The organism is Larkinella soli (genome assembly GCF_003703975.1).
Classification (GTDB): domain Bacteria; phylum Bacteroidota; class Bacteroidia; order Cytophagales; family Spirosomataceae; genus Larkinella; species Larkinella soli.
On sequence record NZ_QTJY01000002.1, the window covers coordinates 1 to 819,585 of the forward strand.

General features: G+C 58.0%; 660 protein-coding genes, 3 tRNA genes, 1 other RNA gene and 3 pseudogenes. 293 read left to right on the forward strand and 374 right to left on the reverse strand.

Going from position 1 to position 819,585, the window contains the following annotated elements:
- The 7 genes from DX909_RS29765 to DX909_RS06310 all read right to left on the reverse strand — a co-directional run.
- Nucleotides 1–216 (reverse strand): hypothetical protein (locus tag DX909_RS29765; protein WP_206512967.1); only part of this gene is annotated, 216 nt, incomplete at its 3' end.
- 173 nt (nt 217–389) lie between these two features.
- Nucleotides 390–1,217 (reverse strand): alpha/beta fold hydrolase, encoded by an 828-nt coding sequence (locus tag DX909_RS06285; RefSeq protein ID WP_128544302.1) that lies wholly within the window; start codon nt 1,215–1,217, stop codon nt 390–392.
- Between the two features lie 42 nt (nt 1,218–1,259).
- Nucleotides 1,260–2,594: a glycosyltransferase gene (locus DX909_RS06290; protein ID WP_128544303.1), complete on the reverse strand. Its 1,335-nt coding sequence runs from the start codon at nt 2,592–2,594 to the stop codon at nt 1,260–1,262.
- Nucleotides 2,595–2,645: 51 nt separating this feature from the next.
- Nucleotides 2,646–3,179: a hypothetical protein gene (locus DX909_RS06295; protein ID WP_128544304.1), complete on the reverse strand. Its 534-nt coding sequence runs from the start codon at nt 3,177–3,179 to the stop codon at nt 2,646–2,648.
- A gap of 301 nt (nt 3,180–3,480) precedes the next feature.
- The gene (locus tag DX909_RS06300; protein ID WP_128544305.1) at nt 3,481–4,245 is read right to left on the reverse strand and encodes an alpha/beta fold hydrolase; all 765 of its coding nucleotides are present in this window, start codon (nt 4,243–4,245) and stop codon (nt 3,481–3,483) included.
- A 107-nt stretch (nt 4,246–4,352) separates the two neighbouring features.
- A complete protein-coding gene (locus DX909_RS06305; RefSeq protein WP_128544306.1) occupies nt 4,353–5,225 on the reverse strand; it encodes a helix-turn-helix domain-containing protein in 873 nt (290 codons plus the stop codon).
- A 739-nt stretch (nt 5,226–5,964) separates the two neighbouring features.
- Nucleotides 5,965–9,399, reverse strand: coding sequence for a T9SS type A sorting domain-containing protein (locus DX909_RS06310; protein ID WP_128544307.1), 3,435 nt, complete (start codon nt 9,397–9,399; stop codon nt 5,965–5,967).
- Between the two features lie 300 nt (nt 9,400–9,699).
- Between DX909_RS06310 and DX909_RS06315 the strand changes: the two genes are divergently transcribed.
- Nucleotides 9,700–10,335: a peroxiredoxin gene (locus DX909_RS06315; RefSeq protein ID WP_128544308.1), complete on the forward strand. Its 636-nt coding sequence runs from the start codon at nt 9,700–9,702 to the stop codon at nt 10,333–10,335.
- Here the strand turns inward: DX909_RS06315 and DX909_RS06320 are convergent.
- Nucleotides 10,313–13,984 carry a hybrid sensor histidine kinase/response regulator transcription factor gene (locus DX909_RS06320; protein ID WP_164851207.1) on the reverse strand — a complete coding sequence of 1,224 codons (3,672 nt, stop codon included), beginning with the start codon at nt 13,982–13,984 and terminating at the stop codon, nt 10,313–10,315. The genes DX909_RS06315 and DX909_RS06320 overlap by 23 nt on opposite strands.
- Before the next feature lie 90 nt (nt 13,985–14,074).
- A pseudogene (locus DX909_RS30075) lies at nt 14,075–14,269 on the reverse strand (hypothetical protein); the annotation flags it as partial.
- Between the two features lie 1,249 nt (nt 14,270–15,518).
- On the opposite strand from DX909_RS30075, the gene DX909_RS06325 reads away from it, so the two are divergent.
- A complete protein-coding gene (locus DX909_RS06325) occupies nt 15,519–16,853 on the forward strand; it encodes a vanadium-dependent haloperoxidase (protein WP_128544310.1) in 1,335 nt (444 codons plus the stop codon).
- Between the two features lie 392 nt (nt 16,854–17,245).
- Here DX909_RS06325 and DX909_RS06330 read toward each other — a convergent pair whose 3' ends face one another.
- The 4 genes from DX909_RS06330 to DX909_RS06345 all read right to left on the reverse strand — a co-directional run bounded on the left by DX909_RS06330 (nt 17,246) and on the right by DX909_RS06345 (nt 20,750).
- Nucleotides 17,246–17,557, reverse strand: coding sequence for an AtuA-related protein (locus DX909_RS06330; RefSeq protein WP_128544311.1), 312 nt, complete (start codon nt 17,555–17,557; stop codon nt 17,246–17,248).
- Nucleotides 17,554–18,876, reverse strand: coding sequence for an acyclic terpene utilization AtuA family protein (locus DX909_RS06335; protein ID WP_128544312.1), 1,323 nt, complete (start codon nt 18,874–18,876; stop codon nt 17,554–17,556). Before DX909_RS06335 ends, DX909_RS06330 begins: the two co-directional genes overlap by 4 nt.
- Nucleotides 18,873–20,168, reverse strand: coding sequence for a CitMHS family transporter (locus DX909_RS06340; protein WP_128544313.1), 1,296 nt, complete (start codon nt 20,166–20,168; stop codon nt 18,873–18,875). The genes DX909_RS06335 and DX909_RS06340 overlap by 4 nt, the downstream gene beginning before the upstream one ends.
- A 508-nt stretch (nt 20,169–20,676) precedes the next feature.
- Nucleotides 20,677–20,750, reverse strand: a tRNA-Ile gene (locus DX909_RS06345).
- Nucleotides 20,751–20,922: 172 nt separating this feature from the next.
- Between DX909_RS06345 and DX909_RS06350 the strand changes: the two genes are divergently transcribed.
- The 8 genes from DX909_RS06350 (at nt 20,923) to DX909_RS06385 (ending at nt 31,432) form a co-directional block, all read left to right on the forward strand.
- A complete protein-coding gene (locus DX909_RS06350; RefSeq protein ID WP_128544908.1) occupies nt 20,923–22,176 on the forward strand; it encodes an HD domain-containing protein in 1,254 nt (417 codons plus the stop codon).
- A gap of 74 nt (nt 22,177–22,250) precedes the next feature.
- Nucleotides 22,251–23,321: a UDP-3-O-(3-hydroxymyristoyl)glucosamine N-acyltransferase gene (gene lpxD / locus DX909_RS06355; RefSeq protein WP_128544314.1), complete on the forward strand. Its 1,071-nt coding sequence runs from the start codon at nt 22,251–22,253 to the stop codon at nt 23,319–23,321.
- Between the two features lie 27 nt (nt 23,322–23,348).
- The gene (locus DX909_RS06360; RefSeq protein WP_128544315.1) at nt 23,349–24,743 is read left to right on the forward strand and encodes a bifunctional UDP-3-O-[3-hydroxymyristoyl] N-acetylglucosamine deacetylase/3-hydroxyacyl-ACP dehydratase; all 1,395 of its coding nucleotides are present in this window, start codon (nt 23,349–23,351) and stop codon (nt 24,741–24,743) included.
- A 16-nt stretch (nt 24,744–24,759) separates the two neighbouring features.
- Complete coding sequence (gene lpxA / locus DX909_RS06365; RefSeq protein ID WP_128544316.1) at nt 24,760–25,554, forward strand: acyl-ACP--UDP-N-acetylglucosamine O-acyltransferase; 795 nt, start codon at nt 24,760–24,762, stop codon at nt 25,552–25,554.
- A gap of 64 nt (nt 25,555–25,618) precedes the next feature.
- Nucleotides 25,619–26,233: an ABC transporter ATP-binding protein gene (locus tag DX909_RS06370; protein WP_128544317.1), complete on the forward strand. Its 615-nt coding sequence runs from the start codon at nt 25,619–25,621 to the stop codon at nt 26,231–26,233.
- A gap of 128 nt (nt 26,234–26,361) precedes the next feature.
- The gene (locus DX909_RS06375; RefSeq protein WP_128544318.1) at nt 26,362–29,643 is read left to right on the forward strand and encodes a DUF7948 domain-containing protein; all 3,282 of its coding nucleotides are present in this window, start codon (nt 26,362–26,364) and stop codon (nt 29,641–29,643) included.
- A 51-nt stretch (nt 29,644–29,694) separates the two neighbouring features.
- Nucleotides 29,695–30,147 carry a DUF4920 domain-containing protein gene (locus DX909_RS06380; protein ID WP_128544319.1) on the forward strand — a complete coding sequence of 151 codons (453 nt, stop codon included), beginning with the start codon at nt 29,695–29,697 and terminating at the stop codon, nt 30,145–30,147.
- A 1-nt stretch (nt 30,148) separates the two neighbouring features.
- A complete protein-coding gene (locus DX909_RS06385) occupies nt 30,149–31,432 on the forward strand; it encodes a metal-dependent hydrolase family protein (protein WP_128544320.1) in 1,284 nt (427 codons plus the stop codon).
- Between the two features lie 36 nt (nt 31,433–31,468).
- Here DX909_RS06385 and uxaC read toward each other — a convergent pair whose 3' ends face one another.
- Together uxaC and uxuA are read right to left on the reverse strand one after the other, a co-directional pair.
- Nucleotides 31,469–32,881: a glucuronate isomerase gene (gene uxaC, locus DX909_RS06390; RefSeq protein WP_128544321.1), complete on the reverse strand. Its 1,413-nt coding sequence runs from the start codon at nt 32,879–32,881 to the stop codon at nt 31,469–31,471.
- A gap of 72 nt (nt 32,882–32,953) precedes the next feature.
- Nucleotides 32,954–34,144, reverse strand: coding sequence for a mannonate dehydratase (gene uxuA / locus DX909_RS06395; RefSeq protein WP_128544322.1), 1,191 nt, complete (start codon nt 34,142–34,144; stop codon nt 32,954–32,956).
- Between the two features lie 116 nt (nt 34,145–34,260).
- Here uxuA and DX909_RS06400 point away from each other — a divergent pair, with 116 nt between their 5' ends.
- The 4 genes from DX909_RS06400 (at nt 34,261) to DX909_RS06415 (ending at nt 39,041) form a co-directional block, all read left to right on the forward strand.
- Entirely contained in the window at nt 34,261–35,601 is a 1,341-nt protein-coding gene (locus DX909_RS06400; RefSeq protein WP_128544323.1) for an MFS transporter, read from the forward strand.
- 142 nt (nt 35,602–35,743) lie between these two features.
- Nucleotides 35,744–36,739, forward strand: a complete 996-nt coding sequence (locus tag DX909_RS06405; RefSeq protein ID WP_128544324.1) for a sugar kinase — start codon at nt 35,744–35,746, stop codon at nt 36,737–36,739.
- Nucleotides 36,740–36,836: 97 nt separating this feature from the next.
- Complete coding sequence (locus DX909_RS06410) at nt 36,837–37,505, forward strand: bifunctional 4-hydroxy-2-oxoglutarate aldolase/2-dehydro-3-deoxy-phosphogluconate aldolase (protein WP_128544325.1); 669 nt, start codon at nt 36,837–36,839, stop codon at nt 37,503–37,505.
- A 24-nt stretch (nt 37,506–37,529) separates the two neighbouring features.
- The gene (locus DX909_RS06415) at nt 37,530–39,041 is read left to right on the forward strand and encodes a tagaturonate reductase (protein WP_128544326.1); all 1,512 of its coding nucleotides are present in this window, start codon (nt 37,530–37,532) and stop codon (nt 39,039–39,041) included.
- A 2-nt stretch (nt 39,042–39,043) separates the two neighbouring features.
- Here DX909_RS06415 and DX909_RS06420 read toward each other — a convergent pair whose 3' ends face one another.
- Both DX909_RS06420 and DX909_RS06425 read right to left on the reverse strand, forming a co-directional pair.
- The gene (locus DX909_RS06420) at nt 39,044–39,808 is read right to left on the reverse strand and encodes a LytR/AlgR family response regulator transcription factor (RefSeq protein WP_128544327.1); all 765 of its coding nucleotides are present in this window, start codon (nt 39,806–39,808) and stop codon (nt 39,044–39,046) included.
- Nucleotides 39,805–40,869 (reverse strand): sensor histidine kinase, encoded by a 1,065-nt coding sequence (locus DX909_RS06425; protein ID WP_128544328.1) that lies wholly within the window; start codon nt 40,867–40,869, stop codon nt 39,805–39,807. The genes DX909_RS06420 and DX909_RS06425 overlap by 4 nt, the downstream gene beginning before the upstream one ends.
- Nucleotides 40,870–41,325: 456 nt before the next feature.
- Here DX909_RS06425 and DX909_RS06430 point away from each other — a divergent pair, with 456 nt between their 5' ends.
- The 4 genes from DX909_RS06430 (at nt 41,326) to DX909_RS06445 (ending at nt 46,618) form a co-directional block, all read left to right on the forward strand.
- Nucleotides 41,326–44,025 carry a TonB-dependent receptor gene (locus DX909_RS06430; protein WP_128544329.1) on the forward strand — a complete coding sequence of 900 codons (2,700 nt, stop codon included), beginning with the start codon at nt 41,326–41,328 and terminating at the stop codon, nt 44,023–44,025.
- A gap of 66 nt (nt 44,026–44,091) precedes the next feature.
- Complete coding sequence (locus DX909_RS06435) at nt 44,092–44,745, forward strand: YceI family protein (RefSeq protein ID WP_128544330.1); 654 nt, start codon at nt 44,092–44,094, stop codon at nt 44,743–44,745.
- 62 nt (nt 44,746–44,807) lie between these two features.
- Complete coding sequence (locus tag DX909_RS06440) at nt 44,808–45,395, forward strand: dioxygenase family protein (RefSeq protein ID WP_128544331.1); 588 nt, start codon at nt 44,808–44,810, stop codon at nt 45,393–45,395.
- A gap of 26 nt (nt 45,396–45,421) precedes the next feature.
- Complete coding sequence (locus DX909_RS06445; RefSeq protein ID WP_229310969.1) at nt 45,422–46,618, forward strand: esterase; 1,197 nt, start codon at nt 45,422–45,424, stop codon at nt 46,616–46,618.
- Nucleotides 46,619–46,661: 43 nt separating this feature from the next.
- Here DX909_RS06445 and DX909_RS06450 read toward each other — a convergent pair whose 3' ends face one another.
- Nucleotides 46,662–47,087 (reverse strand): DoxX family protein, encoded by a 426-nt coding sequence (locus DX909_RS06450; RefSeq protein ID WP_128544332.1) that lies wholly within the window; start codon nt 47,085–47,087, stop codon nt 46,662–46,664.
- Nucleotides 47,088–47,504: 417 nt separating this feature from the next.
- Between DX909_RS06450 and DX909_RS06455 the strand changes: the two genes are divergently transcribed.
- The 3 genes from DX909_RS06455 (at nt 47,505) to DX909_RS06465 (ending at nt 54,263) form a co-directional block, all read left to right on the forward strand.
- On the forward strand, nt 47,505–48,053 hold the full coding sequence (locus DX909_RS06455) for a helix-turn-helix transcriptional regulator (protein ID WP_164851208.1): 549 nt from the start codon (nt 47,505–47,507) through the stop codon (nt 48,051–48,053).
- Between the two features lie 117 nt (nt 48,054–48,170).
- A complete protein-coding gene (locus DX909_RS06460) occupies nt 48,171–52,985 on the forward strand; it encodes a hypothetical protein (protein WP_128544334.1) in 4,815 nt (1,604 codons plus the stop codon).
- 78 nt (nt 52,986–53,063) lie between these two features.
- Nucleotides 53,064–54,263: a hypothetical protein gene (locus DX909_RS06465; RefSeq protein WP_128544335.1), complete on the forward strand. Its 1,200-nt coding sequence runs from the start codon at nt 53,064–53,066 to the stop codon at nt 54,261–54,263.
- 45 nt (nt 54,264–54,308) lie between these two features.
- Here the strand turns inward: DX909_RS06465 and DX909_RS06470 are convergent, their stop codons facing one another.
- Together DX909_RS06470 and DX909_RS06475 are read right to left on the reverse strand one after the other, a co-directional pair.
- Nucleotides 54,309–55,853 carry a putative outer membrane beta-barrel protein gene (locus tag DX909_RS06470; RefSeq protein WP_128544336.1) on the reverse strand — a complete coding sequence of 515 codons (1,545 nt, stop codon included), beginning with the start codon at nt 55,851–55,853 and terminating at the stop codon, nt 54,309–54,311.
- A complete protein-coding gene (locus DX909_RS06475; protein ID WP_128544337.1) occupies nt 55,840–56,451 on the reverse strand; it encodes an RNA polymerase sigma factor in 612 nt (203 codons plus the stop codon). The genes DX909_RS06470 and DX909_RS06475 overlap by 14 nt, the downstream gene beginning before the upstream one ends.
- 190 nt (nt 56,452–56,641) lie before the next feature.
- On the opposite strand from DX909_RS06475, the gene DX909_RS06480 reads away from it, so the two are divergent.
- The 8 genes from DX909_RS06480 to DX909_RS06515 all read left to right on the forward strand — a co-directional run bounded on the left by DX909_RS06480 (nt 56,642) and on the right by DX909_RS06515 (nt 64,000).
- Nucleotides 56,642–57,307 (forward strand): SGNH/GDSL hydrolase family protein, encoded by a 666-nt coding sequence (locus DX909_RS06480; RefSeq protein ID WP_128544338.1) that lies wholly within the window; start codon nt 56,642–56,644, stop codon nt 57,305–57,307.
- Between the two features lie 57 nt (nt 57,308–57,364).
- Nucleotides 57,365–58,177 carry a PepSY-like domain-containing protein gene (locus DX909_RS06485; protein ID WP_128544339.1) on the forward strand — a complete coding sequence of 271 codons (813 nt, stop codon included), beginning with the start codon at nt 57,365–57,367 and terminating at the stop codon, nt 58,175–58,177.
- Between the two features lie 49 nt (nt 58,178–58,226).
- On the forward strand, nt 58,227–59,672 hold the full coding sequence (locus DX909_RS06490) for a S41 family peptidase (RefSeq protein WP_128544340.1): 1,446 nt from the start codon (nt 58,227–58,229) through the stop codon (nt 59,670–59,672).
- Nucleotides 59,673–59,705: 33 nt separating this feature from the next.
- A complete protein-coding gene (locus DX909_RS06495) occupies nt 59,706–60,692 on the forward strand; it encodes a hypothetical protein (protein ID WP_128544341.1) in 987 nt (328 codons plus the stop codon).
- Nucleotides 60,693–60,708: 16 nt separating this feature from the next.
- Nucleotides 60,709–61,176 (forward strand): hypothetical protein, encoded by a 468-nt coding sequence (locus DX909_RS06500; RefSeq protein ID WP_128544342.1) that lies wholly within the window; start codon nt 60,709–60,711, stop codon nt 61,174–61,176.
- Between the two features lie 91 nt (nt 61,177–61,267).
- A complete protein-coding gene (locus DX909_RS06505; RefSeq protein ID WP_229310970.1) occupies nt 61,268–62,323 on the forward strand; it encodes a Kelch repeat-containing protein in 1,056 nt (351 codons plus the stop codon).
- A complete protein-coding gene (locus tag DX909_RS06510) occupies nt 62,313–62,660 on the forward strand; it encodes a DUF4907 domain-containing protein (protein ID WP_128544344.1) in 348 nt (115 codons plus the stop codon). The genes DX909_RS06505 and DX909_RS06510 overlap by 11 nt, the downstream gene beginning before the upstream one ends.
- 23 nt (nt 62,661–62,683) lie before the next feature.
- Nucleotides 62,684–64,000: a DUF4270 family protein gene (locus tag DX909_RS06515; RefSeq protein WP_128544345.1), complete on the forward strand. Its 1,317-nt coding sequence runs from the start codon at nt 62,684–62,686 to the stop codon at nt 63,998–64,000.
- A 43-nt stretch (nt 64,001–64,043) separates the two neighbouring features.
- Here the strand turns inward: DX909_RS06515 and DX909_RS06520 are convergent, their stop codons facing one another.
- From DX909_RS06520 to DX909_RS06555, 8 genes are all read right to left on the reverse strand, one after another.
- Nucleotides 64,044–65,324, reverse strand: coding sequence for a Gfo/Idh/MocA family protein (locus tag DX909_RS06520; protein ID WP_128544346.1), 1,281 nt, complete (start codon nt 65,322–65,324; stop codon nt 64,044–64,046).
- Between the two features lie 64 nt (nt 65,325–65,388).
- Nucleotides 65,389–65,739: a VanZ family protein gene (locus DX909_RS06525; protein WP_128544347.1), complete on the reverse strand. Its 351-nt coding sequence runs from the start codon at nt 65,737–65,739 to the stop codon at nt 65,389–65,391.
- Nucleotide 65,740: 1 nt separating this feature from the next.
- Nucleotides 65,741–66,469 carry a gliding motility-associated ABC transporter permease subunit GldF gene (gene gldF, locus DX909_RS06530; RefSeq protein WP_128544348.1) on the reverse strand — a complete coding sequence of 243 codons (729 nt, stop codon included), beginning with the start codon at nt 66,467–66,469 and terminating at the stop codon, nt 65,741–65,743.
- 26 nt (nt 66,470–66,495) lie between these two features.
- Nucleotides 66,496–67,017, reverse strand: a complete 522-nt coding sequence (locus tag DX909_RS06535) for a DUF4199 domain-containing protein (protein WP_128544349.1) — start codon at nt 67,015–67,017, stop codon at nt 66,496–66,498.
- Nucleotides 67,018–67,022: 5 nt separating this feature from the next.
- Nucleotides 67,023–67,601, reverse strand: coding sequence for a DUF4199 domain-containing protein (locus DX909_RS06540; RefSeq protein WP_128544350.1), 579 nt, complete (start codon nt 67,599–67,601; stop codon nt 67,023–67,025).
- Entirely contained in the window at nt 67,598–68,905 is a 1,308-nt protein-coding gene (locus tag DX909_RS06545; protein ID WP_128544351.1) for a dihydroorotase, read from the reverse strand. The genes DX909_RS06540 and DX909_RS06545 overlap by 4 nt, the downstream gene beginning before the upstream one ends.
- A gap of 82 nt (nt 68,906–68,987) precedes the next feature.
- Complete coding sequence (gene gcvH / locus DX909_RS06550) at nt 68,988–69,368, reverse strand: glycine cleavage system protein GcvH (protein WP_128544352.1); 381 nt, start codon at nt 69,366–69,368, stop codon at nt 68,988–68,990.
- 79 nt (nt 69,369–69,447) lie between these two features.
- Nucleotides 69,448–71,562, reverse strand: a complete 2,115-nt coding sequence (locus tag DX909_RS06555; protein WP_128544353.1) for an outer membrane protein assembly factor BamB family protein — start codon at nt 71,560–71,562, stop codon at nt 69,448–69,450.
- A gap of 233 nt (nt 71,563–71,795) precedes the next feature.
- Here DX909_RS06555 and DX909_RS06560 point away from each other — a divergent pair, with 233 nt between their 5' ends.
- On the forward strand, nt 71,796–72,128 hold the full coding sequence (locus tag DX909_RS06560; protein WP_128544354.1) for a PadR family transcriptional regulator: 333 nt from the start codon (nt 71,796–71,798) through the stop codon (nt 72,126–72,128).
- Nucleotides 72,125–74,770: an ABC transporter permease gene (locus tag DX909_RS06565; RefSeq protein ID WP_128544355.1), complete on the forward strand. Its 2,646-nt coding sequence runs from the start codon at nt 72,125–72,127 to the stop codon at nt 74,768–74,770. The genes DX909_RS06560 and DX909_RS06565 overlap by 4 nt, the downstream gene beginning before the upstream one ends.
- A 22-nt stretch (nt 74,771–74,792) precedes the next feature.
- On the opposite strand, the gene DX909_RS06570 is transcribed toward DX909_RS06565, so the two are convergent.
- From DX909_RS06570 to DX909_RS06600, 7 genes are all read right to left on the reverse strand, one after another.
- Nucleotides 74,793–75,923 carry a BamA/TamA family outer membrane protein gene (locus DX909_RS06570; protein WP_128544356.1) on the reverse strand — a complete coding sequence of 377 codons (1,131 nt, stop codon included), beginning with the start codon at nt 75,921–75,923 and terminating at the stop codon, nt 74,793–74,795.
- Nucleotides 75,924–75,988: 65 nt separating this feature from the next.
- The gene (gene sov / locus DX909_RS06575; protein WP_229310971.1) at nt 75,989–83,389 is read right to left on the reverse strand and encodes a T9SS outer membrane translocon Sov/SprA; all 7,401 of its coding nucleotides are present in this window, start codon (nt 83,387–83,389) and stop codon (nt 75,989–75,991) included.
- Between the two features lie 237 nt (nt 83,390–83,626).
- Nucleotides 83,627–84,220 (reverse strand): Holliday junction branch migration protein RuvA, encoded by a 594-nt coding sequence (gene ruvA / locus DX909_RS06580; protein ID WP_128544358.1) that lies wholly within the window; start codon nt 84,218–84,220, stop codon nt 83,627–83,629.
- Between the two features lie 109 nt (nt 84,221–84,329).
- Nucleotides 84,330–85,898 carry a lytic transglycosylase domain-containing protein gene (locus DX909_RS06585; RefSeq protein ID WP_128544359.1) on the reverse strand — a complete coding sequence of 523 codons (1,569 nt, stop codon included), beginning with the start codon at nt 85,896–85,898 and terminating at the stop codon, nt 84,330–84,332.
- A 258-nt stretch (nt 85,899–86,156) separates the two neighbouring features.
- Nucleotides 86,157–87,599, reverse strand: coding sequence for an Asp-tRNA(Asn)/Glu-tRNA(Gln) amidotransferase subunit GatA (gatA, locus tag DX909_RS06590; protein ID WP_128544360.1), 1,443 nt, complete (start codon nt 87,597–87,599; stop codon nt 86,157–86,159).
- A gap of 156 nt (nt 87,600–87,755) precedes the next feature.
- Nucleotides 87,756–87,959: a Sec-independent protein translocase subunit TatA/TatB gene (locus tag DX909_RS06595; protein ID WP_128544361.1), complete on the reverse strand. Its 204-nt coding sequence runs from the start codon at nt 87,957–87,959 to the stop codon at nt 87,756–87,758.
- Between the two features lie 86 nt (nt 87,960–88,045).
- Nucleotides 88,046–88,477, reverse strand: a complete 432-nt coding sequence (locus DX909_RS06600) for a YkvA family protein (protein ID WP_206512968.1) — start codon at nt 88,475–88,477, stop codon at nt 88,046–88,048.
- 190 nt (nt 88,478–88,667) lie between these two features.
- On the opposite strand from DX909_RS06600, the gene mdh reads away from it, so the two are divergent.
- Nucleotides 88,668–89,603, forward strand: coding sequence for a malate dehydrogenase (gene mdh / locus DX909_RS06605; protein WP_128544362.1), 936 nt, complete (start codon nt 88,668–88,670; stop codon nt 89,601–89,603).
- Nucleotides 89,604–89,667: 64 nt separating this feature from the next.
- Here the strand turns inward: mdh and DX909_RS06610 are convergent, their stop codons facing one another.
- A complete protein-coding gene (locus tag DX909_RS06610) occupies nt 89,668–91,071 on the reverse strand; it encodes a hypothetical protein (RefSeq protein ID WP_128544363.1) in 1,404 nt (467 codons plus the stop codon).
- Between the two features lie 98 nt (nt 91,072–91,169).
- A complete protein-coding gene (locus DX909_RS06615) occupies nt 91,170–93,632 on the reverse strand; it encodes a zinc-dependent metalloprotease (protein WP_128544364.1) in 2,463 nt (820 codons plus the stop codon).
- 42 nt (nt 93,633–93,674) lie between these two features.
- Between DX909_RS06615 and DX909_RS06620 the strand changes: the two genes are divergently transcribed.
- Entirely contained in the window at nt 93,675–94,232 is a 558-nt protein-coding gene (locus tag DX909_RS06620) for an AAA family ATPase (RefSeq protein WP_164851209.1), read from the forward strand.
- On the opposite strand, the gene DX909_RS06625 is transcribed toward DX909_RS06620, so the two are convergent.
- Nucleotides 94,189–94,926 (reverse strand): SIMPL domain-containing protein, encoded by a 738-nt coding sequence (locus tag DX909_RS06625; protein ID WP_128544366.1) that lies wholly within the window; start codon nt 94,924–94,926, stop codon nt 94,189–94,191. The genes DX909_RS06620 and DX909_RS06625 overlap by 44 nt on opposite strands.
- 117 nt (nt 94,927–95,043) lie before the next feature.
- Here DX909_RS06625 and DX909_RS06630 point away from each other — a divergent pair, with 117 nt between their 5' ends.
- Entirely contained in the window at nt 95,044–95,649 is a 606-nt protein-coding gene (locus DX909_RS06630) for a hypothetical protein (RefSeq protein ID WP_128544367.1), read from the forward strand.
- On the opposite strand, the gene DX909_RS06635 is transcribed toward DX909_RS06630, so the two are convergent.
- Nucleotides 95,650–96,303: a peptidoglycan DD-metalloendopeptidase family protein gene (locus DX909_RS06635; protein ID WP_128544368.1), complete on the reverse strand. Its 654-nt coding sequence runs from the start codon at nt 96,301–96,303 to the stop codon at nt 95,650–95,652. It lies immediately after the preceding gene.
- A gap of 192 nt (nt 96,304–96,495) precedes the next feature.
- Between DX909_RS06635 and DX909_RS06640 the strand changes: the two genes are divergently transcribed.
- Nucleotides 96,496–98,010 (forward strand): peptide MFS transporter, encoded by a 1,515-nt coding sequence (locus DX909_RS06640; protein WP_128544369.1) that lies wholly within the window; start codon nt 96,496–96,498, stop codon nt 98,008–98,010.
- Between the two features lie 2 nt (nt 98,011–98,012).
- On the opposite strand, the gene DX909_RS06645 is transcribed toward DX909_RS06640, so the two are convergent.
- Both DX909_RS06645 and DX909_RS06650 read right to left on the reverse strand, forming a co-directional pair.
- Nucleotides 98,013–98,363, reverse strand: a complete 351-nt coding sequence (locus DX909_RS06645; protein WP_128544370.1) for a translation initiation factor — start codon at nt 98,361–98,363, stop codon at nt 98,013–98,015.
- A 51-nt stretch (nt 98,364–98,414) separates the two neighbouring features.
- Complete coding sequence (locus DX909_RS06650) at nt 98,415–99,290, reverse strand: diacylglycerol/lipid kinase family protein (RefSeq protein ID WP_128544371.1); 876 nt, start codon at nt 99,288–99,290, stop codon at nt 98,415–98,417.
- A gap of 231 nt (nt 99,291–99,521) precedes the next feature.
- Between DX909_RS06650 and DX909_RS06655 the strand changes: the two genes are divergently transcribed.
- Together DX909_RS06655 and DX909_RS06660 are read left to right on the forward strand one after the other, a co-directional pair.
- The gene (locus tag DX909_RS06655) at nt 99,522–99,953 is read left to right on the forward strand and encodes a YybH family protein (protein WP_128544372.1); all 432 of its coding nucleotides are present in this window, start codon (nt 99,522–99,524) and stop codon (nt 99,951–99,953) included.
- 5 nt (nt 99,954–99,958) lie between these two features.
- Nucleotides 99,959–100,372, forward strand: a complete 414-nt coding sequence (locus DX909_RS06660; protein WP_128544373.1) for a MaoC family dehydratase — start codon at nt 99,959–99,961, stop codon at nt 100,370–100,372.
- Nucleotides 100,373–100,520: 148 nt separating this feature from the next.
- Here the strand turns inward: DX909_RS06660 and DX909_RS06665 are convergent, their stop codons facing one another.
- Together DX909_RS06665 and DX909_RS06670 are read right to left on the reverse strand one after the other, a co-directional pair.
- Nucleotides 100,521–100,712, reverse strand: coding sequence for a BF3379 family histone-like protein (locus DX909_RS06665; protein ID WP_128544374.1), 192 nt, complete (start codon nt 100,710–100,712; stop codon nt 100,521–100,523).
- A 157-nt stretch (nt 100,713–100,869) separates the two neighbouring features.
- Complete coding sequence (locus DX909_RS06670; protein WP_128544375.1) at nt 100,870–102,168, reverse strand: aminotransferase class I/II-fold pyridoxal phosphate-dependent enzyme; 1,299 nt, start codon at nt 102,166–102,168, stop codon at nt 100,870–100,872.
- 148 nt (nt 102,169–102,316) lie between these two features.
- On the opposite strand from DX909_RS06670, the gene DX909_RS06675 reads away from it, so the two are divergent.
- The 6 genes from DX909_RS06675 (at nt 102,317) to meaB (ending at nt 107,855) form a co-directional block, all read left to right on the forward strand.
- Nucleotides 102,317–103,810, forward strand: a complete 1,494-nt coding sequence (locus DX909_RS06675; RefSeq protein WP_374755860.1) for an acetyl-CoA carboxylase biotin carboxylase subunit — start codon at nt 102,317–102,319, stop codon at nt 103,808–103,810.
- Between the two features lie 5 nt (nt 103,811–103,815).
- Complete coding sequence (locus tag DX909_RS06680; protein ID WP_128544377.1) at nt 103,816–104,448, forward strand: DUF3267 domain-containing protein; 633 nt, start codon at nt 103,816–103,818, stop codon at nt 104,446–104,448.
- 103 nt (nt 104,449–104,551) lie between these two features.
- On the forward strand, nt 104,552–104,923 hold the full coding sequence (locus DX909_RS06685; protein ID WP_128544378.1) for a hypothetical protein: 372 nt from the start codon (nt 104,552–104,554) through the stop codon (nt 104,921–104,923).
- Nucleotides 104,924–105,092: 169 nt separating this feature from the next.
- Entirely contained in the window at nt 105,093–106,136 is a 1,044-nt protein-coding gene (queA, locus tag DX909_RS06690) for a tRNA preQ1(34) S-adenosylmethionine ribosyltransferase-isomerase QueA (protein WP_128544379.1), read from the forward strand.
- A gap of 62 nt (nt 106,137–106,198) precedes the next feature.
- Complete coding sequence (locus tag DX909_RS06695; protein WP_262707504.1) at nt 106,199–106,897, forward strand: 2-C-methyl-D-erythritol 4-phosphate cytidylyltransferase; 699 nt, start codon at nt 106,199–106,201, stop codon at nt 106,895–106,897.
- Nucleotides 106,878–107,855: a methylmalonyl Co-A mutase-associated GTPase MeaB gene (gene meaB, locus DX909_RS06700; protein WP_128544380.1), complete on the forward strand. Its 978-nt coding sequence runs from the start codon at nt 106,878–106,880 to the stop codon at nt 107,853–107,855. Before DX909_RS06695 ends, meaB begins: the two co-directional genes overlap by 20 nt.
- 258 nt (nt 107,856–108,113) lie before the next feature.
- Here the strand turns inward: meaB and DX909_RS06705 are convergent, their stop codons facing one another.
- From DX909_RS06705 to DX909_RS06745, 9 genes are all read right to left on the reverse strand, one after another.
- A complete protein-coding gene (locus DX909_RS06705; RefSeq protein WP_128544381.1) occupies nt 108,114–109,079 on the reverse strand; it encodes an NAD-dependent epimerase/dehydratase family protein in 966 nt (321 codons plus the stop codon).
- Nucleotides 109,076–109,996 (reverse strand): lysylphosphatidylglycerol synthase transmembrane domain-containing protein, encoded by a 921-nt coding sequence (locus DX909_RS06710; protein ID WP_128544382.1) that lies wholly within the window; start codon nt 109,994–109,996, stop codon nt 109,076–109,078. Before DX909_RS06710 ends, DX909_RS06705 begins: the two co-directional genes overlap by 4 nt.
- 27 nt (nt 109,997–110,023) lie before the next feature.
- The gene (locus DX909_RS06715) at nt 110,024–110,983 is read right to left on the reverse strand and encodes a glycosyltransferase family 2 protein (protein WP_128544383.1); all 960 of its coding nucleotides are present in this window, start codon (nt 110,981–110,983) and stop codon (nt 110,024–110,026) included.
- 9 nt (nt 110,984–110,992) lie between these two features.
- Nucleotides 110,993–112,660 (reverse strand): ArnT family glycosyltransferase, encoded by a 1,668-nt coding sequence (locus tag DX909_RS06720; protein WP_128544384.1) that lies wholly within the window; start codon nt 112,658–112,660, stop codon nt 110,993–110,995.
- 133 nt (nt 112,661–112,793) lie between these two features.
- Entirely contained in the window at nt 112,794–113,204 is a 411-nt protein-coding gene (locus DX909_RS06725; protein WP_128544385.1) for a hypothetical protein, read from the reverse strand.
- Nucleotides 113,205–113,234: 30 nt separating this feature from the next.
- Nucleotides 113,235–113,804 (reverse strand): hypothetical protein, encoded by a 570-nt coding sequence (locus DX909_RS06730; RefSeq protein WP_128544386.1) that lies wholly within the window; start codon nt 113,802–113,804, stop codon nt 113,235–113,237.
- A 180-nt stretch (nt 113,805–113,984) separates the two neighbouring features.
- Complete coding sequence (locus tag DX909_RS06735) at nt 113,985–115,475, reverse strand: glycoside hydrolase family 130 protein (RefSeq protein ID WP_206512969.1); 1,491 nt, start codon at nt 115,473–115,475, stop codon at nt 113,985–113,987.
- A 62-nt stretch (nt 115,476–115,537) separates the two neighbouring features.
- On the reverse strand, nt 115,538–117,724 hold the full coding sequence (locus tag DX909_RS06740; protein WP_310589836.1) for a glycosyltransferase family 4 protein: 2,187 nt from the start codon (nt 117,722–117,724) through the stop codon (nt 115,538–115,540).
- Nucleotides 117,725–118,051: 327 nt separating this feature from the next.
- Complete coding sequence (locus DX909_RS06745; protein ID WP_128544388.1) at nt 118,052–118,714, reverse strand: endonuclease III domain-containing protein; 663 nt, start codon at nt 118,712–118,714, stop codon at nt 118,052–118,054.
- Nucleotides 118,715–118,770: 56 nt separating this feature from the next.
- On the opposite strand from DX909_RS06745, the gene DX909_RS06750 reads away from it, so the two are divergent.
- From DX909_RS06750 to DX909_RS06760, 3 genes are all read left to right on the forward strand, one after another.
- Nucleotides 118,771–119,100: a DMT family protein gene (locus DX909_RS06750; RefSeq protein ID WP_128544389.1), complete on the forward strand. Its 330-nt coding sequence runs from the start codon at nt 118,771–118,773 to the stop codon at nt 119,098–119,100.
- Between the two features lie 182 nt (nt 119,101–119,282).
- Nucleotides 119,283–122,114, forward strand: a complete 2,832-nt coding sequence (locus DX909_RS06755) for a hypothetical protein (RefSeq protein WP_128544390.1) — start codon at nt 119,283–119,285, stop codon at nt 122,112–122,114.
- Between the two features lie 403 nt (nt 122,115–122,517).
- On the forward strand, nt 122,518–123,132 hold the full coding sequence (locus DX909_RS06760; protein WP_128544391.1) for a hypothetical protein: 615 nt from the start codon (nt 122,518–122,520) through the stop codon (nt 123,130–123,132).
- Nucleotides 123,133–123,201: 69 nt separating this feature from the next.
- Here DX909_RS06760 and DX909_RS06765 read toward each other — a convergent pair whose 3' ends face one another.
- The 12 genes and pseudogenes from DX909_RS06765 to modA all read right to left on the reverse strand — a co-directional run bounded on the left by DX909_RS06765 (nt 123,202) and on the right by modA (nt 141,075).
- Nucleotides 123,202–125,613: a M43 family zinc metalloprotease gene (locus DX909_RS06765; RefSeq protein WP_128544392.1), complete on the reverse strand. Its 2,412-nt coding sequence runs from the start codon at nt 125,611–125,613 to the stop codon at nt 123,202–123,204.
- Between the two features lie 65 nt (nt 125,614–125,678).
- The gene (locus tag DX909_RS06770) at nt 125,679–126,167 is read right to left on the reverse strand and encodes a hypothetical protein (protein WP_128544393.1); all 489 of its coding nucleotides are present in this window, start codon (nt 126,165–126,167) and stop codon (nt 125,679–125,681) included.
- Nucleotides 126,168–126,198: 31 nt separating this feature from the next.
- Nucleotides 126,199–127,026 (reverse strand): Calx-beta domain-containing protein, encoded by an 828-nt coding sequence (locus tag DX909_RS06775; protein WP_128544394.1) that lies wholly within the window; start codon nt 127,024–127,026, stop codon nt 126,199–126,201.
- A 46-nt stretch (nt 127,027–127,072) separates the two neighbouring features.
- Entirely contained in the window at nt 127,073–128,452 is a 1,380-nt protein-coding gene (locus DX909_RS06780; RefSeq protein WP_128544395.1) for a RagB/SusD family nutrient uptake outer membrane protein, read from the reverse strand.
- Between the two features lie 32 nt (nt 128,453–128,484).
- The gene (locus DX909_RS06785; RefSeq protein ID WP_128544396.1) at nt 128,485–131,526 is read right to left on the reverse strand and encodes a SusC/RagA family TonB-linked outer membrane protein; all 3,042 of its coding nucleotides are present in this window, start codon (nt 131,524–131,526) and stop codon (nt 128,485–128,487) included.
- Between the two features lie 273 nt (nt 131,527–131,799).
- Nucleotides 131,800–133,200: a RagB/SusD family nutrient uptake outer membrane protein gene (locus tag DX909_RS06790; RefSeq protein WP_128544397.1), complete on the reverse strand. Its 1,401-nt coding sequence runs from the start codon at nt 133,198–133,200 to the stop codon at nt 131,800–131,802.
- A gap of 66 nt (nt 133,201–133,266) precedes the next feature.
- Nucleotides 133,267–136,272, reverse strand: a complete 3,006-nt coding sequence (locus tag DX909_RS06795; protein ID WP_128544398.1) for a SusC/RagA family TonB-linked outer membrane protein — start codon at nt 136,270–136,272, stop codon at nt 133,267–133,269.
- Between the two features lie 291 nt (nt 136,273–136,563).
- Nucleotides 136,564–137,340 (reverse strand): patatin-like phospholipase family protein, encoded by a 777-nt coding sequence (locus DX909_RS06800; protein ID WP_128544399.1) that lies wholly within the window; start codon nt 137,338–137,340, stop codon nt 136,564–136,566.
- 97 nt (nt 137,341–137,437) lie between these two features.
- Nucleotides 137,438–138,274 carry an MBL fold metallo-hydrolase gene (locus DX909_RS06805; RefSeq protein ID WP_128544400.1) on the reverse strand — a complete coding sequence of 279 codons (837 nt, stop codon included), beginning with the start codon at nt 138,272–138,274 and terminating at the stop codon, nt 137,438–137,440.
- 898 nt (nt 138,275–139,172) lie between these two features.
- Nucleotides 139,173–139,670: pseudogene (locus tag DX909_RS30160) on the reverse strand (sulfate/molybdate ABC transporter ATP-binding protein); the annotation flags it as partial.
- Complete coding sequence (modB, locus tag DX909_RS06815; protein WP_128544402.1) at nt 139,670–140,341, reverse strand: molybdate ABC transporter permease subunit; 672 nt, start codon at nt 140,339–140,341, stop codon at nt 139,670–139,672. The pseudogene DX909_RS30160 and the gene modB, both read right to left, overlap by 1 nt.
- A complete protein-coding gene (gene modA / locus DX909_RS06820) occupies nt 140,338–141,075 on the reverse strand; it encodes a molybdate ABC transporter substrate-binding protein (RefSeq protein ID WP_229310972.1) in 738 nt (245 codons plus the stop codon). Before modA ends, modB begins: the two co-directional genes overlap by 4 nt.
- Before the next feature lie 86 nt (nt 141,076–141,161).
- Here modA and DX909_RS06825 point away from each other — a divergent pair, with 86 nt between their 5' ends.
- Nucleotides 141,162–141,653, forward strand: a complete 492-nt coding sequence (locus tag DX909_RS06825) for a DUF4385 domain-containing protein (RefSeq protein WP_128544403.1) — start codon at nt 141,162–141,164, stop codon at nt 141,651–141,653.
- Between the two features lie 40 nt (nt 141,654–141,693).
- On the opposite strand, the gene DX909_RS06830 is transcribed toward DX909_RS06825, so the two are convergent.
- The 3 genes from DX909_RS06830 to DX909_RS06840 all read right to left on the reverse strand — a co-directional run bounded on the left by DX909_RS06830 (nt 141,694) and on the right by DX909_RS06840 (nt 145,837).
- Nucleotides 141,694–143,964: an NADP-dependent malic enzyme gene (locus DX909_RS06830; protein ID WP_128544404.1), complete on the reverse strand. Its 2,271-nt coding sequence runs from the start codon at nt 143,962–143,964 to the stop codon at nt 141,694–141,696.
- Between the two features lie 158 nt (nt 143,965–144,122).
- Nucleotides 144,123–144,302, reverse strand: coding sequence for a hypothetical protein (locus DX909_RS06835; protein WP_164851210.1), 180 nt, complete (start codon nt 144,300–144,302; stop codon nt 144,123–144,125).
- A gap of 281 nt (nt 144,303–144,583) precedes the next feature.
- Entirely contained in the window at nt 144,584–145,837 is a 1,254-nt protein-coding gene (locus DX909_RS06840; RefSeq protein ID WP_128544406.1) for an MFS transporter, read from the reverse strand.
- Nucleotides 145,838–146,076: 239 nt separating this feature from the next.
- Between DX909_RS06840 and DX909_RS06845 the strand changes: the two genes are divergently transcribed.
- From DX909_RS06845 to DX909_RS06860, 4 genes are all read left to right on the forward strand, one after another.
- Nucleotides 146,077–147,213, forward strand: coding sequence for a Gfo/Idh/MocA family protein (locus tag DX909_RS06845; protein ID WP_128544914.1), 1,137 nt, complete (start codon nt 146,077–146,079; stop codon nt 147,211–147,213).
- A 75-nt stretch (nt 147,214–147,288) separates the two neighbouring features.
- On the forward strand, nt 147,289–148,434 hold the full coding sequence (locus DX909_RS06850) for a Gfo/Idh/MocA family protein (protein WP_128544407.1): 1,146 nt from the start codon (nt 147,289–147,291) through the stop codon (nt 148,432–148,434).
- Nucleotides 148,435–148,470: 36 nt separating this feature from the next.
- The gene (locus DX909_RS06855; protein ID WP_128544408.1) at nt 148,471–149,523 is read left to right on the forward strand and encodes a sugar phosphate isomerase/epimerase family protein; all 1,053 of its coding nucleotides are present in this window, start codon (nt 148,471–148,473) and stop codon (nt 149,521–149,523) included.
- A gap of 236 nt (nt 149,524–149,759) precedes the next feature.
- Complete coding sequence (locus DX909_RS06860; protein ID WP_128544409.1) at nt 149,760–152,345, forward strand: TonB-dependent receptor; 2,586 nt, start codon at nt 149,760–149,762, stop codon at nt 152,343–152,345.
- A gap of 26 nt (nt 152,346–152,371) precedes the next feature.
- On the opposite strand, the gene DX909_RS06865 is transcribed toward DX909_RS06860, so the two are convergent.
- Nucleotides 152,372–153,292 carry an ROK family protein gene (locus DX909_RS06865; protein WP_128544410.1) on the reverse strand — a complete coding sequence of 307 codons (921 nt, stop codon included), beginning with the start codon at nt 153,290–153,292 and terminating at the stop codon, nt 152,372–152,374.
- A gap of 59 nt (nt 153,293–153,351) precedes the next feature.
- On the opposite strand from DX909_RS06865, the gene DX909_RS06870 reads away from it, so the two are divergent.
- The 3 genes from DX909_RS06870 (at nt 153,352) to DX909_RS06880 (ending at nt 155,757) form a co-directional block, all read left to right on the forward strand.
- Entirely contained in the window at nt 153,352–154,101 is a 750-nt protein-coding gene (locus DX909_RS06870) for an SAM-dependent methyltransferase (protein ID WP_128544411.1), read from the forward strand.
- 168 nt (nt 154,102–154,269) lie between these two features.
- Nucleotides 154,270–154,863 (forward strand): TetR/AcrR family transcriptional regulator, encoded by a 594-nt coding sequence (locus DX909_RS06875; protein WP_128544412.1) that lies wholly within the window; start codon nt 154,270–154,272, stop codon nt 154,861–154,863.
- Nucleotides 154,864–154,878: 15 nt separating this feature from the next.
- Nucleotides 154,879–155,757 carry an SDR family oxidoreductase gene (locus DX909_RS06880; RefSeq protein WP_128544413.1) on the forward strand — a complete coding sequence of 293 codons (879 nt, stop codon included), beginning with the start codon at nt 154,879–154,881 and terminating at the stop codon, nt 155,755–155,757.
- Here the strand turns inward: DX909_RS06880 and DX909_RS06885 are convergent, their stop codons facing one another.
- From DX909_RS06885 to DX909_RS06895, 3 genes are all read right to left on the reverse strand, one after another.
- Nucleotides 155,758–156,108, reverse strand: coding sequence for a thioredoxin family protein (locus DX909_RS06885; protein WP_128544414.1), 351 nt, complete (start codon nt 156,106–156,108; stop codon nt 155,758–155,760).
- 48 nt (nt 156,109–156,156) lie between these two features.
- On the reverse strand, nt 156,157–156,708 hold the full coding sequence (locus DX909_RS06890) for an RNA polymerase sigma factor (RefSeq protein WP_128544415.1): 552 nt from the start codon (nt 156,706–156,708) through the stop codon (nt 156,157–156,159).
- A gap of 108 nt (nt 156,709–156,816) precedes the next feature.
- Nucleotides 156,817–157,641: a serine O-acetyltransferase gene (locus DX909_RS06895; protein WP_128544416.1), complete on the reverse strand. Its 825-nt coding sequence runs from the start codon at nt 157,639–157,641 to the stop codon at nt 156,817–156,819.
- A gap of 293 nt (nt 157,642–157,934) precedes the next feature.
- Between DX909_RS06895 and DX909_RS06900 the strand changes: the two genes are divergently transcribed.
- From DX909_RS06900 to DX909_RS06920, 5 genes are all read left to right on the forward strand, one after another.
- On the forward strand, nt 157,935–159,167 hold the full coding sequence (locus tag DX909_RS06900; RefSeq protein WP_128544417.1) for a PQQ-dependent sugar dehydrogenase: 1,233 nt from the start codon (nt 157,935–157,937) through the stop codon (nt 159,165–159,167).
- A gap of 100 nt (nt 159,168–159,267) precedes the next feature.
- Nucleotides 159,268–159,747, forward strand: coding sequence for a methylated-DNA--[protein]-cysteine S-methyltransferase (locus tag DX909_RS06905; RefSeq protein WP_128544418.1), 480 nt, complete (start codon nt 159,268–159,270; stop codon nt 159,745–159,747).
- A gap of 205 nt (nt 159,748–159,952) precedes the next feature.
- Nucleotides 159,953–160,756, forward strand: coding sequence for an alpha/beta fold hydrolase (locus DX909_RS06910; protein WP_128544419.1), 804 nt, complete (start codon nt 159,953–159,955; stop codon nt 160,754–160,756).
- 32 nt (nt 160,757–160,788) lie between these two features.
- Nucleotides 160,789–161,757 carry a threonine ammonia-lyase gene (locus tag DX909_RS06915; protein WP_128544420.1) on the forward strand — a complete coding sequence of 323 codons (969 nt, stop codon included), beginning with the start codon at nt 160,789–160,791 and terminating at the stop codon, nt 161,755–161,757.
- Between the two features lie 12 nt (nt 161,758–161,769).
- Complete coding sequence (locus DX909_RS06920) at nt 161,770–162,249, forward strand: nuclear transport factor 2 family protein (protein WP_128544421.1); 480 nt, start codon at nt 161,770–161,772, stop codon at nt 162,247–162,249.
- 451 nt (nt 162,250–162,700) lie between these two features.
- Here the strand turns inward: DX909_RS06920 and nhaD are convergent, their stop codons facing one another.
- The 5 genes from nhaD to DX909_RS06945 form a co-directional block, all read right to left on the reverse strand.
- Nucleotides 162,701–163,972, reverse strand: a complete 1,272-nt coding sequence (gene nhaD / locus DX909_RS06925) for a sodium:proton antiporter NhaD (protein WP_128544422.1) — start codon at nt 163,970–163,972, stop codon at nt 162,701–162,703.
- A gap of 216 nt (nt 163,973–164,188) precedes the next feature.
- Nucleotides 164,189–165,556, reverse strand: a complete 1,368-nt coding sequence (locus tag DX909_RS06930) for a sensor histidine kinase (protein WP_128544423.1) — start codon at nt 165,554–165,556, stop codon at nt 164,189–164,191.
- 4 nt (nt 165,557–165,560) lie between these two features.
- Nucleotides 165,561–166,247 carry a response regulator transcription factor gene (locus tag DX909_RS06935; protein ID WP_128544424.1) on the reverse strand — a complete coding sequence of 229 codons (687 nt, stop codon included), beginning with the start codon at nt 166,245–166,247 and terminating at the stop codon, nt 165,561–165,563.
- A 1-nt stretch (nt 166,248) separates the two neighbouring features.
- Entirely contained in the window at nt 166,249–167,016 is a 768-nt protein-coding gene (gene map, locus DX909_RS06940) for a type I methionyl aminopeptidase (protein ID WP_128544425.1), read from the reverse strand.
- Between the two features lie 37 nt (nt 167,017–167,053).
- A complete protein-coding gene (locus tag DX909_RS06945; protein WP_128544426.1) occupies nt 167,054–168,049 on the reverse strand; it encodes a sugar phosphate isomerase/epimerase family protein in 996 nt (331 codons plus the stop codon).
- A gap of 80 nt (nt 168,050–168,129) precedes the next feature.
- Here DX909_RS06945 and DX909_RS06950 point away from each other — a divergent pair, with 80 nt between their 5' ends.
- From DX909_RS06950 to DX909_RS06970, 5 genes are all read left to right on the forward strand, one after another.
- Entirely contained in the window at nt 168,130–169,116 is a 987-nt protein-coding gene (locus DX909_RS06950; RefSeq protein WP_128544427.1) for an alpha/beta hydrolase, read from the forward strand.
- A 63-nt stretch (nt 169,117–169,179) separates the two neighbouring features.
- Entirely contained in the window at nt 169,180–170,490 is a 1,311-nt protein-coding gene (locus DX909_RS06955; protein WP_128544428.1) for a PQQ-dependent sugar dehydrogenase, read from the forward strand.
- 38 nt (nt 170,491–170,528) lie between these two features.
- Nucleotides 170,529–170,888 carry a glyoxalase superfamily protein gene (locus tag DX909_RS06960; protein ID WP_128544429.1) on the forward strand — a complete coding sequence of 120 codons (360 nt, stop codon included), beginning with the start codon at nt 170,529–170,531 and terminating at the stop codon, nt 170,886–170,888.
- Between the two features lie 230 nt (nt 170,889–171,118).
- The gene (locus DX909_RS06965; protein ID WP_128544430.1) at nt 171,119–171,634 is read left to right on the forward strand and encodes a putative immunity protein; all 516 of its coding nucleotides are present in this window, start codon (nt 171,119–171,121) and stop codon (nt 171,632–171,634) included.
- A 165-nt stretch (nt 171,635–171,799) separates the two neighbouring features.
- Nucleotides 171,800–172,525, forward strand: a complete 726-nt coding sequence (locus DX909_RS06970) for a hypothetical protein (RefSeq protein WP_128544431.1) — start codon at nt 171,800–171,802, stop codon at nt 172,523–172,525.
- A gap of 64 nt (nt 172,526–172,589) precedes the next feature.
- Here the strand turns inward: DX909_RS06970 and DX909_RS06975 are convergent, their stop codons facing one another.
- Nucleotides 172,590–175,709, reverse strand: coding sequence for an efflux RND transporter permease subunit (locus tag DX909_RS06975; RefSeq protein WP_128544432.1), 3,120 nt, complete (start codon nt 175,707–175,709; stop codon nt 172,590–172,592).
- A 31-nt stretch (nt 175,710–175,740) separates the two neighbouring features.
- Nucleotides 175,741–176,883 carry an efflux RND transporter periplasmic adaptor subunit gene (locus DX909_RS06980; RefSeq protein ID WP_310589837.1) on the reverse strand — a complete coding sequence of 381 codons (1,143 nt, stop codon included), beginning with the start codon at nt 176,881–176,883 and terminating at the stop codon, nt 175,741–175,743.
- A 152-nt stretch (nt 176,884–177,035) separates the two neighbouring features.
- On the opposite strand from DX909_RS06980, the gene DX909_RS06985 reads away from it, so the two are divergent.
- On the forward strand, nt 177,036–177,452 hold the full coding sequence (locus DX909_RS06985; RefSeq protein ID WP_128544434.1) for a DUF1801 domain-containing protein: 417 nt from the start codon (nt 177,036–177,038) through the stop codon (nt 177,450–177,452).
- Between the two features lie 22 nt (nt 177,453–177,474).
- On the opposite strand, the gene DX909_RS06990 is transcribed toward DX909_RS06985, so the two are convergent.
- The 5 genes from DX909_RS06990 to lpxK all read right to left on the reverse strand — a co-directional run bounded on the left by DX909_RS06990 (nt 177,475) and on the right by lpxK (nt 185,388).
- Nucleotides 177,475–180,477: a PD-(D/E)XK nuclease family protein gene (locus DX909_RS06990; protein ID WP_229310973.1), complete on the reverse strand. Its 3,003-nt coding sequence runs from the start codon at nt 180,475–180,477 to the stop codon at nt 177,475–177,477.
- A 101-nt stretch (nt 180,478–180,578) separates the two neighbouring features.
- Nucleotides 180,579–181,172, reverse strand: coding sequence for a MiaE family protein (locus DX909_RS06995; RefSeq protein ID WP_128544435.1), 594 nt, complete (start codon nt 181,170–181,172; stop codon nt 180,579–180,581).
- Nucleotides 181,173–181,174: 2 nt separating this feature from the next.
- The gene (locus tag DX909_RS07000; protein ID WP_128544436.1) at nt 181,175–182,110 is read right to left on the reverse strand and encodes a DUF1835 domain-containing protein; all 936 of its coding nucleotides are present in this window, start codon (nt 182,108–182,110) and stop codon (nt 181,175–181,177) included.
- Between the two features lie 29 nt (nt 182,111–182,139).
- Nucleotides 182,140–184,125: a putative porin gene (locus DX909_RS07005; RefSeq protein WP_128544437.1), complete on the reverse strand. Its 1,986-nt coding sequence runs from the start codon at nt 184,123–184,125 to the stop codon at nt 182,140–182,142.
- A 75-nt stretch (nt 184,126–184,200) separates the two neighbouring features.
- Nucleotides 184,201–185,388: a tetraacyldisaccharide 4'-kinase gene (gene lpxK / locus DX909_RS07010; RefSeq protein ID WP_229310974.1), complete on the reverse strand. Its 1,188-nt coding sequence runs from the start codon at nt 185,386–185,388 to the stop codon at nt 184,201–184,203.
- 94 nt (nt 185,389–185,482) lie between these two features.
- Between lpxK and DX909_RS07015 the strand changes: the two genes are divergently transcribed.
- Nucleotides 185,483–186,595 (forward strand): o-succinylbenzoate synthase, encoded by a 1,113-nt coding sequence (locus DX909_RS07015; RefSeq protein WP_128544439.1) that lies wholly within the window; start codon nt 185,483–185,485, stop codon nt 186,593–186,595.
- Nucleotides 186,596–186,610: 15 nt separating this feature from the next.
- On the opposite strand, the gene hemF is transcribed toward DX909_RS07015, so the two are convergent.
- Both hemF and DX909_RS07025 read right to left on the reverse strand, forming a co-directional pair.
- Nucleotides 186,611–187,525 (reverse strand): oxygen-dependent coproporphyrinogen oxidase, encoded by a 915-nt coding sequence (hemF, locus tag DX909_RS07020; protein WP_128544440.1) that lies wholly within the window; start codon nt 187,523–187,525, stop codon nt 186,611–186,613.
- A gap of 72 nt (nt 187,526–187,597) precedes the next feature.
- Complete coding sequence (locus tag DX909_RS07025; RefSeq protein WP_128544441.1) at nt 187,598–188,224, reverse strand: AlbA family DNA-binding domain-containing protein; 627 nt, start codon at nt 188,222–188,224, stop codon at nt 187,598–187,600.
- An 85-nt stretch (nt 188,225–188,309) separates the two neighbouring features.
- Here DX909_RS07025 and aac(6') point away from each other — a divergent pair, with 85 nt between their 5' ends.
- The gene (gene aac(6') / locus DX909_RS07030) at nt 188,310–188,759 is read left to right on the forward strand and encodes an aminoglycoside 6'-N-acetyltransferase (RefSeq protein ID WP_128544442.1); all 450 of its coding nucleotides are present in this window, start codon (nt 188,310–188,312) and stop codon (nt 188,757–188,759) included.
- A 306-nt stretch (nt 188,760–189,065) separates the two neighbouring features.
- On the opposite strand, the gene ssrA is transcribed toward aac(6'), so the two are convergent.
- The 4 genes from ssrA to DX909_RS07050 all read right to left on the reverse strand — a co-directional run bounded on the left by ssrA (nt 189,066) and on the right by DX909_RS07050 (nt 191,117).
- Nucleotides 189,066–189,435: a transfer-messenger RNA gene (ssrA, locus tag DX909_RS07035) on the reverse strand.
- Between the two features lie 58 nt (nt 189,436–189,493).
- Nucleotides 189,494–190,129 carry a hypothetical protein gene (locus tag DX909_RS07040; RefSeq protein ID WP_128544443.1) on the reverse strand — a complete coding sequence of 212 codons (636 nt, stop codon included), beginning with the start codon at nt 190,127–190,129 and terminating at the stop codon, nt 189,494–189,496.
- A 56-nt stretch (nt 190,130–190,185) separates the two neighbouring features.
- Nucleotides 190,186–190,581, reverse strand: coding sequence for a response regulator (locus tag DX909_RS07045; RefSeq protein WP_128544444.1), 396 nt, complete (start codon nt 190,579–190,581; stop codon nt 190,186–190,188).
- Between the two features lie 113 nt (nt 190,582–190,694).
- Complete coding sequence (locus DX909_RS07050; RefSeq protein ID WP_128544445.1) at nt 190,695–191,117, reverse strand: response regulator; 423 nt, start codon at nt 191,115–191,117, stop codon at nt 190,695–190,697.
- Nucleotides 191,118–191,406: 289 nt separating this feature from the next.
- Between DX909_RS07050 and DX909_RS07055 the strand changes: the two genes are divergently transcribed.
- The gene (locus DX909_RS07055) at nt 191,407–194,805 is read left to right on the forward strand and encodes a ThuA domain-containing protein (RefSeq protein ID WP_128544446.1); all 3,399 of its coding nucleotides are present in this window, start codon (nt 191,407–191,409) and stop codon (nt 194,803–194,805) included.
- A 335-nt stretch (nt 194,806–195,140) separates the two neighbouring features.
- On the forward strand, nt 195,141–195,815 hold the full coding sequence (locus tag DX909_RS07060; protein WP_128544447.1) for a CPBP family glutamic-type intramembrane protease: 675 nt from the start codon (nt 195,141–195,143) through the stop codon (nt 195,813–195,815).
- 39 nt (nt 195,816–195,854) lie between these two features.
- On the opposite strand, the gene DX909_RS07065 is transcribed toward DX909_RS07060, so the two are convergent.
- Together DX909_RS07065 and DX909_RS07070 are read right to left on the reverse strand one after the other, a co-directional pair.
- Nucleotides 195,855–196,220: a transmembrane 220 family protein gene (locus tag DX909_RS07065; RefSeq protein WP_128544448.1), complete on the reverse strand. Its 366-nt coding sequence runs from the start codon at nt 196,218–196,220 to the stop codon at nt 195,855–195,857.
- Nucleotides 196,221–196,283: 63 nt separating this feature from the next.
- Nucleotides 196,284–197,003 carry a tetratricopeptide repeat protein gene (locus DX909_RS07070; RefSeq protein WP_229310975.1) on the reverse strand — a complete coding sequence of 240 codons (720 nt, stop codon included), beginning with the start codon at nt 197,001–197,003 and terminating at the stop codon, nt 196,284–196,286.
- Between the two features lie 326 nt (nt 197,004–197,329).
- Here DX909_RS07070 and fsa point away from each other — a divergent pair, with 326 nt between their 5' ends.
- Together fsa and DX909_RS07080 are read left to right on the forward strand one after the other, a co-directional pair.
- Entirely contained in the window at nt 197,330–197,989 is a 660-nt protein-coding gene (fsa, locus tag DX909_RS07075; protein ID WP_128544450.1) for a fructose-6-phosphate aldolase, read from the forward strand.
- Between the two features lie 6 nt (nt 197,990–197,995).
- Nucleotides 197,996–198,676 carry a cell division ATP-binding protein FtsE gene (locus tag DX909_RS07080; RefSeq protein WP_128544451.1) on the forward strand — a complete coding sequence of 227 codons (681 nt, stop codon included), beginning with the start codon at nt 197,996–197,998 and terminating at the stop codon, nt 198,674–198,676.
- 67 nt (nt 198,677–198,743) lie between these two features.
- On the opposite strand, the gene porX is transcribed toward DX909_RS07080, so the two are convergent.
- From porX to kdsB, 3 genes are all read right to left on the reverse strand, one after another.
- Nucleotides 198,744–200,300, reverse strand: a complete 1,557-nt coding sequence (porX, locus tag DX909_RS07085; RefSeq protein ID WP_128544452.1) for a T9SS response regulator signal transducer PorX — start codon at nt 200,298–200,300, stop codon at nt 198,744–198,746.
- A 108-nt stretch (nt 200,301–200,408) separates the two neighbouring features.
- Nucleotides 200,409–201,737: a hypothetical protein gene (locus DX909_RS07090; RefSeq protein ID WP_128544453.1), complete on the reverse strand. Its 1,329-nt coding sequence runs from the start codon at nt 201,735–201,737 to the stop codon at nt 200,409–200,411.
- Between the two features lie 45 nt (nt 201,738–201,782).
- Complete coding sequence (gene kdsB, locus DX909_RS07095) at nt 201,783–202,547, reverse strand: 3-deoxy-manno-octulosonate cytidylyltransferase (RefSeq protein ID WP_128544454.1); 765 nt, start codon at nt 202,545–202,547, stop codon at nt 201,783–201,785.
- A 53-nt stretch (nt 202,548–202,600) separates the two neighbouring features.
- Here kdsB and DX909_RS07100 point away from each other — a divergent pair, with 53 nt between their 5' ends.
- The 6 genes from DX909_RS07100 (at nt 202,601) to DX909_RS07125 (ending at nt 207,385) form a co-directional block, all read left to right on the forward strand.
- Complete coding sequence (locus DX909_RS07100) at nt 202,601–203,449, forward strand: hypothetical protein (RefSeq protein WP_128544455.1); 849 nt, start codon at nt 202,601–202,603, stop codon at nt 203,447–203,449.
- Nucleotides 203,446–204,522, forward strand: coding sequence for a LysM peptidoglycan-binding domain-containing protein (locus tag DX909_RS07105; protein WP_229310976.1), 1,077 nt, complete (start codon nt 203,446–203,448; stop codon nt 204,520–204,522). The genes DX909_RS07100 and DX909_RS07105 overlap by 4 nt, the downstream gene beginning before the upstream one ends.
- Nucleotides 204,523–204,632: 110 nt before the next feature.
- Nucleotides 204,633–204,848, forward strand: coding sequence for a hypothetical protein (locus DX909_RS07110; RefSeq protein WP_128544456.1), 216 nt, complete (start codon nt 204,633–204,635; stop codon nt 204,846–204,848).
- 3 nt (nt 204,849–204,851) lie between these two features.
- The gene (locus tag DX909_RS07115) at nt 204,852–205,652 is read left to right on the forward strand and encodes a TIGR02757 family protein (RefSeq protein WP_229310977.1); all 801 of its coding nucleotides are present in this window, start codon (nt 204,852–204,854) and stop codon (nt 205,650–205,652) included.
- A gap of 34 nt (nt 205,653–205,686) precedes the next feature.
- Nucleotides 205,687–206,637, forward strand: coding sequence for an aldose 1-epimerase (locus DX909_RS07120; protein ID WP_128544457.1), 951 nt, complete (start codon nt 205,687–205,689; stop codon nt 206,635–206,637).
- A gap of 157 nt (nt 206,638–206,794) precedes the next feature.
- Nucleotides 206,795–207,385: a hypothetical protein gene (locus tag DX909_RS07125; RefSeq protein WP_128544458.1), complete on the forward strand. Its 591-nt coding sequence runs from the start codon at nt 206,795–206,797 to the stop codon at nt 207,383–207,385.
- A gap of 19 nt (nt 207,386–207,404) precedes the next feature.
- On the opposite strand, the gene amaB is transcribed toward DX909_RS07125, so the two are convergent.
- From amaB to DX909_RS07145, 4 genes are all read right to left on the reverse strand, one after another.
- On the reverse strand, nt 207,405–208,931 hold the full coding sequence (gene amaB, locus DX909_RS07130) for an L-piperidine-6-carboxylate dehydrogenase (RefSeq protein WP_128544459.1): 1,527 nt from the start codon (nt 208,929–208,931) through the stop codon (nt 207,405–207,407).
- 80 nt (nt 208,932–209,011) lie between these two features.
- Nucleotides 209,012–209,503 (reverse strand): Fur family transcriptional regulator, encoded by a 492-nt coding sequence (locus tag DX909_RS07135; protein ID WP_128544460.1) that lies wholly within the window; start codon nt 209,501–209,503, stop codon nt 209,012–209,014.
- A 1-nt stretch (nt 209,504) separates the two neighbouring features.
- On the reverse strand, nt 209,505–210,677 hold the full coding sequence (locus DX909_RS07140) for a PepSY-associated TM helix domain-containing protein (protein WP_128544461.1): 1,173 nt from the start codon (nt 210,675–210,677) through the stop codon (nt 209,505–209,507).
- A 16-nt stretch (nt 210,678–210,693) separates the two neighbouring features.
- A complete protein-coding gene (locus DX909_RS07145; RefSeq protein WP_128544462.1) occupies nt 210,694–213,075 on the reverse strand; it encodes a TonB-dependent receptor in 2,382 nt (793 codons plus the stop codon).
- A 106-nt stretch (nt 213,076–213,181) separates the two neighbouring features.
- Here DX909_RS07145 and DX909_RS07150 point away from each other — a divergent pair, with 106 nt between their 5' ends.
- The 3 genes from DX909_RS07150 (at nt 213,182) to DX909_RS29985 (ending at nt 215,658) form a co-directional block, all read left to right on the forward strand.
- Nucleotides 213,182–215,122: a CocE/NonD family hydrolase gene (locus DX909_RS07150; RefSeq protein ID WP_128544463.1), complete on the forward strand. Its 1,941-nt coding sequence runs from the start codon at nt 213,182–213,184 to the stop codon at nt 215,120–215,122.
- Between the two features lie 90 nt (nt 215,123–215,212).
- Nucleotides 215,213–215,449, forward strand: a complete 237-nt coding sequence (locus DX909_RS07155; protein ID WP_128544464.1) for a hypothetical protein — start codon at nt 215,213–215,215, stop codon at nt 215,447–215,449.
- 74 nt (nt 215,450–215,523) lie between these two features.
- Nucleotides 215,524–215,658 carry a hypothetical protein gene (locus DX909_RS29985; RefSeq protein ID WP_262707505.1) on the forward strand — a complete coding sequence of 45 codons (135 nt, stop codon included), beginning with the start codon at nt 215,524–215,526 and terminating at the stop codon, nt 215,656–215,658.
- Nucleotides 215,659–215,707: 49 nt separating this feature from the next.
- On the opposite strand, the gene DX909_RS07160 is transcribed toward DX909_RS29985, so the two are convergent.
- Entirely contained in the window at nt 215,708–216,310 is a 603-nt protein-coding gene (locus DX909_RS07160) for a DNA-3-methyladenine glycosylase (protein WP_128544465.1), read from the reverse strand.
- A 125-nt stretch (nt 216,311–216,435) separates the two neighbouring features.
- Here DX909_RS07160 and DX909_RS07165 point away from each other — a divergent pair, with 125 nt between their 5' ends.
- Nucleotides 216,436–217,515 (forward strand): saccharopine dehydrogenase family protein, encoded by a 1,080-nt coding sequence (locus DX909_RS07165; RefSeq protein WP_128544466.1) that lies wholly within the window; start codon nt 216,436–216,438, stop codon nt 217,513–217,515.
- Nucleotides 217,516–217,520: 5 nt separating this feature from the next.
- On the opposite strand, the gene DX909_RS07170 is transcribed toward DX909_RS07165, so the two are convergent.
- Together DX909_RS07170 and pdxA are read right to left on the reverse strand one after the other, a co-directional pair.
- A complete protein-coding gene (locus tag DX909_RS07170) occupies nt 217,521–218,411 on the reverse strand; it encodes a YicC/YloC family endoribonuclease (RefSeq protein WP_128544467.1) in 891 nt (296 codons plus the stop codon).
- A 16-nt stretch (nt 218,412–218,427) separates the two neighbouring features.
- On the reverse strand, nt 218,428–219,528 hold the full coding sequence (gene pdxA, locus DX909_RS07175; protein ID WP_128544468.1) for a 4-hydroxythreonine-4-phosphate dehydrogenase PdxA: 1,101 nt from the start codon (nt 219,526–219,528) through the stop codon (nt 218,428–218,430).
- 77 nt (nt 219,529–219,605) lie between these two features.
- Between pdxA and DX909_RS07180 the strand changes: the two genes are divergently transcribed.
- From DX909_RS07180 to DX909_RS07190, 3 genes are read left to right on the forward strand one after another with little or no spacing between them, the layout of a single operon-like run.
- Nucleotides 219,606–220,547: an NAD(P)-dependent oxidoreductase gene (locus DX909_RS07180; protein WP_128544469.1), complete on the forward strand. Its 942-nt coding sequence runs from the start codon at nt 219,606–219,608 to the stop codon at nt 220,545–220,547.
- On the forward strand, nt 220,544–221,365 hold the full coding sequence (locus tag DX909_RS07185) for a serine hydrolase (RefSeq protein ID WP_229310978.1): 822 nt from the start codon (nt 220,544–220,546) through the stop codon (nt 221,363–221,365). Before DX909_RS07180 ends, DX909_RS07185 begins: the two co-directional genes overlap by 4 nt.
- 1 nt (nt 221,366) lies before the next feature.
- Complete coding sequence (locus tag DX909_RS07190) at nt 221,367–222,041, forward strand: uracil-DNA glycosylase family protein (RefSeq protein ID WP_128544470.1); 675 nt, start codon at nt 221,367–221,369, stop codon at nt 222,039–222,041.
- Between the two features lie 65 nt (nt 222,042–222,106).
- Here DX909_RS07190 and DX909_RS07195 read toward each other — a convergent pair whose 3' ends face one another.
- The gene (locus DX909_RS07195; RefSeq protein WP_229310979.1) at nt 222,107–222,664 is read right to left on the reverse strand and encodes a lipocalin-like domain-containing protein; all 558 of its coding nucleotides are present in this window, start codon (nt 222,662–222,664) and stop codon (nt 222,107–222,109) included.
- Between the two features lie 268 nt (nt 222,665–222,932).
- On the opposite strand from DX909_RS07195, the gene DX909_RS07200 reads away from it, so the two are divergent.
- Nucleotides 222,933–223,253 (forward strand): heavy metal-binding domain-containing protein, encoded by a 321-nt coding sequence (locus DX909_RS07200; RefSeq protein WP_128544472.1) that lies wholly within the window; start codon nt 222,933–222,935, stop codon nt 223,251–223,253.
- Between the two features lie 49 nt (nt 223,254–223,302).
- Here the strand turns inward: DX909_RS07200 and DX909_RS07205 are convergent, their stop codons facing one another.
- From DX909_RS07205 to DX909_RS07215, 3 genes are all read right to left on the reverse strand, one after another.
- Entirely contained in the window at nt 223,303–224,313 is a 1,011-nt protein-coding gene (locus DX909_RS07205; RefSeq protein ID WP_128544473.1) for a porin family protein, read from the reverse strand.
- A gap of 327 nt (nt 224,314–224,640) precedes the next feature.
- Nucleotides 224,641–226,170: a P-loop NTPase family protein gene (locus DX909_RS07210; protein WP_128544474.1), complete on the reverse strand. Its 1,530-nt coding sequence runs from the start codon at nt 226,168–226,170 to the stop codon at nt 224,641–224,643.
- Nucleotides 226,171–226,203: 33 nt separating this feature from the next.
- The gene (locus tag DX909_RS07215) at nt 226,204–227,307 is read right to left on the reverse strand and encodes a vWA domain-containing protein (protein WP_128544475.1); all 1,104 of its coding nucleotides are present in this window, start codon (nt 227,305–227,307) and stop codon (nt 226,204–226,206) included.
- Nucleotides 227,308–227,551: 244 nt separating this feature from the next.
- Here DX909_RS07215 and thrA point away from each other — a divergent pair, with 244 nt between their 5' ends.
- Nucleotides 227,552–230,014 (forward strand): bifunctional aspartate kinase/homoserine dehydrogenase I, encoded by a 2,463-nt coding sequence (gene thrA / locus DX909_RS07220; protein ID WP_128544476.1) that lies wholly within the window; start codon nt 227,552–227,554, stop codon nt 230,012–230,014.
- 12 nt (nt 230,015–230,026) lie between these two features.
- Here thrA and DX909_RS30025 read toward each other — a convergent pair whose 3' ends face one another.
- Both DX909_RS30025 and DX909_RS07230 read right to left on the reverse strand, forming a co-directional pair.
- Nucleotides 230,027–230,239, reverse strand: coding sequence for a type II toxin-antitoxin system HicA family toxin (locus tag DX909_RS30025; protein ID WP_128544477.1), 213 nt, complete (start codon nt 230,237–230,239; stop codon nt 230,027–230,029).
- Nucleotides 230,239–230,445, reverse strand: a complete 207-nt coding sequence (locus DX909_RS07230) for a type II toxin-antitoxin system HicB family antitoxin (protein ID WP_128544478.1) — start codon at nt 230,443–230,445, stop codon at nt 230,239–230,241. Before DX909_RS07230 ends, DX909_RS30025 begins: the two co-directional genes overlap by 1 nt.
- A 98-nt stretch (nt 230,446–230,543) precedes the next feature.
- On the opposite strand from DX909_RS07230, the gene DX909_RS07235 reads away from it, so the two are divergent.
- Together DX909_RS07235 and DX909_RS07240 are read left to right on the forward strand one after the other, a co-directional pair.
- Entirely contained in the window at nt 230,544–231,473 is a 930-nt protein-coding gene (locus tag DX909_RS07235) for a homoserine kinase (RefSeq protein WP_128544479.1), read from the forward strand.
- A gap of 234 nt (nt 231,474–231,707) precedes the next feature.
- On the forward strand, nt 231,708–233,258 hold the full coding sequence (locus DX909_RS07240) for a capsule assembly Wzi family protein (protein WP_128544480.1): 1,551 nt from the start codon (nt 231,708–231,710) through the stop codon (nt 233,256–233,258).
- Between the two features lie 9 nt (nt 233,259–233,267).
- Here the strand turns inward: DX909_RS07240 and DX909_RS07245 are convergent, their stop codons facing one another.
- The 3 genes from DX909_RS07245 to tsaE all read right to left on the reverse strand — a co-directional run bounded on the left by DX909_RS07245 (nt 233,268) and on the right by tsaE (nt 235,404).
- A complete protein-coding gene (locus DX909_RS07245) occupies nt 233,268–233,675 on the reverse strand; it encodes a hypothetical protein (RefSeq protein ID WP_128544481.1) in 408 nt (135 codons plus the stop codon).
- Between the two features lie 6 nt (nt 233,676–233,681).
- Entirely contained in the window at nt 233,682–234,893 is a 1,212-nt protein-coding gene (locus DX909_RS07250) for an alanine dehydrogenase (RefSeq protein ID WP_128544919.1), read from the reverse strand.
- Between the two features lie 100 nt (nt 234,894–234,993).
- Complete coding sequence (gene tsaE, locus DX909_RS07255; protein ID WP_128544920.1) at nt 234,994–235,404, reverse strand: tRNA (adenosine(37)-N6)-threonylcarbamoyltransferase complex ATPase subunit type 1 TsaE; 411 nt, start codon at nt 235,402–235,404, stop codon at nt 234,994–234,996.
- A gap of 124 nt (nt 235,405–235,528) precedes the next feature.
- Between tsaE and DX909_RS07260 the strand changes: the two genes are divergently transcribed.
- Complete coding sequence (locus DX909_RS07260; RefSeq protein ID WP_128544482.1) at nt 235,529–236,560, forward strand: oxidoreductase; 1,032 nt, start codon at nt 235,529–235,531, stop codon at nt 236,558–236,560.
- Between the two features lie 100 nt (nt 236,561–236,660).
- Here DX909_RS07260 and DX909_RS07265 read toward each other — a convergent pair whose 3' ends face one another.
- The 6 genes from DX909_RS07265 to tsaD form a co-directional block, all read right to left on the reverse strand.
- Nucleotides 236,661–238,388, reverse strand: coding sequence for a RagB/SusD family nutrient uptake outer membrane protein (locus DX909_RS07265; protein ID WP_128544483.1), 1,728 nt, complete (start codon nt 238,386–238,388; stop codon nt 236,661–236,663).
- A 27-nt stretch (nt 238,389–238,415) separates the two neighbouring features.
- Nucleotides 238,416–241,673 (reverse strand): SusC/RagA family TonB-linked outer membrane protein, encoded by a 3,258-nt coding sequence (locus DX909_RS07270; protein WP_128544484.1) that lies wholly within the window; start codon nt 241,671–241,673, stop codon nt 238,416–238,418.
- 222 nt (nt 241,674–241,895) lie between these two features.
- On the reverse strand, nt 241,896–243,653 hold the full coding sequence (locus DX909_RS07275; protein ID WP_128544485.1) for a phospho-sugar mutase: 1,758 nt from the start codon (nt 243,651–243,653) through the stop codon (nt 241,896–241,898).
- A gap of 139 nt (nt 243,654–243,792) precedes the next feature.
- On the reverse strand, nt 243,793–244,647 hold the full coding sequence (locus tag DX909_RS07280) for a hypothetical protein (RefSeq protein WP_128544486.1): 855 nt from the start codon (nt 244,645–244,647) through the stop codon (nt 243,793–243,795).
- A 9-nt stretch (nt 244,648–244,656) separates the two neighbouring features.
- Complete coding sequence (locus DX909_RS07285) at nt 244,657–245,505, reverse strand: MOSC domain-containing protein (RefSeq protein WP_128544487.1); 849 nt, start codon at nt 245,503–245,505, stop codon at nt 244,657–244,659.
- 31 nt (nt 245,506–245,536) lie between these two features.
- Nucleotides 245,537–246,529, reverse strand: coding sequence for a tRNA (adenosine(37)-N6)-threonylcarbamoyltransferase complex transferase subunit TsaD (gene tsaD / locus DX909_RS07290; protein ID WP_128544488.1), 993 nt, complete (start codon nt 246,527–246,529; stop codon nt 245,537–245,539).
- A 117-nt stretch (nt 246,530–246,646) separates the two neighbouring features.
- On the opposite strand from tsaD, the gene DX909_RS07295 reads away from it, so the two are divergent.
- The 6 genes from DX909_RS07295 to DX909_RS29465 all read left to right on the forward strand — a co-directional run bounded on the left by DX909_RS07295 (nt 246,647) and on the right by DX909_RS29465 (nt 258,069).
- A complete protein-coding gene (locus DX909_RS07295; protein ID WP_128544489.1) occupies nt 246,647–251,278 on the forward strand; it encodes a translocation/assembly module TamB domain-containing protein in 4,632 nt (1,543 codons plus the stop codon).
- A gap of 426 nt (nt 251,279–251,704) precedes the next feature.
- Nucleotides 251,705–254,851 (forward strand): efflux RND transporter permease subunit, encoded by a 3,147-nt coding sequence (locus tag DX909_RS07300; RefSeq protein ID WP_128544490.1) that lies wholly within the window; start codon nt 251,705–251,707, stop codon nt 254,849–254,851.
- A 13-nt stretch (nt 254,852–254,864) separates the two neighbouring features.
- Nucleotides 254,865–255,971 carry an efflux RND transporter periplasmic adaptor subunit gene (locus DX909_RS07305; protein WP_128544491.1) on the forward strand — a complete coding sequence of 369 codons (1,107 nt, stop codon included), beginning with the start codon at nt 254,865–254,867 and terminating at the stop codon, nt 255,969–255,971.
- Nucleotides 255,968–257,584, forward strand: a complete 1,617-nt coding sequence (locus tag DX909_RS07310) for an efflux transporter outer membrane subunit (RefSeq protein WP_128544492.1) — start codon at nt 255,968–255,970, stop codon at nt 257,582–257,584. The genes DX909_RS07305 and DX909_RS07310 overlap by 4 nt, the downstream gene beginning before the upstream one ends.
- Nucleotides 257,553–257,861 carry a hypothetical protein gene (locus DX909_RS07315; protein ID WP_128544493.1) on the forward strand — a complete coding sequence of 103 codons (309 nt, stop codon included), beginning with the start codon at nt 257,553–257,555 and terminating at the stop codon, nt 257,859–257,861. Before DX909_RS07310 ends, DX909_RS07315 begins: the two co-directional genes overlap by 32 nt.
- Nucleotides 257,862–257,892: 31 nt before the next feature.
- A complete protein-coding gene (locus DX909_RS29465) occupies nt 257,893–258,069 on the forward strand; it encodes a hypothetical protein (protein WP_164851211.1) in 177 nt (58 codons plus the stop codon).
- Between the two features lie 122 nt (nt 258,070–258,191).
- Here DX909_RS29465 and DX909_RS07320 read toward each other — a convergent pair whose 3' ends face one another.
- Both DX909_RS07320 and DX909_RS07325 read right to left on the reverse strand, forming a co-directional pair.
- Nucleotides 258,192–259,439 (reverse strand): chorismate-binding protein, encoded by a 1,248-nt coding sequence (locus tag DX909_RS07320; RefSeq protein WP_128544494.1) that lies wholly within the window; start codon nt 259,437–259,439, stop codon nt 258,192–258,194.
- A gap of 101 nt (nt 259,440–259,540) precedes the next feature.
- Nucleotides 259,541–259,963 (reverse strand): hotdog fold thioesterase, encoded by a 423-nt coding sequence (locus DX909_RS07325; RefSeq protein WP_128544495.1) that lies wholly within the window; start codon nt 259,961–259,963, stop codon nt 259,541–259,543.
- A gap of 185 nt (nt 259,964–260,148) precedes the next feature.
- Here DX909_RS07325 and DX909_RS07330 point away from each other — a divergent pair, with 185 nt between their 5' ends.
- The 3 genes from DX909_RS07330 (at nt 260,149) to DX909_RS07340 (ending at nt 262,843) form a co-directional block, all read left to right on the forward strand.
- Nucleotides 260,149–260,784, forward strand: a complete 636-nt coding sequence (locus tag DX909_RS07330) for a histidine phosphatase family protein (protein ID WP_128544496.1) — start codon at nt 260,149–260,151, stop codon at nt 260,782–260,784.
- A 183-nt stretch (nt 260,785–260,967) separates the two neighbouring features.
- The gene (locus DX909_RS07335; RefSeq protein ID WP_128544497.1) at nt 260,968–262,035 is read left to right on the forward strand and encodes a sensor histidine kinase; all 1,068 of its coding nucleotides are present in this window, start codon (nt 260,968–260,970) and stop codon (nt 262,033–262,035) included.
- Between the two features lie 76 nt (nt 262,036–262,111).
- A complete protein-coding gene (locus tag DX909_RS07340; RefSeq protein ID WP_128544498.1) occupies nt 262,112–262,843 on the forward strand; it encodes a LytR/AlgR family response regulator transcription factor in 732 nt (243 codons plus the stop codon).
- A gap of 47 nt (nt 262,844–262,890) precedes the next feature.
- Here the strand turns inward: DX909_RS07340 and DX909_RS07345 are convergent, their stop codons facing one another.
- The 5 genes from DX909_RS07345 to DX909_RS07365 all read right to left on the reverse strand — a co-directional run bounded on the left by DX909_RS07345 (nt 262,891) and on the right by DX909_RS07365 (nt 268,463).
- A complete protein-coding gene (locus DX909_RS07345) occupies nt 262,891–264,387 on the reverse strand; it encodes an FAD-dependent oxidoreductase (protein WP_164851212.1) in 1,497 nt (498 codons plus the stop codon).
- 35 nt (nt 264,388–264,422) lie between these two features.
- Nucleotides 264,423–265,901 carry a tetratricopeptide repeat protein gene (locus DX909_RS07350; protein WP_128544500.1) on the reverse strand — a complete coding sequence of 493 codons (1,479 nt, stop codon included), beginning with the start codon at nt 265,899–265,901 and terminating at the stop codon, nt 264,423–264,425.
- 81 nt (nt 265,902–265,982) lie between these two features.
- On the reverse strand, nt 265,983–266,732 hold the full coding sequence (locus DX909_RS07355) for a zinc ribbon domain-containing protein (RefSeq protein ID WP_128544501.1): 750 nt from the start codon (nt 266,730–266,732) through the stop codon (nt 265,983–265,985).
- An 18-nt stretch (nt 266,733–266,750) separates the two neighbouring features.
- The gene (locus DX909_RS07360; protein ID WP_128544502.1) at nt 266,751–267,848 is read right to left on the reverse strand and encodes a Nif3-like dinuclear metal center hexameric protein; all 1,098 of its coding nucleotides are present in this window, start codon (nt 267,846–267,848) and stop codon (nt 266,751–266,753) included.
- A 96-nt stretch (nt 267,849–267,944) separates the two neighbouring features.
- Nucleotides 267,945–268,463 (reverse strand): DinB family protein, encoded by a 519-nt coding sequence (locus DX909_RS07365; protein ID WP_128544503.1) that lies wholly within the window; start codon nt 268,461–268,463, stop codon nt 267,945–267,947.
- Between the two features lie 92 nt (nt 268,464–268,555).
- Here DX909_RS07365 and DX909_RS07370 point away from each other — a divergent pair.
- The 4 genes from DX909_RS07370 to DX909_RS07385 all read left to right on the forward strand — a co-directional run bounded on the left by DX909_RS07370 (nt 268,556) and on the right by DX909_RS07385 (nt 272,206).
- Nucleotides 268,556–268,629: transfer RNA gene (locus DX909_RS07370), tRNA-Asp, on the forward strand.
- 191 nt (nt 268,630–268,820) lie between these two features.
- Complete coding sequence (locus DX909_RS07375; RefSeq protein WP_206512970.1) at nt 268,821–269,237, forward strand: Arm DNA-binding domain-containing protein; 417 nt, start codon at nt 268,821–268,823, stop codon at nt 269,235–269,237.
- A 595-nt stretch (nt 269,238–269,832) separates the two neighbouring features.
- Nucleotides 269,833–270,771: an alpha/beta fold hydrolase gene (locus DX909_RS07380; RefSeq protein ID WP_128544505.1), complete on the forward strand. Its 939-nt coding sequence runs from the start codon at nt 269,833–269,835 to the stop codon at nt 270,769–270,771.
- 367 nt (nt 270,772–271,138) lie between these two features.
- Nucleotides 271,139–272,206 (forward strand): alpha/beta hydrolase, encoded by a 1,068-nt coding sequence (locus tag DX909_RS07385; RefSeq protein ID WP_164851213.1) that lies wholly within the window; start codon nt 271,139–271,141, stop codon nt 272,204–272,206.
- 163 nt (nt 272,207–272,369) lie between these two features.
- Here DX909_RS07385 and DX909_RS07390 read toward each other — a convergent pair whose 3' ends face one another.
- Together DX909_RS07390 and DX909_RS07395 are read right to left on the reverse strand one after the other, a co-directional pair.
- Complete coding sequence (locus DX909_RS07390) at nt 272,370–272,732, reverse strand: VOC family protein (RefSeq protein WP_128544507.1); 363 nt, start codon at nt 272,730–272,732, stop codon at nt 272,370–272,372.
- Between the two features lie 219 nt (nt 272,733–272,951).
- On the reverse strand, nt 272,952–274,373 hold the full coding sequence (locus tag DX909_RS07395) for a carboxylesterase family protein (RefSeq protein WP_128544508.1): 1,422 nt from the start codon (nt 274,371–274,373) through the stop codon (nt 272,952–272,954).
- A gap of 551 nt (nt 274,374–274,924) precedes the next feature.
- Between DX909_RS07395 and DX909_RS07405 the strand changes: the two genes are divergently transcribed.
- From DX909_RS07405 to DX909_RS30035, 6 genes are all read left to right on the forward strand, one after another.
- Nucleotides 274,925–275,503, forward strand: coding sequence for a hypothetical protein (locus DX909_RS07405; protein WP_128544510.1), 579 nt, complete (start codon nt 274,925–274,927; stop codon nt 275,501–275,503).
- A gap of 63 nt (nt 275,504–275,566) precedes the next feature.
- On the forward strand, nt 275,567–276,073 hold the full coding sequence (locus DX909_RS07410; protein WP_128544511.1) for a hypothetical protein: 507 nt from the start codon (nt 275,567–275,569) through the stop codon (nt 276,071–276,073).
- A gap of 660 nt (nt 276,074–276,733) precedes the next feature.
- Nucleotides 276,734–277,144, forward strand: coding sequence for a hypothetical protein (locus DX909_RS07415; protein WP_128544512.1), 411 nt, complete (start codon nt 276,734–276,736; stop codon nt 277,142–277,144).
- 852 nt (nt 277,145–277,996) lie between these two features.
- Nucleotides 277,997–278,332, forward strand: a complete 336-nt coding sequence (locus DX909_RS07420; protein WP_128544513.1) for a hypothetical protein — start codon at nt 277,997–277,999, stop codon at nt 278,330–278,332.
- Nucleotides 278,333–278,708: 376 nt separating this feature from the next.
- Nucleotides 278,709–279,023 (forward strand): recombinase family protein, encoded by a 315-nt coding sequence (locus DX909_RS30030; RefSeq protein ID WP_310589840.1) that lies wholly within the window; start codon nt 278,709–278,711, stop codon nt 279,021–279,023.
- Between the two features lie 63 nt (nt 279,024–279,086).
- On the forward strand, nt 279,087–279,188 hold the full coding sequence (locus DX909_RS30035) for a helix-turn-helix domain-containing protein (protein WP_310589838.1): 102 nt from the start codon (nt 279,087–279,089) through the stop codon (nt 279,186–279,188).
- Between the two features lie 132 nt (nt 279,189–279,320).
- Here DX909_RS30035 and DX909_RS07430 read toward each other — a convergent pair whose 3' ends face one another.
- The 3 genes from DX909_RS07430 to DX909_RS07440 form a co-directional block, all read right to left on the reverse strand.
- Complete coding sequence (locus DX909_RS07430) at nt 279,321–280,091, reverse strand: LuxR C-terminal-related transcriptional regulator (RefSeq protein ID WP_164851214.1); 771 nt, start codon at nt 280,089–280,091, stop codon at nt 279,321–279,323.
- 269 nt (nt 280,092–280,360) lie between these two features.
- Entirely contained in the window at nt 280,361–280,699 is a 339-nt protein-coding gene (locus tag DX909_RS07435; RefSeq protein WP_128544515.1) for a hypothetical protein, read from the reverse strand.
- A gap of 361 nt (nt 280,700–281,060) precedes the next feature.
- Nucleotides 281,061–282,149 (reverse strand): serine hydrolase domain-containing protein, encoded by a 1,089-nt coding sequence (locus DX909_RS07440; RefSeq protein ID WP_128544516.1) that lies wholly within the window; start codon nt 282,147–282,149, stop codon nt 281,061–281,063.
- Nucleotides 282,150–282,655: 506 nt separating this feature from the next.
- On the opposite strand from DX909_RS07440, the gene DX909_RS07445 reads away from it, so the two are divergent.
- On the forward strand, nt 282,656–283,936 hold the full coding sequence (locus tag DX909_RS07445; RefSeq protein WP_128544517.1) for a M20/M25/M40 family metallo-hydrolase: 1,281 nt from the start codon (nt 282,656–282,658) through the stop codon (nt 283,934–283,936).
- Between the two features lie 135 nt (nt 283,937–284,071).
- On the opposite strand, the gene DX909_RS07450 is transcribed toward DX909_RS07445, so the two are convergent.
- Nucleotides 284,072–285,037 carry a ligand-binding sensor domain-containing protein gene (locus DX909_RS07450; protein ID WP_128544518.1) on the reverse strand — a complete coding sequence of 322 codons (966 nt, stop codon included), beginning with the start codon at nt 285,035–285,037 and terminating at the stop codon, nt 284,072–284,074.
- A 264-nt stretch (nt 285,038–285,301) separates the two neighbouring features.
- Here DX909_RS07450 and DX909_RS07455 point away from each other — a divergent pair, with 264 nt between their 5' ends.
- From DX909_RS07455 to DX909_RS07475, 5 genes are all read left to right on the forward strand, one after another.
- Nucleotides 285,302–285,760, forward strand: coding sequence for a transposase (locus tag DX909_RS07455; RefSeq protein WP_128544519.1), 459 nt, complete (start codon nt 285,302–285,304; stop codon nt 285,758–285,760).
- 132 nt (nt 285,761–285,892) lie between these two features.
- Entirely contained in the window at nt 285,893–286,567 is a 675-nt protein-coding gene (locus tag DX909_RS07460) for a transposase (RefSeq protein WP_164851215.1), read from the forward strand.
- Nucleotides 286,568–286,586: 19 nt separating this feature from the next.
- Nucleotides 286,587–286,877 carry a transposase gene (locus tag DX909_RS07465; protein WP_229311004.1) on the forward strand — a complete coding sequence of 97 codons (291 nt, stop codon included), beginning with the start codon at nt 286,587–286,589 and terminating at the stop codon, nt 286,875–286,877.
- Between the two features lie 185 nt (nt 286,878–287,062).
- Complete coding sequence (locus tag DX909_RS07470; RefSeq protein WP_128544522.1) at nt 287,063–287,569, forward strand: YcxB family protein; 507 nt, start codon at nt 287,063–287,065, stop codon at nt 287,567–287,569.
- A gap of 220 nt (nt 287,570–287,789) precedes the next feature.
- Nucleotides 287,790–288,254, forward strand: a complete 465-nt coding sequence (locus tag DX909_RS07475; protein ID WP_128544523.1) for a hypothetical protein — start codon at nt 287,790–287,792, stop codon at nt 288,252–288,254.
- A gap of 521 nt (nt 288,255–288,775) precedes the next feature.
- Here DX909_RS07475 and DX909_RS07480 read toward each other — a convergent pair.
- Entirely contained in the window at nt 288,776–290,278 is a 1,503-nt protein-coding gene (locus DX909_RS07480) for a formylglycine-generating enzyme family protein (RefSeq protein WP_128544524.1), read from the reverse strand.
- A gap of 126 nt (nt 290,279–290,404) precedes the next feature.
- Here DX909_RS07480 and DX909_RS07485 point away from each other — a divergent pair, with 126 nt between their 5' ends.
- From DX909_RS07485 to DX909_RS07500, 4 genes are all read left to right on the forward strand, one after another.
- Entirely contained in the window at nt 290,405–291,010 is a 606-nt protein-coding gene (locus tag DX909_RS07485; protein WP_128544525.1) for a winged helix-turn-helix domain-containing protein, read from the forward strand.
- Between the two features lie 319 nt (nt 291,011–291,329).
- Nucleotides 291,330–291,785, forward strand: a complete 456-nt coding sequence (locus DX909_RS07490) for a (2Fe-2S)-binding protein (protein WP_128544526.1) — start codon at nt 291,330–291,332, stop codon at nt 291,783–291,785.
- A 46-nt stretch (nt 291,786–291,831) separates the two neighbouring features.
- A complete protein-coding gene (locus tag DX909_RS07495) occupies nt 291,832–294,114 on the forward strand; it encodes a xanthine dehydrogenase family protein molybdopterin-binding subunit (RefSeq protein ID WP_128544527.1) in 2,283 nt (760 codons plus the stop codon).
- Nucleotides 294,115–294,248: 134 nt separating this feature from the next.
- Nucleotides 294,249–294,572, forward strand: coding sequence for a hypothetical protein (locus DX909_RS07500; RefSeq protein WP_128544528.1), 324 nt, complete (start codon nt 294,249–294,251; stop codon nt 294,570–294,572).
- 53 nt (nt 294,573–294,625) lie between these two features.
- On the opposite strand, the gene DX909_RS07505 is transcribed toward DX909_RS07500, so the two are convergent.
- Entirely contained in the window at nt 294,626–295,537 is a 912-nt protein-coding gene (locus DX909_RS07505) for a helix-turn-helix domain-containing protein (protein WP_128544529.1), read from the reverse strand.
- Between the two features lie 186 nt (nt 295,538–295,723).
- Between DX909_RS07505 and DX909_RS07510 the strand changes: the two genes are divergently transcribed.
- From DX909_RS07510 to DX909_RS07525, 4 genes are read left to right on the forward strand one after another with little or no spacing between them, the layout of a single operon-like run.
- Nucleotides 295,724–296,542 carry an aldo/keto reductase gene (locus tag DX909_RS07510; protein WP_128544530.1) on the forward strand — a complete coding sequence of 273 codons (819 nt, stop codon included), beginning with the start codon at nt 295,724–295,726 and terminating at the stop codon, nt 296,540–296,542.
- Between the two features lie 36 nt (nt 296,543–296,578).
- Complete coding sequence (locus DX909_RS07515; RefSeq protein WP_128544531.1) at nt 296,579–297,034, forward strand: cupin domain-containing protein; 456 nt, start codon at nt 296,579–296,581, stop codon at nt 297,032–297,034.
- A gap of 30 nt (nt 297,035–297,064) precedes the next feature.
- Nucleotides 297,065–297,571 carry a nuclear transport factor 2 family protein gene (locus DX909_RS07520; RefSeq protein ID WP_128544532.1) on the forward strand — a complete coding sequence of 169 codons (507 nt, stop codon included), beginning with the start codon at nt 297,065–297,067 and terminating at the stop codon, nt 297,569–297,571.
- 35 nt (nt 297,572–297,606) lie between these two features.
- Nucleotides 297,607–299,049 carry an aspartyl protease family protein gene (locus DX909_RS07525; RefSeq protein ID WP_128544533.1) on the forward strand — a complete coding sequence of 481 codons (1,443 nt, stop codon included), beginning with the start codon at nt 297,607–297,609 and terminating at the stop codon, nt 299,047–299,049.
- Nucleotides 299,050–299,260: 211 nt separating this feature from the next.
- On the opposite strand, the gene DX909_RS07530 is transcribed toward DX909_RS07525, so the two are convergent.
- The gene (locus DX909_RS07530) at nt 299,261–300,622 is read right to left on the reverse strand and encodes a hypothetical protein (protein ID WP_128544534.1); all 1,362 of its coding nucleotides are present in this window, start codon (nt 300,620–300,622) and stop codon (nt 299,261–299,263) included.
- 555 nt (nt 300,623–301,177) lie between these two features.
- On the opposite strand from DX909_RS07530, the gene DX909_RS07535 reads away from it, so the two are divergent.
- The 3 genes from DX909_RS07535 to DX909_RS07545 all read left to right on the forward strand — a co-directional run bounded on the left by DX909_RS07535 (nt 301,178) and on the right by DX909_RS07545 (nt 305,071).
- Nucleotides 301,178–301,537, forward strand: a complete 360-nt coding sequence (locus DX909_RS07535; RefSeq protein WP_128544535.1) for a DsrE family protein — start codon at nt 301,178–301,180, stop codon at nt 301,535–301,537.
- 405 nt (nt 301,538–301,942) lie between these two features.
- Nucleotides 301,943–302,278 (forward strand): PadR family transcriptional regulator, encoded by a 336-nt coding sequence (locus DX909_RS07540; protein WP_128544536.1) that lies wholly within the window; start codon nt 301,943–301,945, stop codon nt 302,276–302,278.
- 3 nt (nt 302,279–302,281) lie between these two features.
- On the forward strand, nt 302,282–305,071 hold the full coding sequence (locus tag DX909_RS07545; protein WP_128544537.1) for an ABC transporter permease: 2,790 nt from the start codon (nt 302,282–302,284) through the stop codon (nt 305,069–305,071).
- Nucleotides 305,072–305,188: 117 nt separating this feature from the next.
- Here DX909_RS07545 and DX909_RS07550 read toward each other — a convergent pair whose 3' ends face one another.
- A complete protein-coding gene (locus DX909_RS07550; protein WP_128544538.1) occupies nt 305,189–306,265 on the reverse strand; it encodes a 3-oxoacyl-ACP synthase III family protein in 1,077 nt (358 codons plus the stop codon).
- Between the two features lie 275 nt (nt 306,266–306,540).
- Nucleotides 306,541–308,202, reverse strand: coding sequence for a carboxylesterase/lipase family protein (locus tag DX909_RS07555; RefSeq protein ID WP_128544539.1), 1,662 nt, complete (start codon nt 308,200–308,202; stop codon nt 306,541–306,543).
- 210 nt (nt 308,203–308,412) lie between these two features.
- On the opposite strand from DX909_RS07555, the gene DX909_RS07560 reads away from it, so the two are divergent.
- The 5 genes from DX909_RS07560 to DX909_RS07580 all read left to right on the forward strand — a co-directional run bounded on the left by DX909_RS07560 (nt 308,413) and on the right by DX909_RS07580 (nt 316,023).
- On the forward strand, nt 308,413–309,291 hold the full coding sequence (locus DX909_RS07560; RefSeq protein ID WP_128544540.1) for a helix-turn-helix domain-containing protein: 879 nt from the start codon (nt 308,413–308,415) through the stop codon (nt 309,289–309,291).
- 89 nt (nt 309,292–309,380) lie between these two features.
- Nucleotides 309,381–310,451 carry an alpha/beta hydrolase gene (locus DX909_RS07565; protein WP_128544541.1) on the forward strand — a complete coding sequence of 357 codons (1,071 nt, stop codon included), beginning with the start codon at nt 309,381–309,383 and terminating at the stop codon, nt 310,449–310,451.
- Between the two features lie 81 nt (nt 310,452–310,532).
- Nucleotides 310,533–311,108, forward strand: a complete 576-nt coding sequence (locus DX909_RS07570; RefSeq protein ID WP_128544542.1) for a sugar O-acetyltransferase — start codon at nt 310,533–310,535, stop codon at nt 311,106–311,108.
- A 31-nt stretch (nt 311,109–311,139) separates the two neighbouring features.
- The gene (locus DX909_RS07575; RefSeq protein WP_206512971.1) at nt 311,140–311,682 is read left to right on the forward strand and encodes a cupin domain-containing protein; all 543 of its coding nucleotides are present in this window, start codon (nt 311,140–311,142) and stop codon (nt 311,680–311,682) included.
- Between the two features lie 156 nt (nt 311,683–311,838).
- Nucleotides 311,839–316,023 (forward strand): hybrid sensor histidine kinase/response regulator, encoded by a 4,185-nt coding sequence (locus tag DX909_RS07580; RefSeq protein WP_128544543.1) that lies wholly within the window; start codon nt 311,839–311,841, stop codon nt 316,021–316,023.
- A 13-nt stretch (nt 316,024–316,036) separates the two neighbouring features.
- Here DX909_RS07580 and DX909_RS07585 read toward each other — a convergent pair whose 3' ends face one another.
- The 8 genes from DX909_RS07585 to DX909_RS07620 all read right to left on the reverse strand — a co-directional run bounded on the left by DX909_RS07585 (nt 316,037) and on the right by DX909_RS07620 (nt 322,639).
- Entirely contained in the window at nt 316,037–316,348 is a 312-nt protein-coding gene (locus DX909_RS07585) for a hypothetical protein (RefSeq protein ID WP_128544544.1), read from the reverse strand.
- Between the two features lie 88 nt (nt 316,349–316,436).
- Nucleotides 316,437–317,063, reverse strand: a complete 627-nt coding sequence (locus DX909_RS07590) for a hypothetical protein (protein ID WP_128544545.1) — start codon at nt 317,061–317,063, stop codon at nt 316,437–316,439.
- 156 nt (nt 317,064–317,219) lie between these two features.
- Nucleotides 317,220–317,969, reverse strand: coding sequence for a LytR/AlgR family response regulator transcription factor (locus tag DX909_RS07595; protein ID WP_128544546.1), 750 nt, complete (start codon nt 317,967–317,969; stop codon nt 317,220–317,222).
- Nucleotides 317,966–319,960, reverse strand: coding sequence for a histidine kinase (locus tag DX909_RS07600; protein ID WP_128544547.1), 1,995 nt, complete (start codon nt 319,958–319,960; stop codon nt 317,966–317,968). The genes DX909_RS07595 and DX909_RS07600 overlap by 4 nt, the downstream gene beginning before the upstream one ends.
- 116 nt (nt 319,961–320,076) lie before the next feature.
- Complete coding sequence (locus DX909_RS07605) at nt 320,077–320,952, reverse strand: alpha/beta fold hydrolase (protein ID WP_128544548.1); 876 nt, start codon at nt 320,950–320,952, stop codon at nt 320,077–320,079.
- Between the two features lie 187 nt (nt 320,953–321,139).
- Nucleotides 321,140–321,790 carry a DUF4142 domain-containing protein gene (locus DX909_RS07610; protein WP_229310980.1) on the reverse strand — a complete coding sequence of 217 codons (651 nt, stop codon included), beginning with the start codon at nt 321,788–321,790 and terminating at the stop codon, nt 321,140–321,142.
- A gap of 130 nt (nt 321,791–321,920) precedes the next feature.
- A complete protein-coding gene (locus DX909_RS07615) occupies nt 321,921–322,340 on the reverse strand; it encodes a hypothetical protein (protein ID WP_164851216.1) in 420 nt (139 codons plus the stop codon).
- The gene (locus DX909_RS07620) at nt 322,283–322,639 is read right to left on the reverse strand and encodes a hypothetical protein (protein ID WP_128544550.1); all 357 of its coding nucleotides are present in this window, start codon (nt 322,637–322,639) and stop codon (nt 322,283–322,285) included. The genes DX909_RS07615 and DX909_RS07620 overlap by 58 nt, the downstream gene beginning before the upstream one ends.
- A 49-nt stretch (nt 322,640–322,688) precedes the next feature.
- Here DX909_RS07620 and DX909_RS07625 point away from each other — a divergent pair, with 49 nt between their 5' ends.
- Entirely contained in the window at nt 322,689–323,807 is a 1,119-nt protein-coding gene (locus DX909_RS07625) for a uroporphyrinogen decarboxylase/cobalamine-independent methonine synthase family protein (protein ID WP_128544551.1), read from the forward strand.
- A gap of 13 nt (nt 323,808–323,820) precedes the next feature.
- Here the strand turns inward: DX909_RS07625 and DX909_RS07630 are convergent, their stop codons facing one another.
- The 40 genes from DX909_RS07630 to DX909_RS29990 all read right to left on the reverse strand — a co-directional run bounded on the left by DX909_RS07630 (nt 323,821) and on the right by DX909_RS29990 (nt 384,406).
- The gene (locus DX909_RS07630) at nt 323,821–324,075 is read right to left on the reverse strand and encodes a hypothetical protein (protein ID WP_128544552.1); all 255 of its coding nucleotides are present in this window, start codon (nt 324,073–324,075) and stop codon (nt 323,821–323,823) included.
- Between the two features lie 166 nt (nt 324,076–324,241).
- The gene (locus DX909_RS07635; RefSeq protein ID WP_128544553.1) at nt 324,242–325,081 is read right to left on the reverse strand and encodes a ThuA domain-containing protein; all 840 of its coding nucleotides are present in this window, start codon (nt 325,079–325,081) and stop codon (nt 324,242–324,244) included.
- Between the two features lie 15 nt (nt 325,082–325,096).
- Nucleotides 325,097–326,269: a Gfo/Idh/MocA family protein gene (locus tag DX909_RS07640; RefSeq protein ID WP_128544554.1), complete on the reverse strand. Its 1,173-nt coding sequence runs from the start codon at nt 326,267–326,269 to the stop codon at nt 325,097–325,099.
- 33 nt (nt 326,270–326,302) lie between these two features.
- A complete protein-coding gene (locus DX909_RS07645) occupies nt 326,303–327,694 on the reverse strand; it encodes a putative oxidoreductase C-terminal domain-containing protein (RefSeq protein ID WP_128544555.1) in 1,392 nt (463 codons plus the stop codon).
- A 25-nt stretch (nt 327,695–327,719) separates the two neighbouring features.
- Nucleotides 327,720–329,144, reverse strand: a complete 1,425-nt coding sequence (locus DX909_RS07650; protein ID WP_128544556.1) for a Gfo/Idh/MocA family protein — start codon at nt 329,142–329,144, stop codon at nt 327,720–327,722.
- Between the two features lie 80 nt (nt 329,145–329,224).
- Complete coding sequence (locus DX909_RS07655; RefSeq protein WP_128544557.1) at nt 329,225–331,402, reverse strand: c-type cytochrome domain-containing protein; 2,178 nt, start codon at nt 331,400–331,402, stop codon at nt 329,225–329,227.
- 109 nt (nt 331,403–331,511) lie between these two features.
- Entirely contained in the window at nt 331,512–332,966 is a 1,455-nt protein-coding gene (locus DX909_RS07660; RefSeq protein WP_128544923.1) for a DUF1501 domain-containing protein, read from the reverse strand.
- A gap of 119 nt (nt 332,967–333,085) precedes the next feature.
- Complete coding sequence (locus DX909_RS07665) at nt 333,086–335,407, reverse strand: PSD1 and planctomycete cytochrome C domain-containing protein (protein ID WP_128544558.1); 2,322 nt, start codon at nt 335,405–335,407, stop codon at nt 333,086–333,088.
- A gap of 15 nt (nt 335,408–335,422) precedes the next feature.
- A complete protein-coding gene (locus DX909_RS07670; RefSeq protein WP_128544559.1) occupies nt 335,423–336,376 on the reverse strand; it encodes a sugar ABC transporter substrate-binding protein in 954 nt (317 codons plus the stop codon).
- A 10-nt stretch (nt 336,377–336,386) separates the two neighbouring features.
- Nucleotides 336,387–337,376 carry an ABC transporter permease gene (locus DX909_RS07675; RefSeq protein ID WP_128544560.1) on the reverse strand — a complete coding sequence of 330 codons (990 nt, stop codon included), beginning with the start codon at nt 337,374–337,376 and terminating at the stop codon, nt 336,387–336,389.
- A gap of 37 nt (nt 337,377–337,413) precedes the next feature.
- Nucleotides 337,414–338,910 carry a sugar ABC transporter ATP-binding protein gene (locus tag DX909_RS07680; protein WP_128544561.1) on the reverse strand — a complete coding sequence of 499 codons (1,497 nt, stop codon included), beginning with the start codon at nt 338,908–338,910 and terminating at the stop codon, nt 337,414–337,416.
- 66 nt (nt 338,911–338,976) lie between these two features.
- Nucleotides 338,977–340,140, reverse strand: coding sequence for a Gfo/Idh/MocA family protein (locus DX909_RS07685; RefSeq protein ID WP_128544562.1), 1,164 nt, complete (start codon nt 340,138–340,140; stop codon nt 338,977–338,979).
- Between the two features lie 312 nt (nt 340,141–340,452).
- Nucleotides 340,453–341,484, reverse strand: a complete 1,032-nt coding sequence (locus tag DX909_RS07690) for a sugar phosphate isomerase/epimerase family protein (protein WP_128544563.1) — start codon at nt 341,482–341,484, stop codon at nt 340,453–340,455.
- Nucleotides 341,485–341,528: 44 nt separating this feature from the next.
- A complete protein-coding gene (locus DX909_RS07695; RefSeq protein WP_128544564.1) occupies nt 341,529–342,752 on the reverse strand; it encodes a class I mannose-6-phosphate isomerase in 1,224 nt (407 codons plus the stop codon).
- Nucleotides 342,753–342,759: 7 nt separating this feature from the next.
- The gene (locus DX909_RS07700) at nt 342,760–343,803 is read right to left on the reverse strand and encodes an aldose 1-epimerase family protein (protein ID WP_128544565.1); all 1,044 of its coding nucleotides are present in this window, start codon (nt 343,801–343,803) and stop codon (nt 342,760–342,762) included.
- 97 nt (nt 343,804–343,900) lie between these two features.
- On the reverse strand, nt 343,901–344,689 hold the full coding sequence (locus tag DX909_RS07705; protein WP_128544566.1) for a 3-keto-disaccharide hydrolase: 789 nt from the start codon (nt 344,687–344,689) through the stop codon (nt 343,901–343,903).
- A gap of 29 nt (nt 344,690–344,718) precedes the next feature.
- Nucleotides 344,719–347,433, reverse strand: coding sequence for a c-type cytochrome (locus tag DX909_RS07710; RefSeq protein WP_128544567.1), 2,715 nt, complete (start codon nt 347,431–347,433; stop codon nt 344,719–344,721).
- Nucleotides 347,434–347,658: 225 nt separating this feature from the next.
- Complete coding sequence (locus DX909_RS07715) at nt 347,659–349,167, reverse strand: RagB/SusD family nutrient uptake outer membrane protein (protein ID WP_128544568.1); 1,509 nt, start codon at nt 349,165–349,167, stop codon at nt 347,659–347,661.
- Nucleotides 349,168–349,233: 66 nt separating this feature from the next.
- Nucleotides 349,234–352,659 carry a TonB-dependent receptor gene (locus DX909_RS07720; RefSeq protein WP_229310981.1) on the reverse strand — a complete coding sequence of 1,142 codons (3,426 nt, stop codon included), beginning with the start codon at nt 352,657–352,659 and terminating at the stop codon, nt 349,234–349,236.
- Between the two features lie 163 nt (nt 352,660–352,822).
- Nucleotides 352,823–353,920 carry a FecR family protein gene (locus tag DX909_RS07725; RefSeq protein WP_128544569.1) on the reverse strand — a complete coding sequence of 366 codons (1,098 nt, stop codon included), beginning with the start codon at nt 353,918–353,920 and terminating at the stop codon, nt 352,823–352,825.
- 84 nt (nt 353,921–354,004) lie between these two features.
- Entirely contained in the window at nt 354,005–354,646 is a 642-nt protein-coding gene (locus DX909_RS07730) for an RNA polymerase sigma factor (RefSeq protein ID WP_128544570.1), read from the reverse strand.
- A gap of 210 nt (nt 354,647–354,856) precedes the next feature.
- Nucleotides 354,857–356,290: a DUF1501 domain-containing protein gene (locus DX909_RS07735; RefSeq protein ID WP_128544571.1), complete on the reverse strand. Its 1,434-nt coding sequence runs from the start codon at nt 356,288–356,290 to the stop codon at nt 354,857–354,859.
- Between the two features lie 3 nt (nt 356,291–356,293).
- A complete protein-coding gene (locus DX909_RS07740; protein WP_206512972.1) occupies nt 356,294–358,654 on the reverse strand; it encodes a DUF1549 domain-containing protein in 2,361 nt (786 codons plus the stop codon).
- A gap of 378 nt (nt 358,655–359,032) precedes the next feature.
- Nucleotides 359,033–360,535, reverse strand: a complete 1,503-nt coding sequence (locus DX909_RS07745) for a RagB/SusD family nutrient uptake outer membrane protein (protein WP_128544572.1) — start codon at nt 360,533–360,535, stop codon at nt 359,033–359,035.
- An 11-nt stretch (nt 360,536–360,546) separates the two neighbouring features.
- Nucleotides 360,547–363,948: a TonB-dependent receptor gene (locus DX909_RS07750; protein WP_164851217.1), complete on the reverse strand. Its 3,402-nt coding sequence runs from the start codon at nt 363,946–363,948 to the stop codon at nt 360,547–360,549.
- Between the two features lie 265 nt (nt 363,949–364,213).
- Entirely contained in the window at nt 364,214–365,254 is a 1,041-nt protein-coding gene (locus tag DX909_RS07755) for a FecR family protein (RefSeq protein ID WP_128544574.1), read from the reverse strand.
- A gap of 264 nt (nt 365,255–365,518) precedes the next feature.
- Entirely contained in the window at nt 365,519–366,115 is a 597-nt protein-coding gene (locus DX909_RS07760; protein WP_128544575.1) for a sigma-70 family RNA polymerase sigma factor, read from the reverse strand.
- A gap of 212 nt (nt 366,116–366,327) precedes the next feature.
- Nucleotides 366,328–366,687, reverse strand: coding sequence for a hypothetical protein (locus DX909_RS07765; protein ID WP_128544576.1), 360 nt, complete (start codon nt 366,685–366,687; stop codon nt 366,328–366,330).
- Between the two features lie 174 nt (nt 366,688–366,861).
- Nucleotides 366,862–367,977, reverse strand: coding sequence for an acyltransferase family protein (locus DX909_RS07770; protein WP_128544577.1), 1,116 nt, complete (start codon nt 367,975–367,977; stop codon nt 366,862–366,864).
- Nucleotides 367,978–368,580: 603 nt separating this feature from the next.
- Nucleotides 368,581–369,801, reverse strand: a complete 1,221-nt coding sequence (gene nagA, locus DX909_RS07775; protein WP_128544578.1) for an N-acetylglucosamine-6-phosphate deacetylase — start codon at nt 369,799–369,801, stop codon at nt 368,581–368,583.
- Complete coding sequence (locus tag DX909_RS07780; protein WP_128544926.1) at nt 369,758–371,143, reverse strand: sugar MFS transporter; 1,386 nt, start codon at nt 371,141–371,143, stop codon at nt 369,758–369,760. The genes nagA and DX909_RS07780 overlap by 44 nt, the downstream gene beginning before the upstream one ends.
- Before the next feature lie 39 nt (nt 371,144–371,182).
- Complete coding sequence (locus DX909_RS07785) at nt 371,183–372,526, reverse strand: Gfo/Idh/MocA family protein (RefSeq protein ID WP_128544579.1); 1,344 nt, start codon at nt 372,524–372,526, stop codon at nt 371,183–371,185.
- 29 nt (nt 372,527–372,555) lie between these two features.
- On the reverse strand, nt 372,556–373,572 hold the full coding sequence (locus DX909_RS07790; protein ID WP_128544580.1) for a Gfo/Idh/MocA family protein: 1,017 nt from the start codon (nt 373,570–373,572) through the stop codon (nt 372,556–372,558).
- Nucleotides 373,573–373,613: 41 nt separating this feature from the next.
- Entirely contained in the window at nt 373,614–374,819 is a 1,206-nt protein-coding gene (locus tag DX909_RS07795) for an ROK family protein (RefSeq protein ID WP_128544581.1), read from the reverse strand.
- 30 nt (nt 374,820–374,849) lie between these two features.
- Nucleotides 374,850–376,622: an SGNH/GDSL hydrolase family protein gene (locus DX909_RS07800; protein ID WP_128544582.1), complete on the reverse strand. Its 1,773-nt coding sequence runs from the start codon at nt 376,620–376,622 to the stop codon at nt 374,850–374,852.
- Nucleotides 376,623–376,759: 137 nt separating this feature from the next.
- Nucleotides 376,760–379,438, reverse strand: coding sequence for a PQQ-dependent sugar dehydrogenase (locus DX909_RS07805; protein ID WP_128544583.1), 2,679 nt, complete (start codon nt 379,436–379,438; stop codon nt 376,760–376,762).
- 14 nt (nt 379,439–379,452) lie between these two features.
- Nucleotides 379,453–381,165 carry an FAD-dependent oxidoreductase gene (locus DX909_RS07810; protein ID WP_128544584.1) on the reverse strand — a complete coding sequence of 571 codons (1,713 nt, stop codon included), beginning with the start codon at nt 381,163–381,165 and terminating at the stop codon, nt 379,453–379,455.
- A 5-nt stretch (nt 381,166–381,170) separates the two neighbouring features.
- On the reverse strand, nt 381,171–382,421 hold the full coding sequence (locus DX909_RS07815; RefSeq protein ID WP_128544585.1) for a sugar MFS transporter: 1,251 nt from the start codon (nt 382,419–382,421) through the stop codon (nt 381,171–381,173).
- A gap of 4 nt (nt 382,422–382,425) precedes the next feature.
- The gene (locus DX909_RS07820; RefSeq protein WP_128544586.1) at nt 382,426–383,619 is read right to left on the reverse strand and encodes a n-acyl-d-glucosamine 2-epimerase; all 1,194 of its coding nucleotides are present in this window, start codon (nt 383,617–383,619) and stop codon (nt 382,426–382,428) included.
- Between the two features lie 652 nt (nt 383,620–384,271).
- Complete coding sequence (locus DX909_RS29990) at nt 384,272–384,406, reverse strand: hypothetical protein (RefSeq protein WP_262707506.1); 135 nt, start codon at nt 384,404–384,406, stop codon at nt 384,272–384,274.
- A gap of 258 nt (nt 384,407–384,664) precedes the next feature.
- Between DX909_RS29990 and DX909_RS29470 the strand changes: the two genes are divergently transcribed.
- The gene (locus DX909_RS29470; protein WP_164851219.1) at nt 384,665–384,829 is read left to right on the forward strand and encodes a hypothetical protein; all 165 of its coding nucleotides are present in this window, start codon (nt 384,665–384,667) and stop codon (nt 384,827–384,829) included.
- 12 nt (nt 384,830–384,841) lie between these two features.
- Complete coding sequence (locus DX909_RS07825; protein WP_262707509.1) at nt 384,842–385,015, forward strand: LytTR family transcriptional regulator DNA-binding domain-containing protein; 174 nt, start codon at nt 384,842–384,844, stop codon at nt 385,013–385,015.
- 90 nt (nt 385,016–385,105) lie between these two features.
- Here the strand turns inward: DX909_RS07825 and DX909_RS07830 are convergent, their stop codons facing one another.
- Together DX909_RS07830 and DX909_RS07835 are read right to left on the reverse strand one after the other, a co-directional pair.
- On the reverse strand, nt 385,106–385,456 hold the full coding sequence (locus DX909_RS07830) for a response regulator (RefSeq protein WP_164851220.1): 351 nt from the start codon (nt 385,454–385,456) through the stop codon (nt 385,106–385,108).
- Between the two features lie 148 nt (nt 385,457–385,604).
- Nucleotides 385,605–386,228: a pyridoxamine 5'-phosphate oxidase family protein gene (locus DX909_RS07835; protein ID WP_128544589.1), complete on the reverse strand. Its 624-nt coding sequence runs from the start codon at nt 386,226–386,228 to the stop codon at nt 385,605–385,607.
- A gap of 90 nt (nt 386,229–386,318) precedes the next feature.
- Between DX909_RS07835 and DX909_RS07840 the strand changes: the two genes are divergently transcribed.
- From DX909_RS07840 to DX909_RS07855, 4 genes are all read left to right on the forward strand, one after another.
- The gene (locus tag DX909_RS07840; RefSeq protein WP_128544590.1) at nt 386,319–387,875 is read left to right on the forward strand and encodes an aminotransferase-like domain-containing protein; all 1,557 of its coding nucleotides are present in this window, start codon (nt 386,319–386,321) and stop codon (nt 387,873–387,875) included.
- 82 nt (nt 387,876–387,957) lie between these two features.
- Nucleotides 387,958–388,431: a WapI family immunity protein gene (locus DX909_RS07845; protein WP_128544591.1), complete on the forward strand. Its 474-nt coding sequence runs from the start codon at nt 387,958–387,960 to the stop codon at nt 388,429–388,431.
- Nucleotides 388,432–388,698: 267 nt separating this feature from the next.
- Nucleotides 388,699–389,052: a DUF6152 family protein gene (locus DX909_RS07850; protein ID WP_128544592.1), complete on the forward strand. Its 354-nt coding sequence runs from the start codon at nt 388,699–388,701 to the stop codon at nt 389,050–389,052.
- Nucleotides 389,052–389,525 (forward strand): DUF6644 family protein, encoded by a 474-nt coding sequence (locus DX909_RS07855; protein ID WP_128544593.1) that lies wholly within the window; start codon nt 389,052–389,054, stop codon nt 389,523–389,525. The genes DX909_RS07850 and DX909_RS07855 overlap by 1 nt, the downstream gene beginning before the upstream one ends.
- A gap of 6 nt (nt 389,526–389,531) precedes the next feature.
- Here the strand turns inward: DX909_RS07855 and DX909_RS07860 are convergent, their stop codons facing one another.
- Both DX909_RS07860 and DX909_RS07865 read right to left on the reverse strand, forming a co-directional pair.
- Nucleotides 389,532–391,766 (reverse strand): xanthine dehydrogenase family protein molybdopterin-binding subunit, encoded by a 2,235-nt coding sequence (locus DX909_RS07860; RefSeq protein WP_128544594.1) that lies wholly within the window; start codon nt 391,764–391,766, stop codon nt 389,532–389,534.
- A gap of 2 nt (nt 391,767–391,768) precedes the next feature.
- On the reverse strand, nt 391,769–394,018 hold the full coding sequence (locus tag DX909_RS07865; RefSeq protein WP_128544595.1) for a carbohydrate binding family 9 domain-containing protein: 2,250 nt from the start codon (nt 394,016–394,018) through the stop codon (nt 391,769–391,771).
- Nucleotides 394,019–394,258: 240 nt separating this feature from the next.
- Here DX909_RS07865 and DX909_RS07870 point away from each other — a divergent pair, with 240 nt between their 5' ends.
- Nucleotides 394,259–395,398 (forward strand): sensor histidine kinase, encoded by a 1,140-nt coding sequence (locus DX909_RS07870; RefSeq protein WP_128544596.1) that lies wholly within the window; start codon nt 394,259–394,261, stop codon nt 395,396–395,398.
- Nucleotides 395,370–396,086, forward strand: a complete 717-nt coding sequence (locus DX909_RS07875; RefSeq protein ID WP_128544597.1) for a LytR/AlgR family response regulator transcription factor — start codon at nt 395,370–395,372, stop codon at nt 396,084–396,086. Before DX909_RS07870 ends, DX909_RS07875 begins: the two co-directional genes overlap by 29 nt.
- 230 nt (nt 396,087–396,316) lie before the next feature.
- Here DX909_RS07875 and DX909_RS07880 read toward each other — a convergent pair whose 3' ends face one another.
- The 5 genes from DX909_RS07880 to DX909_RS07900 all read right to left on the reverse strand — a co-directional run bounded on the left by DX909_RS07880 (nt 396,317) and on the right by DX909_RS07900 (nt 405,147).
- Entirely contained in the window at nt 396,317–399,019 is a 2,703-nt protein-coding gene (locus DX909_RS07880) for a PQQ-dependent sugar dehydrogenase (protein WP_128544598.1), read from the reverse strand.
- Nucleotides 399,020–399,130: 111 nt separating this feature from the next.
- Entirely contained in the window at nt 399,131–402,223 is a 3,093-nt protein-coding gene (locus DX909_RS07885) for an efflux RND transporter permease subunit (RefSeq protein ID WP_128544599.1), read from the reverse strand.
- Nucleotides 402,224–402,277: 54 nt separating this feature from the next.
- A complete protein-coding gene (locus DX909_RS07890) occupies nt 402,278–403,396 on the reverse strand; it encodes an efflux RND transporter periplasmic adaptor subunit (protein ID WP_128544600.1) in 1,119 nt (372 codons plus the stop codon).
- Between the two features lie 46 nt (nt 403,397–403,442).
- On the reverse strand, nt 403,443–404,711 hold the full coding sequence (locus DX909_RS07895; RefSeq protein WP_128544601.1) for a TolC family protein: 1,269 nt from the start codon (nt 404,709–404,711) through the stop codon (nt 403,443–403,445).
- A 91-nt stretch (nt 404,712–404,802) separates the two neighbouring features.
- Nucleotides 404,803–405,147: a hypothetical protein gene (locus DX909_RS07900; RefSeq protein ID WP_128544602.1), complete on the reverse strand. Its 345-nt coding sequence runs from the start codon at nt 405,145–405,147 to the stop codon at nt 404,803–404,805.
- Nucleotides 405,148–405,425: 278 nt separating this feature from the next.
- Here DX909_RS07900 and DX909_RS07905 point away from each other — a divergent pair, with 278 nt between their 5' ends.
- Complete coding sequence (locus DX909_RS07905; protein ID WP_128544603.1) at nt 405,426–410,600, forward strand: family 78 glycoside hydrolase catalytic domain; 5,175 nt, start codon at nt 405,426–405,428, stop codon at nt 410,598–410,600.
- A gap of 37 nt (nt 410,601–410,637) precedes the next feature.
- On the opposite strand, the gene DX909_RS07910 is transcribed toward DX909_RS07905, so the two are convergent.
- Both DX909_RS07910 and DX909_RS07915 read right to left on the reverse strand, forming a co-directional pair.
- Nucleotides 410,638–410,922: a hypothetical protein gene (locus DX909_RS07910; protein WP_128544604.1), complete on the reverse strand. Its 285-nt coding sequence runs from the start codon at nt 410,920–410,922 to the stop codon at nt 410,638–410,640.
- A gap of 77 nt (nt 410,923–410,999) precedes the next feature.
- Complete coding sequence (locus DX909_RS07915; protein WP_128544605.1) at nt 411,000–411,821, reverse strand: metallophosphoesterase family protein; 822 nt, start codon at nt 411,819–411,821, stop codon at nt 411,000–411,002.
- Between the two features lie 153 nt (nt 411,822–411,974).
- On the opposite strand from DX909_RS07915, the gene DX909_RS07920 reads away from it, so the two are divergent.
- Both DX909_RS07920 and DX909_RS07925 read left to right on the forward strand, forming a co-directional pair.
- The gene (locus DX909_RS07920; protein WP_128544606.1) at nt 411,975–412,907 is read left to right on the forward strand and encodes an alpha/beta fold hydrolase; all 933 of its coding nucleotides are present in this window, start codon (nt 411,975–411,977) and stop codon (nt 412,905–412,907) included.
- Nucleotides 412,908–412,910: 3 nt separating this feature from the next.
- Nucleotides 412,911–413,939, forward strand: a complete 1,029-nt coding sequence (locus DX909_RS07925; RefSeq protein WP_128544607.1) for a glycoside hydrolase family 130 protein — start codon at nt 412,911–412,913, stop codon at nt 413,937–413,939.
- 3 nt (nt 413,940–413,942) lie between these two features.
- On the opposite strand, the gene DX909_RS07930 is transcribed toward DX909_RS07925, so the two are convergent.
- Genes DX909_RS07930 through DX909_RS07940 form a run of 3 tightly spaced genes read right to left on the reverse strand, consistent with a single transcriptional unit; the run spans nt 413,943 to nt 416,138 of the window.
- A complete protein-coding gene (locus DX909_RS07930; RefSeq protein ID WP_128544608.1) occupies nt 413,943–415,226 on the reverse strand; it encodes an MFS transporter in 1,284 nt (427 codons plus the stop codon).
- A 12-nt stretch (nt 415,227–415,238) separates the two neighbouring features.
- On the reverse strand, nt 415,239–415,514 hold the full coding sequence (locus DX909_RS07935) for a hypothetical protein (RefSeq protein WP_128544609.1): 276 nt from the start codon (nt 415,512–415,514) through the stop codon (nt 415,239–415,241).
- A gap of 33 nt (nt 415,515–415,547) precedes the next feature.
- Nucleotides 415,548–416,138 (reverse strand): TetR/AcrR family transcriptional regulator, encoded by a 591-nt coding sequence (locus DX909_RS07940; RefSeq protein ID WP_128544610.1) that lies wholly within the window; start codon nt 416,136–416,138, stop codon nt 415,548–415,550.
- A 113-nt stretch (nt 416,139–416,251) separates the two neighbouring features.
- Between DX909_RS07940 and DX909_RS07945 the strand changes: the two genes are divergently transcribed.
- The gene (locus tag DX909_RS07945; RefSeq protein ID WP_128544611.1) at nt 416,252–419,236 is read left to right on the forward strand and encodes a S9 family peptidase; all 2,985 of its coding nucleotides are present in this window, start codon (nt 416,252–416,254) and stop codon (nt 419,234–419,236) included.
- Nucleotides 419,237–419,414: 178 nt separating this feature from the next.
- Here DX909_RS07945 and DX909_RS07950 read toward each other — a convergent pair whose 3' ends face one another.
- Complete coding sequence (locus tag DX909_RS07950; protein WP_128544612.1) at nt 419,415–419,795, reverse strand: DUF1573 domain-containing protein; 381 nt, start codon at nt 419,793–419,795, stop codon at nt 419,415–419,417.
- Between the two features lie 169 nt (nt 419,796–419,964).
- Here DX909_RS07950 and DX909_RS07955 point away from each other — a divergent pair, with 169 nt between their 5' ends.
- From DX909_RS07955 to DX909_RS07965, 3 genes are all read left to right on the forward strand, one after another.
- Nucleotides 419,965–421,206 (forward strand): sensor histidine kinase, encoded by a 1,242-nt coding sequence (locus tag DX909_RS07955; RefSeq protein ID WP_128544613.1) that lies wholly within the window; start codon nt 419,965–419,967, stop codon nt 421,204–421,206.
- A gap of 183 nt (nt 421,207–421,389) precedes the next feature.
- Entirely contained in the window at nt 421,390–422,076 is a 687-nt protein-coding gene (locus DX909_RS07960) for a response regulator transcription factor (protein WP_128544614.1), read from the forward strand.
- Between the two features lie 105 nt (nt 422,077–422,181).
- Nucleotides 422,182–423,453 (forward strand): beta-propeller fold lactonase family protein, encoded by a 1,272-nt coding sequence (locus DX909_RS07965; protein WP_128544615.1) that lies wholly within the window; start codon nt 422,182–422,184, stop codon nt 423,451–423,453.
- Nucleotides 423,454–423,511: 58 nt separating this feature from the next.
- Here DX909_RS07965 and DX909_RS07970 read toward each other — a convergent pair whose 3' ends face one another.
- Entirely contained in the window at nt 423,512–423,808 is a 297-nt protein-coding gene (locus DX909_RS07970; RefSeq protein ID WP_128544616.1) for a hypothetical protein, read from the reverse strand.
- Nucleotides 423,809–424,024: 216 nt separating this feature from the next.
- Nucleotides 424,025–424,174, reverse strand: coding sequence for a hypothetical protein (locus tag DX909_RS29475; RefSeq protein WP_164851222.1), 150 nt, complete (start codon nt 424,172–424,174; stop codon nt 424,025–424,027).
- A 523-nt stretch (nt 424,175–424,697) separates the two neighbouring features.
- On the opposite strand from DX909_RS29475, the gene DX909_RS07975 reads away from it, so the two are divergent.
- The 3 genes from DX909_RS07975 to glgX all read left to right on the forward strand — a co-directional run bounded on the left by DX909_RS07975 (nt 424,698) and on the right by glgX (nt 428,288).
- Nucleotides 424,698–425,429: a YiaD family glycine zipper/OmpA-like lipoprotein gene (locus DX909_RS07975; protein WP_128544617.1), complete on the forward strand. Its 732-nt coding sequence runs from the start codon at nt 424,698–424,700 to the stop codon at nt 425,427–425,429.
- A gap of 108 nt (nt 425,430–425,537) precedes the next feature.
- The gene (locus DX909_RS07980; RefSeq protein WP_128544618.1) at nt 425,538–425,993 is read left to right on the forward strand and encodes a ferritin-like domain-containing protein; all 456 of its coding nucleotides are present in this window, start codon (nt 425,538–425,540) and stop codon (nt 425,991–425,993) included.
- Between the two features lie 195 nt (nt 425,994–426,188).
- The gene (gene glgX / locus DX909_RS07985) at nt 426,189–428,288 is read left to right on the forward strand and encodes a glycogen debranching protein GlgX (RefSeq protein WP_128544619.1); all 2,100 of its coding nucleotides are present in this window, start codon (nt 426,189–426,191) and stop codon (nt 428,286–428,288) included.
- A 48-nt stretch (nt 428,289–428,336) separates the two neighbouring features.
- Here the strand turns inward: glgX and DX909_RS07990 are convergent, their stop codons facing one another.
- Complete coding sequence (locus DX909_RS07990; RefSeq protein ID WP_128544620.1) at nt 428,337–429,743, reverse strand: sulfatase; 1,407 nt, start codon at nt 429,741–429,743, stop codon at nt 428,337–428,339.
- A gap of 151 nt (nt 429,744–429,894) precedes the next feature.
- Between DX909_RS07990 and DX909_RS07995 the strand changes: the two genes are divergently transcribed.
- Nucleotides 429,895–430,065, forward strand: coding sequence for a DUF1059 domain-containing protein (locus tag DX909_RS07995; protein WP_128544621.1), 171 nt, complete (start codon nt 429,895–429,897; stop codon nt 430,063–430,065).
- A 21-nt stretch (nt 430,066–430,086) separates the two neighbouring features.
- Here the strand turns inward: DX909_RS07995 and DX909_RS08000 are convergent, their stop codons facing one another.
- The 7 genes from DX909_RS08000 to DX909_RS08030 form a co-directional block, all read right to left on the reverse strand.
- Nucleotides 430,087–430,872, reverse strand: coding sequence for an alpha/beta hydrolase (locus DX909_RS08000; RefSeq protein WP_128544622.1), 786 nt, complete (start codon nt 430,870–430,872; stop codon nt 430,087–430,089).
- Between the two features lie 180 nt (nt 430,873–431,052).
- Entirely contained in the window at nt 431,053–431,784 is a 732-nt protein-coding gene (locus DX909_RS08005) for a DUF3891 family protein (RefSeq protein ID WP_128544623.1), read from the reverse strand.
- A gap of 89 nt (nt 431,785–431,873) precedes the next feature.
- The gene (locus DX909_RS08010; protein WP_128544624.1) at nt 431,874–432,380 is read right to left on the reverse strand and encodes a pyridoxamine 5'-phosphate oxidase family protein; all 507 of its coding nucleotides are present in this window, start codon (nt 432,378–432,380) and stop codon (nt 431,874–431,876) included.
- A 410-nt stretch (nt 432,381–432,790) separates the two neighbouring features.
- The gene (locus DX909_RS08015; RefSeq protein WP_128544625.1) at nt 432,791–433,195 is read right to left on the reverse strand and encodes a four-helix bundle copper-binding protein; all 405 of its coding nucleotides are present in this window, start codon (nt 433,193–433,195) and stop codon (nt 432,791–432,793) included.
- 32 nt (nt 433,196–433,227) lie between these two features.
- Entirely contained in the window at nt 433,228–433,485 is a 258-nt protein-coding gene (locus DX909_RS08020; protein ID WP_128544626.1) for a DUF2188 domain-containing protein, read from the reverse strand.
- Between the two features lie 221 nt (nt 433,486–433,706).
- Nucleotides 433,707–435,191 (reverse strand): hybrid sensor histidine kinase/response regulator, encoded by a 1,485-nt coding sequence (locus DX909_RS08025; RefSeq protein ID WP_128544627.1) that lies wholly within the window; start codon nt 435,189–435,191, stop codon nt 433,707–433,709.
- On the reverse strand, nt 435,154–435,603 hold the full coding sequence (locus tag DX909_RS08030) for a response regulator (RefSeq protein ID WP_128544628.1): 450 nt from the start codon (nt 435,601–435,603) through the stop codon (nt 435,154–435,156). Before DX909_RS08030 ends, DX909_RS08025 begins: the two co-directional genes overlap by 38 nt.
- A 376-nt stretch (nt 435,604–435,979) precedes the next feature.
- Between DX909_RS08030 and DX909_RS08035 the strand changes: the two genes are divergently transcribed.
- Entirely contained in the window at nt 435,980–436,609 is a 630-nt protein-coding gene (locus DX909_RS08035; protein WP_128544629.1) for a porin family protein, read from the forward strand.
- Between the two features lie 65 nt (nt 436,610–436,674).
- Here the strand turns inward: DX909_RS08035 and DX909_RS08040 are convergent, their stop codons facing one another.
- Nucleotides 436,675–438,114: a sigma-54-dependent transcriptional regulator gene (locus tag DX909_RS08040; protein ID WP_128544630.1), complete on the reverse strand. Its 1,440-nt coding sequence runs from the start codon at nt 438,112–438,114 to the stop codon at nt 436,675–436,677.
- A 50-nt stretch (nt 438,115–438,164) separates the two neighbouring features.
- Nucleotides 438,165–438,587: a response regulator gene (locus DX909_RS08045; RefSeq protein ID WP_229310983.1), complete on the reverse strand. Its 423-nt coding sequence runs from the start codon at nt 438,585–438,587 to the stop codon at nt 438,165–438,167.
- Between the two features lie 1,096 nt (nt 438,588–439,683).
- Between DX909_RS08045 and DX909_RS08050 the strand changes: the two genes are divergently transcribed.
- The 4 genes from DX909_RS08050 (at nt 439,684) to DX909_RS08065 (ending at nt 443,417) form a co-directional block, all read left to right on the forward strand.
- Entirely contained in the window at nt 439,684–439,971 is a 288-nt protein-coding gene (locus DX909_RS08050) for a YtxH domain-containing protein (protein WP_128544631.1), read from the forward strand.
- A gap of 51 nt (nt 439,972–440,022) precedes the next feature.
- Complete coding sequence (locus DX909_RS08055; protein WP_128544632.1) at nt 440,023–440,370, forward strand: YtxH domain-containing protein; 348 nt, start codon at nt 440,023–440,025, stop codon at nt 440,368–440,370.
- 928 nt (nt 440,371–441,298) lie between these two features.
- A complete protein-coding gene (locus DX909_RS08060; protein ID WP_128544633.1) occupies nt 441,299–441,976 on the forward strand; it encodes a response regulator in 678 nt (225 codons plus the stop codon).
- A 31-nt stretch (nt 441,977–442,007) separates the two neighbouring features.
- Complete coding sequence (locus DX909_RS08065) at nt 442,008–443,417, forward strand: HAMP domain-containing sensor histidine kinase (protein WP_128544634.1); 1,410 nt, start codon at nt 442,008–442,010, stop codon at nt 443,415–443,417.
- A 61-nt stretch (nt 443,418–443,478) separates the two neighbouring features.
- Here DX909_RS08065 and DX909_RS08070 read toward each other — a convergent pair whose 3' ends face one another.
- From DX909_RS08070 to aroQ, 4 genes are read right to left on the reverse strand one after another with little or no spacing between them, the layout of a single operon-like run.
- Nucleotides 443,479–443,949: a pyrophosphohydrolase domain-containing protein gene (locus tag DX909_RS08070; RefSeq protein ID WP_128544635.1), complete on the reverse strand. Its 471-nt coding sequence runs from the start codon at nt 443,947–443,949 to the stop codon at nt 443,479–443,481.
- 5 nt (nt 443,950–443,954) lie between these two features.
- A complete protein-coding gene (locus DX909_RS08075) occupies nt 443,955–444,518 on the reverse strand; it encodes a MarC family protein (RefSeq protein ID WP_128544636.1) in 564 nt (187 codons plus the stop codon).
- A gap of 14 nt (nt 444,519–444,532) precedes the next feature.
- Nucleotides 444,533–445,540 (reverse strand): aminotransferase class V-fold PLP-dependent enzyme, encoded by a 1,008-nt coding sequence (locus DX909_RS08080; protein ID WP_128544637.1) that lies wholly within the window; start codon nt 445,538–445,540, stop codon nt 444,533–444,535.
- Nucleotides 445,541–445,557: 17 nt separating this feature from the next.
- Entirely contained in the window at nt 445,558–445,986 is a 429-nt protein-coding gene (gene aroQ / locus DX909_RS08085; protein WP_128544638.1) for a type II 3-dehydroquinate dehydratase, read from the reverse strand.
- A 73-nt stretch (nt 445,987–446,059) separates the two neighbouring features.
- Between aroQ and xerD the strand changes: the two genes are divergently transcribed.
- The gene (xerD, locus tag DX909_RS08090; RefSeq protein WP_128544928.1) at nt 446,060–446,992 is read left to right on the forward strand and encodes a site-specific tyrosine recombinase XerD; all 933 of its coding nucleotides are present in this window, start codon (nt 446,060–446,062) and stop codon (nt 446,990–446,992) included.
- 7 nt (nt 446,993–446,999) lie between these two features.
- On the opposite strand, the gene DX909_RS08095 is transcribed toward xerD, so the two are convergent.
- From DX909_RS08095 to DX909_RS08105, 3 genes are read right to left on the reverse strand one after another with little or no spacing between them, the layout of a single operon-like run.
- Nucleotides 447,000–447,581, reverse strand: coding sequence for a class I SAM-dependent methyltransferase (locus DX909_RS08095; RefSeq protein ID WP_128544639.1), 582 nt, complete (start codon nt 447,579–447,581; stop codon nt 447,000–447,002).
- Nucleotides 447,582–447,624: 43 nt separating this feature from the next.
- Nucleotides 447,625–447,855 (reverse strand): hypothetical protein, encoded by a 231-nt coding sequence (locus tag DX909_RS08100; RefSeq protein WP_128544640.1) that lies wholly within the window; start codon nt 447,853–447,855, stop codon nt 447,625–447,627.
- A 4-nt stretch (nt 447,856–447,859) separates the two neighbouring features.
- Nucleotides 447,860–448,360 carry a SixA phosphatase family protein gene (locus DX909_RS08105; protein WP_128544641.1) on the reverse strand — a complete coding sequence of 167 codons (501 nt, stop codon included), beginning with the start codon at nt 448,358–448,360 and terminating at the stop codon, nt 447,860–447,862.
- A gap of 159 nt (nt 448,361–448,519) precedes the next feature.
- On the opposite strand from DX909_RS08105, the gene DX909_RS08110 reads away from it, so the two are divergent.
- The gene (locus tag DX909_RS08110) at nt 448,520–450,115 is read left to right on the forward strand and encodes a peptide chain release factor 3 (RefSeq protein WP_128544642.1); all 1,596 of its coding nucleotides are present in this window, start codon (nt 448,520–448,522) and stop codon (nt 450,113–450,115) included.
- A gap of 16 nt (nt 450,116–450,131) precedes the next feature.
- Nucleotides 450,132–451,367 (forward strand): peptidase T, encoded by a 1,236-nt coding sequence (gene pepT, locus DX909_RS08115; RefSeq protein ID WP_128544643.1) that lies wholly within the window; start codon nt 450,132–450,134, stop codon nt 451,365–451,367.
- On the opposite strand, the gene DX909_RS08120 is transcribed toward pepT, so the two are convergent.
- From DX909_RS08120 to DX909_RS08160, 9 genes are all read right to left on the reverse strand, one after another.
- Nucleotides 451,364–452,158 (reverse strand): SDR family NAD(P)-dependent oxidoreductase, encoded by a 795-nt coding sequence (locus tag DX909_RS08120; RefSeq protein ID WP_128544644.1) that lies wholly within the window; start codon nt 452,156–452,158, stop codon nt 451,364–451,366. The genes pepT and DX909_RS08120 overlap by 4 nt on opposite strands.
- 8 nt (nt 452,159–452,166) lie before the next feature.
- Nucleotides 452,167–453,852 carry a D-alanine--D-alanine ligase family protein gene (locus DX909_RS08125; RefSeq protein ID WP_128544645.1) on the reverse strand — a complete coding sequence of 562 codons (1,686 nt, stop codon included), beginning with the start codon at nt 453,850–453,852 and terminating at the stop codon, nt 452,167–452,169.
- A gap of 111 nt (nt 453,853–453,963) precedes the next feature.
- Entirely contained in the window at nt 453,964–454,227 is a 264-nt protein-coding gene (locus DX909_RS08130) for a NifU family protein (protein WP_128544646.1), read from the reverse strand.
- Nucleotides 454,228–454,373: 146 nt separating this feature from the next.
- Nucleotides 454,374–455,483, reverse strand: a complete 1,110-nt coding sequence (locus DX909_RS08135) for an Mrp/NBP35 family ATP-binding protein (protein ID WP_128544647.1) — start codon at nt 455,481–455,483, stop codon at nt 454,374–454,376.
- Between the two features lie 26 nt (nt 455,484–455,509).
- Complete coding sequence (locus DX909_RS08140) at nt 455,510–456,538, reverse strand: GSCFA domain-containing protein (protein ID WP_128544648.1); 1,029 nt, start codon at nt 456,536–456,538, stop codon at nt 455,510–455,512.
- Nucleotides 456,539–456,620: 82 nt separating this feature from the next.
- Complete coding sequence (gene rplI / locus DX909_RS08145; RefSeq protein WP_128544649.1) at nt 456,621–457,061, reverse strand: 50S ribosomal protein L9; 441 nt, start codon at nt 457,059–457,061, stop codon at nt 456,621–456,623.
- Nucleotides 457,062–457,074: 13 nt separating this feature from the next.
- The gene (rpsR, locus tag DX909_RS08150; protein ID WP_128544650.1) at nt 457,075–457,326 is read right to left on the reverse strand and encodes a 30S ribosomal protein S18; all 252 of its coding nucleotides are present in this window, start codon (nt 457,324–457,326) and stop codon (nt 457,075–457,077) included.
- Between the two features lie 2 nt (nt 457,327–457,328).
- The gene (gene rpsF / locus DX909_RS08155; RefSeq protein WP_128544651.1) at nt 457,329–457,712 is read right to left on the reverse strand and encodes a 30S ribosomal protein S6; all 384 of its coding nucleotides are present in this window, start codon (nt 457,710–457,712) and stop codon (nt 457,329–457,331) included.
- A 140-nt stretch (nt 457,713–457,852) separates the two neighbouring features.
- The gene (locus tag DX909_RS08160) at nt 457,853–458,797 is read right to left on the reverse strand and encodes a cell division protein ZapB (RefSeq protein WP_128544652.1); all 945 of its coding nucleotides are present in this window, start codon (nt 458,795–458,797) and stop codon (nt 457,853–457,855) included.
- Nucleotides 458,798–458,900: 103 nt separating this feature from the next.
- Between DX909_RS08160 and DX909_RS08165 the strand changes: the two genes are divergently transcribed.
- The 7 genes from DX909_RS08165 (at nt 458,901) to DX909_RS08195 (ending at nt 465,201) form a co-directional block, all read left to right on the forward strand.
- Nucleotides 458,901–459,563, forward strand: a complete 663-nt coding sequence (locus tag DX909_RS08165) for a YggS family pyridoxal phosphate-dependent enzyme (RefSeq protein ID WP_128544653.1) — start codon at nt 458,901–458,903, stop codon at nt 459,561–459,563.
- A gap of 3 nt (nt 459,564–459,566) precedes the next feature.
- A complete protein-coding gene (locus DX909_RS08170; protein ID WP_128544654.1) occupies nt 459,567–459,953 on the forward strand; it encodes a DUF423 domain-containing protein in 387 nt (128 codons plus the stop codon).
- Between the two features lie 2 nt (nt 459,954–459,955).
- Nucleotides 459,956–460,375 (forward strand): hypothetical protein, encoded by a 420-nt coding sequence (locus tag DX909_RS08175; protein WP_128544655.1) that lies wholly within the window; start codon nt 459,956–459,958, stop codon nt 460,373–460,375.
- Nucleotides 460,376–460,405: 30 nt separating this feature from the next.
- A complete protein-coding gene (locus DX909_RS08180; protein ID WP_128544656.1) occupies nt 460,406–461,116 on the forward strand; it encodes a hypothetical protein in 711 nt (236 codons plus the stop codon).
- A 69-nt stretch (nt 461,117–461,185) separates the two neighbouring features.
- A complete protein-coding gene (eat, locus tag DX909_RS08185) occupies nt 461,186–462,526 on the forward strand; it encodes an ethanolamine permease (RefSeq protein ID WP_128544657.1) in 1,341 nt (446 codons plus the stop codon).
- 113 nt (nt 462,527–462,639) lie between these two features.
- Nucleotides 462,640–463,719, forward strand: a complete 1,080-nt coding sequence (locus DX909_RS08190) for a hypothetical protein (RefSeq protein WP_128544658.1) — start codon at nt 462,640–462,642, stop codon at nt 463,717–463,719.
- Nucleotides 463,720–463,779: 60 nt separating this feature from the next.
- Nucleotides 463,780–465,201: a hypothetical protein gene (locus tag DX909_RS08195; RefSeq protein ID WP_128544659.1), complete on the forward strand. Its 1,422-nt coding sequence runs from the start codon at nt 463,780–463,782 to the stop codon at nt 465,199–465,201.
- A gap of 54 nt (nt 465,202–465,255) precedes the next feature.
- Here DX909_RS08195 and DX909_RS08200 read toward each other — a convergent pair whose 3' ends face one another.
- Nucleotides 465,256–466,029: an NIPSNAP family protein gene (locus tag DX909_RS08200; protein ID WP_128544660.1), complete on the reverse strand. Its 774-nt coding sequence runs from the start codon at nt 466,027–466,029 to the stop codon at nt 465,256–465,258.
- A 162-nt stretch (nt 466,030–466,191) separates the two neighbouring features.
- On the opposite strand from DX909_RS08200, the gene DX909_RS08205 reads away from it, so the two are divergent.
- Nucleotides 466,192–467,154: an alpha-E domain-containing protein gene (locus DX909_RS08205; RefSeq protein ID WP_128544661.1), complete on the forward strand. Its 963-nt coding sequence runs from the start codon at nt 466,192–466,194 to the stop codon at nt 467,152–467,154.
- A gap of 87 nt (nt 467,155–467,241) precedes the next feature.
- On the opposite strand, the gene DX909_RS08210 is transcribed toward DX909_RS08205, so the two are convergent.
- From DX909_RS08210 to DX909_RS08225, 4 genes are all read right to left on the reverse strand, one after another.
- Nucleotides 467,242–468,009 (reverse strand): hypothetical protein, encoded by a 768-nt coding sequence (locus tag DX909_RS08210; protein WP_128544662.1) that lies wholly within the window; start codon nt 468,007–468,009, stop codon nt 467,242–467,244.
- 84 nt (nt 468,010–468,093) lie between these two features.
- Entirely contained in the window at nt 468,094–470,112 is a 2,019-nt protein-coding gene (glgB, locus tag DX909_RS08215; RefSeq protein WP_128544663.1) for a 1,4-alpha-glucan branching protein GlgB, read from the reverse strand.
- Between the two features lie 93 nt (nt 470,113–470,205).
- The gene (locus DX909_RS08220) at nt 470,206–471,915 is read right to left on the reverse strand and encodes a putative maltokinase (protein WP_128544664.1); all 1,710 of its coding nucleotides are present in this window, start codon (nt 471,913–471,915) and stop codon (nt 470,206–470,208) included.
- A 30-nt stretch (nt 471,916–471,945) separates the two neighbouring features.
- Nucleotides 471,946–473,889, reverse strand: coding sequence for an alpha-1,4-glucan--maltose-1-phosphate maltosyltransferase (locus DX909_RS08225; protein WP_128544665.1), 1,944 nt, complete (start codon nt 473,887–473,889; stop codon nt 471,946–471,948).
- Nucleotides 473,890–474,285: 396 nt separating this feature from the next.
- Between DX909_RS08225 and DX909_RS08230 the strand changes: the two genes are divergently transcribed.
- Genes DX909_RS08230 through DX909_RS08245 form a run of 4 tightly spaced genes read left to right on the forward strand, consistent with a single transcriptional unit; the run spans nt 474,286 to nt 478,519 of the window.
- The gene (locus tag DX909_RS08230) at nt 474,286–475,050 is read left to right on the forward strand and encodes a hypothetical protein (protein ID WP_128544666.1); all 765 of its coding nucleotides are present in this window, start codon (nt 474,286–474,288) and stop codon (nt 475,048–475,050) included.
- Nucleotides 475,051–475,101: 51 nt separating this feature from the next.
- The gene (locus DX909_RS08235; protein WP_128544667.1) at nt 475,102–476,235 is read left to right on the forward strand and encodes an aminoglycoside phosphotransferase family protein; all 1,134 of its coding nucleotides are present in this window, start codon (nt 475,102–475,104) and stop codon (nt 476,233–476,235) included.
- 15 nt (nt 476,236–476,250) lie between these two features.
- Complete coding sequence (locus DX909_RS08240; protein ID WP_128544668.1) at nt 476,251–477,234, forward strand: T3SS effector HopA1 family protein; 984 nt, start codon at nt 476,251–476,253, stop codon at nt 477,232–477,234.
- Nucleotides 477,235–477,238: 4 nt separating this feature from the next.
- Complete coding sequence (locus DX909_RS08245; RefSeq protein ID WP_164851223.1) at nt 477,239–478,519, forward strand: lanthionine synthetase LanC family protein; 1,281 nt, start codon at nt 477,239–477,241, stop codon at nt 478,517–478,519.
- Between the two features lie 20 nt (nt 478,520–478,539).
- Here DX909_RS08245 and DX909_RS08250 read toward each other — a convergent pair whose 3' ends face one another.
- From DX909_RS08250 to DX909_RS08285, 8 genes are all read right to left on the reverse strand, one after another.
- Complete coding sequence (locus DX909_RS08250) at nt 478,540–479,688, reverse strand: hypothetical protein (RefSeq protein ID WP_128544670.1); 1,149 nt, start codon at nt 479,686–479,688, stop codon at nt 478,540–478,542.
- Nucleotides 479,689–479,709: 21 nt separating this feature from the next.
- Nucleotides 479,710–480,777 (reverse strand): hypothetical protein, encoded by a 1,068-nt coding sequence (locus DX909_RS08255; RefSeq protein WP_128544671.1) that lies wholly within the window; start codon nt 480,775–480,777, stop codon nt 479,710–479,712.
- Nucleotides 480,778–481,007: 230 nt separating this feature from the next.
- On the reverse strand, nt 481,008–482,246 hold the full coding sequence (locus DX909_RS08260) for a DUF3179 domain-containing (seleno)protein (RefSeq protein WP_229310984.1): 1,239 nt from the start codon (nt 482,244–482,246) through the stop codon (nt 481,008–481,010).
- A gap of 102 nt (nt 482,247–482,348) precedes the next feature.
- Nucleotides 482,349–483,884: a vanadium-dependent haloperoxidase gene (locus DX909_RS08265; protein WP_374755861.1), complete on the reverse strand. Its 1,536-nt coding sequence runs from the start codon at nt 483,882–483,884 to the stop codon at nt 482,349–482,351.
- Nucleotides 483,885–483,908: 24 nt separating this feature from the next.
- Nucleotides 483,909–484,799, reverse strand: a complete 891-nt coding sequence (locus DX909_RS08270) for a transporter (RefSeq protein ID WP_128544674.1) — start codon at nt 484,797–484,799, stop codon at nt 483,909–483,911.
- Between the two features lie 91 nt (nt 484,800–484,890).
- The gene (locus tag DX909_RS08275; protein ID WP_128544675.1) at nt 484,891–486,012 is read right to left on the reverse strand and encodes a hypothetical protein; all 1,122 of its coding nucleotides are present in this window, start codon (nt 486,010–486,012) and stop codon (nt 484,891–484,893) included.
- A 113-nt stretch (nt 486,013–486,125) separates the two neighbouring features.
- Nucleotides 486,126–486,674 (reverse strand): hypothetical protein, encoded by a 549-nt coding sequence (locus DX909_RS08280; RefSeq protein WP_128544676.1) that lies wholly within the window; start codon nt 486,672–486,674, stop codon nt 486,126–486,128.
- A 91-nt stretch (nt 486,675–486,765) separates the two neighbouring features.
- The gene (locus DX909_RS08285; protein ID WP_128544677.1) at nt 486,766–488,229 is read right to left on the reverse strand and encodes a sodium:solute symporter; all 1,464 of its coding nucleotides are present in this window, start codon (nt 488,227–488,229) and stop codon (nt 486,766–486,768) included.
- A gap of 112 nt (nt 488,230–488,341) precedes the next feature.
- Here DX909_RS08285 and DX909_RS08290 point away from each other — a divergent pair, with 112 nt between their 5' ends.
- From DX909_RS08290 to DX909_RS08300, 3 genes are all read left to right on the forward strand, one after another.
- A complete protein-coding gene (locus DX909_RS08290) occupies nt 488,342–488,620 on the forward strand; it encodes an ATP-dependent Clp protease adaptor ClpS (RefSeq protein ID WP_128544678.1) in 279 nt (92 codons plus the stop codon).
- A gap of 35 nt (nt 488,621–488,655) precedes the next feature.
- Nucleotides 488,656–489,267, forward strand: a complete 612-nt coding sequence (gene recR, locus DX909_RS08295; protein WP_128544679.1) for a recombination mediator RecR — start codon at nt 488,656–488,658, stop codon at nt 489,265–489,267.
- Between the two features lie 114 nt (nt 489,268–489,381).
- Nucleotides 489,382–490,911, forward strand: coding sequence for a serine hydrolase (locus DX909_RS08300; protein ID WP_128544680.1), 1,530 nt, complete (start codon nt 489,382–489,384; stop codon nt 490,909–490,911).
- Here the strand turns inward: DX909_RS08300 and DX909_RS08305 are convergent, their stop codons facing one another.
- The gene (locus DX909_RS08305) at nt 490,912–491,877 is read right to left on the reverse strand and encodes a cytochrome c family protein (protein WP_128544681.1); all 966 of its coding nucleotides are present in this window, start codon (nt 491,875–491,877) and stop codon (nt 490,912–490,914) included.
- 261 nt (nt 491,878–492,138) lie between these two features.
- Between DX909_RS08305 and DX909_RS08310 the strand changes: the two genes are divergently transcribed.
- From DX909_RS08310 to chrA, 3 genes are all read left to right on the forward strand, one after another.
- Entirely contained in the window at nt 492,139–492,849 is a 711-nt protein-coding gene (locus tag DX909_RS08310; protein WP_128544682.1) for a superoxide dismutase, read from the forward strand.
- 172 nt (nt 492,850–493,021) lie between these two features.
- On the forward strand, nt 493,022–493,978 hold the full coding sequence (locus tag DX909_RS08315) for an isopenicillin N synthase family dioxygenase (RefSeq protein ID WP_128544683.1): 957 nt from the start codon (nt 493,022–493,024) through the stop codon (nt 493,976–493,978).
- Nucleotides 493,979–494,155: 177 nt separating this feature from the next.
- Complete coding sequence (chrA, locus tag DX909_RS08320; RefSeq protein WP_128544684.1) at nt 494,156–495,367, forward strand: chromate efflux transporter; 1,212 nt, start codon at nt 494,156–494,158, stop codon at nt 495,365–495,367.
- A gap of 5 nt (nt 495,368–495,372) precedes the next feature.
- Here the strand turns inward: chrA and DX909_RS08325 are convergent, their stop codons facing one another.
- Nucleotides 495,373–497,235, reverse strand: coding sequence for an ABC transporter ATP-binding protein (locus DX909_RS08325; protein ID WP_128544685.1), 1,863 nt, complete (start codon nt 497,233–497,235; stop codon nt 495,373–495,375).
- A gap of 137 nt (nt 497,236–497,372) precedes the next feature.
- Here DX909_RS08325 and DX909_RS08330 point away from each other — a divergent pair, with 137 nt between their 5' ends.
- Complete coding sequence (locus DX909_RS08330; protein ID WP_128544686.1) at nt 497,373–497,885, forward strand: low affinity iron permease family protein; 513 nt, start codon at nt 497,373–497,375, stop codon at nt 497,883–497,885.
- On the opposite strand, the gene DX909_RS08335 is transcribed toward DX909_RS08330, so the two are convergent.
- The 23 genes from DX909_RS08335 to DX909_RS08440 form a co-directional block, all read right to left on the reverse strand.
- Complete coding sequence (locus tag DX909_RS08335; RefSeq protein WP_128544687.1) at nt 497,870–498,742, reverse strand: glycosyltransferase family protein; 873 nt, start codon at nt 498,740–498,742, stop codon at nt 497,870–497,872. The genes DX909_RS08330 and DX909_RS08335 overlap by 16 nt on opposite strands.
- Before the next feature lie 26 nt (nt 498,743–498,768).
- Complete coding sequence (locus DX909_RS08340; RefSeq protein ID WP_128544688.1) at nt 498,769–499,683, reverse strand: PorP/SprF family type IX secretion system membrane protein; 915 nt, start codon at nt 499,681–499,683, stop codon at nt 498,769–498,771.
- 53 nt (nt 499,684–499,736) lie between these two features.
- Nucleotides 499,737–502,100: an OmpA family protein gene (locus DX909_RS08345; RefSeq protein ID WP_128544689.1), complete on the reverse strand. Its 2,364-nt coding sequence runs from the start codon at nt 502,098–502,100 to the stop codon at nt 499,737–499,739.
- A 25-nt stretch (nt 502,101–502,125) separates the two neighbouring features.
- Entirely contained in the window at nt 502,126–503,115 is a 990-nt protein-coding gene (locus DX909_RS08350) for a PorP/SprF family type IX secretion system membrane protein (protein WP_128544690.1), read from the reverse strand.
- Nucleotides 503,116–503,128: 13 nt separating this feature from the next.
- Entirely contained in the window at nt 503,129–509,257 is a 6,129-nt protein-coding gene (locus tag DX909_RS08355) for a T9SS type B sorting domain-containing protein (protein ID WP_128544691.1), read from the reverse strand.
- On the reverse strand, nt 509,220–511,454 hold the full coding sequence (locus DX909_RS08360) for a DUF11 domain-containing protein (RefSeq protein ID WP_128544692.1): 2,235 nt from the start codon (nt 511,452–511,454) through the stop codon (nt 509,220–509,222). Before DX909_RS08360 ends, DX909_RS08355 begins: the two co-directional genes overlap by 38 nt.
- 204 nt (nt 511,455–511,658) lie before the next feature.
- Nucleotides 511,659–514,880, reverse strand: coding sequence for a hypothetical protein (locus DX909_RS08365; protein WP_164851225.1), 3,222 nt, complete (start codon nt 514,878–514,880; stop codon nt 511,659–511,661).
- Nucleotides 514,881–514,981: 101 nt separating this feature from the next.
- Nucleotides 514,982–516,049, reverse strand: a complete 1,068-nt coding sequence (locus DX909_RS08370; RefSeq protein WP_128544693.1) for an NAD(P)/FAD-dependent oxidoreductase — start codon at nt 516,047–516,049, stop codon at nt 514,982–514,984.
- Nucleotides 516,046–516,762, reverse strand: a complete 717-nt coding sequence (gene cmk / locus DX909_RS08375) for a (d)CMP kinase (protein ID WP_128544694.1) — start codon at nt 516,760–516,762, stop codon at nt 516,046–516,048. The genes DX909_RS08370 and cmk overlap by 4 nt, the downstream gene beginning before the upstream one ends.
- An 83-nt stretch (nt 516,763–516,845) precedes the next feature.
- Nucleotides 516,846–517,409, reverse strand: coding sequence for a GNAT family N-acetyltransferase (locus DX909_RS08380; protein ID WP_229310985.1), 564 nt, complete (start codon nt 517,407–517,409; stop codon nt 516,846–516,848).
- A gap of 58 nt (nt 517,410–517,467) precedes the next feature.
- Nucleotides 517,468–518,055, reverse strand: coding sequence for a LutC/YkgG family protein (locus tag DX909_RS08385; protein WP_229310986.1), 588 nt, complete (start codon nt 518,053–518,055; stop codon nt 517,468–517,470).
- Between the two features lie 65 nt (nt 518,056–518,120).
- Entirely contained in the window at nt 518,121–519,539 is a 1,419-nt protein-coding gene (locus DX909_RS08390; protein WP_128544697.1) for a lactate utilization protein B, read from the reverse strand.
- 4 nt (nt 519,540–519,543) lie between these two features.
- Nucleotides 519,544–519,699 (reverse strand): DUF8506 family protein, encoded by a 156-nt coding sequence (locus tag DX909_RS29480; RefSeq protein WP_164851226.1) that lies wholly within the window; start codon nt 519,697–519,699, stop codon nt 519,544–519,546.
- Complete coding sequence (locus DX909_RS08395) at nt 519,686–520,261, reverse strand: ATPase (RefSeq protein WP_128544698.1); 576 nt, start codon at nt 520,259–520,261, stop codon at nt 519,686–519,688. The genes DX909_RS29480 and DX909_RS08395 overlap by 14 nt, the downstream gene beginning before the upstream one ends.
- 71 nt (nt 520,262–520,332) lie before the next feature.
- Nucleotides 520,333–520,533 (reverse strand): helix-turn-helix transcriptional regulator, encoded by a 201-nt coding sequence (locus DX909_RS08400; RefSeq protein ID WP_128544699.1) that lies wholly within the window; start codon nt 520,531–520,533, stop codon nt 520,333–520,335.
- The gene (locus DX909_RS08405) at nt 520,530–521,036 is read right to left on the reverse strand and encodes a hypothetical protein (protein WP_128544700.1); all 507 of its coding nucleotides are present in this window, start codon (nt 521,034–521,036) and stop codon (nt 520,530–520,532) included. The genes DX909_RS08400 and DX909_RS08405 overlap by 4 nt, the downstream gene beginning before the upstream one ends.
- A gap of 81 nt (nt 521,037–521,117) precedes the next feature.
- The gene (locus DX909_RS08410; protein ID WP_128544701.1) at nt 521,118–521,852 is read right to left on the reverse strand and encodes a (Fe-S)-binding protein; all 735 of its coding nucleotides are present in this window, start codon (nt 521,850–521,852) and stop codon (nt 521,118–521,120) included.
- A 34-nt stretch (nt 521,853–521,886) separates the two neighbouring features.
- A complete protein-coding gene (locus DX909_RS08415) occupies nt 521,887–522,666 on the reverse strand; it encodes an endonuclease/exonuclease/phosphatase family protein (RefSeq protein WP_164851227.1) in 780 nt (259 codons plus the stop codon).
- Nucleotides 522,667–522,726: 60 nt separating this feature from the next.
- Nucleotides 522,727–523,053 carry an L-rhamnose mutarotase gene (locus DX909_RS08420; RefSeq protein WP_128544703.1) on the reverse strand — a complete coding sequence of 109 codons (327 nt, stop codon included), beginning with the start codon at nt 523,051–523,053 and terminating at the stop codon, nt 522,727–522,729.
- An 88-nt stretch (nt 523,054–523,141) separates the two neighbouring features.
- Complete coding sequence (gene fucP / locus DX909_RS08425; protein ID WP_128544704.1) at nt 523,142–524,425, reverse strand: L-fucose:H+ symporter permease; 1,284 nt, start codon at nt 524,423–524,425, stop codon at nt 523,142–523,144.
- A gap of 44 nt (nt 524,426–524,469) precedes the next feature.
- Nucleotides 524,470–525,252 (reverse strand): L-fucose dehydrogenase, encoded by a 783-nt coding sequence (locus tag DX909_RS08430; RefSeq protein ID WP_128544705.1) that lies wholly within the window; start codon nt 525,250–525,252, stop codon nt 524,470–524,472.
- Nucleotides 525,253–525,266: 14 nt separating this feature from the next.
- Nucleotides 525,267–526,091 (reverse strand): amidohydrolase family protein, encoded by an 825-nt coding sequence (locus DX909_RS08435; protein WP_128544706.1) that lies wholly within the window; start codon nt 526,089–526,091, stop codon nt 525,267–525,269.
- 10 nt (nt 526,092–526,101) lie between these two features.
- Nucleotides 526,102–526,956 carry a fumarylacetoacetate hydrolase family protein gene (locus tag DX909_RS08440; protein WP_128544707.1) on the reverse strand — a complete coding sequence of 285 codons (855 nt, stop codon included), beginning with the start codon at nt 526,954–526,956 and terminating at the stop codon, nt 526,102–526,104.
- Between the two features lie 230 nt (nt 526,957–527,186).
- On the opposite strand from DX909_RS08440, the gene DX909_RS08445 reads away from it, so the two are divergent.
- Nucleotides 527,187–528,803, forward strand: a complete 1,617-nt coding sequence (locus DX909_RS08445; protein ID WP_229310987.1) for a DUF1593 domain-containing protein — start codon at nt 527,187–527,189, stop codon at nt 528,801–528,803.
- Nucleotides 528,804–528,810: 7 nt separating this feature from the next.
- On the opposite strand, the gene DX909_RS08450 is transcribed toward DX909_RS08445, so the two are convergent.
- The 8 genes from DX909_RS08450 to DX909_RS08485 form a co-directional block, all read right to left on the reverse strand.
- Entirely contained in the window at nt 528,811–531,264 is a 2,454-nt protein-coding gene (locus tag DX909_RS08450; RefSeq protein WP_128544708.1) for a prolyl oligopeptidase family serine peptidase, read from the reverse strand.
- Nucleotides 531,265–531,273: 9 nt separating this feature from the next.
- Nucleotides 531,274–532,713: an alpha-L-fucosidase gene (locus DX909_RS08455; protein WP_128544709.1), complete on the reverse strand. Its 1,440-nt coding sequence runs from the start codon at nt 532,711–532,713 to the stop codon at nt 531,274–531,276.
- Between the two features lie 21 nt (nt 532,714–532,734).
- The gene (locus tag DX909_RS08460; protein WP_128544710.1) at nt 532,735–534,075 is read right to left on the reverse strand and encodes a vanadium-dependent haloperoxidase; all 1,341 of its coding nucleotides are present in this window, start codon (nt 534,073–534,075) and stop codon (nt 532,735–532,737) included.
- On the reverse strand, nt 534,072–537,434 hold the full coding sequence (locus DX909_RS08465; protein WP_128544711.1) for a VCBS repeat-containing protein: 3,363 nt from the start codon (nt 537,432–537,434) through the stop codon (nt 534,072–534,074). The genes DX909_RS08460 and DX909_RS08465 overlap by 4 nt, the downstream gene beginning before the upstream one ends.
- Nucleotides 537,435–537,530: 96 nt before the next feature.
- Nucleotides 537,531–539,111 (reverse strand): SusD/RagB family nutrient-binding outer membrane lipoprotein, encoded by a 1,581-nt coding sequence (locus tag DX909_RS08470; protein ID WP_128544712.1) that lies wholly within the window; start codon nt 539,109–539,111, stop codon nt 537,531–537,533.
- Nucleotides 539,112–539,136: 25 nt separating this feature from the next.
- Nucleotides 539,137–542,226, reverse strand: coding sequence for a SusC/RagA family TonB-linked outer membrane protein (locus tag DX909_RS08475; protein ID WP_128544713.1), 3,090 nt, complete (start codon nt 542,224–542,226; stop codon nt 539,137–539,139).
- Nucleotides 542,227–542,661: 435 nt separating this feature from the next.
- Nucleotides 542,662–543,435, reverse strand: a complete 774-nt coding sequence (locus DX909_RS08480; protein WP_128544714.1) for an SDR family NAD(P)-dependent oxidoreductase — start codon at nt 543,433–543,435, stop codon at nt 542,662–542,664.
- A 24-nt stretch (nt 543,436–543,459) separates the two neighbouring features.
- Nucleotides 543,460–545,127, reverse strand: coding sequence for a UxaA family hydrolase (locus tag DX909_RS08485; RefSeq protein ID WP_128544715.1), 1,668 nt, complete (start codon nt 545,125–545,127; stop codon nt 543,460–543,462).
- 78 nt (nt 545,128–545,205) lie between these two features.
- Between DX909_RS08485 and DX909_RS08490 the strand changes: the two genes are divergently transcribed.
- The 3 genes from DX909_RS08490 (at nt 545,206) to DX909_RS08500 (ending at nt 549,157) form a co-directional block, all read left to right on the forward strand.
- Nucleotides 545,206–546,957, forward strand: a complete 1,752-nt coding sequence (locus DX909_RS08490; RefSeq protein WP_128544716.1) for an adenine deaminase — start codon at nt 545,206–545,208, stop codon at nt 546,955–546,957.
- Nucleotides 546,958–547,127: 170 nt separating this feature from the next.
- Entirely contained in the window at nt 547,128–547,748 is a 621-nt protein-coding gene (locus DX909_RS08495) for an RNA polymerase sigma factor (protein ID WP_128544717.1), read from the forward strand.
- 137 nt (nt 547,749–547,885) lie between these two features.
- Nucleotides 547,886–549,157, forward strand: coding sequence for a replication-associated recombination protein A (locus tag DX909_RS08500; protein ID WP_128544718.1), 1,272 nt, complete (start codon nt 547,886–547,888; stop codon nt 549,155–549,157).
- Here DX909_RS08500 and DX909_RS08505 read toward each other — a convergent pair.
- The 4 genes from DX909_RS08505 to DX909_RS08520 form a co-directional block, all read right to left on the reverse strand.
- Entirely contained in the window at nt 549,151–549,543 is a 393-nt protein-coding gene (locus DX909_RS08505; RefSeq protein ID WP_128544719.1) for a hypothetical protein, read from the reverse strand. The genes DX909_RS08500 and DX909_RS08505 overlap by 7 nt on opposite strands.
- Nucleotides 549,544–549,695: 152 nt before the next feature.
- Nucleotides 549,696–551,705, reverse strand: a complete 2,010-nt coding sequence (locus DX909_RS08510; protein ID WP_128544720.1) for a S9 family peptidase — start codon at nt 551,703–551,705, stop codon at nt 549,696–549,698.
- 46 nt (nt 551,706–551,751) lie between these two features.
- Nucleotides 551,752–551,979: a hypothetical protein gene (locus DX909_RS08515; protein ID WP_128544721.1), complete on the reverse strand. Its 228-nt coding sequence runs from the start codon at nt 551,977–551,979 to the stop codon at nt 551,752–551,754.
- A gap of 114 nt (nt 551,980–552,093) precedes the next feature.
- Nucleotides 552,094–552,867 carry a MerR family transcriptional regulator gene (locus DX909_RS08520; RefSeq protein WP_128544722.1) on the reverse strand — a complete coding sequence of 258 codons (774 nt, stop codon included), beginning with the start codon at nt 552,865–552,867 and terminating at the stop codon, nt 552,094–552,096.
- Between the two features lie 226 nt (nt 552,868–553,093).
- On the opposite strand from DX909_RS08520, the gene DX909_RS08525 reads away from it, so the two are divergent.
- The 3 genes from DX909_RS08525 to DX909_RS08535 are packed head-to-tail and all read left to right on the forward strand — an operon-like array spanning nt 553,094 to nt 557,020.
- Nucleotides 553,094–553,927, forward strand: coding sequence for a GNAT family N-acetyltransferase (locus DX909_RS08525; RefSeq protein ID WP_128544723.1), 834 nt, complete (start codon nt 553,094–553,096; stop codon nt 553,925–553,927).
- A gap of 14 nt (nt 553,928–553,941) precedes the next feature.
- The gene (locus DX909_RS08530) at nt 553,942–555,354 is read left to right on the forward strand and encodes a hypothetical protein (protein ID WP_229310988.1); all 1,413 of its coding nucleotides are present in this window, start codon (nt 553,942–553,944) and stop codon (nt 555,352–555,354) included.
- The gene (locus DX909_RS08535; RefSeq protein ID WP_128544724.1) at nt 555,323–557,020 is read left to right on the forward strand and encodes an alpha/beta fold hydrolase; all 1,698 of its coding nucleotides are present in this window, start codon (nt 555,323–555,325) and stop codon (nt 557,018–557,020) included. The genes DX909_RS08530 and DX909_RS08535 overlap by 32 nt, the downstream gene beginning before the upstream one ends.
- Here the strand turns inward: DX909_RS08535 and DX909_RS08540 are convergent.
- Together DX909_RS08540 and DX909_RS08545 are read right to left on the reverse strand one after the other, a co-directional pair.
- A complete protein-coding gene (locus DX909_RS08540; RefSeq protein WP_128544725.1) occupies nt 557,011–557,742 on the reverse strand; it encodes a GDSL-type esterase/lipase family protein in 732 nt (243 codons plus the stop codon). The two genes, DX909_RS08535 and DX909_RS08540, sit on opposite strands and share 10 nt — an antisense overlap.
- On the reverse strand, nt 557,723–558,484 hold the full coding sequence (locus DX909_RS08545; protein ID WP_128544726.1) for a methyltransferase family protein: 762 nt from the start codon (nt 558,482–558,484) through the stop codon (nt 557,723–557,725). Before DX909_RS08545 ends, DX909_RS08540 begins: the two co-directional genes overlap by 20 nt.
- A gap of 171 nt (nt 558,485–558,655) precedes the next feature.
- On the opposite strand from DX909_RS08545, the gene DX909_RS08550 reads away from it, so the two are divergent.
- Nucleotides 558,656–561,520: a helix-turn-helix transcriptional regulator gene (locus DX909_RS08550; protein WP_128544727.1), complete on the forward strand. Its 2,865-nt coding sequence runs from the start codon at nt 558,656–558,658 to the stop codon at nt 561,518–561,520.
- Nucleotides 561,521–561,533: 13 nt separating this feature from the next.
- Here DX909_RS08550 and DX909_RS08555 read toward each other — a convergent pair whose 3' ends face one another.
- Nucleotides 561,534–562,940 carry a Gfo/Idh/MocA family protein gene (locus DX909_RS08555; RefSeq protein WP_128544728.1) on the reverse strand — a complete coding sequence of 469 codons (1,407 nt, stop codon included), beginning with the start codon at nt 562,938–562,940 and terminating at the stop codon, nt 561,534–561,536.
- A gap of 663 nt (nt 562,941–563,603) precedes the next feature.
- Between DX909_RS08555 and DX909_RS08560 the strand changes: the two genes are divergently transcribed.
- From DX909_RS08560 to DX909_RS08605, 10 genes are all read left to right on the forward strand, one after another.
- On the forward strand, nt 563,604–566,639 hold the full coding sequence (locus DX909_RS08560) for a SusC/RagA family TonB-linked outer membrane protein (protein WP_128544729.1): 3,036 nt from the start codon (nt 563,604–563,606) through the stop codon (nt 566,637–566,639).
- Between the two features lie 11 nt (nt 566,640–566,650).
- The gene (locus DX909_RS08565) at nt 566,651–567,994 is read left to right on the forward strand and encodes a RagB/SusD family nutrient uptake outer membrane protein (RefSeq protein ID WP_128544730.1); all 1,344 of its coding nucleotides are present in this window, start codon (nt 566,651–566,653) and stop codon (nt 567,992–567,994) included.
- 130 nt (nt 567,995–568,124) lie between these two features.
- Entirely contained in the window at nt 568,125–569,543 is a 1,419-nt protein-coding gene (locus DX909_RS08570) for a DoxX family protein (RefSeq protein ID WP_229310989.1), read from the forward strand.
- A 21-nt stretch (nt 569,544–569,564) separates the two neighbouring features.
- Nucleotides 569,565–571,208: a hypothetical protein gene (locus tag DX909_RS08575; RefSeq protein ID WP_229310990.1), complete on the forward strand. Its 1,644-nt coding sequence runs from the start codon at nt 569,565–569,567 to the stop codon at nt 571,206–571,208.
- 3 nt (nt 571,209–571,211) lie between these two features.
- On the forward strand, nt 571,212–571,838 hold the full coding sequence (locus DX909_RS08580; RefSeq protein ID WP_128544731.1) for a c-type cytochrome: 627 nt from the start codon (nt 571,212–571,214) through the stop codon (nt 571,836–571,838).
- A 103-nt stretch (nt 571,839–571,941) separates the two neighbouring features.
- A complete protein-coding gene (gene soxC / locus DX909_RS08585; protein WP_128544732.1) occupies nt 571,942–573,177 on the forward strand; it encodes a sulfite dehydrogenase in 1,236 nt (411 codons plus the stop codon).
- Nucleotides 573,174–574,628: a phytoene desaturase family protein gene (locus DX909_RS08590; protein WP_128544733.1), complete on the forward strand. Its 1,455-nt coding sequence runs from the start codon at nt 573,174–573,176 to the stop codon at nt 574,626–574,628. The genes soxC and DX909_RS08590 overlap by 4 nt, the downstream gene beginning before the upstream one ends.
- Nucleotides 574,625–575,551, forward strand: a complete 927-nt coding sequence (locus DX909_RS08595) for a creatininase family protein (protein ID WP_128544734.1) — start codon at nt 574,625–574,627, stop codon at nt 575,549–575,551. The genes DX909_RS08590 and DX909_RS08595 overlap by 4 nt, the downstream gene beginning before the upstream one ends.
- Nucleotides 575,524–577,008 carry an SLC13 family permease gene (locus DX909_RS08600; RefSeq protein ID WP_128544735.1) on the forward strand — a complete coding sequence of 495 codons (1,485 nt, stop codon included), beginning with the start codon at nt 575,524–575,526 and terminating at the stop codon, nt 577,006–577,008. The genes DX909_RS08595 and DX909_RS08600 overlap by 28 nt, the downstream gene beginning before the upstream one ends.
- Before the next feature lie 27 nt (nt 577,009–577,035).
- Nucleotides 577,036–578,316 (forward strand): YeiH family protein, encoded by a 1,281-nt coding sequence (locus DX909_RS08605; protein WP_128544736.1) that lies wholly within the window; start codon nt 577,036–577,038, stop codon nt 578,314–578,316.
- Nucleotides 578,317–578,324: 8 nt separating this feature from the next.
- Here DX909_RS08605 and DX909_RS08610 read toward each other — a convergent pair whose 3' ends face one another.
- Nucleotides 578,325–579,014 (reverse strand): hypothetical protein, encoded by a 690-nt coding sequence (locus tag DX909_RS08610; RefSeq protein ID WP_128544737.1) that lies wholly within the window; start codon nt 579,012–579,014, stop codon nt 578,325–578,327.
- A gap of 285 nt (nt 579,015–579,299) precedes the next feature.
- Here DX909_RS08610 and DX909_RS08615 point away from each other — a divergent pair, with 285 nt between their 5' ends.
- The 3 genes from DX909_RS08615 (at nt 579,300) to DX909_RS08625 (ending at nt 582,850) form a co-directional block, all read left to right on the forward strand.
- Nucleotides 579,300–580,169, forward strand: coding sequence for a sugar phosphate isomerase/epimerase family protein (locus DX909_RS08615; protein ID WP_128544934.1), 870 nt, complete (start codon nt 579,300–579,302; stop codon nt 580,167–580,169).
- Nucleotides 580,170–580,304: 135 nt separating this feature from the next.
- The gene (locus DX909_RS08620) at nt 580,305–581,279 is read left to right on the forward strand and encodes an NmrA family NAD(P)-binding protein (protein WP_128544738.1); all 975 of its coding nucleotides are present in this window, start codon (nt 580,305–580,307) and stop codon (nt 581,277–581,279) included.
- Between the two features lie 65 nt (nt 581,280–581,344).
- Nucleotides 581,345–582,850, forward strand: coding sequence for a choice-of-anchor I family protein (locus DX909_RS08625; protein WP_128544739.1), 1,506 nt, complete (start codon nt 581,345–581,347; stop codon nt 582,848–582,850).
- A gap of 146 nt (nt 582,851–582,996) precedes the next feature.
- On the opposite strand, the gene DX909_RS08630 is transcribed toward DX909_RS08625, so the two are convergent.
- Together DX909_RS08630 and DX909_RS08635 are read right to left on the reverse strand one after the other, a co-directional pair.
- Nucleotides 582,997–583,977, reverse strand: a complete 981-nt coding sequence (locus tag DX909_RS08630; RefSeq protein WP_128544740.1) for a Na/Pi cotransporter family protein — start codon at nt 583,975–583,977, stop codon at nt 582,997–582,999.
- Between the two features lie 96 nt (nt 583,978–584,073).
- Entirely contained in the window at nt 584,074–585,219 is a 1,146-nt protein-coding gene (locus tag DX909_RS08635; RefSeq protein ID WP_128544741.1) for a TonB family protein, read from the reverse strand.
- Nucleotides 585,220–585,532: 313 nt separating this feature from the next.
- Here DX909_RS08635 and DX909_RS08640 point away from each other — a divergent pair, with 313 nt between their 5' ends.
- The 3 genes from DX909_RS08640 (at nt 585,533) to DX909_RS08650 (ending at nt 589,137) form a co-directional block, all read left to right on the forward strand.
- Nucleotides 585,533–586,345 (forward strand): hypothetical protein, encoded by an 813-nt coding sequence (locus tag DX909_RS08640; RefSeq protein ID WP_128544742.1) that lies wholly within the window; start codon nt 585,533–585,535, stop codon nt 586,343–586,345.
- Nucleotides 586,346–586,567: 222 nt separating this feature from the next.
- Nucleotides 586,568–587,821, forward strand: a complete 1,254-nt coding sequence (locus DX909_RS08645; RefSeq protein WP_128544743.1) for a glycosyltransferase — start codon at nt 586,568–586,570, stop codon at nt 587,819–587,821.
- The gene (locus tag DX909_RS08650) at nt 587,818–589,137 is read left to right on the forward strand and encodes a glycoside hydrolase family 1 protein (protein WP_128544744.1); all 1,320 of its coding nucleotides are present in this window, start codon (nt 587,818–587,820) and stop codon (nt 589,135–589,137) included. Before DX909_RS08645 ends, DX909_RS08650 begins: the two co-directional genes overlap by 4 nt.
- 46 nt (nt 589,138–589,183) lie before the next feature.
- Here DX909_RS08650 and DX909_RS08655 read toward each other — a convergent pair whose 3' ends face one another.
- The 3 genes from DX909_RS08655 to DX909_RS08665 all read right to left on the reverse strand — a co-directional run bounded on the left by DX909_RS08655 (nt 589,184) and on the right by DX909_RS08665 (nt 593,377).
- On the reverse strand, nt 589,184–589,618 hold the full coding sequence (locus DX909_RS08655; protein WP_128544745.1) for a response regulator: 435 nt from the start codon (nt 589,616–589,618) through the stop codon (nt 589,184–589,186).
- Nucleotides 589,619–589,841: 223 nt separating this feature from the next.
- Nucleotides 589,842–592,502, reverse strand: coding sequence for a PVC-type heme-binding CxxCH protein (locus DX909_RS08660; RefSeq protein ID WP_229310991.1), 2,661 nt, complete (start codon nt 592,500–592,502; stop codon nt 589,842–589,844).
- Nucleotides 592,503–592,510: 8 nt separating this feature from the next.
- A complete protein-coding gene (locus tag DX909_RS08665) occupies nt 592,511–593,377 on the reverse strand; it encodes a sugar phosphate isomerase/epimerase family protein (protein ID WP_229310992.1) in 867 nt (288 codons plus the stop codon).
- 111 nt (nt 593,378–593,488) lie between these two features.
- Here DX909_RS08665 and DX909_RS08670 point away from each other — a divergent pair, with 111 nt between their 5' ends.
- The 4 genes from DX909_RS08670 (at nt 593,489) to DX909_RS08685 (ending at nt 596,539) form a co-directional block, all read left to right on the forward strand.
- On the forward strand, nt 593,489–594,859 hold the full coding sequence (locus tag DX909_RS08670) for an MATE family efflux transporter (protein ID WP_128544746.1): 1,371 nt from the start codon (nt 593,489–593,491) through the stop codon (nt 594,857–594,859).
- A 22-nt stretch (nt 594,860–594,881) separates the two neighbouring features.
- Nucleotides 594,882–595,373 (forward strand): GyrI-like domain-containing protein, encoded by a 492-nt coding sequence (locus DX909_RS08675; protein WP_128544747.1) that lies wholly within the window; start codon nt 594,882–594,884, stop codon nt 595,371–595,373.
- 190 nt (nt 595,374–595,563) lie between these two features.
- Nucleotides 595,564–596,001 (forward strand): MarR family winged helix-turn-helix transcriptional regulator, encoded by a 438-nt coding sequence (locus DX909_RS08680; protein ID WP_128544748.1) that lies wholly within the window; start codon nt 595,564–595,566, stop codon nt 595,999–596,001.
- Nucleotides 596,002–596,050: 49 nt separating this feature from the next.
- Nucleotides 596,051–596,539 carry a hypothetical protein gene (locus DX909_RS08685; protein WP_206512973.1) on the forward strand — a complete coding sequence of 163 codons (489 nt, stop codon included), beginning with the start codon at nt 596,051–596,053 and terminating at the stop codon, nt 596,537–596,539.
- A gap of 38 nt (nt 596,540–596,577) precedes the next feature.
- Here the strand turns inward: DX909_RS08685 and DX909_RS08690 are convergent, their stop codons facing one another.
- From DX909_RS08690 to DX909_RS08725, 9 genes are all read right to left on the reverse strand, one after another.
- Nucleotides 596,578–597,096 (reverse strand): YciE/YciF ferroxidase family protein, encoded by a 519-nt coding sequence (locus DX909_RS08690; protein ID WP_206512974.1) that lies wholly within the window; start codon nt 597,094–597,096, stop codon nt 596,578–596,580.
- Between the two features lie 532 nt (nt 597,097–597,628).
- Nucleotides 597,629–598,015 (reverse strand): response regulator transcription factor, encoded by a 387-nt coding sequence (locus DX909_RS08695; protein WP_128544750.1) that lies wholly within the window; start codon nt 598,013–598,015, stop codon nt 597,629–597,631.
- 200 nt (nt 598,016–598,215) lie between these two features.
- Nucleotides 598,216–598,431 (reverse strand): hypothetical protein, encoded by a 216-nt coding sequence (locus tag DX909_RS08700; protein WP_128544751.1) that lies wholly within the window; start codon nt 598,429–598,431, stop codon nt 598,216–598,218.
- Between the two features lie 178 nt (nt 598,432–598,609).
- On the reverse strand, nt 598,610–599,026 hold the full coding sequence (locus tag DX909_RS08705) for a response regulator (RefSeq protein ID WP_164851229.1): 417 nt from the start codon (nt 599,024–599,026) through the stop codon (nt 598,610–598,612).
- A gap of 87 nt (nt 599,027–599,113) precedes the next feature.
- Nucleotides 599,114–599,293, reverse strand: a complete 180-nt coding sequence (locus tag DX909_RS08710) for a LytTR family DNA-binding domain-containing protein (RefSeq protein WP_128544753.1) — start codon at nt 599,291–599,293, stop codon at nt 599,114–599,116.
- Nucleotides 599,294–599,458 (reverse strand): hypothetical protein, encoded by a 165-nt coding sequence (locus DX909_RS29485; RefSeq protein ID WP_164851230.1) that lies wholly within the window; start codon nt 599,456–599,458, stop codon nt 599,294–599,296. It abuts the gene before it with no gap.
- Nucleotides 599,459–599,602: 144 nt separating this feature from the next.
- Nucleotides 599,603–600,025, reverse strand: coding sequence for a response regulator (locus DX909_RS08715; protein WP_128544754.1), 423 nt, complete (start codon nt 600,023–600,025; stop codon nt 599,603–599,605).
- 246 nt (nt 600,026–600,271) lie between these two features.
- Nucleotides 600,272–600,970, reverse strand: coding sequence for a cytochrome c biogenesis protein CcsA (gene ccsA, locus DX909_RS08720; RefSeq protein WP_128544755.1), 699 nt, complete (start codon nt 600,968–600,970; stop codon nt 600,272–600,274).
- 34 nt (nt 600,971–601,004) lie between these two features.
- The gene (locus tag DX909_RS08725; RefSeq protein WP_128544756.1) at nt 601,005–602,630 is read right to left on the reverse strand and encodes an alpha/beta hydrolase-fold protein; all 1,626 of its coding nucleotides are present in this window, start codon (nt 602,628–602,630) and stop codon (nt 601,005–601,007) included.
- A 199-nt stretch (nt 602,631–602,829) separates the two neighbouring features.
- Between DX909_RS08725 and DX909_RS08730 the strand changes: the two genes are divergently transcribed.
- Nucleotides 602,830–603,951 (forward strand): alpha/beta fold hydrolase, encoded by a 1,122-nt coding sequence (locus DX909_RS08730; RefSeq protein ID WP_128544757.1) that lies wholly within the window; start codon nt 602,830–602,832, stop codon nt 603,949–603,951.
- 260 nt (nt 603,952–604,211) lie between these two features.
- On the opposite strand, the gene DX909_RS08735 is transcribed toward DX909_RS08730, so the two are convergent.
- Complete coding sequence (locus DX909_RS08735; protein ID WP_164851231.1) at nt 604,212–604,655, reverse strand: response regulator; 444 nt, start codon at nt 604,653–604,655, stop codon at nt 604,212–604,214.
- Nucleotides 604,656–604,721: 66 nt separating this feature from the next.
- Entirely contained in the window at nt 604,722–609,560 is a 4,839-nt protein-coding gene (locus DX909_RS08740; RefSeq protein WP_128544759.1) for a PAS domain S-box protein, read from the reverse strand.
- A 551-nt stretch (nt 609,561–610,111) separates the two neighbouring features.
- On the opposite strand from DX909_RS08740, the gene DX909_RS08745 reads away from it, so the two are divergent.
- Complete coding sequence (locus tag DX909_RS08745; protein WP_229310993.1) at nt 610,112–611,074, forward strand: hypothetical protein; 963 nt, start codon at nt 610,112–610,114, stop codon at nt 611,072–611,074.
- 271 nt (nt 611,075–611,345) lie between these two features.
- The gene (locus DX909_RS08750; protein WP_128544761.1) at nt 611,346–611,816 is read left to right on the forward strand and encodes a response regulator; all 471 of its coding nucleotides are present in this window, start codon (nt 611,346–611,348) and stop codon (nt 611,814–611,816) included.
- 36 nt (nt 611,817–611,852) lie between these two features.
- Here DX909_RS08750 and DX909_RS08755 read toward each other — a convergent pair whose 3' ends face one another.
- From DX909_RS08755 to DX909_RS08780, 6 genes are all read right to left on the reverse strand, one after another.
- Complete coding sequence (locus tag DX909_RS08755) at nt 611,853–612,278, reverse strand: response regulator (RefSeq protein ID WP_128544762.1); 426 nt, start codon at nt 612,276–612,278, stop codon at nt 611,853–611,855.
- A 473-nt stretch (nt 612,279–612,751) separates the two neighbouring features.
- Nucleotides 612,752–613,003 (reverse strand): hypothetical protein, encoded by a 252-nt coding sequence (locus DX909_RS08760; protein WP_128544763.1) that lies wholly within the window; start codon nt 613,001–613,003, stop codon nt 612,752–612,754.
- Nucleotides 613,004–613,208: 205 nt separating this feature from the next.
- Nucleotides 613,209–613,607 carry a response regulator gene (locus DX909_RS08765; RefSeq protein ID WP_128544764.1) on the reverse strand — a complete coding sequence of 133 codons (399 nt, stop codon included), beginning with the start codon at nt 613,605–613,607 and terminating at the stop codon, nt 613,209–613,211.
- 421 nt (nt 613,608–614,028) lie between these two features.
- Nucleotides 614,029–614,100, reverse strand: a tRNA-Arg gene (locus tag DX909_RS08770).
- A 116-nt stretch (nt 614,101–614,216) separates the two neighbouring features.
- Entirely contained in the window at nt 614,217–614,891 is a 675-nt protein-coding gene (locus tag DX909_RS08775; protein ID WP_128544765.1) for an NUDIX hydrolase, read from the reverse strand.
- Nucleotides 614,892–614,955: 64 nt separating this feature from the next.
- Nucleotides 614,956–615,636, reverse strand: coding sequence for an NUDIX hydrolase (locus tag DX909_RS08780; RefSeq protein ID WP_128544766.1), 681 nt, complete (start codon nt 615,634–615,636; stop codon nt 614,956–614,958).
- Nucleotides 615,637–615,791: 155 nt separating this feature from the next.
- Between DX909_RS08780 and DX909_RS08785 the strand changes: the two genes are divergently transcribed.
- From DX909_RS08785 to DX909_RS08805, 5 genes are all read left to right on the forward strand, one after another.
- Nucleotides 615,792–616,520, forward strand: a complete 729-nt coding sequence (locus DX909_RS08785) for a proteasome-type protease (RefSeq protein ID WP_128544767.1) — start codon at nt 615,792–615,794, stop codon at nt 616,518–616,520.
- Nucleotides 616,521–616,597: 77 nt separating this feature from the next.
- Nucleotides 616,598–617,443 (forward strand): transglutaminase family protein, encoded by an 846-nt coding sequence (locus DX909_RS08790; RefSeq protein ID WP_128544768.1) that lies wholly within the window; start codon nt 616,598–616,600, stop codon nt 617,441–617,443.
- A gap of 54 nt (nt 617,444–617,497) precedes the next feature.
- On the forward strand, nt 617,498–618,916 hold the full coding sequence (gene glmM, locus DX909_RS08795) for a phosphoglucosamine mutase (protein ID WP_128544769.1): 1,419 nt from the start codon (nt 617,498–617,500) through the stop codon (nt 618,914–618,916).
- A 95-nt stretch (nt 618,917–619,011) separates the two neighbouring features.
- Nucleotides 619,012–620,166: a cysteine desulfurase family protein gene (locus DX909_RS08800; protein ID WP_128544770.1), complete on the forward strand. Its 1,155-nt coding sequence runs from the start codon at nt 619,012–619,014 to the stop codon at nt 620,164–620,166.
- 108 nt (nt 620,167–620,274) lie between these two features.
- The gene (locus DX909_RS08805) at nt 620,275–621,135 is read left to right on the forward strand and encodes an SDR family oxidoreductase (protein WP_128544771.1); all 861 of its coding nucleotides are present in this window, start codon (nt 620,275–620,277) and stop codon (nt 621,133–621,135) included.
- 11 nt (nt 621,136–621,146) lie between these two features.
- On the opposite strand, the gene DX909_RS08810 is transcribed toward DX909_RS08805, so the two are convergent.
- On the reverse strand, nt 621,147–622,268 hold the full coding sequence (locus DX909_RS08810; RefSeq protein WP_128544772.1) for a trans-sulfuration enzyme family protein: 1,122 nt from the start codon (nt 622,266–622,268) through the stop codon (nt 621,147–621,149).
- Nucleotides 622,269–622,353: 85 nt separating this feature from the next.
- On the opposite strand from DX909_RS08810, the gene DX909_RS08815 reads away from it, so the two are divergent.
- Nucleotides 622,354–623,238 carry an SDR family oxidoreductase gene (locus tag DX909_RS08815; RefSeq protein WP_229310994.1) on the forward strand — a complete coding sequence of 295 codons (885 nt, stop codon included), beginning with the start codon at nt 622,354–622,356 and terminating at the stop codon, nt 623,236–623,238.
- Between the two features lie 21 nt (nt 623,239–623,259).
- Here the strand turns inward: DX909_RS08815 and DX909_RS08820 are convergent, their stop codons facing one another.
- Nucleotides 623,260–624,027 (reverse strand): class I SAM-dependent methyltransferase, encoded by a 768-nt coding sequence (locus DX909_RS08820; protein WP_128544773.1) that lies wholly within the window; start codon nt 624,025–624,027, stop codon nt 623,260–623,262.
- A 171-nt stretch (nt 624,028–624,198) separates the two neighbouring features.
- Between DX909_RS08820 and DX909_RS08825 the strand changes: the two genes are divergently transcribed.
- The 3 genes from DX909_RS08825 (at nt 624,199) to DX909_RS08835 (ending at nt 627,020) form a co-directional block, all read left to right on the forward strand.
- A complete protein-coding gene (locus DX909_RS08825; protein WP_128544774.1) occupies nt 624,199–625,533 on the forward strand; it encodes a GWxTD domain-containing protein in 1,335 nt (444 codons plus the stop codon).
- The gene (rlmB, locus tag DX909_RS08830) at nt 625,506–626,330 is read left to right on the forward strand and encodes a 23S rRNA (guanosine(2251)-2'-O)-methyltransferase RlmB (RefSeq protein WP_128544775.1); all 825 of its coding nucleotides are present in this window, start codon (nt 625,506–625,508) and stop codon (nt 626,328–626,330) included. Before DX909_RS08825 ends, rlmB begins: the two co-directional genes overlap by 28 nt.
- Nucleotides 626,331–626,636: 306 nt before the next feature.
- On the forward strand, nt 626,637–627,020 hold the full coding sequence (locus DX909_RS08835) for a hypothetical protein (protein WP_310589839.1): 384 nt from the start codon (nt 626,637–626,639) through the stop codon (nt 627,018–627,020).
- Nucleotides 627,021–627,101: 81 nt separating this feature from the next.
- On the opposite strand, the gene DX909_RS08840 is transcribed toward DX909_RS08835, so the two are convergent.
- Nucleotides 627,102–627,479: a c-type cytochrome gene (locus DX909_RS08840; protein ID WP_128544777.1), complete on the reverse strand. Its 378-nt coding sequence runs from the start codon at nt 627,477–627,479 to the stop codon at nt 627,102–627,104.
- Nucleotides 627,480–627,713: 234 nt separating this feature from the next.
- Here DX909_RS08840 and DX909_RS08845 point away from each other — a divergent pair, with 234 nt between their 5' ends.
- Nucleotides 627,714–628,454 (forward strand): class I SAM-dependent methyltransferase, encoded by a 741-nt coding sequence (locus tag DX909_RS08845; RefSeq protein ID WP_128544778.1) that lies wholly within the window; start codon nt 627,714–627,716, stop codon nt 628,452–628,454.
- Between the two features lie 15 nt (nt 628,455–628,469).
- Here the strand turns inward: DX909_RS08845 and DX909_RS08850 are convergent, their stop codons facing one another.
- Nucleotides 628,470–630,164, reverse strand: coding sequence for a VRR-NUC domain-containing protein (locus DX909_RS08850; protein ID WP_128544779.1), 1,695 nt, complete (start codon nt 630,162–630,164; stop codon nt 628,470–628,472).
- Nucleotides 630,165–630,323: 159 nt separating this feature from the next.
- Here DX909_RS08850 and DX909_RS08855 point away from each other — a divergent pair, with 159 nt between their 5' ends.
- From DX909_RS08855 to DX909_RS08865, 3 genes are all read left to right on the forward strand, one after another.
- The gene (locus DX909_RS08855) at nt 630,324–631,280 is read left to right on the forward strand and encodes a DUF2157 domain-containing protein (RefSeq protein WP_128544780.1); all 957 of its coding nucleotides are present in this window, start codon (nt 630,324–630,326) and stop codon (nt 631,278–631,280) included.
- Nucleotides 631,281–631,302: 22 nt separating this feature from the next.
- Nucleotides 631,303–632,469 (forward strand): hypothetical protein, encoded by a 1,167-nt coding sequence (locus DX909_RS08860; protein ID WP_128544781.1) that lies wholly within the window; start codon nt 631,303–631,305, stop codon nt 632,467–632,469.
- 132 nt (nt 632,470–632,601) lie between these two features.
- The gene (locus DX909_RS08865) at nt 632,602–633,789 is read left to right on the forward strand and encodes a phosphoglycerate kinase (RefSeq protein ID WP_128544782.1); all 1,188 of its coding nucleotides are present in this window, start codon (nt 632,602–632,604) and stop codon (nt 633,787–633,789) included.
- A 391-nt stretch (nt 633,790–634,180) separates the two neighbouring features.
- Here the strand turns inward: DX909_RS08865 and DX909_RS08870 are convergent, their stop codons facing one another.
- A complete protein-coding gene (locus DX909_RS08870) occupies nt 634,181–636,634 on the reverse strand; it encodes a TonB-dependent receptor (RefSeq protein WP_128544783.1) in 2,454 nt (817 codons plus the stop codon).
- A gap of 327 nt (nt 636,635–636,961) precedes the next feature.
- Nucleotides 636,962–638,194 carry a serine hydrolase domain-containing protein gene (locus DX909_RS08875; RefSeq protein WP_206512976.1) on the reverse strand — a complete coding sequence of 411 codons (1,233 nt, stop codon included), beginning with the start codon at nt 638,192–638,194 and terminating at the stop codon, nt 636,962–636,964.
- 285 nt (nt 638,195–638,479) lie between these two features.
- Here DX909_RS08875 and DX909_RS08880 point away from each other — a divergent pair, with 285 nt between their 5' ends.
- From DX909_RS08880 to DX909_RS08895, 4 genes are all read left to right on the forward strand, one after another.
- The gene (locus DX909_RS08880) at nt 638,480–639,406 is read left to right on the forward strand and encodes an MBL fold metallo-hydrolase (RefSeq protein ID WP_128544784.1); all 927 of its coding nucleotides are present in this window, start codon (nt 638,480–638,482) and stop codon (nt 639,404–639,406) included.
- Between the two features lie 5 nt (nt 639,407–639,411).
- The gene (locus DX909_RS08885; protein WP_128544785.1) at nt 639,412–640,341 is read left to right on the forward strand and encodes a helix-turn-helix domain-containing protein; all 930 of its coding nucleotides are present in this window, start codon (nt 639,412–639,414) and stop codon (nt 640,339–640,341) included.
- Nucleotides 640,342–640,458: 117 nt separating this feature from the next.
- Nucleotides 640,459–641,223, forward strand: coding sequence for a carboxymuconolactone decarboxylase family protein (locus DX909_RS08890; RefSeq protein WP_206512977.1), 765 nt, complete (start codon nt 640,459–640,461; stop codon nt 641,221–641,223).
- 11 nt (nt 641,224–641,234) lie between these two features.
- Entirely contained in the window at nt 641,235–642,236 is a 1,002-nt protein-coding gene (locus DX909_RS08895) for an aldo/keto reductase (protein WP_128544786.1), read from the forward strand.
- 141 nt (nt 642,237–642,377) lie between these two features.
- Here DX909_RS08895 and DX909_RS08900 read toward each other — a convergent pair whose 3' ends face one another.
- A complete protein-coding gene (locus DX909_RS08900) occupies nt 642,378–644,948 on the reverse strand; it encodes a TonB-dependent receptor (RefSeq protein ID WP_128544787.1) in 2,571 nt (856 codons plus the stop codon).
- Between the two features lie 762 nt (nt 644,949–645,710).
- Here DX909_RS08900 and DX909_RS08905 point away from each other — a divergent pair.
- Both DX909_RS08905 and DX909_RS08910 read left to right on the forward strand, forming a co-directional pair.
- Entirely contained in the window at nt 645,711–646,619 is a 909-nt protein-coding gene (locus DX909_RS08905; RefSeq protein ID WP_128544788.1) for an ABC transporter ATP-binding protein, read from the forward strand.
- The gene (locus DX909_RS08910) at nt 646,616–650,266 is read left to right on the forward strand and encodes a hypothetical protein (RefSeq protein WP_128544789.1); all 3,651 of its coding nucleotides are present in this window, start codon (nt 646,616–646,618) and stop codon (nt 650,264–650,266) included. The genes DX909_RS08905 and DX909_RS08910 overlap by 4 nt, the downstream gene beginning before the upstream one ends.
- A gap of 12 nt (nt 650,267–650,278) precedes the next feature.
- On the opposite strand, the gene DX909_RS08915 is transcribed toward DX909_RS08910, so the two are convergent.
- The 4 genes from DX909_RS08915 to DX909_RS08930 all read right to left on the reverse strand — a co-directional run bounded on the left by DX909_RS08915 (nt 650,279) and on the right by DX909_RS08930 (nt 653,892).
- Nucleotides 650,279–651,253, reverse strand: coding sequence for an alpha/beta fold hydrolase (locus DX909_RS08915; RefSeq protein ID WP_128544790.1), 975 nt, complete (start codon nt 651,251–651,253; stop codon nt 650,279–650,281).
- Nucleotides 651,253–651,915, reverse strand: a complete 663-nt coding sequence (locus tag DX909_RS08920; protein ID WP_128544791.1) for a hypothetical protein — start codon at nt 651,913–651,915, stop codon at nt 651,253–651,255. The genes DX909_RS08915 and DX909_RS08920 overlap by 1 nt, the downstream gene beginning before the upstream one ends.
- 60 nt (nt 651,916–651,975) lie before the next feature.
- Entirely contained in the window at nt 651,976–653,136 is a 1,161-nt protein-coding gene (locus DX909_RS08925) for a helix-turn-helix domain-containing protein (protein ID WP_128544792.1), read from the reverse strand.
- 114 nt (nt 653,137–653,250) lie between these two features.
- Complete coding sequence (locus DX909_RS08930) at nt 653,251–653,892, reverse strand: HPP family protein (RefSeq protein WP_128544793.1); 642 nt, start codon at nt 653,890–653,892, stop codon at nt 653,251–653,253.
- Nucleotides 653,893–653,995: 103 nt separating this feature from the next.
- On the opposite strand from DX909_RS08930, the gene DX909_RS08935 reads away from it, so the two are divergent.
- Both DX909_RS08935 and DX909_RS08940 read left to right on the forward strand, forming a co-directional pair.
- Nucleotides 653,996–654,538, forward strand: coding sequence for a hypothetical protein (locus DX909_RS08935; RefSeq protein ID WP_128544794.1), 543 nt, complete (start codon nt 653,996–653,998; stop codon nt 654,536–654,538).
- A 99-nt stretch (nt 654,539–654,637) separates the two neighbouring features.
- Complete coding sequence (locus DX909_RS08940) at nt 654,638–655,531, forward strand: bestrophin family protein (RefSeq protein WP_128544795.1); 894 nt, start codon at nt 654,638–654,640, stop codon at nt 655,529–655,531.
- A gap of 37 nt (nt 655,532–655,568) precedes the next feature.
- Here DX909_RS08940 and DX909_RS08945 read toward each other — a convergent pair whose 3' ends face one another.
- Entirely contained in the window at nt 655,569–656,114 is a 546-nt protein-coding gene (locus tag DX909_RS08945; RefSeq protein ID WP_229310995.1) for a cupin domain-containing protein, read from the reverse strand.
- 61 nt (nt 656,115–656,175) lie between these two features.
- On the opposite strand from DX909_RS08945, the gene DX909_RS08950 reads away from it, so the two are divergent.
- The 3 genes from DX909_RS08950 (at nt 656,176) to DX909_RS08960 (ending at nt 661,600) form a co-directional block, all read left to right on the forward strand.
- Nucleotides 656,176–656,784 carry a TetR/AcrR family transcriptional regulator gene (locus DX909_RS08950; protein ID WP_164851233.1) on the forward strand — a complete coding sequence of 203 codons (609 nt, stop codon included), beginning with the start codon at nt 656,176–656,178 and terminating at the stop codon, nt 656,782–656,784.
- A gap of 307 nt (nt 656,785–657,091) precedes the next feature.
- On the forward strand, nt 657,092–659,866 hold the full coding sequence (locus tag DX909_RS08955; protein WP_128544798.1) for a S8 family serine peptidase: 2,775 nt from the start codon (nt 657,092–657,094) through the stop codon (nt 659,864–659,866).
- Nucleotides 659,867–659,890: 24 nt separating this feature from the next.
- Nucleotides 659,891–661,600, forward strand: a complete 1,710-nt coding sequence (locus DX909_RS08960; RefSeq protein ID WP_128544799.1) for an amidohydrolase family protein — start codon at nt 659,891–659,893, stop codon at nt 661,598–661,600.
- A gap of 25 nt (nt 661,601–661,625) precedes the next feature.
- Here DX909_RS08960 and DX909_RS08965 read toward each other — a convergent pair whose 3' ends face one another.
- Nucleotides 661,626–662,519 (reverse strand): O-fucosyltransferase family protein, encoded by an 894-nt coding sequence (locus DX909_RS08965; protein ID WP_206512978.1) that lies wholly within the window; start codon nt 662,517–662,519, stop codon nt 661,626–661,628.
- Nucleotides 662,520–662,812: 293 nt separating this feature from the next.
- Here DX909_RS08965 and DX909_RS08970 point away from each other — a divergent pair, with 293 nt between their 5' ends.
- Genes DX909_RS08970 through DX909_RS09005 form a run of 8 tightly spaced genes read left to right on the forward strand, consistent with a single transcriptional unit; the run spans nt 662,813 to nt 679,307 of the window.
- Nucleotides 662,813–663,817, forward strand: coding sequence for a peptidoglycan-binding domain-containing protein (locus tag DX909_RS08970; RefSeq protein WP_128544801.1), 1,005 nt, complete (start codon nt 662,813–662,815; stop codon nt 663,815–663,817).
- Nucleotides 663,818–663,836: 19 nt separating this feature from the next.
- The gene (locus tag DX909_RS29490; protein WP_164851234.1) at nt 663,837–666,530 is read left to right on the forward strand and encodes a hypothetical protein; all 2,694 of its coding nucleotides are present in this window, start codon (nt 663,837–663,839) and stop codon (nt 666,528–666,530) included.
- A 33-nt stretch (nt 666,531–666,563) separates the two neighbouring features.
- Nucleotides 666,564–669,053 carry a hypothetical protein gene (locus tag DX909_RS08980; protein WP_128544802.1) on the forward strand — a complete coding sequence of 830 codons (2,490 nt, stop codon included), beginning with the start codon at nt 666,564–666,566 and terminating at the stop codon, nt 669,051–669,053.
- Between the two features lie 22 nt (nt 669,054–669,075).
- Nucleotides 669,076–671,298 (forward strand): hypothetical protein, encoded by a 2,223-nt coding sequence (locus DX909_RS08985; protein WP_128544803.1) that lies wholly within the window; start codon nt 669,076–669,078, stop codon nt 671,296–671,298.
- 20 nt (nt 671,299–671,318) lie between these two features.
- Nucleotides 671,319–673,601 (forward strand): hypothetical protein, encoded by a 2,283-nt coding sequence (locus DX909_RS08990; RefSeq protein WP_128544804.1) that lies wholly within the window; start codon nt 671,319–671,321, stop codon nt 673,599–673,601.
- A 37-nt stretch (nt 673,602–673,638) separates the two neighbouring features.
- Complete coding sequence (locus DX909_RS08995; protein WP_128544805.1) at nt 673,639–675,879, forward strand: hypothetical protein; 2,241 nt, start codon at nt 673,639–673,641, stop codon at nt 675,877–675,879.
- Nucleotides 675,880–675,893: 14 nt separating this feature from the next.
- A complete protein-coding gene (locus DX909_RS09000; protein ID WP_128544806.1) occupies nt 675,894–678,194 on the forward strand; it encodes a hypothetical protein in 2,301 nt (766 codons plus the stop codon).
- A 24-nt stretch (nt 678,195–678,218) separates the two neighbouring features.
- The gene (locus tag DX909_RS09005; protein WP_128544807.1) at nt 678,219–679,307 is read left to right on the forward strand and encodes a hypothetical protein; all 1,089 of its coding nucleotides are present in this window, start codon (nt 678,219–678,221) and stop codon (nt 679,305–679,307) included.
- Nucleotides 679,308–679,333: 26 nt separating this feature from the next.
- Here DX909_RS09005 and DX909_RS09010 read toward each other — a convergent pair whose 3' ends face one another.
- Together DX909_RS09010 and DX909_RS09015 are read right to left on the reverse strand one after the other, a co-directional pair.
- Entirely contained in the window at nt 679,334–681,784 is a 2,451-nt protein-coding gene (locus DX909_RS09010; RefSeq protein WP_128544808.1) for a TonB-dependent receptor, read from the reverse strand.
- 27 nt (nt 681,785–681,811) lie between these two features.
- The gene (locus DX909_RS09015) at nt 681,812–684,268 is read right to left on the reverse strand and encodes an outer membrane beta-barrel family protein (RefSeq protein ID WP_128544809.1); all 2,457 of its coding nucleotides are present in this window, start codon (nt 684,266–684,268) and stop codon (nt 681,812–681,814) included.
- Nucleotides 684,269–684,462: 194 nt separating this feature from the next.
- Here DX909_RS09015 and DX909_RS09020 point away from each other — a divergent pair, with 194 nt between their 5' ends.
- Entirely contained in the window at nt 684,463–685,137 is a 675-nt protein-coding gene (locus DX909_RS09020) for a YdcF family protein (protein WP_128544810.1), read from the forward strand.
- A gap of 19 nt (nt 685,138–685,156) precedes the next feature.
- On the opposite strand, the gene DX909_RS09025 is transcribed toward DX909_RS09020, so the two are convergent.
- Nucleotides 685,157–685,543, reverse strand: a complete 387-nt coding sequence (locus tag DX909_RS09025) for a response regulator transcription factor (protein ID WP_128544811.1) — start codon at nt 685,541–685,543, stop codon at nt 685,157–685,159.
- Between the two features lie 289 nt (nt 685,544–685,832).
- On the opposite strand from DX909_RS09025, the gene DX909_RS09030 reads away from it, so the two are divergent.
- The 3 genes from DX909_RS09030 (at nt 685,833) to DX909_RS09040 (ending at nt 689,188) form a co-directional block, all read left to right on the forward strand.
- The gene (locus tag DX909_RS09030; RefSeq protein WP_128544812.1) at nt 685,833–687,371 is read left to right on the forward strand and encodes a hypothetical protein; all 1,539 of its coding nucleotides are present in this window, start codon (nt 685,833–685,835) and stop codon (nt 687,369–687,371) included.
- 204 nt (nt 687,372–687,575) lie between these two features.
- Nucleotides 687,576–688,412, forward strand: coding sequence for a hypothetical protein (locus DX909_RS09035; RefSeq protein ID WP_128544813.1), 837 nt, complete (start codon nt 687,576–687,578; stop codon nt 688,410–688,412).
- Nucleotides 688,413–688,477: 65 nt separating this feature from the next.
- Entirely contained in the window at nt 688,478–689,188 is a 711-nt protein-coding gene (locus DX909_RS09040) for a TerC family protein (RefSeq protein ID WP_128544814.1), read from the forward strand.
- Between the two features lie 34 nt (nt 689,189–689,222).
- Here DX909_RS09040 and DX909_RS09045 read toward each other — a convergent pair whose 3' ends face one another.
- Nucleotides 689,223–690,095: a hypothetical protein gene (locus DX909_RS09045; protein ID WP_128544815.1), complete on the reverse strand. Its 873-nt coding sequence runs from the start codon at nt 690,093–690,095 to the stop codon at nt 689,223–689,225.
- A gap of 368 nt (nt 690,096–690,463) precedes the next feature.
- Here DX909_RS09045 and DX909_RS09050 point away from each other — a divergent pair, with 368 nt between their 5' ends.
- On the forward strand, nt 690,464–690,991 hold the full coding sequence (locus DX909_RS09050) for a DUF3592 domain-containing protein (RefSeq protein WP_128544816.1): 528 nt from the start codon (nt 690,464–690,466) through the stop codon (nt 690,989–690,991).
- Nucleotides 690,992–691,052: 61 nt separating this feature from the next.
- On the opposite strand, the gene DX909_RS09055 is transcribed toward DX909_RS09050, so the two are convergent.
- From DX909_RS09055 to DX909_RS09065, 3 genes are all read right to left on the reverse strand, one after another.
- Nucleotides 691,053–692,141, reverse strand: a complete 1,089-nt coding sequence (locus DX909_RS09055; RefSeq protein ID WP_128544817.1) for a hypothetical protein — start codon at nt 692,139–692,141, stop codon at nt 691,053–691,055.
- An 89-nt stretch (nt 692,142–692,230) separates the two neighbouring features.
- The gene (locus DX909_RS09060) at nt 692,231–695,293 is read right to left on the reverse strand and encodes a ligand-binding sensor domain-containing protein (protein ID WP_128544818.1); all 3,063 of its coding nucleotides are present in this window, start codon (nt 695,291–695,293) and stop codon (nt 692,231–692,233) included.
- Nucleotides 695,278–696,051, reverse strand: coding sequence for a LytR/AlgR family response regulator transcription factor (locus DX909_RS09065; RefSeq protein ID WP_128544819.1), 774 nt, complete (start codon nt 696,049–696,051; stop codon nt 695,278–695,280). The genes DX909_RS09060 and DX909_RS09065 overlap by 16 nt, the downstream gene beginning before the upstream one ends.
- A gap of 255 nt (nt 696,052–696,306) precedes the next feature.
- Here DX909_RS09065 and DX909_RS09070 point away from each other — a divergent pair, with 255 nt between their 5' ends.
- The 5 genes and pseudogenes from DX909_RS09070 to DX909_RS09090 all read left to right on the forward strand — a co-directional run bounded on the left by DX909_RS09070 (nt 696,307) and on the right by DX909_RS09090 (nt 702,688).
- On the forward strand, nt 696,307–696,711 hold the full coding sequence (locus DX909_RS09070) for a globin domain-containing protein (RefSeq protein ID WP_128544820.1): 405 nt from the start codon (nt 696,307–696,309) through the stop codon (nt 696,709–696,711).
- A gap of 122 nt (nt 696,712–696,833) precedes the next feature.
- Nucleotides 696,834–698,300 (forward strand): annotated as a pseudogene (locus DX909_RS09075) (nicotinate phosphoribosyltransferase).
- A gap of 116 nt (nt 698,301–698,416) precedes the next feature.
- Complete coding sequence (gene nadE / locus DX909_RS09080; protein WP_128544821.1) at nt 698,417–700,441, forward strand: NAD(+) synthase; 2,025 nt, start codon at nt 698,417–698,419, stop codon at nt 700,439–700,441.
- Nucleotides 700,442–700,527: 86 nt separating this feature from the next.
- Nucleotides 700,528–701,394 carry a DMT family transporter gene (locus DX909_RS09085; RefSeq protein WP_128544822.1) on the forward strand — a complete coding sequence of 289 codons (867 nt, stop codon included), beginning with the start codon at nt 700,528–700,530 and terminating at the stop codon, nt 701,392–701,394.
- A 235-nt stretch (nt 701,395–701,629) separates the two neighbouring features.
- Complete coding sequence (locus tag DX909_RS09090; RefSeq protein WP_206512979.1) at nt 701,630–702,688, forward strand: hypothetical protein; 1,059 nt, start codon at nt 701,630–701,632, stop codon at nt 702,686–702,688.
- 68 nt (nt 702,689–702,756) lie between these two features.
- Here DX909_RS09090 and DX909_RS09095 read toward each other — a convergent pair whose 3' ends face one another.
- The 4 genes from DX909_RS09095 to DX909_RS09110 all read right to left on the reverse strand — a co-directional run bounded on the left by DX909_RS09095 (nt 702,757) and on the right by DX909_RS09110 (nt 709,664).
- Nucleotides 702,757–703,320: a phosphonate degradation HD-domain oxygenase gene (locus DX909_RS09095; RefSeq protein ID WP_128544941.1), complete on the reverse strand. Its 564-nt coding sequence runs from the start codon at nt 703,318–703,320 to the stop codon at nt 702,757–702,759.
- Between the two features lie 41 nt (nt 703,321–703,361).
- Nucleotides 703,362–704,933, reverse strand: a complete 1,572-nt coding sequence (locus DX909_RS09100) for a SusD/RagB family nutrient-binding outer membrane lipoprotein (RefSeq protein ID WP_128544823.1) — start codon at nt 704,931–704,933, stop codon at nt 703,362–703,364.
- Between the two features lie 14 nt (nt 704,934–704,947).
- On the reverse strand, nt 704,948–708,151 hold the full coding sequence (locus DX909_RS09105) for a SusC/RagA family TonB-linked outer membrane protein (RefSeq protein ID WP_128544942.1): 3,204 nt from the start codon (nt 708,149–708,151) through the stop codon (nt 704,948–704,950).
- 496 nt (nt 708,152–708,647) lie between these two features.
- Nucleotides 708,648–709,664, reverse strand: coding sequence for a LacI family DNA-binding transcriptional regulator (locus DX909_RS09110; RefSeq protein ID WP_128544824.1), 1,017 nt, complete (start codon nt 709,662–709,664; stop codon nt 708,648–708,650).
- Between the two features lie 323 nt (nt 709,665–709,987).
- Between DX909_RS09110 and DX909_RS09115 the strand changes: the two genes are divergently transcribed.
- The 9 genes from DX909_RS09115 to DX909_RS09155 all read left to right on the forward strand — a co-directional run bounded on the left by DX909_RS09115 (nt 709,988) and on the right by DX909_RS09155 (nt 726,023).
- Nucleotides 709,988–713,023, forward strand: a complete 3,036-nt coding sequence (locus DX909_RS09115; protein ID WP_128544825.1) for a SusC/RagA family TonB-linked outer membrane protein — start codon at nt 709,988–709,990, stop codon at nt 713,021–713,023.
- 14 nt (nt 713,024–713,037) lie between these two features.
- Nucleotides 713,038–714,510 (forward strand): RagB/SusD family nutrient uptake outer membrane protein, encoded by a 1,473-nt coding sequence (locus DX909_RS09120; RefSeq protein WP_128544826.1) that lies wholly within the window; start codon nt 713,038–713,040, stop codon nt 714,508–714,510.
- 120 nt (nt 714,511–714,630) lie between these two features.
- Nucleotides 714,631–717,258, forward strand: coding sequence for a glycoside hydrolase family protein (locus tag DX909_RS09125; protein WP_128544827.1), 2,628 nt, complete (start codon nt 714,631–714,633; stop codon nt 717,256–717,258).
- A 9-nt stretch (nt 717,259–717,267) separates the two neighbouring features.
- Nucleotides 717,268–718,998, forward strand: a complete 1,731-nt coding sequence (locus DX909_RS09130) for a sodium:solute symporter family protein (RefSeq protein WP_128544828.1) — start codon at nt 717,268–717,270, stop codon at nt 718,996–718,998.
- Between the two features lie 23 nt (nt 718,999–719,021).
- Nucleotides 719,022–721,082, forward strand: a complete 2,061-nt coding sequence (locus tag DX909_RS09135) for a glycoside hydrolase family 2 protein (protein WP_128544829.1) — start codon at nt 719,022–719,024, stop codon at nt 721,080–721,082.
- The gene (locus DX909_RS09140) at nt 721,057–723,336 is read left to right on the forward strand and encodes an FAD-dependent oxidoreductase (RefSeq protein ID WP_128544830.1); all 2,280 of its coding nucleotides are present in this window, start codon (nt 721,057–721,059) and stop codon (nt 723,334–723,336) included. The genes DX909_RS09135 and DX909_RS09140 overlap by 26 nt, the downstream gene beginning before the upstream one ends.
- A 228-nt stretch (nt 723,337–723,564) precedes the next feature.
- Nucleotides 723,565–724,119, forward strand: a complete 555-nt coding sequence (locus DX909_RS09145; protein WP_128544831.1) for a peroxiredoxin — start codon at nt 723,565–723,567, stop codon at nt 724,117–724,119.
- Nucleotides 724,120–724,225: 106 nt separating this feature from the next.
- A complete protein-coding gene (locus tag DX909_RS09150; RefSeq protein ID WP_206512980.1) occupies nt 724,226–724,816 on the forward strand; it encodes a carboxymuconolactone decarboxylase family protein in 591 nt (196 codons plus the stop codon).
- 205 nt (nt 724,817–725,021) lie between these two features.
- Nucleotides 725,022–726,023 carry a c-type cytochrome gene (locus DX909_RS09155; protein WP_128544832.1) on the forward strand — a complete coding sequence of 334 codons (1,002 nt, stop codon included), beginning with the start codon at nt 725,022–725,024 and terminating at the stop codon, nt 726,021–726,023.
- 36 nt (nt 726,024–726,059) lie between these two features.
- On the opposite strand, the gene hemH is transcribed toward DX909_RS09155, so the two are convergent.
- The gene (gene hemH / locus DX909_RS09160) at nt 726,060–727,118 is read right to left on the reverse strand and encodes a ferrochelatase (protein WP_128544833.1); all 1,059 of its coding nucleotides are present in this window, start codon (nt 727,116–727,118) and stop codon (nt 726,060–726,062) included.
- Nucleotides 727,119–727,249: 131 nt separating this feature from the next.
- Here hemH and DX909_RS09165 point away from each other — a divergent pair, with 131 nt between their 5' ends.
- Complete coding sequence (locus tag DX909_RS09165) at nt 727,250–728,185, forward strand: hydrogen peroxide-inducible genes activator (RefSeq protein WP_128544834.1); 936 nt, start codon at nt 727,250–727,252, stop codon at nt 728,183–728,185.
- On the opposite strand, the gene DX909_RS09170 is transcribed toward DX909_RS09165, so the two are convergent.
- The gene (locus DX909_RS09170; RefSeq protein WP_128544835.1) at nt 728,182–729,525 is read right to left on the reverse strand and encodes a DEAD/DEAH box helicase; all 1,344 of its coding nucleotides are present in this window, start codon (nt 729,523–729,525) and stop codon (nt 728,182–728,184) included. The genes DX909_RS09165 and DX909_RS09170 overlap by 4 nt on opposite strands.
- A 216-nt stretch (nt 729,526–729,741) precedes the next feature.
- Here DX909_RS09170 and DX909_RS09175 point away from each other — a divergent pair, with 216 nt between their 5' ends.
- The gene (locus tag DX909_RS09175) at nt 729,742–731,028 is read left to right on the forward strand and encodes a citrate synthase (RefSeq protein ID WP_128544836.1); all 1,287 of its coding nucleotides are present in this window, start codon (nt 729,742–729,744) and stop codon (nt 731,026–731,028) included.
- A 64-nt stretch (nt 731,029–731,092) separates the two neighbouring features.
- Here the strand turns inward: DX909_RS09175 and DX909_RS09180 are convergent, their stop codons facing one another.
- A complete protein-coding gene (locus DX909_RS09180) occupies nt 731,093–732,535 on the reverse strand; it encodes an aminotransferase-like domain-containing protein (RefSeq protein WP_128544837.1) in 1,443 nt (480 codons plus the stop codon).
- A gap of 74 nt (nt 732,536–732,609) precedes the next feature.
- Here DX909_RS09180 and DX909_RS09185 point away from each other — a divergent pair, with 74 nt between their 5' ends.
- The 6 genes from DX909_RS09185 (at nt 732,610) to DX909_RS09205 (ending at nt 735,910) form a co-directional block, all read left to right on the forward strand.
- Nucleotides 732,610–733,062: a DinB family protein gene (locus DX909_RS09185; RefSeq protein WP_128544838.1), complete on the forward strand. Its 453-nt coding sequence runs from the start codon at nt 732,610–732,612 to the stop codon at nt 733,060–733,062.
- Between the two features lie 21 nt (nt 733,063–733,083).
- Nucleotides 733,084–733,887: a PhzF family protein gene (locus DX909_RS09190; protein WP_128544839.1), complete on the forward strand. Its 804-nt coding sequence runs from the start codon at nt 733,084–733,086 to the stop codon at nt 733,885–733,887.
- Nucleotides 733,888–734,021: 134 nt separating this feature from the next.
- Entirely contained in the window at nt 734,022–734,471 is a 450-nt protein-coding gene (locus DX909_RS09195; protein WP_128544840.1) for a hypothetical protein, read from the forward strand.
- 209 nt (nt 734,472–734,680) lie between these two features.
- Nucleotides 734,681–734,920, forward strand: a complete 240-nt coding sequence (locus tag DX909_RS09200) for a hypothetical protein (RefSeq protein ID WP_128544841.1) — start codon at nt 734,681–734,683, stop codon at nt 734,918–734,920.
- 146 nt (nt 734,921–735,066) lie between these two features.
- The gene (locus tag DX909_RS29995) at nt 735,067–735,195 is read left to right on the forward strand and encodes a hypothetical protein (RefSeq protein WP_262707508.1); all 129 of its coding nucleotides are present in this window, start codon (nt 735,067–735,069) and stop codon (nt 735,193–735,195) included.
- Between the two features lie 280 nt (nt 735,196–735,475).
- On the forward strand, nt 735,476–735,910 hold the full coding sequence (locus DX909_RS09205) for a hypothetical protein (RefSeq protein WP_128544842.1): 435 nt from the start codon (nt 735,476–735,478) through the stop codon (nt 735,908–735,910).
- Between the two features lie 620 nt (nt 735,911–736,530).
- Here the strand turns inward: DX909_RS09205 and recA are convergent.
- Complete coding sequence (recA, locus tag DX909_RS09210; RefSeq protein WP_128544843.1) at nt 736,531–737,604, reverse strand: recombinase RecA; 1,074 nt, start codon at nt 737,602–737,604, stop codon at nt 736,531–736,533.
- Nucleotides 737,605–737,812: 208 nt separating this feature from the next.
- Between recA and DX909_RS09215 the strand changes: the two genes are divergently transcribed.
- The 3 genes from DX909_RS09215 (at nt 737,813) to DX909_RS09225 (ending at nt 741,005) form a co-directional block, all read left to right on the forward strand.
- Nucleotides 737,813–738,949 (forward strand): lipid A deacylase, encoded by a 1,137-nt coding sequence (locus DX909_RS09215; protein ID WP_128544844.1) that lies wholly within the window; start codon nt 737,813–737,815, stop codon nt 738,947–738,949.
- 70 nt (nt 738,950–739,019) lie between these two features.
- On the forward strand, nt 739,020–740,069 hold the full coding sequence (locus DX909_RS09220; protein ID WP_128544845.1) for an aminopeptidase: 1,050 nt from the start codon (nt 739,020–739,022) through the stop codon (nt 740,067–740,069).
- A gap of 132 nt (nt 740,070–740,201) precedes the next feature.
- Nucleotides 740,202–741,005, forward strand: coding sequence for a DUF3108 domain-containing protein (locus tag DX909_RS09225; protein ID WP_128544846.1), 804 nt, complete (start codon nt 740,202–740,204; stop codon nt 741,003–741,005).
- Here DX909_RS09225 and DX909_RS09230 read toward each other — a convergent pair.
- The 3 genes from DX909_RS09230 to dnaA form a co-directional block, all read right to left on the reverse strand.
- Entirely contained in the window at nt 740,993–742,012 is a 1,020-nt protein-coding gene (locus tag DX909_RS09230; protein WP_128544847.1) for a GNAT family N-acetyltransferase, read from the reverse strand. The genes DX909_RS09225 and DX909_RS09230 overlap by 13 nt on opposite strands.
- Entirely contained in the window at nt 742,009–742,971 is a 963-nt protein-coding gene (locus tag DX909_RS09235) for a GNAT family N-acetyltransferase (RefSeq protein ID WP_128544848.1), read from the reverse strand. Before DX909_RS09235 ends, DX909_RS09230 begins: the two co-directional genes overlap by 4 nt.
- Nucleotides 742,972–743,036: 65 nt before the next feature.
- Nucleotides 743,037–744,446 carry a chromosomal replication initiator protein DnaA gene (gene dnaA, locus DX909_RS09240; protein WP_128544944.1) on the reverse strand — a complete coding sequence of 470 codons (1,410 nt, stop codon included), beginning with the start codon at nt 744,444–744,446 and terminating at the stop codon, nt 743,037–743,039.
- Nucleotides 744,447–744,797: 351 nt separating this feature from the next.
- Here dnaA and DX909_RS09245 point away from each other — a divergent pair, with 351 nt between their 5' ends.
- Complete coding sequence (locus DX909_RS09245; protein WP_128544849.1) at nt 744,798–746,123, forward strand: methylmalonyl-CoA mutase family protein; 1,326 nt, start codon at nt 744,798–744,800, stop codon at nt 746,121–746,123.
- Between the two features lie 23 nt (nt 746,124–746,146).
- On the forward strand, nt 746,147–748,315 hold the full coding sequence (gene scpA / locus DX909_RS09250; RefSeq protein ID WP_128544850.1) for a methylmalonyl-CoA mutase: 2,169 nt from the start codon (nt 746,147–746,149) through the stop codon (nt 748,313–748,315).
- Nucleotides 748,316–748,332: 17 nt separating this feature from the next.
- On the opposite strand, the gene DX909_RS09255 is transcribed toward scpA, so the two are convergent.
- On the reverse strand, nt 748,333–748,773 hold the full coding sequence (locus tag DX909_RS09255; protein ID WP_128544851.1) for a WapI family immunity protein: 441 nt from the start codon (nt 748,771–748,773) through the stop codon (nt 748,333–748,335).
- Nucleotides 748,774–749,182: 409 nt separating this feature from the next.
- Here DX909_RS09255 and DX909_RS09260 point away from each other — a divergent pair, with 409 nt between their 5' ends.
- Entirely contained in the window at nt 749,183–749,560 is a 378-nt protein-coding gene (locus DX909_RS09260) for a response regulator (RefSeq protein WP_128544852.1), read from the forward strand.
- A gap of 7 nt (nt 749,561–749,567) precedes the next feature.
- Nucleotides 749,568–750,329: an MBL fold metallo-hydrolase gene (locus DX909_RS09265; RefSeq protein ID WP_128544853.1), complete on the forward strand. Its 762-nt coding sequence runs from the start codon at nt 749,568–749,570 to the stop codon at nt 750,327–750,329.
- Here the strand turns inward: DX909_RS09265 and DX909_RS09270 are convergent.
- On the reverse strand, nt 750,319–751,506 hold the full coding sequence (locus tag DX909_RS09270) for an AGE family epimerase/isomerase (RefSeq protein ID WP_128544854.1): 1,188 nt from the start codon (nt 751,504–751,506) through the stop codon (nt 750,319–750,321). The genes DX909_RS09265 and DX909_RS09270 overlap by 11 nt on opposite strands.
- 165 nt (nt 751,507–751,671) lie before the next feature.
- Nucleotides 751,672–751,932, reverse strand: a complete 261-nt coding sequence (locus tag DX909_RS09275) for a hypothetical protein (RefSeq protein WP_128544855.1) — start codon at nt 751,930–751,932, stop codon at nt 751,672–751,674.
- A gap of 75 nt (nt 751,933–752,007) precedes the next feature.
- On the opposite strand from DX909_RS09275, the gene DX909_RS09280 reads away from it, so the two are divergent.
- Complete coding sequence (locus tag DX909_RS09280) at nt 752,008–753,594, forward strand: NFACT RNA binding domain-containing protein (protein WP_128544856.1); 1,587 nt, start codon at nt 752,008–752,010, stop codon at nt 753,592–753,594.
- Nucleotide 753,595: 1 nt separating this feature from the next.
- On the opposite strand, the gene DX909_RS09285 is transcribed toward DX909_RS09280, so the two are convergent.
- Genes DX909_RS09285 through DX909_RS09295 form a run of 3 tightly spaced genes read right to left on the reverse strand, consistent with a single transcriptional unit; the run spans nt 753,596 to nt 756,773 of the window.
- Complete coding sequence (locus DX909_RS09285; protein ID WP_229310996.1) at nt 753,596–754,045, reverse strand: VOC family protein; 450 nt, start codon at nt 754,043–754,045, stop codon at nt 753,596–753,598.
- Between the two features lie 43 nt (nt 754,046–754,088).
- Complete coding sequence (locus DX909_RS09290) at nt 754,089–756,089, reverse strand: M1 family metallopeptidase (RefSeq protein WP_128544857.1); 2,001 nt, start codon at nt 756,087–756,089, stop codon at nt 754,089–754,091.
- A 3-nt stretch (nt 756,090–756,092) separates the two neighbouring features.
- Nucleotides 756,093–756,773: a DUF4230 domain-containing protein gene (locus DX909_RS09295; RefSeq protein ID WP_128544858.1), complete on the reverse strand. Its 681-nt coding sequence runs from the start codon at nt 756,771–756,773 to the stop codon at nt 756,093–756,095.
- An 80-nt stretch (nt 756,774–756,853) separates the two neighbouring features.
- Between DX909_RS09295 and miaA the strand changes: the two genes are divergently transcribed.
- Nucleotides 756,854–757,765 carry a tRNA (adenosine(37)-N6)-dimethylallyltransferase MiaA gene (gene miaA, locus DX909_RS09300; RefSeq protein WP_128544859.1) on the forward strand — a complete coding sequence of 304 codons (912 nt, stop codon included), beginning with the start codon at nt 756,854–756,856 and terminating at the stop codon, nt 757,763–757,765.
- A gap of 35 nt (nt 757,766–757,800) precedes the next feature.
- Here miaA and DX909_RS09305 read toward each other — a convergent pair whose 3' ends face one another.
- Genes DX909_RS09305 through DX909_RS09340 form a run of 8 tightly spaced genes read right to left on the reverse strand, consistent with a single transcriptional unit; the run spans nt 757,801 to nt 764,647 of the window.
- Nucleotides 757,801–758,106 carry a rhodanese-like domain-containing protein gene (locus DX909_RS09305; RefSeq protein ID WP_128544860.1) on the reverse strand — a complete coding sequence of 102 codons (306 nt, stop codon included), beginning with the start codon at nt 758,104–758,106 and terminating at the stop codon, nt 757,801–757,803.
- 39 nt (nt 758,107–758,145) lie between these two features.
- Entirely contained in the window at nt 758,146–759,996 is a 1,851-nt protein-coding gene (locus tag DX909_RS09310) for a T9SS type A sorting domain-containing protein (protein WP_128544861.1), read from the reverse strand.
- Nucleotides 759,997–760,002: 6 nt separating this feature from the next.
- The gene (locus tag DX909_RS09315; protein WP_128544862.1) at nt 760,003–760,785 is read right to left on the reverse strand and encodes a PASTA domain-containing protein; all 783 of its coding nucleotides are present in this window, start codon (nt 760,783–760,785) and stop codon (nt 760,003–760,005) included.
- Between the two features lie 55 nt (nt 760,786–760,840).
- Entirely contained in the window at nt 760,841–761,431 is a 591-nt protein-coding gene (locus tag DX909_RS09320) for a riboflavin synthase (protein ID WP_128544863.1), read from the reverse strand.
- A 15-nt stretch (nt 761,432–761,446) separates the two neighbouring features.
- A complete protein-coding gene (locus tag DX909_RS09325; RefSeq protein ID WP_128544864.1) occupies nt 761,447–762,208 on the reverse strand; it encodes a class I SAM-dependent DNA methyltransferase in 762 nt (253 codons plus the stop codon).
- Nucleotides 762,192–763,142, reverse strand: coding sequence for a glycosyltransferase family 2 protein (locus tag DX909_RS09330; RefSeq protein WP_128544865.1), 951 nt, complete (start codon nt 763,140–763,142; stop codon nt 762,192–762,194). Before DX909_RS09330 ends, DX909_RS09325 begins: the two co-directional genes overlap by 17 nt.
- A gap of 12 nt (nt 763,143–763,154) precedes the next feature.
- Nucleotides 763,155–764,273, reverse strand: a complete 1,119-nt coding sequence (locus DX909_RS09335; RefSeq protein ID WP_128544866.1) for a DegT/DnrJ/EryC1/StrS family aminotransferase — start codon at nt 764,271–764,273, stop codon at nt 763,155–763,157.
- A complete protein-coding gene (locus tag DX909_RS09340; protein WP_128544867.1) occupies nt 764,270–764,647 on the reverse strand; it encodes a sugar 3,4-ketoisomerase in 378 nt (125 codons plus the stop codon). The genes DX909_RS09335 and DX909_RS09340 overlap by 4 nt, the downstream gene beginning before the upstream one ends.
- A gap of 226 nt (nt 764,648–764,873) precedes the next feature.
- Here DX909_RS09340 and DX909_RS09345 point away from each other — a divergent pair, with 226 nt between their 5' ends.
- The 5 genes from DX909_RS09345 to rny all read left to right on the forward strand — a co-directional run bounded on the left by DX909_RS09345 (nt 764,874) and on the right by rny (nt 770,464).
- On the forward strand, nt 764,874–765,503 hold the full coding sequence (locus DX909_RS09345; protein WP_128544868.1) for a DUF1684 domain-containing protein: 630 nt from the start codon (nt 764,874–764,876) through the stop codon (nt 765,501–765,503).
- Nucleotides 765,504–765,575: 72 nt separating this feature from the next.
- Nucleotides 765,576–767,990, forward strand: a complete 2,415-nt coding sequence (pheT, locus tag DX909_RS09350) for a phenylalanine--tRNA ligase subunit beta (protein ID WP_128544869.1) — start codon at nt 765,576–765,578, stop codon at nt 767,988–767,990.
- A gap of 53 nt (nt 767,991–768,043) precedes the next feature.
- A complete protein-coding gene (locus tag DX909_RS09355) occupies nt 768,044–768,403 on the forward strand; it encodes a hypothetical protein (RefSeq protein ID WP_128544870.1) in 360 nt (119 codons plus the stop codon).
- 64 nt (nt 768,404–768,467) lie between these two features.
- Entirely contained in the window at nt 768,468–768,761 is a 294-nt protein-coding gene (locus tag DX909_RS09360; protein WP_128544871.1) for a cell division protein ZapA, read from the forward strand.
- Nucleotides 768,762–768,895: 134 nt separating this feature from the next.
- Complete coding sequence (gene rny, locus DX909_RS09365) at nt 768,896–770,464, forward strand: ribonuclease Y (protein ID WP_128544872.1); 1,569 nt, start codon at nt 768,896–768,898, stop codon at nt 770,462–770,464.
- A 91-nt stretch (nt 770,465–770,555) separates the two neighbouring features.
- Here the strand turns inward: rny and DX909_RS09370 are convergent, their stop codons facing one another.
- Nucleotides 770,556–772,448, reverse strand: coding sequence for a tetratricopeptide repeat protein (locus DX909_RS09370; protein ID WP_206512981.1), 1,893 nt, complete (start codon nt 772,446–772,448; stop codon nt 770,556–770,558).
- 258 nt (nt 772,449–772,706) lie between these two features.
- On the opposite strand from DX909_RS09370, the gene DX909_RS09375 reads away from it, so the two are divergent.
- Both DX909_RS09375 and DX909_RS09380 read left to right on the forward strand, forming a co-directional pair.
- Nucleotides 772,707–773,072 carry a VOC family protein gene (locus DX909_RS09375; RefSeq protein ID WP_128544873.1) on the forward strand — a complete coding sequence of 122 codons (366 nt, stop codon included), beginning with the start codon at nt 772,707–772,709 and terminating at the stop codon, nt 773,070–773,072.
- A 12-nt stretch (nt 773,073–773,084) separates the two neighbouring features.
- Complete coding sequence (locus DX909_RS09380) at nt 773,085–774,344, forward strand: lactate 2-monooxygenase (RefSeq protein ID WP_128544874.1); 1,260 nt, start codon at nt 773,085–773,087, stop codon at nt 774,342–774,344.
- 49 nt (nt 774,345–774,393) lie between these two features.
- On the opposite strand, the gene lysM is transcribed toward DX909_RS09380, so the two are convergent.
- Nucleotides 774,394–774,867 carry a peptidoglycan-binding protein LysM gene (gene lysM, locus DX909_RS09385; RefSeq protein ID WP_128544875.1) on the reverse strand — a complete coding sequence of 158 codons (474 nt, stop codon included), beginning with the start codon at nt 774,865–774,867 and terminating at the stop codon, nt 774,394–774,396.
- Nucleotides 774,868–775,109: 242 nt separating this feature from the next.
- Between lysM and DX909_RS09390 the strand changes: the two genes are divergently transcribed.
- Nucleotides 775,110–775,916 (forward strand): outer membrane beta-barrel protein, encoded by an 807-nt coding sequence (locus tag DX909_RS09390; protein WP_128544876.1) that lies wholly within the window; start codon nt 775,110–775,112, stop codon nt 775,914–775,916.
- A gap of 1 nt (nt 775,917) precedes the next feature.
- Here DX909_RS09390 and DX909_RS09395 read toward each other — a convergent pair whose 3' ends face one another.
- The 4 genes from DX909_RS09395 to DX909_RS09410 form a co-directional block, all read right to left on the reverse strand.
- Nucleotides 775,918–776,256, reverse strand: a complete 339-nt coding sequence (locus tag DX909_RS09395; RefSeq protein ID WP_229310998.1) for a winged helix-turn-helix transcriptional regulator — start codon at nt 776,254–776,256, stop codon at nt 775,918–775,920.
- A 255-nt stretch (nt 776,257–776,511) separates the two neighbouring features.
- Complete coding sequence (locus DX909_RS09400; RefSeq protein ID WP_128544877.1) at nt 776,512–776,991, reverse strand: YybH family protein; 480 nt, start codon at nt 776,989–776,991, stop codon at nt 776,512–776,514.
- 156 nt (nt 776,992–777,147) lie between these two features.
- On the reverse strand, nt 777,148–777,543 hold the full coding sequence (locus DX909_RS09405) for a RidA family protein (RefSeq protein ID WP_128544878.1): 396 nt from the start codon (nt 777,541–777,543) through the stop codon (nt 777,148–777,150).
- Between the two features lie 24 nt (nt 777,544–777,567).
- Nucleotides 777,568–781,296 carry a PAS domain S-box protein gene (locus DX909_RS09410; RefSeq protein WP_128544879.1) on the reverse strand — a complete coding sequence of 1,243 codons (3,729 nt, stop codon included), beginning with the start codon at nt 781,294–781,296 and terminating at the stop codon, nt 777,568–777,570.
- Between the two features lie 177 nt (nt 781,297–781,473).
- Here DX909_RS09410 and DX909_RS09415 point away from each other — a divergent pair, with 177 nt between their 5' ends.
- From DX909_RS09415 to DX909_RS09425, 3 genes are read left to right on the forward strand one after another with little or no spacing between them, the layout of a single operon-like run.
- Nucleotides 781,474–781,806, forward strand: a complete 333-nt coding sequence (locus DX909_RS09415) for a PKD domain-containing protein (protein ID WP_128544880.1) — start codon at nt 781,474–781,476, stop codon at nt 781,804–781,806.
- A gap of 8 nt (nt 781,807–781,814) precedes the next feature.
- A complete protein-coding gene (locus DX909_RS09420) occupies nt 781,815–782,660 on the forward strand; it encodes a hypothetical protein (protein ID WP_128544881.1) in 846 nt (281 codons plus the stop codon).
- A gap of 11 nt (nt 782,661–782,671) precedes the next feature.
- Entirely contained in the window at nt 782,672–783,373 is a 702-nt protein-coding gene (locus DX909_RS09425; RefSeq protein ID WP_128544882.1) for a hypothetical protein, read from the forward strand.
- Nucleotides 783,374–783,379: 6 nt separating this feature from the next.
- Here DX909_RS09425 and DX909_RS09430 read toward each other — a convergent pair whose 3' ends face one another.
- The 8 genes from DX909_RS09430 to DX909_RS09465 all read right to left on the reverse strand — a co-directional run bounded on the left by DX909_RS09430 (nt 783,380) and on the right by DX909_RS09465 (nt 795,093).
- On the reverse strand, nt 783,380–784,246 hold the full coding sequence (locus DX909_RS09430) for a WG repeat-containing protein (protein WP_164851235.1): 867 nt from the start codon (nt 784,244–784,246) through the stop codon (nt 783,380–783,382).
- Between the two features lie 389 nt (nt 784,247–784,635).
- Nucleotides 784,636–786,060: a WG repeat-containing protein gene (locus DX909_RS29880; protein WP_229310999.1), complete on the reverse strand. Its 1,425-nt coding sequence runs from the start codon at nt 786,058–786,060 to the stop codon at nt 784,636–784,638.
- 115 nt (nt 786,061–786,175) lie between these two features.
- Nucleotides 786,176–787,465 (reverse strand): PilN family protein, encoded by a 1,290-nt coding sequence (locus DX909_RS09440; protein ID WP_128544884.1) that lies wholly within the window; start codon nt 787,463–787,465, stop codon nt 786,176–786,178.
- Between the two features lie 53 nt (nt 787,466–787,518).
- Nucleotides 787,519–791,088, reverse strand: coding sequence for a hypothetical protein (locus tag DX909_RS09445; RefSeq protein WP_128544885.1), 3,570 nt, complete (start codon nt 791,086–791,088; stop codon nt 787,519–787,521).
- A gap of 51 nt (nt 791,089–791,139) precedes the next feature.
- Nucleotides 791,140–792,633: an FtsZ/tubulin family protein gene (locus DX909_RS09450; RefSeq protein ID WP_128544886.1), complete on the reverse strand. Its 1,494-nt coding sequence runs from the start codon at nt 792,631–792,633 to the stop codon at nt 791,140–791,142.
- Nucleotides 792,634–792,834: 201 nt separating this feature from the next.
- Entirely contained in the window at nt 792,835–793,209 is a 375-nt protein-coding gene (locus DX909_RS09455) for a hypothetical protein (RefSeq protein WP_128544887.1), read from the reverse strand.
- An 8-nt stretch (nt 793,210–793,217) separates the two neighbouring features.
- Complete coding sequence (locus DX909_RS09460) at nt 793,218–794,492, reverse strand: hypothetical protein (protein ID WP_229311000.1); 1,275 nt, start codon at nt 794,490–794,492, stop codon at nt 793,218–793,220.
- A gap of 22 nt (nt 794,493–794,514) precedes the next feature.
- Nucleotides 794,515–795,093, reverse strand: coding sequence for a hypothetical protein (locus tag DX909_RS09465; protein WP_128544888.1), 579 nt, complete (start codon nt 795,091–795,093; stop codon nt 794,515–794,517).
- A gap of 192 nt (nt 795,094–795,285) precedes the next feature.
- Between DX909_RS09465 and rsmA the strand changes: the two genes are divergently transcribed.
- The 4 genes from rsmA to DX909_RS09485 are packed head-to-tail and all read left to right on the forward strand — an operon-like array spanning nt 795,286 to nt 798,409.
- On the forward strand, nt 795,286–796,158 hold the full coding sequence (gene rsmA, locus DX909_RS09470; protein WP_128544889.1) for a 16S rRNA (adenine(1518)-N(6)/adenine(1519)-N(6))-dimethyltransferase RsmA: 873 nt from the start codon (nt 795,286–795,288) through the stop codon (nt 796,156–796,158).
- 27 nt (nt 796,159–796,185) lie between these two features.
- A complete protein-coding gene (gene mgtE, locus DX909_RS09475) occupies nt 796,186–797,538 on the forward strand; it encodes a magnesium transporter (RefSeq protein WP_128544890.1) in 1,353 nt (450 codons plus the stop codon).
- A gap of 20 nt (nt 797,539–797,558) precedes the next feature.
- Nucleotides 797,559–798,011 (forward strand): D-aminoacyl-tRNA deacylase, encoded by a 453-nt coding sequence (dtd, locus tag DX909_RS09480; protein ID WP_128544891.1) that lies wholly within the window; start codon nt 797,559–797,561, stop codon nt 798,009–798,011.
- 32 nt (nt 798,012–798,043) lie between these two features.
- Nucleotides 798,044–798,409, forward strand: coding sequence for a DUF2237 family protein (locus tag DX909_RS09485; protein WP_128544892.1), 366 nt, complete (start codon nt 798,044–798,046; stop codon nt 798,407–798,409).
- Between the two features lie 105 nt (nt 798,410–798,514).
- On the opposite strand, the gene DX909_RS09490 is transcribed toward DX909_RS09485, so the two are convergent.
- From DX909_RS09490 to DX909_RS09500, 3 genes are read right to left on the reverse strand one after another with little or no spacing between them, the layout of a single operon-like run.
- Entirely contained in the window at nt 798,515–799,957 is a 1,443-nt protein-coding gene (locus tag DX909_RS09490) for a RagB/SusD family nutrient uptake outer membrane protein (RefSeq protein WP_128544893.1), read from the reverse strand.
- A gap of 15 nt (nt 799,958–799,972) precedes the next feature.
- On the reverse strand, nt 799,973–803,557 hold the full coding sequence (locus tag DX909_RS09495) for a SusC/RagA family TonB-linked outer membrane protein (protein ID WP_229311001.1): 3,585 nt from the start codon (nt 803,555–803,557) through the stop codon (nt 799,973–799,975).
- Nucleotides 803,558–803,560: 3 nt separating this feature from the next.
- Nucleotides 803,561–804,568, reverse strand: coding sequence for a FecR family protein (locus DX909_RS09500; protein WP_164851236.1), 1,008 nt, complete (start codon nt 804,566–804,568; stop codon nt 803,561–803,563).
- A 228-nt stretch (nt 804,569–804,796) separates the two neighbouring features.
- On the opposite strand from DX909_RS09500, the gene DX909_RS09505 reads away from it, so the two are divergent.
- Entirely contained in the window at nt 804,797–806,416 is a 1,620-nt protein-coding gene (locus tag DX909_RS09505; protein WP_128544896.1) for a flavin monoamine oxidase family protein, read from the forward strand.
- 101 nt (nt 806,417–806,517) lie between these two features.
- On the opposite strand, the gene DX909_RS09510 is transcribed toward DX909_RS09505, so the two are convergent.
- Nucleotides 806,518–807,120 carry an RNA polymerase sigma factor gene (locus tag DX909_RS09510; protein ID WP_128544897.1) on the reverse strand — a complete coding sequence of 201 codons (603 nt, stop codon included), beginning with the start codon at nt 807,118–807,120 and terminating at the stop codon, nt 806,518–806,520.
- 103 nt (nt 807,121–807,223) lie between these two features.
- Between DX909_RS09510 and DX909_RS09515 the strand changes: the two genes are divergently transcribed.
- Nucleotides 807,224–807,550 carry a nucleotide pyrophosphohydrolase gene (locus DX909_RS09515; protein WP_128544898.1) on the forward strand — a complete coding sequence of 109 codons (327 nt, stop codon included), beginning with the start codon at nt 807,224–807,226 and terminating at the stop codon, nt 807,548–807,550.
- Nucleotides 807,551–807,584: 34 nt separating this feature from the next.
- On the opposite strand, the gene DX909_RS09520 is transcribed toward DX909_RS09515, so the two are convergent.
- The 10 genes from DX909_RS09520 to DX909_RS09565 all read right to left on the reverse strand — a co-directional run bounded on the left by DX909_RS09520 (nt 807,585) and on the right by DX909_RS09565 (nt 819,132).
- Entirely contained in the window at nt 807,585–808,946 is a 1,362-nt protein-coding gene (locus tag DX909_RS09520; RefSeq protein WP_128544899.1) for a M20/M25/M40 family metallo-hydrolase, read from the reverse strand.
- A gap of 99 nt (nt 808,947–809,045) precedes the next feature.
- Nucleotides 809,046–810,446: a dihydrolipoyl dehydrogenase gene (gene lpdA / locus DX909_RS09525; RefSeq protein ID WP_128544900.1), complete on the reverse strand. Its 1,401-nt coding sequence runs from the start codon at nt 810,444–810,446 to the stop codon at nt 809,046–809,048.
- An 88-nt stretch (nt 810,447–810,534) separates the two neighbouring features.
- A complete protein-coding gene (gene odhB, locus DX909_RS09530) occupies nt 810,535–812,169 on the reverse strand; it encodes a 2-oxoglutarate dehydrogenase complex dihydrolipoyllysine-residue succinyltransferase (RefSeq protein WP_128544901.1) in 1,635 nt (544 codons plus the stop codon).
- A gap of 12 nt (nt 812,170–812,181) precedes the next feature.
- Nucleotides 812,182–814,953 carry a 2-oxoglutarate dehydrogenase E1 component gene (locus DX909_RS09535; RefSeq protein ID WP_128544902.1) on the reverse strand — a complete coding sequence of 924 codons (2,772 nt, stop codon included), beginning with the start codon at nt 814,951–814,953 and terminating at the stop codon, nt 812,182–812,184.
- A 258-nt stretch (nt 814,954–815,211) separates the two neighbouring features.
- Nucleotides 815,212–815,877, reverse strand: coding sequence for a response regulator transcription factor (locus DX909_RS09540; RefSeq protein ID WP_128544903.1), 666 nt, complete (start codon nt 815,875–815,877; stop codon nt 815,212–815,214).
- Nucleotides 815,878–815,879: 2 nt separating this feature from the next.
- Nucleotides 815,880–816,689 carry a sensor histidine kinase gene (locus tag DX909_RS09545; protein WP_128544904.1) on the reverse strand — a complete coding sequence of 270 codons (810 nt, stop codon included), beginning with the start codon at nt 816,687–816,689 and terminating at the stop codon, nt 815,880–815,882.
- Nucleotides 816,690–816,807: 118 nt separating this feature from the next.
- Complete coding sequence (locus tag DX909_RS09550) at nt 816,808–817,485, reverse strand: hypothetical protein (protein ID WP_128544905.1); 678 nt, start codon at nt 817,483–817,485, stop codon at nt 816,808–816,810.
- A 20-nt stretch (nt 817,486–817,505) separates the two neighbouring features.
- Entirely contained in the window at nt 817,506–817,889 is a 384-nt protein-coding gene (locus DX909_RS09555; RefSeq protein WP_128544906.1) for a hypothetical protein, read from the reverse strand.
- A gap of 146 nt (nt 817,890–818,035) precedes the next feature.
- Nucleotides 818,036–818,698, reverse strand: coding sequence for a hypothetical protein (locus DX909_RS09560; protein WP_128544907.1), 663 nt, complete (start codon nt 818,696–818,698; stop codon nt 818,036–818,038).
- A 23-nt stretch (nt 818,699–818,721) separates the two neighbouring features.
- Entirely contained in the window at nt 818,722–819,132 is a 411-nt protein-coding gene (locus tag DX909_RS09565; protein WP_229311002.1) for a hypothetical protein, read from the reverse strand.
- Nucleotides 819,133–819,585: the final 453 nt, after the last annotated feature.

The following is an 819,585-nucleotide window of genomic DNA, read 5'->3' on the forward strand; positions in this document are numbered from 1 at the left end:
AGCCATCAGGACCATCAAGAGGCACAGGAAGAAGATAACTTGTTCTTTCATAATCACTTGCCGAAAAATAGAACCTTTAATAAAGGCCGTTCCGAAGTTCCGTTGCCCTTGAAGCGGAACCTGACCTGCAAATTGCCTGCGGTCGAATCCAGCCGGGTACCCGGAAGCCGGCGGTGGGCCGATCCAAAATCGAGGACAAAGGTAGCCGTCTGCCATGGGGGTGTGAAATAGCCCTTTGGAGCTAATTTGTCAGGCAGACGGCCGGATTGGTGCCGGTTCCGTTTCGAATGGGAAGGACGATGACTTACCGGCGGATCGCCGTGTGGGGCAGAGAGGATAGCACCTGGATTCCATTCATACCATCCGATCACTTCCCCCTTCCGGCGGCTTTAAAAACCGGTGATCAGATCGACCAGGGCCTGAGGCCGCGAAAAGAAAGGGGAATGACTCGTGGACAGCGGCACGATCTGGCGGGTAGGCCTATTTTTGGCCATCTCCGTCATATCTCCATTTCGGGCTTCCGTACAGCGAATGTAATACTTAGGAATGACCCCGTACACCGCATCGCTGACCTGAACGGGCGTAGCCAGTGGGGCAACGGGCTGCCGGCCAAGGTTGGCTTTGGCAAACGCGATATCCCCGGCCGAACAGTCATGGTACAGAAAGTGGGCCACCGTAGCCGTATCCAGCCTGAAGGTGGTCTGGTCCTGGCTGAAGATGAAACTGTCCGCAAATGCGGGTTCTCCCGTAGGCAGGGGTGGTAAAAACGTGGCGGCCAGCGAAAATACCGATTCTCCGTTCTTGGGCAGGAAGGCATCCAGAAAAATCAGTTTCTCCACCTTGGCAGTGCCCAGCCGCTCAGCCGCCTGAGCAATCGTCACCCCGCCCGAAGAATGCCCCACCAGAATCACAGGGCCGGCCTGGGCCTGAGCCATGGCCACTACCTTGTGCACATAATCTTCCAGGGTAACGGTTTCGGCCGGGGTCTGGTCGTCGCCATGGCCCGGCAGGTCGATGGCCTGCACCCGGTGGCCCCGGGCCTGAATAAGGGGCACGACCTTCTTCCAGGCCCATGCCCCGTGGGCGGCTCCATGGACCAGCAGGTACGTTTTGGGGGCACCCGATTTCGGGCTTTCACGAGCATCTTTACAGGCGATCAGCAGAATCAGGAAAAATAGGATCTCAGTGGCCCAAATGGGCAGAACTATGGTTTTCATCAGTTTAAAATCTAAGAATTGATTCAATACACAGGCTCCTGGTCAGACAGCCCTCGATAGGGTTTGGCGGACTGGAAAGCGGGAAACGATTTCCTGGATATAGTACTCACAGAGTTGATTCGGGTCGTACCGGGCAAATTCCTGCCGCAGCCGTGCGCCATTCTCCCGGTACACCGGATTCCGCCAGATTTCGTGGGCGCCCTGCCGGATCTGCCGGGGGCTGGGCGTCTCCGTACCCAGATTGACGCCGAGCTTGAAATAACCGATGCGGGCTACAATTTCATTTTTTCCTTCGTGCTTGCCGGCCGCCAGGATGGGTACGCCGTAGTTCAGGCTCAGCAGGACACTTCCATAACCTCCGCAGCTGACAAACAGATCGGTATGCGGCAGGGTGGCCGCATAGTCGATAAAGTCGGCGATGATGATATTGGCCTGCCGGTATCGGGCCTGCAATGCCTCCGTGTGCTGCCCCCCGGTGGCCACCAGCAGCAAATACGGCTCGTCTTTGAAGGCTTCCAGCGAGGGTATAATTAGCTTCTGCGGGTCTTTATTATCGACCGTTCCCTGGGAAATCAGCACCACTTTCTGATACCGGCGGGCCTGTTCGGCGTAGGGAAAGGCAGGGGTAGCCGTCTTCCGGTAAGGCAGCAGCGGTCCCACGAACCGCACCTTCGGACTCAGGTCCCGGCGAACATATTCAAAGCCGGGAACCCCACTCTGCAGGTACAGCGCCGGGTAGCGCGGCAGCATGTCCAGAATCGTATCGGTCATGGACGGTAACCCATAGGGGCGAATCAGTTCATTGTAGTAGGCCCTACTGTCGGCAAAAATCAGCCGGGGGAAGATCAGCCGAAGCAGGGCGTCACGCATTCGAATCAGCGGACCATGGCCCGGGGTTAGCCCTAAGGTGGCCGGAGGCAAATCGCGGGAGGTTTCCGTCAGGGGGGCAATGCCCAGCACGATGGCCGGTTTATGCAGCACCTCCTGAATCAGATGAAAGGCCAGGAAGCCCGAATCACACAGCAGCACGTCGAAGTCGAACGTACCCTGGAGTTGTTTCACATCGGTCAGATTCCCAGGGACGTTGCTCAAAAACAAATGCCGGATGTCAAATTTGATCCGGGCCAGGGCCCCCTGAATCTTCAGCCGTTCGGGCAGCAACTCATTGAGGTTATTCTGGTGGATCTCCCGGGCTGCCTGAAAGGGGTAGAACGGAAGGCCCAGGTCCGCGACCCGCCTTTTATAGCGAGCCCCCGTGTACCACCGGACATCGTGTCCCTGCTGTTTAAGGTACATGGCCAGGCCGGTCAGGGGATTGAAATGCCCATCGGCGGGCACGGTGGCCATCAGGATTTTGTATTTGGGTGTGGTTTTCATCGTATCAGGGGTAAAACCGGGTTCGGTTTCTATGATCCGGTTGATAATCAGTCACAAAAGCGTCTGGTGTTTTGGGTGGCCGCTGGATTGTACCGAACCCGTCGTCCGGCCGATGCAATGCCCCAGCAAGGCCCAGATCAGGCCCCACAACCCAATTAACAGACGGGGAGGATGGCCGGTGATCACCAGCACCGGAAACATGACGGCGAAAGGATAGAGTCCCGTCAGCAGGGGTACCCAGCGTTGCCTGCCCCGCCAGACCCCCGCCCGCAGGACGACGAGGCCCACGAGCACCATGCCCACCGCGTTCAAAATAGCGCCCAATTGGGGCAGCGGAAGCGGCAGCAGCGTCATTACCGTCGGAGTAGGCAGCAAGGCCGTTGCGCCATAACACAGTTGGCCTGCCAGCGGAATAACCAGCAGCATTTTGCCGGAGGGGGATCGGCCCAGGGCGTCCGACATCAGTAAGCCATGGAGGCCGCCGACAAATCCTGCCTGGGAGAGAAAAAACAGCGACCGCAGCAGGTAGTCATGCTGTTCAAAAAAAAGCCGGAGGTCGGCCGGGAAGTCCTTGACGGCTCCCATGGTGCAAAGGCTCACGGTAAATAATAGGCCTCCGACGGTGCAGGCAACACCCAGTTTTGAAAGGATTGATTGTTTTGTTTTCATGATGATTCAAAGGGATGTGTGGATAAACCGGCCATGGGCAGGCCTGCCGGGAAGGCCGTAAATTGACTGATTTCGAGGAAAAGCCCCCCGGTGGCCCCCAACCAGCGCACGCCAGCCGGGGGCTTCGATTATTACGGTTATCTATATACGTTAACCGGAAAATTCTTTCACAGACCCATCCCCGGGGCCTGGTTCGGGAAGGGAGCCGGTTCGCGGCCTATTCGATTTCGGTTAAGATCTTTACCAGGCTTTCCGGCATGGAAAGGAAAGGAGAATGGCCGCCGGCCAGCTTGTACACTTTCTTACAAGGCACCCGGGTCGACAGGAAGGTCTTGTCCATGTCCTTACTTTGGGTGCAAAGAATGAAGTATTTCGGGACCACACCGTACCGCTCCTCCGTCAAACGAAGCGGAGTAGCCAGCGGAGCGATCGGTTCTGAGGAAAGCCGGGCTACGGCAAACTGTTGATCTTCCCGGGAGCAATCGTGATAGAACAGCCCGGCCGCCAGGGCCGGATTCACGAAATTGGTCTGATGATCCTCCGCTGTCAGAATCCCCTCGACCAGCGTAGGATGGCCGTCGGTACCGGGCGGCAACTGCTTCAGGGTAGCCTCGACCAGAGAGAACAGCGAGTCACCGTCTCGGGGCAGGAAAGCATCCAGGTAAATGAGGGCCGCAATCTTCTTTGGGCCTATCTTCTCGGCGGCCTGGGAAATGACGATACCCGCCATCGAATGCCCGACTAAAATGACCGGACCTTCCTGCTCCCGGGTGAGGTGTACGACCGCATCGACGTAATCCTCCAAACACACCGTAGAGGCCGGTTCGGTACGGGCTCCGTGGGCCGGCAGATCGAGGGCAATGGCCCGGTGGCCCCCGGCCTCGAGCAATGGAATTACTTTATGCCAGCACCAGGCTCCGTGCCAGGCTCCGTGGATCAGCAGGTACGTTTTCCCTGATCCGAAAAAATTACTGTTTGTCATAGATCGATAAAATTGGAGTGGACAATCGATTCATGCCGAAGGGGCATGAATCACGCCACAAAATTGCAGGAGATCGAACAATGAAAGGTGGTAAAAAAAGGACATTGTTAAGCCACCAGCAAAGACGACTCTGCCCGGCTTTTATAAAGCTCCTGGGTAAGGCCGAGCTTTCGCTCCGGCGACCGGCTTTCCAGAAGGTGAAATTCGGTGGGCGTAGACCGGGTAAACTCTTTGTAATCTTTGACCAGGTGCTGGTAATCGTAGTAGCCGCAGTCATAGGCAATCTGCAGCCAGTCCCGATCAGGGAAAGCGTTCCGGGTATGAAAGGCTTTGGTGAAGCGAATGATTCTCAGATAGGCTTTCGGATTCAGGCCCGTTCGCTCGTAGAACTTTCGGGTAAACTGCTTGGGAGACAGGCAGGACTCATCGGCCAGCCGGTCAATCGACGCGTTGCCGCCGGATTGGATCATCCACTGGCTTACGGTATCGAGCCGGTGCCCCTCTCTGGGGGCCCGAAGGATCAGGGAACTGACGAACCGGTCGGCAATGACGACCATCTGCTCGTAGCTGGCGGCCTGTTGCAATTGCTCCAGGATCAGCAGAATCCGGCTTGAAAAGATCACCTCCGCGTCCAGGTATCGATCCGTAAGCTCGAAGGCGGAAATTCCGGTGAGTCGAAACAAGGCGGTGGGCTGAAAAGCAATGTTGAAGGTCATGAAATCCCGACCCATCAGATATCGATTGATCACCGAAGTCTGCTGGCCGGCCAGAACCACCGGATAGCGATAGTCTTTTTTGGGAGCGTCGCCCACCTGGATTAGCTCCCGTTCGCGAAGAAAGAAATGAAGACAGACTTCGGGCCTGGGCGAATACGCTTTCAGGATCGGTTCCGGCGCGTTCACGAATCCGAAATGAACGATCCGGTAGCATTGCACAAACTCGCTCAGCGAAGGATGGGGAGCAATATCTTTCAGAATCATGCCGGGTGTCGGATAGGCCGTGCAGAATCGTTACGATCCGGAAACAGCTTGTTTTTCAGCCACTAAGGTACAAGGCATTACCGCCCTGGCCAATAGTCCTTTTCTACTATTTGTTGGCGGAGATCCAGGTCTTCCGAAGTTTACAACTACCTAAGAACCAGTTTATCCAGAAACCAGGTATTTTCCTTTACGACTCTTCCCGCACCTCATTTCGGTCAAGCCGACCGTCGCAGCCTGAACCGGGATCAGGGGAGTGACCCGGCAGGTGGATGGAATTCGTCCCGAGCTGAATCAACAGGAAGCGACTATCTATGGTTGGGTCAGCGGCTTTTCCCCCATCATAAGAAAGGTAAGCGGTAATATTTTTTTAAGTGGAAATTCTAAAGTGGCTGCGGAATGGCCAGCGGTTAACGAGTCATCAGGCCGGGCAGCAAGTTGAAGACGATATCGATAAGTCCTTTTTCAGCATTCTTTATAAGGGATGGCAAGTAGCCTGAAATCTCCACCAACTGGCTGGTGAACCTGGTATTCGGTCGCTGTGATAAATGACACGACAGCCCTGCCGCCGGTCGTTAAAGCGCTCAAGCGTGGTCGGGATGAAACGAAAGCAGGAAAACTTTTGAATGTTGTGGTCGGGGCCTTTGTTGCGGTGATGATAGTGGTAACGGCTGTGCAGTACAGGAAATAAAAAGCCCCTCGGGGTGAGGGGCTGCCAGGTTTTAATTTTATTTACTCCCATTTAAGGTTTCACCACCTTAAGTGTTACCGACTTTGAACCACTGACTGTTCGCAGGAAGAGTAGACCGGAAGCGACGCCTTTTAAGGGGATGTGTTGCTGCTCAACGGAACCGGCCTGTTCCACCAACTGCTCAGTGAGCAAGCGGCCCTCCGTGTTGATCAGTTGAAAACGCAGAGGCTGCCCCTTAGCTCCGCGTACCTCTACCTGCACTTGCTGATAGACGGGATTCCCCAGCACCGTCACCTGAAGTTCCGGTCCGGTTTCTGCCGACAACCGGGCTGCGGGCGCACATTGGAGCGGCTTAGGCGATCCCTTAAGGGTATAAGTGCTGCCCAGTACTTTCGCGCTAATCTGCCGACGGACATTGTCCTTCAAACCCACCGGCGTGGTGAAATTGTACGCATGCACCCCGTTGCCCTTGCCCGCATTCCTCAAGTCGTCGCGGTAGATGTTGGCTTCCGTGGTCCCGATGGCGACGCCGTCGGCGAAAAACTGCACCGTCAGCGGGGTATTTGGTTTGTTGCGGTCCCAGACCCAGCCCCGAATCGAACCGCATTCGACCTTATCGAGAAAGCCTTCAAAGTTGCCCGTCACCGCCGGCGGGGTGGAAGAACCCGGCGCTACGACCAGCGTCAAACCCACCGAAGCGGTTTTCTGACCATCACTGCCGCTGTAGCTCAGGAGAAAGGTGCCTTCCGTTGTGGGAGAGCCGCTGATGGTGCGGGAAGCGGCTGTAAATTGAAGCCCGCCCGGCAACCCGGTCAGTGCATACGTCAGGGGCTGGCCTTCGGGATCGGTGAAGGTCGGTAGCGTGGTAGTGAAGTCCACGCCCACGGTTGCCGACAGCGGCCCGGTTGTCGGGCCGACGGGTGGCTGATTAACCACCGTGTTGCTAACCGGACACGTCAACTTAATGGGGGAACCTTTCAGGATGTAGTCGGTCCCCTGGACTTTGGCCGAAATGCGCAGTTCCGAGCCGGTTTTGGCTGCTTCAGGCGTGGGGAAGATATACCCGTGTTCGCCGTTGCCTTTTCCTGCCTCCTTCAGGTCCTGGCGGAAGTTTTTGGCTTCGGTCGTTCCGATGGAGGTGTTTTCGGCGAAAAATTCGACGGTTAACGGCGTGTTGGGTCGGTTTCGGTCCCAGACCCAGCCGCGCATTTCCTGGCAATTGACGGTCGTTAAAAACCCTTCGAAATTACCGGTTGTCACCGGCGGTGCCGTCACCGTGACGGTGGCACTGGCGGGCGGACTGACGCAGCTTCCCACCTGACAAACTGCCGAATAGACAAAAACGCCCGTGGCGGAGGTCGGTACACTGACGCCCCCGGTTCCGGTGGTACTGCCGGGCCCCGTCCACTGCAAGGTGCCTGAACAATTGGTAGCGTTTAAGGAAACCGCCGGGGCTCCCTGGGTGACGGATACGCTGGTGGACCCACCGGCCGACCAGTTAGGGGCTGCCAGAGCGGTTTGGGAACTCACCACCGTAACGGCCGTGGCTGAACCGCCGGAATTGGTAGCCGTTACCGTATAACTGCCGGGTAGATTGACCGTTGTGGAGGGATTACCAGAACCGCTGGAAATCGTACCGTTGGGCCCCTTAATGGTATAACTAACGCCCGTTGCCGTAGTGGCTGCCGTTAAGGTAACCACCGTTTTGGAGCAGGTTAGTGGGCCGTCGTTCCGGAACGTCAGGTCGGTGGGCGGGGGTACGCTGACATCCAGCACAGTCACGTTGACCGTGGAGGCAATGCTGGTGCAGCCGCCGGTGGTGCAGGTGGCCAGATAGGTGACGGTGCCGGCCTGATCGGTGGCTACGGGGATGATGGAACCCTGGCCGCTGGTGCCGTTGGTGGCGCTCCAGTTGACGGTTCCTCCGCAGTATTTCCCCTGGAGATTGATGTCGGAAGCGCCTTTGGTCACGGTGAGGGAGGTGGCTCCGGTGGTGGTTTGCAGATAAACATTGGGGTTGGATTCATCCACCCCGATATCGATCCTTCCGTTGTTCAGGCGGTCGGCCAGACCGGGCAGATTCGCCAGATCGGGCCAGCGCTGGAGGAGGGTGTTGTCGCCCCGGTCTGAAAACATCGTGTTGCAGGAACTCGTTTCAGGGGAGCCGTTTGCCAGGTTGAGCAGGTGCCGGCCCGGATCGGTCGGCCCGCCGTATACGAAAGGTTCACCCGGGCTATAGCCCTGTCCGGGTTGCGGATCGATATCGACATCATGATCCGGAATACCGCTTCCGAAAATGGAGTGTGAGAGCGTTACGCCCTCCGTAAAACCGACCGGCCAGCCGGTCTGGGCAGAATAAACCGAGTTCGCGAATCGATTCAGATAACAGTTCACCAGTTCCGATCGGCCCCCACCGAACACGTTGGCGAGGATATAAAAGGGGCCGTTGGGCGAGGGAACATTCGGAAACGCCCCGCAATTTTCCAATCTGCAATTGACGACCCGGGTGGTCGAAGCGGCATTTCCGGCATTGATCATTAAGGCACAGACTACCCCCCAGTCAAAGGCAGGAGTCACGGAAAGGGGAAATATCCGGAGGTTAGAAAAATGGCAATTATAAAAGACCAGATCGGCATCTCCCGAATTTCGGCCGATATTTAAAACGGCTCCTGTCATGGTGTAATCCCCATAGGACGGACTCAATAGGCACTGTACCATGCGCAAATTGGCCTGGGCTCCGGGTCCATAGGCAAAGTTGGTTACCATGCCCCCCACGAAGCTGCTGCCGGCTACGTCTACCGTACAATGGGTAACGGTCGGTTTCGAGCTCCCGTTATAGGCGAAATTCATAACGGCATTTCCGAACTGGAGCAGCCCGGCGGCATTGATTTCGGTCTCTCCGATACCAAACACATCTGTGATGGCCGTGGGCTTGATATTACCAGGAATTCCGGGTCCCCCTGCATTGGGATCGTAATAAGGCTCTCCGGTAATGACGTGGTCGGTATAGGCACCCACCAGATGAAATCCATCCACCAGCGTTTCTTCATCGGCATTGAAGAAGGCAACCACATAATGATTGTAACTGGAAGTCCGCAGGCGGCTTATCCCTCCGCTCCGGGACTCTATGTTGTCTTCGTGTCCGGCAAACCCGCCAAAGACCTTTACTCCGCTCGAAACGATGAAACACATTGAGCCTACTTCTTTCAGCTTTTCAAACGTAGGATTTGCCAGATCGCTCACCCTAAAGGGCCAGTAAACGCCTTCCTTCACCCAGACCTGATCGCCGGCTTTTGCCTTCTTTAAAGCCGTCATCATCGAGGTAGTCGTACTCCAGGACTGTCCGTCGTTCACCGCTGAACTGTCCGGGCTCACATACCAGGTCTTGCCCTGGGCAAGGGCCGCGAACGAACCAAGCCATAACAGGCCCAGCAGAAGCCAGCCCCGACCCCGTTGGGACTGACCAAACCGTACATGTGTTGTCATAAAATTGGACTGATTAGTGGAGCGGACGAAGCCGCAGGTTAACTTCCCAAAGGTCAATTCAGGCCGGGAGACGGGCTATCAATTATCTCCCAAAGGCTATAAACCTGATCCCATTTTGTTTTTTACGGGGCAAATCGGGAATTCTGGGAGGAATTTGATAGCCTTTGGGAGAAATTTGATAGACCCTTCTTGGTAAAGCGGCCAACTTTGTGCCCATCTTCCTGCGGCACTCCATGGATCTGGGCTTCAGGAACGAAGACAAATTATCTCAAATCGAACCATTACTAAACCAACCCGATTATGGCACTTCGATTAGGCGACACAGCTCCCGATTTTACCGCAGAAACCACCGGGGGGACCATTCACTTTCACGAATGGCTTGGAAATTCCTGGGGAATGATCTTCTCGCACCCTGCCGATTTTACACCCGTCTGCACCACGGAATTAGGACGTACGGCTTCCCTGAAGGAGGAATTTGACAGGCGGGGTGTCAAGGTCATCGCCGTCAGCGTTGATCCGCTCGAATCGCATTCCGAGTGGATCAGGGATATCAATGAAACGCAGCAAACCACCGTCAACTTTCCGCTGATTGCCGACCCGGACCGCACCGTGGCCGAACTCTACGACATGATTCATCCGAACGCCAGTGAGAAAGCCACCGTGCGATCGGTATTCGTCATTGGTCCCGACAAGAAAATCAAGCTGACGCTGACGTACCCGGCCTCAACGGGTCGCAATTTCAATGAGCTTCTGCGCGTGATCGACTCCCTGCAGCTGACGGCTTCCTATCAGGTCGCGACGCCCGCCGACTGGCAAGCCGGTCAGGATTGCATTGTGGTACCCGCCGTCAGTACGGAAGAGGCCATGAAGAAATTTCCCAAAGGCGTCACGGTCGTCAAACCGTACCTGCGCACTACCCCTCAGCCGAATTTGTAAACGGCGGTTTGCGAGTTCGGGAAGCCGCAAACTCGGTTGGCGTCTGTTGGTAGAGTTCCCGAAAGCATTTGGTGAAGTAAGCCGGGCTTTCGAAACCGACCCGGTAAGCCGTCTCGGAGCTGTTGTAGCCCTGTTCCAAGTAATTCGTCGCCCGTTTGAGCCGGTAGGTTCGAATCAGTTCACTGGCCGACATGCCGGTTAGGGCCTTCAGTTTACGGTGCAGACTCATCCGGCTCATCCGGGCCAGTTTGATGAGCTGGTCGGCCCCGAAACTGGAGTCGTCGAGGTGGTTTTCAATCAGTCCGTAAATGGTATCAATAAAAGGGTCGGTCGTTTCGGAGGCCGACTCGGTTAACAACGGTTCCGGGTGAATGAGCGTGGCCCGAATCCACTCGCGCAGCTTCCGGCGCTGTTCCAGCAGGTTCCGGACCCGCAGCTGCAGCTCCTGGAGGTGAAACGGTTTCGTGATGTAGTCATCAGCCCCCAGTTTCAGGCCCGTAATCCGACTGTCGTGTGAGGATTTGGCCGTTAGTAGAACGACAGGGATGTGGCTGGTTCGCTGGTCGCTTTTCAGGTTCTGGCAGAAGGTATAGCCATCCATTACCGGCATCAGCACATCGCTGATGATCAGATCAGGAATCAACTGAACGGCCTTTTCAAGTCCATCGGCTCCGTGGGCGGCCCGATGAACCTGATAACCGTCGGGTAAACTATCGATGATGAATTCGGCCAGTTCGTCATTGTCTTCCACCAGCAGGAGAATGGGCTCCTCTTCCGAACGGTTTTCAATAGGGTCCAAAACCGGCTTCTGGGAGGAGTTCAGGTCTTTATTGAAAGAAAGAGCCGGGCGATACGGAAGTTGGACGGTAAACGTGGTTCCGCCACCGACCTCACTGACCACGTCGATCCGGCCTTTCTGAAGTTCAACCAGTTCTTTAACCAGCGCCAGGCCGATGCCGGTGCCTTCCTGCCGGCGGGTGCTGGAATCGTCGACCTGATAAAACCGGTCGAAAATGTAGGGCAGTTTGTCGGCGGGAATGCCTATACCCGTATCGGCCACGGTCAACGTCACCGCCGGCGCCAGTCCGACGGTGATGGCGCCACCCGCCGGGGTAAACTTCAGGGCGTTCATAATCAGGTTGTACGCAATTCGTTCCAGCTTATGGACGTCGAAAAAATACTCGTCGTGGAGATCGGCACTTTCGAACCGCAGCTGAATCGATTTGGCCTCGGCCTGGGGGGCAAACGACTGCACGATCTGTTCGATGAGAAAAACCGGGTTGCCCCGCGCTTCTTCCACCTGTACTGCCTGCGCATCCAGCCTGGTGAGATCCATCAGTTGATTGACCAGTCCCAGCAGTTGATGCGCATTCCGGTGGATGGTGGCCACCCGGCGCAGGTTTTCGGGATCGTTCAGGGTTTGGCTCAATTGTTCGGCCGGGGCCAGAATCAACGTCAACGGGGTTCGGAATTCATGGGTTATATTCGAAAAAAACCGCGTTTTCATCTCATCGACGGTTTTGAGTTGTTCCGCTTCTTTTTGTTTGAGATACGCGCGAAACAAGGCAACGGCAATACCGCCGATCGTCAGGGTATAAAAGAGATAAGCCCACCACGTCGCCCAGAAAGGCGGGTGAATCGTGATCGTCATCGTGCGAATGTGCGTGCTCCAGACGCCCGATGTATTGGAACCGTTTAAGTTGAGTGCGTAGGTTCCCGGACTCAGGTTCGTGTAAATGGCTTCGGGTCGCTCGGCGATGATCCAGTCTTTGTCGATTCCCTCGAGCTGGTAGCGATAGCGTAACCGGTCGTGGCTGTTGTATTGCAGGGCGGCAAACTCCACCGTCAGAAAGTTCTGATCGTAGGGCAGATCCAGGTGCTGAACCAACTGAACGGGAATCGAATCAATTGGCGATCCGGGCCCAGGTTCAACCCGCCGGTTGTTGATTTGTATCCCCGTAACTTCGATCTGCGGTTGGTAGGTGTCATCCCTGATCTGGCTGGGATAAAAATCAATCGTGCCTGCCATGCCGCCCAGAATGATCCGATCGTCCGGCAAGTGAAGAAAATGAAACCGGTTGAACTCGTCGCCCGGCAGTCCGTCTTCGTGGGTAAAGGTCCGTGTCCGGAACGTCCGGCGGTTCAGGCGGCACAGGCCCTGATTGGTGGCCACCCACAGGTTTCCCCGTTGATCGGGAATGGCGGCATAAATCACATTGTTTGGTAAACCGTCCCGTTTGGCCAGCCGTCGGCAGGTACCCGTGCGTTTGTCAAACCGGCAAAGCCCGCTCCCGTAGGTGCCAATCCAGAGAACGTGGTGATCGGCGGGATCCGCAAACAGGCATAACAACTTATCACTGCTCAGGGACCCCGGTTGTTGCGGGTTGTGGGCAAACTGCCGGATCTGCCCGGTGGCTCGATCGACCCGGTACAACCCGTCGGTTGCCGTTGCTAACCAGGCGGCCTGCTCATCGACTACCATTTGCAGAATCTTAGCCTGGATTTTCGGTCCGAGTGGATGCGGAAACAACTTCCATTCGCCTTGCTCAAACCACCGGAGTTCCAGCGCATGGACACACCAGACCCGGCCGGACGGATCGGTTGCCAGGGGGGCCAGTTTCTCTTCCCAACCAAGATGCCCTTTGAAGGGAAATGAAACAGGTTTCAGTTGTTTGGTCGCCAGATCGATCTGATAAAACGGCACATCCGTAACGTTATACCAGAGCTTACCGGCCCCGTCGACTGTATACCGAAAATTATAAGACCATTGCCCCTCCCCAGGCGGATAATAGGGAGTCCGATCGGCGGGTAGGCCCAGGTGCCGTCTCAACAAATCATTCCCAAAATCAGATGCATAAGGCCGGGCGTGGAATAAGCCGGTTTTGAGGTTGTATTTCCGGACGCCTTGCCCGTTTGTGCCAATCCAGAGCACATCGGATCGATCAACAAACAGGCTTTGGGAACGGTCGATCTCTTTCGGCTCAATGACTAACTGGGGGCCCTCTTGTTCATTAAACCGAAAGACCAGGTTGTTCTGATCAAAATAATCATTTCCCTGACTGTCGGAGGTGGCGTGGGAACCGTACCACCAGGCGCCCGGATCAGCGACCACCGGTAGCGGAAACGAGCGAAACTGCCCGGTTTGGGGCCGAAAAACCGTCGCATGTTGTTTGGACAGAATCAGTAGATCGCCATTCCGACGCAGGTGCAGTCCTTTGAGATCATTGTCAGGGATGGAATTCGGATTGCCGGGCTGATGTCGGTAATGCGTAAATTGGCCCGTTCGCTCCTCAAACCGATCCAGTCCATCGCTCGTAGCCAGCCAGATGGTTCCCTGCCGGTCCTGAACGATTGCTTGAATGGTGTCATTTCCAAGCGATTGAGGTTGGTCGGGCCGATGATGGAACCGGCGGACGGTATTCTTCGCCCGATCGACCAGGGCTAAGCCACCCTGGCGGAACGAGAGCCACAGACGATTCTGCCGATCCGGGAACGAATAGTGCAGGGTATCACGACCAAAATGGCGCTGGTAAAAAGGCTGACGCGTGTAATTGATGAATTTTTCCCGTTGCGGATCGAAAAGATCGATTTCGCCCTGATCGTCACTGATCCAGAGTTGGCCCTGCTGATCCAGTTTTAAATCAACCAACGCGGACGATGACAACGATGGTTTCCCATCTGCCGTAGGCTGAAAAACAGTGAATCGCTGTCCATCGTAACGGCAAAGGCCGTCGCGGGTAGCCATCCAGATAAATCCCTGGTGGTCCTGAACAATGGAGGGGACAAAAGCCTGGGGCAGTCCCTGCCGGTCAGTAAGGATTTCTGGGGGTGGTAAATAGGAAGATTGCGCGACCAGACCCCCTGAATTCCCAAGCAGAAAAGCCAGGCATACACCAACTAGATACAGCTCTTTCAGACGATCGACACCAGCCATTAAATTTTTCTAGAAATAGAACAACGAAACGTTGCTAAAATACCAGAAAAATAAATAGTTGCCCATATTTGCGTAGGTGAACGTCTGAACTTGTATTACTTTGAATATACACATAGCCATTTTGGCAATCTAGAAAACAAATGGGGGAAGTGCCAAGATAAGTTTGGTTGAAGTTTTTCCTGTCTTAGCCCCCTAAATGGTTGGACAAAATTGTAAACACAGGCAGTTCACCGCTGCGATTTAGTCCTTTAATTTAGGAATCATGCGTAATTCACGAAGAACGTTCACCCGCGCAGCGGCCGCCCGGAAGATCGGTATTCCAACGTTCAGGAATCGCTTCGAGACGGGCATTCCGGAATTTGTCGGAAGGATACTAACACGGGCCACCCCGCTTTCTGCTCCCTGTTGAAGAAGTGGCGATGGAAATACCTGACGAAAAGAAAAGCAGAACTGAAAGGTTTGTATCCACGGGTGGATCCCTATCTGCAACTGGAGAAAAAGTATGGCATCAGTAAAGCCATGATAAATCGGTGTGTGCTAAAGTATCAAGCGCAATAACAGGCTAAACTAAAAGACGTGGGCTTATCTTCAGATCCCATGAAGCCCAAACCCAATCAACCGCCCAGTCTGGAGCCTCAGGCTGGCCTGATTTATAGTTCATTACGCTCCCATAGCAGTTGTGACATGCTGACCCCACAGCAAGCCCATCAGCAAAGGGGCGATTTGCGAAGACGCTGGAAGAATTACTATAAGAAAGGGGAAATAGACCTGGAAGTTGCCAACTGACTTTTAGTTGAGATACTGTAAACAGATGGTAGGATTACAAGCATGAACTAATAAATTCACTTCGAAACCGTAAACTTATTTTAGGACGCCCAAAGCCAAAGTCCCCATCCGTGGAGAGACTACCTATCGATACGAATGATGGATTAAGCTATATAGTAAATCAAGTATTTATACGCTACCATAAATTACCGGCAACACGTAAATTTATTTCATAATCATCTCCTGATTTTAGGGCGCTGTTGGCTTCCGGGTACCTTACGGTACCTTTCGTTTCCTGCTGCCGAGAAAAGGTCGGCTTCTTTCCGTGGGTTCGAACCCCTGATCCATCCTTTTTTACGGCACCATAGGTCTGCTTTTTCTTCTCTCGGCGTTCCGGTAAAAACGAGTTTGCCGGCATCTGCTCTTTCTGTCTACTTCAAGATCGTTTGGTTCTTTTTTGTCCTTCCTCTTAAAACGAATGATTATGAAATCACTTGTGAACAAGCACCTATTTGGTGCTCAACGGTGGATTGTCCTTCTATTAATCGGTGTGTTGTCTCGTTGCCAGCTGGCAGATCATGGGGTACCCAAGCCTGGCGAGGAAAGTGCGGATCTGGTGTACGGCTGGTATAAATTTATGACTAAACTCCAATTGCCCGTCTCTCCTCAGCCGGTGGTATTCATCCAAAACCGAGCCTTTGCCTACATTGGCATCGGCCTCTATGAATCCATCCAGCCCGGCATTAAAAACGCTACCAGTTTATCCAAAATGCTGTATCAAATGCCCGATATGCCCCAGGCCGACTTGTCCAAAGACTATCTGTGGAATGCCTCAGCCAACGCTGCCCTGGCAAGTATGTTTAGACTGTTCCTGGGCAGTTTGACCACGGTCAATAAGGCCAGTATCGATTCGATGGAAGCGGTGAATTATAACCGTCTCCGGTTAACGACCTCCGAGGAGGTGCTTCAACGCTCGCAAGCCTTTGGCCGTTCGGTGGCTACGGCGATCTACAACTGGTCAACGACCGATAACTTCATATTAACCAGTGAAGGGTATACACCGCTGAACGAGCCCTGGGCCTGGGTGCCGACTCCGCCTAACTTCGCTGCACCGGTTGGGGCCAATTTACAGTCCTCCAGACCTTTCTTAGCCTACAGCCTCACCGCCACGGCCCCTGCGTTACCCATCCCGTACTCGGAAGACCCCTCCTCTGAATTTTATAAAGCGGCAAAGGAGGTGTACGACCTTGGCGTCACCTTAACGGACGAGCAAAAAGCGATCGCCAACTGGTGGGCCGATGCCGGTGGTTCAGGGGTAGGCGTGCCTGCTCCCTACCATATCCTATCGATTGTCACCCGGGTCCTTGAAGATCGGCATGCTGGGCTTTGGAAGGCCGTAGAAGTGTATGCCAAAACAGGGATAGCGATCAAAGATGGACCGATCACTACTTTCAGAGCCAAATACCAGTATAACCTGCTGAGACCCATTACTTACATCCGGCGACACCTGGATGCCAACTGGCTCTCTTATCTGGTCAATCCTCCCTATCCGGATTATCCCTCCGGGCTAATCAGCAACTATGGCCCGGTTGTTCAGGTATTAATTCGGGAGTTTGGTGATATTCCAGTAACGGATGATGCATATGCGTGGCGGGGTTTACCGGCCCGCCAGTTTAACTCGCTATCCGACTTGCTGGCCCAGGCCGCCGTTTCCAGAGTTTACGCCGGCATTCACTACCGATCCACCCAGAATGCCTCCATAGAGATAGGAAAAAAATTAGGCGATGAGATAGCAAAGCTTCGCCTGGTAGGCCCGTAGTATAAAAACCCATCCAATCCCACTAAGTGGTTTATACGTTGGTTCTGAAAAAACGTATGGCGCTAATTAGTCAGCGCCATACGTTCAATTATGCATTGAAAGGCAGGCACCTATGCACTTGGTAGTTATGGTGAAATTTGTTCATTTCAATAATAATACAAACCTTAAGCCGACGCTAACTTCAGAGTTAGCTTATGAAAGTTCAACAGCCCTCACAGTTCACTGGGAAATCTAACCCCAAATGAAGTCGGAATCCAGGTGAAAAAGGAAGGAAAATACAAACCCGATTTTCCAGCTTTGACAGTCCAAGATTTAGGCTAAGTTCATCCTTCACCCTCAACTACAGGCGCTGAAGCGCCTGTTTCGCTCGCTCACACAAGCGCATCGGCTTATCAAACCTCTATAACCATCTCTAAAAAAGCATAACTTAAGCTTTTGCCATGCGTATCCATAGTAAGTGAAGTTGTAACACCACCCGTCAATGCCTGCTGGCAGATAAACTGAAGGGCAGGTAAGTTCGGCAATTCGTATCGCACAATTTCCCCGTCAACAATAGATTGGAAGTGTTCCTTGACGGCTTTTGCCGTAACCTGTTCGCACAGAAGTGCATAATCTTTTACCTGAAAAGGAATCAGCGAGAGGGTCAGCGTATTTCCTTTGTCACCCGCCCGGCTGTGGGCGATATCGTAAAGCTTGATTTTCATATTTGGAAGACCGTTACCTGAGGAATGATTTGATGGCGACCGATGAGCGTCGATACAATGCCGACCACTTCATGTACGTATTTCCGTGCTCCTCCCCCGCCGGCGGGACCGTTGGTATAGAGCGCTTCTACTTCTTCGCCTATTAAAGCAGCCTGTTGGGCAGTGGAAGCACGAGCGGCTATCCGTAGTCGGATTTCGTACGGATCCTGATAAGCGCCAAAAATGGTTCGATGCACCGACGTACTGCCTATATAATCGATGCGAAAATCAGTAAAATGATCCTGTAACCGTTCCTGTATAATGGATCCGGCCAGTTTAGCCCGGCCCAGTGCGTTCGAGCCGGCGTATGAAATTTCGCCTTCTCCGATAAAACCGGCATCGTAGCCCACGCTTACCTTGTACGTGTCAGGGCGAGGCTGGCCCCGTCCGCCCGTCGCTTTCACCTGATTGGGGCCGGTTTCTTCCAAACGTACCTGCGTAAAATCGGCTACTACATCCGGGGTGATGTACCGGCCCGGATCCATCACTTCGTATAAGAGTTGCTCTTTAGCCGTAGCAGTGGTCAACAAGCCTCCCGTTCCTGCAACTTTACCAAATACAGCGGTCCCATCGGACGTGACATCCGCAAATGGATGGCCCAGATGCGCCAGATCAGCTACGTCTTTTCTGCCGGGATCAGCGAAATAACCACCGGTTAGCTGACCCGCACATTCCAGCAGATGGCCAATGACTGTCCCCTGACCGATCTGATCGGCATCGTCCAGCGACCAGCCGAACTCATGAACCAGTGGTGCAACAAACAGGGAGGGGTCGGCGACTCGTCCTGTGATGATGATGTGGGCATCGGTAGCCAGGGCCGGTAAAATAGCATCCGTCCCTAAATAGGCATTGGCTGAAATCAGTGGACCGGATGTTTTCAATGGCTCGCCGGTTTCCAACGCGGGTTCGTCACCGGAAAGCTGCTGAAACACATCGTCTCCCGTAATCGCGGCAACGGTTAAGCGCAGGTTGAGCCGGCGGGCGATCTCACCAATTTTCCCGGCGGCGGCCAGTGGATTAGCGGCTCCCATATTGGTAATCAGGCGTACCTTCTTTTCCAGCAGATGGGGAAGAAGGCTTTCTATTCTGCGCTCCAGCAGCGGGTCATAGCCGCCAGTCGGGTCCTGCCGTTTCCGCTTCTGGGCCAGGGCAATGGTCCGTTCGGCCAGACATTCCAGAACCAGATAGTCCAATTGACCCTGTTGCACCAGAATCAAAGCCGGTTCGAGCCGGTCGCCGGAAAAACCGGCCCCACAGCCGATGCGTATTTTCTCTTTCATAAATGAATCGACCCGGTTAAAAGAGCGGCCAGCGTCATCACGAGGGTGGTGCCGAATGCCCATTTCAGAATAAACCGCTGGTGGTCTCCCAGGTCTACTTCGGCCAGGCCTACCAGCAGAAAGGTTGACGCCGTGAGCGGACTCACCGGAAAACCCACCGTCATCTGTCCCAGCAAAGCCGCCCGCCCGATTTCCAGTGGGTCGATACCAAACTGCACAGCGGTATGGCTCAATATAGGTACGACCCCAAAGTAGTACGCATCCGGGGTGAAAAGTAAACTGGACGGCATACTGGTCACGGCGGTGAGGGTCGGTAGCCAATTGGCGTGCTGTTGAGGAATGAGCGCTATTAGCGACGTTGCCATGGCATCAATCATTCTGGACCCCGTCAGGATGCCCGAGAATACCCCGGCTGCGAAAATCATACTCGACACCATGAAGATGTTGTTACCGTGGCTCCGCAGCACTTTCTGCTGGTCGGCCAGCTTTGGATAGTTGAACACCAGCGCCACGACGGCGGCTACCACAAACAGGGCCGGTGCTGGAAACCAGCCTTTCATTAACGCAACAATTAACCCTACCGTCAGCATCGCGTTTAGCCAGAAGAGCTTTGGGCGTCGGAACTGCCGTTGCTCTTCGGTCAGGTTTTCGTGATAAACATACTGAAGGTCGACAATTCCTAAACGTTTCCGCTCTTTTAAACCAAACCAGTACGCTACCACCAGCACCCAGCCGATACCGGCCAGAATAGCCGGAATATTCGGGTTGAACAGCTGCGTTGCATCCGTTTTCAGGGTGGATATGGCTCGTGCCGAGGTACCCGACCACGGCACCAGGTGCAGCGGCCCGACGCTCAGCGCAACCATACCGGGCAATATAAGCCGGTTGATCTTCAATTGTTTATAAATGGGCAAAAATGCCGACATGACAATCATGAACGTAGCCGTGCCATCGCCGTCGAGGTGGACAATCATCGTCAGAAGGGCCGTGCCGACAATCACTTTCAGCGGATCGCCTTTCACGTAACGGATGATACCGGCGATGATAGGGTCAAACAGGCCGGCGTCGAGCATGGTAGCGAAGTACAGCACGGCAAACATCAGCAGGATACCCGTAGGGGCAACCTGCTTCATCCCAGCAAGAATCATTTCGCCCAATTCTTTGGGACTAAAGCCGGCACAAAGACCGAAGACCAAAGGGACCAGTACCAGTGCCGTCAGCACGGATAACCGTTTGGTAATGATCAGGAAAAGAAAGATGCCAATGGTGGCAAAGCCAAAGAAAGAGAGCACTGTATACGTTTTTTAGTTGATTACTGTTTAGGCTCTTCTACCCCTCCGCTATGGTTTGGAACCCGTCAGAAAATTTGTTTACAATATAGTGATCTGTTCCAGGAAAAGCGGACATTGAAAAGTAAAGGATGCGGGACGGTCCGCCGTTGCGGGCAAGAAGACAACCGCACAGGCGGCCCTGTCCTTCCGACCGCACAGCCCCTAAGAGCTTGTTTGGGGAAGGGTTTTTGCCCTTCCCCAAACAAGCTCTTAGGGGCTGTGATCAAAGCCCAAATCCTGGACAGTCAAAACTGATGTTGACTGTTTGCACTACAACAATCTGAAAAGGAAAAAGCCTCTAAAGCAACTCCTACCCTGAGTAAAAGCTTTCTGCAAAGAGTTCTGGAGTCGGCTGTGGGGAATGCTATGGAAGCCGTGGACGAAACGATCTGGCTAAATGTTTGCAAATTGTTTGCAAAGAAAAAAGCCACTTCGCTTTTAGTTGTCGCTAAGTGGCTGTCTTTCCAAGTGGGCCCAGCAGGGCTCGAACCTGCGACCACCTGATTATGAGTCAGATGCTCTAACCGACTGAGCTATGGGCCCCTGCCGGAGAACCGGCCTCCCCGCCGGACCGGCCGGCGAAGAGAGCGCAAATATACGAAATCGCCTGACCATCTCAAGCAACGCACCCATTTCGGACGCCGACCGGCGGGTTTTCCGAAACAATCTTGCCGTCTTTCTGGTATATTTGCCGGGAAACCTGTCTCCCAGCGGTTTGTCGGCTCAGAACAAAAAGAAGATTCTCAACGATCCCGTTTACGGGTTCATCACCATTCCGAACGAACTGGTTTTCGATCTGGTGGAGCATCCTTATTTTCAGCGCCTTCGCCGGATCAAACAGCTCGGTCTGTCGGAACTGGTTTACCCCGGCGCCCTGCATACGCGCTTCCACCATGCCCTCGGGGCCATGCACCTGATGGGGCAGGCCATCCAGACGCTCCGCGGCAAAGGCCATAAGATCAACGACCGCGAATGCGAAGCGGCCCAGATCGCCATCCTGCTGCACGACATCGGTCACGGTCCCTTCTCGCACGTGCTGGAATATACCATTCTGGAAAACGTGCCGCACGAACGGCTTTCGCTGCTGCTCATGCACCAACTCAACAAACCGTTCCGGGGGGCGCTGGACCTGGCCATCCAGATGTTCGAAGGCACCTACAAACGACCTTTCTTCCACCAGCTCGTCTCCAGCCAGCTCGACATGGACCGCATGGATTACCTGAACCGGGACTCCTTCTACACCGGCGTCGCCGAAGGAACCATCGGAGCCGACCGCATCATCAAGATGCTCGACCTGGTCGACGACCAGCTGGCCATCGAAGACAAAGGCATCCTCAGCATCGAAAATTTTCTCAGCTCCCGGCGCATCATGTACTGGCAGGTGTACCTGCACAAAACATCGCTCTGCGCCGAGTCGATGCTGGTCCAGATCATCCGCCGGGCCAAATTCCTGCTGTCGCAGGGTGAAGAGGTATTTGCCTCCCCCGCCCTGAACACGTTCCTGTCGCGCAGCGTCACGCTGACCGATTTCGAGCAGCATTCCGAATACCTGGCGGCTTTTGCCCAGCTCGACGACTACGACATCTGGTCGTGCATCAAATTCTGGAGCCGCCACCCCGACCGGGTTCTGTCCACGCTCTGCCGGATGCTGCTGGAAAGACGGCTCTTCAAGATCATGCTCTCCGACCAGCCCTTTGCCGGGGAGCTGGTCCGGGAAATCGAGCGGCAGTTACTCGAAAAGGGCATCCGGGAAGACGAACTGAGCTATTTTCTGGTCGAAGGGGTGGCCACCAACGCCGGCTATCTGCCTTCCGTCGACAACATTCACATCAAATTCAGGGACGACCGCGTCATCGACATCGCCGACGCTTCCGACCTGCCCAATATCAAGGCCCTGACCAATATGGTTCGCCGATACTATGTGTGCTGGGCGAAAAACCTCTTGCAACAGCCGGTTTGGTTGGTATAGTCCAATTAGTTGCCTACCTTAGCGGCCGGAACATCTGAGTCACGCACAGCTCCCACGACGACTACGTCAACTCTATGGAATTTACAGTAAAGCAGATTGCTGCCCTGATCGGCGGAACAGTTGAGGGTAACGAATCTCTGAAAATCAATCAACTGTCTAAAATTGAAGAAGGTCAGGAAGGCAGCATCTCTTTTTTAGCGAATCCGAAATACGAGCCTTTTCTATATTCCACTTCCGCATCCGCCGTGATCGTCGACCGGTCTTTCCAGCCCAAACAGCCGGTCCGGGCGACTTTGATTTTCGTGGATAACTCCTATTCTTCCTTCACAAAACTACTGGAAACGGTCAATCAGCTCCGGCATTCGAAAAAAGAAGGCGTCGAACAACCCTCCTGGCTGGGGAGCGATTCGGAGGTAGGAGAACGCATTTACCGGGGCGCTTTTTCCTATATCGGAAGCCGCTGCAAGCTCGGAAACGACGTCAGCATCCACCCCCACGCCTACGTCGGCCATAACGTAACCATCGGCGACAATACCGTCATCCACCCCGGCGCCCGGATTCTGGACAATACCGTCATTGGAAAGAATTGCGTGATCAAGGCCAATGCCGTCATCGGCTCCGAAGGGTTCGGCTTCGCTCCTCAGGCCGACGGAACTTACACCTCCATTCCCCAGCTGGGGAATGTGGTCATCGAGGACGACGTGAGCATCGGCGCCAACACCACCATCGACTGCGCCACGATGGGCTCGACGGTCATTCGGCAGGGCGTCAAGCTCGATAATCTGATCCAGGTGGCCCACAACGTCGAAATCGGCCGGAATACGGTCATCGCGGCCCAGACCGGCGTGGCCGGCTCCACCAAAATCGGCGAGGGCTGCGTGATTGCCGGCCAGGTCGGGGTGGTCGGGCACATCCAGATTGCCGACCGTACCAAAATCGGTGCCCAGTCAGGGATCGGAAAGACCATCCGGAAGGAAGGAACGTCCCTCAGCGGCTCCCCGGCTTTCGAGCTGACGGAGAACCTCCGTTCCCTGGCCGTTTTCCGAAAACTGCCCATGCTGGAAAAGAAAATCCTCGAACTGGAAAACAGAACTAACAATACCGCAGATAACCGGCCTCTGCCGTCTAACGGCAATGCTGAATGACGCGATGCCAAGACGATCTTTTAAAGTATGAATACCAAACAGCAAACGATCCAGAAAGCGGTCTCGGTCTCGGGCGTAGGGTTGCATACGGGCGTATCGGCCACGATGACGTTCCTGCCCGCCCCGGCCAATCATGGATATAAATTTCAGCGGATCGACCTGCCCGGTCAGCCCGTCGTGGACGCCGACGTCGACAACGTCGTGGACCTGTCGCGCGGCACGACCATCGAGCAGAACGGCGCCCGGGTCCATACCGTCGAGCATGCGCTGGCGGCCCTGGTCGGTCTGCAGCTGGACAACATCCTTATTCAGCTCGACGGTCCCGAACCGCCCATCATGGACGGCAGCTCGATGAAGTTCGTCGAAGCCTTGCAGGACGCCGGAATCGAGGAACAGAACGCCTACCGTAACTACTTCGAAATCAACGAGTACGTTCATTATAAAAACCCCGAAAAGGACATCGAGATTGCGGCCCTGCCCCTGAACGATTACCGCCTGACGGTCATGGTCGACTACAATTCGAGGGTCATTACCAGCCAGCACGCCTTTCTCAACGACATCAGCCAGTTTCCGTCGCAGATCGCCATGTGCCGGACCTTCGTGTTCCTGCACGAACTGGAAATGCTTTACAAACAGGACCTTATCAAGGGAGGTGACCTGACGAACGCCATCGTCATCGTCGACCGCGAAGTCCGCGACGGCGAGCTGGACTACCTGGCCGAGCTGCTCAACAAGCCGAAGGTCAGCGTCAACAAGAAAGAGGGCATCCTGAACAACCTCGACCTGCACTTCCCCAACGAAATGGCCCGCCACAAGCTCCTCGATCTGGTGGGGGACCTGGCCCTCGTCGGTCGGCCCATCAAGGCCCAGATCCTGGCGGCCCGGCCCGGCCATGCCGCCAACGTGGCTTTTGCCAAAAAGATCAAGAAGCTGATCCAGAAGAACGCATCCAACAATATCCCGCAATACGACCCGCAGCAGCCGCCGGTCTATGATCACCATAAAATCGCGAGCCTGCTCCCCCACCGCTATCCGTTCCAGATGATCGACAAGATCATCGCGCTGGACGAGAGCAGCGTGGTCGGCATCAAGAACGTGACCATGAACGAACAGTATTTCATGGGCCACTTCCCCGGCAACCCGGTGATGCCCGGTGTGCTTCAGCTCGAAGCCATGGCCCAGACGGGCGGAATCCTGGTGCTCAGCACGGTTCCCGATCCGGAAAATTACTGGCCCTACCTGATCGGAATCGAAAACTGCCGCTTCCGCCGTAACGTCGTTCCGGGTGACACCGTCATTTTCCGGTGCGAGTTCATCTCCCCCATGAAACGGGGCATCGTGAAGATGTCCGGTCGGGGGTATGTCGCCGGGCAGCTCGTCTGCGAAGCTGAAATGATTGCCAGCCTTGTCAAAAAGAAATGAGTTAACGCACACCTGAATGATCCAACCACTTGCATACGTTCACCCGGAGGCTAAAATTGCCCAGAACGTTGTCATTGAGCCATTCGCAATTATTCATAAAGACGTGGAAATCGGCGAGGGCACCTGGATCGGTTCCCACGCCGTGATCAACGAAGGGGCCCGCATCGGCAGGAACTGCCGCATCTTTCCCGGCGTGGTCATCTCCGCCATCCCCCAGGATCTGAAGTTTAAAGGCGAATACACGCTCACCTTCGTCGGCGACAATACGACCATCCGGGAGTATGCCACCGTCAGCCGGGGAACGGAAGAACACTGGCGCACCGAAATCGGAAGCAACTGCCTGATTATGGCCTACGCCCACGTCGCCCACGACTGCCGGATCGGAAACTACTGCCTCATCGGCAATACCGTGCAGATGGCCGGCCACGTCCACCTCGGCGACTGGGCCATCATCAGTGCCTTCAGCGCCGTACACCAGTTCGCCAAGATCGGCGTCCATGCCTTCATCTCCGGCGGGTCGCTGGTCCGCAAGGACGTTCCGCCCTTCTCGAAAGCCGCCCGCGAACCGCTGACCTACGCCGGGATTAACTCCGTCGGGCTGCGCCGGCGCGGTTACACCAACGAGCAGATCAACCAGATTCAGGAAATCTACCGCTATATCTACCTTCGCGGTCTCAATAACGCCGAGGCCCTGGCCCGGATCGACCTGGAGCTGCCTCCCTCCGACGAGCGCGACGAAATCGTCAACTTTATCCGCAACTCCGAACGCGGCATCATGAAAGGGCCGTCCGGAAGAGAAGTGGTCGAATAAATGCCCTTTTCCCCGGCCCGGGTCGGATACGCCGTATCCGACCCGGGCCTTTTCCTGAACCACCATGCGGATTGTTGCGGAACAACTGGGCAAACGGTTTCGGCGCGAATGGATTTTCCGAAACGTCGACCTGACCCTCGAAAGCGGAAACAGCTATACCTTCATCGGTCCGAACGGAAGCGGGAAGTCCACCCTGCTCCAGACGCTGACCGGGGTGCTGCCCTCCTCGGAAGGGGCGATTCGCTATGAACGCCAGGGCCGGCCGCTGGAGATCGACGACTGGTTCCGGCACATCGTCATTGCCGCCCCCTACCTCGAACTCATCGAAGAACTCACGCTGGATGAACTGCTCACGTTTCACCAGTCGTTCAAACCGTTCAAAGACAACCTCTCTCCCCACGACCTTGCCGACCGGATGCGGCTCGGCCACGCCCGGCACAAGGAAATCAAAGCCTATTCGTCCGGTATGAAGCAGCGCGTCAAACTGGGCCTCGCCTTCTTTTCCGAAGCCCGGATCGTGGTGCTGGACGAACCTACCTCCAACCTCGACAAACACGGGATCGCCTGGTACCACGAACACGTCCGTCAGTTGTCGTCACAACTGCTGCTTATCGGCTCCAACCAGCCCGACGAATACGATTTCTGCCCCAATACCGTTGACATCATGCAGTGGAAATAACCACTGCAACTCTTTGCATCCATCCGGAGTCCTGTAGTTTGGGTGCGATCATGTAGAAGACCGGTCCTCTTTCTTCGCACGTATCGAGGTATTTTCTATATTGAACCCTGTTTTCCTGATGGCGGTGTATGTGTCGAAACGTTTACTTCTGGGTACTTTTTCTGTGCACGATCCTTTCCACCCGAACCCAGGCCTTCGAAGCGCCGGGGGCTACGGTGCGATTTGTCGAAAATAAGGGCCAGTGGCCCGCGGAGGTGCTTTTCCGGGCCGAACTTCCGGGCGGCCTTCTCTTTCTGAAGAAAAATTCGCTGCATTATGTCTTCTACGACTCGCAGGCGCTGGATGACATCCACACCGGAAGCCCGGCCGTAGCGACCGGCCCGGCGGTGCCGGCCGCCCGTGTCGGCGCACCGGTCGTTGCCGGAGAACCGCCGATTCGGGGGCACGGGGTCGAAATGCGGATCGAGAACAGTCTGCCCTCGGTTCAGGTGCAAAGCAAAAACCTGATTTCCAGCCATCATAACTTCTTTCTGGGCAGCGATCCGTCGCGCTGGGCAAGCGGGGTCTCGTCGTTCGGGGAAGTGATCTACCGGGGTATCTATCCCGGCATCGACCTGCGGGTATTCGCCTACTATCAGACGCTGAAATACGAGTTTCTGGTCCGGCCCGGCGCCGATCCTTCGGTGATCCGGCTGCTCTATGAGGGGGCCACTTCCGTCACGAAGGAACAGGATCAACTCGTAATCGGCACCAGCCTGCTGCCCTTCCGGGAGGCCAAACCGTACTGTTTTACGGAGAAGAACGGCAAGCCCACCGAAGTCCCTTCCGCCTGGAAGGTGAACGGCCGGACGGCCTCCTTCGACCTGCCCAACGGCTACGATACCAGCCTGCCCCTCACCATCGACCCCTCCCTCATTTTCTCCACCTATTCCGGCTCGACGAGCGACAACTGGGGTCACACGGCCACCTACGACGCCGAGGGGAACCTGTACACGGCCGGGGTGGTGTTCGGGGCCGGCCTGAACCCGACCACCGGCGCCTTCCAGACCAAATTCGGCGGGGAACTGGACGTGTCGGTTCTGAAGTTCAGCCCCGACGGCCGCCAGCTGCTGTATGCCGCCTACCTCGGCGGCACCACCGGCGAAACCCCGCATAGCCTGATCGTCAACAGCAAAAACGAACTGCTCATCTACGGGGTCACTTCCTCCGACAATTTTCCGGTAACGGGCGGCTACAGCCGGAAGTTTTCGGGCGGCAGCCAATATATCCCGGTGGGCAATACCGCCCCCGAACCCGGTTCCAGCCTGATTCAGTCCATCTACTTCAAGACCGGCACGGACCTGTTCGTGGCCCGGATCAGCCCGGACGGAAAGACGCTGCGGAGCAGCACCTACCTCGGCGGCACGGGCAACGACGGCATCAACGACGCCCGCCAGTATCTGACGATCAGCAACTACGGCGACGACCTGCGGGGCGAAATCGTGGTCGATCAGAACGATAACGTGTTCGTCGCCACCGTCACCTATTCTTCCGACTTTCCCGTTACGGCCAATGCGCCCCAGAACCGGCGGCAGGGCCCGGCCGACGCAGTACTGATCCAGCTGAACCCCGATCTTAGCCAGCTGGTGTGGAGCACGTATTTCGGGGGGACGGGTTACGACGTGGCCTTCGCCCTCCGGCGCGGGAACTCAGGAGCAATCTATGCGGTGGGCGTCACCCGCAGTTCGGACCTGCCCGGCACGGCCGGTGCCCTGAAACCCGCTCTGGGCGGGAGTGAAGACGGTTTTCTGGTCAAATTCTCCGGCAACCGGCTGGAACGGGCCACTTACCTCGGCACCGAAGCGGAGGATGCGGCCTATCTCATCGATCTCGACGCCGAAGAGAATCCGCACGTCTTTGGCCTGACGCGGGGCCGGTATCCGGTTTCGGGTCAGGTGTATCAGAACGCAGGCAGCGGCCAGTTCATTCATGCGCTGGATGCCGGTCTCGGCCGCACGGTTTTCTCCACGGTGGTCGGCTCCGGACGAGGCATGCCGGATATTTCCCCAACGGCGTTTCTGGTTAACGAATGCGGTAATATGTACCTCTCAGGCTGGGGTGGAGCGGTCAATGCACGCTCCGGCCACGCGGGCACCAGCACCGCAGGGCTACCGACCACCGCCGGCGCCTACCGGACCACCACCGACGGCAGCAACTACTGGATCGGCCTGCTCGAACAGGGCGCCAAATCGTTGCTGTACGGCACGTTCTTCGGAAGCGAGGGCGCCAACCTCCGGGGCGACCACGTCGACGGGGGAACCTCCCGCTTCGACAAGAGCGGGGTCATCTACCATGCCGCCTGCGCCTGCGGAGGCACGTTTATACCGGCCACTCCGCAGGCCTGGTCGCCCACGAACCGGAGCAACAACTGCAACAACGCGGCTTTCAAGTTCGACATCGACCGCCTGAAGGCGGCTTTCGACGCGTTTCAGGGCGGGCAAAAGGACAAGATCGAAGGCTGTTTGCCCCTGACCCTCAACTTCGTCAACACGAGCGAAGGTGGTAAAAACTACGAATGGGATTTCGGCGGCACCGGCACCTCGACCAGCGGGGGCCAGGTTAGCCACACGTTCGACAAACCCGGCGAGTATACGGTCAAACTGACGGCCTATAACCCCCTCACCTGCAAGCGGGTGGACGTGGCCCAGAAGGTCGTGAAGGTCTTTCCGGCCGACTTCAGAATCAACAGCGATACGACCATCTGCGCCGAAAAGCCGGTGCAACTGCTGGCTTCGGGCGGCAAGACCTACGAATGGACGCCCGTGCAGGGGCTGAGCAGCGCCACGGTCGCCAATCCCATCGTCAAACCCACAAAAACCACCACCTATACCGTCAAAATGACGAATGAATTCGGCTGTACGGCTCAGAAAAGCGTCACCGTGAAGACCGACGACTCCTACCGGCCCACGGCCGCCGTCCGGATCGGGTCGGAATGCGGGCAGCCGATGAAACTCGAACTCGGCAACCAGACTTCCGGCGCCGACTCCTACCAGTGGAGCATGGGCAACGGCGACACCCTCCGGACCAACCCGCCGGGAACGTATCAGTATCCGCAGTCGGGCAGCTATGAGATCATCGTTACGGCCCGGAAAGGCGCCTGCACCCTGTCGGTTTCCGTACCGGTGGAGGTCGAGAACCTGAGCGAGATTCCCAACGTGGTCACGGCTAACAACGACGGGAAGAACGACGTGTTCGTGGTCGGCTTTGCCGGCGCGAAGCTGGAAATTTTTAACCGCTGGGGTAAACCCATCTACCGCAGCGACAACTACGCCAACGACTGGGGCCGCGACGTCCCGGACGGTTTATACTATTACCTGCTCACGACGCCCCGCGGTACCAAATGTAAGGGCTGGGTCGAAGTGCTGGAGTAACCTATGCAGGTTTTGTTTATCTTTGAAAGAGTTAACCACTTCATTATCCGCATGAAAACGATCCTTTCTTTCGCCCTGGCCCTCGGTTTGATCTACAGCGCAGCCGCACAGGACAACCTCGGCTATTACGGCAAAAAAATTACGCCCGACAACGCGGTTCCGGCCGCCGACCTGACCAAAAAACTAGGTTCCGATAAAGAGATCAATACCAAAGTCGAGGGCACGGTGGAGTCCGTTTGCCAGATGAAAGGCTGCTGGATGAAGGTCAAAACCGCCGATAACCAAACCATGCTGGTGCGGTTCCGGGATTACGGTTTCTTCGTTCCGAAAGACATTGCCGGCAAAAAGGTGATTTTTGAAGGCACCGCCCAGACGACCACCACCTCCGTGGCCGAACTGCGCCATTATGCCGAAGACGCCGGCAAGAGCAGGGAAGAAATCGCCAAAATCACCCAGCCTGAAAAGGCCGTTACCTTCGTGGCCGACGGGGTGATCGTCAAATAAGATGAAAAACAGCCGCCTTACCCACCTCCTTTTTCTCCTTCTTTCGACTTCTCCCCTGTTTGCCCAGCGCACGCTGCTGCACTGCGGGAGCCTGCTCGACGGGGTCGGCAGCGATCTCCAGCGGGAGGTGACCGTGGTCGTGGAGGGCAATAAAATTGCCGCCGTTCAGAAAGGCTATACCCGCCCGACGGGTTCGGACCGTGTGGTCGACCTGAAGACCAAAACCGTACTGCCGGGCCTGATCGATATGCACGTCCACCTGGAATTCGAAACCCGCCGGGGTGGCGCCGTCGATAATTTTACCCAGAATGTGCCGGATGTGGCCTTTCTGGCCGCCCGACACGCCCGCACCACCCTCCTGGCCGGCTTTACCACCGTTCGCGACCTCGGCGGCACCGGCGTCAACGTCGCCCTTCGCAACGCCGTGAACCGGGGGCTGGTCGAGGGGCCGCGCATCCTGACATCAGGCAAATCCATCGCCACTACCGGCGGCCATGCCGACCCGACCAATGGTTATCGGAGAGACCTCATGGGCGATCCCGGCCCGAAAGAGGGAGTCATCAACGGCCCGGAAGACGCCCGGAAAGCCGTTCGTCAGCGGTACAAGGAAGGTGCCGACCTGATCAAGATTACGGCCACCGGCGGGGTGCTGAGCAACGCCAAAGACGGCTCCGGCCCGCAGTTTACGGAAGAGGAAGTCCGGGCCGTCGTGGAAGCGGCCAAAGATTACGGGTTTGCCGTGGCGGCCCACGCCCACGGCGCCGAAGGCATGAAACGCGCCATCCGCGCCGGGGTGACGACCATCGAACACGGCACCTTCATGGACGACGAAGCCATCGCTCTCTTCAAAAAACACGGTACCTACTTCGTTCCGACCATCATCGCCGGAAAAACCGTGGCCGACTCCGCCCGCATTTTCGGCTACTACCCGGCGCTGGTGACGCCCAAAGCCCTGGCGATCGGGCCGAAGATTCAGGATACGTTCGCCAAAGCGTATAAAGCGGGGGTCAAAATTTCGTTCGGAACCGATGCGGGCGTGTTCGTCCACGGCTACAACGCCAAAGAATTTGAATACATGGTGGAAGCCGGGATGCCTCCGCTGGAAGCCATCCGCTCGGCCACGACCGTCAATGCGGAGCTGCTCGGGATGAAGGCCCAGATCGGCTCAATCGAAGCCGGGAAGCTGGCCGACCTGATCGCCGTGGACCAGAACCCGATTCAGAACATCAAAACGCTCCAGCAGGTCCGGTTCGTGATGAAAGACGGGAAGATTTATAAGGAATAAAAAAGAAGGTCCGGGTTGTCTCCCCGGACCTTTTGTTTAAAACCCGAAATAGCTTTCGGCGTTGCGGTAACAGATGTCCTGCACCAGCTTGCCGATCCATTCGACATCGTTCGGAAGCTCGCCGTTTTCGACATCCCGGCCGAACAGGTTGCAGAGAATCCGACGGAAATATTCATGCCGGGGATACGACAGGAAGCTGCGTGAATCAGTCAGCATCCCGACGAACCGGCTCAGCAACCCCATGTTGGACAGGGCGTTGATCTGCCGCTCCATACCGTCCTTCTGATCCAGGAACCACCAGCCCGACCCGAACTGTATCTTGCCCGGCATTGAGCCGTCGTTGAAGTTGCCGATCATGGTCGCCATGATCTCATTGTCGGCCGGATTGAGGTTGTAGAGGATGGTTTTGGCAAGCTGGTTCCGGTCGTCGAGCCGGCCCAGGAACCGCGCCAGCGGGCGGGCCTGCCTGAAGTCGCCGATGCTGTCCCAGCCGGTATCCGGGCCTAAGGTTCTCAGCATCCGCTGGTTATTGTTCCGTAGCGCGCCCAGGTGAAACTGCTGCGTCCAGCCTTTTTCCCAATCCCACTCCGCAAACCGGTCCAGCATGAAGGATTTGAACTGGAGCTTTTCGGTTTTACTCATCGGCACGTCGAACAGCAGCTTCTGGAAGATGATCCGGACGACGGACTCCGTATAGGGCTGGGCGTAGACGGTTTCCAGGCCGTGGTCGGATAGGCGGCAGCCCATCGAAGCGAAATAGTCATGCCGCTGTTTCAGGCACTCCAGGTAGTCGTCCAGGGTGCGGATCTCGCGGTTACAGACCTCCGCCGTCCGGCTCACATACGCCTGAAACGTAGCCACATCGTCGGCCGCCATCGCCTTGTCGGGCCGGAACGTGGGCAGCACCCGGACGCCGAAATCGGCGTCTGCGATGGTTCTATGGTGTTCCAGCGAGTCCAGCGGGTCGTCGGTGGTGCAGACCACCCGGACGTTGAAATGCTTCAGCAGGGTTCGCGTCGAGAGGCCGGGCAACTGTTCCGTACAGGCGTCGTAGACCTCGCGGGCGGTATTTTTATTCAATACCGTTTCGACCCCGAACGGATTTTTGAGTTCCATGTGGGTCCAGTGGTACAGCGGGTTCCGCATGGTGTAGGGTACGGTTTCGGCCCACTTCTCAAACTTCTCATAGTCCGAAGCGTCGCCGGTGCAGTAGCGTTCCGGTATGCCGTTGGTCCGCATGGCCCGCCATTTATAGTGATCGCCATAGAGCCAGATCTGGGTCAGGTTCTCGAACCGCCGGTCGGCCGCAATCTGATCGGGCGGCAGGTGGCAGTGATAATCGATGATCGGCATGGCCCGGGCATACTCGTGATAGAGCCGCCGGGCGGTTTCGGTCTGGAGCAGAAAGTCCTCATCCAGAAACGATTTGATGGTATTGTCGACAATCATGGGGGTGTCAGGCTGGTTTTTCCGTGAAAAGCCGGGTGGGCCGCGGTTTTACCCAAACCGGCGCGTTCGGCTTCAGAGATTACTTCGTTCGATGCCCAGCATCAACCCCCGGAGTTCGGCCAGACCGCGGAGACGGCCGATGGCCGTATAGCCGGGGTTGGTCCGTTTGCCCGAATTGAGGTCGTCGAGCATCTTGTGGCCGTGGTCCGGGCGGAACGGCATCCGCAGGTCGGTTCTGCCCTCCTCCTCCCGGCGTCGCTGCTCCCCGAGCAGGGCACTCATGACGCCGAACATATCGACGTCGCCGGCCAGGTGGTCGGCTTCGTAGAAGTTGCCGAGTTCATCCCGCTTCGTACTCCGCAGGTGGATGAAATGAATCTGCGGCCCCAGCCGATCGACCATCCCGATCAGATCGTTATCGGGCCGGACGCCGTAGGAGCCGGTGCAGAAACACAGGCCGTTGGCCTCCATCGGGGCAGCGTCCAGTAATTGCCGGGCGTCGGATTCCGTACTGACTACCCGGGGCAATCCCAGGATCGGGTACGGCGGATCGTCGGGGTGAATCGCCAGCCGGACGCCCGCATCCTGCGCCACCGGGGCGATTTCCCGCAGGAAGGCATACAGGTTTTCCCGCAGTTCGCGGTCCCCGATGTGTCTGTAGACGTCGAGCGCAGCCTGAAACTGCTCCACGGTATAGCTCTCTTCCGAGCCAGGCAGTCCGGCGATGATGTTCCGCTGGAGTTTGCGGGCTCCGGCTTCGTCGAGGGCCTCGTAGCAGGCTCTGGCGCGCTGGATTTGTTCCGGGGAATAATGGGCTTCGGCCCCCGGCCGTTTCAGGATATAGAGTTCGAATGCCGCAAATTCGGCCGCGTCGAAGCGGAGGGCCGTCGAGCCGTCGGGCATCGGGAAGTCAAGGTCCGTCCGCGTCCAGTCCAGCACCGGCATGAAATTGTAGCAGACCGTGTCGATGCCGCAGGCGGCCAGATTGACGATGGATTCCTTATAGTTTTCGATATACTGCTGAACGCCCTCGGTCCGGGTCTTGACGGCCTCGTTGACCGGGATACTTTCGACGACCGACCACGTCAGGCCGGCCCGTTCGATTTCGGCTTTCCGGTTCCGGATTTCTTCGACGGTCCAGACCTGACCGTTCGGGATGTGGTGGAGGGCCGTGACGACGCCGGTGGCTCCGGCCTGTCGGACATCGGCGAGACTTACGGGGTCGGTGGGGCCAAACCAGCGCCAGGTTTGTTCTAATGCCATAGATGGGATGTTTTGATTGAAAAGGAAGGCGGCAAAATGCTCTACTCTTTTTTTCCGCTTTTCGGTAGGTTTGCAGCCGAAATGCCTTATTGGAGAACAGGTAACTCACTTTGTCCATGACCTCCGTCCCTTCCGGAAACTTTCGCTGGCGTATTGTCCTGCTGTTGTTTTTCGCGACGACGATCAACTACATCGATCGCCAGGTGCTTTCCTTTACGATGATCGACGAAGAATTCCGGCGGGAGATGATGGACATTCCGGAGGGCCAGAGCCTGACGCAGGGTGAGCAGGACGAGTTCAAGGTGCTGTACAGCTACGTCGATACGGCCTTCAAGGTGGCCTACGCGCTCGGGTTTCTGCTGATCGGCTGGCTTGTCGACCGGGTCGGCACGAAGCGCGGCTTTTCCATCGCCATCGTCCTCTGGAGCATTGCGGGGGTGCTGAACGCCTTCATCGGATCGCTACGGGGCCTGAGCCTCGTCCGGTTCATGCTGGGCATCGGCGAAGCGGGCAACTTCCCCTCGGCCATGAAGTCGGTGGCGGAGTGGTTTCCGAAGAAGGAACGGTCGTTTGCGGCCGGCCTGTTCAATGCCGGGGCCAACGTCGGTGTCATCGCCACGGCCGCCCTGGTTCCCTGGCTGACGATTCAGTATGGCTGGCGGTTTTCGTTTATCGCCACCGGGGTGCTGGGTTTTCTGGTGCTGATCGCCTGGCTGCGGACCTACCGCCCTCCTGAAGAACACCCCTCCGTCAGCCGGCAGGAACTGGCTTATATTCAGCAGGATCATGAGGAGGAAGTGCCCGAAGAGAAGCTGTCGTGGTGGCGGCTGCTGGGTTTCCGGCAGACCTGGGCCTTCATCGTCGGCAAGTTCATGTGCGACCCGATCTGGTGGTTTTACCTGACCTGGCTCCCCGACTTTTTCAACAGCAGCGAATCCCTCGACCACCGGCTCGACCTGAAAAACGTCGGCCTGCCGTTCCTGGTCATCTATATCGTTTCCGACGGGGGCAGCGTCCTGTTCGGCTGGCTGTCGTCCAAATTCATTCACCTCGGCTGGTCGGTGAACCGGGCCCGCAAGACCACCATGCTGATCTGCGCCCTCTGCGTGCTGCCGATCTTCTTTGCGGCCCAGACCAACAGCATTTACGTGGCCATCGCCCTGATTTCGCTCGCAACGGCGGCACACCAGGGCTGGGCCGCCAATTTGTATACCTTTGCCTCGGATATGTTCCCGAAAAGTGCGGTGGCTTCGGTTACCGGCATCGGCGGGATGTTCGGTGCGGTCGGCGGTATCGTGCTGGCGGCCGTAGCGGGCAATATCCGGGTCAATTTCGGCTACCTGCCCCTGTTCCTGATCGCCAGTTCGACCTACCTGATCGCGCTGGTCATCATCCACTCGCTGAGCCCGAAACTGGAACCGGTGAACAAGAAGGAACTGGAGAGCCTGGGAGTTTGAGGAATTGTTGAGTGAATGAATTGTTGAATGATTGAATAAAGCTCCGCAGTGCCGAAAATGGCAACGCCAATTCAATCATTCCATTATTCAACAATTCAACAATTCAATTAATCAATCATTCAACAAATCAACAATTCAACAATTGTTTTCCGTCGTCACCTTCGGCGAGGTCATGATGCGGCTCTGTCCGCCGGGCTTCGCAAAATTTGAACAGGCCCATTCCCTGAACGTCGTTTACGGCGGTACGGAAGCCAACGTGGCCGTTTCCCTGGCCTGTTTCGGTTGCCGGACTACCCACATCACCCGCTTCCCTGACCACGCGCTGGGCCGTTCGGCGGCCGCCACGCTGCGGTATCACGGGGTCGACACGTCCTACATCCGGTATGGAGAGGGCCGTCTGGGGTTGTATTTTCTGGAAACCGGGGCCGTCAGCCGCGCCAGCCAGATCATCTATGACCGCTATGACTCGGCTTTTTCGCTGATCAAACCCGGCGACGTCGACTGGGAAACGGTGCTTCAGGGCGCCGACTGGTTCCACTGGTCGGGCATCACCCCGGCCCTTTCGCAGAACGCCACCGACTGCCTGGCCGAAGGCATCCGGACCGCCAACCGGCTGGGTGTAACCGTGTCGGGCGACATTTATTTCCGGAGCAACCTCTGGAAGTACGGCAAGCGCCCGCAGGACGTTCTGCCCGAACTGACCGCCGGCTGCGACCTCGTGCTGGGCAATCGCCAGAATTTCGATGAACTTTATGGGGTAAAAGCTGAAACATTCGAGGAAGCGTGTAAGGGCATGAAGGTGATATTCCCCCGAATTCGTTACTTTACGGATACCGAGCGCCAGTCGGTCAGTGCCTCGCATAACCGGCTGACCGCAAAAATTTTTGACGGCACGACCACCATTTCGTCCCGGGAGTACGACATTACCCACATCGTCGACCGGATCGGGGGCGGAGACGCTTATCTGGCCGGACTGATCTACGGAATGCTGCATTCGGACGACCTGCAGTTTGCGGTCGAGTTCGGCGCGGCCGCTTCGGCGCTCAAGCATACCGTCGAAGGCGACGCCAACCTGGTTTCGGCGGAAGAAGTGGAAGCGCTGGTGGGCGGGGATACCTCCGGGCGGCTGAGACGCTGACCCAAACCGGCAGGATCGGATTTAATAGTAGGAATCAGTACAAAACCTCTCCGGTGGAAGCACCTGATCGTTTTTGCCGGGAAGGAGGAAATACCATATGGCTCGATTTTCACGTTTAGACGTCTACCAGACCATCCGGCAAACGCCGGTGGTTCCCGTGTTTTACCATGCCGACCCGGAGGTTTGCCGGGAGGTGCTGGGGGCCTGCTACCGCGCCGGCATCCGGGCTTTCGAGTTCACCAACCGGGGCGATTTTGCCCACGAACTGTTTGCCGAACTCAATAAACTGGCCGCCCGGGAGTATCCGGAGATGATCCTCGGCGCCGGCACCCTGGTGGAAGCGCCCACCGCGGCCCACTACATCCAGCTGGGGGCGAATTTCATCGTCGGGCCTTCTTTTCACGAATCCATCGCCCGCGTCTGCAACCGCCGGAAGGTGGCCTATCTGCCGGGTTGTGCGACCCTGACCGAGATTTCGGCCGCCGAGGAAATGGGGGTCGAGATCGTGAAGGTCTTCCCCGGCGACACCGTCGGGCCGGGTTTCGTCAAAGCCGTAAAGGGACCGATGCCGTGGACGAGCATCATGGTGACCGGGGGCGTCGAACCGACGACCGAAAGCCTGAAAACCTGGTTCGGGGCCGGCGTCACCGCCGTCGGGATCGGCTCGCAGCTGTTTCCGAAAGAAGCCCTGAAAAACCGTCAGTTCGACCAGATTGAAACCAAAGCGAGGGAAGTCGTCGCCATTCTGTCTTCTCTGAATTCATAATTTTATTTGCCCAGCTCTACGACCATGACACGACTGAACCGTTCCAGCCACCAGGCTCCCACCCCCCCCGAGCGCGTCCTGCAATTCGGCACCGGCGTCCTGCTCCGCGGATTGCCGGATTACCTGATCCACCAGGCCAACGCCCAGGGCCTTTTCAACGGCAGTATCGTCGTGGTGAAGTCGACCGGGGGGGCCACCGACGAGTTTGCGGAGCAGGACGGTCTGTATACGGTCGTGTCCCGGGGGATTCATAAAGGCCGGCCGGTCGACGAAAAAACGGTGGTTTCGGCCATCAGCCGGGTTCTTTCCGCCAAAGACGACTGGAAAGCCGTGCTGGACGTCGCCAAAAAGCCGACCCTGCAAATCATCATCTCCAATACCACCGAAGTCGGTATTCAGTATGTCGAGGAAAGTATCTTTCAGAGCCCGCCCCAATCTTATCCCGGCAAGCTAACGGCCTTCCTATACGAACGCTTCAAGAACTTCGGCGGCAGCCGCAATAAGGGCATGGTGGTGATCCCGACGGAGCTGATCACCGACAACGGCCTGAAGCTGCGCGACATCGTCGAGAAGGTGGCAAAGCACAATGAACTGGGCCGCCTGTTCATGAAGTGGCTGAAATACCACGTCCGTTTCTGCAATTCGCTGGTCGACCGGATCGTTCCCGGAAAGCCGGATGCAGCCACCCACGAGCAGTTGCTCGAGGAACTGGGCTATCAGGACCGCTTGCTCATCATGGCCGAGCCGTACCGGCTCTGGGCCATCGAGGGCGACGACCGCGTCCGGAGTATGCTGACCTTCGCCAAAGCCGACGAGAACATCATCATCGACGAAGACATTACCTTCTACCGGGAGCGGAAACTCCGGGTGCTGAACGGCGGGCATTCCATCAGCGTTCCGCTGGCCTACCTGCTGGGGCTGGAAACCGTCAGTGAAATGATGCAGCACCCGCTGATGAGCCGGTATGTGGAGGAGGTCATTACGCAGGAGATCGTTCCGACCCTGCCGGAATGGATGATCCCGGAAGAGAACCCCGAAGCCGTCCGCGAGTTTGCCGCCGATGTGCTCGACCGCTTCCGCAACCCGACCATCGAGCACCTTCTGCTCAGCATCACCCTGCAGGAGACGTCGAAAATGAGAGCCCGCAACCTGCCGACGATTCAGCGCTATGCCGAAAAATTCGAGCAGTTTCCGCAGCGCATGGCCCTGGGCTTTGCGGCTTACCTGCTGTTCATGAAGGCCGTCCGGACTGAAGAAGGAGCGTTCTGGGGCGAAATTTCGGCTAAGGGCGGAATTCTCTCCTACCCTATCCGCGACGACCACGCCGACTATTTCTACAAACTCTGGCAGCAGGTAGACGTCCATGATGCGGCCTCGGTCCGCAATTTCGTGCAGACGGTCTGCGCCGATACCATGTTGTGGGAAACGGATCTGAGCCAGATCGCCGGCTTCGGCGACGCGGTGGCCGAACACCTCAGCAACCTGCTGACCCTAGGGGTGGAAGCCACCCTCGAACGGCAGTGGGTGACGGCCTGAGTTCAGGACCAGCGGCTGAGAAACTGATTGAAGGCATCCTTGTACTGATCACTCACCGGAATGGTGGCCTGACCGATCTGGATGGTGTTGCGCGTTACGGCTTCGATTTTGTCCAGCGCCACGATGAACGAGCGGTGAACCCGCATGAACCGCCGGGGAGGCAGCTTGTCTTCCAGTGCCTTCAGGCTCGTTAGGGAAAGAAGCGGCCGGTTCACTCCCTCGGACCGGTCTTTCCGGAGGTGGACTTTAACATAGTCTTTCAGCCCTTCGATATACAGAATATCATTGAAGGCGATCCGGACCAGGTGGTATTCGACCTTCAGAAACAGGTATTCGTCTTCAGGTTCGGGGGCGGCCGCCGGAGCCAGGGCCGGAGCGGTATTGCGGTTGATCAGATCGAAATAGGTTCTTGCCTTATTGGCGGCCCGCAGAAACTCCTCATAGTTGAACGGTTTCAGCAGGTAATCCAGCGCATCCACCCGGTAACCCTCCAGGGCAAAATGATTGTAAGCCGTGGTGAAGATAATGCGCGGACTCGTTCCCGTCGGATTTTTCTCCATCACCCGCGCCAGTTCCATGCCGGTCAGGTCGGGCATCTGAATATCCAGAAAGACCAGGTCTATAGGCTCGGCATGCAGGGCCTGAAGCGCTTCCACTGCGCTGCTGTACCGGCCGATAAGGTTCAGGAAAGGCGTTTTTTCGATAAACGTGCAAACCAGGCCCAGGGCCAGGGGTTCGTCGTCGACGGCAATGCAATTCAAGGTCATGACAGATTGAGTGACAGGTGAACCAGGTACTCGTGATCCCTCGTCTCGGGAATCACCGACAACTGGTACCGGTCAGGGTACAGCAGATCGAGCCGACGGCGCGTATTGGCAAGACCGATGCCGTTGCCCATTTCCAGCGAGGGGTTTTTCTCCGGAAAGATCGTGTTTCGTACCTCCATTTCCAATTGCTGTCCCTGCTGGCGGATGCCGATAAAGATGCGGCTGGGCAGTAGGGCGCTGACCCCGTGCTTGAAGGCATTTTCCACGAAAGGCAAAAGCAGCATGGGAGCGACCGGCACGTCGCTGAGCGGTTTAGGCTGTTCGAGCGTCACGTTCACCTTGTCGGTCAGGCGGAGCTGCATGAGCTGGATATAATCCTGAACGAAGGAAATTTCCTTGCTGAGGGTGGTAGTGTCGCTGCCGGTTTCATACAGGACGTACCGCATCATGCGCGAAAGCCGGTGCAGGGCTTCGCGGGCGGCTTCGACGTCGATCAGCGTCAGGGCGTAAATATTATTCAGGGTATTGAAGAAAAAGTGCGGGTTGATCTGCGCCTTCAGAAACAGCAGTTCGGAACCGATCCGGGCCTGTTCGAGGCTCTGGCGCAGCTGGGCGTCGTCCTGCCATTTCTGCACGACGGCGACGCTGGTGCTGGTACCAAGGATCAGCAGCGTCGTCAGGATACTTGGCTGAACCCAGCCGTACCGCTTGACGCGCCCTCCGCCGTCGGGATGAAATGCCTTATGGACCAGTTCCGAGAGGTTAAAGCCGCGTTCGACGCCCCAGAGACACAGGATGACCAGCGTAGCGGTTCCCAGAACGGAAAGGATATACAGGGAGTTCCGGTCGCGGAACAGCAGCCGCGGCACCAGAACCTTGGAGTTCAGGTAAAAAGCGCCGATCAGAAGGCTAAAGTAGATTCCCTGTTTGACCCAGAAAAGCGTAGGCATGGAAACCTCCCAGCTCAGTGGCTGATAGACGAGCAGCGCAAAGCCCAGAAGCCCCCAACCCAGCATGTGGATCAACAGAGGAAAGTCGCGACGCAGTTTGATGAATGCCATTGGGATAGGATTGATTTACGGTAGCGTTCAGGTTTTTCGGAAAAGTACAAAACAACCTGGTCTCAATGCAACCAGGTTGTCCAACTACCATCTCTATAAAAATTCGACATTATATCTAGGTGAGACCCGTCAGGATAGGCCTGCACCGAATGTAACGCCTAATCGCAATGCAATCTTACGACACAATCGATGATTCCGGGAAGTCAAATCGACTAATTGCCCGGCTGTCCCGACCAATGGCCCAATTTTGCCTATTAACCTCTCCCAGACCTGAAACCCGGCCATTCTCCGTATAAAACGCCTGTTTTCCTGCCGATTGGAAAACAGGCGTTTCGGATTCATCGGTAAAAAACCGGGAACCGGCGATGTTCGTGGCTCCTTAGTCTATTGTGTTTTTTTATGTTGCAATAAGGCTGTTGTTTTGAACTGCTTTTTATTTCCAAATCGCGTCCCGACATGAAAAAGCTTTCCAGCCTCCTGTTCTTCAGTCTGATGTTTCTGGCAGTACTGCCCTCCTTTGCCCAGTTCCCCATGGGTGGTCCCGGCGGAGGAGGAGGCTCGCGGGGCGGTCAGGGCCGGTTCGGACAGCCCGGACAGGGTGATCAGAAAGAAAAGACCTTCATTCCCGGTACGGCCGACGACGACCAGCCGCGCGGGAACGGCAAAATCTCCGGTATCCTGATGGACTCCACGTCCAGCAAACCGGTCGAATACGCCACCATCGCCCTCCTCAATACGAAAACCGGCAAACCCGTCGACGGAACCACGGCCGACGGCAAAGGGAAATTTACCCTGAACCGGCTTGCGCCCGGCGAATACCGGCTTCAGTATTCCTTCCTGGGTTACCAGAATAAGACCTCCGCTATCATTAAAATAGAAAAAGGCTCCGACATCAACGTAGGCGTCGTGAAGCTGTCGCAGGACGTCCGGACGCTGAACGAAGTGACCGTCACGGGCCAGGCCGCGCTGATCGAGGAAAAAGTGGACCGGCTGGTTTACAACGCCGACAAGGATATTGCCGCCAAGGGCGGGGACGCCACCGACATTATGCGGAAGGTGCCGATGCTGACCGTCGACCTCGACGGCAACGTCAGCCTGCGGGGCAGCCAGAACGTGCGGGTGCTGATCAACAACAAGCCCTCCACGATCGTCGCCAGCAGCGTGGCCGACGCTCTCAAGCAGATTCCCGCCGACATGATCAAATCGGTGGAGGTCATCACCTCCCCTTCGGCCAAATACGACGCGGAAGGATCGGCCGGGATCATCAACATCATTACGAAAAAGAACACCCTTCAGGGCGCCACGCTGAATTTCGACCTGGGAACGGGGAACCGCAGTTCGAACCTGAACCTTAACGCCAGCTACCGGCAGGGTAAGATGGGGTTCAACCTCGGCGGTTTCGGTCGGGCCATGTACAACGTGAAAGGGGCCTTCTATAACAACCAGACCACCTTCGGCCAGTACCGCACCACCACGACCGTTCAGACGGCCGACACCCGCAACCACGGCATTTTCGGAAACTACCAGTTCGGCTGGGATTACGACATCGACAAGAACACCGCCCTTTCGGCCAGCGTCCGGTACGGTATCCGGAACATGATCAACGTCCAGAACAACCTCCAGACCCAGACCTTCATCGGCCTGCTGTCGAGTATCTCGGGCCGGAACGTCGAATCCAAGAATCTGTCGGGAACCGTCGACGCCAACGTCAGCTACACCAAGACCTACAAGACCAACCAGGAACTGAGCGTTCTGGGGCTTTACAGCCGCAACAACAACACGAACAACTTCGTGGCCGACCTGCTCAACGGCGTCGATATGCACACGATCACGGGCCGCCAGCGGAACGACAACCTGAGCTACAATCAGGAATCGACCCTCCAGATCGACTACCAGACCCCCCTCCGGCGAAATCAGCTGCTGGAGTTCGGCGGGAAGGGCATTTTCCGGAACGTGAACAGCGATTATAAGTATTACATCGCCAACGGCGACAACGAAAACTACCAGGTCAGCTCGCTCCAGCCGGCCAACACCCTGGACTACGACCAGAACATCACCGCTGCCTATGTGGCCTATACGTATGCCAGCAAAACCAAATGGACCTTCAAGGCCGGCGGCCGGTATGAATATACGTTCATCAACGCCCGCTTCAGTCAGGAGCAGGACGGCGGTCAGCTCAGCGACATTCCGGACTACGGTGTTTTTGTACCGAGCGTAAACCTCTCCAAGTCCATCAAGGGCGGCAAGATCATCAAGGTGGGCTATAACCGCCGGATTCAGCGGCCCGGTATCCAGTTCCTGAACCCGAACATCAACTCGGCCAACCCGACCAACATCAGCCAGGGGAACCCCTACCTCCGGCCCGAATACACCGACAACGTCGAACTGGGGATGAGCGGTCAGATCAAGAAATTCTATCTGAACGCCACCCTGTTTGCCCGCCGGTCGAACAACAACATCACCAGCGTCCGCGATACGGCCACGCGCAACATCGGCAACGTGACGAACCCGGTGTATCAGCAGATCATCAATACGACCTACCAGAACATCGGCTACGAGGATGCCTACGGGGTCAACCTGTTCACGAACGTAACGCTGTTCTCGAAATGGCAGATCGGCGGGGGCCTCGACCTGTATCACACCTTCCTGACCAACAACAACGACATCGGCATCTACGGCGCGTCGAACCAGGGCTGGGTGGTGTCGGGCCGGCTGTTCACGAACGTAACCCTGAAGAACGGCTGGGGCATCCAGGGCTTCGGGGGCGGTCGGGGCCGTCAGATCACGCTTCAGGGCTACCAGGGCAGCTTCGCCTTCTATAACCTCGGCGTCAAGAAGGATTTCAACAACAAACGGGGCAGCATCGGGATAGCCGCCGAAAACTTCTTCAATCACCCGTTCAAGGTTCGGTCGGAGTCAAGTTCTCCGATTCTCTCCCAGTACAGCGTCAACAGCATGTATAACGCCGGCGTCCGGGTGAACTTCAGCTACCGTCTCGGCAAGATGAGCTTCGACGGCTCGGGCTTCAGCATCGGCCGTCGCCGGAAATCCATCAACAACGACGACGTCAAGAGCGGTGGCGACAGCGACGCGGGCGGTGCGGCCCAGCCCCAGCAGCAACAGGGCGGCCAGGGTGGCGGACGTCCGCGGCAATGATTCCAGAAACTTTGAAATGAAACTCAAAATCAGTACCTTTTTCCATCTAAAACCTTTCCTTCTATTATGAGAACCAAACCATTCGTCGCCGGGCTTTTAGCCGTTGCTTTGCTGGCAGGCAGCCCGATCATGCAAACCGCAACCGCCGGAGGGAACGACCGTGGACCGGGCAAGGCCGTCGCGAAAACAACCACCTATTCCGTCGATACCGAAAAGAGCACACTGGTCTGGAATGCCAAAAAGGTGGGGGGCGAACACACGGGGAACATGAAACTTTCCAAAGGGGAGATTACGGCCAACGGAAATAAACTGACCGGCGGTACCTTCGTCGCCGACGTGACGACCCTGACCGAGAACAAGAACAACGAGCGCGTGGTCAACCACCTGAAGTCCGACGACTTCTTCGCCGTGGAGAAAAACCCGACGGCTACGTTCAAGATCACGAAGGTAACCCCAATTGCCAACGCCAAAGCCGGTGAGCCGAACTATACGGTCACGGGCGACATGACCATCAAGGGCAACACGAACCCGCTGACCTTCCCGGCCGTGGTGAAAATCACGAACGAGGACGTCGAGGCTTCGGCCCAACTGGAAGTCAACCGGATTCCGTTCGACATCAAATACCGGGCCGCCATCATCGGCACTGCGGCCGACAAGATCATCGACGATAACTTTACGCTCGACCTGAAGCTGTTCGCCAAGAAATCGAAACCGATGTAAGCCTGCTTCCGGAACGGCCGTCGGTATAAAACCGCTCAACGAACCAACTGACTGACAACCCAATGGAAACGACACGACGCGGGTTTGTCGCTATACTGACGGCCCTTCCTTTTCTCTCTTTTTTCTCGTCCGGATTCGGATCGAAGCCCCGGCGGCTCCCTCCCACTCCACCCTGCGACGATCACGACGATCCGACCCCGTCCCAGACGGAAGGCCCCTACTTCAAACCTGCTTCGCCCGAACGCTCCAGCCTGCTGGAAAAAGGAGCCTCCGGCACCACGCTGGTGCTGACCGGCCGGGTGCTGAATACCCGCTGCGAACCGGTCGCCCATGCCCTGCTGGACTGGTGGCACGCCGACGATTCGGGGAATTACGACCATACCGGCTTCCGGTTCCGGGGGCATCAATACACCGACAAGGCCGGCAATTTCCGGCTGGAAACCATCGTTCCCGGACTCTACCCCGGCCGCACCCGGCATTTCCACGTAAAAGTACAGGCACCGAACCGGCCCATTCTGACCACGCAGCTTTATTTTCCGAAAGAACCCCAAAACCGCCGGGACCGCATCTTCAACCCGGCCCTGCTGCTGGAGTTTCCCCGGAAAGACGAGCCCAACACGGCCAGTTATACCTTTGTGCTGAATACCTGATCCCTTACAAACTTTTACCGCCCTGCATGATGAAGTCTATACGCTTCGGTCTGGCTCTCGGTCTGCTGACGGGAGCCGTTTTTTTTACCGCCCACGCCCAGCAGGCCCACGTGAACCTCGACTGGAATCCCCAGAAAAACAGCCAGAACCTGAATCCGTTCGGTGCGAACGTCATCTCACCGGAAGTCCACGACGACCACCGGGTGACCTTCCGGCTGAAAGCGCCGGAAGCCAGGCAGGTGCAGTTGACCGGCGGACCGATCCTGCTCGCGCTGAAGGCCGACCAGCCGATCCCGTTCCGGAAGGAAACCGACAGCCTGTGGACGCTGACGGTGGGGCCGGTCAAACCGGACATGTACGTCTACCGACTGATCGTGGACGGGGTGACGGTGGTCGACCCGAACAATACCCTGACCGGCTTTTCCGACCAGCCCGGCTACAGCCAACTCGTGGTACACGGCGACGGACCGGCCTATTACGATGCCCGGAACGTGCCGCACGGAACGGTGACGCGGCACGTCTACCATTCCGACGTGCTGAATGGCGAACGCGAAGTTTACGTATATACCCCTCCCGGTTATTCACCGAAAAAGAAATATCCGGTGCTGTACCTGCTGGGCGGCAGCGGGGAACTGGCCTCGACCTGGTCGCTGGACGGCCGGGCTAATTTCATTGCCGACAATCTGATTGCGGAGGGAAAGGCCGAGCCGATGATCATCGCCATGCCTAACAATCAGGTGGTTCACCGGATGGACCCGCGCCATCTGGAACGGTCCTTTCCGCTGTTCGAGCAGGAGCTTCGGAAGCACATCGTCCCGTTTGTCGACAAAAATTACAGCACCCGGGCCGACCGCCGAAGCCGGGCGCTGGCCGGACTTTCGATGGGCGGACGGCATACGCAGCTGGTCGGTTTCAAATGCCTCGATCTGTTCAGTTCCTTCGGCTGCCTGAGTTCGGGGGATCCCGACACGGAAAAAAACAGCGCCGACTTTCTGAACGATCCCGACGTAAACCGGAAGGTCGATTTTCTGTTCATCGGCCAGGGCACGCATGAAGTCAACACCATCGGACGGCGGGCGGTGGCCCTGCACGAAGCCCTGCAGAAGCACAACGTCCGGCACGAATACTACGTGGGAGGGGACGGCGCCCACGACTGGAGCACCTGGCGGCACCTCCTGTATTACCGCTTCCTGCCCGGTTTATGGAAGGCTAAAAACCAATAAAGCCAGGGTTTTACCCCGCGAACCCTATCCGGTAAACGTCGGTTCAGTACCGGGTCAGGCGGTTGTTGTTTCCCCGTCCGTCCACCGAATATTTACCGGCCCCAAGAAAAAACAGCGTCCCGTAAATCAGGAGGTACAGGATGGGCATTTCCCTTTTGAAGAAGGGATCGGCGGAATGGGCGAAGAAGATGACCACCAGCATATTGATTATCAGCAGAAGAGCCGCCAGACGGGTTTGAAACCCGATCAGCAGGAGCAGCGAGCCGCCGAATTCGGCCAGCATGGACAAAACCAGTGAAGGGGCGGTGCCGATGCCGATGGGGTCGGCGAATTCGAAATTGCCGTTCAGGATCTTGGTCAGCTTGGGGACACCATGCGTCAGCATGAGCCCTGCAACCCCGATACGCAAAAACAACAGCCAGATCTGCACTCCCGACGGCTTCGCACTGGTTCCTAATAGTGGTTTCATAGAAAGACCATTTTACTGAATGAGGGTATTTTCCCAATAAACACTTCTGAGCCTCATCTGTTCAGGGAACGGGTACAGATCAATGATAGGCTCCAGTAATCCTTTCTTCGGAAGACGGCCTGAAAGCCGTCTTTTTATTTACAGTTAAATCATTCTTATTAAGAGATTCAGGGGCTATTCATCAAATTTTTAAATAAGTTTTCTTGCGGATATATCTAAATTTTAAAATGGAATTTTTTAGAGAATTTGATCCTGATTCATACTGATTTTGAAATCTTTTATACATTTAGCGCCTTTATTTTATTCGGAGGCCTGATGCAACCATTTAGTTATAGAAGTATACCTGTTTCTATATTAGGTATCGTTTCCAATCGTTTTATTGCCTCTTATGTTTCCAGTATTGCGAAAGAAATTTCGGTGCAGAGCCGGATCGTCTTCAGCAGGCTGGACGCGGTCTCGATGCTGGAACGCCGACGGGCGGACTGGGTACTGGCCGACAGTACCTTCGCTGAGTCCGATCTATTCGAACTGATCGACGACCTGAGGCTGATTCAGCCGGACCTTCGCCTGCTGGTGCTGGTTGATAACACGGCGATGGAAAAAGAGTCTGCCGACCGCCTGATTCACAGTCTGAAGCCGGATGTCATCTGCGGCTTTCACGACCTACCGCTCTGTCTCCAAAGCATTTCCCTGCGAAAACGTCTGCTACCCTCCCTCCCTAAACACGCTCTTCCTGACCCGTTTCCCGGCTGGAAAGAACTCAGTGAGCGCGAAAAGGAAGTCCTTCGTAAACTGGCTGAAGGCAAATCGACCTCCGAAACGGCAATGGAGCTGAACATCAGCCCGAAGACCGTGGAGAACCACAAAACCAGCATCTCGGCCAAGCTGTATGTGAACGGGGGGCCGGGGTCGCTGCTGCGTTTTATCATGAAAAACAGCGTAACGATCTTGTCGACCAAAGAGTAAGTTCAGTTACCAAATTAAGGAACCAACCCTACCTTACGCTCCATCCTCGCTCATTAATAAAGGAGAAAACCAGGAGAGTTTTGCCGTGAATTAAAACACGGTTTTCCCTTTGTTAAAATGAAGAGAAGTCTCTACCTTGCAGGGCGATATCGCCATTTTTTTACCAATTTATTATTAGTTTTAACTCTTTGTTTACAGTCTTTTAAAACTGTTAACATCTGCACCTCTTTTTCAGCCTCGGATCGATTTAAACCGTCGAACGACGGCTCTTTAAGTATGGACGTGAATCGAATCAGGACAGGGACCATTCCCGGTTTTGCGGGCGAATTCCTCAAACCGACGCCTTTTACGCCGTATACTACGCGGTTCGGCGGTGGGGTGCGCGATCTTGACCCGATTCGGTTCACCCTGACTGCGTCCGAGGCTCGGATTCGGGTCGGGCAGCCGTTGATGCTGACCATTACCGCCCAGTACCGGGCCTTGCATCCGGGCCTTCTTGCCACCCTTCCCGGCTTTGACGCCTTCCGGCTGCGTGTGATTTTTCCCGAGGGTTTCGAATCGACCGGCGGTACCTACGTGGACGGGGTGCAGGGCCAACTCTCTCCCTCCCATCCTATTGTTACCTATACCATAGCAGGCCGGTTTTCACGGCACGTTCCGGATGCAACCTTCCGGTTGTTGCGCGGCTCGGACCGGACAGATGGGAACAGTCTGTATATAGAAAAAAGCCGGTTGACGCTCCGGTTCCAGGCCTCCGCGGAGCCGGATTCCCGGGCGGCCCGGATCGCGGCCGTTTCCAACGGAGAAGGCCATATCGATAATGCAGGTTGCTCAGGCGTGAACGGCTGGGCCGCCGACCGGAACAATCTCAATACCTCGATCCCGGTCGATTTTTACATCGATGGAACTTATGCCGGCTCCACCACCGCGTCGAATTACCGAAACGACATAGCCGGTTATCTGGGCGACAACGGAAACCACGGCTTCAGCTGGTCGGTCCCGGCCGGATTTCAGACGGGGGGCAATCACACCGTAGAAGCCCGATTCGGCGGAACCTCTCAGGGGCTGAACAGTGGTCCGAAAACCTATACTTGCGCCACGGTTTCCGCCTGCAATTTTGCCGTTTCGGCGACACTCAATACCGCTACCCCCTCCTGTGGAGCCGGGGTCTCGTTGAACGCCCCCTGTACCGGAACCGACTGCGGCAGTGTTTCCTATACCTGGAACAACGGCCAGAATGGGCAGCAGATCAACATCACCGCCCCCGCCAGCAACACCAGCGTCACGTATTCGGTAACGGCCTCTAAAGCCGGCTGTACGGCCAAAACCGCCCAGACGACGCTGACCGTTTCGGGCTGCGGCAGTAGCGGCAACAGTCCCCTACTCAACGGCGAAGGCCACATCGACAACGCCGGCTGTTCGACCATTAGCGGCTGGGCCGCCGACCGCGGCCGTCCCAACACGGCCGTCAGCGTTGACTTCTACATCGACGGCACCCTGGCCGGTACGGTGCCGGCCAACCAGTATCGCAACGATCTGGCGGTGGCTCTGGGCGATAACGGCAATCATGGTTTTAACTGGTCAGTACCCACGGGCTTTCAGGCCGGCGGCAGTCATGTAGTGGAAGCCCGTTTTTCAGGCTCCACCCAAGGATTGAACAGCGGCCCCAAGACCTACAGCTGTGCCTCGGTATCGGGTTGTAACTTCAGCGTCAGTGCTACCGCCAGCACGGCTACGCCCGCTTGTGGGGCCGGCTTTACCCTGAATGCGCCCTGCACCGGACCAGACTGTAGTGGAATCAATTACAGCTGGAACACCAGCCAATCCGGCCAGCAGGTTAGCCAGACTGCCCCAACCACCAATTCCAGTGTTACCTATACGGTGACGGCAACCCGGACAGGCTGTTCGGCTAAAACCGCTCAGACGATCATTACCGTGAACGGGTGCCCTTCGCCGGTCCAGGTGATCAGTGGAGAGGGGCATATCGATAATGCCAGTTGCTCGACCGTGAATGGCTGGGCAGCCGATCGGGCACGCTTGAACACGTCGATCCCGGTCGACTTTTATATCGACGGTGCCTTTGCCGGCTCGACGACTGCCGGCCAGTACCGGGGTGACATTGCCGGCTACCTGGGAGACAACGGAAACCACGGCTTCAGCTGGCCGGTCCCGGCGGGATTCCAGACCGGCGGCAACCACACGGTTGAGGCTCGGTATGGTAGCACGTCTCAGGGTTTGAACAGTGGGCCCAGGACCTTTGCCTGTACCGGCACCTCCACCAACTGCAACTTCGCCGTCTCGGCTACGGCCAGCACCGGCACACCCGCCTGTGGAGCCGGTGTCACCCTGAACGCTCCATGCACAGGGACAGATTGCGGCAGTGTTTCCTACAGCTGGAATACAGGCCAGAACAGTCAGCAGATCACCACCACGGCACCGGCGAGCAACACCAGCGTCACCTATTCAGTGACGGCTTCGAAAGCCGGCTGTACCAGCAAAACCGCCCAGACGACATTGACCGTGTCCGGCTGCGGTAGCAGTGCCCCGATCAACGGAGAAGGCCACATCGACAATGCCGGCTGCACCAGCGTCAACGGCTGGGCCGCCGACCGCGCCCGGCCGAACACGCTCATCAGCGTCGATTTCTACATCGACGGCACGCTGGCCGGCACGGTGCCGGCCAATCAGTACCGCCACGATCTGGCCGTGGCCCTGGGTGACAACGGCAACCACGGCTTCAGCTGGCCGGTGCCGGCGGGTTTCCAGACCGGAGGCACCCATGTGGTGGAGGCTCGCTTCAGCGGTACAAGTCAGGGCCTGAACAGTGGAGCGAAGACTTACAGTTGTGCCTCGATTTCGGGTTGTAATTTTAACGTCTCGGCTACCGCAAATACGGCCAGCGCATCCTGCGGAGCAGCTATTACCCTGAACGCACCTTGTACAGGAAATGACTGCGGAAACGTCGCTTATAGCTGGAATACGGGTCAAAGCGGTCAGCAGGTAACCACCACAGCACAAAACGCAAACGGAACGGTAACCTATTCAGTTTCGGCCGCAAAAAGCGGTTGCACTGTCAAAACGGCTCAGGTAGGGGTCACGATAAACGGATGCAATTCAACCAGTTCCTACCAGCCAATGGGCCGGGCAGGTACCCGCCGGGACCAGTTTTTCATTTCAAAGTCATCGCCGGAGAATGGCACTATTTCCATCACGGATATTTCCAATTATTCCGGCCCTGGCGGGGAGTACAGGGCTCTTTACTTTGTCAATGATACGTATGTAGGACAGGCATTGAACGGTTACAAACTTCCTGTCAACGGAAAGTTTGTTATTGATAAACTGATTTCCAAAGCCCCTGTTTCTACTGTAAACGGCTATCAGCGAGTAGAAAATCTAACACAGCATGATGACCAGATCCCCAATCTGATTTTAAGCTGGCATCAGGAAATTATTGACACGCAGGATCCAAGAACCGCCATTCCTGGGGAGCAGCCGATTGGAAACGGGGTATTACTACCGCTCCAACCTGAATGGTTACTTAAAACCAATACCTGGTGTGCTCAAGCCGTTAAAGATGCCCCGTTGCCGGCAATACCGACACCGATGGGTAAATACTACGGTGGTCTTGTTCAGGAAGGGAAAAACTTTTCCCTGGAAGAGCATCGGCAAAAAGGATGGAATGTTTTTAACCTTTCTTCAGCAGCAGATCATGAAAGGCAGGAAATACCTGGAATTAGCGGCTACAATAATGCCCTGGCACAAATTGGAGAATCCTTTAATCCCAGTTCTTTTGATCAGGGAAGAAGGGTAGCTGAACATCTTGGTTCTCGTTTTGCTCGCCTTCAGATTGACCAGATGGAGGAGGGACACCTTCCTTATGAGAGTCCGGCCTATATCGGAATGTATGAACGATTAAGGGAGATTAACGAGGGAGATAACCGAAATGTGCTGTTATTCGGTGGATATGGCCAGGCTAATGTTCGCTATGGGATTATCCGGAATTTTTCACCTGCGGAAGGAGGTCAGCGCGATCCAATGAACTTCTCCAATTTTGTCCAACGATACCAGAACCAGGCTGAAGCTCGAAATAGATTTAACGGAACACCCGACCGATTCTATGAAAACCGGTTTGCCGGAAAATCATTTCATAGCATTGGAATGCAGCAATTGATACAATTTTATCCCCAAACGGTTAATGAGGTCGACGTTCCCTATGTCAAACTACATGAAGTCGATATCATGCTAAAACAGGACCCTGGACGCCGGCCAATCGGTTTTCTCTGGCCTTGGCGAGAATATGCAGGTGGTCCTGCCGGAGGTCAGAACAGCTACCAATGGGAACATATTACAACCAATCCACAGGGAATTCTTACCAAAATCGGGCATAGTAGCTGTGGTTTAATCGCGCCTGAAATATTTGCCTTCGACATGATGGTTCGGGGAATAGGCTTGGTATTCTGGAATAACTATAGTTTCTGGACAGACGACCCGAATGCGATTACCGGTAACGATATCATTTCATGGAATCCGACCATCCCTGGTACGCCGTTTAACTATATCTCTGAAGCCAGCCCCAGAAAACCTGCAACCCCCTTAATTGGGTATGATGCCGCCCATGTCGGCAAGGATAAGGCTTTGAAGGCTTTACAGTTTTTAGGAACCTCAGAGCCCGAATGGAAATACATAAGGTACTCTGAAGATAACGGAAATTCCTGGAGAGAAGCCCCTGAGCATGCCATTCTGTTAAATGCGAAGGATTATAAGCCTATGGTAATGCAATTGCGAAATTCTGCAAACGGACGTCGAGTGATATGGACATTTGACCCTTACTGCCCTCCTAATATTACCAAGCAGTTAAAGGTTGATCTTGGCGATAAGATGCTTGATGTTCCACTTAAAGGAAACTTTTTGCACTTAATTTTAATAAATTAATATTTGTTTGTATAGGCAAAATTTGCGGAATCAAGTTATTGAAACCGCAAATTTTGCTCATCCTTTTAATTGTTATCCATGGAAAATCAAATTGCGAATAATAGATTAATTTCTTCTATATATGATTTATTTTTTGGCCGTCGTTGGAAGGTAAAGACTTCTTTTTTATGTTGCTTTTTATGTTTGCTTTTGAATAATCCGGACTATTATAGCTTCTGTTCGCATACTAGCTTTCACCCGGAGTTCAAAGACTTTGAATATAACTGGACTGCCCTCTACCAGCAGATCCAGGATCCATTTAGCGTACACCTTCATAAAATAACTTCCCATCAATCCAAAAGAACTTTTCGATTGACCCCGATTTTTTTGGGAAAAATCTCACCTTTTAAAACAGCTCTTGGCAAAATCATAACTCTTTTTGCTATTCAACATTTATTGGGCTTACTCTTCTTCTACCTTTTTGCTCATCTTATTTATTCCATCACAAAAGATGCTCTATTTTCCTTTCTCTGCACACTCGGAACGTCACTATTCTATCTTGGAAATGCTTTCTTCTGGGATACTTATGGCTGGTTTGACGGGTTCGCGTATTTTCTATTATTGGCCGGGATGATTGGGATTGTTAATAAAAAGTACTTTTTAACATTTATATTACTTTCTTTTGCTTATTGGACGGATGAACGTGCCATTATTATCTCTCCTTGTTTGTTATTATGGGATTTGATGTATCATTATAACTTCCCTCAAAATAAAGATAGCATAAAAATATCTCCATTTGCTATATTATATCCATTTTCCCTTATGATCTATATTAGCGCCCGACAGTTTTTATCTTTTACTTATGATATGCATACACCTATGGGATTCAATGCACTCGTCGGACCAAAGATGATTTTAATAAATATGCAAGCAATGCCTTTTTCATTAATTGGGGTATTCGAAGGTTATTGGATATTTATTATACGCTTAGGATTTTTGCTTTTTAAGGATCGGAACCTCAAGCTGCTCTTAACCTTGGGAATAATATTTTCAGCTTCTACTATTATTTCCTACTGTGTAATCGATGTTACTCGTAGTATGACCTATACTTTTCCTCTTCTAATTATTGCCATGTTTTGGTGCTATAAAAGTCGAGGTTCTGAAAACCTAAATAAATTATCCTTTCTTGCCACCTGCGTGTCATTCATTGTACCTGACTTGTTCTTTCTGGGCAAAAGTCCGGTCGTCATGTTCAATTATTTTCAATTAAAAACTCTGCTGGGCGGGTTGTTCTCATAAAGTATTCGAACATCCCGCCCAGCTGAGTTTTACTACGTCTACTCTTCAAAACTGATACATCACCTTGAGCCGCACGCCGGCCGACATCTGGTTCAGGCTGTTAGGTCGGGTACGGAAGGGCGTCCAGATGTAGGGGCTGGCCTGAAACGCCCAGTGGCTTAGCGCTTTTTCAATCCCGATGCTCCACTGCCAACTGTTATAATACTTTTTGTCGCTATCTGAATAGAATTCCTTCTGCTTGAAGTCATACGGCCCCACCCGATGGGTAAAGCCGATGTACTCACGGGGTTGAAGGCTTAGGCTCGCCCCTACCGCCGGGATGATATACAAACGGTTCCCCATCGGAAGCCGGTACCCCAGGGTCAGCGGCAGCTGCCAGCTGGCGGCCCTCCGGTTGATGTCCATGATCTCGAATCGCGGGTCGACCGGCACGACATTCCCGTACTTGTGCCGGAAATCCATCTTGGTCCGGACGTTGAACTGGATGTCCGTCAGGAACTGATCACCCGAGATTTTAAGCCGGTTCAGCCCTACACCCAGTACCAGATGCTCACCCACCAGCACCTCTCCGGCCAGCCCGATATTCCACTGGCCCAGGCCCAGCTCCGTACTCGGCCCCAACCGGAACCGCACCAGTCGGGAGGGTTCTTCGACCACCGGTTGAACGGCAGGAGCGGACGAACTGCCCAGCGCCGAAGCCGAAGGCCGAATGCTCCGTGACTGCCGACGGTAGGTCTCGACAAAATACGAAGAATCAAAGGAAAGCGGCCGGCCGGCCAAAGGCTCTACCACCAGGGCGGTCCGGTTTTCCGACGGAGCCGCATTGCCGCCGTACAGGTCCGGTCGGGCATCCCGGGCATCCTCCACGAGGGAGCCGGAGTGGTTAAAGCCGGGATCAGCCCCATTCGGCCGGTTGGGATCCAGTTGGTTAGGAGTGCGTCCGCTGCCGGGATAGGTCGGCCGGTCGCTTTCGGAACGCAGCGGCTCGCGGACCGTGCCGTTCCGGTCCGCACCGGATGACCCGGTGTTTTGATTGGGAGCATTCGCAGCAAGGCCACGCTCCGGTTCCGTGACCGGCCGCAGCGGCTCCGCGGGTCCCGAGGGCTGCGAATTCCGGCGGTCAGCCTGGGTTTCCGGGTAGCGGTTTGTCTGGTCGGCAAACCGTTCAGCCGCGCCGTCGGTGGGCGGAAGCTGCGTTCGGGGCTGGACCCTTCGATCCTCCAAAGGCAAAGAAGGCAAATCGGCAGAGGGGGTCGCCCCAGCGGCCGGAACCTCTTGAACGATATAGACGGTATCCGGGCGTATTTCGGCCGGCAGCTCCCGCTGAAGGATCGCGACCGTATCCCGTAGGGTGTCGACTTTCCGGCTCAGTTCCTGATTGGTCCGGTATTGCCAGACGGAAGTGATGACCAGACCGGCCACCGTAGCCGCACTGACGGCAGGCATCAGCCATTGTAGGCCTCCGCCAATGGAGGGCACGCCGTGCCGACGCAGAAATGAACGGAGTTGCAGCCAATCCTTTTCGCGGAAGGGAGGGTCTACGCCCTCCAGTTTCTCTCGTATAGATTCCCCAAATTTATCTGTTTTCATGGTAACGAACTGGAATCGCTGGATCAGATGGAAAAAGGTGCGGATAGGCAGACCGGATGGCCTGCTGAAGGCGCTGGCGGGATCGCAGAAAATGGGAACGGATGGTGGCTTCATTACTTTGAAGCACCTCGGCGATCTCCCGCAGGCTGTAGCCGTCCACCACGTGCATCGAAAACACGGTTCGGTAGGCCGGCGGCAGTTGCTGGACCAGCGCCAGAATCTCATCGGCCGAAATCCGGTCGATCACATTGTCGTCAAACGGTACGTCCTGCCCTGCTTCCAGATTGGTGCTGATATCCAGCTTATGGTATTTTCGGTAATAACTGATGGACGTGTTGATCAGAATCGTCCTGAGCCAGGCCTTGAAGGGATGCGTTGCATCGTATTGATGAAGCCGCTGAAACACTTTCAGAAAGCTTTCATTCAGTACCTCCTCAGCCTCCTCCACGGTGGCTGAATACCGCAGGCAGATACTCTTGGCATACCCGTAAAATTTTTTGAACAATACCCGCTGAGCCTGGGCGTCATGCGAGCGGCAGGCTTCTATCACACTCTCCAGGTCGTTCTCCGCAAAAGAGGGGCGCTTTCGGAACAGCAAGGCCTTGGTAATTAAGTAAATGATTCACTCATGTTTATCCAATACGCCGGGAACCGGCCGTTCGTTGCAGCTCCCGGCCACTTTTTTTTATCTTTTTCCGATCCGGCCGAATTCCGCTTTTTTTTCACCGACCCCTGCAACGACAGCCGGATTCATCGAGTAATGGCGGATAAATCGTCGAACCATTCCGATGAAATTTCAACTGTTAGTCATTGCCGATAGTCTTCATTACGACTACGGGCTGCACTCCCGGCAGAGTTACATCGACCAGTTCGTCCGCCGGCTGGAGCGGTGCGGCCAGGAAGTGGTGGTGACCTACCATGCTCCGCTGGCGCTGGGGACGGTCGCCGAAGTGCTGCAGCAGGTTCCTCTCGGTCGCTATGACCTCATCATACTCCAGGTAGCCAACCGCCACCTGCGGCACCCCCGGCTCCCGCTTCGGCCCACGCCGACGGAACGCCTGAGTGAATATGTCCGGCTGGGCGCACTAAGCATCACCTCCTTCGTCGGGCGCGTTCCGGCTCTTCAGGAAGTGCAGCACCATCTGGCCGCCATCTTCCGGGTCTTGTGGAGACACCGCCGGAAGGTCATTCTGCTCACCCCCTTCCCGCACCTGGAGCCGGTCAGCGGCTGGCTGCGGAAAAAAGGCAGTGCCCTGCTGAGGGAAGCAGGAAAACGAAACGGTTTTCGGGTATTCGATACGCAGTGGCTCGTCGAGCCGCGCGAAGAATATTTTATACCCGACGACCGCGAACGGCTCAACGCCGTCAGTCATGAACTCATCGGTCGACGGCTCTTCGACTTTTATCGGGAAGAACCGACGATCTCCACCGGGCGCCTGACTCTGGACACGTAATCATCTCAATTAAAGCAATTTTCAACTACCCAACAAGTAAACAATTCCTTCAAAATCATGAAAAAACCGCTTTTTATTGCACTCGCATGCATTGGACTGGGCTTATTTGGATGCGATCAGAATCAGCAGGGAGTGAGTCCGGATGCATCGACCACCACGACCCCCAGTTCGGCAAGGCTGGCGTCCGACAGCGCCGGTTTCTTCTGCAAACAGAAAATTACCAAAATCGAAACTTCCGCCCTGCCGGCCGCCGTAACCGAATACATCAGCAAGACGTACACCGGAGCGACGATCGAGTATGCCGCCAAAGACGATCAGGGTAATTTTCTGGTGGCTATTACCCAGAAAGGAGAGAAGAAGGCGCTGCTGTTCAATGCCGACGGCTCCTTCAACGAGGCACTGGCCCTGAAAGGCGACCGGAAGCGCGGGCCGCACGGGGGTGGCGGAAAGAAAGGCAGCCTGACGCAGATCGCCGTGACCGACCTGCCCGCAACCATCACCAGCTATATCAATACCAACTACGCGGGAGCGGAAATTAAAACGGCCGCTAAAGACAGTACCCGGGGCTATATCGTCATGATCGTGCTGGATCAACAGCCTAAAACGCTGCTGTTCAACAACGACGGCACCTTCAATAAGGAAGTGCAGAAACCCGTCAAGGGCAACTTCACGGCGGTGGCGGTAGCGGACCTGCCGGCTTCGGTTACCTCGTACGTCACGACGAACTACGCGAACTCGACCATCAAACAGGCCGCTAAAAACGCCGATGGTCAGATTGCGGTCTGGGTGCAGCCGGCCGGCGGGCGACCGGTGGTGCTGCTGTTCAACGCCGACGGTACCTTCAAACAGGTGGTGAAAGAACGGCACTAAGCCGCCGGCCACCCCCGGGTACAACCAACACATACAACCTGAAAAACCGATGAAAATCAGCACGCAAAGTAACCTGGCACGGTGGTTTCTGGTTCTTTCGGCAGGAGTCATGGTATCGGCCTGCAACCGGGGGAGCGAAGTGGTCGCTCCCCAAGATACCACCTCCCCCTCCGAAAACCAGACGGTCAACGAGTGGATTCTGGAGAACATGAAGGAGGTCTATTACTGGAACGACAAGATTCCGTCGAATCCGGATCTGACCCTTTCGCCCGACGCCTTTTTCGAGTCGATCCTGTATTCCTACGACGCATCGGTCCGGCCCGACGGCGACCGGTTTTCTTGGATTGAAGAAGACGGGGCTGCCCTTTCCGCTTCGCTGAGCGGGGAAACCACCACGACCGGCATGGAATTCACGCTCTACCTGCGCGCCCAGAATTCTGAGGAAGTCATCGCCCAGGTGCTTTACGTGCTGCCCGGCTCACCGGCCGATAAAGCCGGTCTGAAACGGGGCGACATCATCTATCAGGTCAACGGCCAGCGCCTGAACCGCAGCAACTACAGCAGCCTGCTGTTCGATCCGACCCGCTTTACCTTCAAACTGGCGCAGGTCAGCAACCAGGCGCTGGTCGATACCGACGAAACCCGCACGGTGACGGCCACGGTGTTCCAGGAAGACCCCGTCCTGTTGGATTCGGTCTATACCGTCAACGGCAGGACCGTCGGTTATCTGGTTTACAATCAGTTCAATCCGGCGCCCAACGGCAGCAACGGCGACGAATACGACCAAAAAGTGGATGCAGTTTTCAACGAATTCAAGGCGAAAGGGGTCAATGAACTGGTGCTGGACCTGCGCTACAATCCGGGCGGCTATACAAGCTCGTCGGCCAACCTCGCCAGCCTGATCGGGAAAGGTATCGACAACAGCAAGGTCTATTTCCGGGAGGAATGGAACCAGACGCTGACCCCGCTCCTGCAGCAGGAATACGGCGATGCGTTTTTCGTCCAGCGGTTTGTGACCAAATCCCAGAACATCGGCAGCAGCCTGAACCGGGTGTTCGTGCTGACGACCGGGCATACGGCATCGGCCAGCGAGCTGGTTATCAACGGCCTCAGGCCGTATATGACGGTCACGACCATCGGGGAAACCACCTACGGCAAGAACGTCGGGTCCATTACCATCACCGACGATACCGGCAGGATCAAATGGGGGATGCAGCCGATCGTGTTCAAGTCGTTCAACAGCCTCGGGCAGTCGGACTACTCGGCCGGTTTCAAACCCGACATCGAAGTGGAGGAGCCGATCAACCTGCTGCCGCTCGGCGACGTCCGGGAGGCTCTGCTGAACGAAGCGCTGTTCCGGATCACCGGAAGCCGGCCGGCCCGTCGGGCGGTGGCGGAAACAAACCCGCTTCCGGCACTCACCTCCTCCATCGAGCGGAAAGCCGCCGGAGGACGGATGGTGAAAGCGTTGAAAACGCTTAAGTTAAACTTTTGATGGACCGGTAGGCAGAATTTACTTCTTCCGACCATGAGACGATCTCTAACCGTGTTCTGGCTTTCCGTTTCGGCGGTTTCGGGCTTCGCCCAGGGCGTACCGGATTATTACCGGCCTCCGGGGGAGCGGGCAGGTACCTACCTCTCCGAACCCGAACACCGCCTGACCGAGGAACCCGCGGCCGGCCGGCCATTCCGGAAACAGCGCCCCTGCCGGGTTTCACTGGAACAGCTGGTGGCCCGCTACGGCGAAGCCTACATTCGTGAACGCTGGTATCTGGCTGCGGAAGGCGGGTTCCGGTCCGACCGGGGATCGCTCAGCCGGACGTTTGGGAACCTGCTCGGCACCCGGGCCACCACCCGCACCGGATGGAGTGCGCTGGTCGGCTGGGCAGGTTCCGAACGCTGGGCCGTCGAAGCCGGCTATGCCTGGATGCCGCTGCACAATACGCTGCTGATCGGGGGCAGTTCCAACCCGCTCACCCTCCGATTCGAAAACAATAAACATACGCTGATCCTTCGCGGAAAACGGCTGATGCGGTTCGGCAGCCGGGCCGCCAGACGGGCCGGTTTCTGGCTGAGCGCCGGCATCGGGCTGGTACCGAACGACGGCCGGCAGGTGAGCCGGTTCCGGGTCGAGGGGTATCAATACAGCTATGGCGGATTCCGCCCGACGGGACCGCCCCGCGTCGATACCGTCCGGATGACCGGCCTGACCACCGTCAGCCCCCGGCTTTCGGGTCTGGCCGAATTATCGGCCGAATATAGTTTCAAAATGGGCGGTCGGGCGGAAATGAGCCTGTTTACCCGAAAATACTGGGGGTTGGGCAACTCCCTGACCACCGACCTGAGCTACCGGATCAATTCCGGCGAACCCCGATCCGCCCTCCTGAGCGCCGACGGCAGCGGATGGAGCATCGGTGTCTCCATCCGGTATTCCTATTCCCTCCGCTACGATCTCAAAAAAATGCCCGGGATCTTCAAAGTCCGGGGCAACTCACCCAAACCGATACCACTCTAACTCTATTTTCCCCGTAATGAATCGTTCCTCCAAGGGTTCCTCCCTAAGCGTTTCCCGGCTCTCGTGCTGGATGGTCCTGCTGGTCATGGCCGCCTGCGCCCCTGAAAACGAGCCGGCTCCCCAAACGAAAAGCACCCTGCTCAGCCGAACCTGGGAAGTGCAGTCGGCCGAATCGGCCTACGACCGTATTTCCTACCAGTTTTACGAAAAAGGCCGCAGCGACAACGATACCGACCTTTCCTCGCTCCGGCTGGTCTTCCGGTCCGACGGGACTTACACGATGCAGGACATCTCCGACACCATCGACGGCACGTGGCAGTTCGCCGGGGAAGCCGACAACCTCCTGCTCGACGGTAAAAACCACTTCACGGTTCTGAGCCTTTCCGAAACCGGCTTCAGCTTCTGGTTCCTGACGGAAAGTACCTCCCTGAACGGCACCAGCATTTCGGTGAAAACCATCTATAACCTGATTCCAGTCCATTAATTCCGATGCGTTTCCGTGCCCCGTTACCCGCCCGACCGTGGATAACGGGTTGTTCCTTTTCCTCACTTTTTATCACTCATCCCCTATGAATGTGAAAATCAGACTCAATCCTTTAGCCGAAGCTATTTCATCTGCGGTAATTTCTCTCCGGGCTTTCCTCCGGCCCTCCCGGTTTGCGGGCTGGCTATACGCCCTGTTACTGGGCATGGGGGCCGGTTTTCTGACCGCTTGCCAGGACGACGATGCGGTAGCCCTCCGGGGCGACTGGCGACGCCGGTCCGACTTTGAAGGCGTCGCCCGCAACGCGGCCGCCGGTTTCGTCGTCGGAAACATCGCCTACCTCGGCACCGGCGCCAATGCCGACAACGAACGGCAGAAAGATTTCTGGGGTTATGACCCCGCCCGCAACACCTGGACCCAGATGGCCGACTTCGCCGGGGTGGCCCGAAATGCCGCCGTGGGCTTCTCGGCCGGGAACAAGGGCTATCTCGGCACCGGCCTCGACGACAACAGCGACCGGCTCAAAGACTTCTGGGAGTTCGATCCGGCCACCAACCGTTGGAAACGCATCGCCGACTTCGGCGGCACCGCCCGCCGGAATGCCGTGGCTTTTTCGGTCGGCAGCAAAGGATACGTCGGCACGGGTTTCGACGGCAACTACCTGAAAGATTTCTGGTCGTATGACCCGGCCACCAACCAGTGGGCCAAAATCGCCAGCTATGGTGGGGCCAAGCGGATCGGCGCGGTCAGCTTCGTGATCGACGGGCTTGCGTATGTAGGTACCGGTAACAACAACGGCTCGGCCGAAAAAGACTGGTGGGCTTATGACCCCGCCCAGGATCTCTGGATCGAAAAAGGCGATTTTGATAGCGACGAGCCGGTGCAGCGGAGCTACGGTGTCGGTTTTGCCGTCGATTCGCGGGGGTATGTGACGCTGGGCGACGGCAGCAATACGGTCTGGGAATATGACCCGGCCACCGACGACTGGCTGGAACTGGGCACCTTTGAAGGCACCGGACGGCAGTATGCCCTCGGCTTCAGCATCAGCGGAAAAGGCTACGTGACCACCGGCAGCAACGGCACCAGCCGCTTCGACGACCTTTGGGAATTTGACCCCAACGTAACGCAGGATACCGATGACAACTAAGCCGGCGCCCTCCCGAAACCGCCTGCTGACCAGTCAGTTCCTGGTCGGGCTGCTCGGTTTCGGGATCATCTTCGCCTACCTCCGGCACCAGCGTGAACCACTCTACCAACTCCGGATCTTTCCCGCTTCCGGCGGCTGGGGGTATGACATTCTGGCCAATGGGTCCACGCTGATTCATCAGGAAACCATCCCCGGAGAAACCGGACGCCGGAATTTCCGGAACGTGGAGCAGGCCCGCCGGGTGGGCAAAATAGTCATTATGAAATTGCAGCAGGGTCAGTTTCCGCCGACCGTTTCCCGTCAGGAACTGGTTCAGATGAAGGTATTGCCCCAATAACCTCCAACCAACCGTATATCCTCATGAAATACCTCTTGCGTTCGGGATTGCTGCTGACGGCGGCCGGCTTCGCGCTGGCGGCCTGCCAGTCCGGTGATCCCGACATTGGTCAGGAAGTCATCAATCCCAATACCTTACAGATGCAGTACGTGGATTCGATCACGGTCCGGACTTCCACCGTCCTCATGCCGGATTCGTTCGTCACCTCCTCGGACAGCAGTGTTCTGGTCGGGCGGTGGAACGACCCCCGGACCGGCACGCTGACGGGCAGCGGCTTTACCTCGGTCGACTACGTGGCCAACGACCTCGGCGGCCGGAAAGGACTCCGGCTCGATTCACTGGTCCTGGAACTGGGTTATTCCTTTTCCTACGGCGATACGACGGCCGGCTTTTCGCTGAACATTCACCAGCTGACGGGTTCCCTGTCCAACAGCCAGACTTATTACAACAGCAGTTCGGCCGGCTACCAGGCCGATCCATTGATTCAGTATACATTTCGCCCAAGGCCGAACGACGGTACGAAAAAAATCCGGATGCGGATTCCCAACGCTGTGGCGCAATCATTCTTCGACCGACTGATTGCCAAAGAGATCAACGATACCGAAACCATGACCAGCTTCTGGAAAGGGCTGGCGCTGGTGGGTCAGGCACCGGCCAATCTGTTTCTGGCGTTCCGGATGGTGGGTGAGCAGACCGGCCTGCGGTTGTACTATCACGCCAACGACATCGGCCGCACGGCTTCCAGTTTGCGGTTTCCGCTGGAGCTGGTCCGGTTCAGCCGGCTGGTCGTGGACCGGAAAGGCGCCACGCTGGAGCCGCTGCAAAAGGCCACGGATGCAGTGACCAGCGACAAAAGCGGAAAAGCTACCTGGGTCGGCGTCGGCATCGGACTACGAACCCGCATCGAATTTCCTGCCCTCGGCGATTTCATCCGACCGGAAGATTTTGTCGGGCTGAACCGGGCCGAACTGTTTATCCAGCCCATCCGGAGGGAGGTCCGCGACAATGCCCCTCCGCCGGAGCAGCTGGCCCTCTTTCAGACCAATCGCCAGAATGAACTGATTGCGACGGTGCCGGCGGGAAGTTCGGGCGCGGAAGCGGCCACGGCCCTGTACGGGTTTCTGCCGAATGAACTGGAGTTACAGGATGGGTATATTTTCAACCTGACCCAATACATCAGCCAGGTGATCCGGAAACAAACGCCCAACCGCCCGCTCATTCTGACCGTTTCGGCCGACCGGGTAAACCTCCGGACCGTGGTCCGGCAGGTCACGCTGGGCGACCAGAAAAGCACGACCGACCGCATCCGGCTCCGGCTGCTGATGACCTCCAATTCCTGAGAAAAAGAAAGACCGGCCTTCCTGCCGGTCTTTCCTGTCTGCATCAGGTCAGGTCCCACTTGCTTCGATACTCGCGCGACAGAAAGCCGTTGGCCTCCCCGTCCCCTCTGAACTTCTCTTTCCGGGCGTTCCATTCCAGCTTTCTGCCCAGACGGTAGGAGATCAGACCGAGGTGCATCGGCATGGTCATCTGGCGGGCGTATTCCAGGTTCGATTCGGGCTGCGTCCGGGCTTTGACGGCGTCGACGAAATTCTGCTGGTGCCCCGGCGAACGCGGAATTGACTGGGCCACCTCCGGGATGTCGGTCATCGTCTGCCCGTTGATGGTGATCTCACGGCTGTTGTAATCGCAGATCAGGGTGCCTTTGTCGCCCTCGAAAAAAGCGCCGATACCGCGTTTCTCGGCCCCCGGCACGTTTGGCGGCTCGGAGGTCCAGTACAGTTTCAGGTTTTCGAATTCATAGTCCACCGCGATGCGTTTCGGGGCGTCGCCGATGCCTTCGGGCGCTTCACCCCGGGCGCTGACGGTTTTCAGATTCTTCGGCTGTACGGACCACCAGGCGATGTCGGCGATGTGCGACCAGAAATCCTGAAATACCCCGCCGGAATAATCCAGAAAATACCGGTACGTAAAATGGCACCGCTGGGGGGTATACAGGGAGTAGGGCGCCGGGCCGAGCCACATGTCCCAGTTCAGGGTCGGGGGCGGCTCCTGGTAGCGGGCGGGGCCGAGTTCGGGCGGCAGGCCGGTTTTCCAGAGCCGGACGGTATGGACGTTGCCGATGGCACCCGAACGGATCAGTTCGACCACCCGGTGGTAATTGTCCGTCGCATGAATCTGGGTGCCGAGCTGGAAGACCCGGTTGTGCCGCTTCAGGCTTTTGAGCATCCGCTGCCCTTCCCGGACGTCGAACGAAAGCGGTTTTTCGCCATACACATCCTTGCCGGCCTCAAACGCCAGCATGGCGATCTGGGCGTGCCAGTGATCCGGGGTGGCTACGGTCACGGCGTCGATGTCCTTCCGGTCGAGCACCTGCCGGAAGTCGGCAAAACCCTGGGCTTTGGTATCGGGCCGGAGTTCGCCCAGCTTTTTGAGCGTCCCGTTGAGGTGGTCCTGATCGAGGTCGCAGAGGGCGACGATTTCGACTTCGGGCAGTTTGGCAAACCACCCCATGTGGTTGTTGCCCATCCCGCCCAGGCCGATGTGGGCGATGCGAAGCCGATCGCTGGGCGCTACTTTCCGCAGGTTCGGCAGATAGGTCAGCGCAAAGGCGGCCGCCGATCCCTGCTTCAGAAAATCTCTTCGGCTAAGAGGTTGATTCATAAACGGTTCGAGGGGTTGAGGAAAGAAATTTCAGAGGTAAGGTAATCAAAAATTCCCCGAAAAATCAACCCCTGGACAGTCTGCGCTGAAAGAAAGTAACCGCACTCACCCCGATGAGAACGCCCAGGCTGTCGGCCAGGAGGTCGAACCAGTCGAAGGTGCGGTTGATCGGCATGATTCCCTGGTAACATTCTATCCCGAAACCATACAGGACGCCGATCCAGAACAGCCGGGCCGGCAGACGGTAGACCATGCCCCACAGAATTGCCCAGACGGCGAAGATGGAAGCATGGATGAACTTATCATTGACGGTGACGATCTCCTCGGGCAGCTCGTCGTTCGGCCAGGCGCATCCGAGAAAGATGGCAATCGTCCAGCCGATGGCGGCCCATTTGATGAGGGTATTCAATCGCATCTTATCGGGTAAGGGTGGAGGTCCGCCACTCGGTCAGGTACAGAAAGAGGGCAATCAGGCTCAACAGGTAGATTACGTTCCGGGAGTCGATCAGGCCCCGGCCCAATGACCGGTACTGTTCATCGAGGGCAATCCAGGACAGCGGGTAGGAAACGGCTTCCAGCGGCTCTAGGCCGGCCACCGAACTGATGCCGATGTACAGCAGAAAACAAAGAAAGACACCCAGCACGAAGGCCACCACCTGGTTGTCGTTCAGGGAGGAGGCAAACAGCCCGACGGCTACGAAAACCCCACTGAGCAGGAGCAGGCCGATGTACGACCCGAACACGGAGGCCGAATCGACGTTCCCGCGCGGATTTCCCAGTTCATGGATCGAATAATAATACAGCAGGGTCGGGAGCAGCAACAGGGCGACCAGCAGCCAGTTGGCCGCGAATTTGGCCAGCACCAGCTGCCGGCGGGTGAGCGGCTTGGTAAGCAGCCACTCAATGGTGCCGGTCCGGACCTCCTCGGCGATGGAGCGCATCGTAACGGCAGGAATCAGAAACAGCATCACGTAGGGCGTCAGGTTGAAAAACACCCCCATGTCGGCATAGCCGTAGTCCAGCAGACTCGTGTCCGGGAACACCCAGAGCATCAGACCGATGGCGGTCAGAAAAACCGCCATGATGATGTAGGCAACGGGCGAACTGAAAAAACTGCTAATTTCTTTTCGGAAGACGGAGAACATAGAATGGGATTTCGCGAGCTAACCCGTCACGATAGCTCGCCGAACGGTTTGTTCCGGCGCAGGAAAGCCGCCACGACCAGTGAAATCAGCAGACCGAAAAAGGCGGAAACCAGAATACCGAACAGAAACTGAAGCCCGGGGCTCTGGAGTCGCTGGGCCAGTTCGATCGCCTGTTCGACCTGCTCGTCGGACATGCCCTGATCCTCCATGTTGGCCCGCGCCTGGTCCAGGACCTGCTGCCGGATGGTGGTGTCGATAAAGGTCGTATAGATGAAGTTATACGTCGTTGCGATCAGCGCGCCGATGACGGTCAGCAGCGTGCCGAGGCTGAGGCCCTCGCCGTACGACATGAACCCGTTGTTCAGGGACCGGTATTCCCGCATGGCCATCACGATCAGAACGACCGAAATGACAAGGCTCAGCCAGGTCAGGGCGGTGTTGGTAAACTGGCCGGAAATATACAGGGCGGTGGTATAGACCATAGAAATCACCCCGGAAATTACCCCCCATTTCAAGGCCAGCCGGGCGGTCGACGGTTGTTCTTCCATTTCTGTCAGGATTTTGGAGTATCAGTTGGTTGGGTATTGTAAAGGCTGTAGGCCTGTCTTCGGAAAATTAAGGAAATAATCAATACCGGCAGGATGACCAGGACGGTTTTCTTACTGATTTCGTCCGTGATCAGGTCGGCCGTCCGGATTTCTCCAACGCCCTGAAGCAGTTTCAGATAAGCCTCCCGGCCCAGTTCCTTCACCAGCTGTCCCTGCCGGGAGGAGATCAGTTGCCGCAGCTCGTCGGTATAACGCACGAACACCGAAGGATCGATGTAGGTGACGAAAAAATAAATCAGCCACCCATTGATGATGGCCCCGACGGTATTGACCACGTAGCAGATCGTGATGGCTTCCCACAGGTGCAGCAGCCCCTTGCCGATTTTCCGCCGGTAATACCATACGGCCGCCGTCATCAGGATGATCGTGATGCCGATGTCGGGGGTTTTCCGGTTTCCGAGCGGAACGAAGCCCAGGAAATAAAGCGACAGAAAATAGAGAAAGGAAAACACCCCCGTCGCCAGCCCGAACAGGATGGGCCATTTGAGCAGAGGTTGATTAAAAAATGCCAGGAATGTTTTCATACGTGTTCGGCGAGTCCCTTGCCGATGATCCATAACGCCCTGCCTTTCAAAGTTGTGCCCAGGAAAGGCGAGTTTTTCGAGCGGGACGCCGTTTTTTCAAAAGTCCATTCCAGGTCGGGATCGAAAAGGGTCAGCGTGGCGGGCTGGTTCTCGTCGATGCTTTGGGCGGGCAGGCGCAGAATCCGGCGCGGCCGGCGCGTCAGCCGGTCGATCAATTGCTCCAGCGGGTACGCCGGAAAATAAGTCCGAACCACCGCAAAGGCCGTTTCCAGCCCGATGATCCCGAATTCCGCGTTGTCGAATTCCAGGTTTTTGCTTTCCTCGTCCTGCGGGTTATGGTCGGAAACGATGGCGTCGATGGTTCCGTCGATCAGGCCCTGCTGCAGGGCCGCCAGATCGGCCGGCAGCCGGAAGGGCGGGTTGACTTTCAGGTTCGTATCGAAGCTCATCAGGGCCGTGTCGTCGAAGGCGAGCTGGTGGGCGGCCACGTCGCAGCTCACCGGTAGTCCCTGCGCCTTGGCCTGTCGGATCAGTTCCACCGACCGGGCCGTGGAGATCGTGGAGAAGTGCAGCACGGTAATCTCCGGTGTCGGGGGGGGCGCCGGCTTTTCGCCGGAACCCAGACCCAGCACGTACTCCAGCAGCCGGAGGTCGCGCTCGACGGCCATTTCCTCGGCCAGCGCGGGCATCCCCTTCATGCCGAGCAGCGTGCTGGTCAGGCCTTCGTGCATCTGGCCGAACTGCGTCAGCCGCTGTTCTTCCGGGCGGTTCATCAGCAGGCCGTTGAACGGCTGGAGGTATTGCAGGGTTTTGAGCAGCAGATCCGGGTCGGAGAGGGGATGCTCCCCATCCGAGAAGGCCACCGCACCGGCCTGGTGCAGGTCGATCATCTCCGTAAAATCCTTACCCTCAATGCGTTTGGTAACGGCCGCAATCGGATGCACCGACACGGGCTGGCCCATCGTCACCTGCTTCACGTACCCGATGGTATCCTTGGAATCGAGGGCCGGGCTGGTGTTGGGCAGCACGGCAATGTCCGTAAAACCGCCCCGGGCCGCAGCCCGGCAGGCCGTCGTCAGGTCCTCCTTATGTTCAAAACCGGGGTCTTTGGCCGACACCCGCAGATCGACCCAGCCGGGCGAGACGCAGAGGCCTTCCCGTTCGATGACCTGAACCGGCTCGTCGGCCGCCAGAGACTCCCCGATCTGACGGATGAGTCCGTTTTCGATGAGTAGGTCGCGGGTCTGGCCGTGGAAGGGTGACTGCGAATCGACGATGCGGGCGGAACGAATAAGTACTTTCATAAGGTTGTTTCCCGGACGAAAGCGGGCGGGGTATTCAAAAAAAAAGCCCCTGCCGGAGCTTTATTATGTCGATGGATCAGGCTTACGCACCGACCAGGTCTCTATAGGCTTCCTGGCTGAGCAGGTTGTCGACGGCGGCCCCGTCGGCCAGTTTCAGACGGATCATCCAGCCGCGCCCGTAGGGGTCTTCGTTGACCAGTTCGGGTGACTTTTCAACTTCCGGATTGATTTCCAGCACTTCACCGTCGAGCGGAAGGAACAGGTCCGATACCGTTTTCACGGCCTCGACCGAACCGAACACATCGCCTTTGGAAAGGGTCTGCCCGACCGTCGTGATGTCCACATACACAATATCACCTAACTCGCTCTGTGCAAAATCCGTGATGCCGACCACAGCGATGTCGCCTTCGATCCGAATCCACTCGTGATCTTCCGTATACTTTAGTTCTTCGGGGAAATTCATGCCTACCGGGTTGGTTTGGTGCCGCAATTTACACACGTAAACCGGTTTTGCAAACCCTCCGGCCGGCGTTTCTTTCCCCTCATTCGAGCGCAAAGGCCACGTATCGGTCACCTGAGCGGGTTTTCAGTTTGCCGCCCCCGCAGGCAATGACCACATACTGTTTTCCGCTGACGGAATAGGTCGTGGGGGTGGCATAGCCGGCCGCCGGAAGCTTCGTTTCCCACAGGAGTTTTCCGGTCCGGCGGTCGAGAACCCGGAATTTTTCGTCGGGGGTGGCGGCAATGAAAATCAATCCGCCGGCCGTCACCACCGGGCCGCCGTAGTTATCGGTTCCGGTGGGCGGCAGGCCCTGCCGGGTCAGGGCCGGAAACTCGCCGAGCGGTATCTGCCAGCGGTGCTCACCGGTATTCATGTCGATGGCCGTCAGGGTGCCCCAGGGCGGGCGGCTGACCGGATAACCGTTTTTGTCGTACCACCGATTATAGCCCGTATGGACGTAGGGCAGCCAGGTCCGCCGGCCGGCGGAGGCCACGTTTTCGGAGGATACTTTTCCCGAAATAAAATTCACGATGGCGGTTCGCTCGGCGTCGGAAAGGTGGGAAAACGCCGGCATCATACCCCGCCCCTTTTTCAGAATCTGATGGATGGCCTCGGGGGTCAGGCGCCGGTTCACCTCCACCAGCGAAGGGTAGGCCCCGCTATGGTCGCCCCGACGGTCGGCGCCGTGGCAGCCGGAGCAGTTGGCTGCATACAGCTTTTCCGAACTGCTGACGAGCGTCGGCTTCGGCGCATCGACGAGCGAGGAATATACCGGGATCTCCTTCGCCGGAACGTACAGAATGCCTTCCGGGTCAATGGCGGCCCCACCCCACTGCGCCCCGCCGTCGGTACCGGGGAAGAACAGCGTATTCTGCCGTCCGACCGGATAATACGGCGTTCCGGTGCGGCTTTCGCGGAGTTGCTTCAACACCGCTTCCCGGTCGGCCACGGTTTCGCTGAGGTCCTGCTCGGTGAAGGTCTGGCGGGTAAAGGGCGCCGGTTTCAGCGGGATCGGCTGGGTTGGCGACGTTTTCTCGCCGGGGATATCGGAGGCCGGAAACGGTTTTTCCTCGATCGGGAACAGCGGTTTTCCGGTGACTCGGTCGAACAGGAAGACGTGGCCCTGCTTGGTGATCTGGGCCACGGCGTCGATCCGTTTTCCGCCGTGGGTCACCGTCAGCAGGTTCGGTACGGCAGGCGGGTCACGATCCCAGATGTCGTGGTGGACGAGCTGAAAATGCCAGATGCGTCGGCCGGTCCGGGCGTCGAGAGCCAGCAGGCAGTTGGCGAACAGGTTGTCGCCGTGCCGGTTTCCGCCGTAGAAGTCGAAAGCCGCCGAGCCGGTGGGCGCGTAGACGATCCCGCGCCTGCGGTCGATGGCCATGCCCATCCAGTTATTGGCTCCGCCCACGTTCTTATAACCGTCTTTCGGCCAGGTTTCATAACCGTATTCACCGGGCTGCGGGATGGTCCGGAAGGTCCAGAGCAGCCGTCCGGTTCGCGTATCGTAGGCCCGGATGTCGCCTTTGAGGGCGGTCGGCCCTTCCGACACCCGGACTCCGACGATCAGGCGGTTTTCGAACACGGTGCCGGGGGTGTTGCAGACCACGTAGTCGTCGGCTCCCGGGCGCTCCAGCCCCGTGCGCAGGTTGATCTTTCCACCCTGCCCGAAGCCGGGAACGGGCCGGCCCGTGCGGGCGTCGAGGGCGTAGAGCAGGTGCCCGAAGGCGAAAAAGATGCGCTGTTCCTTCCCGTCGGTCCAGAAGGTGACGCCCCGGCTGGTCATTTTAAACGTCTCGTCGCTCAGGGCGGTTTTCCAGAGTTCCCGGCCAGTCGCGGCCTCCAGGGCAAATGCCTGCGAGCCCGCCGAAACCCCATACAGCACCCCGCCGATGACGATTGGATTCACCTGCATCTGCGTCTGGTTGCCGACGGTATCGGCTCCGCCCGAGGCATATTCCCACACTTTTCTCAGCCGCCGGACGCTGGCGGTATCAATCTGATCCAGAGGAGAATAATGATTCCGTTCGGCATTTCCGTAAAACTCGGGCCAGTCGGTCTCGGCCGGGGCCTGAAACCGGACGGCCGATGCCGCCAGCAGCAGCAAGACGGCAGGAAGACCGAAAGAAAATGGACGAAGGTTTCGGAAGGGCATGAAGGTCTGGGTTTGTATCCCAAAAAGGCCGTGAGTTTCTCCAGTTACTTGCCCGCCGGGAAACCGGCTTCGGGCGGCTTCCTTCCTGCTGTCCGGGGTTGGACAAAGGCTGTACGGATTCGGACAGGACCGGCCGGGCGGACGCCCCATTCCAGTGCCTGAGCCGCATTTTTAAGTTTGGCAGGAGATTTGTTTTGCAAAATTACAACTAATTCTCTTGCTTCACCTTCACCATGCGCCGAGCCTTTTTAGGAGAGTTTGAGGAGATCGTCCTCCTGGTGGTGGCTGCCTGCCCTTCGGAAGCGTACGGCGTCACGATCTGGGAGGACGTCCAGCAGCAGACCGGCCGCTCGATCACCATGAGCGCCGTCCACGCGACCCTGTACCGACTGGAGGAAAAGGGTTTCCTCTCTTCCGTCATGGGCGGGGCCACCGCCGAGCGGGGCGGCCGCCGGAAGCGGTTTTTCACCCTGACCAACGCGGGCGTCCGGGCCCTTCAGGACATTCAGGAGGTGCGGGCGCGTCTCTGGCAGGCCATCCCACCCGGTAAATTTCAGCTGACATGAAAGCCGCTCCTCCCCGCTGGGCCGACCGCCTGCTCGAACTGTTTCTGGAACCGCACCTGCTGGAGGACGTCCAGGGCGACCTCTACGAAGTCTTCTCCCGACGCGTCGGGGAAGTAGAACCGGGCCGCGCCCGTCGCGAATACGCCCTGGCCGCCCTGAATTACCTGAGCCCGTTTTTCCTTCGACGAAAACCGAAATACGAACTTCAAGCATCCCAACCCCTACTGAGTCTCACCATGCTGCGAAACTACCTGAAAATCGCCTTTCGGACCCTGGCGCACAACAAAGCCTATTCCATCATCAACGTCGTCGGCCTCAGCATCGGACTCGGGGCCGCCATGCTGATCCTGCTCTACACCAAAGACGAGGTCAGCTACGACCGCTTTCACCGGAATACCGACCAGATTTACCGGATCGTGCTGCGGACCTATACGGCCGCCGGGGTTCCCGAAGGGCAGGGCGGGAATACGGGGGCGGTTCAGGGGCCGAAATTCAAGGCCGGGGTGCCGGACATCCGGTCCTTCGTCCGGTACCGCGAACACCGGAACGACCTGAAACTGGGCAATGAGATCGTCAGCCAAAGCGTGTTTTATGCCGATACCAGCTTTTTCAACCTTTTCTCCTTCCCGCTGATCCACGGCAACCCGGTTACCGCCCTGCAAAAGCCCCAGTCGGTCGTTCTGTCGGAGGAGATGGCCGCCAAAGCGTTCGGAACCACGGATGCGCTCGGAAAAATCCTTTTTCTGAAGGATTCCTACAACAGCGAGTCACCGTTTAAACCGTATACGGTGACCGCCGTGGCCCGGAAAGCGCCCCAGAACTCCTCGATCAAGTTCGATATCGTGATGCCCTATTACGACAAGGAAGGCAACAACGACGAAACCGACTGGTTCAGCACCTTCCAGAATACCTTCGTGCTGCTGCGGCCCGGCTCGGACCTGAGAGCCGTCGAAGCCCGGATGAACCGGGTTTATCAGGCCGACGCCCGCGAACAGATGAAAATGGTGGCTGAAAAATACGGCCTGACCCAGAAACGGGTGTATGCGCTCCAGCCGCTGACCGATATGCACCTGAACCCCGACCTGCCGGCCGACAACGGTCTGGTCGACAACAGCAACCCGATGTTCTCCTACATCCTGTCGGGCATTGCCCTGTTCATTCTGCTGATCGCCTGCATCAATTTCGTCAACCTGACCATTGCCCGCTCCCTGAAACGGGCCAAGGAGATCGGGGTCCGGAAGGTCGTCGGGGGTGGGCGGTCGCAGCTCATTCTACAGTTTCTGGGGGAATCCTACCTGCTGAGTTTCGGGGCGTTTGCGCTGGCCCTGGTGCTGGTGCAGCTGGTCCTGCCCACCTTCAATCAGGTGTCGAATAAGGCGCTTGCCCTCTCCTATCTGTTTGACTTCCGGCTGGTTACGGCTTATCTGAGTCTGTTTTTCCTGACGGGCCTGCTGGCCGGTTTCTACCCGGCCCTGGTGCTTTCGGGCTTCAATCCGGTGGAGACGCTGTACAGCCGGTTTCGGTTTTCGGGCAAAAATTACCTCCAGAAATCGCTGGTGGTGCTGCAATTTTCACTGGCTTCGTTCCTGATCATCGCCACCCTGACCGTCACCTCCCAGTTTAACTACCTGACCTCCAAAGACCTGGGTTATGATGACCGGAATCTGATCACGGTCGTCAAATCGAACCTGACCCGGCCCGAAGCCAAACTTCTGCGCGAGCAACTGGTCAACAACCCGGCCATCGCCGGCATGGCGGCCAAAAACCAGGGCCGCTGGGGAACGGTCGCCAAAATCAACGGCGAAACGCAGATCGAGTTTACCTATGAAACGGTGGACGAAGCCTACCTGCCCATGCTGAAAATTCCCATCCTGAAAGGCCGCAACTTCTCGCCCGACTTCCCGTCCGACTCCAGCCAGTCGGTCATCGTCAACGAAAGCTTCGTAAAGAAGGCGGGCTGGAAAAACCCGATAGGGCAGCAGGTCAACTTCTGGTACAACAACAATGAAAAATACCGCATCATCGGCGTGGTGAAAGATTATCACTTTCTTCCCCTGAATGAAGAAATCCGCCCTCAACTCTTCACGATGCGGCCGGGCAACAGTTTCGGGATGGCCTACATCAAAATAAAACCGGGGACGGAAACCGCGAGTCTGAACCACATCGAAGCGGTTTACAAAAAGTTGTTCCCGATCAATCCGTACGCCTACAAGTTCAAGGACGAGGACAACCGGCAGAGTTATGAAGCGGTGGAAAAGTGGCGGCAGATCATGCTGTTCGGTGCCGTTCTGACCATCTTCATTTCGGCCATCGGGCTGTTCGGACTGGCGACACTGTCGGCCGAGCGCCGGTTCAAGGAGATCGGCATCCGGAAAGTGCTGGGAGCGTCGGTGTCGAGCATCGTCCGGTTGCTGTCTTCGGACTTCCTGAAGCTGGTGGGGGGTTCTTTCGTGCTGGCTTTCCCGGTGGCCTGGTATGCCCTGAACCGATGGCTGGAGAATTTTCCCTACCGGATTGACCAGAGCGCCTGGACGTTTCTGGGGGCCGCCGGCATCGCCCTGCTGATCGCCCTGTTCACGGTCAGTTTCCAGGCGGTCCGGGCCGCGGTTTCAAACCCGGTAAAAAGCCTTAAGGCGGAATAGAAATGATGAATAAGGAATTCTTTCAAAACGCTTCTCCAAGCGATACATAAAAGCCGGTTCCTTCGCGGGTAATTCCGAGGTCGGCGCGGAGAAAGACGTCTTTCTTCTGAAAGAACAGAAACCGGATACCGCCCCCGGCCGCCCATCGAAGCTGGTTCAGCCGGAACTCGGCCGGTCGGGGGGCTACGGTGCCGAGGCCGGCGAAGAGGGTGCCGCCCCACCGTTTGCTGAACCCGAACGGCAGCCAGCGCAGTTCGGCCTGCCCGGCCAGCACGTTTTTGTCGCGATACCGGCCGAGATAATAGCCCCGCATGAGGTTTTCGCCCCCGAGCAGACCGAGATTATTGAAAGGAACGGTGCCGGTCAGGAAGGTGCCGGCCACCTGAAGGGCCAGCACCCGGTTATTCCGGCCGAGAGGGCGGTACAGACGGCCGTCGAGGATCAGGCTTCGGTATCGGTAATCGCTGCCCAGCCCCGGTCCAAACCACAAAATGGCGGTTTCCAGAAATTGCCCGCGACGCACGTTCAGCACGTTTTTCCGGTCGTCGAATACCAGAGCGGCTCCCAGACCGGTGGTCCTGGACCCCTGTGCGCCCTCCGGAACCAGGAAATTCGGTTTTCCTTCCGATTCGAACGAAACCCGCCGGATGTCCTGAAAATCGACCTCGGCCCCGGCGTACCAGTTACCGGCCACCTGCCGCAGAATTCGCTGCCGGATCTGGAAATAGCTGGAGTTCACCAGAACGGGGTGATCCGAAGGGGTGGCCGGGCCGATGCCGTAGTAGAGCAGCGGAAACTGCTGATAGCGGGCCCTTCCCAGAAAGAAGTATTTATTCCGATGGGTATAGGCGGCATTTTCCAGCAGGCCGCCGAACTGCCCCCTGAGGGTAACGAACGTGTAGAGATTGATCTCGCTCAGCCGGTTGATGGCGGTATCCTTTCTGGCGTAGAACAGCGAAAACGTGCGGATACCGAATTCGACGCTGGTTTCGGGCGCATAGCCCGCCGTCGGGAACACCAGAAGTTTCGAGGTGGCCGCGGACGAGGTGTCGTTCAGCACTTTATTAATGAATCGCCCCAGTTGACCCTGCGCACGCAGCGGCTCATCGACCAGCCAGAAACCCAGAAAAAATACCGCTGCCTTCAGGCGCATCGTGTTCGTTCGACCTTGATTCCAGTAGTATAACTAAAAACCCGGCCGAACGATTTCGATCGGCCTTATTCGGCCAGGTTGAACCGCACCTGCACCCCGCCCGCGGTGGTGGCCCGGCGGAAGGAGTTCGATACCAGCGGATCGTTGAACGTCCGGTCGAAGTAGAACTGGAGGTTCAGGCGACGGTTGACGACGTAGCTGATCTGCGGCCGCAGCTGGAAGTTGACGTTTCCGGCCGTAATTACCTGCTCCCCGACCCCGTTTTCGACCGTCTCATCCAGTTTGCGCTGGACGGCCCGCGTATCGCGGAAGGTCAGGTTGCAGTTGAACGTCAGGTCGTTTTTCAGCTTCCGGTACGCGCCGTTGATCCTGAACGGAATTTTGAAATTGCTCTTGGTGAAGCCGAACCGGAACGTAATGTCCTTGTTGGTCAGTTCGGCCACCTGGGCATTCGACAGGTTCAGGGCCACGCTGCGGTCCTGGTTGTATTCCAGCCCCCCGCTGATCTTGCTCTGGGTCCGGAACGTGACGCCCAGCAGGGGCGAGAACCGTTCCGACATGGTGATGGTGCTCATCACGAATACCGGCACGAACTGCCGGGTGTCGTTGTACCGGCTCGACAGCGGGTAGCCCATCACGGCCAGATTCACGTACAAGGCATCGTAGTCGAGCGAGGAGGTGAAGTTCCCGACGCTGTAGGTCGAGGTATAGGCGTGTGAAAGCGTGAAGGCGCTGAACAGCTTCCGGAACGGTTTCAGCTGCGACAGGCCGTTGTAATCGACGCGCCAGTTGGGCAGCGGAATCCGCAGGAACGGGTTCATCTTCACCTTGTTCGGGTCCTTGCCGCTGTAAGCCGCGAAAAAGGCGGGAATCAGCACATCCTGCGAATTCAGGTTGTACTGGCCGCCATTGCCGACCTCCGGGTTGATCTGCATCAGCCGGGCCAGAATGATCTTTCGATATTGGGCGAAGCGGTCGAAAATCGGCGAGGTATTGTTCCGGTTCAGCTTCGTGAAGGCCGTCTTGAACGAAAGGAACGACATGCTGAACTGACCGTTGCGGAACGGACTCAGGCTCGCAAACTGCCCGGTCGAATCGGGTCGGAACAATTCCTGGTAGGTGTCCTGCCGGGTCAGACGGGCCTCGACCGTAATCCGGAAATCCCGGAACGGCTCCAGCGTCGTGCGGGCGTCGAACTTTTTAGCCAGCGTTTGAGTGAAATACTGGTTCTGCTGCTGGCTTTTCGACAGCCAGCCCCGCTCGGCGGCCCGGTAATGGAACCGCCGGTCCTGACTCCCCAGAATAAAGCCCAGCCCGGGCGCATTCTCCCGCGAGTTGCCGAAGAACCGGGCCGTCGGCAGGAAGCCCGGCAGGAAGGTCGATTCCTGCACAGTATAGTTGAAGTTGATGCCCCGAATGGTCAGCAGCGTCCGCACGAAGCTTTTCAGCACCCGGTTTTCCTGCCGCTGGATGTCCTCGATGTCACCGGGGTTCCGGGTAAAGTTCTTCCGGGGCGCCGAGGGCGTGTTGGCAAACCGCAGCGATTTGATCTTGTTGTACAGCCGGACAAAGTCGACCCTACCCTGAATGCCCCACTCCCGGTTGTTGCGGATGATGTTCCCGAACTCCACATTATTGGTATCTCTGATCCCGTAGGAGTTCGCCTGGAACTGGTACCCGATGTTATAGGTCAGGTCGGCGGCCACCCAGTCGAGCAGCGGAATCTTGTCGAGCGGCATCCGGTAGGTGGTCCGGATGTTCTGCTCGTAATTTTTCGTCCGGCCGAAGCGTTTGGCGTTGGCCCAGACGGAGTCCGCTTTCTGCTGTGTATTGAGGTCGCCCGCCGGCTCGTCGATGATGGCGTTGGAACGGGCGTTGTAGGTCAGGATGAGATTCCGCGTCAGGTTCCACTGGAGGTCGTAAAACCGGTTGAACCAGAAGTATTTTTCAAACTGCGGCACCACGCCGGCCGTCGTCAGTTCGGAGTTGCGGAGCTGGGTTTTGATAAAGCTTCGGTCGACCTCACCCCGGATGGACACCTGCGTCGGCAGCAGCGTGAGGTTGAAGTCGCGCAGCCAGCGGAGGTAGGGCCGTTCCAGAGCCTCGAACCGTTTGAAGGGCTCGAATGCCTTCGGCTGGGCGCTGTACACATAGGCCAGACCGCCCCGGTATTGCCGCTGAACGAACTGGTCGGTCAGAATGTTGGTCCGGGTCGCTTCATTGAACGCATAGGTAAACGACAGGTTCTCCACGTCGTAGAAGTGCGTCGGAGCGCTTTGGTTCGTCCGTACCTTCCGGACGTTCGAGAGGTTGAAACCGCGCCGGACCGAATTGTCCTCCACGAGCCGGCGGTAAGCCTCCCGTTCGTTCTCTCCCAAGGTCGAAAGCGTTTTTTCGAGGGGCGTGTCCGGGTCGAGCGGATTGAAATGCGGCTGGATGTGCCGGCGGTCGTAGTTGATGAACAGCGGAATCCGCAGCCCCCACTTTTCGGGCAGGAACTTGTCTACCGAAATGGCCGACTGAATGCCGTACTCCGTCGTGGTTTCGCGTGCCCGCTCGGCGATCCGCTGCTGCACCCCGCCGAAGCCGAAGGTGGTGATTTTCCCGGAGGCCGTCACGGTGGCGACGTCGGCCAGCTTGGCGTTCAGTACGCCCACGGCGGCCCGGCCGGCGGTCTGGTCGAAGCCCGTGGCCCGAAGTTCATCGACCCAGACCGTAAAGGTCTGCGGCCGTTCGTCGGGTGATTTCGGATTCCTGACCCCGATCATAATGACCTGAACGGCACTCAGGTCCGGGTTCCCGACCACCGTCAGCTTATACCGGCCGTCGAGGCTGGTCAGGGTGAACGGGGTGGCCGAGGTGCGCGTGAGCTGGCGGTTTTTCTCGGCCTTCAGGTTGATCAGTTCCTCGAAAGCGATGTCCAGCTCGTTGTCGGACGGCCACACCACGTCGGCCGGCTGCGTCCCCTGCGGAGTGGCCTTCAGATTCGGGATCTCAATTTCGTAGAAGTTGTCGGTAAAGTCGGTTCCGAGCCGGATGAAGGCCGAAACCTGGCCGTCGGCGTTGTCGTCGCTGTGCAGGTGGATGTTCATGCGCAGCCGCTCGCGGAACAGCAGGTCCTGGTTGGTGTTGCGGTAGGCCGCCCGCGAGTCGCCGTCGCGGAGGTTGGTCACGCTCAGGCTCATGGACTGCTCGTTGAGCTGGACGTTGTTCAGCTGCGTAAAGTCACGGTCGCGGATGAAACCCGGCGGCACCTGATACACGTATTTGTTGTTACCCGGCGCACTGTTCTCCTCGATGTTGACGGCCGCCACCTTGAACTGCGCGTCGTAGGGCTCCGGCACTTCCTGAAGGCCGCGGGCCGAGAGGTCACCGGTATATTTCCGATACTGGTTGGAGGTCATCTGCATCTGGGCGAACCGAAGCACCACCGGCTGCTGGAATTCCGTCAGATACATCCGCGCAAACCGGATCGACTTGAAGCTGTTGATGCTGCCGACCTTGCGCTGGTAGTCGCGGACCGGAATCCGGAACAGATACCAGGTAACCGTCTTACCGGCCCTCGACTGCACGTCCACCTTGTCGACGATGTACCCCTTCCCTACCTCCAGACCGCCCGGTTTCAGGTCGACTTCGTATTCGTAATAGGCTTCATTTTCGTTGACGGTATTGTCGGTATTGAGGTCCTCGATGTCGGGCAGGGTCGTCGAAGCGGGCGTCACCAGCTGGTTGCGGTCCTGGAGTTCCGGGGAGTTGTTTTCCAGCCCCATATACTGCTTGTACCGGGAAACGATGTACTTCGCCGAGTCGGCGCGCTGGCCGTAATAGAAGATAAAATCATCGTTGGACGGGTCACCGAGCAGGCGTTCCCGGGCCGCAGCATTCAGCCGGGGCGACACCTGATCGATGTAACTCCGGAAGTACCGGGCTTCTTCCGGGTTGCTCAGACCATCGAGCCCGACGTCCTGCCGGTCACGCGCGCCGTTGTCGAACGCCTGCGTCACGAACTGGGAGCGGGTCACGTACCCCCAGGCCGTCGAGTCGCGTTTGTTCAGCGGCTGATTTGGGATGTACAGTCCGTTTTCAAAGTTATACCGGTTATCCTTCACCACGTCTTCCGACACGTCGCCGAGGTTGAACACCAGCTTGCCGCCGGTCGTGTTCGGGCGGTTTTCAAAGCCATCGTGGACCACCGCCAGCGTGTCACCGTTCACGCCCAGGAAGGGGTCCATGAGCCAGAACTCGTAGTTTTCGATGTTGGCGTTGTCGAAATCGGCATCGGAGGCAATTGCCCGCATGACCGAACCGAAGTTCCGGCGCGGGTCGCCCTGAAGCCGGCCGTCGGCGTCGAGGTTCGGGTTGAAGTTATACATCCCCCGCTCCCTCGGGAAGTAGGCCACGTCAAGAATGTTTTCGGGCAGGTTGACCAGCCGGGCCGAGCGGCCTTTAAACAGCTCCTGCGACAGGAAGAACTGCTCGTAGTAATTTTTGAGGTCGTTCTCGCCGAGGTTGCTCTGCGGAGCCCGGTTGCTGGCGACGGTCGTCGACGTACTGAACGTATTGTCGACGGTATAAACCGAAATCCGGGCGCGGTTAAAGGCGGATTCCAGCGGGTTGGTGACGCTGCCCTGGTTAAACCGCTGCGGGGTGGAACCCAGGCGCCAACGGGTCGGCTGACGGGTCAGGTCGTAGAGTGTCCGGGCGGCTTCGAAGTCGTCGATAAAGGCGTTGTTCTGCACGCGCGGAGCCACGCCGGGGAACAGCTGAGCTACCTCGCCCTGGAAGGCGATGCTGGACATCTCCTTGGTCTGGATCAGGGGCAGGCCGTCCAGAAGCCGGGTCAGCATCCGGGAGTCTTTCCGGATGCTGGCGTCGAACCCGATGATGGTGTTGTTGACCGGCTCGTTGCCGATGGCGACCCGCGTCAGAAAACCGGCTGGGGTTTCCTTCATGTTCATGGCCGTCATCCCGAGGCTCACCTCCGGGCTCAGCCGATAGTCGAGCCGGGTTCCGACCAGGCGCCGGATCTGGTTCTGGAACAGGTCGGGCCGCTCGTACCGGACCCGGATCTCCTGGCCGGAACTCAGCAGGCTTTCGTTCAGCCAGCGAATCCGGCCGATCTGCGGTTCCACCACAAAGTCGATGCCCGGCGACAGCGGCACTCCACCGGCCGTTATCTGCACCGACTTTTCATCGACGCCGTAGGGCAGCGGGACTTCTCCGGCCGTGAACGACTGGTAGCTTCCCCGCAGGAAGAATTTGTTCTTTCCGGCTACCTGCTGGGCATCGACCAGCGTGGTCCGGTACAGTTCATTATAGACGTACTTGGCCTGGAGAGCCTCGTAGCCCTGGAGTTTCGTGTTCAGATACGACCCGAAAGGTTCCAGCACCGGGAAGATGACCCGCCCATACCGGCTGTCCATCGTAATGTTCTCGATGTAGTCGAAGTTGCCGTCCTGCTGCGGATCGAGCTGGGCGTTCACCTGATCCATGTTGAAGACCTGCACCAGCGGAATATTCTGGACCGGACCTTCCTGCAGCGTAGGGTTGTCGATCCCGGTCAGGTCGTCCTTGTAGATGATGCGGAGCTGAAAGTTCTGCTTGTTGATCTGATTGGTATTCAGCGAATAGATGTTCTTCATCATTAGGTTCCACATCGGCAGCTGGGTATTGTTGCGGATGGTCGATGATTTGAGCAGTTTCAGCAGGATCACTTCGTCCTCTTTCCGGTTCTGATAGTCCTCGGTCAGTTCCCCGACTTTGAACTTTCGGCCCTGGTAGGTGTATTCATAGGCCACGGCCAGCACCTCGTCGTTGCGCAGCGGGGTGACCAGCGACAGGTAGCCCAGTTCGGCCTGAAACTTATACTCGGTTTCGGTCAGGCGCTTGGCTCCGCGCAGGAGTTCGTAATCGACTCCCCGGGCCAGCCCAAACTGCCCCTCCAGGGTCGCTCCGGCCTGATCGACCTGCCGGACGGCCGTGTTCGCGTTCAGTTTGTCGTACAGGCCGTTTCCGGTTTTGTTGTCCGTCGGGGCATTGCCGTTCGGATTGGTGGGATTCAGGTTCTGGTTCGTCGTGTTGTACGGCCGGGATTCCCCGAGATCGGCAAAACCGACGATGTTCCGCAGGCTGGCGGTGGTGTTGGTCCGGTTGGTCACGTATACCTCCAAACGCGTGATGGTAACGCCTGAGAGCGGCACCGGCAGGCGTTTTAGCGACCGCTCGTAGTTGTTCCGGAAGAAATGCGAAAGGAAGAAGTGGCGGTTTTCGTCGTAGTTATCGACCCGGATTTCGAAATTTCGCTGGAGGGAGCCGCCCTTGATGACGATTTCCTCCTGCCGGGAGCGCTGCTGGGACGCCACCAGCGTGGCGTAGAGTTTCCCGAAGCGAAGCTGGGTTTTTACCCCGAACAGGTTCTGTACCCCCGGAATCAGCTGGCTGCTCAGCGCCCAGTTGATGTTACCGGCTTCCAGCCCCTGCACGATGCTCGGGTCCTGCGGCTGGAACTGCGGCATGTCGGGCTGCATCAGGGCGGTATTGCCGGTTCCGTTCAGACCGTTGGCCGGGCCGGTAGAAAGGCCGTTGTTGAGGCCGTTCGTCAACCCATTGCCCAGGTCGCCGGCGTTCGGCACGCCCGGCAGGTTCGGGACCGGCGGGCGGTAATTCAGCTTCAGGACGTTTTCGAAGTTAAAGCTCGATTTGGTGTCGTAATTGGCCGTCAGGCCCAGCCGTTCCCCGATCTTCCCGCTGAAGTTGATATTGATCTGCTCGTTGAAAATGAAGTTTCCGTTCCGGCGCTGAAGGACCGGAATGATGGGGTTGTCGATGAACTGGTAGAGGTAGCCGAAGTCGAGCATGACAAAGCCGTTCGGCTTGAAATCCACGAGGTTACCGCCAAACAGCCGGTCGAAAACCGGAGGCAGGTCCAGCTTGGGCAGCAGCCCCCGTCCGCTGACGGCACTCTGGCCTTCGTTCCGGGCGCTGTACTCCCTCCATAAATTTTGCTGAACACGCTGGTTCTGTAATCGGTTATAGTCATCAAACGACAGGCTCTCGGCCGGACGGTAGGGCAGGCCGATCGAGGTGCCGGCCGGAAAATTCGGAGTCGGAACGCCCGGGGGCGGGGTCGCATTTGGGGCAATACCGGGCCGGATGGCCGGAAGCGTCACCTGGGTGGCGTCCTTCGGAATACCGATCCGTTCGGTAACGGAGAGCCGGCCGAGCGAATCCAGCCCGATGTCGGTGGACAGCGAACGCGGATCGCGGAGGATGAAGGGAGAACGGGGGTTACGAACCGAGAAAGGACTCAGGTAGCGGTCCTGCCAGCGGATTACCGGACGACGTTCGGCCGAGCGGAGGGCCCGGATACTATCCTGCCTCGCCCGGGCCGCCGAATCGGCAGGGGTAACCGGTCGCCGGCGTGCGGGCGTTTGTGCCGCCGACGAACCGGCCGCCAGCGAACACAAAACGATCAACCAAAGGCCAACCCGGCCTCTTACCAACCTCGCCTGGGTTGATCGCTGGTAATCAATAAATTCCAAGAGAAACACGTACAAACTGATTCGGTGGAATAGGTAGTTTTCTTTCTTCACACGAATATCCTCTATCTCCAAACGGCGAAAACCTTGCCATTATTTTTAGATGAACGGCGAATAATACAAATTGAAGACTGATTAAACGGTACCTATCAAATTCCTTGCCGATTATCGCAGCGCCAGCCGAATTAACTGTTCGACACTGATTTCTTCTCCTTCCCGTTTCAGGATCGTATCGACGCTCTTTTCGGCGACCGGCTTCGGAATACCGAGCGTAATGAGGGCGGCCAGGGCTTCTTCCCGGACCGGGTTGCCCCCCATGCGGTAGTTCGGAACGTTGGCCTGGGCCATGATCCCGGCCTTTTTCATCTTGTCGCGCAGTTCCAGGATCAGGCGCTGGGCGGTTTTCCCACCGATTCCCTTGATGCTCTGCACGGCCTTTACGTTTTCCATCAGGATGGCCTGCCGGAGTTCGTTGGGTGCCAGGGTCGACAGCATGGTCAGAGCGGTGTTGGGGCCGATGCCGCTGACACCGATCAGGTCCATGAACAGCACTTTTTCGTCGGGGTCGGCAAAACCGTATAAGGTCTGGGCATCCTCCCGGATGTGCTGGTAGGTATGCAGTTTGCAGGTTTCTCCCGGTGCGGGCAGGGCCGTCGAAGTATAAAGGGAAATATGAATTTCATAACCCAGCCCGTGGGTTTCCAGGATCACGAACGTCGGATCTTTATGGGTAATTTTTCCGGTGATATAGGCAATCATAGAAGGCTTGTGCGGCCGGCAAAGCGCCGGTTGCGAAGAATCAAAGATATGAAAAACCCGCGACATTCAGGGTGTCGCGGGTCGTGAATGGTGCTGTCTTTGACGCGGTTCAGCCGACGATCAGCCGCTGGCCCGGCCGCAGGGAATTGCCCTTGATCCTGTTCAGTTTCTTGAGCTGCTCGACCGTCAGATCGCTGTAGCGCTGGGAGATGTTCCAGAGGGTGTCGCCGTCCTGAACCCGGTGGTATTTCGGCTTGTAGGTTTTCCCTTTCCGGGCCACTTCCCGGCGTTCGCCGGTTTTTTCGGCTCTGGCCACCCGGACCGGGGCCTCCGGCTCTTTCATGATCACCAGTTTCTGGCCCCGCCGGATGGAGGTCGAACGCAGGTGATTCCATTTTTTCAGATCGTATAATTCGACGTCGTATTTCTCGGCGATGCGGTTCAGCACCTCCCCTTTTTTGACGATGTGATACGTCTTCCGGGGTTTCTTCTTTACGACCTCCTCCATGTCTTCCTCCTCACCGGCGGGGGCGTTTGCCGCTACGACCACCCGGTTTTCCCGGGCCTGTTCCTCATTCGCGCTGGTGAACGGGAAGTAGTCGTACCGGCGGGCCGAATCCAGGCCGTAACTGACCGATTCGGCGGAAGCCAGCAGCATATTGGTCGAAACCGACGGAAACCGGGAAGCCGAGTCGAGAATGGCCAGCCGATTGGCCTCGAAGAAATCGAAGCGGTCGCGCGGGACCCGCAGCACGAAATTGCGGGTATGCTCCGGCAGAATCCCCGTCATGATGCAGGGATTCATCTTCTGCAGGTCGGCCAGCGGAACCCCGGTAAATTTAGCGAACCGCTCGATGGACATGAATCCATTGACGTGGATCGTATCGCAGGGAATGGGATATTCGGGCGCTTCGGCGTAAATGCCGTGGTCGTTGGCGAAGTTCATCATGTAGGTCAGGGCGATGAACTGCGGGACGTAGGCCCGGGTTTCTTTCGGCAGGAAGTTGTAGATCGTCCAGAACGAATCGCCCCCGGACCGGCGCATGGCCCGTTTGACCGTGCCGGGGCCGCTGTTGTAGGCCGCCAGCGCCAGGTGCCAGTCGCCGAAGACGTTATAAAGCTGCTTCAGGTATTTGCAGGCCGCCACCGTCGACTTTACCGGGTCCATCCGTTCGTCGATATACTCATCCTGATACAGCTTGTAGTCGGAACCCGTATACGGCATGAACTGCCACAGCCCGCCGGCGCCCACGCGGGAAACCGCCTTCGGGTCCAGGGAAGATTCGACGATAGAGAGGTATTTCAGTTCGTCGGGCAGGTCGTGTTCGGCCAGAAGCCGCTCATAGAGAGGGAAGAACATCGGCATCCGTTCCATCACCTTTTTGGTGTAGCTCGGCTTGCGGAAGGTAAAATAGTCGATGAAGCCGTGGACCGTCTTGTTATAGTTCAGAGCGATCGACTTCTCCAGCTTCCCCAGCCGGTCGCGCAGGGTTTCTTCCGGCACGGACATCACTTCGGGAAGCGCAACCACTTCAATCGGTTCACCCAGGGTATCGGCGGCAACGCCATTGGTATCGGAAGGAAATCCTGCCCCCCAGCTCCGGGGACACACGCTCGCTACAATTACAACTGCACAGGCAACACGGAGGCCGTGAAGGGTCTTCTTCAGGTACGTCATGAGCAGGTTTTAGGTTACAATTCGGTTAAGTACAGCAATCGAATCAAAGAGTCTGGCGGTTTAAAAATGGGGCGAAAAATACTTTTTATCAAATTTCCGGGATAAAAAAGCCGGAAAAACTATTAAAAGTCCTATTTATCCCGAAAAATGCCGCCCAAACGGCCGGAACGGGTGGTGTGGAGAGTGGGAGTAATCAAGCGTCCGACGGAAGCCGGATGCCGCTGAAAAGGCCTGTTTCGGAACGAATATCGCCGTGGATCAGGCCGGAACTTCCTGCCGCTGCCTCAACCGTCCGGCGACCGACAGCAGGTCGGCTTCGCGGAAGGGTGCGGCCATCAGCTGAAACCCGATCGGCAGCCCCGTCCGGTCGGTACCGTTCGGCACCGAAATGGCCGGGCAGCCCGCCACGTTGGCCTGCACCGTGAAAATATCGGCCAGGTACATCTGTAGCGGATCACTGGCCTTTTCACCGATCCGGAAGGCCGTCGTCGGCGTTACGGGGGTGGCAATCAGATCATAACCGGCAAACAGGGCGTCGGTGGCGTCCTTGATTAAACGACGAACCTGCTGGGCTTTCGTATAATAGGCATCGTAATAACTTGCGCTCAGGGCGAAGGTGCCCAGTAAAATCCGGCGCCGGACCTCGTCGCCGAAGCCTTCCGTACGTGATTTTTTGTAGAGGGATTCCAGGTCCGTCGCGTTGGGACTCCGGTAGCCGTAGCGAACCCCGTCGAAGCGCGACAGGTTGGAGCTGGCTTCGGCGGTGGTCAGGATGTAGTAAGTGGGTAGAACGTGCTGCAACAGGGGAAAATCGACCGGCTCGACCGTATGGCCCAGCGCCTGAAGGGCATCGAGGGCCTCCCTGGTTTTCTGCCGGATGTCGGCATCGACGCCTTCGCTCTCCACGCCCTCCCGCAGGTAGCCGATGCGGAGGGGCCGGTTTTCCTTCAGCAGGGCATGGTAGGCAGGCACTTCGTTGCGGGACACCGTGCTGTCGAACTCGTCGGGACCGGCCATCACTTCGAGCAGCAGGGCGGCATCCTCCACGCTCCGCGTGATTGGGCCGATGCAGTCGAAGGAGGAAGCGTAGGCGATCAGCCCCCAGCGCGACACGCGCGCATAAGTCGGTTTCAGCCCGACGACCCCGCAGAAGGCAGCCGGCTGACGAACGGAGCCGCCCGTATCGGACCCCAGCGAAGCCAGACAGAGACCCGCCTGCACCGCCACCGCCGACCCGCCCGACGACCCGCCGGGAACCCGGTCGGTATCGGCCGCATTCCGGACCGGCCCGAAGGCGGAGTTTTCGTTGGAAGACCCCATCGCAAACTCGTCGCAATTCTGGCGGCCGATCACGATGGCGTCCTCGTCGATCACCCGCTGGACGGCCGTCGCCGTGAACTGGGCCGTAAAACCGTCCAGAATGCGGCTTCCGGCCTGTACGCCGTGACCGGTATAGGAAAGTACGTCCTTGATCCCGATGACCATTCCGGCCAGCCGCCCGGCTTTGCCTTCCTGCCGGCGGGCGTCCACTTCGTCGGCCCGGCGAAGGGCTTCCTCGGCATAGACGGCCACGAAAACGTTCAGGTGCCGGTTTTCTTCGATCCGCCGGAGATAATGTTCAACCAGCCCGCGGCAGGTGACCGCACCAACGGCAAGATCGTTCTGAATCTGGGAGAGGGAGTCGTACGTTTTTACGGACATAGGGAACGGCAGGTGGTAGTAAAAAAATAGACAACAGAGCGAGCTGTTGTCCAGGGGAATGATTGAATGATGGAATTGTTGAATGATTGATTAGGCTCCGCAGTGCCGAAAATGGCAGCGCGCACTCAATCATTCAACAACTCAATCCTTCACCAATTATTTCGTATCGCGGAGGCCTTCTTCGATGTTTTCGCGGACATCTTTGGTTGCGTCCTTGAATTCACGGATGCCTTTTCCAAGACCCTTCATCAGCTCCGGAATCCGTTTTGCACCAAAGAACAACAGGATAACCAGACCGATCAGAAGCAGTTCAGTGCCGCCGAGCGAGCCTAAAAAGGCAAAAATCGTCAGTAATTCCATAATAGTATGAGTTATAAGTGTATGCAGGAATTCATTACAAAAGTAACGTTTTTTATGAATTTATTACACAGCCCTTTATCGAATTTTCACCCAATTTTAATGGAAGACCGGTCGCGCTCCCACTGGCTGAATTTCTCGATATCGTCGCCGATGGAACTTACCAGCCACAAAATTAGGGCGATATCATCCGTCAGTCCCAGGACCGGCAGCACGTCCGGCAGAAAATCGAGCGGAGACACGAAATAGATCAGGACGGCCACCAGCCGGACGAGCGTTTTGCTCGGCAGGGACCGGTATTCGCCCTTCGCGTATGCCCGGACCATCCGGACCAGCAGATTGATCTGGTCGCGGGCGGCCGAATAACTCCCCCCCACTCCCAGCGAACCCGACTTCTCCGCTACCCGGCGGATCAGGTCCATCAGCGATTTGCCGCTCCGGGTATACCGTGATGCCTTCTGGGTGGAGCGACGAAAGAAAATGGAGCTTAGCACGGCCGATAACAAACGACGGTTTGGCATGGACTTAGGTTAATTTGAATGATGGACGGAACGAGTCGGGAAAACCCGATTTCATTGCTATAACACATTTTCCGGACCAAAAGTGTAGATTCATAAAAAAACCGTTAGCGAACGGCATGAGTGTTCGACGCCTGTCCTATTTTTGCACCGATTTTTCACTGTGTCTTTCACCCGTAAATCGAATAATTCTATGAAAATTACCGTAGTAGGAGCCGGAGCCGTTGGGGCGACCTGTGCCGATAACATCGCTCGCCGGGAACTGGCCGAAGAGGTGGTTCTCCTCGACATCAAGGAAGGCCTCAGCGAGGGCAAGGGTCTCGACATGCTTCAGGCATCCACACTGCTGGATTGCGACGTCAAAATCACCGGTTCTACCAATAACTACGAATTAACGGCGGGTTCGGATGTAGTGGTCATCACTTCGGGGATTCCGCGCAAACCGGGGATGACCCGGGAAGAACTGATCGGCATCAACGCCGGCATCGTCAAGGGAGTGACCGAAAACATTCTGAAACACTCTCCCGACGCCATTTTCGTCATCATCTCCAACCCGATGGATACGATGACCTACCTGGCCCTGAAATCGTCCGGCCTGCCCAAAAACCGCATCATCGGCATGGGCGGCATCCTCGACTCGGCCCGCTTCAAAACGTATCTTTCCCTGGCCCTGAAATGCTCGCCCAACGACCTTCAGGCCAGCGTCATCGGCGGTCACGGCGACACCACCATGATCCCGCTGACCCGTCTGGCGACCCTCTCCGGGGTGCCGGTCGGCAACTTCCTCGATGCCGAAACGCTCGGGAAGGTAGCCTCCGACACGATGGTGGGCGGTGCCACGCTGACCAAACTGATCGGCACCTCGGCCTGGTATGCACCGGGTGCGGCCGGCGCCATTCTGGTCGAAAGCATCGTTCGTGATCAGAAACGCCTGTTCCCCTGCTCCGTGTACCTGGAGGGCGAATACGGCCAGTCGGACATCTGCCTCGGCGTTCCGGTCGTGCTGGGTCGCAGCGGCTGGGAGTCGATCGTCGATTTCAACCTGAACGAGGAAGAGCAGGCAGCCTTCAACAAATCGGCCGATGCCGTCCGGAACATGAACAATGTTCTCGAAACCCTGGAAATCTGACCCGCATAAAAATTAAGAGGCCGGCACCCGCCGGCCTCTTTCTGTTTTCGCCAAGGTTCGGGAATCAGATAAATACCTGGAACTGGAGAACCACCTGCCCGCGACGCCCCGCCGGTTCGAGCGGCCCCGAAGCGACGCCCCGGTAATAAGGGCGGTTCTGATAGTCGATCGTAAGCTTGCCGTTATGGCCCCGGATGAGCCAGTTCAGCCCCACATTATAGACCCCCATGGTTTTGGTCAGCCGGTCGTAATCGCCGAGCTGGGCCTGGGCGTAAGGCATCAGTGTTCCGTTGTTGCCCAGCAAATTCTGCCGGAAAAGATACCCCAGCTGGGCATAAATGACGCGGCCCGTTCCGAACATCGGAAACGCGTTGCCCTGCGCGCCCCCCAGCCCGCCCGGCGCCTGGGTGATCCCGCTGGCCGGGTTCATGATCCCGTTGAACCGAAGGTAATTCTTTCCGTAATCGGTATGGAAATAGCCCAGATAGGCATTGACGGCCGAGCCGGTCGCCGGGTTGGCGGGCAGGTCAAGGAAGGCCGCCACCGACCATAAATTCAGGTTCTGGTACACGGTGTCGACTGCCGTCGCGCCGGTGTGCCACAGGGCATTTTTCTGCGTAATGAATCCGGCCTCCAGATTGAAGATTTTCTTTTTACCCAGATACGTCCCGGTCATGTAACCGGGGGTCTGGTGGGATTCCCGGTCGAGAAACTGGTAGAGCAACAGCCCCTGCACCTGTTTGCTGTGGCCTTTCAGGGCAAAATTGGCATTCGGACCCAGGGCCGGTGGAGCCGCTCCGCTGGTCTGAATCGGGAACGGGTCGCTCAGGGCGAAGCGGTAGTCGACCGGTCCTATCTGTCCGCGGGCGTAGACGCTGAGTTTACGGGAAAATTCGTCGGTCTGGTCCACGGTGGCCTGCGCAAATACCGGCACGTCCATCGACAGGATCGAACTCACGCCCGGCTGACTGAACCGCGAAAGCCCGTTGACGATGGTCAGGCCGCCCCCGATCTTCAGATAATCCCGGTTTTTGAAAACCACATATTCCCCGACCGCATCGTGAAAGAACGCCTGAATCTTGCGATTGGAGGGCGTCCCGACGGTATTGAAGCCCGGAAAGCCGTTCAGGAAGTTGAAATTGTTCATCCCGAACTGGAAATACAGGAAAAGGTGGTCGCTGATCTGCCCGAACAGCTGAATGCGGGTCCGGCGGAGGCCAATGTCGAAGGTATGGTCCCGGGCCTCCCCGATTACGGTCGTGCCCGGGTTGCTGCGGTTCAGCCGAAGCCAGGTCTGGTTGAGAAACGTGACCTTGAAAAAATGGGAGCCGGACGCGTTCAGGTTGTACTTCAGCTCGTTCCTTTCCGGCGAGGGCCGGGGCGGTGGCCCGGAGCTGGAGTCGGTCGTCGGCTGGGCGAATGCCAGACCGCCCGAAAGCAGCAGGGTGCCAATCAGTGTGTACTTCATAACAGGTGGAATAGGATGAAAAAAACCGAAGGGCCAAAGATAGACCGTTCGGTTTTTTGTGCGTAAAAAAGATTGGTGCCTGCTGCCGGGAGGGGAGCCTATCGTCCCCATTCGCAGTCCGGTTCGAGCCATTCCTGCCCCGGGTCGATGGGCTGGCCGTCGGGCGGTGACAGCACCCCGGAAGCCGGAACCTGCTCGGGATGCTGCTCATACTGCCGGACCAGAAAGGACAGGAAACTATCCTGATTCTGAGCGGGTTCGATGGTACGTTTTATTTTCTGAACCGCCCGGTGGGCCTCCTCCCGCACCCCGGCGTCGTTGTCTTTGTTCAGGGCCAGCGAAATCAGATGGTCCAGCACCCGCAGGCGGGTCATCCGGGTGATCTCGCACCGGTAATTCTTTTCCAACGGCTTTCCGTATACTTTGGCGATCACCCGGTCGAACACCTCGTCCAGCCCGATCTGCGTGGGATCGAACAGCTTCTGCCGCAGCAGCCGGGCGCAGCGTTCGGGGTTGAGCATCATCCGGACCGTCATTCCAACGGCGGCTTCGGGCGGCCCCAGCGGGTCGAAGGTGATGCCGGTATGGCGTTTGAACACTTCCCTCGGGTTGGGATCATACCGGAACGCGCGGGGCGGAATCAGGCTCAGTACCGGCTCAGGCACCGCCAAGGCCGCCGGGTCGAGGGTCGCCAGCAGGGCGTCGAGGGCCTTGCGCTGCTGCCCGGCCGGAACCGTCGCCAGCACCCGCTGCCCGTCGCCCCGGAGGGCATTCGTATATTCCTGACCGCCCAGTACCTTGGCGGCCGCTTCGACCTGATACCGGTGGAACATATACATCGGCACGAACACCTCCTCCATCGTCGCCATCGGCATCCCCGCCGGAATCTTCTTCTCGCTGAAATTCGACAGGGCCACCCGCCGGACTTCCATGACGCGGTTGAGTTCGTCCACGGCGTTGCTGCCGTTGTCCCAGAGGTGGGTAGCGGGGTGGGCGCTGCCCTCGGGCCGGGCGTCCTGATCGGTCAGGAAGGTCAGCCCTTTGGCGTGCATCTGCCGAACGATCTTTTCCAGTTCCTGTTTTTCGTAGGTGCCCTCCGGGAAATGCTGGTATCCCCAGATGATGGACCACTTGTCGTAGTCGCCGATGGCTTTGGTGTAGGCGTCGGAGAGGTCGATGGATGCGCCTTTCAGCCTGGCGACCATGTGTGGATAATCCATCACCGAAGCCCGGTTCTGCGTGCTGGCGACGTAATTATGCGGCAGGCCCAGCGTATGACCGACCTCATGGGCGGCCAGCTGCCGAAGCCGGTCGAGCGACATCTGCATCATTTCCCCGACGTGTGAAGTATCCGTATCGAACTTCCCGACCAGCCCCTGGGCAATCAGGTAATCCTGCCGGACCCGCAGCGATCCCAGCGTCACCTTGCCCTTGATGATTTCCCCGGTCCGGGGGTCGATCACACTGGCGCCGTACGACCAGCCGCGCGTCGAGCGGTGTACCCACTGGATCAGGTTGTAACGGATATCCATCGGGTCGGCGTCGGGCGGCAGCAGCTTCACCTGAAAGGCGTTTCGGTAACCGGCGGCTTCGAAGGCCTGGTTCCACCAGGCGGTGCCTTCCATCAGCGCCGACCGGATCGGTTCGGGCGTCCCGGGATCGAGGTAATACACAATGGGTTTGACGGGATCGCTGACGGCGGCTTTCGGGTCTTTTTTCTCCAGCCGGTGCCGGGAAATATACCGCTTCGCGATCGGTTGGCTGACCGGGGTGGCATAGTCGAAGTATTCGATGCCGCCGTAGCCGATGCGGGGATCGAACTCCCTCGGTTTGTAGCCGGGGTCGGGCAGCTGCACGAACGAGTGATGCTGGCGCATGGTCACCGTCGTGGCGGTCGGCACCACGGAGCGCAGGTAGGCGCCGGGGCTGTCGCCGGTGAGGGTGATGATGGCTTCGAACTCCGTATTCTGCGGAAAGGCTTTGGTCCGGGGCAGATAGGGTGCGCAGCGGGTGGGGTCGAGTTTGAAATTACCCTGCCGGGTCTGGCTGATGGCCTGCACCGCGCCGACCGCATCCTGCATCAGAAAGGGCGTCAGATCGACCAGCACCCGGTCGGCTTCTTCGGCCACCACCTCGAAGCCCCAGTGCACCGACTGGGCAAAGGACTCCTCGACGGCCCGCCGTTCGAGCGGATCGTTGCTGATGGCGCGGTAACTGTAGTTCGGTTCGATCATTAAAACTTTGGGGCCGCTGCGCTGGAACCGGACGATGTGTTCCTGCCCCAGCCGGCCGCGGTCCAGCCCAATATCGTTGGAACCGACCCCCGACGCCAGGGAGGGGTAATACAGCAGTTCGGTGTCGAATCGCTCGATTTCCAGCCAGATGCGGCCTTTTTTGGCGTCCCAGTAAAACGTCAGAAAACCGGGCTGCTTTTCCATCCCGTTCGTGAAGGCGGTGATGGTGGGGGTCTGGGCGCGGACAGAGGGAAGGCTGAGAAGGACGAAAAGGCTGAGGAGAAGGCAGAAAGGCAGAAAAATGCCGGTAGAACTTTGTCTTCGCATAGAGGTTGTATGTTGGTGGCGTATCGCTAAATATACGAAAAGGTGTTACCGACTGCCAACAACCTTCAACTTCAACTCCCCCAATTTTCGCTCGTTCTGCTCGTCGGGGTCAGCGGGGCGGGCAAAACGACCTTTGCCCGGCGGCATTTCCGCCCGACGGAGGTCGTCTCCTCGGATCATTGCCGGGCGCTGGTGGCCGACGACGAAAACGACCAGTCGGCCACTTCCGACGCGTTCGAGCTGCTTCACTTCCTGACCGCCAAACGGCTGAAGCGGGGCCGGCTGACGGTCATCGATGCGACCAACGTGCAGCCACCGGCCCGCGAATCGCTCCTGGCGCTGGCCGGGGAATACCGCTGCCCTGTGGTCGGCATCGTGTTCGACATGCCGGAAGCGGTTCTCGTCGAACGCCGGAAAAACCGTACCGACCGGGCCTTCGGCGACCATGTGCTGCACCGCCAGCGCCGGGATCTCTGGCTCGATGTGCGGTATATGGAATACGAAGGGTTCAAACAAGTGTACCGGCTCCGGTCGCCGGAGGAGGTGGACCGGGTGACTATCGTAATTCAAACGTCACCTTCACCTGGGCGGGAATCCTGATCAGCTGGGGAATATCAAACAGGTTGCCGTCGGCGGCCATGCCATACCCCACCCGCATCTCGGCGTTGGCGGCCATCTCGTTGGCATAGAAGACCTTCCTCAGCACCGGATCGGTTTCTTCCGTATCCCGGACGCTCAGGACGCTGCCGAGGGTCCGGCCGGCGGCTTTCGCCATCACGACGGCTTTCCGGCGGGCTACCTCGACGGCTTTATCGAGCGCGTCGTTCTTGCTTTCCTCGGCCTTCGACGAACTGAAAGCCGCACTGAAGCGGTTGAAACCGCTGCCGATCAGGGCCAGCTGCAGATCAGGGTAGCGTTTCAGGTCATTCAGTTTGAAAAACACCTGTTGATTGGTAACGATCTCGTCGCGACGCTTGCCTTCGGGCCCGAAGATATTCTCGGATTTCTGGACCGTCAGCAGGGAATACCGGATGTCCTTCTCCACGATCCGGAACTCACGCAGGAGCTGTACCAGCCGTTTTTCGGCATTCCGGTGGCTTTCATAGGCCCGGCGGGCGTCGTTGGGATCGCTGAACTGGAGCGTGACGGTCACCTTGACCTCGTCGGCCGGGAGTTCCAGCGTCGCATCGCCGATGACCACTACCCGGTTGACGGGCAGATCGGGGGTCTGCTGCTGGGCCCGAAGGGAAGAAAAGCCGAAAAAAGAGACGAAAAGCAGAAGCAGGATGCGCATGGTGATTTTGGTTGGTTGTATTCGAAAAATGATCCTCCAAACAGGAGGTGAATGATGGTTTGCATCGTCAAAAGTCCGTACCTTGTCCGTCCGTTCCGACTCCTGCCGTTGATACCGATGCGACCCTTGTATGCTTTCCTGTCTGCCGTCCTCCTGATGGCCTTCCAGGGCTGTGAAAAACCGGCCGAAAACACCAGCACGCCCCAGCCGGAGGTAAAGGCCCGCGTGGCCGCGCCGGTCGTTTACCTAATCAGGGCCGGAGACCATTACTGCCAGCAGTCCGCGCTCGTGTTCACCCCCAAAACCACCCTTTCGTTCAGCGCGAAATTCGACAATTCGGCGATTTACAAATCCACGACTACCGCCAACCAGGAGGACATCAACAAGCTGTACGGCTTTTCCGACTGCGATACTCATCATAACGTTTCCAGCGCCCGTTTCGGATGGAACTGGAAAAATAATGCCCTCCGCATCTACGCCTACTGTTACGTCAACGGCCAGCGCATCACGAAGGAACTGGGCGTCGCCCTGGTCAATACCGGGTTCGACTACAAGCTGAGCATCGTCGGCAACAACTACGTGTTCTCCTTCAAGGGCCGTGATACCGTCATTCCGCGCGGCTGCACGAAGGTGGAGAGCACCCAGCGGTATCTGCTCTACCCCTATTTCGGCGGGGACGAAGTGGCGCCCCACGACATCCGGATTTCCATCACCGAGAAGTAATCAGGGCAGGCCCGGTATGCCCAGCCACCGGTTCGGATTGGGGCAGATCGCCAGAAATCGTTCGCGGTCGGGCAGGCTGCAGACACCGGGGAAGTCCCCCCATAGACCCATCAGATCGGTCATCAGTTGGAAATGCAGGTGCGGAGGCCAGTCACCGTTTTCCGGGTACGGCCCGATTTCGCCGAGCCGCCGGCCCGCTGCCAGCCCCTGCCCTTCCTCCAGGCCCTGAAGGGAACCCCGGCTCAGGTGGCCGTACAGCGAATACACCGTTCCCGATTCGAAAGTATGCCGGAGGATGATCGTCGGGCCGTAGTCGCCGAAGTGGTCGTTATCCCGAAAGCTATGAACCACCCCATCGTAAGGAACCGATACGGGCGTTCCGGCCGCGGCCCAGAGGTCGATGCCGAGATGCACGGTCCGCGGCTCTTCGGCTCCGTTGAAATGGGCGCTCCGGCGGTAGATGACGCGGTTTTCGTCATACCCGCCTACCCCGACGGCCGCCCCCGCCCGGCGGAGCTTTCCAAACACGTAATCGGTAAAAACCGCCGTATCCGTCAGATCGACATCGGCCAGATCAGGATTGCGGTTCGTAAAATCCAGCACCAGAAAAGGGTCCTTCCGAAAGTCGAAAGGCAAAACGGGGCAGACGGGCATGCAGGTGATTTCGTTAACGGGTCAATCGGCTGAGTTCGGGCGACTTTCCGACCAAACCAAATTCAATTTATTTTGTAATTATGCATATCGGCCGTGTTCGTTTGGGAGATTCCGGCCGGGCTTGTATTTTTAATCCCTTTTTGACCGTTAGTTACAAAACTTTCCGATCTTAACTATCAACAGACTTACTGAATGCAATCTACGATTCCATCTCCATCCGTCTCGGCCAAACACCCCCGCGGGCTGTATGTTCTCTTTTTCACCGAAATGTGGGAACGGTTCAGTTATTACGGGATGCGGGCCATCCTGATACTGTTTCTGCTGGATAAGGTCCGGGGCGGAATGGGCCTTTCGGAAGCGGAGAGCGGAGCCATCTACGGTTTGTACGTTTCCTCGGTCTACCTGCTATCCCTGCCGGGCGGCTGGCTGGCCGACAATGTTCTCGGCCAGCGGAAAGCCATCTGGTACGGAGGGATCGTCATCATGCTGGGTCATATCATCCTCGCCATCCCGTCCGGGCCGGGCGTTTTCTACACCGGTCTGGCCTTCGTCGCGGTCGGAACGGGGCTGCTGAAACCCAATATCAGCTCCATCGTCAGCGAATTGTATCCGGAGGGAGGGGCCCGCCGGGATGCCGCCTTTTCCATTTTTTACATGGGCATCAATACCGGCTCCTTCCTGGGCCAGCTGGTGGTCAGCTACCTCGGTGAAAAGGTGAACTGGCATGCCGGTTTCGGAGCGGCCGCCGTGGCCATGTTCCTCGGGCTGGTGGCTTACCGGGCACTGGGACCTAAGTACTTGCAGGACAAGGGGATGTATCCGAAAGCGCAGGAAAAACAGCCGTCCGGAGAAGCCGCCAAGAGCAACAGTACGCTCACGATCGTCCTGACGCTGGCCACCGTCGCCTTCATTGCTTTTCTGAGCTTTACGGGCCGGATCGACCTCTCGACGGCCACCGGCATCGCCCAGGCGATGGGCATCATCATTCCGGCCATTACGGTCATTTACTTCATCAACATCCTGGTGGCGGGCGGGCTGAATACCGTCGAGAAAAAGCGGGTGGTGGTGCTGATGGTCTTTTTCCTGGGGGCGGCCCTGTTCTGGTCCGGCTTCGAGCAGGCCGGCTCCTCGCTCAACATTTTCGCCGACCGCTACACCGACCGCGACTACTGGGGCTGGACGATGCCCGCCGGCTGGTTCCAGAACTACAACCCGGCCTACATCCTGATTTTTGCGGCTCCCCTGGCTTCGCTCTGGATTTATCTGGCCAAACGGAACCTGAACCCCGCCACTCCGGTCAAATTCGGGATCGGCATCCTGCTCATGGGTCTGGGCTTTCTGGTGATGGTATTCGGCGCCAACGCGGTCATTCAAAGCCTGCCGCAGACGACCCGGGTGTCGGGCAGCTTCCTGATTTTCACCTACCTGTTCCACACCCTGGGCGAACTGTGTCTGAGTCCGGTCGGCCTGAGCGTTTTCACCAAGCTGGCTCCCCGGCAATACCTGAGCCAGCTGATGGGCATCTGGTTCGTGGCGACTTCGTTCGGGAACCTGATCGCGGGGCTGTTTGCCGGTAATTTCGACGAAAACAACGTCGAACAGATGCCCGACCTGTTCATGAGCGTCGTGTGGTTCTCTCTGGTCACCGGTTCCCTGTTCATCATTTTCTCGAAACCGATCAAAAAATGGATGGGCGGCATCGAATAGCCTCACCCGCCGGCTTTTTTCGCTTTAAACCCCTTACCGGCCAGCCAGGCGAGGGCTTTGTCGCGGTGGTCGCCCTGGATCAGGATTTCCCCGTCCTTGACGGCCCCACCGGCCCCGCAGGCGGCTTTCAGTTGTTTGCCGAGTTCGTTTAGGTCGGTTTCGGTACCGACGAAATCCCGGATAGCGGTGACCACCTTGCCTCCCCCCCTGCGGTCGAGCCATACTTTGAGGTTCTGCTGCTGGGGGGGCAGCGTTTCGGCTTCGTCGCCGTTGTCCGGCTGAAAGCTGAAATCCGGGTCGGTGGAGTAGACGATGCCCGAGCGCGACCCGCCGGAATTCTTTTTCTTGCTCATAGTCTGATCTGTCTATTTCCCTTCACCGGACCGGCCGCAGCGGCCGGTCGACTACAGGATCACCAATAAACTCGACGGTACGACCTCCACCCGGGCGGTATCGGATTCCAGCACGACCGGCTCTCCGTCGATGTGCACAGGCAACGGCCCCTGCCCTTTCACCACCACCCGGGTTCGGGGCAGGATGCTCAGGTAAGATGAACGGTCGAGGGTCCGGTTAAAAAGCTGATAGCCCAGCATCAGCACCGCCTGCATCGGAAACGGTTTCATGCAGCAGAGGTCCAGCAGCCCGTCGGAGACGTTGGCCTTTGGGGCAATCCAGGCGTTGTTCCCGAACTGGCCGGCATTGGCGACCGTCAGTGAAAATAGTCGTTGTTTTTCCCCTTCCACCTCATACTCGGCCGGCCGGTAGCGCCGGTAGGCCGCCAGGGAGGTGCGGATATAGGTCGGCAGGCCCCGCGTCGCCTGCCGGGCGAACTCGTGAGCCACGTAGGCATCGAAACCCAGCCCGGTAGTACAGAAAAAAGGCAGGCCGTTGATGGTCCCGCTGTCGATCACGACGGGCCGGCCTTTCAGCGCCCGTCCGATGGCCTGCTTCGGCCGCAGCGGCAGGCCCAGGTGCCTTCCCAACCCGTTTCCTGAACCGACCGGCACGATGCCCAGCGCGGTCTGCGTCCGCAGGAGCGCCCGGGCGGTTTCGTTCACCGTTCCGTCACCGCCGATGGCCAGCACCCGCCCGATGCCCTGCCGGGCCGCAGCCTTCGCCAGTTCGGTGGCATGGCCGGGGGATTCGGTGAAGACCGCTTCCGGCACGAAACCGGCTTCCTCCGCGTCCTTCTTCAGAAAATCGACCCACTGCTGTTTTTCACGGACGGAGGCCGTTCCGGACAACGGGTTCACGATGGCAAGCAAACTCGTCTGGGCCACGGTCAGGAGAAAAAGATGAACAGGAGAATGATGAAAACGACGATGAAAACGTAATACCAGCCGTCGGCGAAGATGTAGGGCTTATAATCTTCGTAAAATTTACGGATTCGGTTCATAGGGAATGCCTCTTGCCCGCAAAGGTCGGAAAGTTGCGGCAGAATACGCAAAGAATACGGCCTGAATGCGGGGACAATCCGGCTTCTTTCCTTACTTTGCGCCTAAAAACGGGGAATGAGATACGTTGTTTTCCTGCTTTCCTTCTGGCTGGCCGCCTTCTCTGCGGCCGCCCAGACGCCCACCGACCGGAAAGCCATTCTGGACATTCTGAGCCGCCAGACTACCGACTGGAACGCCGGAAACGTGGAAGCCTTCATGAACGGCTACTGGCGCTCCGACTCGCTGACCTTCATCGGCAAGGTCGGGGTCACCTACGGGTACGAGGCCACCCTGAGCAACTACAAACGGCGGTATCCGGACCGGGCCACGATGGGAACGCTGAAATTCACCATCCTGAAGCTGGAGTTTCAGGCAAAAAACGTCGCCTACGTCATCGGCCGGTTTCATCTGACGCGCCCGCAGATCGGCGACGCCGAGGGCTCTTTTACCCTGCTCTGGAAAAAAATAAACGGCCAGTGGCTGATCATCAGCGATCATTCCAGCTAAACACTATGACACCCTTCGGATTAAACGCCGTCCACCGGCACACCTTCCGCTTTTCACAGGCCGACGTCGAAGCCTTCGCCCGGGTCACCGGTGACGACAACCCGCTCCATCTGGATGCCGATTTTGCGGCACAGACGCCCTTCAAACGTCCGATCATCCACGGTATGCTCGGCGCCGGCATCTTCACCAAAGTGCTCGGCACCGAATTCCCGGGCTACGGCTCCGTCTACCTGAAACAGACGCTGGAGTTCCTCCGCCCGATGTTCGTCGACACCGACTACGAGGCCGTCTTCACCGTCGTCTCCACCAACCCCGAAAAACACACCGCCGAAGTCTCCACCGAAATCCGGGACGCCGGCACGGGAAAAGTCACGACGAAAGGCGTCGCGACGCTGATGCATAAGGGAATTGTTGAGTGATTGAGTGGTTGAATGATTGAATGGGCTCCGCCATTTGCAGCACTGCGGAGCTTCATTCAATCATTCAACAATTCAATCATCCAACAATTTGAAACGCAAAAGGCCCGGCAGGTTTGCCGGGCCTTTTGCGTTGGGAAGCGCGTAAGGACTATGCCTTTTCCTGGCTGGCGGAGTTTTTCTGGTTCTGAACTTCGGACCGGATATTCTGAGCCAGGGTCTTCAGATCCTGCATGCCTTTCCGTACGCGGGTGCCGGCTGCCTGATTTCCTTTTTCATAGAATTTTTCGAAATCAGATTCCAAAGACATTACCAGATTTTTGATCTCATCGAAACGTGCCATAGCAATACGTATGGGTTTAAAAGGTTGAAAAAAATGCCTTAAAACGGTCAAAAACCGCGTTTTTGGCGAAATATACGCATTCTACGATTCAGCGCAAGAAAAGAAGTAAAAAAATCGTTGGAAAAATCCAAATAGTATACTAATCCTTACTAAACGGTTACTCAGCGGCCTGGGTAACCGTAGAAATGCCCTCCAGACGGCTGAATTGGGCATTTTCCTGGTAATATCCCCGGGCCAGCTTGTCCGAAACTTCGCTGAAGGCTTTCAGGGTATACTCGACGTCTTCAAGCGAATGGGCGGCCGTCGGAATGATCCGGAGCATGATGACGCCCTTGGGAACCACCGGGTAGACGACGATCGAGCAGAAGATACCCATGTTCTCGCGCATGTCGCGGACCAGGGCCGTGACTTCCGGAATACCGCCGACGCCGTGCAGCAGCACCGGCGTAACCGGCGAGGTAGTATCGCCGATGTTCAGGCCCCGCGCCCGCAGGCCCTCCTGCAGTACCCGCACGTTTTCCCACAGCTTCTCGCGCAGCTCCGGTTGGGTTTTGATCAGGTCCAGACGCTTCATGGCTCCGATGACATACGGCATCGGCAGGGCCTTGGCGTACGTCTGGGAGCGCATGTTATATTTCAGATACATGATGATGTCGTGATCGCCGGCGATGAAGGCCCCGATGGCGGCCATCGATTTGGCGAAGGTGGAGAAGTACAGATCGATGCCGTCCTGGCAGCCCTGCAGTTCGCCCACGCCCGCGCCGGTCGCGCCCATGGTGCCGAAGCCGTGCGCATCGTCGACCAGGAGTTTGAAGTCATATTTCTCTTTCAGGGCCACGATGCCTTTCAGGTCGCCGACCTTCCCCGACATACCGAATACCCCTTCGGTAATGACCAGAATACCACCACCTTTTTCGGCGGCCTTTTTCGTAGCCCGCTGGAGGTTCTTTTCCAGGCTGGCTACGTCGTTATGGTTAAACTTGTAATATTCACCCATTTTGGCTTTATGCAGCCGGATCCCGTCGATCAGACAGGCATGACATTCCGCATCGTAGACGATCACGTCGCGGTAATCCACGACGGCTTCGATGGCCGACATCACTCCCTGATAGCCGTAGTTCAGCAGGAAGGCGTCTTCCTTGCCGACGAAGGAGGCCAGTTGCTGCTCCAGCTGCTCATGGAGATCGGAATTTCCGGACATCATCCGCGCGCCCATCGGATAGGCAAGGCCCCACTGGGCGGCCGCTTCCGCATCCACTTTCCGAACTTCCGGATGGTTGGCTAACCCGAGATAGTTATTCAGACTCCAGTTCAGCATTTTCTTTCCCTGGAAGGTCATATGAGGTCCTAATTCCCCTTCCAGCTTGGGGAAAGCGAAATAATGGTGGGCATTCAGCTCCCGCGACGACGATCCGAGCGGGCCAAGATTCGTGCGTAATTTCTCAAATAAATCCACTTTATCTCGTTAATTATTGGTTTATAATGAGTTTGTTAACCACATAAGTACAAAAGTAAATTAAATTCCGTCAACGGCAAACCGGAGCCTCGGATTTAGAAAAACGGCCGGAAATTGAAATGTGAGGGCAGGAAATCTATTTTTGTGCATGATCAGAAAGCTTCTCATCGCCAATCGGGGCGAAATTGCACTCCGCATCATGCGAACCGCCCGCGAAATGGGCATCCGGACCGTCGCCGTCTTCAGCGAAGCCGACCGCCTGTCTCCCCATGTCCGCTATGCCGACGAAGCGGTCTGCGTGGGCCCGGCCGCTTCCTCCGAATCCTACCTAAGGGCCGACACGATCATCCGGGTCTGCCGCGAAACGGGCGCCGACGCCATTCATCCCGGATACGGTTTTCTTTCCGAGAACGCCAGTTTTGCCCGGCAGGTGCGGGAAGCCGGTCTGATCTTCGTCGGCCCCTCCCCCGAGTCCATCGAGGTGATGGGGAGCAAACTGGCGGCCAAAGCGGCCGTTGCGGCATATAATATCCCGATGGTTCCCGGCACGCCCGAGGCCATCTCCGACGTGGCGGCCGCCAAGAAAACCGCTGCCGGGATCGGCTACCCGATTCTGATCAAGGCCAGCGCCGGCGGGGGCGGAAAAGGGATGCGGATCGTCGAGCGGGAGGAAGACTTCGATGAGCAGATGGCACGGGCAGTCAGCGAGGCCACCTCGGCCTTCGGCGACGGCTCGGTGTTCATCGAAAAATACGTCACCTCACCGCGGCACGTCGAGATTCAGGTGCTGGGTGATCAGCACGGCAACATCATTCACCTCTTCGAGCGGGAATGCTCGGTCCAGCGCCGGCACCAGAAGGTCGTCGAGGAAGCCCCCTCCTCGGTGCTGACCCCGGAAATCCGGGCCGAAATGGGACGCTGTGCCGTCGACGTAGCCCGGGCCTGCGGGTATTATGGGGCCGGCACGGTGGAATTCATCGTCGATGCCGACCTGAACTTCTTTTTCCTGGAAATGAACACCCGGCTTCAGGTGGAACACCCCGTTACGGAGCAGATCACCGGAATCGACCTGGTTAAACAGATGATTTACATCGCCGAGGGCAAACCACTGGAAATCAAACAGGAAGCCCTGGCGATCAACGGTCATGCCATCGAAGTGCGGGTGTATGCCGAAGACCCCGCCAATAACTTCCTGCCCGACGTCGGAACGCTGAGCACCTATGAGCGGCCGCAGGGAAACGGGGTCCGGGTCGACGACGGTTTTGAGCAGGGCATGGCGATCCCGATTTATTACGACCCGATGATCGCCAAGCTGATTACGACCGGCGCAACGCGACAGGAAGCGATTGAAAAGATGATTCGGGCCATCGACGAATACCGCATCACCGGGGTGCAGACGACGCTGCCCTTCTGCCGGTTCGTGATGGAACACGAAGCCTTCCGCTCCGGGCAGTTCGACACCCATTTCGTCAGCCGGTATTTTACACCCGAGAAACTGGTTCCGGAAACGGACCCCGGCGAGGCCGGTCTGGCGGCCCTGCTGGCGGCCTGGCTTCTGCAGACGAGGAAACCAAAGCCGGAAACCGCCGAAGCCGGGGCGCAGCCGGTCCGGAGCCGTTGGAAAGAGAACCGTCTGCACTGAGCACCATGAAGCTCTCCCCCGATCAGCTCGAATCCGCCGGTTATGTTCTGATGGAACGACTGGACCACCGGGAACTGGTGCCTTTCATTCAGACCTATCTGAAAAAGCGGACATTTTATTCCGTATGCTATTTCGCTGCCAATTTTATGGCGTTCGGGCTGGTGGTGTTTTTATTCGCCCTGAAGGCCCGGTCGCCGGGATTCGACTTCGGAGACGCCTTCGGTTTCCTGTCCATCGGCATCGCGCTTACGTTCGGGCTGATCCCCCTCCATGAGATGATCCACGCGCTGGCTTACCGGCTTCTGGGGGCAACGCAGACTTCCTTCGATGCCGACTGGAAAAAACTGGTATTCATGGCCGTAGCGGATCGTTTCGTGGCCGACCGCAGAGAATTCCTCATCGTCGCCCTGGCTCCCTTCGTCGTGATCAGCACCGTCGTGCTGGCGCTGCTGCCGATGGCCGGATTTTACTGGCAGCTGGCGCTGGCCGGGATCTTTCTGACCCATACGGCCTGCTGTTCAGGGGATTTTGGGCTGCTGAGTTATTTTGCGGCCCACCGGAATCGGGCGGTGGCCACCTACGACGACCGGCACAACAAGGTCTCCTTCTTCTACGGTTTTCGGAACGGCTCCTCCTGAACGTTTGCCGGAAAAAATCCGGAATCTATTCGCTTCGATCGCTGCCGTCCCGCAAACAACTTATCCGCTTCCGGGTTTCATAGGAAAGAAACCAAACAACGTTATGCAACATTTTGAAACCCTGACGGAAGCCATGGAGAGCCTCCGCGAAAAAGGATATACACACGAATTCAGACCCAAACGGGACTATCTGGAAGAAACCGGCACGGGTTTGAAGCTGAAGACCGAGGAATTCAACGTGGATGAGTTTCACCGGTTTGAAGGAACCTCCGACCCCGGTGATGAAATGACGCTCTACGCCATATCGACGGCCAACGGCATGAAAGGCGTGTTCGTTTCCGCCCAGGGAACCTACGCCAACGAGGTAACCTCCGAACTGATGCAGAAATTTTCGCTCTCCGAACGCCGGGAAGTCAATACGGACGGCGCCGTAAAGCCGATTCAGGCCATCGGCCTGGAAGAAAGTAAGCAATAGATCGCCGACAGGTTGCGGTAGGGGGGTTCCAGAATGTATATTTGTCGCCGACAAGTAGTCAGGCATAACAGGTTAGCTTCCGGAAAGCCAGCAACCGACCTGTTATGCCTGGTTTCCTTCTATTGTTTTTACCTAATCTTGCGCTCTATCGAGAGTTTCTTTTGACCGTATGAAGCTGTCTGAATTTAAATTTGACTTGCCCCAAAGTCTTGTCGCCTTGTATCCGCCCGATCGTGGGGAGTCGCGGCTGATGGTTGTTGACCGGAAAACCAAAACCATCGAACATAAACAGTTCTCCGACATCCTGTCCTACTTCGACGACGGCGATGTGATGGTTATCAACAACACCAAGGTATTTCCAGCCAGGCTTTACGGCAACAAGGAAAAGACCGGCGCCAAGATCGAGGTCTTTCTTCTGCGCGAACTCAACCGCGAAATGCGGCTCTGGGACGTTCTGGTCGATCCGGCCCGGAAAATTCGCGTCGGCAACAAGCTGTATTTCGGCGACAGCGATCTGGTGGCCGAAGTCATCGACAACACGACCTCCCGCGGACGAACCATCCGTTTTCTGTTCGAAGGTTCGCACGAGGAATTCATGAAGACCATCGACGAACTGGGCGAAACCCCGCTGCCGCGGGAGATCAAACGCCGGACCGAGGACGCCGACCGGGACCGGTACCAGACCATTTTTGCCCAGCACATCGGTGCCGTGGCCGCCCCGACCGCCGGGATGCACTTTACCAAAATGATGATGAAGCGGATGGAGATCAAGGGCATCCACTTCGCGCCCATCACCCTGCACGTCGGCCTCGGCACGTTCCGGCCGGTGGATGTGGAGGACCTGACCAAGCACAAAACCGACTCCGAGAATTATATTATTACGGACCCGGCCGCCGACATCGTCAACGAAGCGCTCGACAACAACAAACGGGTCTGCGCCATCGGGACGACCTCGCTGAAGGCCGTCGAATCGTCAGTATCGGCCAACGGACGGCTGAAACCCGTCGAGGGCTGGACGGACAAGTTCATTTTTCCGCCCTACGAATTCAAGATCGCCAACTCCCTGCTGACCAACTTTCACCTGCCGGAGTCCATCCTGATCATGATGACGAGCGCTTTCGGGGGCTACGATCTGGTTATGAAGGCTTACGAAACTGCCATCCGGGAGAAATATAAATTCTTCAGCTACGGCGACGCCATGCTGATTTTATAGCCTTCGACCATCCGGGGTAAAAGACAAGTGTTTATGTTTGCAGACCACTAAACAGACCATCCTTGTCTTTTACCCCGTTTCATTTCGCCATTATCGTCGCCGGAGGGAGCGGCAGCCGGATGGGCACCGATACCCCCAAGCAGTTTCTGCCGATCGGCGGCCTGCCCATTCTGATGCATACCATCCGCCGGTTCCGGCAATATTCCACCGATTTAGAAATCATTCTGACGCTGCCGGCCGGCCAGATTCCGGCCTGGGAGGCTCTCTGCCGTCAGTACGGCTTTACCGAAACCGTGCACATCACGCCCGGCGGGGCCAGCCGGTTTCAGTCGGTACGGAACGGGCTGGAGCAGATTCGGGCCGGGAATGGGCTGGTGGCGGTTCATGACGGCGTCCGGCCGTTCGTGACAACCGACATTATCCGCAACGGCTTTGAAACCGCCGAACGTACGGGCAGCGCGGTCACCTGCGTTCCGCTGAAGGATTCCGCCCGGGTGGTTCGGACCGACGGCACGAACCAGGCCGTGGACCGCACGCAATACCGCCTGATTCAGACCCCCCAGACCTTCCGGCTCGACCGCTTCCGGGAGGCTTTCCGGACGGCCGAACAGACTTTTTTCACGGATTGTGCCAGCGTCGTCGAATATGCGGGTTTTCCGATCACACTTATCGACGGTTCCTACAACAATATCAAGATTACAACCCCGGAAGATCTGATCTGGGCCGAAGGGATGCTGACCCATGCAACGACTCACCCCTGATCAATACGTCGACGGAATTCTGGCGGGCGACCGGCTGATCCTCAGCCGGGCCATCACGCTGGTCGAGAGCAGTCTGGAGAGCGATCAGGTGCCGGCCCTTCAGGTGCTGGAGCGGATCATGGCGCAAACCGGCCGTTCGGTGCGGATCGGGATCACGGGCGTTCCGGGTGTGGGGAAAAGCACGTTCATCGAAACCTTCGGGAAACACCTGACCGGCCTGGGTAAGAAGGTGGCGGTTCTGGCTATTGACCCGTCGAGCCGACGGTCGGGCGGGAGCATTCTGGGCGACAAAACCCGCATGGAGACGCTGTCGATGGACCCCAGTGCCTACATCCGGCCTTCACCGGCGGGCGGCACGCTGGGCGGGGTCGCCAACCGAACCCGGGAGACCCTGCTGTTGTGTGAAGCCGCCGGCTTCGACGTCATTCTGATCGAAACGGTCGGTGTGGGTCAGTCGGAGACGCTGGTGCACAGCATGGTGGATTTTTTTCTGCTGCTGATGCTGGCCGGCGCGGGCGACGAACTTCAGGGAATGAAACGCGGCATCATGGAAATGGCCGACGCCATCGTCATCACCAAAGCCGACGGCGCCAATACCGCCCCGGCAGACCAGGCAAAGGGGCTTTACCAGAACGCCCTTCATCTCTTCCCTCCTGCCCCGACGGGCTGGGTGTCGCCGGTCCTGACCTGCTCGGCGCTGGAGAACCGCGGAATTGTGGAGTTATGGCAGGTCATCACCGACCACCAGAGCCTGCTGACCCGCAACGGCTTCCACGACCGCATCCGGCAGGAACAGAACCTGGAATGGATGCACAGCACCATCCGCCGGCACCTGGAAAGCCGTTTCTATCACCTACCGGGAATGAATGAGAAAATCGGGGCCGCCGAAGAAGCCGTTCGGAACGGTCACCTCCTCCCCCTCCAGGCCGCCCTCCAACTCCTCGGCCCTACCGCATAAAGGAAAACAAAAGTGTTTACCCGATACCGAATTGCCATCCTCTTTCTCCCTACCCTCCCTTTTCTGTCCTCCGGCTCGTTTTGTCCTCCCTCCCCTTTTTTGTCATCCCGACGCAGGAGGGATCTTATGGCAGAATGACCGGTCACCCTGAGTGCTATGCCACTGGGGTCCTCCTGCGTCGGGATGACAAAAACGGGCGGGATGACAAGTCTGCGGGATGACAAAAGAAGCGGGATAACCGGCAGGAGGAACAAACTCCTAAACCCCCAACTGCTCCGGTTTTCCTTCCTGGAACCATTCCACGAACCGCCGGATTCCTTCCTCGATCCGGACGGAGGGTTCATAGCCGGTGATTTGGCGAGCCTTGTCGATGGTAGCGTAAGTCCGCTGAACATCACCGGGTTGCATGGGCAGGCGGTGGATGAGGGCTTCGCGTCCGACGGTCTGCTCGATGACCCGGATCAGGCCGGTTAGGGAGATGGGGTCCGAGCCGCCGATGTTGAGGATTTCGTACCCGTTCAGGCTTTCGAGGGATTTCCGGATCCCGCTGACAATGTCGTCGATGTAGGTGTAGTCGCGGGCGGTGGAACCGTCGCCGAACACGTTGATGGGACGGCCGTGCAGGATCTGATCCGTAAAGTGGCTGATCGCCATTTCGGGCCGCTGACGCGGGCCGTAGACCGTGAAGAACCGCAGGCAGAAAATATCGAAACCGTACAGATGATGGAAGGTGTGGCAGAGCAGTTCGGCCGCCCGCTTGGAGGCCGCATAGGGCGACAGCGGCTTGTCGACCGGGTCGGTTTCATCGAACGGAATCCGCGCCGAGTCGCCATACACCGATGAAGACGAGGCAAATACCATTTTCGTCACACCCGCCTGCTGCATGGCCTGAAGCAGAGCCAGGGTACCGTTGACGTTCACGTCGTAATACAAAGCCGGGTCCTGCACCGACGGCCGGACGCCTGCCCGCGCGGCCAGATGAATGACCGCATCGAATGCATTTTCCGAAAAAAGGGCGGCAAGCAGTTCGCGGTCACGAATGTCGCCTTCCTGAAACCGGAAGGCCGGATGAGCGAGCGCCTGCCGGAGGTTTTCCCGCTTCAGCCGCGGGTCGTAATACGGGTCGAGGTTATCAAGGCAAACCACACGGTGGCCGGCGGACAGCAGTTGTTCGGCGAGGGTCGATCCGATAAAACCCGCACCGCCGGTGAGTAAAATGTTCATAAACGTACAGGATTCGCCCCTTCCCGGCGTTCCACCCCTAATTCTTTCGCTAAGGTAGCCGATCGGAAGCTGTAGACAACACCGGTCAGCGAGACGACGGCCGTTATCAGGTAAAACAAAAGACTGATCGCCACGGCCGCATCGGCCGGCAGGTTCAGCATCCGGGCCCCGACCAGAAACGTCAGTTCCCGCGCCCCGGCCCCACCGATGGTAAACGGAATCGTGGCAACGATTGAAGAAATCAGAAAAACGAGCAGATAAGCCCGGGGGTCACCGTTAACGTCCATCGCTCGCATCAGGGCCAGAATCTGGCCCAGCTGAAGGCCCTGCACCAGCCCGGAGAGGGCCGTCGAGGAACTGAATACCGGTAGAAACTGCGGCATGAACCGCTTCAGGAGCCGGCGCGCCGACACATGCAGAACCAGGATGGCGGCCAGCGCCTGCCAGTTGATGGTGAACCCCACCCACTCGCTCACCTGCGGCACCACCGCCGAAAACAGCGCCAGCGCATACAGCAGGGGCAGCAGGCCGAGAAGCCGGTCGAGCAGGGTGGCGGCCACCAGCGGCTTCATGGGTGTGCCGGTCAGGCGGTTGAGCAGGAAAACTTTATAACCGTCGCCCCCGATGCCGCCCGGCAGAAACAGGTTGTAGTACATCCCGAGCCAATAGAGCTTCAGATTGGGCCGACTCCGCAGCGAAAGGCCGATGCTGCGGAACAGGACGCGGAGCCGTTCGGAAGAAACCGCCTTGGACAACACGAACAGCGCGGTCGCCACCAGCAGCCAGCCGACCTCCGCACCCGAAACCACCGCCCATACCTTAGCCGGCTCGATCTTCCGGAAAACGAGCCAGAGCGAAAGCGCCGAAAGAACCACCTTGACGGCGGTTTTCAGATACGATGGTAAGTTCAGGGCCATTCCGGACAGACGGCTTTTTGGTTGTGATCAGGAAACGCCGACCCCGACGGCCGGGGTCTGGTAGATGCGCCGGATTTTATACGGCTTCTTATCCTGCGATTCGTAATAGGTCCGCATCTGAAGTTCGGTCATGAGGCCGAAGGTGATCAGCTGAATACCGGCCAGAACCAGCATGACGCCGAGAATCAGCAGCGGCCGCCCGCCGATGTCATGACCCAGTACCTTCACGATGAGCAGGTAAAAGTTGATCAGGAGGCCGAGGCCCAGCGAAATCAACCCCCAGTTGCCGAAGAGGTGCATCGGTTTGCGGAGGTATTTCTTCATGAACAGCATCAGGATCAGGTCGCTGACCACCTTCAGCGTCCGGCCCAGCCCGTATTTCGACTGGCCGATCCGGCGCGGGTGGTGCTGCACGTCCATCTGCGTCATCCGGGCGCCTTCGAGGTGGGCCAGAACCGGAATGAAGCGGTGGAGTTCACCATATAACCCAAGGTTTTTGGCCAGGTCGGCACGAAATACCTTCAGGGCGCAGCCGTAGTCTTTCAGGTGGACGTCGGACGCCTGCCGGATGATCCAGTTGGCGATGCGGCTGGGCAGCTTGCGGAGCAGTGCCCCGTCCTGCCGTTTGGCCCGGATTCCGGCGACGAGATCGAAATCGCCTTCCTCGGCGCGTTTGACCATCATCGGAATGTCGGCGGGGTCGTTCTGAAGGTCACCGTCCATGGTGATGATGTATTTGCCGCGGGCCACGTCGATGCCGGCCGCCAGGGCGAGGCTCTGTCCGTAGTTTTTCTGGAGGTCGACCACCACCAGGCGGGGATTCTGCACGGATTTCAGTTCGGGCAGGGTCTGGTCGCGGGAGCCGTCATTGACGTAGACGATCTCGTAGTCGTAGCCGGTGAGTGCCTGGTCGACCTGCTCGATCATCGGAAAAATATTGCCCTCCTCGTTGTAGACACAGATGACAATGGAAAGGTACGGTTGCATAAATGACGATTATTTCGCTTTTCCGACGGCCGGGGAAGGCTCGAAACGGACCAGTTTGGCCGGATGTCTGTCAAACAAGTTAAATTCCGAAAGAGTTTGGTAGTCCTGCCCGGCCAGGCTGACCGAGTCGGCGATATAGAGCGCACCGGGAATGATCCGGTCGGTTTTTTTCAGCACCTCGCCCCGGACGGCTTCGATGTGAAAACTGTTGACGTCGGTCTGCCCGTCGGAGCCGATGGTTTGCTTATAACCGAAAAGCGGTTTTCCGAGCGAAAGCCGGGCGATGTGTTCCGACGACTCCTTGTATTCCAGCCGGTGGTAGATCCGGGGCGGCACCACCAGCCAGTTGAACCCGATCCGGAACATGGCCAGGAAGGCAATCAGGATGACGAGCCGGTGTTCGGGCTGCCGCATATACTGCCAGGTGATCAGCCCCAGCCCGGTGAAAGTCAGACCGCATTTCCACCACAAGCCGGGAATCACCTTCGTTTCGGGATGGAAAAATGTGATCCAGGTGCCCAGCGTCACCACCACCATCACCGTCCCGAGCAGCAGCTCCCAGTACCGGCGTCGCCAGTCGGTAGGCGGGGTCCGGTCATAATACAGGTAGGCGAAAACCGTAAAGAGCAGCGGCAGCAGCATCAGCAGGTACCGCGCATAGACCTGCGGAGATGACCAGTAAATAACGAAGTTGACGAAAAACGTCACCGCACAAAACAGCACGAACGGCTGCCCGGCAATCAGCGGCCGGTCCGGATGGCGGTCTTCCCCTGTCGTCGTTCCCGGTGGCCGGAACACGCCCTTCCGGAACAGCAGCACCACCAGCAGCATCCAGGGGGCAAAATGGTACAGCATCTCGAACGGGTAGGTGATCAGGTGCCGGACGGTTTCGACCACTCCGAAATGCACGACCGTCCGCTTGGCACTCTCGTCGAAGAGAACCGACACGATTTTGGAGGGCGGAATCTGATTCCGGGTGAAATAAGCTGCGTAATAACTGCCGACGATGAGCAAAAACAGGGCGACCCCTGCAAAATGCGCCGGACTGAACAATCTACGGAACTGTTTGGTATACAGGAAGTAAGCCAGCAGCGTCAGGCCCTGAAAAACCAGCGAGGGCAGCCCTTTCATCAGAAAACCGATAGCCGTAAGCAGGTAGGTGGTCAGAAACAGCGCCCAGTAGTTCCGCTTCCGGTCGAACTGATACACGAAAATGAAAGCCGTGTAGGTGAGCCAGGAGAAGGTCGTATCGATCAGCCCCAGCATCGAATCGTAGAGCAGGATGCGGGTATTGGTCACGAACATGAGGGCGGCCGCAAAGCCGATGCGCTGGCCGAGCTGCCGCTTCACCAGCAGGTAGATCGTCAGGCCATACAGCACCAGCGACACGGCCATCGGAAATCGAAGCGCGAAGGAGGAATAATTGCCGAAAAGCCGAAAGGAAGCGGCTATCAGCCAGTTATATAAAGGCGGTTTATTGAAATAGGGTTGTCCGTTCAGGGTCGGCGTGATGTAGTCGCCGGAGAGCATCATTTCCAGGGCCACGAGCGCCCGCCGGGGTTCGTCGGAGCCGGTGTCGAGCGGCAGGTAACCCAGGTGGGAAAACAGAGCCGGGAGCAGCAGCACCACACTGAGAAGCTGCCAGAAACCCGGTTTCCGATAAAAAGCGATCTGCATGAAGCACTACGGGTGGGATGATCCCACAAAGGTAGAACGGAATTGCCATCCATCCTTCCCCCGCCTGCATTATTCATCCGGCATCCATGAAAAAGCCCGCTTAAGGCGGGCTTTTTCTACGCATCCGGAATGGTCAGGAATGGCCGAGTTCGCGAACTTCCCGGTCTTCGGAATCCCGGTTCCAGTCGGCGCCGGGAACCTTGTCGTCGGCCGGCGGATAAGTTGTACTCCGGCGGCTGGCGTCGTCGTCCATCAGTTTGTCGGTATACAGGTCGGCATCCTCATCCCGGGCCGCGTTGATGTCGGAAACCTCCACCGGATCGGACGTATGGGACGAATTGGCCGTCTCATTCGGCTCCCCGTCCACCGGCATGATATCCTGCGGGGTGTAGTCGTTAGTATCCAGCCGTTTCGACTGAAGTTCGGCCGACAGATCCCGGTCGTGCAGCTGGTTCAGTTCGGGCGGGTTGCCCATGGTGTTATCGCTGCGCTGAGACGTATAGGAATCGGTACGTTCCTTACGGGCTTTGCTTGAAAGGCTCATAACGTTGATGGTTTAATAGTCAGTGAATGATTAATAGACCGGCTTGTGTTCGGTATCCGTGCCGGTATGGGCCATATCGTGGTCACGTTGTTCCTGCGAATCCGCCGAGTTGCTCTGCTCCCGGCCGTTTTCCGGGTCGTCGGCTCCGGGGGTTTCCGCGTTGTCCTGCTCCTTGGCTTTCCGCTGGGCTTCCGGCGTCGGAACGTCTTCGCCCGAGGCATAATCGTCCGGCCCGGCCGTCGTCACGTCCACCGTCGACGTATTGGTTTGGGCGTCGCCGGCGGCAGCGGCATTCATTCCTTCGTCGGTCACGTCGCGGGTGTCGCCGTAGTCCTGGTCGTTAAACCGCAGAATGCCGTTGGCGTCGTCCATGTCCTGGCTGCCCATAAACCGGTCGTTCCGGCCGTCCTGAGCCCCCCGTATCTGTACGCTGTCCCAGCCGCTGGCCGAGTCTTCGACTTCTTCCCGGTGCCGGTTGTCGAACGCAGACACATCCTCGTCCGTCCCGTCGCTGCGGTAAGGGCCTTCGGATTTCCCGGTAATCCGGGATTCTTCCGGCCGGACGTATGATTCTTTCTCGTTATCGGTTTCGTCTTTCATCCGTTGAGGGCGTTTTCCGGAGGCCCAACCGGGCTCCGATTTGTTAAAAGTATAACCACCAAACCGGCAAAAGGTTGAAATTTCCGGCCAACGGTCCGAAAACAGGAAAGCGCCTTTGCCGTTCCGGCCGGAGATAACCTATCCGGCCGGAACGGCAAAGGCGCCAAGAAATATGGAGGATCAGGATGCGATTTCTTCGGTGTTGACTTCGACGGCCTCCTGGTTGCCGGTCAGTTCGTTCAGCAGGTCTTTGACGTTGACGGTCGCGAAGCTGCTGGCGTAATCGGACATGGCATACGGGATGATCAGATCGTTGCCGTTGATGAGGCCCCCACAGCTGTAGACGACGTTCGGCACGTATCCTTCCCGTTCGTTTTCATCGGGGCTGAGCAGGGGTTCCTTCAGCCGCCCGATCACCTTGGCGGGGTCGTTGAGGTCGAGCAGGAATACGCCGATGGCATATTTCCGCATCGGCCCGACGCCGTGGCTCAGCACCAGCCAGCCCGCTTCGGTTTCGATGGGCGAGCCGCAGTTGCCGAGCTGCACGTACTCCCAGTGATAGGTCGGTTTGACGATCAGTTCCTTCGACTGCCAGAAATACAGGTCCTCGGAATACATGAGGTAGATGTTCTCCCCGTCCTGCCGCGACAGCATGGCATATTTTCCGTTGATTTTCCGCGGAAAGAGCCCCATGCCCTTGTTCTGAACTTCGGCGCCGTTGAGCGTACTGATGCTGAAGTGGGTAAAGTCTTTGGTCTGAAGGAGTTGCGGGAACGTCACCTGCCCGTTGTAGGCCGTATAGGTGGCATAATAGGTCACTTCTCCATTCTCCTCGACAAAACGCACGAAGCGGGCATCTTCAATGCCGTTGGTTTCGTTAGGCGAAGTCGGGAAGATGCAGCGTTCGTCGAGGCTCTGGTCGTCGTCGAAATCGAGTTCATAGTTCGAGCGGGCGAGCGTCCGGATGCCGCTGGCGATGGTTTCATACTCGGCATGGTGCCGGTACTGGTTGAGCATTCGTTTGAGCCGGTCTTCCAGTTCGGCCAGGGAGAATTCGTCGCCCAGACCGCTCATCATCGTCTCGGAGATCTGGTTCGAAAGCCGGAGTTCGTACAGCTTCCGCTCGAAATTGCTCCGGTTGAACGTATGGTTCGGTACGATTTCGGGGGAGGTCACATAGCGCGACGGTTTCCGCAGGATGATCTTGCTGTCCTGGTCGATGTAACCCATTCGGAAGGTAATGGAGGAAATGTGCCCTTCGCCCGTAGCCCGCAGGCTGAGAATGAACCGTTTGAAGCCGGGCGGGACGTTGCTCTGATCCGGATGCCAGACCATCGACGGGTTAAACAGGGCCGCCGACTCCAGCGAATATTCCATGGTGAAATACGCGCCCAGCAGCAGCTTTCGCTCCAAGGAGAGCGGCTCGTCGGTAAGGAGCTGGGATTTGATCTGGTCGAAGCGCTTCAGAAAAAAGCGTTCGAGTTTGTAATGGCGGCTTCCGAATTCCCGAATGACTTCATCCAGTTTACTTTTTACCTCCTCCTCCGTCATGCCGTTGACGCGGGCGATGATCTTCAGGGTACGGGTGCCGCTGCTGAGTTCAAAAGGCCGGAAAAGAACACGGGTCGGATCGGGCCGAAGTACGATGCCGGTACGGGTTGCTTTAATCATTTGGTCTGAATATAAGAATTGCTGAATGAAGGCCCTTCATTCAGCAATCGGCTCATTTTCCCCTAAACTAAGAAGGAGATGGATGTGTTTGCAATTTCCATCTCGGATAAATGTTTCTGAACGAGGTGAAGTTCCGTCAGCGCCAGCAGGTAGGAGAGCGTCGATTCGGCCCCCTGGTTCAGATTCACCCGGTCCACCTGCAGGCCGTCGCGGCATCCGCCCGTTTCCGGATCGTAGAGCGACAGTCCGAGGTCATTATGGCCGGAATACCATTTAAATATTTTCGATGCCCGTTTCAGCCAGGTCGTGTCCTGCGTAGTGCGAAAGGCCGCCAGACAGGCGGAAAGCGTTCCCTGCGCTTCGAGAGGCTGCTGGTCGAAATAGGCTCTTTCTCCGCCTTTATGATAAAACCCGTTGGAGCCGATCGGCTGGAAATGACCCATGCGGGTTTCCTCTCCCTCCGAAATCTGCTGATCGACGAGCCAGTCGAGGGTTTTCAGCCCTAAAGCCACCATCGATTTGTCACCGAGCGTTTCTCCGCTGATGATCAGGGCGTGCGACAGTTTGGCGTTGTCGTAGGTCAGATATTCCTCGAACCAGGGCCAGCGACGGGTGGCGCAGGTTTTATGAAGCTGCACCAGTTTATCCACCAGTTGGTGCAGAATGGTCTTCACGAGCCGGTCGCTGGGGAAGCGTTTCAGGTATTCGCAGGCCCCCAGAACCCCGAATGCCCAGGCCCGGGGTGAGCTTAACTCCAGGGTGGTGGGCAGAGCCTGGTGCAGCATCGGCATAGCCCAGGAAATCAGGTTTTTATGATTCGATTGCCCCACGCAGACCCCCAGCGCCCAGACCGCCCGGCCGCTGCTGTCGTCGGAGCCGACGTCTTCCAGCCACCGCCGGTCATAGCTCATGAAGTTGCGGAACCGGCCCTGGGTGAAAGCATAATTCAGAAAAGTCGCATAGGTATCGATAAGCTGCCCCAGTTTCCGTTCGCCCAGACCGGCTCCTTCCAGCATGATGCCCAGGATCAGCGCCCGGGCGTTGTCGTCGGTGCAGTAGCCCTCTTCATAATGCGGCAGATGATAGCGGGCATGCTGGATGATTCCGGTCGAATCGGTCAGCCGGAAAAGGTGTTCGAGCCGGATGGCCGGCAGCTTATGGCCCACGGTGGCCCCCGTTTTTCCGCCGGGAACCGCAATCGGGCTGCCGGGCAGGGCAATCGGCTGAAGGCGGGCCTGCAGAAAGGTTTCGACATAGCACTCCATGACATGCTCCCAGATCATCTTTCGTCCCGCCAGGTAGGCTTTTTTCCGCATTCCGTGCCGCAGCCGATCATCCCTCATCAGTTTGATGATGCCGCCGGCGATGGCATCGGCGTCGTTGAACGGCACCAGAATTCCTTTTCCGTCGGCCAGCAACTCTTCCGCATGCCAGTAAGGCGTCGAGACGACCGCCTTTCCGCAACCGAACGCATAGGAAAGCGTACCGGAGGTGATCTGGGCCGGGTTCAGATAGGGCGTAATGTAGATGTCGGCGGCTCCCAGAAACTCTATCAGGTTTTCCAGATCGACGAACTGATTGAAAAACATGACGTTATTTTTCACTCCGCTGTCGGCCGCCAGCTTTTTGAGACTGTCGCGGTAGACCTCCCCCTGCTCCCGGACGAGGTTGGGGTGGGTGGCTCCCAGCACGATGTAGACGGTATTCGGAAACTCGTTCACGATGCGGGGCAGGGCCTTGATGACGTTTTCGATCCCTTTGTTAGGCGAGAGCAATCCGAACGTCAGCAGCACCTGCTTGCCCTCGATGCCGAAACGGTCTTTGTAGAAGTGCGGATCGACGAAGGGCATATCGGGAATGCCGTGGGCGATCACGTCGATCTTTTCATCCGGTACCTCATAAATATCTTTCAGGAACTGCCGGCCTTTCTCGGTCATGACGATCACCCGCGCCGACAGGTCGATGATGCTTTTCAGCACCATCAGCTGGTCCTTGTCCGGGTTTTTCAGAACCGTGTGCAGGGTGGTCACCACCGGCATGGTCAGGTTCCGGAGGAGCGTCAGGATATAATTACCCGCCGTTCCTCCGAAGATGCCGTACTCATGCTGGAGGCAGACTACTTCCGGATTCATGGCATTCAGGAACTCAGCGGCTTTTTTGTAGGAATTGAGGTCATTCTGGTAAAATTCATACCGTACCTCTTCCGGGTAATCATAGCCCTCCGGCACGTCGTTCACGGAAACGACCATGGCCGAGGACTGTGGATAAAATGCTGTAAATGATTTATATAAGTCGGCAGTAAAAGTAGCGATCCCACATTTGCGGGGAAGATAATCACCTATAAATGCCACACTGGAGGGCAAGTGTCTGTGAAGCGTCGTGGGATGTAACGTTGAAGCGGTCATAATTTTTTCAGGAAAACGATTGAATGTGCCAGAATCTCAGAAGTTCATCTGCCTGTCTGAGAAATAATGAAGATATATGCCGTACAAGGATTTAACCGGAATCAGGCTTAGGTTGTTTGGTCCGCTTTCCTCCTTTTTATCGTATCGCCCCGACCGAGGCACCGAATTGATTTATCGGTGTCTGGTAACTCCGACCTGCTCACACCATTCCCGTACCGGACAGGTCGAGCAGTGCGGCAGGGTGCCGGTGCAGATGTATTTTCCGAAAGGCATCAGGAGCCGGTTGATGTCGATCCAGCGTTCGCCCGGAACTTTGGTTTCCAGCACCTTCAGCGTCTGCTCCGGCTGCCGCGTCTGAACGTAACCCCAGCGGTTGGTGACGCGGTGGACATGCACGTCCACGCTGATGCCGGCTTTTCCTTCCGCGACGCCGAGGGCGAGGTTCGCGCATTTGGGTCCGACGCCCTTCAGGGAGGTAAGCGTCTGAAAATCTGCCGGAAGCCGCCCTTCGAATTCCTCCACGATCCGGTGGGCAATGCCGAGCATGGTATAGGCCTTCTGCTCGGGGTACTGCGTCCCGTACAACAGATCGGCCAGGGTGGAAGCGTCCAGGGTAAGGAGCTGCTCGGGGGTCCGGGCGACGGCAAAGAGCCGCTCCGAAACCGGGATGGTGGTTTCGTCGAGGGTCCGGATGGAGATGATGCAGGAGATCAGCTGTTCGAACAGGCTGTTGTAGCCTCGTTCAAACAGATCGAACATGGCGGCTTTTGGAAACGGACGGATGGCTTCCTCGATTCGGTTCAATACCTTTGTCAGGTCAAAATCAGGCTTCATGTAGCCTAAACCTTCCAAAACGCGCCATAGTTTTCATTCTGGTCTTACCTTCTTATATGCGAACCGTCTTTCTTCTGGTCCTTTCCAATCTGTTCATGACCACCGCCTGGTACTGGCACCTACGTTACAAGGAGCAATCACTCTGGAAAGTCATCCTCATCAGCTGGCTGATCGCCTTCATCGAATACTGTCTGGCGGTACCGGCCAACCGCATCGGTTCCTACCAGTTCAGCGCCTTTCAGCTGAAAACCATTCAGGAAGTGGTCAGTCTGGTCGTCTTCTGCGCTTTTGCGGTATTTTATCTGAAGGAGGAACTGAAGTGGAACTACATCGTCGGCTTCGTCCTGATTCTCCTGGCGGTGTTTTTCGTGTTCAAGAAGTGGTGATGATCGGTTGCTCCTCTGATTGAACGCAAACTTCCCTCCCATATAGCCCCCATTGTCAGTGTTTTTAACTTGAAGTTACCGAAAAAACATATGACAATACAGGTAGATAATTGGCGAAATGCTTGGTCGTAATATGGTTCTGCTTATAAACTTGTATTTGTGTTTACATACAAGTATTGAGCATGCATTTACCATTACGATCCCGCACCCTCTCTTCCCTACTACCGCTCACCCTGCTGCTGCTCCTGCTGAGCGCCTTTTCGGGGTCTAATCCGCCCCCTTCCGGCCGACTTCTGAAATCAGCGTACGACCCCATCCGCTTCTCGCTGTGGGCCGACCGCAAGACCGTCGCCGTCGGCCAGGTCTTTACCCTGACGATTTCCGCGACCTATCAGCCCGTATCCTCCACCTTGCTGGAGACCTTCGAGCCGGCTTCGGCTTTCCGGCTCAAACTGCTGCTGCCCGAGGGCTTCGTGCCCACCGGCGGGGACTACCACGAGCTGATCGGTACCGAACTTTCTTCGGCCCGCCCTTCGGTCAGCTACCACCTGACAGGCTACTTTGTCTTCCGGCCCGCCCATTCCACCTTCCGCCTGCTGCGCGGACCCGGCTCGGCCACCCCGGCCAGCCTCTTTGTGGAAGCCACCCGCCTGACCCTGCGCCTGTCGCCCTCCGCCGAACCGGCCCCGGCCTCGCTGACCGATGCCCGGGGCCGCCGGCTGGCCGGGAACTTCGAGGGCCACCTCGACGGCGCCGACTGCTCGAGCATCGGCGGCTGGGTCTACGACCGCGACCAGCCCAACACCCCGCTTCCGGTCGAGTTGCTGGTGAATGGGCAGGTGGTCGCCAGTCAGCCGGCGGGTACCTTCCGCCAGGACCTGCTGAATGCGGGCAAGGGCGACGGCCGCCACGGCTTTGGCTTCCAGGCCCCGGCGGCCCTGAAAACCGGCCAGCCCGTCAGCGTCAGTGTGCGGGTGGCGGCCTCGGGCTATTCGCTAATGGGCAGTCCCAAAACCGTTACCTGTGCCGGCACCACCCCTTCGACGCCCACCACACCCCCGCCGACCAACCCTTCGGGTGGGGCCTATGAGGGCTTTCTCGACGGGGCCGACTGCTCGAGCCTCGGCGGCTGGGTCTACGACCGTCACCAGCCCGACGCACCCCTGACGGTGGAGGTGCTGGCCGGCAATCAGGTGGTGGCTACCCTGCCGGCGGCCACCTACCGGGCCGATTTGCAGCAGGCCGGTAAGGGCAACGGCCGGCATGGATTCAGTCTGGAGCCCCCGGCCGGGCTCAAAACCGGCCAGCCGCACGCAATTAGTGTGCGGGTAGCCGGCACGGACTATAACCTGACCCACAGCCCCCGTACGATCACCTGTGCGGGTAGCAGTTCGTCGACTCCTTCAACCCCTTCCAATCCGACCTCCTCGCCGTCGACCAACCCGTCGGGCGGGGCTTACGAAGGCTTCTTCGAGGGGGCTGCCTGCGGCAGTGTGGGCGGCTGGGTGTATGACCGCCACAACCCCAATACGCCCCTGACGGTGGAGCTGCTGGCGAACGGGCAGGTGGTGGCCCGTGGCCTGGCCGGTAATTTCCGGCAGGACCTGCTGAATGCCGGGAAAGGCGACGGGCGGCACGGGTTGAGTCTGCCGCTGCCTGAGAGCGTCAAAACGGGCCAGAACCTCTCGTTGCAGCTGCGGGTAGCGGGCAGTACCTACCTGCTGATGAACGGCCCCCGGACCGTTAGTTGTGGAGGGGGAAGTAGTGCCCAGCCGCAAAACCAACCGGCCGGTAATTGTTCGGTCAGTCGGCCCCGAGGGTATCTGGACAGGGCGGATGGAGGAGGTTTCGGCGGCTGGGCGCTGGATGAAAGTGACTTCAACAAAACAGTGAAGGTCGACATTTTCGTCGATGGAAAAAAGATTGGCACCGTTCAGGCCAATGAAGATCGGCCGGACCTGGTAGGTGCCTTTGGCAGCAACCCGGCTGCCCGCTATCATGGTTTCAATGCAGAATGGGAATATTGGGGAGAGGGAACAAAAACTGGATTTGTAACCGCTCGAATCTGCGGAAGCGGAGAACCGCTGCCAGTCTCCAGCACGAATCGTGTCCAATTTTCCTCGGCCCGAAAAGGAAAGAACCCTCCTCCCACGGTTGATGGAGGAACTTTGGACGTCGATGTGGTTATAATTGCCAAAAGACCGGAGATTAGCGGTAGCGGTTCAGGCAATGGCCGCGATCCAGGTGAAGGCACTGACACCGGTATCGGAGAAACATCAGGAAGCAAGGGAGGCACTGGTAGTGGCAGTAGTGGAAATAATGGAAATAGCAATGGTCCAGGCGGTAAAAACAGTAATACAAAAGATAAAAACGAACGGCCAGGTATATACACTTTATTAGGTCCTGATATTCCAATTCGAAATTTAAAAATGCTTCTTGACTGCTTATTTGGGGCTGTTCCAAATGGCAGTAATTATAAATACAGCATGACAATGTATGTTGATCAGCCAGTTAACGGCAAAAGAAAAACATACGATACTTCTCGTGAATATAGAATGCCTGGACATACCTATTTCGGATTGGAGATGTATAATTCAAATACTAAAAAAACGGTGAGGTCAATTATTGGTTTTTATGTGGTGAGCGAAATAACTTCATTGACAAATATGTATGTTGCCGGCACATGGGGAGATGATGGTGGAACTCCTTATGATGTTTCAATTAAAGTGGATTTAACGGCGGACCAATTTAGAACCGTAATTTCTGGACTTAAGGGAACTGGTGCGCCTAATTATCATCTGGTGAACAATAATTGCACAACATTTGTCTGTAACTTATTCTCGCCATATCTCAACCTCCCCAGCGGAACCGGATCAATTAGTATATTGGGAGAAGGAAAAAATCCAGCAGACTTAGGTCAGGACTTACGGGAAAATTCAAGTCTTTATGGTGATAAAATTGCTGTAGGCAATGATTTGATTGGCCCAATAAGCACTAACTGTGATAAAAATTAGGAGACAAAAACTCGAAACCTGTGATGGACGAACACCTCAAATTTAGGCTAAGTGCTCTAACAACAGCTCTAACATTCACAAGTATTACATTCAATGATTCCAAATTTACATTTCCACTAATTTTGATTGTGATTCTGTGCATCCTTTCTGAGTTCGCAATGGAGGCCATTCTGTGCTTTTTGGTTTTCATAAGTTGGCTATGGCTGTGGTTTATATCTTTCAAAGGGAAGCTAACAAACAAAATATTAACTTTTGCTTTTGTCGGTATATTATGGACTTCAATTTTTTACAGAGGAATTAAAATTATTTCAAGTAACATCACTGGTGTACTCGATAGAAATACCTGGTTTTTTATCGCTTCTTTTCTCTTCTTAATTAGCTCTATGGTATTGATCAATCAAATATGGCGAAATCAAAAGTAATTTTACTTCAAATTAATTTTTTACTTTTTACTCTTTATAATAATTGCGACAAAGTTTTCAGCGAGATTATATTCTTTAGATTCGCAGGAGAAAAATGGAAATTTCCCTTGACGGTAGAAGAGGCCGTAAAGAAGTATCGCCTTTTCTTTTCTCCGCCTGGCTATTATTATCTGGAGGACAAAAAATGTGGATATAACCTGTCGATCGATTTTCACTCTGAGGAAAGAGACTTTGAGAATGAATTCCAGCCTAAGGAAGTTTTATTTGCCCGAAAAATCCATACCTATATTTTCCAGTTCCGGGATAGCGGTTTAACAATGGACTCTCTAATCACTGTGGTTGAGCACGATTTTAAACGTCGGTTCGTCTTGCAGTCTGACACGAACCGGTTCGGGAATGAACCCTTGCCGGAACCGTTGAAAAAAGTGTTGCCTGGCCACGGAATAGTGGAATATCGGACTCTTCAGGCTAACCCAAACCTGACGGTGGGCATCCGGCGAAAACCTGCGTTTAACCGTGAGGATAAATTTGTTGAAGTAATTTTCTTCTACGACCTGCCAAAAGAAAAAATACAAAGCCGCATGATGGCTTACTGACCACAAACACCCGGATGCCGGAGCCACGGTTCAGCGCAGCTCCGGCATCCGGTTTTCTATCTCTATAATTTAGTACTTCAGAATTTTCTTCCGCACCACCTGCTCCCCGATCCGAACTTCGACTAGGTACAGGCCGGCCGGGAGCGTCCGGAGGTCGAGGGAGCGTTCGAAGGCGTCTTCGGTTTTCTGGTACTGCTGCTTCAGCACCTCGATACCGGCTGCGCTGCGCAGGGAAAGCGTCAGCGTCCCGCGTTGGGAGTTGCGGAACGTCACGGTCGTCTGGCCGAAGTTCGGGTTGGGCGACACGGCCAGCGCCTGGTCGGCGGTAATCTGCGGGACGCCGGTGACCGATCCCGGCCGGACAAAAATCCGGGCCGTGGCGGTCGTGTTGCAGAGGTCGAGGCCCGAACCCGTTACCGTGTAGGAGGTGGTCTGGGTCGGTCGGGCGGTCACCTGGGCACCGAGGGTGCTGCTCAGGTTTTCTCCGGCCCAGCTGAACAGACTCGCCCCACGGGCATTCAGCGTCACCGGTTCGCCGGGTGCCACAAACTGCGACGAAACCGTAATCTGTACCGAAGGCTTCATGCCGACGCGGGCGATGATGTTGTGAGCCACGTTCAGACCCTGCCGCACCCGATATCGCTCCCATTCGCCCTGCTGGTTCCGCTCCCAGGAGGTTCCCGTCAGTGATTCGCCGTCGCGGGTCGTTACCAGCGCCACCGTATCCCCGGCCGCATAGTTCAGCTCGATCCCGATGTGGAACGGCAGCCCGTCCAGCCTGACGTTTCGTTCGAAGACGATGTTGGTGGCCCGGTTGTTGGCAACGTCGTCCAGGATGGTCCGCAGGGGAATATCCCGGGTTTCGAGGACGGCGCCCGGGCCGTTCTGGAATCCGCGGGCGTTCCAGACCGTCACGGTCACCACCGACTCGGTCTGGGCCCCTTTGGCGGCCTTCGCCACCCCGAACCGCAATGACGTACCACTCAGGTTGTTATAACTCAGCGAGTTGTCGAAAAACTCGGAGACGGCGGTGGTTTTCCGGCTGTTCTGCCCGGCCACATAGCCCGTTCCACCGGGTTGCCGCAGCACGGTCGGTGTGCCGCTGAAGTTGGTCTGATCGGCGCAAAGGCCCACGTTCAGCACTTCGATATACTGCTCCCGGACGAGGGGGGCCGACTGGCCGGCGCTGTTATAAACTACCAGCGTCACCTTGAATTTACCCGGCTGCGTATAGGTCACAACGGGGTTCTGCTCCGAGGAAGTAGCCGGCGAGCCGCCCTCGAACGTCCATTCCCAGCGGTTCGGGAAGTTGGTGGAAAGGTCGGTGAACCGGACCTGCCCGCCCAGCAGAATCTTCTGGCTTTCCGCCCGGAAGTTGGGTACCGGCCGGCTGACGACCGTCGAGCCGCAGACGCTGGAGTTGATCAGGTTGGCCCGACGAACGGCGAACTGCATGACCGCCCGCATCCGGGCTTTCTGGTCCCGGGTGAAGATGTTGAAACAGGCGTCGTCCGAGTAGTCCATGTAGTTTTCCACCATGTTGGTCGAGCCGCAGCTGGTTCTCCCTTTCTGGCAGCCCCGGCTTTCGGAAGCCTGCGGAGGGGTGTCGTCGCAGAAGTCGTTGCCGCAGTTGGCGTCGCCCCAGATGTGGATCAGACCGAGCCAGTGACCGGTTTCGTGGGTCAGGGTCCGGCCCAGATTGTAAGGAGCCTGCAGCACCGGGAAATTTCCTTTTTCGGAGTTTCCGAACGAGTTGTACCGGATTACGACCCCGTCCGTACTGCCCGCCCCCGAGTTGGGAGAAAGGCCGGGCAGGTTGGACTGGCTCGGAAACTGGGCGTAACCCACCAGCCGGTCGTCGCTGGCGGCAAAGTCGAGCACCCAGATGTTGTAATATTTTTCGGGATCCCAGAAGGTGTTGGGCTTCAGCACCCCTTCGATGTCGCTTTTGCCCCAGGTCGATTTGCCGTAATTGGCGGCCCCGTTGATACGGTCGATGCCGCGCTCGCTCATCGTGCCGCCCTGCGGGTTGACCGCAGCCAGACAGAATTCGATCTCGATGTCGGCGCCCTGGGGGTTTTCGTTGAAACCGCGGGTTCCGACCTTGCGCCGGAAGTCCTCATTCAGCGTCTCAAGCTGGGACTTGATCTGCGCTTCGCTGAGGTTGCGGCCCGTTCCGACGGATTCCCCGGCGTGGACGACATGGACCACCACCGGGATCGTCAGCACGGCCTCGGCAAGACGGCCGGTTCGTTCCAGCTTCCTGATCTGGGCAATCCGCTCCTGGAGCGTTTTCTCAAAGGCTTCCCGCGTACCCATCTCCGGATACTGGGCTCTTAACGCGCTATCCATCTGCATGGTTGCGCATTTCTCCTCCGTGGGCCGCTGGGAGAGCCGCTGCCAGGCCGGAATCTGTTGCGCCCGAACCCAGCCGGCCGTACAGGAAAGAAAAAGGAATATGGGAAGTAAGCGTTGAAACATAGTCGAAAGGTTACGAAAATAAAAAGTAAGCCGCCCCACCCTGCGGAGCCAATCCGGCAACGGCACTATTTGGTATTGGAATTAAACGTAAATCGATAACTGGCATCGACGTCCGGGAAATAATACTCGATGGTCAGCGTGGTGGCCGTCAGGTTTTTGATGGTCCAGGGAAACTTCCCGCCCAGAACGGGCAGGGCAAACTCCAGGGAGGCATTTCCGTTGACCAACGACCAGTTATCCTCAAAGATCACATCCGACTCGGCAGCATCGCATTTGGACGCTCCGTTTGTGTATTCAAATTTACGTTCTGCATTGGCGTGGAAAACGTACTGGTCGTCGGCCTCGCAGGGCTGGAGGATCGCCTGGATATTCTGAACCCCATCGGATTTTCCCTCGTCCATGACCTGGAACGTGACCAGCCGCCAGGCTTTCTTTTCGGTCCCGGTCAGCAACTGGCTGTAGGTCACGGGTTTCGGCTCTACTTTTTCGGAGCAGCCGGTAAATATTCCGGTGCCGATCAGGGCCAGTGACAGGAAGCGTAATGCGAATTTCATACTTCAAGCGTAAGGGTTTACAGAGTCCTTCTTATTCCGGAATGTAGGTAAACGGCAGGGTCAGCGTCGTATCCTTCCCGTTGTCGCGGGGCAGCTTCAGCCGAAGATTCAGCGTGATCTGCCGGTTCTGCGGGTTCCAGGAGCCGGTTCCCCGAACGGTGTCGTATCCTGCCTGGAGTTCGGTGGTCACCTGGGCGGGAATCGTCAGCGAGTTATCCCCGTTGTCGACAAAGTTCAGCGGCACCTTGATGGCGTTCAGGCTGAACAGCCCGATGTTCCAGTTCGCAATCGTATAGGTTTTACAGTCCGTACTGGAGATGGCGATGTTTTTCAGGGTAACCGACTGGTTGCCCACCTTCAGCACCCCGGTATACGACCCGCCGAAGAGACAGTCGTCCTGAATGGTAAACGTCAGCGACCGTCCCAGCACGCCTTCCTTGCCCAGTCCGACCTTCAGGCTGCTGGGCTGAACGCCCGTCAGGGTGAAGGTCAGCGTCTGCGACTCCAGGATGTTGTTGGCGTTGTTGATCAGCTTCACCTTAATCTCGCCGAAGCTCTGGTTGGCGGGGATCGTCACGGTTCCTTTGGTCCCCTGGATGGCATAATCCTTCCCCTCCCGGGCGGTTCCGCTGATGGTATAATTCACCGTAATGGGTTCGCTGAGCTGCGGACCGACGTGGTGAACCCGGATCGCAACCGGCTGGCTGAAACTCTCCCTGTAGGTCAGCGACGAGTCGGTAAACCGGACAAAATAAGGCCCTTCGAAGGTGCGGTCGATGTCCGACTTCTCACACGCAAAGAATGCGGTTCCGAGAAGCAGGGAAAGAAAGACGACCGATTGTATACGTTTCCAATTCATTCCACTAAATGTTTTAATCGGATATGGGTCCTGAAGCTTCTCCCGTTCAATAGCCGGGGTTCTGCTGTCCTTTCAGGGACGGGTTTCGCTGAATTTCACTCTGCGGAATCGGCCAGCGTTCATAGCGGCTGTTCCAGTTGGGCGTAAAGGCCGACATGACGGCCTGGGCGCGGCCGGTCCTGACCAGGTCGTACCAGCGGTGTCCCTCGAAGGCGAGTTCGTATACCCGCTCCCGCTCGATGGCCGTCAGGACGTCGGCCTGAGCGGCTGCGGTGACGTTGGCGGCCTTGGCGCGGCTGCGCAGGACGTTCAGATCGGCCACGGCGCCGTTGGCACCCGCCAGCTTACCCAGCTGAGCGCGGGCTTCGGCCCGGATGAGGTACATTTCCGCCAGCCGCATGATGACGATGTTGTTGTTGTCATCCGAAGCCGTCCCGTACTTCAGCACCGTCCAGCCGTTGTCGTCGCCCTTAAGGTTGGCCGAACTGAATTCGACGGTGGCCCGGCGCGTGCCGGATTCGGCCGAAAGCAGGGAGAAAACCAACTGGTCGGAAGGAATGACCTCCCGGCGGCCCACCAGCAGGTTGTTCAGGGCGAAGTTGCCGGTGCCCGGGTCGTCCGAGAGCGAGTAGCCCACTTCCAGAATGGATTCCCGGTTAAAGTCTTTCAGAACGATGTCGGCATAATTCGGCTCGAGACTGAAGAGCTTCGAGTCGATCACGAGGGTGGCATACCGCTCGGCCTCCGCCCAGTTTTTGCCGTACAGATAAAACCGGGCGAGGGCTGCCCGGGCCGTCGTTTTGTTGGCGTAGGTGGAATTGGCGATGGTAGTCCCGGACCCGGCTTCCACCTGGCCCAGATCGGCTTCGGCGGTTTTCAGGTCTTCGAGGGCGAAGGCCAGAATGTCGGCTTTCGGTGATTTCGGCACCGACCGGTTCGTGCCCTGCTCCGTGGTGGTCACTTTCGGCATGTCGCCGTAGGTATAAGCGCCGATGAAATAGGCAAACCCGCGCAGGAATTTGGCTTCGGCCAGCACCTGTTTACGGGTCGCTTCCGGAATGCCCGCGATGTTCGGCAGACGCTCATGAATGAAGTTGGACAGATACACCGTCCGGTAAATGCTGCCCCAGAGCGCACCGACAGCCCCGTTGGCGGCCGTGACCTGCTTGGTTCCCAGTTCCCTGTAATCCGAGAAGGTACCGTTATGGCGGATGTAGTCGGCCATGAAATCCCCGGCGATCATCATCGGGGAAGCCATGCCCCGAAAGGCGCTGTAGGCCCCCACGCGAACCGGTTCCACGTCATTGGGTTCATTCAGCACCAGTTCATCCACCAGCAGGTCGACCGGCTGAGGCTCCAGGGTTTCTTTGCAGGAGGCCAGCCAGAACACCATCAGCAGGGCACTATATCGAAATAATCTCATCATAACTCTTATGTCGTTCACCATCTTTGGATTCGTTACAGGGTCAGCGTGACGCCCACCATCAGGGTTTTGTACTGCGGAACCGTGAAATAGTCGATCCCCTGCGCCGAGGTGGAGCCGTCGAGGGTACTCACTTCGGGGTCGGGGCCGGTGTAGCGGGTCAGGGTCCAGAGGTTGGTGCCGGACACCGAGACCCGGGCGTTGGAAACGATCCGGAGCCGGCTGACATATTTCTTCGGCAGGTTGTATCCGATGGCTACGTTTTTCAGACGCAGGTACGAGCCGTCTTCCAGAAACCGGCTGCTGTGGTAGTTATTGTAGGTATTCTGATACACATAGCGCGGTACGCTGGTGAGGTCGCCCGGTTTCTGCCAGCGTTCCAGCGCCTTCCGCGACTGGTTGCTCTGCAGGTCGGCACCGGTGTTGATCGAGCTGACGCTGGTAAAGTTCAGGATTTTGTTGCCGTAGGAACCCTGAAAAAAGACGTTCAGCTCGATGCCCTTCCAGGAAACCCGGTTGGTAATTCCGCCGAACAGTTTCGGCTGGGCGTTCCCGATTACCTGCGCGTCGTCGGGGGTGATGCGCCCGTCGCCGTTGACGTCGTCGTAGATGGCGTCGCCCGTGGCCGGATCGACCCCGAGGAACTTGAGGCCCCAGAACGTGCCGAGCGGCTGGCCGGGCAGGATGACGTTGGTGCCGCTGACGCCGTTGCCGTCGTAGCCCCGGAACAGCGGCTCGGCGCTGGCCAGCTGAACCACTTTGTTGCGGTTATGGGAAATGTTGAAGTCGGTGCTCCAGCGGAAACCGTTCCGGTCGAAGTTGATGGTCGAAATCTGCAGTTCAAGCCCCCGGTTGGAAACCTGGCCGATGTTCCCCTGCAGCGTTCCGAAACCGGTGGTGGCCGGGATCGGCTCGGCAAACAGCAGCCGGTCGGTCAGGTTGTCGTAGGCTTCGACCGTGAAGCCGAGCCGCCCGTTGAAGAAGGAAACGTCCAGACCGACGTTGGCTTCACGCGTCCGCTCCCATTGCAGGGTCGGATTGGCCAGAGCCGCCGGACCCAGACCCGTGGCCCCGCTGTAGGTCGAGGCCGCCCAGGTGCCGAGGTACTGGAAGTCGCCGATGCGCTCATTGCCCGTAAACCCGAAGCTGGCCCGGAGTTTCAGTTCGTTCAGATTACGGAACTGCTCCATAAACTTCTCCTGCGAAATCCGCCAGCCGACCGAGGCCGAGGGAAAAAAGCCGAACTGCCGCGCCCGGCCAAACCGGGAGGAACCGTCGTAGCGGCCGGTCAGCGTGAGCAGATACCGGTCGTCGTAATCATAACGGACCTCACCGAACGTAGAGATCAAACCGCTTTTGACCAGTCCGGAACTCCCGTTGTCGACGATCCCCGCCGAGGTAATATAGGTAAAGTCGTCGCTCGGGAAAAGCCGGCCCGTAACGCTTCCGCTTCGTTCCTGCCGCTGAAGCAGTTCAAAACCGGCGAGGGCGTTGATCCGGTGTTTTTCGTTGAAGATATGGTTGTAAGTGAGCGTGTTGGTACTGATAAAGGTAGAATAGGTGCCGGAGGTATAGACCCCGTAACCCTGCCCTCCGACGTTTTCGAGGTAACCGCCGATGGCCGTGGCCGACGATTCGAACTGGTCTTCCGTCACCTGGTTATAATCGACGCTGACCTTCGTCCTGAACCGAAGGTTCTGAAGCAATTCATATTCCGCCCACAGGCCGCCGAGGATTTTGACCGTGTACGTATCGAAACGAGGCAACAGCGCCTGGGCAACCGGGTTGAAGTTCGGAAAACCGGCGTAGTTGGGGTCGCCGGGCCGATAGAGTTTTCCCTGCTCGTTGTAAGGGGAATAAAACGGCAGGCTTTTCACGGCCCCGGAATACACGCCGTCGAGGAAGTTGTCGCCTTTCACCCGCTTGTTGAGCGCCCGGGAGAGGGTGATGTCGTTTCCGAAGGAAAGCGCCGAATTGGCCTTATGGCTGAAGCTGAACTTGCCCGACATCCGGGTAAAGCGGTTGTTCAGTTGGATGCCTTCCTCGTCGCGGAAGTTACCGCTGATGTAAAAGTTGGTCCGGTCGTTCCCGCCGGAAGCCGAGAGCTGGTATTGCTGGTACACCCCCCGGCGAAGCACCGCATCCACCCATTCGGTATTGACACCGTCGGTGACGCCTTTGATCAGCCCCAGCTTGTCGGGGTTCTGGCCGGCATTGGTGACGGCTTCCCGCTGAAGTTCCAGCAGTTCGGTCGAATTCAGCAGGTCCGGCCGGCGAACGACCTCGGTCATCCCGCGCTGGATGTCGGCGACGAAGGTGGTTTTCTGGTTGGCTTTCCCCTTCTTGGTGGTAATCAGCACAACTCCGTTGGCTGCCCGCGACCCGTAAATGGCTTTGGCCGAAGCATCTTTCAGTACCTGAATCGACTCGATATCGTTGGGGTTGATCAGCGAGAAGGCGTTGTCGTTCTGCCCGCCGAAATCCCGCGACGACAGAAAGCCGTCTTCCACCGGGACGCCGTCGACGATGAAAAGCGGACGGTTGCTGGCCGAAATGGAAGTGCTGCCCCGGACCCGGACCGTGATACCGCCCCCCGGCGTTCCGGACGACTGCGTCACGAGCACGCCCGAAGCCTGTCCCTGCAGCGCCTGGTCGACGCTCGCTACGGGAATCTCCTTGAATTTATCGCTGGTGATGGAAACGATCGAACCGGTGATGTCCTTCTTCTGGGCCGAGTTATAGCCGGTCACGACGACCTGAGCCAGCTCGTTGACCGACTCCGCCATCTGAACGTTGATGACGGAACGGCCGCCGATGGTGATGTCCTGAGCGACAAGACCGATGGAAGAATAAGTCAGGACGTCACGGTCGTCGGGGACGCTGATGGTATAGTTCCCGTTGGCGTCCGTACTGACCCCGGTGGTCGTTCCCTTGACAACGACGTTGACGCCGGGCAGGGTCGTACCGTCCTGAGCCGTCACCCGCCCCGTCACCCGGCGGATTTGCGCCAGTGCCGAAGGACCCGTAAGGACGATGAGGAACAACCAAATGAAAATCGAACTGTAATGGTTTCTCATGTAAGGCTAACAGGTGTTTTGAATCCGTCGGGAGCCGCTTGACCGATTTCCCAGGACCAGATAATTGTACAACAATATACTGATTTTTCAATATAATAAACGCTTCGTAACTGCTATTATACTAAACGATAAGCAAGACCTCTCCGATGTATACCAAATAAAATAATTGTTCAACATTCACCATGACGCAGAATCCTGGTAAACCGTTGTAGCTGACCCCATAAAAAACGCCGGACTACGAGTCCGGCGTTTTTTGAAGTGCTCTCTTTGGGATCAGTAACCCGCATTCTGAGTCAGTTGGGAGTTGGCGTCGATCTCCCGCTGCGGAATGGGCAGCACCAGTTTCGGATCGTTCCAGTTTAACTCACCCGTTTTTCCTTTGGTCCGCTTGATGTCGTGAATCCGCACGCCTTCAAACGCCAGTTCCAGCTGACGTTCTTTCAGCACGTCGGCCACGGTCGGAGCCGCGATGGCCGGAACGCCCGCCCGGGCGCGAACGGCATTCAGGTCGGCCGCCGGGGTCGCCCCCACGGCCGAATTCAGCCGGAGGTTGCATTCGGCGCGGGTCAGCAGGATTTCGGCCAGCCGGATGATCGGGATGTTTCCGCCGAAGTCGGTCCATTTGCCTGAATAATACCGGGTTCCGGCGCCCTTGAAACCGATGTAGAACAGGTTTTTCCGGCGGAGGTCGTTCGGATTGTAAGATTCGACGAAGCCGTTCAGCACCTGAACGTCACCCCGGCCAACGGCCGAACCGCCGGAAGGAATGCTGGCATAAAACGTCGTCAGACCGTCGTTGGACGTACCTGGGTTATTCTGCGTATTCTCCTGAATTTCAAAGATGCTTTCGTCCGAGTTCCGGTTCGTGAACGGCCCCGTGACGCTGGAGTTGAGCTGGAAGTTACCGGAAGCAATGACCTCATTGGCGGCCGCCAGCGCTTTGGCATAGTCGGACTGCTGCAGATACACCCGTGACAGAAAACCGAGGGCGGAGAATTTATCGGCCCGCACGTCGTTGTCTTCCGGCAGCAGCGTCGACGCTTTAGTCAGGTCATCGATCACCTGGGTGTACACCTGCGCCACCGTAGCGCGCGGCTGGGTTTCAGCCGCCTGCTCCTGGGAGAGCGTGGCCCGCGTAATCAGCGGTACGCCCGGCTGGTCATTGGCCGCCGTAGCACCCCAGGGAAGGCCGAACAGCCGGACCAGCTCGAAATACATGATGCCCCGCAGGAAACGGGCTTCGCCTTCGAAAGCCGCTTTCTGTTCGGCGTCCGACACTTTGTCGAGGGCCCCCAGCACGCTGTTGGCCACGTTGATCACCTGATAGGCGACGATCCAGGTCCGCTGGGCTTCCGAGTTGGTTGCCAGCATCTGCCGGTTGGTCACCTCCCGGTAACCGGCGAACGTACCGCGCCAGGCCACGTAATTGTCCGACGCCAGCAGTTCGGCCAGCAGATTCAGGTTCGTACCATAGAGTTCGGCATCGGCCAGGCCGCCACCCAACTGGGCGGGCAGTACGCCATAGGCGCCGACCAGCGCACTTTCGATGTCCTGAGCCGACGACAGCGCCGTTGCCGCATCGACCGACTGACGGGGTTCGATATCCAGCCGCTTATCGCAGGACGTTACGCCCAACGTCAGTGCCAGACCGAAAGATATGATTGTTTTTTTCATTGAATTTAAGTCAGGTTTCGCCCTGCCCGGCGGAAATCGGAAGTACCGCCGGGCCAAGACAGTGGATTAAAAACCGAGGTTTACACCAAACGTAATGGTCCGGGCCTGCGGGGGCGTATAAAAATCGTGACCCAGCGCAATGTTGGCCTGCTGGTTGGTCGAGTTTACATACTGGGTGCTCACTTCGGGGTCGTACCCGTTATAATCCGTGAACGTCAGCAGGTTCAGACCCGATACATACACGCGGGCCGTCTGGATGAACGCTTTTTTCACCAGTCGGCTCGGCAGGTTGTAGCCCAGCGTTACCGTCTTCAGGCGCAGGAACGAGCCGTCCTGTACCCAGCGTGACGAGGTGCCCGTCCCGTTGGCGGCTCCGAATTCGGCCCGGGGCACGTCCGTAACGTCACCCGGCTTCTGCCAGCGACGCAGCTGGTCCCGGGTCTGGTTGTCGAAATAATCGCCGTTGACGGACTGGAACAGACCGGCCGTATTGAAGATGTCGTTTCCGTAGACGAACTGGAACAGCACACTCAGATCGAAGCCTTTGTACGAGAAGTTGTTGGTCAGACCGCCCGTGAAATCCGGGTTCGGGTTGCCCACGAACCTCTCCGGCGCCGAAGCGTAATCGCTCGTCGGTTTGCCGTCCGACCCTTCATACAGGGCATCGCCGGTCTGCGGATCGACGCCGACGTACTTCTTGCCGTAGAACACCCCCAGCGGCTGGCCTTCCGTCACGTAGCTCAGGAAGCGGGAGTTGGCCCGGATCGGCGACACGTTCAGCTTCGTTACCCGGTTCCGGTTGAACGAAATGTTGAAGTTGGTCGACCAGCGGAACGCGCCCACCAGGTTCTGTGAAGTGATGCTGAATTCCAGACCGCGGTTCCGGAGGCTGCCCACGTTGCGGGCGATGGTCGTAAACCCGTTGATGGCCGGCTGCGGAACGTTCAGCAGCAGGTCGTCGGTCACTTTGTTATAAACGTCGATCTGGCCGTTCACGCGGTTGTTGAGGAAACCGAACTCCAGACCAAGGTCGAACTGGGTCGAGCGTTCCCACCGCAGATCGGAGTTAGCCACCTGCGTCGGCCGGATTCCGACCTGATCGGCGTAGTTGATGGCGTTGTACAGACCCCGGGAAGCAAAGTTGCCGATTTCGGAGTTACCGGTCAGACCATAGCTCGCCCGCAGCTTCAGAAGGCTGAGCGACGGAAGTGCGTTTTTGATGAACGGCTCCTCGTTCAGAATCCAGCCGACGGAGGCTGAGGGGAAGAAACCGTACCGGTTGTTGGTCCCGAAGCGCGAGGAACCGTCGAGACGGCCCGTCAGGCTGAGCAGATACCGGTCGCGGAATTTATAATTGGCGCGGGCCAGGTAGGAAACGATGCTGAAGCCCGTCTCATTGGAGCTGGCATCCCGTTTCTGGCTGGCGCTCGACAGGGTCTGAAACTTATCGTTCGGGAAATTACGGGCTTCGGCCCGGACATCCTGAATGTTCTGCTCCTGGTAGGTGATACCGGCCAGAACGTCGAGGCTGTGTACGTCACCGAAGTTCTTCAGATAACTCAGCGTGTTGTTGGTCGTCCAGTTGTTCACGCGGGTCTGCGACTGGTAGCCGTAGCCGGTCGGTGCCCCGTCTTCGGTCAGACGGCCCTGGTAGATTTCCTCCTGAAGGTTCAGAATGTCGAAGCCGTATTCCGAACGGAACGACAGGCCCGGCACGATCTGATACTGTCCGAACAGGTTCCCGAAGGTCCGGAAAGTCCGGGCGTAATTGTAGGCGTTGTTGAGCTCGACCAGGTTGTTGTAATACAGCGTCCCACGGTTGTAACCGGTCGGATCGTTCGGATTATTGATGGCCTGGATCGGCGGCAGGGCGTTCAGCTGAACAGGGTTCGAGAAAGCGTTGTCGCCCGGTACTTTCTTGTTGTTGACGCGGGAGAAGGCAATGCTGGTTCCGATCGAAAACTTGTTGCTGATGTTGTGGTCGAGATTCAGCCGGATGTTGTTCCGGTTGAATTTATTACCGATGATGAAGCCTACCTGGTTGTTGGTGGCGCCGGTCAGGCTGAAGCGGGTTTTCTCGTTCCCGCCGTTGATGCCGAAGTTGGCCTGATTGACCGAACCCTGGCGGAAAGCCGCTCCCGCCCAGTCGCTGTTGATGGTCGAGTTCGGGTCCAGACCGTAGCCGGGGAATCCGTCGACGGGGTCGGCCGGGTCGATGCCGGCATTCGTCAGCGACTCCCGGAACAGTTCGAGGTATTCGGGGCCATTCAGGAATTCACGGATGCGGGTCGGGTTGGTAATCCCGGTATAATAGCCGAGCTGGACGTTGGTCCGGCCGGCTTTTCCGCGCTTGGTCGTGATCAGCACCACCCCGTTGCTGGCCCGCGAGCCGTAGATAGCCGAAGCCGACGCATCCTTCAGAATCTCAATGGATTCGATGTCGTTCGGGTCGATGTCGGCCAGCGGGCTGAACAGTTCCGTATCGGTCGTGTTGACGTCCTGCGAGGTAATGGGAATTCCGTCGAGAACGTAAAGCGGTTCGTTTCCGGCCGAGATGGAGGCCGCACCGCGCACGCGGATCTGAAGGGCGGTTCCGAGTTTTCCGCTCCCCTGAGTGATCTGAACGCCCGGCGTCCGGCCCTGCAGGGCCGTTTCAAAAGTCTGCACCGGCAGAGCGGCAATTTCATCCCCCTTCACGGTCAGCTGCGAACCGGTCAGGTCACGCCGTTGCTGGGTACCGTACCCTACCACCACCACTTCACTCAGCGCGCGGGTGTCGTTGGCGAGCTGCATGTCGATGGTGCTGCGGTTTCCGATGGCCACCTCCTGGGTGGTCGTTCCGATGAAACTGAACACCAGCGTGCCTCCGCCCGGAGGCACATTGATTGAGTAGTTTCCACTGGCATCGCTCTGTGTGCCGCGCGATGTCCCTTTCAACTGAATGGACACGCCCGGCAAAGCCGAACCATCTTCGGATGAGGTAACTTTCCCCGTTACCCTCCGATCCTGCGCTAAAGCCGATACCCACACCAGCGTGACCAGCAAACAGCTTAGCAGTAGCCTTCTTCTCATAGAAATAGGATAGGTTTGTTGAAATAAGAATACATTGGATACCAGATAACCCAAAACGGGTTACTACAATTAACCGCAATTTAACGCAAACAGGGTGAGAAGAGATGCGGTAACGGCAAAAAAAATTGTATGCAGGCATACGAAAAATATCCTACTTAAGTAGTTATACCTTGTTTTTAGGCAGAATACTGGCTGATTCTCATAGCCTTACCGGCTCAGGAAGACAAGAGCATCTAAAAGACTATTGGGGTATACGTTTTGGGAAACTTAATGTTACCGTTTCACCCATTTTTACCCCTGAGGATTGGGGAGAGCCATGAGGCTGGCGACGGTTTTCTCCAGAGAATGGACGTGTTGGTAACCGACCCTGAAGATTTCGCGGGCCCGCCGGAGATCGAAAACGTCGAACCGGCTTAGTTCGGGGGGTTCGATCAGGAGATTGCACTTCGAGAACCGTTCCTTCGTCTTGCTCTGAACGGCCAGGATCAGGCTCCGCTCCAGAACACCCTTGATGGACGAGATCGGCTTTTGAAGCCCAAACGGGTTGCAGTGAACGCCGACGACGAAATCGACCTTGTTTTCAATGACTTCCACCGGCATATTGTTCAAGACGCCCCCGTCCACATACTGCCGCCGGTTGATCCGGTACGGTTCGAAGATGCCGGGCAGGCAGCAGGAGGCCAGGACCGGCCGCACCAGTTCGCCTTCTTCGAATACCACCAGTTCACCCGCGTTCAGGTCGGTCGCTACGACGTGCAGCGGTATCTTCAATGCTTCGAACCGGTCATCCGGAAAAAAAGGGCGGATCAATTGTTCCAGACGGTCGAGCCGGAGCAGGCCCATGCGCGTGAAGGCAGGACGGACATACCGCAGGAAAGGCATGGCCTCAACCATTTTCAGAATTTCGTCGGGCGAATAGCCGTTGCCGAGCAGGGCCCCCACAAAAGCGCCGGCGCTGGTTCCGGCAATCCGGTCGAAGCCGATTCCCTGCTCCTGAAGGGCTTTGACGGCCCCCAGATGGGCCATGCCCCTGGCTCCTCCCCCCGATAACACTAATCCGATTTTCATCTTAAAGAAACCTTAAAACCTACGGCGGGTTTCGGACCCAACCTGAAATTAACGAAAAACACGACAACCGGAAACCGGACATTCATTTCGCCGATTATCAGATAAAGTCCATCAGTCGTCCCCGTTCCCGGATGCGGACGCCTTTCTCCGTTTCTTCCACCGTAGCGGCCTCGGTAACCGGGTCATGTTCAAATACCAGCACCCAGTCTTCTTCGGCGGCCTGCCGGAGCAGCCGTGCTTTTTCCTCCATGGTAATCAGCGGCCGAACGTCGTAACTCATGACCCAGGGCAACGAAATATGAGCTGCCGACGGAATCAGATCAGCAACGAAAGCCACCGTCCGCCCGCCAACCCGAATAATCGGAAGCGTCATTTTTTCGGTATGTCCGTCCACGAAAAGGAATGAATTATCAGACAACAAAAAAGGAGTTTCATCGACAAAGTGTAACTGCCCGCTTTCCTGGAGCGGCAGAATATTCTCGGAAAGGAAGGAAGCTTTCTCCCTCGGATTGGGCTGGGTGGCCCATTGCCAATGGCCGCCATGACACCAGTACAGGGCGTTGGGAAACGTGGGCCGGAGTTTCTCTCCTTCCCGCCGAACCGCCCCGCCGACATGGTCGAAATGCAGATGTGTCAGCAGCACGTCCGTGACATCCGTTTCCGAAAAACCCGCCTTTTTGATCGAATCAGGCAGGCTGGCATCGCCGTGCGGTTCGTAATGGCTGAAAAACCGGGAGTCCTGCTTATCGCCCAGCCCCGTGTCGACCAGCACCAGCCGATTGCCGGTTTCCAGGAGCAGGCACCGCATCGCCCAGGTGCATCGGTTGTTTTCGTCGGCCGGATTCTGTTTATTCCATAGTGCTTTCGGAACCACTCCGAACATGGCGCCCCCATCCAGTTTGAACAGGCCGGTATCAATCGTATGTACAGTCATACCCGAAAAATGAGTAAACGTTTTGGTTTGCGCAATGGTTTTTCGGACAAAAGCGATTATTATTGACACAGGTCGTGCAGCAGCAAATTATATTACCATAAGTAAATATATTGTTTGCGAAGATTTAACTTGCATTTGCCAGACACAGTTCTTACCTTTGAATCAATATTGGTTACTTGACGTGTATGAAAATGTTAAATCTTCCTCCACTCCGCTTCAAATGAGGCAGGATTTTTGCTCTATCTTTCTTGTACTTCCCCGCTTCAATCTCAAGGGGAATGTTTTGAAAGGGAGCTTATTTCAGCACGTTAACTTCCTGATTTAGAAATCCATTTTCAGCTTGGCTGATCAACGATATTTAAGATTTCGCTTGCAAATAAGTGATCAACCGGAAAGTCCGACGCAGAATTTCTGATAGACTGGAGCGTTTGTCAGGAAAGGTTGTACCGGTCTTTTTTGAGCCTTGTCCTTAACGGGGCAAGGTAGGTAGGACAGAGAAAAATGGTAGTAAAAATCCCCGGACCAGAGATTCCGGGGATTTTTCTTTTTATTCCTCCCGCTTTTTTTCGGTCCATACGCTCAATTTTTCTCCCTCTCTCCAGTGGGCCGGCGGGGTTTCGGCCTTGATGACGACGGTCGTGCCGTCCAGGCCGATGGTGACCTCACTGCCTTCCTTCCCGGTATGCATCCCGACGATGGTCCCGCTGACGGCCTGGTCGGATCGCCCCGGCAAAGACGTGGGGGTGCCGTTGAACCGAACCCGCCCCTGCTCCATTTCGACCAGCCGGTCGGCGGTCCTGAATATTTCTTCCTGCTGATGACTGACGAGCAGCGTCGTCGTTCCGAACCGGCGGTGCAGCCGCACCAGGTCCGCCAGCAGCTGCTGACGGGTTTCGCGGTCCAGGGCCGAAAAGGGCTCATCGAGCAGCAGCAGCCCGGGCCGGCGGGCCAGTGCCCGGATCAGCGCCACCCGCTGCCGTTGCCCGCCCGAAAGCGTCGCCGGTTTCCGGCCGGCCAGCCCCTGCAGGCCCGCCAGTTCCAGCAATTCGTCCACCATGTCGTCCCGTTTGTTTTCGGTAGCATACCGGACGTTTTCCAGGACGGTCATGTTTGGAAAGAGGGCCGCATCCTGAAACACCATCCCCACCCGGCGTTGTTGGGCCGGGCGGTCGATGCGCCGTTCGGTATCGAGCCAGACCTCGCCGTCGACCGACAGGAAGCCGGCTTGCGGGGTTGCCAGACCGGCCAGAATGCGTAACAGGGTCGTCTTTCCCGAACCGGAAGGGCCGTACAGCCCCGTCAGGCTGCCGGTTTCGAAAGTCAGATCGACCTGAAGGTCGCCCGGACCGGTGGCGAACTGAAGCGGCATCCAGGCGCGAAGTTGAATCGTCGGCATCAAAAGGTCACCCACCGTTTGTTGATGGCGTAAACGGCCAGCAAAATACCAAACGAGACTGCCAGCAGCAAGAGTGAATAGGCATTGGCTGTCTCATAATGCAGCAGTTCCACCTCATCATAAATGGCGACGGAGGCCACCCGGGTCTGGCCGGGCAGGTTGCCGCCGATCATCAGGACCAGCCCGAACTCGCCGATCGTATGCGCAAAAGAAAGCACGATGCCCGTCAGCAGAGAGGGTTTGATGTTGGGCAGAAGCACCCGGAACAGGGTCTGCCGGCGGGATTTCCCGAGCGTGTAGGAGGCCTCTTTTAGAGAAACCGGCAGATTTTCAAGCCCGGCCTGAATCGGATGCACCATAAACGGCAGGCTGTAAAAGAGCGAAGCCGCCACGAGTCCCTCGAAAGTGAACAGCAGGCGGACGTTGAACCAGGATTGCAGCAGCCCGCCCAAAAAGCTCGTCGGGCTGAACGCCAGCAGAAAGTAGAAGCCCAGCACCGAGGGCGGCAGCACCAGGGGCAGGCTGATGACGGCTTCGACCACCGGTTTCAGCCGGAAACGGGAATGAGCCAGCCATCCGGCAATCGGAATGCCCAGAATCAGGAGCAGAAGGGTGGTAACGGTTGCCAGCCGGAGGGTCAGCAGGAGCGGCTGCCAGTCGAAATCGGTCATGAGCGGTCGGGAAGGCGGTATCCATATTGCCGAAAAATAGCCCGGGCCCTGGCCGAAAACAGAAATTCATAAAACTTCCGGGCGGCAGGAGCGGCATTTTTCAGCAGCACTACGCCCTGGGCGATGGGAGCGGCACCCGGCACCTCCGCCCAGCGGCCCTTCCCATTGAAACCCGGCTCCAGAACCACGGATTTGGCCGTAAACCCCGCTTCGACCGCCCCCGAAACGATGTACTGATTCACCTGGGCGATGCTTTCCGCGTAAACAATCTTCGACTCGATCCGTGAACGCAGGTGCTGCCTGGTCAGCACCTCCATGGCCACAGAGCCGTAGGGAGCGGTTTTCGGATTGGCGACGGCAATTTTCCGAATCCGGTCATCGGTCAGCCCTGAAAGGTTTGCCCCCGTCTTCAGTTCGGGGCGGGTCCAGAGCACCAGCACCCCGTAAGCATAGATCCGGGGTTTGCCGACGGCCTGCCCGGATTCGACCAGCGCCTGGGGATACGCCATATCGGCCGAGAGAAACAGGTCGAACGGCGCGCCCTGACGGATTTGGGCCGTGAGCTTGCCTGAAGAATTGACGATGGGTTCCAGCTTCAGGGCCGACTGGCGCTCAAATTCTTCCTGAAGTTTCTCCATGACGAACTGGGCGTTGGCCGCCACGGCCACCCGGACCTTCTGGGCGCCGGCCTGCACACCCACCAGCATCAGGAGCAAAAACAGCCCGTTACGCATACCAGGAAATGTTCTTTTCCGATTTTTCGACAAAACCAAAGGTAAGGATTTTAGGTTAAACCCGTCTCAACCCAAAGACGCATCCCATGCCAACTCCCTTCGATTATTCACTCGATTACCGGAACCTCGACCTGCGGAAACACCCGGAACTGTATCGCGTCGGAAAGGGAGAGCAGGGCGTCCTGCTGGTCGAGCCGTATAAATCCGAAATCCTCCCCCACTGGCGGTTTAAAACGCCCGAAATTGCTCGGGAGTCGTCGGAGAAGATTTACGCCTTATTCCTGGAATACAGGAAGCAGGGCGATTTCGTCGGGATGGACATGGCCCGGAAATTTCTTCAGATGGGCGTGACTCGGTCCCGGCGGTATGCCAACCACCGCAGCGGCAAAAAATACGACGGCCCCGTTCCCGACGATCAGAAGGGCCGCAGCGGCAGCCACGGCCGGGAAACCCTTCCGCTCGACACCGATCCGGTGAAAGCCGAAAGTGCGGCCGTCTTCCGGGAAAAATACCTGCTCGCCCGCGAAGACCCCGACTACAAACGGCTGCGAAAACAGTGGCAGGAAGAAAAAGGATAACCGCCGGTACGCCGGTACGCCGGAGCGCCGGAACGTCTTGTCAGCATTTTCCCTGGGCCTCCACGACGGCAATCGCCACCATGTTGACGATCTCACGCTCCGACGAACCGAGTTGCAGGACGTGAACCGGCTTGCGCAGGCCCACCAGAATCGGCCCGATGGCATCGAAACCGGCGGCTTCCGACATGAGGTTGTAGGCGATGTTCGAGGCCGAAAGGTTCGGGAAGATGAGCGTATTGGCCCCTTCCTCCACCAGTTTGCTGAACGGGTGATTCTGCGCCAGCAGTTCGGTATTGAACGCCAGGTGGGCCTGAATTTCGCCGTCCACGATCAGATCGGGGTGTTTCCGCTGGAGAATCTCGACGGCCCGGTTCATCTTCTGGGCGTCTTCGCCCCGGGCGCTGCCGAAGTTCGAATAGGTCACCAGGGCAATCCGGGGCCGGATGTTGAAGCGTTCGACGGCCTGCGCGGTCAGTTCGGTGATTTCGACGATCTCCTCGACCGTCGGGTTGAAGTTCACGGTCGTGTCGGAAAAGAACAGCGGGCCGCGCTTCGTCAGCAGGATATACATCCCGGCCACGCGCTGCACCCCGGCTTCCTTCCCGATCACCTGCAGCGCCGGGCGGATGGTGTCCGGGTAGTTGCGGGTCAGGCCCGAAATCAGGGCGTCGGCTTCCCCGGTTTCGACCATCATCGCCCCAAAGTAGTTGCGGAAGTACATCAGCCGGCGGGCTTCGGGGGCCGTAACGCCCTTTCGCTGCCGCTTGCCGTAAAAGAGTTCGGTAAACTTACGGGAGAGCTCCTCCTGCTCCGGCGCCCGCGGGTCGATGACGGGAATGTTGCCCAGGTCGAGGTTGTTTTCCGTAATCAGGGAGCGGATGCGGCTTTCTTCTCCAAGCAGAATCGGAAAGGCGATGCCCTCGTCGCGCACCTGCTGGGCGGCTTTCAGTACCTTCAGATTTTCGGCGTCCGCAAAAACCACCCGTTTCGGGTCGGATTTGGCTTTGTTCAGGATCACCCGGGAAATCTGGTTGTCGTGTCCCAGCCGCCGGGCGAGCTGGTGCTCGTAGGCTTCCCAGTCTTCGATGGGGTGTTTGGCGACGCCCGACGCGATGGCCGCACGGGCCACGGCCGGAGCCACCGTCACCAGCAGCCGCGGATCGACCGGTTTCGGAATGATGTAGTTCCGGCCGAACATCAGATTGGCTTCGCCGTAGGCCAGGTTGACGATGTCGGGAACCGGCTTTTTCGCCAGATCGGCCAGGGCATGGACGGCGGCCAGCTTCATGGCTTCGTTGATCTCCGTCGCCCGGACGTCGAGGGCGCCCCGGAAAATGAAGGGAAACCCGAGCACGTTGTTGACCTGGTTCGGGTAATCGGACCGCCCCGTCGCCATGATGATGTCCCTGCGGGCGTCGACGGCTTCGGGGTAGGAAATCTCGGGCGTCGGGTTCGCCATGGCAAACACGATGGGGTCGGAAGCCATCGAGCGCACCATGTCCTGCGATACCGTGTTTCCTTTCGACAGGCCGATGAACACGTCGGCGCCCGTCATGGCCTCCTGAAGGGTATGCAGGTCGCGGTCGGTGGCAAATGAGCGTTTGCGGTCGTCGAGGTCGGTCCGGTCGGCACGGATGACGCCCTTGCTGTCGCACATGACGAGGTTGTCCGGATCGGCTCCGAGGGCAATATAGAGTTTGGTGCAGGAGATGGCCGAAGCCCCGGCGCCGTTGACGACGATCCGGACCTCACCGATTTTCTTTTTCACGATTTCGAGAGCGTTCAGCAGCGCGGCCGCGGAGATGATGGCCGTCCCGTGCTGGTCGTCGTGCATGACCGGAATGTTCAGTTCGGTCCTGAGCCGTTCCTCGATCTCGAAACATTCCGGGGCTTTGATGTCTTCCAGGTTGACCCCGCCGAAGGTCGGTTCCAGAATCTTGACGGTACGGACGAACTCGTCGACGTTTTTGGTATTCAGTTCGATGTCGAACACGTCGATATCGGCGTAGATTTTGAACAGCAGGCCCTTTCCTTCCATGACGGGCTTGCCCGCTTCGGGGCCGATGTCGCCCAGCCCCAGCACGGCCGTTCCGTTGCTGATGACGGCGACGAGGTTGCCTTTGGCCGTATATTTATAGACGTCTTCGAGGTTTCCGGCGATTTCGAGGCAGGGTTCGGCCACGCCGGGGGAATAGGCCAGCGACAGGTCGCGCTGGGTATTGGTTTCTTTGGTAGGTATGACTTCGATTTTGCCCGGGCGCCCTTTGGCGTGGTATTCGAGAGCATCTTCCCGGCGGATTTTTTTCTCCATACAGTGCGATATCAGGATGGTCAGGATGAGGAACGGTCGGTCGCTGGTTCGGACCGGGTCGCTAAGGTAAGGAAAAACCGGCTACCGAAGGCTCCGAAAAAGAAAACCCCCACCGGTTCAGGTAGGGGTTTTCTTTAACCGTCGGTAAACGGTCGGAGTCAGTCGTTGCGGGTTTTCTGGCTCAGCCGGTGCATTCCGGAGGCCAGCGAGTTGGAGAACGTGGTGGTGACGCCCGGGTCGCTGCCCGGCGAAGTCACCGTTTGAATCATGCCTTTGGTGGTCGAAATCGTTTCCCGGACCTGCTCATACTGCATCCGCCAGAAAAACATGGCAACCATTAAAAGCGACAAGATGGATAGTTGGATAACCTGCCAGTTTGAAAGTTTCAAATCCGGCCATTGATAAGACGGGTTCAAAGGTTTCATGTGGGTTAAGTGATTCAAGGTGCTACGGTTACACAGTCGCAACGGCCGTTTAGGAAGCTCGATTGCGATCATTCAAAGTTAATAAAATTCAGTAAAACCCGGCAAAATTTTACTAAAATTTAATGAGAAAGTGATAAAAAACGGAAAACCCGCCAAAACGGCGGGTTTTCGTTAATAGATGATTAAGTATTCGTTTATAGCTGGGGCTGCTGCGAAACCACCTTTTCGTCGATGTGTCCCGGTTTGCGGTTTCGCATCAGGAAATACAGGATGGAGAAGGCCACGATCAGGATGATCGGGAACGTGGTCATTTTGGCCAGGGTCGCCTGTCCGGCGGCCAGTTCGAGCGCATCGCCCGACAGACCGGCCGCTGCTTTCTCCGCCCGCTCGGTGTCGATCCAGCGACCGATAATCGGCTGAAAGATATAGGAAGAGAACATCCCGACGCCCCCGATGATGGACATCCCCAGGGCCCCGCTTTTCGGAATCCGCTCGGCCACGAAACCGACCATCGTCGGCCAGAAGTAGCACACGCCGATGGCGAAGAAGACGGCGGCTACATACACCATCGCCCCGGTCTGGGTGCTGAGCAGGTAGATGCCGATGGTGGCGAAAACGGCCGAACCGAGCAGAACGCCGGTCTGGTCGAGCCGGTGGATGATGGGCCCGCCGAAATACCGGCCGACGGCCATCAGACCCGTCACCAGGGCCAGAATCAGCATCGGGCTGGCACCACTCTTACTCAGAATCAGGCTGGACCACTGCTGCGGACCGAATTCGGAGATGGCCGTCAGGGCCATGCAGCAGAACATGAACAGGTACAGCGGAGTCAGCATGGCTCTGAAGTTGTTGGACAGAGAAGAAGCACCCTCGACGGTGGCTTTCGGGAACGTCTGACCGAAGAAAAGGAAGGCATACACGATGGTCGGGATCAGGATCACCCAGATCTGCGCCTGCCAGGGCAGCCCGGCGTCGGTCATGAACTTGGAAATCAGACTACCGACCACGATACCACCCGGGAACCACATGTGAAAGCGGTTCAGCATCTTGTTCATCTGCGACCCGGTGTACATATCGGCGATCATCGGGTTACAGGCGGCTTCCGTACATCCGTTGCCGAGGCCGATCAGGAACGTCGAGAGCAGCAGACCGGTATAGCCGCCCGAGTAGATCGTGAGCAGAATACCGAGGGTGTGGGAAAGGAAGGCCACCGACATGATGATCCGCGGTCCGACGGTATGGTACACCAGCCCCCCGATGATCATGGAAATCGGAAAACCGAAAAACCACATGGAGTTAATATACCCCAGTTGCTCGGCAGACAATCCGAACTCGGTCCCCAGCTGAGGCAGGATACCGGCCCGGATACTGAAGGAGAACGCCGTCGTGATAAGCGCGAAACAACTGGCGTTGAAAAGTCGGCTTCGGTTAATGTGCGTTGTCGACATAATGAGATGCAGGGGGTTTAGTTGATAGTTGCTAAGATTTAACGAAGGGAAATATGCAAAATTTCCGAAAAATAAGTAAACCTGCTAATTTCCCCGCCGAAATTTAACGAGGTTTGCTCGTCGATGTCCGTATTTTCGGCGGAGTTCCGCCCTTCAGAAGCCGGACGTCCCTCTATAAACGCCTATTTCTCAACCAAACCCACAGTTGTCAGTCTACCATGACGCACAGAAAAATTCGGATGGGCATGATTGGCGGTAGCCTTGAAGCCTTTATCGGGGCTGTTCACCGCCGGGCTGCCGTCTTCGATGGTGAAATCGAACTGGTCTGCGGAGCCTTCAGCTCGAACCCTGAAAAATCGAAAGCGACCGGCCGGGCGCTCTATCTGCCCGAAGACCGCGTATACGGCAGTTTCGAAGAAATGATCCTCCGGGAAAAGGAGCTTCCCGAGGGAGAACGGATGGATTTCGTGTCGATCGTGACGCCCAACCACGTCCACTTTCCGCCCGCCAAACTGGCCCTTGAAAACGGTTTCCATGTGGTTTGCGATAAACCCATGACCCTGAACCTGGCCGAAGCGAAGGAACTGGCCCGCATCGTAAAGGAAACCGGCCGGCTGTTCTGCCTCACCCACAACTATACCGGCTACCCGATGGTGAAGGAAGCCCGCGAGATGGTCCGGAGCGGCAAGCTCGGCAAGCTCCGCAAGATCGTCGTGGAATACCCGCAGGGCTGGCTGTCGAAGCTGGAAGAAGCCACCGACTACAAACAGGCCATCTGGCGGACCGACCCGGCCCAGTCCGGCGCGGCCGGCTGCATGGGCGACATCGGCACACACGCCGAGAACCTGGCCGAATACATCACGGGCCTGAAAATCACCGAACTCTGCGCCGACCTGACCATCTTTGTCGAAGGCCGCAAGCTCGACGACGACGGCAACGTGCTGCTGCATTTCGAAGACGGGGTCAAGGGTGTGCTGCACGCCAGCCAGATCGCCAACGGCGAGGAAAACAGCCTCAACATCCGCATCTACGGGGAACTCGGCGGGCTGGAATGGCACCAGATGGAGCCGAACACGCTGATCTACAAGTCGCAGGAGGGCCGGCGGATTCTCCGGCCGGGCGTCGGGGAGCTGTCGGCCGCGGCCCGGGCCCACATCCGGGTTCCGGCGGGTCACCCGGAAGGTTTCTTCGAAGCGTTCGCCAACCTGTACCGCAACTTCGCCATCACCCTGCGCAGCCGGATGAACGGCCAGGAACCCGACCCGGTTTATGCCGACTTTCCGGGGGCTGAGGACGGCATCCGGGGGCTCGCCTTCATCGAAACGCTCCTCAAATCGAATCAGTCCAACGAAAAATGGACGAAGTTTGTCGAGTAAGCGCAGCCCGTCCCTTCGAAACCACCTTTATTCAACTCGTTTATCCCAAACCAAAAAGTACTCTAACTGAAAAAAATGGAAAAAGTCAAAGTTGGTGTAGTAGGAACCGGCTTCATCGGCCCGGCCCACATCGAAGCCCTGCGTCGGCTTCCGAACGTCGAAGTAGCCGCCCTGTGCGAAGTGACCGTCGAGCTGGCCAAACAGAAAGCCGAAGGGCTCGGCATCCAACGTTACTACACCTTTGAGGACCTGCTGAAACAGGACGACATCAAAAGTGTGCATATCTGTACGCCCAACTTCCTGCACTACTCGCAGTCGAAAGCCGCCCTGGAAGCGGGAAAACACGTCGTCTGTGAAAAGCCGCTGGCGAAAGACCTGAAGGAAGCCGAAGAACTGGTTCAGCTGGCCGCTCAGACGGGGCTGGTCAACGCGGTTCACTTCAACCTGCGGTATTACCCGCTGGCCCGCCAGATGAAGGTGATGCGCGAGAAAGGTGATCTGGGCGAGGTGTACTCCATCATCGGATCGTACCTTCAGGACTGGCTTTTCTACGAGACGGACTACAACTGGCGTCTGGAGCCGGACAAATCCGGCGACTCCCGCGCCATCGCCGACATCGGCTCCCACCTGATGGACGTTCTGGAATACATCACCGGGCTCAAAACCGTAGCCGTGATGGCCGATTTCAACACCATTCACAAAACGCGCAAGAAGCCGCTCAAACCGGTGGAAACCTATTCGGGCAAGATGCTCCAGCCGGAAGACTACGCCGACGTACCCATCAATACCGAAGACCACGCCAACGTGCTGCTGCGTTTCGACAACGGCAACCGGGGCGTCATTACGGTATCGCAGGTATCGGCGGGCCGGAAAAACCAGATGAAGCTGGAAATCGCCGGTTCGAAGAAAACCTTCGCCTGGAACTCCGAAGCTCCGAATGAACTCTGGATCGGAAACCGCGACGGCTACAACGAGACGCTGATGCGCGATCCCTCGCTGTTCTATCCCGAAGCCCGCTCGGTCATCTCGTTCCCCGGCGGCCACAACGAAGGCTTTCCGGATACGTCCAAGCAGATGTTCAAAGAGGTGTATGCGGCCATCGAAGCCGGAAAGCAGCCGGAAGCCCCGACCTTCCCGACTTTCGCCGACGGCTACCGCGAGCTGCTCATCTGCGAAAAAATTCTGGAATCGAACCGGAAGCAGGGCTGGGTCGAGATCTGAACCCGGTCCATTTTATAGCCAAAACCATAAAACAATATGAAGACAATTCAAGGCCCCGCCGTCTTTCTGGCGCAGTTTCTGGGCGATACCGAACCCTTCAATTCCCTCGAATCCATAGCGAAATATATGGCCGGGCTTGGGTATAAAGGCATTCAGCTGCCCACCTGGGACCCCCGGGTGATCGACCTGAAACAGGCCGCCGAGAGCAAGGGCTACTGCGATGACCTGAGCGGGAAGCTGAAGGACATCGGGGTGGAGATCACCGAACTTTCGACTCACCTTCAAGGCCAGCTGGTGGCGGTTCATCCGGCCTATGCCGCCATGTTCGACGGCTTCGGACCGGCCGAACTCGCCGGACGGCCGAAAGAACAGCAGGAATGGGCCGTTCAGCAGCTGATGTGGGCCGCCAAAGCCAGCGAAAACCTGGGGCTGACCTCCCACGTCACCTTCTCGGGCGCGCTGCTTTGGCCGTTCGTCTACCCCTGGCCCCAGCGCCCGGCCGGTCTGACCACCACGGCGTTTCAGGAACTGGCGAACCGCTGGAAGCCGATTCTGGATGCTTTCGACGCATCGGGCGTGAACGTCGGGTATGAACTGCATCCGGGGGAAGACCTCCACGACGGCATCACCTTCGAGATGTTCCTCAACTACCTGAACGGGCACCCGCGGGCCGGGATCAACTACGACCCAAGCCACTTCGTGCTCCAGCAGCTCGACTACCTCCAGTTCATCGACTTCTACCACGACCGGATTTATGCCTTCCATGTCAAGGATGCCGAGTTCAACCCGACGGGCAAACAGGGCGTGTACGGCGGTTATCAGGGCTGGGTCGAGCGGGCCGGTCGCTTCCGTTCGCTGGGCGACGGTCAGGTGGATTTCGGCGGCATCTTCAGCAAACTGGCGCAGTACGACTACGACGGCTGGGCGGTTCTGGAGTGGGAGTGCGCCATCAAACACCCCGAACAGGGAGCAGCAGAAGGTGCGCCCTTCATCGAAAGTCACATCATCCAGGTTACGGAACGGGCGTTCGACGACTTTGCCGGCACGGGTGCCGACGAAGACTTCAACAAGCGCGTGCTGGGTCTGTAACGAATCGCGTTTTCGCTCCTACAACCGGCCGGGTCCTCAGGATTCGGCCGGTTTTTTATTTGTTTCGGTTTCCGTTCAGGGCAAGGACCCGAAGGGCCCGCCACTCGAACCGGCTTTTCACCGCTCCGCCCGATTCAAAACCCGATAGTCAAACGGGTTGTCTTATAGAGAAATCGACACCCTATTTTTGTAACTCTTTACCCCATGTCTTCCCAGACCAATCCATACAACCTGCCATGAAAAAGATTCTACCTCTCTTTCTTCTTTTCTGTTCCACTTTTAGCCAGGCCCAGTTTCCGATGGGCGGCCCCGGCGGCAGCCGGCCGGCCGCCACGATTCCCGGAACGGCCAACCCCGATGCGCCCCGCGGCAACGGAAAGATTTCGGGCACGCTGGTCGATTCCACCACCAGTAAGCCGGTGGAATTCGCCACCGTGGCCCTACTAAGTGTTCAGACCGGTAAACCCATCGACGGAACCACTTCCGACGACAAGGGGAAATTCACACTCTCCAAACTCGCTGCGGGCGATTACCGCCTTCAGGTTTCGTTCCTGGGCTATAAAAACAAGGAAACCGGCGTCCTGAAGATCGGCCGGGGCACCGAGATCAACCTCGGAAACCTAATGATCAGCCCGGACATCCGGACTCTCAGCGAAGTGAACGTGGTCGGGCAGGCGGCACTGGTCGAGGAAAAAGTGGACCGGCTGGTCTACAACGCCGACAAGGACATTACCAACAAGGGCGGGGACGCGACCGACGTGATGCGCAAGGTGCCGATGCTCTCGGTCGACCTCGACGGCAACGTGACGCTCCGGGGCAGCCAGAACGTGCGGGTGCTGATCAACAACAAACCGTCTACAATCGTGGCCAGCAGCGTAGCCGACGCCCTCAAGCAGATTCCCGCCGATATGATCAAGACCGTGGAGGTCATTACGTCTCCCTCGGCCAAATACGACGCCGAAGGCTCGGCCGGGATCATCAACATCGTTACGAAGAAAAACACGTTGCAGGGCCTGACGCTCAACATCGACGGCGGGGTGGGCAACCGGGGCTCGAACCTCGGGGTGAACGGCAATTACCGGGTCGGCAAGATGGGTTTCAGCCTCGGCGGTTTCGGCCGGGCCAACTACAACATCAAAGGGCGGTTCCAGAATACGCAGCGCAGCTACTTCGACGGCCGCACCTCGGAAACCCGGCAGTTTGCCGATACCCGCAACCAGGGACTTTTCGGTAACTACCAGCTGGGCTGGGACTACGACCTTGCTAAAAACCAGAGCATCACGGCCAACATCCGCTACGGCGCCCGGAACGGAAAAACGTCGCAGAACCTCACGACGATCCTCTTCCCCGGCGGAATCCTTCCTTCGCAGACGACCAACCGCGACGTCGACATCCAGGACCTGTCCGGTACGGTAGACGTGAACGTCGATTATACCCGAACTTATAAGAAACCGCAGCAGGAATTCAGCATTCTGACGCAATACAGCCGGAATAACCGGACCAACAATTACGAGGCCGAACTGCTGGGCAACGCCTTCGTCGTGACGGGCCGCGACCGCAACGACAACAGCAGCTATAACCAGGAAACCACCCTCCAGATCGACTACCAGACGCCGGTGAAAACCAATCAGTTGCTGGAGTTCGGAGGAAAAGGCATTTTCCGGCAGGTGAACAGCGACTACCGGTATTTTGTCTCGACGGGCAGCGAAGGTTCCTACGGCCCGAACCCCCTGCGGCCGAACAACGGGCTTGACTACGACCAGAACGTGGCGGCCACGTATCTGTCGTATACCTACACGACCAAAAGTAAATACACGTTCAAGGCCGGAGCCCGGTACGAATACACCATGATCGACGCGACCTTCCGGACCGAAACCCCGGGTGAAGCCATCAACCTTCCCAACTACGGAAACCTGGTGCCGAGCATCAATATCTCTAAAACGTTAAAGGGCGGTAAAACCGTCAAGGTGGCCTACAACCGGCGTTTGCAGCGGCCCGGCATCCAGTTTCTGAATCCGAACGTGAATGCGGCCAACCCGCAGAACATCACCCGCGGCAACCCGTACCTCGAACCGGAACTGACCGATAACCTCGAACTCTCGACCAGTACGTACATCAAATCGACTTTCCTGAATTTCTCGCTGTTCGCCCGCCGGACCGACAACTCCATCGAAAGCGTGCGGACGACGAGCGAAGGGGGCGTCATCACGACGACCTACCAGAACATCGGCCACAAGGAGAACTACGGCGCCAACCTCTTCGGAAACGCCAGCCTGTTCTCCAAATGGCAGATCGGCGGTGGGGTCGACGCCTATTATTCCTACGTGACCAACAACAGCCCCACCCCTTCGCTGAACACGAGCAACTCGGGCTGGATCGTCACCGGTCGGTTCTTCACCAGCCTCACCCTGAAGAAAGGCTGGGGCGCGCAGGGCTTCGGCTTCATCCGGGGCCGGGACGTGCAGTTGCAGGGCTACCAGAGCGGTTTTGCCTTCTACAGCCTCGGTTTCAAGAAAGACTTCAAGGACAGCAAGGGCCAGACGAAGGGCAGCCTTGGGCTGGCGGCCGAGAACTTCTTCACCAATCCGTTCAAACTCCGCACCCAGCTCACCTCGCCCACCTTCGAGCAGACGAGCCTCAACTACTTCTACAATAGAGGCTTCCGGGTAACGTTCAGCCACCGGATCGGCAAGATGAGCTTCGATCAGCCCCAGGGCCGCCGTCGCAAGTCGGTCAATAACGACGACATCAAGGAGGGCGGTGACAACGGCGGTGGAGGAGGCCAGCAGCAGCAGGCCCCGGCCGGAGGCAGACCGCGGTAAGGAGCGGGGGCAGACGCCCCAACTCCTTACAACATTGCGGCCCCGAACACGCCAGCGCTGTCGCCGAGTTTGGGGCGGAGGATGGGGGTGCTCAGGCGGCCTTCGTTGAAGACGTATTTTTTGGCCCGTTCGACTCCCTCCGTGTACAGCAGGTCGATGTTGCCGACACCGCCCCCCAGGACGATGGCGTCAGGGTCCAGAACGTTGATAATGACTGAGATGGCCCGACCGAACCCTTCCAGAAGCCGCTCGATGGTCTGGGTGGCGAAGGCGTCGGTTCCGGCTTTATGGCGTTCGTAGATTTCTTTCAGACTGCGCTTTTCCCCGCTCACGTCATGATAGAACCGCTGGAGGGCCGGACCGGAGAAAACCTGCTCATTGCATCCGCGCTTTCCGCAGAAACAGGGATAGCCGTTCTCCTCCAGGATGATATGGCCCCACTCTCCGCCGATGCCCTGAAGGCCGTTCAGCACCACAGGCTGGCCGTCTTTTCCGCGAAACACCACTCCCCCGCCGACGCCCGTACCCATGATGACGCCGAATACCGACCGGAAATCCGGGGCTACCTCCGGCACCGCCCCAAGCGTGGCCTCGGCCAGCGCAAAGCAGTTGGCGTCGTTGGCGAGCGTCACCGGCACGTCCAGCGTTTTTTCGAGTTCCAGCGGAAGGGGCGTTCCGTTCAGGCAGGTGGTGTTGCAGCCTTTCATCACCTGCCGGCCCGGGTCGAAGGTGCCGGGCGTTCCGAAGCCGATGTGGTCGGGACGGTATCCGGTTTCGGCTTTCAGAAGATCGACCAGCCGGCCGACCTGACGAACGATGTGCGGGTATCCTTTTTCGGCTTCCGTATCGATCCGTTTCCGGATCACCACCGCATCCGGGGAGGGAGCGGAAAGGACGACGCCTTCGATTTTGGTACCGCCCAGGTCGATACCCCAGTAGGTCTGCATTGAAGAAGAGTTAATTTTGGAAATAATTTCAAATGTAAAATTAACCGTCAATCTCCTCTATGGCCTGGTACGAAAACTTTTTTCACGGAATGATTCAGGAGGCCTGGAAAACCGCCCAGGACGAGGAGGAAACCGAACTGGAGTGCGATTTTTTGCTGGACGTCCTGAATCTGGAGCCGGGCTGGCGGGTGCTCGACGTGTTCTGCGGGTACGGCCGCCACGCCCTGCCCCTGGCCCGTAGCGGCTGCCGGGTGACCGGCGTCGACATTTCGGAGGAGTATCTGGAAGAGTTCCGTACTGCGGCCCGCAGGGAGCGGCTGGCTGTCGAGACGGTTTCGGGGGACGTCCTGACCGTTCCCCTGCCCGGCGGCTTCGATGCGGCTTTCTGTTTTGGCAACAGCTTCAGCTTTTTTCCGCACGACCGCATGCTGGCCTTCCTTCAGAAAATTGCCGGACAACTGAAGGACGGGGCGTGGTTCGTGGCCGATACCGGCATGATTGCCGAAAGCGTCCTGCCCGATTTTCAGGAACGGACCTGGGTCAGCGTCGGCGACATTACCGTGCTGATGGAAAATGAATACGACGCCCGGCAAAGCCGCATCGACTCCCGACTGACCTACCTCCGTCGCGACCATACCGAACACCGTCTGGCCCAGCATTACCTGTATACGGTAGCCGGACTCTGCCGATTGTTTCAGGAAGCGGAGCTGGAAGTGACCGAACTTTTCGGCAACCTCGACGGCACCGATTTCCGGCTGGGCGACGACCGGCTGCTGATCGTTTCGCGGAAAAATCCAGCCGGATTTTAATTATTAGGCCAAGCAAATAAGCAATTATTTGAACTTGAAGCGGTTAGGGAAAATGTTTTTTGCATCTATTGTATAATTTTCAGAAAATTTGATCGTTAGTTGGCACTTTCGCTCAGATCTCCGTAGTTTAACGGCTAATATTAACACTGTTAACTTGCCGATAACCTAATGGAAATTCTGGAGCGTAAGCAAAGAAGTCGGGAACAGACCCGTACGGGAATTGTCCTGACGGCCAAAGAAATTGCCCGACGCGAAGGTTGGCAGGCGGTCTCCATCCGCAAAATTGCCGACGCAATCGATTACAGCGCCCCCATCGTTTACGAGTATTTTGACAGCAAGGATGTCCTGCTGGATGAAATCCGGAACGAAGGTTTTCGCCACTTACGCCAGGAGTACGAACGCATCAGGCACGTCTACCGGGACCCTGAAAAACGACTGTTCGAGATGTCCGTCGGCCAGTGGCAATTCGCCATAGACCACCCCGAAATTTACCAGGTAATGTATAACCTCGACGGTGCCTACTGCACGCTGCCCGTCTGTGAATCGAGCGAGATGGAAGCCGTCAGTGCGATCATCCGGGAAATTCTGTTCTCATTTATTCCCAAATCCAAGGAAAGTATTCAGAAGCTTTATTTCGAGTGGTGGTCGCTGTCGCACGGCATGATCACGCTCGCCATGATGCTCCGCGACCACCAGCCGCTGGAGCAGTCGGAGCAGGTCTACCGTGAGTCTATCCGTCGGTTTGTGCGCGGCCTGCGCTGAAGTTCCTGATTTCCTATGCCTTCCATTCATTCCATCGCCGTCATCGGCGCAACGGGAATGCTGGGCCGTCCGGTGACGGAAGAACTGATCCGGGCGGGCTTTCAGGTTCGGGTGTTGGCCCGTCACCCCGATTCCGTACGCCCCTTGTTTCCGGAAGCCGAAGTAGTGCGGGGAGACCTGGCTGACGAAAAAAGTCTGCTGGCCGGCCTGCAGGGGCAGGATGCCGTATACCTGAATTTATCCATCAGACAGCCGGAAAAGGAAACCGCTTTCCACACCGAATCCGACGGATTGCAGAATCTGCTGAATGCCGCCCGGTTTGCGGGTATCCGGCGCATCGGTTACCTGTCCTCCCTTGTCATGCGGTACCAGGGCATGAACGGGTTTCACTGGTGGGCCTTCGACGTCAAACAGGCCGCCGTCCGACTCATCAAAGCCTCCGGGATTCCCTACAGCCTCTTTTACCCGTCCAGCTTCATGGAAACCATACCCTTCCAGCAGCGGCTCGGGAACCGCATCCTGCTGGTCGGGAAATCGCCGGTGAAATTGTATTTTATCGCAGCCCAGGATTACGGCCGGCAGGTAGCCCGCGCTTTTCAGCAGGCGGAGGAGGGAAAACCGCAGGAATACGTCATTCAGGGCCCCGAGCCAATTACGCAGGACGATGCGGCCCGGCAGTTTGCCGCCCATTATCCGAAAGCCCGGCTGAAAATCACGACCGTGCCGCACTGGGTGGTCCAGGCAGCCGGCAAACTGGCGCAGCAGGCTCATTATGGAGCCCACATCACCGAGGCCCTGAATAAGTATCCCGAAACGTTTGAAGCGGAGAGATCATGGCAGGAACTGGGCAAACCGGAAACGACGATCCGCGAGTTTGCCCGTCAGTGTCCCTGATCAGAGAACGGCCGTCGTTGCCAGCAGACCGCTGACGTCCTGGGCCAGCAGGTGTTTGGGCGTCAGGCCGATCCGGCGGTGAACCAGCTCGCCGTCGCGGAAAAACAGAATAGTCGGCAGGTTGCGGACGTTGAAACGGCTGGTGATCACCGGGTTGGACTCGACGTCGAAGGTCGCGACGGTGGCGGTGCCGTCGAGGTCGGAAGCCAGTTCATTGATGATCGGCTCCATCCGGCGGCAGGGCCCGCACCAGTCGGCACCGAAATCGACAACGAGCAATCCTCCTTTGGCCATCAGTTCATCCCAGTTGTGGTCAGTGGCGTAAACCGCCTTCTTTGATTGTGTGTTCATTGGAAAACGAAGTTGATTTTTCAATGAATACCGGGATACCGCTACGAATCACCCGTTTTCCGAAACTTTTTTCAACTGCTGGATGCACTTGTATTTCTGGTTGGCGGCCGTGTGCAGGTTTTTCCAGCCCATTGTCGACATGAGGTCGGTGATCGGCTCCTCCCGGAAGTAGATGGATTTCAGAACGTGCCGGCAGTGACCCGTGATCCGGTTCATCCAGGCATGGACCTGCTGCTCACGCATCTCGTCCGAAGCGGTTTCCTCCGACAGCGCGTCGCGACGGTCCTGGAGCGTAATCAGTTCCTCTTCGTCGGTGGTAATCAGCTTGTCGTCCCGGAGTTTTTTCAACCAGAGGTTCCGGGCGATGCCGTAGAGAAAGGTTTTGAGGGTAGACCTCAGCTGAAAGTCAGGCCGAAGGATTTTCTGGTAGAGCACCACCACCGATTCCTGAAAAACATCTTCGGCATCACCCTCCGTGCCGTGGTTCCGGCGGATGAACCGGGCCACCGGGGGATAATACTGTTTATAAAGTAACTCGAAAGCCGAAGCTTCGCCGGATCGCAGCCCTTCCACGAGGGCAAATTCGCAAACACCGTTCATTGCAGTGGTTTCTTTGCGGCCCGAAGTCCATTCTGCGGGCCGCTCACTCCTTCATTCCCGGCAGGCGGCCGCAATCACCCGGCGGGCCGGAATTTTTTTATAAAAACGTCAGGGTTCCTCCGCCAGCGATCGTACTTCGATTTCGCTATTGTGAAAAACCAGCGAATAGGGTTCGACGGTGTGAGTCAGCCAGACGTTCCCGCCGATGACGGAATCGTGGCCGACGACCGTCTTACCGCCCAGAATGGTGGCGTTGGCGTAGATGATGACGTTGTCTTCGATGGTCGGATGCCGCTTTTTGGAAGCCATCGACTTGGCGACGTTGGTCGCTCCGAGGGTGACGCCCTGGTAAATCTTGACGTTGCTGCCGATGACGGCCGTCTCCCCGATCACGACGCCGGTGCCGTGGTCGACGAAGAAGGAAGATCCGATTTTGGCGTTCGGATGAATGTCGATGCCGGTGTGTCCGTGGGCGTATTCGGTCATCATCCGGGGGAGCAGCGGCACTTCCAGCCCGGTCAGGACGTGAGCCACCCGATAGACGGCGATGGCATAAAAGCCCGGATAAATGGCGATGACCTCCTCCACCCCGACGGCCGCCGGGTCAAAGGCGGCAATGGCATGGGCATCCAGCAGCATTTCTTCATAGGTAGCCGGAAGCAGGTCGAAAAATCGTTCCGTCGTCGCGTCCCGGTCGGCCGGAAGGTGGTCTTCGAGCGGTTTGAGCAGACAGCTCAGCTGACGTTTCAGGTCGGCGTAGGTGTCGGCCGTACTGATGACAAACTGTTTACAATCCTGCGTAATGGGAAACATGAACCGGATCAGGCTGTCGATAAACCGACCTACATCGGGCCGCGACGGCAGCCGGTAGCGGAAAGCGGCATTCTGTTCGGCCATTCGTTCAAAGAAACGCTGCTGCTCGTTCGCATTCATAGAAAAACAGTTGTAAAATCTACTAAGACTATCGAATCTATATAATTATTTTGATTTGGGGTAAAAAAAAGCCCTCATGCTGAGGGTGAAAAAGTTACGGCAAAGATCGTGGATCACCCTCCCCGATGTGAGGAACGGCAACAACAGCAGGTAACTGGCCGGTGAACGGACTTTGTCTTCATTTTATACCACAATTCGCTGAATCAGAAACAAAAACAGGGCCATAAAGTTCATTCTTTGGCTTTGGCCGACAAGTTGCTACGTCGAAAATAATAAACTACATGCATACCATAATGGCTCACATCAAAAAAACGGCTGTGGCCCTGTTGGGATCACTGGTTGCAACGGCTCTCTTCGCCCTGCTGGTGTCGACGGCCTGCCAGTCCCGGGAGACCGGCCCGGACAATGCGCAGCTCACTGGCACCCCGGCGATCACTGGTCCGGCGGACGTCCAGCTGGTGAACGCCTTTCCGGGTCTGAAATTTGAACAGCCCGTCGAATTTACACACGCCGGTGACGGCACCAATCGTGTGTTTCTGGTAGAACAGGAAGGCCGCATCCGGGTCTTCGACAACAACGCTTCGGTAAAGAATGCCGATGTGTATCTGGACATTCGCAATAAAGTCGCTGCCGGCGGGGAGATGGGCCTGCTGGGTCTCGCCTTCCATCCGAATTTTAAACAGAACGGTTATTTCTACGTCAACTATACGAAAAATAACCCGCGCGAAACGGTCATTGCCCGTTTCAAAGCGACGCCCGGCCAGAACCGGGTCGATGCCTCGACGGAGACGGTCCTGCTGAAATTCGGGCAGCCTTATGCCAACCACAACGGCGGCAAGGTGGCTTTCGGACCGGACGGTTTTCTGTACATCGCCACGGGTGACGGCGGCAGTGGGGGTGATCCGCAGAACCATGGGCAGAACCTCAAATCCTATCTGGGAAAAGTGCTGCGCATCGACGTCGACAAGACGGACAAAGGCCACTACGGCATTCCGGCCGACAACCCGTTTGTCGGAAACGCGAACGCCCTTCCGGAACTATACGCCTACGGGCTGCGCAACCCCTGGCGGATGAGCTTCGACACGCAGACGGGCCAGCTCTGGGCAGGCGATGTTGGACAGAATAAACTGGAAGAAGTCGATATCATTACCAAAGGCGGCAACTACGGCTGGCGACTGAAAGAAGCGAAAGACTGTTTCAATCCCGGCAGTAACTGCGATCAGGGAAAACTGATCGACCCCATCCACCAGTATCCCCGTGACCAGGGGGTTTCCATCACGGGGGGTGTCGTTTACCGGGGAAAGCAGATCCCCGCTCTGATCGGAAAATATGTGTACGGTGATTACGCCAGCGGCCGCATCTGGGCGCTGAGCTTTGAAGGCGATCGAAAAACCGACAACCAGTTATTAACCAGCGACGCCGGACCGGTTTCGGCCTTCGGTGAGGATGCCAATCGGGAGCTGTATGTGTTGGATCACAGTAGCGGTATAGTGAAGCGGTTTGTGGTGAGACAGTCTATGCGGTAACATTTTTCGGCAGCTGGTTAAACGAAGGCAGGGTCTCACCGACCCTGCCTTTTTTTATGCGATATTCCTGTGTAGTTTAGGGAAAACTTCCTGAACCGTCATGTATACCACCACCCTTCACACCCCCCTGGGTTATGCCGTCATTACGGGCAATGAAGACGGTATCGCCAGCGTTCGCTGCCTCAGCGAGCCGGTTCCGGACTCCCTTTTCGTGCCGGCGGTCCTGCATCGCTGCGCCCGCCAGCTGGAGGAATATTTCGCCGGCCGCCGTCGTTCTTTCGACCTTCCCCTCTACCCGCACGGCACCATTTTTCAGCGTTCGGTCTGGCAGACGCTGGCGGAGGTCCCCTACGGAAAAACGCTGTCCTACATGGACCTGACCCGTCGGCTGGGCAGCGAAAAAGCAATTCGGGCGGTGGCGGCCGCCAACGGAAAAAACCCGGTCTGGATCATCATTCCCTGCCACCGGATCATCGGCTCCCACGGCGAATTGACCGGATACGCAGGCGGCCTCTGGCGCAAAAAATGGCTGCTCGACCACGAAAAGGGCGATGACGGCCAGTTGAGTCTGGGATTTTGAGTTGGGGGGTGGAGAAGTTCAGGATTTGGGAAGTTAAGTGTTCGGGGTTGGAGATTTAGGGAGTAAAGGCTTAAATTGGTCCTGATTTTGCTGTTTTTCTTAACCATAGTTGCCAACGGCTTTTCGTCTCAGCGTGAAACTGGTTCAATTATTCCTTTTTCTTGTACTTCTGACCACTACTACCGGCTGCTTCCGGCGATGGCGGATGAGCGACCGTGAGATTCAGGAACATTTTGCGGGCCGGGCCGTGAAACCGACCTATATTACCGTCGAAAACGACAGTATGCGGCTCTTCGTAGCCAGCATCGGCCCGGATACCCTCCCTCCTCTCCTGCTGATTCATGGGGCTCCGGGTTCGTGGTATGGATATCTGAAAGTCATCGACGATACGCTGATCCAGAAGCAGTTCCATATTCTGGCCGTTGACCGGCCGGGGTACGGCAAGTCCCGGAAAGGCCGCAAACCCTATACTTCCATCACCCGGCAGGCGCAGTGGATCGCCCACGCCCTTAACCTGAACCATTCGGGCCGGAAGGCCGTGGTGCTGGGGCGCTCCTACGGCGCCCCGATAGCCGCCCGGCTGGCGATGCTCTATCCGGGCCGCATCAAACACCTGTTCCTGGTGGCGGCCCCGCTCGATCCGACGAGGGAGAAGTATTTCTGGTTCTCCAAATGGGGAAAGCTGCCGCCCATTCAGTTGTTCCTGCCCCGGCAGCTGAACCTCGCTACGGCCGAGAAATTCACCCATGTCTCCGAACTGCGTCAGATGGAACCGCTCTGGCCGAAGCTGAACGTCCCGGTGACGCTCCTCCACGGCGGGCGCGACTGGCTGGTGGATCCGAAAAACCTTGAATTTGCCAAAGGCGTTCTGGCGGGAAAACCGGCTGAATTCATCTTCCTGCCCGATGCCGGACACATGATCACCAACTCCCATACGGAACTGGTCCGGAAGCTGATATTCGACAGTGTGGGGTTCGGCGCCCAAACCGCCCAGGGATCGGCGAACTAAACCCCGCCGGGATTGCGTACCTTTGCCTTTCTATGATTACTCCGGAAACCATTCGGGCCGCGCACGAACGCATCCGGCCCCACATCCACCGCACGCCCGTGCTGACCAGCGACACCGTGGACCGGATCGGCGGAGCGCGGGTCTTCTTCAAACCCGAAAACTTTCAGAAGATCGGGGCCTTCAAAGCCCGGGGCGGCCTCAATGCCGTTCTGCAACTGCTGGAAACCGAACAGAAGGCAGGCCGCCGGCTCGGCCCGGTCACCACCCATTCTTCCGGCAATCACGCCCAGGCGGTCGCGTTTGCGGCCCGGCAGGTCGGAGTAAAAGCCTTCATCGTCATGCCCCGCACGGCCCCCTCGGTTAAAAAAGCCGCCGTCCGGGCCTACGGCGCCGAAATCATCGAGTGCGAGCCTACCCTGGAAGCCCGGGAAGAGGGGGTCCGGGAAGTAATCGAGCGCACCGGAGCCACCCTAATTCATCCCTTCGACGACGACCGTGTGATCGCCGGCCAGGCCACGGCCGCCTGGGAACTGATCGAAGACGCCGGGAATGACCAGCCGTTTGATTTCCTGATGGCGCCCGTCGGTGGGGGCGGTCTGCTAAGCGGCACCGGGCTGAGTGCGCACTTCCTCTCCCCAACTACGCAGGTGGTGGCGGCCGAACCCGACGGAGCGGCCGATGCGGTATTGTCGTTTTCGTCGGGACGGGTGGAGAAAGCTCCGGTCGTAAATACCATCGCCGACGGCCTGCTGACGACGCTCAGTGACCGCACCCTGGCTTATATCCGGGAACACGTGACGGACATCCTGACCGTTTCAGATGCTGAAATCGTGGCCGCCATGCGGCTGTTATGGGAGCGGATGAAGATAGTGGTGGAGCCGTCCGGGGCGGTGCCGCTGGCGGCCTTGCTGAAACACCCCGACCGGTTTGCGGGCCGGAAGGTCGGAATCATTCTGTCCGGCGGTAACGTAGATCTGGGAAAACTGCCGTTCTCCTCTTAAAAACCGTGCCTTATGTCCCTGACTTTTGAAACCTGGCAGTCGATCATCGACACCGTCAACGGCGTTTTTTTATACAGCGATTCCCACGACTGGGACGCCCTTCAGACCTGCTTTGCCGATCCGTTCGTGCTGGACTATACGTCGATGAACGGCGGAGAGCCGGCCACCCTGACTCCGGCCGGGATCGCGGAGGACTGGCGGGGCTTCCTGCCCGGTTTTCAGGCAACACACCATCTGATCGGCAACCATCGCGTCCGGCTGACCGAAGCCGAAGCTGCCGTGTTCTGCTACGGTACGGCCACGCATTACCTGCCTACCGAAACCGGGCTGCCGGTCTGGACGGTAGCCGGCACCTATGATTTCCGGCTTCGGTCGGAGAACGGAGGGTGGAAAATTACCCGCATGACCTTTCATTTTAAATACGAGGACGGGAACCGGCAGCTCCCGGCGCTGGCCCTTCAGGCGCTCCGGGAATCAGGCCCGGCCGTGTAGATTGCCGGCGGACGTCCCTCCGCTTGGCCCGACAACTAGTGAAATCAGGCCGTCCGGCGGAAAGCGGTCGTCCTCTTCCGGGCTTTAACAACAAGATAGCCGGCCCAAGGCTGGACCGGCTACTCCATTCTGCCTAAAACGCTAAGAAAACACTCCTATTCAGCCAAATTTACGATTCTGCCGGCCCCGGAAATTCGAGTCCGGGCCATGCGATGTCGACACCAGCGGAGCAGTTGTATGCGTTCTACCGGAGAAAGCCATCGAAGCAGTTTGCGCAGTTCCTTTCGAAACAGCCCCCGGTCGAACTCAACCTTGTCTAAAACACTTTGACTGTATTCTAACCAGGACATATGCTTTAAAGAGGTTTACAGTGTAAAGATGGGACCGCCCCCTTAAAGACTCCTTAGAACCCGATTAGAAAAAAATTAGAATTCGGTCAAACCGGGCCGGTTCAGGAAACGATCCAGAACAGCACCAGCGCCCCGGCCGCGTAACCGGCCAGCGCCAGCGGACCGATCTGCTTCAGATAACCGGTAAACGTCAGCCGCTCGATGCCCATCACCGCCACCCCGGCCGCCGATCCGATCAGCAGCAGGCTGCCCCCGGTGCCGGCACAATAGGCCAGCAGATGCCAGAATCGGTGGTCCTGCGGGAAAGTCTTCAGACTATACATGCTCATGGAAGCCGCCACCAGCGGCACGTTGTCGACCACCGCCGAGGCCAGGCCGATCACCAGCGTCGTCAGTTCTACGGAAGCCACGTTCCGGTCGAGCCAGTGCGCCACCTGCTCCAGGATGCCGGCGGCTTCCAGCGCCCCGATCGCCAGCAGAATTCCCACGAAAAACAGGATGCTGCCCGTGTCGATTTTGCTCAGGGCATAGGCGGCCGACAGCGGCCGGCGGTCTTCCTCGTCCTTCCGGTGATGCAGCGCTTCCGACATCACCCAAACTGTTCCCAGCCCCAGCAGCATACCGAGGTAGGGAGGCAGCCCGGTCAGCACCTTGAACACCGGCACCATCACCAGCATACCGACCCCGGTCAGAAACATAGTGTTCCGTTCGCGGGCCGTCACCGATGCCTCCGACTCCGGCCTGAAAGCCTCGACCGGTTCGACCGGCCCGGAAAAGCGGAAGTGCAGGATCAGCAGGGGAACGATCAGGGCGACGAGACTCGGAAGAATCAGGGTCAGAACGACCGCCGAGGTCGAAATCTGTCCGCCGATCCAGAGCATGGTCGTGGTGACGTCGCCCAGCGGTGACCAGGCCCCTCCGGCATTGGCCGACAGAATGATGATTCCGGCAAACAGCTGGCGAAGCTTCTGAAAGGGAATCAGCTTGGGCAGCAGGGACGCCATGACGATGGCCGTCGTCAGGTTGTCGAGCAGGGCCGACAGGACGAACGTAATGCCTCCGATGACCCAGAACAGCGTTCGGATGCGCCGGGTGCGGATGCGGTCAGTAATGATCTGGAAGCCGTTGTGGGCGTCGATCAGCTCCACGATGGTCATGGCGCCGAGCAGGAAAAAGGCAATCTCGGCGATCTGCGCAAGGTGGTGCGTCAGTTCCTCCACCACGGGTTCGTGGGCAGGTGAATACAGCCGGTATACGGTCCAGGCCAGAACGCCGGTCAGCAGGGCAGTGGCCGCCTTGTTCAGCCGGATGGTATGCTCCAGCGTAATCAGCAGGTAGCCCAGGAAGAAGAGAATTATCAGCAGTATAATCATTGTCGAAGGAATTAAAAAAATAACCGGTCACCTGGTAACCGGTTATTAGGAACACCTGAATTAGCAATTTTTGCCAAAAATCTTCTATTAGTTTCCGCACAAAAGAGAGACCGGCGCAGGCTGGACTGTGTCCGGTGAAACGCCTTTCCATGACAAAGATGCGGCTGCGGTATTAGAAAACACTTAGAAGGACGTTAGAAAAAAGTTAAAAACCGGCTAAAGATGAGCCAGCCAGACCGTAAACCGGCTTCCTTCGTGCAGCCTGCTTTCGACGGTGATCCGCCCCTGGTGCAGCTCGACGATCCGCTGGCAGATCGGCAGCCCGATGCCGAACCCTTCAAACCCGACGGCTTTCGGCGAGCGGTAAAACGGCTCAAAAGCCCGCTCCATTTCCTCCGGAGCCATGCCGATGCCCCGGTCTTCGATGCTGACCCGGCAGAACTTCCGGTCCGTCCCGATCCGGATCCGGGCCGTTCGGTCGGTGGAGTACTTACAGGCATTGTCCAGAAGGTTCTGCAACACCCGCTTCAGCAGTTCCTCATTTCCCGAAACCATCGTTTCGTTTTCGGAATCGGGCAGGTTCTCATAATCGAACTCGATGCGGTATTCCGGCTTGGCGCTGATCAGTTCGTCCTTTGCCATCAGCACGACCTCCTCCATCCGGACCGGTACGAGGGGCATCTGGGTGAGGTTCTCCAGCGTCCGGGCCAGAAACAGCAGGCTGTTGGTCAGGTTGATGAGCCGGTCGGTATCGGATAGCAGGTTGTTCAGGATTTCCTGGTATTCTTCCGGGCTGAACCGGCGGAGCAGGCCCAGCTGAATTTCCGATTTCAGGGCGGCCAGCGGGGTGCGGAGTTCGTGGGAGGCATGGGAGACGAAACTGCGCTGCTGTTCGAAAGCCTGTTCGAGCCGCCCCAGCACGACGTTGAAGTTGACGGCCAACTGATCGATTTCGTCTTTCCGGTCGCCTTCGTCGAGCCGCTGCTGGAGGTTGCGGGCGGTGATGGTCGAGATCTGCCGGTTGATCTGGTCGATGGGCTGGAGCGACTGTCCGGCGAAGAAGATACCAAGACCGACGGTGATCCCGATCCCGAAGATCAGCCCCCAGACCAGGGTGATCCCGAGGTTGAGCTGTTTGTTGCGGCCGAAGAGGTCATAGGCCGAGGCCAGCACCACCAGTTTCCGGCCGCTCTCCTCGAACAGGATGCCGACGAGTTGATTCTGGTCGCTCCAGGTTTCCACGTCCTTCTGCTGCCGGACCTCGTCGAGGAGTTGTTTCTGGTAATGAATCACCTGATCGTCGACGCTCGCATAGATCAGCCGGTTCTTTTCGTCGAAGACCAGCACCTTTTCGTCATAAAGCGCAGTCAGCGTGTTCCGGTCGATGATTTTCAGGAGTTTCTGGTCCACCTCACTGACCATGACCAGAAACCGGGCGGTGGTGCGGGCCTTGCTTTTCAGGCGGTCGTAGAAGTCCTCCCGGGCGTAGGCCGCCGAGGTCAGGTAGATGATGAACGAGAAAACCAGCAGGATCGACGCAACGATCAGCGAGAACTGAAGGGCAATCCGGTTTCTGATCTTCATGGAGCTACTCTACTTTTAGAACATACCCCATGCCGGCGCGGGTGTGAATGAGCCGGGGTTCGAAGCCACGGTCGATTTTCTTCCGTAAATAGTTGATATATACCTCCACTACATTGGTACCCGGATCGAAATTCAGGCTCCAGACCTTCTCGGCCAGGTCTATTTTGGAAACCACCCTTCCCCGGTTCCGCAGCAGGTATTCGAGCAGGGCGAACTCCCGGGCGGTCAGGTCGATGGTGGTGCTGCCCCGTTTCACCTGTTTGGTCGTCACGTTCACCTCCAGGTCGGCGATGTGCAGCACCTCGTCGGCGGCATCCCGCTGGAGCACTTCGGCCCGGCGCAGACAGGTGGCAATGCGGGCGTTCAGCTCCCGGAAATCGAACGGTTTGACGATGTAGTCATCGGCACCCCGTTCCAGCCCCTCTACCTTATCCTCGATCTCCCCCAGGGCCGTCAGCATGATGATGGGCAGCTGGGGTTTTTCGGCCCGGATATTCCGGCAGATTTCGTAGCCGTTCAGGCCCGGCAGGTTAATGTCAAGCAGGATCAGATCGAACGATTGCCGGAGGGCCAGGTCCCGTCCGTTGTAGCCTTCGTAGGCAATCTCGGTTTCGTAGCCCTCCTCCGCCAGCCCCCGGCCGATGTTCTGCGCAATCCGGCGGTCGTCCTCGATGATCAGGATCCGCTTCATGTCAGTAATCCCAAAGGCGGTTGGCCTCCGTGACGATGATGGGATCACCGTCGGTCACGATCACCGTATGTTCGTGCTGGGCCACCCAGCTCCCGTCGGGGGTCGCCAGCGTCCAGCCGTCCTTCCGTTCGACCACGTAGGAAGCCCGGCTGGAGATAAAGGTTTCGACGGCCACGACCGTATTTTTCCGGAACCGGCTTTTGACCGATTTGTCGTAGTAGCACAGGATCTCGTGCGGAGCCTCGTGGATGGCCCGCCCGACGCCGTGGCCGGCCAGGTTGGTGATGACCCGGAAACCGTGCTGACGGGCCTCCCGCTCGACCACCCGTCCTACCTCGTTGATCCGGGCACCGGCCCGCACCACGTTCAGTGCCTTCCGCAACGCCGACTGCGAACATTCGACCAGCCGGCGTTTAATCGGCCCGGCCTCCCCGATCACGAACGACGCCCCGTTGTCGGCAAAATAACCATCGAGTTCGGCCGAAATATCGATGTTGATCAGGTCGCCTTCCTTCAGAATTTTCGCCGGACTGGGAATGCCGTGGGCGGCTTCCTCATTGACGCTGATGCAGATAGCTCCCGGAAAACCGTAGGCCAGCCTGGGCGCGGGCCGGGCACCGTGGCGGGCCAGCAGTTCCAGCGCGATGGTGTCGAGGTCTTTGGTCGATAAGCCGGGGCGCGTAAACTGACGCAGCAGGTACAGCGTCCGGCCCACGATTTCTCCAATTTGCCGGATGCCGGCCCAATCCTGTTGTGATTCTAATGACATGGTTTTGTTTCTTTGTTTGATGGAGCAGGATACGGCCTTATCCGGCCAGACCCGCCGTCCTCAGCATGGCTTTTAACGTTTTCAGATCGCTCGCCATGGCCTGGAAGACCTTTTCTTTGGGAACGGTGATCGTGCGGCTTCCCTGATCGGCGCCCCCGAGCGGGTATTCCAGGTGAAGCGAGATCGGCACCCGGAGGTTAAACTGCTTCAGCATCGCGAAATACCCCGGAAAGTCGACCATTCCCTGCCCCAGCGGTACGCTCACCGCCCGCCAGCGCCCGTCGGTCTTTTCCCAGATCATGTCCTTGACCGCCACCGACCGCACATACGGCTGAATGATCCGCAACCCGGTCGGCCAGGAGGTTCCGCCCTCGACCGTCGCGTGCCGGATGTCGTACTGGCACCCCAGATTCGGGCTGTCGATTTCCTGAAGGACGCCGGCCAGGTCCCAGACCGAGGAGCCAAAGTTAGTACCTGCGTGGTTCTGATACCCGCCCAGCAGCCCGAATTCCTGATTTAACTTCGCCAAACCGCCCAGTTGCCGGCGGTATTGCTGCAAGGCCGACCGGATCGGCTGGTTTTCGGGGTATTTCAACCAGCCGGTCCGGTAATACCGGATGCTCAGCTTCCGGGCGGTTTCCAGGGTCGGGCGGGCGGCCGGGTCGTCGGCTCCGGTGAGCGCGGTAGTCATCATCAGCACTTGCTGATTCTTTTTATGGAGAACCTCCACCACCTTCGGCAGGTCCTCGCGGACGCGCTCCGGTTCGACGTGCCCGCCCGGCCGCACCGTCAGGTCCACCCCGTCGAAACCCAGGTCGGCCGACACGGCCGCCAGTTCGGTGGGGTTCAGAAAGTGCAGCAGCTTGGAAAAAATATGAATGCTGAACCCGTCCGTCGGATCGGCGGACGGAAAGGCGTCGGCCGGTCGGAACCGGGTGTCACCGGCGATGCCGGATTGGGGCAGCCCGGCGGTCAGGCCGGCGGCCATCAGGCCTTTGATCACATCTCGACGCCGAAAGGGTACGGAAGACATAGGGGTCAGGTGGTTTGAAACTGAACGTGCAATTACAAAAAGATGTATGTTTGTTACAACTAACCATTTTCAGAGCAATCATGAAGATTGTCCGCCGTGCGCTGAATATCCTGCTGGTTCTGTTTGTCTTATTAAACATAATTCTGGCTTTCCAGGCTTACCGTTTTACCTATTTTTACGATAATCCGAATCTGATCAGGACGCGGAAGGCGTCGGAATATTCGACCGGGGAGAAAATCGAAGGCGCTTTGTTCGGTATGAAGTTCCTTAAGCCGGTCGTCGGGGCAAAACCGACCGTTCCGTTTGAAACCGTTAAACTGACGAATGAACTGGGCCAGCGTCTGGAAGCCTGGTTCATCCCAGCCGAAAACCCGCGGGGCACCGTCATTCTCTGCCACGGCCACGCCCAGACCCGTTCCAACATCCTGCCCGAAACCGAATATTTCCATCAGCTGGGGTTCAACACGCTGTCGTTCGATTTTCGGGCGCACGGCAACAGTGGCGGCAACATCTGCACCATCGGCTACGATGAAACCAGCGACCTCAAGGCGGCCTACACCTTTGTGGAGCGGAGCCATGAAAAGAACATCATCCTCTGGGGCGTGTCGATGGGGGCGGCTACCATCCTGAAAGCCGTACCCGAATTCAACCTCAAACCGACGCGCGTCATCCTGGAATGCCCGTTTGCCTCCCTCTACGATGCCGTCGAGGGCCGCCTGCGCTCGATGCATGTGCCGCCCCACCCGGTTTCGGAACTACTGATGGTGTGGGGCGGACTGGAGCGCAGTATGTGGTCGTTCGGTTTTCAGCCTGCCGAATACGCCCGGAGCCTGTCGATGCCGGTCCTGCTGAACTGGGGGGCCAAAGACCCCCGGGTGCTGCGCGACGAAACGGAGGAGATTTTTGCGAATCTGGTGTCCTCCCAGAAGCAGTTGGTCGTCTTCGAAAACTCCGGCCATGAATCCTATTGCGTGCGCGAGGGTGCTAAATGGAAGGAAACCATCGGCGGCTTCCTGAAAGCCGCTCCCCTGACCGAGGCCGTCGAACCGATGGTCAGCCTTCGCTGAAGCGCTCCCGAACAAAGCCGTTCGACAGCAGGTTGACGTACTGATTGCTCAACCTGCTCAACCATGAAAAAAATTTCGATGGCCCTGGCGGCTCCGCTGCTTATCGGGCTGATGGCGGCCTGCGGCCAGAACCGAAACGCCGAAGAAACCACTTCCGCCGAAACCACCAACTCCCCCACCGCCCCCGACCTGCCCGAACCCTCCGAAGGCAAGTCCCGGTTCAGTAACGTGGTCGGATGGGAAGAGGGCCAGAAGCCCGTCGCCCCCGCCGGTTTCACGGTCACCGAATTTGCCCGTGACCTCAAAAATCCCCGATGGACGTATGTGACCCCGAACGGCGACGTGCTGGTGGTCGAATCCCAGACGGAGCGCAAAGGCATCAAAAAGGTGCAGGCGGTGGTCAGCGGCAAGGCCAATTCGGAAACCGGTGGGAAAAGCGCCAACCGCATCACGCTGTTCCGGGATACCGACAAGGACGGCCGCCCGGACCTCCGCGAAACCTTCCTGACCGGCCTGAACCAGCCCTTCGGCATGCTCGTGCTCGGCAATTCTTTCTATGTCGCCAATACCGACGGCGTGCTGAAATACCCCTATGAACCGGGCCGGACGAAGCTTTCGGCGCCCGGACAGAAAATCCTCAGCCTCCCCGCCGGGGGTTACAACAACCACTGGACCCGCAACCTGATCGCCCGCCCCGACGGCGCGAAAATCTACGTGTCGGTGGGGTCGGGCAGCAACGTGGCCGAGAACGGCATCGAATACGAAAAACGGCGGGCCGCCATCCTGGAGTTCAACCCCGACGGGTCGGGCGAGCGAATTTATGCGGGCGGCCTCCGCAACCCCGTCGGAATGGACTGGCAGCCGGGTTCCAATACGCTCTGGACGGCCGTCAACGAACGCGACGACCTGGGCGACGACCTGGTGCCGGATTACATCACCAGCGTGAAGGAAGGCGCGTTTTACGGCTGGCCCTACGCCTATTTCGGCCAGAACGAAGACCCCCGCCGGAAGGGCGAACGCCCCGATCTGGTGAAAAAGTCCGTGGTGCCGGACGTAGCGCTGGGTGCCCACACGGCCTCGCTGGGTCTCACCTTCTATGACCGGGAAGCCTTCCCGGCCAAATACCGCCATGGGGCTTTTGTCGGCCAGCGGGGCTCCTGGAACCGCTCGGCCCTGGCCGGCTATAAGGTGGTATTTGTTCCCTTCAGGAATGGCCGGCCTTCCGGGCCGCCGGAGGATTTCCTGACCGGCTTCCTCATCAACGACAAGGATGTTCACGGCCGGCCGGTCGGGGTGACGGTGCTGCCGGACGGGTCGCTGCTGGTGGCCGACGATGCCGGCGGGCGGGTTTGGCGAGTCAGCGCAAATCCTTAACTTCACGGGGCCACGCCCGACCCCGTGGCCCCCTCTCCATGCCACAGGCCATTACGCCCATCCTCCGTATTTTCGATTATGACAAGGCCGTCGACTTCTATGTCAACTGGCTGGGTTTCAGGATCGATTGGGAACACCGGTTCGAAGACAATACTCCGGTGTATATGGAGATTTCGAAAAGTGACCTTCGACTGCACCTCTCCGAACACCACGGCGACGGCGTTCCGGGCGTAAAAATGCTCGTGGAATATCCTGAACTGGAGAACTACCACCGGGAGCTGCTCGACAAGCGATACAAATACATGCGTCCGGGGCTGGAAGATGCCTTCTGGGGCGCCCTGACCATGCAGGTGATCGACCCGTTCGGCAACCGTCTGGAGTTTTTCCGACGGAAATGAGGCCGTCCTAATATGCATCTCATGCGTTGTGCCCTGATGCTGTTCTCCCTGGCTTTCCTTTGCTGGATAAGCTCCTTTTATAGAGTTGTTTGGGATGCGGGTAAAGTCCCGGAAGCCGTACCCGAAGACATTGCCCCGAACGGCCTCCGGGAGATTCGTCCGTTTTTTCCAATCCGGAAAACGGCTTCCTTTGCTGTCGGATGCCGGAATAGGCACAAAAAGAACAGGCCATGCTTCTTCCGAAAGAAAGAGATCACCGCTTCATCACCCTCCGGCGGGGCGGCACTTTAACGGATCCCCATCATCACTTACTTGCCTTGTGGGCGGCCGAGTGCGCCGAACACGTACTGCCCCTGTTCGAGCAGGTCAGTCCGGACGACCGGCGACCCCGCCAGGCCATCGAATTGACACGGGCCTGGGTAAGGGGAGAGATCCCGATGAAACAGGCTCACCAGGCGGCTTTCACCGCCAATTCGGCTGCAAAAGGATTGCCGGATGCTGCCCGGTTTGCCGCCCTCTCAGCCGGACAGGCGGTGGCGGTGGCCCATGTGGCCGCCCATGAACTGGGTGCGGCCGCCTATGCCATCCGGGCGATTAGCGAGTCCGTTGCGGAGAACGAAAAGGAAGAAGCGGGACGGCAAGAATGCCAATGGCAGCGGGACCGGCTCCCGGAAGCCATCCGCGACCTCGTCCTTGACGACCAGCGTTTAAGAAACCACCTGTGCTGGTTCGTATTCAATTGTTGACGTACCGTCAGAAAAACACCTTCCGCTTCTTCCGGCCTCCCGGGAGCAATACCCATAGAAACCGTGGTTTTTACGCATTCGTGAACGGTCGGCAAAACCGGTAGGAATACGCTGTTTCCGGGTGGCTCGGCTGCCTACATTTGATGAAAACAAACCTCTTTCATCATGCAGACGATCCGTTTTTTCGCCTATTGTGTTCTCGGTTGTTTTCTTCTGAGTTCGTGCCGAAGCTCGGCCATCCTGACGTCCAAATTTGAAAGCGATTCCGTCGGCAGCCTGCCGAATAAAACCCTGCCCGGCGATCCGGCAGGGGATGAGATCACCTACAGTTCCCAGCTTGAACCCCGGTTACGGGTGGCGGCTTCGGCTTCGCCCGGTCAGAAAGCGCTCCAGTTCAGCCAGTCGCCGGCCTCCGGCCTGAACGCCCAGAATCAGTGGGTGGGGTTCCGGGGCACCTCGACGGATTTTGTGCAGACGATCTGGTATTTCTATACCGCGACCCTTCAGGGTGCCGGGGGCGGGTTGACGGTCGACGTAACGGACGGCTCGGCGGGCATGATCGCGCGTATGTTCATCCGGAGCGACGGACAGGTTTCGCTGATGCGGTCCTTCGACGGCTCCACACCCCCGCAGGTCCTCGGAACCCTCCCCACGGGCGTATCGCATACGGTCTTTTTCACGGTTAATTTAAGCACGAATCGACTCAACGTCAGCATCCTGAAAAGCGGAGGCAACCTGATTGCCAACGACGTGCCGGTGCTGCTCGGCTCCGGACTGGCTTACGCCAACCCGGCTCGCCCGATGATCAGCTTCCGGTACGACGAAGGCTTCTCCGACGGCCGGCGGTATGATCTGGAAGAGGTGTTCATCACCCGCAAGCAGCCCAACTGACCGGTCCGAAGCCAAAAAAGAAGCCCCGGTTTTCGGCCGGGGCTTCTTTTTTATTTCCAATAAGTTACAATTCTTCGACCAGCTTCCGGTCTTCCGTCTGCTGGGGCTGATCCTCGTACATCGACGTATCGACAGCTTTGAAGCGGGACATGAACGAGTACATCGCCGGAATGACGAAGAGCGTCAGCACCAGAGAGAAAAGAATACCGCCTACGATGACGACCCCCAGCGGAATCCGGCTTTTGGCGGCCGCCCCAAGACCCATGGCGATCGGAAGAGCACCGAAGGCCGTCACGAGGCTGGTCATCAGGATCGGGCGCAGACGCAGCGCGGAAGCCTCGATGGCCGCATCCAGTTTGCTCATGCCCTCCTTGCGTTTCTCGTTCGCAAATTCCACGATCAGAATCCCGTTCTTGGTCACCAGACCAATCAGCATGATGATCCCGATCTGGGAGAAGATGTTGAGCGTCTGGTTGAACAGCCAGAGCGACAACACCGCCCCGGCGATGGCCAGCGGCACGGTAATCATGATGATGAACGGATCGGTAAAGCTTTCAAACTGTGCCGCCAGAATCAGATAGATCAGCACCAGCGCCAGCACGAAGGCGAACAGCGTGTTCGACGAGCTTTCGGCAAAGTCACGTGAAGGACCGGAAAGCGCCGTCTGGAACGTATCGTCCAGCGTCCGGGCGGCAATGGCCCGCATGGCGTCGACGCCGTCGCCGATGGTTTTACCCGGTGCCAGACCGGCCGATACCGTTGCCGATTTGAAGCGGTTATAGTGATAAACCTGCGGAGGACTGGACACTTCGGAAAACCGGACGAGGTTGTCGAGCTGGACCAGCGCCCCCACGTTGTTGCGGACATAGAACGAAGCCAGGTCCACCGGCTCGTCGCGGTCGTCGCGCGATACCTGCCCAATCACCTGATATTGCTTGCCGTTCATCAGGAAGTAGGCCAGACGCCGGTTGCTGAGGGCCAGCTGGAGGGTCTGGGCCACATCCTGCACCGACACGCCGAGATTCGTCGCCTTTTCGCGGTCGATGGTGAGGTTCAGCTCCGGCTTATTGAATTTCAGGTCGACGTCGAAGCCCTGGAAGGTCGGATCTTTCTGGACCTCGTCCATAAACTTCGGCAGCCGTTCCTGAAGCCGCTGGAAGTTCAGGTTCTGGATGACGAACTGCACCGGCAAACCGCCCCCGCCCCGGCCGACCTGAATGGTCTGCTCCTGGGTGGCGTTCATGCGGGCTTCCGAGAAGGTTCTCAGCTTCCGGCTCAGATAATCGGTGATGTCCTGCTGGGAACGCTCACGCTCGCCCGGATCGACCAGGTTGAGCGCCACGAATCCAGAGTTGACCGCCCCGGCTCCCGACATACCGGGAGCAATGACGCTGAAGGTAAAGCTGATTTCCGGAATGGAATCCAGAACGAACTGGTTGACCCGTTCCGTAATGCGGGACATCGCTTCATAACTCGTCCCTTCGGGTGCCGTAATCGGAATCCGGATACGGCTGCGGTCTTCCATCGGAGCCAGCTCGGATTTGAGCGTAGAGCCGATACCGAAGATCATCGCGATACAGATCGCGATCAGCCCGAAGGCCCACCGACGCTGGCGCATGAACCGGGTCAGCGAACTGCGGTAGGAATTATCCAGCCACTGATAGAACGGTTCGGTCTTTCGGTAGAACCAGGATCCCTTGCCGTGGTCTTTACTGACAAGTTTGACACTCAGTACGGGGGTCAGGGTCAGGGAGACGAAAGCCGATATCAACACCGATCCGGCCACGACGATCCCGAACTCGCGGAAAAGCCGGCCCGTGAACCCCTGAAGGAAGATTACCGGCAGGAACACGACCGCCAGGGTGATGGAGGTCGAGATGACGGCAAAGAAAATTTCTTCCGAACCTTCCTTGGCCGCCCGCTTGGGGTCCAGCCCCTGCTCGATCTTTTTGAAGATGTTTTCCGTGACCACGATCCCGTCGTCGACGACCAGACCGGTGGCCAGTACGATCCCGAGCAGGGTCAGCACGTTGATACTGAAGTCGGCCACATACATGATGAAGAACGCACCGATCAGCGATACCGGAATGTCGATCAGCGGCCGGATCGAAATCAGCCAGTCGCGGAAGAACAGGTAGATGACCAGCACGACCAGCACGAAGGCGATCAGAATGGTTTCGGCCACTTCCTCGATCGACTTCCGGATGAAGGTCGTCCGGTCGATGCCGTTCAGAATCTTGATGTCCGGCGGCAAATCCCGGCGGATCTCGGCCAGCCGTTTATTGTATTCGTTGGAGATATCGACGTAGTTGGCGCCCGGCTGCGGAACCAGGACGATAATGGCCCCGGAGGCATTGTTCTGCTTCGCCGAGGTTTCCTCATTCTCCGGCCCCAGAACGGCATAGCCGACGTCCTTGAACCGAACGATCTGGTCGTTGGTCTGACGCAGGATGAGGTTGTTGAAATCCTCCTCACTGAACAGACGCCCGGCGGCTTTCACCGTCAGCTCGGTATTGTTCCCGTAGATTTTTCCGCCGGGAAGTTCCACATTCTGGCGGGTGAGGGCCTCCTGAATGTCCTGAGCCGTCAGGCGGTAGGCCGACAGCTTCAGCGGGTCGATCCAGAGCCGCATGGCGTACCGCTTCAGACCGAAGATCATGACCTGGCTGACGCCGGGAATAGTCTGCAGCCGCTCCTGAAGCACGTTTTCCGCATAATCCGACAGTTGCATCGGGTTCCGGGTCGTACTCTGGATCGGCATGAAGATGATCGGGTCGGAGTTGGCGTCGGCCTTCGTCACGACCGGAGGAGCGTCGATATCCTGCGGCAGCTGACGCTGGGCCTGCGACACCTTGTCCCGCACGTCGTTGGCGGCCCGTTCCAGGTCGGCGCCCAGTTCGAACTCGACGGTAATGTTGCTGGAGCCGAGCGCGCTGTTCGACGAAATGGTCCGGATGCCCTCGATACTGTTGAGCGACTTCTCGATCGGCTCGGTAATCTGGGATTCGATGATGTCCGGGTTGGCGCCGGTGTAACTCGTGCGGACCGAAATGATCGGAGGGTCTACGGCCGGGTACTCGCGAACGCCCAGAAAAGTAAAACCGATCACCCCGAATAGTACGATGATGATCGACATTACCATTGCGAACACCGGGCGCTTGAGACTTAACGATGGTAGGCTCATGGACTGGTTAATGGTTTACTTACCTATTACTTTATTTCATGGTGACGCTGTTATCCGATGCCGAGGCCACTGAAGACGACTGCACGGGCAACTTGTCAAGCTTGGCCACTTTGACCGGAGCATCCGGCCGCAGAAAGATCAGACCCGTGGTCGCGACGGTATCGCCCGACTGAAGCCCGCCGGTGATCTCCACGACGTTGGCATTACGAATGCCGATTTTGACGTCCGTAAATACCGCTTTCCCGTTTTCGATGACGACCACCTGGCTGCCCCGCGCCTGCGGAATGACCGATTGCGTCGGCACCACCAGGGCCTTCTGGTTACTGAAAACCAGATTCACTTTGGCGAACGTGCCGGGGCGCAGCGCCGAGGAGTTGTTGTTCACCCGGGCACGGATGCGCAGGTTCCGGGTGGCTTCTTCCACACCCGGCTCGATGGCATACACGGCCCCGTTGAATAGTTTATCCGATCCGTCGATCTGGAACGAAATGGTACTGCCCAGTTTTACATTCGGACCGTATTTCTCGGGAATGGAAAAATCCAGCTTCATGGAGCTGGTCTGCTGAAGCCGGGCAATCAGCGTCGTCGGACTCACGACGGCCCCCAGGCTGACGTTCCGAAGACCGATCGTTCCCGAAAAAGGAGCCCGGATTTCGGTTTTGCGCAGGGCGGCCTTCGTCACTTCGATGTCGGCCAGGGCCCCTTTCAGGTTGGTGACGATGATGTCATATTCCTGCTGGCTGATCCCACCGCGCTGGAGCAGCTGCTTGTTCCGTTCCTCGATCCGGCGGTTGTTTTCCTCCACGACCCGGAGTTTCTGAAGCTGGGCCTGAAGGTCTCCGTCATAGATTTTGACCAGCAGCGTTCCCTGCGACACCGGCTGGCCTTCGCGAATGTTCATCTGAACGATCCGTCCGGAAATCTCGGGGTAAATATCAACCTGCTCGGCGGCTAACAGAGAACCGCTGGCTACTACTTCGTCTTTCAGGTTCTGGGCAGAAACGACATAGGCGTTCACGGAGGCAGGGCCTCCCCCGCCGGGTCCACCCGGCCCCCCACGGCCTCCGCCGGCCTGACCGGAAGGCGCACCGCCCCCCCGTCCGCCGGGCCCAACGCCTTCAGGCTGCCGGAACTTATTATAATAAATAAGGGCACCCAGTACGAGTACTACCAAACCAATTGAAATCCATCTTTTCACTGAAATATTCACGTTGTACCGGGAGCGGTGTTGCCCCCGTGGAGAAAGCCGGCCAGACGTTTTGACTACTGTCAGGAGTCCAAAATTTCAACTAACTTAGCATCCAAAATGTTCCGTTCCAAAAGCCAATGACAGTCGAAGAGTACATTAATCGACAGACGCCCGAAAACAGTCGCCTGTTGGCCGAATTACATCGATTAATCCTGGACACCGGCCCGAAGATTCAGCAGAAGATCAAATGGGGGATACCGTTTTACACCTATAAAGGCGATCTGTGTTACCTGAATCCGCTCCGGACCCCGGAAGGCGGCATCGACCTGTGCTTCCTGAGGGGGTTCGAGCTGGCCGACGAGCAGGGCGTACTGGAAGCCCGGGGCCGGAAAACGGTGCGGTCCATCGCCGTCCGGACGGGCAGCCTCGACGAGAAGCTGATCCGTGAACTGCTGCATCAGGCCATTCTGCTGAATCAGACCTCCCGCGAAAAACCGGGCGGTTTGTTGTCCCGACCGAAAGGGGGAGAATCTCCGAACCCGCCCACGGCCTGACCTGCCGCAGGGAGCGATGTGATTACCGCCCGCACAGCTTGCGGTAATCACATCGTTCACACACCTTCCGGTCGTCGGTCTTCCGGAACGGGCTTTCCGGATCGAACAGTTCGGCAATCAGCCGTTTCAGATGGCTTTCGGTCTGAGCCACATATTCCTCCGGGCTGCCCAGGTGCAGGTTGTTTTCGATGAAACCGCCTTCCAGATTCCGGAACGAGTAAAAGCCGGCGACCACCTTCAGGCTCGCACCCGGTATCCACTCCTCCCCGAACCGCAGCCCGTTTTCGCGCAGCATCTTCTTATACACCAGATACTGATACACCCAAAGCTGGCGGGCCTTCTCCTTCATGGGGTCACTCAGCAGAATGTCGGTCGTGCGGGCTTCGGCGTCGCGGGCTTCCACCTTGCCGGTTTTGTAGTCGGCCACCCGGATCAGCACCGTGCCGTCGGACCGGTGCAGCCGCTCGACGCGGTCGATCTTGCCGGCGATCCGGATGCGGAGCGGCCCGATGGCCGTGTCCACGTCCAGGGTCGTGTCCCACTCCTCCTCGGTCTGCAGGACCTCCAGATGGCCGTTATAGCGCTCGATCTGAAGGTCGTTGAACCGCACCATGAGGTCTTCGGCGATGCGGTACATGAGCAGGTTCATGCCCGACTCGGTTACCCGGTTGCGGAAAAGCTCCTGATATTGAGCCTTCAACTCGTTGATAACCACCTCCTTCGTCACCGGCCGGCCTTTCATGCGGTATTGCTGGTCGAGCTGCTCGAGCGTCCGGTGGACCCAGTCGCCGAACTCGGCGGCATCCATGTCGTCCGACACCTCCTCATCCCGCATTTTGATGACCTGGCTGAAGTAGTATTTCAGCGAACAGCTGACGTAATTGTTCAGATTGGTCGGATACAGCCCGCCCACGACCCGGCCCTCGGCCAGCAGCCGGCCCGAAAGCCGTTCCTTCAACTGATGCAGGATGGCCTCGCTTTTCGGGATACGAAGGTTCTCGAAATCGAGCGCCGGCAGCCGGTCTTCTTCGAGCCGCCCGAAACGCACCATCGGGTAGCTGACCGTCACCTGACTGCCGGGCACCCGGCTGAGTTCGTGTTCGAGCTGGAGAATATACCGGCTTTTCTCGCCCTTGCTGGTGCCGTAGGCATCGGCGGAGGTGACATAGAGCAACGCGACCTGCTTCGCCCGCTGGAGCAGCCGGTAAAAGTGGTACGACATCACCGACTCCTGATCCTGGTAGGTCGGCAGGCCCACGGCCATGCAGGCATCGAACGGGATGAGGGAATTCAGCCGGCGGGCCTGGGGCAGCACGCCCTCGTTGACCGACAGGATGATCAGCCGCTCGAAGTCGAGCGCCCGGGTTTCGAGCATCCCCATCACCTGGAGGGCACTGGTGCCTTCGCTCTCGAACGGAATACTGGTCTGCCGGATCAGCTCGTAGAGGAACTGTTTCAGGCTTCGGATGTCGACCAGCTCGTTGCGGCCGTCGCGTTCCAGAGTGGTTTCCAGTTGCCGGAGCAGGTTCTGGAACAGGTACAGGTATTCGGTTTCGATGGCGTCCTGTTTCTGGAGATACACCTCTTTCAGCAGGTCGATGAGGGCGTAGAACTGGTGAATGACGGCCAGCGGCTTATCGTCGGGCCAGCGTTTGAACAGCACCCGAAACAATTCGCAGTGGTTGCCGGCTTCGAGCAGCTGCTTTTCGTCGAGGTAGACCAGGTGGTCGGTCCGGATGGTTTCGAGCGTTTTCCGAACGAGCCGCTCATTCGGCACGCCGGGGGTATTCAGGCAGGTTTCCTCATACTGCCGGATGAAGGGGTGGCTCAGGACTTTGGTCACGTGCCGGTGGTTGTATTTCGGAATATACACCGTGCCGCTTCCATCCTTCCGGGCAAAAGCCGCCACCGTTCGCTGCATCTCGAACAGCGCATCCACCAGCGTGAACAGGAGGGAATTCCGGAGGGAGAGGCCCATCGTCACGTTCAGGTCGGTGTTCGAACCGCCCAGTGAATACAGAACCGGCAGCAGCAGCGTTTCGTCGCCCAGCACCAGGGCCGTATCGGCGACGGCTGCCGAAGGGTCGGTTTCGGGACCGATTCCGGCGCCCCCGGTTTCGGCGGGAACGGCCGCTTTCCACTGCTGGTAGAGATGCCCGGCTACTTTGGCCTGCATGCTGGCGTTCGGTACGCCGATGATCTGGATGTGCTTCGGACTGTGGGTCAGGTGGTTCTCGATCAGGTTCCAGGGGCCTGACCAGCCTTCCTCCCGGTATTTTCGGAGCATCCGGCCGGCTTCCTGCCGTTTGGAGTCCATATAGTAGACGTCGGTATCCCACAGCATTTCGGCCTTGCCGGCTTTGACCAGGTTCCGGACGATCTTTTCCTCCGACCGGCTGAGGGCGTTGAAACCCGCAAAATAGAGGTACTCGTAGACGGGATTGTCGCGCACTTTCTCCTCCACCTGATCGGCCAGCATCCGGTAGGCCATGCCCCGGTAGGCCCAGCCTTTGGACAGCAGGCGGTCGTGCAGTGCCTGGTAGGCAGTCTGGAGATTTTCAAACAGGCGAAAATACCGCTGGGTCCCGCTGGTTTCCAGCCGGGCGGCCCGCCCGTCGGGCAGTTCGAGTTTCCAGCGTTCGAGGGCTTTGGCGGCCGTCATGTAGCTGAACAGTTCCGAAGGCGAAATCAGATACTGGTCGATGCGGTCGAAATCGTTGAGCAGAATGCTGGCCCAGTTCAGAAAACGGCTGAATTCCAGGTTGGGGTCGATCTCGCGGAAGACCTCATACAACTCGAAAAGCAGGCTGACGGGGTCGATGAGCTGAACGCCCGCACTCTGGGTGATGAAGTCGTCGACGGCGACGACGTTGGGAGAAAGAAACGGGGTATCGGCGTGCCGGCTGAGGTGATGCTGGAAAAACGAAACGGCCCGGCGGGTCGGCAGGACCACCCATACGTCCTCCATGCGCGTTCCGTGGCGCCGGAAAACCTGGGCTGCGGCCTGTTCAAGAAATGATTGCATTCACGATTTGCTGGACAAAGGGGGCGCGAAGGTCCGAACGGTCGGACGTATTCGCAGTTCCTATGCGAATATCTCAGTTATGGCCGCCTTTTCAAAATAAATCAATGGAATCGATCGCTCCGCACCTCCAGATTCCGCATGATTCCGGCTTCCGCTTCGAGCAGTTCCTTCCAGCGACGGCGCACCACCTCCTTCGGCAGGTATTCTTCGGCCAGCTCGATGAAGTTGCGATAGTGACCGGCCTCCGAAATCATCAGTTCCCGGTAGAATTTTTTCAGCCCCTCGTCATTCAGATGCTCCGACAGCAGCTTGAACCGCTCGGCGCTGCGGGCTTCGATCAGGGCGTTCAGCAACAGTTTTTCCATCAGCTGCTCATGGCGGTCCGACGGTTTTCGCAGGATGGTCTGCAACTGGTTGACGTACTCGTCCTTCCGCTGCCGGCCGAGCGGGATGTTCCGTTTTCGAAGTTCTTTCAGCACCCGTTGAAAATGACCCCACTCCTCGGCCACGACCGGCGTCAGCACCTCCACCAGCCGGGCTTTTTCGGGGTACTGGACGATCAGCGAGATGCACGACGATGCGGCTTTCTGTTCGCAGTAGGCATGGTCGATCAGAATGTCGCCGATGTTCATTCCGGCGATGTCGACCCAGCGCGGATCGCTGGGGAGTTCCAGTCCTAACGTAGTCAGTGACATGATCAGTTGGTTAGCTGCACCAGCCGGTCTTCTTCCGAATCCCACCGATAGGGAGAATCGGCGGTCTGAAAATAACCGCCCAGCCAGCGTTCGACCGGGGCATGCGTCCGGCGGCCGGTCATGAGGTCGGTCCCGTTTTCGGTCAGTCGGACCTCCAGTTCGGAATGGTCCCAGAGCCGGCCGTCGCCCTCGCGGATGTATTGCTCCACGCTCAGGTCGCCCATGCCGTACACCCGGTCCTGACGCAGAAACCGCCCGATCAGCACCCGCTCCGATTTAGGGCCTTCCATCAGGATGGCGGCCAGCTGCTGTTCGATCAGGTTCAACCCGTTTTCGGTGAACGGAAACCGCTGGAGGTGCAGGATCAGCGCATCTTCCAGAAACCGCAGCCGTCCGAATTCTTCCGCGCCCAGCGCCTGAATCGCCATCGGGTCGGAGCCGGCATACGCATTCCAAACCCGCCGGGCCAGATCGAGTTCGGCCCGGGTCAGCGGTTCGGCCTGAAGGTACAGCGATCCGAGTTGGGCGCCGTTGAGTTCGCCCATGCCCTTGAAGAACGGCACACCGGGGAAAGCATCGACCGACACCTGTTTCAAAACGGTTTTACCCAGGTCCCGGCCCGAAAACCAGGCCAGCAGGAACACCAGGTTGATCTGGCAGAACAGGTCGTGTTCGAACCAGAGACAGACCTCGTCGTAATCCGTAAACCGGCTTAGCTTTTCAAATTCCCGAACCACCTTTCGGTCGTAGGTCCCGGCCGTATCCTCCCCTTCCAGCCACCGCCGACGGACGGCCCAGAGGTCGTCGAATGAACCCGAAGCGGCCAGGACCGGGCCTTCGGAAAGGGCTTCCCGCCAGGTGACGACATCGCCGGGGAGGTTGGCTTCGGCAAAGGACTGGGCAGTGGAGTCGCCGTTCAGAACGTGGAGCTGTTTCATGTCGTATTTGTTTGGTTTACAAGAGATTGCTAATCGAATAAAAGCCAATGCACTCCGAACGAGAGCGACCGGCGCATGGCCGGAAAATAGGGCGACGCGTCATAGATCCGGCCGAACAGGTCCTGGTTGGCGTTAGTCATCTTCACGAACAGCCGCACCCGGTTGATCCGGAAATTGGCGAAGGGCGCAGCCATCAGATACCGGTCGAGGGTCGTATTGTTCTGGAGGTGAAACTGCTGGGTCAGCGGCATATACATATCGGCTTTGTAGGAGGATCGGTAATGCACCTCGATGCCGGCCAGCACGTAGAGCTTTTTAAACAGCAGCAGTTCGTATTCGATCCGGGCGTTGGCAAACAGGTCGGGAATGCGGAGGATATTTTCGCGCGAAACGATGGTGTAATAGGTCTGGCCCAGCAGGGAGAACTTGCCGGAGCGAAACTCCCAGCCCAGCCCCGTCCGCAGGATACTGAACGCATCCGTTTCCTGCCGTGGCACGGCTTTCTCGTCGAAATAGATGTAGTTGGACAGCAGGTAATAGTCCAGCCCCGGTTGCAGCCGGAATCCGCCCAGACGAAGATTCAGAAGCCCGTAGGCGTGCTGCGTTCCCCGAAGTTTAAAGTCGTTGTCCCACTGGAGGTTATTGCTGATGAACCGTTCCTGAAGAAGCGTAGGCGAGGCAAAAACACTCTCATAACCTGCCGTCAGAAACCGGCTTTCCAGGCGTCCCTGTAACCGGAGGTCCCGGCCGATCAGGTATTCGAGTTCGGCGGTGGCCCGGGTCAGGCTGTCCGGGAAATAATAGCCCAGCCAGCCGCCCACGAAATTCTCGAACCGGCGGGTGCGGTAACTGCTGTCGGGCAGAAACCGCCCGATATTGAACTGGTTGGTCAGGCCGTAGATCCGCTGCCGGAGCCAGGCCCGGTAATTGAAGGCCGACCGCCCGGTCGAAAACTGACCCTTCAGCCCGAACTGGTTTTCAAACAGCCGGAAGCGGGTCGTCTGCCGGGTTTCGAGGCTGTCGAAATACACCTGAGGGTAGAAAGGCCGCCCGAGTTCCGCAATCGTATCGAGGTTCTGGGTCAGGTTCAGGTCGTTGTACCGGTAACTCTGACCCCGGAAGTCGAGGGTATGATAGACCTGAAAGGCGGTATCGAGAACGTACTGGTGGTACAGATGCAGGTCGTTGTGGATTTCCTTCGAGTTGGCCTGCCGCAGAAAGGGCGTGCCCTGAAACCGGTTGCTGGTCGCCGAGTCGGATTTGGTCAGCACGATACCGCCCTGATCGCCCGAACGGTGGTTCAGGTTGTTGTAATGAAACAGCAGGGTATACTTCTTATTTTTCGAGGAATAGTTGGTATGCGCCACGAAATTCCAGTTCTCAACCAGCCGCTGGTTGGCCGTCGCGGTCGTACCGTTTTCACCGAACTGGAGGTCCGAGGTCATCCGCTGGATGTTGAACCCGACGTTCCAGCGGGGGGCGATGTTCTGGGTGAAGTCGAAATTCAGGATGTTCTGGCCTCTTCCGCCGAGGACCAGGTACATATTGGTGTAGGGCGAGCGGGTGTCGAAATACCGGACGTTCTGCGTGGCGATGCCGTAGGGCGCATACGCGTTGAAACCGGTCTGCCGCCCGATGGCCGGCGTTTCGTAAAAGATCGGCCGCAGGGCCGTGCCGAGGTTGCCCAGGTCGGTAAACTGGTTGTTGCTGCGGTCGAGGTAGTTATACTGGTGGATGCCTTCCAGCAACGTATCGAGGGTAAATAGCTTCCGGCGGTTGTTCAGCACGTCGCTTTCGAGGAAATACCGGGTCGTGCGCGGCCCGTAGATCATCCTGGTAGTGTCGTCGATGATGGCTCCACCGGCATTGCCTCCCGTACTCCCCGACCCGGCTCCTCCGGGCCGGCTGCCGCTGCCGCCCGGAAACTGCGGCAGCCGGCTCGGAATCTGGGCCGAAGCCGGCCCGGCCAGCAGCAGGAAGACCATAAATAAAAGAAGTAAACGCAATCGATTCATAAAGACGGAACGGTCATTGGCACAACGGCGGACCGGCGGTTTTTCGGATTCGGCTTCCGGCGAATTTTTCGGCGGTTAAGATTTTTTAACAGGGGCCGGGGCCGTTTCCAGACCGCCGGCCAAGGTAATCATACTTTTGAACTGTTCTTCGCTGTTCAGAAACTTTACGGCAATGGGCAGGTAGTAAAAATCCGGCAGATCCTGTCTGCTCCCGGCCACCAGCGGCTCCAGTTTCACAAAATCCTTTTCGGTCGTCAGCACCGCCCCTCCGGCCGGAACCGCCTGACGAATACGCCGGAGATCTGCCGCCGAATACCGGTGATGATCCGGGAACGGCAGATGCGCGGCCAGTTGGAAGTGGCCCGCCACATACCGCTCCAGAGGTTCGGGCCGGGCGATGCCCGACACCAGAACCACCCCCCGGCCCCCTCCCTGGTGAGGAGGAGGGGATGTTGCCCCCTTTTCCCCCTCCGGGGGTTTGGCTCCGCCGGACTCCACTCCCCCGTCCGGGGGCTGGGGGGCTTTCACGCTCCCCCTCCTTATCAAGGAGGGGGCCGGGGGGTGGTACGGCACCGGCTCACCATAAGCCAGCCCCGTAAAAAATACCGGCACGTCCGGTTTTCCATACCGTCGGATCGTCTCCCGGATTTCGGTTTGTTCGGCCGGGCTCAGGTCTTCGGGGCATTTGGTAACAAGGACGGCATCGGCCCGCCCTGCTCCGTGCCTTCGTTCGCGCAGCCGCCCGCCGGGAAAAGGGGCATCGTTGAAAAAAAGCCGGTGATAATCGGTCAGCAGCAGATTCAGATGGGGTGAAACGGGCCGGTGCTGATAGGCATCGTCCAGCACGATCACCTGCAGACCCGGACGAGCCGTCAGCAGTTGGGGAATGGCTTCCGCCCGCTTCTCTCCGACGCAGACGGTGACGCCCGGCGCGTGTTTCCGGTACAGCAGCAGCGGCTCGTCGCCGATGGTGTCGGCCGTGTCGGAGGCTCCGGCGATCCGGAAGCCCCGGGTTCGCCGGCCATATCCCCGGCTCAGCGTGGCAATCAGGCCTTCTTCCTTCCCCGGAACGCTTTTCAGCAGTTGCAGCAGATAATCCACCTGGGGCGTCTTGCCGGTTCCGCCTACGGTCAGATTGCCGACACCGATGGTATACACCGGGGGCCTTAACGTTTCCTTAATACGGCTGTCATACAGCCAGTTACGAAGGTCGGTTACTCCTCCATACAACCAGTTTAACGGGTTTGACAGTCGGGCAGACACTAAGATTCGGGTAATAATTTGTTAACAGGCATGTCGACAACCAGCCAAAATTACTACTTTTAATGGTCAATGCCCGTAACTTCCTCCAACCCCAATGAGTCTCAAAGCCGATGTTTTAAAATACACATTACGCTTTACGTTCGAGGCAGGGACGTCACGGGGAGTTTTAACACAAAAAGACAGTTACTTTGTACGAATTCAGGACGACGAAGACCCATCCGTGACCGGCTGGGGAGAATGCGGACCGCTCAAAGGACTCAGCATCGACGACCGGCCGGACTTCGTGGACCAGCTCCGGCACATCTGCCGGGTCTTCAATCGGCTTGACCTTCAGCTCTTTCGGTGGAACATCCCCATCGTTCTCTCTCAGCTGATCAGCGGCCAGTTTCCCTCCATTCAGTTCGGTTTCGAAACCGCCATGCTCGACTACATCAACGGCGGCCGGCGGGTGGTGATCGACAGCGACTTTGCGACCGGCAACCGGGCCATTCCCATCAACGGGCTGGTCTGGATGGGTCGTCCGGATTTCATGCGCCGGCAAATTGAAGAAAAGCTGGAGGCTGGTTACACGACCCTCAAACTGAAGATCGGCGCCCTGGACTTCGACCAGGAATGCGCCCTGCTCGACTCCATCCGCTCCCGGTTTTCAGCCACCGAGATTACGCTGCGGGTGGACGCCAACGGCGCCTTCCGTCCCGACGAGGTGCTGGATAAACTGGATCGGCTGGCCGCCTACGATCTCCATTCGATCGAACAGCCCATCCGCCAGGGGCAGCCCGACCTCATGGCCGACCTTTGCCGGCAGACTCCGGTCCCGATTGCCCTCGACGAGGAACTGATCGGGCACATGGAATACGTGGACAAAACCCGCCTGCTGAAAAAGATTCAGCCTCAATATATCATCCTGAAACCCAGCCTATTGGGCGGCTTTATTCATTGCAGTGAATGGATCGAGGTCGGCAACCGGCTCGGCATCGGCTGGTGGATCACCTCCGCCCTCGAATCGAACATCGGGCTGAACGCCATCGCCCAGTATACGGCCCAGTTCAAAAACCCGCTGCCGCAGGGCCTCGGCACCGGGCAACTCTATCACAACAACATCGACAGCCCCCTGAGCATCAGCCAGGGCTTTCTCCGCTCCGACCTGAATAAACCCTGGAACCTCGAACTGCTGGAAACCGGCCAGCCGGTTTCGGTGGGGGGTTAAGCAAATTTCTTTCGCCTACAGGTCCGCCCAGTTGATGCCTTTCCGAAGCTGATTCAGCGTCTGTTCTTCCCGGCTGCCCGGCTCGGGCCGAAAGTCGTAGGTCCAGTTGGCCTGCGGTGGCATACTCATCAGAATCGACTCCGTCCGGCCGTTGGATTCCAGTCCGAATTTGGTGCCCCGGTCCCAGACCAGGTTGAACTCGACGTAGCGGCCCCGGCGCAGAAACTGCCACTGCTTCTCGCGCTCCCCGTAGGCCAGCGGGTTATTCTTCTCCATGAAGTGCGTGTAAATCGGAGCAAACGCATTGCCGACCTCCTGCACGAAGGCGAAAAGATCCTCCTTTTTCCGGGTATCCGACGGCCGGAGATAATCGAAGAAAATTCCGCCGATGCCCCGGGTCTCGCTTCGGTGCGGGATGTAAAAATAATCGTCGGCCCAGGCTTTGTATTTCGGATAGTAATCGGGATGATGCCGGTCGCAGACGGTTTTCAGTTGGCGGTGAAACCAGCGGGCGTCGTCGGCGTCGATATAATGCGGGCTCATGTCGATGCCCCCTCCGAACCAGCAGTCGCCGGTACTTAGTTCGAAATACCGGACATTCATGTGAATGATCGGGACCAGGGGATTGCGGGGGTGCAGAACGATGGAAACGCCCGTCGCGTAGAACTCCACCGGCCCTTCCGCGTTCATCTGTTTCCTGACCGACTCCGAAGCCGGTCCGTAGACGGCCGAAAACAGAACGCCCCCCTTTTCGATCACGTTGCCGTTTTGGAGCACGCGGGTCCGCCCCCCGCCCCCTTCCGCCCGCTCATAGAGGTCTTCATGGAAACGCGCGCCGTCGGCGGCTTCGAGCGCCTGGCAGATGCGATCCTGCAGACCGGTGAAAAATTCGGTGATGGCTTGTTTATCGACGGATTCAGGGGTTACCATACGGAACGGTTTTGCTTCGGATGCCGCAAAGTTCGGAAAGAAGCCGGAGAGTTTGCAAGGAAACCGCCGGAACTACTCGCTGGTCTTGAGGGAAAACCGGATGGGGCGCTGTTTGTCCTGAAGCAGCAGCAGGCCCTGTTCGCTTAGCTGGTGGAGCAGTTTGCCGGCCCGGCTACCGGAGATATTCACGAGCTGGGCAAACCGGCCGACCGTGATGGTTTCGTTTTTTCGCAGATACTGAATCAGGTTCCGGACGTTCGGCGATTGCAGCAACTGGTTGTCGGGAGCCTCGTCACCGCTCAGGATCAGGCGATTGGTCGGGATGGATTTATCCTTTGAACGGATATAGATGGTGCGGTTGCCCTGTTCGTCGAGGGCATAGTGGGGCTTGTCTTCGCTCTCCGGGACGTCGATCAGAATCACTTTGCGGCCCTCATGAATCGCCACCTCGTAGCTGACGGAGATGGCCGGGTCGATCAGGAAATCCGTCGCCTTCTCAATTTTCTGCATTTCGTGCATCTCCGACTCGACGCCCGGCACCTTCCCGTCGTCCGACACGCCGATCACCAGGAGCCCGCCGACCGTGTTGGAAAAAGCCGTCAGGGTGCGGGCAATCCGGTAGGCGGTATGAATCGTGGATTTGAATTCAAGTCGGATTCCTTCCCCCTGGGCAATCAGTTCGACGAGGTTGTGCGGCATTTTTTGTAGTTTGTGTTTCCGAAAAGCGGTCGTTTACAAAGGTAACGACGCTCGATTCCTCAAGGTTATTTTTTTATCCACCTTCATGAAAACCGACCTTACGATCCGACCGGCCACACCCGCCGACTTCGACGCCTGGCTGGCCCTCCGACTCACCCTCTGGCCCGATGCCGACACTCGCGAAGACCGGGAAGATATGCGGACCATGCTGGAAAACGAGCATGAAACGGTTCTTCTGGCGGAACGGGGCGACGGCAGCCTCGCCGGTTTTTTGGAAGCCGGCCTCCGTCCGTATGCGGAAGGATGCCAAACCAGTCCGGTCGGTTACATTGAAGGCTGGTTCGTGCGGGAAGAATTCCGGGAGCAGGGCATCGGAGCGGCCCTGGTAACGGCCGCCGAAGCCTGGGCCCGCAGCCTGGGATGCACCGAAATGGCTTCCGACTGCCTGATCGACAACGGGATAAGTCTGGCCGCCCATCGGGCGCTGGCCTATGAGGAAGTGGAGCGCGTCATCCTGTTCCGAAAAGACCTCTAAAAATTTTCCGGCTCTTTCCGTTACGGTGTGACTTCGGCGGTGGGCCTGCGTCTTAATCACTGAAAATAGGATTAGAGTTTAGTTGAAAGAGCTAAAAGCCCCGGCACCTTGACCGGGGCTTTTTTTGTTCGGGAATTAAAACGCTTAAAAGCGTTAGCGTCTCCTGGCGCTCAGTAAGCAGGATTGCCGGTTTTGAAACGAAACCCCGGGTTGAAACCGAAACCCCGGGTTGAAACCCGGGGCTATTTTGTCCCCGAGATTGTCCCCCAACACAAAAAAGCCCCTCCTGCTATCAGGAAGGGCGTTTTGTGGAGACGCAGGGAGTCGAACCCTGGTCCAGACAAGGAAACCGTCGGGCTTTCTACATGCTTAGACGCGATTCGGATTGTCGGGAATCGGTCAGGCTCGCGTCACGCCGAACCTCATCCTTAGGTGTTTGGGTCTCGTCCGGTGTCAACACCATTACCCGGACCAGCGCAGCATTGTGATGCCTCAAATTCCAACCCAGCAGCGCAGAGGGCCGGTGAGACAATGGCTTAGTCTAATCTCCGATTAGGCAGCCATGGCGTAGTTATATTCGCCAGTTATTGTTTGAGAGTTTGTTATACAGGAAATGCCCTCAACTCCCGGCATGCTTACACGCAGCCTCATCAAGCTGTCAATTCCGGTCGTCCCCGAATTGTTGTGTAAAAAGAGAACGCTAAGGTAGGGAAATAAGTTTTTCCGGCGGCTGCTTATTTCGGAAAATCCTGCGCCACCGGCCGGCGAAGCGTTTCGCTCAGGCTCGACAGCCAGGCCGAGTACAGGGCGGCTTCGATCGCAACGGCCCGCCCGGCATGGGGCTTCCAGTCGCCGAAAAACGTTTCCATCTGGCGCAGCATCTCGGCCAGGTGGCCCTCCTCCTCAACAATGATCGACCGGACGTTTACCTTGCTGCCGGTTTCGTTCAGCACGGCCTGATATTCGGGATACAGTTCGTCGGCCCGGACCTCGATGGCATAGGTAACCAGCAGATAGGCAGCGTATTTCAGTTCGGAGCCCTTCAGGCCGACCGTTTGCTTCAGATACCGGCAGACCTGAACGTCCAGCCGATTCAGATAAGCATGGCTTTCGGTGGGGGCGAGCAAAAAAGCCGGCTCGTAGGTCGGGCAGTCGGTGTCGGGCAGTTTACCGATCTGCTTTTTCAGATAGTAGGCGTGCCGCGCTTCTTCGGCGGCATGTTTCAGCATGAGCAGGTCGACGCGGGTTTTATCCTCGGCCGCCGAAATCTTCCGGGCGCCGGTATTCTCCATCATCGACAGGGTATTCAGCCAGCGGGCATGGAGCCGGTCGTCGGCCACAAGACTGTTCAGTACCTGGTGGAAGTCCATTCAAAAGAACCTGATTTGATCCCGGCAAAGATAAGGAGGAGCCGGGCTCCAGCAGACTACTTGAACCAGAAATACCGGATATTCTCCATGATATCCCCGACTTTACCGACCGAATCCGGCTTGACCATGTAGGCGTTGGCCCCATCCTGGTAGGCTTCGGTTACCCGCTGCCGGTCCTCCTGGGTCGAGAACAGGATGACCGGAACCAGCCGGAAGAAGTTATGTTCCTTTAGTTTTCGCAGAGTCGGCAGGCCACCTTCGGGCGGCAGGTTCTGGCCCATGATGATCACGGAAGGCAGGGGGTTGTCGTCCAGCAGGTTTCCCCACAGGTCCGCCCCGTTCGTAAAAATCCGGACGTCGGTGTCCGACCAGTTCTGGTCAATATAATTTTTTAGCCTGAGTGCATCGGCTTCCTCGCGATCGGCGATGTAAAGCCCATACCGTTTAACCATTCAGAAGCGTATTAATTCGACAAGACCTCCCTTTCTGTTTCGACCTCGTGCAGGAAAAAAAAGCGTTGCCCGGTCGAGGGATAACGCCAAATATACAAAATAAAAAATAACCGTTAATTTCTGCCGTTTTTTACCTGCTGCAGCCAGTAGCGATCGAGATGTTCTACCATGGTGACCAGCGTCGAAAACTGGGCCGGTTTGGTCAGGAAGGCGTTCGTTCCCAGCCGGTAAATCGTCTCCACATCATCCGGGTTCTCGGAGGTAGTGTAGGTCAGCACCGGGATGACCCGATACTTTTGCGTCCGGCGCAGCCATTCCAGCGTCTCGTAACCGTCCATGATCGGCATATTCAGATCCAGAATGATCAGGGCCGGCAGCTGTGCCTCCGCAAGTCCTTCCAGGTGGGAAAGTAGTTCTTCCCCATGCCCGAAGTACGACAGACGGTGATTCGGGTTACACCGCTGAAACGCCAGCTGCAATAGAAAACGATCTTCCGCATCATCCTCTACCACATAAACATCCTGTCCTGTTACCATACTAACTTGTTTAACCCAACCGGCATATAACCGATTGATTTTCTGAAAGTAAAGATAAGGTCTATGGAGAAGCGCCCGATTAAAGGCCACTTAAATCGGAAGGCCCGGCTACCAAAACCGGTTAAATTGGCATTAAATCGTCCGGATCCCGGACCTTACCCTTGCAATAGCGCCGGACGGTGTCGCTGGATTCGTCTTTTTTTGTATTTTTGAACCTTTGGAAAAGTCTATTTGAAGACCGAATCATTCAACGTTGTTTTCGGAAATTTCTGTAATCCAACTAACCTCTATGCTTTATTTTAAACCCAGACCCGGACTACGCTCCCGGGTGATCCTGAAGTGCCTGCTGGCGGGGTTCCTGGCGTTGTCGGCGGTTTCGCTCTACGCCCAGACGCCTGCCAAACGGGTATTAGTGTTCTCTAAAACAAAAGGTTTCCGTCATCAGTCGATCCCGGCCGGAAAAGTAGCCCTTATGAAACTGGGCCGGGAGAACGGTTTCGCGGTCGATACGACGGAAGACGCCGGAAAATTCACGGAAGCCAATCTGAAGCGCTATAACCTGGTTGTCTGGCTCAGTACGACCGGCGACGTGCTGGACGACACCCAGCAGGCGGCTTTTGAACGGTTCATTCAGGCCGGCGGGGGGTATGTCGGCATCCACGCGGCCGCCGACACCGAGTACGACTGGCCCTGGTACGGCAAGCTGGTGGGCGGCTATTTCGCCAGTCACCCCGGCAACCCCAACGTACAGGAAGGCGAAGCCTACGTGACCAATAAAAACCACGTTTCCATGTTCGGCTTCCCGGACCGCTGGAAGATCAAAGACGAGTTCTATGACTTCAAGAAGGTCAATCCGGAGGTCAACGTACTGGTCAAAATCGACGAGAAGACCTATAAGGAAGGAAAAATGGGTGATAACCACCCGATGTCGTGGTACCACGATTACGACGGCGGAAAAGCCTTCTATACCAACTTCGGCCACCCCGACGAAACCTTCACCAACCCGGTATACCTCAAGCACCTGATGGGCGGTATCCAGTATGCGATGGCCCCGAAACTGGATTATACCAAAGTGAAAACGCAGCCCTTCCCGGAAGAAAACCGCTTTATGAGGGATATTCTGGTCGAGAAACTCGACGAACCGACGGAACTGGTCGTGCTGGATAACGGCAAGGTGCTGCTCACCGAACGCAAGGGCGCCGTCAAACTCTGGGACCCGAAGAAGAAAACCAGCAAGCTGGTGGCCAACATGCCGGTATTCACCAAGTTCGAATACGGCCTGATGGGCGTCAACATCGACCCCAAGTTCAACGAGAACAAATGGCTGTATCTGTATTACTCACCGGTTTCGGGCGATACGGCCAACCGGCTGGTGCGCATCAAATACGATGACGTGCGCGATACGCTGCTCTTCAACACCGAGCAGACGATCATGACCGTGCCGGTGAAACGGACCGGCTGCTGCCATACGGGAGGCTCCATCGCCTGGGACAAAGCCGGCAACCTGTATCTGTCGACCGGTGACGATACCAACCCGTTCGAGTCCAAGGGCTTCAGCCCCTCCGACGACCGCCCGGGCCGCGAAGGCTGGAACGCCCTGACGACCTCCAGCAACACGATGGACCTGCGCGGTAAAATCCTGCGCATCAAACCCCGCGAAGACGGAAAATACGACATCCCGGCCGGTAACCTCTTCCCGGCAGGAACCGCCAACGCCCGGCCTGAAATCTACGTCATGGGCAACCGGAACCCCTACCGGATCTCGGTCGACCAGCGGACGGGCTTCCTGTACTGGGGCGAAGTCGGCCCCGATGCCGGTGAAAACAGCGAGCGCTTCGGTCCGCGCGGGCACGACGAGGTGAACCAGGCCCGCAAAGCCGGTTATTACGGCTGGCCGCTGTTCGTCGCCGACAACCGGCCTTACCGCCAGTTCAACTTCGCCGACAGCACCTCCGGCGCCTATTACGATCCGGCCAAACCGATCAACCCGTCGGAACGGATCAAGGGTCTCCGTGAACTGCCGCCGGCCCAGAAGGCTTTTATCTATTATCCGTATGCCGATTCGCCGGAGTTTGGTCCGATCGTCGGGAAAGGCGGCCGGAACGCCATGGCCGGTCCGGTCTACTACTATGACGATTATCCGGAAACGGCCGTGAAATTCCCGCGGCATTACGACGGCAAGTTCTTCTCCTACGACTGGATCCGGGATTACATCCACCCGGTGACCATGACGAAGGAAGGCGATTTCGTGAAGCTGGAAACCTTCATGCCCAGTTCGAAATTCAGCCACCCCATCGATATGCAGTTTGCGAAGGACGGGTCCTTATATATGCTCGAATACGGCCAGAACTGGTTCGCCCAGAACGACGACGCCCGGCTGACGCACATTACCTATAATGCCGGTAACCGAAAACCGCTGGCCATCGCCGGCGCCAGCAAAACCGTCGGAGCCGCTCCGCTCGCCGTGAAGTTCGACTCGAAAGGGTCGCTGGATTACGACGGCGATGCGGTCAGATATGAGTGGACTTTCGGAAAAGGGCTGCCCAAGAGCACCCAGGCCGCCCCGACCTTCACCTATGCGAAGCCGGGTGTTTACCATCCGGTGCTGAAAGTGACCGATGCCGCCGGAAACGTGTCGACGAAAACGCTCGAAATCAAGGTGGGCAACGAGGTTCCGAAAGTGGAGGTAGCCGTCAAGGGCAATAAAACGTTCTACTTCGACAACAAACCCGTCGAGTATGAGGTCAAAGTGGCCGATAAGGAAGACGGCAGCCTCTCGGCCGGGAAAATCAGCCCCGAAGACGTTACCATGACGATCGACTTCCTCCAGGGCTTCGACAAAACCGTGCTGGCTCAGGGCCACCAGGCCAATACCAGCTTCTCGACCGGCAAACGCCTGATCGAACTCAGCGACTGCAAGGCCTGCCACAGCATCGACAAGAAATCCATCGGACCGGCCTATCAGGCGGTGGCGGAACGCTATGCTAAAGAACGCCGTGCCGACATGGTGAACCGTCTGGCGAAGAAAGTCATCACCGGCGGTGGTGGCAACTGGGGTGAGCAGGCCATGAGCGCCCACCCGCAGCTGAAGGATGATGAAGCGAAGGAGATGGTCACGTACATCCTTTCCCTGGCCGACAAAAAACAGCCGAACCGGCAACCCCTGAAAGGTACCTATGTCGCCAAACCGAAGGAGAAAGACGGCTCCTACCTGTTCACCGCCAGCTACACCGACAAGGGCAGTACGGCCATCGGCCCGATGACAGGTTCGTCGACCATCGCCCTGCGCAGCGCCAGAGTTCCGGCTTCGACCTTCGATGAGGGAAAAAGCATTATGCGGTACAAAGGCCCGTCGGGTAGCGAACTGGCCATCGGCACGGAGAACAACGCCTTCATCGCCTTCAACGACATCGATCTGACCGACATCCGCAGCCTGACGGTGGGCGTTTTCGGCAGCTCGCAGTATACGGTCGGCGGCAAGCTGGAAGTGCGGCTCGGCTCCCCCACCGGCACCCTGATCGGAGAAGCCACTGTCGAAAACGGCTCGACGACGCCGGTGAACGTGACGCTCAAAAGCCCGGCCGACACCCGTCCGCAGAAGCTCTACTTCGTGTATATCAACCCGAATGCGGGCAGTAAACCGCTGTACGCCATCGACTGGGTTCAGTTCAACACCCAGGCCATGTAAGCCAATCCGGGTCGTCCGGTTCAACACCGTAAAGCCGGCAGGGATCTCCTGCCGGCTTTTTAATTGAGGAATAAGATTTTTTATCAATGAGCGGAAAATTCAAATACTTTTTATTTTTATTGTGCAAACAATGAAAAGACTTGTCTATTTTTATGATTTCCATTATCCCAAAACAAATTCTTTCTAAGGAAGAAGACTTGACTTTTTCTATGAGTCTGAAAGACCTGACCCTCGAAGAACTTCAAACGATTCAGGGAGGATACCGAAGCCCTTTGTTCAGGGCTTAAAAAGGTAAACGATCCCTTAGGTGATTTGATAACGGGAGAAATCAGACCATGAGAATTCCAGATTTTCTGACTGTTTCCAACGACCTGAAATCTTCGGAAGAAGGTACGCTTAGGAAGCTTAAAGAACTGATTATATGCCTCATTTTGCACTTCTCCCTAACGATCCTGATCGTAATTGCCTTATCTATACTGGATTTATGCCTCACCGATTTGTTTCATCGGGATTCGATCTTAAAATCTAGAATCACCACGAAGGAGACTTACCAGTATTATGGTCGCACCTATGGAATTTTTATTATTTCCATAGGTGCACCACTAATTGAAGAATTAGCTTTCCGGCTGATGCTTTCCTTAAAGAAATACCATGTTGCCCTTTCAGGGGCAATTTTGTTTTTCTTTCTCACCGGTCCTGTCTGGAAAGTAGATGATTTAAATTTCTATTTACTAAGACTTTTTACAAGCTTACTTATTTTTATTTTGTTGATCCGGACATGGAAAAGACTCTACCCTGGTCTTAATGAAATCGATCCTCGGTTGATAGTAATTATTTTGTCATCCGCATTATTTGGAGGAGTTCATATTTTTAACTTCTCTCCTTTACAAAGTCAGCTACTGTATTTGTATCCGTTATATGTCTTTCCTCAAATCCTTTTTGGGATCATCTTAAGCATAATGCGGTTACGAAACGGATTCTTTGGAGTTTTTTACTTCATGCCCTCGTAAATTTTTCCTCCATCGTTCATACCTTTATTTGAGGAGTGTCTACAACCTCCGCCGGCCCGCCGGGACCACGTTCCGCATCAGGAACGCGAGCGTAAACATGGCCGCTGCGCAGATCGCCAGACCGCCCGACTCCCGGGCCAGTTCGATGTTGACCGTTTTCATGCTCATTTCGTCCAGCAGAAAGCCTTCAAAAACCGGCGGCCACCAGTAGACGGCGGCCACAAGGTACACCAGCCCCATGGCGGCAAAAAACCAGGGGCGGCCCATGCCGACATAGGCCATGAAGCTGGCTGCGGCCCCGAACAGATAGATCGGAATCCAGACCTCCGGGTCCGGGTCGTTGTATTGAAAGGCCGCAAAAAGAATAAAAAGCAGGGCAAAAACAATGGAAAGGGTTCTACGCATGACGGTCCTGGGTTTAGTTGAATTCAGCACGCTCCGGAAGTTACGTATATTCCCGATATGACGCTATTTCCCGCAGTATTCCTGAATATACGCTTCGGCCTCACCGTAGCCGAGCTTCAGAGCCTGTTTCAGACTCAGACAGCCGTCTTCCCGCCGGTCCATCATGATCTGCGTGACGCCCATCGCGTTGAAGGCCTTGCCGAAACGCGGATCCAGCCGGACCGTTTGGGTGAAGTCGGTCAGTGCCTGTTCGTATTCTTCCTGCTGGAACCGGATGTTGCCGCGATTGAACAGGGCGAGGGCGTTTTTGGGGTTCAGCCGGATCGCCTTGTCGAAGTCGGACAGGGCCGACACGAGGTTGCCGGAAGTAGCGAAAAGCTGGCCCCGGTCGAGGTAGATGTCCGAGGTGTCGGGCGCCCGGCGGATGGCTTCGGCAAAATCCTTCAGAGCGCCTTCCGTGTCTCCTTTCGCGGTTTTCAGCTTGGCGCGGTTGTAATACGGCTTGTAGAATTCCGGGTTCAGTTTGAGCGCCTGCTCATAATCGAGCAGCGCGTTGGGGTATTCCTTCAGTTCGAAATAAGCCACCCCCCGGCTATTGAAGGCTTCGAAATTGCCGGCATCGGCCTCCACGGCTGCGTTCAGCGACTGGATGGCCTCCCGGAATTTGCCCTGCCGCATCAGGCCCCGCCCCTGCTCCAGGCTTTCCTCCGAAGAAGTACAGGCCTGAATAAACAGTAGGCTGAAAAGAATCAGTTTGAAAAAAACGGTCAGGGATTCCCTCACCGGTAAAACCGCGTAAGGTCCTGCCCCCTTTGCATTTATCGTCAACTTATTCATACTCGTTACGTGAAAACTCCACAAAAGTAGGCCCCCCGTTTTTATTTTCCTTCACAAATCCATAATTTCGCAGCGGCAAACAGGCACTACCAGCTCCTGCTGAATCCCCCAGGTCTTGACCGAAGCAAGGGTAGGCGGTCGTAGCGGTGAGATGTCGGTTTGCCATTTTTTATTTTATACCGGCGGAGTTTCGGGATATTCCTGATCCGCTGCTTATTTTTGAGGCAGAGGATTCGGATCCATTCATTTGTGTAATCACCCCATCTTTCTAAATGAAATTCTTCATCGATACCGCCAACCTCAACGACATCCGCGAAGCGCAGGACCTGGGCGTTCTGGATGGCGTGACCACCAACCCCTCCCTGATGGCGAAGGAAGGAATTACCGGAAAAGAAGGCGTATTTCGGCATTATAAGGCCATCTGTGACATCGTCGACGGCGACGTCAGCGCCGAAGTCATCGCCACCACCTTCGACGAGATGGTTCGGGAAGGCGAGGAACTGGCCGAGATCGACGACAAGATCGTCGTGAAGGTTCCGATGATCCGGGAAGGTATCAAAGCCATCAATTATTTCTCCGAAAAAGGCATCAAAACGAACTGCACGCTGGTCTTTTCGGCCGGTCAGGCGCTGCTGGCGGCCAAAGCCGGGGCTACCTACGTGTCGCCGTTCGTAGGCCGTCTCGACGACGTTTCCGTCGACGGCGTTGCCCTCATCGAGCAGATCGTCACCATTTACCGGAATTACGGCTATGCCACCCAGGTACTGGCCGCGTCGATTCGCCACCCGATGCACATCATCCAGTGCGCCGAGCTGGGGGCCGACGTCATGACCGGCCCGCTGAGCGCCATCACGGCTCTCTTCAACCACCCGCTGACCGACATCGGACTGGCCAAATTCCTGGCCGACCACAAGAAAGCCGGAACGAAATAAGCCGATATGTTCACGAACGAACCCGTTCTGTCACTGAGCCAGGCCGACATCTACCAGGGAGGTCGGATCGTGCTGGCCGATGTGACGTTTGACATCAATAAGGAAGATTTTGTGTTCCTGATCGGCCGGACGGGAAGCGGCAAGAGTTCACTGCTCAAAACCCTTTACGCCGACCTCTGGCTCCAGTCGGGGTCCGGGCGGGTCGCCGGTTTTGCGCTCGAAAAACTCAAACCCAAAGACGTGCCCTACCTCCGCCGGAAAATCGGGATCGTCTTTCAGGACTTTCAGCTGTTCATGGACCGGAATGTCGAGGAAAACCTGCGGTTCGTACTGAAGGCCACCGGCTGGAAAGACCAGACCAAGATGAAAAACCGCATCTCCGAGGTCCTGATGCAGGTAGGTCTGGGAACCCTCCATAAAAAAATGCCCCACCAGCTTTCAGGGGGAGAGCAGCAGCGCGTCGTGGTGGCCCGGGCCATGCTGAACGAACCGATGATCCTGATCGCCGATGAACCGACCGGAAACCTCGACCCGGCCGTAGGTGAACAGATTATGCAGGTGTTCCAGACCATCAACAACTCCGGCACCGCCATCCTGATGGCTACCCACAACTACGATTTTCTGCGGAAATACCCTGCCCGCATCCTGCGCGTCGAAGACGGCAAAGTTACCGAGCAGGGACTTTAGGAGGACATCAACGAAAAAGCCGGAACCCGTTCAGTTGAGACGGTTCCGGCTTTCTCGTTTTCCGGCTTTATTTCGCCCGCATATAGACGAACGGAATCACCATTTCTTCGAGCGAAACGCCCCCGTGCTGGAACGTATCCCGGTAATAGTTCACGTAGTAATTATAGTTATTGGGATACGCGAAGAAATAATCCTCCATAGTAAAAACGTAGGCCGTCGAAACGTTGATCCGGGGCAGGAAGAACCGTTCCGGCTTCCGGCAGACGAACAGGTGGTTTTCGTCGAAGCCCAGGTTCTTGCCCTGTTTGTAGCGCAGGTTGGTGTTGGTTTCGCGGTAGCCGACGATCTTGGCGGGTTTCTGCACCCGGATCATGCCGTGGTCGGTGGTGATGATCAGCCGGCCGCCTTTCTCGGCGATCTTCCGGACCAGCTCCAGCAGCGGGGAGTGGTTGAACCAGGAGCGCGTGATCGACCGGTAGGCGGCCTCATCGGGGGCCAGTTCCTTGATCATCGCCATGTCCGTCCGGGCGTGGGAAAGCATATCGACAAAGTTGTAAACGATCACGTTCAGATCGTTTTGCATCAGGTTGCTGAAGTTATCGACGAGTTGTTTACCTTGGTTGATATTCAGGATCTTGTTGTACGAGGAGCGGATGTTCAGCCGGCTCCGTTCGATCTGCCGCTTCAGAAACTGGTCTTCGTTATTGTTCAGCCCTTCCTCGTCGTTTTCGTCGTTCACCCAAAGGTCCGGGTGGTTTTTCTCCATCTCGCTGGGCAGCATCCCCGAGAAGATGGCGTTCCGGGCAAAGGCGGTAGTCGTCGGCAGAATCGAGTAGTATGACGACTCTTCCTCCACGGCGAAAAACTCCGTCAGCACCGGTTCGATCACCTTCCACTGGTCATAGCGCAGGTTGTCGACCAGGATGAAAAACAGCGGGTTGTTCTGCTCCACCAGCGGGAACACCTTCTTCCGCATCAGCTGATGCGACATCAGCGGCTTGTCGGCTTTGGGGTCGTTGAGCCAGTCTTCGTAATTGTCCACCACGAACTTGCAGAAGGTGGCATTAGCCTCGCTTTTCTGCATGTTGAAAACCTCGACCATGCTGCGGTCCTGAGCGCCGTCCAGCTCCAGCTCCCAGAAAATGAGCCGTTTATAAATATCCGCCCACTCCTCGAAATCGATGCGGTCGTTGTATTGCATCGACAGGTTGCGGAAGTCCTGCTGGTAGCCCAGGTTGGTTCGTTCCGTCACGAGTCGCTTGTTGTCCAGAATTTTCTTGACCGAGAGCAGAATCTGGTTCGGGTTCAGCGGTTTAATCAGATAGTCGGCGATCTTGGACCCGATGGCTTCTTCCATGATGTGTTCCTCCTCGCTCTTAGTGATCATCACCACGGGGAGGTTCGGCCGCATCTGCTTGATCTGCTGAAGCGTTTCGAGCCCGGTCATTCCCGGCATCATCTCGTCCAGGAAAACCAGGTCGTATTTCTCCTGTTCCACTTTCTCCAGCGCATCGGCCCCGCTATTGACGGGCGTGACCGCGTAGCCTTTGTTTTTCAGGAACAAAATATGCGGCTTCAGCAGGTCGATTTCGTCATCGGCCCACAGGATGGAATAATTCTGCATGGTGGTCTATTTTAAGAATGTAATAACTACGGACTATCTTTTCTTCAAACCGATAACGCCCTAAACTGTTTGTGCGGTTCGATTTTAACAGTTTTTATGAGTTCTCATTTACTCGGTAACCGGCTTCATCGACCCACTAAAATCCGTATAATCAGCGCCATACGTGCTAAATTCGGTATAAAAAAGCCGGATCGGCCCACCCCCGACGGGTGGATACGGACGAGCCAGTTTCCGGTCGGAAGCGGTCAGAACGGTCTGCCGGTAGGCGGAATCTCCCGCTGGTTTTTCATACCGTTCCAGGGTCGTGGCGGTGTTGTCCGACCTGCGCCGGGCCAGGTAAAACACCTCCTCATACGCCGGGGTCGGAAAGGCCATGCCGGGCAGGTAATTGGCCTCCGGTTTATAGCCGATCCGCGGCCCGGCCAGACCGAAGCTTTCAGACACCCAGACCGCCTTTTCCGGATCGAACCGCAGCAGCTTGTAGGTGGCCGAATCCGGTGACGAAACCGACCAGTCGGCGTAAGCCACGGCCGGCGGCAGCGGTCCCGACCGTACATAGAACAGCCTTCTCGATTCGCCCGGCACCCCGGCCAGCAAGGGCGTCAGGGCAGCCTCCGAAACCGGCATTCCGACCGACGTAAAGATATTGCCGGAAAGACCCGGTGTCACCGGGGATCGGACCTCACCCGTCACTGCGTCGATCTCGAAGTAATGCAGGTCATGGGCCTGCGCGGCCGGATTGAACGAGGTGCAGACCCGGATGACCTGGTTTCCGGTCGTCGGGTAGGCGTCGGCGGTGCTGAGATAAGCCTGCTTCCCGTTTCCGTTGAAAATCACGCGGAAGGGTCGGGTCACCTCCAGCCGGCCGGTGGCCTGATCGACCCGAAAGGTCGTTATGCCCCAGTTGCTGTTGCCCGAGCGGCTGAAAACCAGGAAGGTGTCCTGCGCGGTGTCGCTTTCGGCCCTCAGCCGGTGCAGCTGGGTGTAGGAAGCCGGGGCGCCGAGGTCGATGGAGGTTTCCGGCTCCCATTCGCCGGTATCCCCCGAGCGACCGCCCACCCGAAGCCGGATGAGCCGGTCGGCGTTGTGGTTCGTCCAGGCCACGACGGCCCGTCGCCCGTCGGCCGCCCACAACGCGGGACAGCAGTGATCGTCGACGATGGCCCGTCCGACGACCGTTCGCCTGACCTTACCGGTCTCCTGAGCGTATTCGCAGGCCAGAATATCGCCGTTCCGGGCAATGGCCCCCGCCACCGTTCGGGGATAGGGGATCCGGAGGGAAACGGCGATGGGATGCTGCCACCATTCAGCCACGGCATCTTCGAAAACCGCTGGTGAAACCGGCGCCGGAGGTTGGGCAGTGGACAGCGGCCGGTCCGGCGTCTGGGCCGTGGCCGACAGGGAAAGGGATAAAAGGAAGAATAACGCCTTTTTCATGCGGGGATTTCAAACGGAAAACTTAGTCCGGAATGCGGGCCGGTTTCAGGACTCGGGCCAGAGGGTTCCGTCCGCGCGGTGCCGTTCCAGCAGCCGTTCGAGGTCTTCGGGCGTGTCGATCCCGTAGCTGTCCATGTCGGTGACTACGCATTTGATGCGGTAACCGTTTTCCAGCCAGCGCAGCTGCTCCAGCGCTTCGGCTTTTTCCAGCAGGGAGGGCGGCAGGCGGGTAATTTTTCCGAGCACGTCGGACCGGTAGGCATAGATTCCGATGTGTTTGTAGAAGGTATGGTGTTCCAGCCAGTTCTCCGTAGGAACGTCCCGCAGATACGGGATGGTCTGCCGGCTGAAATACAGCGCTTCCGAAAGGTCGTTCAAAACCACCTTCGGGGTGGAGGTGCTGGTCAGCAGGGCGGGGTCGGTGATGGGTTTGACCAGCGTCGCCAGGGCGGTTTTTCCGTCGAGGGCCGAGGCCAGCAGGTCAATCTGTTCGGGTTTGATGAACGGCTCGTCGCCCTGGATGTTGATGACGTAGTCGACCGAACCGCCCACCTGTTCGAGGGCTTCGAAACAGCGGTCGGTTCCGCTGCGGTGGTCGGCCGAGGTCATCACCACCTCACCCCCGAACGACCGGACATGGTCGGCGATGGCTTCGTGGTCGGTGGCGACGATCACCCGGCTGAGGGCGGTCGCCTTCCGCGACTGTTCCACCACCCGCCGGATCATCGATTTTCCGGCAATCCCGGCCAGCGCTTTGGCATGAAAACGAGTCGATGCATAGCGGGCCGGGATAATTCCAAGAATCTGCATGGCTGGTTCTGCTAATTTTGGCGCAAGATACAGTCTCTTAACGAATACACGATATGCCCGGTTTGACACCTGCTTTCGAGCATTGTTTTCCCTTTCCGATCTGGCGGCTGGTTTTCGGGCCGTCGGGTCCGGCCGGCGGGCAGGTCACCGCCGAACTTCGGAACGGCACCGATCCGGCGCTTTTTCTCTCCACGCTGGACCTGCCCGAAGGCCGTCCGGTGGCCGAGGTAAAAGCCGAACTTCCTTTCCATGCCTCACTGCAGGCCGTCCGGAACGGCCTGGGTCTCTACCACCGGTTCGACAACAGCCGGCTGCCCGTCCCGACCGCCATCGGGGCCCTCGACCTCCGGACCGGAAAACCGCTGTGGGAGTGGCCGGGGCACATTCTGGTCGGGGCCGATGCGGAAACCGTCCGCGCCCGACGTACGTCCGTGACCGATACCGGGCTGATGCCGGTGGTGGGCTTCCGGCTGTCGGATGGGTCGCCGGTGGAAGCCCCCGTAAATTTCCCGGAAAACGACAATTCCGGACTCCGGTTTCCCGTTTCTTACACGGAATCCAACGTGTACCGGCCGGTGATCGATCGGTTCGTTAAAAAACTGACCGAACACTCACCCTTCGGAATAATAGATTACCTGGAAGTTGCCGATAAAATTATTATTTCGTATTATTTTCACGAAAATAACCATCAGTTACGCTCGTATCTGTTGATTACCGACCGCCAACAAACGATCTGGTTGCACCAGCGGACCGCCCCTTTTACCGACCCGGCCCGGACCACCTCCGGGACTCAGAATCCGCCGTCCGAAAGCAGCGGAAATTTCTGCATCTGGCACGACCAGATTATTTTCCAGCAATCCCAATCCTGTATACGCAGTTATTATCTGAAGCATACGCCATGAAGCGACTGATGTCGGTAATTCTCGCTGGTCTCCTGACCAGTTTTATTTCCAAAGCCCACCCCCTGCTCCCGGACTCCCTCGGCATGGAGAAAAAAGACGGCCGGCTCTACGTGCTCCACCGCGTCGAACAGGGGCAGACCCTGTTTTCCCTCGTCCGGAAATACGGCGCCCCGGTGCAGGCCATCCGTGACGCCAATCCGGGGATGACCGACAATGTCCGCTACGATCAGGTCGTCCGGGTGCCGGTGACCAACCTGTCGCGGAAGGAAGAAAAAGCCGTTACCAAAGCCATTAAAAAAGAAGAAAAGGAACAGAAGCGGGAAGAACGAGAAGTGAGGGCGGAAACCGTCCGGGAAGCCAACAGCGGCATCCACCAGGTGGAACCCGGCCAGACCCTCTATAGCCTTGCCGTCCGCTACGGCGTGTCGCAGGACGACATTCGCAAGTGGAACAACCTTTCCATGGATCATATCGTCAGCGGGCAGGCGCTGATCGTTTCCGAAAAGGCGTGGCGGGTACGCGAGCCGCTCGCCAAACCCACGGCCCCGCTGGCCAAACCGACCGAAACCGCCCACCGCTCCGACCCGCCCTCCGAAACCGCCCGGCCTTCCCGTTCGGACTCGCCCAAAACCGAGCGGCCGGCGCCCCCACGCACGCTCCCGGCCCGCGAGAAGGAAGAAGCCGAACGGCCTGCCGAGACCGAACGCGCACCGGCCGAAGCCGCCAATACCGCCCCTTCCGAACCCCGCATCATCCGCCCGGGCGACACCGGCCCGCTGCCGAACCCGGGGGCCAATGCGCGCCGGGTTTCGGAAATCGGGCTGGCGGAAGTCATCGACGAAACCGACAACTCGAACAAATACCTGGCCCTCCACCGGAGCGCACCCGTCGGCACGCTGGTGCTGGTCCGCAACGACCGCAACCAGCAGTCGATCTGGGTGAAGGTGATCGGAAGGCTGCCCGATACGAGCATCAACGATAAGGTAATCGTAAAAATCTCCGCCCGCGCCTTTGAGAAACTTTCTCCCGCCGACCGACGTTTTCGGGCAGAGGTCAGCTATCTGGCGGAATAATTGAATTGATGAATGATAGAGTTGTTGAATGACTGAATGAGCGCTGCCGATTTTGGACTGCGGAGCTTCATTCGATTATTCAACAATTCAACAACTCAACAATTAAAACTATGAACGAATCTAAAGCGGAGCGGATTGCCCGGCGGCACCGGGAACGGGATGAGAGGATGAAGGCGACGCCGGGTTATAAGGTCTGGAGTGCCGTTTTTACCGTCAGTTATCCCATTATCGCGCTGTTCACGGCGCTGTTTTCCGTCATTGTCTCCATCTTTTCCAGAATTTCTCAGGCGGCCGTGTGGCTGTTGAGTGGGGGCAAAATCAAGTAAATCGTGATTGACCGGCCGAACGGCTTTTCCCGGCAGGAGCTTGCCGACCTGCTGAACTCCCGAGCCGGGCAGTACAACCGTCCCGCATTTATCGAAAAAGATCCCATCAGCATCCCGCACCGGTTCAGCCGTCGGCAGGATGTCGAGATCATGGGCTTCTGGGCGGCCGTGCTGGCCTGGGGGCAGCGGCCGGTCATCCTGAACAAAGCCGACGAACTGATCCGGCTCATGGACGGTGCGCCGTATGACTTCGTGCGGAACCACCAGGAATCCGACCTCAGGCGGTTTCTGGCCTTCAGACACCGGACCTTCAACGCCACCGACGCGCTCTATTTTCTACATTTCTTTCACGGGTATTTCCGGAACCACGAATCGCTCGAAGACGCCTTTCTGCCGGAATCCGGTGATCTGACGGCGGCTCCGGACGTACAGCCGGCGCTCGAAGCCTTTCATGACCGGTTCTGCTGCGACCCGTTTTTCCCGGAACGGACCCGCAAGCACATTGCCACCCCGGCCCGCAATTCCTCCTGTAAACGCCTGAATATGTTTCTGCGGTGGATGGTCCGGCACGACGACCGGGGTGTCGACTTTGGTCTCTGGACGCGCATCCGCCCCAGTCAGCTCATCATGCCCATCGACGTGCATGTGGGGCGGGTGGCCCGCAAACTCGGCCTGCTGACCCGACCCCAGACCGACTGGAAAGCCGCCGTCGAACTGACCGAAACCCTCCGGCAATTCGACCCGGCCGACCCCGTTCGCTACGATTTTGCGCTTTTTGGACTGGGGGTAGAAGGCGAAATGTAACTTTGTGATTCCATCACAAACCGCAACCTGTTTCATGGCATTCCAGCTTCTCCACCGCCCGTTCGGCCTGCTGACCGAATATGTGATCCTGAATGAAAAAACCGGCGCCTACGTCGGTATTCTTCCCGCCCACGGGGCCATCGTCCGGCAACTGGCTTTACCCCACGGCGACAACCTGGTTCAGGTCATCCGGGCGCCGGAGTCGCAGCAGGCCCTGATTGCCGACGAAACCTACGCCGGTGCGCACCTGTACCCCTTTCCGAGCCGAATCCGACACGGCATCTATACCTTTGAAGGTGAGGCTTTTACTCTTCCCATGAATGAGTCCAGGCAGAACAATGCCATCCATGGGTTTGTCGCCCGGCAGGCATTCGAATTGTTCAACCAGGAGATGACCGAAACCGCCGGTTTGCTGACCCTCCGTTACCTGCACGACGGCTCGTATGAAGGCTACCCTTTTCCGTTTGAATTCCGGGTGACCTATACGCTGTCCGAAGCGGGTTCTCTGTCGGTGACGTATGAATCCCAGAACACCGGTACACGCCCCGCTCCGGTCGCCTACGGCTGGCACCCCTATTTTACGCTTCAGGAACCGGTCGACGCGCTGACGATCAGCCTGCCGGTATCCAAACAGATCCTGCTCGACGAAAACGTGCTGCCCTACGGGGAAGAAATGTTCCCCTCCAGGGGAGAAATCTCGTTGCGGGAAAGAAATCTGGATTCGGCGTATGTGGTTCAGGGCAGCCCTGAAGGCGGAGCCACCACGGTCCTGCGGTCGCCCCGGTTGGGCCTTCAGCTGAACGTCTGGCAGGAAACCGGCCCGGGCAAGTTCAACTATCTCGTGGTGTATACCCCGCCCGGCCGCAGCAGCATCGCCATCGAGCCGCTGACGGCCAACGTCAACGCCTTCAACAACGGCCAGGGCCTGATCGTCCTGCAACCGAACGAGGTGGCCCGGGGTACCATCCGGGTCAGCCTTAGCTAATGCAACCGGGCCGGGAATCCGTTAATCATTCCCGGCTTTCTTCCCTTTTTCTCCACGCTTACTAACTTTTCCCGGCAATTCCGCCCTTGCGACCGGCGGCCGTCAAGGTCTTTTTGGTAGATTTATCGCCTGGTTATCATTCTATCCACCGACCTTTATGAATCCGTTCTTCAGGGGAGTGCGCGGGAGTACCCGGCTCCTCCGAAACCCGACCGATGAGCTGCGGATCGCCGGGCTGTTTTCAGCGATCCACTTCCTGCTCTATCTGTTTTTCCATGAGATGGCCCGACGGGTCGGTCTTCACTTCGACGACAAACTGGCCACATCCCTCCATTTCCTGACTGCCGTTCCCATTTACCTCGGGATGGGCCGGCTGGCGGGCTTGTCCGGCAGTGCGTCCGTCTGGTGGACCTCCCGGGCGGTTCTGGTCCTGCTTGGGCTTCACACGCTGCTTTATGTTTCGGAAAACGGCAGCGTCTGGGTATTCAGGCTGTACCTTTTCGCCGGTATCCTGTACGGCCTGACGGTTCTGGCCCTGGTTCGGAAAACCGGCGCTCCGGCGGTCTTTACCGGCCTGCTGATCCTGCTGCTGTTTGCCTGCCGACTGATTCTGCTCGAAGCCTACAGCAACGGCCGGTATTATCTCCACCTGGGCAGTATGATTCTGCTTAGCTGCGCATACCTCATCTGGTTTTACCGGGCGGCCCGCGAACTGGAAGGCCGGAAAACGACCGATGTTAACCCCTGAGTCGAGGTGGGCATCGGGCCTACAGTTCAAATTTGATGCCCTGCGCCAGGGGCAGGGCCGTGCCGTAATTGATGGTATTGGTCTGACGGCGCATATAAGCCCGCCAGGCGTCGGAGCCGGATTCGCGGCCCCCGCCCGACTCTTTCTCTCCCCCGAACGCCCCGCCGATTTCCGCCCCCGAGGTGCCGATGTTGACGTTGGCGATGCCGCAGTCGGAACCGGCCGCCGACAGAAACTGCTCGGCCTCGCGCAGATTCAGGGTAAAAATCGAGGACGATAAACCCTGCGGCACACCGTTCTGCAGGTCGATGGCTTCTTCCAGGGTGGCGTATTTCATGAGGTAAAGGATCGGCGCAAAGGTTTCGTGCTGAACGATCTCGGTCTGGGCCGGCATTTCGGCGATGGCCGGTCGCACGTAGCAGCCCGATCCGAAGCCGGGGCCTTCCAGCACTTCACCGTCGATCAGCATCCGGCCGCCCTGCTCCTTGATTTTAAACAGGGCCGACTGGTAGGCGGCCACCGCATCCCGGTCGATAAGCGGGCCGACGTGTACCTTTTCGTCCAGCGGGTTGCCGATCCTGAGCTGCCCGTACGCCCTGACCAGCCGTTGTTTCACGTCCTCGTAGATGGACTCATGGATGATGAGCCGGCGGGTAGAGGTGCAGCGCTGCCCCGCCGTCCCGACCGCCCCGAAAACGATGGCCGGAATCGCCACGTTCAGGTCGGCATGGGAGGAGACGATGATGGCGTTATTGCCGCCGAGTTCGAGCAGATACCGCCCCAGGCGCCCGGCCACCGTCCGGGCGACGACCTTGCCCATGCGGGTCGAACCGGTCGCCGACACGAGCGCGATCCGCGGGTCCGTGCAGAGCCAGGAGCCGGCTTCGCTTCCGCCGGTGATCAGGCAGGAAACGCCCTCCGGCAAGTCGTTCTGCACCAGCACGTCCAGGATGATCTGCTGGCAGGCCAGGGCCGTCAGCGGTGTTTTTTCGGAGGGTTTCCAGATGCAGACGTTGCCGCATACCCAGGCGATCATGGCATTCCAGGACCAGACCGCCACCGGGAAGTTGAAGGCCGATATGATGCCGACCACCCCGAGCGGATGCCATTGTTCATACATCCGGTGGTCCGGTCGCTCGCTTTGCATCGTCAGGCCGTACAGCTGCCGCGACAGACCGACGGCAAAGTCGCAGATGTCGATGATTTCCTGGACCTCGCCCAGCCCCTCCTGGAGCGACTTGCCCATTTCGTAGCTGACCAGCGTGCCGAGCTCCTTTTTATAGCGACGGAACTGCTCGCCGATCTGCCGGACCATCTCCCCGCGCCGGGGAGCCGGTATCGTTCGCCATTCGGCAAACGCTTTTTCGGCGGTCTGCACCACCTTATCGTAATCGTCCCGCGTCGTCGGGTGAACCCGGGCCATCAGTTCGCCGTCCACCGGCGAATGCGTATCGATCAGTTCTTCCGTTGAGTGCCAGAACGCCTGTCCGGTGCTGGTCCCGGACACGACCGGCTGAGTTTTCAGTTTCTGAAGGAATTGCTGCATAGTCGGTTGCTGTTACCCGCTGCAATTCTACGAACTTTTACCGGAACGACGGACAGGACCCCGGTTCCGGGGAAGGCAACCTACTCACTGGTCTTCATGGCTTCCGCCACCTCCCGGCAGTCGCCGTCCTGACACTCTCCGTAGAATACCAGCGAGTGAGCCTCGATCTGGAATTCGAAGGCGTCGCCCACCTGGGTTTTGATCAGTTGCAGACGCGGGTCGCAGAATTCCTTCACGCGGTGGCAAATGGTGCAGATCAGGTGACCGTGCTGCTGCCGGCGCAGTGATTTTTCGAACCGGGTCCGGGTTTTGTCGTCCTCCCCGAACCGGTGGCGCAGCACCAGATTGCAGTCGGCCAGCACGTCGAGGGTGTTGTAAACCGTCGCCCGGCTCAGGTGGTAATTTTTGGCGATCATGGCCTGAAAAAGGTCCTCGGCGTCGAAGTGGTCGTCCCGGGAATAGACTTCTTCCAGGATGGCAAAGCGTTCGGCAGACCGGCGCAGGCCCCGGCCCTGAAGCTGTTCTTCCAGCCGGGCGCGCGCAATGTCGAGGAGAGATCGGGACTCGTTCATATCAGGGGGCGGTGACCGCTTTTTTACGTGAACCGGGTGTTTTGGGCCGGGCGGCTTTCGTCTTCTTCCGACGGCCCCACCAGATCAGAAATCCGGTGACGGGAAGGCTCGCACAGACCAGACTGGCGCAGAAGGCCAGAATCTTGCCGGGCAGGCCCAGCACCGCGCCGATGTGCAGGTCGTAGTTCATCCGGCGCAGGCGGTCGCCGAAACCGGCGTCGGCGTATTTGCCGTCATACGGCCCGCCGGTGTGAATCCGGCGCAGGCTGTGCTGGTCGAAATAATAGTAATCAGCCTGGTAATAGGTCCCCGGCTTGTAGTTGACGTAGGCGAAAATCGATTCCGACCGCAGCTCCGGGCTGGACACATAAATTCCGGCGGTTTCCGGCTTACCGACCATAAGCCGCTGCCAGACCCGGTCGACGGGGTCCGTATACCGGGAAACGGCGGTGGTGTCCGAATACGGCTGCCGGTATTCGGGCAGGGTTTTGCCGCCGGTCGTGGCCCAGTATACCGCCCCCGAAAACCACTGAATGCCGAACAGCATACCGGTCAGGGCCAGCAGCAGGGAAATGATCAGGGCGTAAAATCCGGGAACATTATGCAGGTCGTAGTTGACCCGGCGCCACTGGGCTTTCCACTTCACCCTGAAGCTTTTATCACGCTGGGACCGGTTCCATTTCTTCGGCCACCACAGCACCAGGCCGCTGATGAGCAGCAGTGTAAACACCAGCGTTCCGTAGGAAACCACGACCTGCCCGATCCGTTCGGGAAGCCAGAGGTAATAATGCCCGTGCAGGATAAAATGGAAGAAATCCTTCTCCTCATCCACCACCTGAAGGACCTTGCCGGTATACGGATTCAGGTAGACCTGGTAATAATAATCAGGGGCAACGCCGTAATACGGCACGACGGCACTCTGGCCGGGGCTGCCGTAGATTACCGCCCGGGCCGGTTTTCCCGGTACGGCCCGCCCGGCGCCGGCGATCAGCCGCGAGGGCGGCAGCACTTTCCCGCCGGCGACCGGCTCCACATACTGAAAAGGACGCAGAACGCTCTTGATTTCCCGCTCAAAGGCCAGGATGCAGCCCGTCGTCGCCACCACGAACACCAGCAGCCCGGACGCCAGTCCGAGCCACAGGTGAATTTTTCCGATCATCTTTTTTGCCGTCATCGTCCTCGTCTCGGTTTCAGAATCTGACACCCATGCTCAGGCGGAAATTGCGCGGAGCTTCAGCCTGCCAGTAGTAATAGTTGCTCCAGGAATAAAAGGCCCCGGAATAGAGGTAAGCATCGAACAGGTTATTGACATTCAGGGCGATGGAAAAGCGCCGGTTCTGCCAGGAGATGGTCCCGTCGGCCCGGAAATAATCCGGCAGTTTGCTGGCGGTGCCGGCGGTCAGGCCCCAGGGCTGGCGTTCAAGCTGGCCCTGGTAGCCCAGCGAGAGGCCGAGGCCCTGCAGCGGGCCGGACGCAAGCCGGTAGGAAAGCCAGGCGTTGGTGACGTGCTTCGCAAAACCCGGAACGGGCGTTCCGACGTTTTCCGACTGCGTATCCTTCGTGATCTTCGAGTCGGTATAGGCGTAGTTGAGAACGAGGTTCATGCCCGGCAGAATCTGGCCCTGCACGTCGGCTTCCACCCCGCTCGTCCGGGTCTGGCCCAGTTGGATGGAGTAGTTCGGGTTGGCCGGATCGGAGGTCAGGACGTTGTTTTTGGTGATCTGGTAGACCGAAACCGTCGAGTTCCAGCGTCCTTCGGCCCAATCGCGCTTCAGTCCGGCTTCGAGGTTGTTCCCGGTGATGGGGTCGAAGGCCCGGCCGCGGGCATCGACGCCGGACTGCGGCACAAACGCCTGATCATACAGGGCGTAGAGGGAGGTGTGTTTATCCAGCGAGCCGCTGAGACCAACGCGGGGGGTGAATACCGTCTCATCCGTTCCGGCGCCGTACTGGCTGTCGCGGGCGGTGGTGATGCGGCCGGCCAGCGTCAACCGGATGCGGTCCTGCCAGAAGCGCAGTTCGTCCTGAAGGTAGAGCCCGGAATAGGACTGGCTCAGCACGTTCGTTCCGGCCCGGTTCTGAAGGCTCCGCGAGCGGTCGAAGTTCGGCAGCAGCCGGGCGGGCAGGTAATAGTTCGGATTGTTGATGTTGAACACCGTCGTGCTGTCGTAGAGCGGGAACGACTGGTTCCAGTCGGCGATGTATTTCTTGCTGCCCAGGTCCAGCCCGGCCAGGATGCGGTGGGTGACCGACCCGGTGACGACCTCTCCGTTCACGAAGACCTGTGCAAACTTGCCTTCGTTGAAGGCATCCCAGATGCTGGTGTTGCGGTACAGAACCCCGCCGGTCCGGGCCGAATCGGCCCACATCGAACTGCCTATCTGGTTGTAGTTGAAATAGGCCAGCTGGCCCGTCAGTTTCCAGTTGTCGGCGAGCTGGTGTTCCAGGATCACGTAGGTGCTGTGGTCACGGATGTTGGTGGGGTCAAGGTTGGCCGGGGCGGTCGAGACGTTGCGCGGGGCTTTGGCGAAACCGTCGGCCGAGAACACGTAGGCGGAACCGATGGCCGACATCTGCGAAAACTGATACGTGTATTCGAACGTCAGCGAGGTCTGGTCGCTGAGCTTATACTTCAGAACGGGGGCGATCGTATACCGCTTGTTGTATTCGAAATCCCGGAACGAGCCTTTCCACTGCCCCATCAGATTCAGCCGGTACAGCAGGCGGCCGTCGTCGCTGAGTTTGCCGTCGAGGTCGGTGGTGGCGCGGTAGGTGTCGAAGCTGCCCAGCGAGAGTGTGGCCTCCCCTTTCGTGGTGCCGGTCGGCTTTTTGGTGACGACGTTGTAAAAACCGCTCGGTTCTCCGTTCGCCATCATGAACCCCGCCGGCCCTTTGACAAACTCGATCCGCTCGACCATCGACATATCCTCGGCCAGCGGGCCCCAGCTCGACTGCACGTTCATGCCGTTCCGGAACGGTGCCACCCGCGAACCGCGCATGTTCAGCCGGGCGTAGTTATCCCAATGTTCCTGTTTGGTTACCCCGCTCACGTTCCGCGAGACGCCCTCCAGCATATCGAAGATCTGCTGATCGGCCAGCAATTGCCGGTTCACGATCTGGATGTTCTGCGGCACCTCGATCAGCGGGGTTTTCAGCCGGAGGCTGGAGGAGGCAATGTCGGTTTTGTAGGCGTTTTTCCCTTCAATGACCACTTCCTGAAGCTGTTCGGCGGTTTCATTCAGCGTCAGGTCGCCCAATTGGGTGGTTTCGCCCGGCGTAACGGTCACGGCCTGCCGAAGCCGGACGAAACCCACGCGGCTGGCGACCAGCGTGTGCGTTCCGGCCGGAACGTTGGCGAGGGTGAACTGACCCTGGTCGTCGGTTAGGGTGCCGAGACGGGTGCCGGAAAGGCGAATGGTGACGCTGGAGAGGGGGCCGGCACCGGCGACCACCCGGCCCGTCAGACGGCCTGTGGTTTGCGCAAAGGCGGCTCCGAAAAAGAACCCGGTGAAAAGAAACAGGAGAAAAAACCTCCAAAGCGACTGACGGACTGGTATATAGGCTGTATCCATGTTATTTATTTAGACTAATTCTACATTGCAAAAGTAGAGTCTGTCGTCATCAGTCCAAACTATTTCTTAAAAAATTTTGCTAAGTTTCGTCAAATCGCCTTCCCTTATGAAAAAAAGCCTTTTTACTCTTTTAAATGTCCTGTGGCCCTTCCTTGATCTGGCACAGGGATCCGGCTCATCGGGGGACTTCGTCCGGCAGACCTATCAGAAGTATGAGTATAAAATCCCGATGCGGGACGGCACGAAGCTTCATACGGCGGTATACGTACCGAAAGATGCGTCCGAAAGCCGGACCTATCCGCTGCTGATGCAGCGGACGTGCTACAGCGTGGCGCCCTACGGCCCGGATCAGTATCCGGCGAAGGTAGGGCCGTCGGAAACCCTGATGCGGGAGAAATACATCTTCGTTTATCAGGACGTGCGGGGCCGGTATCTGTCGGAAGGCACTTGGACGAACATGACACCCAATCTCCCCGATCCGGGCCCTTCGGCCGCGCTGAACAAGAAAAGTGCGGTTGCTACGACCCCGGCCGGCTCTCCCGACGAAAGCTCCGACACTTACGATACCATCGACTGGCTCCTGAAGAATGTGAAGTTTCATAACGGCCGGGTCGGACAGTGGGGTATCTCCTATCCGGGTTTCTACACGATCGCGGGTGCCCTCGACGCCCATCCGGCCCTGAAGGCCTCCTCCCCCCAGGCGCCGGTCGCGGACTTCTATTTCGACGACTTCCACCACAACGGCGCGTTCATTCAGGCGTATCTTTTCACCTATCCGGTGTTCGGTATCCAGCACCCCAAACCGACGACGGACGCCTGGTTCATGCCGGCCATGATCCAGACCGGGACGAAAGACGGCTTTCAGTGGCATTATGACCTCGGGCCGCTGAAGAATGCCGACCGGTATTACAAGGACAATTTCTTCTGGCAGGAAACCGTCAATCATCCCAATTATGACCAGTTCTGGCAGAAACGCAGCATCGTTCCGCACCTGAACGGGGTCCGACACGCCATCATGACGGTTGGGGGCTGGTTTGACGCCGAGGACCTCTACGGCCCGCTGACCATTTACAAAACGCTCGAAAAAAACAACCCCGGCACCTATAACACGCTGGTCATGGGGCCGTTCGGACACGGGCGGTGGTCGGTGGAAACCGGGCATACCCTCCACAGCAACGTATATTTCGGCGACAGCATCGCCACGTTTTACCAGCGCAACATCGAAGCCCGGTTTTTCAACCATTTCCTGAAAGGCCCCGGCGACGGCAAAACCGGCTTGCCGGAAGCCTACCTGTTCGATACCGGCCGCAAGGAATGGAAAACCTTTGAAAAGTGGCCGGCAAAAGAAGCCCAGCCCCTGCGGTTGACCCTGCAACCCGGGGGAAAACTGATCCGGTCGGACCAGACGGTGCGGGAGACCCCCGAAACCGGCTTCTCCGAGTTCGTCAGTGACCCCCTGAAACCGGTACCCTACACAGAGGACGTTACGACCACGACGGGTTTCACGCCCTTCAACTATATGTCGGAGGATCAGCGGTTTGCGGCCCGGCGCCCCGACGTGCTGGTCTTTCAGACGGAGCCGCTGACGCAAGACCTGACACTGGGCGGGGAAATTACCGCCCGGCTAATGGTCAGCACCACCGGGACGGATGCGGACTGGGTCGTGAAGCTGATCGACGTCTACCCGCCCGACGAACCGGACCATCCGTATCTGCCCAACAAGAACATTACCCTCGGCAACTACCAGCAGATGGTGCGCTCGGAAGCGATGCGCGGACGCTTCCGCAAGTCGTTTTCAAACCCCGAACCCTTCCGGCCCGGCAGCCAGACTCAGGTTAATTTCCGGCTGCAGGATGTGCTGCACACCTTTAAAAAAGGCCACCGGGTGATGATTCAGGTCCAGAGTACCTGGTTCCCGCTCATCGACCGCAACCCGCAGAAGTACGTCGAGAACATCTTCAAAGCGGAAGCATCGGATTTTCAGAAAGCCACCCACCGGGTATACGGTACCTCGACCATCGAAGTTCAGACCCTGCCCAATCCCTGACGACCGGGAGCGGTCGGGCCGTCCGGAAGAACCCGTTTCCGAACAAAACCGACGTTTACGGGTTGATTCCGTAATCAACACGCTCAACGTATGAAAACGAAACAATGGATTCTGGGACTCGCCCTGACGATGATGGCAGGTTCCTTTACGGCAGGCTGCAGTTCGAAGACGGACCGTAAAGCCGACGATGTTCAGGACGAATACAAGGATGTCGTTGAAGCCCAGGAAGAGGGCGACTCCGCCGATGTGAAGGATGAACAGGCGGAACTGGACTCGGCCCGCCAGGACTACAAGGAACTGGCCAAAGACTCTACCCGCAGGAAGTGACCCATTAGCGGCCGTTTACTAAAATCAACCGTTCACCAAAACCATCCGGCCCGACAACCGGTTATATGGCTACGATGACACAAGAAAACCCTGAAGACTTCTATCCTGAGGAGGAACCGGAAACCGAAGCGGTCTCAAACGATTCGGCACTTGATCCTGAGATCGTTACCAGTTCAACTCAGCAGGAAAAAGGCGATAAGGACAAATGATCTGGAATGAATACAGCCACCGGCACAGACCTTCGGGTCTGTGCTTTTTTTATTTCCGGCTCACATACGGATTGTTTTTCACGTAAAACCGGTACGGCAGGTCGGCGCCCTGGGTGATGCCGATCCGGGTGGTGGTTACCATCTCGAAATCAGGCAGCACCGGGCCGCGGATATGCACCCGCCCGGCCTGGGCGTCGGATCCGGCCAGGTATTCGAAATTGTGGTCCCGACTGATGCCCATGGCAATCACGAGTTTTCCGGGGCCGCTGCACAGGCCGCGCAGGCCCGCCCGCGTGCCGGGGTCGAGGTTGCGACGCAGCCCCATGAGGTCGAGCCCCTCAGTCGGCTGGAGCGCCCGGATCAGGACGGCCTCCCCTACCCCCTCCGGCCCGGTAACTACATTCATACAATAGTATACTCCGTAAATGAGGTAAACGTACAGCGTCCCGGCCGGGCCGAACATGGGGGCGTTGCGGTTGGTTTTCCGGACATAGGCGTGGCAGGCGGGGTCGCCGGTCAGGTAGGCTTCCGTTTCGACGATGATGCCGGCCGTCGTTCCATCTTCGTGTTCATGCACCAGTTCACAGCCCAGCAGGAGCTGCGCCAGGGTAAGCGTATCGTGTCGTTCGTAAAAATCGAGGGGTAACTTCATTTGTTAAATTTCATACGTGAACGCGAAGGGGCAAAGAATTTTCCGTTAAACTTAGGGACCATTTCGCGCCCGGGGATTCCTTCCTCTTATACGGTGCATCAACTTCATCACCCCTGCTGTCGTCTATGAAAAACGTACTTGTCGTCGGGTTGGGAAAAGTCGGCTCGCTGGTCGGCATTCTGCTCGGCAAGCGGTTCAGCGTCACCGGTTTCGACCGGCACAAACCCGCCCTGGAGCTTCCGTTCCCGGTCATTCAGGGGAACGTCACCGACGAAAAGACCCTCACCGAAACGCTCGGAGCCTTCGACGCCGTCGTTTCCTGCCTCCCCTACAACCTCAACCTCCCGATTGCCGAAGCGGCTTTTAAGCTGGGCCTCCACTACTTCGACCTGACCGAGGACGTCCCGACCACGACGGCCATCCGGAAGATGGCGAAGACCGCAAAGGCCGTCATGGCACCCCAATGCGGTCTGGCTCCCGGCCTGATCGGCATCGTGGGCGCCGATCTCGCCAAACGGTTTACGCGGCTTCGCGATATCGAACTGCGGGTGGGCGCCCTGCCCCGCTACCCGAACGGTCTGCTGGGCTACTCCTTCACCTGGTCGCCGGCCGGGGTCATCAACGAATACCTGAACGACTGTGAAGTGATCTCGAACGGCGCCCGCAAAATGGTGCCGGCGCTGGACGGCATCGAGCATATCAACATTGAAGGGCAGGAATTTGAAGCGTTCAGCACGTCGGGCGGTCTCGGAACGATGTGCGAGAGCTTTGAAGGAAAGGTCGATACGCTCAATTACAAAACCATCCGCTACCCCGGCCACGCCCGCCTGATGCGGTTTCTGCTGTATGAACTGATTCTGAAGGAGCGACGCGAACAGGTGGAGGAAATCCTGACGACAGCCAAACCGCCGGTGCAGGACGACGTGGTGTATGTATATGCCGTCGTCGAAGGCTGGAAAGACCGGGAACTGGCGCGGGAGGAATTTTTTCGGGCCTACCATCCCCGCCGGATCGACGGCCGGCCCTGGCGGGCCATCTCCTGGACCACCGCCGGGTCGGTGGCCGCGGTGGTGGAGCTGGTGGCCGACGGCCTGCTGCCCCAGAAAGGCTTCCTCAAACAGGAAGACATCCCCTTCGACGCCTTCCTCGAAACCCGCAACGGCCAGTTTTTCCGAAGCGGGCAGGAAGAAGGAAGCCTGGTGTAATGAACCTAAATCACGTTCATCGTCTGCTCCTTGATCTTTTCCAGTTCATCTTTCATCTGGACGACGTGCCGCTGGATGGCGGCATCGTTGGCTTTGGAGCCGATGGTGTTGATCTCGCGGCCGATTTCCTGGGCGATGAAGTTGAGCTTCTTGCCGTTGGCCTCCTCGGTCGCCAGCACTTCCAGAAAATACGACAGGTGGTTTTTCAGCCGGACTTTTTCTTCGGAGATGTCGAATTTCTCGATGTAATAGATCAGTTCCTGTTCGAAGCGGTTCTGGTCGAACTCGTCGCTGATGAGCAGCTCGGTCACCATGTTCCGGACCCGCTCGCGAACGGCCGGGATCCGCTTCACGTCCTGCTCCTCGATCTGGGCCAGGCGGTCGCTGATGGACTGGATGTATTCGCCGAATTTCGTTTCCAGGGCCCGGCCTTCCTGGGTTCGGAACTCGTCGCACTTCCGGATGGCTTCGAGCACCGTCTGGTGCACGACTTCCCAATCGCTCTCGCTGGTTTCGCCCACCGTGGCCGCTTCGGTATTGAAGGCGTTGGGTTGCTGAAGGGCCAGTTTGAACAGGTCCGCATCCGGCACATCGAGCAGCATACCGTGGGCGGTTTGCCGGAGGTCGTTCAGATACGCTTCCACGAGCGGCCGGTTCACCGATACGCCGGGGCGCAGGTCGGTGGTCCGGTTGATGTTCAGGGAGAGTTCCACTTTCCCCCGTTCGAGCCTTTGGGTCAGCAGGTTACGAAGTTCGACCTCCTTGTCGGAAAAGGTTCTTGGAATCCGGCAGTAAATATCCAGAAACTTTGAATTCAGGGTTTTCAATTCGGCGGAGACCGTCAGGCCATTGGATTCCTGAGTGGAGCTGCCGAATCCGGTCATTGATTTTAGCATAAGGGCCGGTTACGGTTTATTTTTCTACGGGTTGTCCTTTCTTCAGCGATTCCTGCTCAATTTCAGCCATTTCTTTTCGGTACCGTGCCACATCGCAGGCCAGGAAGATGGCGTGGAGCATGGACGTTTCGTCGGCCTGGTTTTTCCCGGCGATGTCATAGGCGGTGCCATGATCCGGGGAAGTCCGGACGACGGGCATCCCGGCCGTAAAGTTCACGCCCTCGTCGAAGGCGATCGTTTTGAACGGAATCAGCCCCTGGTCGTGATACATCGCCAGCACGGCATCGTAGTTCCGGTAGGCTTTCGTACCGAAGAAACCGTCGGCGGGAAGGGGTCCGTAAACCAGCTGCCCCTTATTCCGCAGTTCCTGAATCAGCGGTTTCAGTACTTCCTGCTCTTCCGTGCCGATCAGCCCCTCCTCGCCCGCGTGCGGGTTCAGACCCAGCACCGCGATGCGGGGTTTGCGGATGCCGAAATCGTTCCGCAGCGAGTACTGCATGAGCTGGATTTTCTGAAGCACTTTTTCCTTCGTGATGCTCGAACGGACCCGCCCCAGCGGAATATGACCGGTGACGACCCCCACACGGAGGGCGTCGCTGACCAGAAACATCAGGTTTTCCTTCACCTCGAAGGCATCGGCGAAAAACTCGGTATGTCCCGGAAATTTAAATTCTTCGGTCTGGATGTTGTACTTGTTGATCGGGGCCGTCACGACGGCGTCGATATGGCCGGCTTTGAGGTCTTCGGTGGCCCGCTGCAGGCTGGCCAGGGCGGCCTGCCCGGCTTCGGGGGTCACTTTGCCCGGCTGGATGTCGCTGTTCTGATCGTTCCAGCAGGTGATGACGTTGGTGAATTTGTGGTTGACCTGCCCGGCGTGCTGAATCCCGTTGAGGTTCCAGTCCTTCAATTGAAGCAGGCCGCGGTATTTATTCAGGATACGCATCGACCCGTAAATGATCGGCGTACATATTTTCTGCAATCGGTTGTGTTGTAATGCTTTCAGGATCACTTCCGGTCCGATGCCGTTGTAATCGCCCAGCGTTATTCCCAGAACGAACCGGTGGTCCGGCGACTCCGGCTGACGATCGTTTTTCTTCTCTGATTGGCGCGGTTCCATCTAAGTTTGTTAGTTTCGCCCTCTGACCACAACCCGCAAAGGCGTGGTTTTTTGCGCAAGTTAATAAAACCCGACGGATGTCACAGAACCGACCTATAATCCTGATCGCCGATGAAATGCATCCCTCCCTGTTTACCATGCTCGACGGTGCAGGAGCCGCCTACCATTATGACCCCCACATTTCCCGGCTGAATCTGGTCGGGCAGATCGCCGGATACGATGGCCTGATCATTCGGAGTAAAACCACCGTCGATGAGGAGATACTGGAAAAAGCCGGCCGCCTGCGGTTCATCGGGCGGGCCGGGGCCGGCCTCGACCTGATCGACCTCCAGGCCGCCGAACGCCGGGGCATCCGGGTGTTTCACGCGGGCGAAGGGAACCGCGACGCAGTGGCCGAACACACGGTCGGGATGCTGCTCGCCCTGCTGGCTCATATCGCCAAAGCCGACCGCGAGGTGCGACGGGGTATTTGGGACCGCGAAGGCAACCGGGGCCGCGAACTGGGCCGAATGACCGTGGGCATCATCGGCTACGGAAACAACGGCCGCGCCACCGCCCGTCGGCTCAGCGGCTTCGGCTGCCGGGTGCTGTGCTACGATAAATACCTGACGCAGTACGGCGGAGCCTACGCACAGGAAGCCGAGCCGGAACAGATCATGGAGGAAGCCGACGTGCTTAGCCTCCACATTCCCCTGACCGACGAAACCCGCCTGATGGTCGACGACGCCTGGATCGGCCGGGCCGGAAAGCCGTTCTATCTGATCAATATCGCCCGGGGCGAAATCGTGTCGCTGCCGGCGCTGGTCCGGGGTCTTCAGAGCGGCAAGGTGCTGGGGGCGGGCCTGGATGTGCTGGAAAACGAAAAACTGAACAAACTGACGCCCGACCAGCAGGAGGCTTTCGATTACCTTCGGCATTCGGACCAGGTCATCCTGACGCCCCACGTGGCCGGCTGGACGCAGGAAAGTTACGTACGCATCAACGAGGTACTGGTCCGCCAGCTGAAAGAGGTCATATGAAGATTCTGATGTTTCTGCTGCTGCCCCTGCTGGCCTCCGCCCAGCCGCTGACCGAATCGCTGAACGCATACCTGCAAAAGCTGCCGCCGACGGTGCGGGTCAGTCTGGCGGTGGAATCGCTGTCCGACAGCACGGTGGGCTATTTTCATCAGGCAGACGAAGCGGTTCCTTCGGCCAGCGTCATCAAAATTCCGATTCTGATCGAGGCCATGGAGTGGGTGAAGGCCGGCCGCATCAACCCCGACGAAAACCATATTCTGCTGGATTCCGAAAAAACCGGAGGCTCGGGCATTCTGGCCACCTACCCCCACCGCACCCGGGTCTCCTACCGTGACGTCATGACCCTGATGATGACCCACAGCGACAATACCGCCACCAACCTGCTGATCGCGGAAATCGGTATGGAAGCCGTCAACGCCCGGATGCGGCAGCTGGGCCTGACCCAAAGCCGCCTGAACCGGGTCATGATGGATACGCTGGCGGCCCGTCAGGGACGGGAAAACCGGGTTTCCTGCCGGGAGATGAATCTGCTGCTGAAAAAAATCTACCGCCGTCAGGTCGCCACGCCGGCCCTCTGCGACGAAATGCTCGACATCCTGAAACGCAACGAAGACACCCTGACCATCCGGCGGTTCCTGCCCCGCTCGACGGTGATCGCCCACAAGACCGGCGGTCTTGCCTACGTCCGGGGGGATGCCGGGATCGTCTTCGCTCCCAGGCCGTTTCTGTTCACGGCCTTCGTCCAGGGAACCAACACCGGCGATGCGGAACGGATCATCGGTGAGCTGGCCGCCCTGTGTTTCAAACAGTTCCAATAAGATGAAAACCTTCGCGGAGCAGGCCATCGACTATTACGTCCATCTGAGCGAACCGGCCCGTCTGCCGCCGGGGGTCGGGGTAATGAATCCGTACCGGCAGCCGGAGGTACAGACCATCGTCCGGCAGTTTTTCGGAACCTACTTCCACGACGACCGGCCCCGGGTGTTCGTGCTGGGCATCAATCCCGGCCGGTTCGGGGCGGGCGTGACCGGCATTTCGTTCACTACCCCCCAGAACCTGAAGCGGTATTGCGGCATCGACAACGACCTGCCGCCTACCCCGGAACTGTCGAGCCGGTTCATTTACCGGATGATCGAGGCTCTGGGTGGGGCGAAGGCGTTTTACGGACGGTTTTTTCTGACCTCCCTGTTCCCGCTGGCGCTGGTGAAAGACGGCAAAAACTACAACTTCTACGACGACCGGGCCACGACCGAAGCTCTCTGGCCCACCATCACCGAAACTGTCCGCCGGCAGCTCGACTTCGGCAGCGACCGCCGGGTGGCCGTCTGTCTCGGCCGCAAAAACGAAACCTATCTCAAACGGCTGAACGACCAGCAGGGCTTCTTCGACCGGATCGAAACGCTGGACCATCCCCGGTATATCCTTCAATATAAAAGCCGCGAGGCCGACACCTACCTGGAGAAATACATCCGGACGCTGAGCGACTGGTTATAAGGCACATTCCCAAAAAACGGAAAGCCCGCCGGATGGGCGGGCTTTGCTATGGTGGAGACAGGAGATTAAGCCTTCTTGAATTCGATCGTGATCGTATCGTCTTTGCCGTCGCCGTCGATGTCGTCCATCGGAGAAGACCATTTCATGGTGCTTCCGGAGAATTCGGCATCATACACCGTCGAGGTGCCGTCGCCGTCGGTGATCGTTACCTTGTTGCCTTCGACTTTCCATTTGGAGTTGTTTCCGGCCGGGTTGTAATCATCGACATCCGCCGATTGGCATTTTGGAGAATCGACCCCGGTGACGGTACCGTTGCCGTTGAAGATAATTTTGATGTCGGTCAGACAGGCAATCATTTTGGTCCCTTCACCGCCCGGAATGGCCTGGAACAGGACAAACAGGTCGCTGGTTTTGGTCCCGTTGCCGAGGTCGATCGGCGTGCTGGTTTTCATGCCTGAAATTTTCCAGCTTCCTTCAATGGCGCTGGGTTTAACATCCGGATCGCCGTCGCCGTCGCTGTCTTTCTTACAGCCGGTAAACCATACCGACAGAGCCATCAGCATCACCAGGGTCCAGCTAAAACGGAATTGCACTACGTTCATCAGTACTGATTTTGTTTTCATTGTTGTTTACAGATTGAAGAGGTTTTTTTTTGATTTCGACTGCAAAGATGATCAGGGGGTAATTAATTAATGCAAGGTCCTTGAGCGAACGGTCGGCGGTTTGAGCAAACGGTAACTTCCTTTCCCTTAACTTGCCGCTCGTATCGGAAAACATTTACTCCGTGTAGCCCTGAGAAAGTCCATGTAACTCTGTTTTTTCTCCATGCTGCCGAAATATAATTTTGAAGTATTCAAATCAAACGAAAACTGAGGTACCCAGACATCTCCTATGCTGATAACGACTACCCCCAACATTGAAGGCAAACAGATCGTACAGTACATTGGCCTCGCCAACGGAGAAGCCATCATCGGCTCCAATCTGATCAAGGACTTCTTCGCTACCGTGCGCGACGTAGTGGGCGGGCGGTCGGCCGCGTATGAACAGGCCCTGCGGGAAGCGAAAAGTATTGCGCTCAAGGAAATGACCGAACAGGCCATGCGTCTGGGGGCCAATGCCATCATCGGCGTGGATCTCGACTACCAGACCATCGGAGGAAACGGCGGTCTGCTGATGGTCAGCGCCAACGGGACGGCGGTGATCGTTGAATGAAAAAAGGGGATGAGAGCGATCTCATCCCCTTTTTTCATATGGATCTATCTTATTTTCCCAGGGGAATGATGTAGCCCACCGAGACCGTTCCGATCATCGGATTGACGTAATCGGCCGGCGTTTTCTCTGCGTTCGTTCCCAGACCGTAGTTAAACCGGCCTTCGATCAGCAGGGAGCCGGGTCCGAGGGGCAGGGAAGCTCCGATTCCGCCCGTGGCGCCGTATTCCAGCCGCCCGTCGACGTTCTTATAATCATCCTTTTCGGTCTGGCTCTCCCCGGCATACTTCATCTTCAGCTGCCCGTTCAGCCCGTAGCTGATATACGGCCCGGCGTTGACGAAAACCCTGGCTTTCCGCCCGAACGACAGCTTCAGCAGCAGCGGCACTTCCACCGCGTTGGCATCCATCTGCAATTCAAACTTTTCGCCCTGCACACTGGCCGCATATTTGACCGTCCGGCGCGTATACAGAATCTCCGGCTGAACCGAGAAGACCGAGCTGAAACCGTAGTTCACAATAACGCCCGCCGTGAAACCGGGGACCGTTTCTTCCTTCAGATCAACTTCTTCAAAGCTGGCGACCGACTCATTCAGGATCAGGTTGGCACCGCCCCGCAGACCGACGGAAAGGCCCTTGCCGGATGCCGAGCCGGAGGCTGCCGGACGAGTCGGTTTCTCGGGACGTGCCGGTTTCTCGGCCCGGGCCGTCGCGTTCTTTTTGCCGGCCGCCGGTTTGGTGGTGGTCGTCGCGGAGGTCGTGGGGGCTTCAGCGGCCGGGGTCGTGGTCTGCTGGGCTACGACGGTTTCGGTAGCGGGAGCAGCCGCCGGTGTTGGGGCCGGAGTGGCGGCCGCTACGGTCGGTTTCGCAACCGGTTTTTTGGCCGCCGTGACGGGCTTTTTGGCCGCGGTCGTCGCCGGTTTCGGTTTGGCGGCCGTTGTGGTTGCGGTAGTTTTGGCGGTAGTGGTAGCCGGTTTGGCCGGGGCGGTTTTCGGTTTCGTGGTCTGAGCCTGAACGGTCAGCCCGGCGGCCACCAGACAGAGGGTGAAAAAGGTAGATTTCATCGCTTGTTCCAATTAGTATTTGTTGTTTTACTGTTGCCGCAAAATTAGAGCGCGGCAGCATCCGGCCCAAGCGCGAAACTACGTGATTTGGATCGGGTAGTTTCCCGTATTATTCCATAAAGAAGGCCCTTCAACATTCATTATTCCATATTCATTATTCGATATTCACTATTTCAACACGCCATCCGCCAAAAACGAAAAATTCGTTATTCCGTATTCATCATCCGATCTTCGACATTCTCCACAGTCGGAAAAATCGAAAAATGAATGATGAATACGGAATAACGAACTTTGAAGGGGCCTCCCGAAAGTTGAGGATGCGGAGAATCAGAAACGATCCTCGTCGTCATCGTCTTCCTCCCCGAAGCGGTTGCCGGGGCTGAACATGCTGCCGAGCAGGTCCTTGAACTGCTGGCCGGTATCCAGGGCTTTTTTACCGACGAGCGAATGTTCGGCCAGGCCGTGCAGGGCGAATTCCATCATGAAGAGTTTCTCCTGGCGGCTTAGTCTCGGGTGCAGTGAATCGACCAGATCATCCAGGCCGTCGATGGACCGCAGGCGATTTTCGTATTCCCGGGTCGGCAGGTCGTTCAGGAATTCCATGATGTTGCCGTCGCCGAACCAGTCCGTCACTTTTTTATAAGGGTTTCCGCCTTTCTGCTTCTTGGCCTTCTCCGGGTTGGGGAAGTAGTTGAGAAACTGAGTCCGGATGGCTTTCCCGATCAGGTTCTGCGCCACGATGACCGGCCCTTCCACTTCGCCTTCATAGACCAGCTCCACCTTTCCGCAGATGGCCGGCACGACCCCGTAGAGGTCCGTGATGCGCACGTAGGTTTCGCGCTCGGCATTCAGGAGCGCCCGGCGTTCGGCCGCGGACAGCAGGTTTTCGTAGGCCGAGATGGTCAGACGGGCCGACACCCCGCTCTTGGAATCGACATATTCACTCTCGCGGGCTTCAAGGGCCACCTGTTCGATGAGGTCGGCGATGAGGTCGTTGGTCTTCACCAGTCCTTTCTGTTCGGTCTTGATGATGGCCTCTTGCTGGGTGATCTTCTTGCCGATTTCGAGCGACTTCGGATAGTGCGTCACGATCTGGCTGTCGATCCGGTCTTTCAGCGGGGTCACGATGCTGCCCCGGTTCGTATAATCTTCCGGGTTGGCCGTAAATACGAACTGGATGTCGAGCGGCAGGCGGAGCTTGAAGCCCCGGATCTGAATGTCGCCTTCCTGCAGGATGTTGAACAGCGACACCTGAATCCGGGCCTGTAAATCCGGCAGTTCGTTGATGACGAAAATACACCGGTGCGACCGCGGAATCAGGCCGAAGTGAATGGTCCGTTCGTCGGAATAGGGCAGTTTCAGCGTGGCGGCCTTGATGGGGTCCACGTCGCCGATGAGGTCGGCCACCGAGACGTCAGGGGTGGCCAGTTTTTCGGTATAGCGGTCGTCGCGGTGCATCCAGGCGACGGGCGTGTCGTCGCCCTTTTCGGCGATCTGGTCATGGGCGTAGCGCGACAGCGGCTGCATGGGGTCGTCGTTCAGTTCGGACCCGGCCACGACCGGAATGTATTCGTCCAGCAGGTTGATCATCAGGCGGGCAATCCGGGTTTTGGCCTGCCCGCGCAGACCCAGCAGGTTTATGTGGTGCATGGAAAGGATGGCCCGTTCCACGTCCGGAATGACGGTATCTTCATACCCCCAGATACCCGGAAACACCACTTCCTTCTCCCGGATCTTTTCGATCAGGTTTTCGCGAAGCTCCTGTTTGATGGTCCGGGGGCGGTACCCGGCGGCTTTCAGTTCGCCGAGGGTTTTGATTTTCAGCAACTCCTTACTCTTCAGGGATGAATAGCTCATGAAATGAATTACTTGCGTAGGTAATGGTAGTAGTTATTTAATATTCTTCCGGCGGTTGCGCTGGAAGTCCTCGAACATCATATTGCCCAGCCCCTGCAGGCTGCTGTAATAGGCCCGCCCGTTGTTCACCTTGGTAAACTCGTGCACGAACTGCTTCAGGTAGGGGTCGGTGGCGATCATGAAGGTCGTAATGGGAATGTCGAGACGACGGCACTGGGCCGCCAGCGTCAGCGTTTTGGAGACGATTTTCCGATCCAGCCCGAAGCTGTTTTTGTAATACCGGATGCCTTCTTTCAGACAGGTCGGCTTTCCGTCGGTGATCATGAAAATCTGCTTGTTCTTGTTCTTCCGACGGCGCAGCAGGTCCATCGCCAGTTCCAGCCCGGCCACGGTATTGGTATGGTACGGCCCGACCTCCAGATACGGCAGGTCCTTCACCTGAATCTGCCAGGCGTCGTTTCCGAATACGATGATGTCGAGGGTATCTTTCGGGTATTTCTGCTTGACGAGTTCGACCAGGGCCATCGCCACCTTTTTGGCGGGCGTAATGCGGTCTTCTCCGTACAAGATCATGGAGTGGCTGACGTCGATCATCAGCACCGTGGAGGTCTGGGTTTTCTGTTCCTTTTCGACCACCTCCAGATCGCGCTCCATGAGCGTAAACTCCTCTACTCCGCTGTTGATCTGGGCGTTACGGATCGACTCGGTCATCGAAATCTGTTCGAGGGTGTCGCCGAACTGGAAATCGCGCAGGTCGCTGGAGAGTTCGTCTCCGGCGCCTGAATACGGCGTGTGGTGATTCCCGCCGGATTTGGACCGCTTCAGTTTTCCGAATATCTCCTCCAGGGCCGACCGCCGGATGGTCTGTTCACTTTTGGCCGTCATCGCGAGCGTTCCCTCTTCGTTCTGCTCGGTCAGATAGCCCTTTTCTTTCATCTCATCGACAAAATTGCCGATGCCGTACTTGTCGTCGGTGAGGCCGTAGCGCCGGTCGAGTTCATTGAGGTAGGCCAGCGCCTGCTCGACATTGCCGGACGTCATCAGCAGCAATTGCTGGAAGATATTCAGCAGCTGATCAAATTTTCCGCCCTCTTTCTGCTCGGGCGGGATATATTCGGAAAATTCAAATCCTTTCATACGATGGCGGTCCGTGACTGGTGGTCAGTTGTTGGGAAAACAGCAGGTTCAGCGTATTTGTTCGGCCCGGCGGGTGGAACGGCAATGAATCGGCTTATTAAATTTATAAAATAAAAATCATTCCTCCACCCCGCCTGCATTTTCCCTATATTTGCGGTTCCTCACCCTTCATCCAACAACGACAGAAATAGTTGATTGACAAAACTTCTTTGTTTTGTCCGAGTGAAATCAGAATTCCCACTGTATGAATGTTTTGAAGTTCGGCGGAACGTCCGTAGGGTCAGTAGAAAGCATCAGGCAAGTCATCCGCATTATCGAAAACCACCGGCAGAACGGCGACACCCTCGGGGCGGTCGTGCTGTCGGCCATGGGGGGAGTCACCAATCAGCTGATCGAGATCGGCCAGATGGCGGCCGAGGGCAATACCGATTACCTCGAACTGGTCCGGCGGATCGAAGACCGGCATTTCAACGTCATCAAGGGGCTGATTCCGGTCAAAGAGCAGAGCAAGGTGTTTGCCACGGTCCGGGGAACGGTCAACGAACTGGAAGACCTGCTGCGGGGGGTGTCCCTGATCCGGGAGCTTTCCGTCCGGACGATGGACCTGATCATGAGCTTCGGCGAACGGATGTCCTGCCTGGTCGTCAGCGAATGCCTGAAAAGCCGGGGCATTCCGGCCCGGTTCTGCGACGCCCGCGGACTCATCAAAACCGATGCCCAGTTCAGCATGGCCGAGGTCGACTATCCGACGACCAATTCGTTGATTCAGGATTATTTTTCCGCGATCGGCACCGACCTCCCCATCGTGACGGGCTTCATCGGATCGACGCCTAAAAACGAGACCACGACCCTCGGACGGGGCGGTTCGGACTATACGGCCTCGATTCTGGGCGCGGCCCTCAACGCCGGCGTCATCGACATCTGGACGGACGTCGACGGCATGATGACCGCCGACCCCCGCAAGGTGCCGAACGCCTTCAACATCCCGACGATCACCTATGCCGAAGCAATGGAACTCAGCCACTTCGGTGCCAAGGTGATCTACCCGCCGAGCCTCCAGCCGGCCTTTGCGAAGAACATCCCCCTCCGGATCCTGAATACCTTCAACCCGGACCACGAGGGCACCGTCATCAGCCGCACCGCCGACCGGCGCGACTACACGATCACCGGTATTTCGTCCATCGACGACATCGTTCTGGTGAACGTCCAGGGCAGCGGGATGATCGGGGTGGCCGGGGTGTCGGCCAAGCTGTTCAGCACGCTGGCGCACTATAAAATCAGCGTCATCCTGATCTCGCAGGCTTCGTCCGAACATTCCATCTGTTTCGCCATCGACCCCCGCAACGCCGACCATGTCCGGGATATTCTGGAAGCCGAGTTCGCTTCGGAAATCGAACACGCCCACATTGACAACATCAGCATCGAACGCGACCTGTCGATCATCGCCATCGTGGGCGAGGGCATGAAGAAAAGCTCCGGGATTGCCGGAAAGCTGTTTTCGGTACTCGGCAAAAACGGGGTCAACATCGTGGCGGTGGCCCAGGGTTCCTCGGAGATCAACATTTCGGTGGTGATCAACCGGAACAACCTCTCGAAGGCGCTCAACGCGATTCATAACGTCTTTTTCCAGTCGGAAGCCCGCATCCTGAACCTGTATCTGGTCGGTACGGGCCTGATCGGCCGGACGCTGTTGCAGCAGATTCAGTCGCAGTATGAATTTCTCCGGAACGAAAAGCTGCTGCGGGTTTGTCTGGTCGGGGTCGCCAATACCAAAAAGATGCTGCTCGACCCGAAGGGCATCGATCTCGACAAATGGCAGGAACGGGTGCTGACCGAGGGCGTCACCACGTCCGTGTCCGCCTTTGTGGAGCAGATCAAGTATTACAACCTGCCGAACAGCGTTTTTATCGACTGCACGGCCGACAAGGATATTCCCCTTTTTTACGAACCGCTGCTGAATGCGAACGTGTCGGTCGTAACCCCGAACAAGGTCGCCAACTCCGGTCCGTATGAGGAATACCGCCGGCTCCAGCGGACGGCCGTCCGGCGGGGCGTAAAATTCCTGTATGAGACCAACGTGGGCGCCGGCCTGCCGGTAATCAACACCCTGCAGGGCCTGATGACCTCCGGGGACCGGTTCCTGAAGATCGAGGCCATCCTCTCCGGCACGCTCTCCTACATCTTCAACACCTTCCAGCCCGGCGTCTCGTTTGCGTCGGTGGTGCGGGAGGCCAAGGAAAAAGGCTTTACCGAACCCGACCCCCGCGAAGACCTGAGCGGCATGGACGTGGCCCGGAAAATTCTGATTCTGGCCCGCGAAGCCGGTTTTCCTCTGGAGCCGTCCGATGTGACGATCCGGCCCCTGCTGCCCGAAAGCTGCATGCAGGCGCCGACCATCCCGGCTTTTTTCGAAGAACTGGAGCGCAATAACGATTTTTTTGAGAACCTGCTGGGTACGGCCGAAAACCGCAACGAAAAACTGCGCTATGTGGCCTCCCTGGAAAACGGCAAGGCGGTGATCGAACTGCGGCCGGTCGGGCTCGACCACCCGTTCTACTTCCTGTCCGGTGCCGACAACATCATCTCGTTCACGACGGAGCGGTATAAGGAGCGGCCGCTGGTGATCAAAGGCCCCGGTGCCGGTGCCGAAGTGACCGCGACGGGCGTTTTCGCCGACATGGTCAGCATCGGTAGTTATCTGGCCTGAACCGAGGCTACTTTATAAATCCTCAGGTTTTAGTCCGGTTTTTCGGGCAATTTTAGAGAGCATTACCGGCCCGATTTCGTCACCATCGTGGAAAGCAAAAACGTAATCGGGCCAATCGGAGCGTTCCAGGATTCGATGAGAACCACTTTGACGTTTTATTCGCCAACCAATCGTTAACAAGGCAGACAATACCAATCGGGCTTTGGTCAAAGGCCATCGGAGCATCAGACAGCAAGTGAAAAAAGAGGTGATAAATCAGGAACAGACTCTCCATTTTCAAGTCGTTCTGCAATGACTCTCAGGGCGAGGGCTTCCACTAAGGTAATGGCCTGTTCGCGCGTTTTGCCATAAGCGAGAACACCGGGCAACTCCCCTATTTCGGCAATCCAGCGCCCGTCATCTTCCCGATCAAGCTCAATGGTATAGTTCATAGGCCGAAAACGAGGCTCACATTTGTCTATCTAAATGACAAAACAATTGAAAAATCGGCAATAAACCACTAAAATTGTCCCTCTTTTTAGCTTGTCCTGTGGATTCGATCAAAGTCTTTGCCCCCGCCACCGTAGCCAACGTCGCCTGCGGATTCGATATTTTCGGTTTCGCCGTCGACAGTCCCGGCGACGAACTCATCGTTCGGAAAAGCAGCCAGCCGGGTGTGCGGATCAAAGCCATCGTCGGGGATGAAGGCCGTCTGCCGCGTCAGGCCGAACGAAACACGGCCGGCATCGCCATCCAGTCGTTTCTCCAGCACATCGGTTCGGAGCAGGGCATCGAGATGATCCTGCACAAAAAAATGCCGCTCGGCAGCGGTCTGGGCTCCAGTGCGGCCAGTGCCGTTGCCGGGGTGTTCGCCATCAATGAACTGCTCGGCCGTCCGCTGAAGAAAATCGACCTGCTGCCTTTCGCCATGGAGGGCGAGCGGCTGGCCTGCGGCTCGGCCCACGCCGACAACGTGGCCCCCTCCCTCATGGGCGGCTTCGTCGTCATCCGTAGCTACAACCCGCTGGATATCATCACCATCGACACGCCCAACCAGTTGTACGCCACCATCGTTCACCCGGACATCGAAGTCAATACGAAGGACGCCCGCTTCATTCTGAAGAACGAGGTGTCGATGAAAAACACCATCACCCAGATGGGGAACGTCGCCGGGCTGATCGCCGGGCTGATGAAACCCGACTACGACCTCATCGGCCGGTCGATGGTCGATGTGATCATAGAGCCCATCCGCGCCATTCTCATTCCCGAATTCAACCAGGTCAAACAGGCGGCTCTCGACGCCGGTGCGCTGGGTTGCAGCATTTCCGGCTCCGGCCCCTCGATGTTCGCCCTGAGCGGTGACCCGGACACCGCCCGGAGAGTCGGCAAAAGTATGCAGGCCGCCTTCTCGGCCGTCGGCATTGCCAGCGAAGCCTACGTTTCCGGCATCAATCAGGAAGGCCCCCGCGTCATCGAGTAGCCCGAAAAACGGAACAATATTTGTATAGCCAATTAATTAGTGAATTGCCCTGCGGAACATTAAGGGTATTTTACTAAGTAATCGGCTATTGCCTTATTATCAGGAGTCTATCCACATAATAAATATTGAGGCCTGTTAGTAAGTAAATCAACCGGATTGACCGGGAACTTCAGTTAATTTAAACTACGACTCACCGTGCTCTTCTGAAACGTGTATTTTTTTTAACCCTCCTGCATGAGAGCACTGTTACTGCTGATTTTCTGCCCACTTATTTTGAGAGGGCAACCCACTATAGAAACCCGCCCGACCCGGCTGTTTGCGGAACTGGGCGGCTTTTACTCTACCTCCGGCCACACCCCCTTCTGGCTGCGGGCCAACCAGTTCGGCATCGTTCCCGGTAAAGCCCCATACGCCACGATGCGGGTCGGTATTCGGCAGGACTATCGCTATTACCCCGTTTCCGACTCCGCCCCTTCCCGTCGGGCCGACCTGTTCGGATGGGGATATGGCGTGGAAGCCGTCGGAAACGTCGGCCCGGCCGGCCAGACGCAGGTCATTCTGCCGGAAATCTACGTCCGGGCAAAATTCTCTATTTTCGAGGTGATGGGCGGCCGTCGGCGCGAAATTGCCGGCCTGGTGGATTCGACGCTGAGTTCGGGATCCTACAGCTGGTCGGGCAACTCGCTGCCGGTTCCGAAGATCCAGATTTCACTGCCTGACTATACGCCGATCGGTTTTACAAAAGGAATCCTCTCCTTCCGGGGCAATTTTGCCCACGGCTGGTTCGAGGGCGACCGCTTCGTCCGGAATTCCTACCTGCACCAGAAATCCCTGTACGGCCGGTTGGGCAAACCGAACTGGCCGATCAAGCTGTACGGCGGTTTCAACCACCAGGTCATGTGGGGCGGCCGGACCGACCAGCTCACGGAAGGGCTGGCGAAAAACGGCCGGCTTCCGTCCCGATTGCAGGATTTTGCCTATGTCGTCGTGGGGAACAGTCTCGGTCGAATCCTGAACGTCGATACCACCCGCTACAGTACGTTCGACCGGGAAAACCGGGTAGGGAACCACCTCGGCACCCTCGACCTCGGGATGGAAATCAGTACGAAGAAGTTTTCCATCCTTCTGTACCGCCAGTCTTTATATGAGGACGGTTCGCTGTTTTATTTCACTAATTTCGACAGCGGCCTCCAGGGCCTTAACTACCAGAAGATGAAACCGGCCCTGGAAGACGGCCTGAACGGGATTCGCTACCGGAATCTGAATCCGGCCCGGACAGGATTCCGCATCACGGGGGCGGCCCTCGAATTTCTCTTCACCAAAAGCCAGGGGGGCGGAACGTTCAACGGTGCCGTTCGCGGCCGCGACAACTATTTCAACCACGCCCAGTTCCGGGACGGATGGTCGTATTTGGGCCGGGGCATCGGCACGCCGTTCATCACCCCGCTGACGGAGGTGCGCCAGGGCCTGTCCAGTTACGGCTATTTTGCCAACAACAGGGTTCGGGTCTATCACGCGGGGATTCAGGGCGCCTTTGCCAAAAACTGCGTCTTCCGGGCCAAATTCTCCTATAGCGAAAACTATGGAACCTACGATCAGCCCTTCCCGAAAATGATGCCGCAGTTTTCTTCCATGGTATCGTTCGAAATACCCGTGGAGCCGAGCGGCTACCTGATCACGGTCTCGGCGGCCGCCGACCAGGGCGACCTGCTGCCGAGGAGCCAGGCGGTATTCGCCGGCGTGCGAAAAACCTGGGATTTCTACAAATACCGGGTCCGACAGTAAGCGGCCCGCTCAGTCTTCCGGAAACGGGATGAAGATAAACCCTGCGAACTCGCCGTCGACTACAAACAGACAGCAGTATTCGTCCGGGTTTTTATAATTTTCCCTGAACAGATCGACGGACTCGGCCCCAACGAGCCGGCGCTGAACGAATTCGTCGAGCAGCGAAGCCCGGTAACTCCATTCGTTATCGGCCAGTTCCTTCGCGCCGAGGAACAGCTGGCCGATGTCCACGTCTTTCCGGGAGGCCACAAAAATCGGATTTTCGGTAAAGCCGCGTTTGCGGATCTGGTAGGACGCTTCCCGTAGAACCTCGGCCACCTTCACGAAGTCGCCGGAAACGGCACTCATCAGCTTCCGGTTGAGGTCCGGCGAGTTGGCGTCGTCCAGGATGGTATTTTCATTGCTGTGATGAATCATGGCGTGTTATATTCTGGCGGCCAGCAGGAGCGTCAGGTCCTTGTACCGCATATTGTACTTCTTTGCGATATAGGCGTTGGTCAGCAGCCCGTTATGGCTGTATACGCCTTTCATGAACCAGCGGTTGGCAAACATCATCTCCTCGATGCCGCCGATGGTCCCTGTCTGTAACAGGAAAGGCAGAAAAATGTTGCTGAGCGCGAGGCTGGCGGTGTGGGCCACCCGGGAAGCGATGTTGGGTACGCAGTAATGCAGGACGTCGTGCACCTTATACACCGGATTTTTGTGGGTGGTCATCCGGGAAGTTTCGAAGTTGCCGCCCTGATCGATGGACACGTCGATGATGACCGCGTCGAGCTTCATGTGCGAGATCATTTCCTCGGTTACGACCACCGGGCTGATGCCGTCCTCGGCCCGCATGGCGCCGATCACCACGTCGGCCCGCTGAATGGCTTCCGAGAGCGTGTCGGTTTCGATGATCGAGGTGTAGATGTGCTGCCCGATGGCGTATTTCAGCCGCTGGAGTTTGTAGATGTGCTTGTCGAAGATCTTGATTTCCGCCCCCAGGCCCAGGGCGGTCCGGGCGGCATACTCGGCCACGGTTCCGGCACCGAGGATGACCACTTTGGTCGGCGGCACGCCCGTAATACCACCGAGGATAACGCCCCGGCCATTGTTGGCGCTGCTCAGGTATTCACCGGCGATCAGCATGACGGTGCTGCCGGCAATCTCGCTCATGGCCCGGATGACGGGCAGTCCGCCGACCCGGTCCTCGATGTATTCGTAACCCAGGGCGGTGATCTTGCGGGCGTTCAGCCGCTCGAAATAATCCCGGCCGTGGTTGGGCAGGTTCACCGCCGAAATCAGCGTACTGCCGTTTTTAATATAATCGAACTCCCGGTCGACCAGCGGCTCTACCTTCAGAATCAGGTTGGCGTTGTACACCTCCTTCGTGGAGGGAACCACCTGCGCACCGGCCTCGCTATAGTCCCGGTCGGAAAATTTTGCTCCTTCCCCGGCTCCTTTTTCCACCAGCACCTCATGCCCATTCCGCACCAGGATGGCGACGGCCTCGGGTGTCAGGGCGATCCGGTTTTCCTGAAGGGAAACTTCTTTCGGCAGGCCGATCATCAGACTGCCTTTCTGCTTCCTGACGGCTGCGGGAGACTCCTGCGGATACAGGGCTGTTTGCTTTGCTAATTCTTCAAATCCAGTCACCATACACGGGGATGTATGATTACGAACTTCCTGAGGGAGAACGAAGGAACCGGTGCTACCCGATTACGCCCCTTCCCGTTCCCCGACCGGCGTCCGCAAATCAATCGGTTTCAATCACTCGTTGATCGCCTTCTACCCGAAGGCGTACTGTCCAGGCATCGGGTGGTAATAATCCGGCAATTCGCTCGGGCCATTCGATAAAACACCGGTCGCCGGAGTCAATGTATTCCTCCAGGCCGCTGTCCAGTGCTTCCGTTTCACTGCGAAGCCGGTAACAGTCAAAATGATAAACGGGTTCACCCTCAGGGGTGACATATTCGTTGACAATCGAAAAGGTCGGGCTTTGAACCGTGCCGGTCACACCCATCCGGCGGCACAGCGCCTTGATGAGCGTGGTTTTTCCCGCTCCCATTTCTCCTTCGAAGAGCCAGACGGAACGGGTTCCGCCCGCTTCGAGCAGCCGATCGGCAATCGTATCCAGCTCATTCAGGTTACGGACGGGTAAGATCATTCGGCAGCATCGGTTCTGAAGTTCAAAGATAGCATTTTTCTCGGTCGTGATGAGTCGGTTCCGGGCGTTGAAGTTCTCCGCATTTTTATTCATCTTCGGCCGTCATTTCATTTTCCTCAACTCTATGCCCCGTACGATTCAGGTAGGCCTCATCGGCTTCGGTCTTTCCGGCCGGTATTTCCACGCACCGTTCCTGACGGTCAACCCGCATTTCAAACTGGCGAAAGTCGTCGAACGAAACCGAAACGAGGCCGAAGCCTTCGACCCCTCCATCAAAACCGTTCGCAGCCACGAAGACCTGCTCGGCGATCCGGGCCTCGACCTCATCATCGTCGGAACGCCCAACGATACCCACTACCCCTACGCCAAAGCCGCCCTCGAAGCCGGTAAGCACGTGCTGATCGAAAAGCCGTTCGCCAATACCGCCGGGCAGGCCCGGGAACTGCTCGACCTGGCCCGCGATCAAGGGCTGGTGGCGATTCCCTACCAGAACCGGCGGTATGACGCCGACTTTCTGACCATCCGGAAACTGCTTCAGGACAACCGGCTCGGCGACGTGGTCGAGTTCGAAGCCCATTTCGACCGCTACCGGCCCGACGTGCTCAACAACTGGAAAGACCAGGACCCCGAGGGCGGTGGAAATCTGCTCAACCTCGGCCCCCACCTGATCGACCAGGCGGTTTGCCTCTTCGGCATCCCCGAGGCCGTGCAGGGCGAAGTCCGGACCATCCGCAAAGGAGCCAAACTGGACGATTATTTCGACATCCGGCTGTTTTATCCCGACAAACGGGTTCTCCTGAAATCCTCGATGCTGGCTCCGGACAACAGCCTCCGCTACGTCATCCACGGCACCCGGGGCTCCTTCGTCAAGCACGGACTCGACATTCAGGAAGAAACGCAGCGGAAAAACATCCTGCCGGACACCCCCGACTGGGGCCGCGAGCCGGAAAGCCAGTACGGCACGCTCACCACCGCCGACGGCCGGACCACCCTTCCGAGCGAAGCCGGGAACTACCACCATTTCTACGATAATCTGTACGCGGCCATCGTGGGAGAAAAGCCGCAGGAAGTGACTCCTGAGCAAATCCACGCCGTCATCCGCATCATGGATCTGGCCTGGGAAAGCACCCGGGAGCGGAAGGTGATGGCCTTTTAGGCAGGCTGAAAAAAGCCAATAAAAGCCGGGAGGCTGTCCTTCGCGGAAGATCATTCCAGCGAAGGACAGCCTCCCGGCTTTTTTACTATATCCGGCTTTCTCAGTAGCCCGGATTCTGCGTCAGCGTCGGTTTTCCGTTTTTCTGGCTGTTCAGGATTTCCTGCAGCGGGATCGGGAAATATTCGTGCTTGCCTTTCACGAAGGTAACGCCCGTCAGATAAGCCCGTTTTTTGGCTTCGGCGGCATAATAGGCGTTCAGCACCTGATCGGCGATGCCCCAGCGCACCAGGTCGAACCGGCGGTGGCCTTCCATCGCGAATTCGAGCCGCTGTTCGAACTGTACGGCTTTGCGGGCCAGCGCCCGGTCGGTCCAGGGCGTCGCGTATTCCCTGATCACGTAGTTGGCGGCCGGTTTGCCGTCGGCCGTCTTGACGAAACCGTCCGGGTTGGCCGCCCGGCGACGGATCTGGTTGACGTAACCCCGGGCTTTCTCCAGATCACCGATTTCCGCTTCGATCTCGGCCAGCCACAGCAGCACGTGCGAATACCGGATCATGCGGTAGTTATTGGCGTTCAGACGGGGGTTGCTGGCGAAGGTGTTCGTTCCGACATCCGAACGGTACATCAGGTGCTTCTTCGGCGAATACGGGCCGCCGTACGCCTGGTCGCGGACGTAGACTTTCCCCGGATGGACGCCCCAGTCCAGGAACGGAATGCCCCGGCGGCCGACCGTCCAGTCCAGACGCGGGTCCACCTGGCCTTCATACGGCGTAAAGGGAGCCGTCGACTCGATGCCCTGGTCGCTTTTCACGTCCTCTTTGTTGAAGTCGTCGAGCAGCGGCAGCCCGTTGGCGTCGGTTTTAAAGGCATTGACCAGGTTCTGGGACGGCTGGAAGAAGCCGCAGCAGGTAGTCACCCCGCCCCCGCCGTACGGGTAGTTCAGTGTCGAACCGATGTTGCCGTTTTCCCCGCCGGATGCTCCGTCGTTCACCGAATACTGAATCTCGAAGATCGACTCGTTGTTGTTGTTGGTGGCCGTGCGGAAGTTGTCGTGATAGTTCGTCATCAGGCGGTATTGCCCGCTGGCGACGATGGCCTCCAGGAGGGTTTTGGCCTCGGCAAACTTCTTCTGGTACAGATACGCCTTCGCCAGCGTGGCTCCGGCGGCCCATTTGGTCGGGCGGCCTTTCTGCGACTGGGTCGTGGGCAGAGCATCGTAAGCGGCCTGAAGGTCGGCGTTGATCTTCGTCCAGATGTCCTCCGTGTTGGTCAGCTTGGTGCTTTCCAGATCGTTCGGGTTGTAAATCTTCTCGTCGATGTACGGCACGTTGTTGTACATCTTTTTCAGCTCGAAGTGATAATGTCCGCGCAGGAACCGGGCCTCGGCCGTGATCTGCTTTACTTCAGCTTCGGTCAGGTCCTTGGCGAGCGGCAGCGTCTGAAGCACGTCGTTGGCCCGGGCGATGCCGTCGTACATCCCCCGCCATTTCCCGCGGAAATAGATGTTGTCCGACTGAATGTTGCCCTGTTCGATGAGCGAGATGGGCGGCTGGTCACCGGCGATGGTACCCTTGTAGGCGTCGTCGGAAGCCACGCTCCCGTACACCCAGTTGTCGGCCCCGACCTGATAGGAGCGGTAGGCGCCTTCCGGCGTCGCCCAGCCGTCGAGAAGCGAATAGGCCCCGATCAGCAGCGCGTTCACCCCGGCCTTGTTCTGCAGGGCGGAGTTGGCAAGGGCCGCCTTCGGCTGCACGTCCAGAAACTTGTCCGAGCAGGAGGTAGCGACAAGGCTACCGGCGACAAATACGGCAATGGTTATCTTTTTCATGGAGTTTCTTCAAAAAAGTCTTTCAGGTTAAAAGCTCAGGTTCAGACCAACCAGCAGCGATTTTGCCACCGGATAGGCGCCACCGTCCACCCCGATCTGACGATCGTTCCCGGCCGTATACGACCGCAGGTTGATTTCGGGGTCCATGCCGGAGTATTTCGTGATCGTGGCGAGGTTCTGGGCCTGAATATACACTGCCGACTGGCCGAGGCCGAGTTTGGAAAGCAGGCTGGTCGGCAGGCTGTAGGTCAGCTGGATATTCTTGAACCGGAAATACGATCCGTTTTCGATGTAATAGGTCGAGGGCTGGATGCTGACCTGGTCGCTCGACCGCAGCTGCGGCAGGATGGCGTCGGTTTTGCCCGGCCGCCAGGAGTCGTACAGCATCCGGGTGCTGCGGTTCCCGGCAAAAGTCGGGAAGTCCGTCCAGTACTTGGTATAGTTGAAGATATCGTTCCCCTGTACGCCCTGTCCGAAGATCGTCAGCCCGAAGTTCTTGTAGTTGACGCTCAGGTTGACCCCGTAGTTGAAGCTCGGGTGCGGGTTGCCGATGATGCTCAGGTCTTTGGTGTCGACCTTGCCGTCGCCGTTCACATCCCGGAACTTGAACCGGCCCGCCTTGTTTTCAGCAGCCGCATTCCCAAACTGAACCGGGTGTTTGGCCGCTTCTTCATCCGACTGGAAAATACCGTCGATGATGTAGCCGAAGAACGACGAGATCGGGTAGCCCTGCTGGGTGACGACGAAGTTCTGAATCCGTTCGTCGTTGATGCCGAAATACTGCGTGGCCGGGTCGCCGGTGGTCCGGACGACGGTGTTCCGGTACGTGCCGAAGTTGACGCCCACGTTGTAGGTCAGCCCCTGCATCACCTGGCCGTGGTAGTTCAGGCCGAGGTCGACGCCCCGGTTCCGCATCTCCCCGATGTTCTGGAACGGCGCCGTAGCGACCCCCTGCGTCAGCGGCACCTGCACCGGGAAGAGCATGTCCGTCGTAGTGCGGGTGTACCAGTCGAAGGAGAGGTCCAGCTTGTTCTTGAACAGAACGGCATCCAGACCGATATTGGTGCTGGTGGTCGTCTCCCACTTGGCTTTGGCGTTCCCGAACTGAGTCAGTTCATAGCCCGGCACGGCGGAGGTCCGGGTGCCGTTGATGTCGTAGAACGACGTGATCGGGTTCGTGCTGAACTGGGTGTAGGGGTTGTAGTTCCCGATTTCCTGGTTCCCGGTCTGGCCCCAGCCGATCCGCAGTTTCAGGTCGTCGACCCAGGTAACCGGCTGCATGAAGGCTTCTTTCGAAATCCGCCAGCCTGCACTCACGGCCGGGAAATAGGCCACGCGGAAGTCTTTGGCGAAGCGAGAAGACCGGTCGCGACGGACGGTCAGGTCGAGCAGGTAGCGGTCGGTGAAGGCGTAGTTCACTTTCCCGAACTCGGAAGCCAGCCGCCAGTTGGAAGCCGTCCCGTTGTTGGTCTGCACCCCCGTTCCGGCGCTCAGGAAGCGGTTGTCCAGATCGTCGACGGCAAAGTTGGTCCGGCTGGCATCGAACGACTCGAAATAGTTCTTGATGGCCTCCGTCCCGACGATCACGTTCAGGCGGTGGTCATTGCCCAGCGACACGTTGTAGGTCAGCGTGTTGTACCAGGTCCAGGTCCACTCGTAGCTGTTGTTGGTCTGGAGGCTGTTCGAACCGCGCGATTCCGGCGACTCGATGTCCCGCAGCGTGTAGTTCTTGAAGTTGTACAGGTTATAATCGATCCCGAAGCTGGTACGGGCCGTCAGGTTCTTCAGAAGGTCGACCTCCCCGAAGGCATTCCCGAACAGGCGGACTTCCTTCTGGATATTGTCTTTATTCCGCCACAGGTCGGCCACCGGGTTCCGGGCATTGTCGAGGTCACCCCCGCGGGCGCCGGCGTAGTAGCCGGAAACGTCGAAGACCGGGATGATCGGCTGAATCCGGTAGGCGAAGGAGATCGGGTTGCTTTCGTTGCTGTTCCCGTTCGGCTGGCCGAGCCGCTCACCGTAGGCTACCTGGAAGTTCTGACCCAGCCGCACGCGCTTGTTGACGTTGAACTCGGTGTTGGCCCGGAGCGAATACCGCTTGTAGCCGGTGTACTTCATGATCCCTTCCTGGTTGAAGTAGTTGACCGACATGGCATAGCGGCCGGCTTCCGTTCCGCCCGAAACGCCGAGCTGGTGGTTCTGGATGGGCGCCGGGTTGAAGATTTCGTCGAACCAGTTGGTCCCCTGCTTGTTAGCCTTGGTAATCAGCCATTTGTTCTTGTTGAAGTCCGGGCTGTCGATGTTGTTCGAGTAGTTGATGTAGTTGCCGTTGGCATCTCTGGCCAGCCGGGGATCCCCCTCCGAGGCCCCGCTCGGGAAGACATAGTCCGGGATGGTCGGCGTGGCGCCGTTACCGAACTGCGAGTGCAGCGGGTTACCGTTGGCGGCCACCGCGCCGGAGTTTCTCCGGGATTCCCAGACCAGCTGTGCATACTCGTTGGTATTCAGCATGTCCAGAAACTTGCCGGGCCGCTGGATGCCGTAGTAGGCATCGTAGGTAAACTTCGGTTTGCCGGCCTTGCCGCGTTTGGTGGTGATGATCACGACCCCGTTCCCGGCGCGGGACCCGTAGATGGAGGCCGCCGATGCGTCCTTCAGCACCTGAATGCTTTCAATGTCGTTCAGGTTCAGGGTGTTGAGGTTGCCTTTGGTAGGCGTTCCGTCGATGACGTAGAGCGGTGAGTTGTCGTTGATCGTCCCGAAACCGCGGATGCGGACCATGACGCCCCCGCCCGGCGAGTTCTCGTTACCGACCTGCACCCCGGCTACCCGGCCCTGGAGCGCCTGACCCACGTTGGTGGCCGGCACCGACAGCAGCTGTTTGGCGTCGACCGTGGCGACGGCCCCGGTAATGTCCTTCTTCGACTGCGTGCCGTAGCCCGTCACGATGACTTCACTCAGGGTCTTGATGTCCGGCTGAAGGGTAACGGTCAGGTCTGTACGATTACCGATGGTAAGGTCCTGCGTGGTGAAGCCGATGGCTGAAATGGTCAGGACGTTCTGGTTGGTCGGTACATTGAGCGTAAAGCGCCCGTCGGCGTCCGAGACTACACCGGTCTGGGTGCCTTTCACAACTACGTTCACGCCCGGCAACGGATTGTTATCGTTCCCGTCGAGAACACGGCCGGTTATTCTGCGATCCTGCGCCCAGGCCGAGATCGTCAGTAACCATGCCAGCAGCACCGACGCGCCCAGGCGCATCGATCTCAGGTAGTAGTTTCTCATAGATTTAGAGAAAGGTTTGAAAGAAAGTAGTGAAACAGAAAACAATAAGTAGAATTACAAGTTACCACTTACGAAAATACGACGAATGCCGCTCCAAATTCAAATTTTATAGGGAAATAGTACCGGCATTTTCTTATCTAATCTACGAATAAATATAAAAAAACCGGACACAAGGCCCGGTTTTTGACTGATCTACAAGTATTTAGACCTACTCTAAGTAGATTATCCTAAGTTTAAATCCGTCATTACCGACTGAACTTTCTTTTTGAGCTGGGCATATACCCCGTCAAAATCCTCTTTCCGGGCAAGCGGCTCGTTGACGCTGACGTAGAATTTGATCTTCGGTTCGGTGCCGGAAGGTCGGGCCGACACCTTGGTGCCGTCGGCGGTGAAGAACTGAAGCACGTTCGATGTTTCAATACCCATCTTTCCGGCTTCGATGGCGGTTTTTTCGCCGGTTTTCAGGTCGGTTCGGACGAGGTGGTCGTAGTCGTCGACCCGGATCACCTCCGAGCCGGCGATCTGCTTCGGCGGGTTGGCCCGGAAATCGGCCATCATCTGCTGGATTTCCTCCGCTCCGGTTTTGCCTTTTTTCGTCAGGGAAATGAGACCCTCGTAGTAGAAGCCGAACTCCTGATACATTTCCATCAGCAGGTCAAACAGGCTCAGGTTGTTGTCTTTGGCGAAGGCCGTCAGTTCGGCGATCATGGCGCAGGAAGCGATGGCATCCTTGTCGCGGACGAAGTCTCCGATCAGATAGCCGTAGCTTTCCTCCCCCCCGCCGATGAACTGCTGCCGGCCTTCCAGCTCACGGATGATCTGGGCGATGTACTTGAAACCGGTCAGCGTGTTGTAACAGGACACCCCGTATTTGGCGCACATCGTGTCGATGAGGTCGGTGGTCACGATGGTTTTGGCCACGAACTCCTTGCCGGTCAGCTTGCCGGCTTCCTTCCAGGCCCGCAGCAGGTAATAAATGATGAGGCTCGCCATCTGGTTGCCGTTCAGCAGCTCGTACTCCCCGTGGTGATTCCGGGTACCCGAACCCACGCGGTCGGAGTCGGGGTCGGTCGCCATGATCAGGTCGGCATCCAGGGCTTTGGCCTTCTCCAGCGCCAGGTGCATGGCGTCGCGCTCCTCGGGGTTCGGCGACTTCACGGTCGGGAAGTTGCCGTCCGGCTCGGCCTGTTCCTCCACGATGCTGACGTTGGTGAAGCCGAGCGCTTCGAGCGTCCGCGGCACCAGCGTGATACCGGTCCCGTGAATCGGCGTATAAACGATCTTCAGGTCTTTCTGGCGGGCAATGACGTCGGGGTTGATGGAGTTGGATTTGATCCGCTCCACATAAACGCTGTCGATTTCCTCGTCGATCAGGTGAATGCGCCCGGGATCGCCCTCGAACTTCACCTCGTCGACCGACTGAATTTTGTTGACTTCGGCAATAATGTTTTTGTCGTGCGGGGCGACCACCTGACCGCCGTCGTTCCAGTACACCTTGTAGCCGTTGTATTCGGGCGGGTTGTGGGAGGCCGTCACGACCACCCCGCTGTGGCAGCCGAGCTGCCGGATCGAGAAGGAAAGCTCGGGCGTCGGACGGAGCGCGCTGAAGAGGTACACCTCGAAGCCGTTGGCCGAGAAGATATCCGCCGTGATGCGGGCAAACTCGGGGCTCATCCGGCGGCTGTCGTGCGCAATGGCCACTTTCACGGTCTCGTTCGGAAAAGCCGCCCTGATGTAATTGGCCAGCCCCTGCGTGGCCGTGCCGACGGTGTAGCGGTTCATGCGGTTCGAGCCGACCCCGATCACCCCCCGGAGCCCGCCCGTTCCGAATTCAAGATTTTTATAGAAAGCGTCGACGAGTTCGGTCGATTCGCCCCTGTCCATCATCGAGCGGATGGCGGCTTTGGTTTCTTCGTCATAATTACCGTTGAGCCAGCGGTCGATGGCTGCCTGCGTAGCGGAATCAATGGCAGTGGTCATAAGGAGTGAGAGTTTGAAATCGCCGACAAGTTAAGAATTGTTGAATTGCAGAATGATTGAATGATTGAATAAAATAGCTCCGCCAACCCCGCACCGCGAAGCCCCATTCAACAATTCAATCATTCCATCATTCAACAATTTAAAGGATCAGCGCCGGCAGCCAGAAGACGCCGTCGCCGATCCAGCGGTAGCGTTCGTTGGTCAGAAAGGGCGTTGGGTAGCGCTGGATGGCGTAGAGGGCCGCACTCATCAGTCCCTCGATGATGGCGGCCCGCTGCGCAAAGCGGGTGTCGGCCAGGAAGAAGATCACCAGCGCCAGCACCGTGACCAGCACCGCCAGCGTTCTCAGGGCAACGTCACTGCGTTCGAGACCGAGGGCGGTCGCCAGTGAATAGGTGTTGCCGGGAAACTCACAGGCTTCCATCACCGAGAAAAGGAGCAGATTCTGGAAAGCGATCATCAGAAACAGGAGAGCAAGCCCGATTTCGGGCCAGCTGACGGCAGGCCGGTGGGACCAGGCGCTGCCCCAGACCCCGGCCGTATACAGCACCGCTACCACCGGCTCCTTCCACTTGAGCGTAGCATGCAGGGCCGGCAGACGAAAAACCGCCACCACATAGGCCCCACACACGACCGCCAGCCCGACCCCGAAGCTGAACACGCCCTCCGGGAGAAAGAACAGCAGAATGATCGCCAGAACGCCCATGCCGGCCAGAACCTGGATGAGCGTCCGCTGATGAGCGGCATGGAACTGATGCCGGGGGGTGGCCGGAACCGCCGGCCCGACGCCCTTGCGCACATCGAAAAGCCGGTCGGCCGCGTAGATCAGGAACACGCAGACCCCCAGCAGCAGGGTCGTGGCAAAATCAATTTTCTGATGGCCGTCCGGAAGCCGGGCCGCCATGCAGTGGGACAGAATGGCGCCCAGCACCACGTCGAGGCTGAGGTAGTGGGCCTGCCGGAAGGTATTCTTCAACGAGTCGAGAAAATTCATACTGACGGATTATCCAAACGGCACCAGCGCCGGCCGGTATTCCAGCACCTGGACCGGACTACCGACCCGCAGCGTTCCGGCCGATGCCGGCAGGACGTTCTGCCCGAAATAGATCTTGTTGTTTAACTGCCGGTAGGTTCCGAGGGTTCGCAGCGGCTCCTTTCCCTTTTGACCGGTCTGCGGGTCGACGGTGGTCAGCACGCAGCGGGCACAGGGCTTGACGCCGTAAAAATCCAGCCCGCCGATCCGGAAATGATACCAGGTGTCCTCCTCATGCGGCCGCGTGCCCTCCATGATCAGGTTGGGCCGGAAACGGGTCATTTCGAGAGGCTGGTCCAGCCGACGGTTCAGTTCGTCCATCGAACCCGTGCCGATCGCCAGGAACGGGTACCCGTCGGCAAAGCTGACGAGGTCGCCGGGCCGCGCATATTTCTGATCGACCGGCCGACGGGCATCGTCGGGCATATGCACGAGCCGGGCCGGGAAGCCCAGCAGCCGGCTGAACCAGGCATCGGCCTCCGCCCCGACCGCTTCGGCCGTGACGGTGTCGTCCCAGACGGTCACGTCGAGTCGTTCTCCTCCCGACCCGCTCAGGGGCACTTCCAGCACATCGTCGGGCCACCGGCGGTGGAAAACGCGAAGCGTGGTGTCCGTCAGCTGCTGTTCCACCAGGGCCATGACGGTATGGGCGCGCTGGGTCAGGAAACGGGCCGGGCCGCCGGCCGGATCGGGCGATACCAGCATCCAGCGCCGGTCATAGCGGAAGCCCTTCGGCTCGACGACCGCTTCCGGCAGGACGATCCCGCCCAGCGACTTGATCGGATAAATTCTGATTTCTTTGAGGAGTGGCGCATTCATGCCGCAAAAGTAGGCGGATTTGGCATCCGTCCTACCACCGGGGCAGCGGGCTGACTTCCTGCGACGTAAATTCCCCCTTCAGGTATTTGAAATGAGCGGCCATCGCGATCATGGCGGCATTGTCGGTACAATACTCGAAGCGGGGGATGTAGACGTTCCAGCCTTCCTTCTGCCCCATTTCGGTCAGGGCGGTCCGCAGCCCGGAATTGGCCGAAACCCCGCCGGCCAGCGCCACCTCCCGGATGCCGGTCTGGCGGGCGGCCTTCCGCAGTTTGGTGAGCAGGATACCGACGAGCGTCTTCTGAATGCCGGCGCAGATGTCGGGCAGGTTCTGTTCGATGAAGTCCGGATTCTGTCGGGTCTGGTCACGGAGGAAGTACAGAAAGGCGGTTTTGATGCCGCTGAACGAAAAGTCCAGTCCCGGCATTTCCACCTCCGGAAACCGGAAAGCTTCCGGGTTACCCTGCCGGGCGTAGCGGTCGATGAGCGGACCGCCGGGATAGGGCAGCCCGAGCAGCTTCGCGGTTTTGTCGAAAGCCTCCCCCACGGCGTCGTCCTGCGTCTGTCCGATGATTTCCATGTCGGCAGGGTCCCGCACCAGCACGATCTGGGTATGCCCCCCGCTGACGGTCAGGCATAAAAACGGGAATTCCGGGACCGGTGGCTCGATAAAATGGGCCAGCACATGGGCCTGCATGTGGTGAACCTCAATGAGCGGGATGTCGAGGGCGAGGGCCAGCGCTTTGGCAAAGGAAGCACCCACCAGAAGAGAACCCAGTAATCCGGGTCCACGGGTGAAAGCCACGGCATTAAGCGCGTTTTTTTGTATGTTTGCTTCCGACAAGGCCCTTTCGACCACCGGCACGATCCGTTGCTGGTGGGCGCGGGAGGCCAACTCTGGAACCACTCCGCCATATTGTTCGTGTACAAGCTGGGTGGCTACAACATTGGATTGTATTTTTCCGTTAACACAAACGGCAGCCGACGTTTCGTCGCAGGAAGATTCAATAGCCAGAAGGAACATAAAATTTATTTTTGAATGAATGAATAATTGAATTGTTGAATGAGCTCCGCCAATTTCAGCACGGCGAAGCCCATTCAACAATTCAATCATTCAACAACTCACCAATTCCCAGGCTCGGTGCGCTCCTTTTTTACGATACTTCTCAAAACCCTGCTCTACACGATTCTCGTGGTGGTGCTGGTGCTGGGAATTGTTGTCGCCAGCCTGCAGATTCCGTCCGTACAGACGCAGCTGGTGCGTTATGCAGCGAAACGCGTATCCGCCGAACTTCAGTTCCCCATCGATATTAAAGGCGTTGCCATCAAGTGGTTCGACACCATCACGCTGGAACAGGTCAGCATCAAGAACCGCGACCGGAAGCCGATGATCGACGTCGGGCGGCTCGAAGTGAATTTCGATCTCAAAACCCTCATCGACAGTTCCCGGACCAATATTCATCTCGACGAGGTGCTGCTTTACCAGCCGCAGGTGGCCCTGGTGAAGGACCGGAAAACCGGCAACCTGAACATGGACGACTTCATTGCCCGCATCAACGAACTGCTGGCGGGCGATACCACCAAACCGTCCATTCCGAACCAGAATGTTCCGTTTACGATCGGAAAAGCCACCCTGGTCGACGGGAAGTTCACCTACCGCGACATGCGGAAACCCCGTATGGACGGCAAGGTCTTCGACTACAACCACTTCCAGGTGACGGGCCTGAGCGCTAATCTTGAAAACTTTCTGCTGCTGGGCGACACCATCGCCGTCGGCATCGGCCGGATGAAGGGGTTCGCCCGGCAGTCGGGCCTTCAGATCCACCGGCTCGACACGAAATTTCTCTATTGCGCCAAAGAAATGCGGCTGGATGACCTCTACGCCCGCATCAACGGATCGACGGTTCGCAACAACCTGATCTTTTCGTACGACAGCTTCTCGGCCTTCAACGAGTTCAACGACCAGGTGGTCATGCGCGTCCGGCTGCGAAACGCGACCGTCCGGGCCCAGGACCTGAAGCCGTTCACCTCCTATTTCGACCAGAATTTCGACGTGGCCCGGGCCTCGGGCGATTTTGTCGGGACCGTTCGCAATTTCCGGTTTTCCAATGCCGACATCCGGTTTGGAAAGGGCAGCCGGCTGGTGGGTGACGTGGCCTTCCGCGGCCTGCCCGATGCCGACCGCACCGTGGTCGATTTCCGGTTCAAACCGTCGGTGGTGCAGTTGACCGACATCCGGCCCTACTACTCCGACCCGTCGTTCGATCCCATCGCCGACAAGCTGGGGACTCTCAGCTTTGCCGCCACCTACGCCGGCCGGTTTACGGATTTCAAAACCGTGGGAACGTTCCAAACCAGGATCGGGGCGGTGAACGGCGAGCTGGCCCTCAAGCTCAACGGCGACCGCGGCACCACCTACAGCGGCAACCTCAAACTGACCGACGTCAACGTCGGTTCGCTGATCGACCGGCCGGAACTGGTGCAGCGGGTCGAGGGCCAGGGCCGGTTTTCGGGCCGGGGCCTGACCGTCAGGGATGCCTCCCTCGACCTCGACGCCCGGTTCAGCCGGATCGGGTTCCGGAATTACAACTACCGGAACATCGCCGTCCGGGGTAATCTGCAGAAATCATTCTTCCACGGGCAGGTAAGCGCCCGGGACACCAACATGAACCTGAACCTCGACGGGGAGTTCGACCTGCGGGGCAGCAAAAACCTGTTCGACGTCCGGGGCAACGTGAAGCGGGCCGACCTGCTGGCGACGCACCTGCTCGACGACAGCCTCATCGTGAGCAGCGACCTCGACGTCCGGCTGGTGGGCAATACCCTGAACGAACTGGTAGGCGACGCCCGGCTGCTGAACACCTACGTGACGCTCGGCAAGCGCAGCCTCGTGCTGGATACGCTGTTTGCCTCCTCGGCGATGGACGGCCCCGAGCGTACCATCCACATCGGTTCCGACTACCTGAACGCCGACCTGAAAGGCAATTTCCAGCTAACCCAGGTGGTCGACGATCTGAACCGGCTGGCGCGCGAATACCGTATGAACTTTGCCGGGGATGCCGCCGGCATGGCCGCCTATTACCAGAACCGCCTTCGGAAAATCCCGCCGGCCGCTCCGTATTACATCGACTACGCGTTCCTGCTGAAGAACGTCCAGCCCCTGACGGCGCTGATCTACCCGGCGCTCTATTTCTCCCCCAATACCCGGCTGGAAGGCCGGTTCGGGGTGGACCGGACGGCCCTGCTGACGCTCAACGGCGCCATCGATACGCTGAAACTGGACGATTACGCCTTCTACAAAAGCACGATCGACCTGAACACCTCCAAATTCGTCAATACGCCGGACGTGCTGGCCGCCCTGGTCATTAACTCCGAACGGCAGCAGTTCGGCTCGCTGGCGGCCAGCGAAAACCTTCAGGTGGAAGCGTCCTGGGACGTCAACCACATCGACTTTACGACCAGCATCCACCAGCAGAAAAGCACCAACCGCGCCGACCTGAACGGTTCGCTGACCTTCAAGGGAGACGCTATGGACCTGGAACTGAATCAGTCGCGGTTCCGGCTGCTGGACAGCGTCTGGACGCTCTCGCCCGAAAACCTGATCCGGGTGGTCGGGCCGGAAGTGACGGTCCGCAACTTTACCCTTTCCAACCGAAACCAGCTGATCTCCTTCAGCGGAAAAGTGTCCAGAGACTCGCTCCAGGAATTGCGGATGGAGGCCCGCAACTTCCTGCTCCAGACGCTCAACCCGGTCCTGAACACCAACGTTTCCGGGCTGGCCAACGGCCGGGTCAACATCCGGGGCCTGTATGGCCTTCCGCTGCTCGACGGCCTCTTCACGATCGACTCCCTCAAATACAATAACTTCCTGATCGGCAACGTCGTCAACCGCAGCGTTCTCGATAAGTCGAACCGGGTAAACGTCGATACCCGCATCCGGCGGCTCGACCGCGAGGTGCTGGCCATCACCGGCACCTACGACTCCCGCCCATCCACCGGCAGCCCGCTCGACCTCCGGGGCATCTTCAACAATACCGATCTGCGGCTGCTGGAGCCGTTCGTCAGCGACTACGTATCCAATGTGGGCGGAACCGCCACCGGTACGGTCATGGTCACCGGAAAGGTGAGCAGCCCGGTGCTGGGCGGTACGGTCGACGTGCAGAACGGCCGGCTGACGCTCAACTACCTGAAGGCCGATCTGGGCTTTTCCGATAAGGTATACTTCGGGCCAAATGAGATCGTGGCCCGCAACATGACCCTGACCGACCAGAACGGCGGCCGGGCCACCCTGCGGGGCGGGGTCTTCCACGACGGTTTCCGGTATTTTACGGTGGATCTGAACGTCACCGACATGCGGAATTTCAAGATCCTGAACACCACCATCCGGGATAACGAACTGTTCTACGGGACGGCCGTGGTCAGTGGCCGGGCCGGCATCGAAGGGCCGTTCAACAACCTGACCATCCGGGCCAACGTAACGAGCAACCGCGGGACACGCATCTATATCCCGCTCGATCAGGCCACCAGCGTGTCGGAAGAGCAGGTGATCCGGTTCATCAACGTCAACCCGGCCAAACGGGACAGCATCGCCAAAGGCAACCAGCCGGAGGTAGACCTGTCGGGCATCCGGATGGATTTCAACCTGTCGATCACCCCGGAAGCCTACTGTGAAATCCAGCTCGACCGTCAGACCGGCGACATCATCAAGGCCTACGGCAGCGGACAGCTCGCCATGCGGATCGACACGAAGGGTGATTTCACGATGACCGGCGCCTATGAAATCCAGCAGGGCGAATACACGTTCACCTTCGAGAACATCATCAACAAGCGGTTCCAGATCCTGCCCAACAGCCGCATCACCTGGACCGGCGACCCCTACGAGGCCATGGTGGACGTCAAAACCGCCTATACCCAGTATGCTTCGCTGGCCCCCATCCTTCAGTTATACTCGACCAGTTCGAACAACAATCCCGACCGGGTCCGGCGGTATCCGGTGGACCTGCTCATCAACCTCAACGGCCGACTCATGGCGCCGGACATCGCCTATGACCTGAAAGTGAAGGAATACCCGCAACAGCCGGATTTCCGTCAGGCCGTGGCCGCCTTCGAATCCCGGCTGAAAAGCAACGATCAGGAGCTGGGTCGCCAGGTCAGCAGCGTGCTGCTGTTCAGCCAGCTGGCGCCGGGCGAGGGCGTCGGGCTGTTCGATCCGGTTTCCTCCGGTAACAACGTGGTCGGATCGGGACTCACCAACAGCCTCAGCGAACTCCTTTCCAACCAGATCAGCCGGCTGGCCTCCACGCTGGACAAGAACCTGGACATCGGGGTGTCCCTGAACGGCCTTGACCAGAACCTGGTCAACAACCTTCAGGTTCGCTTTTCCTACCGGTTCAACGACCGCTTCCGGATCAGCCGCGACGGCGGTTTTACGTACGGCCAGAGCCAGACCAGCGTGGCCAGTCTGCTCGGCGAATGGACGCTCGAATACTGGCTGGTTCCGGACGGACGGCTGCGGCTGAAGATGTATAACCGGAACCAGAACCAGCTTGGTAACCTGGGCGCCACCACCTCCACCTACGGCACGCTGACGACCGGGGGCGGGATGAGTGTGCAGTATACCCGTTCGTTCAATTCGTTCAACCGGCTGTTCGCCCCGCGTCCCGAGCCGCCCCGACCCGGTATTCAGCCCCCCACGGAGGACCGGCCGCGACCCGTCACCCCCGGAACCGAAACCTCCGTTCTTCAGCACCAGCCGGACGAGCTGCTGCCCTGAAAATATTTTCGATAAGTAATTTCAACCTTTTTCCAGGTTGCCGGTCATCCCTTCCCGACTTTTCAGATAGACCAACTCCATTTCTCCGATCTCCATTTTATATCCAATCACTCATCCGACTTATCCTATTCTCAAGCCGTTTTGCAGATAGCCGGTCCGGAACCGGCCGGTTTCATTACCTATTTTTTCGAAACCGGCTGAATAGGCAATTCCCATCAAAATAAAATTTGGCCGAATTAGCCAATGCCGACGGTTTATTAGGTTACCGAAACCTTTTCGCAAAAAACATCTGTTTTCCGGACAGCGAAGTCCGGCCGCATTCCCGTACCTTTGTGACTGAATCGGACGCCCTATCCTCCACACCCGCTTTTGCGCTTTTTTTGAGTTGTTCGTTGCCAACCGGATGTTTCATCCGCCGTCTCAATCATGTGGATCGTACGTTTAGCGCTGGAAAAAAAATATACCATTGCGGTCATGGCGCTTTTGATTCTGATCATGGGGATCGTCTCCATCGTTCAGACTCCCACCGACATCTTTCCGAAGATCAACATCCCGGTCGTTTCGGTGATCTGGGGCTATACCGGCCTGTCGACCAACGAGATGGAGAAGATGATCACCAACTTCAGCGAAACGTCCCTCATCAACAACGTCAGCGACATTCAGCGGCTGGAATCCCAGACGTATAACGGCACGGCGGTTCTGAAGATCTATTTCCAGCCATCCGTCAGGATCGAGGAGGCCATGGCCCAGGTCACGGCCATTTCCCAGACCATCCGGGTCCGGATGCCGCCCGGCACCCAGCCCCCGCTGATCGTCCGCTACAACGCCACCGACGTACCGGTTCTGCAGCTCGGCCTTTCCAGCGACAGCCTCACCGAACCGCAGATTACCGACTACGCCGTGACCCGCATCCGGCCCCAGATTTCGACCGTTCCCGGCAGCCGGTTATCGCAGCCCTTCGGCGGCAAGTCGCGGCAGATCATGGTCGACCTCGACCCGGACCTGATGCTTTCCCGGGGCGTCACCCCGGAGGAGGTCGTCAATGCGGTTTCGGCCCAGAACCTGACCCTGCCGAGCGGACAGGTCCGTCTGGCCGAGCGGGAATACGTGGTTCGCCTGAACACCAAACCCGACGCGGTGGCGGCCCTGAACGAAATTCCGGTCAAAATCACCGCCGGCGGGGTAACGGTCCATATGCGCGACGTCGCCAACGTCCACGACGGCTCGGCCGTGCAGACCAACGTCGTCAAACAGGACGGCGGCCGGGGCATTCTGATGAGCATCGTCAAGATCGGCAATGCCTCCACGACGGCCATCGTCGACAAGATCACCAACGAAATTTTACCGACCATCCGGGCCTCCGCGCCCAGCAACCTGAAGGTCGTCGGCCTGTTCGATCAGTCGGTGTTCGTGCGGGCGTCCATCGAGGGCGTCGTCACGGAGGGCCTGATTGCCGCCCTGCTGACGGCGGCCATGATCCTGCTTTTTCTGGGGAGCTGGCGCAGTACGCTCATCGTCGCCATCTCGATCCCGCTGTCCATTCTGAGTTCCCTGGTCATTCTGTATCTGCTCGGCGAAACGCTCAACATCATGACCCTCGGCGGTCTGGCGCTGGCGATCGGCATTCTGGTCGACGACGCCACCGTGACCATCGAAAACATTCACCGCAACCACGAACTCGGGCTGCCGCTGCGGAAAGCCATTCTGGAAGGGGCCCAGCAGATCGCCACCCCGACGCTGGTCGCGACGCTGACGATCTGTATCGTGTTCGTGTCGGTGCTGTTTCTGGAAGGTCCGGCCCGCTTCCTGTTCGGGCCGCTGGCCCTGGCGGTCGTATTCGCCATGCTGGCGTCCTACCTGCTGTCGCGGACGCTGGTGCCGATGCTGGCCGACCTGATGCTGCGGAATGAAAGCCATCCTCCGGCCGGAGGGCACGAAACGGCCCGTCGCCGGACCCTGTATGACCGGTTCAACGACGCGTTCGAGCGCCTGCAAACCCGGTATCTGGGGGCGCTGGACTGGGCGCTCCACCACCGCCGGAGCGTGCTGGCGGCTTTTACGGGCGTAATCGTTTTCACCTCCGCGCTGGTGCCGTTCATCGGCCGCGACTTCTTTCCCGGCGTCGATGCGGGCCAGTTTCGGCTTCACCTGCGGGCGCCGGCCGGCAGCCGTCTCGAAGAAACCGAACGGATTGCCGCCCGCACCGAGGCCCTCGTCCGGGAGGTGGTTCCGGCCGACCAGATCGGTTCGATCATCAGCAACATCGGTCTGACCAGCGAACGCTACAATTTCATTTTCTCCGATAACTCCTCCATCAGCTCCGCCGACGCCGAGCTGCTGGTTTCGCTGAACGAGGAGAAAAACCGCCCGACCCAGGACTACATCCGGCAATTGCGGGCGGTATTCCGGGAGGAACTCCCCGACGTGACGTTCTTTTTCCAGCCGGCCGACATCGTCAGCCAGATTCTGAACTTCGGACTCACCTCCCCGATCGACGTACAGGTCATGGGTTTCGACCGGGGCAATAACCTGCGGATCGCCCAGGAGATCCGGCAGCGGATCGCGCAGGTGCCGGGGGCCGTGGACGTTCACCTGCACCAGGTTCTGAACGCGCCGGAACTGTTCCTCAACGTCGATCGCGAGCGGGCCGCCCAACTGGGCCTGAACGAGCAGAAGATCGCCGGCAACCTGATGATTTCGATGAGCGGAACAGCGCAGGTGTCGCCCAACTTCTGGCCCGATCCGGTCACCGGCTTTCCGTACCTGATCGCCGTACAGACCCCGCCCTACCGGCTCAACACGCTCGACAAGCTGATGCAGACGCCCATGGCGGTGAGTCAGGTCCGGTCCACTCCGCAGCTGCTGAGCAACATGACCCGGGTGGAACGAAGGCTGACGCCGGTCATCATCAACCGGGTAAATACGCAGCCGGTTTACGACATTTATGCTTCCGTGGAACGCACCGACCTGGGTTCGGTTTCCGATCGGATCGAAAAAATTATGGCCGAATACCGCCCGCAGCTGAAACCGGGCAATCAGATTCTGATCCGGGGTCAGGTGGAGAGTATGAACAACGCCTTTTCGCGTTTGGGTATTGGAATCCTGTTTGCCGCCGTGCTGGTCTACCTGCTGATGGTGGTCAATTTTCAGTCGTTCCGGTATCCGTTCATCATCATCACGGCCCTGCCCGGCGCCCTGTGCGGGATGATCTGGATGCTGTTCCTGACGCACACCACCTTCAGCATTCCGTCGCTGATGGGTGCCATCATGAGCGTCGGGGTGGCGACGGCCAACAGCATCCTGCTGGTCAGTTTTGCGAAGGACCACCTGCCCGAGGTCGCCTATAACGCCCTGAGTGCGGCTATGGAAGCCGGCCGGACCCGGCTGCGGCCCATCATCATGACGGCCATCGCCATGGTCATCGGGATGCTGCCGATGTCGCTGGGTCTGGGCGAAGGCGGTGAACAGAACGCTCCGCTGGGCCGGGCCGTCATCGGCGGTCTGCTGCTGGCTACCTTCACGACGCTGCTGTTCGTCCCGGTGGTCTTTAGTTATCTGGCAAGAAAAAAGTAGAATCCTGGAAACCATGAAACGCATCTGGCTCTGGCTCGTCCCGATCGGTTTAATCCTGCTCTTTGTCTTTGTAGGGATCATTCCCCGTATTCGCAACACGCAGGAACTGAAGGCCGAAGCCGACGAAGAAAAAAACCGTCAGCCTCTGGTAACGGCCGTCCCCGTGGCGCACTCGACCGACACCACCGGTCTGATGCTCCCCGGCCAGATCATGCCGTTTCGGGAAACACCGGTCTTTGCCCGGACGCAGGGCTTCCTGAAACGCCGGTTCGTCGACCTCGGCGCCGGGGTCCGCAGCGGGCAGGTGCTGGCCACCATCGACGCCCCCGAACTCGACCAGGAGCTGATCAGGGCCCGCGCCGACCTCCGCCTGGCCCAGTCCAACCTGGAACGGCTGAAAAGCGTAACGCTGCCCGGCGCCATCTCGCAGCAGGACCTGGACAACCGGCAGGCCACCTTTGAAATGAATCAGGCCAACCTCCGGCGGCTGGAGGCCCTTAAGGCGCTGCAGGAAATCCGGGCGCCGTTTACGGGCATCATCACCGCCCGCAACGCCGAAGTCGGGAACCTGGTCACCGCCGGGAACGGCGCCGGACTGCCGCTGTTTACCATTTCGCAGCTCGATACGCTCCGTGTGTTCGTCGACGTGCCGCAGACTTTTTATCAGCTGGTGCGGGTCGGGATGCCGGCCTCCGTCACCATACCCGAACTGAGCAAAACCTTCCGGGGCCGGGTGGTCCGGACGTCGGGAACGCTGCGCTCGGAATCGCGCACGCTGCTGGCCGAAGTAGCCATTCCCAACCGCAATAAGGAACTGGTGGCCGGTTTGTACGGACAGGTCAAATTTGACATGCGGGCCACCAACCCGCCGGTGCTGATTCCGGCCAACACGCTGCTGATCACATCGGAAGGGCCGCGCGTAGTGGTGGTGCAACCCAACAAAGTCCTTCGCTTCCAGCCCATTACGCTGGGCCGCGACTACGGAACGACCCTCGAAGTGCTGGGCGGTCTGCGCGGTCAGGAACAATTGGTAATCAATCCGAACGACCGTCTGCAGGATGGTCAGCAGGTACGAGTTAAATTGCAGGGCCAAACGTCGGCCACAAAACAAAAAGTATGAGAAACCCGGCCCTATTTCTTGGTGCGATTCTTTCTTTCGGAATAACGTGTTCATGGGCGCAGACGACGGCTTCGTCGGAAAGGAACGTATACTCTCCCGGTTACGGAGGGTCGGAACCGACGGCCGCCGGAGTCCGGTCCAATACCCAGGCCGTCCGCAACAGTTGGGCGGTGTTCCGGGATGCGACGCTCGATTCGCTGCTGGAAGCCGGCCTGACCAACAACCCGGACGTCCGGATCGCCGTCAGCCGGGTGGACGAGGCCCGCATCCGGGTGCAGGTAGCGGAGTCGTACCTCTCCCCTTCCGTCCGCAGCAGCCTGAACTTCACGACCCAGAGTCTATCCCAGTACCGGCCCGTGGCCGTTCCCGTCGCCAGCGACCGGCTCCCCCGCGTTCAGCTCAATACGTTCCAGATTCTGCCGATCGACGCCAGCTACGAGGTCGATCTGTTCCGGCGGATCCGCACCGGGGTCCGGGCGGCCGACCTCCAGCGGCAGGTCAGTGAATCCGACGTTCAGATTACCCAGCTGGTGGTCGCTTCGGAAATCGCCCGGCTGTATTACCTGGTCCGGGCCAACGACAGCGAACAGGCCGTCATCCGGCGGAACATCGGCCTTCGCGATTCGACGCTCAGCATCATCCGCGCCCGCTTTCAGGCCGGGCTGACCAACGAAATCGACGCCAAACGGGCCGAAACCGACATCGCCAACGTGCGGGTTCAGCTTCAGGGGCTGGAACGGTACCGTACGGAACTGGTCAACGGTCTGGCCCAGCTGTGCGGCCTCGACCCGGCCACCTTCAGCCTGGCCCCCGGACGGTTGGGAACCACTTTCCCTGAACTGCCCTTCGCTGCCGTTTCGCTCGACCAGCTTCGCCGTCGGCCGGACCTGATCCAGGCCGAGCAGCAGAACCAGATTGCCCTGACGCAGGTTCAGATCAACCGGGCGGCCCTGTACCCGCGCGTCAACCTCGTCGGCGCGGGCGGCACCCTGACCGGCCGGATCGGAACCCTGTTTTTTCCGGCCAGCATCACCTATCTGGTGGGCTTCAATGCCAGCGTCCCGATCTTCGAAGGGAAACGTAACCAGCAGACCATCCAGCTTGGCCGCCAGCAGACCCAGACCGCCCAGGCGGTTTTTCAGCAGCGGCTGCTGACCGCCCGGCGCGAAGCCGAAACCGCTCTGGACAACCTTGTGGGCCTTCGCCGGCAGATCGACAGCCAGAACGGTGCCCTCGAATCGGCCCGGTATACCGAGCGGCTGAACCGGGAACTGTACGGCAAGGGGCTGACCACGTTTCTGGAAGTGCTGGATTCGCAGCGGACCGTGCTGGAGTCGGAGCGGCAGCTGGTGCTGCTTCAGGGGCAGCGGGCCACCTACACCGTCGCCCTGCTGAAGGCCCTCGGCGGCAGCTTTTTGAGACAACTCACTGATCTTCCGACCCTCACCCGGATTCGCCTGGAATCCGGGTATTTTTTTGTCGATCCCGTTCCATCAAAGCGCCGGCCGGTTCCAAACCTTCGGCACCTTGCCGGGTTTAAGAAGTGTTTGACACTTTTCGACCGGAAAATAGTATACGCTTATGGAAAACCAGACGAATATGGCGCAGAGTAATGCGACCATGAACCCCAACGGCAGCTCCGTTTCAGACCTCGATTTCTCGACGACCGCCACGGTTCGGAATATGGAATCGTCCGATGAACCTTCGACCACCAATATGAATCCCTCGACCGGCGCCGGCTATCCGGGCAACATGAGTACCGGCGGATACGGCGGCTCAGCCAATGGGCCGGACGATGAGGAGGAGTACGATGAAGAGGAACTGACCGTCACGGACGACGACGATGATGAGGACCTCACCGACGACGAGGACGATGAGGAGGCCGTTTAGTCCAAAAATCAGCCAGAAAACGGAACAGGATATGGAATCACGCCAGATCAGTGAGCAGAACCTGGATCAGGTGAGCGGAGAAGGGGACGTTACCGCCCCCGACAGCGAAACGCAATCGTCGGCCAGCAGCTCACGCGGAACCCGGGATACCGAAGAACACAAAAACCCGAACGATCCGGCCGAGGGCCGGGATGATATTGGGGAATAAGGAAGTGGGAATACAGAATAGCGAATGTTAAATAATGAAAATTGAACTGGCTCCGCAGTGCTGAACCGCAGCGCCATTTCGTTAATCGTTATTCAACATTCGCTATTTGCTATTATTGATAGTCAGCTTTTTTCACGGATCACATCCAGCAGGGTATCGCATTTCAGTTCGGTTTCCCGCCATTCCCGGGCGGGGACGGAGTCTTCCGTCAGGCCCGCACCCGCATACAGGGTGGCCTCCTGCCCTTCCAGCTTCAGACAGCGGAGATTGACGAATAGATGGCTTTCGGTTCCCTGCGACCGGCGGATGTTGATCGGGCCGAGGAAACCGCTGTAAAACTCCCGCTGGTGGGGTTCCTGCTCCAGAATAAAAGACTGGGCGGCTTCGCGGGGCATTCCGCAGACGGCCGAGGTAGGATGCAGCAGCCGCAGCATGACCGTCCCCAGCTGCGGGAAATTCACGGCCTGCGTATCGACGGAATAGTCCGTCCGAAGGTGCATCAGGTTTCCGGCTACGACCGTTCTCGGACCTTCCTCGACGTACTCCCGCAGGCGAATCTTTTTAAAACACCCGATGATGTAACGGCAGACGAGTGCCTGCTCCTCGATCTCCTTCTGAGACCAGAGCGCTTCCGATGGCCGTTTGGGCTTTCCTTCCGAGTCGTAGGCCGACTGGGTGCCGGCCAGGGCGACGGTGCGGAAAATGCCCTGCGCATCCACGCTCACCAGTCGCTCGGGCGACGCGCCCATCCAGACCTGGTTGCGGTCGGGCAGGTAGACGGCCGAGACGAAGGCGTTCGGGTAGGCGTTGCAGAGCCGGTTGAAGAGCGCCGGTATTTCGGGCGGCTCGGCAAACCGGACGGTTTTGGTTCGCGATAAAACCACTTTCCGGAATTCTTCCCGCTCGATCCGGCGGATGGCCCGCCCGACGCCCTCCTCGAAGCGGTCCTGGTCCAGGGCCGAGCTTTCGACCACGCGGACGGCAGACGGTTTTTTCGATTTTGGGGTAGTGAGTTCTTCCGAAAACCGGCGGAGCGCCGGATGGTCGGAGGGCACTTTGCTTTGCTCCTCCACCACATTTCCGTCTTCGTCGAACCGCCAGTAGAGGTCGGCCCGCAGGAAGATGGTATGCTCGCCGTCCGGATTTAGAAACGGGCTGACGGCAAATCCCATGGGCAGTTCCTCCAGATCGAGGCCGACGGTGCCGACCGTACCGGAGGTGTCCATGATGAGTTCTTTTTCGGTCCGGTTCGGCAGGCGCCAGATGGCTGCGGGAAAACCCGCCCGAACGGCCGCCTGCCAGAGGGTTTGGATCGTTTGCTGATGAAGCGTTATGGCTGTTTCCTGACCGTCGATTCCGGTTGAATTCATCGTTTACATGCAGGTATTTCTGTTTCAATAACAGTTTGTGAACAAAAAAAGGTTTGCGGGTCGGAGGGAATTCCGCCATGAAAAACCGCCCTGCTTCCGGCTCAATCCCGGCTCTCGATGATGGCGATGGTCAGGCGGCTGATACACACCAGGCGATTCTCCTCGTCGGTGATCCGGATGTCCCAGAGGTGGGTGGTCCGACCGGTGTGGATCGGGGTCACTTTGCCGTACACCCAGCCTTCCTTCACCGAACGGACGTGGTTGGCGTTGATCTCCAGCCCGACGGCCCGCTGCTTCTCCGGGTTTTCGAGCAGCAAAAACGAAGCCACGCTGCCGAGCGATTCCGCCAGCACCACCGATGCGCCCCCGTGCAGGATACCGAACGGCTGGTGAGTCCGGTGGTCGACGGGCATCCGGGCGATGAGATACCCCTCTCCCAGTTCGGTAAACTCGATGCCGAGATGCTGAATGAGCGAATTCCGGTGAAATTGCTGCAATGAATCTAAAGACAGACCCTGCTTCATATTATAAGGTTTCTTTCGTACTTTTGCGGATGTTTTCGCGAGAAAGTTAACGTCAAAATAGTAAATAAGAAATGTCGGCCCGCCAATCCGGTGACCCCTTCCGATGCGGTATTGGTTTATCTCTATCTGGTATTTATTATATACTATTTCTGTCGAATTATTCGGATAAATAAGGAACTGTTAGATTGAAACATAAAACGATATATCTGATTCGCCACGGCGAAACCGATTATAACCGCCAGGGCGTTGTCCAGGGAAGTGGGGTGGATTCGGATCTGAACGCGATGGGCCGGGCGCAGGCGCTGGCTTTCCATCAGGCCTACCAGCATATCCCGTTTGCCAAAGTGTATACTTCCAAACTGAAACGCACCCTTCAGTCGGTGCAGATGTTCATCGACGCCGGCCTGCCGCACGAAAGTTACGAGGGTCTGAACGAGATCAGCTGGGGCATCCGGGAAGGAAAAACCCCGAACAATTTCGACAACGAGTATTACCGGACCCTGATCGAAAACTGGTCCGCCGGCCATACCGATTACCCCACCGAACAGGGCGAAAGCCCCGAACAGGTGGCCCGGCGCCAGAAACCCGTCATCGACCTCATTTTATCCCGCCCCGAAGAGAACCCGATCCTGATCTGTATGCACGGCAGGGCCATCCGGATTCTGCTCTCCTGGCTGGTCAACCAGCCCCTGTCGGCCATGGATCAGTATGAACACAGCAACCTGTGTCTTTACAAGCTCAATTACTCCTACTCCACCCAGGAATTTACCATTGAAGTAGCCAACGACAGCACCCACCTGCTGGCGCTGGTCATGCACTAAGCCGTTCCGGATGGGCCTGCTTACCCCAATTCCGCCCCATTTGATGTAAATACATTTATATCACGAACGGACCACTAAAAAGCAATCCGGAACCACTCCTGTAATAAAAACCACACTTCATCCAGTAAAGGTTATATTCGCTATCGGTACAGTGTCATTGGAGTAGATTTTTGAAGTGAGCGCATGTCGAAGCAAAAAATATATTGGTTCTGTCAGGTTTTCGGGTGGACTCTTCTGATCATGGTGGAGTATCTCGCCTTCTGGTTGCAGGATGGGTTCAACAGTGATCTTTTTTATCTGGCGATCGCCAATATTTTCCTCGGAATTACCTTAACGCACCTCTACCGGTTCATCATCAAACGATGGCACTGGGTACGGCTTCCGTTCTTCCGGCTGGCCCCCCGGGTGCTGACTTCGGTGTTTATTCTGGCGGTGATCATGACGGCCTTCAACCTGCCGCTCGACCTGAAGATCACCCCGCAGTACCTGGTCGATGAGCCGTTTATCGTGTTCGGATACCTGCTCACCTGGGGCAAAACCATGCTGACCTGGATTCTGAGCTATACGGCCTACCATTACGTGGAGCGAACCCGCGACGCCGAAATCGAAAAAATTCTGCTGAAAACTTCCATCCGCGAAACCGAAGCAAAGGTCCTTCGCTCCCAGCTGAACCCTCACTTCGTCTTCAATGCGCTGAACAGCATCCGGGCGCTCGTCCTGGAAAACCCCTCCAAAGCGCAGCAGGGCATCACCCAGCTCTCCAACATCCTTCGTAACTCCCTGCTGGCCGACCGGCGTAAAACCGTCGAACTTCGGGAAGAAATCAAAACCGTCGAGGATTATCTGGCGCTGGAGAAGGTCCGGTATGAAGACCGCCTGAACTGCCGGCTGGAAATCGACCCGAAGACGCAATACCTCCAGGTTCCGCCCATGATGCTCCAGACCCTGGTCGAAAATGCCATCAAGCACGGGGTTCAGAAGGCCATCAACGGCGGTTTTGTGGAACTGACCACCTGGATCGAGGTCGGAATGCTGAACATCCGCATCCGTAATACCGGCGTTCTGGGCGACAGGGAGGCCTCCGGTGGTTTTGGACTCAAGAATACTTCCCAGCGGCTCGAACTGCTCTACGGCACCGATGCCAGCTTCCGCATCCGCCAGGAGTCGGCGGACGTGGTCTGCGCCGATATCGTGATTCCGATGCAGTCGGACGGCGTGTTTCGGCGGAGTGAAGAGCTGAAAAAAGTCTGATGTTCCGGACGTGTTGCCAAATCCTTTAACTTAATGCCCCAAAAGGCACCGCCTTGCTCCGGTGCGCTACCAAACTATGAAAACCCTCATCGTAGACGACGAACGACTGGCCCGCAACGAACTGAGACGGCTGCTGGACAACTTCCCCAAAATCGAGGTCATCGGCGAAGCCGCCAATGCCGAGGAGGCCCTCAGGATGATCGACGACCTTCAGCCCGAACTGCTGTTTCTGGATATCCAGATGCCGGGCAAGAACGGGTTCGAACTGCTGACCTCCATCGACGGAAAATCGCCGGAAGTGATCTTTACGACGGCCTACGACGAATATGCCATCAAAGCCTTCGAGTTCAACGCGCTCGACTATCTGCTGAAACCCATCGAGCTGAACCGGCTTTCCGAAGCCATCAACCGCATCGAGGAAAACAACCATCACCCCGAAACCGAAGCCCCGCGCCGGGATACCAACAAGGTGCTGGGCGAAAATGATCAGGTGTTCGTCAAGGACGGGGAGAAATGCTGGTTCGTCAAACTCGGCAAAGTCCGGCTGTTCGAGTCGATGGGCAACTACGTCCGGCTGCACTTCGACGACCAGAAACCACTGGTTCTGAAGTCATTAAATAGCCTTGAAGACCGGCTCGACCCGAACACCTTCTTCCGCGCCAACCGCAAGCACATCATCAACCTGCAATGGATCGAGAAGATCGAGCCCTGGTTCAGCGGGGGCCTGCTGGTGACCCTCCGCGGGGGCGACAAGATCGAGATCAGCCGCCGTCAGGCCATCCGGTTCAAGGAACTGATGAGTCTGTAAGAGTTTCCTAAAAAAGCCGGTTTGCTCGATGAGCAGACCGGCTTTTTTTATACATCCCGTTCGGCCAGTTCCGTATCGCGGTCGAGGGTCAGGGTAGCCCGGACGGTTTCGTCCTTCAGGTAGTCGGCCCGGAAGGAATCGTCTTCAGGCCGCCCGTCGAAGGCGATCCGGTCGAAGCCCTGCGCATGGCCCAGATAGGAAAGCGTTTTGTCCTGCTGGAGGCTCCAGAAAAACGGCTGAGCCTCATAGGGGCGGTTGGCGCCGGCCATGTTCAGCCCGGCGTGGTAGCCCTGCTGTCCGGCCACCTTCCAGTGTTCGATCCGGTAGACCTCGTCGCCGTGCGGAACGTGCGCGATATCCCCGGCGGCAAATACCCCGTCTGCGGCCTGTAAAAACCGGTCGACGCGGATTCCGCCGTCTTTTTCGAGGGCAAGGCCGCTGACGATCCCGGTGGCCGGGCTTACCCCGATGCCGATCAGCACCAGGTCGGTTTCCAGCACCTCACCGTTGTCCAGCACCACCCGCCCGACCTTCTCCTCCCCTTCCAGGCGGTCGGTCTTGCGGCCTAGCCGGAACCGGATGCCGGCGTCTTCGTGCCACTGCTGAATCTGCCGGCCGACTTCCTCCCCGAAGACTTTGGCAAACGGCACCGGTTCCGGTCCTACCACCGTGACCTCGTACCCCAGCTTATGCAGGCTCATCGCCCCTTCCAGCCCAATGAAGGAACTGCCGATCACAACCGCCCTCCGGGACTGCCGGGCCGTTTCCTGCAGTCGGCGGCTGTCGGCCAGTGTCCGCAGCAGAAAAACGTTCGGGCGGTTTTCGCCGGGAAGGCCCAGCCGACGCGGTTCTCCGCCCATACACAGGAGGAGCTTTTCGCAGGAGAGCGTCTCGCCGGAGGCCAGCGTCAGCCGGCGGGCCGGAACATCGACCTGCGTCACCCGGCAGTTTTTCAGCAATTCGATGCCGTTCTCCCGGTAAAAGGCTTCCGACCGCAGCGGCATCCATTCCTCGGGAGCCTCGCCCTGGAGGTATTCCTTGCTGCAATTCGGCCGGTCGTAGGGAACGGTATCTTCGGCGGTGATCATCAGGATACGGCCCGTAAAACCGCCTTCCCGCAGCCCTTCAGCCGCGAAGGCTCCGGCGGCTCCACCGCCCAGAATGACGTAGACGGCCGGGTTCAGCGGGTCGGCTTTCGCCATGGGGTTCGTGACCCGGTCGGGGGTATCCTCAGGGACGCTCACGATGATTTCCTCTCCCCGCACCTGCACCTCGTAGGTGGGCAGGCCGTCCAGGGCCGGGGCTTCGAGCCGCCGTCCGTCGGTGAGGTCGAAACAGGCATGATGCCAGGGGCAGCGGACCCGCCGGCCGTGCAGGGCGCCCTGGGCCAGGGGGGCGCCGTAGTGCGTACATTTGCCGTAGAGGGCGTAGAAAGTGCCGTCGACGCGGGCCAGCAGCACGTCGGTTTCGCCGGCTTTCACTTCTTTCATCTGCCCGTTTTGGAGTTCGTCGACACGGGCGACGACATAGTCACGAAGGGCCATCATCAGAAGGGTTAAGGGTAAAAGTTAGGGTTGGATCAGCCGTCCAGTTCGTTCAGGGCGGCCCGGGCCTTGTTGTCGATACTGTTTTTGTACTCGTGTTTCCGGTAGCTCAGCGCCTTTTGAAAATACGCTTTCGCTTTGGGCAAGTTACGCTTTTGCTGGAAAATGTAACCCAATTGGAGGGACGACGTAGCCCCGAAGGAAAACTGTTCCGCTTCGCTCAGGACGATGGCCCGTTCAAAAAACGGGATGGCTTCGTCGATGTCGCCCCGGCGCTGATAGATGCGGGCTTTGCGGTAGTTGAACTCGGCTTTTTCGGCCGGCAGCGGGAAGGCGGCTTCGGAATACGGCCGGAGGGCATCCAGAGCGGTATCGGAAAAACCGCCGTCGGTGGCAAACCGGGCCTTCATCAGGATCTTCTGCCGGGGCGACACCCCTTTTCTGAAGAACGACTCCGCAAATTTCTGGGCCGCCTTATCCGATTCCACCACCGCAGCTCCGACCTGTTCCACCTGGCGGAGCAGGGGAAGCGCCCGGGCGTCGTCGTTCGTCAGCCAGGCGCAGAGAAAGAGTTTGTAGTAAGTATCCTTCAGGAAGTTGACGCCCCGGTACCGGCTCAGAAACTGGCGGTACGTGGCGGCCGCCGACCCGTAATCCGACTTCTGCACCAGGATTTCGGCTTTCAGATAATCCAGAAGCGGGAAGGAAAGATACTGCGGACCGGTCGGCCGGTTTTCGAGGTAGTCCAGGGCTTCCCCGCTCCGGGCGTCCTTCATGAGGATGGAAGTGGCGAAGAAATGGAGCAGCAGATGATCGGGGTTTTCCCGTACGAGCTGTTTCAGGTCGGCGGCTTCGGCGGCCGAAAACTTCAGGACGTAGGCGTGGATGAGCAGGTCGATCAGCCGGGCTTCGGTGCGGAATACCGCATCTTTCCGGGCCACGGTCCGGATTTCCTGTAAACCCTGTTTCACATCACCCCGCAGGCCCAGCATGCCCGTTACCCAGGTGTAACTTTCGGGCACGGAACCGATCAGGACGTGCAGCACGCCGAGGGACTTATAGGTCGGCAGAAAGTCGGGAAACTTCTTCCGGTTTTCTTCGAGCAGCCGGTAGGCCCGGATGATGTCCCAGCAGGCGCTGACCTCCTGCCCGAATTTTAGTTTGACGAAGGCCCAGTGGAGCCGCACCTCGGCCTGGGTAAGGCGCTGCCAGGGGGAGGCCGGGTCCAGTTCCCGCAGGCGGTCGAGTCGCTGGTCTTCGCGGTCCGACCACTGCCGAAAGGCGTTTCGGTCGTCGGAAACCAGCAGGGTCACCATGTCGGCGAAGTCTTCCAGCCAGAGGGCTATTCCGTTTCCGCGGGCGGTTTCGGTCGCCAGCGCCTTTCGTCCTTCCTGTACTTTCAGCGCAAAGACGTCGGCGTACGCCTGCCGAAGAGCCGGGGAAAACTCAAAATCGGCTGCCTGAACGCCGACTGCCCAGGGCAGGAGACCCAGAAAGAGGATGACGCTTCGCATGGGGCGAAAATACGGGGCGATTTTCCAACAAAAAAGGCCGTCGGGAAAGACGGCCTTCTGAAAATAGCTTATCAGTTCGGATTACCGGCGGGAAGGCAGCGGTTCCGGGGCGCCTTCGACGTCGGCGAAAATCCGGCCGCAGTGTTCACAGACGATAATTTTCTTCTTATCCCGGATGTCGGCCTGCCGCTGGGGCGGAACGACGTTGAAGCAGCCACCGCAGGCGCCACGCTTCACCATCACGACCGCCAGCCCATTGAGGGCGTTCTCCCGGATCTTGTTGTAGGATTTCAGCAGCCGCTCTTCGATATGGGTCGCCTGCTGGTCGCGCTCGTCGATCAGGGCTTTTTCTTCTTCCTGGCTCTCGGAGGTGATCTGGTTCAGCTCCTGCATCTTGGCTTTCAGGTCCTCTTTGCGTTCGTCGAGGGCGCTCTGCGTCGCCTTGATCTCCTCCTGCTTATTGCGGATTTTAAAGGCGGCTTCGTTGATTTTCTTGTCGGCCAGCTCGATTTCCAGCGTCTGAAGCTCAATTTCCTTTGAAATGGCGTCAAATTCGCGGTTGTTGCGAACGTTCATCTGCTGGTCTTTATAGCGGGCGATCAGTTTCTCGGCATCCTTTTTGGTCGCCTTGAACTTATCGATCTCCTCTTCCAGGGTCTGAATGTCGGCGTTGAATTTACCGATACGGGTTTCAAAACCGGCGATATCGTCCTCCAGATCACGGACTTCCTCCGGCAGATCGCCCCGTATTTTCTTTATTTCATCAAGCTGAGAGTCAATGGATTGAAGTTTGAGAAGCGCTTCGAGTTTTTGAGCAATCGTCAGTTCCATTCGAGATGTTTTTGCTGCCTATGGGTAGTAGTTCACCGGGTTGGTGACTATTTCGGACAAAATTACCGCAAAGGTAGTAAACTTTTTCAACAAATGCTGTTGAATCAAGTCTTTAGTAAACACTTCACTTTCATAATGGCCAATGTCGGCGATCAGGATACGGCCGTCGGCGTCGAAAAATTCGTGGTATTTGTAATCGGCGGTAATGAACACCTGCGCACCGGCCCGGACGGCATCGTTCAGCAGAAAACCGCCTGCCCCTCCGCAGACCGCCACCCGGCGCACGGTCTTTCCGAGCAGAGGGGTAAACCGGAACGTTTTCAGACCCATCCGCTCTTTCAGAAAAGCCAGAAAATCCGGTTCAGGCAGCGCTTCCGGCAGCTCACCGACCGCTCCCGAACCGACCTCCTGGTTTTCATTCAGAAGGGCATACAGGTCGTAGGCGGGAACCTCGTAAGGATGCGCCCGTCGCATGGCGGTCACCATTCGCTTTTCCAGATGGGCCGGGAAAATGACCTCGACCCGTTCTTCGGAGACGGTTTCGTCCTGCCCCACCTGGCCGACGGCCGGACTGGCCCCTTCCAGCGGCCTGAACGTGCCGGTACCGCCGACCCGGAACGAACAATGTTCGTAGGCCCCGATCTGTCCGGCTCCGGTTTCGTACAGGGCATTCAGCATCCGGGCGGTATGGTCGTGGGGCACAAAAACCACCAGTTTGCTCAACACCCCGGATTTGGGCGCCAGAATACGAACGCCGGTCAGTCCCAGCTTTTCGGCAATTTTGAAATTCACCCCACCCACGACGTTATCGAGGTTGGTATGGGCCGCGTAGATGGCTACGTCGGTTTTTACGGCCCGGATGACCGCCCGCTCCACGTAGTTGCGCCCGTTCAGCTTTTTCAGCCCGCGAAACACGATCGGGTGATGAGCCACGATGAGGTTGCAGCCCTTGCGGGCGGCTTCCTCCACCACCGCTTCGGTCGCATCGAGCGTCACCAGCACCCCGGTCACCTCCGCATTCGGGTCGCCGACGATCAGCCCCGCGTTGTCATAGCTTTCCTGATAAGCCGGAGGAGCCCAGCGGTCCAGGTACTCGGTGATGTCGTGAATACGCATAGGAATTGTTGAATTGTAGAATAATTGAATGATTGAATGGGCTCCTCAATGCCGAAAATGGCGGAGCTTATTCAATCATTAAATCATTCATTTATTCTACAATTTGTACCGTTCTGCCAGAACGTTCAAATGGTGTTTTTCATGCCCAGCCAGGATGGAGAAGATGGCGCGGGCGGAAACCGGGTTTCCGTTGGCGGTTCCGACGCGGGTGTGAGCCTCCTCGGGCAGGCTTTCCGCCAGCGCGATTGTCGAAAGCCGGACGTAGCGGTAATGATTCAGGAGGTGGTTCAGGGCCTGGCTGTCGAAATTGGAGTGGGCGAAGTACTCATTCTCATCGAAGCCGGGCAGCGACTGTCGTTCACCCCGGGCAATGCAGAGGGCGCGATAGGCAAAAATGCGTTCCGTATCGATCATGTGTCCGAGCATTTCCTTCGGCGACCACTTGCCTTCGGCGTAGCGAAAATTCTGCTGTTCGGACGAGAGATTTTCAAACAATTCCTCGACCGTTACCAACTGCCGGCGCAGGGTCTCAATAACATTCTCGGAATCAACCAGATCGATATAATTGGAAAAATACCGGGAGTGCGGGTATTCGGCGGGTTGCGGTTTCTTCATCGATTTCTCGGCTTTTTTTCGGTAAAGGTATTGCGTAAAGCCGAAAAACGTCTACCTTTGCACCACGTTTTCGGGAAACGATGAACGAAAACGGTCCGGTAGTTCAGTTGGTTAGAATACATGCCTGTCACGCATGGGGTCGCGGGTTCGAGTCCCGTCCGGACCGCTGCAAAAATGAGAAAAACCCTGTAAATCTTTGGTTTACAGGGTTTTTTAATGTTAAAAAACAAATTTATAGCATCAATTAGTCTTATTACTCCCTTTTGGTTCTAATTGGATATGCTACCCGTTTGCTACCCTATTTTAGGTCCTCTCAGCTCGATAAGTTTACAGCCGTTAACTAAAAACAAGCTAATAATGGCTACTTATCGAATTATTTTCAATCGCAAAAAGCAACTCGATCAGGAAGGCAAAGCCCTGGTCCAAATTGAGGCCTACCAAAATGGTAAACGGCGCTACTTTTTAACTGAGGTGTATGGTAGACCTGACCAGTGGGATGTTAAACGCCATGTTGTAAAGCATGATGCACTAGCGAATAAACGCATTCAATCAAAGCGACAAGAGCTCGAAACATTTGAGCTTATGTTCCCAAAAATCCACGGCAGGCAATTCACTCTGGATGACTTTGCCCTAATAGCAGACGAGCAAAAGATCACAAATGAGCCTGAGCCGCCAAAATCATTCTCCAAATACTTACGCGAACAACTCCGGTTAGACCAGGTATCCATTGAGCTTGATACTTTTTCCTTTCATTGCAAAAAATGCGACATTTAACCTGGCCGTTCAGCAGCTGTTTTAAGCAGCGTTTTATGGGTATTTAAGAATTAGAGGAGTACTGACTTCGTTTCAGTTTTCTACCCACTTAGCCAGTCCAATGGCAATGCCTATCAGCCCTACACCGATTAGAATAATCCAATAAAATTTCGAGTAATATTGAAATTTCATCAGAATGCCAATGATTACAAGACCTACCGCTGTTAAAAACAGGAAGACACTAGTAGCCTGCAAGAGTGTAGTGAAAATCAGTCGCATAGATTAGCGCTGCTTAAATAAGCTAATTCTGTTGATTTACTACAAGTTATCGTACTGGCGACTAATATCCTAATCCTCCAGGGAGTTATGCCACAAGTGCTATCTATTAGCCGCAAACAGATGAATACTATTTCATGTCGCAAAAGGAGGGAAAAATGAGAATCCTGCATTTTCTCTAATTTCTTCCAAAATTTTTAAATTGGTTATCATAACGTTTGATTATACAACAATTCGCATGCTGCTGAAAAGACCATTTACTAAGTCAATGGGCGCAGCAACAGGAAAATAGCGATCTTGAAGAAACAATACATAGAGTTAGCTTCTATCTCCACCTGACATGAAGTACTATCTACTCACCCTCTTCGTTTGGCAGCTATCTATACAAACCCGATCACGGGTTCAGAAGACCGATTCACTCGTGCTCAATAATGCGGTTTTATACTATCATACCTATGGAACCGGTACGCCAATCGTGGTATTAAGTGGCGGCCCTGGCATTAGCGCAGAGCAAGAGTCCGATGTCGTTGACAGCTTGGCTAAGTCGTATCGCGTCATCCTCTTCGAGCAGCGCGGGACGGGTCGCTCCTGGACCAAACCTATGGATAGCACCACGATCAATATTCATTCAGCCATCAATGATCTGGATGTACTGCGTAAGCGTTTAGGAGTCACTAAACTAAACATCTATGGCCATTCCTGGGGCGGCATGTTAGCCGCCGCTTATGCGGCTAGCTATCCTACCCGGGTTGGCCTGCTTATCTTGAATGGGAGTGGCGAGATTAACCTAGCACACACTCCTATTATTGACGCAAGTACCAAAAGAGGTTACCAACTTTCAGATACAAGTGCAATCAATTATTGGCTGGATTCCCCGATGGGCAAACAAAACCCTCAACTGGCCACCAGAGAATTAAGACGAATACGAGTCGCTAATTCCGTTTATGATCGATCGAAAGCCGCTCGTGTTTTTGCTCAGGTGGAAAAAGGAGTTAGAAATCAAGCTATGAGTTCGCTGATGTGGCGTAGTTTACGACGGGAAGGGTTTAATCTAGAATCGACACTGAAAGCGTACAAGGGACCAGCTCTGATTATTTATGGCTGGCAAGATCCCACTGGCGCAACTACGTTCTACCAACTAAGTCGCTCGCTACCTCAAGCCGAGGTAAAGGGGATTAATGAAGCGGGCCATTTTGTCAGCGTGGAACAGCCCACACTCTTTTTCAGCGCGGTGAATGACTTTTTGAAGCGTCATTTATCCGACTCAAAGTCACATTAAGGTAGCCATTAGTTAAGAAGCACCTGATTTGGATTAATCTGCTAACTCTGACTTAATTCTCTTTACATAAAGTTAGTTATAAACTGAACGTGAGAAAAGTACAATTTTTATTTCATATCTTTCTCTTAAATCGCCCGAAAAGTAAGACGCTACCTATGTTGAGCATGTCTTATCAATGGAGGGTTTTTGAGAGAAAAGAGTACCCTTTCCCTTTGTTTAGTGTTCAATCTGGCTTTGGACACCAATACCATGAAAATGTCGCCCTAAAACCGCTACACCTTTACTCGTTTCCACCGATTTTGGGGTCATCATTTTTCTGATTCACCAGCATATCGGACCCATGCCTTCACCCATACTGACCACGCCTATGGCTAAGCATGCCAGCCAGCTCCGACCGGCTCTGTTTTTTGCGCTACTCTTGCTGATTGCACCCCTGTCAACGACTTGGGGACAGTCGGATTCTACCGCCGGTGCTCCGAAACCTTTGGGCCAGTTGGTTGACATCGGAGGTTGGCGATTACACCTCGTCGGGCAAGGCACGAATCAGGCTCAGGGCCCTACCGTCATCCTTGAATCGGGCGCCGGCGGGTTTTCCTTCGATTGGAGTTTAGTACAGCCCCGGGTTGCCACCTTCGCTCGCGTGTACGCCTACGATCGGGCTGGCTCGGCCTGGAGCGAGCTGGGACCCCGGCCGCACACGATGCATCAAACCGTCTATGAATTGCATACGCTGCTCCAGCGAGCGGGCGTTACCGGTCCCTATGTGCTGGTAGGAGCTTCCTATGGCGGGATTCTGATGCGGCTCTTCGCTCAGCAGTACCCTGCCGAAGTGGCTGGACTGGTGCTGGTCGATAGCGGTCTGGAAAATAGCCTGAAGTATGTCAATGGCAAACCCACAAGGGCCGCTGACATTAGCCCGCGGCCGATTCCGGCAGTCCAAAAAACCGCTACCGCTGAAGATCGGCAATTGGCCCAGACGCCGGAAGCCCGTCAGTTTCTCGACGAGGTGCTGGCCAAATCGGGTATCCAATTGAAGCGTCCTACCTTAAATCCGGCCTACCAAAAGCTGCCTGAATCGGCGCGCCAGCTTCGCCTATGGGCTAGCAGCCGGTACGAGTACTATGCGGCCAATGACAATCACTTTGAGATCGACGAATTAGCCCTGTTGCTCCAGTACCAGAAAGCCCATCCGCAGTATCTGAAGGCGATTCCCCTGATCGTGTTGACGAAAGGCCCGGGCAACGCTTCGGATACGGATTCGGCCGAACAGGAACGCAAACAGGCGCAGGCAGCTTTGACCGGCTTGTCATCCAACAGCAAACAGGTCATTGCTCACCAGAGCGGGCATCACATTGAAGTGGACGATCCGGACCGGGTGATCGAGGCGATTCGGGAAGTGGTGGAAGCGGTGCGCCACCCAAGGACACTTAAATAATTGCCGTTTAAACGCTTTAATAAAGGAGCGTTTTTAACCTACCATACGCGTACAGGCATAAAGGTTGGTTTAACCTTGCACCAATAGGACGAATGAACTATACGTCTTCTTTTAAAGGAGGACTTATTCTGTGAGTGGGCAATTCTTGTCCCTGAAGTCGGACTTACCACTGTTGAATGACAATACCAAGCTGATTATCCCGTAGGGCGAACTCTTTGGCCCCCCAGGGGCGAAGGGTTACCCTGGGAAGATTGGGATGCAGAAACTCCGGATGGCTGGCGGCTATGTGTTGATACACCGATTCAATATCCTCGGTGACGAGTCTAAACTCCGGATGATGTTCCTGGGCTAAGCCGGCGTCTTCAAACAGGTAAAGTTGTAACCCATTTTTTTCAAGCACACAAAAAGGCCGACTTGTTGCCAGCTCATCATGGGTGATGCTGAACTGGAGGCATTGAACAAATAAGTTCAGCCCATCGTGGATATCCGTATAAAAAACACTCGGGACTAGTTTAGTGAATATCATTGTGTCATACTTGATTAGCCTAGTGTATAAAACGCCAATTTAGTAACCAGCGCCTGCCAACCTCGATAAACACTGAAAAAAACAGGCTATCTTCTTTCTGTTACAGACAGACTGCTTTATGCTTCGCAAAAGGAGCGTTTTAAGCGACATTACTCTGTGTCCATTGGCTTCAGGGTCATTAGAAGTGAGACAAGCAGGAACCCTATTCTTCATAACGCTCTACTTCTGCTGGATCCCTCGTCTTTGAGCAAACAGCCAGTCCAGTATACCTGGCGTAGCGTCTAAGCTAGGGTTAAGATAGTGCCCCACTCCTGCATACTCGGTGTAACGTGGGTGTCCACCCGCTTGTTGGATAGCCTTAATGACAGTCCGACATCCTTCAACCGGTACATTCCGGTCCGTTTCTCCGTGGAAGGCCCAGATGGCTATGTCCACCATGTTTTTGGCCAAGCTAGGGTCACCGGCTCCACTTAAGGGCAGGGCAGCAGCAAACACACCCGGGCGAGTCCCGATGAAAGACCAGGTGCCATAGCCTCCCAGCGAATGGCCCACCACGTACCGCCGATTGGAGTCAATGCTAAATTCCCTTTCCAGAGCGTTCAGCAAGTCAAAAACGATCGTATCCCGTGGCACCAGGTGCGGTAAGCCACCCCAACTGGTGCCACGGGAACACTGAGGAGCTAAGATAAAGGCAGGGTATTTTTTTCGATTTCTCGGCTCGGTCAGTCGCTGAATTTCCCAACTGGCTAATTGGCGGATATTGTCTGTTCCGTAACCCGCTGCGCCGTGCAGGCTAACTAATAGCGGATAGCGTTGAGTAGAATCATACCCTTGTGGCCTGAGCAGGCGATACGAGAGCGTGTCACCGCGCCGATTGGTAAACGTGCGCGCTTGGAAAATCCGGACCTGTTTGATGGCTTCCGGCTGGGGATAGCTGGCCCTGATTCCTTCACCGAACAGGCTTACGCCCAGAAACAGGAAAGCGGCTATGCCGATAAGTCGAGCTGCGTCCATAAGGATTGTTTGCCAGGAAGACAGGTTCGAATCCGAGGGTTGTGATGGGGCAGCCGGATGTTGCCAAAAATAACCGACGAAAAATATGGGCTGTAAACTGGCCATAAACGAAAGCCCCAGTTGCCACTTCTCCAAGGTTGGCGTACTGCGACCGCCATAGACCTGCATCGAGATGATTAGCAGGGCTAAGGCACTACTTGCCACCAGGAAGCTGGACACGCCAGCGGCTTTTAACCAGCCGTTTTTTCCTGCGGGAGAAAGCACCAAGCTGCTCGCTGCTAAGAGGCCAGCAGCGAGATCTAGTACTAAAACAAAGGGGTAATAACCTTGAAGAGCCCTAGTCAGCGGGAACAGAATACTATAGAGCAGCATCACCCGCAGCAAGGCGGTAAAAAAAGCGAACAAACCCGTAACAAAAGCTGCCCGGAATTGCTGGATATAATAAAATCGAAGTAGAAATGCTGTACCTAACAAAGAGGTCAGATTAGCCGCCAGAAAATAATTGGCAAATGAGGATTGTGTAACTATGTCCACGCCAACGATCCAATAGAGCAGGTTTTGGAAGAGGCCCATGGCTAGGGCAAGGCCCAGAAAGAAAAGGGCATTCTGGCTGAGAGTTTTCGTCATTATGAGCGTATGGCTATGTTTGCCAAAGTACAAACCTCAGACTAAATACCGTTTTACAAAACGCCCGAATAGTAAGACGTCGCCCATGTATCGGACGTCTTTTATCAATGGAGGAGTTTCAGCAATTCCTCCATTGGGGCGTTGCCTACCTGGAATTTTCGTAGTTTGGCTATTCCAGATCTACATGATACTACAAGAAGATGAGATTCGCGTTAATCATTATTGCTATCATACTAGGCGTGTCCCTGTTTCGACACTTCGACTTTCAAACTCGACAATTTGAAAAGCCCGGACTAGATATTTTATATGCGATAGTATTCATGACTGCAATCATCCTCTTAATAAGAGATATAAGGAAAACAGGTCATCGTGGTAAATAGGCTCCATGCACAAAATGCAATGCCAAACCAGCAATCAAAGTGGTGTGGCTGGGGTAGCCCGGTTTGGGCTTTGTCTTTTTATACCAGGGTTTGGTGAGACTATTTCAGTAGCTACCTAAAACCTTTGTAGATTGGCTATCTTAAATCAGATTATACAACAGATTATTGGAAGTGGCAACCAGCGAAAAAAGGTACGAGATTTTAAGTGGGTTACCTGCCTATGGACCCTTGTACATCCCGGTTACCCAAGTTGAACGGCCTTTTATCAATCCCTACAGTGAGGGATTCGTTGTGCGGTTTTTTGGTCCATCCGGTGAATCATGGGTAGCTAATTTCAGTCTTGGACACAGCTCCTTCCATGCGGTCTTCGATTTCCCTCAGACCAACTTATGCCTTGTCATTGCTGGTGGAAACGGTTATATCATGAAGCCTACCCAGACAAAACCGGTCAATACGTTTGGGAGTGCGATCAGAGCCGCGATCTTAACGGATCACGATGAAGTCGTAGCCGTTGAAGATACGCATGTAACCATTATTTGCTCAACGGGGCACATCTGGGTGTCCGAACGAATTTCCTGGGATGGCATCAAGGATTTACGTATCGATAAGAGGGTTATCTTCGGAAGTAGTTATGATCCAATGGCTCACCATAACGAGTGGACCGATTTTACCCTTGATTTAGACACCAAACAACTCACGGGTGGCAGTTACAGAAGGTACTTCAATTCAGACGGAACGCCCTTTAAGTGACGACTCTCGTGGGAGTTTTTATTGACATAAAGCGAACTATACAACTGATTCTTTACCCTTTTCATGACTCTAGATGAATTGAGCAAGAAGGAAAGAGAACTGCTTCTCCAAATTGATGGTACCAAAGGCTCAATAGAAGAAAAAGCTGACCAACTGAAGGCTAAGGGCATATTTGATGCCTATAAACAAGTGCATGACGGCTATGCTGATCTTGCCAAAGAAAACAACGAAGCGCTGAAGCGAGGCCTGTTTCTCCAATGGTATGCCTTGGTGGAACCATCCTTCTTAACCGGTATCAACGACATCGATTCACAAGCAGAAAAGGAAATCATTCGGGTCCTGGATGATCAGATTGGTGAGAACGAGGTTGACGCTGAGCTTTATTCCATGGTGAGTTATTACGCTGATTGGGAGAATGTGTTCGACCGCTTTAACGGTTATAGTAATCTCACCCAATTGCTGAAAAACAGATTAGATTATGATTCTATCATTCTGCAACTTAAACAAAGTGACCTAACCAGTAGAGGCCAGATGGGCATTTATTGGCAATCAGTTATTCCTCTTCGCTAACTTAATCACACTTGAACAACCGTTAACAATGCCAGAAGAAGACTTTGTGGATGGTTTTTATGAGTTAAAAACTCAACTCCTTAGAATGTACTTTCATCCTTCTTAAGATGAATATGCGAGTGCTCACATAGCCAAAATGATTAAGTCATTAGGTGTAGATAGTAGCGAAACAGGAACCTTTTATAGAATCCTCGATGGTGCCCTGTGACAGACGCTTTATATACTGTTTTGTTAGGATTGGATGGCGGAGCTTTAATTGGTGACAACAATCAGCAGATGTATAAATTATTCAATGAGCAATGCGATGAACCTACTAAAGGTAACGAAATAGAGGGTTACGCTTGGGAATACTTTCACAATCAGAAATAGCATTTACTTTTCTCAAGCCAGCCTGATTTTGAGTGTACTTGGTAATTCTGAATTATTTTCACTTCCATAAGTTGAGCTTTTAACTGACCTAAAAAAGAGGTATAAATTGGATGGTTGATCAGCAATCCTTAAAACGCCTGAATATGAAGGGGCTCTCAGTGGGGCAGGCGTCTTATCAAAGGAAGCATTAGTGAAGATCCGAAATTTAACCTGATCTCCCCAAATTCCTCAGATTGGTTTTGATAATGTCTGATCATATAGCACAACACCGACGTCAAAAAGATCTGAAAAATGACCAGGATTGAGTTCATTAACTTTGTTCGAAACACTCTGGAAGAACTGATCCAGTATGCAGAAATTTATGCTGAAAAAGATTTTCCCAGAGACCTCGCCTTTAAGTGGATAGGTGAATCGACTTGGGAATATGATCAACAAAAGATTTTAAGCCGACTAGTGGATCGCGTGTATCAAGGAGAGGAGCAAATTTATCCTTGTGTTAACTTGATTGTAAAAGGGATTAAAGCGGGTAAGGTGGAGATAGAAGGTCAGATAGCTGGTTATGAACCAAGAGCTTTTCAGAAAGGATGGAGTGGGCGTATGGGCCCCTTTATTTATGGGGTTGGTTTTACTACCTCCACGGATAAAGCTAAACTAGAAAGGATTAGAGCTAAGTTAATTCAGAAAGGATTATTACCTGGTTAATGATTATAATGCAACTTATACAACAGATGAAAAAGGTTAGTGTAATACTCTCTAACGATGAATATGAAACGATAAAAAGCTGTTTTAGCCAGCAAAATAACTTTAATTACCTTTTTCGCCAGGAGAATCTTTTTAATCAAGACGGTGAAGTTGAACTCTCTATTCCTCTTTGGCAATTCGACAACTTCATGATAGGGTTAGTCGAAGCTAGAAGGGCCAAAGGAACGATCAACAGCAGGTATACAAATTTTGGACACAAAGTAGATTTAATCATTGATAGACTTACCACGCAGTTCTACGGATAGTCTCTTAAGATAGTGGTAGTTAGAAAACGAATTCGGGAAAAGAACAAACTTCCTGGTGAGATAATTTCAGTAGCTACCTAAAACTTTAGTAGCTTGGCTATCTTAAATCAGATTATACAACAGGAAGATGGAGCTAGAAATCAGCTATCGACACTTTCAAAACGGAGACCTAGGCAATTTGAGTCAAGTAGAGTTTGGAAAGGGAGAAAAGATAGGTGCTATTGACTTTTGGAGTTAAGGCTATGTCGGTATTCACTTAGTGAATACCGATACCGGTCAAGAGCTAATCAATATCTTAATAAGCCCTGAAGAGAAGTCAGAAGTGAAAAAACACTTGTTAAATTTGATAGCTATCCTAACATAACAGCACTTATACAACTAAACGGAACCTTTAATGAGCTTTCAAAGGTGTTATACTTTTCTATTACTAGGGGTACTACTTGTATCTTGTCGGAAAGAATTGAGAGTTGAAAAGTTTTCTTTTATTCTTGAGAGTAATATTTCTTATGTAATCAACGCAAAAGATAACCTATACATGGTTAGGTACATGGATCAAAAAGATACCACAGTTAAACTAGATTTATCTGAACAGGAAATATCACTAATAAAAGATACGTATATTAACAACAAGCTTTATAGCTTACCAACTTTATATAAACCAGATCCTAAGTGTGAAGAGCTACCACTTGACATGATACAACTAACCGTCTTCTATAATGGACAGAAGAAGCAGGTCTTTAAATTTGCCGATTGTGAAAACTACGATTTTAATACTATGCAAAAAATAAGGAAGATTAACGAAGTAGTGATTAAGATAAAAGAAGCGGCTTTTTCAAAAACTCAAATTAAGAACCTACCAAGTTCAAACATTATATACATGTAATTCGAGTAGAGCAGAAAGTATAAAGATTTTTATATTTGTAAAGATTATATTTGGCGATCATCTTCTAAACTTTTCATAACATCAGTTACGAAATGAACGTGGGAAAAGTACAAAGTCTATGTTTCATATCTGTCTCCTTAATCGCCCGTTTTATGACACGCTTCTTGTTACGCCAGGAAGCAGCTTCCCTTCTCGGCCTGGCCGTCTCAAAAACCCATCTCACCAATCTATGTTCCTTTTTCCTATATTTGCATGAGTTTGTGAAACAGTTTTATGCTCTTCGGATACGCACGCGTTTCGACGGCACCGGCCGCCCGGACAGGACCAGAACTTATCGCTGCAACGGGATGACCTCAAAAAGGCGGGTTGTCAAAAAATCTTTCAAGAAAAGGTATCCTCTGCCAAAGAGCGGCCGCAGCTACAAAAGCTGTTGGAGATTCTTCGGGAAGGGGATACGATTATTGTTTGGAAATTAGACCGGCTCGGAAGGTCCCTCAAAGAGTTGTTCACCCTGGTTCATGAGTTTCAAAGCAAAGGCATTGGTTTCCGAAGTCTGAATGATGCGATTGACACCACGACTGCTCAGGGACGCTTGGTGTGTAACCTATTTGCTTCGCTAGCTGAGTTTGAACGGGATCTGATCCGTGAACGAACGAAAGCCGGCTTGGCCTCGGCTCGGGCCAGGGGCTGACTAGGGGGGCGGCCGAAAGGACTGTCTCCGGAAGCTCAAACCAAAGCCAAGGCGGTCAAGGCCATGTATGCAACCAAAACGCATTCGATTGCCGAAATTAGTCAGTTATCTCATTTAAGCCGGTCGACGGTATATAGGTATTTAGCCTGGCAGGAGAAAAAATAGTAGCTGATTAAGAAAAGAAGTTAATCCCTCAGGGGAATATCCTATTTTTAGTTTTATAAATGCTGCTGGGCTAGACGTTCCTCTGTTAACCTGGGAAGTACGTCCAGGCTCCTTAGGCTTATGATGTGATTTCTATAACCAACCTTCCGCATTGGCATAGGCAATGAGGGCATGACTATTTTTGACGTTAGCCTTTAGAAATAAGCTGTACCGATGTTTCTTGACCGTGCTGGTGGTAATAGAGAGGGTATCCGCAATTTCTTTTGTAGTCAATCCTCGGTAGATTAAGTCTACCACTTCCATCTCCCGGGAAGTTAATTTCTGTTTTTTGGCCCCTAATCGGTAGGTGTTTATTTTACGAAGGCCTTTCTCCTTAACAGAAAACACCTCGAGATTAACTTCCCGGAATGGAATGGCTTTGGTCTCCTCCAGCAGTATGAAAAAAACAGGTCGCTGGTGTTTGGTGAGCAAGGTGATTTTTTCATCCCGCAGGTGTACATACTGGCCATCTTTCCGCCTAAAACGGTAATTGATTACAAAACGTAACCGGTGCAATTCCCCTTGCCTGGAAAACTCCTGTATGTATTGGTAACCACTACTCACCGCCTGGAGATCATCCGGATGCACCAGGGTCAGGAAGCTTTCCGGGGAAAAACCTTTAAACTCCCGTTCCGAGTAACCTAATATTTGTTTACAGTTAGAACTCACGTAGGGAGACGTTTGGTGTTTTAAGTGGCACAGGACCACTACTCGGCCCGGGAACAGCTGTTCGGCAAAACGGATACTTTCCAGCAAGGCCTCCTGATCCAGTTCAGCTACCTGCGGCACTTCAGCGGTTGCTAAACTGACGGCCCGGGTCGCACGATCCAACGTTTGAAGACCCTTCAATAGTTCTGCTTTCATATCTTGAGCTATTAATATAGCATGCCACCAGCCCGTGTTGACTGGTGGCATGGACTGCGGTTTATACTTACTTACTACTGGCTTACTACCTCTTTACCTCGTTCTTTACCCCGCCCTACCTGCTGGGCAGAAACATACAGGCTACCGCCCAGGATACACCAGGGAACGCCCCACAGATAATTTACAAGGTAGTTAGGCGCCCCAGTGAGGATGACGATGGGAAACATACAAAAAAATGGATAAAGTCCTACGGCCAGAACGGGCAGAATCTACCATCCCTTCCACGCCTTGCTTCGGATCGCGGCAATACCCAGTAGTAGCATACCGCCGGCCGTCAGGAGTAATCCAACCGGAACGATGTACACTAAATTCCATAGCTCCAGGGCAATGGCCAGGCAACCCAAACAGTAGAATAACAGCCCCGTTAGGGGAATCCAAAACACCTTTTGCTGTGGTAACACCCGAGCCGTGGAGAGAGCCCACAGGCCCAGGAGCAGAAAGATCCAGGCGGCAATGGATAGCGAAAGGGAGAGGGAGTCGATCCGGCGGTCGGGTAGTTCGACGACCACCAGGTTCAGCATCAGGAGTATACATTCGATTAATAACATTGCTCCGCCTACGGTTACGTATAGACTTGCCTGTCGTATAGGACGGGCCAACCAATTGGTGTGATGACTTATGTGCGTTGTCAAAGATTTTGATGGCAAAACTAGCAGGTGCTTGCTGCCGAATCTATAGAACTTTAGGAGTAACTTTTACCTCAATAGTTATCATGAATTGTACCCCATACTGGGTATGTAATGCTGTTGAGGATCGTACGTTTTGAACCCAAAGCCGCAGAATCTCCGTGAAGTAAAGCATGGACCTCATGTTTAGTAAACCCTCCCGGCGTGGGACGAAGGAACCTTCATTTATCTAAAGGGAGATAGTAGGAGTTGGGTTCTATCCCAGTCTTGAAGAGGGATCGATTTATTGGCCAGCATTATAGGGGCGCACTCCGAAACAGCCGAACAAGGGGTCCTCATAGTTTATCCCTAATTTGACGATTCGTTCCGCTATCCGTAAGCCTTGGTTAGCAATATTGACAAAATACACCACCGCTGTCCGGCGTTCTACCGATCCAATCACGTAGCCGCTGGCCGAGGGGCTCTTCGCCCACTGACAGAATAAATCCCCCGTGGGTGTATGTTGAATGGCAAAACCTGTACCCCAGGATACTCGACCCGGTTGGCAGATATCCGTCTTTACGGGTGAACTGATCAGCGCTTTTGTCGATGCGGGCTCCGGCTTCATCATCGTCTCAACGATAAATTTGGCATAATCCTCCGCCGTCGTTCGTAACGTATGAGCGACGTTGGCAGGTTCCGGCTCATCGACGACAACCTTACCCGTCCTATCATACGAGCGAGCGTAGTGACTGGCGTCTTTTGGTTGATAGGCATAACTCGTATGATTCATGGCCAATGGGTCGAACACGAGTTGCTTCATGAACGAGTCAATCGGTTGCTTGGCCAGATACTCAATGACCAGTTGCAACAGGTAATAACCTTCCCCCGAATAGCTGTATCGACTACCCGGTGGAAACAGCAAGGTCAGGGGTTTTCCCTCCGCCCGCCAATTCGGCAGGCCGCTGGTGTGGTTTAACACCATTCGGGCCGTGATCAGCTTCATTTGATCATCGGCTAGCGGTCCCTTTAGAAAACCAGTCTCTAAATAGGTACGGGGAACCAGGTTGACCAGGGGGATATCTAAGGCGATTTTCCCTTGTCTGCTCCACAGCAGGACGGCATAGGCGAAGAGGGGTTTACCTAAGGAGGCCCCTCGAAAGATGGTGCTGCTGGCAACGGCCTGTTCGGTGTCTTTATTTTTAACGCCAAAGCCTTCACTCCAGGTGACTTTGCCCTCTTCGATAAGGGCAATCGATAAGCCGGGTGTAGCCGTACTGTCGAGCATGGATGGCAACGCATGTTGCAGGCGCTGAACCGGAGTTTGAGCCATGGCGGGTAGCCAAACAATGGCAACTAAAGCGAGGGTCGTTAGGCTGAAAGGAAAATGCATGGAGGAGTTGGTTAGAAAGGGCCTTCCTTTTGGTGACAACTACCATACCACAGTTAAAAAAGAGGGATTCCAGCGGAATGGAAGGCATACCAGCCGGCAAGCTCGTTCGATTTCGGACATAAAAAGGACTAATTTGTCCGTTTTTGATCAGTGCTTGCATTCCTGCAAAACGCTCCATTAACAAGAAGTCCCAATAGAAGTGTCTAACTATTCGGGCGATTTCTGAGATGCTTTGCCAATTGTTAAGTTTAGTTAACTTATTAATTTTTAATCATTTGTTTGCTAAAAATTATATGATTCTTTAAGCTTGTCCTAGTGATGGTTCGCTAGAGTTTTTACCTGATAGTAGCGATCTGTCCGTCTCTTCGTTTCAGCATCCTCAACGTTGTTCTGGAAAATAACTGCCTCCAGAGCACATAGATCAGCCCTTCCTGAGTAGGCTGCAATCCATTCCTATTTACTGGTGGAATTGAGTCAATTGGTAGCCAATTTATCAATCATAATTTATGAAATTTATTTTCCTCTGGCTAGCACTTATTAACTATGAACTAACGGCTCAACCGTTATCCAAACCAGAACAGGATGTGATGGCTACGGTTAAAAAGCAACTTCCCCAAACCCAGGCATTTCTGGAAGAAGTAGTCAACATCAACAGCGGTACCCTCAACCTCGACGGCGTTCGGCAGGTCGGGAAGCTCATGGCCGCCGAGTTCGATAAATTAGGCTTCAAAACAGAGTGGGTCAGCCTGCCCGACTCGCTCAACCGGGCGGGCCATCTGGTGGCTACCAGGCAGGGTACCCAAGGCAAAAAGCTCTTTCTGATTGGGCATCTGGACACCGTTTTTGAGAAATCACTGCCGATGGACCCCTTCAAACGAACAACCGACTCAATGGCAATGGGGCAGGGAGTAATTGATGATAAAGGGGGTGATGTGGTGATGCTGGCTGCGTTAAAAGCGCTACATACACAAAAACTGCTGGACAATACCTCCATTACAGTCTATCTAACAGGCGATGAAGAAACCGGTGGCACGCCCGGCAACCCGGAAGGTCGGCGGGACTTTATCGAACGGGCCAAACGATGTGATATAGCACTTGGCTTTGAGACAGGTTTAGGCAAGAGTCTTATTGTAACCGCCAAACGGGGAGCTACTTTCTGGACGCTTGACGTAAAAGCGCGTTCCGGGCATTCCTCCAAAATCTTCGCTGAAATGGGTTACGGTGCGGTTTACGAAGCGGTGCGGATTGTGAACGAATTCCGTCGGGCGCTGGGGCAGGAGAAGAATCTGACGCTTAATCCGGGGCTCTTTGTGGGAGGTGCTCTGCAATACGATGATAAATCAGCGGAAGCACGGGTAGTCGGCAAAGGCAATATTGTAGCCGGTTCAGCCCTAGTACAAGGTAATTTGCGGTTTCTGACCAATGTCCAGAAAGAAAGTGCCAAAGCGCGAATGCGGGAAATCGTGGAGAAAAGTCTTCCCCTGACAAAGGCAAGCATTTCGTTTACCGACCTAATGCCAGCGATGGAGCCCACTGCGGCCAACGAGGACCTCCGCAAGCAGTTAGAAAATGTGAACCTGACTCTGGGATTGGGGCCATTGGTAGCCGTTGATCCCAGCATTCGGGGGGCCAGTGATATTTCGTATGTGGCTCCTTATTTGTCCGGCCTTGACGGTCTTGGAGCACCCGGCAAAGGAGAGCACAGCATAGAGGAGACCGTATACACCAAAGAACTTCCCCAGGTCATTCAGCGGGCAGCCTTGTTCATCTACCGGCTTACCCGCTAATGAACATGCATTTATTAAAAAGTTTCCCCAAAATCAGTATTTATGTACCTATCTCAGAAATGGCTCCATTGATAAGACGACTGCAACAATAGAAGTATCTTACTATTCGGGCGATTTGAGAAACAGCTATACACATTACTTCTGACTCTCTTTAAAGTCCGTGAGGGTCTTTCCATCATAACGGTAACGGTCAGATCCAATCCAAATACTTCCATCATTAGCCCATAACATCCCAAAAGGCAGATTACTACGCCCTTCATATTTTGTCCTTATTACTGTTACATATGGTTTTTTATTAGACAATGACTGTTCATCATAACGGAAAATAGGCCCACCTATACTAGTCAAAACGTTTCCCTTTTCATCTTCGATTATAACACCAGCACCCGTCTGATCGATTTGGGTAAAGGCACTGCCGTCATAGCGCCAAAGACCATCAGCACCGAACCAGATATTGCCTTTTTTGTCTTTAATTATAGCCCATACGTTCCTAAAAGTTTTGCCATCTTTATCAGTAAGAGTAGTAAATGTTTTTCCATCATAAACGGAGATATCACCCCGTGTTCCAAACCAAATTTTGCCTGTTTTGTCTTGAACAATATCGTGAACATCATTATTGGTCAGTCCATCCGAAGTTGTAAAATTTTGAAATGATTTACCATCATACCGGCTTACGCCACCTCCAGTGCCAAGCCAAATAATGCCATCTTTATCTTCAAAAATAGGCATAACAGAATTATTGACAAGTCCCTCTCTTGTTGTGAAATTCTGAAAGGATTTTCCATCGTAATAAAAAACACCTGAGCCAGATGTACCGAACCAAAAATTTCCTTTTCTATCTTCTAAAATAGAAAAAAAAGGCTTTGAGATCAGTATACCGGTGATTTTGGTAAACAATTTTCCATCGTATCGAAAAACACCATCGCTCGCTGCAAACCAAATATTCCCATTTCTATCTTGCTTGATATCCCAAATAGTAGAAGTGAGTGTGTCTGTGGTTTCTGACTTGATATTATCTTTTGATACGTTTGTTTGGTTTTGTCCACAGGATGTGTGAAAAACCGTTATTAAGAACAACGCATAGATGGGTGCGTATTTCATTGTTTCTACTTTTTAGTACCAATTACTTTCAACAAACTTAGCAGTTTTTGCACTGAGCTTTGGTTAAGGCTGGTAAAAGAATGTAAACGAAATGTAAAAGTTGCTTTTACGGTCCACTGAAACTTTTTGCCCCTATCTAGTTGGACGAATTGAACACAAATGTTGTCCATACAACTGTCTTATAAAAACGCTCGTAGCTGTTGCACAACTCTTCCAGTGCCTAAAACTGCTCAATAGGTGGAGTCTTTGTACCTTCAGCTATCTATGCAAGGCAGAATACACGACCACGAAAAACTCATCACTTCTTTTCAGCTTTCCAGCCGCATTCCTAAAGATAATTTCTACCGTCGGCTGAAGGATACGCTCGATCTGACGTTCCTGTATGAGTATACCAAAGCCTGTTATGGCTCAACAGGCAATCCCTCGATTGACCCCGTGGTATTCTTCAAGTTCATGCTAATCGGTTACCTGGAGAATATTACTTCTGACCGAAAGCTGATTGAACATTGCTCTATGCGAATGGATAGGTTGTATTTCCTAGGCTACAGCCTAGATGAGCCTCTTCCCTGGCACTCCACCTTAAGCCGTACCCGCCAACTCTACCCAGAAGCACTTTTTGAATTACTATTTGACAAGGTAGTTAGCCTTTGTGTAGCTCAAAACATGACGGTCCGCCGTTGCGGTAGCCGGTCGCAGAGTAGCCCTCGACTCAGCCCCCATTAAAGCCAATGCCTCCATGGAAAGGCTATTAGAAAAAAACCTCAAAGACCAGGGCCTAAGCTGCTTCTGCAGGCTGAAGATCGCAATGGATCAGTGGACTTGATACCCAAACCCAGCAACCGTCAAGCTGCGTCGGTGATCACCGCTGCTGATCATCAGTTAAGACAGTTGAAAAAGCGTCAGCAGAATTTGCAAAGTGCCCCAACAACCCTGGGAGCCAGTAATGAAAAAGCCCAATTGTTGAGTAACAAGACTCATTACAGCCCCACCGATCCTGATGCCCGTATCTCCATCAAGCCGGGTAAAGCCCGCAAACTCAACTATAATTGTAGCTTGGCGGTCGATACGGCCGAAGGGATTATTAGCCATGTGCAGGCCGATTTCGCCGATGGTCGGGACAGCCAGACTCTACCCGATATTACCCTGAAGCTCCAGCAGTGGCTGGTACACAATGAGTTGCATTTAGAGGAGCTATTGGCCGATTCAGGCTATTCCAACGGTAGTAATTACGCCTTGCTAGAGCAGTGGAAAATCACGGTCGGACCGCCGCGCGGCTGGATACCCGTTTTCGGTCAATATAAGTCCCAGATTGAAGGTTTCCCTTATGATCCTGAAGAAGATCGCTTCACCTGTTCAGAGGGTAAGCGTTTACCATTTAAGACGTTTGACAAAAACGCGGAAGGCGGCTGGCTGAAAGTCTACCGAGCGGATTACCAGGACTGCAAACATTGCCCGCTCAAACTAAGCTGCGTTCCCAAGAGGCGGTCCGCCGCCGCGGCAATGCCGACAGCTTATCCGGACGGCCTATGATCCCTTCTACCGACGAGCCCTGGAACGCCAGCAAAGTCGGCGGGGTAAGCGCATGAAACGGCTTCGTCAACGGACAGTGGAGCCGGTTTTAGGCAGTCTGGTGGAGTACTATGGATTACGGAAAGTGAATGTACAGGGTAAAGCCGGGGCTCACAAGGTGATGCTGATGGCAGCTATTGCCTTCAACCTGAAAAAGTATATGAAGTTTACGACCAAATCTACCGTCAGCCAGGCCATAGCGCTGAAAGTGGAGTGGTCATTCTCTTCTCAAAGTACGTTTTGGGGCTTTGGCGTGCTTTTTCTTAACTAAGAAGGCAGACGATAATAGAAAATCCTATTCGCCAATTCAGACGCTGAAAAATCGATGAAGGAAGCAGAGTTGTGCAACAGCCACGAGGGTTTGGTGAGACTGTTCTATTTTTCAATCGATACCTAAAATTTCAGTAGATTAGTTGTCATAAGCCAGATTATATAACAGAAAGGTCAACCAAATGTATGCTTGAAATTACATTTAAGTTCACCAAATCAGAGCTCTACAAGGCATCGGTTGCGATTGCTCAAAGCCGCTTCATTATGAGAGTATATAGGGTTTTAGGCATCATTTCGGTTATAATTTCTTTATTCATCTTGTCCACTGATTTAGCTAACAAGGATATAATCGCCATCATTTTTATAGTATGTGAATTGTACCTAATATTTGTAGTGCAGATTGCCGGTAGACTTGTGGCTAATAAATATATTAGGACAAAAGCTCAAATTACTGAGCAGATTACTTATGTTTTTAATGAAAAAAGCTATCAGCTTACCGGAGAAAGTTTCTTTACACGTATGGACTACAACAAATTGTATGAAGTGAAGGAAGTAAGGGATTTTATTTTACTGCGGGTGACAGAAGGAAGCGCGCATACACTACCTAAACGGGCTTTTTCGGAAGGCCAGTATGAGAGATTTAAAAACATAATAAGGTCTGTGCAAAACCTCCGATCAACGTTTAAAGAGTAATATATTCTATATGATTAATGCGTTGATTACTGATTTTCAATCATTTTGACAAGGTAATTAATTTCACATAACATCCTCTATAAAACGGACCTGAAAAAGGTACGAATTCCTTGGTTAGTCGGCATCTCTTAAAACGCCCGTATAGGAAGACACCCCCTTCGTGGCAGACGTCCCATGAAAAGAGTGTATAAAAGCAACAAGCCAACATACTATAACAGCAATGAAAAAACAAGGTATTCAAAAAGCACAAATTCCAAATCCGGCACTAAAAGGATTGGAAAAATTAATTGGCGAATGGAAAACGGCCAGCACTCATCCCGCCATCCCTAATAAACTTTTGCCCGGTATATCCACCTTCGAATGGATCGAGGGCGGTGCCTTTCTGAAGTATCATTTGGAGGTTGATGAAAAGGGGTTTCCTGTTGGCATTGGCATCTTTGGGAGTGACGATGCTACTGGGGAAATATTTATGCTCTTCTTTGACGAGCGGAAGATTTCGAGAAAGTGTGAGGTTTCCGTAGAAGACAACGTAGTGAAATGGTGGCGAAATGTCCCTGGTTTTTCGCAACAGTATAGCTGGACAATCACTGATAATGGAAATACCATCATCGGAAACGGAGAATTGTGTGAAGATGGCAAAACCTGGAAAAAAGATTTAGACCAGGTCTTTACCCGTGTAAAGTAAAATAATTGATTGAAGAAAAGTACTAACTCCCTATAGGTTAGCGTCTCTCTAAACGTCCGACAATTAAAACACCCGCTTTGTTGCAGATGACTCATGAAAAAAGGCATTAATGAGAACCTGAAAGTTACACAAAATTCCCCCAGATTTCTTAGATCGGGTAGTATAACGTTTGATTATAGAACACTATAATAGAGCTAAAAATCGGCTTTCGGCATTTCCAAAATGGAGACTTAGGCGATTTAAGTCAAGTGGAGTTTGAAAAGGGAGAAAAGTCAGAAATCTTCGTTGACGATCCCTTGAAAGGTTCGACAATCGCTTTTCGTCCTTCCGCATTGGCGGTGAATCCGAATTTGATGTCATTGACCTTCCCGGTACCTTTAAGGGGCAATTCGCCGAGTATTCCTTTGTAACAGTGAGAATGGACTTTACACCGTTATCTGATCAAAAAAGTTGGGTCTTTTGAGACGCAATGAAGGTAGGTTCTATAGCCCCGGAAGACGCTTCATGGAACGGTTTCTACACTATTTTTCAGCGATGGTTCGTGCCACTCTAAAGCCCACACTGTCCCGTCTTTCGTCAGGGATGTATCCGTCACTTCGTCCGGCAGAACGCATGTAATCAGCACTATAGGTAAAAGAACCGCCCTTTCTGGAACGCTTAAAGTCTTTGGATACCGTCAATGGGGAGTCCTCGTTATCCACCCAGATCGTATCGACCGGCTCCGATCTGTACTGTTTTACCCAATCTTGTCCCCACTCCCACACGTTGCCGTAGACGTCAAAAAGGCCAAAGTCATTCGGTTTAAGTTGCCCCACCGGCCATGGCCGTTCGTTAAAGGAATTTCCCGTGTGCCAGGCATACTCTCTTAGTAACTCATCGGATTGCCCATAAAAACGACTCGTGGAGGCACCTGCCCGGCAGACATATTCCCATTCGGCTTCGGTCGGCATTCGATACCCGGTACGATGGAGATAATCGGTCGGCAATACCATGCCTTCTTTGATTTCTTCCAGGCTTGGATAACACCACTCTTCTTTGGGGATGCCTTCCTGCTGGCTTAGCCAATTACAATATTGCGCGGCCTCAAACCAGGTAATAAGAACCTGTGGACAATCCTCATCCAGGTTTTTTCTTTTCATGTGCGGCCCGGTACGGGTCGGGTCTCTCTGACCAGCGGCCCGGGCCCGTTGCTTAATGGCGGGATGGGCGTCAAAAAATTGCTGAAATTGCTGAATCGTCACTTCTTTGGCAGCCACTGCAAACGACCGGGGAATGCGCTGCCGGTGTCTGGCTTCCAGATCCGTTTTATCCCTTCCCGGTTCGTTACCCGGGGAACCCATGACAAATTCAATTGGCCCCCTAAAAATAGCCATCGTGTGTCCTTTTGCTGTGACATACCAGTTCCTATCCTTCGATGGCCGACCACTCAAGCTGCTATCGATCGTACTTAGTACCTTGCCTTGCCGCCAATCTATTTTTCGGTTTTCATAACCTTGCCGGCCGTGTCGAAGAAGCCAGTCGATAGCTGAATGGATCCCGGGGTCCGGGTCGCTTCTGTACACCTGCAAAAGCCAGTCAACGAATGGTTTTCTTTTTTGAGCCGGCAGCTGCTTCGTTGAAAATCCCCCTAAAGTCAACAGCAACGCCCTGCGGATGGAGACGTCTTTTTCTATTTTCAACTGATCAATGATTACATCAACCGGTATTTGGGACCTCCCAATATCGCGAATAAGATAAGAGCGTAAACCCGGATCGGCACGATGCCTTAAAAGTGGCCAGATTTGTTTATGCGCTCCCATCTCCATCAAGGCAATCGCAGCCTCGGCCTGCCGTTTAGCCTGGGCATCGCGTTGGCTCAACTGCTCTTCGGCAGGCCTGGGCTCCGTCAACACCCTTTCCAGATTTTTAATCAATTCATTTCTTTTCAGTCCGGAAAAGTTTATAGTTTGCCTGACCGGCTCTTTTTGTGCATAACTTAGATGGCTAAGCAGGCAAAAAAGGCAGATTGCCCCTAACGTTTTCATGGAAGATCGATTTTAGGTAAAAGAGTGCCGCAAGCTAATGGCTCAGACGAAATGATGGGCTTTGGAAAACCTTTGGAATAGGTTTGTTTTTTCTTTTTACACCATTCTCAGGTAAATTTTAATATTATGGATGCAAACCAGCCATTCTTAATCAATCACCGATTCCTGGTCGATCCGTCCCGACATTGTATCAGGGATCTGGAAACGCAGTCAGAAACGCGATTGGAGTTACGGCATCTAAAGCTGTTAATCCAGCTATGCCTGAATAAGGGAAAGCTGGTCGAGCGGATTTTTTTAATAAAGGAGGTTTGGAACAATTACAGTAGCGCCGATGAAGCGCTGACCCAGGGGATCTCCGTGTTAAGAAAAATACTTGTCGATAAGAATAAAGAGCTGATAAAAACCATCCCCAAGCAAGGCTATATCCTTCAGGCTGAAATCAGCTCCCGGCAGCCACCTTCCCTTGTTCAAGGGCCGCCAGACCAGCGGAAATATTCGAGGGCCTGGTTCTATAGGATCGTTTCCGGTATGGCCCTCCTGAGTTTACTTTTGATTTTCCTGCGACCGGGAAGTATTGAGAAGGAAAAACCGGATAATGGTAAAGACGGAAAGCTTACGTCCACCCTTCCATCTAAACCTGCCCCAACAGAAGAAGATGAAAAAAGGGCGAAACATACAAGTCCACCATTGGGGGGGAAGGAGGACGCTAAGGAAAGCGGAAGCAAATTGTAAATCATTACCCTCCATTAAATTATAGGCGAAATCACCTTTACATCGGCCGGCCTCCCTACTCGTCTCCGAGCCCGCGCCGAGGCTAAATCCGCTTTCGTTCCCGGATCAGATCCTGCTCAGACCCGGTTAGAGCTGTAGATTGATGAGAATGGAGCCTGCTCCAATTCAGTAAAAATGGTAGTAATATCCGTAATCTATATACCATTCCACTCATGGGTAGTTTAGACCTTTGTGGAAGGTCCTGGAACGTCTTCTTTTCCGTGTTACGGTATCTCCAACCAGCAGGCTCGCTGAACGAAAAAGTTTTTACTCTACCCTTATGGCCACCTTCAACTTAAAGATCAACGGGAAACTTCAAAAGGTGGAAGTCGATCCGACCACACCGATGCTTTGGGTATTGCGGGACCATCTGGACCTACAGGGTACTAAATACGGCTGTGGCATAGCCCAGTGTGGAGCCTGTACCGTCCATCTGGATGGTATCGCAGTTCGATCCTGTCAATTGCCGGTTTCTGCCGTCGGAAAGCAGGCCGTCACTACGATTGAGGGCTTGTCCGCCCATGGTGACCACCCCGTTCAGAAAGCGTGGATCGAACATGACGTGGCCCAGTGCGGCTATTGCCAGGCTGGACAAATTATGAGTGCCGCTTCGCTGCTGAAAATGAATCCCAGGCCCTCTGATGCCGACATCGATGCCGCCATGAGCGGTAATATCTGCCGCTGTGGCACCTACACCCGGATCAAGGCGGCTATCCGATCAGCGGCAAACCGGTGAACCAGCCATCGACTGTTCGTATCCTAAACCACAGACTCTCAAAAACATGGATATAGAAAAAACATCCTATAACCGTCGTTCCTTCCTGAAAGTCTCCGTGCTGTCGGGTGGAGGTATGCTGCTGGGCTTTAGCCTGGTTGCCCAATCGAAACCCGCAGGCTTAAAAGTACAGGCGGCCCTTTCCGGCGAAGGCGCAGAGCTAACGAGCTTTATCCGGATCACTCCCCAAGGCCAAATAGCGATCCTTTCTCCTAATCCGGAATTCGGACAGAACGTAAAAACGGCCATGCCGATGATCGTGGCCGAAGAACTGGACGTCGACTGGAAAACCGTGGTGGTCGAACAGGCTCCATTCAATACCAGGCTGTACGGCCGCCAATTTACGGGTGGTAGTCAGGGCATTCGGCAGTACTGGAAGAGTCTGCGCACCGCCGGGGCTTCAGCCCGGCAGATGCTCATGGAGGCTGCCGCTCAGGCCTGGAAAGTACCGGTCGGGGAAATTACTACGGAAGCGGGAGTTCTTCATCATAAAACCAGCGGCAAAACAGCAGGCTACGGAGCGATGGCAACGGAAGCCGCTAAATTGCCGGTCCCCAAAGAAGTAAAGCTCAAGGCGGTGGACACGTTTAAAATCCTCAGCACCCCCCGCCAAAATGTGGACGGTATGAGCATCGTGACGGGAAAACCGTTGTTCAGCCTGGATTACCGCCAACCGGGTATGCTCATCGCCATGATGGTCCACCCACCCGGGTTTGGGCAAAAACTGAAGTCGTTCGATGCGACGGCGGTTCGGAAAATGCCCGGCATTCGGGATGTGTTTTCCATCAAGATTTTTCAGGAGGACTATGCTCAGGAAATTTTTGACACCCGCACGTTCAATGAACTGGTGGTGATCGTGGGCCGTTCGACCTGGGAGGTAATGCAGGCCAAAAAGAAGTTACCGGTTCAATGGGAGCCCATCGCCGATACGGTTGAAAAGCAAAATGCGTTCGGCCAGATGCGGGACAAAATCGTTCCGGCGGGCCTGGAAACGACCGACGCCCACTATGCCGGGATGAAAGAAAGGGAGGCTCAACCGGCAAAGGAACTTCGCCGGGATGGTGATCCGGAAACCGCCTTCAGGCAGGCGGCAAAAGTCCTGGAGCGAACTTACACCGCGCCTTTCCTGGCGCACAACAGCATGGAGCCTCTAAACTGCTTCGCTCATGTAACCGCCGAAAAAGCCTTTCTGGCCTGTGGCATTCAGGCTCCCGAATTTACCGAACGGGCGATTGCCGCCCGCCTGGGTATGCCCATCGAGAAAATCGACATTCAGCTGACCCGCATGGGGGGCGGCTTCGGTCGCAAAGCATATGGTCACTACATGGTGGAAGCTGCTTTGATCTCTCAAAAGATGAAGGCCCCGGTCAAGTTGATCTACAGCCGGGAAGACGACATGACGTATGGGATCTACCGGCCCATGTACCGGATGACTTTTCGGGCCGCTTTCGATGCGGCCGGCAATCTGACTGCCTTTCACGTGCGGGGTGGGGGCATTCCGGAAAGCCCTCTGGGCGGGTCGGAGAACAATTTTCCGGCGGGGGCGATCGACCATTACCTGGCCGACGAATGGACTTTTCCATCCAACATCACCGTCGGGGCGTTCCGAGCCCCCCGATCCAACTTTATTGCCGTAGCGCAGCAGGCGTTCCTGGATGAGGTAGCCGAAACCATGGGCAAAGACCCTATCGGGTTTCGGCTGGAACTTCTGGAGCGGGCGAAAACGAAGCCGGTGGGTAAAAACAACACCTATGAGGCAGACCGGTATGCAGGTGTCCTGAAGCTGGTCCGGGACAAATCCGGTTGGGGACAGAGCAGCCCAGCCAACCTCCACCGGGGGGTTGCGGTCTATTTCTGCCACAACTCCTACGCGGCTCATGTCGTGGATCTTTCCATGAAAGAAGGGCAACCGGTGGTCGAAAAAGTTACCAGCGCCGTCGATTGCGGAATTGTGGTGAATCCGGAGGCCGCCGGCAACATGGTCGAGGGAGCAGTGGTAGACGGCATCGGCAATGCGCTTTTTGGTAACCTGACGGTCAAAGGAGGCAAGCCTCAGCAAAGCAATTTCGACAACTATCGAATGATCCGCCACAACGAGGCTCCCAAAGTCATTGAAGTTCATTTTGTTAAAAATGAAATCGACCCGACGGGCCTGGGCGAACCGCCCTTTCCCCCGGTGATCGCTGCTTTGGCAAATGCGCTCTACAAAGCCACCGGGAAGCGGTTGTATTCACAACCCTTCCAGCCGGCACTCGACAAACGGAATACCGGGCAGCCGGTGCAGGGTTAGGTGGATTCTATCCATGGATGCCTTTCTCCCAGAAGTTCCTTAACCACTCTCTATGGATCCGGTGCATCATGCAAAAGACACTTTCCCCACCTAAAATATTCATTCTGGGAATCATTCTGTTTCTCGGTATAACTATGCAAGCCGTTTGCCAGACGATCCAGCGCAACCGCGTTTTCGTCGGCAAATGGGAGATCTCCGTAGCCGCAACGCCGGATATAAAGTTCACTACCACTCTGGTCCGCAAAAAAGGGCGATTGACGGGGGAACTAATGGATGTAAGTAACCCGAACGGACCTAAACTCCCCATCACCAGGGTGGAAGAAAAAGGCAACAGCATGTCGATTTTCTACACTTCGACGGAGAATAAGGAGTTGACCATCGACCTGATGAAGGTGGACGACAACACGCTCAAAGGTACGATGTATACCTTCGACGCGTCGGCGAAACGGATTAAGTAAGGCAGTGCAAGGGACAGTGTAGACCCGTCCGGTAAGAGCCGGGCTGTGAATGGTTATGAAGCATCCGCATCGGCGGTGCGACGGTATTCATTGGGCGATTGCCCCACCCGTTGCTTAAACAACCGAATGAAGTGTTGCGGATATTTGAAACCCAGTTCAAAGGCAATCTGACTCACGGATTTACCAGGGTCAAAAATCTTTTCTTTAGCCTCCTCAATCAGCCGGGCCTGAATGTACTCCTGGGCGGTTTGACCGGTTTCCTTTTTAACCACGTCTCCGAAATAGTTGGCCGATAGATGCAATTCACCGGCACAATAGGCTACGGAAGGCAAGCCAATGGTCTGGGGTTTATCGCTTAGGAAATACTCGTTCAATAAAGCCTCGAACTTTTCCAAAATGCCCTGATGGACCGTATCACGGGTGATAAACTGTCGGTCGTAAAAGCGAACGCAGTAGTTGAGCAGCAGTTCGATGTTGGAGACGATCAGTCGTTTGCTGTGCTTGTCGACGGCATGCTCCAGTTCGTACCCGATCTTCGCAAAACAATCCAGCACGATTTTCCTTTCCCGCTCGGATAAATGCAGGGCTTCATTGGATTGATAGCCGAAAAACGAGTAGTCATGGATGTGTCGGCCCAAGGCAGTACCATGAATCAGGTCGGGGTGAAAGACAACCGCATAGCCTTTGGGTTGGTAGGTCACTCCGGGGTTGTCGACGCTCACGATCTGCCCGGGTCCAATGAAAACCAGAGTCCCTTCCTGGTAGTCGTACGTATGCCGGCCATAGCGCAGATCACCGCAGTTTACCTCCTTTAAAAACACCGTATAGAATCCAAAAAACATATTCGACGCTTGCCTCGGCTCTGCCTTCGACAGGTCAATGACACCCACCAGCGGGTGCAGGGTTTCCGTGTTATTGAACGCGTTGTAGTCGCTTACGGCCTCGAATCGGCGCAGGGAATCCATATCGTTACTGTTTATCTGTCTCAAAATTAGCACTTTATTCCCCTTTCCGGAATCGAATCATCCCAATCAGGAATAATGGTAGTTATTTCCGTAATCTATATACCATCCGGGGAGAAAGTAGTTAAGACCTTTGCACTATCAAACGAAAAATCAATGCAGTAGGTCCAATTGAACAATGGTGTCGAGATGCCGATCCTGGGATTCGGTGTTTTTCAGGTCCCCGATGCCGACGAATGCGAACGAAGTGTAGCCGATGCCGTCGCCACCGGCTACCGGTTAATTGATACGGCAGCGTCGTACGGTAATGAAGAGGCCGTCGGCCAGGCCATTAAAAAAAGTGGGGTACCCAGAGCCGAGCTGTTCATCACCACCAAAGTATGGATTCAGTCTAAAGGCTACGAGGGAGCCGGAAAATCCTTCGAAACCTCCTTAAAGAAACTGCAACTGGATTACCTGGATCTGTACCTGATTCACCAGCCCTTCGGAGACGTATACGGGGAATGGCAAGCGATGGAGGATTTATACCGGGAAGGCAGGGTACGGGCCATCGGGGTAAGCAACTTCCACCCCGACCGGCTAATGGACCTGATCGTCCACCATGAAATCGTTCCGGCCGTCAACCAGATCGAAACCCACCCGTTCCACCAGCAGACGGAGGTGCAGCAGTTTCTGGAGGAAAACCAGGTGCAGATGGAGTCCTGGGGGCCGTTTGCCGAAGGCAAAAACAATATCTTCCGGAATGATATTCTGCTTGCCATTGCCGCGAAATACGACAAAACCGTCGCTCAGGTCATCCTTCGCTGGCTGACGCAACGCGGAGTCGTCGCCATCCCCAAATCCGTCCGGAAGGAACGAATGGCGGAGAACTTCAACAGCCTTGATTTTCACCTCAGCGAGGAAGATATGGCAGCGATCAAAACCCTGGACACTAAGGCAAGCCTCTTCTTCGACCACCGGGACCCGGCCATGGTCAAATGGCTGGGTAACTATAAAGTGGCGAGTTAAACCGCTGAAACCGACAAATTACAACAAACGGAACCAATGAGACACGCATTGTATTGCACGGTATTCCTGTCGGTCGCGCTGTGTACGCAGGTGACGGCACAGGACGGGACCATTTTCCCCAAAGGCGAAAAATCAACGACCGATCATCAGGTTGGCACCGTCTGGCTCAATGAATTGAGTGCATCCGACAGCACCTTCAACTATAATATCGCGATGGCCACCTTTGCGCCGGGGGCTCGCTTACACTGGCATACGCATCCGGGCGGGCAGATCCTGCTGTTCACGGACGGCATCGGCTACTACCAGGAGCGGGGCCGGCCCCGGCAAACCGTTCGCAAAGGGGAAGTCATCAAATGCCGGCCGGGCGTGGAGCATTGGCACGGAGCCACGCCGACGAGCGGGGTCACCTACATTGCCACGACCCCAACCCAGAAGGGAAGAACCATCTGGTTCAAGCGGGTCACCGATGAGGAATACGCCGGCCAGAAATAAAACTGACACTTCACCTCCATTTGAATTATCATGAAAACCATACCCAGTGGTCAATGGTTATTCCCTTCCATCAAACTATTCAGGCTCAGGCTGTGTTTCCTTCTGATCGGTTTGGCGGGCGTCTCCGCGCAAGCTCAAAAGACAGCCCCGGTTTCAACCGGCGGCACCCACGCAGAACAGGAGGTCACCAATTTGTCCAAAGAGAAGTGGCAGTGGATGGCCGACAAGAATGTGGACCGGCTGGACGCCCTGTTCGATGAAAAGTCGGTGTTTGTTCACATGGGCGGAAGCTGGGGCAAAAGCCGCGAACTGGAGATTATAAAAGGCGGATTCATCCACTATAAAAAGGCGGACATTCATTCGGTTTCGGTCAACATCATCGGCAATACCGCCATTCTGTTGAACAACATCACCTTACTGGCGGTGGTCGGTGGAAACGAAGTTACCAATCCGTTTATAGCGACGGAGGTTTATATCAAGGAAGACGGCAACTGGAAGCTGGGTTCGCTTTCCTTTACCCGGCTCCTGACTCAGTAACTTCTCCCATAGTAAGCTGATTATCAATCCTCCTTGTGCAAAAAAGAACATTGGGCAAAAGCGGCCTGGAAGTCTCCGCCCTCGGTCTGGGTTGTATGGGTCTGAGCTTAGGTTACGGCCATTCCATCGCCAGGGAGGAGGCCATTGCCCTGATCCGTTCGGCGTTCGAGCGGGGCGTTACTTTTTTCGATTCGGCGGCAAAAAGGCTCGTTTTCCGGGGTGGTAAAGCAACCCTTCGGCCAGGTGAGGCATCTATCCTGAAAACAACACGAATGAGATTCCTGAAAAGGCTGGTGGGCCTGCTGCTTCTGCAGGGGCTATTCAGTTGCAGTCTGCTGAAAGGCTATCGCGCCTTATCGATCGTTCGGGCCGGTGAGGCTTCCCGGAAAACCTTCTACGCCGAAATACCCTTCCAGGAGCGAATGGGCAACCTGCTTATCCCGGTCACCATCGGCCAGGAGACCTATAATTACATTTTTGATAGCGGGGCCCACTTCTCGGTAACCGATTCCATTCGCCGGCTAAACCATTTCAACCAGAAGCTCACGGTTCAACTTGGAAGTGCCAATCAACTTAAATCGAAGGTAGCCGTCACCCGGATCGATCAATTGAAAACCGCCGGTATCGCCTTTAAGAAGGTGGGTGCCTTTGTGCTGGACTTCGACCAGGCGCCCCGCATCCGTTGTTTAACCCATGGCGGCCTGTTCGGCAGCAGTCTCATCCGCAAGTACGTCTGGCAGATTGATTACCAGCGTAAAAAGATCATTGCTACCGATCAATTCAGTAAGATTCACCTCCCCCAAAATACGATCCGCATCCCGGTCAGTTTGGATAAACGGGGTTTTCCTTTTATCCACCTGCATGTCAATGGACAAAGCGTCCGCTTCCTCTTTGATTTAGGTTTTGGGGGGCTCTTCTCTTTAACGGAAGGAGTAGCCCGGCAGTTGGTCAGGGGCCCTGTCATTGAGCGGACCGGCGTCGGCAGTGAAGGTGCCCATGGGTCCCTTCAGGAGACCATGAAGATTGCGTTGCTGGACTCGGTTCGTCTGAATCAACTGGTGTGGCATAAGGTGCCCGTCAGTTACGCCAAAAGTAATAATTACCCTTTGGTGGGCGGCGAACTGGCCAAATACTACCTCATCACGATGGATTTCAGCCATCAGGCCTTATACCTTTCGCCCCTGGAAAATCAGCCTCCCCGACCGGAAGGATTTGCACATTTTGGTTTATCGCTTACCTATCGGACCGGGAAAGTACAAGTAGAAGCGGTCTATGGGTCATCCCCCGCTCAGCAAGCCGGCCTTCAGGTCGGCGATGAAATCACCGCCATTGACGGCCGCCCGATTCGTTTTTCGACGTTCTGTGAGTGCTTTTTTAGCAGCAATGCCTTGTTTGCCACCGCGAAGCGGATCGAGTTAACGATTCGTCAGGGAGGCAGCGAACGCACCGTCGAGTTAGTGAAGCGAAGACTGTTATAACTTCGATGATCGGGACGCGGGCATGAGTGCCACGAAAACGCTCCTTTCCGGAAGAGCCAAAGGGAAATTTAACGATACTACAACTAACCGGAAACGGACATTGTGTTACCCGCGCTCACCGCCCTTGCGACCAGTCGGCGATGTGGGTCCTGATGCGAAGGAAATAAGACAAGCAGACGGGTTTGGCTGATTCAGGACGGGTAGGTTAGGGTTAGGGTTCCGGTACATACCAGAACGGAATCGCCACCAGTTCATCGGCTTCTTTTTTCCGGGGATCCTGCAGGGCCACGCGAAGCAGGTTGCGGCCTGTCTTAAGATTGCCCGGCACCAGCACCGTTTGCCAGCCGCGCTGCTCCTGAGTCCCGACTTTGGTAAACATCAGCTCAGGCTGGGCGCAGGTCGAATCGTTGACAGTGATGCGAATCAGCCTATTGATCTGCCGGCTGCTCCAGATCGCATACTGATGCCGACGCGCCTGTCTCGACAGCGTATCGCTCCAGGCTGGTTCAGGCGCAATCTCCTCAAGCAGTTTGTCGAGAGCTTTGGGATAGGCAATGAACAGGCGCAGGTACGGTTCCCGAATCACGTCTGACTGAATGGAAGCCACGCCGATATACGCACCCTCGGGGCGCTGGTTGTCATAAGTCGATGGCTCGATGTAGAGACTATCGACCCGGGCCGAGTAAAGATGCCGGGTGTTGAAAAGCGAGATCCGCCCGCTGGTCCGTGAAATATCATTCATGTATTCGAGGAAGAACACCACAAAAAAGACCAACATGAAAATCGCGGCCGCCCGATATAACCTGCCGGGTCGGATATTGCTGTAAAACGTGTTGGTAACATAGGAGGTGTGTCTGTACGTGCCCATCATCATCAGCTGACCCAGCTTCGTAATGCGGTAGTGGAGCTGCATGCCCCTGGGGGTTTCTTTTACCTTTTTCTGATTCAACCAGATAATGGCTAAGTAGAACACGGCCGCCAGCGTGCCCAAGGCAATTTTGACCCCGAACCAGACGCTGGCGGAAACGTTGGGTTGAACAACTAAGTAGATCAGTAGCCCCAGCACGTAGAATAAGGCAACCACAATCAGAAAGAAGACGAACTGAAAAGCAAGGGCAAACACGATGTTGCACCGTTTGTCGAGCCAGAGAATATAGCGGTCCAGCGGCCCAAGTTCGTCGGCAAGGCGTTGCTGCGAATACGTCGTAGTGAACGGAATACGGTCGTAGCGGATGCCCGACGGGAAAACGGCCAGGAGACCTACCAGACCCACCCAAAACGCCCGCATCACGAAATTGACCAGAAAGGCCGCAAACAGGACGTGACAAGTGGCCCGAATCAGGCTGTAGGCCAGCGACGGCAATATGGCCGCAGCGCCATCGGTGTGGGTCATGAAATTATACCGGAGGTAGCTGAACACCGACTCCAGCAGGTCAGGCAATTGCAGGATGGCGAACATGGCAACCCCGGAGATGGCTAATTCGAGGTTCCAGCTTTGGGTAGTCAATTCCCGGAGCTTGTCCTGCTCGTCGGGTGTAAGTTGGGAAGCAGGCGATGAGTTGTTATCGGACATGAACGATCGTGTATTCCGTATGCTAAGAAGTAAGGTTGTCGGCTATTAAAATTAGGTACTAACTGCTTCATATTGCACATTTCCCAGGCGTACTTTTTTAAGAAATCCCTCACAGTGCCTTATCCTGATTCTCGTTTACCGGTGACCTCAGAAATAGGCCCGGTAGTTGAGACCAGCCATCCCTGCCGATTCCGAAGAGAGACCGGTACGGATCACCCTGCTTTTGGTAAACTATTCCTTTACTGCCCAAAGTCCCCTGCATCGGTGGTGGCGTTGGGATATTCGGTTGACTTTAAGTACATTGAGGCTGCCTTGTTCCGTCACGCCAATAAATAACCTTCTACCACCTGTATGAAGTCTCTCCTGCTCCGCTTTTTATTAAGCCCTGCAAGCCCTTTTACCACCCTGAAGCCTCCTAACAGGACAAGGCTGACCATAAAAGACATATCCGCCATTCTCCCCAGACCCCAGGTCTACCTGAAGTTCAGCTTCCTGCTGGCCTTCCTGCTGTTCGTCTCGACGGCTATTGCCCAATCTAAACCAAACGGACCAAAGATGAAATTCCTCGTGCACATTACCTGTGGCCCCGAAAATCCCACCAAAGCCGCTCTGGGCTTTCTGGTAGCTAAAACAGCGCTTAGTGAAGGCCATACCGTTACTCTTTTCCTGGCCGGCGATGCGGCCGTGCTGCTGCGGGATGCCGAGCTGGATAAGGTAGAAGGACTGGGGACGGGCAAACTCCGCGACCACTATGAAGCGCTGGCCAAAGGTGGCGTTCGATTCTATGTATCCGGGATGTCGGCCAAAGCCCGGGGCGTGACGGATGCCGACATCAGCGGCAAACCCGCTGAATTTGCCATGCCCGCCAAGCTGGTTCAGCTGGCCGCCGACAGTGACCGGGTGTTTACCTATTAGAACATACCCCCTTAAAAATACTCCATGGCCTGGATGCGGGCCGAAACCGGAGAAGATATACCGGCACAGGCCGCCCAGGCCATCAAGCCCCTCATCCGGGAGGGAAAATCCCTGTACCATAAAGCGTAAATGCTGAAAATGCGGGACTGTACATACAGTCCCGCATTTTCATTTGGTGGGCCAAACCCGGATCCGCCCCAAAGTAGGAGTTGCTACCAGTAATCTCATGCAGGGCCCGCGTTTCAGCCCAGGCCGGTCATCTTATAAACGGACAGTTTATGTACGGTTTCGGACATTTAACGAGAACCGGCAATAATATATCCGTGTATATTAGACAGTTACCAAACTGGCATTTTATTTGTTCAACAAGTATTAAAGAAATGCGTCTATTTTATCCGGTTTTTGATGAGCCGAACCTACCTGGGTGAGTTTGAAGAGCTGGTCTTACTCGCCGTTGCTCTTCTGGAACAACAACCTACAGGCGCCTATGGCGTCTCGATTGCCGATGAACTCAAGCAACGCACCGGCCGGACCACCTCCGTGACAGGGGTGCATGTGGTCTTGTATCGTCTTGAGGAGAAAGGTCTCGTTTGTTCGGAGTTAGGTGGAGCCACCCTCGCTCGGGGTGGTCGGCGTAAACGCTTATTCTCCCTGACGGCGGCCGGTCAGCAGGTGCTGCAGGAGATGCGTCAACTCCGGTTGGCGTTTTGGGAATCTTTACCTACCCTATTCTTTTCGTAACCCATGAAGAAGCCTTCAACCAGGCCAACCCCCCAGGGGCCACCCCGATGGGCGGCCCGCCTGCTACGCTGGTTGACGCCCGCCGGCCTGCTGGAAGAGCTGCAGGGGGATCTGCAGGAGCAGTTTTCCCGGCGGCTTGAACAGGTAGGCCCTTCCCGGGCCCGTTGGTGGTATGGCCGGGAAGCCCTGAAGGTCATTCGGCCCTACTACCTACGGCGTCGAGCCGCCGAGCTTGCCCAATTGCTGATCGATCGCTTCAGGAAACGACCCGATCACTACCACTCCTTCCTGAAGCCTGAAACCCATTCGTCACCCGTAATTTCGCTTCCTATGCTACGCAATCACCTCAAAATGGCGTTCCGAACCCTCAGTCGGAATAAGCTATATACCGCCCTGAATATGGCCGGGCTCGCCTTTGGGATCACCTGCTTTTTACTGGTTGGGCTCTATCTGTTCGATGAGCTTACCTTCGATCAGCAGCACGGCAACGCCGGCCGGATCTACCGGGTCATCCAGCACAAAAACCAGAAAGGGGAAGTCAGTACCCTGGCCGGAGGGAGTTATAAACTGGCGGCTGAAGCCGGGAAAATCCTGACGGAAGTCGAAAATACAACGCGGTTATCCAGGCCCGGACGGGCGAATCTGATCAATCCTGAAAACCCGGTGAATTTTCAGGAGACCATTACCAATGCGGATGAAAACTTTCTGCAAATTTTTGATTTTCCGCTGCTGTTGGGCGACAGGAAGACGGCCTTAGCCGAGCCGAATTCGATTGTGATCAATGAAGAGTTGGCCATGCGGCTGTTTGGCCACACGCAGGTATTGGGCAAGACGCTCGAGTTTAGTCACCTGGACGCTCCGCTGAAAGTAACCGGCGTTTTGAAAAACCACCCTCGTAATTCGAGTTTTAACTTCAATTCGCTGGTGTCGGAAGCCACCTTCCGGAGTTCCGAGTTTTTCAGGCAAACGATGGCTGGAGACTGGTCGTCCACTAATTTTTCGGTTTATGTTCTGCTGAAGCCCAATACGAGTGCGGAAGCGGTTTCAACCAAACTAACGAAGCTAACTTTAGCCAACTTCAAACCGGAGGTCGGGACCAGTCTCTCATTTAGCCTCCAGGCCCTGAAAGACATTCATTTATATTCGGAAGGAATAACCGATGGGGCCCGAAATTCAAACGTGGAAGCGATGGCTCAGGGAAGCCCCTTTTACATCCGGATCTTCTGGTTCATTGCGCTCTTTGTGCTGTGTATTGCCGGCATTAATTACATGAATCTATCGACCGCCAGAGCCTCTAACCGCCTGAAGGAAATTGGGATTCGTAAGTCGGTCGGGGCCGAACGAAGCGCCCTGATTTATCAATTTCTGGTGGAAGCCCTGCTGATTACGGGCCTTTCGGCCGTATTGGCGCTCGTCCTGGTTAATGTCCTCCTGCCGTTCCTGAACCAACTTGTCGATAAACAACTGAGTCTGGGTTTGGGAACCGACTACCGAATCTGGCTGATGACCCTGGCCGCGACCCTGCTCATGGGGCTGCTGTCGGGGAGCTATCCCGCCTTGCTGCTGTCGGGTTTCAGGCCCGTTTTGTTGCTGAAAGGCATGAAAATAAATTCTCAGGGCAGCCTGAGCCTGCGGAAAGCCCTGGTGGTGTTTCAGTTTACGATCTCGACCGTGCTGATCATCGGGACCATCGTCCTGTTCCGGCAGGTGCAGTTTATGAAGACCGCCCATCTGGGTTTCAACAAAAACCTGCTGGTAGTCATTGACGTCAATACCGGCGCAGCGCGGGACCATTTTGAAACCATCAAGACGAGCATGACTCAAATTCCCTCGGTGAAACAAGTCTCGGTTTCTTCACGGGTACCCGGCGAATGGAAAACGATTCGGCGGGTTAAAATCAACCCCCAGGGCAAGGCCGATGATCCCCAAGTGGCTTATCTGATTGGGGCGGATAAAGACTTTCTGAACACCTTTGAAGTCAAGCTGTTGCAAGGACGAAACTTTGTCAATCCGGCGGATTCGACCGCGGTCCTTCTGAATGAAACGGCGGCTCGCCTGCTGAACATTACCGAACCGTCCGACCAACCCGTAGAGATACCAGCGATGGCGCGGGGGAGTGAGTTTGAACCGGTTCTTATCGACAACAGCCCCTTCAAAGCCCGGGTAATCGGTATTGTGAAAGATTTCCATTTTCAGTCGTTACACGACAAGATTGAGCCCCTGGTAGTGGCTTATCACCAAAACCCGATTCATGGAATTGATTATTATACCGCGCGGATCGATGCCACGGGCATTCCCGAAACGCTGGAAAAACTCAAGGCGGTGATGATGAAAGCGGACCCGGACGAACCCTTCGAGTATCATTTCCTGGACCAGCAGCTGGCACGGTTTTACGTGGAAGACGCCCGTCGGCAAACGCTGCTGATCTGGGTAGCGCTGGCGACTATTTTCATCGCCTGTCTGGGCCTGTTCGGTCTGGCGACTTTCTCGGCCGAACAACGCATTAAAGAAATCGGGGTACGGAAAGTGCTGGGAGCCAGCGTCGCCGATCTGGCTACCTTACTTTCGATGGACTTCCTGAAATTGGTGCTGATTGCCAACGGCATCGCCTTTCCCATCGCCTGGTGGGGCACCGGGCAGTGGCTTCAGGGGTATGCCTATCATATCGACCTGGAATGGTGGATGTTCGCCGGAGCCAGTCTGCTGGCCGTGGGGATTGCCCTTCTCACCGTCAGTTACCAAAGCATCAAAGCGGCACTGGCGAACCCGGTCAAGAGTTTACGCAGCGAATAAACAAATATACAAAACCCCGACGGCAACAGTCCATTAGAAAAGCCGGCCATTGGTAAAATGGCCGGCTTTTCTGTTTGCCTTCGCCGACCGTATTATCGGCGGTCAGGTACTGGCTGTTTAAAACTGGTAGACTAAAGCATTGATATTCATGCCGGCTCCGACTGAGGCAAAAATTACCTTATCGCCCGGGTTGAACCGGTGCCCCTCCAGCTTTCCCTTAAGAATCAGATCCAGTAAGGTAGGAACCGTGGCTACCGAGCTGTTGCCTAACCACGAAATGGTCATCGGCATCAGCTCCGGGGAGGGCGTATCGAGCCCGCAAAGCTTAAACAGCCGCTGAAGGATCGCCATATCCATTTTCTCGTTCGCCTGGTGAATGAGCACTTTGCTGATCGCCGAAAGCGGAAGACCGGCTTTGTCCAAGGCCGCTTTCATCGCCTGCGGTACGTGGTTTAAGGCAAATTCATACAATTTACGGCCATTCATTTTCAGGTATATATCCTGATCCCCGGACCGGTCAGGGGCATAGGAATGGTTCATGGATAATAAATCGACGTATTCTAAGGCATGCGTCTGGCTGCAATGGGCTATGATCCCCCCCTGGCTCACCTGGCCCTCCAGCAGCACGGCCCCGCTGCCGTCGCCAAACAGCATGCTGTCCCGGTCGTACGCGTCGACGACCCGGGATAAGGTTTCGGTTCCGATCACCAGGCACCGCCGGGCATCGCCGGACCGGATGTAGTAATTGGCCTGAATAACGCCTTCCAGCCAACCCGGACAGCCAAAGGCCAGATCATAGGCCACACAGTCCGGGTTTTTGATTTGAAGCATGGCCTTGATGCGGGAGGCCAGGGAAGGAACCTGATTGACCCGGTTCGTGCCCGAAGCGACATCCCCGAAGTTATGGGCAACAATCAGATAATCCAGGCTTTCCGGATCGATACCGGAGTCCTGAAGGGCGTTGGCAGCTGCTAAATAACCCAAATCGGAAGCCTGCTCATGAGGCTGGGCATACCGGCGTTCGCTGATGCCCGAAATGGATTGAAACTTTTCCAGGATGGAAGCCTGATTCTGAGGAAAGGGCGAACCATCCGGATTGAAAAAACGGTGATCGGCAAAGGCTTCGTTAGGGACGGTGACGGAAGGGATGTAACTGCCGGTGGCGAGAATAACCGATTGAATGGATGAATTCATACCCCAAAGATAATTCAAGAATGCAGACTGCCCATTCCTTTCTTTGGATAATAAAACCCACCCTACACCTCGACCGACCCAAAGCTGGCATTCCTGAAAGCTTATTCGTTGTTTTCACTCTGGTCGGCGTGCCTATGAATAAACCCGCCGGGCAGTTTTTCCTGATCCTCCATTTGTCCGGCTTTCATTCAGCCCCCTGGAAGAAGTAAACGTTTGAAAATCAAGGATCTGGCCTGTGACAACCCAGAGTTGCCACCACGCGGCCCCTGATTTTGCTACAGCCTCCCGATCGACCGCCACATCGCCAGTTCCTCCCCAAAGCGGTTGCCGATGACCTCACATTTCGTATCGATCCGCATCGTCGGGCGGGTTTTGAGGTTGTAGGCCGGCCATTCGGGGACTCCTTTCGCAGCCGGTTTTCCCGTCCGGGCGAACGTCGTCCACAACTCGGCGAAGTGATGCGAAGCCTCGAACCGTTCGGGCCGGTTGCCTCCAAAAAAGCTCTCTTTGGGCGCCGAGCCGTCGCGGGGCGGAATTTCGTTGTTGAACTTGAAGGAAATATCCATCGCGTGGGGCGTTCCCATCGCATAGTCCGTACCCGGAATTTTCTTCTCGGACTTATAGCCAAAATTATAGAGGTACACGGGCGCCCCGCCCTGCCTGGTCTTTTTCTCGGCAATGTCCACCGAGCCCAGCCCCATCAGCGTAATGGACGAAACCGCCACGAAAATGTCGGCGGCCGAGGCATGGGGCGTCGCTTTCCGGTAGGTATCCACAATTTTTTGGGCCTCAGCCCCATACTGCGGTTCCAGTTTCCGGCGAAGGCCGTCGAAGTCCAGTCTGGCAAACTCGGTATCTTTCCGTTCCCAGGCAAAGAAGGTGTATTCGTCCTCATTCCAGCCGACCAGCAGCGGTTTCGTGCGGGAGATGGCCGGGGCGGTCGGATCGAACGGATGGCGGGGCAGCACGACCCCGTCGACCACCGGGCCGAATCCGCCGTAGTTCCGGCGCATGAATCCCTGCTCCCTGTCCTTTTCGATGAAAGGGGGCACAAACGGCAGTTTTCCCTGCATACTGAACAGATCGGACGCGGGGACTTCCAGCAGCTTCCGCCAGTCTTTGGGCGCAATGTTCAGTTCCTTCAGCAGCATGGCGGTGGTTTCGGCGGCCACCTCTTTCGGGGTCATCCGAACGCCCGGACCGCTTTCGATCGAGGCTTTGTTGAAATACGGTGCGGCCTCGGGCATGGCGTATAAACAGGAGGTTTTGGCGCCCCCACCCGATTCACCCCAGATCATCACGTTATCGGGATCTCCGCCGAACCGGCCGATGTTGTCGTGCACCCATTTCAGCCCGGCCACGATGTCGAGCATGCCCATGTTGCCCGAACCCGCATAGTCCGGACCGGCGATTTCTTCCAGGTAAAGAAAGCCCAGAAGTCCGAGCCGGTGATTCGTTTCCACCACGACGACATCGAAGTTCCGGGCCAGGTTGGACCCGTCCTGACTCACCGAGGCCCCCGACCCGATCACGAACCCCCCGCCATGACTGTAGAACATGACCGGCCGTTTCCGGTTGTCGTTGGCCGGTGTCCAGACATTCAGGAACAGACAGTCTTCCGCCGGAGCCGGCTCGTTCCGGCGGGGAGGCTGGATGGCCGGAGGACCCACCGTCAGGGCATCCCGAACCCCGGTCCAGGCAGCGACGGGTTCCGGCCGGCGAAACCGCCGTTCCCCGGATACCTTGCCCCCATAGGGTATTCCCTTGAAAATATTGACTCCTTCGTTGCGCATCCCCCGCACACGGCCGTGGGTGGTCTCCGTTTCCACAAAATCAGTTGATTTAAGGGGAGATGAAAAGCCGAACGGGGATAAGGAGAGCGCAGCGGTGGTGAGGGAGAGCTGCGACAGAAAATTTCTACGGTCCAGTTGATTCATGTTTTGGGAGTAGTTGATCGGGACTCAGGCGGAATACCGGCGTTGAAAAGGCAATGGATTGTTGATAAAGTTTGATCTTAACTTCTTACACGGTAATAAGAAAATCCTATCGGATTCTTACTGCGGTAAGCGGGCCGCGGCCGGGCCGAAAATTCGGAAGGCCGCCGGGACGCGTTGAACTAATTTAGATTTGAATTCCTTAACCTGGGTATGGAAAACCAGAAAATACGTCCGGTATCGGAATTCAACCATGAACTCCGGCTGAAAGGCTTCAATGTCTTCCAGCTGGAGAGCGACAGCCACGCCACCCGCATCTACAGCCGGAAAGATTTCTACAAAATCTGCCTGACCACCGGAAAAAGTGTCATCCACTATGCTGACCGGAGTTTCGAGCACAACGACACCGTCCTGTTCTTTGGTAATCCGCACGTTCCGTATTCCTGGGAAACCATCTCGACGACCTATGTAGGCTACACCTGCCTGTTTTCCGAGGAGTTCTTCGCGTCGGCCGACCGGTCGGAGAGCCTTCAGCACTCCCCCCTGTTCAAGCTGAGCGGCACGCCCATTTTTTCGATCAGTCCATCGCAGCGGGAATTTCTGAATACGATCTTCCGGAAAATGATCGAGGAGCAGCAGACGACGTATGCCTACAAAGACGACCTGATCCGCAACTATATCCACCTGATCATCCACGAAGCGCTCAAGCTGGAGCCGTCCCGGCACATCGATCATCATAAGAATGCCGCGTCCCGGCTTACCTCCGTATTTCTTGAACTCCTGGAGCGGCAATTCCCGATCGAGACCCTCGATCGGCCGCTGCAACTGACGACGGCCCAGGACTATGCCGGAAGCCTGAATGTCCACGTCAATTATCTGAACCGGGCCGTCAACGAGGTAACCGGTAAATCCACTACGGCCCATATTTCCGAACGGATTCTGGGCGAAGCCAAAGCCCTGCTCCAGCATACGGACTGGAACGTCTCCGATATCGCGTATGCCCTGGGTTTTCAGTATCCTTCCTATTTCAACAACTTTTTCAGAAAGTTCACCGGCACCAATCCCCGGAGCTTCCGCCTGGCCGCGGTTTGAAATTTATAAGTATCGGTTTGATTAATGTTAACCCTCTGCCGGGGCAGTGGTTTACCTTTGTATTCGTAATTCAACCGAAGAATCCGACTATGAAAATCAGCACGACCATTGCGCTTTTATCCATTCTGGTGTCCGGACCGGCCCAGGCACAAAACCGAATGGCCGCGTCAGATCAACCGAAAGAAGTCATGAAATCGATCAAACCGGCGGAACACTATACGTTCCCGTTAAGTGATAAGGTAACCCGTCAGGAGGTAACGTACAAAAACCGGTATGGCATCACTATATCGGCTGATTTATACCTTCCAAAGGATCGCGGCAGCGAACCCCTGGCGGCCCTCGCCGTCAGCGGCCCGTTCGGCGCGGTAAAACAACAGGCCTCCGGATTATACGCGCAGGCCATGGCCGAGCGTGGCTTTGTCACGCTGGCCTTCGATCCTTCCTATACCGGAGAAAGCGGTGGCGAACCCCGGAATGTGGCTTCGCCGGACATCAATACCGAGGATTTCAGCGCGGCCGTGGATTATCTCGGTCTCCAGCCTTTCGTGGACCGAAACAGGATCGGCATCATCGGCATCTGCGGTTTTGCCGGTATGAGTTTAAATGCGGCCGCAGTAGACAAACGCATCAAAGCCGTGGCTACTACCAGTATGTATGATATGTCACGGGTGATGGCGAAGGGGTATTTTGACCAGCTTACCGCTGACCAACGCACGGAAACGCTGGAGAAAATGAGCCGCCAGCGCTGGGCGGATGCCGAAAAGGGCCGACCGGCTCCTTCCACCAACAATCTTCCCGAAAAGTTGCAGGGCAATGAACCCGCCTTTGTAGCGGACTACTTCAATTATTACAAAACGCCCCGCGGTTTTCATGCCGGCTCGATCAATTCCAATGGAGCCTGGACGGCGACCAGTGCGCTTTCGTTCATGAATATGCCGCTGCTGACCTACATCCGGGAAATCGCACCCCGGCCGGTGTTGCTGATTGCCGGAGAAAAAGCCCACTCCCGTTATTTCAGCGAGGATGCCTACCAGGCTGCCGCCGAACCGAAGGAGCTGGTGATCATTCCGAATGCCACCCACGTCGACTTGTATGACCGGCTGAATGTGATTCCATTCGGTAAGCTGGAGGCCTTTTTCAGGAAGAATCTGGTTTACTGAGGGACAGACCCCGGCGAGGCTTCCGATCAGCTTCCTGCAGGGGTATGATCAAATGGATGGAGTTGATTTGGTACTGAAGTTATGACTTACGAACAGGGAAGCAGCGATATCTTCCGCCGGTTGCGAGCGGGTGAGCCGCTCCGAAGGGATGACCCCGAATATGAGCGGTTTGGTGAGGTCGTCGCACGAACCATCCGGCTATGCGTCGAGATGAATGCCGCCGCTACCGACGTGAACGAGGTACGGAAACGGCTGAGCGAGATCATCGGAACCGAAGTGGATCCGTCGACGACGGTCTTTCCGCCGTTTCACACCAATTTCGGCCGGTTCATTTCACTCGGGAAGAACATCTTCATCAACCACGCCTGCTCCTTTCTGGATATCGGCGGCATTACGATCGGAGACGATGTGCAGATCGGCCCGCGGGTCAATCTGACCTCCGAAAATCACCCAACCGATCCCGCCGACCGAAAAACGCTCCTGCTGGGGGCCATCGTAATCAAACGGAATGCCTGGATCGGTGCCGGCGCCACCATTCTGCCGGGCGTAACGGTAGGCGAAAACGCCATCGTAGCCGCCGGTGCGGTGGTGAGTCGGGATGTGCCGCCGAATACGGTCGTCGCCGGCATCCCCGCAAAAATTGTAAAGACCCTGTGAACTGAACCAAACAGCGGCCAATCGAAGAAACATGAAATCATCCGCCTTCCACTGCGAACCCGTCGATGCGGGCCGCCCGCCATCGGCCCGGCCGTTGCGTCTTCTCATCGTTTCCGGCTGCCTGTTTCTGGCGGCCTGCATCGGCTCGACGGCTCCGGCCCTCGGCCAGAGCGCCCGGCCCGGAACGGCTCCTAAAGGGGCCAACCGCGGCCCCGCCGACAACTTTACCGGGGTGGTCTGGGTAAAACCGCTGGTACCGCCCGGCAGCCGGACCGACTGCATCGTCAGCGAAGTCACTTTTGAAGCCAAAGGCCGAACCGTCTGGCACAAACACCCAAACGGCCAGATTCTGGTGGTTACGCAGGGCACCGGCTATTATCAGGAAAAAGGAAAACCGATCCGGATCATCCGGCAGGGCGAATCCGTCGATATCGCCCCCCAGGTGGTACACTGGCACGGGGCCGGCCCGAACGGTCGGTTGACCCACATCGCCATCATTCCGAACGTCAGCAGGGGCGGAGCCGTCAACTGGATGCAGCCCGTGACGGATCAGGAATATGGACAGGCGAAATGATCTGCCCATTTTTAAGTCCGCATTCTCACTGAAATCCTGTTTTATCTCTTATTTCGGGTCCGTGGCATAAGAATTGTACTCCATCACGAACCGCCGGACAAAGGCCGAATCCTTGCGTCCGTCGGGTTCCGGCTCAATCCTACTCACGTTCCAGGAATGAAAAATATCATAGGGCTTTTCATAGCCCTGCACCTGTTTCCGTTTTTTCGCACTGCAGCGCAGGTCGCTCCCCCTCACTTTAAGCATATTTCCGCCAACGAAGGGCTTTCCCAAACCAACGTCACCTGTATCCTTCAGGACAGAAAAGGATTCATGTGGTTCGGTACGCAGGACGGACTGAACCGCTACGACGGCTATACCTTTCAGATTTTCCAGAACGATCTCCGGAATCCGGCCAGCCTGAGCGGCAATTACGTCATGTGTCTGTTCGAAGACCGGAAAGGCCGGCTCTGGGTCGGCACCGACGGGGGGAGCCTCTGCCTACTGAATACGAAAACCGGCACCTTCACCGCCTACAAAAGCTCCATCAGCGACACCAACAGCCCCAGTAACGACCGCATCTCGGCCATCACCCAGGACCGGCAGGGCTACCTCTGGATCGCCACCGACGGCGGTCTCGACCGGTTCGACCCCGAAACGAAAAGGTTTATCCGGTATCAGCACCGGGATGGCGCCCCCGGCAGCCTGAGCCATAATCTGGTCTACGACGTACTGATCGACCGGCAGGGTACCCTCTGGGCCGCGACGTACGGTGGAGGACTCGACCGGTTCGAGCCGACCTCCCGCACCTTCCGGCATTTTCGGCACGAGCCGTCCGAACCGGCCTCCCTTAGTCATAACTCCCTGAGAAAACTGTTCGAAGATTCCAAAGGCCGGCTCTGGATCGCCACGGAAGGGGGCGGCCTGAACCGACTGAACCCGGACGGAAAAACGTTTACCCGGTTTCAGCACGACCCGGCCCGGGCCGGATCCATTGCCAGCAACGACGTCAATACCCTTCAGGAAGACAGCCACGGCAACCTGTGGGTGGGCACCGAAAACAACGGCATCAGCATCCTGAACCCGGCCCGAACCGTCTTTACCCATTACCCCTACGACGAGAATGATTCCGAAGGAATCAGCAACGGTTCGATCTACTCCTTCTGCCGGGACCGCAGCGGTAATATGTGGATCGGGACCTACAGCGGAGGCATCAACTTCCTGAACCACCTGCCCCCCCAATTCAACCTGTACCGGAAATCGCTGTTGAGGCCCAACACCCTTTCCACCAATAACGTCACGGCTTTCGTGAAAGACCGTCAGGGGGACCTCTGGATCGGCACCGACGGGGGCGGCCTGAACGTATATCGGCCGGCCGCCAACCGCTACGACTATTTCCGGCACCGGCCTTCCGACGCGGGCAGCCTGCCCAGCGATTTCATTATGAGCCTGTTCCGGGACAGCGACGAAGACCTGTGGATCGGAACATACAAAGGCGGCCTCGGCCTCCTGAAGAAAGGCGCGAAAACCTTCCGGAACTTCACCACCGGGAAGGGAGAGAAAGGACTCAGCCAGGAATCCGTCACCACCGTCACGGAGGGCAAAAAAGGGGAAATCTGGATCGGCACCATGGGGGGCGGCATCAGCCGGTACGACAAGAAAACCGGTACCTTCACGCATTACCGCCCGAGCGCCGACAAGCCTGACAGCCTCAACCAGGGATACATCGGCGCCCTGATGTTCGACCGCCAGGGCCGGCTCTGGATCGCCACCGAAGGAACCGGCCTTATTCTTTTTACCCCGCAAACCGGCAAATTCCGCACATTCAACCATGACCCGGCGGTGCCGTCGAGCCTCAGCCATAGCCTGGTCAACTGCCTCTTCGAGGATGAGCGGGGTCAAATCTGGGCCGGAACCTACGAAGGACTGAACCGCTTCAACCCCAGAACCGGTACGTTCGTCGCCTTCCGGGAAGCGGCCGGGCTGGGTAATAAGGTCATTCAGGCCATCAGCAGCGACCGGCACGGCCACCTCTGGGTCAGCACCAATAAAGGCATCTCCCGATTCGACACCCGCACCAACCGGTTTCAGAATTTCGACGTAGGCGACGGCTCCCGGAAAATTTCCTTCAACCGGTGTTCGGTTTTCAGGGATGCCGACGGAATGCTCTACTTCGGGAGCCAGAACGGCTTCACTTTCTTCCGTCCCGACCGGCTGAAGGAAAACACCTATGTCCCTCCGGTATATATCACAGGTTTCCAGGTCTTTAACCGGCCGGTAGTGACCGGAGGGGCGGACTCCCTGCTCCGGGAAAGCATTTCAGAAACCAGACAAATCACGCTCTCCTACCGCGAGTCGGTCTTTTCGTTCGAGTTTGCGGCCCTCAACTATTCGCTGCCGGAAGAAAACCAGTACGCCTATAAACTGGAGGGTTTCGATCAGGGCTGGATTTTCGCCGGCAACCGGCGGACGGCCACCTACACCAACCTCGACCCGGGCACGTATGTCTTCCGGGTCAAAGGTTCCAACAACGACGGCGTCTGGAATCAGACCGGAACCGCCGTTACCCTGATCATCACTCCGCCCTTCTGGCAGACCTGGTGGTTCCGAACGCTGGCGGCCGTCCTGGTTCTGGGGGCGGCCTACTCGTTTTACAGAGGCCGGATCAACCGGATCAACGCCCAGAAGCTGGAATTGCAGCGCCAGGTGGAAATCCGGACCAGCGAGGTAACCCAGCAGAAGGAGGAACTGATGGCCCTGAACGAAGAACTCAACCGCCAGCGCGAACAGGAAGAACAGGCCCGGAAAGAGGCCGAACAGGCCAACCAGGCCAAGAGCGTCTTTCTGGCGACCATGAGCCACGAGATCCGTACGCCGATGAACGGCGTAATCGGGATGGCCTCCCTCCTGGGCGAAACCTCCCTGACCGAAGAACAGTACGAATACGTCGACGCCATCCGAAGCAGCGGAGAAAGCCTGCTGGGCGTCATCAACGACATCCTCGACTTCTCCAAGATCGAGTCCGGGAAGCTGGAAATCGAACACGAGGACGTCAACCTGCGGCAGTGTATCGAAGAGGTGCTGGATATGTTCTCGGCCAAAGCCGCCCTGACCGGCCTCGACCTGGTGTACCAGATCGATTATCAGGTGCCGCTGCACATTCTCGGAGACAGCCTGCGCATCAAGCAGGTACTGATCAACCTCGTCGGAAATGCCATCAAGTTCACGGAAAAGGGCGAAATCTACGTGGGCGTCCACGTGGGGCCGCAGATGGACGGGAAGCCCCTGTCGCTGGAGTTCGAAGTGCGGGATACCGGCATCGGCATTCCGGCCGAAAAGCTGGAGCGCCTGTTCAAGGCCTTCTCGCAGGTCGACTCCTCCACTACGCGCCGGTATGGCGGCACGGGGCTCGGCCTTGCCATCAGCGACCGGCTGGTCACGCTCATGGGCGGAGCGATGCGGGTGGAAAGCGAACCCGGCACCGGATCGACGTTCTTTTTCACCCTGACGACCGAGGTGAGCCGTCAGAACAAACGGCAGTATATTCTCTGCAACCAGGCCGGGAATGAAGGCAAGCAGGTGCTGATCGTCGACGACAACCAGACAAACCTGACCATTCTGAAAAGCCAGCTCGAACAGTGGAAACTGGTGCCCACCCTGGCCGCTTCGGGCCGTCAGGCTCTCGACATTCTCCAGACGAAACCCGGCTTCGATCTGGTCATCACCGACATGCAGATGCCGGGCATGGACGGCATCGAACTGGCCCGAACGATCCGGAAACTCCATCCGGCCCTGCCCATCATTCTGCTCAGTTCCATCGGGGATGAGAGCCATAAGAACAATCCCGGCCTGTTCTCCGCCCTCCTGACCAAACCCGTCAAACAGCAGCAGCTTTGCCGTCAGGTGCAGCAGGTGCTCAAAAGCCAGCCCGAATCCGCCCCGCAGCCGGCCGCCGTGGCACGCCAGCAGCTGCTGACGGAGGAATTCGCCCGGCATTTTCCGCTACAGATCCTGCTGGCCGAAGACAACCCGCTCAACCAGAAGCTGGCCATCCGCATCCTGAACAAGCTGGGGTATGACCCGAAGCTGGCGCAGAACGGCCGTCAGGTACTCGAACAGCTGGTAACCCAGTCGTTCGACCTGATTCTGATGGATGTCCATATGCCGGAGATGGACGGGCTGGAAGCCACCCGGCTGATCCGGAAAGCCCGGGCCGCCCAGCCCCGGATCATCGCCATGACGGCCGGCGTCATGCAGGAAGACCGGGATGCCTGCTTCCAGGCCGGGATGGACGACTACATCACCAAACCGGTGAATATTCAGGAACTCATGGGGAAACTTGAAAAGCTGTCCGGCCGCTGAGCCGGGCGGCCCTTTACTCCGAAGAAGCTCCGGCCGGGCGCTTCCGGTACAGCCTCGGCATCGCCCGAAGGGATTCGATCCGGTCGAGCAGCACCTGTCCGCCGATTTCCTCCAGCCGGCCGGTCCGGTAGGGGAACCGGAAGAAAAACCGGAACGTCCGGACTTGCGGGCGCCGGATGGTGAACAGCAGAACCGGCCGGGCCGGCGTCGGCAGCGGGTCTTTCAGCCAGACGGAACGGATCGGTTCGTCCTCTCCTTTCAGATGGAGTATGAAAGGGCCGTACCCGTCCTCCAATTCCAGCATCCTGAATTCTTCGATCGTCATCTTCTGAACGGCTTTTCAGGTAAAAGTTAAGTAAAAAGAAAGGTCGCAGCCGGGCTGCGACCTTTCTTTTTAACGGTAAGCTTTTCCTTCAGGACACGGAAGCCGATCGGACCGGATACAGGGCCCTCATCTCCTGTTCGTCGAACGCCCCATCGATGGAGAGGTCATAATCGCACACGTTGGTTACCAAACCCGTCTGAACCAGGTGAATCGTCAGGGCCTTGTCGGCCATGTCGGTGAACACGAATTTCACCGACTCTCCGATGGTATCCTCGCCTTTTTCGATGGACTTCCGTTTTTCGTTGAAGATCGAACCGTTGGAATATTTGGCGCAGACGGCGATGTCGGCTCCTGCCTTGCCCCCGGTTTTTTTGATCGTCACGGTGACTTTATCGAAGGGCGACGAAACGACGACGAACGTGCGCTCCAGCTTCAGAACGCCCGTCACTCGTTTGGTCGGGATGATCTGATGGCGCGGTCCGATCTTTCCTTTCCCTTCGCCGACCACCACCCCGTACGATTTCAGCAGGCTGGTTTGCAGGTCGATGGCCTGATCGATCAGGTTGTCGAGCGCTTTCTCCGCACCCGAACTTCCGGGCAGGATGGTGGTGACAAACACTTTGGCGGCTTCTTTCCGAAATTCCTGGTAGTCGTCGACGAATTTCGAGAATACTTCCACTAACCCGGAGGTCAGACTTTGGCAACTGGCTTTCATTGGTGTGAAGATTTAAGGTGAAACCATGGGTTTTAACGGAGGAAAGTTCGGAAGGCACGGCCGGTTTCGGAACCGCCCATATGCCGGCGGCCGGCCGGAATTCGTATCTGGCGGGAAAGGCCGGTAAGTGGAGAGAATCGATCCCCGGAAACGGAGTCAGATCCGGTGAAGCAACTGGAGAAATTCGTCTTTTTTGCGCCGGGAAATATCGACATGGTAGCCGTCCGTCAGCAGGACGTAACCGCCGTCTCCCCTAACGTATTTCTGGATATGCCGCATGCTGATGAGGGCGGAATGATGCACCCGGCAGAAGTCCGGCTCGCAAAGCAGGGATTCGAAGTCCTTCAGGTTCCGGGAAACCAGTTTTTTTCGGTTGTTCTTCAGATACAGCAGCGTATAGTTGCCCTCCGCCCGGCAGAAAATGATGTCGTCGGTTTCGAAAAATTCAATGCCCTCCAGCGTCGGAACCGCCAGCTTCTCGATGCGTCGCGACCGGTACTGCATGTTGTTCAGGACCGACTGGTAGCGGTGGGCGCTGCCCGGCCCCAGCCGCCGTTCCTCCACCCTTCGGACAGCCTCCAGCAGATCGTCGACGTCGATGGGTTTCAGCAGGTAGTCGAGCGCACTGAACCGGATGGCCCGGATGGCATACCGGTCATGGGCGGTTACAAAAATCACCTCGAAGTCGACAGGCGCCACCTGCTGCAGCAGGTCAAACCCCGACAGTTGCGGCATCTGAATATCCAGAAAGACCAGATCGGGTTTCAGGGAGCGGATGGCTTCCAGGCCCTGGACGGGGTGATCGCAGACGGTGAGCAGCCGCACCTGCGGACAATAGGACTCGAGGGCCGTCCGCAGCGTCTCGCGGCCGTCGACTTCGTCGTCGATGATGAGGGCCTGAATCATACGGCCAGAGGAATCTGGATGTCCACGCGGGTGCCCGCCACCCGGTCCAGCGAATCCTTCAGGTCGGTGATCCGGACCAGTTGCTGCAGGCCTTCCCGGCTCAGGAGCCGAAGCCGCTCCTCCGTAATCCGCATCCCCATCGACGGCCTCCGGCCGTCACCGGTGTCTTCCAGCATCCGGGCCTTTTCCCGACCCACGCCGTTATCCTCGATGGTACAGCACAACCGGTCATCCTGCTCCCTGACGGCAATGGTAATCCGACCCGGACCGGAGACGTCGCGGTGCATCAGCCCGTGCCAGATGGCATTTTCGACAAAAGGCTGAAGAATCATCGACGGCAGGTAGGTCTGCTCCGGCTCGATGCCGGTGTCGACCTCGATGCGGAAATCGATCTTTCCCCTGAACCGCAGTTCTTCCAGCCGGATATACGACTCCAGCAGGGCCAGTTCATTTTCCAGCGACACGGTCGTCGTTTCCGTATTTTCCAGAATCCGCCGGATGAGCTTCGAGAATCTGACCAGATACCGGGATGCGTTTTCGGTATCGCCCTGCAGGACCATCCGGTTGATGGAGTTGAGGCAGTTGAACAGGAAGTGCGGATTGATCTGGGCCCGCAGGGCTTTCATTTCCAGCTCACTGAGCCGGCTTTGAAACTGCGCCTGCCGGATCTCGTCGTTCTTGACGGCCAGGATCCTCTGGTTGCGCAAGCGCTGCCGGTAGATATACACCACCAGAACCGCCAGAAGGCCGGTGATTGCCAGACCCGCCAGAGCCGCTTTCCGGAGCAGGCTCTGCCGCTCGGCTTCCTTCTTCTGGATTTCCTTCTCCCTGGCCAGCAGGGCGATGCGCCGGTCTTTCTCGCCGGTTTCGTACCGGACCTGAAGTTCGTTCAACTGCCGGGTGGTTTCCTCATTGAGCAGGCTGTCCTGGAGGGCGGCATACCGCCGGTGGAAGGCATAGGCGCGGGCGTAGTCGTTCCGCTCCGCATACAGTTCCGAAAGGCGGGCATAGGTGTCGCGCATCAGCGGTCTTGCCTTCGTTTCCGTCGACAGCCGGAGGGCCCGATCCAGAAACCGCCGGGCAAGGTCGTCGTTTTTCAGCAGCAGGTAAGTGTAGCCGACGTGGTACAGGCTGACGGCCTGTTCGTTTTTCTGCGGGATACGGAGTCGTTTCTCCAGCGCCTGCCGGTGAACCACCAGCGCACTGTCGGGCCGGTGCAGGTGGTTCAGCATGATGCCGATGCTGCACAGGTCGGTGGCAACGCCCCAGTCGTTGCCCAGCGCCTGGTCGAGCTGCAGGGCTTGCTGAAACAGCAGCCGGGCGTGGTCGTAGCGCCGGGTCGCCACGTAGACGTTGGCGAGGTTGACCCGCACGTCCACCTGGTATGTTTTGTTGTCGAGACGGTCGAAGAGGGCGCGGGCCTTTTCGTAGGCGCGGATGGCTTCCGGGTAGTTGCCCCGGTTTTCAAACTGAATGCCGATGGCCATCGTGACCGCACCGACCCCCTTGCGGTTGCCGAGTTTTTCGTAGATCGGCAACAGGCGGTAATAGGTCGCCAGCGCCTGGTCGTAGGCGCCCTGAATGCTCTGGATTACCGCCATCTGGTACAACCCCCGCCCCATGGCCGACGAGTCGCCGACGGCGGTCTGGTAGTTGACATACCGCCGGAAATGCAGGAGGGCGCGGGCGTAGTCACCGGCGTAGCGGGCGGCCGTCCCATAATAAAACCCGGCTTCGGCCCGACCGCTTTCGCTGCCCAGCTCGTCGGCCAGCCGCCGGATGCTGTCGGCATACTGCCGCGCCCGGTCGGGATGCATCCGGGAAACCGCATAGGCCCAGCTGAGGTCGGCAAAAAGCTTGATCTTCTGTTCGCTCCGGGGCGTTCGCGGAAGCAACCTTTCCAGACTGTCGATCTCCGACCCGGCCTGTCCGACGGCGGAAACCGGCATGAAAAAGAGATAAGCAATAAAGGATAAAACCGTCGTTTTCATCACTTTACGGGGCTTGCTACTGTACCGAATGTACGAAGATCGGTCATCGGTCTTCCCCTTTTTTTAGGGAAAGGCAAGCTGTTGATTCTCTTATTTACCGGACGGCCCCCGGCTTTTTACCGCGAATCGATGAACGGAAGCACTTCCTGACTGAAACGCCGGGGCTGCTCCAGATTGAGCATATGGCCCGCCCCCGGCAGGACGATGAGCCGGGCATTCTTCAGGTTTTTTGAGAGATACTCGCCCACCGCAAGGATGTAGGGCAGATCCCGGTCGCCGTCGATGAGCAGCACCGGCAGCGTCAGCCGGTCGATGCGGTCGATGGCCGAACCCGTCGAGAACCGGGGCCAGCCGCTTATTTTATGGACCTGCATGGCCCGCAGGGTGGTTTCGTAGGTATACCGGCGGCCGGCCCGGTCCACCCCGGCGGGCTGGCGGTAGGGCCCGTCGAACCAGAACCGGGTGAAATACTCGGCCGCCCCGGCAGTATCCTTCCGGTTGAGCCGGTCCAACAGGCCGGGGAAGTAGTTCCGTGTCAGTGAATCCAGCGGAAAACGGCTTTCCCAGCCCGAAAGGCCGGCCGATACCAGCACCAGTTTGCGGACCCGGCCGGGATGGGTCAGTGCAAAGTCGAGGGCGCAGGTGGCTCCCAGCGATACGCCCACTACATCGGCCTGTTTCACCTTCAGCTGATCGAATACCGCCGAAATCAGTGTCCCCACTTGCACGGTCGTATCCTTTCCCTGCGTCCGGCCATGTCCCGGCAGGTCGATCGTGATCACCCGGTGATAAGCGGAGAGGGCGGCCGTCTGAGGTTCCCACATCCGGTGATCCAGAAAGCCGGCGTGGAGCAGCAGAACCGGCTTCCCGGAGCCGGTCTGGGTGTAATGAACATTCAGGGCGCCCACGGGAATGAACCCGATCCGGGCTTTCTGGGCGAAGCCATGCAGCGGAAGCCAGAGACCAAGCAGCAGGAGTAGCCGATTTTTCATGCGGGGATCAGCAACGGTTTGGCGGGTAAGTTAACCGGTGTTCCGGGCAAAACCACAAAAAGTATCCGACCTGACCGAATTCCGGGATTACCGCACGCAGCCCGGGTCCGACCGGCGGCTTCCGGTATTTTGCAAAAAGAAAAGCCGGTCCTGAGAGAACCGGCTTCGAAGGCGTTGCGGGCTTCGCTTATTTCGCGCTGCCGCCCTGGATGTTGTTCTGGACATCCTGAGCAACCTTCAGGTGCGTTTTCACGAGCGGATGAGCCGCGGTGGCCAGGCCCTTCAGGCTGGGATCGGAAGCCGATGATTCGACCTTCGACATGACCTGATCCAGCTTCTGGTGGCCTTTGACCCCACTTTCCGTGACATAAAACCGGTCGAATTCTTCACCGGACATATTCTGCATCCGGGAGATAAGCTGCTCGGTATCGACTCCGGCCGTGGTAGGCAGGGTAATGCCTTTCGCCGTGGCGATTTCCTTGAGTTTGTTGGCTAAAGTCGTTTGTTCGGCCACTTCCGCCTGGGCCAGCTGGCGCACCTGCTCGCTGGTGGCTTTCTGAAGGGCGGCCCGACTCAGTTCCAGCTGCATCATGCCTCCCATCGCCACTTCCATCATCAGCGCGTTGTCGGCCTGCGACAGGGCGGTTTTGGCGGGAGCAATCGCCATGACGGCTGCGGCTCCCTGCTTATTCTGATTGTCGAACTCCATCTTACTCATCTTACCGACCATCGCCGACCCCGAACGCGCTTCCCGATTCTGCTGGCCCTGCTGGGCGAACGAAAGGTTGGTCATCAAACAGGCCGTCATCAAACCCACTACACTCCAAACTGCTCTCATCTTTTGTGACTTTTGGTTGAACGAATATTGTTTCGTAGTTGGATAACTGCCTGATTTAAAAAACTGTTTTATTTTTTGTGTAAACACGCTGCCCAAACCGGGCCGGATGCGGCCGCTTCCCTTTGCCCATTCAGCGGAGCGGTTCAAAATCGACGTGATAATGGTCGTCGTGGGCGCGGTCGACGGCCGGTTTAAGCGCCAGGGCGAAGTAGACGCCCTTTCGTTTCAGGATGCGTCCGCTTTCCGTCCGGAACAGCTGCGGTTTAAGACGCGTGTTCAGAATGACTTTCCGGATGCGGAGTCCGTTTCTGCGGGCCGCAGCCTCCAGGGCCAGCAGGTGCCGCCCCATCGTCTCGAAGTCGATCTTCACGTTTCGGTCCAGCGTCAGCTGTCCGGCCGGTGAGAAGGCCAGCAGGTAGTGCCACACGCCGAGGCTTCCGAAGAAAAAGTTCATGACGGACGGCGGCCCGGTAGGCGCCATAAAATCGACGCTCAGGCCGTTCCGGTGGGAGTAATGCAGCAGCTTTCCCCACCCCGGCGGTTGGAGCATTCCATCAGTTGAAACTGCGATCCGGGGCAGGTCTCCTCGCAGGTCCGGTAGGCCTCCACGATCGTTCGACAAACCTGCGAGTGGGTATAGGCATTGTCCCAGAGGTAATAGCTGATGTAGCTGAAATACCGGAAGTTCCGACCCGAAAACGGGACCAAGTACGGCCGCTCCAGCTTCCCGGCTCCCACTGTCCCGTAAGTGCGGCTCTGACCCCGGTTTTCATGGAAGCATTCGGGAAGGGCGAGGCCGACCAGGGCAGCCAGTAACAGGGCAGCGCCCCACCTGCAAAACCTCCTCATTTTCATATTCTTTCGTATATTGAAGGGACCTTAGCCCGGCCTGAAACCGATGAATCCTACACCTTCCCCTGAAACCGGCCCGGTTTCGGAAAAAGCCGTTTCGCCCAAACGCTCCGCGCTGCTGATCGGCAGTCTGCCCTTCTCCGACGAAGAAAGCTGCATGCGCCGGGCGCTGGATGCGCTCGGGCCCGCCCTGTTCTGCCTGCCCGACGGCGAAATCGGGGAGAAATCGCCGGCCTTTCCGAAAGGCAACCGGATCGCCTGGGTGGTCTACGCCATCGAAAAGATCACGGAAGACCCCGCCAACTGGCAGATCGTCCGGCAGCCCGTTCGCGGGGAAGACGGCATGGCCGTCGACTACGACGGTTTTCAGAAGCTGAAACCGCTGCGCAGCCCGGCCGAACTCCCGCAGCACGTCACGCTCGGCTACGACACGTTCTTTCAGCAAAGCTATCCGGTGTTCCGGCGGCTCCGGGCGGAAAAGAACCTGCCGAACCTCGCCTTCCAGATGGGCGTGCCGACGGGTTTTGCCATGGGGTTCGCCTTCGCCAGTCAGTTGCAGTGGATCCGGTATACGTACGCCTTCAACACCATCATCGCCCGCGAGGTCAATGCGGCCCTGGCGACGGCCGGAAAGGACATGATCGTCCAGATCGAGGTGCCGCCGGAGCTGTATGCGGCCTACAAACTTCCGACGCCCCTGATGGGTCTGGCCCTCCGGCCGATCAAAGACCTCCTGAGCAAAATTACGCCCGGCGCCCGCATCGGCATGCACCTCTGCCTCGGCGACTTTCATAACCATGCGCTGGTGCATCCGAAAACGCTCGGCAAAATGGTGGCTTTTTCCAACCGGCTGGTCGAGGAATGGCCGGACCGGCACACGCTGGAATACATTCACTATCCCTTTGCGGAAGCCGGGGTGCCGCCCAGCCTGGATACCGGGTACTATGCTCCCCTGAAAGACATCCGGCTGCCGGACGGCGTGCGTTTTGTGGCCGGTTTCGTGCACGAAAAAAGAAGTCCGGAGGAAAATCGCCGGATTCTGAACAGCATCGAAAATGCCCGGGGGCGGAGCGTGGATATTGCCAGTTCCTGCGGCCTGGGCCGACGACCGCCCGAAACGGCCGAACGGCTGCTGCAGCTGACGGCGGAACTGACCACGGTATGAGTAAATTGGATTCTCAGGAGGGCAGCCGGTGCAGCCGCAGCTGGGCCCGGTTGAGGGCGCGTTTCAGGAGTTTGTCGTGCTCCTGAACCTGCCGGAAGGGGTTCGAGGGGTGCCATGACATCTGATTCTGTCGGGGATTGAATACGCCTACGGGGTCGATGTCTTCGTGGACGGCCAGGTCATTCAGGATTTCCATTCCCTCATTTCCGGACGAACAACGGAGCATCTTGTACTGCCCCCAGTAAAGGTAGATGAGAATCAGATTCATACAGTGTCTGCGGTAGGTTTAGGAGCGGCACGATCGGTATGCCGTCGTTCAAATGTAGCCGCCGGCACTATTCAATCCCCGACAAATCCTGTCACCTTTCGGACAAAGCAATAAAAAGCCGGCCCAAAAAGCCGAAAATCAGCCGATTACGGATGGCCTGAGCCGGTTAACGAATGGGCGTGTCCCGGGAATCGGCGTAAGCTTTGCCAAAATCCAGCTTCTTCACCTGCCCGGCCACGTAGCGCAGGCCCTGGAAGAGATGCCGGACAAAAAGGGGATCTTCGTAGTCTTTCTTGTGGTGCCCGAGCGCCGTACACCAGGTGTAACCGCCATCGAAATGGTAGTACCAGGCCGCCGGATACAGCTCCGTATAGGAACCGCGGTTGGCCCGGATCTTGTCGATTTCGGTGGTGTCGAGGGCGGTCAGGTCGTGGGCCATGATGACGGTCGGGCCGGGCGACATTTCCTTCGAGAAATAGCATTCGTCCTCCTTCTCCCACACCTTCGGCAGCCCTTCCATCGACGGGTGCGACGTATCCAGGACGTGGAGTCTCAGCTTCTGGAACTTCGGATGCCAGGCAAAGGAGCCGCCCAGCATCCGTTTGAACCAGCTCCAGTTGCGCTCGGTGCCGATCACCGAATGAATGCCTACAAAACCGCCCCCGGCTTCGATGTACCGCCGGAAGGCCAGCCGCTGCTGGTCCGTATCGAACACGTCGTTGTTGGTACTCGGAAACACCAGGGCGGTATACTGCCGCAGGTTTTCCTCCGTAAACACCGAGGGCTGGTCGGACACGTCGACCTTAAAGCCGTGCTGCTGCCCGAGCCGCCGGAAGCACTCCACCGCGTTCGGGATGTTGTCGTGGACGTACCCCTTCCCGTTTTTGGTATAAACCAGCACCCTGACCTTCTTCCAGTTGACCTCAGGGTCTTTGCTCCAGGCGGAACCGAAGACCAGGAGTGACAGAAGAACGGAGCAGAACAGGATTCCAACGGAACGGTACATACGCGGGTTTTCGGTTTATACTTTAAGGGAAATGGTCTGGGCCTGCTTCTGGGCCTTCAGCGCCAGTTCGGTGGCCAGAAAACAATGCTCCTGACTCATGGCGGTTTCGGTCCGGTTCAGGATGTCGTTAACCAGTTGTTCGCCGTACGGCAGATTGACCTGCGAAGAGTCGATGTAACGGGTTTCCTTCTGGTCGGTCAGAAAGAGGTGGTTACCGCCCTCACGCCCGCCGATGTCGATATTTTTCCGGATTTCGATGAAGCCTTCCGTTCCCAGAATGGTCAGCCGGCCGTCGCCCCAGGTTTTCAGGCCGTCGGGCGTGAACCAGTCGACCCGGATGTAGCCGACGCCCCCGTCGCCCCGCAGCATGACGTCGCCGAAATCCTCGAATTTGGGGTACTGCGGATGGTTCGTATTGCCGACCTGCGAAGCCACCACCTCGGCTTTGGTGGAGTTGGTGAAGAACAGATACTGGTCGAACTGGTGGGAACCGATGTCACAGATGATGCCGCCGAACCGCTTTTTATCCCAGAACCACTCGGGCCGGCTTTTCGGGTTGACCCGGTGCGGGCCGAGGCCGATGGTCTGGATGACCTTGCCGATGGCCCCGGCTTTCACCAGTTCCCCGGCTTTGACGGTGGCTTTGTTCTCGAACCGCTCGCTGTACATGATCGAGTAGATGCGTTTGGTATCCTTCTGCACCTTCCGGACCTCGGCCAGCTGATCGAGGGTGATGATGCCGGGTTTATCAACCATGTAATCTTTGCCGTGCTTCATGACCCGGACGCCGAGCGGAGCGCGCTCGTCGGGAATGGCCGCACTGACCACGAGCTGGACGGTGTTGTCTTCCAGCACCTCCTTCTCGCTCGATGCCTGTTTCGCCTGCGGGAACCGCTTGGCAAAGGCGGCTGCCAGATCGGGTTCGGGGGCATAGAAAGACACCAGCTGACCGCCCCCGCGGATAACGGCCTGCGTCTGTCCGTAGATATGACCGTGGTTGAGGCCGATGACCGAAAACCGGATCTTGTCGGCGGCTTTCTTCCGGCCTGTAATACCGATGATTTTTGAACCGGGAGAAGCGGGCGCGGCCGAGGTTTCTTTCGGCAGGATCGACAGCCCGGCCAGCCCGGCTGCGGTAGCCACGGAATCCCGGATGAACCGGCGCCGATCGGCTTGTTCTTTTTTCATGTGCTTGCGTTGGCTAAGGATGGCAAATCGGTTTCAGCGGGACGCTACGGGGCCGGCGGTTTTTTTGGCCAGTTCGAGCGCCTGGGTCGTCGTGTAATATTTGGCCAGCATGTTGGGCACCTCCCAGGCCGGCATTTTTCCGGCTTTCAGGAAGCTGAGGTACTTCTCCGTTACCCGGCCGAAGTGGGCTTCGTGGCCCTCCTTGAATTTCTCCGGAATGACCACTTCGTAGCCTTTTCCGTTCTTCTTCACCTCCACGCCCGGGTACTCCTGCTGAAGCGCCGGCAGGGCAGTTTTCAGGGCGGCCTCCAGGCCCGCATTTCCGGCTACGGCCTCGATGTAAAGGGTCGGTTTGTACTGCTGTTCGGCGCCCTGGCGGATGATCAGGTTGGCCTTCGTGCCGCGCATGATGGAGTAGTGCGTATCCCCGGCACCTTCCGGGGCCTTGTAGGCCCAGATCACCGACACCCGGGCGTTGACGCCCCTGACCTGATAATTGATCTCCCCATTACTGAACACCTTCAGGACAGAGTCTTTCTCCACGTCTTTTTTCAGGTAATCCGGGAAGGCGTTCTGTTTGGTGATGGCCGAGAACTGGCTCAGCGTCATGTCGGTAGTCCACCGGCGGGCGGAGGTCAGGCGGATGTCCTTCGTGTAGTCGATGGTCTGTTCCGGGAAGGCTTCCCACTGCACCAGGTCCACGAGGTGGGTCGTCACGTCGACGATGCCTTCGCCCTGCTGGGCCACGTCCATGAACCAGGCCGGACGCGTCAGGATGCTGCCCGACACGTTCTTGTAAAAGTGGTGCACGCTCTCTTTAGTAATGGCCGGGTTGTCGGGCGTCCCTTTTTCGAGGGTACCGAACACCTCCGGCTGCATCGAGAACGCCCGCTGGAGCATGGTCGTGATCTCATACCGCTCGGTCATGATGTCGTAGAGCAGCTTATCGTTCTTTTCGGCCGATTCGAAGGCCGCCTTCAGCTGGTCGAAATTCGAGGCACTGATCACCATCGGCTTGTCGGCCAGGACGTTGAAACCGCCGTCGACGGCTTTCCGGATGTAGTCGGTTTTCAGGCGGTTGTTGCCCGAAATGACGACGACGTTGCCGGATTTTTCCGCCAGCATCTTCTCCAGAAAATCGGCTCCCTTATAGACCTCTTCCTTCCACCGGGTCGGGTTCTCGGCGCGGGTGTTGTAGCCCTGGATGCGGTCGAGGTGCATCTGAAGGTCGGGGCCTTCGGGGGCATACACGTGAACCACCGGGTCGACGCCCTCATACGTGGTTTTCTGAACCAGGGCGGCATGGAAGTGGCCGGGGTCCAGGGTAATCAGCCGAATCTGCGAATCGTCTTTTTTCTCCGACGACTGACAGGCGGAAAACAGTGCGGCCATAAGCAGGCTGCCGAAAACAGGCGAAAATTTCATAGAAATGGGTTGTGATTCACGCTTTTCAACGGCTTTTGGCGGAGGCCACCGGCCGGACGGCGTAGGCTTTGCGCTGCGGCCGCGACAGCAGGGCGTTGGCTTCCGCATCGTTTTTGAACTGTTCCTTTTTAGGATCCCAGTACAGCTTGCGGTTCAGCTTCATGGCGGCATGGTGCAGCAGGCAGGCCGAGCAGGACCGGTGCCCGATCTCGGCCGGGGCGATGGGTTCCCTGCGGCTCGCCACGCTTTCCAGCCAGTTGCCGTGGTGCTCCTTGCTGACGGTCAGATGCACTTCGTTCGGGCCGATCTCGGAGGTAAGGAGCTTCGGATCGCTGGCGTCGAGGGCCTTGGCGGCCTGCTGTTTGGCGACGGGGTCGCTGGCCGTGACCGAGGCATCTCCCCGCGACACGAAGATCCAGCCGTCGGTCCCCTCGAATTTGATGCCGTTGGGCAGTTCGTTGCTCACGACCATGCGGACGCCGTTCTCATAGAGGGCTTCCGTCCGGAAAATACCGTGAACATCCCACAGGCCCTTTTTCGGAAAGTCGGCTTTGCCCCAGATTTCCACCGGACCGGTCAGCTCGGTATTCATGGCCCAGTGGGCGCAGTCGATGTGGTGCGAGCCCCAGCCGGTGATCATGCCGGCGCCGAACTGCTCACAGCGCAGCCAGCCCGGCCGGTCGTAGCCCACCTGCGGGTGAACCCGTTTTTCGGTGTAGTAGACCTCCGGCGTCGTGCCGAGCCACATGTCGTAGTTGAGATTCTTCGGGATGGGCATCTCCGGTTCCTCCTCCCCCGACGGATCGCCGGGCAGGCCGACGTATACGGTTTTCAGCTGCCCGATGCGGCCGTTGCGGACCAGTTCGGCGGCATAGCGGAACTGCCTCGACGAACGCTGCTGGCTGCCCACCTGCACGATGCGGCCGGTGCGTTTGACGGCGTCGGCCATCAGGCGACCCTCCGCGATGGTCAGCGAAGCCGGTTTCTGCATATAGACGTCCTTGCCGGCCTCCACCGCATGAACCACGATGGGAGCGTGCCAGTGGTCGGGCGTGCTGACCAGCACGGCGTCGATGTCCTTGTTGTTCAGGAGTTCACGGTAGTCGGTATACACCCGAACGCCGTCGTAGCCTTCCTTGCCGGTCTTTTTGGCGTAGACCCCGTTGACGAGCTGTTTCGCTTCCTCCGCCCGCTTGCTGTCGACGTCGCAGACGGCCATGATCAGCGCATTGTCATACTGCCAGACGCCCGGCATATCATGGCCGCGAGAGATGCGGCCCGTGCCGATGGCACCGATGTTGATGCGGTTGCTCGGGGCGTTTTTTCCGAAGACCGAAGCCGGTACGATGGTCGGGAAGCCGCCGAGGATCGCCGAGGACGCCAGGGTGCCCTTCGCCGTCAGGTCCAGAAATCTTCTGCGGGATACGACTGATTTTTTTTCCGTTGACATAGCGGTAAGGGTTTGGGTGTTCAGGGGTTGGGGTGTCCCTCCTTCCAAATCCTATAAGACCGGCCTGCCGTTTTTTTACTTTAGTTGATGAATACTTCGTCGACCAGCAGCAGCGCCCGCTTGCCTTTGCCCGGATGCCAGTCGGGCAGTTTCTCGACCGGCCGGGCGACGATCTTCATGAATGAGACCGGCTGCGGTTTGATGCGGCATTCGACGGCCTTCAGCACCGGGGCGCTTTTCTCCTTCGGCATCGCCGGCTTTACCGTCCCGAGCAGCTTCAGGTTCTCCCGGGTAGAACCGCCCCAGATTTCCACCAGTTGCGGGGGAAAAATGCCGGTTTCCGGTTCCACCATCACCCGCAGGGCCACCGACGCCACGCTGACCGGCTTTCTGAACTCCGACAGCAGCGCCAGATCGTTGTTGCGGACGCCCGCCCAGTTGTTGGCCCAGGCCGGGCTGTTGGCGTTGAAGGTGCCGAGCTTCCGGTCAAAGAAGGTGTAGGGTCCGTCGGCCTGGTGGACGCGGTTCAGGGGCAGCAGCACGGTCACGCTGTCGGGCTTGTGGGTGCTTTTGAAGAAGTCGAAAACGGCTTCGCTGCTGCCGAACCAGCCGTCCTTGAAGGCTTTGGCGCGGATGGACGTACTCTTGTCAAGCACCGTTCCGGCGGTAAATACCGGCGATTTCAGGCTGTCGGGCTCGGTGCCGTCGGTCGTATACCGGATCTGCACCCCGCGGATCGGGTGTTTCAGCTGGAGCTGGAGCGTTTCGGTAAAAATCGTCGACGCATTCTTCACCTGCGGAGGGTTCAGCCTGATCGGCTCGCTGTCCTCCCCCCGGAAACCGGAAATAAAGGCGACTTCTTTGAATTGTTTCCGCAGCCGGCCGATGTCCGCATCCGATATGCCGGTGTTCCAGAGCGAAACCGTTTCCAGGTTTTTGAACGAGCCGAGCAGCGGCTGAAGGTCCTGATACCGGATCTTCGTGCCTGACAGCGAGAGGCTTTCGAGTTTTTCGAGGGAGGTCAATTCCTTCAGGCCCCCGCCGGTGATCTCGGTAAAGTTCAGATTCAGCTTTTCAAGATTTTCAAATTTGGCGACGTTGCGCAGATCGGCGTCCCTGACCGGTAATTTACTGAGGTTCAGGCTGACAATCTGGCGCCGGATGTCGTCCAGTTCCTGGAGTTTATCCGGGCTGTAGGTGGCTTTATTGTAGAGATTGACCGCCAGGGCCGGGGATTCCTTCGCCAGCGGCAGGATGGTGCGGTAGTCGTTGGTCAGCTTCTGCACGGTTTCCTCGTCGGCAGCAGCAAACTCATACTCCGGTTCGGTCGGCTCGGCCGGAACAAAATGAACGGAGGCTATCCGGCGCAGCGAATCCTGCGGGGGCAGGTCCACGAGTTTCTTTTTAAAGTCGGCCCGACCTTTTACCCACAGCGCCAGCAGGGTTACCTCCTCGTCGGTCAGCTGGGTTTTGCCCAACGGGGGCATGTGTTTCTTTTCCGCCGGCGGCAGGTGAATCCGCTTCATCAGCAGGCTGCTGTCGGGCAGGCCGGCGATGAACAGCCTGCCGGATTTTCCGCCTTTCAGGATCGAGGCCGGGTCGGTCAGGGCCAGTTCGCCCTTCAGTTTTTCGGGATTGTGGCAGCTGACGCACTTCTGCTCCAGAATCGGCTTGATGACATGGTCAAAGACGACGGCCTGCTCCAGCGGCACGGCTTCCTTCGCGGACCGGCTCGTAATCGGCTCGAACAGGAAGTTTTCTCCATGCGTCAGCGTGGCTCCGTAATGGCCGGCACCGATCAGCAGCAGCACCGACACCAGCGCTCCCGCCCGCGCCACCGGCGCCCGGTACCAGGTCTGGTTGCGGCCCCAGAAGATGAGCGAAGCCACGAAGAAAATACCGATCCCCGACCATTTGTGCCATTGCAGCACCGTGCCCGTATACCCTTCCTCGTGGGACAGAAACAGGCCCATGACCACCGTCAGCCCGGCAGTCAGGGCGCCGAGCAGGAGCAGGTTGTTCAGGAAAATACCATAAAACTCATTGGTGCTGTTGGCGGTTTTGAAGCGGAAAAACTCCATGCCCATCGCCAGCAGCAGGAACACGATCGGGAAATGCAGAAAAAGCGGATGCATCCGGCCGAAGGATTGCAGCCAGACCGGCACCTCTACCTTACTTTCGAAAAGCAATAGAAACAAGACGAAGAAGTTCAGCGCGAACAGCACCTGTTCGGCGAACCCAATGATCCTTCTGTTCATTCCGGGTGGTTTAGGAAATTCGTTTTAGTAACCTTTCAGCTTCTTTTTAACTCAGTCTTGACCACCCCCCGGCCCCCTCCTTAGCAAGGAGGGGGATGGGGGGTGGTCCTCAGGCCAGAATATCCCGCACGACCTTGCCCGACACGTCGGTGAGTCGGTAGCGACGGCCGAGGTGTTTGAACGTCAGCTGCTCGTGATTGAGGCCCAGCTGGTGCAGGACGGTCGCCTGGAAATCGTGGACGTGGACCGGGTTGCGGGCGATGTTGTAGCCCAGCTCGTCGGTTTCGCCGTAGACGATGCCGGGTTTGATGCCGCCCCCGGCCATCCAGATCGTGAAGCAGCGCGGGTGGTGATCCCGGCCGTAGTTGTCCTTCGTCAGCTTGCCCTGGGTGTAGCTCGTCCGGCCGAACTCCCCGCCCCAGATCACCAGCGTTTCGTCCAGCAGACCGCGCTGTTTCAGGTCGGTCACCAGCGCGGCCGACGCCTGATCGACGTCCTTCGCCTGTTTGGCGATTTCGAAAGGCAGGTTGCCATGCTGGTCCCAGCCCTGGTGGTAAAGCTGCACGAAGCGGACGCCGTTTTCCGACAGTTTGCGGGCCAGCAGGCAGTTGGCGGCATAGGTTCCCGGCACGAGGCAGTCGGGGCCGTAGAGCTTCACAACGTCGTCCGGTTCCTTCGACAGGTCGAGTACTTCCGGCACGGCGGTCTGCATCCGGTAGGCCATCTCATACTGTTTCACCTTCGCCATGATTTCAGGGTCGCCGAACTCCTCGTAGGCCATCTCGTTGAGTTTGGCGAGGTTGTCGAGCATGGCCCGGCGTTCGTGGCGGTCCATGCCCTCGGGGTCGCGGAGATACAATACCGGGTCTTCGCCCTTGCTGAACTGCACGCCCTGATGCACCGAATCCAGAAAGCCGTTGGACCACAATTTGGAGTAGACGCCCTGCCCGTTGCCGATCCCGCGCGAGAGCAGCACCGTGAAGTTGGGAAGGTTCTTGTTTTCGTTGCCGAGGCCGTAGCTGAGCCAGGCGCCCATGCTCGGCCGGTTGCCCTGCTGGGAGCCGGTTTGCAGGAAGGTCAGTGCCGGGTCGTGGTTGATGGCCTCGGTGTACATCGACCGGATGATGCAGAGATCGTCGACGATCTTCGAGGTATAGGGCATCAGGTCGCTCACCCAGGCCCCCGACTGGCCGTACTGTTTGAAATCGACGAACGACCCGACCAGCGGAAACGACGACTGGTTGGCCGTCATGCCGGTCAGACGCTGGTTGCCGCGCACCGAGGGCGGCAGTTCCTTGCCCAGCAGTTCCCGGAGTTTCGGCTTGTAGTCGAACAGTTCCTGCTGCGAGGGCGCGCCGTTCTGAAACAGGTAGATCACCCGCTTGGCTTTCGGCGCAAAATGGGGAATACCGGGCGTAAACGCTTCGTCCTCACTTCCACCGCCTTTGAACAGGTCCGGAATCAGCAGCGACCCCAGGGCCGCACTGCCCAGCCCCAGGCTCAGCCGGGACAGAAACCGGCGCCGGTTAAAGTTATAGCCGTGTTCTAAAATCTCTTTTTCCATCATCGTGAGGACCACCCCCCGGCCCCCTCCTTTGTAAGGAGGGGGAGTGTGCGCTGCCATGTTCAGCAATCTGCGAAGCCACCCCCTCCTTGCTAAGGAGGGGGCCGGGGGGTGGTCTTTTAAGTTTTAGTTATCGTCTCCTCCAGGTTATAAATCGTCGTCACCACCCGCATCAGGGCGGCCAGCCGCACCCGGTCCACACCGGCCGGAATCGGGTATTCGCCGACGGCCAGCGTCTTCTCGGCGGCCGGGCGCTTCAGGGTTTTGCGTTCCTGTTCGAAATAACCCGTCAGCACCTCCAGTTCCTTTTCGGTCGGTTTGCGGCAGACGATGAGCCGGAACGCCTTGGAAATCTTGTCTTTCTCCGAAGTTTTTTCCTCCAGCAGCCGGGCGGCCAGCACCCGCGAGGCTTCCAGCACCGTCGGGTCGTTCATCATCACCAGCGCCTGGAGGGGCGTGTTGGTCCGGAGCCGTTTCACTTCACAGAGATCCCGGTTGCTGGCGTCGAAAATGGCCAGCGACGGGGGCGGCACGGTCCGTTTGATGAGCGTATACATGCCCCGGCGGTAGAGTTTGGAGCCGTGGTCCTGGTTGTAGGTCGACAGCAGGCCGCGCCCGGAGGTGGCGCCCTCCCACAGCCCCGCCGGCTGGTAGGGCTTGACGCTCGGGCCGCCGATGGTCCGGTTCAGCAGGCCGCTGCTCGACAGCACCAGGTCCCGGACGATCTCGGCGTGAACGCGGTACCGTGGGCCGCGGGCCAGCAGGATGTTGTCCGGGTCCGCTTTCAGCTTCGCGGACGTCACCACCGCCGACTGCCGGTAGGTGGCCGAGGTCACCATCTTCTTCACCAGCCGCTGGATATCCCAGTCGTGTTCCATAAAGTCGACGGCCAGCCAGTCGAGCAGTTCGGGGTGGGTGGGCAGTTCGCCCTGCATTCCGAAATCACCGGAGGTCTTCACGATGCCCCGACCGAAAAATTCCTGCCAGAGAATATTGACGTACACCCGGGCGGTCAGCGGATTTTTACGGTCGAAGAGCCATTGCGTCAGCCCCAGGCGGTTTTTGGGATAGCTCGGATTGAAGGGCAGGATGGCGGCCGGGGTACCGGGTTCCACCTCGTCGCCGTGGGCATCGTAGACGCCCCGCTTCAGGATGTAGGTCTTGCGCAGGGTGTCCAGGTCGCCCATCACCGACACGATGAGCCGGGCGGTATCCTGCTTGTTGACGAAGGTGAGCAGGTTCTTCACATCGTCGTCGCTGATCTCCATGAGCGGCTTTTTGGCGTAGGTCTCCGGCCCGCCGATCACCGATTCGATGCCCACCTCGGATACGTTGTTGAAGAAGGCGAACAACTGGTAATACTCCTTCTGGGAGAACGGGTCGTACTTATGATCGTGGCAATGGGCGCATTCGAGGGTAATGCCCAGCAGGCCCTTGCCGAAGGTGTCGTTGCGGTCGGTCACGTAGCTGACCCGGTATTCCTCCGGAATGACCCCGCCCTCTTCGGTAATCTTGTGGTTTCGGTTGAAGCCGGTCGCCAGCAGCTGCTCCTTCGTGTGGTTGGGCAGCAGGTCGCCCGCCAGCTGCCAGGTCACGAAGTCGTCATAATGCATGTTTTTGTTGAAGGCATGAATCACCCAGTCGCGCCAGGGCCATTGGGTGCGGTAACCGTCGTCCTGGTACCCGTGCGAGTCGGCGTAGCGGCCGAGGTCGAGCCAGTGCAGGGCCATTTTTTCGCCGTAGGCCGGATTTTTAAACAGCTCGTCGACGGCCCTCTCGTAGGCGTCCGGGCGGTTGTCGGCCAGAAACCGCTCCATCATCTTCAGGTTGGGCGGCAGGCCGGTGAGATCGAGGCTCAGCCGTTTCAGCAGGCGTTCCCGGTCGGCTTCCTCATTGGGGGAAAGTCCTTTCTCTTCCTGCTTTTTCAGGATGAAATAATCGATCTCGTTTTTGACCCACTCTTCCTTCTCCACCTTCGGGATCGAAGGCTTTTTAGGGGCGACGAAGGCCCAGTGCTTCTCGTACCGGGCGCCCTGCCGGATCCATTTCTCGATCAGCCGGATTTCGCGGTCGCTCAGCTTCAGGTTCGAGGCCGGCGGGGGCATCATCTGGGAAGTATCTTTGGACGTAATGCGCAGAAAGGCTTCCGACAGCTCGGGTTTGCCGGCTACGAGGGCGTGGGCGGTCGGGTGTTCTTTCAGGGTCGCAAACGCACTTTTAGGATCGTCGAGCCGCAGGCCGGCTTCCCGCTTGTTGGCGTCGGGGCCGTGGCAGACCAGACACTTGTCCGACAGGATGGGCCGAATGTCGAAATTATAGCTGACCACGTCGGGCAGTTCGCCGTCGGACGTGGCGGCCGCATTTCCCGACGTACAGGCCTCCGAAGCCCAGATCAAACCGACCAAAACCAGCCCGCCCAGATAAACGGTTGACTTAAGCATACCTCTACCTTCCAATTATTTCATGAATTTAGACAAATTTTCCTTAGTGACCAACTGAAACGGGATTAAGGTTTGCTGATCGAAAGGCCGTCCTTTCACGGCTTTGATGGCCGTCTCGATGGCCTGCCCCCCCTGCTGCTCGGCGTTCTGGTACACCGTAGCGTCCAGCGTTCCTTTTTTCACGGCCTGAAGTGCATCCGGGATGGCGTCGATGCTGACCACCACCACCTTCTCCTTCAGGCCCGCGTCGGTCAGGGCCTTGACGGCCCCCATGCCCATCTCGTCGTTGTGAGCGAATACCGCATTGATCTGGTTACCGTACGACTGAATCCAGTTTTCCATCAGCGACATCCCTTTGGCGCGGTCCCACTCGGCGGTCTGGTGGGCCAGCAGCTTCAGGCCCGGATACTGTTTCAGAATTTCCCGCGCGCCCTGTTCGCGTTTGATCTGGGCGGCCTGCCCCATATACCCGTGCATCATCACGACGTTGCCCTTCCCACCCAGCTTTTCGGCGATGAACTTCATGGCGATGCGGCCCGATTCGACGTCGTCGGAGCCGACGAAGGCGGTCGGTGTGGTGCTGGTTTCGGAGTTGACGTTGATGATGGGGATTTTGGCGGCCAGGGCCTTCGCTACGGCCGGGGAGCTGGCTTCCACCTCGCAGGGGTTCATGATGATGGCGTCCACTTTTTGGGCGATGAAGCTCTCGACCTGTTCGATCTGTTTCAAAGCCGACCGCTCGGCATCCACCGTGATCAGTTCGACGCCTGCTTCCTGGGCTTTCTTTTCGATTTCGTCATGAACATTCACGATGAACTCGTTCTGCATACTCAGCATCGTAACGCCCACCGTGAGCTTCTTCTCCCCGCTTTCCTGGCTTTTAGTATCGGAACCGGACTGACCGCAGCCGGCCAGCAGCACACCGAGCGAAAGCAGGGAACCCAGCGTAACCGTATGGAAATACTTCATTTCTAAAGGCTTAATTACTTTTATGATTCAGACTATCGAGAACGACGGCGCCGATGATGATGATTCCCATGACCACTTCCTGGTAGTAGGAGGTCACGTTCATCAGGTCGAGACCGTTGCTGATGACGCCGATCAGCAGGGCGCCGATGAGCGTGCCGGTCATGCTGCCGGTGCCGCCGGAGGTGCTGGTGCCGCCGATGATCGCGGCCGCGATGGCATCCAGTTCAAAACCGACGCCCGCGTTGGGCTGGCCGGTGGTGATGCGGGAGGTCAGCAGGATGCCGGCCAGGGCCGCCAGCCCGCCGGACAGCATATATACCATCATCTTCACCCGGCTCAGCCCGATGCCGGACGCCCGGGCCGCCTGCTCGTTTCCGCCCACCGCGTACATGTAGCGGCCGGGAACGGTTTTCCGGAGGACGACCGAGCAGAACACGAACATCAGGATCAGGATGAGGATGGGTGTCGGAATGCCCAGCACCTGGCCCCCGCCGATGAAGTTGAATTCGTCCGAAAGGTTGGAAACAGGCCGTCCCTTGCTCAGGATCAGGGCCAGACCCCGGCCGATGGTCATCGTGCCGAGCGTGACGATGAAGGGCGGCACCTTGCTGCGGGTAATCACGAAACCGTTGAAGGCGCCGAGCAGTACCCCGGTCAGCAGGCCCATCGTCACCGGCACGACCACCGGGTAGTCGTCGGGGTGGGCGAAGGTCGCGGCCACCACACCCGTCACAGCAACGATGGAGCCGATGGACAGGTCGATGCCGCCCGAGATGATCACGAACGTGACGCCGAAGGCCAGCAGCGCGTTGATCGACACCTGCGTGACGACGATCGTCAGGTTGGATAGGGTCAGAAATCGGGGGGTGATGATCGACAGCACAATGCAGACCAGCAGGAATGCCAGCGCGATGCCGTATTTCCCGAGGCCCCGCGTATGAATCCCGGGCCGGACCGGCGCGTCGGCCTCCCTGACCTCGGTTGAAAAAGGGAACTTCATCTATTTTGGGTCAATTAGTTGGGTCAATTCCGGTCGATCAGGCATGCATGGCAAAGTGCATGATCGTTTCCTGGGTGGCTTCCTCCCGGGAAAGCAGGGCGGTCTGCCGTCCTTCCGAGAGTACCAGCACCCGGTCGCTCATTCCCAGAATTTCGGGCAGTTCCGACGAGATCATGATCACGGCGATCCCGCCGGAAGCCAGCTGGTTGATGAGCTTGTAAATTTCAAACTTCGCGCCTACGTCGATACCGCGCGTCGGCTCGTCGAGGATCACGATCTCCGGCGAGGCCAGCAGCACCTTGCCGATCACCACCTTCTGCTGGTTGCCCCCGCTGAGGGTCACCACCTTCTGGTCCGGGCCGGACGCCTTGATCTTCAGGTCGGCCATCATTCGGGCCGCCACCGCATCCTCGCTTTTCGATTGCAGAAACGGCCCTTTCGTGTGCTGCTTCAGGCTGCCCAGCGTGATGTTGTCGCGGACCGACATCCCCGGAATGAACCCCAGCGCTTTCCGATCTTCGCTAACATATCCGATTCCGTTCTGAATGGCATCCTGTGGAGTCCTAATATAAACTTTTTTACCCTTTACGAAAATCTCCCCGCCCGTCGGCTGATCAAGGCCGCACAGCACCCGGGCGATTTCGGTCCGGCCCGCGCCCATCAGCCCGGCCATGCCGAGCACTTCGCCCTTGTACAACTCGAAGCTGATATCGGCGAATTTGCCCTCCCGGCTCAGGTTCCGCACCGACAGGGCCTCCCGGCCTTTGCGGTGGATCGCTTCCGGGAACAGATTGTCGATTTCCCGGCCGACCATCATGGTGATGAGCGTCCGGCGGTCGAGTTCTCCGGCGGTTCCGGTGCCGACGTATTTCCCGTCACGCAGCACCGTGATGGTGTCGGCGATTTCGAAAATCTCGTCCATTTTGTGGGAGATGTAAATAATCGCCACCCCTTTCTGCTTCAGTTCCCGGATGATCCGGAACAGGGCGGCCACCTCCCGGTCGGACAGGGCCGAGGTCGGCTCGTCCATGATGATGATGCGGGCGTCGTTGGAGATGGCTTTGGCAATCTCGACCATCTGCATCTCGGCCACGCTCAGGTATTTCATGGGCGTCCGGACGTCGATGGCCGTACCGAGCTGTTTCAGCAGTTCCTCGGCCCGCCGGTTGCCGGCCCGGTCGTTCAGCCAGCCGAAGGGGCCGCGATCTTCCCGGCCCAGGAAAATGTTCTGGGCGACGGTTAGTTCCGGCACGGCCAGAATCTCCTGATGAATCATGGCAATCCCGCGTTTCAGTGACTCCTTGACGTCGCCGGTCTTCAGTGCTTCGCCGTCGAAGCGAATCTCACCGGCATCCGGCGCATGCAGGCCGATCAGCATCTTCATCAGGGTGGACTTCCCGGCGCCGTTCTCTCCCATCAGGGCGTGAACTTCCCCCCGACGGACGTTCAGCCGGACGTTGGCGAGGGCTTTCACCCCCGCGAACGACTTCGACAAATCGCTGACGCTGAGCAGATATTCCGATTCCGGTTTCATGGGGTAAGGGAGTAAAGAACAGCCCCCGGATGAGGCCGGGGGCTGTGGAGGTTCCGAAAAAACGGATTAATAGACAGGCCCTTCGACGCCGGTTTCCTTCCAGCTTTTCGTTTTGGCCGATTCGATGACGGCTTCGCAGACCTTCTGGGTTTCCAGCGCATCCTTGAAGCTCGGGGCGCAGGGTTCGCCGTTTTCGAGGCTCTTGAGGAAGTCGGCCACCTGGTGGATGAAGCTGTGCTCGTAGCCGATGCCCAGGCCCGGCACCCACCACTTGTTCATGTAGGGCTGATCGCCGTCGGTGACGTGGATCGACCGCCAGCCGCGCACGATGGAGTCGTCGGCGTAGTCGAAATATTCGAGCCGGTTCAGGTCGTGGAGGTCCCAGCGGATGGAGGCATTTTCGCCGTTGATCTCGAAGGTATACAGGGCTTTATGACCCCGGGCGTAGCGAGTCGACTCGAACAGACCGAGCGAGCCGTTCTCGAAATGGCAGTGGAAAATACAGGCGTCGTCGATACCGACCGGCTCCACCTTCCCCGTCAGAGCGTGCATCCGTTCCTTCACGAAGGTTTCCGTCACGGCCGATACATCGGTAATCACGCCGTTGATCCACATGGCCGTGTCTATGCAGTGGGCCAGCAGGTCACCGGTCACGCCCGAGCCGGCGGCTTCGACGTCCATGCGCCAGGTGCCGGTTCCGCCCTGCGGCACGTCGGCGTTGATCGTCCAGTCCTGAAGGAAGTTGGCGCGATAATGAAAAATCTTGCCCAGCTTACCGGAATCGACGATCTGCTTCGCCAGCGTCACGGCCGGCAGACGGCGGTAGTTGTACCACACGGTATTGGCCACCCCGGCTTTGGCGACGGCATCCACCATCGTCTGCGCTTCGGCCAGATTCCGGGCCAGCGGCTTTTCGACCAGAATCATTTTCCCGGCTTCGGCCGCGGCAATGGCGATCTCGGCGTGGGTGTCGTTCGGCGTACAGATGTCGACGGCGTCGATGTCGTCGCGGGCGATGACGGCTTTCCAGTCGGTTTCGACGGATTGGTAGCCCCACTGATCCGCGAAAGCCTGCACCTTCTCCCGGTTCCGGGAACAGACGGCCTGAAGAACGGGTGTGTACTGAAGGTCAGGAAAGAAGTTGGGAACGCGGTTATAACCATTCGAGTGGGTACGGCCCATAAAGCCGGTGCCGATGAGTCCGATTCTCAGTTGTTTTTTGTCTGCCATTGTTAAGTTACAGTTTTGGATATGTTTTGATTTTACCCCCACCCCAGCCCCCTAAGAGGTTGTTTTGGCAAGGGAAAAGGTGCTTTCCCGACCGGTCTGCCCTCCCGCAGACCACCCCCCGGCCGGACCGCCGGTCCGACCCCTCCTGTTTTAGGAGGGGCTGGCTCCGCAGGACTGAAAGGGGCAGCGCCCCCGGCCCCCTCCTTAGCAAGGAGGGGGCCGGGGGGTGGTCGGGCGTCCCTCGTTCTTCAGGATGAACGCTTCCCCAAACCACCTCTTAGGGGGCCGGGGGGTAGGGTAATAGGCAGTCGCTTACGCCTTCCAGCCGTGGGCTTCGCGGACCTTGATCATCGTCGCCAGAATGTCGTTCCAGGTCTGCTGGTTGCCCATGACCGCGTTCGGGAACATACAGCCGTCCCAGCAGATGTGCTGGAAGGCCTTCGTCAGGTTGCCGTTTTCGTCGCGCAGCCAGTAGCCGGCATCGTGAACGATATTGAGCTTGCCGTTGGGGTCGAGGGCCTGGCAGTGGCGGCCGGTTTTGTCGTGGGAGCCGGAGCCGAACACCGTGCCGTCGTTCTGGGCCACGTGGAAGTCGATGGTGTAGGGGCGCAGGGCGGCCGTGATGGTTTTCAGGCCGTCTTCCAGCGGTGCGCGGTCGTCCCAATCATAGTTTTCGGGCAGAATCCGGTCTTCGGGGCGATTATAGCCGAGCAGATACAGCAGCGTGTGCGCCATGTCGGCCTGGAAACCCATGTTCGGGCGGTCGACGGCCTCCAGCGTGGCGACCATCGTTTTCCAGCTGTGCATCCCGCCCCAGCAGATTTCTCCCTCGGCGGCCAGCCGCTCGCCGTAATCCGCGGCTACGTCGCAGGCTTCCTGGAAGGTCTGGGCGATGAGTTTGCTGTTGCCGACCGGGTCCACGGCCCAGTCCTGGGGCGAGCTGGCCGAGTCGATCCGGACGATGCCGCTCGGGCGAACGCCCAGATCGCGCAGGACCTTGCCGATGTGGCACGACTTCCGGACCATTTCGACGAAATTGGCCCGGTCTTCCTTGCTGCCCATGGCCGGGCCGCCCCAGATGGGAGCCACCAGCGAACCGATATTCAGGTTGTAACCGGCCACCTTGTCGGCCAGCCGCTTGATGTCGTCGTCCGACATTTCGATGCTCAGGTGGGGGTCCAGCAGACCGATGTCCACGCCGTCGAATTTCACCCCGTCCACCTCGGCGGCAGCGGTCATCTCCAGCATGGTGTCGAACGGAATAACGGGTTCGGAGTCAGGGCCTTTTCCCACAATGCCCGGCCAGGTGGCATTGTGAAGCTTGGGGAAATTATTGTCGTTCATAAGACGGAAAAAGGTTAACAATCAGGAATGTTGGAAAGGATGGATCAGAGCACGAGGTCCGGGTTGCCGGGGCCGAAGTGCTTCAGGATCACGATCGGGTCCGTGGTGGACGGGTTGACGATGGTCACGCCCTCCCGGGCGGCTTTCTCGCTGACGAAGAATTCGTCGTTGGTCAGCTGGCCGTAGCGGATCAGGGCCGGGGTTTCGATGTCCCAGTCGCCAAGTTTGCCGTGGCCCTGCATCACGATCAGGCCGTAAGCACCGCCGTCTTTGATCGTCACGGTTTTGCCGGGGAAGACGGTCAGTTCCTTGGCGCTGAAGGCGTCGGATTTGTAGCAGACCCAGTTTTCGACGTACCCTTCGGCCTGCATCTCCTCGACGGAACGCACCGGTTTCGGCGCCATGAAGCGATTCGCCATCATGTTCGGATCGACGTTCAGGTCCCAGTCGATGGCTTCCAGCAGCTGGTCGTAGTCGCCGATGCGGTCTTTGGGTGTGCCGTTCCAGAGCAGTTCCTCCGGAATGATGGCCTCGTTCACCAGCGACTGGTACATCGCGAAGACGTCCGATGCCTTCTGCGGCTCGTAGGTGCAGAGGCTGCCCGGCGCGTGGAGCAGGCCCGGCGGCACGTCCCAGCCGGTGCCGGGTTCGAGCCGGTAGGCCATCGAATAGTTGGTGATCTTGTTGTCGCCTTTCGTGAAGTTTTTCAGGCATTCCAGAATCTGCTCTTTCGAGGTGCCGGGGGCAATGCCGATGAAGGTGTACGGAAAATCACCGCCGTGGTTGTTCAGCTGAGGGGGGAAGTAGTAAGCCTCCGGTTTGCCGAGCTGCCCGATCAAAGCCGCCTGCTCGTCGTTGTGGTGCAGGTGGTGCGGCAGCGGCCCCATGTTGTCGAAGAACTTGGAGTACATGGGCCAGCTCTGGTACTGATCCCACAGCCGGTCGCCGATCAGCGCCCCCTTCAGTTCGTCGACGGCGTCGCGCAGCAGAAACCGGACTTCCCGTCCGCCGTCGTTGAAGACGATCATGCTGAGTCCTTCATTTTCACCGGTCAGCGGGCCGTTTTTGGCGGGCGTGGTGGACGAGAGCCAGCGCTCGTCGATTCCGCCCCGTTCTCCGCCGAGGACGTAATAATCGTCGGGGTGGAGTTTGATCCGGCGGCCCGGTACGCAGAACGAGCGGGGTACCCAGGTCGGGGCCAGGCGCAGAATCCCTTTCCCCTGCTCCAGCGCTTTTTCCGCCAGGCTTACTTCTTTCATCGTTTCCATAGTGTATTCATGTTAAGTCAGTGTGTTCATTGGTAAGAATATCGATCTCCAGATCGTATACGCGCGTTTCGCCGGGCTGGAGGAAAATCAGCGTGTTTTCGGCCCGGGCCCGGGCCTGCCCGATGGGCGGGTGGGTGCCGGGTTCGATGCCGGTCACGTATTCGCCCCTGCCCCAGTGCTGCCAGTTGGTCAGGCAGGGAAGCTGGTCTTTCCGGAAGCGCAGACGCAGGAACAGACCGATGCGGTCGTTTTTCAGCCCGGCCGTACACCAGCCCGACGCATCGGCGGTGGGGTAGATGATGCCGGCGGCCTCTCCGGTTCCGAGGTGGGAGTCCAGGGGGGCGGGGCAACGGCGGAAATCGCTGCCCTCCCGGAAAATGGCATTGTCGCCTTCTCCCCCCCGGCTTTTCCAGTCGCCTTCCCACACGATCTCCGTGCCTTCGTCGGCCAGCGGCCAGCCGAAGTTGAAGTGATACAGCATCATGTGGGGAGCGGGCGTGTTGCCCCGGTTGACGACCTCGTCGTGGAAGCGGATGACGGGTTGTCCGAGCGTGCCGGAAATGGTGCGCTTCAGTTCCAGCGTCGGGCCGAAAACCTTCGTCTGCCGGATGCGGCCGGTGAGGCTAAAGTCGAGGCTGCCCCCGAGCGGGTCGGGCTGAAGGATGGATTCAATCTCGGCCGGGGTGTTGCTGATGGGGCCGTGCAGACCGCGTTCGCCGTAGGCGTCGGATTCGGGGCCGCCGACGTGGGTGAGGCCGCAGGTGGTCAGCAGCCCCCCGGTGAAGGTGCGGAGCCAGTCGATGCTCCGGTCGGTGGAAGGATCGGGGGCGGTGACGCCCACGGAACTGATCCAGCCGAGGCTGTGCCGGTTGAAAAAGGCGTCGGCGATGTCCATGGCCCGGTCAATAACGACTTTGTAGCGCAGGCCGGTGCCGGTGTTGATCCAGGCAATGCGGGTGCCGCGTCCGCTCCCGTTGTCGAGAACGGCGGTTTCAATACCTCCAAGCTGGGAAGGATGGGATAGTTTGTCGGTCCAGGGATTCGGGTTCAATTCGGTTCAAGCAGTTAACCCCTGAATCCCCTGAAGGGGACTTTGAGCCGACTTTCCGGATAAAGTCCCCTTCAGGGGATTCAGGGGTAGTTACCAATCAGTTCTGTTTCAGCAACAGGTTACGATACTGCACCTTCATGGGAGGGCCGACGTGTACCTGGACGCCCAGCAGCCCTTTTTTCGCACCGTTGACGGTATCTTCATCGGTTACGTCGCTCATCAGAACGCCGTTGACGTAGTGCTGCAGGCGGTTGCCTTTTACGATCAGGTGGAACGAGTTCCAGTCCGCTTTCTTTATAAAAGCCTTCAGCGAGTCGGAGCTACCCAGCGAACCGACAACTTCCATCCCCGTCCAGGCATTCCGGCTCACCTTCGACCGAATAGCTTCGGGCGTATTCGGCCCGTCGTACGGTTTGATGACGGTCTTCTGCCCGCGGTAGGCCAGCGTGGTCCGCTTGCGTTCCTCGTAGTTCTGGCCCGTGTAGCGCACCTGTCCGTCGATGTCGGCCTGGTAGCCCCGGAGGGCGAAGGGGATGTCGGTCAGCTGGTCGCTGCGGTAGTTGATGCCCGAGTTGCCGGCTTCGGTGATGTTGAACTCGCCTTTCAGCTCGAAATCCCCCGGTTCTCCGCCCCGCCAGATGATGAACGAGTTGGTTTTCAGCAGCGTGGTGGGGGTAATTTCCCCCACCAGATTGCCGTCTTCCACCCGCCAGTAGGTGGGATCACCGTCCCAGCCCTTCAGCGACTTCCCATCGAATATTTTGACGAAACCTTCCTTCTTTTCCTTCTTCGTCTGTGCCAGAACGGTCGTTCCGAAACCGCCGGTCAGGAGGGCGGCCAGCAGAACTCCGGCCCGGACAGACTGTAAACCCATATGCTTCAGCATGGTGATCGTTACCGGTTTTTCGCCAGAAATTATTTACCTTTTGAAGTAGCGCCGGCGGTTTTATACACCTCGTGCTCCTGGTTCCCGCCCGATTTCAGGTAGGCCATCAGGTCCTTCAGTTCTTCCGGGTTCAGGGCGTTGATCAGGCCCGGCAGCATCACGGATTCCATCGAGAACTTGGTCGAAGCCACGTCCTTTCTCGGAATCTTGCGGAGCTGATCCGGCGCAAACGGGTTCTGGGAGATCGAGTAGTGCGTCTTGTCTTCGTTCACCAGACGGCCCACAACGGACTGCCCGTTTTTCAGGACGAAGATGGTCGATGCATACTGATCGGAAACCGCCTTGTTCGGGTTGATGATGGCATCCAGAATATCCTTGTTGGAGAAACGGGTGCCGAGCTGGGTCAGATCCGGACCGATGTCACCGCCCTCGCCCCGCATGGTGTGGCAGCGACTGCAGAGAATGGCCGAATAGATCTTCTTGCCGGTTTCGAAATTCCGGCCCGCCAGCCCGCCGGTTTCCACCGCCGTCACGGCGTCGTCGAGCTGCCAGCGACGGCCCGGGCCTTTCGGTGCATACGACAGCGCCAGGTCGTTGCCGGAGCTGGTCAGCAGTTCGGCGCCCGACAGCTTGTTGTATTTCTCGAATTCTTCCTTCGGTACGTTGGCGAGGGCCAGCTTACGGGCCTTGTCGATAAATCCGATGTAGCTGCGGCCTCCCTGATACCCGAACGCCTTGGCGAACCACTTGAAGTACTGCTCCCGCAGGGCCGGCGTCCACCCGGTTTTCGCGCTGCTCAGCATGGTCGCGTAGTAGGTCTGCTGGGCCGGCGGCATTTTTTCGAGCATCTTGGCGATGTCCAGACCATACTGCGGGTTGCGCAGGATGAGGTCGTTCGAGGCCGTGACGGTTTCGCCCCCCACCGGACCCTGGGTTTCATCCTTGCCCTGCAGCAGTGCCATCGTTTTCTCGACGGCCCCCGGTGCCTCCAGCGAGATGAGCAGCTTGCTCAGGGCGCGGTTCAGGTTCGGGGTTTTGGCCGGATAGCGCGGGCTCAGCATAGCGATCATCTTTTCGCGGTCGGCGCCTTCGGGCATACCCATCCGGGTGATGACCAGCTCCAGGGCCCGCATGAGGTCGAGCTGCTGCTGTTCGTTCAGGCCCTCGAACTTGTGGCGGAGCAGGCTGTTGAAAGCCTGGCTTTTCAGGGTCGGAGCGCCGTGGTGTGCCAGGGCGATGAGGGCATAGGTCGAACGGACGGGGTCGGTTTCGGCCAGGGCCTTTTCCTGCCACTGCGCCACCGGCTGGTGTTCGACGGCCACCCGGGCGGCATAGCGCACGAAGCGGTCGGGGTGGTTCAGGTGCGGCCAGGCAGCCTCGACGGCCCCGGCTTTCTGCCCTTCATGATACTGTTCCAGGCTTTTGCGCAGCTGGGCCTCGGCCGTCGGGGCCGGTGTCTGGGTAGCCGCGGCTACGGACTCGCTGCCGGTGTAAGTGATGCGGTACAGGTCCGACTCCAGCCGGCGGCCGCCGGTCAGGAAATACAGCGAGCCGTCGGGGCCGATCATCCCGTCGGTCAGCGGCAGCGGGGAGCCGGAGATGAATTCTTCGGCCGTGGCGTTGTAGGAACCGCCTTTCGGCTGCAGGTGAACGGCATACATGATCCCGAAGCTCCAGTCGAAGGCATAGATGGCCTTCTGGTATTTCTGCGGGAAACGGGAGCCGCGGCCAGCAAACACGCCGGTCGGTGAGCCCTGGCCCATGTTCAGCACGGCGGGCAGACAGTCGGCGAAATAGGGCGACCAGTTGGTGGCAGCCGTCCGCCAGCCGAACTCGGCCCCGCTGGTAATGTGGCAGATCCGGGTCGGTTTGTACCACGGCAGACCGAAATCCCATTCCATATCGGAGTCGTAGCCGAAGATGTCTCCGGCATCGTTGAAGGCAAAGTCATAGGTATTCCGGAAGCCGGCGCCGACCAGTTCCCAGCGTTTTCCTTCCGGGTCCAGTTTGGCGAGCCAGCCGCCCGGCGCCATGCGGTCGGTCGCGTGACCGCGGGGGTCCTTGATCTGAGGGAAGAGGTTGTCTTCCTGCCAGACACGGGGCAGCCGGTAGGCGTCCATCTGCGGCACGTCGGTGAAGTTACCGCACATGACGTACAGCGACTGCTTGTCCGGCGACAGCACGATGCTGTGCGGGCCGTGTTCGCCCTCCCCTTTCAGTTCTCTGATCAGGGTTATCTTGTCGTACTGATCGTCGCTGTTGGTATCCTGAAGCCGGTACAGGCCGCTGCCTTTGTCAAAGTTCTGGTTGCTGCGGTTGTTGACCATGACGTAGAGGCTGTTGAAGGCATAGAGAAGGCCCTGGGCGTATCCCATCCCCACTTTGGCGTCGTTCGTCATCTGGCCGTCGGCCAGGCGGATGTTGAGTTTTTCGATTTTGGGTTTCTGATTGCCGGAGCCGACGGGCGGCATTTCCAGGCGGTACAGGAAACCGTACTGATCGGAGGTGATCATACGGCCCTTGTCGTCGAAGGTCATCGCTACCCAGGAGCCCTGCCCGTTTTCGGAGGGGCTGTACAGGTGCTCGGCCTTAAAGCCGGGCTGCAGCTTCAGTTTGTCTATTTTGGGATTTTCCGGCGCTTTCTGGTTGATAGCCGCATTCTGCATGCTGATCCAGGAGGCCCCGATCAGAACAAGACCAGAAACGGCTGCCAGGATTTTGGCCGGTCTGAGTGAAGAAAACATAGGTATACGGATTTAGATAATATGCTTCAGATAATCGTACCTCCTGAAAGGGACACCTATTATAAAGACTCGCAAGGGCGATACTTACCCTTCCCGTAAGACGTTTTAACCACCCCCCAACCCCCTCCTTGGTAAGGAGGGGGTGTTTCACCACCAATTCCCTTCGGGGAGTTGAAATCGAAGGGATAAAGCCCCCTCCTTACCAAGGAGGGGGTTGGGGGCGGTTTAAAAATACGGCGTCAGTGCGGCTTCGACGGCCGGGAGGGGATAATAATCCTCCAGGTTCGTGAAGGCGTTCGGCGGGGGCACGGCCCCTTTCGGGAAATAATACAGCAGCGGGTTGGCTTTGATCTCGTTGCCGTAGGCGGTGATCACTTCCTTTACGCGGCCGGTCCGCACCAGATCATACCAGCGCTTGTTCTCGAAAGCCAGTTCGACGCGCCGTTCACGCCAGATGGCCTGCCGCATGTCGGCCTGAGAAGCGGCCGTCGAAGCGCCCAGACCGGCCCGCGTCCGTACCTGATTCAGATAGGGAGCGGCTTCGGCGGTTTTGCCCTGCTCGTTGAGCGCTTCGGCCAGGAACAGCAGCACCTCGGCGTAGCGGTAGACCGGCCAGTTCTGGCCGGTGTTGTTGTGCAGCGCGTGCGTCTTGGCGTACTTCTTGATGTACGGATACGTCTTGTCGTCGCGCAGGCTCTGGCTGAGCGTCACGGTTCCGATGGAAATGTCCTTCCGCTTGTCGCCGGCCTCGTAGGCCCGGATCAGGTTCGGGGTCGGCACGTTGTTGTTCTCGCCCGAGAGCGGCTGCGGGTTCGAGGTACCGGTGATCGGACCCAGTTCAGCGGCCGTGATGGGCGTCGGAACAAACCGGTAGATATGGTTCCCGTTATACCCGGCGGAGCCTTCCTGATACTGGATTTCGAAGATCGACTCGATGTTGTTCTTGTTCCCGGTCGTGGTCGAGACGACGTCGGCGTAGTCGGGCATCAGCTTGTAGGTATCGTTCGTGACGATGTCCTTCAGCACGGTTTCGGCCTGCGCCCATTTCTTCTGCACGATGTACAGGTTTGCCAGGGCGGTTTTGGCCGCTCCGGACGTCGCCCGGCCCGCATCCTGCTTCGCCTTGGCGGGCAGCAGCTTGGCGGCTTCCGTCAGGTCCTTCTCGATCTGGGCATACAGCTGCTCGGCGGTGGCCAGTTCGGCGGCTGCGTCCGTCCGGCCCGTGACCGGCGTCAGGTGCAGCGGAGCCTTCCCGAAAATGCGGGCCAGCTCGAAGTAGGAGTACCCTCTCAGAAACAGCGCCTGACCTTTCACGTTGTTCTTGATGTCGGCCGTGGAGAAGTTGATCGGATCGATCAGGGCCAGGATCTGGTTCGTCCGGGCGATGATCTGGTAGTGCAGGCGGTAGAATACCAGCACGTTGTCGTTCGCCGTGACGCCATTGGCCGACGGTACGGCAAAGTCGGCGACGTTCTCGGTATTTTCCACGGCCCCGAACAGCACGTTCCGGGCGTAGTAGGTATTGTCCGAGTGCATCTCCTGCAGGACCCAGGCCCGCTCGTTGAAGATCTGCCGCAGGGGCACGTAGGCGGCATTGACCGCCTGCAGGAAGTCGGATTCCTTGGTAAAGAAGGTGGCCGAACTGAGGTTCGTCTCCGGAACGACGGTCAGGAAGTCCTTACAGCTGGAGAGCGAGAGGGCAATCAGACCGGCTAATATGAATTTTGCTTTCATCGTTATCGTCATAAAGGGTTTACACTGACCTGCCTCACCGGGGGGTGCCGGCAGGTCGTCCGGCAATTAGAAATTCAGGTTGACGCCCAGCGTATAGGTACGCGGAACCGGATAGTTCGAGAAATCGACCCCCTGGCTCAGGTTACCGCCGTCGCCGTTCCCGTCACCCTGCGCGCTGGTTTCCGGGTTCGGGCCGCCTTTGTACTTCGTGAATACATAAGCCTGCTGAATGGAAGCGTACACCCGGGCCGACTTGAAGAATTTCCGTACGGTACCGATGTTGTAACCCAGCGTAATGTTCTTGATGGTGAAGAACGACGCATTGTCGAGGAACTGCGTGCTGTTCCAGTCGCGCTCGATCCCGGTGAAGTTCCCTCCGTTGTTGGTGGCGCCGAATCCGCCATTCCCCGGCGTGATCACGGTCGTCGCCTTGCCGCTGGCGTCGTTTTTCACCCGGAAGCGGTCTTTCACCCCGGCCACCATGTTGAACACCCCGTCGAGGTTGGCGGTGCTGTACAGGTGACGTACCCAGAGCTGGTTGCCGTAGGAGCCCGAGCCCACAACCGACAGATCCCAGTTGCCGTAGGTCACGCTGTTGGTGATCCCGTAGGTGAATTTCGGGAAGGGCGTACCGATGATGGTCCGGTCGTCGGCATCACCGCCGTAGGTGATGACCCCGTCGCCGTTGACGTCCCGCATCTTGATGGTTCCGATACCTGACCGCCCCGGAATGATGGGTGAGTTGGCGAGTTCTTCGGCGCTCATGTAATAGCCCTCCTTGACCAGACCGTAGAACTGCCCGAACGGCTGGCCGACCTGGGTGATGTGGAACGTACCGTACACGCGGTCGATGCCCGGCGCCAGTTCCAGCACCTTGTTGCGGTTGAACGAGATGTTGGCGTTCGTCGTCCATTTCACCTTGCCTTCGGTGTTGCGGGTGGTCAGGGCGAACTCATGGCCCCAGAACTTGATCTCCCCGATGTTGTCGTTGAAGTTCGTGAAGCCGGATTCCTGCGGCACCTGAACGGCATAGAGCAGGTTGGTGGTCCGCTTGGTGTAGTAGTCGTAGGTGAACTGGATACGGTCGTTGAACAGCCCCAGGTCCAGACCGAGGTCGAGCTGCTTGGTCGTTTCCCAGCCCAGGTTGCTGTTGGCGAGCGAAGTCACGACGGCGCCCGTGGCGACGGAATTGCCGAAGACCGCGTTGACGGTATTGTTCACCAGCGCATACTGGGTGTAGTTCCCGATGTTGTTGTTCCCGATGATCCCGTAGCTGGCCCGCAATTTGGCGAAGGAGACCTGCGTGATGGGTTTCAGGAATTCCTCGTCCGAAATGACCCAGCCCAGGGAGGCCGAGGGGAACGTACCCCAGCGGTTGCTGCTGCCGAAGCGGGATGATCCGTCGCTCCGGATGGCGGCCGTCAGCAGGTATTTGCCCTTGTAGTTGTAAGTCAGACGCGACAGCAGGGAGGTCAGCGACCATTCGTTGATCCCGTTGAAGGTGTTCTGGCCGGCCCGGTCGATGTTCAGGGCCCCCTGGATGGTCGGCAGGCGGTCGTCGGCGTAGGTGTTGGCCTGCACGCGGGTGAACTCCTGCCGGAACTGCTGGTTGGTAAAACCGCCGAGCAGTTCGAAGTTGTGATCACCGAACGAACGGTTGTAGGTGATCAGGTTTTCGTTCAGCCAGCTGATGTTCTCCAGGCTCTGACGGATGGACACGGCCGTGGTCGGGATCGGGACGTTGATGGCGCTGGTGGCCGTCGACGGGTTGAAAAAGAAGAACTTGTTGTTCTCGAACTCGATGTTGATCGTCGACTTCAGCGTCAGGCCTTTGAGCGGCACGTACTGGATGAAGGCGTTTCCGAGCAGTTTGGTCTGCTTCTGCTCGTTGGTCAGTTCCTGCGCGGCCCGTACCCAGTTCGGATACGCAAAAATGTTCCCCGTGCTGCCCGGGAACTGGTTGAATTTGGTCAGCTCGCCGTTCTGGTCGTAGATCGGCATCACCGGCCAGGTGTGCAGGGCGTTGAACAGAATCCCGGTACCGCGGTCACCGTCGGTGCGGGGCGTATTGTCGTATACATACTGCGGAGCTACGTTGAAACCGACCCGGATCTTCTGGGAAATGTCGTAGTCGGTGTTCATCCGGAGCGAATACCGTTTGTATTTATTGTTGATAATCACCCCTTCCTGGCTGAATACCCCGCCGACGATGGCCGTCCGGGAACGCTCGGTGTTGGCCGTCACGGTCAGGTTGTAGCTCTGGATCGGAGCATCCCGGATCACGGCGTCGTACCAGTCGTTGTTCTTGCCTTCATACTGCGACGGATTCTGGAATTCGGCCGGAACCGGCTGGTTCATATCTTCGTAAAACTCCTTCTTGAACTGCGCGAATTCGACGGCGTTCAGCATTTTGATCCGGCCGCGCTCGGGCACATTCTGAATCCCGGCGAAGGCGTTGAAGCTGATGTTGGTCTGACCGGCCTTTCCGCGCTTGGTCGTCACCAGCACGACCCCGTTGGCGGCCCGTGAACCGTACAGCGAGGTGGAGGAGGCATCTTTCAGGATCGTAATGTCTTCGATTTCGTCCGGGTTCAGCGCACCGATGTTCCCCGTGATCGGAAAGCCGTCGACGACATAGAGCGGATCGCTACCGGCCGAAACCGACAGCTGGCCCCGAATCCGGACCGACATCCCCTGGCCGGGTTTCCCGGTGGTCTGGTTGATCTGCACCCCCGCCAGACGGCCCTGAAGCTTCTGCGTCACCTGCGAAACCGGAATGTCCCGGATTTCCTGCTGGCTCACCGTCTGCACGGCGCCGGTCACTTCTTTCTTGAGCTGGCTGCCGTAACCGACCACGACGACTTCATTCAGCGTCTGGTCGTCGGGGGTAAGCTGGATCGTCAGGGTCCGCTGATTGCCGACGGTCACTTCCCTCTTCTGATAACCTACCGAGCTGAAGATCAGCACGGAACTGGCGCCCGGAACGGACAGCCTCCAGTTGCCGTCGACGTCCGTCGTCGTACCGCGGGTCGATCCCTTCACGACGACGTTGACGCCCGGCAGACCGGCCCCTTTTTCGTCGGTCACCCTTCCGCTGATGTCCTCATCGAGGCTGGCCCGGTCGGCTTTGTTGTCGCGGTTGAGAATGATCTGACGGGATTCCACCTTATAGCTCACCTGAAGCGGAGCCAGCAGACGGTTCAGAACCTCGGCCAGCGATTCGTTGCGGGCCGTCAGCGACACCTTGGGAGCCGAGGCAAACAGCGAGGAGCTGTAGGTAAAGCTGACGTCGGCCGCCTGGCCCAGCTGGAACAGGGCCGACTTGACATCCTGATCGACAATGGTCAGGGTGATTTTCTTGCCCAGAATTTCCTGGGCGTTGGTGTTATTCGCCCACGCCAGACTGGTCATGAAAGTTGCCAGCAGGCACAGGATTGCCGATTTTTTTACTAAATGCCGGAAGGCATCTGAGATGGTAGGCCTTTTTTTCATAATGTTCTAAGGAGATTGGGTTTAGTAAAATCCGGATGCGCGCAATCCCTTTCGGGCAGGACAGGCGGGGCAATCAGCAAGGTTAAGATTGCTTCGGTAAGTCCGGTGCCGGATGGAGGCCGACACCTTTCCTGTTTTTGGTTCACGGTCATTCAATTCAGCGTTAAGGGTTGCAACCATTACTTTTAATGACGACCTGGCTCTGGTCGATTTCATAGGTAGCTCCAATGGCCTGGCAAATCGCACTCAGGCGTTCGCGAAGGTTTTCGTCCCGGAATGACGTATTGATATAACAATGCTCTAAATCGGCTTCATTAAATACCAGCTCGACGCCGTACTGCCTTTTCAGGCTCTTTAGCACCAGCGGAACGGCGGTGTTGTCGAAGACCTGATCCCGGTTCAGCCGGTTCCGGCCGGGTTCGGTCTGTTTCAGGTCCAGCTTAGCCATCCGGTTTTCGTCCCGGTAGAAGACGGCCTGCTGGTTGGCCGTCAGCACCAGGTGGTGGCGCTCGCTTTCCGGCGTCCCGTAGCCCCCGTGCCGCGACTCGACGGCCACCTTCCCCGTCCGGACCGTCACCCGGGCGGTTTCGTCCTCCTTCCGGACTTCCACCCGGAAGTTGGTGCCGAGCACCTGGGTAACTAACTCCCGGCTATACACGACGAACGGCCGACGTTGATTTTCAGCAATTTCGAAAAAGGCCTCGCCCTCCAGAAACACCTTGCGCCGGTCGGCCTCGAACCGATCCGGAAACTGAAGCCGGCTGTGACTTTCGAGCGTAACCACGCTGCCGTCTTCCAGCAGCACCGTCATCGGCCGGTCGGTGTGGTTGATTTTCTCCACCTTCTGCTGCTTCCGGGCCGTCGGGCCGGTCGGCTTTTCGCCGGGGCGGTTCCGCATCCACCAGAATCCGGCCGCGCCGAGCAACAGAACGGAGGCCGCCACCCACATCAGCTGCCGCAGGCCGGAAAAGAGCGGGTCCGAACCGGTTTTTTCCGGCCGGGCGGCTTCCTGCCGGAGGGCGGCCTGCACAAGGACCGCAATGTCGTGCTGCACTTCGCTGGAATCGATGGAGGAGGTGAAGCGCCGGTTGATTTCTTCCAGAAAAGCCCGGGCCTGCCGGACTGCGTCGGCCCGGTCCGGATTCTGTCGGACCCACTCCTGCCAGAAAGGGGCGGAAGGTCCCCCGGGATGTTTTACCCAATCCCGAAAGGAGGCCTCCTGAATGAAATCTTCAACTTCATAGTTTCGGTACTCTTTCATGAAGAAGTAGAACTATTTACCCTTTCATGAATTGAGTTCCGGTTCTCAGAGGAATCTAACCAAAAAATCTACAATTTTTTACACTTATTTTTCTATGAAGGAAAGAAGGGGAAGACTGATCAGAAACAGGACCGAAACGCTGCTCATGAACCACAGATTCCTGAGTTCTTTCAGCGTACGGGAAAACAGGTTATAGACGCCCTGGCGGCTGATGTTCATGACTTCAGCAATCTGGTCACAGTCCATACCTTCGTAAAAATGCAGAAAGACGATTTCGCGCTGACGCCGGGAGAGCGCCCCGATCACCTGGTCGAGACGGGCGCTGGTGATCTGGCGGATTTCATCCTGAATGAGGAACGACTCGATGGTGGCCTCCTCGCCGGCCAGGTCCGTATCGAACGGCAGTTCGTCCACTTCCGACAGACGCTGCGAGCTCAGCCGGGCTTTATAAAGTTTGTTGCGATAGGCACCGAACAGATAGGCTTTAATGTTGGCCGGCATCGAGATCACTTCCCGGCGGGTCCACAGATCCAGGAACAATTCCTGCAGGATATCCCTCAGCAGCTCCCGGTTCCGATTCACTTTGAGGCCGTAGTTCAGCAAAGCCGGATAATATTGCTCGGCGATTTTTCCCAGGGCGGTAGCGTCCCCCATCCGGAAGCGCAGCCACAGCTCTTCGCTGCCGGTTTTTACAGGCTGACCTTCAACAAGCTCTTTCGATTGCATTGAAGCTTCTTAGTTGGTAAACTACAAGTATTCACTGAAAAACTTCAATTAAACAGCATTTCCGCTCGGGACCATCCTTTACTCTACTGCCTTCCCCCAAAAAAGGTGATTTTCTGAAATAAACTTTTCCGACCACCCCGTCCGGCCATGAAAAAACGGCGCAACCCGGGAGAAAGGCCCGATTTGCGCCGTTTTGCGGGGTGCGGTTCTTCAGGCCAGCAGTTCCATGACGGCCTGTCCCTTCCCGTCCGGTGTGGTATAGAAGGGCCGTTCCTCGATCTCGTAGTGGGTGTCGCCCGCAATGCCCAGGGCGTGATAGATCGTCTGGTGGATTCCTTCGATTTTAATGGGTTTCTCGATGGTTTTGCAGGGCCGCTCGTCGGCAGTTTTGCCGTAGACGAACCCGCGCTTGATGCCCCCGCCGAACATCAGGATGGAGCAGCCGTCGGTGAAATGCCGGTGCATGCCGTAAAATTTCAGATCGGACAGGATGTCGGGCTGCCGGACCTGTTCGAGAACCTTGGCGTCGGGGCGGCCTTCCACCATCATGTCGCGGCTGAACTCACTGGCCAGGATGATGAGGGTCCGGTCGAGGTGGCCGGTCTTGTCGAGGTCCTTGATGAGCTGGGCCACGGGGCCGTCGATCATCTTCTTCATGCCCTCCAGGCGGGTATGGCCGTTTTCGTGCGTATCCCAGCCCATGAACGGCTCGTATTCGGTCGTCACGCTGATGAAGCGGGCGCCCTGCTCCGTCAGCCGGCGGGCCAGCAGACAGCCCAGCCCGAACCGGCCGGTATTGTAGATGTCGAAGGTTTCCTTCGGCTCGGTGCTCAGGTCGAAGGCTTTCGCTTCGGGCGAGTTGAGCAGCATATAGGCCTGCTCCATCGACCGCTTCAGCGATTCCTTCTGGTAATCGCTGCCGAACTCCCCGAACGGCCCTTTGCTGATCAGTTCGTTGTACAGCTGGTTCCGGCGCTCGAACCGTTTGGCATCCATCCCGACCGGCGGCCGGACGCTCTCCAGCCCCTGCGTGGGGTCCGGGATAAAGAACGGGCCGAATTCGTTGCCGAGGAAACCGGCGGTATGGAAGGCCTTCAGTTCCTCCCCCTCCCCGACCGTAAACCGCTGTCCGATGTCGATGAAGGCCGGGATCACCGGATTTTTAGGGCCGAGTTCCTTGGCGATCCAGGCCCCGATGTGGGGAGCGGCCACCGTCTGCGGGGGTTCGTAACAGGTATGCCAGTGGTACTGATGCCGGGAGTGCAGGATATGGCCCAGGTCGGCGGCCACGTAGGACCGGATGAGCGTTCCCTTGTCCATCACTTTTCCGATGGACTCCAGCCCTTCGGAGAAGTGAATGCCGTCCAGAACGGTCGGCACCGACTTGAACGTACTCAGCACCCGGTTTCCTTCCATGCCCTTCTCGAAGGGTGTATACCGTTTGGGGTCGAAGGTTTCGGTGTGGGCCATGCCGCCGGCCATCCAGAGCAGGATCACCGTATCGGCCGAACCGTCGGTCTGGCCCGGTTTTTTGGAACGGCAGCCGGAAACCAGGCTCGTCATCGGCGCCCCGGCCGCGAGGGCCGCCAGGGTGGCCGCGCTGGTCCGCTGCAGAAATTCACGTCGATTCCAGGTCGTTTTCATTGGCTACAAAATCAATTGAAATTCAGGGTGTAACGTAATGGCCCATACCAGGTCCTGGATACCGGCCACCGTCGGTTTTTTACCGAGGGCCTGCTCGGCCAGCGCCAGTTCTTTCGGCTGGGGGTCGCGGTTCAGCGCCTTGCGGTAGAGTTCCCTCACCAGAAGGTCGGTCGAGGGGTATTTCTGCCGCCACATTTCCGCCCCCCGTTTCAGGGACTCGTTGAATTTGGTTCCGTTGGTCAGTTCCAGCGCCTGAAGCAGGTTGGCCTGCGACGCCCGGCCGGTGCTGACGGTTTCGCGGTTCGGGCGGCCGAGAGCCGTCAGGAACGGGTCGTTTTTCACCAGCGCGGCCCGCGGGAAGGGAATCTCCTTTTTAATTTCTTCCGGCAGTCGCTTCATCACCAGGGCCGAGTCGGCATAGAGCGGGTTGAAGGCTTTGCTGACGGCATCGGCAAACTGCTCGGCGGTCAGGCGCCGGCGCACCATGCCCTGGAAGACGAAATCCTGGGCGGTGATCAGTCCTGCATCCCGGATTCCGACCGAGGGCAGCTGATAGGTTTTGGAGGTCAGGATGTTGTACACCAGCTTTTTGATGTCGTAGCCGTTGGCCGTAAAATCGGAGGCCAGGTAGTCGAGCAGGTCCTGGCTCCAGGGTACGTTGTCCATCGCATCGACGGGTTCGACGATCCCGCGGCCCATCAGCTGCGCCCAGACCCGGTTGGCGAGGGTCCGGTAGAGCCGCCCGTCTTTCGGCTGGGTCAGGAAGTCGGCCAGCTGGCGAAGCCGTTCTTCGGTCGGGGCCTTGCCGCTGATCGACCCCAGTTGGCTGAACAGGATTTTGGTATCGGCCATCTTGCCGGTCGGCTTGTCGCAGCGGTGAATTTCCAGCGTACTGTCGGCAAAGATGTTGGCGAAGGCATAGGCGTCGGCCAGTTTCCAGTCGCTGATGAAGCTGTCGTGGCAGGACGCACACTTGAGGTTCAGACCCAGAAATACCTGTGCCACGTTCTGGGCGGCCTGCATTTCGGTGCGCTGGCTGGCGTTGATGGTTCCCCGCCATTTGATGCCCTTGACGAACCCTTCCGATTCCTTGTTCGGACTGATGAGTTCCTTCACGAAGAGGTTGTAGGGCTTATTGGTTTTCAGCGCATTATACAGCCACTTCGTAATATCGAACCGGCCGCCGGTAATGTAACCGGTTCCGGAGTAGTCGTTTCGGAGGGCGTCGTTCCAGAAGGTCAGCCAGTGCTGGGCATAGTCTTCGTCCCGGTTCAGGAGGCTCTGCACGAGCACTTCCCGCTTGTCGGGCCGGTTGTCGGCCACGAACGCCTGCACCTCCTCGGGCGAAGGCAGCAGACCGATGACGTCCAGATACACCCGGCGAATGTAGATACGGTCGTCGACGGGCGACTTCCAGCTTTGTTTCTGCTGCTGAAAATAGACGTTGACGAACCGGTCGACCGGGTTGGTCAGGTGGGCGGGGCCGGCCGGAATTTGGGGCGTCCGCGGTTCGAGGGCAGCCACGCGGTACACGCTTTTCTCGGCACCGGCAGGCCAGGGCGCGCCCTGTTTGATCCAGAACGTCAGCAGTTCGATTTCTTTTTCGTTGAGCCGCTTGCCTTTGGTGGGCATGGCTTCCTTATGACCGGCCGGAAGGGTGATCCGCCGGATGAGTTCACTTTTATCGGGATTTCCGGCCACGATGATGGGGCCGTGTTTACCGCCTTTGAAAATGAGTTCTTTCTTGTCTAAACGCAGTTCGCCCTTCGTTTTGGAGGCACTGTGGCAGTTGTAGCAGTTGTGGGCCATGATGGACCGCACCTGGAGGGTCAGTTCCTCGATCTGCTGCGGAGCCAGCGGCTGGTTGCTTACGTTGACGAACGCGAAGGTCGGATTTTCCGGCCCGGGCGTCTCGGGCGCTTTATCGAAGGGAAGAACGCTGGTCAGGTAATCGTCGCCGTGGGTCAGCAAAGCCCCATAATGGCCGGCCACCGTTACCCCGCCCACGGTCAGGAACAACAGGCTGCGGTAGAGCGGCAGGCGGTTTGCCCGCAGGGCCAGCACGGTTGCGATGGCGAGCGCCATGGTGGCCAGGCCGGTCCACTGGTGGACGGAAACGGTTTCACCCCCGTATTCTTCCTGGTTGATCAGAACCAGACCGAGAGCGGCCGCCACGACCGAGCTGATGGCCCCGATCCAGACCAGGGCCGAAATTCCCGCCTTCAGGTCGGCGGACTTCCGAATACGGCCGAACAATTCCAAAACCAGGGCCACCACCAGCAGACTGACCGGAAAATGGACGATCAGCGGGTGCAGCCGGCCGAGAAACTGCCAGAGCCAAAAGGATTCAGTTAAGACGGTCACTTGCTTTTAAGAGGTTGTATATCTGTGAAAATTACTAAAAAATATTCAAAAGACTCTCCTGTTCTCTGCTGGAACACCCCGGCCCTTTTTACCCCCAACCGCACCGGCGGCCCGGCCCCTAGAGGTGGTTTGGGGAAGGGTTTTGCCCTTCCGGGCGTTTTGGCATCCTGTTGACCACCCCCCGGCCCCCTCCTTAGCAAGGAGGGGGAGAGTGCGCTGCCCTTTTTCAGTCCTGCAGAGCCACCCCCTCCTTAGCAAGGAGGGGGCTGGGGGTGGTCTGGCGTCCCTCGTTCTTCAGGATGAACCCTTCCCCAAACATCCTCATAGAGGCTGAGGGTAAAACCCCCTCCTTGCCAAGGAGGGGCAGGGGGTGGTTTTTCAATACCCCGGATTCTGCGTCAGCTTGTTGTTGATCAGAATCTGCGGGGCCGGGATCGGGAAGTAATATTCATTGTCGGTATAGACGTAGTCGAGGGCGTTGAAGGCGATACCGCCCCGGTCGACGGTCGGTTTGGCCTTTTCACGGGCGCCGTGCGCGTTCATGAAAGCGGACAGTTCGGCCGGGGTTTTGGTCCGGCGCAGGTCGAACCAGCGATGGTTCTCAAAGGCCAGCTCCACTCTCCGCTCCTTCAGGACGGCATCCCGGAAGGCGACTTTATCCAGACCCGACAGGGCCTTCAGACCCGCCCGGGTCCGCACCTGGTTCAGATAGCCCAGGGCTTCGGCGTCGGGGCCGGAAGCCTCGTTGATCGACTCCGCCAGCATCAGCAGCACGTCGGCATACCGCAAAACGGGCCAGTTGTTGTCCGACCGGCCGGAGATGGTATGCGCATACCGGTATTTGTTCACGAACGGCATGGCCACGAACTTCCCGTTCAGGGTGTAGCCGGGCTGCACCGAGACGTCTTTCCGGAGGTCGCCGGGTTCGTAGGCCGCCATCATGTCGTTGGTCGGGATGTTCCGCCCGCCCGGCGTGGTGTTGGCAAAGCCCGTGACGGCGCCGGCCGAGGCCCGGGGCGCAAACACGTACACGAAGTTGCTCCACTCGCCCAGGTCGTTCCCGCCCTGATACTGCACTTCAAAGATCGACTCGGGGCCATTCTTTCTGGCGGGGTCGAAGTTGTCGGCATATTTGGCGTTCAGCGAATACCCCAGCGGGAGCACCTGCTTCAGGGTGGTCACGGCGTCGGCGTACTTTTTCTGGGTCAGATACACCTTGCCGAGCAGGCTCAGCGCAGCCCCCTTGGTCACGCGGCCCACCTGAGCGGCCGGATAGGTGGCCGGCAGCAGGGTAACGGCTTCCTTCAGGTCTTTTTCGATCTGCGCCCAGACGTCGGCCTGCGGAGAACGGACGAGGTCGAACGCCTTGTCGGGTTTGTCGAGGGTGTTGGTGACCAGCACCACATCGCCGAAATACTGCACCAGGTGGAAATAGAGATACGCCCGCAGCCACTTCAGCTGTCCTTCGATGGGGCCTTTGGCGGCCGCGTCGATGGTGGTGGCCCCGCTCATTTTCTCCAGCGCGTAGTTGATGTTATACATCGCCGAATAGTACTGGTTCCACATGTTGGAGATTTCGCCGTTCCCCTGGTTGACGGTGGAGAACTCGAATGCCTCCCAGCCGGCGGCTCCCCCGCGGTCGAGCGGGTTGAAGTCGAGCGTCGTGTTGTCCGACGTAAACTCCTGGAAGATGTAGGCTGCGTTGGTGATGGTCTGTAACTGTCCATACACCCCGTTCACGGCCTGATTGAGCTGCGTTTCGTTTTTATAGAAGAGGTCCGCGCCGATCCGGGTCGGGTCCGTCGTTACGAGGAAATCCTCCTTGCACGCGAACTGGGACAGGCTGAGAACCAGCGTACCGATTACGGTTATTTTTTTCATGTTCAGTCGAATTAGAAGTTTAACTTAAGACCAACCGCCATCGTTCTCGGAACCGGGTAGGACTCGTCGTCGTTGTTCAGCTCGGTTCCGCCCCGAACCCCGGCGTCCGGGTTGTTGCCCGGGTATTTCGTGAACAGGAACAGGTTGTTGGCCGTCACGAAGATGCGGGCGTCGCTCAGCACCGACCGGAGCTTGGGCAGCGTGTAGCCGAGGGTGACGGTCTTCAGCCAGACGTAGCTGCCGTCGTACACGTAGCGTTCGCTGCTCTCGCGTGACCACTTGAAGTAGCTCGTACCGCCCTGCGAGTTCTTGGCGTTTGGGTTCGAGCCGGGGTTCTGCGGTGACCGCCACCGGTCTTTCGCCTTGTCGAGGACGTTGAAAACCCCGTCCATGTTCATCGTCGAAGCCTCGATGTTCCGGTAGATGTCGAAGTCATGCGCGCCCAGGAACAGGATGTTCAGGTCGAAGCGCTTGAAATCGGCCGCAAAGGTCCAGGCCCAGGTGAAGGCCGGGTTCGGGTTGCCGATTTCGACCATGTCCTGCGTATCGTAGGAGACTACGCCGTCGCCGTTGGTATCGAGAAACTTCATCGCCCCCGGAATGGCGCCGTCCTGCTTCGGCCATGCGTCGATTTCGGCCTGGGTGTTGAAGATGCCCACTTTTTTGTAACCGTAGATCATCCCGATGGGCCGGCCCACCTTCTGAACGTTGTAGCCGCCGTAGAACGAGCCGTAATAGAGCATGTCGTTGGCTCCTTTGATGGCCAGAATCTTGCTGCGGTTGAAGCTGATGTTGGCGTTGGTCCGGAAGTTGACCGGTCCGATGGGAATCCGGAAGTCGGCCCCGATTTCGACGCCCTTGTTCTGCACCTTCCCGATGTTGGCCAGACTGGTCGTGAAACCCGACACGGCCGGGATCGAGATCGGCAGCAGCATGTCGTTGGTGATCTTGCGGTAGTATTCCAGTGTCAGCGACAGTTTGTTGTTGAACAGCGCCAGGTCCATCCCGAGGTCGAGCTGATTGGATTTCTCCCACTTCAGTTCGGAGTTGGCAAACGAGCTGACGACCTTGCCGGGTGCGAAGCTGTTGCCGAGGATGTAGTTGTTGGCGCCGACGAAAGCCAGGCTGGAGTAGTTCCCGATGTTGTTGTTCCCCGTGACCCCCCAGCTGCCGCGCAGCTTCAGATCGGTCAGCCAGTTGAACTTCGGCATGAACGACTCCTCCGTCAGACGCCAGCCGACGGACGCGGCCGGAAATTCCCCGTATTTGTTCTTGGCCCCGAAGCGGGAGCTGCCCTCCCGGCGATACGAAGCCGACAGCAGGTATTTGTCCTTGAAGGCGTAGTTGACCCGCCCGAAATAAGCCAGCATCGACCATCCCAGGTCGTACGAGTTTGAAGACCGGATCGAGGCCGAACCCAGGTACGGCACCAGGTCATCCGGGAAGGTGTTCCCGGTTCCCTGCACGCCTTTCACCTTCTCTTCCTGCGCCGTATAGCCCAGCAGGGCGTCGAGCGTGTGGTCGGTTCCGATTTTCGGCGTGTAGGTCAGCAGCTGGTCGAAGGCGTAGTTCTGAAGCTGTTCGTTGATTTCATTGGCCGTAGCGATCCGCGGAGGAGCCCCGGAGGTTCCGGTGGCGACCGGCAGACCGATCGTGGAAGGAACATACTCGCTGAAGGCGTTGAAGTTGACCTTGGCGTTGACCGAAGACCGGAACTTCAGGTTTTTCAGCAGGTTGATTTCCACATACGTATTGGCCAGAATGTCGGCGATATTGCGTTTGCGCTTCACGTTTTCCAGCACATACAGCGGGTTCGGGAAGCCGAATACCCCGTCGACGCCGTTGATGTACGGAATCAGCGAACCGTCCGGGTTGTAGGGCGTCGCCCGCGGGTCCATGAGCAGGGCCCCACCGACCAGCGCGCTCCGGCCGTCGGTGTTGGCGAGGTTCTGGCGGGTGAGCGAGCCGTTGATGTTCAGCCCGACGTTGATGAATTTATTGATCTGCCCGCCGAGGTTGCTGCGCAGGGAGATCCGGTCGTAGTTGGTGCGCTTGATCGTCCCCTGCTCCTTATAATAGCCCACCGAAATCATGGCCTTCAGCGGCCCCTGCCCGGAGGTCACCGTCAGGTTGGCGTCCGAATAAGGCGCATTCTGACGCATGATCAGGTCATACCAGTCCGTCGAATATTTGGTCTGTTCAGGAAAACGATAGCCGATGGGCACCTCGTCGATGGACGGTTCGCGGTTCTGCAGAATGCGGATCTGGTCCATGAACACATCCTTCTTGAACTGGGCGAACTCCACGCCGTTCAGCATCTTCACCCGGCGACTCATCGGCACGTTCTGTACGCCGTAGTCGAGCGACAGGTTGACGCCCACCTTGCCGTCCTTGGCGTTGCGGGTGGTGATCAGCACAACCCCGTTGGAGCCCCGCGCTCCGTAGATGGCGGTCGAGGCCGCATCTTTCAGAATCGAGATGCTCTCGATGTCGTTCGGGTTCAGGTTCTGACCGATCGACGTACCGACCGGAAAGCCGTCGATGACGTACAGCGGATCGCTGCCGGCACCCAGGGAGCTGATCCCACGGACCCGCACCTCGAACGCACCGCCCGGCGTACCGGCTTTCTGCTTCACCACCACACCCGGCGCCCGGCCCTGAATGAGCTGGTTGGCGTTGTTGGCGGGCTGCTCGCCGATATCCTTCATGTTGATGACCGACACGGCCGAGGTAATATCCTGTTTGCGTTGCGACCCGTACCCCACAACCACCACTTCTTCCAGCGCCTTGTCGTCGGCGGCCAGAGCAATATCGATCCGGTTCTGGTTACCGACGATGACTTCCTTTGTGGCATACCCCACGAACGAGAAAACCAGCGTCGCATTGGTTTCCGGCACGTCGAGCCGGAAGTTACCCGATGCGTCGGTCGAGGTTCCGCGGGTGGTTCCTTTCAGCACCACGCTGACGCCCGGCAGGCCGTCGCCTTTCTCATCTTTTACGGTCCCGGTAACGGGGCGGTCGGCGAAACTACTGGTGATCAGCGTACCCCGGGTGGCGGAAGCCTCCTGAACCGCCGGCATTTCCCCGGCGGTCGGTTCCATGTTGATGACGATCTGACCGCCCACCACGCGGTAACTGATCCTGCTGGGTTTGAACACCTCCTCCAGCACTTCGGCCAGCGGTTTTTCTTCCAGCTTCAGGGTCACTTTGCGCTTCGCCGGCAGCGACCGTGAACTATAGACGAATTTGACGTGAATCATGTTTTCGAGCTTGTTCAGCACGGTTCGAACGTCCATGTCCTTCACGGACAGACTGATACTTTTCTGAAGCAGTTCCTGGGCCGTGGCCGTCCGGGCGTAGATGTTCGTCGCCACCAGGAGAATCAGGCAGAATTGAATGAGCGTATACCTCATAAATCGAGCCGTTATTAATGCGATAGGGTCGAGGTTCTTCATTTCATTTTTTCTTTTTATCGTAGAGAGTTTCCAAATACCTTTTCTTTATCACGCCTGACGCCAGCGACAGGGCGAGAAAGGAATTAACAGGAGAGCAGAGCGGGATCGGGGCGGAAATAACGGAGTAGTTCCGGCGTTTAGTTTTTTAAAAAAGTAGAAGTCGCCTGGTCATAAGATTTAAAGCTAGAGGGTTCATTAATAGTTGAAAAACGAGTGCCTGAGACTATAAACAACTACCTCCGGTAATGATAATTCGGGTACCTTTTATATCGAAGTTTGCCTTCAGGGCTGCGCAGATCACTTCCAGTTTAGTGTATAGGGACTGCTGGGTCAAATCGGCGGTGATGGGGCACGTCCGGATGCCTTCGTTTTCCACCACGATCTCGATCCCGTACGCAGCTTCCACTTCATTCAGGACGTCCGTCAGAGGTACGTCCTCGTACCGGAACAGGGTGGGTTTCACCACCTCCGTCGACATTTTCACCAGCAGGGGCATGGCGACGAGGCCGGTTACGAAATGGTTCTTATGGGGAAAATACGTTACCTTCTGGTTGGGCGTCAGCACGACGCGGCTGTCGGCGGGGTCGTCGGGATCCGAAGCCGCCCCGCTCCTCTTTTCCACCATCACTCTGCCGGTCAGCACGGCCACTTCCGTATCGCCCACCGACGACCGGATCGTAAAACTGGTTCCGAGGACCTTCGTAACGATGTCCCCCGCGTAGACGACAAAGGGTTTCTTCGGATTTTTCGTCACCTCGAACAGGGCGTTTCCGCTCAGATACACGATCCGGCGGTCGACGGCGAAGGGTTCGGCATACCGGACGCTGCTGCCGGGTTCGAGCCGGATGCGGCTTCCGTCTTCCAGCCGGACCATCCGGGTTACCTTTCCCGGATTGGCTTCTTCATGCAGGCCGGAAAGGGCGACGGGCGTCCGCTCCCAGCCGATCTGCTCCGGTAACTGCCGGGTCCGCAGCACCCACAGCAAACCGGCCGCCAGCACCACCGAGGCCGCAGCGGCCGGCATCCACGGCCGGCTGCGCCACCCGGGAACCATCCGGGCGGCCGGCGCTTCGACCGGCTCGGTCAGGGTGTTGATTCGGCTCCAGAGCAGGGCCTCCAGCTGCTCCTTCGACATTCCTTTCGGACCGCCGGGGTCTTCCTGTTCCAGTTCTTCATACCAGCGATCGACCAGCTCCCTTTCCTCAGGTGTGCAGGTACCGTTCAGATAGCGTTGAAGCAGGTCTAAAAATCCTTTCCGATCCATGAATATGGCTAACGATACGGTTGAATCCGGGCAATCGCTGGAAATCCTTCCTCTCTATCCGTTAAGTCACACGAAGAGGAAAAAACCGCAACTTATTATGAAGAGAAATCTGAAAATTTATATAAAAAAGAAGGCAGGGAAATAAACTTCTTATAATAATTATATACAAAAAAATAAACCAGCGAATCTCGCTGGTTTACCCGGTCAAACGTTTAGGATGTTAGTCAGGATTATATCGTTTCCGACGCTTTTCCGCGCCGTCGTTTATTGGGCGAGCCCGAAAAGAAAAAGGGTACACATCACAAAATCTTTCAGATGCAGACGAAGCGCCCGGACCGATTGGGTCAGATGGTATTCGACGGTGCGTTCGGGAACCTGAAGCCGATGGGCGATCTGTCGGACCGACTGGTTCTCCTCGCGATTCATCCGGAAGATCAACTGCGTTTTTTCCGGCAGCAGGGCTATGCTGCTGCGGACGGCATCGCTGAGTTCCTCATAGGCCAGCATCTCCTCCGTCCGGTGATCCGCTTCGGGGAGGGAAGCGCCGGCCTGCTGCTGGAAGCGGCTTTGCTGCAGGCGGCTTCTGATCTCGTTCAGCACCTTATATTTGACGGCTCCGAACAGGTAGTTGCGCAGCTCGTCGATCCGGGCGGTTTGCCGGCGCTCCCAGAGGTCCACAAATAGATCCTGGACAAGCTCTTCGGCCACCTCCTGCGATTGCAGTTTCCGGCGGGCCATCACCAGGAGCGGGTGCCAGTGCCGGAGGTAAATCTCTCTGAAAGCGCCATGATCCCCCTTCTGAAGAAGAATTACCAATAGTCCGTCGCTGAGCGTACCATATTCCCGGTGTGGAGCGTTCATTCCTGCCTAAAAAAGAGGTATCTTCTGAAATGTACTAAAAAATTCCATAATTAATATCGTAAGATTGCCATTTTCGGAAGGGTCAGCATCCTGCACTTACCTGTTTCGACGGCGAAAAATTCAGTATAATAGGTCAAGAAAACGGCCGGCTCCTCAGGAACCGGCCCGCGTGGGTCGGCCCGCGACCCGGAAGGGGGAGAGTGTCGATGCGCTCAGCGCGCCGACTGCAGGCGATAGGAAGAAACCGACAGGCCCATCGGCTTTGAAATAAGCAGCAGCTCCGTATTGAAATAGTCTTCGAACAGATCCTGAAGCTCGTGAACGTACTGCAGGTACCGGCGCGTGGCTACACAGACCCAGCAGTTCATGCCGGGAATCAGCCGGGCGTCTTCAAAAGTCCAGGAGTGGGCCGACGGATCGGGGCGGAACCCGAAGGCCGCCAGCCAGGCCTTGCTGAGTCGGATGGGTTGGGGACGGTTAGGAGGTTGAAGCGATTTGAGAACTTCTTCGGTTAATAAAGTTGGTTCGTTATGAATGTAATAGAACCGATCAGCTTTGGGTATAATTAACATTTGGAATACGTTGAGAAAATTGATTTCGTCAAGATAAACAGGAAAATAACCAAATGCTTAGTTGCACCGACAATTTTATTTAAGGGTATCTAAAATTCAAAGCCCCGGGTACGAAATGTCCCTTCCGGACGACGAAAACCGGTCGTCGCCGGCTCAATTCCCGTTCCGGCTAATTCAGCGTAGGCCGCTAATAGTCAGGCATTCCGACCGCCGTGCCGGTCGGTTGATTGCCCGAAGCAGCGGCTTTTCAATCCGCAGGTGAATCTGGATGCTAAACCAAACCAGGCTCACAAAAAGCAGCAGGTTAATCGTCAGTACCCAGGCATGAAAACCGAGCAGTTGCAGCGCGTGGGTGACGACCATGATGATGGGGATATGAATAAGATAAAGGACGTAGGAAGCATCTCCAATGTGCAGAAGCCATTGGGGATAAGTCAATCGGCCGAATCGTTCCCGATGAATCATTCCCAACAACAAAATAGTGACCGGTATTCCGAAACCAATCACTCGCCACCACACCTGATACGGCTGGATTAATTCTCCCGAAAGCGCAAATACCAGGGCTGCCAGAACCATACCGAAAGTGCTGATTCTAACCGTTCCGTTCTGAACCAGCAGGCAGCATATTACACCAAGGCAAAATTCCAGATTATAGGGGCTAATCAGGAAGTTTATCAACTCGGTATTCAGAAAAGTATATGGTCCTGAAAGGCTCAGCATTCCACCCAGAAGAGTAGCCGCCAATACGGCCAGAGGTACAGCCGCCAGTTGGCGGGAGAAAATCATCAGACCGAACAGAAGATAAAAATAGACCTCGTAACTTAAAGTCCAGGTAACCGGCAGGATACTCTCGTGGGTAGGAAGCAAAAAAAAGGCTTTTATAATTTCAGCCGCGTCGATCGGATACCGCAGCCATTGCAGAGAAGGGGCATAAAAATGCAGCCAGGTTAACAGCAGGCCGGCGCCGGAACCCACGATCCAGTAAATTGAAAAAATGCGGCCAAACCGCTTCCGAACGTACGGCAGAAGGCGCTCGGGGTGGCCGATATTCAAAGAATTGGTATACATGATGACAAAGCCGCTGACGATAAAAAACAGATCGACGCCCCCAAAACCGGATTTGAAACAACGCAGGAGAGGAGAATAAATACCGATCGATTCCATTTTAACGGAGAGATGGAATAAAGCTACCAGCAGACAGGCCACCGCCCGTAAAGCGCGAATCGATTCTATGGTTTTCGGAACGGTGACGGTTCGGGTTTCTTCATAGCTTTCCGCATAAGTGTTCATAATTCTTCATAAGACAGAGTGAGAAAATTTCAAAAATGCAGGCACGGAAAACCCTTGATCCTAAAGCGCGAGGGTCAGCGGTGAGACACAAAAGCAGGAAATAACGAAAAGGAATTAGAAGGAAGAGCGTCGTTTTTTATGAATAATTTTAAGGCTGATGTGGTTTATTTAACAGATCAGTTTTTAAAGTTTCCTATTCAAATATGTGTGCTATCCATATAGTTATTTTACCTCTATCGTTGACCAAGGTATGGCATTTATCGAAGGGATCAAAGGAGCCTTCCCTTCCCTGCAATGGCCTGCTCTGCTATTTTGTCTGAGAAAATAAGGCGGAAAACCGCCCCGATTAATTGCGGCTGACCGGCATTTAACCGAAGGTCATTTCGACAGGAGTTCAATATCTCAGCATGTTTTCGACTGATAATCAATTAATTCAATATTAAGTAAGATTATTTTTACTTCTTCCGCTTGCTTGTACCTGCATAACATCCGGTACAAAAAACGTTTCTAATGCCCGCAGACGGCATACCGGTAATCCCGAACGGGAAGTTATTTAGTGGTATTCCGACGTTAAGAAAAGGAGGACCGCACCGGGTCGAAAAATCACGCGGCCCCTATACGTTCCCGGGACCAGACCACCCTCCCGCCGATCAGGGTGTTCCGAACCCGCACCCCGTCGTCAAAGATGACCAGATCCGCATCCTTCCCCACCGCCAGCGACCCTTTGCGGTCGGCTACCCCCATAATGCGGGCCGGGGTGGTACTCATCATCCGGACGGCGTCGGGCAGCGGGACATCGGCCATCCGGATCATGTTCCGGACCAGCCGGTCGGCTGTGGCGACGCTGCCCGCAAAAGAACTGCGGTCGGGCAGCTTGGCGACCTCGTCCTCCACGATCACCCGCAGCCCGTCGCGCAGGCTGCCGAGGATGCTCTCGCCCGGCGGCATACCGGCCGCCCGCATGGCGTCGGTGATCAGGGCGGTCCGGTCGGGGCCTTTGATCTTATAAACCAGCTTCAGCAGCGGAGCGGGCAGATGCACCCCGTCGGCGATGATCTCCACATCCATTCCGTCGATCAGGTAGGCGGCCTCGATCACCCCGGCATACCGGAAGGCGTTCCGGCGCGTGACGCCCGACATGGCGCTGTAGAGGTGGGTTGCTAGGCTGTAGCCGTTGTCGAAGGCCTCCAGCACGTCCTCGTATATAGCGTCGGTATGAGCCACGGCCGCCAGCACCCCATTCGACCGCAGGTACCGCCCGAACTCCATGGCTCCCTTCAGTTCGGGAGCCGCGCTCCAGCGGGCAATGGAGGAGGAATAGGCCAGAATCTCCCGGTATTCGTCGGGATCGGGCGGGCGGATGTAGCGCGGGTCCTGCGCCCCCCGCTGGCTCAGGGCAAAATACGGGCCTTCGAGATGGATCCCCAGAAACTGCGCTCCCTTCGTGTTCTGCCGATGGGCGCGCTCGTAGGCGTCCAGCGTCTGGAGAAGGTCGTCTTTTCCGGCCGTGAGCGTGGTCGGAATCATCGCGGTGGTTCCATAGCGGGCGTGTAGTTCGGCCACCGCTAGAAAGGCGGTTTCGGTACCGTCCATGAAGTCGTGGCCGCCCCCGCCGTGGACATGAATGTCGATGAAGCCCGGGGCCACCCAGCAGCCGCCCGCGTCGATTTCAGGCACGCCGGGAAGCTCGGGGTTGCCGGCCTCGATGCCGATGATCTTTCCTTCTTCAAGAATCAGCGTCCCGTTCGGTATTACCCGGAAGGGTGTAATGATCCGGCCGTTAACGATTTTCGTGCGCGGGGGTGGTCCGGGCAGTGGTTCCATCTCCAAAAGATTGAGCGCGGGAAAGCGTCCACCGGCGGATCTTATGCCCGTAGTACGCGTAAAACATCAGATACAGGTAGCAGGGCAGCAGCACCCAGTAGGCCGACCGCAGGCCGAAGCGGTCGGCAAAAAAGCCGTAAAACAACGGCAGGATGGCGTTGCCGCTCAGGCCCATGATCAGGAGGGCGGCCGCCAGCTTGGTAAACCGGCCCAGACCGTCGAGCGCCAGGGGCCAGATGCCCGCCCAGATCAGCGAGTTGGCCAGCCCCAGCCCGACCACGAACCAGATCGACACGTCGGCCCGGTGGCCCAGCAGGGTCACCGTCCCTCCCGCCAGCACGATCCCCAGGGTGAGAAACGCGCCCAGCGTGGCGCAGAACCGAAACGTGTTGACCTGACTGACAAACCGGGGAATCAGGGAAATACCGACCAGATAACCGCAGATGGTGGCCGCCAGCGTATACGACGGAAACACTTTGGCCTCCAGCAGGTCGATGCCCATCGAGCCGGCATAACCGATGATGGTGTCGATGGCGATGACCTGACTGCCGACGTGCAGAAAAATCGCGACGGCCCCCAATACCGCCTGCGGAAACTGGAAGATGCTGCTTTTGCCGGAATTGGCCGCGGCCACCTCCCCCGTTTCGCGGTCGGTATCGATCTCGGGGAGGGGTGAAAACCGCACGAACAGACCCAGCCCGATCAGCACGAAGCCCATGACGGTATAGGGTGGAATGACGCGCCGGATCAGGGCGTCGAGGGCCGCGCTTTTTTGTCCGGCCGTCATGGTCGGCAACTGGCTGAACAGGTCGGTATCGGTGGCTTTCAGGATGACGGCGGCAAACAGCAGGGGCGCCAGAATACCGGCGGCCTTGTTGCAGATGCCCATCATGCTGATGCGCTGGGCGGCCCGTTCCTGCGGCCCCAGTACGGTGATGTACGGGTTGGCGGCCGTCTGCAGAATCGCCAGGCCGATCCCGATCAGGAACAGGCCGAGCAGAAACACCTCGTACGTCCGCGTCAGGGCCGCCGGAATGAAGGTAAATGCTCCCACTGCCATGACAAAGAAGCCGGTCATCATGCCCCGCTTGAAGCCGAGCGACTTCAGCAGGTACGACGAAGGCACCGACATGACGAAGTAGGAAATGTAGAAGGCGAACGTGACCAGATACGATTGAAAGTTGGTCAGTTCGCAGGCGATTTTAAAGTACGGAATCAGGATGGCGTTCACCCAGGTCACGAACCCGAAGATGAAGAACATCATTCCGATAATCAGGATCGACACGGTGGTTCCCCGCTTGCTCAGGGAGCCGACCTCCACGGCCGCCGACTGGTTGCTCATGCTGCTGCTGGTTGAAGGGCGTTGCGTTCGGTTCACTTCTCAGACGGTCGGTTCCCAGCCCGACTGGTACTCGCGGCCCCAGAGCTGCTGCGCCTGCGGGTTGTTTTTGATATGGCCGTTGGCCGGATCAAGGTGCAGGGTTTCGCCCACCCGGAGGGCGATGTTCCCCAGCTGTGCCAGCAGGGTGCTCTGGTGCCCGCCCACGATCTCGGCCGCCAGCGGAGTGCCTTTTTTGATCCCGTCGAAGAAGTTCTGGATATGCAGGGCGTCCAGCGCCTGCGAGGGGTTCATTTTGTCGCGCGGGTCGATGACGAGGTCGTTTTTAACGTCCTTCACCACCTTGTTGTCAAGGTCGAAGATCTTGTAGGAGTTGCCGCCGTCGAGCAGCAGAGACCCTTTTTCGCCGTAAAACATCACCCCGACGCTGGAGCCTTCGACCGTGCGGCCGTTGCAGCTCCGCCCCTCCCAGCTCATGGTGGTATTGTTGGCGAAATCGAGGTTGATCACCTGCGTGTCGGGCGTTTCCCAGTCGTCTTTGTACCGAAACCGCCCGCCGGACGAGCTGACCCTGGTCGGATACTCGACGCCCAGACCCCAGCGCATCAGGTCGAGCATGTGGGTGCCGTTGTTGAGGGCTTCGCCGGTGCCCCAGTTCCAGAGCCAGTGCCAGTTGTAGTGGATCAGGTTGTCTTTGAACGGCTTGCGGGGGGCCGGCCCCTGCCAGAGGTCGTAGTTGAGCCACGCCGGCACGGCCACCTCCTTCCCGACGCCGATGGAGGCCCGGTTATTGGTGTACCAGCCTTTGGCGAAATACGGCCGGCCGATGGCCCCGGCTTTCAGGGCGTCGATACCGGCCACCACGTTCGGCCACGACCGTCGCTGATTGCCCATCTGAATGACGTTGCGGTATTTTTTCGCGATCGCCACCAGCATCTCGCCCTCGTTCGGGTTGTGGCTGCACGGTTTTTCGAGGTAGACGTGCTTGCCGGCTTTGGAGGCCAGGATAGCGGCCGGGGCATGCCAGTGGTCGGGCGCGGCCACCACCAGCGCGTCCATGTTCTTATCTTCCAGCGCCCGCCGGAAATCCGGCTGTGCCTTCGGTTTCGACTTCTGGGTGGTCTCGACGGTAGCGATGCACTTGTCGGCCGCCCGCGAATCGACGTCCGAGACGGAAATCACTTCGCAGTTCGGCTGGAGGGCAAAGTTGGTCGCCAGGGCCAGCCCCCGGCTGTTGACGCCCATCATCCCGACCCGCACGCGCTCGTTGGCGCCGAGGATCCGGGCATAGCTGCCGGCGCTGAAACCGGGCAGCACCCCGCCCACGGTCAGCACGGTGGTGCCGGCCAGGGTATTCCGGAGAAATTGACGACGAGAGGAATTCATATCTGGAAAAGGGTTTGGGTCTGTTGGATTCAGGCTTTTTTGGCTTTGGCCAGCACCTCGGCCAGCTGGACGGCCGTACCGCCCCGGCGCTTGCTTTCGTCGGCGGCTTCCATGAAGGTAAAGATTTCCAGCGTTTCTTCGGGCGAAACCGGCACGTTTCCGGTTTCAAAAAACCGGATGATCTCTTTCAGCAGCGGGTTATAACCGCCGTACGGCCCCAAAACCACGTTGCCGTTTTTGGTATACGCCGTACCGCCATATTCGTGCCTGCCGGTCCGGGTGCCGCGGAACGTGCCGACACGGCCGTCCTCCCAGGTGCCCACGACGATGTCGGTATCGGGCGTGTTGACGCGGACGACGCTTTTGCAGCCCCGGCCCATCACCGTGAACAGCGTTTCGACGCCGTGGATGCCGTACCAGAACAGGTCGGGGTGGGTTTTCTCCAGCACCGCCGGGCTGTAGGTATCCGCCCCCACGACCTGGCTTTTGTCGAGCCCCTCGATGCCCTTGATGTAGCGCAGCGACGAGGCCGAAAAGGTCGGAGTTTTGTATTTCCGCGACGCGTCGAAGATGGCGACGACGTCGCTGAGCGAGGCCGCGATGGGTTTGTCGATGAATACCCGCTTGCCGGCCCTAAACACTTTCTCGACCTGCTCGCGGTGCAGCCGTCCGTCGTTGGTTTCCAGCAATACCGCATCGACCCTGCCGAGCAGTTCGTCGATGGAGCCGACGATTTCCACGCCCATTTTCTTCACGTCTTCCGTATACCCGGCGATGCGTTTGACGCTGGATTCGATGTCGTTGCTGCCCTTCGGGTAGGCCGCCACCACCTTGTAACCGCTCCAGTCGGCCCCGGCGGAAGGGCTGTTGAGTTCCTTCGTAAAGGCAATGCTGTGGGAGGTGTCCAGACCGATGATGCCGATCCGTTTGCCTTCGGCCGGGCGTCCGAAAGCCAGGGAAGGGACGGAAAGACCGGCGATCCCGAGACCGGCCCCGGCGGAAGCCGTCAGGCCGAGAAAGTTTCTTCGATTCAGGGTTTGGCTCATTGGGTATCTATCTGTTTCATAGCCTGTCAGGGGCTATTCGGCTACATAAGTGACAGTAAGCGGTTCCGCACGAGCAGACAGGCGCCGATCAGGCCCGCCTGTTCGCCCAGGGTCGACATCTTCAGCTGGGTGTCGTTGTTGACCAGGCTCAGCGAATATTTGTTGAGGGCGGTTTTGACCGGCAGCCGGATGTAATCCTCGGTAACCGCCAGGCTTCCGCCCAGAACCACCAGTTCGGGGTTGAAGACGTTGATCAGGAAGGCGATGCCCCGCCCCAGGTTCTCGCCGATCCGGGCGATGAGTTCGATGGCCAGCACGTCGTCGTTCCGGGCGGCCTGGATGATGTCGTCCATGCCGACGTCTTCCGGATCGGGAAACTGCTGACTCAGCACCGACGACGACCCTTCCCGCAGCTTTTCCCGGAACATCCGCGTCAGCGCCCAGCCCGACGCTTCGGTTTCCAGACAGCCCTTCTTGCCGCAGCGGCAGAGCAGTTCGTTGTCGAAGATCGGAACGTGGCCCAGTTCGCCCGCATAGCCGGATTTGCCGTAATAGGGCTTGCCGTTGATCAGAATGCCGACGCCGACCCCGTAGTCGAGGTTCAGAAACAGCACGTCCTTTTCCGTTCCGACCACCCCGGAGCAGTATTCCCCGTAGGCCATGGCCCGGGAGTCGTTTTCCAGGAATACCCGGATGCCGACCCGGCTTTCGATGGTTTCGGCCAGCGGCTGGTCATCGAAATGAAAAAAGCTGTAACTGTAGCCGGTGGCGAAGTTGATCCGGCCCGACAGGTTGATGCCGATGCCCAGGATCTTTTCCCGCGAAACCGCCGACTCCTTCAGAAACGCTTCGATGGTTCCGCACAGGCTTTCCAGCGACTCGGCCGTATTGTCGAGGTGGTAAGGAACCCGCTCGGCCACCCGGACCAGCTGATTGCGGAGGTCCGACAAGCCGAGGTTGATGTGACTCTGCTTCACGTCCACCCCCACAAAAAAGGCCGAATCCGACACCAGACCGTACAGGCTCGGCTTGCGGCCGCCCGTCGAATCCACCTTGCCGTTGTCCCGGACCAGCCCCTCCGCCATCAACTCCCCCACCAGCGCCGTCACCTTCGGGACGCTGATGGTCAGGTTCTTACTGATGTCCGGAATCGTGGCTCTGCCGACCGTGGCAAAATACCCCAGCACCCGTCGTTTGAAATGCTGGCCCTTCGCACTGACCTTAAAACCATTGGCGGCTTTATCCATACTCAATAATTTCGTCTAAATTCTTCCTTCCTACTTCAGATATGGGGAAAGTTTCTCCGCCAGCTTCCGGTAACCGGCCGCGTTGGGGTGCAGCCCGTCCGAAAACAGCGACTCGTCGATGCGGCCCTCCGCATTCAGGAAGACCGTTCCGGGATTGGCGTAGGTCACGTCCAGTTCCCCGCAGGCCCGCGCGATGCTTTCGTTGAGGCCGGCCACGCGGGTTTCTTCCTTCCGGCGGGGCAAAAGGCCGATCAGCACCACCCCGGCCCCCGGCTGGCGGGCTTTCACAGCTAGGACGAGCAGTTTCAGCCCGGCCACGATCTCGGCATCCGAATTCAGGCCGATGTTGTTCGTACCGATCATGATCAGCACTCTGGCGGCCTTATACCCGTCGAGTTCGTCGTGGTAGACCCGCCAGAGCACATTCTCGACCCGATCCCAGCCGTAGCCGAGGTTCATGACGCCCTGCGGAGCCATGACGGCCTCCCAGGAATCGCTGCCGGTGGTGATGGCGCTTTTCGGTTCCCTGCCCCAGAAATGCGTAATGGAGTTTCCCAGAAATACCGCCCGGGGCGGTTTGGCTTTGATCTGCGCCAGGATGGACTGATGCCGGGCGTCCCAGTCGTAGATATTGGCGTCACGGTACTGGATACACGGTTTCATCGTATCGTACGGGCCGGTCGGTTCGTTCAGGATGGTGCGGAGGCTGCGCTCATAGGCATCGGCATACTGCTGCATGCCGAGGTCCGAGGGGTGCGTGCCGTCCACCATCGCGTCCTGATCCAGCGCGATCTCCGAAAACGGCAGCAGATACAGCCGGTCGATGCCCTCGGCCTTCAGCTGGGCGAACGTCTGCCGCAGCAGTTCGTTGGCTTCGGTGTAGTATTTTTTTCGGACGGGGCTGATGCCGCCTTCCGTATACCCGGCGTGTTCGACCAGCAGGATGGGCGTTGCGGGCCGTTTCTGCCGCAGCAGCCGCACGGCCTCCACATACCGCTTCCGGATTTCCTCCGCGGGTATGTTGACCGTCGAGATCAGGTTCGGCAGGCAGTCGATGACGAACACTTTGGCGTCGATCTCCGGCAGAAAGCCGACCATCTCCGGCTCCATGCGGCCGTTGCCCGAAAAGCCGAGGTTGATGACCGGCCGGTCGAGTTTTCGACCGAGAATGGCGGTCCAGGCCATGCCCGGACGGGATGCGCAGGCCCCCTGCGCGATGGAAGTGCCGTAAATCACCACCGGCTTGTCCATCCGGACTGGCAGCGGGCTGAAGGCCACTCCTTTCGGCACGCCGATCCGCAGCCATTTGACACCGTTGTAGAGGGGGAGATACAGCCGGTATTCGCGGCCTTTCTGGTGATACCGATCATTGGCTTCCAAATCCGGAAACCGGTAGCGGACGGTATCGCCAAAGCTATATTTTCCGGCACACCACCGCCAGTCCCCGTCGGCGTTCAGGGCGTAGAGATCCACCCCGCTGACCCCGGTAGCCGGCATATGCGGCATGGCGTGGTTGCCCGTGGTGCCATACTCGACCACCACCTGATCGGTCGTGGCCCGAAACCGGATCATCAGACCGGCGCCCTGCCGCGACAGCCGCCAGACCACATCCCGCACCTTGCCCTCGGCCCGGCCCGGCAGCCGGTCATACGGCAGTTTGCGTTCTTTCGGCCAGGCCTGCCCCTCGATCACCGGCTCCGGATGTTCGGCCGGGTTCCACCAGCTCAGCTCCACGGGCGGGGTCTGGGCCAGAAGGGGGAGATTCAGTAAGAGAAAGCAAAGGCGGATCAGGTTGTTTTTCATAACGGTTCAGGAATTTTAACCACCCCCCTACCCCCTCCTTACCAAGGAGGGGAGTGCGCTGCCCGGTTAGTTCCCCTTGAAGGGCTGGGGTTATATCACCCCCTCCTTGGTAAGGAGGGGGCCGGGGGGTGGTTTACTTATCTCTCAAACATCACCCAGTCCAGCTGGAACAGTTCCTTCCGGCCGGCGTCGGGGTTCACGAACACGAAATACAGGTCGTGCAGCCCGGCCGTCGGTTTCACCGGGGCCGCCCGGTCCATCCAGCCGTCGGCGGCTTCGGTGACCGGACCCGCCGGAATGTCCAGCGAACTGACGACCGGCCCCTGCGGGCTGTCGAGGTGGACCTCCAGCCGGCCGCCTTCCCCCTGCGGCCGCACCCGGAACCGGAGATGGGCGACCTGCGTCAGATCGAGCTGACCGAATTTGACGAAACCGCCCGGCAACAGCCGGCGGATGTAGGACACGAAGCCGGTATTGGCGGTGGCGATCACCACGCCCACCCGGCCCTCGTCGTAATCCTCCATCTCCAGTTTCGGATACCGCAGCACGAGGTGGCGGCTGGTCGTCAGGGGTTCGATGCCGAGCGCGCCTTTGTCCCGGTAGCTCGCCATGAGCACGTAGGCGCCCCCGTTGCCCTTTCCTTCGTGATCGGTCAGCGGCAGTTTCCCCTTCAGGGGAAGCTGCACCGGCTGCTCGCTCATCGACAGGATGTAGCGCACCATTTCCTGGGCTTCCTGTACGGGCAGGTCGGGGTGGGCCGACATCTGGTAGGTGCCCCAGACTCCGCTGCCGCCTTTGATCACTTTCTGCGCCAGCTGATCGACCGCCCCGGTTTTGCCCTTATAGCGGTTCGATATGGCTTTCAGGCTCGGACCGATGGAGGCCGTTTCCACCGCGTGGCAGGCCTTGCAGTCCGACCCTTTGAACAGCTTTTCCCCCTGGACGTGCTGCACCACCGCCCCCGAGCCGCCGGCCAGCGCACTCGCCAGGTCGTTGCCGTGTTCGAGGTAGGTGAACGAAACCGCCGTCCGGGCCGGGTCGATGGTGCCGTCCTCCGGGTCGGTGATCCGTACCTGATAGTCGAGGCTGCCCTTGTCCCAGTAAAAGGTCCGGTTGGCGCTGGTGCTGAGCTGCACCGTCGGGGGGGTATTGCCCACTTTCACCTGGATGGTGGCGATGCCTTCCCCGCCCTGCGGATCGCCGGCCGTCAGGGTGACGTTGTAGACGCCCGGTTTGGTGAAGGTATGCACCACGTCTTTTCCGCTGACTTTTTGATTGCCGATCTGCCAGGCAAACGTCAGCGCGTCGCCGGGATCGTAGTCTCTGGAGCGGGCGGCCGAGAGCGTCACCTTCAGCGGGGCGGCCCCGTAGACCTTATCCACCTGAATATCGGCGATGGGGTTGCGGTTACCCTCGGCGTATTCGATCCGGATCAGCCCGGCGTCGGTATTTTTGGCGAACCAGTTGGTACCATAGGCGAGCAGGTAGATGGAGCCGTCCTGGTTGAACTGCATATCGATCGGGGCGACCGGCTTCAGGTGGCTCAGGAACGGCTCCATGCCGACATAATTGCCGTCTTTGTCGAGCGTAACGGCCATGATCCACCGGCGGATCCATTCGAAAATGAACAGTTTACCGTCGTAATAGGCGGGCAGGCGGTATTTAGCCCCTTCGAACCGGTCGCGGTAATAAACCGGCCCGGCCATGGCGCTGGCGCCCCCTCTCCCGACCAGCGGAAACCGTTTGGATGCCTGTTTGCCGTACCAGATCATGGCCGGCTGGGCAGGCGGCAGTTCTTTGACGCCGGTATTGTGCGGGGAGTTGTTGACCGGGCGCTGCGGGTCCTGCTTCGGTCCCTCCTGTTTGGTGGCGAAGTCGTATTTCGGAAAGCCTTCGTTGTTGCCCAGAAAATACGGATACCCGAAAAAGCCGGGCTTCCGGGCCTGGTTGATCTCGTCGTAGTTCATCACCCCCTCCAGCGACGGCACTTCCGAATCCGGCCCGACATCACCCCAGTAGACATAGTTCGTCTTCGGATCGACCGACACCCGGAAAGGGTTGCGGACGCCCATCACGTAGATTTCCGGCCGTCCTTTGGAACCGTCTTTCGGAAACAGGTTGCCGTCCGGGATGGTGTAGCTGCCGTCGGGTTCGGGTTTGATACGCAGGATTTTACCGCGCAGGTCGTTGCTGTTGGCCGTCGAAGCCTGATCGTCGGAGAGTTCGCGGCCGGGCCGTTCGTCGGTGGGATTGTGGCCTTCGATTTCCTCGGCGTTGGTATTGTCGCCGGTCGAGAGATAGAGCAGGCCGTCGGGGCCGAAGGTAAGGTAGCCCGCCGAGTGGCAGCAGTATTTTCGCTGGGTTTTCACTTCCAGCAGCACTTTTTTCGAGGCTTCGACCAGCCGGTCGCCCTGGAGTTCATACCGGACCAGCTGGCTCACCCAGCGGTCACCGCCCACGCCGTAGTAGAAATACACCCAGTGGTTGGTTCTGAAATCCGGGTCGGCGGCCACGCCCAGCAGCCCGTCCTCGATCCCGCTGAACACGTTGAACTTCGCGATGGTTTTCACCTCCTTCGACGAGGCTTCGTAGAGCCTGACCCCGCCCTTCCGCTCGACGATCAGCACGTCGTTGTTGGGCAGGATGGCCATCTCCATCGGCTCGTCCAGCCCCTGCACCAGCATCATGGGCGTAAACCGGCTGCTGTCGGGCGGGGTGTCGGCCGGCGTCCCGAAGCGGACCCGAACGTGATTTCGCTCGGCCGTAAAGGCGAACGAGAAGGCCGTAATCAATAAAATGGAAGGAAAGAGTTTCATAGGGTTAGTCAGGGTTAGGCCGCGGGCCAGTGGGTTTCGATGCCGAGCGACCGGATGCGTCGCTGAAAGTCGTCCAGCAGGGGTTTCTGTTCGCGCACCGCCCGCGGAATGACCTTTTTCTCAAGGGCATAAGCCGCCAGCAGTCCCACCGACTCGCCGATGCTCCACTCGACGGGATGCAGGCGGTAACAGCCGTTGGTGATGTGGGTGGTGCCGATGTTCTTGCAGGCCGGCAGCAGGTTCTCCATGCGCCGGGGCAGCAGCGCCCCCAGCGGAATCTGGAACGGCAGCGACGGGAAGTCGATGTAGTTGTTGCCGCGGCTGCTCGGGTGCAGGTCGATGTGGTAATAACCGACGCCGACGCTGTCGTAAAAGTCGGCCGCGCGGGTTTCGGCCTTCCCGGTGATCCGGGCGCGGTTGGCCGCCCCGACGTGTTCTTCCAGCACTGTGAACAGTGCCCGGATGCGCCGGGATTCGCGCACGTACGGGTATTTCGCCAGGCCGTCATCGGTGCCCATGATGTCGGGGCGCAGGCGCAGGCCGGGCCAGCCCTGCCCGCCGTCCGGGCGGGGTGCTTCGGTTTGCAGCCAGTAAAGCAGGGAAAGGCTCAGCTGCTTTCCGCCGTCGACGTGCTTTTTGAACTCCTTCTCGCTCACGCCCACCAGGTTCCCCAGAGAATAATCGTTCTGGGGCCAGTTGACGCTGGTGATGTCACCGGGGAAGAAGCCGGGCTGGAAGTTGGCCCGGCTGATGATCCGGCGATAGTTCCAAAGGTTGAGTTTATCCCCCAGCGAGATGCCTTCGGGATGAAAACCGAGCGCCTTCGGAACCAGCGTCGAGGGCGTCGGATACATCAGGTCGAGCAGGCGGCCCGACCAGGCCGGGGTCATTTTCGGGGTAAAATTCCGCCAGAAATCGTAGTCCTTCGGCTTGTCGATCACGTGGTTGGCGCCCGGGATGTAGTCCATGGCGAAGCAGACCGTAAACGCCTGCTGGTTGTCGGGGTCGGCCTTTTCGGGAGCGTGCAGTTCTCGGGTTTCCTGCCGCGACTCGGTGCCGGTGACGAACTCCGTGCCGGTCAGGGGCAGCAGGTCGCCCAGTTCGGTCGCATCGGCAAAATAAGGCGCCGACAGCACGACTTCCCGCCCACTGCGCAGGTCCAGTGCCTTCAGGGCGCGGACCCGGTCGCCGGTCACGTCCGCACCGGTGATTTTATGCTCCAGCAGTAGGGTCAGTTTGCCCGCGCTGAGGTAAGGGGCGAGCAGGGCGTTCAGCACCGCCAGGGCTGCGCGGGGCTCGTGGCAAAGCCGGGAAACCGACCCGTTGCCGGGGTTGAGCTGATCCGTTTTGGCGGATTCGACGAGCGGGTAAGCCCGGATATAATGATCCCGCACGGCCGTCCGGAACCCCCGGTACATCCGCGTAGCCCCGTGGGTTTCGATCCATTGATGTTCATCGGGCGGCACGCCCTGCTGGGTGATTTGCCCGCCGATCCAGTCGGTTTCTTCCGTCAGGATGACCGTCAGGCCGCTGCGCAGGGCCGCCAGTGCTGCGGCCACCCCGCCCAGCCCGCCCCCGGCAATGACCAGGTCGGCGGCCCGGTCGTCGCGGGTCCGGGAGGTTACCCGTCGTTCGGTAGTTCCCTGTGCGGAAGCCGGACCGCTCAGCCCGACGGCCGCAGCCCCGGTGCCGATGGTCAGGTTTTCAATAAAATGTCTTCGGTTCATAGGATTCAGGACCCGGAGCCGCTCCGGTTCGTCTTATAGCCGTCGAGGCCATAAAACAGAATGTAAATATAACAAAGCATGGGCAGGCTGAACGCTACGGCCCAGCCCGAAAGGTCGATCAGGACGCCCTGAAAATAAGACACCACCGCCCCGCCGGCAATGGCCGTCGACAGCAGGCCCGACGCCCGGGTGGTGTACCGGCCCAGTCCGCTGACGGACAGTGAAAAGATAATGGCGAACATGACGGAATTGAACAGCCCCACGGCAATCAGAGACCAGACGGCGACGTAACCGGCCGTGCCGACCGAGACTCCGATCAACAGGAAAGCCGCTGCGGCACAGAAAGCCAGCGCGTTCTGTGGCCGGATGCGCTGGAGCAGCCAGGCCCCCGCCAGCCGGCCGACGAGCATCCCGCCCCAGTAAAAGGAAACGAACCCGTTGGCTTCCGACTCCGGGATGGCGAGCGTATCGGCGATGTAATTGGTCAGAAAGGTGCCGACGGTTACCTCCGCCCCCACGTAGAAAAAAATACCGCCGATGCCGAACCGCAGATTCCGGAACCCGAACATACTCCGGGGTTCCGCTTCGGTTGAATCCGGTTTGGCCGGCCCGACGGCGGGAAGCCGGAGCCGCCCCACCGCCAGCGCAATGACCAGGAGCAGGGCCGCAATGCCGAGATAGGGATACCGGACAGCCTCGCTTCCGGCCTGCGCCTGCCGGAGCGGGCCGAGAAGAAACCAGGCGCCGAAGACCGGGGCCGTGGTGGTGCCGACCGACCCTACCCCCTGAATGAGCGTCAGCCGGGAGGAGGCCGTGCGGGCCGGGCCAAGAACGGTGATGTAGGGATTGGCGGCCACCTGAAGCAGCACGATGCCGACGGCGAGAATGAACAGGGCGGCCAGAAACAGGGAATATTCGTGAAGCAGGGAGGCCGGATAAAACAACAGCGCCCCCACGGCCGCCATCCCGAAACCGGCCACCATCCCGCGTTTATAGCCGGTTTTCCCGACGATCCTTCCCGCCGGAACCGACATGAGTCCGTAGGTCAGGAAGAAATAAAACTGCACCAGCGACGACTGGGCGTAGCTGAGACTGAACCCCTTTTTGAAAAACGGCACCAGCGTATCGTTCAGGCAGGTGATGAAACCCATCATGAAATACAGCACCGACAGCGAAATCAGGGCCGGGGTGTAGGAGCGGCTTTCCGGATCGGCGGTGGCCGGAAGACCGGCCGTTCGGGCGGGGAGGTGGGCCATAGGGTCAGAGAGGAAGAACCGGGGTGGGCTGCCGGTCTGCGATGGCCTCCAGGGTTTTCCAGCACTGGTACAGCCCGCGCGGAATGTGGAAACAGCCTTTCCATTTCCCGCCTTTCAGGGGCAGCAGCACCTCCCCCTGCCGGTTGAGGTACCCGTACCATTCCCCGTGGACCGGGTCGGGAAAATGGTCCCATGTATACCGGTGTACCTTTTCAAACCAGGTCAGGCAGCGTGCGTCGCCGGTATGCAGGTAACCCTTCAGGAGGCTGACGATGGTTTCGATGTGAACCCACCACAGCTTCTGATCCCATTCCAGTTGCTGGGGCGGGTTTCCCCGGCAGTCGAGGAAGTAGAAAATACCGCCGTATTTCGGGTCCCAGCCGAATTCGAGGGTGTTGATCGTAATGTCGACGGCCTTTCGGATCGTGGCCTGGTCGGACGAGCGCCCGGCGAGGTCCATGATGAACCACATGGCTTCCAGGCCGTGTCCCGGATTGACCAGCCGCCCTTCGAACGAATCGGAAAAGGAGCCGTCCGGCCCCACGTTTTCCGAAACGAGGCCGAGTTCCGGCCGGTAAAAGACGTCCATAACCGTCCGGATGCCGCTGGAGATGGTCCCCTGCACCAGTTCCGGCTCCAGCAGGGGCTCCATTTCCAGCACGAGGTTGCAGAGAATCATCGGCAGGGCGAAGCTTTGCAGCGGGCGGGTATCCGGGTAGACTTTCGAGTAACGCCCCTTGGGATTTTCGCGCCGGCGAAGAATGTTCAGGAAGGTATCGACGGCCAGATCGGCGTACGGCTTGTGCCGGGTCGCCAGATACAACTGCCCGAAGGCCATGGCCGCGAAGCAGTCGGAGAAGATATTATAAGGCTGTACCAGCGGCCGGCCCTCGCGGGTAAGGGCAAAATACCAGTTGCCCTCCGCGTCCCGGCCATGCTTCCGGAGAAATTCCGCGCCCTGAACCGCAAAATCGAGCCATTCCGGTTTCTTTTCAACCCGGTTGTACAGCATCGAGAACGTCCAGACCTGACGACACTGAAGCCAGACGAACTTATCGGTATCATACACCCGACCGGCGGTATCCAGACACGTCAGAAAACCCCCGAAGGCCGGATCAGCCGAGTGATCGAGCCAGAAGGGAACGACGTCCTCCAGCAGGTTGTCGCGATATAGATTCAAATAATCACCCAAATGCATGCCTGATCGATATGCCAAAATCAAAGACCTCTACAAATTGTTAGCTTCCGGTAAGCTGGAAATCACCTGACTTAATATTTATTTTTATAAAGAAGAAGCCAATTTAGCAAACTTATTAAAAAGCCTTCTAAAATAAGTCTTTAAAATTATTAACTGTCCGAAAGGGTTCCTTTCACTGCGAACGGTGCGTGCAGACGTATTACTTAGTTTTCATAGTTTAATCCGGCTGGTTAAACCGGCCGGATGCCGGCCTCAGGAATTGTCTTATTCGGACATGGCGGAAAGTTCTTCGAACAGAAAACCGGCTATGCGGTGACTCTACATATAATAGCTGAACAAAAACAAAATCACGCTATCAGCCTTATAATTACCTTATTATAAAATTACCACCAATTATAACCACCGTGTTTCCTGCTTTTTACTACCAAATTATTGAGAAATAGAATGATTAAAAATTAGACGATTCCGGTACCGAATAATCAGATTTCAAGGCCGCTCCCTCGTAAAATTTACTCATCTCCTTTCCAAAAGGTTAGTTTAGTCAACCCTTATACGTTGACCTTGCAAGATGATCAGGCTTTTGAATCTTCTGTCCTTTGTTCTGATGAGTTTTGGGATCCGGGACTACCTGCTGGGATCCGCCTGGTGGCGGTCATCCGTTCACCACGGCCTGACCGATCCGCTGTCGACCCTGGTCGGCATGATAATTGGTGGAATCATTACCGTTGGTGTGATGAATCTGGTTGGAGATGCCGTTGACCGGAAAAAGGTCCAATAAGGAAGCCATACATTTGGTAGCCTGCACAGACCCGGCATTTTGTCGGGTCTTGTCTTTGGGGGAATCGACTCTTCCCTTCCCCTCCCTGGACGGTTGACCGCCGGAAGTTTCACCCCAAAAATTTATTCCCGATACCCGTTAAACCTCCGGCGAAAGGGACTGTCAAACGCTCATTTGTAACCGATTAAGAGAAAATGTTTCGTTTTTGATACCATTTCGTCGGCTACGGTTTAGACTGCAACCATTTCCAATTAACTATTACATGCAATGACCAACAAATTCCCGGGTTTCCTCCGTCTGCCATCCTTAACCTATTTCGTGCCGATCATGGAAGTGGTCTGGCTGGAGGCAAAAGGCAACTACACCCTGGTACATCTTGAAAACGACAGGGAGGTGCTGACCGCCAAAACACTGGGGGTCTGGCAGCATTAGCTGACTACCTTCATCCGACTGAGCAAAGGTGCGCTTATCAATCGTGAACACATTGCGGAATTGCGGCAGGAATCTGCCAAAAAAGTGGAGATTGTTCTGACCAACGGCCTGGTGCTTGGCGTGGCCCGACGCCGGATTGCTCCGGTTCTTGAGGCTCTGAAATCCGAGCCTATGCTGATGCTGTAAAACGGTAAAGGCCGGATCGGAATTCAGACCGATCCGGCCCGTCCGGAGACCTCCCGCTGCCGATCGTCTCTCCGGTTCAGGCCGACGCTATCAATTGATTTCCCGCTTCAGCAGAATCTGATTGGCCCCCGCCTGGCGGCACATCGCTTCCCATTCCGGATCATCCAGACTGGTGCAGACTACCGTATCTATTGTCTGGTAGACGGGGTGGTCACGCAGGGTTTCCAGCACTTCCAGCCCCCGGTGATCCGGCAGGTCGATGTCCAGCAAAAGGAGCTGGGGCATCACCGCCTGCTGATCCAGATAATACCAGAGTTCCGAAGCGCCCGGCAGGCAGACAAACTGGAAGCCGTTCCGCCTGTTGTCGGCGGGCACCCTATCGGCCAGACAGTTGCGCAGGTCCCGGCCAACGAACAGAATATTGTAATGATTTGTATTCATCCTTTGTAATGGTTGGAATACAAAATTACGCACCATGTCTGGTAAACCCGGTTATAGGGCCGTTAAAGTTGCCGATAAGTCGATTAAAAACAAGTTAAATTTTTTGTCTGCTAAATAAAAACGGGATTTCATCCTTCCAAAGTCGGGCTCAGGCTAAATGAGCCGGAAGCGGCAGGCCGGCACTCGTTGCGTCGGGTTGAGGCTGATCCCGGACCGTCCGAACCGGAATCACCCCCGACCAGATCGGCAGGGCCAGGTCCTCCGGCTCGTCGTTGGGGCCGCCCGTCCGGACTTTGGCCGAGGCTTCCTCCAGCGGGAAGGCCAGCACCGTCGTTTTCCGGACCTCGCTTTCGGTTTCCGGCCGCAGGCACTCCCAGCGGCCCGGCACCAGCTGATCCGTGATGCGGGCCAGCGCCTTCACCTTCTCCTCCCCGTTTTCCACCTTCTCCGCCCGCGCAAAAACCACCACCGAACGGTAATTGACCGAGTGGCTGAAACCGCTTTTAGCCAGCACCAGCCCGTCCACCAGCGTCACCGTGAGGCAAACCGGCCCGCCGTTTTCGAGTTCCCGGATGAAGTGGCTGCCCACCGATCCGTGAATGAACAGCCGGTTTCCCTCCCGCCCGTACGCGGTCGGAATAGCCCGGGGTTCGCCGTCGGAAACATAACTGACCGTACAGAAAAGCCCTTCGTCCAGAATGGCATGGATGGTTTCTTCGTCGTAAACGGCTCTTTTTGCCAGGCGGCTGGGGGTAGTACGGGGTGTTTTCATCTTCGGATTTCATTGATTTTGACCGGACAAAATTGCTCCTTTACCGGCGCATCCCAATCATCCGGTTTTTGGAAAACAGATAGTCCGGTTATGATTCCCTTCAAGACACTGATTACCCTCGACCGCTCGTCGGCCCAGCCGGTTTTCCTGCAACTGGCCGAGCAACTGGGCCGGATGGTCCGGGAGGGCGTGCTCGAACCCGGATGGAAACTGCCCGGGACGCGCCGGCTGGCCCAGCTGCTCGACCTGCACCGGCGCACCGTCGTGGCCGCCTACGACGAACTGCTGGCCCAGGGCTGGCTGGAAGCGCGGCCCGGCAGCGGCACCTACATCCCCGATCATCTTCCCCAGCCGCTTCCCCAGGCCCTGACGCCCGGAGAAGCCCCACCGGACCCCGGCCGCCGGCCCGGTTATCTGTTTTCCCGGCCGGACCATATCCAGATGCCGGTATTATCGCCCGATACCCCGCTCCGGCTCGACGACGGTTTCCCCGACATCCGGCTGGCACCGATGGACGAACTCGCCCGCGCCTACCGAAGTTACTTCCGATGGGGAAAACCGCAGCGGCATTTCGGGTATGCGGACACCCGGGGGCATCCCCTCCTGCAGGCCGAACTTTCGGCCTACCTGAACGAAACCCGGGCGCTGCGCACGACGCCCGAAAATATTCTGATTACCCGGGGCAGCATCATGGGCATCCACCTGAGCAGCCTCTTGCTGCTCCGTCCAGGCGATACGGTCGTGGTGGGAGAAACCAACTGGGCCGGCGCCGACATGAATTTCCGGCAGGCCGGTGCAGTGGTGCAGACAGTGCCGGTCGACGGGTTCGGGCTGGATGTCGACGCCCTGGCCGACTGGTGTCGCCGGCGGCCCGTCCGGCTGGTCTACCTCACCCCTCACCACCACTACCCTACCACTGTGACCCTCCGGGCCGACCGGCGGCTTCAGCTCCTGCAGCTGAGCCGGGAATACGGTTTTGCCGTCATCGAGGATGACTATGATTTCGATTTTCACTACCTCGGCCGGCCTATTCTGCCGCTGGCGAGCGCCGACCGGCACGGAATGGTGATCCACGTCGGCTCCCTGTCCAAATCCATCGCTCCGGCCTTCCGGATCGGCTATGTGGCGGCTCCGGTCGAGGTGATCGACGAACTGGCCCGGCTGCGCCGGATCATCGACCGGCAGGGCGACCCCATGCTGGAATTTGCCGTCGGGCAGCTCTTCCGGAACGGCGACATCCGACGGCATCTGAAAAAATCCCTGAAAACCTACCAGACCCGGCGGGATCATTTCTGCCGCCTGCTGACGAGCGAACTGGCCGGGGCGGTGGAGTTCACCAGACCGGACGGCGGGCTGGCCGTCTGGACCCGGTTCGACCCGGCCATCGACCTGCCGCTGCTGGCGCGACAGGCCCGGCAGGAGGGCCTGTTCTTTTCCGACGGAACCCAGCACGATCTGCCCGGCCGCCGGCTGAACGGCACCCGGCTGGGCTTTGCCTCCAGCACCGAAGAAGAACTCGAAAAAAGTGTGGCGATCCTGCACCGACTCCTCGGTCGGACCGGCGCCGTTCCGGCCGGAATCCGCGCTAAGAAAACTTCTGAAATAAAGGAGATAAATCCTGTTCAACTAAAAACGGCCGTAGACTAAACAGACAAAAAAGTCAGCGGATAAGGGTTGACTTTCGCAGGGATTCGCTTTATATTTATCTGAAAATCTGGAACAAACATCTATGCTGATTTTACGACAGGGAGGAAATAGTCTGCTTCTTGACGTACTGGACTATCAGGAAGCGGAAGCCGCTGATACGCTCGCCAGCAATGAGCTTCTGGTAAGCATCGAACTTCGGTCCCGGGGTCGGTCCTCGCTGATCACGGCGGTGCTTCTCTCCACCTTTGAACTTTCTTCCATTGCCGACTGGCTGGAGGTCGTTGCCTCCGGGACCGGCTGCGATCCCATCCGGCTGGCCACCCCTGATCTTCACTTCGACGTCGTCCGGCAGCCGGGCAACCTCTACCACCTGAGCATTTATATGGAGGGCAATGCGGCTCCCCAGTGGAACGGCGACCATTTCGTGGCCGAACCGTTTACGATCCGGTTCGAGGTGGACTCCATCCAGCTCCGGAATGCCGCCCGCGAATTGCGTCTCCTCCACTTCCGGTTCCCGACTCAGGCCGGACGTCCGCTCGATCGGCAGCTTCACTGAACGTTGGTACCATTAAAAAAGATGTTGCCTTTCTGTTGAACCCTGAATCAACAAATTCGCTGAAAAACATTAAATTAGGTGCGTATACTATACGTCCGGAGAAGTGGCCGGTTTGTAGAAGCAGGCTTCGACACGCGTATACAAAATGGCCCTGGAAGCGAATGCAGGCCGGTTGGCCGCTGGCCCTTTTGCCTTCGGTCGATCCGGAAAACCGTCTGACTGCCCGATGGAGGCCGTCGTAAGATTAAACAAAACCCTGGTAAACCCATGAAAACCCTGAAATTCGGAGCGGCCGCACTGCTGCTGACCCTCGGCACCGCCTTTACGGTTCTGCACCACGGCTGGTCCAACTACGACCAGAATATCGTTCTGGATTATACCGGGACCATCGAGTCCTCCAAATACGAAAACCCCCATGCCACCGCCCGCCTGAAGGACAAGGACAAGACCTGGACGGTCGTGCTGGCCCCCACCACCCGTATGCAGGACCGGGGCGTCACGCCCGAGATGATCAGGGCCGGGGCGTCGGTCCGCGTGGTGGGCTATCCGCACAAGCAGATCAAGGATGAAATGCGGGTGGAACGCATCTTCATCGACGGCCAGAAATACGAACTGCGCTGATGGAGGAAGGGCTGGCCTGGCTGGAAAAAACCGCCTGGGCGGTGGCGATCCGGCAGTCGGACTGGCTCTATCCCTGGCTGGAAATCATTCACATTCTGGGCATCGTACTGCTGGTCGGCACCGCCCTCCTGTTCGACCTGCGGCTGCTGGGGTATGCCCGCCCGTTGCCGGTCACGGGGCTGGCCCGCTACCTGCTGCCCTGGTCACGGCGGGGGCTGGCCCTGGTCATTCCCACCGGGCTGCTGCTGTTCACCACCAATGCCGTGGAACTGGGCCGCAACCCGACCTTCTGGCTGAAAATGAGTCTGCTGGTCATTGCCGGACTCAACGTGGCGGTTTTTCACCGGCGTACGTTCCGGTCGGTTTCCGCCTGGCCCGACCATCCCACCCCGTTGGCGGCCCGGCTGGCGGCCGTCTGTTCCATTCTGGTCTGGGTGGCTCTCATCGCCTGCGGGCGGCTGCTCGCCTACTGAAACCGCTCAGGACTTCCGGCCGGTCATCAGCCCGGGCGAATCCATCGGCAAGCTGCGGATGCGAACGCCGGTGAGGGCAAAAACCGCATTGCTGAAAGCCGGGGCCAGCGCCGGCACCCCCGGTTCGCCGGCGCCGGAGGGCGGTTCGTCACTGTCGATCAGATGCACTTCAATCTCCGGTGCTTCGTGCATCCGGATCATCCGGTAATCGTGGAAATTGCTCTGCTGCACCCGGCCCTCCTGGAGCCGGATTCCGCCGTACCATACCGCCTGCAATCCCCAGATAATGCCGCCTTCGACCTGTCCCTTCACCAGCGAGGGGTTGATGACCATGCCGCAGTCGATGACGGCCACTACCTTTTTCACCCGCAGATTCTCCCCCGCCCGCTCGACCTGCACGACCTGGGCGCAATAGTTCGTGACGGCGACGCCCATGCCCCGGGCTGGATGGCTCCCCAAAGGAAGCCAGCCGGATACTTCCGCCACCCGTTCGAGCAGCCGGCGGGTTTTGCGCCGGTCATATTCGGCCTTCGCCAGCCAGTCGGCCGGGTTAGCCTGGCCCTCCGGTACAACCGGCGGTTCGGCGAGCAGTTCGAGCCGGAAAGCCAGCGGGTCCCTGCCGAGCGAGTGGGCCATTTCATCGACGAAACACTCCCGGGCGAAGGTCTCCCGGTGGGAGCCCACACTCCGCCAGGACCCGGTCTGCAGGGGCGACGGCAGCAGAACCGCCCGCATCCGGGCGGCCGGAATACCGTAGCGGTAAGGATTCCAGGACCAGCCCGCAAAAAAGTCGAAGGTGAATCGCCGGAGGTCCCAGGCCCGGATTTTCCCGGCGGCATCGAGGGCCACGCGGTGGTGATCCCGCTCGGCCGCGTGGTAATAGTCGTGCCGGATTTCATCCTCCCGCGTCCAGGTCACCTTGACCGGTTTACCGACCTCCTTCGAAATCAGGGCCGCTTCCACGACGAAATCGGCCTCCCACCGCCGGCCGAACGCGCCCCCCGACGGCAGGATATGCACCCGAACCTGATCGGTCGGTCGGTTCAGGACGGCAGCCACCTCCCCGGCCACCCGGCGGCCGTACTGATGCCCCGCCCAGAGTTCGCAGGCGTCCGGCCGGACGTCGGCCACGGCGGTCAGCGGTTCCATCATGGCATGGGCCTGAAAACCCGTATCATACGTTCCTTCCACCACACGGCCGGCTTCCCCGAAAGCCCGGTCGACGGGCCCGTACTCGAAAACGGTTTTGCCGGTTTCCGTCCGGGCGGCCGAAAGCTGATCCTGAACCGTCTGGTCCGACACTCCGCCGAACGGCCCTCCCTCCCACTCGATCTTCAGTGCCTTTTTGCCCTGAAAGGCCGCCCAGGTGGAGGTAGCGACCACGGCCACGCCTTCGGCCACCGTGTAGGGATAGGTGGCCGTATCGCCCTCGAACGGGCTGAGCCTGATGTCTTTGCGCAGTCCGGAGATCCGAACCACGGCCACGACCCCGGGCATCCGTCGGGCCGCCGAATCGTCAACGCTTTTCAGCTTCCCCAGGAACACCGGGCAGCGTTCGACGGCCGCATGGAGCATTCCCGGAAGTTCGAGATCGAGGCCGTACCGGGCCTGCCCAAGAACGATGCTCCGGGTACGATGGTTAGCGACCGGCTTTCCGATGTAGCGATATTCCTTCGGGTCTTTCAGCGGGGCCGTGGCCGGGAGGTCAAGCCGCGCGGCCCGGTCGAGCAGGTCGGCGAAAGCCAGCCGGCGGCCGGTGGAACGGTCGATGACGAATCCGTTTTCGGTGTAGCAGCCGGCGGGTTGCGCGTTCCAGACCCCGGCGGCAGCGGTAATGAACAGCGCCCGAACCCGGGCGGCCGCTTCCCGCAGCGGTTTCCAGCACGCCCGGATAGAATTGCTGCCACCCGTTACGCCCTGAACGACATCGCCGAACTGCGGGTTATAATCCGCCTGAGCGACGGTCATCCGGCTCAGGTCGGCCCCGAGTTCGTCGGCAAAGACCATCGCCAGCCCCGTGCCGATGCCCTGGCCCATTTCCTGCTTGGGCAGATTGAAGATCACCGAGCCGTCCGGCCCGAACCGGACAAACAGGCTGGGCGAAAACCCGCCGGCAGGCGTACCCGGGCGAGCGGCCGAAACCGCAGCGGGCAGATCGACGGAAAGGGTTAGCCAGCCGCTCAGCAAAGCACTCATTTTCAAAAAGTCCCGGCGGTTTGGATTGGAATCGTTCGGACGCATCTTCAGAATTGTTTCAGGTACGATATTTTTCCGATCAGGTGCCGTTCCCGCTGGGGAACCCCGAAATCTGAAAAACTATACCCCTGGTTATAAATCAGATAGACGAAAGAAAGCGGTTTGAATTCCCAGGAAAACCGGATATTTCGGCCGCTCGTGGCCGTGTAGGTATTCCGCTGGTAAAAGCCGATCACCTGAAGACGCGGGTTCAGCGCCAGCCGGCATTCCAGGCTGTAAAGGCCGATGGTACGGGAAAACCGGTCGGCCCCGACGGCCCGAAACCGGCTGAGTTCACCGGCGGCCGTCACCGACACCTGCGGCACGGGCGATAGCCGGAGCTGGCCCTGGAGGTTCGCCATACGCCCGTCGTAATACCCACCGGTTTCGCCGATAAGCTGGTAAGCCACTTTTCCGGAAGGGTCATTGCCGAGGGCGAAGGCAAACCGCAGGTAGCGATAGGTCGTCGAAGCAAGTTTCAGGTTCAGGGGCCGGACATCTTCCGGGTCCAGACGCTGGAAAGCCGGTTTGGCAAACAGGCCGAAAAAGCCGCCGTTCTGAAACATGAACCAGACCGGACTCAGGATCACCTGCCCTTCCTGCAGCCGCCCGGTGGAAAGTTTGTGGTAGACTTCGACATACATCCCCGGGTCGAACTCCCGGATGCGGGCGGGGAGCCACCGCCCCCGGTTGACGGCGTAAAAGCCGGGCGTATGGGCCAGCACGTCGCTGCGGGACACAAACCCCATCTCCGGCGAAAAGCCCTTCGACACCACTGACTGCGTCAGCCAGGCCACCAGCTGGTTGGAGCGGTAATAGAACTGGCTGTAACCGGCAAAGCCCCGGCCCGTATGTCCTGCGGAAGCCGAAGCCACCGCCATGGCCTGGTAGGAAAGGGAATTATTGATACGAAAAAAACCGTCCACGGCACCCACGCCGTTTTGTCGGGCCTCCCCTGCCCCGGCCTGACGGTTTTTGAGCGTTATAAGCCCCCCGATCCGGTTCTGACTGCCGAGGTTCCGGGAATACCGCCCCACCATGAAGTCGGTCGCGGGGCCATCGTCGGCCGGGCGCTGCCGCATGAGGAGCCCTCCGAAGTTCTGCCGGGCCGACCGGTACACGAACCGCGCCCCGGCCGCAATGGGGATTGGGATGCCGGTCCCGTCCGGCCGGGTCGCCAGGCCGATGGTGCGGCTGAAGAACGGCCGGATCACCATGCTTCCGCCCCCAACCGTACCGGCATACCCGATGAAGTCGGGGGCCAGACCGGCTCCGAACAGGCTCGCATTCTCCAGAAAAAAGGCCCGCCGTTCCGGAAAAAACACCGACAGCCGGCTCAGGTTATTGACCTGCCGGTCGACGTCGGCCTGGGCAAAGTCGGTATGGAAGGTCAGGTCGAGGACGGCGTTCGGGTTGATGGCCCACTTCAGGTCGCCCCCGGTTTTCAGGCTCCGCCGAACCGACCCCGGGTGCTCCGGGCCGGAATCCCCGGCAAAGAGCAGATAGGGCTGAACCCGCAGGTTGGTCGAGGGCGGGGGCGGTTTCAGGCCGGTCAGCCGGCCGGCGTAGGCCATGCGGTTGGGCGAAAAGGCTCTCGGAAACGGCGACCATGCCGACAGCTCATTGATCGAACGACGATTACGAAAAAAATTAATTCCCCAGTCCGCCGTCGAATCGGTCGTGCGGGCATAGCGCAGGGTTTGCCAGGGAATCGCGATTTCGGCCACCCAGGCGGTGTCGGTCCGGCTGGTCCGCACTCGCCAGAGGGCGTCCCAGTCGAGGTCGGTCAGCACGTCGTCGAAGGCGATCAGGTCGCGCTGGGTGCCGAAGGGGTTGGTCAGAAAGGCCATGGCGTTCCGGCGGTCGTTGAAGCCGTCGAGCGACAGGCCGAAATAGTCATGCCCGCCGGGGTTGAAATCCCGTCTGAAATCCGGAGCGCGAAGCCCCCGGGAGCCGAGCGAGTCGTAGTTGATCGCTGCGATATACAGATACTTCCGGTTGAACAGGACCCGTACTTCCGTCGGTGAGCGGGGGCGGCCGCCCTGCACGGGGTCGATCTGCCGAAAGTCGGCGACCGGCCGGGCCTGCCGCCACTCCGTTTCGCTGAGAAGACCGTCGACGGTCAGATTCTTTTCGATGGCGACGGCCTGAACGGCTTTTTGAACGGAGTCCGGCCGGAAGGTGCGGGCCGTCGGCTGGCTGTGGACCGACGGTGCAATCATCAGAAGCAGAAGCAGCAAACCGGGGGTGGACTTCATAACGGCAGAGACGGGTTTCTCCAAAAATAGGACGCCCGAAAGCCGCCCTGCCGGGATTTTATCCCAACGCCCGCCACCGGCAACACTCTTCCGCAAACCCCTGACGAACCGCTTCCGGCCGCAGAAACCGCCGTTCGTCCGACGAAACGGTTGTTTGTCCCAAAACGGCTTCCGGCGGGCCGCTTTTCCCCGGAAACCCGCTACCTTGAAGGGATTTTTTTCCGCTGATCTTCACGGCTTATGATGCGCAGAACCTTACCGCGACCGGCGCTCCATGCGGTATTCTGGACGGTCTACTTCCTGTACTCCTGGCTGGGGCTGGGAAGTCTGAAGGCCGCCTACGACGGATGCCTTTTCGGCAACCCGTTCGAAACCGAACTGCTCTATTCGCTGGCCTATGTGCCCATGCTGGCCGGGGGGGTATATGTCACCCGCTACGGGCTGATCGAGCGGTTTCTGCTCCGGCAGCAATACCGGCTGTTCTTTGGTGGGCTGGCCCTGACGGTGGTGTCGGTGGCGGTCCTGTACCGCATCGTGACCTATTACTGGATTCAGCCGCTCCACCGGCCGGAACTGAACAACCTGCCGCTGTTTTTCTTTCCGACGCTGCTGGTTTCGGCCATCGACTTCAGCACCCAGCTCGGCGTGGCGGTGCTGCTGTACTTCGTCAGCCAGTGGTACCGCCAGCGGCAGATGGCCCAGCAACTGCTGCTCGACAAGCGCGAAGCCGAACTGGAACTGCTCAAATCCCAGGTGCAGCCCCATTTTATTTTCAATACGCTCAATAACATCTACGCGCTCTCGCTCCGGAATTCGCCCCAGACCTCGGAGATGATCTACCGGCTTTCGTCGCTGCTCGATTACATGCTTTATGACAGCCGGAACCAGCGCATCCCGCTGCAACACGAACTGGAATACATCGACAACTACATCCGTCTCCAGAAAATCCGGTACGGCGACCACCTGAACGTGAACGTCACCGTCGATCCGCTGCCCGACCGGCTCACTATCTCCCCCCTGCTGCTGCTGCCGTTCGTCGAAAACTGCTTCAAACACGGCCTGGGCGGGCGGCAGGCTGACCCCTGGATCGAGGTCCGGGTGCAAATGGAAGGACCGAATCTGGTGGTCCGGATCGCCAACAGCCGCACGGAGCCGCAGCCCTCCGGGAGCAAGTCGGGCATCGGCCTCCAGAACGTCCGGCGACGGCTCGATCTGCTGTACCGGGGCGCCCACACGCTCGACATCCGCCCCGAGGCCGACCGGTTTACCGTCTGCCTGACCCTTTCACTCGCGGCCCTGGAGGATTCCGCCGACCTTTCCGTCTCCACCGAGCCTGAAACCGAACCCGCCTATGAAGATGCGATGCCTGATCGTCGATGACGAACCGCTGGCCGCCGACCTGATCGCTTCCTACATGGAAAAAGTCCCGTATCTCGAACCGGTGGGCCTGTGTCACAGTGCCGAAGACGCTTTTCAACTCCTCCAGCGGAAGCCGGTGGACCTGCTGCTGCTCGACATCCAGATGCCCCGGCTCACCGGCCTCGACCTGCTCCGGACCCTGCCCCAGCAGCCGCAGGTCATCATCACGACGGCCTACCGCGAGTTTGCGCTCGACGGCTACGAACTGGACGTCGTGGATTTTCTGCTGAAACCCATTCTGTTCGAGCGGTTTCTGAAAGCCATCGGCAAAGCCTGGCAGCGTCGGCAGACGGAGACGATGCTTCCGGACAAGGAGGGCAAATCGCCCTCCCACCTTTACGTACGGGTCGACCGGGAGATGGTAAAGGTGCAGCTCGACGAAATCCTGTGGGTCGAGAGCATGAAGAACTACATCAAAATCCGGACGGCGGAACGTCAGCTGGTGACGTATTTGAAGATCAGCTCACTGGAAGAAAAACTGCCCCCCGACCGGTTTCTGCGGATTCATCGCTCCTTTCTGGTGGCCGTCGACCGGGTGCAGGCGTTCAACCCCACCGGCGTCCGGATCGGGCGGATGGAGCTTCCCATCGGCCGCAATTACAAAGGCGAGGTACTCCGCCGGCTCGAACAGCAGGGCGTTCCACAGTGAGCCGCATCGCTGCCGCCGGGGGTTTGGGGAAGGCCGACCACCCCCCGCCCCCCTCCTTACCAAGGAGGGGGTGGCTTCGCAGGTCTTAAAAATGGCAGCGCACTCCCCCTCCTGTTTTAGGAGGGGGCCGGGGGGTGGTCTGCGGGATAACAAAACGGGTACGAACCGGATGCCCTCCGTTGGATCCCGAAGTGACCGAAGACTCTCAGCCGTCACCACTAAACGACTTTTTACCGGCGCAGCAGCCGGACCTGGCGGCTTTTTTCCGGGGTGCTTACCTTCAATACCATCAGCCCCGTCGCCGGCGTTCTCAGGTCGAACCGCTGATATTCAACCTTTGCCGCTTTTTCCAGCCGACGGCTTTCAATCACCCGCCCCTGCAGATCGATCAGTTCGAAACGAAGCGGACGGCTTTCAGCGCCCTGCACTTCCACCTCCAGTTCCTCCCCGACCGGGTTTCCCCGCACGACCACATGGAAGTCAGCCACCGGGGCGGTGCCGATCCGGCCCGCCGGCGCACACGTAAAGGTTTTGGGCGCCCCTTTCAGGACGTAGGCACTGCCCGCGATCCGGGCGCCGACGGAGTGCGCCCGGCCGTCCCGGAAAGCGGAGGGAATGGGGAAGCTGTAACCGTGAACCCCGTTGCCTTTGCCGGCATCCTTCAGGTCCTGCCGGAATAGATCGGCTCTCACCTGACCCAGCACGGTGCTACCCTCGTAAAATTCAACGACCATGACCGTATTGGGTTTGTTGCGGTCCCATACCCAGCCCCGCAACCCTCCGCAGTCGGCTTTGTCGAGGTAGCCTTCAAAATTGCCGGTCACCGGGCCGGGCGGGGGCGGTGCGGCCGTTCCGACGGTCAGGCTGAGGGCCAGACTGGTGGTTTGCGGTTTAGTATCGGTGGCGGAATAGGTCAGGCTGAAGGGCCCGGTGACGCTCGGCGTTCCGCTGATGGTACGGGATAGGGCCGAAAAACTCAGCCCGCCCGGCAGGCCGGTCAGAGCATAGGTGAGCGGTCCGTCTTCGGGGTCGGTGAAGGCAGGAAGCACGGTCGAAAAGGCGACGCCCTGGGTCGCGGAAAGGGGGCCGGCCGCGGGGGCCGCCGGAGGAAGGTTGACGGGGGGCGGTGGCGGATTCCCGGAAGTGGGGCAGGTCACCGTTTTCGGAGAAAGTTTCAGGAGATAGGTGCTGCCCTGCACCCGCGCCCAGACGGTATGTGCCCGGCCGTCGCGCAGGCTCGCGGGCGTGTTCAGCAGAAAGCCGTGGACACCGTTTCCTTTCCCGGCATTTTTCAGGTCCTGCCGAAAGATATTGGCTTCCGTGGTTCCCTGCACCGTTGCCGATCCGGCCGTGGCTCCGTCCAGAAACTCCACCGTATAGCTGACGTTGGGTTTGTCCCGGTTCCAGACCCAGCCGTACAGGGAGTTACAGTCGGCCCGGTCGAGAAAGCCCTCGAAATTGCCGGTGACGGTCACCGGGCCGGGCGCAGAGACGGCAAGATTCAGCGAAACCGATGCGGAAACCAGCCCGTCCGTAGCTGCGTAAGCCACGGTAAATGAGCCGGTCTGGGAGGTGGTGCCCGAAAGCGTGCGGGTAGACGGAACGAAAGTCAGGCCGGGAGGAAGCCCGGTCACGGAATAGGTCAGGTAGTCGTTGTCGGCATCGGTAAACGCAGGCAGAACCGCCCTGAAGGTCTGGCCGGCCGTCGCACTCAGGGAGGAAACCGCCGGGGCGGCCGGGGCGCGGTTGGCGGTGGGATCTCCGGCCCTCAGCCGGTATACGGTCCCTTCATTGAAGGTCAGGACGTACAATTCGCCGTCGGCCCCCTGTCCGAACCCGACGGGATTGGCGAGAACCGGCGTCTGAAGCGTATTTTGCAGGCTGCCGGCTTCCCGGCGAAGCAGCCACAGCTTCCCCTGGGCGTAGTCGCCGTAGACGTACCAGCCCTGAAGGCCCGGAAACCGGCTTCCACGATAGACGAAACCGCCCACCACGGAACTGCTCTGCCCGCCGTTGTTGGAAAAGCCCGCATACTCCAGCAGGGGCATCGTAAAATTGGCGGCCGGCGCGCAACCCGTCGCCACGTAGGGATGAGATCCCTCATAACACCGCCAGCCGAAGTTCAGACCGGCCGGAAGCGAGCCGCTCGAGGCCGGGACGAAGTTCACCTCCTCGTAACCGTCCTGCCCGTTGTCGCCCAGCCAGAGGTCGCCGGTCTGACGGTCGAAGCCGGCGCGCCAGGGGTTCCGCAGGCCGGCGGCCCAGATTTCATCCGGGATGCTGTCGCCGGGAGTTTGATACGGGTTAGTGGCAGGAATCCGGTAGGGCGGGGCGACGTCGACGTCGATGCGCAGGATTTTGCCGTACGGTTTTTTCAGGTTCTGGGCGTTGCCGAGCGGGTCGCCCGTCTTTCCCCGGTCGCCGTTGCCGTCGTCGCCCAGAAAAATGTACAGAAAGCCGTCGGGACCGAACAGCAGGCGTCCGCCCCGGTGGCCGTTGTCCGGAAAGGGGATCGCCATGACCACCGACTCGCTCGCCGGGTCGGCCACGTTCGGATTGCCGGCATTGCGGGTGAAGCGCGACACGACCGAGTAGCCGTCACTGCGGGCGTAATAGACATATAGAAACCCGTTGCCCTGAAAATCCGGGTGAAACGCCATACTGAAGATACCGTTGAACTTCGTATCCCTCAGTTGGGAAGCCGGTATCTGAAGGAAGGGCGTCGAAAGGACGGTTCCCGACGACTCCAGAATCCTGATCCGTCCGCCGGCTTCCGCCACATACAGCCGGTCGGTTCCTCCGTGCGCCAGGTCGACCGGTGCCTGGAAACCGGAAGCCACCGGCTGCAACTGGAGTTTCGGTACCTGGGAAACGGCCGGACCGGCGAAAAGAGAGCAGGAAATAAAGAGGAAAACCCGGTAGAAACAGCACATAAAGACAGAGCTGGTTTTGCCGATAATTTACTAAGAATCTGAGGATTGACGAAATCAGACCGAACTTTTGACAAAAAATTCCAATCCATACCGCCGTCCGGGGCCGGGCAGTCAGGCCGCCCGGCCCCGGTAGAATACGTAGAAGACGAGCGGGAAGACCAGCAGCGTCAGCACGGTGGCGGTGATCAGCCCGCCGATGACCACGATGGCCAGCGGTTTGGAGGTTTCCGAACCGATGCCGGTCGCCACGGCCGCCGGGATCAGACCGATGGCGGCCATCATGGCGGTCATGACCACCGGCCGGACCCTCGACAGGACGCCCTGCAGGATAGAGTCGTTCAGCGACAGCCGGTTATGCAGGTTTTTCTTGAACACCGACACTAGAATGACCCCATTCTGAATGCAGATGCCGAAGAGGGCGATGAAACCGATCCCGGCCGAAATGCTGAAGTTGACGTGCGTAATGAGCAGGGCCGCAATGCCGCCGATCATGGCGAAGGGGACGTTGAGCAGCACCATGCCGGCATCCCGCACATTCCCGAACAGCACGAACAGAATCAGGAAGATGCCGAACAGGCTGACCGGGACGACCTGTTCCAGCCGTTGGGTGGCCCGCTGCTGGTTTTCGAAGTCGCCGGCCCATTTGATGGTGTAGCCCTGCGGCAGCTTGACGTGGGCATTCACCTTCTGCTGCGCTTCGGCCACGGTGCTGCCCATGTCACGACCCCGCACTGAGAACTTGACGGCCCCGTACCGCTGGTTGCCTTCGCGGTAGATCAGCACCGGGCCGGTCTGCGTGTACACTTTCGCAATCTCCTTGATGGGAATCTGGGTGCCGTTGCGGGTCGGCACCATCAGTTCGGCGATCTGGCTTTCATTGGACCGGAACGAGGGGATGTACCGGATGCGGAGGTCGAATTTACGTTCGCCTTCGTAGATTTCCGTAGCGGCTTTTCCGCCGATGGCCATTTCCACGACGGCCTCGGCTTCGGCCTTATCGACGCCGTAGAGCGCCAGTTTCTGCTCGTCCAGTTCGATGCGCAGTTCCGGCTGGCCGATGTTCCGGATCACACCCAGGTCCCGGATGCCGTCGACGGTCGCCAGTTGCTTCTCGACTTCCCGGGATTTGTTTTCCAGGGTATAGAGGTCGGGGCCGTAGATCTTCACCGCAATGGAACCTTTGACGCCCGAGACGGCCTCGGCCACATTGTCCATGATGGGCTGCGAAAAGCCGAAATCCACACCGGGGAAAACCTTCAGTTTCTCCTGCATCCGGTCGATGAGCTGCTCCTTGGTGATGGACTCCTTCCACTCGTCTTTCGGGTAAACGTCTACCAGAAACTCGACGTTGTAGAAACCGGTCGGGTCGGTGCCGTCGTTGGGGCGGCCGGTCTGCGAGATGACGCCCTTCACCTCCGGAAACTCCTCGAACACCTGCCGCATCCGGGTCGTGAGCCAGACCGACTCGGACAGTGAAATGCTCATCGGCATGCCGGCCCGGACGTAGATGGAGCCTTCGTCGAGTTCGGGCAGAAATTCCGTTCCGAGCAGCGTAAAGCCCGACAGGCCGATTACCACCAACGCCACGGCCGCCAGCAGGCTGGCCCGTTTGTGGGCGAACGTATAGCCGAAAGCCCGGGTAACGTGGCGGCTGATGAACGCCACGAAGGGGTTGTGTTTTTCCCGTACGTTCTGCTTCAGCAGGATGCTCGTCAGGGCCGGCACCAGCGTCAGCGTAAAGATCAGGGCGCCCAGCAGGGCGAAGCCGAGCGTCCAGGCCAGCGGGGAGAACATCTTGCCCTCCACCTTCTGGAAAGAGAAGATCGGGATGAGGCAGGTGATGATGATCAGCTTGGAGAAAAAGATGGCTTTGCCCATCTCGGTGCCGGTTCGGCGCAGCACGCCCAGTTTGGCGAGTTTATTGAACTTCTCCATACCGTTGTGGTGTGCCATCTCGTCGAGGGTGACGAAAATCCCCTCCACCATGACCACGGCCCCGTCCACGATGATGCCGAAGTCGATGGCCCCCATCGAGAGCAGGTTGGCCGACATGCCCCGAAGCCGCAGGCAGATGAACGCAAACAACAGCGCCAGCGGGATGATGACCGACACGGTGACGGTGGTGCGCCAGTCGGCCATGAACAGGAAGACGATGACCGTCACGAACACGATGCCCTCGATGAGGTTGTGCGTCACGGTATGGGTGGCGAAGTGAATGAGCGTTTCCCGGTTGTAGAACGTGTCGATTTTAACGTCCGACGGCAGGATCCTCGTATTCAGTTCCGTGATCTTGTCTTTAACCCGTTCGATGACTTCGCTGGGGTTTTCGCCCTTCCGCATCACCACGATGCATTCCACCACGTCGTTCTGCCGGTCGCGGCCGGCCTGACCCAGCCGGGGCAGGGCCGACTCGCTCACCTGAGCCACGTTCCGCACCATGATGGGGGTACCGTGAACGTTTTTGATGACGATATTCTGAATATCCTGGCTGTTTCTGAGCAGGCCGATGCCCCGGACGACGTAGGCTTCCGAGTTCTTTTCGATCACGTCGCCCCCGACGTTGACGTTGGAATTGGCCACGGCCTGATAGAGTTGCAGCGGGGTGATGTCGTAGTCGAGGAGCCGGCGCGGGTCCACCGAGATTTCGTAGGTTTTCACCTCCCCGCCGAAGCTCACGACGTCGGCGACGCCCGGAACGCTTTTCAACTGGCGGTCAATCACCCAGTCCTGGAGGGTTTTCAGGTCACGGGCGGAGCGGGTGCCGCTTTTGAGCGTATACCGGAAAATCTCACCGGTGGGGCCGTAGGGCGGCTGCACCTCCGGTTTGACGCCCTCGGGCAGATCGACGTTGCTGAGCAGGTTGTTGACCTGCTGGCGGGCGAAGGCATCGTCCACACCGTCCTCGAACAGCACCTTCACGACCGACAGGCCGAAGAGGGTGGTCGAGCGGATGTCGGTTTTCTTCTGGACCGGGTTCAGCCCGATCTCGACGGGAATGGTGACGAACTTCTCGATTTCCTCGGCGCTGCGGCCCGGCCACTGGGTGATGAGCGTGATCTGGGTGTTGGTCACGTCCGGAAACGCTTCGATGGGCGTATTCCGGTAGCTGATGTACCCGGCCACGGCGGCCACGGCCGTCAGAAAGAAGACAAAGAACTTGTTCTTCAGCGAGAAGGACAGGATATTTTTTATGAACTTATTCATGATTGTTCATGGAAATGGCGGCAAGGCCGTTGCGTGGGTGATACCGGGAAGACTTTAATGGCCCAGAGCGCTGTAAACCAGCAGGCTGTTCCGGGTGACGACGCGGTCGCCGGGGGCCAGGCCGCCGGTCAGGTAGGTTCGGTTGCCGATGGTCTTGAAAACCGTCACCTCCCGGACCACCGGCTGGCCGGCCCGGGTCAGGGCCACCACGAAATTCCGGCTCTGATCGAACACCAGGGCTTTGGACGGCACCGTCACCCGCTGGTCGTGACCGGCAAACTGCACCGTCACGGTGGCGAACATTTCCGGCTTGAGGGTGTAGTCGGCGTTGGCCAGCGTCACCCGGACTTTCAGGGTCTTGCTTTCCGGATCGAGCACGTTGAAAATCTTGTCGATTTTGCCGCGGAATAGCCGGTCGGGGTATGAGAGGGTAGCAATCGTGGCGTCGTCGCCTTCCTTCACCTGCGAGAGGTCGGATTCATAGACGTTCGCCAGCACCCAGACCTGATCGAGGTTGGAGATGGTAAACAGGTTTTCGGGGTCGTCGGAGCGGATTTCCATGCCCTGCGAGGCATTTTTCTCCACCACGAACCCGTTCACCGGCGACTTGACGACATAGACCGAGCCCGATCCGCCCAGGATGCTCCGGCGTTCGGCCACCCGGTTTACCTCCCCTTTGGCGGCCTCCAGCTGCTCGCGGGCGGCCACCAGCTCCCGTTGGGAAGCCAGACCGGCCTGGGCCATATCTTCGGTTACCTGAAGGTTCTTGCGGGCGACGGATAATTGCCCTTTGGCCGCAATGGCCTGCTGGGCGAGGTCGGCCAGGTCGCCGGACCGGATCACGGCCAGCACCTGCCCTTTCTCAACGTAAGAACCGAGCTCGGCCTTCACCGCGTCGACATGGCCGCCCACCAGCGGGAACACCTTCACGACCTTGTCCTGATTGAAGGTGATTTTTCCGGTCAGACTCAGCTCATTTCGAACCGTTTCCAGCCGGGCCGTGTCGATTCCGGCCATGGCCGGCAGGTTCGTTTCCTTCGGCTGCCCGGCGGCCGCATCCTCCGGGTTCGCCGACGACCGGCAGCCCGTCAGGCTCCAGGTCAGGCCCACCAGAATGAGCAGCAGCGGTCGGACGAAGGCGGGGATAATCAGGGTGTGTTGGGGTATGTTCATGATCGAAATTCTTTTGAGACGGTTATTCAGGAAAAAGAAGCAAGGATCAGGGGCGGAACAGGTCGGCACCGACCGCGTAGTTCAGTTCCTCCAGACTCTGCTGCCGGTCGTTCTGAAGCTGCGTAAACTGAATCTGGCTGGATTTGTAGGAGTCGAAGAAATCCAGGAACTCGACGACGTCGATGTTCTGCTTGCGGTAGTTGAGCGTTACGCCCTGAATCAGCCGGCTGAAATCGCTGTTGAAACGCCGGTCGAAGGTGCGGGCCATGCGGTCCGCCTGCTGCGCCTTTGCGTAGGCCTTCTGCACGTCGCTTTCCACCTGAAGGGCATAGGCTCCGGCGGCCTGCCGGCTGCTCTGCGTCCGGATGGTGGCAGCCTGAATGTTCCCCTGATTCCGGTTGAAGACCGGCAGATTGATCCCGACCCCAACGCCGACGTAGTTCGGAAGGTAGCCGGCATTGCGATCGTAGGTGGCCTGGACGGTCAGGTCCGGAACGGCCATCGCCTTCTGGAGTGCCAGATTCTGCTGCTCCTGTCGGGCCTGATCTTCAAATGCCTTCAGGTCGAAACGGTGTTCTTCGGCGGTTTTCACCAGTTCGTCGACCTTCAGGCCGGCCACCGACGGCCGGTTCAGATCGGCTTCCGACAGCACCGGCACGATGGTTTGCAGGGGACTTTGATTGAGCAGAACGGCCAGGTCGGCCTGATCGTCGATGGCCCGCTTCAGTGCCAGTTGGCGCTCGGTCGTCAGCGTAAACAGATAGGCCTTGAGCCGGGCCAGATCTTTCAGCGGCACGTTTCCTTTGTCGAACTGCTGCTGGTAAAGATCGACCGTCTGCTCCAGCGTCTGAATCTCCTGATCGTATACCGTCAGGGCCTGCCGGGTGAAATACAGGTCGTAAAACGTACTCCGGAGCTGGAAACTCAGCGTCCGGATGAGGTCGTAATACCGGTCGCCGGCCAGGGCCGTTCCCGTCCGGGCGACGGCCAGCTGCCGGTTGCGCTTCCCGGCCAGCAGCAGCAGTTGCTGGAACTGCACCACCTGCTCGGAGTTGGCCTGGCGCACCGGCATGAACTCTTTCGTGTGAGCATTATACGGCATCTGCTCGATATAAACGCCGGGATTGTTCCGGAGCCGGGTCTGGTATTCATAAGCCTGGCCTTCGTCGATGCCCATTCGGGCGGCAATCAGCTGGAGGTTACCGCGCCGGAAATCAGCCTCGGCCTGAGGCAGTGTGTAGGTAAGCGTGTCACCGGCAGTCGCCCGGGTGACCAGAAGCCCGAACAAGGCTCCAGATGCCAATAGAATTTTCATGGCCTGGTGTGATCAGATGAGGGGTATTCCTAAAACGGTTGATTTCAGGCGCACCCCGCACGGGGCGGCCCTGCCGACGGAACCGTTCGGGTCAGGGAATCCGGAGGGAGCAAAAGAGGACGTAGAGGGCAATTTTCCGTCCGGTGGCGTTTCCGGCTTCGGGCCGGTAAACCCGGCAGAACGGTGAAAAGCGACCGTTCCACACCCGTTCCGGGAAGCTGGAAAGCAGGGCCGGCGACGGGTCCGGCAGATGATCGGGCGTTTCATCGGGGGTGGCACACACCCAGGCCGGCCCGACGGCCCAAAACGCATCGGCCGTTTTTTTGAAACGCAGTCCGCTCCGGCCGTCTTCCCCGGCTGCCGCCGGTACGATGGCCTGAAAAGCCAGCACCCAGAGGAAGCCGAGAAAAATACCGATTCGGGTGGCTGCGGACATCTTGCGTCAGGATTTAGGCGCAACCTATACCCCGCAGATAAAAAAGGGATGAATTAGCCATTAAAAGCTAATTAAACGAAGGCCCCGGCCGGCACTACCTAAGTAGATACTGCCCGGGTCGGGCGCATCCTTTTCGGAAAGGCATTCATTTGTCGGACAAGCCGATAGGGATTATCAATAAATTAAAGTAACCGATTATCTTTGAATGGAATACTTATTGATACAATTTCTCCCATAGAATCACCAACGTATATCGACAAAACCTCTCCGACCCTTTCATGAACCGGGTTCTGCTTTTTTTACTGCTGCTCCTGGCCGTTCCGGTCCTGGGCCAGCGCACCGTAACGCTTTCCGCTCTCCGTACCGAGAACCTTGCCGACCCTCAGGGCATCACCAAACCGGCTCCCCGGCTGAGCTGGACCATGAGCAGCGACCGGCGCGGCCTCCGGCAGGCCGGCTACCGGATTCTGGTGGCCTCCACCGCCGAAAAACTCAGTCAGGACGAGGGCGATCTCTGGGATTCGGGTGAGGTCTCGGGCGATCAGTCGCAGTGGGTACCGTATGGCGGAAGCCCGCTGACCAGCCGCCAGGTCTGTTACTGGAAAGTGCGTATCCGGAGTCAGGACGGCGTTACCTCCGCCTGGAGTGCGCCTGCCCGCTGGGACATGGGCCTCATGCAGGCCTCCGACTGGACGGCGCAGTGGATCGGGCTGGACTCGGCTTTTGCCTGGGATGCCCCCACGGCCGTCAACACCCGGCTGTCGGCCCGGTATTTCCGCAAACAGGCCCATCTGCCGAAAACCATCCGGCACGCTACGGCCTACGTCAGCGGGCTTGGCCTGTATGAACTTTCGCTCAACGGCCGTAAAGTCGGCGATGCGGTGCTGGCCCCCGGCCCGACCGAATACGACAAACGGGTGCTGTACAACACCTACGACGTCACCGGTCTCCTCCAGACCGGCCTGAATGCCGTCGGGGTGACGCTCGGCAACGGACGGTATTTCGCCATGCGGGTCAACCAGCCGTCGGTGCCGGCCATGACGCACTACGGCTACCCGAAGCTGCGGCTCCAGATCGAGGTCGTCTACACCGACGGCACCACCGACCGGATCGTCAGTGACGGCTCCTGGAAAATGACCGCCGACGGCCCCATCCGGGCCAACAACGAATTCGACGGGGAGGAATACGACGCGACCCGTGAACTGAAAAACTCCTCCGGCACCGCCTGGGACCAGCCCGGTTTCGACGACCAGAGCTGGCTGAATGCCCGCCTGGTGGCCGAACCTGCCGGCCGGCTCGAATCGCAGATCAACCCGCCCATCCGGGTGGTGGAAACCCTGCGGCCGGTGTCGGTGAAGGAGGTGAGCGCCGGCCGGTTCATCGTCGATATGGGGCAGAACATGGTCGGCTGGGTCCGGCTGCGGGTGCAGGGCGCCCGCGGAACGAAAGTGACGATGCGGTTTGCCGAGACGCTCAAGGAAAGCGGTACGCTCTACATCGATAACCTGCGCTCGGCCCGGGCCACGGACATCTACATCCTCAAAGGGGAGGGCGAGGAACTCTGGGAACCCCGTTTTACCTACCACGGCTTCCGCTACGTAGAGCTGACCGGCTTTCCCGGCACACTCACCACCGCCGGCGTGGAGGGCCGGGTGGTGCATGACGACCTCCCGCAGGCCGGTACCCTCACCACCTCCAGCGACCTGCTCAACCAGATCTATAAAAGCGCCTTCTGGAGCGTCCGGGGCAATTACCGGGGCATCCCGACCGACTGCCCGCAACGGGACGAACGCATGGGCTGGCTGGGCGACCGCACCGTCGTGGCCGCCGGGGAAAGCTATCTGTTTGCCAACCACGCGCTTTACGCCAAGTGGCTCGACGACATTGAAAATGCCCAGAAGGACGACGGCAGCCTGCCCGACGTGGCTCCGAGCTACTGGAAGAAATATACCGGCAACATGACCTGGCCGGCGGCTTACGTCTTCGTCGCCAATATGCTGTATGAACAGTTCGGCGACGACGAGCCGATTCGGAAGCATTACGAGTCGATGAAAAAATGGCTCAGCTACGCCGGCAGTAAATTCGTGAACAGTTCCGGTATCTACTGGAAGGACGAATACGGGGACTGGGCCGTGCCGCCCGAATCCCCTTCGCTGGTACACACCCAGGATCCCGCCCGCAAGACCGACGGCGGTCTGCTCGGGACGGCCTATTATTATTCCGTGCTGAAGCTGATGGAGCGGTTTGCCGGTGTGGTGGGCAACGAAACCGACCGGACGGCCTTTTCCTCCCGGGCCGAAACCGTGCGAAATGCCTTCAATCAGGCCTATCTGAAGCGCGACCAGCTCCAGTACGGCAACAATACCACGACGGCCAACCTGCTGGCTCTGGCCTGCGGGCTGGTTCCTGATGACCTCTACCGGGGCGTTTTCCGGCAGATGACGGGCCGGATGGAGGGCGAATACAAAAGCCATATCAGCACCGGCATCATCGGCACTTCCTGGCTTATGCGGAACCTGACCGCCAACGGACGGGGCGACCTCGCCTACCGGCTCGCAACCAATACCGACTACCCGAGTTGGGGCTACATGATGCGGAACGGGGCCACCACCCTCTGGGAGTTATGGAACGGCAACACGGCCTCTGCCTCGATGAACTCGGGCAACCACGTCATGCAGCTGGGCGATCTGTTGCAGTGGTATTACGAAAACCTGGCGGGCATCCGATCCGGCGGCCCCGGCTTCCGGACCGTCGAAATGCGGCCCTATCCCTCCGGCGACCTGACCCGGGTGGCGGCCACCTTCGCATCGGTGTATGGCCTGACCGGCAGCGAGTGGACAAAAACCGCCCGCGAATTCCGCTGGAAGGTGACGGTACCGGGCAACGCAACGGCCACGGTATTTATTCCGGCCAGGGACGCGGCCGAGGTCCTGGAAGGCAGCAGCTCTGCCGCGAACGCCGAGGGCGTAACCTTCCTGCGGATGGAGGGCGACCGGGCGGTTTTTCAGGTCGGCTCGGGGCAGTACAGCTTTTTTTCCACCCTGCCCGACACCACGAATCGCCCCCCGACGGCACCCGGGTACAATCCCCCGCCGGCCAAAGTCGGAACGCCGTACAGCTACACCCTTGCTCCCTTCACGGACCCGGAAAACCGGCCGATTACCTACGCCTACGGCGGCACCGTTCCCGGCATGACCTTCGACACTACCAGCCGGGTGATGAGCGGGACGCCGACGCAGACCGGCACGTACTCCTTTACGGTGACGGCCACCGACGACAAGGGGCTGTCCGCCACCGCCGTTCTGACGTTTGCGGTCACTACCGGCTCGACCCAGCCGATCGCCAGTTATGAAGGCTTTCTGGATGCGGTCCGCTGCGACAACGACATCTGGGGCTGGGTTTGGGACCGCAATCAGCCTAACCTCGCGCTCACGGTTGAAATCCTCGACAGCACGGTCGTGATCGGAACCGTCAGGGCCGATCTGTTCCGGCCCGATCTGCTCACGGCCAAAAAAGGCGACGGCGAACACGGGTATTCCTTCCTGACCCCGGCCTCGCTGAAAGACGGAAAACCGCACAGCATCATCGTCCGGGTGAAAGGCGCGGGCTACCAGTTGAAAAGTACGCCGAAGGTCGTGACCTGTGCGGTGACACCGCCCCCTCCGGTCAACCAGCCGCCGGCGGCTCCGGCCGTCAGTCCTCTTTCGGCCACGGTCGGCACTGCCTTTAGCACGACCCTGGCGGCCTTCACCGATCCGAACAACGATGCGCTGACCTATACGCTGAGTACACCGCCTTCGGGGCTGACCTTCAATGCCACCACCCGGGTGCTGAGCGGCACGCCCACGGCCTCCGGCAGCTTCAGCCTGACCTACACGGCCAACGACGGACAGGCCTCGGCCAACACCTCCGTATCCATCACGGTCAGTCCCCAGCCGCCGGTCAACCAGCCGCCGGCGGCTCCGGCGACGGCTCCGCTGTCGGCTACGGTCAATGCGGCTTTCTCGGCCACCCTTCCGGCCTTTACCGATGCCGACAACGATGTGCTGACGTATTCGCTGGCGGGCCTTCCGGCCGGTCTGACCTTCAATGCCACCACCCGGGCGCTGAGCGGCACGCCGACCCAGGCCGGGAGTTTCACTCTGACCTACAAGGCTTCGGACGGCAAGGCACATGAGGTGAGCGCGACGGTTTCGCTGGCGGTCAGCCCGGCGGCTCCGGTGGTGACCGGTAACTTCGAAGGGTATCTGGAAGGGGCTAACTGCGGCTCTCTCTGGGGTTGGGTCTGGAACCGCGACAAGGGAAATACCGCCTACACGGTGGAGTTTCTGGACGGGGCCACGGTAGCCTCTGCGGTGGTCGTCGGGACGGTCGAAGCCAACGTCTTCCGGCAGGATCTGAAGAACGCGGGCAAGGGCAACGGGGCGCACGGGTATACCTTCCTCACGCCCGAAAGCCTGAAAGACAACCGGAGCCACACCCTCTGGGCGCGGGTGGCCGGCAGTACATATGTGTTGAAATATGCTCCGAAAACCATTACCTGCGCCGGAACCTCCACTCCCCCGCCGGTCAATGCCCCACCGGTGGCTCCGGCGGTTCCGGCCCTGTCGGCCACCGTCGGCACCGTCTTCACCACGACCCTGGCGGCCTTCACCGATGCTAACAACGATGTGCTGACGTATTCGCTGGCGGGCCTTTCGGCCGGTCTGACCTTCAATGCCACCACCCGGGTGCTGAGCGGCACACCCACGGCGGCCGGCAGCTTCACCCTGACCTATGCAGCTTCGGACGGCAAGGCGACGGCTTCGACGCCGATCAGTTTGTCGGTCGCGGCCGCCCCGACGAAACCGGCCTCCTACGAGGGCTTTTTCGACAAGCTCGACTGCTCCGGCGGCCAGGGCTGGGTCTGGGACCGCAACCAGCCCAACACCCCGCTGACGGTCGAACTGCTGGAAGGAACGACGCTGATCACGACCTTCGAAGCCAACGTCTTCCGGCAGGATCTGAAAGATAAAGGGAAAGGCAACGGCCAGCACGGCATTTCGTTCGCGTTGCCGGTTTCGCTGAAAGACAACCGCCCCCACGCGCTCAGCCTGCGGGTTCAGGGTTCGGCCTTTCTGCTGAAGAATTCACCCCGCCCGGTCACCTGTCCGTCGGCGGCCCGGCTTTCGGCTCCGCCTTCATCGGAGGTGGAAATTTCCGGCGATCTGACGCCGGCCCCTAACCCGACCTCCGGACGCACGCGGGTCCGGTTCCGGCTGGCGGAAAACGAGCCGGCCACGCTGTCGGTTACGGACGTGCTGGGCCATATCCTGCACCAGCGACCGATACGGGGTACGGGGCAGACGCAGGAGGAAGTGGTCGAACTGGGCGGTTATTCACCCGGCATTCATTACATCCGGCTGCAAACCGGACAGCAGTCCAGGACGGGGCGGGTGCTGCTCCACCGTTAACGAAAGCGCCACGACCCAGGTCGTGGCGCTTTCGGTTTCAGGGCGTCCCGACGGAAGTGCCGGTGCCGGGCTGTGTGTCGTCGCCGTCGGTGCCGCCGTCGGGGACGAGCGTATCGGGATGATCCGAGGGAGCGATCTGGTTCGGAGCCATCAATTCGGTCGCGCCCGGTTCGGTGTTCGGGTCGGGGCTGGCATAGGTTGCGTTCTCGCTGGCCCGCATTCCCGTATCCGACCGGCCGATCCGCCGTCCTCCCGAAGAACCGGAGTTGGGGTCGCTGCTCAGGCTGGCCCCGGCCCGCGAATGTTTCTGCTGATTTTCCATATAGTTGATGATTGATTCCGCACGTTTTCCCAGGCAATGAGGGTATCTGGATAACCGCCCGTCCGCCCGAATGTTTCCTACAACGCCTTCGCATTGACGATCGGCCGCACTTCCGGGTTGAACTGATACGTGGAGATTTTCCCGTCGGCGAAGACCTCCACGATGCGGTATCCCTTGTAGGCGGTGCCCCAGCTGCCGCCGAAGTGACCGTCGAAGATATACGGCTTGCCGCCGGACACCTTGACGTCGTCCTGATCGTGTTCGTGGCCATGAAAGACGGCCTTCACGTTCGGATACCGTTCGATGGTTTCCATCACCGCGGGGCAGTCGATGCCGTTGGCCGTCCATTTCCGCTGCGGGATGTGCAGCAGCACGAAAACGTGTTTCTTCCGGCGCTGCTTGTCCAGGGCCGAACCCAGCCAGCGGGGATCGGCGCAGACGTATTCGCCTTTCGGGTTGGAGGTATTGCCCAGCACGAAGGCACAGTCGTCCAGTTCCACCACGTGATTTTCCTCATAGCCCCAGATCTGTTTCCAAACCTCCGGACTGACCATGTCGTGGTTGCCACGGGTAACGTAATAGGGCATGGTCAGCCGGTCGAAGGCGGTTTTGACTTCCGGCATGAACCGGGGGTCGTCGTGGATCAGGTCCCCGTTGAAGAAGCAGAGATCCAGTCCGCTGCGTTCCTTTTCGGCGTTCAGATGATCGACCACGTTGCGGGTAAAGGTCTGATAGTCCGTTTTGGGCTGGCCGAAATGGCCGTCGGAAGCCACCGCAAATCGCAGCACGCGGGCATGATCGGTACGGGTTTCCGGTGCCGAAGCCGGCGTCAGCAGGGACGGAGAAGCCAGGGCGATTCCGGCCGATTGTTTCAGAAAGTCACGTCTTGAATGTTCCATAAGGCAGGGGTTGCTCCGGCCCGGACGTAGAAGCCTGCCGGAATCTGTCGTGAAAGTAAAAAAATCGGCGGGTTTCGGACCGTTCGGAAAGATTACTTTTTTGTTATGCGTCCCGGCCGCAAACCACAGCCCCACCGAGTCCGTTATAGTATCATGAAGTCATTTTTGCGGGCCCTGCGGTGGGCATTCATTGTTATTCTGATTCTGTTGGCGGGGCTGCTGGCTGGTGCACACTGGTTTGATTTCCGGCAAAGTGATGCCGACATTGCCGAGGAGTTCCGGGACGAACCCGTCAAACCGGTGGTTCATCGCTACCGGGTCGGGGACCGGACCATCCGGTATATCGAAGCGGCCAGGCCGGGAAGCGATTCGCTGCCGGTGGTGCTGTTCGTGCATGGCGCCCCAAGTTCGCTTTCGTTTTTCGAGGATTTTTTCAAGGACACTACCCTTCTCAACCGGGCGCGGCTGGTGGCCGTCGACCGGCCCGGCTACGGCTATTCGGATTTCGGGCGGGTCGAAACCTCGGTCGTCCGGCAGGCCCGGATTCTCCAGCCGCTGATCGAACGGTATAAGAAGGCGCCCTTCCTGATGGTGGTGGGGTCGTCCTACGGCGGGTCGGTTTCGGCCCGGCTGGCGATGAACAACCCCAACGTCATCGACCACGTCGTTTTCGTTTCCTCGGCCCTCGGTCCGGGTCTGGAGCGAACCTACCCGATCAGTTACCTCGTCGACGCCCCGCCCCTGCGCTGGATCGTTCCGCCCCTGCTGCGGCTGGCCAACGACGAGAAGCTGGCGCACCGGCAGGCCCTGGAGGAAATCCTGCCCGACTGGCCCAAAATTACAGCGGGGGTGACCTTCCTGCACGGTCAGCGCGACGATCTGGTCTTTCCGACCAATGTCGCCTTCGGCCGCAGCCACCTCGTCAATGCCCGCGCCAAGGAGTTTCTGCTTCCTGAAAACCGGCACGATATCGTCTTCTATAAGCGGGACTACGTAACCGAAATCCTCCTGAACGTGCTGTCGGAACCGTCGCGGCCGGAGGCTCCGACGAAATCCGGAAAAAAGGAATACATGACCGTAAAATGAACCATGAAGAACTACTCCCTGCGCCGGCTTTCCGACGGTCCGATTCTCACGGCCGCCGACGTCAGGCCCTCGCATCCGCAGTTCGAAGTGATGGGAGCCTTCAACCCGGCCGCCTGCGTTTTTGGCGATGAGGTGTTGCTGCTCCTCCGCGTGGCCGAAGCCGTTCCTCCCCAGCCGGGCCTGATCCGGGTGCCGGTGGTGGAACAGCGGACCGACGCCTTTATGCTTTCCATCAAAACCTTCCCCGAGCCCGAGGGCGACTACGACCCGCGTGTGGTGCAGGTCGGCGATCAGGCCTATCTGACCTCGCTCAGTCACCTGCGGCTGGCCCGCAGCCGGGACGGCATCCACTTCACGGTGGACGACCAGCCGTTTCTGTTCCCCGACCGCCCCGACGAATCCTTCGGCGTGGAAGACGCCCGGGTCACCTTCCTCGACGGGCAGTACTGGATCACCTACACGGCGGTTTCCGCCAACGGGCCGGGGGTGAGCCTGGCCGTGACCCGGGATTTTAAGACGGTGGAACGGAAGGGCATGATTCTGCCCCCTCCCAACAAGGACGCCTGCCTGTTTCCGCAGAAAATCGACGGCTGTTACTACCTGCTTCACCGCCCGATGGTATCGGAGATCGGAAAACCGTCGGTCTGGCTCGCGGCCTCACCCGACGGGGTTCACTGGGGCAACCACCGGTTTCTGTTCGGGGCCGCCGGAACGGAGTGGGAATACCAGAAAATCGGGGCCGGGCCGGAGCCCCTCCTGACCGACGAAGGCTGGCTGGTCTGTTACCACGGCACGAGCGCCGACACGGTCTATTCCCTCGGGCTGGCTTTGCTCGACCGCCACGATCCTACGAAAATCCTGGACCGTTCCACCCGGCCGCTGATGAGTCCCGAACTCAACTGGGAAAAGGAAGGTTTCTTCCCGAATGTGGTCTTCACCAACGGCTGGGTCCGAAGGCCCGACGGCCGTATTCTGGTCTATTACGGTGCCGCCGACTACTGCGTCGGGGTGGCCGAACTGGTCCGGGAATAAGGGTCAGCGGGTCGGTTGCGGGCGTTCGACGCCGGCGGGCGCGCCGGCCGGATGGTCTGTCTGCTGCTTTCGGCTCACATACCGGTCGATCACGTACATCATCGCGATGGTGATGAGCATGGCGACGGCCACGATGTAACCCAGAAGCGGATACCGCTGCAGCGTCCCGTCCGGGGCCTGCACCACGATCAGACCGGCAATCACCGAGGCCACCCCGCCCGAAATCTGCTGCACCGAGGAGTTGACCCCCATGAAAGCCCCGCGATCCTGCGGTTCGGGGACGGCCGACATCAGGGCCGAAGCCGACACCATCCGGGCCGAAATCCCGGCGAACAGCAGCACATTCAGGAAGATAAGCGCCCAGAGGGGGGTTATACCGAGGTTACAATAGACGATGGTGACGGCCATGCCCCAGAGCGAGGCAAAACAGAACATTCTGAACTTGCCGATGCGGTCGCTGAGCTTGCCGGCCAGCGGGCCGAGAATGATCGACGCCACCCCGGTGACCATGTAGATCATCGGCAGTTCGTTCTGGGTAACGCCGAGGTTATGGATGGCGAAGGCGCTTCCGAACGGCATCAGCATGAAACCGCCGGTGGCCAGCAGCGTGGTGGCCGCAAACCCGCGCAGGTAATCCGGTTTGGAAACCGTATGGATCAGGTGCTGGAGGGGATTCCGGTCGGTTTTCAGCTGAAGATGGGCCGTAATCGGCTTCATGTTCGAAAAGATGGCGATTCCGGCCGCCACGCTCAGGCCCACGATCAGCAGGAAGGGCGAATGCCAGCCGAAGTGATTGGCCAGATACAGCCCGATCGGAATCCCCAGAACCTGGCTGGCCGCAAAAGACGTCTGGACGACGCCCATGACGCGGCCCCGTACCTGCCAGTCGAACAGGTCGGTGATGATGGCGAAACTGATGGACGAGATCACCCCGCCGAAAATACCGGTAACGATCCGGGCCATCAGCAGGAAATAATAATCGGGCGCAATGCCGCAGAGAAACGTGCCGAGGACGAACCCCGTATAGAAAAACAGGAGCAGTTTTTTCCGGTCGAAACGGTCGGCGAAACCGGCCGTGAGCAGACCCGAAATGCCCGCGCTGAAGGCATAGGCGGAAACCACCCAGCCGAACTGGGCGGTGCTGATGTGCAGTTCCTGCAGCAGTTGGGCGCCCAGGGGCGACAACACCATAAAATCCAGCACGACCGTAAACTGGATGAAAGCCAGCATGGCGATGATCGCCTTCTGGTAGGTAGTGAAAACGCTTTTACCGGGGGTATTTTCCATACATCTCAGGCTTTAATCTTCCAGTTCTTCACACAGAAAACCCGCCTGACTGACCAGACGGATAATATCGTAACAGGAGAGGCCGACGGCTTCGATCCGCAGCACCCTGTCGCAATCGTCGAGATCGACGTTCCATTTCAGGATGCCGTCCAGGGATTCCAGCAGTACGGCGACCCGGCTTACCTCGCCGGGATGCCGGAGTCCGGTTTTGAATACCAGAATGTCCGGCCTGATTTCGGAAGGCTGAGTCATCATGGGAGATGGAGTGGTGTGGTAGTGAGATGGCATACGATTGCTCATTAAGATGATCAGGCAGCGGCTTCAGGGCTTCAGCGCCTTCAGAACCAGCTCAAGGGTCTGGTCGATCAGCGGTTCCGAAAGTTCAAAATTTCCGGTACCCGGCATTCCCTTCCCCCCCATGTGAAACTTCACCAGCTGGTACAGGGGAGCGAAGGCGATGGACCAGTAGACCTCCACCGGCAGAGGCACGAGCTCCTTGCGCCGGATGGCATTGGAAACGAAGGTTTTCATGGCCACGACAAAGGGCGTTCCGAATTCGCGGAACTTGTCGTGCAGCGGAGAATGACGCATCTGCTCCATGAAATACATCCGCTGCGGGTGCTGCAGGCAGTAGGCGGCCCGGTTCAGCCACTGGACCCGAAGGCCCTCCTCGAAATGCATTTCGGGGTCGAAATTCTTCAGGGTGGCATCGCTCATGCGGATGCTTTCCTCGAAATACAGCTGCAGAATGAGGTCTTCCCGGTCTTTGAAGTAGATGTAGATGGTGGCGGGCGAAACCCCGGCGGCCTTGGCAAGTTTGTGCATGCTCAGCCCGTCGAAACCGTCCTTCACGATCATTTCCAGCGCCTTTTCCCGAATGGCGAACCGCTTATTTTCGTCCCGAAGTCTCATGAAGTCACAAAAATAAACGAACGTTCTTTTATTTAAAAATTCCATGCCTGTTTTTCTCCTCCAAATGACCGGTTTATTCGTTAAATTTGTGTTACCCGACTTAGACACAGCACATGAATACCGCATTTCGGCTCCTTGCCGTATTCCTACTCCCTCTTTCACTTCAGGCCCAGATTCAAAAACGTCCGCTCCGCCATTCCGACTACGACCGCTGGCAGAGCGTCCGGTTCGAAAAGCACTCCAACAACGGCCGCTGGCTCTGTTACCAGATCGACCCTCAGGAGGGCGACGGCGTGCTCGAACTGATCGACCTGTCGAAAAAAACCGCCCCGCAGGCCGCCGGCAACACCGCCCGGCAGTCGGGCGGCCCCTCGGCCGCGACGCCCGACTTCAGCCCGGCCTTCGCCGACCGGAATCTGAACCCGGCGCACCGCTTTCCGCGCGGGTACCTGGCGCAGTTCACGCCCGACAGCCGGTTTCTCGTCATGCGGCTCCGCGCTCCCTACAAACTGACCCGCGAGGCAAAGCGAAAGAAGCTGAAAGCCGACCAGATGCCGAAAGACAGCCTGCTGGTCTTCAACCTGACCACGGGCGGCCGCATCCTTTTTACCGGAGTCAAATCGTTCACGATGCCGAAGGAAAGCGGTTCGTGGGCGGCCATTCTACAAGAACACCAGGAAGTAAAGGGTGTCAAAAAGGATTCGACCATCGTCCGGACCTCTCCCCGCTCGCGCACCGTCACGATCACGAAGAAACCGAAGGGCGACGACCTGGTTCTGCTGAACTTTGAAACCGGGGCGACCCAGACGTTCCGGTATGTCTCCCATGTGGCGGTTTCGGACCGGGGAAATGTGATCTTTTACAACAAGGAAGCCATCAACGATACGCTGAAAACACCGGGGGTATATCTGTTCGATACGAAAAAGCAAACCGAGATGCTGGTGGATACCAGCTCGAAGCGTCGGGTCTACAAGGGGCTGGCCGTCGACAAAACCGGTTCCCAGCTGGCCTGGATGGCCACGGCCGACAGTGCCGACGCCGACGTGAGGGCCTATACGTTGTTTTATAAGCGGCTGAACCCGGCGCCGGAAGCCACCGCCCGCAAAAACAGGAAAACGGCGGTACAGGCCTTTGGGGGACTGAGCGGAACGCTCACCGTTCTGGCCGACACCCTGACGAAAGCGTATCCCAAAGGGTGGAGCGTCAATGAATACCGGACGCCCTCCTTTTCGGAAGACGGAAAACGGCTTTATTTCGCCACCTCCATCCTGCCGCCCAAACCGATCAAGGACTCGACCCAGCTCGACGAGGAACGCGTAAAGGTCGACATCTGGAGTTGGAACGACCCGCAAATCCAGCCCATGCAGCAGCGCCAGCTTCGGCAGGAGAAGGAACGCGGTTTTCTGGCGGTCTGCGACCTGACCTCGGGCACCGTGACCCAACTGGGCGACCGCGACGTGCCGAACGTGCAGGTGGACCTGAAGGCCGATCATCCCTTCTGGCTCGGCCAGAGTTCGATTCCGTACCAGATCACGAGCATGTGGGATCCCGGCCAGACGGACCTGTACCTGGTCGAGGCCCGAACGGGCCGGAAAACCCGCATTGCCGGCGACGCCCGGGTTTCCTACGCCCAGCTTTCGCCGGGGGGCCGGTATGCGTGGTGGTACGATGAGCGGGACTCGCTCTGGCGGGCCTGGTCCATCGCCCAGAACCGGCGCATCGACCTGACGCGCGGCATCGCGGCCAGATTCTTCGATGAGGAACACGACACGCCCGACCTGCCCGGCAGTTACGGGGCCGCGGGCTGGACCAGAGACGACCGCTACGTGCTGATCTATGACCGCTTCGACCTCTGGAAAATCGACCCGACGGGTCAGGAAAAACCGGTCAACCTCACGGCCGGCTACGGACGCAAAAACCGGGTGCGGCTCCGGCGGACCGACCTGGACCCCGACGAAAAACACATCAGCCTGGTGGGTGACCTGTGGCTGACCGGCTTCTGGGAAAGCGACAAATCGACCGGCATCCTGAAGAAATCCATCGCCGACCCGGCGGAGGAACCGGCCATCCAGACGCGGGGCAATTACCGGTATTCCTCCTTGTCCAAAGCCCGCAGCGGGCCGACGCTGACCTTTCAGAAGGGGAATTTTCAGGAATCGAACAACCTGTATCTGACCGATACGACCTTCGCCGAGCCGGTCCGGCTGACCCGGATCAACCCGCAACAGGACAGCGTGCGCTGGGGCAACGTGGAGCTGGTCAGCTGGATGGGTACCAACGGTGTCCGGCTGGAGGGACTGCTCTATAAGCCGGAAGATTTCGATCCGAAGAAGAAATACCCGATGCTGGTGTATTTCTACGAACGGAATGCCGAGACGCTGAACGACTACCGGGCTCCGGCTCCCAGCCGCTCCACGATCAACATGGCCTACAGCGTTTCGAACGGCTACCTGGTGTTCGTGCCGGACATCGTCTACACGACCGGAACCCCCGGCCAGAACGCCTACGACTGCATCGTTCCGGGCGTGCTGAGCCTGATCGACAAGGGGTTCGTCGACCGCGACCGCATCGGGCTTCAGGGCCAGAGCTGGGGCGGCTACCAGACCGCCTACCTGGTGACCCGGACCAACCTCTTCCGGGCCGCCATGGCCGGTGCGCCGGTTGCCAATATGACCAGCGCCTACGGGGGGATCCGCTGGGGAACGGGCCTGAGCCGGATGTTCCAGTACGAGAAAACCCAGAGCCGCATCGGCGGAACGCTCTGGGATAAACCGATGAACTACATCGAAAACTCCCCGCTCTTCTACGCCAACCGCATCCAGACGCCCCTGCTGATGATGCACAACGACGCCGACGGCTCCGTTCCCTGGTACCAGGGCATTGAGATGTATTCGGCGCTGCGCCGGCTCAACAAACCGGCCTGGATGCTGGTGTACAACGGGGAAGATCATAACCTGACCCAGCGGCATAACGCCAAGGACCTCAGCATCCGGATGTACCAGTTCTTCGATCACTACCTGAAAAACGCACCGCTGCCGGCCTGGATGAAGGAAGGCCGGACAGCGGTGGAGAAGGAACTGGGTAATATGAAATACTGAGTGCGCCCCAAACCCCCTGAAGAACGAGGGACGCCAGACCACCCCCCAGCCCCCTCCTTAGCAAGGAGGGGGAGAGTGCGCTGCCCCTTTTCAGTCCTGCGGAGTCACCCCCTCCTTAGCAAGGAGGGGGCCGGGGGGTGGTCGGCGGGATGACAAAAACCCTTCCCCAAATAACCTCTCAGGGGGTTACTTCTCCCTTGATGGTCAGCACGGCCTGGCCGCCTTCGGCGTTGGATTCTACGGTGACCGTTTTGTTGAACGTACCGACGGAAGCCGCGTTGAAGGTGGCCCTGATTTTTCCGGAGTTGCCGGGCATAATGGCCTCCTTCGGGAAAACGACGCCGGTGCAGCCGCAGGAGCCCCGGGCGTTGCTGATGACCAGCGGTACCCCGCCCCGGTTTGTGAAATTAAATTCGGCCACTACGGGTTTACTCTGCCGGATTTTACCGAAATCATGGACGGTTTCGTCCCATTTGAAGACCGCCAGCAGGGAATTGGCGATCAGAACGCCGGCGGCTATCAGCCACAGGACCGAAGCAAAAATCAAAGTGCGCTTCATGGTTGGATTATTGGAAAGGTTTAACATTACTGTCGCCACAAACGTACTGCATTCGGCCTTCGGCTGCTGTTAACGGCTGCCCAACGCTTGTTAACGGGTTGTTAACGGGTTGACTTTTGCCGGCCGGACGCAGACCTTTGAGAACTGATTGGTGTTTAACCCCCTTTCCATGTCCCGGCGCGTCATCCGTACACTGGTCATTCTGTCGGTGGTTTCGATCATCGGGATCGTCACGGTCCAGATTTTCTGGGTGAGGAAGGCGTATGCGCTGCGCGAGCGGCAGTTCCGGCAGACCGCCTTCATCGCCCTCCAGGACGTAGCCGACCGCGTGGCCCGGCTCAACCGGGTGACTTCCGGCCGGAGCGCCGTCACCCAATTGTCTCCCGACTACTTTATCGTCAATACCGATTCGCCCATCGACCCGGCGACACTGGAGTATTTCATTCAGGTCGCGCTGCGGGAACACCGGCTGGTGACCGACTTCGAATACGGTATCTACAACTGCGACAGCGGGCGCATGACCTACGGGGCCTACGTGAGCCCGAATGCGTCGAAAGTGCCGGTGCGGGCCTCGGGGAACCTGCCCAAATTCTCGCGCTATACCTACTATTTCGGCATTCGGTTTCCGTCACAGGCGGGTTTCGTCGTCGGCCAGCTCGACGGCTGGATCATTTCCTCGGCGGCCGTCCTGCTGGTGGTCCTGGTATTCGGCTACACGCTGGTCGTGGTGCTGCGGCAGCGCCGGCTGACGGAGGTGCAGCGGGATTTTATTAACAATATGACCCATGAGCTGCAGACGCCGGTCGCCACCATCCGGATTGCGGCCGACGTGCTGGGTTCGGAGTCGATTTTCAGCCAGCCCGATCGCCATCGTCAGTATGCCCGGGTGCTGCGGGAAGAGAGCAACCGGCTTCAGAAGCAGGTCAGCAGCGTCCTGCAGCTGGCCCGCTCGGAGCGCATCCGGTTTACGCTGAACCTCGAAGAGGTAGATCTCCACCAGGTGCTGACGGATGCCGCTCAGGGGGTGCAGGTCCCGGTCCGGCTCGACCTGACCGCCACCCGGCCCCAGATCCGCGCCGACCGTTACCATCTCGAAAATATTGTCAACAACCTGCTCGACAACGCCGTCAAGTATACCTCCGTTTATCCCCAGATCGTTCTGCACACCCGCAACGAGGGCGACCGCATCGTCTGGTCGGTCCGGGACAACGGCATCGGCATCGGCCGGGAACACCAGAGCCTGATCTACAACCAGTTCTACCGCATCCCAACCGGCAATATCCATAATGTAAAAGGCTTCGGCCTGGGGTTGTATTACGTCCGGAAAGTTATCCGCGCCCACCGCTGGCACCTCCGTTTACGAAGTGAACCAGGGATGGGGAGCGAGTTTATTATTAGTTTGGGGGTGTAGGAGTTGAGGGGTTGGGGTGGTTGAGGAGCTTAAGAGGTGGGATCTTATGGCTCAATGACCCAACTGACGGAGTGCCCTGCCACAGGATCCCTCGTTCCTCGGGATGACAAAACTACCCACACTCGTTAACCCTTAAATCCCCTAATCCCACAACTCCCCAACCCCTAAACTGCCCAAACTAAAATGTCCGCTTCCATCCTTTACGTCGAGGACGATGTCAATCTGGGTTTTGTGACGAAGGACAACCTGGAGCTGGCCCGGTTTCAGGTCGTGCATTGCAGCAACGGGGCGGAGGCCTGGGAGGTGTTCCGGCAGCAGCCGTTCGACCTTTGCATCCTGGACGTCATGCTGCCCCTGAGCGACGGCTTTACGCTGGCCCGGCAAATCCGGCAGGTGGACCCCAACGTTCCGATTCTTTTCCTCAGCGCCCGCGCCGACAGGGACGACCGGCTTCAGGGCCTTCGCCTGGGAGCCGACGACTACCTCACCAAGCCGTTCAGCATCGAAGAGCTGATCCTGAAAATCAACGTCTTTCTTCGGCGCAGCCGGTCACAGCCCTCCGCCCCGGCCGACCCGTCGGTGGTCCTGGGCGCCTACCGGTTCAACTTCCGGGACCTGACGCTTGGATTCGGAGAAGACCGCCAGACCCTTACCTACCGGGAGGCCGAGGTGCTGAAATACCTGCTCGAACGGCCCAACCGGCTCGTGCGTCGCGATGAAATCCTGAAAGCCATCTGGGGCGACGACGACTATTTCATGGGCCGCAGCCTCGACGTGTTCATTTCCCGGCTGCGCAAGCGGCTGGGCCGGGACGAATCCATCCGGATCGAGAATCTCCACGGAATCGGATTCCGGCTTCTAATGACGTGAAGGAAGCCAAAATAAAGTTTTCCGGACGTCGGCGCAGCTTGATGGAAATTGCTGTTTTCGGTTATATTTGCGTAATTCCAAAGATATAACCCTTCTATTATCAGCATGAAAAGAAAGAGTTTGGTTGCGCTTGCCACCTTGTTAAGCACCGGGGTCTTTGCCCAGCAGGAACCCATTCAGTTTTCGGCCAAAGGAATCGTGGCGCTTTCGGACGCCGATATGTCGGCTTCGACGCTGGTAGACGGGAACCTTTACAAAAGCCGAACCAGCCGGGATGCGCTGACGGTCATCAAATTTCCGCTCGACCGCAGCGGACAGAATATGTCCACTGCCCCCATTTCCAATTCTTCGGCTCTGTACGATAAAGCCGCCGTCGTAACCCCGAACGGCCGTTTCGCTTTCGTGCTGGAAGGACGCGGCCCCCTCGGCGACAGCCTTACGGCCCTGAAAGGCGGGGTCAAGGATCTGCCGGCGGCGGCCCGGATGTTTATCGTAGACCTGGCACCGGCCAAACCGAGCGCGAAGGTGGTCAACGTCGGTTCGCTGCCGACGGCCGTCACCATCAACCCGCAGGGAAACACGCTCGCCGTGGCATCCGGTGAAAGCGGGAAGGAGTTGCGTCTGGTCGAGTTTGACAATACCGGAACGCCGAAACGGGTCATTACGGCGCCCTCGCCGGTTCCGGGGGCCCGCATCACCGACCTCGTCTGGAGCCCGGCCGGTGATTTCATCGCCTACGTCATCGAGGATACGCAGGAAGTCGGTGTGATGAAATACTCCCTCGACCAGACCAAGAAACCGAATATCGTACCGCACGGCAAACCCATCAAGGTGGGCGGCCTGCCGGCAACGGGCCGGTTCTCGCCCGACGGCAAGTTCTTCATCGTGTCGGACATCAAGAAAGCCGCCAACGCACAGGGCGCCGGCAAAGGCGAACTGTTCGTGGTGCAGTTCAGCACGGAGGATACGCCGGGTGAACACAAAGTGGTGTCGCAGACGGCAGGCGGTGAAAGCGCCGAAGCTATGGCGGTCAGCCCGGACGGCTCGATGGTGATCGTCGCCAACTCCGGCCAGTCGTACCAGCCGTTCAATAATGCCGGTGCGGGAAAAAGCTCGCTGTCGGTGTATTCACTGGATAAGGAAGGCAAGCTGACGCTGGCGAACGAATATCCGTTCGAGGGCATCCTGCCGCAGAGCATCGAGTTCGACAAGAGCGGAAACGCGATCGCCGTGGCCGTATCCGAATACCTGGATTACGGGGACCGGACGGGCGGTATCGAATTCTGGAAAGTGTCGAAAGGGGACAAGCCCGCCCTGGAAAAGATGCCGGGCCGGATCAGCCTGACCCGGGGCTGCCATACGGTCCGGGTATATTAATTATCTGGTCCTGATCCGCTAACAAAAAAGGAAGAGCCGAAGCTCTTCCTTTTTTGTGTTACATCCGCTCCCAGCGGAAGCGTTTCTTGAATTTTTGCTTTTTCTTTCCGTCGCTGCCTCCCTCGTCGCTGCCTTTCTTATCCCGGGCCATCGAAGCCGAGGCTCCCTCCCCTTTCCGGTTGGAAACCCACCAGGCCGGCCCGTGCATCGTTCCCAGGACCGTTCCCCGGTAGACCTTACCGCCGTGCGGGTGTTCCATGCGGACATGACAGCTTTTGATCGGGCAATTCGGGGCCATACAGCCCGTTACCACAAAGCTCAGAAGCAGGATCACAAAACCGTAATCGTTTCTCATACCTTCCCGGATTCAACCTTTTGACCGGTTGATTCTGAAAAGAATACGTCATTACCGGAAAAATATTGAACGGACCGGAAAGAAAGCGGACTAAATCGAGCCAATGGGAAAAGGAGCAGGCCCACCGGGGAGATGAAGGAAAGAGCGGGGAAAGGGAAACCGAACAGAGGGCAGACCGAGCGGGAAGCAGGTTTCTACCCTTCCGGCGTTTGCAGATTATCTTCCGAAGGCCAGTTCATAACCGGCACTGACCAGGTACTCGGCCACCCGGGGCCGCACCACCCAGTAAACCCCGTTGTCGCCACGAACGATCCAGTGATCGTTTCCTTTCACGTAGCGATTATTTGCGCAGTCGATCGCCTGCATCAGGGTTTTAAACTCTGACTGACGCGCTTCCTTCAACATTTCCGCCAGCCTTGGAAAGGCCGCAGATTGTCTGATTACTCCAGATGCGTCTCGCGAATGCATACACGTTGATTGTAAGAGTGCAAAAAACGCACATTACTTGGCATATAACAAATCGGCTGTAAACTTTTTGTAACCGCTCAGTAATTACCTGACTAACGAACGGCAAACCCCTTTTGTTCTAAGGAAAGATAGAGTTTTTAATTAAAAGCTACCAATTCTATGGACATAACTTTAACTATTTAAACCAATAAGTTATCCAAATGTCTATACTGTGGAGTCGCTTCCACAAAACCGGTTTTCCGTGACGGAGCTTCCACACCGGACCGGTCCGTTCAGGCGATTTAACAATAACGCAATTTATTTCACAAAACATTGATTCACAATGAAAAAGGCTGAAAATATTGTTGATAAACCCCAAACGGGTTCCCAACTGGTACGGCTTTTGGCATCCCTTAAGCAATACCAACCATTTGCATTCAAGATGAACAGTCCGACTCATTCTCTGAAACTACTGAAGGTAAGAACGGTAACGATAGCATTGGCCGTAAGTGTTCTGGCGGTGGATATGCTTTCCGGATGTAAAACGGTAAGGAACAAAACGAACCGAACCCAACGGGGAGCACTGATCGGCGCCGGTGCCGGTGCGGTGGCCGGTGGTCTGATCGGAAAACGGTCCGGTAACACGGCCATCGGTGCCATCCTGGGGGCCACCGTCGGTGGAGCCGCCGGTGCGCTGATCGGTCGCCGGATGGATAAACAGGCGGAGGAACTTCGCCGGGGTCTGGAAAACGCCCGCGTTGAACGGGTCGGTGAAGGGATCAAAATTACCTTCGACTCGGACCTGCTTTTCGACGTCGACAAATCCGACCTGAAATCCACGAATCGTGAAAATCTGGCCCGACTGGCGGAAACGCTCAAGAAATACGAGGATACCGAGGTGCTGATCGAAGGCCATGCCGATAATACGGGCTCGGATAGTTATAATATGAAGCTCTCGGAACGCCGGGCCAAGGCCGTCGCCAGAATCCTTCAGTCCCAGGGGGTGAAGAACAACCGCCTGATTGAAAAGGGGTACGGCGAAAGCCAGCCGATCGCCGATAACAACAACACGAACGGCCGTCAGCAGAACCGCCGGGTCGAAGTAGCGATCTACGCGAACGATAAACTGAAAAAGGCCGCCGAGCGGGGCGATCTCGGTACGGTCAATGGTTAAGCCCAATTCCATTCGGTCTCATAGTGGGGAACCTGCAGGGATTCAAAACCTTGCAGGTTCCTTTTTGTTAACCAAATAGTATTCAACTCCAAACCATTCGACAACGTTATGAACGTGACTAATGCAAGCAGCGAGATTCTGGACCGTCTGAACAAGCTGCTGACCCGCACCCGCGACGGCGAGCGGGGCTATCAGGAAGCCGCTGAAAACGTGGACGACGCTGAACTGAAAAGCCTGTTTCTGGCCCAGTCACGGCAGCGGGGCGAATTTGGCCTTGAGATTGCCAGCGAAATCCGCGCCCTGGGCGGTGATCCGGACACCAGCACGAGCCTCGCAGCCGATCTGCACCGGGCCTGGATCAACGTCAAGGCCGCCGTCACCGGCAACAACGACAAGGCCGTGGTGGAAGAATGCAAGCGGGGTGACGCCCAGGCGCTGGAAGATTACCAGGACATCCTGCAAAGTACCAGTCTGATGGCCAGCACCCGCGAACTGCTCCTGCGTCAGAAGGAACGGATCGATTCGGCGCATGCTTCCATGACCCGGCTGGCCAATGTCGTATAGAACTTTCCCGAATACAAAAAAGCCTTATCCTCATTTGCAGGGATAGGGCTTTTTTGTATTCCAAACATTACCCGATCCGAATGGTTGATTGATTAAACGGCCAAAGCCGCCATTTTTCGAAGGAAGGAAGAGAACCAGAACGGTAAACCCCCATTCGATATATCAACAATTCAATAATTTTACCATTTAATTTTAATGAACCACACAGCCACCGTGAAAAGCCCGGACGACATTCGGTCCAAGCCGGGTAAACCGTATCCTTTAGGAGCGACCTGGGACGGCGCAGGTGTAAACTTCGCCCTGTTCAGCGAACACGCTACGGGTGTCATCCTCTGCCTCTTCGATGCCGAAAACCCCGGGACGGAAACGCTTCAGATTCCACTGCTGGAACAGACCGAGCATGTCTGGCATATTTATCTTGAAGACCTGAAACCGGGTCAGTTGTACGGCTATCGGGTGGAGGGTCCCTATGCCCCGGCGCAGGGCCTCCAGTTCAACCCGAACAAGCTGCTACTGGATCCCTATGCCAAAGCGATCAGCGGCCCCTTCATCGCCCACAATTCGCAGCTCAGCTACGACCCGCTCAACCAGGACGAAGACCGCTTCCTGGTACCCGACCCGGAAGACAGTGCCCCGCACGTGCCGAAATCGATCGTAATCGATCCGAATTTCGACTGGGAAGACGATAAACACCCCGACATCCCGCTGAACCGGACGGTCATCTACGAGGCCCACGTGAAAGGCTTTACGGTCAACCATCCGTCTCTCCGCAAAAAAATCCGGGGCACGTATGCCGGTCTGGGCAGCCCGGAAGTGGTCGAATACCTCAAAGCGCTGGGCATCACCACGATCGAGCTGATGCCGATCCACCAGTTCACGGGAGAGAGTTACTGGGGTTATAACTCCATCGGCTACTTCGCTCCGCACAGCGAATACGCTTCGAAAGACATTCCCGGCCATGCGGTCCAGGAGTTCAAGGCCATGGTAAAGGCGCTGCATAAGGCCGGCATCGAAGTGATCCTCGACGTGGTTTACAACCACACCGCCGAAGGCAATCATATGGGCCCGACGCTGTCGCTCCGCGGCATCGACAACCCGGCCTACTACTGGCTCGTCGAGGACAACAAGAAATTTTACATGGATTATACAGGGACTGGCAACACCCTGAATATGAGTCATCCGCGAACGCTGCAACTGGTCATGGACAGCCTCCGCTACTGGGTGACCGACATGCACGTCGACGGGTTCCGCTTCGACCTCGCCACCGCCCTGGCCCACAGCCTGAATGCCGCCGGGCAGCTTTCGGCCTTTCTGGATACGATCCACCAGGACCCGGTTCTGTCGCAGGTCAAACTCATCGCCGAACCCTGGGATATTCAGGCCTACCACGTCGGGAACTTCCCCGTCAACTGGTCGGAATGGAACGGAAAATACCGCGACTGCATCCGGGCTTACTGGAAGGGCGACGAAGGCCAGGCATATGAGCTGGCCCTGCGTGTGCTGGGCAGCCCCGACCTGTATAACGACGGCCGCTCACCGGCCAACAGCATCAACCTCGTCACGGCCCACGACGGCTTCACGCTCAACGATCTCGTCAGCTACAACGACAAACACAACGAAGCCAACGGCGAAAATAACCGCGACGGCGCAGACGATAACCGCAGCTGGAACCACGGGGTGGAAGGCCCGACAAACGACGAAGTGATCCGACAGCTGCGCGAACAGCAGAAACGCAACTTCCTGGCCACGCTCCTGTTCAGTCAGGGGACGCCGATGCTTGTGATGGGCGACGAATACGGCCGGACCCAGCAGGGCAACAACAACGCCTACGCCCAGGACAACGACATCAGTTATTTCGACTGGAAATGGACCGAAGACCAGCAGGCGCTGTTCGACTTCACGAAGCAGCTGATGGAACTGCGCCGGGAGATCCCGCTTCTCCGCCGAAGAAAGTTCTATGCCGAGGATGAAATCGTCTGGTTCCGGGTCGACGGAAAGCCGATGAAGGAGAAAAACTGGCACGACGGCATCACCCGCTGCCTGGGCCTCCTGATCGACGGCACCCGGGTCGACGAGCAGGACGAAGACGGGAACCCCATCGGTGCAGGGTATTATCTGCTTCTGCTGAATTCCTTCTGGGAGCCGCTGCGTTTCAAAATTCCGAAGATCGGCCAGCGGCACCAGTGGCAGGTGCTGGTCGATACGAGCAAAGGGCAAATTGAGCCGTTCGGGGTGTCGGCCCGCAAACCGGTCGACATTCAGGGCCGGTCGCTCATGCTCCTGAAAATGGACTGACCGGTATTCCGATATAATGAAAGCCGGGCCTGTGAACGGGCCCGGCTTTTATTTTTGCACGTATTTCGGATTGGGCGCCGGCATGTTGGCGTTCACCTCTTTCCGCCATTTTCGGAGCAGGTCGGCCAGTTCCCGGGTTTTGTCGGGCTGGACGGCCGCCAGGTTATTTTTCTCGGCCACATCCTCCTTCAGATTATACAGTTCAAGTTTTCCGGTTTCATAGAGTTCAACCAGTTTGTAGTCCCCTACCCTGACGGCCCCGGCCGGGCGGCCCATCTGGTTGCTGAAATGCGGGTAATGCCAGTACATCGGCCCCCGGTCCACCGGTTTGGCGGGATTGGTCAGGACGCCGTAAAAACTCCGGCCGTCGGGGCTGACCGGCTGGTCCCGGATTCCCAGCATCTCCAGAAAGGTCGGCACGAAGTCGGTTCCGGTAATCCGGTTCGTCGTCTCGGTGCCGTCCGGAATCCGGCCGTTCCAGCTGAAAATAAGCGGCACCCGAATACCGCCTTCGTACACGTGCCCCTTCCAGGCCCGGAGCGGGTCGAGCCGGGTCGGCACCGGACCCAGTTCAGGCAGGCCGACCCCGCCGTTATCCGAGGTAAACACCACGATGGTATTGTCCAGCAATTGATGACGGGACAGTTCGGCCATTATCCGGCCCACTCCGTCGTCCATACTTTCGATCATGGCCCCGTAATTGGGGTTATACCGGCCCCCGAACTTTTCGTAGTTGTCGAAATAATACCTGAGCTTGTCGGCTCTCGGAACCAGCATGATGTGGGGAGCGGAGTATGCCAGATACAGAAAAAAAGGCTGCGCTTTGTTCTGATCGATAAACTCCAGCGCGTAGTCCGTCAGCCGGTCGGTCAGGTAGGTGGTGCCTTTGTCCTCGAAGACGGTTTTGCCCCGGGAGGTAATCGAATAATTGTAATAATCCAGCCCGTTCCGGCCGATGACGCGGTCGTAGGTGAAACCCTGTGCTGCGGGGGCGGTGGTGTCGGCTCCACCGAGGTGCCATTTGCCGATCATGGAGGTCTGATAACCCCGGCTTTTCAGCATTTCGGCGAGGGTGGTTTCCGAGGGCGGCATGTACTTCCGCCAGTTGGCCGGAAACACCGGTGATGTGGAATCCCGGCGTTCGCCCACCAGAAAGTTCGTCAGTTGCATCCGGACCGGGTGTTTTCCGGTAAGAATGGCCGCCCGCGAGGGAGAGCAGACGGGACAGGCGGAGTAGGCATCGCGGAACTTCAGCCCTTTCTTTGCCAGGCCGTCGATGTTCGGCGTCCGGTTATAGGGGTTGCCGTAGCAACCCAGATCCGAATAGCCCAGATCATCGGCCAGAATGAAAACGATGTTCGGGCGGGATTTTGCCGGTGGATTCTGCCCGGCCGCGCGGCCCGCCGAAATCAGGAAAATAAGAATCGGCAGGATCAAAAAGGGACTGACTTTCATGGTGAAGGGTTTTTCTTCCCAAACCTACCATTTCCGGCAGAAAGTCGGTAAAACCGGTTAGTAAAAAGCCGAAGGTCACCGTCGAAGGATTGCCGTATTTTAATTTACTTATGATTGATTTTCAATCTTCTCACCTTTATCCAGCATTTCCATGAAAGTCCTGCATTGCCGCGACGTCGGCTTCGACTGCCCGGGCGTGGTTAAAGCCGAAACCGAAGAACAGGTTCTCCAGATGGCCGCCCAGCACGCCGGCGAAGCTCATCAGGTCACGATCACGCCCGAAATGGCTGAACAGATCAAACCGCTCATCAAAGACGAATAGGAAAACCGGGTTACCCGGTTTTCAGTGCGTCTGAAGCCAGTTCAGGATGTAGTCGGCGTCTTCCTTCCAGGTTTTCTGCCCGAGAACGAAGTGGTTCCGGCCCGGAAACTCCTTGTAGTCCAGCACCGAACCGTTCTTTTTATACCGCTTGAAGTTCCTGAAGTTCAGGTGCGCCGGGAGAATATTATCAAATTCCCCGGAGGTGATGAGCAGGGGCGCGTGCGGCTTTTCGAAATCCACTTTGGCTGCGCTCGTCAGGCCGCCCCGGGCAACGGTTTTCGATTCGGGGATGGTATTGGCCTCATAGGCGGCTTTCTGCTCCTCCAGCGGCATACCGTTCACAAATGCATATTGCCAGTCTGCAAACGACATCAGATACGTCTTTTTCAGGGAGGTAAACAGGCCGAGGGCCTTCCATCCGGCTTTCAGGAAAGAGAACTCATAGGGAATGATGCCGAGGGGCGGTACGGGGTGAATGGCTACGCCGGCGGCCGCCAGATCCCGGTTTACGATGATCTGGGTGATCAGCCCGCCCAGCGAGTGCCCGATGACGATGGGTTTTTCCGGGCATTGTTTCACAATTTCCGCATAGTGGTCGACCAGTTCGCCCAGGGTCAGGGCCGCCAGGTCGGTGTCGTTGGGCTGTCGGGCCCGCAGCTCGGCGGCCGTGCCGTCTTTAAAGGGCCAGGGCGGGGCCATCGTCGTGAATCCTTTCTCCTCGAAATACTTCCTCCACTCCTCCCACCCGTGGTGGGTCACGAACGCGCCGGTAACGAAAACGATGGTTTTCGACTGAATGGTTGTCATGGCAGCAACGGTTAGAATGGACGGTATTCCGGCCGGGCGGTTCACCCGGAATACCGTCTGATGATCAGAACATTGGAAGGGGCCAGTGCCTCAAATATGAAGAAAAATGAGACAGGACGAACAGAATCGGAGGGAAAAGAACCGGGTTTTGCAAAAAATTAATACCCCGACCCGGAATCGTTACTCTTTTTCCTTAAACCGCCATACTTTTTCGATGACCGGCGATTTCTGAAGCGTTTCGTACAGTTCCTTATCGCTCTGAAAGCTAAGCTGATGCAGAAGGTAGGCTTCTACGAAAACCGAAAACTCGGGCCGGTCGAACGGCCAGGGATCGACGCCCAGGGTCTGGTTCGGTCGCTGGAAAATGTAGTAAATCGTCCCGTCCGGACCGGGGCTGATTTCGAGCCGGCGGTTGTTGTCGGGCAGACGGCCCTGGCACAGGATGAGCGACAGGGCGTCGCACCATTGCACGAAGGCGTAGGCAAACCGGGCATCGTCTTTCCGGACGTCGAGTTTCTTCAGCCAGTTCGTCTGATTCTGTTTCTGTTCTTTCAGGAAGACCGCCATCTCCGGGTTTTCCTTCTCCAGCGATTCATACAGGAAGGTCGCGTGCATCGACACCATCAGGGCATTCCAGCGGCTTTTTTCGAGGGCGATTTCGACCATGCGTTTCGCCTGTGGCACGGAGTATTCCAGGATGCGGAAGTCCATCGGCGCCCCCGCTTCGGTGAGGTGGTTCCGACCCTCCCAGGGGTCCTGGCCATCGTCGTGTTCCGTCAGGGCAACCAGGGTTTCGATCCAGCGGATGGGTCGCTTATCGGGGTGCCAGTGATTGGCGGCCTGCACGGCGAGCAGCCCGTGGGCCTGCTGATGAATCACTTCCCAGCCGAAATCCGTATTTTTTACGATCATTGGGTATAGTGTGAGGTATGGGATTTACACAAAAATGCCGACTCCCGGAGTCGGCATTCGGTTGGTTGATAACGGATTTGCTGAGAGAATCAGGACGGATTCTCGACCAGTTTGTTCTCCCCCTCCTTGTAGGTGTCGCCGGTCAGGGCGGCCCGGGCCATTTCAAACAGTCGGATCATCCGGCTGGAGGTAGAATCCCAGTATTCGGCGGTTTCGGTATGCACCTTCAGTACCGCCAGTTCCGGGTCATCCTTGCCTTCGGGGAACCAGGGTTTAGCCATCGGCGACCAGATTTCCTCAATTTTGGCACGGTCGTGCAGTTCCTGGGCCTCTCCGCTGATGGAAACGTAAGAAGCCTTGTCGGGGTGAGCGAAGGCCACATTGACCTGATAATTCCTGTCGATGTGGTCGGTTTTCGGTGAATGGGATTTAGTCAGAAACCACAGATTGCCCTCTTCATCGAACTTCATAGCGGCCATCGGGCGGCTCACCAGGCGCCCTTGTTCATTCTGGGTGGTCAACATACCGATCCGAATCTGTTCAACCAGTTCACTGACTTTCTGCATGCCCGGATCGAGCGGTTTTTTCGTTTCCATAACGTTGTGTCATCAAGGATAAGACGACTGTCGGGCAGTAATCGTCGTAGTGGATGGACTACAAACCGATTAGTGCCCGACAGCCTTGAATTGAATAAGTATATAAGGTGCCGGCTTTCAGGCTGTGGGTCTTCATCGGTATCCGCATCCGGAGCGAAACACAGTTTCTATCGTCCGTCCGGAAATTCGGATACACACCGGAAACAACTACGTCGAAAAGGATCGGATCCGCCTGGCAATATTGGACTCCCCGCCCCTGATACCATTCCCCTGCTTTCGCTCGTGATGGCTGGATTGCCTTCCTGACGTCCTTCCGGTGCTGATGGCCCCGCCGGTTGTTCGACCGGCACCGATTTGAACCCGATTTCAGGCAGCGGAGATCAGTGACCTCCGGCCCGGTCCGGGTGCTGTTAATTGTAAAGCATCTCCTGACGGCCCAGGGCGTCGAATAAGGTCCGCGAAATTTCGGATTCGCGTTCGGGCCGGCTCGTCATGTCCAGAATAGTCATGCAAACCCGGATGCACTGGCGGCAGACCGATGCGATCTGGCAGGCCCGTTCCAGGCTCATCCGCTCACATTCCTCGGCGCATTTTTCACAGACTTCGATGCAGGTTTTGGCGACCAGACGCGTGTTTTCGGAACCGCGAACGTACAGCATCGCCACCTGACGACAAAGATCGGAGCAGTCGAGACTTAAAAAGATACAGCGATACAGTTCTTCAATGTCCTGCTGGCGTGAACATTCCGTTGCGTACTCATCACACACCGTGGCGCATTCAACCAGCGTGTCGTAAACGTTTTTCTTCCAGATCATAACGGTATTAAACTAAACTGGGTTTTAAATTCTTATGAAACAGCCTGTCTTTGCCCACCCAGACTATCCATCTGGCGATCATCCCAGACTCCCTGGGATCTCATCCCATCAGCTTCCGTGATCCGGCGACGAGCCCAGGAGCGCGCTTCGCAAATGCTGGTCAGAATGACATCATGCTTATCGAGGCCGCCCTGTTCCAGCAGGGAATTAGCAATCTCGATGGCTTTGGCCCGCACGCTTGGAGTGAGGGATCGCATGGCTGCCGGGAAGTGAGTCTGGCTCCAGATCATGGCTGTGACGTCTTATTGGTACCGGCTATAGTGAGATTTTTATGCCAGTCTGGCGGGGCCGGGAAAGATGCCTAAATCAAAAAAGCCAAAGACCTGAATGTCACAGGTCTTTGGCTTTTTTACCTTTGTTAAATCCAAATAAACAGTTGACTTGCAGAGCGATGGATGTAGAATTCACACGCGTCAGTGTGTATAAAAATACACAGCCCGCCACACCCCGTTTATTTGGGAAACAGTAAGCGAAACGTAGTGCCGGCCCCTACCTGGCTCTCCACTTCGATCGAGCCCCGGTGGCTGTTGATGATGTTCTGAGTGGTGGTCAGGCCCAGGCCCATCCCGCCCTGTTTGCCGGTAAAGAAGGGGTCGAACAGCCGCTGGCGGTTTTCCTCCGAAATACCGGTCCCATTGTCTTCCACGACGACCATGACGGCGCGGTCCTGCAGGGGCTGGGTCCGGACGGTCAGGACGCCTTTTTCGTCTTCCATAGCCTCCACCGCGTTGATCAGGATGTTGAGCAGGGCGGTTTTGAACTGCTCCTTGTCGAGCGGCACCGCGCAGTCGTCCGACGAAAAGTCGGTCACGAGCTTCATGCCTTTCAATTGCAGCCGGTCATTGACCAGAAACAGCGTCTCCCGGACGGCATCGTTCAGGTCGTTGGGCTGAAGTTCCAGTTCCCGCGGCTTCGAGGAGTTGAGCATTTCGGTGATCAGCTGCCCGATGCGCTCGGCGTTCCGGCGAATGATGCTGAGGTAGAGCGTCAGGCCGGGGTCATCATCAGGCAGGTCTTCCTTCAGCTGTTCCAGCGCCAGATGCAGATTGGTCAGCGGGTTACGGACCTCATGCGCGATGCTCCGGGCGATCTTGCCCGTCATGCTGAGTTTTTCGGCGATCAGAATGTCACGCTGGGCTTTTTTCTGCTGCGTCACATCCCGAACGATGGCCTGATACCAGGTAATGGCTCCGCTCTTGTCGGTGATGGCAACCGCCGACAGCAGGCAGTCGATTTTCTTCCGGTCCTTGCTGACCAGCACGATTTCCATATCCTTGACCTGCTCCGACTCGGCGATGCGGTCCCGGATCTGATCATAGACCGCCGGGTTCTCAAACAGCTGTCGGATGTCCATCTGCCGCAGTTCATCGATGCCGTAGCCGGTCAGGTTCCGGAACGAAGGATTGATTTCCTGAAAATCGAAATGCCGGTCGGTGACGAAAATGGCGTCGATGGAACGCTCGAACAGCGAGCGGTATTTGTTCTCCTTTTCCGCCACTTCGCCCATGATCTCCGACTGGCGGAGGGCATACCGGATACTGCGTCCGAGCAGCTGCGCGTCGATGCGGCCTTTGACGAGGTAATCGGCCGCTCCCAGCTTCAGGGCCGAATAATCCACTTCCAGATCGTCCTGGCCGGTCAGCAGGATCATGGGAGCCAGACAACCCACCTTGAAGGCTTCCTGGATCAGTTCGATCCCGGTCCGCTCGCCCAGCCGGTAATCGACCAGATAGACGTCGTACTGATCGTCGCAGACGCGTTCCAGGGCATCGTCGAATTCACTGACCCAATCGAGCTGGATGTTGGCATTGTCGCGGGTTGAAACCAGGGTTTTCGTCAGAACAAAATCGTCTTCGTCATCCTCAACCAGAAGCACCCGGATGGTCTTTTCCGGCGCACTATCGGGTTGAGTCGTCTGGTAAGGAAACGGTGTCAATCCAGTATTTCTTTATGGTGGTCGTAATATCCAGCAAAGTTCCAAAATCGAACGGTTTGGAGATATACGAGCTGACCCCCAAATCATAGGTCCGCAGGATATCTTCTTCGGCCGTAGAGGTCGTCAGAACGACGACCGGGATCTGACGGAATTGTTCGTTCGCCTTAATTTCGCGAAGGGCCTGAATTCCGTTTTTTCGGGGCATATTCAAATCCAGTATTATCAGGCTGGGACGGGGCGAAGCGGCATACGGTTCGCGCTGATGGAGATAATCCATCAGTTCTTCTCCATCCTCTACAAAACACAACTGGGCCTGAAGGTTGGATTCGCGAAACGCCTGCTCGAGCAGCATCCGGTCGTCGGCGTCGTCATCAGCAATTAATATACTGGTTTTAGGTTGCTTGCCAGTCATTCTTCTCAATCAGGTTAAATGATACGAAGCACTCGTCAGATTTTCTGTAACGGCTCTATACTCACAAGTTAGTAACAAGATCAAAAACCGTTAGTTTTTTTCACGGCGAAATGATTAAGTATATACGTTCCAAAACCTGCAATTTAGCCTTATTTTACGTCATCCTCAGCAAAATCTTTCTTGTAATATTCCACACTCTGTAGAATCCGATCTACACCCTGCTTCAATGCCGACGCCCGATAAATCCAAAATCAGAGGAAATTTCATATATTTATGATCTTGATAATCAGCCACATATTACAAAATTCGCTAACCTTCTTCTTGATTTGGCACAAAATTGTTGGTATGCTTTTCATACAACCAACTCTGTTTTCCTATGAAAAGACCGATCAATAAACTGTTACTGGCTTCGGCCGTGCTGGGCAGCCTTTTTATTTCGAAAGCGAACGCGCAGACCACTCCCCGGACGGGAATTAAAGGCGGCTTGAACGCCAGCACGTTATATCTGAACAACGTGGACGACCGAAACGAACGCATCGGGTTTCATGTAGGCGTATTTACGCAGATACCGGTCGGCGAGTTTTTTGCGGTCCAGCCGGAGCTTCAATATACGACCAAGGGAGTGTCGGCCCGGTATAACCTTCTGGGCTACGAAGGAAAAAATACTTTCAAACTGAATTATGTCGAACTGCCGGTGCTGGCAACCTTCAAGCTGGGCAATTCGGTGGATCTGCAGGCCGGTCCTTACGTTTCTTATCTGGCCAACGCCAAGGTTGCGACCGACGGCGATCTGGGCTCCGGGCTCCGGGACATCAGCCGGGAAAATTTCAATGCATTCGACTACGGGGTGGCCGGAGGTCTGAATATTTACTTCGGATCGGCTTTTCTCGGGCTGCGCTACGGGCAGGGTCTTCAGCCGGTAGCCAATGACGGCGGGGCACGTTTCCTGCTGGGGAAAGCCAAGAACGCGGTCGGACAGATTTCGCTGGGCTTCTCACTGCGGTAATACCATAAAAAAGGGAGACGGCCGTTTCGGTCCCGTCTCCCTCTTCTTCCGCTTCCGGCTCTCCGTCAAAGATGAATGTCGTAAGCCTTCAGTTTGTTATAAAGTGTTTTCCGATCGATATTAAGCACTTCAGCGGCTTTGGTTTTATTATAGCCGGTTTTTTCCAGCACCTTGATGATGGCGGCCCGCTCGGCGTTCTCGGAAACGGATTTCAGGTTATTGGCCGGCACCGTGGCTGAAACCGGCGAACTGGTATCTTCCGCCAGATAGGCCGGCGAAATAATTTCGAACGGCAGACACTCCAGGGTAACGGTGTCTCCCTGCGTCAGCAGCACCGCCCGTTTGATGACGTTCTGGAGTTCGCGCAGGTTTCCGTGCCAGTAATACTCCTTGAGCTTCTCCTTTACCTCTTCATCAAAGCCGATCACATTCTTTTCCAGCTGGTTATTGGCCAGTTCAAGAAAATGCTCGGCAAAGATCAGAACATCGGCCTTTCGCTCGCGGAGCGGGACCAGGTCGATCCTGAACTCGTCCAGACGGTGAAAAATATCTTCCCGGAAGCGTCCCTGGCGGACGGCATCACGAAGATCCTCGTTGGTGGCTACCAGAATCCGGACGTCTACCACAATGTCGGTGTTGCTCCCAATACGCCGAATCCGTCGTTCCTGAAGAACGCGCAGCAGTTTGATCTGGTTTTCGTAGGAAAGGTTACCGATCTCATCCAGAAACAGCGTGCCGCCGTTGGCTACCTCGAAACTACCGACCTTATCGGCCATGGCCCCGGTAAATGAGCCTTTGATATGCCCGAACAGTTCACTGCCGGCCAGTTCTTTGGAAAGGGCTCCACAGTCGATGGCCACGAACGGCTTGTCGGCTCGTTTGCTTTTCTGGTGGATGGCGTTGGCCACGAACTCCTTCCCCGTCCCGGTTTCGCCGGTGATGATCACCGACATGTTGGTCGGGGCGATCAGGTCGATGTGTTTCTGGAGCATTTCGGCGGCCCGGCTTTTCCCGAAAATAAACCGCCTTCCACCGGTAATGACGGTCGACGATTTAGCCGTCCGGTTCACGACGGGTTTTACAGGGGTGACCACCGGTGCTTCCTCGTCTTCTTCCGAAACCGCCGTCACATTCAGCGACTGGGTTCGGCGGTTGAGCGCGCTTTTGATCGTATAGAGGATTTCGTCTGGATACAGCGGTTTGGTTACATAATCATACGCACCGTGCTTTACCGTCTGTACGGCCATCCGGACGTCGGAGTAGCCGGTAATAATGATAACTGCGGTCGACGAATCGAGGATTTTGATTCGGCGCAGCATTTCAAGCCCGTCAATATCAGGAAGTTTAAAGTCGCATATAACCAGTTCAAACGAATCTTTTCTTAACAGGTTCAATCCGTCCTCTCCTCGTTGAACAGAAGCCGTCTTATAGCCTTGTTTTGATAAAAACCGTTCCAGAAGCAGGCATATATCCGTGTTATCGTCAACGATTAGGATTCTTTCCATGCTGGGACAGCTACAATGCCCGATTACAATTAACCTGGGTATAAAGTTAATTAAACTTGGATATATTGTAAAGCCTGCTCGACGGTCTTCCGGTTAAAAGGTTTGCCGATGAAATAGTCGGCTCCTTCCTGGGAAGCGCGCTTCCTTTCGGCGATTCCGTCGAACGCACTGATCATGATCACTTTGGTTTCATTTCCGTTTGTTCGGATGTAGGAAAGCAATTCGAAGCCTACTCCATCGGGGAGACTGAGATCAAGAAATACGGCATCATAGGTTTGCTGGGCCAGGCGCTGGCGGCCTTCTTCCAGAAAGTTGGCGCAGGTCGGCTGGTATCCCATTCGTTTCAACAGACCGGAAAGCAGGAGGCAAATATCTGCTTCATCGTCAACGATGAGAACTCGTTTCGTATTTGTCATATTTGTAACTACCGGCTGATAACTACCGCCAGTTTGCCAGCCCCGCGTTCTTTCCACGTTTCGGTTCGTTAGTATCCATTGAATTCATTATATCAAAACATAATACGAAATAATGTGCCTAACTCTTCCGGAGAGGGCGTAATTCCCTTCGAAATGCTGTAATAACAATAAAACCGGCTTCCCAAGGCCGAAAAAGACCCCGGGTCTGATTAAACGGTAGCGTGTTACCGCCAGTTTAAATATTTTCATATTTGCGTAACAGACGTGATTTTTCTACACTTTCCTCTACACCTGTAGAACTATCTCCACACCCGGCCCGGTCGCCGGCTGAAGAATCAGGTCGGTGAAAGTATAAATTTTTCCAGAAAGCATTTAAAAATCAGGCGTTTATTGTGCTTTTTATTGACACTTTTTCCCTCTCCTGCCTTTTGGCATAACTTTTTCATAAATAATAGGCAAAAGCATCTGTCTCAACGTTACTTTCTGATTGCTCAACGTTATGGGAAACTGCTTTTTAATCTTGCCCTGACACGGATTTCAGTCTGATACCCGGCAAAACCGGGGCCTGACAATTTCGGAATCGGCAACGCCATCCACATCGTAAACTGCCTTTCCCGGCAAATGTTCTGAAAGGAACACCCGGTGTGGAGTTTTACCGATGCACATCATTTAAAAACGCCGTTGGCCTCAGGCTCACTGCGCTTGGAGATACTACAAGAGTGGTACGTTTAGGTTTAGGTGGTTTCATTTTAGGTTAAGTACAAGTTACGGTGGGTACGGAATCCCTGCACCAATTTGAGTGCAGGGATTTTTTGTTTGGGGCCGGGGCGTTTAGCCGTTGGGGTGTTCTGGCGATAAAGCGTTTGGGACTTGAGGTTACTCCTCCATTACCTGCGCTTCCCAAACGCTCCAACTCCTTGACTCCCCAACTCCAAAACTCCCCAACTTCTTTCTACAATCTGTAGAATTTGTTCCTCAGCCGGCGTTTCCCGGGCCGGACCACACACAAAGTAAATCTCTGCATAAAACCCTGAAAATAAATAGCTTGTGATCAAAACTATACCCCGCCCAACAGTACTGGTATGAAATTTTCTGTATTGGTTGTGCCCTCAGGGAAGGGCGATCATCGTTCACTTTAACCGTTTTGATCAGCATGAAATCGAACTTCAGTGGTCTTGTGGTGGCTCTTCTGGCCGGCGCCGTCCTGGGCGTTCTGATGGCCCCACGCAGTGGCAAGGATACCCGCAAGAGAATCACGAACGACACCGACAAGTTTCTGAAAGACTTACAGGACACTATTACGTCGGGTTTCGACAGCATCAAGAGTCAGTATGAGGATACCCGGGACAACCTGGCCTCCAAATACAACGACGTGGTCGATACGGCTGCCTCGCGTTCCAAAAGCGCCATCGAGCGGACCGAGCGCAATTCAAAATATTAATCATAACTTTGTAACACTTCCAGAGTTACGAACCTTAAAATCGGAAACACCATGAGAAGCTCAAGAGATTTTCTGTTAGGATTTATTACGGGGATTGCAGCCGGGTTGCTCACCGCCCCCAAAAGTGGCCGTGAAAGCCGCCAGTGGATTCAGGATGAAGCCAACCGGCGCTCCAAGGATCTCCAGGATCAGTGGAGTAAAGGGGTAGAGCAGGTGAAAACCCAGGTAGACCAGGTAAAATCCCAGGTAAACGACTGGACCACCAAGGCGCAGAACGCCGTGCAGGGCAACCAGGGGAATCAACCCAATAAAGACCAGTTCAACTCGAACGTCGATAATCTGGCCGACAAAGCTCACGAAGGCGTAGACTCCGCCAAGCAGTCGATCAAAGCAGAATAAGCAGAAGTCTGATTTACTCAACGTCATGAAAAGTGCGGCCCGGCAGGAATGTCGGGCCGCACTTTTTTATGCTGTCCAATAACCCGGAAGCCATCATCCGGGCGTTTTTAACCCGCTTTTAAGAAAAATTGGCAGCAGAGGCCGCCAGTCACCGGAAAACGCCCGGGATTTAAGCCTCATTTAACAAGGGTTTAACAACCGTTTAACCGGGCCGCCCTAATTTTGGAAGGTCAAAAGCAGTAACCTTCCAATAACTTTCTAAAATTAATCGCTTATACGTATGGCCCGCAATTATCGTTCTTCCTTTGAGCCGGATGCCTGGCTTCGCCTGCTGGGTGGCCTTGTGCTGATCATTACGGCCTACAGTTGTGGTGCTTAAGTAAATTTTTGTACGGGGTCGAACCGGCAAGTATTTTTTATCAAAATTTTTAAGAAATTGAAGTGGTATTGTTCTTGCTGTTAACAAATATTATATTTGCGTAACAATTTGTAGTTACATTGAAAATTGACTCCTTTCACTTTGGTGTAGGATAAAGATAAGACAGCCTAAGCCTGAACGGGCGGCTGTTTTTAAATGGTGTGGATATAGTCGGAAAGCTATTCGGGAATGCCCGGATAGCTTTTTTGTTTTCAGGCACGCTGCTTCGTCTTCTGATTTCACCTCATTTTAACCTGTCTTTAACTAAGCTTTAATGTACCAGGGGTATTTTTGATTCATCGAATTTCCGATGTGAGTTAGCGAACATCTTACAAAGGGAAGGTTGAACGTCAAGGCAGGTGCTTCATACCATCCGCTTTGAAATGGTGTGGATAGGATGAAAAAAGCTACCTGGAGTTAGATTCCGGGTAGCTTTTTTGTTTATTTGAGTTATATAAAGGAATTTTAATAGATCAGTCTTCATTTTTGGGCAACCACCATTTTACGGTTATGAAAATCCTGGTAGTGGAAGACGAGCCTAAACTCGCTTCATTCGTTAAGAAAGGGCTGGAAGAACAGTCGCACGAAGTAGACGTCGCCTTCGACGGCCAGATTGGAAGAACGATGGCCCTGAGCAACAACTATGACGTTATCGTCCTGGATGTCAACGTCCCGAAAATGAACGGCTTCGATATTGCCCTATCGCTGCGTTCCGAACACATTAAGACTCCGATTCTGATGCTGACGGCCATGGGTTCGCTCGACAATAAGGTGGCCGGTTTTGAAGCCGGGGCCGACGACTACCTCGTCAAGCCGTTCGAGTTTCGCGAACTGCTGGCCCGGCTCCGCGCCCTCAGCAAACGCAGCATCGATACCAGTTCGCCGTCCAGCCTCCTGAAGGTGGCCGACCTCGAACTGGACCTGAACGAAAAGATCGCCCGGCGCGACGGCAAACGGATCGAGCTGACGGCCAAGGAGTTCGCCCTGCTCGAATACCTCATGCGGAACCGGGGGCGGGTCGTTTCCCGGGTCGATATTGCCGAAAAGGTCTGGGATATCCACTTCGACACCGGAACCAACGTCATCGACGTGTATGTCAACTTCCTGCGGAAAAAGATCGACAAGGATTTTCCGGTAAAATTGATTCATACGGTAATCGGAATGGGCTACATGCTGAAGGAAGAGTAAGTCTCCCCTCCTCTTTACCCACGGCCGACCTATGAATATCCGGACCCGACTGACCGTCCTTTTTGCGCTGCTGGTGGGCTCGATCATCCTCCTGTTCTCCCTGACCATCTATTATCTCTTCGACCAGTACCGGGAGCGTGAATTTTACGACCGCCTTCACCAGAAAGCCATCACCACCGTCCAGCTGCTGGAAGACGTACCTGAAGTTACCGAAGAGATGCTCCGCCGGATCGAGGTGAACTATATGGCGCTCTACCGGGGCCACGTGACCATCTACCAGACCGACAACCGCATCCTTTATACTACGGACTCCAAACCGGAGATCGTCTCTCCCCAGTTTCTCGAGCAGGTGCGGAACGGTCGGGAAATCTTCCAGCGGAACGGCGAACTTGAAATGCTGGGCGTCCGGTATATCGACCACCGGAAGCAGGTGCTGGTGGTGGTGGCGACGGCCATCGACCGCTACGGCTTCTCTAAACTTGAATGGCTGCGGGAAATCCTGCTCATCAGCTGGCTGTCCAGTATGGTGATCGTGCTGCTGGCCGGCTGGTTTTTTGCCGGAGACGCCCTCAAGCCGGTTTCCGACATCATCGATCAGGTCAACGCCATCTCGGCCACCAACATCCATGCCCGGCTGCGGATCGGCCGGGCCAGGGACGAACTGGCCAAACTGGCGGCCACCTTCAACGAAATGCTCAACCGGCTGGAGGATGCGTTCATCCTTCAGAAAAACTTCGTTTCCCATGCCTCCCACGAGCTGCGTACCCCCCTGACGGTGATGATGGGCCAGGTAGACGTCGCGCTGATGCAGCCCCGCAGCGAAGCGGAGTACCGGCAGGTGCTGGAGGGCGTTCTGGAAGAAGGAAAAAAGATGAATAACCTTGTCAACGGGCTGCTGGAACTGGCCCACGCCAATTCCGATGCGGCTACCATTTCCTTCCGGCCGGTCCGGGTCGACGAATTGCTCTGGCACGGCCGCGCCCTCCTGACTCAGAAGAATCCCGAATACCATATCGAAATCGAATACGAGCAACTGCCTGAAAATGAAGAAGATCTGATCGTTCTCGGCGAGGAAGCGCTGCTTCAGATGGCCTTCCAGAACCTCATGGAAAACGGGTGCAAATATTCGCACGACCACCGCATCGTGATCACCCTCGTGGCGGAAAACGACCACATCCGGCTGAACTTCACCGACCACGGAACCGGCATACCGCCCGACGACCTTCCCCACCTCTTCGAACCTTTCTTCCGTTCCGAAATCACCTCCGGCGTGTCGGGCCACGGCATCGGGCTGGCCCTGACCCACCGGATCATCACCATTCACAAGGGCCAGATCGACATCGAGTCCACCCTTGGGCAGGGAACTACCGTCCGGGTGGCGCTGCCCGCCCTACAGCCCAGTTCGGCCCGAAAACCGGTTGTGTACGAACTCGATAAATAGCCGTTCAGTCTGTTGGATCGGCCCCCATAACCGATCCGATCATCGACGACCACCCGCTTTGTCAATTCCGCTTCAGGACAGCTTCGAGATCGGCCGGTGAATAGTGGATGTTTTTCAGCGTCTTCTGGTCGGCCGTCCGGTAGACCAGGTATTTCCCCTCCGACTCGACATAGTGGCAGTCGACGCCCTTTTCCCGGTAATGCCGGACCGTGGCTTCGGCTTCCTCCACCGACAGGCAAGCCTTGCTGAGGTTGGAGCGCTGGACCTCGTCGAACAGCGCCTTGAACTGCCCGCCCAGACCAAATTCCAGCACCGCTCCGGACAGCACATACTGAAGGTCGCAGAGCGCGTCGGCAATCCCGACCAGGTCTTTTTCCAGAATGGCTACCTCCAGTTCCTTCAATTCTTCGGCCAGCAGGGCCACCCGAAGCTGACAGCGGGTTTCAGACGGTATTTCCGGCTTTTCCAGAACCGGGTGATGAAAGGTACGGTGGAACTCGGCAACGGCGTTCAGTGAATCTGGTGACTGCATATCGGTTAAAAGTTATTCTTAAACAGTTTGATGGCGATGGCGAGCAGGATGATTCCGAACACCTTTCTCAGGATATTGGTGCCGCCCGGACCCAGCCGGGTTTCGATCCAGGCCGACGATTTCAGCACCACGTAGATCAGGATCAGATTGACCAGAATTCCCATCAGGATATTCGAAGTCGCATACTCGGCCTTCAGCGACAGGATGGTAGTCATGGTGCCGGCTCCGGCAATGAGCGGAAAGGCAATCGGCACGATGTGCGACGCTCCGGCGGTCTGCTGGTCTTCCTTGAAAATATTGCGGCCCAGAATCATTTCCAGCCCGATCAGAAAAATAACGATCGCCCCGGCCACGGCAAACGAGGATACGTCGACGCCGAACAGCTTCAGCAGCGACTCGCCCACAAACAGAAATGACACCATCAGCAGGCCCGACGCCAGCGTCGCCTTTTCGGACTCGATCCGCCCCACCTTCTTCCGGATGTCGATGATCACCGGCAGGGAGCCGACGACGTCGATCACCGAAAACAGAATCAGCGTAACCGATGCGATTTCTTTGATATTGAGCATAATACAGCTACGACTCAGCGGCCGTAGGTTCGTAAAAAATCCTTTAGGACGGTGATCTCGCTTTCGTCGATCGCCGGAAAGTTGGCAATGCGGAAGGTGGTATTCTTCCAGTCGCCGTAGCCGTTGCCGATCGTGATGCCGGCCCGGAGTGCTTCGGCTTTCACGGCCCGGATGGCCTCTTCTTCTCCCAGCACGGCGATGACGGTATCCGACCGGTGTTCGGGCTGGTCGATCAGCAGGTTCCACCGGGTTTCCTCTTCGATGAACCGGTACCAGGAGGCCGCCCGCTGCCGCAGCACCGCATCCACGGTTCCGATGGGCGGCACCTGCTGTAAGACCCTCATCAGCAAATAAATACCGAGACTGTTGGGCGTATAGGGCGTCTGAAACTTCTCCATGTTTTCGTGGATGAACAGCAGGCTGTTGTAATACTGCCGGTCGCCGATGATCCGGGCCCGTTCCAGGGCCGCCGGCGAATAGATCATCAGACCCAGACCGGGCGGCAGCCCAAGGCATTTCTGCACCGAAGCGAACCAGACGTCGGCCAGCCGCCAGTCGAAGGCCAGTCCGCCCAGCGAGGAGACGGCATCGACGGCGATCAGGCCCGTAAACTGCTCCCGAAACTGCTTCAGGGTTTCCATGCGGACCTGCGTTCCGTTGGAGGTTTCATTCTGCACCACGCAAAGGACGTCCGCTTCTCCCGGCATGAGAGCGGGTTTAATCCGGTGGGCGTATTCCATCCATTTTTTCCCGAACGCCCCGCTGTACGGATGCAGGCTGTTGGCGACGGTCAGCGACTGGGCGACGATCTCCCAGCACTCGGTGGCCGAAGAGACGAAAAAGATGTGGTATTCCTCCGGCACGGCCAGTTTTTCGTGCAGCAGCCGCAGGGTCTCTTTCACGATGTCCATGAAACCGGAGCTGCGGTGATTCAGACTCACCACCCCCGACAGCACCGCTTCCTGCGCAAAACCGGCCACGGCAGGATATACCTTCGAAGGACCGGGATAAAATGTGATCATAGCCAACTCCTTACCTCTTAAACTCCCAGACTCAACAGATACCGCACCGCCAGTTCATATCCCATCAGGCCCAGGCCGACGATGACGCCCCTGCACTTAGCCGACAGGTAGCTGTGATGGCGGTAGGTTTCGCGGGCGTGGACGTTGGAAATATGGACCTCCACGGCCGGCGCCGTTACGGCGGAGAGGGCATCGGCGAGAGCAATGGACGTGTGCGTCAGCGCCCCGGCGTTGATGACGATGCCGTCGACCGAAAACCCGAGTTCGTGAATCTTGTCGATCAGTTCTCCTTCATGGTTCGACTGAAAATACCGGATCTGAATGTCGGGAAAGACCAGTTCGACGGTTTGAAGGTAGTCGACGAACGAGCGGTTTCCGTAGATTTCCGGCTCCCGCTTGCCCAGCAGGTTCAGGTTCGGGCCGTTCAGGATGAGAATTTGTTTCATGAGAGGAAGCGGTTTTCTTTGTAGTTCCAGCGAAGGCCGCAGGGCCGAAACCGCCGGAGCGACCATCACCGGTATGTGGCAAAGTTACATCAACGCATTTAAAAACTACCTGAAACTCGAACGCTCGCTGGCCGAAAACTCCGTAGAAGCCTATTTACGGGATGTGGAAAAGCTGCGGGAATATCTGGACCTGAGCGGCCAGTCCACCCCGCCCGCCCAGGTCTCCGAAGATCAGTTGTTTCAGTATCTCGGTTATCTGACAGAAATGGGGCTTTCGGCTCAATCACAGGCCCGGATGCTCTCCGGACTCAAAGCCTTCTATAAATTTCTCCTGCTGGAAAACGGCCTTCAGCATGACCCGACCCAGCTGATCGAAGGGCCGAAACTGAGCCGCAAACTGCCCGACACGCTCAGCTACCCCGAAATCGAGGCCATTCTGAGCGCGGTCGACCTCTCCACCCCCGGCGGCACCCGCGACCGGGCCATGCTGGAAGTGCTCTACGGCTCGGGACTGCGCGTTTCCGAACTCCTCGACCTGCGGCTGACCAACTGTTATTTCGAAGTGGGATTTATCCGGGTCGTCGGGAAGGGGAATAAAATGCGGCTGGTGCCGATCGGAAAGGACGCCGTCAAATTCACCACCATCTACGTCGAACAGGTCCGCAGCCACCTGGAGGTTCAGAAGGACGCCGAAGACGTGATCTTCCTGAACCTGCGGGGAGGAACGCTGTCGCGGGTGTCGGTCTTCAAGACCATCAAAAAGCTGGCCCTGGAAGCCGGGGTCAAAAAAACCATCAGCCCGCACACCTTCCGGCATTCATTTGCCACGCACCTCATCGAAGGCGGGGCCGACCTGCGGGCGGTGCAGCAGATGCTGGGCCACGAGTCGATCACGACGACGGAAATTTACACTCACCTGGACCGCGACTATCTGAAACAGATCGTCACCGACTTTCATCCGCGTTCCGGGAAGGCCGCCTTCCCTAACCGGCGAACCGGGTCCTGAAGGCGATTTATTTCGGCAGGAGCACCTTGCAGACGCAGGTGGTTTTAGCCGTCACGGTAGTGGCTTCGTCGACCAGCGCAAAACCGTCTTTGATGCTGTTCCAGAGCTTGTCGCTGCGCTTGTGATTATTGATCGTCACGATCAGCAGGCCGCCGGGTTTCAGATACTGCGAAAACCGCTGCAGCGTTTTCAGCGGGTGTTTGCTGTAATAGATGACCTCGTTGAAGATAATCAGATCGAACGTACCGTCGGGTTCATAAGTGTCCATGTCGCCGACCCGGTAGGTGCATTTTTCATCGGCCTGAGCACGGGCGTTCTCGACGGCCACATCCGCAATGTCGAGGCCGACGAACCGCCCGTAATTCTGAGCCTGAAGGCGCTGCTGGAGCAGTCCTTCCCCGCAGCCCACTTCCATCACCTCCGGCTGACCGGGTTTCAGGTATTTGACATACCCGACGATGACGCTGAACCGGGCCAGTTCGTCGATGGCTTTCAGCCCATCCCAGAGACCCTTATCATACTGGTAATTCCAGCGGTCGCGGTTGATTCGCAGGACTTTGCGTTTAAAGAAAGACGTCAATGCGTTCATGGAGACGGGGTTAGGCGCTCAAAATAGAGATTTTCCGGCAAACTTACCGCCCGGTCGTGTCGGAAGCCCGTTCGTCGAACCGCAGCGTATCGGCCACATCCAGGGCAGTGGAGTCGATGGCCGTCCCGTCCGGTTCGACCGGCAGGGCCCGTTCGAGCTGCCGCCGTTTGTTCCAGGGGGCCGTGGTGCGCCGGGCCATATCGACGGCGAAGAAGACAATGACGGCAGTAAAAATCAGGGCGATGATAAAAAGGACTCGCCGGTTACGATTCATACGGTTAATCTTTCAGTTGTTTGGGAGACACGACGCTGACCAGCCGGCCGGTCCGCCCCGATACCTCCGCCCAGCGAAGGTCGTCAAATTCAATGGTTACGGTCGCTCCCTTGCTCAGTGAACCGACGTCGGCATGGGTCAGGAACTCGGCGAAATAGGAGATGTCGGGATTGTGCCCGAACAGCATGGCCGACTGCCAGTTCTCGTTCAGGCCGTTGATGGCGGCCATGTAGGCTTTCGGTCCGCCGTCGAACAGCTTTTCGTCCAGGAGGATCGTTTCGGGGTCGATTTTCAGCTGCTCCGCCACCACCTTGCCCGTGTCGCGGGCCCGGTTGGCCGTGCTGCTGATCAGACAATCCGGCTGGATACCCTGGGCGGCCAGATGCCGGCCCATTCTCGCGGCCGCCATGATCCCTTCCGGTACCAGATCGCGGTCGTGATCCCGCTGGAACATCGCCCGGTCCTCGGCCTTGGCGTGACGAACGAGATAAAGCGTTTTTTTCATTGGAGCGGTTAAGAAACGTGAATTTCCCAAAACTAATCATTCTGACAAAAACACTACCGACTTCCGGCCCGGAGTGTTTCATATTGACCCGATAACCCCTGAAATTTCGTATCTTTGCGCTTTGCTGCGGTTTACGGAAATCACGGCGTTTTGATAGATATGAGTACTGTACAGGAAATCAGCCGGCGCCGGACGTTCGCCATCATCAGCCACCCGGATGCCGGGAAAACCACACTGACCGAGAAACTACTGCTCTTCGGGGGGGCCATCCAGACCGCCGGAGCCGTCAAATCGAACAAGATCAAGAAGTCGGCCACATCCGACTTCATGGAGATCGAAAAGCAGCGGGGCATCTCCGTGGCGACCTCGGTCATGACCTTTGAATACAACGGTCTTAAAATCAATATCCTCGACACACCGGGTCACAAGGATTTCGCCGAAGACACCTACCGGACCCTGACGGCCGTGGACAGCGTCATTCTGGTGATCGACTGCGTCAAGGGCGTGGAGGAACAGACCGAACGTCTGATGGAAGTGTGCCGGATGCGCGACACGCCGGTGATCATCTTCATCAATAAACTCGACCGGGAGGGCCAGAGCCCCTTCGACCTGCTCGACGAACTTGAAAACAAGCTCAACATCCGGGTTCGTCCGCTGACCTGGCCCGTCAATATGGGGTCGGATTTTAAGGGCGTTTACAGCCTTTACGACCATACGATGAACTTCTTCCGGGTCAATAAAACGAGGGTGGAAGAGGATATTCTCGAAATCGACATCAATACGCCGGTTCTGGATCAGAAAGTCGGGGAGCGGGATGCGGCTCAGCTGCGCGAAGACGTCGAACTGATCGAGGGCGTCTATGACCCCTTCGACCGGCAGAGCTACCTGGGCGGCAAAGTGGCCCCGGTTTTCTTCGGATCGGCCGTCAACAACTTCGGCGTCAAGGAGTTGCTGGACACCTTCTGTGTCATCTCCCCCGAACCCATCGCCCGGCCGACCGACAAACGCGTCGTGACGCCGGAGGAGAAGCAGTTCAGCGGCTTCGTCTTCAAGATTCACGCCAACCTCGACCCGCGCCACCGCGACCGGGTCGCCTTCCTGCGCATCTGCTCGGGCAAGTTCGAGCGCAACAAGTTCTACCATCATACCCGGCTGGATAAGGACGTGCGTTTCGCCAGCCCGTTCAGCTTCATGGCCGACAGCAAAAGCGTGGTCGAGGAGGGCTTTCCCGGCGATGTGATCGGCCTTTACGACACCGGAACGTTCAAGATCGGCGACACGCTGACCGAGGGCGAAGACCTCCAGTATCAGGGCATTCCGAGCTTTTCGCCGGAAATCTTCAAGGAACTGATCAACACCGACCCGATGAAATCGAAGCAACTGGAAAAAGGCATCCAGCAGCTGACGGACGAGGGGGTTGCCCAGTTGTTCGCGATGCCGATCGGAAACCGCAAAATCGTCGGAACGGTGGGAGATCTTCAGTTCGATGTGATTCAATACCGCCTGGAACATGAATACGGGGCCAAATGCCGCTGGGTGTCGATGCCGATCGCCAGAGCCTGCTGGCTGACGTCCGACGACAAAAAGAAACTGGAAGAATTTATCCGGCTCAAAGGGCTGGCCATCGCCTACGATAAAGACGGCAACCCGGTTTTCCTGGCCGAGTCGGAGTGGATCCTGCGCATGAACATGCAGAACAATCCCGACATCCGGTTCCATTTTACCTCCGAATTCAAAACGGCCATCGAAGCCTGATCCGCCCCGGCAGTCTATGCAAACGGTAACCCAGCGGTTTGTCCGCTACGTCCAGATCGATACGCAGTCCGATCCGCACTCGACCGGCAATCCTTCCACCGAAAAACAGAAGGATCTGGGCCGGCTGCTGGTCGGGGAACTCCATGAAATCGGCATCACCGACGCCGAACTGGATGAATTCGGCTATGTCTACGCCACCATTCCGGCCACCAGCGCCAAGCCGAACGTGCCGGTGCTGTGCCTTTGCGCCCACATGGACACGTCGCCGGACGTCACGGGGGCCGGCGTCAAACCGCTGATTCACCACCAGTGGGACGGCTCCGACATCGTGCTGCCCGACGATCCGACCCAGGTCATCCGCCTGACCGAACATCCGGACCTGAACGACCAGATCGGTCATGACATCATCACCGCCAGCGGAACCACCCTGCTCGGGGCCGATAATAAGGCCGGGGTGGCCGAAATCATGGCGGCTGCCGAGTTTTTGGTCAAACATCCCGAAATTCCGCACGGCGTCATCCGAATTTTGTTTACGCCGGACGAGGAAGTGGGGCGGGGCACCGAAAAGGTGGATATGCAGCGGCTGGGAGCCGATTTCGGCTATACCATCGACGGCGAAATGCGGGGAACGCTGGAAGACGAGACGTTTTCGGCCGATGCCGTGAAGATCAGCATCCGGGGCGTCAGCACCCATCCGGGTTTCGGCAAAGGGAAACTGGAAAATGCCCTGAAGGTCGCCGGGGATTTGCTGGCCGCCCTGCCCAAAGATACTCTGTCGCCCGAAACGACGGAAGGATACGAAGGCTTCATCCACCCCACGCACCTGCACGGAACGCAGGATCAGGCCGAACTGGGCTTTATCATCCGGGATTTTTCGGTCGGTGGCCTTCAGGAAAAGGAAGCTTTCCTGAAGCAGCGGCTCGACGAGGTTCTAAGCCGGTATCCGCACTCTACCGCCACCTTTGAGGTGAAGGAGCAATACCGCAACATGAAAGAAGTGCTCGACCAGCACCCCGCCGTGGTCGAGAATGCCCTCGAAGCCCTGCGCCGGAGCGAACTGACACCCGAACGCCGGAGCATCAGGGGCGGCACGGACGGCTCACGGCTTTCGTTCATGGGCCTGCCCTGCCCTAACCTCTTCGCCGGTGAACACGCCTTTCACTCCCGTCTGGAATGGGTTTCCGTACAGGATATGGAAAAAGCCGTCGAAGTGATCGTAAACCTGGTTCAGGTCTGGGAGGAACGGAGTTAAATAATCGACTTCACCACACCCCCATCCACGCGGACAGCCGCTCCGTTCGTGGCGGAAGCCAGCGGGCTGGCCAGGTAGACGGCCAGATTGGCCACTTCCTGGGTGGTGGCAAACCGCTGGAGGATGGACGTCGGCCGGGCATATCGGAAGAAATCTCTCTCCACCTCCTCTACCGGCGCTTTCTGTAAATCAGCCATTCCCTGAATGAATTCGGCCGACCCTTCCGAGAAAGTCGGTCCGGGGAGGATCGTGTTGACCGTTACGGCGGTGCCCCGGGTCAGCTCGGCCATGCCGCGCGAAACAGCCAGCTGGGCGGTTTTCGTGGTTCCGTAATGGATCATTTCCGTCGGAATGAAGATGGCCGATTCGCTGGAAACGAACAGGATACGGCCCCAGTTTGCGGCCAGCATCTTCGGCAGGTAATGGCGGGAAAGCCGCACCCCGCTCATGACATTCACCTCGAAAAACCGGAACCAGGCTTCATCCGGGATATCCTCAAAACGCTGAGGCTCGAAAATCCCTACGTTGTTGACCAGAATATCCACTTCCGGAACTTCCTCCAGTAATCGCCTGATTTCCTCCCCCTTGCCGAAGTCGGCGGCAACCCCGCGCAATCGGGCGTCGGGCAATTCGGCAGAAATTTCCTGCACGGCGGCATCGATCCGCTCTTTGGTCCGGCCGTTCAGGACGACCTCCGCCCCTTCCCGGGCGAGCGTGCGGGCAATGGCCAGACCGATGCCGGCCGTCGAGCCGGTGACGAGGGCGGTCTTTCCGGTTAACTGTAAATCCATGGTGTTTTTCAGGAATAACGTTCGGTAATGTCGGCTGCCCGCTCCCGAGTTTCCGCGATCAGCGGATGTATCGGTTTTCCGACCATTTCCAGTACTTCGGTGATCGAATCCTTAAACAGCAGATTCAGGGGCAGAATCTGGCGTCCGGAGCCGTTTTCAAGCACCACGACGGGTTTAACCACCCCTTGGGCGGAAAGCTGCCCGTAACGGCTTTTTGCGGCCGCCCAGGCGTCCGCGGCTCCTTCGGCTTCGGCCCTCACTACGATTTCCTCCTGCGCCGGAGTCCGGCTTTTCCGGGCGGCCATGCGGGCATCCAGGTCGGCCAGCTGACGGCGCAGGGTTTCCGTATCCTTGCCGGTGCGGATCCGTTCCCGCAGCGACTGACGAATCAGGTAGGTGATGGCCTGGGTCACGTTCAGCCCAATCTCGGCCATCTGTTTGAAGATCAGCGAGGCAGGCGACATTCCGGGGATCGTATTCGGGTCGTGCAGCAGCACGCGGCCCGGCTCCCCGTCGCGGTCGGGCGTCAGAAAGCCGTCGATGCGGGCACAGACGTTCATTCCCAGCCGGCGGAACACCTCGGTCACGTTCAGTTGAATCTGCCGGTTATGTTCCAGGGAGGTTTCGACCGGAATCCGTTTGCGGGTCGTATTCGACTGGTATTTGGATTTGAAATCGAAACTGGTCACGTTATAAACTTCGGTTGGCGGAAGGGCCACGGCGTCGCCGTTTTCGTCCTGAATCACCCCGCAGGAGAACTCCTGACCGCTGATGAACTCCTCGAACAGGACCTCATCTTCTGCATGAACCGAAACGAGGAAAACCGGCGCGGCCGAGGCTTCGGCCAGCGTGTCCAGTTCCTGAACCAGGTCGGCCGGATGAGCGAGGAGATTCCCGGTCTGTTCATTCACGACCGGATAGCCGATGCCGGAATCCAGTTCCGTAATCTCCTGCGCAAATTCAATTTTTTGCTCCTCCGAATAGCTTTTCCAGACCTCCGGCCGGACCTGAAGCCGGAAAAAGCACTGGTCCACCGCCTGAATGAACGCGTCGAGGTGATTGTCACGAACGATCACGACGCCGATGGACGAGCCCTGGTGCGGAGCCTTCACGACGATGGGCAGCCCGAGCAGACTTTGGAGCGACCCGAACAGCACCGCCTTGTCGGCCTTGTCCCAGGCTTCGCGGCCGAGTACGGAGGTCTTTTTCTCCTGCCCGTTGACGAGGGCGATCAGCTCATTCTGAAGGATCTTGTTGATGCCGACTGCCGAACCCATCAGGCCAGGGCCGGAATACGGTATTTTGTACCACTCCAGCAGCCCCTGAATGGCGCCGTCCTCGCAGTCGGGGCCGTGCATCGCCAGAAAAACGAAATCAAAATGGGCTTTGAACTCTTCCGGTTTGATCCGTCGGCCGATCCGGGTGATCTGCCGCTCCAGTTCTTCGGCCGGAAGTCCGCCCAGCGACTCGATGTACACCCGGAATCGCGGGTCGGTCTGCTCCGGATAAAAATCCCGGATCGACTTTTCATTCAACAACTCCTCCCGAATCAGAATGAAATTTCCAAGTCCGTCGACGAACACCATGACCGGCTGAAACAGCGACTGATCGAGATGGGTCAGGGCGGTGCGGCCCCCGGCAAAAGAGACTTCCCGTTCGCGCGACGGGCCACCGAAGAAGATTCCTATTTTCACAAGTTTAACGGTTTCAAACCGGCCGCAAAGTAACAAAAAAGCCGCTCACCCGGTGGGCAAGCGGCCAAAACTCTTTCCTGTCTTCGTATAGAAAGCCTGCGAACGGTGATCTCAGAACGCAGGAGACAAATTAACGGCTTCCACCTTCACGATCTCGGGCACGGCTTTCAGAATGGCTTCTTCCAGCCCCGCCTTGAACGTCATGGCCGACATCGGACAAGTGCCGCAGGCACCCATCAGTTCCAGCCGGACGACTTTGTCGTCGGTCACTTCCAGAACCTTCACGTTGCCGCCGTCCGCTTCCAGATAAGGGCGGATCCCGTCCAGTGCCTTCTCGACTTTTTCAATCATCATATTGCTGTAGGTAGCTTCCATTCGAATATCAACCGGATTGGTACACGTCGCCGGTCCTGTGGCGCCGGACCGGTTGTAAAGATATAAAATTGTCCGAACTCAAACTACGCCGATTCGGAGATAAATCTGGATTTTAGCAATCCAGAAGGGCGATTCAGCGTCCCCGGTCAGGTTCTCAGAATCTCCACGGGCCGGGTTTTATCCTGCGTGGCGTTGCGGATGGCGATCTGCTGCGCCAGGGCTTCGGCCGCTGCCCGGAAGGCTTCGTAGGTCAACGGGTCGTTTTCGGTCACCACCGGTTTGCCCTCGTCGCCGGCTTCCCGGATGCTCTGCACCAGCGGAATCTGCCCCAGCAGCGGCACATCATATTTATCGGCCAGCTGCTGTCCTCCGCCTTTTCCAAACAGGTAATATTTGGAATCCGGCAGTTCGGCCGGGGTGAAATACGCCATGTTCTCGACGACGCCCAGGACCGGGACGTTGATCTGCGGCTGACGGAACATCGCCAGCCCCTTGGTGGCATCGGCAACGGCAACCTTCTGCGGGGTCGTCACGATGACGGCGCCCGTCACCGGAACGGTCTGGACGAGCGTCAGGTGAATATCGCTGGTTCCCGGAGGGAGGTCGATCAGCAGGTAGTCGAGTTCTTCCCAGTTCGTATCGGCAAAAAACTGCTTCAGCGCCTGGCTGGCCATCGGTCCGCGCCACACCACCGCACTGTCGGGGGGCGTCAGGAAACCGATCGACATGATTTTAATACCGTACTGCCGGATCGGCTGCAGCATATTCTTCCCGTTGATCTGAGTTACGGCCGGCTGAAGGTCTTCCGCGCCGAACATGACGGGCATCGACGGCCCGTAAATATCGGCGTCGATGATCCCCACCTTTGCACCGGATTTATGCAGGGCCACCGCGAGATTGGCCGTGACCGTCGACTTACCGACTCCGCCCTTGCCGGACGCAATCGCTATGATGTTCTTCACCCCCGGCAGCACCGGCGTGTTGGAACGGGTCGAAGTGACGTCCGCCGTCAGGTTGACGACGACCTGGATGTCGGGGCCGATGTGCGTATGGATAGCGTCGATGCAACGCTTTCGGATCAGTTCCTTCAGCGGGCAGGCCGGGGTGGTCAACACGACGGTAAAGCGAACCTGACCCACGCCCAGTTCGACGTCTTTCACCATGTTGAGCGAGACGAGGTCGCGTTTCAGATCCGGTTCCTCGACGTGCCGGAGGGCGTTCAGGACAGCCTGTTCAGTTAATCTATAGGTAGACATAGGGTACAAGTCGGTTTGATGAATGGTCAGGCGGCCTGGCTGGCATCCGGGTCGGCGGCATTCAGGGCCGTCAGCTGGCGCTGGATTTCCATGCGTTCCTGGGCGACGTCCACTTTCGCGGAAACGGTTTCGAGCCGTTTCAGCAGGTCTTCCAGGAACCGCCGGTGCGAAACCGATCCTTCGTGAAGCGGCCGGTGAGCCATTGCCCGGCGGATGTTCTGCCATTCGGGAATGAATCCGCGAAGTTCGTTATCAAACGCGCTTTCGGCAAATTTTTGAAAAATATAGTCTTCCGCCACGGCGTTCGGATGGATCAGGTCGGCATCGTAAAACCGGTAATCCCGAAGGTCATCCATCATGATCTCGTACGCCGGAAAATAATGCACATGGTCCTGCCAGACCGTCAGTTCGTGGCTCACGGTCCGCAGCAGCGATTTGCTGACCTGATTCAGGGGCAGCGAGTCTTTGGTATGCCGAACCGGGCTGACCGTCAGCAGAATCCGAAGATTCGGATTGAACCGTTTCAGTTTCCGGACCAGGCCGGTCATCGTATCCTGAATATGTTCGTAGGTATACAGGTATTTCTCAAACAGGAAGCCCGGCATCTTATGACAGTTGGCCACCACCTTCCCGGTTTCGATATGGCGGTAAACCATAGCCGTACCGAGCGTCAGCAGCAGCCAGTCGGCCTTCTGCAGGGCTTGGCCGGTATCCAGCAGCCGCTCCTGCAGCCGTTCGTGCAGTTCCTGCCGGCTTCGTCCCCACAGCGAGGAGTGGAAATCATAGTGAAACCAGAGTCCGTCGCGTTCCAGAAACAGGTCGGGATCTGGTTCGGCCGGGCGGCCGGAAGCGGCTTCGGCGACCGTCAGCAGCAGTTTTGAAATGGAAATCGGATTGAACAGCGTCCCGAACGGGTTGTTCAGAACCTCTACCTTGTTCTCGGACAGACGGCGCCCCATCCCCTCGGCAAAACAGGAGCCGACGGAGACAATGCGCGAATCGGTTTGGATCAGGGCCGGCAATTTTTCCGGCGTCAGTTCAGTACGAAAGTGCATACCTGAATAACAAAAAAGCGGTCCGGAAAACTCCGGACCGCCCTGATTTATTTTTCAGTTTAACCAATTAATCGTCAAGCGATTACTCGGCTACTACTTCAAACTTGATCGGGTGCTTCACTTCCTTGTGCAGGTCGAGTGTCGCGTTGTAGGTACCCAGTACTTTGACCTCGTCGATCGTGATTTTTTTCCGGTCGATTTCGAAGCCTTTTTCTTTCAGCGCGTCGGCGACCTGGGTGTTGGTTACCCGGCCGAAGATCTTACCGCTCTCACCGGCTTTGGCCGGGATGGTCAGCGTCATTTCTCCGATCGATTCGGCGATAGCCAGCGCGTCGTTTTTAATCTTCTCGACTTTGTGAGCGGCCTGACGGATGTTCTCGGCAACAATTTTTTTGTTGGATTCCGTTGCCATGACGGCGAAGCCCTGCGGAATCAGGTAGTTACGGCCGTAGCCCGGTTTTACGTCAACGACGTCGTTCTTGTAACCCAGGCCGGCGATATCGGTTTTGAGAATAATTTGCATGGTTGGGAATGACTTATTTCAATGAATCGCCTACGTAGGGCAGCAACGCCAGGTGGCGGGCCCGCTTCACCGCCTGACCAACTTTCCGCTGGTATTTCAGGCTTGTACCCGTAATCCGCCGGGGCAGAATCTTGCCCTGCTCGTTGAGCAGTTTCAGCAAGAAGTTGGGGTCTTTATAATCGATGTATTTGATACCGGACCGTTTGAAACGGCAGTATTTCTTCCGGTTTTCGTTTTTGCTGACGGGTTCGTTCTGCAGACTCATGATTAATTGGCCTCCTCTCCTGCTTTTTCGGTTTGCTGTTTACTTTTTCCAAGCTGGCCTTTCCGACGGCGCTCGTTGTAAGCAATCGCGTGCTTATCGAGAACGGTGGTAAGGTGACGCATGATGCGTTCGTCCCGGCGATACTCGACGTCGAGTGCTTCCGGTACCCGGGTTTCGGATTTGAATTCAAACAGGAAGTAGTACCCGGTATTCTTGTGCTGAATCGGATAGGCCAGTTTCCGCAGGCCCATGGCTTCTTCGTGAACAAGTTCCGCGCCGTTATCTACAAGCACTTTGCGAAACTTGTCGACAGTGTCCTTCATCTGGGATTCAGATAAAACGGGAGTTAAGATGAACACCGTCTCATAGTTCTTGGTGAACTGCATGACAATTGTGTTAAATGGATAATTGATTCAAAATGAGGTCGCAAAATTAACACTTTTTGCGCAATGAGAAAAATGAAACGGAGAAAAAATAAAGCAGCCGACCCCGGCTGCTTCCTCCTGTCGGTATATCAACCGGCTCTTTATTTCACCGTGAACTCGCCCTGCCCGATTTTAAACCCTTCGGAATACAGTTCGATGCTGTGCGTGCCCTCCTTGAAGGGCAGGCTCCCACGGCCGTAGATAAAGGAAACTTCCTGGCCGTCATTGGTATAAGTGATGGGTTGTTTGGCGGTATAGACCATCTCCTGCCCGTTGTAGATGAACTGCCCGGAACCGGTAGCCATGTCGGCAATGACCGCCCCGCTGGGGTCCAGAATCCGCATGAAAATCTCTTTCTCGTTCTGCTCGGTCAGCGGGTTGGTCGACAGCCGGAAGGTTACCTTCACCTTATCAATGCGCTTCGCCCGGTATTTACCGCCCTCGCTCTCCTTCCCGCGCCGGTTGATGGCGGTCACGTTCAGGTTCTCGGCCTTCAGGGCCGCGGCAATGGTGACTTTCTCGGTCAGTTCGCGGTTCTTTTCGGAATAGGTGCTGACGGTATCGGCCAGCGCCTGTCGTTCGTTCTTGAGCGTCGTATTTTCTTCGGTCAGGGTCTGGTTCTGCGAGGTCAGCACGCTGTTTTCCTCCTTGAGCTGCGCAATCTCCCGGTCTTTGGCGCTGAGCAGACTGACATAGTTCCGGATTTTGGCTTCGTATTTTCGGGCGTCGAAGGCGGCTACGTTGCGCAGATTTCGCTTGTCGGCCTCCAGTTGCTCCTTTACTTTCAGCAGGGAATCGACCCGCCCGCCCAGCGACTGGATTTCGGAAATTTTAGCGTCCAGCTGGGCGGAAATCGAGTCCAGCCGGACTTTGGTCGCCATCACCTCCTGGGTCTTATCGGCCAGAGCCGTCTGCTGGACGCGGTTGGTCTGACGTTCCTGGTAATAGAAGTAAAGAAGCAGCAGGTTCAGCGCAGCCAGAATCCCCAAAGCCACAAGCAGGTAATTCTTTCGGTTGTTCCTTCGGTCCTGATTATAAGACTCCATGGGTGGTGAGACAGTGGTTTATTATCGTTATTTGCCGTAAAGTAATAGTTTCCGTTCCGTTTTTCAATCGGTTCCAGTTTAATCTTGGAATATTTCAGAGAGCATGACCATTGCCGCCAGCATCCGCCAGATCGAATCCCGGCTTCAGGGCCGGGCCAAACTGATCGCCGTCACGAAAACCAAACCGGTCGACCTCCTGAAGCAGGCGTACGACGCCGGCTGCCGCCGTTTCGGGGAAAACAAGGTGCAGGAAATGACGGAAAAACAGCCGCAGCTTCCGGCCGACCTCGAATGGCACCTGATCGGCCACCTACAGACCAACAAGGTAAAACAAATCGCTTCCTTCGTCACCCTGATCCATTCGGTCGACAGCCTGCGCCTGTTGCAGGAAATCAATAAACAGGCCGCCAAAGCCGGACGCGTCATCGACTGCCTCCTGCAGATTCACATTGCGCAGGAAGAAACCAAATTCGGGCTCGACGCCACGGAAGCGGAATCACTGCTGAACGGCCCGGAACTGGAAGCCCTGGCGAACGTCCGGATCGTGGGCCTGATGGGCATGGCAACCAATACCGACGACGAGCCGCAGATCCGCAGGGAATTCAGAGGGCTGAAACAGCTTTTCGACCACCTGAGCGGTATTCGAAAACCGAATGTGCAGTTTTCGGAGCTTTCCATGGGAATGAGCGGAGATTATTTGTTGGCCGTCGAAGAAGGAAGTACGATGGTTCGCGTCGGAAGTGCGATATTTGGAGCGAGAAACTAAGCTATGTATAAATTCTTCATTCAGGCCGGGGCCGTGCTGGGCTTTCTGGGGGTGGCCCTGGGGGCCTTCGGCGCCCACGCCCTGCGGGCTTCGCTCGAAGCCGCCGGCCGTTTTGATACGTTTGAAACGGCCGTGAAATACCAGTTCTACCACGCGCTGGCGCTGGTGCTGATCGGCGTGCTGCTGCAGGCGCCGGCCACTCCGGCAGACGGCGCCCGGTTTTACTCCTGGGCCGGCTATGCGTATCTTTTCGGGGTCATCATCTTCAGCGGATCGCTCTACGCCATTTGTTTTACGGGAATTACCAAATTCGGTGCCGTGGCCCCCATCGGCGGCCTGCTGATGCTGGCCGGCTGGGCCCTGCTGCTAATCGGCTGTCTGAAAAGCTAAGGATGAGAACCATAAAAATCGCACTGTTCCTTTCCTCCCTCGCCGTCGGACTGCTCAGTCTGTCGGCGCTGAGGCCGTCCGAAACCGGGCCGGTGACCCACCCGGCGGGTCGGCGGGCATCCGTGGCCGATTCGGTCCGGCATGATCCCAATACCGGGCTGGTCGTCGATGAACGGCTGAATCTGGTCATCGCTCATTGCACGGCCTGCCATTCCAGCAAGCTGATCCTGCAAAACCGCTTCACCCGCGACGGCTGGAAACAGAAGATCCGCTGGATGCAGCAGACGCAGAAACTCTGGGATCTGGGCGAATCCGAACCGGCGGTGCTGGATTACCTGGTGACCCACTACGGCCCGGAGAAGAAGACGTTCGACGGACGGCGGAAGCCCCTGTCTTCCGTGAAATGGTATCAATTACAGTAAAATTCGGCGCACCGGTTCCTGCGGTAAACCATGAAAAAGAACGCGTACCAATACCTGTTTGCGGAAGATGCGCTCTTCCAGGTTCCGGAACCTGAGCCGGTGCACCGGGCCGTCGTTGCCGAAAAGTCACCGGAACCCGTGCCGGTGCTGATTCCCGAACCGGAAGAAATTCAGGAACGGCCCGTTGCGGAATTACTCCCCGAGCCGGACCTGCCGGAGGAACCGGTGGAACTGGTGCTGCTTGACGACCCGGAGCCCGAACCGGTGGCCCTCATCACGGAGCCGGTCGAAATGCCGCCGGTCGGAACGGGTTCCAATGAACCGGTATCGGTCACCCCGGAACCGGCCGCCCCGCCGACCGTTAAAACACCGCCCACCGAGCCCAAACAGAAAGTGCTGATTCTGATCGACGAAGAACTCCAGCCCAGCGAGCAGATTTTCCTCGATAAGGTGCTGAAGGCGATCCATCTCAGCCTGGAGGAAGTCGACCTGATGAACCTGGCGGGTTCCGGTCTGATGGACTTCCATGCGGTGTTCGAAAATAAGTCCATCCATCATTTCATCTCGTTCGGGGTGCCGTTCAAAACCGTCCACCTCGATATCCACCTGAACCGTTACGAACCTCTGCGGCTGTTCGGTATTACCTTCCTGCTGGCCGACCCGCTTTCTGCCCTCGAAGCCGATCAGAAGCTGAAACGGAAGTTATGGCTGGTCCTGCAAAAGCTGTTTTTGAATCCGTAAAACCCCGATTTTTTAGTACATTGCGCCGACCGCTTCATTCGTTTATTTTCTCATTTTTGTCGTTCTCCCATGACGGAACCTCCAGAAGGCTCCCGGGCGACTGTTGCCCGGCCCGGCCTGCGTAAAGTGATCACCACCGCCCAACTCTGGTCGATTGCGGTGGGCATGGTGATTTCGGGTGAGTATTTCGGCTGGAACTACGGCTGGGCGGCCGCGGGCACCATCGGTTTTCTGATTGCCACGCTGCTGGTTACGGTCCTGTATATCACCTTCATCTTCAGCTATACCGAGCTGACCACCTCCATTCCGGATGCGGGCGGACCCTTCACCTATGCCTTCCGTGCTTTCGGGCCGACGGGGGCTTTCATCGCCGGGTTTGCCACCCTCATCGACTTTCTGATGGCTCCGCCGGCCATTGCAGCCGCGCTGGGGGCCTACGCCCATTTTCTCAACCCGGACCTCCCGGTGTTGTGGGTAGCAACGGCCTCATACTTCGTTTTCATCACCATCAACATTCTGGGAATCAAGGAGTCGGCCAACTTTTCGATGGTCATTACGGTGCTCTCGGTTCTGGAACTGATCGTCTTTATGGCTCTGGTTGCCCCCTCTTACCGGACGGCCAATTTCGTGGCTCATAACGAGTCGTTCGGTGTGGAGGGTATCTTTGCCGCTCTGCCCTTCGCCATCTGGTTTTACCTCGCCATCGAAGGCGTCGCCATGGTGGCGGAGGAGGTGAAGGACCCGAAGAAGACCATCCCGCGCGGCTATCTGCTCAGCATCGGCACCCTGGTGGTGCTGGCGGTCGGAACCATGCTGCTCACCGGCGGGGTGGGCGACTGGCGACTGCTCAGCGAAATCGACTATCCCCTGCCCGAAACGCTGGCGATGGTGCTGGGCCGCAACAGCCCCTGGTCGAAAATCTTCGCCAGCCTCGGCCTGTTCGGGCTGATTGCCTCCTTCCACTGCAACACCATCGGCTATTCCCGGCAAATCTATGCCCTGGCCCGCAGCGGCTACCTGCCGGAATTTCTGGCGGACGTCAACCGACGGTTTCAGACCCCGCACTGGGCGCTCATCGTCGGCGGTGGGGTCGGTTTCGTGGCCCTTTTCTCCGGAACGACCGGCGAAATCATCATTCTTTCCGCCCTCGGCGCCGTGGCGATGTACATCAGCAGCCTGCTGAGCCTGTTTGCCCTCCGCCGGAAGGAACCTGCCCTCGAACGGCCCTTCGTAGCGCCCGGGTACCCGTATGTTCCCCTGACCGCCCTGATCCTGTCGTTGGTCTGCCTGATCGCCATCGTGTATTACAATCCGTGGCTCAGCCTCATCTTTGCCGGTTTGCTGGCGGTCTGTCTGCTTCTTTTCCGGATCATCGGCGTGCGGCCGGTCGATTCGCCCGCGGCCGGATAGGGAAAAACCACCCTGAACCGTCGAACCTTTCAAAAAGCGGGCTTGTTAAGCAATAATACCGCTACCCACCGAGTTTTTACCAGTACATTCTTTTGCAGGAATACCGTTCGGATATGACCTTTTTTGAACGACTGATTCACCGGCTCCGGCCCACACCCCGCCCTCCCGACCCGACGACAGAGCCGGCCTCTTCGTTGCCGGATCCGGCATTGCCGGAAAGCCGGCCGGCATCCGAACGGTTTGAAGCGTTTGTGCCGGAAGTGGAAACGGCGGAACCGCTGCCCGACTGGCTGGAGGATGAAAACCTGCTGCGGGATGAAGGCGTTCTTTTCGGCCTGTCGGAATCCCGGGCGGAAGAAAAGGTAGCGGTGATCCGGATGTATTTCCAGCGGCAGACCGCCCGGCTGGAGCAGGAGGTGGAGCATTACCGCGAGCGCATCGGCGAACTGAACCTGTTCATTGAACAGAAGGAAAACCGAATCGTCGAGTTAGGCCGGAAAACGGAGGAACTGCAAAACCGCCGGCCGGAGGGCGAACACCAGCTGCCGCGCACCGTGGCCGGGCTGGTCCTTTCGGGGGCCATGTGCCTCGGAAATTATTTCCTGATCGAAGAAACCATGCGGCCGGTTTTTCAGGAAAGCCGCCTGATTTCCATCGGCGTTTTTCTCGCCGGAATGTTCAGTCTGTACGGTCGGACTTCGATGTTCCACGATACCGGCTCGCGGGTGAACGTACGGCGGGTTCTGGAGGAAGCCGGCCTGCCGGTGGCGGCCTCGGTATTTATCTTTATTCAGGCTCTGCAGACCCAGCCCGTTTCCAGAGCGGTCGGTGTTTTCGTATTTACGCTCTTTCTGTTCCTGCTGGCCGGAAAGCTGCTCCTGGGCACGCTGACGCTCCTTCGGAACGATCTCCGGTTTCGCAGTCAGGAGAAAAAGCTTGAAAAAGAGCGGGAAATTAAAACAGAAGCCTGGGAAAAAGAGATGTATCAATTGACGGGCGAGATCGACGGCCTGCGGGTGCGGAAGTGGCAGGTACTGCCGCATCTGAACCGGGCCGAAGCGGAACTGCACCGGATCATCGCCCGGCGGGAAATGCTGATCAGCATTTTCGAAAGTGAATTCAATCTGGCCCGCAGCCTGCGCGACCGGCTGAGCGACAGCCAGAAACGGTCGATCCAGGACCGGGGCCTTTAAACGATAAAACCTGAATCTATGCATCGAAGAGTTACTTCAACAAGTAAACTCAGATTGTAAATGAACGAGCAACCGCAGCCAACGAACAGCCAGGATTTCCAGCATGGTTACACCAGCGGAATCGAGGGCGTTGACCGCCAGACCTATGAAGGCTATCTGTCCAGCCAGACCAGCGACGAATGGATCAGCGAACGGGTAGAGGATAAACGGCAGGAAATCCGGCAGATCGACCAGCAGCTGGCCGACAGCACGGCGCAACGGCGTTCGGCTTTCGACCGTCTTCAGGAACACAATATGCAGGCAACCCTGGCCGGCAAACAGGCCGAACAGCTGGAAGCCGATCTCCATACGATCGACCAGGAACGCGAAAGCCTGAAAGAACGCCGGCGGAAGGCCAGCCCCGACTATTCGCTGTTTGCGGGTCTGCTCTTTCTGGCCGCCGGGATCTCCTTCGTGGTCGGTGACCTGATCATCTCGCACGAAATTGTGGCTTATGCTCTGAACATCCGTAACAACGTGGAAGCCTGGATGTTTGCGGTCGGTCTGGCCATGGTGTCCATCCTGCTGAAACCGGTATACGACCGGCTGGTCGAGGAACCGTATCTGACCAAAGCCTCCCCCGAAGCCGTCCGGCGCTATGGCTGGTTCAAAACCGGGATGGCGGTGCTTTCGATTGTTACTCTGCTCATTCTGGGCTGGTTCCGCTACGAAGCCTACCGCACCGACAAGCTGAAGGAAGCGATCAACAAGAGCATCAAAAACATGCAGCTGAACGCGACGCCCCTGGATCCGGCCAATCCGAATCCGGTAGCCGATCAGCGCATTCTGCAGAAAATCGAACAGCAGCTGGCGCAGTCCGACGAACTGAACCTGCAACTGGTCAATAGCCCCTGGGCGTTGCTGTCCTTCGTGATGAGCGGGATTCTGTTTGCCCTGGCCGGGGCGGTTTGTCTGGGCATTTCGCTCCCCGTGCTGCAAAGTTTCTGGTTCCGCTGGCTTCAGGTCGATCCGAAGCTGTGGCGGCTGCGCCGTCGCCGGAAACGGGCGGATAAGCAGCTGCGGGCGGTTCAGCAGGAACTGGCAAAGCAGCTGACCCAGAAAAGCATCCTCGAAAACGAACTGGAGGTGTATCCCAACCCCGAAGAACTGCGCCGTCGGAAAGATACGCTGAATGCGGACATCGACCGGCTGCTGGAAGACGCCAAGCTGGCCCGCACCGACAGCCGGATCGCTTCGTTCAACGACGGGTACGAGAAAGGGCAGGCGGCCCGGCAGGCCATGACCGAAGAGGAATACAACCAGTTCCGGAACGGCTATTTCACGACTTCGAACCTCGCCACCAAAGCCCGCTCCTCTGCCGACCGGGCCAACCCCGAGAAGCCGAACACGAACGGCAACCGCCCGAAACCCAACGGACTCCGGCCCCACCAGGCCGTCCGAAAATACCTCTCCGACGGCTTCGAGCGCGACGAAGACCTCTGAAAAGCGAAGGCCCCGATCAGTGATCGGGGCCTTCGCTCTTTTGAGGAAAACCGGTTACTGAATCGGAGAATAATCCGTGGCTTTCATATAGACGGATTCCACTTTCGTCGTCAGCGGGCCGTTCTTTTCCGAGTCGGCTTTGGCTTTGACCCAGTTGGGGTCCTTGCGGAACTCATCGAAGTGTTTTTTGCCCTCTGCTTCGCTGGGATGGGCCAGAATATAAACCAGCTTCGACTGGCCGGACTCATCGGGCTGGGTCGTCAGCCAGTAACCCACATTGGTCATGCCGTGTTTGGTGAACAGATCGAGCGTATGGTTACGGAAACGGGCCACCAGGTCGTTCAGCTTTCCGGGTGCAGGCGAATACGTCCGGAGTTCGAACACGCGGCCGGACTTTCTGGAAGCCTCGATTTTCGGGGAAATGTCGGCTTCGGTCATAAAGATCTGGTCGACTTTGGCTACGATCTTTCCGTTGGCTTCGGTCTTAGCCACGACTTCCTTCCAGGCCGGATCGCTGCCGAACGCCTTCCAGGAGGCATCCCGGGCTTCGCGGCTGGGATAAGACAGGATGTAAATCAATTCCTTGCGGGTCGTGTCGGTCGGTATCCAGTAACCGATGTTGGTCATTCCATGCTTCTCAAAAATTTTAGTGGTATACTGCCGGAACCGGTCGACGATCGCGTCGAAGTTGCCGGGGGTCGGGTGATAAATCCGGACTTCATAAAGCCGCGACGGATCGGCCTTCGGGGCCGGTTTTCCGCCCGGATCGGCCTGTGAGGAACCCAGCACGGAGACAAGAAGGGTAAGGGCCAGAAGAGTACGCTTCATTCGGGTAAAGGATTTAGTTAAGTCACAAAATTAACGACAGATTCCTCAGAAGCCTACAGATTCGGAAGGATTTGATCGTATTACTTTTTATTTCGGTAACTGCTTTCCTCTCCAATTAAAAATTATATTTACGAATTATTCGCCGTATATAATTTTGATTTTATGCTGAGTCGCGTTGCCAATTCCATTTACTGGATGAACCGCTACATCGAACGGGCCGACAATTATGCCCGCTTCATGAGCGTCAATTTTAACCTTACCCTGGACCTGCCGCCCAACGTCGACGAACAATGGGAGCCGCTGCTGATCGCCACGGCCGATAACTTTCTGTTCTACAACCACTATCAGGAACCAACCCGCGAAAACGTCATCGATTTCATGACCTTCGACAAGCGGAACCCCAACTCGATCGTCAGTTGTCTGAACAACGCCCGCGAGAACGCCCGGACCGTCCGGGAGAGCATTTCGAAAGAGATGTGGGAGAATATCAACGAGTTATACCTGCGGGTCCGGGACCGGTCTCCCAACGTCGAATGGAATCTGAACGGCCTTCAGGAATTTCTGAACGACGTGAAAAGCGGCTGTCAGCAGTTCTACGGGATCATCGACTGCACCATCACCCGCAACGAGGGCTGGCACTTCGGTCGGGTGGGACGCTTTCTGGAACGCGCCGACAAAACCTCCCGCTTCCTGGACGTCAAGTACTTCACGCTCCTTCCCGACTCCGACGCCGTCGGTTCGACGCTCGATCTGATGATCTGGACGGCCGTGCTGAAATCGGCCAGCGCCTACAACATGTACCGGCAGCAATACCGGATGCTGAACCCCTCGACCATCGTCGAATTCCTGATTCTCGACAAACTCTTTCCGCGATCGGTGGCCCACTGCATCCGCCAGGCCGAACTGTCGCTCTACGAGATCTCCGGCAACGCCATCACCAACGGTTTCAAGAACGACGCTGAAAAAGCCCTCAGCAAACTGCGTTCCGAAATTGAATTCACCGAAACCGCCGACCTCTTCAAAACCGGCCTTCACCAATACCTCGACCGCTTCCAGACCCGTACCAACGAAGTCGGCGAAGCCATCTACGAGACGTACTTCGGGTTGAAACCGGTAGAAGTTTAATTGTTGGATTGTTGAATTGTTGAATGAAGCTTCGCAATGCGAAGAATGGCAGCGCCAATTCAATCACTCAACAATTCAACAACTCAATCATTTAAAAAAGGGCAGCGTCAAGCCGACATAGGCCATGGATGCGGTGTTGCGGAAGCGGTCGTTGCCGTCGATGAGGTTTTTGTTGGAGGCCCGCATTTCCGTGGTAATCCACTGGTAGGCGACCCGAAGGCCGACCCGCCGGGTTACCTGGAGCCGGACATAGACTTCGGTCGCCAGCGTTCCGTAATCATTGTCGCCGAGCAGGCGCAGATTCAGCGTCTGGGGCTTGGCGCGCTGGCCCGGACTGGACCGGAAGGTCACCGTATCCTTTTCAGTATTGGATTTCGTAATTTCATACTGCCCGCTGGAGGAAATATACCGCGCGGTGCGGTTCTTGCCGAAGCTGAGACCCAGAATATCGGCGCTGCCACCCACCTCGACCGGTCCCACCCGGATCTGCGCCCGCAGGCCCAGGTTCAGAGAGGTACCCGTCACCCAATCGTACCGCAGGGTATCGAGATTCTCGGGGATCAGGGGGGCGGAGAGAGCCGGAAAACCGGTTTTTCCGCGCGACAGTTTGGCCGGTGCGGTGATGTAATTCAGGTTGTCCCCGTAAAAAGCCGAGCCTTTGATGGTCCAGCCCACCGAAAAAATCCGGTTCGCATCCAGATTCAGTAATTCGTAGTAAGTAATCGAAGGAACGGTATAATCGGTTTTGAAGCCGGCCCCCACATCGATTCCGCTGCTGATGCGGGTGGATACGCTGGATTGAGAAAAAGCGAAAAAGGAAATCAGGACCAGAACGGTCGTCAACAGAATTCTCATACGGTAGCTTTTACTTTGCGTTACAAAGTAAATTAAAAAAATGGAAAGCCGGACGTTTAATCGATACGCCGGCCCTCCCCCTTATCAATTGGTCTGAATTTTAAATACCACGGCCCCCAGGGGCGGGATGGTCACCAGTATGGAATTGGGCCGTCCGTGCCATTCCTCCGGCTGGGAGGCCAGCGGTTCCGGATTGCTGAGACCGCTTCCGAAGAACTCCTTGCCGTCGCTGTTGAAGACCTCGGTCCAGGTGCCGGCCGACGGAACGCCAATCCGGTAGTCGGAGCGGGGTACGGGCGTCATATTCAGTACGATGATGGCCTGTTCCCTGGTTCGGGTCCCTTTCCGGGCATAGATGAGAATGCTGTTTTCCCGGTCCATGGTATCGATCCACTCGAAGCCTTCGGGCGCGAAGTTCAGTTCGTGCAGGGCCGGCTCGTTCCGGTAGAGCCGGTTGAGGGCTTTGACACACTCGGCCATGCCCTTGTGGGGAGCGTAGTCGAGCAGATGCCAGTCCAAGCTGCCGGAGAACTTCCATTCGGACGTCTGCCCGAACTCCCCGCCCATAAACAGCAGTTTGGTGCCGGGGTGCGTGAACATATACGTGAACAGCAGCCGAAGGTTGGCGAAACGCTGCCACTCGTCGCCCGGCATTTTACTGATCAGCGACTTTTTCCCATAAACCACCTCGTCGTGCGAAAGCGGCAGCATGAAGTTCTCCGAGAAGGCATAGACGGTGCTGAATGTCAGTTCGTCCTGGTGCCAGCGCCGGTAGTACGCGTCGCGCCCGAAGTACCGGAGCGTGTCGTTCATCCAGCCCATCATCCATTTCATGCCGAACCCCAGACCCCCGGTGTAGGCCGGCCGGGAAACGCCCGGAAAGGCGGTCGATTCCTCGGCGATGGTCTGTACCTCCGGAAATTCGCGGTACACCGACTCGTTCAGTTCCTTGAACAGGGAAATGGTTTCGAGATTCTCGCGTCCGCCGAAGATGTTCGGCTCCCATTCGCCGTGGTTTCGCGAATAATCGAGGTAAAGCATGGAAGCCACCGCATCGACCCGCAGTCCGTCGATATGGTAGCGGTCGAGCCAGAAATGGGCGTTGCTGAGCAGAAACGACCGAACCTCGTTCCGACCGTAGTTGAAGATATAACTTTTCCAGTCGGGGTGGTAGCCTTTCCGCATATCGGGGTGCTCGTACAGGTGGGAACCGTCGAACTCGTACAGGCCGTGCGCGTCGCCGGGGAAGTGTGAAGGGACCCAGTCGAGATAAACGCCGATGTTTTCGTGATGCAGGCGTTCGATCAGCGTCATGAAGTCCTGCGGGGTTCCGAACCGGCTGGTCGGGGCGAAATACCCGGTAATCTGGTAGCCCCAGGAGGGGGAATACGGGTGTTCCATGACGGGCATGAATTCCACGTGCGTAAAGCCCATTTCCTTCACGTAGGGAACCAGCGCGTCGGCCACCTCCCCGTAGGAAAGCTGGCGTTCGGGGTCCGACGGGTCGCGACGCCATGAGGCCAGGTGGACCTCATAGACGGAAATGGCTTTGTTGAGCGCGTTGAACTTGCCCCGGTTTCTCATCCAGTAGTCGTCCTTCCATTCGTACCAGGTATCCCAGACGACGGAAGCCGTTTTGGGCGGGGTTTCCCACCAGAGCGCGTAGGGGTCGCCCTTTTCGAGTTCCCGGCCGCCTTCATGCGTGATGGCGTATTTATAGACCTCTCCCCGGCCGATGTCGGGAATGAAACCCTCCCAGATGCCCGAACTGTCCCAGCGCACGTTCAGGGGATGGCTCCCCTTGTTCCAGCCGTTGAAATTCCCGATGACCGATACATACCGGGCCGACGGTGCCCAGACGGCAAAGTACGTGCCGACGACGCCGTTGAGCTCGACGACGTGCGAACCGAGTTTATCGTAGAGCCGGGTGTGCTTTCCGGCCCGGAACAGATAGATGTCAAATTCAGTCAGCCGGCTGTAGCCTGAGACGGCCGCATCGGCCGAAGGCCCGGCGGGTGTGTTTTCCACCTGCGGAGTTACTTCCTGCTTTCCTGTCTGCACTTCAGTAGGATTCAAATTCTGGGTTGTCGTGCGTTTCGCCATAAGTCAGCCTGGTCAGATTAGCGCCGGAAATATAGAGAAATTTTTACCAGCGGCTAAGTATGTCGCTCCCTATCCGGGAGCGTTTCCGTTCAGTTATTCTTTTTTCGTCTGCAATAACCCCATCGGCAGGGGAGAAATGTTCTCATCGGCGTTCGGGTCGCCGGAGCGGATCTTCTCGATCTCACGGATGACGTCGACGATTCCCTTCAGCGGAATGTTCACCCAGGCCGGCCGGTAGCTGATCTCATACCCGAGCTCATACACCGCCTTTTCGAGCAGGTAGACCAGCAGCAGGAAGTTGACCTCGCTGCTGTCGCCGAACAGGGGATGCGGATTGCCGAATACGTCCAGATACGCGTCCATGTAGGTATCCCGGATCAGTTTGAACCAGCGGTCGGACACCCGCTGGAGGTGATCCGGCTCGATGCCCTCCGTTTCGCGGCTGTTGAACAGCTTGGCGCAAACGGCGTAGTGATAGGACCGGATCATCCCGGCCACGTCCTTCAGGGGCGAATGCTTGATCTTCCGCTCGGCAATGCTGCTTTCCGGCTCTCCCTCGAAATCGATGATGATGAAGTCCTGCCCGGTCGCCAGCACCTGCCCGAGGTGATAATCCCCGTGAATCCGGATACGGGCCGACTTCAACGGCCGCTTCCGGAAATCGTCGATGAAGGCGTCGATCATTTCCTTGGCCTCCATGAACACCCAGGCCAGCCGCTGCGCCAGCGGCTCGAGCTTCGTATAATTGTCGATGAGGAGGTTATACCGGCGTTCGAGCAGGTTCTCCACCCTCCGGATCATGAACTCCCGGTATTCTTCCGAAAAGGGTTCGGGGGCAAACGCCGGCCCGGCCTCGGGTTTATAGAGCGCCAGGTGCATCTGCCCGCTGCGTTTTCCCAGCAGTTCGACCATATCGAAGACATCCTCCCGGACCGAAAACATCCGGTTCGGAACGGCATACAGAAAATCGTTGAGGTAATCGCCGGTCAGCGCCCAGCTGTCTTTCTGGTTCTCGACCATCAGCTGCATCATGCCCAGGGTGATCTCCGGCCGCTGCTCCGGGCCGGCCGCATCGCGGTGCCACACCAGGCTTCCCGCGTAGGCAGGAATATGGGCAAAATGGCCGGTTTCGGTCAGAAAGCTGACCATATCTACCTCCGGGTTCGTCTCCTGAAAGAGCTTCCGGTACAGTTTCATGAAATACTTCTCCCCGCCGGGCCGCGTTTCCGTGGCCCCCGGTCCGAAGACCAGCGCCGAATTGCTGGAATCCACCGGCAGCACCCGGTTCAGAACCGGCCCTTCGCCGTCTTCTTCCGCCAGCCCCTTCCCGCGGTGAAACACCAGTTGTCCGGCTTCCTGAGGGAGCGTATGCTGCCCGGCCAGACCCTCGAACAGCGCCAGCCGAAAGGGTTCGAAGTATATGCCGTCGACCAGTTGGCCGCTCTGTCCGCCGAAGGCAGCCGGTGCAATGATTCCTTTCGGCGGAATCTCCTCCCCCGACGGACCCGACCGGTCGGGGATGAACGCCAGCGGAAGCTGATAGTTTTCGGTTTCTCCGTCGGCATACCGGACGCCGACGATCAGCAGATACGCCTTTCCACCCGCTTCCCCGGGCAGCGGAATTTCGTGAATGACCCGAATCGCGAAATGATCCTGCTGGCGGGCTTTACCGGCAAACCACCGGCAGCCATTGATGTAGGGCGGCAATACCGCCGTCTCCAGCAGGCGAATGACGGTTTTATCCTCTTTCAGGTCGGGCCAGTCGTGGGAGCTTGTCAGGCCAGGTACAATCAGATCGTTCATGGGTATCATTCGGAAACGGGTAAACGGATACTATCGCTCGATCTTCAGCAGGTGCATCGGCAGCATGTTAGGATCGAGTTCGACGTAATTCCACTGGCCCCGCCACGTATACTGCGCCCCGGTCAGCAGGTCCCTTACCTGATAGGTCTGATCATCGCCGATGCCCAGCTGCCAGGTCGGCACCTGCACCATGCCCGCCCGACGGCCGTAGGCATCCAGGTTGACCACCATCAGCAGCTGATTGTCACCCGAAACTTTCAGGTAAGCCATCAGGGCATCGTCGTCGATCCGGCAGAGGGTCAGGTTGTTCGTCGCCTGGAGCGCCGGATTCTCGTGCCGGATGCGGTTTACGAGCGAAATCAGGTAGATCAGCTTGTTGGTCTGGTTCCAGTCCCAGGACCGGACCTCGTATTTTTCCGAATTCAGGTACTCCTCCTTGCCCGGAATAGGCACGTGCTCCATCAGTTCGAACGAGGGACCGAAGATGCCGTAATTGGAAACCAGCGTAGCCGCCAGGAAATACCGGATCAGGAATTGCGGCTCGTGGCCAGGCTGAAGGATAGACGGGTTGATGTCGTGCGTGGTTGGCCAGAAGTTCGGGCGGTAATAGTACTTCATCTCCGACTGGGTCAGCTCCCGCATATATTCCTCCAGCTCATACTTGTTGTTTCGCCATGTATAGTAGGTATACGACTGCTGGAAACCGCGTTTGGCCAGTTGCTGCATCACCTTCGGCTTCGTGAAGGCTTCGGCCAGGAAGATCATGTCGGGATACTGCTTCCGGACCTCCCCGATGACCCACTCCCAGAACTGGAACGGCTTCGTGTGCGGGTTGTCGACCCGGACCATCCGCACACCCCACGAAGCCCAGGTCAGCAGAATTTCCTTCAATTCCTGCCACAGGCCCGGCCAGGCTTCGGTTTCGAAGTTGATCGGGTAGATGTCCTGGTATTTCTTCGGCGGGTTTTCGGCATACTGAATGGTGCCGTCGGGCCGTTTCTTGAACCATTCCGGGTGTTCCTTCGCCCAGGGGTGGTCCGGCGAACACTGGATGGCGAGGTCCATGGCGACTTCCATGCCGTAGTTGGCCGCAATGGCGATCAGATGTTTGAAGTCGTCGAGCGTCCCGAGGTCGGGGTGAATGGCGGTGTGGCCGCCCAGTTCCGAGCCGATGCCGTACGGAACGCCGGGTTCGCCGGGCTGCGCCACCACGTTGTTGTTCCTGCCCTTCCGGAACGCCATGCCGATGGGATGGATCGGCGGCAGGTACAGCACGTCGAAGCCCATACCCGATATTCGCGGCAGCAGTTTTTCGACATCCCGGAAGGTGCCGTGCCGCCCCGGCTCCTGGGAAGCCGAGCGTGGAAACAGACAATACCAGGTGCTGAAACCGGCGCGGGGCCGGTCGACGGCCACCACCAGTTCCCGGGCATACCGCGCGACGTGTTTCCGTTCCGGGTAGCGGTTCAGCAGTTCCGTGAAATAGTCGCTCTGGGCCACCCGGATCGCTTCGTCGTACTGGTTTTCGTCCTGAAACAGCCCCGCGATCCATTCCAGCCCCTGCCGGTCTTCGCCTTCGGCTTTTTCGGTCATACCCCGAACCAGCACCAGCCCGGCCAGCAGTTCACTGGTCACCCGCTGCCCGTCCCGGATTTTCAGGGAAATTTCGTGCTGCCACGAAGCGATATGATCGGCCCAGCCTTCGATCGTGTAGAGATAGTTGCCCTCTTTTTCAATAGGAAAGGAGGCCCCCCAGCGGTCGTTGATGATGAATTTCATGGGCACCTCGCTCCAGGCGGCCTCGTCGGCGTGTCGGTAGAGCAGCCGGGCCGCCACCTTATCATGCCCGTCCAGAAAGATATCGGCTTCTACGGCAATGGTTTCACCCGGCACCGCCTTGATGGGAAACCGGCCGCCGTCGATTTCGGGAACAACTTTTTCGATGACCACCCGGATCTGTCCGTCGACCGGCATTCCGGCGGGTCTCTTTACGGTCTTCTTACGGTTTGCGGATACTGCTGGTGTATTCATAGATATGCGATGGCATCATAGGGTAGTTAAACACCTAAAGAAAGAAACTATTGCCTACATGTTAAAATAAGCCCTGCAATTAAATGTTGTAAAAAATCGGTGAATATGATGGTACGAGCCTAAGAAGTATAAGTACGTGCCGGTTGCCTAAACTACGTGATTTTCAGATTAGGTGCTTTCTCTCTACAATTTTTCCTTTCCATTCTCCAATTTTGGTAAGACAGTTTGATTCCCTTCGATAACCCGCTTTTTATGGAACAGGCGGCCCGTCCGATCCGGACAGGCCGGTAAATGCAGCTCACTGACCCAGGTCGAGCAATTTTTTAAATCCTTTTCCATATGGCCAAACAATCAAAGTACGAGTTCGACGAATGGGTCAGTTCCGTGCGACCTGACCCCCGCAACACCGAGCAGATTACCCTGCTGCAGGGCTTCCTCGGTCCTTCCTCGGAGGAAGGGCACGTCCGGGTCTATTCCGACGAAACGCTCAGCAACTTTGTTGAGATTCCGGATGAAGCCATCCTCTACGCGCTGAAACTGACCGCCGAGGAGTCGCCACTGGGCGGCAGCAAGCTCTGGATCCAGTCCGGCGCCATTCTCACCTACGGCGATCCGAAGGCCGCTGCCCGGCCCAAATCGACCTTCCTCGAAGGCGACATCATGCAGCAGTACGGAGCCTTCGGACCGGCGGCCGGCCCGGGAATTCAGCCGCAGGCGGCTTCCGTGCCGCAACTGATCTGCGCCCAGCCTCTGACCCGGCAATCGGTCTGCATCATCTGCTTCAACACGGTGAATCAGATAGCGACCTGCTACCGGACCATCTGTAACCAGGGAACCTGTCTGATTTCGGCCTGTAGCCCCCGGGTTTCCTGTTACCGGACGATCTGCCAGAACCTGACCTGCGTCAGAACCCTGTGCGGGCCGGCCTCCTGCCTGCCGATCCTCTGTGGAGTAGGCGGCTGTGGCGGCATCTCCCAGATCAATCCGGAATCGCTGGCCTGCGGGCCGATCGGCGGACCCATCGGACCGGCCGTACAGGGTGCCCAGCCCGATACCACCCAGTTCGGCGGCTATTACGGGACGTTCAATCCGTATATGTACTGAGAATCCGTCGCCGGGAGTACCAGCCTCCCGGCGACAAAAACCGCTACCCCTATGCTTCTAACCGGCTTCAACCTTGCTCACTATCTGATGGATAAGGGGTACCTCTCCCCCGACGAAATTCTGGACGGCACCTACACCGCCCACCCGACTTCCAGCCGGAACACCAACTTCCTGATCAACCGGGATACCGGGTCGGAAGGTCTTTTCGTCAAGCAGGTGCAGGCCTGGGACCAGGAGAAGATCCTGACGCTTCGCTCGGAGGCCACCTGCTACTGGCTGGCCAACCAGGAGGATGAGTATGCGCAACTCAAGGCCTTTCTGCCCCGGTTTATCGAATTCGACCAACCGAACCATATCCTCATCACCGGGGCCGTTCCGGATGCGATCAGCCTGAACGACTTTTACCTCCGGGAACGGCAGTTTCCGCCGATGCTCGCCGTTCAGCAGGCCGAACTGCTCTGCTCCTTCCATAAGGATCTGGCCCGCTCCGTGCGCGACCGGCCCAGCTTTCGTCTGTTCCGACGCCAGCCGCCGACGGTTTTCCATTGGAGTGCGTCCGGATTTTCCACCTACGGTGGAACGAAAAGCCTGGCCGAACAGCAGATGATTCAGCTCATCACCCGGAACAGCGACTATACGGAACGGATGGCGGCCGTGCGTGACCAGTGGGAAACCTCCAGCCTCATCCACGGCGACATCAAACCGGCCAATTTTCTGGTGGTCGGCATTCCGGTGGTCGGCATTCCGGTGGGCGGCAGCTCTATAAAAACCGGCCGTTTCGACCTGCGGCTGATCGACTGGGAAACGGCCGACATCGGCGATCCCTGCTGGGATGTGGCCGCCGTTTTTCAGAGTTACCTGTTCTACTGGATTTATCACGAACCCGCTGCCGATCAGACCGGCCCGAATCCCTTTATCGACCCCTGCTTTTCGCTCGAAGCCATGCAGCCCTCCATGCAGATGTTCTGGAAAACGTATGCCCGGAACATGGACTGGTCGGTCGAGGAGGCCCGGGATAACCTGAAAAAGACGGTCGGCTACTGCGCTATGAAGCTGATTCATACCTGTTTCGAATCCATCCAGCAACTGCCGGGCATGCCGCTCCACAGTGCCCGGATGCTGCAGCTGAGCCTGAATATGCTGACTGCCCCCGAAGTTGCCGCCTATGAACTGTTTGGCCTCTAACCCCGCCCTTCCCTGATGGAAACCCTGTACGACACCCAGCTCCGGATGATGATGGAAGGCATCCGGATCGACCCCGAACAGCGCCGGATCACGGTCGCCGGGGAGACTGAACCGTTCCCCTATCAGCCTGAGAACCTGAGGTCTACCCTCAGCGGTATTCTGTACCGGTATTTTTACAATGCCGCCGGCCGGACCGACGCCCCGGCCTATTCCGCTCCCGATGCCTCGCTGGTGGAAGCCTTGAGCCGGAACAATCGAACCCCCGAAGCCTTCGACGCGCCCTGGACGGTCGAAACGGTCGATACGTCCGGAACTGTCTATGCCGCCAAAGGCAACCTGAAACGGATGGTATTTGCGGGCGAGTTCGTTTACGACACCTCCAAACGCGGTCCGGCGCAACCCGGCGACCGGCTTCGTCTGCTGATGCATTCCGAAAACCGGGAGGGGCATAGCGGCTATTATTACGCCTTTGGGCGGACGCCCGGCGAAGAGGGAACGGCCCTCCAGACCCGCCTTTACTTCAACGTTACCCCGGAGGGCTGCCTCCGGCTGGTCGACTGGCTGACCGCGACGCTCAACCACCGGCACATCCCGTTTCAGTTCAAATGCCTGAATCATCCGGACCTGTTCGAACGATCCGACACGGCGGTTCTGTATTTACAGAAGCCGTATGTCAACGCCGTCCTGGACCTGCTGACGGAAGCCTACGACGAGTTTCAGCCGTTTCTGCGCCGGCCGGTGCCGATGTTTACCCTCCCGCTGGCCCCCGGCATCGCCTTTGCCGAGAGCCCGCCCAACCCCGGTGAGAGTTTTGGGACGAGCCGCTGCGGCCTCATTGCCCAGGGCATCGCGGAAGCCGTAGAAGCCGGCAAAGAAGCCGGGGCGTATGAAACGGCCGTCAAAACCGTCTTCGATCAGGTCGGCCTGTCGACCGAACAGCCATACCGAAATCCGCGCTCGCAGTATCCCTTTGTTTTCCCGATCTTTTCTGCCGAATAAACCGATGGAAACCCTCCTGACCACTTCCCCCAAACCCATCGCTCCTGCTCCCGGAGAGAATTCCTTTTTGGAAACGGCCGCCGACATCGGCCGGCTGATCTGCCGGGACGCCATCTGGCATCGCTCCCGGTGCAATTTCCTGACATCCATCAACGATCCGGCCTACGACTATCCCCGCCCCTATTTCAAGGCTCTGGAAGCCGACTTTTATTCCGGCTCGGCGGGCGTGGCCTTCTTTCTGGCGGCACTTTACCGGGCCGCCCCCGACCGGCAGCTTCGGAAAACCGCTCTGGGCATCCTTCAGACGACGCTGGATAATGCCCGGCGGATCGCCCCGCCCTCCGTATTAGGATTCTTCACCGGCTGGACCGGGATCGCCTGGGTGGCCATTCAGGCCGGGCGGTGGCTGGGCGAAGAAGAACCCATTGTCCGGGGGCTCCAACTGCTGCATTCGGTCGCGACGCTCGACCTGGAGCAAACCGGAATGGATGTGGTCGACGGAGCCGCCGGGGTCATTCCGGTCCTGCGGCAGGTTGAAGCCGGCTACCCGGAGCAAAATCGGCGGGATTTCGTGATCCGGCTGGCCGACCATCTCCTTTCCACCGCCGAACGCTCCCCGGCCGGATGGTCCTGGAAAACGGTGACCGGGGGAAACCACCGCAACCTGACCGGGTTCGCCCACGGCGTGGCCGGCATCGTCAACGCGCTGCTGGAAGCCGCCGACCTGACCGGGAGCGCCGTTTACCGGGAAGCGGCTTTCGAGGGATTGCGGTATGAGAACACCTGGTTTCTGCCTGCGGAACAAAACTGGCCCGACTTTCGGATGGGCACCCAGGCGCCGTCGAACCCGATGGCGGTGGAAGCACCGGCCTGTTCCTGTGCCTGGTGTCATGGTGCCCCCGGCATTGCCCTTTCCCGGCTCCGGGGTTTTGAACTGACCGGCGACAAAACCCTGCTGACGGAAGCGGAAACGGCGGTCCGGACGACTGCCCGCCAGCTGACCTGGGAGCAGCAGATGAACTTTTCCCAGTGTCACGGCCTGGCCGGTAATGCCGATGTGCTGCTCGAAGCCTCGGCGATTCTTCAGGAACCGGCGTGGCGCGAAAAGGCCGAAGCAACCGGCCGAATGGGCCAGGAGCGGTTTGCCCGCACCGGCCTGTGGGCCAACGGTCTGTACAATGACTTCCAGATTCCGGACTTTATGCTCGGCCTGTCGGGAACAGGTTATTTTTACCTCCGGCTTTTCCGGCCGGAATCCTTCCGGTCGGTATTGCTGCTGCGGTAACCCACCGGGTCGGGCTTCGATCATGGGCCGGCCGGTTCGGCAATCCGGATATAATCGGCATTCGGTTTGGAATGGACCCCGAAGCGGTAGGTGAAACCGGCGACCGGATGGAAGTCTTTCCGGGACCGATAGTTGCCCACTTCCAGCAGCAGGCCGTACCGTCCGCCGAAATGGTACCGAACCCCGGCATAGGCATTCGGGAAGGCTTCCTGAATAATGAGAATGGTCCGATGATGGAGAGTGCCGTAACTGAGGCCGAAACCGACGTAATAGTCGAAGGGATCAGCCGCAAAATGATACAGCAGCCGGAGCCCGACGGAATGAGTCCGGCTTTTCCCCCCGGCCGAAGCGCAATAGATAAATCCGTGACTGATTTGTTGGTCGAGGAGTCGGGTACGGCGGTCGTAGGCGATCATCCCGCTGAAGATATTACCGAGATACAGCCCCGCCAGAGCGACGGAAGAAGAGTCGATCCGGAAGGCGCTTCGTTTCAGATTGGTAGTGAACCGGTTTTTAAGAAACGGCTCGTCCTTTCCGTACGAATCCGATAAGCCATACCGAAGGCTCAGATCGACCGAATGATTGAAAAACCGGGCCGTCTCTCCCGTCCGGCCGAAGGGCGCCATCTGGAGGTAATGGTTCAGGCCCCGGCTATACCCCAGCTCGACACTCAGCCGGCGGTTAGGGCTGAATCTGACTTGCGGACGAATGGACACCACTCGCTTCGACGGCAGGTAATGATCATTGTTAGGCTTTTGATTCAGATTGATTACCTGATGATCGGCCAGAAACCGGAACCGAAAGCCCATCGACGCCGACAGGTGTCGGCTGAGGGTATACCTTCCGTATGGCTCGATCCCGAGGTACTGAAAACGGTTTTTCGTCAGAACCCGATGGTCTAGCGTACTGTTGACTTGCTCCAGGAGGTTCACGGTGACCGAATTCCCATACGTAAAACGAGTCAAACTGCTGCGTTCCAGACTGAATCCGGCCCAGTAATCATAGGCAATATCAAAGCCTAGCCAGACGGGTCGGTGAAAGGGCGTGTTAATGGTGTGGGTCGTCTGGTGCGGAAACCCACCCCCTGCCGATGCGCTCCAGCGGACTTTACGCTGGGCGCATACCGGCAGGGTGATCGCCCACAGAAGAAAAACGAAGGCGGCTTTCACGAGAGGTCAGGAGATCTCGGGTTAACAGTCCATGGAAAGCCGGAGCGTGGGAATATCATTGTTCTGATAGAAGCCGTTCCCCGAAAAATTGAAGTAACTTACCCAGTATTTGGTCTGGTAATCCGTCAGATTAAAAAATACCTGCTGGGTGCCTGTAAAATCGATCCCTTCCCAGTTGTTGCTGTAGGTAAAATTGCAGGGCGGGAAATAGCTGATAAGGGGCGGATTCTTCGGAATGGTGAAGGTAAGTGTGAATTGAGAGGACAGGGTTTGGCGGGTCCGGTAGGAAAACCAACCAAAAGGGCCTTTTTGCTGGGCTACGCCTTTGGCATAGGGCGTCACATACAAATTGTACAGGTTTTCTCCAATTTTGACCCGATAAGTCGATGCAAAAACCTCGAGTCTGATCCTCACGTTGCCGTCGACCTGGTATTTTACGATTCCGTAATGGCAGGCCGACCGGCGTCCGTTTTTGTGGTTGGATTTTCGTTTATACCGCTCGACCACGTCCGACACCTCGTTTCGTTTGTTTTTATCCCCGTCGAGGATAATCCGCTGTTCCTCATCGTCGAAGTAGTAGAGCATTTTGCCGACATAGACCAGATTTTCTTCATTCAGCAGGGCAGCGATGCGGAGATCCGAATTGGAATACCTGAAACCGGCCTCCGCATCGGTGCTGACCATGCCGCCGAATTCCTTTACAAGGTCATCGTACCGTTTTTTGTCTTTTTTCCGGGCGGCCTCCCCGATCCGGGCGTTAAAATCCTGGAACTTCATCAGCAGGGATTCGAACCCGGCCTTTTCGGCAAACCTGATCCGATCGGCCACCGACAGTTTTGCCATACTGTCCAGCGTTCGGACGAAAGCATCTCCGTCTCTGAAATGCAGCATCCCCTGCCGAACCTCGAACGCCCCTTTGATGCTTTCATCACTCCTGTTTTTCCCCCATTTCGTCTCGTAGTCTTTTCTGGCTCTGTCGTCGGCAGACGTAACTTCACTGGGAGTGACCGACGATTTTTTCTGGGCTTCATGGCTGCAGGCCTGCCCTAAAAGGATTGCACTGATAATCGTAAGCAGTTTCGCTTTCATCGAAATGACTGGCGGATAGGTTGAAAATCGTGAAAACTGTTTTACGGGTCAGCTACAAGTACTATTTTCAATTATATGTTTGTGTACAAACAATGATTGGCAATAATATAATCTTTCTGAATACCGGGCAAGCCGGAGTCCGATAATTTTAATTCCACCTTTGCTTAAGTTGCCTGAATTAGAGGAATTAAAACTATTTGTCTATCAAACTTCTACAAATAGTAACCTTTTTATTCGTGGGCCGGAGGAGTCTTTGCCCCTTCGAACCGGGAGGTTTCCGGGTGAAACGTCTGCCAGGAATGCCAGAATTCCTGGGAAGCGGACAGGGCGGTCAACTTCCGGCCTACGAGTTCTCCTTCCATACAGACGCCCTGCCGGTTCCAGAGCGACCCGGTTTCGGCATCCCGGAAAGTATCGGTTCCGGCCGGGGCAAACGTCAGGGTTCGGCCGTCTACCTCCCGGTTCCAGACGTGAAAGGACGCGCTGTCGGCCGCGACCATCAGCACCAGCGGCCGGCCGCCCAACCGGTCGTTCGTGATTTTACGGTCGAGAAGCCGGTTCCAGTCATAGGCCCGGGCGGCCCGGTTCTGCACCACTCCGACGACCCATGATTTCCGTTTCCACGACAGACTGTCGCGTCGGGTCAGCTCGCCTTTCGACTTCCCCTTATCGAAGGGGTCCATGCCCTTGTAGTCTTTGTTGAAGGTAGTATCGGGCTGAAGGACCAGGGTTTCAGGGTGTTGTTCGGCCCAGGCGGCCAGCGTCATATGCTCCGCCGGAAGGTCCGGCAGGGTCTGGCCTTTCAGCGGCCCGACGACGGCCTCGCCGTTCACCTGCCGCCACCAGCTGCCGGTGGTCCGGTCTTCGAACATGGCGTTGAAGTGGTCCATTCCCACCAGCCGGAACGTTTCGGGCCGGCCGTTCACCAGCGGTCGGAACACCCGTCCGGTCCGGCAAACGGTGCAGTAAGTGATCATGACCGGCTCCCCTCCCACCGTGTCGCGCACCTGATGGTGGTAGCCGATCAGCTGAATCGGATAAGCCCGGGCCTGGCCGTTCAGCAGCAGCCCCAGCACCAGTTTGTGGCCCGGAATCTTATTGGCTTTCATCGGCGCCAGCCGTACCGTGCGCGGCTGATGAAAGATCTTCTCCGCCAGAAACTGGAAGTTAAACAGGTAGAAAACCGCCCCGTAGCCGGCCAGCAGCACCAGCACGAGCGCCTTCCTGAGCTTCGGTCCCCGCTCGGCCAGCAGCCGGTAGGTCGGCCAGAGGAGCAGCATCCCGCCGACGATTCGCAGCCAGAAAATATTCTGATGGATCCAGTAGGCCGGCGTAATGGTTTCGCTCTCCTGGCTTCCCGGAAACGGCATGATGAAATACACTTTGGCCACTTCCAGGGCCGCCAGGAGCAGGATTCCGGGGATAAATAGCAGCAGCTTGTTCATGATGGGCCGGGAGATAAGGGTCATCGGCCGTATAGCCGTATTCGGCGATTCGGGCGTATCGGTAACGTTCCGGATTCCCAGGCCGAAACGGCCTGGGAATCCGTTTGGGAGATCACATTCGGTCTTTTAGAGTCCCGAGCCGTCCGCCTTGCCGCGGGCCACCGCATAGTCGCCGATGGCTACCCCGCATTTCAGGCCCGCTTCGCAGTCGAAGCGAAAATGGATCAGGCCGTACATCCGGGACGTTGAAGCTTCCTGCGCCATCTTATCGAAGGAACCGGCTTTGTCCGGGAATACATAACCCAGTACCCGGGCCGCAGCCCCTGAAAACGTCGAGTGACCGGACGTGTAGGACGGGAAGTTGGGCAGCCCCACCGAGGTTTTCAGGCCAAATTGCTGCGGACGGGGGTAATAGTAATAGAATTTGGTATCCCAGCAGCAGATGCCTGCGTCCATCTGACTGGTCCCGAGCAGGGCCAGCGTCCGGGCGGTGCGTACCTCGCTGAATTTGGCGTCGTGGGCGGCATTGACGGCCGTCCGGAACCAGTGTCCGGGGGGCGTGTAGCTTCCGGCGCCGTCGGACCAGTAGTTGGCAATGCGGGCCTGCTCCCGGGTCTGGTTCTTCTGAATGTCCTTCAGTTCATCCAGCGCCTTTTTGAAGTCGGGGCTATCGAGCGCCGGCGGAGGTCCCGGGCGCAGTTTGATCATGGTTTCACGATCGAAGTTCCAGGTCTGCACGGCACCGTAGTTCGGCAGCATGGGCGGCCGCTTCGGGCTTTCCTGGCTGATCCAGACTTCCGTCAGCCCGAGCAGTTTGGCCTTTTCGATCATTCCGGCGGTCAGGGCCTGGTTGTTGGCCGTGCTCATTCCGTCGGCCCGGGCCCTGCCCATCACTTTGGCGGCTACGGCCGTCCCGAGGTCGGCACCGGCGGTCAGGTCGCTTTCCACGTTCATGCCCGCCCAGAGCCGGCTTTCACGATGCTCTTTCATTTTGGCTTCCAGAAAAGGCACCTCGCCGGGGAACATGGCCTTCAGCACGGTGAACGAAGCGGCTGCCACCACGGCGTCTTCCGAGGGATACGACGGCAGACCCGATACCGGCAAAACCGCCTGAATACCCGAGTCGACTTTGGAAGGTGCTTCCCGACGGTATTTGAACTTGTAATTCCAGGCCGCCACCAGGGCGTCATACTGCGCCACGCTCAGGTAGGCCAGCGCCCGGGCGGTATAGGGCGGGTTGGCAAACGGAAACTTCGGATCGGCCAGCGGGTTGTTGGCATCCGGCACCGGATACTTTCCTTCGGCATTGGAAGCCGGGGGAATGTTGTACCGGGCGGCCAGCTCACGGGCGATCTCGTTCCAGCGGTATACGGCGCCGGCGCCCCAGTACGAAATGGCGTCGCGCTGGACACCCGTCAGACCGGCCATCTTCTGTTTCAATGCGCTCAGTTCGGCCTTGTATTCGGCGGAGGTGACGGCTTTGGGTTCCGGCAACGCCACCTCGGAAGAACCGGTCAGGACGTAGGGTTTCCAGGCGCCGGCTTTTTCATCCAGATTACCCGGAGAATAGGCCTGACGTTCAGGCTCATCGATGGATTTGTCACAGGAAACGACCAGCGCTCCGGCGCCCGCCAGAAGGGCAGGAAGAAGTATGAAGGAGATATATTTTTTCACGGTGAGTCCCAATTACAGTTTAAACAGATACAGTACGCCAACCTGGTAGCTGGTGCTTTGTCCTACATTCCGTCCGCCGACGACGTATCCGACCCGGGCGCTGAGCCCGATGTTGCGGGGTTGCACCTTCCCGTACCAGCCGACCGAGGTGGCCTGCATATTATTGGTCGGGAAGGGCATGTCGTTCCGGCGGATATGATCGCCACTCGTGCAGGCGGTCCGTTCGACCCAGACTTCGGTCTGCCACATCTTCCGCAGAATTCCGAGACGACCGCCCAGATCGAAGGCGTTGGGCATCCGGACCTCATCCGTATTGTACAACCGGTCGTTGGCCTGGTAGGCGTCGCGGTCGAGTTTGATGTTGCTCCGCCAGATGTAGCTGCCGTGGCCCGTCACGTACAGGCCCGTGGCCGGGTGTTTGTAGTTGGCCACCAGCCGCCCCATGGCGGTGCGGCACTGCAGGCCGATCGACATCGGCAGAAAATCCGGCACGTAGTTGCCGACCGGCAGGGAAGCCCCGGCAACGGCATTCAGCGAAAATCCTTTCCAGGCTACCACTTTGTATTTCAGCCACCCGGACAGGTCCTGGAACCCTTTCTGGCCCATCAGGTTACCGGCCGAGGTTTGAGTCCAGACGTAGGGCAGAGCCAGAATCACGTTCAGGCGGTTGGTGATCCCGATCGCGGGCATCAGCATGACGTTCTGGGTCGTGTGCGTGCCGATATTCAGATTTTCGCGCTTCAGGGAGTTTTCCCAGTACTGGTCCCAGGTGCTGCGGCCATACATACCCGCGACGCAGACGGAGCCTTTGCCCATATAAATGGCGTCGTGGGGCATCTGGGCGCGTGCTGCCAGCGGCAGCAACAGGGCAATAGCTACAAGGTATCGAATGGATTGATTCATTTCCGTTTACAAGAAAAGGTAGGTAACGGAGGGGCTTTCTTCGGCCCCTCCTTTCGGCAGATAGCGGTAAATGGCTGAGGCAACGCGATTTTCAGAACCAGCGGCTCAGTGAGACGGAGATCAGGTAATCGGCGAAGGCGGCATCCCCGTGGCGCTGGCCGGTGGGGTCCTGGAGGTCGGAGTAGCTCTTGATCCGGTTGCGGTAGAGGGCGACCGGAACGGTGACGGCCCCGGAGAACTTACCCCGCATGTAGGACAGACCCGGCTCGACCGAAACGATATAACCCGGACGACGGAAGCCTTTGCTGCCGCCGAAGGCGTCATGGGCCGGAACCCCCTCCACGCGACCGCCGAGCATGACGGCCAGACCCGGTATGAAGTGGAGCGACTGGCTCAGTCCGACGCGGGCCGCAAACTGGTCGGCCACGGAGAATTTACCGGTGATCGGGTCCTGGGTCGTGGCTTCCGGGCTCCGGACGACGTTGTTCGTTTCGCGGGGATTAAACAGGTAATACCCGTTAAAATAAGCGGTCAGGTGGCTGGTCAGCTGGGCGTACCCCTGCCCTTCCAGGCTGAAGCCGACTCCGCCGTCACCAAGCTGGATGGACTGGTCTACGGGCTTGTTGATGACGTAATCCCGCTTCTCCTTGTCGAGCTTGTGGAAATCGCCTTTCACGCCCGGGTTGCCGGTCGGAAGTTTGATGCCGGCGCCGATCGCCATGTTGAATTTAGGCAGCTTCACCGGGTTGATGAGCCAGTAATTCCCGGAAATCCGGAGATCGCCGATGCCCTGGGAATAGGTATGAAACCGCTTCTGCTCCGGGTTGGCCGAGACGGCGTTACCGTAGTGTTCATAGAGCGACGAACGGTCGTTGTACTGGATCGGCAGATTGACCGAAAAGGATAGCCGTGGGGAGGCCAGATAGGTGATGCCCAGATCGACGGCGTGCGAAAGGTTGATCACCTCGGTATTCTGTTCGAGTCGTTCCTTCTGCTCGACGTCGCCCTTGTAATGCCGGAACGACCGGAAGTAGCGGTACCCCATGTTTACCTGCCAGTGGCCGGCCCGCTGTTTGAAGAAGTCGGCCGAAGAGACCGTTCCCGGTGCCGCACTGCTCATGTGCCGAACGGCCACGCAGCCCTGGGCCGACGCCTGGGTATAGAGAATGGTCAGGCATAAACCTGCCAGTAAAAACCGGTAAATCGTTTTCATCTTTAATCTTGACTTATCCTGAAAAAGAAACCTTGAGATTGATTAGGTAGAATACACCAGTCCTCTACGATTTCATGGAATCATAGGACCCGGAGCAGGGATAAAGCAGGAAATCAAAGAGAATTTTCGGGGGGAGGGGAAAATACCGGCAGATACCGGGTCATCAGGTGCGAGGCCATGGTGGGAAACCGTCCCTTTTCCGTCCAGTCGAATAAAAAGAACCAGACGCAGGTACGGGTAGTCGGAAAGTACTCTTTCAGAAGGAGTTTCAGAAGATTATTGGCTTTCCTGGCCGACTCGGAGGTGCTTCCGGCAAACTGTTCCTTCACAAAAGAAAGCAGATCCTTCTGCCAGAAGGATTTCGCCTTATTGACGTAGCCCGTGATGTGCAGGGTATCGCCGGAAACGTCCAGATTGACGATTTCATAAAAGCTGCCCCGGTATTTGAAGCCCTCCTGTTTCTGCTGGGTCAGAATGGCTTCGTTCGGGTGTTTCTGAAGCGGAATATGAAACTCGACCATGTGGTCGACCGACGAAAAAACGGTCAGCCGTTCGGACAATTCGTGCTGTTCCTGCCACCGGACGCTCAGGAGCACCAGCAGAGGCCCCAGCATCTGGTAAAGCAACAGAACGAATAAACCGAAGGAAATAAGCCGTTTCACAAACCGTCTCTTTGACAAAAATTACTCAAATATAGGCATTACTTAAAATGTTTCAACTTCTTCACCACAATTTAATGTTAGCTCTGGCCGCTCAGGCCGCCACCGGCTGGGCCACGGTGGTTTTCCGGGAAACCGCCCAGAGGCCGAGATACGTAAACAGCCCATTGAGAACCAGCCGCTCGAAGCCGAACTGGTAGCCGTTGAACCACTCGGCCGAGTGGTTGTTCACATAGAGCGTCAGAAGGGGCGAAGCCAGGCAGATGAAGGGCACCCAGCCGTCGCGGACGGGCCGCTTCGTAAACAGACCGAAGGCATACAGGCCCAGCAGCGGCCCGTAGGTGTACCCCGCCAGGTCGAAGACCGCCGTGATGACGTCCTGGCTGTTCAGGCGGTTAAAGAGGATGATGACTACATAAAACAGCACCGAGAACCCGATGTGTACCCAGTGTTTGATCCGGGCCCGCTCCGTTTCCGGGCGGTTTTCGACGTTCATGAAGTCAATGCAGAACGAGGTGGTCAGGGCCGTCAGGGCCGAGTCGGAACTGGCGTAGGTGGCGGCCGTGATGCCCAGCAGGAAGGTGATCCCGACGACCATCCCGAAATGGTTCAGGGCCAGCATCGGGTACAGATCGTCGGTTTTGGCCGGGATGGCGATGCCTTTCGTATTGGCATAGACGTACAGCAGCGTACCGAGCGACAGGAACAGAAAGTTGACGAACGTCAGCGTGATCGTGAACCAGAACATATTCTTCTGGGCTTCGCCGATGTTCTTGCAGGTCAGGTTTTTCTGCATCAGGTCCTGGTCCAGGCCGGTCATGACGATGGCGATGAACGCGCCGGAGATAAACTGCTTGAAGAAGTTTTTCGGATCGTTGGCGTCCCAGAAGAATATCTGGGAATAACTGCTGTTCCGGACGGTGGAAACCATCTCCCCGAACGAAAAGCCCAGCTGTCGGGAGATCAGAAAAATGGTCAGGATGACGGCCGTCACCAGAAAAGTAGTCTGGAGGGTATCAGTGACGATGATGGTTTTGACGCCCCCTTTGAAGGTATACAGCCAGATGAGCAGGATCGTAATGGCGACCGACACCTCGAACGGCACGCCGAAGCTGTTGAAAATGGCAATCTGAAGGACACCCGCAGCTACGTACAGCCGCACGGCCGAACCGACCGTCCGTGCCAGCAGGAAGAACCCCGCCCCGGCTTTATACGACCAGAATCCAAACCGCTTTTCCAGATACCCGTAGATCGAAATCAGGTTCATCCGGTAATAGAGCGGCATCAGCACCGTTCCGATCACATAATAGCCGACGATGTAGCCCAGCACCACCTGGAAGTAGGAAAAGGCCTTGGGGCCGACCGCGCCGGGCACCGAGATGAAGGTGACGCCCGACAGTGAGGTGCCGATCATGGCGAAGGCCACCAGGTACCAGGGCGACTGCCGGTTGGCCGTAAAAAACGTATTCGTGTCGGCCCCCCGGGACGTGTACCAGGAAACCAGGATCAGCATACCGAAGTAGGCGATCAGAATGGCTAAGGCAATATTGGGATTCATTCGGTTACAGGCAACTTTTTAGTCCGCAGCCCGGTTGTTTAAATGGTGGTTACGGCTTCCGAAAACCGCCGGAATTTCGTAAATTTGCTAAACAAACAAGAATTTTCGTGGAATGCAACCGTTCGAGGAAAACGACGTAGAGGTGCTGGAAGAAGTCGTTGACATCGACCTCTATAGCCTGGTGGTCTTCAATGACGAAGTCAATACGTTCGACTACGTGATCAACACGCTTATGGAAGTCTGTGAGCACTCTCCCGAGCAGGCGGAGCAATGTACCCTCATTATCCATTACAAGGGCAAGTGCGCCGTCAAGAATGGTTCCTGGGAAGAACTTGTCCCCAAACGAAATGAAATCTGCCGGCGCGGCATCTCCGCCGAGGTCCTGAAATAGGCCTTCATCATTCACCATCAAACAACCGATTCACCTTGGAGTTTCCTTCCAAACTGATAGAAGACGCGGTCAACGAGGTGGCCAAACTGCCGGGGATCGGCAAGAAAACCGCCCTGCGGCTGGTTCTTCACCTCCTGAAACGCGACGAAGAACAAACCCAGCGTCTGGCCGAAACGCTGGTGGCCATGCGCGGGCAGGTCAAGCACTGCCGCAAATGCCACAACCTTTCGGATCATGACGTGTGCAGCATCTGCGCCAGCCACAAACGGGATCATTCGCTGATCTGCGTCGTGGAAGATACCCGCGACGTACTGGCCATCGAGAATACCGCCCAGTACAAAGGCCTTTACCATGTTCTGGGCGGTATCATCTCCCCCATCGAAGGCATCGGCCCCGGCGAACTTCACATCGAATCGCTGGTCGATCGCCTGCGCAACCCCGAAGGCGATCCTGTGAAAGAGGTAATTCTGGCTCTCAGCCCGACCATGGAAGGTGATACGACGGCCTTTTATCTCCAGAAAAAGCTGCGGCCTCTTCAGATCCGGATATCGACCATCGCCCGCGGTGTACCCATCGGCGGTGACCTCGAATATGCCGACGAAGTAACGCTCGGACGCAGTATCCTGAGCCGGGTTGCCTACGAATAACCGGCAAAAACACAGTTCGCCCGCAGACCAACGGTTTGCGGGCTTTTTTGTGAAGGGCCGGCTTGCCTTCCTCGCCTTCCGTCGGTACCTTTCCTGACCCTGAACAACCGACGCATGAAGAAGTACGCCCTTTCGCTCCTGTTTTTCGCTTTTTTTCTATCTCCCGTCACGTTTGCCCAGACCCCCCCGGCCTTCCTCACCGACAGCCTCGATGCCTACATCGCCCGGGGCATGAAGGAATGGGAAATACCGGGTCTGGCCGTCGCCGTCGTCAAGGACGGTAAAGTGGTGGTTTCCAAAGGTTACGGCGTACGGGAAGCCGGAAAGTCCGAACTCGTCGATGAGAACACCCTGTTCCTGATTGCCTCCAACACCAAACTGTTTACCGGAACGGCCCTGGCGACGCTGGAAGAAGAGAAAAAACTTTCGCTCAACGACAGGGTAACCCGCTATCTGCCCGGCTATGCGCTCTACGACCCCCATGCCACCCAGTTAGTAACCCTCCGCGACCTGCTCTGCCACCGCCTGGGAACCAAGACGTTCCAGGGTGACTTCACGTTCTGGGACAGCAACCTGAGCCGCGCCGAAGTGATCCGGCGGATGCGGCTGCTCAAACCGACGGGGCAGTTCCGGCAGGATTACGGCTACTGCAATTCCGGTTTCGTCACGGCCGGAGAGGTGCTGGCGAAAGTGACGGGGCAACCGTGGGAACAATACGTCGAAAGGCAGATTCTGAAGCCGCTGGGTATGACCAACACCTACATGCTCACGTCCGGCGTCGCCGACCGTCCCAACGTCGCCCGGCCGTATACGACCAGTTTCGGTCCGCTGAACCGCATTCCCTACGACAACGTCGACAATCTCGGCCCGGCGGGCAGCATGGTTTCCTGCGTGAAGGACCTCACCAAATGGCTCCTGATGCAGCTCGACAGCGGGCGGTACGAAGGAAAGCGGATTCTGCCCTGGTCGGTGATTCAGAAAACCCGCGACGGTAACATTCTGGTCAACAGCCGGGCTTCCCGTCGGTATCCGACCCACTTCGCGGCCTACGGTCTGGGGGTGTTCATGACCGACTATAACGGAAAACAGGTCTATTGGCACACCGGCGGAGCGTTCGGTTTCGTGACGAACACCTGCTTCGTTCCGGAGGCCGGTTTGGGCATTTCCATCCTGACCAACCAGGACAACCAGAGTTTTTTCGAGGCCCTGCGGTATCAGATTCTGGATGCTTATTTGAACGTGCCGTATACCGACCGGAGCCGGACGGCCCGGGCCCTGACGCTGCCCCAGATCAAAGAGGAGAAGGAGCAGGTGGCGGCATTACAGGAACGCGTGGCCCGCAAAAAGCGGCCTTCGCGGCCCCTGGCGGCCTATGCCGGCACCTACGGCAACGAACTGTACGGCACCATCCGGATTTCGACGGAGGGAGACGCCTTAAAAGTTACTTTCGAAAATCACCCGACCCTGACCGCCCGGCTCGACTACATGGACGGAGAGGAGTTCCGGTTGACCTATTCGAATCAGGCGTTCGGCATCTTCCCGGCCAAATTCACCACCGGCGGAAATGCGGTTGAAGCGGTTGAAATCAAAGCCAGCGACTTCGTCGAGTACGACCCCTACACCTTTACCAAAACCGGAAAATGATCACTGCCCGAAACCGGAGGCAATCTCTACCTTGTGTTTCGAGGGTTTGACCGTTTTGAGGTAATCATAGATGGCGCCCAGATCGTCCTCGGTCATTCCGGCATACATCGACCAGGGCATGACGGTATTGAACCCTTTACCGGTTTCGGGGGCGTTGAACGAGGCCGGGTCATAGGTTTTAAATCGGCGGATAAAATCCTGGCGGGTCCAGGAGCCGATGCCGGTTTCGGGGTCGGGGGTGATGTTGGCGGTGCGGAGGGTTCCGTTCGCCAGCCGGATTTCGTTGCCCCCGGCGAAGGGAGCTTTTTTCACCAGTCCGCCCATCGTCCGCCGGGTATGGCAGTCGGCACAGCCCGCCATCGTGACCAGATAACGGCCGTATTCGACGGTATTGCGGGCCTCCGGCCGGGGCTGGAAATGCGCCTTGTGGGGCATCATCTTCATGGCCAGCCGGATGGGACCGGCGGGTTTTGAGGCCGGCACCGGGTTGTTCACCGGCTCCAGGGTCCGGAGATAGGCCACGATGGCTTTGGCGTCGGATTCATCCATTCTTCCGTAATTCAGGTAGGGCATCAGCGGAAACAGCGGCTTTCCGTTCTTCGACACGCCCGTGGTCATGGCCAGCAGCACCTCCGAATCCGACCAGTCCTTCAGCGCGAAAGGCGTTATATTTTTGGCGTAATAAGTGCCGGGAAGGCCGAAATTCTTTCCAAACTCCTCGCCCCCGCCCCCCAGCGTTCCGGGCACCAGCGGCCCCGCCAGCCGCGTGTAGTCGCGTCGGGAATGGCAGTCCATACAGACCGCCACATGGTTGGCGAGATACCGCCCCCGCTCCATCCGGGCGGGTGAGTTTTCCAAGGATATGGTTTGAATCCGGCCGGTTTGGGGGGAATAGGCTTTCGGACGAACGCAGCAGGCAAGAACGACCGGCAGAGCAAACGCCGTCAGAAGAAAGATTCGGTTCATTGGATCAGGTTGTTGTTTACCGCAATCAGGAGGCCCAAAGATAGACAATGGCGCTGCTCCGACGGCAGAGAGGCCCTTTGCTTTGAGTAAACGGAAAGCCGCCGGGCGAGTACCATTTTCTTCGCTTCCTGAATTCCGGCGATTCTGCTTCCGTACGGGCGTAATTTCACGGAAAAACTCGCTTTATTTGCCTTACTGAAAACCGCACACCCGCAAACGGTTTTCCATCGAACCGACCATTTACATTAAACCATTCAGAACATGAATCGCAGTGAGTTTTTAAAACTGGCATTTGGTAGCGCCCTGAGCCTGAAAGCCCTTCAGTCGTCCGCCTTCGGGGCACCTTCCCAGGCCGAAGGCCCGTTCAAGTTACCGCCCCTACCCTATGACTCTGGTGCCCTGGAACCCTATATCGACAAGCAGACGATGGAAATCCACCACGGGAAACACCATAAGGCGTATGTCGATAACCTCAACAAGGCCGTCTCCGGCGGGGCCATGGCCTCACTCTCGATCGATGAACTGGTGAGAAAAATTGACGCCGGCACCCCAGCGGCCATCCGCAACAACGGGGGCGGCCACTGGAACCATACGTTTTTCTGGAACATCCTGGGCGCGGGCTCCGGCAAACAGCCGTCCGGCAACCTGGCCGAGGCCCTCAATAAAAAATACGGCTCCTTCGACAAGTTCAAGGAGGAATTCGGCAAGGCGGCCGCCGGTCGTTTCGGCTCCGGCTGGGCGTGGCTGATCGTCAGCGGCCGCGACGTGGATATCGTCTCGACACCGAACCAGGACAACCCCCTGATGGCCCTGGCCGAGAAGAAAGGCACGCCGGTGCTGGGCCTCGACGTTTGGGAACACGCCTACTATCTGAAATACCAGAACCGCCGTCCGGAATACGTAACCGCCTTCTGGAACGTCGTCAACTGGAACAAAGTCAACGAGTTATACAATGCCGCCGTGAAGGCTTGACGGGAGGCTGAACCACCCCCCTGCCCCCTCCTTACCAAGGAGGGGGTGGCTTCGCCGGTTTTGAATCTGGCAGCGCACTCCCCTCCTTGACAAGGAGGGGGTCGGGGGTGGTTCACCTTTTTCTCTAAATTACTATCTTCGCGCCCAGAAATTGCAAACGACATCAACAACCATGAGTGACATTCTGTATGATGAAATTCCGTCCCTCGATCTGGCGGATTTTACGTCGGGTGACCCGGAGCGGAAAGCGAAATTTGTGCAGGACCTGGGGGCCGCCTTCAATAACATCGGTTTCGTAGCGATCAAAAACCACGGCCTTACCGGGGACCTGACCACCCGGCTTTATGATTCGGTTAAAACGTTTTTCCAGGCCGAGGATGCCGTAAAACAGAAGTATGAATTTCCTGAACTGCACGGCCAGCGCGGGTATGTCGGCAAGAATAAGGAAACCGCCAAGGGCTTCAAGGTGGCTGACCTGAAGGAGTTTTACCATGTCGGACAACCCGAGCCGATCGACGGCATGCCGGAGAACGTTTTTCCGGAAGAATTTCCGCAGTTCCGGGAAGACACCCTCACCACCTACCGGACGCTGGAGAACGCCGGCCGTCAGTTGCTCCGGGCCATCGCCCTTTACCTCGGCCTCCCGGAAGACTATTTTGAAGATAAGGTGGATCACGGCGACAGCATACTGCGGGCCATCCACTACTTCCCGCTGAACCCCGACCTCGTGCCCGAAGGCGCCGTCCGTGCGGCCGCCCACGGCGACATCAATCTGATCACCCTGCTGATGGGAGCCAGTGCGGAAGGGCTGGAGGTGCTTCGTCGCGACGGCAAGTGGATTCCCATTACCGCCCTGCCCGACCAGGTGATCGTCAACGTCGGCGATATGCTCGACCGGCTGACGAACCACAAGCTGAAATCGACCATTCACCGGGTCGTCAACCCGCCCCGGGAGAAGATGAACAGCCCCCGGTATTCGATTCCGTTTTTCATGCATCCCCGGGGCGACATGGACCTGACCTCCCTCGAAAGCTGCATCACCCAGGAATCCCCGCAACTTTACGAAAACCTGACCGCCGGACAATTCCTCGACGAACGGCTGCGGGAACTGGGCCTGAAGAAAAGCTGAATCGTTCGTTTTAAGGCTGAACAGGGCGGAGAGAGGTTGGAGGAGACCGGCAGGGCCGAATACTCAACGGTTTGAATGACAAGTTCAATCGAACCGTTTGTGTTGGTATTTTCGGATGCGTATATTGCTGCAACCAACGGCCTCTCTGCCTGAAAGCCTACCGTCTGAAAAAAACGTATGGCATCCTACCTCCCCACTCTGCCTCCCATCGCACCGGTTCGGCGCATACGTTACCTTATTTTCCTGAAAGACGTTCTGATCCTGGCCCTGACCACCTTCGGCGGGCCGCAGGTGCACCTGGCGATGATGCTCGACCGGCTCGTGACGCTCCGGCGGTATGTGACCGAAGCCGAACTGATGGAGCTGAACGCGCTCTGCCAGATTCTGCCCGGTCCTACCTCCACTCAAACTATCACGGCGGTCGGTTTCAAGATCGGCGGGCCGAATCTGGCCTATCTGACGGTCCTGATCTGGGCGCTGCCGAGTGTGCTGATCATGCTGGCCGTCGCCCTGGCCATGTACTACATCGAGCAGCGTTCGATCTCGCTGGGCTTTACCCGCTTCATTCAGCCGATGGCGGTGGGATTTCTGATCGTGGCCGGTTACCGCATCGCCCGGAAGGTGATTCGGAACCAGATGGGGCTGGTGCTGGCGGTCATTTCCGTCCTGGCCGCCTACGCCTTCCCTTCCCCTTACATTACACCCATCGTGATCGTAGCCGGCGGGCTGGCGACCGCGTTCAGCTACCGGAAGCAGGAGATGATGGAGAAAACCCCCATCCGGATTCAGTGGGCCAACTTCTTTCTGTGGCTGGGCGTCCTGATCGGCGCGGCCATCCTCGGGGCGGTCACCAAATCGCTGCCCGTGCGGCTCTTCGAGAACTTTTACCGCAACGGCAGCCTGGTGTTCGGGGGTGGGCAGGTGCTGACGCCCATGCTATACAACGAGTTCGTCGAATTCAAACGGTATCTGACTCCGCAGGAATTCCTGTCGGGGCTGGCCATCGTCCAGGCGACGCCGGGACCGGTATTTTCATTTGCCTCCTACATCGGCGCCCTGGCGATGCGGGATGACGGGGTGAGCGGCCAGATTCTCGGCGGCTTCATGGCGACGGCCGGTATCTTCCTGCCCGGTACGTTTCTGATCTTCTTCGTGTACCGGTTCTGGAATCAGCTGAAACGGTACCGGGCCGTTCGGGCGTCGCTGGAGGGCATCAATGCCGCCAGCACCGGGCTGACGGCTGCGGCCGCCATTTCCCTATTTCAGCCCATGTCGACCAACTGGATTTCGGTGCTGGTCGTCGTCACGACGATCCTCCTGCTGGAATACAGCAAAATACCGCCTTACGTGCTGATTCTGGGCGGGTTATTCGCCGGCTTCCTTTTCTGACTCCCTTACTGATAGCCCCGGGCCTGCAACTGAAACAGTTCGGCATACCGGCCGTCCTTTTCGAGCAGCTCGCTGTGGCTGCCGATTTCGAGCAGGTTACCACCTTCCAGCACCAGAATCCGGTCAGCCATCCGAACCGTCGAGAACCGGTGGGAGATGATCACCGACGTTTTTCCTTCCGTCAGACGGGCAAACCGCTGAAAGACTTCGTATTCGGCCCGGGCGTCCAGCGCAGCCGTCGGTTCGTCGAGGATGAGCACCTGCGCGTCGCGCATATAGGCCCGGGCCAGCGCCACTTTCTGCCACTCCCCCCCCGACAACTCCACGCCCTTTCCGAAACTTCGGCCCAACTGCTGCTCATAGCCGCCTTCCAGCTTGGCGATGACGGAATCGGCCAGACTGCGTTCCGCCGAGGTCACGATCCGGGGCTGATTGGTCCGCTCATCGATGTCCCCGACGGCGATGTTGATACCGGCGGACATCTTGAACCGGACATAATCCTGAAAGATCACACTCACGTTCCGACGCAGATCGAGAAGGTCGTAATCTCTCAGGTCGTGACCGTCGAGCAGGATACGCCCCTCCGTCGGGTCATACAGCCGCGCCAGCAGCTTGACCAGGGTGGTTTTGCCGGCCCCGTTCTCACCCACCAACGCCAGCTTTTCGCCGGGAGCGAGGGTAAAACTCAGGTTGCGAAGCGCCCAGCGATGGCTGTTGGTGTATTTGAAACCGACATCCTCAAAGACGAAGCCCTGCCGGATTTTTTCAGGAAACCGCAACGGCTTTGTCGGAGAGTGAATGAGAGGCCGGATCTGGAAAAAATCGAACAAATCCTGAAGATAAACGGCTTCCTGGGTCAGGCTGCTGAACTGGAGAAGGATGCCCTCCATCGAGGCCCGCAGCTGCCGGAAGGAACCGGCCAGAAAGGTAAGATCCCCGATGGAGATGGAACCGCTGATGGCGCGGGCCACGATCCAGAGGTAGGCGCCGTAATAACCGGCCGTACCGACCGCCGTCAGAACCGTTCCCCAGCCGGCCCGCCGGATCGAGAGTGCCCGGTTTTTCAGGTAATATTGCCACGAAAGCGTCCGGAAGCGATCGACCAGAAAATCCGACAACCCGAAGATTTTCACCTCCTTGGCCGTTTCGTCCGATGCGCCGACGAACCTCAGGTAGTCCAGCTCACGCCGTTCGGGGGTCCAGCTTCGGGAGAGGGAATAGCTTTGCTGGTTGAAGTAATTGTCGCCGATGAAGGCGGGCGTGACGGCCAGCAGTAACAGGACCAGAAGCCAGGGGTTGAATACTGCCAGACCGGCCGCAAGGAACCCGATCGAGATGATTTCCTGTGCCTGATTGAACACCCCGGAAAGCAGAAAGGACCGGCCGGTGGTCTGTCGGCGCGCCCGTTCGAGCTTGTCGTAAAAGGTGGCGTCCTCAAACTGTTCGAGGTCGAGGGTGGCCGCATGTTCCATCAGCCGGACGGACGTCCGGTTCGTGACAAGATCGCCCAGGAGGCCGTCGAGGAGGCTGGTCAGCCGCCCCAGCGCGGTCGAAAGAATCGCCAGGGCGAATTCGGCTCCTACCAGCAACCACAGGTAGTTCGTATCGGCTTCGGCACCGGCCGGCCGGCCGGTGGCCAGCCGCACGACTTCGTCGATCACCAGTTTCCCGATATAAAGCGTAAGGGCCGGTATGGCGGCCCGGACCAGTCTTACGAGAGCGTTGCCGATAAACAAACCCGGAGAAGCCTGCCAGACCATCCTGAAGAAGGCCGGCAGGTTGGAAAGGGCGCTTAGCCGGTCGCGCCAGTTCAGTGTTTTTTCAGTATTATTTTCAGATGGATTAGCTGGTTTTGAAGACTTTGCCATATCCACAGTACAAGCCCGAAATTATTTTGGTTCATAGATGAGATTTAATTCCCATTTAATAGGAAAGTCGGGGAAGGGGTGCAATTTAGGATCAATGAAAGTTTTAGGAATACAAACCTGATGAGGATCCCTCAGCTATGAAAGAGAATTCATTTGCCTCCGCTTTTGAACGATTCGCCAATAAAGTCACCAAACTGGCCGGAAGTTCAACCGCCTTTTTCATTGCCTTACTTACGGTCATTGTATGGCTGGCCTGCGGGCCTATTTTTCACTACTCCGACACCTGGCAGCTGGTGATCAATACCGGTACGACCATTATCACCTTCCTGATGGTTTTTCTCATTCAGAAGAGCCAGAATAAAGACTCGATGGCGATTCAGCTGAAACTGAATGAGTTGCTGGCCTCCCAGGACGGTGCCAGCAACCGCCTGCTCAACATTGAAGACTTATCCGAGGAAGAGCTTATCGCGCTGCACCGTTATTTCCAGATTCTGGTGCAGAAGGCCAGAAAGGACGACAACATTACGGCCTCCCACTCCATCGAGGAAGCGGAGGAGCGGCATGAAGAAAAGATGATCGACCATCAGAAAGACAAAGCCCGGCGGCATCAGAAAACCAAAACCGCGGGAGCCGGTCAGATCAGCCGGTAGTTCCGGTATTCTCCGATGCGCCGGCCGGTCAGGTTCTCGATCACCTTCAGGACCCGGTTTTTTGGGGAAAGCCTTTTCTGCCGGATGTCGAAGTCGAATTGCCAGTCCATGCGCCCGATGCGCGGCTGCATGACGGCCGGATGCGTCCCGTCAAACAGGGCCAGCGAGTCGACCGTGCTGTAGTCAAAGTCGGTCAGTTCCTGGCGCAGGCGGTCCATGTGTTCGTCGCTATGCCAGTAACGGCCGAAATTGCCCAGTTTGCGGACCTGCTTTTCCGGCGGTTTTACCCAGCCGTAGTGATACATCGTGGCCGCGATCAGCCGCACGTTCAGCTTGCGGTTGTCGCGGGTCCGGAAACCCTGGGCATCCCGGTAGGAAGCGACGTTCCCGGTGTTCCGGACCACCCGGATTTCCCGGCGATACCACCGCCGGGAATCCCCGACGTATCGGTAGGAACCGTAAAAATGAAGGTACTTCAGTAACAGGCCCTCCACCCGCCGGTCGTCCTGGTGCTGTTCCATGGCGGCCCGAACCACCGGAAGGTACTTTTCATGCAGCACCTCGTCGCCCTGTATGTAAAACGCCCAATCTGTATCCGGTGAAACGGCCGCCAGCGCCTTGTCCGTCTCGACGGCCAGCACCCGTCCCCCCTCGCGCAGCGTATCGTCCCAGACCGTTTCCAGAATCCGGATTTTCGGTGAATCGATGCCCCGGATCAGGTTCAGCGTATCGTCTTCCGACTTCCCGACCGCCACGACGAACTCATCACAGATCGGCAGGATGGACCGGATGGCCTCCACGATCGGGTAGTCATACAGAACCGCATTTCGGATGAAGCTGAAACCGGAAACTTTCATGGCGTAGAGCTTGGGGGGCCGCTGATTTACTGGTACAGAAAATTGATCGGGCTGGGCGTGAAGCGGAAAATGATTTCATGAACGCTTTTCTGCGGGAAATACGGGTATTCGATCGTCTGGCTGCTGAAGGAATACCCCACCCGGATGGTGTTCGCCAGCTGATATTCAGCCATCAGCACCACATAATTCTGCGTACTGATGAGGGTGCTGTTGTTGGCCCGGTACGAAATGCCCAGGCCAAGTTTCTGTTCCAGCCAGGCTTTGGCGTTCAGGTCGATACCAAGCGGAAGATCATTCTGCTGGGTCAGCAGGATCGACGGCAGAAAGACGATGCTTTCCCCGGCGTCGAACCGCCCCCCCAGATTCACGAAGAGCGGGCGCTGGTAGGTAAGGGGAGCCGCCTGGGAAACCGCCAGAGCCAGCGGCCGGCTGACGAGTTCCGGCTTCGATATTCCGGCCCAGAACCGGTCCGCCTGGTAATAAATGCCAAGCCCGAAACTGGGGAGCACTTTGTTGATGCCGGCCGAGGTGGACGGATCATAGATCGGAAGAACATTGATTCCTCCCGAGGCCCCGATGGACAGTTTGGAAAGGGCGGTAACATTGAACCGGTACGCAATTGCCCCGGAGATCCCGGTGGCCGAATAGAGCCCCATCCGATCGTTCAGAGCCAGCAGCCCCAGACCGACTTTCCCGCCCGGGAGCGCGCCGTCGGCCCCGAAAGTCTGGGTAACCGGGGCACCGGGAACCGAGAACCACTTGCGCCGAAAAACCGCCGTCATACTCAGCACGTCACGGCTGCCGGCATAGGCCGGATTGATGGTCAGCGGGTTGATCATATACTGGGAATACAGGACTTCCCGCTGTGCAGACACCTGCTGACCTCCGGCAATCAGCAGAATGGAAGCAATCGCAAAAGTCCGGACGAAGGATCGAATCATTCAGGAAGGTTAAGTTGAAATCAGGCCTACGAAGGTAGTAAAGTTAACCAGGACTAATCAACCCGTAAAATTTTAATTTCCGTCCGCCGGTTATACTGGTGGGCGGCCTCCGAACACGGAACGCCGTCGCGGCAGGAGTTCAACGGATTGCTTTCTCCGTACCCTTTGGCCGTGACACGCCCGGCGGAAATGCCTTTCTTTCGAAGGTAAGCTGCCGCCGACCCGGCCCGTCGTTCCGACAGGACCTGATTGTAACCGGCCGGAGCCCGGCTGTCGGTATGCGACCTTAATTCTATTTTCATGGTCGGGTACCGCTTCATCAGCGCGGCCAGTTTATCCAGCTCGGCGGCCGCATCCGCCCGAATCATCCACCGGTTGAGGTCATAATGAATGTTTTCGATCCGGAGGATGTCCCCTTCCGTAAACATGGTTACATCGGCGGCCGTATCCGAACCGGCCCGGACGCCGGCTCCGGCCGTCCCCATACAATCCCGAAAGGCTTCCACGAAATAATGGCAGCCCGGGTCGACAAAAAAGGCATAGGTGCCGTCGGCCCCGGTGAAGGTTTCCAGCACGGTACTGTCACATTCGCTCCGGATGACGACCCGGACACTGTCCAGAGGCAGGCGGCCGGTTTGCGACAGAATCCGGCCCTGAATCCTGGCCTTCTTTTTCAGGGGTACGTGCATTGGTATTTCCAGAAGCAGGGGCAGGTCGTCGGACAGCCCTTTGGTTGAAAATCTTACCCGTCCGGGCTGATAGCCCTCCAGAAACGTATCGAAACGGAAGTCACTTTCCGGGTCAAGGCAGAGCCGGACATTGCCTTCCTTGTCGGTTTGCCGGGTGTTTTTCTGATCCGGGACCTCTTTTTGTTCCACCTCGACCCGGGCGTTTACAAGCGGTTTTCCCGATTCGGCGTCGACCACACGTACCGTCAGTTCCCGGCAGGGATACAATGGGCTAACCCGTTGAAAGCGGTAAATGTCGTCGTCGTTCCCTCCCTGCGACCGGTTGCTGCAGAAAAAGCCGTGGATTCGCCCGCCGTCGGTAAGCATACCGAAATCGTCCTGGGATGAGTTGAAGGGCTCTCCCAGATTCCGAACCGACCGGACGCCGGTTCCCTCGGTCAACTGGGCATAAAAAAGGTCCAGCCCACCGAGTCCGGGGTGGCCGTCCGAAGAAAAATACAGGTTGCCCCGGTCATCGACGAATGGAAACAATTCATTTCCCACGGAATTGATCGAACTACCGAGATTGACCGGATCGGTCCACTTGCCGTCGACAAGCCGGGAAACGTACAGGTCGGTTCCGCCAAAACCGCCCGGACGGTCGGAAGCGAAATACAGCAGCCGGTCGTTGGGGCTCAGGGCAGGGTGGCCGGTTGAATACGCATCGCTGTTGAAGGGCAGTTCCTGCAGGTTCAGCCAGGCACCGCGCCGATTTTCGGCCGAATAGATTTTCAATTTGTTGACTCCTTCGGCACTGACGCCATACCGGCCCCTGAAGTAGTTATTTCTCGTAAAAAAGACCCAGGATCCATCTTTGGTAAAAGCGGCCGGCCCTTCATGGTACTTTGTATTCAATGCCGGGGAAAAGCGCCGGGTGGGGCCGATGTCCGTCCCGGATGATTCGGGCAGAGGACCGGATAAGTCAGGCCTGAATCCGACCGTCGGAGAATCATTGGCAGTCGGTCCGGTGTTCTCATCCTCTCCGAGTCTCCGGGGGGTTCTTCCGGCTGTTTTCCGGCGGGTGGCCGCTTCTCCGCTCAGGGAGGCCACAGGGTCTTTCAAAACCGGCGGTTCAGGCAGATAATACAGATCGAGGAAGGCGGTGTGATCCCACTGGAAAACCCGTTTCAGGGCATTACCCTGACGGCGGTTGGTCACGAATACCAGGCCGTCCCGGTAATAGGTGGGGCTGAATTCCGCCCGGTTGGTATTGATTCCAAGAAACTCGATCCGGTAATTTCCGGCATCGCGTGTCAATACGCTGAGGTCACTGTACAGATTCGAAAAGTGTTTTCCCCGGGGGTCTTCCGGCCGATACCGGTCATAAAGACGATAGATTTCCTGAGCGTCCCGGTACTTTCCGTTCCCGGCGAGGGCCTGAGCATAATACAGGTAGCAGGGCAGGAAGTCCGTCGTCGGTTCTTTCAGTCCACGGATCAATTTCTCGTACACCCGCTCCGCATTCCGGGAGTCGTGTAACTGGCGGTAGCTGAAGGCCAGTTTTTTCAGGATGGGCCGCTGCGCTTCCTCCGACAGGATCGTCCGGTTCAGCACCTGTTCGTATAATTCGACCGCCTGGGCGTAGGCCAGATTATCAAATTCATGGTCAGCCTGCCTGAGCACCGACTGAGCCCTGACGGAGCCGAAAAGCCAAAACAGAAGGCACCAGGAAACGTAGAGTCGGAGCATACGGTAGGGTTTTCCGTTCGAAGCCTCAGAAATACCGGGGTGTCAGGATCTTGTTTTTCCCGAAGCCGAGTTCGTAGCGGATCATAAACTCGTGGGAGGGCAGCCGGAACAGTTTCAGGTTGTTCAGCATCTTGTCATAGGCATACCCCAGCCGCAGTTGCTCCGAAATCTGCACTTCCACGATGCCGACGATGGCGTCCTGATTGTATACTTCCCCATTCACCCGGGCACTCTCGTAGCTGTTGAACTGGTTGCGCCGGTACGAAACGCCCAGAGAAAGCCGGTCGGCGAGCCAGAAATTGACGTTGCCGTCGATGCCCAGCGGAGACCCTTCGACATATTTCACCAGGGCCGACGGCTTCAATTTTAGTGTCGGGCTAAGGCCAACCACAAATCCGCCCATGGCATAGAGATGGCGACGCTGCCGGGCGCGCTGGACGCCCGAATCGTAATCGGTCAGCCGGTTTTTCACCAGTTGGGGAACCGACAGCCCGAAATAAGTACGATCATTGCTGATGTAAATGCCGGTTCCAAAATTGGGCAGGATTTTGGAAATATTCTGGGCAAACGCCGGGTCACCGCCCTGATCGGTCCGGACGCTCGCCAGATCGGCCCGGAAACTGCTTGCCCCGGCCTGAAGCCCCAGCGCGAGGGTGGTTCGGTCTCCCACCCGAATCCTAAACGCATAGGAAGCATAAGCCCCCGTCGTATTGTATTCGCCGATCCGGTCGTTGAACAGTTGCAGACCCAGCCCTACGCGCTCCCGGTTGACCGGCATATCCAGCGTAAACGTCGTCGTTTGGGGTGCGCCCTCTACCCCTCCCCATTGGTTCCGATACATGGCGGTCATGCTCAGCACATCCCGGCTGCCGGCGTAGGCCGGATTCAGCGCCATCATATTGAACATATACTGCGAAAACATATGGTCCTGCTGGGCCAGGGCGGGCCGGCTGCCCGCGAGGAACGCCAGGAAGAGGGCCGTCCTCCCGCATTGAGATAAAATGCTTCCTTTCATGGTCTTAAAGTTATTAGCGATTGATAGTCATGAATCTGATGAACCGGCGCCCGTCACTCAACCGGATGACGTAGAAATAGGTCCCATCCGGCACCCCTTTCGACGCTGACCCGACCCGAAGACCGGTATTGGTCGTGCCGTCCCAGTCGTTCCGGTAGTCCTCACTGCGGTACACGGCATGACCCCACCGGTTGAAAACTTCCAGGATGACTTTGGCTCCACCCGTGTTCCGGATGACGAACTGGTCGTTGATATGGTCACCGTTTGGAGAGAAGCCTTCGGGAATGATGAGTTCTTCCGCACTTCCTTTCAGCAGCAGCGGGGTGGGCACTTTCTCGAATTCCTCGGTCGGATCGTTGTTGCCGTTGATATCTGGGTTAAAACCGTCGGTCGACAGATCGGTGACCGTATCCGATCCGGCCAGTGCGGTGGCATAGACACGGCTCAGGTAGGGTGCGGACCGTCCGTCGGTCCGCACCCGAACCTCCACCAGAAGGGTGTCGCTTCGCCCGGCAGGCAGTTTGCTGCCGGATTTCAGGAGACCGGGCTGGGCCTCTCCGTCAAACTGCTCGTTGACAAGCAGTTGTGTACCTGCCGAAACCCGGATGGGATGCGTGACGGTGAAGGAAGCCCCGCTTGTGGTATTGAATACTTCGGAAAGCCGTTTCTGCAACTGGACCGATGTAAGGTCGATGCCGGAATAGTTTCGAACGATTACCTGATAACCAACCTTATACGTACCATCCGGCTGGAGGGTGGTATCCCGGACGGCCAGCGCTGCCCCGATTTTCGGTTCGGCCGACAGGCCCGGCAGGGTCACCATCGTCGGAACGCTGTTGTTTCGCGGGTCAAGATCGTTGTCGGGGTCGGGATTGGACCCGGCGGTCGAGGTATCGGCGACCATGGCCCCTCCTTGAAGCAAGGCACCGGCAACGGCGGTATTGTCGAAACGCCGGGTGCGGCTGTTGCGAACGTCGACCCGGACGGTCAGGGTAATGTTGCGGCTGGTTCCGCCCGGCAGAGTGCTCAGGGAATCGACCAGCAGGTTTGTCAGCATGCCCTGGCCGGTGTAGGTCGTATCGACCGTCAGGCCGGCGTCGGCCGTTATTTTCGGTTTACCGGGGCCGATCAGAACCTCCTGGCCAAAGGCTTTCCCGAGGTCATCGATCACTTTCACCTTGCGAAGTTCGTCCCCACCCATATTCTTCAACCGGATCCGGTAGGTAATCTGGTAAGCCCCGTTACCCAGATCTTCCAGCTTTTCTACCGCCTTCGCAACCCCCAGCAGGGAGGGCGGCAGGTCGAACCGCAGGCCGGTCGGAATGCTGCCTACCGGATGCGGATTGAAGCCGTTGTTGGATAGGTCGGTAACCAGTGTATCGCCGTATTTTCCCTCCCCGACTACCTGCGTGTAGAATGGTCCCATTTTTCCGTTGGGCTTGATATTGACCGTGATCCGGACGGTATCCTGGGCGCCCACCGGCAAGCTGCTGACCGTACTGTCGAGCAGGGCGGCAACTCCATGCCCGTCATATCCGGCATTCGGTTTCAGCGTGCTGTTTGTTCCAACGGACGGCGGACTTACTACGGTAAACTGGGTTGGTGTGTGAAAGGCCGCGATGAGGCTGTCGGACAACTGCACGTTTTTCAGTGGGGTGTTCCCGTAATTTTTGACCGTAACCTGATACGTCACATTATAGCTGCTGTCGACCCGTTGCTCAACGCCGGCTACGGCCAGAGCTACCCCGATCTGCGACGCCGGTGGTGAGTCGAAGCGGGCCGGCGTCGGCTCGCTGTTGTTATTGGGATTCCCGTCGTTGTCGGGATCAGCCTTTTTACCGTTCGTAGACTGGTCTTCCAGCGTCAGCGTATCCAGTTTGGCCACCAGATAAGCCTGATTCATAAAGGTTTTGGTCAGACTTCCATCCGGATGCAGCCGGACCTGGACCTTCAGCACGATACGCTCCGTAGTTCCGGCTTTCACCACACTGGCCGTATCCAGCAGTTGGCTGTGCCCTACCCGGCCGGTGTATGCAGAGTTTACCCTGATCAGGGCAGGATGCTCCGGCATCACCTGCACCGACTCGATCACATGCGGATCGAATACCGACTGAACATCGTCATTCACCTGGACCCGTCGGGCATCCCGGTCGCTGTAATTGGTCACATTGATTTCGTAGGAAAATTCATACAGGGTCTCTTCCTTCTGTTCCACCCCTTTCAAGGCCTTGGCCATCCCGAGCACCATGGCTTTCGCCACCGTGCTGTCCTGAATCACCACCGTGGCCTTGTTGTTGGAAAGATCCGGGTCTACCTGGTCCAGATACGTGATCTCCACCAGACTGGAAATCGGGCCTTTGGTCAGCAGACGCGCCTTGTAGTGGAAGGAAACTTCATCATTTTCCGGCAGGATGGTAATCCAGGCGCCCAGGTGACCGTGCGCGTCGACCACCAGATTTCCCGGCGATACCAGTTCCAGACCCGAAGGCAGGATGATTCGGATATCACTGTGCGTAGCCGCGCAACGTCCTTTATTGCCCAGTTTAACGGTGAATGTGACGGTTTCCCCGACTTTCGGGCGCAGGTTATCGGCGGTAACTTTAACATACATGTCAGTCCGGCAGGTATCCGTATTACAGTCGAAAACCGAAACGTCGATCATGGTCGGGGCGCTGTAACAGCCTGAGAGACTCCGTTCGAAAGCATAGAAGACTCCCCGGCCCACGGAATCCGGACGGATGACGATGGGTGAAGCCGGCTTGTCGCCCGTTCGGAATTCGAAACGGCCGCCCGCCGTCACCGGACTGCTTTCAATCAATTCGGTCAGGTCGACCGTATGGCCCGGACAGGTATTCCGGGCCATCATGGGGGCCACAGGCGATTCAATCGGCCCGCTGACCGTGATGCTTACCGGGTCCGAGGACAGCGAGGTACATCCCTTCCCGTCGACAAGCTGCACCGAGTAGGCCCCTCCGGTTTTCACGAGCAGGCTCCGGCCGGTTGCCTGGGTATTCCAGAGGTACTTATATCCTTCCGGCTGCGCCGTCAGCACGATCGAATCGCCGTGACAGAGCACCGTTTTGTCGAAACTGACGGTAGGTTTGACCGAAATTCCCTGAATGGTAAGCTTGAGGGAAGCGAAAGCCGGCTTGCAACTCCCCGCTCCATCCGGATCGTTCGTCGTCAGGGTCAGTGTGACCGAGCCGGCCTGAATATCGGCTGTGGAGGGTTTGTAGGTAGCGTTCAACAGGCCCGGATTGTCAAAGACGCCCGTTCCGCTGCTCGTCCAGACGGCGCTCGTGGCGGCCCCGCCGATCACCCCGTTCAGTTTATAGTCCTTGGCGGCACAGATGAGGGCGTCGGAGCCGGCCGTAACGGAAGCCGGAGAGGTGGTGCAAAGAGGCACCTGGTTGCAGTTGCTGATGGTAACCACCACCTTCCCGGGCTGGCTGAAACATCCGTTTATCGTTTTTTCGAAAACATAATACGTACCGGCCGGAACCGACCCGGGGGTGGCGACCTTTGCCGCCGGGTCGGGGGTGGTGCCGTTGTAAAACTCAACTACCCCGCTTGTCGTCGATACTGAACCGCCGACAGCCCTGTTAAGATCGGCGGTGGCAAAGGGGCAGACGTTCGAGATGTTCAGAGCCACCGGCGGCTTCACTTTGGGGTAAACCTTTACTACCACCTCGTTGGACTTCCCACTCTTGCAGGATGCCGAATTACAGCAGGTGGCGGTATACGTGGCGGAAGTGGCCGGAGAAATGATCAGCTGCGGCCCGACCTGATTGTTGGACCAGACCACATAACCGCCGTCACAGCCCGAAGCCGTCAGGGTTACGGAGGCACCGAAGCATACCGTCCCGCTGGTTGCGGAAATAGTCGGGGACGCCGGCGAGCTGACTTTAACGGTATTCAGCGGAGATTTGTCGCTCACACAGCCCCCTTTGTTACAGGTGGCCCAGTAATCCGTCGTAGCCACCGGCTGGACGACAATACTGGTTCCCGTCGCGCCCGTCGACCACACCACCGTTCCCGGGCAGCCGACGGCCGTCAGTTCGGTCGTTTCACCCGGACAGATGACCGGTTTTGAGGCTGCGATGGTAGGTGCATACATCGTAATTACGGACACGCTTACCGGATCGGAGGCCTCACTCCGGCATTCCTCACTCTGCCGGCAAACCGCCGTATACGGTTTATGGGCAGTGATGTTGGTAAGAACGAGGCTGGTTCCGGTCATACCGTTTGACCAGAGGACCGTCCCGCCCGAACAACCGGTGGCGGTCAGCGTTACCGATCCGCCATAGCAAACCAAGGGGTCCGATGCCGACACCCGGGGAGCGGTCCCGGGGCAATCTCCTTTTACTTTGATGACGACGGTGGCGGGATCACTCAAACAGCCGTGAATTTTGCACTGGGCGAAATAACTGGTGGTAGCTGTGGGATTGACGGTGATACTGGTACCGGTCGCGCCGGTCGACCAGATGATTTGCCCGCCGACGCATCCGGTGGCCGACAGCACCACCGCTTCTCCCGGCGTAATCTCGGTTTTTGAAGTCGTTACGACAGGCGGAACAGGCGTGCCTACTACGACCGTATAGGATTCCGACGGGTCGCTGGAACATTGCTCGCTCCGGCAGACGACTGAGTAGATCGTGGTCATGGAAGGCGAAACCACAATGCTGCCGGTGGTGGCTCCGTTCGACCAGAGGGGCGATCCTGTACAGCCTTCGACGGTCAGGCGGATTTCATCCCCGAGGCAGATCCTTCCCTCCGTGCATTTACAGACCCGGATGGTCGGCTTTGGTGGAGTGTTCACCAGAACCGTCACTTTGGCCGGGTTGCCGTTGCATTGCTCGTTCATGCGGCAGGCGGCATGATATTCCGTTGAACTGGTAGGCGAAACGACCAGGCTGTTGCCCGTCGCACCGGTCGACCACACCACCGTTCCTGCCCCGCAGCCGGCGGCCGTCAGGGTAACCGGTTCTCCCTTGCAGACGGCCGTTGCGGAGGCCGTCAATGTCGGCACCGGAGCGTTGCTGTTGCTGACGTTGACCACGAGGGCATTGGAAACGCTGCTCAGACAGTTATGGACTTTACAGGAAGCCGTGTAGGTAGTGGTATTACCGGGCATGACCGTAATAAGGCTGCCCTGCATATTATTCGACCAGACGATCGTGCCGCCTTCACATCCGAGGGCGGTCAGCTGCACGGCTTCCCCGGCACAGATCAGCGTCCGGGACGCTTTGATAATTGGTGCCGCCGGATTGACGACAACGACGGAAACCGGCTGTGAAAGTTCACTCTGACAGCTTCCGATTTTGCAATAGGCACGGTAGGTGGTGTTGGCGGTCGGAGCCACACTGATGCTGCTACCCTGCAGATTATTGGACCACAAGACGGTCCCCGAACAGCCCATCGCCGTCAACTGAACCTGGTTGCCCAGGCAGACGGTATCCGCACTGATGTCCACGGATGGCGGCTGCGGCTTCGAAACGGTTACGGTTCGGGCAGCCGATACCGGGCTGATGCAGGTACCCTGCCGGCACACCACCGTGTACGAGGTGGTTTGAGAAGGTGAAACGTCAATACTCGCCGTGGTTTGGCCGGTCGACCATTGAGGGATTCCGCTGCAATTTGAAATCGTCAGAACGGATTTTTCTCCCGGACAGATTTCCTCGTCGCTGACCGAAATCTGAGGTATCGGCAGCGGGCCGGAGTGGATGGTTACCTTCTGCGACGGCCCGCTGAGACAGTTGAGAATCCGGCAGTTGGCGTAGTAAGTGGTCGGGCTTTCCGGCGACACGACGATGACATTTCCGGTAACGCCGGTCGACCAGATGACCTTGCCTTCGCAGCCGGCGGCCGTCAGCGTGACGGACCCGCCTGCACAAATGGTATAGGAGTCGGCCGTAATGGTCGGGGGCTGTGGATTTGAAACCTTAATAATGATGGGCTTCGACGGCTTGCCGAGGCAGTTGCCGACTTTGCATTGAGCCGTATAAGTAGTTGATACCGTCGGCGTTACAAGGACGGACGTTCCCGTTGAGCCGGTCGACCAGATGACGGTGCCGGTGCAGCCGTCCGCATGCAGGGCCACTTCGTCACCCGGACAGACGGAAGTCGTGGCACAGGTGATCACCGGCGGCAGAACGCTTCCATCGGGACAGGAACAACTGGAAGGGGGGGGAAACCGCGATGGTAACCGTCCGGGTAAGGGTGCAGTTCGGACCCCCGCTATCGCTAACGATTACCGTATACGTAGTAGCACTGGTTATATTTCCGGCGGTGACGCTGCTTCCGCTCGAAGCCGACAAACCGGGTCCCGCCCATAGAAAGCTTAGATTTCCTGTGCCCCCGGCGGTTACCGACAGCGTCACGCTTCCGCCGGAACAGACCGCCGGTTGAGAAGCGGAAACCGTAGCCGACAGATTACAGGGCTGTACCGGGGGCGGGCAGGTGCCGACCACGACACTGGTAGTGGCCGTCGCAGTACAACCTTCTGTGTTGGTGACTACCACCGTGTAATTGCCGGAATGCATAGCGGTGGCTAAAGAAATTTCGGGATTCTGCAGGTTGCTCGTAAAACCGTTCGGCCCTTTCCACACATAAGAAGCTCCCCCTGAAGCACTTAAGTTTATCTTCGCCGAAAGGCTGGTTGCTGGAGGGGCTCCTGCACAAACGGTTGAACTGGTCGCAGAGGCTACAGGTGGTGTACACCCGCAGGGTTTGACGATCACAGGCGAGGTGGCGGCTTTGGAAATACAGCCATTCGGACTGGTAACGGTTACGGTGTAACTGCCGCCATGAGTCGTCTGAGCACCTGTGACGGTTACGCTTTGCCCCGAAGAATAAAACCCGTTCGGACCATTCCAGATATAAGCAAGAGGCCCGGGGGCGCCCGTGGCGGTTGCCGACAGGCTGAAGCTGCCTCCGATACAGGCGCCGGCACTGCCGGCTTGGGCCACGATTACCGGTTTGGGCAGAACGGAAAGGGTGGTAATAGCGGTTCCGCTGCAACCGGCCGCTCCCGTTACGACCACCGTGTAACTGCCGGCATAGGCAATGGTAGCTTCCGGAATGACCAGATTCTGCTGCGAGCTGGTAAACCCGTTGGGACCGTACCATCGGTAAGAGGCCGCCCCGGCCGTGGCCGACATCAAGATGGGGTTCCCTTCGCACACCGGACTATTGCAGGTCGCAGTCGGCAGGGTTCCGATGGAAACCGTCGTTCCGGCCGACGTCGTACAGTTGGCAGCGTCGGTAACTTTAACGGAATAAACGCCGGCATTAGCCGTTGTGGCTACGGGAATGGTCGGATTCTGGCTGGTACTGGCAAAACCGTTCGGCCCCGACCAGACATACTGGTAAGGGCCGGTGCCGTTCTGAATGGACGCACTCAGGCTTAGCGGCCCCGCTTCACAGGTTGAAGAAGCGTTGACATTCACCGCCAGCCCGCACGCCGGCCCCGGGATCACTTCAATGGGGCAGCACCCTCCTACGGGGCAACTGCCCATCGTTCCGGTAAATGCATAAACACCGGGCGACTTGATTATCAGGGTACTTCCGCTGGCCACCGCCTGATCGGCCGCAAACTGGGTCTGACCATTCCGTGTCCACTGGACGGCCGTTACATTGATCGGTATGGTTACCGTATATTCTTCGCCCGCATACCAGTGGATCGGTACCGTGAAACAGGTAAGTGCGATGTCGTCTTCGGATAGAATATGATTGTTGGGCGTGGAATTGGGATCGGTGCCCTGCATGGCGATGATTTCTGCCGCATTGAACCAGACGCCCCTTTCGATTACTTTAGCTTTCAGTTCCAGAACGGCGGAATCGCCGGCGGCAATCGTTCCGATGTTCCAGATTCCGCTGCCGGATGAAAACGTAAAGGAACCGGTTCCCCGCAGAATTGAATGACCGGTGTAACCGGCTCCTGCTGCCAGATCATCTTTAACGACGACCCCACCGGCAGCCGACTGGCCGTCATTGGCAACTACGACCGTGTAAGTGATGATATCATTCAGGCCGGGGTGCGAATGACTCACCTTCTTATGAAGATATAAATTCGGCTGAGCCGTCTGACCGGCTACCGCAGCGGCATAAAGCAAACCGACCAGAAATGAACTGAAAAAAGCTGCCGGTCTTCCGGCCTTCCAATTTTTTAATTGCAATGCCAAACAAATGAAGACCTCAACAATGAAGGAATGGCTCCGCCGGCGTTCCGAACCGCCGGATAGGGTCACGGTGCGGTCATGCAGATGTCTGCCGATGGGGTAGTTTTTTCCAGAAGGGATGGTTACTGAATCCGGTGTAGCTGTTCTGTTCATCTGCATAGCTATTAATTCACTCTCCGACAATCTTCGCTATTCAGCATAGTGTGCCTGTCTTTCTGACTTCATAAGCCGAAAAAAGTCACGTGCTGAGGAGGAGGATTCGTTGAAAAGTTTTATAGCTGTGCGCTACTTCCTGAAAACGGGGAATTAAAAACAAAAAGCCCCTGACTGAGCAGGGGCTTTCATTCATGAATATATTTTTTCTTAAAAATCGTACCCTAAGGTCAGATAAGCGACGGGCTTCCCGACCACGTTGTTCTCGACGCCCCAGGCATAATCGAACTTGACGTAATAACCGAAAAGCATTGTCCGGGCACCAGCACCGTATCCGAGCAGGAACGGATTCTTGAAGTTGGTCACGGTGGCCCGGAACGGATCGCCGTTTCCTCCCACCACTTCCGTGTTCAGGCTGTTCTGGCGGCTGAAGGGCCCCTTGCCGGCCCAGGCCGTCCCGATGTCCGAAAAGGCTACCAGCTGGAAATTCCGCAGAAAGTTCGACGTGACCGGCCCGCGGTGCAGGAATCGGATCAGCGGCAGCCGCACCTCGGCGTTCGCCAGCATATAGCTCGTCCCGGTCAGTTTTCCCAGCCGGAAGCCCCGCAGCGGAGCCGCCAGATCCAGGAAGAAGACGTCCCGGTTGTCGCGGGTCGGCGACAGGACCAGCGGGTTGCTGGCCGTGTTCTCCTTCACGCCTTCCGAAATCCCGATCCAGTTCTCCATCCCGCCGAGGGTAGCCTTTTTGGGTGCCGGACCGGCCGAATGGCTTCCGGAAAGACGCAGGGCCACGATCATGTCGCGGTGGATTTTCTGGTAATGCCGCAGATCGATCGAGAGCCGGTCGAAGCTGCCGGCACCCCGCTTGACGCCGTTTTCGATCCGTTCGGTCAGACCGACGTAGTTTTCGTATTTGATTTTGAACCGCGTTCCTTCGATCATGTTCATCCCGTTCAGGTTCGTATTGTCAAACACGAACTCGGCCCGCGCCCCGGTGTAGTCGGACGAACTGCCGCCCACCTGAAGCAGATCGAGGTAACGGGTGACGATGTAGAACGGCGCCAGGGTAAACCGGCTGTTGACCGAAAGAGGGTAGGAAGCCGAAACCGTCACCTTGTTGAACCGGTATTTCTGATACTGCCCTTCCTCGGAGAAGATCGTCTTCCGGTCGAAGCGGGCACTGTAGTCGATGCGGTCGACCAGTTTGTTGTATTCGGCGAAAAGGTCGCTGTTGCGCAGGTTTGTGGTGATGAACAGACCGGCTTTAATGATATGGTTTTCCAGCAGGTCGTTCATCGTCAGCGACTGGAAGTAGCCGAAACCCCGGATGGGGTCGATCCGCCAGTCGGAACTGGCGTCACTGGCCACGAACAGACCCTGGTAATTGAACGGCCCCCGGATGGTGACGTTCTCCCGGCGACGGCTGCGCGGCACCACGACCGAAGCGGTGGTCCCGGGAGTTGTCCGGCGTTGTTTGTATTCGATGGATTTGGCTACGTCGGGGTCGAACTGATACTGGTCGGTATCCACTTCGCCGGGGTTCAGCTTCATCGACTGCGTTACCGCCGTTGAATCGACGGTTCGGTTGCCGGTCGAAGGCGCGGCTGTGGCGGCCGGTGCTGCGGGAGTCGTTTCGGGTTTGGGCGGCTCCAGAACCGTAGCCCGCCGGGTCAGCGGCAGCTGCAGCGACTGGCTCAGATTGACTTTCGAGCGGAAGCCGATGACTTCGGCCCCGTCTTTCAGCTGGCTGTAGACCATGGCCCCCGAAGTGGTGTTGAGATCATATCGGTGAATACCCTGGCTGAAACCCGTAATCGTTTGTCGGACACCGGTTTCCCTGTCCAGACGAACCAGGTTCTGCACCCCGGATGCGTCGTCCAGATAAAAGATCGTGTTTTCACTGGCGGCCGTCGGACGAAGGGCTACCCCCAGCGAATCGGTCAGGCGGGCGACGGCCTCGGCCCGGGGCGCTCCCTCGTGCAGGAACAGGCTGAGCTGATTCCGGATGGTTTTGTAATTCCCTTTATCGATCCCGAGCGAGTCCATCCGGCGGTTGGAAGAGAATACTATCTGCCGGCTCCGGCCGACAAACTGGGGATACAGATCGTCGTACAGATCGTTGGTAAGCTGCTGGACCGTACCGCGACCGATGCTGTACAGATACAGGTCGTTCTGCCCCCGGCGGTCGGCGCTGAATACCAGAGCGGAGCCGTCCTCCGAAGCATCCATGTCGATGACCTGGCTGACGCCCCGGACGATCTGCTTCTGCTTCAGTTTCGGCTTTTTATCCAGCTCGGAGTAGATGTATAGACGCATTTGCCCCTGTTCTTCGGTCAGCACCAGAAGATTATCCCGCTGCCAGGCCACCAGCGGGGTGGCCAGCCGAACCGGGGATTCATCCTGCTTGTAACCGCCTTTCCGGATCACGGTCTTTTTCTGGTTCTGCGTGTTGACCAGCGTCACCTCGAACTTGCCGCGCCAGGCGGTACCGTAGGCAATGTAATTCTGGTTGGGGCTGAGCCGGAGGCTGGTCAGTTGGGCCGGGTCCTTCTGGGTCGAAACCGTCAGACGGAACGTGTCTTCCCCGCCCTTGTTGGCTTCGGCCACCGGCCGGGCCATGGAGGAATAGAATTCCCGCCATTCGCGCAGGAACCGGCTGTAGGGAACGCCCAGCGTGCTGGCGATGCTGTTCTGCTCGTTGCGGATGATGCGGGTCAGGTTCAGGATGTTGGATATATTGTCCTTTCCATACCGCTCGGCAATATAATTCCAGATGGAGTGCCCCACCCGCATGGCCTCATCGCCGGTCAGGGTCGACGGTTTGCGGACGGGCCGGGTCAGGGCCACATCCCGCATGTAGTCATCCATTTCCGTACTCCAGCCCTCGGCGATGTAGGAGGCAATACCGGGCATGTACCATTCCGGCAGCGACAGCAGCAGCGAGCTTTGCAGGGCGTCCTTCAGGCTGCCGCCGTACAGCATATCGTATACGAACAGCAGCGACACCTCGCGGATCAGCTGTTTGCGGAAGCTGACCTGATCGCCGGTAAAAGCGAGTTCGAGCCGGGATTTGGACAGGGAAAGTTCCTTGTAGTTCGTTCCGCTGGCGGCACTCAGACCAATGTTGCTCTGGGCCAGTTCCTGCGGAGAGTTATAAATAAAAACCTTGATGCGGTTGTAGGGCGTGTAGCCCAGTACCTCGGTGATCCGGTCGAAGTCGGTTTCGGCGTACTGGGCGGCCAGGTTGGCGATCTGGTTGCCTTCCTGGTAAAAGTAGATTTCAAAATTGGAGGTTTTGATCACCTTCCAGTCAAACTTGCGGTATTGAATGCGGTTGCGACCGAACTGCTCCTGGGAAGGGTAGTTCTGGGCCACCGCCACATTCATGATCAGCATCAATCCGGCTATCCAATGTATACGTTGCTTACTCATATGCAACCCGTGTAATGGTATAATTTTAATTCAGCGATTTCGGACCGGAGCGTTTTATAACTGGCAGAGAATTAATCCGATCTTTATCGACAAGGTCCTTTTTACTTTGACTTGTAATATAACGAAAAGACGCGCTCAATATTAACCTCCTCTTCCAATTCTTTCCGACCCTCCAGAAATTCGGCGAACCGGTCGGCAAAATAGGGAGCCAGCGATACGCCTTTGGTACCGAGGCCACCGAAAATCGCCACCGCCGGATGGGCCGGATGCAGACCGATAAAAGGCCGCCGGTCTTTGGTGGCCGGACGGATTCCCGCCCGCTGACCGACCACCCGGTACGGCACCTTTAGCAGACTCCGGAGCTTCTGCTCGATAAACTCCCGACCGTCCTCCGTTGTTTGCCAATTTATATCGTGCCAGGTGTAGGTAGCGCCAACCCGGCAAATACCTGAATCTACGGGCATTATAAAGATTCCCTGATTGATGATACGGTCCACCCCATAGGTCTCCGGCAGGATGTCGAGCGTCTGGCCTTTGACCGGGTTAAAGGGCAGCCAGCCGAACAGCGGATTCTGCCCGCCGTACGGGCCGTCGCAGCAGATCAGCTTCCGGTACTGCCGCCCCTGCCACACCACGCCGTCGTCCCGGATCTCCATCTGACCGTAGTCGAATTCGGCTTCGACGTATTGTTCTTTTTCGGTAAAATACGCTCGGACGGCGGGCAGAAAAACCGGCAGATCGACCCAGCCCGAGCCGGTCACTTCCAGCCCGCCGTACGGATTGTGTATATAAGGGCCATACCGGTCATCCTCCGTTTTTTCCAGAACAAATTGCGCGATGGACGGATCGGAAGTCTGGGCCAGATAGGTATTCTGTTCTTCGATGGACCGGTAGGGCCGGTAGATATTCGTCCGGTGGAGAAACCGGATGCCGAGGCTTTGCTCGATCTCGCCGTAAAACCGGTGAAGAAACGGAAAAAGCTGGTCGGCCTTCCAGGTGCGAACCAGCTTTTTACCGGTCAGCGGGTTGAAGATTCCGGCAGCCGCCAGTGAGGCTGAAGGGCGCCCCGACGAACCGACCAGCACCACCCGTTTGCCCCGCCGGTCGAGGGTCCAGGCCAGCACCGAGCCGGCAACGCCCTGTCCGATAATCAGGTAATCGGCAATCATTTTTCCTTCAACTTGAAGTGGCCTTTGCGGTGCAGTTCGGCAATTCGCTGGTCGGCCAGATGGATGACCCACTCGACCTGTTCGTCGATGGTCATATAGGAGGTGTCCAGTTCGACGGCGTCTTCGGCCTTACGCAGGGGGCTTTCGGCGCGGGTAGTATCGATGTGGTCGCGCTTGCGAATGTTTTCCAGAATTTCATCCAGCCCCACCACCTCGCCTTTCCCGAGCAATTCGATCTGTCTCCGCTGGGCGCGGATGAAGGTGTCGGCGGTCATGAACACTTTCAGTTCGGAGTCCGGAAAAACCCTGGTGCCGATGTCGCGGCCGTCCATGACGACTCCCCGTTTCCTGCCCATGCGCTGCTGCTGGGCCACCATCGCATGGCGAACCTGCGGGAGGGCGCTGACCTCGCTCACGAAGTTGGCGATATACATTTTCCGGATCTCCTCCTCGACGTTCAGACCGTTCAGACAGGTTTCGTTCCGGCCGGTGCCGGAGTTGATCTGAAAGGCAATCTGAATATGGTCTAGGGCGTCTCGGACGGCTTTGGGGTGGTTGATCGGAATCTGGTTCTGAACGAAATACAGACTGACGGCCCGGTACATGGCGCCAGTATCGATATAGGTATAGCCCATCCGGGCCGCGACCAGTTTGGCCGTCGTGCTTTTCCCGCAACTCGAATAACCGTCGACGGCGATGATGATTTTTGGCATGGTTACAAAGAAACAGCACACCGGAAGAATTCGCAACCGGCTCGGGTGAGGTTCGATAAGATCCGGGTGATTTGGGCCGGGGCTCAGTGTTTTTCGGTGATGGAAACGGTCCGCTGATGGGCTACAAACTCTTCCCGAAGCAGGGCGAAGATGTGTTCGTCGAGGTAGCGGCTGTTTTTGATGGCGGCCTTTTTCAGAACCGCTTCCGGCCGAAAACCGGCCTGCATCAGTACCCGCATCGAGGGCTCGTTCCCTTCCAGGACGCAGCCGAACAGCCGATTGACCTGGAAGTTGGTAAAGATGTAATTGACCATGGCCGGTACGGCCTCCGACATGATGCCGTGCCCCCAGTAATTTTCCCCGAGCCAGTAGCCGATTTCGGCATTGAAGCGATAAATATCTTCCTTGATGGTGAATCCGACGTTACCGACCGCCTTCCCTCCCACATCGACCGCCAGATTGACCGGCTGCTGATAGGAACGGTTCATGCGAATCCACGAGCTGGCGTCGCGGACGGTATAGGGATGCGGAAAAAAATCCCGGACACGGTCCCAGATTTTTCGATTGTTGGCGTGCTCCGATAGTGAGTACTCGTCGCCGTCCCGCCAGGGCCGCAGAGTGCAGGTATCGAGGTAAATGACTGCCACGTTGCTGACTGTTTTGGTCCAATATACACTTTTTACAACATGGCCGGACAATTTTCGGTTACGAATTTTCCAATAAAATGACGGAAAGACTCCGTGCCCCATGCGCGCCAATGACCAGCGACTGCTCGATATCGGCCGTTTTGGAGGGCCCCGCAATGAACACTCCAAACCCGGACGCTCCTACCGAAAGCCGCTCATAAGCCCGGTGCATATTCTCCACCAGATCGGCCGTCCGGACCACCATAACCAGGTGCTGACAGATGAACGGCAGCACCCGATGCCCGACGGACTCTTCCGGAATCCAGATGGCCGAATTTTCGGCCACGCCGAACTCACCCGGAATCACGGCCAGGTCCACCGAGGCCAGGTCGTGCGGGTCGACGACGTCGTACCGCATCGTGGTCAGAGACTCCAGACCGGGCACCAGGCTGATCACGTTCGGCAGGTCGCTGTACGTTTTCCGGATGTAGGTTTCCGCTTCCGCCAGATCGGGAACCACCACCGGCGTCCCGCCCACGAACTTCAGCACTTCCGAAAACGTTTCGGTCAGGTCGGGGAAGTTCGATTCAAAGGTACTCTTCTCCGGCAGCGGCCGCAGGGCCGGTTTGTTCTCCCGGATGGCCGCCAGAATACGATCTCGACTCATAATCAGCTAATTATTAAAATAACGCCCCAACTCCTAAACCCCGAAACTCTTAAACTCCCAGACCCTCAAACGCCGAGCCGCGTCTCTTCCGAAACGGCCGGCCGGTTTGGCGTTCCGTTTCCTCCAGCGGCCTCCCGGTGCAGATACCATTCCCGGAAGCTTTCCTTCGGCGGCTCGGGCATTTCGCGTCCCCGATACCAGGGGTTGAGCGGATTGGAGACGGTAAACGGCAGCAGCCGCATCATCGTGCGCCCGGCTTTCCCGGAAAACCGGAACAGCTTCGGGTTGGAGAGAACACTCGCCATTACCTTCATGCCCTGCTTCTTCGTGCTGTCGACGTAGCCTTCTTCGGCCAGAATCTGCCGCCATTTATACAGCTGGTCGTGAATATCGATCTTCACGGGGCAGACGTTCGAGCACGAGCCGCAAAGGGTCGAGGCAAACGGCAGGTCGGCGTTTTTGCGCATATCGAGGTTCGGCGCCAGGATGGAGCCGATCGGCCCGGCCACCGCGTTGTGGTAGCTGTGCCCCCCGCTCCGGCGGTAGACCGGGCAGGTGTTCATGCAGGCTCCGCAGCGGATGCACTTCAGCGAGTTGCGGAAATCCGGTCGACCCAGCTGGGTGGTCCGGCCGTTGTCGACGATGATGATGTGCATCGTCTGACCGGTCCGGGGCCGGTGAAAATGGCTCGAATAGGTCGTGACGGGCTGACCGGTGGCGCTCCGGGCCAGCAGCCGCAGGAAAACCCCAAGATGAGCCGCCTTCGGAATGACCTTCTCAATGCCCATGCTGGCGATGTGTACGTCGGCCAGGTGGGCGCCCATGTCGGCGTTGCCTTCGTTGGTGCAGACCACGAAACCGCCGGTTTCGGAGATGGCGAAGTTGACGCCGGTCAGGGCGGCCCGGCGGGTCAGGAATTTCTCGCGCAGGTGCTGACGGGCGGCTTCGGCCAGGTATTGCGGGTCGGAAGCGCCCTTCTCGGTGCCGAGGTGTTCGTGAAACAGCTCGCCGATTTCCTCCTTTTTCTTATGGATACAGGGCATGACGATGTGGCTGGGCGGCTCTTCGGCCAGCTGCACCACCCGCTCGCCCAGGTCGGTGTCGATCACCTCGATGCCGTGCTGAAGCATGAAATCGTTCAGGTGACATTCTTCCGTCAGCATCGACTTGCTCTTGACCATCTGGCTGACCCCATTCTCCCGCAGAATCTGAAGCACGAGGGCGTTATGCTCCTTCGCGTCGGCGGCCCAGTGGACCGTCACGCCGTTGGCTTTGGCCTTTTCCTCGAACTGAACGAGGTACTCGTCCAGATTGGAGAGCACGTTGTGCTTGATCTGGGATGCGGCTTCGCGCAGGGCTTCCCATTCGGGTACCTGGAATACCGCCCGGTCGCGCTTTTCGCGCACGAACCAGAGTGACTTATCGTGCCAGGTCGTCCGGTCGTAATCCCGGGTAAACTGTTCGGCTGCCTGAGAGTGGTTCATAAGGTCAGAGTTCTCTTGCTTTTACCCGGACGGGCTGCCCGTTGCGGGAAATGACAATTTCTTCATCATTCCGTCTTGCCTGTTCGATCAGACGTCTGACGGCAAGTCGCATTCCTTCCAGGAATTTTGCGTTTTCCGGCGTAATTTTAGCCTCTTTCATATGCTTTCAAAGCGTCCCATATCTGCTGATTAAACACATCCGGCTTGGCTCCCATTCCGCCCTGCATGACAAAATCAGGTTCTGTTCCTGAATTGTTTACAATCAGATACTGATCGCAGAGCGGTATGTACAGCTTACCCGGATTGACTAAACTGCGATGATACCGGCGTTCAATGATTTCGGGTGGAATAGAATGCCCGCCCTTCGCAACCCGAATGGCGACCCTGGCTTTGGCGACTTCCACCGATTCCAGCCAGACGTAAAACAGCTTTACTTCATAGCCGATCGCCCTCGCTCGCCGAATCGTCTGAACATAAGACCGGGTAGAGAGCGTCGTTTCAAAGGCGAAATCAACACCCTGCCCCAACAGATGATTGATTCGTTCCAGCATAATTCGCCCAGCTTCAAAAGCGACGGTTTCGGGCTGGAAGGGCGATAGGCCCCGCGCTATTTCATCGGCATTGACAAACTCGCGGCAGTTCAGCACTTCCGGCAGAATCGTGTAGGCCGCCGTAGTTTTACCGGCTCCATTGCAACCGGCCAAAATGTAAAGATTCGGCATTTTTGACAGGATTTCGCGTAAATGTGCGGCTGCCCGGTCGTAAATCCTAATCCTTCAACGTTCTGTTCAACCTAATCGGTTTCTTCCAGTTGGAAAAGCTCGGTTACATTCTTCTCGAACACCTGCGCCAGTTTCAGGGCGAGGATGGTCGAGGGTACGTAGCGGCCGGTTTCGATGGAATTGATCGTCTGCCGGCTTACGCCGATGCGTTCGGCCAGGTCGGCCTGCGACATGTCGCGCTCGGCCCGGGCCACCTTGATCCGGTTCTTCATAGCGCCATCACGACTCGTTCGTTTCGGCGCAGGGCCAGCCGGAACCGGATGATGAACACGATCAGAACCGTGAACATATTGTAAATCATTACTTCCAGAAACAGCCCCCCGTGAACCAGCAGCACCAGCACCCCCAGTACGAAATAGTTCACATACACCGCCCACTGCAACGATTCGAGCCGCACCCGGCTGATCATTTCATCCTCCACTTTCTCCTTCGAAAAAGCGATGAACAGCAGACCGAGGATGATGCCCAAGGTGGCAATTTCATCCGTCAGATTTACGGTATTGTGGCCGTTGGCCAAAAAACTGCCGCCATCCGTCACGAACCAGATAAACCGCTGCACGAACCCCGCGTCCGGCCCCGGCGCCTGCCATGAAAAGGTTAAAAAATCAAATGTAAACTCAGCATACCGGGCCATCAGGCCCAGCATGGCCGAGGGAATGAACAACAGCCAGCCGATCAGGCGGTAGCGGTGCGGAAATAACCATTGCGTTTTCATAGTCGTATCAATTTCGTTTGTCCAAAAGTAAAGCTAACTTTACAAATAGACAAAGAAACCTTACAACTTTTGAGCAAACGGTTAATCCTGATTCAGGATCTCCGCAATATGCATGACCCGGACGGGCAGTTTCTTCCGCCGAACGATGCCCTCCAGGTGCATCAGACACGACATATCCCCGCCGGTCAGCACCTCGGCGCCGTTCCGGACGTGATCCTCGACGCGGTCGATGCCCATGCGGGACGATACGGCTTCTTCGAAAACGCAGAACGTTCCGCCGAAACCGCAGCATTCATCTTTCCGGTCCAGGGCGATCAGCTCCAGCCCCTCCACCATGGTCAGCAGCTTCTCCGGCTTGGAAAACGGGGGCGCCACCAGTTCCGACATCTGCGAAAGGTGCAGCCCCCGCTGCCCGTGGCAGCTCTGGTGCAGCCCTACCTTGTGCATGAACCGGGCCGGCAGCCGTTCCACCTTCAGTACGTCGGTCAGGAATTCGGTCAGCTCGTAAATATGGCTGCGGATCTGCTGCGCATCGCCTTCCCGGTCGTGGGAGTGCAGGTGGTCCTTCACGTGCAGCGTGCAGCTTCCTGACGGGCAGACGACGGCGTCGAAGCCGGCAAAGTTCTTCACAAACAGCTCGTTGCAGTCCTGCGCCAGTTTCTCGAAGCCGGAGTTGGCCATCGGCTGACCGCAGCAGGTCTGGTTCAGCGGGTACGTGACCGTGCAGCCCAGCTTCTCCAGCAGCTGCAGCGTGGAAATGCCTACCTGCGGGTAAAACTGATCGACATAACACGGCAGAAAAAGTGCGACGTTCATACGGTTCTGGCCGACATTTACCGGATCACTCCGGCTATTTCGACACCATTTGTTTCGGTTTACGGAAACGGTACGTTGCCAGCACCGGCTGGTGATCCGACAGCTTCGGGACATTCAGCACCCGGTAGCGAACCAGTTCCAGCTCACTGCTTTTCAACGTCATGATATAATCCATTCGGGCGCCCGTACCGATCAGCGTCGGCGCGAAGGAATCCTTCCCGGCATCGACCCAGGTATTCATTAACTTAGCCACTTCCGGATCATCGGGATCCGTGTTGAAATCTCCGCACCAGACGACCGGCTGAATGCTGTTTTCCAGCGCCTTATTCACGAAGGCGAGCTGGACGCCCCGGTTGAGGGGCGATTTTTCCTCCAGCTGCGAATTGCAGAACCGAATCGTCTTCTGATTGGGCAATTCGACGTAGGCGCAGAGCAGAATCCGCTGTTCGGTCGAATCCGGGTTGGGCAGCATCAGCTTCTGATCCGCAATGATAGGATACCTGGATAAAACAGCTGTCCCGTACCCTCCGCCCTGGAGCCGAATGGCCCGACCGTACAGCGGGCTGAGGGAAGTCATCCGGGCCAGCTGCCCCAGGTGGTCGGCGCCCCGGCTGCGGGTGGTGGCGCTGTCGACCTCCTGCAAAGCCACCAGATCCGGGCTGAACTGACGGATCAGGCGGCCGATCTGGGCAATGGTATTCTGTTCCTGGGCGTTGGTGCCATGGTGAATATTATAACTCAGGACGGTAATCGTGGATTGGGCGGTGGATTTCTGAACAAGAACGAATCCTAAAATCACAAGTAGCTTCCACATTCGCATAAGTCAGCAGGGTTGGTATTTATCAAAAATACGAAGTACCGGCCAACCTAATCCTCACAACTTGAATATTCTATCCATGAGGACCCATTTCTCACCCGGTTTCGCCAGAGGCAGCGCCTGCTGGTATTTCCACATCAGAGTCTCCCACTCCCGCACTTTCGGATTGGCGGCATCGCTTTCGGCCTTGCGTTCAAACGAAAAGGATTCGTCGGTTTCCATGATCATGAAAAGCCGGTTTCCGATGCGGTAAATCTCCATGTCGGTCACCCCCGCCGACCGGATGCTCTCCTCGATCTCGGGCCAGATGCGCTCATGGTATTTTTCATACTCGGCGATCAGCGCCGGATCGGGGTTGAGGTCAAGGGCCAATGCGTAACGCATAGAAATTGTTGAATTGTTGAATGATTGAATGGGCGCTGCAATGCTAACATTGCGGAGCAATTATTCAATCATTCAACAATTCAATCATTCAATTATTTATTTCTCCTTCCGGCCGGTACAGCTTCCAGCCATAAGCCGCCACCACCAGGAAGCACAGCAGCGGGACGATGTAGGCGATCTGGATGTCGCTCCGGTCGGAGATATAGCCCATCAGGAGCGGCCAGAGGGCTCCGCCGGCAATAGCCATGACCAGCAGGGACGAGCCGATTTCGGTGTCCTCGCCGATGCGGGCGATGCCCAGCGAAAAGATGGTCGGGAACATGATGGATTCGAAGAAGGGAATGGCGAAAACCGCCCATACCGCCAACTCGGACTGGATGGTCATGGCCGCCACCAGCAGCAGCACGCTGATCAGGGAGTAGACCGTCAGCAGAACCTGAGGTTTTATATACCGCATCAGCCACGTTCCCACGAACCGGCCGATCAGAAAGCCCAGCATTGCCCAGCCGAGCCATTCGGCGGCCTCCTTCTCGGGCACGTCGCTCGTAAATTTGGCAAACCGGATGAAAAAACTCGTCACACAGACCTGGGCGCCGACATAAAAAAACTGGGCGATCACGCCCCATTTCAGGTGCCGGTGCCGCAGCGCCGACCCGACCGTCGAAGGCGCTTTTTTCTCGCTGTCGCTGATGTCCGGCAGTTTGATGAACATGAACAGGGCCGCCACCGCCACCACCACGATGCCGATAATTAGGTACGGGAGCTTCACCTGTCCGGCTTCGTATTGCAGATAGCTGTTCAGCTGTTCCGGCGACATGGCCGCCAGCTCGGCCTCGGAATGCTCGATGCCGCTCAGGATGAACTTTCCGCCCAGCACCGGTGCCAGAAAAGCGCCCAGCCCGTTGAACGACTGGCTGAAATTCAGGCGGGTCGTGGCGGTTTCGGGTTTGCCGAGAATCGTAACGTACGGGTTGGCCGCCGTCTCCAGAAACGCGCAGCCCGACGCGATGATGAACAGCGCCCCCAGAAAGAAAATATACAGACGGGTGTCGGCCGCCGGCACGAACAGGAATGCCCCGACCGCATACATCAGCAGCCCGGCGATGATCCCGCGCTGGTACCCGTACCGCTTCATGATGAACCCGGCCGGCAGCGCCATGATGAAATAGCCCAGATACACTGCCGAGTCGATCAGGGCTGATTGCAGGTCCGTCAGGCGGCAGGCTTTTTTCAGGTGGGGAATCAGAATCGGTTCGAGGTTGTGAACGAACGCCCACAGGAAGAACAGGCTGGTTACCAGGGCGAAAGCGAGCGTGTAGCTGCCGGTCGAACCGGTGGCGCGGGCGGTGGTGGAGGGAGAAACGGATGCCATGGAAATACGGGTTTAGGAATAGCGACGATTTTCGGGTCCCGGACTCAGGTCAGCGCCCGGTCGAGGTGAACGTAGCCGCCGTCGACATAAATCAGCTGGCCGGTCGTGTGGCTCGACTTGTCCGACAGGAGAAAAACCACCATGTTGGCGATTTCCCCGGGCGTCGTCATTCGTTTTTCCAGCGGAATCTTCGACACGATGCTGTCCAGTTTCTCCTGCGGATTTGGGAAAGTTTTGATCCAGTTTTCGTACAGGGGCGTCCAGGATTCGGACACGATGACGGCATTCACCCGGATGCTGTAGGGCAGCAGTTCGACGGCCCACTCCCGGGTCAGGGCGTTCCGGCCCCCGTTGGACGCGGCATAGGCCGAGGTGTTTCCCTGTCCGGTTTCGGCGGTTTTCGAACTGATGTTGACGATGGCTCCCTTCGATTCCTTCAGGGCCGGCAGGGCATAATGCGCCATGAGGTAGTAATGCACGACATTTTTATGCAGCGACTGCATAAACCGCTCATAGTCCCCTTTCTCCAGCCCTACCCCGTCGTTCACGCCCGCATTGTTGACCAGCCCGTCGATCCGCCCGAACTGCGCCAGCGTCTGCTCGACGGCTTTTCGGCACTCTTCCGGCCGGGTCAGTTCCGCTACGACCGAAACCGCTTTTCCGCCGGCTGCGGTAATCTGCTCGACGGTTTTCCGGTTGTCGGCTTCGCTGCGGCCGACGATGACGGGAATGGCCCCTTCGGCGGCCAGCACGGTCGAGATGCCCTCGCCGATGCCCTTGGCCCCGCCGGTGACGATGATGATCTTGTCTTGTAGGTTCAGGTTCATGGTTCCGTCTGGAACTACAGGTTATAAAATTTCACGGCATTGGCCCCGTAGACTTTCCGGCGCGTCTCCTCGTCGAAGCGGGCCGTGTATTCGTCCAGGATGCCTTTCATCTGTTCGTATTCGGCCGCCACCAGACAAACCGGCCAGTCGGAGCCGAAGACGACCCGGTCGGGACCGAAGTTTTCGAAAACCACGTCCAGATACGGATAAAAATCTTCCTTTTTCCAGCCTTTCCAGTCGGCTTCCGTCACCATGCCCGACACTTTGCAGAGCACGTTCGGCTGTTTGGCGATGGCCGCCATAAAGTTGGCCCAGGTGGTGATCCGGCCGTCTTTGATGTACGGTTTGGCGAGGTGGTCGATGATGAAAGGCACTTCCGGGACGGCCCGGACGAGGTGGAGCGCGGCTTTGAGCTGGTTCGGATAGATCAGGATGTCGTACGTAAAATCGAAGGCCGTCAGCTGCCGGACGCCCCGGATAAACTCGGGCCGGGTCATGAAATCTTCCGGTTCGGCCTGCACCACATGGCGGAATCCCTTCAGTTCCTCAAACTGGGAGAAGTATTCCAGCCGGTCGTAGAGGTTTCCGGCCCGGAGATCGACCCAGCCCACGACGCCCCGGATGAAGCTGTAGGCCTGCGCCAGCTGGACCAGAAACAGCGTCTCGTCCTCCGACTGGGCGGCCTGCACCGCCACGCAGCCATCGATGCCGTTCTGTTTCAGCACCGGCTCCAGGTCGGAGGGCAGAAAATCGCGCCGGATTCGCTGCATCTCCTCCGTAATCCAGGTATCGCGCTCAGGGTCGTAGAACCAGAAGTGCTGATGTGCGTCGATCGTCATGAGGTTCCGATCAGGTGAACGCTACGGCGGTTTGTTTCTGGGTGCCCAGGCCTTCGATGCCCAGTTCCACCACGTCGCCCGGCTTCAGGAACCGCTGCGGTTTGAGGCCCATGCCGACGCCGGAGGGCGTTCCGGTGGAGATCACGTCGCCCGGCAGCAGCGTCATGAACTGGCTGATGTAGCTGACCAGCGTCGGAACGTCGAAAATCATGTCGTCGGTATTCGAATCCTGCAGCAGTTCGCCGTTGACGCGCAGCCAGAGGCCGAGTTTGTTCGGGTTCGGCACCTCCTCTTTAGTGACCAGAAACGGCCCCAGCGGAGCGAAGGTGTCGGCGCTTTTTCCCTTGACCCACTGGCCCCCGCGTTCCAGCTGGAAGGCCCGCTCGCTGTAGTCGTTGTGGACGGCGTACCCGGCGATGTAATCGAAGGCCTCTTCTTTGGAAACATAGGTCGCTTTCTTCCCGATGACGATGGCCAGTTCGACTTCCCAGTCGGTTTTTTCGGAACGTTTCGGAATGACGACGTGATCGTCCGGCCCGACCAGCGCCGTAGTCGATTTGAAGAACAGGATTGGTTCGGCCGGCACGGGGGCGTTGGTTTCGGCTGCGTGCTTGGCGTAGTTCAGCCCCACGCAGACGATCTTGGACGGCCGTTTGACGCAGGAGGCCCGGCGGGCGTTTCCGGGGACATCCGGGCAGGCATTTTCGTTGGTTTTGAGCCACTCGGCCAGTTTTTCCGGTCCATTGGAGGAAAAGAAGGTTTCGTCGTAATCCTGGCCGAAGGCGGAAACATCGAGACTGCGGCCGGACAGCAGCATGACACCGGGGCGCTCATTGTCGGGCGAGCCGAAGCGGAATAGTTTCATTGCGGAGGGTTGCTTTTTATAGTAAAGAGAAAAAAAAGCGGCTTATAACCTTGCCCGCAAAAATAAACCACCGCCCATCGTTCGCAACCGTCCCGGACAAGTTTTACGAATCGGGAACGATGAAGGGCCCCGATCCTGACGATGGAAGTGAACGGTCTCGGGAAAAAACCATAACTTGACCGGAGCCGTCGGCCAGGACGGTATCGATTCAGTACTTAAACCCAACCTCAATGCGTTCCGCTCTACAACGTTTCCGGAGAAACTTCCGCCGGGGGGCAACCGGACTTTTTCTGATGGCCCTGCCTACCATTGGAGCAGTTGCCCAGCCTCCGGGTAAACCGGCTCCGCCCCGAATTGTGGTTACGGCCGATCCGGAACTGGATGACAACAACTCCCTGATCCGTTTTCTGCTTTACAGCAGCGACCTGAATATAGAAGGACTCATCTACGCCAGCAGCCAATTTCACTGGAAAGGAGACGGAAAAGGCACAAAGTGGTTCGTCCCCAACCGGGAATATTCGCGGTTCGGCCTTAACCTGTGTCCCTGTGAGTCCTGGCGGTGGGCCAAAGACGAATGCTTTATTCATGATGCCGTCGAAGCTTACGCCAAAGTGTATCCGAACCTGAAAGTCCACCACCCCACTTATCCGGCTCCGGCTGACCTCCGGTCGAAAATCCGGTACGGCAACATTGAATTCGACGGGGATATTTCCAGAGATTCGCCCGGCTCCGACCTGATCAAAACCCTGATCCTCGATAACAAGCCCGGCCCCCTCTTCCTTGCGGCCTGGGGAGGACATAGTACGATTGCCCGGGCGCTCAAATCCATTCAGGAGCAATATGAATACACCACCGAATGGGAAGCCCTCAGGAAGAAAATAGCGCGCAAGGTGGTCCTGCTGCCTTCCGGTGATCAGGACGATATGTATACCCTCTATATTAAGCCGAACTGGCCGGATATCGAATACCGGCAATTTCGGAACGGCCCCAATTACGGGTATGGGGCGCAGCTGGGCGCCAGGCCGGAGAATGCCGCGTATCTGACTGCAGCCTGGATGAAGGAAAACGTATCGGATCGTGGGCCGCTGGGCGCTTTATACCGGGTCTGGGGCGACGGAAAACAGATGGTTAAAGGGGATAAACTGGATTATTTCGGCCTGGCGGGCCACACCGGTGAGGAACTGAAGAAGATGGGATATGCCGTCTGGATGCCGGTCCAGCCGAAAGGTTCGTGGTTGGGAGAAGGTGACAACCATACTTTCATGAATATGCTGGGAAACGGTCTGCGGGCTTACGAAGCGGCTTCTTATGGGGGTTGGGGCGGCCGGGATGCGGGCCAGCGGGAAGGGGTGAGTTTTTCTTTTTCCTCCTCCCAGGATACCAGTGCCAGCGCTATGGCCACTTCCCTGAGCACGCAGAATAACCGGTCCGGTAAAAGTGCAGCGGAGCCGGAATACCCGAATTTCTTTCCGCAGGCGCAGCGGGATTTCGCGGCCCGTCTCCATTGGTCGGTTACTCCGGTTTATTCCGGTGCCAACCACGAACCGGTGGTCAGGATCGAAGGGCCGTTAGCCGCCGCGGCCTCCCCCGGAGATAAAATCCGTCTGAACGGTTCCGTCTCCGATCCCGACGGGAATGCGGTTTCCGTCAAATGGTGGCAGTTTCAGACCGGCAGCTACCCGAACACCGTGGTGATTTCCAATCCCACATCGGCGCAGGCTGAAGTCCTTATTCCCAAAGAGGCAGCGGGTGGCCAGACCATTCATCTCATCCTTGAAGGCACGGACAACGGAACGCCCTCGCTCACCCGCTATCAGCGACTCATTATTACGGTACGAAACAAGTAACTCCTTCTCACTTCCACCCGACCATTTCCCCGCCTTCCAGCCGCCACCGGTTGTCGAAAAAGCCGGTTTTGCGGACGCCCTTGATGCCGTCTTTCACCATGTCGAGGCCGAAGATCATGTAATCCGGAAACCCGCTTCCGCCCGCAAAATACTGGTTGGCGTCGGCGGCTTTCATGCCCGGCAGGCCGCTTCCCGCAATCACCGCCACCGAGGCCGTCGGGCTGTCCGGGCGGGGCCAGGTGAAGTAGGCACTCAGGTCGTCGCCGGTGAGCCTCTCCCCTCCAACCGTCACCTGCCCCCGGCTGACCTGAATCGGGCAGTCGGCCAGCAGGCGGTTCCAGGCGCGGTTCGTGGTCGCGTTGCCGATCAGGACGACGCCCCGGTCGGGATACTGACGCGGATCGAACTCCCGGTCGGAGACGATATCGACGGCGCCGTTGCCCCGGTAATACCAGGTTTCGGCGTCATACCGGGCCTTGTTGTAGGCCCACTCGTTCTCCTCCGGCTTTCCGGCCGTGCCGTAGACGAACACCATCCGGTGGTTGAACGGCTCCTTGAACGTTCCGTAGCGATGGGGCCCCTTCCGGGTCACGGCCGGCTTTTCACCCGGCTCCCATCCCGCTTTTTTTGCCAGATAAATGGTTTCCCCGGCTGTTTTAATCCCATACCGGACCGGATTCTGCCCGTCCAGCGCCAGTGAAACCGTATCTCCGGGGGCAAAATCGGCCAGGCTGACGGCCAGCAGGCTCACGTTCTCCGTGATGCCCGAAATCACCTTTTTCTTTTTATCTCTCCTGAGCTGCACCCGGCTGTATTTCAGCGGGCTGACCTGCTGCTCGATGGAAATCCAGCGCATTTTTGAGGAAATACCCGGATTCGCCGTCGTAAAGTCGATGACGTTCACCGCGCTGTCGGCCGGGATACGGTGCCAGCGGAAATAATCAAACAACGGCTTCCAGTCGACGCTGTGGTTGCCGTACCAGTGCGAACCGCCGGGGTATTCGTAATGCGTAAAATCCGGGTGAAACGTGCCGAGCATCTTCCGCATCTGCCGGGCATATTCGACCGAAACCGTGCGGTCGCTGTCGCCGTGCAGGATGTAGACCCCCAGCGGTTTATAGTTCGTCGCGAGGGAAATCACATTGCTGGGCGAGCTGGCCCTCAGCAGAAGCTTCTCGACCGCCGTGCCGCCCTCTTCCGGGATCTTGCCGTCGTGGGAGCCGTAGCCGGCCAGGGTCGGGTAACCGGCGCAGGGGGCAATGGCGGCCCAGTTGCCGGGAAAGGTCGCGCCCAGATACCAGGTGCCGTGTCCGCCCATCGAGTGGCCGGTCAGGTAGATGCGCTCCGGGTCCGGCCTGAACTGTTTCTTCGCCAGTTCAAATACTTCCAGGGCGTCGAGCCGGCCCCAGTCCTCCCAGTTGAAGCCGCGCGGCCGCCGGTTGGTCGGCGCCACCAGAACGCCCCAGTCTTTGGATTCGTAGGCACGCGCCTGCCCGATGGCCTCCACTCCGGCACCGTGTACCGACAGGAAAAAGGCGGGCGGGGTGCCGTCCGGTTTGCTCTGCGGAGCCACTCCGAAATACTGCACGCTGCCGTCGATGGCGCTGATGAATGTCTGGGCAAAATGCTGCTCCGGCCCGACCACCGACAGGGAAATTTCCTTCTCATCCGCCTGCTTTCCTCCGTGCAGCAACGCGAGGGCGGCTTTGGCCGTTCCCTTCTCCTGGACGCCCGACACATCCATCCGAAACCCGACTTTCCGGGTCGTCATGGGCGGCACGGCAGGCAGGTCGGTCAGAAGGTCTTTTCCGGCCAGACGGCTGCGCATTTTCAGACCGGTAAGCGGTTTGGCGGTGGTATTGACGACCACCACGGCCCCCCAAAGCGGTTCATTCTGCCGCCCGATCACCACGCTGGGCAGAGTCGGGTCGTCCACCGAAAGCAATACCGGCTTTTCGGGAAAAACCAGCTTCGCCGTCAGGCCCTGAAAGCGGGAGAACTGCGAAGTCCGGACGTAAATTTCGTTGAGCCCTTTCTTCAACCGAACCGGAACCACCATCCAGCCGCCGGCGTAGGGGTCCCCCGCATGGGGCGTCCCATTGAAATACAGCATGTTGTGACCGGTGGCGTGCAGCAGGGCCGTCTGCTCGCGATCCGAAGGATACGTCAGGTAGAGGTAGCCGTTATTGAAAGACCGGCCCCGGAACTTGTTCTCCTTATCGGCCGTGACGCCCTGCCATTGCAGTTCTTTGGGGGCCCCGGTTACCAGCGGTCGGTCCGCTTCCGGTTTGGGCAGGCTGCCCCGGTACAGGTGATACGCCAGCAGGTCGGTATACAGGGCCTCCCGGCCGTACTGGTGGCAGGGCCCCACCATCAGTCCGTAGGTGAACGGATGCTCGCGCTGGGCGCGGGCGGCAAAAGTCAGAAGGAAAAGGGTCAGGAACAGGATGTGGTTTTTCATAACGCTGCGTTACACGATTTTAAATACCCAGACCGGCTGCCCGGCCAGCTGCTGACGGACTTTCTCGGGAATGACGACCTCGACGGCGTCCCCGGTTTTTTTCCACTTCAACGCCTGTTTCGTACCCAGAAGCGTCAGGGCGGCTTTTGGCCCTTTCGGCACCACCGGCAGGGTCACCGTGGCCGGCAGGGTAGTTTCGTTCTCCGTCGGAAGGTAAGAGGCATAGGCGGCTTTGTCGTTCCGGGTAAACGCCCACTGGTCCCGGCGGTAGGGGGCCATCGGCTGCGTGCCGTACACCGACTCGCCGTTCGTCTGAATCCAGGCACCGATCTCCTTCAGGCGGCCGTATGCCTCCTCGTGCCATTCGCCGTCCGGACCGGGGGCGATGTTCAGCAGCAGGTTGCCGTTTTTCGATACCACATCCACGAGCGTCTGCACCAGCCGGCGCGAAGATTTGAAGTTTTCTTTCGGAACATACGACCAGCTTTCGCCCATCGTCATGCAGGTTTCCCAGGGAATCGGCATATAGTGATCCGGGATCTGCTGCTCCGGCGTCGCATAGTTCTCGAACTCGCCCGAAACCGTCCGGTCCACGACCAGCAGACCGGGCTGGTGGCTGCGGGCCATGCCGGCGATGCGGGCCATGTCGATATCCTGGCTGTAGGGAATGGTCCGCTGCCAGCTCACGGTGCTGTCGATGGTGCCGGCGGGCCGTACCCAGCCGCCGTCGAGCCACAGAATATCCACGTTTCCATAGCCCGTCATCAGTTCCTGAATCTGGTTGTAAGTAAAGTCGGTATATTTTTTCCACATCTCCGGGTATTTCTTCGGATCGTAGCTGACGTTCCGGTCTTTCGGCGGGAAGTAGGGCCACCAGTACGAATCGACGTTCCAGTCGGGTTTGGAGAAATACGTGCCGACCAGGAAACCCTGGCTGCGGAAGGCGCCCAGAATCTCCTTTGTGACGTTGCTGCGGGGGTTGGACGAGAACGGCGTGCGGGAACTGGTGATCTTGTAGTCGGTCTGTTTCGAGTCGAACATGCAGAAGCCGTCGTGATGCTTGGTCGTGAAGATCATGTACTTCATGCCGGCGGCTTTGGCGGCTTCCGCCCAGCGTTCGGGGTTGAAGCGGGTCGGGTTGAACGTGGTCTGGAGGGCTTCGTACGCCTTCTTGTAGTCGTACCAGTTGCCGGAGGCCGGTCCGCGACGCACGCACCAGCCCTCATCTTCCGGGCAGAGCGACCAGCTTTCGACCACGCCCCACTGGCTGTAGGTGCCCCAGTGCATCAGCAGACCGAATTTGACGCCCTGCCACTGGGTCAGTTTCTTTTTGACCTCCGCATCGGAGGGCCAGACATACTTCGAATGGTTCTGCTCGGAATGCTGCTGGGCAAAAGCCTGAATAGCCAGGAAAACACTGACGGTGAGTGTAAGAAATCTGTACTTCATAACGGGTTAGTTAATGACCTGTCAACGACTGCCTAATCCCTCAGGGGATTTCAGTCCCATTTTGTCCAGCACATACCGCCCGATCCGGCGGCCCTGCACGGCCCCCTGTTCGATGGAATCCCGGAAATGGATGCCGCCGTACAGCCGCGACACGGCGGCTTCCTGAGCCGCCTGCTCAAACGAGCGGTACGAGCGCTTCGGAATACCGAACTCCTCCTCCACCGTGTCGGTATAGGCCACCGGCCCGCCCGCCAGCGCCGTCAGCACGGTCGCCACGGAAGCCGAGATGACGCTGTGGCCGCTCGTGTATTCGGGGAAGGGGGGCGTCTGGAGCATCGGCCGCCAGTTGCGGTCGAGGTGCTGGTTGATGAACGTTTCCGGCCGGATGCGGTGGCTGTGGTATTTCTCCTCCCAGCAGGAGATGAAAGCGTCGGCCATCGTCAGCCCGACCAGCGTATGCCAGCGGACGGTTTCGGCCAACGACAGCTTTTTCTGGGTGCAGACGATGCCGGTAATGCCCATCCAGTGACCGCCGGGCGTAATTTTCTTGGTTCCGAAGCTGACGTGGCCTTTCTGGTTCAGGAAGAAGGGGTTACAGTCCCAGAAGCTGGCGATGTGGCGCTGTTCGGCGGTCAGTGCGCGGGTGGTGTCGAACACTTCCTTCGCCAGCGCAAAGAATTTCGAGTCGGGTTTCTCGTCATAGGGTACCGGCGGGGCCGGGCGGAAACGGGCCACGCTGTCGAGCAGGAACGGCCGGAGCGTCGCCCAATAGGGTTCGTAGGCTTCGGAATAGGCCGGGGGCGTCGGCGCCCAGGCACCTTTATCCGTCAGGGGCGTATAGCGCAGGTACCCACTGGTTTTGATGTAACCGTCTTTGGCGGCATACTGCACGATTTTCTTCACCAGACTGTCGGCATAAGCCCGGGTCGCCTGAAGATTCGCGTCGCTCAGCTTATACCGGCTTTTGGCCTCCGCGACCAGCTCGTTCCGCGCTTTTTCGAGCAGATACCCCGAGGGCAGCAGTTCCTCCCCCGTCCGCAAAACCGCATAGAGCGTCCCGAACCGAAGGTCGATGCGGGCATCCGGGTCGCGCCGGGTCATGTTAGGGTAACTGCGGAGCGTAGCGGCAAAATCGGCGTACTGAGCCGGCCGCTGCTGCTGGAAAACCAGTTCATAAGCCGCCAGATTGGCGTAGGCGTAATACCGGGCCGACGCGCAGGGACCCGTCACGTCGTTGACCATCACATCGGTCAGCTTTTTCAGGACTTTGGTATAGGCGGCCGCATCGGTTTCCACCGGCGGGTGGCTCCATCCGGGTATACCGATGAGGGTGAAGGCGATGAAAATCAGAATGCGTTTCATGGGTTCCCCGGCTTTTGATAGACCTCGATGGTTTCGTTGTTTCGACCGAACAGAATCTTCACCCCGGTTCCCTGTTTCAGCACCAGAATATCCCGGACGTCGCCTTTCACCCGGAAACCGGACTGCGTCTGCGGCACATACGAAAACCGGCACTGCCCCTCGTTGCGGAACAGCATGCCATAGTTCGCATCCATCTTCCCGATCCTGATCCGGGTGTGCGACTGATTGCCGCCCAGCAGCAGGTCCTTGCGGCCGTCGCCGTCGTAATCGAACAGGGCGATGGCATATACCGGGGCAAACTGGGCCTCGACGGGCAGTTCGTGCGAGACGAAGCCGCTGCCGGTATTTTCCAGCAGAACTGAAGCGAAGGCCGTCGCCCGGAGCGTATCGGCTTTGTTCAGCTGTTCGGGTGTCAGGATTTCCTTCAGGGTCGCGCTGGAATAGGACTCATAAGTCGGGAATTTCCGGCGGAGCGGAAAGAGCTGATTCAGAGCCTCGTCCCGGCTGACGAGCGGGTAAGACCGGCCCTGGATGTAGTAGCAAAGGAACGGGTCCACGGCCTCGTTCTGGTCAAAATCCCCGTACACCATCGTCACCGGCTCTTTGTCGGTCGGTTTCATCTGGCAGTTACGACCGAAATTACCGACCACCAGATCCAGGTCACCGTCGTTGTCGAGGTCGTCGGCTTCAATGCGGTTCCACCAGCCGGGGCCGGGGGAATTGTTGAGTGATGGAATGGTTGAATGATTGAATTTCTGGCCGTTGGCGTTTTTGAGGAGGGTGACGGGCATCCATTCTCCGGCGAAGACGAGGTCGGGCCAGCCGTCTTTGTCGGCGTCGAAGGCCACGGCGTCGGTTACCATGCCGATTTTAGTCAGGAAGGGCGCCAGACGGGCGGTTTCGTCGGTGAATTTACCCTTGCCGTCGTTCACCAGCAGGCGGCTGCTGACGGGTTCGGGATAGCGGCCCGGCACCACCCGCCCACCCACGAACAGGTCCTGATCGCCGTCTTTGTCGAAATCGAAAGCCACCGCGCAGGCATCGCTGATCATTTCGCCCGGCAGCCCCTCCGCCGAGCGTGTGAATTTCCCCCGACCGTCGTTGAGGTAAAGCCGGTCCTGAAGCAACAGGTCCTCGGCCAGATAGGCAAAACCGCCACTGACCACGTAAAGGTCGGCATCGCCGTCGCCGTCGGCATCGAAAAACAGGGCGTCGGTGTCCTCATACATCTTGTCGGCTTCGAAAGCCGGCTGCGGCATTGCCTGAAAACCGCCGTTCTTCTGCTGAAGGAGCAGCGTTCCGGGCTGGCCTTTGGCTCCGGCGGCATACAGGTCCGTCAGCCCGTCGCGGTCGACGTCGGCCTGGGCCAGATGCGGCCCCTGAAAAGACAGCATATTCGGGATCAGCAGCTGCCGCTTGAAGTCGTTGTATGTGTCCTCCGTATGGCGGTAAGGCAGCGTATCGGCGACGGCTTCCGTAAACACCGGCTGGGGAGCCGGTTTCGACTGGGGGTCTCCGGGCTGTGCGTCCTCCGGTTTCAGGATCAGTTTCTGGTTCGATTTCACCTGCCGCAGCACCTGCACTTTCCGGTCGGGCCAGACCACCCGGACGCTGTCGATCATCGCGGCTTTTCCGACGCCGAAATGCAGGGGCATATACATGGCGGACTGGAAACCGCGCGAGGGCTGAAACTCCTGATACTGCATGGCTCCGCCCGTGTACACCCACACTTTCGTACCGGCGGACAGGGTAGCCGGGCCGGGGCCGGGCTGTATCTGGAGATACCGGGACTCGACGGTCCAACTGTCGTTGCGGTAGATGGAAGCGGGGGCGTTGATGTTGCTGGTGATGATTTCGAGGTCGCCGTCGTTGTCGAGGTCGGCGTACACCGCCCCGTTCGACAGGAATTTCTGGTCCATCCCCCACTCCTTCACCCTGTTTTCGAAGGTGAGCCGGCCGTTGTTGCGGAAGATGTAATGCTGCGTCTGTGAGGAGGGCATCTGCTTCAGGATGTCCATCATGGCCGTCGGGCTGCCTTTGGCGGCTTTCAGGTTCTGATCGGCGTAGAACTTCATGAAGTCCATGTTGGTGTAATCCCGCAGGTAGCCGTTGGTAATGTAGAGGTCCTTCCAGCCGTCGTTGTCGAAGTCGGCCACGAGCGGGGCCCAGCTCCAGTCGGTATTGGAAACGCCCGCCAGCTGGCCAATTTCACTGAACTGCGGCAGGGCCGGTTTCCCGGTTCCCTCCTGCCCCCGGCCGATGACGCCGGTATTCAGCTGAAGCATGTTGCGCATGAGCTGGTGGTAGAAGCCGTTCCGGAGCATGTTCTGGTAGACCTCGTAGTTTTCGGGGCCGTAGAGCAGCTTCTGCCGCCGGTTGTCTTCAGGCAGCATGTCGAGCGTGAAAATGTCGGGCCAGCCGTCGTTGTTGACGTCGACCACCTCGTTACCCATCGAGAAGTAGCTCAGGTGTCCGACGGCCTGATCGAGCTGGTCGGTAAAGTGGCCGTTGCCTTCGTTGAGGTAGAGGTAATCCTGTTCGATGTAGTCGTTGGAAACGTAGAGGTCGGGCCAGCCGTCCTGGTTGATGTCGGCGACGGCGATGCCCAAACCGAAGCCGATGGGGTTGCCCCTGATGCCGGCGGCTTCGCTGACGTCGATGAATTTTCCGTTGTCGTTCCGCAGCAGCCGGTCGCCGGCGAACTCGTCGCGCATAGCCTTCACGGCGGCCGCATCGAAACGTTTGAAGTCTTTGATGTTGTGGTTCAGCAGGTAACAGTCGAGGTCGCCGTCGCGGTCGTAGTCGAAGAAGGCGGCCTGGGTGCTGAAGGTGGGAAGGTCGAGGCCGTACTGGGCGGCTTTTTCGGTAAACGTCACGGTCCGGGGGCTGCCGGGAGTAGCGGTTTTGGCGGGTCCGTTATTGACGTACAGGCGGTTTTTGCGGGTTTCAGGCGCTCCGCTGCCGGAGTAGCAGACGTAAATGTCGAGCCAGCCGTCGCGGTTGATGTCGACCAGCGTGACGCCGGTTTTCCATCCGGAACCTTTTCCGATGCCGGCGGTCGGGCTGACGTCGCGGAATTTCAGGTTGCCGAGGTTCAGGTAGAGCCGGTCGGGCACCATATTTCCGGTAAAGTAGAGGTCGGGCAATCCGTCGTTGTTGAGGTCACCGACGGCCACCCCTCCGCCGTTGTAGAAGTACTCGTAGGCGAGCACGTTGGCGTTTTCCGTTTCGGTCAGCCGGTTGGTGAAGGTAACGCCGGTCTGCCGCGGATCCAGGAGGGAGAACTGGGCCAGTGACGCGTGAAATCCCATCAGCAGGAAAACCACCGCACAACGCATCCGGGCCGATCGGAACTTCATGAGTACCAAAGAAGAGAAACGCTTCATTATAAGGCCGGAATGCCGCCCATGACAGCGGCATTCCGACCTGTAAGTTACGCAAATCCGTTCAGATAATTACTGTTTGTCCCACCAGACGCGGGTCGTGAGCAGATCCGGGCCCTGAGCCGCTACGGCCGCGTTGTACTGGGCCGCATTTTTGCTGGCTTCGGAAGCCGGATACCGCAGTCGGCGCGGAATCACGCCACCCGTATCGTTGCCGGGGTAGTTGGTCGGTTTCAGAACCGGATACCCCGTCCGGCGCCAGTTGGCGTAGGCTTCGTAGGAGTTCAGGAAGTTCACTGCCCAGTACTGGGTAGCGATCTGCTCCAGCTGCTGCGCCTGCGTGCCGGCCACGAAGGGATGCGCCGTCAGGTACGCCGTGATGGCCGCGTCGGAGATGGTTCCGCCGTAGAGCGACATCATCTTCATGGCCGCCGTGACGCCCTTGTTGTAATGCTCGGCGGTTTTGCCGTCACCCCAGCCGCGCAGGGCGGCTTCGGCCAGCAGGAATTCCACCTCGGCGTAGCTCTGGAACACCGTCGGAGCGCCGTTGCCGGCGATCTTGTTCAGGTTGGCCTCCGAGTATTCCGTCAGCGAGTTGTCGTTCCAGGCCGGGATCAGCGTCTTGATCGTCGTGGCGTCGTAGCCGTTCGGCAACCCTTTCTGTTTGGCCGGAGTGGTGGAAGCGGCTTCCTTCGTCGGGTCGGCGTTGCCTTCCCAGGTCGTGGCGATAAACGGCAGTCGCGGATCGTTGTTGTTCTTCAGGAAGTTGACGAACGTCTCGCTCAGCTTGCTGTTGGCTTTCCCTTTCAGGTTGGCGGCATCGTATTCCTGCGTTCGGAGCGTGTTGCTGTCGAGGTTGCGCTTGTTGTCGTCCCCTTCGGCGTGGTTGACCTTCGCCAGGTCGTCGTTGCTCTGCATCACCCCGCCGGCAATGGCCTTCTTCACGAACTGTTCGGCTTTGGCCGGATCGACCTTGGTCAGGCGCATGCCCAGCCGCAGCATCAGCGAGTAGGCGAACTTCTTCCACTTCGTCACGTCCCCGCCATAGAGGATGTCGGCCGATTCGTAGGTGGTTTTCGACGGATTCAGTGCCTGTGCGGCCTGGTCGAGTTCGTTCAGCATGTCGGCGTAGATGTCGGCCTGCTTGTCGTATTTCGGAGAATAGATCCCGCCCAGGAAGCCTTTGGCGGCTTCGGTATAGGGAACGTCGCCGTAGAGGTCGGTGATCCGGTGGTAGCCGAATACCCGGAAGATGCGGGCTACGTTGTACAGGTTCGACTGCTCGGGAACGTCTTTCGTCAGCGAGATGATCTGCTCAAGCTCCTTCACGTGCGCCCCGTAGGCCGTCTCGAAGAACGCATCGGAATACGGCGCGTTGTACAGGTACTTGTCACCCGACCAGTAGGTGGTCAGGGAAGCGAAGTGCTGCACCAGGGCCCCGGCGTAGATGAGGTTGCCGCGGTGGTTTTCGTACCCTGTCCCGGCGGTTTTCACCACGCTGAAAGAGAACAGGTTCGGGATGACGGGATCGGTCAGCGCGTTCGGGTTGGTGTTCAGTTCCTCAAACCCGTTATCGCAGGAAGACAACAGCAGACTCGCGGTCAGAACGGTCGTCAGGATCGGCAGTCGTTTGCTTTTAATATGTTTCAACATGATGAATTAGTGTTAAAATCGGTCCTTAGAATCTGACCATCAGGTTTAAGCCGTAGCTGCGGGCCGGCGGTACGCCGAACATCTCCAGACCCTGGGCGTTGCCGCTGTTGTAGGTCGATTCGGGATCGACGTTGGGCACTTTGCTGTACAGCAGCAGCAGGTTCCGGGCCACGAGCGAAATGCTGGCCGACTGGATCGGCGTTTTGCCGAGGATCGATTTCGGCAGGTTGTAGCCGAAGGTCAGCTGGCGCAGTTTGGCGAAGTCGGAGCTATACACGAACTCGTCGGTGATACCGGTGATTCCCTTGTAATAGTCCTGCACGTCCTTGGCGGCAAACGTCTTCGTGAAGGCGTCGCCGGTGGGGGTAACCCCCGTGACGGTCAGGCCGGATTCCCGTCCTTCGAGGGTCCGTTTGGTCAGACCGCTGCTGGTGCCGTACACGTTGGTGGCGCTATACAGTTTAGCTCCGAATTTGGCATCCACCAGGAAGCTCAGCGAGAAGTTCCGGTAGGTGAAGGTGTTGGTCAGACCGGTCGTGATCGGCGGCACCCCGCGGCCCAGTACCGTAAACTCGCTGCGCATCGGAACCCCGTTCGCCGGGTTGTAGACCACGTTGCCGTTGGCGTCGCGCATCATCCGGTATCCGGCCAGCATCCCGTAGGGCTGCCCCTGGAAGTGGTAAATGTAGGCGCTCTGCGTCCGGGCTTCATCCAGCTGCAGCCGGTTCAGCTGGTCGGAGATCTTCACGACCTTGTTGTCGTTGAAGGCCAGGTTGTAGCTGACGTTCCAGGTAAAGCCGTTGGGCGTTCTGACCGGCGTTCCGGTCAGCAGCACCTCAATTCCTTTGTTGACCACCTCGCCGACGTTCACCAGCACGCTGCCGTAGCCGGAAGCGGACGAGGTGGAGGCCGATACGGGGTCGTTCTTCGTCACCCGGTTATACCAAGTCAGGTCGACGCCCAGGCGGTTGTTGAACAGCTTCGTTTCCACCCCGATTTCGGTGGTGGTCGAGGTGTTCGGCTGGAGCTGCGGGTTCGGAATCTGGCCGCCGTTGACGCGCATCAGGGGCACGCTTCCCACATACGAGTTGCCTTCCAGAGCGTAGGTCAGGTTCAGGGCGTACGGGTTGGGGTAACCACCACCGACCTGGGCCACCGAAGCCCGGACTTTCCCGTAATTCAGCCAGTTGCCTTTGTTGTTGATCACGTCGGAGAAGACGAAGCTCAGACCGGCCGAGGGGTAGAACAGGTTGTTGTTCTCCTTCGCCAGCGTCGAGAACCAGTCCTGGCGGCCCGTCAGGGTCAGGAACAGCACGTTCTGGTAGCCGATGTCGGCCGAGGCAAACAGCGAGTTGATGCCGTAGGCGCTGAAATCGTAACCCGGGGTCTTGTTGATCAGGTTGTCGAGGAAGTAGTTGAACGGTACGTTGAACTGGCTACCGTTGAATCGCATGTTCTCCGTCGACCGGCGCATGCGGTTTCCGCCGGCGATGGCGTTCACCGACACGGCACCGAATTCCTTATTGAAACCGACCAGCACTTCGGCGTTGGTTTCCTGAATCTGCGACTGGGTCCGGCTCATGCTGCCCCGGGTCGAGTAGGCCAGGCCCGTCGGTTCGAGGTTCATGAACTTGAGCTGGTTGTTGTCCGTACCGACGCGGCCCCGTACATACAGCCAGTCGGTGACGTTGTAACGCAGGCTGAACGAGCCGAGGAAACGGTTCCGGATGTCGTCGTTTTTAACTTTGTTGACGACGAAATACGGGTTCTGTGAGTAAACGTTGGAGTTCCAGAGTTCTTCGTAACCCCGCTCGTCGTAACCCGGGTCGAGGGAGCGGATGTCGACGTTGGTCGCGATCATGTGCACCGCGTAGTTCGGGTTTTTCGGCGTATCGGAAAGGAACGTCCGGTTCTTGCCTTCTTCCACGTTGTACTGCGCCACGCCTTCGAAGATCACCTTTTTGGACAGGTTGGCCGTGGCGCTGAAGTTGAACGACTTCCGGTTGAAGCCGGAGTTCTGGATGACGCTTTTCGAGTCGAGGTTGGAGGCCGAGAAACGGAAGTTGGCCGTTTCGTTGCCGCCCGCCACCGCGATCGTGTTGGTGAAGGTGCTGCCGTTGTTATAGAAGTTCTTGATGTTGTCTTTCTGCGCGACGTACGGGCGAGCCACGCCGTCGAACTGCACCACCTGCGAACCGTCCAGCTTCGGACCCCACGACTGAACGCCCATCGAAACGGCTTCGTCCTTCGAGGTCGGTTTCAACTGGCGCAGGCCGGAGCCGTATTCATACTGCCAGTCGGTCAGGTTCATCGGGCGGTCGAGGGTATAGGTGCCGTTGTATTCGACCCCGATGCCCTTCTGGCCTTTCCCGGTTTTGGTCGTAATCAGGATGACCCCGTTGGAAGCGCGTGAACCGTACAGAGCGGCTGCCGTCCCCCCTTTCAGGACCGAGATGGTTTCGATATCGTCCGGGTTGATCGAGTTCAGACCATCGCCGGTATCGTAGCCACCCCACATTCCCGCCGAGTTGACGTTGGTGTTGTCGATGGGTACGCCGTTGATGACGTACAGCGGCTGGTTGTTGCCGCTCAGGGAGCCGTTCCCGCGGATGATGACCCGGCTCGAACCGCCCGGGCCCGTTGCCGTGCTGGTGGCGTTCAGACCGGCCACTTTCCCGGAGAGGGCGTTCCCGAGGTTGATTTCGCGGGCCTGGGTGAAGTCGGAACCCTTCACTTCCGTGACGGAATAACCGAGGGCTTTCTTGTCCTTGGCAATCCCGAGGGCCGTCACGACCACCTCATCGAGGGTTTTGTCGTCGATTTCCAGCACCACATCGATCGTGTTCTGGTCGCCGACCGTAATGTTCTGCGCCACGTAACCGAGCGACTGGACGACCAGGACGTCGCCTTTGCCGGCATTGATCGTGTAACGTCCTTCGGCGTCGGTGATCGTTCCGCGGGTCGTACCCTTGATCAGGATGTTGGCACCCGGTACCACCTCTTTGTTGACGTCGGATACTTTTCCCTGCACCGTGACCTGCTGGGCCACGGCCGCATGCAAACTCAGAAAAAGCAGGGCCAGAAAAAGGGTAAACCTGTTCTTACATCGTTTCATTGTTGATTAGGTTGATTGTTGAAAAATTACGCGGGTTTTACGGGTAATACATCGACTAAACCGACTGGAACAGCCGGCGTTTTTCCAGGCAGGTTACTCATGATCTACAAATACTATGGTCCGGCAAAAGGGAGTTTTGTACCAATTATCGTCTTTTTATTGAAAAACGGCCGTAGAAAATTTTGCCGGATGTATCAGTGAGGCAAATATATTCCTTTTTTAAAAAATTTAATAATTAAAGAAACAATTTTAAAGAATTATGAATTTTTCATCCTTCCAATAACATATTGCACTATACCGCTTTATTGTATCATGAATGGTACTATAAGTATAATTTCTTAGTTTAATCATTACTCAGAAAACGAAAAGTGCTGATCGATCCCCGGCTTCCCGCAGGGATCGATCAGCACTTTTCGCGGTTCGGGACCGCCCGGATCAGTTGTTGAGCCGGACGAAACCCCCGTCGATGGGGTAATCGCAGCCGGTGATGAAGCCCGCTTCGTCGGAGCAGAGGTACAGGGCCAGCGCGGCCACCTCCTCGGGCCGGGCCATCCGGCCGATGGGCTGGGTCGCGGCCAGTTTGGCATACATCTCCGCTTCCCGGCCCGGATAGGTACGGGCCAGATAACCGTCGACAAAAGGCGTATGTACCCGTGCGGGGGAAATGCAGTTGCAGCGAATGCCGTCTTTCAGGTAATCCCTGGCGACGGACAGCGTCATCGACACCACGGCCCCCTTCGTCATCGAATAGGCGAAGCGCTCCGGTATTCCCACCGTGGCGGCAATCGAAGCCATATTGAGCACCACGCCCCCGCCGTTGCTTTTCAGGTGCGGAATCACGGCGAACATCCCGTTGTAGGCGCCTTTCACATTGACGTTGAACACCCGCTCGAAATCGGATTCGACCGTGGTTTCAACCGTCCCGATGTGCGACACCCCGGCGTTGTTGACCAGGATGTGGATCGGCCCGACGGCCGCGATGGCGTTCACGACCTCGACGACCTGGGCCTGGCTCGACACGTCGACGGCATGGGCGACGGCCCGGCCGCCCTTCCCGTTGATGTCTTCGGCCACTTGCCGGGCCAGGTCGGCATTGACTTCAAAGATGTGAACCGTGGCGCCGGCCTGCGCAAACAAGGTGGATATCGCCAGACCGATGCCGCTGGCTCCGCCGGTGATGATGGCAACCTTATCGTTTAAATTGAACATGATGGGTTTAGGAGAATCGGGAACTTATAGTGAAACACCTCTTTTCCAGGGAATAAAGTCATCCTGCCCCAGCTGCTGGGCTTTGGTCTGCACCTCTCCGCTCGCCAGCCGGAGGACATACTCCAGCATTTCTTCGGCGTTCTGCTCGATGGTCTGCTCCCCCTCGATGACGGGGCCGCTGTCGAAATCGATGACGTCGGGCATCCGGCGGGCCAGGGCGGTGTTGGTCGCAATTTTCACGACGGGGCAGATCGGGTTGCCGGTGGGCGTGCCGAGGCCGGTCGTGAACAGGATGACGTTCGTGCCCGATCCGGCCATGCCGGTGGTGGCTTCCACGTCGTTGCCGGGAGTGCAGAGCAAATTCAGGCCGGGCGTAGTGGCCGGTTCAGTGTAGTTCAGGACGTCGGCCACCGGGGCCGTTCCGCCCTTTTTGGCCGCGCCGGCCGATTTGATGGCGTCGGTGATCAGGCCGTCGCGGATGTTGCCGGGCGAGGGATTCATGTCGAAACCGGAACCGACAGCCTCCGCCTTCGCGGAATAATCCTGCATCAGGTCGATGAATTTCCCGGCCTTTTCGTCCGACACCGAGCGGTTGATCAGTTCCTGCTCGACGCCGTTCAGCTCCGGAAATTCGGCCAGTACGGTTCTGGCCCCAAGCGTCACCAGAATGTCCGACAGATGCCCGACGGCCGGGTTGGCCGAAATGCCCGAAAAACCGTCCGAGCCGCCACACTTCAGCCCGACGGTGAGCTTACTCAGCGGGGCGGGTTTCCGCCCGGTCTTATTTGCCTCGATCAGCCCCAGGAAGGTTTCCCGGACGGCATTGGTCAGCATGGTATACTCGGTGCCCTCCTGCTGCTCGAACATCAGCAGCGGCTTGTCGAACTTCGGATTGCGCCGACGGATTTCGTCTTCAAGCATCGACATCTGGGTGTGCTGGCAGCCGAGGCTGAGAACCGTCGCCCCGGCCACGTTCGGGTTGTTGATGAACCCGGCGAACAGCCCGCAGAGGGCGGCCGAATCCTGCCGGGTGCCGCCACAGCCCATCTCGTGGGTCAGGAACTTGATGCCGTCGACGTTCGGGAACGGTCGGGGGCGTTTCGGTTCCTGAAGGGGCCGGATGATCGACGGATCGACGAACGGCTCCATCTTCTTCACCTTGTCGAGGTCGCCTACCTTATAAAGCTGAACCAGTTCGTGAACCTGCTCGCGGTACATTTCGGGCTGGGCGTACCCAAGCTCCCGCTCGAAGGCGTCTTTCAGAATCAGGATGTTGCGGTTTTCGCAGAAAACCAGCGGCACCACCAGCCAGTAGTTGGCCGTGCCGACCTGCCCGTCGGAGCGGTGATAGCCCATAAACGTCCGGTTCCGCCATTTCGACACGTCGGGAGGCTGCCACTGGTAAGGCTGTTTTTTGTCGAGCCCGTAGCGGTCGGCGTCGTGCTTCAGATTGAAGGTGGTGATGGGCTCGCCCCGGCGGATGGGCTGCGTCGCCTTGCCGACCAGCACGCCGTACATGATGACCGAGTCGCCGGGCTGGAGATCTTCGGTCACAAATTTATGCTTTACGCCGACACCAATCGGCAACGTATAGCTATCGCCCTCGAAATCAATCTGTTCTCCCGAATTAAAATTCTGGAGGGCCACGATGACGTTATCGGCGGGGTGTACTTTGAGAACTTTATGCTGCATAGACCTTGTGAATGAGGACCCAAATCTGTGAATTATCCTTATAATTGAAAGAAAAAATTTCCGAATCCATACCCGTTCATGCAAGTTTCCGGCAATCTCCTGAATATCTTTGACCGAACCATACGTTCCGGCCGGCTGACGATCGAACAGGGCCGGATTTACCAGGTCGAAGAGTGGGGGCCGGAAGAACCGGGAAAGCCGTATCTGCTGCCGGGTTTTATCGATGCCCACGTCCACATTGAAAGTTCCCTCCTGACTCCCGCCCAGTTTGCCCGCATGGCTGTCGTTCACGGCACCGTCGCCACCGTTTCCGACCCTCACGAAATCGGCAACGTACTGGGCATCGAGGGGGTCGAATACATGATCGAGGACGGAAAACGGGTTCCGTTCAAGTTCTGTTTCGGAGCGCCGTCCTGCGTGCCGGCCACTACCTTCGAAACCGCCGGGGCCGCCATCGGCGTAAAGGATATCCGGCGGCTGCTCGGCCGGAAGGAAATCGGCTATCTGGCCGAAATGATGAACTTTCCGGGGGTCCTGCACGAAGACCCGGACGTTATGGCCAAAATAGCCCTCGCCAAAGCCTTCAATAAACCGGTCGACGGCCACGCGCCCGGCCTGCGGGGCGACGACGCCCAACGCTACATCGATGCCGGAATGGAAACCGACCACGAGTGTTTCACCTACGAGGAAGCGCTGGATAAGGTCCGGCGGGGGATGCACATTCTGATCCGGGAAGGCAGCGCGGCCAAAAACTTCGAGGCCCTGATTCCCCTGCTGTCCGAATTTCCGGGCCGCATCATGTTCTGCTCCGACGACAAACACCCCGACAGCCTGCTCGCCGGCCATATCGACCAGCTGGTCCGCCGGGCGCTGGAAAAAGGTCATGACCGCTTCGACGTGCTGCGGGCGGCCTGTCTCAACCCGGTCCTGCATTACCGCCTGCCGGTGGGCCTCCTGCGCGAGGGCGACCCCGCCGACTTCATCGTGGTGAACTCGCTGGAGGAGTTCGCTGTCCGGCAAACTTATATTAATGGGGAGATGGTAGCCGAAAACGGCGTCTCCCGCATTCCCGACCTCCGCAGCGAACACCTCAACCGGTTTGCCTGTAGCACCAAAAAGCCGGAGGATTTTCGTGCGGGTGCCGACGCGGATTTGCGGACGGCTGATGCGGATTTGCCATCCGAAGCTTCCGAGTCCCGGTTTTCGGATTACAAATCCGAAACAGAGGGGGTCCGGATTGCAAATCCGGACCAGCAGCGCCGGAAGGTGAAGGTCATCGAAGCGCTGGACGGGCAGCTGATCACCCGGCTGCTGGAAGCGGAAGTGCCGGTGGTGAACGGTCATCTGATGAGCGACCCGGCGCAGGATGTGCTGAAGATTGCCGTGGTCAACCGATACCGGGAGGCTCCCCCGGCGGTGGCCTTCATCCGCAACTTCGGCCTTCGGAAAGGGGCCATGGCCTCTTCGGTCGGGCACGATTCGCATAACATCATCGCGGTGGGCTGCAACGATGAAAGCCTCGGCCGGGCGGTCAATCTGGTGATCGGAGCCAAAGGCGGGCTCAGCGCCGTGGGCGGACCGGCCGAAGCCGATGCCTCCCACCTTCTGGCCCTGCCGATCGCCGGTTTGATGACGGATACCGACGGTTACCGCATTGCGGAACAGTATACGGCTATCGACCGCTTCGTCAAGCAGGAGCTTGGCAGTACGCTCACTTCGCCCTTCATGACCCTTTCATTCATGGCCTTGCTGGTCATCCCCTCACTCAAAATCAGTGATTTAGGCCTTTTCGACGGTCAACATTTTGCATTCACCTCCCTGACCGTCTGAATATTACAGAGGTGGTATGCTTGCATACCAGAATACAAATAATCCAATTTTAACAAGTTTTTGTAAAATATTAACCAACCTGTTTTTATTACCAAGTTTTGTTAATAAGTTTACATTCTGTGTACTGAAAGTGTCTTATCATATACTGACTGATCCATCCCTTCTTTCCTATGCCTCGCTACCGCACCCCGTCAGGGATCGACGAAGAACAACTCTGGGACCAGTTCCGGAGTGGCGATGAAGTAGCTTTTGCCCGGCTTTACAAAGAGTATGTGCAGGTGCTGTATCACTACTGCGCCCACTTTACGACCGACCGGGCGCTGATCAAAGACTGTATTCACGATCTGTTTGTCGAATTGTGGAAACACCGGCAAACCATCGGCCAGACCACTTCGGTGCGGTTTTATCTGATGGCCTCGATCAAGCGGAAGCTCGTCCGCCATCTGAACGCCGAGATGAAATTCAGCAGCCAGGACGACGTCGAAAACGATCGCGAATGGCTGCCCGGTTGCGCTCCTTCCTACGAATCGACGCTGATTTCCTTCGAGGAAGACGACTATGTCAACAGCTGTGTCGCTAAAGCCATCGAAAAACTGCCCCGCCGGCAGCGCGAAGCCGTCTACCTGCGGTATTACCAGAACCTGAGCAATGAAGAGATTTCGGCGCTCATGCAGATCAATATCCAGTCGGTGTACAACCTCATTTTTGGGGCGCTGACGAATCTGAAGAAATACATCACCCCCGAAAAAGTGGTCCTGACGGTGGCGTCCCTGTTCACCTTCGTGTTCTAAATACGTTCGGCCTGCTAACCCAAAATCAAACGCAGGGTTCGCTAAGAGTTTTCAACAACTTAGCGGGTCCTGCGTTTAACTTTGCACCATAGCCTGTTTTCGTCCGCTGAACGTTGCCCGGCAACACCCCTGTACCGATGAACACCATTACCACGCCCCTGCCCGAGCGAATGCGCCCCCGTACACTTGATGACGTGATCGGCCAGCAGAAGCTGATCGGGCCGGCAAGCCCCCTTCGTAAAGCCCTGACCGCCAATCGGGTTCCGTCCATGATCCTGTGGGGACCGCCGGGGGTCGGGAAAACCACCCTCGCCCAGCTCATCGCCGAAGCGACCAAACGCCCGTTCTACAGCCTGAGCGCCGTTAGTGCCGGTGTCAAGGACGTTCGGGATGTCCTGAGCCGCCCCTCCGGACTGTTTCCGCCGATCGTCTTCATCGACGAAATTCACCGATTCAACAAAGGGCAGCAGGACGCCCTGCTCGGGGCCGTCGAGAAAGGAACGATCACCCTGATCGGAGCCACCACCGAAAACCCGTCCTTCGAACTGAACTCGGCCCTCCTGTCGCGCTGTCAGGTGTATATTCTCGAAGCACTCGGCGCCGACGAGCTGAAGCAACTCATCGACCATGCGCTGGAGAAAGATAGTTATCTGAAAGAGAAAAAGATCAAAATCGAGTCCTACGAGGCCCTCATGCGGCTTTCGGGGGGCGACGGCCGCAAGCTGCTGAACCTGCTCGAACTGGTGGTGACGTCCCAGCCCGACAACGAGGGTATGGTCATTACCGACGAACTGGTGACCAGCGTGGCCCAGCGGCAGATTGCCCGGTACGACAAATCCGGAGAACAGCATTACGACATTATTTCGGCCTTCATCAAATCCCTGCGGGGCAGCGACCCGAACGCGGCCCTCTACTGGATGGCCCGCATGATCATCGCCGGGGAAGACCCCGAGTTCATCGCCCGCCGGATGATCATCCTGGCGTCGGAGGACATCGGCAACGCCAACCCCACCGCCCTGATTATGGCCAACAACGCCATGCAGGCCGTCAAAACCATCGGTTTTCCCGAATCCCGCATCATCCTTTCGCAAGTGGCGGTGTATCTGGCGACCTCCCCCAAAAGCAACGCCAGCTACACGGCGATCGGAGAAGCCCTCGAACTGGCCGAAAAGACCTCGCACCTGCCCGTACCGCTGCCTCTCCGCAATGCGCCGACCAAGCTCATGAAACAGATCGGCTACGGCAAAAATTACCAGTATGCCCACGATTTCGAGGGAAATTTCGTCCCCCAGAATTTTCTTCCGGAAGAACTTCAGGGCACAAAGCTGTACGAACCGGGTACAAACGCCCGGGAAAACGAGATCCGCAAACAGTTGCAGCGGTGGTGGGGCGACTGGTACGGCTACTGATCTTCCCTCCGGAAAAACAGCGGCAGCCGGTCATTGGCCAGGTTGTAGGTATGAATGGAGCGCAGCAGCACGATGAACAGCACGATGTTGAGAAGCTGTGCGGTCTGCGGAGTGAAGACCTCCGCCACCAGGCGCGCATTCAGTTTGACGGTGGCGAACAGCGCCCACAACCATTTATAAAAATACCGGGGGTGGTCACACTGGGCTTCCCGGAAGAAAAGAAACAGGAAACCCATACACAGGACGACGGCCACCGGCCAGTCGAGTCCCCGGGAAAAGGAGGGCAATACCGTCTGAACGGCGAGAACCAGGCTCATCATCATAATGATCCATTCGGCCAGCGTGGGCCGGCGAAGAAACACTCCCCATACGCGTCTGTTGATCATTCTCCGATTCGTGTGCACCGAATTCATTGGCATTCTCGTGTAACAACACGAATTTACAAAAAATGAATTAAAAGGCATTGATTTGTCTACCGAAGGTTACAAATAACGATCGGAAAGACGAACCCATGCCTTCCATGTCCGGCAAATAGCCATTATTTACCCTGCGTCTCCGAAGAAATGGCGGCCACCGGCACCTTCAGGTACTGATCGAACCAACGGAGGTACCGGTCGAAGCGGTCTTTCTGATAACTCGGCACCGTAATCCCGTGAAACTGACCCGGGTAGATGATAAGCTGCGTCGGAACGCCCAGCGTTTTCAGGGCCTGATACATCTGCTCACTGCCCGCGATCGGAACGTTGAAGTCCTTCTCCCCTCCCATGAACAGCGTCGGCGTTTTGATTTTATCGGCTTTCAGGAACGGGTACGACACCTTCATCCATTTCTCCGGATTTTTCCAGGGCAGGCCGAGTTCGTTCTCATACTGATTCACATACTGATCGGACCCGTACATCGTGATCTGGAGCGAACTGCCGGCTCCGCTGGCGGCCGCTTTGAACCGTGGGTCGGTCGCAATGGTGTAGTTGGTCAGGATGCCGCCGTAACTCCAGCCGCCGATGCCCAGCTTCGCCGGGTCGGCAATGCCGTTGGCGACGAGGTAATCGGCCGCCCCAAGAATGTCCATGACCTCCTTGTTGCCCCATTCTCCGTAGATGGACTTGCAGAAGGCCAGCCCACGGCCGCTGCTGCCCCGGTAATTGACCCCAATGACGGCATAACCGCCCCCGGCCAGCAGCTGCCGCGACAGGTCGAAACCGAAGTTGTCCTGCCCGACCGGCCCGCCGTGAATGAACAGAATGGCCGGAAGCCGCTGTCCGGCCGGCGCGTTGGCGGGTCGGAACAGCAGATTGGACACCTCGGTGCCGTCTTTACTTTTCGAGGTAAACCCCTCCACTTTCGCGAGCGCCAGCGGGGCCAGAAAAGCCTCCTGCACGGTGGTCAGCCGGCGAACGCTGCCGTTCTCCACGGCATAGATCTCCGTCGGCACGGCCGGCTCGCTCATCAGGGTCACCCAGCTCCCGTTCGGGTGGGTCTTGAGGTCGGCGAAGGCGCGGTCGCCCCCGGCCACCCGGCTGAAGGTGCCGGTTGCGGTTTCGTAGGCTCCCACGTAAGTCCGGCGGTCGTCGTCGACCAGCACCGCGATGGATTTTCCGTCGGCCGACCAGCGCGGACTCCGGACCGGGCGGTCGAGCGCGGCCGAGAGCAGGGTCGGTTCACCGCCCGAAACCGGAACGGTTGCCAGAACCGGCTGGTCGTACATGATGAAATTGGCCGGGGTGGTCGAACGCAGGTAGGCGATCTTTTTTCCGTCGGGGCTCCAGACCGGGTTATTGTCACGGCCGGCCCACTGGGTCAGCGGCTTCATGGCCGCCCCGGCGCGGGCGTCGATCAGGTAGAGATCGGTATTCTCGTTGCGGTCGGGGTCGGCGGTGCGGTTGCTGACGAACACGATCTGCCGGCCGTCGGGCGACCAGACCGGCGACTCCTCGTCGAAACGCCCTTTCGTGAGCGTATCGAGCGTTTTTTTGGCGACGTCGAACAGATACAGGTGAGCCGCCCGGCGGTCGAGGTAGCCTTTGATGTCTTCCTTGAAATGGTAGCGGTCGATGACGTAAGGCGTCCGGATTTTGGTCTTGGCCGAGTCGGAATAGTCCTTATCCCGAACGACGAGGGCAATTTTTTTTCCGTCCGGGGCCCATTCATAGCTTTCCAGTTCCCCTTTGAGGCTGGTCAGCTTACTGGCCTCTCCGCCCCGGCGGTCGAGGAGCCAGAGCTGGGGGTCTTTGTCGCCGTTGCGGGCGGCAATGAACGATAGATAGCGGCCGTCGGGACTCCAGCGGGGCATCGATTCGCCCTCGGTGCTGTGCGTCAGCTGCACGGTTTCCTTTCCGTCCCAGCTGACCATCCAGAGGTCCGTGCTGCGTTTGTCTTTTTCGGCGTCGACGGAAGCCTGTCCAAAAGCCACCCACTTGCCGTCGGGCGATACCTGGGGGTCGGAAAGGGACTGGAGACGGGCGATGTCGGTCGTGTTGATGGGGCGTTTGGCCGGAGCCTGCGCCAGCGCAGCCCCTCCCGCCAGAAGCAAAGCAAGGATTGGTTTCATTCAGGGTATTTGGGCGAATTGATAAAGTGTGAAAGAAAAATCTCCACTACTGATACTTTTTAAATACTTCGGACAGAGATTTCTTCTTTCCCTCGTTAAGGTCGGCCAGGCCACGGTCGATTTTCTGTTTCTGATCTTCGGTCAATTCATCCCAAAAATCCTTTTGATGATTCACTTCCCGGGACAACAGGGTAACATATGCCTGGAGAACCGCATCGTCATCGATCAGATCGATCAGGTGGTGAAGGCTCGATTTTAATTCGACGGTACTCATGAAGCTGTTTCTTTCCCCGAATTTAACCATATCCGGGCGTTATGCCAAATCTCCCTGAAATGCAGCAGGCCGCCCCGGATGGGGCGGCCTGCGAAACGTAGGCGGTCGTGCGGCTTATTTCAGTCGGGTTTCGGCGAAATGCTTCATGGCCCGGCTCAGGAACTGCACATACTCCGGGTTGTGATTTCCGTTGTGGGTGGTATACCGCGGATCGTCGACGTACAGCTGCGCCAGCCCCTTGTAGGCTTCGTACAGATTGCCGTTGGCCACCGAGTTGCCCCAGAACAGGCGAATGTGGGCAAAGTGCCGCGCCACCGCGTTCTGAACCTCCTCCTCCGTCGGGTCGCGGTGCATCAGCGAGGCCAGGGTCCGGTTGATGTCGAGACCTTCCTGCCGGGCCTGCGCCCATTGTTCTTTCGTCAGATTCCGGAGTTTGCTCTCCGATTCTTCGACCACTTTGGCGCCGTATTTTTCAACGGCTTCCTGCCGGTAGGCTTCCGCTTGTTCTTTCGGGAAGCCGGCATACAATTCTTCGTCTGTCAACATGGTTTTTTCTCCTTTAATTCTGGAAATGGTGTTGTCAATCGTTTCCAGTAAAGACGAAAGCCGGTCCCGACGATCCTGCAAGGCACTCTTATGACTTTCGAGCGCCCTGATCAGGTTGAAATCGGGGTCCTCCAAAACCCGCCGGATCTCCTCCAGCGAAAAATCCAGCTCCTTGTAAAAGAGAATCTGCTGGAGTCGGAGTAACTCTTTCTCGCCGTAAAGCCGGTACCGGGCTTCCGTACGAATGGATGGTTTCAGGAGGCCGAACCGGTCGTAGTGGTGCAGCGTGCGCACACTGACCCCCGCCAGTTTTGCCAGTTTGTTTACTGAATACGTCCTCATCAGCAAGGATTTACGATTGACGGGGGTAAAGGTAGACTATGACGCAAGGGGAGAGTCAAGAGAAATTTCAAAAAAAAATTTTCAACGGTATCGGTCGGGCTCCTTTCGCAGTTCCGGCGAAGCGAACGGATACGGTAATCTTTTCCGGCAGTACGGTAATTTACGCGTTGCCGCCCCCCGGCCGGCACGGTACTTTTGTCAAACATTCCACAACAACAAATACATAGTGAACGCAGTAAAGGAAAATGTTCTGTGGCTTGCCGTCGAGCAGGCTGGGGTAGCCTGCTGGCGGGAGTTCTGGCTCACTGCCGGCAGGCTACCGGAACTACAGCCGGCCATCCACACCCGGGCCCTGCCCGGCGGTGGGCTGGCGGGCCGTTTCGCCGGACCGGACATTCTGGCCTTCAACCGCTGTCTGGGCCTCGGGCTTCAGCGGGCAGTTGGGGAAGCCGCCCTCGACGCCGTCGAAACGTTTTTCGCGGAAGGCGGCATTCCCCGGTTTTTCGTACCGGTCTTTCCCGGTACTCAGTCCGATGCCTTCAGCACACTGCTCGAATCCCGGGGCTACCTCCGCTACAACCAGTGGGCGATGCTCTATCGGCACGCGGAATGGCCGCTGCCCGAAGCCGAAACCCACCTAACCATCCGAATTGCCGGTGCAGCCGACCAGGATACTTACGCCCGCATCGTCAATACTGCCTTCGACTGGCCGGAAGCCGTCGGCTACTCCTTCGCGGCCTCGCTGGGCCGGGCCGGCTGGCGGCACTACCTCGCCCTGAACGGAGAGGAAGCCGTGGCCGTAGCGGCCCTGTATCAGTGCCACGACGTGGGAGTGATGGCGCTGGGAGCCACGCTGCCCGGCCACCGGAACCTCGGCGCGCAAACCGCCCTCATCCGGCAGCGCATCCGCGACGCCCGGGCTCTGGGCTGCCGGCACCTTTGCGTCGAAACCGCCGAAAACCGCCCGGAAGCGCCTTCGAAAAGCTACCAGAACCTCATCCGGCAGCATTTCATCCCGGCTTACCTCCGACCGAATTATCTCTATCACACCAATCGATAACCTTCCTCCATACCATGAGTAAAAGCAATTCGAGCGTCAACCGCCGGGAAATGGTCGGTTCGCTGCTGTTTGCCTCCGGCGCCATGCTTTCCGAACTGGGCTTTACCCAAAAAGGCCACGCGCTGAAAGAACGGGGCCGCACCCGGCTCGACGGGCTCTCCGACGTTCCGAAAGGGCTGGCCGAAGCCATCCGGTTTCCGCTGATCGAAGCGCTCTACGGCCGGCGCGCCCGGCGCTTCTCGAAAGGGGCCGAAATCCCCGACGGGCCGGTGAAATTCAAGTCGAAACACGCGCCCGAGCCGCTGAGCGATCTGGAGCAGATGCTCGTGCTGGCGGCCGCCACCGGCAATACCGGCTGGCACCACATGATCTACCGCAACGCCAAATACGCTCCGCACCTGGCTAATTACTCGATGGCCGCCGGGGGCCGGACGTTCCCCTCCTCGGCCGGTTTCCACACCACCGAGTTCTTTTTTACCGACGACAAGGGCGTCTACTTCCTGCCGACACGCGACGCTCAATCCCTCGTGAAGAAGGAAAACGGGGACTTCGATCTGAACCACTGGCTTACCGAACATAAAAAGCGAATCGTGAAGCTTCAGAACGGGCGTCTCAACATTCCGGCCAAAGAACCGTTCATGGATGGACATAACACCTGGTGCGTCAACGTTCCCGGAAGTACGCTGCTCATCCCGGTGGCCGACGTAGCCCAGCATATGCTCGGCGCCCTGTGCTTTCTGGTGCAGAACGGGTACTGCATCTACGACGATACGAACAACCGGAAAATAAAAGGCCTTGAGAAATTCAGACACCTGGTCGATATTGAGAACCCGTATCCGCTGAGCTACCTCGAACAACTTTGCCTGACGGAGGCCACCGCCGAAGTGTCCACGGCCTGTTATGCGGGGATGCTGATGCTCCAGGCAACGGGGCTGGGCGGCTGGATGTTCGACGGCATCGACCGGTTCGCCATGCTGGGCGCCGGCGGAGAACCGGGTGTCGGGCTGGGTTTCCACCACCGGAAGGTCGGAGACTCTCCCCTGCCGGACGTCACGGGTCTGCCGGGTATTTTCGAGGCCTTCTGCCCGCCGAACCACAAGGATATGTTCGCGGCCACGCGGGCCATCGTCGAGCGGAAATTCGGCGCCGGCGGGCCATTCCATGCCGGCACCCCCGGACCGTGGAAGGAAAGCCCCCGCATCCGGTCGAGCGCCCGGTTTCACGACGCCGACTTTCAGGAGTGCGTCGGCACGATGGCGCAGTATATTTACGATACGTTCGGGAAGTTCCCGGGTTCGGTGCCGGCGGTATTCTGCCTGACCTATCTCCAGGCCCACCAGCTCGACCTCGACTTCTACGACCATTATTTCAAGGAGGGAAGCTATTTGTATACCCATGCCAACCACAAAAAATGGTGGAACGCCTGACGAAACCGGAACGACCGACATCCGTTACGCCCGATCGAAAGACCTCAATATTGCCTACCAGATCCTGGGGAAAGGCGAAAAGACGGTTTTTCTGATCAACGGCTGGGTGTCCAATCTCGAAGAAGGCTGGCACCTGCCCGGCGTCACCGAATGGCTGACCGAACTCGCCGGTTTTTCGCGGCTGGTTCTCTTCGACAAACGGGGCGTCGGCCTCAGTGACCGGGTCAGCGAACGAAACCTGCCGGGGCTCGACGAGCGGATGGAAGACCTCCGGGCCATCATGGATCGCGAAGGCATCGAAAAAGCCACCCTCCTCGGTTTTTCCGAAGGTGGGCCGATGGCAATCCTCTTCAGCGCCGTCTTCCCCGAGCGGGTCGAGTCCCTGATTCTTTACGGCAGCTATGCCTGCTGGACGCGGCAGCCCGATTATCCGATCGGGCTGCCGCTTTCCGTTCATGAGAAAACGCTGAAAGAGATCGAGCGAAATTGGGGAAAACCGCTCGGCCTGCCGCTGATGGCTCCCAGCGTTGCCGACGACCCGGTGTACCGGAACGCCTGGGCCTCCATGCTCCGGAAAAGCGCCGGACCGCAGGCGGCCCTGCTGCTTTACCGGATGAACCTCGGCATCGACGTCCGGCAGACGCTGCCCAGCCTCCAGGTGCCGGTGCTGATCATTCACCGGTCCGGGGACCGGCTCATTCCGTTGCCGCTGGGCCGATACCTGGCGGACCACATCCCCGGCGCGCGGTTCGAACTCCTCGACGGCATCGACCACCTTCCCTGGCTCGGCCGTTCGGAGGCAGTTCTCCGGCTGATCCGGGAGTTCCTCGGCAGCCCGGGCAGCGCCCCTCCGACCGGCTCCTTCCTCGCCACGGTGCTGGCCTTCCGCCCTGTGGGCCAAAATCAATCTCCCGACTTCATTGAACTTATTTCCCACCAGGGCGGTGAAGCCTTTCGCCGATCGGAGGATACGGTAGTCGGGATTTTCGCGGGGCCGGAGAAAGCCTACCGCTGCCTCCTCGCCATCCAGGAGACCGGTCCGGCTCCGGACACGCTGCGTATGGCGGTGCATACGGGGGTCTGTCGCCGGGAGGACCGGCGGCCGGAAGGCCCCGCCGTCGACCTGGCTGCCGGGCTGCTCGACAGCATGGAGGCCGGGCAGGCCTGGGTGACCAAAGCCGCCCGGAACCTGCTCTCTCCGCTGCTGTTCCGGCTGGAACCGGTCCGGGAGGTGAGCCTGCCGGGGCAGCCGGTGCCGATTCGGGTGTATGCCCGGCCCGTAACCGCCGGGAAAGACCGCTCCTACCAGGAAATCCTGCGGGAAGGCAAGCTGCGGGAGGAAGACATCGCCACCCTGCTGGAAATCCGGAACTACCTGGAAGCCAACTACCTGGCTGACCTGACTCTCGAAAGCATCGGCCGCAGCTTCGGGCTGAACGGCTTCAAACTGAAATACGGCTTCCGCAAATTGTTCGACACGCCGGTGAAGCAGTTCATTCAGGACCTGAGGCTCGAACACGCCTACCAGCTGGTGGCACATACCAGCCTGCCGATCACCGACATTGCCGACCAGACCGGCTACCGGCAGGCCGGTAATTTCACGAAGGCGTTCGGGCGAAAATACGGCCGCAGTCCCGTCGAGGTTCGCAGGGGTGTTCAGGGCTGACCATAGATTTCCTTCAGCAGCCGGGCTTTGAGAATACGGGTCCAGATCGCATAGCCGTCGCGGTTCAGGTGGGTGCCGTCCCACCAGAGCAGGTCCTCGTTCGGCCGGCCCTCCTTCGTCAGAAAATACCGGGTGGTATCGATGAAAAACAGGTGCTGCTGCGTACGGCAATACCGTTCGATCAGCCGGTTGGCCCGCTGCACCTTCGGCCAGACCTCCCAGCGGCTTCGGGTCGGAGTGATGGCGAGGTAGTACAGCGGGGTGTCGGGCAGTCGGTGCCGGATCTGCTCCGCCAGCCGCCGGAAGGCCCCGGCCACCTGCTCGGGCGTTTTGTCGTTAGGGCGGCCCGAAATGTCGTTCGAGCCGGCGAACAGCACGATGGCCTTCGGCCGGTAGGGAAAGATGATGCGGTCGGCGTAGAAACTGACGTCCTGGAGTTTGGCCCCGCCGAACCCGCGCCGGATTACCGGAACCGGGTGCATATCCTCGGCCAGCGAGTTCCAGAACCGGATGCTCGAACTCCCGACGAACAGAACCGCCTGACGGGGTACGGGCGAGCTTCGGTCTTCGGCCTCGAAATCCGCAATTACCGGCTCCCAGACGCCGGGGTCGTCACTTTCCATTTTGGCGTACTCCCGACGGACCCAGAGAAAGCCGAAGGCAGCCGCCAGTACCAGGATTCCGACCAGCATGGTCAGAAGTTTAACCCAAGGTCTTTTCATGTTCGGAAACGATTTTGGTAGGTAGAAAAGGGAGAATGCGGGGGGTGGTTTTCCGGTAAAGCAGGTATTCCTCGTCGAACTGCCGGATCAGGTCTTTTTCTTCGTAATGCATACCGATGAGGAGATAAACCGTCATGGCGAGGGCCAGAAAAACCTGCCCCAGCGTCAGGAAAGGCGTAAACCAGTGGATCATCAGCCAGCCGAGGTAGATCGGATGCCGGACCACCCTGTAGAGCAGGGGCGTCCGAAACTGCGGAGGATGGTCCGTCTCTCCCCGGCCATAATACCAGGCCTGCCGCAGCCCGAACAGGTCGAAATGGTCGATCAGGTAGGTGCTGAACAGACAAATTCCCCAGCCCAGGCCGTAAAGACCCGTCAGCAGCAGGCCCGACACCGTTCCGCGGAGGTCGTAAAGTTCCGGCGAAACCGGCCGCCATAAGCCGACCAGCGCCAGCAGCGAGAGCGAACTCAGCAGAACATAGGTACTGCGTTCGGTGGCCGAAGGAAACCGTCGGCGATACCATTGCTTGAACGTTTGTCTGGCCATGCCGCTATGCTGAAGCCCGAACAGGACCACCAGCAGCAGATCGGTGCCCAGGGCCGCCGGAATCGAAACCGGCTCTCCGGACTGGATGGTCCGGGGCAGCGGCATACCGCCCAGAAACCCGCAATAGACGACCGTGGCTCCCAGCCCGACGCCGTAACACAGGAGCGAATACAGCCAAATCATTCCCTTTTTCATGGATGTGGTTATTGATACCGGCGGCAAAACTACCGGAGAGGGCTGGAAAGGGGCTTAGCCGAAAAGGATTCAAAATGAGCCGAACGGTATTTTCGGGCGATTTAGCAACCGGTAGAAAGGGATTGATTTGTAGCGGGTTATCTTTGCAGATACGTCCTTCCTCCCAAACTCATGACGCTGATCGGTCGTACCGACGTTCTCTCCCGCATCCGGCAGACGCTTGAAAAAAGTCGGGCCGGGGCGCTTCAGGTTCTGTTTGTGGCCGGCCCCTCCGGCATCGGCAAGTCGAGCCTGGTGCGGGAAACGGCGGCTCTGAACCGGCCCCATTACACCGCCGAATACCATTATTTCGAATCGCTCGCTTTCCCCTATGCCCCGCTGATTCATGCCCTGCGGATGATCCGGTCGGATTTCGGCCCGCAGCTCCGGGACCTGCCCCTCCTGACTCACCTCGGCCTGCTGCTGCCTGAACTGAAAACCGGCCGCGTAACCGGTGATAAAAGCACCCTGGCCGATGCCATTCGGGAGGCCTTCTCCGCCGTGGCGACCGAAAAACCCCTGCTGTTGGTGGTAGAGGACGCGCATTGGGCCGATACGGCCACGCTCGACATACTGCCGGCGCTGCTTGAAGGGCTGACGGCCTGCCCCGTCACGCTGGTGTTGACCTACCGCGACGATATGGTCCTGCGGGATCATCCGCTGGTCAGACTGCGGTCGCACCTGCGTCGGCAGCCGTTCTTCAGCGAAATCCGCCTGGGGCCGCTGACCCGGGAAGAAACCGCCCGGCTGATGGACGACCTCCTGCCCGAACCGCCCTCGGCCGCCCTGATCGATCTGATTTTCAACCAGACGCAGGGCCTGCCCTTCTTCGTCGGGGAACTGACCCGGGCGCTGCACCACAACGGCCTGCTGGCCCGGGAAGGAAAGGCACTGCATCTGAAAGAAAACCACCGCATCCCGATCCCGCAGACGATCCGCGACATGGTGGTGCTTCAGGTCGACGGCGTCTCGGAGACGGCCCGGGAAACCCTTGATCTGGCGGCCCTGCTCGGTCCGGAGTTTCCGCTCGAACTGCTCAGCGAACTTTCCGCTGATGACTCCGCCATCGACGAACTGTTCAAAGCCGCCATTCTGGTGGAAAAAGACCCTGAAACCGGCTGTTTCACCCATGCGCTGGTACAGGAAGTGATCCGGCAGGATATTCTCTGGTCGAAGCGGAAGCTCCTGAACCGCCGGATCGCTGCGGCCCTCGACCGCCGGCAGGCTCCACCCGAACAGGTCGGTCAATTCTGGCTGGAAGCCGGGGAAAAAGACAAGGCCCGGCTGGCCTACGCCGAAGCATCGGCCGATTACTGCCGCCTGCACGCCCATGCCGATGCCGCCCGAACGGCCCACCGTGCCCTCGAAAACTGGCCGAAGGGCGAAGATGAACCCCGACGGCTGGGCCTGCTGGAACGGTTCGCGCAATGTTCGCGGATCAGCGGACGGGTGCATGATTCAGTGATGGCCCTGCGCGAAACCCTCGAAAGCCCGCTGATCCGGGAAGACGACCGCAAACGGGGCGAAACGCTTCGGGCGCTGGCGATTTCCTACGCCTTACAGGGCAGCTGGCAGCAGTATAAACAGTGCCGCCGGCAGGCCGCCGAATGCTACGAACGGGTCGGACTACCGGCCGAAGCCGCCCCCGACTGGCACGACCTTGCCATCCGCCACATCGACGATCTGGATTTTGCAGCGGCCCACGAAACCGTCGGCCGGGCCATCGATGCCGCCGTCCGGGCCGGCAAGACCGACCTTCAGGCCAAAGCACTCAGCGTCAAGGGGTATATTTTATCCATTCAGGGACGAAACCGGGAAGGGGAGCAGATCGCCCGCGATGCCGTGGAACTGGCGCTGGCCGGTAACCACATCGAGGCTTCGGCGTATACCTACCGCAAACTGGCCGGAACGCTGGAATATGCTTCCGACTTCACCGGGGCCATCCGGGCCTACCATACCGCCCTCAACTACTGCCGCAGCGTGAATCTGGAGGGCGACGCCCAGTTCTGTATGACCTGTATGTCGTGGATTCTGTTCCGGCTCGGCGACTGGAAGAAGTGTCTGGAAGTGTGCCGGGAATACGGCACCGAACCGGACGTCAACGACGCGTCGAAGGCGCTCGGTCTGCTGATCACCGGCCTGATCCGGGCCTTTCGCGGTGAGACGCGCCCGGCCCGGCGGCTGTTGCTCGACTGTTCGGTTCTGATCGAGAGAGCGAATTTCCACCTCGTCGACCCGCTTTTCCTCTGGGCGATGGCCGTAGTGGAAGAACAGGAGAACCACCGGGAAAAAGCTTACCGGTATTATTTCCGGCTGCTGAAGTTCTGGGAAGAAACCCGCGACGTTCACGACGTGCTGCCGGGCCTGCTGAATGCCATAGCCTTTTTTACCGAGCACGAATACCGGGATGAAGCCCGGCAGACCATCCAGGTGCTGTCGTCCATCGCCAACCTGACCGGCAACGCGGAGGCCCTGGCGGTGTTGTCCTTTGCCCTCGGCGAAATGGCGACCCTGCAGGGTATGTACGGCGAAGCCGACGAGCACTACGGCCAGGCCGTCCGGACCTTTACCGAACTGTCGGTGCCGCTCCAGCAGGCCCTGACGCAATACCGACAGGGCCGGAGCCGGTTTCAGGCGGGCGACCGGGCGGGAGCCGGAGAGGTATTCGCTTCGGCCCTGCAGAACGCCCGGCAGCTGGCCGTCCGACCGCTGGCGGCTACGCTCACAGACTGGATCGGCCGATGTGCTCCAACGGCGTCCGGTCAGGCCGGCCCGTCGACGGCTTCGGAGACAACCCTCGCCCAGACCGGCCTGACCGGACGCCAGGCGGAAATCCTTCAAACGCTCGTCGACGGTCTGTCCAACAAGGAGATAGCCGCCCGGCTGAACCTCAGCACCCGGACCGTCGACATGCACGTCCGTCATATCTTCGACCGCCTGAACTGCCGGACCCGGGCCGAAGCGGTTCGGAGAGCGGTGGAAATGAAGCTGAAGTAAAGGCCGGGGGTGGTCAGACGACCTTCACCATGCCCAGCGCCCGGTTCTGCGCCCACTTGCCGCGGGTGAAATCCGGGAATTTGATCGGGGCGTTACCGGCTTTGATCGACATTTCCGACAGGGGCGTCACCACCGACCAGGTGGCCGCGTCATACACGTCCATGTCGAGCGGGCGGCCGTTGTTGAGGCAGTCGATCAGGCGGTAGACCATCACGAAGTCCATGCCGCCGTGGCCGCCGTTTTCCTCAATCTCCTTTTTCAGCTTCTCCCAGATGGGGTGGCGGTATTTCTCCTTGTAATCCTTCAGGTCGGCCTCCGACAGAAACTCGTGCCCTTTTCCGACGATCGACAGCCGGCTGGGATACCCTTCGTGGTAGGCTTTGGTTCCGGCCAGGGCGTTGATGCGGCTGTAGGGGCGCGGGGTCACGATATCGTGCTGGAGAAGGACGGTCCGGCCTTTGTTCGTGCGGATCAGGCAGTTGTTCATATCCCCGTGGCGGATCGGACCTTTGTAGCCCGCATAGGGATTGTCGGCGGGCAGGGCTTTGCTGGCTTCGGTCAGGCTGGCTTCCAGCGAACTCATCGAGACGAGGTGCTCGAAGCGGTCGCCCCGGAGAATGTCGAGATACTGGGCCACCGGGCCAAGGCCGTGGGTCGGATACAGGTTGCCGTCGCGGGCGATGTTTTCTTTCATGCGCCAGAAGTCGTAGTAGCCTTTCGGGTTGAAGAGGCTGTCGCGCAGGTTATGGATGTAGGCGGCTTCGGCGTAGGTGAGCGTCCCGAATACCTCTTTCTGCACCATGTTCAGAATCCAGAGTTCCTCGTCACCGTAGCAGCAGTTTTCCAGCATCATGCAGTTGCGCTGCGTTTCCTCGGCGGTGTTGACCAGCTTCCAGCACTCGTCGAGGGTCTTGGCGGCCGGCACCTCGATGGCCACGTGTTTGCCCTGCTGCATGGCGTACACGGCCATCGGCACGTGGTCGGCCCAGGGGGTGCAGATCACTACGAGGTCGATGTCGTCGCGTTTGACCATCTCCTTCCACGCATCCGGTTTCCCGGTGTAGACCGCCGGATTCTGGCCTTTCTTTTTCAGCCGTTCCAGGCCGAGGTCGGTCCGCTCCTTCCGGACGTCGCAGATGGCGGTGATGACGGCCTTGTCCGGATACATCGCGTTGAACTGGCCGAGCTGGCCGTAGCCCCGGGAGCCGATGCCGATGAAGGCCACCTTCACCTGTTTGATCGGAGCCACCTTCAGGTCGATGACGGATTTACCCACGGCCGGGGGTGTCGCCAGCAGCCGCTCGTATTCCTCCTGCCAGGCTTCAGGCCGGTTTTTAAATGACAGGCCGGAGAGACCCAGGCCGGCCAGCAGGCCGTTTTTCAGGAAGTTTCGACGATCCTTTCCAAAGTAATTTTTCATAAACGCGGGGGGTTAAGGTTGCTGAATGTGGGAACCCATCGAAGCATATACTTCACGGTAAGCCCGGAGGACCCCATTTATAGTTTGAATATTTTTACTCAGAATATGATTTTTTCACAAAATATAGCCATAAATGTAAATTATCTGAAAAAAGCGGTTGCATACTATTCAAATTTCTACTTTACTTTGTCTTGCGATTTAGTAGAATATAATCGCAGAAATTCCCCGAAATCTTTGTTAACCACCAGCAGAGAAGTCGGGTCAAGGTCCCACGTTTTCATTCAAGACAATGAAAAGCAAGTTTACGTTGTATTCGTCATCCGCCCGGATGGCCCCGGTGGTTGTATCTCATTTCCAATCGGTTGATTCTTTCCCGGTAGGTCTCCTCCGCTGTTGTCGCTGCTGTTGCTGACGCAGCCGGCATCTTTTTTTCCGATCCGACTTTCGGTTTACCTGACCGCACCCCGATAGGCAGGCTCCCCGGGCCTTCCTGAATTTTCGGTGGTTGATGATTCTGTCGGCCCACGGGCCTGCCTATCAGTGTGCCGTCCGGTAATTTACTACGCTCTGAAGCGATAATCGTACCCCTCAAGATAGCACGTTACCCGCTATTTCGGTACGAACCATCCTGATCACTTTTAGAATACTTAATTGATAGAATTTATGTATTTAAGCAGGCGTACCTTCTACTGGCTGACCTTGCTGTTCATCGGATTATCCCCTTCCCTGCTCGCCCAGACCGATTCGCCTACCCTCCTGGGGAAGGTCACGGACCGGAGCGGAGAGGCTCTGCCGGGGGTCAACATCCGCATCAAAGGCACCACCCGCGGCACGACGACCGACTCCGACGGCTCGTTCCGCCTGACGCTTTCCGACCGGAAAACTCCGATCGTTTTCTCCTACATTGGTTATAAAACGCAGGAAATCGCGGTCGGCAACGCGTCGACGCTGGCGATCCAGCTCGACGCCGACCAGCGGCAGCTCAACGAAGTCGTCGTGGTGGGTTACGGCACCCAGGAGCGCAAGAACCTGATCGGCTCCATCGCCAAGATCGACCCGGCCGAAACCCGCGGCATCCCGGCGGGCAGCTTCGACGCCCAGTTGCAGGGCAAGGTGCCGGGCGTCCAGATCAGCTCCAATACCGGCGTTCCGGGCGAAGCGGTCAACATCCGGGTGCGGGGCGCCACCTCCATCAACGCCGATAACGATCCGCTGTATGTCGTCGACGGGGTTTTTATCAACAGCAACAGCCTCCAGACCGTCAGCACCGGCGGGAAGGCCAGCTCACCCATCTCCGACATCAACCCCTCCGACATCGAGAGCATCGAGGTTCTGAAAGACGCCGAAGCCACCGCCCTCTACGGCTCACGGGGCGCCAACGGGGTCATCCTGATCACGACCAAGCGGGGTAGCTACAACCAGAAATCCAAACTGAACTTCAACGTCTCGCACGGCCTCGCCAAAGCCGCCAAACTCTGGGACCTGACCACCGGGCCGCAGCACGCTCAGCTCGTCAACGAATGGTGGATCAATACCGGCAAGGACGACCCCAGCCTGAAACGCACCGAAGCCAACCGCCCCTTCCGGCCGGTTTCGGAAGGCGGACGCGGCCTGCCCGAAGAACAGCAGACCTACGACCGTCTGGGCGAACTGTTCCGGACGGCCCATCTCCAAAATTACGATCTCTCCCTGACGGGCGGCTCCAAATCGACCAAATACTACATCGGCGGGGGCTATAACCGCCAGGAAGCCATCATCCGGCCCATCCGGTTCGAGCGGGCCAGCTTCAAGGTCAACCTCGACCAGCAGGTGAACGACAGGATTCAGGTCGGCGTCAGCAACACCTTCACCCGGACGTTCCGGAACCAGGCCCGGGCGGGCGACGGCCCCGCGGGCGGTTTGCTCCAGGCGGCACTCCACACCCCCACCTACCTCTCGCCCGTCAACGAACAGGGCGTGCCGGTGGGCCGCGCGGGCTTCGACAATCTGACGCTGCTGATCAACAATTACGACGTCAACTCGACCAGCCTCCGCTATATCGGAAATCTCTACGCCGACGTGCAGCTTTCACCGAGCCTGCGCTTCCGCTCCAGCTGGGGGATCGATTACAACAACTACGACGAGTCGGAATACTGGAACAACCTGCTCATCGCGGGCAGTCCGGGCGGTCTGGCCACGTCCAGCATCAGCCAGTTCACGACCTGGCTCAACGAGCAGACGCTCTCCTACCGGAAAAAGATCGGCGGAAACCATACGATCGGCGTCCTGGTCGGGAACACGCTTCAGGCCGACGTCCTGACCCGCACCTACGCCGAAGGCCGGGGCTTCGCCAACAACGCCTTCACGCAGATTTCGTCGGCGGCCACCACGGCGGCCACCCAGAGCTGGTCGAAAAGCACGCTGGCCTCGTTCTTCTCGCGCGTCGACTACAACTACGCCGGTAAATACCTCCTCGACTTCAGCATCCGGGCCGACGGTTCGTCGCGCTTCGGGAGCCGGAACAAGTGGGGCTACTTTCCGGCCGTCGGGGCTGCCTGGCGCATCAAGCAGGAGAATTTCCTGAAAGATGTTCAGGCCATCAGCGACCTGAAACTGCGGGCCAGCGCCGGAACCACCGGGAACCAGAACGGCATCGGCAACTTCGCGGCCCAGGGCCTCTGGACCGGCGGAGCGCCCTACCAGGGCAGCCCGGGCATCGCGCCCCAGCAGCTTTCCAACCCCGACCTCCAGTGGGAACGCACCAACCAGATCAATGCCGGGGTGGACCTGGGGCTGTTCAACGGACGGCTGGGTGTGGAGTTCAACGTCTACCGCAAGGTGACGACCAACGGTCTGCTTCAACTCAACCTGGCCGGAACTACCGGTTTCAGCAGCTACTGGAGCAACGCGGCCGAAATCAGCAACAAGGGCTTCGAGCTGACGATCAACTCCGACAACATCCGGCGCGGTGACTTCACCTGGACCACCAGCTTCAACGTGGCCCAGAACAGGAATAAGATCGAGAAGCTCGCCAACCCGCTCCGCTACGGCAGCCGCGACCTCATCCTCCAGCAGCAGGGTAACCCGCTATATTCCTTCTGGGTATATAAGCAGCTGTACGTCAATCCCGAAACCGGCAACGTGGTGTATGAGGACGTGAACAAAGACGGCAAAATCACGACCGACGACCGGCAGATTCTGGGCAGCATCTGGCCCAAATTCTTCGGCGGGATTACCAACAACTTCACCTACCGGGGCTTCGATCTGGGCGTCTTCTTCGCCTTCCAGTACGGCAACAAGGTTTACAACCACAACAAATTCTTCGGCGAAGGCGGGGGCGCCCGCGATGCGGCCCGGGTTATTCTGGCCAGCAACCTCGCCCGCTGGCAGAAACCCGGCGACGTCACCGACGTGCCCCGGCCGGACGGTGTGAACGTCAACAACTACCGCGACGGCGGCAGCCGCTGGCTGGAAGACGGCTCGTTCCTGCGCCTGCGTTCCCTGAACCTGGGGTACACGATCCCGAAAGCGGTAACGGCCCGGCTGAAGATCGAAACCGTTCGGGTGTATTTCTCGGGCAACAACCTGCTCCTGCTCACCAACTACTCCGGTCTGGACCCCGAATCGAGCGCCAGCAGCGACCAGAACCAGCAGGGCATCGACCTCGGCACACCCCCGCAGCCCCGCAGCTTCCAGTTGGGCCTTAACGTAACGCTTTAAGCAGTAAAATCATGAAGTTGATTCGCCATATCATTCCCGTTTTTGCGCTGACCGCCCTGGTTTCCTGCAAAGACTTTCTGGACGTCAGGCCGCTGGAGTCCATCTCCGACGACCTGACCATCGTCGACAAGGCTTCGGCCGAAACCGCCGTGCGCGGGATTTACAGCGCCCTCGGCAACAGCAGTTATTACGGCACCGGCTTTCAGTCGATCGGTTACCTCTCGGGCGACAACGTCCAGTGGACCGGCTCGCAGTCGCAGGTACAGGAGTTCATCAACCACAAGGTCAACGCCGACAACTCGACCATCGGCGGAGCCTGGACGGCCATCTACCGCACCATCAACCGGGCCAACAACGTCATCGACAAGGTACCGGCGGTGACCGACCCGACCCTGACGCAGGTGTTGAAAGACCAGTATGTGGGGGAAGCCTACTTCCTGCGGGCGCTGTCGTATTTCGACCTGGCCCGGACCTGGGGCGGGGTGCCGCTGATCACCAGACCGACGCTGACACCGTCGGATAATTCGGGCGTCAAACGCAGCACCCAGGCCGAAACCTACGCGCAGGTGCTGAAGGACCTCGATGCCGCCGAACCGCTGCTCCCGCTGACCACCGACCGCTTCCGGGCCACCCGGAAAACCGTCTGGGCGCTGAAATCCCGCTACTACCTCTACCAGAAGAACTGGGTCAAAGCGGAGGAATATGCCGACAAGCTCCTCACCGACGCGACGAACTACAGCCTCCTGAAGCCCTACAGCGCCTTCTTCGCCAACGATGCCCGCGGCACGCGGGAATCGGTTTTCGAAATCTTCTATAACGGGACCACCGAGGTGAACTCCCACCGGGGCCAGTGGCAGCCGCAGACCAACGGCGGCACGCGCCAGTGGGCACCCAACGACGCCTTCGTGGCCCTCGTGAACGACCCGGCCGTGGGCGGCAACCGCAGCACGCTGGTCGCCAAAGACAACCAGAACCGCTGGTACGGCAACCTGTATTACCGCAACCCGGCCTCCGACCCGACCTTCGTCATCCGGACCGCCGAGTTGTACCTGATCCGGGCCGAAGCCCGCGCCCAGCTCGGCAAACTCACCGAAGGGCTGGCCGACCTGAACGCCGTCCGCGACCGGGCCGGACTGACGGCCGCCAAAGCCGCCACCGCAGCCGACCTGCTGCTCGCCATCGAGAACGAACGCCGGATCGAGTTCGCCCTGGAGCCGCACCGCTGGTTCGACCTGGTCCGGACGGGCCGGGCCGCAGCCGTGCTGGGCGTCACCGACCCGAACCGCTACCTCCTGCCGATCCCGGTCGATCAGCTGCTGACGGACAAGTCGCTGGAACAGAATCCGGGGTATTGAAATAACCACCCCCCGGCCCCCTCCTAAAACAGGAGGGGGTGGCTTCGCAGGTTTTTAAATTTAGCGGAGCACTCCCCCTCCTTACCAAGGAGGGGGCCGGGGGGTGGTCCTCACCTTAAAACCGACATCCATGAGCAACATTCCCATCACCGCCACCCTGGCCGAGCGCCGGGAAGCCACGGGCCCCTACGGGACGGCAGTCGCCGGAACGAAAGCCGCCGGGCCGGAACAGCCGGAATGGAACGGCATCGAGAAAGCCGTCTTCCGCGTCGCCTTCCTCTATTTTGTGCTCCAGGCCGTTCCGCTCGACTGGAAGTTCTACCGCGACCTGTTCTCCGTCAACTGGGCGGCCGTTTCCTATGGTGATATTTTTCACCTGACGCGCTACCAGCCCCGGTTTTTCGGAGAAGAGGACACTTTCGCCAACTGGGCGGTTCTACTGGGCATTGCGGTGGTGGGCGCCTTCCTCTGGGGCAGCCGCGACCGCAACCGGAAGAATTACGACACCGCCTGGTACGGGCTGCGGGTCATCCTGCGCTACCGGCTGGCGGTGGCCCTGCTCGGCTACGGTTTTCTGAAACTGTTCCCGGTACTGGCCCCAGAGCCGTCGATCAGTAACCTGAACACCAATTACGGTGACTTCACGGACTGGAAAATCTTCTCGATGAGCCTCGGCATCGTGCCGTCCTACGAATCGTTTCTGGGGCTGGTCGAAATTATCGGTGCGCTGCTCCTGCTGAACCGAAAAACCGCTTCGATCGGCGCGTTTCTGATCCTGTCGTTTCTGGGCAACGTGTTCATGTCGAATCTGGCCTATGAGGGCGGGGAATACGTCTACAGCTTTTACCTGATCACGATGGCGCTGGTGCTGCTGGCCTTCGACGCCCTGCGCATCTACCACCTCCTGACGCTCGAACGCCCGACCGCTCCGAACCGCTTCCGTCCGGTCTTTCAGGGTCGGCTGAAACCGTTGCGGCCGGCGCTGAAGGCGGCTTTCGTGCTGTTCTTCGTCGGTTTTTACGGTTATAAGGTCTACGCCGGTTACCGGGAAGGAACCTACCAGTTTCCGCAGAAACCGGGTCTGGCCGATGCCGCCGGGCTGTATAACGTCAGCGAGTTCCGCATCAACGGGCAGACGCTCCCCTACTCCCTTACCGACCCGGTTCGCTGGCAGGATGTGGTTTTCGAGAAATGGGCCACGATCAGCATCCGTTCCAACCGCCCCGTCACCCTCGACCGCACGAACGTCGAGGTAATTCACCGCAACGATGCCGACCGCAATTACGAGTATGCAGGCTCGGCCGGACGGCAATACTACGCCTACGACATCGACCCGCAGCAGTCGGTGCTGACGCTGGAAAACCGCAACCGAAACCAGCCGGCCGAACGCCTGACGCTCCGGTTCAGCCGCCCGAATCCGAACACGATCATCCTGGAAGGCACCGACGACCGCCGGAACACGATCTATGCGGTATTGCAGAAAACCGACAAGAAATACCTTCTGGACGAAGCCCGGAAAACCGGCCGGCGCAATGGCCTGAAACTGTAACCTTATCCCAACTGATCCGTCATGGCTATTCAAAAACATACGTCCGACGCCCCCGTGCTGGAGTCGGTCCCGGTCGCCGAACCGCAGCCGGCCGTGGAAAGCCGCCCGGCCGAATCCCGGTCCTGGACACCCGCGCAGCGGTTCTGGTTCCGCGTCGCCTTCATCTTCTTTACGGTATTCAGCATACCGACGACGCTCGACTGGTATGCCAACGTCCTGAGCTTCGACTGGCTGCACCTGCACTACCGCGACCTCTACGAAATCGCCCGGTTTTCGCCCAGCCTGCTCCGGTATTTCGGTGTCGAGCGCGGGGGCGGTGGTGAAGGGGGCGGCCGCAGCCCGCTGCTCGGCTACGAAGACTGGTTCGTCCTGCTCGGTATTGCCCTCGTGGGGGCCGTCATCTGGACCGCCCTCGACCGCAAACGCCGGGAATACGACATTCTGTACTACTGGCTCCGGACCATCGTGCGGTATCGGGCCGGAATCGGCATCATCGGCTTCGGCTTCACCAAACTGTTCCCGACGCAGATGCCGTATCCCTCGGAGGGCCTGCTGAACACGGATTTCGGCGATTTCACGGCCCAGAAAATTTTCTGGATGTCGGTCGGGATCGTGCCCTGGTACCAGGTGTTCACCGGTTTCGTCGAGATTCTGGCGGGCGCCATGCTGTTCTTCCGGGGCACGACCACCATCGGTGCGGCTCTTCTTTTCGGGGCGCTGGGCGACATCGTGTTCGTCAACTTCGCCTACGACGGCGGGGTTCACGTCTACAGTTCCTATTTTGTTCTGATGGCGCTGTTCCTGATGATCTACGATGCCCGCCGGGTCTATAACCTCCTGGTTCTGGAGCGGTTCACGGTGCCGATTCACTTCTACCCCGACTTCTCGAAGGGCTGGCTGAAATACCTCCGCATCGGGCTGAAAACCGCCACCATCGCCATTTTTCTGGTCTGGTTCACCTGGCTGGAATACATCAACTTCAATTTCGATCCGTATAAGCAGCCGGCCATGAAAGGCGTTACGGCCCTGCGCGGCCTGTACAACGTAACGGAGTTTCGCCTGAACAACAAAGTGATTCCGTACTCACCGACCGATACCGTGCGCTGGCAGAGCGCGACCTTCGAGAAATGGTCGAGCCTGACCTTCAAAGTCAACAAACCGACCCGGCTCGACCTCTCCAACGGGGGTGGCGCGCCCATGCGCGACCTGAACCGGACGTTCGAGGTGTCGGGCGTCGCGGGCGGCCGGCGGGTGTTTTACTACGACGCCGATACGGTGGATCAGGTGCTGTATCTCCAGGACAAGATCCGGAAGAACAACCGCGCCACCGTCGACGGGAAGGAGATCGCAGCCGGAAATGCCCGGAAAAACCGGGAGAAACCCGAAGCGGACCAATGGATTCCGAAGGTGGCCCTGGCCCGCATCGGCAGTGAGGTGACCCGCATCGACCCGCGCGGTTACACCACCCGCCGGGAGCGCGGCATCGCCGAAGAAACCCGGCCGGTGAAACGCAACCGCATGATCCTGAAATACAGCACCACCGACGGCTCCCGCGTCATCCTGACCGGAGTCGACGAACGGAAGGATTCCATTTATGTCGTCCTGGACCGCGTCAACCGGAAGTACGCGCTTTCGGAGAGCAGCCTCCAGGCCGGGAAGTATTGACCCATGAGCGAAAAAACCACCTTTTCGATTCAGCAATCATTGGGATTGGGTCTGGCGGGTTTTCTGCTGCTGTACACGTTGCAGGCGTGTTATCGAGCCAACGGCGGAGACCTGCCCGACCGGTCCCATACCAACAGGAGCCAGGCCGGGGACACCCTCGGCCACCCCTCCCGCTTCGGCTTCGGCCGACCGGCCACGGCCCGGGAAATTGCCGTTCTGGACATCGATGTCCGGCCCGACGGTCTGGGACTGCCGTCCGGGTCGGGCACGGTGCCGGCCGGGAAGGGACTGTTTTCGGCCCGATGCGCGGCTTGTCATGGGGTCGACGGCACGGGCGGCACCGGCGGGCGGCTGGTCGTCACCGCCTTCACGGCGAAGGAGAAGGCCATCGGCAATTACTGGCCTTACGCCACCACCCTTTTCGACTATATCCGCCGGGCCATGCCCTACAACGCGCCCGGCTCCCTCACCAGTGATGAGGTCTACAGCCTGACCGCTTACCTGCTCCACGCCAATCGCCTGCTCGACTCCACCGCCGTCCTGAATGCCCGATCCCTGCCCAAAGTGGTCATGCCCGCCCGGAAATTTTTCGTCCCCGACGACCGCCGGGGTGGCCCGGAAGTGCGGTAGCTGGTGCATACCACCCCCCGGCCCCCTCCTGTTTTAGGAGGGGGCCGGGGGGTGGTCAGGCCGGGGCAAGCTGTTTGGGATATAGAAAACGAAATCTTAAACCATGGCATTAAATCCCAAAATAAACCGACGTACCCTGCTGGGCGGGGCCGCTACGGCCGCGGTGGCGATTGCACACACCTCGGTGGCGAAGGCCGTTCAGGTCGGTATTTCGGAGAAGGAACTCCGGGCCGACGACCCGACGAAAGCGCCCGGCCCACTGCCCGGCGAGCGCGGCACCCGGTCGCCGTTCGAGAAGGCGGTGAAGAAACCGTCGGATATTTCTTCGCGTACCCCCCTGCAGGACCTGTACGGCATCATCACCCCTTCGGACCTGCATTTTGAGCGCCACCACGCCGGTATACCCGCCCTCGACCCCGCCAAATACGAACTGGTTATTCACGGCATGGTGGACCGCCCGCTGGTGTTTACCCTGGCGGACCTGAAGCGGTTTCCGTCGGTGTCACGCATCTGTTTTCTGGAATGTTCGGGCAACTACCGGGGTCGCGGCACCAACGAAAAGCTGTCTCCGCAGGACATCTGCGGCCTCACCAGCCAGAGCGAGTGGACCGGCGTCATGCTCTCGACCCTCTTCCGGGAAGTGGGCGTCCAGCCCAAAGCCTCCTGGTTTCTGGCCGAAGGTACCGATGCGGCCGTCATGACCCGCAGCGTGCCGGTGGCGAAAGGCTGGGACGACGCCATGATCGTCTACGCCCAGAACGGCGAGGCCCTCCGGCCCGAACAGGGCTACCCCGCCCGGCTGTTTCTGCCCGGCTGGGAAGGCAACGCCAGCGTCAAGTGGCTCCGGCGCATCGAACTGTCCGACCAGCCGTTCATGACGCGGGAGGAAACGTCCAAATACACCGAGCCGATCAAAGACGGCAAAATCCGGCAGTTCAGCTTCACCATCGATGCCCGCTCGATCATCACTTACCCCACCTATCCGGCGCAGGTGCAGAAAGGCTGGATCGAAATCCGGGGCCTCGCCTGGAGCGGCCGGGGGCGGGTTACGAAGGTGGAGGTCAGTACCGACAACGGGAAAAGCTGGCAAACCGCCCGACTGCAGGACCCCGTGCTGGACAAGGCCCATACGCAGTTCCGGCACCTCTGGCCCTGGGACGGCCGGGAAACCGTGATTATGAGCCGCGTGACCGACCAGACCGGCTATGTCCAGCCTACCCTCGCCGAGCTGCTGGCCGCCCGGGGGGAAGACACCGGCGGTTACCACCTGAACCCAATCGCAGCCTGGCGCATCCGCCCCGACGGGCAGGTGTTGTTTCGTCCCGAAAACTGGAAATGAATTTGAAAACCGCGTCTCATACCGATTTTGATGCCGTCGTCGTCGGTTCCGGGCCGAACGGGCTGGCCGCTGCCGTTACGTTGCAGCAGGAGGGCCTGTCGGTGCTGCTGGTGGAGGGGAAAGACACCATCGGCGGGGGGCTGCGGTCGGCGGAGCTGACGCTGCCCGGTTTTGTCCACGACATCTGCTCGGCCATTCATCCGCTCGCCGTCGGATCGCCTTTCCTCCAGTCGCTGCCGCTGGGGGAACACGGCCTCGAATATATTTTCCCGCCCGTGGCGGCCGCCCACCCGCTCGACGACGGCACGGCCGCGGCCCTCTGCCATAATCTGGAGCAAACCGCCTTCCGACTGGGCGCGGACGCCGACGCGTATCGTTCGCTGATCGAGCCGCTGGTCGGGGTCTGGCCCGCCATCGATACCGACGTGCTGGGGCCGCTGACGTTCCCGAAACACCCCATCGACTTTGCCCGGTTTGGGTTGAAAGCCCTGCCTCCGGCTGCGCTGCTGGCCCGGCTTTTCAGGACGAAAGAAGCGCGGGGCCTGTGGGCCGGGATGGCCGCCCACTCCATCCAGCCGCTCTCCAATCTGGCCACCTCCGCCATCGGGCTGGTGCTGATGGTGGCGGCTCACCGGCGTGGGTGGCCCCTTCCAAAAGGCGGCTCTCAGCAGATTTCCAACGCCCTGGCTTCGTACTTCCGGTCGCTGGGCGGGAAGATCGAAACCGGTTTCCACGTCGGAAATCTCGCGCAGCTCCCCTCCGCCCGGGCGGTTCTGTTCGATCTGACGCCCCGGCAACTGCTGGAAATTGCCGGACACCGGTTTTCGTGGGTATACCGCCGGCAGCTGAACCGGTATCGCCACGGCATGGGCGTCTTTAAAATGGATTGGGCGCTGGACGGCCCCGTTCCCTTCACGGCCGAAGCCGCCCGGCAGGCCGGCACGGTTCACCTCGGCAACACGCTGGAAGAGATTGCGGCTTCGGAGCAGGCGACCTGGAACGGCGCCCACCCCGATCGGCCCTTCGTGCTGCTGGCCCAGCAGAGCCTCTTCGACCCGACCCGCGCGCCCGAAGGCAAACACACCCTCTGGGGGTACTGCCATGTTCCGAACGGTTCGCGGGTGGATATGACCGAAGCCATCGAGCGGCAGATCGAGCGGTTTGCACCCGGCTTTCGGGACCGCATTCTGGCCCGGCATACCCTAAATACCGAACAGATGGAGGCCCACAACCCCAACTACATCGGGGGCGACATCAACGGGGGCGTCATCGACCTGGCGCAGCTGTTCACCCGGCCCGCCCTGCGGTGGTCGCCCTACCGGACATCGGCGAAGGGGCTGTATCTCTGTTCCTCCTCCACTCCGCCGGGCGCGGGCGTCCACGGCATGTGCGGCTTCCACGCGGCCCGACAGGCGCTGAAAGACGAGTTCTCAACCGAAATCCAGCTATGAAAAAAGCCCGTTTGACCCTGCTGCTGGCCGTCTGTCTGGCCGCTTTCCGGCTGTCGGCCCAGACCCCGGCCAACCCGCTCTGGCACGAACAGAAGGTAAAGAATTACCTGCCCCACATGACGGTGCCCGAGGTCCGCGAGCTGCTGACCCGGACCGATATGGTCATCATTCCCATCGCGGCTCTCGAACAGCACGGCCTGCACCTGCCCATCGGCACCGACTACCTGAACGGCGTGGAGCGGGCCAAGCTGGTGGCGCAGAAAACCGACGTACTGGTGGCCCCGGTGCTGCTCGTCGGGCAGTCGCCCTACCACATGGAGTTTCCCGGCACCATCTCGCTGTCGGCGGAAACCATCGTGAAGGTGCATCTGGAAGCCGTGCAGTCGCTGCTTCAGCATGGTTTCAAGCGGTTTCTGATCCTGAACGCCCACGGCGGTAACAAGGCCATCTGTACGTATCTCGTCGATCGCATTAACCAGGAAACCGCCGGCATCGCCGTCGAACTGGCCGAAGCCGTAGCCCCCTTCCGGACACCCTCCACCCTGCCGAAGGGCAAAGAGAAAGTCTTCGACCGGCACGCGGGCGTGAGTGAAACCTCGTCGTCGCTCTACCTCATTCCGAATCTGGTCCGGATGGATCAGGCCGAAACTGCCCGCCTGTTCATGCCGAAACATATGGAAGCCATGGTGCCGGAGGTGCTGGACGGCGACCCGACGGCCAACCTGGTCTTTCTGGCGGAGGGGCTGAAGGCCAAACAGACCGGCAAAAAAACGTCGGCGGCCGAGATGTCGACCACCGGCGTCTGGGGCATCGGCGACCTGAAAGCCGCATCGGCCGAGCGGGGCCGCGACGAAGCGGAACGATTTGTGGATGCGGCCGTAAAATTCATCGAAAAATGGAAATCACTTCGTCCCAAAAACTGAGCGGAACGGCCGAAAAAAGTCGCGACTGGTTCTCCTACGGCCCCCTGCTGCTCGGGCCGCTGGTATTTGGGGGACTGGCCTTTTCGGGGCTGGTCCCGCTCGAACACCGGCTGCAGCTGGTGCTGGGCGTGGCCGGCTGGATTATGGTCTGGTGGATTACCGAAGCCGTTCCGATGCCGGTAACGGCTTTTCTGCCGCTGGTGCTGTTTCCGTCGCTGGGCATCCTCGACCTGAACACGACGGCGGCTAACTATACCAACCCGACGGTGCTGCTGTTTCTGTCGGGGTTCATCTTCGCCCTGGCGATGGAGCAGCACCGGCTCCACGTCCGGATTGCGCTACACATCGTCCGGCGGGTCGGCACGGCCAGCCACCGGCTCGTACTGGGCTTCATGACGGCCACGGCCTTCGTCAGCATGTGGGTGAACAACACGGCGGCCGCCCTGCTGATGCTGCCCATCGCCGGCTCGGTGATGACGCTCATGGAAGAAGACTTTTCCCGGCTGGGCGGCCGGCAGGCTTACCGCAACTTTTCAAAAAGTATGCTGCTTGGGCTGGCTTATGCCGCCAGCATCGGAGGTATCGCCACCTCCATCGGCACGCCGACCAACGCGGTGCTGGTCGGGTATCTGCGCGAGCTGTACCGGATCGATCTGTCGTTTTCAGGCTGGTTCATCGTCGGCTTTCCGCTGGCGGTGCTGATGCTGACGGCGGCTTACTTCATTCTGACAAAGCTGCTGTTCCGGGTCAGGATGGAGGCCATCCCGGATGCGTCCGACATCATCGCCCGCAAGATCGAGGCCCTGGGGCCGGTGACCTACCAGGAATACGCCGTCAGTGTGCTGTTCAGCCTGACGGCGGCCGGCTGGATTTTCCGAACGGTGCTGGCCGAATGGCTGGGAGCCGGGTTTCTGAACGATACCATCATCGGAATGTCGGGCGCCCTGCTGCTGTTCATCCTCCCCGACCGCAAGGCCCGCAGCGGGCTGCTGTTCGACTGGACCGCGATGGCGAAGCTGCCCTGGGGCATTCTGTTCATCATCGGCGGCGGGCTGGCCTTAGCCAAAACCCTTGAAAGTTCGGGCCTCATCAAACTGATCGGGGAAACGGTCGCGGCCTCCGGAAGTCACAACCCGTGGTATCTGCTGACGGCGCTCACCGGGGTCACGCTGCTCCTGAAGCTGATCATCGCCAATACCGCCCTGGCCACCGTCGCCCTACCGATGGCGTTCGGAATTGCCGATGCGCTGGGTCTGCCGCCGATCGTGCTGGCGGCTCCCGTCACCTTTGCCGCCAGTTTCGCCTTCGTGCTGCCCATGTCCACCCCGCCCAACGCCATCGTCCTGACCACGGGCCAGGTGACCGTTCGGGACATGATCCGGGCCGGGCTGCCGCTCACCGCAGTCGGCTTCCTGCTGCTGATTGCAGCCGCAAAAATTTACCAATCAATGGTTTAACCCTTTACTAATTAGTCGCTTAACCTCATGGCAACTCAAACCGTAACCCCATCGTCCACCGAAAAGCCGGCCGTTACCCTGCCCGAAGACTGGGCGGTGGTCGGGCTTGGTTTCCTGATCATCGTGCTGGCCCTGACGGGTCTTCAGGTACCGTCGCCGGCGTTCGGCTGGAGCACCGGCGCCGACCTGACCGGCAAGGTGTTTGCAGCCGGCAACCTGACGCTGATCGCTCTCCAGTTCGTGTTCGTTTATGCGGTCGCCCTGCTGGGTGCCCTGCTGACCGGAAAGCCGCTGAGGGCGTTTCTGGCCGGGTTTCCGATCCTCTATCTGCTGACGCTCGTGGCGCTGATTCTGGCGGGCAACAGCCGGGTGAAGACCCTGAATCTCGAAGCCGTGATCTTCAGCCTGTCCATCGGCTTGCTCATCGGCAACCTGTTCCGGCTGCCCGACTGGCTGCGGCCGGCGCTGGCGACGGAGTTGTTCGTCAAGATCGGGCTGGTGCTGCTGGGTGCGGGCGTCATCTTCTCCGACATCCTCAAGGCCGGTTCGCTCGGGCTCATTCAGGCGCTGGTGGTCGTCGTGTCGGTCTGGTATTTTGCCTACTGGATCTGTAAGAAACTGAAGATCGACGACGAGCTGACCATGATGATCTCCAGCGCGGTATCCATCTGCGGGGTGTCGGCGGCCATCGCCACCTCGGGCGCCATTCACGGCGACTCGAAGAAGCTCTCCTACGTCATTTCCCTGGTCCTGATCACGGCCATTCCGATGATGATCGCCATGCCGTATGTGGCGCAGGCCCTGGGCTTATCGCAGGAGGTGACGGGCGCCTGGCTCGGCGGCAGCATCGACACCACCGGGGCCGTGGTGGCTTCCGGCACACTGGTCGGAGAAACCGCATTGAAGATCAGCACCATCGTCAAGTTCGCGCAGAACGTGCTGCTCGGGCTGGCGGCTTTCGCCATCAGCCTCTACTGGACCTACACGAAATCCGCCCCCGGCGGCCAAACCGAAAAACCGACGCTGCGGGTGATCTGGGAGCGGTTTCCGAAATTTGTGATCGGGTTTATAGCCGCTTCGGTGCTGTTCTCCTTTTTCCTCAGCCCGGCCGCCGTCGACAGCGTCAAAGCCGGCCTGAAAAACGTTCAGGGCCTCTGGTTCGCGCTGGCGTTTACAAGCATCGGGCTGGAAACCCGCTTCTCGGACCTCTTCAATCAGGACAGCCGAAAACCGCTGTATGCTTTCCTGACGGCCCAGGCGTTCAACATCCTCATTACGCTGGTAATTGCTTATTCCCTGTTCGGATAGGCTCCGGGTCAGAGGGGGCGAAACGACCAGTTGTGCAGGGTCACTTTTCCCTCTCCGGCATAATTGTTGAAAAACAGGAGGCTGATCCGCCGGGTGGCATTGGAGCCCTGGGAGTAGATTTCGATGTTCTCATCGGGGAATCCGTCTTCGCACTCGTAGGCCGGCTCGTTCATGTCGTCGACAAACACTTTGGTCAGCAGGCCGAGGCTAGGCCGGTTCTGCATCAGAATCCGGACGGTATGTCGCTGCCCGTCGAAGAGAGTGGGCAGGGACCTGCTGGAAATGATTCGGGAGGAGGCATGGCCGATATTGTACAGATTGAACCCCATGGACGCGCTGATTCCGTACGGATTGTACAACGACTCATCCTTCGTAAATAGCCGGATCTGGAGGTAGCCCTCCTGAGTGCCCTGAAACGTAAAGGCGGTTTCGAAGCCGTCCTTTACGTCGAAATTGAAGTTCGACCCGAACTCGGCTTCCTGCCCCGGCCCCTTGTAACCCATTTCGATGGCCGGGCCTTTGGCCTGGACATTTTTTTTAATATCGAAACCGGAAGTTCGGCGGAAATCTTCTACGGTAAACCCGGTTTCCGATACCACGCTGCCCGGGTCTACGGGTGGGTCATCGCGTTTGGACTTGCATTGAGCCAGGAGAAGGACGAAGAGGAGACAATAAAAAGGAGTAAACGTTTTTACCATAGACAAGGTATCTAAGACAGAGTGGATATATCGAACAATGGAATAATATTAGGGAGAAATGCCCGGAGAGACAAGTTAAAATTTCCTTAGAGACAGCGTTTTGGCTGTTTTCCTCCTGAATGGGACACCCTCCGAAACGGTCGGGAAAGCGGCTCGCCGGTACAAAATCCCGGGTGCCCGACGAAGCCACCGAAAAAAATGGTATACTTACCGACTTCCTTACGACGATGGCTTTCTTAGCCGGAAGGAAGTCGAACGAATGCCCTTTCCAAACCCTGTTTTATGATGAAAAAACGTTTTTTAACTCTTTGTTCGCTGGCGGTTTCGCTGCTCAGTCTCGACACCGCCCAGGCCCAGAAGGGCAAACCCCTGTATACTTTCCCAGTCGGCATTCAGGCTTACACTTACCGCAACAGCTTCCCGCGGGGTATCGAGGCCACCCTGGATACCATCAAATCGCTGGGCATCACGGAAATGGAAGGCGGCACCCCGAAGGGCGTCACGACCGAGCAGTTTCTGAAGATGCTGGCCGACCGGAACATCAAACTACCGGCCACCGGCGCGGGCTACGATCAACTCGTCAAGGACCCCATGGACGTGGTGAAGAAGGCGAAGGAACTGGGGGCTACCTACGTCATGTGTGCCTGGATTCCGCATGAAAAGAACAACTTCTCGATGGAGAACGCCAAAAAAGCCGTCGAGGATTTCAACCGCGTCGGAAAAATCCTGAAGGAAAACGGCCTGACGTTCTGTTACCATAATCACGGCTATGAATTCCGCCCGAACGGCGCCGGCAACGGGACGCTGTTCGACTACATCGCCCAGAACACCAACCCCGACTATGTCTCCTTCGAACTGGACATCCTCTGGGCGCAGCATGGCGGGGCAGACCCGGTCGCGCTGCTGAACAAGTACGGCAGCCGCTGGAAACTGATGCACCTGAAAGACCTCAAAAAAGGCGTCAAGGGTGACTACAGCGGAGGCACCCCGCAGGAAAACGACGTGGCCCTCGGCACGGGGCAGATCGATATGCCGGCGGTGCTGAAAGCCGCCAAAAAGGTCGGAATCAGGCATTATTTCATCGAGGACGAAAGCAACCAGGTGAACGTCCAGCTTCCGCAAAGCATCGCCTACCTCAAAAGCCTGCGCGAATAAATCCGGGAACCAGATGCTCCGGCAGACAGGGCCTTCCGCAAGGGAGGCCCTGTTTTTTTCAAAACCTTTTGGATCAACAGTCGCTTGCATTCGAAAAACGGGCGGAAGCCGGGTGGCGGACCGCCCCGGAAGCGGATGACGATAGAAACCATTCAGAGCCAAACCGGACGGAAGGAAAGTCCGGAGGCAAAAGAGACCAGGATCGTGCTGGCCGGGGCCACCGGTCAGTTAGGACGGCATATCGCCGGGTATCTTCGACGGCAGAAAGTCCCGGTAACGGGTCTGGTCCGGAAAGGAAAAACCGGTTCGGAAGTCCGGTGGCTGGAAGCGATGGGCGTCTCCGTCGTCGAAGTCGATTTCAACGACGTGGCCGAACTGACCCGGGCCTGCGCGGGAGCGTCCTGTGTAGTGTCGGCCCTGTCCGGCCTGCGGGAGGTAATCGTGGAAGCGCAGTCGCAGTTGCTGGAAGCGGCCGTCAGTGCCGGGGTTCCCCGGTTTATTCCCTCGGATTTCTGTATCGACTATACCCGTCTGCCCCGGGGATCGAACCGCAATCTGGACCTCCGCCGGGAGTTCTGCGAACGGCTGGAAAAAGCGCCGATTGCCGCTACCTCGGTCCTGAACGGCATGTTCTCCGACCTGCTCACGGGCGAGAGTCCGGTGGTTCTGTTTCCGTTGAAACGGGTTATCTACTGGGGAAACGCCGACCAGCCGATGGATTTCACGACGCTCGACAACACGGCCGCCTTTACGGCCTCGGCCGCCCTCGACCCCTCCAGCCCGCGTTTTCTGCGGATCGCCGGAGAGGTGGCTTCCATGCGCGACATCGCCGGAGCGGCCACGGAAGCGACGGGAAGCCGATTCCACCTGTTCCGGGTGGGGGGCCTCGGGTTGCTGAAAACGCTGATCCGCTTCACGCGCACGGTGTTTCCTCAGAAAAAGGAGGTGTTCCCGGCCTGGCAGGGCATGCAGTACCTGCACAATATGCTGACGGGGCTGCCCAAACTTCACCCGCTCGACAACGGCCGGTATCCCGATATTCAGTGGACCACCATCCGGGAGGTTCTGGCCGGACGGGCGAATGAGCCGGAGCTAAGTCGTGTTAAATAATTGTTAACCTGTATGTTAGGCTGAAGTGACCGCTATTTTTACCGGATCATTCTACCCCCAAACATATGGTAAAGAAACAATGGCTCGCATCCGCCGGCCTGATAACTCTCTGGGTGTCTGCCTGTATAACCGATCACACCGGACCCAACCCGAATCCCGAAAATCCCGGCTCGTTCAAACAGGTAGCCTCCTCCGATCTGGGCAAAACGGCAGCCGCCGAAATTTCGGCCTACGACCCGATCAGCAAACGGCTGTTTACGGTGAACAACGAGTCCGTACCCAAAATCGACATCCACGACCTCTCCGCCCTTCCGACGATCTCCAAACTGGCTCCGATCGACCTTTCGGCCCTGGGCGGTGTCGCCAACAGCGTCGCCGTATCCGGCGGCCGGCTGGCCATCGCGCTGGAAGCCCTCAATAAACAGGACAACGGCCGGGTGCTGGTGTATGATGCCGCTTCACTGGTGAAGGAAAAGGAAATTACGGTCGGCGCCCTGCCCGACATGGTGACCTGGAGCCCCGACGGCCGCTACATCGTCACGGCCAACGAAGGCGAACCCAGCCAGGATTATACCAACGACCCCGTCGGGTCGGTGTCGATCATCGACGTGCAGAACGGGTACAGCGTGAAAACTCTCGATTTCTCCGGCTTTGAAAGCAGCCTGGCGACCCTGACGGCCGGCGGCTTCCGGGTATTCGGGCCGGGAGCCACACTGGCGAAGGACGTGGAACCGGAGTACGTGGCCATCTCGTCCGATTCGCAAAAGGCGTGGGTCACGCTTCAGGAAAACAACGGGATTGCCGAAGTGGACCTGGCGGCCGGTACGATTCAGAAAATCCATCCGCTCGGCACCAAGGATTTCAGCCTTGCCGACAACGCCATCGACCCGACCAACACCGGAAACACCATCAGCTTCGGCACCTGGCCGGTCAAATCGTTTTTCCTCCCCGACGCCATCTCCTATTTCTCCGTCGGCGGAACCGGCTACCTGATTACGGCGGATGAAGGCGACGCGCGGGAATACTCCAAATTTGTGGAGCAGAAGCGGGTCAGTGAACTGAATCTCGATCCCGGTGTCTTCCCGAATGCCGCTACGCTGAAGATGAACGCCAATCTGGGCCGCCTGAACGTCACCCGTACGATCGGCTCCACCGGTTCGGACAGCACGTTCACAGCACTTTACGGCTTCGGCGGCCGGGGTTTCAGCATCTTCAACGCAGCGACGGGCCAGCGCATCTACGAGCCCGGACGGACGCTGGAGGATAAGGTGGTGGCGGCCGGCAAGTATGACGATGGGCGCTCCGACGACAAAGGCGTCGAGCCGGAAGGCGTCACCGTAGGCATCATGAACGGCAAACCCGTCGCCTTCATTGCCCTCGAACGGGCCGACGCCATCGCCATCTACGACCTCAGCAATCCGACCAATCCGCAATTTCTGCAGCTGCTGGCCACCGGCGACGCGCCCGAAGGGGTGCTGTTCGTAGGCTCCGATAAAAGTCCGAACGGAAAGAGTATGCTGGTCGTCAGCAGCGAAGAAGACGGAGAAGTCCGCATCTACCAGCCGGAATAACCGGCCCCCCGGCGACCCGAGCAGACCGACGGAAGTTTGTCCTCCGGACGCAGGAGGGACCCTGGGCAACGGCCCTCACAGGAACCGGTGATTGGACCACCGGGATCCTTCCTGCGTCCGGAGGATAAGGCAGTGGCGGACGCTGGTCAATTTTGTTCTGAGGTCAGAGCAACCGGCCGGGCAGTCGTCGGGCGGTCGGGGACCCAGCGCTCCAGACGGCCGGCTACCAGGGCGGCAAACGGCGCGACCAGCACCACCCCGAATACGTTGAACAGCACGTGGGCATTGGCCAGCTGCCGACCGGCCGGCGCAGGGCCGCTGACTTGTCGAACCAGCTCGGTAAAGGGTTCGATCAGCAGCAGACCAGCGACGATCGACAGCACGTTGAAGAGAAGGTGGAACAGGCCCGTCCGGATGGCGGCCCGGCTGCGGCCGATGGAAGCGACGAGCGTATCGGCGCAGGTGCCCAGTTCCGCCCCCATCATCAGGGCAATGCCGGCCGCCAGCGTCAGCAGGTTCTGACCCGACAGCACTACCGCCATGCCGACGGTGGCCGACGACGACTGGAGCAGCACCGTCACCCCGGCCCCCGTGAGTGCCCCGCGCACCGGATCGGCCAGACCCTTCATCCATTCGACCACCTGCGGAAGGTGCTTCAGGGGCTGGACAGCCTCTTCCATCAGAAACAGACCGAGAAACAGCATCCCGAATCCCAGCAGCACCTGGCCCCACTGGGCGAGCGCTTCCCGCCGGGAGAGAAACATCAGCCCGAAGCCGAGGGCCATCGGCACCCCGGCCCACCGCCCGATGTCGAAGGCGATCAGCTCACTGGAAAAGGTGGTTCCAATGTTGGCACCCAGCACGATGCCGACGGCCTGCCGGAAGGTCAGCGCCCGGGTGTTGACCAGAGCGATGGTCATGATGATGACGGCGGAAGAAGAATCGAGCAGGGTCGTCACGACCACGCCCGTCAGGATGCCGGTCATGATATTGCGGGTAAATTTCCTGAGCCAGCCCTGGAGTTTATCCCCCGAAATGGCCCGCAGACCCTCGGACAGATAATTCAGCGCAAACAGGAACAGGACCAGCCCCGACAGCAGGAGCAGCCCGATCTGCAGATAAGCCATAAGCGGATAATCAATGATTTATCCGAAGTTACGGCCCTGGCCCTGCGAGGCCGTTTCCGAATCCGTTATGGAATTGTTAAGATTTCGGGGGAGCGATCATTTAAAATAACCCCACACTTCCCGGCCTTCCGTTCCCTCCGGCACGGCTTTGGAAATGATGATGGGAACGGTGATCTCTTTCAGCAGGGTCCGGTCGGCCAGGCGCCCGGCGGGAAGCTGGTTCACCGGCTGATAAGGCGCCCGGTTTTCGGCCGTATTGGTCAGGGTAAAGGCCACCGGCAGGGCATATTTTCCGGCATAGCCGGGAGGCAGATCGGGCATCTTCTTCAGAGCCTGCTTCACCTCGGCCTCGAACCCGTAGCCGCCGTTGTCCGGACTCAGCAGGGTAACGTTCTGCACGCGCCCCCGGTCGTCGACCTCGAAACCGGCATACACGCGGCCGTATACCCGCTCGTTCCAGGCCCGGGTCGGGTATTTGATCCGGGTTCGCAGAACCTGCTGAAACAGAGGGTCCGTCGTTAGGGAGGGCCGGCTGTTCAGCTCCCCGGCGGTCAGGTTGTCGTACTCCTTCACCATCTGAATCAGGTCTTCGACCCGCAATTTTTCGCCCTGTAGGCCGGCGCCGATCTTTCCGGAGGGGTCAGCCAGAACGTCCAGCGCCGACCGACGGGTCAGCAGGACCGGTTCGGGAGCGGCATTGCCTTTCCGGATCGAATAAAATGTCTGGGTTTCGAAATAGCCTTTGAACTCTTCCTCCTTATCGTAGCCGTTCTGTTCATATTTGGCCTTCAGCTGTCGTTTGTAGTTTCGGAGCAGTTGGGTATTGCCGTCGTACAGCACTTCAAAATAGGTGCTGGCCCTGCCGCCGGCTTTGGTGGGGAGCCGGACAAACTTCAGCCCGCCGACGGTGAAGCCCTCCGGCAGCGAACGCTCCACCGTCGTGGTCTGGTCCAGCTTGTAGGCCAGTTCCCCTTTCACGACGTTATAGGCCAGCGTGCAGATGTAATCCCGGCCGCCCAGCCGGACCTTGCCGGGCTGCCAGACCGGAAACGTCAGATACTCGCTGCCGAGGTAAATCATCAGGTTATGCAGGGGCGTCGGGTTCGGGCCGGACGTCTGGTAGGCATACACGTGACAGGTGGTGATCACCCGGCCTCTCGAATCCTGCGAAATCTCGCACTGCCCGACGGCCAGATGCGAAAGAAGCAGGAAGGTGCTCAACAGGTGGATTGCTCTTTTCATCTCTATGGACCCCTTTGGTGAACCCGGTATGGAACAGGCTTCAGAATCAGGCTATAAGTAACTGAAAGCCGTGGAGAAATGCAACTTCTATCCCGCTTAGTACCATTTTAACGCGGAAGCGGAAAACACGGGGCGAACCACCCGGCCGGGGCCGCTTGCTCAGATTTAACCGGCGGGCTTAACCTTCGGCTCCTATTTCTCTTTTATAGAAAGTGCTGAATCATGCTTCATTAGATCGGAAAGGCACAGAAGCCGACCGGACACCGGCTTTCTTTCCAACCGTATTTCGGTACGCAAACCTGAAACACATATCATGAAAAGTAACTGGAAAATCACGCTCCTTCCCCTGTTGGCCCTCTCCTGTGGCGGGCCGGATTCCGGAAACCCCGCCGATGTAGCCGGCACCGGCCAGGTGGAAGGTCTCGGCCGCTACGTCTCGGGTACCTTTCTTCTGACCGAGGACGTAAAATACGACAAGGCCTGCAACTACTTCGATGAGCAGTTCGTGCGGGAAATGTTCGAGGTCGAGGCCACTACCGCCATCACCACCGAAGACAACCAGACCAACTGCGCCTTTATCTGGGACAATAAGAAACAGTTGGTGATTTCAACCACCAACCGCAGTTCCTTTCAATCCATCTATCACGCCGAATACTATTTCGACAGCCTGTATCAGCCGACGGCGCTGGCGCAGCGCAGACGAGGCAGACAGGACACGCAGTTCGGCCAGTATACCGAAGACCGCACCGCCGAAGGACCGACCGCGGGCATGACCAATCAGAACGTGAGCGGCCAGGGAATCGACTCGTCGGCCGTCAACGACTCGTCGGACACCTACAACTACAACAGCCGGAATGCCAGACAGAGCGTGGCCGACATTCCGACCGTCTCGAATGCCATCGGCCGGGCGATTCCCGACATCGGCGACAAGGCCCTCTGGGACGACCGGAAGCGGACCCTGCACGTGCTGGCGCTCAACAACGTCTTTCACATCACGGTCAACCATAGCCCCGCCGTGGCGGCCGACCTGAACTACGCCCGCCGGCTGGCCCTGGTGCTGATCGACAAAATGCGGGACGAAGCGAAAGGCGGTATGACCACCCCGCCGGACGTGCCGATCTACTGACGGCTTTCCCGGCAAACCGGATCAATCAACGAACCCCGTCCAGGTCTCGGAGAGAGCCGTACGGGGTTCGTTTTTATGGCCGTTAGCTAACTCATATTTACCATTCTTTATCTTTTCTCCGGTAAATGGTTTACTGAATACAACCTCTTCCGGAAAAGGCCGGACCGCTCCTGAACCGTTCCTTTGAAAAAAAGGAAGGATGTTTCATCTATCGTCTGAACTATGTCCAATATACCAACCGCAAAGGGAACCCGCCCGGGTTCCGGGGAACTGCTTAACCTTTTGGGGAAATCCCATACGGCTTTTGATTCGGAACCGGATATTGCCATACCGGGTAAAGCGATACAGGATCTGATCTGCTTTTCGCACCTTCGCTGGAACTTCGTCTACCAGCGTCCACAGCATTTGTTGAGCCGCGCCAGCCGCCACTGGCGCGTCTGGTTCTGGGAAGAACCGGTCCACGACCAGGCCGAATACCTCGAAGTCAGACCCGCCGGCCCCCGGCTTACGGTGCTGGTCCCGCATCTGCCGGCCGATACCTCCGAAGAAAAGGCGGAGACCCTCCAGCGCAGGTGGCTCCATGAACTGACGGCCGGCGAAGGGATTACGGACTTCATTGCCTGGTACTACACCCCGATGGCGATGTCGTTCACCTCCGACCTCACACCCCGGCTGACGCTGTACGACTGCATGGACGAACTATCGGCCTTCCGGGGCGCTTCGCCGGGGCTTCGGAGCCGGGAACGACAACTCATGGAACAGGCCGATCTGGTGTTTACCGGCGGTTACAGCCTGTACGAAGCCCGGCAGCATCAGCATTCGGACATTCATCCTTTTCCCAGCGGCATCGACGTTCCGCATTTCGGTCGGGCCCGCGCCGGTCTGCCCGACCCGCCGGATCAGCAGGCCCTGGCCGGACCGCGGATCGGCTTCTGCGGGGTGATCGACGAGCGCGTGAACCTCGGCTTGCTGGAACAGATCGCCCGGCACCGGCCCGACTGGCAGTTCATCCTGCTCGGACCGGTTGTAAAGATCGACCCCGCCACCCTTCCCCAGGCGCCGAATCTGCACTACCTGGGCATGAAGTCCTACGAGGAATTACCGGCTTATTTCAGCAACTGGCAGGCCGCCATTCTGCCGTTCGCCCTCAACGAGGCTACCCGGTTTATCAGTCCGACCAAAACGCCTGAATATCTGGCCGCCGGACTGCCCGTCGTATCCACCCCAATCCGGGATGTGGTCCATACCTACGGCGGCCAGGGGCCGGTCTGGATCGCCGATACGGCCCGAACCTATATTCAATCCATTCAGGAAGCCCTCCAGTTCGGCCCGTCGCTCGACTGGGCGGACGTGGACGACCAGCTGAAGGAAAAATGCTGGCACCGGATTTGGAACAGTATGCATGCATTAATGGATCATCAACTCCGGACCATTTCGTCAGGGAATCCCTCCGGCTTAACCATAACACAGGCATGAGCAATCCGGTACTGACAGAACGTTCGGGTCGAGTTTCGAGCGAACCGCCCGCCCTCTGGGGAGGCATCGAATGCACCGTCAACCGCGTCGGGAACACCTACCAGGATCAGTTGATGCGGAACGGGCATCACCACCGTCCGGATGATCTGACCAAAGTGGCCGGGCTGGGCCTGAAAACCCTGCGCTATCCCATCCTCTGGGAACGGACCGCGCCCGATCATCCCGACCGGCCCGACTGGCGCTGGGCCGATGAGCGGCTGGGAATCCTGCGCGAACTGGGCGTCCAGCCGATTGCGGGCCTGGTCCATCACGGCTGCGGGCCCCGCTACGCCACCTTCGAAAACCCGGAATTCGAACGTCAGCTGCCGCGTTACGCCCGCAGCGTGGCCGAGCGCTATCCGTGGATCGACGCCTATACCCCCATGAACGAACCGCTGACGACCGCCCGCTTCTCCGGCCTGTACGGACACTGGTATCCGCATGAGCGAACGACGGGCGGCTTTGTACGGCTCCTGCTGCGGCAGTGCCGGACCACGGTGCTGGCCATGCGGGAAATCCGGGAGGTGAGGCCGGATGCGAAGCTGATTCAGACCGAAGATCTGGGCCAGACCCACAGCAGCCCGAAGCTTCGATATCAGGCCGAGTGGGAAAACCACCGGCGCTGGCTAACCTGGGACCTGCTCTGCGGTAAAGTAACGCCCGGCCACCCCCTGTGGAACTTTATGCTCAGGGCCGGCGGGTCGGAACGGGAGTTATGGTTTCTGGTCGAAAACCCCTGCCCCCCTTCGCTCCTCGGCATCAATCACTATATTACCAGCGAACGGTATCTCGACGACGACATCCACTCCTATCCTGCTCATCTTCATGGCAGTAATGGGCGTCACCGGTATGTCGATACGGAAGTGGTCAGGGCCGCGCCTTCCCGGCGGGTCGGCCTGGGCGGGCTGCTCCGTCAGGCCTGGGAACGCTATCGTATCCCAATTGCCGTTACGGAAGCCCATCTGGGCTGTACGGTCGATGAGCAGATGCGGTGGCTGATGGACATCTGGAACCAGGCACAGACGGCCCGGCGTACGGGGGCCGACATCCAGGCCGTCACGGTCTGGGCCCTGCTGGGATCCTACGACTGGCACTGTCTGCTCACCCGGGAGGAGGGATACTACGAACCGGGGGCGTTCGACGTCAGCAGCGGTGAACTGCGGGCCACCCCTCTGGCCGAACTGGTCCGCCGTCTGGCGCTGGGTCAACCCGTCGGTACGCTGGTGCCCGAGGGGCCCGGCTGGTGGCAGGAGGTTCCGGAACTGACCGGAGGCTGAACCCGAAAAGACCGGCCATCGGGACGGGACGGCCTCCTGAATCCGGTCATTCGGGCGAATTCATGGGCCGCTCCTGCCGGGTCGCCACATTGTCCCAGTTGATTTTGAAGATCCGGATCAGGTTGTGGTAATCACGCAGCCGGGAAGGTTTGACCAGATACATATTGGCTCCAAGACTCAGACACCGGGCCACCTCGTCCGAGAAATCGGAGGAAGTCAGCATGATCGTCGGCGTATTTACCGTTTGGGGAAGGGCCCGGATTTCCACCAGTGCTTCAACACCATTGAGAACCGGCATATTGATATCCAGGAAAATAAACGATGGAACCACCGGAGATGATTTCAGGGCGTCGAGGAGTTCCTGTCCATTTCGAAATACCGTAATCTGACTATCGGGATAGTGCTGTTTTATGATATTTTCGAAGATTTCAATGTCCTCTTCATCATCTTCCGCCAGGTAGATCTGATAGGGTAAAGTCATCGAAATGCGAGTAGGAAAAGTTTTACATAAACGTCTGATCAAATATAATTATAAGACAGTAATTTCCATCAGACCGCTGCAATCTATTTATTTTTTTCGGAACCTTAAAATTCTTATAACCTTCTGTATTCAGAACGACCATTCCGTTCGCTTTAATCGGCATCAGGTCAGTCTTTTTCCTTTGAAAAATGAAAAACCGGCAGTCGGGAAACCCGAGAGCCGGCTATGGGACCGCCTGCAGAAACGCCAGCAGATCCCGGAGGTCGTGGCCGGTTAGCCGGCTTTCCAGGCCGTCGGGCATGAGCGAATTCCGGATCATACCATATTCCCGGATCTCCTTTCGCGGGACGGTCACGAAGCCGTCGGCCTGCGTATAAAGCTCGACCGTTTTTTCCCCAATGTCGATCTGACGGCCCTGAATTTCCCTTCCGTCGACCAGGCGGACATACCAGCCCTGCCACTCGGGGGAAATCTCACCCGAAGGGCGCAGGATCGAACGCACCAGCTGGAGCCGCGATTTGGACCGGCCCACCTGGCTCAGGTCGGGTCCGAGGTCGCCCCCGCGGCCCATCACCCGGTGGCAGGCCGAGCAGGTGGCCTCAACCGAAAAAAACACCCGCCGGCCGCGCTCCGCGTTTCCTCCTTCTGCCAGAACCCTCTCCCATCCGGCCAGATTCTGCGGACGGGACGACCCTTTCCGGCCTGCCGGGCTGCCGAGGGCCAGCTCCAGTTGCTCCCTCAGCGCGGCATCCTTTGCGGCCGCAGCTACGAGACCGGGCGTCATCAGGGGCCGGAACCGGGCAGGCGTCAGACGGGTGCGAAGGTACCGGGCCGCTTCGATCCGAAGATCGGAGAATGCCTCCCGGAGCAGGGGGGCAATTTCCCGGACGGCGTCTACGGGCTGGCCGGCCAGCGCCAGCAGGGCCTCCGCCCGCACCGCTTCCGAGCCGCCCGGACGCCCGGCCACCCGCAACAAACTTCTGCCGACCCGCCCGTCGGGAATACCGGCCAGGGTCCGGATCGCTTCCAGACGCAGGGCCGGGTCATTACTTTGTTCCAGCAGGCCGAGAAGCAGCTCCACCTGTTCTTCCGGTTTAGGCAGAAACCGGATCGCCAGCGCCCGGATCGGAGCCGGTCGGGCGGCATCGGCCACCAGGGCTTCGATGAAACGGGGAGGCAGCGACCGTTTGATGGATTTGGACAGAGCTTCCGTACGGTTTCGGTAGGCGGTTTGGTAGGCCGGCATCAGGTGCGCTACGGTTTCCAGATAGGTTTCAAACAGCCCGGCCGTCAGGGGGCCGGCCGTGAGGGCCGAATCCAGGCAGGGCCGGAGCGATTCCATGCCCGTCTGCCCGATCCACTGTAGCGCCTGCCGGCGTATGTGGGGGTCGGCGTCCCGAAGCAGCCGCCGGGCCAGCGGTTCCGGCGACTGACCGGAGCGCCGTAGGGCCAGAAGCGCTCCCAGCCGGACTTCGGCCCGCTTGTCGGACGTGGCCCTCGCTACCTCCGGGTGAAAGACCGGCCGGGCCAGCGCCACCACCGCAGCATGCCGGACAAACGGATCATCGGCAGTCAGCGCGCTGACCAGCATACCGGTATCGCCGGGCAACCGGGCGGCAAACAGGCTGTCCAGGCGACCGTCGGCAGGCTCCTTCGGCCGGGAGTGGGGCCGACCGGCTGGAACCCCCTTACGGGCCGTCAGTTTCCAGATGCGGCCCCGGCCGTGATTGGGGTAATCCCGCAGAACCCAGTCCGTGATGTAGACGGCCCCGGTCTGGTCGGCGGCAAAGGCGACCGGCCGGAAATTTCCATCGCCTTCCGCCACGACCTCATAGGTTCCGGTCACGGACGCACCCTTCGGCACGGTCCTGATCCGCACCAGGCGGCTTTCCTCCCAGACCGAACACAGCCACTGCCCGCCATAGTCCGGGGGCAGGGCGGTTCCGTCGGCATTCAGCAGGCCCGTCGGAGCTTCTCCCAGCCCGACGGCGTAGGGCAGCGTTCCCGGCAGTTCACCGTTCCAGGCCAGATACGGATGAATCCCGCTTCCTCCATACAGCGACTGGTAACCATAGTCGCCACCTTGCACGACGTGGACCATCCGGTTCGGCCCGCGGCTGTCGGGATCGTTATCGATGGCCAGAAGCCGCCCCCGGGAGTCGAACTTCAGATCGACCGGGTTCCAGAAGCCGGTCGCGACCTCCTCCAGCGCCGATCCGTCGGGCCGCGCCCGGACGATGTTGCCCCCATCGCCGTACCCCCCGAGCGACGAACCATCCGTGCCTTTCAGTTCCCAGGCCGCCCCGCCGGTATTCCCCCGGGAGACGTACATCCATCCGTCCGGGGAGAACGTGATGCCGAGCAGAGCCGCATGGGCGTAGACGGTCGCCGGCTTTACCAGCTCCAGCACTTTCTTCTTCTCTTCACAGACCCCGTCTTCGTCGCGATCGAACAGGACCCAGACGGCTTTGGAGGTGACGGCATAGAGGGTACCGTCGGGAGAGAAAGCCAGATTCAGGCCCTCCTTCAGGCCGTCGGCAAACACGGTGATGCGGTCGGGCCGGCCGTCCCGATCCTCATCGGTCATGCGTTTGATTTGGTCGCTGTCCGGCCCCTGGTAGCCGGAAGGGCGCAGGTGGGTATGGGATTCCAGGACGAAAAGGCGGTTTTGCCGGTCGACGGCGATACCGATCGGGGTGACGATGTCGGGGTTTTCCGCAAAAAGGGTCAGTTCAAGCCGGTCGTCGAGAAGCCGGGGCATACCGGCCGGGGCGACCACCGGCCCGGACCCGGCCATGAAGGAACACAGGCCGGCGACCAGCAGCCCGGCCGGCACCGGCAGGCGGCCGCTGAACCATGCGTAAAATTGGGAAAGGCAGCGCATCCGGACGGCTATCGTTCGTATTTCTTAAACAGGTCATAGGCCCTTCGCAAATCGCTCTCGAGGGTGGTGCGGTCGAGGGGCGGGGCCATTTCCACCACCAGATAGCCGGTGTACCCGTGCTGAAGCATCCGCTCCACGACTCCGGCATTGTCCGTCACGCCCTGCCCGAAGCGGACTACCTTATGAACGCCCATCCGCTCGGTATCCTTCAGGTCGATGTGCAGAATGCGGGAATGAAACCGGTCGATCACCTGAAACAGATCGACCCCCGCGCCGTTGAAGTGGGCATTGTCCATGCACATCCCGACCCTGGGCGACGGAACGGCACTGAAAACCCGGTCGTAATCGTCCAGGTTCTCCAGATTGTTATTGGCGTGGTTCTCAAGCAAGACAAGCATATCCATCTCCTCGGCCGCCGGGACCAGCTCCTTCACTACGTTGATGACCGCATCCAGCCCTCCCTCGGAGCCCCGGCCCGCTCCCGTGAACTTGACCCGCCGGCAGCCCAGCCGGCGGGCCGCTTCCATGTTCCAGAGTTTATGGGTGACGTCTTTGACGATGTTACCCCCGGCTCCGAAAGACGTTCCCTGTACACAAACCGGAGTCAGGCCGTGTCGCCGGCAGCGTTCCCTGATGCTCCGGATGCCCTCCGGCGTCAGGTTCCGGGCATACCAGCAGTTGAATTCCACGTTTCGGAATGGAAGGCGGGGAAGGATCTCGAAGGCATATTGAAAATCCTCGTCTCCGAAACCGTCGCAGGTGATGGTGGCGATGGCCAGCTCTACTCCTTTCGGTTTGGCGGTCAGGATCGGCAGGCCGCCGGCCATCATCCCGGCAGAACGAAGAAAATCGCGTCGATTGATCCCGGAGTCCATGTGGGAAAGACAAATAATCTAAGTTTTCCTAAAGTAAATGATCTTTTTTAAATCCTCCCGCCAAATCCCTCCTATTTCATTTAAGGGTTTACGCCTACCTTTGCCCCCATCATGGCCGCTTCGAAGAAAGATCTGGGTAAAGCTCCCGTTCCCTCCCTGTTCTTTTATTTTTATCTGCCGACGCTGGTCAGTATGGTGTCGGTTTCGGCCCATCAGCTGATCAACGGCATCATCCTGGGTCGTCAGGTGGGCAAGGAAGCGATTGCCGCCGTGGGCCTGTATGCACCCATCCTGCTGATTTTCATCTCGTTTCTACTGGCCTTCATGATCGGGGGCGGCATCACGTTTTCAAAAAGCAGCGGGGCGGGCGATGTTGAACAGGCCCGGCGGGTGTTCCGATTTTCGACGACGGCGGTGCTGACGGCCGGCGGGCTGGTGGCCCTTGGGGCGCCCTGGCTGGCCGAACCGGTCGCCCGGTTCGTGGCCGGGACGGAATCCGGGCCGATCTTCCGGTTCACCACCCAGTATCTGTTCTGGAATTTTCTGTTTCTGCCGGTGCTGTTTCTGCGGCTGCTCTGGGGAGCCTTCATTACGAACGACAACGCCCCATCGGTCAACCGGAACGTTACGTTTTATGCCTCAATGCTGAACATCCTGCTGGATGTACTGCTGGTAGTGGTTTTTCCGTTCGGCATTGCCGGCGCGGCCGTTGCCACCGGCCTTTCCCTGCTGGCCGCGGTGGCCTACCAATACCGCCACATCCGGAAATCGCAGGGCGTACTGACCTTCGACCACTGGCGGTTTACGCTCCGGCTGCCCGAATGGCGCCGGTTTTTCCGGCTGGGCTTTCCCTCGTTTACCTCCGAGCTGGTGCTTTCGGCCGGGCTGCTGCTGCTGAACCGGAGCCTGCTGCCCTACGGCGTTTCGGCGCTCTCGGCCTTCGGGCTGGTCAACTATCTCAACAATATTTTTCTCCGGTTTTTTACGGCTTCGATGATGTCGGTTCAGCCGATCATCGGGTTCAATATCGGCGCCCGTCAGCCCGGGCGGGTCCGGGAGGTTCTGGGGTTCTCCCTCCTGTTCACCCTGGCGCTCGGGGCGGTGTTTTATGGTCTGGGATTCGCGTTTCCGCAGGTTCTGATCAGCCTCGTGACGAGCAATGAGTCGGTGGGTTTCAGGACGGAAGCGGAGCAGGCGATCCGGTACGGCTTTCTGCTGTATCTGGTGGCCGGGCCGAACTACATCCTGACGATGTATATGCAGTGCATCGGCCGGTTTGCCCTGTCGATTGCCATCAGCGCCCTGAAGGGGCTGGGGTTCGTCGGCCTGTTTCTCCTGCTGCTTCCCGAGTATTTCGGCCTGCACCTGAACGGCGTCTGGCTAAGCCGCCCCCTGGCCGAGCTGGCGACGCTGACCGTCATCGGGGGCTATACCCTGAGCCAAAAAATGCGGTATTACAGCCGGGAAGCCATTTTACGTTAACCTAACCCGGTATGAAAACATCATGACGCCGACCCTGAAGGAAGTACCACCCAGGAAACTGATCGGCCTATGGCTGGAGATGAGTCTGGGTAACGACCGGACGCCCGAACTCTGGCGGAACTTCATGCCGCGTCGCCGGGAAATCGGTAATTCCCTGACTACGGACCTGATCTCGATGCAGGTCTATGAACCCGGTTTCGACATCCGGAATCTGACGATGGACACCCGTTTCCGGAAATGGGCGGCCGTGGAAGTCTCCGATTTTGAGGTCGTTCCGGAGGGAATGGAGACGTTCGAGCTGCCGGGCGGCTTATACGCGGTTTTTCCCCACCGCGGGGCCGCCCAGACCGGACCGGCAGCCTTCCGGTATATTTTCGGCACCTGGCTGCCGGCTTCCGGCTTTGTTCCGGACGACCGGCCTCAGTTTGAGCTGCTGGGTGAGAAATACAAAAACAACGACCCCGAGTCGGAGGAGGAGATCTGGATACCCGTCCGGCCGAAACCCGGCCGTTGATCCCTTTCCCCGCGCCCCCTCTCGTTCGGAACCTTCAGGCCGTGGCGGCTCAGCAAAAACGGTTGTCCATCCGCCCTAACACCCAGGAGGTTTTTCTTCCTGACTGCCGTTCAATCAAAAACTGGCGGTCAGGAAAGGAAATCTGCTCCGGATTGTCGTATATTTGACACATCAATTAAATAAAACACCCATGCTGCCTTTCTCCCTCGACGATTCGATCGGCTATACCTTCAATACGGTGGCCAACCTGCTGAAACGGGAACTGAACGAAGCGTTCAGGCAGGCCGGCATCGACATCCTGGCAGAACAGTGGGCGTTGCTTTTCAGGCTCCGCGAACAACCGGGCATGAACCAGCAGGAGCTGGCGCAGTCCGTTTCCCGCGACAACGCCAGCGTAACCCGTTCGCTGCTCGTACTGGAAAAGAAGCGGCTCGTCGAACGGCGGCAGTCCGACGCCGACCGGCGAAACCGGTATCTGTATCTGACGTCGGAAGGAGAACAGCTTCTCCCCCAGTTGATTCAGTGTGCCCAACAAGTGCTTCAGAAAGCCCTTCACGGGATTTCCGACCGGGAAATCGACTTCCTGAACGGGCTGGTCCGGCAAATGATCGTTAACCTGACGAAGTAAATTTTTTGACGTATTATTTGACATATCAATTATATAAACCATCTGATCTATGAACCGTTCCACGCTTGCCCGAATCCATGCCGCTGCCGCGCTGACGGCCTTTGGACTGATTACCGTGTTTTTCATCAGTACGTTCGTAGCCGAGGTCTCCGGCCGGGCTTCCTGGATCATTGCCGTGAAGAAAGGAATCTTTTACGGGATGTGGGCCATGCCGCTGCTGATGCCCGCTGCCGGCTGGACCGGATTCCGGCTGGCCGGAAAATCGCAGCACCCGATCATCCTCCGCAAGCGCAGCCGGCTGCGGTGGATTGTCGCCAACGGGTTGCTCCTGCTCGGGCTGGCGGTATTTCTGTATGGGAAAGCCGCCCATAACCAGTTGGATACGGTTTTCCTGGGTGCCCAGCTGCTGGAATCAGGACTGGGCGCCACCAATCTTTTCCTGCTGGGGGCCATGATCCGGGATGGCCTCCGGCTCCGGCCGAAAGCGGGCAAAAAGGAGCCCGGCCCCCGAAAGGGCCGGGCGATCCATCCCGTTTAACGGTTTTATCCGGTCGATAAGCAGGTCCGTGGGCCTGCTTATTCGCTTTTCGCCGATTCGTTGATCGACGTTTCGGCAATCCGGGTCAGTAAGGAGTCCGTTTTTTTCTCTTCCTCGAGCGTTTGCTCCAGCAGTTTGGCGGCTTCGGGGAAGCCCAGTACGCCGGCCAGAGTCCGCAGGGTTCCATAGGAAGCGATTTCGTAATGCTCCACCTTTTGGGCAGCCGCAATCAGGGCTACGTCGCGGGTCAGGCTCCCGTCCTTGGTGTCTTCGATCAGCTCGTGGGCTTCCTCGATCAGCCCTTCCATAGCTTCGCACTTTTTGGCCGATGCCTTCTCGCCGAGGGCCTCGAAAACCTGCTCCAGCCGCCCGACCTGGTTTTCCGTTTCGGTCAGGTGCTGCTCGAAGGCCGTCCGCAATTGCTGCGAAGTGGCGGATTTGCCCATCTTCGCGAGTTCTTTGGTCAGGTGCTTTTCGGCCCAGTAGATGTCTTTCAAACCATCGACAAACAATTCCTTCAATTCGCTTTCGTTGCTGGTTTCCTTTGATTTTGCCATGATTAATTGAATTAGGTTTTCATGAAGTTTAACCGGGTCGGGCATTTTTTGTTTCCGATGACCCCGTTTTCCGACGGTCGGGAAACCGTGGGATTTCACTGCCTATTTGTCCTGACCCGGTCAGGGAACTCCGGCCTGCCTATCAAAAGAGGGTTTGCATGAGCGTTTCCGACGGCTCATCGGAATCGGCAATATCAGACATCAAAAGAAATCAGAACCGTACCTGCCGTAACGGGCCCGGCTGCCGGCTCAAGGAAGTTGCCGGCTCGATCAGGTTCTATAAAAAGTGCAGCGCTATCGGATGGAAAATTAAGTAAAAATGCCGTCTTTTGCCATCCATTCGGTAAGAGAGGGAGTTTCCCTTATCTGCCGTACCAGTAAGATAGATGTTGGAGGACAGGCCCGGCCGGTATCGGCCGGGTTTTGTTTCGGGAGGGAACAAAGCGGTCTCCGGAGAGCAACTCCGGCTATTAAGCAGACAAAAAAGCCTGCCCAAAGCAGGCAGGTCGTTTGAAAAGAGTCACCGGGGCGATCAGAGAACCGCCTGGTCTTGTCGGTGGGTATTCAGCAGCGATCGGGTCAGGTCGGTCAGGGTGCCCGGAAAAAAGGGTTTTTCCAGGAAGGCATCCGCCAGCGCCGTCGAACCGTCGCGTTTGAAGGGAGTGAGTTCGGCTGAGATGACGAGAACCGGAACCTGCCCGTCGTAGTGTTTTCTTAACGATTCGACAATGATTCTCCCGGATGCGTCGGGCAGGGTCAGATCGGATACGATCAGATCCGGCCGGTCTTCGGCCAGTTGACTTTCGGCCAGCCTCAGCGAACCGGCCAGACTCACTTCATAGCCGGCTTTTTCCAGGTAGACCTTGAGCATTCGCTGCTGAAGGGGGTCATCTTCTACTAAAAGTACAGATTGTCTCATTTCGGTAGTATTGCACAGATTCACCGGAATCGAGCAAAAACTGTGCGATTCCGGCCCCGATTCGCCAGATGTGATTTTCCGGTAATCAAAACAAAACCCGGCCAAAGCCGGCCGGGTTGTTTTCCCTTTCTTATACTCCCAAAAGAAGAGCAGGAAGGTAGGCTCAGCCTACAGGTACTGAAGGATCGCACCCAACACCATTACCCTTCCTTTCCGGAAACCAACGATTGGATCATCGTCTGTTCAGACGGCTGCCGTTCGTTCTCCCGCTGCCCGTCCGTGCTCTCCATCCGGTCGAACAGGTAAAAAGTAACCATTCCGCCGACTACCATTCCGACGATGGCCGACAGCGGTTCGGCCATCGATTCGTGGACGTTTTCACGCCACCAGGACCACGCCATCAGGATATCCCTCATGACGAAACTGATAAGAATAAAGGACAGAGAATTCAATGGTTTAAGCATAACCGGAACAACCCCTTGCATTGGTTCGTATCTGCACTAACCAGTTTGGAAACAAAGCGGATCGATTCCTGATGAAGTGGGAAAAAATTTGAGTAATCGGCATAATTATTTTCCCATTCCCTACGGTCCTTTATAGTTGTATGGATACCGGCCGGCGGGCCCAGTACCACCGGATGGCGTTGAAGACCCGGTTCATATCCTTCAACCGCGTCGGCTTGACGAAATAAGTGGTCGCGCCCAGTTCATGACACCGTACCACGTCTCTCCCGTAATCGGAGGAGGTCAGCATGAAGATCGGCGTGTGGCGGGTTTTTGGCCCGGCCCGAAGCTTTTCCAGCGTTTCGAAACCGGACATGATCGGCATGTTGATATCCAGCAGGATCAGATCGGGCCCACGCAGGGTGCCGGCCACGGCATCCAGCAGCGCCTGACCATTCGGAAAGGTCCTGATGGCGGTACGGGGAAACAGACGTTGGAGAAATACAGAATACAGACCGGCATCTTCCTCATCGTCGTCGGCGAGAAAGATTTGTAGTGGTTCGACCATGGTTCTCTGTTCATTGAGCCGGAAAAGCGGAATACAATTTTGATTCCATTTCCAACGCATTTTTCAAAAAAATTTGATAAACCGGATTCAATTGAGCGCGTGGGGCTTGAGCTGGAGCGACACCGTCCCGATCCGGCGCCGTGATACCGCCAGAACCTGCCCTCCCTTCAGCTGGATCTCCATGCGGGTGCTGGAGATCGGATGGACGGAGTCGACATAAGTCGGATTAACGAGCGCCCCCTTGCTGATCCGGACAAAACTGGTCAGCTAATGCTGCCAGAGCCGCAGGGTTCGGGCGGATAAGGCCTGGCTGCCGTCCTCGAAATGGAAGCAGCAGTAATTTCCCTTCGCTTCGATCCACCGGATCTCCGCAAGAGAAATGAAATAGGGAATGGAAGGTAATTTTACGAACTCAGGGTATTTGTTCTTCATAGGATAAGGATTAAAGGTGCCAATTATCGGACAAAGTAATGAAGTAATCCCGAAACGTTTCGGTGACTGGACCAACAAAACAACATAGAACCGCATCGCCTGAGAAGGCGAAAGGGGAAAATAACCGGCTTCCTCAATGGTCCGCTATTCCAGTGCGGGTGTTTTGGCAGACATTTGCTCCCACGTCAGTTTAAAGCCGGCCATCATCAGACGAAAGGCTTCGAACCGGGAGGGTTTGACGAAGTACGAGCTTACGCCCAGGCGGTAACTTCGCTCAATGTCCACTTCGTAATCGGAAGACGAAAGGATAAATGTGGGGGTGTGGAGGGTAAGGGGATGGGAACGGATCACGGCCAGAGCCTCGAAACCGTCCATGCGCGGCATATTGATATCCAGAAAGATAAATGTCGGGAGCGGAGATGCGTCAAAGAGCGCATCGGTCAGTGCCTTCCCATCCGGAAAAATACTGATTCGGCAGTCCGGGAATAATTCCTTAACGATACGCTCGAAAAAAATGGCGTCATCCTCATCGTCCTCGGCCAGAAAAAAATGTACGGGGGAGTGCATGGCTTTCGGGTATTAGGTTTGGGAACGAATGGGAATTTAAAAACTTTTTTTAGGAATTATCCAAGCAACAGCGGAAAATTTTTCATATAAAAAAGTCGGAGATTCCGCAGGGTGCCGGGCGGAGTTAATTTGACCTCCGCAGGGAAGCCCGGAACCCCCGCAGGGAGTAGTAAATCCGGCGGATGGAAACCTGATTACCGAGGCTGGGGAGGAGAACGTCAGATCCAGTGGCGCCGGCCTGAAAGCCTAATTTTTCGGGGAAGTCTCCGTCTCCCGCACCGCACGGGGCGGCTCCGCCGGGTTTTCCAGCCGCCGTAACCGCACCCGGAGCTGGGTAATCCAGAAACCAAGCAGGGTAAAACCGACGAAAGCCGGTCGGATGATCCGTTTGATGGAGCCGTCGGCGTCGTAACTGTTGAAACCGGGATTGCCGCCGTTGCCCGGATGGAGCGAATCGGTCAGCCGGGGAAGGATGATGATCAGCGGAATAAACACCGCAAAGGCAAAGATGTTGTAGACCGCGGAGAGCCGGGCCCGGCGCAGTTCGTCGTCGAAGGAAGCCCGCAGAACGAAGTAGGCCAGGTACATCAGCATCCCCACCGCCACGCCGTTCGTTTTGGGATCGTTGGGCCATAAGGCTCCCCAGGCAAAATAGGCCCAGACCGAACCGGTCAGACAGCCGAGTATGCCGAAAAGGAGGGCGGTATTGGCAAATTCGACTGCCATAAAATCATCGTCGGCGCGGCCTTTCCGCAGATACCGGATCGAAAAGAAGGCCGAAGAAAGCAGCATGACGATCATGGCAATCCACAAAGGCGGATGAAAGAAGGTGTTCCTGATCGTCTCGTGCAGGATCGGGAGCCGGGGAACCGGACTCATCAGGCCCGCAACGATCACATAGGCCAGGATAAGGACGGTCAGGATCTTCCACCAGTGTTTGCGCATGAGTCTCCGGCGATTTTGGGGTCAAAGGTAGGGTTCATTTTCCAAAGATATACTCAATGCCGTCTTCAAAGGAAGGGACCGCCGTGCCCATGTGTTCCAGTTGTTCATACACCCAGAACCGAACCGCAGCGTGCTGTTGCAGCCGCCGACCGAAAGCCGCCACGGTCTCCCGCTGATCTCCGGCCAGTTCCTGCTCGCCGACGCTTAAAAAGAGCCGGTATTCCGACCGGGCCGGATCCGGGCCGCCGGCGGCTTCCAGCGCCTTTTGCAGATAACCGTCATGATACCACAGGGAAGGGCTGGCCGCTACAAAATGGCTGAACACCGGCCCGGAATCGATTTGCCTGAGCAAGGCATACAAAGTGAAAAAACCGCCGAACGAATGCCCCATCAGGGTCCGGTTGCGCCCATCGGTCCGATACCGCCGGTCGATTTCCGGAATCAGTTCGTTTTTGATAAAGTCGTAAAACTTCTCCCCTCCCCCGCCGGACGGCAGACTATCCGACGGCAGGGCCGCCGGGTAGGTGTAGTCCCGGACCCGGAGCGAATCCATCCGGTACGCATCCCGGTAGCCGATCCCGACGACGATAGGCTCCGTCCGCAGCTTTTTCTTCCGGGCCAGGCGGGTGACGGAATAACTGATCGGGTCGAAATAGGCGTTGCCGTCGAGATGATAAACGACGGGGTAGCGCTGCTCCGGTTTTTTCCGGTAACCGGTCGGAAGCCGGACAAACAGACTGAAGGTGTCCTTTACGCTGCCGGAGGGGTACCGGAATTCGGGCACGGACTCTTCGTCATCCCCGTCTGGGGGGGCGGCCCGGTCGACGAGTGCCGTCAGGTGGAGGCAGTAATGGTGGGGAGGGATGTTCCACTGTCCGAGGCTGTTTTTCCGGTAAAAACTGCGGGACGAGCCGCCCAGCCTGACCTCGTAGTAGATCGGGGAATCGGCGGGGGTGTTGCTCTCGGGAATGAACTCGACAGCCACCACAAAATCGCCTTTCAGAACAATTTTATGGGCCGTCAGGTCAAACTTCAGCCAGCCTTCGCGAATCGGATGCCGTTGCAGGATGCTTTTTTCCACGATTCTTTCACCCGGGCGGTCGTCTTCCAGGCGGTAAAAGTTGATCCGGAAACTGGCGCTGTCCCTGCGTCCGGCGTTGATATGGAGATTCACGGAGGTGATCCGGGCGGTGCGGTTTCCGAGCCGGATGGCCTGTGCAATCTCGAAAACGTCTGATTTGGAGAACATTCCGTCCGTAAAATGGAGGAGCAGGTTCCGCTTGCGGATCCCGAATTTCTGTTCCACCGGTCGGGTGCCGCTGACTTTAATTTCGTCGAGGGCAATGACCCGCTGCGCCAGCCGGACGGTCAGGGGCTGCCCGGCGGTCAATGCGGCCACCGGGACTTTCCATTCGTGATGGCCGACCAGGGAGAACGTCAGCGTATCGGCCGGGCCGGCGTTCCGAAGACGGATGGAGAAGGTGCCGTTGGGCAGCGATACCGTCCCCTCATTCTTCCTTTTGATACCGATATTGACGTACGGGAGCGGCTTCCGGGTGGCGGAGTCCAGAACGGTGCCGCTCACCATCTGCTGGCAGTGGCCCGGAAAACCGGAAGCGAGGAGTTGGAGAAGGAACAGAAAAGGCAGGCAGCGGGTCATTCCCAAAGGTATTCATATCTGCCGGATGCCGGGCCGGGTTAATATTTTTTAACAAACCGGCGGAGTGTCGTCGCTTCCACTCCCACCGATTCCGGGCCGCTGCCTAACCATCCCAAACAATATAGCCCCGGCACCGTCAATACCCTGGTGCAGCCGGGGTTCTTTCCCGAAAAAAGAATCCGATAAAAACCACCTTCCTATGCCGTTACTGATGCTTGCCCTCCTGCTGGCCGATCTTCTGTCCGTTGCCTATCCGTTTGTGGCTTATTATCTCTGGCGGGAATGGGATCGGTTCCGGGATACCCCATCCGATGATTATGCCCAGCGGTGTTTATGGGGAGCGATCGTCCTTCTGCTCTTCATAGTTCTGGGAAAATTCCTGATCCGGACCCTCCTGAGCAAAAACCGTAAAGGGGAAGACGATCCCCATCGGTTCAGCAGTGATCAGCAGGATACCCTCGAACGTCCGGACGGCAGTTCGATTCATATCGAGTATTTCGGTAAAGCCGACGGACAGCCGATTATCTTCGTGCATGGATGGAATGCGACCCTCCAGGAATGGTATTACCAGCGCAACCATTTTGAGAAGCAGTACCGGCTGATCCTGATCGATTTGCCCGGCCTGGGCAAATCCACGCGCCCGGCCAACAAGGATTTTTCACTGGACAACCTGGCGGCCGCCCTCCAGGCCGTGATCGAACGAACGGGGGTCAGAGAGCCGATCCTGTGGGGGCACAGTATCGGCGGAATGACGATCCTGACGCTGCTGGCGCAACGGATCGGTGGGCCTCAAAGCGGTATCAAAGGGGTGATTCTGGAGCATACGACGTATACCAACCCCGTTCGGACGATTCTGCTGGACCGGCTGATGACGGCCATTCAAAAACCGATTCTGGAGCCGCTGTGTTGGCTGATGATCATCCTCTCCCCCATCCTCTGGATCTCCCGCTGGATGAGTTATCTCAATGGCAACTCGCTGGTGATGACCCGGCTGCTGACCTTTACCGGCACGCAGACGTCCGGGCAGCTCGACTTTGTCACCCTGCTCTCCACCCTGGCACCTCCCGCCGTCACCGCACGGGGCGTTTTGGGAATGTTCCGGTATGACGTGACGGAGGCCCTTCCCAAAATTACGGTTCCGGTTCTGATCCTGGCCGCCAATAAAGACCGGCTGACCAAACCGGTCGCCAGCCGGTTCATGGACCAACACCTGCCCAACTCCAGACTGGTTACGGTGGCGCCGGGAGGACATCAGGGGCTGGTCGAAAGGCACCGGGAAGTGAATGAGGCTGCCGAACAGTTCATCCGAAGCCTGAAATGACGGCGAAATCCGCCCTAAAGCCCTTGTTTTTAAGGAAGATCTAACCTTAAGTGGTTGTTTTGGAAAGCGTTTTTGCCCTTCCGGGCGGTTTTGGCATCCTGTTGACCACCCCCCAGCCCCCTCCTTGCTAAGGAGGGGGTGGCTCCGCAGGGCTTGAATCGGGCAGCGCTCTCCCCCTCCTTAGCAAGGAGGGGGCTGGGGGGTGGTCTGCCGTATGAATGGGGGAGAAAGAAGTGTTACGACTTGGGAACGTCCGGTGGTCAGGCCGCCGGTCTTCCGCTTTTCTGAAAGGGGTTGGCTTCGACGTCGAACGCGCAGAGCTGGGTCAGGGTCTCCCGGATGGCCGTCAGGTTCATCGGTTTGAGCAGAAAGGAGCAGGCGCCTAATCGGTAGCTTTCCTGCTCGGATTCGGAGTCGACCCGGTTCGTCATCATCACGACCGGAACCGATTGCCACTCGGGCAGCATTTTCAGCCGACGGAGCGTTTGAAATCCGTCCATCCGGGGCATATCGATGTCCAGCACGATCAGCCGGGGCCTGTTCCCTTCAGCCGGAACCGATGATTCGATTTCGTCGATCAGGTCCTGACCGTCGGTGAAGAACCGAATCGGAATCTGGGGAAAGGACCGGCCGGCAACCTGACGGATCAGGAAAAGGTAATCCGCCGAGTCATCAACGAAAAAAATCAGTGGTGGTACCGTCATCGACTGGGATGGAAACATTACTATATCAAACGATATCCGGGGCCGGAATCAGTTGATTTCCGCATTTTATGAGGGAATGGTCTCTTCGAACCGCACCTCGAACCGGGTTCCCTTTTCGGCCTCACTTTCAACGGTTAAGGTGGCTCCCAGCAGCACACAAAGCCGCCTGACGATCGACAGGCCGATGCCCTCGCCCCCGGACCGGCCGGGCAGGCTCCCCGTGGCGGAATCGGCAGGCAGCTGCCCCCGGAGCTGACGAACCAGAGACTCCGACAAACCCGGTCCGGTGTCGGTAACGCTGAACTGCCAGCCGGTATCCAGCCGCTGCCAGGCCAGCGTCACTCCCCCGGTCTGCGTGTATTTCAGGGCGTTCAGCAGCAGGTTCTGGGCGATTCGCCGGACCTGCAACGGATCACTTTCTATTTCCAGGTCGGACGGCCCCGCGGCCTGAAGCGACAGCCCGCGTTCCTGAGCCATGGCCTGCGCGCCGGCTGCCAGGTCTTCCAGCAGCAGGGCGGGATTGAAGCGGCTGAGATGCAGGATTTCCTGCCCCGCTTCCAGACGGGCCAGATCCAGCAGATTGGTCATCAACTGGGTCATCATCTGAATATTACGACGAATCATCTGAAGCATCTGGCTGCGTTCGGCTTCACTGCCGGCCAGTCCCAGCAGCTGGGTTGCGGAGGCAATCACCCCCACGTGCCCCCGTAAATCATGCGAGGCCGACCGCAGCACTTCGCCCCGCTCCTGCAGTGAATTGCGCAGCTCAGCCAGCGTATGGGCGCTCCGGCTCGCCTGCTCAAGCTCCGCCAGCCAGTACTGCTGCTGGGTCTGGGCCTGTTTGAGATCGGTAATATCCAGCCCCGTCAGCACCAGCCCGTCATCCTGGCGGGTGACGGCCACCGCCAGCCAGCGCTCCTGACCGCCAGAATTCAGTCGTTTCTCCTCGTAGCGGGCCTGCCGCGAATGATAGACCTCCCGCAGATCATCCAGCGTCTTTTCGTCCCAGAGCATCGTACTTAAGCGCTCCGCCGACTGGCCCAGTAACCGGTTCAGGGGCAGATCGAAGAATTCGGCCAGCTTCTGGTTTCCGACCGCCAGTGTGAAGTCAATGATCCGATCGGGGTCGTCTTCGGCGTGGACGGTTTTGAGCAGGCCGATGGAGGCCGGTGACGCATCCAGAACGGCCTGGATGTTTACGGCGGTATCCCGGATGCGGTCCTGCGCCCGCACCTGTTCGGTGATGTCCCAGTCGATACCCAGCACCCGCCCTGGGGCTCCGGTGTCATCCGGCAACACCACCCCCTTGATTCTGAGGACTCTTACACCGCCATTAACGCGAATTCGCAGGGTTTCCTCCAAGGGACCGGGCCCCTCCCGAAGCCGCGCCTGGATCCGCCGGGCCACCTCCCGGTCCGATTCCAGGGCGAAGGCCTCGTAGATCTCCGGCGTGATCACTGCGTCGGCTTCCAGTCCAAACAGCTGGTACATGCCTTCCGACCAGGAAAACCGTCCGTCCGTCCGGTCGTATTCCCAGCTTCCGGTTCGGGCGAGCGTTTCGGTCTGCTGCTGGAGGATCAGGTTCTTGAGGGCTTCGGCCTGTTCGGCCCGTTTCCGCTCGGTGATGTCCCGGGCGATGGTGGAAACGCCGATCACCTGCCCTTCGGCGTTTCGGACCGGCGACAGCACGATTTCCAGCACGATCTGGCGGCCCCCTTTGTTGACCCGAACCGTATCGAACCGCTCCACCTTCCGGGAGTGTTTGATCTTGTCGATGTCGCCCAGCACTTCGGCCAGGTCCGCAGGCAGCGTCAGCATCGTCAGCGGCTGACCGACGGCTTCCGCTGCCGTGTAGCCATACAGGGCTTCGGCGGCCTGGTTCCAGCTGGTGATGATGCTTTCGAAATTGACCGTCACCACCGAGTCCTGCGACGATTCGACGATCGAGGCCAGAAAGTACCGGGCTTCCTGGGCCGCGCGGCTGTCGGTCAGATCCCGCAGGATTTTTACGAAGCCGACCATCTGGCCGGCGGCATCGTGCAGGGGCGACACCGACCCGGAGGCCCAGAAGCGCCGGCCGTCCTTCCGCAGGTGCCACCGCTCGTTCCGGGTGCGGCCCTGCCGCCGGATATTCTCCACTTCGCGTTCGGGTTCGCTCTGCTCCCGGTCTTCGGCAGTAAAGAGGATATCCCCGGATTGCCCCAGGATTTCCTCTTCCGTATAGCCGATCATGGCCTGCGCCCCCGGGCTCCAGCCGGTAATGTGACGCTGGAGGTCGAGCGTCAGAATGGCGTAGTCTTTGGCGCTCTCGAACACCAGCCGCATCCGTTCTTCCGACAGGCGGACGGCTTCTTCGGCGGCTTTTCGCCGGGTAATGTCGACGAAGGTAATGATGATGCCGTTGATGCGGTCGTCGGCCGTGCGGTAGGGCAGCAGCCGCATCAGGAACACCCGGCCGTCGGTGGTCCGGACCTCCCGTTCCACCGGCAGCAGCGACTGGGCCACCGCCTGGGCGTCCTCCAGCAGGGACGTATACTCCAGCCGGCTGGTGATGTCGCTCAGCGGCCGGCCGGTATCAGCCGGAATCAGGTTGAAGATCGTGCGGACGGCCGGCGTGAAGAGGTTGATGCGGAACCCGCGGTCGAGGAACAGCGTGGCCAGGTCGGCGGAGTTGATCAGGTTCTGGAAGTTGTTGCTGGTCAGTGAGATTTCCTCCACCTTCACTTTCAGTTCCTGATTGACCGTCGTCAGTTCCTCGTTGATCGACTGCAGTTCTTCCTTGCTGGTCTCCAGTTCCTCGGCCGCCGAGCGCAGCTCCTCGTTCATGGCCTGCAGCTCTTCGTTGGAAGCCTTCAGTTCTTCGGCCTGTGCTTCGTGGTGTTCGTTGGAGTGGAACAGCTGAGCTTTCAGGCGGATCAGTTCTTCTTCCAGCTGCCGCGCGAGCGGTTCTTCGGAGGTGAGAATGCTGCCGGGCCGGCTGCTTTCCTGGTCGGTCGTCTCGAAGAGCACCAGCACGAACCCCCGGGCCGGGTCGCTTTCCTGCATCACCGGCCGGACGTGGATCGTGAGCGTTTCGGTCTTTTCACCCACGCGCAGCTGCAGGTTCCGGGCTTCGACGTTGGTCTGCCGCTGGGTCGCCTGATAAAGCGCCGTGCGCAGTTCCAGGCGCAGTTCGGGCCGGATCAGCTTCAGCAGGTTTTTCGAGGGCTCGCCCCCGGCCACGGCCAGATAGCGCCCGGCCCGCTCCGACAGGTGCAGGATGTCATATTCTTCATTGACGATAATCGAAGGGGGAGCGTATTGTTCCAGCAACTGCTGGTGTAACTCACCGAAGTGCTTCCTGCTCTCCCGGGAGGGCAGCCGTTCCTCCTGAGGCAGTGCGGGTGACCGTTGTTTCTCGGGGGCGGTCGGCGGGGGAGTTCCCTGCAGGGGATAAGAGCGGGACGCCACCGGGCGTCCCTGGTAGAGGTGGTGTTCGCGGCTGACGGCGGCAAACAGATCCCCCGCCCCGTCGGGGGTTTCCGACAGCCCCAGCATCAGGTAGCCTCCCGGCTTGAGGGCGAAGTGGAACGTCTCCATGACCCGCTCCTGGGCCGTGTGGTTGAGGTAGATCAGCAGATTGCGGCAACTCACCAGGTCCAGCTTCGAGAAGGGCGGATCGGTCAGCACGTTATGATGGGCAAACAGGATCATCTCCCGAATCTCGCGCCGGATGTAGTAATCGTCGCCCTCCCGGGTAAAGAAGCGGTTCAGCCGCTCGGGGGATACATCGGCCGCGTCGTTGAGGGTATAGCGGCCTTCCCGGGCGGTAGCGACGGCGGCTTCATCGATGTCGGTGGCGAAAATCTGCACCCGGGGTGCATCGGTACTGTCGAGGGTGTATTCGGCCAGAAGCATGGCCAGCGAGTAGGCTTCTTCCCCGGTGGCGCAGCCCGCCACCCAGACCCGGAGGGTATCGTCCGCTTTTTTTCCGGCCAGCAGTCCGGGGAGCACCTTCTGCTCCAGGGAGAGGAAGGCGTTTCCGTCGCGGAAAAAGTTGGTGACCGAGATCAGAAGGTCTTTCAGCAGCGCCTGAATTTCCTCGGGATGCTCGCGCAGGTAAGCCGCGTAGGCGGGCAGATGGGACAGGTTGCGGACGTTGATGCGTCGCTCCAGCCGACGCATCAGGGTGGGGCGCTTGTAGTTGGAAAAGTCGTGGCCGGTGCGCAGGCGCAGCTGCGTGAAAATCTCCCGAAGGGCCTGCTGCTGGTCTTCGGTGCGGGTCTCATTTTCCACCGGAATCTCGACCCGGCCCAGGCTTAGGCGGTAGGCGATGAGCCGGGCCGGCAACTCGGCCACCGGCAGAATTTCATCCACCAGGTTGGTGGCAATGGCGTGGCGGGGCATCTCCGGAAAGGAGGCCTCGCGGGGATTCTGCACAAAGGCCGCCCCGCCGTTCTCCTTGATCCGTTTGAGTCCCATCGAGCCGTTGGCTCCCGTGCCGGTCAGGATCACGGCCACCGCCCGGGGGCCATGGGAATCGGCCAGCGTCCGGAAGAAAATATCGACCGGCGCCCGGCGCTCCTCCGGGCGCGTACTGGGCAGAACGGTAAGTTGCCCCTCCTGCATCTCCAGGTGCCGGTTGGGCGGCACCACGTAGACGTGATTGGGAAGGACCGGGACGGTTTCCGTTACCTGAATCACCGGGATGCCTGCAACGCCCTGAAGGATCTGAGCGAGCTGACTGTCGTAATCGGGTGACAGATGCAGAATCACGATGTAGGCCAGGCCGGAATTATCGGGCACATTCTCAAAAAAAACCCTTAGTGCTTCAACGCCACCCGCCGAGGCACCGATGCCTACGATCAGGCGCTCATCCTGGCCGGACGGTGGAGAGGATGGAATCGTTGGCGGCTTCTTGTCCATGGACGGCGTTGTCAGGTTTCGGCATGCTCCCAGGAAGCATGGGTGGATGGAATAATAAGACGGGGCGCGTTTTTCATTCCGGACCAATAGTCCGGATCAGCTTCCGTTCCGGCAGCCGACCAAGTTACGAGGAAATGAATTAACCATGACGCTGCCTGAAAGTTCGGGGTCGAAAACCTGCGGTCGCCGGACCATCCGCAGCCCCGCTGCCGGAGCCTACCTGCGGCCCGGCCTCCCCTGGGTGCTAAGGGTTTCGGCAGCAATTATATACTTAAAAATATTTTTGGAGAAGCGGCCCCAAACTATAATCTATTTAAACAATAGACAAAACCTCCTGTTTAATAATTGTTAAACAGCCCTCATTATCAGATGAGGTGGGGCAGGAATGAAGAGCAAAGGGATACTCATCACCATTTTATGGACTAAACACATTCTACGTTATGGAACGTACACTGAACTATCAAGAGCCGCCTGTAAATCGGCTGAATTTTTTGCAAAGGATTTCCTGGAGTGCCGTGTTTGCCGGCGTATTACTGGCAATTGTCGTTCAAATGCTGTTAACGCTGCTGGGCATCGGCATTGGCCTGGGAACGATCGATCCCCTGGAGGAACAAAACCCGGCGGCCGGGTTAGGGACCGGTACCGCGATCTGGTATATCCTGTCCAGTCTGCTCTCCCTGTTCCTGGGGGGCTGGGTGGCCGGAAGGCTGGCCGGTACTCCCCGGACGTTCGATGGGGTGATTCACGGGGTTTTAACCTGGTGTCTGGTCACTCTGCTGACGATCTACTTCCTGACCACCACCATCGGCAGCATCATTGGCGGAGCCGGCCGGCTGGTCGGCCGGGTGGTTCGTACGGCCGGGTCGGCCGTTTCTTCGGCCGCTCCCGGGATAAAGGACGCCGTGCAGGACCAATTGCAGGCCAACGGGGTGAACCTGGACGACCTGGACCTGGGCGATCTGAAAAATGAGGTAAATCAGGTGCTCCGGCAGACCGGCGATCCCGCCCTGCGGCCGGAAGCGCTGGAAAGAAAAGCCGATCAGGCCGCTGACCAGGCCCGGAATTCAGCCGGTCAGGCAGCCTCCAATCCTCAGTCAGCCGATGATCTGGCCGGTGGAATGTTTAACCGGCTGTTCCGTCAGGGCCAGAGCACGGTGCAGCAGGTGGACCGTCAGGATGCGGTCAATGTCGTCATGAAGCGCACGGGTAAGAGCCGGGCCGAGGCCGAAAAAACCGTCGACAACTGGATCAGCACCTATCAGCAGGCTCGGGTCAAGTTCGACCAGACCAAACAGCAGGCCGAAGCCAAAACCCGGCAAGTGGCCGACGATGCCGCCAACGCAGCCTCCAAAGCAGCGATTTTCGGATTCCTCGGCCTGTTGATCGGCGTCGCATCGGCCGGCTTCGGTGCCAAGCTTGGAACCGACTCCAAAGATAATTACAGCTCTTATGACCGCCCGGTGGAGGATAAGGACGGTCGGGTTGAATCCTCTTCGAGAAATCGGACGCATTGATTTTCGTTCATCCGGACGAACAAAGAAGCTTTTGTATCCCTAAATAAAAAGCAGCGGAGCGATACCGCTGCTTTTTATTTGGAGGGTCCGGCCGGTCCGCTCCGGGCCGTTGCCTCATTATCTCAGGATCCCTTACGTATTTGTCGCTAATTGCTTATTTTTATTTAATCAGGCACAGTCCACGCTGTGAGCTAACTCCTCTCTGCGCTCCTTTGAGTCGGCCCGCTTTTCTGTTTTCCCTCCGAACGGTCATGTCCCTTCCCTCTATACGATGACTACCGCATTGAAAATGAAGAAGGTCTGGCGGGTGCTGGTGATCGAAGACAACCCGGATCACTGGTGGCTGATCCGGCAAGCCCTTGAGAACAACCTGTCCGGGGTCGAGCCGATCTGGACTTCCAATCCGTTAACCACCATCGCCTATCTGGAAGAGTGTGCCGCCTGCCGGCGACGGTATCCTCATCTGATCCTGCTGGATCTGTATCTGCCTGACCGCGAAGCGGGTATGACAATGCTCCGGACGCTTCGGCAGCTGCCCTCCGCCATCCAGCCGATTCCCATCGTGGTGCTGAGCCATTCCGATCGGATCGAGGATATCCGCGAATCGTATGCGCTGGGCGCCAACTCCTACATTGTAAAGCCCCTGAATGATCAGGGGTGGCAATCCCACGTCCAGGCCATAACGGATTACTGGTGGCAGTCGGCGATCATTCCGGGGATCGATCCCGATCATGGCCGTTAAAGGAACCGGCCGGGCGTCTCCTGCGGGGAGCAGGAATCAGAGCCAGGAGTTGGGATGAAGGCAACTTTTCCAGTACTCAATGATGCATTGCAGCTGTTGTTTGAGGCCGGAATAACTGGTCGATTTTATAAAGAACCCCTGAACGGTGGCGTCATAGGCCGCCTGAACCATTGGCCGGTCGGCCGCAGTGGTCAGGTAAATGAACGGAATGGCTTTGCGCCTTAAATACTCACTGGCCTGAATGCGTCTTCGGAACTCGATCCCATCCATCACGGGCATATTGACGTCACTCAGGATGATAAACGGCTGCTCCTCCGTCGTCTCCAGATACTGAATCGCTTCCAGGCCGTTGGTCAGGCAGTGTAAGGGATTAGGGATGTTCAACTGCTTCAGCAACAGTTCGACCAAATGCTGATCGTCAGCATCATCATCGACTAATACAATCGGTCCTTTGATCGACATGGCCTTGGGTACGGTGAATGAAAAAGTCCCAAAAATAAAATTTGAACGGGTCCCCAACAAATGAAATTTTGACCAGTCATCCCCCTGCCGGAAATAGACGGAACAAACCGGACACGGCCCGGCGCCGGGAATTCGAACCTCATTTCCGGCACAATTTATGCTGTAAACCGCTAAGGACAATCAGACTGAAAGTTGCGTACCTCCCGGTCTGCCGGTGCCCACCGATACCCCGTATTTTGGATAACTTTTTGATCGAATAAAATAAAAAAAGCCGGGGTCCAGTGGATCCCGGCTTTGAGAGAACTCAGACTTAGCTACTTAATAAGTAAAAGTAAAGGTACCTTAATCGACTGAAATTCAATCAAAAAGAGCGAGTAATTATAAAACGGCAAAAGCCGGGTGCCGTTGGCACCCGGCTTTCCGTACAACTCCTGAGCGTGTATAGCGAATGAACGATGACGTTTTTTCGGGCGTCACACCCCCTGAGGGCGATCTACCACCGGCCCGGCAAATCCCCGGGCCGTTTTTTCTACCGGGCGAGGAGTTTCCAGCCAGGCAAAGATCCCGAACGTAGCCAGCCCGCCCGTCACAATTCCCAACAGCGTAGCGATGGTCTCCACCATCTGCGCCGGAACATACGTGTGCCACCACGACCAGATCATCAGATCATCTCTGACCACATAACTGATCAGAATAAAGGACAACAGATTCAACCCCTTTCTCATTGGCACAAATTAACGTATATAGTTGTTCATACTAACCTTTTGGAAAGGAAAAGCGAGGACTTCCCGAGCCAATGGAACAGGAATTGAGTGATCGGCAAAAATATTTTACTGGTTACCGGCCGGTTTTCCCCTCAGCCCGGAAAAAAGCAGGAAAGGTCTTTGCAGAGATACCCGGTGGGTTCAGGGGAAGAGCAAAATCAGGCAACTAAACAAGATACTGACCGACACTTTGCACCAGGCTCTCAAAATCGCTGATCCTGGAGGGTTTGACATAATAGGCACTGGCTCCCAGCTGCCGGCTCCGGGTCATGTCCCGGGCATCCTCGGAGACCGACAGAATCACAATGGGCAGCGGCCGGCTGCCGGGCAGACTCCGAAGCTTCGTCAGCAGCTCAAAGCCGTCGGGATTGGGCATATTCAGATCCAGAAATATCAGGGAAGGCAGGGTTTCCGGCTGGTCGATCATCTGCATGAATTCCTGGCCATTGGTATACGTCCGGACCTGACAGCGGGGATATTCCTTTTCCAGCGAGTGCTTCAGGAACAACAGGTCATCTTCATCATCATCTACTAAGAAAAATACGGGCGTAGATGTTTTCTGCATGGCAAGTCATAGGTAAGTCCCGGAAATCAAATGGCCGAAAATAGGGCATTCCAGATACTAACCAAATGGAAAGTTATTTTGTTGCCCAAAAGTGAGGGAAAGAAAAGCCGGAACCAAAAGTGCCGGCTTTTACCGTCGGTTAGAAAGATAGGTATACATACTTATTCGACACAATAACGAATCTGAAACAACGAGACCGGCGGAAGTGGCCGGCCGTCCGAGGCAATGGACCCAAATGGCGGGCAACCGGTAACGGAAAGCAGGCCGGCCGATCAGAAGAAGTCAGGATAGGGATAGGAAGTCCGGTTTCGCATCATGCCGTCCGGAAGGCTGCGGATTCACGCTCATTTTTAAGAAATGTAAGACACCGGAAAACGAAAGCCGCCGAACGGATCCGTTCGGCGGCTTTCGTTTTATTTCGTGAACCCGAAGGGATTCGAACCCCTATCTTCAGAACCGGAATCTGAAATTCTATCCATTGAACTACGGGTCCAGGTACGGACAGGTTGTCCGTTTCGGGTTGCAAATATAGCAATTCCCGATTCGTTTTGCCAAGGCCCTCCGAACTTTTTTCCCGAAAATGTCCCTTCCAGCGGCTTTCTGCCTCACTTACAGCCGCTTCATGGTGTCGTAGTCACCCACCGCCTGCAGGTACAGCAGGTGCCCCAGCACCCCGTGCAGATTGCTGACCAGCCTGTGGGCTTCGGGCAGGGAAGCGACATGAAGCCGGGTCTGCTCGTTCTCGGAAGCCTTGCCGGTCCGGCGGCCGTGCATGGCCCGGATGTCGGCGCCCGGCATCCGTCGCTCGCAGTAGAAGAAGGAAAGCCGCTCGTCGCTGGTGGCGGTGGCCGAGAACCAGGGTTTCGACGAAAGCTCGACCAGTTCCCCGGTCGACACGTCGAGGCCGGTTTCCTCCTTCAGTTCCCGGGCGGCCACCTCGATGGGCGTTTCGCCCTCGTCGATCATCCCGGCCGGGTGTTCGTAGGTTTCGGAGCCGTCGCTGACCCGCCGTTGCCGGACCATCAGCACGAACTTTTCGCCGGTCTGCCCGTCGATCAGCACGACTACCATCGAAACCGCGTCGCCCTTGACGAAGCAAAGCGGGGTCAGCGCGTTGCCGTCGGGCGTCCGGGCGTCGATCTCGACCAGCGTATAGAGCACGTCACCGTCTTTCCCGTGCCGGGTGTAGGCATCCCGCACGGACCGGATGTCGATCCGGTTGTCTTCCAGCCGCCGGCGCCAGTTTTTGTATTTGAACGAGTCCTCAAAGGATTCCTTTTCCATTCGAATGTCCGATACGTTGTACCGTTCCAACCCGGTGCCGGGAAAAGGGTTCGAAACGATGAGCCTATAGCCGCTTCATCGTCTCGTAATCGCCGACGGCCTGGAGATACAGAAAGTGCAGCAGCACGGCATTGACGTTCGTCACCAGCTTATGGGCTTCGGGCAGGGTCATCACCGCCGTCGTGATCCGCTCGAATTCCGACTGTACCCCCATGTTTTTATGGTGAAAGGTCATGATCTGCTCCCGCGGCATTTCCCGTTCGACAAAGAAGAAGTGCATGCCCTCATCGCTCGTCCCGGTGCTCGGAAACCAGAGCTTCGGGTTCAGCCGGGTGAGGTCTTCGGGGCTGATTTCCAGACCGATCTCCTCTCCCACCTCGCGGGCCGCCACCTCCACCGGGTCGTCCGTCGTATCCACCATCCCGGCCGGGTGTTCGTAGGTATGCGACCCGTCGCAGATCCGGCGCTGGCGAACCAGCACCACAAACTTCTCACGGCTCTGCGCATCGATGAGACAGACCAGCACCGTGGCGGCATGCCCCTTCAGGAACAGGGCCGGGGGAATCTTGTCGCCCTCGGGCGTGTCGGCATCGACCTCCAGCATGGCGAACAACAGTTCGCCGTTGTGCCGGTAGCGGGTATAAAACGGCTCCACCTTATTGATTTTCAAACCGTTGCTTTCGGCCTGCCGGCGCCAGAACCGGTATTTATGGGCGTCGTCGAGCGATTCTTTCTTCACGTTCATCCGATTTAAATGATCCTTTCGCGCAAGATAGGCACAGGGAGTCATCGGAGAGAACGAGTTTCTAAAAATCCGCTCAAAGCGGGCGCTGATCCCCATTTGTTTTCGGAAACCCGTATATTTGTCCGAGTGCTATAGCTTGTACGTACCCAGATTCGATGACCTACTGCTTAGGGATAAAAGTTGCTTCCGGCTTAGTCGCCATCGCCGACACCCGACTGACATCCGGTACCGAGGTTTCGACCAACCGCAAAATTTCGGTTCACCAACTGGAACACCATTCGCTTTTCATCATGACCTCCGGCCTGCGGTCGGTGCGTGACAAAGCCATCACCTATTTCCGGGAAGTCATTGCCGAGAAAGACCAGTCTTTCAATAAGTTATACAAGGCCGTCAATGCCTTTGGCGAGCAGGTCCGACGGGTGGCGCAGGAGGATAAGGCCCAGTTGACGGCCTCCGGGCTCAACTTCAACCTCAACGCCATCGTGGGCGGTCAGCTGGAAGACGACGATGAACATAAGCTGTTCCTGCTCTATCCGGAAGGCAACTGGGTCGAGGTCGACCAGGGATCTCCGTTCAAGATCATCGGCAACTCCGGCTACGGCAAACCTCTCCTGTTTCGCAATCTAACCTATGAATCCTCTCTTCAGGATGCCCTGAAAATCGGCTTTCTGGCTTTCGACGCCACGCGGGTCAGCGCCAACGACGTCGATTATCCGCTCGACATCCTGATTTATGAGAAAGACAGCTTCCACCTCAACCAGCACCGGCTGGAGAAGGACGATATGGATGCCGTTTCCAAGCAGTGGAGTGCCCTGCTGACCAATTCGGTCAAGAAACTGCCGGACGACTGGATGGCTCCCATTTTTTCAAAAATCCAACACTAAACCACCCCCGACGATACCGCCTGCCGCCGGTCCGGATACCGGTCGGGCAGCGTTCGGGGAATCAGAACGATCGGCCAATGTTGAAACTACGGGTTAACCATCTGCTTCATTATGACTACTCGTCACCGGTTTTTCTGGAACCCCATACCCTCTATCTGTATCCGAAGATCCTGCCCCACCAGCGACTGAGCGCATACGACCTGCGCATCACGCCCACCCCCAGCAAACTGGTGCGGAACGTCGACGTGGAAGGGAATGTTCAGCAGGTCATTTATTTTAAGGACCAGACTGAGTCGCTGCACGTCGAAGCCGACATCGTGGTCGAATCGGAATCGTACAATGCCTATGATTTCGTGCTGTTTCCGTTCGAAACCCAGCGGCTGTCGTTCCACTATCCCGAAGCCGACCGCCGGCTGCTCGAACCCTATCTGGAACGCATCGGCGTCACGACGACGGTCGAACAGTACGCCCGGCAGATCGCGGCCGAAGCGAAGTGGCAGACGGTGCCGTTTCTGTCGCATCTCTGCAGCACCATCCGGTTCGGCTTCGCGTATGAAATCCGGGACCTGGGTCCGGCCCTTTCACCGGAAGAAACCCTGATCAGCCGGAAAGGCTCCTGCCGGGATTATGCGGTTCTGTATATTGCCGCCTGCCGCAGCGTCGGGCTGGCCGCGCGCTTCGTCAGCGGCTACCTGTACGGCAACCCCCACCAGGAGCATGAACTGCACGCCTGGGCCGAGGTCTACCTTCCCGGTGCCGGCTGGCGCGGCTTCGACCCGACGGAAGGCTCCGTCGTGATCAACAATCACCTGTTTCTGGCCTCCTCCTTTTTCCACGACCGCCTGCCTCCCCTAGCCGGCACGTTCCGCGGCCCGGCCCGTTCCGCCATGACGGCGTCCGTTTCGATAACCGGAACCGAATAGCTATAGCAGATCGGAAAAAGGTGACTATATTTGCCCACCTTCAATGTTTGAACCGTGGCATTAATTAAGTCGATCTCCGGGATTCGTGGGACCATTGGCGGGCGCAGCGGAAACGGCCTGACGCCTTTGGATGTAGTTAAATTTGCGGCCGCCTATGGACAGTGGGTCCGGCAGCGCCACACCGACACGGCCGGCCCCCTCCGCATCGTGATCGGGCGCGACGGCCGGATTTCCGGGGAGATGGTCTCCCGGCTGGTGTCGGCGACGCTCCAGGGACTGGGCCTGCACGTGATCGACCTCGGCCTGTCCACTACTCCGACCGTCGAACTGGCCGTTCCCGGAGAACGGGCCGCCGGCGGGATCATCCTGACGGCCAGCCACAACCCGGTGCAGTGGAACGCCCTCAAGCTCCTGAATGAAAAAGGCGAATTCATTTCGGCCCGGGACGGCGCCGAGGTGCTGGCCATCGCCGAATCGGAGGCCATCGATTTTGCGGATGTCCGCAAGCTGGGCGGCTATCAGACCGACGCCACCTGGCTCCGGAAACACATCGACGCCATTCTGGCCCTGCCGCTGGTCGACCGGGAAGCCGTCGCGGCCCGGAAATTCAGAATCGTGGTGGATGCCGTCAACTCGACGGGCGGGATTGCGGTCCCGATGCTGCTCGAAGCCCTCGGTGTGGAAACCGTGCAGTGTATGCACTGCGAACCCAACGGACAGTTTGCCCACAACCCTGAGCCGCTGCCCGAAAACCTCCGGGATATCATTCACGAAATAGAGAAGAACGATTACGACCTCGGGATCGTGGTCGACCCGGATGTAGACCGCCTGGCACTGATCTGCGAGGACGGCTCGCCGTTCGGGGAGGAATATACGCTGGTGGCCGTCTCGGATTACGTGCTGAAACACCGGGCCGCTGCCGGAGAACCCGGCCATACGGTTTCCAACCTGTCGTCGACGGTGGCCCTGCGCGACGTCACGCAGAAATACGGCGGAAGGCACCACGCGTCGGCGGTCGGGGAGGTCAACGTGGTGGAACTGATGAAGGAAGTCGGCGCGGTGATCGGTGGGGAAGGCAACGGCGGGATCATCTACCCCGACCTGCACCTCGGCCGCGACGCCCTCGTCGGCATTGCCCTCTTCCTCAGCCACCTGGCGAAATTCGGAAAATCGGCCTCCATCCTGCGCCGGACCTATCCGAATTACTACATCTCTAAGAACAAAATCGAACTGACGGCCGACATCGACGTGGACGCAGTTCTGGAGCGGATCAAGGCGAAATACGCCAAAAACCCGATCAACACCATCGACGGGGTCAAGATCGAATTCGACCGGGAGTGGGTACACCTCCGGAAATCGAATACCGAACCCATCATCCGGATTTATTCGGAATCGGACACCTTATCGACGGCCGATTACCTCGCCAACAAGATCATATCGGACATCAAGGAGGTCATCGCAGCGAAGCGGTAAGGGAGTGTCGACAGTCTGGGGAGCACTCGTCCGGCCAGGGTAGGAAAGGCCATCCAAAGGCGGTATCTTTGCAACCGGTTTACCCACACTTCATTATGCACGTCTACCTTGATAATGCGGCCACCACCCGGCTCGATCCGGAGGTGCTCGAAGCCATGCTTCCCCTGATGACCGAAGAGTTCGGAAATCCGTCGTCGATTCACTCCCACGGACGTCGGGTCCGGGCGGCCATCGAAAAAGCCCGCAAAACCGTAGCGAGCCTGCTGAATACCTCCCCGGCGGAAATCTTCTTTACCTCCGGCGGTACGGAGGCCGACAACACGGCTATCCGAAGTTCCATCGAAACCTTTGGACTGACCCACGCCGTTACCTCCCCGCTCGAACACCACGCGGTGCTGCATACGCTCGAACACCTGGATAAACAGGGGACCGTCAAACTGAACCTGGTGCGCGTCGATGAGCAGGGCCGGATCGATATGACGCATCTGGATGAACTGCTTCGCAATAACCCCCGTACGCTGGTGTCGCTGATGCACGGCAACAACGAAATCGGCAACCTGCTCGATCTGGAAGCGGTCGGGCGGCTGTGCCGGGAATACAAGGCGGTATTTCACGCCGATACCGTCCAGACGATGGGCCACTTCCGGCATGATCTTCAGCAGCTTCCGGTCGACTTCATCGTCGGCGCGGCCCATAAATTCCACGGGCCGAAAGGCGTCGGTTTTCTGTACATCAACGCCGACAGCCGGATTCATCCCTTCATCCACGGCGGTTCGCAGGAACGCAACATGCGGGGCGGCACCGAAAACGTCTACGGCATCATCGGGCTGGCCAAAGCGCTGGAAATCGCCTACCGCGACATGGACGAACACCGCCGGCACATCGAAGGGCTGAAGCGCCGGATGATCGGGCAACTCCGCGAGCGGCTGGACGGCGTCTCCTTCAATGGCATGTCGGAAGACCTCCAAAACAGCCTGTACACCGTCCTGAACGTCAGCCTGCCGCCTTCCGACCTGAGCGATATGCTGCTGTTCAACCTCGACATTGCCGGCATTTCGGCTTCGGGCGGGAGCGCCTGCACGAGCGGCTCCAACCTGGGTTCTCACGTCCTCTCGGCGCTGCCGGGCAACGATCCGGAACGGGGCGCCATCCGGTTTTCGTTCAGTAAATACACGACGGAAGAAGAAATCGATTATGCCGTCGATACGCTCGTCGGGCTGTTCCAGCGCGAACAGAGCATGATCCGGTAATCCAGAAAAAGGGCCCGGATGGCCCTTTTTCTTTCCCGTTTTCCCTCACTTCTTCAAAACTTCTCCCTTAAGCAGCGGGTTACTTTCTGGAAACCATACGAACCTGTTATGCAGTCCCGCACGTGTTTGATTACCGGCGCCAACTCCGGCATCGGGCGAATTTCAGCTCTGGAGTTAGCCAAAAAGGGTTTTGACATCATTATGCTCTGCCGGAACGCCGAGAAGGCCCGACCGGTGCGGCAGGAAATAAAAAAAGTCAGCAAATCCGGCCGCGTCGACCTCATCTGGTGCGACCTCTCCAGCCAGCAATCGGTCGTGCAGGCCGCCCGCGAGATCATCGACCGCTACGACCGGCTGGACGTGCTGCTCAACAATGCCGGCCTATACATCCATAAGGAACAATACTCCCTGGATGGAATCGAACTGACGTTTGCCACCAACCACCTTGGTCCCTTTCTGCTGACCAATCTGCTCCTCGACCTGCTCCGAAAGGGCGACCGCCCGCGCGTCGTGACGGTTTCGTCCGAAGCCCATCGCTTCAGCAGCGGTTTTAAACTCGATGAACTGGCTAAACCGCGGTCCTACAACGGCTGGAAAGCCTACGGTGCCTCCAAACTCTGCAACATCCTGTTTGCCAAAGAACTGGCCGAACGGACGATGGGTGAGGGAATCACCTCCAACAGCCTCCACCCCGGAGCCGTGAAGACCAACTTCGGAGCGGATATTTCGAGCCTGATGGGGCTGGCCTTCCGACTGATGCAGCCGTTCTTCATCAGCCCGGAAAAGGGGGCCGAGACGAGCATTTATCTGGCCTCGTCGCCGGAAGTGGAGAAAGTTACCGGATTGTATTTCGACAAAAGCCGCCCGAAAACGCCCAACCAGGAGGCCCAGAGCAGCTACAATGCGAAGGCCCTCTGGGCCCTGAGCGAAAAACTGACCGAGTTGAATAACCGACTGGTCAGCGTATAAGGAACTTTCCGTCAGGAATCCAGCGCCTGCCGGAAATCCCCGATCAGATCGTCGGGGTGTTCGAGGCCGACCGAGATCCGGAGCAGGTTCGGCGGGGTGGCGGTGGTCGGTCCTTCGACCGAGGCCCGGTGTTCGATCAGGGTCTCCACTCCGCCCAGACTCGTGGCTCTCGTGACCAGCTTCAGCCGACTGGTAAAGGCCAGCGCTTCGGCCTGTCCGCCTTTGACCTGAATCGAGAGCATGGCCCCGAACAGCGCCATCTGTCGGCGGGCGACGGCATGGCCGGAATGACTTTCCAGACCGGGATAATGCACGACTTCGATGCCCGGATGCTGCGCCAGCGCCTGTGCAATTTTGCCGGCGTTCTCCGACTGCGCCCGCACCCGCGTCGTCATGGTTTTCAGGCCGCGCAGGAGCATCCAGCAGTCGAAGGGGGCGGCAATGGCGCCCCCGATGGTCTGCAACCGCCGGACCCGCTGGTACAATTCGCCGTCTTCCCTGAAGATCAGCGCCCCACTCAGGACGTCACTGTGGCCTCCGATGTACTTGGTCGTCGAATGCATGACGACGTCGCAGCCCAGGTCCAGCGGACGCTGAAGAACCGGGGTCGCCCAGGTGTTGTCGCATACGCACCAGGCGCCGGCTTCCCGGGCCAGCCCGGCAATAGCCTCGATATCCGCTACTTTCAGCAGCGGGTTGGACGGTGTTTCGATCCAGATCAGCCGGGTATTTTCGTGAATCGACTGCCGAACTTCGTCGAGATTGGTCAGATCGGCGCGGGTATAGGTCAGGCCCCAGGGGTGGAACAGTTCCTCCAGCAGGGCCGGGGTGCCGTAATAGGCATCGTTCGGGATCACCACGTGATCGCCCGGCCGCAGGGCCAGCAGCAGCGTCATCGTGGCCGCCTGCCCGGAGCTGAAGGCCAGGCCGGCAAAACCGCCTTCCAGTGCCGCCAGCGCCTGTTCCAGCAGATCCCGATTGGGATTTCCGTTCCGGGCGTAGATATAGCCGTGGGCAAAACTGCCGTCGCCCTCGCGTTCAAAGGTTGTGGAAAGATACAGCGCGGGCGTAACGGCGCCCGCGTTGGCGTCGGCCATTCGGGTGGCATGGAGAGCAAGCGTTTCAGGATGCATAAGATTTATCGGAAATTCGGAAGCCCTAATTACTTCTTTAATTAGTTTAATGCCAGTCCGGAGAAAAACTTCTTTCAGAACCATTATGATCAACGCGACGGGTATGCTCCGCGACGGAGCCTTAGAAAACAAAACCATCATCGTGACGGGCGGAGGTACCGGCCTCGGCAAATCCATGGCGAAGTATTTCCTGCAACTGGGTGCCCGGGTGGTCATCTGCAGCCGCAAACTGCCCGTGCTGGAAGCCGCAGCCGCCGAACTGACGGAGGCCACCGGCGGGCAGGTGCTGCCGCTGGCCTGCGACGTGCGCCACCCGCAGGAGATCGAAGCCGTCATCGCGCAGACGGTCGAACGGTTCGGGCGGATCGACGGCCTGCTGAACAACTCGGCCGGGAATTTTATCAGTCCGACGGAGCGGCTTTCCTACAAAGCCTTCGATATCATCGTCGACATTGTCCTGCGCGGAACGTATTACTTTACGCTGGCGGTCGGAAAATACTGGATAGAGAATAAGATCCCGGGGACGGTGCTGAACATCTCGACCACCTACGCCACCACCGGCTCGGGTTATGTGGTGCCGTCGGCCGTGGCGAAGGGCGGGGCGCTAATCCTGGTCAAATCCCTGGCGGCCGAATGGGCCCGATACGGCATCAGGCTGAACGCCATCGCCCCCGGCCCGTTCCCGACGAAGGGGGCCTGGGACCGCCTGTTTCCCGAACCGCTGGTGAAACTGATGAACCCGCTCAGCCGCATTCCGCTCAAACGCACCGGCGAGCATCAGGAACTGGCCAATCTGGCTGCTTACCTCCTGTCGGATTATTCGTCGTACATGACCGGCGAATGCATCACCATCGACGGGGGCGAAGTTCTGTCGGCCGGCGAGTTCAATCACCTCGACCAGGTGCCCTCCGAGCAGTGGGATGAGATCGAACGGGCCGTCCGGCAGGCCAATCGGCCCGCGGGCGGGTGATTTTCCGCCGGGGCGAATTGATTATTTTTTCGCCAGATAGAAGAAATCCAGGCTCTCGGCCGGTCGGTCGGTCAGAAGGTAGTCGGTATACTGAATCTGCGCGGCCAGGCCGTCCTGCTCCAGCAATTTGTTGCGGTTCATCCGGTTGAGCAGATCGTACGGCATCTGGAGCATCCAGCGGGGCAGCCGGTACTGGAGGTTCAGCACGTCGAAGCGGGTAATTTTCTGAACGGACTTTTTATTCTGTTCGTAGTATTCCATGACCTTCCCGTTGCCGTGGATGCCCCGGGTTTCGACCGTCGGAAAATACCGCAGCATCAGGTTTTTCAATTCCTGAGCGGTATATTCCCGGACGTGCCAGGGATTGCGGGTCAGCGAGAACAGGCGGTTGACCGTGGTCAGCAGCAGGGTGCCGCCCGGCTTCAGCACCCGGTAGGCCTCCTTCAGGAACAGGTCGTCGTTCTGAATGTGTTCGATCACCTGAAAGGTGACGATGTAGTCGAAGGAATCGTCGGCCAGACCGCTCAGGGGCGGGATACTGGCCTGTATGAAAGTCGATTGGGGGTATTCCCGGCCGAGCGACTGAATGAGCGCTTCGTTTTTGTCGATGCCGGTATAATGGTCGGCGGCTTTGGTCAGCAACTCCAGCCCACGCCCCCAGCCGCAGCCGATTTCGAGGACGCGCCCGCTCACGATCCGGGCCGCTTCGACGTAGGGAAACAACAACCGCTGATGCACGGGGTTGTCGGAAGCAATTTCGGCGGAAGTGATTTCAGTGGTCTTGTACATAAGCCGTTTTGCCGTACCGGCTGCGGTACGGACCCGCCGGCGGAATGACAAACAATAGTTCTGATTTTACCGTAAAGTTACTTCATTTGTATAAGCTTTGAAAAAACGTCGGAAAGTTGACGCCATTGCCCCGCATTTTCGTTTTAACAAAGACTTCTATTCTGTTTTGATATGCGATTGATCATTATCCTCTTATCGGTCCTGGTCTTTGGGGCCTGTTCCACCGGAAGACGAGCGATTCCGGCCGACCCGTCGAGCGGGCGGACGGACCGGCCTGCCGACCGTCCGACGGCTTCCCGGCCGGCCCCGGTGCCGCAGTCGGCCCAGCCGGTTGCCCAGAACTGGCGGATTACGTCCACGAAGGCACTGTTTCTGATCAAAGACTCCACCAGCGTCCGGGTTTTCGTCAACCTGACGGTCCGCAAGGGAGAGCAGCGCGCGACGGTGGAGGATTTCACCAGCCGCTATATGCTGAATTACGTCATCTATCCCGACTACAACAGCCGGGAGCGGCTCGGTTACGGTAACGTCCCGCTGACGGCCGAATCCGTTGTCCGGGACACCAGCCCCGAATCGGGCGACGTGCTGATAATTTCGTTCGACGTCAAACGACCGGCCAATAGCGCCAACGGGGTGATGCTGGCCGAATTCACGGACATCAATTCCGGTAAAAAGACCCTTCACGATCTGCCGATCCGGTTCAGATCGACAAAACTGGGCGACCGGTTTGCCTTTTTCGATCCGAAAACCAATCTGCTCCAGCAACGGCATTACGTCAACGCGGGGGATACGGTGGTACTCCGGGATCTGGCCGGGACCAGCCGGCCCCTGAATCTGTATCGGTACCGGCATGATTTCGATCCGGCCCAGTCGCCGATGAATACCACGCCCCGCCCGGCCCCCAAAAGCCTCGGCGTCGATTCGTCCATGTCCGTTTCGACCAATCAGCCCTTTGTGTTTCAGCAGGAAGGTCTGTATTATTTTCAGGCCGATACCGCGGATGCTTACGGAATCGGCCTGGTCGTGGCCGACCACCGGTATCCGAAACTGACCCGGCCCGAAAAGCTGATCAAGCCGGTGCTGTATATGAGTACCAACACCGAAGCGACCGAACTGAACAATGCGGCCGACGCCAAGAAAGCCCTCGACCGATACTGGCTTACGCTCATGTCGGGCGACCAGAATCTGGCACGCAAGGCCATCCGGGCTTATTACAGCCGGGTCGAAGAAGCCAACCGGCTGTTTACCACCTATAAGGAGGGATGGAAAACCGACAAGGGCATGATCTACATCATTCTGGGGTCTCCCGACCGCGTGCAGCGAAGCCGCGACCGCGAAGTGTGGGTGTATAACCAGCGGGCCAACGTGTCTGAAATCAACTTTACGTTCAATCGAAAACCCAATCAATTTGTCGAGGATCACTATGAACTGGTTCGGTATGTCGAATACCAACCCGTCTGGTATCCCGTAGTCGAAGCATGGAGAACCGGCGCAATTCGCGAATAAATCGGTCCGACAAACGGTCGGACGCCAATTATAACCGATCGGATTCCCCGAAACGCTCCAGCGAGGAGATGGTGTTCGGGGTGCAGTCGGTGACGGAACTGCTGCGCTCCGACAAGGACATCGACCGGCTATATATCGTCAAAGGGGGCAGCTTCCCCGAGATTCAGCAGCTGGCCTTTGAACGGCGGGTGACGATCCAGCGGGTCCCGCCGGAAAAACTCGACCGCCTGACCCGCAAGAACCACCAGGGCGTCATCTGCTTTATTTCGGCCATCCATTACGTCAAACTTTCCAACGTGATCGCCGGGGTGTTCGAGCAGGGCCAGGTGCCGTTGCTGCTGATTCTGGACCGGATCACGGATGTCCGGAATTTCGGAGCCATCGCCCGGACGGCCGAGTGCGCCGGTGCGCAGGGCATCGTGATCCCGGCCCGCGGAACGGCCCTGATCAACGCCGACGCCATGAAAACCTCCTCGGGGGCGCTGAGCCACCTGCCGGTTTGCCGGGAAGTGAACCTGGAGGAGACGGTGAAGTATCTCAAGGACTCGGGCATCCGGGTGGTGGCCTGTACCGAAAAAACCGATCATTACCTCTATGACGTAGACATGTCCGGCCCGACGGCCCTCATCATGGGGTCGGAGGATGACGGCATTTCGGAGGAACTGCTCCGCCTGGCCGACCACCACGCCCGCATCCCGCTCGTCGGGCAGGTCGAATCGCTGAACGTGTCGGTCGCCACGGGTGTCGTCCTGTACGAAGCCGTTCGCCAGCGGATTTTCAATGAGAACGAGTCGTAAACGGACGCCGTGCTTCGCAGACCGGTCTTTTTTCCCTATGTTGCGCGAAACGAATTCAAACACGGAATGGCAGTGGCGCTAAGACAAACCTCGCAAAAACCGATTTCCAGATCGAAGCGGAAAATCCCCGACTATCTGATCTGCGAAATGCTGGACGGTAAGCCTTTGTATTACAAGGGTTATGAGCAGGTTTTGTCCGGAAAAAAGACTCTGGAGGATATTATGGGATCAAGCGGGTTACAGGCAGTAATCGTTTATTATCTGACTGTTTTTATTGGAAAGTTTATTGACGAAGACCGGTATTTCGTGTTAGTCAGCGAACCGGGTGTGCATATCGATCACCAGAATAACGTGTCCAACGATATCGGCATCTATGACCAGACGGTCCTGACCCCTTCCCGGATTTCAAAAAAATACGTCGATGTTCCGCCTAAAATCGCCATTGAGGTAGACATCAACGCCGACGTATCCGAGCTGACCGAAACCGGATATATCTACAAAAAGACCCGAACCCTTCTGTCCTTCGGGGTCGAAAAAGTAGTATGGATTCTGACCGAAGCGCAGACCGTCATGGTCGCCACGGCGGAGCGGATCGAAGCCTTTGCCTGGAACCGCGACATCGAACTGATGGACGGTCAGGCCTTCAACATCGAAGCGTATCTGAAAAAGCGCGGTATCGAAGTCGAATAGTGTACCGCATCACTATAAACGCCGAACGGCCGGTGGAAATCCATCGGCCGTTCGGCGTTTTGTATCAGGACGTTCAGGCGATCAGGCCGCCTTTTTCTTCGCAGCCGGTTTTTTGGCCGGGCCTTTCTTGGCACCGCCGTCCAGCGAGTTGATCCAGGCCGCGATTTTCAGCGCTTCGTCTTTCGGAACGTTCTTCAGCGCAGCCATCGGGGGATAACCAGGCCAGTGTTCCGGCTTCGGGTTATAGATCAGCTCGACGATCTGCTCGTTCGTGTAATTCTTCTTGGCAACATCCACATATGCCGGACCTACCAACCGTTTGTCGGGATTGTGGCACGCCAGACAGGTGTTTTTCTGCAACAGCTTATTAATGTCTTCGGGGACCTGGGTTTGGGCGTTGGCGTTGAAGGATGCTGCGGCAAGAAGTACCGCAACGAGCATTCCAAACGTTTTTTTCATGTGAATTCGATTAAAATAAGCTTAGTGATATAACAAACTAATGCACTGGCCAAGAGCCAACAAAGTTAAAAGGTTACTTCATATACGCCAATAGTATCCTGGCTTTTTCCATGAGTTCCCTTCATTGGACAACACTTTCCCACTAAAGTTTAATCGGTTACAAAAAAACCGGCTGTTCCGCCTATTTGTTAAGATAAATTCCATTAAATATCCAACGGAAACCATCTTTGCCTGATGTCAAACCTTGATCTCTTCTCCGGCCACGCCGACCTCTACGCTCAGTTCCGCATCGACTATCCGCCTGAACTTTACGACTTTATCTATTCGTTCGTGAAGGAATACCACCGCGCCTGGGACTGCGCCACCGGCAACGGGCAGGTCGCCGGGGTACTGGCCGAACGGTTCGAGACCGTGGACGGAACCGACATCAGTGCGCAACAACTGGAAAAGGCTGTTCGGAAACCCAACATCATCTACCTCCCCTGCCCTGCCGAACAAACGCCCTTCCCGGACCGGCAATTCGACCTGATCACGGTTGCTCAGGCGCTGCACTGGTTCGATGTCGATGCGTTTCATCAGGAGGTCCGGCGCGTAGCCCGACCGGGCGCCGTGATTGCGGAGTGGGGTTACGGCCACAACCGCGTCAGCGAAACCGTCGATCCGGTGGTGATGGATTTCTACCTGAATACCATCGGCCCCTACTGGGACGGGCAGCGGACGCACGTCGAAGACCACTACGCCCGGCTGCCGTTCCCGTTTGCCGACGCGCAACGGGCCGAGTTCAGCGTCCGGCGGTCCTGGACGGCCGACCGCTTTCTGAATTACCTGCGAACCTGGTCGAGCGTGCAGAAATACATCCGGCAGCACCAGTCGGACCCGGTGCTGCTCATTGCCGACCGCCTGACCGCCCTCTGGGGGCCGGAGGAACGGGACGTTTCTTTCCCGGTATTTCTGCGGATCGGTTCCGTGCGTTAACCCGCTCCTGTCGTCTTATTCGGTAGTCCAGACGACGCGCAGCACACCGGCCTTCACGCCGATGGTCTGGAAAAACTCCAGCCAGTGCAGCTGCTGGGCACCCAGGTGGTCGGTCGGGGATTTGACCTCGACGAATTCATAGTGACCCTCCTCATTCCAGACCAGCAAGTCCGGGAAGCCGCGGGTGTTCTCCCGCAGATTACGCGACATTTCGAGCATCACCAGTCCGAGCTGCTCCGGTTCCAGAAGCCGGGCCATCTGGAGCGTCAGGCTCAGCAGTTCCTCGTTCCAGTCGACGAGCACGTTGGTAATGCCGTATTTATCATAATAGGTTTTCTCGATCCGGGCCTTCCAGTCGTCCCGGGTTTTCAGTTCGGCCAGCCGCAATTTCAGGAGGTTTTCCCGCTTCAGGTAGAAGTCGGGCAGGTAGAAATCGGACGGAGCACGCTGGAGGGGGTGGTGGATGGCCTGCACGTTGGCGTCGTAGATGATGTCCCAGAACACCAGCCCGAACAGCCCCCGCCAGGGATAGTTTTCGGTGAAGGCCGCTTCCCAGCCTTCTTCCAGAAAGTGGTTCATCACCCCGGCTTCGACGTGATGCCGGTAGATGGCCGGTACGCCCACACTTTCGGAATCGGACAGAAACCGGGTCGTGGCCTTGCGGCTCCGCTTTTTCTCGCCCGCACTCAGAATCTTCTCCCGGAAGTCCTGCGCAAAATACCGCTCCTCGGCATTCTGCGGGGTGACGGCCATCTCGTCGCAGAGGGCCAGAGCTTCGTCGATCAGGCCGGATCGGAACAGCAGCCGGACGCGCCGTTCGCGGGCGGGCACCTTGTCGGTCAGCTGATACACCTGCATGGCCTGCTCGGGGAGTTTCTGGCGTTCCAGAAAACCGCCGACGCGCGTCACCAGCCGGGCATAGCCGGGTATGGCAATTTCGGTCAGTTCGGGGCGGCTCTCGTTCCAGTTCATGAACCAGTTGTAGATGTCCTCCGGCGGGGCTTCGGCTTCTTTCAGCTCATGAAATTCTTCGTTGGTAAGCGAGATCAGCAGTTTGTCCTCGACTTCTTTCCGGTTGAAAAACCGGGCCGTCAGCTTCGATTCGTCGTAGCGTTCAAAGGTGACCTTGCCCAGGTCGCGGATGACGAACTCCGTCATGTCGGAGGAACGGTTGCCGAAAAACAGGTACTTCAGCATCATCACCTCGGCCTCGAACTTCACCTTCACCACCGTCTCGTGGGTGGTCAGGCTGGTGACGATCTCGGCGAAATCCAGCTCCTGCAGCGCATACCGGACGATGTTCTCCTTCTTTTCCTTCGACAGCGGTTTCAGTTCCTCCGGTTCCAGCGGAAGCAGGCTCAGCAGTTCAGGTTTGGTGAAGGTGTTCAGGGCGTCGGCGCCCATCAGTTCGTGGTGAGGGTTCAGCCGTTCGGCAAAGCCGTGGATGAGCAGTTCGCCCAAAGCCGCCGGCAGCTCGTCGATCTCCTTGTATTGCAGCTTATTGACCCGAAAAAAGATCCCCCGGCGGTTGCTGAACCGCACAAACAGACACTGGGCGTCCTCGGTCAGTTCGTCGAACCGCCGGATGAAGTCGTTTTCGTCCTCATTCAGCAGATGTCCGTACATTCGCCGGACGAACCCGATCAGGTAGCGGAAGTATTCGAGATAATATTTCGGAGGTAGTTCAACCGTATTGCGTTCGTATGCCATGCCCTCAATCGCTCAATTAATACAGACGATTTCGTTTTTTTACCGTTATGTTTAAACACGGAAATCCCTGAAGTGGATTAAACCGATTGAAAACACATTCGTTTTCAGCGTTTTTCTCCCGTTATTCAGTCTATAAAAATAACATTTTTTACCGGTATTATGTCCCCGGAAAGGGTCTTACAGGAACTGAGTGAGCAGCATCTGATCGACGACCGGCAACGGGCCGCGATCCGATCCGCCGAGGCCGATAAACTGTTTTCCGTCCACTGGGAATTGCGGGTGCTGCTCTACGCCGGTATTCTGGCCTTCTCGATGGGCGTAGGGCTGCTCATTTACAAGTACATCGATCAGATCGGCCACTCGTTTCTAATCGCTGCGCTGGCGGTGGTCTGCGCGGGTTGTTTTGCGTTTGCGGCCCGGTTTCGGGCGCCTTTCACGAAAGCCCGCACCCACAGCCGCTCCCCTTTCGGCGACTACGCCCTGCTGCTCGGCTGTCTGCTGTTTCTGACCCTCGAAGGGTATCTTCAATACCAGTATCATTTTTTCGGAAACCGCTACGGGCTCGTCACTTTTCTTCCGGCCGTGTTGTTTCTGGCGCTGGCCTACGGCTTCGATCACCGGGGTGTGCTGTCGATGGGGCTCACGGCCCTGATCTCCTGGATCGGCGTCACGGTGCGGCCGCTGGAATTCTATTTCCGGGGTAATTTCCGCGACATGACCGTGCTGCTGTCGGCCATCGGACTGAGCCTGGCTCTGATGGGGGGCGCGCTGCTGCTCGACCGCCGGCGCGTTAAGCGGCATTTCACCCTGACCACGCTGGCCTTCGCGGGCAACCTGCTGCTGGTGGCGCTGGTGGCCGGCCTGTTTCATTTTGAAGAACTCAACCTGATTTTTGCCGCAGGTCTGGCGGTGGCCTGCTTCGGCTTCGACACCTATGCCCGGCGCGAACGGTCGTTTGTCTTTTTACTGATGAGTACGATTTACGGGTACATCGGCGTCACCTATCTGGTGTTTCATTATCTGCATCCGCATAACGAGGCCGCCTATCTGTACTGGATTCTGACCGGTATCGGCGTCACGGTCTACCTGTCCACCCAGCGGAACCAGGTGCAGTAAACGCCCGTCGGCTCAAAAAACTATGAAAGCATATAACGAAACCTGGGTCCGTAACAAACGCATTCTCGAACAGGCCACCCGCTGGGAACGGCAGGGGCTGCTCGACGCGTCGCAGATGGCCGGTATCCGGGAGCGGTTTCCGGTCGGTTTTCACGACGCCAACGGGTTCATCGAAATCGGCCTGTTCATCTTCACGGTCGTGGCCGTCAGCGGCAGTTACTTCCTGCTGGCTACGCTGCTCTCCGCCCTGCTGGAAAAAACGATCCTGTACCACCTGTTCAATCTAACTTTCGGGCTGGCCGTAGGGCTGCTCGCCAACCGCCTGATTACCACCCGCCGGTTTTATCGTTCCGGCGTCGACAATGCGCTGATCCTCGTAACGGTGGCTCTGATCGCGGCCGGACTGGCGGGATTGCTGCCGGATTCGCTGCCTACCTGGGCCTATTGCCTGGCCATGTTGCCGGTGCTGCTGCTGGGAGTGGCCTATTACGCCGATCTGCTGCTCACCCTGGCGGCTTACGGAACGCTGGTGACCACCCTGGTCGACCTGCTGCTGGATGTTCCGGGCGGGCATCACTTCCTGCCCTTCGTCGGCATGGCGCTGGCGACGGGACTGTATATGCTGGCCCGGCGGTATGAAAACGACGAGCGGCTTCTCTACTGGAAAGACAACATTATCCTTTCGGAGTGGCTTTCGATCAGCCTGTTGCTGATCAGCTGCAACTACTTCATCGTACGGCAGATTTACTTCTGGCGGATGGAAAACCGCCCGCCGGAGCCGCCGGAAATACCGGCGGCCTGGCTGTATTGGGCGCTCACTTTCCTGGTTCCTCTCCTCTTGTTTTACATCGGTATCCGGCAGAAAGAACGGCCGCTGCTGATCATGAGCGCCATCGGCTGGGGCATTGCCCTGACCACCTGGCGGTATTATCACGCCCTGCTGTCGACGGAAGCCTATCTAACCCTGAACGGCCTGATTCTGATGGCGCTGGCGATTGCCCTGATCCGGTATTTACGCCGACCGCAGAACGGTTTCACGGACCGGCCGGACGAAGATTCCCCGAAGCAGTTCCTGATCGATCCCGAAACCATGGCGACGATTCAGGCCACCACCGGCCGGCCCGGCCCGAAGGGAATGCCGTTCGGCGGGGGTGATTTCGGGGGTGGGGGCAGCGGAGACCGCTATTGAAAGATTGCCCTATTTTTGCACGGATCACTTACAAAATAATACAAAACCAATAAGCTATTCCGGCTTTAGTCTCCTTTCGACAAAAACCCCTAAGTTCGGGCGGATTTTGGTAACCAACAGGCCATCTGTCAAATGAAAACGTTAGACTCCTACAATTTTTCCGGCAAACGCGCGCTGATCCGGGTGGACTTCAACGTCCCTCTGAACGAAAAGTTCGAAATTACGGACGATACCCGCATGAAGGCCACGCTGCCGACCATCAATAAAATACTGAAAGACGGGGGTTCCTGCGTACTGATGTCGCACCTGGGCCGTCCGAAAGGGGGTCCGGAGGAGAAATATTCGCTCAAACACCTGATCAGCCCGCTGTCGATCATGCTGGGCCGGCCGGTCCGATTTGCTGACGACTGCATCGGCGAATCGGCGAAAGAACAGGCCGACGCCCTGCAACCGGGTGAAGTGCTGCTGCTCGAAAACCTGCGATTTTATAAAGAAGAGGAAAAGGGCGATACCGGGTTCGCCGAAAAACTCTCGAAATTAGGGGACGTCTGGGTCAACGACGCCTTCGGAACGGCCCACCGGGCGCACGCATCGACGGCCGTCATCGCCCGGTTCTTTACCGACAAGGTATGCGGCTACGTCATGCAGGCCGAGCTGGACAACGCCCAGCGGGTGCTCGACAATGCCGACCGTCCGTTCACGGCCATCATGGGCGGTGCCAAGATTTCCGATAAGATTCTGATTATCGAGAAGTTACTGGAAAAGGTCGACAACCTCATCATCGGTGGCGGGATGACCTACACCTTTACCAAAGCCAAAGGCGGAAGCATCGGCAAATCGCTGCTGGAAGCCGACAAGATGGACCTGGCCCTCGATCTGCTGAAGAAAGCCGAAGAAAAAGGGGTGAACGTCTACCTGCCGCTCGACAACGTCTGCGCCGACGGCTTCTCCAACGACGCCCGGCGCCAGACCGTTTCCGCCGACTCGATTCCGGACGACTGGCAGGGCCTGGATATCGGACCGGAAACCGTCAAACTGTTCGCCGACGTGGTCGCCCAATCCAAAACCATCCTGTGGAACGGCCCGATGGGCGTATTCGAGTTCCCGAACTTCGCCGTCGGGACGAACGCCATCGCCGAAGCGGTCGTGAAGGCGACCGAGGAGAACGGTGCCTTTTCGCTGATCGGTGGCGGTGACTCGGCTTCGGCCGTCAACAATGCCGGCTTCGGTGACCGGGTGAGTTACGTCTCCACTGGCGGAGGGGCCCTTCTGGAATACATGGAAGGCAAAGTTTTGCCGGGTGTGGCAGCCCTGGATTAACAAATCGTTAATTTAAAGATTAAAAATTATCATTAGAAAATTTATAAAAAAGACCGCTGTGAGCGGTCTTTTTTTATGATCTTTATATCCTTAAACGGCTTTTATTGTAATTTTTTCAACTGCCCGGCTTCCTTTTGGCCAAATACTATTTTGAATTCGATAATTGTTGCCCTATTTTTAGTACACAAAAAAGCCACTCCTCAACGTGGGAATGGCTTTCTGCTTTTCTTAACCTAAACTAATTATCTGTGTAATCCGGAAGACGGGAAGGTCGACAGGCTTTGGGTATGGCACTTCTGCTCCTGGCTCATCGCCCTTCCCTTTCCTTTTATACGGTCTTCCGGCTTCTCTATTTCTTCAGCCGATCGGCTTTTTTCTCTCAACCCGGTCATCAGTTATTTCCACCTCCGGCGCGGTTGCGCTCGGCTTCCGTACTGGTGCTCCGCTGCCGGGCCGCTTTTACGTTCTGGTTACCGAAACGGTAGGTGAACGTCAGGCGGGCGATGCGGCTTTCCCAGCGGCTCATGATCCGGAAATTGATGTCCTGGTAGTTGGCCCGGCCCTGGAATTTGTTCAGCCAGAACGGGTCGTTCACGTTCAGTTTCAGGGTAGCCTTCTTGTTCATCATCGACTTCTGAACCCCGAAGCCGAAGGCGCCCTGCGGCTGGTAGCGGTAGAAACCGTACAGGCCTTTGGAGTTGTACCACCCGAAGAGCTCGGCCGTGATGCCTTTCGGCAGCACGAAGTTCTGGGAAGTGTACACGTTATACGCTACGAAATCGACATTGTACTGGGCACCGAGGTAGGGCGAATTGAACTTATTGTAATAGACGTTGATATTGTTCTGCATGTTCCACCACTTCGTTACCGAAACCGGGTAGCTCATCGTCAGGCTGACGTTGTCCTGCGTAGCCAGGTTGTCGGAGGTCACATAGGTGATGTTCTGTTCGGCAATCTGACCCGGCACCTCGTTGACGATGACGTCGATGGTGCGGCTGTAACTGAGGGTGGTCGAATACTTCCCTTTGTACACGTGGGTCAGCTGGTACGAGTTCGTGAACTGCGGTTTCAGATACGGATTCCCCTGCTGGTAGGTATACGGGTCCAGATAGAACCGGAACGGGTTCAGGTTCTGGTAGTTCGGGCGGTCGATCCGGCGGCTGTACGACAGGTTCAGCACATTGTTGGTATCGATCTGCCGCGACAGGAACAGTGTCGGGAACAGGTTGGTATAGTTCCGGTCCACGATTTTGTTCAGCGTCACCGAGTTCCCCCGCGAGTGGGTGTTTTCCAGCCGCAGGCCGGCCTGAATACTTATCTTTTTCCCCAGCTTACCGGAATAGTTGGCGTAAGCCGCGTTGATGTTTTCGGTGTATTTGAAGCGGTTGCTCTGGCCGGGGTTGTTCACCCAGTTGTTGTCGATGAAATCCTCGTACAGCAGGTCGTTGTCCGACTTCACGTAGCTGGTTTTTATCCCGGCTTCGAACTTACCGCCTTTTTTCAGCGGCTGGACGAAATCCGACTTGAACGCCCAGATGTCGATGAGGGAAGGCATCGTGTTGCGGACGATGGCCGGGGCCTGAACGACGCTGTCGGCGGCATTCGTGTAGGTGGTAACCAGATTGTTATGCGAGTCACCGTTGAACCGGGAATAATCCAGGTCGGCCGTCAGTTCGCGGCCCTTGCCGTTGAAATCGTATTTATAATTCAGGTTGCCTGTCACGTTCGACCACTTGTTTTTCACCGACACGTCGGTAGTCGGCTTGAGCGTAATCTGCCCGAGTTCGTTCCGGATGACGGAATAATTGACCGCGTTGTACTGTCTCCAGTCGTTGATGAAGCCGGTGGCGAGGACGCCGATGGTGCTTTTCTTGGTGATGAAGTAGTCGACACCGGCCCGGTAATTGTGTCCGTCGAAGCGGTTGGGCCGGATGGAGGTCTGATCGAAATAAGTGATCTTACCGTTGTAGGGAATGATCCGGTTCAGTTCATTCTCCTGGAAGCGACGGTTATGAAAAAAGCTGTAATTGCCGAAGGCATTGATCTTTCCCACCCGGTGGTTCAGATTCAGGCTGGCGTTGGTTTTTTCGTACCGACCGTACCCCACGCCCGCGATGGCCGTCCCGTTGGTTCCGAAGTTTTTATTCTTCTTCATCCGGATGTTGATGATCCCAACGTTTCCGGAAGCGTCATACTTCGAGGACGGGTTCGTGATGATCTCGATTTTCTCGATATTATCACTCGGGGTATTCTTCAGCAGGTTGGCGACTTCCTGTCCCGAAAGATACGTCTGTTTTCCGTCAATCAAGACAATAACGCCCGATTTCCCTTTTAATTGTATGTTATCATTTTGCCGGTCGATCGTCACGCCCGGTGCTTTTTCCAGCACTTCGAGGGCCGTGTTACCGCTGGAAACGATGCTGTTTTCCACGTTGACCACCGTCCGGTCGATTTCCTGCTCGATGAACGGTTTCTTGGCCACGACGTTCACCTCCTTCAGGCTTTTGGTCTCCTCAACCATCGTCAGCGTCCGGACCTGAACCTCCGGGTTGGCCGCGTCGACCGTGAACGCGTCGGAATAGATTTTTTTGAAACCGACCAGCGAGGTGGCGATCCGGTAGGAGCCCTCGGCCACATTGTCGATTTCGTATTTGCCGTTGACGTCGCTGACCACGCCTTTGACCAAGGTCGAATCCTTGGCCTTCAGCAGCAGCATGGTTACAAATTCGGCCGGTTTCTGGGCCTGGTCGATCACCACCCCGCGCACTTTGCCTTTGACGGGGTTCTGGGCCACAGCCATCGAAAGACTAAGCCAGGCCAGGGCCATGGTAATAAACGTTCTCATAGGGCGAGATAAATTAGTAAGGTTGTTGTTTACGGATTGGGAGTTGTTTACTGTTCGGACGGCACTAACAAGTACATGGCAAAGTTAAGTAGTATGCATTACATAGAACCTTATCTTACATAAGTGGTCGTTTGATAAGGATGACCGGCAGAGGCAGGGCTTTTAACTTTGGCGGGTGACATCTGGTAGATGCAAAGGTCGTACGGCGGGTTGCATCTCTCCAACCAAATAATTGTTAACTGGTGTTAAATGATGTTAAATGGACGTGGTTACATCCGGCCGTTTTGCCGGTTTTTTCGCCGTTTCGGGCTTTTTGACAGCCTCCGGTCATTCCCGGGGCCACATCGGGGGCCAGTGGTACTCCCGGGCAACCGCCCGGATCAGCTCATGAATCAGGGGGGTACCGTTATCGGAATTGGTCATGATCACCACGCCACGACCGGTCCGGGCAAAGGCCACGGCATAACAGGAAAAACCGGCGTTGCCACCGCTATGCCGGAATCGAATCGTTTCGCCGGAGCCGTCGACGCCAAACCCCAGGCCCCCGGCGCCCGGAATCTTCGTCAGCATCTGACGGACCGTCGTTTGCCTGAGGATGCCTTTGTCGGCCCGGTAGGAGGCACTGACATCGAGCATAAAGCGGGCTAAATCGGAAGGGGTTGTCCAGAGGCCGGCGGCCGCCAGTTCGGGATACACACGGTATCCGCCTTCGACCATCCTGCCGTTTCCTTCATAACCATTAGCCGCCCGGGATGCCTTGCCGCCGGGCGGCGGCCGACGAAACGTACTTTGCTTCATGCCGACGGGTTGCAGCACCAGTTCCTCCACCAGGGCACCGAAGGGCTTGCCGGTAACGTCTTCCAGCAGGAGCTGGAGAACCGTGAAGCCGCCCCCCGAATACGATTCTTTTTCTCCGGGGATCTGCTTTACCCGCACCGGAGCGGAGTTGGCAGGCGGTATGCCGTCGAGAATGTCGACGACCGTCGGAAGCGGGTCGCCGGGCCGGTAACCCGCAAAACCATGAACGGTCAATCCGGCCGTGTGGCTGACGATCCGGCGGAGGGTCACTTTTTCGCCGGCGGTATACTCATTCTCCGGCACTTTCCACCGCCGAAGTTTAAGGTTCACGTCTTCGTCTAAGGAGAGCATTTGCTTTTCCACCAATCGGAAAGCCGCTACCGAGGTGACCGGCTTCGAGAGGGAAGCCGCCTGAAAACGTGTTGCCGGGTCGACTGGTTCAGCCTGAACGATGTCGCTCAGGCCGTAACCTTTTACCCAGCTGATTTCCCCGTTGTCGAAGACGGCGATACTCACTCCCGGCACGTTCAGCGCCTTCATCCGTTCATAAATCGTCTGGTAAGAGCCGCTGTCCGCTCCCGACCTCGTCAAGGGAATCAGTCGGTTCTCGACGGCCCGGCTATCGAGGGCGGGCCGGTCCTGACCGAAAGATGGTCCGACCGCGAGAAGCGTGATTAACAGGATCCGAAAGAAAGGAAAACGGATCACGACCCGAGGGCTTGCCGTCGGGTTCGCTGCGAAAAGCAGGGGCGGATTGTTCATGGAAGATCAGGCGAAGCGATCGAAGGAATGGACGTTCAGGCCGTGGAAACTAAGGGAATGGAAGAAGGTTACAAACAAGCCCGGCTTTTCTTACTCCCTCAGTTTCCCCTTCTGGAATGTTAGTTTGACAGGCTGGTGTATTTTTGGATAAGATTAAAAAGTTGTTCCAAATTTCCATCAGTAATAATGGTAAGTAAACCAGTAATTGGTATACAGGCCGGTTGACGGAATTGTCCAACCTTTGTTTCTATCAAAAGATTGCGCATTGATTTGATCCATAGGAACATGAACGTTCAATTAGTAAGTTTCGGCCTTGTCCTGTTCAGCGGGTTGGCCGCTTTTGCCCAGACCCCATCTCCGGCAGAAGGTAACGGAAACAGGACGGCGGCATCCGTCGAAAAGAGATATCAGGCTAAAGCACCTGAAACCCGGCCGTTCGGAGCTGCCGCGTTCGGCTCCTCGAAGCAGACCACCGTCCGCTGGCTGGGCTTTGCCGGCTTCCTCATCAACAGCCGGGGTACGACCCTGATGGTTGACCCGGTTCTGGAAGGGTTCGATATGCCCGTCCTGATCGATATGCCGATTACCCCCAAAGCCATTCCTCGTCTGGATGCGGTGCTGATCACGCACGGCGACAACGACCACTACAGCGTGCCGACCTGCCGCAATTTGGCTCCCGTTACCAGGGCCTATCATTCCACCTTGTATGTCGATTCGCTAATGAAGTCGATCGGTCTGCCCTCCTTTGGGCACCCCATCGGCGATCAGTTTTCCGTGGGGCCGGTACGGGTGACGGTCACTCCTGCCGATCATGCTTGGCAAAATGCCTATCCCGGCACCAGCAAGCGGCTTTTTAAGCCAGAAGACTGTGCCGGCTTCTGGATCGAAACACCGGACGGCACGATCTGGGCACCAGGCGATTCCCGCCTGATTGCGGAACACCATCTGAACCGGCCAACTCCCGACGCTATCTTTTTCGACTTTTCGGACAGCGAATGGCACTTCGGTTTACGGAACGCGGTGAAAGTGGCCAACGCCTATCCCGACACCCCGCTGCTGCTGTGCCACTGGGGTTCAGTCGATGCTCCGGATTTTGCGCCCTTCAACGGGGACCCCAGGGTGCTGTCGAAGCTGATCGTCAATCCCGACCGGATTCGAGTGCTGGCTCCGGGTGAGCCGTTTACGCTTAAACCATTGAAGAAGAGCCGTTAAAATCGATGGAGAAGATACGAAAACTGCAAAGCGTGGCCGAGTTCAATGCCGAACGGGGGCAGCGGGTTCTGCACCCCCTGGTCAGCGTGCTGGATCAATCCCGGTCGACGCCGGTGAAGACGGGCCGCTGGCTGTCGGAACTTTACATCGTGTTTCTCAAAGAAGCCCGCTGTGCCCCGCTAACCTATGGCCGCCGGCACTACGATTACGACGAAGGAACCATGCTGTTCATCGCGCCCGGACAGGTCTTCGGACTCGAAGAGGATGAAAACGAACGCATTCAACCGACCGGATGGGCCCTGGCCTTTCACCCCGACCTGATCCGGGGGACGGCCCTCAGCCAGCACATCAGGGACTATAGTTTTTTCGGCTATGATGTAACCGAAGCCCTCCACCTCTCGGAACCGGAAAGGGAGTTGGTGCTGGAATGCTTCCGCAAGACCGCCAAAGAACTGGCCTTTCCTATTGACAAACACAGCAAGCGACTGATCGCCAGCAACATCGAACTTATGCTTAATTACTGTCTGCGGTTCTACGACCGGCAGTTCATTACCCGCGATCACGTTCACAAGGATGCGCTGGTCCGGTTCGAATCGCTCCTGGCAGACTACTTTGCAACCGATCAGCCTCAAACGCAGGGGCTGCCCACGGTGGGGTATTGTGCTGAACAGCTGCATCTATCCCCCAACTACTTCGGGGACCTGGTCCGGAAAGAAACAGGCCGGTCGGCGCAGGACTACATCCAGACGAAGGTGATCGAACTGGCCAAAGAGCGAATGTTCGATCCGGGCAAATCCATCAGCGAGATTGCCTACGAAATGGGTTTTCGATACCCGCAGCATTTTACCCGACTCTTCAGACAGCGGGTGGGGCAGTCGCCCAACGAATACCGCCGAACCGCCGGGCGGCTTGTGAATGAGCCGCCTGTCGCATAAAATCCCTCCCTTAAATCAAGCTACCGTATGATACGAATGTTGTTGCTGACCCTGACTTTACTGATGTCAGGGTCATTGGCCGGGCAGAATTCTCAACAAACCACCGGAAAAACCGCTATGGAAACCCACCCGGACCGGGTTGAACGCGCGCAGAAAAAGTATGAAGAGCTATTCGGGCAGCCCATTACCCCCAGCCCGACCGATCCTGAACTGATGGACATCCTCCAGCGGTTCATTTTCGGGGAGGTATTCTACGTCGGCAGCCTCGACGACCGGACGCGGGAACTGATCACCCTCACGGCGCTCACCACCATCCAGACCCTGCCGCAGCTGACGGCTCACACGAATGCCGCCCTCCACATCGGCGTCGCCCCGATCCAGATTCGGGAGGTGGTCTATCAGTGCGCTCCGTTCATCGGCTTTCCGAAAGTGCTCAACGCGCTGGATGCCGTCAACAAGGTGTTTGAAAGCCGGGGCATTAAACTGCCTCTGGAGTCCCAGGCCACGGTCCGGGAGGGTGAGCGCTTCGAGAAGGGCCGGGAACAGCAGGCGCCCCTGTACGGTGACGCCATGAAGCAGAACATGAGAACCCTGCCGGGAGAATTTGCCGAAACCATTCCCCGCCTGCTGACCGAATCAGGTTTCGGTGATTTCTATACCCGCAAGGGCCTGGACCTCAAAACCCGCGAGCTGATGATCTTCTGCGGACTTGTCGCTTTGGGCGGTACCGAACGGCAGATGGCTTCGCACGCCGTCGGGAATCTGAAAGCCGGCAACAGCAAAGAGACGCTGCTGGCCGCGATGGTGCAGCTTTATCCGTATATCGGTTTCCCGCGGGTTTCCAACGCCATCAATATTATCAAAGACGCTAAAATCGACTGAGTCGTAAACGGATGCAGACAAGAACACTGGGAGCCGGCGGCCTGGCCGTATCGGCGCTGGGGCTGGGTTGTATGGGCATGAGCTGGTCTTACGGCCCGCCTAAAGATAAAACCGAAATGATCGCCCTGCTTCGGGCCGCGGTCGAGCGGGGCGTCACCTTTTTCGATACGGCAGAGGTGTACGGACCCTATCAGAATGAGGAACTGCTGGGCGAGGCTCTGGCGCCGTTTCGAGGGCAGGTGGTCATCGCCACCAAGTTCGGCTGGGCACCCGCTTCGGAGCAGGAAGCGAACGGGCGGTGGAACGGCCTGAACAGCCGCCCCGAGCACATAAAGCAAGTGGTGGAAGGGTCTCTGAAACGCCTGCGCGTGGAGTTCATCGACCTGTATTACCAGCACCGGGTGGACCCGGCCGTGCCCATCGAAGATGTAGCCGGAACGGTGAAAGACCTGATCGCGGAAGGGAAGGTCAAGCATTTCGGCCTTTCGGAAGCCGGGGCTGAGACCATTCGGCGGGCGCACGCGGTTCAGGCGGTGACGACCCTGCAAAGTGAATATTCGCTCTGGTATCGGGAGCCGGAAAAGGAGATTCTGCCGACGCTGGAAGAACTGGGTATCGGTTTTGTACCCTTCAGCCCCCTGGGCAAAGGGTTTCTAACCGGTAAAATGGACGAAAATACACCACTGGACGCTACCGATTTTCGCAGTAAGGTGCCCCGGTTCGAGCCGGAAAACCGCAGGGCAAATCAATCCCTGGTCGATCTGCTGAATCGGTTTGCCCAACAGAAACAGGCCACCCCCGGCCAGATCGCGCTGGCCTGGCTGCTGGCGCAGAAACCGTGGATCGTGCCGATTCCGGGAACGACGAAACTGACCCGGCTGGAGGAAAATCTGGGCGCGGTCGGGGTAAATCTGACGCCCGAAGACCTCAGCGAGATCGAAGCCACAGCCTCGAACATCACGATTCATGGCGCTCGTTATCCGGCCGAAATGGAGAAAAAAAGCGGCCTCTAAGCATCGAAAATCAACACGATCAGGCCGACATTCTCAGGACGGGAGGCAGAAGAAAAACAGCCCGAACGCCATACGTTCGGGCTGTTTTTCTCTGTTCTGACGGTAGCCGGTGGGCCAGCATCCCTGATTCCGAAGGAGCAATCAGAACGAATACCGTAAGGTAACGCCGTAAGTACGCGGATCGCCCAGGACGGCCCCGTAGTGGCCGGCATTGCCCGGGGCGGGCAGCAGCTGCTCGAAGTAGTTCTGATTGAGCAGGTTCCGGCTCCACAGGATGACCGAGGTGCCGTTCGAAGCCCGGAAGCCCACCCGCGCGTTGACGAGGGCGTAGCCGTCGATGTTCAGGTATTTTGAAGGCGACGGACTGGAAGAGAACGAAGAACGGAAGTAGTTATCCAGGGCCAGGAAAAACCGGCCGTCCTGCGCCAGGAACTTCCCGCCCCCGCTCACCTCGCCACCGAACGATCCGGCCCAACGGGAAACACCGGGCAGATCGCCCCCGGAAATATCCTTGAAGGCCTGCTCCCCGCCCGTTTCTTCCAGCGGGACGGGCGCGTTGGTGAACTTCACGTATTTGGCATCGGTGTAGGCCACCGAGCCGTACAGCGAGAAGGCATTGCTGAACCGGATGTTTCCGTCCACTTCAACCCCCCATACCCGCACTTTTTCGGCGTTGGCCAGGTAACCCCGGTTCACGCCCGGCTCCGGTGTCTGGACCTGGGTCTGGTAGTCCTTGATGTCCGAATTGTGGAACACCACGTTCAGGATGGAATTGGCCGACGGCCGGGTCTTGGCTCCAAACTCGAAATGGGTCACGGATTCGGGTTTTACCCGGGCCAGTTCCAGCATCACCCGCCCGCTGCTGGTGGGCAGACCGCCGATGTTGATGCCCACCGGCTTGTAACTGATCGAGTAGGTCCCGAAGGCGTTGATGCGCTGGCTGGCCTTGTATTGCAGGGTTACCTGTCCTGAAAAATTCGTTTCGTCCACTTCCGTGTCGAACGCCTGGTTGGTATACACCCCATTTTTCAGAGCCAGCAGGGCCGCATCCGTCGTTTGCAGACCACCGTAAGTCTCCCGCTTGTAGTTGGCAATTTTCTTGTCGTAGTTATACCGGATGCCGGGCAGCACGTGCAGGCGGTCGCTAATGGTCCAGTCGACCTGACCGAATACGGCGGCACTGGTGCTTCGAAGCCGGTTGGTGGTGCGGATGCCGAAGTTGTCGAACAGACCGGGCGTTTTCCAAAGGGCGCTGGTCGAGCTTTGGGCGAAACGCCACTGGGCCGAACCGGCTTCTTCCGTCTGCACGGGGTCGGACTTCAGATCCTGCCACAACCCGAACACGCCCACCACCCCGCTCAGCCGGGAAGTGATGTTTCCGGCATACCGGATTTCCTGCGACCACTGGTCGTGCTTGGAGTTACCGGCCGAGATCGTAAATACCGGCAGGCCGATGTAGTCCCGGTCGTTCAGCGGCCCCCAGACCCAGTAGCGCCAGGCGGTCGTGGACGTCAGGGTGCCCCCTCCGATTTTGATGTCGGCATTGACCGAAGCACCGCCCAGCTGGTTATCGGCCCTGGAGGGTGTATCGTGGTCGATGATCCGATCGAAGGGATCGGTCGAGGGAACCTTGTAGCCCAGATCGGCGATGATGTTGTTGAACTGCCGGTAGGCGGCCCGCTTAGTCGGCACCACGCCGGCGAACACCACCGCGTACCCGTTCGGCTTCTGGTCCGTATAATCCCCGATGAAGGTGATTCTGACCCGATCGCTGGGCGTGTAGAGCAGTTGCCCGCGGAAACCGAGGTTATTGAGCGAATTGACCCGCTGATTGGTCCGGATGTTGGTGAGCGTTCCGTTGCGCTGGGTGCCGGAAAACGACAGCCGGGCCGCCAGTTTTTTGCTTAGCGGACCCGTCAGCGACGCTTTGGCCTGGATATAGTTGTAGTTGCCGTAGCTGAGTTCGAACGAGGCTCCCGGCACGAAACTGGGCGCCCGCGTAGTGATGTTGAAGGCCCCGGCGGTCGTATTCTTACCAAACAGCGTTCCCTGCGGGCCGCGCAGCACCTCGATCTGCTCGATGTCCACAAAATCCAGAGCGGTAGCCGCCGGGCGGGCGAAATACACCCCGTCCACATAGAAGCCGACGCCTGGATCGATCCCGTCGTTGGTCAGGCCGAAGGTGGAACCCAGACCACGGACGTTGAGCGTGGTGTTGCGGGGGTTGGAGGAGTACAACTGTACGGAAGGGATAATCTCCTTGATCCGATTGACGTTGAAGGCCCCGGCATCTTCCACGACGGGTCCGCGCAATACCGAAATGGGGATGGGCACGTCCTGGGCCGACTCCTGCCGGCGCCGGGAGGTGATGGTGATGTCGGCCAGTTCATTGGCGGCTTCTTCAAGCCGGATTTCGGCTCCTTCCTCGGACAGGACGGTTTCCAGGGTCCGGTATCCGATATACGATACCAGGACGGCAAACGGAGGCTTTTGTCCCGTAATCAGCGTAAACTGTCCATTCTGGTTGGTAGAAGAGCCGTTGGTCGTCCCTTTGATCTGGACCGTGGCCCCGATGAGATTTTTTCCCGTGCGGGCGTCGATGACCTTGCCGGTGATGGTCGCATTGATGACGGGGGGCTGCTGAGCCAAACTGTTCAGATACCCAAAAAGAAAGGTGGCAAGAAGTACTGGCAGGCGTAATGTACGAATCATACGAATTGGACCTGACGGTCGGTGGTGGTTGATAAAATACCGGTTACTCCGGGTAATAGATAGATTATTAGTACATTAATTCTACTGAATTAGTAGGGATTGCAAAATTAGGTAACGAAAAGCTACTTCCAAACTTTGACGAAAAAATTCCTGAAAAAGTGTAGGCGGTTTTGCCCGAATTGCCCGTCATGCCGGTCGAAAGGGATAGTTTTTAAGCGTTTCAATAGGTTGGGTCGTGACTGGAATCCGTTGTTCCGGTGAGCCTTGCCCCCTTTGAATGAGAAATTATCTGCTTCCCCTGCTGACCATACCATCTGCGGTATTCCACCGGAGGGGCCGGTTTTGAATCTGCGGCCGATCATCTGTATCAGTTGCTGCTCGTCGAAACGAAGCGGATCCGGCTCGATACGGACTATATTTTACCACTCGGGCCAGTCAATCCGACTCAGATGCCGTCCGATTCGGCGGGTTTTACGGTCTCCTACACCTACCGGTCCATGGACAAACCTGAACGGCCGTTGACCGCTGCCTCCAACGCCGGGCCGCCTACCGGGAGGCCGACTCGTGATCACCCGTAAAAAGGCCATCCTTAACCTGTTCAATTAGAAGCAGATTTATCCGCAAGAGCCATCCCGGTCACCCCACCTTCTCAAAAATTCCGAACCCGCTTGAATAATTGAATTTTCCGCCTTTACTTTGGATTACAAAGTACTTTATTTAGCCTATTCGAACTTTTCCAAAGTCCTATTCGGCGACTGACCCATGACCTTAGAAATTTCCGGTCTTTCCAAAACCTATTCCAACGGCGTTCAGGCCCTGAAGAACGTGACGCTGAGCATTCCCGGCGGGATGTATGGCCTGCTCGGACCCAACGGAGCCGGCAAATCGACCCTGATGCGGATTCTTGCCACGCTCCAGGAGCCGGACGAAGGCCGCATTCAGCTCGGAGAAATCGACGTACTCCATCAGAAGGATAAAGTGCGGGAAACCCTCGGTTATCTGCCCCAGGAATTCGGCGTTTACCCGAAGGCCAGGGCCGGGGAGCTGCTGGATCACTTTGCCGTCCTGAAGGGCATTACGACCCGATCCGCCCGGAAGACCGTGGTCGAAACCCTGCTGCGTCAAACCAACCTGTGGGACGTCCGCCGGCAAAAGCTGGGTGGTTTTTCGGGCGGGATGAAGCAGCGCTTCGGCGTGGCCGTGGCTCTGCTCGGAAACCCGAAGCTGATGATCGTCGACGAACCGACCGCGGGCCTGGACCCGGCCGAACGGGTGCGCTTCCTGAATCTGCTGAGCGAGCTGGGCGAGCAGAGCGTGGTTATCCTTTCCACCCATATCGTGGCCGATGTCTCGGAACTTTGCACCCGCATGGCAATCATCCATCAGGGCCGGATTCTGCAGGAAGCCGAGCCGTTGAAGGCGGTGGAAGCGCTGCGCGGGCGAATCTGGCGCCGGGTGGTGGAGAAAAGCGCTCTCGCCGGCCTGGAGCGGGACCATTCGATCATCTCGACCAAACTGCTTGGGGGCCGCACGGTGGTCCATGTGTACAGTGAAGATGCACCCGCCGGTTTTGAACCTGTTCCGCCGGACCTGGAAGACGTCTACTTCAGCGCCATGGCGGGGCATCTTCCCCCGAAAACCGGCGGGCCGGAAAAGGAGGCACGGTTATGAAGTTTTGGGAAATCTTTCGCTTCGAATTCGGTTATCAGGTACGTCGGCCCTGGATCTGGCTGATCGTCGCCGTGCTGATCGTTCTCGATTTTCTGATGACGCGCGACGGTTCCGTGTCGGAAGTGCTGTATTCCGAATTCTACCTGAACTCGCCGTTCGGCGTCGCCAAAACCACGGTATTCGGCAGTCTGGTCTGGCTGGTGACGGCCGCGGCCGTGGCCGGAGATGCGGCCGCACGCGATGTGGCAACCGGCCTGTATCCCCTCCTCTACACCGCTCCCATCCGCAAGAGGGACTATCTGGGCGGGCGGTTCGTGGCGGCTTTTGTCCTCAACGCCCTGCTCCTGCTGGCCGTGCAGGCGGGTATTCTGCTGGGCGTTTACCTGCCGGGCGTCGATCCCGAACTGATCGGCCCGTTCCGGCCGGCTGCCTTTCTCGGCGCCTACGCCATCATTTCGCTCCCGAATGCCTTCACGGGTACGGCCGTCCAGTTCTGGCTCGCTTCCCGGAGTGGCCGCCCCATGGCGGCCTACTTCGGCAGTTTCCTGCTGGTTTTCATGGGCTTCTTTGTCGCGTCTTTCGTGCTGTTCAGACGGGGCCTCGGCACCCTGCTCGACCCGATCGGCATCCGCTTCGTCGTCGAGGATATGGCGCATCTGTGGACGCCCATCGAAAAAAACCGCCGGGTGATGCAGCTGGAGGGCATTTTGCTCACCAACCGCGTCCTGTGGCTCGGCATTGCGCTGGTGGTCGTTGGGCTTACCTACCTGAGCTTCCGTTTCGCCCACCGGACCGGAGGTTCCTGGTGGAGCCGGTTTAGAGTCCGCTCCCAAAAAGCCTCCTCTCCCATACCACCGGCCGGTTCCGGCGCTACGGCCCCACCGGCGTTGTCCGCCCGGCCGGTTTCCCGGGCTTCGGGCTTCTCCCTCCATGCCCGCCAGACGCTTGCCATAGCCCGGAAATCGTTCCGGGCCATCGCCACCAGTTGGGCCGGGCTGGCCATGCTGGCGCTGATTCCTCTCCTGACCGTCGTCATGATACTCGACCAGACGGAATCCAACGGCGTCCCGCTCGTTCCCACCACCGCGCGGGTGGTCGCCCTGCTGACCGGCTCGATGGCCGATGAGCAGAGCCGCTGGGTGGTTATTCCGTTCCTGCTGGTGTTTTTTGCGGGAGAACTGGTCTGGCGGGAGCGTGATGCCGGCCTGGGCGAAATCACCGACGCCATGCCGGGTACGGAGTGGCCGCCTTTTCTTGGGAAGCTGGCCGGTCTCGGGCTGGTCCTGGCCCTGTTCCTGGCTCTCCAGGCCATCTCCGGGATGATGGCCCAGACCATCCGGGGTTACCACGACTACGAAATCGGACTCTACCTGAAAACTCTGTTCGGGCTTCAGTTTACGGACTTTTTCCTCTTTGGGGTACTCGGCCTCGCCGTCCATGTGATCGTGGACCACAAGTATTTGGGCCATCTGGTGGCGGTCCTCGCCTTCGTGTTCATTGCACTCGCTTCCCTGTTCGGAGTCGAGCATAACCTGCTCATCTACGGGGCCGGACCGGGGTGGTCCTACACGGAAATCCGCGGCTTCGGCTCGTCCATCGAACCCTGGCTGTGGTTTCGGCTCTACTGGGCCGCCTGGGCGGTTCTGCTGGCGGTGGGGGCGGTTCTCTTCCGGACGCGCGGCCCCGAGAAGAACCCCGGTCTGCGCCTTCGCATCGCCCGGCGCCGGCTGACGGGTCCGACGCTCCGGACGGCCGGTGTGGCCGTGACGCTTATCCTCGCGCTGGGCGGCTTCATCTTCTATAACACGAACCTGCTGAACGAATACCTCACCCCCGCCGACCTGAAAGAACGGGCCGCCGGGTATGAACGGCGCTACGGGCGGTATGCGGATCAGCCACAACCCGCCCTCACGGCGGCCCGGCTCAACATCGAAATTTACCCGGAACGACAGGCCGTAATCATTCGGGGCAGCTACCGCCTTGTCAACCGCAGCAGAACCGCCATCGACTCCATCCACCTGACGACGGCACCCGGCGTTGAAACCGGAACCCTGCAATTCGACCGGGCCGCCACCTGCGTTCTGGCCGATGAAAAATTACACCACCGGATCTATGCGCTGAGGAATCCGCTCCGGCCCGGCGACTCCCTGCGGCTCGGCTTCCGGGTTCATGCCGGGCCCCACGGATTCCGGGAAAACGGGGCCGATGGGCCGGTGCAAGCAAACGGCACGAACTTTACGAACGCCCTGCTGCCGGGGATCGGTTATGAGAGCAGCCGCGAACTGCTGACCCCCGCCGACCGGCGAACCTACGAACTCACTTCCCGCCCGCTCATTGCGTCGCTCTACGACCTTGAAGCGCGGAAAAGGCGGGGCGAGGGCACCACGCTCGAAGTCGTGATCGGCACGGAAAAGGATCAGGTGGCCGTCGCGCCCGGGGCGCTCCGCCGGACCTGGAGGCAGGCTTCGGCAGGCTCCGGGGAACGACGTCACTTTCACTATGCCACCCATCACCCAATCGGCGGTGTGTGGGAGTTTTTCTCCGCCGGCTACGCCGTCCATGACATGGTGTGGACGCCGGCCACCCGGGCGGACTCCGCCACGACCGGTGCCGGGCAAAAGCGGGTCGCGATCCGGATTTTCCATCATCCGAAGCACACGGCGCATCTGGAACGCATGGCCCGCAGCATCCGGGCCTGCTTCGACTATTACAGCCGGGAGTTCGGCCCCTACGGGTACAACTTTCTGAGCGTCGTCGAACGGCCGGGAAACGGTACCGGGATGCACGCCGAAGCGGGAATGATCACCCACGGGGAGGGCTTCACGGCCTGGAACCCGGAGCAGGGCCCCGGGAGCCACGATCACCCGTTTGCCATCGTGGCCCACGAGATGGGCCACCAGTGGCCGGTTCCTGCGGCAACGGTCGAGGGAGCGCCGGTGATGTCCGAGAGCCTTGCCTGGTATTTGGGAATGAAGCTCGTGGAATATGCGAAGGGACCCGATGCGCTCCGGCTCCTGCGGGACTACCTGCGGCAGCCGTACCCCTACCCGGCCATCCGCCGGGGCGAACCGTTGCTCCGGGCGCTCGACCCGTACCTTTCCTACCGCCGGGGCCCCTTCGCGCTGTACGCGCTGAGCCAGTATATCGGTGATGAGAGGGTCAACCGGGCGCTGCGGCAGCTGAGGGAGAAGCATCAGCCGAAGAACGCCCCCCTGGCCACCACGCTCGACCTGTATGCCGAACTGAAGACCGAGACCCCCGACTCCCTGCGGTATCTGCTGCACGACTGGTTCGAGACCAACACGTTCTGGGAACTTGAAACCGCTGGAGCCGGTGCCCGGCAAACCCCGGCCGGGACCTGGGAGGTGACGCTGGAGGTGCAGGCCCGCAAGATGGAGTACGACAGCGCAGGCGTCGAAACCACGGTGCCGATGAACGAGTGGGTGGAGGTAGGCGTATTCGCCGACGGCAAAACCGGTGATCCGGCCGGGCCGCTCTATCTCCGGAAGCACCGCATCCGCTCCGGCCGGCAGACGATCCGGGTGAAGGTGCCGCGCCGGCCCGACCAGGCCGGCATCGACCCCCATCACCTGCTGATCGACCTGAAGCCGGATAATAACCGCAAAGCATTGATTATCAGACCATAATACCACCCGGCTTCAGGGCACCTGCGATAGATACCGCCGGATGTGCCGGAGGCTTTCGGCGGCTTTGCAGTTGACGATGCCCTCGTGGCCGGTTCCCGGAATCTTTACATGTTCATGCTGCCTGAAATAGCCGACATGGTATTTTTCCTGAAAGGCGTAGCCGATGTCGTCCGTGAATTCGCTGCTGATGAACAGCACCGGTTTGGTAAACCGGCTCAGGTTCGTGGTGAAGTCATACGTGCCGTTCTCCACCTCCCCCAGCGCAATGGCGATGACGGCCGCCGTCCCGGAGCGGTAGTAAACCGGCGGGCAGTCTTCCCCGCGACCGGCATTCTGCTGGTTTAGTTTAGCCAGGTCGTATACATAATCCGCCTGCTGGTGGTTTCCCATGCCGATGAGCTGTTTGGCCCAGAGAATCCGGTTGACGTCGGCCCCGAAGTAGTTGAGGCTGGCACTCGACGGCGTGTTTTTCACGATTTCGGATGAAAAGGAACCCGGTTCGAGCAGCACCAGCCCTTTCACCCGCTCCGGGTGCTGGTTGACGTACTGAACGGCGACTTTTCCGCCGTGGGAATGCCCCACCAGAACGACCGGCTCTCCGGGCGCCAGCCGGTCGATCAGCTCTTCCAGATCCCCGAGCGACTGGGCCATCGTCAGCTCCGACATCGGGTGCCGGCGCGACAGCCCGCAACCCCGGTAGTCGTGATAAACAACCTGATAATTAGCCGGTAACGACCAGCCGTCGACTGCCTGGTTGAGCGGCAGCAGCGACCGGAAATCGTCGCCGGGGCCGCCTTCCAGTACAAAAACTTTGGTTTTTTTCGGGTCTCCATAAGTCTGAACATGCAGACGGGTGCCGGACAGGGTCACCGACGGCAGGGAAGGGTCTTCGTCCACCGTTCGGGCGACGAGGTTGCCCGGCTGGGCGGGATCGAGGCTTTGACAGGCCGCCAGGGCCAGCAGCGCCATGAAACAGGCTTTTTTCATTAGAATCGTTTGTTTACGCCAATCAGGAAATAGTAAGGAGGAAGCAGGTCGTCCAGTGACCCGCTGGTCTGGTAGCCGGCTTTCAGATTCAGTTCCAGGCTTTTGTGACGATCAGGTAGATACAACAGGTAAGCGCCGGCGCGCAGGTTAGTGGCCGATTGCCGGTACCAGCCGTCTCTCACCCCGGTGTAGACATCCCGCCGGAACGTCGCCGAATGGGTAATGTGGGTCGCAAACAGCGGATTGTAGCTCAGGTTGAGGCCCGCGCCGAACCGATTGAACAACAGGCCCGGGTTCAGTTCGGCCACAGCCCCGACCCCATGAAACCGGGCCGCCGGGTTGACGGCTCTGACGCCCTGCAGGGCGATCTGCCAGGGTAGGATGAACCGCCCGGCGCTCCCCTGCCACGACCGCAGACCGAGTTGGACCCGGGTGTTGTTCAGGCCCGGCAGGGCGGTATTCTGGGTCAGTTCGACGAACGGCGCGGAGCGTAAACGCGGGAAGTGAAAGCCATACCGGAGGTTGACGGCGACCAGACTGTAATCATAGCCCGCTTCCACGGAAAGCAGGTGGGTTTGCCCGGGAGCGGGCGGGGCGTACTGACTTCGGGCAGACAGACTGAGCAGGCAGAACACGCCGACTGCGAAATACTTTGCGGCCATGGAATCGTTGTTTGATTAGGGCACAAACATCCGTTTTCGGGCCTTTCCGGTCGTCCGTATCTATACAGACAGACAAACTTTTCGATTTTCTTTTCGAAACTGACCGGGCGACAGGCCGGTGGCCTCCCTGAAAGCCTTATGAAAAGTAGACTTGGAGTTGAATCCCGCTTCATAGGCCACCGCCAGAATCGTGAAGCGGTCGTATTTCGGGTCGGTTAACAGGACTTTACACGCTTCGACCCGGTAGCGATTGACGAAGTCGTAGAAGTTTTGTCCGAGGTCATTGTTGATCAGATCCGACAGAATATTGGTCGAGGTACCGAGTTGCTCGGCCAGTTCGGGCAGGGTCAGGTCGCCGTTCCGGTAGGCCTTCCCTTCCTCCATGCGGTGGATCAGCCGCTGCTTCAGTTCCTGCCGCTGCGGATCGGGCAGCCCGGAAGGCCGGGGCACCCGCGGCACCGGCTCATCGGCGGTTTGCTGAGGAACCGGAGGCTCCGCCCCTGAAAAGATCGTGTTCTGGCGAACGGCATAATACCCCAGTGAAAAAAGGATGCCGATCAGCAGCAGCGGTGTCAGGGTCTGGAGAATAGGAAATACCGGAATATAGTCCGGAAAGAGTTCGTTGCCGTGAAAATTGGCCCACAGCAGCCAGACCAGGAGCAGCCCATAGTTCAGCCGCCGGAGCCAGGAGAGATTCCGCTTTTCGAGCGAACCTGAAAAATACGCCCTGACGCGGACCTGGTGGCGCTGAACGAGCCGGAAGCCGAGCAGCAGATAGGTGACGAAATGGAGCAGGCTCAGGCCCATCATGTGGTCGTAGTCCGTCGGCTGGTCGTTCATCAGACGGTGTAGATAAGCGAGTTTTTCGCTGTCGGCAGCCGTATACAGCGGCAGGTACTGCACCAGGCAGAACAGGGCCGGAAGCCCGTGCAGCAGGTCGGCCTTCCGGAAAGGCCGGTCTTCCCGGGTCAGCGACCGGATGTAAAAATAATAGGTGGTGCCCCAGAGGAAAAGCAGCGGCATGAACACCTCGATGAGCGCCGGGTGGGTCCGGTAATAGCCGTGGTATTCGAGAATGGCCTGCAACAGCAGCAGGGCGCCGATGAGAAAAAAAGCCGCCAGCCAGCGGTTGGCCTTCCAGTTTCCCTGCCGGACGGCCCCCAGGACCACGCCGAAGAACAGCAGGTTGGCCATGCTGATGGTATACAAAATCTCCTTCATGTGTGAATATGCGCAAACCGATCGGAGCGGCAAGGTAACCGACCCGGTCCACCACCGGTAGCAGAAATACACCAGTGGTCGGGTACGGGGTACATCCACCTTTACATGCTTCACTCAGCGGTCGTTTCCGCCGGCTCGGCCGTACGGTCGGCGGTCTGCGGGGCCGGGCTGAGGCCGCCGGCGCATGGAGCGTCTCTTCCAGGGAAGCGAACGCTCGGGATAGGAGCGGTTTTTCGGAATGTTGTTGACGACCAGAGCCACCAGCAGCAGGATAAACACCCCGCTCATCACCGGAGAGAGCGTATAGCCGAACCCCAGGCTTTTGATTTTCTCGGACCCGATGTTGGCAATCAGCGCCGTAGCCCCGGCCGGCGGGTGCATGGTTTTGGTGATCTGCATCCCGACGATGGACAGCGATACGGCCAGAGCCGAAGAAAGCCAGAGCTGGTCCGGGATTAGTTTATACACGGCGACCCCCACCAGAGAGCCTAACAGGTGGCCGCCCACCAGATTTCTGGGTTGGGCCAGCGGGCTGTGCGTCGAACCGAAAATCAGAACGCAGGAGGCTCCGAACGAGCCGATCAGGAAAATGTCGTCCGGCCGCGTGAAGCGCAGCTGCTGCCACTGGCCGATTAAGGCGATGGAGAGGAAGGCGCCCAGGAAAGTCCAGAAATGATCGGCGGGTTTGAGAATGGTCTGTCGGTAGATGACATACCGGGCAATGCGGTACCTCCTTTTAATTCGTTTTCTCACAATTCTACTGAACTAACTATTCCGTTTTCGCTCCCAAAGGAGGATGGCGGAACAAAAACGCAAATATCCTACCTTTTTCGGTAGGTTTAACAAAAACTGATTAACCATGAAGCCGCCCTGTTCCGTCTTCCGCCCCGCCCCTGCCCCGGACTATCTCGGGCACCTGCGCCGGGTAACCGGCTACCGGACCGGCCGGTGGACGGAGGAGCCGGTAGCTTTAGGGGAAGAAATGGCCTACACCCGCTCGTTGGTCTTTTTGTTGCAGGTCCACGGATTCCACTCCCTGCGGCTGCATCGGTCCGCCGAGGTGGGGACCGACGCCTTCCGGCTTCTACCGTTCACCCTTCAATCCCTGCTGGAAACGATGATCCTGCCGGGCTACCGGCCGGGTCCGGAGCCGACGGTGATGAAGGTAACCCTGGGCTCGGAAGGGGACGAAACCGGGGAAGGCGGCTCGCCTTCCTGCCTACGGGCGGAAGGCCCCTATCTGACGGTTAGCTGGCGGGAATTGGGGGAGAAGCCGGTGTTGGCGGAAAACCTCCGGCAGCGGTATGCGCAGTTGACGGGCCGCCCGATCCTGGTCCGGGAACAGGATTCCGGCCGAATTATTCAGATTCCGTTGCTGACTGGCGAATTTCGGTATTTATAGGGTGGATGGGGCCTTCTTCCGGGATCGCGGTCCGGCCGGGTCGTGCGGCCCAAACAATCCCGGACAGGCCCGGGTTATTTCCGTAAACCGCCCGTTTCCATGTTATTAGACCGAAAGATCTCCTTTGCCTATATCTTCAATAAGGTAAAGGTCGACCTCCTCATTGTGCTCCTGATCGGGTTGATCACGAATCTCCTGACCGTTTTCTTCCGGGGCTACTTGCCGGAAATGCCGCTGACCATCCCCACCTTCCTCGGTACGGCCATCTCCATTCTGCTGTCGTTCAAGATGAACCAGTCGTATGACCGCTGGTGGGAGGCCCGGAAAGTGTGGGGAGCCATCGTCAATGATTCCCGGAGTTTCGTGATTCAGCTCCAGTCTTTTCTGGACGACGGCGATCCTGCCGTCATCCGGAAGCTGGCCTATCGTCAGATTGCCTGGTGTTACTCGCTCGGCCAGTCGCTGCGGGGTCAGGACCCGGTGGAAGGCATCGGGCCGCTGCTGTCGGAAACCGACCGGACGGCCATCTCCGGCCATGTCAACAAACCGCTGGCCATTCTGCAGCTGAACGCCGGAGACATCCGGAACCTCCGGCAGAGCAGCGCCATCGACGTCTTCCGGCACGTCCAGCTGGACCAGACGCTGGTGCGGTTCTGCGACTCGATGGGTAAGGCCGAACGCATCAACGGGACCGTATTTCCCTCCACCTACCGCCACTTTCTGCACTTCATCATCTACCTTTTTGTGGTTTCGCTTTCCATTTCGCTGAAGAATGTGCAGATGATTTTTGAAATACCGCTTCTGCTGGCCATTTCAGCCGGTTTTTTCCTGATCGAAAAAAGCGCCCTGCACCTTCAGGACCCCTTCCGCAACCGCCCCAGCGACGTATCCGTGACGGCCATTGCCCGCACCATCGACATCAATATCCGGCAGCTGCTGGGTGAGAAGGAGGTTCCCGAGCCGGTCAAACCGGATGAATTTTACATTCTGTAGGCTCCGACGCGCGGCCCGGTCACCGGCGGGAACGGAATTACTTCAACGGGGCCGGGGCGTCGGCGAAGTGCCGGTATTTGCCCAGCAACCGCCCGATCCAGTACGTGATGGGTAAGACCACCTTCTTGACCAGGACCGGTATTTCGGCCATATCGTATTCGCGGGCGTAGCGCGTCATCAGAAAGGCGGCATCGAAGGCTTCGGGCTTTTCGCTCCCGGATTTGTTCTGGGCCGCATAGATTCCCGAAAGAAAATAGACGATGCTGTTGGCGGGCTGAATCCAGCCCCGGCAGGTCAGCGGCTCCTCGCCGGCGTTCCAGAACCGGTGCGGCACCCCGCGCCGGAACACCACCTCTTCGCCGACTCCGGCGTACTGCACCTCCTGGCCCTGTACCTGGTAACCCATCTTCCCGCTGACCACCGTCAGCCCTTCATCCTGACGAAAATGGGTGTGCATCGGCGGGCCGGACCGGGGCTTCACCCAGTTTTCAACCAGGACTTTCTCTCCTTCCGGCCCGGGCTCGACGCCGAGGAAGGTAATTTTTTCTCCCTGGCAATTCTGAATCGTGTGTGGATAGACCATGTTCATTTCGTTTCTTGTTTCTCCAAAAGTAGCCGGTTTAGGACATTGTCCAAATTCAAGTATGACCAGAGAGGAAAAAATCGTCGATAAAGCGTTGGAAATGTTCAATGAACGGGGAATCGAGTACGTCGGGCTGCGGGAGCTGGCGGCTGCGCTGGGCATCCGGGTCGGCAACCTCACCTACTATTTCCCGACGAAGGACGATCTGGTGAACCGCCTGGCGCAGGACCTTTCCCGACTGAACGACCAGCTGGGCGGAGCCGCAACCCCCGACCTTTTTTCGTTTCTGGAGCGGTTCAGAAAAGTCTGCGAGCATCAGATCCGATACCGCTGCCTGCTCCTGAGCGTGGTTCACCTGATGGAACGGAACCGGGTGCTTTCCGAAACCTATAAGGAAACCGAAAAAAAACGTTTCGGGTCCATCGTGGGCGGCCTGTCGGCGCTCCGGCAGGCAGGGTATCTGAACCCCGACGCGGACACCGGGTTTCTGGTATCCGTTTTTACCCTCACGGCCCGTTTCTGGATTTCCGAAGCCAGCATTTCCTTCCGGCACCTGAGCCCCCGGGAACACATTCACCATTATGCCGCCCTGGTCGCCAAACTGTTCCTTCCCTATGCCACCGAAAAAGGAAGGGAGGATATCCGGCGGTTCATTAACGGCCTGTCATAATACCAGATGTTCCCTTATTCTCCGAACCGGGTCAAAAATAGCGAATAGCGTCTATTCAGGACGACCGTCGAACAAGAAATCGGGCCTTTCTTTTTTATTCAAAAAGCCATTTAAAAGGGAAATAAAAAATCATTTTCCGTTCAATAAATAACCTGATACTCCTTTCTTTAAAACCGCTACTTTAACCGCATCAAATTAAATTAACCGGGCGCTTTCATCCGATTTAAATACCCGGCCCTACTGCCTCTGTTCTTTTTTCGCTTCCCACTCAATTTAGCCGTTTTGTTTCATACAAACCGATCTGGCCGTGGCAGACATTTCCTTTTTTGAATCCGCGAGGACCCGCCTTCGGGACCAGGCTTATGCCAACTTCGTCGCGCATCGCTCGGAGATCGAGCGCGTGGGATACGGTATTCAGCAAAACCGCAGCGGGCAGCTGCCGCTCAGCCACATCACCAACGACATCGACCGGCTGTCGAAACGCATCGCCCGCGAGGGCATGCAGGTGGAAAAAGCCCTGGAGCGCATTAACAACGTGCCCAATTTTCAGGATGTATCCGTCATCCGGAAAATCCTGCGGAACTCGTCCAGCGTGTGCCGGATCGTCATTCAGACGTCCTTCGGAAACAGCGGTTACGGAACCGGTTTTCTGATCAGTCCGCAGGTGCTGCTGACGAACCACCACGTGCTGCCGGACGTCGAAACCGCCCTGCGCTCGGAGGCCCAGTTCGGCTATGAACTGGATGAAAACGGCCATATTCAGTCGCCGATTTCCTTCCGGCTCCGGCCCGACCGGTTCTTCCTGACCTCGCCGTATGAAACGCATCCGGAGGTGCCCTACAGCGGCCGGGACTTCACGATGGTGGCCGTCGAGCCGACGGGAACCGAAGGGGCGTCCCTGGACCAGTTCGGTTATATCCGGATGGACAGCTCCCTCGGCAAGATCATCGAAGGGGAAAACTGCGTCGTTATCCAGCACCCCAAAGGAGATTATAAAAAGCTGGTTCTCCGGGACATCCGACTGATTACGCTGACCGAGAACTTCCTCATTTACGAGTCCGACACGCTGCCCGGCTCGTCCGGGAGCGCCGTGCTGGGCTTGGGTACGGGCGTCATCGTGGCGCTCCACCACAGCTCCATCCCGCGCAAGGACGCGGCCGGCAACTGGCTCCGGAAAGACGGCAGCCCCGTGCAGCCCGACGACCCCGACGAGCTGATCGACTGGATCGGCAACGAGGGCGTCCGGGTGAGCTGCATCGTGGAAGCCTTCAATAAACTGCCCGTTCCGGACGCCATGCAGCCCTACCGCCGTCAAATCATCGAAGCCCAAACTTCCTCCCTTCCGACTATGAACGCTCCCATCTCCCATACCGCTCCCATCCCTCCGGCGGCCCTCCCGGCCGAATCGACCCTGACCGCCCACACGGGCACCGAATCGACCGCCGGTCTCCAGTATTTCGAGGTGGTCCTGACCAGCCAGCCCACGCTGCTCGACGACTGGGAACAGAAAGCCGCCCTGCTGGTCGAAGGACTGGTCGAGGATCACCCCCTGATCCCGCATTCGTTCGATCCGTACATCCGCCGGATGCGGTACGTCTCCGTCCGCACCGCCCGCAACCCCTGGGAACAGGCTGCTTTCATGGAAAGCCTGCCGCACATCGAGAGCTGCAAACCGGACCTGGAGATGCTCACCGACATCGGCCTGACCGACTCCGACGCGCCCACCCGGCAGGGTCCGCAGGAATCGGAACTGATTTACAATGAGGGCACGGCGGCCTGGAACGAGGAAAAATTCCTGAAGGACTTCGGGCAGGCCGGCTGGGTGCAGAAAGCCAAAAAAGTACGGGCCGACTACTACCGCTGGTGGAACTGGCTGGCCGTCAACTGCCCCGCCGATGGGAACCGGACCGGAAAAGACTGGGACGCCATCCGGCAGAATCTGGCGAGTCTGCGCTTCGTGCAGCTCGACACCGGCTATTCCTCCCATTCCAAGGTCTTTTCGGGCGTCGACACCGATAAGGATTTCGACTTCATCGACTCGGATGCCGACGCCCGCGACCTGATGGACCGGCTGCTGCTGAAACACCCCGGCCACGGCACCCGCACCGGCAGCCTGGCCGTGGGCGGGACGCTGGCCGCCGACCCCCGGCGGCTCGACGGCAACGGCGGCCTGCTCAACTTTGGAGGTCAGGTCCCCGCCCGGCTCATCCCCTACCGGATCTCCAAATCGGTCATTTTGCTGGGGCGCGGCAAACAGCTGGTGGATGCGGCCGGATACGCCATTCGCAGCCAGGCCGACGTGATGTTCATGTGCATGGGCACCTATCCACGGGCGATGTTTGCGGCCATTGCCCGGGAAGCCTACGAAAACGGCGTCATCTGGGTGTGTGCCGCCGGCAACGAGGTGGAAGTGGTGGTGGCCCCGGCCGTCTATCCCGGCACCATCGCCGTGGCCGCGGTCAATCCCGCCGACCAGCCCTGGAAAGGCAGCAGCAACGGGCCGATGGTGGACATTGCGGCCCCGGGTGAAAGCGTGTATGTGCCCTTCATCGACAAGCAGGGCAACGAAATCATGGTCTACGGCGACGGCACCAGCTATGCCACCCCGCACGTGGCCTCGGCCGCCATGCTCTGGAAAGCCCGGCACCTCGACGCTCTGAGCCAATACGACTTTCCCTGGCAGATCGTCGAAGCCTTCCGCTTCTGCCTGAAGCAGTCGGCCCGGACTCCGGACGGCTGGCGGACCGATCGGTATGGCGCCGGTATTCTGGACGTGGAGAAGCTGCTGACCCTGCCGCTGCCGAAGAAAGCCGAGCTGAAACACGCCTATGCGGCTTCCGACCCCGAACCCTCCAAAGACCTCGGCGTGGTGGAAGCCGTCCATTTCGTCTGGAACATCCTGCGGAGAAAAGCCAAACGGGGGCCGACGGAGAGCTTCCCCGCTTCCTTTTCCCTGACGCCCCGGGGGCAGCTGGCCCTTCAGGCATTTACGGCCGGCACGCAGGCCCGGGCTTACGAAGCCGCCGGTTTCGGCGACCAGATCGGCCAGGAGGCCCTGCTCCGGGAATATTTCAATCAGTAGTCCGAAACTCTTTCTCCTACGACCATGTCGACGGCTCCCCAATATTTCGACTTTCATTTTCATCCCGCCTTCAAGCAGTTCATCTGCCAGTTCGAACCTGCCTATCCCTCCACCCGGGACGTTCGTTCGCTGTTGAAACCGATCGACCTGAAAAACCCGATCACCGATTTTCTGGAGGAGGAGTTTCTGCATATTCTGGAAAGCCAGGCCTGTCTGGAACAACTCAGCGCGGGCAAACTGATGCTGGGCATCGCCAATGTGGCTGCCATCGAGCGGATGTTTGCCGAAAAGGAGGGCCTGTTTGGGAAGGTGCTCAACTCGCAGTTTCTGACCAAACCGGTCGATCAGACTTACTTTAGTAAAATCCGGGAGGGCAAAATCTCTTATTATCAGCTGTTTATCCGGGAACTGAACCACTATAAACGACTGCGGGACGGCGGACAGATCACGATTTTGAGCCGGAAAAATCCCGGTATGCTGGACGCGCCCGGTGCGCTGACCCACGTCGCCATGGCGATGGAAGGGGGCCACAGCCTCTGCCGGACCTTGATCGGCCAGCCGGGAAAACCCGACGAGATGACGGTCAGCGGCTCGCCGGAAGATGAGCCGATTGCAAAAGATTTCCAGGACCATCCGGTGTTGAGCCCGGCCCTGAGCCTCGAACACCTGCAGACGGCCATGTGGGCCGAGAACATGGACCTGTTCTCGATGGTGCTCACCCATCTGTCGCACATCCCGGAGCAGCTGCTGGCGACCCATGCCTACGGGATGAAGATGCTGAAGGACGAGGCCATCTTCCCCATTGGCGACGGCCTGACGAATGCCGGTAAACAGGTGATCGACAAGGCCTACTCGATTCAGGTCGGCGGGGCCGACGCGCCCGTGCTGATCGACATCAAGCACATGGGACTGAAATCCCGGCTGGACTTTTACGCCCATCGGAGGCTGAAAGGCCACACCCTGCCCATCATCGCCAGCCACATGGGCGTCTCGGGCTATTCGCTCGACGAATGGAAAGGCGCGCTGGAAGAAGCTCACATCGTGCGGCTGAAGGCCAGCAACACACCCGTGGTCAAAATCACCACCAGCCGGCGGGTGGCCGGCGACTGGGGCGCCACCAACAAAACCTTCACCTTCAACCCCTGGACGATCAACCTCCTGGACGAGGACATCGAAGAGGTGCTGAACAGCAACGGGCTGATCGGCATCAGTCTGGACGTGCGCATCCTGGGCTGGCAGAACGTGCTCGGCAAGGGCGAAAAAGAGGAATTCATGTCGGCGGAGGAGTTCCGGTTTCTGTTTCCGGAGCAGTTCAAAAAGCTGAGTTCGGAACCCATGGCGGCCCCCGAATCCTTCCTGCTGCCGACGAAGGAGGAACGCCACCCGCTGTCGCTCTGCTTCAACCTGCTGCACGTGGTTTCGGCCGGCCGCATCCGAACCGACAAAGACCCCTGGAAACACATCACGATCGGCAGCGATTTCGATGGGCTGATCAACCCCCTGATCAACTGCCGCGACGCCAGCCGGATGGGCAACCTCGAAAATCTGCTGTTCCGCTGGCTGCCGGTGGCCGAGGAACGTTACCGCCGGGAAAACGGCGGAGGCCGGCTGCTGAAGGTGACGCCCCAGGGCGAAGTGGACGAGGATAATTTACGGCGTCTGATCCGGGATGTGCTGTACGAAAACGGAAAGGCTTTTCTGACCAACTGGCTGAAAGGCAGCCCGGGACGATGAGCCCGGGCGCCGTCCCGGCCGCGGCTTACCGAATGAGGATGTCGTCGCACTGGTCCTGGCCCTGCACGCACAGCCAGTGCGGGTGGTTGCCTTCCTCGAATTCCACGTCGAGTTCGCGGCCGGTTTCGTGGAAAAGAACGCGCGTATGCAGCCGGGGCGAATATACCCTGGCATTCCCGAGAAAGCACGCCCACCAGCTGAACGAGGAATTGGCCCGGAACACCGCTTTGGCGAACATCAGCTTCAGGAAGTCGGGAAACCAGGAGAAAAACACCTCCGGAACCGGCGTGGCCCCGACCGGGTAGGACCAGTGATCGGGGTAACGGCGTGAGGGGATTCCGAGGGAACCGGTTTTGTCGTCCGTTACCCATTCGATGGTTTTGGGGTCGTAGCCGTACTTCCGGAACGCCTTTTCGTAGGACGCCCGGGAGAGCACCGAGTACCCCTGGTTCGTATGGTTTTTGGCGTCGGCGATGTCGTCGCGCCGGAGATGGGCGACCGTGTACGTCCCCTGCCGGTCTTCCAGCCGGCGGTACAGGTCCGATTGTCGTACCTGCTCCGAAAACCGGAAATAGGTTTCCCGCATCCGCTCGGCCGAGTACTTCCCGAAGATGTGGGGGTGGAAACAGCACAGGCTGTCGATGCAGACGTTCACCCGGCCGTATTCGTCCGGATTGTCCGGATTCATGTATTCGATCTGATCGCCGGTCCGCTGGTTGAACCGGTGGACGGCCGCCATCCGGGCGTCGATGTGGTCGAAGGGCGGAATGCTCTGGTTGAGATACAGGCGCAGTTCGTCGTCGTCGATGATCCGGTGAACGCGGTTTTCAAACAGCACATCACCCTCCCAGTGGGAAGGCAGCCAGACCTCCAGACCGAACGTTTCGGCATAGTGCCGGAGAAAGGCGTAGGTAAACATCCGGTTTCCAAAACGCCCGTTCCAGTGCATCAGTACAATTTTATTTCGATTTGCCGCCGGCATATATCTGAAGATTTAAATGTTTGCAAGCTTCATATAAATGCAACATCAAGTAAGTTATTCCACTGAATAAGCCGACTACCGATAAATAAAAACCATAGTGGATTAACAAGACCCATTCACAAACTTAGCCCACAGCTAAGGCGGACTAACCTGAATCGGGTAATTGATTTTACCCCTCCGTTTTTCGGATTGGAAGGAAACAATTGTCGAACGTCATTCAACCAAATTGTATGACTATCTCAGGAGCGCTACTCAACGTTTTATGCCGCCGTTATCGATTTGTTATCGACGAATCGGTGCCGGTTTTATTTGCCGTTCGGAGCGCTCTTCCGGTGGAGATAATGCGGGGAAATTTCACGGTTTCCGGCACGTTTAAATCCGCTCATCCGGTCCGCCCGGTTCGTCTGAATTATCAAACCGTTCGGTGTACGGTCGGCATCTGGATTCCGTCGTCCGGGGAGGTTGCGCTTTTTCCAGGCAGCACGGTTCCCTCCGCTGCCTACGTCTACCGCCACCCCGATTCCCGGGCGACCTTCAACATTCTGAAGCCGGGTCTGTACCGACTGAAACGCGGCCTTCACCCCCGCAGCGAACGGGGCTTCCAGCGGCACCCGGCTTTTCTGATGGACGGTTACGGACTCGTCGAAGTGCCCGGCCTGGTCAAAGCCGGCCGAACCGCCCGCTTCGACTTTCGGAAAGTACAGTATAAAGTGATGCTGCCCGGCGACAACCTCCATGCCGCCCGCACGGAGCCGGAAGCGGGTCAGGACTCCCGGCAAAATTGCCTCGCGTCGCTGCGGCTTCCCTACAGCAGTTCGGGCTGCATCACCGTCACCGGCCAGCCGGCTCCCTACGTCCGCAACCCCACCGCCGACTCGGGCTGGAACTGCTGGATGCACTTTTCGGACCTGCTCGACCGCCCGGCTTTCCGGTCCGGGCAGTATGACCTGCTGCTTTTCGACGATTCGGACCTGGCCGGGGAACACCCGTCGGCCTCCGGGGGTAGCCTTCGGTACGGCTCCACGGGGCCGGACGTCGCCCGGGTTCAGAAGATCCTGGGTTCCGTCCTGAACGGGAAGACCGGCCGGCCCTTTTACGAAGGACCCGCCGACGGGTCCTTCACGGGAGCCACCGCATCCGCTTACCTTCATTTTCAGGAGACATTCACCCGCGGCCCCCTGACCGGCCAGGTCGACCTGCGCCCGTTTCTGAACGCAACCAAACACTTCCGATAACCCTTAACCAGGCCACCCCATGTTGACGATCGACCACCAGCAAACGGTAAACGGGATCACTGTCTACCGTGATTTTCAGGACCACTCCCAATATTACTACCTGCCCGCCGAAAAGGTGAAAATTGCCAACAACGGAAAGGGCATTCAGTTTGTCGCCTATATCGACGGGGAAGTGGTCGAAAACACGCAGCCTGAATTTAACGACGATCTGAACCGGACGGGCGGCTTTCTGACGCTGGAAGTCGAACTGGGGCCGGACGAGACGGAGGTGGAAGCCGTCCGGCAGAAACTCGAATCGGAGGCCGGCAGCGTACGGCTGACCCAGGTGCCCTTCAAAGACGGGGCCGTCAAGCTCGTGATGTTCGGAAGTACCGGGGGCGACCCGAACTCGCCGGTCAAGTTTACGGTGGCCGGCTCGACCAAGCCGTCCCTGATCGGGAAGCAGACGGCGGTTTTCTCGCTCCAGCTCGGCGGTAAGGAGGCCCAGATCATGTGGAACCTGCTGAAGAACGGGTCCCAGACCCAGGTCGGCGTCGTCTATGACCTCGAATACCTCGGCGTCATGCCCGCCTATCACCTCGAAATCACCATCGATTTCAAGGCGACGGAGGAGTTCTGGCAGCACCACATCGACGCCGACTTCAACCTCGATGCGGGTTCGCTCAAGATCGTTTCGAACAACGACATCGACCTGATCATGCGCGATCTGGTCAACCGGGGCGCCATCACCGTCAAACAGGTCGATTTTACGGGAACCGGTTCCTCCGGCCCCCTGGGTTCCGACGATCCGAGCGCGATGAAGCTGGTGCGCGAGCTGATGTCGCCCACCCTGTTCGACGTGACGGCCATTCCGCGGGAGGACTACAACGTGCTGGGAAGCACCCTGCCCAGCCAGCGGGATTCGGAGGGCGGGGCCTCCAGCCCGACGACGCCGACCTCGCCCCGGCCCACGCCCACGACGCCAACCTCCCCGACTCCGACCACGCCCACCACGCCGACCTCGCCCACTCCGGCCACCAACACCGGCACGGCCACGCCGACCGGCACCCCGCCACCGACGCCGACTTCCACGGCCACGCCGACGCCCACCCCGCCGAGCAACGACGGCGGAAACGAAACGCCCGTCCCCACGCCGACCACCGAAACCCCGCCCCGGGTAACTCCGACCACGCCGACCTCCCCCCGGCCCACCCCGACGACCCCAACGAGTCCGACGCCGACCTCCCCGACCCCGACCAGCCCGACGCCGACCTCACCGACGCCGACTTCGCCCACGCCGACCAGTCCGACGCCGACCTCCCCCGGCCCCAACACGCCGGAAAAGGTGACGACCAAGATTACCATCAATGCCGGGTATTCGCTGAAACACCGGTCGATTTCCCAGCAGATGAAACGGACGTACATCTTCGACAAGGCGGAAGCCAAGACGCAGGCCTACCACCCGGCGGGTGCCCTGAGCCTCGAAGGCACGGCTTTCGATGCGTCCAAACAGGTCATGCTGGTGCGGCTGGGCGAAGGGCCGTTCAAGGAGATCGAGCTGGACGTGCGGGCGGCCTTCGATTTCGACGAGTTCCAGATACTCCAGGCCATCGTTCATATTTCCTACGGCTTCCGCGACCGGCAGGGCGACAAAACCAACCCGCTGCATCTGCACAGCATCACCCTGAGTCCGACCGAGTCCCGCACGAAGATCAAGTTCTTCGTCGATCCGTTCGGCACGATGACCTTCGATTACACCGTAGAGTTCATTCACAAACCCGGCTCGATCATCGGAACGCACGAAACCCGCATCAGCTCCCGGCGGTTCGAGAACGTCACCGAGCGGGATATCGCCGTCAACATCTCGGATCATTCCCCGCTGATTCCCATTGAAATTCAGCCCGGTAACATCATCTTCTCCAACGACGGCATCCAGTCGGTACAGGTGTTCGTGGCCCCTAAAAAGGACACCAACGGCCGCACCGTCATCTTTAAGGACGGCTGCTCGGAGCTGAAGAAATTCCTGATCGCGCCGGCCGTCGAGGACCAGTACGTCTACTTCAAACGCCAGGAGTTCTTCTTCAGCGAAGACTCGATCAAGGAGGAATTCGACAATCAGAAGGATTCGCAGGTGATCGTGAACCGGCCGGAGACGCGCGTCCTGAACATCTCGCCCATCCTGGTCAACACCGCCGGTCTGCTGTCGAAAGCCATCGTGAAGGTCACCTACCGGAACGTGGAGGGCGAGGAGCTGATGAAAGCCTTAGTGCTGAACGCGGAGGCTGCGGCCACGCAGCAGAACTTCGCCATCATCGTCGAGGAGGAAGACCCCCGCATCTGGCGCGCCACCACCGAGTTCCTGCTCCGCAACGGCGAGATTCTGGAGGGCCTCGAACGCGAATACCGCATCGAACAGCCTCCGATCAGCCTCGAAAACAGCGGCCTGAAAGTCCTGAAAATCTCGACCTTGCTCGAAGCCGACACCTTCAGCGGCAACATCGCGGCCGTTCAGGTGCAGCTGTTCGAGAACGGCGGAAACGGCGCCCCGGCGCTCGAAACCGTCCTGCTGCGTCGATCCAAGATCGAAGATACCGTCGTGCTGAAAGGCGTCGACGTGGGCGATCCGCTCAGCGCCGTCGTCAACGTGATGAAGAAAACCGGCGAGGACGAAGTCCTGAACATCGTCGTGCCGGCCGGCTCTTCGGAGCTGCTGATTCCCATCCGAAACATCTGATTTTTATATCCAACCAATTAAATCCTTACCATTATGCTGATGCTGTTTCCAACCGTGAAGGTACCGGGCTTAGACGATATTGAGATTTTCCGGGATCATGAGAAAGCCGACACCTTCTATGCCCTGAGAGGCCGCCCGCGCATCGCGACCGACGAGAAGGGCACTCCGCAGCTGACGTTCAATTTCTTCTCCCGAAATGCGGACATCGCCTACGCCAGCAGCACGAACAAAGAACTGGTGGAGACCCAGCTGGGGCAGCTCCTCTTCACCACGGACCTTTCCATTTCGGAGGAAGAGCATACGAAAATCGTCGACTACCTGTCTTCGCTGGCCGAAAAGCCGAACCACCCCTTCGTCCGGCTGTACGGCCTGCTCCGGGGCGGCCGCTTCTTCATGCCCGTATCGCGCAACAATAAACCGATCATCAAACTCGGAACGCCCAATACCTGGAAGGAAGGCACCGCCAAACTGGAGCTGCTCGAAGGCCTCGGCGACACCTTCAAGAAACAGTCGAGCGCCGAAGTCCGACCGTCGCTGGTCGGGTCCAACTCGGCTTCGTTCTATGCCACCTTCGGCATCGAGGGCGCCCAGATCTATTACGACGCCCTGACGAAAGGCTTCTCCGGAGAAGGCGACAACCCGGACAACCTGACGCCCCTGCAGGCCATCGTGCGGTACGAACTGAAAGGCTACGCCTTCGTGCCGAATCTGGAGGTGACCGTGACGGCCAACTCCACGCAGATGTTCAACCAGATGCAGACCTACCAGGAAGACTACCGCAAGGAAAAACGGGGCACCTACAAGGTCGTCAGCGGCATCGGCTACCGCCGGACGACGGACTCGCGGAGCGTCACGGCCAGCAAGGAAGACATCGGCAAGATGATCGAGGACATGATCGACCGCAAGATCATCAACATCGAGATTACGGACTTCGGCGACGTGGCGGCCAACAGCGAGGAAATCAAGGAGATCGAAACCAACCTCCGCACCACGCTGATGGACACCATCATGACCACCATCCTGCCCAACTTCTTCCAGACGGCCTTTATCGGCGAGGAAAAGAAGGACGAAGGAACCGAAGGAGGAGCCGGCACCGGCAACGGCCAGCCCCGACCCAATCCCAACCTGGGCGTCAGCGATGCCGAACGCCAGCGCCCGACCGTGGATACGCACTATTATTTCCGCAACGAGGTCGACAAGACCAAAATCAGCAGCCTCTACTTCCACTTCAAGAAGAACGGCACGGTCGAATTCCGGCGGTATCCGAACGGAACGCTGATTACCCAGCTGACGGAAGACCAGCGGAAGCAGCTCGTGCGGAACATCGACGTCAGCAGCCCCGAAGTCCAGATTCTGGAGGTGCAGGTGGCCGTCAACGCCGACTTCCAGGCCGACAGCATCCACAGCATCATCGTCAACATCTCCTACAGCCAGCGGGATTTCAAAACCGGCATCGTCCGGCAGAACGCCAAATCGTTCGTCTACAAGAAAGGCGATGAAAGCTTCACGTTCCGGGTTACGATGGCCCGCAACGCCGAAGGCAAGCTGATCGACTTCTACAACGTCGAAGCCAAAATCTCGTACATCGGCACGGCCGCTTCGCCCCCGCCCATCGAGCTGAAGGACATCAGCGACCGGGCGCTCGTGATCTCCTACGACAAACTCGGCTTCATTACCGTCAACTGCCTGGCCGGCGACATCGACTGGACCCTCGTGAAGGAAGCCACCGTCAACCTGGAATACAAGGAGGTGCCCAACGAACCGGATACGAAGAAGGAAATCCGGCTCACCAAGGAAACCCCCAACGGCAACTGGCGGTGCTACATGTACGGCAAAAAAAGCAAGGAGTACAGCTATACCGTCAAGTACCTCTTTCAGGACGGACAGGAAGCCTTCAGCAAGCCCAAAACCGATACGAAAGGTACGCTGATGATCGACGACCTACTGACGGGCCGGATCAAAGCCTCCTTCGACATCATCATGGACACCAACACCGTCAAGACGGCCAAGGTGGAGGTACTCTATGAAGACACCGACCAGCGAATCAAGGAGGAATACTCGCACTGGTTCGAGGGAACCGATACCTGGGACTTCTCGATGCGGCTCCGCGACGGCGCCAAGGACAGCTTCAAATACCGGTATTTCGTTCAGTATAAGGACGATATCGTGACAACCTCGCCCTGGGTCGAATCCCGCACCGACGAAGACATCCCGCCGATCCACCTCCGCCGGTACCCCAACGTGCTGACCATCGACGGCGGCCTCCTCGACTGGAATACCTGGCAGGTGGTGTTCGTGCAGGTGAGCTACGACGAATCGACGTACTCGGTTCGGAAAAACATCCGGCTCGACGGCAACAATCCGTTCCAGACCTTCGAAGCGCTCTCCTTTACCCCGCAGGGCCAGCCGTTCAAATACTCGCTCCAGTTCGCCAAGCCGGGTAGCCCGCCAATCAGGATCAACGACCTGGAGAACTCGACGGGTCTGCTGATTCTCGAAGCACCCCAGGTCCCGCAACCCTGATCACTCCAACCGTCCAATCGCCATGGCAGGCATCGAAAACACCAAAATCCAGCCGCAGCTCTACATGCTGTCCACCGCAGCGATGTCCACCCGGATTTTCGTCGTTCAGCACAATCAGGTGAACGAGGTTCCGTCGGACGCCAACCGGGTCTACGTCGTCAACGGGCAGAAATTCGGGCAGCCCCGGTTCCGGATCAAAAAACGAAAAGGCGGCAGCGTCATCCCGGACTCCGACGCCTTCTGGTTCGTGAAGGACGCCACCACCGGTAAAACCACCCTGCACTGCATCGTCGAAGCCTTCCGGCCCGAGCCCGACGTGTTCCCGTTCACGATCCGGAACCAGCAGATCGAGGTGCAGTTTCAGGCCGGCGGCAAGACCGTCAAACAGCCGATGCAGATTACGGCCTCGCCCCTGATCAACGACATCAACATCCTTCAGGATCTGGTGGCCGAAACGGAAATCACGCCCGAAACCGTCCTGGACCTGGTCCGCGACCTGACCAAGTCGAACCTGACCGTCACCTTCCAGCTGACGATCCGGTCGGAGTTGTGGTTTCAGGTGATGACTTCCGGACCGGCGGAACAGGCCCGCCCCCGGGTCGGCATCGGGGCCAGTGATATGACGGACCTGACGCAACTGAAAGTGAGGCACATGTCGGCCGCCGGCCGGCCGTTCCTGGCCCAGGCCCAGATCCTCGCCCGGACCGACCATATCATTGCCGGCGACCGCGTCAGGGCGAGGCCCTGGGTCCGCGACCACCGGACGGGAAGCGGACCCATCGTCCGTGACCACCGCAATCAGACGCCCGGCCCCCGGCCCGAACCGCAGCCCCAGCCCGGCCCGCCGGCGAAGATCGACCTGATGCACGTGGAGATGGTGCAGTATACCAAAAAAGACCAGTCGGTTTTCGGGGAACTGCTGGCCGACACGGAAGTCAACGGCTTCGAGTGGACGTCGGTCAACCTCATCAAGGAGAACGGGCTGCAATACCCCATCTACTACAAACCGACGGCCCAGCCCGACGTCTTTTTCTTTCTGCCGCAGGTCTTCCGGATCAAGGCGAAGGAAAACAACGGAGAGCCGAAGATTTCCATCACGATGGTGGCCGGCGACGATCCCAACGATACGGCCAAATACCGCATCAACATCGGTATCACCCTGTTGCCGTATTACAATCCGAAGGCCAAGAAAGACCTCTACCGGACGCTCAACACGGCCACGACCGGTCTGGTCAAGTTCTGTGAACTGAGCCTCGGCGGCTACAAATCCGTCCGGTTCGAACTGCGGGACGCCTTCGCCGGGGAAAACGCCGTGTTCCGGGGAAAAATCAAGGAAGCCATCGAGACCATCGACCCCATCACGGGCTTTACCCTGTCGGTGGAATGTTCGCTCGAATCCTTCGATTTCTTCAAGCGCGAACTGTCGGACGGCGAGTGGGTCGTGGGCGACGCCGTGTTCGAACTGGTCACGGACGGCGACAATCCGGACCAGACCAAGTCGGTACGGATTCCGGTCGAGCTGGACATCCGGAAGCTGGTCGGGATTCCGGTCGGCATCGAAACCGTCGACTCCGGCCAGCCGGACGTGCCCATCACCGGCTTCCGGATCCACAACACGAACACCTTTCCGATCGTCGTCGGCGGGGCCGAGCTGACGCTGCTCTCCAAAATCGGAAGCACCGTTTACGATGCCGATTACGACATCGGGGTGCAGCGGGCCTGGCCGATCGAGATTCCCGAGCAGGGGAGCCAGGAAGTGCTGCTGCGGCAGGAAGACATCATGGACCTCACCGAACGGTTCTGGACCGAACTGTCCTGTGAACCGTTCGGGCTGTCGCTCAACACTACTCCCGAACAGGTGCTGTCGAAGGTGATCGACTATGCCACCGGCGACCCGCAGATCTGGCAGCTGGAGGTCAACTGTCCGCTCTTCGAGCGCTGGAACGAACTGGACGACGCCACCCTGGCGCCGTTCCGGCAGGTTCACCAGGTGATCGTGGAGATCAAAAACGAAGCCGGGGAGGTGTCCGCCGTTCAGCTGAGCAAGACCAAGCCGGTCGATTCGATCAAGATGGCGCGCAGCATCAAACAGATCCTGAACTCGCAGCAGCTGTCCAGTCGCAAGTACATGTACCGGGTCGGCACCGTCTACGTCCTCGACCCCACGTTCTGGACCGACTGGACCGAGCCGGAAACCACCTCGGGCAACTTCCTGATCATCCGACCTCAGAAACTGACGGTTTAACCTAACAAGAACCCTTTCCCATGATTACCATTCCGAGTGTATTGAATCATAAAAACGTGGTCGTCTTCCCCGACGATGAGGACTGCAACCTGTTCTACGCCCTGAAAACCAGTCCGGAAATCCGGGTCGAGAACGGCCAGCCCATCTTCAGCGGCCTCTTCTGGACCGACCGCGCCGACGGCTCCTCCGACAGCGTGGCCGGTCTGGCGGGCGGCTGGATCAACTTCGACGCGCACCTCGGCGTCAGCCAGGCCGTGCTGGACGAGATCGCCGGCAAGCTGAAAAGCGCCCAGGTGCAGGAAGACCGCCGGCGAATCCTGATCAAGAAGGAGAGGGAACGGCTGGGCCTCATCGCCAAAGCCCGGGGTGAAACCACCATCCCGGACCCCGACGTGCCGCCCGTCCGGGAAATCCGGTTCGGGGCCGTCAGCTTCACGGAAGGCACCGTCACGCTGCTCGAAGAAAAAGCCGGCGACCTCATTCCCTGGTCGTCGGCGGGCGGCCCGGCCAGCCTCATCGGCGACAACAATGCGGCTTTTGCCCTGCGGCTCAGCCCCACCGGCGCAGCCATCTGGTACAAGGCCCTGAAAGACGGCATCAAGGCCATCAGCATCCGGTATGACCTCAAATTCCAGATGCGGCTGCCCAGCCTCGAAATCCGGGCCTGGGCCGGCTCCACGCAGGAGAGCGAGATCAACCGGAAGGTCGACCGGGTGTGGCGCAATACCGATCAGGGCTGCTCCGACGCCGACGTGGAGCGCATCAACGTCTCGGAGGTGACCGAGAAGCTGGTGGAAGAAGGACTGATGAACATCGAAGTCCGGAAGGGTTCCTCGGAAATCTCCGACGAATACGTCAGCCAGCTCCGGAACATGGCCATGAAGCTGATCGAGGAGAAGGTGCGGGAAATCATCAAAAGCCGCATTCACGGCATGACCGAGGACGAACGGAAAAACTCCATGATCAAGGTGATGAAGGAGGAGGTCCGGTCGTTCGTCGAGCTGCGCTTCACGCAGGAGGACGTGGTCGAGTGGCAGATCGCCCCCCAGGGAACGATCATGAATTTTCTGGAAGGGATCTCCGAAAGCCGCAAACAGCACATCACCAAACTCGTCGACCTGAGCGTGCAGGAAGTGGAAACCATCACCCTGAGAACGTCCGTCGACGCGCCCTGGGACGAAGCGCCCTTCGTCAATGCCGTGAAAGTCAACGTCGAATACCCGGCTGCGGGCCAGCGCAACTCCGTGCTGTTCCAGAAAGGCACGGCCCCCGACGTCTGGCACTTCCGCCGGCCCAAAAAAGACGACGGCGTCGCCAAATATACCACGGAGGTCTTTTTCAGGGGCATCTCGCAGCCGGTGGTCCTGCCGCCCGAGTCGACCAATTCCGAAACCATCAACGTCAACATCGGGAAGCTGGGGCTGATCGACGCCGTCTTCAAACCGCACCCCATCCTGAGCTCGCTGACGGGCGCCAACGCCGTCACGGCCGTTCAGGTCGACGTCTCCTACAAAGAGGAAGGCGAACCGGGTCATTTCACGGATACCCTTCTTCTGAAGCTCGACAAGCCGGAGGGCGAACGCCTGACCCGCATCCTGGGCCGGGTCATCGACGCCCCGCTGGTGTACCGGGCCACCTACTTCTTCTCCGGCGGCAATACGCTCCAGATGGAGGAAAAGAAATACTACGTCACCGAGAGCAACCTCGTGAGCATCCTGATTGCCAGCCCCTACCAGGACACGATGGACCTGACGATCGAACTGCCGCAGCCGCCCGACAAGTCGGTGAAGAAAGTCATCGTCGAGGTCCGGTACGAGGATGCGGCCAACCAGTTCTCCAGCGTCGGCAAGGCTGAGCTGTCGGCCGACGACGACTGGGACCCGGCCCTGATCAAGATCGTCATGGTCGACAAAAAACAGTCGAAGTTCAAATACCAGTACCGGATCGTTTCCGACGATTCGATCGCGCGGAGTGCCCTGATCGACGGCGACGGCGAAGGGACGCTGATCCTGCCCATCTTCAAGGTCAACATCAACGCCGGGCAGCTTAAACTGGGCAGCGTCTACTCGAACGCCCTGCTGACGCTTCAGTATACCAACGGCACGGCCAAATCCAGCCGGGAGATTTTCCTGGACCCGGCCTCGGCCACCGGGGTGATCAGCTGGTACATTCCCCGCACGAGCGAAACCGACACTTCGTACAGTTATCAGCTGGCGCTGATTAAGGAAGACGGCAGTTCGGTGGAGACTTCGGGGACCAGCCAGGGCAGCTTCCTGATTCTGAAAGCGCCCGCCGTTTCCTGAGCCGCCGGATGTTCTACTTTGACGCCACCTTACCGCCATGCTGAGCTATAAGCCGCCTTTTCTGGAGTCGGGCCGCCTGGTCCTGTTCCGGGACGATACCGACTCCGAGACGTTCTACTACGTCTGCCTCCAGCCGTCCATCGTGCGGAATGCGGCCGGGGAGCCGAACCTGGAAGCCTACGCCATCCTGCCCGAATCCGGCATCGGAACCGAGACCGACAGCATCATGGAAGCCGGGCTGATGCTGGACGTCAGCCTGTCCGTCTCCCAGAAGGAACTGGAAGCGGCCGAAAAGGCCATCAAGGAGAAACTGGGCGCCAAACCCAGACTCCTGGCCCCGGCCCCGATTCATTCGGGGAAAGTGTACCTGATCATCGCGGCCGCCGGCGACGAACCCGATCCGAAGAAGTGGTTTGTCACCTCCGAGGTCACCCCTACTATTTTCGGCGCCAACACGGCCTCGCTGGTGGTGCGGGCCGTCGGCAACGACGCCAAACTGCTGATAGCCGCCCTGGACTCCGACACGATTGCCGCCGGCGTTCACTATGAACTGAAAATGCTCGGGATCGCGCCGGTTTTCAAGGCGTCCATGAACGTCCACTGGAGCAAGGTCTACCATCATTTCGAGAAGTTCGACAAGACCAACTTCATCTTCTTCACCGACGAGATCACGGCCGCCGTCGATCAGCTGAAGGAGTCGAGCGCCATCGAGATCGAGGTGCAGGAACTGGACCCCGACATCAAGAGCGAGGCCATGAAAAGCCTCCTCAACGAGCTGAAATCGGAGGTCGTCAAGCGGCTTTTTCAGCCGGCCTCCTCCCCGCTGAGCGCGTCCGAGAAGTGGGAGGACCGGCTGGCGGGCGGGGTCAGCCGTGTGCTGTCGTCCATTGCGCCGGGGGTGCATCACATCCGCCGGACCATCGACGAATCGCAGCTCAGCACCACGACGATCAACCTGTCGCAGCGCAACGTCAAGACTTACCCGCTCAATCCGCAGGCGCTGCTGCCCACGCTGATCCGGGCCGCCGGCGGCATCAAAGACCGCATCCGCTGGATCAAACTCGACGAAATTCCGTTCATCGACCAGAAGGTGGAAGTGCGGCTGTCGGCCGATACCTTCAAGAATTCGAACATCAAGTCGGTCGTGATCGAATGCCGGGTGGTGGATGCGGAGACGGAAGAGATCGTGGTGGAAAACAGCATCGTGTTCGACACCGACGACACGCTCCGCAACCACCTGAACTTCACCCGGCAGAAAGACCGGAAATACCGCTACGACTACCGGACGACCCTGTTCATGACGACCGATTCCCTGCGGCTGCCCGGCAAACTCGAACTGGACTGGCTTTCGGAAAACAGCCCCTACATCTACTTCAATTCGGCGGAATACTTCGAAGCCCGCGAACTGACCGTCGGCCTGGACGACACCAGCCTGTTCGGCCATGCTCACCTGATCGAGGCCCAACTGAACGTGCTGGACAAAAACGACCTGACGCCGGTGCTGAAACGGACGTTCCTGTTCCGGTCCGACGACAAGGCGCAGAAGGTGCTGTCCATCGTCACCAACAAAACCATCCCGCTCCGCTTCGACTTGAACCTGACCTATTTCCTGGCCGAAGCCAAAGAACACAAGGCGTCCTATACCGACCTCAGCTCGAATTTCTTCTTCATTCCGAACCCGTTCGAGAACAAATGGTCGGTCGATCTGCTCTGCACGGCCGACTGGACGAAAACCGGGAAGGTGATTCTGGAAGCGCGCATCACGGACGCCGAACGCGAAGACCCGCTGCTGCTGAAGTTCGACTTCAAAAGCGACTCGACCGAAAAAACGCTGGGCGTCGCCACCAGCCTCCGGACGCCCCGCGAAGCCTTCGAATACCGGGTGACGGTTCTGACGGCCGACGGGGCCGTGATTCAGGGGCCGTGGCAGCCGCACCAGGGACCGGTGCTGGTGGTGTCCGACCGGATCAGTGCCGAGCGGATCATCCGGGCCACGCTCACCCATTCGCCGGACTTCGACCGCAAATCCATCAAGCAGGTGAGCGTCGAGTTCGTCTACCATGACCCCGCCAACGGCATTCATCTCGAAAGCGAGCGGCTGCCGTTCCGCCGGATCGGCGATACCGTGGAGTTCCGCCATCCGATGCCGGATTTCAACCGCAAGGGCTTTCAGTACCGAAGCCGGGTCAAAGGACTGGGCGGAGAAGCGTACAAATCGGACTGGTTCGACGAAACCAGAGACAAAATCGAAATTACCATCCCGGATAATCTCTGGTAAATGAACGCTCGACCATGCTGGACCTGGCAAAACCCTTAGGCATTCACGAAGGACTGATCTTTTACGGCGATCACGAGCTGACCGACTTGGTCTATTACTTCCCCGACGAGGTCAGTCTGGCGCCCCAGCGGGCCCCGGCCGGCGGTCCGTCGGACTTTTACGAGCTGTTCTTTCAGATGTTTTCGGAAGGCGACATCGTGGAGGGCGATCTCGACGACCTGCGCAAAACGGCGGGGTCCATCCTGTCGCTGGGCGTCCAGTGTACCGTCTCGCCCGACCGGCTGGAGAAGGCCGTCGAAAAGCTGAAGGGCACCGGCATCTTCCCGGATTCGCTGCGGGCCACAGTGCCGCCCTGGAAAGACGGCACCGTCAACCTGATGGCCCTCGATGCCATCACCGGCCGCAACGAATCGATGGGGCAGGACGCCTTCGTGAAGAGCATCATCGGATCACTGAAGCCCTCGCTGATGTCCAACGACCTGAAAAGCATCTTCAACCTCCGGCTCGACCGCCGGGGCACGGCCCTGATCCTGGGGGCGCTGGAAGGCGATACGGGCAACGTAGCCGGGGTGCTGTACGACCTGAAATACACCGCCATCCGGCCCGCCCTCGACCTCCGCATCTGGGCCAACCTCGGCCGGTGTTACGACAGCGTCTCCCACCAGCTCGGCATCAAGGCCGAGTTTACCTACGGCGTCAAGTTTTCCCTCGGGGCCGAGCTGAACTGGCTCACCAAAAAGATGGAGGAGGACGGCGACCTGAAGATCGAGGTGCTCAGCCAGGCCGAAGACCCCGAAACGAAGAGGATGATGGACGAAATGGTCAAGGACTTCAAGGAGAGCATTCTCCGCGAAATGTTCCGGCCGTATGTCAACCCCGACTCCGTCAACATTCCGAACCTGACGAGCCTGGTGCCGGTGGTGGGCGTCTCCTACAAATTCACGAAGGAACGGATCACGCACGACAAGGTCATCGAGGCCGATTACCGGGAGCGTTCGGCGGTGGTCCGGACGCACAACCCGCAGTCGCACCTGTGGGTGCTGGGCCGGCAGATTGCCGCCAACCGGGATAAATACATCCAGCGGGTGGTCTTCAGCGACCTCTGGCGCGAACAGTCGCTCTCCATTGAGCTGGTCCACGACTTTACGAAACCGGAGGCCGACCTGCTCAGCGCCGAGGTGGTGATCTGGCGGGCGAAGGAGGGCCTCCGGGCCGATGCGCCCGCCGGGCGGTTCGCCGTCCCGGAAACCGCCGACCCGCTGAAAAGCCTGACCTTCCACAAAGACAACAACCGCAGGACGTCCATCGCCTGGCTGTACGAAAAAGGCGAGCCGGTGGGGTATTTTTACCAGATCCGGTTTCTGTACCGGGGTCAGACCGCGGGCATCAGCAGCCCGACCGAAATCCTGACCACCCCCCAGTTCAGCACCAACGAGAACCTGGTCATCTTCCCGGATACCTACACTTTCATCAAACGGATCGAGGTGCGCGACGGCAATATCAACCTGGCGGAGTTCCGGGGAGTCGACGTGACGCTGCGGCTGAAGGATGCCGCCGACACCGTGCTCGATACGGAGGTCATCACGCTCAATCCGACGCTGAAAAATGCCGCCTGGACGGTGCGGGGCCGGGATAAAACCGCCCTGTTCATCGAAGCCGCCCGCGAATATCACTTTGCCGACGAGCGGCCGTCGGTCCGGACCGAGCCGGTGTATCTCCAGGACGACGAACTGATCGTGAACAAACCGTTCCAGCGGTCGCAGTTCTCGCTGATTCCGGTGGTGGCCGGGCGGAACGAGGCCATCAAGGAAATTCTGCTGGAAATCCGGGTCGAATCGCCGGACCTGGAGGAGCCCGTCAAAACCTTGTTCCGGCTGAAAGCCCCGGGCTTCGACAGCCCGGACCTCGGCATCAAACTGCAATCCGCGCAGGACAAACTCTTTTTCAAGGCCGGCGCCATCACCACCGACGGCACCGTGATCGACATCGACGAGGGGCCGGTGCTGACCAACGCCTTAGTGATCGACCTGAACCGGACGAACAACAACGAGGTGCGGTTCATCTGGCGGGGCCGGTCGCCGGAAGCGCTGGGACTCAAGAGCCTGCGGGTGGAACTGCGGGCGGTGGGAGCGGTCCCGGAAGAACTGGAACCGATCGAATTCCGGGGCAATCTGGTGCCGCAGCCGGTGGTCAGGATTTTTCCGAAAACCCAGAAGGTCGAGTGGCGGGCCTTCAAACGCTTCGAGGACGGCACGAAGGAAAAGAGCGAATTCAACGCCATCCTGGCCCGGGAAATCGTCATCGAGGCCGAGTAGCCCACAGGTATTTTTCAGAGAACCATGAAAACATACATTATCATCGTCGCCGGATACGACTACGCCAACGGGGGCGTCAACTTCGCCTACATCGCCGACAAACGGCGGCTGTACCTCCAGCAGCAGAACCCGTCCTGGGCCAACGACCCCGACGTGGTCTTCGTCCGCTTCGACGTGAAGGCCGGCAAAATTGAGCGGAACACCTCCAACGGTACCTCCCGCTCCTGGAGCCCGGATTCGGGCAGCTTCACGGCCATCAACCGCTCCACCCATTACCAGAGCGAGCATTTCATTTCCGCCGACACGAACGTGCTGTCGATCACCGACGCCTACCGGTATGTGAGCAACCTCGGGGCGACCGAGCCCGGCACCGTCCGGGAGTTCAGCGTCATGGGCCACGGCTGGTACGGCGGGCCGGTACTGGTCAACTCCTTCGAGCGCAGCGAGTTTGCCGTCGGCGGCAGCCGCTACCCCGAGCGCGACCCCCGCGACAAGGACGGCCGCACGAAAGATTTTGCCCGCGAAAACATGAGCGACACCGACTGGGGCCATTTTCAGAACGCCTTCGCTTCCGACGGCTACTGCTGGGTCTGGGGCTGCGTCTTTACGCGGGCCTACTACAATACACTGTACAAGATCATGCAGACGCCCGCCTTCAAAAGCAAGGCCTTCGGCACCCATCAGGACAGCGACGCCTTCACCATCACCGTCAACGACTCCTTCGTCACCAGCTATTACGACGCAGACCGGACGTTTTTTCCGCGCGACAATAACGAACGCACCTTCACCCGTACCCTGCTGGAACTGAAGACCTTCCTGAAGCGCGGGATGCGCCGGGCCTACCCGGGCAAGTTCGCGGGCGACACGGGCATCGAATGCCGGGCGGCTTTTCTCGGCACCTACTCGGATTACGAACGGGCCTATCCCGGACACAACCCCACCCATGCCGTCATGATCGTTCCCCGGCACGTCGGTGCCTACGGCACGGATTTTACCAAAACCATCAACTTCTTCAAGACCTATCTGGGTATGCCCGAAGACCCCGAAAACCGGGGCTACGGCGTCTATACGAATGCCATGGTGAACCAGTGGTGGAGCGAAACCACCGTGTAGGACGCCCGAAACCGGTAGCCTGCCCGTCAGCTGCGGACACGGCTCTGTTCGGATTCGGAGCCGCCCGTCTGCCGCAGCCGGAGGGTTTGGCCCCGACTGAAGCGGTAGGACAGCGAAATCGTGGCGACCCGGCTGTCGAGGTAGCTGAACCAGCGCGCCGACGAATTGGACAGGCTCTGGATGAAGCCCTCGACCTGGTTGGTATAGAAAACGTCGCTCACGGCCAGCTTCAGGGTGCCCTTGTCCTTCCAGACTTTTTTCGCCACCCCCAGGCGGACGTTGCCGATCGGCGAGATGGTGAACTGGCCGACGTACAGCCGCGTCTGGTACGACCCGCCCAGCTCGGCGCTCCAGGTCGAGCTGAGCCGGAACTGACTGGTCGGGGCCACCTGCCAGTAGGTGCCGGCATTGTCGAGTTTCTGCTGGTAAAGATTCGCCCGGTAGCGGTTGTACATCACTTCGGTATAGAACTGGACGGTCCACCAGGGCGCCGGTTTCAGCGTGCCGTTCACCGACAGGCCGAACCCGGTCTGACGGCCGATGTTGCCCGGCCGGCTGTAGAAGACCGTTCCGCCCTGTTCTATGGTCTCAAAGATGACGTCCCGCACCCGGTTGTACTGAAGCGTAGTGGTGATGGTATTGTTGAATGCGTGCGATAGCTCGATGTGGTCCGAGAAGGTCGGGCGCAGGAACGGGTTGCCGCCGTAGAGGGTGAACCGGTCAAGCGGGTAAATGAACGGGTTCATGTCCTGATAATTCGGCCGGTCGATCCGCCGGCCGTAGGAGAAAGTGAGCTGGTGTTTTCCCGCCGAGTCGAGCGGATGGCTGACGTACAGGGTCGGAAACAGGTTGTCGTACCTCCGCCGGAACGACGAATCGGCCACCGCCTGATTGCCGAGCTGGTTGCCCCGGATGGCGGTATTCTCGAACCGCAGACCCGCCTGCACCGACAGCCGTTTGCCCTGATAGCTGTAGTTCAGATACCCCGCCTGGATGCGTTCGTTGTAAATGAAATGGTTGGAAAATTCGTAGTTCGGTGACCGCTCCTGCCCCACCACGTCGAAAAATTCCGCCACGTTGTCGGTCCGGATATCGCTGCGTTTCAGCCCCGCTTCCAGCTTGTGGCCCCCGCTCAGCGGATGCACATAGTCGGCTTTGACGGTGCGGATGGCAATGGTCGCAGGCAGCGACGACTCCAGCAGGGTATTGGCCGAGCCACCGCCCTCCTCCCGCACGTCGTTCGCCAGCGACTGGTCCTGGGCATTCCGGTACCGGATGAAATCCACGTTGGCCGACAACTCCCGCCCGGTGCTGTCGAATTTATGCGCGTAGTTGAGGTTCAGGCTCCGGTTGGTCAGGCGCCGGTCGGCCAGGCTCAGGGCTTCCACCCGGGACGTCACCGTGTTCTGCGCATCCAGCACCTGCGCCGTGTTGGTGATGTGGGACTCGGAAGGATTACGGAATCCGTTGACGACCAGCCCCAGGGTCGATTTTTTGGAGATATACCAGTCGACGCCGGCTTTGAGGCCGGCGCTGCCGAGTTTCCGCCGGATGTAGGAGTTCTGGGTGAAGGAGGAATTCAACGCCCCCGCCGGCGTAAAATATTCCCGCCAGATGGTCAGGTCCTGATAGGTATTGGTGACGCTCAGGCCCCCGTTGGCGAAGAAATTCAGGTTGTTCCGGCGATAATTGAGGTTCAGGCTGTTGTTGCTGCGCCGGTAGCGGCCCTGGCCGTAGCTCAGGTTGAAGCCGCCGTTCAGGCCCCGGGTGCGGGTCTTTTTCAGCCGGATGTTGATGACCCCGGCATTCCCGGCGGCATCGTATCTGGCCGGCGGGTTGGTCATGATCTCGATGGTTTCGATGGAGCCGGAGGGCAGCGAACGCAGGTAGTTGGCCAGCTCGGACGCGGGCAGGTAGGTGGGTTTGTCGTCCACGAAAATCATCACCCCGGCCCGGCCTTTCAGGCTGATGGTTCCGTTGGCGTCCACCTGCACGCCCGGCGACTTCTCCAGCACGTCGAGCGCATGGGTTCCGGCGTTGCTGATCAGGGCCTCCGGGTTCACGACCACCCGGTCGATCTTCTGCTCCACGAAGGGCTTCTGCGCCACCACCCGAACTTCGTTCAGCGTTCTATCGGCCGTTTTCATCACCAGATCGGGCAGGGAAACGGCGGGCGTCTGCGCATCGAGCGTCAGCGGGTCACTCAGCAGGGTCTGGTAGCCCAGATAACTGACCGACACCCGGAACGTGCCGGCCGGGAGCGCCGTCAGGGCGAAGGTACCGGTCGCTTCGGTCAAAGCCGCCTTGACAAGGGCCGAGTCCTTCGCGGCCAGGAGCGACACCACCGCCCCCTCCACCGGCCGGGCATCCGGACCGGCCACGCGGCCCCGGACGGAGAAAGACTGTGCTGTAACGGAGCGGGTGGTAAAAAACAGCATCACCGCCGAAAGGCTGAGAAATCGAAGAAAGATGTTCATAATCAGGTTGATGGTCAGTGGAAAGGATTAATTCGTACGGCGCTGTTCGTCTTCGCTGCCGCTGCGGGTCTGGCTGGAAATTTTCAGTTTCTGGTTGCCGAGCTGGTACGAGAAGGCCAGCCGGACGGTCCGGCTTTCGCGCCGGGACACCCAGTCGAGGTCGGTCAGGCCGTGGTGGATGGCCCCGCCGACCCGGCTCGTAAAAAAGAGGTCGGTGGCGTTCAGGCGGAGGGTGGCCCGCTTTTTCAGGAACTGCTTCTGCGCCCCGACCGACACCTGCCCGTCGCTGAGATACCGGGTCATGCCGTCGATGCGCGGGGAGTTGTAAACACCGGAAAGTTCAGCCGTGATGCCGCCGGGCAGCCGGAAAGAATGGCTCATGTTGAGGTTGGCCGCCGGCCCCCAGTCGTTCAGCGGCTCGTTCTGAACCACGGCCTCATAGACGTTCACGAAGGCGCTGACCGACGTCCGGAAGCTCCACCAGGCCGTCGGTTTCAGCGGGAAGCCGGCCGTCAGGTTGTAGCTGTCCATCCGGCGCAGGTTGGCCGGCCCGTAGCGCAGCTGCTCCCCGCGCTGCTCGTTGATGTGGGCGATCACGTCGCGGGTCCGGCTGTAGCCGAAGCTGAGGCTGGTTTCGTTCTTATAGATATAGCCGACCTCGAACGCCTGCGTATACTGCGGTTGCAGATAAGGGTCGCCCTCGAAGTAGGAATAGCTGTCCGATACGTAGACGAACGGGTTCAGATTCTGATAGTTAGGCCGGTCGATCCGGCGGCTGAAGGCATACCGGAACTGATGGTCCCGCCCGGCCTTCCAGGTCAGCAGCACGTTCGGAAACAGATTCAGATACCGCCGTTCGACCACCTGCCCCAGCGTCACGGAATGGCCCTTCGAGTGGGTGTATTCCGCCCGCAGCCCGGCCTGAAGTGACCACTTCGCCCCCTCGTGGGAGCCGGTCAGGTAGGCGGCATGGACGGTTTCGTCGTAGACGAAGTGGTTGGTTCGGCCGGAGTCGGGCTGCCAGACGCCGTCGGTCAGGTTCTCGAAACGCAGGTCGTTGTCGGTCCGCACGAGGCTGCTTTTCCAGCCGGCTTCCAGTCGGGTGGCTTTGCCCAGCGGGTGCGTATAGTCGGCTTTGGCGGAACGGATCGTGATGTCCGAGGGCGAACGATTGCGTTGGTAGCGGGTCGGGAACGGCGTCGGTTCGGCGGACTCGGCCAGCCGGGTGATCATGTTGTCGCGGGTATCGACCCGCACGGCGGCATAATCGAGGTCGGCGCTCAGGCTGCGGCCCGTCGAGTCGAAGCGGTGCCGGACATTCACGTTCCCGACGAAGCGACTCAGGTCGCGGGCGGAGGCATTGGTGAAGTTCACCGTCCGTAGGAAACGGCCGTCGGGCTGATACAGCAGGTTGTCGTTGTCGATGCGCGCCCGGTTGCCGGTCACACTCCCGGATACCGACCCCCCGAGGGCGGTCCGGCGGCTCAGGGGCAGGTCGGCCCCGGCCTTGTAGGTATGGTTCCGGATGGTGCCAGGCCGGTAAAACAGCGTTTTCAGCCCCAGCCGCCCGGCCGATTCGGGTAGCACCCGCCGGCCTTCAAGGCTGCTCCACTGCCGGCGGTAATCATAGGTATAGTTTCCGTACAGACTCAACCCCCGCGCCGACTGGTGACTTACCAGCAGGCCCGCCCCGGCTTTGGCAAACCGGCCGTAACCGCCCGTCAGGCTGAGGCTGCCGTTGGTTCCGGCCGGTTTTCCCGGCTCCGCCGTAGCTCCTTTCCGGCCGGGTTCGGAGCGAGGGCGGCTTTGTTTCATGCGGATGTTGATCAGGCCTGCATTGCCGGCCGCATCGAAGCGGGCCGACGGTTTGGTAGTGATCTCGATGGTTTCGATGGAACCGGCGGGCGTACTGCGCAGCAGATTGACCAGATCGGTCGTCGAGAGGTAGGTCGGTTTGTCGTCCATCAGCAGCAGGACGCCGTCGCGGCCCTGGAGGAGAATCCGCTCGTTCTGAAGATCGACCACCACGCCCGGCGCGCGTTCCAGCACCTCCAGAGCCGTGCCGCCGGCCGCCAGCGGGCTGCTCTCCACGTTCAGGACGGTGCGGTCGGGAAACTGCTCGACGAAGGGTTTGACGGCCCGGACGTTCACCTCGGCCAGCGTGTTGCCGGTGTCGGTGAGGTGCAGGTCGGGAATGGTCAGCCGAACGACGCCGGGCGCCACCGAAATTACGGCAGGCCGGCTCGTGCCCTGCCCCACCAGCGAGGCCGTCAGCGCATACCGGCCCGGGTCCACCGCCTGAAACCGGTACGTTCCCGCACTGTCGCCAACCGTACCGGTCTGAAGGGTGGAGTCGGTGGTGCTGCGCAGACGGACCGTGGCGAAGGGAGCCGGCCGACCGGCCGGATCGAGCACGCGCCCGACCAGCGTGGCCGCCGGGGCGGTCTGCCCCTGAACGACGGCTACCGATCCGAGCAGCCCCATCAGACAGAAAGCAAAAAAGCAAGGTATGGAAGAAGGATTCACACTGCAACATATCGCCCGGACCCTTCGCCTGAAAACCGGATTTTCTGAATTGCGCACAATTCAGTCCCAACTGTTTTTTTATCTGACTGAACGGGAAAAGGCTCAAACCGCCGGCATTCCCTATCTTCGCGGGCGGAATACCTCGACGACGCATGACGAACGGAACCCTCTCCCCGCCGATTTACGAACTGGCCCTCAAACTCTGGAATTACCACCATACGAATCAGCCGCTGGAAAAGGCGGACGCCATTCTGGTGCTGTGCAGCCACGACACCCGGGTGGCCGAACGGGCCGCCGATCTGTTTCTGGAAGGCTGGGCGCCCCGGCTGATCTTTTCCGGCGGGCTGGGCGTCATCACCCGCTTCATGTGGACCGAACCGGAAGCCGACCTGTTCGCCCGCATCGCCCGCGAGCGGGGGGTGCCGGCCGAGCGGATCCTTATTGAAAACCAGTCGAGTAACACCGGCGAAAACGTGCTGTTTACCAAACGGCTGCTGACGGAGCGGGGCATCGAAGCCGAAACCTTCATCGTGGTACAGAAGCCGTATATGGAACGCCGGAGCTATGCAACATTCCGGAAAGTATGGCCCGAAAAAAAGGTGATCGTGACCTCCCCCCAGGACTCGTTCGACGCCTATCTGAGCAAATACACCAATCCGGCCCTGACGCCGGACGACGTCATCAGCATCATGGTCGGGGATCTGCAACGGATCAGACTCTACCCGGACAAGGGCTTCCAGATCCCGCAGGAGATCCCGGACGACGTCTGGGCAGCTTACGAAGCGCTGGTAGCCGCCGGCTACGACCGCCACCTGGCCTCGGCGTAGGAAAAAGTCGGTCCCAAGGTCAGTTCACCGGCATAGCCTGCGGCACTTCTTCGATCAGCACCTGCATCCGGTTCGTCAGTTCGGCGGCCGTGAAAGGCTTTTCCAGCGAGCCGTCGGCCAGGGTGGTCGTGCCGTCTTTCCGGAAGGGGGCCAGGTCATCCGCGATGACCAGGATGGGCACCTGACCGTCGTACCGCTGCCGCAGCGACTGCACGATTTCGGGACCGGTGGCGTCGGGCAGCGTCAGGTCCGCCAGAATCAGCTCGGGGCGCTGCTCACAGAACAGCAGATCGGCCATGCGCAGCGTATGGGCCACCTGCACCGAGTAGCCGGCTTTTTCCAGAAAATTCCTGCACATCCGCTGCTGGAGCAGATCATCTTCGATATAGAGAACGTAGGGAGTCATTCGTATCCAGGTTAAAGGCTATACCCGGTCTACGGCAAAGATGGTGCAATACCCGACCGACCGGCCGAAGAAGTGAGTTTCCGGTATTCAGGCCGACGGGGGCCGGGAGAACGGGGCAAGGGGTGATCGAGGTTTGCCGAACCGTTGGCTCATTGGTCGCAGCCCCTTCCCATTTGGTCGGCCCGGAAGCGCGTTCCTTCCGGGCCGACCGTCTGTTTTAAGCGGCTGTTTCTCTCCGGCTTACCTTTGCCGACAGTCGGATTCAAACAACATCTGCACCATCGAACGCATGAAAAAAATCCTGTCCGTGCTGGGGCTGACGGCCGCGCTCGTCGCCTGCCACCGGATCGACCTTTCTCCCGTTCAGGAGACGGCCGGTTCGCCGGAGAAAAACAACACCATCCCGGGGACGGCCGGGCGGACCGCCGGGCAACCCGGGACCGCCTTCACCACCGGCCGGCCGGCGCCCCTGACCGGCTTCACCCTTTCCAGAAATGCCGCCGGAACCTATGATATCGTCTTCCGGTATGACGGCCGGGAGTCGGAAACCGTCCAGGGAATCGGCCTGCGGGAAGCGGCCAGAATCAACGATCTGCTCCGGTGGGAACAGCCGGTCGACTACGAAATCAACCGGAACCTGATCGTAAAGTGGGAGGGGCTGGGCGGTCAGGCGGCCTCCGCCCTGCCGGACCTGTTCGCCTGGTTGCAGGCAAATCCCAAAATCGCCGGGAGCATCGTCTGGGAGGACGGCACCGGCATTCGCTCGTGGCCGTCCTGGAGCGCCCTCCAGCAAACCCAGCTCTGGGTGGCCTTCCAGAAAGCCTGGCAGGGCAGTTCCATCTATGTGCCGGAGATCCCTGCCAACCTGCTGACCCACGCCGACGACGAGGGGGCGACCACCGTCTACTCGGTCAATCATGCCTGGGGGTATTTCCGGGCCAGCGTCGGCCACGCCTTAGCCCTTGAACTGGGCCATCGGGTCAGCTGGTCGGTGCTGGATTATTCGGACCAGCAGCTGGCGCAGCTGTTCAGCGGCCGGGAGATGTTCTACTGGAACGATTCTCCGCAGGGCTATTTGCTCAGCAGCGGCTATCATGGCGCGGTGACGCCGGGACCGCCCCTGAAAAGTTACCAGTTTATGAAAGATAACGGCATGATCAGCCCGGTTCGGCTGACGACCATCAGCCGGGCCGTCAACTGGGCCCGCTTCAATCTGACGCACTATCTGGGCAGGAATTCTGCCGGGAATATGGAGGCCCACTGGCAATACCGGGGGGCGGCTCCGATGGCCCGCGTCCTGAGCGGCACCCTCAATCCGGAAAGGCCGGAATTCGGCCTGCGGCACTGGACGGCGGGCTGCGGAGGCACGGCCGGGTTCTTCCGGATGCTGCTGCGGTCGGTGAACATCCCGGTAAAAATGGTCTTCGGCGGGGACCATGCCCAGGTCTGGTTCATGTCTGACAACTATTACCTGGACCATGCCGATGCGCCTTATGATGCCAAAACCAAGTATGCTTCGATCGGGGCCGGGGAGCTACTGATTCACAAGAGCCGGTACGAGCAGTGGTTCGGCCCCAACTTTACCGATGAGCAGGAATTGAAAAACGTCGGTCGCCGGTCCCGGGAGCTGGCGATTGCCTATCTCCCCAATTACGTACTGAATAAATATTGCGAGGATATGCAGGCCGGCAAGAGCCATGCGGACGGATACGTGTATGAAATGCTCTCCAAGAACTACACCGTCGCCCAGCTGGAGGCCCAGAATTTCTGGGGACGGATGGATGCCAAAATCTACCTGATGGGCGGCTGTTCGGCGATTCCGGATTAGGCCGGGAATGCCTAATCCGGCCGACACGTGGGCACCCTGACGCTCCGGCAGGTCCATAAAGGAATTCGCCACCGGCCGCCCGACGCGGCTTTGGAAATCAGCCAACTCATTTTTTATCAGGCCGTTTACAACCGTTTCCCCTTCAACCCGGTCTATACGTTTCGAGAGCCATTCTCATATGACACACCTTTAACCTTAGAAAGAATGCGTTTCCTGTACCGGTGCCTCCTGCCCCTTGGTTTTATCGTCTTTTTCGGGTCCTGTTCCGTGCAGGATCATGTCAACCCCAACGAGCCGGCGTCCTGCCGCATGAGCCTGCGCCTGAGCGCGCTCGCTTCCCTGCTGCTGCCGCCCGGCCAGACCGTCGCCGTCGGCGAGCAGGCTTTGTCGGACGTGTCGGGCTATTTCGAGGTCCGGGAGATCATCCAGGTCGACGGGCGGTCGTATGCGGTCGGCTGGAAATCGGACGTCTACCGGATCGGGGCCGAAGACAGCAATACTTCGTATGAATACGACGCGCAGGGCCGGGTCAAAAAGACGGTTCAGCACCTGAAGCGGCCGTCCTGGGACATCACGACGGAGTATGAATACTTCCCGACGGAGGTAAAACTGACCGTTACGGACGACCGGCACATCTACCCGGTGCCGCCTGTATATACAAAGATATTACCGCTGAACGCCCAGGGCTATGTGATCGATACGAACGTGACCTACAACGCCGAGGGGTATGTGATCCGGCGGGGGCCGATTACCTACGAAATCGAGAACGGGAACGTGGTCAAGGGCGAAGGACTCCGGTATGAATACGATTTAAGCCGGCCGAACCCGGTTCCCGATCCGATCACGATCTACGGCCGGCCGAACCGCAACCTGCGGACGAGGGCTTATCCGGACCCGGCCAACCCGCCTGCCGAATATGGTCATCACTATATCTACTATCCGAACGGCCGGCTGAAATACGAGATCTTTACGAGTAAATACCCGGACCAGGAACGGGTCGGCATCCAGATCAACGGGTATGAGTGGGCCTGTACGCAGTGAGGGCTCCGGAAACAGATCGGGTGTGGTTCGGTTATGGATAAAGAACTGCACCCGATCCAACTCCGATGGACATCGTCAACAACCTGGTTCCCCTGCTGACCCTGATCGTACTGGAAATCATTCTGGGCATCGACAACATCATTTTCATTTCCATTCTCGCCGACAAACTCCCGGCCGGACAGCAGGACCGGCTGCGGTACTGGGGGATCGGCCTGGCCATGTTCATGCGGCTAGGCCTGCTGGCGCTGATCAGCTGGATCATGCGGCTCGACCAGACGCTGTTCACGGTCGCCGGGGTCGATTTCAGCGGCAAAGGGCTGATTCTGATTGCCGGAGGCCTCTTTCTAATCTACAAAAGTACGAAGGAGATCTACCATAAAGCCGAGCTGAACGACGACGCCAACGCCCCGGGGGCCGTCAAAGCCACTTTCGGGCAGCTTCTGACGCAGGTGCTCATCCTGGACCTGGTGTTCTCCATCGACTCCATCATTACGGCGGTCGGGATGGTCGATGAGTTGTGGGTGATGTATACGGCCGTGGTGGTTACGGTGCTCATCATGCTCATAGCCTCCAAACCGATCAGTTCGTTCATCAGCAAACATCCTTCGTTCAAGATTCTGGCGCTCTGTTTCCTGCTGATGATCGGGATGTCGCTGGTGGCCGAGGGGCTGCATTTCGAGATTCCCAAAGGCTACATTTATTTCTCGATGGCCTTCGCTTTCCTGGTCGACGTTATCCAGATGAAAACCGTCCCGGCCAGACCGGCCGGCAAGTAACATCCCCGGCCCCATCAGGGGCCGGGAAGTACCCTCAGAAACCGGGCAGAAGGGTTTTGAACTCGAAGGGAATGGTCTTTTTGAAGATCTTCGTGTTCCCGTCGTACACGTCCATGGAGGTAACGTAGCCGTCGGCCGCGAGTTTGTAGACGTAGTATTCCTTCTGCGCCGGGTTGCCCGCCGATTCCAGCGTACAGGACCGGATCAGGTGCTTACGGAACGAGCCGAACACCCGCATATACGTATCCAGCGGCAGGAAATTGATATTGGGGTTCAGTTCATAAAAGTCCGTCTGCGGAGCGCCCGAATACGGCTTGTCGTAGCTGAAGGTATACTGATGCACCAGCACTTCGCTGAAGTAGGATTTGACGACCGAAAGCTCACCGTCCGCGTTGTAAAAGAAGGCGTAGGAAGCCGTATAGTTAAATTTCGGATCGTTGGTCTGGCGGACCAGGCTGGAAAGTCTCCCGTCGGCATTGTAATAGGCCAGGTAGATGCTCGGCCGGACGTAGGCGTTCCCCTTATCGTCGTAGGTGTACTCCTTCATATCCAGCTTCGTACACCGACCCTGTCCGTTCAGAAAATACCGCACGATCAGCCGGACTTTACCGCCCTGCCTGAGCGTATAGAGCGTTTCTCCGCTGCCGTAGATATACGTCTTCTCCGTGTAGCCGTCTGCCGCTTTCACCAGCCGCTTCTGGGCGTCATAGGTCAGAACCATGTTCCCGTGTTTGATCAGCTGGTGCGGGGTGGTGAAGACCGGCAGGTCGGCGGAGACGGCCGCGGCCACCCGGGCCTGCGGAGCGGAAGTGGAATGCGAGGCAGCGGGCATAACATCAGCCTCTTTCTGACAGGACGTCAGGCCGGCCGCAGCGACGACGGCCAGGGAAAACAGAATGCGTTTCATTAGTAGTGTGGTGTTGGTTTGTGAAAAGGTCTTCGGCCGCCTGGCCGATCGACGGTGCAAAAGTGGGGAGCCGGAAAGCGGTCTTTCAAAAATTTCACCTTCAACCGCGACTCCGGACGGATGAATCGTCGGCTACGGCAAACGAACGATCAAAACCGGCCAAAACGGCCTGAAAACACTGCATCTGGGAAAATGAGACGCGCAGAACCGGATCGCCGGACCGCCGGATCGCCGGATCGCCGGGCCGCGACTCATCGGAATTTCTGCGCCATTAGTGCGACATTCCCCGCCCTTCAGTATATCATCTTTGACCGGAGGGGTCGGCCGGGTATAGATTTGGGGTATAAACCTCGAAACGACAACTACTCATGACGATCCTCACCTTTTGTCTGACGCTGGATGCCCTGCTTCTGCTGGCCGGTGTTTACGGTTTTTCCACCGGTTCCCTTTCCTCCACCCCGCCCACGATTCTGTCGGCCGTCTTCGGTTTCATCGGCCTGAACATGCTGACGGGGAGCCTGTACAGTTACCATAAAACCCGCACCTGGCTGGCCGACACGGTCCGCACCTCCGGCGAGGTGATCGCTCACGAAGGCCGGGAGTCGACGGACAGCTTCAACCGGGAAACGAAGCGGGAGTATACCGTCTACTACCCCGTCGTTCGTTACCGGACGCAGACGGGCCAGACCGTTTCGTTCACTTCTTCGGTCGGCTCCTCCACCCCCGATCACCAGGTCGGCGAGGAGGTGGGCGTCCGGTACGTGCCCAACGACCCGGGGAGCGCCCGGGTCGACGAATTTTTCAGCCTCTGGCTGGTCCCGCTGGTATTGACCTGCCTCGGCGCCGGCATGATCATCGCGTCGCTCGGACTATCCTGTGAATGCCTTGCGCCCTAATCCCCTCCCCCTGTAGGACCCTAACAACAAACGCGCTGTCATCCAGCGCGTTTGTTGTTTTCTACCGTTTCCGGTGCCGGGCCAGCCAGTCGTCCACGACCCGGGTTATATCGAACTTTACGTCTTTGAACCGCTCGGGCGGGGTAGTATCGAGGGCCTTCCGAAGCCGGAGTACGGTCGGGTAAAAATCGACGCCCTGGTTCTGAAACTGTTCGTCGATGGCCCGCAGCATCCGGTCGATGCCGTACGAATCGAAACTCCAGTGCTGGAGGTTATTGCTGTCGCGGATGTCGGCGGTAATGGTGCGGGCCATCCATCCGATGCTTTCGTTGAGGGCTGCGGCAAACGCCCGGGTGTCGGTAACGCGGTTGCCGTCCAGAAAATAATACACTTCCCGGTAATAATTCGGGTTCTGAAGCACCTTCAGGATTTCGCCTTCGTAGTCGGCATGGGTCTTCATTTTGGCGAGAGCCGCCTGCCGGACGGTGTCGGCCTGATGGCGGGTGGTATGTACCAGCAGGAACACGATCGGGTCCTGGGGCTTCTGCGAGTCGATAAACGCCAGGGTCTGCTGCTGCCAGCGGTCTTCCTGCTCCTGCCGGCCGGCCACCTGGGCCTGGAACTGCCGGCCCGAATCCCGGAAGTAGCCTACCACCAGACCGGCGCTGAAGACCGCGCCGACGATCAGCCCGGCAAAAAAAGAGCCCTTGTAGGCGGCCGGCGACACACTGCTCTGCCAGGCCGGGCTGAGGGACACCAGGCAGGCCGCCAGCCACAGCAGCGGAATCCAGGTCTGCCCCTGCGCCAGCGCCAGCCAGCGCAGAAACTGGGGGTAGGTGTGGTCGTCGCTGCTGTGCCACTCCCACTTGAACACCGCGCAGAAAAAGGTCGTGGCCGCGATGCACAGCCAGGCCGCCAGCACCGTACCGGTACGGAGGCCCGGGTTCCCGGCCACCCAGTGAAAACCGCCTTTCGACAGAATCGTAATCGTCAGGGCCAGGCTGCCGACGGCGAAGCCGAGGCCCAGAAACGCCAGCCCCAGGCCATATCCCATGGCGCTGTCGCCCACCAGGGTTGGTTTGGACGCCGTCAGCAGCGACAGTCCCAGACAGAACAGGGCGGTAATCGCCAGAAGAATATAGCCGAACATAGGGGTATGGTTTACACTCCGTCAAAAATGGAACGCCGGCCCTTCGGTTGCAACCGGAAATGTACAACTGACGTAAAACGGCCGACCGCTTACAGCAGGGGGACTTTCACCGTAAATTCGGCTTCCGTTTCGACCACCTGAATCGGCCGGCTGCCGAGATACCGGTACAGCGACCGGAGGCTGACCAGCCCCTGTTTGTTCGACGTCTCGACGAAGCTTTTCCTCTGCAGGTTATTGCTGACGCACAGGCAGTCGTCCTCGGTATAGACCCGGATCACGAGCGGGCTCTCCTCGTCGATGGTGTTGTGCTTGATGGCGTTTTCCAGAAGGTTCTGGATCGTCACCGGCACGATCAGCCGGGTCCGGAAGCCGGCCGGCACGTCGGTAGGGATCTGCAGGGCGTCGTCGAAGCGGGAAATCTGGAGATCGATGTAGTTCTGGACAAAGGCGAGTTCCTCCTCCAGCGTGACGAGTTCCTTGTCTTTATTCTGCAGAATATACCGGTAAATGATCGACAGCTTCCGCAGGAACGTCGACGCCTGACGCGGGTCGATATGAATCAGACTGTTGAGCGAGGTCAGGCTGTTGAACAGGAAGTGCGGGTTGAGGTGGTTGATCAGGTTCTGGTACTGAATCTCCGTCTTGTCGCGCTCAAGGCGGGTGGCCTGTACCTGGAGGTCGTGCAGGCGCTCGGTCTGGTCGGCGCGGTACCGCAGAAAGCCGACCACCAGCCCCACCGCCAGCAGCACCAGCAGCCCCCGAAACCAGATTTTCTGATGCAGATAGGTATCGATGTGAATGGGCAGCGTGCCGATGGCCGTCTGCCGCCCGTCGGCCGTCACGCCCTTGACCCGGAACGTGTAGTTGCCCCCCGGCAGCCGGCTGTAAACGGCGTAACGGTCGTTGCCGGCCGGTTTCCAGCCTTCGTATCCATCCAGCTGATAATAGTAGTCGAAAGGAGCCTGCGAAGCCGAGGTGATGGCTCCGAAATGGACGGTAAACCCGGACTCTCCCGCTTTCAGGTCGAGGCCGGCCAGACCGCGGTGGTTGAGCCAGACGGAATCGCCTACGCTGACCTGGCTGATCAGAACCCGGTCGGGCAGGAAGGCGGGTCGGTCGGCCAGCTTTTCCGGCGAAAACTCGACCAGATACCCCTTCAGCGCACCCAGAATATGGCCGTTGCGAAGCGGAAACAGCTGATTGACGTATTCCAGATTGTCCGGACTGTAGGGCAGCGAAAAGTTGACGAACCGGTTCGTGCGGGGCGAGAAGATCGAGAATTTGCTGAACCCGCCGACCCAGACGTTTCCAAACCGGTCGGGCAGGGCCGCCAGACAATGGTCGTAGGCCAGCCCTTCGCTCTGGGTCCAGTAGGTATACCGGCGGCTTTTCGGATGGTAGCGCAGCAGGCCGTATCCGTTGGTACTCATCCAGAAATTGCCCTGCCGGTCCTCGGAAATCGAGGTCACGCTGTTTTCGTAAGGATTATCGCGGGACCGTTCATCGACCAGAAAGGCTTTCCGTTCCGGCGAAAACCGGGCGAGGCCGCCCGGATAAAGATCGACCCAGAGCGCCCCCTGCCGGTCTTTCAGAAAGGTGCTGAGCATGAAAGAGCCCTGGTCATCCGTCGGCACGACCGGGAACGATTCCCACTGCCCGGTGGGAATGTGGTACCGGAACGCCCGTTTGGATTCGCCCGACGCCCACAGGTACCTGCCCTCTTTCAGGATGTTCCAGAGCCGCGCCTTTTGCTGCCGGATGGGGGCCGGCCGCGGCAGTTCCGAGAAGGTTTTGCGCTTTTTGTGGAACGTGTAGAGGGCGGTTTCTCCGGCCACGTACAGCGTATCGCCCGCGGGAACGAGCGCGGAAATCACCTGTCCGTACGGCCGCTCGGGCGTGGCATTGGGCAGTTTGTAGACGTCGAGCCGGTTGGTCCGGGGAAAATAATGCAGCAGACCGCGGATCGACGTGCCCAGCCACCACGACCCGTCCGGGTCCTCCACGAAACAGATGATGCCCCGTTCGTCGTTCAGGGCCGGAAACTGCGCGCCGGGGTTGTAAACGGTGTAAAAAGCCCGCTCGGGGTTGGTGATCGAAATGCCGTTGACGGTGCCGAGCCAGACCGAGCCGTCGGGGTGCTGCCATCCCGCCCAGAAAAAACTGCCCGCAATGGAAGTGGGCCGGGCCTCGTCGTGGTGCAGTTCGGTGATCCGGTCCGTATCGGCCGCAATGTGAAACAGAAGGTAATTCCACGAGCTGGTCCAGAGGTTGTGCTGCCGGTCCACAAAAATGGTCGCGATTTCGAAAACGTCACGCTTCTCCCGGCTGCTGACGGGGGTCATCGTTTTCAGAATCCGGCGCCGGGTCAGGCTGTAGACGACGATCCGGCGGGCGTCGTTGTCCGCGAAGATGAGCCGGTCGCCGTCCAGCGCCAGCGCCGACACGTAATGACCGGTGAAGACGGGAAGCTGTTCCGGGTTGTCGGCGGGGCCGGTAAAACGCCGACGGTCGATATCGAAATAATGCAGGCCGTGCCGCTGCGCGATCCAGAGGCCGTTGCGGGTGGGGTCTTCCAGCAGGCCGTTCTTGGGAGTCAGGTGCAGGGCGGTCGGCGGGGCGCCGGTTTTGTTCAGGAGGAAGCGCTCGATGCGGCCCGTCCGGGCGTCGTACCGGTGCAATCCCGCCCTTTCACTCGTAAACCAGACGTTGCCCCGGCGGTCGGTCAGGATGTTGCTGCAGAAGCCCAGCGGGTGCCCGTCGACGGCGGTGATGTTCCGGAACCGGCCGGTTGCCTTGTCATACCGGCTGATTCCGTTGTCGACCGCCATCCAGAGGTTTCCCTGCCGGTCTTCGCAGAGGTCATGGACGGTATTGTTCAGCAGGGACTGATCGTCGGTCCGTTGGCGCCGGAAGGTCGTGAACCGGTGGCCGTCGTACCGGTTCAGCCCGTCAAACGTCCCGATCCACAGAAAGCCGTCCCGGTCCTGCAGAAAGCAGTTGATCATGTTGAACGAAATACCGTCTTTCTCCTGAAGGTGCTGAAATTCAAACTGATCCGGACGAATCTGGGCGTGCAGCGACCCGGCCGCGCCGACCAGCCAGAGCAGCAGCCAGACCCGGACCGCAGCGCGGAGGCTCACTTCTCCAGCCATTTTTTGAACGAGGGGGCTTTGTCGCGGCTGATCTCGATGTCGATGGGGTGGTTGGGCGCTTTCAGTTTCAGGCTCAGTTTCAGGTTGGCCAGCCCCCGCACCTGCTGCACGGCGTCGATGTTGACGATGCACTGGCGGTTGGCGCGGTAGAACTGGTGGGGGTCGAGCAGCATTTCGATCTGGTCGAGGGTATCGTAATCCAGAATGTACCGCTCTCCGGTATGGGTGATCATAAAATTGAGCTGGTCGCGGGTGAAATAGGCGATTTCCGACACTTTGACCGGTATCCAACTGTTCCGGGCGTTGCCCAGGAAATGCTCCTTGTAGGAGGCCCGGGCGGCCGTGGGGGCGTTGATGACCGCCAGCAGCTTCTGCACGTCGAGGGCCGGGGCCGAGCGGGCGCTTACCAGCGCCCGGGCCTTCTCGATGGCCCGCTTCAGTTCGTCGAGGTCGACGGGTTTGAGCAGGTAATCGATGCCGTTGACCTTGAAGGCCTGGATGGCGTATTCGTTGTAGGCCGTCGTGAAGATCACGGGACACGCCAGCCGGAATTGCTCGAAGATGTGGAAACTGACCCCGTCGGCCAGCTGCACGTCCGCGAAGATCAGGTCGGGCTCCGCGTTTTCGGCAAACCAGCGCAGGGCGGTTTTGACGCTGCCGACCGTGCCGATGATCCGCAGGTCGGGGGCCACTTCGGCAATGCTGGCGGCCAGTTCGAGAGCCACTAATTTTTCGTCTTCGATGATAAGCGCATTCATAACCGGAAAGAGTGAAACGGTGGCTTCAAGTTTCGTTTTTTTGCCCGTTTCTGCAAAAAATAGGCGACGAACCGTCGGCCGGGGCGACGAATGACGCAGAAACGGCCTTCAACCGTCGGGTCCGGCCCCCACGCAACTGAGCGGCTCGCACCGGCGACTGAACCGAAAAAACCGGCCACTCGTGGTAAAATTTTAGGAGATATACGCAGAACATCGGTGCTTTGTACCGCTGATTCCCCAAACACCCATGCGCCCATGACGGACCAACACATTCAGACGGTCAGGAAATCCTGGCGGCTACTGCGGGAAGTAGACCCGCACCTGCTGGGGGAGGTGTTTTATAAACGGCTGTTTCTGAAATACCCGGCCACCCGTTCCCTGTTCAAAGGGTCGATGACCGAACAATACGAAAAATTCGTCGTCATGCTCAGTTTCATCGTGGCCCGCATCGACCGCTTCGACCTCATCCGGGCCGAAGTCGCCGATCTGGCCCGGCGGCACGAAGGCTACGGCGTCAAACCTGCCCATTACGCGTTGGTCGGCGATGCCCTGCTCTGGACGCTCGAACAGGGGCTGGGGCATGACTGGAACGAGGACGTCCGGCGGGCCTGGCAGGCCTGCTACCAGACGCTGACCGAGGCTATGCTGGAGAAGGTTTAAAGGGCCTTCCCGCAGCCGTCGGCGGCAAACCGGGCGGCTTTCGGCAAATCTCCGAACAATTCGCGGGGGAAGCGGCTTGTTACGACAGGGTGCGTGCCGTGAGGCCCTTTGACCCCGAAGCGATGATCCGACCCTTGTATTCCACCTCCCTCAGCCTGCTGACCGACCTCTACCAGATCACAATGGCCTACGGCTACTGGAAATCGGGAACGGCCGACCGGGAAGCCGTTTTTAACCTGTATTTCCGAAAACATCCGTTTCAGGGCGGGTTTACGATAGCCGCCGGCCTTTCGGGCGTCATCGACTATCTGAACGCCTTCACGTTCTCCGACGGCGACCTCGACTACCTGGCCGGTCTGACCGGCACCGACCACCGACCCCTGTTCGACCCGGCTTTTCTCGACTACCTCCGCACCTTTCGGTTCACGGGCGACATCGACGCGGTGCCGGAAGGAACGGCGGTTTTTCCGAACGAGCCGCTGGTCCGGGTGCAGGGGCCGATTCTGCAATGCCAGCTGCTGGAAACCCCGCTGCTGACGATGATCAACTTCGAATCGCTGATCGCCACCAAAGCCGCCCGGATCCGGCAGGCGGCCGGTTCGGATACGGTGCTGGAATTCGGCCTCCGGCGGGCGCAGGGCATCGACGGCGGCATGACGGCCAGCCGGGCCGCCTACATCGGGGGCTGCGACGCCACCTCCAACGTGCTGGCGGGCAAGCTCTACGGCATCCCGGTGCGCGGCACCCACGCCCACAGCTGGGTGATGTCCTTTGGGAGCGAGCCGGAAGCCTTCGACGTCTACACCGACGTGCTGCCCAACAACGTCACCCTGCTGGTCGATACCTACGACACGATCCAGGGCGTGAAAAACGCCATCGAAGCGGGCCGGAAGCTCCGCGACCGGGGGTACCGGTTTTCGGGCATCCGGCTCGACTCCGGCGACCTGGCCTACCTGAGCATCGAAGCCCGCCGGCTGCTCGACGAAGCCGGTTTTGCGGATACCGCCATCGTCGGCAGCAACGACCTCGACGAACACCTGATCGCCAGCCTGAAAAACCAGGGCGCCCGGATCAACGTCTGGGGCATCGGCACCAAACTCGTCACCGCCTACGACCAGCCCGCCCTCGGGGGCGTCTACAAACTGGCGGCCATCCGCAAACCGGACGGGGCCTGGGATTACCGGCTCAAACTATCGGAACAGGCCGTGAAGATTTCGACACCGGGGATTCAGCAGGTCCGCCGGTTCCGCGACGAGCGGGGATTTACGGCCGATATGATCTACAACCTGGAGACTTCCCCTTCCGGCCCCGCCACGATGGTCGATCCCTATGATTTCACGCGCCGGCGGAGCTTCGGGACGGAAACCGGATTCGAGGACCTGCTGGTGCCGGTGTTCCGGAAAGGAAGGTAGGTCTATGAACGCCCCGGCCTCGAAGCCGTCCGCAGCCGTGTCCGCGAGCAGCTGGCCGGCTTTCACCCCGGCATCAAACGGTTCACCAACCCGCACACCTACCCGGTTGGGCTGGAGCAGGGCCTGTACGACCTGAAAACCGGGCTGATCCTGAAACTGCGGCAGAAGGCGTCCTGAAGCGTCGGTGGGGAGCGGCAAAAAGCGGCATTTGCCGGGATGGGTGCGGGGATGTGACTTTTTCTCCCAAAATTTGTTCCTGAAGTATCTACATAACCGAACGCGGAGAAACCTCCATGAAATTAATCAAAGTTGCAGCCGGTGTCGTAAACCAGATCCCGATGGCCTGGGAACACAACCGACGGACCATCATCGACGCCATCGACGAGGCCAAACGCCAGCAGGTCAGCATCCTGTGCCTGCCCGAACTCTGCATCACCGGCTACGGGTGCGAAGATATGTTCTTCTCGCACGACGTGATGGAACAGGCCAAACAGAGCCTGCTGGAGATCGTGCCGCATACGGACGGCATTATCGTGGCCGTCAGCCTCCCGCTCCGGCTGGCCAATAACCGCACCTACGACACGGCCTGCCTCATCGCCAACAAGCGGATTCTGGGCTTCGTCTGCAAGCAGGTGCTGGCCAACAACGGCATCCACTACGAAACCCGCTGGTTCCAGCCCTGGACGCCCGGCGTCCGCGATGAAATCCAGATCGGCGAATTCTCCTACCCGGTCGGCGACCTGGTGTTCGACGTATCGGGCGTCCGGATCGGATTTGAAATCTGCGAGGACGCCTGGATCGCGGGCCGGCCGGGCCGCAACCTCTACGAACGCGGGGTCGACATCATCCTGAATCCGAGCGCCAGCCACTTCGCCTTCTATAAATCGCACGTTCGGGAGCGATTCGTCATCGACGGCTCGCGGGCGTTCGGGGCCAGTTACATCTACTGCAACCTGCTGGGGAACGAGTCGGGCCGGGCCATCTTCGACGGCGACTCCATGATTGCCTCCAACGGGCAGCTGCTGGTGTCGGGGCCCCGGTTCAGCTACGCCGACCACCTGATCGTGACGGCAGTGATCGACGTGGACGACACCCGGCTGAGCCAGGCCCAGAACCGGGTCAATCTGGCGGCCCTGTCGCCCAACCTGCGCGTGCCGGCCCAGTTCGATTTCCCCCCGGTCAAACCGGTCGTTCAGAAAGCCGAGCTGGAATACTGGGAAAAGGACAGCCACCTCAAGGAAGAGGAATTTGCGCGGGCCGTGGCGCTGGCCCTGTTCGACTACCTGCGGAAAAGCCGCTCGCAGGGCTTCGTGCTGTCGCTGAGCGGGGGCGCCGACTCCTCCGCCATTGCCTCGCTGGTCTACCTGATGATCCGGCTGGCCGAAGAGAGCATCGGACTGGAAGCCTTCAAAAAGAAGCTGGGTTACATCAAAGCCATTCAGAATAAGAAGACCTCCGGCGAAATCTGCGAGGTGCTGCTGACGACGATCTACCAGGGCACCGAAAACAGTTCGAAGGACACGTACGACTCCGCCGAATCGCTGTCGAAGTCGATCCACGCGACGTTTTACAACATCAACATCAACGGGCTGGTCGAGACCTACACCCGGCTGATCGAGGAACAGCTCGGCCGTCAGCTCAGCTGGAAAACCGACGACGTGGCCCTCCAGAACATTCAGGCCCGCGTCCGCGCCCCGAGCGTCTGGATGCTGGCCAACATCCGGAATTCGCTGCTGCTGTCGACCTCCAACCGGTCGGAAGCCTCGGTGGGCTATGCCACCATGGACGGCGACACGGCGGGCAGCATCTCCCCCATCGCCGGGATCGACAAGCATTTCCTGCGCGGCTGGCTGCGCTGGCTCGAAAGCGAGGGCGTAGGCGGCACCATCAAAATCGCCGGCCTGAAGAACGTGAACGGCCTCCAGCCGACGGCCGAACTCCGCCCGCCCGACCAGAAACAGACCGACGAGGAGGACCTGATGCCCTACGATGTCCTGAACGGTATCGAGAAGTTCGCCATCCGGGATAAACTGTCGCCGAAGGAGGTCATGCAGAACATCGAGGTGGTGTTCGAGGGGCAGTACGACCGCGACAAACTGTATGTGTCGGTCGAGCGATTTTTCCGGCTCTGGGGCCGCAACCAGTGGAAGCGCGAACGCTATGCGCCCTCGTTTCACCTCGACGACGAAAACGTCGATCCCAAGACCTGGTGCCGCTTCCCGATTCTGAACAGCGGTTTCGAGAAGGAGCTGGCCGAACTGAAGGAATACGTGGAGGGGAAAGAAGGCGGAGGCCGCCGGGGACGAATCGGGTTCTGAAACCGGGATTTTGGACATTTTTCATCCCGACAGCCCGCCGGTTAACCGGCGGGCTGTTATTTTTGCACCGAAACAACCTGAATTCCGTGCGTTCTCTTCTTCCGGGCCTGCTGTTTGCCGCCCTGTGGGCTTCCGCGTCGGCGGCCACCAAGTTCGGCGTTCAGTCGGCCGACCCGCTCCTGCTCGCCAATGTGCGGTTCATGATTGCGGGCAGTCTGATGCTGGCGTTTGCCTACGGTTTTCAGCGCAGCCGGCTTCCGACCCGGACCGAGTTCGGCCGCCTGACGGTGTTCGCGCTCCTGAACACGACGCTGTACCTGGGCGCTTTCGTGGTGGCCCTGAAGCAGGTTTCGGCCGGGATCGGCAGCCTGTCTACCGCCACCAACCCGCTGCTGGTCACGATGATGTCGGCGGTCTGGCTCGGGCGTTCCCTGCGGTGGTATGAGTGGGCCGGCATTGCCCTCGGGATGGCGGGGGTGGGGCTGGCGACGTACCCGCTGCTTCAGAACAGCTATGCCACCGTTCCGGGGCTGGCGATTCTGATGGCCGGCATGCTGTGCGTTTCAGCCGCGACGGTTTATTACGCCCGGTTTCAGTGGAGCCTCCCTAATCTGGTCATCAACGGCTGGCAGGTGATGATCGGCGGTTTGCTGCTGCTGCCGTTCACGCTGACCTTCGGCAGTGCGGCCGGCTCCCATTTCGACGGACGGTTCTGGCTGTCGGTGTTCTGGCTGATCGTGCCGGTATCGATGGTGGCGCTGCAGCTGTGGTTTTTTCTGGTCCGGCAGGACGCGGTCCGGGCCTCGCTCTGGTGGTTTCTCTGCCCCATCTTCGGCTTCTTCTACTCTTCCTGGCTGCTCGGCGAACCGATCACCGTGCATACGTTCGTGGGTACGGGGCTGGTCCTCAGCGGTCTGTATCTGGCCCAGCGCGACAAGTTCAAACGCCCCTGAAAACAACCCGTTTTCCTCCCTCCTTTTTGCCTGATTTCGGGCCCGTTTTCTGCTTGTTATTCGGCCCGCTTTTCAGCCCGTTCAGTCCTTAAAAATCCCCCGTTCTTTTCGCATTTTTCCTTGTTGTTTTTACCGGATTTTTTTATTAATATTACACTGGTAAACAACAAGTTACACCCTTAAAATAATACCGGAAAACGGAACAGTCCACGACCGTTTTTTGTTATTAATCTATATGAAAGAGAACACTGAAAACACGTTGAATCAGGAGGGTAAACTGGTGCCTTTTACGCCCGGTCAGCCCATGGATGAAGCCTGGCGGAAATCCATTCCGGCTCAGGTATTCCTGAACCACTTTTTCGCGATTGATTTTCACATCCAGCGTCAGGACGATCTGTTCGATCTGGCGAAGTTTCCTCTTTTCCAGGAATTCGAACCGAAGGTGACGGAGGAGCAGAAGAAGGCGCTGGAGAAATTGCTGTTGAATAGCTGGAGCGCCGAATACGCCCTGCGGATTACGCCGGTGGTCAACGATAATCAGTATCTGCAAAGCTCGTTGCACTGGACCTTCCCGCAGGCCTACTACAGCGTTCTGTTCGGAACCAGAGCGTTTCTGCACGTGATGGGTGAACCGGTCAGCAACGAAGAAATCATTCGGAAGAAGGTGGGGAACATGGTGGTGCGGGGCTATTACCCGGCATCCATCGGTTTCTATGCCTCCGGTCCGCTGAACAGTTACCGTACGATGCGGCTGCCGCTGGCGAAGCGGCTCGAAACGGCTGTGAAACCGGATCTGGCCCTGCCTTCCCGCGAGGGCAATGCCCAGGCCGAAATCGCTCAGTTCCTGAAAACCACCCGCGACCAGCGCATCAAGGCCCTGCGTCAGGTGGTCCAGAAGAACCCGAAAACCGCCTTCCGCAGCTCCCGTACGGGCCAGATTCTGCAGAAGTTCGGAGCGGACCAGTATAAGCAACTGGGCAAACAGATCGGTTATACGACGTTCTTCGATATTCTGAGCCGCCTGCGGATCTCGTCGACCAATCGCGAGATCGAGCGTTTCGTCGAGTCGGAAATCGATATCCGGCTGTTCCACGAAAGCCTCGTCAATATCGTTTCGCACATCAATGCCGTTCACGAATCCTACATCGCCCGGGCGCTGGGCGTGCAGGGGTATCGGCAGCTGATCGCCAAACTTCCCGGTTATCTCCAGGAGGGTTTCGTGCGCGAACGACTGCAGACGGTGATCGAGCCCATGCTCAACCCTGACACTCAGGATCAGCGCATGGCCGCTTAATCGGCGATGCCGAAAATAAATAGCCCCGGTCGCCATCGTGCGGCCGGGGCCTTGCTTTTTATAGCCTTCTATTTTTCCAGATACGCCCGGCACAGCGCCAGATAGCGCTCCGGGCCGGGCAGCGTCAGGCCGGTTTCCTTGGCCTGCTCATCCCAGCCCCGCACCTGGAGGATGCCCCGGAAATACGGATTCCGTTCAAATTCGGCGGCTTCTTCCGGCGTCATCGGCCCACCCTGAAATTCCAGCGTTTTCAGGCTCGCTTCCGACAGCCGGGCGAAATAGGCGGGATTCTTATAGGTCAGATACCGCTTGGCATTGACGTGGTGTTCGATCAGCTGCGCCACCTTCTCCGAAAATCCGCGTTCCCGCAGCCAGTCCGCTCCCAGCTTTTCATGATCGACCCGGCCGTAATCGTCCATGTGATCCTCCGCCGATTCGGAGGGCAGCAGGTGGCCGATGTCGTGCAGGAAAGCCGCAATGACGGTTTCGGCGTCGGCTCCGGCCTTTTCGGCCAGCACGGCGGACTGGAGCATGTGTTCGAGCTGGGTGACGGGTTCACCGTAGTAATCTTCGGCTCCGTACCGGTCAAACAGGGCGGAAATTTCAGTAACGGTCTGTTCGGCGGAAGGCATAGGCATCGTTCAGGAGTTGGCTTGACAAATGAACGGAAATCCTACTTCAAAAGCCACATCGTCTCGTTGATGTCGTCCTTGCCGCCGTACTGGCTGGTCAGGGCCGACTTGTAGTTCTCCGCATTGTAGGCCGGTTCGGTGGTCGGATACTGCCACCGCTTCGGAATCCGCTGGCTGTTGCCCGTACCCGGCCCGGTCAGGAAGGTCGGCACGCCCGTCCGGCGCTGGTTATACCAGGCCTCCATCCCGGAATTCTGGAAAAAAGCCAGGTACTTCTGGGTCAGAATCTGGCTCAGGCCGGAGGCCGTGTTTCCGGCATACTTCACGGCCGGCTGGGCATAATAGGCGGCAAAGCTGACCGGAACCGAGTAGGTGTTGAAGATTTTATACCCGCCGTCGGCCGAGAAATAGACGTCGTTGGCGCCTTCCTTCAGGCCGTAGAAGTTCCAGGATTCCTGAATGCCCTTCCGGTAGAAATCTTCGGCGTTGCCCGCTGCCCAGCCCCGGTTGATGCCTTCGGCCAGCGTAAACAGCAGTTCCGGGTAACCGATGATGATGAACGGTTCGGCCGTGTAGGTGCTGTAATACCGCCGGCGGTTCTGGAACGAATACTCACCCAGGTTGGCCTTCGACGCCATGTTGGCCAGGTCCTCGCCCGACGACGCGCCCACGAAGGCGTCGAAGTCGGTCGGTTTCAGGCCGGCTTTCAGTTTAGCCGCGGCCGGTTCGGCCACCACGAAGGTACGCGGGTCTTTCAGCTGGGTCAGGGTGCCGAGGTAGGTAGCCGCCATGTTCTCCCGGGTGGCGTTCTGGCCGAAGTTATCCGGGTTGCGGTTGTACTTGTTGAACGAGTTGTTGTAGAGATACTGGAGGTTGTCGTCCATGGCCGTCATCACCGGAAATTTCGCCGGGTTCGCCAGCATTTCGGCAAACTTCGGCTTCACGGCCAGTTCGGCATCGCCTTCCTTCTTGCTCAGACCGACCAGCACCCGCAGTTTGAAGGTGTTGACGGCCTTCTGCCACTTTCGCAGGTCGTTGTTGAAATAAATATCCCCCTGAAGGTTATTGTCACCTTTGGCGATCAGGGCCGTCAGGTCGCTGTTGGCTTCGTCGAGCCATTTCAGCACCTGCACGTAAACCTCCTTCTGCGTATTGTATTTCGGCGTCAGGTTGTCCAGCCCGTTCAGAGCGTCCGTCAGCGGCAGGTCCCCGACCCGCTTCGTCATGTTGTCGTAGTAGAAGGCCCGGAAGAACTTGCCCAGGGCCGAATACGGGTTGACGTCGGGCAGACCGGCCCGTTTGGCCTCTTCCTCCATTTTCAGGACGTTCTTCAGCGTCGTGAACTGGAGGGAGGTCGTCGTCCAGGTATACTCGTTGGTGGCGTAATAGTTGTAGTTACTGGCGTAGAACTGGTTATACCGCTGGAAGTCGTTCCAGCCCCCACCGCCGGCGGCACTGTAGAGGTCGTTCAGCACCCCGTTGAGCACCAGTGAGGCCGGGGCGCTCGTCGGCCGGTTCGGGTCCTGTTCCAGTTGGTCGAACGGCTTTTCACAGCCCGCCAGCGAGAAAGCCGCTGCAGTCAGCCCAAGAAGGAAGATTTTATGAAGTTTCATACGGATTGGCGCGATCAGAAGGTGAGATTGAGGTTGATACCATACCGGCGCATCGTCGGGGTCTGAAGCGACGAGCTTCCGCCCGTGACGAACTGGTCGATGTCGATGTCGTTCCGCTCGGCGAAGTAGAGCAGATTCCGGCCCACGAGCGAAACCGTCGCCTGCCGGACGCCGATGCGGCTCAGGAGGGTCGAAGGCAGGCTGTAGCCGATCACCAGCTCCCGCAGTTTGGCGTAGCTGCGGCTGATGAGATAGGCCTCCGTCTGCCCGAATACCCGGGCGATGTAGTCCTGGGCGTAGGTTTTGGTGGTATTCGGCGTAAACTGCAGCTCGTTGTAGTTCGTGATGTTGCCCACGGCGTCGTATTTGATGGCGGTATTGCCGGCTACCTGCACGCCCTCGCCCAGATAGGCTTTCACGCCCACCACATCCTGTTTGCGGGCTTCGCCGATGGCGCCCTGCACGGTTTCGAGGTTGCGGCCGCCCTGGTAGGTTTTCTGCATGATGTAGTCGCCGATCACCCCGCCGACCCGACCGTCGAACTGGAAGCTCATCGAGAACGCCTTGTAGTTGAAGCGGTTATTCAGCCCCCAGACGAATTTCGGGTTTACATACCCCAGAAACTGGGCCTGCGGGTTGACGATGGGCCGCCCGCCCCCGTCGTTGATCAGCTGACCGTCGGGCGTCCGGATGAACGCGCCGGAGTAGAAGGCGTCGGTCCGGTCGCCGATGCCGATGAACCGGCTGCCGCTGCTGCCGCCGACGAAGTAGCTGGACGCCAGCGTCGTAATGCCGCCTTCCGGATACACTTCCTTCAGGCGTTCGGTATAGGTCGAGTAGTTGGCGACGACATCCCAGGCCAGGCCGCCGGCCGTCCGGAGGGCCTTGCCCGTCACCGACACTTCCAGCCCTTTCTTCTGGGTTTTGATCCCGTTCACGAGTCGGGCCGTATAGCCCGACATCTCCGACATCGGAAGGCTGAAGATGCGCGGGCCGTCGTCGCTGACGAAGTAGGCCGCATCGAGCGACAGGCGGTTGTTCAGAAACCGCACGTCCAGACCCGCTTCAAACTGCGAGGTCGAGTTCGGTTTCAGGTTCGGGTTGTTCAGCGTGTTCGTGTAGTAGGCCGCCGGTTTGTTGTTGTAAGCCAGCGAGGTGTTGTAGACGGCCGAGTTCTGGTAGGTCGGTCCGCCGTAGGCCGACGAGTAGTTATCGCCGTACCCCAGCGGGAAGGACGTTCCCGGCGTGCTGCCGATGGTCGACTGGGTCAGACCGTCCTTCACGTTGGCGTAGGAAGCCCGCAGCTTCAGAAACGAGATCGCTTCCGGCAGCCGGATGTAGTCCGAAACCACCGTACTCAGGGCCACCGAGGGATAGAAATAGGTATTGTTCGATTTCGGCAGCGTGGAGAGTTTGTCCACCCGGCCGGTGGTCGAGAGCGTCACCACGTCGCGCAGGGTGAAGTCCGCCGAGTAGTAGGCCGACAGCACCCGCATATCCGCCTGGTAGTTGCTCAGGATGCCCGGGTTGGCCGAGTTGGCGAAGTTGTACACGCCCGGCACGTTCAGGTAATTGGTGGTAGCGTAGTTCGAATTGAAGTTGAACACCCGGAGTTCACCACCGACCAGCGCATTGACGGCCAGCCCCGGCACGACGGTTTTGTCGTACTGGACCAGCACCTGGTTGATGTTGTCGAACAGGTTCCGGCGGTCCTCACGGTAGTCGCCCCGGGCTTCCTCACGGCCGTAGACGGTTGCCGAATACGGAAACTTCTCGTTCCGCAGCAGGTTCCAGGTCGTCAGCTGGGTTTTTGCGGTGGCGCTCAGGCCGTCGGCCAGCTGATACCGCAGGGAGGTATAGCCGTACATATCGTTTTTATAGTGCCCGCGCAGCCAGTATTTCGCCAGAAACCAGGGGTTGTTGTACCGCTGGTATTCGGCATAAATCTGCTGGGTGCCCTCCTTGCCGGGCTGCCAGATCTGCTTCATGTCGTCGACGTCCCAGTCGGCCCCGCCCCAGATCGCCATGTTGTAGATCAGCGAGTTAGGACCGTAGTTGACGTCCGGGAAGTTGGGCGTATACTGCCGGCTGTAGTTCAGGTTCGACTCGAACCGCAGTTTGGGTGAGAAGTTATACCCGGCCGACACGTTGAAGTTGGTGATGTTCAGCTTCGTGTTCGGCACGATCCCGCGCTGGAAATTGTGCGAGAGCGAGAACCGCAGGTCGTGCTTTTCGCCGGTCGAGGCAATGGCGATGTTGTTGGTCGAAAGGATACCGGTTTGCAGGAAGCGTTTCAGGTTGTCTTTTCCGCGCGGAATCCAGGGCGTCGGAACGCGTTTGCCGGTGGCCGGGTCGATCGGGCTGTCGTACTGGGGCAGCAGCCGGCCGTCGAGGGGCGGCCCCCAGATGTCGTAGTCGCCGTCGTTCTTCCCGTTGCCCTTGCCGTCGACGAACTCATAGACCCCGTGGTCGCCGGGGCCATACTGATCCTGTCCTTTCGGAATGGCGATGAAGCCGTTGTCGAACATCTGGCTGGTATTGACCTCCACCGAAAAGCCGCGCCGGTCCTTCGAGCCGCGTTTGGTCGTAATCAGGATGGCGCCGTTTTTTCCCCGGAAACCGTAAAGCGCCGAAGCCGAAGCTCCTTTCAATACCGTATAGGTTTCGATATCGTCGCTGCTGATGTTCCAGGTGTCGGAGTTGATGGGTACCCCGTCCACGACGAACAGCACGTCCTGGTTGCCGCGCAGGGAGATGGTCGGCGCCCGGAGCAGTTCGGCGCTGGCCCCGACGGTCAGGCCGGCCACCTTCCCGACGAGGGCATTGACCGGGTTCGGTTCGCGGGCCTTGACGAGGTTTCCGCCGTCGACCGACTGGATGGACACCCCGGTGTTGCGGACGTCCTTTTTGATCCCCAGGGCCGTAATGACGACCTCCGAAAGCGTTTCGGTACCGGGCGTGAGCGTCAGGTTGATCACCGACTGGCTGCCGACCCGGATTTCCTTCGCTTCAAAGCCGATGAAGGAATAGATCAGCACCGGGTCGGAGCCGGACAGGTTGATCGTGTAGGACCCGTCGGCGCGGGTGGTGGTTCCGGTGCTGGTGCCTTTCAGAACGATGGAAACGCCCGGCAGCGCCTGGTTATTCTCGGCCGAGCTCACGGTTCCGGTGACCGTCTGGGCCAGCAACGGCACACTGCACAGGAAAAGGGCCAGCATCAGGGCAGTCCGATGCCAGGCGGCCTTCCCTGCGGTGGCAGGAAAAGGTAGTGGTGTTTTCATGGGCGTTAGATTTCCCGTAGAGGGAAGAAAGGTGAATATGAAAGGACGATACTAATTTCAGTATTTGTAAATGTTACCGGGAAACTGAAAGCGTAGACGATGCAAAAGTAGGCAGCAGGTATTTACTGAATATTACCGATTCGTGAACGATGTGTGAAGCCGGTCGGAAAGAATTTAACGAAAATTAAAAATTAATCTAATCCCTATTTTATATAATATATATATGGTAATGTTACAAAATAATAAAATTTTATTTCACAAACTCGGCAATTCGCCTAATGTAACATCTTTCTATTTCTCCCTTTCCCGGGTGGCTTCCGGTGCCGTCGGGGCCGTTCCCCCTCCTGCGGGCCGGAAAAGACCAACCGCCCCCAATAGTTTACTATTTCTAAACTTTATTATCCTACTTGCCCGTCCCGAGTGCCGGCCGGCTTCAGACCGTCGAACCCCGGACGATGAGTCGGGTTTCCAGGACCACGGTTTCGGCCTCGGGACGCTCGTCGTCGGCCGCCAGTTGTTTCAGCAGCAGCGCGGCCGCCTGCCGCCCGATTTCATCCACGGGCTGGGCGACGGTCGTCAGGCCGGGTTCGATGAGGGCCGAAACCGGGTCGTCGCTGAAACCGACCACGGCCACATCCTGCGGAATCCGCAGCCCCCGGCTTTTGATGACCTTCAGGGCCTCGATGGCCGTCGGGTCATTGATGGCGAAGAGGGCGTCGGGCGGCTGCGGCAGGTTCAGGAGGTGATTCACGTAGATGTTGGCCTTGTCGAGCGTCAGATCGTAGGAAATGATCAGGGCCGGATCGACCGGAATGTCATACCGGCGCAGGGCGTCGAGATACCCGTTCAGGCGATTGCGGCTGTTCTGAATGGAGTCCGGCCCGGCCAGATGGGCGATGCGCCGTTTGCCGGTCTGGATCAGGTGCCCGACGGCCCGGAATGCGCCCCCGTAGTCGTCGACGGCCACCTTCGAGCCGCCCAGTTCCTCCACGATCCGGTTGAAGAACACGACCGGGATGCCTTTCCGCTCGAAGACCCTGAAGTGATCGAAGTTGCGGGTTTCCTTCGTATGCGACACCAGCAGCCCGTCGACCCGGCTTGCCAGCAGCGCCTTCGTGTTGGCGACCTCCGTTTCGTAGGATTCGTTGGAATGACAGATCACCACATTATAGCCCGCTTCGGCCAGGACGTTCTGCGCGCCGATGATCACCTTCGGGAAAAAGAAACTCAGAAACTCCGGCACGATGATGCCGACGGTCTGCGTCCGGTTGGTCAGCAGGGAGATGGCCAGCTGGTTGCGCTGGTAGTCCATCTGGGCCGCCATTTCCAGTACTTTCTCCCGGGTACCGGCCTTCACGTTGGGATGTCCGGTCAGCGCCCGCGAAACGGTCGATTTCGAAAGGTTCAGCGTTCGGGCAATATCGACGATCGTCGCCTGATGGTTTTTCACGATATAGTACTTTTCCTGTATGAATGCTTTCCCCGATAAAAATAGGGTCCGCAATTGAGTTGAAAAAAGAAATCATTTTGGGAATGTTCCCAAAAATTTGGGAACATTCCCAAAAAAAATAAGTCAATTTTTCCTTTGCGAATTTCACTCTACCCGCTAAACTCACTTCAAATAGGCAAAAAACCGGTTTTAATATGATTTTTTATTCTTCAGGAAAAAGAAATCCAATTAAGCACCGGGACGGAGAAAGTATCTTCTGACTTTTCTGTTTTTGTACATTTCCAATTCACTTAACCCTGAGGGTATGCTACCCACGTCTATCTATGCAAGCCGTTAACCCATTTCGGGCAGTAACCGGCCTCCTCCTGACGCTGTTACTGACACTGTCTCTTTCCTCCATCGCCCAAAGCCCGCAGGGGCTGACCGTCCGCGGGCGGGTCACCTCCGGCACGGAACCGCTTCCCGGCGTCAACGTGATTCTGAAAGGCACCCAGCAGGGCACCACCACCGACGCCGACGGCCGCTACAGCCTGAATGTGCCGGAAGGCAACGCCACCCTGACGTTCTCCTACATCGGCTACCTGACCCAGGACGTCCGGATCGGCAGCCGTTCGACGATCGACGTCTCGCTGCAGTCCGACGACCGCTCGCTGAACGAGGTGGTCGTGGTCGGCTACGGAACGCAGCGCAAGATCGAAACCACCGGCTCCATTGCTTCCGTAAAAGCCGCCGATCTGCTCCAGACGCCGGTCGCCAACGTAGCGCAGGGCCTTCAGGCACGGGTGGCCGGAGTACAGATCACCCAGAACTCGGCCGCTCCGGGCGGCAACATCAGCGTCCGGATTCGCGGAACGAACTCGATCAACGGCACCTCCGAGCCGCTCTACGTCATCGACGGGATTCAGTACTCCAACGGGGGCGACGTCAACAGCGTCAGCCCGCTTTCGGCCATCAACCCGAACGACATCGAGTCGGTGGAGGTGCTGAAAGACGCGTCGGCCACGGCCATTTACGGGGCCCGGGCGGCCAACGGCGTGGTGCTGATTACGACCAAACGCGGCCGGTCCGGCGCCACCCGGGTAACCTACGACGGCTACTACGGCGTGCAGCAGGTGACCAAAACCATCGACATGCTGAACGCGGCCCAGTTCGCGCAGCTCGAAAACGAGATCTACAAGAACAATTACTATCCCGACCCTGCTTCGCTGGGTGAAGGCACCAACTGGCAGAAACTCATCTTCCGCGACGCTCCCATCCAGAGCCACCAGATCAGCGTCATCGGCGGGTCGGAGAAAACGCAGCTGGCCCTGACGGGCAACTACTTCAACCAGCAGGGGATCATCATCAACTCCGGCTTCGAGCGGTATTCGCTCCGGCTGAACCTCGACCACCAGGTCAGTACATTCCTGAAGGTCGGCACCAGCCTGCTGACGGTCTATTCGGTCAACGACCGCATCCCGACCGGCTCGACGAGCATCGACGGCCCGGCCGTGTCGAGCAGCATTCTGGGCTCGGCCCTCGGCGCTCCGCCGGTGCTGGTGCCCTACCGCCAGGACGGCTCGGTGTTTCCGTTCGGGGATCAGCGCGTCGGAGCCTACCGCGAAGTATCGAACCCGCTGGGGCTGGCCCAGATCCTGAACCGCACGAACGAACGCCGGACGCTCGGCAACCTCTACGCCGATTTCAGCATCCTGAAGGGACTCACCTACCGGGCCTCGCTGAACGTCAGCCTCCAGAACACGCTGAACGATTTTTACTCTCCGCGCTCCATCATCAGCCAGGTCGATCTGGCGGCCGGGGGCGGCTCGGCCGGCAAGAACAACTCCAACTTTCTGGGCCTGCTGCACGAAAGCGTCCTGACCTACACGACGACCTTTGCCGAAAAACACTCCTTCAAGTTCACCGGTCTCTTCGCGACCCAGACCGGCAACAGCAACGCCAACAGCATCACGGCCAGCAAGTTCCCAAACGACGCCACGCTGAACGAAGCCGTGCAGCTGGCCGCCGAGCGGAGCGTGTCGAGCAGCCGCAGCCAGGACCGCCTGGATTCGTATATGGGCCGGATCAACTACGGCTACCGGGATAAATACTTTCTGGACCTGACCGCCCGGGTTGACGGGGCCAGCAAATTCGGAGCCAACAACAAATACGGTTTCTTCCCGGCCATCTCCGGCGCCTGGCGGGCCATCGAGGAGCCGTTCCTGAAAGGCGCTACCTTCCTCAGCGACCTGAAACTGCGGGCCAGCTACGGCAGCACCGGAAATGCCGGGGCCATCGGCTCCTACCAGTCGCTGGCGCTGGTGTCGTCGGGGTCCAACTACATCTTCGACCACGTCTACAATACCGGCATCAACCCCTCGGGCATTCCGAACCCGGACCTGCGCTGGGAGCGGTCGATCCAGACCAACATCGGGCTGGACCTGGGCTTTCTCAACAACCGCCTGAACCTGGTTATCGACCTTTATAAAAAGAAAACCAACGACCTGCTGTTCGTGAAGACGCTGCCGCTGTCGTCGGGCTACAGCACCATCACGGGCAACTTCGCTTCGCTGGAAAACCGGGGGCTGGAAGTGGCCGCCAACGCCCGCATCCTGGACGGCGCCGTCAAATGGAACGTGTCCGGGAACGCCACCATCAACCGCAACAAACTCCTGAGCCTCGACGGGCTGACCAACGAGTTTCCGCTCAACAACTACAGCGTGCTGCGGGTCGGGGAGCCGCTCGGGATCTTCCGGACCTACGTCTTCGACGGCATCTACCAGAACGGCGACCAGATCCTGCCCGGCTCCGACAGCCGCGTGGGCGGCACGAAGGTGAAGGACATCAACGGCGACGGCCAGATTTCGGCCGCCGACCAGATCATCACCGGCAACGCCAACCCGAACCTCATCTTCGGCTTCTCGACCGACCTGCGGTATAAGAACTTCGATTTCAGCACGTTCTTCTCCGGCGTCCGGGGCAACGACATCTACAACCTGATCCGCTACACCTTCGAGAACCCGCTCGGCCAGCGCAACCTGTACAGCGGGCTGGCCAACCGGTGGTCGGCGACCAACCCGGGCAACGAGTACGTCAGCGGGTTTCAGGGCGGACGCCTGCCCATCTCCAACCGCTTCCTCGAAGACGGCTCGTTCCTGCGCTGCAAAAACCTCACGCTGGGCTACACGCTGCCGAAAATCAAGGGCCTGTCGAACGCCCGCATCTACGTGAGCGCCAACAACCTGTTCACGCTGACCAACTATTCGGGCTTCGACCCGGAGGTGAACACCTACGGCAACTCCAACACGCTGATCGGGATCGACAACCTCGTCTACCCGACGGCCAAATCGTTCCTGGGCGGTCTGCAGGTCACTTTCTAACCCTTTGCCAACACATGAAAAAGATACTCGTACCCCTGCTTTTCGTCGTCGGCCTGAGTTCCTGCGAGCTGGACGAAACGCCCTATTCGTCCATCTTTACGGACAACTTCTACAAAACCGCGCAGGATGCCGAAGCGGCCATCACCTCCACCTACGGCACGCTTTCGAGCCTGTACGGCGGTCCGGCGGCCCTGATGGCGTCCGACTTCAGCGCCGACCAGATTTACCCGCGCCCGGTGGTGGCCCGCAATACCTACACCCTGTTCACCTACGACCCGGAGTATTCGGCCGCCAAAAGCTTCAGCCGCGACAACGAGTCGCCCCTTCAGATCTGGCGCAGCTACAGCGGGATCGAAAAAGCCAACTGGGTGATCGAGAAGGTGCCCGCGGTGCCGATGGACGCCAAACGGCGGGATGAGATCATCGGCGAAGCCTACTTCCTGCGGGCCTTCTACCACTGGATGCTGACCAAAAACTTCGGCGACATCGTCGTCAAGACCACCGCCAGTTCGGACCTCGAAAAAGCCACCGTCGGCAACAGCCCGCAGAAGGAGGTCTACAAACAGATTTACGCCGATCTGGATCAGGCCGTCGCGAAGCTGCCCTCCTACTCGGCTTCGCTGGTGAAAGGCCGGGCGTCGAAGGAAGTGGCGCTGGCGCTCTACGCCAAAGCCGCCCTCTACAACGAAGACTGGGCCACGGCGCTGGAAAAGGCACAGGCCGTGATCAGCTCGGGTAAATACGGTCTGATGGCCGACGTCCGGGACGTTTACAACGTGGCGAAAGAGGATGCCGCCCGGCAGGAGAACATGTGGGCGTTCGAGTGCGAGAACTTCACGCCCGGCATGACCTCCCAGCTCGGCTCGCTCTACGGCCCCGCCAACAGCGCCGGGCCGGAATACGGCCGCTCGTCGTTCGGCTCGGCCTTCGCCTACCAGTCCTTCTTCGACTCCTTCGATCCGAAAGACAAACGGCGGCAGCTGCTCGATACGACCTACGTCAACCAGGCCGGCAAGGTGGTGCGCCAGCGCGAGATTACGCCGATTACCACCAAGGGCGTGCTGGTGAAGAAATACCAGGATGCGAACTCGGTTGGGGGGAATTATGCGGTCAACATCCCCATCTTCCGGCTGGCCGACGTCTACCTGATCGCGGCTGAAGCCGAGGCCCGCGCCACCGGCGCCACCCCGGCGGCCTACGGTTTCATCAACGTGGTGCGGAAGCGGGCCGGCCTGGCCGACCTGACGCCGGGCCTCAGCAAGGAAGCCTTCCTCAATGCGGTATTGCAGGAGCGGTCCTGGGAACTGTTCGCCGAAGGCGACCGCTGGTATGACCTGACCCGGACGAACACCTTCATGACGGTGGTCCCGAAGGCGGTCAACGACGTTTTCCCGACGCGGACGCCCCAGGCCAAACACCGGTATTTCCCGATTCCGCGCGACGAGATCAACGCCAACCCGCAGATCAAACAGAACCCGGGCTGGTAGTAGGGACTGTTTTCCGAACGCTTTAGACGAGTAAATAGGCAAACCCGGTAAACGGCCCCCGGCATGGATTCGGGGGCCGGCTTTCCCTGACCCATTCCAGAAACCGGTAGTGCAAACGACATGAAAAACCGATATTTTCTCTTTTTTCTGACCCTCCTGCTGGCCCCCGCCCTGCCCGGCGCCGGCCAGTCGAACCAGCCGCTGCTGCTTCAGAACGAGCGGGTGAAACTCCGCTGGCAGCGGTCGGCCGACGGCTGGCACCTCACGCAGGTGCAGGTCCGGAAAGGTAAAGGCTGGGAATCGCTCGCCAATCCCTCGGGCGAGAACACGCTGCTGTATGCCGCCCAGAAACCGCCGACCGAGCCGGAAACTACCTTCAAAACCATCACCGGCGAGGTGTTTCCCGGACCGGCTTACAAGTATCAGACCGTCCAGTGGGCGGAAAGCACCAACCCGGTTTCGCTGAACACCGCCGGGCAGGCCCTTCACTTCTTTCCGAAAGATGCGCAGGCCGGCGGAAAAACCGGCCTGCGTTTTCAGCAGGAAACCGAAGCCGCCACCGTGCAGACCGACTGGACGCTCGACCCGAACTTCCCGACGGACCTGATCGTCAAACAGACGCTGACGGCCCGGAAAGATGGTTTTTTCTCCTTAGCCAGCCCTTCGCTCGCCACCGTGGCGCCTGACCAACTGGCCTGGGCGAGCGTTCCGGGGTATTTTCAGGGCAATACGCTCCAGCCGAATTTTGCGCTGGCCTACGCCTACGGTCACGGCATTCCGTCGCTGCCGGTGATTTACCGCGAACGCTGCGCCAGCACCCTCAGCCCGCTGGTCAGCACCCGCAACGGCCTGACGCTCTCGGTGATTCCGGAACCCGGCCTGGCCCGCGACCCCTGGGCTTCGGACAAGATCACCCAGATCGACTGGAACATCGGCCTGTCGCACATGAACCGGAAGGCGCAGCTGACGCCGACGCTGTATTTTCCCGTCCTGGGCGAACCCAAATCCAGCCTGAAAGCCGGAGAAACCATTACCTATACCTTTCGCTATAGCCTGACCGACGGCGACTGGTTCCGGGCGCTGAACCACGCGGTGTATGACGTCTACCGGTTTAAGGAATCGCTGGCCCTGCGCCAGAGCCGCCAGTCGCTCACCGACCGCATCGAGAAGATGCACCACTACCTGACTGACCCCAAGACCTCGATGTGGAATGTCGAGGAGTATCAGGGCAGGAAGATCGGGGCGCAGTCGTACCTCGGCGGGGTGGTCGGGTCGGATAAGGATGCGATGAAAAACTCGGACTACGGGGCCATGTGGATGCTGGCAACCACCACCAAAGACCCAAAGCTCACCGGCAACGTGCTGCCGTACGCCGAAAACTTCAAGCTGACCCAGCAGCAGACCGCCGACGGCTTTTTCAAAGGGGCCGCCGTGGGGCAGTATTATCTGGCGAAATCGAAGAAATTCGTGGAGGAATGGGGCGAGGTGGTCGAACCGATCGGGCTGACCTATTACACCCTGCTCGACATCGGCAACATGCTGCTGTTCAAACCGGACGATCAGGAACTGAAGGAACGGCTGCGCCTGGGCGCGGACCGCCTGCTGAACTGGCAGAAACCGGACGGAAGCTGGGCCGTGGCCTACGACCGGCATTCGGAGAAGGAAATCTTTAAGGATGTGCAGGACGTCCGGCCCACGTTCTACGGCCTGATCGTCGCGCACCGGCTGCTGAAAGATCCGAAATACCTCGCAGCCGCCCGCAAAGGCGCCGACTGGTTCATCGAGAAAGCCGTGAAAACCGGCCGTTTCCTCGGCGTCTGCGGGGATGCCCGCTACGCGCCCGACTTCGCTACCGGCCAGTCGGCCCAGGCGCTGCTCGACCTGTTCGACCTGACCGGCGATGCCCGGTATCGGGAAGCCGCCGTCATGGCCGCCAAAATCTACACCACTTCCATCTACACCCACCCGATCGCGAGCCGGCGGAAGAAAACCGTGAACGGCACCGAACGGGAAGACTGGGAGATCAGCCAGACCGGCCTCAGCTTCGAACACGGCGGTATTTTCGGATCGGCCACGCGGCACGGGCCCATCCAGCTGTGCAGCCACGCGGGCCTGTTCATCCGGATGTACGGGCTGACGAAAGAACCGCTGTTTGCCGACCTGGCCCGCGCCGGCGCCATCGGCCGCGACGCCTTTGTGGACCCGGCCACCAGCGTAGCCTCCTACTACTGGAACGCCATGAACCGGGGCGCCGGGCCGTATCCGCACCACGCCTGGTGGCAGGTCGGCTGGATCACCGATTACCTGCTGGCCGAAGCCGAACTGCGGTCGGGCGGCAAAGTGAGCTTCCCGCGCGGGTTCGTGACGCCCAAGGTGGGGCCGCACCAGACCTACGGCTTCGCGCCCGGAACGATCTACGGCCAGAAAGCCGACCTGATCATCCGGGAGGGCCTGCTGAAGGCCACCAGCCCCTCGATCGATTATATTCTGGCGAAAGCCGAAGGCACCGACCGGTATTACGTCACCCTGCTGAACAACCGCGCCCAGGCCACCGCCTTCCAGTTTTCGCTGGACGGAAGCCGCATCGCCGAGGGCCGCAACGCCCGGATCACCGGACTGCGCCGGCTGGATACCGGCGTGGAGATCAAAAATCCGAACGAGCCGGTGTCGCTGGAAATCCCGCCCTTCGGTATACAGGTGCTGGCCGTCACTTTTTCACCCGAAAGCGGCCGGAGTTCGCTGAAATAACCGAAACGAATGAACACCACCATCGATACCGTCGTCATCGTCGTGTTCTCGGCCTTCGTGCTGGGAATCGGGATGCTCTTTGCCCGGACGGGGCGCAACCTGAAATCGTTTTTTGCGGGCGGAGAGGCCGTTCCGTGGTTCATCGGCGGGCTGTCGCTGTTTATGAGCTTCTTCTCTGCCGGCACCTTCGTGGCCTGGGGCTCCATCGCCTACAAATACGGGTGGGTGGCCGTCACGATCCAGTGGACGATGTGCATCGGGGCGCTGGTGACGGGCCTTTATCTGGCCCCGCGCTGGAAGGCCGCCGGGGCGTTGACGGCCGCCGAGTTCATCCGCGAGCGGCTGGGATTGCCGGTGCAGAAATCCTACATTTTCATCTTTACCCTGGTGTCGGTATTCATCAAGGGATCGGTATTGTATCCGGTGGCGAAGCTGGTCAGCGCGTCGCTGAACCTGCCGATCGTGCCCTGCACCATCGGTCTGGGCCTGTTCATGATCGCCTACACGGCGGTCGGGGGGTTATGGGCGGTGATGGTGACGGACATTCTCCAGTTTGCGGTGCTGTCGGCCGCGGTGTTCATCCTGCTGCCGCTCTCGCTGGAACGGGTCGGCGGTTTCGAAGGCTTCGTGCAGGCCGTGCCGGATGACTTTTTCAACCTGCTCAACGGCGAATATACCTTCGGTTTCGTGCTGGCCTTCGTGCTGTACCACATCTGCTACATCGGCGGCAACTGGACGTTTGTGCAGCGGTACACAAGCGTGGAAAGCCCGAAATCGGCGCGAAAAGTGGCTTTTCTGTTCGCCGGTCTCTACCTGATCAGCCCGGTCATCTGGATGCTCCCGCCGATGATCTACAAAGCCGTCAACCCGACCCTGACCGGTCTGGATACCGAAAACGCCTACCTGATGATCTGCAAGCTGGTGCTGCCGCCGGGCCTGCTCGGTCTGATGCTGACCGGTATGTATTTCTCGACCTCGGCCAGCGCCAATACCGCCCTGAACGTGGTGTCGGCGGTGTTTACCAACGACATCTACAAGGGGCTGATCAACCCGGCCGCCACCGACCGGCAGCTGATCCGGGTGGCGCGGGGTTCGTCCTGGTTTTTCGGGCTGGGCATGATCGGCATTGCGCTGCTGGTGCCGGCCGCCGGCGGCATCGTGGAGGTGGTGCTGAGTATTTCGGCCATCTCGGGCGGGCCGCTGCTCGCCCCTCCTCTCTGGGCGCTGTTTTCCAAACGGCTCGACAGCCGCACGACGCTCTGGATCACCGGTATCGGCCTGACGGTCAACCTGTTCTTCAAGGTACTGTCGCCCTGGCTGCTGGATTTCAAGCTGACGCGCGGGGCTGAAACCGCCGTCGGCGTGGGCCTGCCGCTGCTGCTCCTGCTGGCCTGTGAGCTGTGGGCGCGCTCCCGCGGGGTGGTGGCGAAGGAATATCTGAACTACCGGATGCTGCGGGAGCGGAAGCGGGAGGAAGCCGCCCGGGAAACCGGCTCGGAGGAGGAAGCGGTCGAGGTTCGGCGGCAGAACCGTTTCGGGCTGCGGGTCATTGCCGGGGCGCTGGTATTCACCGCCTTCATGCTCTACATTCTGAGCGTGCTCACCCCTTCCGGCGCCGGCGTCACGGCCGCCATCGCCACGATCATCCTGGCCTCTGCCGTCATCCCGTTCCGGGCGGCCACGAAAATCCGGCTCCATGAGATTCCCCTCAAGAACACCCAAACTCAGCGAATTGCCTGAACGCCTTTCGACAACCATAGCTTATGAACTACCTGCGATACCTCCTTTTTATCTTATCCATCACCAGCACGTTCGCCCAGTACGGCATCCGCGATCCGAAGGCCATTCCGCTGCACGGGGAATGGAGCTTCGCGATGGACCCTCGCGAGGTCGGGGAAAAGGAGCAGTGGTTTCTGGACACCAATCTGCCCAGCCGCTGGGATAAGGTGACGGTGCCGCACTGCTTTTCGGCCGACCCCCGCTACCAGTTCTATACCGGCACCACCTGGTACCGGCGCAGTTTCCCCTGGCAGCCGGCCCCCGGAAAACGGGTGCTGCTGCATTTCGACGCGGCTTTCTACGAAACCGGTATCTGGCTCAACAACCGGAAGGTCGGGACGCACGAAGGCGGTTATACCCCGTTCCATTTCGACGTAACCGACTACCTGAAACCGGGTGATAACGTGCTGGCGGTCAGCGTCAACAACAACACCTGGCGCACCAATACCATCCCCGGGGCCAAGGACAACGGCCAGCCCAACGACCCGTTCATGGGCTGGATCAACTACGGCGGCCTCCTCCGGCCCGTCTACCTGACCGTCGAACCGGCGGTGTACGTCGAGAATATCAAAGTGGACGCCATGCCCGACCTGACCAGAGGCACCGCCACGCTGAAAGTGCGCGGTCGCATCCGGAACACCACCGGTCAGGCGGTGTCGCCCAAAGCCGTCATCCGGGTGGAGCAGAACGGCAAAGCCGTGGCCCTGAACTGGAAAACGCTGCCGGCTACGTCCGGTGCCGACGGGAGCCTGATTCTGGAAGCCGAAACCGCCCTGAAAGCCGCGGACGTTCGTCTCTGGAGCGTCGACCAGCCCACCCTGTATGATCTTCAGTTCATCGCGGGCAGCGATACCGTCCGGACTCATTTCGGCATCCGGAAAGTGGAGGTCCGCAACGCCCAGCTGCTGCTGAACGGCAAACCGGTCAAGATGGCGGGCGGAAACCGCGTCGTGGATTATCCGGGCCTGGGGTCGATGGAGCCGGACTGGCTGGTGGAAAAAGACCTGCGGCTGATGAAGGAAGCCGGGATGGAATTTCAGCGGCTGACCCACTACACGCCCTCCGAAACCGTCTACGACTGGGCCGACCGCCACGGCATGCTCATCATCACGGAAGCGGGTAACTGGCAGCTGACGCCCCGGCAGATGGACAACGACACCATGCGGACCAAATTCCGGCAGCAGTTCCGGGAGATGGCCGAACGCGACTGGAACCACCCCTCGGTCATCGCCTACAGCGTCGGAAACGAATACCTTTCCGAGAGCCCGTCCGGCCAGCGGTGGACCAGGGACATGATCGCCTACGCCCGCGAACTGGACCCGACCCGTCTGTACACCTTCGCTTCGATGCGGCTGAACATCCTGCCCAAAAAACCGGAGGACGAAGCCAGCCAGTACTGCGATTTCATCTCGACAAACACCTACGGCAACCACCTCACCGTCCTGAAACACATCCATTCATTATATCCTGACAAACCGATTTTCGTCAGTGAATACGGCACCCGGGCCGACGGGCGCGACGGAGAAGCCGGGCAGGTAACTCATATTGAGAAGTTCCTGAGCGACATCCGGCCGCTGCCTTACGTAGTGGGTGCGTCGTGGTGGTCGTTCAACGATTACCAGAGCCGGCACGTGGGCACGAACCCGAACGGCTTCCGGCCCTGGGGGCTGGTGGGTCCGGACCGCTCGAAGCGGCTGCTGTATACCGCTCACCAGACCGGTATGGCCCCGCTGACGGTGGAAAAAACCGGCTGGCAGCCCGGTTCCGAAGGGGTCCATACGCTCCGGCTGCGCGTCACGGCCCGGCCCGACTTCCCGGCCTATGCCCTTCAGAATTACCGGCTCACGATCAATCCGGCAACCGGCCGGACGAACCCCGAAAGCCTGGTTATCCCGGAATTACAGCCCGGGCAGAGTGCCGAACTCAACGTGCCGATCCGGGGATTCGACCCGACCGTCACCGTGGAAGTGGTGAAACCGACCGGCTTCCCGATCCTCCATCAAGTAATTGACCTGAAGAATGATACGCGAACAAGCAACCGATAAACGCGCGCTGAAAACCATCCGGCACGAGGCCGATCTGATTGTGGTGGGGGGTGGTCTCTCCGGCACCTGCTGCGCCATCACGGCCGCCCGGGCCGGCATCCGCGTGGTGCTGGTGCAGGACCGGCCCGTGCTGGGCGGCAATTCCTCCTCCGAGGTGCGTCTGTGGGTGCTCGGGGCGACCTCCCACATGGGCAACAACAACCGCTGGGCGCGGGAAGGGGGCGTCATCGATGAGCTGCTGCTCGAAAACCTGTACCGCAACCCCGAAGGCAACCCGCTGATTTTCGACACCATCCTGCTCGAAAAGGTGATCGGCGAACCCAACATCCGGCTGCTGCTGAATACGGCGGTATATGAGGTGGAAAAAGCCGATGCCGAAACCATCTCCGGCCTGCGGGCCTTCTGCAGTCAGAACAGCACGGCCTACGAACTGACGGCTCCGCTGTTCTGCGATGCCTCCGGCGACGGCGTCGTGGCCTTCCAGGCCGGGGCGGCTTTTCGGATGGGAGCCGAGTCGAGGGAGGAATTCGGGGAGAAATTTGCCCCGACGGCCGAGTACGGCGAACTGCTGGGGCATTCCCTGTATTTCTATACCAAAGATACCGGCAAACCGGTCCGGTTTGTGCCGCCCTCCTACGCCCTGAGCGACATCACCAAAATTCCCCGTTACCGGCGGTTCAATGCCAAAGAGCAGGGCTGCCAGCTCTGGTGGATCGAATACGGCGGACGGCTCGATACGGTCCACGAAACGGAAACCATCAAATGGGAACTCTGGAAGGTGGTGTACGGGGTCTGGAACCACATCAAAAATTCGGGGCAGTTCCCGGAAGCCGATACCATGACGCTGGAATGGGTCGGGCACATTCCGGGCAAGCGTGAAAGCCGCCGGTTCGAGGGCGACTACCTCCTGAAGCAGCAGGACGTGGTCGAGCAGCGCTCCCAGCCCGACGCCGTGGCCTTCGGCGGCTGGTCCATCGACCTGCATCCCGCCGACGGTATTTTTTCCGAAAAGCCGGGCTGCAATCAGTGGCACAGCAAAGGAATCTACGGCATTCCCTACCGCTGCTTTTACAGCCGTAACATCCGCAACCTGTTCATCGCCGGGCGGATCATCAGTGCCTCGCACGTGGCCTTCGGGTCGTCGCGCGTGATGGGAACGAGCGCCCACGGCGGGCAGGCCGTGGGCATGGCGGCCGCCCTCTGCACCCGCGACGGCCTGCGTCCGCGCGACCTGACCGAGCCTACCCGGATGCAGGAACTCCAGCAGGAACTGCTGAAAACCGGCCACCACCTTCCCGGCCTGTCGCTGCACGACCCCGCCGACCTGATTCGGAGCGCCGAACTGTCGGCCTCCAGCGAGTTGACCCTGAGTCTCTTACCGCCGGACGGGCCGCTGCTTCCGCTGCATTATTCGGCCGGGCAGATGCTTCCGGTTTCGGCCGGGCCGGTGCCGCAGGTGGCGGCCTGGGTCAGCGCCGACCAGGAAACCACGCTGACCGTCGAACTTCGAAAGAGCGGGAAACCGCAGAACCATACCCCGGACGTCACGCTCGGAACCATGACGCTGCCGCTCCGGAAAGGCAAGCAGGAGGTGCCGCTGGCCTTCGATACGGTGCTGGAAGAGGACGGCTATCTCTTTCTGTTATTCCATAAAAACGAGCACGTGAGGCTTCAGTACAGCCAGCTGCGGGTCAGCGGGGTGCTGTCGGTGTTCAACAAGATCAACCCGGCGGTGTCGAACTTCGGGCGGCAGGAACCGGAGGAGGACATCGGGGTGGACGCCTTCGAATTCTGGACACCCGAACGGCGGCCAAAAGGGCAGAATATCGCGCTGCGCATCGAACCCGGCATCCGGCTGTTCGGTGCAGAGAACCTGCGGAACGGGATTCAGCGCCCGACCAGCCGGCCCAACGCCTGGGTGGCCGACCCGACTGACCCCAATCCGACCGTCAGTTTCAGCTGGCCGGAGAAGCAGCGGATCAGCCGGGTGGAGCTGTTCTTCGACGGCGACTTCGATCACCCGCTCGAATCGGTGCTGATGACCCATCCCGAAACGGCCTCGCCGTTCTGCGTGAAGGAATATGTACTCTGCAACGACCGGAAGGAACGGATTCTGCACGAGCCGGACAACCACCAGACCCGCAACATCATCCGGTTTGCGGAGCCGCTCGAAACGGACCGGCTGACCCTCCATCTGAAAGCCATGAACGGAGCGGCCCCGGCGGCCCTGATGGAGGTGCGCTGTTACGGGTAAAAGCAAAACTATTCCCTTGAAAAGCACAAAATCTTATTTGTAGCACAACTTATAAGATTTTGTGCTTTTTTAATTTGTCAAAAATGAGCATACTTAGGATCAGATAGTTAAATAAAGCGATAGATTTTCTCTATTGGTAATCAATAAATTGAATATGCTTTCTATCCGCTTTCTGTTCAATTTTGCACAAATGTTAGTTCACACAACCTGTAACGATTAAGTCAAACTATGAAAAATCAAATCGTATCGGTAGGCTCCCAGTTTCCCGAGTTCAAAAAGCTGGCGGTCGTATCTCTGGAAAAAGGCAACGAATTCTACGAAGTGTCTTCAGAAGATCACAAGAACTCCGGCAAATGGATGGTGATGTTCTGGTGGCCGAAGGATTTCACGTTCGTTTGCCCGACCGAAATCGCCGAATTCAACGCTAAATTCGAAGATTTCGCCGACCGCGATACGATCCTGATCGGCGCTTCGACGGACAGCGAGTTCGTACACCTGGCCTGGCGCAAAAACCACGACGACCTGCGCGGTCTGAAATTCCCGATGCTGGCCGACACCTCCAAATCGCTGGCCGAAGAGCTGGGTATCCTGGAAGCCAACGAGAAAGTGGCCTACCGCGTCACCTACATCGTCGATCCCCAGGGCATCGTGCGGTGGGTATCCGTCAACGACCTCTCCGTCGGCCGGAACGTCAACGAAGTCCTGCGCGTCCTCGACGCCCTGCAAACCGACGAACTGTGCCCCTGCAACTGGACCAAAGGCGAAGCTACACTGACTGCGTAAATGATTGAATTGTTGAATGATTGAATTGTTGAATAGGCTCCGCAGTGCTGAATTAGCAGCGCAGCATTCAACAATTCAATCATTCAACAACTCAACAATTCAACTTATGACGTCTTCGATTCAAAACGAAACCATATCGTCGCTGCTGGCCAACATCGGGCTGGAGGGAACGGCGGTTTCACCGGTCCTGGAAACCCTGGGACAGGTGGATCACCGGTATCTGCGCGACCTGAAAATCAACGTCGGCAATGTCCTGAACAGCAGTCAGCACCTTTCCGGAAAGGAAACCCGGCTGCTGGCGCTCTCGGTGGCCGTCAATGAAAAGCACCAGCCGCTCATCGACGCCTTCACCGCCGGCGCCCGTCAGGAAGGCGCCACGGACGCGGAAATTGCCGAAGTGCTGGCCTGCACCTCGCTGCTGGCCACGAACAACGTGTTCTACCGCTTCCGCCACTTTACCGGAAAAGACTATTATCAGCAGACCCAGCCGGGCATCCGGATGAGCATCATGATGAATCCGGTGCTGGGCAAGGAGTTCTTCGAACTGGTCAGCCTGGTCGTCTCGGCCGTCAACGGTTGTGAACTGTGCGTTCGCTCGCACGAAGAAAGCGTATTGAAGCACGGCGCCACCGAAGCCCGCGTGTTCGATGCCGTCCGCCTGGGCGCGGTCGTCAAAGGACTGATCACGCTCGTTTAGTCAGGATTATCTACTTCATCGACTCCGACCTGCAAGGAAAACCTTGCAGGTCTTTTTTTTGGCTTTTGAGCTAAAATCCGCCGGTTTTTACAGAACGGTATGACCCGACTACCGGATAATCAAAAGGCCGGCACAGATGCATCATCCTTCATTTTTTTGGATAAGTTTACGACTCCTTACTTCCTCTTAATCAAAATACTACACAATGAAAAAAGCCATACGAATCCTGCTGTTCGTCCTGGTCGGTATTGTCATTCTGGCCGGCATCGGGGTTGCCTACATCAAACTGGCCCTGCCGAACGTCGGACCGCCACCGGAAATTACCGTGAAAGCCGACTCGGCCCAGATCGCGCGGGGCAAATACCTGGCCCACCACGTCGCCATCTGTATCGACTGCCACTCGGAACGGGACTGGAAAGCCTCCTCCGGACCGCTCGTAGCCGGCACGGAAGGCAAAGGCGGGGAAGCGTTCAAACGCGAGATGGGTTTTCCGGGGAACTACTTCGCTCCCAACCTCACCCCGGCCCACCTCAGCAACTGGACGGACGGTGAAATTTACCGGGCCATTACCACCGGCGTCAGCAAGGACGGCCGGGCTCTGTTCCCGCTGATGCCTTACCCGAACTTCGCCCAGGTCGATCCGGAAGACGTCAAATCCATCATCGCCTATATCCGGACGCTGAAACCCATCGAGAACCGGGCCATCCCGGCTTCCGAGTCCGACTTCCCGATGAACCTGATCATCAACACCATCCCGGCAAAACGGGAGGCCACCCAACGGCCCGACCCGGCGGATACGGTCGCTTACGGGAAATACCTCATCACGTTCGCCAGCTGCGGGGACTGCCACACGCCGACGGACGACAAAGGCAACAAACTGCCGGGCATGGACCTGGCCGGGGGCCGGGTCTTCCCGATGCCGACCGGAACCGTGCGCTCGCTGAACATTACGCCGGACCGGGAAACCGGTATCGGCACCTGGACGAAGGAGTCGTTCGTCTCCCGCTTCAAAGCCGCCCGGGAGAACTTTACGCACCCGGCTTCGCTGGAAAACAAGGAGTTCATGACCATCATGCCCTGGACGATGTATGCCGGTATGAGCGAGCAGGACCTCGGCGCTATTTACACGTATCTGAAGACGGTCAAACCGGTGAGCCACAAGGTGGAACGGTTTACGCCGAAAGGGCGGGAAATCGCCAGCCGCTAAAATAAAAAAGCCCGCTTCCTTACGAAGCGGGCTTTTTTATGATTTCACCAGGTCGGCGAGCGTTTCGATCCAGAGCGGGCTGTCGTTCAGGCTCTCGACTAGCTGCCAGCGTTCTCCGCCGTGCTTCTCGAACAATTCCTTATACTCCTCCCCGACTTCGATGGTCGTTTCGAGGCAGTCGGCCACGAAGGCCGGTGAAAAGGCCAGAACACTTTTGATCCCTTTTTTAGGAAGTTCCTTCACGACTTCTTCGGTGTACGGCTGAATCCAGGGGTCTTTCCCCAGCCGCGACTGGAAACAGGTCGTGTATTTACCCTCCGGTATGCCCAGCGCCCGCACCAGCCGGCGGGTGGTTTCGAAACACTGCGCCCGGTAACAATACTGATTCATGGCGTGCAGGGAATCGCAGCAGCTGCCGAGTTTGCACACCTGTTTCGTCACATCTCCCTTATAAATCTGCCGTTCGGGCAGGCCGTGGTAACTGAAGACGTAGTGGTCGTAGGTCTGTTCGGACATGTATTTCCGGCCCAGCTGCCGGAAGCCTTCGATGAATTTCGGGTGATCCAGGAAGCTGTTGATGAACTCGATGCGGGGAATGATCTGCCAGCCCGAAACCACCTCCATCACCTTTTCATAGACCGATCCGGTCGTGGCCGAGGCATACTGCGGAAAAAAAGGCACCACGACGATTTCCGTCAGCCCAAGCTGCTGAAAGGCCGCCAGACCGGCATCGATGCCCGGGTTCTGGTAGCGCATGGCGAGTTTCACGACGTAGGCGTCGCCCAGCACCTTTTGTAACTCCCGTTCGACCACCTGCCCGTAATACTTCAGCGGAGAGCCGTTTTCCGTCCAGACCTCCCGATATACCTTCGCCGATTTGGGGGCCCGAAAAGGGGCAATAATGCCGTTCACGAGCAGAAAACGGGGAATGAAGGGAATATCGATCACCCGGCCGTCCATTAGAAATTCGCGCAGGTATTTGCGCACGTCAGGCACCGACGGGCTGTCGGGCGTGCCGAGGTTGACGATCAGGACCCCGGTCCGGCCGGGTACCTTCGGAGTGGAGGAAGAGGGTTCCTTAACGGAAAGTTCCATAAACGGACAGACGATTCGGGACAAAAAGGTTTTCCAAAATTACAACGGAAAAAGTATCAACTCAATCAATATGTTTTATTTTTGAATCGAAATTATCTATATCACCCCCGCCCCCCTGTCCACGTCGTTCTATGACACTTTCTCAACTCGAATACATCGTGGCGGTCGATACCTACCGGCATTTTGCCACGGCCGCCGAACACTGCCACGTCACGCAGCCCACCTTAAGCATGCAGATTCAGAAGCTGGAAGATGAATTGGGCATCCTGATTTTCGACCGCTCGCGGCAGCCCGTGGTTCCGACCGAAACCGGCCGGCGGATCCTGAATCAGGCCCGTGAGGTGTTGCAGATGGCGCAGCGGATTCCCGAGATCGTGAAAGAGTCGAAGGAGGATTTCAGCGGGGAACTGCGGCTGGGCATCATCCCGACGCTGGCGCCGTACCTGCTGCCGTATTTCATCGGAGAGTTCATGAGCCGGTACCCGGCCATTACGGTGCATATTCAGGAGCTGATGACCGAGCAGATTCTGGAGCGGCTCAAAACCGGCCTGCTCGACGTGGGCATCGTGGTAACACCCTTGGCCGAGAACGGCATCGTGGAAATACCGCTTTTCTACGAGCCGTTCATGCTGTATGCGGCCGGTTCGCACCCCCTTTGCCGCAAACCCGCCATTTCCTCCGCCGACCTGAAAGCCGACGGGCTCTGGCTGCTGACCGAGGGCCACTGCTTCCGGAACCAGGTGGTGAACCTCTGCGGTACGGAACGCAAACTGAACGGCGCCCAGCCGCTGCACTACGAAACCGGCTCGCTGGAAACCCTCATCAAACTCATCGACAAGCAGGACGGTTTTACCCTGCTTCCGTATCTGGCGACCCTCGACCTCGACGAGGGCCGGAAGGCCCGGACGCGTCCGTTCGAGGCCCCGCAGCCGGTCCGGGAGGTCAGCCTGGTTCTGCACCGCAGCTTTCTGAAACGGAAACTCATCGACGCGCTGAAGCAGGAGGTGCTGGCGCACCTCCCCCCGGACCTGACCGTGCGGAAAAAAAACGCGGTCGTCAGTATTTAACGACGCCAGAACCGGCGTTTGCCGTCCCGGCGGGCGGAGCTTTCCGTGCCGGCGTTCTGCGTCTGGGCGGGTTTCGGAGCTTCCTGTCGGGAATCCGGCGACCGGCGATCCGGCTGCCGACGGTCCGAAGACCGGCTATCCGGTGAACGGCGATCCGACGACCGGCGTTCCGGCTGAACCGGTGCGGGAGCCGAGGCTCCTGCCTCCATCGGATACGGATGGTCTTCCACTACGGGGATGGCGCGGGCAATCAGCTTGTTGATGTCCCTGAGAAACTCTTTTTCTTCTGCGTCGCAGAACGACAGGGCCACGCCTTCATTGCCGGCCCGGCCCGTCCGGCCGATGCGGTGGACGTAGGTTTCGGGGATGTTCGGCAGTTCGTAATTGATCACGTGCGACAGTTCCTCGACGTCGATGCCCCGGGCGGCAATGTCCGTAGCCACCAGAACGCGGGTCTGCCGGGCTTTGAAGTTGGACAGGGCGCGCTGGCGGGCGTTCTGCGACTTGTTGCCGTGAATGGCTTCCGCCTGGATGCCGGCTTTGGTCAGGTCCTTCGCCACGCGGTCGGCGCCGTGCTTCGTCCGGGCGAACACCAGCGCCGAAGCGATCGACGGGTCGTTCAGGACGTGGATCAGCAGTCGTCGCTTGTTGTCCTTATCGACAAAATACACCGACTGCTTTACGGTTTCGGCGGTGGACGATACGGGTGTCACTTCCACTTTGGCCGGTTTTTTCAGGATGGTATCGGCCAGTTTGGCCACATCCGGGGGCATGGTTGCCGAGAAAAACAGCGACTGCCGCTGGCTGGGCAGCTTGGCGATCACCTTCCGGACGTCGTGAATGAATCCCATGTCCAGCATTCGGTCGGCTTCATCGAGCACGAACAGTTCGATGTCCTGAAGGTGGACGAACCGCTGGTTCATGAGGTCGAGCAGACGGCCGGGGGTGGCGATCAGGATATCGATCCCGTTTTTCAGGGCCAGCGTCTGGGCGTGCTGCGAAACACCCCCGAAAATGACGGTATGCTTCAGGCGCAGATGGCGGCCATAGGCGGCAAAGCTCTCGCCGATCTGGATGGCCAGTTCGCGGGTGGGCGTCAGGATCAGGGCCTTAATCGGTCGGGGACCACGGTCGGCGGTTTTGCGGGCATTCAGGAGCTGGAGGATCGGGATGGCGAAGGCGGCCGTTTTGCCGGTGCCGGTCTGGGCGCAGCCCAGCAGGTCTCTGCCTTCGAGCAACACCGGAATCGCCTGTTCCTGAATGGGTGTGGGGGTGGTATAACCTTCTTCGCTCAGAGCCTTCAGAATCGGCTCGATGAGGTTCAATTTCGTAAAAGACATCAGTTCTTGTTTGGTACTTCAGTAGATAGAACCTTTCTCGCTCAAATAAAGTGCCAGCCGAACCGCCAGGTGACAAAATGCCGGTCGGTATTCCGTTTTAAATGCCGTTATCCGTTCGTATTTTTGAAGATTTTACATTGAATTGTGCGATTCAATCGATTTACGAAATAAATTGCACGCCAATCTAAAAGAACCCAATACCACAGACCGATTTCTATGTCAAACTTCGTCGAATTGTCTGTCGATGGTAAATCCTACCAGTTTCCGGTTGTGGTAGGTAGCGAAAATGAAAAAGCCGTTGATATTTCCAACCTCCGCGATCAGACGGGCTATGTCACGTTAGATAAAGGATACAAAAACACCGGCGCCACGCAAAGCGCCATCACTTTTCTGGACGGTGAGGAGGGTATCCTCCGCTACCGCGGTTACTCCATCGAAGACCTTGCCGATAAAGCCAGCTTTCTGGAAGTCGCCTACCTCCTGATCTACGGGGAACTTCCGACCCAGGAACAATATGCCACCTTCGAAGACCGCATCCGGCGGCATACGATGGTGAACGAAGACATGCGGAAAATTTTCGAAGGTTTTCCCAACAACGCTCACCCGATGGGCGTGCTGTCGTCGCTGGTCAGTGCCCTGAGTGCCTTCTACCCGGATTCCTACAACGAAAAGGCGCCGGACCAGACGGAAATGCATATCATCCGCCTGCTGGCGAAACTGCCGACCATCGCCACCTGGTCCTTCAAGAAATCCCAGGGTCACCCGGTCAACTATCCGAAAAATACCCTCGACTACTGCTCCAACTTCCTGCACATGATGTTTGCGCTGCCGGTGGAGGACTATCAGGTCGATCCGGTCGTTTCCGACGCGCTGAACAAACTGCTGATCCTGCACGCCGACCACGAGCAGAACTGCTCGACCTCGACGGTCCGGCTGGTGGGTTCGTCGCGGGCCAATATCTACTCCTCGATTTCTGCGGGCATCAACGCCCTGTGGGGACCGCTGCACGGAGGAGCCAACCAGGAGGTAATCGAAATGCTGGAAGACATCAAAGCCGACGGCGGGGACGTGGCCAAATATGTCGATATGGCCAAGAACGCCAAGAAAACCGGCTTCCGGCTGTTCGGTTTCGGCCACCGGGTCTATAAAAACTTCGACCCGCGCGCCCGAATCATCAAGAAAGCCGCCGACGACGTCCTCAACAAGCTGGGCGTCAACGACCCGGTTCTGGAGATCGCCAAAGGCCTCGAAGAAGCCGCCCTGAACGACGAGTATTTCGTGTCGCGGAAGCTGTACCCGAACGTGGATTTCTATTCCGGGATCATCTACCGCGCCCTCGGTATTCCGACCAATATGTTTACCGTCATGTTCGCCATCGGCCGCCTGCCGGGCTGGATTGCCCAGTGGGTGGAGATGCGGGAGCAGAAAGAACCGATCGGTCGCCCGCGCCAGATCTACACCGGCCCGACGCTCCGCGAATTCAAACCGATGGCCGACCGTTAACCGGGCCTGATCCATCAGAAAGCCGAACCACCGGGTTCGGCTTTTTCTTTTTCCGGCCTGCCGGTCAACGCCCCTTTCCGACCAGTTCACCCAACAGCCGGAGTCCCGTTTCAATCCGCCCATCGAACGGCCTGCCGAAACTCATCCGGAAGTAATGGGTGAAACGCCCGTCGGTGCTGAAAATCTGGCCCGGCGCGATGCTGATCCCGTGTTTCAGTGCTTCCTGAAACAGATGATAGGCATTGATCCGGCGGTTCATTTCGAGCCAGAGCACATAGCCGCCTTCCGGCCGCGTCACCCGAACGTCGTCCGGGAAAAAAGCCGAAATGGCCTGGCTATACTGAAGACATTGGGTATGCAGGGCCCGGCGGAGGTGCCGCAGGTGCAGGTCGAAGCGGCCGTTTTCAAAAAACAGCCCGGTCGCCACCTGCGTCGGGGTGGTGGACGTCACTCCGCTCCAGCGCTTCAGATCGACCACCCGCGCCAGAAAACGCCCCGGCAGACACCACCCGACCCGGTAGCCCGGCGCCAGGGTTTTCGACACCGACGAACAAAGCAGCACCAGCCCGTTCCGGTCGAAACTGTGGCAGGTGCGGGGGCGCTGTTTTCCGAAGTAGAGATCGCCGTAGATGTCGTCCTCGATCAGAGGAATTTCCCGTTCGGCCAGCAGGCCGACCAGCTTCTGTTTATGATCGTCGGAAAGGCAGCTTCCCGTCGGGTTGTTGAAGGTCGGCACCAGCAGGCAGGCCGCGATCCGAACAGTTTTCAGGGCCTTTTCCAGGGCGTTCAGATCCAGGCCCGCCCCCGGATCGGTCGGGATTTCCAGCGCCTTCAGCCCCAGTCCCTGAAGCACGGAAAAAATACCGAAATAGGTGGGGCTGTCGATGGCCACGGTATCCCCCGGTTTCGTAACCGCCCGCAGGCAGAGCAGGAGGGCATCGAGGCATCCGTGGGTTGTCACCACCTCCTGTTCGGTGACCATACTGCCGCCGGCGACCGCATGCCGCGCAATCTGTTTCCGCAGAACCGGGTTTCCCTGCACGTCCTCATAGTTCAGACAGCCGGACGGGTGGCTGCGCAGGGCTTCCGCCATCGCTTTGTTCAGTTTGCTCCGGGGCAGCAGTTCCAGGTCCGGGGTGGCCAGGGCCAGTTCCAGCATTCCCTCGGCGTTCCGGTTTCGGGTCACCTGGGCGATCATGTCGTCGACACTGACCGGCGCCGGGTCTTTGACCGACGGCCGGCCGGCCGAAACCGGGGCGTGCAGGTGGGCACGGTACGAGACGTAATAGCCGGATTTCGTCCGGGCTTCGATCAGCCCTTTTGCTTCCAGATCGCTGTAGGCCCGGAAAGCCGTGCTGAGACTGATACCGTACTCCTCGCTCAGCGCCCGCAGTGAAGGCAGCCGATCACCGATTTTCAGGGTTCCGGTGGTGATCAGGTGCCCGAACCGCCCGGCGATCTGCCCGTACAGGAAATCGGCGGACAGGTCCGCGTCAAACGTTTTCATCGTTCTATCTGTTATGGTCGAAATTTAAAAAACTGAATCTGTTTTCCAATCTTTTGACGCCCGACCTTTGTGGCATGACTTCGAACCACTTCTCCACCCTTTTCGGGCGCGAACTGCAACGACTGGCCAACGAGATTCGTCAGTACCCCACACCGGATTCGATCTGGGTTCGGCAGGGCGCCATTCCAAACTCCGCCGGGAACCTGGCCCAGCACCTGATCGGCAATCTGAAGACCTACATCGGTCTGGAACTGGGCGGTTTTCCCTACGTCCGGAACCGGGAAGCCGAGTTTGCAGACCGGTATCTGGAACAGGCCGACCTCGACCGGGTTCTGGAGGAGCTGGGCCAACAGCTGACCGATACCTTTAGCCGGCTGGACAATGCGCGGCTCAACGAGCCTTACCGGACCGAAGTTCTGTCCATCCAGCCGGATCAGACCGTCGGGCTGGTGCTGACCCACCTGCTGGCTCATCTATCTTATCATACCGGGCAGGTCAATTACCACCGCCGGTTAACCGCCTATTGAAACCATTTCCGACAAATACCTATGAACGTTCCTTATTTTCAGGTCGATGCCTTCACCGACCGCGCCTTTGCCGGCAACCCGGCCGGCGTCTGTCTGCTGGACGACGTTTTGCTGACCGACGATCAGCTTCGGTCGGTGGCGGCCGAAATCAATCAGTCCGAGACGGCCTTTCTGTGGCCGGAACAGGACGGCTTCCGGCTGCGCTGGTTCACCCCGACGGTCGAAGTCGAGCTTTGCGGCCATGCGACGCTGGCAAGCGCCAACGTTCTCTGGCAAACCGGCCGCATCGCCCCCGGCACCCCCATTCGCTTCCAGACCCTGAGCGGAGAACTGCGGGCGACGGCCGGCCCCGGCGACTGGATCGAGCTGGATTTCCCCGCCCGCTTCGGCAGCCGGGCCGACCTGCCGGAGGGGCTGCCGAAGGCGCTGGGCGTCCGTCCGGTTTCGGCGTATTTCATGCACGACCGCTATCTGATCGAAGTGACTACGGAGGAGGAAGTCCGGACGATGGCGCCGGATTTCCGGGCGCTGGCGCAGTTTGACAATACCATCGTCACCGCCCGGGCCAATCCCGGCTCCGGGTTCGATTTTATCTCCCGCTTTTTTGCCCCCAAGTCGGGCATCGATGAGGATCCCGTGACGGGCTCGGCCCACTGCTGTCTGGCCACTTACTGGTCGGATCGGCTGGGTAAAACCGACTTTTTGGCTTATCAGGCTTCGCAGCGGGGCGGTATTCTGAAGGTCAGCCTGCAGGGCGAGCGGGTGAAGCTGGCCGGCCGCGCCGTGACGCTGATCGAGGGCATGCTGCGGCTTCCGGCGAACTGAAGTCTGACCACTCCGTCAGAAAGCCCCGGTTTTGTAACCGGGGCTTTCTTGTTGGGCTAATTTTTCGGCAGAATCGGGTAGGTACGGAAGAAGGTAGTATTTTGGAGCCTCGGGCTGCTTTTTTATTACCGCTTATGGAAGATTTTAAACGATCGTTCAATTCCGTTCCGAAAAAGGACATCTACCGCGCGCTGACCCGGCTGTTCTGCCTGCTCTCTCTGATTTTCTACACGACCACTACCTTCAACGATGCGAACGACAACCTGCCGGTCATTGTCTGGTTACTGCTGGGCTTCCTGAGCGGCATGTGGTACGTGAAGCTGGTCTTTCTCCTCAATTTCTCGGCCCTGTTGTATCTTTTCACGCAGGAGCTGGTCAACACGGGCGGACGGAAAAACCGTAAGATTTTATCCATTTTCGCCCTCTGGATACCGGTGATTTATATGGGTTACAACCTGCTCTGGGGCAACGCGGTCGATCTGGAATACCGAAACCGGTGGTTCCTGATTTCGGCCGGTCTCTTTCTGGTTTGTTCGTTTGGTTTTCTCTATTGGCTGGGGAAGACGGATTCCGGAAAAAACTGACCGCTTTGCCGTATCTTCTCTCTGTCAGTCAGGATCCTGGTTTGACTTCTCCTGCAATCATTCTGCAAAACAGTAATCATCCCGGTTAGTTTTCCTCCGGAACAAACGCTAAGTTTATGGCTATCTATTTTATATTCAATTAATTAAGTTACAAATAATGAATGAGTTTATACAATATCTCAACACAATTGTCAAACTTGACGACAACGTTGAAAAAGCAATCAGGGCTATTACCATTGAAAGACATCTGCCGCGAAAATCCATCATTCAATCTGCCGGGACCATCTGCTCCGGGTTTCATTTTGCGGTCCGGGGTGCCGCCCGTTATGGCCACTTACGAGCCGGTGTCCTCCGCTTTGATGGAAACCTTCGATCAAGCTCGTGTTTTCAGGCTCAAGCTGCTGTATCCCGAGGCTTCGTGCCCACCGGCGGAGAATACCACGACCTGATCGGCACCGAACTCTCCCCGGCCCGCCAGTCCCACCCTTCCGCCTACTGCGCGGACCGGCAACGGCTACCCCGGCCAGCCTCTTTGTGGAAGCAACCCGCCTGACGATGCGCCTGTCGCCCTCCGCCGAACCGGCCTCACCCCTCAATGACCGACGCCCGGGGCCGCCGGCTATCGAGGAATTATGAGGGCCACCTCGACGGAGCGGATTGCAACAGTATCGGCGGTTGGGTCTACGACAGCGACCAGCCTAACACTCCGCTGATGGTCAAGTGATGGACGGCAGGACTTGGTTTCAGCGTTCGGTAATAACCCGGCCGTAAGAAATCATAGATATTCGGGTCGCTGGAGCGACTCAGGTGCTAACAAAACCAAATTTTTACTTTCGATTTGAATTAGTGGATCGGAACAGAATTGGATGGCGGGTCAGGTAGGATTCAATTCACAAACCACGCCGGAGGCCCGGCGTCCTGAATCTGAATTTATACACGGCGGAGTAGCAACAAGGCGTCATATCCCAACAGCTACGTCTTAGTAAGCTCCAGGACCCAAACTTATGGCAGTATTCAATCTCCACAAAACAAATACTATCGTTAGCAGGGCACTTGCCCTGCTAACGATAGTCTCATACTGTTTTATTCATTATGATGATACAGTTTGGGATCTGCCCGTAATTATTTGGACAGCCTTGCGGTTAACAGCCGGCACATGGCTTGAAAAGGTTTTCAGCTTTTGCGGTTTATTAAGCTTTCTATATATATCCAGTTTATGCTTTAGTAGCAAATTTAATTTCAAAATCACATTAACTTCTCTCGGAATCTTATCCGCTATGGTTGCTCAGGAAGGAGTTTTCCTTCTTTCGGGTAAACCAATCGAACTGCAAACTACTACAGGACTTTGGTTTTTTGTCCCTTCCGGAATATGTCTATTAAACGCCTTACTTCTGCTTTATAACATGATTAAGCTACCTGCCGAAAGGGTTGAGAAATAAATAGTTAAATAGAAGGGATTATATCCATTAAAGTTTCTTTTGTCCTGCATTCCAATTCCGTCCATTACCAATGAAGAATTACTTCTCTTTTTTACCATCCCACAATAGAAATCTACTGATAGGATTTTTTGTTTCACCACAATAACCGTTTTTTCGGCTATTACTAAAGATGACTCAAAATGGTCTTTGCCCATCCTGATTTGGCTACTGGCCGGATTTATTGTTGAGGAGTGGTGGATAAAACTCACCTGTTTATTGATTATCGCCAGCTGGTTTTATCTGTACTTCCGGCTCTTTATGGGTCTTCCTCAAAGGATAATCTGGACAGTCCTCCCGTTCGTATTCCTGTGGATACCAATTATTCATACCGGGATCGTTCTGTTTCCAGCCGGCTATTCATCGGAAGCTGTAGCCAGAAATCACTGGTTTTTTATTTCTTCTTTCCTGTTCATGATTAGCTCCCTGTTTCTCATCTATTATTCCTGGAAATCGGGGAGAAGTTTGGAATTTTAAAATCCGGAAGGGACGAAGTTTTAATACCATGACCCATAAAAAAAGAGATGGCCGGTACACTACCGGCCATCTCTTTCATTTGTCAAACAATAATCAGAAAATTATGCTTATTCGACCGTATCCTCACCGTCGTCTTCGACGTTGCCTGTCGGGTCGAGCAGGGCTTCTTCGTCGGAGTTGACTTTGGCGCGAATCCGGGTTTCGAGTTCGTTCATCAGTTCCGGGTTATCGGATAACAGTTCCTTGACGGCGTCACGGCCCTGAGCCAGCCGGTTTCCTTCGTAGGAGAACCAGGAACCGGATTTCTTGATAATCTCCAGTTCGACGGCCAGATCGAGTATTTCACCGACTTTGGAAATACCCTGACCATACATGATGTCGAATTCGACTACTTTGAACGGAGCGGCCAGTTTGTTCTTGACGACCTTCACCTTCGTGCGGTTCCCCAGAATCTCGTCGCTGTCCTTGATCTGACCGATCCGGCGGATGTCGAGCCGAACCGATGAGTAGAATTTCAGTGCGTTACCGCCGGTGGTCGTTTCGGGGTTCCCGAACATGACGCCGATCTTGTCGCGCAGCTGGTTGATGAAGATACAGCAGCAGCCGGTCTTGTTGATGACCCCGGTCAGTTTCCGGAGCGCCTGTGACATCAACCGGGCCTGCAGACCCATCTTGCTTTCGCCCATGTCGCCTTCGAGTTCAGCTTTCGGAACCAGAGCCGCCACCGAGTCGATGACGATGATGTCGATGGCTCCGGAGCTGATCAGGTGCTCGGCAATTTCCAGCGCCTGTTCCCCGTTGTCGGGTTGCGAGATGAGCAGGTTATTGGTGTCAATTCCTAACTTCTCGGCATAAACGCGGTCAAACGCGTGCTCGGCGTCGATAAAAGCGGCCAGACCGCCACTCTTCTGAGCCTCGGCAATGCAATGCATCGTCAGCGTCGTTTTCCCTGACGATTCAGGACCGTAGATTTCCACTACCCGGCCGCGAGGTACACCACCGATGCCCAGCGCCAGATCCAGCCCCAGCGATCCCGTCGAGATGACCGGAACGTCGACTACCTTGCTCTCACTCAGACGCATGACGGTACCTTTTCCGTATGCCTTGTCCAGTTTCTCAATGGTGGTTTGCAGGGCTTTCAGCTTGCTGTCGTTAGCCGTATTAGCGGTTGCTTGTGCCATGTGATTTGTTTACTCCGTAGATGATTTTTTGTGTCTTTAACCTTATAAAATTACGATTTTCCGGCCAGATTTCCAATCGTAGTTTTGGAAAATAATCTCATAAAAATCAGGACGGGAAACCACACTTCACGAAGCGAAAACATCTAATTTGCAAGCCTCCAAAAAACGGTTACAAATAACAGGACTACACCCCCTGAGGAAAACACGGATGGAACGGACGCAGCGGAACCTAACCGCCTTTTTTTCAAAAACCGGTACCCGGCAAGCCGCCCTCTCCCTCCTCTCCTTCCTGATGCTGCCGGCCCTCTGCCCCGCCCAGCCCGACAACCGGGCGCTGGAACAGCGCTCCCTACCCGACACCACCCGCAGCGGCCGGTTCTCTTTCCGTTTCCACAGCCTCGGATTTGTCCGAAACAACGAATACTTCGGCCCCCTGGCCGACGGCTACACGCTTTTCGGCAACCAGCTCAACCCGCGCGTAGCCTACCAGCCGGCGCCCCACGTGCTGCTCGAAGCCGGCGTCTTCCTGCAGAACGATTTCGGCCAGGAACGCATCGCCCGAATTGCCCCGACCTTCACCGTCAGGTTCCGCCACCGCCACTGGGACTTTCTCTTCGGAACCCTGGAAGGCTCGGTGTCCCACCGCCTGATCGAACCGCTGTACCACTTCGAACGGCTGCTCCGGCAACGCATCGAAAACGGTCTTCAGGTTATTCACCGCACCGACCGCACCTTCTTCGACTTCTGGATCAGTTACCCCCGGAATACACTGCCGGGGTACACCCGTCAGGAACAGTTCTGGGGGGGTGTTTCGGCTGAGCTTCCGCTGCTGCTTCGGCCGGGCTTCCGGCTGTCCGTCCCGCTCCAGGCAACGGCTTTTCACGCCGGGGGCCAGAACATCCGGAGTCCGCTTCCGGTCCGGACCGCACTGAATGCGGCCGCCGGTCTTAGTCTTTCGTGGCAAAACCGCCCCGACCGGTTCATCCGGACCGTCCGGCTGGATACGTACGCGGCCGGGTATCGGGAGAACGCCGACAGCCTCCGGTCGGGCGGAGCTTTTTATCCGAACCTGACGCTGGGGCTGAAGCCGCTGACGGTTCTGGTCAGCTACTGGAACGGAAACGACTACCGGGCGGAATACGGCGGGGATCTCTACCAGAGTGCGACCCGGCGGTTCGGCAGTACCTACCGGGAGGCCCGGCGTCGCCTGCTGATCGTGCGTTTTCTGAAAGACGTAAAGATCGCCGACGGGCTGGTGGTCACGCTCCGTTTCGAGCCGCATTATGACCTGAAAAACCGGCTTTTCGAACACGCGGAGGGGATCTACCTCACCTTTACGAAATAAAGGCGGCTCCGGTGACATTTCAGGGATTTGGCCGTTTAAGAAAAATTGAACGGGAATCCTACATTTGTGCATGATTCGGAAAATCTTGCTCGGGCTTTTAGGGGTATGTATTGTGCTGGGTGTCTGGTATCATGAACTGGTAGCGTATGGATGGATGCAGGCGAAGGGGCAACTCCGGATTCTGTGGAATACCCGGCCGGTCGAGGAAGTGCTTGCGGACGCGTCCTTCCCCGACTCGCTGAAGCGGAAAATAGAACTTATACAGGAAATCAAGCGTTATGCCATAGATTCGATCGGCCTGAATCCGTCCGGCAGTTATACCACGTTTTTCGACCAGCACGGAAAGCCGATCCTCTGGGTCGTCGTGGCTGCGGAGAAATACCGCCTGGCGGCCAAGGAGTGGCAATTCCCGGTCATCGGCACCTTTGCCTACAAAGGCTTTTTCGAGTACGATCGGGCCGGGCGGGAAATTGCCGAGTTGAAACAACAGGGCTACGATACGCGTTTAAATGAGGTATCCGCCTGGTCGACATTAGGATTTTTCCGCGACCCCATTCTTTCCTCCATGCTTTCACGCCCGGAGGGAAGTCTCGCGGAACTGATTATCCATGAACTCACACACGGCACGCTGTTTGTGAAGGATAATCTGGAGTATAACGAGAATCTGGCCGATTTTGTCGGCGAATACGGCGCCCTCCGGTTTCTGACCCAGAAATACGGGGCGCAGTCACCCACCACTCTGGCTTATCTGGAAAATAAAGTGTACGGGGAACGCTATGATGAACATATCTTGCGGGGCACCCGGAAATTGGATAGTTTGTACGCTGCTTACAACCCCGCCACGCCCACGGGGGTCCGGGAAAGTAAAAAGTGGACACTGATTCGTCAGATTGTGGAAACGGTCGATACCGTGGACGTACCGTCGAATCGGCCAACGGTCGGGCCGGTCACGAAAAGGCGCCGGTCCATCCGGCGGGAATTACCGAACAACGCCTATTTCGTGGGGTATAAAACCTACCGGCAGCAGCAAAACAGCTTCCGTCGCGAGTTTGAGGAAAAATTTAACGGTAATTTTAACCAATACCTGACATACCTGAAAAAGACGTATCCGTCGTTATGATTTCCAGGTGAGTAGCCCCGTTTGACGGCATGGGTTCGACAGTTGAATCCGGGTTTCTGCCGCTTCGTCAAAATCTGTGAGCGATCACCGCCGGAAGGTCGTAATTTCGCACGGACCGTGGTTCAAGCGATCATGAAAAAGGTAGTCCTTATCCTGTCCATACTAATCATAGCCGCCCTCTCCCAGGTTGCGCTGACCCCGGAACATACGTACCGTCGGGTGGTCAATACCAGTTTCGGGGCCGGTGAACATCTGGAATATAAAGTCCATTACGGCATCATCAACGCGGCAGAAGCAGTGGTCGACGTCGCCCCTACCGTATACAAGGTCAACGAACGGCCCTGTTACCGCGTCAACGTCTACGGCCGGACCGTCGGCGCCTTCGACCTGGTGACCCGCATCCGGGATACCTGGCGTTCGTATATCGACACCACCGCCATTTTACCACAGAAATTTTTCAGCCATATCGAGGAGGGAAATCACCGGAAAGAAGAAAGCATTACCTTCTATCACCACAACAACACGGTGCACTCCGAAGAAAAAAAGGAGAAGGAAGTATTCAAGGTGCCCGACAACGTGCACGACGTCATCAGCGGCTATTACTACCTCCGCACCATCGATTTCAACCGCCTGAACATCGGCCAGATCGTGGAGGTACCGGCCTTTTTCGACGACGAAATCTACAACATGCGGGTTCGCTACCGGGGTAAGGATGTCGTGAAAACCAAATTCGGGTCGATCAACGTCATCAAACTCAACCCGATCATGCCCGAAAATAAACTCTTCAAGGGCGAGGACGCCATCCGGATCTGGGTTTCGGACGACGCCAACAAAATCCCGGTCAAGGTCGAAGTCGAACTGTGGGTCGGCTCGATGGAGATGGATCTGAAAAAGCACTCCGGTCTCCGGAACGACCTCCGGTTTTATAAACGATAAGAACGAAAAGGGCGAGTCATCGCCCTTTTTGCTTTCCGGGCCCAGCGCACCGGCCCCGGCAGCCGGTCATAGGCGATCTCCGAATAGCTCCGGGCCTCGGCCCCGAAACTGCCGTAATACGCCCAAACCGATTCCGCCCCCACGGCCGGGCTTTCAAAATCGAACACGATCGGCCGGCCCGCCGACGCCCGGATCAGGCGGTCGATCATCCACAACCGGGCCTGCCGCTTCCGGCCCACCTCCGACGCGCCGTTGAAAAGATAGGTGATCCGGCTTCCATCGTGCACGAACAGCCCGCCGGCCTGCGGAGCCTTTTCGTCCGCCGAATGAGCCATCCGAATCCGGGCCTTTCCTCGCACCACCAGCTGATCAACGGCTGCGGCAAATCGATCGTAAATACGCAGGTCAAGCCGGAGGCCGCCGGTGGCTTTTTGTTCGTTGTGCTGCCGGTGCAGCCCGAGGAGGGGCCGGATGTCGGTGATGTCTTCCAGCCGCCACCCCACGTTTTCCGCCCTTTTCAGATTGGTCTTCCGGTCGGTTGCATAGCCCCGGTAAAGATCCGGGTAGGGTTTTGTCAGCGGGAGAATGTGGTTGATTCGCTTCGTGACCGGCCATCCGGGCGGAAAATCCAGTTCCTGCTCGTTCGTCTCGTTGAACCGGTAGGCAGCCACCCACCGGAACCGGGCTGTCAGATGCTCCAGGAAAACGGGAAACCCTGTCGAAACCGGCCAGTCCTCCCGGCAGAAAATGCCCAGCTGCTGGCAGTAATCGGGCATATAGACACAGGAGAAGCCAAACCTCCGGCAAAAGACCACCGGCATCACGGCCCGATAGCCTCCCCCGCCTTCGGCCACAAAACCGCCCCAGTGCGGTGCTCCCGGCCCGGTCGTCAGGGCGTCCAGATACCACGAGAATGCATACACCAGACGCTGGGTGGAAGCGGCCACGCACTCGTCCCAGGCGACCGGATTCAACTGCTCACGGGATAGATACCGAATTTTAATCATCGGAAGAGGCTCCTCCTGAGCGCATTGGCCCAGCGGACCGGGCCGGGGAGATGGTTATGACGTATCCGCGCATACCGCTCCGGCAACGCCCCGAAGCTGCGGTTATAGGCGGCCGGGCCGGCCGCTTCCGGGCTTTCGAAATCGAACACCAGCGGCCGGCCTGCATATTCCCGGATCAGGCCGTCCAGAATAACCGTTCGCACGTTCGACTGCCGGCCGGCCGGACTGGCCGCGCAGAACAGGTGAACGACCCGGTTCTCGTCGGGAATCAGCAGACAGCCCGCTTCGACCCGCCCCTCGCGCAGCGCCACCCGCACCCGCAGCAGGCCGCGTTCCCGCAGCGCATCCGTCAGCCGCAGCAGCGTCGCACCGGCGTGGGGAGCAATAGGGCCGATGCCCGCCGTATTATAGGCCAGAAAAAGCGCGAACAGCGGTTCGACCCGGTCGGTATCGGCAATCGTCGTGGAAAGAGCCTCCCGGTGTTTCAGTTCCTGTTTCCGTCCGTGGGAATAGCCGGCCCGGATGGTTTCATACGGCCGGTTGAGATCAAGGATGTGGTTAGTCCTGGTTTCCGGGCCACTCCCTGCCGCACCAGACAGCAGCGGGGCGCAGGCCGCGTTGAGATGATAGGCGGGCACGTACCGAAAATGGGTTCGGAGGGCCTCCGTCGACCGGCGGATTATTCCGGCGTCGGGCGTTTTTCCGTCACCGAATACGCCCAGCTGATGGCAGAACAGAGGCTGGAGCACCGCCCTGACCCCGAAGCGACGGCGCACCGGCAGGGGCATTACCCATTCGTAATCGCCCAGAATCAGGGCCTCCCAGCCGGGAGAAACGGCATCCAGATACCAGGAAAAGGCGTAAATCAGCCGCTGCGGGGACCGGGCAATGCAGCGGTCGTAACGGATTTCGTCGATTTCGTGACGAAGTAGGAAAGAGAGGGAGTAACGTTCGGACATCCTCCTTTTTGACGCCGGAACGACCGAAAAGTATCGGACGGCATTCGGAACCGGATGTCAATCCGTCACTTGAAGAGACTTTTGAGTTTCTCGACGGTTTCGCGGGTCTGGGGGTCGTTATTGATCAGATCGCTGATGGTCTGGATGGCGTGGATCACGGTGCTGTGGTCGCGGCCGCCGAAATGATACCCGATGGATTTGAGGGAAAGCTCGGTTTTCTCCTTCGCCAGGAACATGGCGATCTGCCGGGGGAAGACGGCTTCCTTCTTCCGGCTCTTGCTCTTGAGGTCGGCAACGGTTATCTTGAAGTAATCGGCAACGTATTCCTGCACCGAATCGATCGTTACTTCCTTGTCGGAGTCGACGACAATGTTGCGCAGGGTGTTCCGGGCGAGGTCAAGGTCGATGTCCCGGCGGTTGAGGGAAGCCTGGGCCATCAGCGACACGATCACGCCCTCCAGCTCCCGGACGTTGGTGTTGATGCTGTGGGCCAGGTATTCGATGACGTTGTTTTCGATAAAGATCCCTTCCGATTGCAACTTCTTCTGGATGATCGCAATGCGGGTTTCGAGGTCCGGCTGCTGAAGGTCGGCCGTCAGACCGGATTTAAAGCGGGACTGAAGCCGGTCCTGCATGCCCTGCAACTCACGGGGAGAGCGGTCGGAGGTCATGATGATCTGCTTCTTGGCGCCGTGAAGGTGGTTGAAAATATGAAAGAACGTTTCCTGCGTTTTTTCCTTTCCGGCCCAGAATTGCACGTCGTCGATAATCAGCACGTCGACCTGCATGTAAAAACTCATGAAGTCGCGCAGCGTGTCGGTCCGGATGGCGTTGATGAACTGGTTGGTAAATTTCTCCGAGGAGACATAGAGGACGAACTTGTCCTGATTGTTATTCTTGATATAATTACCGACGGCCTGGACGAGGTGGGTCTTGCCCAGTCCGACCCCGCCGTAGATCATGAGCGGGTTGAAGGCGGTCGTACCCGGATTCTGAGCCACCGCGAAACCCGCTGAGCGGCCCAGCCGGTTGCAGTCGCCTTCCACAAAATTGTCGAAGGTGTAGGCCGGGTTCAGATAGGAGTCCAGTTGGAGCGAGTCGAGGTCTTTCATCTCGAACGGGCTCTTCAGAATGTCGGCGTTGACGTTGTCGGGCTTGGAATTCTGGGGAGATTTGGTCGTCGGGACGTTGACCGTCAGCGGGCGGCTGCCTTCATCGCCCTTGTCGACGATGATCGAATACTGAAGCTGTCCGTGGCGGCCGATGGCGAAGTCGAGCGCTTTCCGGAGGATGTGCACGTAGTTCTCTTCCAGCCATTCGTAGAAGAACTGGCTCGGCACCTGGATGGTCAGCTCGCTTCCGCTCAGGCGCAGGGGAACGATCGGCGTAAACCAGGTCTGAAAACTCTGGTCCGGGATGTTCTCCTGAATCACCTGGAGGCAGCGGTTCCAAACCGTCACTGCTTCGCGCTGTATGCTGGGTGGTACGTGTACGTTCACGGTTACATCTCTCCAAATCAAAGCAAAATTGTCAGGGACAATCCGGCCCGGTGGGTGAAAAAGGGAGACAAAAGTAGAAAAAAAATCAGAGCAGACAAGACAGCCCGACCATCTCCGGATGGTTAAAAATAAGGGCATTTTTTTTGGCTGTCAATACGTCGAAATAGTTTATAAAAATAATGCAACGCGACTGCCGGGAACTCCGGCGTCAGTGGGCCTTTACTTTAAAAAGCCCTAACTTTGGCCGAAGCGGGAACCGACACCGGTTTTCAAAAAAGGGCCGAATATCTTTAAAATAGGCGTTTAGTCCATCGAATAGGTACATCTATGCCGTTAACCGACCTGAAATTGTCCGAGATATTTGACCCGGCCGACAAAGCCCGGTGGCTCGAACAGGTCGCGGCCGACCTGAAAGGAAAAGCCGTAGAAAACCTCCGGTGGCGCAGCCCGGAAGGCTTCGACCTCGACCCTTACTTTACCTCGGAAGACCTGGCTTCTCTGAACCTTAGCGAGATCCGTTCCGCCCAGATTTTCGGCCGGACACCCGGCTGGCTGAACATCCCCGAGGTGACACCCGCCGACGAGACGGAAACGAACCGGCAACTCCGCGACCTGCTCACCCGGGGAGCCGACGGCTTCCTGTTGAATCTGGCCGATCGGGATGTTCGGCGGATCGACTGGGCGCGTCTGTTAAATGGACTCCGGCTGAGCGACACCCCCGTCTGGTTCAGGGTAAGCGGCCAGGCGGGTTCGCTGATGGACCTCCTGAAAAACCTCCTGCCCTACCAGCTGAAAGGCGGTTTCCTGGACGATGATCCGGAAAGCGTGGCCCGGGCCTCGCAGGCCTCTCTGGACTCGCCCCTGTTCCGGACAATCGGCATCGAAACGGATCGGTTTCATAATGAGGGCGCGACCGCCGTTCAGGAACTAGCCTTCGGCCTCGGCGCCCTCGTGGATCGGTACGACCACCTGACGGAAGCGGGCCTGAAACTGGATGAACTGCTCTCCAAAACGATGGTGACGGTGGCGGTCGGACCCTCTTATTTTACCGAAATCGCCAAAATCCGGGCCTTTCGCGTACTCTGGCTGCGCCTGCTTGGCCAGTATGGCGTTTCGGAAAGCCGGCCGCTGTTCCTCCTCGGCCGGAACTCCGCTTTCCACGATGCCGCGGCCACGCCCTATGTCAATATGCTGCGGGCCACGACCGAAGCCATGTCGGTCGTGATCGGCGGCTGCGACGCGCTGACGGTTCACCCCTATGACGCGGTATTTCAGAAGCCGGACGCCTTTTCGGAACGGATTGCCCGCAACCTCTCCCTCCTGCTGAAGGAGGAGGCCCAGCTCGATAAGGTGCTCGACCCGGCAGGCGGTTCTTATTTTCTCGAAACCCTGACGCATCGGCTGACGGAATCGGCCTGGCAGCTTTTCCTGAAAGTGGAGGCCATAGGCGGTCTGGCGAAAGCGGCCGAACATGGTTTTGTTCAGGAAGAACTGGACGCGTCGTTCCGGGCCGGAACCGAAGCCGTTGAGAACGGCCGGGTGCTGGTCGGGGTCACGAAATACCGTCACGACGAAGCCCCGGCCGCCGGCGACTCCGCCCCAGGGCCCGCAACGGTTTCGCCAAACCGCCGACTGGCCGAGGGTTTCGAATGAGCCGTCCCTTTTGATTCTACCGTATGAGACCTGATTTCAACTCAATACAAACTCCTTCGACCGCCGGCTCACCGGCCTCCGGTTCATCTGCCCGGCCGCCCGTCACGGCGGAAGGCATCCGGCTGAAACCGCATTTCGAGGCCGGCGACCTGGCCGAGGCTCAGCACCTCGGCTTTGCCGCCGGCCTGCCCCCCTACCTGCGCGGGCCGTACAGCAGTATGTACCTGACGCAGCCCTGGACGATCCGGCAGTATGCCGGTTTCTCGACGGCGGAGGAATCCAACGCCTTTTACCGCCGGAACCTGGCCGCCGGGCAGAAGGGCCTGTCGGTCGCCTTCGATCTGGCGACCCACCGGGGCTACGACTCAGACCACCCGCGGGTGGTCGGGGATGTAGGGAAGGCCGGGGTGGCGATCGATACCGTCGAGGATATGAAGATCCTCTTCGACCAGATCCCGCTCGATCAGATGTCGGTGTCGATGACGATGAACGGCGCCGTCATCCCGATCATGGCGTTCTACATCGTGGCCGCCGAGGAACAGGGTGTCCGGCCGGAACAACTGAGCGGAACGATTCAGAACGACATTCTGAAGGAGTTCATGGTCCGGAACACTTACATCTATCCGCCCGAGCCGTCGATGCGGCTCATCGGCGACATCTTCGCCTTCACGAGCCGGTTCATGCCCAAATTCAACTCGATCAGCATCAGCGGCTACCATATGCACGAAGCCGGGGCCCCGGCGCACCTGGAACTGGCCTATACGCTCGCCGACGGGCTGGAATACATCCGCACCGGCCTGAACGCCGGCATGAACATCGACCAGTTTGCGCCCCGGCTCTCGTTTTTCTGGGGCATCGGCATGAACCATTTCATGGAAATTGCCAAGATGCGGGCGGCTCGGGTTCTCTGGTCGACGCTGGTGAAGCAGTTCAATCCCCGGAATCCGAAGTCGATGGCCCTGCGGACGCACTGCCAGACGAGCGGTTACAGCCTGACCGAGCAGGACCCATTCAACAACGTGGCCCGCACCTGCGTCGAAGCGCTGGCGGCCGTGCTGGGTCATACCCAGTCGCTGCACACGAATTCGCTGGACGAAGCCATCGCCCTGCCCACCGATTTCTCGGCCCGCATCGCGCGGAACACCCAGCTGTACATCCAGCACGAAACCGACGTCACCCGGGTGGTCGATCCGTGGGGAGGATCGTATTACGTCGAGTATCTGACCGATCAGCTTATCCGGAAAGCCTGGGCACTGATTCAGGAAGTGGAAGAACTCGGCGGCATGACGAGGGCCATCGAAACCGGCCTGCCCAAACTCCGGATCGAGGAAGCGGCCGCCCGCAAGCAGGCACGGATCGATGCAGGCCGTGAGGTGATCGTGGGCGTCAACCGTTACCGGCCCGAAAGCGAGAAGGAAATCGAATTACTGGAAGTGGATAACCGCGCCGTCCGGGAAACCCAGATCCGGCGGATCGGGGAAATAAAAAGCCGGCGGGACCCGCAGAAAGTGGAAGCGACCCTGGAAGCAATCACGCAGGCGGCCGGACTACCCCCCGGCCCCCTCTTTGGCAAGGAGGGGGAGAAAGGGGGTGGTAATCTGCTCGCGCTGGCGGTGGAAGCGGCCCGGTGCCGGGCGACGCTGGGAGAAATATCGATGGCTATGGAAAAAGCATTTGGCCGGCATAAGGCTACGATCCGCGCCGTTTCGGGCGTCTACTCGGCCGAGGTGTCGGACGACGAGAACTTTCAGGCGGCCCGGCAGATGGCCGACCGTTTTGCCGGGCGGGAAGGCCGCCGGCCCCGGATTCTGATCGCCAAAATGGGCCAGGACGGTCACGACCGCGGAGCCAGGGTGATTGCCACCAGCTTCGCCGACCTCGGCTTCGACGTCGATATGGGACCCCTCTTCCAGACGCCGGAGGAGGTGGCCCGTCAGGCAGCGGAGAACGATGTGCATCTGGTGGGCGTCTCCAGCCTGGCCGCCGGACATAAGACACTGATTCCTCAGCTGATCGAAGAACTCAGGAAAATCGGGCGCGACGACATTCTGGTCATTGCCGGAGGAGTCATCCCGGCGCAGGACTACCAGTTTCTGTACGATGCGGGTGTGAAAGGAGTATTCGGGCCGGGGACGGTTATTTCGGTAGCCGCCCAGAAAATTCTGAAGGAATTGATGCCGGACCTGGACTAAGCAAGCCGGAGGCCCATTTATTCCCGTACGGGGAAGATGGTCAGCTGGCTTTCAAGGTCGATGATGGCGCGCTGAAGTTCCTCGGCGCTGGGTTGAACCGGCAGGGAAAACGGCTGTGTACTGTCGGAATACCAGTCGGGCGTGGCTTCCCGGTCCAGTTTGATGGAAAAGCGGTATTTCCCGGAATCGGCCGAAATGTTACTGAAGCCGAGGCAAGGCTCGACAAACGAAAGGCGGGGTGACAACTGCTTCGGGGTGGTCAGGGACTTCATCCATTTGACCAGCAGCTCGATTTCCCAGGTCGACAGCAGGGGGGCCGTCGTGGTGAATCTCCGATTCCGGTAACTGGTTCGCAGGCTGATCAGCAGCCAGTTACGATCCATGAAGTACGGCGAATCGCTGTACTCATAGTCCAGAATATCAAGTTCGAAGGTGCAATCCGGTCCGGTTAGTTTCATGGCTATGAAGGGAAAAATCTGCCTGAACGACGGGCGATCCGCCATCCACTTCAAGGAAATCAATCAAAAACACACGCACGGGGCAGCTACGTCGGAAGGAGGAGACAGGAGAGGGACAGGTGCTCTGATTGTCAGTACCTTAGGATAGCCATGGAAGCGAACGAATCAACTGCTTCAGCAAAGGGAAGGTAAATATATACAAAAGAAACCGGATTTTATATGAACGCTATGTTAAAATCTTGAATTAAAAAAGAATAAATTAAATAAAACCGCTAAACGACGTTCTGCCGCCGATTTGATCGTTCCGGGTAACGAACATTTTTTTTGTGTTTTAGGAATAGTCGTTAATTTCACCTGCCCAAAGCTTCCAGAGGAGGAGGGGCCATTCACTTAAAGACGATCCGACTTTATGTCAGCCAAACGCGTACTGATTGCCGAAGACAGTTCCGTCATCCAGAACCTTGCCCGCAAAATCCTTGAATTCCAGAACTATGAGATTACCTCCGTAAAAAACGGCGAGCAGGTGCTTCAGATTCTGGAGAAAGAAAACTTCAGCATCATCCTGCTGGACATCAACATGCCGGTCATGGACGGAATGGAGTGCGTGCGCCGGGTCCGGGCCCTTCCCGACAAGGAGAAAGCCGGTATTCCGGTAGTGGCCATCACGGGTAACGCAAAAAATTACACGGAGGAAGAATTCAAAACCGCCGGCTTCAACGACGTCCTGGTCAAGCCCCTGAACTTCGACCGGCTGGTGGAAGTGGTCAATCAGCTTACCGACAAATAATGATCGGGTGATTGTTACCCTGCTCGGAACCGGAACCTCGTCCGGTGTACCCCTGATCGGCTGTGAGTGTGAAGTCTGTCGCTCGGTAGATTTTCGGGACAAGCGTCTGCGTACCTCCGTCCACCTGCAGGTCGGCGGCAAAAGCATCGTCATCGACACCGGACCGGATTTCCGGCAGCAGGTGCTGCGGGAAGGCATCCGACATCTCGACGCCGTGGTCTTTACCCACGAGCATAAAGACCATACCGCCGGCCTGGATGAGGTGCGCGCCTATAATTTCCGGCAGGGTATCGACATTCCGGTCTATGCCCGACACCGGGTTCTGAACCAGCTTCAGACGGAGTTCGCCTACATCTTCGCCGAAAAGAGATACCCCGGCATTCCGCGCCTGCGGCTTCATGAAATTTCGGGCGAGCCGTTCGACGTCGAAGGCGTTCGCTTCACTCCCATCGACGTGCTGCATCACCGGCTGCCCGTCTACGGCTTCCGCATCCACGACTTCACGTACCTCACCGACCTCAACTTCATTCCTGAATCGGAGGTGGAAAAGATCGCAGGGACGCGCATTCTGGTGCTGGACGCCCTCCAGCGGGAACCGCACCTCTCCCACTTCACGCTCCGCGAAGCCATTGCCGTTGCCGAACGCTTCAGGGCCGAACGTACCTATCTGGTGCATATCAGCCACAAACTCGGCCTGCACCGCGAAGTCGAAAAGGAACTGCCGCCCTCGATCCGGCTGGGCTACGACGGGCTGAAAATCACGTTGTAAGCCGATCCACCATTTCGATGCAGGCCCGGCCGTTGTGGTACGGGCACTTCCACATGCTGATCTTGACGCTGCCCAGCACGTTGTGCTTTTCGTCGATGCCGCTGAACCACTCGCCGTTTTTCGTATCCAGCATATATTTCCTGATGAACTCCCAGCTTTTCAGCGACTTATCCAGAAACTGCTTTTCCTTCGTCAGCTGGTAGGCGTTCATAAACCCGACCATCGCTTCGGACATGACCCACCAGGAACGCTCGCGGTTGACGTGCCCCGTTTTCGGGTCGTATTCGTAGTTCATCCCGCCGTCGCTCTCCACGCCGGTGGCGGCTGCCCGGGCCATCCGGATGCAGACGTTCTTCACCTTTTTCAGCAAGGCCTCATCGTGCAGCACCTCGGCGGCTTCGGCCAGCAGCCAGGAAGCCTCGATGTCGTGCCCGTAGGAAACGGCCGTGCGCCGAATCTTCCAGTTGTCGTCCAGAAAAAGATGCATCCGGTAGGTTTTCGGGTCGATGATATGATTCAGGAAGACGTCGATCAGCCCCCGGATCTGCCGGTTCAGCCCCGGGTCCGGCCAGGCCCTGTATAAATTTGTAAAAGCCTCCAGGATGTGGAGATGGGTGTTCATGGTTTTGGTCTCCCCGTTCGCCCGGTTGCTCATGACGAAATCGTCGGTGGGCGACCAGTCGCGGGCGCGGGCGTCGATAAAACCGCCTTTGGCCGAATCCCAGGCGTGCCGGACCATGCGGTCGTAAATCTCCCGGGCGAACGCCAGGGCCGGTTCGTGTTTCGTGGCGCGGTAATACTCGCTGAGGCCGTAGATCGCAAACGACTGGCCGTATAGGTGTTTGACCGGCTGCAGGGGTTCGCCCTTGTAATCGACCAGCCAGTAGACACCGCCGTTTTGTTTATCCCGAAAAAACCGGTCGATGTACTTATAGGCGCGTTCGGCGTAGGTGAGGTATTCGTCGTGCTGCGTATGCCGGGCGGCAGCCGCAAACGTCCAGACAATGCGGCTGTTCAGGACGATGCCTTTGGGCGCGTCGGTTTTGGGGAAGTTTTTATAGTCGACCTGTCCGTAATACCCCCCGCCGACGGGATCGGGGCCGTATTTCTGCCAGTAGGCCAGAATATCTTTCAGTTCCTGACTAAGTTCCTGCCGGACGGTTCGGAGATCGGACATCGGGAGACAAGGGGTTTAGGAGTTAAGGGGTTGGGGCGTTTGGGGGTCGGGCGTTGGTTTTACCAGTTCAAGATACTTCCTAAACTTCTAATTCCCGCAACTCCCCCACTCCCAAACTCTTCAACAACTCAACTCCCCAACCCCTCAATTCTCAAACTCTCCAACTCAATTCCCGCTTTCGCTTCCACTGCGTGAACTGCTGTGGCCGCTGTGGCCGTGGCCTCCCCGTTCGTGTTCGAGTTCGGCTTTGGTTTTTTGGGTGTGGTCCTCGTCCGGGCCCTCCTTGGTCTTGTTCTGGTTGGACCGTTGACGCTCCATGTTGGGCTGTTCACCCGAGGTGTCGCGGGCTTCCACGTTCCGTCGGCGGTCCGAATTCGGCTGCTTGTCGTTTGAGCCGGGCTGATCAAAGGTTTTATTGTTTGCCATGACGTTGAGATATTTTGACGATAAGAATTTAACCGGGTAGGTGGAAAAATGTTCCGATAAGTACTTTTGCAGTCTATGCATACCAACTACTATTTTCTTCGTCGGCTGGCCCCCGCGCTGGCACCGAACCTGATGGGACTGAAACTGATGGAGTGTTTCAGTCAGGACCGCGACGAACTGGTACTGGTATTCGCCCAGGCAAAGGGAAAGATCAATTTTTACCGCCCTTTTTACATCAAAGCTACCCTGCGGCCCGATTTCTCGGGACTGTTTTTTCCCGAGACCGTCCAGCGCGCCCGTACCAACAGCGTCGACCTGTTCGAGGAACTCTACGACCGGGAGGTGACCGGAGCGCGGTCTTTTCTGAACGAACGCTGCCTCGGCATCACCCTCGAAGGCGGCTTTACGGTGGTTTTCAAGTTCTTCGGCAACCGCCCGAATCTGCTGGTCTTTTCGGAGGACGAGGTGACGGACGTATTCAACAACAAACTGGTCGGCGACAATAACCTCCGGCTTTCCGGTCTCGACCGGCCCCTCGATCAATCCCGGGAAGCGTTCGAACGCAGCAGTTTCGACCACCGGCGGCTCTTTCCGACCTTCGGGAAGGAGGTCAACGCCTGGCTCGACGGGCGGTTTACGGATGCTTTCGGAGCGGAGGAACCCGACGGTATGCGGAAGTGGGAAATTATTCAGGACACGCTCCGCCTGCTCGATGAGCCCCGGTATTATCTGACCACGTTCCAGCATAAACCGACCCTGGCCCTGATTCCGGTGGGCGAGGTCCGCCAGGAGTTTACCGAGCCGCTGGAAGCCTCCAACCGGTTTTTCTCGGCGTTCATGGGGCAGAACACCCTCGACCGCGAAAAAGGCGATGCGCTGCGGCTGCTGGAGAAGCGACTGAAACGGACCCGGGCCTACATCGAAACCAATCTTCAGCGCCTGATCGATTTCGATACGGAAGTCAGAAACGAGGAGATCGCCAACATCCTGATGGCGAACCTGCACCGGATTCCCGAGCGGGCCGAGTCCGTCGAACTGGAAGATTTTTACCGGAACAAACCGATCCGGATCAAACTTAAGACCGACCTGAGTCCGCAGAAGAACGCCGAGGGGTATTACCGCAAGGCCAAAAACGAGAAGATCGAAACCACCATTCTTCAGGAACAGCTCGACGCCCGCGAACGCGAACTGGAGCAGTTGAGCAAACAGACGGAAGAAATCCGGGCCATCGAGTCGCTGCGCGAATTGCGTAAATACCTGAAAGCGCATCCCGTCAAAGACGAAAAAGTCGCGCAGAGCGACAGCGCCCCTCTCTTCAAACAGGTCACCCACGAAGGTTTCGTGATCCTGGTGGGCCGGAACGCCAAGAACAACGACCTGCTCACCCAACAGTACGCTTACAAGGACGACCTCTGGCTGCACGCCCGTGACGTGGCGGGTTCGCACGTGATCATTAAATACCAGGCCGGGAAGAAATTTCCGAAACCGGTCATCGAACGGGCCGCCGAACTGGCCGCCTGGTATTCCAAACGCCGGACGGACACCCTCTGCCCGGTCATCGTCACCCCCAAAAAATTCGTCCGCAAACCCAAAGGGCTCGCCGAAGGGCAGGTGGTCGTCGAGAAGGAAGAAGTGGTGATGGTCGTGCCGCGGGGAGAATGACTCACTTCTTCTTTTCGTTCAGCTCGAACAGGTAGCCGTCCGGATCGGGGAAGTAGATCTGGGTGATGCCGTCGAACCGTACCTGCTTGTGGAACTGGATGTTATGCGCCTTGAGAAACTGTTCCGATTTGACAATGTCATCCACGAACAGAGCGAAATGGCTGCCGTCCTTGTCGTGGACGATGGGCGTGGTGCGGCCCGCAAGCAGGTGAATCTGCTGCCCGTTGCCCACGTTGAACCAGGCCCGAATGGCCTTCAGGTTGTCGGGTACCGGAATCGGCGTCAGCCCCATGATTTCGCGGTAAAACTTCGCACTGACCTGAATGTCCTTCACCTGGAGAGCCAGATGATTATGACCGGCGATGCCGAGCCTGTCCGGACCGTCCTGCGCAAACGCGCCGGAAATGGACATACAAAAGAGAAATGCCGCCGAAAGAAGGAGATTTTTCATCACGTTTTTTTGAATCGAACTATCTGACATTGTGCTGCGCGAATTACTTCGTGAGGATGACCGCTTTGGTCAACCGCCGGTCACCGGTGCTGAGCGAAACCAGATACCGCCCGGCCGCCAGTTGTCCCACGGTCCAGGATACGGTATGGCGTCCGGTAGTAAAAGACTGCTCGGGTAGGGAAGCTACTTCCTGTCCGGCCGGATTCAGCAGGCTCAGCCGTCCCGAAAAGGGTTGGGCCGCATCGATCCGGAGCGTCAGCCGGTCGCTGACGGGGTTGGGCGTTACCGTCAGCGCCGTAACCGCAACGGGATCATTCAGGCCGGTAACGACCTGGGTTACGTCCTGCACCTGTTTCAGAATCCGGTTCTCCGGGTCGATGACCAGTTCGGTGGGCCGGCCTTTCACCGCCAGCTCGAAGGTCTGGCTCTGGCGGTCGTTGAAGACCGTCAGAAGCGTGTCGCCCGCATCGGTTTTCACCTGAATCGGCAGCGGCATGGTAAAAAAAGCCGGGTTGGCAGTACCGGTGGTCTGGCTGATCGTGACCTGCACCCGGTATGGGGCGGAACCCGCAGCGGGCGAACTGCTCCAGGTGGCCCGGTAAGTCGGGTAGTTTTCGCCGTAAATCCACTCCTTGAAGAAGTAGTCCAGCGACTGGCCGTAGACCGTCGAGGCAATGGCCGCAAAGTCTTCGGTCGTGGCGGTTCCGTAGGCCAGGGGCGACGCCATGTAGGTCCGGAGAATCTCCCTGAATTTCTGATCGCCGACGACCCAGCGGAGCATATGCACCACCACCGACCCCTTGGAATACGTCCGATAGGAATCGAAAATGTTGTCGACATCGGTCAGGTCCCGTACATACAGGGACCCTTTGGCCCGCCGGGCGTCCGTCATTTCGGCAGCCATATAGGCCCGGTAAGCCGGTGTGCCGCCGATCGCTTCCTGATACAGCGCTTCGGCGTAGGAAGCGAAGCCCTCGTTCAGCCAGATGTGTTCCCAGGTCCGGCAGGTGATCTTGTCGCCGAACCACTGGTGGGCCAGTTCGTGGGCGATAATGCCGGTATTGAACCCGCCCATAGAACTGATCGTCTGGTGTTCCATGCCCCCTCCCCAGCCGAACTGCGCGTGACCGTATTTCTCCTTCAGGAACGGGTACGGCCCGAAATAGTCCGAGAAAAAGGTCAGCATATTGGTCGTCTGGCCGAGGGTCCGCCGGACATTTTCGGTCAGGGCCTCCGGATAAATGTAATGCGTCACCGGCATCGAATCGCCCTGGGCGGGTTTGTATACCTGCTCATAGAGGGCGTAGTTGCTCATGGCGACCGAAATCAGGTAGTTGGCGATGGGGTAGCGGTTTCGCCAGTGGTAGGTGCGTGTGGTGCTGTCGGGGTTGTCGAGAACCCGTTCGAGCCGCCCGTTGGATACCGAAACGAAGGTTCGGGGTGCCGTGATCCAGACATCGGACGAGTCGGCTTTGTCGGCCGGGGAGTCCTTGCACGGAAACCAGTCGCGGGCGCCGTAGGGTTCGCTCAGACTCCAGATCACCGGCTGGTTCTGCGAACCGTGGGTGGCGAAGGCGAAGCTGCCGAGCCCGGTGGACCCGGGGATGCCCTTGTAGTAGACCGTCACGGCCAGCCCCTGCCCTTTGGCAAGCGGCTGGGGCGTCTCGATCAGCAGCTGGTCCGGCTGCCGGGAGAAGGTCAGCTTCCGCCCTCCGGCAAGCACCGAATCGACCTGCATGGCGTCGGACAGGTCCAGGAAAAACCGGGTGAGGTTATCCGCGGCACTCTTCAGCCCCACCGTAACGGCCCCGCGCAGGAAGTTCGGCGTGTAGGTAATGTTCAGGTCGAGCTTGTAATAAGTGACGTCGATGCCGGCATCGCCCGGGTATTTGATTCGGGCGGCCGGATGGGCGGCCAGCCGGCCGAAATAGTTCAGGCGGGTGTGCCGGCAGGCGTCGGCGCCGGGGTGCAGGGTCTGGGCCTGTAAGGCGGCCACCGGCAGAAAGAAGGATAAAAAGACGAATCGAAGTAGGTGTGTTCTCATAGGTTATTCTTTTTCCAGGGCGTCTCCCGGCAGGGCTTTCGGGTCGGCGTTCAGGTGATCGTAGCGCCGGTTGATCTCGCTCAGTTTTTCCTGTTCCGATGCCGGCAGTTCGAACTTCCACCCCATCGAATCGGCCAGCTGAAACATCATGTACTGAATCTGATTGCTGGCAATACGGGGCAGGTCGCTCTGCATGGCCCGTTCCAGCATGGTCTGCTTGGCCTCGTCGAGCAGCCGGGTGTAATCCTCGCTGCGGAAATAATTCAGCAAACCGGGGTCAAGGTCGTAAAACTTATAGTCGGTATCGATGGACAGCACCTCCGGTTCGGGGAAGAACTCGACGACGAGCCGCTTCCGGCCCGGCTCCGGCCGACGAAACCGCACCTTGGTAAAATCGAACCCGACCAGCACCTTGGCCTTCGCAATGATTAACGCTTTTTTGGGATCGTTTATGAAATACAGAATCTTCTTATCGTCCTGGTAGCTCAGAATTTCGGAAAAGTATCCTTCGGCCATCACCACCTTGAACACCTTTTCGATCCGTTCCAGCAGGAGGACCGAATCCTGCCGGACGTCGGTGGTGGAGGCTTCTTTTCTACCCCGCCACCACGACGAAAAAGCCACTCCCCCGACCGCCCCCAGGATAAGCGTAACCAGCACCAGCAACGTATTCGATGATTCCATAAGGCCTTGGATAGTTGGCGAAAGGTACGGAGTTTTGCAACATTTAATTTTCAGGCATCCCGCTCTCTTTCCATTAACTCATGCCAAAGACTTTAGTTGTCGTCGCCGGGCCGACCGCCGTCGGAAAAACCGGCCTCTGCGTCCGGCTGGCCCAGGCCCTGGATACCGAGGTCGTCTCGGCGGACTCGCGCCAGCTCTACCGGGAACTGAACATCGGAACGGCCAAGCCCACGCCGGAGGAGATGCAGGGCGTCCGGCATCACTTCATCGACTCGCACCCCATCACCGAACCCGTCAGCGCCGGCCAATACGAGCGGGAAGCCCTCGAAGTCCTGAACGGGTTGTTTCACCGGAAAGACCGGGTGATCCTGTCGGGAGGAACCGGCCTGTATATCAATGCGGTATGTTTCGGTCTGGATGATGTTCCCCAGGCCCCGCCGGAACTGCGGGCGGCCCTGATGCAGCGGCTGGAAACCGAAGGACTCGGACCGCTTCAGGAGGAACTGAAACGACTCGACCCGGTTTATGCCGAAACGGCCGACCTCCAGAATTCGCAGCGCGTCGTCCGGGCGCTGGAAGTCACCCTGAGTTCGGGAAGGCCGTTTTCTTCTTTCCGAAAACGGGAAGCCGACTGGTCAGGGACGGCCCCACGGCCTTTCCAAGCCGTTTTCGTTGCCCTCGACCGCCCGCGGGAAGACCTCTACGACCGCATCGACCGGCGGATGGACGCCATGCTGGAACGGGGCCTCGTCGACGAAGTCCGCTCGCTTCGGCCCTTCCGCCGGCTGAATGCCCTTCAGACCGTCGGTTACCGGGAAGTGTTCGGCTTTCTGGACGGCGATTACGGCTACGAAGAGATGGTATTTCTGCTGAAACGCAATTCCCGTCGCTACGCCAAACGCCAGCTCACCTGGTTCCGGAACCAGGGCGATTACCGATGGTTCGGAGGAGATGATTTGGAGGGAGTGTTGACGTATTTAAAGGATCAATAAGGGGACTGGTGCAACCAGTCCCCTTATTGATCGATTCACTTCTTGCGTTCATTCTCCCGATAGGCCAGGAGGCCGCCGGTCAGATTCCGGACGTTGGAGAAGCCGTTCTGCTCCAAAAACATCTGGGCCCGGGCGCTGCGGGCTCCGGAACGGCACTGAATTATGAGTTCTTCCTCTTTGCGGTCTTCCAGTTCGTCGATGCGGTAGGGAAGCTCGCCCAGCGGGATGAGCTCACCGCCCAAGTTATCTTCCTCATACTCATATACTTCACGAACGTCGATCAGGTTCACCTGCTCGCCCTTGTCCAGGCGCTCCTTTAACTCTTGAACGGTAATATCCATGGTTCCGAAAGAATGAGGGCGCGGTCCAGCCCGGCCCGTTTATTTACTGATGATTAACTTCTGCGTAACGGTGCGTTTGCCGTCCGAAAGCCGGACCAGGTAAAAACCGTTGCCCAGCGAGCCGACGTCCAGTTGCCGCTGCCCTTCCGTGGGCTGAACGTTCAGCAGCGGTCGTCCGTTCAGGTCCAGCACTTCCACCCGGCGGAGGGCCGGGTGGTCCCACGTCAGGACGCCGGGGTTCGGATTCGGAAACACCCGCAGGGCACTCAGGGCCGCCGGTTCTTCTTCGATGCCGGTGATCGGTGCCGTATTCAGGCCGCCGATGATGGGCCGGAACATCGGCGCCCCGGTAACCCCGCCCGGCTCCCAGGAGGTGCCGAGGTTGACGAAGACCTGATTGCCGAAGGGGCTGTTCTTATCGAAGCCGACCGCCAGCAGACTCTCCTCGCTCAGCTGCGTCCAGCCGATGTAAAACGTATCCTTCACCGCCACCCCGTAATCGAATTTGAAATCGACGAAGCCGTTTCGGGTCTGCGGATACTTCAATACAAAAGACTGCTGGTACAAAAGGTTCCCCGGCCGGCCGCGATTGCTGCCGTAGACGCTCAGAACGAACGGCCGCCCCGTCAGATCGTTGCTGATCTGCACGAAGTTGATCCGCGCCCCGGACACGACATCCGGCACGTTCAGGATAAACCGCATTCCCGCCCGTCCCTGGCGCTGGTTCACGTTGAGGGCGGTTTCGGCGGTTCCGTCGTCATAGGCAAAATAATCGTCCAGCACCGTTACACCGGAAATACTGTCGTTCCGGCGCAGATTGACGCCCGGAATGCTCGGGTTCTGGTCGTCGGTAGTCAGCACGTCGAATGTATACCGCAGCACGGTCCGCTTCCCCGAAAAGTCGGCCGGTAACGGTTGCGGTTTGACCCTGCGGACCTGCGAACTGAGCGAACCGATATTTTCCGAAAGCGTCTGCTGATAATCCTGCACCTGCCGGCCCGACACCTCATCGCGGACCAGAAACCGGAAGGTAGTAAAGTTGAAGTTATTGAACAGGTTGACGATGTCCGTCCGGACGCTGTCGGCGGTTTCGGCGGCCGGGTTGGCCAGATACTGCTTCAGGGGCATGGCCGTATACCGTTTCAGGTAGGGCGTCACCGCCTGGCGGGTGGCGATGTCCTTGACGAACCGGTCTCCGGCCGAACGGCCGCGGTTCAGGTAGATGTAGTCGAGGTGCCAGCTGTCGAACGGCCCGGAAAGCCGCCCGAAGGCTTCGAACCGGAACCGGAATCCGGCATGCATGAACTCGGCCCGGTCGACGGCGACGAACGTCTGCACGAAGTTATTGTTCGTTTCGGCGCCCATTTCCTTCCAGACGGTTTTCCAGACGCCGGTGTTGTTCAGAAACTGAAGCCGGAGCGTGTCCGACTCGTCGGGCAGTTCGCCCAGCCCTTTCCGTTCCCAGTAGAAACTGAGGAAGACGGCGTCGGCGGCCGTGTAGCCCGACAGGTCGATGGGCAGTGACGTCAGGGTGTCGGTCGGGCCGACGGCGTTGGAGTTCGTAAAATCATAGGGCGCCCCGGTGGCTTTCAGGCCGTCGAAGGTCGCCACATTGACCGAGGGGTGATTGATCGGCAGGGTATTGTTGATGTACACGTTGCCGCCGGCCTGCCACAGGGTCGGGTCGGGCCGGCTGGTCACGGTCGAAAAATCGTCGAAAAAGGGAAGGGTCAGCGGCCGGCCGGTCTGGGCGGAAGCAGAAAACCACAGGCTCAGAAAGAGAGTCAGCAGGCCGGAAATGCGAAGAAGGGACTGTATGCCACCCGCCGGAAACCGGTATCCGGTTTTCGAAAACCAGCTGCCTGCACTGCCTGTTAGAGGTTGCTTCATTCTTACTTATTGGGAATCATCGTTTTCAACCGGCCCGACGATCCAGAGGTCGACAATGTCGCCTACCCGGATGGTGGCGCCCGGTTTGGCCGCCGGGTTCTGCCGCACTACCGTGCCGACCTCCTTCTCGGGGTCCTCCACCGGCAGAATGGTACCCACCTGCAGGTTGGCTCCCTTGAGGTAAATCTTGGCTTCGTCGAGCGGCATTCCTACAACGTTCGGAACGGCGAACGTAGTATTGCCCAGCCCGTCGCCGACGATCAGGTCGATCATCGACCCCTTGGCGATGGGCGTTCCGGGCAGGATTTCCTGGCCGTTGTAAATTTGTTTCAGCACCGTTCCCTGCGCCAGATCCGGAACGTACTTGAGCTTACCCAGCCGCAGGCCGTTGCTCGTCAGGGCATAATTGGCGCTGACGTAGGTCTGGTCGACCAGCTTGGGCATCGAGATCATGGGCGGGTTCGGGGTGGTAATGGAAATGTAAATTTTACGTCCTTCCTTTACCTTGATCCCCGGTTTCGGATACTGGGACTGCACGGTGAGCGGCTCGGCCCCGGCTACATAGGTGCAGTCGCTCACCTCAAACCGCAGGTCGTGGTCGTCCAGAAAATCCGCCAGTTCGGCGGTCGTCATCCGGCTCAGATCCGGAACCGTTATAGTTTTGCCGTGATTGGTGGTGAAAGGAAGCCAGAGGAAGAAAAAGGCCAGAAAAAGAACGGCGATCAAACTGATGATGATACCAATATGAATGAGCAGGTCAGTCGTGCTGCGCGTGCCTATTTTTGCCATGAAATCAAGAAGTTGGCTCTTTATGAATCTGCAAAATTAGCGGATTGAAGACGGCTTACCGATACAGCGCCACCATTTTTTTTATGTATTTCCCGACCACGTCGAATTCCAGATTGACGAGGTCGCCTGTCCGGAGGTTCCGAAACGTGGTATGTTCGTAGGTATAGGGAATGATGGTGACCCGGAACGAGTCGGCTTCGGAGTTAAAAACGGTCAAACTGACGCCATTGATACAAATGGAGCCTTTCTCCACCGTAATATTATTTAAACCGGGGTCATACTGAAAGTCGAACAGCCAGCTTCCGTTCCGGTCGGCGATGCCGGTCACGAGGCCGGTCTGGTCCACGTGGCCCTGCACAATGTGGCCGTCGAAGCGGCCGTTGGCGGGCATACACCGCTCCAGATTGACGACATCCCCGATTTTCAGTTGGTGGAGGTTGGTTTTTTTCAGCGTCTCATCAACGGCGGTTACGGTATACGTTTCACCCGCCACCTCCGTTACCGTCAGGCACACGCCGTTGTGGCTCAGGCTCTGGTCGACTTTCAGTTCGGGGGCCATGCGGGATTGCAGGCGAAACGTCACGTTGGTGCCCTCGGGGATGCGGTCGACGACCTGGCCGGTGGCTTCGATAATTCCGGTAAACATAACTGGGGTTGCTGGTCAGCGTTCAAAGACGATAAACAACGAACTGCCGAAAGGCGTTCGGGGCAGCAGCTTTTCTTCCAGCCGAACCAGCCGATAGAGCGTTTCGTTGATAAAACTTCCCGGAAAATACACATCGGAAGCCGGTTTTTCCGGGGATTGCAGCCCCACCCGCAACTGCACCTTCTGCCACCAGCGGGCGGCCAGAATCAGGGGCGAAAGGACGAGGCTCCAGTAGGTCGACGATTCGAGACGAAGGCCGGCCGCCGGGGCCCACCGTTCGAAATCCGCCCGGACAAACCGCCGGAGGACGCCCACCGCCCGGTCGTGGGAGCCGCGAAAAAGGTCGAAAGCGTTGTTGTTGGAAATAATTATGCCCGACGGGCCGATCCGGCGACCCAAGGCCGCCAGCAGGTGCTGAAGGTTCGGGTCATGAAAATAACAGAACACGTCGTTACAGATCACGGCGTCGAACTGCACCCCCGGCTGAAAATCGTCCAGCCGGTTCAGATCGATCAGCGGAACGTTCAGGCCCCGACGGCGGGCCAGCCGCACGGCATCTTCCGACCCGTCGACCCCCGTCAGGTCGGTGTACCCGTGCTCCTGAAGAAAAACGAGCATCCCGCCTGCTCCGCAGCCGGCATCCAGAATGCGGATGTCGGTGCGGTGGCCGAACCGACGGCGAAGTTCGGCGAGTACTTTCCCATGCAGAATCCGGTACCACCACAGCCGTTGCTCCAGCAGGAACATCTTTTCGTATTCTTCACTGAGTCCAATCATCGGTCAACGGTTCGGCCTGCCGGCTGAGCACTTCTTTTTTAACGACATAGGGCGGCAGCCCGCTCTGGGTCAGAAACAGTTTGCCGAGGTATTCACTCATGATGCCGAGAAAGCTGCCCAGGAAGCCCGTGCAGAGCAGAAGCAGGCAGGCCAGCAGTTGCCCAACCGAAACCGCCCACCACCCGGCGAACCCGGCCAGCGCCAGCGCCAGCCCGGACCCCAGCCCCAGCGCCAGCAGTCCGAAACCGGCCGCCGTGAACACCCGCAGCGGCAGGGGCGAATAGCCGACCAGCACGTTGATGAACAGGGACAGGAGTTTGGAGAGCGTGTAGTTGGACGTTCCCTCCGCCCGGGGCTGGTGCGATACCTCCACGGCCCCGACATTCCGCGTAACCCGGAAAATCAGCCCGTCGATGTAGGGGTACGGCCCCCGGTATCGGATGATTTCCCCGACCACATCCCGCCGGATCAGCTTGAAGCTGGAGAGATAAAGACCCTTCGGTTTGCCGAGCAGCCGGGTTGCCAGGGCGTTGGTCAGGCGGCTGCCGAGGTTCCGGAACCAGTGATGCCGTTTGTTCCGATAGTAGCTGTAAACCACTTCATACCGTCCTGCTTCCGCCGTCCGGACCAGCTTCCGGATTTCTTCGGGCGGGTTCTGGAAGTCGTCGTCGATGATCACCGCGTATTTTCCCCGGACGTAGTTCAGCCCGCACAGCACGGCGTTGAATTCGCCGAAATTTTTCCGGAGCGAGACGAAGGTTACATTGCCGTACTGCTCCGCCAGCCTCAGACCGACGGCCTCGGAGCGATCCCGGCTGCCGTCGTTAACCAGAATCACCTCGAAGGGAATCGCTGCCAGGGCGGTCTGGAGACGGTCCACCAGCGAGGCCAGGGTGTTTTCGCTGTTGTATACCGGAATGACGATGGAAAGCAAGGCCGTAGGGACTTAAGTGGTCGGAAAAGCATTCAGAGCGTCGATGATCCGGTCGACCTCCCCGTCGCGGAGGGCGGTATTCAGGGGGAGGCTGAACACTTCCCGGTGGATGCGTTCCGTCACCGGCAGGGAAAGATCACGCCAGTCGGCATACGCCTTCTGGTGGTGGGCCGGCACCGGATAATGAACGGCCGTCTGAATCCCCTTCTCACTCAGGTAATCCATGAGCCGTTCGCGATCCGCATGACGAACCACGAAGAGATGCCAGGCGTCCGATTCGAGCGTGTCGGCGGGCGGGAGGCTCAGGTCCGGGTGGGTGATTTCATTCAGATACCGGCGGGCCAGCTGCCTCCGGCGGTCGTTCTCGGCATCGACGAAGGGAAGTTTTTCGGCGAGGATGGCCGCCTGCATCTCATCCAGGCGGCTGTTCACTCCGATATAGTCGTTGACGTACTTGCGGCCCGAACCGTAATTGCGGAGGTATTCGATCCGGCGGGCCAGTTCGGGGTCGCTGGTCGTTACGGCACCGCCGTCCCCCAAAGCGCCCAGGTTTTTGCTCGGATAAAAGCTGAAACCGGCCGCATCGCCCAGATTTCCGGCCCTGCGCCCTTTGAATGATGCGCCATGGGCCTGGGCCGCATCCTCGATCACCTTCAGGCCGCATTCGGCGGCAACGGCACCGATGGCCTCCGCATCGCAGCATTTTCCGTACAGGTGAACGCACAGGATGGCCCGGGTCCGGTCCGTCACCGCCGTCCGGATGCGGGCCGGGTCGATGAGGTACGTCCGCAGGTCCGGCTCGACCAGCACCGGTTTCAGGCCGGCGTTGGAAATGGCCAGGATGGACGCGATGTAGGTGTTGGCCGGAACGATGATCTCACTTCCGGCCGGAAACTCCCAGGCCCTGAGAATGAGCGTGAGGGCATCGAGGCCATTGGCCACGCCGAGGCAATGGCGGGTTCCGCAGTAGGCGGCAAACCGTTCCTCGAACGACCGGAGTTCCTTTCCAAGAATATACCATCCCGACTGAACCACTCGCCCGACCGCCCGGTGGATGCGCTCCAGATGAGGCTCATTGACCCGGTGCAGGTCCAGGAAGGCAATGGCCGCAGCTTTGTCTGCCGCCGTCATACCGCTACCGTTTCGTATTTCTCGTAGATATAATCGGCTTTGTCGTAATATTCGTTGGAAAGAACAAGCAATATTGCTCCTTTTGTAAATTGATCCATGGTGTGCCAGTCTTTCGGTTCTACGATCAGGCACTTCCGGGGATTGTCCAGGACGTAATATTGTTCGGTGTTTCCGTCGTTGATGTACACCCGGCAACTGCCGTTCAGGCAGACCAGCGCGTGAGCGGCCTTATAATGCCGATGGCCCGCCCTAAGGGAGTTTTCGGCTTCATAGATGAAGAAAACTCGTTTGATAGGACCGGGCAGTATCTTTTCAAATACCGTCAGATTGCCGGTATCTGAACCGAAAGTACTTAGTTCAAGAAGTCGAGCCATGTAAGTGCCGTAGGTAAGGGAATAGGGTGGAAAAATACGGATAAATTTTGTAAAATTTATCCGCCTGAAAATTTTTACATCCGGACCAAAATCGTGGCTCAGACCGGCTGGACACGAAAGGGACCTTAGAATCAAGTGGATAAAAAACTGTACAAAACCATATTCTCCTTTTCCTTAAAGCAAGACTTCCGGGATGATTTACTGAGTATTTTTTCATTATACCGCTATGTTTCGTAACCGCTTTTTTATGGTCGGGCTGTTCATGGTTGCTCTGGCGATCATCTACTTCTCCTTTTTCGATTCCGGCAATACCGCCGTTCCCGAGACGGTCGACCCGGAAAGTTACCGCCGGCAGATGGCCGAAAAACGCAAAAAGAAGGACGAGTTTTTCCGAACCGGCAGCGAATCCCCCTTTCCCGACAAGGCCGCCGTCAAAGACCTGATTTACTTTAACCCCGACCCCGCCTGGCGGGTGACGGCCCGCCTGGAACCGTTTGCCGACAAGACTCAGAAACTGGTCGTACCGTTGACCGACGGCAGTGAAGAGGTGTATGAAAAATTTGCGCACGCGGTTTTCAGCCTCGACGGCCAGGCCTGCCGCCTGCTGGTCCTGAAACACGACAAGACGCTCTCCATCCTGTTCAAGGACGCCACCAACGGCCGGGAGACCTACGGCGGGGGCCGCTACATCGACCTGGAAGTGGATGATGCACAGGACAATCGGCTGGTCATCGATTTCAACGAAGCCTACAACCCCTACTGCGCCTACAACCACGAGTATGCCTGCCCCCTCCCACCGGCGGAAAACAAGCTGACGGTCGCCGTTCGGGCGGGCGAAAAGTACCGGGAACCGTAGGGCGTACCGGCCACGATCTGCTGAGACTGCCAACTATTTCTCTTATCTTTGCAATCCATTTTCAGTTGAAGTATGAAGATTTCCTATCAGTGGCTTAATCAGTTGATTACCCTGCCCGAAGCCCCGGAAGAGGTCGGAAAGATCCTGACCGGCACGGGGCTGGAGGTGGAGGGAATTTCCAGAATAGAAACGATTCCGGGCGGTCTGGAGGGGGTGGTCATCGGCGAAGTGCTCACCTGTGAAAAGCATCCGGATGCCGATAAACTTAGTCTGACGACCGTCGATGCAGGCCAGGAAGCGCCCCTGTCGATCGTCTGCGGAGCGCCGAATGTCCGCGCCGGTCAGAAAGTGGTGGTCGCGCTGGTGGGGGCCACCCTGCACCCGACGAGCGGAGAGTCTTTCGTCATCAAAAAAGCTAAAATCCGGGGGGCGGCTTCCGAAGGTATGATCTGCGCCGAGGATGAAATCGGGCTGGGGACTTCCCACGCCGGCGTCATGGTGCTGGATACCGACCTGCCCAACGGCACCCCGGCCGTGAAATATTTCGGGCTGGAAGCCGATTACCAGATCGAGATCGGTCTGACGCCCAACCGGGCCGATGCGGCTTCGCACCTCGGCGTTGCCCGGGACCTGAAGGCGGTGCTGAACCGCCCGGTCCAGTGGCCTTCCCTGGAGGCTTTCCGGGTCGATAACCGGAATCTGCCGATCGGGGTGGTGGTGGAAAACCCGGAAGCCGCGCCCCGCTATACCGGTCTGACCATCGACGGACTGACGGTCGGCGAATCGCCCGACTGGCTGAAACGGCGGCTGAGGGCCATCGGCCTGAACCCGATCAACAACGTGGTGGACGTCACTAATTACGTCCTGCACGAACTCGGTCAGCCCCTGCACGCTTTCGACGCCGACTGGATTACGGGCGAAACGGTCGTGGTGCGGACGGTTGCGGAAGGAACGCCCTTCGTGACCCTCGACGGGGTCGAACGTAAACTCGCGGCCACGGATCTGATGATCTGCAATGCCGAAGAACCCATGTGCATCGGCGGAGTGTTCGGCGGGGCCAGTTCCGGCGTCACCAGGCAGACCACCCGTATTTTTCTGGAATCGGCCTGCTTCAACCCCGCCTGGATTCGCCGGACGGCGCAGCATCACGGTCTGAAAACCGATGCCTCCTTCCGGTTCGAGCGCGGCACGGACCCCAACCTGCCGGTGGTCGCCCTGAAACGGGCCGCCCTGCTGATTCAGGAAGTGGCCGGCGGCACGGTCAGTTCGGACATCGTCGATCTTTATCCGGACCCGATCGGCGACCGCAGCGTTCCGGTTCGGTATAAGAATGTGGACCGGCTGATCGGTATCCGTATCGAACGGGCGGAGATCACCCGGATTCTGGAAAGCCTGGACATCCGGGTTTCGGACGCGACCGACGACGGCTTTACGGCCCTGGTTCCGCCCTATCGGGTCGATGTGGAACGGGAGGCCGACGTAATCGAGGAAATCCTCCGGATTTACGGACTCGACAATGTCCCCCTCTCCGACCATCTGGCCTCGGACTTTCTTTCCGAATTTCCGGAAACCGATCCCGACCGGTTGCAGGAGCGGGTCAGTCAGCTGCTGGCCGCGGGCGGATTCTTCGAGACCCTGACCAACTCGCTGACGCGCCCGGCCTACCATGAGGCCATCCGCCCGACGCTCCCGAACGCGGACGTTCAGTTGCTGAACCCGCTGAGCGAGGAGTTGTCGGTGATGCGGCAGACGCTGTTGTTCTCGGGTCTGGAAACGCTGGTCTACAACCTGAACCGCCGGCAGAAAGACCTGAAGATTTTCGAGTTCGGCAAGTCGTACGGCCGGCAGGGCGAACGGTTCATCGAACGGCGGCATCTGGGTCTCTGGATGACGGGGAACGTACAGTCGGAAAGCTGGTTTGGAAAAAGCGAGCCGGTTACTTACCACGACCTGGCCGGGGCGGTGCAGCGGATCCTGACTTCAATGCGGGTGAAACCGACTGAGAGCCAGCCGGCTGACCCGGCCTTATTCCAGTATGGCTTAATCCTGTCGGTGAATAAGAAGCCGGTGGTGACGCTCGGGCTCGTCAGACGGAATCTGGCCCGACTGGTGGAACTGAAACAGCCGGTCTTCTTTGCCGACTTCGACTGGCAGTATCTGCTCCGGCTTTACAACGGCAAGGTAGAATTTGCGGAAGTGCCGCGGTTCCCCGAGGTGCGTCGCGATCTGTCGCTGGTGCTGGACCGTACCGTCAGCTACGAGCAGATCAGCCGGCTGGCCTACCAGACCGAGCGAAAACTACTGCGCGATCTGAACGTGTTCGACGTGTATGAAGGAGAAAATCTGGGCGCGGGTAAAAAATCCTACTCCGTAAGTTTTACCTTGCAGGACCCCGGCCAGACGCTCAACGACACGGTGATCGACAAAACGATGAACCGGCTCATGTCGGCTTTCGAGCGCGAGCTGGGGGCGGTTATCCGCAAGTGACAGAAAAAGGTAACGGCTGAAGGCCTGTTCCTTACCGGTTAATCAAAAGATCCATGAACAACGCATCGCCGTTATTCCTGCAGTTGGACACCCTCGAAAAGAAGGTGACCCGGTTGGTCGATGCGATCAATGCGGCCCGGCAGCGTATTCGGGATCTTGAAATCGAAAAAAACGCCCTCGAAAGGGAGAAAGCCGGCCTCGCCGATCAGGTTGCCAAACAACAGAATCAGATCCGGCAACTGGAGAAAATAGCCGCCAATTCCTCGAAGGGGTTTTCTAAGTCAACTAATTTTGCTAAGATTGTAAACAACAATCGCAATGACGCAGAGGCTACTGCCGAATTGAAGCAACAGCTCACGGCCTACATCGACGAACTGGATCGGTGTATCGCCTATTTGAGTGACTTGTCATAAATACCCGCCGACCACCGGAAACGCCTTTGAAAGCGAACGGGAGTCGGTTAGACAAGCTGTACGGATGGAAGAGTTTTTGTCCATACATATCCGAATTGCAGGCCGGAACTACCCGGTTACCGTTCATCCTGACCAGGAGGCAGTAACCCGGGACGCAGGTCGTTTCGTGAACGAACGACTACAGGAAGAGCAAAAAAGGAAGAAAAAACGGGACGATCAGGACATTCTGGCGGAAACCGCCGTTCTGAGTACCGTAGGATTGCTGACCGAACGCAACGAGAAAAGGGCCTTGCAGGAGAAGTTGACGCAACGGATTACTCGTTTGCACGAACTGATCGACTCAGTGCTGACGACCTGAAACCGGACCGTCGGCTGATTCGTTTATCACCTTCCCCCGTACATTGTTCCGACCCATCCGAGGTCGGAGTGCTTCATTTTCCGGCCAGGTAGAGTCTGTGGGTAACTATATGTTTCACACAAACGTCTACGGACATGGAAATTAATTTCTGGGTAATGCTCCTGTCGGACCTGATCGCCGTGGCGGTTGGGATCTACATCGGCAGGAAGCTCCTAAGCCGCCTGTTTTCCCAACGTGAAAGGGATGCAGAACTGAGAGCGGCCGAAATCATTAAAAACGCCGAGCAAACGGCTGAAAATATTAAAAAAGACCGCATTCTTGAAGCGAAAGAAAAGTACCTTAAACTGAAGGCCGAATTTGAAGAGGATACCAACCGAAAGAAGAACATCCTGATTACCAACGAGAACAAGCTTAAACAGCGGGAACAGCAACTCCAGCAGCAGGCCGACCAGTATAAACGCCGGGAATCCGAACTCGATCAACAGAAGCAGCAGCTGCACCAGCAGCAGGAAACGCTCAATAAACGCCGGGAAGAAGCCGAGCGGATGCACCTGCAGCAGGTGGAAGCGCTGGAGAAAATTGCCGGTCTGACCGCTGAACAGGCCCGCGAACAGCTGGTCGACGCCCTGAAGGCCGAAGCCGAATCCCGGGCCTCCTCCTACGTCAAGGGCATCGTCGAAGAAGCCAAACTGACCGCCACCAAAGAAGCGAAGAAGGTCGTCATCGAAACCATCCAGCGGACGGCCACCGAACACGCCATCGAAAACTGCGTTTCGGTATTTAATATCGAAAGCGACGACATCAAGGGGAAAGTGATCGGCCGCGAGGGCCGCAACATCCGGGCGCTCGAAGCCGCCACGGGGGTTGAAATCATCGTCGACGACACGCCGGAAGCCATCATCATTTCCGGGTTCGATCCCGTCCGGCGCGAAATTGCCCGGCTGTCGCTGCACCGGCTGGTTCAGGACGGCCGGATTCACCCCGCCCGGATCGAGGAAATCGTGGCCAAAACCCGGAAGAACATTGAAGACGAGATCGTCGAAATCGGCGAACGCACCGTCATCGACCTGGGCATCCATGGGCTCCACCCCGAACTGATCAAAATGATCGGCCGGATGCGGTTCCGCTCCAGCTACGGCCAGAACCTGCTGCAGCACTCCCGCGAGGTCGCCAAACTCTGCGCCACCATGGCCGCCGAACTCGGCCTGAACGCCAAACTGGCCAAACGCGCCGGCCTGCTGCACGACATCGGAAAAGTATGGCCCGAAGAGGCTGAACTACCGCACGCCATCCTGGGCATGGAACTGGCGAAGAAGTACAAGGAACACCCGGAAGTCTGCAACGCCATCGGCGCCCACCACGACGAGATCGAGATGACCACCCTCATCTCCCCCATCGTGCAGGTCTGCGACGCCGTTTCCGGTTCGCGCCCGGGCGCCCGTCGTGAAATGATGGAGTCCTACATCAAGCGGCTGAAAGAACTGGAAGAACTGGCGATGAACTTCCAGGGCGTCACCAAATGCTACGCCATCCAGGCGGGCCGCGAACTGCGGGTCATGGTCGATGCCGACAACGTCACCGACGAAAAAGCCAACACGCTCTCGTTTGATATTTCCCAGAAAATCGAGAAGGAGATGCAGTATCCCGGCCAGATCAAAGTGACCGTAATCCGGGAGATGCGCTCCGTTGCGTACGCGAAATAAGTTTAGGAGTTAAAGAGTGGAGGGGTTGGGGAGTTAGCTCTGCATAGCAAAGCCGACTCCCCAACCCCTCCACTCTTTAACTCCCCAACTCTCAAACCCCTTTTACCGGAAACCGCAGGGTAGGCACACTGACCGGTAAGGGGGCGGTCGGTAATACGGCTTCGTATTTGAGGCTGTCGGGCAGGATTTTGACGTCTAAGCCCAGTTGCTGCTTCAGGTTCGCCCAGTTGTTTTTCCCGTCCTGATACGCCGGATTGACCATCATCGACAGGTTGTAGTAATAGGAAGCAAGGTGATACCGGCGCTCATTCTGAAAGATGACGCCGAGGTTGTTGTAGGCCGGCGCGTAGTTCGAAGAGGCCCGGATGGCCTGTTTGTAGTAATATACGGCTGAATCGCGGTTCGGGATCAGCTTCTGATAGGAATAGGCGATGGAGAAAAAAGCCTCGCCAAAGCCGGGATAAATCTCCGTCGACCGCCGGAGGTGATAAATGACCTTATTGAAATACTCCCGTTTTCGGGCCGGGTTCTTTTCTCCCGCGCATTTGGTGATCCACTCGTTGGCCACGTGACGGTGTACCTGGCAGCTGTTGGAGGCATATTCCAGCCCGCTGTTGAACAGGGTAAAATTGTCTTTCCAGTCGCCGTTGCGCGAGAGGGTCCGGAAGCTGAACAAACCGGCCACGACCAGACAGACACCCGCCAGCACGCCATACCTCCGAAGTGCCGGAGCGGTTTCGGGCAGTTTCAGGCGGTTTAACAAAAGAAGATCCAGACCCGCCACGGCGGCCGTCACGAAGCCCAGGACCGGTGAATACAGGAACCGTTCGGCCAGAATGCCGCCCCGGAAGGCCACGAAGCCCAGGCCCGGTGCCATGGTGATGAACATCCAGACCAACCCGAAACCCCAGAGGGTTCGCGCCCAAAAGCCCCGCCAGGCCAGCCAGGCTAACCCGCCGAACGAGAGCAAACCCACCCACGTCAGCCCGTCGTTCGGACGGCCCGACGGAATGACGTTGTAGGAGTAATCATACGACAGATGCACCGGGAACACCAGCAGCCGGAGGTAGTGGGCGAAGAATTTGAAGGTCGTAAGAAACCGGGTGTTCTCCAGCGCATAGGGATAGTTGGCCCAGTCTACCGGAGGGTTGCCGCTGAGGGTGCCGATCATGACTTTTTTCTGCCAGAAGAACAGGGCCGTTACGATCAGATAGGGCCAGATGCTGAGCACCGAGGGCCAGAACTTCCTCTGAGCGAAAGTATACGACATGATCACGATCAGGCCCAGCCCTACCAGCGACGACTCCTTGGAAAGAAAGGTCAGATACATCCAGAAGGCCGAAAAGACGACCCAGCCCGCCCGCCGGGTTTCCAGATACTTCCAGTAGGTCAGCAGCACGAGACTCATAAACAGGAAACTCAGCATCTCATCGCGGCTTTTGATGTTGGCCACCACCTCGGTATGAATCGGATGAGCCACGAAAAGGAGGGCGATGAGCGTGGTCAGAACCGTCCGGCCCGGAAGCCACTTCTGGAGGAGAAGGACCAGAAAGAAGCCGGTCAGGCCATACAGTCCGGCATTGATGAGGTGGCTGATCTGCGGGTCGGCGTTGAAAAACTCCTTTTCCAGGGCGAACGTGATGAGAGCCAGCGGCCGGTAGTATCCGAGGGAAATGTTGCTGAAATGCCAGAATTCGGTCTTCAGCAGGTCGGGAATGCCTTCGATCCCTTTCTGGACGAACAGGTTCTGGGTGATGGCGGCAATATCGTCGAGCGCCAGGCCGTGGTGGAGGGTATTGGCATACAGGCCGCAGGCAACCATCCCGACGATCAGGGCCCAGAGCGGATGTAACGGCCGGGGGCTAAGCGGAGCAGACTCTGCCGGCCGCGGTTTCGGCGCCGGCGTCCCGGAACGAACCAAAGAAGCGCCCGGACGACTGCCCGGAACCAGTTGGGAGTGGCTGCCGGCCAGGGAACGGGCCACCGGTCTCTGTACCGTTGAAGATTGCTTTTTCTTTGACATACCAACAAGCGAGCAATTTTTATGCAAGTTTATATTTGCTTCGTAAAACAATCGTCACTTCCGACTCATTTTTTCAAAAACGGCAAAATCCCGCCGGTTACAGGCCCCCGAACCGGGTAGCCGATAAAGTAATAATCTGTATTGCGTTCAATCTTTTTTCTTATTTTTCCAATTCATTTCCGTTCGGCCTTCTTCCGAAGGAACAAATACCCTTTGTATATGGCATCCGCATTTCTGGGCCTGCGCACGGTAATCTACGCGGCCCCCGATCTGGTTTACGCTAAGTCCTGGTACTCTACCATATTGGGGATCAAGCCATATTTCGACGAATCGTTCTATGTCGGCTTTTCGGTCGGGGGGTACGAACTGGGGCTGGACCCCACCACCCCGCCGGTCGACGGAAGTACCATTACTTACTGGGGTGTGCCGAACATCGAAAAAGCCTGGGAGCACCTGATGAGCCACGGCGCCAGTGTCCATTCCGGGATTGAGGAGGTGGGCGGTGACATCAAGGTCGCCAGCGTCAAAGACCCTTTCGGAAATGTACTGGGCATTATCGAAAATCCTCATTTTACCGCCGAATAGCGCCGGTTCCCCATGAACGCCCTTGACCGCCAGCGGCAGATCTATCTGGAGGGCGCTTCCGGGCGGCTTCCGCGCATACCGGTCGATGCGGACCGGCTCGAACAGGCGGCCCGTGCCCGGATGAGCCAGCAGGCCGCGGCCTACGTCATCGGCGGAGCCGGGCGGGGCGCCACCATCGACCGCAACCGGGCGGCCTTCGACCCGTTTCCGATCGTTCCTCGAATGCTGCGGGACGTCTCCGGACGTGATCTCCGCATCAGCCTGTTCAGCAGGACCTTACCGGCTCCCCTCCTGCTGGCCCCCATCGGCGTCCTGGAAATGGCGCATCCGGAGGCCGATACCGCCGTCGGCCGGGCCGCAGCGAACCTGGGTATTCCCTTCATCTTTTCCAATCAGGCTTCGGTTCCGATGGAACAGGTGGCGGCCGTCATGGCCGACGCTCCCCGCTGGTTTCAGCTGTACTGGAGCAAATCCGATGAACTGATCGCCAGCTTCGTCGGTCGGGCCGAAACCTGTGGCTGCGAGGCCATCGTCCTGACGCTCGACACTACACTGCTGGGCTGGCGAACCCAGGACCTCGACCTGGCCCACCTCCCGTTCCTGCGCGGCATGGGCATCGCCCAATATACCAGCGACCCGGTTTTTCAGCGCCTGCTCGACGAGCCTGACCCCGGTCCGATGCCCAGACGAATCATTACTACCGATGCCATCCGGACGCTGATACAGTCGACCCGGCGCTACCCCGGCCCCGGTTTTTTCGGGAAGCTGCGCTCCGGGCGCCCCCTGGCGGCCGTCCGGAAGTTCGTCAACATCTACTCCAACCCGGCTTTGACCTGGGATCACCTCTCCTACCTTCGGAATCTGACCCGGCTTCCGATCCTCCTGAAAGGCATCCTGCACCCGGACGACGCCCGGAAAGCCCTGGATTACGGCATGGACGGCCTGATTGTCTCCAACCACGGCGGCCGGCAGGTCGACGGAGCGATCAGTACGCTGGAGGCTCTGCCTGGGGTGGTGAAAGCCGTCGGCGGGCGGGTTCCTGTTCTGCTCGACGGCGGGGTGCGCGGGGGTGCCGATGCGTTCAAGGCGCTGGCGCTGGGCGCGACGGCCGTGTGCTTGGGCCGTCCTTACGTCTATGGGCTGGCGCTGGCCGGCGCTGCGGGGGTCCGGGAGGTGCTGCTCAATTTTCTGGCCGATTTCGAGCTGACGATGGCACTGGCCGGATGCCGCTCGGTGGCCGAAATTTCGGAAACCTGCCTCTATAAACGCTGAAAAGGCGCCCTCCACAGAAAGCGCCTTTCCCTATTGTCCCGAAAGCCGGTTAAAGCTGCGGAATTCGCAGCACCTGACCCGGATAGATCAGATCCGGATCTTTCAGCATCGGTTTGTTGGCTTCGAAGATAACGCCGTATTTCATAGGATCGCCGTATACTTTCTTGGCGATGGCCGACAGCGAATCGCCCTCTTCGACGGTATGGAACTTTCCTTCCGGTTCGGGCTGATCAACCTGCAGGCGGTTATCGACCTGGTGAACGCCCTCCACGTTCCCGACGGCCAGCGCCAGCTTTTCGGCATCTTCCTGCCGGGCCACCTCTCCTTCGAGTACCACCGTGTCGCCGGCGGTCTTGACCGTCAGCTTTTTGTAAGCCAGGCCAAGCTGCTTGACGTGATTGAGCAGTGCACTGGCTTTCAGAGGTTCCACCTCGGCGGCTTTGGCCGGTTCGGCGGCCGGTGCCTCGTGCTCCTTACCAAATACTTTTTCGCCAACTCCTTTGAAGAAACTAAGCAGTCCCATTTGATTTTGTGTTTTAGTGAACAATTGAATCAGGGTTTCCCTACAACAACAACACAGCATCCGAACTGTTTCGGTACCGGGCCGTGAAGCGGTATGAATCTGTTTAGACGGCCTCCTTCGTCGGAAGTAATCCGCTTCACGTTAAAATAATGGCGATCCTGTTCCCAGCTTGGCCGAGTTTTACGTTCTTGTGAAAGATATTCAATGCTGAACTACGTCTGACTGTAACTTCGACTCCGCACATGAGACATTTCCGGATGGCCTGGATCGCTCTTTTTTCCACTACGGCGGCTCTGGCCCAGCAGCCCGCAGAACTGGGCATCCGGGCGGGCGCCACCTTCACCCATGGTTTCACGGCGCTGCCGGCCCGGCCGGTTTCCGCCGGAGTGGAGATTCCCCGCATCCGGAATTCGAACGATGGAATCGGCGTCGGCTACGTCGCCGGAATCTGGGCGCGCAAACCGTTCCGGTCCTTTTTTCTTCAGGCAGGCGTCGAGTATCAGTCGGTAGTGCTGAAACAAACCGCATCCATCGCCCGGACGGACGTGCTGGCGGCCTCATCATTCAACGTGGAGGTTCCGGCCCTGATTCAGCCGGGGCAATTGTTCGCGTCCCTGAATGTAGCGACCGAATCGACCCTGAACTCGGTCAATGTGCCGCTTCATATCGGCAAAACCTGGAAGGAGGGCCGGTTCCGGATCTACGCGGGACCCAGTCTGATGTTTTCCGTCCAGTCGTCGGCCGACCGGACGGTCACGGGCCGGATCGAACCCGGCCGGGTCGGGCCGAACGGCAGCATCCCCTTTCCGGGCGGACCCATCGACCGGGCGGATAAAGTGGACCTGCTCGACCGGAAAGAAGCCGGGCCGCTTCAGATCAAAAAGTTCAATTTTTCGGCCGAAGGGGGCGTCGGCCTGACATTGCTCAACCGGCTGGAAGCCGACCTGCGGTATACCCTGCCCGTCGGAGGAATATTCAACGACAGCGGCATTACGGGGTTCATCGGGTTTGCCGCCCTTTCGCTCAGCTACCGGCTGGCCGGATTCTAAATCAGAGAAATGCCTGCCCTACCTCTTCCAGAAGGTCGATCACCGGCACCACCGTGCGGCCTTTTTCGGTAAGGGTATATTCTACCCTCGGCGGTATTTCACCGTAGGATTTTTTCTCCAGCATTCCCAGTTCAACCAATTGCTTCAACTCGTGGACCAGCACTTTCTCGCTGATACCGGGAATCAACCGTTTTATTTCACCGTATCGTAACGTTTCATTGCGCAGCAGATGGATAATGGACAACCGCCATTTTCCGCAAATAACTTCTACTGCTCTCTTGATTATCAGTTGGGTAGGGACAATCTCTCCGTTTGTCTGATTTTGTTTCTCTGTCATCATGAGTCGATACTTACCAATTGGTGGGCAACTGACTGATTAGTAGGTGATTAGGAGCCATACCCAACAAAAGTACTGCTTTAGTTTATAAGTAGAAACTGCTTAATAAAAATGATTGTCGATTTCAATATAAGGCGAGGGCCAGCCGAAAAGCCCTTCTTTTTAAAGGATTTCCGGTGAAAAATACGGAAGGTTGCAGAAAGAAACTAATAATCGGCTTCAGATAAAAAAAGCCGGTCGAACCGGCTTTTCCAGACATTATTTAATATTTTCGGCGGTCAGCCCTTTTAGATTGGTGAATGCGCAGACGTGAATGATTTTCCATTTCCCGCCAATTTTTTCAACCACCCGGGATTCCTTGGAGGTGGTTCGTCCGTGACTGTCCTGTAGCGTCTGGTCGTACCAGACAAACGCCATATTGCCGTTCTGGCGGATGGTATAATTGGCATTCTGAACCACCACTTTCTCCTTCGGTCGGTTGGTGTTGAACTGGGCTTTAAACTGTTTTTCGAGATTGTCCCACCCTTTGATCAGGGTAAAATCTCCTCCGTACAGATTCGCGGCAAAATACACATAAGGCGTGTGTGCCCAGCAGTCGGCCCATTTGGCTTTATCCCCTTTGAAGAACCCTTCGGTCTCGTTGTATAGCACGCGCTTGATGGCGTCATGATCTGCCTGCGCCCATCCGGCCAGCGTTCCACTGACCAGCAACATGGAAGTTATCAGAAATTTTCTCATGGCTGTACAGGGTTTTGAATGAAGTTACGCACATAATGTGTAACTATCAAATATTTTATTGCATTTTTTCAGCAAAATGAACATATAAAAACCCTGCCGTCGCTGCGACAAGTCACAGAACGGCAGGGCTATACGAAACCAGGTGGTGGGTGTCCCCTATTCTTTCGGACCGGCGACGGCCGTCACCTCGATCTCGACCAGCAGCCGGGGGTCGATCAGGGCGCTGACCTGGACCATCGAAGCTGCGGGTCGGATGTCACCGAAAACTTCACCGTGGGCGCGTCCGACTTCCTCCCACTGCGAGATGTCGGTCACGTACATGCGGGTGCGGACGACCTCGGCCAGCGAGGATCCGGCCTGTTCCAGGGTCGCCTTAATCTTCTGAAGAATAAAACGGGTCTGCTCGTAAAAACTTCCTTCCCCCACCAGAATGTCCCCATTCATGGCGGTTGTGCCGGAAACTTCGATCAGATCGCCGACGCGCACGGCACGGCTGTAGGCGACAAAAGTCTCCCAGGGCGTACCGGATGAAATCAACTGACGATTGGGCATGTGAATGGATCAGCGGCTTACTATTCAGGCTTTTTCGGGTACCAGTTTGTCCAGAACCGTTTTGTATTCGGACAGGAACAGTTTAAATTCCTTGTCCAGCTGGTGCAGATCGTCGGCGAGGGTGCCGGTATCGTTGGTTTTCAGCTTCCCTTCCGCATCCCGGGCGATCTGCGCGATCCGGGCGATCCCGATCGTTCCGGCACTGCCTTTCAGGGTATGCAGATGGCCCTTGATGGTCGGAATGTCCCCGATCGCGAACGCATCGAGCGAGCCCTGCACCAGCGTCGTGGCTTCCTGGCCGAAATCCTCGAAAATAGAGGTGACCAGGTCCCGGCCGCCGAGTTGCTCCAGTTGGGCGACGATACCGGCGTCGATCATCGGCAGTTCCATTTCCCGGATGATCTCCATCTGTTTGGACCGCATCCGGGCGGCTTCACGGAAGGCTTTGCCGGCATCGACGACCTCCTTCACCTTGGCGATCAGGCTCTGGGCCCGGATCGGCTTGGCAATGTAGTCGTCGAGGCCCTGGCTCAGAAAGCGATCCCGGTCTTCGCGCATGGAGTAGGCCGTCATGGCGATGATGGGCGGCAGATGGGCTCCGAACTGGTCCCGCAGCCGCCGGGTCGTTTCCACCCCGTCCAGGTCCGGCATCTGGATGTCCATGAAAATCAATTCATACCGCTCGCCCTGGTCGGAGAAGGCCGCCGTCACTTTCTCGATGGCTTCCTGCCCGCTCGAAGCCGTATCGACCCGGCAGCCGGCTTTTTTCAGGATCTCGGTCGCCACTTTGCGATTGACGGCATTATCGTCGACCAGCAGCAGATTCGGATGGGCGTCTTTCAGAATATCCTGCAGGGGCAGATCGGCCTGTTCGTTCCGCTGTTCGATCGGACTGATCGACGTTTCCTTCACTTCGATGGTGAACCAGAACGTGCTGCCTTTTCCGACCTCCGAAACCACGCCGATGTTCCCTTTCATCAGGGAAGCCAGCTCTTTCGAGATGGCCAGTCCCAGGCCGGTTCCGCCGAAAGATTTCCGGGACGACATCTCCACCTGGCTGAACGAGTTGAACAGCAGCCCGAGGTCGTCTTTGGCAATGCCGATACCGGAGTCCTTCACCTCGAACCGGATGCGGTTGAACTTGCCTTTTTTGCTTTCCAGCGACACCCGAACCTCCACGGCGCCCTTCTCGGTGAACTTGATGGCGTTCGAGGTCAGGTTCGACAGAATCTGGAGCAGGCGGGTCTGGTCGGCAATGATGAATCTGGGCAGCTCCTCGTCCAGATGATAGGTCAGGGTATTGCCTTTGGCATTCGCCTGCTGGCCGAACAGCGAAACCAGTTTGTCGAGGACTTCCTGAAGCGGAATCGGCGCGTCGTGCAGCACCATCTTCCCGGCTTCGATCTTCGACAGGTCGAGGATATCATTGAGAATATTGAGCAGGGTTTCGGACGACTTTTTGATCGTCTGGACGTATTCCTTCTGCTCCAGGTTGAGCGGGGTATCGTTCAGCAGGTCGATCATGCCGATGACCCCGTTCATCGGGGTCCGGATTTCGTGGCTCATGTTGGCCAGGAAGCGCTCCTTCACTTTCAGCGAGCGTTCGGCTTCATCTTTGGCCTTCATCAGCTCCTGGGCATTCCGCTTCAGTTCGGTGATGTCGCGGGCCAGGGCGGCCACCTCCTCCACCCGCCCCGACTTATCGTTCAGCGTCAGCATGTTGAGCATGATCTGCCGTTCGGTTCCGTCTTTGCGCCGGAGCGTGGCTTCGAAGTTCCGCAGGCTTTTGTTCCGGATGACGCGCAGCAGGGCGCGGTGAATGTCCTGCTTGTCGATAAAGTTCGTGATGGGCTGGCCCAGCACCTCCTCCGGCGTATAACCGGTCCGTTTCAGTACCGACGGGCTGATCATGGTGATGCGGCCCTCGCGGTCGACGCGGCAGTAGATATCCTGGAGGTTGACAAAAATTCCCCGGAATTTCTCCTCACTCTGGCGCAGTTCGAGTTCCGTCCGTTTCCGGGCGGTGATGTCGCGGGCAATGCCGGAGACTTCCTCGATCACCCCGCCGGTGAGCAGAATCGGGTTGAGATGGACCTCCAGCCAGGCTTCGCCCTTCACCGTCTGGAAATGAAGCTCCACGGTCTGGGGCAGCCCCCGGAAAGCCAGGCGGTATTTTTCTTCGAGCAGCCGCCGGTTGTCCGCGCCGATGATCCGCCAGCCCAGTTTTTCGGTCGTGACGTTCAGCTGCGGCACTTCGCCCAGCTGGTTTTCGATCAGCCGCGCGTAATTCCGGTTGAAGGAGGTCAGCTGGTAGCTCTTGCTGACGGACCAGATCAGGTGCGAACTGCTGTCGAAGATGGCGTTCAGGCGGGCGGTCTGTTTGTTGATGGCGGCTTCGTCCTGCTTCCGGGCAATGGCGAGAGCCACCTGGCCGGAGATGAATTCGAGCAGTTCGAGGTCCCGGATGTTGTAGGCGTCGGCTTTGTCGTAGGCTTTCACGCCGATGATCCCGGTGATGCGGTCGCCGATGCGGAGCGGCACGCACAGCATGACTTTCGGAATCTGTCCGTACAGGTACAGGTTCTGCGTGTCGGCCAGATGCTGAATATCCTGCTCGTAGAGAAAGAGGGGCTTGTTGGCCCGGATGGCGTATTCGGTCAGACCGTTGCCGAGCTTGCGCTTGGTGAACCGCATGCCGGTGAAGTATTCATCGACGTAGTACGGAAAATAAAGAAAACTCTTGCTCTGGTCGTAAAGGGCGATAAAAAAGTTGCGGGCGTCGATGATGTTGCCCAGTTCCTCATGAATGTTCTGGTACAGATCGTCGAGGTTGTGGGCATTGAGCGTCCAGTTGGCGATGCTGTAATACAGCTTCTGGGCTTTCTCGGCCCGGATGCGGCTCGTGATGTTGTGCAGGATGCAGCGGAACGCCGTCGGCTTGCCCTGATCGAAGCGGCAGTTGACGCTGCCCGACACAAAGATGGATTTACCCTTCTTACTCTGGAAAACCGTTTCGAAATACGGAAACTTCTCGCCTTCGCGGATGCGATCGAGCCGTTGAATGGTATTGTCGGCATAATCCGGATGAAGTACATCGCGGAGGGTGAGCGACGCAATCTCGTCGGAGCCGTACCCCAGCACTTCCCGCCAGGCCCGGTTCACGAACATGAACTTTCCGTCCAGCGTCAGCAGCTGGATGAGGTCGCTCGTGTTGTCGACCAGATCCTGAAGCTGGGCGTTCGAATACGAAAGTGCCGAAGCTACCCGTTTCTTGTTGGTGACGTCTTCACCGATGATGGTGAATGACGTGACCACGGGCGTGTTGGAGTGCTCCGTTAAGTTGTTGATTATAATGGAGTTCAATTGAACGTTCCGGACGGCACCGCTTTTCGCCAGCAGGTTGATCTCCTTCAGTTCGGTAATACCGCCCCGTGAAATGGCGTCCTCGAAGTCACGCTGAACCTGAACCCGTTCGGAAGCGGGGATAAAAATCTCGAAGAAATTTTTCCCGATCACGTCGGCAGGCTGCCAGGCCGTTATCCGGAGCGTATACTGATTACAGAAGGTGACGGTGCCGTCTTTCTCGATGGTCAGACCGATGAGGTTCAGCTGATCGACGGTTTTACGGACGTCGAAAACCGATGCACTCCTCGGCCGGGAACTCCCGTCGAGCGAATTCAATATATCAAGTTCCTTGCTCAGCCGCCGGATTTCCGTGACGAGCTCCTCTTTTGTTTTTGCAGACCAGGGCATTCCAGGGATGGCTTTAAAGCCGGAAAGTTAGGGGGATTTTGGCGAATCGGAAACACAAAACCAACCACTACAATACTGGATAAATTTACAAAAAATTACCGGGAATGTGGCAAACGTTTGATTGGTAGCAGGAATGGCTTTATTTTGTGTCTATACAAGAGGGCCTGTCGTACAGCAATGAAGAGAGTTTTATCGTTTCTGATCCTCCTTACTTTTGGCTGCCTTGGCTGCGAACCTTTCGATCTGGATCAAAAGAGCTTTCCGGTTTGCACGAAACCTTCCGCCACCATCGGATATACTGCCGCCAAACTGGAAGTGACTTACTTCCTTGAGAATCAGAAAGGGGACGTCGGCGCCATCGGCTGGGATCTCGGCGACGGCCGCAACCGTTCCGGCCCGCAGTTTACGGTATTCTACGAAAAACCCGGGGTCTATACGGTCACGCTGGTGCTCAATAACCAGTGCGACGATAAATATACCACCTCCCGCCAGATTACCGTCACCAACTGAATCGCAGCATGAAAACCTTGAACCGATGGATCGCCGGATGGGGGCTGTTACTCTGGGCCGTGAGCATTCCCTCCCTCGGACAGATCGTGGTGAAAAACATCCGGCTTAGCGTCGTCAACGATTCATCCCTTGAAATCCTCTATGACATCGAAGGCAACCAGCCGACCGACTCGGTCTACGTCCGCATCCGCAGCCAGACCAACGGCCTGCTCAACCCGTCGGCCCAGTACCTGTCCGGCGACCTGGGGCTGAACGTCCGGACCGGCCCCGGCCGCCGGATCGTGTGGCGGGTTCTCGAAAACGGTTACGAACTCGATGAGCCGGTGCGGGCCACGATTCTGGTCAAAGTCATCCGTCCCCGCCCGATGGACACCCCAACGCCCCCCACTCCTACCCGTACCCGCGACACCCTGAGCCGGCGACCCGGCGGCCCGGAATTTGCCCTGCTGTCGGTGCTGGCGCCCGGGGTCGGAAACATTTTCGTGCAGACGCCCCGCCCCCGGATCGGCTACCGGCTCGCCATTACCTCGGTGTGTTACGGACTCATGGCCTACGGCCTCACCGAGCGCAAAAAGTCACGCGACGAATACAAACTGTACGAACAGCAGCGGAGCCGCCCGGCCGCCCAGCCTTACTACGACCGCGCCAATGCGCTGCATCACCGCTATTACATCGCCACCCGGCTGGCCGGAGCGATTTGGATCACCGACATCGTTTCCACCTTTATCCGGGGCGCCCGGAACCAGCAGGAATGGAACCGACGGAACCGGACCGGACCCGCCCGCCCGAAAGTCAGCGTCCGGCCCGGCGCGCAGGCGGGTACGCCCGTCGCGGTCGTTAAATACACCTTCTAACCCGAAAATCTATGCGTTTTGCCGTTCTGATCTGGGCCGTCCTGTGTTTTGCGAGTGCAGGAAAAGCGCAAACCGGTACGTATTCTGCCACCGGCGACTGGGTATACGTTAAAATCAAACCCACGCCCCCGCCGGCCGTGATCCGGTCGTTCGAAGAAGACTTTACCGATAACCGCAACCGCTGGCGGATCGGGCAGCGGGGCGCCTATTCATACGATATCAGCCAGAAAGGGTATCGGGTACGAAAAATGGCGGGAGCCGACCCCCAGACGCCGGCGTTCAGCTACATCCCGCTGCCGCCCGCCATTCAGCTCAATAAGGTCGATACGTTTTCGGTACAGGTGGACATCACCGGGCCGGGCGGGCAGATTCCCGACGCCGGGCTGCTCCTCGGCGTCAGGGACAGCCTGAACTATTGTCACTTCCGAATCAACAACAAACACCAGGTGTCGATCAAGTACGTGATTAACGGCCTTAGTTATACGATCTATATGCGGGGGGATTATGTGCCGGCCGGCGGGAGGTTATCGACGACCAAGAACACGCTGACCGTCCGGAAAACCGGCGAGCAGATTCACTTTTACCTGAACAACCGGGAAGTTCCCACCAGCCCCTACCAGTTCCGCCAGTATCAGGGCAACGGCATCGGCTTCGTCGCCAATACGGACGGGACGGTATTCCGGAATCTGACGGTCGGTATCGGTTCGGAATAAGGTATTTCAGAGGCTGTCGTCCCGCTTGCGTTCGCCGGAGGGGTCGATGCTAAACTGCTGCCCGTCAAGCACGACCACCGCGTGGCCGTCGTGAAACGGGGTGACGTCTTCGTAGATCGGCTCGATCTTCCATTCCCCTTTCGGGTCGATAAAGCCCCATTTAGTCCCTTTCCGGGCGGCCCGGTAGCCGAATTCGCCCACGAAGGCGTCGGCTTCATCGTACGTCTTCACGACCGTATTTTCCGCCGGGATCGCCGGGACGGTCTCCGTCGCTACGGTCCGGGCTGCGGTGGTGATCAGGTTCGGGGCCGGAACCGGAATCCGCTGCCGGCCAGGCGCGGCAATCGGCCGACCGGCGGCCGGTTTAACCGTCCGGGCGGTGGGTTCGGCATCGGTAGCGGACGGCGTCACCTCGGTCGGGGCGGCTTCCTGGCCGGCGGTTCCCTTCCCGATTTCCGAGAGTTTCCCGTTCCAGAGCCACATCAGAACCGCTGCAAAAACCACCACCAGCGTAACCAGGACGGAATTGGAGCGGTGGAACTGGCTGGAACCCGAAAAACCGGCCGGCTCGGCCATTTCGGCCGCCAGCGCCATTCCCGGTACGGCAACCAATTCCGGCATCGGCCCGGCGGTTTCCTTCGCTTCTTCCTTCAGCCGCCAGTCGGTCGAGATGAGTTTCTCCCGGAGCGACAGCCCCCGGGGCGTTTCAAGAGCCTCGTAGTTATGTTCCAGCAGAAAGCCCAGAATTTCCTCGGTAACCGCCGTTTCGTTGTAGGGAATCGTTACGAACAACGAATTGATCATCTCGGCCGAGACGAATTTATCATGGAGATTGAAGGCCTCCTCTATCTTATGACGGATCGAATTAATCATTTCAGGTTTCATTCAACAACACTTCCGCACTGGTTGGTTCACAGAGTTTTTCCACTCGAATTCCGAACCGGGTATTTTGCCGACTCCGGCAGGGCACCTTACACCGTTATTAAAACCACCTGAGACTTAAGACCGCAGTAGAACCGAAAACCAGAAAATTCAGACCAGTACCTCCACCGTCAGGTAGGAGGTTCCGGCCTGAATAATACTAAGTTTCACAATTATTACTCCAAAATTTACGGAAAGTCATCATTTGTTCAACAACTTTTTTATTACCCGGAAAGGTTCGCACCTCCAATAACTATTCCTGACGCGTTGGAGTTGCCGGTTTGCCCTTCGGAAATCGGATTCCGACCCAGCGGGTTGAAAAACACGGAGACCGGTACGGCTCAGCGGTCTTCGGTAAGACGCCGGCCGTCGCGGTCGATAAAAAACTGGCTTCCATTCAGTTCCACGCTGGCTTTTCCATTGTTGAACGGACTGGCAATGTCAAATTTCGGCCTGATGACCCACACATCCTGCTCGTCGACAAACCCCCAGCGGTCGCCTTTCCGGGCCGGCCTCAGACCAAATTCGCCCGGCCGGTCGTCCACTTCGTCATACGGTCGGGCGGTTTCATTCGTATTATTTTTTTCGTTAACGGTAACCGCCGGCGCGTCGCCGGCGATGGTTTCGGGCGAATCTTCATCCAGGTCGGCCGGCGTTACCGTAGTCTTCTCTGCATTCCCGGAAGATTTTCGGGATTTCTCACTCCTTCCAGCCTCCCGGTTTGTGGAAATCTTGCGGGTCGGGTTCGATTTGCGGGTCGGCCGCTGCGGTTCGGGATCGCTTTCCGGCCGGACCAGCCGCATCATCACCCAGACCAGCACCAGCGCCGTCAGCACCGCCAGCCCAATCAGAGCGGCATCCGACAGGCCGGACCGCTTTTCGGGCGGGCGGGACGGACCCGCGGGGGCGGGAACCGGCGGAACGGGAACCTGGGCCGCAGCCACCGAAGGCAACGGCCCGCCGACGGCCGGAGCCACCGGCGCGCTGGTGTAGCCGGTCGGCGTCCGGACATAAGCCGCTGCCGGTTCGGAGACGGTTTTGGACTGTTCTTTTTCCCACCAGCTGAGGTGCCGCCAGTCGGTTGAAAGCAGTTTTTCCTTCAGCGTGGTGCCTTTGGGCGGATGGACCGATGCGTAATAGTGCTCGGACAGATACCGGCGGATTTCTTCCGCCAGGGCGGTTTCGTCGTAATCGACGGCTTTGAAGAGAAATTTCAGGCTCTGGGCCGGTATGTGCTTGTCGTAATCGTCCAGAATGCCTTTGATTTTTCGTTTGACGGCCTCGCCCGAAGCTTCTTTGGGGGCCGGGTCGGCCGGGCGGGGGGCATCGGCCGGTTTTTCGGACGTTGCCGGCAGACGGGGGGCCGCACTCTCCGTCTGAATCGGAGTCGGAACGATGGGGGCAGGCGGAGCGGAATCGGGAATTTTTTCCAGAATGGCCGGAATCCACTGCTCGGTCACGAAGGCACGCGACAGCTGCAGGCGCTCGGCTTCCGTCACAAACTGGTTGACCTCCTTCTCCGTCAGCTGTTTATCGCGCAGCTGCCCCAGCAGAAGAATCTTCTCCTTCAGGCTGCTTATTTTGGCAAAATCACTATTGACCTGCCGGCTGACGTCGACGACCAGCCGGTTAAAGTCGGCCGGCGGTACACCCAGCCGTTCTGCCTCTCCCACCAGCCCTTTCTGTCGCCATTGCCAGTCGGCCACTTCACCTTCGTGCAGGACGACTTCATTTTTTATACGTTCCCGTAATTCGTCCAGAGTCATTTTTGCGCACTAAAATACTTCTAACCCCATGAGTTTGCCGTTTGTTCTCCGTTTATTAATGAAAATCCTCGCTTTATTACCTGATTTACAGTCGGATCGGCCGGTTATCAATTTACTAAAAAAAACTAATTTTCGCTTTTTCCACGATCTTCCATTTTTCGCCCTGAAGCGTCAGACGGCCGGGCTGGTCGGTGCGGATCCGGCTGTTGGGGCTGGGCTGCGTCATGTATTCGCAGGCGTCGTTGAGGTACGAATAGGGGTCGTTCAGCGCCAGCCGCTGGGCTTCCGGGCTTTCCGATACCCGATATACGGCCTGGCTCTCGCTCTGCACCTGAATGTCGAAAACCGTATCCCGTTCCAGCGAGGGGAGCAGGCTCCCCGCACTGAAACCGTCGCCGAGGTCGGCCGTGCGGGCATAGACCTGTTTCGGCTCGAATTTGGGTGGGTGAACGGTCCGGAAGCGATTCGCCGGCCCTGAGGCTTCCGGCTTCTCCACCGGCTCCGGCGATTTGGAAACTACTTCCAGCGGTACTTCGACGGCCGGCGCGGCCGGTTTTTCGGGGCGGCTGCGGTCTTTGTCCCTGGCCTGAACCGCCCGTTCCAGGGCTTCCAGCCGGGCATTCATCTGAAACCGCTCGTCGGGCTGATTTTTTCGAACTTCCAGTTTGTTCAGTCGCTCGTTCAGCTTTGCAATCTGCGATTCGAGTTGTCCTTCCCGGGCCGACTGCTGCGGCTTCCGGTCTTTCACCACCATGTAGGCGACATACGCCACTAACCCTAAATTGAGAATCGACAAAATGAGAGCAAATCCTGCCATAGAAAACCAGTTTGATTGCGAGGAAGAAGGAACCGCTGCCGGAGTTGCGGCCACCTGCGCCGAATCGGATTCGGCATCCGTTCCGTCACTTTGTTCGGCCGGGGCTTCGGCCGTCGGCTGCGGACCCGCAACGGCCCCCGAACCGGCACTGTTGGCGATTGAAGCCAGGTTTTGTTCAAAAGCCGCATAGGTCGGGAGCGCTTTCCGGTGTTCCCGGTTTCTGGGGGTAATCTCCCGAATGAGGAATTCCCGGACGTCGTTCATGGCCCGCTGCGGCTGGTTGATCTGGGCGATGTTCTGGGCCGCCCGGCGCCGGGCCCTTTCCACGAGCTTGTCGGCGTTCAGGAGCTTGTTCTGCTGAATGAACGTTTCGAGGTCTTCATAGGAAGCGCAGTTGGCGCACTGGTTCGACTGAACCTCCGGGAAGGTTTTGGTGTCGGTCGCGAGAAATTCCACGGTCGCCCTGATCATTCGGAAAGCCGCGTTTTCCAGATTTTTCCGGTAGGTCGAATCAGTCTGGGAAAAAACGTCGCGGCCAAAAATCAGCCCACTGAACAGAAGAAGGAAACAGACGGTCCGCCGATTCATTTGTTTTCTTTTAAGTCATTGAGGTTAAGTAATAAAACCGGTTTGAATCGCCCTCAGGATTCGGCGATGTGTTTCGAGAGTTCGTACAGGGCATGTTTCAGCGGCAGAAAGAAATAGGTTTCGGCGAGCGCGTCGTTCGGGCGCTGTTCGAAGCCCATCCGGGCCAGCATGTAACTGTCGTACAGACGGCCTCCGCGCGTGATGTCCGTACCGACGAGGTACTCCACGTAGCGTTCCGGCGTCTGGATGTTATACTCGCTCAGAAAGTAGGCGATGTCGCGGTCGAGCAGCGTCAGTTCCAGGAACCGCTGCATGTTATGCAGCACCGAGTGATGAAACTCCTGGTTCGGGCTGACCTCACCGACCTTCGTCCGGCGGTATTCGAATGCGAACCGCGTCTCTTCCGCGCCGGCTTCCGGCTCGTTGCCCCAGTAGCAGGTGGTTTCGCGGTTTTCGTAGCGCGCCCGCTCCCCGCCCGCGTTCTCATACAGCACGGCACCGTTGGCGGTAGTCTCCTTCGGATTGTCGGAAAGGATCACTTCGAAATCCGGCGGCACCGGCAGCTTCGTGTAGGCTTTGAACAGCATTTTCGTGAAGGTGATCAGCCGCGACCGCGAACCGAGCATGTTCAGGTACTGTGACCCCCGGCCCGTGAAGGTCAGGTAGCGCGGCAGCGCCAGCCCGTGCGACTCCAGCAGCTGGACGAGATGGTACACGATGGCGCTGTAGTGCAGATACAGTACGATGCGGAGGGCCGGCTTTCCGTCCTGAATCGACTGGGTGAACTTGAAATGCGGATCGTATTTGAACAGAAGGCTGATGATGTCCTCGGCGGTCAGTTCCGGTTTTTCCAGGAACGTGTCGAAGATGTTGTCCTCCAGCGCCCGGGCCTGGTTGAGGTTCCGGCGGTAGATGAGGTAGTTTTTCACGAAACCGTTGTCCTTCTTGTGGGAAGGATGCCCCTGGTCGTCGAGGCCACCGCCCCAGATGTCGTAACCGGCAAACCGGAAGGAGGTGTTCATATACCGCCCCTGCTGCTTCATGAACAGCATGATGTCGGCCGTTCCGCCCCCGATGTCGACGTTGACGGTATCCGCAAATGACTTGACGCCGTTCCGGACCAGGTAGAAATAGGGCGCGAGCGATTCCGGCACGGGCTGCGACCGGAAGTTGCTGGTTGTGCCGAACACGTTGCGAAACGCCTGCTCCCACTCCTGCACCAGGTTGTCCTGCGTCAGGGGGCGCATGCTGGACGGAGCCAGCCACACTATGCTGGTTTGCTGGATATTGCCTTGATTCAGAATGACTTTGTTCCGAATGAGCAGCAACAGCGTCTCGAAGAAGGCCCGGACGCGCGGCCGGTTGAGGGTGTCGGTCGGCTGGTTTTCAAAGAGCCACTTCAGGTTCGTGATGTAATGGTTGACGCCCGTGCTGCCCTGCTCCAGGTCGATGTTGAAGCCGAGGTTCACCTTGGAGAACAGGTTGTTGTTGCTGTCGGTGAACCCGCTTTTCTCATACACCGTCGTGCGGAGCGGAAACGCGAACGGCGAGCCGAACTCCCGGCCGATAACGGCCGGAACGAACTCCCGCCGGATCAGCGCATCCATCGGAATCAGGCCGCCGTAGCTGGCTGGCAGCCGGTATTTATCGTACATCGTAGTGGCCTCGTAGCCTTCATACGGCTTGTTGAGCGTCACCATCTGCAGCTCGTCCTTATCGAGGTTGGTAACCGCGTCGCTGACGGTGAGGGCTTTCGGCTCCACGTCGCCGAGGCTGGCGTCGGTATAGGCGATGTGCGTGTTGGAGGTTCCGAAATCGATGGCGAACGTGAAGTTCTTGTACCCTTTCTGGTCGATGACGGTAAACTGCGGCAGCACCAGCCCCCGGTAGGGAATCCCGTTGCGTTCCAGCCGGACCTCCATCAGGTCGAAGGCCTGCGGCACCTGGTAGTAAAAGGAAGACGGCTGGTTATCGACTTTCGGCGAGCGCGATTCGGGTACGGCCACGTTGAGCGGTTTGCCGGCGATGATGTTCGGCAGTTCGTAGAACCGGAGGGAGTTGGCGGCCCGGAAGCCGTTGACCGGATCGCTGCCGTCGGCCAGCATGACATGATACTGGTTCAGGTGCTGAAGATCCGGCACCGTCAGCCGGTAGAAGGGAAAGAAGGCCATGCCCGCCCGGAAATCCAGCATCGTCTCGGGCCGCGACAGGTTATACTCCTTCCGGAATACCACATACCGGTTGTTGCGGATCGGGATCTGAAGCGTGGCCGTGATGATCTTGTCGGTGCCCCGGTGTTCGGCCGAAAAGGAGAACTGCCGGCGCAGGTCCTCGGTCCTGAAAAAGTTGAAGTACTCCTTCCGAACCGGCAGCAGAAACTCGCATTCGCCGATGGTGCCGGTAAAAAACCGCTTGTTGTTGATCTTGAACGGTACCTGAATCAGGAAGTCCTCCAGAAAATCGTCGGTCGTCACGAACGGATACCGCACGTTGTCGACGCCGGGGAGGTACCGTTCGGCCAGCAGACCGCCTTCGCTCAGGTTGTTGAGCAACGAGCGCATGATGACCGTCTGCGGGTTCCAGTTGGTGTTTTTGACGTAGCGGCCGGCGATGTCCATGCGGGAGGCCAGGGCCAGGGGCCGGCGCACGTTGGTCGGTGCCCCGTTGCGGCTTTCCTGGCGGAAATGCTCCACGGTGGGCTGCATCACGAAATCGCTGTTCTCCTCGATGTCGTCCAGAACGTCGTTCTCCCGCACCTTGTACAGCACCAGCCCGGGCAGCACCTGCAGGGTCGAATTGCTCTCCCCGCCGATCTGGATCGGTTCGAAATTCGCCAGCGTCGTGTTCGGCTCGACCGGCAGAGCAACCGCGTTATCGAAGAAGGCTTTGTAGAGGAATTCCGTAAAGCCGCCCTTGGGGGCCAGGTAATCGCGGTACTGGTCGTAGAGCCGGCGGAGGTAGGTCACGAAAGCCGCGTCGCGGTCATGCAGCGGGATGTATTCGTTCTGGAACAGCGTCCGGCCGGTGGTGCTTTTCGGCGGGTCGATGAACTTATTCTGGCGTTCCTGCTCCCAGTTGGGCGAGGTGAACACCAGCGACAGCGGGGAGGTCCCGCCCAGCAGCGCCCCTTTGTAGTAGACCAGCGTAAACTGCTGAATATTGGCCAGTTCGTTCCGAAAATCCAGTTCCAGCGCCTTGGCCAGAATCTGGTGCGAATGCCGGACGGGCGTGGCGGTATTGGTTTTCCGGCGCATGGTGTCAAGCCGTTCGCTGCGGTTCCAGACCCGGTAGGTCAGGTCGGCGCTGTTGCCGGCCTGGAACAGCAGTTCGAGCATATCGAGCGCATGAGACACCAGCACGTGGTACAGCGTCAGCTCGCGGGGGATCTGGTTGTTTTTCACCATCCGGAAGGCCGTATCGAACAGATACAGCCGCGCAAACGGCGACGGAATGGAGGTACCGGCCTTGGAAGCCGTCCCGGCCGCCCCACCGGCCGCTCCCGACAGCGTATCCGGAATGTGTTCGATCCGATTGCCCGTCAGACCGCTGTGCGAACCGGTCCAGTCCTGGTGGTTCTGCTGGCTGACGTTCGGGTCATTATCAATTCTGAGAATATGAGCCATGTGGTTATTAATCAGGTTGGGAAACAGTGAAACGAGACGGGTTCAGTCTCTTCACACCGCATCGGATAATTGGCGATTTAAGGGTCCGAGCTTCTCGCGGCAGCGTTCGGCCATCTCGATCAGCAGCTGCATGAACCGCATTTCAGGCTGCGGGAAAGCGGCCTGAAGGTTGTTCTCGATCTTCCCGGCCTGGTCGCGCAGAAACTTCTCGCTGATGCCCTTGTCGAAGAAGCCGGTTTCGATGGGCTTCGAGCGGACGATGGTATTGAAGTCGTTCGGAAGATCGAACGGGTGGAAACCCCGGTCGTTCTGGGCCATCTCATGCAGCCAGCTTTTGAAGTGGTGGTTCATGAAATTCTCCAGCGACGTATAGAACGTGTTGGTTCGGAGGTCCTGCGACAGTTTAAGGTTCTTGGCAAACGCTTCTCCGAGGTTCGCCGGCACGAAGTCGGTGAAGAACTTGGTCGCGTAGACGAACCGGATGAGCGGTTCCAGCAGGTTGTTGTAGGTCTGGTCGTAGAAGTGCGGCAGGTCCAGCACCCGGTCGTTGCGTTTCAGGCCGTATTCGTAATACCGCTTGGCCTCGCTGAACTCCCCGTCGGGTTTGTTGGCGAAGTCCAGAATGGCCGCTGCCGCCAGCATCTCGACGATGTGGGCGTTGTTGGTCTGACGCGAGCCGCCCTCCACGTTGGGATACAGCTTGCTGCCGGGCCGGTCGCCGATGTAATACAGCGCGTCGAGGTTGACCTGGGTCTGGTAGTAGGAAAGGGCGGCTTTGGTTTTCGACAGAAAGCGGTTCTGGTCGATGGCGCTTTCGGAGTTCTCCTCCAGGGCGAAATACGGCATGACCGTCACCGCGCCTTTTTTGGCGTTCCGGATCTGAATCTTCTGGCTTGGGTGCTGCAGGAGCTTCACCAGTTGTGGGAACCCCGCCGAGCCCGTACCGCCGAAAATCGAGCTGATGACGAAGATGCGGTCGGTCTGGTCGTTGAAGGCCCCGGTGAAGTATTTGTAGACGGCCGAGTCCTCCAGCGCGTTGAACACCACGCTGCCGATGTTGGGATTCCCCTTGAACCCGACGGACAGGTTCAGTTTCAGTTCGGCGCTGGTGGGCCGGGCCGAGTTGTCATAGAGCAGCTTAAGCAGTTCACGATCGATGTCGTCCATGCTGCTGACGCTCAGAAATTCCTCGAAGGTGCCTTCGTGTTCGGTCAGTTTGGGCAGCACCGAATCACCAATTTTCTCCTGCGCGTTTTCGGCCTGGAGCGTCCCCAGCGGCTGAACGGGCGTACCGAAAAAGGTCCGGCGTTCGGTCTGGCTCCCCTGGCTGGCGGACGTGTCCTTGTAGGCCGTCCGGCGGATGGCGCGGTAGAGTTCGACCAGCCGGAGCGCCCGCTCGGTGTCGCCGTTCTGCATATCCATGTCGAGCAGAATCGGAATGATGGTCAGGTCGGCCGGGGTGCGGGCGCCGGCCGCCAGCAGCATGGTCAGGGAGCGCAGGACGCGGGCGCCCGTCCCTCCGATCCCGAAAAGGAAGATTTTCATAATTATAGCGTGGCCTCGATTCGGTAACGTTCCTTATTCCCCGGGTCATCCGATGCGCCTTGTCATTCCGACGCAGGAGGGATCCTGTGCTTCGGCGCTCGAAGTGGTTGGTCATTCAGCCACAAGGTCCCTCCTGCGTCGGGATGACAAAATGGTGCCGGGCGAGCCCGGGGAACGGAAGAACGTCTCCCTGCGCTGGCCTTAAAAGGGTGTTCGTTTGGCAAAAATGGAAAACCGCTTCAATACTAACGAGAATATGAAGAAGTAGATAAGCGCGTATAATAAGTTTATCCCGCCGAAGCCCTGCATATAGCTGTCGGTTTCCTCCGCGCCGGTTGCCCCGAGGGCATAGTAGAGCGCGTAGGCATACCCGAAGATCCCGGCCACGACCAGCACAATGATCCAGTGGGGGGTGCGGTAGAAAACCGACCGCCATCGACCCAGAAGCAGGTAGAACAGTGCGGCAAGGCCCAGGGAAACAAACAGGGTAATCACACCGACGGGGGTGAAGATTTCATCGGCGTAGATGGGATCGTTATTCTGGCCCAGCCAGAGTTCATAGAGGGCTACAAACATGGAACTCCTTATTTTACGAGTTTAAAATTCAGGACGAGAAAATCGTTGGTGGAAGACTGGTAAGCCTCCTTGACGCCGTTCATCAGATGCTGGAGAGCAAAGGTTTTGTTCTGGCGTTCGGCCGGGATGCGGTCGTCCATCGTCGTCCATTCCTTTTCGTACCAGTTGTCGAACCGGACCGGCAGCCGGGCCGTAACGGCGGCTTCGCCGGCGAACATATTGTCGACCCGGAAGGTGAGCACGTGCGTCGACTGGTTCAGCAGGCGTTCTTCCCGTTCGCTCAGGCGTTTTTCCGTCGGCACGTTTTCCTTTTTCTGCACACTGAGCAGTTTGACGGCCGCATCTTTCGAGCTGATCGCCAGGTTCTTTTTCAGGAAATCTTCCGCCTGGGCGTAGGTAGGCAAACCGCTCAGATCCAGACCGAGCGCGAACTCGGCCGGCTTACCCGGACGGGCCTCCAGTTCGGTGATGTTATTGTTTTTAGCCCGCCATTCGCCCTTTTTGTTCAGGGAGAAAAACAGCTCATATCGATTCAGGGCGGTGCTGTTACTGAAATCCAGAATTTTGGCCGGACGGGTGGTCAGCATATCCTGAAGTTTTCGATTGAAATCCACCAGCAGCTCCTGCCTGCCGATGGCCCAGAGATAAAACGGCCGCGACTCGCCGGATAGCGCGGTTCTGGTGTTCCGGTAGTCGTAATACGTACCGTTGAACTGCGACCGGAAAGCATATACGGTGGCGCTGATGCCCTGACGTTTGAGCCGGCTGAACTCGTCGTAAATATTGTTTTTCAGCACGCTGGACGCATCGGTCCGGTTGATTTCCCGGTTTTTCCGGATTTCCTCGTCGGGGAAGGACAGGATGCAGTCGGACACCAGGAGGGCGATGTTGTTGCCGGCGGCCTGTTTGCCCACCCGGTCGAAGATGGTATGGAGCTTGGAGCTGCGTTCGGTAGCCAGGGGGGTCGTGGCTAGGTCCGTGACGAAATCGGCCGGCGTGCCTTCATACCGTTTGGCCTGCTCGGCGATGGTCCAGATCGTGACGGGCCGGATGGTATTGGCTTTTGTAATGACCTCGGAAACCACGTCCTTGAACTCCGTCCCTCCGCGCAGGTAGCCGCCCATGCTGGCCGAAGTTTCCATGAAGAAGTGAATCTGGTCGATCCCGGCGGGTTTAGCGGCAGGCGGCTGATCCTCAGTTTTACGTTTCGGCCGGCAGCCCTCGGTCATCAGCAGCAGAAGCAGCAGACAGAGGCTGTAGGCCCGGAGAGATAAAAGATTCATTGTGTGTGAATTACGGATGTTTTCATCGCCCCCGCTGCCTGGGCATAAAATAAACGACCAGCATCAGAAGGCCCAACAGAATCGTATAACCGTCGGCCACCTTGTCGGCCTGATACCCGTCGCAGCTTTTGAGGATGAAACTGGCAAACACTGTACAAACGACGATACCCCAGAAATTCGTGCGTAGCTTGAACCGCGACGCGCCGATACTGAAGTAAATCAGCTCCACGACCAGCAGCACCGCGGCCGCAATGCCCCAGAGTGAGTCGATCAGTTTCGGGTTATGGCCTATCCCGCCCTTGCGGGCCTCCCCCCCGGCGTTGATCAGCAGCAGCAGGGCGACCCCGCTCAGAAAAACTCCGAACCAGTTCAGGCCGTCCAGCCCCGTCGTCCGGGGCCGTACCGGTTTCAGGCCCGGGGCCGGCGGTTCGTTCGGCGCCATCGGCCCGTAGGGAATCCCGGCCGGTGATCCGGCCACCGGCAACGCGGATGCGGGTTTCGGCAACAGCGGAACCGGCAGGCCGATTCCCTGTTTTTCCGGGGCGGCCGCTGCCGATATGGTTTGCCGGTGTATGGCATCGCCCTGGCGGTAGTAATGCATACGACCGTTTTCGTCCCGAAATAGCCCGCATTCGGTTAGATCATCATAATGGATAACCCCCTCTCGCATGAATAAATGACGTAAGACCGGATAGCCGGTAAAACTAAGTAAATCCCGGAGGATTTGCCATCAATTTTATGCCGTTCTATAAAGCGGGGCGTTGTACCTTTGTAATTCAAAATCCGCTTCGCTATGCCCGCTCGTTCGCAAGGACCCAAATCAAGGAAAAATTCGTCGTCCTCGCCGGGCAGGGTCCATCCAGACCGGGTCCATCCAGACCGGGTCCATCCAGACCGGGTCCGGGCCAAGAAGCACCTCGGGCAGCATTTTCTGAAAGACCTCGGCATCGCCCGGCGCATCGCCGGCCTGCTGTCGGGCCACGGTGGTTACAAAACCGTGCTGGAAATCGGGCCGGGCATGGGCGTCCTGACCCAGTTTCTGCTCCCGGACGAACGTTTTGTTACGCACGTCATCGAAATCGACAGAGAATCGGTCCGGTATTTGAACGAACATTTTCCGGAGCTGAAGGGCCGCATTCTGGAGGATGATTTCCTGAAAAAAGACCTCGCGGCCCTGTTTCAGGAACCCGTTGCCGTGATCGGCAATTTTCCTTATAATATATCGTCGCAGATCTTCTTTAAAGTGCTGGAACACCGTCGGCAGGTGCCTGAAGTGGTGTGTATGCTCCAGCGCGAAGTGGCGCAGCGGATCGCGTCGCCCCCGGGCAACAAGGATTACGGCATTCTGAGCGTGCTGCTGCAGGCCTTTTACGACATCCGCTACGAATTTTCGGTCGATGCGGGTGTATTTCTGCCCCCGCCAAAGGTCCAGTCGGGAGTGATCAGCCTGCGCCGGAATGGGGTCGAAAACCTACCCTGCAACGAAAAACACTTTTTTCAGGTGGTGAAGCAGGGGTTTAACAACCGGAGAAAGACGCTCCGGAACGCGCTGAAGCCACTGGGCATTCCCGAGTCGCTGCAGACCAACCCGCTGCTCGACAAACGGGCCGAGCAACTGGGTGTCGACGACTTCGTACAACTGACCCTGCTCATGAAGAACGGATGATTGTCGTTCTTCCTTTTGATTGAAACGATGACTTTTGAGCTAACCAAGGAATTTTTAGAACATATTCAGACCGCCATCGAAGCCCAGGACCAGACCACGCTCCGGGCTGAAATGGAGGAACTGCATCCGGCCGACATCTCGAATATCCTCTATGAGCTGGATACCGAGTCGGCCCGGTATCTGCTGGGTTTGCTCGACCGGGAAGTGGGCGCCGAAATCCTGGCCAACCTGGAGGTGATCGACCGGCGGGAATTTGTCCAGAGCCTGACCTCCGAAGAACTGGCGCAGTATGTCGATGAAATGACCTCCGACGATGCCGTCGACCTGCTGAACGAACAGCCCATCCAGACCCGCGAGGAGGTCATCGCCCTGCTGACCGACCGCGAACAGGCCCGGTTCATTCTCGACCTGCTGCATTATGACGAGGACGTGGCCGGCGGTCTGATGCAGAAAGAACTGATCAAGATCAACATCGACCTGACGGTCAATCAGTGCATCGAGGAAATCCGGCAGCAGGCCGAAAACGTGGAGAACGTCTACTCGGTTTATGTGGTGGACGACCACGACAAGCTGCTGGGCCGGGTTTCGCTGAAGAAAATCGTGCTGGCCCGGAAAAACGCCAGAATCGCCGACATCTACGCCGATGACGTGGTGTTTGTGGAAACCTACCGCCCGGTGCAGGAAGTGGCCGAGGTGATGCGCCGGTATGACCTCGACGCCATCCCGGTCGTCAATGTGCAGGGCCGCCTGCTGGGGCTGATCACCATCGACGACGTGGTCGACGTCATTACCGAACAGGCGGAACTGGATATTCAGGCCATCGCCGGTATTACGGGGGATGTCGAGGAAGAGGACGATACGATCTGGAAGCTGGTCGGCGCCCGTCTGCCCTGGCTGATTGCCGGGGCCGTCGGCAGTCTGATGGCGGCCACGGTGATCAACACGTTCAATACCCAGCTGAGCAAGATTGCGGCCCTGGCGGCTTTCATTCCCATCGTCGGGTCGACGGGCGGGAACGTCGGCATTCAGACGGCCTCGCTGATCGTGCAGAGTCTGGCCGAAAAGTCGGGGCTGAGCGCAACGGTCGGACAGCGACTGGCGAAGATGGTGCTGGTCGCCATGATCAACGGACTGATTATCGGGTCGCTGGCCGGCTCCTACTGCCTGCTCATCGGCGAACCCCGCCTGGTGCCGGTGGTATCGCTGGCCCTGCTGTCGGTGGTGATGCTGGCGTCGTTCATGGGAACCGTCACGCCCATCATCCTGAACCGCATCGGCGTCAACCCGGCGGTGGCTTCGGGGCCGTTCATCACCACGGCCAACGACCTGATCGGCATTGGCGTCTACTTCCTGATTGCCAGCATTTTACTGAAGTTATAACTATTGCCTGCCCTTCTCCGATGATCGCCGTCATTCAGCGCGTTTCCGAAGCCTCCGTTACCATTGAAGGAATCGTCAAGGGCCGCATCGGCACCGGTTTTCTGGTGCTGCTGGGCATTACCCATACCGATACCCGCGAGGACCTCGAATGGCTGGGCCGGAAAATCATCGGGCTGCGGGTCTTCGGCGACGCGGACGGGAAGATGAACCTCGACCTGGCGAGCGTGAACGGAAATATTCTGCTCATCAGCCAGTTTACGCTCCACGCGAGTACCAAAAAAGGGAACCGGCCGTCGTTCATCGAAGCGGCCCGGCCCGAGGTGGCGATCCCGCTGTATGAGCAGGCCATCGGTTTTCTCTCGGCCGAACTGGGCCGTCCGATTGAAACCGGTGCGTTCGGGGCCGACATGAAAGTGGCGCTGATCAACGACGGCCCCGTCACGATCGTCATCGACTCCAAAAACCGGGTCTGAGCACCGAAGTATTTACTCCACTACCTAACCTTATGGCCTCCATCAACGTCCTCGGCAAACCCTTACAATCCTGCTGCACGGCCCCGATGACCGGCTTCTACCGCGACGGCTTCTGCCGGACGGAGGAAACCGACCCGGGCTTTCATACGATCTGCTGCATCCTGACCCGCAAGTTCCTGGACTTCACCCGCAGCCGGGGCAACGACCTGGTCACCCCCCGGCCTGAACTGCGGTTTCCGGGCCTGAAACCCGGCGACCGCTGGTGCGTCAACGTGCTGCGCTGGCGGGAAGCTTACGATGCGGGGGTGGCACCGCCGGTGCTGCTCGCCTGCACCAACGAAGCGGCTTTGCAGTATGTCACGATGGAGATGCTGCGGGAACTGGCGTTTGAGGAATGAGGGACCCCCCCCAGCCCCCTCCTTACCAAGGAGGGGGTGGCTTCGCAGGTCATAAAAATGGCAGCGCCCTCCCCTCCTTGGTAAGGAGGGGGTCGGGGGGTGGTCTCAATACCCCGGATTCTGCTTGATCTTCGACGGGTTGATGTCGATCTGGCTCTGGGGGATCGGAAAGATCAGGTTGTTTTCGGTCAGGCTGGTTTTGATGCCGATGGCCTGGGCTTTGGCTTTCAGCACATCCAGCGCCCGGCCCGTCCGGACCAGATCGAACCAGCGATGCCCCTCGAAGGCCAGTTCTACCCGGCGCTCCTGCTCCAGCGCCAGCCGCATGGCCGCCTGGCTGCCCGCGTCGGCGGCCGTTCTGTCGGCCAGACCCGCCCGCTTCCGGACGCGGTTCAGCAACGGCAGAGCGTCGGCGGTTTTGCCGGTTTCATTGAGCGCTTCGGCATACATCAGCAGCACGTCGGCATACCGGATCACCGGCCAGTTATCCTCCGCGTCGCCGTTGACCGTAGGAGTATCCCTGTATTTGCGGACAAAGTTATAATCTACCTTCACCCCGCCGGCGTTCACGTAACTTGTGGCCAGTGAGACGTCTTTTCGCAGGTCGCCCGGTTCGTAGCTGTTGATCAGGTCGGGCATCGGGCGGTTGTTGCCTCCGCCCCCGAACTGGATCACGGCGTTGCCCGAGTTTTCAGGCGCGTAGGCGTTGGCGAAGGGGCTGCCCTCGCCCAGGTTACCCTTCTTATACTGCACCTCGAACACCGACTCCTTGCTGTTCTTGTTGGCGGCCCGGAACAGGTCGGCGTAGTTCGGCAGCAGGTCGTAGGTGCCCGCATCGATTACCTCCTTCAGTTTGCCGGCGGCCTCGGCGTACTTCTTCTGGGTCAGAAACACCTTGCCAAGCAGCGATTTGGCGGCTCCGCGCGTCGCCCTGCCCACGTCGGCGCCGGTGTAAGTGGCCGGCAGAACGCCTTCCGCTTCGGTCAGGTCTTTGATGATCTGGTTGTAGACCTCGGCGGCCGGAGTCCGCGCAAAGTTATAGCCTTCCTGCACGTCCGTAATTTCCTGGACGATCAGCGGCACGTCGCCGAACACCCGCACGAGGTTGAAATACATCAGCGCCCGCAGGAATTTGGCTTCCCCGACGATGCGGTTTTTAAGCGTTTCGTCCATGGTTACCCCGCCGATGCGGCCGATGATGGCGTTGCAGCGGTAAATGCCCCGATAACCGTCGCTCCAGCGGGCAAGCAGGAACGGGTTGGTGGTCCGGAGGTAAAACTTGTCGAACTCGTCCTGATCGGTCACCGACCCCGACAATACGGGCGTCGTGTCGTCGGACGGTATTTCGGAAACCACGTAGAACTGGCCATACTGGCCGTTGAACTGCAAGGCTCCGTAGGCTCCGCTCAGGGCGTTGATCATGTCCGAAGCGCTGCGGTAAAAGGTGGCCGTGCTGGCCTGCGAAACGGGCGAAAGGGCCAGAAACTGATCCTTACAGCTCGAAAGCGAAAGGCTCAGCAGGGCAGATATGAGGATTTTGCGACGCATATGCATTTGTCGATTTTACAGACCAATATTGATTCCAATCGTATACGTCCGGGCGATGGGGTAGCTGCCGTAGTCGACCCCACCGGTCAGGGGGCCTTCGTAGCCGCTCACCTCCGGGTTGTAACCCAGATATTTCGAGATCGTCAGGGCGTTCTGTACCCCGCCGTAGACCCGCAGGCTCTGGAGTTTCACTCGCTGGATCAGTGTTTTGGGCAGGTTATACCCGACCGTGATGTTCCGGATCCGGAAGTAGCCGGCGTTCTCCACCCAGCGCGACGAGATGGCGTTGTTGTTACCGGTCGTGCGGGTATTGGCCCGGGGCGTGGTGCCGTTGCCCGGCTGCTGCGGTGACCGCCAGCGGTCGAGAACCGTCGTCAGGGAATTGGCGTTTCCTTCCAGGTTTTCGTAAAACCGGCGCGACAGGTTCAGGATGCTCCCACCCTGGACGCCCTGAATCACGATGCCCAGATCGATTCCCTTGAAGCTGAAGCTGTTGGTCATCCCGTAGATAAAGTCCGGCTGGTTGTTGCCGATCAGCGTCCGGTCGTCGGCATTAATTCGGCCGTCCTTGTTGACGTCTTCGTATTTGACGTCGCCCGGGCGGGTGTCGGCGAAGTGCGGGTAGGCGTCGAGGTCGGCCTGGTCGCGGAACACGCCGAGCTGCTTATATCCGTAGAAACTGCCGAGCGGCTGTCCGATGACCGTGATATTGGTTTCACCTACCCCTGTACCGCTGCGGATCGGGTCGCCGGTAGGTCCGAGGGCCAGCACCTTGTTGCGGTTGAAGGAGAAGTTGAGGTCGGTGCTCCAGCTAAACTCACCCGTCAGGTTGCGGGTATTCAGCGCCAGTTCCACCCCTTTGTTTTCCACCTTGCCGATGTTACGGACCGCCGACGAAAAACCGGTCAGCGTCGGAACCTGAACGGCCAGCAGCAGGTCCGTCGTGATGCGTTTGTAGTAATCGGCCGTCAGAAAGATGCGGTTGTTCAGCACGCCCAGTTCGATGCCGATGTCGGTCTGGCGGCTTTTCTCCCAGGTCAGGTCGTCGTTGCCGATGGAATTGACGGCCAGACCGTTGGACAGGTTATTTCCCAACACGTAGTTATCCAGACCGAGCAGCCCGATGGCCGGGTAATTGCTCGTAAAGGCGTTGTTGCCCGAAAGGCCGTAGCTGGCTTTCAGTTTCAGTTCCGAAATCGCCTTGATGTTCTTCATGAACGGTTCCTCCGACACCCGCCAGCCGACCGAGGCCGAGGGGAACGTACCCCAGCGGCTGTTCCGGCCGAAGCGCGACGACCCGTCCCGACGGAAGGAAGCGTTCACCAAGTACCGGTCCCGGAACGAATAGGCCACCCGCCCGAAATACGACGCCAGCGACCACTGATCACGCACGTTCCGGGCCGAATTGCTCCCGACGATGGTCCCGGCGTTGACGGTCCGGACGTTGTCGTTCGGGAAGTTGTTGGCGTCGACCCGGCTGCGTTCGAAATCGTTTTTCTGGCTCTCCAGACCGATCAGCACCTCGATGCGGTGGACGTCGGCCAGCTGTTTCAGATACGTCAGCGTATGGTTGGTCACCCAGTTCAGTTCCTGTGCAGTTTCGGCATAGGCCGAGTTGGCGGTCGGCGGCAGCAGCTGGTTCAGGGGCAGGGCCGAAGTCTGGTAGTAATTCTGGCGCACCTGCCGGACGTCCGCGCCGATGGTTCCGCGGTACATCAGGTCGAAAGGCAGCTTCAGTTCGGCATAGGCGTTGCCCAGCAGGCGGGTGGTGCGCAGGCGGTTATCGACCTCGTAGATGTTGGCGACGGGGTTGGTGATGCCGGGCCAGTCGTAGGGAGCCGCGTAAAAGGCCTGGGAGTTGTAAACGGTCGAGTTGGGCTGATAGATCGGAATGAACGGCGGCAGGCTCAGCGCCGAGTTGATGATGCCGTTGCCCGCCCAGTGGCCGTCGGTATTGGCCCGGTCTTCGACCGTAAACGATGGGCTCAGGCTCATGCCGAGCCGGAGGGCCGAGGTCACCTGCGCGTCGATGTTGGTCCGGACAGTATACCGGTCGATCCCCGAGCGTTTCACAATCCCTTTCTGGGTCAGATAGTTACCCGACACCAGATACTGCACCCGGTCGCTCCCGCCCGAAGCCGTCAGCTGGTAGCTGCTGATGGGCGCATTCTGGAAAATCATGTCCTGGTAATCATAGGTCGACAGGGCGGACGGGTTGTCGAAGCTGACGCCCTGAAACTCACCGCGCGGATACCGGTACCGCTGTCCGGCCGGCCGCGCGCTGTTGGGATCGTCGATCTTCGCGCCCGTGACCCGTTCGAGGTAGGCGTTGTTGAAGGCCTCTTTCGAGAACTCGGCGAACTGCTGCGCGTCCAGCATGTCCATTTTCTTGGTGATCTGTTGCACACCGGTATAGTAGTCGAGGTTCAGCCGGGCCTGGCCGGATCTGCCGCGTTTGGTCGTAACAACCACGACCCCGTTGGCCCCGCGCGAACCGTAGATGGCCGTGGCCGAGGCATCTTTCAGGATGTCGATCTTCTCGATGTCATTGGGGTTGAGCAGGTTCAGTCCACCGCCGTTGTTGAGGTCACCGGAGTTCAGCGGCTGTCCGTCGATCACCACGAGCGGCCCGTTCCCGGCGCTGATGGACCCCAGCCCCCGGATTTTGATGGAGGGGCTGTTGCCCGGCGCTCCGGTATTCTGCTGGATCAGCACCCCCGGCAGACGGCCCGTCAGCCCTTCGACGATGTTGGGCACCGGCTGGTCGCGGATGGTGCGGGTGTTGATCGATGCGATGGAACCGGTAACGTCGGCTTTCCGCTGCGTTCCGTATCCGACCACGACCACCTCACTCAGCGTCTGGTCCGACTGTTTCAGCGCCAGATTGACCACCGACTGATTGCCGACCGGCACCTCCTGTGTCATATAGCCGATAAACGAGAAGACCAGGACACTGCTGCCGTCATTGGGAATGGTCAGGGCGAAGTTTCCGGAAGCATCCGTAGTGGTTCCGCGAACCGTATTTTTAATGGTGACGCTCACGCCCGGCAGCCCTTCTCCCGACTCATCAGCCGTGACGCGGCCCGAAACCCGGCGCTCCTGCCGGACGGCTTCGGGGGCCTGGTGCATCAGCAGCAGCGTGGGCGTCGTCTCCCCGGCCCGGTCGTCGGGCGTGCCGGTTGCCCGGGCGGTGGGCTCCTGCAACAGGCCGGCCGGGGTCAGCGAGGGCGACAGGCGGCCGGTTTCCTGGTCCGCTTCGAGGATGACGTAATACTGTTCATCGACCTTGCGGTACGTCAGATGATGGGGCTTCAGGATGGTTCTCAGCACCGTCTCGTGGTCCGCAGCGACCGGCAGCGGCAGCCGGACGGTCTTATCCTGAAGGGTTTTCCGCTGAAAGGCAAACTTGATTCCGTATTTACGTTCGAGGTCCCGGAGCACATCGCTCAGGGCCCGAACCGTCGGTTGCGAGGGCTCCGCCAGCAGTTGGGGCTGGCGCCGGAAGGCCGACGAAGCCAGCACCTGTGCTTCGGCGGTGGTGGTGAGGCACCAAACGCCCAGAATCGCCAGTCTGATCATGGTTGGTAAGAGTTTATTCATGGTTTATTTGGTGAGAACGATGTGATTATCCTGTTGATCGACCTTGAGCCGAAAGGTTTCGGCCAGGAGACGGAGCAAAAGTTCGGGCCGGTCGGCCGGGAAGGTACCGGTAAAGCGTTCGGTCAGCAATTCCTGGTTCGGCGTCGTGACCGTCAGGCCGTACTGATCGCTGAACCGCTGAAAAATATCGGACAGCCGCTCGTCTTCCAGCACCAGCAGATTTTCCCGCCAGGCCACATAACGATCCGGATTGACCCGCGCCCGCCGGATGGAAGTCTGACCGGCTCCGGTTTCCACCAGATCGCCCGGCCGCATCAGCACGTCGGGTTGTTTCCGAAGGTCGAGTTTCACCTGACCTTCCTGCAACACGACCCGGGTTCTGGACCGGCGGGTGCTGACGTTGAACCGGGTTCCAAGCACCACCACGTCGGCCACGCCGGTATGCACCACGAAGGGCATGCGCTTCCCCTGCGGTTTTTTGTGAACGTCGAAGTAGGCTTCACCGGTCAGGGTTACCTCACGGCGGCCGCTCTGCTGCCATCCGGCGGCCATCTCCAGCGTCGAGTTGGCGTTGAGCGTCACCACCGTCGAGTCGGACAGCGTCAGGGTAAGCATCTGGCCGAAGCCGGTGTGATAGCGAAGCGGGGCATTCAGGCGGCTGTAGAACCACCCGCCCAGACCGGCCACCAGCACGACGGCCGCAGCGGCTGCGTATCGGTACCAAAGCGGCCGGACAACGCGCACCACGGGCGGACGGGTGGCCCGTTTTTCGGAAAGCCGGGTTAGTGATGCCTGCACTTCCGTGTCGGAAATATCTTTCCAGGTGCTTTCCAGGCCCGCAACGATCCAGCGCGCTTCTTCCAGAACGGGCTGCCGGTCCGGGTAGACGGCTTTCAGCGACTCCCAGAACCGAGCGGCTTCGGGTGTAGGATGCAGTACCCATGACCGGAAATCCGGATGGCGGGCCAGGTCTATGGCGTCGAGCGTGGCGTAATACTCCAGCGGTTTCATACCAGGGAATAGGTCAATCCACCGTAAGAGTAAGGGCGGGTGATTTTGTAGTATGGCAAAGTGAAATTTTTTTAGAAAAAAATGATAGCGGCATAAAAAAGGGACCGGAAGCGGGTGGAACGGCCGGTCATTTAGTAACCGGTAGCTACTGATTAGTAATCGGTAAGGTCCGGCAAGATTTCTCTTACTAACTATGCAAAAACTCAAATATTTGCATTTAAACCTCCCGTGAAAACGTCCAAGACTACGCTCCTGCATCTGCTCCGCCATGCGTACCAGCTGGCGCTGAAAGCCAACCAACCCCACTCCGCCCCCGCCGACGAACTGATCGATCAGTGGGCCGAAAACCAGAGCCGACGCCGTTTTCTGCGCTCGGCGGGCCAGCTCTCGCTGATGGCCGGGGGCCTTTCCCTGCTCGACGCCTGCTCGCCGGCGAAAGACATCGAACCTGAAATCCAGCGGTTCGGCGACCGGGCCGCCCGCAAGGCGAGCGACATCAAAGTCGCTATCGTCGGGGCCGGAATTGCCGGGCTGAATACCGCCCACACCCTCCAGAAACGCAGTTTTACCAACTGGACCATTTATGAAGCCTCCAACCGGGTCGGCGGGCGGATCTACTCGAAAACCAACCTTCTCGGTACCGGCCTGACCACTGAACTCGGGGGCGAGTTCATCGACAGCAGCCATAAGGATATGTTCTACCTGATCAAGGACTTCAACCTGAAGTTGCTGGATATGCAGTCGCCTTCGGAGCAGGCCCTGATCAAGGATGCTTACTTTTTCAACGGGCAGCACTTCACGCTGAAGCAGGTCGTGGACGCCTTCCGCCAGATTGCCCCCCGAATGCAGGCCGACATCGATAGCCTGCCCGACTCCATCGACTTCCAGACCAGGGGAATTGCCGCCACGCTCGACAAAATCTCGATCTCGGATTATCTGACCAAGATCGGCGCGACGGGCTGGCTGAAAGAACTGCTGGAGGTGGCCTATGAAACCGAATACGGGCTGGTGCCCAACGTCCAGTCGTGCATCAACCTCCTGTTCCTGATCTCGACGGACACCGCGAAGGGGAACTTCGACATTTTCGGGGACAGCGACGAGCGGTATAAGGTCGTGGGCGGCAACCAGAAAATCATCGACAAACTGATCAGCCACTACCAGAACCGGATCGAGATCGGGCGTACGCTGAAGGCGGTCAAAAAGAACGGCTCGAAGATCGAACTCGTCTTCGAGGGCGGGCCGTCGGTCCTGGCCGATTTCGTGGTGCTGACGCTGCCGTTCACCAAACTCCGGCAGGTCGATATTCAGGTACCGCTCGATCCGGTCAAGAAAAAATCCATTCAGGAACTGGGTTACGGCAAAAACGCCAAGCTGATGATGGGCTTCAACACCCGGCACTGGCGGACGCTGGGCTATACCGGTTATGTGTTCAGCGACAACACCGTCCAGTCGGGCTGGGACAACAGCCAGCTGCAGCCGGGCACCGCCGGCGGTTACACGGTGTACCTCGGCGGCAACAAGGGCGTTCAGGTGGGCGACGGATCGGTGCAGCAGCAGGTCAAGAACTATCTGCCGAAGCTGAACCAGATTTTCCCGGGCGTGGAGGCTCAGTACAACGGCGTCGCCGAACGGTTCCACTGGCCGACCCACCCCTACACGCTCGGCAGCTACGCCTGTTATAAAGTGGGACAGTGGACAACCATCGGCGGAGCAGAGTCGCTGCCGGTCGGCAGTCAGATCCTGTTCGCGGGCGAGCACTGCAGCGTCGACTACCAGGGCTACATGAACGGCGGGGCCGAAACCGGCCGCCAGGCCGCCAACGAAATCATTCAGGCACTTTTGGATTAAAAACCACCCCCGGCCCCTCCTTACCAAGGAGGGGAGTGCGCTGCCAATTATAGAATACTGCTAAGCCCCCCTCCTTGGTAGGGAGGGGGCCGGGGGTGGTCTCACCAGGCCAACAGCACCCAAACCAATACCGGCCAATGGGGCTGAAGGCGTTTGCGCAGGGCAACGAGCGCCTGGTGAAGCTGGGTGCGGGCGGTGTTGTAGGTGATGCCCATGACGGCGCAGATCTGGTCGTAGTCGAGGTCGCTGAAATACCGCAGGTACAGAATTTCCTGCTGCCGGGGCGACAAACCGAGCAGCGCCGTCCGGACCTGCCGGTGCTGTTCCTGATTCAGGCCCGCTTCGATCAGCCGCTCTTCCACGGAAGGCTCCGCCGGGAGCAGACCGAAGCGGTTTTCCACCTGCTCGGGAGCGACATGACGCTGCCGCTCGGTCAGCTGGGCCACCAGCCGGTTGCGAAACGACCGCAGGATATACGAACGCACCGAATCCGGCCGGGCCAGCGTCCGGCGGTAATTCCAGAGTTCGATGAACAGGTCGTGGATGGCGTCCTCCACCGTCGCGTCGTCGGCCCCGAAGCGCCGGCCGTAGTTGCGAAGCAGCCGGTAATGGGAGGTATACAGGTTGCCGAAAGCCGACTCACTGCCTTCCCGGAAAGCATTCCACTGGATCAGATCATTCGTCGGTTCAGCCTCCGGGTGCATCGGCGTTAACGGGTTTAACCTTTAAAGGACAACCTGTTACAAACCTAATCTTTCTGGTGTAAACTTGCACTATGAAAAGGATTTTTTGCGATTAATACCGTTCATGACCATCCGCGAAGCCCAGGACACTGTCGATCAATGGATTCGGACCATCGGCGTCCGCTATTTCAACGAACTGACCAACATGGCCATGCTGACCGAGGAGGTCGGGGAAGTGGCCCGCATCATTGCCCGCCGGTACGGCGAGCAGTCGGAAAAGGAATCGGATAAGCACAAGGACCTCGGCGATGAGATGGCCGACGTGCTGTGGGTCCTGATGTGCCTCGCCAACCAGACCGGCGTAGACCTAACCGAAGCCTTCCAGAAAAATCTGGAAAAGAAAACCAGCCGCGACCTCAACCGCCACCGCGATAACGAAAAACTGTCATGAGGAGCCGAAAGGCCGGCTCCTCCGCCTGATCGCCTTATAATCCGTAAGTATCGATCAGGTAGACCAGAGCTGCCATCGAAGCCGCCCCCAGGGCCAGTTCGCGCGGGTTGACGGCCTCGAAGCGGTCGATACCCGTGTGGTGGTAATCGAAATAGCGTTGTGAATCCGGTTTGAAGCCGAACAGTACCGTTCCCGACTGCGCCAGGGGCCCGATGTCGGCCCCGCCCCCGCCCGGCCCGATGTCGTGCAGGCCGTAGGGCGCCAGCAGTTCTTTCCAGCGCATGGCTTTGGCCCGCTGCTCGGGCGTCCCGACGATGCCGAAGCCGCGGGGCGTAAAGCCGCCGTTATCCGATTCGACGGCCGCCAGGTGCTTCTCGTTGTTCTTCCGGGCATAGTCGGCGTAGCCGATGCCCCCGCGCAGCCCGTTTTCCTCGTTCATGAACATAACGGCCCGGATCGTGCGTTTGGGCCTGATGCCGAGGGTTTTCATGATCCGAAGCACCTCAACGGCCTGCATACAGCCGGCGCCGTCGTCATGAGCGCCTTCGCCCAGGTCCCAGGAGTCGAGGTGGCCGCCCACCACGATGATTTCCTCCGGTTTCTCCGATCCCCTGATTTCTCCGACCACGTTGTAGGACCGGGCATCGGGCAGGCTCTCGCAATCCTGTCTGAAGAAAAACGTCAGGTTCGGATTCTCCTTCAGGGACTTGCTGAGCAGGTCCGCGCCGTTGGTGCTGATGGCGGCTGTCGGAATCAGCGGAACGCCGGTGCCGTAGCGCATCGCGCCGGTATGCGGGTTGTCGTCCTGGGCGGTCGTCATGGACCGCACGATGGCCCCGACGGCCCCGAGCCGGGCGGCTTCGGTCGCTCCGTTGGCCCGCTGCTCGACCGCCCCGCCGTAGGCTTCGAAGGTATTCAGCCGGGTGGGGTCCATCGGGCGGTTGAAGAACACGATTTTTCCCTTTACTTTTTCGGCGCCCAGTTCCCGCAGTTCCTGGAAGGTTTTCACCTCCACGACCGGCGCTTCGACGCCTTTCGGGGCCGTCGCCACCGACCCGCCCAGGGCGGCAATCGGCACGGCGGTTTTTTGCTTCCCGATCCGGAAATACGCTTCTTCCTTCGCGCCCCGCACCCAGTGCGGCACCATCACTTCCTGCAGGAATACCCGGTCGAAACCCTGCTGTTCCATGAGTTGTTTCGTCCAGTCGACGGCCTTCTGGGCGCCCGCCGAGCCGCTGAGCCGGGGTCCGATCTGTTTGGAGAGGTAACGAAGCCATTCGTAGGCCTGCCCGCGGGCCAGGGCTTCGTCGTAAATACTGCGGATGCGCAGGGAGTCGGAAGGCTGCGCGGAAAGGGGGCCGGCTATCAGGGTAAGGAGCAGGATCAGTGTCTTCATCTCAACGGGTGTATTCCTCACAAAAAAAGAAACCCCGGCCTTTTTTCCAAAAGCCGGGGTCAACTTCCCGGATAAGTCCGATTCGATACCGGCTCCGGACTATAGATGGATGGGGCGGTTTTCGGTCGCGGCCAGGCAGGCTTCCCGCACGGCTTCGGTATAAGTCGGGTGGGCGTGCGACATCCGGGCGACGTCCTCGGCCGAGGCCCGGTATTCCATCGCCACGACGCCCTCGGCGATCATGTCGGCCGCGCGGGCGCCGATGATGTGCATCCCCAGGATTTCGTCGGTCTGCTTGTCGGCCAGCACCTTCACCAAACCGTCGAGGTCCATCGAGGCCCGGGCACGGCCGAGGGCCTTGTACGGGAAGGTCCCGACTTTATAAGCCTTGCCTTCCTGCTTCAGTTCCTCTTCGGTGTAGCCCACGCTGGCCACCTCCGGCCAGGTGTAGACGACGCCCGGAATGAGCCGGTAATTGATGTGCGGTTTCTGACCCGCCAGCGTCTCGGCCACGAAAACGCCTTCTTCTTCCGCTTTGTGGGCAAGCATGGCCCCCCGGATGACGTCGCCGATGGCGTAGATGTTCGGCACTTTGGTTTGCAGGTGGTCGTCCACCTCGATGCGGCCCCGGTTGTCGGCGGCCAGGCCGGCGGCTTCGAGGTTCAAACCGTCGGTGTAGGGACGCCGGCCGACCGACACGAGGCAGTAATCGCCTTCGAGGGTGATCTGGTCGCCCTTCGGCGTGTCGGCTTTCACCAGAACGCCTTCGCCGGTATTCTCGACGCTGGTCACCTTATGGTTGAAATAGAAATCGGCACCCAGCTTTTTAACGACTTTCTGGAGTTCTTTGCCCATGGTTTTGTCCATGGTCGGGATCATCGAGTCGGCAAATTCGACGAACGACACTTTCGCGCCCAGGCGTCCATACACCGAACCGAGTTCGGCGCCGATCACCCCGGCGCCGATCACGATCAGGTGTTTGGGCACCTCCTGAAGCGTCAGGGCTTCAGTCGAGCTGATGATACGTTTCTTGTCGATCTGCATCGACGGGAACGACATGGGTTTCGAACCGGTGGCGATGATGAAATTTTTGGCGGTGATCTGCTGATCGCTGCCGTCGTCCTTTTTCACGTTCAGGGTATTGGCATCCACGAACGAACCGAAGCCCTGATGAACGTCGATTTTGTTCTTCTTCATCAGGAAGGCGATCCCGGTCACGTTGGCTTCGACGACGCCTTCCTTCCGTTTGATCATCTGCGGCAGGTCCACCTGCAGGTCGGAGAGCCTGATACCGTGTTCGGCGAAGGTATGGGTTGCGTTGTAAAAATGCTCGGAAGAGTCGAGCAGGGCCTTGGAAGGAATACAGCCGACGTTGAGGCAGGTACCGCCCAGGGTTTTGTATTTCTCGACAATGGCCGTTTTCATGCCCAGCTGGGCACAGCGGATCGCGGCTACGTAGCCGCCGGGTCCGGAGCCGATGACGATAACGTCGTATTGCATACAGTAGAGTTAGTTTATGTACAAAAAAGGACGGACCCGCCCCACGCCGGTTTTCCGGAATGAGGGCAAATCCGTCCTGCGGAATCGATTAAACACCCAGTAAAATCCGGGTGGGGTCTTCCAGCAATTGTTTGACGCGGACCAGGAAGCTGACGCTCTCCTTGCCGTCGATGATCCGGTGGTCGTACGACAGGGCCACGTACATGATGGGCCGCACGACGATCTCGCCGTTCACTACCACCGGCCGCTCGACGATGTTGTGCATCCCCAGGATGGCCGACTGCGGAGCGTTGATGATCGGCGTCGACAGCATCGAACCGAAAACCCCGCCGTTGGTGATCGTAAACGTACCGCCGGTCATCTGCTCGATGGTCAGCTTATTGTCGCGGGCCAGACCGGCCAGCCGGATGATTTCCTTCTCGATGTCGGCAAAGCTCATCTGCTCGGCGTTCCGGATGACCGGCACCACCAGGCCGCGTTCGGTCGAAACGGCAATGGAAATATCACAGAAGTCGTTGTAAACGACGGCGTCGCCGTCGATCATGGCGTTCACGGCCGGAAACTCCTGCAGGGCGATGCAGACCGCCTTGGCGAAGAACGACATGAACCCGAGGCCCACGGCGTGCTTCTCCTTGAACTTGTCCTTGTATTTGGCCCGCAGGTCCATGATCGGCTTCATGTCGACCTCGTTGAAGGTCGTCAGCATGGCGGTTTCGTTCTTGACGGCCACCAGACGCCGGGCGATGGTCTTGCGCAGGGACGACATCCGTTCCCGGCGCTGCACGCGGCCCCCTTCCTGACCGGCCGGGGCGGCAGCCGGGGCCGGACTCGGGGCCGGAGCCGGTTTCGGCGCTGCGGGAGCCGGGGCGGGGGCAGGCTGCGGGGCCGGCTTCTCGGCCTTCAGGGCGTCTTCCTTGGTGATGCGGCCGCCGATGCCGGTGCCGTTGACCTCCTTCGGATCGATGCCTTTCTCCGCCAGCACCTTGGCGGCCACCGGCGAGGGATGGTGGGCGGCATAGCCGTCGCCCGATGCGGCCTGGGCCGGTGCCGTGGCGGCTGCCGGAGCGGCCACCTGGGGCTGGGGCTGCGACACCGGTGCTCCGGCACCCACTTCGATGCGGCAGATCACCGCGCCGATGGCCAGGGTCGAGCCGGCTTCCGCCACAATCCGGAGCGTTCCGGCGGCTTCGGAGGGCAGTTCGAAGGTGGCCTTGTCGGATTCCAGTTCGCACAGGACTTCGTCCAGTTCGACAGGGTCGCCGTCTTTTTTATTCCAGGCAGCAATCGTCACTTCAGTAATCGATTCGCCCACCGTCGGGACTTTCATTTCAATCACCCGGGCGGCTGCAGCCGGGGCCGGTTCGGCGGCAGGCTGGGGAGCGGCCGGGGCCGGCTGGGGAGCCGGAGCTTCGGCCGGCGGAGCCGGTTGCGGAGCGGGGGCTTCGGCTTTGGGGGCCGGTGCCGGAGCAGCGGTCCCATTGGATGCACCGGCCGGCTCGATGGTGCAGAGCACGGCGCCGATCGGCAGCACGTCGCCTTCCTGCGCCATGATGTGCAGCACGCCGTCCGCTTCGGCGGGGAACTCGAAAGAAGCCTTGTCGGACTCGAGTTCGCATAAAACTTCATCCCGCTTCACCGAATCCCCCTCTTTCTTATGCCACGCGCCAACGGTCACTTCGGTAATCGATTCCCCGACGGGGGGTACTTTCATTTCTATTGCCATTGCTTATGGGTTTTATTCAAAGGCCTGCCGGATGATCTCGGCCTGCTCCTGCGTATGAACTTTGGAATAACCGGTTGCCGGTGAGGCACTGTTTTTACGGGAAATGCCCCGGAGGTTCAGACCCGTTCCGGAGCGGAGCAGATATGTCCAGGCGCCCATGTTCGAGGGTTCTTCCTGCACCCAGACCAGTTCCACATTCTTCCCGTATCCGCTCAGTACCTGACTGAGCTGTTTCATCGGGAACGGATGCAGCTGCTCCAAACGAACGATGGCCACGTCTTCCCGCTTGTCGGCCTGCTGTTTCTCCAGCAGTTCGTAGAAGATTTTGCCGGTGCAGAGCAGCACGCGCTTCACCTTTTTGGGATTTGCATACCCGTCGCCGATCACTTCCTGAAAGGACCCTCTGGTCAGGTCTTCGAGCGGTGAAACCACCTGCGGGTGGCGCAGCAGGGACTTGGGCGACATCACCACCAGCGGTTTGCGGAACGGCCACGCCAGCTGACGGCGCAGCAGGTGGAAGAAGTTGGCCGGCGTCGTGACGTTGGCCACCACCATATTGTATTCGGCGCAAAGCTGAAGATAGCGCTCCGGGCGGGCGTTGGAGTGTTCCGGCCCCTGGCCTTCGTAACCGTGCGGCAGCAGCATGACCAGCCCGTTCATAATGCCCCATTTGGACTCGCCGGCGGAGACGAACTGATCGATTACTACCTGGGCACCGTTGGAGAAGTCACCGAACTGGGCCTCCCAGATCACGAGAGCGTGCGGGGCGGCCATGGCGTAGCCGAACTCGAAGCCCAGCACGCCGTATTCCGACAGCAGCGAGTTATAAATCTGAAGCTTCTGCTGCCCCTCCCGAATGTGGTCGAGGGAGGTATAGGAAGCGTTCGTTTCCAAATCGTGCAGAACGGCATGCCGGTGCGAGAACGTTCCGCGCTGGACATCTTGGCCGCTCAGCCGCACGACCTTGTTTTCGGTCAGAATCGAGCCGTAGGCCAGCAGTTCGGCGGCCCCCCAGTTCACCTGGCGGCTTTCGAAAATCATCTGCTGCCGGTCTTTCAGCAGCTTGTCGATTTGTTTCAGCGGCTTGAAGCCTTCCGGAATTTTCACCAGCGCCCGGCCGATGGTTTCCAGCGTTTCCAGCGGAATCCCGGTGTCCGGCGACTGATCGAAATCTTCGGGGGAGGCAAAGCGCAGTTCGGCCCATTGAAGGTCCAGACGCAGCGGTTTGTAGGGAATCTCCGCTTTCTGCTTCACCATGTCGAGCCGGTCCTGGAGCTCTTTCTTGAACTCGGCGTCCATGTTGGTGGCCAGCTGGGCATCGACTTCGCCCCGCTCGATCAGTTTTTTGTTATAAATTTCCCGCGGATTCGGGTGCCTGTCGATCACTGAATACAGCGTGGGCTGGGTAAACTTCGGTTCGTCGGACTCGTTGTGGCCGTGACGCCGGTAGCACACCATATCGATGAAGACGTCGCGGTTGAATTTCTCGCGGAACTCGACGGCCAGCTTGGCGCAGAAGATCACCGCTTCCGGGTCGTCGCCGTTGACGTGGAACACCGGCGCGTCGATGATCTTGGCGACGTCCGAGCAATAGATCGACGAGCGGGCGTCCTCGAAGTCGGTCGTGAAACCCACCTGGTTGTTGATCACGAAGTGCAGCGTACCGCCGGTCTGGTAACCGGCCAGTTTCGCCATCTGGGTCACTTCATAGACCACCCCTTGCCCGGCCACGGCGGCATCACCGTGAATCAGGATCGGCAGGATTTTGTCGTAGTTGCCCTGGTATTCCTCGTCGGCCTGCGCCCGCACGAACCCTTCGATAACCGGGTTGACGGCTTCGAGGTGCGAGGGGTTGGGAGCCAGTTTCAGACTGATCTGCTTCCCGGCCGGGCTTTCGATGAGGCTCGAATAACCGAGGTGGTATTTAACGTCGCCGTCACCGAACACCTGGTCGGGCACGTTGCCCTCGAAACCGCTGAAAATGCTTTCGTAGGATTTCCCGAGGATGTTGGCCAGCACGTTCAGACGGCCGCGGTGAGCCATCCCGATCATCACTTCCTCGACGCCCAGTTCGGACGCCCGGTTAATGATGGCATCCAGGGCCGGGATGGTGGTTTCTCCGCCTTCCAGCGAAAACCGCTTCTGGCCTAAATATTTGGTATGCAGGAAGTTCTCAAAAACCGTCGCTTCGTTCAGTTTTTCAAGAATCCGCTTTTTCTCTTCGATGGAGGGGTTGAAAACGAGGGCTTCCTTTTCAATCTTGTTCCGCAGCCAGTTCTTGACGTCGATCTCGCGGATATACATATACTCGAAACCGATGGCGCCGGCATAGATCTTCTCCAGCGACTCCATGATCTTGCGGAGCGAAGCCGGCCCGATGCCGAGCAGCGAGCCCGACTCGAATACCGTATCCAGATCGGATTCGGATAGCGCGTAGTCTTCCAGACCGATGCGCGGGTTGCGGTCCTTGCGGGAACGGATCGGGTTGGTTTTTGCCAGCAGGTGTCCCCGTGACCGGTACGCCTTGATCAGGCTGGCTACGGATACTTCCTTTTCGGCGTGTTTGGTATCGATTACTTGTTTTTCGGCGGTTCCGTTGGTAGCGGCAGCGTGGCCGTTGGTTCCGTTTCCATTGGTGTCTTCACTATAGGCCTGAGAAAATTCAAACCCTTCAAAGAATTTCTGCCAGCCTGCATCCACCGAACCGGGATCCTGCTTGTAGGCCCGGTAGAGGTCGTCGATGTAAGCCGCTTCAGAGTTAGCTATATACGAAAATTTGTCCATGATGCGGGATCCCCCTTGTTCTAATCGGCAAAGTTAAACGATCAGTTAGAAAGATTGTCCAGTATTTATCCAATTCTTTACGAATTGAAAATCTGACTCTGTTTTGCTAACAAAAACTTCGGGAAATAAGTGTTCGGCTGGTAGAGTCTTCGGTTGGGCCGTTCGGAAGAGGGGTCAAAAACAACGCCTTCGCGTCCTGGCGTGCCGGTCGGGGTCACGCAGGGACGCGAAGGCGTCGGAAGGAAGGCGGAAAGCGGCTTACACCAGGTTGTTCTTGAAGGCGTAGGCCACCATGCCGGCGGTATTTTTCGTACCGGTTTTTTCCAGAATCCGCAGGCGGTGCCCTTCCACGGTCCGGGGGCTGAGGAAGATCTTCTCGCTGATTTCAGCCGTCGACATGCCTTCGCAGATCAGTTTCAGCACCTCTTTTTCCCGTTCGGAAAGCAGCACCTTACTGTTGTAGAGCGTAGCGGTGGCCGCGGTCTTGATCACGGTGGTCTTGTTGGTCATCTTGCGGTGCATGACCTTCGAGACGAAGTCGTTCAGATACACGCCGTCGTCCATCACCCGGTGGACGGCTTTCTCCACCTCGTCGAGGTCGGCGTCTTTCAGGACGTACCCGCTGACGCCTTTTTCCAGCAGGTGGAGCACGAAGCGGTCTTCATCGTGCATGGTCAGCATGATGATCTTGATGTCGGGGTGGTTTTCGCGGATGTAGTCGGTGGCCGCGATGCCGTCCATGACGGGCATCTCCAGGTCCAGCAGAACGACATCCGGCAAACGCCGGGTCAGTTTCTCGATGAGTTCCTGCCCGTTGCTGGCCTCCAGCACCAGCTCGAAATCCGGAACCTGGCTCAGTACGGAAGCCATCCCTTTCCGGAACAGGTTATGATCGTCGGCTAAGGCAATTTTTATCTTTTTCATGGTCATACCGTTTCCACTTCTACCTGCACTTCGGGCCGGGGATTCTTCACCTGGATGATGATCCGGGAGCCGCGGCCCCGGGCCACGTCGAACGTTACATGCCCATCGATGACGCTCAGGCGGCTTTCGATGTTTCTCAGGCCGAGCCCGCGCCGTTTGTCTTTCAGAATCTCATCCAGGTCGAAGCCGTGCCCGTCGTCGACCACCGACAGCAGGACTTCGCCCGGCCGGCAATGAAGATCGATGACGATGTTGGAGGCATTGGCGTGCTTGATGGCGTTGTTGGTCAGCTCCTGGGCGATCCGGTAGAGGGTCAGGTTCAGGTGAGGAGCCAGCACCGGAATCTTCTCCGAACAGCTCAGTTCGACGTGGACCTCGCCGTGGCTGGCTTTTTCGGCCAGTTCTTCGAGGGCCGACACGAGGCCGAAGCGTTCGAGGGTCGTAGGAACCAGGTCGCGGCTGATGCGCCGGACGTTGGAGATGGTTTCGTCGAGCAGGGAGCGGGTTTTCTGCACCAGCATGGTGGAACCCGGGTCGTTATGTTCGACGGTGCGTCCGAGCTGGTTGAGGCTCAGCTTGGTCACCGAAAGCATCGTTCCGATCTCGTCGTGGAGATCCTGGGCAATCCGCCGGCGCTCGTGTTCCTGCGCCTGGAGGGTGGCCGCCATAAGTTCTTTCCGGTACTTTTCCTGTAGTTCCTTGAGAGCCAGTTGCTGCCGGATCTGTTTCTGCTGATAATAGGCGACGAAGACGATAATAAATATCGCCATCACCAGCAGAACAGCCGTCCCGACCGCAATGTATAACTTCATGTCTTCGTTCACGGCAAATCGAATACAAAGGGCTTCTCGGCCTATGGGAACAATATAACCCTTTTTGTCGAAAGTTAAAGATGCCCGCCCACTTCCGCAAGAACGATATAGTTAACGGTCAGAGGCCCGAATGCTCGACCATTCGCACCTCCCGGCGCCGGAGCCAGAAACTGAGGGCGATCACGAAATAGAAGAATCCGGAAAACGACTGGGTAAAGATCATGTACCAGGTGAAGTCCCCGCTGGGGTCGCGCAGGGTCTTGTTGACAAACAGGAAGACGAAGAGCGTACCGGTGGCGTAAATGAGCACCCCGGCGCTGACCCAGAACATGGCGTGGGAGAACAGATTGGTCACCCGCATACTGACCAGAAGGCTCTGGAAGTGCAGGAAAACGAAGATAATCATGCTGATCCGCTGAATGCCGATCATGTAATCGGCGATGCGGGTCCATTCGAAGTTGATGAGAAAGGCGATCAGGTAGATCAGACCGAGGCCGTAGATGATCATCCGGCTGCGGGGAGAACGAATCTCCTTCGCATACACGATGGCCAGACAGACCATCTCGACCAGGGAGGTCAGGTTGATGAGGTAGTGGTTGTTCTGCCGGTAGGCCGCGTAGATCGTCATCGCCAGTTCGATGGAGAGCGTCAGCGAAATCAGAATCAGCAGCCAGTAAAACGGTTTGTTGAGAAACGAGAGATTGACCAGACCTGCCGCCACTGCGAGCAGTAGAAACAGGTCTGATATAAACCAAAGCGGGAAATCGGTAATCAGCTGTATGAAACGTTCCAGCATAGAGATGGCAAACAGACGCTTTACTTACACGCCGGCGGACAAACCGGCCCATCGCCCAGCGTGCCGTCGCGCGAGGTGGGCATATCTTTCATTCCTTCCTCCAGGGGCAGGGTCAGCGTCAGCATTTCGTCGCCGTTGCCGTCGATCCCCACCAGCAGGACGCGCGGAATCAGGTGGGTATTGCCGTTGATGTCTTCCTGCCGTTTGGCGTGATAGACCCGGAGGCCGACGCAGCCCGGCTGGTTCAGAATCATTTTCAGATTGTTGATGCCGAAAAACTCCGACCGGATGGTATCCGCTTCCGGAATCTCCTGTTTCTTTTTGCGCTCCAGGTACGCGCCGGTCAGGCCGTTGGCTTCGTCCGATGACAGGAATCGTCCCTCATCGCCGGTAAATCTACCCATGATAAAATGTGATTATGGTGGTCAAAAGTATTTGAAACGGTTTTTCAAAGTTGCACAAGGCGCCGGTGGAAATCAATTTTTCAGACGAACGTTTGAGTAAACGGAAGTCGGCTTTCCGAGCGGCCCCGGCCTGACGGAGCCCTCCCCTAAATGAAATTCTCCCGGTCATACCGGCTGAAATAAAAGCCTACCGCGGAGAAGAGACAGAACAGAATGTACAGGACCTGGGTGGAGTCGAGAAAGAAATTCCGGGTTTCCCGCGAAACCGTATACAGGTACTTGATAAACAGAAAGGTGAATAGGGTTCCGGTAGCGTAGAGCAGCAGTCCGGAGCTGATCCAGAACATACTGTAATAGGCGATGTTCTTCACGGTCATCTCCGACAGCAGCGTTACGAAATGCATCAGCACCATGATGATGGTAAAGATTCGGAAGATGGTGAAATTCAGGGCGGAAAGCTCTTCAAATGAGAAAAAAAAAGCGTTCAGAATAACGGAGATGCCGCCGATATAGGCCGTTATTTTCTTTTGATATGGCTTTTTGAAAACGGCGATATAGGCCGCCGTTATGAAGAAAATTTCAAAGAAGGAATAGATATTATAAATATAAAAATTTGTCCATTTGTAATAGGCAAAATAAAGGGAGATCAGATCCTTGATGAAGGTACAGAAGAAGTACCCCACAAAAAACCGCATCTCCCAGCTTAGATTTTTAAACTTGTAGAGGCCAATGGTCAGGATAAACACATCAAAAAAATCGGCAACGAAATCGAGCGGGTAGTTTGATGCAAGTTCCTGCAACCGTTCCATCCGGGGAGTTGTTCATAACGTCGTTAACAGCGGTCCGGGCACAAATGGCCGTTTGCCAGTGCCTCCCGCCCGATCGGCATATCTTTCCCGCCGTCCGGCTCGGCACCGGCGGCTTTTCCCGGCCCGATCCCCCGGCTCAAATCCCCGACAAAAAGGTCTTTGCCGTTTTCGTCGACGGCCGTCAGCACCAGGCGGGGCTTCAGTTGGCCGTCTTCCTTCCGAATGCCGTAATAGATCCGGACGCCCACGCAGCCGGTGCGGCCCAGCAACTCGTTGATGCGGTTGATCCCGAAAAATTCGGCCCGGGTGTACTCCCCGAATTCCTCCTCCTTTTCCCGCTCTTCCCGGTATCGGCGGGTCAGTGCCTCCGCCGACCGGTTCCGGATGAATTCGCCAACGTCACCTCCGTAAGACTCGTCTTTGTAGTCTGTCATGATTGTGCTTGATAGTGGGGTGAAAGATTACACAATCCAAAATAAGCCGCAGACGCTTAACATCCAATCCGAAACGGCAACTTAATCAAACATAAACCACTAACAGCCAAACGGTTACAAAAATAAAATCAGGTAGAACTACGTATGCGAATACGCAAAAACCCCGTATTTCCCCATCCCCTGGGCTTTTTGCTAAAAAAAGTGTTTCTTCTCTATTATTCTTATTAACTTCCACCCACATTTGCAGAGAGTTGGCTATGCACGTTATCCAACGAAACAGCCGATTTTCTCATCTCATAGGTTAGGTTTGGAAAAGGCCGGGACGCTTGTCCGGGCTTTTTTTTCGCCATAAAAAAGCCGGCCGCATCGAAACGACGCGACCGGCTTTCAAAAATTCAGATTCCGTTTATTTGAGCAGATTGAGCAGGTACTGCCCGTAGCCGCTCTTGACCA

What these genes read in the sequence shown, in the direction of transcription:
- DX909_RS06285 (WP_128544302.1), bottom strand. Translation starts at nt 1,217, where the DNA reads ATGAAAACCATAGTTCTGCCCATTTGGGCCACTGAGATCCTATTTTTC.
- DX909_RS06290 (WP_128544303.1), bottom strand. Translation starts at nt 2,594, where the DNA reads ATGAAAACCACACCCAAATACAAAATCCTGATGGCCACCGTGCCCGCC.
- DX909_RS06295 (WP_128544304.1), bottom strand. Translation starts at nt 3,179, where the DNA reads ATGGGAGCCGTCAAGGACTTCCCGGCCGACCTCCGGCTTTTTTTTGAA.
- DX909_RS06300 (WP_128544305.1), bottom strand. Translation starts at nt 4,245, where the DNA reads ATGACAAACAGTAATTTTTTCGGATCAGGGAAAACGTACCTGCTGATC.
- DX909_RS06305 (WP_128544306.1), bottom strand. Translation starts at nt 5,225, where the DNA reads ATGATTCTGAAAGATATTGCTCCCCATCCTTCGCTGAGCGAGTTTGTG.
- DX909_RS06310 (WP_128544307.1), bottom strand. Translation starts at nt 9,399, where the DNA reads ATGACAACACATGTACGGTTTGGTCAGTCCCAACGGGGTCGGGGCTGG.
- DX909_RS06315 (WP_128544308.1), top strand. Translation starts at nt 9,700, where the DNA reads ATGGCACTTCGATTAGGCGACACAGCTCCCGATTTTACCGCAGAAACC.
- DX909_RS06325 (WP_128544310.1), top strand. Translation starts at nt 15,519, where the DNA reads ATGAAATCACTTGTGAACAAGCACCTATTTGGTGCTCAACGGTGGATT.
- DX909_RS06330 (WP_128544311.1), bottom strand. Translation starts at nt 17,557, where the DNA reads ATGAAAATCAAGCTTTACGATATCGCCCACAGCCGGGCGGGTGACAAA.
- DX909_RS06335 (WP_128544312.1), bottom strand. Translation starts at nt 18,876, where the DNA reads ATGAAAGAGAAAATACGCATCGGCTGTGGGGCCGGTTTTTCCGGCGAC.
- lpxD (WP_128544314.1), top strand. Translation starts at nt 22,251, where the DNA reads ATGGAATTTACAGTAAAGCAGATTGCTGCCCTGATCGGCGGAACAGTT.
- DX909_RS06360 (WP_128544315.1), top strand. Translation starts at nt 23,349, where the DNA reads ATGAATACCAAACAGCAAACGATCCAGAAAGCGGTCTCGGTCTCGGGC.
- lpxA (WP_128544316.1), top strand. Translation starts at nt 24,760, where the DNA reads ATGATCCAACCACTTGCATACGTTCACCCGGAGGCTAAAATTGCCCAG.
- DX909_RS06370 (WP_128544317.1), top strand. Translation starts at nt 25,619, where the DNA reads ATGCGGATTGTTGCGGAACAACTGGGCAAACGGTTTCGGCGCGAATGG.
- DX909_RS06375 (WP_128544318.1), top strand. Translation starts at nt 26,362, where the DNA reads ATGTGTCGAAACGTTTACTTCTGGGTACTTTTTCTGTGCACGATCCTT.
- DX909_RS06380 (WP_128544319.1), top strand. Translation starts at nt 29,695, where the DNA reads ATGAAAACGATCCTTTCTTTCGCCCTGGCCCTCGGTTTGATCTACAGC.
- DX909_RS06385 (WP_128544320.1), top strand. Translation starts at nt 30,149, where the DNA reads ATGAAAAACAGCCGCCTTACCCACCTCCTTTTTCTCCTTCTTTCGACT.
- uxaC (WP_128544321.1), bottom strand. Translation starts at nt 32,881, where the DNA reads ATGATTGTCGACAATACCATCAAATCGTTTCTGGATGAGGACTTTCTG.
- uxuA (WP_128544322.1), bottom strand. Translation starts at nt 34,144, where the DNA reads ATGGCATTAGAACAAACCTGGCGCTGGTTTGGCCCCACCGACCCCGTA.
- DX909_RS06400 (WP_128544323.1), top strand. Translation starts at nt 34,261, where the DNA reads ATGACCTCCGTCCCTTCCGGAAACTTTCGCTGGCGTATTGTCCTGCTG.
- DX909_RS06410 (WP_128544325.1), top strand. Translation starts at nt 36,837, where the DNA reads ATGGCTCGATTTTCACGTTTAGACGTCTACCAGACCATCCGGCAAACG.
- DX909_RS06415 (WP_128544326.1), top strand. Translation starts at nt 37,530, where the DNA reads ATGACACGACTGAACCGTTCCAGCCACCAGGCTCCCACCCCCCCCGAG.
- DX909_RS06420 (WP_128544327.1), bottom strand. Translation starts at nt 39,808, where the DNA reads ATGACCTTGAATTGCATTGCCGTCGACGACGAACCCCTGGCCCTGGGC.
- DX909_RS06425 (WP_128544328.1), bottom strand. Translation starts at nt 40,869, where the DNA reads ATGGCATTCATCAAACTGCGTCGCGACTTTCCTCTGTTGATCCACATG.
- DX909_RS06430 (WP_128544329.1), top strand. Translation starts at nt 41,326, where the DNA reads ATGAAAAAGCTTTCCAGCCTCCTGTTCTTCAGTCTGATGTTTCTGGCA.
- DX909_RS06435 (WP_128544330.1), top strand. Translation starts at nt 44,092, where the DNA reads ATGAGAACCAAACCATTCGTCGCCGGGCTTTTAGCCGTTGCTTTGCTG.
- DX909_RS06440 (WP_128544331.1), top strand. Translation starts at nt 44,808, where the DNA reads ATGGAAACGACACGACGCGGGTTTGTCGCTATACTGACGGCCCTTCCT.
- DX909_RS06445 (WP_229310969.1), top strand. Translation starts at nt 45,422, where the DNA reads ATGATGAAGTCTATACGCTTCGGTCTGGCTCTCGGTCTGCTGACGGGA.
- DX909_RS06450 (WP_128544332.1), bottom strand. Translation starts at nt 47,087, where the DNA reads ATGAAACCACTATTAGGAACCAGTGCGAAGCCGTCGGGAGTGCAGATC.
- DX909_RS06460 (WP_128544334.1), top strand. Translation starts at nt 48,171, where the DNA reads ATGAAGAGAAGTCTCTACCTTGCAGGGCGATATCGCCATTTTTTTACC.
- DX909_RS06465 (WP_128544335.1), top strand. Translation starts at nt 53,064, where the DNA reads ATGGAAAATCAAATTGCGAATAATAGATTAATTTCTTCTATATATGAT.
- DX909_RS06470 (WP_128544336.1), bottom strand. Translation starts at nt 55,853, where the DNA reads ATGAAAACAGATAAATTTGGGGAATCTATACGAGAGAAACTGGAGGGC.
- DX909_RS06480 (WP_128544338.1), top strand. Translation starts at nt 56,642, where the DNA reads ATGAAATTTCAACTGTTAGTCATTGCCGATAGTCTTCATTACGACTAC.
- DX909_RS06485 (WP_128544339.1), top strand. Translation starts at nt 57,365, where the DNA reads ATGAAAAAACCGCTTTTTATTGCACTCGCATGCATTGGACTGGGCTTA.
- DX909_RS06490 (WP_128544340.1), top strand. Translation starts at nt 58,227, where the DNA reads ATGAAAATCAGCACGCAAAGTAACCTGGCACGGTGGTTTCTGGTTCTT.
- DX909_RS06495 (WP_128544341.1), top strand. Translation starts at nt 59,706, where the DNA reads ATGAGACGATCTCTAACCGTGTTCTGGCTTTCCGTTTCGGCGGTTTCG.
- DX909_RS06500 (WP_128544342.1), top strand. Translation starts at nt 60,709, where the DNA reads ATGAATCGTTCCTCCAAGGGTTCCTCCCTAAGCGTTTCCCGGCTCTCG.
- DX909_RS06510 (WP_128544344.1), top strand. Translation starts at nt 62,313, where the DNA reads ATGACAACTAAGCCGGCGCCCTCCCGAAACCGCCTGCTGACCAGTCAG.
- DX909_RS06515 (WP_128544345.1), top strand. Translation starts at nt 62,684, where the DNA reads ATGAAATACCTCTTGCGTTCGGGATTGCTGCTGACGGCGGCCGGCTTC.
- DX909_RS06520 (WP_128544346.1), bottom strand. Translation starts at nt 65,324, where the DNA reads ATGAATCAACCTCTTAGCCGAAGAGATTTTCTGAAGCAGGGATCGGCG.
- DX909_RS06525 (WP_128544347.1), bottom strand. Translation starts at nt 65,739, where the DNA reads ATGCGATTGAATACCCTCATCAAATGGGCCGCCATCGGCTGGACGATT.
- gldF (WP_128544348.1), bottom strand. Translation starts at nt 66,469, where the DNA reads ATGTTCTCCGTCTTCCGAAAAGAAATTAGCAGTTTTTTCAGTTCGCCC.
- DX909_RS06535 (WP_128544349.1), bottom strand. Translation starts at nt 67,017, where the DNA reads ATGGAAGAACAACCGTCGACCGCCCGGCTGGCCTTGAAATGGGGGGTA.
- DX909_RS06540 (WP_128544350.1), bottom strand. Translation starts at nt 67,601, where the DNA reads ATGAAAACATTCCTGGCATTTTTTAATCAACCTCTGCTCAAATGGCCC.
- DX909_RS06545 (WP_128544351.1), bottom strand. Translation starts at nt 68,905, where the DNA reads ATGAAAGTACTTATTCGTTCCGCCCGCATCGTCGATTCGCAGTCACCC.
- gcvH (WP_128544352.1), bottom strand. Translation starts at nt 69,368, where the DNA reads ATGAATTTCCCCGAAGAACTAAAGTATACGGAAGATCACGAGTGGATT.
- DX909_RS06555 (WP_128544353.1), bottom strand. Translation starts at nt 71,562, where the DNA reads ATGCCCTTCCGAAACCTTCGTCCATTTTCTTTCGGTCTTCCTGCCGTC.
- DX909_RS06560 (WP_128544354.1), top strand. Translation starts at nt 71,796, where the DNA reads ATGCGCCGAGCCTTTTTAGGAGAGTTTGAGGAGATCGTCCTCCTGGTG.
- DX909_RS06565 (WP_128544355.1), top strand. Translation starts at nt 72,125, where the DNA reads ATGAAAGCCGCTCCTCCCCGCTGGGCCGACCGCCTGCTCGAACTGTTT.
- DX909_RS06570 (WP_128544356.1), bottom strand. Translation starts at nt 75,923, where the DNA reads ATGCGCCTGAAGGCAGCGGTATTTTTTCTGGGTTTCTGGCTGGTCGAT.
- ruvA (WP_128544358.1), bottom strand. Translation starts at nt 84,220, where the DNA reads ATGATTGCCTATATCACCGGAAAAATTACCCATAAAGATCCGACGTTC.
- DX909_RS06585 (WP_128544359.1), bottom strand. Translation starts at nt 85,898, where the DNA reads ATGACGTACCTGAAGAAGACCCTTCACGGCCTCCGTGTTGCCTGTGCA.
- gatA (WP_128544360.1), bottom strand. Translation starts at nt 87,599, where the DNA reads ATGTCCGTAAAAACGTACGACTCCCTCTCCCAGATTCAGAACGATCTT.
- DX909_RS06595 (WP_128544361.1), bottom strand. Translation starts at nt 87,959, where the DNA reads ATGGAATTACTGACGATTTTTGCCTTTTTAGGCTCGCTCGGCGGCACT.
- DX909_RS06600 (WP_206512968.1), bottom strand. Translation starts at nt 88,477, where the DNA reads ATGCCAAACCGTCGTTTGTTATCGGCCGTGCTAAGCTCCATTTTCTTT.
- mdh (WP_128544362.1), top strand. Translation starts at nt 88,668, where the DNA reads ATGAAAATTACCGTAGTAGGAGCCGGAGCCGTTGGGGCGACCTGTGCC.
- DX909_RS06610 (WP_128544363.1), bottom strand. Translation starts at nt 91,071, where the DNA reads ATGAAGTACACACTGATTGGCACCCTGCTGCTTTCGGGCGGTCTGGCA.
- DX909_RS06615 (WP_128544364.1), bottom strand. Translation starts at nt 93,632, where the DNA reads ATGCGAAGACAAAGTTCTACCGGCATTTTTCTGCCTTTCTGCCTTCTC.
- DX909_RS06625 (WP_128544366.1), bottom strand. Translation starts at nt 94,926, where the DNA reads ATGCGCATCCTGCTTCTGCTTTTCGTCTCTTTTTTCGGCTTTTCTTCC.
- DX909_RS06630 (WP_128544367.1), top strand. Translation starts at nt 95,044, where the DNA reads ATGCGACCCTTGTATGCTTTCCTGTCTGCCGTCCTCCTGATGGCCTTC.
- DX909_RS06635 (WP_128544368.1), bottom strand. Translation starts at nt 96,303, where the DNA reads ATGCCCGTCTGCCCCGTTTTGCCTTTCGACTTTCGGAAGGACCCTTTT.
- DX909_RS06640 (WP_128544369.1), top strand. Translation starts at nt 96,496, where the DNA reads ATGCAATCTACGATTCCATCTCCATCCGTCTCGGCCAAACACCCCCGC.
- DX909_RS06645 (WP_128544370.1), bottom strand. Translation starts at nt 98,363, where the DNA reads ATGAGCAAGAAAAAGAATTCCGGCGGGTCGCGCTCGGGCATCGTCTAC.
- DX909_RS06655 (WP_128544372.1), top strand. Translation starts at nt 99,522, where the DNA reads ATGAGATACGTTGTTTTCCTGCTTTCCTTCTGGCTGGCCGCCTTCTCT.
- DX909_RS06660 (WP_128544373.1), top strand. Translation starts at nt 99,959, where the DNA reads ATGACACCCTTCGGATTAAACGCCGTCCACCGGCACACCTTCCGCTTT.
- DX909_RS06665 (WP_128544374.1), bottom strand. Translation starts at nt 100,712, where the DNA reads ATGGCACGTTTCGATGAGATCAAAAATCTGGTAATGTCTTTGGAATCT.
- DX909_RS06675 (WP_374755860.1), top strand. Translation starts at nt 102,317, where the DNA reads ATGATCAGAAAGCTTCTCATCGCCAATCGGGGCGAAATTGCACTCCGC.
- DX909_RS06680 (WP_128544377.1), top strand. Translation starts at nt 103,816, where the DNA reads ATGAAGCTCTCCCCCGATCAGCTCGAATCCGCCGGTTATGTTCTGATG.
- DX909_RS06685 (WP_128544378.1), top strand. Translation starts at nt 104,552, where the DNA reads ATGCAACATTTTGAAACCCTGACGGAAGCCATGGAGAGCCTCCGCGAA.
- queA (WP_128544379.1), top strand. Translation starts at nt 105,093, where the DNA reads ATGAAGCTGTCTGAATTTAAATTTGACTTGCCCCAAAGTCTTGTCGCC.
- meaB (WP_128544380.1), top strand. Translation starts at nt 106,878, where the DNA reads ATGCAACGACTCACCCCTGATCAATACGTCGACGGAATTCTGGCGGGC.
- DX909_RS06705 (WP_128544381.1), bottom strand. Translation starts at nt 109,079, where the DNA reads ATGAACATTTTACTCACCGGCGGTGCGGGTTTTATCGGATCGACCCTC.
- DX909_RS06710 (WP_128544382.1), bottom strand. Translation starts at nt 109,996, where the DNA reads ATGGCCCTGAACTTACCATCGTATCTGAAAACCGCCGTCAAGGTGGTT.
- DX909_RS06715 (WP_128544383.1), bottom strand. Translation starts at nt 110,983, where the DNA reads ATGCAACCGTACCTTTCCATTGTCATCTGTGTCTACAACGAGGAGGGC.
- DX909_RS06720 (WP_128544384.1), bottom strand. Translation starts at nt 112,660, where the DNA reads ATGCAGATCGCTTTTTATCGGAAACCGGGTTTCTGGCAGCTTCTCAGT.
- DX909_RS06725 (WP_128544385.1), bottom strand. Translation starts at nt 113,204, where the DNA reads ATGAGCCTTTCAAGCAAAGCCCGTAAGGAACGTACCGATTCCTATACG.
- DX909_RS06730 (WP_128544386.1), bottom strand. Translation starts at nt 113,804, where the DNA reads ATGAAAGACGAAACCGATAACGAGAAAGAATCATACGTCCGGCCGGAA.
- DX909_RS06735 (WP_206512969.1), bottom strand. Translation starts at nt 115,475, where the DNA reads ATGATTAAAGCAACCCGTACCGGCATCGTACTTCGGCCCGATCCGACC.
- DX909_RS06740 (WP_310589836.1), bottom strand. Translation starts at nt 117,724, where the DNA reads ATGGTCGTTTCCGTGAACGACGTGCCGGAGGGCTATGATTACCCGGAA.
- DX909_RS06745 (WP_128544388.1), bottom strand. Translation starts at nt 118,714, where the DNA reads ATGAAGCCTGATTTTGACCTGACAAAGGTATTGAACCGAATCGAGGAA.
- DX909_RS06750 (WP_128544389.1), top strand. Translation starts at nt 118,771, where the DNA reads ATGCGAACCGTCTTTCTTCTGGTCCTTTCCAATCTGTTCATGACCACC.
- DX909_RS06755 (WP_128544390.1), top strand. Translation starts at nt 119,283, where the DNA reads ATGCATTTACCATTACGATCCCGCACCCTCTCTTCCCTACTACCGCTC.
- DX909_RS06760 (WP_128544391.1), top strand. Translation starts at nt 122,518, where the DNA reads ATGGCGAAATCAAAAGTAATTTTACTTCAAATTAATTTTTTACTTTTT.
- DX909_RS06765 (WP_128544392.1), bottom strand. Translation starts at nt 125,613, where the DNA reads ATGTTTCAACGCTTACTTCCCATATTCCTTTTTCTTTCCTGTACGGCC.
- DX909_RS06770 (WP_128544393.1), bottom strand. Translation starts at nt 126,167, where the DNA reads ATGAAATTCGCATTACGCTTCCTGTCACTGGCCCTGATCGGCACCGGA.
- DX909_RS06775 (WP_128544394.1), bottom strand. Translation starts at nt 127,026, where the DNA reads ATGAATTGGAAACGTATACAATCGGTCGTCTTTCTTTCCCTGCTTCTC.
- DX909_RS06780 (WP_128544395.1), bottom strand. Translation starts at nt 128,452, where the DNA reads ATGATGAGATTATTTCGATATAGTGCCCTGCTGATGGTGTTCTGGCTG.
- DX909_RS06785 (WP_128544396.1), bottom strand. Translation starts at nt 131,526, where the DNA reads ATGAGAAACCATTACAGTTCGATTTTCATTTGGTTGTTCCTCATCGTC.
- DX909_RS06790 (WP_128544397.1), bottom strand. Translation starts at nt 133,200, where the DNA reads ATGAAAAAAACAATCATATCTTTCGGTCTGGCACTGACGTTGGGCGTA.
- DX909_RS06795 (WP_128544398.1), bottom strand. Translation starts at nt 136,272, where the DNA reads ATGAGAAGAAGGCTACTGCTAAGCTGTTTGCTGGTCACGCTGGTGTGG.
- DX909_RS06800 (WP_128544399.1), bottom strand. Translation starts at nt 137,340, where the DNA reads ATGAAAATCGGATTAGTGTTATCGGGGGGAGGAGCCAGGGGCATGGCC.
- DX909_RS06805 (WP_128544400.1), bottom strand. Translation starts at nt 138,274, where the DNA reads ATGACTGTACATACGATTGATACCGGCCTGTTCAAACTGGATGGGGGC.
- modB (WP_128544402.1), bottom strand. Translation starts at nt 140,341, where the DNA reads ATGACCGATTTCGACTGGCAGCCGCTCCTGCTGACCCTCCGGCTGGCA.
- modA (WP_229310972.1), bottom strand. Translation starts at nt 141,075, where the DNA reads ATGCGTAACGGGCTGTTTTTGCTCCTGATGCTGGTGGGTGTGCAGGCC.
- DX909_RS06825 (WP_128544403.1), top strand. Translation starts at nt 141,162, where the DNA reads ATGCCAACTCCCTTCGATTATTCACTCGATTACCGGAACCTCGACCTG.
- DX909_RS06830 (WP_128544404.1), bottom strand. Translation starts at nt 143,964, where the DNA reads ATGGAGAAAAAAATCCGCCGGGAAGATGCTCTCGAATACCACGCCAAA.
- DX909_RS06835 (WP_164851210.1), bottom strand. Translation starts at nt 144,302, where the DNA reads ATGGTTGCCATGTTTTTCTGGCGGATGCAGTATGAGCAGGTCCGGGAA.
- DX909_RS06840 (WP_128544406.1), bottom strand. Translation starts at nt 145,837, where the DNA reads ATGTCGACAACGCACATTAACCGAAGCCGACTTTTCAACGCCAGTTGT.
- DX909_RS06845 (WP_128544914.1), top strand. Translation starts at nt 146,077, where the DNA reads ATGGGCATGATTGGCGGTAGCCTTGAAGCCTTTATCGGGGCTGTTCAC.
- DX909_RS06850 (WP_128544407.1), top strand. Translation starts at nt 147,289, where the DNA reads ATGGAAAAAGTCAAAGTTGGTGTAGTAGGAACCGGCTTCATCGGCCCG.
- DX909_RS06855 (WP_128544408.1), top strand. Translation starts at nt 148,471, where the DNA reads ATGAAGACAATTCAAGGCCCCGCCGTCTTTCTGGCGCAGTTTCTGGGC.
- DX909_RS06860 (WP_128544409.1), top strand. Translation starts at nt 149,760, where the DNA reads ATGAAAAAGATTCTACCTCTCTTTCTTCTTTTCTGTTCCACTTTTAGC.
- DX909_RS06865 (WP_128544410.1), bottom strand. Translation starts at nt 153,292, where the DNA reads ATGCAGACCTACTGGGGTATCGACCTGGGCGGTACCAAAATCGAAGGC.
- DX909_RS06870 (WP_128544411.1), top strand. Translation starts at nt 153,352, where the DNA reads ATGGCCTGGTACGAAAACTTTTTTCACGGAATGATTCAGGAGGCCTGG.
- DX909_RS06875 (WP_128544412.1), top strand. Translation starts at nt 154,270, where the DNA reads ATGGAAATTCTGGAGCGTAAGCAAAGAAGTCGGGAACAGACCCGTACG.
- DX909_RS06880 (WP_128544413.1), top strand. Translation starts at nt 154,879, where the DNA reads ATGCCTTCCATTCATTCCATCGCCGTCATCGGCGCAACGGGAATGCTG.
- DX909_RS06885 (WP_128544414.1), bottom strand. Translation starts at nt 156,108, where the DNA reads ATGAACACACAATCAAAGAAGGCGGTTTACGCCACTGACCACAACTGG.
- DX909_RS06890 (WP_128544415.1), bottom strand. Translation starts at nt 156,708, where the DNA reads ATGAACGGTGTTTGCGAATTTGCCCTCGTGGAAGGGCTGCGATCCGGC.
- DX909_RS06895 (WP_128544416.1), bottom strand. Translation starts at nt 157,641, where the DNA reads ATGAATGCGAACGAGCAGCAGCGTTTCTTTGAACGAATGGCCGAACAG.
- DX909_RS06900 (WP_128544417.1), top strand. Translation starts at nt 157,935, where the DNA reads ATGGCTCACATCAAAAAAACGGCTGTGGCCCTGTTGGGATCACTGGTT.
- DX909_RS06905 (WP_128544418.1), top strand. Translation starts at nt 159,268, where the DNA reads ATGTATACCACCACCCTTCACACCCCCCTGGGTTATGCCGTCATTACG.
- DX909_RS06910 (WP_128544419.1), top strand. Translation starts at nt 159,953, where the DNA reads ATGAGCGACCGTGAGATTCAGGAACATTTTGCGGGCCGGGCCGTGAAA.
- DX909_RS06915 (WP_128544420.1), top strand. Translation starts at nt 160,789, where the DNA reads ATGATTACTCCGGAAACCATTCGGGCCGCGCACGAACGCATCCGGCCC.
- DX909_RS06920 (WP_128544421.1), top strand. Translation starts at nt 161,770, where the DNA reads ATGTCCCTGACTTTTGAAACCTGGCAGTCGATCATCGACACCGTCAAC.
- nhaD (WP_128544422.1), bottom strand. Translation starts at nt 163,972, where the DNA reads ATGATTATACTGCTGATAATTCTCTTCTTCCTGGGCTACCTGCTGATT.
- DX909_RS06930 (WP_128544423.1), bottom strand. Translation starts at nt 165,556, where the DNA reads ATGAAGATCAGAAACCGGATTGCCCTTCAGTTCTCGCTGATCGTTGCG.
- DX909_RS06935 (WP_128544424.1), bottom strand. Translation starts at nt 166,247, where the DNA reads ATGAAGCGGATCCTGATCATCGAGGACGACCGCCGGATTGCGCAGAAC.
- map (WP_128544425.1), bottom strand. Translation starts at nt 167,016, where the DNA reads ATGTCATTAGAATCACAACAGGATTGGGCCGGCATCCGGCAAATTGGA.
- DX909_RS06945 (WP_128544426.1), bottom strand. Translation starts at nt 168,049, where the DNA reads ATGTCTTCCGTACCCTTTCGGCGTCGAGATGTGATCAAAGGCCTGATG.
- DX909_RS06950 (WP_128544427.1), top strand. Translation starts at nt 168,130, where the DNA reads ATGAAGATTGTCCGCCGTGCGCTGAATATCCTGCTGGTTCTGTTTGTC.
- DX909_RS06955 (WP_128544428.1), top strand. Translation starts at nt 169,180, where the DNA reads ATGAAAAAAATTTCGATGGCCCTGGCGGCTCCGCTGCTTATCGGGCTG.
- DX909_RS06960 (WP_128544429.1), top strand. Translation starts at nt 170,529, where the DNA reads ATGCCACAGGCCATTACGCCCATCCTCCGTATTTTCGATTATGACAAG.
- DX909_RS06965 (WP_128544430.1), top strand. Translation starts at nt 171,119, where the DNA reads ATGCTTCTTCCGAAAGAAAGAGATCACCGCTTCATCACCCTCCGGCGG.
- DX909_RS06970 (WP_128544431.1), top strand. Translation starts at nt 171,800, where the DNA reads ATGCAGACGATCCGTTTTTTCGCCTATTGTGTTCTCGGTTGTTTTCTT.
- DX909_RS06975 (WP_128544432.1), bottom strand. Translation starts at nt 175,709, where the DNA reads ATGAGCCTACCATCGTTAAGTCTCAAGCGCCCGGTGTTCGCAATGGTA.
- DX909_RS06985 (WP_128544434.1), top strand. Translation starts at nt 177,036, where the DNA reads ATGACAGTCGAAGAGTACATTAATCGACAGACGCCCGAAAACAGTCGC.
- DX909_RS06990 (WP_229310973.1), bottom strand. Translation starts at nt 180,477, where the DNA reads ATGCAATCATTTCTTGAACAGGCCGCAGCCCAGGTTTTCCGGCGCCAC.
- DX909_RS06995 (WP_128544435.1), bottom strand. Translation starts at nt 181,172, where the DNA reads ATGTCACTGACTACGTTAGGACTGGAACTCCCCAGCGATCCGCGCTGG.
- DX909_RS07000 (WP_128544436.1), bottom strand. Translation starts at nt 182,110, where the DNA reads ATGAAACAGCTCCACGTTCTGAACGGCGACTCCACTGCCCAGTCCTTT.
- DX909_RS07005 (WP_128544437.1), bottom strand. Translation starts at nt 184,125, where the DNA reads ATGAATCGATTGCGTTTACTTCTTTTATTTATGGTCTTCCTGCTGCTG.
- DX909_RS07015 (WP_128544439.1), top strand. Translation starts at nt 185,483, where the DNA reads ATGAGTCTCAAAGCCGATGTTTTAAAATACACATTACGCTTTACGTTC.
- hemF (WP_128544440.1), bottom strand. Translation starts at nt 187,525, where the DNA reads ATGGTAACCCCTGAATCCGTCGATAAACAAGCCATCACCGAATTTTTC.
- DX909_RS07025 (WP_128544441.1), bottom strand. Translation starts at nt 188,224, where the DNA reads ATGCCGCACAACCTCGTCGAACTGATTGCCCAGGGGGAAGGAATCCGA.
- DX909_RS07040 (WP_128544443.1), bottom strand. Translation starts at nt 190,129, where the DNA reads ATGGACTTCCACCAGGTACTGAACAGTCTTGTGGCCGACGACCGGCTC.
- DX909_RS07045 (WP_128544444.1), bottom strand. Translation starts at nt 190,581, where the DNA reads ATGGTTAAACGGTATGGGCTTTACATCGCCGATCGCGAGGAAGCCGAT.
- DX909_RS07050 (WP_128544445.1), bottom strand. Translation starts at nt 191,117, where the DNA reads ATGGTAACAGGACAGGATGTTTATGTGGTAGAGGATGATGCGGAAGAT.
- DX909_RS07055 (WP_128544446.1), top strand. Translation starts at nt 191,407, where the DNA reads ATGCTTTATTTTAAACCCAGACCCGGACTACGCTCCCGGGTGATCCTG.
- DX909_RS07060 (WP_128544447.1), top strand. Translation starts at nt 195,141, where the DNA reads ATGAGAATTCCAGATTTTCTGACTGTTTCCAACGACCTGAAATCTTCG.
- DX909_RS07065 (WP_128544448.1), bottom strand. Translation starts at nt 196,220, where the DNA reads ATGCGTAGAACCCTTTCCATTGTTTTTGCCCTGCTTTTTATTCTTTTT.
- fsa (WP_128544450.1), top strand. Translation starts at nt 197,330, where the DNA reads ATGAAATTCTTCATCGATACCGCCAACCTCAACGACATCCGCGAAGCG.
- DX909_RS07080 (WP_128544451.1), top strand. Translation starts at nt 197,996, where the DNA reads ATGTTCACGAACGAACCCGTTCTGTCACTGAGCCAGGCCGACATCTAC.
- porX (WP_128544452.1), bottom strand. Translation starts at nt 200,300, where the DNA reads ATGCAGAATTATTCCATCCTGTGGGCCGATGACGAAATCGACCTGCTG.
- DX909_RS07090 (WP_128544453.1), bottom strand. Translation starts at nt 201,737, where the DNA reads ATGAAAAAGGCGTTATTCTTCCTTTTATCCCTTTCCCTGTCGGCCACG.
- kdsB (WP_128544454.1), bottom strand. Translation starts at nt 202,547, where the DNA reads ATGCAGATTCTTGGAATTATCCCGGCCCGCTATGCATCGACTCGTTTT.
- DX909_RS07100 (WP_128544455.1), top strand. Translation starts at nt 202,601, where the DNA reads ATGCCCGGTTTGACACCTGCTTTCGAGCATTGTTTTCCCTTTCCGATC.
- DX909_RS07105 (WP_229310976.1), top strand. Translation starts at nt 203,446, where the DNA reads ATGAAGCGACTGATGTCGGTAATTCTCGCTGGTCTCCTGACCAGTTTT.
- DX909_RS07110 (WP_128544456.1), top strand. Translation starts at nt 204,633, where the DNA reads ATGAACGAATCTAAAGCGGAGCGGATTGCCCGGCGGCACCGGGAACGG.
- DX909_RS07120 (WP_128544457.1), top strand. Translation starts at nt 205,687, where the DNA reads ATGGCATTCCAGCTTCTCCACCGCCCGTTCGGCCTGCTGACCGAATAT.
- DX909_RS07125 (WP_128544458.1), top strand. Translation starts at nt 206,795, where the DNA reads ATGAATCCGTTCTTCAGGGGAGTGCGCGGGAGTACCCGGCTCCTCCGA.
- amaB (WP_128544459.1), bottom strand. Translation starts at nt 208,931, where the DNA reads ATGCAGCAATTCCTTCAGAAACTGAAAACTCAGCCGGTCGTGTCCGGG.
- DX909_RS07135 (WP_128544460.1), bottom strand. Translation starts at nt 209,503, where the DNA reads ATGAACGAGTCCCGATCTCTCCTCGACATTGCGCGCGCCCGGCTGGAA.
- DX909_RS07140 (WP_128544461.1), bottom strand. Translation starts at nt 210,677, where the DNA reads ATGACGGCAAAAAAGATGATCGGAAAAATTCACCTGTGGCTCGGACTG.
- DX909_RS07145 (WP_128544462.1), bottom strand. Translation starts at nt 213,075, where the DNA reads ATGGATACAGCCTATATACCAGTCCGTCAGTCGCTTTGGAGGTTTTTT.
- DX909_RS07150 (WP_128544463.1), top strand. Translation starts at nt 213,182, where the DNA reads ATGAAAAAAAGCCTTTTTACTCTTTTAAATGTCCTGTGGCCCTTCCTT.
- DX909_RS07155 (WP_128544464.1), top strand. Translation starts at nt 215,213, where the DNA reads ATGAAAACGAAACAATGGATTCTGGGACTCGCCCTGACGATGATGGCA.
- DX909_RS29985 (WP_262707505.1), top strand. Translation starts at nt 215,524, where the DNA reads ATGACACAAGAAAACCCTGAAGACTTCTATCCTGAGGAGGAACCGGAA.
- DX909_RS07160 (WP_128544465.1), bottom strand. Translation starts at nt 216,310, where the DNA reads ATGAAGTTACCCCTCGATTTTTACGAACGACACGATACGCTTACCCTG.
- DX909_RS07165 (WP_128544466.1), top strand. Translation starts at nt 216,436, where the DNA reads ATGAAAAACGTACTTGTCGTCGGGTTGGGAAAAGTCGGCTCGCTGGTC.
- DX909_RS07170 (WP_128544467.1), bottom strand. Translation starts at nt 218,411, where the DNA reads ATGCTAAAATCAATGACCGGATTCGGCAGCTCCACTCAGGAATCCAAT.
- pdxA (WP_128544468.1), bottom strand. Translation starts at nt 219,528, where the DNA reads ATGGAACCGCGCCAATCAGAGAAGAAAAACGATCGTCAGCCGGAGTCG.
- DX909_RS07180 (WP_128544469.1), top strand. Translation starts at nt 219,606, where the DNA reads ATGTCACAGAACCGACCTATAATCCTGATCGCCGATGAAATGCATCCC.
- DX909_RS07185 (WP_229310978.1), top strand. Translation starts at nt 220,544, where the DNA reads ATGAAGATTCTGATGTTTCTGCTGCTGCCCCTGCTGGCCTCCGCCCAG.
- DX909_RS07190 (WP_128544470.1), top strand. Translation starts at nt 221,367, where the DNA reads ATGAAAACCTTCGCGGAGCAGGCCATCGACTATTACGTCCATCTGAGC.
- DX909_RS07195 (WP_229310979.1), bottom strand. Translation starts at nt 222,664, where the DNA reads ATGAAAACAAAATCAGTACTGATGAACGTAGTGCAATTCCGTTTTAGC.
- DX909_RS07200 (WP_128544472.1), top strand. Translation starts at nt 222,933, where the DNA reads ATGCTGATAACGACTACCCCCAACATTGAAGGCAAACAGATCGTACAG.
- DX909_RS07205 (WP_128544473.1), bottom strand. Translation starts at nt 224,313, where the DNA reads ATGAAATCTACCTTTTTCACCCTCTGTCTGGTGGCCGCCGGGCTGACC.
- DX909_RS07210 (WP_128544474.1), bottom strand. Translation starts at nt 226,170, where the DNA reads ATGAGCTATTCATCCCTGAAGAGTAAGGAGTTGCTGAAAATCAAAACC.
- DX909_RS07215 (WP_128544475.1), bottom strand. Translation starts at nt 227,307, where the DNA reads ATGAAAGGATTTGAATTTTCCGAATATATCCCGCCCGAGCAGAAAGAG.
- thrA (WP_128544476.1), top strand. Translation starts at nt 227,552, where the DNA reads ATGAATGTTTTGAAGTTCGGCGGAACGTCCGTAGGGTCAGTAGAAAGC.
- DX909_RS30025 (WP_128544477.1), bottom strand. Translation starts at nt 230,239, where the DNA reads ATGCTCCGATGGCCTTTGACCAAAGCCCGATTGGTATTGTCTGCCTTG.
- DX909_RS07230 (WP_128544478.1), bottom strand. Translation starts at nt 230,445, where the DNA reads ATGAACTATACCATTGAGCTTGATCGGGAAGATGACGGGCGCTGGATT.
- DX909_RS07240 (WP_128544480.1), top strand. Translation starts at nt 231,708, where the DNA reads ATGAGAGCACTGTTACTGCTGATTTTCTGCCCACTTATTTTGAGAGGG.
- DX909_RS07245 (WP_128544481.1), bottom strand. Translation starts at nt 233,675, where the DNA reads ATGATTCATCACAGCAATGAAAATACCATCCTGGACGACGCCAACTCG.
- tsaE (WP_128544920.1), bottom strand. Translation starts at nt 235,404, where the DNA reads ATGATCTTACCCGTCCGTAACCTGAATGAGCTGGATACGATTGCCGAT.
- DX909_RS07260 (WP_128544482.1), top strand. Translation starts at nt 235,529, where the DNA reads ATGCCCCGTACGATTCAGGTAGGCCTCATCGGCTTCGGTCTTTCCGGC.
- DX909_RS07265 (WP_128544483.1), bottom strand. Translation starts at nt 238,388, where the DNA reads ATGAAAAAGATAACCATTGCCGTATTTGTCGCCGGTAGCCTTGTCGCT.
- DX909_RS07270 (WP_128544484.1), bottom strand. Translation starts at nt 241,673, where the DNA reads ATGAGAAACTACTACCTGAGATCGATGCGCCTGGGCGCGTCGGTGCTG.
- DX909_RS07275 (WP_128544485.1), bottom strand. Translation starts at nt 243,653, where the DNA reads ATGACCACTGCCATTGATTCCGCTACGCAGGCAGCCATCGACCGCTGG.
- DX909_RS07280 (WP_128544486.1), bottom strand. Translation starts at nt 244,647, where the DNA reads ATGAATTTTCTCGACTCGTTGAAGAATACCTTCCGGCAGGCCCACTAC.
- DX909_RS07285 (WP_128544487.1), bottom strand. Translation starts at nt 245,505, where the DNA reads ATGAATGCGCCACTCCTCAAAGAAATCAGAATTTATCCGATCAAGTCG.
- tsaD (WP_128544488.1), bottom strand. Translation starts at nt 246,529, where the DNA reads ATGTTCCTTCTGGCTATTGAATCTTCCTGCGACGAAACGTCGGCTGCC.
- DX909_RS07300 (WP_128544490.1), top strand. Translation starts at nt 251,705, where the DNA reads ATGTGGATCGTACGTTTAGCGCTGGAAAAAAAATATACCATTGCGGTC.
- DX909_RS07305 (WP_128544491.1), top strand. Translation starts at nt 254,865, where the DNA reads ATGAAACGCATCTGGCTCTGGCTCGTCCCGATCGGTTTAATCCTGCTC.
- DX909_RS07310 (WP_128544492.1), top strand. Translation starts at nt 255,968, where the DNA reads ATGAGAAACCCGGCCCTATTTCTTGGTGCGATTCTTTCTTTCGGAATA.
- DX909_RS07315 (WP_128544493.1), top strand. Translation starts at nt 257,553, where the DNA reads ATGGAAAACCAGACGAATATGGCGCAGAGTAATGCGACCATGAACCCC.
- DX909_RS29465 (WP_164851211.1), top strand. Translation starts at nt 257,893, where the DNA reads ATGGAATCACGCCAGATCAGTGAGCAGAACCTGGATCAGGTGAGCGGA.
- DX909_RS07320 (WP_128544494.1), bottom strand. Translation starts at nt 259,439, where the DNA reads ATGAATTCAACCGGAATCGACGGTCAGGAAACAGCCATAACGCTTCAT.
- DX909_RS07325 (WP_128544495.1), bottom strand. Translation starts at nt 259,963, where the DNA reads ATGAAGCAGGGTCTGTCTTTAGATTCATTGCAGCAATTTCACCGGAAT.
- DX909_RS07335 (WP_128544497.1), top strand. Translation starts at nt 260,968, where the DNA reads ATGTCGAAGCAAAAAATATATTGGTTCTGTCAGGTTTTCGGGTGGACT.
- DX909_RS07340 (WP_128544498.1), top strand. Translation starts at nt 262,112, where the DNA reads ATGAAAACCCTCATCGTAGACGACGAACGACTGGCCCGCAACGAACTG.
- DX909_RS07345 (WP_164851212.1), bottom strand. Translation starts at nt 264,387, where the DNA reads ATGGCCCTTCGTGACTATGTCGTCGCCCGTGTCGACGAACTCCAAAAC.
- DX909_RS07350 (WP_128544500.1), bottom strand. Translation starts at nt 265,901, where the DNA reads ATGCGAAGCGTCATCCTCTTTCTGGGTCTCCTGCCCTGGGCAGTCGGC.
- DX909_RS07355 (WP_128544501.1), bottom strand. Translation starts at nt 266,732, where the DNA reads ATGGAACTGACGATTGCTCAAAAACTCGAAGCGCTTCTCAAACTTCAA.
- DX909_RS07360 (WP_128544502.1), bottom strand. Translation starts at nt 267,848, where the DNA reads ATGCGTATTCACGACATCACCGAGTACCTGGACCGCTGGGCTCCTCCG.
- DX909_RS07365 (WP_128544503.1), bottom strand. Translation starts at nt 268,463, where the DNA reads ATGAAGAAACCGCAACCCGCCGAATACCCGCACTCCCGGTATTTTTCC.
- DX909_RS07375 (WP_206512970.1), top strand. Translation starts at nt 268,821, where the DNA reads ATGGCTACTTATCGAATTATTTTCAATCGCAAAAAGCAACTCGATCAG.
- DX909_RS07380 (WP_128544505.1), top strand. Translation starts at nt 269,833, where the DNA reads ATGAAGTACTATCTACTCACCCTCTTCGTTTGGCAGCTATCTATACAA.
- DX909_RS07385 (WP_164851213.1), top strand. Translation starts at nt 271,139, where the DNA reads ATGGCTAAGCATGCCAGCCAGCTCCGACCGGCTCTGTTTTTTGCGCTA.
- DX909_RS07390 (WP_128544507.1), bottom strand. Translation starts at nt 272,732, where the DNA reads ATGATATTCACTAAACTAGTCCCGAGTGTTTTTTATACGGATATCCAC.
- DX909_RS07395 (WP_128544508.1), bottom strand. Translation starts at nt 274,373, where the DNA reads ATGACGAAAACTCTCAGCCAGAATGCCCTTTTCTTTCTGGGCCTTGCC.
- DX909_RS07410 (WP_128544511.1), top strand. Translation starts at nt 275,567, where the DNA reads ATGACTCTAGATGAATTGAGCAAGAAGGAAAGAGAACTGCTTCTCCAA.
- DX909_RS07415 (WP_128544512.1), top strand. Translation starts at nt 276,734, where the DNA reads ATGACCAGGATTGAGTTCATTAACTTTGTTCGAAACACTCTGGAAGAA.
- DX909_RS07420 (WP_128544513.1), top strand. Translation starts at nt 277,997, where the DNA reads ATGGATCAAAAAGATACCACAGTTAAACTAGATTTATCTGAACAGGAA.
- DX909_RS30035 (WP_310589838.1), top strand. Translation starts at nt 279,087, where the DNA reads ATGTATGCAACCAAAACGCATTCGATTGCCGAAATTAGTCAGTTATCT.
- DX909_RS07430 (WP_164851214.1), bottom strand. Translation starts at nt 280,091, where the DNA reads ATGAAAGCAGAACTATTGAAGGGTCTTCAAACGTTGGATCGTGCGACC.
- DX909_RS07435 (WP_128544515.1), bottom strand. Translation starts at nt 280,699, where the DNA reads ATGTTATTAATCGAATGTATACTCCTGATGCTGAACCTGGTGGTCGTC.
- DX909_RS07440 (WP_128544516.1), bottom strand. Translation starts at nt 282,149, where the DNA reads ATGCATTTTCCTTTCAGCCTAACGACCCTCGCTTTAGTTGCCATTGTT.
- DX909_RS07445 (WP_128544517.1), top strand. Translation starts at nt 282,656, where the DNA reads ATGAAATTTATTTTCCTCTGGCTAGCACTTATTAACTATGAACTAACG.
- DX909_RS07450 (WP_128544518.1), bottom strand. Translation starts at nt 285,037, where the DNA reads ATGAAATACGCACCCATCTATGCGTTGTTCTTAATAACGGTTTTTCAC.
- DX909_RS07455 (WP_128544519.1), top strand. Translation starts at nt 285,302, where the DNA reads ATGCAAGGCAGAATACACGACCACGAAAAACTCATCACTTCTTTTCAG.
- DX909_RS07470 (WP_128544522.1), top strand. Translation starts at nt 287,063, where the DNA reads ATGCTTGAAATTACATTTAAGTTCACCAAATCAGAGCTCTACAAGGCA.
- DX909_RS07475 (WP_128544523.1), top strand. Translation starts at nt 287,790, where the DNA reads ATGAAAAAACAAGGTATTCAAAAAGCACAAATTCCAAATCCGGCACTA.
- DX909_RS07480 (WP_128544524.1), bottom strand. Translation starts at nt 290,278, where the DNA reads ATGAAAACGTTAGGGGCAATCTGCCTTTTTTGCCTGCTTAGCCATCTA.
- DX909_RS07485 (WP_128544525.1), top strand. Translation starts at nt 290,405, where the DNA reads ATGGATGCAAACCAGCCATTCTTAATCAATCACCGATTCCTGGTCGAT.
- DX909_RS07490 (WP_128544526.1), top strand. Translation starts at nt 291,330, where the DNA reads ATGGCCACCTTCAACTTAAAGATCAACGGGAAACTTCAAAAGGTGGAA.
- DX909_RS07495 (WP_128544527.1), top strand. Translation starts at nt 291,832, where the DNA reads ATGGATATAGAAAAAACATCCTATAACCGTCGTTCCTTCCTGAAAGTC.
- DX909_RS07500 (WP_128544528.1), top strand. Translation starts at nt 294,249, where the DNA reads ATGCAAGCCGTTTGCCAGACGATCCAGCGCAACCGCGTTTTCGTCGGC.
- DX909_RS07505 (WP_128544529.1), bottom strand. Translation starts at nt 295,537, where the DNA reads ATGGATTCCCTGCGCCGATTCGAGGCCGTAAGCGACTACAACGCGTTC.
- DX909_RS07510 (WP_128544530.1), top strand. Translation starts at nt 295,724, where the DNA reads ATGCCGATCCTGGGATTCGGTGTTTTTCAGGTCCCCGATGCCGACGAA.
- DX909_RS07515 (WP_128544531.1), top strand. Translation starts at nt 296,579, where the DNA reads ATGAGACACGCATTGTATTGCACGGTATTCCTGTCGGTCGCGCTGTGT.
- DX909_RS07520 (WP_128544532.1), top strand. Translation starts at nt 297,065, where the DNA reads ATGAAAACCATACCCAGTGGTCAATGGTTATTCCCTTCCATCAAACTA.
- DX909_RS07530 (WP_128544534.1), bottom strand. Translation starts at nt 300,622, where the DNA reads ATGTCCGATAACAACTCATCGCCTGCTTCCCAACTTACACCCGACGAG.
- DX909_RS07535 (WP_128544535.1), top strand. Translation starts at nt 301,178, where the DNA reads ATGAAATTCCTCGTGCACATTACCTGTGGCCCCGAAAATCCCACCAAA.
- DX909_RS07540 (WP_128544536.1), top strand. Translation starts at nt 301,943, where the DNA reads ATGAGCCGAACCTACCTGGGTGAGTTTGAAGAGCTGGTCTTACTCGCC.
- DX909_RS07545 (WP_128544537.1), top strand. Translation starts at nt 302,282, where the DNA reads ATGAAGAAGCCTTCAACCAGGCCAACCCCCCAGGGGCCACCCCGATGG.
- DX909_RS07550 (WP_128544538.1), bottom strand. Translation starts at nt 306,265, where the DNA reads ATGAATTCATCCATTCAATCGGTTATTCTCGCCACCGGCAGTTACATC.
- DX909_RS07555 (WP_128544539.1), bottom strand. Translation starts at nt 308,202, where the DNA reads ATGAATCAACTGGACCGTAGAAATTTTCTGTCGCAGCTCTCCCTCACC.
- DX909_RS07560 (WP_128544540.1), top strand. Translation starts at nt 308,413, where the DNA reads ATGGAAAACCAGAAAATACGTCCGGTATCGGAATTCAACCATGAACTC.
- DX909_RS07565 (WP_128544541.1), top strand. Translation starts at nt 309,381, where the DNA reads ATGAAAATCAGCACGACCATTGCGCTTTTATCCATTCTGGTGTCCGGA.
- DX909_RS07570 (WP_128544542.1), top strand. Translation starts at nt 310,533, where the DNA reads ATGACTTACGAACAGGGAAGCAGCGATATCTTCCGCCGGTTGCGAGCG.
- DX909_RS07575 (WP_206512971.1), top strand. Translation starts at nt 311,140, where the DNA reads ATGAAATCATCCGCCTTCCACTGCGAACCCGTCGATGCGGGCCGCCCG.
- DX909_RS07580 (WP_128544543.1), top strand. Translation starts at nt 311,839, where the DNA reads ATGAAAAATATCATAGGGCTTTTCATAGCCCTGCACCTGTTTCCGTTT.
- DX909_RS07585 (WP_128544544.1), bottom strand. Translation starts at nt 316,348, where the DNA reads ATGACGATCGAAGAATTCAGGATGCTGGAATTGGAGGACGGGTACGGC.
- DX909_RS07590 (WP_128544545.1), bottom strand. Translation starts at nt 317,063, where the DNA reads ATGAAAGCCAGTTGCCAAAGTCTGACCTCCGGGTTAGTGGAAGTATTC.
- DX909_RS07595 (WP_128544546.1), bottom strand. Translation starts at nt 317,969, where the DNA reads ATGATTCAGGCCCTCATCATCGACGACGAAGTCGACGGCCGCGAGACG.
- DX909_RS07600 (WP_128544547.1), bottom strand. Translation starts at nt 319,960, where the DNA reads ATGAAAACGACGGTTTTATCCTTTATTGCTTATCTCTTTTTCATGCCG.
- DX909_RS07605 (WP_128544548.1), bottom strand. Translation starts at nt 320,952, where the DNA reads ATGAAAAATCGGCTACTCCTGCTGCTTGGTCTCTGGCTTCCGCTGCAT.
- DX909_RS07610 (WP_229310980.1), bottom strand. Translation starts at nt 321,790, where the DNA reads ATGAGAGCAGTTTGGAGTGTAGTGGGTTTGATGACGGCCTGTTTGATG.
- DX909_RS07615 (WP_164851216.1), bottom strand. Translation starts at nt 322,340, where the DNA reads ATGCTCCAACCGCCGGGGTGGGGAAAGCTGCTGCATTACTCCCACCGG.
- DX909_RS07620 (WP_128544550.1), bottom strand. Translation starts at nt 322,639, where the DNA reads ATGAGGAGGTTTTGCAGGTGGGGCGCTGCCCTGTTACTGGCTGCCCTG.
- DX909_RS07625 (WP_128544551.1), top strand. Translation starts at nt 322,689, where the DNA reads ATGAATCCTACACCTTCCCCTGAAACCGGCCCGGTTTCGGAAAAAGCC.
- DX909_RS07630 (WP_128544552.1), bottom strand. Translation starts at nt 324,075, where the DNA reads ATGAATCTGATTCTCATCTACCTTTACTGGGGGCAGTACAAGATGCTC.
- DX909_RS07635 (WP_128544553.1), bottom strand. Translation starts at nt 325,081, where the DNA reads ATGTACCGTTCCGTTGGAATCCTGTTCTGCTCCGTTCTTCTGTCACTC.
- DX909_RS07640 (WP_128544554.1), bottom strand. Translation starts at nt 326,269, where the DNA reads ATGAAAAAAGAACAAGCCGATCGGCGCCGGTTCATCCGGGATTCCGTG.
- DX909_RS07645 (WP_128544555.1), bottom strand. Translation starts at nt 327,694, where the DNA reads ATGAAATTTTCGCCTGTTTTCGGCAGCCTGCTTATGGCCGCACTGTTT.
- DX909_RS07650 (WP_128544556.1), bottom strand. Translation starts at nt 329,144, where the DNA reads ATGTCAACGGAAAAAAAATCAGTCGTATCCCGCAGAAGATTTCTGGAC.
- DX909_RS07655 (WP_128544557.1), bottom strand. Translation starts at nt 331,402, where the DNA reads ATGAACAGAAGGATCATTGGGTTCGCCGAACAGGTGCTGTTCGCGCTG.
- DX909_RS07660 (WP_128544923.1), bottom strand. Translation starts at nt 332,966, where the DNA reads ATGGAAAAAGAGATTTTAGAACACGGCTATAACTTTAACCGGCGCCGG.
- DX909_RS07665 (WP_128544558.1), bottom strand. Translation starts at nt 335,407, where the DNA reads ATGCTTAAGTCAACCGTTTATCTGGGCGGGCTGGTTTTGGTCGGTTTG.
- DX909_RS07670 (WP_128544559.1), bottom strand. Translation starts at nt 336,376, where the DNA reads ATGAAGTATTTCCATACGGTTACGCTGGGTTCCCTGCTTTCGCTCGGT.
- DX909_RS07675 (WP_128544560.1), bottom strand. Translation starts at nt 337,376, where the DNA reads ATGAAGTTCCCTTTTTCAACCGAGGTCAGGGAGGCCGACGCGCCGGTC.
- DX909_RS07680 (WP_128544561.1), bottom strand. Translation starts at nt 338,910, where the DNA reads ATGAAACCGGAATCGGAATATCTGCTCAGCGTCAGCGATTTGTCGAAG.
- DX909_RS07685 (WP_128544562.1), bottom strand. Translation starts at nt 340,140, where the DNA reads ATGGCAGACAAAAAACAACTGAGAATCGGACTCATCGGCACCGGCTTT.
- DX909_RS07690 (WP_128544563.1), bottom strand. Translation starts at nt 341,484, where the DNA reads ATGAACGACAATAATTTCCCCAAGCTTCACAATGCCACCTGGCCGGGC.
- DX909_RS07695 (WP_128544564.1), bottom strand. Translation starts at nt 342,752, where the DNA reads ATGGAAACGATGAAAGAAGTAAGCCTGGCGGAAAAAGCGCTGGAGCAG.
- DX909_RS07705 (WP_128544566.1), bottom strand. Translation starts at nt 344,689, where the DNA reads ATGCTGAAGCATATGGGTTTACAGTCTGTCCGGGCCGGAGTTCTGCTG.
- DX909_RS07710 (WP_128544567.1), bottom strand. Translation starts at nt 347,433, where the DNA reads ATGTTTTCTTCACTCAGACCGGCCAAAATCCTGGCAGCCGTTTCTGGT.
- DX909_RS07715 (WP_128544568.1), bottom strand. Translation starts at nt 349,167, where the DNA reads ATGAAAGCAAAATTCATATTAGCCGGTCTGATTGCCCTCTCGCTCTCC.
- DX909_RS07720 (WP_229310981.1), bottom strand. Translation starts at nt 352,659, where the DNA reads ATGAAAAAAAGGCCTACCATCTCAGATGCCTTCCGGCATTTAGTAAAA.
- DX909_RS07725 (WP_128544569.1), bottom strand. Translation starts at nt 353,920, where the DNA reads ATGAAAGAGTACCGAAACTATGAAGTTGAAGATTTCATTCAGGAGGCC.
- DX909_RS07730 (WP_128544570.1), bottom strand. Translation starts at nt 354,646, where the DNA reads ATGCAATCGAAAGAGCTTGTTGAAGGTCAGCCTGTAAAAACCGGCAGC.
- DX909_RS07735 (WP_128544571.1), bottom strand. Translation starts at nt 356,290, where the DNA reads ATGAAAACGACCTGGAATCGACGTGAATTTCTGCAGCGGACCAGCGCG.
- DX909_RS07745 (WP_128544572.1), bottom strand. Translation starts at nt 360,535, where the DNA reads ATGAAAAAAATAACCGTAATCGGTACGCTGGTTCTCAGCCTGTCCCAG.
- DX909_RS07750 (WP_164851217.1), bottom strand. Translation starts at nt 363,948, where the DNA reads ATGAGGTATACGCTCATTCAATTCTGCCTGATTCTCCTGGTGGCGACG.
- DX909_RS07755 (WP_128544574.1), bottom strand. Translation starts at nt 365,254, where the DNA reads ATGGATCGGAAAGGATTTTTAGACCTGCTTCAACGCTATCTGAACGGT.
- DX909_RS07760 (WP_128544575.1), bottom strand. Translation starts at nt 366,115, where the DNA reads ATGAACGCTCCACACCGGGAATATGGTACGCTCAGCGACGGACTATTG.
- DX909_RS07765 (WP_128544576.1), bottom strand. Translation starts at nt 366,687, where the DNA reads ATGTTAATTATACCCAAAGCTGATCGGTTCTATTACATTCATAACGAA.
- DX909_RS07770 (WP_128544577.1), bottom strand. Translation starts at nt 367,977, where the DNA reads ATGAACACTTATGCGGAAAGCTATGAAGAAACCCGAACCGTCACCGTT.
- nagA (WP_128544578.1), bottom strand. Translation starts at nt 369,801, where the DNA reads ATGGAACCACTGCCCGGACCACCCCCGCGCACGAAAATCGTTAACGGC.
- DX909_RS07780 (WP_128544926.1), bottom strand. Translation starts at nt 371,143, where the DNA reads ATGAGCAACCAGTCGGCGGCCGTGGAGGTCGGCTCCCTGAGCAAGCGG.
- DX909_RS07785 (WP_128544579.1), bottom strand. Translation starts at nt 372,526, where the DNA reads ATGAATTCCTCTCGTCGTCAATTTCTCCGGAATACCCTGGCCGGCACC.
- DX909_RS07790 (WP_128544580.1), bottom strand. Translation starts at nt 373,572, where the DNA reads ATGAGCCAAACCCTGAATCGAAGAAACTTTCTCGGCCTGACGGCTTCC.
- DX909_RS07795 (WP_128544581.1), bottom strand. Translation starts at nt 374,819, where the DNA reads ATGGATAAAGCCGCCAATGGTTTTAAGGTCAGTGCGAAGGGCCAGCAT.
- DX909_RS07800 (WP_128544582.1), bottom strand. Translation starts at nt 376,622, where the DNA reads ATGAAAAACAACCTGATCCGCCTTTGCTTTCTCTTACTGAATCTCCCC.
- DX909_RS07805 (WP_128544583.1), bottom strand. Translation starts at nt 379,438, where the DNA reads ATGAAACTCTTTCCTTCCATTTTATTGATTACGGCCTTCTCGTTCGCC.
- DX909_RS07810 (WP_128544584.1), bottom strand. Translation starts at nt 381,165, where the DNA reads ATGAACCGAAGACATTTTATTGAAAACCTGACCATCGGCACCGGGGCT.
- DX909_RS07815 (WP_128544585.1), bottom strand. Translation starts at nt 382,421, where the DNA reads ATGGCCCACCTCCCCGCCCGAACGGCCGGTCTTCCGGCCACCGCCGAT.
- DX909_RS07820 (WP_128544586.1), bottom strand. Translation starts at nt 383,619, where the DNA reads ATGCATTTGGGTGATTATTTGAATCTATATCGCGACAACCTGCTGGAG.
- DX909_RS29990 (WP_262707506.1), bottom strand. Translation starts at nt 384,406, where the DNA reads ATGGCTTCCTTATTGGACCTTTTTCCGGTCAACGGCATCTCCAACCAG.
- DX909_RS29470 (WP_164851219.1), top strand. Translation starts at nt 384,665, where the DNA reads ATGACCAACAAATTCCCGGGTTTCCTCCGTCTGCCATCCTTAACCTAT.
- DX909_RS07830 (WP_164851220.1), bottom strand. Translation starts at nt 385,456, where the DNA reads ATGAATACAAATCATTACAATATTCTGTTCGTTGGCCGGGACCTGCGC.
- DX909_RS07835 (WP_128544589.1), bottom strand. Translation starts at nt 386,228, where the DNA reads ATGAAAACACCCCGTACTACCCCCAGCCGCCTGGCAAAAAGAGCCGTT.
- DX909_RS07840 (WP_128544590.1), top strand. Translation starts at nt 386,319, where the DNA reads ATGATTCCCTTCAAGACACTGATTACCCTCGACCGCTCGTCGGCCCAG.
- DX909_RS07845 (WP_128544591.1), top strand. Translation starts at nt 387,958, where the DNA reads ATGCTGATTTTACGACAGGGAGGAAATAGTCTGCTTCTTGACGTACTG.
- DX909_RS07850 (WP_128544592.1), top strand. Translation starts at nt 388,699, where the DNA reads ATGAAAACCCTGAAATTCGGAGCGGCCGCACTGCTGCTGACCCTCGGC.
- DX909_RS07855 (WP_128544593.1), top strand. Translation starts at nt 389,052, where the DNA reads ATGGAGGAAGGGCTGGCCTGGCTGGAAAAAACCGCCTGGGCGGTGGCG.
- DX909_RS07860 (WP_128544594.1), bottom strand. Translation starts at nt 391,766, where the DNA reads ATGCGTCCGAACGATTCCAATCCAAACCGCCGGGACTTTTTGAAAATG.
- DX909_RS07865 (WP_128544595.1), bottom strand. Translation starts at nt 394,018, where the DNA reads ATGAAGTCCACCCCCGGTTTGCTGCTTCTGCTTCTGATGATTGCACCG.
- DX909_RS07870 (WP_128544596.1), top strand. Translation starts at nt 394,259, where the DNA reads ATGATGCGCAGAACCTTACCGCGACCGGCGCTCCATGCGGTATTCTGG.
- DX909_RS07875 (WP_128544597.1), top strand. Translation starts at nt 395,370, where the DNA reads ATGAAGATGCGATGCCTGATCGTCGATGACGAACCGCTGGCCGCCGAC.
- DX909_RS07880 (WP_128544598.1), bottom strand. Translation starts at nt 399,019, where the DNA reads ATGTGCTGTTTCTACCGGGTTTTCCTCTTTATTTCCTGCTCTCTTTTC.
- DX909_RS07885 (WP_128544599.1), bottom strand. Translation starts at nt 402,223, where the DNA reads ATGAATAAGTTCATAAAAAATATCCTGTCCTTCTCGCTGAAGAACAAG.
- DX909_RS07890 (WP_128544600.1), bottom strand. Translation starts at nt 403,396, where the DNA reads ATGAACATACCCCAACACACCCTGATTATCCCCGCCTTCGTCCGACCG.
- DX909_RS07895 (WP_128544601.1), bottom strand. Translation starts at nt 404,711, where the DNA reads ATGAAAATTCTATTGGCATCTGGAGCCTTGTTCGGGCTTCTGGTCACC.
- DX909_RS07900 (WP_128544602.1), bottom strand. Translation starts at nt 405,147, where the DNA reads ATGTCCGCAGCCACCCGAATCGGTATTTTTCTCGGCTTCCTCTGGGTG.
- DX909_RS07905 (WP_128544603.1), top strand. Translation starts at nt 405,426, where the DNA reads ATGAACCGGGTTCTGCTTTTTTTACTGCTGCTCCTGGCCGTTCCGGTC.
- DX909_RS07910 (WP_128544604.1), bottom strand. Translation starts at nt 410,922, where the DNA reads ATGGAAAATCAGCAGAAACATTCGCGGGCCGGGGCCAGCCTGAGCAGC.
- DX909_RS07915 (WP_128544605.1), bottom strand. Translation starts at nt 411,821, where the DNA reads ATGGAACATTCAAGACGTGACTTTCTGAAACAATCGGCCGGAATCGCC.
- DX909_RS07920 (WP_128544606.1), top strand. Translation starts at nt 411,975, where the DNA reads ATGAAGTCATTTTTGCGGGCCCTGCGGTGGGCATTCATTGTTATTCTG.
- DX909_RS07925 (WP_128544607.1), top strand. Translation starts at nt 412,911, where the DNA reads ATGAAGAACTACTCCCTGCGCCGGCTTTCCGACGGTCCGATTCTCACG.
- DX909_RS07930 (WP_128544608.1), bottom strand. Translation starts at nt 415,226, where the DNA reads ATGGAAAATACCCCCGGTAAAAGCGTTTTCACTACCTACCAGAAGGCG.
- DX909_RS07935 (WP_128544609.1), bottom strand. Translation starts at nt 415,514, where the DNA reads ATGCCATCTCACTACCACACCACTCCATCTCCCATGATGACTCAGCCT.
- DX909_RS07940 (WP_128544610.1), bottom strand. Translation starts at nt 416,138, where the DNA reads ATGAGACTTCGGGACGAAAATAAGCGGTTCGCCATTCGGGAAAAGGCG.
- DX909_RS07945 (WP_128544611.1), top strand. Translation starts at nt 416,252, where the DNA reads ATGAATACCGCATTTCGGCTCCTTGCCGTATTCCTACTCCCTCTTTCA.
- DX909_RS07950 (WP_128544612.1), bottom strand. Translation starts at nt 419,795, where the DNA reads ATGAAGCGCACTTTGATTTTTGCTTCGGTCCTGTGGCTGATAGCCGCC.
- DX909_RS07955 (WP_128544613.1), top strand. Translation starts at nt 419,965, where the DNA reads ATGTCCCGGCGCGTCATCCGTACACTGGTCATTCTGTCGGTGGTTTCG.
- DX909_RS07960 (WP_128544614.1), top strand. Translation starts at nt 421,390, where the DNA reads ATGTCCGCTTCCATCCTTTACGTCGAGGACGATGTCAATCTGGGTTTT.
- DX909_RS07965 (WP_128544615.1), top strand. Translation starts at nt 422,182, where the DNA reads ATGAAAAGAAAGAGTTTGGTTGCGCTTGCCACCTTGTTAAGCACCGGG.
- DX909_RS07970 (WP_128544616.1), bottom strand. Translation starts at nt 423,808, where the DNA reads ATGAGAAACGATTACGGTTTTGTGATCCTGCTTCTGAGCTTTGTGGTA.
- DX909_RS29475 (WP_164851222.1), bottom strand. Translation starts at nt 424,174, where the DNA reads ATGCAGGCGATCGACTGCGCAAATAATCGCTACGTGAAAGGAAACGAT.
- DX909_RS07975 (WP_128544617.1), top strand. Translation starts at nt 424,698, where the DNA reads ATGAACAGTCCGACTCATTCTCTGAAACTACTGAAGGTAAGAACGGTA.
- DX909_RS07980 (WP_128544618.1), top strand. Translation starts at nt 425,538, where the DNA reads ATGAACGTGACTAATGCAAGCAGCGAGATTCTGGACCGTCTGAACAAG.
- glgX (WP_128544619.1), top strand. Translation starts at nt 426,189, where the DNA reads ATGAACCACACAGCCACCGTGAAAAGCCCGGACGACATTCGGTCCAAG.
- DX909_RS07990 (WP_128544620.1), bottom strand. Translation starts at nt 429,743, where the DNA reads ATGAAAGTCAGTCCCTTTTTGATCCTGCCGATTCTTATTTTCCTGATT.
- DX909_RS07995 (WP_128544621.1), top strand. Translation starts at nt 429,895, where the DNA reads ATGAAAGTCCTGCATTGCCGCGACGTCGGCTTCGACTGCCCGGGCGTG.
- DX909_RS08000 (WP_128544622.1), bottom strand. Translation starts at nt 430,872, where the DNA reads ATGACAACCATTCAGTCGAAAACCATCGTTTTCGTTACCGGCGCGTTC.
- DX909_RS08005 (WP_128544623.1), bottom strand. Translation starts at nt 431,784, where the DNA reads ATGATCGTAAAAAATACGGATTTCGGCTGGGAAGTGATTCATCAGCAG.
- DX909_RS08010 (WP_128544624.1), bottom strand. Translation starts at nt 432,380, where the DNA reads ATGGAAACGAAAAAACCGCTCGATCCGGGCATGCAGAAAGTCAGTGAA.
- DX909_RS08015 (WP_128544625.1), bottom strand. Translation starts at nt 433,195, where the DNA reads ATGATCTGGAAGAAAAACGTTTACGACACGCTGGTTGAATGCGCCACG.
- DX909_RS08020 (WP_128544626.1), bottom strand. Translation starts at nt 433,485, where the DNA reads ATGATCTGGAGCCAGACTCACTTCCCGGCAGCCATGCGATCCCTCACT.
- DX909_RS08030 (WP_128544628.1), bottom strand. Translation starts at nt 435,603, where the DNA reads ATGACTGGCAAGCAACCTAAAACCAGTATATTAATTGCTGATGACGAC.
- DX909_RS08035 (WP_128544629.1), top strand. Translation starts at nt 435,980, where the DNA reads ATGAAAAGACCGATCAATAAACTGTTACTGGCTTCGGCCGTGCTGGGC.
- DX909_RS08040 (WP_128544630.1), bottom strand. Translation starts at nt 438,114, where the DNA reads ATGGAAAGAATCCTAATCGTTGACGATAACACGGATATATGCCTGCTT.
- DX909_RS08050 (WP_128544631.1), top strand. Translation starts at nt 439,684, where the DNA reads ATGAAATCGAACTTCAGTGGTCTTGTGGTGGCTCTTCTGGCCGGCGCC.
- DX909_RS08055 (WP_128544632.1), top strand. Translation starts at nt 440,023, where the DNA reads ATGAGAAGCTCAAGAGATTTTCTGTTAGGATTTATTACGGGGATTGCA.
- DX909_RS08060 (WP_128544633.1), top strand. Translation starts at nt 441,299, where the DNA reads ATGAAAATCCTGGTAGTGGAAGACGAGCCTAAACTCGCTTCATTCGTT.
- DX909_RS08065 (WP_128544634.1), top strand. Translation starts at nt 442,008, where the DNA reads ATGAATATCCGGACCCGACTGACCGTCCTTTTTGCGCTGCTGGTGGGC.
- DX909_RS08070 (WP_128544635.1), bottom strand. Translation starts at nt 443,949, where the DNA reads ATGCAGTCACCAGATTCACTGAACGCCGTTGCCGAGTTCCACCGTACC.
- DX909_RS08075 (WP_128544636.1), bottom strand. Translation starts at nt 444,518, where the DNA reads ATGCTCAATATCAAAGAAATCGCATCGGTTACGCTGATTCTGTTTTCG.
- DX909_RS08080 (WP_128544637.1), bottom strand. Translation starts at nt 445,540, where the DNA reads ATGATCACATTTTATCCCGGTCCTTCGAAGGTATATCCTGCCGTGGCC.
- aroQ (WP_128544638.1), bottom strand. Translation starts at nt 445,986, where the DNA reads ATGAAACAAATTCTCATCCTGAACGGCCCGAACCTGAACCTGCTGGGC.
- xerD (WP_128544928.1), top strand. Translation starts at nt 446,060, where the DNA reads ATGTGGCAAAGTTACATCAACGCATTTAAAAACTACCTGAAACTCGAA.
- DX909_RS08095 (WP_128544639.1), bottom strand. Translation starts at nt 447,581, where the DNA reads ATGAACGCATTGACGTCTTTCTTTAAACGCAAAGTCCTGCGAATCAAC.
- DX909_RS08100 (WP_128544640.1), bottom strand. Translation starts at nt 447,855, where the DNA reads ATGAATCGTAACCGGCGAGTCCTTTTTATCATCGCCCTGATTTTTACT.
- DX909_RS08105 (WP_128544641.1), bottom strand. Translation starts at nt 448,360, where the DNA reads ATGAAAAAAACGCTTTATCTCGTTCGTCACGCCAAGGCCGAGGACCGG.
- DX909_RS08110 (WP_128544642.1), top strand. Translation starts at nt 448,520, where the DNA reads ATGAGTACTGTACAGGAAATCAGCCGGCGCCGGACGTTCGCCATCATC.
- pepT (WP_128544643.1), top strand. Translation starts at nt 450,132, where the DNA reads ATGCAAACGGTAACCCAGCGGTTTGTCCGCTACGTCCAGATCGATACG.
- DX909_RS08120 (WP_128544644.1), bottom strand. Translation starts at nt 452,158, where the DNA reads ATGGATTTACAGTTAACCGGAAAGACCGCCCTCGTCACCGGCTCGACG.
- DX909_RS08130 (WP_128544646.1), bottom strand. Translation starts at nt 454,227, where the DNA reads ATGGAAGCTACCTACAGCAATATGATGATTGAAAAAGTCGAGAAGGCA.
- DX909_RS08135 (WP_128544647.1), bottom strand. Translation starts at nt 455,483, where the DNA reads ATGTCTACCTATAGATTAACTGAACAGGCTGTCCTGAACGCCCTCCGG.
- DX909_RS08140 (WP_128544648.1), bottom strand. Translation starts at nt 456,538, where the DNA reads ATGCACTTTCGTACTGAACTGACGCCGGAAAAATTGCCGGCCCTGATC.
- rplI (WP_128544649.1), bottom strand. Translation starts at nt 457,061, where the DNA reads ATGCAAATTATTCTCAAAACCGATATCGCCGGCCTGGGTTACAAGAAC.
- rpsR (WP_128544650.1), bottom strand. Translation starts at nt 457,326, where the DNA reads ATGAGTCTGCAGAACGAACCCGTCAGCAAAAACGAAAACCGGAAGAAA.
- rpsF (WP_128544651.1), bottom strand. Translation starts at nt 457,712, where the DNA reads ATGCAGTTCACCAAGAACTATGAGACGGTGTTCATCTTAACTCCCGTT.
- DX909_RS08160 (WP_128544652.1), bottom strand. Translation starts at nt 458,797, where the DNA reads ATGGAGTCTTATAATCAGGACCGAAGGAACAACCGAAAGAATTACCTG.
- DX909_RS08165 (WP_128544653.1), top strand. Translation starts at nt 458,901, where the DNA reads ATGACCATTGCCGCCAGCATCCGCCAGATCGAATCCCGGCTTCAGGGC.
- DX909_RS08170 (WP_128544654.1), top strand. Translation starts at nt 459,567, where the DNA reads ATGTATAAATTCTTCATTCAGGCCGGGGCCGTGCTGGGCTTTCTGGGG.
- DX909_RS08175 (WP_128544655.1), top strand. Translation starts at nt 459,956, where the DNA reads ATGAGAACCATAAAAATCGCACTGTTCCTTTCCTCCCTCGCCGTCGGA.
- DX909_RS08180 (WP_128544656.1), top strand. Translation starts at nt 460,406, where the DNA reads ATGAAAAAGAACGCGTACCAATACCTGTTTGCGGAAGATGCGCTCTTC.
- eat (WP_128544657.1), top strand. Translation starts at nt 461,186, where the DNA reads ATGACGGAACCTCCAGAAGGCTCCCGGGCGACTGTTGCCCGGCCCGGC.
- DX909_RS08190 (WP_128544658.1), top strand. Translation starts at nt 462,640, where the DNA reads ATGACCTTTTTTGAACGACTGATTCACCGGCTCCGGCCCACACCCCGC.
- DX909_RS08195 (WP_128544659.1), top strand. Translation starts at nt 463,780, where the DNA reads ATGAACGAGCAACCGCAGCCAACGAACAGCCAGGATTTCCAGCATGGT.
- DX909_RS08200 (WP_128544660.1), bottom strand. Translation starts at nt 466,029, where the DNA reads ATGAAGCGTACTCTTCTGGCCCTTACCCTTCTTGTCTCCGTGCTGGGT.
- DX909_RS08205 (WP_128544661.1), top strand. Translation starts at nt 466,192, where the DNA reads ATGCTGAGTCGCGTTGCCAATTCCATTTACTGGATGAACCGCTACATC.
- DX909_RS08210 (WP_128544662.1), bottom strand. Translation starts at nt 468,009, where the DNA reads ATGAGAATTCTGTTGACGACCGTTCTGGTCCTGATTTCCTTTTTCGCT.
- glgB (WP_128544663.1), bottom strand. Translation starts at nt 470,112, where the DNA reads ATGGCGAAACGCACGACAACCCAGAATTTGAATCCTACTGAAGTGCAG.
- DX909_RS08220 (WP_128544664.1), bottom strand. Translation starts at nt 471,915, where the DNA reads ATGAACGATCTGATTGTACCTGGCCTGACAAGCTCCCACGACTGGCCC.
- DX909_RS08225 (WP_128544665.1), bottom strand. Translation starts at nt 473,889, where the DNA reads ATGCCGGTCGACGGACAGATCCGGGTGGTCATCGAAAAAGTTGTTCCC.
- DX909_RS08230 (WP_128544666.1), top strand. Translation starts at nt 474,286, where the DNA reads ATGGCCAAACAATCAAAGTACGAGTTCGACGAATGGGTCAGTTCCGTG.
- DX909_RS08235 (WP_128544667.1), top strand. Translation starts at nt 475,102, where the DNA reads ATGCTTCTAACCGGCTTCAACCTTGCTCACTATCTGATGGATAAGGGG.
- DX909_RS08240 (WP_128544668.1), top strand. Translation starts at nt 476,251, where the DNA reads ATGGAAACCCTGTACGACACCCAGCTCCGGATGATGATGGAAGGCATC.
- DX909_RS08245 (WP_164851223.1), top strand. Translation starts at nt 477,239, where the DNA reads ATGGAAACCCTCCTGACCACTTCCCCCAAACCCATCGCTCCTGCTCCC.
- DX909_RS08255 (WP_128544671.1), bottom strand. Translation starts at nt 480,777, where the DNA reads ATGAAAGCGAAACTGCTTACGATTATCAGTGCAATCCTTTTAGGGCAG.
- DX909_RS08260 (WP_229310984.1), bottom strand. Translation starts at nt 482,246, where the DNA reads ATGACCCTTATCTCCCGGCCCATCATGAACAAGCTGCTGCTATTTATC.
- DX909_RS08270 (WP_128544674.1), bottom strand. Translation starts at nt 484,799, where the DNA reads ATGAATCAATCCATTCGATACCTTGTAGCTATTGCCCTGTTGCTGCCG.
- DX909_RS08275 (WP_128544675.1), bottom strand. Translation starts at nt 486,012, where the DNA reads ATGAAAACGATTTACCGGTTTTTACTGGCAGGTTTATGCCTGACCATT.
- DX909_RS08285 (WP_128544677.1), bottom strand. Translation starts at nt 488,229, where the DNA reads ATGAATCCCAATATTGCCTTAGCCATTCTGATCGCCTACTTCGGTATG.
- DX909_RS08290 (WP_128544678.1), top strand. Translation starts at nt 488,342, where the DNA reads ATGCAACCGTTCGAGGAAAACGACGTAGAGGTGCTGGAAGAAGTCGTT.
- DX909_RS08300 (WP_128544680.1), top strand. Translation starts at nt 489,382, where the DNA reads ATGAAGAAGTACGCCCTTTCGCTCCTGTTTTTCGCTTTTTTTCTATCT.
- DX909_RS08305 (WP_128544681.1), bottom strand. Translation starts at nt 491,877, where the DNA reads ATGAACCGAATCTTTCTTCTGACGGCGTTTGCTCTGCCGGTCGTTCTT.
- DX909_RS08310 (WP_128544682.1), top strand. Translation starts at nt 492,139, where the DNA reads ATGAATCGCAGTGAGTTTTTAAAACTGGCATTTGGTAGCGCCCTGAGC.
- DX909_RS08315 (WP_128544683.1), top strand. Translation starts at nt 493,022, where the DNA reads ATGAGTGACATTCTGTATGATGAAATTCCGTCCCTCGATCTGGCGGAT.
- chrA (WP_128544684.1), top strand. Translation starts at nt 494,156, where the DNA reads ATGGCATCCTACCTCCCCACTCTGCCTCCCATCGCACCGGTTCGGCGC.
- DX909_RS08325 (WP_128544685.1), bottom strand. Translation starts at nt 497,235, where the DNA reads ATGGCAAAGTCTTCAAAACCAGCTAATCCATCTGAAAATAATACTGAA.
- DX909_RS08330 (WP_128544686.1), top strand. Translation starts at nt 497,373, where the DNA reads ATGAAAGAGAATTCATTTGCCTCCGCTTTTGAACGATTCGCCAATAAA.
- DX909_RS08335 (WP_128544687.1), bottom strand. Translation starts at nt 498,742, where the DNA reads ATGAAAGTTTCCGGTTTCAGCTTCATCCGAAATGCGGTTCTGTATGAC.
- DX909_RS08340 (WP_128544688.1), bottom strand. Translation starts at nt 499,683, where the DNA reads ATGATTCGATCCTTCGTCCGGACTTTTGCGATTGCTTCCATTCTGCTG.
- DX909_RS08345 (WP_128544689.1), bottom strand. Translation starts at nt 502,100, where the DNA reads ATGCTCCGACTCTACGTTTCCTGGTGCCTTCTGTTTTGGCTTTTCGGC.
- DX909_RS08350 (WP_128544690.1), bottom strand. Translation starts at nt 503,115, where the DNA reads ATGAAAGGAAGCATTTTATCTCAATGCGGGAGGACGGCCCTCTTCCTG.
- DX909_RS08360 (WP_128544692.1), bottom strand. Translation starts at nt 511,454, where the DNA reads ATGCAGATGAACAGAACAGCTACACCGGATTCAGTAACCATCCCTTCT.
- DX909_RS08365 (WP_164851225.1), bottom strand. Translation starts at nt 514,880, where the DNA reads ATGAGTAAGCAACGTATACATTGGATAGCCGGATTGATGCTGATCATG.
- DX909_RS08370 (WP_128544693.1), bottom strand. Translation starts at nt 516,049, where the DNA reads ATGATTGCCGATTACCTGATTATCGGACAGGGCGTTGCCGGCTCGGTG.
- cmk (WP_128544694.1), bottom strand. Translation starts at nt 516,762, where the DNA reads ATGCCAAAAATCATCATCGCCGTCGACGGTTATTCGAGTTGCGGGAAA.
- DX909_RS08385 (WP_229310986.1), bottom strand. Translation starts at nt 518,055, where the DNA reads ATGAGTCGAGATCGTATTCTGGCGGCCATCCGGGAGAACAAACCGGCC.
- DX909_RS08390 (WP_128544697.1), bottom strand. Translation starts at nt 519,539, where the DNA reads ATGAACCACTCTCAGGCAGCCGAACAGTTTACCCGGGATTACGACCGG.
- DX909_RS29480 (WP_164851226.1), bottom strand. Translation starts at nt 519,699, where the DNA reads ATGAAAGAGGCTAAAATTACGCCGGAAAACGCAAAATTCCTGGAAGGA.
- DX909_RS08395 (WP_128544698.1), bottom strand. Translation starts at nt 520,261, where the DNA reads ATGCCGAATCTTTACATTTTGGCCGGTTGCAATGGAGCCGGTAAAACT.
- DX909_RS08400 (WP_128544699.1), bottom strand. Translation starts at nt 520,533, where the DNA reads ATGAAGAACCGGATCAAGGTGGCCCGGGCCGAGCGCGACATGTCGCAG.
- DX909_RS08405 (WP_128544700.1), bottom strand. Translation starts at nt 521,036, where the DNA reads ATGAAAACGCAATGGTTATTTCCGCACCGCTACCGCCTGATCGGCTGG.
- DX909_RS08410 (WP_128544701.1), bottom strand. Translation starts at nt 521,852, where the DNA reads ATGAACGTCGCACTTTTTCTGCCGTGTTATGTCGATCAGTTTTACCCG.
- DX909_RS08415 (WP_164851227.1), bottom strand. Translation starts at nt 522,666, where the DNA reads ATGTGGAAGCTACTTGTGATTTTAGGATTCGTTCTTGTTCAGAAATCC.
- DX909_RS08420 (WP_128544703.1), bottom strand. Translation starts at nt 523,053, where the DNA reads ATGCGTTACGCATTGGCCCTTGACCTCAACCCCGATCCGGCGCTGATC.
- fucP (WP_128544704.1), bottom strand. Translation starts at nt 524,425, where the DNA reads ATGGCATCCGTTTCTCCCTCCACCACCGCCCGCGCCACCGGTTCGACC.
- DX909_RS08430 (WP_128544705.1), bottom strand. Translation starts at nt 525,252, where the DNA reads ATGAACCTGAACCTACAAGACAAGATCATCATCGTCACCGGCGGGGCC.
- DX909_RS08435 (WP_128544706.1), bottom strand. Translation starts at nt 526,091, where the DNA reads ATGACGATCGACGCACATCAGCACTTCTGGTTCTACGACCCTGAGCGC.
- DX909_RS08440 (WP_128544707.1), bottom strand. Translation starts at nt 526,956, where the DNA reads ATGAAACTATTCCGCTTCGGCTCGCCCGACAATGAGCGCCCCGGTGTC.
- DX909_RS08445 (WP_229310987.1), top strand. Translation starts at nt 527,187, where the DNA reads ATGCGTTCCGCTCTACAACGTTTCCGGAGAAACTTCCGCCGGGGGGCA.
- DX909_RS08450 (WP_128544708.1), bottom strand. Translation starts at nt 531,264, where the DNA reads ATGAAAAACCACATCCTGTTCCTGACCCTTTTCCTTCTGACTTTTGCC.
- DX909_RS08455 (WP_128544709.1), bottom strand. Translation starts at nt 532,713, where the DNA reads ATGAAGTACAGATTTCTTACACTCACCGTCAGTGTTTTCCTGGCTATT.
- DX909_RS08460 (WP_128544710.1), bottom strand. Translation starts at nt 534,075, where the DNA reads ATGAAACGCATTCTGATTTTCATCGCCTTCACCCTCATCGGTATACCC.
- DX909_RS08465 (WP_128544711.1), bottom strand. Translation starts at nt 537,434, where the DNA reads ATGAAGTTCCGATCGGCCCGGATGCGTTGTGCGGTGGTTTTCCTGCTG.
- DX909_RS08470 (WP_128544712.1), bottom strand. Translation starts at nt 539,111, where the DNA reads ATGTTGAAACATATTAAAAGCAAACGACTGCCGATCCTGACGACCGTT.
- DX909_RS08475 (WP_128544713.1), bottom strand. Translation starts at nt 542,226, where the DNA reads ATGAAACGATGTAAGAACAGGTTTACCCTTTTTCTGGCCCTGCTTTTT.
- DX909_RS08480 (WP_128544714.1), bottom strand. Translation starts at nt 543,435, where the DNA reads ATGTTCAATTTAAACGATAAGGTTGCCATCATCACCGGCGGAGCCAGC.
- DX909_RS08485 (WP_128544715.1), bottom strand. Translation starts at nt 545,127, where the DNA reads ATGCAGCATAAAGTTCTCAAAGTACACCCCGCCGATAACGTCATCGTG.
- DX909_RS08490 (WP_128544716.1), top strand. Translation starts at nt 545,206, where the DNA reads ATGCAAGTTTCCGGCAATCTCCTGAATATCTTTGACCGAACCATACGT.
- DX909_RS08495 (WP_128544717.1), top strand. Translation starts at nt 547,128, where the DNA reads ATGCCTCGCTACCGCACCCCGTCAGGGATCGACGAAGAACAACTCTGG.
- DX909_RS08500 (WP_128544718.1), top strand. Translation starts at nt 547,886, where the DNA reads ATGAACACCATTACCACGCCCCTGCCCGAGCGAATGCGCCCCCGTACA.
- DX909_RS08505 (WP_128544719.1), bottom strand. Translation starts at nt 549,543, where the DNA reads ATGATCAACAGACGCGTATGGGGAGTGTTTCTTCGCCGGCCCACGCTG.
- DX909_RS08510 (WP_128544720.1), bottom strand. Translation starts at nt 551,705, where the DNA reads ATGAAACCAATCCTTGCTTTGCTTCTGGCGGGAGGGGCTGCGCTGGCG.
- DX909_RS08515 (WP_128544721.1), bottom strand. Translation starts at nt 551,979, where the DNA reads ATGAGTACCGTCGAATTAAAATCGAGCCTTCACCACCTGATCGATCTG.
- DX909_RS08520 (WP_128544722.1), bottom strand. Translation starts at nt 552,867, where the DNA reads ATGAGGACGTATTCAGTAAACAAACTGGCAAAACTGGCGGGGGTCAGT.
- DX909_RS08530 (WP_229310988.1), top strand. Translation starts at nt 553,942, where the DNA reads ATGAGTAAAAGCAATTCGAGCGTCAACCGCCGGGAAATGGTCGGTTCG.
- DX909_RS08535 (WP_128544724.1), top strand. Translation starts at nt 555,323, where the DNA reads ATGCCAACCACAAAAAATGGTGGAACGCCTGACGAAACCGGAACGACC.
- DX909_RS08540 (WP_128544725.1), bottom strand. Translation starts at nt 557,742, where the DNA reads ATGAAAAGACCTTGGGTTAAACTTCTGACCATGCTGGTCGGAATCCTG.
- DX909_RS08545 (WP_128544726.1), bottom strand. Translation starts at nt 558,484, where the DNA reads ATGAAAAAGGGAATGATTTGGCTGTATTCGCTCCTGTGTTACGGCGTC.
- DX909_RS08550 (WP_128544727.1), top strand. Translation starts at nt 558,656, where the DNA reads ATGACGCTGATCGGTCGTACCGACGTTCTCTCCCGCATCCGGCAGACG.
- DX909_RS08555 (WP_128544728.1), bottom strand. Translation starts at nt 562,940, where the DNA reads ATGAAAAATTACTTTGGAAAGGATCGTCGAAACTTCCTGAAAAACGGC.
- DX909_RS08560 (WP_128544729.1), top strand. Translation starts at nt 563,604, where the DNA reads ATGTATTTAAGCAGGCGTACCTTCTACTGGCTGACCTTGCTGTTCATC.
- DX909_RS08565 (WP_128544730.1), top strand. Translation starts at nt 566,651, where the DNA reads ATGAAGTTGATTCGCCATATCATTCCCGTTTTTGCGCTGACCGCCCTG.
- DX909_RS08570 (WP_229310989.1), top strand. Translation starts at nt 568,125, where the DNA reads ATGAGCAACATTCCCATCACCGCCACCCTGGCCGAGCGCCGGGAAGCC.
- DX909_RS08575 (WP_229310990.1), top strand. Translation starts at nt 569,565, where the DNA reads ATGGCTATTCAAAAACATACGTCCGACGCCCCCGTGCTGGAGTCGGTC.
- DX909_RS08580 (WP_128544731.1), top strand. Translation starts at nt 571,212, where the DNA reads ATGAGCGAAAAAACCACCTTTTCGATTCAGCAATCATTGGGATTGGGT.
- soxC (WP_128544732.1), top strand. Translation starts at nt 571,942, where the DNA reads ATGGCATTAAATCCCAAAATAAACCGACGTACCCTGCTGGGCGGGGCC.
- DX909_RS08590 (WP_128544733.1), top strand. Translation starts at nt 573,174, where the DNA reads ATGAATTTGAAAACCGCGTCTCATACCGATTTTGATGCCGTCGTCGTC.
- DX909_RS08595 (WP_128544734.1), top strand. Translation starts at nt 574,625, where the DNA reads ATGAAAAAAGCCCGTTTGACCCTGCTGCTGGCCGTCTGTCTGGCCGCT.
- DX909_RS08600 (WP_128544735.1), top strand. Translation starts at nt 575,524, where the DNA reads ATGGAAATCACTTCGTCCCAAAAACTGAGCGGAACGGCCGAAAAAAGT.
- DX909_RS08605 (WP_128544736.1), top strand. Translation starts at nt 577,036, where the DNA reads ATGGCAACTCAAACCGTAACCCCATCGTCCACCGAAAAGCCGGCCGTT.
- DX909_RS08610 (WP_128544737.1), bottom strand. Translation starts at nt 579,014, where the DNA reads ATGGTAAAAACGTTTACTCCTTTTTATTGTCTCCTCTTCGTCCTTCTC.
- DX909_RS08615 (WP_128544934.1), top strand. Translation starts at nt 579,300, where the DNA reads ATGAAAAAACGTTTTTTAACTCTTTGTTCGCTGGCGGTTTCGCTGCTC.
- DX909_RS08620 (WP_128544738.1), top strand. Translation starts at nt 580,305, where the DNA reads ATGACGATAGAAACCATTCAGAGCCAAACCGGACGGAAGGAAAGTCCG.
- DX909_RS08625 (WP_128544739.1), top strand. Translation starts at nt 581,345, where the DNA reads ATGGTAAAGAAACAATGGCTCGCATCCGCCGGCCTGATAACTCTCTGG.
- DX909_RS08630 (WP_128544740.1), bottom strand. Translation starts at nt 583,977, where the DNA reads ATGGCTTATCTGCAGATCGGGCTGCTCCTGCTGTCGGGGCTGGTCCTG.
- DX909_RS08635 (WP_128544741.1), bottom strand. Translation starts at nt 585,219, where the DNA reads ATGAAAAGAGCAATCCACCTGTTGAGCACCTTCCTGCTTCTTTCGCAT.
- DX909_RS08640 (WP_128544742.1), top strand. Translation starts at nt 585,533, where the DNA reads ATGAAAAGTAACTGGAAAATCACGCTCCTTCCCCTGTTGGCCCTCTCC.
- DX909_RS08645 (WP_128544743.1), top strand. Translation starts at nt 586,568, where the DNA reads ATGTCCAATATACCAACCGCAAAGGGAACCCGCCCGGGTTCCGGGGAA.
- DX909_RS08650 (WP_128544744.1), top strand. Translation starts at nt 587,818, where the DNA reads ATGAGCAATCCGGTACTGACAGAACGTTCGGGTCGAGTTTCGAGCGAA.
- DX909_RS08655 (WP_128544745.1), bottom strand. Translation starts at nt 589,618, where the DNA reads ATGACTTTACCCTATCAGATCTACCTGGCGGAAGATGATGAAGAGGAC.
- DX909_RS08660 (WP_229310991.1), bottom strand. Translation starts at nt 592,502, where the DNA reads ATGCGCTGCCTTTCCCAATTTTACGCATGGTTCAGCGGCCGCCTGCCG.
- DX909_RS08665 (WP_229310992.1), bottom strand. Translation starts at nt 593,377, where the DNA reads ATGGACTCCGGGATCAATCGACGCGATTTTCTTCGTTCTGCCGGGATG.
- DX909_RS08670 (WP_128544746.1), top strand. Translation starts at nt 593,489, where the DNA reads ATGGCCGCTTCGAAGAAAGATCTGGGTAAAGCTCCCGTTCCCTCCCTG.
- DX909_RS08675 (WP_128544747.1), top strand. Translation starts at nt 594,882, where the DNA reads ATGACGCCGACCCTGAAGGAAGTACCACCCAGGAAACTGATCGGCCTA.
- DX909_RS08680 (WP_128544748.1), top strand. Translation starts at nt 595,564, where the DNA reads ATGCTGCCTTTCTCCCTCGACGATTCGATCGGCTATACCTTCAATACG.
- DX909_RS08685 (WP_206512973.1), top strand. Translation starts at nt 596,051, where the DNA reads ATGAACCGTTCCACGCTTGCCCGAATCCATGCCGCTGCCGCGCTGACG.
- DX909_RS08690 (WP_206512974.1), bottom strand. Translation starts at nt 597,096, where the DNA reads ATGGCAAAATCAAAGGAAACCAGCAACGAAAGCGAATTGAAGGAATTG.
- DX909_RS08695 (WP_128544750.1), bottom strand. Translation starts at nt 598,015, where the DNA reads ATGAGACAATCTGTACTTTTAGTAGAAGATGACCCCCTTCAGCAGCGA.
- DX909_RS08700 (WP_128544751.1), bottom strand. Translation starts at nt 598,431, where the DNA reads ATGAGGGATATCCTGATGGCGTGGTCCTGGTGGCGTGAAAACGTCCAC.
- DX909_RS08705 (WP_164851229.1), bottom strand. Translation starts at nt 599,026, where the DNA reads ATGGTCGAACCACTACAAATCTTTCTCGCCGACGACGATGAGGAAGAT.
- DX909_RS29485 (WP_164851230.1), bottom strand. Translation starts at nt 599,458, where the DNA reads ATGAAGAACAAATACCCTGAGTTCGTAAAATTACCTTCCATTCCCTAT.
- DX909_RS08715 (WP_128544754.1), bottom strand. Translation starts at nt 600,025, where the DNA reads ATGCACTCCCCCGTACATTTTTTTCTGGCCGAGGACGATGAGGATGAC.
- ccsA (WP_128544755.1), bottom strand. Translation starts at nt 600,970, where the DNA reads ATGCGCAAACACTGGTGGAAGATCCTGACCGTCCTTATCCTGGCCTAT.
- DX909_RS08725 (WP_128544756.1), bottom strand. Translation starts at nt 602,630, where the DNA reads ATGACCCGCTGCCTGCCTTTTCTGTTCCTTCTCCAACTCCTCGCTTCC.
- DX909_RS08730 (WP_128544757.1), top strand. Translation starts at nt 602,830, where the DNA reads ATGCCGTTACTGATGCTTGCCCTCCTGCTGGCCGATCTTCTGTCCGTT.
- DX909_RS08735 (WP_164851231.1), bottom strand. Translation starts at nt 604,655, where the DNA reads ATGACGGTACCACCACTGATTTTTTTCGTTGATGACTCGGCGGATTAC.
- DX909_RS08740 (WP_128544759.1), bottom strand. Translation starts at nt 609,560, where the DNA reads ATGGACAAGAAGCCGCCAACGATTCCATCCTCTCCACCGTCCGGCCAG.
- DX909_RS08745 (WP_229310993.1), top strand. Translation starts at nt 610,112, where the DNA reads ATGCTGTTAACGCTGCTGGGCATCGGCATTGGCCTGGGAACGATCGAT.
- DX909_RS08750 (WP_128544761.1), top strand. Translation starts at nt 611,346, where the DNA reads ATGACTACCGCATTGAAAATGAAGAAGGTCTGGCGGGTGCTGGTGATC.
- DX909_RS08755 (WP_128544762.1), bottom strand. Translation starts at nt 612,278, where the DNA reads ATGTCGATCAAAGGACCGATTGTATTAGTCGATGATGATGCTGACGAT.
- DX909_RS08760 (WP_128544763.1), bottom strand. Translation starts at nt 613,003, where the DNA reads ATGAGAAAGGGGTTGAATCTGTTGTCCTTTATTCTGATCAGTTATGTG.
- DX909_RS08765 (WP_128544764.1), bottom strand. Translation starts at nt 613,607, where the DNA reads ATGCAGAAAACATCTACGCCCGTATTTTTCTTAGTAGATGATGATGAA.
- DX909_RS08775 (WP_128544765.1), bottom strand. Translation starts at nt 614,891, where the DNA reads ATGGAAAAGGAATCCTTTGAGGACTCGTTCAAATACAAAAACTGGCGC.
- DX909_RS08780 (WP_128544766.1), bottom strand. Translation starts at nt 615,636, where the DNA reads ATGAACGTGAAGAAAGAATCGCTCGACGACGCCCATAAATACCGGTTC.
- DX909_RS08785 (WP_128544767.1), top strand. Translation starts at nt 615,792, where the DNA reads ATGACCTACTGCTTAGGGATAAAAGTTGCTTCCGGCTTAGTCGCCATC.
- DX909_RS08790 (WP_128544768.1), top strand. Translation starts at nt 616,598, where the DNA reads ATGTTGAAACTACGGGTTAACCATCTGCTTCATTATGACTACTCGTCA.
- DX909_RS08800 (WP_128544770.1), top strand. Translation starts at nt 619,012, where the DNA reads ATGCACGTCTACCTTGATAATGCGGCCACCACCCGGCTCGATCCGGAG.
- DX909_RS08805 (WP_128544771.1), top strand. Translation starts at nt 620,275, where the DNA reads ATGCAGTCCCGCACGTGTTTGATTACCGGCGCCAACTCCGGCATCGGG.
- DX909_RS08810 (WP_128544772.1), bottom strand. Translation starts at nt 622,268, where the DNA reads ATGCATCCTGAAACGCTTGCTCTCCATGCCACCCGAATGGCCGACGCC.
- DX909_RS08815 (WP_229310994.1), top strand. Translation starts at nt 622,354, where the DNA reads ATGATCAACGCGACGGGTATGCTCCGCGACGGAGCCTTAGAAAACAAA.
- DX909_RS08820 (WP_128544773.1), bottom strand. Translation starts at nt 624,027, where the DNA reads ATGTACAAGACCACTGAAATCACTTCCGCCGAAATTGCTTCCGACAAC.
- DX909_RS08825 (WP_128544774.1), top strand. Translation starts at nt 624,199, where the DNA reads ATGCGATTGATCATTATCCTCTTATCGGTCCTGGTCTTTGGGGCCTGT.
- rlmB (WP_128544775.1), top strand. Translation starts at nt 625,506, where the DNA reads ATGGAGAACCGGCGCAATTCGCGAATAAATCGGTCCGACAAACGGTCG.
- DX909_RS08840 (WP_128544777.1), bottom strand. Translation starts at nt 627,479, where the DNA reads ATGAAAAAAACGTTTGGAATGCTCGTTGCGGTACTTCTTGCCGCAGCA.
- DX909_RS08845 (WP_128544778.1), top strand. Translation starts at nt 627,714, where the DNA reads ATGTCAAACCTTGATCTCTTCTCCGGCCACGCCGACCTCTACGCTCAG.
- DX909_RS08850 (WP_128544779.1), bottom strand. Translation starts at nt 630,164, where the DNA reads ATGGCATACGAACGCAATACGGTTGAACTACCTCCGAAATATTATCTC.
- DX909_RS08855 (WP_128544780.1), top strand. Translation starts at nt 630,324, where the DNA reads ATGTCCCCGGAAAGGGTCTTACAGGAACTGAGTGAGCAGCATCTGATC.
- DX909_RS08860 (WP_128544781.1), top strand. Translation starts at nt 631,303, where the DNA reads ATGAAAGCATATAACGAAACCTGGGTCCGTAACAAACGCATTCTCGAA.
- DX909_RS08865 (WP_128544782.1), top strand. Translation starts at nt 632,602, where the DNA reads ATGAAAACGTTAGACTCCTACAATTTTTCCGGCAAACGCGCGCTGATC.
- DX909_RS08870 (WP_128544783.1), bottom strand. Translation starts at nt 636,634, where the DNA reads ATGAGAACGTTTATTACCATGGCCCTGGCCTGGCTTAGTCTTTCGATG.
- DX909_RS08875 (WP_206512976.1), bottom strand. Translation starts at nt 638,194, where the DNA reads ATGAACAATCCGCCCCTGCTTTTCGCAGCGAACCCGACGGCAAGCCCT.
- DX909_RS08880 (WP_128544784.1), top strand. Translation starts at nt 638,480, where the DNA reads ATGAACGTTCAATTAGTAAGTTTCGGCCTTGTCCTGTTCAGCGGGTTG.
- DX909_RS08885 (WP_128544785.1), top strand. Translation starts at nt 639,412, where the DNA reads ATGGAGAAGATACGAAAACTGCAAAGCGTGGCCGAGTTCAATGCCGAA.
- DX909_RS08890 (WP_206512977.1), top strand. Translation starts at nt 640,459, where the DNA reads ATGGAAACCCACCCGGACCGGGTTGAACGCGCGCAGAAAAAGTATGAA.
- DX909_RS08895 (WP_128544786.1), top strand. Translation starts at nt 641,235, where the DNA reads ATGCAGACAAGAACACTGGGAGCCGGCGGCCTGGCCGTATCGGCGCTG.
- DX909_RS08900 (WP_128544787.1), bottom strand. Translation starts at nt 644,948, where the DNA reads ATGATTCGTACATTACGCCTGCCAGTACTTCTTGCCACCTTTCTTTTT.
- DX909_RS08905 (WP_128544788.1), top strand. Translation starts at nt 645,711, where the DNA reads ATGACCTTAGAAATTTCCGGTCTTTCCAAAACCTATTCCAACGGCGTT.
- DX909_RS08910 (WP_128544789.1), top strand. Translation starts at nt 646,616, where the DNA reads ATGAAGTTTTGGGAAATCTTTCGCTTCGAATTCGGTTATCAGGTACGT.
- DX909_RS08915 (WP_128544790.1), bottom strand. Translation starts at nt 651,253, where the DNA reads ATGAAAAAAGCCTGTTTCATGGCGCTGCTGGCCCTGGCGGCCTGTCAA.
- DX909_RS08920 (WP_128544791.1), bottom strand. Translation starts at nt 651,915, where the DNA reads ATGGCCGCAAAGTATTTCGCAGTCGGCGTGTTCTGCCTGCTCAGTCTG.
- DX909_RS08925 (WP_128544792.1), bottom strand. Translation starts at nt 653,136, where the DNA reads ATGAAGGAGATTTTGTATACCATCAGCATGGCCAACCTGCTGTTCTTC.
- DX909_RS08935 (WP_128544794.1), top strand. Translation starts at nt 653,996, where the DNA reads ATGAAGCCGCCCTGTTCCGTCTTCCGCCCCGCCCCTGCCCCGGACTAT.
- DX909_RS08940 (WP_128544795.1), top strand. Translation starts at nt 654,638, where the DNA reads ATGTTATTAGACCGAAAGATCTCCTTTGCCTATATCTTCAATAAGGTA.
- DX909_RS08945 (WP_229310995.1), bottom strand. Translation starts at nt 656,114, where the DNA reads ATGGTCTATCCACACACGATTCAGAATTGCCAGGGAGAAAAAATTACC.
- DX909_RS08950 (WP_164851233.1), top strand. Translation starts at nt 656,176, where the DNA reads ATGACCAGAGAGGAAAAAATCGTCGATAAAGCGTTGGAAATGTTCAAT.
- DX909_RS08960 (WP_128544799.1), top strand. Translation starts at nt 659,891, where the DNA reads ATGTCGACGGCTCCCCAATATTTCGACTTTCATTTTCATCCCGCCTTC.
- DX909_RS08965 (WP_206512978.1), bottom strand. Translation starts at nt 662,519, where the DNA reads ATGTTTACCTACGCCTTTCTCCGGCACTATGCCGAAACGTTCGGTCTG.
- DX909_RS08970 (WP_128544801.1), top strand. Translation starts at nt 662,813, where the DNA reads ATGACTATCTCAGGAGCGCTACTCAACGTTTTATGCCGCCGTTATCGA.
- DX909_RS29490 (WP_164851234.1), top strand. Translation starts at nt 663,837, where the DNA reads ATGTTGACGATCGACCACCAGCAAACGGTAAACGGGATCACTGTCTAC.
- DX909_RS08980 (WP_128544802.1), top strand. Translation starts at nt 666,564, where the DNA reads ATGCTGATGCTGTTTCCAACCGTGAAGGTACCGGGCTTAGACGATATT.
- DX909_RS08985 (WP_128544803.1), top strand. Translation starts at nt 669,076, where the DNA reads ATGGCAGGCATCGAAAACACCAAAATCCAGCCGCAGCTCTACATGCTG.
- DX909_RS08990 (WP_128544804.1), top strand. Translation starts at nt 671,319, where the DNA reads ATGATTACCATTCCGAGTGTATTGAATCATAAAAACGTGGTCGTCTTC.
- DX909_RS08995 (WP_128544805.1), top strand. Translation starts at nt 673,639, where the DNA reads ATGCTGAGCTATAAGCCGCCTTTTCTGGAGTCGGGCCGCCTGGTCCTG.
- DX909_RS09000 (WP_128544806.1), top strand. Translation starts at nt 675,894, where the DNA reads ATGCTGGACCTGGCAAAACCCTTAGGCATTCACGAAGGACTGATCTTT.
- DX909_RS09005 (WP_128544807.1), top strand. Translation starts at nt 678,219, where the DNA reads ATGAAAACATACATTATCATCGTCGCCGGATACGACTACGCCAACGGG.
- DX909_RS09010 (WP_128544808.1), bottom strand. Translation starts at nt 681,784, where the DNA reads ATGAACATCTTTCTTCGATTTCTCAGCCTTTCGGCGGTGATGCTGTTT.
- DX909_RS09015 (WP_128544809.1), bottom strand. Translation starts at nt 684,268, where the DNA reads ATGGGGCTGCTCGGATCGGTAGCCGTCGTTCAGGGGCAGACCGCCCCG.
- DX909_RS09020 (WP_128544810.1), top strand. Translation starts at nt 684,463, where the DNA reads ATGACGAACGGAACCCTCTCCCCGCCGATTTACGAACTGGCCCTCAAA.
- DX909_RS09025 (WP_128544811.1), bottom strand. Translation starts at nt 685,543, where the DNA reads ATGACTCCCTACGTTCTCTATATCGAAGATGATCTGCTCCAGCAGCGG.
- DX909_RS09030 (WP_128544812.1), top strand. Translation starts at nt 685,833, where the DNA reads ATGAAAAAAATCCTGTCCGTGCTGGGGCTGACGGCCGCGCTCGTCGCC.
- DX909_RS09035 (WP_128544813.1), top strand. Translation starts at nt 687,576, where the DNA reads ATGCGTTTCCTGTACCGGTGCCTCCTGCCCCTTGGTTTTATCGTCTTT.
- DX909_RS09040 (WP_128544814.1), top strand. Translation starts at nt 688,478, where the DNA reads ATGGACATCGTCAACAACCTGGTTCCCCTGCTGACCCTGATCGTACTG.
- DX909_RS09045 (WP_128544815.1), bottom strand. Translation starts at nt 690,095, where the DNA reads ATGAAACGCATTCTGTTTTCCCTGGCCGTCGTCGCTGCGGCCGGCCTG.
- DX909_RS09050 (WP_128544816.1), top strand. Translation starts at nt 690,464, where the DNA reads ATGACGATCCTCACCTTTTGTCTGACGCTGGATGCCCTGCTTCTGCTG.
- DX909_RS09055 (WP_128544817.1), bottom strand. Translation starts at nt 692,141, where the DNA reads ATGTTCGGCTATATTCTTCTGGCGATTACCGCCCTGTTCTGTCTGGGA.
- DX909_RS09060 (WP_128544818.1), bottom strand. Translation starts at nt 695,293, where the DNA reads ATGGCTGGAGAAGTGAGCCTCCGCGCTGCGGTCCGGGTCTGGCTGCTG.
- DX909_RS09065 (WP_128544819.1), bottom strand. Translation starts at nt 696,051, where the DNA reads ATGAATGCGCTTATCATCGAAGACGAAAAATTAGTGGCTCTCGAACTG.
- DX909_RS09070 (WP_128544820.1), top strand. Translation starts at nt 696,307, where the DNA reads ATGACGGACCAACACATTCAGACGGTCAGGAAATCCTGGCGGCTACTG.
- nadE (WP_128544821.1), top strand. Translation starts at nt 698,417, where the DNA reads ATGAAATTAATCAAAGTTGCAGCCGGTGTCGTAAACCAGATCCCGATG.
- DX909_RS09090 (WP_206512979.1), top strand. Translation starts at nt 701,630, where the DNA reads ATGAAAGAGAACACTGAAAACACGTTGAATCAGGAGGGTAAACTGGTG.
- DX909_RS09095 (WP_128544941.1), bottom strand. Translation starts at nt 703,320, where the DNA reads ATGCCTTCCGCCGAACAGACCGTTACTGAAATTTCCGCCCTGTTTGAC.
- DX909_RS09100 (WP_128544823.1), bottom strand. Translation starts at nt 704,933, where the DNA reads ATGAAACTTCATAAAATCTTCCTTCTTGGGCTGACTGCAGCGGCTTTC.
- DX909_RS09105 (WP_128544942.1), bottom strand. Translation starts at nt 708,151, where the DNA reads ATGCTGGCCCTTTTCCTGTGCAGTGTGCCGTTGCTGGCCCAGACGGTC.
- DX909_RS09115 (WP_128544825.1), top strand. Translation starts at nt 709,988, where the DNA reads ATGCAAGCCGTTAACCCATTTCGGGCAGTAACCGGCCTCCTCCTGACG.
- DX909_RS09120 (WP_128544826.1), top strand. Translation starts at nt 713,038, where the DNA reads ATGAAAAAGATACTCGTACCCCTGCTTTTCGTCGTCGGCCTGAGTTCC.
- DX909_RS09125 (WP_128544827.1), top strand. Translation starts at nt 714,631, where the DNA reads ATGAAAAACCGATATTTTCTCTTTTTTCTGACCCTCCTGCTGGCCCCC.
- DX909_RS09130 (WP_128544828.1), top strand. Translation starts at nt 717,268, where the DNA reads ATGAACACCACCATCGATACCGTCGTCATCGTCGTGTTCTCGGCCTTC.
- DX909_RS09135 (WP_128544829.1), top strand. Translation starts at nt 719,022, where the DNA reads ATGAACTACCTGCGATACCTCCTTTTTATCTTATCCATCACCAGCACG.
- DX909_RS09140 (WP_128544830.1), top strand. Translation starts at nt 721,057, where the DNA reads ATGATACGCGAACAAGCAACCGATAAACGCGCGCTGAAAACCATCCGG.
- DX909_RS09145 (WP_128544831.1), top strand. Translation starts at nt 723,565, where the DNA reads ATGAAAAATCAAATCGTATCGGTAGGCTCCCAGTTTCCCGAGTTCAAA.
- DX909_RS09150 (WP_206512980.1), top strand. Translation starts at nt 724,226, where the DNA reads ATGACGTCTTCGATTCAAAACGAAACCATATCGTCGCTGCTGGCCAAC.
- DX909_RS09155 (WP_128544832.1), top strand. Translation starts at nt 725,022, where the DNA reads ATGAAAAAAGCCATACGAATCCTGCTGTTCGTCCTGGTCGGTATTGTC.
- hemH (WP_128544833.1), bottom strand. Translation starts at nt 727,118, where the DNA reads ATGGAACTTTCCGTTAAGGAACCCTCTTCCTCCACTCCGAAGGTACCC.
- DX909_RS09165 (WP_128544834.1), top strand. Translation starts at nt 727,250, where the DNA reads ATGACACTTTCTCAACTCGAATACATCGTGGCGGTCGATACCTACCGG.
- DX909_RS09170 (WP_128544835.1), bottom strand. Translation starts at nt 729,525, where the DNA reads ATGTCTTTTACGAAATTGAACCTCATCGAGCCGATTCTGAAGGCTCTG.
- DX909_RS09175 (WP_128544836.1), top strand. Translation starts at nt 729,742, where the DNA reads ATGTCAAACTTCGTCGAATTGTCTGTCGATGGTAAATCCTACCAGTTT.
- DX909_RS09180 (WP_128544837.1), bottom strand. Translation starts at nt 732,535, where the DNA reads ATGAAAACGTTTGACGCGGACCTGTCCGCCGATTTCCTGTACGGGCAG.
- DX909_RS09185 (WP_128544838.1), top strand. Translation starts at nt 732,610, where the DNA reads ATGACTTCGAACCACTTCTCCACCCTTTTCGGGCGCGAACTGCAACGA.
- DX909_RS09190 (WP_128544839.1), top strand. Translation starts at nt 733,084, where the DNA reads ATGAACGTTCCTTATTTTCAGGTCGATGCCTTCACCGACCGCGCCTTT.
- DX909_RS09195 (WP_128544840.1), top strand. Translation starts at nt 734,022, where the DNA reads ATGGAAGATTTTAAACGATCGTTCAATTCCGTTCCGAAAAAGGACATC.
- DX909_RS29995 (WP_262707508.1), top strand. Translation starts at nt 735,067, where the DNA reads ATGACCGACGCCCGGGGCCGCCGGCTATCGAGGAATTATGAGGGCCAC.
- DX909_RS09205 (WP_128544842.1), top strand. Translation starts at nt 735,476, where the DNA reads ATGGCAGTATTCAATCTCCACAAAACAAATACTATCGTTAGCAGGGCA.
- recA (WP_128544843.1), bottom strand. Translation starts at nt 737,604, where the DNA reads ATGGCACAAGCAACCGCTAATACGGCTAACGACAGCAAGCTGAAAGCC.
- DX909_RS09215 (WP_128544844.1), top strand. Translation starts at nt 737,813, where the DNA reads ATGGAACGGACGCAGCGGAACCTAACCGCCTTTTTTTCAAAAACCGGT.
- DX909_RS09220 (WP_128544845.1), top strand. Translation starts at nt 739,020, where the DNA reads ATGATTCGGAAAATCTTGCTCGGGCTTTTAGGGGTATGTATTGTGCTG.
- DX909_RS09225 (WP_128544846.1), top strand. Translation starts at nt 740,202, where the DNA reads ATGAAAAAGGTAGTCCTTATCCTGTCCATACTAATCATAGCCGCCCTC.
- DX909_RS09230 (WP_128544847.1), bottom strand. Translation starts at nt 742,012, where the DNA reads ATGATTAAAATTCGGTATCTATCCCGTGAGCAGTTGAATCCGGTCGCC.
- DX909_RS09235 (WP_128544848.1), bottom strand. Translation starts at nt 742,971, where the DNA reads ATGTCCGAACGTTACTCCCTCTCTTTCCTACTTCGTCACGAAATCGAC.
- DX909_RS09245 (WP_128544849.1), top strand. Translation starts at nt 744,798, where the DNA reads ATGCCGTTAACCGACCTGAAATTGTCCGAGATATTTGACCCGGCCGAC.
- scpA (WP_128544850.1), top strand. Translation starts at nt 746,147, where the DNA reads ATGAGACCTGATTTCAACTCAATACAAACTCCTTCGACCGCCGGCTCA.
- DX909_RS09255 (WP_128544851.1), bottom strand. Translation starts at nt 748,773, where the DNA reads ATGAAACTAACCGGACCGGATTGCACCTTCGAACTTGATATTCTGGAC.
- DX909_RS09260 (WP_128544852.1), top strand. Translation starts at nt 749,183, where the DNA reads ATGTCAGCCAAACGCGTACTGATTGCCGAAGACAGTTCCGTCATCCAG.
- DX909_RS09270 (WP_128544854.1), bottom strand. Translation starts at nt 751,506, where the DNA reads ATGTCCGATCTCCGAACCGTCCGGCAGGAACTTAGTCAGGAACTGAAA.
- DX909_RS09275 (WP_128544855.1), bottom strand. Translation starts at nt 751,932, where the DNA reads ATGGCAAACAATAAAACCTTTGATCAGCCCGGCTCAAACGACAAGCAG.
- DX909_RS09280 (WP_128544856.1), top strand. Translation starts at nt 752,008, where the DNA reads ATGCATACCAACTACTATTTTCTTCGTCGGCTGGCCCCCGCGCTGGCA.
- DX909_RS09285 (WP_229310996.1), bottom strand. Translation starts at nt 754,045, where the DNA reads ATGAAAAATCTCCTTCTTTCGGCGGCATTTCTCTTTTGTATGTCCATT.
- DX909_RS09290 (WP_128544857.1), bottom strand. Translation starts at nt 756,089, where the DNA reads ATGAGAACACACCTACTTCGATTCGTCTTTTTATCCTTCTTTCTGCCG.
- DX909_RS09295 (WP_128544858.1), bottom strand. Translation starts at nt 756,773, where the DNA reads ATGGAATCATCGAATACGTTGCTGGTGCTGGTTACGCTTATCCTGGGG.
- miaA (WP_128544859.1), top strand. Translation starts at nt 756,854, where the DNA reads ATGCCAAAGACTTTAGTTGTCGTCGCCGGGCCGACCGCCGTCGGAAAA.
- DX909_RS09305 (WP_128544860.1), bottom strand. Translation starts at nt 758,106, where the DNA reads ATGGATATTACCGTTCAAGAGTTAAAGGAGCGCCTGGACAAGGGCGAG.
- DX909_RS09310 (WP_128544861.1), bottom strand. Translation starts at nt 759,996, where the DNA reads ATGAAGCAACCTCTAACAGGCAGTGCAGGCAGCTGGTTTTCGAAAACC.
- DX909_RS09315 (WP_128544862.1), bottom strand. Translation starts at nt 760,785, where the DNA reads ATGGCAAAAATAGGCACGCGCAGCACGACTGACCTGCTCATTCATATT.
- DX909_RS09320 (WP_128544863.1), bottom strand. Translation starts at nt 761,431, where the DNA reads ATGTTTACCGGAATTATCGAAGCCACCGGCCAGGTCGTCGACCGCATC.
- DX909_RS09325 (WP_128544864.1), bottom strand. Translation starts at nt 762,208, where the DNA reads ATGATTGGACTCAGTGAAGAATACGAAAAGATGTTCCTGCTGGAGCAA.
- DX909_RS09335 (WP_128544866.1), bottom strand. Translation starts at nt 764,273, where the DNA reads ATGACGGCGGCAGACAAAGCTGCGGCCATTGCCTTCCTGGACCTGCAC.
- DX909_RS09340 (WP_128544867.1), bottom strand. Translation starts at nt 764,647, where the DNA reads ATGGCTCGACTTCTTGAACTAAGTACTTTCGGTTCAGATACCGGCAAT.
- DX909_RS09345 (WP_128544868.1), top strand. Translation starts at nt 764,874, where the DNA reads ATGTTTCGTAACCGCTTTTTTATGGTCGGGCTGTTCATGGTTGCTCTG.
- pheT (WP_128544869.1), top strand. Translation starts at nt 765,576, where the DNA reads ATGAAGATTTCCTATCAGTGGCTTAATCAGTTGATTACCCTGCCCGAA.
- DX909_RS09355 (WP_128544870.1), top strand. Translation starts at nt 768,044, where the DNA reads ATGAACAACGCATCGCCGTTATTCCTGCAGTTGGACACCCTCGAAAAG.
- DX909_RS09360 (WP_128544871.1), top strand. Translation starts at nt 768,468, where the DNA reads ATGGAAGAGTTTTTGTCCATACATATCCGAATTGCAGGCCGGAACTAC.
- rny (WP_128544872.1), top strand. Translation starts at nt 768,896, where the DNA reads ATGGAAATTAATTTCTGGGTAATGCTCCTGTCGGACCTGATCGCCGTG.
- DX909_RS09375 (WP_128544873.1), top strand. Translation starts at nt 772,707, where the DNA reads ATGGCATCCGCATTTCTGGGCCTGCGCACGGTAATCTACGCGGCCCCC.
- DX909_RS09380 (WP_128544874.1), top strand. Translation starts at nt 773,085, where the DNA reads ATGAACGCCCTTGACCGCCAGCGGCAGATCTATCTGGAGGGCGCTTCC.
- lysM (WP_128544875.1), bottom strand. Translation starts at nt 774,867, where the DNA reads ATGGGACTGCTTAGTTTCTTCAAAGGAGTTGGCGAAAAAGTATTTGGT.
- DX909_RS09390 (WP_128544876.1), top strand. Translation starts at nt 775,110, where the DNA reads ATGAGACATTTCCGGATGGCCTGGATCGCTCTTTTTTCCACTACGGCG.
- DX909_RS09395 (WP_229310998.1), bottom strand. Translation starts at nt 776,256, where the DNA reads ATGATGACAGAGAAACAAAATCAGACAAACGGAGAGATTGTCCCTACC.
- DX909_RS09400 (WP_128544877.1), bottom strand. Translation starts at nt 776,991, where the DNA reads ATGAGAAAATTTCTGATAACTTCCATGTTGCTGGTCAGTGGAACGCTG.
- DX909_RS09405 (WP_128544878.1), bottom strand. Translation starts at nt 777,543, where the DNA reads ATGCCCAATCGTCAGTTGATTTCATCCGGTACGCCCTGGGAGACTTTT.
- DX909_RS09410 (WP_128544879.1), bottom strand. Translation starts at nt 781,296, where the DNA reads ATGCCCTGGTCTGCAAAAACAAAAGAGGAGCTCGTCACGGAAATCCGG.
- DX909_RS09415 (WP_128544880.1), top strand. Translation starts at nt 781,474, where the DNA reads ATGAAGAGAGTTTTATCGTTTCTGATCCTCCTTACTTTTGGCTGCCTT.
- DX909_RS09420 (WP_128544881.1), top strand. Translation starts at nt 781,815, where the DNA reads ATGAAAACCTTGAACCGATGGATCGCCGGATGGGGGCTGTTACTCTGG.
- DX909_RS09425 (WP_128544882.1), top strand. Translation starts at nt 782,672, where the DNA reads ATGCGTTTTGCCGTTCTGATCTGGGCCGTCCTGTGTTTTGCGAGTGCA.
- DX909_RS09430 (WP_164851235.1), bottom strand. Translation starts at nt 784,246, where the DNA reads ATGATTAATTCGATCCGTCATAAGATAGAGGAGGCCTTCAATCTCCAT.
- DX909_RS29880 (WP_229310999.1), bottom strand. Translation starts at nt 786,060, where the DNA reads ATGACTCTGGACGAATTACGGGAACGTATAAAAAATGAAGTCGTCCTG.
- DX909_RS09440 (WP_128544884.1), bottom strand. Translation starts at nt 787,465, where the DNA reads ATGAATCGGCGGACCGTCTGTTTCCTTCTTCTGTTCAGTGGGCTGATT.
- DX909_RS09445 (WP_128544885.1), bottom strand. Translation starts at nt 791,088, where the DNA reads ATGGCTCATATTCTCAGAATTGATAATGACCCGAACGTCAGCCAGCAG.
- DX909_RS09450 (WP_128544886.1), bottom strand. Translation starts at nt 792,633, where the DNA reads ATGAAAATCTTCCTTTTCGGGATCGGAGGGACGGGCGCCCGCGTCCTG.
- DX909_RS09455 (WP_128544887.1), bottom strand. Translation starts at nt 793,209, where the DNA reads ATGTTTGTAGCCCTCTATGAACTCTGGCTGGGCCAGAATAACGATCCC.
- DX909_RS09460 (WP_229311000.1), bottom strand. Translation starts at nt 794,492, where the DNA reads ATGAATCTTTTATCTCTCCGGGCCTACAGCCTCTGTCTGCTGCTTCTG.
- DX909_RS09465 (WP_128544888.1), bottom strand. Translation starts at nt 795,093, where the DNA reads ATGCATTACTACCGCCAGGGCGATGCCATACACCGGCAAACCATATCG.
- rsmA (WP_128544889.1), top strand. Translation starts at nt 795,286, where the DNA reads ATGCCCGCTCGTTCGCAAGGACCCAAATCAAGGAAAAATTCGTCGTCC.
- mgtE (WP_128544890.1), top strand. Translation starts at nt 796,186, where the DNA reads ATGACTTTTGAGCTAACCAAGGAATTTTTAGAACATATTCAGACCGCC.
- dtd (WP_128544891.1), top strand. Translation starts at nt 797,559, where the DNA reads ATGATCGCCGTCATTCAGCGCGTTTCCGAAGCCTCCGTTACCATTGAA.
- DX909_RS09485 (WP_128544892.1), top strand. Translation starts at nt 798,044, where the DNA reads ATGGCCTCCATCAACGTCCTCGGCAAACCCTTACAATCCTGCTGCACG.
- DX909_RS09490 (WP_128544893.1), bottom strand. Translation starts at nt 799,957, where the DNA reads ATGCGTCGCAAAATCCTCATATCTGCCCTGCTGAGCCTTTCGCTTTCG.
- DX909_RS09495 (WP_229311001.1), bottom strand. Translation starts at nt 803,557, where the DNA reads ATGAATAAACTCTTACCAACCATGATCAGACTGGCGATTCTGGGCGTT.
- DX909_RS09500 (WP_164851236.1), bottom strand. Translation starts at nt 804,568, where the DNA reads ATGAAACCGCTGGAGTATTACGCCACGCTCGACGCCATAGACCTGGCC.
- DX909_RS09510 (WP_128544897.1), bottom strand. Translation starts at nt 807,120, where the DNA reads ATGCACCCGGAGGCTGAACCGACGAATGATCTGATCCAGTGGAATGCT.
- DX909_RS09515 (WP_128544898.1), top strand. Translation starts at nt 807,224, where the DNA reads ATGACCATCCGCGAAGCCCAGGACACTGTCGATCAATGGATTCGGACC.
- DX909_RS09520 (WP_128544899.1), bottom strand. Translation starts at nt 808,946, where the DNA reads ATGAAGACACTGATCCTGCTCCTTACCCTGATAGCCGGCCCCCTTTCC.
- lpdA (WP_128544900.1), bottom strand. Translation starts at nt 810,446, where the DNA reads ATGCAATACGACGTTATCGTCATCGGCTCCGGACCCGGCGGCTACGTA.
- odhB (WP_128544901.1), bottom strand. Translation starts at nt 812,169, where the DNA reads ATGGCAATAGAAATGAAAGTACCCCCCGTCGGGGAATCGATTACCGAA.
- DX909_RS09535 (WP_128544902.1), bottom strand. Translation starts at nt 814,953, where the DNA reads ATGGACAAATTTTCGTATATAGCTAACTCTGAAGCGGCTTACATCGAC.
- DX909_RS09540 (WP_128544903.1), bottom strand. Translation starts at nt 815,877, where the DNA reads ATGAAAAAGATAAAAATTGCCTTAGCCGACGATCATAACCTGTTCCGG.
- DX909_RS09545 (WP_128544904.1), bottom strand. Translation starts at nt 816,689, where the DNA reads ATGAAGTTATACATTGCGGTCGGGACGGCTGTTCTGCTGGTGATGGCG.
- DX909_RS09550 (WP_128544905.1), bottom strand. Translation starts at nt 817,485, where the DNA reads ATGCTGGAACGTTTCATACAGCTGATTACCGATTTCCCGCTTTGGTTT.
- DX909_RS09555 (WP_128544906.1), bottom strand. Translation starts at nt 817,889, where the DNA reads ATGGGTAGATTTACCGGCGATGAGGGACGATTCCTGTCATCGGACGAA.
- DX909_RS09560 (WP_128544907.1), bottom strand. Translation starts at nt 818,698, where the DNA reads ATGGAACGGTTGCAGGAACTTGCATCAAACTACCCGCTCGATTTCGTT.
- DX909_RS09565 (WP_229311002.1), bottom strand. Translation starts at nt 819,132, where the DNA reads ATGACAGACTACAAAGACGAGTCTTACGGAGGTGACGTTGGCGAATTC.